The organism is Bacillus sp. FSL K6-1106 (assembly GCF_038005245.1).
Classification (GTDB): Bacteria; Bacillota; Bacilli; order Bacillales; family Bacillaceae; genus Bacillus; species Bacillus altitudinis.
The window spans coordinates 1,382,228-2,304,973 of the sequence record NZ_JBBOSV010000001.1 but is presented as its reverse complement, the minus strand read 5'-3'; the positions used below and the strand labels follow the sequence as shown (position 1 = coordinate 2,304,973).

Annotated in this window: 948 protein-coding genes, 23 tRNA genes, 3 rRNA genes, 1 other RNA gene, 9 pseudogenes, 5 riboswitches and 3 other annotated features (1 of these 992 running past the window's edge); of the genes and pseudogenes, 723 read left to right on the top strand and 261 right to left on the bottom strand. The window is 41.4% G+C overall.

Annotated features, from left to right (window positions below):
• The first annotated feature begins 287 nt into the window (after positions 1–287).
• The 3 genes from MHI20_RS12095 to MHI20_RS12085 all read left to right on the top strand — a co-directional run bounded on the left by MHI20_RS12095 (position 288) and on the right by MHI20_RS12085 (position 1,727).
• On the top strand, positions 288–713 hold the full coding sequence (locus MHI20_RS12095; RefSeq protein ID WP_340938646.1) for a YwqH-like family protein: 426 nt from the start codon (positions 288–290) through the stop codon (positions 711–713).
• Between the two features lie 37 nt (positions 714–750).
• Positions 751–1,017, top strand: a complete 267-nt coding sequence (locus MHI20_RS12090) for a YwqI/YxiC family protein (protein WP_039165060.1) — start codon at positions 751–753, stop codon at positions 1,015–1,017.
• Positions 1,018–1,301: 284 nt separating this feature from the next.
• Positions 1,302–1,727: a YwqH-like family protein gene (locus MHI20_RS12085; protein WP_168948362.1), complete on the top strand. Its 426-nt coding sequence runs from the start codon at positions 1,302–1,304 to the stop codon at positions 1,725–1,727.
• Between the two features lie 46 nt (positions 1,728–1,773).
• Here the strand turns inward: MHI20_RS12085 and MHI20_RS12080 are convergent, their stop codons facing one another.
• Positions 1,774–1,971, bottom strand: coding sequence for a hypothetical protein (locus tag MHI20_RS12080; RefSeq protein WP_017358669.1), 198 nt, complete (start codon positions 1,969–1,971; stop codon positions 1,774–1,776).
• 137 nt (positions 1,972–2,108) lie between these two features.
• Between MHI20_RS12080 and MHI20_RS12075 the strand changes: the two genes are divergently transcribed.
• The 8 genes from MHI20_RS12075 (at position 2,109) to MHI20_RS12040 (ending at position 10,118) form a co-directional block, all read left to right on the top strand.
• A complete protein-coding gene (locus tag MHI20_RS12075; RefSeq protein ID WP_340938639.1) occupies positions 2,109–4,067 on the top strand; it encodes a BglG family transcription antiterminator in 1,959 nt (652 codons plus the stop codon).
• An 89-nt stretch (positions 4,068–4,156) separates the two neighbouring features.
• Entirely contained in the window at positions 4,157–5,467 is a 1,311-nt protein-coding gene (locus MHI20_RS12070) for a PTS sugar transporter subunit IIC (protein ID WP_024719533.1), read from the top strand.
• Between the two features lie 15 nt (positions 5,468–5,482).
• Positions 5,483–6,547, top strand: coding sequence for a mannonate dehydratase (gene uxuA, locus MHI20_RS12065; protein WP_079919719.1), 1,065 nt, complete (start codon positions 5,483–5,485; stop codon positions 6,545–6,547).
• The gene (locus MHI20_RS12060) at positions 6,544–7,977 is read left to right on the top strand and encodes a glycoside hydrolase family 1 protein (RefSeq protein WP_340938636.1); all 1,434 of its coding nucleotides are present in this window, start codon (positions 6,544–6,546) and stop codon (positions 7,975–7,977) included. Before uxuA ends, MHI20_RS12060 begins: the two co-directional genes overlap by 4 nt.
• 12 nt (positions 7,978–7,989) lie before the next feature.
• A complete protein-coding gene (locus MHI20_RS12055; protein ID WP_008345616.1) occupies positions 7,990–8,313 on the top strand; it encodes a PTS sugar transporter subunit IIB in 324 nt (107 codons plus the stop codon).
• A 19-nt stretch (positions 8,314–8,332) separates the two neighbouring features.
• The gene (locus MHI20_RS12050) at positions 8,333–8,662 is read left to right on the top strand and encodes a PTS lactose/cellobiose transporter subunit IIA (RefSeq protein WP_008345614.1); all 330 of its coding nucleotides are present in this window, start codon (positions 8,333–8,335) and stop codon (positions 8,660–8,662) included.
• Positions 8,663–8,727: 65 nt separating this feature from the next.
• Positions 8,728–9,582 carry a polysaccharide deacetylase family protein gene (locus MHI20_RS12045; protein WP_340938632.1) on the top strand — a complete coding sequence of 285 codons (855 nt, stop codon included), beginning with the start codon at positions 8,728–8,730 and terminating at the stop codon, positions 9,580–9,582.
• 170 nt (positions 9,583–9,752) lie between these two features.
• The gene (locus MHI20_RS12040; RefSeq protein WP_024719529.1) at positions 9,753–10,118 is read left to right on the top strand and encodes a VOC family protein; all 366 of its coding nucleotides are present in this window, start codon (positions 9,753–9,755) and stop codon (positions 10,116–10,118) included.
• Positions 10,119–10,187: 69 nt separating this feature from the next.
• On the opposite strand, the gene ribD is transcribed toward MHI20_RS12040, so the two are convergent.
• From ribD to MHI20_RS12025, 3 genes are read right to left on the bottom strand one after another with little or no spacing between them, the layout of a single operon-like run.
• Positions 10,188–11,279: a bifunctional diaminohydroxyphosphoribosylaminopyrimidine deaminase/5-amino-6-(5-phosphoribosylamino)uracil reductase RibD gene (ribD, locus tag MHI20_RS12035; protein WP_098680780.1), complete on the bottom strand. Its 1,092-nt coding sequence runs from the start codon at positions 11,277–11,279 to the stop codon at positions 10,188–10,190.
• Positions 11,266–12,027, bottom strand: a complete 762-nt coding sequence (locus MHI20_RS12030) for a GTP cyclohydrolase II (RefSeq protein WP_008345606.1) — start codon at positions 12,025–12,027, stop codon at positions 11,266–11,268. The genes ribD and MHI20_RS12030 overlap by 14 nt, the downstream gene beginning before the upstream one ends.
• Entirely contained in the window at positions 12,005–12,898 is an 894-nt protein-coding gene (locus MHI20_RS12025) for a VOC family protein (protein ID WP_340938626.1), read from the bottom strand. Before MHI20_RS12025 ends, MHI20_RS12030 begins: the two co-directional genes overlap by 23 nt.
• A 179-nt stretch (positions 12,899–13,077) precedes the next feature.
• Here MHI20_RS12025 and MHI20_RS12020 point away from each other — a divergent pair, with 179 nt between their 5' ends.
• From MHI20_RS12020 to cydC, 15 genes are all read left to right on the top strand, one after another.
• Positions 13,078–13,410 carry a winged helix-turn-helix transcriptional regulator gene (locus MHI20_RS12020; RefSeq protein WP_007497926.1) on the top strand — a complete coding sequence of 111 codons (333 nt, stop codon included), beginning with the start codon at positions 13,078–13,080 and terminating at the stop codon, positions 13,408–13,410.
• Between the two features lie 370 nt (positions 13,411–13,780).
• A complete protein-coding gene (locus tag MHI20_RS12015) occupies positions 13,781–14,239 on the top strand; it encodes an NEAT domain-containing protein (RefSeq protein WP_340938623.1) in 459 nt (152 codons plus the stop codon).
• 20 nt (positions 14,240–14,259) lie between these two features.
• Positions 14,260–14,916 (top strand): heme uptake protein IsdC, encoded by a 657-nt coding sequence (gene isdC / locus MHI20_RS12010; RefSeq protein WP_110487238.1) that lies wholly within the window; start codon positions 14,260–14,262, stop codon positions 14,914–14,916.
• Positions 14,917–14,935: 19 nt separating this feature from the next.
• Positions 14,936–16,744 carry an NEAT domain-containing protein gene (locus MHI20_RS12005; protein WP_340938620.1) on the top strand — a complete coding sequence of 603 codons (1,809 nt, stop codon included), beginning with the start codon at positions 14,936–14,938 and terminating at the stop codon, positions 16,742–16,744.
• A 77-nt stretch (positions 16,745–16,821) separates the two neighbouring features.
• Positions 16,822–17,709 carry a heme ABC transporter substrate-binding protein IsdE gene (gene isdE / locus MHI20_RS12000; protein WP_256688828.1) on the top strand — a complete coding sequence of 296 codons (888 nt, stop codon included), beginning with the start codon at positions 16,822–16,824 and terminating at the stop codon, positions 17,707–17,709.
• A gap of 33 nt (positions 17,710–17,742) precedes the next feature.
• Complete coding sequence (locus MHI20_RS11995) at positions 17,743–18,729, top strand: FecCD family ABC transporter permease (RefSeq protein WP_007497915.1); 987 nt, start codon at positions 17,743–17,745, stop codon at positions 18,727–18,729.
• The gene (locus tag MHI20_RS11990; RefSeq protein WP_340938617.1) at positions 18,716–19,486 is read left to right on the top strand and encodes an ABC transporter ATP-binding protein; all 771 of its coding nucleotides are present in this window, start codon (positions 18,716–18,718) and stop codon (positions 19,484–19,486) included. The genes MHI20_RS11995 and MHI20_RS11990 overlap by 14 nt, the downstream gene beginning before the upstream one ends.
• Before the next feature lie 26 nt (positions 19,487–19,512).
• On the top strand, positions 19,513–20,262 hold the full coding sequence (srtB, locus tag MHI20_RS11985) for a class B sortase (protein ID WP_135009534.1): 750 nt from the start codon (positions 19,513–19,515) through the stop codon (positions 20,260–20,262).
• Between the two features lie 18 nt (positions 20,263–20,280).
• Positions 20,281–21,219 (top strand): ABC transporter substrate-binding protein, encoded by a 939-nt coding sequence (locus tag MHI20_RS11980; RefSeq protein WP_340938615.1) that lies wholly within the window; start codon positions 20,281–20,283, stop codon positions 21,217–21,219.
• Positions 21,216–22,229: a FecCD family ABC transporter permease gene (locus MHI20_RS11975; protein WP_340938612.1), complete on the top strand. Its 1,014-nt coding sequence runs from the start codon at positions 21,216–21,218 to the stop codon at positions 22,227–22,229. Before MHI20_RS11980 ends, MHI20_RS11975 begins: the two co-directional genes overlap by 4 nt.
• A 1-nt stretch (position 22,230) precedes the next feature.
• Positions 22,231–23,352: a heme oxygenase gene (isdG, locus tag MHI20_RS11970; RefSeq protein ID WP_116306471.1), complete on the top strand. Its 1,122-nt coding sequence runs from the start codon at positions 22,231–22,233 to the stop codon at positions 23,350–23,352.
• A gap of 329 nt (positions 23,353–23,681) precedes the next feature.
• Positions 23,682–25,097, top strand: coding sequence for a cytochrome ubiquinol oxidase subunit I (locus tag MHI20_RS11965; RefSeq protein WP_058213460.1), 1,416 nt, complete (start codon positions 23,682–23,684; stop codon positions 25,095–25,097).
• Positions 25,084–26,100 (top strand): cytochrome d ubiquinol oxidase subunit II, encoded by a 1,017-nt coding sequence (cydB, locus tag MHI20_RS11960; protein WP_024719518.1) that lies wholly within the window; start codon positions 25,084–25,086, stop codon positions 26,098–26,100. Before MHI20_RS11965 ends, cydB begins: the two co-directional genes overlap by 14 nt.
• Positions 26,100–27,836 (top strand): thiol reductant ABC exporter subunit CydD, encoded by a 1,737-nt coding sequence (gene cydD / locus MHI20_RS11955; protein WP_282917105.1) that lies wholly within the window; start codon positions 26,100–26,102, stop codon positions 27,834–27,836. Before cydB ends, cydD begins: the two co-directional genes overlap by 1 nt.
• Positions 27,826–29,562 carry a thiol reductant ABC exporter subunit CydC gene (cydC, locus tag MHI20_RS11950; RefSeq protein ID WP_282917104.1) on the top strand — a complete coding sequence of 579 codons (1,737 nt, stop codon included), beginning with the start codon at positions 27,826–27,828 and terminating at the stop codon, positions 29,560–29,562. Before cydD ends, cydC begins: the two co-directional genes overlap by 11 nt.
• Positions 29,563–29,619: 57 nt before the next feature.
• On the opposite strand, the gene MHI20_RS11945 is transcribed toward cydC, so the two are convergent.
• The gene (locus MHI20_RS11945; RefSeq protein ID WP_008345573.1) at positions 29,620–30,651 is read right to left on the bottom strand and encodes a pectate lyase family protein; all 1,032 of its coding nucleotides are present in this window, start codon (positions 30,649–30,651) and stop codon (positions 29,620–29,622) included.
• 488 nt (positions 30,652–31,139) lie between these two features.
• Here MHI20_RS11945 and sigY point away from each other — a divergent pair, with 488 nt between their 5' ends.
• The 13 genes from sigY (at position 31,140) to MHI20_RS11880 (ending at position 42,415) form a co-directional block, all read left to right on the top strand.
• On the top strand, positions 31,140–31,670 hold the full coding sequence (gene sigY / locus MHI20_RS11940) for an RNA polymerase sigma factor SigY (protein ID WP_340938603.1): 531 nt from the start codon (positions 31,140–31,142) through the stop codon (positions 31,668–31,670).
• Positions 31,670–31,981: a YxlC family protein gene (locus MHI20_RS11935; protein WP_045033786.1), complete on the top strand. Its 312-nt coding sequence runs from the start codon at positions 31,670–31,672 to the stop codon at positions 31,979–31,981. The genes sigY and MHI20_RS11935 overlap by 1 nt, the downstream gene beginning before the upstream one ends.
• Positions 31,978–32,190 carry a hypothetical protein gene (locus MHI20_RS11930; protein ID WP_008345569.1) on the top strand — a complete coding sequence of 71 codons (213 nt, stop codon included), beginning with the start codon at positions 31,978–31,980 and terminating at the stop codon, positions 32,188–32,190. Before MHI20_RS11935 ends, MHI20_RS11930 begins: the two co-directional genes overlap by 4 nt.
• A gap of 308 nt (positions 32,191–32,498) precedes the next feature.
• Positions 32,499–33,869 carry an NADP-specific glutamate dehydrogenase gene (gene gdhA, locus MHI20_RS11925; RefSeq protein WP_008345568.1) on the top strand — a complete coding sequence of 457 codons (1,371 nt, stop codon included), beginning with the start codon at positions 32,499–32,501 and terminating at the stop codon, positions 33,867–33,869.
• A gap of 83 nt (positions 33,870–33,952) precedes the next feature.
• Positions 33,953–34,066, top strand: coding sequence for a hypothetical protein (locus tag MHI20_RS11920; protein ID WP_008345567.1), 114 nt, complete (start codon positions 33,953–33,955; stop codon positions 34,064–34,066).
• 111 nt (positions 34,067–34,177) lie between these two features.
• Positions 34,178–35,560, top strand: coding sequence for a hypothetical protein (locus MHI20_RS11915; protein WP_019743488.1), 1,383 nt, complete (start codon positions 34,178–34,180; stop codon positions 35,558–35,560).
• Between the two features lie 69 nt (positions 35,561–35,629).
• The gene (locus tag MHI20_RS11910; protein ID WP_340938597.1) at positions 35,630–36,244 is read left to right on the top strand and encodes a class F sortase; all 615 of its coding nucleotides are present in this window, start codon (positions 35,630–35,632) and stop codon (positions 36,242–36,244) included.
• A gap of 242 nt (positions 36,245–36,486) precedes the next feature.
• Positions 36,487–38,430 (top strand): BglG family transcription antiterminator, encoded by a 1,944-nt coding sequence (locus MHI20_RS11905; RefSeq protein ID WP_100324629.1) that lies wholly within the window; start codon positions 36,487–36,489, stop codon positions 38,428–38,430.
• A gap of 121 nt (positions 38,431–38,551) precedes the next feature.
• Complete coding sequence (locus tag MHI20_RS11900) at positions 38,552–38,857, top strand: PTS sugar transporter subunit IIB (protein ID WP_007497889.1); 306 nt, start codon at positions 38,552–38,554, stop codon at positions 38,855–38,857.
• A 14-nt stretch (positions 38,858–38,871) separates the two neighbouring features.
• A complete protein-coding gene (gene celB / locus MHI20_RS11895; RefSeq protein WP_007497888.1) occupies positions 38,872–40,221 on the top strand; it encodes a PTS cellobiose transporter subunit IIC in 1,350 nt (449 codons plus the stop codon).
• A 26-nt stretch (positions 40,222–40,247) separates the two neighbouring features.
• Positions 40,248–40,574, top strand: coding sequence for a PTS lactose/cellobiose transporter subunit IIA (locus tag MHI20_RS11890; RefSeq protein WP_008345561.1), 327 nt, complete (start codon positions 40,248–40,250; stop codon positions 40,572–40,574).
• The gene (locus MHI20_RS11885; RefSeq protein ID WP_007497885.1) at positions 40,571–41,899 is read left to right on the top strand and encodes a 6-phospho-beta-glucosidase; all 1,329 of its coding nucleotides are present in this window, start codon (positions 40,571–40,573) and stop codon (positions 41,897–41,899) included. The genes MHI20_RS11890 and MHI20_RS11885 overlap by 4 nt, the downstream gene beginning before the upstream one ends.
• 117 nt (positions 41,900–42,016) lie before the next feature.
• The gene (locus tag MHI20_RS11880) at positions 42,017–42,415 is read left to right on the top strand and encodes a hypothetical protein (RefSeq protein ID WP_100324630.1); all 399 of its coding nucleotides are present in this window, start codon (positions 42,017–42,019) and stop codon (positions 42,413–42,415) included.
• 324 nt (positions 42,416–42,739) lie between these two features.
• Here MHI20_RS11880 and MHI20_RS11875 read toward each other — a convergent pair whose 3' ends face one another.
• Entirely contained in the window at positions 42,740–43,831 is a 1,092-nt protein-coding gene (locus MHI20_RS11875) for a branched-chain amino acid aminotransferase (RefSeq protein WP_008345553.1), read from the bottom strand.
• Positions 43,832–44,190: 359 nt separating this feature from the next.
• Here MHI20_RS11875 and MHI20_RS11870 point away from each other — a divergent pair, with 359 nt between their 5' ends.
• The 5 genes from MHI20_RS11870 to MHI20_RS11850 all read left to right on the top strand — a co-directional run bounded on the left by MHI20_RS11870 (position 44,191) and on the right by MHI20_RS11850 (position 50,442).
• Positions 44,191–45,618, top strand: coding sequence for a DUF1565 domain-containing protein (locus MHI20_RS11870; RefSeq protein ID WP_212359567.1), 1,428 nt, complete (start codon positions 44,191–44,193; stop codon positions 45,616–45,618).
• 117 nt (positions 45,619–45,735) lie between these two features.
• Positions 45,736–45,845: riboswitch (SAM riboswitch) on the top strand.
• Positions 45,846–46,018: 173 nt separating this feature from the next.
• On the top strand, positions 46,019–47,137 hold the full coding sequence (locus MHI20_RS11865; RefSeq protein WP_007497873.1) for a sugar ABC transporter substrate-binding protein: 1,119 nt from the start codon (positions 46,019–46,021) through the stop codon (positions 47,135–47,137).
• Between the two features lie 72 nt (positions 47,138–47,209).
• Complete coding sequence (locus tag MHI20_RS11860) at positions 47,210–48,706, top strand: sugar ABC transporter ATP-binding protein (protein WP_268430380.1); 1,497 nt, start codon at positions 47,210–47,212, stop codon at positions 48,704–48,706.
• Positions 48,703–49,716 (top strand): ABC transporter permease, encoded by a 1,014-nt coding sequence (locus MHI20_RS11855; RefSeq protein ID WP_017368303.1) that lies wholly within the window; start codon positions 48,703–48,705, stop codon positions 49,714–49,716. The genes MHI20_RS11860 and MHI20_RS11855 overlap by 4 nt, the downstream gene beginning before the upstream one ends.
• A gap of 93 nt (positions 49,717–49,809) precedes the next feature.
• The gene (locus MHI20_RS11850; protein WP_178897442.1) at positions 49,810–50,442 is read left to right on the top strand and encodes a GTP pyrophosphokinase; all 633 of its coding nucleotides are present in this window, start codon (positions 49,810–49,812) and stop codon (positions 50,440–50,442) included.
• 50 nt (positions 50,443–50,492) lie between these two features.
• On the opposite strand, the gene MHI20_RS11845 is transcribed toward MHI20_RS11850, so the two are convergent.
• Both MHI20_RS11845 and MHI20_RS11840 read right to left on the bottom strand, forming a co-directional pair.
• A complete protein-coding gene (locus tag MHI20_RS11845) occupies positions 50,493–50,642 on the bottom strand; it encodes a hypothetical protein (RefSeq protein ID WP_178897441.1) in 150 nt (49 codons plus the stop codon).
• A 19-nt stretch (positions 50,643–50,661) separates the two neighbouring features.
• Positions 50,662–51,747, bottom strand: coding sequence for a response regulator aspartate phosphatase (locus tag MHI20_RS11840; RefSeq protein WP_058337081.1), 1,086 nt, complete (start codon positions 51,745–51,747; stop codon positions 50,662–50,664).
• Between the two features lie 529 nt (positions 51,748–52,276).
• Here MHI20_RS11840 and MHI20_RS11835 point away from each other — a divergent pair.
• The 3 genes from MHI20_RS11835 (at position 52,277) to MHI20_RS11825 (ending at position 54,481) form a co-directional block, all read left to right on the top strand.
• The gene (locus MHI20_RS11835; protein WP_268372607.1) at positions 52,277–53,041 is read left to right on the top strand and encodes a transporter substrate-binding domain-containing protein; all 765 of its coding nucleotides are present in this window, start codon (positions 52,277–52,279) and stop codon (positions 53,039–53,041) included.
• Between the two features lie 70 nt (positions 53,042–53,111).
• Complete coding sequence (locus tag MHI20_RS11830) at positions 53,112–53,756, top strand: amino acid ABC transporter permease (protein WP_039165129.1); 645 nt, start codon at positions 53,112–53,114, stop codon at positions 53,754–53,756.
• On the top strand, positions 53,753–54,481 hold the full coding sequence (locus MHI20_RS11825; RefSeq protein WP_007497858.1) for an amino acid ABC transporter ATP-binding protein: 729 nt from the start codon (positions 53,753–53,755) through the stop codon (positions 54,479–54,481). The genes MHI20_RS11830 and MHI20_RS11825 overlap by 4 nt, the downstream gene beginning before the upstream one ends.
• A gap of 86 nt (positions 54,482–54,567) precedes the next feature.
• Here the strand turns inward: MHI20_RS11825 and MHI20_RS11820 are convergent, their stop codons facing one another.
• Entirely contained in the window at positions 54,568–54,951 is a 384-nt protein-coding gene (locus MHI20_RS11820) for a VOC family protein (protein ID WP_008345541.1), read from the bottom strand.
• 117 nt (positions 54,952–55,068) lie between these two features.
• Between MHI20_RS11820 and MHI20_RS11815 the strand changes: the two genes are divergently transcribed.
• A complete protein-coding gene (locus tag MHI20_RS11815) occupies positions 55,069–56,250 on the top strand; it encodes a class I SAM-dependent rRNA methyltransferase (protein ID WP_289346000.1) in 1,182 nt (393 codons plus the stop codon).
• A gap of 37 nt (positions 56,251–56,287) precedes the next feature.
• Here the strand turns inward: MHI20_RS11815 and MHI20_RS11810 are convergent, their stop codons facing one another.
• Together MHI20_RS11810 and MHI20_RS11805 are read right to left on the bottom strand one after the other, a co-directional pair.
• On the bottom strand, positions 56,288–56,968 hold the full coding sequence (locus MHI20_RS11810; RefSeq protein ID WP_007497850.1) for a CidB/LrgB family autolysis modulator: 681 nt from the start codon (positions 56,966–56,968) through the stop codon (positions 56,288–56,290).
• The gene (locus MHI20_RS11805) at positions 56,962–57,345 is read right to left on the bottom strand and encodes a CidA/LrgA family holin-like protein (protein WP_008345527.1); all 384 of its coding nucleotides are present in this window, start codon (positions 57,343–57,345) and stop codon (positions 56,962–56,964) included. Before MHI20_RS11805 ends, MHI20_RS11810 begins: the two co-directional genes overlap by 7 nt.
• Positions 57,346–57,510: 165 nt before the next feature.
• Between MHI20_RS11805 and cidR the strand changes: the two genes are divergently transcribed.
• From cidR to MHI20_RS11785, 4 genes are all read left to right on the top strand, one after another.
• Positions 57,511–58,398: a cidABC operon transcriptional activator CidR gene (gene cidR / locus MHI20_RS11800; protein ID WP_008345526.1), complete on the top strand. Its 888-nt coding sequence runs from the start codon at positions 57,511–57,513 to the stop codon at positions 58,396–58,398.
• Positions 58,399–58,415: 17 nt separating this feature from the next.
• Positions 58,416–59,240, top strand: coding sequence for a hydroxyethylthiazole kinase (thiM, locus tag MHI20_RS11795; protein WP_281215470.1), 825 nt, complete (start codon positions 58,416–58,418; stop codon positions 59,238–59,240).
• Complete coding sequence (gene thiE / locus MHI20_RS11790; protein WP_340938551.1) at positions 59,227–59,916, top strand: thiamine phosphate synthase; 690 nt, start codon at positions 59,227–59,229, stop codon at positions 59,914–59,916. Before thiM ends, thiE begins: the two co-directional genes overlap by 14 nt.
• A gap of 113 nt (positions 59,917–60,029) precedes the next feature.
• Positions 60,030–60,404: a nuclear transport factor 2 family protein gene (locus tag MHI20_RS11785; RefSeq protein ID WP_008345523.1), complete on the top strand. Its 375-nt coding sequence runs from the start codon at positions 60,030–60,032 to the stop codon at positions 60,402–60,404.
• A gap of 30 nt (positions 60,405–60,434) precedes the next feature.
• On the opposite strand, the gene MHI20_RS11780 is transcribed toward MHI20_RS11785, so the two are convergent.
• The 4 genes from MHI20_RS11780 to MHI20_RS11765 form a co-directional block, all read right to left on the bottom strand.
• Positions 60,435–61,973, bottom strand: a complete 1,539-nt coding sequence (locus MHI20_RS11780) for a solute symporter family protein (RefSeq protein ID WP_007497838.1) — start codon at positions 61,971–61,973, stop codon at positions 60,435–60,437.
• A complete protein-coding gene (locus MHI20_RS11775) occupies positions 61,970–62,284 on the bottom strand; it encodes a DUF485 domain-containing protein (protein WP_017360149.1) in 315 nt (104 codons plus the stop codon). The genes MHI20_RS11780 and MHI20_RS11775 overlap by 4 nt, the downstream gene beginning before the upstream one ends.
• A gap of 335 nt (positions 62,285–62,619) precedes the next feature.
• Positions 62,620–62,877, bottom strand: a complete 258-nt coding sequence (locus tag MHI20_RS11770; protein ID WP_340938542.1) for a hypothetical protein — start codon at positions 62,875–62,877, stop codon at positions 62,620–62,622.
• A 52-nt stretch (positions 62,878–62,929) separates the two neighbouring features.
• Positions 62,930–63,292, bottom strand: coding sequence for a hypothetical protein (locus MHI20_RS11765; protein WP_326112174.1), 363 nt, complete (start codon positions 63,290–63,292; stop codon positions 62,930–62,932).
• A 412-nt stretch (positions 63,293–63,704) separates the two neighbouring features.
• Between MHI20_RS11765 and MHI20_RS11760 the strand changes: the two genes are divergently transcribed.
• The 3 genes from MHI20_RS11760 (at position 63,705) to MHI20_RS11750 (ending at position 65,501) form a co-directional block, all read left to right on the top strand.
• Positions 63,705–63,872, top strand: coding sequence for a hypothetical protein (locus MHI20_RS11760; RefSeq protein ID WP_155403686.1), 168 nt, complete (start codon positions 63,705–63,707; stop codon positions 63,870–63,872).
• Between the two features lie 227 nt (positions 63,873–64,099).
• Positions 64,100–65,227 carry a RapH N-terminal domain-containing protein gene (locus MHI20_RS11755; RefSeq protein ID WP_178929752.1) on the top strand — a complete coding sequence of 376 codons (1,128 nt, stop codon included), beginning with the start codon at positions 64,100–64,102 and terminating at the stop codon, positions 65,225–65,227.
• On the top strand, positions 65,217–65,501 hold the full coding sequence (locus MHI20_RS11750; RefSeq protein ID WP_041091528.1) for a hypothetical protein: 285 nt from the start codon (positions 65,217–65,219) through the stop codon (positions 65,499–65,501). Before MHI20_RS11755 ends, MHI20_RS11750 begins: the two co-directional genes overlap by 11 nt.
• Positions 65,502–65,842: 341 nt before the next feature.
• Here MHI20_RS11750 and MHI20_RS11745 read toward each other — a convergent pair whose 3' ends face one another.
• The 3 genes from MHI20_RS11745 to MHI20_RS11735 all read right to left on the bottom strand — a co-directional run bounded on the left by MHI20_RS11745 (position 65,843) and on the right by MHI20_RS11735 (position 67,632).
• Positions 65,843–66,511, bottom strand: coding sequence for a glycosyltransferase family protein (locus MHI20_RS11745; protein ID WP_243172954.1), 669 nt, complete (start codon positions 66,509–66,511; stop codon positions 65,843–65,845).
• Positions 66,504–67,193 carry a class I SAM-dependent methyltransferase gene (locus tag MHI20_RS11740; RefSeq protein WP_024719497.1) on the bottom strand — a complete coding sequence of 230 codons (690 nt, stop codon included), beginning with the start codon at positions 67,191–67,193 and terminating at the stop codon, positions 66,504–66,506. Before MHI20_RS11740 ends, MHI20_RS11745 begins: the two co-directional genes overlap by 8 nt.
• A gap of 298 nt (positions 67,194–67,491) precedes the next feature.
• Entirely contained in the window at positions 67,492–67,632 is a 141-nt protein-coding gene (locus MHI20_RS11735; RefSeq protein WP_008345506.1) for an anti-repressor SinI family protein, read from the bottom strand.
• Positions 67,633–68,090: 458 nt separating this feature from the next.
• On the opposite strand from MHI20_RS11735, the gene MHI20_RS11730 reads away from it, so the two are divergent.
• Both MHI20_RS11730 and MHI20_RS11725 read left to right on the top strand, forming a co-directional pair.
• Positions 68,091–68,474 carry a GtrA family protein gene (locus tag MHI20_RS11730; protein WP_024719496.1) on the top strand — a complete coding sequence of 128 codons (384 nt, stop codon included), beginning with the start codon at positions 68,091–68,093 and terminating at the stop codon, positions 68,472–68,474.
• Between the two features lie 26 nt (positions 68,475–68,500).
• Positions 68,501–68,758 (top strand): hypothetical protein, encoded by a 258-nt coding sequence (locus tag MHI20_RS11725; protein WP_008345502.1) that lies wholly within the window; start codon positions 68,501–68,503, stop codon positions 68,756–68,758.
• Between the two features lie 34 nt (positions 68,759–68,792).
• Here the strand turns inward: MHI20_RS11725 and MHI20_RS11720 are convergent, their stop codons facing one another.
• Complete coding sequence (locus tag MHI20_RS11720) at positions 68,793–69,638, bottom strand: AraC family transcriptional regulator (RefSeq protein WP_008345501.1); 846 nt, start codon at positions 69,636–69,638, stop codon at positions 68,793–68,795.
• Positions 69,639–69,819: 181 nt separating this feature from the next.
• Here MHI20_RS11720 and MHI20_RS11715 point away from each other — a divergent pair, with 181 nt between their 5' ends.
• The 8 genes from MHI20_RS11715 (at position 69,820) to qoxD (ending at position 79,087) form a co-directional block, all read left to right on the top strand.
• A complete protein-coding gene (locus MHI20_RS11715; protein ID WP_061420949.1) occupies positions 69,820–70,998 on the top strand; it encodes a galactokinase in 1,179 nt (392 codons plus the stop codon).
• Positions 70,998–71,990 (top strand): UDP-glucose 4-epimerase GalE, encoded by a 993-nt coding sequence (galE, locus tag MHI20_RS11710; protein WP_017368288.1) that lies wholly within the window; start codon positions 70,998–71,000, stop codon positions 71,988–71,990. Before MHI20_RS11715 ends, galE begins: the two co-directional genes overlap by 1 nt.
• A 31-nt stretch (positions 71,991–72,021) precedes the next feature.
• Positions 72,022–73,542 carry a UDP-glucose--hexose-1-phosphate uridylyltransferase gene (gene galT, locus MHI20_RS11705; RefSeq protein WP_340938519.1) on the top strand — a complete coding sequence of 507 codons (1,521 nt, stop codon included), beginning with the start codon at positions 72,022–72,024 and terminating at the stop codon, positions 73,540–73,542.
• Positions 73,543–73,549: 7 nt separating this feature from the next.
• On the top strand, positions 73,550–74,632 hold the full coding sequence (locus tag MHI20_RS11700) for a M24 family metallopeptidase (protein WP_024719492.1): 1,083 nt from the start codon (positions 73,550–73,552) through the stop codon (positions 74,630–74,632).
• A 513-nt stretch (positions 74,633–75,145) separates the two neighbouring features.
• Positions 75,146–76,102: a cytochrome aa3 quinol oxidase subunit II gene (gene qoxA, locus MHI20_RS11695; protein WP_089374137.1), complete on the top strand. Its 957-nt coding sequence runs from the start codon at positions 75,146–75,148 to the stop codon at positions 76,100–76,102.
• Positions 76,103–76,129: 27 nt separating this feature from the next.
• The gene (gene qoxB / locus MHI20_RS11690; RefSeq protein ID WP_024423835.1) at positions 76,130–78,088 is read left to right on the top strand and encodes a cytochrome aa3 quinol oxidase subunit I; all 1,959 of its coding nucleotides are present in this window, start codon (positions 76,130–76,132) and stop codon (positions 78,086–78,088) included.
• On the top strand, positions 78,088–78,705 hold the full coding sequence (qoxC, locus tag MHI20_RS11685) for a cytochrome aa3 quinol oxidase subunit III (protein WP_007497820.1): 618 nt from the start codon (positions 78,088–78,090) through the stop codon (positions 78,703–78,705). Before qoxB ends, qoxC begins: the two co-directional genes overlap by 1 nt.
• 1 nt (position 78,706) lies before the next feature.
• Entirely contained in the window at positions 78,707–79,087 is a 381-nt protein-coding gene (gene qoxD, locus MHI20_RS11680; RefSeq protein WP_007497818.1) for a cytochrome aa3 quinol oxidase subunit IV, read from the top strand.
• A 77-nt stretch (positions 79,088–79,164) separates the two neighbouring features.
• On the opposite strand, the gene MHI20_RS11675 is transcribed toward qoxD, so the two are convergent.
• Positions 79,165–79,428 carry a spore morphogenesis/germination protein YwcE gene (locus tag MHI20_RS11675; protein ID WP_008345491.1) on the bottom strand — a complete coding sequence of 88 codons (264 nt, stop codon included), beginning with the start codon at positions 79,426–79,428 and terminating at the stop codon, positions 79,165–79,167.
• A 475-nt stretch (positions 79,429–79,903) separates the two neighbouring features.
• Here MHI20_RS11675 and MHI20_RS11670 point away from each other — a divergent pair, with 475 nt between their 5' ends.
• From MHI20_RS11670 to MHI20_RS11660, 3 genes are all read left to right on the top strand, one after another.
• A complete protein-coding gene (locus MHI20_RS11670) occupies positions 79,904–81,115 on the top strand; it encodes an FtsW/RodA/SpoVE family cell cycle protein (protein ID WP_008345489.1) in 1,212 nt (403 codons plus the stop codon).
• Positions 81,116–81,225: 110 nt separating this feature from the next.
• Positions 81,226–81,975 (top strand): oxygen-insensitive NADPH nitroreductase, encoded by a 750-nt coding sequence (nfsA, locus tag MHI20_RS11665; protein ID WP_100324641.1) that lies wholly within the window; start codon positions 81,226–81,228, stop codon positions 81,973–81,975.
• Positions 81,976–82,029: 54 nt separating this feature from the next.
• Entirely contained in the window at positions 82,030–83,034 is a 1,005-nt protein-coding gene (locus MHI20_RS11660; protein ID WP_045034055.1) for an LLM class flavin-dependent oxidoreductase, read from the top strand.
• Positions 83,035–83,045: 11 nt separating this feature from the next.
• Here MHI20_RS11660 and MHI20_RS11655 read toward each other — a convergent pair whose 3' ends face one another.
• Together MHI20_RS11655 and MHI20_RS11650 are read right to left on the bottom strand one after the other, a co-directional pair.
• Positions 83,046–83,273: a hypothetical protein gene (locus MHI20_RS11655; protein ID WP_159145219.1), complete on the bottom strand. Its 228-nt coding sequence runs from the start codon at positions 83,271–83,273 to the stop codon at positions 83,046–83,048.
• Between the two features lie 81 nt (positions 83,274–83,354).
• Entirely contained in the window at positions 83,355–85,778 is a 2,424-nt protein-coding gene (locus MHI20_RS11650; protein WP_268432332.1) for a S8 family peptidase, read from the bottom strand.
• 501 nt (positions 85,779–86,279) lie between these two features.
• Between MHI20_RS11650 and MHI20_RS11645 the strand changes: the two genes are divergently transcribed.
• The 6 genes from MHI20_RS11645 (at position 86,280) to MHI20_RS11620 (ending at position 92,239) form a co-directional block, all read left to right on the top strand.
• Positions 86,280–86,558, top strand: a complete 279-nt coding sequence (locus MHI20_RS11645) for a hypothetical protein (RefSeq protein WP_041091342.1) — start codon at positions 86,280–86,282, stop codon at positions 86,556–86,558.
• A 51-nt stretch (positions 86,559–86,609) separates the two neighbouring features.
• On the top strand, positions 86,610–87,443 hold the full coding sequence (locus tag MHI20_RS11640) for a PRD domain-containing protein (protein ID WP_024719487.1): 834 nt from the start codon (positions 86,610–86,612) through the stop codon (positions 87,441–87,443).
• Positions 87,444–87,698: 255 nt separating this feature from the next.
• Positions 87,699–89,087, top strand: a complete 1,389-nt coding sequence (locus tag MHI20_RS11635; protein ID WP_035702471.1) for a sucrose-specific PTS transporter subunit IIBC — start codon at positions 87,699–87,701, stop codon at positions 89,085–89,087.
• Positions 89,088–89,106: 19 nt separating this feature from the next.
• Positions 89,107–90,564, top strand: a complete 1,458-nt coding sequence (locus tag MHI20_RS11630; RefSeq protein ID WP_217967968.1) for a sucrose-6-phosphate hydrolase — start codon at positions 89,107–89,109, stop codon at positions 90,562–90,564.
• 187 nt (positions 90,565–90,751) lie between these two features.
• Positions 90,752–91,006, top strand: a complete 255-nt coding sequence (locus MHI20_RS11625) for a hypothetical protein (protein ID WP_008359596.1) — start codon at positions 90,752–90,754, stop codon at positions 91,004–91,006.
• Between the two features lie 156 nt (positions 91,007–91,162).
• Positions 91,163–92,239: a chitobiase/beta-hexosaminidase C-terminal domain-containing protein gene (locus tag MHI20_RS11620; protein ID WP_340938502.1), complete on the top strand. Its 1,077-nt coding sequence runs from the start codon at positions 91,163–91,165 to the stop codon at positions 92,237–92,239.
• A 51-nt stretch (positions 92,240–92,290) separates the two neighbouring features.
• Here the strand turns inward: MHI20_RS11620 and MHI20_RS11615 are convergent, their stop codons facing one another.
• Positions 92,291–93,100, bottom strand: a complete 810-nt coding sequence (locus MHI20_RS11615) for a bifunctional hydroxymethylpyrimidine kinase/phosphomethylpyrimidine kinase (RefSeq protein WP_335358163.1) — start codon at positions 93,098–93,100, stop codon at positions 92,291–92,293.
• 126 nt (positions 93,101–93,226) lie between these two features.
• On the bottom strand, positions 93,227–93,532 hold the full coding sequence (locus tag MHI20_RS11610; RefSeq protein WP_008343646.1) for a general stress protein: 306 nt from the start codon (positions 93,530–93,532) through the stop codon (positions 93,227–93,229).
• A 127-nt stretch (positions 93,533–93,659) separates the two neighbouring features.
• Here MHI20_RS11610 and MHI20_RS11605 point away from each other — a divergent pair, with 127 nt between their 5' ends.
• Both MHI20_RS11605 and MHI20_RS11600 read left to right on the top strand, forming a co-directional pair.
• Entirely contained in the window at positions 93,660–94,487 is an 828-nt protein-coding gene (locus MHI20_RS11605; RefSeq protein WP_024719483.1) for a glycosyltransferase family 2 protein, read from the top strand.
• Positions 94,484–95,170 (top strand): uracil-DNA glycosylase, encoded by a 687-nt coding sequence (locus tag MHI20_RS11600; RefSeq protein ID WP_017360124.1) that lies wholly within the window; start codon positions 94,484–94,486, stop codon positions 95,168–95,170. The genes MHI20_RS11605 and MHI20_RS11600 overlap by 4 nt, the downstream gene beginning before the upstream one ends.
• Positions 95,171–95,196: 26 nt before the next feature.
• Here MHI20_RS11600 and MHI20_RS11595 read toward each other — a convergent pair whose 3' ends face one another.
• The gene (locus MHI20_RS11595) at positions 95,197–96,555 is read right to left on the bottom strand and encodes an aldehyde dehydrogenase (RefSeq protein ID WP_144667599.1); all 1,359 of its coding nucleotides are present in this window, start codon (positions 96,553–96,555) and stop codon (positions 95,197–95,199) included.
• Positions 96,556–96,727: 172 nt separating this feature from the next.
• On the opposite strand from MHI20_RS11595, the gene MHI20_RS11590 reads away from it, so the two are divergent.
• The 3 genes from MHI20_RS11590 (at position 96,728) to MHI20_RS11580 (ending at position 98,843) form a co-directional block, all read left to right on the top strand.
• Complete coding sequence (locus tag MHI20_RS11590; protein ID WP_008343634.1) at positions 96,728–97,060, top strand: YwdI family protein; 333 nt, start codon at positions 96,728–96,730, stop codon at positions 97,058–97,060.
• A gap of 33 nt (positions 97,061–97,093) precedes the next feature.
• Positions 97,094–98,404, top strand: coding sequence for a purine/pyrimidine permease (locus MHI20_RS11585; protein WP_041507947.1), 1,311 nt, complete (start codon positions 97,094–97,096; stop codon positions 98,402–98,404).
• A 67-nt stretch (positions 98,405–98,471) separates the two neighbouring features.
• Entirely contained in the window at positions 98,472–98,843 is a 372-nt protein-coding gene (locus tag MHI20_RS11580) for a DUF423 domain-containing protein (protein WP_003215282.1), read from the top strand.
• A gap of 40 nt (positions 98,844–98,883) precedes the next feature.
• Here MHI20_RS11580 and MHI20_RS11575 read toward each other — a convergent pair whose 3' ends face one another.
• The 3 genes from MHI20_RS11575 to MHI20_RS11565 form a co-directional block, all read right to left on the bottom strand.
• A complete protein-coding gene (locus tag MHI20_RS11575) occupies positions 98,884–99,501 on the bottom strand; it encodes a cupin domain-containing protein (protein WP_019743221.1) in 618 nt (205 codons plus the stop codon).
• A 131-nt stretch (positions 99,502–99,632) separates the two neighbouring features.
• Positions 99,633–100,175 carry a spore coat protein GerQ gene (gene gerQ / locus MHI20_RS11570; RefSeq protein ID WP_007497781.1) on the bottom strand — a complete coding sequence of 181 codons (543 nt, stop codon included), beginning with the start codon at positions 100,173–100,175 and terminating at the stop codon, positions 99,633–99,635.
• 421 nt (positions 100,176–100,596) lie between these two features.
• The gene (locus MHI20_RS11565; RefSeq protein WP_340938476.1) at positions 100,597–101,271 is read right to left on the bottom strand and encodes a YIP1 family protein; all 675 of its coding nucleotides are present in this window, start codon (positions 101,269–101,271) and stop codon (positions 100,597–100,599) included.
• A 175-nt stretch (positions 101,272–101,446) separates the two neighbouring features.
• On the opposite strand from MHI20_RS11565, the gene MHI20_RS11560 reads away from it, so the two are divergent.
• The 12 genes from MHI20_RS11560 to MHI20_RS11505 all read left to right on the top strand — a co-directional run bounded on the left by MHI20_RS11560 (position 101,447) and on the right by MHI20_RS11505 (position 112,484).
• Positions 101,447–102,217, top strand: coding sequence for a glycosyltransferase family 2 protein (locus MHI20_RS11560; protein ID WP_039165390.1), 771 nt, complete (start codon positions 101,447–101,449; stop codon positions 102,215–102,217).
• A 6-nt stretch (positions 102,218–102,223) separates the two neighbouring features.
• Positions 102,224–103,636, top strand: a complete 1,413-nt coding sequence (locus MHI20_RS11555; RefSeq protein ID WP_340938473.1) for a capsular polysaccharide export protein, LipB/KpsS family — start codon at positions 102,224–102,226, stop codon at positions 103,634–103,636.
• 21 nt (positions 103,637–103,657) lie between these two features.
• On the top strand, positions 103,658–104,836 hold the full coding sequence (locus MHI20_RS11550) for a DegT/DnrJ/EryC1/StrS family aminotransferase (protein WP_045033856.1): 1,179 nt from the start codon (positions 103,658–103,660) through the stop codon (positions 104,834–104,836).
• The gene (locus MHI20_RS11545) at positions 104,833–105,708 is read left to right on the top strand and encodes a GNAT family N-acetyltransferase (protein ID WP_056408421.1); all 876 of its coding nucleotides are present in this window, start codon (positions 104,833–104,835) and stop codon (positions 105,706–105,708) included. The genes MHI20_RS11550 and MHI20_RS11545 overlap by 4 nt, the downstream gene beginning before the upstream one ends.
• A gap of 1 nt (position 105,709) precedes the next feature.
• Positions 105,710–106,834, top strand: coding sequence for an N-acetylneuraminate synthase family protein (locus MHI20_RS11540; RefSeq protein WP_110487181.1), 1,125 nt, complete (start codon positions 105,710–105,712; stop codon positions 106,832–106,834).
• On the top strand, positions 106,824–107,564 hold the full coding sequence (locus tag MHI20_RS11535) for a cytidylyltransferase domain-containing protein (RefSeq protein WP_061420581.1): 741 nt from the start codon (positions 106,824–106,826) through the stop codon (positions 107,562–107,564). The genes MHI20_RS11540 and MHI20_RS11535 overlap by 11 nt, the downstream gene beginning before the upstream one ends.
• A complete protein-coding gene (locus MHI20_RS11530; protein ID WP_193803914.1) occupies positions 107,561–108,589 on the top strand; it encodes a glycosyltransferase in 1,029 nt (342 codons plus the stop codon). The genes MHI20_RS11535 and MHI20_RS11530 overlap by 4 nt, the downstream gene beginning before the upstream one ends.
• Positions 108,590–108,591: 2 nt before the next feature.
• Positions 108,592–109,332: a sugar phosphate nucleotidyltransferase gene (locus MHI20_RS11525; protein WP_110487179.1), complete on the top strand. Its 741-nt coding sequence runs from the start codon at positions 108,592–108,594 to the stop codon at positions 109,330–109,332.
• The gene (gene rfbB / locus MHI20_RS11520) at positions 109,329–110,294 is read left to right on the top strand and encodes a dTDP-glucose 4,6-dehydratase (RefSeq protein WP_144667614.1); all 966 of its coding nucleotides are present in this window, start codon (positions 109,329–109,331) and stop codon (positions 110,292–110,294) included. The genes MHI20_RS11525 and rfbB overlap by 4 nt, the downstream gene beginning before the upstream one ends.
• Before the next feature lie 3 nt (positions 110,295–110,297).
• Complete coding sequence (gene rfbD / locus MHI20_RS11515; RefSeq protein WP_340938448.1) at positions 110,298–111,152, top strand: dTDP-4-dehydrorhamnose reductase; 855 nt, start codon at positions 110,298–110,300, stop codon at positions 111,150–111,152.
• Positions 111,145–111,600, top strand: a complete 456-nt coding sequence (locus MHI20_RS11510) for a dTDP-4-dehydrorhamnose 3,5-epimerase family protein (RefSeq protein WP_024719468.1) — start codon at positions 111,145–111,147, stop codon at positions 111,598–111,600. Before rfbD ends, MHI20_RS11510 begins: the two co-directional genes overlap by 8 nt.
• 92 nt (positions 111,601–111,692) lie before the next feature.
• Positions 111,693–112,484: an SDR family oxidoreductase gene (locus tag MHI20_RS11505; protein ID WP_340938443.1), complete on the top strand. Its 792-nt coding sequence runs from the start codon at positions 111,693–111,695 to the stop codon at positions 112,482–112,484.
• Between the two features lie 15 nt (positions 112,485–112,499).
• On the opposite strand, the gene MHI20_RS11500 is transcribed toward MHI20_RS11505, so the two are convergent.
• From MHI20_RS11500 to MHI20_RS11475, 6 genes are all read right to left on the bottom strand, one after another.
• A complete protein-coding gene (locus tag MHI20_RS11500) occupies positions 112,500–113,693 on the bottom strand; it encodes an aminotransferase class I/II-fold pyridoxal phosphate-dependent enzyme (RefSeq protein ID WP_414642640.1) in 1,194 nt (397 codons plus the stop codon).
• Between the two features lie 17 nt (positions 113,694–113,710).
• Positions 113,711–115,132: an ATP-grasp domain-containing protein gene (locus MHI20_RS11495; protein ID WP_284725827.1), complete on the bottom strand. Its 1,422-nt coding sequence runs from the start codon at positions 115,130–115,132 to the stop codon at positions 113,711–113,713.
• Between the two features lie 15 nt (positions 115,133–115,147).
• Positions 115,148–115,909: an SDR family NAD(P)-dependent oxidoreductase gene (locus MHI20_RS11490; protein ID WP_008343608.1), complete on the bottom strand. Its 762-nt coding sequence runs from the start codon at positions 115,907–115,909 to the stop codon at positions 115,148–115,150.
• Positions 115,906–116,613: a cupin domain-containing protein gene (locus MHI20_RS11485; RefSeq protein ID WP_340938429.1), complete on the bottom strand. Its 708-nt coding sequence runs from the start codon at positions 116,611–116,613 to the stop codon at positions 115,906–115,908. Before MHI20_RS11485 ends, MHI20_RS11490 begins: the two co-directional genes overlap by 4 nt.
• A 1-nt stretch (position 116,614) precedes the next feature.
• Positions 116,615–117,220, bottom strand: coding sequence for a bacilysin biosynthesis protein BacA (locus MHI20_RS11480; RefSeq protein WP_017368256.1), 606 nt, complete (start codon positions 117,218–117,220; stop codon positions 116,615–116,617).
• A 149-nt stretch (positions 117,221–117,369) separates the two neighbouring features.
• Positions 117,370–118,602 (bottom strand): MFS transporter, encoded by a 1,233-nt coding sequence (locus tag MHI20_RS11475; protein WP_340938424.1) that lies wholly within the window; start codon positions 118,600–118,602, stop codon positions 117,370–117,372.
• A 145-nt stretch (positions 118,603–118,747) separates the two neighbouring features.
• On the opposite strand from MHI20_RS11475, the gene MHI20_RS11470 reads away from it, so the two are divergent.
• Positions 118,748–119,227: an Lrp/AsnC family transcriptional regulator gene (locus MHI20_RS11470; protein WP_099727986.1), complete on the top strand. Its 480-nt coding sequence runs from the start codon at positions 118,748–118,750 to the stop codon at positions 119,225–119,227.
• An 84-nt stretch (positions 119,228–119,311) separates the two neighbouring features.
• Complete coding sequence (locus MHI20_RS11465) at positions 119,312–120,280, top strand: alpha/beta hydrolase family protein (RefSeq protein WP_340938412.1); 969 nt, start codon at positions 119,312–119,314, stop codon at positions 120,278–120,280.
• A 416-nt stretch (positions 120,281–120,696) separates the two neighbouring features.
• On the opposite strand, the gene hemQ is transcribed toward MHI20_RS11465, so the two are convergent.
• On the bottom strand, positions 120,697–121,467 hold the full coding sequence (hemQ, locus tag MHI20_RS11460; protein WP_024719459.1) for a hydrogen peroxide-dependent heme synthase: 771 nt from the start codon (positions 121,465–121,467) through the stop codon (positions 120,697–120,699).
• A 239-nt stretch (positions 121,468–121,706) separates the two neighbouring features.
• Here hemQ and pta point away from each other — a divergent pair, with 239 nt between their 5' ends.
• The 12 genes from pta (at position 121,707) to MHI20_RS11400 (ending at position 130,878) form a co-directional block, all read left to right on the top strand.
• A complete protein-coding gene (pta, locus tag MHI20_RS11455; protein ID WP_008343597.1) occupies positions 121,707–122,678 on the top strand; it encodes a phosphate acetyltransferase in 972 nt (323 codons plus the stop codon).
• A 181-nt stretch (positions 122,679–122,859) separates the two neighbouring features.
• Entirely contained in the window at positions 122,860–123,258 is a 399-nt protein-coding gene (locus MHI20_RS11450; protein WP_045033888.1) for a YwqH-like family protein, read from the top strand.
• A gap of 4 nt (positions 123,259–123,262) precedes the next feature.
• Positions 123,263–123,541, top strand: coding sequence for a YwqI/YxiC family protein (locus MHI20_RS11445; protein ID WP_008343583.1), 279 nt, complete (start codon positions 123,263–123,265; stop codon positions 123,539–123,541).
• An 11-nt stretch (positions 123,542–123,552) separates the two neighbouring features.
• Complete coding sequence (locus MHI20_RS11440; protein WP_159145207.1) at positions 123,553–125,223, top strand: T7SS effector LXG polymorphic toxin; 1,671 nt, start codon at positions 123,553–123,555, stop codon at positions 125,221–125,223.
• Between the two features lie 16 nt (positions 125,224–125,239).
• Complete coding sequence (locus tag MHI20_RS11435; protein WP_159145206.1) at positions 125,240–125,602, top strand: hypothetical protein; 363 nt, start codon at positions 125,240–125,242, stop codon at positions 125,600–125,602.
• 51 nt (positions 125,603–125,653) lie between these two features.
• Entirely contained in the window at positions 125,654–125,896 is a 243-nt protein-coding gene (locus MHI20_RS11430; RefSeq protein ID WP_340939333.1) for a hypothetical protein, read from the top strand.
• A 65-nt stretch (positions 125,897–125,961) separates the two neighbouring features.
• Entirely contained in the window at positions 125,962–126,237 is a 276-nt protein-coding gene (locus tag MHI20_RS11425) for a hypothetical protein (protein ID WP_159145205.1), read from the top strand.
• A gap of 32 nt (positions 126,238–126,269) precedes the next feature.
• On the top strand, positions 126,270–126,665 hold the full coding sequence (locus tag MHI20_RS11420) for an SMI1/KNR4 family protein (RefSeq protein WP_159145204.1): 396 nt from the start codon (positions 126,270–126,272) through the stop codon (positions 126,663–126,665).
• A 236-nt stretch (positions 126,666–126,901) separates the two neighbouring features.
• The gene (locus MHI20_RS11415) at positions 126,902–127,747 is read left to right on the top strand and encodes a lipoate--protein ligase family protein (RefSeq protein ID WP_159145203.1); all 846 of its coding nucleotides are present in this window, start codon (positions 126,902–126,904) and stop codon (positions 127,745–127,747) included.
• A 35-nt stretch (positions 127,748–127,782) separates the two neighbouring features.
• Positions 127,783–128,268, top strand: coding sequence for a tetratricopeptide repeat protein (locus MHI20_RS11410; RefSeq protein WP_047945776.1), 486 nt, complete (start codon positions 127,783–127,785; stop codon positions 128,266–128,268).
• Positions 128,269–128,371: 103 nt separating this feature from the next.
• Entirely contained in the window at positions 128,372–130,648 is a 2,277-nt protein-coding gene (locus MHI20_RS11405; RefSeq protein WP_340938396.1) for a glycosyltransferase, read from the top strand.
• The gene (locus tag MHI20_RS11400) at positions 130,645–130,878 is read left to right on the top strand and encodes a DUF5970 family protein (protein WP_035702387.1); all 234 of its coding nucleotides are present in this window, start codon (positions 130,645–130,647) and stop codon (positions 130,876–130,878) included. Before MHI20_RS11405 ends, MHI20_RS11400 begins: the two co-directional genes overlap by 4 nt.
• Before the next feature lie 34 nt (positions 130,879–130,912).
• Here the strand turns inward: MHI20_RS11400 and MHI20_RS11395 are convergent, their stop codons facing one another.
• Positions 130,913–131,713, bottom strand: a complete 801-nt coding sequence (locus tag MHI20_RS11395; RefSeq protein WP_100324662.1) for an RsfA family transcriptional regulator — start codon at positions 131,711–131,713, stop codon at positions 130,913–130,915.
• A 242-nt stretch (positions 131,714–131,955) separates the two neighbouring features.
• Here MHI20_RS11395 and MHI20_RS11390 point away from each other — a divergent pair, with 242 nt between their 5' ends.
• From MHI20_RS11390 to MHI20_RS11375, 4 genes are all read left to right on the top strand, one after another.
• Complete coding sequence (locus MHI20_RS11390) at positions 131,956–132,177, top strand: DUF1450 domain-containing protein (RefSeq protein ID WP_003215259.1); 222 nt, start codon at positions 131,956–131,958, stop codon at positions 132,175–132,177.
• A gap of 170 nt (positions 132,178–132,347) precedes the next feature.
• Positions 132,348–133,649: an HD domain-containing protein gene (locus MHI20_RS11385; RefSeq protein ID WP_007497716.1), complete on the top strand. Its 1,302-nt coding sequence runs from the start codon at positions 132,348–132,350 to the stop codon at positions 133,647–133,649.
• Positions 133,650–133,679: 30 nt separating this feature from the next.
• Complete coding sequence (locus MHI20_RS11380; RefSeq protein ID WP_039165227.1) at positions 133,680–134,180, top strand: YwgA family protein; 501 nt, start codon at positions 133,680–133,682, stop codon at positions 134,178–134,180.
• Positions 134,181–134,403: 223 nt separating this feature from the next.
• Complete coding sequence (locus MHI20_RS11375) at positions 134,404–135,216, top strand: zinc-dependent metalloprotease (protein ID WP_340938382.1); 813 nt, start codon at positions 134,404–134,406, stop codon at positions 135,214–135,216.
• 52 nt (positions 135,217–135,268) lie between these two features.
• Here the strand turns inward: MHI20_RS11375 and MHI20_RS11370 are convergent, their stop codons facing one another.
• A complete protein-coding gene (locus MHI20_RS11370; RefSeq protein WP_008343530.1) occupies positions 135,269–135,454 on the bottom strand; it encodes a 2-hydroxymuconate tautomerase in 186 nt (61 codons plus the stop codon).
• A 107-nt stretch (positions 135,455–135,561) separates the two neighbouring features.
• Between MHI20_RS11370 and MHI20_RS11365 the strand changes: the two genes are divergently transcribed.
• Positions 135,562–136,224, top strand: a complete 663-nt coding sequence (locus MHI20_RS11365; RefSeq protein WP_047945771.1) for a site-2 protease family protein — start codon at positions 135,562–135,564, stop codon at positions 136,222–136,224.
• A 12-nt stretch (positions 136,225–136,236) separates the two neighbouring features.
• Positions 136,237–136,755: a YwhD family protein gene (locus tag MHI20_RS11360; RefSeq protein ID WP_007497712.1), complete on the top strand. Its 519-nt coding sequence runs from the start codon at positions 136,237–136,239 to the stop codon at positions 136,753–136,755.
• 125 nt (positions 136,756–136,880) lie between these two features.
• On the opposite strand, the gene MHI20_RS11355 is transcribed toward MHI20_RS11360, so the two are convergent.
• On the bottom strand, positions 136,881–138,950 hold the full coding sequence (locus MHI20_RS11355) for a transglycosylase domain-containing protein (protein ID WP_340938373.1): 2,070 nt from the start codon (positions 138,948–138,950) through the stop codon (positions 136,881–136,883).
• A gap of 225 nt (positions 138,951–139,175) precedes the next feature.
• Here MHI20_RS11355 and speE point away from each other — a divergent pair, with 225 nt between their 5' ends.
• The 5 genes from speE to argS all read left to right on the top strand — a co-directional run bounded on the left by speE (position 139,176) and on the right by argS (position 143,589).
• The gene (gene speE, locus MHI20_RS11350) at positions 139,176–140,006 is read left to right on the top strand and encodes a spermidine synthase (protein WP_017360074.1); all 831 of its coding nucleotides are present in this window, start codon (positions 139,176–139,178) and stop codon (positions 140,004–140,006) included.
• Between the two features lie 69 nt (positions 140,007–140,075).
• Entirely contained in the window at positions 140,076–140,948 is an 873-nt protein-coding gene (gene speB, locus MHI20_RS11345) for an agmatinase (RefSeq protein WP_017360073.1), read from the top strand.
• Positions 140,949–141,024: 76 nt separating this feature from the next.
• Positions 141,025–141,372 (top strand): hypothetical protein, encoded by a 348-nt coding sequence (locus MHI20_RS11340; RefSeq protein ID WP_039165250.1) that lies wholly within the window; start codon positions 141,025–141,027, stop codon positions 141,370–141,372.
• 124 nt (positions 141,373–141,496) lie between these two features.
• Positions 141,497–141,919, top strand: coding sequence for a DUF1934 domain-containing protein (locus MHI20_RS11335; protein ID WP_008343509.1), 423 nt, complete (start codon positions 141,497–141,499; stop codon positions 141,917–141,919).
• Positions 141,916–143,589 (top strand): arginine--tRNA ligase, encoded by a 1,674-nt coding sequence (argS, locus tag MHI20_RS11330; RefSeq protein ID WP_008343507.1) that lies wholly within the window; start codon positions 141,916–141,918, stop codon positions 143,587–143,589. The genes MHI20_RS11335 and argS overlap by 4 nt, the downstream gene beginning before the upstream one ends.
• 526 nt (positions 143,590–144,115) lie before the next feature.
• Here the strand turns inward: argS and MHI20_RS11325 are convergent.
• A complete protein-coding gene (locus MHI20_RS11325; RefSeq protein WP_173408367.1) occupies positions 144,116–145,084 on the bottom strand; it encodes a S66 family peptidase in 969 nt (322 codons plus the stop codon).
• A 151-nt stretch (positions 145,085–145,235) separates the two neighbouring features.
• On the opposite strand from MHI20_RS11325, the gene cls (MHI20_RS11320) reads away from it, so the two are divergent.
• The 3 genes from cls (MHI20_RS11320) (at position 145,236) to MHI20_RS11310 (ending at position 149,767) form a co-directional block, all read left to right on the top strand.
• Positions 145,236–146,738 carry a cardiolipin synthase gene (gene cls, locus MHI20_RS11320; protein WP_226650560.1) on the top strand — a complete coding sequence of 501 codons (1,503 nt, stop codon included), beginning with the start codon at positions 145,236–145,238 and terminating at the stop codon, positions 146,736–146,738.
• 105 nt (positions 146,739–146,843) lie between these two features.
• Positions 146,844–148,559: an ABC transporter ATP-binding protein gene (locus MHI20_RS11315; RefSeq protein WP_340938358.1), complete on the top strand. Its 1,716-nt coding sequence runs from the start codon at positions 146,844–146,846 to the stop codon at positions 148,557–148,559.
• A 209-nt stretch (positions 148,560–148,768) separates the two neighbouring features.
• Entirely contained in the window at positions 148,769–149,767 is a 999-nt protein-coding gene (locus MHI20_RS11310; protein WP_340938355.1) for a S66 family peptidase, read from the top strand.
• A 211-nt stretch (positions 149,768–149,978) separates the two neighbouring features.
• Here the strand turns inward: MHI20_RS11310 and MHI20_RS11305 are convergent, their stop codons facing one another.
• From MHI20_RS11305 to cls (MHI20_RS11295), 3 genes are all read right to left on the bottom strand, one after another.
• The gene (locus MHI20_RS11305) at positions 149,979–150,233 is read right to left on the bottom strand and encodes a general stress protein (RefSeq protein ID WP_159145195.1); all 255 of its coding nucleotides are present in this window, start codon (positions 150,231–150,233) and stop codon (positions 149,979–149,981) included.
• A gap of 73 nt (positions 150,234–150,306) precedes the next feature.
• Positions 150,307–151,269: a UV DNA damage repair endonuclease UvsE gene (gene uvsE, locus MHI20_RS11300; protein WP_340938352.1), complete on the bottom strand. Its 963-nt coding sequence runs from the start codon at positions 151,267–151,269 to the stop codon at positions 150,307–150,309.
• Between the two features lie 12 nt (positions 151,270–151,281).
• The gene (cls, locus tag MHI20_RS11295) at positions 151,282–152,478 is read right to left on the bottom strand and encodes a cardiolipin synthase (RefSeq protein WP_019743242.1); all 1,197 of its coding nucleotides are present in this window, start codon (positions 152,476–152,478) and stop codon (positions 151,282–151,284) included.
• A gap of 143 nt (positions 152,479–152,621) precedes the next feature.
• On the opposite strand from cls (MHI20_RS11295), the pseudogene MHI20_RS11290 reads away from it, so the two are divergent.
• The 6 genes and pseudogenes from MHI20_RS11290 (at position 152,622) to MHI20_RS11265 (ending at position 159,504) form a co-directional block, all read left to right on the top strand.
• Positions 152,622–154,732, top strand: a pseudogene (locus MHI20_RS11290) ((Fe-S)-binding protein).
• A gap of 102 nt (positions 154,733–154,834) precedes the next feature.
• On the top strand, positions 154,835–156,010 hold the full coding sequence (locus MHI20_RS11285; protein WP_340938349.1) for an acetyl-CoA C-acetyltransferase: 1,176 nt from the start codon (positions 154,835–154,837) through the stop codon (positions 156,008–156,010).
• A gap of 19 nt (positions 156,011–156,029) precedes the next feature.
• The gene (locus MHI20_RS11280; RefSeq protein WP_203143783.1) at positions 156,030–156,893 is read left to right on the top strand and encodes a 3-hydroxybutyryl-CoA dehydrogenase; all 864 of its coding nucleotides are present in this window, start codon (positions 156,030–156,032) and stop codon (positions 156,891–156,893) included.
• An 11-nt stretch (positions 156,894–156,904) separates the two neighbouring features.
• Positions 156,905–158,017, top strand: a complete 1,113-nt coding sequence (locus MHI20_RS11275) for an acyl-CoA dehydrogenase family protein (RefSeq protein WP_340938345.1) — start codon at positions 156,905–156,907, stop codon at positions 158,015–158,017.
• A 16-nt stretch (positions 158,018–158,033) separates the two neighbouring features.
• A complete protein-coding gene (locus tag MHI20_RS11270) occupies positions 158,034–159,176 on the top strand; it encodes an acyl-CoA dehydrogenase (RefSeq protein ID WP_340938341.1) in 1,143 nt (380 codons plus the stop codon).
• A gap of 130 nt (positions 159,177–159,306) precedes the next feature.
• On the top strand, positions 159,307–159,504 hold the full coding sequence (locus MHI20_RS11265; protein WP_034647437.1) for a hypothetical protein: 198 nt from the start codon (positions 159,307–159,309) through the stop codon (positions 159,502–159,504).
• Positions 159,505–159,517: 13 nt separating this feature from the next.
• Here MHI20_RS11265 and MHI20_RS11260 read toward each other — a convergent pair whose 3' ends face one another.
• A complete protein-coding gene (locus tag MHI20_RS11260; protein ID WP_370539276.1) occupies positions 159,518–159,991 on the bottom strand; it encodes a DUF2798 domain-containing protein in 474 nt (157 codons plus the stop codon).
• A 378-nt stretch (positions 159,992–160,369) separates the two neighbouring features.
• Between MHI20_RS11260 and rpoE the strand changes: the two genes are divergently transcribed.
• Positions 160,370–160,906 carry a DNA-directed RNA polymerase subunit delta gene (gene rpoE / locus MHI20_RS11255; protein WP_017360054.1) on the top strand — a complete coding sequence of 179 codons (537 nt, stop codon included), beginning with the start codon at positions 160,370–160,372 and terminating at the stop codon, positions 160,904–160,906.
• A 238-nt stretch (positions 160,907–161,144) separates the two neighbouring features.
• Positions 161,145–162,752, top strand: a complete 1,608-nt coding sequence (gene pyrG, locus MHI20_RS11250; protein WP_017360053.1) for a glutamine hydrolyzing CTP synthase — start codon at positions 161,145–161,147, stop codon at positions 162,750–162,752.
• Between the two features lie 41 nt (positions 162,753–162,793).
• Here pyrG and MHI20_RS11245 read toward each other — a convergent pair whose 3' ends face one another.
• A complete protein-coding gene (locus tag MHI20_RS11245) occupies positions 162,794–163,324 on the bottom strand; it encodes a DUF2529 domain-containing protein (RefSeq protein WP_008343445.1) in 531 nt (176 codons plus the stop codon).
• A gap of 180 nt (positions 163,325–163,504) precedes the next feature.
• Between MHI20_RS11245 and MHI20_RS11240 the strand changes: the two genes are divergently transcribed.
• From MHI20_RS11240 to MHI20_RS11195, 10 genes are all read left to right on the top strand, one after another.
• The gene (locus tag MHI20_RS11240; RefSeq protein ID WP_003214681.1) at positions 163,505–163,879 is read left to right on the top strand and encodes a response regulator; all 375 of its coding nucleotides are present in this window, start codon (positions 163,505–163,507) and stop codon (positions 163,877–163,879) included.
• 178 nt (positions 163,880–164,057) lie between these two features.
• Positions 164,058–164,915 carry a class II fructose-bisphosphate aldolase gene (locus MHI20_RS11235; RefSeq protein WP_007497678.1) on the top strand — a complete coding sequence of 286 codons (858 nt, stop codon included), beginning with the start codon at positions 164,058–164,060 and terminating at the stop codon, positions 164,913–164,915.
• Between the two features lie 111 nt (positions 164,916–165,026).
• Positions 165,027–165,665, top strand: a complete 639-nt coding sequence (gene fsa, locus MHI20_RS11230) for a fructose-6-phosphate aldolase (protein ID WP_003215343.1) — start codon at positions 165,027–165,029, stop codon at positions 165,663–165,665.
• A 246-nt stretch (positions 165,666–165,911) separates the two neighbouring features.
• Entirely contained in the window at positions 165,912–167,201 is a 1,290-nt protein-coding gene (locus MHI20_RS11225) for a UDP-N-acetylglucosamine 1-carboxyvinyltransferase (protein WP_007497673.1), read from the top strand.
• A gap of 32 nt (positions 167,202–167,233) precedes the next feature.
• On the top strand, positions 167,234–168,199 hold the full coding sequence (gene glpX, locus MHI20_RS11220) for a class II fructose-bisphosphatase (protein WP_007497670.1): 966 nt from the start codon (positions 167,234–167,236) through the stop codon (positions 168,197–168,199).
• A 364-nt stretch (positions 168,200–168,563) separates the two neighbouring features.
• Entirely contained in the window at positions 168,564–169,847 is a 1,284-nt protein-coding gene (rho, locus tag MHI20_RS11215) for a transcription termination factor Rho (RefSeq protein WP_007497667.1), read from the top strand.
• A 130-nt stretch (positions 169,848–169,977) separates the two neighbouring features.
• Positions 169,978–170,178, top strand: a complete 201-nt coding sequence (gene rpmE / locus MHI20_RS11210; protein WP_003215407.1) for a 50S ribosomal protein L31 — start codon at positions 169,978–169,980, stop codon at positions 170,176–170,178.
• A gap of 87 nt (positions 170,179–170,265) precedes the next feature.
• Positions 170,266–170,868, top strand: a complete 603-nt coding sequence (locus MHI20_RS11205) for a thymidine kinase (protein ID WP_007497666.1) — start codon at positions 170,266–170,268, stop codon at positions 170,866–170,868.
• Between the two features lie 279 nt (positions 170,869–171,147).
• Complete coding sequence (gene malS, locus MHI20_RS11200; RefSeq protein WP_008343425.1) at positions 171,148–172,848, top strand: oxaloacetate-decarboxylating malate dehydrogenase; 1,701 nt, start codon at positions 171,148–171,150, stop codon at positions 172,846–172,848.
• Positions 172,849–172,939: 91 nt separating this feature from the next.
• A complete protein-coding gene (locus MHI20_RS11195; protein WP_007497662.1) occupies positions 172,940–173,896 on the top strand; it encodes an AEC family transporter in 957 nt (318 codons plus the stop codon).
• Between the two features lie 34 nt (positions 173,897–173,930).
• Here the strand turns inward: MHI20_RS11195 and racA are convergent, their stop codons facing one another.
• On the bottom strand, positions 173,931–174,482 hold the full coding sequence (racA, locus tag MHI20_RS11190; RefSeq protein ID WP_096881967.1) for a chromosome-anchoring protein RacA: 552 nt from the start codon (positions 174,480–174,482) through the stop codon (positions 173,931–173,933).
• Positions 174,483–174,692: 210 nt separating this feature from the next.
• On the opposite strand from racA, the gene prfA reads away from it, so the two are divergent.
• The 21 genes from prfA to MHI20_RS11085 all read left to right on the top strand — a co-directional run bounded on the left by prfA (position 174,693) and on the right by MHI20_RS11085 (position 191,677).
• Positions 174,693–175,760, top strand: a complete 1,068-nt coding sequence (prfA, locus tag MHI20_RS11185; RefSeq protein WP_008343422.1) for a peptide chain release factor 1 — start codon at positions 174,693–174,695, stop codon at positions 175,758–175,760.
• Positions 175,750–176,637 (top strand): peptide chain release factor N(5)-glutamine methyltransferase, encoded by an 888-nt coding sequence (prmC, locus tag MHI20_RS11180; protein ID WP_045033923.1) that lies wholly within the window; start codon positions 175,750–175,752, stop codon positions 176,635–176,637. The genes prfA and prmC overlap by 11 nt, the downstream gene beginning before the upstream one ends.
• Before the next feature lie 137 nt (positions 176,638–176,774).
• On the top strand, positions 176,775–177,254 hold the full coding sequence (locus MHI20_RS11175) for a hypothetical protein (protein ID WP_019743247.1): 480 nt from the start codon (positions 176,775–176,777) through the stop codon (positions 177,252–177,254).
• A 163-nt stretch (positions 177,255–177,417) separates the two neighbouring features.
• Positions 177,418–178,068, top strand: coding sequence for a stage II sporulation protein R (spoIIR, locus tag MHI20_RS11170; protein WP_007497652.1), 651 nt, complete (start codon positions 177,418–177,420; stop codon positions 178,066–178,068).
• A 63-nt stretch (positions 178,069–178,131) separates the two neighbouring features.
• Positions 178,132–178,575: a GNAT family N-acetyltransferase gene (locus MHI20_RS11165; RefSeq protein WP_007497650.1), complete on the top strand. Its 444-nt coding sequence runs from the start codon at positions 178,132–178,134 to the stop codon at positions 178,573–178,575.
• 161 nt (positions 178,576–178,736) lie between these two features.
• Entirely contained in the window at positions 178,737–179,789 is a 1,053-nt protein-coding gene (locus MHI20_RS11160) for an L-threonylcarbamoyladenylate synthase (protein ID WP_255817069.1), read from the top strand.
• A 60-nt stretch (positions 179,790–179,849) separates the two neighbouring features.
• On the top strand, positions 179,850–180,404 hold the full coding sequence (locus MHI20_RS11155; protein WP_025208133.1) for a manganese efflux pump MntP: 555 nt from the start codon (positions 179,850–179,852) through the stop codon (positions 180,402–180,404).
• Positions 180,405–180,467: 63 nt separating this feature from the next.
• Positions 180,468–180,926, top strand: coding sequence for a low molecular weight protein arginine phosphatase (locus MHI20_RS11150; RefSeq protein ID WP_165379183.1), 459 nt, complete (start codon positions 180,468–180,470; stop codon positions 180,924–180,926).
• Between the two features lie 141 nt (positions 180,927–181,067).
• On the top strand, positions 181,068–181,517 hold the full coding sequence (rpiB, locus tag MHI20_RS11145; protein WP_003214714.1) for a ribose 5-phosphate isomerase B: 450 nt from the start codon (positions 181,068–181,070) through the stop codon (positions 181,515–181,517).
• A 12-nt stretch (positions 181,518–181,529) separates the two neighbouring features.
• On the top strand, positions 181,530–182,069 hold the full coding sequence (locus MHI20_RS11140) for a TIGR01440 family protein (RefSeq protein ID WP_100324687.1): 540 nt from the start codon (positions 181,530–181,532) through the stop codon (positions 182,067–182,069).
• A 177-nt stretch (positions 182,070–182,246) separates the two neighbouring features.
• Positions 182,247–183,494, top strand: a complete 1,248-nt coding sequence (glyA, locus tag MHI20_RS11135; protein ID WP_024718755.1) for a serine hydroxymethyltransferase — start codon at positions 182,247–182,249, stop codon at positions 183,492–183,494.
• 147 nt (positions 183,495–183,641) lie between these two features.
• On the top strand, positions 183,642–184,271 hold the full coding sequence (gene upp, locus MHI20_RS11130; RefSeq protein WP_003214553.1) for a uracil phosphoribosyltransferase: 630 nt from the start codon (positions 183,642–183,644) through the stop codon (positions 184,269–184,271).
• Between the two features lie 498 nt (positions 184,272–184,769).
• Positions 184,770–185,153 (top strand): ATP synthase subunit I, encoded by a 384-nt coding sequence (locus MHI20_RS11125; protein ID WP_007497639.1) that lies wholly within the window; start codon positions 184,770–184,772, stop codon positions 185,151–185,153.
• 7 nt (positions 185,154–185,160) lie between these two features.
• Positions 185,161–185,895: a F0F1 ATP synthase subunit A gene (gene atpB / locus MHI20_RS11120; RefSeq protein WP_007497637.1), complete on the top strand. Its 735-nt coding sequence runs from the start codon at positions 185,161–185,163 to the stop codon at positions 185,893–185,895.
• 48 nt (positions 185,896–185,943) lie between these two features.
• Complete coding sequence (gene atpE, locus MHI20_RS11115) at positions 185,944–186,156, top strand: F0F1 ATP synthase subunit C (protein ID WP_003214968.1); 213 nt, start codon at positions 185,944–185,946, stop codon at positions 186,154–186,156.
• A gap of 120 nt (positions 186,157–186,276) precedes the next feature.
• A complete protein-coding gene (atpF, locus tag MHI20_RS11110; RefSeq protein WP_007497634.1) occupies positions 186,277–186,789 on the top strand; it encodes a F0F1 ATP synthase subunit B in 513 nt (170 codons plus the stop codon).
• Positions 186,786–187,331 carry a F0F1 ATP synthase subunit delta gene (locus MHI20_RS11105; RefSeq protein WP_007497632.1) on the top strand — a complete coding sequence of 182 codons (546 nt, stop codon included), beginning with the start codon at positions 186,786–186,788 and terminating at the stop codon, positions 187,329–187,331. The genes atpF and MHI20_RS11105 overlap by 4 nt, the downstream gene beginning before the upstream one ends.
• A gap of 16 nt (positions 187,332–187,347) precedes the next feature.
• On the top strand, positions 187,348–188,856 hold the full coding sequence (atpA, locus tag MHI20_RS11100) for a F0F1 ATP synthase subunit alpha (protein ID WP_008343398.1): 1,509 nt from the start codon (positions 187,348–187,350) through the stop codon (positions 188,854–188,856).
• A gap of 88 nt (positions 188,857–188,944) precedes the next feature.
• Complete coding sequence (locus MHI20_RS11095; RefSeq protein ID WP_007497628.1) at positions 188,945–189,811, top strand: F0F1 ATP synthase subunit gamma; 867 nt, start codon at positions 188,945–188,947, stop codon at positions 189,809–189,811.
• A gap of 24 nt (positions 189,812–189,835) precedes the next feature.
• Complete coding sequence (atpD, locus tag MHI20_RS11090; RefSeq protein WP_008343395.1) at positions 189,836–191,257, top strand: F0F1 ATP synthase subunit beta; 1,422 nt, start codon at positions 189,836–189,838, stop codon at positions 191,255–191,257.
• Between the two features lie 24 nt (positions 191,258–191,281).
• Positions 191,282–191,677: a F0F1 ATP synthase subunit epsilon gene (locus MHI20_RS11085; RefSeq protein ID WP_008343393.1), complete on the top strand. Its 396-nt coding sequence runs from the start codon at positions 191,282–191,284 to the stop codon at positions 191,675–191,677.
• Positions 191,678–191,719: 42 nt separating this feature from the next.
• Here the strand turns inward: MHI20_RS11085 and MHI20_RS11080 are convergent, their stop codons facing one another.
• Entirely contained in the window at positions 191,720–192,196 is a 477-nt protein-coding gene (locus MHI20_RS11080; RefSeq protein WP_268381907.1) for a hypothetical protein, read from the bottom strand.
• A 170-nt stretch (positions 192,197–192,366) separates the two neighbouring features.
• Between MHI20_RS11080 and MHI20_RS11075 the strand changes: the two genes are divergently transcribed.
• The 6 genes from MHI20_RS11075 (at position 192,367) to MHI20_RS11050 (ending at position 197,859) form a co-directional block, all read left to right on the top strand.
• Positions 192,367–192,597, top strand: a complete 231-nt coding sequence (locus tag MHI20_RS11075) for a DUF1146 family protein (protein ID WP_025208130.1) — start codon at positions 192,367–192,369, stop codon at positions 192,595–192,597.
• A gap of 128 nt (positions 192,598–192,725) precedes the next feature.
• Positions 192,726–193,460 carry a YwmB family TATA-box binding protein gene (locus MHI20_RS11070; RefSeq protein ID WP_008343385.1) on the top strand — a complete coding sequence of 245 codons (735 nt, stop codon included), beginning with the start codon at positions 192,726–192,728 and terminating at the stop codon, positions 193,458–193,460.
• 32 nt (positions 193,461–193,492) lie between these two features.
• Positions 193,493–194,800, top strand: a complete 1,308-nt coding sequence (murA, locus tag MHI20_RS11065; RefSeq protein ID WP_007497616.1) for a UDP-N-acetylglucosamine 1-carboxyvinyltransferase — start codon at positions 193,493–193,495, stop codon at positions 194,798–194,800.
• A gap of 256 nt (positions 194,801–195,056) precedes the next feature.
• Positions 195,057–196,079 (top strand): stage II sporulation protein D, encoded by a 1,023-nt coding sequence (gene spoIID, locus MHI20_RS11060; protein ID WP_008343381.1) that lies wholly within the window; start codon positions 195,057–195,059, stop codon positions 196,077–196,079.
• 325 nt (positions 196,080–196,404) lie between these two features.
• Positions 196,405–197,103 carry a VWA domain-containing protein gene (locus MHI20_RS11055; protein WP_008343379.1) on the top strand — a complete coding sequence of 233 codons (699 nt, stop codon included), beginning with the start codon at positions 196,405–196,407 and terminating at the stop codon, positions 197,101–197,103.
• Positions 197,104–197,184: 81 nt separating this feature from the next.
• Positions 197,185–197,859 carry a VWA domain-containing protein gene (locus MHI20_RS11050; protein WP_045034059.1) on the top strand — a complete coding sequence of 225 codons (675 nt, stop codon included), beginning with the start codon at positions 197,185–197,187 and terminating at the stop codon, positions 197,857–197,859.
• A 51-nt stretch (positions 197,860–197,910) separates the two neighbouring features.
• On the opposite strand, the gene MHI20_RS11045 is transcribed toward MHI20_RS11050, so the two are convergent.
• Positions 197,911–200,259 carry an FdhF/YdeP family oxidoreductase gene (locus MHI20_RS11045; RefSeq protein ID WP_135009595.1) on the bottom strand — a complete coding sequence of 783 codons (2,349 nt, stop codon included), beginning with the start codon at positions 200,257–200,259 and terminating at the stop codon, positions 197,911–197,913.
• A gap of 82 nt (positions 200,260–200,341) precedes the next feature.
• Positions 200,342–201,607, bottom strand: a complete 1,266-nt coding sequence (locus tag MHI20_RS11040) for an L-lactate MFS transporter (RefSeq protein WP_025208127.1) — start codon at positions 201,605–201,607, stop codon at positions 200,342–200,344.
• 134 nt (positions 201,608–201,741) lie between these two features.
• Here MHI20_RS11040 and fdhD point away from each other — a divergent pair, with 134 nt between their 5' ends.
• Together fdhD and moaA are read left to right on the top strand one after the other, a co-directional pair.
• The gene (fdhD, locus tag MHI20_RS11035) at positions 201,742–202,530 is read left to right on the top strand and encodes a formate dehydrogenase accessory sulfurtransferase FdhD (protein ID WP_268381905.1); all 789 of its coding nucleotides are present in this window, start codon (positions 201,742–201,744) and stop codon (positions 202,528–202,530) included.
• 10 nt (positions 202,531–202,540) lie between these two features.
• Complete coding sequence (gene moaA / locus MHI20_RS11030) at positions 202,541–203,548, top strand: GTP 3',8-cyclase MoaA (protein ID WP_268381904.1); 1,008 nt, start codon at positions 202,541–202,543, stop codon at positions 203,546–203,548.
• A 254-nt stretch (positions 203,549–203,802) separates the two neighbouring features.
• Here moaA and rpsN read toward each other — a convergent pair whose 3' ends face one another.
• The 4 genes from rpsN to MHI20_RS11010 form a co-directional block, all read right to left on the bottom strand.
• Complete coding sequence (gene rpsN / locus MHI20_RS11025; protein WP_268361061.1) at positions 203,803–204,072, bottom strand: 30S ribosomal protein S14; 270 nt, start codon at positions 204,070–204,072, stop codon at positions 203,803–203,805.
• Between the two features lie 16 nt (positions 204,073–204,088).
• On the bottom strand, positions 204,089–205,285 hold the full coding sequence (locus MHI20_RS11020) for a GTP-binding protein (RefSeq protein ID WP_041091417.1): 1,197 nt from the start codon (positions 205,283–205,285) through the stop codon (positions 204,089–204,091).
• 80 nt (positions 205,286–205,365) lie between these two features.
• On the bottom strand, positions 205,366–205,515 hold the full coding sequence (gene rpmG, locus MHI20_RS11015) for a 50S ribosomal protein L33 (protein WP_003214771.1): 150 nt from the start codon (positions 205,513–205,515) through the stop codon (positions 205,366–205,368).
• Between the two features lie 140 nt (positions 205,516–205,655).
• Positions 205,656–206,078 carry a DUF5362 family protein gene (locus MHI20_RS11010; RefSeq protein WP_007497598.1) on the bottom strand — a complete coding sequence of 141 codons (423 nt, stop codon included), beginning with the start codon at positions 206,076–206,078 and terminating at the stop codon, positions 205,656–205,658.
• A 288-nt stretch (positions 206,079–206,366) separates the two neighbouring features.
• Here MHI20_RS11010 and MHI20_RS11005 point away from each other — a divergent pair, with 288 nt between their 5' ends.
• Together MHI20_RS11005 and MHI20_RS11000 are read left to right on the top strand one after the other, a co-directional pair.
• The gene (locus tag MHI20_RS11005; RefSeq protein WP_072367358.1) at positions 206,367–206,561 is read left to right on the top strand and encodes a hypothetical protein; all 195 of its coding nucleotides are present in this window, start codon (positions 206,367–206,369) and stop codon (positions 206,559–206,561) included.
• A 33-nt stretch (positions 206,562–206,594) separates the two neighbouring features.
• Positions 206,595–206,993, top strand: a complete 399-nt coding sequence (locus MHI20_RS11000) for a hypothetical protein (RefSeq protein ID WP_039165303.1) — start codon at positions 206,595–206,597, stop codon at positions 206,991–206,993.
• A 48-nt stretch (positions 206,994–207,041) separates the two neighbouring features.
• Here MHI20_RS11000 and MHI20_RS10995 read toward each other — a convergent pair whose 3' ends face one another.
• On the bottom strand, positions 207,042–207,551 hold the full coding sequence (locus tag MHI20_RS10995; protein ID WP_056704223.1) for a hypothetical protein: 510 nt from the start codon (positions 207,549–207,551) through the stop codon (positions 207,042–207,044).
• A 98-nt stretch (positions 207,552–207,649) separates the two neighbouring features.
• Here MHI20_RS10995 and MHI20_RS10990 point away from each other — a divergent pair, with 98 nt between their 5' ends.
• The 3 genes from MHI20_RS10990 to MHI20_RS10980 are packed head-to-tail and all read left to right on the top strand — an operon-like array spanning position 207,650 to position 210,547.
• Positions 207,650–209,449: an ABC transporter ATP-binding protein gene (locus MHI20_RS10990; protein WP_217816078.1), complete on the top strand. Its 1,800-nt coding sequence runs from the start codon at positions 207,650–207,652 to the stop codon at positions 209,447–209,449.
• 1 nt (position 209,450) lies between these two features.
• Complete coding sequence (locus MHI20_RS10985; protein ID WP_282917083.1) at positions 209,451–210,020, top strand: MauE/DoxX family redox-associated membrane protein; 570 nt, start codon at positions 209,451–209,453, stop codon at positions 210,018–210,020.
• A complete protein-coding gene (locus tag MHI20_RS10980; protein WP_282917084.1) occupies positions 210,017–210,547 on the top strand; it encodes a TlpA family protein disulfide reductase in 531 nt (176 codons plus the stop codon). Before MHI20_RS10985 ends, MHI20_RS10980 begins: the two co-directional genes overlap by 4 nt.
• A 32-nt stretch (positions 210,548–210,579) precedes the next feature.
• Here the strand turns inward: MHI20_RS10980 and MHI20_RS10975 are convergent, their stop codons facing one another.
• The gene (locus MHI20_RS10975; protein ID WP_061420456.1) at positions 210,580–211,077 is read right to left on the bottom strand and encodes a GNAT family N-acetyltransferase; all 498 of its coding nucleotides are present in this window, start codon (positions 211,075–211,077) and stop codon (positions 210,580–210,582) included.
• A 127-nt stretch (positions 211,078–211,204) separates the two neighbouring features.
• On the opposite strand from MHI20_RS10975, the gene MHI20_RS10970 reads away from it, so the two are divergent.
• Positions 211,205–212,101: a peptidoglycan DD-metalloendopeptidase family protein gene (locus MHI20_RS10970; protein ID WP_039165313.1), complete on the top strand. Its 897-nt coding sequence runs from the start codon at positions 211,205–211,207 to the stop codon at positions 212,099–212,101.
• An 85-nt stretch (positions 212,102–212,186) separates the two neighbouring features.
• Here MHI20_RS10970 and MHI20_RS10965 read toward each other — a convergent pair whose 3' ends face one another.
• The 5 genes from MHI20_RS10965 to MHI20_RS10945 form a co-directional block, all read right to left on the bottom strand.
• Positions 212,187–212,534 carry a P-II family nitrogen regulator gene (locus tag MHI20_RS10965; RefSeq protein ID WP_007497589.1) on the bottom strand — a complete coding sequence of 116 codons (348 nt, stop codon included), beginning with the start codon at positions 212,532–212,534 and terminating at the stop codon, positions 212,187–212,189.
• Between the two features lie 18 nt (positions 212,535–212,552).
• A complete protein-coding gene (locus MHI20_RS10960; RefSeq protein WP_041091425.1) occupies positions 212,553–213,761 on the bottom strand; it encodes an ammonium transporter in 1,209 nt (402 codons plus the stop codon).
• Between the two features lie 193 nt (positions 213,762–213,954).
• Complete coding sequence (locus MHI20_RS10955; RefSeq protein WP_061420454.1) at positions 213,955–214,695, bottom strand: amino acid ABC transporter ATP-binding protein; 741 nt, start codon at positions 214,693–214,695, stop codon at positions 213,955–213,957.
• A gap of 10 nt (positions 214,696–214,705) precedes the next feature.
• A complete protein-coding gene (locus tag MHI20_RS10950; RefSeq protein ID WP_007497584.1) occupies positions 214,706–215,383 on the bottom strand; it encodes an amino acid ABC transporter permease in 678 nt (225 codons plus the stop codon).
• A gap of 41 nt (positions 215,384–215,424) precedes the next feature.
• The gene (locus MHI20_RS10945; RefSeq protein WP_226650609.1) at positions 215,425–216,270 is read right to left on the bottom strand and encodes a transporter substrate-binding domain-containing protein; all 846 of its coding nucleotides are present in this window, start codon (positions 216,268–216,270) and stop codon (positions 215,425–215,427) included.
• Positions 216,271–216,488: 218 nt separating this feature from the next.
• Between MHI20_RS10945 and MHI20_RS10940 the strand changes: the two genes are divergently transcribed.
• A complete protein-coding gene (locus MHI20_RS10940) occupies positions 216,489–217,880 on the top strand; it encodes an MFS transporter (RefSeq protein ID WP_061420448.1) in 1,392 nt (463 codons plus the stop codon).
• Positions 217,881–217,913: 33 nt separating this feature from the next.
• Here MHI20_RS10940 and MHI20_RS10935 read toward each other — a convergent pair whose 3' ends face one another.
• The 3 genes from MHI20_RS10935 to MHI20_RS10925 all read right to left on the bottom strand — a co-directional run bounded on the left by MHI20_RS10935 (position 217,914) and on the right by MHI20_RS10925 (position 220,239).
• On the bottom strand, positions 217,914–218,513 hold the full coding sequence (locus MHI20_RS10935; RefSeq protein ID WP_061420445.1) for an undecaprenyl-diphosphatase: 600 nt from the start codon (positions 218,511–218,513) through the stop codon (positions 217,914–217,916).
• 109 nt (positions 218,514–218,622) lie between these two features.
• The gene (locus MHI20_RS10930) at positions 218,623–219,810 is read right to left on the bottom strand and encodes an MFS transporter (RefSeq protein ID WP_024718734.1); all 1,188 of its coding nucleotides are present in this window, start codon (positions 219,808–219,810) and stop codon (positions 218,623–218,625) included.
• A gap of 15 nt (positions 219,811–219,825) precedes the next feature.
• Positions 219,826–220,239 carry a MarR family winged helix-turn-helix transcriptional regulator gene (locus tag MHI20_RS10925; protein WP_008343328.1) on the bottom strand — a complete coding sequence of 138 codons (414 nt, stop codon included), beginning with the start codon at positions 220,237–220,239 and terminating at the stop codon, positions 219,826–219,828.
• Positions 220,240–220,586: 347 nt separating this feature from the next.
• On the opposite strand from MHI20_RS10925, the gene spoIIID reads away from it, so the two are divergent.
• The 4 genes from spoIIID (at position 220,587) to MHI20_RS10905 (ending at position 223,874) form a co-directional block, all read left to right on the top strand.
• Complete coding sequence (gene spoIIID / locus MHI20_RS10920) at positions 220,587–220,865, top strand: sporulation transcriptional regulator SpoIIID (RefSeq protein ID WP_008343327.1); 279 nt, start codon at positions 220,587–220,589, stop codon at positions 220,863–220,865.
• A 185-nt stretch (positions 220,866–221,050) separates the two neighbouring features.
• On the top strand, positions 221,051–222,052 hold the full coding sequence (gene mbl, locus MHI20_RS10915; protein ID WP_012011515.1) for a cell shape-determining protein Mbl: 1,002 nt from the start codon (positions 221,051–221,053) through the stop codon (positions 222,050–222,052).
• Between the two features lie 134 nt (positions 222,053–222,186).
• A complete protein-coding gene (locus MHI20_RS10910) occupies positions 222,187–223,026 on the top strand; it encodes a flagellar hook-basal body protein (RefSeq protein WP_017360018.1) in 840 nt (279 codons plus the stop codon).
• Positions 223,027–223,055: 29 nt separating this feature from the next.
• Positions 223,056–223,874: a flagellar hook-basal body protein gene (locus tag MHI20_RS10905; protein WP_340938212.1), complete on the top strand. Its 819-nt coding sequence runs from the start codon at positions 223,056–223,058 to the stop codon at positions 223,872–223,874.
• A 14-nt stretch (positions 223,875–223,888) separates the two neighbouring features.
• Here MHI20_RS10905 and MHI20_RS10900 read toward each other — a convergent pair whose 3' ends face one another.
• Complete coding sequence (locus tag MHI20_RS10900) at positions 223,889–224,944, bottom strand: tetratricopeptide repeat protein (RefSeq protein ID WP_340938210.1); 1,056 nt, start codon at positions 224,942–224,944, stop codon at positions 223,889–223,891.
• Between the two features lie 219 nt (positions 224,945–225,163).
• Between MHI20_RS10900 and fabZ the strand changes: the two genes are divergently transcribed.
• Positions 225,164–225,598 (top strand): 3-hydroxyacyl-ACP dehydratase FabZ, encoded by a 435-nt coding sequence (gene fabZ / locus MHI20_RS10895; RefSeq protein ID WP_007497564.1) that lies wholly within the window; start codon positions 225,164–225,166, stop codon positions 225,596–225,598.
• A 125-nt stretch (positions 225,599–225,723) separates the two neighbouring features.
• Positions 225,724–226,119 (top strand): large conductance mechanosensitive channel protein MscL, encoded by a 396-nt coding sequence (gene mscL, locus MHI20_RS10890; protein WP_008343317.1) that lies wholly within the window; start codon positions 225,724–225,726, stop codon positions 226,117–226,119.
• 27 nt (positions 226,120–226,146) lie between these two features.
• Here the strand turns inward: mscL and MHI20_RS10885 are convergent, their stop codons facing one another.
• On the bottom strand, positions 226,147–226,557 hold the full coding sequence (locus MHI20_RS10885; protein WP_003215215.1) for a YwpF-like family protein: 411 nt from the start codon (positions 226,555–226,557) through the stop codon (positions 226,147–226,149).
• 117 nt (positions 226,558–226,674) lie between these two features.
• On the opposite strand from MHI20_RS10885, the gene MHI20_RS10880 reads away from it, so the two are divergent.
• From MHI20_RS10880 to MHI20_RS10870, 3 genes are all read left to right on the top strand, one after another.
• On the top strand, positions 226,675–227,031 hold the full coding sequence (locus tag MHI20_RS10880) for a hypothetical protein (RefSeq protein ID WP_008343305.1): 357 nt from the start codon (positions 226,675–226,677) through the stop codon (positions 227,029–227,031).
• Between the two features lie 391 nt (positions 227,032–227,422).
• Positions 227,423–228,283 carry a Cof-type HAD-IIB family hydrolase gene (locus tag MHI20_RS10875; protein WP_340939330.1) on the top strand — a complete coding sequence of 287 codons (861 nt, stop codon included), beginning with the start codon at positions 227,423–227,425 and terminating at the stop codon, positions 228,281–228,283.
• A 153-nt stretch (positions 228,284–228,436) separates the two neighbouring features.
• Entirely contained in the window at positions 228,437–229,225 is a 789-nt protein-coding gene (locus tag MHI20_RS10870) for an STAS domain-containing protein (RefSeq protein WP_251210523.1), read from the top strand.
• A gap of 72 nt (positions 229,226–229,297) precedes the next feature.
• Here MHI20_RS10870 and MHI20_RS10865 read toward each other — a convergent pair whose 3' ends face one another.
• Together MHI20_RS10865 and MHI20_RS10860 are read right to left on the bottom strand one after the other, a co-directional pair.
• The gene (locus MHI20_RS10865) at positions 229,298–232,075 is read right to left on the bottom strand and encodes a DEAD/DEAH box helicase (RefSeq protein ID WP_340938199.1); all 2,778 of its coding nucleotides are present in this window, start codon (positions 232,073–232,075) and stop codon (positions 229,298–229,300) included.
• Positions 232,062–233,669: an SWIM zinc finger family protein gene (locus MHI20_RS10860; protein WP_340938197.1), complete on the bottom strand. Its 1,608-nt coding sequence runs from the start codon at positions 233,667–233,669 to the stop codon at positions 232,062–232,064. The genes MHI20_RS10865 and MHI20_RS10860 overlap by 14 nt, the downstream gene beginning before the upstream one ends.
• 186 nt (positions 233,670–233,855) lie before the next feature.
• Here MHI20_RS10860 and MHI20_RS10855 point away from each other — a divergent pair, with 186 nt between their 5' ends.
• Positions 233,856–233,999 carry a hypothetical protein gene (locus MHI20_RS10855; RefSeq protein WP_003214884.1) on the top strand — a complete coding sequence of 48 codons (144 nt, stop codon included), beginning with the start codon at positions 233,856–233,858 and terminating at the stop codon, positions 233,997–233,999.
• Positions 234,000–234,113: 114 nt separating this feature from the next.
• A complete protein-coding gene (locus tag MHI20_RS10850; RefSeq protein ID WP_340938195.1) occupies positions 234,114–235,433 on the top strand; it encodes a UDP-glucose dehydrogenase family protein in 1,320 nt (439 codons plus the stop codon).
• Positions 235,434–235,473: 40 nt separating this feature from the next.
• Here the strand turns inward: MHI20_RS10850 and MHI20_RS10845 are convergent, their stop codons facing one another.
• The 5 genes from MHI20_RS10845 to alsS all read right to left on the bottom strand — a co-directional run bounded on the left by MHI20_RS10845 (position 235,474) and on the right by alsS (position 239,741).
• Positions 235,474–236,007 (bottom strand): chromate transporter, encoded by a 534-nt coding sequence (locus tag MHI20_RS10845; RefSeq protein WP_007497548.1) that lies wholly within the window; start codon positions 236,005–236,007, stop codon positions 235,474–235,476.
• Positions 236,007–236,567, bottom strand: coding sequence for a chromate transporter (locus MHI20_RS10840; protein ID WP_034647433.1), 561 nt, complete (start codon positions 236,565–236,567; stop codon positions 236,007–236,009). Before MHI20_RS10840 ends, MHI20_RS10845 begins: the two co-directional genes overlap by 1 nt.
• Before the next feature lie 37 nt (positions 236,568–236,604).
• Positions 236,605–237,081 (bottom strand): Lrp/AsnC family transcriptional regulator, encoded by a 477-nt coding sequence (locus MHI20_RS10835; RefSeq protein WP_277687527.1) that lies wholly within the window; start codon positions 237,079–237,081, stop codon positions 236,605–236,607.
• Positions 237,082–237,234: 153 nt separating this feature from the next.
• Complete coding sequence (gene budA, locus MHI20_RS10830; protein WP_414642645.1) at positions 237,235–237,996, bottom strand: acetolactate decarboxylase; 762 nt, start codon at positions 237,994–237,996, stop codon at positions 237,235–237,237.
• A 44-nt stretch (positions 237,997–238,040) separates the two neighbouring features.
• Positions 238,041–239,741, bottom strand: a complete 1,701-nt coding sequence (alsS, locus tag MHI20_RS10825; protein ID WP_256688767.1) for an acetolactate synthase AlsS — start codon at positions 239,739–239,741, stop codon at positions 238,041–238,043.
• A gap of 150 nt (positions 239,742–239,891) precedes the next feature.
• Here alsS and alsR point away from each other — a divergent pair, with 150 nt between their 5' ends.
• Positions 239,892–240,779: an acetoin biosynthesis transcriptional regulator AlsR gene (gene alsR, locus MHI20_RS10820; protein WP_144666312.1), complete on the top strand. Its 888-nt coding sequence runs from the start codon at positions 239,892–239,894 to the stop codon at positions 240,777–240,779.
• 59 nt (positions 240,780–240,838) lie between these two features.
• Positions 240,839–241,456: a flavin reductase family protein gene (locus MHI20_RS10815; protein ID WP_178897391.1), complete on the top strand. Its 618-nt coding sequence runs from the start codon at positions 240,839–240,841 to the stop codon at positions 241,454–241,456.
• Positions 241,457–241,689: 233 nt separating this feature from the next.
• Here the strand turns inward: MHI20_RS10815 and rbsB are convergent, their stop codons facing one another.
• The 9 genes from rbsB to MHI20_RS10770 form a co-directional block, all read right to left on the bottom strand.
• Positions 241,690–242,607 (bottom strand): ribose ABC transporter substrate-binding protein RbsB, encoded by a 918-nt coding sequence (gene rbsB, locus MHI20_RS10810; protein WP_024718716.1) that lies wholly within the window; start codon positions 242,605–242,607, stop codon positions 241,690–241,692.
• A 13-nt stretch (positions 242,608–242,620) separates the two neighbouring features.
• Positions 242,621–243,574 carry a ribose ABC transporter permease RbsC gene (gene rbsC, locus MHI20_RS10805; protein WP_007497532.1) on the bottom strand — a complete coding sequence of 318 codons (954 nt, stop codon included), beginning with the start codon at positions 243,572–243,574 and terminating at the stop codon, positions 242,621–242,623.
• A gap of 1 nt (position 243,575) precedes the next feature.
• A complete protein-coding gene (locus MHI20_RS10800) occupies positions 243,576–245,057 on the bottom strand; it encodes a sugar ABC transporter ATP-binding protein (RefSeq protein ID WP_277687530.1) in 1,482 nt (493 codons plus the stop codon).
• Between the two features lie 15 nt (positions 245,058–245,072).
• Positions 245,073–245,465: a D-ribose pyranase gene (gene rbsD, locus MHI20_RS10795; protein WP_017360008.1), complete on the bottom strand. Its 393-nt coding sequence runs from the start codon at positions 245,463–245,465 to the stop codon at positions 245,073–245,075.
• Entirely contained in the window at positions 245,462–246,340 is an 879-nt protein-coding gene (gene rbsK, locus MHI20_RS10790) for a ribokinase (RefSeq protein WP_277687531.1), read from the bottom strand. The genes rbsD and rbsK overlap by 4 nt, the downstream gene beginning before the upstream one ends.
• On the bottom strand, positions 246,337–247,323 hold the full coding sequence (locus MHI20_RS10785) for a LacI family DNA-binding transcriptional regulator (RefSeq protein WP_008343265.1): 987 nt from the start codon (positions 247,321–247,323) through the stop codon (positions 246,337–246,339). The genes rbsK and MHI20_RS10785 overlap by 4 nt, the downstream gene beginning before the upstream one ends.
• 117 nt (positions 247,324–247,440) lie before the next feature.
• Positions 247,441–248,583: a Ger(x)C family spore germination protein gene (locus MHI20_RS10780; RefSeq protein WP_203143776.1), complete on the bottom strand. Its 1,143-nt coding sequence runs from the start codon at positions 248,581–248,583 to the stop codon at positions 247,441–247,443.
• Complete coding sequence (locus MHI20_RS10775; protein WP_041091439.1) at positions 248,573–249,670, bottom strand: GerAB/ArcD/ProY family transporter; 1,098 nt, start codon at positions 249,668–249,670, stop codon at positions 248,573–248,575. Before MHI20_RS10775 ends, MHI20_RS10780 begins: the two co-directional genes overlap by 11 nt.
• Positions 249,660–251,141, bottom strand: coding sequence for a spore germination protein (locus tag MHI20_RS10770; RefSeq protein ID WP_045033954.1), 1,482 nt, complete (start codon positions 251,139–251,141; stop codon positions 249,660–249,662). Before MHI20_RS10770 ends, MHI20_RS10775 begins: the two co-directional genes overlap by 11 nt.
• Before the next feature lie 747 nt (positions 251,142–251,888).
• Between MHI20_RS10770 and pgsB the strand changes: the two genes are divergently transcribed.
• The 5 genes from pgsB (at position 251,889) to MHI20_RS10745 (ending at position 256,217) form a co-directional block, all read left to right on the top strand.
• Complete coding sequence (pgsB, locus tag MHI20_RS10765) at positions 251,889–253,070, top strand: poly-gamma-glutamate synthase PgsB (RefSeq protein ID WP_007497522.1); 1,182 nt, start codon at positions 251,889–251,891, stop codon at positions 253,068–253,070.
• Between the two features lie 15 nt (positions 253,071–253,085).
• On the top strand, positions 253,086–253,535 hold the full coding sequence (gene pgsC / locus MHI20_RS10760; RefSeq protein ID WP_007497520.1) for a poly-gamma-glutamate biosynthesis protein PgsC: 450 nt from the start codon (positions 253,086–253,088) through the stop codon (positions 253,533–253,535).
• Positions 253,536–253,553: 18 nt separating this feature from the next.
• Positions 253,554–254,720 (top strand): CapA family protein, encoded by a 1,167-nt coding sequence (locus MHI20_RS10755; RefSeq protein WP_017360004.1) that lies wholly within the window; start codon positions 253,554–253,556, stop codon positions 254,718–254,720.
• Positions 254,717–254,887 carry a hypothetical protein gene (locus MHI20_RS10750; protein ID WP_008343253.1) on the top strand — a complete coding sequence of 57 codons (171 nt, stop codon included), beginning with the start codon at positions 254,717–254,719 and terminating at the stop codon, positions 254,885–254,887. The genes MHI20_RS10755 and MHI20_RS10750 overlap by 4 nt, the downstream gene beginning before the upstream one ends.
• A gap of 106 nt (positions 254,888–254,993) precedes the next feature.
• Positions 254,994–256,217, top strand: coding sequence for a C40 family peptidase (locus tag MHI20_RS10745; RefSeq protein WP_041507879.1), 1,224 nt, complete (start codon positions 254,994–254,996; stop codon positions 256,215–256,217).
• A gap of 56 nt (positions 256,218–256,273) precedes the next feature.
• On the opposite strand, the gene MHI20_RS10740 is transcribed toward MHI20_RS10745, so the two are convergent.
• Together MHI20_RS10740 and MHI20_RS10735 are read right to left on the bottom strand one after the other, a co-directional pair.
• Positions 256,274–257,155: a Cof-type HAD-IIB family hydrolase gene (locus tag MHI20_RS10740; protein ID WP_173408353.1), complete on the bottom strand. Its 882-nt coding sequence runs from the start codon at positions 257,153–257,155 to the stop codon at positions 256,274–256,276.
• 348 nt (positions 257,156–257,503) lie between these two features.
• Positions 257,504–258,469, bottom strand: coding sequence for an LCP family protein (locus MHI20_RS10735; protein WP_035389731.1), 966 nt, complete (start codon positions 258,467–258,469; stop codon positions 257,504–257,506).
• Positions 258,470–258,740: 271 nt separating this feature from the next.
• Here MHI20_RS10735 and MHI20_RS10730 point away from each other — a divergent pair, with 271 nt between their 5' ends.
• Together MHI20_RS10730 and MHI20_RS10725 are read left to right on the top strand one after the other, a co-directional pair.
• A complete protein-coding gene (locus MHI20_RS10730) occupies positions 258,741–260,105 on the top strand; it encodes a sugar porter family MFS transporter (RefSeq protein WP_110487237.1) in 1,365 nt (454 codons plus the stop codon).
• Between the two features lie 290 nt (positions 260,106–260,395).
• On the top strand, positions 260,396–261,793 hold the full coding sequence (locus MHI20_RS10725; RefSeq protein ID WP_110487151.1) for a bifunctional glycosyltransferase family 2 protein/class I SAM-dependent methyltransferase: 1,398 nt from the start codon (positions 260,396–260,398) through the stop codon (positions 261,791–261,793).
• A gap of 201 nt (positions 261,794–261,994) precedes the next feature.
• On the opposite strand, the gene MHI20_RS10720 is transcribed toward MHI20_RS10725, so the two are convergent.
• The 5 genes from MHI20_RS10720 to kduI form a co-directional block, all read right to left on the bottom strand.
• Positions 261,995–263,140: a Ger(x)C family spore germination protein gene (locus MHI20_RS10720; protein WP_041507875.1), complete on the bottom strand. Its 1,146-nt coding sequence runs from the start codon at positions 263,138–263,140 to the stop codon at positions 261,995–261,997.
• Positions 263,137–264,237: a GerAB/ArcD/ProY family transporter gene (locus tag MHI20_RS10715; protein ID WP_073412913.1), complete on the bottom strand. Its 1,101-nt coding sequence runs from the start codon at positions 264,235–264,237 to the stop codon at positions 263,137–263,139. The genes MHI20_RS10720 and MHI20_RS10715 overlap by 4 nt, the downstream gene beginning before the upstream one ends.
• A 3-nt stretch (positions 264,238–264,240) precedes the next feature.
• Positions 264,241–265,707, bottom strand: coding sequence for a spore germination protein (locus MHI20_RS10710; protein ID WP_073412912.1), 1,467 nt, complete (start codon positions 265,705–265,707; stop codon positions 264,241–264,243).
• 104 nt (positions 265,708–265,811) lie between these two features.
• Positions 265,812–266,585, bottom strand: a complete 774-nt coding sequence (gene kduD / locus MHI20_RS10705) for a 2-dehydro-3-deoxy-D-gluconate 5-dehydrogenase KduD (protein WP_007499885.1) — start codon at positions 266,583–266,585, stop codon at positions 265,812–265,814.
• A 4-nt stretch (positions 266,586–266,589) separates the two neighbouring features.
• Positions 266,590–267,417 carry a 5-dehydro-4-deoxy-D-glucuronate isomerase gene (gene kduI / locus MHI20_RS10700; protein ID WP_017368169.1) on the bottom strand — a complete coding sequence of 276 codons (828 nt, stop codon included), beginning with the start codon at positions 267,415–267,417 and terminating at the stop codon, positions 266,590–266,592.
• A 258-nt stretch (positions 267,418–267,675) separates the two neighbouring features.
• Between kduI and MHI20_RS10695 the strand changes: the two genes are divergently transcribed.
• The 12 genes from MHI20_RS10695 (at position 267,676) to MHI20_RS10640 (ending at position 281,926) form a co-directional block, all read left to right on the top strand.
• The gene (locus MHI20_RS10695) at positions 267,676–268,686 is read left to right on the top strand and encodes a LacI family DNA-binding transcriptional regulator (protein WP_340938140.1); all 1,011 of its coding nucleotides are present in this window, start codon (positions 267,676–267,678) and stop codon (positions 268,684–268,686) included.
• Positions 268,687–268,772: 86 nt separating this feature from the next.
• Positions 268,773–269,789, top strand: a complete 1,017-nt coding sequence (locus MHI20_RS10690; protein WP_259253562.1) for a sugar kinase — start codon at positions 268,773–268,775, stop codon at positions 269,787–269,789.
• On the top strand, positions 269,761–270,369 hold the full coding sequence (locus tag MHI20_RS10685; RefSeq protein WP_096881944.1) for a bifunctional 4-hydroxy-2-oxoglutarate aldolase/2-dehydro-3-deoxy-phosphogluconate aldolase: 609 nt from the start codon (positions 269,761–269,763) through the stop codon (positions 270,367–270,369). Before MHI20_RS10690 ends, MHI20_RS10685 begins: the two co-directional genes overlap by 29 nt.
• 107 nt (positions 270,370–270,476) lie before the next feature.
• On the top strand, positions 270,477–270,932 hold the full coding sequence (locus MHI20_RS10680) for a GNAT family N-acetyltransferase (protein ID WP_259253560.1): 456 nt from the start codon (positions 270,477–270,479) through the stop codon (positions 270,930–270,932).
• 70 nt (positions 270,933–271,002) lie between these two features.
• On the top strand, positions 271,003–272,004 hold the full coding sequence (locus MHI20_RS10675; protein ID WP_072367381.1) for a sugar-binding protein: 1,002 nt from the start codon (positions 271,003–271,005) through the stop codon (positions 272,002–272,004).
• Positions 272,001–273,443, top strand: a complete 1,443-nt coding sequence (locus MHI20_RS10670; protein ID WP_007499898.1) for a sensor histidine kinase — start codon at positions 272,001–272,003, stop codon at positions 273,441–273,443. Before MHI20_RS10675 ends, MHI20_RS10670 begins: the two co-directional genes overlap by 4 nt.
• Positions 273,437–274,858 carry a response regulator transcription factor gene (locus MHI20_RS10665; RefSeq protein ID WP_282900721.1) on the top strand — a complete coding sequence of 474 codons (1,422 nt, stop codon included), beginning with the start codon at positions 273,437–273,439 and terminating at the stop codon, positions 274,856–274,858. Before MHI20_RS10670 ends, MHI20_RS10665 begins: the two co-directional genes overlap by 7 nt.
• Positions 274,859–274,957: 99 nt before the next feature.
• A complete protein-coding gene (locus MHI20_RS10660; protein WP_035389707.1) occupies positions 274,958–276,226 on the top strand; it encodes an ABC transporter substrate-binding protein in 1,269 nt (422 codons plus the stop codon).
• Between the two features lie 57 nt (positions 276,227–276,283).
• Positions 276,284–277,255: a carbohydrate ABC transporter permease gene (locus tag MHI20_RS10655; protein WP_251210510.1), complete on the top strand. Its 972-nt coding sequence runs from the start codon at positions 276,284–276,286 to the stop codon at positions 277,253–277,255.
• Positions 277,252–278,073, top strand: coding sequence for a carbohydrate ABC transporter permease (locus MHI20_RS10650; protein WP_039165373.1), 822 nt, complete (start codon positions 277,252–277,254; stop codon positions 278,071–278,073). Before MHI20_RS10655 ends, MHI20_RS10650 begins: the two co-directional genes overlap by 4 nt.
• Before the next feature lie 147 nt (positions 278,074–278,220).
• Positions 278,221–279,171 carry a mannose-6-phosphate isomerase, class I gene (gene manA, locus MHI20_RS10645; RefSeq protein ID WP_060781489.1) on the top strand — a complete coding sequence of 317 codons (951 nt, stop codon included), beginning with the start codon at positions 278,221–278,223 and terminating at the stop codon, positions 279,169–279,171.
• A 124-nt stretch (positions 279,172–279,295) separates the two neighbouring features.
• Positions 279,296–281,926, top strand: coding sequence for an N-acetylglucosaminidase (locus MHI20_RS10640; RefSeq protein WP_340938116.1), 2,631 nt, complete (start codon positions 279,296–279,298; stop codon positions 281,924–281,926).
• Between the two features lie 17 nt (positions 281,927–281,943).
• Here the strand turns inward: MHI20_RS10640 and MHI20_RS10635 are convergent, their stop codons facing one another.
• On the bottom strand, positions 281,944–283,131 hold the full coding sequence (locus MHI20_RS10635; protein ID WP_249855547.1) for a CDP-glycerol glycerophosphotransferase family protein: 1,188 nt from the start codon (positions 283,129–283,131) through the stop codon (positions 281,944–281,946).
• 11 nt (positions 283,132–283,142) lie between these two features.
• A complete protein-coding gene (locus MHI20_RS10630; RefSeq protein WP_024719265.1) occupies positions 283,143–283,913 on the bottom strand; it encodes a WecB/TagA/CpsF family glycosyltransferase in 771 nt (256 codons plus the stop codon).
• A gap of 370 nt (positions 283,914–284,283) precedes the next feature.
• Here MHI20_RS10630 and tagD point away from each other — a divergent pair, with 370 nt between their 5' ends.
• The 3 genes from tagD to MHI20_RS10615 all read left to right on the top strand — a co-directional run bounded on the left by tagD (position 284,284) and on the right by MHI20_RS10615 (position 288,558).
• Positions 284,284–284,673: a glycerol-3-phosphate cytidylyltransferase gene (gene tagD / locus MHI20_RS10625; protein WP_008343212.1), complete on the top strand. Its 390-nt coding sequence runs from the start codon at positions 284,284–284,286 to the stop codon at positions 284,671–284,673.
• A gap of 97 nt (positions 284,674–284,770) precedes the next feature.
• Positions 284,771–286,234 carry an alpha-glucosyltransferase N-terminal domain-containing protein gene (locus MHI20_RS10620; RefSeq protein WP_340938109.1) on the top strand — a complete coding sequence of 488 codons (1,464 nt, stop codon included), beginning with the start codon at positions 284,771–284,773 and terminating at the stop codon, positions 286,232–286,234.
• A 47-nt stretch (positions 286,235–286,281) separates the two neighbouring features.
• The gene (locus tag MHI20_RS10615; protein ID WP_340938107.1) at positions 286,282–288,558 is read left to right on the top strand and encodes a CDP-glycerol glycerophosphotransferase family protein; all 2,277 of its coding nucleotides are present in this window, start codon (positions 286,282–286,284) and stop codon (positions 288,556–288,558) included.
• Between the two features lie 109 nt (positions 288,559–288,667).
• On the opposite strand, the gene MHI20_RS10610 is transcribed toward MHI20_RS10615, so the two are convergent.
• Entirely contained in the window at positions 288,668–291,208 is a 2,541-nt protein-coding gene (locus MHI20_RS10610) for a glycosyltransferase (RefSeq protein ID WP_034647589.1), read from the bottom strand.
• A gap of 291 nt (positions 291,209–291,499) precedes the next feature.
• On the opposite strand from MHI20_RS10610, the gene MHI20_RS10605 reads away from it, so the two are divergent.
• Both MHI20_RS10605 and tagH read left to right on the top strand, forming a co-directional pair.
• On the top strand, positions 291,500–292,327 hold the full coding sequence (locus MHI20_RS10605; RefSeq protein ID WP_024719261.1) for an ABC transporter permease: 828 nt from the start codon (positions 291,500–291,502) through the stop codon (positions 292,325–292,327).
• 19 nt (positions 292,328–292,346) lie between these two features.
• A complete protein-coding gene (gene tagH, locus MHI20_RS10600) occupies positions 292,347–293,951 on the top strand; it encodes a teichoic acids export ABC transporter ATP-binding subunit TagH (RefSeq protein ID WP_251210506.1) in 1,605 nt (534 codons plus the stop codon).
• 26 nt (positions 293,952–293,977) lie between these two features.
• Here tagH and galU read toward each other — a convergent pair whose 3' ends face one another.
• Positions 293,978–294,859: a UTP--glucose-1-phosphate uridylyltransferase GalU gene (gene galU / locus MHI20_RS10595; RefSeq protein WP_008343198.1), complete on the bottom strand. Its 882-nt coding sequence runs from the start codon at positions 294,857–294,859 to the stop codon at positions 293,978–293,980.
• Between the two features lie 269 nt (positions 294,860–295,128).
• On the opposite strand from galU, the gene wecB reads away from it, so the two are divergent.
• Positions 295,129–296,268 (top strand): non-hydrolyzing UDP-N-acetylglucosamine 2-epimerase, encoded by a 1,140-nt coding sequence (wecB, locus tag MHI20_RS10590; RefSeq protein WP_024719259.1) that lies wholly within the window; start codon positions 295,129–295,131, stop codon positions 296,266–296,268.
• A gap of 33 nt (positions 296,269–296,301) precedes the next feature.
• Here wecB and tagU read toward each other — a convergent pair whose 3' ends face one another.
• Positions 296,302–297,222 (bottom strand): polyisoprenyl-teichoic acid--peptidoglycan teichoic acid transferase TagU, encoded by a 921-nt coding sequence (gene tagU, locus MHI20_RS10585; protein ID WP_008348305.1) that lies wholly within the window; start codon positions 297,220–297,222, stop codon positions 296,302–296,304.
• A gap of 182 nt (positions 297,223–297,404) precedes the next feature.
• Here tagU and MHI20_RS10580 point away from each other — a divergent pair, with 182 nt between their 5' ends.
• The 15 genes from MHI20_RS10580 to MHI20_RS10510 all read left to right on the top strand — a co-directional run bounded on the left by MHI20_RS10580 (position 297,405) and on the right by MHI20_RS10510 (position 315,030).
• On the top strand, positions 297,405–297,728 hold the full coding sequence (locus MHI20_RS10580) for a hypothetical protein (RefSeq protein WP_024719258.1): 324 nt from the start codon (positions 297,405–297,407) through the stop codon (positions 297,726–297,728).
• Positions 297,729–297,753: 25 nt separating this feature from the next.
• Complete coding sequence (locus tag MHI20_RS10575; RefSeq protein WP_340938098.1) at positions 297,754–299,862, top strand: SpoIID/LytB domain-containing protein; 2,109 nt, start codon at positions 297,754–297,756, stop codon at positions 299,860–299,862.
• Positions 299,863–299,884: 22 nt separating this feature from the next.
• Positions 299,885–301,375, top strand: coding sequence for an N-acetylmuramoyl-L-alanine amidase (locus tag MHI20_RS10570; protein WP_039169820.1), 1,491 nt, complete (start codon positions 299,885–299,887; stop codon positions 301,373–301,375).
• Positions 301,376–301,515: 140 nt separating this feature from the next.
• On the top strand, positions 301,516–303,006 hold the full coding sequence (locus tag MHI20_RS10565) for an N-acetylmuramoyl-L-alanine amidase (RefSeq protein WP_100324718.1): 1,491 nt from the start codon (positions 301,516–301,518) through the stop codon (positions 303,004–303,006).
• 144 nt (positions 303,007–303,150) lie between these two features.
• Entirely contained in the window at positions 303,151–303,720 is a 570-nt protein-coding gene (locus MHI20_RS10560; RefSeq protein WP_019743577.1) for a hypothetical protein, read from the top strand.
• A 199-nt stretch (positions 303,721–303,919) separates the two neighbouring features.
• Positions 303,920–304,579 carry a sugar transferase gene (locus MHI20_RS10555; protein ID WP_008348294.1) on the top strand — a complete coding sequence of 220 codons (660 nt, stop codon included), beginning with the start codon at positions 303,920–303,922 and terminating at the stop codon, positions 304,577–304,579.
• 18 nt (positions 304,580–304,597) lie between these two features.
• Entirely contained in the window at positions 304,598–306,049 is a 1,452-nt protein-coding gene (gene tuaB, locus MHI20_RS10550; protein ID WP_340938092.1) for a teichuronic acid biosynthesis protein TuaB, read from the top strand.
• Positions 306,046–307,230, top strand: coding sequence for a teichuronic acid biosynthesis protein TuaC (gene tuaC, locus MHI20_RS10545; RefSeq protein WP_340938090.1), 1,185 nt, complete (start codon positions 306,046–306,048; stop codon positions 307,228–307,230). Before tuaB ends, tuaC begins: the two co-directional genes overlap by 4 nt.
• 75 nt (positions 307,231–307,305) lie before the next feature.
• A complete protein-coding gene (gene tuaD, locus MHI20_RS10540; RefSeq protein ID WP_017368147.1) occupies positions 307,306–308,643 on the top strand; it encodes a UDP-glucose 6-dehydrogenase TuaD in 1,338 nt (445 codons plus the stop codon).
• Between the two features lie 14 nt (positions 308,644–308,657).
• Positions 308,658–309,587 carry an NAD-dependent epimerase/dehydratase family protein gene (locus MHI20_RS10535; protein ID WP_340938087.1) on the top strand — a complete coding sequence of 310 codons (930 nt, stop codon included), beginning with the start codon at positions 308,658–308,660 and terminating at the stop codon, positions 309,585–309,587.
• Between the two features lie 39 nt (positions 309,588–309,626).
• On the top strand, positions 309,627–311,093 hold the full coding sequence (tuaE, locus tag MHI20_RS10530) for a teichuronic acid biosynthesis protein TuaE (RefSeq protein WP_072367396.1): 1,467 nt from the start codon (positions 309,627–309,629) through the stop codon (positions 311,091–311,093).
• Between the two features lie 61 nt (positions 311,094–311,154).
• On the top strand, positions 311,155–311,832 hold the full coding sequence (gene tuaF, locus MHI20_RS10525; RefSeq protein WP_024719248.1) for a teichuronic acid biosynthesis protein TuaF: 678 nt from the start codon (positions 311,155–311,157) through the stop codon (positions 311,830–311,832).
• Between the two features lie 24 nt (positions 311,833–311,856).
• Complete coding sequence (tuaG, locus tag MHI20_RS10520) at positions 311,857–312,612, top strand: teichuronic acid biosynthesis protein TuaG (RefSeq protein WP_008348281.1); 756 nt, start codon at positions 311,857–311,859, stop codon at positions 312,610–312,612.
• Complete coding sequence (gene tuaH / locus MHI20_RS10515; protein ID WP_256688752.1) at positions 312,581–313,828, top strand: teichuronic acid biosynthesis protein TuaH; 1,248 nt, start codon at positions 312,581–312,583, stop codon at positions 313,826–313,828. Before tuaG ends, tuaH begins: the two co-directional genes overlap by 32 nt.
• A 134-nt stretch (positions 313,829–313,962) precedes the next feature.
• Entirely contained in the window at positions 313,963–315,030 is a 1,068-nt protein-coding gene (locus MHI20_RS10510) for a glycosyltransferase family 4 protein (protein ID WP_024719245.1), read from the top strand.
• Between the two features lie 34 nt (positions 315,031–315,064).
• Here MHI20_RS10510 and MHI20_RS10505 read toward each other — a convergent pair whose 3' ends face one another.
• Complete coding sequence (locus tag MHI20_RS10505; protein WP_135226381.1) at positions 315,065–316,156, bottom strand: LCP family protein; 1,092 nt, start codon at positions 316,154–316,156, stop codon at positions 315,065–315,067.
• Positions 316,141–316,809 carry a YigZ family protein gene (locus MHI20_RS10500; RefSeq protein ID WP_017357860.1) on the bottom strand — a complete coding sequence of 223 codons (669 nt, stop codon included), beginning with the start codon at positions 316,807–316,809 and terminating at the stop codon, positions 316,141–316,143. The genes MHI20_RS10505 and MHI20_RS10500 overlap by 16 nt, the downstream gene beginning before the upstream one ends.
• 221 nt (positions 316,810–317,030) lie before the next feature.
• Between MHI20_RS10500 and MHI20_RS10495 the strand changes: the two genes are divergently transcribed.
• The 24 genes from MHI20_RS10495 to MHI20_RS10380 all read left to right on the top strand — a co-directional run bounded on the left by MHI20_RS10495 (position 317,031) and on the right by MHI20_RS10380 (position 339,109).
• Positions 317,031–318,206, top strand: a complete 1,176-nt coding sequence (locus MHI20_RS10495) for a sensor histidine kinase (protein WP_024719243.1) — start codon at positions 317,031–317,033, stop codon at positions 318,204–318,206.
• A 64-nt stretch (positions 318,207–318,270) separates the two neighbouring features.
• Entirely contained in the window at positions 318,271–318,960 is a 690-nt protein-coding gene (gene degU, locus MHI20_RS10490; RefSeq protein ID WP_008348273.1) for a two-component system response regulator DegU, read from the top strand.
• A 210-nt stretch (positions 318,961–319,170) separates the two neighbouring features.
• A complete protein-coding gene (locus MHI20_RS10485; protein WP_024719242.1) occupies positions 319,171–320,013 on the top strand; it encodes a DegV family protein in 843 nt (280 codons plus the stop codon).
• A 119-nt stretch (positions 320,014–320,132) separates the two neighbouring features.
• Complete coding sequence (locus MHI20_RS10480; protein WP_414642623.1) at positions 320,133–321,512, top strand: DEAD/DEAH box helicase; 1,380 nt, start codon at positions 320,133–320,135, stop codon at positions 321,510–321,512.
• Positions 321,513–321,576: 64 nt separating this feature from the next.
• Complete coding sequence (locus MHI20_RS10475) at positions 321,577–321,870, top strand: late competence development ComFB family protein (protein ID WP_008348267.1); 294 nt, start codon at positions 321,577–321,579, stop codon at positions 321,868–321,870.
• Positions 321,831–322,553, top strand: coding sequence for a ComF family protein (locus tag MHI20_RS10470; protein ID WP_285891443.1), 723 nt, complete (start codon positions 321,831–321,833; stop codon positions 322,551–322,553). The genes MHI20_RS10475 and MHI20_RS10470 overlap by 40 nt, the downstream gene beginning before the upstream one ends.
• A 56-nt stretch (positions 322,554–322,609) precedes the next feature.
• Positions 322,610–323,029, top strand: a complete 420-nt coding sequence (locus MHI20_RS10465; RefSeq protein ID WP_017357864.1) for a TIGR03826 family flagellar region protein — start codon at positions 322,610–322,612, stop codon at positions 323,027–323,029.
• A gap of 79 nt (positions 323,030–323,108) precedes the next feature.
• On the top strand, positions 323,109–323,372 hold the full coding sequence (gene flgM, locus MHI20_RS10460) for a flagellar biosynthesis anti-sigma factor FlgM (RefSeq protein ID WP_003213252.1): 264 nt from the start codon (positions 323,109–323,111) through the stop codon (positions 323,370–323,372).
• Between the two features lie 18 nt (positions 323,373–323,390).
• Positions 323,391–323,873: a flagellar protein FlgN gene (locus MHI20_RS10455; RefSeq protein ID WP_007499977.1), complete on the top strand. Its 483-nt coding sequence runs from the start codon at positions 323,391–323,393 to the stop codon at positions 323,871–323,873.
• A gap of 15 nt (positions 323,874–323,888) precedes the next feature.
• Positions 323,889–325,409 (top strand): flagellar hook-associated protein FlgK, encoded by a 1,521-nt coding sequence (gene flgK / locus MHI20_RS10450; RefSeq protein ID WP_340938064.1) that lies wholly within the window; start codon positions 323,889–323,891, stop codon positions 325,407–325,409.
• Between the two features lie 8 nt (positions 325,410–325,417).
• Positions 325,418–326,329 carry a flagellar hook-associated protein FlgL gene (gene flgL, locus MHI20_RS10445; RefSeq protein WP_171465820.1) on the top strand — a complete coding sequence of 304 codons (912 nt, stop codon included), beginning with the start codon at positions 325,418–325,420 and terminating at the stop codon, positions 326,327–326,329.
• Between the two features lie 46 nt (positions 326,330–326,375).
• The gene (locus tag MHI20_RS10440) at positions 326,376–326,954 is read left to right on the top strand and encodes a DUF6470 family protein (RefSeq protein ID WP_041091473.1); all 579 of its coding nucleotides are present in this window, start codon (positions 326,376–326,378) and stop codon (positions 326,952–326,954) included.
• A gap of 28 nt (positions 326,955–326,982) precedes the next feature.
• A complete protein-coding gene (gene fliW, locus MHI20_RS10435) occupies positions 326,983–327,417 on the top strand; it encodes a flagellar assembly protein FliW (protein ID WP_025208061.1) in 435 nt (144 codons plus the stop codon).
• Positions 327,411–327,635, top strand: a complete 225-nt coding sequence (gene csrA / locus MHI20_RS10430; RefSeq protein ID WP_008348252.1) for a carbon storage regulator CsrA — start codon at positions 327,411–327,413, stop codon at positions 327,633–327,635. The genes fliW and csrA overlap by 7 nt, the downstream gene beginning before the upstream one ends.
• Positions 327,636–327,799: 164 nt before the next feature.
• The gene (gene flaG / locus MHI20_RS10425) at positions 327,800–328,141 is read left to right on the top strand and encodes a flagellar protein FlaG (RefSeq protein ID WP_007499987.1); all 342 of its coding nucleotides are present in this window, start codon (positions 327,800–327,802) and stop codon (positions 328,139–328,141) included.
• 17 nt (positions 328,142–328,158) lie between these two features.
• Entirely contained in the window at positions 328,159–329,673 is a 1,515-nt protein-coding gene (locus MHI20_RS10420) for a flagellar hook-associated protein 2 (RefSeq protein WP_024719236.1), read from the top strand.
• A 17-nt stretch (positions 329,674–329,690) separates the two neighbouring features.
• Positions 329,691–330,095 (top strand): flagellar export chaperone FliS, encoded by a 405-nt coding sequence (fliS, locus tag MHI20_RS10415; protein ID WP_008348247.1) that lies wholly within the window; start codon positions 329,691–329,693, stop codon positions 330,093–330,095.
• Positions 330,092–330,433: a flagellar protein FliT gene (locus MHI20_RS10410; RefSeq protein WP_008348246.1), complete on the top strand. Its 342-nt coding sequence runs from the start codon at positions 330,092–330,094 to the stop codon at positions 330,431–330,433. Before fliS ends, MHI20_RS10410 begins: the two co-directional genes overlap by 4 nt.
• Before the next feature lie 13 nt (positions 330,434–330,446).
• Positions 330,447–330,827, top strand: a complete 381-nt coding sequence (locus MHI20_RS10405; RefSeq protein ID WP_008348244.1) for a hypothetical protein — start codon at positions 330,447–330,449, stop codon at positions 330,825–330,827.
• Between the two features lie 33 nt (positions 330,828–330,860).
• Entirely contained in the window at positions 330,861–332,546 is a 1,686-nt protein-coding gene (locus MHI20_RS10400) for a methyl-accepting chemotaxis protein (RefSeq protein ID WP_268417755.1), read from the top strand.
• A gap of 189 nt (positions 332,547–332,735) precedes the next feature.
• Positions 332,736–333,299: a ribosome hibernation-promoting factor, HPF/YfiA family gene (gene hpf, locus MHI20_RS10395; RefSeq protein WP_007499992.1), complete on the top strand. Its 564-nt coding sequence runs from the start codon at positions 332,736–332,738 to the stop codon at positions 333,297–333,299.
• 197 nt (positions 333,300–333,496) lie between these two features.
• On the top strand, positions 333,497–336,022 hold the full coding sequence (gene secA, locus MHI20_RS10390) for a preprotein translocase subunit SecA (protein WP_035701569.1): 2,526 nt from the start codon (positions 333,497–333,499) through the stop codon (positions 336,020–336,022).
• A 67-nt stretch (positions 336,023–336,089) separates the two neighbouring features.
• A protein-coding gene (gene prfB / locus MHI20_RS10385) for a peptide chain release factor 2 (RefSeq protein ID WP_096881918.1) occupies positions 336,090–337,191 on the top strand; the annotation gives its coding sequence in 2 pieces (ribosomal slippage) (positions 336,090–336,161 and positions 336,163–337,191; 1,101 coding nt in all).
• Positions 337,192–337,315: 124 nt separating this feature from the next.
• Positions 337,316–339,109 carry a M3 family oligoendopeptidase gene (locus MHI20_RS10380; protein WP_336750194.1) on the top strand — a complete coding sequence of 598 codons (1,794 nt, stop codon included), beginning with the start codon at positions 337,316–337,318 and terminating at the stop codon, positions 339,107–339,109.
• A gap of 214 nt (positions 339,110–339,323) precedes the next feature.
• On the opposite strand, the gene MHI20_RS10375 is transcribed toward MHI20_RS10380, so the two are convergent.
• Complete coding sequence (locus tag MHI20_RS10375; RefSeq protein WP_326112376.1) at positions 339,324–340,058, bottom strand: alpha/beta family hydrolase; 735 nt, start codon at positions 340,056–340,058, stop codon at positions 339,324–339,326.
• 189 nt (positions 340,059–340,247) lie between these two features.
• Between MHI20_RS10375 and MHI20_RS10370 the strand changes: the two genes are divergently transcribed.
• From MHI20_RS10370 to MHI20_RS10350, 5 genes are all read left to right on the top strand, one after another.
• Complete coding sequence (locus tag MHI20_RS10370) at positions 340,248–341,096, top strand: YitT family protein (RefSeq protein ID WP_041091479.1); 849 nt, start codon at positions 340,248–340,250, stop codon at positions 341,094–341,096.
• A gap of 48 nt (positions 341,097–341,144) precedes the next feature.
• A complete protein-coding gene (gene cccB, locus MHI20_RS10365; protein WP_007500002.1) occupies positions 341,145–341,474 on the top strand; it encodes a cytochrome c551 in 330 nt (109 codons plus the stop codon).
• A 382-nt stretch (positions 341,475–341,856) separates the two neighbouring features.
• Positions 341,857–342,543 carry a cell division ATP-binding protein FtsE gene (ftsE, locus tag MHI20_RS10360; RefSeq protein WP_008348229.1) on the top strand — a complete coding sequence of 229 codons (687 nt, stop codon included), beginning with the start codon at positions 341,857–341,859 and terminating at the stop codon, positions 342,541–342,543.
• Positions 342,536–343,426 (top strand): permease-like cell division protein FtsX, encoded by an 891-nt coding sequence (gene ftsX / locus MHI20_RS10355; RefSeq protein WP_025208057.1) that lies wholly within the window; start codon positions 342,536–342,538, stop codon positions 343,424–343,426. Before ftsE ends, ftsX begins: the two co-directional genes overlap by 8 nt.
• 114 nt (positions 343,427–343,540) lie before the next feature.
• The gene (locus MHI20_RS10350) at positions 343,541–344,803 is read left to right on the top strand and encodes a murein hydrolase activator EnvC family protein (protein ID WP_024719914.1); all 1,263 of its coding nucleotides are present in this window, start codon (positions 343,541–343,543) and stop codon (positions 344,801–344,803) included.
• Positions 344,804–344,851: 48 nt separating this feature from the next.
• On the opposite strand, the gene MHI20_RS10345 is transcribed toward MHI20_RS10350, so the two are convergent.
• Positions 344,852–345,592 carry a sulfite exporter TauE/SafE family protein gene (locus tag MHI20_RS10345; protein ID WP_017368130.1) on the bottom strand — a complete coding sequence of 247 codons (741 nt, stop codon included), beginning with the start codon at positions 345,590–345,592 and terminating at the stop codon, positions 344,852–344,854.
• A gap of 153 nt (positions 345,593–345,745) precedes the next feature.
• Between MHI20_RS10345 and ctpB the strand changes: the two genes are divergently transcribed.
• The 3 genes from ctpB (at position 345,746) to MHI20_RS10330 (ending at position 349,145) form a co-directional block, all read left to right on the top strand.
• Positions 345,746–347,191, top strand: coding sequence for a carboxy-terminal processing protease CtpB (gene ctpB / locus MHI20_RS10340; protein ID WP_041091482.1), 1,446 nt, complete (start codon positions 345,746–345,748; stop codon positions 347,189–347,191).
• 344 nt (positions 347,192–347,535) lie between these two features.
• Entirely contained in the window at positions 347,536–347,889 is a 354-nt protein-coding gene (locus MHI20_RS10335) for a swarming motility protein SwrAA (RefSeq protein WP_007500014.1), read from the top strand.
• A gap of 68 nt (positions 347,890–347,957) precedes the next feature.
• Complete coding sequence (locus MHI20_RS10330; RefSeq protein WP_024719912.1) at positions 347,958–349,145, top strand: PDZ domain-containing protein; 1,188 nt, start codon at positions 347,958–347,960, stop codon at positions 349,143–349,145.
• Positions 349,146–349,153: 8 nt separating this feature from the next.
• Here MHI20_RS10330 and MHI20_RS10325 read toward each other — a convergent pair whose 3' ends face one another.
• Positions 349,154–349,519, bottom strand: a complete 366-nt coding sequence (locus MHI20_RS10325; protein WP_045033986.1) for a winged helix-turn-helix transcriptional regulator — start codon at positions 349,517–349,519, stop codon at positions 349,154–349,156.
• Positions 349,520–349,739: 220 nt separating this feature from the next.
• Between MHI20_RS10325 and MHI20_RS10320 the strand changes: the two genes are divergently transcribed.
• Positions 349,740–350,414, top strand: a complete 675-nt coding sequence (locus tag MHI20_RS10320) for an NAD(P)H-dependent oxidoreductase (RefSeq protein ID WP_035701558.1) — start codon at positions 349,740–349,742, stop codon at positions 350,412–350,414.
• Between the two features lie 91 nt (positions 350,415–350,505).
• Positions 350,506–350,730, top strand: a binding site (T-box leader).
• 75 nt (positions 350,731–350,805) lie between these two features.
• On the top strand, positions 350,806–352,155 hold the full coding sequence (locus MHI20_RS10315; protein ID WP_008348215.1) for an amino acid permease: 1,350 nt from the start codon (positions 350,806–350,808) through the stop codon (positions 352,153–352,155).
• A 48-nt stretch (positions 352,156–352,203) separates the two neighbouring features.
• Here the strand turns inward: MHI20_RS10315 and MHI20_RS10310 are convergent, their stop codons facing one another.
• The 8 genes from MHI20_RS10310 to MHI20_RS10275 all read right to left on the bottom strand — a co-directional run bounded on the left by MHI20_RS10310 (position 352,204) and on the right by MHI20_RS10275 (position 363,401).
• The gene (locus MHI20_RS10310; protein WP_144679141.1) at positions 352,204–353,196 is read right to left on the bottom strand and encodes a glycosyltransferase family 2 protein; all 993 of its coding nucleotides are present in this window, start codon (positions 353,194–353,196) and stop codon (positions 352,204–352,206) included.
• A gap of 31 nt (positions 353,197–353,227) precedes the next feature.
• The gene (locus tag MHI20_RS10305; RefSeq protein WP_144679142.1) at positions 353,228–355,339 is read right to left on the bottom strand and encodes an ArnT family glycosyltransferase; all 2,112 of its coding nucleotides are present in this window, start codon (positions 355,337–355,339) and stop codon (positions 353,228–353,230) included.
• 148 nt (positions 355,340–355,487) lie between these two features.
• Positions 355,488–356,906 (bottom strand): HAMP domain-containing sensor histidine kinase, encoded by a 1,419-nt coding sequence (locus MHI20_RS10300; RefSeq protein ID WP_047945637.1) that lies wholly within the window; start codon positions 356,904–356,906, stop codon positions 355,488–355,490.
• Positions 356,903–357,589: a response regulator transcription factor gene (locus tag MHI20_RS10295; protein ID WP_340938022.1), complete on the bottom strand. Its 687-nt coding sequence runs from the start codon at positions 357,587–357,589 to the stop codon at positions 356,903–356,905. Before MHI20_RS10295 ends, MHI20_RS10300 begins: the two co-directional genes overlap by 4 nt.
• Positions 357,586–358,569, bottom strand: coding sequence for a YncE family protein (locus tag MHI20_RS10290; protein WP_144679143.1), 984 nt, complete (start codon positions 358,567–358,569; stop codon positions 357,586–357,588). Before MHI20_RS10290 ends, MHI20_RS10295 begins: the two co-directional genes overlap by 4 nt.
• Before the next feature lie 268 nt (positions 358,570–358,837).
• On the bottom strand, positions 358,838–360,172 hold the full coding sequence (locus MHI20_RS10285; protein WP_017357883.1) for an MFS transporter: 1,335 nt from the start codon (positions 360,170–360,172) through the stop codon (positions 358,838–358,840).
• Positions 360,173–360,212: 40 nt separating this feature from the next.
• Entirely contained in the window at positions 360,213–360,785 is a 573-nt protein-coding gene (locus MHI20_RS10280) for a TetR/AcrR family transcriptional regulator (RefSeq protein ID WP_008348201.1), read from the bottom strand.
• 90 nt (positions 360,786–360,875) lie between these two features.
• Positions 360,876–363,401 (bottom strand): PEP/pyruvate-binding domain-containing protein, encoded by a 2,526-nt coding sequence (locus MHI20_RS10275; RefSeq protein ID WP_340938017.1) that lies wholly within the window; start codon positions 363,399–363,401, stop codon positions 360,876–360,878.
• A 284-nt stretch (positions 363,402–363,685) separates the two neighbouring features.
• Here MHI20_RS10275 and MHI20_RS10270 point away from each other — a divergent pair, with 284 nt between their 5' ends.
• The 3 genes from MHI20_RS10270 (at position 363,686) to uvrA (ending at position 369,091) form a co-directional block, all read left to right on the top strand.
• A complete protein-coding gene (locus tag MHI20_RS10270) occupies positions 363,686–363,931 on the top strand; it encodes a CsbA family protein (protein ID WP_008348197.1) in 246 nt (81 codons plus the stop codon).
• 290 nt (positions 363,932–364,221) lie between these two features.
• Positions 364,222–366,207, top strand: coding sequence for an excinuclease ABC subunit UvrB (uvrB, locus tag MHI20_RS10265; protein ID WP_025208044.1), 1,986 nt, complete (start codon positions 364,222–364,224; stop codon positions 366,205–366,207).
• A gap of 7 nt (positions 366,208–366,214) precedes the next feature.
• Positions 366,215–369,091 (top strand): excinuclease ABC subunit UvrA, encoded by a 2,877-nt coding sequence (gene uvrA, locus MHI20_RS10260; RefSeq protein ID WP_340938013.1) that lies wholly within the window; start codon positions 366,215–366,217, stop codon positions 369,089–369,091.
• 229 nt (positions 369,092–369,320) lie between these two features.
• Here the strand turns inward: uvrA and MHI20_RS10255 are convergent, their stop codons facing one another.
• A complete protein-coding gene (locus tag MHI20_RS10255; RefSeq protein WP_008348188.1) occupies positions 369,321–369,551 on the bottom strand; it encodes a hypothetical protein in 231 nt (76 codons plus the stop codon).
• A gap of 197 nt (positions 369,552–369,748) precedes the next feature.
• Between MHI20_RS10255 and MHI20_RS10250 the strand changes: the two genes are divergently transcribed.
• The 5 genes from MHI20_RS10250 to MHI20_RS10230 all read left to right on the top strand — a co-directional run bounded on the left by MHI20_RS10250 (position 369,749) and on the right by MHI20_RS10230 (position 375,724).
• Positions 369,749–370,084: a hypothetical protein gene (locus MHI20_RS10250; protein WP_268373201.1), complete on the top strand. Its 336-nt coding sequence runs from the start codon at positions 369,749–369,751 to the stop codon at positions 370,082–370,084.
• An 11-nt stretch (positions 370,085–370,095) separates the two neighbouring features.
• A complete protein-coding gene (locus tag MHI20_RS10245) occupies positions 370,096–371,187 on the top strand; it encodes a DUF4097 family beta strand repeat-containing protein (RefSeq protein ID WP_340938003.1) in 1,092 nt (363 codons plus the stop codon).
• Positions 371,188–371,193: 6 nt separating this feature from the next.
• Positions 371,194–371,388, top strand: a complete 195-nt coding sequence (locus MHI20_RS10240; protein WP_008348183.1) for a PspC domain-containing protein — start codon at positions 371,194–371,196, stop codon at positions 371,386–371,388.
• On the top strand, positions 371,389–371,775 hold the full coding sequence (locus MHI20_RS10235; RefSeq protein WP_007500042.1) for a phage holin family protein: 387 nt from the start codon (positions 371,389–371,391) through the stop codon (positions 371,773–371,775).
• Between the two features lie 94 nt (positions 371,776–371,869).
• Positions 371,870–375,724 carry a metallophosphoesterase gene (locus tag MHI20_RS10230; RefSeq protein WP_340937998.1) on the top strand — a complete coding sequence of 1,285 codons (3,855 nt, stop codon included), beginning with the start codon at positions 371,870–371,872 and terminating at the stop codon, positions 375,722–375,724.
• Between the two features lie 26 nt (positions 375,725–375,750).
• Here MHI20_RS10230 and MHI20_RS10225 read toward each other — a convergent pair whose 3' ends face one another.
• The 3 genes from MHI20_RS10225 to nagA are packed head-to-tail and all read right to left on the bottom strand — an operon-like array spanning position 375,751 to position 378,410.
• A complete protein-coding gene (locus MHI20_RS10225) occupies positions 375,751–376,476 on the bottom strand; it encodes a GntR family transcriptional regulator (RefSeq protein ID WP_041507821.1) in 726 nt (241 codons plus the stop codon).
• An 18-nt stretch (positions 376,477–376,494) separates the two neighbouring features.
• Entirely contained in the window at positions 376,495–377,220 is a 726-nt protein-coding gene (gene nagB / locus MHI20_RS10220) for a glucosamine-6-phosphate deaminase (RefSeq protein ID WP_340937996.1), read from the bottom strand.
• A complete protein-coding gene (gene nagA, locus MHI20_RS10215; protein ID WP_340937994.1) occupies positions 377,220–378,410 on the bottom strand; it encodes an N-acetylglucosamine-6-phosphate deacetylase in 1,191 nt (396 codons plus the stop codon). Before nagA ends, nagB begins: the two co-directional genes overlap by 1 nt.
• A 176-nt stretch (positions 378,411–378,586) precedes the next feature.
• Between nagA and hprK the strand changes: the two genes are divergently transcribed.
• From hprK to MHI20_RS10175, 8 genes are all read left to right on the top strand, one after another.
• Positions 378,587–379,519 (top strand): HPr(Ser) kinase/phosphatase, encoded by a 933-nt coding sequence (gene hprK, locus MHI20_RS10210; RefSeq protein WP_003212943.1) that lies wholly within the window; start codon positions 378,587–378,589, stop codon positions 379,517–379,519.
• Between the two features lie 11 nt (positions 379,520–379,530).
• A complete protein-coding gene (gene lgt / locus MHI20_RS10205; RefSeq protein WP_035701537.1) occupies positions 379,531–380,355 on the top strand; it encodes a prolipoprotein diacylglyceryl transferase in 825 nt (274 codons plus the stop codon).
• An 18-nt stretch (positions 380,356–380,373) separates the two neighbouring features.
• Positions 380,374–381,318, top strand: coding sequence for a nucleoside recognition domain-containing protein (locus MHI20_RS10200; RefSeq protein ID WP_113746945.1), 945 nt, complete (start codon positions 380,374–380,376; stop codon positions 381,316–381,318).
• Positions 381,315–381,965 carry a pyrophosphatase PpaX gene (gene ppaX, locus MHI20_RS10195; protein WP_017357895.1) on the top strand — a complete coding sequence of 217 codons (651 nt, stop codon included), beginning with the start codon at positions 381,315–381,317 and terminating at the stop codon, positions 381,963–381,965. The genes MHI20_RS10200 and ppaX overlap by 4 nt, the downstream gene beginning before the upstream one ends.
• Before the next feature lies 1 nt (position 381,966).
• Positions 381,967–382,485, top strand: coding sequence for an acyltransferase (locus tag MHI20_RS10190; protein WP_024719892.1), 519 nt, complete (start codon positions 381,967–381,969; stop codon positions 382,483–382,485).
• Positions 382,486–382,554: 69 nt separating this feature from the next.
• Entirely contained in the window at positions 382,555–382,983 is a 429-nt protein-coding gene (locus tag MHI20_RS10185; RefSeq protein WP_024719891.1) for an Rrf2 family transcriptional regulator, read from the top strand.
• Between the two features lie 87 nt (positions 382,984–383,070).
• Entirely contained in the window at positions 383,071–383,712 is a 642-nt protein-coding gene (locus tag MHI20_RS10180; protein ID WP_035389623.1) for an NAD(P)-dependent oxidoreductase, read from the top strand.
• 56 nt (positions 383,713–383,768) lie between these two features.
• Positions 383,769–384,401, top strand: coding sequence for a DsbA family protein (locus tag MHI20_RS10175; RefSeq protein ID WP_058336960.1), 633 nt, complete (start codon positions 383,769–383,771; stop codon positions 384,399–384,401).
• 77 nt (positions 384,402–384,478) lie between these two features.
• Here the strand turns inward: MHI20_RS10175 and MHI20_RS10170 are convergent, their stop codons facing one another.
• A complete protein-coding gene (locus MHI20_RS10170; RefSeq protein ID WP_338705812.1) occupies positions 384,479–385,270 on the bottom strand; it encodes a C39 family peptidase in 792 nt (263 codons plus the stop codon).
• Between the two features lie 230 nt (positions 385,271–385,500).
• Between MHI20_RS10170 and MHI20_RS10165 the strand changes: the two genes are divergently transcribed.
• The 17 genes from MHI20_RS10165 to MHI20_RS10085 all read left to right on the top strand — a co-directional run bounded on the left by MHI20_RS10165 (position 385,501) and on the right by MHI20_RS10085 (position 401,195).
• Positions 385,501–386,676 carry an ATP phosphoribosyltransferase regulatory subunit gene (locus tag MHI20_RS10165; protein ID WP_327878483.1) on the top strand — a complete coding sequence of 392 codons (1,176 nt, stop codon included), beginning with the start codon at positions 385,501–385,503 and terminating at the stop codon, positions 386,674–386,676.
• On the top strand, positions 386,669–387,316 hold the full coding sequence (hisG, locus tag MHI20_RS10160; protein ID WP_007500071.1) for an ATP phosphoribosyltransferase: 648 nt from the start codon (positions 386,669–386,671) through the stop codon (positions 387,314–387,316). Before MHI20_RS10165 ends, hisG begins: the two co-directional genes overlap by 8 nt.
• On the top strand, positions 387,313–388,602 hold the full coding sequence (hisD, locus tag MHI20_RS10155; RefSeq protein WP_340937971.1) for a histidinol dehydrogenase: 1,290 nt from the start codon (positions 387,313–387,315) through the stop codon (positions 388,600–388,602). The genes hisG and hisD overlap by 4 nt, the downstream gene beginning before the upstream one ends.
• Entirely contained in the window at positions 388,599–389,183 is a 585-nt protein-coding gene (gene hisB, locus MHI20_RS10150) for an imidazoleglycerol-phosphate dehydratase HisB (RefSeq protein WP_045033998.1), read from the top strand. The genes hisD and hisB overlap by 4 nt, the downstream gene beginning before the upstream one ends.
• Positions 389,183–389,821 carry an imidazole glycerol phosphate synthase subunit HisH gene (hisH, locus tag MHI20_RS10145; protein ID WP_256688735.1) on the top strand — a complete coding sequence of 213 codons (639 nt, stop codon included), beginning with the start codon at positions 389,183–389,185 and terminating at the stop codon, positions 389,819–389,821. Before hisB ends, hisH begins: the two co-directional genes overlap by 1 nt.
• Positions 389,818–390,555: a 1-(5-phosphoribosyl)-5-[(5-phosphoribosylamino)methylideneamino]imidazole-4-carboxamide isomerase gene (hisA, locus tag MHI20_RS10140; RefSeq protein WP_041091644.1), complete on the top strand. Its 738-nt coding sequence runs from the start codon at positions 389,818–389,820 to the stop codon at positions 390,553–390,555. The genes hisH and hisA overlap by 4 nt, the downstream gene beginning before the upstream one ends.
• Complete coding sequence (gene hisF, locus MHI20_RS10135) at positions 390,552–391,310, top strand: imidazole glycerol phosphate synthase subunit HisF (protein WP_024719884.1); 759 nt, start codon at positions 390,552–390,554, stop codon at positions 391,308–391,310. Before hisA ends, hisF begins: the two co-directional genes overlap by 4 nt.
• On the top strand, positions 391,307–391,936 hold the full coding sequence (hisIE, locus tag MHI20_RS10130; RefSeq protein ID WP_138279041.1) for a bifunctional phosphoribosyl-AMP cyclohydrolase/phosphoribosyl-ATP diphosphatase HisIE: 630 nt from the start codon (positions 391,307–391,309) through the stop codon (positions 391,934–391,936). The genes hisF and hisIE overlap by 4 nt, the downstream gene beginning before the upstream one ends.
• Positions 391,937–392,066: 130 nt before the next feature.
• On the top strand, positions 392,067–393,527 hold the full coding sequence (locus MHI20_RS10125) for a tetratricopeptide repeat protein (RefSeq protein WP_041507811.1): 1,461 nt from the start codon (positions 392,067–392,069) through the stop codon (positions 393,525–393,527).
• A 364-nt stretch (positions 393,528–393,891) separates the two neighbouring features.
• The gene (locus MHI20_RS10120) at positions 393,892–395,265 is read left to right on the top strand and encodes a C40 family peptidase (protein ID WP_024719881.1); all 1,374 of its coding nucleotides are present in this window, start codon (positions 393,892–393,894) and stop codon (positions 395,263–395,265) included.
• A gap of 234 nt (positions 395,266–395,499) precedes the next feature.
• On the top strand, positions 395,500–396,450 hold the full coding sequence (trxB, locus tag MHI20_RS10115; protein ID WP_024719880.1) for a thioredoxin-disulfide reductase: 951 nt from the start codon (positions 395,500–395,502) through the stop codon (positions 396,448–396,450).
• A 358-nt stretch (positions 396,451–396,808) separates the two neighbouring features.
• Positions 396,809–397,273: an 8-oxo-dGTP diphosphatase gene (locus MHI20_RS10110; RefSeq protein WP_058336954.1), complete on the top strand. Its 465-nt coding sequence runs from the start codon at positions 396,809–396,811 to the stop codon at positions 397,271–397,273.
• A 39-nt stretch (positions 397,274–397,312) separates the two neighbouring features.
• Positions 397,313–398,200: an RNase adapter RapZ gene (gene rapZ / locus MHI20_RS10105; RefSeq protein WP_024719879.1), complete on the top strand. Its 888-nt coding sequence runs from the start codon at positions 397,313–397,315 to the stop codon at positions 398,198–398,200.
• Positions 398,201–399,160 (top strand): gluconeogenesis factor YvcK family protein, encoded by a 960-nt coding sequence (locus tag MHI20_RS10100; protein WP_008348128.1) that lies wholly within the window; start codon positions 398,201–398,203, stop codon positions 399,158–399,160.
• A gap of 17 nt (positions 399,161–399,177) precedes the next feature.
• Complete coding sequence (whiA, locus tag MHI20_RS10095; protein ID WP_008348125.1) at positions 399,178–400,128, top strand: DNA-binding protein WhiA; 951 nt, start codon at positions 399,178–399,180, stop codon at positions 400,126–400,128.
• Positions 400,129–400,154: 26 nt separating this feature from the next.
• Positions 400,155–400,412 (top strand): HPr family phosphocarrier protein, encoded by a 258-nt coding sequence (locus MHI20_RS10090; RefSeq protein WP_008348124.1) that lies wholly within the window; start codon positions 400,155–400,157, stop codon positions 400,410–400,412.
• A 39-nt stretch (positions 400,413–400,451) separates the two neighbouring features.
• A complete protein-coding gene (locus MHI20_RS10085; protein WP_340937950.1) occupies positions 400,452–401,195 on the top strand; it encodes an arylamine N-acetyltransferase family protein in 744 nt (247 codons plus the stop codon).
• A 51-nt stretch (positions 401,196–401,246) separates the two neighbouring features.
• On the opposite strand, the pseudogene MHI20_RS10080 reads toward MHI20_RS10085, so the two are convergent.
• Both MHI20_RS10080 and MHI20_RS10075 read right to left on the bottom strand, forming a co-directional pair.
• Positions 401,247–401,573, bottom strand: a pseudogene (locus tag MHI20_RS10080) (ribonuclease); the annotation flags it as partial.
• Positions 401,574–401,915: 342 nt separating this feature from the next.
• A complete protein-coding gene (locus tag MHI20_RS10075; RefSeq protein WP_039169103.1) occupies positions 401,916–402,893 on the bottom strand; it encodes a 2-hydroxyacid dehydrogenase in 978 nt (325 codons plus the stop codon).
• A 555-nt stretch (positions 402,894–403,448) separates the two neighbouring features.
• Between MHI20_RS10075 and MHI20_RS10070 the strand changes: the two genes are divergently transcribed.
• Together MHI20_RS10070 and MHI20_RS10065 are read left to right on the top strand one after the other, a co-directional pair.
• On the top strand, positions 403,449–404,030 hold the full coding sequence (locus tag MHI20_RS10070) for a beta-class carbonic anhydrase (protein WP_039169096.1): 582 nt from the start codon (positions 403,449–403,451) through the stop codon (positions 404,028–404,030).
• 37 nt (positions 404,031–404,067) lie between these two features.
• Positions 404,068–405,690 (top strand): SulP family inorganic anion transporter, encoded by a 1,623-nt coding sequence (locus MHI20_RS10065; RefSeq protein WP_041507806.1) that lies wholly within the window; start codon positions 404,068–404,070, stop codon positions 405,688–405,690.
• A gap of 29 nt (positions 405,691–405,719) precedes the next feature.
• On the opposite strand, the gene MHI20_RS10060 is transcribed toward MHI20_RS10065, so the two are convergent.
• A complete protein-coding gene (locus MHI20_RS10060; RefSeq protein ID WP_039169100.1) occupies positions 405,720–406,061 on the bottom strand; it encodes a MazG nucleotide pyrophosphohydrolase domain-containing protein in 342 nt (113 codons plus the stop codon).
• 136 nt (positions 406,062–406,197) lie between these two features.
• Here MHI20_RS10060 and MHI20_RS10055 point away from each other — a divergent pair, with 136 nt between their 5' ends.
• Positions 406,198–406,776, top strand: a complete 579-nt coding sequence (locus tag MHI20_RS10055) for an LOG family protein (RefSeq protein ID WP_340937943.1) — start codon at positions 406,198–406,200, stop codon at positions 406,774–406,776.
• 55 nt (positions 406,777–406,831) lie between these two features.
• On the opposite strand, the gene clpP is transcribed toward MHI20_RS10055, so the two are convergent.
• Positions 406,832–407,428, bottom strand: coding sequence for an ATP-dependent Clp endopeptidase proteolytic subunit ClpP (gene clpP / locus MHI20_RS10050; protein ID WP_024719872.1), 597 nt, complete (start codon positions 407,426–407,428; stop codon positions 406,832–406,834).
• A gap of 252 nt (positions 407,429–407,680) precedes the next feature.
• On the opposite strand from clpP, the gene MHI20_RS10045 reads away from it, so the two are divergent.
• The 4 genes from MHI20_RS10045 to abc-f all read left to right on the top strand — a co-directional run bounded on the left by MHI20_RS10045 (position 407,681) and on the right by abc-f (position 412,357).
• Positions 407,681–407,756 (top strand) — tRNA-Arg (locus MHI20_RS10045).
• 499 nt (positions 407,757–408,255) lie between these two features.
• A complete protein-coding gene (locus tag MHI20_RS10040; RefSeq protein ID WP_340937941.1) occupies positions 408,256–408,807 on the top strand; it encodes a hypothetical protein in 552 nt (183 codons plus the stop codon).
• Positions 408,808–409,234: 427 nt separating this feature from the next.
• Entirely contained in the window at positions 409,235–410,401 is a 1,167-nt protein-coding gene (locus MHI20_RS10035; protein WP_340937939.1) for a macrolide family glycosyltransferase, read from the top strand.
• Between the two features lie 396 nt (positions 410,402–410,797).
• The gene (gene abc-f / locus MHI20_RS10030) at positions 410,798–412,357 is read left to right on the top strand and encodes a ribosomal protection-like ABC-F family protein (protein ID WP_256688731.1); all 1,560 of its coding nucleotides are present in this window, start codon (positions 410,798–410,800) and stop codon (positions 412,355–412,357) included.
• Positions 412,358–412,373: 16 nt separating this feature from the next.
• Here the strand turns inward: abc-f and MHI20_RS10025 are convergent, their stop codons facing one another.
• Positions 412,374–413,783 carry a polysaccharide deacetylase family protein gene (locus MHI20_RS10025; protein ID WP_340937934.1) on the bottom strand — a complete coding sequence of 470 codons (1,410 nt, stop codon included), beginning with the start codon at positions 413,781–413,783 and terminating at the stop codon, positions 412,374–412,376.
• A gap of 310 nt (positions 413,784–414,093) precedes the next feature.
• Between MHI20_RS10025 and MHI20_RS10020 the strand changes: the two genes are divergently transcribed.
• The 4 genes from MHI20_RS10020 to MHI20_RS10005 all read left to right on the top strand — a co-directional run bounded on the left by MHI20_RS10020 (position 414,094) and on the right by MHI20_RS10005 (position 417,427).
• Entirely contained in the window at positions 414,094–415,146 is a 1,053-nt protein-coding gene (locus tag MHI20_RS10020) for a FecCD family ABC transporter permease (RefSeq protein ID WP_414642627.1), read from the top strand.
• Positions 415,143–416,144, top strand: coding sequence for a FecCD family ABC transporter permease (locus tag MHI20_RS10015; RefSeq protein WP_025208010.1), 1,002 nt, complete (start codon positions 415,143–415,145; stop codon positions 416,142–416,144). The genes MHI20_RS10020 and MHI20_RS10015 overlap by 4 nt, the downstream gene beginning before the upstream one ends.
• Before the next feature lie 16 nt (positions 416,145–416,160).
• Positions 416,161–417,057, top strand: a complete 897-nt coding sequence (locus MHI20_RS10010) for an iron-hydroxamate ABC transporter substrate-binding protein (protein ID WP_007500130.1) — start codon at positions 416,161–416,163, stop codon at positions 417,055–417,057.
• A 145-nt stretch (positions 417,058–417,202) separates the two neighbouring features.
• The gene (locus tag MHI20_RS10005) at positions 417,203–417,427 is read left to right on the top strand and encodes a phage holin (protein ID WP_008347764.1); all 225 of its coding nucleotides are present in this window, start codon (positions 417,203–417,205) and stop codon (positions 417,425–417,427) included.
• A 259-nt stretch (positions 417,428–417,686) separates the two neighbouring features.
• Here the strand turns inward: MHI20_RS10005 and slrR are convergent, their stop codons facing one another.
• On the bottom strand, positions 417,687–418,157 hold the full coding sequence (slrR, locus tag MHI20_RS10000) for an HTH-type transcriptional regulator SlrR (protein ID WP_007500131.1): 471 nt from the start codon (positions 418,155–418,157) through the stop codon (positions 417,687–417,689).
• Positions 418,158–418,414: 257 nt separating this feature from the next.
• Between slrR and MHI20_RS09995 the strand changes: the two genes are divergently transcribed.
• The 19 genes from MHI20_RS09995 (at position 418,415) to MHI20_RS09905 (ending at position 438,730) form a co-directional block, all read left to right on the top strand.
• Entirely contained in the window at positions 418,415–419,146 is a 732-nt protein-coding gene (locus MHI20_RS09995) for a YveK family protein (RefSeq protein WP_024719858.1), read from the top strand.
• On the top strand, positions 419,136–419,819 hold the full coding sequence (locus tag MHI20_RS09990; RefSeq protein ID WP_163116040.1) for a CpsD/CapB family tyrosine-protein kinase: 684 nt from the start codon (positions 419,136–419,138) through the stop codon (positions 419,817–419,819). Before MHI20_RS09995 ends, MHI20_RS09990 begins: the two co-directional genes overlap by 11 nt.
• Positions 419,820–419,984: 165 nt before the next feature.
• Positions 419,985–421,859: a polysaccharide biosynthesis protein gene (locus tag MHI20_RS09985; RefSeq protein ID WP_113766928.1), complete on the top strand. Its 1,875-nt coding sequence runs from the start codon at positions 419,985–419,987 to the stop codon at positions 421,857–421,859.
• Positions 421,825–422,964, top strand: a complete 1,140-nt coding sequence (locus MHI20_RS09980; protein WP_076821140.1) for a glycosyltransferase family 4 protein — start codon at positions 421,825–421,827, stop codon at positions 422,962–422,964. Before MHI20_RS09985 ends, MHI20_RS09980 begins: the two co-directional genes overlap by 35 nt.
• Positions 422,965–422,966: 2 nt before the next feature.
• Positions 422,967–423,806, top strand: coding sequence for a glycosyltransferase family 2 protein (locus tag MHI20_RS09975; RefSeq protein WP_041091300.1), 840 nt, complete (start codon positions 422,967–422,969; stop codon positions 423,804–423,806).
• A complete protein-coding gene (locus MHI20_RS09970; protein ID WP_216895203.1) occupies positions 423,799–424,929 on the top strand; it encodes a glycosyltransferase family 1 protein in 1,131 nt (376 codons plus the stop codon). Before MHI20_RS09975 ends, MHI20_RS09970 begins: the two co-directional genes overlap by 8 nt.
• A gap of 14 nt (positions 424,930–424,943) precedes the next feature.
• Complete coding sequence (locus MHI20_RS09965) at positions 424,944–426,047, top strand: EpsG family protein (protein ID WP_100324763.1); 1,104 nt, start codon at positions 424,944–424,946, stop codon at positions 426,045–426,047.
• A 27-nt stretch (positions 426,048–426,074) separates the two neighbouring features.
• Positions 426,075–427,103 carry a glycosyltransferase family 2 protein gene (locus MHI20_RS09960; RefSeq protein ID WP_025208004.1) on the top strand — a complete coding sequence of 343 codons (1,029 nt, stop codon included), beginning with the start codon at positions 426,075–426,077 and terminating at the stop codon, positions 427,101–427,103.
• Positions 427,103–428,131: a polysaccharide pyruvyl transferase family protein gene (locus MHI20_RS09955; protein ID WP_163116036.1), complete on the top strand. Its 1,029-nt coding sequence runs from the start codon at positions 427,103–427,105 to the stop codon at positions 428,129–428,131. The genes MHI20_RS09960 and MHI20_RS09955 overlap by 1 nt, the downstream gene beginning before the upstream one ends.
• 28 nt (positions 428,132–428,159) lie before the next feature.
• Positions 428,160–429,689 (top strand): MATE family efflux transporter, encoded by a 1,530-nt coding sequence (locus tag MHI20_RS09950; RefSeq protein ID WP_340937908.1) that lies wholly within the window; start codon positions 428,160–428,162, stop codon positions 429,687–429,689.
• A 20-nt stretch (positions 429,690–429,709) separates the two neighbouring features.
• A complete protein-coding gene (locus MHI20_RS09945; RefSeq protein ID WP_061420206.1) occupies positions 429,710–430,303 on the top strand; it encodes a sugar transferase in 594 nt (197 codons plus the stop codon).
• Positions 430,266–430,955 carry an acetyltransferase gene (locus tag MHI20_RS09940; RefSeq protein WP_061420203.1) on the top strand — a complete coding sequence of 230 codons (690 nt, stop codon included), beginning with the start codon at positions 430,266–430,268 and terminating at the stop codon, positions 430,953–430,955. The genes MHI20_RS09945 and MHI20_RS09940 overlap by 38 nt, the downstream gene beginning before the upstream one ends.
• Positions 430,952–432,115: a DegT/DnrJ/EryC1/StrS family aminotransferase gene (locus MHI20_RS09935; protein ID WP_061420200.1), complete on the top strand. Its 1,164-nt coding sequence runs from the start codon at positions 430,952–430,954 to the stop codon at positions 432,113–432,115. Before MHI20_RS09940 ends, MHI20_RS09935 begins: the two co-directional genes overlap by 4 nt.
• A 164-nt stretch (positions 432,116–432,279) precedes the next feature.
• Positions 432,280–433,899: a nickel ABC transporter substrate-binding protein gene (gene nikA, locus MHI20_RS09930; RefSeq protein WP_268382109.1), complete on the top strand. Its 1,620-nt coding sequence runs from the start codon at positions 432,280–432,282 to the stop codon at positions 433,897–433,899.
• Between the two features lie 18 nt (positions 433,900–433,917).
• Positions 433,918–434,862 carry a nickel ABC transporter permease subunit NikB gene (gene nikB / locus MHI20_RS09925; RefSeq protein ID WP_041507793.1) on the top strand — a complete coding sequence of 315 codons (945 nt, stop codon included), beginning with the start codon at positions 433,918–433,920 and terminating at the stop codon, positions 434,860–434,862.
• On the top strand, positions 434,859–435,692 hold the full coding sequence (gene nikC, locus MHI20_RS09920; RefSeq protein WP_340937894.1) for a nickel ABC transporter permease subunit NikC: 834 nt from the start codon (positions 434,859–434,861) through the stop codon (positions 435,690–435,692). The genes nikB and nikC overlap by 4 nt, the downstream gene beginning before the upstream one ends.
• Before the next feature lie 4 nt (positions 435,693–435,696).
• Positions 435,697–436,512, top strand: coding sequence for a nickel import ATP-binding protein NikD (nikD, locus tag MHI20_RS09915; RefSeq protein ID WP_192876892.1), 816 nt, complete (start codon positions 435,697–435,699; stop codon positions 436,510–436,512).
• 13 nt (positions 436,513–436,525) lie between these two features.
• Positions 436,526–437,341, top strand: coding sequence for an ABC transporter ATP-binding protein (locus MHI20_RS09910; protein WP_340937884.1), 816 nt, complete (start codon positions 436,526–436,528; stop codon positions 437,339–437,341).
• A 63-nt stretch (positions 437,342–437,404) separates the two neighbouring features.
• Positions 437,405–438,730 carry an MATE family efflux transporter gene (locus tag MHI20_RS09905; RefSeq protein ID WP_039169192.1) on the top strand — a complete coding sequence of 442 codons (1,326 nt, stop codon included), beginning with the start codon at positions 437,405–437,407 and terminating at the stop codon, positions 438,728–438,730.
• A 24-nt stretch (positions 438,731–438,754) separates the two neighbouring features.
• Here MHI20_RS09905 and yvfG read toward each other — a convergent pair whose 3' ends face one another.
• Positions 438,755–438,970 (bottom strand): protein YvfG, encoded by a 216-nt coding sequence (gene yvfG / locus MHI20_RS09900; protein ID WP_017359206.1) that lies wholly within the window; start codon positions 438,968–438,970, stop codon positions 438,755–438,757.
• Between the two features lie 70 nt (positions 438,971–439,040).
• Here yvfG and rpoN point away from each other — a divergent pair, with 70 nt between their 5' ends.
• A complete protein-coding gene (gene rpoN, locus MHI20_RS09895; RefSeq protein ID WP_058336938.1) occupies positions 439,041–440,339 on the top strand; it encodes an RNA polymerase factor sigma-54 in 1,299 nt (432 codons plus the stop codon).
• Positions 440,340–440,512: 173 nt separating this feature from the next.
• A complete protein-coding gene (locus MHI20_RS09890) occupies positions 440,513–441,250 on the top strand; it encodes a FadR/GntR family transcriptional regulator (protein ID WP_047945671.1) in 738 nt (245 codons plus the stop codon).
• Positions 441,251–441,277: 27 nt separating this feature from the next.
• Here the strand turns inward: MHI20_RS09890 and MHI20_RS09885 are convergent, their stop codons facing one another.
• Positions 441,278–442,720 carry a sigma-54 interaction domain-containing protein gene (locus MHI20_RS09885; RefSeq protein WP_159159992.1) on the bottom strand — a complete coding sequence of 481 codons (1,443 nt, stop codon included), beginning with the start codon at positions 442,718–442,720 and terminating at the stop codon, positions 441,278–441,280.
• Between the two features lie 209 nt (positions 442,721–442,929).
• Here MHI20_RS09885 and MHI20_RS09880 point away from each other — a divergent pair, with 209 nt between their 5' ends.
• The 13 genes from MHI20_RS09880 to MHI20_RS09820 all read left to right on the top strand — a co-directional run bounded on the left by MHI20_RS09880 (position 442,930) and on the right by MHI20_RS09820 (position 456,440).
• Entirely contained in the window at positions 442,930–444,123 is a 1,194-nt protein-coding gene (locus MHI20_RS09880; protein ID WP_024719842.1) for an ornithine--oxo-acid transaminase, read from the top strand.
• Positions 444,124–444,260: 137 nt separating this feature from the next.
• Positions 444,261–445,646 (top strand): amino acid permease, encoded by a 1,386-nt coding sequence (locus tag MHI20_RS09875; protein ID WP_047945706.1) that lies wholly within the window; start codon positions 444,261–444,263, stop codon positions 445,644–445,646.
• Between the two features lie 288 nt (positions 445,647–445,934).
• Positions 445,935–446,972 (top strand): sugar-binding transcriptional regulator, encoded by a 1,038-nt coding sequence (locus tag MHI20_RS09870; protein ID WP_008347711.1) that lies wholly within the window; start codon positions 445,935–445,937, stop codon positions 446,970–446,972.
• Between the two features lie 31 nt (positions 446,973–447,003).
• Entirely contained in the window at positions 447,004–448,011 is a 1,008-nt protein-coding gene (gene gap, locus MHI20_RS09865) for a type I glyceraldehyde-3-phosphate dehydrogenase (RefSeq protein ID WP_007500174.1), read from the top strand.
• Between the two features lie 213 nt (positions 448,012–448,224).
• Positions 448,225–449,409: a phosphoglycerate kinase gene (locus MHI20_RS09860; RefSeq protein ID WP_024719840.1), complete on the top strand. Its 1,185-nt coding sequence runs from the start codon at positions 448,225–448,227 to the stop codon at positions 449,407–449,409.
• Between the two features lie 30 nt (positions 449,410–449,439).
• Positions 449,440–450,201, top strand: a complete 762-nt coding sequence (gene tpiA / locus MHI20_RS09855) for a triose-phosphate isomerase (protein ID WP_017359213.1) — start codon at positions 449,440–449,442, stop codon at positions 450,199–450,201.
• A complete protein-coding gene (gene gpmI, locus MHI20_RS09850; RefSeq protein ID WP_159159990.1) occupies positions 450,194–451,729 on the top strand; it encodes a 2,3-bisphosphoglycerate-independent phosphoglycerate mutase in 1,536 nt (511 codons plus the stop codon). The genes tpiA and gpmI overlap by 8 nt, the downstream gene beginning before the upstream one ends.
• A gap of 29 nt (positions 451,730–451,758) precedes the next feature.
• Positions 451,759–453,051: a phosphopyruvate hydratase gene (gene eno, locus MHI20_RS09845; RefSeq protein ID WP_264008194.1), complete on the top strand. Its 1,293-nt coding sequence runs from the start codon at positions 451,759–451,761 to the stop codon at positions 453,049–453,051.
• Positions 453,052–453,330: 279 nt separating this feature from the next.
• A complete protein-coding gene (locus tag MHI20_RS09840; protein ID WP_017368073.1) occupies positions 453,331–453,600 on the top strand; it encodes a hypothetical protein in 270 nt (89 codons plus the stop codon).
• 59 nt (positions 453,601–453,659) lie between these two features.
• On the top strand, positions 453,660–454,427 hold the full coding sequence (locus MHI20_RS09835; protein ID WP_340937859.1) for an ABC transporter ATP-binding protein: 768 nt from the start codon (positions 453,660–453,662) through the stop codon (positions 454,425–454,427).
• On the top strand, positions 454,399–455,796 hold the full coding sequence (locus MHI20_RS09830) for a hypothetical protein (protein ID WP_159145121.1): 1,398 nt from the start codon (positions 454,399–454,401) through the stop codon (positions 455,794–455,796). Before MHI20_RS09835 ends, MHI20_RS09830 begins: the two co-directional genes overlap by 29 nt.
• Complete coding sequence (locus MHI20_RS09825; RefSeq protein ID WP_159145120.1) at positions 455,793–456,158, top strand: hypothetical protein; 366 nt, start codon at positions 455,793–455,795, stop codon at positions 456,156–456,158. Before MHI20_RS09830 ends, MHI20_RS09825 begins: the two co-directional genes overlap by 4 nt.
• Complete coding sequence (locus tag MHI20_RS09820) at positions 456,159–456,440, top strand: hypothetical protein (RefSeq protein WP_008347692.1); 282 nt, start codon at positions 456,159–456,161, stop codon at positions 456,438–456,440.
• 20 nt (positions 456,441–456,460) lie between these two features.
• Here MHI20_RS09820 and MHI20_RS09815 read toward each other — a convergent pair whose 3' ends face one another.
• Both MHI20_RS09815 and MHI20_RS09810 read right to left on the bottom strand, forming a co-directional pair.
• Positions 456,461–456,925, bottom strand: coding sequence for a GNAT family N-acetyltransferase (locus MHI20_RS09815; RefSeq protein WP_017359218.1), 465 nt, complete (start codon positions 456,923–456,925; stop codon positions 456,461–456,463).
• Positions 456,926–456,940: 15 nt separating this feature from the next.
• Positions 456,941–457,405, bottom strand: coding sequence for a hypothetical protein (locus tag MHI20_RS09810; RefSeq protein ID WP_159145119.1), 465 nt, complete (start codon positions 457,403–457,405; stop codon positions 456,941–456,943).
• Positions 457,406–457,523: 118 nt separating this feature from the next.
• Between MHI20_RS09810 and MHI20_RS09805 the strand changes: the two genes are divergently transcribed.
• Entirely contained in the window at positions 457,524–458,159 is a 636-nt protein-coding gene (locus tag MHI20_RS09805) for a MarC family protein (RefSeq protein ID WP_045034071.1), read from the top strand.
• Between the two features lie 54 nt (positions 458,160–458,213).
• Here MHI20_RS09805 and MHI20_RS09800 read toward each other — a convergent pair whose 3' ends face one another.
• Positions 458,214–458,750, bottom strand: coding sequence for a GbsR/MarR family transcriptional regulator (locus MHI20_RS09800; protein ID WP_017359221.1), 537 nt, complete (start codon positions 458,748–458,750; stop codon positions 458,214–458,216).
• 269 nt (positions 458,751–459,019) lie between these two features.
• On the opposite strand from MHI20_RS09800, the gene MHI20_RS09795 reads away from it, so the two are divergent.
• Genes MHI20_RS09795 through MHI20_RS09780 form a run of 4 tightly spaced genes read left to right on the top strand, consistent with a single transcriptional unit; the run spans position 459,020 to position 462,477 of the window.
• Positions 459,020–460,168 carry a betaine/proline/choline family ABC transporter ATP-binding protein gene (locus tag MHI20_RS09795; RefSeq protein ID WP_135009680.1) on the top strand — a complete coding sequence of 383 codons (1,149 nt, stop codon included), beginning with the start codon at positions 459,020–459,022 and terminating at the stop codon, positions 460,166–460,168.
• Positions 460,169–460,181: 13 nt separating this feature from the next.
• Entirely contained in the window at positions 460,182–460,835 is a 654-nt protein-coding gene (locus MHI20_RS09790; protein WP_008347681.1) for an ABC transporter permease, read from the top strand.
• 13 nt (positions 460,836–460,848) lie between these two features.
• Complete coding sequence (locus MHI20_RS09785; protein ID WP_340937841.1) at positions 460,849–461,766, top strand: osmoprotectant ABC transporter substrate-binding protein; 918 nt, start codon at positions 460,849–460,851, stop codon at positions 461,764–461,766.
• 21 nt (positions 461,767–461,787) lie between these two features.
• Positions 461,788–462,477 carry an ABC transporter permease gene (locus MHI20_RS09780; RefSeq protein WP_008347676.1) on the top strand — a complete coding sequence of 230 codons (690 nt, stop codon included), beginning with the start codon at positions 461,788–461,790 and terminating at the stop codon, positions 462,475–462,477.
• 81 nt (positions 462,478–462,558) lie between these two features.
• Here MHI20_RS09780 and MHI20_RS09775 read toward each other — a convergent pair whose 3' ends face one another.
• The 3 genes from MHI20_RS09775 to MHI20_RS09765 form a co-directional block, all read right to left on the bottom strand.
• On the bottom strand, positions 462,559–462,879 hold the full coding sequence (locus MHI20_RS09775; protein ID WP_007500199.1) for a winged helix-turn-helix transcriptional regulator: 321 nt from the start codon (positions 462,877–462,879) through the stop codon (positions 462,559–462,561).
• An 82-nt stretch (positions 462,880–462,961) separates the two neighbouring features.
• A complete protein-coding gene (locus MHI20_RS09770) occupies positions 462,962–463,363 on the bottom strand; it encodes a helix-turn-helix domain-containing protein (RefSeq protein WP_285850869.1) in 402 nt (133 codons plus the stop codon).
• A 130-nt stretch (positions 463,364–463,493) separates the two neighbouring features.
• A complete protein-coding gene (locus MHI20_RS09765; RefSeq protein WP_007500204.1) occupies positions 463,494–463,898 on the bottom strand; it encodes a helix-turn-helix domain-containing protein in 405 nt (134 codons plus the stop codon).
• 154 nt (positions 463,899–464,052) lie between these two features.
• On the opposite strand from MHI20_RS09765, the gene MHI20_RS09760 reads away from it, so the two are divergent.
• From MHI20_RS09760 to MHI20_RS09670, 19 genes are all read left to right on the top strand, one after another.
• The gene (locus tag MHI20_RS09760; RefSeq protein WP_008347669.1) at positions 464,053–464,286 is read left to right on the top strand and encodes a helix-turn-helix domain-containing protein; all 234 of its coding nucleotides are present in this window, start codon (positions 464,053–464,055) and stop codon (positions 464,284–464,286) included.
• A gap of 37 nt (positions 464,287–464,323) precedes the next feature.
• On the top strand, positions 464,324–464,614 hold the full coding sequence (locus MHI20_RS09755; RefSeq protein WP_008347666.1) for an AbrB/MazE/SpoVT family DNA-binding domain-containing protein: 291 nt from the start codon (positions 464,324–464,326) through the stop codon (positions 464,612–464,614).
• A gap of 186 nt (positions 464,615–464,800) precedes the next feature.
• Positions 464,801–465,034, top strand: coding sequence for a preprotein translocase subunit SecG (gene secG, locus MHI20_RS09750; protein WP_003212746.1), 234 nt, complete (start codon positions 464,801–464,803; stop codon positions 465,032–465,034).
• Positions 465,035–465,157: 123 nt separating this feature from the next.
• The gene (locus tag MHI20_RS09745) at positions 465,158–465,904 is read left to right on the top strand and encodes an alpha/beta hydrolase (protein WP_138826438.1); all 747 of its coding nucleotides are present in this window, start codon (positions 465,158–465,160) and stop codon (positions 465,902–465,904) included.
• Between the two features lie 19 nt (positions 465,905–465,923).
• Entirely contained in the window at positions 465,924–468,263 is a 2,340-nt protein-coding gene (rnr, locus tag MHI20_RS09740; RefSeq protein WP_024719828.1) for a ribonuclease R, read from the top strand.
• 139 nt (positions 468,264–468,402) lie between these two features.
• Complete coding sequence (gene smpB, locus MHI20_RS09735) at positions 468,403–468,873, top strand: SsrA-binding protein SmpB (protein WP_008347658.1); 471 nt, start codon at positions 468,403–468,405, stop codon at positions 468,871–468,873.
• Positions 468,874–469,054: 181 nt separating this feature from the next.
• Positions 469,055–469,418: a transfer-messenger RNA gene (ssrA, locus tag MHI20_RS09730) on the top strand.
• Between the two features lie 400 nt (positions 469,419–469,818).
• On the top strand, positions 469,819–470,316 hold the full coding sequence (locus MHI20_RS09725) for a hypothetical protein (protein ID WP_256688717.1): 498 nt from the start codon (positions 469,819–469,821) through the stop codon (positions 470,314–470,316).
• Positions 470,317–470,327: 11 nt separating this feature from the next.
• Positions 470,328–470,873, top strand: coding sequence for a hypothetical protein (locus MHI20_RS09720; RefSeq protein ID WP_024719826.1), 546 nt, complete (start codon positions 470,328–470,330; stop codon positions 470,871–470,873).
• A gap of 377 nt (positions 470,874–471,250) precedes the next feature.
• The gene (locus MHI20_RS09715; RefSeq protein ID WP_058336929.1) at positions 471,251–472,849 is read left to right on the top strand and encodes a histidine kinase N-terminal 7TM domain-containing diguanylate cyclase; all 1,599 of its coding nucleotides are present in this window, start codon (positions 471,251–471,253) and stop codon (positions 472,847–472,849) included.
• A gap of 255 nt (positions 472,850–473,104) precedes the next feature.
• Positions 473,105–473,560: a DUF6376 family protein gene (locus MHI20_RS09710; RefSeq protein WP_041507774.1), complete on the top strand. Its 456-nt coding sequence runs from the start codon at positions 473,105–473,107 to the stop codon at positions 473,558–473,560.
• Positions 473,561–473,657: 97 nt separating this feature from the next.
• Positions 473,658–473,963 (top strand): metal-sensing transcriptional repressor, encoded by a 306-nt coding sequence (locus MHI20_RS09705; RefSeq protein WP_008347647.1) that lies wholly within the window; start codon positions 473,658–473,660, stop codon positions 473,961–473,963.
• A gap of 83 nt (positions 473,964–474,046) precedes the next feature.
• Positions 474,047–474,253, top strand: a complete 207-nt coding sequence (gene copZ, locus MHI20_RS09700) for a copper chaperone CopZ (protein WP_017368060.1) — start codon at positions 474,047–474,049, stop codon at positions 474,251–474,253.
• Between the two features lie 84 nt (positions 474,254–474,337).
• Positions 474,338–476,773 (top strand): heavy metal translocating P-type ATPase, encoded by a 2,436-nt coding sequence (locus MHI20_RS09695; protein WP_340937810.1) that lies wholly within the window; start codon positions 474,338–474,340, stop codon positions 476,771–476,773.
• Positions 476,770–476,916, top strand: coding sequence for a hypothetical protein (locus tag MHI20_RS09690; RefSeq protein WP_251185065.1), 147 nt, complete (start codon positions 476,770–476,772; stop codon positions 476,914–476,916). The genes MHI20_RS09695 and MHI20_RS09690 overlap by 4 nt, the downstream gene beginning before the upstream one ends.
• A gap of 271 nt (positions 476,917–477,187) precedes the next feature.
• The gene (locus MHI20_RS09685) at positions 477,188–478,465 is read left to right on the top strand and encodes a cation:dicarboxylate symporter family transporter (protein ID WP_007500222.1); all 1,278 of its coding nucleotides are present in this window, start codon (positions 477,188–477,190) and stop codon (positions 478,463–478,465) included.
• A 16-nt stretch (positions 478,466–478,481) separates the two neighbouring features.
• Positions 478,482–479,927 (top strand): aspartate ammonia-lyase, encoded by a 1,446-nt coding sequence (aspA, locus tag MHI20_RS09680; RefSeq protein ID WP_035701391.1) that lies wholly within the window; start codon positions 478,482–478,484, stop codon positions 479,925–479,927.
• Between the two features lie 117 nt (positions 479,928–480,044).
• Complete coding sequence (locus MHI20_RS09675; RefSeq protein WP_041507771.1) at positions 480,045–481,361, top strand: ATP-binding protein; 1,317 nt, start codon at positions 480,045–480,047, stop codon at positions 481,359–481,361.
• Entirely contained in the window at positions 481,358–482,290 is a 933-nt protein-coding gene (locus MHI20_RS09670; RefSeq protein WP_039168273.1) for a response regulator, read from the top strand. Before MHI20_RS09675 ends, MHI20_RS09670 begins: the two co-directional genes overlap by 4 nt.
• 13 nt (positions 482,291–482,303) lie before the next feature.
• Here MHI20_RS09670 and MHI20_RS09665 read toward each other — a convergent pair whose 3' ends face one another.
• Entirely contained in the window at positions 482,304–482,912 is a 609-nt protein-coding gene (locus MHI20_RS09665) for a TetR/AcrR family transcriptional regulator (RefSeq protein ID WP_340937796.1), read from the bottom strand.
• 89 nt (positions 482,913–483,001) lie between these two features.
• On the opposite strand from MHI20_RS09665, the gene MHI20_RS09660 reads away from it, so the two are divergent.
• Positions 483,002–483,550, top strand: a complete 549-nt coding sequence (locus MHI20_RS09660; protein WP_041508109.1) for a hypothetical protein — start codon at positions 483,002–483,004, stop codon at positions 483,548–483,550.
• A gap of 37 nt (positions 483,551–483,587) precedes the next feature.
• On the opposite strand, the gene MHI20_RS09655 is transcribed toward MHI20_RS09660, so the two are convergent.
• From MHI20_RS09655 to MHI20_RS09645, 3 genes are read right to left on the bottom strand one after another with little or no spacing between them, the layout of a single operon-like run.
• Positions 483,588–484,526: a metal ABC transporter substrate-binding protein gene (locus tag MHI20_RS09655; RefSeq protein WP_024719816.1), complete on the bottom strand. Its 939-nt coding sequence runs from the start codon at positions 484,524–484,526 to the stop codon at positions 483,588–483,590.
• A gap of 13 nt (positions 484,527–484,539) precedes the next feature.
• Entirely contained in the window at positions 484,540–485,412 is an 873-nt protein-coding gene (locus MHI20_RS09650; protein ID WP_007500236.1) for a metal ABC transporter permease, read from the bottom strand.
• Entirely contained in the window at positions 485,412–486,155 is a 744-nt protein-coding gene (locus tag MHI20_RS09645; RefSeq protein ID WP_035701622.1) for a metal ABC transporter ATP-binding protein, read from the bottom strand. The genes MHI20_RS09650 and MHI20_RS09645 overlap by 1 nt, the downstream gene beginning before the upstream one ends.
• Positions 486,156–486,577: 422 nt before the next feature.
• On the opposite strand from MHI20_RS09645, the gene MHI20_RS09640 reads away from it, so the two are divergent.
• The 7 genes from MHI20_RS09640 to MHI20_RS09610 all read left to right on the top strand — a co-directional run bounded on the left by MHI20_RS09640 (position 486,578) and on the right by MHI20_RS09610 (position 495,064).
• The gene (locus MHI20_RS09640) at positions 486,578–488,677 is read left to right on the top strand and encodes a heavy metal translocating P-type ATPase (protein ID WP_340937786.1); all 2,100 of its coding nucleotides are present in this window, start codon (positions 486,578–486,580) and stop codon (positions 488,675–488,677) included.
• A 146-nt stretch (positions 488,678–488,823) separates the two neighbouring features.
• The gene (locus MHI20_RS09635) at positions 488,824–489,510 is read left to right on the top strand and encodes a DsbA family protein (protein ID WP_017359241.1); all 687 of its coding nucleotides are present in this window, start codon (positions 488,824–488,826) and stop codon (positions 489,508–489,510) included.
• On the top strand, positions 489,507–489,920 hold the full coding sequence (locus tag MHI20_RS09630) for a disulfide oxidoreductase (protein WP_007500241.1): 414 nt from the start codon (positions 489,507–489,509) through the stop codon (positions 489,918–489,920). The genes MHI20_RS09635 and MHI20_RS09630 overlap by 4 nt, the downstream gene beginning before the upstream one ends.
• Positions 489,921–490,264: 344 nt before the next feature.
• A complete protein-coding gene (locus MHI20_RS09625) occupies positions 490,265–490,876 on the top strand; it encodes a trimeric intracellular cation channel family protein (RefSeq protein WP_007500242.1) in 612 nt (203 codons plus the stop codon).
• 325 nt (positions 490,877–491,201) lie between these two features.
• The gene (locus MHI20_RS09620) at positions 491,202–493,217 is read left to right on the top strand and encodes a Na+/H+ antiporter (RefSeq protein WP_061420159.1); all 2,016 of its coding nucleotides are present in this window, start codon (positions 491,202–491,204) and stop codon (positions 493,215–493,217) included.
• Between the two features lie 63 nt (positions 493,218–493,280).
• The gene (locus MHI20_RS09615) at positions 493,281–494,150 is read left to right on the top strand and encodes an ROK family protein (protein WP_340937776.1); all 870 of its coding nucleotides are present in this window, start codon (positions 493,281–493,283) and stop codon (positions 494,148–494,150) included.
• A gap of 68 nt (positions 494,151–494,218) precedes the next feature.
• Positions 494,219–495,064: an aldo/keto reductase gene (locus tag MHI20_RS09610; RefSeq protein ID WP_041507765.1), complete on the top strand. Its 846-nt coding sequence runs from the start codon at positions 494,219–494,221 to the stop codon at positions 495,062–495,064.
• A 219-nt stretch (positions 495,065–495,283) separates the two neighbouring features.
• Here MHI20_RS09610 and modB read toward each other — a convergent pair whose 3' ends face one another.
• The 4 genes from modB to MHI20_RS09590 all read right to left on the bottom strand — a co-directional run bounded on the left by modB (position 495,284) and on the right by MHI20_RS09590 (position 499,306).
• Positions 495,284–495,949 (bottom strand): molybdate ABC transporter permease subunit, encoded by a 666-nt coding sequence (modB, locus tag MHI20_RS09605; protein WP_024719810.1) that lies wholly within the window; start codon positions 495,947–495,949, stop codon positions 495,284–495,286.
• Entirely contained in the window at positions 495,949–496,725 is a 777-nt protein-coding gene (gene modA / locus MHI20_RS09600; protein ID WP_024719809.1) for a molybdate ABC transporter substrate-binding protein, read from the bottom strand. Before modA ends, modB begins: the two co-directional genes overlap by 1 nt.
• Before the next feature lie 115 nt (positions 496,726–496,840).
• Positions 496,841–498,691: an LTA synthase family protein gene (locus tag MHI20_RS09595; protein ID WP_024719808.1), complete on the bottom strand. Its 1,851-nt coding sequence runs from the start codon at positions 498,689–498,691 to the stop codon at positions 496,841–496,843.
• Positions 498,692–498,814: 123 nt separating this feature from the next.
• Positions 498,815–499,306, bottom strand: coding sequence for a metal-dependent hydrolase (locus MHI20_RS09590; protein ID WP_008347118.1), 492 nt, complete (start codon positions 499,304–499,306; stop codon positions 498,815–498,817).
• A 170-nt stretch (positions 499,307–499,476) separates the two neighbouring features.
• Between MHI20_RS09590 and MHI20_RS09585 the strand changes: the two genes are divergently transcribed.
• From MHI20_RS09585 to MHI20_RS09575, 3 genes are all read left to right on the top strand, one after another.
• Complete coding sequence (locus MHI20_RS09585) at positions 499,477–499,905, top strand: MarR family winged helix-turn-helix transcriptional regulator (RefSeq protein WP_007500254.1); 429 nt, start codon at positions 499,477–499,479, stop codon at positions 499,903–499,905.
• Between the two features lie 82 nt (positions 499,906–499,987).
• Positions 499,988–500,131, top strand: coding sequence for a small acid-soluble spore protein SspJ (sspJ, locus tag MHI20_RS09580; RefSeq protein WP_008347117.1), 144 nt, complete (start codon positions 499,988–499,990; stop codon positions 500,129–500,131).
• A gap of 122 nt (positions 500,132–500,253) precedes the next feature.
• Positions 500,254–500,432, top strand: a riboswitch (Lysine riboswitch).
• Positions 500,433–500,624: 192 nt separating this feature from the next.
• Positions 500,625–502,034 (top strand): amino acid permease, encoded by a 1,410-nt coding sequence (locus tag MHI20_RS09575; RefSeq protein ID WP_035701368.1) that lies wholly within the window; start codon positions 500,625–500,627, stop codon positions 502,032–502,034.
• 37 nt (positions 502,035–502,071) lie between these two features.
• Here MHI20_RS09575 and MHI20_RS09570 read toward each other — a convergent pair whose 3' ends face one another.
• On the bottom strand, positions 502,072–503,010 hold the full coding sequence (locus MHI20_RS09570; RefSeq protein WP_025207967.1) for an ABC transporter substrate-binding protein: 939 nt from the start codon (positions 503,008–503,010) through the stop codon (positions 502,072–502,074).
• Between the two features lie 259 nt (positions 503,011–503,269).
• On the opposite strand from MHI20_RS09570, the gene MHI20_RS09565 reads away from it, so the two are divergent.
• The 20 genes from MHI20_RS09565 to MHI20_RS09470 all read left to right on the top strand — a co-directional run bounded on the left by MHI20_RS09565 (position 503,270) and on the right by MHI20_RS09470 (position 524,838).
• Entirely contained in the window at positions 503,270–504,322 is a 1,053-nt protein-coding gene (locus MHI20_RS09565) for a FecCD family ABC transporter permease (RefSeq protein WP_008347113.1), read from the top strand.
• Positions 504,323–505,345: a FecCD family ABC transporter permease gene (locus MHI20_RS09560; protein WP_048003212.1), complete on the top strand. Its 1,023-nt coding sequence runs from the start codon at positions 504,323–504,325 to the stop codon at positions 505,343–505,345. It abuts the gene before it with no gap.
• 21 nt (positions 505,346–505,366) lie between these two features.
• Positions 505,367–506,182 carry an ABC transporter ATP-binding protein gene (locus MHI20_RS09555; RefSeq protein WP_017368048.1) on the top strand — a complete coding sequence of 272 codons (816 nt, stop codon included), beginning with the start codon at positions 505,367–505,369 and terminating at the stop codon, positions 506,180–506,182.
• A gap of 178 nt (positions 506,183–506,360) precedes the next feature.
• Positions 506,361–507,083: a response regulator transcription factor gene (locus MHI20_RS09550; RefSeq protein WP_017359250.1), complete on the top strand. Its 723-nt coding sequence runs from the start codon at positions 506,361–506,363 to the stop codon at positions 507,081–507,083.
• A gap of 3 nt (positions 507,084–507,086) precedes the next feature.
• On the top strand, positions 507,087–508,841 hold the full coding sequence (locus tag MHI20_RS09545) for a HAMP domain-containing sensor histidine kinase (protein WP_340937751.1): 1,755 nt from the start codon (positions 507,087–507,089) through the stop codon (positions 508,839–508,841).
• 136 nt (positions 508,842–508,977) lie between these two features.
• Positions 508,978–510,414: a glucuronate isomerase gene (uxaC, locus tag MHI20_RS09540; RefSeq protein WP_326377640.1), complete on the top strand. Its 1,437-nt coding sequence runs from the start codon at positions 508,978–508,980 to the stop codon at positions 510,412–510,414.
• Positions 510,415–510,481: 67 nt separating this feature from the next.
• Positions 510,482–511,492 carry a LacI family DNA-binding transcriptional regulator gene (locus MHI20_RS09535; protein WP_017359253.1) on the top strand — a complete coding sequence of 337 codons (1,011 nt, stop codon included), beginning with the start codon at positions 510,482–510,484 and terminating at the stop codon, positions 511,490–511,492.
• 58 nt (positions 511,493–511,550) lie between these two features.
• Complete coding sequence (locus tag MHI20_RS09530; protein WP_340937747.1) at positions 511,551–513,002, top strand: tagaturonate reductase; 1,452 nt, start codon at positions 511,551–511,553, stop codon at positions 513,000–513,002.
• Positions 512,999–514,492, top strand: a complete 1,494-nt coding sequence (locus MHI20_RS09525; protein WP_008347107.1) for a UxaA family hydrolase — start codon at positions 512,999–513,001, stop codon at positions 514,490–514,492. The genes MHI20_RS09530 and MHI20_RS09525 overlap by 4 nt, the downstream gene beginning before the upstream one ends.
• Positions 514,493–514,512: 20 nt before the next feature.
• Positions 514,513–515,904, top strand: coding sequence for a glycoside hydrolase family 28 protein (locus MHI20_RS09520; protein WP_096881846.1), 1,392 nt, complete (start codon positions 514,513–514,515; stop codon positions 515,902–515,904).
• Between the two features lie 171 nt (positions 515,905–516,075).
• Positions 516,076–517,026 (top strand): ABC transporter substrate-binding protein, encoded by a 951-nt coding sequence (locus tag MHI20_RS09515; protein WP_039963790.1) that lies wholly within the window; start codon positions 516,076–516,078, stop codon positions 517,024–517,026.
• Entirely contained in the window at positions 516,992–518,050 is a 1,059-nt protein-coding gene (locus MHI20_RS09510; RefSeq protein WP_045034578.1) for a FecCD family ABC transporter permease, read from the top strand. Before MHI20_RS09515 ends, MHI20_RS09510 begins: the two co-directional genes overlap by 35 nt.
• On the top strand, positions 518,047–519,333 hold the full coding sequence (locus MHI20_RS09505; protein ID WP_340937740.1) for a heme ABC transporter ATP-binding protein: 1,287 nt from the start codon (positions 518,047–518,049) through the stop codon (positions 519,331–519,333). The genes MHI20_RS09510 and MHI20_RS09505 overlap by 4 nt, the downstream gene beginning before the upstream one ends.
• Positions 519,334–519,465: 132 nt before the next feature.
• Entirely contained in the window at positions 519,466–520,035 is a 570-nt protein-coding gene (locus MHI20_RS09500) for a cob(I)yrinic acid a,c-diamide adenosyltransferase (RefSeq protein ID WP_178897307.1), read from the top strand.
• A 257-nt stretch (positions 520,036–520,292) separates the two neighbouring features.
• Positions 520,293–520,688 (top strand): hypothetical protein, encoded by a 396-nt coding sequence (locus tag MHI20_RS09495; RefSeq protein ID WP_041091879.1) that lies wholly within the window; start codon positions 520,293–520,295, stop codon positions 520,686–520,688.
• Between the two features lie 15 nt (positions 520,689–520,703).
• On the top strand, positions 520,704–521,369 hold the full coding sequence (gene liaH, locus MHI20_RS09490; protein ID WP_039168185.1) for a stress responsive protein LiaH: 666 nt from the start codon (positions 520,704–520,706) through the stop codon (positions 521,367–521,369).
• 111 nt (positions 521,370–521,480) lie between these two features.
• Positions 521,481–522,350, top strand: a complete 870-nt coding sequence (liaG, locus tag MHI20_RS09485) for a LiaG family protein (RefSeq protein WP_017359270.1) — start codon at positions 521,481–521,483, stop codon at positions 522,348–522,350.
• A 30-nt stretch (positions 522,351–522,380) separates the two neighbouring features.
• Complete coding sequence (gene liaF, locus MHI20_RS09480) at positions 522,381–523,145, top strand: cell wall-active antibiotics response protein LiaF (RefSeq protein WP_034647740.1); 765 nt, start codon at positions 522,381–522,383, stop codon at positions 523,143–523,145.
• The gene (gene liaS, locus MHI20_RS09475; RefSeq protein ID WP_007500303.1) at positions 523,142–524,206 is read left to right on the top strand and encodes a two-component system sensor histidine kinase LiaS; all 1,065 of its coding nucleotides are present in this window, start codon (positions 523,142–523,144) and stop codon (positions 524,204–524,206) included. The genes liaF and liaS overlap by 4 nt, the downstream gene beginning before the upstream one ends.
• Positions 524,203–524,838 (top strand): response regulator, encoded by a 636-nt coding sequence (locus MHI20_RS09470; protein WP_007500305.1) that lies wholly within the window; start codon positions 524,203–524,205, stop codon positions 524,836–524,838. The genes liaS and MHI20_RS09470 overlap by 4 nt, the downstream gene beginning before the upstream one ends.
• Before the next feature lie 42 nt (positions 524,839–524,880).
• Here MHI20_RS09470 and MHI20_RS09465 read toward each other — a convergent pair whose 3' ends face one another.
• From MHI20_RS09465 to MHI20_RS09450, 4 genes are read right to left on the bottom strand one after another with little or no spacing between them, the layout of a single operon-like run.
• Complete coding sequence (locus tag MHI20_RS09465) at positions 524,881–525,249, bottom strand: hypothetical protein (protein ID WP_007500307.1); 369 nt, start codon at positions 525,247–525,249, stop codon at positions 524,881–524,883.
• 37 nt (positions 525,250–525,286) lie between these two features.
• The gene (locus tag MHI20_RS09460) at positions 525,287–526,408 is read right to left on the bottom strand and encodes a Ger(x)C family spore germination protein (protein WP_072367962.1); all 1,122 of its coding nucleotides are present in this window, start codon (positions 526,406–526,408) and stop codon (positions 525,287–525,289) included.
• Positions 526,405–527,499 carry a GerAB/ArcD/ProY family transporter gene (locus tag MHI20_RS09455; RefSeq protein WP_096881832.1) on the bottom strand — a complete coding sequence of 365 codons (1,095 nt, stop codon included), beginning with the start codon at positions 527,497–527,499 and terminating at the stop codon, positions 526,405–526,407. The genes MHI20_RS09460 and MHI20_RS09455 overlap by 4 nt, the downstream gene beginning before the upstream one ends.
• Positions 527,486–528,910, bottom strand: coding sequence for a spore germination protein (locus tag MHI20_RS09450; RefSeq protein ID WP_144665991.1), 1,425 nt, complete (start codon positions 528,908–528,910; stop codon positions 527,486–527,488). Before MHI20_RS09450 ends, MHI20_RS09455 begins: the two co-directional genes overlap by 14 nt.
• A 113-nt stretch (positions 528,911–529,023) precedes the next feature.
• On the opposite strand from MHI20_RS09450, the gene MHI20_RS09445 reads away from it, so the two are divergent.
• Together MHI20_RS09445 and fumC are read left to right on the top strand one after the other, a co-directional pair.
• On the top strand, positions 529,024–529,191 hold the full coding sequence (locus tag MHI20_RS09445) for a YvzF family protein (protein WP_017359274.1): 168 nt from the start codon (positions 529,024–529,026) through the stop codon (positions 529,189–529,191).
• Positions 529,192–529,278: 87 nt separating this feature from the next.
• Complete coding sequence (gene fumC / locus MHI20_RS09440; protein ID WP_017359275.1) at positions 529,279–530,673, top strand: class II fumarate hydratase; 1,395 nt, start codon at positions 529,279–529,281, stop codon at positions 530,671–530,673.
• Between the two features lie 113 nt (positions 530,674–530,786).
• Here the strand turns inward: fumC and MHI20_RS09435 are convergent, their stop codons facing one another.
• The gene (locus MHI20_RS09435; protein WP_282900776.1) at positions 530,787–531,665 is read right to left on the bottom strand and encodes a TetR/AcrR family transcriptional regulator; all 879 of its coding nucleotides are present in this window, start codon (positions 531,663–531,665) and stop codon (positions 530,787–530,789) included.
• Between the two features lie 192 nt (positions 531,666–531,857).
• Here MHI20_RS09435 and spxO point away from each other — a divergent pair, with 192 nt between their 5' ends.
• The gene (gene spxO / locus MHI20_RS09430) at positions 531,858–532,022 is read left to right on the top strand and encodes an anti-adapter protein SpxO (RefSeq protein ID WP_096881830.1); all 165 of its coding nucleotides are present in this window, start codon (positions 531,858–531,860) and stop codon (positions 532,020–532,022) included.
• 20 nt (positions 532,023–532,042) lie between these two features.
• Here the strand turns inward: spxO and MHI20_RS09425 are convergent, their stop codons facing one another.
• Both MHI20_RS09425 and MHI20_RS09420 read right to left on the bottom strand, forming a co-directional pair.
• On the bottom strand, positions 532,043–533,374 hold the full coding sequence (locus MHI20_RS09425; protein ID WP_017359277.1) for a HAMP domain-containing sensor histidine kinase: 1,332 nt from the start codon (positions 533,372–533,374) through the stop codon (positions 532,043–532,045).
• Entirely contained in the window at positions 533,371–534,045 is a 675-nt protein-coding gene (locus MHI20_RS09420; protein ID WP_017359278.1) for a response regulator transcription factor, read from the bottom strand. Before MHI20_RS09420 ends, MHI20_RS09425 begins: the two co-directional genes overlap by 4 nt.
• Before the next feature lie 337 nt (positions 534,046–534,382).
• Here MHI20_RS09420 and MHI20_RS09415 point away from each other — a divergent pair, with 337 nt between their 5' ends.
• The gene (locus MHI20_RS09415; RefSeq protein ID WP_282900775.1) at positions 534,383–535,753 is read left to right on the top strand and encodes a S1C family serine protease; all 1,371 of its coding nucleotides are present in this window, start codon (positions 534,383–534,385) and stop codon (positions 535,751–535,753) included.
• Positions 535,754–535,997: 244 nt separating this feature from the next.
• On the opposite strand, the gene MHI20_RS09410 is transcribed toward MHI20_RS09415, so the two are convergent.
• Positions 535,998–536,840, bottom strand: coding sequence for an oxidoreductase (locus tag MHI20_RS09410; protein WP_340937728.1), 843 nt, complete (start codon positions 536,838–536,840; stop codon positions 535,998–536,000).
• Positions 536,841–536,953: 113 nt separating this feature from the next.
• Here MHI20_RS09410 and MHI20_RS09405 point away from each other — a divergent pair, with 113 nt between their 5' ends.
• The 3 genes from MHI20_RS09405 to MHI20_RS09395 all read left to right on the top strand — a co-directional run bounded on the left by MHI20_RS09405 (position 536,954) and on the right by MHI20_RS09395 (position 538,701).
• Positions 536,954–537,400 (top strand): YusW family protein, encoded by a 447-nt coding sequence (locus tag MHI20_RS09405; RefSeq protein WP_171465740.1) that lies wholly within the window; start codon positions 536,954–536,956, stop codon positions 537,398–537,400.
• A 145-nt stretch (positions 537,401–537,545) separates the two neighbouring features.
• Complete coding sequence (locus tag MHI20_RS09400; RefSeq protein WP_008347057.1) at positions 537,546–538,376, top strand: ABC transporter ATP-binding protein; 831 nt, start codon at positions 537,546–537,548, stop codon at positions 538,374–538,376.
• Positions 538,377–538,449: 73 nt separating this feature from the next.
• Positions 538,450–538,701: a YusU family protein gene (locus MHI20_RS09395; protein WP_017359282.1), complete on the top strand. Its 252-nt coding sequence runs from the start codon at positions 538,450–538,452 to the stop codon at positions 538,699–538,701.
• A gap of 31 nt (positions 538,702–538,732) precedes the next feature.
• Here the strand turns inward: MHI20_RS09395 and MHI20_RS09390 are convergent, their stop codons facing one another.
• Genes MHI20_RS09390 through MHI20_RS09380 form a run of 3 tightly spaced genes read right to left on the bottom strand, consistent with a single transcriptional unit; the run spans position 538,733 to position 539,492 of the window.
• Positions 538,733–539,080, bottom strand: a complete 348-nt coding sequence (locus MHI20_RS09390; protein WP_007500333.1) for a spore coat protein — start codon at positions 539,078–539,080, stop codon at positions 538,733–538,735.
• Between the two features lie 12 nt (positions 539,081–539,092).
• Positions 539,093–539,344: a hypothetical protein gene (locus MHI20_RS09385; RefSeq protein ID WP_060698253.1), complete on the bottom strand. Its 252-nt coding sequence runs from the start codon at positions 539,342–539,344 to the stop codon at positions 539,093–539,095.
• 10 nt (positions 539,345–539,354) lie between these two features.
• The gene (locus tag MHI20_RS09380; protein ID WP_008347049.1) at positions 539,355–539,492 is read right to left on the bottom strand and encodes a YuzL family protein; all 138 of its coding nucleotides are present in this window, start codon (positions 539,490–539,492) and stop codon (positions 539,355–539,357) included.
• Between the two features lie 199 nt (positions 539,493–539,691).
• On the opposite strand from MHI20_RS09380, the gene MHI20_RS09375 reads away from it, so the two are divergent.
• From MHI20_RS09375 to sufB, 19 genes are all read left to right on the top strand, one after another.
• Positions 539,692–542,079, top strand: a complete 2,388-nt coding sequence (locus tag MHI20_RS09375; protein ID WP_178929905.1) for a 3-hydroxyacyl-CoA dehydrogenase/enoyl-CoA hydratase family protein — start codon at positions 539,692–539,694, stop codon at positions 542,077–542,079.
• Between the two features lie 12 nt (positions 542,080–542,091).
• Positions 542,092–543,267: an acetyl-CoA C-acetyltransferase gene (locus MHI20_RS09370; protein ID WP_058336902.1), complete on the top strand. Its 1,176-nt coding sequence runs from the start codon at positions 542,092–542,094 to the stop codon at positions 543,265–543,267.
• Positions 543,268–543,281: 14 nt separating this feature from the next.
• Positions 543,282–545,063, top strand: coding sequence for an acyl-CoA dehydrogenase family protein (locus MHI20_RS09365; RefSeq protein WP_144665976.1), 1,782 nt, complete (start codon positions 543,282–543,284; stop codon positions 545,061–545,063).
• Between the two features lie 110 nt (positions 545,064–545,173).
• Entirely contained in the window at positions 545,174–545,530 is a 357-nt protein-coding gene (locus MHI20_RS09360) for an arsenate reductase family protein (protein ID WP_008356673.1), read from the top strand.
• 66 nt (positions 545,531–545,596) lie between these two features.
• Entirely contained in the window at positions 545,597–545,980 is a 384-nt protein-coding gene (gene gcvH, locus MHI20_RS09355; protein ID WP_008347039.1) for a glycine cleavage system protein GcvH, read from the top strand.
• 44 nt (positions 545,981–546,024) lie between these two features.
• Positions 546,025–546,261 carry a YusG family protein gene (locus MHI20_RS09350; protein ID WP_008347037.1) on the top strand — a complete coding sequence of 79 codons (237 nt, stop codon included), beginning with the start codon at positions 546,025–546,027 and terminating at the stop codon, positions 546,259–546,261.
• Between the two features lie 127 nt (positions 546,262–546,388).
• Complete coding sequence (locus MHI20_RS09345) at positions 546,389–546,733, top strand: toprim domain-containing protein (RefSeq protein ID WP_008347035.1); 345 nt, start codon at positions 546,389–546,391, stop codon at positions 546,731–546,733.
• Between the two features lie 11 nt (positions 546,734–546,744).
• Positions 546,745–547,047: a thioredoxin family protein gene (locus MHI20_RS09340; RefSeq protein WP_007500346.1), complete on the top strand. Its 303-nt coding sequence runs from the start codon at positions 546,745–546,747 to the stop codon at positions 547,045–547,047.
• Between the two features lie 120 nt (positions 547,048–547,167).
• A complete protein-coding gene (locus tag MHI20_RS09335; protein WP_008347033.1) occupies positions 547,168–547,509 on the top strand; it encodes an SCP2 sterol-binding domain-containing protein in 342 nt (113 codons plus the stop codon).
• 102 nt (positions 547,510–547,611) lie between these two features.
• Positions 547,612–547,720, top strand: a riboswitch (SAM riboswitch).
• Positions 547,721–547,875: 155 nt separating this feature from the next.
• Positions 547,876–548,901, top strand: coding sequence for a methionine ABC transporter ATP-binding protein (locus MHI20_RS09330; RefSeq protein WP_024719778.1), 1,026 nt, complete (start codon positions 547,876–547,878; stop codon positions 548,899–548,901).
• Positions 548,894–549,562: a methionine ABC transporter permease gene (locus MHI20_RS09325; RefSeq protein WP_008347031.1), complete on the top strand. Its 669-nt coding sequence runs from the start codon at positions 548,894–548,896 to the stop codon at positions 549,560–549,562. The genes MHI20_RS09330 and MHI20_RS09325 overlap by 8 nt, the downstream gene beginning before the upstream one ends.
• A 14-nt stretch (positions 549,563–549,576) precedes the next feature.
• A complete protein-coding gene (metQ, locus tag MHI20_RS09320; RefSeq protein ID WP_007500351.1) occupies positions 549,577–550,398 on the top strand; it encodes a methionine ABC transporter substrate-binding lipoprotein MetQ in 822 nt (273 codons plus the stop codon).
• 309 nt (positions 550,399–550,707) lie between these two features.
• Positions 550,708–551,076 carry a carboxymuconolactone decarboxylase family protein gene (locus MHI20_RS09315; RefSeq protein ID WP_003212803.1) on the top strand — a complete coding sequence of 123 codons (369 nt, stop codon included), beginning with the start codon at positions 550,708–550,710 and terminating at the stop codon, positions 551,074–551,076.
• A 215-nt stretch (positions 551,077–551,291) separates the two neighbouring features.
• Entirely contained in the window at positions 551,292–551,429 is a 138-nt protein-coding gene (locus MHI20_RS09310; protein ID WP_162835676.1) for a hypothetical protein, read from the top strand.
• 211 nt (positions 551,430–551,640) lie between these two features.
• Positions 551,641–552,426 (top strand): Fe-S cluster assembly ATPase SufC, encoded by a 786-nt coding sequence (gene sufC, locus MHI20_RS09305; RefSeq protein WP_007500355.1) that lies wholly within the window; start codon positions 551,641–551,643, stop codon positions 552,424–552,426.
• 18 nt (positions 552,427–552,444) lie between these two features.
• Positions 552,445–553,758, top strand: a complete 1,314-nt coding sequence (gene sufD, locus MHI20_RS09300; RefSeq protein WP_340937721.1) for a Fe-S cluster assembly protein SufD — start codon at positions 552,445–552,447, stop codon at positions 553,756–553,758.
• Positions 553,758–554,978 carry a cysteine desulfurase gene (locus MHI20_RS09295; protein WP_144665964.1) on the top strand — a complete coding sequence of 407 codons (1,221 nt, stop codon included), beginning with the start codon at positions 553,758–553,760 and terminating at the stop codon, positions 554,976–554,978. The genes sufD and MHI20_RS09295 overlap by 1 nt, the downstream gene beginning before the upstream one ends.
• The gene (sufU, locus tag MHI20_RS09290; RefSeq protein ID WP_008347017.1) at positions 554,968–555,414 is read left to right on the top strand and encodes a Fe-S cluster assembly sulfur transfer protein SufU; all 447 of its coding nucleotides are present in this window, start codon (positions 554,968–554,970) and stop codon (positions 555,412–555,414) included. The genes MHI20_RS09295 and sufU overlap by 11 nt, the downstream gene beginning before the upstream one ends.
• 17 nt (positions 555,415–555,431) lie before the next feature.
• Positions 555,432–556,829: a Fe-S cluster assembly protein SufB gene (sufB, locus tag MHI20_RS09285; protein WP_007500362.1), complete on the top strand. Its 1,398-nt coding sequence runs from the start codon at positions 555,432–555,434 to the stop codon at positions 556,827–556,829.
• A gap of 78 nt (positions 556,830–556,907) precedes the next feature.
• Here sufB and MHI20_RS09280 read toward each other — a convergent pair whose 3' ends face one another.
• The 3 genes from MHI20_RS09280 to MHI20_RS09270 are packed head-to-tail and all read right to left on the bottom strand — an operon-like array spanning position 556,908 to position 558,975.
• A complete protein-coding gene (locus MHI20_RS09280) occupies positions 556,908–558,059 on the bottom strand; it encodes a site-specific integrase (RefSeq protein WP_144739521.1) in 1,152 nt (383 codons plus the stop codon).
• Between the two features lie 34 nt (positions 558,060–558,093).
• Entirely contained in the window at positions 558,094–558,537 is a 444-nt protein-coding gene (locus MHI20_RS09275; protein ID WP_144739519.1) for an ImmA/IrrE family metallo-endopeptidase, read from the bottom strand.
• 18 nt (positions 558,538–558,555) lie between these two features.
• Positions 558,556–558,975 carry a helix-turn-helix domain-containing protein gene (locus MHI20_RS09270; RefSeq protein WP_144739517.1) on the bottom strand — a complete coding sequence of 140 codons (420 nt, stop codon included), beginning with the start codon at positions 558,973–558,975 and terminating at the stop codon, positions 558,556–558,558.
• Positions 558,976–559,277: 302 nt separating this feature from the next.
• On the opposite strand from MHI20_RS09270, the gene MHI20_RS09265 reads away from it, so the two are divergent.
• From MHI20_RS09265 to MHI20_RS09040, 46 genes are all read left to right on the top strand, one after another.
• A complete protein-coding gene (locus tag MHI20_RS09265; protein ID WP_144739515.1) occupies positions 559,278–559,481 on the top strand; it encodes a helix-turn-helix domain-containing protein in 204 nt (67 codons plus the stop codon).
• On the top strand, positions 559,481–559,750 hold the full coding sequence (locus MHI20_RS09260; RefSeq protein WP_144739513.1) for a group-specific protein: 270 nt from the start codon (positions 559,481–559,483) through the stop codon (positions 559,748–559,750). The genes MHI20_RS09265 and MHI20_RS09260 overlap by 1 nt, the downstream gene beginning before the upstream one ends.
• A gap of 76 nt (positions 559,751–559,826) precedes the next feature.
• Positions 559,827–559,994, top strand: coding sequence for a hypothetical protein (locus MHI20_RS09255; RefSeq protein ID WP_186365176.1), 168 nt, complete (start codon positions 559,827–559,829; stop codon positions 559,992–559,994).
• Positions 559,991–560,242, top strand: coding sequence for a hypothetical protein (locus MHI20_RS09250; RefSeq protein ID WP_144739511.1), 252 nt, complete (start codon positions 559,991–559,993; stop codon positions 560,240–560,242). The genes MHI20_RS09255 and MHI20_RS09250 overlap by 4 nt, the downstream gene beginning before the upstream one ends.
• Before the next feature lie 57 nt (positions 560,243–560,299).
• Positions 560,300–560,536 carry a hypothetical protein gene (locus tag MHI20_RS09245; protein ID WP_144739509.1) on the top strand — a complete coding sequence of 79 codons (237 nt, stop codon included), beginning with the start codon at positions 560,300–560,302 and terminating at the stop codon, positions 560,534–560,536.
• A 167-nt stretch (positions 560,537–560,703) separates the two neighbouring features.
• Entirely contained in the window at positions 560,704–561,105 is a 402-nt protein-coding gene (locus tag MHI20_RS09240; protein WP_340937713.1) for a hypothetical protein, read from the top strand.
• Positions 561,106–561,116: 11 nt separating this feature from the next.
• Complete coding sequence (locus MHI20_RS09235; protein WP_144739505.1) at positions 561,117–561,905, top strand: Replication protein O; 789 nt, start codon at positions 561,117–561,119, stop codon at positions 561,903–561,905.
• Positions 561,898–562,257, top strand: coding sequence for a replicative helicase loader/inhibitor (locus tag MHI20_RS09230; protein WP_144739503.1), 360 nt, complete (start codon positions 561,898–561,900; stop codon positions 562,255–562,257). Before MHI20_RS09235 ends, MHI20_RS09230 begins: the two co-directional genes overlap by 8 nt.
• Complete coding sequence (gene dnaB, locus MHI20_RS09225) at positions 562,254–563,582, top strand: replicative DNA helicase (RefSeq protein WP_335350916.1); 1,329 nt, start codon at positions 562,254–562,256, stop codon at positions 563,580–563,582. The genes MHI20_RS09230 and dnaB overlap by 4 nt, the downstream gene beginning before the upstream one ends.
• The gene (locus tag MHI20_RS09220) at positions 563,579–563,794 is read left to right on the top strand and encodes a hypothetical protein (RefSeq protein WP_144531709.1); all 216 of its coding nucleotides are present in this window, start codon (positions 563,579–563,581) and stop codon (positions 563,792–563,794) included. The genes dnaB and MHI20_RS09220 overlap by 4 nt, the downstream gene beginning before the upstream one ends.
• Entirely contained in the window at positions 563,791–563,949 is a 159-nt protein-coding gene (locus MHI20_RS09215) for a BH0509 family protein (RefSeq protein WP_144739499.1), read from the top strand. The genes MHI20_RS09220 and MHI20_RS09215 overlap by 4 nt, the downstream gene beginning before the upstream one ends.
• 549 nt (positions 563,950–564,498) lie before the next feature.
• Positions 564,499–565,164 (top strand): dUTP diphosphatase, encoded by a 666-nt coding sequence (locus tag MHI20_RS09210; RefSeq protein ID WP_340937705.1) that lies wholly within the window; start codon positions 564,499–564,501, stop codon positions 565,162–565,164.
• 93 nt (positions 565,165–565,257) lie between these two features.
• Positions 565,258–565,458, top strand: a complete 201-nt coding sequence (locus tag MHI20_RS09205) for an XtrA/YqaO family protein (protein ID WP_340937704.1) — start codon at positions 565,258–565,260, stop codon at positions 565,456–565,458.
• A gap of 100 nt (positions 565,459–565,558) precedes the next feature.
• Complete coding sequence (locus MHI20_RS09200; RefSeq protein ID WP_286067363.1) at positions 565,559–565,750, top strand: hypothetical protein; 192 nt, start codon at positions 565,559–565,561, stop codon at positions 565,748–565,750.
• A 14-nt stretch (positions 565,751–565,764) separates the two neighbouring features.
• Positions 565,765–566,268: a sigma factor-like helix-turn-helix DNA-binding protein gene (locus tag MHI20_RS09195; RefSeq protein WP_340937701.1), complete on the top strand. Its 504-nt coding sequence runs from the start codon at positions 565,765–565,767 to the stop codon at positions 566,266–566,268.
• On the top strand, positions 566,258–566,692 hold the full coding sequence (locus MHI20_RS09190) for an ArpU family phage packaging/lysis transcriptional regulator (RefSeq protein WP_340937700.1): 435 nt from the start codon (positions 566,258–566,260) through the stop codon (positions 566,690–566,692). The genes MHI20_RS09195 and MHI20_RS09190 overlap by 11 nt, the downstream gene beginning before the upstream one ends.
• A gap of 155 nt (positions 566,693–566,847) precedes the next feature.
• Positions 566,848–567,147 (top strand): hypothetical protein, encoded by a 300-nt coding sequence (locus tag MHI20_RS09185; RefSeq protein WP_340937699.1) that lies wholly within the window; start codon positions 566,848–566,850, stop codon positions 567,145–567,147.
• A 57-nt stretch (positions 567,148–567,204) separates the two neighbouring features.
• Positions 567,205–567,426, top strand: a complete 222-nt coding sequence (locus tag MHI20_RS09180) for a hypothetical protein (RefSeq protein ID WP_340937697.1) — start codon at positions 567,205–567,207, stop codon at positions 567,424–567,426.
• A gap of 115 nt (positions 567,427–567,541) precedes the next feature.
• Positions 567,542–567,886: a hypothetical protein gene (locus MHI20_RS09175; RefSeq protein WP_061418874.1), complete on the top strand. Its 345-nt coding sequence runs from the start codon at positions 567,542–567,544 to the stop codon at positions 567,884–567,886.
• Positions 567,887–568,010: 124 nt separating this feature from the next.
• A complete protein-coding gene (locus MHI20_RS09170; RefSeq protein ID WP_185106914.1) occupies positions 568,011–568,172 on the top strand; it encodes a hypothetical protein in 162 nt (53 codons plus the stop codon).
• A 3-nt stretch (positions 568,173–568,175) separates the two neighbouring features.
• A complete protein-coding gene (locus tag MHI20_RS09165; RefSeq protein WP_144739485.1) occupies positions 568,176–568,553 on the top strand; it encodes an HNH endonuclease in 378 nt (125 codons plus the stop codon).
• Positions 568,554–568,815: 262 nt separating this feature from the next.
• Entirely contained in the window at positions 568,816–569,304 is a 489-nt protein-coding gene (locus MHI20_RS09160) for a phage terminase small subunit P27 family (protein ID WP_172881277.1), read from the top strand.
• On the top strand, positions 569,291–571,018 hold the full coding sequence (locus MHI20_RS09155; RefSeq protein WP_340937693.1) for a terminase large subunit: 1,728 nt from the start codon (positions 569,291–569,293) through the stop codon (positions 571,016–571,018). Before MHI20_RS09160 ends, MHI20_RS09155 begins: the two co-directional genes overlap by 14 nt.
• 14 nt (positions 571,019–571,032) lie before the next feature.
• Positions 571,033–571,233 carry a hypothetical protein gene (locus MHI20_RS09150; RefSeq protein WP_216942384.1) on the top strand — a complete coding sequence of 67 codons (201 nt, stop codon included), beginning with the start codon at positions 571,033–571,035 and terminating at the stop codon, positions 571,231–571,233.
• 6 nt (positions 571,234–571,239) lie between these two features.
• Entirely contained in the window at positions 571,240–572,475 is a 1,236-nt protein-coding gene (locus MHI20_RS09145; protein WP_144739477.1) for a phage portal protein, read from the top strand.
• Complete coding sequence (locus tag MHI20_RS09140; protein ID WP_340937689.1) at positions 572,453–573,043, top strand: HK97 family phage prohead protease; 591 nt, start codon at positions 572,453–572,455, stop codon at positions 573,041–573,043. Before MHI20_RS09145 ends, MHI20_RS09140 begins: the two co-directional genes overlap by 23 nt.
• A 54-nt stretch (positions 573,044–573,097) precedes the next feature.
• Positions 573,098–574,279: a phage major capsid protein gene (locus MHI20_RS09135; protein ID WP_340937688.1), complete on the top strand. Its 1,182-nt coding sequence runs from the start codon at positions 573,098–573,100 to the stop codon at positions 574,277–574,279.
• Between the two features lie 12 nt (positions 574,280–574,291).
• Entirely contained in the window at positions 574,292–574,594 is a 303-nt protein-coding gene (locus tag MHI20_RS09130) for a head-tail connector protein (RefSeq protein ID WP_340937686.1), read from the top strand.
• Positions 574,576–574,908 (top strand): phage head closure protein, encoded by a 333-nt coding sequence (locus MHI20_RS09125; protein WP_061418903.1) that lies wholly within the window; start codon positions 574,576–574,578, stop codon positions 574,906–574,908. Before MHI20_RS09130 ends, MHI20_RS09125 begins: the two co-directional genes overlap by 19 nt.
• The gene (locus MHI20_RS09120; RefSeq protein ID WP_340937684.1) at positions 574,908–575,291 is read left to right on the top strand and encodes an HK97-gp10 family putative phage morphogenesis protein; all 384 of its coding nucleotides are present in this window, start codon (positions 574,908–574,910) and stop codon (positions 575,289–575,291) included. Before MHI20_RS09125 ends, MHI20_RS09120 begins: the two co-directional genes overlap by 1 nt.
• Positions 575,288–575,683 (top strand): hypothetical protein, encoded by a 396-nt coding sequence (locus MHI20_RS09115; RefSeq protein WP_340937683.1) that lies wholly within the window; start codon positions 575,288–575,290, stop codon positions 575,681–575,683. The genes MHI20_RS09120 and MHI20_RS09115 overlap by 4 nt, the downstream gene beginning before the upstream one ends.
• A 5-nt stretch (positions 575,684–575,688) precedes the next feature.
• The gene (locus tag MHI20_RS09110; RefSeq protein WP_340937682.1) at positions 575,689–576,297 is read left to right on the top strand and encodes a major tail protein; all 609 of its coding nucleotides are present in this window, start codon (positions 575,689–575,691) and stop codon (positions 576,295–576,297) included.
• A 77-nt stretch (positions 576,298–576,374) separates the two neighbouring features.
• Positions 576,375–576,695 (top strand): phage tail assembly chaperone G, encoded by a 321-nt coding sequence (gpG, locus tag MHI20_RS09105; RefSeq protein ID WP_133254352.1) that lies wholly within the window; start codon positions 576,375–576,377, stop codon positions 576,693–576,695.
• 235 nt (positions 576,696–576,930) lie between these two features.
• Complete coding sequence (locus MHI20_RS09100) at positions 576,931–580,593, top strand: phage tail tape measure protein (RefSeq protein ID WP_340937678.1); 3,663 nt, start codon at positions 576,931–576,933, stop codon at positions 580,591–580,593.
• Positions 580,590–581,417, top strand: coding sequence for a phage tail domain-containing protein (locus MHI20_RS09095; protein WP_340937675.1), 828 nt, complete (start codon positions 580,590–580,592; stop codon positions 581,415–581,417). The genes MHI20_RS09100 and MHI20_RS09095 overlap by 4 nt, the downstream gene beginning before the upstream one ends.
• 8 nt (positions 581,418–581,425) lie before the next feature.
• A complete protein-coding gene (locus MHI20_RS09090; RefSeq protein ID WP_340937673.1) occupies positions 581,426–583,327 on the top strand; it encodes a phage tail protein in 1,902 nt (633 codons plus the stop codon).
• A gap of 41 nt (positions 583,328–583,368) precedes the next feature.
• Positions 583,369–585,273 carry a right-handed parallel beta-helix repeat-containing protein gene (locus tag MHI20_RS09085; protein WP_340937672.1) on the top strand — a complete coding sequence of 635 codons (1,905 nt, stop codon included), beginning with the start codon at positions 583,369–583,371 and terminating at the stop codon, positions 585,271–585,273.
• Positions 585,273–585,569, top strand: a complete 297-nt coding sequence (locus tag MHI20_RS09080) for a hypothetical protein (protein WP_144739458.1) — start codon at positions 585,273–585,275, stop codon at positions 585,567–585,569. Before MHI20_RS09085 ends, MHI20_RS09080 begins: the two co-directional genes overlap by 1 nt.
• The gene (locus tag MHI20_RS09075) at positions 585,550–587,049 is read left to right on the top strand and encodes a BppU family phage baseplate upper protein (RefSeq protein ID WP_340937668.1); all 1,500 of its coding nucleotides are present in this window, start codon (positions 585,550–585,552) and stop codon (positions 587,047–587,049) included. Before MHI20_RS09080 ends, MHI20_RS09075 begins: the two co-directional genes overlap by 20 nt.
• Before the next feature lie 10 nt (positions 587,050–587,059).
• A complete protein-coding gene (locus MHI20_RS09070; RefSeq protein WP_165378956.1) occupies positions 587,060–587,407 on the top strand; it encodes an XkdW family protein in 348 nt (115 codons plus the stop codon).
• Positions 587,397–587,573, top strand: coding sequence for an XkdX family protein (locus tag MHI20_RS09065; protein WP_340937665.1), 177 nt, complete (start codon positions 587,397–587,399; stop codon positions 587,571–587,573). Before MHI20_RS09070 ends, MHI20_RS09065 begins: the two co-directional genes overlap by 11 nt.
• A 33-nt stretch (positions 587,574–587,606) precedes the next feature.
• Complete coding sequence (locus MHI20_RS09060) at positions 587,607–587,819, top strand: BhlA/UviB family holin-like peptide (RefSeq protein WP_034324986.1); 213 nt, start codon at positions 587,607–587,609, stop codon at positions 587,817–587,819.
• Between the two features lie 20 nt (positions 587,820–587,839).
• The gene (locus MHI20_RS09055; RefSeq protein WP_340937663.1) at positions 587,840–588,103 is read left to right on the top strand and encodes a phage holin; all 264 of its coding nucleotides are present in this window, start codon (positions 587,840–587,842) and stop codon (positions 588,101–588,103) included.
• Positions 588,104–588,162: 59 nt separating this feature from the next.
• The gene (locus MHI20_RS09050; RefSeq protein ID WP_061418942.1) at positions 588,163–588,963 is read left to right on the top strand and encodes a peptidoglycan recognition protein family protein; all 801 of its coding nucleotides are present in this window, start codon (positions 588,163–588,165) and stop codon (positions 588,961–588,963) included.
• Positions 588,964–589,270: 307 nt separating this feature from the next.
• Positions 589,271–589,993, top strand: coding sequence for a hypothetical protein (locus MHI20_RS09045; protein ID WP_061418945.1), 723 nt, complete (start codon positions 589,271–589,273; stop codon positions 589,991–589,993).
• A gap of 324 nt (positions 589,994–590,317) precedes the next feature.
• On the top strand, positions 590,318–591,451 hold the full coding sequence (locus MHI20_RS09040; RefSeq protein WP_061418948.1) for a response regulator aspartate phosphatase: 1,134 nt from the start codon (positions 590,318–590,320) through the stop codon (positions 591,449–591,451).
• A gap of 154 nt (positions 591,452–591,605) precedes the next feature.
• On the opposite strand, the gene MHI20_RS09035 is transcribed toward MHI20_RS09040, so the two are convergent.
• Positions 591,606–591,797 carry a hypothetical protein gene (locus tag MHI20_RS09035; RefSeq protein WP_144739449.1) on the bottom strand — a complete coding sequence of 64 codons (192 nt, stop codon included), beginning with the start codon at positions 591,795–591,797 and terminating at the stop codon, positions 591,606–591,608.
• Positions 591,798–592,385: 588 nt separating this feature from the next.
• Entirely contained in the window at positions 592,386–592,571 is a 186-nt protein-coding gene (locus tag MHI20_RS19235; RefSeq protein WP_186316909.1) for a hypothetical protein, read from the bottom strand.
• Between the two features lie 508 nt (positions 592,572–593,079).
• On the opposite strand from MHI20_RS19235, the gene MHI20_RS09030 reads away from it, so the two are divergent.
• Both MHI20_RS09030 and MHI20_RS09025 read left to right on the top strand, forming a co-directional pair.
• Positions 593,080–594,273: a DNA cytosine methyltransferase gene (locus tag MHI20_RS09030; protein ID WP_144665961.1), complete on the top strand. Its 1,194-nt coding sequence runs from the start codon at positions 593,080–593,082 to the stop codon at positions 594,271–594,273.
• Positions 594,274–594,299: 26 nt separating this feature from the next.
• Positions 594,300–595,169 carry a Bpu10I family restriction endonuclease gene (locus MHI20_RS09025; RefSeq protein ID WP_144665958.1) on the top strand — a complete coding sequence of 290 codons (870 nt, stop codon included), beginning with the start codon at positions 594,300–594,302 and terminating at the stop codon, positions 595,167–595,169.
• 142 nt (positions 595,170–595,311) lie between these two features.
• On the opposite strand, the gene MHI20_RS09020 is transcribed toward MHI20_RS09025, so the two are convergent.
• Positions 595,312–595,695, bottom strand: a complete 384-nt coding sequence (locus tag MHI20_RS09020; protein WP_144665955.1) for a hypothetical protein — start codon at positions 595,693–595,695, stop codon at positions 595,312–595,314.
• Positions 595,696–596,401: 706 nt separating this feature from the next.
• Between MHI20_RS09020 and MHI20_RS09015 the strand changes: the two genes are divergently transcribed.
• Both MHI20_RS09015 and MHI20_RS09010 read left to right on the top strand, forming a co-directional pair.
• Positions 596,402–596,968 carry a TetR/AcrR family transcriptional regulator gene (locus MHI20_RS09015; RefSeq protein WP_340937654.1) on the top strand — a complete coding sequence of 189 codons (567 nt, stop codon included), beginning with the start codon at positions 596,402–596,404 and terminating at the stop codon, positions 596,966–596,968.
• A gap of 57 nt (positions 596,969–597,025) precedes the next feature.
• The gene (locus MHI20_RS09010; RefSeq protein WP_340937652.1) at positions 597,026–598,882 is read left to right on the top strand and encodes an alpha/beta fold hydrolase; all 1,857 of its coding nucleotides are present in this window, start codon (positions 597,026–597,028) and stop codon (positions 598,880–598,882) included.
• A gap of 78 nt (positions 598,883–598,960) precedes the next feature.
• Here MHI20_RS09010 and MHI20_RS09005 read toward each other — a convergent pair whose 3' ends face one another.
• Positions 598,961–599,605 carry an FMN-dependent NADH-azoreductase gene (locus MHI20_RS09005; protein WP_283933212.1) on the bottom strand — a complete coding sequence of 215 codons (645 nt, stop codon included), beginning with the start codon at positions 599,603–599,605 and terminating at the stop codon, positions 598,961–598,963.
• Positions 599,606–599,688: 83 nt separating this feature from the next.
• Between MHI20_RS09005 and MHI20_RS09000 the strand changes: the two genes are divergently transcribed.
• Complete coding sequence (locus tag MHI20_RS09000) at positions 599,689–600,627, top strand: helix-turn-helix transcriptional regulator (RefSeq protein WP_045034593.1); 939 nt, start codon at positions 599,689–599,691, stop codon at positions 600,625–600,627.
• Positions 600,628–600,705: 78 nt separating this feature from the next.
• Here the strand turns inward: MHI20_RS09000 and MHI20_RS08995 are convergent, their stop codons facing one another.
• A complete protein-coding gene (locus MHI20_RS08995; RefSeq protein WP_268357044.1) occupies positions 600,706–601,911 on the bottom strand; it encodes a DUF418 domain-containing protein in 1,206 nt (401 codons plus the stop codon).
• 237 nt (positions 601,912–602,148) lie between these two features.
• Between MHI20_RS08995 and MHI20_RS08990 the strand changes: the two genes are divergently transcribed.
• The 4 genes from MHI20_RS08990 to MHI20_RS08975 all read left to right on the top strand — a co-directional run bounded on the left by MHI20_RS08990 (position 602,149) and on the right by MHI20_RS08975 (position 605,811).
• Complete coding sequence (locus MHI20_RS08990; RefSeq protein WP_041507734.1) at positions 602,149–602,844, top strand: response regulator transcription factor; 696 nt, start codon at positions 602,149–602,151, stop codon at positions 602,842–602,844.
• Positions 602,831–604,138: a HAMP domain-containing sensor histidine kinase gene (locus tag MHI20_RS08985; protein ID WP_041507733.1), complete on the top strand. Its 1,308-nt coding sequence runs from the start codon at positions 602,831–602,833 to the stop codon at positions 604,136–604,138. The genes MHI20_RS08990 and MHI20_RS08985 overlap by 14 nt, the downstream gene beginning before the upstream one ends.
• Before the next feature lie 38 nt (positions 604,139–604,176).
• Positions 604,177–604,605, top strand: coding sequence for a phosphate-starvation-inducible protein PsiE (gene psiE, locus MHI20_RS08980; protein ID WP_024719769.1), 429 nt, complete (start codon positions 604,177–604,179; stop codon positions 604,603–604,605).
• Between the two features lie 291 nt (positions 604,606–604,896).
• Positions 604,897–605,811, top strand: coding sequence for an alpha/beta hydrolase (locus MHI20_RS08975; protein ID WP_041507732.1), 915 nt, complete (start codon positions 604,897–604,899; stop codon positions 605,809–605,811).
• Positions 605,812–605,893: 82 nt separating this feature from the next.
• Here the strand turns inward: MHI20_RS08975 and MHI20_RS08970 are convergent, their stop codons facing one another.
• On the bottom strand, positions 605,894–606,196 hold the full coding sequence (locus MHI20_RS08970) for an LCI fold-containing protein (protein ID WP_041507731.1): 303 nt from the start codon (positions 606,194–606,196) through the stop codon (positions 605,894–605,896).
• Positions 606,197–606,440: 244 nt separating this feature from the next.
• On the opposite strand from MHI20_RS08970, the gene MHI20_RS08965 reads away from it, so the two are divergent.
• From MHI20_RS08965 to MHI20_RS08950, 4 genes are all read left to right on the top strand, one after another.
• Positions 606,441–607,394 (top strand): ABC transporter substrate-binding protein, encoded by a 954-nt coding sequence (locus MHI20_RS08965; protein WP_007500381.1) that lies wholly within the window; start codon positions 606,441–606,443, stop codon positions 607,392–607,394.
• Between the two features lie 70 nt (positions 607,395–607,464).
• Positions 607,465–608,481 (top strand): FecCD family ABC transporter permease, encoded by a 1,017-nt coding sequence (locus tag MHI20_RS08960; protein ID WP_008346988.1) that lies wholly within the window; start codon positions 607,465–607,467, stop codon positions 608,479–608,481.
• A complete protein-coding gene (locus MHI20_RS08955) occupies positions 608,474–609,511 on the top strand; it encodes a FecCD family ABC transporter permease (RefSeq protein WP_041091855.1) in 1,038 nt (345 codons plus the stop codon). Before MHI20_RS08960 ends, MHI20_RS08955 begins: the two co-directional genes overlap by 8 nt.
• 21 nt (positions 609,512–609,532) lie before the next feature.
• A complete protein-coding gene (locus tag MHI20_RS08950; RefSeq protein WP_096881817.1) occupies positions 609,533–610,276 on the top strand; it encodes an IucA/IucC family C-terminal-domain containing protein in 744 nt (247 codons plus the stop codon).
• A gap of 15 nt (positions 610,277–610,291) precedes the next feature.
• Here the strand turns inward: MHI20_RS08950 and MHI20_RS08945 are convergent, their stop codons facing one another.
• Positions 610,292–611,170, bottom strand: coding sequence for an endonuclease I family protein (locus tag MHI20_RS08945; RefSeq protein ID WP_045034557.1), 879 nt, complete (start codon positions 611,168–611,170; stop codon positions 610,292–610,294).
• A 173-nt stretch (positions 611,171–611,343) separates the two neighbouring features.
• Here MHI20_RS08945 and MHI20_RS08940 point away from each other — a divergent pair, with 173 nt between their 5' ends.
• Together MHI20_RS08940 and MHI20_RS08935 are read left to right on the top strand one after the other, a co-directional pair.
• Positions 611,344–612,579, top strand: a complete 1,236-nt coding sequence (locus MHI20_RS08940) for a pyridoxal-phosphate-dependent aminotransferase family protein (RefSeq protein ID WP_100324856.1) — start codon at positions 611,344–611,346, stop codon at positions 612,577–612,579.
• A gap of 163 nt (positions 612,580–612,742) precedes the next feature.
• Positions 612,743–613,936, top strand: a complete 1,194-nt coding sequence (locus MHI20_RS08935; protein WP_008346860.1) for an MFS transporter — start codon at positions 612,743–612,745, stop codon at positions 613,934–613,936.
• A 48-nt stretch (positions 613,937–613,984) separates the two neighbouring features.
• On the opposite strand, the gene MHI20_RS08930 is transcribed toward MHI20_RS08935, so the two are convergent.
• Positions 613,985–615,142 (bottom strand): oxalate decarboxylase family bicupin, encoded by a 1,158-nt coding sequence (locus tag MHI20_RS08930; RefSeq protein ID WP_007500396.1) that lies wholly within the window; start codon positions 615,140–615,142, stop codon positions 613,985–613,987.
• A 64-nt stretch (positions 615,143–615,206) separates the two neighbouring features.
• On the bottom strand, positions 615,207–616,379 hold the full coding sequence (locus MHI20_RS08925; protein WP_045034555.1) for a PucR family transcriptional regulator: 1,173 nt from the start codon (positions 616,377–616,379) through the stop codon (positions 615,207–615,209).
• 317 nt (positions 616,380–616,696) lie between these two features.
• Here MHI20_RS08925 and MHI20_RS08920 point away from each other — a divergent pair, with 317 nt between their 5' ends.
• The 4 genes from MHI20_RS08920 (at position 616,697) to yunB (ending at position 620,198) form a co-directional block, all read left to right on the top strand.
• Positions 616,697–617,548 (top strand): DUF72 domain-containing protein, encoded by an 852-nt coding sequence (locus tag MHI20_RS08920; protein ID WP_045034554.1) that lies wholly within the window; start codon positions 616,697–616,699, stop codon positions 617,546–617,548.
• A 63-nt stretch (positions 617,549–617,611) separates the two neighbouring features.
• Positions 617,612–618,985 carry a bifunctional metallophosphatase/5'-nucleotidase gene (locus MHI20_RS08915; RefSeq protein ID WP_340937635.1) on the top strand — a complete coding sequence of 458 codons (1,374 nt, stop codon included), beginning with the start codon at positions 617,612–617,614 and terminating at the stop codon, positions 618,983–618,985.
• Between the two features lie 67 nt (positions 618,986–619,052).
• Complete coding sequence (locus MHI20_RS08910) at positions 619,053–619,358, top strand: YunC family protein (protein ID WP_007500404.1); 306 nt, start codon at positions 619,053–619,055, stop codon at positions 619,356–619,358.
• A 69-nt stretch (positions 619,359–619,427) separates the two neighbouring features.
• Positions 619,428–620,198, top strand: coding sequence for a sporulation protein YunB (gene yunB / locus MHI20_RS08905; RefSeq protein ID WP_007500406.1), 771 nt, complete (start codon positions 619,428–619,430; stop codon positions 620,196–620,198).
• A 78-nt stretch (positions 620,199–620,276) separates the two neighbouring features.
• On the opposite strand, the pseudogene MHI20_RS08900 reads toward yunB, so the two are convergent.
• A pseudogene (locus MHI20_RS08900) lies at positions 620,277–620,740 on the bottom strand (DUF2691 family protein).
• A 225-nt stretch (positions 620,741–620,965) separates the two neighbouring features.
• Between MHI20_RS08900 and MHI20_RS08895 the strand changes: the two are divergent.
• Complete coding sequence (locus tag MHI20_RS08895; RefSeq protein ID WP_259253413.1) at positions 620,966–621,196, top strand: hypothetical protein; 231 nt, start codon at positions 620,966–620,968, stop codon at positions 621,194–621,196.
• Positions 621,197–621,277: 81 nt separating this feature from the next.
• Here MHI20_RS08895 and MHI20_RS08890 read toward each other — a convergent pair whose 3' ends face one another.
• Positions 621,278–622,222: a M23 family metallopeptidase gene (locus MHI20_RS08890; RefSeq protein ID WP_226650614.1), complete on the bottom strand. Its 945-nt coding sequence runs from the start codon at positions 622,220–622,222 to the stop codon at positions 621,278–621,280.
• 323 nt (positions 622,223–622,545) lie between these two features.
• Here MHI20_RS08890 and lipA point away from each other — a divergent pair, with 323 nt between their 5' ends.
• Positions 622,546–623,442 carry a lipoyl synthase gene (lipA, locus tag MHI20_RS08885; RefSeq protein WP_008360456.1) on the top strand — a complete coding sequence of 299 codons (897 nt, stop codon included), beginning with the start codon at positions 622,546–622,548 and terminating at the stop codon, positions 623,440–623,442.
• A 39-nt stretch (positions 623,443–623,481) separates the two neighbouring features.
• Here lipA and MHI20_RS08880 read toward each other — a convergent pair whose 3' ends face one another.
• Positions 623,482–624,117: a YhcN/YlaJ family sporulation lipoprotein gene (locus MHI20_RS08880; protein ID WP_259253412.1), complete on the bottom strand. Its 636-nt coding sequence runs from the start codon at positions 624,115–624,117 to the stop codon at positions 623,482–623,484.
• Between the two features lie 120 nt (positions 624,118–624,237).
• Here MHI20_RS08880 and MHI20_RS08875 point away from each other — a divergent pair, with 120 nt between their 5' ends.
• The 3 genes from MHI20_RS08875 to MHI20_RS08865 are packed head-to-tail and all read left to right on the top strand — an operon-like array spanning position 624,238 to position 625,759.
• Complete coding sequence (locus MHI20_RS08875) at positions 624,238–624,513, top strand: YutD family protein (RefSeq protein ID WP_008346837.1); 276 nt, start codon at positions 624,238–624,240, stop codon at positions 624,511–624,513.
• Between the two features lie 19 nt (positions 624,514–624,532).
• A complete protein-coding gene (locus MHI20_RS08870; protein WP_017367989.1) occupies positions 624,533–624,967 on the top strand; it encodes a DUF86 domain-containing protein in 435 nt (144 codons plus the stop codon).
• A gap of 21 nt (positions 624,968–624,988) precedes the next feature.
• Entirely contained in the window at positions 624,989–625,759 is a 771-nt protein-coding gene (locus MHI20_RS08865; RefSeq protein ID WP_056702655.1) for a TIGR01457 family HAD-type hydrolase, read from the top strand.
• Between the two features lie 42 nt (positions 625,760–625,801).
• On the opposite strand, the gene MHI20_RS08860 is transcribed toward MHI20_RS08865, so the two are convergent.
• Positions 625,802–626,302 (bottom strand): phosphatidylglycerophosphatase A family protein, encoded by a 501-nt coding sequence (locus MHI20_RS08860; RefSeq protein ID WP_024719755.1) that lies wholly within the window; start codon positions 626,300–626,302, stop codon positions 625,802–625,804.
• A gap of 113 nt (positions 626,303–626,415) precedes the next feature.
• On the opposite strand from MHI20_RS08860, the gene yutH reads away from it, so the two are divergent.
• The 6 genes from yutH (at position 626,416) to MHI20_RS08830 (ending at position 634,082) form a co-directional block, all read left to right on the top strand.
• The gene (gene yutH / locus MHI20_RS08855) at positions 626,416–627,456 is read left to right on the top strand and encodes a spore coat putative kinase YutH (protein ID WP_041507724.1); all 1,041 of its coding nucleotides are present in this window, start codon (positions 626,416–626,418) and stop codon (positions 627,454–627,456) included.
• 74 nt (positions 627,457–627,530) lie between these two features.
• On the top strand, positions 627,531–628,499 hold the full coding sequence (locus tag MHI20_RS08850) for a 2-hydroxyacid dehydrogenase (RefSeq protein WP_324657554.1): 969 nt from the start codon (positions 627,531–627,533) through the stop codon (positions 628,497–628,499).
• 222 nt (positions 628,500–628,721) lie between these two features.
• Positions 628,722–630,023, top strand: a complete 1,302-nt coding sequence (locus tag MHI20_RS08845; RefSeq protein ID WP_024719752.1) for a homoserine dehydrogenase — start codon at positions 628,722–628,724, stop codon at positions 630,021–630,023.
• Positions 630,023–631,084 carry a threonine synthase gene (gene thrC / locus MHI20_RS08840; protein WP_048002236.1) on the top strand — a complete coding sequence of 354 codons (1,062 nt, stop codon included), beginning with the start codon at positions 630,023–630,025 and terminating at the stop codon, positions 631,082–631,084. The genes MHI20_RS08845 and thrC overlap by 1 nt, the downstream gene beginning before the upstream one ends.
• The gene (thrB, locus tag MHI20_RS08835) at positions 631,081–632,013 is read left to right on the top strand and encodes a homoserine kinase (RefSeq protein ID WP_007500423.1); all 933 of its coding nucleotides are present in this window, start codon (positions 631,081–631,083) and stop codon (positions 632,011–632,013) included. The genes thrC and thrB overlap by 4 nt, the downstream gene beginning before the upstream one ends.
• Positions 632,014–632,111: 98 nt before the next feature.
• Positions 632,112–634,082 (top strand): S9 family peptidase, encoded by a 1,971-nt coding sequence (locus MHI20_RS08830; RefSeq protein WP_259253409.1) that lies wholly within the window; start codon positions 632,112–632,114, stop codon positions 634,080–634,082.
• Between the two features lie 232 nt (positions 634,083–634,314).
• Here MHI20_RS08830 and MHI20_RS08825 read toward each other — a convergent pair.
• Positions 634,315–634,614 (bottom strand): annotated as a pseudogene (locus tag MHI20_RS08825) (NifU family protein).
• A 121-nt stretch (positions 634,615–634,735) separates the two neighbouring features.
• On the opposite strand from MHI20_RS08825, the gene MHI20_RS08820 reads away from it, so the two are divergent.
• Both MHI20_RS08820 and MHI20_RS08815 read left to right on the top strand, forming a co-directional pair.
• Positions 634,736–635,065: a YuzD family protein gene (locus tag MHI20_RS08820; protein WP_268372778.1), complete on the top strand. Its 330-nt coding sequence runs from the start codon at positions 634,736–634,738 to the stop codon at positions 635,063–635,065.
• 101 nt (positions 635,066–635,166) lie between these two features.
• On the top strand, positions 635,167–635,397 hold the full coding sequence (locus MHI20_RS08815) for a WYL domain-containing protein (RefSeq protein ID WP_340937619.1): 231 nt from the start codon (positions 635,167–635,169) through the stop codon (positions 635,395–635,397).
• Positions 635,398–635,445: 48 nt separating this feature from the next.
• Here the strand turns inward: MHI20_RS08815 and MHI20_RS08810 are convergent, their stop codons facing one another.
• A complete protein-coding gene (locus MHI20_RS08810; RefSeq protein ID WP_039168948.1) occupies positions 635,446–636,513 on the bottom strand; it encodes an NAD(P)/FAD-dependent oxidoreductase in 1,068 nt (355 codons plus the stop codon).
• 255 nt (positions 636,514–636,768) lie between these two features.
• Here MHI20_RS08810 and MHI20_RS08805 point away from each other — a divergent pair, with 255 nt between their 5' ends.
• The 3 genes from MHI20_RS08805 to erpA all read left to right on the top strand — a co-directional run bounded on the left by MHI20_RS08805 (position 636,769) and on the right by erpA (position 638,565).
• Positions 636,769–637,005, top strand: coding sequence for a YuzB family protein (locus tag MHI20_RS08805; protein WP_008346813.1), 237 nt, complete (start codon positions 636,769–636,771; stop codon positions 637,003–637,005).
• A gap of 269 nt (positions 637,006–637,274) precedes the next feature.
• Complete coding sequence (gene dapF / locus MHI20_RS08800) at positions 637,275–638,129, top strand: diaminopimelate epimerase (RefSeq protein WP_340937616.1); 855 nt, start codon at positions 637,275–637,277, stop codon at positions 638,127–638,129.
• A 73-nt stretch (positions 638,130–638,202) separates the two neighbouring features.
• The gene (gene erpA, locus MHI20_RS08795) at positions 638,203–638,565 is read left to right on the top strand and encodes an iron-sulfur cluster insertion protein ErpA (RefSeq protein WP_017358921.1); all 363 of its coding nucleotides are present in this window, start codon (positions 638,203–638,205) and stop codon (positions 638,563–638,565) included.
• A 231-nt stretch (positions 638,566–638,796) separates the two neighbouring features.
• Here the strand turns inward: erpA and MHI20_RS08790 are convergent, their stop codons facing one another.
• From MHI20_RS08790 to MHI20_RS08780, 3 genes are all read right to left on the bottom strand, one after another.
• The gene (locus tag MHI20_RS08790) at positions 638,797–639,693 is read right to left on the bottom strand and encodes a DUF2268 domain-containing protein (RefSeq protein ID WP_340937613.1); all 897 of its coding nucleotides are present in this window, start codon (positions 639,691–639,693) and stop codon (positions 638,797–638,799) included.
• Positions 639,693–640,445 (bottom strand): MerR family transcriptional regulator, encoded by a 753-nt coding sequence (locus MHI20_RS08785; RefSeq protein ID WP_205474858.1) that lies wholly within the window; start codon positions 640,443–640,445, stop codon positions 639,693–639,695. Before MHI20_RS08785 ends, MHI20_RS08790 begins: the two co-directional genes overlap by 1 nt.
• A gap of 118 nt (positions 640,446–640,563) precedes the next feature.
• Positions 640,564–640,980, bottom strand: a complete 417-nt coding sequence (locus MHI20_RS08780; protein ID WP_340937611.1) for a hypothetical protein — start codon at positions 640,978–640,980, stop codon at positions 640,564–640,566.
• Between the two features lie 202 nt (positions 640,981–641,182).
• On the opposite strand from MHI20_RS08780, the gene MHI20_RS08775 reads away from it, so the two are divergent.
• Positions 641,183–641,389, top strand: coding sequence for a hypothetical protein (locus MHI20_RS08775; protein ID WP_008346803.1), 207 nt, complete (start codon positions 641,183–641,185; stop codon positions 641,387–641,389).
• Between the two features lie 46 nt (positions 641,390–641,435).
• On the opposite strand, the gene yumC is transcribed toward MHI20_RS08775, so the two are convergent.
• Positions 641,436–642,434, bottom strand: a complete 999-nt coding sequence (gene yumC, locus MHI20_RS08770) for a ferredoxin--NADP reductase 2 (RefSeq protein ID WP_241511434.1) — start codon at positions 642,432–642,434, stop codon at positions 641,436–641,438.
• A gap of 390 nt (positions 642,435–642,824) precedes the next feature.
• On the opposite strand from yumC, the gene MHI20_RS08765 reads away from it, so the two are divergent.
• From MHI20_RS08765 to MHI20_RS08750, 4 genes are all read left to right on the top strand, one after another.
• On the top strand, positions 642,825–644,042 hold the full coding sequence (locus tag MHI20_RS08765; RefSeq protein WP_160758061.1) for an NAD(P)/FAD-dependent oxidoreductase: 1,218 nt from the start codon (positions 642,825–642,827) through the stop codon (positions 644,040–644,042).
• Between the two features lie 135 nt (positions 644,043–644,177).
• Complete coding sequence (locus MHI20_RS08760; RefSeq protein WP_008346797.1) at positions 644,178–644,303, top strand: YuiA family protein; 126 nt, start codon at positions 644,178–644,180, stop codon at positions 644,301–644,303.
• An 81-nt stretch (positions 644,304–644,384) separates the two neighbouring features.
• On the top strand, positions 644,385–644,705 hold the full coding sequence (locus MHI20_RS08755; RefSeq protein ID WP_003212933.1) for a YuiB family protein: 321 nt from the start codon (positions 644,385–644,387) through the stop codon (positions 644,703–644,705).
• Positions 644,706–644,804: 99 nt separating this feature from the next.
• Entirely contained in the window at positions 644,805–645,449 is a 645-nt protein-coding gene (locus MHI20_RS08750; protein ID WP_024719745.1) for a 3D domain-containing protein, read from the top strand.
• Between the two features lie 40 nt (positions 645,450–645,489).
• Here MHI20_RS08750 and MHI20_RS08745 read toward each other — a convergent pair whose 3' ends face one another.
• Complete coding sequence (locus MHI20_RS08745) at positions 645,490–645,966, bottom strand: divergent PAP2 family protein (RefSeq protein ID WP_024719744.1); 477 nt, start codon at positions 645,964–645,966, stop codon at positions 645,490–645,492.
• A gap of 326 nt (positions 645,967–646,292) precedes the next feature.
• Here MHI20_RS08745 and MHI20_RS08740 point away from each other — a divergent pair, with 326 nt between their 5' ends.
• On the top strand, positions 646,293–647,783 hold the full coding sequence (locus tag MHI20_RS08740) for a leucyl aminopeptidase (protein ID WP_008346787.1): 1,491 nt from the start codon (positions 646,293–646,295) through the stop codon (positions 647,781–647,783).
• 139 nt (positions 647,784–647,922) lie between these two features.
• Complete coding sequence (locus MHI20_RS08735; RefSeq protein WP_024719743.1) at positions 647,923–649,251, top strand: Na+/H+ antiporter family protein; 1,329 nt, start codon at positions 647,923–647,925, stop codon at positions 649,249–649,251.
• A 47-nt stretch (positions 649,252–649,298) separates the two neighbouring features.
• On the opposite strand, the gene MHI20_RS08730 is transcribed toward MHI20_RS08735, so the two are convergent.
• The 3 genes from MHI20_RS08730 to MHI20_RS08720 form a co-directional block, all read right to left on the bottom strand.
• Entirely contained in the window at positions 649,299–649,895 is a 597-nt protein-coding gene (locus tag MHI20_RS08730) for a biotin transporter BioY (RefSeq protein ID WP_041091835.1), read from the bottom strand.
• 116 nt (positions 649,896–650,011) lie between these two features.
• The gene (gene ald / locus MHI20_RS08725; protein ID WP_017358929.1) at positions 650,012–651,148 is read right to left on the bottom strand and encodes an alanine dehydrogenase; all 1,137 of its coding nucleotides are present in this window, start codon (positions 651,146–651,148) and stop codon (positions 650,012–650,014) included.
• Between the two features lie 110 nt (positions 651,149–651,258).
• Positions 651,259–652,488 carry a PucR family transcriptional regulator gene (locus MHI20_RS08720; RefSeq protein WP_008345900.1) on the bottom strand — a complete coding sequence of 410 codons (1,230 nt, stop codon included), beginning with the start codon at positions 652,486–652,488 and terminating at the stop codon, positions 651,259–651,261.
• Positions 652,489–652,895: 407 nt separating this feature from the next.
• Here MHI20_RS08720 and MHI20_RS08715 point away from each other — a divergent pair, with 407 nt between their 5' ends.
• The 8 genes from MHI20_RS08715 (at position 652,896) to MHI20_RS08680 (ending at position 664,270) form a co-directional block, all read left to right on the top strand.
• A complete protein-coding gene (locus MHI20_RS08715; RefSeq protein ID WP_003213769.1) occupies positions 652,896–653,189 on the top strand; it encodes a WXG100 family type VII secretion target in 294 nt (97 codons plus the stop codon).
• A 95-nt stretch (positions 653,190–653,284) separates the two neighbouring features.
• A complete protein-coding gene (locus MHI20_RS08710; protein ID WP_008345897.1) occupies positions 653,285–653,524 on the top strand; it encodes an EsaB/YukD family protein in 240 nt (79 codons plus the stop codon).
• Positions 653,525–653,538: 14 nt separating this feature from the next.
• On the top strand, positions 653,539–654,852 hold the full coding sequence (essB, locus tag MHI20_RS08705; RefSeq protein WP_045034547.1) for a type VII secretion protein EssB: 1,314 nt from the start codon (positions 653,539–653,541) through the stop codon (positions 654,850–654,852).
• A gap of 51 nt (positions 654,853–654,903) precedes the next feature.
• Positions 654,904–659,379 (top strand): type VII secretion protein EssC, encoded by a 4,476-nt coding sequence (gene essC / locus MHI20_RS08700; protein WP_340937598.1) that lies wholly within the window; start codon positions 654,904–654,906, stop codon positions 659,377–659,379.
• Positions 659,376–662,273, top strand: a complete 2,898-nt coding sequence (gene esaA, locus MHI20_RS08695) for a type VII secretion protein EsaA (protein WP_110487407.1) — start codon at positions 659,376–659,378, stop codon at positions 662,271–662,273. The genes essC and esaA overlap by 4 nt, the downstream gene beginning before the upstream one ends.
• Positions 662,254–662,751 carry a type VII secretion protein EssA gene (gene essA, locus MHI20_RS08690; protein ID WP_041507707.1) on the top strand — a complete coding sequence of 166 codons (498 nt, stop codon included), beginning with the start codon at positions 662,254–662,256 and terminating at the stop codon, positions 662,749–662,751. Before esaA ends, essA begins: the two co-directional genes overlap by 20 nt.
• Before the next feature lie 97 nt (positions 662,752–662,848).
• Positions 662,849–663,592: a (S)-benzoin forming benzil reductase gene (locus MHI20_RS08685; protein WP_228003947.1), complete on the top strand. Its 744-nt coding sequence runs from the start codon at positions 662,849–662,851 to the stop codon at positions 663,590–663,592.
• 144 nt (positions 663,593–663,736) lie between these two features.
• Positions 663,737–664,270: an HD domain-containing protein gene (locus MHI20_RS08680; protein ID WP_007500462.1), complete on the top strand. Its 534-nt coding sequence runs from the start codon at positions 663,737–663,739 to the stop codon at positions 664,268–664,270.
• Here MHI20_RS08680 and MHI20_RS08675 read toward each other — a convergent pair.
• Entirely contained in the window at positions 664,267–665,751 is a 1,485-nt protein-coding gene (locus MHI20_RS08675) for an esterase/lipase family protein (protein WP_045034544.1), read from the bottom strand. The two genes, MHI20_RS08680 and MHI20_RS08675, sit on opposite strands and share 4 nt — an antisense overlap.
• 180 nt (positions 665,752–665,931) lie before the next feature.
• Here MHI20_RS08675 and MHI20_RS08670 point away from each other — a divergent pair, with 180 nt between their 5' ends.
• The 9 genes from MHI20_RS08670 to MHI20_RS08630 all read left to right on the top strand — a co-directional run bounded on the left by MHI20_RS08670 (position 665,932) and on the right by MHI20_RS08630 (position 672,313).
• Positions 665,932–666,168: a YuzF family protein gene (locus MHI20_RS08670; protein WP_003213721.1), complete on the top strand. Its 237-nt coding sequence runs from the start codon at positions 665,932–665,934 to the stop codon at positions 666,166–666,168.
• 184 nt (positions 666,169–666,352) lie between these two features.
• On the top strand, positions 666,353–667,456 hold the full coding sequence (locus MHI20_RS08665) for an AI-2E family transporter (RefSeq protein WP_008345881.1): 1,104 nt from the start codon (positions 666,353–666,355) through the stop codon (positions 667,454–667,456).
• Positions 667,457–667,524: 68 nt separating this feature from the next.
• The gene (locus MHI20_RS08660; protein WP_008345880.1) at positions 667,525–667,746 is read left to right on the top strand and encodes a spore germination protein; all 222 of its coding nucleotides are present in this window, start codon (positions 667,525–667,527) and stop codon (positions 667,744–667,746) included.
• A gap of 101 nt (positions 667,747–667,847) precedes the next feature.
• Positions 667,848–668,069: a spore germination protein gene (locus tag MHI20_RS08655; RefSeq protein WP_008345878.1), complete on the top strand. Its 222-nt coding sequence runs from the start codon at positions 667,848–667,850 to the stop codon at positions 668,067–668,069.
• A 94-nt stretch (positions 668,070–668,163) separates the two neighbouring features.
• Positions 668,164–668,412 carry a YueH family protein gene (locus MHI20_RS08650; RefSeq protein WP_024719734.1) on the top strand — a complete coding sequence of 83 codons (249 nt, stop codon included), beginning with the start codon at positions 668,164–668,166 and terminating at the stop codon, positions 668,410–668,412.
• A 27-nt stretch (positions 668,413–668,439) separates the two neighbouring features.
• A complete protein-coding gene (locus tag MHI20_RS08645) occupies positions 668,440–668,847 on the top strand; it encodes a YueI family protein (protein ID WP_007500468.1) in 408 nt (135 codons plus the stop codon).
• Between the two features lie 60 nt (positions 668,848–668,907).
• On the top strand, positions 668,908–669,459 hold the full coding sequence (locus MHI20_RS08640; RefSeq protein ID WP_008345872.1) for a cysteine hydrolase family protein: 552 nt from the start codon (positions 668,908–668,910) through the stop codon (positions 669,457–669,459).
• A gap of 17 nt (positions 669,460–669,476) precedes the next feature.
• A complete protein-coding gene (locus tag MHI20_RS08635; RefSeq protein WP_007500472.1) occupies positions 669,477–670,946 on the top strand; it encodes a nicotinate phosphoribosyltransferase in 1,470 nt (489 codons plus the stop codon).
• Between the two features lie 140 nt (positions 670,947–671,086).
• A complete protein-coding gene (locus tag MHI20_RS08630; RefSeq protein WP_330546894.1) occupies positions 671,087–672,313 on the top strand; it encodes an EAL and HDOD domain-containing protein in 1,227 nt (408 codons plus the stop codon).
• A 36-nt stretch (positions 672,314–672,349) separates the two neighbouring features.
• On the opposite strand, the gene MHI20_RS08625 is transcribed toward MHI20_RS08630, so the two are convergent.
• Entirely contained in the window at positions 672,350–672,703 is a 354-nt protein-coding gene (locus MHI20_RS08625; RefSeq protein WP_017367963.1) for a hypothetical protein, read from the bottom strand.
• 505 nt (positions 672,704–673,208) lie between these two features.
• Here MHI20_RS08625 and degQ point away from each other — a divergent pair.
• The 6 genes from degQ to MHI20_RS08595 all read left to right on the top strand — a co-directional run bounded on the left by degQ (position 673,209) and on the right by MHI20_RS08595 (position 678,083).
• Positions 673,209–673,349 carry a degradation enzyme regulation protein DegQ gene (gene degQ / locus MHI20_RS08620; protein ID WP_003213123.1) on the top strand — a complete coding sequence of 47 codons (141 nt, stop codon included), beginning with the start codon at positions 673,209–673,211 and terminating at the stop codon, positions 673,347–673,349.
• 151 nt (positions 673,350–673,500) lie between these two features.
• Entirely contained in the window at positions 673,501–674,415 is a 915-nt protein-coding gene (locus MHI20_RS08615) for a polyprenyl synthetase family protein (RefSeq protein ID WP_041507705.1), read from the top strand.
• On the top strand, positions 674,412–674,582 hold the full coding sequence (comX, locus tag MHI20_RS08610) for a competence pheromone ComX (protein ID WP_074041927.1): 171 nt from the start codon (positions 674,412–674,414) through the stop codon (positions 674,580–674,582). Before MHI20_RS08615 ends, comX begins: the two co-directional genes overlap by 4 nt.
• A gap of 53 nt (positions 674,583–674,635) precedes the next feature.
• Positions 674,636–676,948, top strand: a complete 2,313-nt coding sequence (locus MHI20_RS08605) for an ATP-binding protein (protein WP_041507704.1) — start codon at positions 674,636–674,638, stop codon at positions 676,946–676,948.
• Between the two features lie 80 nt (positions 676,949–677,028).
• Complete coding sequence (locus MHI20_RS08600) at positions 677,029–677,670, top strand: response regulator transcription factor (RefSeq protein ID WP_007500477.1); 642 nt, start codon at positions 677,029–677,031, stop codon at positions 677,668–677,670.
• Positions 677,671–677,693: 23 nt separating this feature from the next.
• Positions 677,694–678,083 (top strand): hotdog fold thioesterase, encoded by a 390-nt coding sequence (locus tag MHI20_RS08595; protein WP_340937586.1) that lies wholly within the window; start codon positions 677,694–677,696, stop codon positions 678,081–678,083.
• 90 nt (positions 678,084–678,173) lie between these two features.
• Here MHI20_RS08595 and mnhG read toward each other — a convergent pair whose 3' ends face one another.
• The 7 genes from mnhG to MHI20_RS08560 are packed head-to-tail and all read right to left on the bottom strand — an operon-like array spanning position 678,174 to position 683,950.
• On the bottom strand, positions 678,174–678,548 hold the full coding sequence (gene mnhG, locus MHI20_RS08590) for a monovalent cation/H(+) antiporter subunit G (protein WP_003213369.1): 375 nt from the start codon (positions 678,546–678,548) through the stop codon (positions 678,174–678,176).
• Complete coding sequence (locus MHI20_RS08585) at positions 678,532–678,813, bottom strand: Na(+)/H(+) antiporter subunit F1 (protein WP_008345849.1); 282 nt, start codon at positions 678,811–678,813, stop codon at positions 678,532–678,534. Before MHI20_RS08585 ends, mnhG begins: the two co-directional genes overlap by 17 nt.
• Positions 678,813–679,292, bottom strand: coding sequence for a Na+/H+ antiporter subunit E (locus tag MHI20_RS08580; RefSeq protein ID WP_008345848.1), 480 nt, complete (start codon positions 679,290–679,292; stop codon positions 678,813–678,815). Before MHI20_RS08580 ends, MHI20_RS08585 begins: the two co-directional genes overlap by 1 nt.
• A 6-nt stretch (positions 679,293–679,298) precedes the next feature.
• Positions 679,299–680,777, bottom strand: coding sequence for a Na+/H+ antiporter subunit D (locus tag MHI20_RS08575; protein WP_045034541.1), 1,479 nt, complete (start codon positions 680,775–680,777; stop codon positions 679,299–679,301).
• Positions 680,770–681,111, bottom strand: a complete 342-nt coding sequence (locus MHI20_RS08570) for a Na(+)/H(+) antiporter subunit C (protein ID WP_340937584.1) — start codon at positions 681,109–681,111, stop codon at positions 680,770–680,772. Before MHI20_RS08570 ends, MHI20_RS08575 begins: the two co-directional genes overlap by 8 nt.
• Entirely contained in the window at positions 681,111–681,542 is a 432-nt protein-coding gene (locus tag MHI20_RS08565; protein ID WP_008345843.1) for a Na(+)/H(+) antiporter subunit B, read from the bottom strand. Before MHI20_RS08565 ends, MHI20_RS08570 begins: the two co-directional genes overlap by 1 nt.
• Positions 681,539–683,950, bottom strand: coding sequence for a Na+/H+ antiporter subunit A (locus MHI20_RS08560; RefSeq protein ID WP_045034539.1), 2,412 nt, complete (start codon positions 683,948–683,950; stop codon positions 681,539–681,541). The genes MHI20_RS08565 and MHI20_RS08560 overlap by 4 nt, the downstream gene beginning before the upstream one ends.
• A gap of 219 nt (positions 683,951–684,169) precedes the next feature.
• Here MHI20_RS08560 and MHI20_RS08555 point away from each other — a divergent pair, with 219 nt between their 5' ends.
• Positions 684,170–684,379, top strand: a complete 210-nt coding sequence (locus MHI20_RS08555) for a hypothetical protein (RefSeq protein ID WP_045034538.1) — start codon at positions 684,170–684,172, stop codon at positions 684,377–684,379.
• Positions 684,380–684,622: 243 nt separating this feature from the next.
• Here MHI20_RS08555 and MHI20_RS08550 read toward each other — a convergent pair whose 3' ends face one another.
• The 7 genes from MHI20_RS08550 to malK all read right to left on the bottom strand — a co-directional run bounded on the left by MHI20_RS08550 (position 684,623) and on the right by malK (position 693,613).
• The gene (locus MHI20_RS08550) at positions 684,623–685,960 is read right to left on the bottom strand and encodes a 2-hydroxycarboxylate transporter family protein (RefSeq protein ID WP_168948552.1); all 1,338 of its coding nucleotides are present in this window, start codon (positions 685,958–685,960) and stop codon (positions 684,623–684,625) included.
• 179 nt (positions 685,961–686,139) lie between these two features.
• Positions 686,140–687,099: an ABC transporter permease gene (locus MHI20_RS08545; RefSeq protein WP_008345835.1), complete on the bottom strand. Its 960-nt coding sequence runs from the start codon at positions 687,097–687,099 to the stop codon at positions 686,140–686,142.
• Positions 687,100–688,146 (bottom strand): ABC transporter permease, encoded by a 1,047-nt coding sequence (locus MHI20_RS08540; RefSeq protein ID WP_025207902.1) that lies wholly within the window; start codon positions 688,144–688,146, stop codon positions 687,100–687,102.
• Complete coding sequence (locus MHI20_RS08535) at positions 688,139–689,674, bottom strand: ABC transporter ATP-binding protein (protein ID WP_017358950.1); 1,536 nt, start codon at positions 689,672–689,674, stop codon at positions 688,139–688,141. The genes MHI20_RS08540 and MHI20_RS08535 overlap by 8 nt, the downstream gene beginning before the upstream one ends.
• Before the next feature lie 159 nt (positions 689,675–689,833).
• Positions 689,834–690,916, bottom strand: a complete 1,083-nt coding sequence (locus tag MHI20_RS08530) for a BMP family lipoprotein (protein WP_017358951.1) — start codon at positions 690,914–690,916, stop codon at positions 689,834–689,836.
• 395 nt (positions 690,917–691,311) lie between these two features.
• Positions 691,312–692,019, bottom strand: coding sequence for a response regulator (locus tag MHI20_RS08525; RefSeq protein ID WP_050826562.1), 708 nt, complete (start codon positions 692,017–692,019; stop codon positions 691,312–691,314).
• Positions 692,012–693,613 carry a malate sensor histidine kinase MalK gene (gene malK / locus MHI20_RS08520; RefSeq protein WP_058336863.1) on the bottom strand — a complete coding sequence of 534 codons (1,602 nt, stop codon included), beginning with the start codon at positions 693,611–693,613 and terminating at the stop codon, positions 692,012–692,014. Before malK ends, MHI20_RS08525 begins: the two co-directional genes overlap by 8 nt.
• 185 nt (positions 693,614–693,798) lie before the next feature.
• On the opposite strand from malK, the gene MHI20_RS08515 reads away from it, so the two are divergent.
• Positions 693,799–694,356 (top strand): YufK family protein, encoded by a 558-nt coding sequence (locus tag MHI20_RS08515; RefSeq protein WP_017367952.1) that lies wholly within the window; start codon positions 693,799–693,801, stop codon positions 694,354–694,356.
• Between the two features lie 42 nt (positions 694,357–694,398).
• On the opposite strand, the gene MHI20_RS08510 is transcribed toward MHI20_RS08515, so the two are convergent.
• The 3 genes from MHI20_RS08510 to MHI20_RS08500 all read right to left on the bottom strand — a co-directional run bounded on the left by MHI20_RS08510 (position 694,399) and on the right by MHI20_RS08500 (position 698,016).
• A complete protein-coding gene (locus tag MHI20_RS08510) occupies positions 694,399–694,809 on the bottom strand; it encodes a thiol-disulfide oxidoreductase DCC family protein (RefSeq protein ID WP_017358953.1) in 411 nt (136 codons plus the stop codon).
• A gap of 18 nt (positions 694,810–694,827) precedes the next feature.
• Positions 694,828–696,729: a transglycosylase domain-containing protein gene (locus tag MHI20_RS08505; protein ID WP_024719722.1), complete on the bottom strand. Its 1,902-nt coding sequence runs from the start codon at positions 696,727–696,729 to the stop codon at positions 694,828–694,830.
• 108 nt (positions 696,730–696,837) lie between these two features.
• Positions 696,838–698,016 carry an MFS transporter gene (locus MHI20_RS08500; RefSeq protein ID WP_220482436.1) on the bottom strand — a complete coding sequence of 393 codons (1,179 nt, stop codon included), beginning with the start codon at positions 698,014–698,016 and terminating at the stop codon, positions 696,838–696,840.
• A gap of 218 nt (positions 698,017–698,234) precedes the next feature.
• Between MHI20_RS08500 and kapD the strand changes: the two genes are divergently transcribed.
• Complete coding sequence (kapD, locus tag MHI20_RS08495; RefSeq protein WP_008345814.1) at positions 698,235–698,852, top strand: 3'-5' exonuclease KapD; 618 nt, start codon at positions 698,235–698,237, stop codon at positions 698,850–698,852.
• On the opposite strand, the gene MHI20_RS08490 is transcribed toward kapD, so the two are convergent.
• A complete protein-coding gene (locus tag MHI20_RS08490; RefSeq protein ID WP_039169739.1) occupies positions 698,849–699,241 on the bottom strand; it encodes a kinase-associated lipoprotein B in 393 nt (130 codons plus the stop codon). The genes kapD and MHI20_RS08490 overlap by 4 nt on opposite strands.
• Before the next feature lie 93 nt (positions 699,242–699,334).
• Between MHI20_RS08490 and MHI20_RS08485 the strand changes: the two genes are divergently transcribed.
• Entirely contained in the window at positions 699,335–699,511 is a 177-nt protein-coding gene (locus tag MHI20_RS08485; protein WP_008345810.1) for a hypothetical protein, read from the top strand.
• Here the strand turns inward: MHI20_RS08485 and MHI20_RS08480 are convergent, their stop codons facing one another.
• Entirely contained in the window at positions 699,512–700,804 is a 1,293-nt protein-coding gene (locus tag MHI20_RS08480; RefSeq protein ID WP_008345807.1) for a sensor histidine kinase, read from the bottom strand.
• Positions 700,805–700,937: 133 nt separating this feature from the next.
• Positions 700,938–702,113, bottom strand: a complete 1,176-nt coding sequence (locus MHI20_RS08475) for a MalY/PatB family protein (RefSeq protein WP_340937574.1) — start codon at positions 702,111–702,113, stop codon at positions 700,938–700,940.
• Between the two features lie 83 nt (positions 702,114–702,196).
• On the opposite strand from MHI20_RS08475, the gene MHI20_RS08470 reads away from it, so the two are divergent.
• Positions 702,197–702,457: a YugE family protein gene (locus tag MHI20_RS08470; RefSeq protein WP_304716928.1), complete on the top strand. Its 261-nt coding sequence runs from the start codon at positions 702,197–702,199 to the stop codon at positions 702,455–702,457.
• Here MHI20_RS08470 and MHI20_RS08465 read toward each other — a convergent pair.
• Positions 702,454–703,278 carry an alpha/beta fold hydrolase gene (locus tag MHI20_RS08465; protein ID WP_340937571.1) on the bottom strand — a complete coding sequence of 275 codons (825 nt, stop codon included), beginning with the start codon at positions 703,276–703,278 and terminating at the stop codon, positions 702,454–702,456. The genes MHI20_RS08470 and MHI20_RS08465 overlap by 4 nt on opposite strands.
• A gap of 178 nt (positions 703,279–703,456) precedes the next feature.
• On the opposite strand from MHI20_RS08465, the gene MHI20_RS08460 reads away from it, so the two are divergent.
• The 3 genes from MHI20_RS08460 (at position 703,457) to yugI (ending at position 705,742) form a co-directional block, all read left to right on the top strand.
• A complete protein-coding gene (locus MHI20_RS08460) occupies positions 703,457–703,957 on the top strand; it encodes an Lrp/AsnC family transcriptional regulator (RefSeq protein WP_007500517.1) in 501 nt (166 codons plus the stop codon).
• On the top strand, positions 703,958–705,151 hold the full coding sequence (locus MHI20_RS08455; protein WP_039169726.1) for an aminotransferase: 1,194 nt from the start codon (positions 703,958–703,960) through the stop codon (positions 705,149–705,151). It abuts the gene before it with no gap.
• 198 nt (positions 705,152–705,349) lie between these two features.
• A complete protein-coding gene (gene yugI / locus MHI20_RS08450) occupies positions 705,350–705,742 on the top strand; it encodes a S1 domain-containing post-transcriptional regulator GSP13 (RefSeq protein ID WP_340937567.1) in 393 nt (130 codons plus the stop codon).
• A gap of 66 nt (positions 705,743–705,808) precedes the next feature.
• Here yugI and MHI20_RS08445 read toward each other — a convergent pair whose 3' ends face one another.
• On the bottom strand, positions 705,809–706,045 hold the full coding sequence (locus tag MHI20_RS08445) for a DUF378 domain-containing protein (protein ID WP_008345792.1): 237 nt from the start codon (positions 706,043–706,045) through the stop codon (positions 705,809–705,811).
• Positions 706,046–706,189: 144 nt separating this feature from the next.
• Between MHI20_RS08445 and MHI20_RS08440 the strand changes: the two genes are divergently transcribed.
• From MHI20_RS08440 to MHI20_RS08420, 5 genes are all read left to right on the top strand, one after another.
• Positions 706,190–707,353, top strand: coding sequence for an iron-containing alcohol dehydrogenase (locus MHI20_RS08440; RefSeq protein ID WP_017358962.1), 1,164 nt, complete (start codon positions 706,190–706,192; stop codon positions 707,351–707,353).
• Positions 707,354–707,472: 119 nt separating this feature from the next.
• Positions 707,473–708,645 carry an iron-containing alcohol dehydrogenase gene (locus MHI20_RS08435; RefSeq protein ID WP_008345787.1) on the top strand — a complete coding sequence of 391 codons (1,173 nt, stop codon included), beginning with the start codon at positions 707,473–707,475 and terminating at the stop codon, positions 708,643–708,645.
• 125 nt (positions 708,646–708,770) lie between these two features.
• Entirely contained in the window at positions 708,771–710,126 is a 1,356-nt protein-coding gene (locus MHI20_RS08430) for a glucose-6-phosphate isomerase (RefSeq protein WP_024719715.1), read from the top strand.
• Positions 710,127–710,443: 317 nt separating this feature from the next.
• A complete protein-coding gene (locus MHI20_RS08425) occupies positions 710,444–710,662 on the top strand; it encodes a spore germination protein (protein ID WP_168948560.1) in 219 nt (72 codons plus the stop codon).
• Positions 710,663–710,691: 29 nt separating this feature from the next.
• Positions 710,692–711,093 (top strand): YugN-like family protein, encoded by a 402-nt coding sequence (locus MHI20_RS08420; RefSeq protein ID WP_008345780.1) that lies wholly within the window; start codon positions 710,692–710,694, stop codon positions 711,091–711,093.
• Here the strand turns inward: MHI20_RS08420 and MHI20_RS08415 are convergent.
• Positions 711,090–712,076 carry a potassium channel family protein gene (locus tag MHI20_RS08415; protein WP_340937563.1) on the bottom strand — a complete coding sequence of 329 codons (987 nt, stop codon included), beginning with the start codon at positions 712,074–712,076 and terminating at the stop codon, positions 711,090–711,092. The genes MHI20_RS08420 and MHI20_RS08415 overlap by 4 nt on opposite strands.
• Before the next feature lie 126 nt (positions 712,077–712,202).
• Here MHI20_RS08415 and MHI20_RS08410 point away from each other — a divergent pair, with 126 nt between their 5' ends.
• The 6 genes from MHI20_RS08410 (at position 712,203) to MHI20_RS08385 (ending at position 716,381) form a co-directional block, all read left to right on the top strand.
• Positions 712,203–712,427, top strand: a complete 225-nt coding sequence (locus MHI20_RS08410; protein ID WP_056408275.1) for a hypothetical protein — start codon at positions 712,203–712,205, stop codon at positions 712,425–712,427.
• A gap of 81 nt (positions 712,428–712,508) precedes the next feature.
• Positions 712,509–713,183, top strand: coding sequence for a zinc metallopeptidase (locus MHI20_RS08405; protein ID WP_024719711.1), 675 nt, complete (start codon positions 712,509–712,511; stop codon positions 713,181–713,183).
• Positions 713,184–713,231: 48 nt separating this feature from the next.
• A complete protein-coding gene (locus MHI20_RS08400; protein WP_024719710.1) occupies positions 713,232–714,524 on the top strand; it encodes a hemolysin family protein in 1,293 nt (430 codons plus the stop codon).
• Between the two features lie 136 nt (positions 714,525–714,660).
• On the top strand, positions 714,661–715,062 hold the full coding sequence (locus MHI20_RS08395; RefSeq protein ID WP_025207889.1) for a secondary thiamine-phosphate synthase enzyme YjbQ: 402 nt from the start codon (positions 714,661–714,663) through the stop codon (positions 715,060–715,062).
• Between the two features lie 14 nt (positions 715,063–715,076).
• Positions 715,077–716,108: an NAD(P)H-dependent flavin oxidoreductase gene (locus tag MHI20_RS08390; RefSeq protein ID WP_110487402.1), complete on the top strand. Its 1,032-nt coding sequence runs from the start codon at positions 715,077–715,079 to the stop codon at positions 716,106–716,108.
• A 24-nt stretch (positions 716,109–716,132) separates the two neighbouring features.
• Positions 716,133–716,381, top strand: coding sequence for a hypothetical protein (locus tag MHI20_RS08385; protein ID WP_073415485.1), 249 nt, complete (start codon positions 716,133–716,135; stop codon positions 716,379–716,381).
• A gap of 21 nt (positions 716,382–716,402) precedes the next feature.
• Here the strand turns inward: MHI20_RS08385 and MHI20_RS08380 are convergent, their stop codons facing one another.
• The gene (locus tag MHI20_RS08380; RefSeq protein WP_008345763.1) at positions 716,403–717,143 is read right to left on the bottom strand and encodes a protein-glutamine gamma-glutamyltransferase; all 741 of its coding nucleotides are present in this window, start codon (positions 717,141–717,143) and stop codon (positions 716,403–716,405) included.
• A 156-nt stretch (positions 717,144–717,299) separates the two neighbouring features.
• Between MHI20_RS08380 and MHI20_RS19230 the strand changes: the two are divergent.
• The 8 genes and pseudogenes from MHI20_RS19230 to MHI20_RS08355 all read left to right on the top strand — a co-directional run.
• Positions 717,300–718,349: pseudogene (locus tag MHI20_RS19230) on the top strand (cache domain-containing protein); the annotation flags it as partial.
• Positions 718,341–719,291, top strand: a complete 951-nt coding sequence (locus MHI20_RS19225) for a methyl-accepting chemotaxis protein (protein ID WP_370529240.1) — start codon at positions 718,341–718,343, stop codon at positions 719,289–719,291. The pseudogene MHI20_RS19230 and the gene MHI20_RS19225, both read left to right, overlap by 9 nt.
• A gap of 126 nt (positions 719,292–719,417) precedes the next feature.
• Positions 719,418–720,461, top strand: a pseudogene (locus MHI20_RS19220) (HAMP domain-containing protein); the annotation flags it as partial.
• A complete protein-coding gene (locus MHI20_RS19215) occupies positions 720,456–721,406 on the top strand; it encodes a methyl-accepting chemotaxis protein (RefSeq protein ID WP_370529239.1) in 951 nt (316 codons plus the stop codon). The pseudogene MHI20_RS19220 and the gene MHI20_RS19215, both read left to right, overlap by 6 nt.
• A 177-nt stretch (positions 721,407–721,583) precedes the next feature.
• A pseudogene (locus MHI20_RS19210) lies at positions 721,584–722,621 on the top strand (HAMP domain-containing protein); the annotation flags it as partial.
• Entirely contained in the window at positions 722,613–723,560 is a 948-nt protein-coding gene (locus MHI20_RS19205; protein ID WP_370539194.1) for a methyl-accepting chemotaxis protein, read from the top strand. The pseudogene MHI20_RS19210 and the gene MHI20_RS19205, both read left to right, overlap by 9 nt.
• 370 nt (positions 723,561–723,930) lie before the next feature.
• Positions 723,931–725,919, top strand: coding sequence for a methyl-accepting chemotaxis protein TlpB (gene tlpB / locus MHI20_RS08360; RefSeq protein WP_340937550.1), 1,989 nt, complete (start codon positions 723,931–723,933; stop codon positions 725,917–725,919).
• Between the two features lie 90 nt (positions 725,920–726,009).
• Positions 726,010–726,534 (top strand): type 1 glutamine amidotransferase domain-containing protein, encoded by a 525-nt coding sequence (locus tag MHI20_RS08355; RefSeq protein WP_008344162.1) that lies wholly within the window; start codon positions 726,010–726,012, stop codon positions 726,532–726,534.
• 55 nt (positions 726,535–726,589) lie between these two features.
• On the opposite strand, the gene MHI20_RS08350 is transcribed toward MHI20_RS08355, so the two are convergent.
• Positions 726,590–727,579 carry a Gfo/Idh/MocA family protein gene (locus MHI20_RS08350; RefSeq protein WP_340937548.1) on the bottom strand — a complete coding sequence of 330 codons (990 nt, stop codon included), beginning with the start codon at positions 727,577–727,579 and terminating at the stop codon, positions 726,590–726,592.
• 200 nt (positions 727,580–727,779) lie between these two features.
• Between MHI20_RS08350 and MHI20_RS08345 the strand changes: the two genes are divergently transcribed.
• The 4 genes from MHI20_RS08345 to MHI20_RS08330 all read left to right on the top strand — a co-directional run bounded on the left by MHI20_RS08345 (position 727,780) and on the right by MHI20_RS08330 (position 730,983).
• Complete coding sequence (locus MHI20_RS08345; protein ID WP_217967882.1) at positions 727,780–728,172, top strand: DoxX family protein; 393 nt, start codon at positions 727,780–727,782, stop codon at positions 728,170–728,172.
• Between the two features lie 65 nt (positions 728,173–728,237).
• Positions 728,238–729,380 carry an AI-2E family transporter gene (locus MHI20_RS08340; protein ID WP_024719700.1) on the top strand — a complete coding sequence of 381 codons (1,143 nt, stop codon included), beginning with the start codon at positions 728,238–728,240 and terminating at the stop codon, positions 729,378–729,380.
• 124 nt (positions 729,381–729,504) lie between these two features.
• The gene (locus tag MHI20_RS08335; protein WP_024719699.1) at positions 729,505–730,338 is read left to right on the top strand and encodes an undecaprenyl-diphosphate phosphatase; all 834 of its coding nucleotides are present in this window, start codon (positions 729,505–729,507) and stop codon (positions 730,336–730,338) included.
• 171 nt (positions 730,339–730,509) lie between these two features.
• Positions 730,510–730,983 (top strand): hypothetical protein, encoded by a 474-nt coding sequence (locus MHI20_RS08330; protein ID WP_007500557.1) that lies wholly within the window; start codon positions 730,510–730,512, stop codon positions 730,981–730,983.
• 40 nt (positions 730,984–731,023) lie between these two features.
• On the opposite strand, the gene bioB is transcribed toward MHI20_RS08330, so the two are convergent.
• The 3 genes from bioB to MHI20_RS08315 form a co-directional block, all read right to left on the bottom strand.
• Positions 731,024–732,019 carry a biotin synthase BioB gene (gene bioB, locus MHI20_RS08325; RefSeq protein WP_256689363.1) on the bottom strand — a complete coding sequence of 332 codons (996 nt, stop codon included), beginning with the start codon at positions 732,017–732,019 and terminating at the stop codon, positions 731,024–731,026.
• 146 nt (positions 732,020–732,165) lie between these two features.
• The gene (locus tag MHI20_RS08320) at positions 732,166–732,516 is read right to left on the bottom strand and encodes a hypothetical protein (RefSeq protein ID WP_003213146.1); all 351 of its coding nucleotides are present in this window, start codon (positions 732,514–732,516) and stop codon (positions 732,166–732,168) included.
• A 243-nt stretch (positions 732,517–732,759) separates the two neighbouring features.
• On the bottom strand, positions 732,760–733,137 hold the full coding sequence (locus tag MHI20_RS08315) for a helix-turn-helix domain-containing protein (RefSeq protein WP_256688675.1): 378 nt from the start codon (positions 733,135–733,137) through the stop codon (positions 732,760–732,762).
• 159 nt (positions 733,138–733,296) lie between these two features.
• On the opposite strand from MHI20_RS08315, the gene MHI20_RS08310 reads away from it, so the two are divergent.
• The 18 genes from MHI20_RS08310 (at position 733,297) to MHI20_RS08225 (ending at position 744,564) form a co-directional block, all read left to right on the top strand.
• The gene (locus tag MHI20_RS08310; RefSeq protein ID WP_017358976.1) at positions 733,297–733,536 is read left to right on the top strand and encodes a helix-turn-helix transcriptional regulator; all 240 of its coding nucleotides are present in this window, start codon (positions 733,297–733,299) and stop codon (positions 733,534–733,536) included.
• Positions 733,537–733,554: 18 nt separating this feature from the next.
• Entirely contained in the window at positions 733,555–733,707 is a 153-nt protein-coding gene (locus tag MHI20_RS08305; RefSeq protein WP_162835675.1) for a hypothetical protein, read from the top strand.
• Positions 733,685–733,879, top strand: coding sequence for a hypothetical protein (locus tag MHI20_RS08300; protein ID WP_226650593.1), 195 nt, complete (start codon positions 733,685–733,687; stop codon positions 733,877–733,879). Before MHI20_RS08305 ends, MHI20_RS08300 begins: the two co-directional genes overlap by 23 nt.
• A gap of 102 nt (positions 733,880–733,981) precedes the next feature.
• Positions 733,982–734,386 (top strand): Holliday junction DNA helicase, encoded by a 405-nt coding sequence (locus MHI20_RS08295; protein WP_041507685.1) that lies wholly within the window; start codon positions 733,982–733,984, stop codon positions 734,384–734,386.
• 17 nt (positions 734,387–734,403) lie between these two features.
• On the top strand, positions 734,404–734,589 hold the full coding sequence (locus MHI20_RS08290) for an XtrA/YqaO family protein (protein WP_370648332.1): 186 nt from the start codon (positions 734,404–734,406) through the stop codon (positions 734,587–734,589).
• Between the two features lie 124 nt (positions 734,590–734,713).
• On the top strand, positions 734,714–735,232 hold the full coding sequence (locus MHI20_RS08285; protein ID WP_096881788.1) for a sigma-70 family RNA polymerase sigma factor: 519 nt from the start codon (positions 734,714–734,716) through the stop codon (positions 735,230–735,232).
• Positions 735,233–735,384: 152 nt separating this feature from the next.
• On the top strand, positions 735,385–736,032 hold the full coding sequence (gene terS / locus MHI20_RS08280) for a phage terminase small subunit (protein WP_008344125.1): 648 nt from the start codon (positions 735,385–735,387) through the stop codon (positions 736,030–736,032).
• Between the two features lie 8 nt (positions 736,033–736,040).
• On the top strand, positions 736,041–737,342 hold the full coding sequence (locus MHI20_RS08275) for a PBSX family phage terminase large subunit (RefSeq protein WP_256689362.1): 1,302 nt from the start codon (positions 736,041–736,043) through the stop codon (positions 737,340–737,342).
• Positions 737,339–738,796 carry a phage portal protein gene (locus MHI20_RS08270; protein WP_340937531.1) on the top strand — a complete coding sequence of 486 codons (1,458 nt, stop codon included), beginning with the start codon at positions 737,339–737,341 and terminating at the stop codon, positions 738,794–738,796. Before MHI20_RS08275 ends, MHI20_RS08270 begins: the two co-directional genes overlap by 4 nt.
• A 35-nt stretch (positions 738,797–738,831) precedes the next feature.
• Positions 738,832–739,920 (top strand): XkdF-like putative serine protease domain-containing protein, encoded by a 1,089-nt coding sequence (locus MHI20_RS08265; RefSeq protein ID WP_340937529.1) that lies wholly within the window; start codon positions 738,832–738,834, stop codon positions 739,918–739,920.
• Positions 739,921–739,942: 22 nt separating this feature from the next.
• Entirely contained in the window at positions 739,943–740,866 is a 924-nt protein-coding gene (locus MHI20_RS08260) for a phage major capsid protein (protein ID WP_008344119.1), read from the top strand.
• A gap of 13 nt (positions 740,867–740,879) precedes the next feature.
• The gene (yqbG, locus tag MHI20_RS08255; RefSeq protein WP_024719690.1) at positions 740,880–741,263 is read left to right on the top strand and encodes a protein YqbG; all 384 of its coding nucleotides are present in this window, start codon (positions 740,880–740,882) and stop codon (positions 741,261–741,263) included.
• The gene (locus MHI20_RS08250; protein ID WP_203143600.1) at positions 741,260–741,616 is read left to right on the top strand and encodes a YqbH/XkdH family protein; all 357 of its coding nucleotides are present in this window, start codon (positions 741,260–741,262) and stop codon (positions 741,614–741,616) included. The genes yqbG and MHI20_RS08250 overlap by 4 nt, the downstream gene beginning before the upstream one ends.
• Complete coding sequence (locus tag MHI20_RS08245; protein ID WP_025207873.1) at positions 741,613–742,110, top strand: HK97 gp10 family phage protein; 498 nt, start codon at positions 741,613–741,615, stop codon at positions 742,108–742,110. Before MHI20_RS08250 ends, MHI20_RS08245 begins: the two co-directional genes overlap by 4 nt.
• A 4-nt stretch (positions 742,111–742,114) precedes the next feature.
• Complete coding sequence (locus MHI20_RS08240; protein ID WP_203143598.1) at positions 742,115–742,570, top strand: phage tail terminator family protein; 456 nt, start codon at positions 742,115–742,117, stop codon at positions 742,568–742,570.
• Entirely contained in the window at positions 742,557–742,769 is a 213-nt protein-coding gene (locus MHI20_RS08235; RefSeq protein ID WP_008344108.1) for a hypothetical protein, read from the top strand. Before MHI20_RS08240 ends, MHI20_RS08235 begins: the two co-directional genes overlap by 14 nt.
• 3 nt (positions 742,770–742,772) lie before the next feature.
• The gene (locus tag MHI20_RS08230) at positions 742,773–744,119 is read left to right on the top strand and encodes a phage tail sheath family protein (protein ID WP_024719687.1); all 1,347 of its coding nucleotides are present in this window, start codon (positions 742,773–742,775) and stop codon (positions 744,117–744,119) included.
• 1 nt (position 744,120) lies between these two features.
• Positions 744,121–744,564 carry a phage tail tube protein gene (locus MHI20_RS08225; protein WP_003213309.1) on the top strand — a complete coding sequence of 148 codons (444 nt, stop codon included), beginning with the start codon at positions 744,121–744,123 and terminating at the stop codon, positions 744,562–744,564.
• A 276-nt stretch (positions 744,565–744,840) separates the two neighbouring features.
• On the opposite strand, the gene MHI20_RS08220 is transcribed toward MHI20_RS08225, so the two are convergent.
• Complete coding sequence (locus MHI20_RS08220) at positions 744,841–744,897, bottom strand: putative holin-like toxin (protein WP_229200408.1); 57 nt, start codon at positions 744,895–744,897, stop codon at positions 744,841–744,843.
• A 184-nt stretch (positions 744,898–745,081) separates the two neighbouring features.
• Between MHI20_RS08220 and MHI20_RS08215 the strand changes: the two genes are divergently transcribed.
• The 20 genes from MHI20_RS08215 to MHI20_RS08120 all read left to right on the top strand — a co-directional run bounded on the left by MHI20_RS08215 (position 745,082) and on the right by MHI20_RS08120 (position 760,912).
• The gene (locus tag MHI20_RS08215; protein ID WP_012011040.1) at positions 745,082–745,522 is read left to right on the top strand and encodes a phage tail assembly chaperone; all 441 of its coding nucleotides are present in this window, start codon (positions 745,082–745,084) and stop codon (positions 745,520–745,522) included.
• A 41-nt stretch (positions 745,523–745,563) separates the two neighbouring features.
• Entirely contained in the window at positions 745,564–745,701 is a 138-nt protein-coding gene (locus MHI20_RS08210; RefSeq protein WP_008344097.1) for a hypothetical protein, read from the top strand.
• Between the two features lies 1 nt (position 745,702).
• Positions 745,703–749,695, top strand: coding sequence for a transglycosylase SLT domain-containing protein (locus MHI20_RS08205; protein ID WP_414642633.1), 3,993 nt, complete (start codon positions 745,703–745,705; stop codon positions 749,693–749,695).
• A complete protein-coding gene (locus MHI20_RS08200) occupies positions 749,688–750,356 on the top strand; it encodes a LysM peptidoglycan-binding domain-containing protein (protein ID WP_007500584.1) in 669 nt (222 codons plus the stop codon). The genes MHI20_RS08205 and MHI20_RS08200 overlap by 8 nt, the downstream gene beginning before the upstream one ends.
• A gap of 11 nt (positions 750,357–750,367) precedes the next feature.
• Positions 750,368–751,378: an XkdQ/YqbQ family protein gene (locus MHI20_RS08195; protein WP_017367933.1), complete on the top strand. Its 1,011-nt coding sequence runs from the start codon at positions 750,368–750,370 to the stop codon at positions 751,376–751,378.
• Positions 751,375–751,641, top strand: coding sequence for a DUF2577 family protein (locus MHI20_RS08190; protein ID WP_039169977.1), 267 nt, complete (start codon positions 751,375–751,377; stop codon positions 751,639–751,641). The genes MHI20_RS08195 and MHI20_RS08190 overlap by 4 nt, the downstream gene beginning before the upstream one ends.
• Positions 751,642–751,655: 14 nt before the next feature.
• The gene (locus MHI20_RS08185) at positions 751,656–752,078 is read left to right on the top strand and encodes a DUF2634 domain-containing protein (protein ID WP_277518958.1); all 423 of its coding nucleotides are present in this window, start codon (positions 751,656–751,658) and stop codon (positions 752,076–752,078) included.
• The gene (locus MHI20_RS08180; RefSeq protein ID WP_039169972.1) at positions 752,071–753,117 is read left to right on the top strand and encodes a baseplate J/gp47 family protein; all 1,047 of its coding nucleotides are present in this window, start codon (positions 752,071–752,073) and stop codon (positions 753,115–753,117) included. Before MHI20_RS08185 ends, MHI20_RS08180 begins: the two co-directional genes overlap by 8 nt.
• Complete coding sequence (locus tag MHI20_RS08175) at positions 753,104–754,027, top strand: YmfQ family protein (protein WP_256688670.1); 924 nt, start codon at positions 753,104–753,106, stop codon at positions 754,025–754,027. The genes MHI20_RS08180 and MHI20_RS08175 overlap by 14 nt, the downstream gene beginning before the upstream one ends.
• 11 nt (positions 754,028–754,038) lie before the next feature.
• Positions 754,039–754,422: a phage tail-collar fiber domain-containing protein gene (locus tag MHI20_RS08170; protein ID WP_017359000.1), complete on the top strand. Its 384-nt coding sequence runs from the start codon at positions 754,039–754,041 to the stop codon at positions 754,420–754,422.
• A gap of 15 nt (positions 754,423–754,437) precedes the next feature.
• Positions 754,438–755,310, top strand: coding sequence for a hypothetical protein (locus MHI20_RS08165; RefSeq protein WP_159145062.1), 873 nt, complete (start codon positions 754,438–754,440; stop codon positions 755,308–755,310).
• 10 nt (positions 755,311–755,320) lie between these two features.
• On the top strand, positions 755,321–755,650 hold the full coding sequence (locus tag MHI20_RS08160) for an XkdW family protein (protein WP_047946741.1): 330 nt from the start codon (positions 755,321–755,323) through the stop codon (positions 755,648–755,650).
• The gene (locus MHI20_RS08155) at positions 755,647–755,823 is read left to right on the top strand and encodes a phage portal protein (protein WP_017367927.1); all 177 of its coding nucleotides are present in this window, start codon (positions 755,647–755,649) and stop codon (positions 755,821–755,823) included. Before MHI20_RS08160 ends, MHI20_RS08155 begins: the two co-directional genes overlap by 4 nt.
• 209 nt (positions 755,824–756,032) lie before the next feature.
• Positions 756,033–757,238 carry a hypothetical protein gene (locus MHI20_RS08150; protein ID WP_039169964.1) on the top strand — a complete coding sequence of 402 codons (1,206 nt, stop codon included), beginning with the start codon at positions 756,033–756,035 and terminating at the stop codon, positions 757,236–757,238.
• A 440-nt stretch (positions 757,239–757,678) separates the two neighbouring features.
• Complete coding sequence (locus MHI20_RS08145; protein WP_234925066.1) at positions 757,679–759,076, top strand: hypothetical protein; 1,398 nt, start codon at positions 757,679–757,681, stop codon at positions 759,074–759,076.
• Between the two features lie 12 nt (positions 759,077–759,088).
• Positions 759,089–759,409 carry a hypothetical protein gene (locus MHI20_RS08140; protein ID WP_039169961.1) on the top strand — a complete coding sequence of 107 codons (321 nt, stop codon included), beginning with the start codon at positions 759,089–759,091 and terminating at the stop codon, positions 759,407–759,409.
• Entirely contained in the window at positions 759,406–759,549 is a 144-nt protein-coding gene (locus MHI20_RS08135; protein WP_178897252.1) for an XkdX family protein, read from the top strand. Before MHI20_RS08140 ends, MHI20_RS08135 begins: the two co-directional genes overlap by 4 nt.
• 36 nt (positions 759,550–759,585) lie before the next feature.
• Positions 759,586–759,798, top strand: coding sequence for a BhlA/UviB family holin-like peptide (locus MHI20_RS08130; protein ID WP_017367922.1), 213 nt, complete (start codon positions 759,586–759,588; stop codon positions 759,796–759,798).
• 12 nt (positions 759,799–759,810) lie between these two features.
• A complete protein-coding gene (locus MHI20_RS08125; protein WP_019743388.1) occupies positions 759,811–760,074 on the top strand; it encodes a phage holin in 264 nt (87 codons plus the stop codon).
• Positions 760,075–760,093: 19 nt separating this feature from the next.
• Positions 760,094–760,912 (top strand): peptidoglycan recognition protein family protein, encoded by an 819-nt coding sequence (locus tag MHI20_RS08120; RefSeq protein WP_326378526.1) that lies wholly within the window; start codon positions 760,094–760,096, stop codon positions 760,910–760,912.
• 46 nt (positions 760,913–760,958) lie between these two features.
• Here MHI20_RS08120 and MHI20_RS08115 read toward each other — a convergent pair whose 3' ends face one another.
• Positions 760,959–761,108 (bottom strand): hypothetical protein, encoded by a 150-nt coding sequence (locus MHI20_RS08115; RefSeq protein WP_161796760.1) that lies wholly within the window; start codon positions 761,106–761,108, stop codon positions 760,959–760,961.
• A gap of 116 nt (positions 761,109–761,224) precedes the next feature.
• Between MHI20_RS08115 and MHI20_RS08110 the strand changes: the two genes are divergently transcribed.
• Positions 761,225–761,809, top strand: a complete 585-nt coding sequence (locus MHI20_RS08110; protein WP_047946744.1) for a hypothetical protein — start codon at positions 761,225–761,227, stop codon at positions 761,807–761,809.
• A gap of 110 nt (positions 761,810–761,919) precedes the next feature.
• Here the strand turns inward: MHI20_RS08110 and MHI20_RS08105 are convergent, their stop codons facing one another.
• A complete protein-coding gene (locus MHI20_RS08105; RefSeq protein WP_340937504.1) occupies positions 761,920–763,068 on the bottom strand; it encodes an iron-containing alcohol dehydrogenase in 1,149 nt (382 codons plus the stop codon).
• A gap of 265 nt (positions 763,069–763,333) precedes the next feature.
• Here MHI20_RS08105 and MHI20_RS08100 point away from each other — a divergent pair, with 265 nt between their 5' ends.
• The 4 genes and pseudogenes from MHI20_RS08100 to MHI20_RS08085 form a co-directional block, all read left to right on the top strand.
• A complete protein-coding gene (locus MHI20_RS08100) occupies positions 763,334–764,239 on the top strand; it encodes an AraC family transcriptional regulator (RefSeq protein WP_340937502.1) in 906 nt (301 codons plus the stop codon).
• A gap of 137 nt (positions 764,240–764,376) precedes the next feature.
• Entirely contained in the window at positions 764,377–765,495 is a 1,119-nt protein-coding gene (locus MHI20_RS08095; protein WP_047946747.1) for a Rap family tetratricopeptide repeat protein, read from the top strand.
• The gene (locus MHI20_RS08090; protein ID WP_047946748.1) at positions 765,485–765,685 is read left to right on the top strand and encodes a hypothetical protein; all 201 of its coding nucleotides are present in this window, start codon (positions 765,485–765,487) and stop codon (positions 765,683–765,685) included. The genes MHI20_RS08095 and MHI20_RS08090 overlap by 11 nt, the downstream gene beginning before the upstream one ends.
• Positions 765,686–765,995: 310 nt before the next feature.
• Positions 765,996–766,274, top strand: a pseudogene (locus MHI20_RS08085) (tyrosine-type recombinase/integrase); the annotation flags it as partial.
• Positions 766,275–766,389: 115 nt separating this feature from the next.
• Here the strand turns inward: MHI20_RS08085 and MHI20_RS08080 are convergent.
• From MHI20_RS08080 to MHI20_RS08070, 3 genes are all read right to left on the bottom strand, one after another.
• Positions 766,390–767,286, bottom strand: coding sequence for an HNH endonuclease signature motif containing protein (locus MHI20_RS08080; protein ID WP_326377941.1), 897 nt, complete (start codon positions 767,284–767,286; stop codon positions 766,390–766,392).
• A complete protein-coding gene (locus tag MHI20_RS08075) occupies positions 767,283–768,692 on the bottom strand; it encodes an ATP-dependent nuclease (RefSeq protein WP_340939292.1) in 1,410 nt (469 codons plus the stop codon). The genes MHI20_RS08080 and MHI20_RS08075 overlap by 4 nt, the downstream gene beginning before the upstream one ends.
• 261 nt (positions 768,693–768,953) lie before the next feature.
• Positions 768,954–769,112, bottom strand: a complete 159-nt coding sequence (locus tag MHI20_RS08070; RefSeq protein WP_234712536.1) for a TOPRIM nucleotidyl transferase/hydrolase domain-containing protein — start codon at positions 769,110–769,112, stop codon at positions 768,954–768,956.
• 645 nt (positions 769,113–769,757) lie between these two features.
• Between MHI20_RS08070 and MHI20_RS08065 the strand changes: the two genes are divergently transcribed.
• Positions 769,758–771,662: a hypothetical protein gene (locus tag MHI20_RS08065; RefSeq protein ID WP_340937497.1), complete on the top strand. Its 1,905-nt coding sequence runs from the start codon at positions 769,758–769,760 to the stop codon at positions 771,660–771,662.
• 578 nt (positions 771,663–772,240) lie between these two features.
• Here MHI20_RS08065 and MHI20_RS08060 read toward each other — a convergent pair.
• From MHI20_RS08060 to cudC, 4 genes are all read right to left on the bottom strand, one after another.
• Positions 772,241–772,729 (bottom strand): tyrosine-type recombinase/integrase, encoded by a 489-nt coding sequence (locus MHI20_RS08060; protein ID WP_152668744.1) that lies wholly within the window; start codon positions 772,727–772,729, stop codon positions 772,241–772,243.
• Positions 772,681–772,965, bottom strand: a complete 285-nt coding sequence (locus MHI20_RS08055; RefSeq protein WP_047946752.1) for a phage integrase SAM-like domain-containing protein — start codon at positions 772,963–772,965, stop codon at positions 772,681–772,683. Before MHI20_RS08055 ends, MHI20_RS08060 begins: the two co-directional genes overlap by 49 nt.
• Before the next feature lie 124 nt (positions 772,966–773,089).
• A tRNA-Ala gene (locus MHI20_RS08050) sits at positions 773,090–773,162 on the bottom strand.
• A gap of 72 nt (positions 773,163–773,234) precedes the next feature.
• A complete protein-coding gene (cudC, locus tag MHI20_RS08045; RefSeq protein WP_024719673.1) occupies positions 773,235–773,792 on the bottom strand; it encodes a choline uptake/conversion transcriptional regulator CudC in 558 nt (185 codons plus the stop codon).
• Positions 773,793–773,998: 206 nt separating this feature from the next.
• On the opposite strand from cudC, the gene betB reads away from it, so the two are divergent.
• Both betB and MHI20_RS08035 read left to right on the top strand, forming a co-directional pair.
• Positions 773,999–775,468 carry a betaine-aldehyde dehydrogenase gene (gene betB, locus MHI20_RS08040; RefSeq protein WP_340937490.1) on the top strand — a complete coding sequence of 490 codons (1,470 nt, stop codon included), beginning with the start codon at positions 773,999–774,001 and terminating at the stop codon, positions 775,466–775,468.
• Between the two features lie 27 nt (positions 775,469–775,495).
• Complete coding sequence (locus MHI20_RS08035; protein ID WP_061420009.1) at positions 775,496–776,704, top strand: iron-containing alcohol dehydrogenase; 1,209 nt, start codon at positions 775,496–775,498, stop codon at positions 776,702–776,704.
• 40 nt (positions 776,705–776,744) lie between these two features.
• Here the strand turns inward: MHI20_RS08035 and MHI20_RS08030 are convergent, their stop codons facing one another.
• Complete coding sequence (locus MHI20_RS08030; protein WP_041091922.1) at positions 776,745–777,224, bottom strand: DinB family protein; 480 nt, start codon at positions 777,222–777,224, stop codon at positions 776,745–776,747.
• 205 nt (positions 777,225–777,429) lie between these two features.
• Here MHI20_RS08030 and MHI20_RS08025 point away from each other — a divergent pair, with 205 nt between their 5' ends.
• Together MHI20_RS08025 and MHI20_RS08020 are read left to right on the top strand one after the other, a co-directional pair.
• Entirely contained in the window at positions 777,430–777,960 is a 531-nt protein-coding gene (locus MHI20_RS08025) for a hypothetical protein (protein ID WP_017367919.1), read from the top strand.
• Between the two features lie 11 nt (positions 777,961–777,971).
• Positions 777,972–779,519 (top strand): flotillin family protein, encoded by a 1,548-nt coding sequence (locus MHI20_RS08020; protein ID WP_008344044.1) that lies wholly within the window; start codon positions 777,972–777,974, stop codon positions 779,517–779,519.
• Positions 779,520–779,550: 31 nt separating this feature from the next.
• Here the strand turns inward: MHI20_RS08020 and ftsW are convergent, their stop codons facing one another.
• The 3 genes from ftsW to MHI20_RS08005 are packed head-to-tail and all read right to left on the bottom strand — an operon-like array spanning position 779,551 to position 782,518.
• A complete protein-coding gene (gene ftsW, locus MHI20_RS08015) occupies positions 779,551–780,684 on the bottom strand; it encodes a putative lipid II flippase FtsW (protein ID WP_414642632.1) in 1,134 nt (377 codons plus the stop codon).
• A 5-nt stretch (positions 780,685–780,689) separates the two neighbouring features.
• Positions 780,690–781,844 carry a rod shape-determining protein RodA gene (gene rodA / locus MHI20_RS08010; protein ID WP_340937487.1) on the bottom strand — a complete coding sequence of 385 codons (1,155 nt, stop codon included), beginning with the start codon at positions 781,842–781,844 and terminating at the stop codon, positions 780,690–780,692.
• A 14-nt stretch (positions 781,845–781,858) separates the two neighbouring features.
• Entirely contained in the window at positions 781,859–782,518 is a 660-nt protein-coding gene (locus MHI20_RS08005; protein WP_056702377.1) for a DUF1232 domain-containing protein, read from the bottom strand.
• A 149-nt stretch (positions 782,519–782,667) separates the two neighbouring features.
• Between MHI20_RS08005 and MHI20_RS08000 the strand changes: the two genes are divergently transcribed.
• A complete protein-coding gene (locus MHI20_RS08000) occupies positions 782,668–783,222 on the top strand; it encodes a GNAT family N-acetyltransferase (protein WP_024719667.1) in 555 nt (184 codons plus the stop codon).
• 241 nt (positions 783,223–783,463) lie between these two features.
• Here MHI20_RS08000 and thiT read toward each other — a convergent pair whose 3' ends face one another.
• Complete coding sequence (thiT, locus tag MHI20_RS07995) at positions 783,464–784,039, bottom strand: energy-coupled thiamine transporter ThiT (RefSeq protein WP_007500615.1); 576 nt, start codon at positions 784,037–784,039, stop codon at positions 783,464–783,466.
• Between the two features lie 97 nt (positions 784,040–784,136).
• Positions 784,137–784,239: riboswitch (TPP riboswitch) on the bottom strand.
• A gap of 438 nt (positions 784,240–784,677) precedes the next feature.
• On the opposite strand from thiT, the gene MHI20_RS07990 reads away from it, so the two are divergent.
• From MHI20_RS07990 to MHI20_RS07875, 24 genes are all read left to right on the top strand, one after another.
• A 16S ribosomal RNA gene (locus MHI20_RS07990) occupies positions 784,678–786,226 on the top strand.
• Between the two features lie 182 nt (positions 786,227–786,408).
• Positions 786,409–789,339: ribosomal RNA gene (locus MHI20_RS07985) — 23S ribosomal RNA — on the top strand.
• Between the two features lie 61 nt (positions 789,340–789,400).
• Positions 789,401–789,516: ribosomal RNA gene (gene rrf / locus MHI20_RS07980) — 5S ribosomal RNA — on the top strand.
• The 16S, 23S and 5S rRNA genes sit together here, the layout of an rRNA operon.
• A gap of 558 nt (positions 789,517–790,074) precedes the next feature.
• Positions 790,075–790,150 (top strand) — tRNA-Val (locus MHI20_RS07975).
• A gap of 33 nt (positions 790,151–790,183) precedes the next feature.
• Positions 790,184–790,259, top strand: a tRNA-Thr gene (locus tag MHI20_RS07970).
• Between the two features lie 37 nt (positions 790,260–790,296).
• Positions 790,297–790,372: transfer RNA gene (locus MHI20_RS07965), tRNA-Lys, on the top strand.
• Positions 790,373–790,379: 7 nt separating this feature from the next.
• Positions 790,380–790,462 (top strand) — tRNA-Leu (locus MHI20_RS07960).
• Between the two features lie 30 nt (positions 790,463–790,492).
• Positions 790,493–790,564 (top strand) — tRNA-Gly (locus MHI20_RS07955).
• A gap of 12 nt (positions 790,565–790,576) precedes the next feature.
• Positions 790,577–790,662: transfer RNA gene (locus MHI20_RS07950), tRNA-Leu, on the top strand.
• Between the two features lie 11 nt (positions 790,663–790,673).
• Positions 790,674–790,750, top strand: a tRNA-Arg gene (locus MHI20_RS07945).
• A gap of 7 nt (positions 790,751–790,757) precedes the next feature.
• Positions 790,758–790,834, top strand: a tRNA-Pro gene (locus MHI20_RS07940).
• An 8-nt stretch (positions 790,835–790,842) separates the two neighbouring features.
• Positions 790,843–790,915: transfer RNA gene (locus MHI20_RS07935), tRNA-Ala, on the top strand.
• A 26-nt stretch (positions 790,916–790,941) separates the two neighbouring features.
• A tRNA-Met gene (locus MHI20_RS07930) sits at positions 790,942–791,015 on the top strand.
• Between the two features lie 4 nt (positions 791,016–791,019).
• Positions 791,020–791,096, top strand: a tRNA-Ile gene (locus MHI20_RS07925).
• A 7-nt stretch (positions 791,097–791,103) separates the two neighbouring features.
• Positions 791,104–791,196, top strand: a tRNA-Ser gene (locus MHI20_RS07920).
• A 22-nt stretch (positions 791,197–791,218) separates the two neighbouring features.
• Positions 791,219–791,295: transfer RNA gene (locus MHI20_RS07915), tRNA-Met, on the top strand.
• A 15-nt stretch (positions 791,296–791,310) separates the two neighbouring features.
• Positions 791,311–791,387, top strand: a tRNA-Asp gene (locus MHI20_RS07910).
• A gap of 17 nt (positions 791,388–791,404) precedes the next feature.
• Positions 791,405–791,477 (top strand) — tRNA-Phe (locus MHI20_RS07905).
• Between the two features lie 24 nt (positions 791,478–791,501).
• Positions 791,502–791,577 (top strand) — tRNA-His (locus MHI20_RS07900).
• 11 nt (positions 791,578–791,588) lie between these two features.
• Positions 791,589–791,662 (top strand) — tRNA-Gly (locus MHI20_RS07895).
• Between the two features lie 16 nt (positions 791,663–791,678).
• Positions 791,679–791,755: transfer RNA gene (locus MHI20_RS07890), tRNA-Ile, on the top strand.
• Between the two features lie 6 nt (positions 791,756–791,761).
• Positions 791,762–791,836, top strand: a tRNA-Asn gene (locus tag MHI20_RS07885).
• 3 nt (positions 791,837–791,839) lie between these two features.
• Positions 791,840–791,930: transfer RNA gene (locus tag MHI20_RS07880), tRNA-Ser, on the top strand.
• Between the two features lie 7 nt (positions 791,931–791,937).
• Positions 791,938–792,009: transfer RNA gene (locus tag MHI20_RS07875), tRNA-Glu, on the top strand.
• Between the two features lie 76 nt (positions 792,010–792,085).
• Here MHI20_RS07875 and MHI20_RS07870 read toward each other — a convergent pair.
• The 3 genes from MHI20_RS07870 to MHI20_RS07860 all read right to left on the bottom strand — a co-directional run bounded on the left by MHI20_RS07870 (position 792,086) and on the right by MHI20_RS07860 (position 794,440).
• Positions 792,086–792,562, bottom strand: coding sequence for a TspO/MBR family protein (locus MHI20_RS07870; protein ID WP_008342900.1), 477 nt, complete (start codon positions 792,560–792,562; stop codon positions 792,086–792,088).
• Between the two features lie 87 nt (positions 792,563–792,649).
• Positions 792,650–793,384 carry a TraR/DksA C4-type zinc finger protein gene (locus tag MHI20_RS07865; protein ID WP_340937482.1) on the bottom strand — a complete coding sequence of 245 codons (735 nt, stop codon included), beginning with the start codon at positions 793,382–793,384 and terminating at the stop codon, positions 792,650–792,652.
• Between the two features lie 117 nt (positions 793,385–793,501).
• Positions 793,502–794,440 (bottom strand): 1,4-dihydroxy-2-naphthoate polyprenyltransferase, encoded by a 939-nt coding sequence (locus tag MHI20_RS07860; RefSeq protein WP_017358382.1) that lies wholly within the window; start codon positions 794,438–794,440, stop codon positions 793,502–793,504.
• Positions 794,441–794,823: 383 nt separating this feature from the next.
• On the opposite strand from MHI20_RS07860, the gene MHI20_RS07855 reads away from it, so the two are divergent.
• The 6 genes from MHI20_RS07855 (at position 794,824) to menC (ending at position 802,267) form a co-directional block, all read left to right on the top strand.
• Positions 794,824–796,242 carry an isochorismate synthase gene (locus MHI20_RS07855; protein ID WP_017358381.1) on the top strand — a complete coding sequence of 473 codons (1,419 nt, stop codon included), beginning with the start codon at positions 794,824–794,826 and terminating at the stop codon, positions 796,240–796,242.
• Entirely contained in the window at positions 796,235–797,977 is a 1,743-nt protein-coding gene (gene menD / locus MHI20_RS07850) for a 2-succinyl-5-enolpyruvyl-6-hydroxy-3-cyclohexene-1-carboxylic-acid synthase (RefSeq protein WP_340937479.1), read from the top strand. The genes MHI20_RS07855 and menD overlap by 8 nt, the downstream gene beginning before the upstream one ends.
• Positions 797,962–798,792, top strand: coding sequence for a 2-succinyl-6-hydroxy-2,4-cyclohexadiene-1-carboxylate synthase (menH, locus tag MHI20_RS07845; RefSeq protein ID WP_138278923.1), 831 nt, complete (start codon positions 797,962–797,964; stop codon positions 798,790–798,792). Before menD ends, menH begins: the two co-directional genes overlap by 16 nt.
• Positions 798,793–798,806: 14 nt before the next feature.
• Positions 798,807–799,625 carry a 1,4-dihydroxy-2-naphthoyl-CoA synthase gene (gene menB / locus MHI20_RS07840; RefSeq protein WP_286069122.1) on the top strand — a complete coding sequence of 273 codons (819 nt, stop codon included), beginning with the start codon at positions 798,807–798,809 and terminating at the stop codon, positions 799,623–799,625.
• Between the two features lie 70 nt (positions 799,626–799,695).
• Positions 799,696–801,156: an o-succinylbenzoate--CoA ligase gene (locus MHI20_RS07835; RefSeq protein ID WP_286069124.1), complete on the top strand. Its 1,461-nt coding sequence runs from the start codon at positions 799,696–799,698 to the stop codon at positions 801,154–801,156.
• On the top strand, positions 801,143–802,267 hold the full coding sequence (gene menC, locus MHI20_RS07830; protein WP_008342917.1) for an o-succinylbenzoate synthase: 1,125 nt from the start codon (positions 801,143–801,145) through the stop codon (positions 802,265–802,267). The genes MHI20_RS07835 and menC overlap by 14 nt, the downstream gene beginning before the upstream one ends.
• 105 nt (positions 802,268–802,372) lie before the next feature.
• On the opposite strand, the gene MHI20_RS07825 is transcribed toward menC, so the two are convergent.
• The 4 genes from MHI20_RS07825 to MHI20_RS07810 form a co-directional block, all read right to left on the bottom strand.
• Positions 802,373–802,564, bottom strand: coding sequence for a hypothetical protein (locus MHI20_RS07825; protein ID WP_024720421.1), 192 nt, complete (start codon positions 802,562–802,564; stop codon positions 802,373–802,375).
• Positions 802,565–802,589: 25 nt separating this feature from the next.
• Positions 802,590–802,748 (bottom strand): DUF1540 domain-containing protein, encoded by a 159-nt coding sequence (locus MHI20_RS07820; RefSeq protein ID WP_008342921.1) that lies wholly within the window; start codon positions 802,746–802,748, stop codon positions 802,590–802,592.
• A 68-nt stretch (positions 802,749–802,816) separates the two neighbouring features.
• The gene (locus tag MHI20_RS07815) at positions 802,817–803,863 is read right to left on the bottom strand and encodes a cytochrome d ubiquinol oxidase subunit II (RefSeq protein ID WP_169476099.1); all 1,047 of its coding nucleotides are present in this window, start codon (positions 803,861–803,863) and stop codon (positions 802,817–802,819) included.
• Positions 803,864–803,885: 22 nt separating this feature from the next.
• Positions 803,886–805,217 (bottom strand): cytochrome ubiquinol oxidase subunit I, encoded by a 1,332-nt coding sequence (locus tag MHI20_RS07810; protein WP_017358375.1) that lies wholly within the window; start codon positions 805,215–805,217, stop codon positions 803,886–803,888.
• A 175-nt stretch (positions 805,218–805,392) separates the two neighbouring features.
• On the opposite strand from MHI20_RS07810, the gene MHI20_RS07805 reads away from it, so the two are divergent.
• The gene (locus tag MHI20_RS07805; protein WP_017358374.1) at positions 805,393–805,635 is read left to right on the top strand and encodes a type B 50S ribosomal protein L31; all 243 of its coding nucleotides are present in this window, start codon (positions 805,393–805,395) and stop codon (positions 805,633–805,635) included.
• Between the two features lie 77 nt (positions 805,636–805,712).
• Here MHI20_RS07805 and MHI20_RS07800 read toward each other — a convergent pair whose 3' ends face one another.
• The gene (locus MHI20_RS07800; RefSeq protein WP_340937470.1) at positions 805,713–806,699 is read right to left on the bottom strand and encodes a metal ABC transporter substrate-binding protein; all 987 of its coding nucleotides are present in this window, start codon (positions 806,697–806,699) and stop codon (positions 805,713–805,715) included.
• A 213-nt stretch (positions 806,700–806,912) separates the two neighbouring features.
• On the opposite strand from MHI20_RS07800, the gene MHI20_RS07795 reads away from it, so the two are divergent.
• Positions 806,913–807,479 carry a beta-class carbonic anhydrase gene (locus tag MHI20_RS07795; RefSeq protein ID WP_017367908.1) on the top strand — a complete coding sequence of 189 codons (567 nt, stop codon included), beginning with the start codon at positions 806,913–806,915 and terminating at the stop codon, positions 807,477–807,479.
• Position 807,480: 1 nt separating this feature from the next.
• Here MHI20_RS07795 and yidD read toward each other — a convergent pair whose 3' ends face one another.
• Positions 807,481–807,705 carry a membrane protein insertion efficiency factor YidD gene (gene yidD / locus MHI20_RS07790; RefSeq protein WP_008342933.1) on the bottom strand — a complete coding sequence of 75 codons (225 nt, stop codon included), beginning with the start codon at positions 807,703–807,705 and terminating at the stop codon, positions 807,481–807,483.
• A gap of 128 nt (positions 807,706–807,833) precedes the next feature.
• Between yidD and MHI20_RS07785 the strand changes: the two genes are divergently transcribed.
• Positions 807,834–808,307 (top strand): S-ribosylhomocysteine lyase, encoded by a 474-nt coding sequence (locus MHI20_RS07785; RefSeq protein WP_008342935.1) that lies wholly within the window; start codon positions 807,834–807,836, stop codon positions 808,305–808,307.
• A 122-nt stretch (positions 808,308–808,429) separates the two neighbouring features.
• On the top strand, positions 808,430–808,867 hold the full coding sequence (locus MHI20_RS07780) for a FixH family protein (RefSeq protein ID WP_017358371.1): 438 nt from the start codon (positions 808,430–808,432) through the stop codon (positions 808,865–808,867).
• A gap of 8 nt (positions 808,868–808,875) precedes the next feature.
• Here the strand turns inward: MHI20_RS07780 and ytzI are convergent, their stop codons facing one another.
• Entirely contained in the window at positions 808,876–809,022 is a 147-nt protein-coding gene (gene ytzI, locus MHI20_RS07775) for a YtzI protein (protein WP_017358370.1), read from the bottom strand.
• A 131-nt stretch (positions 809,023–809,153) separates the two neighbouring features.
• On the opposite strand from ytzI, the gene MHI20_RS07770 reads away from it, so the two are divergent.
• From MHI20_RS07770 to MHI20_RS07755, 4 genes are all read left to right on the top strand, one after another.
• A complete protein-coding gene (locus tag MHI20_RS07770) occupies positions 809,154–809,591 on the top strand; it encodes a Dps family protein (RefSeq protein WP_007501934.1) in 438 nt (145 codons plus the stop codon).
• A gap of 124 nt (positions 809,592–809,715) precedes the next feature.
• Entirely contained in the window at positions 809,716–809,907 is a 192-nt protein-coding gene (locus tag MHI20_RS07765) for a hypothetical protein (protein ID WP_008342942.1), read from the top strand.
• A 157-nt stretch (positions 809,908–810,064) separates the two neighbouring features.
• Positions 810,065–810,469 (top strand): phage holin family protein, encoded by a 405-nt coding sequence (locus MHI20_RS07760; RefSeq protein WP_340937462.1) that lies wholly within the window; start codon positions 810,065–810,067, stop codon positions 810,467–810,469.
• A 43-nt stretch (positions 810,470–810,512) separates the two neighbouring features.
• Positions 810,513–810,821, top strand: coding sequence for a hydrolase (locus MHI20_RS07755; protein ID WP_203143573.1), 309 nt, complete (start codon positions 810,513–810,515; stop codon positions 810,819–810,821).
• A 193-nt stretch (positions 810,822–811,014) separates the two neighbouring features.
• Here the strand turns inward: MHI20_RS07755 and MHI20_RS07750 are convergent, their stop codons facing one another.
• Together MHI20_RS07750 and MHI20_RS07745 are read right to left on the bottom strand one after the other, a co-directional pair.
• Positions 811,015–811,797, bottom strand: a complete 783-nt coding sequence (locus MHI20_RS07750) for an AIM24 family protein (protein ID WP_340937459.1) — start codon at positions 811,795–811,797, stop codon at positions 811,015–811,017.
• Between the two features lie 22 nt (positions 811,798–811,819).
• A complete protein-coding gene (locus tag MHI20_RS07745; RefSeq protein WP_041506525.1) occupies positions 811,820–812,473 on the bottom strand; it encodes a TerD family protein in 654 nt (217 codons plus the stop codon).
• Between the two features lie 246 nt (positions 812,474–812,719).
• Here MHI20_RS07745 and ytkD point away from each other — a divergent pair, with 246 nt between their 5' ends.
• The gene (gene ytkD, locus MHI20_RS07740; RefSeq protein ID WP_041093357.1) at positions 812,720–813,196 is read left to right on the top strand and encodes an RNA deprotection pyrophosphohydrolase; all 477 of its coding nucleotides are present in this window, start codon (positions 812,720–812,722) and stop codon (positions 813,194–813,196) included.
• Positions 813,197–813,226: 30 nt separating this feature from the next.
• Here ytkD and MHI20_RS07735 read toward each other — a convergent pair whose 3' ends face one another.
• Genes MHI20_RS07735 through MHI20_RS07725 form a run of 3 tightly spaced genes read right to left on the bottom strand, consistent with a single transcriptional unit; the run spans position 813,227 to position 815,795 of the window.
• Positions 813,227–813,973 (bottom strand): ABC transporter permease, encoded by a 747-nt coding sequence (locus MHI20_RS07735; RefSeq protein WP_411339652.1) that lies wholly within the window; start codon positions 813,971–813,973, stop codon positions 813,227–813,229.
• A gap of 34 nt (positions 813,974–814,007) precedes the next feature.
• A complete protein-coding gene (locus MHI20_RS07730) occupies positions 814,008–814,778 on the bottom strand; it encodes an ABC transporter ATP-binding protein (RefSeq protein WP_008342956.1) in 771 nt (256 codons plus the stop codon).
• A gap of 15 nt (positions 814,779–814,793) precedes the next feature.
• Positions 814,794–815,795 (bottom strand): ABC transporter substrate-binding protein, encoded by a 1,002-nt coding sequence (locus MHI20_RS07725; protein ID WP_041093363.1) that lies wholly within the window; start codon positions 815,793–815,795, stop codon positions 814,794–814,796.
• A gap of 173 nt (positions 815,796–815,968) precedes the next feature.
• Between MHI20_RS07725 and MHI20_RS07720 the strand changes: the two genes are divergently transcribed.
• The 6 genes from MHI20_RS07720 to MHI20_RS07695 are packed head-to-tail and all read left to right on the top strand — an operon-like array spanning position 815,969 to position 821,105.
• On the top strand, positions 815,969–816,697 hold the full coding sequence (locus MHI20_RS07720) for a carotenoid biosynthesis protein (RefSeq protein WP_340937453.1): 729 nt from the start codon (positions 815,969–815,971) through the stop codon (positions 816,695–816,697).
• Entirely contained in the window at positions 816,666–817,412 is a 747-nt protein-coding gene (locus MHI20_RS07715) for a lysophospholipid acyltransferase family protein (protein WP_249855636.1), read from the top strand. Before MHI20_RS07720 ends, MHI20_RS07715 begins: the two co-directional genes overlap by 32 nt.
• Positions 817,397–818,524: a glycosyltransferase gene (locus tag MHI20_RS07710; RefSeq protein WP_047945238.1), complete on the top strand. Its 1,128-nt coding sequence runs from the start codon at positions 817,397–817,399 to the stop codon at positions 818,522–818,524. Before MHI20_RS07715 ends, MHI20_RS07710 begins: the two co-directional genes overlap by 16 nt.
• Positions 818,521–820,002: a phytoene desaturase family protein gene (locus MHI20_RS07705; protein ID WP_182489240.1), complete on the top strand. Its 1,482-nt coding sequence runs from the start codon at positions 818,521–818,523 to the stop codon at positions 820,000–820,002. The genes MHI20_RS07710 and MHI20_RS07705 overlap by 4 nt, the downstream gene beginning before the upstream one ends.
• 26 nt (positions 820,003–820,028) lie before the next feature.
• The gene (locus MHI20_RS07700; protein WP_340937445.1) at positions 820,029–820,823 is read left to right on the top strand and encodes an alpha/beta hydrolase family protein; all 795 of its coding nucleotides are present in this window, start codon (positions 820,029–820,031) and stop codon (positions 820,821–820,823) included.
• 39 nt (positions 820,824–820,862) lie between these two features.
• Complete coding sequence (locus MHI20_RS07695) at positions 820,863–821,105, top strand: DUF2584 domain-containing protein (RefSeq protein WP_017358362.1); 243 nt, start codon at positions 820,863–820,865, stop codon at positions 821,103–821,105.
• 59 nt (positions 821,106–821,164) lie between these two features.
• Here the strand turns inward: MHI20_RS07695 and MHI20_RS07690 are convergent.
• Positions 821,165–822,315, bottom strand: a protein-coding gene (locus MHI20_RS07690) for an IS3 family transposase (protein WP_340937443.1) whose coding sequence is annotated in 2 segments (ribosomal slippage) — positions 821,165–822,042 and positions 822,042–822,315 — 1,152 coding nt in all. Because the reading frame shifts where the segments join, the coding sequence is not laid out codon by codon here.
• A 119-nt stretch (positions 822,316–822,434) separates the two neighbouring features.
• Positions 822,435–824,021, bottom strand: a complete 1,587-nt coding sequence (pckA, locus tag MHI20_RS07685; RefSeq protein WP_007501908.1) for a phosphoenolpyruvate carboxykinase (ATP) — start codon at positions 824,019–824,021, stop codon at positions 822,435–822,437.
• Positions 824,022–824,247: 226 nt separating this feature from the next.
• Positions 824,248–824,381, top strand: a riboswitch (SAM riboswitch).
• A gap of 195 nt (positions 824,382–824,576) precedes the next feature.
• Here pckA and metK point away from each other — a divergent pair.
• Together metK and asnB are read left to right on the top strand one after the other, a co-directional pair.
• A complete protein-coding gene (metK, locus tag MHI20_RS07680; protein ID WP_008342973.1) occupies positions 824,577–825,779 on the top strand; it encodes a methionine adenosyltransferase in 1,203 nt (400 codons plus the stop codon).
• Positions 825,780–825,927: 148 nt separating this feature from the next.
• Positions 825,928–827,826: an asparagine synthase (glutamine-hydrolyzing) gene (gene asnB / locus MHI20_RS07675; RefSeq protein ID WP_008342976.1), complete on the top strand. Its 1,899-nt coding sequence runs from the start codon at positions 825,928–825,930 to the stop codon at positions 827,824–827,826.
• 141 nt (positions 827,827–827,967) lie between these two features.
• Here asnB and MHI20_RS07670 read toward each other — a convergent pair whose 3' ends face one another.
• A complete protein-coding gene (locus tag MHI20_RS07670) occupies positions 827,968–828,483 on the bottom strand; it encodes a gamma carbonic anhydrase (RefSeq protein WP_008342977.1) in 516 nt (171 codons plus the stop codon).
• A gap of 45 nt (positions 828,484–828,528) precedes the next feature.
• Here MHI20_RS07670 and MHI20_RS07665 point away from each other — a divergent pair, with 45 nt between their 5' ends.
• The 3 genes from MHI20_RS07665 (at position 828,529) to MHI20_RS07655 (ending at position 831,425) form a co-directional block, all read left to right on the top strand.
• Positions 828,529–829,308, top strand: a complete 780-nt coding sequence (locus MHI20_RS07665) for an alpha/beta hydrolase (protein ID WP_007501904.1) — start codon at positions 828,529–828,531, stop codon at positions 829,306–829,308.
• Between the two features lie 29 nt (positions 829,309–829,337).
• The gene (locus MHI20_RS07660; protein WP_017358359.1) at positions 829,338–830,417 is read left to right on the top strand and encodes a tetraprenyl-beta-curcumene synthase family protein; all 1,080 of its coding nucleotides are present in this window, start codon (positions 829,338–829,340) and stop codon (positions 830,415–830,417) included.
• 231 nt (positions 830,418–830,648) lie between these two features.
• Positions 830,649–831,425 carry a sporulation protein gene (locus MHI20_RS07655; protein WP_340937436.1) on the top strand — a complete coding sequence of 259 codons (777 nt, stop codon included), beginning with the start codon at positions 830,649–830,651 and terminating at the stop codon, positions 831,423–831,425.
• A gap of 19 nt (positions 831,426–831,444) precedes the next feature.
• Here the strand turns inward: MHI20_RS07655 and MHI20_RS07650 are convergent, their stop codons facing one another.
• Positions 831,445–832,023: a tRNA (mnm(5)s(2)U34)-methyltransferase gene (locus MHI20_RS07650; protein ID WP_146270772.1), complete on the bottom strand. Its 579-nt coding sequence runs from the start codon at positions 832,021–832,023 to the stop codon at positions 831,445–831,447.
• On the bottom strand, positions 832,020–832,985 hold the full coding sequence (locus MHI20_RS07645; RefSeq protein ID WP_340937432.1) for a TIGR01212 family radical SAM protein: 966 nt from the start codon (positions 832,983–832,985) through the stop codon (positions 832,020–832,022). Before MHI20_RS07645 ends, MHI20_RS07650 begins: the two co-directional genes overlap by 4 nt.
• A gap of 152 nt (positions 832,986–833,137) precedes the next feature.
• Here MHI20_RS07645 and MHI20_RS07640 point away from each other — a divergent pair, with 152 nt between their 5' ends.
• From MHI20_RS07640 to MHI20_RS07605, 8 genes and pseudogenes are all read left to right on the top strand, one after another.
• Positions 833,138–833,413, top strand: a complete 276-nt coding sequence (locus tag MHI20_RS07640) for a YtzC family protein (protein ID WP_017367895.1) — start codon at positions 833,138–833,140, stop codon at positions 833,411–833,413.
• 150 nt (positions 833,414–833,563) lie between these two features.
• Positions 833,564–833,897, top strand: a pseudogene (locus tag MHI20_RS07635) (hypothetical protein).
• Between the two features lie 265 nt (positions 833,898–834,162).
• Positions 834,163–834,342, top strand: a complete 180-nt coding sequence (locus tag MHI20_RS07630) for a hypothetical protein (RefSeq protein ID WP_008342991.1) — start codon at positions 834,163–834,165, stop codon at positions 834,340–834,342.
• 17 nt (positions 834,343–834,359) lie between these two features.
• Entirely contained in the window at positions 834,360–834,752 is a 393-nt protein-coding gene (locus MHI20_RS07625; protein ID WP_024719312.1) for a GntR family transcriptional regulator, read from the top strand.
• Positions 834,745–835,623 (top strand): ATP-binding cassette domain-containing protein, encoded by an 879-nt coding sequence (locus tag MHI20_RS07620; protein WP_007501894.1) that lies wholly within the window; start codon positions 834,745–834,747, stop codon positions 835,621–835,623. Before MHI20_RS07625 ends, MHI20_RS07620 begins: the two co-directional genes overlap by 8 nt.
• The gene (locus MHI20_RS07615; RefSeq protein ID WP_096881762.1) at positions 835,617–836,600 is read left to right on the top strand and encodes an ABC transporter ATP-binding protein; all 984 of its coding nucleotides are present in this window, start codon (positions 835,617–835,619) and stop codon (positions 836,598–836,600) included. Before MHI20_RS07620 ends, MHI20_RS07615 begins: the two co-directional genes overlap by 7 nt.
• 21 nt (positions 836,601–836,621) lie before the next feature.
• Complete coding sequence (locus MHI20_RS07610; protein WP_007501890.1) at positions 836,622–837,320, top strand: ABC transporter ATP-binding protein; 699 nt, start codon at positions 836,622–836,624, stop codon at positions 837,318–837,320.
• Positions 837,310–838,620, top strand: a complete 1,311-nt coding sequence (locus MHI20_RS07605; RefSeq protein ID WP_113747076.1) for an ABC transporter permease — start codon at positions 837,310–837,312, stop codon at positions 838,618–838,620. The genes MHI20_RS07610 and MHI20_RS07605 overlap by 11 nt, the downstream gene beginning before the upstream one ends.
• Before the next feature lie 60 nt (positions 838,621–838,680).
• On the opposite strand, the gene MHI20_RS07600 is transcribed toward MHI20_RS07605, so the two are convergent.
• Both MHI20_RS07600 and MHI20_RS07595 read right to left on the bottom strand, forming a co-directional pair.
• Positions 838,681–839,379: a sunset domain-containing protein gene (locus MHI20_RS07600; RefSeq protein ID WP_096881761.1), complete on the bottom strand. Its 699-nt coding sequence runs from the start codon at positions 839,377–839,379 to the stop codon at positions 838,681–838,683.
• Positions 839,380–839,463: 84 nt separating this feature from the next.
• A complete protein-coding gene (locus tag MHI20_RS07595; protein WP_007501884.1) occupies positions 839,464–840,267 on the bottom strand; it encodes a PAS domain-containing protein in 804 nt (267 codons plus the stop codon).
• 425 nt (positions 840,268–840,692) lie between these two features.
• Between MHI20_RS07595 and MHI20_RS07590 the strand changes: the two genes are divergently transcribed.
• The 6 genes from MHI20_RS07590 (at position 840,693) to MHI20_RS07565 (ending at position 848,301) form a co-directional block, all read left to right on the top strand.
• Positions 840,693–841,022, top strand: a complete 330-nt coding sequence (locus MHI20_RS07590; RefSeq protein ID WP_008343006.1) for a DUF4257 domain-containing protein — start codon at positions 840,693–840,695, stop codon at positions 841,020–841,022.
• Positions 841,023–841,124: 102 nt separating this feature from the next.
• Positions 841,125–841,346, top strand: a binding site (T-box leader).
• 97 nt (positions 841,347–841,443) lie between these two features.
• A complete protein-coding gene (gene leuS / locus MHI20_RS07585) occupies positions 841,444–843,858 on the top strand; it encodes a leucine--tRNA ligase (RefSeq protein WP_017367888.1) in 2,415 nt (804 codons plus the stop codon).
• A 131-nt stretch (positions 843,859–843,989) separates the two neighbouring features.
• Positions 843,990–844,892: a dienelactone hydrolase family protein gene (locus MHI20_RS07580; RefSeq protein WP_058337256.1), complete on the top strand. Its 903-nt coding sequence runs from the start codon at positions 843,990–843,992 to the stop codon at positions 844,890–844,892.
• A gap of 52 nt (positions 844,893–844,944) precedes the next feature.
• The gene (locus MHI20_RS07575; protein WP_340937417.1) at positions 844,945–845,697 is read left to right on the top strand and encodes an NAD-dependent epimerase/dehydratase family protein; all 753 of its coding nucleotides are present in this window, start codon (positions 844,945–844,947) and stop codon (positions 845,695–845,697) included.
• Between the two features lie 218 nt (positions 845,698–845,915).
• Positions 845,916–846,776: a carbohydrate ABC transporter permease gene (locus tag MHI20_RS07570; protein WP_098680761.1), complete on the top strand. Its 861-nt coding sequence runs from the start codon at positions 845,916–845,918 to the stop codon at positions 846,774–846,776.
• Positions 846,777–846,801: 25 nt separating this feature from the next.
• Complete coding sequence (locus MHI20_RS07565; protein WP_008343015.1) at positions 846,802–848,301, top strand: extracellular solute-binding protein; 1,500 nt, start codon at positions 846,802–846,804, stop codon at positions 848,299–848,301.
• Between the two features lie 44 nt (positions 848,302–848,345).
• Here the strand turns inward: MHI20_RS07565 and MHI20_RS07560 are convergent, their stop codons facing one another.
• Both MHI20_RS07560 and MHI20_RS07555 read right to left on the bottom strand, forming a co-directional pair.
• Entirely contained in the window at positions 848,346–849,185 is an 840-nt protein-coding gene (locus tag MHI20_RS07560; protein ID WP_285526371.1) for an aldo/keto reductase, read from the bottom strand.
• Positions 849,186–849,198: 13 nt separating this feature from the next.
• Positions 849,199–850,386 carry an MFS transporter gene (locus tag MHI20_RS07555; RefSeq protein WP_268360662.1) on the bottom strand — a complete coding sequence of 396 codons (1,188 nt, stop codon included), beginning with the start codon at positions 850,384–850,386 and terminating at the stop codon, positions 849,199–849,201.
• A gap of 154 nt (positions 850,387–850,540) precedes the next feature.
• Here MHI20_RS07555 and MHI20_RS07550 point away from each other — a divergent pair, with 154 nt between their 5' ends.
• The gene (locus MHI20_RS07550) at positions 850,541–850,912 is read left to right on the top strand and encodes a winged helix-turn-helix transcriptional regulator (protein ID WP_008343017.1); all 372 of its coding nucleotides are present in this window, start codon (positions 850,541–850,543) and stop codon (positions 850,910–850,912) included.
• A gap of 35 nt (positions 850,913–850,947) precedes the next feature.
• Here MHI20_RS07550 and MHI20_RS07545 read toward each other — a convergent pair whose 3' ends face one another.
• Positions 850,948–853,248 carry a helix-turn-helix domain-containing protein gene (locus MHI20_RS07545; RefSeq protein WP_019743703.1) on the bottom strand — a complete coding sequence of 767 codons (2,301 nt, stop codon included), beginning with the start codon at positions 853,246–853,248 and terminating at the stop codon, positions 850,948–850,950.
• Positions 853,249–853,479: 231 nt separating this feature from the next.
• On the opposite strand from MHI20_RS07545, the gene MHI20_RS07540 reads away from it, so the two are divergent.
• From MHI20_RS07540 to MHI20_RS07510, 7 genes are all read left to right on the top strand, one after another.
• On the top strand, positions 853,480–854,445 hold the full coding sequence (locus tag MHI20_RS07540; protein WP_008343019.1) for an ABC transporter permease: 966 nt from the start codon (positions 853,480–853,482) through the stop codon (positions 854,443–854,445).
• 18 nt (positions 854,446–854,463) lie between these two features.
• Positions 854,464–855,576 (top strand): glycoside hydrolase family 88/105 protein, encoded by a 1,113-nt coding sequence (locus MHI20_RS07535; protein WP_340937411.1) that lies wholly within the window; start codon positions 854,464–854,466, stop codon positions 855,574–855,576.
• Entirely contained in the window at positions 855,573–856,097 is a 525-nt protein-coding gene (locus MHI20_RS07530; RefSeq protein ID WP_045034176.1) for a hypothetical protein, read from the top strand. The genes MHI20_RS07535 and MHI20_RS07530 overlap by 4 nt, the downstream gene beginning before the upstream one ends.
• A gap of 18 nt (positions 856,098–856,115) precedes the next feature.
• Entirely contained in the window at positions 856,116–857,405 is a 1,290-nt protein-coding gene (locus MHI20_RS07525) for a Gfo/Idh/MocA family protein (RefSeq protein WP_327855113.1), read from the top strand.
• A gap of 24 nt (positions 857,406–857,429) precedes the next feature.
• Positions 857,430–858,113: a YesL family protein gene (locus tag MHI20_RS07520; RefSeq protein ID WP_035702083.1), complete on the top strand. Its 684-nt coding sequence runs from the start codon at positions 857,430–857,432 to the stop codon at positions 858,111–858,113.
• A 54-nt stretch (positions 858,114–858,167) separates the two neighbouring features.
• The gene (locus MHI20_RS07515) at positions 858,168–858,479 is read left to right on the top strand and encodes a rhodanese-like domain-containing protein (RefSeq protein ID WP_017358336.1); all 312 of its coding nucleotides are present in this window, start codon (positions 858,168–858,170) and stop codon (positions 858,477–858,479) included.
• 101 nt (positions 858,480–858,580) lie between these two features.
• Entirely contained in the window at positions 858,581–858,763 is a 183-nt protein-coding gene (locus MHI20_RS07510) for a sporulation protein Cse60 (RefSeq protein WP_003217582.1), read from the top strand.
• A gap of 185 nt (positions 858,764–858,948) precedes the next feature.
• On the opposite strand, the gene MHI20_RS07505 is transcribed toward MHI20_RS07510, so the two are convergent.
• The 4 genes from MHI20_RS07505 to MHI20_RS07490 all read right to left on the bottom strand — a co-directional run bounded on the left by MHI20_RS07505 (position 858,949) and on the right by MHI20_RS07490 (position 862,745).
• Entirely contained in the window at positions 858,949–859,473 is a 525-nt protein-coding gene (locus MHI20_RS07505; protein ID WP_017358334.1) for a CbrC family protein, read from the bottom strand.
• Between the two features lie 133 nt (positions 859,474–859,606).
• The gene (opuD, locus tag MHI20_RS07500; RefSeq protein ID WP_041093413.1) at positions 859,607–861,139 is read right to left on the bottom strand and encodes a glycine betaine transporter OpuD; all 1,533 of its coding nucleotides are present in this window, start codon (positions 861,137–861,139) and stop codon (positions 859,607–859,609) included.
• Positions 861,140–861,279: 140 nt separating this feature from the next.
• Complete coding sequence (locus tag MHI20_RS07495) at positions 861,280–861,477, bottom strand: hypothetical protein (protein WP_019743705.1); 198 nt, start codon at positions 861,475–861,477, stop codon at positions 861,280–861,282.
• Positions 861,474–862,745, bottom strand: a complete 1,272-nt coding sequence (locus MHI20_RS07490) for a BaiN/RdsA family NAD(P)/FAD-dependent oxidoreductase (RefSeq protein ID WP_050827578.1) — start codon at positions 862,743–862,745, stop codon at positions 861,474–861,476. The genes MHI20_RS07495 and MHI20_RS07490 overlap by 4 nt, the downstream gene beginning before the upstream one ends.
• A 175-nt stretch (positions 862,746–862,920) precedes the next feature.
• Between MHI20_RS07490 and MHI20_RS07485 the strand changes: the two genes are divergently transcribed.
• Together MHI20_RS07485 and MHI20_RS07480 are read left to right on the top strand one after the other, a co-directional pair.
• Positions 862,921–864,543, top strand: a complete 1,623-nt coding sequence (locus tag MHI20_RS07485; protein ID WP_017358331.1) for a putative polysaccharide biosynthesis protein — start codon at positions 862,921–862,923, stop codon at positions 864,541–864,543.
• 16 nt (positions 864,544–864,559) lie between these two features.
• Positions 864,560–865,276, top strand: coding sequence for a pseudouridine synthase (locus tag MHI20_RS07480; protein ID WP_340937400.1), 717 nt, complete (start codon positions 864,560–864,562; stop codon positions 865,274–865,276).
• Positions 865,277–865,398: 122 nt separating this feature from the next.
• On the opposite strand, the gene MHI20_RS07475 is transcribed toward MHI20_RS07480, so the two are convergent.
• Both MHI20_RS07475 and MHI20_RS07470 read right to left on the bottom strand, forming a co-directional pair.
• The gene (locus tag MHI20_RS07475) at positions 865,399–865,620 is read right to left on the bottom strand and encodes a DeoR family transcriptional regulator (protein ID WP_008356419.1); all 222 of its coding nucleotides are present in this window, start codon (positions 865,618–865,620) and stop codon (positions 865,399–865,401) included.
• A 369-nt stretch (positions 865,621–865,989) separates the two neighbouring features.
• The gene (locus MHI20_RS07470) at positions 865,990–867,288 is read right to left on the bottom strand and encodes an NCS2 family permease (RefSeq protein ID WP_017358329.1); all 1,299 of its coding nucleotides are present in this window, start codon (positions 867,286–867,288) and stop codon (positions 865,990–865,992) included.
• A 94-nt stretch (positions 867,289–867,382) separates the two neighbouring features.
• Here MHI20_RS07470 and pepV point away from each other — a divergent pair, with 94 nt between their 5' ends.
• Entirely contained in the window at positions 867,383–868,783 is a 1,401-nt protein-coding gene (pepV, locus tag MHI20_RS07465; RefSeq protein ID WP_217967901.1) for a dipeptidase PepV, read from the top strand.
• A gap of 27 nt (positions 868,784–868,810) precedes the next feature.
• Positions 868,811–869,428: a Type 1 glutamine amidotransferase-like domain-containing protein gene (locus MHI20_RS07460; RefSeq protein ID WP_340937396.1), complete on the top strand. Its 618-nt coding sequence runs from the start codon at positions 868,811–868,813 to the stop codon at positions 869,426–869,428.
• 219 nt (positions 869,429–869,647) lie between these two features.
• Here MHI20_RS07460 and cysK read toward each other — a convergent pair whose 3' ends face one another.
• Positions 869,648–870,577 carry a cysteine synthase A gene (gene cysK, locus MHI20_RS07455; RefSeq protein WP_039964135.1) on the bottom strand — a complete coding sequence of 310 codons (930 nt, stop codon included), beginning with the start codon at positions 870,575–870,577 and terminating at the stop codon, positions 869,648–869,650.
• A 93-nt stretch (positions 870,578–870,670) separates the two neighbouring features.
• Here cysK and thpR point away from each other — a divergent pair, with 93 nt between their 5' ends.
• The 4 genes from thpR (at position 870,671) to MHI20_RS07435 (ending at position 874,245) form a co-directional block, all read left to right on the top strand.
• Complete coding sequence (gene thpR / locus MHI20_RS07450; protein WP_081114430.1) at positions 870,671–871,222, top strand: RNA 2',3'-cyclic phosphodiesterase; 552 nt, start codon at positions 870,671–870,673, stop codon at positions 871,220–871,222.
• A 25-nt stretch (positions 871,223–871,247) separates the two neighbouring features.
• Positions 871,248–872,183, top strand: coding sequence for a hypothetical protein (locus tag MHI20_RS07445; RefSeq protein ID WP_039168403.1), 936 nt, complete (start codon positions 871,248–871,250; stop codon positions 872,181–872,183).
• Between the two features lie 47 nt (positions 872,184–872,230).
• A complete protein-coding gene (locus tag MHI20_RS07440; protein ID WP_163116531.1) occupies positions 872,231–873,160 on the top strand; it encodes a YegS/Rv2252/BmrU family lipid kinase in 930 nt (309 codons plus the stop codon).
• Positions 873,161–873,444: 284 nt separating this feature from the next.
• Positions 873,445–874,245 carry a phosphotransferase family protein gene (locus tag MHI20_RS07435; protein WP_026050132.1) on the top strand — a complete coding sequence of 267 codons (801 nt, stop codon included), beginning with the start codon at positions 873,445–873,447 and terminating at the stop codon, positions 874,243–874,245.
• Here MHI20_RS07435 and MHI20_RS07430 read toward each other — a convergent pair.
• Positions 874,242–874,517, bottom strand: coding sequence for a YtzH-like family protein (locus MHI20_RS07430; protein ID WP_024719286.1), 276 nt, complete (start codon positions 874,515–874,517; stop codon positions 874,242–874,244). The genes MHI20_RS07435 and MHI20_RS07430 overlap by 4 nt on opposite strands.
• Before the next feature lie 188 nt (positions 874,518–874,705).
• Here MHI20_RS07430 and trmB point away from each other — a divergent pair, with 188 nt between their 5' ends.
• From trmB to MHI20_RS07415, 3 genes are all read left to right on the top strand, one after another.
• Positions 874,706–875,347: a tRNA (guanosine(46)-N7)-methyltransferase TrmB gene (gene trmB / locus MHI20_RS07425; protein WP_025207815.1), complete on the top strand. Its 642-nt coding sequence runs from the start codon at positions 874,706–874,708 to the stop codon at positions 875,345–875,347.
• Positions 875,348–875,464: 117 nt separating this feature from the next.
• Complete coding sequence (locus tag MHI20_RS07420) at positions 875,465–876,313, top strand: YtnP family quorum-quenching lactonase (protein ID WP_251185171.1); 849 nt, start codon at positions 875,465–875,467, stop codon at positions 876,311–876,313.
• A 73-nt stretch (positions 876,314–876,386) separates the two neighbouring features.
• On the top strand, positions 876,387–878,084 hold the full coding sequence (locus MHI20_RS07415) for an NAD-dependent malic enzyme (RefSeq protein WP_008343042.1): 1,698 nt from the start codon (positions 876,387–876,389) through the stop codon (positions 878,082–878,084).
• Between the two features lie 40 nt (positions 878,085–878,124).
• Here MHI20_RS07415 and MHI20_RS07410 read toward each other — a convergent pair whose 3' ends face one another.
• Positions 878,125–878,439 (bottom strand): PepSY domain-containing protein, encoded by a 315-nt coding sequence (locus MHI20_RS07410; protein ID WP_003217759.1) that lies wholly within the window; start codon positions 878,437–878,439, stop codon positions 878,125–878,127.
• 199 nt (positions 878,440–878,638) lie between these two features.
• Between MHI20_RS07410 and MHI20_RS07405 the strand changes: the two genes are divergently transcribed.
• The gene (locus MHI20_RS07405) at positions 878,639–879,712 is read left to right on the top strand and encodes a M42 family metallopeptidase (protein ID WP_017358321.1); all 1,074 of its coding nucleotides are present in this window, start codon (positions 878,639–878,641) and stop codon (positions 879,710–879,712) included.
• A gap of 207 nt (positions 879,713–879,919) precedes the next feature.
• Here the strand turns inward: MHI20_RS07405 and MHI20_RS07400 are convergent, their stop codons facing one another.
• The gene (locus tag MHI20_RS07400; protein WP_007501817.1) at positions 879,920–880,366 is read right to left on the bottom strand and encodes a YtoQ family protein; all 447 of its coding nucleotides are present in this window, start codon (positions 880,364–880,366) and stop codon (positions 879,920–879,922) included.
• 200 nt (positions 880,367–880,566) lie between these two features.
• On the opposite strand from MHI20_RS07400, the gene MHI20_RS07395 reads away from it, so the two are divergent.
• The 11 genes from MHI20_RS07395 (at position 880,567) to ccpA (ending at position 892,142) form a co-directional block, all read left to right on the top strand.
• Entirely contained in the window at positions 880,567–881,595 is a 1,029-nt protein-coding gene (locus MHI20_RS07395) for a PTS transporter subunit IIC (RefSeq protein WP_173408206.1), read from the top strand.
• Complete coding sequence (locus MHI20_RS07390) at positions 881,582–881,902, top strand: thioredoxin family protein (protein ID WP_003217665.1); 321 nt, start codon at positions 881,582–881,584, stop codon at positions 881,900–881,902. The genes MHI20_RS07395 and MHI20_RS07390 overlap by 14 nt, the downstream gene beginning before the upstream one ends.
• A gap of 18 nt (positions 881,903–881,920) precedes the next feature.
• On the top strand, positions 881,921–882,733 hold the full coding sequence (locus MHI20_RS07385) for a DUF1444 domain-containing protein (protein ID WP_268360681.1): 813 nt from the start codon (positions 881,921–881,923) through the stop codon (positions 882,731–882,733).
• A gap of 16 nt (positions 882,734–882,749) precedes the next feature.
• Positions 882,750–883,355 (top strand): YtpR family tRNA-binding protein, encoded by a 606-nt coding sequence (gene ytpR / locus MHI20_RS07380; RefSeq protein ID WP_007501813.1) that lies wholly within the window; start codon positions 882,750–882,752, stop codon positions 883,353–883,355.
• Positions 883,356–883,551: 196 nt separating this feature from the next.
• Complete coding sequence (locus MHI20_RS07375; protein ID WP_340937389.1) at positions 883,552–886,305, top strand: DNA translocase FtsK; 2,754 nt, start codon at positions 883,552–883,554, stop codon at positions 886,303–886,305.
• A gap of 302 nt (positions 886,306–886,607) precedes the next feature.
• Entirely contained in the window at positions 886,608–887,906 is a 1,299-nt protein-coding gene (gene murC, locus MHI20_RS07370; protein WP_008343047.1) for a UDP-N-acetylmuramate--L-alanine ligase, read from the top strand.
• A 223-nt stretch (positions 887,907–888,129) separates the two neighbouring features.
• A complete protein-coding gene (locus tag MHI20_RS07365) occupies positions 888,130–888,546 on the top strand; it encodes a DUF948 domain-containing protein (protein WP_017367864.1) in 417 nt (138 codons plus the stop codon).
• A gap of 29 nt (positions 888,547–888,575) precedes the next feature.
• Positions 888,576–889,046, top strand: coding sequence for a YtxH domain-containing protein (locus MHI20_RS07360; protein ID WP_007501807.1), 471 nt, complete (start codon positions 888,576–888,578; stop codon positions 889,044–889,046).
• A gap of 30 nt (positions 889,047–889,076) precedes the next feature.
• The gene (ytxJ, locus tag MHI20_RS07355) at positions 889,077–889,400 is read left to right on the top strand and encodes a bacillithiol system redox-active protein YtxJ (RefSeq protein ID WP_007501805.1); all 324 of its coding nucleotides are present in this window, start codon (positions 889,077–889,079) and stop codon (positions 889,398–889,400) included.
• A 213-nt stretch (positions 889,401–889,613) separates the two neighbouring features.
• Positions 889,614–890,690: a bifunctional 3-deoxy-7-phosphoheptulonate synthase/chorismate mutase gene (locus MHI20_RS07350; RefSeq protein WP_017358315.1), complete on the top strand. Its 1,077-nt coding sequence runs from the start codon at positions 889,614–889,616 to the stop codon at positions 890,688–890,690.
• A gap of 450 nt (positions 890,691–891,140) precedes the next feature.
• A complete protein-coding gene (ccpA, locus tag MHI20_RS07345) occupies positions 891,141–892,142 on the top strand; it encodes a catabolite control protein A (protein WP_008343056.1) in 1,002 nt (333 codons plus the stop codon).
• 42 nt (positions 892,143–892,184) lie between these two features.
• On the opposite strand, the gene MHI20_RS07340 is transcribed toward ccpA, so the two are convergent.
• Genes MHI20_RS07340 through MHI20_RS07330 form a run of 3 tightly spaced genes read right to left on the bottom strand, consistent with a single transcriptional unit; the run spans position 892,185 to position 894,654 of the window.
• A complete protein-coding gene (locus tag MHI20_RS07340; RefSeq protein WP_045034170.1) occupies positions 892,185–893,345 on the bottom strand; it encodes an acetoin utilization protein AcuC in 1,161 nt (386 codons plus the stop codon).
• Positions 893,342–893,983 carry a CBS and ACT domain-containing protein gene (locus MHI20_RS07335; protein WP_017358312.1) on the bottom strand — a complete coding sequence of 214 codons (642 nt, stop codon included), beginning with the start codon at positions 893,981–893,983 and terminating at the stop codon, positions 893,342–893,344. Before MHI20_RS07335 ends, MHI20_RS07340 begins: the two co-directional genes overlap by 4 nt.
• Before the next feature lie 38 nt (positions 893,984–894,021).
• Complete coding sequence (locus MHI20_RS07330; RefSeq protein ID WP_144667128.1) at positions 894,022–894,654, bottom strand: GNAT family N-acetyltransferase; 633 nt, start codon at positions 894,652–894,654, stop codon at positions 894,022–894,024.
• Positions 894,655–894,809: 155 nt separating this feature from the next.
• Here MHI20_RS07330 and acsA point away from each other — a divergent pair, with 155 nt between their 5' ends.
• Together acsA and tyrS are read left to right on the top strand one after the other, a co-directional pair.
• Complete coding sequence (gene acsA, locus MHI20_RS07325) at positions 894,810–896,534, top strand: acetate--CoA ligase (RefSeq protein ID WP_144667131.1); 1,725 nt, start codon at positions 894,810–894,812, stop codon at positions 896,532–896,534.
• Between the two features lie 59 nt (positions 896,535–896,593).
• Positions 896,594–896,831: a binding site (T-box leader), on the top strand.
• A gap of 53 nt (positions 896,832–896,884) precedes the next feature.
• Complete coding sequence (gene tyrS, locus MHI20_RS07320) at positions 896,885–898,153, top strand: tyrosine--tRNA ligase (RefSeq protein WP_008343066.1); 1,269 nt, start codon at positions 896,885–896,887, stop codon at positions 898,151–898,153.
• A 128-nt stretch (positions 898,154–898,281) separates the two neighbouring features.
• Here the strand turns inward: tyrS and MHI20_RS07315 are convergent, their stop codons facing one another.
• On the bottom strand, positions 898,282–898,623 hold the full coding sequence (locus MHI20_RS07315) for an antibiotic biosynthesis monooxygenase family protein (RefSeq protein ID WP_135009407.1): 342 nt from the start codon (positions 898,621–898,623) through the stop codon (positions 898,282–898,284).
• Positions 898,624–898,855: 232 nt separating this feature from the next.
• On the opposite strand from MHI20_RS07315, the gene MHI20_RS07310 reads away from it, so the two are divergent.
• From MHI20_RS07310 to MHI20_RS07280, 7 genes are all read left to right on the top strand, one after another.
• Positions 898,856–899,473, top strand: coding sequence for an esterase/lipase family protein (locus MHI20_RS07310; protein WP_412836555.1), 618 nt, complete (start codon positions 898,856–898,858; stop codon positions 899,471–899,473).
• A gap of 214 nt (positions 899,474–899,687) precedes the next feature.
• Entirely contained in the window at positions 899,688–900,254 is a 567-nt protein-coding gene (locus tag MHI20_RS07305) for a restriction endonuclease subunit S (protein WP_340937378.1), read from the top strand.
• Between the two features lie 20 nt (positions 900,255–900,274).
• Positions 900,275–901,867, top strand: a complete 1,593-nt coding sequence (locus tag MHI20_RS07300) for a type I restriction-modification system subunit M (RefSeq protein ID WP_340937377.1) — start codon at positions 900,275–900,277, stop codon at positions 901,865–901,867.
• Complete coding sequence (locus MHI20_RS07295) at positions 901,857–903,092, top strand: restriction endonuclease subunit S (protein WP_340937375.1); 1,236 nt, start codon at positions 901,857–901,859, stop codon at positions 903,090–903,092. Before MHI20_RS07300 ends, MHI20_RS07295 begins: the two co-directional genes overlap by 11 nt.
• An 18-nt stretch (positions 903,093–903,110) precedes the next feature.
• Positions 903,111–906,275 carry a type I restriction endonuclease subunit R gene (locus tag MHI20_RS07290; protein WP_340937374.1) on the top strand — a complete coding sequence of 1,055 codons (3,165 nt, stop codon included), beginning with the start codon at positions 903,111–903,113 and terminating at the stop codon, positions 906,273–906,275.
• Positions 906,276–906,294: 19 nt separating this feature from the next.
• Positions 906,295–906,507 carry a hypothetical protein gene (locus tag MHI20_RS07285; RefSeq protein ID WP_035702043.1) on the top strand — a complete coding sequence of 71 codons (213 nt, stop codon included), beginning with the start codon at positions 906,295–906,297 and terminating at the stop codon, positions 906,505–906,507.
• Positions 906,508–906,556: 49 nt separating this feature from the next.
• Complete coding sequence (locus MHI20_RS07280; RefSeq protein ID WP_100325111.1) at positions 906,557–907,156, top strand: cysteine hydrolase family protein; 600 nt, start codon at positions 906,557–906,559, stop codon at positions 907,154–907,156.
• Positions 907,157–907,164: 8 nt separating this feature from the next.
• Here the strand turns inward: MHI20_RS07280 and MHI20_RS07275 are convergent, their stop codons facing one another.
• The 3 genes from MHI20_RS07275 to MHI20_RS07265 form a co-directional block, all read right to left on the bottom strand.
• Positions 907,165–907,725 carry a hypothetical protein gene (locus tag MHI20_RS07275; RefSeq protein WP_100325112.1) on the bottom strand — a complete coding sequence of 187 codons (561 nt, stop codon included), beginning with the start codon at positions 907,723–907,725 and terminating at the stop codon, positions 907,165–907,167.
• 243 nt (positions 907,726–907,968) lie between these two features.
• On the bottom strand, positions 907,969–908,571 hold the full coding sequence (gene rpsD, locus MHI20_RS07270; RefSeq protein WP_007501777.1) for a 30S ribosomal protein S4: 603 nt from the start codon (positions 908,569–908,571) through the stop codon (positions 907,969–907,971).
• A gap of 299 nt (positions 908,572–908,870) precedes the next feature.
• On the bottom strand, positions 908,871–909,371 hold the full coding sequence (locus tag MHI20_RS07265) for a GAF domain-containing protein (protein ID WP_340937368.1): 501 nt from the start codon (positions 909,369–909,371) through the stop codon (positions 908,871–908,873).
• 126 nt (positions 909,372–909,497) lie between these two features.
• On the opposite strand from MHI20_RS07265, the gene refZ reads away from it, so the two are divergent.
• The gene (gene refZ, locus MHI20_RS07260; protein ID WP_008343081.1) at positions 909,498–910,163 is read left to right on the top strand and encodes a forespore capture DNA-binding protein RefZ; all 666 of its coding nucleotides are present in this window, start codon (positions 909,498–909,500) and stop codon (positions 910,161–910,163) included.
• Here the strand turns inward: refZ and hisJ are convergent.
• Complete coding sequence (hisJ, locus tag MHI20_RS07255; RefSeq protein ID WP_047945281.1) at positions 910,133–910,948, bottom strand: histidinol-phosphatase HisJ; 816 nt, start codon at positions 910,946–910,948, stop codon at positions 910,133–910,135. The genes refZ and hisJ overlap by 31 nt on opposite strands.
• Before the next feature lie 336 nt (positions 910,949–911,284).
• Here hisJ and ezrA point away from each other — a divergent pair, with 336 nt between their 5' ends.
• Complete coding sequence (ezrA, locus tag MHI20_RS07250; RefSeq protein WP_338705693.1) at positions 911,285–912,988, top strand: septation ring formation regulator EzrA; 1,704 nt, start codon at positions 911,285–911,287, stop codon at positions 912,986–912,988.
• A 40-nt stretch (positions 912,989–913,028) separates the two neighbouring features.
• On the opposite strand, the gene brnQ (MHI20_RS07245) is transcribed toward ezrA, so the two are convergent.
• Positions 913,029–914,372 carry a branched-chain amino acid transport system II carrier protein gene (gene brnQ, locus MHI20_RS07245; protein ID WP_024718689.1) on the bottom strand — a complete coding sequence of 448 codons (1,344 nt, stop codon included), beginning with the start codon at positions 914,370–914,372 and terminating at the stop codon, positions 913,029–913,031.
• A 213-nt stretch (positions 914,373–914,585) separates the two neighbouring features.
• Positions 914,586–915,929 (bottom strand): branched-chain amino acid transport system II carrier protein, encoded by a 1,344-nt coding sequence (gene brnQ, locus MHI20_RS07240; RefSeq protein ID WP_340937365.1) that lies wholly within the window; start codon positions 915,927–915,929, stop codon positions 914,586–914,588.
• 202 nt (positions 915,930–916,131) lie between these two features.
• On the opposite strand from brnQ (MHI20_RS07240), the gene MHI20_RS07235 reads away from it, so the two are divergent.
• The 6 genes from MHI20_RS07235 to MHI20_RS07210 all read left to right on the top strand — a co-directional run bounded on the left by MHI20_RS07235 (position 916,132) and on the right by MHI20_RS07210 (position 921,754).
• Positions 916,132–917,274 carry a cysteine desulfurase family protein gene (locus MHI20_RS07235; protein WP_340937363.1) on the top strand — a complete coding sequence of 381 codons (1,143 nt, stop codon included), beginning with the start codon at positions 916,132–916,134 and terminating at the stop codon, positions 917,272–917,274.
• A 4-nt stretch (positions 917,275–917,278) separates the two neighbouring features.
• Positions 917,279–918,484: a tRNA uracil 4-sulfurtransferase ThiI gene (gene thiI, locus MHI20_RS07230; RefSeq protein WP_024718686.1), complete on the top strand. Its 1,206-nt coding sequence runs from the start codon at positions 917,279–917,281 to the stop codon at positions 918,482–918,484.
• Positions 918,485–918,573: 89 nt separating this feature from the next.
• On the top strand, positions 918,574–918,786 hold the full coding sequence (locus MHI20_RS07225) for an alpha/beta-type small acid-soluble spore protein (protein WP_003216385.1): 213 nt from the start codon (positions 918,574–918,576) through the stop codon (positions 918,784–918,786).
• A 216-nt stretch (positions 918,787–919,002) separates the two neighbouring features.
• Complete coding sequence (gene mbcS / locus MHI20_RS07220) at positions 919,003–920,583, top strand: acyl-CoA synthetase MbcS (RefSeq protein ID WP_047945286.1); 1,581 nt, start codon at positions 919,003–919,005, stop codon at positions 920,581–920,583.
• A gap of 137 nt (positions 920,584–920,720) precedes the next feature.
• Entirely contained in the window at positions 920,721–921,335 is a 615-nt protein-coding gene (locus tag MHI20_RS07215; protein WP_041506718.1) for a LysE/ArgO family amino acid transporter, read from the top strand.
• A 242-nt stretch (positions 921,336–921,577) separates the two neighbouring features.
• Positions 921,578–921,754, top strand: coding sequence for a hypothetical protein (locus tag MHI20_RS07210; RefSeq protein WP_008356320.1), 177 nt, complete (start codon positions 921,578–921,580; stop codon positions 921,752–921,754).
• Between the two features lie 51 nt (positions 921,755–921,805).
• Here the strand turns inward: MHI20_RS07210 and MHI20_RS07205 are convergent, their stop codons facing one another.
• Complete coding sequence (locus MHI20_RS07205) at positions 921,806–922,240, bottom strand: MarR family winged helix-turn-helix transcriptional regulator (protein ID WP_340937360.1); 435 nt, start codon at positions 922,238–922,240, stop codon at positions 921,806–921,808.
• A 116-nt stretch (positions 922,241–922,356) separates the two neighbouring features.
• Between MHI20_RS07205 and MHI20_RS07200 the strand changes: the two genes are divergently transcribed.
• On the top strand, positions 922,357–922,746 hold the 5' portion of the coding sequence (locus MHI20_RS07200; protein WP_017358293.1) for an NAD(P)H-dependent oxidoreductase. It continues 198 nt past the right edge of the window; 390 of the gene's 588 nt are visible here — the first part of the coding sequence; it begins with the start codon at positions 922,357–922,359; its stop codon lies beyond the right edge, outside the window.

Below are 922,746 nucleotides of genomic sequence, written 5' to 3'. Positions count from 1 at the left end.
CAAAAGCCGCCCCTCCCCGGGCGGCTTTTGTTTGTCCTAGGACCGTAAGACTATGTGTGTTTCCAGAAGGGTGGTTGTGTATTTTGACCCCCTATAAAAGAGGGCTTAAGGTGTGGTATGAAGCAGATTGAAAGCATATTTATACCATAAAAAGGGCACAAATCCCTATTCAAACATGAGTCTTTGAACCTTATAATAACAATATTGGAAAAAGTGCGATTCACCATTACGCTCGTTTAGAGGGACTCTAAGCAGCGTTTTTATTTTTGACAGGAGGAGGAACCCCTATGAGCTTATCGGATATGCTGACTGCCCTTAACGGTGGTATTTCAAATAAAAAGGCAGAGATCGAAGAGAAAATTGCTCGACTCAAAAAGGCGAAAAGTAAAGTTGAACGTGAACAAGATGCGGCGGAAACAGATCTAAAACAAATCAAGCAGCCAAAGCTTGGGACCTCTTGGAAAGGTGAGCGGAGCCAAGATTTCAAATCAGAGCGAAATGAAGCGCATGATGCGCTGCAAACGATCGTAAGCGATAAATACCCACGCTACGTGAGCCGAATCGAATTCAAAATCAGTACATTAGAAGCCGAGCAGTCTGCCTTATCCTTTGCCAGCTCTTTAGCTGGAGATGCCGCACGTTTGGCTGAAAAAGGAGAAGACGCAGTAGAAGACGCAAAACGCTTGATCTCAAAAGCATGGAGCAGCTTGTAAGCGAGCTTCATGCTGAACAAATCTGGAGGATATCATAATGGGACAAATTAAGTTAAACTACCAAACAGTGATGGATAAACTAGATGAAGTCTCCCAAGCAGTTGAAGCTTTAACAATGAAAAAAGCAGCAGATAAAGCTGGTGAAAACAGCCTTGAATTTGTAACCAAATGGACGTCACGTGAAGCAGAGGTGGGCGAAATGGTCTCAAGCTTTAAAGAAGCCTTGATCAAAAACGTTCAGGATACACGCTCAAATGTGAAGACACTAAAAGAACAGGATGAAGCGATTGCGGCAAAATCATAAGCCCCAATCGTTTTATTGATAGCGTAGCTGAGTACGATGTAAAATATAGTCGTAAAGACTCATATATAATTCGGGATTTATGACCTTAGATTATTCCGTTTTTCTTCCAAACACCATGTTAAAAGGACACCTTTTCCCTATTTAAGCCTAAGGCTTTTCGCCTTATACTATACTTAATGAAAGCGAACGATAGAAATGTCAGGACTGGAAAAAGCAGATGATCTGCTTGGTTTCAAAAATGCTGACGCCGTGCTTTCTTATGAGGTCTAATAGAGGTGGATGACATGAGTTTATCCGAGATGCTGCACCATCTGCATATGGGGATTGAAAACAAACGTGCAGAATTTGACGAAATGATCTCTCGGTTAAAGACAGCCAAAAGTAATATTCGAACAGAACAAGATCTTGCGCAGTCTGACATAAAGGAAATCAAGAAGCCTGCTCTAGATTCGTCATGGAAAGGTGAGAGAGGAACGGACTTTCACCGTCATCGGAAAGAAGCCTTTCACGTGCTGCACGACATTGTGAACAATGAGTATGAAACCTATATTACGGAGATAGACCAAAAAATTATGCACTTTGAGTTAAAAAAAATGGAACTCGCTGTCGCCAGTAATTTTGCAGGAAGAGCCCAAGATGTGATGGAAAAAGGCGAGGATTTTGCAAAGGATGTCAAACATTTAATTGAACGGGGCTGGAAAGCTCTTTAATAAAATAAACGAAACAGCCGGCTGAACAAGCGGCTGTTTTTTTGGTTTAGTCACATCCGCCGCTACCACCTGAATCACCACCGCAGGAGGCATCAGAAGCGTGATGTGTATACGAATCAGTATAGTTACTGGTTGTTGAACTGTGATGTGCAGAATGCTTAGAAGATGAACGCTTATCTTTTGGTGTAAACATGTGGGCGGTAATGGCGCCTAAAGAAGCTAGTATGATGATGATAACAAACATGATGTATCCCTCCTCTTGTTTCATATTCATACGTTTGAGCCATAACAAAGTTCCCGGTCGGAAAGAAAAACTGGGCAAAGAGTTCTATTTTCGTTTATGATGATAGGCAAAAGTAATTGACCAAGGGAGGGGAGTCTATGTTATCTCTACGTCAGGAGGAGCTGTTGAGGCGGTTAATGCAGGCAGAGCAGGAGCTGACAGGTGAAGAAATTGCACGCCTGATAGGCGTCACATCACGAACAGTTCGAACAGATATGAAAGCGCTTAAATCGATATTAGAAGCACATGGGGCAACGCTTCATATGAAACGTGGAGCAGGGTATACATTGACTGTCGAAGATTATGGAGCATTTCGTACTTTTTTGAAAAACTCAATGAGAGAAAGAAATGAAAAAAAGAATCAAGTCATTCCAGATCAGCCGGAGGATCGTATCTCTTATTTATTGAGAAGGCTTTTATTGTCCGAAGACTATATGAAATTAGATGAATTGGCCGAGGAATTATTTGTGAGTGAATCTACTGTGAAAAATGACCTGAAAGCAGTCAAGCATATTTTCTCTTTACATGGCCTCTCTGTTGCACACCGTCCTAAATATGGACTGAGGCTGACTGGAGATGAAATGAAATTAAGGTATTGTCTAGCTGAGCATGTGTTTCAGCAGGAGCATCCGAACCCTGCCCTTTTACCTGAAGAAACATATCAATTGATTCAAGATATGGTGCGTTCACGTACAAAGGCAAGCGGCCTTCATGTGTCAGAGATCGGTTTAAGCAACTTAGTGACACATATCGCCATTGCGTGCAAACGAATTGAAGAGAAAAAATTGGTCATGATGCCGGAAGGAGAACTCAAAGATATTCAAACACAGCCCGCTTTTCAAGTGGCGAGGCAAATGGCAGAAGATATGCGTCACGTACTCGGTATAGATTTTCCATTATCTGAAATGGCCTATATTGCGATTCATTTAATGGGGGCAAAAATGATGGCGTATGGAGAAACGGGCCACACGCTATTTCACATGCTTGATGAAGAGCATTTCCGTTTAACTCACCAATTACTTGGTTATGTCGAAGAGCACATGTCACTTGATATTCAGACAGACAAGGAATTGATTGTGGGACTAAGTCTTCACCTGAGATCAGCGATTCATCGGTTCCGATATGATATGAACATCCGTAACCCCTATTTATCAGACATAAAAAGGCATTATCCGATTGCTTTTGAAGCAGGTGTCTATATGGGAAGATGGCTGAAGGAAAAAGAGAATGTAGAGATTCATGAAGATGAAATCGGATATTTGGCGCTGCATATTGGTGCTGCCATAGAGCGGACAAAAACTCAGACTGTGAGAAAAAAATGCTTGATTGTGTGTGCAACGGGTGTCGCAAGCAGTCAGCTTCTTCTCCATAAGCTGAAGGCCGCCTTTAGCGAAAGGCTAGAGATTGCTGGAACTGCAAGTGTCAGTGACCTTTTGTCGTATGACTTGAGAAGTATCGATTTGATCATTAGTACCATCCCGCTTCAGAACACACTACCTGTGCCAGTGATTGATGTACATACGATCCTCAGTGAAGACGATATGTCGAGGCTGAAGCGATTTGTACAGGGGTCACAAGAAATGGGGGTCTTGCGATATATCAGTCCGAAGATGACTTTTTTTCAGCAAGATCTACAAACAAGGGAAGAGGTTCTTCAATTTTTCGTGAATGTATTGCAGGAACAAAAACGAATCCCCAATGATTTTGAACAGCTATTGTTGGAAAGAGAGGAAGTGTCACCTACGTCGTTCGGTCATTTGGTCGCAATTCCTCACCCAATCAAACCGGCAACAGATGATACGTTTTGTGCGATCTGTACGTTGAGAAAACCAGTGCTGTGGGGCGAAGAGCGGGTACAGGTCGTCTGTTTGTTAAGTATACAGAAGACGTATCAGAAAGAATTGCAGTCACTTTATCAATTTCTTGTGCGTTTGACAGAGCAGAAGGAAGTGGTGGAGCAAATCATCAAAGCTGCTTCATTTGAAGAACTGACGGCGGCGCTGCACGTGTTGGAACAGCCAGATGAAAAAAAAGGACACCCATTTCCGCATCTGTGAGGAAAAAGATTAGATGTTAATGAAAGCGCTTTTAAAATAACATCAAAAAGGAGGATGATCACGAGTTTTTGTAAAGGGGGAGACGGATCATGAGCTTTAAAGAGAGAGCGGCCGACGTCATGGGACATGTCGCTTATCGTATTACAAATCAGAAGTATATTATGGCGATTAAGCAAGCATTTGTCACATTAATGCCAATCATCATTACGGGGGCATTTGCTGTACTGGTCGCAAATATGATCATGAGCCCGGAAACGGGGCTTGCCCATTTTGAGATATTCAGGTTTTTAGCAGAGCTTCAGCCAATTATGAAGGCAATCAATTATGCCACGCTGAACTTTTTAACGATCGGGGCTGTGTTCCTCATCGGGATTGAGCTTGGGAAAATCAATGGACATAAATCATTATTCCCAGGATTAATGGCATTGATTTCATTTATATCCGTTATTCCGACGACACTTCTTCTTGAAGTCGATGGATCGATGCGTGAGGTTGTCGATGTGCTGGCGAGGCAATTCTCCGATCCAAAAAGCTTATTTTTGGGTATGATCATTGCCATCGTCTCTGTAGAGATCTTTTGTAAGCTTACCGAGGTGAAGTGGCTGCAAATTAAAATGCCAGATTCTGTTCCATCAAATGTGGCGACGTCTTTTTCTTCACTTTTCCCATCAATTATTACGATTACAATCATTAGTTCATTCGGGTTTGCGTTTCACCGTGTGACAGGCATTTATTTGCATGAAGCGGTGTATAACGTCGTGCAGCGTCCGCTTGAAAGTGTTGTGCAGGGACTGCCTGGTATTTTAACGTTAATGTTTGTGGCTCAATTTTTCTGGGTGATCGGTATACATGGCAACCAAATGATTAAACCGATTCGCGAGCCGCTGTTATTAGGATCAATTGCAGTGAACATGACAGCATTTCAAGAGGGCAAAGAGATTCCAAATATTATCACGATGCCATTTTGGGATGTGTATATGAGCATTGGTGGTTCGGGTGTGACGATTGGTCTGTTGATCGCCATTTTTATAGCGGGTAGAAGGGAAGAGATGCGTAGCATTGCCAAGCTTTCATCAGGACCTGGACTGTTTAACATCAATGAACCAGTTATTTTCGGATTACCTGTCATGCTGAACCCTGTGATGGCGATTCCGTTTATCGTTACACCACTCGTGACAGGTACGATTGGTTATATCGCAACCGCTACAGGTTTTGCCGGGAAAGCGGTGGTGATGGTGCCGTGGACGACACCTCCGATTGTGAATGCTTGGCTGTCTACCGCTGGCAGTATGGGGGCTGTCATCACACAGCTCATCTGTATTGTTGTCGCTGTTTTCATCTATTTACCTTTTGTCCTCTTATCCAACCGGAAGCCAGAAGCAGCACCTGATTCAGAATAGAAGGAGGGCTCATGAATGAACATGCAATTTAGATGGTATGGCAAAGAAGATCCTGTCTCCCTTTCATATATTCGGCAAATTCCCGGCATGAAAGGGATTGTCAGTGCAGTCTATGATGTGCCGGCTGGTGATTTGTGGCCGGAGGAAAGTATTGCTCATTTAAAAGCGGAAATCGAACGTCACGATCTTGCTTTTGAAGTCGTAGAAAGTCTCCCGGTCCATGAAGATATTAAGCTGGGAAAGCCTAGCCGGGATGTTTATATCGAGCATTATCAAGAAAATATCCGGAGATTAGCAAGGCATGGTGTGAAGGTCATTTGTTATAACTTCATGCCAGTCCTTGATTGGACACGAACACAGCTCGATTTCCCACTAGCTGATCAATCGACGACCCTTGTTTATTTTCAGCATCAGCTTGAACAGATGGATATAGAAAAAGATCGACTTTCCTTACCAGGATGGGATACGTCTTATACGCAGGAAGAAATGAGAAAGTTGATGGCTGCATACAGGGCATTGGGTGCGGAAGGGTTGTTTGAGAACCTAGACTATTTCTTGGGAAATATCCTTCCAGTTGCAGCGGAAGAGAACATGAACATGGCACTGCATCCAGATGACCCTCCTTGGAACATATTTGGTCTGCCCCGCATTGTCAGTTGTGAAGAACAAATAGATCGTATCCTTCAGCTCGATGAACGCTCACAGCATGGACTGACCTTTTGTTCCGGTTCCCTAGGCTGTAATGCGAAAAATGATGTTCCTTCACTTGCGAGAAAGTATGCCAAAAAAGGGCGTATACACTTTGCTCATTTACGCAATGTCAATTTGTATGAAAACGGTGATTTTGAAGAGTCGGCACACCTGTCGTCAGCAGGTAGCCTCGATATGGGAGCGATTGTGAACGCATTGTTTAAGGAAGGATTTGCTGGCTATGTCCGGCCAGATCATGGACGAATGATCTTTGGTGAGACGGGCAGACCTGGCTATGGATTATACGACCGAGCACTTGGAGCTATGTATTTACAAGGGATGTGGGAAGGACTTCAAATTCACACGAAGAAAGGTCAGGTGGCAACATGAACAAAATCGACATACCCAATGACTTTATTCTAGGTGCTGCGGCTTCTGCTTGGCAGACGGAGGGTTGGAAAGGGAAGAAACCGCATCAGGATTCGTATATAGACCTTTGGTATAAGGAGGGGTATCACGTATGGCACGAAGGATACGGACCAGCAGGAGCAACGAATTTTTACGAGCGCTATCCTGAAGATGTAGCCCTTATGAAGGAAATTGGGTTATCTCATTACCGGACATCGATCAATTGGTCGAGGTTTCTCATAGATTACGAGAATGGAATTGTAGATGAGACCTATGCTCGTTATATTGATGATTTCATCAATGAATTACTTGAAGCAGGTGTAGAGCCGATGTTTTGCTTAGAGCATTATGAGCTTCCGGCCGTTTTGCTTGAAAAGTACGGCGGCTGGTCATCTAAACATGTTGTCGAGCTGTTTGTTCTGTATGCAGAAAAGGTGTTTGAACGCTATGGAGACCGGGTCAAACATTGGTTTACCTTTAATGAACCAATTGTTGTTCAGACTCGTGTGTATCTAGATGCTATTCGTTATCCTTTCGAGCAAAATACGAAGAAATGGATGCAGTGGAACTATCATAAAGCCTTGGCGACAGCAAAAGTGGTGAAGCTTTTTCAGGAAATGGGCTTGAAGGAATCAGCCGGTGCAAAAATTGGGGTCATTCTCAATCCAGAAGTGACGTATGCGAGATCTACTGCTCCGCATGATCAAGAAGCGGCCCGCATGTATGATTTGTTTTTTAATCGCGTGTTCTTAGATCCCTCCATTAAAGGCGAGTATCCAGAAGAACTGCTTGATGTATTGAAAAAGCATGACATTTTTTTCGATGCAACGGAAGAAGAGCTTCAGATCATTAAAGATCATACAGTCGATGTGGTCGGTCTTAATTTATACTATCCGCATCGCGTTAAGGCACCTAGCAAGGCTTGGAACGAAAACACACCGTTTCATCCATCTTATTATTACGATCTATTTGAGCTCCCAGGGAGAAAAATGAATCCATTCAGAGGCTGGGAAATCTATCCGAATATCGTCTATGATATGGGCATGAGAATAAAAGAAGAATACGGCAATATCGAGTGGTTTGTGGCTGAAAACGGTATGGGGGTCGAGCAGGAAGAGCGGTTTAAAAACGAAGACGGCATCATTGATGATCAGTACCGAATTTCATTTATCAGCCAGCATTTGAAAAAAGCCCTTCAAGCGAAAAAAGAAGGTTCAAACTGCAAGGGATATATGCTCTGGGCTTTTACGGATAATGTCTCGCCGATGAATGCATTCAAGAATCGCTACGGATTAGTAGAGATCCAACTGGAGAATGAAAGGAATCGTCAGATGAAAGCGTCAGGATACTGGTTCAAAACATTAATCCAAACGAGGAAATTAAGGGATGAACCAGATGTCATTTATCAATAGGAGTGATGGGATATGAAGCGAATCATTCTCGCTTGTGCAGCAGGAATGTCGACGTCGATTGTGGTATCTAAAATGAAGGCAGCCGCAGAAGGAAAAGGGCTGGATTATGAAATTTATGCGATACCTGAAGGGGCCATTGCGGACGAATTAGAAGAGCATGGGGACGATGTAAAGGTCATTTTGCTAGGACCGCAAGTTAGCTTTATGAGAAAGGCAGCAGAAAAAACAGCGGCACCTTATCATATACCTGTCGATGTGGTAAATGTAAGATTATATGGAACAGCGAATGGAGAAAAAATTCTAGAACATGCACTGAAACTAGCAAATGAATCTTGAGCAATCGGAGGAGAAGCAGATGACGGTATTAGAGGAAATGCAGGGAGCAGCCTTTCAAATAATTGCCCATGCAGGTGAGGCACGAAGCCATTATGTAGAAGCCATTCGTCTAGCAAGAGCGGATGACTTTGAAGCAGCACAGCAGTTGATTGAAAAAGGGGAGGAAGCGTTTCGAAGCATCCATGACCTGCACTTGTCGCTGATACAAAAAGAGGCGGCAGGGGAACAGCTTCCCTTTTCTTTACTGCTCATACATGCAGAAGACCAAATGCTCACAACAGAGACCATCCATCTGCTTGCCATTGAAATGATCGAAATGTGTAAAAAAATGAATACCCTGTCAAAATAGATATCAGTTATTAACCAATTTCTGTTATAATCATTCGGTAGATAAAGAGAAAGCAGGATTGGTGAATGAAAAAAACATGTATGTGGCTTGCAGTTGGTTTAGTCATGCTGCTCATTTCGGGCTGTATGGGTAAGAAACAGCAAACAGAAGGAAACCAGCAAGCCATCAAAGAGGTAAAGGGTCAAGTACAAACGAAAGAAACAACAGACACGCAGCAAATTGAAGCGGCAGAGATAGACAAACAAAACTGGATTCAGCAAAAGGAACCCGTTGCGCTTCCAATCTTGATGTATCACAGTATTTCCAGCGGTAATTCGTTACGTGTGCCAAAAAGCGAATTTGCGGCTCATATGAAATGGCTGAAAGACAACGGCTATGTCACGCTGTCGCCGAAAGAGGCATATCAAGTTCTCGCGACCAATTCGACACCAAGTGAAAAGTATGTTCTTATCACATTTGACGATGGATATACGGATAACTACACAAAGGCATTTCCGATTTTAAAGGAATATGGAATGAAAGCCACGATTTTTATGATCGAGCAGTCCATTGGCCGTCCGCATCATTTAACCGATGCTCAAATGGATGATATGGTGGCGCATGGTATTTCAATAGAGAGTCACACCATTCATCATTTAGAACTCAATCGTTTAACACAGAAGCAGCAGGAAGAAGAATTAAAAGGATCGAAGGTATTCTTTGACCAGCGGTTTTCTCAACAAACGATCATGGTCAGCTATCCGGTCGGTCGCTATAACGAAGACACGCTGAAGCTGGCGAAGGAAGCAGGATATGAAATGGCTGTGACCACTGAACCAGGACATGCGAAAAAGGAACAAGGCATGATGTCCTTACACCGCCTGCGCATTTCACCGGGACTTTCACCCGAAAGCTTTGGCAGGCTGATAGAGGGAAATTGATCAATATTAGATCACAGATGTTTCACATGAAACATTTTACGACACGTTTCGTGGAGATGATTTGTGGATCGACAACATCATAGGGCTTGAGTACACATCTAGATATATTCTTCAGACGTGATCGTCACACATAATGTTTTTTAAATGATGTGAAAAGGGAGAGAGCAAAGATGTCAAATTTTCTTGGAATTGATCATGTCCAGTTAGCTGCCCCAAAGGGGAGTGAAGAGAAGGCACGTTTGTTTTTTGGGGAGATTCTAGGAATGAAGGAAATACCTAAGCCTGTTCACCTAGCAAAACGTGGTGGTGTTTGGTTTCAGTGCGGCAATCAACAGCTTCACATTGGCATTGAAGATCAGTTTCAAGCAGCGAAAAAAGCTCATCCAGCTTTTCAAGTAAAAAAATTATCAAATTTAAAAGAGACATTAATGAAACATCATATTCTTATAAAGGAAGATCAGCCGTTAGATGGAGCCATCAGGTTTTATGTAGATGATCCATTTGGAAATCGAATTGAATTTTTAGAGAGACTGTAGAAAATAAATCTTGTGAGAAACAATAAGGATGTCGAGAAAATCTCGACATCCTTATTTTATGAAAGTATGTTATTGATAAACAGGATAACCCGTTATCTTTATATCTTTTCCGAGTGGTTCAAGAGAGAGTTGATCCAGTTCAATTGCATCACTCATGAGGCGTATGCCTTCGCCTCCGAAAAAAGAAGGAGAGAGTCGACCGCCAATGAGCTTGGGCGCCATGTAGATGACGAGTTTATCGACAAGCTGCTGTTCTAAAAATGAGGCATTGATTTGTCCGCCGCCTTCAATCATCAGGGAGGAGATATTTCTTTCTCCAAGCACTTGAAGTACTTCTTGTAAAGGCACACGGATATCGCTATCCGTCATGATGACACTGACGCCAGCTGCTTCTAAAGCGGCTCGTTTTTCTTCATCGGCTTGTTTTGTTGTAAAGATCCATGTTGGCGCCATTTGATCTGTGACCACCTTTGCTGTCAGCGGGATAGACAGCTTAGAGTCTAAGACAATTCGAATTGGATGATGACCGTTTGGAATCCGTGCTGTTAATGAAGGATCGTCGTGAATGACGGTTTGCGCACCGACCAAGATGGCATCGTTGATACTGCGAATGTGATGTGCATCATAACGGGACGTCTCTGATGTAATCCACTTGCTGTCAGACGTAGCAGATGCAATTTTTCCGTCTAACGTAATGCCTGCTTTGAGTGTCACGAAAGGTGTTTTTTTCGTAATAAAGTGATTAAATACTTCATTCATCAGAATGGATTCCTGTTCAAGTACGCCCGTGATAACTTGTATGCCAGCGTCTTGTAAAATGGCAATCCCGCGGCCAGCGACCAGCGGATTCGGATCAAGTGCCGCCACGACAACAGTTTCGACGCCAGCTTTCACAAGTGCTTCAGCGCATGGACCTGTGCGGCCATGGTGGGAACAAGGCTCTAGTGTCACATAGATCGTGGCACCTTTTGCCTTATCTCCAGCCATTTTGAGCGCATGGATTTCTGCATGTGGTTCGCCGGCCTTCATATGCGCCCCGACCCCAACAATTTCATTTTCTCGCACAATCACAGCCCCGACGAGCGGATTGGGAGATGTCTGACCTTTCATTGCTTCGGCATTTTCAAGGGCTAGTTTCATATATCGCTCATGATGTGGCAATCGTACGCACCTCTTGATCCGCCTTCATATGACCTGAGCGGTTAATTTTTGTCTGCAAGTATTTTTCATTGAACTCAGAGACATCACCCCAAAGTGGAATCCGTCCAGAAAGAGAAAGGCCTGCATGACTGATAGCATCGGTCTTTTTCGGATTATTGGTAATAAGTCTGACTGGCTTTGTACGCAATGTTTGAAGAACAGCAATCGCTTCTTCATATTGACGTGTATCATCTTCAAAGCCTAGTGCTTCGTTTGCTTCTACTGTATCGTAGCCGTTTTCTTGCAAGATGTAGGCCATGGCTTTACTGAAAAGACCGATCCCGCGTCCTTCATGGTTGGCTAAATAAAACAGTGCGCCTGCTCCATTGTCCTCAATCATCCGCATAGACTGTTTCAATTGGAATCCGCAATCGCAGCGTTTGCTTCCGAAAATATCGCCGGTGTGGCAGATGGAATGCATGCGGATCAGCGCTTCATCAGCATGTTCGAAATCTCCGTAAACAAGGACACTTGATTGCTGGTGATCTGCAAGCTCACGGGAGGAAAGGCTTTCGATTAAAGCTTCATCTGATAATGGTTCTTTCCCGTCATCTTTTAACCATGAATACCAGTTAAACATGACCGTTCTACCGTCTAAATTCACTGGCAGTTTAATAGGTCCAGTGATATATATAAATCCGTCTTCTTGCTGTACTCGTTTGATTTTATCTTTTAAAATGGCTGTTTTAACCTCTGTGTGTTTGTCCATATTCTGCACCTTCTTTTTTGTCTGTTTCTTCAATCTGTAAACGAACGAGAACGCCAAATGGATCAATAAATTCGTTACTTTTTCCTGTCGTGTTCATGTGAACGCCTGCTTTTGTCAGACGTTCGACGACGGATGTTCTATCGCCTTCTTTTGGGAAAACCAGTGTATAGCTTCTAATTCCTGAAAAACGTGGATCAATGGCTCCTTTTCTCCCGCGTCCCCATGCATTAAAGGCAAGGTGGTGATGATAGACGCCACCAGCAACGAATAAGCTGGCTGGGGGAGCCATTCGGATATGAAAACCGAGCGTGTTCACATAAAAGGAATCGGCTTCTTCTGGGTTGAGATGGAAATGCAAGTGTCCCATGACTGTACCAGCCGGGAGTCCTTCCCAGGTGGAATCAGCGGCTTCTTGCAGGAGACCATCTCCATCAAGCGGAGCATTTCCGCCACCTTTCAGCTCTCCATGCTCACCTACCCATATGTCCTGAGGACGATCAGCATAAATCTCAACGCCGATGCCATCTGGATCACTTAAATAAATGGCTTCACTGAAAAAGTGATCGCTTGCTCCAATTAAAGGATAGCCTTTTTTGATCACATGCGCCAGCCATGTGCCCAGGTTTTTTCTGGTAGGTAATAAAACCGCAAAATGATAAAGTCCTGGCTCATGATCCGGCTTCTCTTTCAGCTGCACATCTTCTTTCAGCACAAGGATTGGTTCCTTTGCGTTGCTGCCAAGCGTGACAGTAGAATCCGTCTGTTCTAATAAAGTAAAACCTAAAATGTCTGTATAAAAAGGCAAAGAACGCTCAAAGCTGGACACATGTAATTCTGTTACACCTAATCTTACCTGCTCTATTGTATTCAAAGCTCGGTCATCTCCTTCATGTTATATGCATCTGCATGTTCAATGGTTTATTGAAAATTGATAAAAATGATTACCTTGTTACTTTTAGTAACTAAACTATATAATAGTTAGTGACTTATTTCAAGTAATTAATTATGTTATAATGAAAAAAAGTAGAGAAAAGCAGGAGGGAGTAAAGTATGGCTCAAGTAGATGGCTGCCCAATTACAGATGCCATGGAGATTTTAGGGAAGAAGTGGGTGATTCTGATCATCAATCAGCTTTTGACAGGGCCAAAACGTTTTTGTCAGCTAGAAAATGAAATGAACATCAGCGGACGGTTATTATCAGAAAGGCTGAAAGATTTAGAAGCTGAAGGCCTTGTTGAGAAAAAAGTTTATCCCGACATTCCCGTGCGGATTGAATATGAACTAACAGAACAAGGAAAGAAAATTGAACCAGTCATACGGGAAATGTATGCTTGGTCTTTAGAGCGAAAAAATAGTGAAAAGGGTGAACATGTCCCTTCTTAATCGATTTCGATCAGTGTCCCTGATCGATTTTTTTTGTGATTTTCCAGAAATCTAAGTCAATAGTATGAAAAATGATGTTGACAATAATTTCATTCATCATATAATATCAAGGAGAAGAGGGTTCTTTTCCCTGTAATGGAATGGGGAGGTTATGCCATGGTATCATGAATGGGACAGATTACCTAAACCGTGTATCACTACATCATGTAGCAACAGACATCTTTGACTTGTCGAAAGCAAAGATTTATTTTTTAAACTCAATTGATAATGATTATCATAATCATTTATGAGTGTGATTCATACGCTGATAAAGGTTATTTTTTTTATTGTCTATTGAGAATAATTATCAATATCATTTAGGAGGATATATATGAAATCACTTCGTTCAGCATCACACGTCTTATTATTCTTTAGCTTTGTTCTATTGTTTGCTCTAGCCCCGGTTAGCTCTGCCTCAGCAGCAGGCTTAGCAGATGGTCAATATTCAGCACAATATGTGGTATGGAAAGCAGACAGTGATTCAACGTCAACAGCAAATACGTATTTTGAAAAACCAGCTAAGCTTGTTGTGAAGGACGGAAAAATCAAAGCGCAAGTCACTTTAACGAACAGCTCTTGGATTACAAGCTTTAAAACATTGGATCAAGGTGTCTACAAAGATGCGAAGATGATCAGTACAAACACAGCTGCTAATAAGAGAACGGTAGAGTTCAATGTCAACAGCCTGACAGATGTTGTACCAGCTAAAGTGAGTGTGACTGTACCGGTCATTGGATATACAGGCAATTACGATATTCGCGTCAAGTTTGATGCAGCAACTGTTCAATAAAAAGGGAGGAAATTCGTTTGATGAAAAAATGGATCAGGATGCCAGCCTTCATGGCTGCATTGCTTCTGGCACTTATACTGCCTTTTTCAAATGCACAGGCTGCTTCATTAAATGATGGTACATACTCCGTCAATTACACTGTGATGAAGGCCGAAGGAACTGCCGTTTCGATGGCAAATGATTACTGGCTGAAGCCGGCAAAAGTGATCGTGAAAAATGGCAAGCTGACTGTGCAAATGACCATTAAAAACAGCAGCTGGGTAACGGAATTTAAAGTGCCGGGAAATGGCGGCTATGTCGATACGACGGTTCTATCAACGAATAAGAAAGCCAATACAAGGCTTGTCCAATTCCAAGCACAGAGTTTGTCTAAACCAATCAAGTCAAAAATCCATGTCACAGTCAAATCGGCTGATTATGATCATGACTATACCATCCAACTGAAATTCGATGAAAGCAGCATCAAGTCACTTTCTTCTGACAGTTCAAAAGAAACAGCAGGTGCAGCAAAACATCAAGAATCATCAAAAGAAACAACCAAAACAACTGATTCATCCACCAAAACAAAACAAGAAGAAAATCCTCAAACTGGTGATACAAGCCAGATGGGATGGCTCCTTGTGCTTGTCTTATGTTCAGGCGGGTTTTTAGCGAGAAAGTGGATCATCAAGCATTAACGGAAGGAAGTGTCATCTTTTGAAACGTCTTTTTCATCTACAGACAGCTATTCTGCTCGTTTTATTCAGTTTGTTGACTGCGTTTCAGCTGCCTCAAGGAACGGCTCAGGCGGCATCATTGGTTGATGGTGAATATACGGCCGGATTCACCATTTTAAAAAATGGCAGCACTGAAGCATCCATGATGGATACGTATACAGAAAAGCCAGCTAAGCTCATCATCGAAAATGGCAAGACGACTGCCTATTTGACGCTGAAGCAAAGCAAAGAAATCACAGATTTCAAGGTCGAACAAAATGGCTCTCTCGTCACCACTGAAACGGTCAGTGAAGATGAGACAGCAAATACACGTGTGATCAAATTTGATGTAGCCGATGTATCAGCTAAATTAAATGGCTGGGTCAAAATTTACTGGGACTTAGGCGGCTTTATTTATGATGAGGCGTATGACGTACAGATCGCTTTCGACGAGAGCAGTCTCACACTTGTCACGCCTGCGAAGCCAGACGATAGTGAAACAACACCAGATGATCAAAACGGTACGACGCCAGGCGACAGTGAAACAACACCAGATGATCAAAGTGGTACGACACCAGGTGACAGCGAAACAAAGCCGGATGATCAAAGCGGCACAACACCAGACGATCAGCCGGAAACGCCTGACAATAATAACGGCACAACACCAGTTGATTCACCGCAGAACCAATTAAAAGATGGTGTGTATCGTATCAACTACAGTGTGCTGAAGGGCGATGAGGATGAGGCATCTCGGATGAGCCAATACTTCTCACATCCAGCATCATTAACCGTTAAAAATGGAACGCAAACCGTTTCCTTTACGGTGAAGGATCATACGTCAGTTGATTCTTTGAAAATAGAGAAAAACGGTTCTTATCAAGAAGTGAGAAACGTGAGCACAGATCAAGCAAAGAACACAAGAGTGGTTTCATTTGAAGTGTATGATCTGAAAAAAGCAGTTAACGGAAAAGTACACATTGTGGTAGCAGCCGCTCACTATGATCAAACGTACGATATTCGTTTTCAATTTGATTCAAAAAGTATCGTTCCACTGAAGGACGGTCAAATAGAGGAAGAAACACCGGCTACACCAGAAACACCAAAACCAAATAAACCAGCACCAGACACAACGAACGGCGGAACGAATCAAGAGACAGTTCAGCTAAAAGACGGGGTGTACAAGCTTCCTTTCTCAATGAAGAAAGCGGACAAGGATGAGCTTTCTCGCATGAACGATTACGTCGTGAGCCCTGCGACATTGGTGGTGAAAAATGGCCGCCATTTCGTTTCATACACTGTGAAGAACAGCTCAGCCATCACGTCGTTCCAAGTAGGAACCGGTGGTAAATTTGAAGAGACGCTAGTTGCAAAGACTGATCAAAAAGCAGATACACGAGTGATTCAATATGAAGCAAAAAGTGTAAGCAGTGATCAGGCAGCACGCGTGAAAATTGACATTCCAGCTGCCAATTATCATGAGCAGTACGATGTCAAACTTGTCTATGATACGAAAGGCATTTCACTTGGTGAGGGAAGCGGAATTGCGACGGTGATCGGAGACGATGAGAGCATCGGCTTTGTGAAAAATCCAAATGATCACGATTCTCAACCAAGCCAGCTTGCGAATCTCGCCCCTGAGGAAACGGGTGCAGAACAGATGACCTTTACGCCATCAGATGACCAAACCAAGTCTGAGACAAGTCAGCTGAACCCGAAAACAGGAGATACTTCACTTCTCTGGGTGTACATTCTTTTATTCGGCGGATCACTATTCGTGCTCGTCAGAAAGTATCAAACTCGTACAAGATAAAGAATCTATTTTAAGTGAGGTGCGCCATTCATCTCGGCGCATCCACTTCCTTTTTTTCGAAAGGAGGCTTCTGTTTTTTGAAGCATCGAATGTTATGTACCCTGATCACGGCTCTATGTGTGTGCGTCTTCTTAGCAGGCTGCTCACAATCAGCTGAAAGCTCAGCGAAAGGCAAAAAAAGCGCAGCATCAAGTGCCCGCATTGTGGCAACGACTGTAGCTGCTGCTGAGATCATGGATGCGCTAGAGGTGGATCTTGTCGGGGTGCCAACAAGTCAAAAATCCTTGCCGGCTCGATACAAAGGACTCCCAGCGGTCGGTAACCCAATGAGCCCGGACATGGAAATCATCCAATCACTTCAACCGACAGATGTCCTGTCTGTCACGACCCTTCAATATGATTTAGAAACGCCTTTTCAACAAGCTTCTGTCCCTGCGACATACCTCAATCTTGAGAGCCTGGACAAGATGGAGAACGCCATCACAAAGCTTGGAGAAAAATATGATAGAAAGACACAAGCGAAACGCATTGTGGATGATTTTGAACAAAAAAAGAAAGACATACAAGAGAGAACGAAGGGAAAGACGAAGCCATCCGTTCTCATTTTGCTTGGTGTACCAGGCAGTTATTTAGTGGCAACAGAGAATTCGTATATCGGTGATCTTGTGCGTATTGCAGGAGGAAAGAACATCGTAAAAGGTGAGAAAATGGAGTATTTGGCATCCAATACGGAGTATTTACAAAAAGCCAATCCAGATATCATTCTCCGTGCCGCACATGGGATGCCGGATGAAGTCGTCAAAATGTTTGATCAAGAATTTAAAACAAATGACATCTGGAAACATTTCCATGCGGTCAAACAAGACCGGGTGTACGACCTCGAAGAAAGCTTATTCGGGACAACAGGCAACTTAAAGGCAAGAGAGGCATTAGATGAATTGACTCGTATGTTGTATCCGTCATAAGCGGCGAATCTTAATGATAAAAGGACGTTCAAGATGAAAAAAACAGGGATTTTATTTCTGATAGTCAGTCTCTTACTAGCCGGCGTATTTATTTATTCCGCCATTACGGGGAGCATTCATGTTACACCGATTGAATTATTGGAAGGGCTTATGACCGGTCAACATGCACAGGTAGAAATCATTAAAGATTTAAGAATCCCCCGCATGCTCATTGCGATGTTTACAGGGGCGGCTTTATCTGTCTCCGGTGTCCTCTTGCAGTCTGTGATGAGGAATCCATTAGCAGATGCTGGTGTTATTGGTATTTCATCAGGAGCTAGCTTCTTTTCTTTAATGGCGATTACAGCGCTTCCTCAATTTTATTTCTACTCTCCTTTATTTTCAGTTTTAGGCGGGGCAATTGCCTGCTTCCTCGTATACGTGTTGTCTTGGAAAGGCGGCTTAAGCCCGATTCGAATGATTCTGGTGGGGATCGCCATCAATGCCATGTTTACAGGGATGGCAGAAGCGTTTGTGACCATTTGCAGCTATTTCAATATCACCATTAATCAGTCTGGGCAGTCGAATCTGACGATGAAAACGTGGGGAGATGTCCGTTTAATCGGTGTCTATGGCGTCATTGGGCTTGTGGTTGCGCTTTTCTTTAGCAGATGGTGTAACTTGCTTGCCCTTCAAGATAAGACGGCGAAAAACTTAGGATTGCGTGTGACCAGAATGCGCCTTTTGATTTCAATCACGGCGGTGTTATTAGCAGCGGTGACTGCTGCGGTAGCGGGCGTGATTGCCTTTGTCGGCTTGCTCATTCCCCATATCTCTAGAAGGCTCGTCGGCTCGGACCATCGGGTACTGATTCCATTTTCTGCGTTAAGCGGGGCCTTGCTCATTTTGACGGCTGATACGCTCGGCAGAACGCTTGTGGCACCAAATGAAATCCCTGCTTCTACAATCATGGCTGTTATTGGCGGGCCGTTTCTGATCTTTTTATTAAGAAGGGGTGATCGTCTTCATGGACATTCGTGAGGTGTCGTTTTCCTATGATCGGCAGAGGGATATTGTTCAATCGGTCACCACGCACATCGAAAAAGGGAAAATTACGACCATTATCGGTCCAAATGGCTCGGGCAAATCCACACTGCTTTCCTTGATGGCACATAACCATTGTCCACATAAAGGACAGATTCATTTAGATGGACAAGAACTGAATGCGTTCAAGCCAAGGGAACTCGCGAGAAAGCTGGCAGTCGTACATCAGCAAAATGAAGCGCCGCTCGATTTAACGATCGAACGAGTCGTGGCATTTGGGAGAACGCCGTACCAAACGATGCGCGGCAGTGATAAGGAAGAAGATGAGAAAGCAATCGAGTGGGCGCTGTCCTGTACAAAGCTGACGGATAAGCGAAAGGTGCCACTCGCCTCATTGTCAGGCGGAGAACGGCAGCGTGTATGGATTGCGATGGCTTTAGCGCAAAAAACACCGATCCTTTTCTTAGATGAACCGACGACTTATTTGGATATGTATTATCAATTTGACATTCTGGAGCTCATTCGAGAGCTCAATGTCGAGCATGGATTAACCATCGTGATGGTCCTGCACGATATGAATCAGGCGATTCGCTATAGTGATGTCATCATCGCCATGAAAGATGGACAAATTATCCGCGAAGGACGGCCAAATGATGTGTTAACAGAAGAGTTGGTGCGGCACATTTATCATGTGTCCGTCACAATTAAGCAGGATGCAGAAACAGGGATGTATATCGTGCCTGTAGGCATATAAGTTGTGCAAAAAGCAGGTGAGACAGTGTGAAACGAGGGAAAAGAATCGGGCAGCGAATGCTGACGATCGTCTGTTTAGGTGTTTTTCTATATAGCGGTACTGCCATTGGCTTGGAGCTCTTTGGCAATTATCAAAATCGTCAGGTGCTTGCAAAGGCTCAGACACTTTACACACACGAGGATGGAATGAAACAGCGAAAACCTGGAGAAATCCGTCAGTCATTTGATGATTTGCGAAAGGTGAATGAAGACATTGTCGGTTGGATTGATATGAAGGACACGATGATTCAGTATCCAATTGTTCAGTCAAACGATAATGCATTCTATTTAACTCGTAATTATGTAAAGGATGACACACGGGCAGGCAGTATCTTTATGGATTATCGTAATGACGTCTTGCATGAAAGTCCCAATACAGTGTTATACGGTCATCGGATGAGGGATGGGTCTATGTTTGCTGGTCTCACAAACTATTTGAAAAAAGATTTCTTCCAAGATCATCGCACATTTCAGTACGATACGCTGTACCAAAGCTATGAAGCAGAGATTTTTGCTGTGTATGAGACGACAGTCGATTTCGATTATATTCAGACTGATTTTCAGGATCTTGGTGAATATGCGCACTACTTGCAAGCTGTGCGTAAGAAGTCCATCTATCAAACGAAAACAGACGTATCCACAGATGACTTGATTCTCACATTATCGACCTGTGATCATGTGCTGGCACCTAAAAACAAGCGCCTCGTGGTACAGGCGAAGCTAAAGAAAGTTTACTAGAAAAGGAGAGACAGACGGTTGAAATGTTTACATGTGATTTGGGCAGGACTCGTCGTCGTGCTTCTCCTCGGCGGATGCAGCCAGGCGGCGCCTGTCGAGAATGGGAGCAAGCAAGGTGCGCTCAACATTCAGGATTTTGCCGGCAGAACATTATCGTTTCATGAATCACCTGAACGGATCGTCTCGTTGTCAACTGGCGACATGAGCATCATTTATGCCTTAGGTGGCCAGGTGGTCGGCCGGCCAACTGCCGAATTGCCAGACAATCTACAAAAGGCAAAGTCCGTACAATCAATTGGCACAACCCATCAATTTGATGTCGAGCTGATCACGAGTTTAAAGCCCGATGTGGTGCTTGGGAATGAATCATTAAACAGCAAGGATATCTCTACTATAGAAGGAATTGGTTCACAGCTTCTTTTGACAAGTGCCAACTCAGTGAAGGAAATCCAGCGTCAAGTTACTTTATTTGGTGATTTACTTGGAAAGCAGCAAAAGGCCAAAGCACTCAATGCTCAAATCGATCAGCGGATCAAGCAAGTGAAGCAGCCTGAGAAAAAAGTAAAGACACTCGTTGTATATGGTGCGCCCGGCACATATATGGCGGCACTTCCACAATCTTTAAGCGGTGATCTGCTGCGGATCGCTGGTGGGGCGAATATTGCTGAAAATGAACCAGCACTCGAGAAGTTTCCGCAATATGCACAAATCAATGCAGAAAAGGTAATCGAGGCCGATCCAGATCTCATTTTGCTGATGACACACAGCAATCCTGAAGATGTCAAAGCAGGCTTTATGAGTGAAATGAAGCAAAATGCGGCGTGGCACGATGTATCAGCTGTCAAAAATGGAGACGTTGAGATTCTGCCAAGTGACCTATTTGGGACAAATCCAGGCGCAGAAGTCATTAGAGCGATCGATGAATTAGAGAAGAAATTGAAGCGATTGTCATCATGAAGATGAATGCAGAACTAGATTTTCAAAAAAGGCAGTCAAGACGAAAATGGCTGTTACCAGGATTGTTTCTCTCTTTATGTGTGGGCGTCTGTCTAGGACTTGCGGTAGGTTCTGTCCAATTATCGCTGCCGGATTTAATGGCTGTCTTCACGGGATCAGGTCTGCCTGTTCATGAAAAAATTGTCATGGATTTACGGCTGCCGCGTGTGCTCATTGGTTTTCTCGTTGGGGCCTGTCTCGCAGCATCAGGGGCGATTTTACAAGGAGTTGTCCGAAATCCACTTGCTGACCCTGGGATCATTGGTGTGACTGCGGGCGGCGGGTTAGCTGCTGTACTCAGCATGATTGTTCTCCCGCAGTTCACGTATTTGCTTCCGGCAGCTGCTTTTCTGGGCGCCTTATTAGCAGCTCTTGTCGTGTATATGCTGTCATTTGATCAAGGGGTTTCCCCGCTTAAATTGATCTTGGCAGGTGTTGCCGTCAATGCCCTGCTTGGTGCGGTGATGAATGGGTTTATGGTGCTTTACAGTGAGCGTGTGCAGGCTGTTTTGCCTTTTCTATCAGGGGGATTAAACGGGCGGAGCTGGCATCATCTTAGCTTTGTGTCGCCATATGCGCTGGCTGGATTATGTCTTTGTCTTTTCGCCATTAAACCGTCCAATCTCCTTTTGCTTGGCGATGAATCGGCTCAGCTATTGGGCCTTCGAGTAGAAAGGACCCGATTTTTCCTTATTGTGCTGGCGGCTCTTTTAGCTGGAGCGGCTGTGAGTGTCGGCGGTTTAATTGGATTTGTCGGACTTGTGGTGCCTCATTTTATCCGTCTTTTAATCGGAGATGATTACCGGTATATGCTGCCGATTTCAATGCTTGGAGGGGGCGTGCTTGTGGTCTTTGCCGATACAGCAGCACGGGTCTGGTTTACACCGGTTGAATTGCCCGTAGGGATTTTGCTTGCCTGCATCGGTGCACCTTTCTTCCTCTATTTATTAAAAAAGAAAGGGAGGGGTTAAGATGGATGTCATTGCAATGGATGACGTGAGTCTCAGTCAAGGCGGCTTTCGGCTGTCTTCCATTTCAGCAGCTGTTCCTAAAGGCAGTGTAACCGGAATCATTGGCCCGAATGGGTCAGGTAAGTCGACTTTTATCAAAGCGGCCGCACGACTGACCTCAATCGAAAGCGGCATGATTTACATTCACGACATCCCGCAAAAAGAGATGACGGCACAGGAGATCGCCAAGGAGGTGGCGGTTCTCATGCAAACAAGAACCGCCATTCCATCGATGACAGTACGTGAGCTGGTTGCACTTGGACGCAGTCCGCACCGTTCCATCTGGAAAAAAAGCAGTACGTCAGATCATGAAGCGATTGAGTGGGCGCTTGATGTGACGAATAGCCGCACCAATGAAAACAGAATGCTTCATACATTGTCAGGTGGAGAAAGACAAAAGGCATATATTGCAATGGCACTGGCTCAGAAGACAGAAACCATCATTCTGGATGAGCCAACCACTTATTTAGACATTGCGCATCAGCTTGAATTACTGGAGCTGCTCAAACAGCTGAATCAAACACATGGCATCACCATTTTAATGGTTCTCCATGACTTGCAGCAGGCCGCAAAATATTGTGACCGCCTCATTGCTATGAAGCGAGGTCAGGTGCATCAAATTGGCTCACCAAAAGAAGTGTTAACAGAAGACTTTTTCAAGGAGGTCTTTGGGATTCAGGCAGAGGTTCACTTAGACGGTGAGCATCCACTCATTATCCCAATCGCCTCCATTCAACAACAAAAGGGAGATGAACCAAACATGATTATTGTAAACAACCAAGTAAGAGTAGAAAAAGGCAGTGCCGACCACCTTGTTAAACGGTTTAACAAGCAGGGACAAGTAGAATTTATGGAAGGCTTTTTAGGAATGGAAGTATGGGTCACTCAGCAGACAACTGATTACGATGAAGTGACCATTCACACCCGCTGGAATCGAAAAGAAGACTTTGTGAATTGGACAAAATCTCAGGCATTTGGTGATGCGCACGCTCATGGAAAGGCGAAACCTGAAGGCCTGTTAAAAAACAAAATTACGTACTATGAAGTGCAAGTCACAAGACCCGCTTTACAGAAAAAAGCCTAAATATTCAAAAGCGCTGCAGCGAAGAAGCAGCGCTATTTTTTTTGTGATGGTCTCTTTCCGTCACATATTTTTGACAAAGTATTCAAACAACTGACACAATCCTATCCAAATTTTAGGTAAAATTTACTTTATTTTTGAAGCACATGGGTGTAAAGTACAGGTATAAATAACTAACCGAATGAAAATCAAGAGTAAAATTTCACCGAGTGAACTATATCAAATGGACTTTCACTTGTGAATCATTGAACAAATAGTGAACTTTTTGTGAAGTAGTGAGCATAATTATCTCGAATCATTCGGCATGCGAAAGTAAGGGAGGATGTAAGGCTGTGAGTGAGCTGTTTTTAGCAAGATTTCAATTTGCCTCAACGACATTATTTCATTTTATTTTTGTTCCTATGTCTATAGGTTTGGTATTTATCGTTGCATTGATGCAAACCCTTTATGTGGTGAAGAAAAAAGACATCTATAAAAAGATGGCAAAATTTTGGGGTCACCTTTTCTTAATTAACTTTGCAGTAGGTGTGGTGACAGGGATTCTGCAAGAATTCCAGTTTGGGATGAACTGGTCAGATTATTCAAGGTTTGTCGGTGATGTCTTTGGTGCACCGCTTGCCATTGAAGCGCTATTGGCCTTTTTCCTTGAATCGACCTTTATTGGTCTTTGGATATTCGGCTGGGACCGTCTACCGAAAAAAATTCATTTGTTATGTATTTGGCTCGTTTCTCTTGGTACGATCTTTTCGGCGTTTTGGATTTTACTCGCCAACTCATTTATGCAGGAGCCAGTTGGATTTGTGATTAAAAATGGCCGTGCAGAAATGAATGACTTTGGGGCGCTCGTGACAAATCCGCAACTTTGGGTAGAGTTCCCGCACGTTCTGTTTGGTGCATTGGCAACCGGTGCTTTCTTTATCGCGGGTGTTAGTGCCTATAAAATGATCAAAAAACAAGAAGTGACCTTTTTCAAAAAATCTTTCCAGATTGCCATGGTGCTTGCTTTCATTTCTGGCTTAGGTGTGGCGTTCTCTGGACATGATCAAGCGAAGCACTTAATGGAATCACAGCCGATGAAGATGGCAGCAAGTGAAGCCCTTTGGAAGGATAGTGGAGATCCAGCGGCTTGGACACTATTTGCCAACATTGACACAGATAAAAAAGAAAACTCTGCGGAGATCAATATTCCGTTTGCTTTAAGTTACTTGGCTTACTCGAAGTTTAGTGGAGATGTGCCAGGCATGCTGACCCTTCAAAAAGAATATGAAGCAAAGTTTGGTCCTGGAGATTACATTCCTCCAGTCAAAACAACCTTCTGGAGCTTTAGAATCATGGTGGGTGCCGGCATGTTGATGATTTTTGCTAGTATGATTGGTTTGTATTTGAGCTTTAGAAAAAAACTAGAATCAAACAAATGGTATTTACGCTTCATGGTATGGATGATTGCGTTCCCGTTTATTGCAAACTCAGCGGGCTGGATCATGACGGAAATTGGGCGTCAGCCGTGGACAGTCTTTGGTATGATGACAACCGCACAATCCATTTCACCAAACGTATCGTACGGCATGTTGCTATTCTCAGTCATTAGCTTTACGACCATTTATCTGATTCTTGCCATCGTGCTCGCCTACTTATTCATTCGAGAAATTAAAAAAGGTGCACATTCTGAAGAGAATACAGATCAAAAGGATGAAACGGACCTGTCTACAGATCCATTTGATGGAGGCGCATATCATGGCATATCTTAACGAGATTTGGTTTATTCTTGTCGCAGTATTGTTTGTTGGATTTTTCTTCTTAGAAGGATTTGATTTTGGTGTCGGGATGTCCATGCAACTGCTTGGAAAAGATGCACATGAGCGCCGCATTTTAATCAATACGATTGGCCCTTTCTGGGATGCGAATGAGGTCTGGCTGATTACAGCTGGCGGGGCTATTTTCGCCGCTTTTCCTCACTGGTACGCTACGATGTTCAGCGGATACTATATTCCATTTACGATTCTCCTATTAGCGCTCATTGGGCGGGGGGTCGCCTTTGAATTTAGAGGGAAGGTCGAGAAGGCTTCATGGATCAAAACGTGGGACTGGATCATCTTTTTTGGCAGTCTGCTTCCGCCATTTTTACTCGGAGTGCTATTCACAAGTATGTTACGAGGAATGCCAATTGATCAAGATATGAATATGTACGCTGGATTTACAGACTTCGTCAATCTTTATTCAGTGATCGGCGGGGTAGCTGTGACGGTGCTTTGCCTCCTGCATGGATTGATTTTCGTCACACTCCGCACTGAGGGTGATTTAAGAAATCGTGCAAGAAAGCTCGGTCAGCGTGTTTTATTGATTGCACTACCAGTTCTTGTTCTATTTGTTGGTGTGTCTATTCTTGAAACGGACATTTATACCGTGCGTCCGATCATCACAATCCCTTTAACTGTACTCATTGTGGTTTGTTATGTAGCGGCTCTATTCTTTATGAGAAAAGAGCGTGATGGATGGACATTTTTATTCACAGGTGCAGGTATTATGGTGACGGTGACCATGCTTTTCACAGCATTATTCCCGCGTGTCATGATTAGTTCGATCAACCATGCATTCGACCTCACCATTCAAAACGCTGCATCAGGATCTTATTCACTGACGGTCATGACGATTGTTGCCATTTCTTTGCTACCTTTTGTGCTTGGGTATCAAATCTGGAGCTACTATGTCTTCCGTAAACGTGTAAGCGGTAAGGAGCCAATGACCTACTAATGGATAAACGTTTGCTTCAACTAAAAGGAATGAGGGGGCTTCTTGCCCTCTTAGGTATTGTGTCAATCATCCAAGGAGCAAGTATTATTTTTCAAGCACAGTGGCTGGCACATGCCATAACAACGCTGTTTGACGGGAAGAGCCTCATGCAGGCAACACCTTATGTCTTGCTGTTTCTTGCTGCCTTTCTGGTGCGGCACGGCCTCACCTTGATGCGGGAGAAGGTCATGTTCACCTATTCTTCCCGAATTGGAGCAGACGTGAGAAAGCAGCTGTTGGACCAGCTGTTCCGTTTAGGGCCAGCTTTCACGAAGAAAAAAGGAACAGGAAAGCTTGTGACATTGGCGATGGAGGGCATTGCCCAATATCGTCAGTATTTACAGCTGTTTTTGCCGAAAATGGTGAACATGGCAGTTATTCCGGTGATGGTGCTTGTCTATGTTTGGACATTAGATGAAACATCTGCTGTCATTCTCATTGTCACGCTGCCGATTTTAATTGTTTTTATGATTTTGCTAGGACTTGTCGCTCAGCGTAAAGCGGCCAAACAATGGAGATCGTATGAGAAATTATCCAATCATTTTACTGATTCTCTCCGTGGCCTTGAAACGCTTCGCTACTTAGGGATTAGCAAAAAGCATTCTCGCAATATTGGAGAGGTCTCAAAGCGTTATCGAAAGGCGACGATGAGCACACTGAAAGTCGCCTTTCTTTCATCTTTTGCTCTCGATTTCTTTTCTATGCTGTCTATTGCGACTGTCGCTGTATTTCTCGGCTTGCGCTTAATTGAAGGAGATCTTTTGTTATTGCCCGCTTTGACCGCACTGATGCTTGCGCCAGAATATTTCTTGCCAGTCCGTGAAGTGGGAAATGATTATCATGCGACGTTAAACGGTAAAGAAGCGAATGAGGCGATTCAAGTGATTTTAGAGGAAAAGGGCTTCCGAGAGCAGGAGACACAATCCGTGCAGCTGAACGAGTGGAATGAGCAATCTGAGCTCACACTGCAAGATGTCAGTGTGTTGCATGATGAACATGCTCCTTATTCGATTCAGGATGTGGACCTCACTGTGAAAGGAAAGAAAAAGATTGGGATCATCGGTGCCAGTGGTTCGGGGAAATCGACGTTAACGGATGTTCTCGGCGGTTTTGTTGAACCGTCTGCAGGTGAAATGATCCTAAACGGAAAGCCGCTTGCTCATTTACAGCTGGCGGCATGGCAAAAAGAAGTTGTTTATATGCCGCAGCATCCTTATTTATTTCACATGACACTGAGAGAAAACATTCGTTTTTATGAACCAAATGCAACAGATGAAGACGTCGAAAGAGCGGTGCAAGAGGCAGGTTTGTCTCAGCTCGTAGCTGATCTCCCCAATGGACTGGATGAGGTCATTGGCGAACAGGGCAGAGGACTGAGCGGTGGACAAGCGCAGCGGATTGCCCTCGCTCGTACAGTGCTCGGCCAGCGATCCATTATGCTGTTAGATGAACCAACGGCTCATCTGGATATTGAGACAGAGTATGAATTGAAGAAAACAATGCTTCCATTGTTTGAAAATAAACTTGTGTTTTTAGCCACACACAGACTTCATTGGATGACAGATATGGATGAAATCATTGTGATGGATCATGGGACAATTGCAGAGATGGGGACTCATGAATCATTAATGGAAAGAAAAGGTGTGTACTATCAATTGGTACAGGAACAAATGGGGGCGGTCACACATGGTCAGTAAAGGCTGGTTTATACCTTATATCAAGGAGAATCAAAAGCTGTTTGCCTTGGTGCTTTTTTTAGGGGCGATTGCGGTGTTTTCTGCTTCTATGCTCATGTATACGTCAGGGTTCCTCATTTCAAAAGCTGCCACAAGACCTGAGAATATCTTGATGGTCTATGTCCCAATCGTGGCAGTACGTACCTTTGGTATTTCACGCTCAGCGGCTCGTTATGCAGAGAGACTGGCGAGTCATCAGCTCATTTTGACGATGATTGAAAAAATGCGGGTACGTCTTTATGATATGGCTGAACGAAGTGCCAAACTGACTAAGCTTGGAACAGGTGAAATGCTTGGGCTGTTATCAGAAGATGTGGAGAGATTACAGGATGCGTATTTAAAAACAATCTTTCCATCCATCGGTGCGCTGCTTTTATATGCCGCTTCGATTGGAGCACTTGGGCTTTTCTCATGGCCTTTTGCCGGGTTGATGCTGCTTTATATGGCGCTGCTCGTATTTGTATTCCCATACATCACAGTACTAGTGAACCGGGCGCGACAAATTCAAATGAAGAAAGGCAGAAACGAACTGTACAGCCATTTAACAGATGCTGTCATGGGCGTGAGTGACTGGTTGTTTAGCGGCAGACAGAACGATTTTGTTGAGGGCTATGAACGAAAAGAAGCAAAGCTATTAGCACTCGAAGCGGCAAAGCACCGGTTTATCCGTCTGCGCCAATTTTTAGCACAGCTAGTCATTGGAGGAGCAGTCGTCCTTGTCGTGTATTGGAGCGGCTCAGTCGTTCAGGCTGGTTCTATGCCACACACGCTCATCGCAGCCTTTGTGCTTGTGCTGTTTCCATTAACAGAAGCCTTTCTTCCGCTGTCAGATGCAGCAGGCGATATTCCTGTTTATCAGCATGCCGTCAGCAGATTAAATCATTATGAAAAGCAGTCGTACGAAGGATTAGTGGAGAGGAAGGCAGCAGACGAGACACCCGTCTCTGATGGCGTTGAAGCGGTCTGTTTTGATCAAGTCACCTTCGGATATGAAGTAGATCAACATGTACTAAAGCATTTTTCGTTTTCCATGAAGCAAGGTGAATCGCTCGCTCTTTTAGGAAAAAGCGGTGCAGGCAAATCGACCATTTTAAAATTGTTAGAAGGGGCAGTCGTGCCAAATCAAGGGGTTGTCAGCATTCAGGGGAAACCGGTACAAAGCATTCAAGAGGAGATATCCTCTTATGTGTCTGTGCTCAATCAACAGCCCTATTTATTCGATACGTCTGTTTTAAACAACATTCGCTTAGGTTCTCCAGAAGCGACAGAAGAGCAAGTAAAAGAAGCCGCGCGGCAAGTGCAGCTGCACGATTACATTGAGTCTTTGCCAGAAGGTTATCACACAGGTGTACAAGAGACAGGGGTTCGTTTCTCTGGTGGAGAAAGACAGCGTATGGCTCTAGCACGGATTTTGCTGCAAAACACACCGATTGTTGTATTAGATGAGCCAACCGTCGGGCTTGATCCACGCACAGAGCGTGAATTGCTTGAAACAATCTTCCGTGTGTTAAAAGGAAAAACAGTCATTTGGATCACCCATCATCTCACTGGCTGTGAGGCATGTGACCGTATGATGTTTATTGAAGGTGGACGTATTGAGATGGAAGGGCACCATCATGATTTGCTGAAAGAAAATGTGCGTTATCAAAAGCTGTATGAAATGGATCGTCCATTTTCGAACGTGTAAAAAATGTATGACAAGAACGTTCGGACAGAAGATTTCTGCCCGAACGTTTTTTTGAGTTTAAGGATTTACTTTTCCTACACCCGCATTTGATACAACTTCTGATTTCACATTGTTCACGTTAAGCAAAGAGTAGTTATAAGGAGGGTTGTACGTACCTGTTGAAGACGTTGGCAGGCTACCTGTGCTGTTAATATATGAGTTGTTGATGACATGCCATGTACCGACTTGACGGCTGTCCCAGCTGCCAATGGCATTGTTTGTATTCTCAAATACGTTGTGCTCAATTCTCATTTTTGCGCCCATACGAGAGTTAATCGCAGTTGTATGGATGCCTTTGTAGTAGTTGTTATACACATGACCTTCTCCGTAACGCATAGACGGTACACGAGAATTCAAGTTTTCAAAGCGGTTGTTGTGGAATGTGATTTTTCTGTTGTAGTTATCGTTATCGGAGCTGCCCATCAGCATTGTTTTCCAGCTGTCATGGACATAGTTCCATGAGAACGTAATGTAATCGGAGTCATTTTTCACATCGAATAACCCATCATAGTCATCTTTCCCAGAGTTCAAAGTGTTGTAGAGTTCATTATGGTCGACCCATACGTTTTTAGAGCCACCTTCGATTCCGATGGCATCTTTATCACCGATTTTGCTGTGATGGATTTTGAGGTTGCGGATGATGACGTTATTGGCACGCCATACTTTAATACCAATCCCATTAAATTCGCCGTTTGTCCCTTTACCGACGATGGAGACATTGTTTGTATCTTTCACATCAATTTTATTGGCTGATGTATTAGAAGGAGTAATCGTTCCGTCTACCACGATTTTCAATTTTTCATTTGTTCCTTTGCTTTTGAGGGCAGCTAATAGTTCATTTCCCGTTTTCACCGTCACCGTTTTACCGCCTTCACCGCCTGTTGTACCGCCATTTAATGTGGAGAATCCTTGCTGATTAAAATTGGCCATAATCGAAGGGCTTTCTGGATATTTCGTTGCTGCTTTTGCCTCCCCATTTGGCGCAAATAATGAAGTCACGAGACCAACCGCTAACACACCAGCTAACATTGGAACTTTTTTCTTCAACATGAACATCTCCATTCTCTATTTTGTTTTAATGTAAACGTTTCCAAAATAAGCTGCGATTCAACCGCTCCTCCTTCCTTCGCCAGCATCGCCTCTTTCGGAATGTAGGAAGAGCATAGCACGCAAAAAGGTATCATCGGCTAAGAATTGGAACGAAGTATTCCACGATTTTCAAGGAAACTAAGGCAATGATTATTTCAATTTATCTACATGAGACAAGGATCATTGACGATAGGTATTGGGGTAACCTAGTGATTATGAAAAGGACGTTCTTCTTTTCAAGGAAAATCAAGATGATTACGAAAGCGTCATTTTGTTAGAGACAAAGACATGTCATAATCATTACATAAGAAAAAATTGGATATCAAATAGATCCATGCGCTAAACAGCAGGTAGAAAAGGCCCCAATTAAAAAAAGAAGGTCTATTTTAAACGATGCGATCACCGGTGTCGTCTAATCAATAAGAGATAGAAAGGAAGGAGGGACGTGTTTGGAGCAGACCGAGGAGACTTTATGGATCAAGCGGGCAAAACAGGGGGATGATACCGCATTTACCGCCCTTTATCGGCATCATTATTCGTTTCTTTACCGTTATTTGATGAAATTAACCCTTCAACAAGAGCTGACAGAGGAGATCATGCAAGAAACGATGCTCAAAGCGTACATGAAACTTTCTTCTTTTAGAGGAGATTCATTATTTTCAACATGGCTCATGTCCATTGCATCTAGACAATTTTTAGATCATCAAAAGAAAAGAAAACGTGAACAAACGAGAGAAGGAAAGGCGAATCAAGAAGCCATCCGCCGGTTCAAATGGGATGTTCAGCAAAAAGGCCATACTTGGCATGACATGTGGGATGCTCTAAATGAGTTAAAGGCTCAGGAGAGAGCACCGATCCTTCTCCATTACTATTATGGCTTTACTTACCCTGAAATCGCTTCGATGCTCGGAGTGAGAGAAGGTACGGTGAAATCGAGGGTTCATCATGGGATCAAGAAAATTCGAAAGGAGTGGGACTGATGAAAGAAGATCGTTTCGCCGATCGTTTAAAAGAGGGGCTGCAGGAGCTCGATGAACAAATCGAAGTAGAAAAGCCGAGTGAACAAGCTTTGATGTTGATGCTAAAGCAGGCAAAGGAAAAAGAGAAAAAACGTTTTAAACAAGAAGTGCTGGCGTACATCATCGTCAGTCTGACCATCATGACACTTTTTGCAGCTGCCATTACTCATTTGCCCATCATCTTCATTCTTCTCCAAGTGGTGAGCGTGCCACTCTGTGTGGTTGTCGGCATCAAGGAATACCAACATATTAAAGGAGGGTCCTCCTTATGAGTCAGACGGAAATGATCATCTTATTGTGCGCATTACCGTTACTGTTTGCACAGGGATTTCTCTTATTTATGGATGCCAAGAAAAGAGGGCGTTATAAATGGTTCTGGGGCATCATTGGATTAATCAACTTTCCATCTTCTTCTATTTTATATTGGCTGTGTGTTGTCTTACCTGATCGTAAAAGAGGAGAAAAGCTCAGGAAAGATTGAAAGACGTTGTAAAACTTTTGACCTTTTTTTTGAATGATCATCATCTAGAAAAAATGAAAGTTTCATGAATGTGTCAAAGAAAGCGGGATGTTGAACGTCCAGTTCGTCATTTCTAGCACGATAGTCATTCTTTAAGCGGGTCATTTTCATGACGGAAGGTGATTCTGCTTGATCTATCTCATTTCGGCATCGTTTTCATCTGTTATCAATATTGATCAGTTTTTACAAATGGTGTTAAATTAATCTCAATATGCGTTAGAAAATCTAACAACCAAAGAGTGAGATATTGACAAGGAGGCAGATGAGACATGTTGACCTTAGATCGAGCAGCACAAACAGCACAAAGCTACATCCACCGTGTGCTAGAGGATGTAGAAAAACGGAATCCAGGTGAGGCGGAATTCCAACAAGCCGTGAAAGAAATTCTGGAATCCCTCGTCCCGGTTTTTGCAAAACACCCAGAGTATGAAAAACAGGGGATCTTAGAACGCTTAATTGAGCCTGAGCGGCTTGTGATGTTTCGTGTACCGTGGGTAGACGATGAAGGCAAAGTACAGGTGAACAGAGGATTCAGGGTTCAATTTAATAGTGCCATCGGTCCTTATAAGGGGGGCATTCGTTTCCACCCATCGGTCAATGCCAGCATCATCAAGTTTTTAGGATTTGAACAAATCTTTAAAAACGCACTGACAGGTTTGCCGATCGGCGGAGGAAAAGGTGGATCAGATTTTGACCCTAAAGGGAAATCTGATGGAGAAATCATGCGTTTTGTTCAAAGCTTTATGAGTGAACTCAGTCGTTATATTGGACCTGATCAAGATGTACCGGCAGGAGATATTGGGGTAGGCGCACGCGAAATCGGCTATATGTTCGGCCAGTACAAAAAAATGCGTGGTGCGTATGAAGCAGGTGTCCTGACAGGAAAGAGCCCTGGCTTCGGAGGCAGTTTAGCAAGAAAAGAAGCGACCGGCTATGGACTGGTGTACTTTATGGAAGAAATGTTAAAAGCCCACGGAATGCAATTTGAAGGACGATCTGTTGTTGTGTCTGGGTCAGGAAATGTATCGATTTATGCGATGGAAAAAGTATTGGAATTAGGCGGAAAGGTTGTGGCTTGTAGTGATTCAAGCGGAGCCATTTACGACCCTCAAGGCATTTCACTTGAGACAGTGAAGCAGCTGAAGGAAGTCGATAACCAGCGAATTAGTGCCTACATAGACATTCACCCGCATGCTGAATTGATTGAAGATTGCGAACAAATTTGGTCTCTCCCTTGTGACATTGCGCTGCCATGTGCGACACAAAATGAAATTTCAGAGTCGCAAGCACAGCAGCTAGTGGCAAACGGTGTCATCGCTGTAGGAGAAGGGGCCAATATGCCGTCCACACTTGAGGCCGTCAAAGTATTTGAACAACATGATATTTTGTTTGCACCAGCAAAAGCAGCAAATGCTGGGGGAGTGGGTGTTTCGGCGTTAGAAATGGCGCAAAACAGTGCGAGAATGTCTTGGACTTTTGAAGAAGTAGATGGTCAGTTGAAACAAATGATGCAGTCGATTTATCGTCAGTGTACTGAGACAGCTGAAGAATACGGATACGCTGGAAACTTAATGGTAGGCGCAAATATTGCAGGATTTCGCAAAGTGGCAGATGCCATGATCGCACAAGGCGTCATTTAACTCCTGCTCTCCCGCACCTGTTTATTTCATGACAAGATCGGGAATCGTCTTGTAAGAATGACAATAAGGAGGCGCGGGAGAAAATGAAAAAGTGGCTGAAACAAATTGTCAAATGGGCACCAGTGATTTATCCAGTGGTGAGGAAAATATATAAAGAACGAAAAGCATCCAAAAGTCGTAACGTATCAGCCGGGTAATCCGGCTTTTTTTTATGAAATGCATGAAACAAAAAAATATGCTGTGTGAATGATCCATATCAATTCTCTCTCCGTTAAGTACATAACAAACGGAAAGAGGAGGCAAAACAGATGAAAATGAAAAAAGCATTTTTAACGATCCCGCTTAGTGCAGCATTATTATTACCAACTGCTCAAATGGCAAGTGCACACGAAGGACATATGCATGGGGATGCAAAAAAGTCGTCATCATCACAAGAGGTGTCAAATAAAGCAACGGATCTTCGCGCAGCGCTTGATCAGCTCTTCTCAGAGCATGCTTATTTAGCAGTGATCACGATGCAAAAGGGAATTGACGGCAGTAAAGATTTTGATCAAGCAGCCGCAGCGTTAAATGAAAACACGAATGATCTATCAGATGCGATCGCCTCTGTGTATGGAAAAAAAGCAGGGAAACAATTCAAAGAGATTTGGTCAAGCCATATCGGCTACTTCGTTGATTATGTACAAGCGACAGCGAAAAAAGATGAAGCAGGTAAAAAGAAAGCGGTCAAAGAGCTTGATCAATACCGCATGAAACAAGCTGATATGCTTGATAAAGCAACAGGTGGAAGATTGAAAGCAAGTGAACTTGAAGAAGGGTTAAAGATGCACGTCAATGAACTGCTAAAAGCTTTTGACAGTTACACAGAAAAGGATTTTGATACAACCTATGAAACGGTCAGAAAATCCATTCATCATATGTTTGAAGTAGGTAAAGGTGTATCATGGGCGATTACAGATCAATTTCCTGGGAAATTTGATCAAAAATCAGTCGATACTCCAGCGGCAGATCTTCGTGAGGATTTAAACTACTTGTTCTCAGAGCATTTGGCACTCGCGGTAGTGGCAATGCAAAAAGGGAATGATGGCAGCAAGGACTTTGACCAAGCGGCAGCAGCCTTAAATGAAAATACAAATGATTTATCAGATGCGATCGCTTCTGTTTATGGAAAAGATGCAGGAAAACAATTTAAAACGATCTGGTCCAGTCATATCGGATATTTAGTTGATTATGTTAAAGCGGATGCATCAGGAGACGAGCAGGCAAAAGAAAAGGCTGTCAAAGATTTAGATGCTTACCGTATGAAACAAGCAAAATTTTTAGATCAAGCGACAGATGGACGATTGAAGGCGGCTGACTTAGAAGCTGGGTTGAAAACCCATATTGATGAGCTCATCAAAACGTACACGTCTTATCATCATGGTGAATATGATCAGCTGTACCCGACTGTCAGAGAAGCATACGGCCATATGTTCATGGTTGGTCAAGATGTCGCATCAGCTATTGTCGATCAGCATCCTGACATGTTCAAATCCAACATGCCAAATGAGATGCCGAAAACAGGTATGGGAGGCACAGCTGGTCCATTAGGTATGTCATATGAAGCATTTGCTGGGATGATGGCAAGTCTCATCTTAGCCGGAGGTGCAGTGGGGGCGTTCTTTCTCATTCGCCGTAAACCATCAAATTAAGCAGGCATCAAGACAAGAGGGAACGTGCACAATCGTGCCGTTCCTTTCTTCAAAAGGAGGTCGACTTGCGTGAAAAGATGGCTGTTTGGTATTCTGACGCTTTTCATCATCACGGGCTGCGCATCCCAATCAATAGATGAAAAGTCATCCTCTGAAACTGCATCATCTTCTGAGCCAATGACAGCAAAACAAGCCAAGAATCCATCTCATTCACACGACACGTTAAAAGATGAGCCATCGGGTATTGTGCCAGCTGACATCTCCATTCCAGCGATTGATGTCCAAGCAAAAGTGGAGAAAACGACTTTATCAAAGGATGGCAGTATGGGTGTTCCGCAAAATTCAGATCACACAGCTTGGTTTGAAGATGGTCCGAAGCCTGGTGATAAAGGGAATGCTGTCATAAATGGTCATGTTGATAATAAATGGGGTCCAGCTGTTTTTTATCGACTAAAGGAGCTAAAAAAGGGAGACAAAGTCATTGTGACATCCTCGTCAGGGGAAAAGCGAACCTTTGAGGTTCTCAAGGTGAAAAGCTATCCGCGCGAAGAGAAACCAAATGCTTTTTTCGGGTACGCCTTTACACGGAATCTCAATTTCATCACATGTACGGGAACTTTTGATCATGCAGCCGGTACACATGAAAAAAGATTGGTTGTCTTTACACAACTGATTTCCTCATAAGAAAAAGGCGGATACACGGAGGTGTAACGCCTTTTTTTCATGATTTCCACAACAGCATCTTAGAAGAAGATTCATAGGTCATTAGATATGGTTGGTTGTATAAATAGGGGCGTTTGTCATATAAATGAGTTGGCAATTTTTATTTCTTTTCAGTAGAATATGAGTAATGAAGAGAACTATAAGCGTATACAACCTGTCCAAACAAGGCAGATTCTCCACCCTAAATGAAGGAGGTCGACCTAATGCTGAGTAAAAGACTGGCGCACATTTTAAGTCAGCTGATGGCAGCTGAGACTCCTCTCACGAGCGCTGCGCTTTCTGTCAGTTTACAAGTGACGAGCCGCACCATCCGAACAGACATCAAGGAACTGAATGAGCGTCTAGCCCCTTATCAAGCAGCTGTATCAGCTGTTAGAGGCGCTGGCTATGAGCTGTTGATCAACGATGAGAATGCCTTTCGCCGTTTTATGAAGGAAGAAGTCGAACAGGAAGAACCGCTTGCTATTCTTCCAGAAGAACGAGTTCGATTTATTTTGAAAAAGCTGCTTCTAGCGGAATCATATGTGAAGCTGGAAGACTTACAGGAGCAGCTGTTTATTAGTAAATCGACGATGAGTAATGACATGAAATGGGTCAAACGTAAGCTCGAACCCTTTGATCTGAAGCTGGAAGCAAAGCCGAATAAAGGCTGCCGGATCAAAGGATCTGAGATGAAAATCCGTTATTGCATGTCAGAATATTTATTCAATGAACGGCGTTCCTATCAAACCATGCTGAACACGGCGGTTACGATTTTGCCAAAACATGAGCTGGAATTGATTCAGAGAACCATGATTGATTATATCAACGAGGAAAAAATGAATCTATCAGACATTTGCATGAATAATCTAATTGTTCATATTGCTATTGCCTGTAAACGGATTAGACACGGAAACTATGTATCTGTGCTGCCTGAAGAAATCAACGAAATCCCAAGGGCAAAAGAATACAAGGTAGCCCAAAAAATGGTTGAGCGTCTTGAAGGGCTGCTAGATGTCTCATTTCCACAAGAGGAAATCGTTTATATCGCCATTCATTTGCTAGGAACAGCCAAAATGGTACAGTCTTTTTCAACGGGCGGTCAAAAACAAATTGTGGATGATGACACGAGTCGTCTTGTTCAGCTGATGCTGAAAGCCATTGATCAAAAATTGCAGCTGGATTTAGCGGGAGATGCGGAATTGCTGATTGGCCTCAGTTTGCACTTAAAGCCAGCGATCAATCGGTGTAAGTATGGAATGAATTTAAGAAATCCAATGCTTGATGAGATCAAAGCGGGCTATCCAATTGCCTTTGAAGCAGGGATTGTGGCGAGCAGGGTCATTGAAGAAGAGACAGGTTTGTCCATTCATGAAAATGAGATCGGCTATATGGCACTTCATTTTGGTGCGGCCTTAGAGCGCAGGAAAATGGAGATACCACCGAAGCGATGCCTGATTGTCTGTGCGTCTGGTGCTGGGAGTGCAAGGCTACTTCAAGATCGTTTGCGGTCACAATTTGGGTCGAAGCTGACCATTTTAGGAACAGCAGAGCTTTATTCCCTTCCGCATGTCTCTTTACATGCATTGGATTTAATTATTTCGACCATTCCCATTCATATGGATTTACCGATTCCGGTCATTCAAGTGAACACGATTTTAGGAGGCAGTGATTTTTTAAAAATAGAAGATGCTTTGACAAGTGAAACAAGAGTGACATTAGCTACGCAATATATGAAAAAGGAATTGGTCTTTACAAAACGTGGCTTTCAAACAAAGGAAGAGGTCATACACTTTCTCACGCAAAAGGTCATTGACATGGGCTTAGCGCCAGCAGAACTTACACAATCTGTGATGGAAAGAGAAGAGTCTGCACCGACTTCATTTGGGCATTATACAGCGATTCCGCATCCGATGACCCCGTTGACAGAAGAGACGTTTTGGGCGATCTGTACATTAGAAAAACCGATTATTTGGGGAGAGAAAAAAGTTCAATTTGTGTGCTTGCTTTGTGTCGAAAAAGAGAATGCCAAAGACTTAAAAGGCATGTACCGTCTGCTTGGAGAGCTTGTCCATCATGTGAAATTTATTCAGCACCTCATCACCTGTGACACCTTTGAAGACATGCTGGATGTCATGGATAAAAAAGCGCCTTCGTACAAGAACTAATGGTGTGATATTAACTTTTTCCGCTTCCTAAAGGAAAAAGTATGGGTGTTTATGAAAGCGGTTTCATAATATGATGAATGTGTAAAGAAAAGCTTCATACTTCAAAAAGGGGGCGTTTACAATGAACATTTTATTAGTTTGTGCAGCAGGTATGTCAACAAGCTTACTTGTCACAAAAATGGAGAAAAGTGCACAAGAACAAGGAAAAGACTATCGTATTTGGGCAGTATCTGGAGATGCTGCAAAAAATCATATTGATCAAGCCGATGTGCTTTTATTAGGACCTCAAGTTCGTTATTTATTACCGCAAATGAAAAAACTCGGAGAAGACAAAGGAATTCCAGTAGACGTGATTAATACCGTGCATTATGGCGTATGTAATGGTGCTGAGGTTTTAAAATCTGCTGAACAGTTAGTGAACGGATAAAGGGGGCGGAAGGGATGAATGGATTCAACCGATTTCTAGAAGAGAAGGTTATGCCGTTTGCAGGAAAGATTGCCGCTCAAAGACATTTACAAGCATTGCGTGACGGAATCGTTTTAACCATGCCTCTCATTATCGTCGGTTCACTGTTTCTTATTTTAGCCAACCTTCCGATTCCAGGATACAGCGATTTTATGGCAAGTGTCTTCGGAGCCGAATGGGCCACGAAACTATCCTATCCTGTGAATGCCACCTTTGACATTATGGCACTTGTTGCGACCTTTGGGATCGCGTACAGGTTAGCTGAAAAGTATGCAGTCGATGCACTGTCATCTGGTGCAATTGCTGTCGCAGCTTTCCTCCTAGCCACACCTTATCAAGTACCGTTCACACCTGAAGGATCAACAGAAGCTATCCTAGTGAATGGCGGTATTCCCGTCACACTGATGGGCAGTAAGGGGCTATTCGTTGCCATGATTATTGCCATGCTTTCCACCGAAATTTACCGCTTTATTGTACAGCGGAATATCGTCATCAAAATGCCTGATGGTGTACCGCCAGCAGTTAGTAAATCGTTTATCGCACTTATTCCAGGTTTTGTGGTCATCACGCTGATCTGGGTCGCTAGGCTTCTGATTGAGATGACACCTTTTGAGAGTATTCATAATATCATCACGGTCTTAATCGGCACACCACTATCCATTCTTGGTGGAAGCTTAGGCGGAAGTATCGTTGCCATTGGTGTGCAAATGCTCCTCTGGGCATGTGGTATTCACGGAGCCACCATTGTCGGTGGAGTCATGGGTCCGATTTGGCTCGGTGCGATGGATGAAAACCGTCTTGCCTTCCAAGCAGGAGAAGTGCTGCCGAATATTTTCACAGCGCAGTTCTTTGAAATCTTTATCAATGTCGGCGGAAGCGGCGCGACGCTTGCTTTGGTACTGACCATGATCTTGCGTGCGAGAAGTAAACAAATGAAACAGCTTGGCCGTCTTGCGATTGGGCCAGCCATCTTTAACATCAACGAACCGATCATTTTTGGAATGCCGATTGTGATGAACCCAATGCTTCTCATTCCGTTTATCCTTACCCCAATTATGATGATCATCACCACATATATCGGAATGAGCACAGGACTTGTAGCAAAACCGGCAGGGATCGCTGTCCCGTGGACAATGCCGCCAATCATTTCAGGCTATCTCGCAACAGGCGGGAAAATCTCTGGTGCGGTCATGCAGCTGATTAACCTTGCCTTGTCATTTGCGCTATACTATCCATTCTTTAGAATGTGGGATAAGCAGAAATTGAAAGAAGAAAATGAGCTTGAAGCAAAAGCATCAACAGATGAAAATGTCGTCAGCATGTAATAGAGGGAACAAGGGGGATGCGGCCGATGGAAATGGAACAAATTGTGTTTCAACTCATCTTGCACGGTGGTAATGGCAGAAGCTCGGCCATGGAGGCCATTACATGTGCAAAGCAAGGCAATTTTGATGAGGCGAAGCAAAAATTGCAGGAAGCACAAGACGCGTTAAATGAGGCGCATCACGCACAGACAGAGCTGATCCAAGGAGAAATCAGAGGAGAGAAAACCGACGTCAGTCTCTTGATGATTCATGCACAGGATCATCTGATGAACGCAATGACCGTCAAGGAGCTTGCAGCTGAAATCATTGAGCTTCATGAAAAAATGAAGCAATTCGGAGGTGTCAATTCATGAAAGACGGAATCAAAATTGTCACAATAGGCGGTGGATCAAGCTATACGCCTGAGCTCGTCGAAGGGTTTATTAAACGATATCAAGAATTGCCTGTAAAGGAATTATGGCTTGTGGATATTGAAGCGGGTCAGGAAAAGTTGAACATCGTAGGTGCCCTTGCAAAACGTATGGTCGAAAAAGCAGGTTTGCCGATTGAAGTGCACCTCACTCTTGACCGCCGGGCAGCTCTGAAAGATGCGGACTTTGTCACGACACAATTTCGTGTAGGACTGCTCGAAGCCAGAGCCAAGGATGAAAGAATCCCGCTTAAATATGGCGTCATTGGACAGGAAACGAATGGTCCAGGCGGGTTATTTAAAGGTCTACGCACCATTCCAGTCATTCTAGACATCGTGAAGGATATGGAAGAGCTTTGCCCAGATGCCTGGCTGGTGAACTTTACAAATCCAGCTGGCATGGTCACAGAGGCGGTGTTACGCTACACGAATCTGAAAAAAGTGGTCGGTCTATGCAATGTGCCGATTGGAATCAAAATGGGCATTGCAAAAGCGCTGGATGTCGATGTCGAACGCATTGAAGTACAATTTGCAGGCCTCAATCACATGGTCTATGGCTTAGATGTGTATTTAGACGGGGTCAGCATTATGGATCAAGTGCTCGATGAGTTAGGAAATCCAAATAGCCAGTGGTCCATGAGGAATATTGAAGCGAAAAACTGGGAGCCTTCTTTCGTCAAAGGCTTAGGGGTCATTCCATGTCCGTATCATCGTTATTACTATAAAACGAAAGATATGCTGGAGGAAGAACAAAAAGCGGCTCAAGAAAAAGGAACAAGAGCAGAGGTTGTGCAGCAAGTCGAGCATGAACTATTTGAGTTATATAAAGACCCAGATTTATCGATTAAACCGCCGCAGCTCGAAAAAAGAGGCGGGGCTTATTACAGCGATGCAGCATGTAATTTGATCAGCTCCATCTATAATGATAAACATGACATTCAACCGGTAAATACAGTGAACAGAGGAGCAATTGCCAGCATTCCGGCCGAATCAGCGGTTGAAGTGAACTGTATTATTACAAAGGACGGACCGAAACCAATCGCGACAGGTGATCTGCCTGTGGCTGTGAGAGGACTCGTTCAACAAATCAAGTCCTTCGAGCGTGTGGCAGCTGAAGCAGCTGTGACAGGAGATTACGAGACGGCTCTTGTCGCCATGACCATCAATCCACTCGTTCCATCTGACGAAATTGCAAAGCAAATCTTAGATGAAATGCTTGAAGCGCACCGTGAATATTTACCGCAGTTCTTCAAATCAGTAAATGCGTAAAATAAAATGGCCCCTTTATGGGGTCGTTTTTTATGATTTTTTCATATGGAAACCGGAGAAAGCAGTGTATGATAGAAAAAACAACATGTACTGCTTCAAAGAAAGGACGGTTAGAATATGGTGGCAATTGGTTTAATGCTTTACGGCTTTATCGTTCAACCTCTACTTAGTTACGGCACAGTGGTTTTGTTTTTGTATGGAATCATCGCTTCATTTATTGGCCTGATTCGGCATAGACAGGATGTGTGGATGTATGTTCTCCGCCTGCTCGTTTGTTTTACTATTCCAGTAACCAATCTGTTAATGTATTTCGCAACCATCGGTGGAGATGAAAGAGACTTTGATTTCCAGCCGATGCCGCCAGTTTATCATCTTGTTTTTATCCTAGAAATCATCATCGTCTTTTTACCAGAGATCTTTTTACTGATCGAGAGAAAGCGGAGTATCAAAGGGAAACAGTGGATATATGCAGGGGTCATTGTGGGGATATCGGTCTTGTTTTGGTGCACGATTTGATGAGAGGCTGACTGACATCTAAGTCTTTTTCGCCTTTTTATTGCGTAACCTCTTTCGCCTCACTTTTACAAAAGTAATGGAAAGAACAAGGATAGAAATTCCGAGAAACTTAAATAGAAAACGGGTGAAGAACGGTGAATCATCGAAACCTGTAGCGATGATGATCGATCCGATGCAAATCCCAAAGAACGCTAGTAAATAAGTAAAAAACATATCATCACTCCTTAAGCGTGGAATAGATCCATATTTTCCATTATGAGGTAGCGAAGGAGATAAAGAAACAAAAAAAGAACCCTTCATCAAATGAAAGGTTCTTTCGCTTGCTTATGCCTGCTTGACGACCGAATCGACTTCTACTGTCCAGCCGAAGATATCTGGCTGAGTTCCTTTTTGGATTCCAGTAATCGCTTCGTACAATTTCTTCGATACTTCGCCTGTTTGACCATTTTGAATGACGTATGGCTGATCGTGATAAATTAATTCACCGACAGGAGAAATGACGGCTGCCGTTCCTGTCCCGAAGATTTCTTCAAGTTCACCTGACTGATGTGCTTCGATTAACTCATCAATTGAAATTTTACGTTCTGTCACAGGGATTTCCCAATGCTTTAACAGCTCAAGCACAGAATTCCGTGTGATCCCTTCTAAAATGCTGCCGTTCAGTTCAGGCGTCACGATTTCTCCGTTGATTTTAAAGAAGATATTCATACTACCGACTTCTTCAATATACTTTTTCTCGATGCCATCAAGCCACAGGACTTGTGAAAATCCTTTCGTTTCAGCAACTTGCTGTGCTTTCAGGCTTGATGCATAGTTTCCAGCTGTTTTGGCATTTCCTGTTCCGCCTTTAACAGCGCGGACAAATTCGTTTTCCACCGCAATTTTGACCGGATGAATGCCTTCTTTATAATAAGAACCTACTGGAGATAAAATGATGATCAGCTTATAGGTGCTTGACGGTGCAACACCTAAATAGGGCTCAGTAGAAATAATGAATGGACGAATATACAAAGAAGTGCCCTCTGCATCAGGTACCCAATCCTTATCAATGCGAATGAGTTCATTTAAGCCTTCTAAAACCGTTTCTGTATCAATTTGCGGGATACATAGGCGGTCATTTGATCTGTTTAAGCGTTCCATATTTTTTTCGGGACGGAATAAGAGAATCTTTTGATCCTCAGACACATACGCCTTCAAGCCTTCAAAAACAGATTGGCCATAATGATAAACCATAGAAGCTGGATCCATTGGAATCGCCTGATAAGGGATAATTCTCGGATCATACCAGCCTTTATCAATTGAATAATCCATCACAAACATGTGGTCTGTGAAGATTTTTCCGAATTCAAGTTGATCAGATTGAGGTTTTGGTTTTTTTGTTGAACTAAGTTCAACGCGGATGGGTTGTTTTGGCATCGTAAATCTCCTTGCTGTTTGATTATTTGAAAATTCTAATAATATGAAATAATTATGATTCTATTCTATACCTTCACAAAATATTAGCAATAGGTTTTCTGGAATTCAGACAAGAAAAATCTGTTAAAGCGCTTTCCTCCTCTCTGTCGTGGTTTTACTGAAGTTTCCCCTTAGAAATAAAATCCAATTTCATTATTAACTGATTAATCTGACAATTTAAAAGCGATTTGTTTTCCTGTAAGATATTCTTTCAACCATACACCTTTTGACTAGTACATTGCAAGGGGCATTGCCATATTTTAATCCTCTTTTTTTTAACCGATAAAGGTAGAAGAGAGTGGAAGGGAGCAAACAACGAGATGAAACGAATGATATCAGGCGCCTTATTGATTTTATTGATGACCGTCATTAGTTTTGGCTGTCAAGCGATGACGGAGGAGGCTGGTGCGAAGCAAGGTACTGCCTATTACGTCGCAGCAAATGGGAACGACAAACATCCAGGGACAAAGCAAAAGCCTTTCCGTACGCTGAAAAAAGCGGCAAGTATCGCGAAAGCTGGGACAACAGTTTATATGAGAGGCGGTACATACAAAGAGAGATTGATTGTCCGCCATTCTGGAACAAAGAAAGCACCAGTTGTTTTTCAAGCGTATGGAAAAGAGAAGCCTGTCATTAGCGGAGCATCTCTTAAAGGAAATCAAGCAGACGGAGGTCTCGTGAAGATTGATCAAAAAAGCTATATCACCCTGAAAGGTTTGACAGTCGGTCATATTAAAACGAATCAAGAAGATGTGACACCCATCGGTATATTCATCACAGGCAGCGGCAAAGGCGTCAAACTGCTTAACAACCGTGTGTACGACATTCAGACGACACATCAAAATGGGAATGCTCATGGCATTGCGGTCTATGGAACGAAAGCACCTGCAGCCATTGAAGACATCGAAATCAAAGGAAACACTGTGGAAAAGTTAAAGCTAGGTTTTAGTGAAGCCCTTGTGCTAAACGGAAACGTGAAAAAATTCCGCGTGACACATAATACAGTCCGGCATACGGACAATATCGGGATTGATTTAATTGGTTTTGAGAATGTCGCACCTTCTAAAAAGTATGATCAAGTGCGAAATGGTGTCGTATCTAGAAACAAAGTTTATGAGATTACGAGTGTTGGGAATCCAGCGTACGGCAAGGACATCTCCGCAGGAGGAATCTATGTGGATGGCGGGAAAGACATCGTGATTGATCATAACATCAGCCATCATAATGACCTTGGGATTGAGGTCACAAGTGAACATAAAGGGAAGATGGCCGAACGCATTCGCATTGAGCACAATCAAGTATATTTAAATCGTTATACAGGCATCTCCATTGGCGGCTATGACAAGAAGCGGGGCGGAACCACAAACACGACCATCTCCCATAACATTTTGTACAAAAATGACACAGCCGGCTTAGAAGGCGGTCAATTGCTCATGCAATATCAATCGGTGAACAATCGAATCACGAATAATATCATGACAGCCAGTGCTTCGCATTACTTAGTCGTGAATCTCTACGAAGTGAACAAGAAGAATACATTCCAAAAGAATGTCTACGATGACCGCAAAGGTGCAAAAGCCTCACAATGGGTATGGCGCGGGAAATGGCTGGAAGGCTACAAAACGTATCGCTCGAAAAGCGGTCAAGATAAAGGATCAGCACACCTTAATCCCCAATTTGTGAATGAGAAAAAATATGATTTCCGTCTTAAGGCATCATCACCTGCTAAGAAAATCATCGGCAGTTAAACAAGGTATTCGGTGCAAATGATCATTTTAGAAATTTTCAAAAAAGTCATTGACATTGATGAGACATCACATTAAAGTAAAGAAGACATTTCAACTAAAACAAATTTCATAACGGATCTCTTATCAAGAGAGGCAGAGGGACTGGCCCTATGACGCCCAGCAACCGTTTCTATTTAAGAAATTGGTGCTAATTCCTGCAAAGCTGTTACAGCTTTGACAGATAAGAGAGGAAGACTTCCCGATACATGTTTCATGCAACGGTGATCAAGCCTCTCTTTATCAAGAGAGGCTTTTTTTGATCTCTTTTTTTAGAATCAAAAGACTGGGTTCACAGGCATATTTCCACTTCTTTACCTAGTTTTCCGATGTGAAAAATAAAACAACTTGAGGAGGAACAGCAATGAAACGTAAATATTGGACATCATCTCTTGTATTATTGACGGTCCTGACCGTGCTATTATCTGGTTGCGGTACGGGATCAAGCGCAGGCTCAAAGGCTAATGCAAACGAAAAGGTCTCCTTTGACAATGTCCCGAAGCGATTTGCAAAAGGACAGGGAGCAAAAATTAAAGTCATCCGTAAAATTGGCGGGGACGATCATACTGCTCAGTTTTTAGCAGGAACGAAGGCAGAAGGTGAAGCGCTAGGCTTTACAGTAGATGTCTACACGGCAAATGGTGATACGGCGAAGTTTCATGATGCTATTTCTCAAGCACTAGAAGAAAACTATGATGGCTTTATCATCTCTCATGGGGATGATGAGGCGACAGTCGCTGATGTGAAGAAGATCACAGCGAAAGGCATTCCAGTTGTGGCGTTTGATTCAAATCCGAAGCTGAAGGACATCAAAGGGGTCACAGTGACGTCTCAAGATGACGAGCAATTAGCGAAAAAATCATTAGATGCACTCGTGGCTGATTTTAAAGGGAAAGCAAATATTGCGTATCTTTGGGTAGACGGATTCCCTCCAATGGTGAGACGAAACAAGGTGTACCAAGAAACGCTCAAACAGCATACAGGAATCAAGGAACTTGACCGATTTGGCGTTGCGGCCTCTGATACATCAGTTCAAACACAAAATGCGGTTGCGGCTATGCTAAATAAATATCCAAAGGGTAAACTGGATGCGATTTTTGCCACGTGGGATGCATTTGCGATTGGTGCCGCAAGAGCTTTAAAAGAAGCAGGGAGAACCGAAGTGAAGATTTACGGTATTGATGTGTCTAATGCCGATCTGCAAGAAATGACTGCGAAAGACAGTCCTTGGAAGTACACTGCCGCTGTCGATCCGAAGCTCATTGGCGCAATCGACGTAAGGATTCTTGCGAAGAAACTAGCTGGCGAGAAAACGCCATCTTCCTATGACCTTGAGGCCTCTCTCATTTCACAAAAGCAGCTTCAGGATGCAGGAAAGGCCATCAATATGGTCAATCTTGCAGATGAAGTAAAAGGATTCGGATCATCGACTGCTTTTGAAGAAGACTGGATGAAGACCTTGAAGAAGCATTATGCAAAATAAACAACGTGCACTCTCTTTTCATAGAGGGTGTTTCGTTTTTCAATTGACGATCAGGAGAGAAGGAGGACACCTATGACAACGCCGCTTGTTCATATGAAAAACATTTCGATTGAATTCCCAGGAGTCAAAGCGTTAGATCAAGCAAATTTCACATTAAGAAAAGGCACAGTCCATGCCCTGATTGGGGCGAACGGCGCTGGGAAGTCAACGTTAATGAAAGTTCTCTCTGGTGCTCATTCACATTTTGAAGGAACCATCCACATCAATGGCGAGGCTGCGACCATTCATACACCGAAGGATGCGGCCTCATACGGTGTGCAGACCGTCCATCAAGAAGTGGATACAGCTCTCGTGCCATATTTAAGTGTTGGCGAAAATATGATGATTCATGAAATGGAGAAAAAACCATTCGTCCGTTGGAAAGAGATTCACCGCAAGGCAGCACAGCTGTTAAAAGAGATGGACATTGACATCTCAACGAAGCGTCTTGTGAGTGATTTGACACTGGCAGAAAAACAAATGGTGCTCATTGCCAAGGCTGTGTCGATCAAATGCAGCATTTTAATTTTAGATGAACCAACCGCTCCACTTAGTCATGCAGAAACAAGCAAGCTATTCTCAATGATTCATCAATTGAAAAAGAACGGCACAGGCATCATTTTTATCTCGCATCGCATGCCAGAAATTTTCAACATCTGTGATGAACTGACTGTGATGAAGAATGGAACTGATGTGGCGGCGCACCTCATTAAAGAAACCGATCCAAAGCAGGTCATTGAAGAAATGCTTGGCGCGCCATTAGAGGATCAATTCCCATCTCGTACAACGCTTGAGGATGCACCGATTGTGCTTGACGTGAAAGAGTTGCATGACCAGCATAAATTAAACAACATTCATCTTCATGTGAAAAAAGGAGAAATTCTCGGGATTGCAGGACTAGTCGGTGCTGGTAAAACAGAATTGTGCAAAGCCCTATTCGGCGCCTCAGAAAAAAAGTCAGGCACTGTGCAGCTGCATGGTCAAACCATTCATATCAAGTCGCCTCATCACGCTGTGAGAGCGGGTATTGCCCTTGTGCCTGAGGAACGGAGAAAAGAAGGGATTCTAACAGAAGAAACTGTTGGATGGAACGTAACAGCTGCAAGTCTACGTTCGTTTACACGGCCGTTCAGCTTTTTACATCGTTCTAAGGAACGGAAGGCAGCAGATGGAATCGTCAAGCGGCTTGGCGTCAAGACACCTTCTCTTGAAGCGAAGGTGAAGCATCTCTCTGGTGGAAATCAGCAAAAGATTGCGATTGGAAAATGGCTGTTGGCTGAGGCGGATGTCTATCTCTTTGATGAACCAACCAAAGGTGTAGACGTTGGAGCAAAAAAGGACATTTTCTCCCTTATTGCAGAACTAGCTGCAAGAGGAAAAGCGGTTATTTATGCTTCAAGTGAGCTTTCAGAAATTGCAGGAATTGCCGACCGAGTATACGTCTTATATGATGGCAGCATTGCCCGGGAAATGACGGCACCAATGACTGAAGAAGAGCTTTTATATCATTCAACAGGAGGACAATCATGAGTGAACGACAAGTTTCAGCCCCAGTTCAACAAATCAAGAAACAGCGGCCATCCTTTCATCTGTTTGATTTCTTTTATCAATATGGCACCATCTTAACGATTGTCGTATTGATTGTTGTCTTTGCGGCAGCCAATCCGGCATTTTTACAGTCAGGAAATATCATCAATATTTTACGATCGATCTCGATTGTAACCATCATTGCGGTAGGGCTGACGATCTCCCTAGCAGTGAATGGCTTTGATTTATCTGTAGGCTCAGTTGCTACGTTATCAAATGCAATTGTGATCTCCATGTTTGTATGGTTCTCGCAAAACCCACTCATTGCGATCCTTTCTGCGCTGGCGGCTTCTCTTATTGTCGGTTTGCTGAATGCTTGGATGATTGTCAAAATGAAGATCCCAGATATGCTCATGACACTAGCCATGATGTTTATCATTCAAGGGCTGGCACAAACCTATACGAAAGGTGCGACCATTTCTGAAAATATGGTGCTGCCTGATGGCACTTTTTCAACTGGCACCATCCCTGCCTTTTTCAGCAAGATTGGGCAGGTCCCCTATATCATTTTGATTATGGCGGCAATTGTGCTTTTTGCACATGTTTTTATGACTTACACAAAGCATGGGCGGTTGATGTATATCATTGGTGGAAATAAAGAAGCCGCTCGATTATCTGGTATTCATGTGAACAAATACAAAATCGCAGCATATCTGTTGTCTGCTTTATTTGCGGCGATCGGTGGTATCGTGCTGGCATCAAGGGTGATGACAGCAGAAATTAACGCAGGAACGCCATATTTAATGGATGGGGTAGCTGCTGCTTTTATTGGGTTTTCAGTCATGGGAGCAGGTAAACCAAACGCATTCGGTACATTTATTGGTGCGGTGCTCATCGGTATTTTGCAAAATGGACTTGTGATGATGTCTGTCCCGTATTATGCAATGGATATCGTGAAAGGATCTGTGCTTGCACTGGCACTCGCGCTGACTTATTACAAACAGCGTGGCTAAGATGTATTTTTTTAAAACCATTTACGTCCTCTCTCCGTCTAGTAAACGGAAAGCAGTGTAACAGCTGTTTGCCAAAAGGAGATGACAAAAAGAATGAATATGTCAGCAACTCATGTAGAAGATTTGAAAAGTGTCATGGAAGACTGGAAAAATGAATTATTAGTATATAAATTTGCATTAGATGAAATGGATACAAAGTTTTCGATTATTAGTCAGGAATATAATTTAATCCATGGACACAACCCAATAGAGCATACAAAATCACGGATCAAATCCTTTGAAAGCATCGTGAATAAACTAGCGAGAAAAGGATGTGACATCACCACACAATGTGCTAAGGAGTACATACATGATATCGCTGGTGTCCGTATCATCTGTTCGTTTATTCAAGATATCTATAACATTATTGATGTTTTGAGGCAAAGAGAGGATTTAAAGATCCTTGAAGTGAAGGATTACATTCAGCATCCGAAACCAAATGGCTATCGAAGTCTTCATTTAATTGTTGAGATTCCTGTTTACTTAACGAATCGTGTGGAGTATGTGAAGGTTGAAATTCAGGTGCGGACCATTGCGATGGATTTCTGGGCGAGTCTCGAACATAAAATCTATTATAAACTGCAAAACGATGTTCCTCATCAGCTCACCGATGAACTAAAGGAAGCGGCAGATATCGCTCACTACTTAGATGAAAAAATGCAAAATATCAAACGAGAAATTGATTAACCAATAAAAAGAGTAGCTGTTTTGAATGACAGCTACTCTTTTCAGTCTTATTAAGGGTTGGTGCCTCGATCTCTCTTTTGAATGATCGTACCGTCATCTTGCGATTGTGCAGACGGGCTGCCTTTTTGTGTAGAAGTGCCAATCCAAACACCTGTGAACAAGAGCACAAAAATCGCACTTGAGATCAGCCATTTTTTCATCATACATCACTCCATCTTCTTAACAAGTTTTGAATGACAATGCCTTGTTCTGAAAATACATCGCTTCTTTCGGAAGACCATTTTCAGTTAAGTAGGCGGCTACATCCTGACAGATAGCCTCAAGATCAACAAGGAAATTCATAGATTCTAATTGATCACAATAAGAAATGATCTGCTCAATCATGTTGTCTGGCTGGAGCATCAATGTTTCTAAAATGGATAATTTAAGTGAAATGTTCCGTTGTTTTAAATTTTCTGCTTTTTGAAGTGAAAGCTGTACATAATAGTGGAACAAACCAGGCTTTTTCAGCTTAAACAGCGCTTTCGTGTAGGCATACAAGGCCAGTAAATAGCCGCCTGGAGAAGAAGTTTCGAATGCCTCAATCAATAAAGCCTTTTCTAGGAGCGGTACAGCTTCACTGTATTCATTTCTTAGACTTTTAATAAAGGCTGCATTGCAATACGCGTGACCAAGTAAATCTGGGTCCTCCATCTGTTCTAGTGAGTGAATCACCTGTCCAAACAAAGCTTCTGCCTCTTCATATTTCGATTGATCCGCATAATTCAGAGCAAGCATCATTTGACAGCTGATTGATTTTTTCACATAACATGGATCTGCGTCGTAAATAGACGAAGCCTTTTTTAAGTGGTGGATGGAGAGAAGTGTGGATCTTATATTATAGTATAGACATCCTGTTTTATAATGGAATTCTGCCTTTTCAATGTCATCATGTACGAGATCTAATTTATCCTCGGCCAATTTCAAATGGTGAAATGCTGTATCTTGATTCCCTCTGCGCATTTCATACATGCCTTTAAAGAAATAGAAATAGTAGCTGAGCATATCATCTGTACGAATCGCATTTTCATCCACAAAAAGACTGTGATCTAACGAAGCTGTATCTTCGACTAAATCTTTGAAACGGTATTCTAAAAGTTGATAGTAGAGTAAGACGTCTTGATTCTCTTCCATTCGATCAAATGCTTGAAGAATCTCTTCTTTTAGCTGTATTGCTTCTTGTATGTCTCTTTTTTTCATCAAGACATACCAGTCATTTAGCATATTAGCTACATCAACGGATGACAAAACACCTGTTTCTGCCAATTGGTATCCTCCTTTCTTCACCTATTCATTTCTGCTGATTCTTATTTGTCTGAATCATCTTTCCATATTAAGTATCTTCTTATATTTTAAGCGGTCTATCTCAATTTGTAAAACATGTTTTTTGATGTAAATTCAACCAGTAGTGAAAAAATTAGGGAGTAACGATTGAATTGTATACGCTTACATTTTTTTAGGTAAAAAGAGGATATTGAAAAAAATATATCAGGATATCAATAAAGGAAGAGAGACAGTGAAAGAGGGTTTTTTCATAGGTGAGAAAGAAGTGGTATTTATAAAGGAGTGTTCGCGGTTTTTTGTGAGATTATATCACATGAATATTGTGAAACATGCTTCTTTCAGAATAAAATGAGTTATTCGCAAAAAAGTAAAATTTAAAGAGACTATCGATCTAGAATTGTATGGATCTTTGGTATTGATAAAAAATATCACACAGTATAGCTTTAGCGTGGTATAGTAAGATTGTTGTTGCGAATATTTAGACAAAACTGACAATTGGGGGTCGTGTTTTATGAAGAAATCGATGTTACTGATCATGGGACTAATTGTTGTGCTCGTCATGGCAGCCTGTGGTTCAAAATCAGACAGCGGTTCGGGAGAAGGCAAAGGCACATATAAAATCGGGATAGATGTAACATATCCGCCATTTGAATTTGAAAAGGGCGGTAAAACTGTGGGAATAGACGTTGATTTAATTAACGCCATTGCGAAAGACCAAGACTTCAAAGTGAAGCTTGAAGCAATGGATTTCTCAGGGATTATTCCAGCGATGCAAGCAGGTCAGCTTGATGTTGGAATGGGTGGTATGAGTATTACAGATGAGCGTAAAAAGAAAGTGGATTTCTCAGATCCATACTTCGACGCTGGTCTGACAGTTGTTGTGAAAAAGGACAGCAGCATCAAATCAATTGATGATTTAAAGGGGAAAAAGCTAGCTGTTAAAAATGGGACAACAGGTGCAAAATTTGCAACAGATAACGCAGACAAATATGGGTATGAAGTAGTTCAATTCAATGACAGTCCATCTATGTTCCAAGAAGTATCTAATGGAAATGCAGATGCTTTAATTGAGGATTATCCTGTCATTACGTATGCGATCGCACAGCAAGACTTGAAATTGAAAACAGTTGGAGATCGCTTGAATGGAGACCAATACGGGATCTCAGTGATGAAGGGGAAAAACCAGGACTTATTGAAGAAAATCAATAAAGGGCTGAAAAACCTAAAGAAAAACGGTGAATATGACAAAATTATTGAGAAATATTTGAAGTCATAACACAAGCGAGGCGCGCTCAGAGCGCGCTTTCTTTATGTGTCAACCGTATGTGAATTAGGGAGGGAAAAACATGGATACGATTGTTAATGCATTTCCGTATTTAATGGAGGGTTTGCAAACCACTTTATATATCTTTGTTGTTGCTATCATTTTAGGTTTTATCATCGGGTTGATTGTGGCGCTATTCCGCCTGTCACCATTTAAAATCTTGAACTTTATTTCACTCATTTTTGTCAATGCCATTCGAGGTACGCCATTTATCGTACAGCTATTCTTCATTTATTTTGGGCTAAATACACTTGAATTCATTTCACTTGACCGAGTGCCGGCAGGGATTATTACAGTAGCGATTAACGCAGGAGCTTATTTCTCAGAAATTATTCGTGCAGGGATTCAGTCCATCGATAAAGGACAAACTGAAGCCGCACGCTCTTTAGGATTCACAGGTGGACAAAACATGCGCTTTATCGTCCTTCCACAGGCATTTCGCCGTATGCTTCCAGCCATTACTAACCAAGCCATCATCAGTTTGAAGGACACCTCTCTTTTATCGATTATCGGTATTGCTGATATCATGCAGCGGGGACAAGTTCAAGCATCGGCTACCTTTGATCCTTTGAATGTCTGGCTCATTGTCGGTGTCATTTATTTCGTGATCATTTATTTACTTTCTCTACTGGCTAGCTACGCAGAAAGGAGATTTGATGTGAAATGAGTATGATTACGGTGAAAAACTTAAAGAAATCCTTTGGTGACAACGAAGTTTTAAAGGACATTAATGCAGTCATCGAGGAAAAAGAGGTTGTATGTGTCATTGGTCCTTCAGGATCAGGGAAAAGCACATTTCTAAGATGTCTCAATAAATTAGAGGATATTACGGCTGGGGAAGTTGTTGTCCACGGACATACGATTACAGACCCAAAAGTGAATATCAATAAAGTGCGACAAGAAGTTGGTATGGTGTTTCAGCACTTTAATTTATTTCCTCATAAAACCGTGTTAGAAAATATCACGATCGCACCGGTGAAAGTAAAAGGGATGGAGAAGAAAGCGGCAGTCGATAAAGCATTAGACTTGCTTGAAAAGGTCGGCTTGAAAGACAAGGCCAAAAGTTACCCTAACCAATTATCTGGTGGACAAAAACAGCGTGTTGCCATTGCAAGAGCTTTGGCGATGGACCCGAAAGTGCTCTTATTCGATGAGCCGACATCTGCTCTTGACCCTGAGGTCGTTGGGGATGTTTTAGCTGTTATGAAACAATTAGCAGTCGAAGGAATGACAATGATTGTCGTCACACATGAAATGGGCTTTGCAAGAGAAGTGGGAGATCGCGTGATCTTTATGGATGGCGGATATATCGTCGAAGAAGACAAACCAGAAGCACTCTTTGGAAACCCACAGCACGAGCGTACCAAATTGTTTCTTAGTAAGGTGCTATAAAAAAAGAGTAAGAGCAGGTATGCTCTTACTCTTTTTCTTTGTGACGAGAATGAATATACCGATTCGCATGCATTTCCTAGGAAATATTATCGTTGGAAGAACTCAATCCACTCTTGGTCTGGCCCTCGGAAAAAGAAGTAGCAATAGCCATTGGGCAATGTTGTGATTTCTTCATCTATTAGCTCAATTTGCAGCTTTTGAATACGGTTGAATTCCGCGTGGATATTATCTGTTGTGAAGGCGAGATGGTGGACCTTTCCTTCAGATGGAAGGTCACTGCTATACCCTTGAATGAGTTCAATTTCCGTTTCCGCTTCGTCTTTAAAGCCAAGAAAGGCAAGTTCAATGACTCCGTTTGTATGAGTGATGCGATCCTTTAATTTCATGCCCACCACTTTTTCATAAAAATCAATGGACTGATCAATATTTGTCACCATAATCCCTGTATGATCTAAGCGTAATGTTGTCAAAAAAGAGCCTCCTCTATGTCGAGTTGATATTTTTCTCCTCATCTTATCATAATAGAAGTAACGTATACATTCATATGGTAGGATAGAGAGAGTCAATTTAGGATAAGGATGACACAAATGAAAAAAATCTCATTAAAACAAACATTTGCAGAACAAGTGAAAAAGGGATATCCGCTTATTTCAAAAGATGCTGTGTCGCGTGTGAACGGTGTACAGGAAGGCGAGCTCATTGAATGGGTAGATGAAAGAGGCTCTTTTTTAGGGAAAGGATATTATGGTGTGCAAAATAAAGGCATCGGTTGGGTGCTTTCCTTTGACGCTAACGAAAAAATAGATCAGGCCTTTTTTGTTTCTAAACTTGAACAGGCATCCAAAAGCAGAACGCATCTATTTCGTGATGCACAAACGACGGCTTTCCGTGTGTTCAATGGAGAAGGGGATGGAATTGGTGGAATCACGATTGATTATTATGATGGATTCTATCTCATCCAATGGTATAGCGAAGGTGTTTATACATTAAAAGAAGATGTATTGGCTGCGATTGAGCAGGTGTACCCTGACTATAAAGGCATTTATGAAAAGAAGCGATTTGATACGTCTGGACAATATATCGAAGATGACGATTTTGTAAAAGGGAAGAAAGGTGAATTTCCCCTTATCGTCAAAGAAAATGGGATGAACGTGGCGGTTTATCTAAATGATGGTGCGATGACAGGTATTTTCCTTGATCAGCGTCATGTGCGAAAAGCAATTCGAGATCGCTATGCAAAAGGAAAGACCGTCCTTAATACGTTCTCTTATACCGGCGCTTTCTCTGTAGCAGCAGCGCTTGGCGGGGCAAGCCGTACGACAAGTGTAGATGTTGCAAACCGCAGTTTGAAAAAAACATCTGAGCAGTTTGAAGTGAATGGCATTGATGTAGACGGGCAGGATATCAAAGTCATGGATGTCTTTAAATATTTCCCGTTTGCGGCGAAAAAAGGCTGGAGCTATGATGTCGTGATCTTGGACCCACCTTCTTTTGCACGAACGAAGAAACACACATTCAGTGCAGCGAAGGATTATAAGAAACTATTAAAAGAAGCCATCCAGATCACAGCTGAGAACGGCGTCATTGTGGCGTCAACCAATAGCAGTGCATTTGGGATGAAAAAGTTTAAAGGATTTATTGCGCAGGCCTTTAAAGAATCTGGGAAAACGTATCGTATTCTTGAGGAATATACACTTCCTGAGGACTTCCGTACAACGAAAAATTATCCTGAGGGGAACTATTTAAAGGTTGTCTTCATCCAAGCATAAGAAAAAGCCATTTTCCGATAAGGGGAAATGGCTTTTTCTATAAGGCAAACGACATCAGGATAGGCGCTGCACATAATGTAATAATGGCCGAAATGATCATGGACACACTTGAGATCGTGCCTGAGACCGAGCTCAGTTCAAAGGCCTTCGATGTGCCTGCACCATGTGCTCCTGTACCAAGCAGAACGCCCATTGCAATGTCATTATCAATACGGAAATAACGGATAACCAATGGCCCAATGATTGAGCCAAATAATGCTGTTAAAATGACGAAGACAGCCGTAACGGACGGCATCCCGCCAATCATTTCAGACACACTCATCGCAACGGGTGTTGTGACGGATCTTGGGACGAGGCTCTCGATCAGACTCGTGTCCAAATGAAACAATTTGGCGATAAACGCTGTTGATAAAATTGCAACGATAGAACCGCAAGCCACATTCAAAATAATTTCTACTGCATGCTTCTTCAGAATGTGAAAATACTTATATAAAGGAATGGCAAATGCCACAGTCGCAGGTTGAAGCATATTTGTCAGCCATTTTCCGCCTTGATTGTAAGCATCGTAAGGAATGTTCACGATTAACAGCAAGACCACAAGAACAACCGGTGTCACAAGTAAAGGGGAGACATAGACTTTCGGGTGACGTTTATAAACCGCTTTTGATCCGAGATAGATCAGAATGGTTAGGATCAAGAATAGTCCGCCAACTAACATAGCTTTTTTCGCTCCTTTCTTTTCGCAATCATCTGCGTCATCATGCCAGTCGAGAGCATGACCACAAAGGTACTAAGTAAAACCACAAGGACAATACTTGTGCCAGATTGAGAAAGTAATGTTCCGTAATCAATCACACCTACTGCTGAAGGGATAAAGAAGAGCAGCAGTTCTCCGAGCAGCCATACGGCGCCAAGTTCAATCCATTTTAATTTAATGATGTTAAAATGAAGTAATAAGAAAATGACAAGAATGCCTAAGATCGTGCCCGGAATTCTTAAATGCAAAAAGGCCGCCAGCACATTCATCAATTTCGCAAAAGCAAATAAAGCCATAATCTGAAGGGTAGCAATCAGCGACGTTTTGAGCAATTGCACTTTCTGTTCACTCCTTTTTCTATATAAATTGTTCACTGTTTCACAAAAACAACACAACGTTCTAATCGGTGAGCTTACTTTAAAGTGTACAGCACGTTCTATTATAGGTAAAATACATATATCGAATAGTTAGTATTCCTTTTGTCTATAGAAAGGGTGAACCATGTGGACATCAGACATTTAACATATTTCTTAGAAGTGGCACGGTTAAAGAGTTTTACGAAAGCATCGCAATCGCTCTATGTGTCGCAGCCGACCATTTCCAAGATGGTCAAAAACCTAGAGGATGAGCTAGGTGTGCAGTTGTTTTACCGTAATGGCAGACAGGTTGAAATGACAGATGCTGGACAAACCATGTATACACAGGCGAGTGAAATCACACAATCCTTTCAGAATTTAACGAGTGAATTAAATGATTTAATGAATGTGAAAAAAGGACATATCCGAATAGGACTGCCTCCCATGATTGGATCAAGCTTTTTCCCAAATGTGATGGGGGAATTCCGCCAGCAGTATCCAGATGTCACCTTTCAATTGGTGGAGCACGGCTCCATTAAAGTAGAGGAAGGGGTAGAGGATGGATCATTAGATATTGGTGTCATTGTTCTGCCTGCAAATGATAAAATTTTTCATACATACACCATCATTAAAGAGAATATGAAGCTTGTCACCCATCCATCACATCCGATGGCAGGACGTGATGAGGTTCATTTGGCTGATTTAAAGGAAGAGTCTTTTATTTTCTTTCGAGAAGATTTCGTTCTGCACAGCCGAATCTTAAATGAATGTATGAATGCGGGATTCAGGCCGAACGTTATTTATGAAACGTCACAATGGGATTTCATCAGTGAAATGGTTGCTGAGAACCTTGGAATCGGGCTTCTGCCTGAACGGATTTGCCGTGATCTAGATCCTGATAAAGTGAGGATCATTTCCTTAAATCCGTCTATTCCGTGGCATTTGGGTGTCATTTGGCGAAAGGACCGCTACTTGTCCTTTGCTGCAAGAGAATGGTTAAAGCATACAAAATCCTATGTGTGGGATGCAGAGTAAAAGGGAGGACGATACAGATGAAATTAAGCTGCGTGTCTCATCTTTTGGAAAAGGTTCGAGCGGAAAATCCGCTTGTCCATAATATCACCAACCAAGTTGTGACGAACTTTACAGCGAATGGACTGCTTGCTTTAGGTGCTTCTCCAGTCATGGCAAACGCCAAAGAAGAAGTGGCAGAAATGGCGCAATTAGCGGATGCACTTGTGCTGAATATCGGCACACTAACAAAGGATACAGTGGAGGCAATGGTCATTGCTGGACAAGCGGCCAATGAAAAAGGTGTGCCGGTTCTATTAGATCCTGTTGGTGTTGGTGCGACAACGTTTCGGACGAGTGCGGCGAAACAGCTGTTACAGCAAGTGGACATCACTGTTGTCAGAGGGAATGCTGCTGAAATAGCTCATTTAATTGGAGTGAATGGCTGGCAGTCAAAAGGGGTTGATGCAAAAGGGGCAAATGGAGATGTATCGTCTTTAGCAAAGCAGGCGGCAAAAGCCCTTCAAACCGTTGTGGCGATTACGGGAAAAGTGGATGTCGTGTCAGATGGAGAAGAGGTTCTATCTATTCATAATGGACACGAATGGTTAACCAAGGTGACAGGGACTGGCTGTTTACTCACCTCTGTCATAGGGGCATTTTGTGCAACAGGGGAACGGCCAATTCATGCGTCGGCATCAGCTCTGCTGTTTTATGGTGTCGCTGCAGAAAAGGCAGCTCAGCAGACAGAAGAGAAAGGGCCAGGCACCTTTCAAATCGAATTGTTAAACACGCTATCTAATACAAATGGTCAAGATGTGATCACGTTAGGGAAAATAGGGGGAGTTTTGCATGACGAAGGTTGATCAGCAGCTAATCAAACAGCAATTATCGGTTTATTTTATTATGGGAACAGCGAATACAAGCCGGCATCCGCTTGATGTGGTGAAAGAGGCCATTCAAGGCGGGATCACGATGTTTCAGTTTCGTGAAAAGGGTAAAGGTGCTCTGCAAGGTGAAGAAAAGAAAAAAATCGCTGAGCAGATTCAAGCACTTTGCCAAGAAGCGAATATCCCCTTTATCGTAAATGATGATGTACAGCTTGCAATAGATCTTGATGCAGATGGTGTCCATGTTGGGCAGGAAGATACACTTGCACAAGATGTACGGCAAAGAATCGGGAATAAAATATTAGGCGTGTCCACGCACAATCTAGATGAAGTGAGGCAAGCGATGAAGGACGGGGCAGACTACGTTGGGATGGGTCCAGTCTATCCTACAGAAACAAAAAAGGATACACGCAGTGTCCAAGGTGTTTCTTTAATCAACGAAGTACGTCAACACGGTCTTCACATTCCTATTGTGGGCATCGGCGGGATCACGTATGAAAATGCGGCACCAGTCATCCAAGCGGGAGCCGATGGCATTAGCATCATCAGCGCCATTTGCCAAAGCGCTGATCCGAAAAAAGCTGCGGAAGAACTAACATCTCTTGTCGAGTCAGAGAAAGCAGCTCTTTCATCTGTAAAAGACATGGATTGACTCATCCATGTCTTTTCTTATCTGCGTGAAAAATAGACAGTAGAGATACAATTGTGTACAATCTAATTGTTCGATTATTTTCGAAATGACAGGTAAATAAAGGAGAATGAATGATGGAAGTGCTCGATACGTATTTTCGCCGATATGATGAAGCGGGAAAAGGGCAAGAGCAAATGAACGAATTGCTGGCATTGTTTTCAGATGATGTCATGATTGTCTTAAATGGTGCTGAAAAGCCTGGCATCCAAGCGTTCACACAGTTTTTGAACACATTTTTCCACGTACATGAAGACATTAAGCATATGTGGGATGGCTGGGTGAAACGTGAAGATGGGAAGTATGAAACAAACTGGGCTGTTTGCGGAAAGTTAACAGACGGTCGTGTATATACAGCAGAAGGCATTGATATTGCGGAGCTGGATGATCAAGGAAAGATCGTTTATTTAGAAAACGTCCCGAAAAACCCAGAGTTATTCCAGCGATATTAAGAAGCCGGCAGAGCAGCCGGCTTTTTCTCATCAATCTGTATCCATATGCATACCTGTGTGTGCTTTTACTTGAATTTCTGTAAAGGTGTCTTCATCTGCTTTTTCAGAGGAGAAAATGGTGCCTAAGTAAGCCGCAAGGAATCCAAGCGGGATCGAGATAATCCCAGGGTTCGATAGTGGGATCAGCGGCTCTCCTGTGAAAATGGCTGCCCCTGATGGGTCCCAGACGCTTGGGCTGAGTGAAACGATCAGGAGTGCGCTCAGAAGACCTGTTAAGCTTCCTGCGATAGCACCTGTTGAGTTAAATCGTTTCCAAAAGACAGTGAAGATAATCAACGGTAAATTCGCACTTGCTGCCACTGCGAAGGCAAGTGACACAAGAAAAGCGACGTTTAAAGATTGCGCAAATAATGCAAGAATGATGGAAAGGATAGCCACGCCGATAGAAGCAAAGCGTGCCGCCTTCACCTGTTCCCGTTCACTCGCTTTCCCTTTGCGGATAATCTGGCTATAAAAGTCATGAGCAAAGGCAGACGCGGCGGATAAAACGAGACCGGTGACCACTGCCAGTATAGTCGCAAAGGCAATAGCGGAAACAAAGGCAAATAATAAATCTCCCCCTAGGGCCTGTGCAAGCAGTGGTGCTGCCATGTTTCCTGCTGCATCGGCTGCCGTAATTGCATCTGTTCCGACAAAAGCAGCGGCACCGAAGCCGAGGAAAACCGTCATTAAATAAAAAATCCCGATGATCCACGTAGCGGATAGAACAGATTTACGCGCAGAAATGGCATCCTTTACCGTATAAAAGCGGATCAAAATATGCGGCAAACCTGCTGTTCCAAGCACAAGTGCAAGGTTCAGAGACAGGGTCTCTAAAGGCACATCATATTTATTTCCCGGGTGAAGAAAAGCTTCACCAAGCGGGGTCGCTGTTTTCATCTGTTCAAACATCTTCAGCAGACTAAAATCAAACTTGGCAAACACAAGCAGCGAAATAATCAGCGTGCCCAGCATGAGAAGCACAGCTTTCGTGATCTGTACCCAGCTTGTTGCAATCATGCCGCCAAACACGACATAAATAGTCATCAAGACACCTACGATCAGCACCGCAATCCAGTAATCTATGCCAAGAAGCAGCTTGATTAATGCACCTGCCCCAACAAGCTGCGCAATCATATAAAAAGTGGAAACCGTGATGGTGTTAAAAGCAGCCACGCCTCGAATAGCAGGTCGTTTGAATCGTGCAGCAATCATATCAGCCATCGTATATTTTCCTAGATTTCGAAGCGGTTCAGCCACGACATAAAGGACGACAAGATACGCTACAAGAAAACCAATACTATAGAAAAAGCCGTCAAATCCATTTAAGGCGATCATGCCGGCGATCCCTAAAAATGAAGCAGCAGACATATAGTCCCCGGCAATGGCAAGGCCGTTCTGAAACCCAGTCAGACCGCCGCCTGCTGTGTAAAAATCACTCGCATTGCTTGTTTTTTTCGCAGCAAAATACGTGATGACCAATGTGAGCCCTACGATCGCTATGAATAAAATAAAAGCGGTCATACTCATTCGTCATCACCTCTTGATTCAATTTTTAAAGCGCTTACATATTTGTCGAACTGAGCTGCTTTTTTTGCATAAAGTCCACATAAAACCCATGTCATCACAAATTGCGTGAGGGCAAATAACCAAGCCCACGTGATCGCTCCAATTGCTGGCGTGTTCAAAAAGGTGAAGTAGGATGTAGCAACCGGAAGTGAAAAGTAAAAGAGAAAAAAGAAAATCGTCATCGGTACGATAAATCTGCGTTTTTCCTCAAGAAGTTTTCGAAAATCCTTTGAAGCGGCAACCTTCTTATAATGAACGTTTTTGTCTGCCATTGTTTCCTCCTTTGTACGAATTAGGGACAAGGTACTCCAATGCATATGAGCCGATCTGGTTGTTTATGACAGTATATCATAAAAAAGGCACCCGAAAAGGGTGATTAGCCTGATCAATTGTGGATATAAATATTGGGAAAATGAAAATAAACACAAGAAGCTGGAAATCAAATATAAGACCAAAGAAAAAAACTCTGTGATATCCATTGTCACATAGTCTGTAGATTCGATTTAGCAAATGAAACATTTGAGGTCATGATACGTTGGCATATTAACATCAAGAATTACATTACATAAACATGTAGAGAAGCAGGCTGATGGAGCCTGCTTCTCTTTTAATATTTTTTCCCAAGACGTGTCGTATGTGAAACTGTTTTAACATGCTTTTTACGCTTTGAATCTTTGTAGACAGATAGGACAAATTTGTTGTTCCAGTAACCATTTTTCGGGCTGTAGTATGTTTTGAATGTGTAATGAAAGACTTTTTGACCTGTTGATCCTGAAGCTGTAGTTACTGTTGTACCGAGTATGGCTATTGCTTTTAGTGTCAAGACTGCGCCAGCAACAGCATCGGTCCCTGTCGGTAATGCCAAAATTGTTGTTGTCACAAGAACGACAATAGCAAGAGTAACGTTGAATTTGTTTTTATAGGTTTTTTACAAGTCTCCACTGATAATCTTTGTTTGATTTTGTGTTAAATTCGCCGTCTTCACTTAATAATTCTGATCCAGCTTCTTTAAATTCTTTAATGTCTACTAGTTCATTGTTAATACGGAGTTCTTCTTTTGCCCGGTCATAAGAGACGCTATCTATTTGTTCACCATTATCAATCGTTATTGTTTGAGTGCTGCCTTTCACTACAGAATTGAAAGTATGTAGTTTGCCTTCAATTTCAGTTTGATAAGATTCTTTAATTTCTTGAGGTTCTAGGGTTACTGCGGCTACGGTTTGTAATGGAACTGTTAAAAATAGCGTCAGGCCTAAAAGTCCGATTATGAACTTTTTCATTTTGGATATTTCCCCCTTGTTTTTTGTGCAATAATAAACATATGGATAAAAAATGCTTTTCTTTTAAAAAAAGTTAATTGAGGAGTGATTGATGTGTTTTGGAATTGGGTAGTAGGCATGATTGGGATAATCATAGGGGCTTGTATCTTTGCAACGGAGTTCGAAGATGCTACTTTCTTCACTCGCTTTATTTTCAAGCTTATTGCGATTTTACTTCTTGTGTTTTCAGTGGCTTTTATTAAGTGGCGGCGTAAAAAAATACAACAGCATAATAATTCATAGTGCTCCCTCCTTTTTTGACATGTTTTCATCCTATCATTGATTGATTCACATTTGGGAATTCGTTGGAAAATTTCTTTTTGGGTTGCGGTGACCGCAATTTAGGTTCTTTTATTTGGGAGGCGAATTTATGATGACGGTAATATCAGTATTGATGATGTTAAATGGTGCTTGTTATTTTGCTGTTTATATGAAAAAACGTAAGAATAATAAAGAAAAAGAGATGGGGTATAAAGTTATTTTTGCTGTTGTTTTCTTTTTACTAAGTGTCCCATTCATCAATATGGTCATCACTGGATAATAAAGAACAGGCTGAAGAGCCTGTTTTTTTGTTATTTAAAATACATGGCGCCTATTTCAAAAACACCACTGCGATTGCGTATAAAAACCGATATGTCTTGTGCCCTACTTGCTTAAAAAGTGCTTGCGCTATGCCGAAAATTTTACATATAAATGGTTAAATAGGGTTTTATTAGGAGTTGTTGTGCTAACATTTATTAAAAATTGGTTTTCTAGGGGGGATTGTAGATGGCGTCTATACCGTCTCCAGTTGTAGCGATCAAGATAAATGAATGGTATAAGCAAATAAAAAGATTCAATGTTAAAGAGGCTCAGAAGCTAAGAGAAGAGGTTAGAAAAAAAATCGATGTCATGGAAGAAGATGAACAGGCGGTTCTTTATTTTCAGTTGATGGAGTTCCGTCATCAATTGATGACAGACTATGTGCAGCCTTCTAAAGAACCACTTGAAAAATCGGATTACTTGAAAGCTGTAGAAGGACAAGGCAAGAAGATGTCAGCCATTCTTGAATACTATTTTAATTTTTTTCAAGGAATGTACGAATTTAAAAAAGGTGAGTTTATTAGAGCTATTGTGTTTTATAAGCGCGCGGAAAAGCGCCTGGAGCAAGTAGGGGATGAGTTAGAAAGAGCTGAATTTTATTACAAATTATCAGAAGTGTTTTATCACATGAAACAGACACACGTATCTATGTATTACGTTGGTCTTTCTTATGATACTTATAAGGCACATAAGAGCAATTCCCTTTATATGATTCGAGAAATTAATTGTCTAACTGTTATGGCAGGTAATTTCATTGATTTTGAATGCAGAGAAAAGGCGCTTCCTCATTTATTGTCAGCTTTAGAAAAATCTAAGGCAATGTCTAATAAGCCAATGATTGTGAAGTCATTATTTAATATTGGGTGTTGTTTTAAAGGATTAGGTGATTTTAATAGGGCACTAGCTTATTTTAATCAGGTTATTCTAGAAGGAGAGCCTATTAATGCTACAGAGTTGCTTTTGGTTTATTATGAATTATCGTTATTTCATTTGAGTCAAAAGGAATTTATTAAGGGTGAAAGATTTTTCAAAAGAGGCTGGGAAGAAGCGAAGAATAGAAAAAATGATCTATTTTTATCGTTACTGATGGTATTGGAAAATTTATTTTTAAAAACAGCAAATTTAAGTGAAGTCATGAGCTCATTGGAAAAATTAGAGAATGAGAGGGGTTATCCATACATGGAAGACCTAGCGCTCGAAGCGGCTCGGTACTATAATGAGAATGGGCGTATGGATGAATCTGTAAAAATGTATGAAAAAGTGATGTACGCCCGAAAACAAATCCAAAGGGGCGACTGTTCATATGAATTTTAAAACGGTTCTTACTGGTTTTTTGAGTGCTTCAACATTGCTAGGTGTGATCTCATTATCATCTGTCGATTTTGATGTGAATTCAAGAAATGCTACTTCTCCAGAATCCACTGATCTGACTGTAAGAAATGCTACAGGCAGTAGCGTTACTACTGAGGATTTTCCTCTTATAACTTTATCTCAACAAGATAACGATTTTACTGTGAGGAATGGAACCCGTTCTAGTGAAAATCCTGATGTTCGTTTTGGAACCCGTGATTCTAGATTATCTACTTAATGAATCAAACAGACCTTTAGGGTTTGTCAGGCTGTCGAGAAAATCTCGACAGCTTTATTGTCCCCATTAAAACTTACATCTCCCCATTTTATAATAGAGAAAAGCATATACAATAACGGATCGGAAAGGTTATTGGTTCTACAAATCAGATCCGAAAGCATGAGCTCCGTGTCCTTTTCTTGAAAGCTGCACAAGATCTCAAAAGCACCAAAAGGCCATTTCAAGACATGTGTGAGAGGCATTTTCATTCATGCTCACCTAACATCATGACGTGGAAAATAAAAAAGAATGTAGAAAAACATGAGTTTCTCTACATTCTGGGCACCCGAAAAGGGTGCTTTCTACCGATAATGCGCAAGAAATGTTTGTCTTGCTTTTTCATATGCTTCTGCATCAAAATGATCTCCGCATTTGTGAATACACCAGGGCTCCACTTGCCTTGCAATCCCAACCTCATATCCCTGCTGTGCAAACTCAAAAGATTGTGACACATCATAAAAATGAAACCCGTCTAAGAGGTCCTCACGCCACTTGATATCATATTGTGTTGCCATAAAAAGACCGTCAATAGCAGAAGCTTTGATATAGCCTTGGGTTTCTGTCTGTGGATGACCAGATTCAAACGTCAGTAGCTGATAGGTGTCGTGCCGATATTCAATGACTTTCCCTCTGCAATCATGGCTCTCCCACCAGATTCCATTGTCTGGCACACTTTCTGCACCTATTACCCCAAGCATGCCAAGTGACGGATTCTGCAAGAAAAGTGGAATCAGCTCGAGAAGCATATGCTGTTTGACGATGAGTGTATCTTGATGAAGATAAATTTTAAACTGTGCAGGATGAGTGAGAGCTTCATTGTATGCAGAGGCCATACTTGATGCATGTCTAATGGGCAAAACCTCTACATGATACCCGTGCGGAGCAGGAAGTGAAGCGAGCTGCCGGAAGCAAGCTTGAAACATCGACTCATCATTTACACATAAAACAAATAAGATGGTGGGGCTACTCATTGAGTTGAACCGCCTCAACCACGTATTGATAGGCTGTCGCTGCCTCGTTAAAATCAAAACGAATGCCATGTTTTACGAGTAATTCATGTAGATCATTCATGACGCCCGTATAGGAAGGGTGTTGTACACGAATGGTTTCAAGCTCACGAACATGAAACCCGGCTGACTGGAAGAGGGCATGAATTTCGTGAAGGGTAAAGAAGCGTAAATGTGTTTGATCCATTAACCCTGCATCTGTATAAGTAAATCTCCCGGCTAGTAATTCTAAAACCGTTGAAATATGACCAATATTCGGAATGGAAGACAAGATGGCCCCTTCCCTTTTCAGAAAAGGTTTAACCTTTTTTAAAACGGCCCAAGGGTCCAATAAATGTTCAAGGACGTCTCCGAAAATGATGCAGTCAAATTGTTCATGCTGATAAGGCAGCGCCATCTGTTCAATATTGCCGCATAAAACATGATCCAGCGCTTTCTCAGCCTGCTTTGCCGCATCTTCAAAAGATTCAATTCCATATATGGTACGGTCTTGCTGTTTTAGGACTTTGCCAAGCTGGCCTGTGCCGCATCCGATATCCAAGATAGACGTCCATTCCTTGCGAATACGATGGACAATCACAGGGTTCACACCGTGATAATATTGATCCTTCTTTTGATGATAATAAGATAGAGAATCTGAACTCACGCGCCACCCACCTTTCTTCTTTCTTGTGTCTTATGCTTAATATATGGGTGGGGAGCTTGGTTTTATAACGAAAATGGGCAATTTTCATGAATGACAGCTAAAAAGGGGTCATATAAAGAACAGGGAACGGACTGTCCTCCTAAAAATAGAAAGACAGAACCCCATTGAGTGGAAGGGATTGGTATGATGAGGTGTTCAATTATTGTAGCGTATCGTCATGAAAGGATGTTTAAAAGGTCAATTGACAGGTTAGAACTTTAGCCAAAGCAATCTGAAAGACAAAGGATAACGGCGTTGATTACGGTTTGTTTATCATCTTCTGATCACCGTTGGATGTTAAAAAAGCTTGTATTTCCTCGATGCCTAGTCCAATTTTTTTCGCTTCTTGAATCAAATAAACCCACTCTTCGTCAACTCTTCTTTTCACTTGCGTATCCATAATATCCTCCAGTTCAATAAGACATATTCATCTGCAACCAATGACTTGAACAAACCGTCTAGTAACTGTACGTGTATGTGAATGGAGTACAAAAATAGATTTTTGTCGAAAAATGATGACATTTAACCTATTTTGTAAAATCTATCACCTACCACGTCCCTAAAAAAATGACTAAAAAACCCATAAATATTGAATTCTTACTTCTCATAATAAACAATTGTAAAGTCAGTTAAAAGATTATAAATTAAAATAATGATAAAGACCTAAATCATTTGACTCATATAAACCGATAAGGTTGACATATGCCATCAGCGTGAACAAATTTCATCTTTACAGGACGCACATATTGTTCGTTTGGGAAGTTCTTCTTAAGATGGTATTCTAAAAGAAACAGAATTCACCAAGAAGGAATGAAGAAAGACATGTATAGCCTTTTTCAAAAGTATCAAGAAGTTGTCATGTATCTGATCATGGGTGTGTGTACAACCATTGTCAACATAGTCAGCTTCTATTTATTCGTTGAGATGTTTTCTATGGATTACAAAACAGCAACGGTTGTTTCATGGGTATTTGCTGTGCTCTTTGCTTATATCACCAATAAGAAGTATGTCTTCAAGCAAAAGGCTCGTGACACAAAAAGCCTGATGCGTGAGCTTTCTTCATTTTTTAGTGTCCGTCTCATGTCTCTAGGTGTAGATCTGGGGCTGATGATTTTATTTGTGAGCCAAATGGCGCTCAACGAAACCGTCGCAAAAATTCTTGTTAACTTTGTGATTGTCGTGGTCAATTATGTCGCCAGTAAATGGTTCGTCTTCAAGAAAACAAAAGAAGATGCGATTTAACACATGAAAAAGATAGGTGATGTGAAATGAGCAGCAGGCCAGACGAATTATATGATGCCATATATCAACAAACAGAAAAGCAGCATGAACAAGTGTTGAGGCTAGTCAAAGAAATGACCGCACATCCAGAAGCATTTTCTGAACAAGAAAAGGAAAAGATCAACCGGATGGACATTGCGCTTCAAACAGCAACGGACATTTTAGAAAATTTAATGACCCCTGATACGCAAATGACCATTGTTTTAAGACAAGGGAGAATTCGTGTTGACCTAACGAAAGCGTAAAAGAAGCAGCCAATTGAAAAGCGGCTGCTTTTTATTATGCATCGCTTGTTTCCCGGAGTTGCTTTGGAGACATGCCGATTTTCTTTCGAAAGACTTTATTCAAGTAATTCGCATTTCGGTAGCCGCACTGTGTGGCGATTTCTTCAATCGAGTATTTCGTTGTTTTCAGTAACGTTTCCGCCTTTTCTAAACGAATATTGGTTAAATAATGAATCGGTGTGAAGCCAGTTGCCTTTTTGAATTCCCTCGTAAAATGACTTTTGGATAAACGTGCCGCAGCTGCCATATCGTCAGGCCCAATCTCCTCGTGAAAATGGTGGCTTGCAAATAAGGCCGCTTGGACGATGGGCTCAGGCCATTTCTCCATTTGTCCCTCAAGCTTTGGCAAATATGAATACAGTTCCATGACAAATTGATAAGCAAGGCTAGACCCCTCAAATGGATTGGTAATCCGTCTTTCACTGGCTTCATCATAAATCTTCTTTAGCAGGCGGATCGGTTTGGAATTCGGATGAAAACGCATGACCTGCTTTCCTTGATCGATAAATTGATCAAAGCAAAGGTCACAGGCTTCCCCATAAAGTGTTAAATAGAGAAATTCCCAATGTTCACTGTCTTCTGGAAAATAGTATTGATAAGCACTGGGGCTTTTCACCAGAAAGGCCTGTCCAGGCAATACTTTAAATCGTTTCTGTCCGATTTCAATCATGCCGTGTCCAGACAGTGTGAGCTGAAAGATGCACTTGCCCTGATCCTTCCGCTCTACGCCATTCCAGCTGTATAACGAAGATGATTGAACTTCCCAGCCAACAGACCAGATTTGGGCCGGCAATGTCACATCAGAATGGTGAAAACGAAATGCAAATGCTTCTTTCTTCAAATTGGAAACCCTCCTTCACAGCAAAAAACAACCTTTTTCTATTTTGAATCATGGTACACCTCATATCACATCGTACCATTCACAGCAAAAAAAGGGTATTTTTTAACGATTTTTTTACCATTGAACTTCAGCTGACGGGGCAACTAAAATAAGATTATCAGAAGAGAAAAGGGGAATGGATATGATCGACACATTACGAGCAGCATTTCACCAACAATTTGGAGATCAGGAAGAACTCCGCTATTTTTTCGCCCCAGGCAGAGTCAATCTGATTGGTGAACACACAGATTATAATGGGGGCCATGTCTTTCCATGTGCACTTACCCTTGGTACATATGCTGCGGCAGCAAGACGATCAGATGGACGCGTCAGAATGTATTCCTTGAATTTTGAAGAAGAAGGAGTGAAAGAGTTCGACCTTTTTGAAATCGCTTTCTCAGAATCGGACGGCTGGGCGAACTATCCGAAGGGAGTATTCCAACAGTTTATCGAAGCAGGCATGGATGTGAAAGATGGCTTTGATATTGTGTATGCCGGCAATATCCCAAATGGCGCAGGCCTGTCATCCTCTGCCTCTATTGAGCTCGTCACGGCTGTCTTGATCAATGAATGGTCGTCATTCGGTGTAACGCAAATCGACCTAGCCCTTCTTGCGCAGCGTGCTGAAAATGAGTTTATTGGCGTGAACTGCGGCATTATGGATCAATTTTCAATTAGTCTTGGAAAAGAAGGTCACGCTATTTTGCTCAATTGTGACACGCTTTCCTTTGAATACAGCCCATTTCGGCAAGAGGGTCTGGCACTTGTCATTGCCAATACAAATAAAAAACGAACACTTGCAGATTCCAAATACAATGAACGCCGTTCAGAATGTCAATCTGCTTTAAACGATCTTAGAAAAGAACGAGATATTGCGCATTTATGTGAGCTCACGGTCGATGAATTCGCTAAGCATGAACATTTGATACAAGATGAAACGTGTAGAAGACGTGCAAGACATGCCATTACGGAAAACGAGAGGACCATGAAAGCAGTAAATTTTCTGAAAGATGATAAAATGGAAGAACTAGGTGCACTCATGAAGGCATCTCACCTTTCTTTAAAGAATGATTATGAAGTCACTGGGCTTGAGCTAGATGCACTGGCCGAAGCCGCATGGCAACATCCAGGGGCGATTGGTTCTCGTATGACAGGTGCTGGCTTTGGGGGCTGTACCGTCAGCATTGTGAAAGAAGAGCTGCTGGACTCATTTATAGAAGAAACAGGTGCGATTTATCAAGAAAAAACAGGCATTCAAGCCTCTTTTTACACAGCTGGAATTGGAGGCGGCGCTAGAGAATTAACGAAGGAGGACATTTGATGGCAATTTTAGTATGTGGAGGAGCAGGTTTTATTGGCAGTCATGCGGTAGCGGCTCTTTTGGCTAAAGGAGAACAAGTGGTGATTGTGGATAATTTGCAGACAGGTCATAAAGAGGCAGTCGTAAAGGGTGCCGTATTAGAAGAGGGAGATTTAAGGGATCACGCTTTTTTAAGACGTGTTTTTCAAACACATGACATTGAAGCGGTCATGCACTTTGCGGCAGATTCACTTGTTGGAGAAAGTGTAACAGACCCGCTGAAGTACTATGACAACAACGTCGGAGGGGCAACGGCTTTACTTCAGGTGATGAATGAATTTGATGTGAAACGCATTGTATTCTCTTCAACTGCTGCGACATATGGTGAACCAAAGCGTGTACCGATCGTTGAAACGGATGAGACGAACCCAACAAATCCTTATGGGGAAACAAAGCTCGCGATTGAGAAAATGTTGAAGTGGTCTGAGCAGGCATATGGTATCGAATACGTTGTGCTTCGCTATTTTAATGTAGCCGGTGCTCATACAGAAGGGATTGTCGGTGAAGATCATCAGCCAGAAACGCATTTAATCCCAATTATTCTGCAAGTGGCATTAGGAAAACGTGATCAAATCATGATTTACGGTGAGGATTATGAAACAGAGGATGGCACATGCATTAGAGACTACATTCATGTCATGGATTTAGTAGAGGCGCACATTCTAGCGGTTGAGCGTCTGCGTGAAGGAAAAGGAAGCGCGACGTACAACTTAGGGAACGGCACAGGCTTCTCTGTGAAGCAGGTCGTAGAAGCCGCAAGAGAAGTGACAGGTCATGCCATTCCAGCACAGGTGGCAGAAAGACGTGCGGGTGATCCAGCTAAGCTGATTGCTTCATCAGAAAAAGCGCTGAAAGAACTAGGATGGAAGCCGCAATATGCAGATCTCCACACCATCATTCAAAGTGCATGGGATTGGTTTCAGAAACATCCAGATGGCTATCAAAGTGAATAACGTGTAGCAGGCAGGGGAGGAGACAAAGGGAATGGCGATTGATATTTTTGAAAAGCTAGAACAGCTGATTCAATATGGGGTTAATAAAGAGCTGATCTCACCACTAGATATGGATTATACAAGGAACCGGCTGCTAGAGGTGCTTGGTCTCGATGATGCTGAGGCAAGAACAGTCTCAGGAGACAGCGACCTTGAAGACATCTTAATGCCAATGCTCGATTGGGCAGTTGAAACAGGTCTTATTCCTGACGGGACAGATACGTATCGTGATTTATTAGATGCCAAAATCATGGGCTGCTTGGTGGCGCCTCCGAGTGTCATCTATGCAAAGTTTGAAGAGAAACGCAAGCATTGCGGACCAAAGGCAGCGACAAGCTGGTTTTATGAAATGCAGCAGCATGCCCACTATATTCATACCGGCAGAATCGCCAAAAATGTGCAGTGGTTTACACCAACAGAAGATGGTGAGCTTGAGATCACGATTAATCTATCGAAACCGGAAAAGGACCCAAAAGCGATCGCTGAAGCCAAAAAGCTTAGTCAAAAGCAATATCCTCTTTGTCTCCTTTGTAAAGAAAACGTTGGGTTTGGGGGACGCATCAATCACCCAGCAAGACAGAATCACCGGATTATTCCGGTGACACTTACAAATGAGTCGTGGTTTATGCAATTCTCGCCGTATGTGTATTACAACGAACATTGTATTGTGTTCAAGGGCGAGCATGAACCAATGCAGATATCTAAAAAGACCTTCGAGCGTCTGCTTTCCTTCATATCTATATATCCGCACTATTTCATAGGATCAAATGCTGATCTTCCCATTGTTGGAGGCAGCATATTAAGTCATGACCACTTTCAAGGTGGTGCTCATGAATTTCCGATGGCGAAAGCAAAGATGGAAGAAGTGTTTTCTCTCGATAAGTTTCCGAGGGTGAAGGCGGGTATTGTGAAATGGCCGATGTCAGTGATCAGGCTTCAAAGTAGCGACCAGCAGACGCTTGCGGAGGCAGCGGATTTTATATTACATGAGTGGAAAATGTATTCAGATCCAGAAGCGGGGCTGTTCTCTCATACAGGAGAGACCCCGCACAATACCATTACACCAATTGCACGTCGTCATGGGGATGAGTACGAATTAGATCTCGTGCTACGAAATAACCGTACAGACAAGCAGCACCCCGACGGAATCTTTCACCCGCACAAAGAAGTTCATCATATTAAAAAAGAGAATATCGGATTAATTGAAGTCATGGGTCTCGCCGTCCTTCCTGGAAGATTAGCAGAGGAATTAAGCCAGCTAAAAGCGGCGCTGCTATCCAAAAAACCTCTTGAAGAAATCAAAGCCTGCCCGTCTATCATGAAGCACGAGTCATGGGCAGAGCGTCTGATCGAAAAGAATACCTTTACGAAGGACAACGTAGAAGCCATTTTACAAAAAGAAATCGGCCTCATTTTTTCTCGTATACTCGCGCAGGCGGGTGTGTTTAAAAGAACAGAGCAAGGGAAAACAGCATTTAAACGTTTCATTCAAACACTCCATACAGGCAGGTGATGAGTTGATGATTGAACAGGTAAGAACTTTAATGGAAGAAAAACAACTCGACGGTGTTCTGATTCAAAAGCGTAATAACTTTTCTTGGCTTACAGGAGGAAGAAGAAACCACATTGTGTTAAACACGCCAGAGGGCGTTTGTCAGCTACTTGTGTTGAAAGACGATATTGTCCTAGTTGTGAATCAAATGGAAGAAAAACGAATCATTGAAGAAGAAATGGCGTATTTTGACCATCCCTTTCAAGTCGTCACAATGGATTGGTTTGAGGATGAGACTCCTTACATTCAAACACTCATAAAAGACAAACGAATCGGTGCGGACATTCAAATGGAAGGAGTGGAATGGATCGAACCCGATTTGTCTCGTGTTCGATCGATCCTTTCAGCGCCACAGCTCAGCCAATATGAAACCCTTTGTCATGAAACAGCGGTTATTGTAGAAAGTGTCTGCCAAGAAATCGTTCCAGGACAGACGGAGCATGAAATTGCTTCGCTTGTTGCTCAAAGAGCGATCGGGCAGGGGATGACGATAGAAGTGCTGCTTGTGGCAACAGATGACCGGATTCATCAATATCGCCATCCGATCCCAACAGAAAAAGCACTTCAAAAGCATGCACTGGTTGTCCTTTGTGCTGAACGGCATGGACTCGTGGCAAATGTCACAAGATCCGTTTACTTTGGACAGCTACCAAAGGAGCTTGAAGAAAACAAGGAAAGGCTTGCGCGAATTGACACGGTCATGAATGCGGCTACTCGTCCAGGGAACACCATTGGAGATGTATTGAAGGCCGGCATTGCTCAATATGAAAAAGAAGGATTTCCTGATAGCTGGAAAAAGCTTCACCAAGGTGGCAAGACTGGATTTGTGTCTAGAGAGATCATTGCAGTTCCTACATCGGTGGAAGAGATCCAGCTTCATCAAGTATTCACTTGGAATCCTTCCTTACCAGGATTGAAATCAGAAGATACGATGGTCGTCGAGAAAGAGGGGAATCGCTTTTTAACCTATACAGGCAAGTGGACGTATATAGACATAGAACATGAAGGAAGCATCTATAGACGACCAGACATTTTGGTGAGAGACGAATAATGAGAAGCCGGCGATGAGCCGGTTTTTTGCTGGAAGTCTTTAGTGAGTTTCCACTCATTTATCACCATTACCAATCATTACAGCGCATAGGCGGAGGATCGATACTTTCTTTTCTTGTCGACTTGCGTTAAAATGAGTAAGGTTTTTGTTAAATATGGGGATACCTATTTCAGAATTGTTTACCTAGATAAAATTTCATAAAGTTAAATTGAAATTTGACCAAACTTTTTTATTGTGGTAAACCTAAATTTGACAAAGTTCTTGATTGTTTGTCCTTTGCCTTCAACTCTCAACTTTTCAAATTCCTAGAAATTTATTGTGTGTGCAATAATATAAATTTATGGCGAATTTATGACATTTCAATAGAAATCTGTTGAAAAATAAATGAACTTTTGAAAAAAGGGGAGCTAACTCCAACAGATTTTGATAGCATTACAAAGGGAAGAAAAGTTTTCGAAGGCAGATGGCTTTTCACAATTATTCAGCAATTTATACATTATTTAAGGAAGGATGGTGATCTTCTTGTTCAGAGCCATTAAACCTATGCTTTTATTAGCGATGCTCGTGAGTGTTTTTGTATTAGGAGGTTGCAGCAATATCGCTGTTTTAGATCCTAAAGGACCAGTCGCAGCACAACAAAAAGACTTAATCCTATTATCTATTGGATTCATGCTCTTTATCGTTGGTGCGGTATTTGTACTGTTTACCATCATTTTGGTTAAATACCGTGAGCGTAAGGACGTTGGAAACGCCTCTTATAACCCAGAACTACACGGGAATACGCTTCTAGAAGTTGTCTGGACAGTGATCCCAATATTAATCGTTGCTGCCCTTTCAGTTCCAACTGTAAAAACCATTTACTCTTTGGAAGAGGCGCCTCAAGCAACAAGTCATAAAGATCCACTTGTCGTTTATGCTACAGCAGTTGATTGGAAATGGATCTTCAGCTATCCAGAGGAAAATATTGAAACAGTGAACTACTTAAACATTCCAAAAGATCAGCCGGTTTTATTCAAAATCACTTCCGCTGATACAATGGCATCACTATGGATTCCTCAGCTAGGCGGGGAGAAGTATGCGATGGCTGGAATGGAAATGGAACAATATCTTCAAGCTGATGAAGTAGGCACATATGAAGGAAGAAACGCCAACTTCACAGGCGAAGGCTTTGCTCAGCAAAAATTCAAAGTCAATGCGATGACGCAGTCTGACTATGATAAATGGGTAAATAAAACGAAAAAAGAAGCACCAAAGTTAACGAAGAAAACGTATGACTACTTGATGCTTCCTGATGCTGCAGATGTGCAGACATTCTCATCAACACATTTATCTTTTGCGAAGCACGGAGAGGATTCTGAATATGCACTCCAAGCACGCAAACGTTTAGGTTACCAATCAGTTTCTCCGCATTCCAAGACAGATCCTTTCGAGAATGTGAAGAACTATAAAAGAAAACTAGAAAACGAATAAACTGACTAAGGAAAGGAGGAGGCCGTTATGCATTTAAAATGGGATGAGTTTTTTGTAACTGGAGACCCATTAATTCTTGGTGCGCAAATTTCTATCGCTCTTACTTCCATTGCTATTGTGTTTGTTTTAACCTACTTCAAAAAGTGGAAATGGCTCTGGAAAGAATGGCTGACATCAGTTGATCATAAAAAGCTTGGAATCATGTATATCCTTGCTGCTGTGATTATGTTCTTCCGCGGTGGGGTAGACGGACTGATGATGCGCGCGCAGCTGGCGCTTCCTAATAATACGTTTTTAGATTCAAACCACTATAATGAAATTTTCACAACGCATGGTACGATCATGATTTTATTCATGGCGATGCCATTCTTAATTGGTTTAATCAACGTCGTGGTTCCTCTTCAAATTGGTGCACGTGACGTTGCATTCCCGTATTTGAACAACCTGAGCTTCTGGACATTTATGGTCGGAGCAATGCTGTTCAACATTTCCTTCGTTATTGGAGGATCACCAAGTGCAGGCTGGACGAGTTACATGCCGCTCGCCGGAAATGATTTCTCACCAGGACCTGGACAGAACTACTACTTGCTCGGGCTCCAAATTGCAGGTATTGGTACACTAATGACAGGTATTAACTTCATGGTGACCATCTTAAAAATGCGTACAAAAGGTATGACGCTTATGCGTATGCCGATGTTTACATGGACAACATTGATCACGTCTGTCATTATCGTTTTCGCATTCCCTGTTTTAACAGTTGCTTTAGCACTTATGACATTCGATCGTTTATTCGGTTCAGCATTCTTTACACTCGAAGCGGGCGGTATGCCAATGCTTTGGGCGAACCTTTTCTGGATTTGGGGACATCCTGAGGTATATATCGTTATCCTGCCAGCTTTCGGTATTTTCTCAGAAATCTTTGCGACGTTCTCAAGAAAGCAGTTGTTTGGTTACAAAGCGATGGTTGTATCGATTGTGGCAATCTCTGTTCTTAGTTTCCTTGTGTGGGTTCACCACTTCTTTACAATGGGGAACAGTGCAGCGGTTAACTCATTCTTCTCGATCACAACAATGGCGATTTCTGTACCAACAGGTGTGAAAATCTTTAACTGGCTCTTTACAATGTATCGAGGCCGTATCAGTTTTACATCCCCAATGCTTTGGGCACTTGGTTTCATCCCGAACTTCGTAATCGGTGGTGTGACTGGGGTTATGCTTGCGATGGCAGCTGCGGATTACCAGTACCATAATACGTACTTCCTTGTATCCCACTTCCACTATGTATTAATCGCAGGTACTGTCTTTGCATGTTTTGCTGGTCTTGTTTTCTGGTATCCAAAAATGTTTGGTTACAAGTTAAACGAGCGAATCGGCAAATGGTTCTTCTGGGTATTCATGATCGGATTTAACATCTGTTTCTTCCCGCAGTACTTCTTAGGACTGCAAGGAATGCCAAGACGTATTTATACGTATGGACCAGAAGATGGCTGGACTGCACTAAACTTTATTTCAACAATTGGTGCATTCATGATGGGTATCGGATTCATCATCCTTTGCTATAACATTTACTACAGCTGGAGACACTCAAAACGTGAAGTGTCTGGAGACAGCTGGGGAGAAGGACGTACACTTGACTGGGCGACATCTTCTGCAATTCCGCCGCATTATAACTTTGCAGCACTTCCAGAAGTGACGACACCAGATGCATTCCATCATTGGAAGCAAAACAATGTAGACGTTCATCCTGAAAAAGAATTCAAGAAAATTCACATGCCGCACAATTCAGGCAGACCGCTGATCATGTCTGCATTCTTCGGACTTGGTGCATTCGGTCTTGTATTTGAATGGTACTGGATTGGCGTTATCGGCTTAATCGGAGTATTCGCAACAATGATTTTACGTTCATTTGAATATGACGATGGCTACTATATTCCTGTTGAAGAAGTGATTGAAACAGAGAAAAAGAATAAGGAGGCGCAGAAGTAATGGGACATAATGATAGCAGCTATGCAAATGCACCGCTTGAATATCAGTCTGAAACAGGACGTTTAAACATCCTTGGTTTCTGGATATTCCTTGGCGCGGAAATCGTGTTATTCTCAACACTTTTTGCGACCTACTTTGTTCTTCATGGCAGAACAGCTGGCGGCGTTTTGCCAGCTGAGCTATTTGATATGAAGCTTGTATTGATCATGACATTCCTGCTATTGGTGAGTTCATTTACATGCGGGATTGCCGTTCATGAAATGCGCCGTGGAAGTACAAAAGGGGTTGTCATTTGGACGATTCTGACACTGCTTCTAGGTGCAGGTTTCGTTGGTTTTGAGATTTTCGAATTCTTCCATTATGTACATGAGGGTGCGAGCATCCATACAAGTGCATACTGGTCTGCATTCTTTGTTCTTTTAGGAACTCACGGATTACACGTATCCATCGGTATCTTCTGGATTACGGGCGTCTTGTTCCAAATTAAAAAACGTGGATTAACACCACAAACAGCAGCGAAGATCTTTATCTCAAGTCTATACTGGCATTTCCTTGATGTTGTATGGATTTTCATCTTCACAGCTGTGTACTTGATCGGATTAGGGGGGCTTTTGTGATATGGCTGGAAAAACACATTCCTCAGCAGAGCACGAACACTTCCCTTGGAAACACGTAGTCGGCTTCATTCTCTCCATTGTGCTAACCATCTTAGCATTCTGGATTGCTATCGGAGCTGAAATTGGCAGTTCCGCAAAACTATGGATTATCTTTGGTTTTGCCTTCATTCAAGCATTCTTGCAGCTGTTCATGTTCATGCATATGACAGAGAGTGAGAACGGGACTGTTCAAGTCGGAAATACTTTGTTTGGTCTGTTCTGTGCGATCATTTTCGTCATCGGGTCTGTTTGGATCTTCGCGGCTCACTACAGCCACGGAGAGAACAGCAAAGACGGTTATTCACCATCTGCGCCAAAGCAGTCTGAGCATTCAGAGAAATAATAAAAAACCACTCATCTATGAAAGATGAGTGGTTTTTATGCTGATTGTGATAACGCTTCCAATTGATGATGCGATATCTATCTGCTGCTGAATCTTTTGCGAATGAATGGAAGTCCATAGATGAGGAAAGCTGCAATGTGAGCCAGAATCACGTTAATGGCAAAGAATGCGATCATGAAGGTATGTCCTGCTGGAGATAAACTGCTTGTCATGTAAAGACCGAAGAAAATCCACATAATCATGATGGGTGGAATAGATGCTAATGCAATCTTTCTGTTTTCCAACCATAAAAACAGGGGTGTAGCTGTTGCAATACATAGGTACGCAAAGAACATATCCATCGTATCCAACTCCTTTGTAAGTTGATGTTCAATTCAAATGAGAGGTCAGGATGCAATTGTGTCTGTTTTTAGGAGATATTGTGAACATTTTGTTACAAATATTATACCACAATTGACTTTGAAGTAAACTCAATAATTGGAAAATGGGCCTTATTCCGCAGAAATTGTTTTTTTCTTATACCTCAGTTAAGCTTATGCTGGCATGATGTTAACCTTTCATATCGCCACATAAGTCATTGAATTTTCCCCTTAAAATCTGTAAAATAATCTTTTTAAAGGACTTATGATCGGTTGTCATGATAGAGTAGAAAGGGATTTTTTCCTATTATTAGGATGAAAAGTATTTCATTTTTTGAAATTAGAATGGAACCTTTCAGGTGTCACTTCCGTCATATTTAAGGTGAGTTGCTTTTGTGAAAATTTCAATCTAATATAAATAAGGGCTTTTATGTTTTGTAATAAGGGTGGTTAGTTCATGAACAAGCAGAATACATCTCCTTACTATCAAGGAGATTTGATTTTTATATTTTTAGCCTTCTTTGCCATCAGTGTCATCGCTATTTATGCTGCGGGACAGTTTGGGCAATATGGATCTAATGCATGGACCAGACAGATCATTTACTACATGGTCGGGGTCATCTGTATTGTGGCTATTAATTACTTCGATCTGGAACAATTAGAAAAGTTAAGCTTATATATTTTTATAGGCGGCATTATGCTCTTAATTCTTTTGAAAATTGCTCCTGCACAAATTGCAGGTCATGATTTTGCTCCAATTAAAAATGGTGCAAAAAGTTGGTTCGTGTTACCGGGAATTGGAACATTTCAGCCTTCAGAGTTCATGAAAATTGGTTTGATTATGATGCTCGCCTCTGTCATTGGGAAGGCAACCCCAAGAGGAAAACGAACATTAGAAGATGATATTTTCCTACTATTAAAAATTGCCGGCGTGGCTGCTGTACCAGTCGGACTCATCTTTTTGCAAGATGCAGGTACGGCTGCGGTATGTATGTTTATTGTCGTTGTCATGGTCTTTTTATCAGGGGTCAACTGGAAATTGATCTCTCTCATCGGTTCAGTGGTTGTGCTTTTAGTTGCCGCTGTGTTAGCCGTGATTATTCTATTCCCTGATTTCGCACAAAAGATCGGGATTCAGCAGTATCAGATCAACCGGATTACCGCTTGGCTGCCTGATAGTTCTTCGACAGCCAACCAAGCCCAGACACAGGATGCATCTGGATCGGATAAATATCAAGTCGAGCAAGCCATTATGGCAATTGGGGCAGGACAAATTTTCGGGAACGGTGTTAAGAACTTAAAAGTGTATGTTCCAGAAGCTCAGACAGATATGATTTTCTCTATCATAGGGGAAGCTTTTGGTTTTGTCGGCTGCGCATTTGTGGTCATCATGTTCTTCTTCCTGATTTATCGGCTTGTTGTGCTGATTGACCGTATCCACCCTTATAGCCGGTTTGCGTCATTTTTCTGTGTAGGATATACAGCATTGATTGTTATCCATACATTCCAGAACATTGGTATGAACATAGGCGTCATGCCTGTAACGGGGATACCGCTCTTATTCATCAGCTTCGGGGGAAGTTCTGTTTTATCTGTTCTTATTGGATTTGGTATCGCCTATAATGCAAGTGTTCAATTAACGAAATATCAAAGTTATTTATTTAAATAAAACGGGTAAAGGGCAGTCTAAGCGTAGGCTGCCTTTTTGGCGTGAGTTCTAACTTTTGAAAAGTAATATTCATTTGACTTATGATAGTAGGAGTGAAGGAGGTCTTCGAATTGAATAAAACGATAGAAACCATCTTAAATCATCGGTCCATCCGTTCGTTTACAGATGAGCGTCTGACAGACGAAGAAGTGCTGACACTTATCAAAAGTGCACAGGCTGCTTCGACATCAAGCTATGTACAGGCGTATAGTATCATTGGTGTAACAGATCAGGAGAAGAAGGCGAAGCTTGCTGAACTGGCTGGAAATCAGCCATACGTTGAGAAGAATGGTCATTTTTTTGTTTTCTGTGCAGACTTGAAACGCCACGACTATATCGCAAAAAAAGCAGGAAAGAACCATCAAGAAGCGCTTGAGAATACTGAAGCCTTTCTTATCAGTGTGATTGATGCGGCGCTCGCTGCGCAAAATGTCAGTGTCGCCGCAGAATCTATGGGACTTGGCATCTGCTATATCGGCGGACTGCGTAATCAGCTGAAGGAAGTATCCGAGTTACTTGAAACGCCTTCCTATGTGCTGCCGCTATTCGGATTGGCTGTAGGACATCCTGCCAATCCATCATCTCAAAAGGAACGGCTGCCCGTTGAGCTGATCTACCATGAAAACACATATCAGCAAGACGAAGCTCATGTGGATCGTTATTTAAAAGAATACGATGATCGTATTTCATCATATTATGAAGAACGAACAAACGGTGAGAGAAAAGATACATGGTCTGAGCAAATGCTTCGAGGCTTTAGCCAGCCAAAACGTGCTTTCCTCGGAGATTTTGTGAAAGAGAAGGGCTTTAATCGAAAATAAATCAGGAAATCCCCCTTTCGAGTGAGAGAGGGGGATTTGTGTAAGAGGTGCGACATCATGAAATTAAGTATACTGGATCAATCTCCTTTGATTGGAGATGCGACGCCTGCTGAGGCACTGAAGCAAACAGTCGAGCTGGCGAAGCAGGCAGAGAAATGGGGCTATCATCGTTTTTGGGTATCAGAGCATCACTTTTCAAACCGGCTCGCAGGATCGAGTCCAGAGGTGCTTCTCGGTCATTTATCAGCTGTGACGTCACATATCCGTATTGGTTCAGGCGGCGTCATGCTGCCCCACTACAGTGCCTATAAAGTAGCAGAGAACTTCAGAGTGCTCGAAGCCTTGGCTCCGGGCAGAATTGATCTTGGCATTGGACGTGCTCCTGGAGGTATGCCGATCTCCTCCATTGCCCTTCATCATGGAGAACGGAAGCGACTTGGTGATCAATACCCTGAGCAGGTAGAAGAATTAAGGGTGTATTTACATGATTTAGCCGATGAATTTTATCCGCTGCCTCACCTGACCGCTTCTCCGAAAGTAGATACTGCCCCAGAGGTATGGATGTTAGGTTCTTCTGGAGGAAGTGCACGGCTTGCCGCAAAAGTAGGTGCAGGCTATACGTTTGCTCTTTTCATTAATGGAGAAGGCGGAGAAGACTCTGTGTCGCAGTATATCAGCCGATTTGAACCTTCGGAATTTGGTGATGAGCCGCGTGTCAGTCTTGCGGTCTTCGTTTTATGTGCAGAAACAGAGGAACAGGCAGAAAAATTGGCTGTCAGCTTAGATTTATCATTATTAGCTAACGAACAAGGACAGAACCTTGGCGGCTTTCCTTCATTTGAACAGGCAAAGGCCTATTCCTACAGTCCATATGAACAAAAACGAGTAGCAGCCAATCGGCAGAGGATGGTTGTTGGCACGCCGTCCTCTGTGAAGCAACAGCTGACAGCACTCGCAAAGGCGTATCGTACAGATGAAGTGATCGCTGTGACCATCACACATCACATACAAGACCGTCTCACATCGTATCGTTTATTAAAAGAAGCTTTTGATGCATAACGTATGTCATTTTACCATTTGCGCAGCCAATAAAAGGGATAGAGGAGCATCATGGTGAGAATAAAGGCAGCTGTCACCGCCAAGCTAAGAGGATAAATGCAGGTGGTATAGACAGTCAGTTCACATGCTTGATGAAAAGGACGAGGCTGTTTTGCATGTAAAAAGGTAAAAAAATAAACCAAGGTGATCGTGAGAAAAAAAGCCGTCATAAAAGAAACGATCCATAGCAATATCAACATGAATTTCTCTTTCCTCCATACATGATAGAAAAGCCTTGTTGAGCTGATGGGCTCATACAAGGCTTTTTATGTGATTCTTATTTATTCAGGGTAAATATCGAATGGTTCTTTCGTTTGAACCGTATCTGATTTGCCTTTCAGGCTTGCATACGCAAGCATTGTATACTCACCTGCTTCTAACTTCTGTCCTTTATTGATCGTGCCATTCCATTTCACACGATGCTCTCCTTTATCAACATGTTGATAAACTCCTGCTTCACCTAAATACTCTCCATCTGTCGAGTAGACGAGGAATGCAAGATTTTCAGCACCGCCTGGGAGATAGCTGCTAATGACATAGCTTCCAGCACGGTTATCCGGCTCTACGGAAACCGAAGTGACGCGCGGGTAATCAGGCTCTTTTACAATCAATAAAGTAGGGATTTCAGTGACCTTTCTGCCATTTTCGCGAATGGTGATACTGCCTTGGTACGTTCCTTTTTTCGTTTTTCCATAATTCACTTGTACTGCGGAAGTAAAGGACCCTGTGGAATTCCCTTTCACTGTGATTTTTTTCGTGCCGTTTGTGCTAATGCCGTTGCCATCGAACTTATAATCAATGGTATAGGTTTTCGGTGCTTTTGACAGGTTTTCTACTTTGAACTTCTTCGTTTTGATTTGAACGCCCTTTTCTTTTAAGAAAGTGCCGTACGAATAGCTTGCATCAGACACAATAGAAGACGCTTGAAGTGATTCGATGATTCGAACGCTGCCTGTGCCCTGCGTATTGTGAGGGAACGGGTTACCATTTGGGTCATACAATGTTTCTGCTGTATTCATCATTAACGCTTTAATTTGTTCTGTAGAATAGGATGGTTTTGCTTGTTTAATAATCGCTGCTACTCCGGCTACATGAGGAGATGCCATGCTTGTTCCTTGCTTCGATCCATAGCCGTATGGCTGAGAAGGATCGTGTGTCGGAATGGTGCTGACAATACTCACGCCAGGTGCTGAAAGATCTGGTTTGATCATCCACGTATCGACAACAGGTCCGCGAGATGAGAAGTCAGCGACTTGTTCACTTAACTCTTTCACAAATTGAATCGAGAAAGTCGTTGTATTGTTACCAGCCTCAATGGCTTTAACAAGTGCTGTTCCTTCCGCTTTTGACAGCTTAATCGTCGGAAGGGCTAGACCTGGTACATCCACAGGGATTTCTCCATCGGTATTGTTGTACATGACAACGCCGATCGCACCAGCAGCTTTCGCATTGTCCACTTTATCAACAAAGGCAATGGCTCCACGTTCAATCACTGCCACCTTTCCTTTGACATCGATGTTTTCAAAAGCTTTTTCGTCACCGATGCCTGCTTGGACGAGTGTGACTTGTTTTTGGTCAAGTGCTTTTAAATCATTTTCTTGATAGTAGCCCATCACTTTTGCTGTTGAATAGTTCGGGAATTTCACGTTGTATAAACTGTACGGAAGCTGAGTGGCTCCGACAGAAATAGCATCTCTTGATGTCCCAGGAGATCCAACGGTCCAGCTGTTCGGCCCGCTGTTTCCATTTGATGTCACAGCGACAACCCCTTCAGACATGGCCCAATCCAGTGCGATGCTTGTTGCATAATCAGGGTTATTCACACTGTTTCCAAGAGAAAGGTTCATGACATCGGCTCCGTCAGTGACAGCCCGATCGATGCCTGCAAGGACATTTTCAGTTGTTCCTGATCCGCCTGGTCCAAGGACACGATAGGCGAGAAGGGTAGCATCTTTTGCGACACCTTTAATTTGTCCATTTGCCGCAATTGTTCCTGCGACATGTGTACCATGATCTGTCGATTCGCCTCTAGGATCTCCTTTTGGTGTTTCTTGTGGAGAATAGTCATTATCAACAAAGTCATAGCCTTTGTATAATCCGAAGTTTCCTTTTAAATCAGGGTGGGTATAATCTACTCCAGTATCAATGACAGCGACTTTTACTCCTTTTCCAGAGTAGCCGGCATCCCAAGCTTTTGGGGCACCGATAAATGGAGCACTTTTATCCATGAGTGGAGAGACATCCTCATGAGGAAGCTGGACGCTTTTCTTTTTCACTTCATCTGTTTGATATGTAACATCCGGATAAACGGCTTTTACTCCGTCAACTGCGAGCAGTTTCGGGATTTCGTTTGCAGGAAGTTTCATAGAGAAACCAGAGAAGACTTTTTCATATTCTTGACGAACACTCGCTTTATCTAACTTTTTGAGTGCTGCATTCTTTACTTTCGTTCGAGATTTTTTGAGGGAGGCTTTTGTTTGTGCTTCGCCTTCTTGCTTGGCTTCAACTAAGGATTTTTCCTTTAATTCAACAATGACAGTGGTGTGTTTTCTAGACTTAACATTGATTTCGCCGAAGATTTCTGCTTTTTCCAGTTCCATCTGTTTGTTCGATGGAGCGGCAGCAGCCTGACCTGAAAAGAATGTGGATAAGGTAAAAATAGTGGAGAACAATAGAACAGAAGAACGAGAGATTACTTTTTTCAATTAATTTTCCCCTTTCTAGCTGTGTATTTAGGGAGATAGCCTTTCTTTTTGTGGATAAATAGGAAAGATTCACTGCCCGTTATTAAGTATTCCATACGATGAAACCAATTCCTTTACTGAAATGGTCTTATTTTACATAGTCATAAAGAACTATTTTGTTTATAAAGTCACACTTATGCACAATAATCTGTTGATAACTCAATTTTTCAGATATATATATGGAAAATAAAAAAATCTCATACACAAAATCTAGTAAGAGGGTGTTGATATGTGGATAAACCCTGTTGATAAGATGTGCTTATCTTTGGGATAGTGTGTGTATAAAATTTTCATAGAAACATTGTGGAACATGCTCATCTTCTGCACTTTTCAACAAAACTTCTGAAAACTAGTTCGTTTTTTCACCCAGATTGTGACAAACCTCTCTTTTTTCTCGGGATATGATAGGAACAGTTAATTTGCTAGAACTGCTAGATTCTAAGGAAATCGGAGGGATGTTCAGTGAAGAAATGGAAGAACTGGTTGAGTGTATGGTTTGGTTTTGTGATGAATGTGCTTGTGAATCCTGGTGAGCTGCTGAAGAAGCAAGGGGTGAAAGTGGCAGCAGTGGATGGAGGATTCTTTCTTGCGGTGAATGAGAGAAAGCTAGAGAAACTGGCAGATGAAAAGAAGAAGAAGCGCAGGACAGAAAAGCCGTTTCAAGAAAGTCTGATGATGCTTTATGAAAAGACAACGAGAGAGGCGCGTGCCGGTCCGCTCTTATCTTTACAGAAAAGTTGAAACAGGGTAAAATCCCACATAAGACACGTTATCTGTGGGAGAGGATGCCCCTTGAAGATATATAAAATATTGAATAACAATGCAGTGGTTGTAAAGGAGGGTGATCAGGAGAAAATTGTGATGGGGCCCGGAATTGCTTTTCAGAAGGGGAAAAATGACGTCGTTCCCGTTCAAAAAATAGAGAAGATTTTTGTTGTGCGTGAAGAAAATGAGAAGTTTAAACAAATTCTTGCGACATTGCCAGAAGCGCATATTGAGGTGGCAGAGCATATTATTAGTTATGCAGAGGGTGAACTCATGATGCCGCTCAGTGATCATATCCACATTTCACTGACAGATCATTTATCCTTTGCCATTGAACGCGTTCAAAAAGGCATTGTGCTATATAATAAATTGCTTGGTGAGATCAAAGTCTTATATAAGCAGGAATATGATATTGGAAAGTATGCCATTCGTTATGTAAAGGAGCGGCTTGGGGTTGACCTGCCGGACGATGAGGCAGGGTATGTGGCACTTCATATTCATACGGCCAAAATGAATACGGAGTCCATGAAGAAGACGGTCAAATACACAACGATGATCAAAGAAATGATCGAGCATATCGAAAGCGTTTTTGAGCGCTCGATTGATGAGGATAGTATTTCATATCAGCGGCTTGTGACACATTTGAGGTATGCATTAGGCAGGTTGGAATCGAATGAAGCATTTCAAATCATGGACGATGACATGCTGACTTTTATCCAAACAAAGTATGATTCGGCTTACCGGTGTGCACTTGGACTGGCTGATTTGCTGAAAAAAGAATATGAACTTCATCTCCCTGAATCGGAGATCGGCTACATCACGCTGCATGTCCAGCGTCTGCAGGATGCCGAATTGGTGTAAAGGTTGTGCCTGTCCGCAGGCTTTTTTTTATGCACACTACTCTAATTAGTGTATATGGGTCATTTGATTCGAAAAAATAGGTTGACGCAGGTCACGCTCTTATACTATGATGAAAGCGTAATCAAAAACCAATATCGTGGGATTGTGACTGTCAGGCAGGCAAGACCTAAAATTTGCGTAACGAGGGGACGTGTATGTCCTTTAATCGTTAGTGAATTTTAGGTCTTTTTTGTTTTAAAAAAAGGGGGAGACAACATGGATTATCAAAAAACAGCCAAAGAATTAACAACATTATTAGGCGGCAAAGAAAATGTCATTAGCGCAACACATTGTGCCACACGACTCCGATTGGTGATGAAAGATGAGGCGTTGATTGACAAAGATGCCATTGAAGAACTTGAGGGTGTGAAGGGTGCCTTCTCAAGCTCGGGTCAATTCCAGATCATATTTGGAACAGGTTCTGTCAACAAAGTATATGAGCCTTTTGCTCGTGAGGCGGGTCTTGAGGCAGACGACGAGAATCAAAAACCTGCCAGCCATGATGAAGCCGTGAAGCAAAAAATGAATCCACTTGCACGTTTTGCTAAGACGCTATCGAATATTTTTGTACCAATCATTCCAGCGATTGTAGCAAGCGGTTTATTAATGGGCCTATTAGGTATGATGAAAGCCTTCAAATGGGCTGATCCAAGCTCTGCCATCTTCCAAATGCTAGATATGTTCTCAAGTGCTGCCTTTATCATTTTACCGATTTTAATTGGGGTTAGTGCAGCCAAAGAGTTTGGTGGAAATCCATATTTAGGAGCTGTCATTGGGGGCATTATGATTCACCCGAGCTTGCTGAATCCATGGGGACTGACAGACGCAAAACCAGAATATATGCATCTATTCAACTTTGATATTGCGCTTCTTGGTTACCAAGGAACGGTCATTCCCGTGTTATTAACTGTGTATATCATGTGCGTGATTGAAAAGAATTTAAGAAAAGTTGTGCCGAACAGTATTGATTTACTTGTGACGCCGTTTGTGACGGTGATTGTGACTGGATTTGTGACGTTTATTGCTGTAGGACCGCTAGGGAGAATGCTCGGTACAGGAATCTCAAATGCACTCACTTATGTTTATGACCATGCAGGATTCTTAGCTGGACTTATTTTTGGAGGCGCTTATTCTTTAATTGTACTGACAGGTGTTCATCACAGCTTCCATGCGATTGAGGCAGGACTTCTAAATGATATTGGACGGAATTATTTGCTGCCGATCTGGGCCATGTCTAACGTCGCTCAAGGCGGAGCAGGGCTAGCGGTCTTTTTCTTAGCAAAGCGTGCAAAAACGAAAGAAATTGCTTTACCAGCAGCATTTTCTGCTTTCTTAGGTATTACTGAGCCGGTCATATTCGGTGTGAATCTTCGTTATCGTAAGCCATTTATTGCTGCAATGATCGGAGGTGCATTAGGCGGGGCGTTTGTCGTCTTCACAAAGGTAGCCGCCAACGCTTATGGTTTAACAGGGATTCCGATGATTGCAATTGCAGCCCCATTTGGTTTACAAAATGTGGTAAATTATGTTATTGGTATGTTAATAGCTGTTGCTGTTTCATTTATTCTTACCATCATCTTTAAAATCAAAGAAGTCGAAAAATAATCAAGGAGTGGTCACAGTGATGACAACAACGGACGCAGCACTTCGTCAAAAGGTAACAGATCGTATTCGAAACTATGAGCATTTGGTGAAAAAAGATGTGTACCGTCAGAACTTCCATTTAATGCCGCCAGTCGGTCTTTTAAATGACCCGAATGGATTGATTCAGTGGAAGGGAGTCTACCATGTGTTTTATCAGTGGCAGCCATTTAAAACAGGTCATGGGGCAAAATTCTGGGGTCACTACACATCAACCGATCTAGTGAATTGGCAGCATGAAGAGGCTGCCCTCACGCCAAGTGATTGGTTTGATCAAAATGGCTGTTATTCTGGCAGTGCAGTCATTGACGATGGTCGTATGTACGTGATGTATACCGGAAATGTCCGTGACGAGCAAGGGAACCGTGAGACATATCAATGTTTAGCTGTGTCAGAGGATGGGGTTCATTTTGAGAAAAAAGGTGTCGTGGCGACTTTGCCAGCGGGATTCACTGCACATTTTCGTGACCCGAAGGTGTGGAAGCGGAATGGAAAGTGGTACATGGTCCTTGGAGCACAAAGTGAAGATCTCAAAGGACATCTTGTTTTATTTACATCTGATACATTAGACAATTGGACGTTTCAAGGCATTATTGCAGGCAGTGGAAAGAATGGATTAGATCATTTCGGATACATGTGGGAATGTCCAGATCTGTTTGAATTAGACGGTCAGGATGTATTGATCGTGTCACCACAGGGGCTGAAGCCTGATGGATTCAAATACAACAATACACATCAATCTGGTTATTTTGTTGGTACATTGGATGATCGTACCTACCAATATACGCATGGAGCGTTTGAGGAGCTCGATCGTGGCTTTGACTTTTATGCACAGCAGACTTTCCAAGATGAATCGGGCAGACGTATTTTAATGGGATGGATGGGTGTACCAGATCAAGGGGAAGAGCATCATCCAACCATCTCTTATCAATGGATCCATTGTTTGACGATTCCGAGAGAGCTTCGTTTAGATGATGAAGGACGTCTTATTCAACAGCCGGTAAGTGAACTTCGATCTATGCGGACAAATGAGCAGGAGCATGTTTTTCACGTTAAACGATCTGTTCATTCGATTCCTGTTGAAGATTTGACGAGCGCAGAGGTATTCATTGATCAAATTGAAACACAAAAAGGATTTGAATGCTGTATACGTGCTGCTGCTCGTATCATTTATGATAAAGATGAAGGCAAACTAACGTTAGAGCGAGATCGATTTGAAGATCGAACAAAGGAAGTTCGTGAAGTAGAAATTGATGAATTACAGGATTTGCATATCTTTATTGATGCATCATCGATTGAGATTTTTGTCAACGGAGGCCGGGAAGTATTTACTGCACGTTACTTTCCTTCCCCGGGAAATAAATCAATCTCCATCAGTGGTAGAAATGAAACGAAGCTTAAATTGAAGACGTGGCATTTGCAAAAAGAAGCAGATCATTGATCTGCTTTTTCTAGTGAGATCAGCCTGTATCTTAAAGCCTATATCATGTATATACAAGGTTGGCCTAAAGCGGTTTGATGACGTTTTACATATATGATAACAGGTTCGATTATGGTATCATTTTAAAATATATACAGCTGAGGCTGACGTTTATCCAAATGCGGTAGGACAAAAAGGGGTTGTTTACTTGAATTCAAAACAGCAGCCGACGACTAGAAAACGCTTGGAGACAATGGCAGATCATGTTGAAGATAAACGTGAAGAATATAAAGAATTGCTGATTCAAGTCCAATCTATTCTCGGTGAACCTTCTCTAGAGCAGGAAGAATTAAAAGAGAAGCTGTCAGATACGTATAAACAAATGAAAGAATATGCCTTATTTGTTGAATCCATTGAAGCCTTTATTCGAAAAATGGCGAAAGAATCTGATCAGCAAAAGTAGGTAAAAAAAGTATGGTGAAAGAGTGTACCTGGGAGCGGGTATGCTTTTTTTATTTTAGTCAGATCATTCAGAAAAATTAAATGAAAGCGTTGACATTTCTTTTGTCATGATACAAAATAAATAAAAATTCATCTGAGCATATACAGGAGGAACGATATGAACCATGCAACCAAGAAATGTCTGATCACCTTTATCATTGTGCTATTTTCTATGAGTTTTCTTCATCCTTCCGTTTCATCTGCCCGAACGCAACACACATCATTTTTTACACCTACTGCCTCCGTACCATCTGGTCAATATTATCGCTCGCAAGAGGTGGCACTCCATTCTCAGGTGCCAAAAGCTTCTCTTTATTACACAACAGATGGCAGCCAGCCGACAACTCAAAGTCAGCGATATAAAAAGCCTATTCAAATTGATACCGATACGACTTTAAAAGTAAGCGTCTACAAAAATAGACATCGCCTTGCTACGTCTAAGTACAATTATCGTTTTGTCACACGAGAGGACATTGCCTCATCTTTTTTATCTTTTGAATATCAAGGAATGCCTTATCGGTTATACATTCCGAAAAATCATAAGAGGGGTAAAGCTTATCCTCTCGTCCTGTTCTTACATGGAGGAGGGGAGCGGGGGACTGATAATCAAAAGCAGTTACTTGCAAATGATGGTGCAGTTTTATGGGCTTCTCCTGAAGTTCAAAAGAAACATCCTGCATACGTACTAGCACCTCAGGCTCGAAATGCTGTGGATGGGGGTTTTGCTTTAACAAGAAACGCACAAAATGAAATCGACCTGACAAATGTGTTTCAATTTTCACCAGATTTACACAAAGCGTATGAAGTGCTTCAGCATGTGTTAACTTCTTATAAGATTGATCAGAAAAGGATTTATGCGACTGGTTTATCTCAAGGCGGATTTGGCTCGTATCAGTTGAACATCACATATCCTCGTTTGTTTGCAGCGATGATTCCTATTGCGGGGGGTGCAGATCCAAGTAAGGCAGGAATTTTAGCGAACAAGCCAATATGGGCATTTCATGCAGAGGATGATTCCATTATTCCTATCAGTTATGCGAGAAATACAATTCAAGCTATTCAAAAAGCTGGTGGAAGACCGATTTATACCGAGTATGCAAGCAAGTATGGGTATGATCATGCATCATGGACGCCTGCTTATGAGACGCCAGGCTTAACAGATTGGTTATTCGCACAGAGACTCAGCTTACGATAAACAAAAACAAAAAAACCGATTCAACCAAGCGGCGGATCGGTTTTTATTGTTTTATTTGTCCAAACGATGTGCGGAATGTTTCGTTGGTCCGATGTATTCGTTTAGTTGGAAAGAGTCTTTAATGGCAGCTGTGATGAATTCTTTTGCTGCATAAATGGCTTCTTTCACGTCTGAGCCGTTGGCTAGTTCAGCTGTGACTGCGGCTGAGAATGTGCAGCCTGCGCCGTGTGTGTATTCTGTGTCGATCTTATCTGTTTCAAGGCGTTCGAAGGTTTGTCCATCATAAAGCAAGTCAATCGCTTTATCTGGGCTTAGCTTACCGCCGCCAGTGATGACCACATACTTTGCACCAAGTTCATGGATGCGTTTTGCAGCTTCTTCCATTTGTTCCATCGTTTTGATCTCGCCAATGCCGCTTAATTGACCTGCTTCGAAAAGGTTAGGTGTGATCACTGTTGCCAGTGGTGTGAGCTTTTCCCGCAATGCTTCAGCGTGCTCTGGGTAAAGGACTTCGTTCGCACCTTTACATACCATAACAGGATCAATGACGACATTTTTCAGCTCATATGTTTTGATCGTTTCAGCTGCGAGTTCAATGACGTCAACTGTTGGCAGCATACCTGTTTTTAACGCATCTACACCGATGCCTTCCACGATCGTCGAGAGCTGCGCGCGGATTGTTGATGTATCGATTGGAAACACTTGATGATCCCAGTTGTTATGAGGATCCATAGCAACGACAACGGTTAAAGCTGTCATCCCGTAGACGTTTTTTTCTTGAAACGTTTTTAAATCTGCTTGGATACCTGCACCGCCGCTTGAATCCGAACCTGCGATGGTGAGTGCTTTATTCATAGACATAGTTGCTGAACCTCCAATGTGATGTGTAACAGTTACTGTTCTATCCCTTATTATAATCAGCTTTTCCATTTATCACAATGAAACGGCATAAAAAAGCGTTCCACTCTTCATGGAACGCCTCATTCTTTATCTTTTACAAATCACCAATTTTCCTTTTTTCAGCTCCTCTAAAAGCGTTAAGGCTAATTCTTGATCGGCGCCGGTCGACATCATTTTGGCCATCAGTTCATCATCCCTGGTGCGAATGACATTGGCGATCTGATCTAAAATCCCTTGATCGACAGCTGTCATGCTCTTTGCTTCCGTATACTCAGTAACGGTATCAGAGCGTTCGGGGTCATACGCAAAAACAAACACATCGTCCTTTGCTGACTGTATCTGTTCGATCGTCTGTTTGGCTTCTTTACTATTCTCAACTGTGAAAAATTCCATTATCATCACTCCTTTTCATCAAAAATTCCCATTTTCTCGATCAATCAAACCGTCTTTTATATCATGAGAAGAAAGCCGATTTATGTTTTAATGAAAAAGACGAATCTATTAAAGGAGTTAGGCCGATATGAAGATTTCTTTATTAATTGTGACACATAACCGGCTGAGCGCATTGTGTGAACTGCTTGAATCCATCTCGAGACAAAGCGTACAGCCTTTTGAAATTGTGGTCGTAAATGATGCAGGAGAGCGAGTGGACGTGATTCAGGAACTCTATCCAGAGCTGCCAATCCGCTTGATTCATTTAGATGAGAATGTCCAGCATGTGAACGCAAGAAATGTTGGGGTGCGGGAGCTGACAGGTGACGTCATTATGCTGAGTGATGACGATGATTATTTTACACCTTGTCATATTGAACGTATGAGCAAGGCGCTAGAAGACGCTGATTTTGTCTTTTCGGATGCGGAAATTGTTTCGTTTGAAGAACGAGGTGCGACTCGTTTTCCAGTATCAAGACGTTTGTTTGCTTATACAGCGGACATTGAGGACATGCGTGTTTTTTCTACATATGTTCCTTCTGGTAGTATGTACAAACGCCGCATACACGATGAGATCGGCTATTTTGATCCAGCGATGCATCACTACTGGGACTGGGACTTTTTCCTGCGTGTTACGCAGCATGCACGAGCCAAACGAGTGCCGACTGCCAGTGTGATCTATGCGTTCTTTGATGGTGGGGGCAATCAGTCGAGTGATCTTGGTGAAACAAGGAAGAACTACTTAGATGACCTGAGTGAAAAGCATGGGCTGGGTGATTTGCCGACAGCAAACTTTGCTGTCCTATTAGAAGAACCAGCGATGAAAAAACGAGAATCAGAGAGTGAGATTGTATGGGATGGAAAACCGATGATCTCAAGATTGGCACAGCAGACAGAAGGAGGACAACCGCAATGAAGCCATTTTTAAATGATAGCTGGTGGGCTGTGATGAAAAGTGAATTTGAACAGCCATATTATCAGGAATTACGTGAGTGGGTAAAGGAAGAATATCGTACGCAGATCGTGTTTCCAAAGCCAGATGACATTTATCGTGCCCTCCATTTGACGTCGTATGAAGATGTGAAAGTCGTGATTTTGGGACAAGACCCTTATCATGGTCCAGGACAGGCACACGGATTAAGCTTTTCTGTTCAGCCTGGTGTCAAACATCCGCCATCTTTGAGAAATATTTTTCAGGAGCTAAAGGATGACCTGGGCTGTCCGGTCCCTAACCATGGCTCGCTTGTCAGCTGGGCAGAGCAGGGTGTCTTGCTGTTAAACACCGTGCTCACTGTAAGAAAAGGAGAAGCGAACTCGCATAAAGGCAAAGGCTGGGAACGTGTGACAGACCGCGTCATCGACGTCCTGAATGACCGAGATCAGCCAGTCGTTTTTGTGCTTTGGGGCAGACATGCGCAAAATAAAAAAGAACGAATTGATCAAAGCAAGCATTACATCATTGAGTCACCTCATCCAAGTCCTTTTTCTGCAAGAAACGGCTTTTTTGGCAGCCGTCCGTTCTCAAAAGTAAACGCCTATTTAAAGCAAATGGGGATCGATGAAATCAACTGGTGTATCAAGGACATCGAATCAAAATAGGACGAGGGAAAATCCCTTCGTCCTGTTTATTTTAAAAATTTGCGGACAATGTCGAGTCCGTTTTTCGCATTTGGATATCGGAAAGAAAAATCAAAGCGATTGGTCTGGCGCAGGACACTTTTTTCATGCGTAAAGGTGAAAAAGCTTTCTTTTCCATGATATCGTCCGATACCACTTTCACCAACGCCTCCAAATGGTAAATATGGAGTGGCGACATGCATCAGCGTATCGTTGATGCAGCCTCCGCCAAATGAGAGGTTGTCTAGAATATAGTCTTCTGTTTCTTTATTGGTTGTAAATAAGTAAAGAGCGAGCGGCTTCGGTCTTGCCTTAATCATGTCAGCTGCCTCTTGAAGAGAGTCAAATGTGATGACAGGCAAAATAGGTCCGAAAATTTCCTCCTGCATCACAGGATCTTCCCATGTAATGTGATCTAGAATGGTCGGTGCGATTTTGAGCTCTTGTTCATTACGCTGTCCACCTGTCACAATCGTGCCATTTGAGAGAAATTGTGAAAGTCGATCAAAATGACGCTGGCTGACATTTTTTCCGAAATGCGGATTTGTTTCAGGCTGGTCCCCGTAAAAGTCACGGATACAGGTCGTCATTTCACGCAATAGGTCCTCTTTGATCGATTCATGAACAAGTAAATAGTCTGGTGCAATGCATGTTTGACCAGCATTCGTGAATTTACCAAAGGTGATTCGCTTCGCAGCGAGCTTGATGTCTGCATCAGGCATGACAATGCATGGACTTTTTCCGCCGAGCTCAAGTGTGACAGGTGTGAGATGCTTTGCGGCCGCTTCCATGACGACTTTGCCGACGGCTACACTTCCAGTAAAGAAAATATAATCAAAAGGCAGTTTCAGAAGCTCTGTGCTGACATCCACACCGCCTTCAACGACCGCTGCAAGATCTTCTTGAAACACGCTTTCCACAATCGTGCCAATCACGTTTGAGACGTGCGGCGTTAATTCTGACGGTTTTAAAGTAACGGCATTTCCGGCAGAAATGGCTCCAACTAATGGCGAAAGGGCCAATTGGAAAGGATAGTTCCAAGGGGCAATAATCAGAACACTTCCGTACGGTTCCTTAATGATCATACTTTTCGATCCGATATGGGTCAGAGGTGTTTTCGCGCGAGATGGTTTGGCCCATTTGTGAAGATGTTTGACGGTATGATTGATCTCTTCATATACCATGCCAATTTCTGTTGTATAGGCTTCCTGTTCGGATTTATGTAAATCATGGGCTAAGGCTTGTAATATGTCCTTTTCATGATGTTTAATGGCTTTTTTCAAATCGTTAAGAAGGCGGATTCTATCTTGAACCGCTGGTGTTTGCACGTTTTTTTGTTTGTGAATGAGTTCAGTGAGTTTGCTCATCTTTCAGTCCTTTCAAAGACGATATTGTTTCTTTTTTATTATGTGTGAATCTTGAGTAAGGGTCAAATAAGAGGAACAGAAGCACACAGCTTTGAAAAAAGGAACCCATTCAGTTTGTTCATTTGGTAAAATAATGTTGGAAAACGAATTTTTTAGATTGGAGGGTCTACCCTTGAATATTCATATATCAAGTCTGCTTCAAAAAATGGAGGAAGCCATTCAAAAAGCAAAACAAAGTGGAAATGATGAAGAGGTGAAACGTCAAGCGGCGGTCATCTCTTCACTATGTGATGTCATTCTCGACACATCATCACAGGTGCAAATGCCGCAGTCTTCGGTCATTTCACCACCTCCATCTATACAGACACCATCTGCACCGGCTGTGTCTACGGATCAAGCCATGCTAGAGAAATTGATGGGCACTAGCGGTGCAAAGAAATTTCAGCATAAAGAAGAGGGTCAACAAGAGAAAGATGGCAACGGTGACTCTATTTTTGATTTTTAATGGTCTTGTCACGACAAAGGGAAGGTGATCGGGTTGAAACTATTTTTGGGCGCCATTCAGTGGATGGCATTTTTTATCGCAGCTTCTATTGCTGTGCCGATTGCGATTGCACAAGCATTTGAATTAAATCAAGTGCAGTCGGCGGAACTGATTCAGAGTACATTCTTTTCACTTGGACTTGTGGCGATGGTGCAGTGTTTATGCGGTCATATGTTGCCGATCAATGAAAGTCCAGCAGGGCTGTGGTGGGGGGTATATACCCTATATGCAGGCATGACAGGGACGATTTTTGCCACATATCCTGAAACCTTGCAAGCATTACAAGGGGCTTTAATTTTTAGTGCTGCGTTCTTTTTTATTTTTAGTCTTTTTAAAATCATTAATTGGCTTGCGTCTTTATTTACGCCCGTTGTCACAGGTATTTATTTGCTGCTACTTGTTGTGCAGTTAAGTCAGCCAATCATGAAAGGGCTGATGGGGATCGGCTATCGGGGAAATCAGGTAGATGGGCTTGTCTTTTGTCTATCGATCTTGATTATTGTCATCACCTTCATGATCAGCCGCTCAAAATGGCATTATTTAAGACAGTTTTCTGTGTTATTCGCACTTGCAGGCGGCTGGCTGTTATTTGCTTTACTCGGACTAGCGAAGCCAGTTCGCATTCCTGAGCAGATCATTGAGTTTCCAAAGCTATTTCCATTTGGCATGCCGGTCTTTGACAGCGGACTGCTTGTCACGTCCTTTTTTATTACGATCTTACTCATTGTGAATATGCTGGCAAGTATTCGAATTGTGGAAAGTTCCGTGAAGGCATTTGGTGAACTGCGTGAGCGGAAACGAGCCAGACCGGCTGGTTTTGTCGCCGCATTTGGTCATTTGCTAAGCGGACTGATTGGTGCGATTGCGCCTGTCCCTATTTCGGGGGCAGCGGGCTTTATACAAACAACCAAAATTCCATCGAGAAAGCCATTTTTTATTGGCAGTCTGCTCATTGTCCTCATTAGTTTATTTCCATTATTGATGAGCTTTTTCTCTGCATTGCCTTCTCCTGTGGGGCTGGCTGTGAACTTTGTGGTGTTCTCTTCTATGATTGGGATTGCTATGTCTGAATTCGATCAGTATGAAAAAGAAGACATCCCGCGCATTCGATTTGTGCTTGGCATCGCTGTTTTAGCAGGCGTGGGCGCAATGTTTGTGCCGCAGGGGGCATTGAAAGGCATGCATCCTGTGCTGATTTCTTTATTGAGCAATGGTCTTGTGCTTGGCACACTGATTGCGATTGTGGTCGATCAAGTGCTACTGCGAAAGAAGAAGAAATCCGACAATCTCGTGTCAGCATCATAGGAAAGTTGAATGTTGGATAAGACCCGCGCTATGATAAACATAATTGATGAGATAAGGAGAATGACTAATGAAACTATTTTTCATATTAGGTGCCATTAACGCCATGCTTGCGGTTGGTCTTGGAGCCTTCGGTGCACATGGACTGGAAGGGAAAATTCCTGAAAAGTATATTGAGATATGGAATAAAGGGGTTCAATATCAGATGTTCCATGCAATTGGCCTATTTATTGTCGCCTTTCTGGCAGATAAGCTGTCAGGTGTTTCTCTAGTGCCGACCGCTGGCTGGGTGATGCTGGCAGGCATTCTTTTCTTCTCAGGAAGCCTTTATGTGCTTGCCTTGACTCAGGTGAAGATTCTAGGTGCCATTACACCAATTGGCGGAGTGGCATTTATCGCTTCTTGGATCATGCTAGTGATTGCAGCAGCAAAAAATTTATAAGATAAAAAACCGATGCTCTCATAGGGGCATCGGTTTTTTCTTAACTCCAATAAGGAGAATAGTTCGGAGGTGCTTGATAATAAGGTACATAGTGAGAAGGGGGGACAGGGTGCGTTTGTGTCTCTTCCTCCCGGTGGCAGAAAGGTCCGATAAACACACCAGGTTTCACAGGCTGCGTCGCCTGCTTCCACTGCGTTTCGTTCATGCAATAAGTATGTGCCATGATGTGTGAAGGCGTGAGGGTTAGAAGGTCTGAACCTAAGATGACTTCTGGCGTCGATGCGTTAAAAATGGCTAACAAATGGGTTTTGTCCTGTAAGGCGACTTCATAATGCCACCAGCCTTGTGGCACATTGGCTACCTGCCCAGGGGTAATGGTGTAGGTGGACAGTTTTTTTGTAAAAGGGTTCAACATGGATACAGCAGCAGAGCCGGCGATACAATAAACAAGCTCGGCAGCATTTTGATGATAATGAGGCTCTACTACTTTGCTTTTACTCAAATATATATCCAGCAGAGATACTTGATCGAGCGAATTTAATTGTTTTTTTCCTAAAACATTAATCAGGTTGTGTTGGTCATATTTCACAAGGGGGCTTTGGTTCAGATCAAATGAATATTTGACATTCGGCGATGTATAATCCAGCTCAACAGTCATTGATGTCACCTCTAGGCGTTTAATAAAAACTACTAGGCATCTTATGAGCCTTCCCCCGAAGGTGTGTCAAAAACCTAGACAAAAGAAAAAAGCAAGGGCGTCTGCACCTTGCTGCTGATAGGACCTTGAGGTTATCTCGGAGAATACGTAGACATCGAGTATGGATAGTCATATTGAATTTCCCCATCAAACGTAATGTAATCAAGGTAGATTGTTAATAATAAGTATCGTGTCCCAGTTTTGTTATCACTAATGATAATGTGATCACGTCCTGCGGCCTCAATGACCCCTCTAAAAATCTTAGAGTTCCATTCTTTACTTGCCTCAAACGTCATATAGATCGTGGCTACTTTGCCGCGGTTTAATCGTAAAATATTTTCAATATAGGACTGCTCAAGCGGCAGCTGACCGGTGACGTTCTGCTGATAAATCGGTCCAGAAGGAATTTGATAGGGCTGCCCGCCACTTTGCCCACCTTGGCCTCCTTGTGAAGTACCAGTAGACGGCATTGGCGAATACCCCTGCTGCATTTGACCTTGCATTTGACCCTGCGTTTGGGGAGGGACTGAATAACCCATCTGCTGCGCAGGATACGGATTTGCTCCATATTGTTGCTGGCGAAAATCTTGACCTTCGAAACCCGAACCTTGCCCAAATTGATTTTTCAATTTCATAACGTTCCTCCTCTTTCCTCATGGTGTTCTAAACAGAAGGCAGAAAAGCGCCTGTTGTTTCCATAGCATTCTTTTTCTCTTTCACACTATGAGACAGGAAGAGAGAATATGTATATTGAACGAAAAAAAGGAACTGCTTTGTGCAGTTCCTCAGCGTGTAGACAAACCCTCGCATTCGGTGTCAGTCCTGCGCTTCGGTGCTCACGAATGTCAAATTCGCTCCGCGCCGATGCTCGTCCTTCCTAGACTGCAAAGGTTTTCTATCACGCTAAAAAGAAGACAAAGGGCTAAAATAAAGTTCATTTTAGCCCTTTGTCAACAATCTGAGGAACTGCTTTGTGCAGTTCCTCAGTATTCAGACAAACCCCATATTCGTACTGCCTAGACTGCAAAGGTTTCCAACAATCTAAGGAATGCCTGTTTACATCAACCAATTCATAGCCCGCTGGACGTCATAGAGAAGGGTCATGATGAGAAAAAATAAGGCAATCGGTGTGATGGCAATGATAAAGGCCTGCCATATTCTCAGCTTCATCACAGCGACAAGGCCTAAAACAGCCATCCCAAATATCCATGTCTTGGTATACGCATCAACCAGTGGTAAAACACTGAGATAATACCATACTTCATAGTGCTGGTCTAAATAGGGTGAGATTTTCACAAATGTATACGGACCAAGCAACCCCACAGTAAAAATCCAAGTAAGAGCAAATAAGGTGGAAGGAAAAATGACCGTCAGTGTGCAAGCTTTGAGCACATCTCGATACGGCGCTTTACTGCCAAAAAACAGTCGCCCTAACCACTGTAAAATGAATGAACCGAAAAATAGAAGAAAATTGCCTACTAAAATACCAAAACCTGCTCCGTGTAACAGAATAAAAGGATATGGAATATGATTGCCCATATACTCACTAAAATACCCTTCGTACATCCAGCTAGTACCAGCGATACTTGCAAGGAGTATCATCAGCCACATGGGAATAGAGGTATGTTCATATGAGCGAATAATCGTTTTTGTCGCGACAAAAATTTTAAAGAATCGAAAAAAACCTTTTACTTCCTCTTCTTGGGAGAGATCACTCTTCATATACTCCAATGTTCTTTACTCCTTTAATACACATAAATGATTACTTATATTACCAAAATTTTTACGTTTTTCAAAGATAGATCATGAAAAAAATCCAATTTTATAAAAAATAGGTCACTCTACAGTCTCTTTAAGAGGAGACACATATGATAACCATAGTTTAAAAGAGACCGAGGTGAAAACATTGACGAAAGTAACGGTCATTATGACGAGCTACAACAAAGCGGCCTACGTTGGCAGATCAATTGAAGCGGTGCTGCAGCAGACCTTGTCAGACTTTGAACTTTTTATCATGGATGATGGATCAAACGAACAAACCCTTGCTGCTATTGAGCCTTTCCGTAAAGATCCACGCATCCATTTTATCCAAAGCGGGGTGAAAACGCTGGAGGAAAGAACGGCGAAAACACGCTATGCCGTCCTCATTAATCAAGCATTAGAACAGGCAAAGGGCGAGTATATTTCCTATGCCACAGATGACAATGTCTATGCACCAGACCGTTTAGAGAAGCTCACGAATTATTTAGATGCTCGTCCAAATGAACATATTGTCTATTCTAGTTCAAAAGTTATCTATTTAAATAGCGAAAAAGAGCCAGTAAAGGAAACGATTCGACCTGCGCAAACGGTGCAGTGGAATGCACCTTGTGCTATTGATCACTGTTCAGTTGTACATCGTGCATCCATTTTAACAAAGATTCAAGCTGAGTTTGGATCCTACTGGGACGAGAGTCCGCATTTTTATCGAATAGGGGATGCGCGGTTCTTTTTTAGATTAAATCACTTTTATCCGTTCTACCCTTTTGATGAGGTATTGGATACAAACTACATCACAGAACAGTCTATTCATTATCAGTTGGCAGAAGATGAGAAAAGCGATTTTATTCAAGCACTTCCTCCGCAGTCTACCTGCAGGGAGCTCCGTCATATATTAAAGCAAAGACATGGGAGGTGACCTTAAGTGTCGCATTATATTCATCATTATTGGCAGGTGTACTTTGAGTATGTGAATCTGATGAAAGACTTAACCTATCGCCACATCCCCCTTGGATTAATCAGTAATTTTTATCAATACATCAGCCTTGAAGTGAGGGAACGTATGGATGATGAGGCGTTTGGTGAAGAGCTGACAACGACTTGTCCAAAGCCACAAGACATTCAGCCCTTTTTTGATCAGCATAAACAGCAGATCAAGCGTACCCCTTATCGTCCGAGTCATGGAAAGGTGCTGCTTCACTTTGAACACCTGCGTTTTACTGAACAAAATTACATGCGGTTCCATCCGAACCAAACAGTGGTGCTCGCACGCTGGAAGAAGGCTGATTATTTCGGATTACCAGTGATCAGCAAGCCGGAATTAGCCGGAGAGGTTAATAAAGAAGCCCATGTTGAATATATTGAAAAAGCAAATGCTCTATTGAAACCTTACGCCCAGCATCCTGTTTTTGGCAATGTCTTTTTTAGAGAAAAGCTTCGGAAGGACCTTGTGCAATTTATTGATGTGATTGACCAAATAGAAACGCTATTTGAGATGCAGCCGATCACAGCTGTCGTAGTTGGTACGACGGAGGATGCATATAGCCGTGTGCTCGCCTTGCAAACCGTGAAGCGCCATCTCACAAGTATTTGTCTTCAGCACGGTGCGCTCATGGGAGATGAAGCCTTTTTGCCGATTTTCACCACCTGCCACGGAGTGTTTGGAAAATATGAAAAGGACTGGTATGTAGACAAAGGCTGTCAGCCTGAGCAGGTGGAGATCACAGGTCACCCGAGATTTGATTTGGTGCAGGAGCGAACACCGCTTCAACAGGAAATGGTCTTTCGTAAATTGAACTTCAATCCTGCCAAAAAGACTGTGCTCGTGGCGACACAGCCGTTTTCAGAAGCCTTTTACGGTGATGTTCTTAAAACGATTGCAAAACGGAAAGATATTCAGCTGATTATGAAGCCGCATCCGTGGGAAATCGCTCGAAATCGATTAAATGACTACACTGCGATTGAACGTGCGGGGAACCATGTGAGATTAATTAAAAAAGAGATCGACTTGTATGACCTCCTGCCGTATATGGATATGGTCATTACGCTCACATCAACAGTTGGTCTGGAAGCAATGCTCTTTAAAAAGAGTGTACTGATTGGAAAAATGACAGAAGGCAGAAGATACCCTTATTACGAGTCGCTTGGCAGCTGCCACATGGAAAACCCTATTGAGTTGGCCGAGAAAGCGATCCGTATTTTATCGGATGAACAAGAAATGAAGCTGGCGAAACAGCAAGGAGCTCGTTTCATTCAAGAGCATTATCCGCATGCACAATCGACCGATGTTCTGCTTTCTCTGCTCAAAACAAAAACAGGCGTGGATTTTCAGAGATGAAGATAGGGGTGTGCAAGCGATATGGGACAAAAGAGAGCACAATTTCTTCCTTATGCACTGCCTTTTATTGAACAGGAAGAAATTGATGAAGTCATTGGAACATTAAAGTCCGGCTGGTTGTCCACCGGACCAAAAGTTAGACAGTTTGAAGAAGAGTTTAGGCAGCTGACTGGAGCGAAGCACGCAATAGCAGTCAATTCATGTACAGCTGCTCTATTTTTAGCGTTAAAGGCGAGAGGCATTGGAGCTGGTGATGAGGTCATCACAACGCCTCTGACGTTCTGCGCAACAGCCAATACGATCATCCATACGGGGGCAGCCCCTATTTTCGTGGATATTGATCCGGCGACACTCAATCTAGATGCGAAAAAATTAGAAGCGGCCATTACACCACATACGAAAGCGGTTGTCCCTGTACATTTTGCTGGTCAATCGTGTGATATGGACCAAATTTTAGCGATTGCCAGAAAATATGATTTGTTCGTGCTGGAGGATGCCGCTCATGCCCTCTATACGACCTATCATGATCAACCGATTGGATCAATTGGTGATGCGACCGCTTTTAGCTTCTATGCAACGAAAAACATAGCGACTGGTGAAGGCGGCATGCTGACGACAAATGATGATGCACTTGCGGCTAGAATCAGAAGGCTGGCGCTTCACGGGATGAGTAAGGGAGCGTGGAATCGTTATGGAGAAAAGGGAACATGGTATTACGAGGTCGAGGAACCGGGCTATAAAATGAACATGTTTGACGTGCAAGCATCGTTAGGGCTCGTTCAGCTAAGCCGGTTGAAGGAGATGCAGACACGTAGAGAACAGATTGCGAAGACATACAATCAGGCATTTCAACATGAAGCTGGTCTCATCTTGCCGCCTGTACATGATGAGGGAAGACATGCGTGGCATTTATATGTGCTGCAAGTTGATCCAAAAGAAGCACTGATCACACGCGATGACATGATTGATCAGCTGCAAAAGGAATATAAAATCGGCACGAGTGTTCATTTTATTCCCGTTCACTTGCATCCATATTATCAAGAGACCTACAACCATTCACCAGAGGATTTCCCTGAGGCACTCACTTATTACAAACGAACGCTTTCGCTCCCGCTCTATCCAAGTATGACAGATGAAGATGTGCAGGATGTCATCACCGCAGTTGTGTCAATTTTAAAAGACAAGAAGGCCTCTTCATGAAAGTCGTTCATGCAATAGATGATCAGGTGCTGGCAGCTTGGCTGAAAACATATGGTCATGAAGCAGGACGCATGACAGGATTCAAGCAGTTTGCTCTTGTCAGCGGCGCTAAGCTCAAAGCAGTGCTGTTATACGAATGGTCCAAATGGGAGAGCGGCATTTTTGACAAGCATATTTTTCATGTGAAGTTTGTGGAAGCTGAATCAGCGCTGCTCTTTAAAGAATTGATGGAGAGATTCATCAATTGGATGAGAACAGAAAAATGTGATTTTTTCTTTTTACGTCTTGAGGCGGCTGATCTTGAAAAAAACCGCATTGTTCAAAAACTATCCCATGTGTATTATGTCGGTGGTCTCACTAGGCTTGAGGCACCACCTGCCCTCATGGAGATGCCATCATCAGATCAAGATGTGGTGATGGGTGTGCCAGATGAAAAGGATTACGATGAGGCGGTCTTACTAGGTGATCAGGCTTTTGTGAAAAGCCGTTATGCCCTTGATCCATATTTAGACCAGCGTGTTGTTCAGCATTTTTATCAGGAGTGGATGAGAAACAACTTACTCGGACGCGCAGATATCAACCTCGTTGCCAAGGTGAATGATGAAGTGGTTGGCTTGATTCAAGGTATGACAAAGGGGCATGAGATGGGGCTTGAGCTTTTTGCGATTAGACCGGATGTTCAAGGAAAAGGGATCGGAAAAAAGCTGTTTATTGAGATGATGAAAGTGTCTCATCACAGAGGGCATCACTTCATTTCTGCGGGGACACAGCTTCATAATACGACAGCCATTCAGCTGTACGAAAAGATGGGGTTTAGGACAATGAATACTTTTCTGTATTACCATGTGTGGCCGAAAAAAGGAGAGAGGTAAGATGGCGCATTTCTATATCGGAGATCGCAAAGTGGGAGATGGTTCGCCTGTCTTTATCATTGCAGAGGCAGGCATTAACCATGATGGAAAGCTGGATCAGGCACTTGCTTTAATTGATGTGGCAAAAGAAGCAGGGGCTGATGCGGTGAAGTTTCAAATGTTTCAAGCGGATCGGATGTATCAAAAGGAACCGGGGTTATACGAAACGGCCAAAGGAGAAGAAGTGTCTATTTTTTCTTTAGTGGAACAAATGGAGCTGCCGCCGGAATGGCTACCTGTCTTATTGAGACGTTGTAAGGAAAAAGGACTGATGTTTTTAAGCACCGTGTGTGATGAAGAATCGGCAGATTTATTGAATCAAACGAATCCACCTGCTTTTAAACTGGCATCCTATGAAATCAACCATTTGCCTCTTTTGCGTCATACGGCTTCTTTTCAAAAGCCGATCATTTTTTCAACAGCTGGAGCCACCATTGCTGATGTTCATGAAGCATACGAAACGATTACGAGCCAGCAAAATAAGCAAGTCGCCATCATGCATTGTGTGGCAAAGTATCCAGCACCTAGAGCATATACGAACCTGCGGGTAATTCAAACCTTAAGGTCCGCTTTCCCTGAAGCAGTCATTGGCTTTTCAGATCATAGTGAACACCCGACGGAAGCGCCAGTAGCCGCTGTGAAGCTCGGGGCAGCAATGATTGAAAAACATTTTACAATAGATAAAACATTACCCGGAGCGGATCATTCATTTGCTCTTAATCCTGAAGAATTAAAGGAAATGGTTCAGTACATTCGAGCAGCAGAAAAGCAGCGGAATCAAGCGGAAATAGACGTTCATTCATTACCAGAGGAGCTTCTTGGCAGTTCTTATAAAACGACAACAGCCATTGAAGGGCAGATTCGAGAATTTGCGTATCGAGGAATTTTTACGACAAAAGGCATTGCAAAGGGAGAGACCCTCACGTCAGAAAATGTAGCTGTGCTGCGCCCTGGACAAAAAAATCAGGGGTTGCATCCGCGGTATATGCCGATTTTACTTGGCACAAAGGCTGTGAGAGACATCCCAGCCCATACAGGCGTTTCGTGGAAAGACGTACTCACGCAGGAGTCTCATGATGATGCATGATGTGCTTTTTGTCATTCAGGCTAGGATGGGGTCAACAAGACTGCCCAAAAAAGTGATGAAACCGATCGGCGGCATGGCGCTGATTGATTTGATTGTGGAGCGGGTGAAGCAATCAGATGATTACCATCACAAAATGCAAAACCTTATGATTGCCACAACGGTCGAGCCAGAGGATGACTATTTGGCTCAATACTGTATGTCAAAGGGTTATAAGGTGTTTCGAGGCAGTGAGGCAGATGTGCTTGAGCGGTTTGCGCAGATTGTCCGCCAATTTGAACCTAAAACGGTTGTACGTTTAACGGGGGACAATCCATTTATAGATCCTTCGCTTTTGTCGAAAATGCTTGAAAAACATAGACAGGAAAAGGTTGATTACACATATACGAACGGAACACCACTCGGTATTTCCGGGGAAATGATTGAGGCATCTATTTTATGTGAAATCGACAAATTTCCCCTCACTTATTCAGAACGTGAGCATGTCACGCTGTATATCAGAAAGCATCCCGAGCAATTTCACCTTCAATTATTCACACCGCCCAAAGAACTTGCATATCCTGCTTATCGATTCACGATTGATACAGAAGAAGATTATGTGTTTGCTACCTGTTTATTAGAGAAAGCTGGTGGTTCTATTGCTGTGCCGACAGCTGAGCTCATTTCTATCTGTGAACAACATCCAGACATTGTTCGTTTGAATCAATCTGTGAGACAGAAGGATGCTGAATGAACAAAAAAATCATGATTGTTGTTTATGGGGGTTTTTTAAGAGGAATGGGTCATGTCGTCAGAATGAAACGTTTGGCAAAAGAACTGCTTCAAGAAGGGAACGATTTATATTTCTATACAAATGATCAAATTTGTGTAGAAATGCTTTCGCACCCAGAGTGGCACGTTCAGATGGTGCATGAGCCGAATGCGCTTCTCCAAATCCAACAAGATATCAAAAAGCTGATGCCTGACCTTTTAGTCATAGATGTCCTTGATTGTGATCTTCAGTTTCTTCAAATGATCAAAGACTCCTGTGGTAGTGCGAGGCTGGTCTTATTTGAGGAAAAAAGAGAGGAAGCCTGTCAGCTTGCAGACACGGTCATAAATGGCATTTATGGCGGTCTGGACGGGAAGCACGAGCAGGTTAATGGCACGGTTTATTATCATGGAACGCCCTATTTATTGTTAGATCACGAGTTTAAACGATTCAAAGACACATATGAGGTTCGGAAAGAATGTAAAAAGGTGGTCATCAGCCTTGGCGGCAGTGATCCGTGCGGCCTGTTATCAAAGGCTGTATCGGCGCTTCTTCAAACAAATCACCTAGACATTTTAGCGGTCGCAGGAAAAGCCTCTCACATCAAAGAGCAAGTAGAGGCGGAACATATCCAATTCATTCAACATACAGATCAACTACCGGTTCTTTTATCAGAAGCTGATGTGGCTATCGTAGCAGGCGGTATGACGTTATATGAGGTAATTTGTATCGGGGTGCCCAGCATTGTCCTATCGCAAGTAGACCACCAAGCAGTGACAGCGAGCATGTTTGCGCAAAAGGGCGCTTGTTTTCACCTTGGATTAGGAGACCTTGTGGAAGAAAAAGACCTGTTGCAAGCTGTTCAAAAACTGTCTGGCAGCTATTTTCTCCGCAGAAGCATTCATCTTAATGGACGTTCACTCATTGATGGAAAAGGAATCGAACGAGTGAAAAACATTCTTATACACCTCATGAATTCACACCAAAAAGAACATAAGGATGTGTAGATGTGAAGGGAGTTATTTTAGCAGGAGGAAAAGGATCACGGCTGGCACCATTAACGAAGATTTTCAACAAACACTTGCTGCCGGTTGGTCCATACCCGATGATTTATTGGTCATTATTCAAACTGAAAGAAGCAGGAATTGTAGATGTGATGCTGATTTCACAGGAAGAACAAATTCCGTTGTTTCAAAAGTTACTGGAAGATGATCGTGAACTTGGGATGAACATTGTGTATCAAGTACAGCCAGAAGCGTCTGGTATTTCCGATGGTTTATCCTATGCAAAGCCCTTTGCTCAAGGGGAAAAATTTGTGCTGATGCTTGGTGATAATGTATTTGAAGATTCATTACGCCCTTTTGTCGACGCCTTTAGGCAACAAGAAAGCGGAGCCAAGGTTTTATTGAAAGAGGTGACAGATCCAAAACGGTTTGGCATTGCAGAAATTGATCCTGCTCATCACCGAATTTTATCAATAGAAGAAAAGCCAAAGCATCCGAGGTCATCTTACTGCGTCACGGGCATCTATTTTTATGATCAAGATGTCTTTCAATATATAGAGGAAATCTCGCCGTCAGATCGAGGTGAACTAGAGATTACTGATGTGAATAATCTTTACATCTCAAATAGCCAGCTGACCTATGATATGTTAAAAGGGTGGTGGATTGATGCAGGAACACATGAATCTCTCCACGAAGCATCTACAAAAATGTTTGAAACGATGAAGGAAAAAGAGGGATACGAATGACGAAGTCTTATTTAATTACAGGTGGAGCAGGGTTTATTGGACTGAATTTTGTGAAGCTGCTGCTTCAAGAGTCCGATGTCCGGCTTACCGTATTTGATAAATTAACATATGCCAGTCATCCAAAGGAAATGGAATATTTATCAAAGCTGCCTCATTTCCGTTTTGTCCAAGGAGATATCACGCTGCAAGACGAACTGGATCAAGTATTTGATGAAGCCTATGATGCCATCATTCATTTCGCAGCAGAATCACATGTCGATCGCAGTATTCAGTCAGCAGAACCCTTTATCCAAACAAATGTCCTTGGTACCTATCGTATGCTTGAAGCTGTTTTAAAGGGAAAGGCGAAAAAACTTATTCATATTTCGACAGATGAAGTATATGGAGATTTGGAGCCGGATGATCCTGCTTTCACAGAACAAACACCACTTTCACCGAATAATCCTTATTCAGCAAGCAAGGCAAGTTCAGACTTGCTTGTGAAATCTTATATCCACACCCACCAATTACCCGCAATGATCACAAGATGCAGCAACAACTACGGACCTTATCAGCATGAAGAAAAATTAATCCCAACCATTATTAGAAAAGCGGTCAATGGTGAAAAGATTCCGATATACGGAGACGGCCAGCAGATCCGCGATTGGCTGTATGTAGAGGATCATGCGAGAGCCGTAAAACAAGTAGTAGAAAACGGAACAGCCGGTCAGGTGTACAATATTGGCGGTGGCAACGAGAAAACAAATCTTGATTTAACCAAAACCATTCTCACACATCTAGGCATCTCTCATGACCAAATCGCGTTTATTCAAGACCGGAAAGGGCATGACAGGCGGTATGCCATTGATGCCAGTAAGCTAAAAGAAGAGCTTGGCTGGGTGCAGGCAACTTCATTCGAAAAAGGTATCGAAAAAACGATCGATTGGTATCGTGCCAAATATGATCAAAGTGAAGAAGGGTGACCGATGAAAGTTTTAATCACCGGTGCAGGCGGCCAATTTGGGAAAGAATTGACGAAACAGCTGAAAGAAAAAGACATCACAGTCATTGCTTTAACAAGGAGTATGCTGAATATCACAGATCAACAGGCAGTCAGACATGCAATGAGACATTTCTGTCCGGATATTGTTGTCAGTGCGGCTGCTTATACGTCTGTGGATCAATGCGAAACAGAAACGGAAAAAGCCTATCTTGTGAATGGGATTGGCGCCTACTATACAGCGCTTGAGGCTAAGAACGTAGGGGCTGATGTATTACATGTCAGCACAGATTATGTGTTTGATGGGCAAGCGGATACCCCTTACCAAGTTGATGCACAAGCAGATCCGCAAACCATTTATGGAAAGAGTAAAAAACTTGGAGAAGAATTGATTCATCTTGTGTCAGATGAAGTGAAGATCATTCGGACATCGTGGCTTTATGGACATGAGGGACATAACTTTGTGAATACCATTCTTCGGCTGGCTGAAACGAAGGATCATTTGCGCATCGTCAATGATCAGTTAGGGTCTCCTACTTATACAAAGGATGCCGCAGCAGCTTTGATTCACTTGTTTGACCAGAAAGCAGGTATTTATCATGTCAGTAACCGAGCAAGCTGTTCATGGTTTGACTTTGCGGCAGAAATTGTGGCAGCAAGCGGTCTGTCTACGACAATTGAGCCCATTTCCACTGAAGAGTACGGTTTCCAAACACCTCGGCCCGCCTACTCTGTTTTAGACCTGCAAGCGATTGAAGCGACAGGCTGGAAGCCAAGACATTGGAAGGATGCACTTCACGAATACTTGCAGAAAGAAGGGAGATTCGAGCAGCATGATTGATGGTGTTCAAACGAAAAAACTCATGAAACATTGTGATGATCGCGGCTTTTTCGCAGAGCTTATTCGAGATGACGAACCGATGCTGAAGCGATTTGGTCAGGCATCATGGTCGAAAAGCTTTCCGGGCGTGATCAAAGCCTTTCATTATCATGAAAAACAAGACGATGTTTGGTTTTTCCCAGCAGGTCATGCACAGGTCGTTTTATACGATTTGAGAGAAGATTCCCCGACAAAGGGTCAAACCGATGTGTATTATATGGGAGAAGATAATCCGATGCTGCTCCTCATCCCAAAGGGAGTTGCCCATGGCTACCGCGTATTAGGGGAGACGCCGCTGCAGATTGTGTATTTTACAACAGAATCGTACGACCCAAAAAATCCAGATGAGAAGAGAATTGCGTGGAATGATGAGGGAATCGGATTTAATTGGGAAACGACATTTAAATAGAGAAGAGAGGCCTTTCGCAGGAGAAAGGTCTTTTTTTGTTGAAATACATTCTGTATGTGTCATTTTATGTATATTGATGAAAAGGGATGTGGATGAGTTTGTCTAAAAGAATTGCATTTGTAACAGGGGCAAGTACAGGCATTGGAAAGGCAATCGCAATAAAACTTGCCGCCCAGAGCGATATGAAGGTGATCATCAACTCTAGAAATATGGCCTCACTTGAACAGACGAAACAGCACATTCAAGATATGATAGAAACAAAGGAACCGCTGTCTCTATTCTGTGGAGATATGTCGGTTGAAGCGGTGAGGTCGGAAACCTTTGAAGAAATAGAAAAGGAGTTTGGCAGACTCGATGTGCTGATCAATAACATTCCAGGAGGAAAACCAGATACATTTGATTCATGTGAACCTGACCAGATGCTGGCTGCTTTCTCCCAAAAAGCCATCGCCTACGTAGATACAATGAAGCGTGCAGTAGCATTGATGAAAAGACATGAATATGGACGGATCATTCAAATTGTCGGGAACCTGTGGAAGGAACCTGGTGAACAAATGTTTACGAATAGTATGATGAATGCAGCGATTATTAATGCCAGTAAAAATGCAGCCACACAGCTTGCGTCGTCTAGTATTACGGTAAATTGTTTAAATCCAGGTTTTATTGCAACCGATCGGTATGAACAATTTATCGGCAATATGATGACGAAGCAGGGAGTGTCACGAGAGCAGGCTGTACAAGCTGTCGCATCAGGTATCCCAATGCAAAGAGTAGGCTCAGCGAGTGAGATGGCGTCATTGGCAGCTTTTATGGCATCAGAGGAAGCTTCTTATATCACAGGCCAACAAATCTCCGTAGACGGTGGAACGATGAAAAGTATATAAACTGAAAAAAACCCGCTATAGGCGGGTTTTTTGATGAAATCGAATGGGGAGGATGGACAGACGGTCGATAAAGAGAGCAAGCTCTTCAATCGGAGCAACCATGGAAATGCGTACATGACGGCTTCCATTGGCTCCAAATACTCCTCCAGGCGTGACGACAACATCGGCATGTTCGAGTAAATAGTCAGCAAAGGCATGAGAATGTTCAAAGTCATCAGGAATCGGAGCCCATAAATAAAAGGCGCCGGGTGGACGTTTGATTGTCCAGCCAAGCTTTCTCGCCGCTTGCCGGATGAAGAAATTGATTCGTTCAAGGTATATCGCTCTTAATGATTGAATATGACAGTCATCACTTTGCAAGGCAGCAGTCGCTGCATGTTGAAATCCGCCATACATACTGACAAACACGTGGTCTTGGAAGGTATTGATGGCATGAATGATCTCCTCATTTCCAACAGCAAAAGCGACTCTCCATCCTGCCATATTAAAAGTCTTTGATAGAGAATATAATTCGACTCCTACACTTTTCCCGAGAGGAGTATTCATGAAGCTCACGGGTGTTTGTTCATAATGAAATGACCCATAGGCGAAATCATGAATAACATACAGCTCGTGAGCGGCGGCAAAGGTAGCAGCCTCTTCAAAAAATGCCTCATTTGCGACAGCACCCGTGGGGTTATTCGGATAATTCAAGAACAGTACTTTTGCTTTTTTGACTACATCACGATCAATTGAGGAGAGATCTGGTAAATAGCCATTTTTCTCTTCAAGTTTGATACTGTATGGCTGGGCGTCCGCCATCAAAATGCCTGAATGATATTCAGGGTATCCTGGATCGGGAACGAGTGCGATATCTCCTGGATCAAGCAGACACTGACTCATGACATACAGTCCCGTTTTTCCGCCAGTGAAAAGAGCAATTTCCTTCTGCGGATCAATCTCAGCACCGAATTCCAATCTGTAAAAATCTGCAATGGCTTGTTTGAAAAAGTCAAAGCCTCTAAAAGGGGCATATTGTTGAAATGGCAAAACACCCGCTGACTCCTTTAGGGCACTCACGATATGGGGAGGAGTTGGTAGATCAGGGTTTCCCTGACCTAGATTCATGATGTTTGCTCCGTTTTTTGTCTTTTGAGCAATTTTTTCAAAGACGGTGCCGAATTTTTGTTCAGGCAGCCGTTCAATCATTTTAGATGCTAACATTTTCACCACAGCAGCCTCTCTTTCTATCCCTTCACTAATTCATCCATTAACTGAATCGTTGCCTGTTTCTGAATGTTGCGGATGGACGCGGCAACGTCTTGTGAGGATGATCCTTTTAATTCAAGAGATACGATTCCATTAAAAGCTTCAAATAAGGCAAGATCCACCATAGTCCCTTTGGTAGGGAATGATTGATTGACAATTGCAGTATCTCCAACGAATGCCTCCTCTGGAATAGACACATGATCAATGGTGATATGTGTGGCTTCAGGTGGGATAAGCCCACTCTCTTTAAAATGCTGGGGGTACAGGTGGCAGTCCGCTACATAAAATGTATGTCCAGAAAGCAGCTGTTTTGGCAGTACAGCCTTTTTACCATCAACTAATACATCAATCAATAGCTTGGCCATATCGACGCCAAAGACCTTTTTAATATTCGGGATCATATTCCAGCCAGCGAATCGAGCCGCTGATTCGATCAATCCAGTTTCTCGATTTTTCATGAGTTTGATTTCTGTATGGGTTGCACAATGTTCAAGACCTAGTCCTTCATTTGCCTTTCTTGCTGCTTCAATGATGATTTGCTTTGCTTCATTGTCTAAGATCGTCGGAGTGATATGAGCCGTTTCTGTAAAACCGATTTGAGGGGTTTTATCATGTATGACAAAAGGGAGATATTCGCCCTCTACGACCAGCCCTTCTACACTGACATAATCAGCATATCCTTCATCTTCATACCAATCTTCGTAAGCACCCTCTAAATACGTTTCAGCGACAAACGGTGCTTCATACGTGACAGCGTCTGGGACTGGTATGGTTTCCAAATACGATTGTACTTGTAAAAACAGATCATCACTTCCAGCCTTATCATGAAACAAGGTGACGCCAATAGAACTGGCTAAATATGTAGGCTTTAAAATGAGCGGTGTTCCGATAGACTCAATGGCTTTTTGGAAATCAGATAAAGTCGTGACAGGCTGAGTTTTCACCGCTTTGACGCCAGAGGCGTTGAATGCAGCCCTCATTTGGCTTTTATCACGCGCCATTTCGGCTGCCTTGACACCGGCACCTCGCAGCCCAAGACGTTCAGCGGCCTTTGCCATCGGTGCAATGAATAATTCATTATTGGTGGTGATTGCATCTGCTTTGAAAAAGGAAGCCACTCGAATGAAGTCTTCCACAACTTCTTCTTCTGATTTTGGATAATCATCATGTGCCCAGTAAATAGAATCAGGGTGTTCAAAAGAAGGGTGTGTATCAAAATAATCACGGTCTTTGATGACCGCAATGGAGTATTTTTCGATTAGCTCGGCATGTCCCTTTGTAATCGCAAAGGGTCTCGGGATATAAGAAACGATATGATACGATGCCGCCACGCTTTCATAAAACATATGGGGCGGGCACCCACCTAGATCAGCAATGACAAGTACAGTTTTTTTACTCAATGAAAGCACTCCTTTTTATCTAGCGGTGTAACCTCCGTCTGCTGTGACGACACTTCCAGTCATATAGCTGGATAGATCAGAGGCGAGAAAGAGCATCACGCCAGCAATTTCTTCAGGTTTTCCAAGCCGCAGCATAGGGTTCACCTTTGCCTTTTCCTTTTTGACGATCTCGAGACTTTCTGTGTGGTTGTCTAAAAAGGACTTCTCGTTTAATGGTGTATCAATGATGCCAGGGGCAATACAATTCACCCTGATTTGATGAGCGGCATAGTCAATGGCCATTGATTTGGTGAGCTGAATGACACCGCCTTTTGTTGCATTGTATGCCGGAATGTCAGGCCAGCCCACAAGACCTCCGACAGATCCGGTATTGATAATACTTCCACTCTTCTTTTCAAGCATATGCGGCAAAGTATGCTTACTCATGAGAAAGACGCCGGTCAGGTTGACCTGAAGAATACGATGCCAATCCTCCAGTGCCATCTCATGAATAGGTGAGACAATTTCGATGCCTGCATTGTTAATGAGGACATCAATGGCACCGAATCGGCTCAGCACGCTCTGAACGGTTTGGTGACAGTCAGACTCCTTCGTAATATCTGTTTTAAAAAATGCAAGGTGCTCATGCGGCAATGATTCAATTAGTTGGTTGCCGCTGCTTTCATTGATGTCAGCGACAGCTACTTTTGCTCCATGCTCGAGGAAGAGCTTGACAGCAGCAAGCCCAATCCCCGACGCACCCCCTGTAATGAGGACAACTTTTCCATCCAGCTTCATTTCTTCACCTTAGATGCCTTTGGTTTTAAGCGATTATAGCGAGGAGGGAAGAAGAGATTAATAGACTTTGATGCTTCTGGCTTTGGGTTGATGGCCCCATGATCTTCCCGTTGATCACAGAAATAGGTGGTGCCAAATTCCATCCTTTCTGTAAAGCCTTCGATTGTCATATCATACCCTCCACTGATGCAAATGCCGATTTGTTCATTTCTATGTTTATGAAAAGGCATTTCTCCGCCGTTTCCAGGGATATTGGCAATCATCAGCTCCATCCAATCCTCCACAAAAAAAGTCACTTCCATGCCAGGGAGTAAATCCCGTGTTTTGAAAATGTCTAAGAAATAAGTGGGGGGAGCTGTATATTCTTCATTATCCTTTAATCTCTTAATATCAATGGCGATCACTTCTTCATCTGTCAGATTTGAAGCGCCGTGAGGGACAAACGGTGGTGCGATATAGGCTGATTCTAATGGGGTGAGCAGTTGAGTCGATTGGCCGACAGTCATTTGAAGCTCGCCCTTTAACACAATACCGATTTGTGCTTCGGGATGTTCGTGAGGTTCAATAATCGTGCGGGGAGGGACGTATGAAATTAACACTTCCGTACCGCCTCTTACAGTGGAATATTGGATAACGCCATTATCCCATTCTAATTTTTTCGCTTGAGGAAAATACCGTTCTTGCGTCTTTTGTTCAGTTTGCATCTTATATCTCTCCTTTTCCGAATATGGACCAGCTCATGGGTATACTTTTAAACGTTCGAATGAAGATGAGACCATATGTGGCTCTTGCCACCTCATTCGTTAAAGCAAAATCAAATTCGCCGTCTCTTACTTTCTGCGCGGCAGTACTTGTAGAATTAACAAGTTCAAATTCAGCATTTTGGTGAATGAAATATTGAATTAAATTGACAGGTGCAGGATGTGAGACAATTTTTAATTGGTGGAGCATTTGTTCATTGAATGGGAAATCAGGTCTGACAGCCAAACCATACATGGGCGTGTCACATCTGAAAATTTGTAAAAGCTGTAGATCTGGTCTCATGTAGAAGTGTTTGATGCCTTCATATGCGTGTGGAACGAGAGTAAATTGAAGTGGTTGAGAGAGAGTATGTTCAATGCAAGTTTCGAATGTGTCATAAAGGGATAGTTTCGTATGAGTGCCGAGTGTAGTGGTGGATTGAGAGATGAAATGTTTTGCTGCGTATTCACTGCTTGTCCCCTTAGGGCCTAGAGTATTGACTGTAAACATCTTAGGTGAAGGGCTTGGCTCTTCTTTGAAATGAAACACATCATCATTCTTTAGGATCATGTTTACCATCCAATCTTTTTCAAATTTTTACTAGATTATAAAATTTAAAATTGGTAATTGTCAACAAATTTTATAAAAAATGTAATATATGATGATATTAAAAATTGATCTAAAAAACTGCACATATCGAGATGTGCAGTGAAATGTGCTTACGTTTCAAGAGTAGTTGGCTGTTTTTTCTGTAAGGCGCGTTCTCGTTTATAGCTGACGAAGCTGATGATAAAACCAACAAGTGTGATCAATGCACAGACAAGACCTACCGTATGATATCCGAAATGGACATAAACGGGTCCCATCAGTGCGGAACCGAGCATAACAGCAAGGTTGGAGGCCAGGCTGTAAAAAGCCATCACTTTCCCGCGATGGGTTTGAGAGCAGTCGCTTAGAACGGTGCTTAGAAGCGTGACAGATAAGCTTTGCATAGCACCCCAAATAAATAGGGCGAAAATCAGCAACATCCACGAGAATGGCGCATAAGGAAGCAAGGCTAGAACAAGCGCAATTCCACCCAGCACAAAGACAAGGGAACGGGTTTTACCGAACCAGTCTGCTAATTTTCCAGTAAACATACTCATAGAAAAGCCGACGCCATAAGCCATAATAAGAAGTCCAGCTGTTGATTGTCCGCCATCAAACAGACTTTGCAAATAAGCACCTAAAAACGAGTACATGCCGTAAAATCCAAGCATATTGCAAAACGTCACAGTCAAATAGGCAGGCACACGATTGATTTTCAAAGCTCCCCATAAAGCGCCTGTTTTCTCTCTAGCATGAGGTGCCTTCGGATCAGCTGCTCTGACTTGTTTTCTTGATTCAAGGATGACAAGCAGCAGGACAATGAGACTCATCATAGCGAAGATCCAAAACGTCCAGCGCCAGTTTAAACTCTGGCCGATAAAGGCGCCAATGGGCACACCAAGGACAAGAGAAAGAGACCAGCTCGATACAATGAGTCCCATCACTTTGCCGCGATATTCGTATGGAACCCGGTCGCCCACAAGAGCATAGGCTGTTGGCACAAATACACCAGTTGCCAGCCCTGAAATAGCACGGCCTGCAAAAAACACGGCCAAATTTGGAGCAGCAGCACACATCACTGTTCCAATCAAAAAGAAAGACAGCCCAATCATCAAACACAGCTCTCTTGAATATCGATCCCCTAAAGGAACGAGCAGCGGAGCTCCAACCAGCACAGCTAACCCATAAATGCTGATGGAAAGAGCGAGAACATCAAGAGAGTGCTGAAAGGAGTTTGATAAATCAGGCAGCAGTGGTGAAATCACCAGTTCCTCCGATCCCGCCGCAAAAACGCCAAGTGTGAGTGCAATGGCAAGTGTGATGGGAAATGTTTTAGAAGCCTGGCTGTCTAAAGATTCTTTCATCAAGTGATCCCTCCATACTTGCTTTTTCATTCAATTCCGTTAAAATAAATTCTACCATTATTTAGTTTTATTTTACATTTCGTATCATAAGTATCGTCATAAAATACTTTTCAAATGGAACGATTTTGGGATAGGAGCGTAACGAATGAAAATCACCGATGTGGATGTGCATATTTTAAACGAATTGAGAGAAGATGCCCGCTTATCAATGAGAGAATTGTCCAAACGAGTGAATTTATCAGCACCTGCGGTAGCAGAAAGAGTGCGAAAACTAGAGGATGCAGGGATTATCGAAGGGTATTCTGTTCAAGTCAATTATAAAAAGCTGGGTCTGATGATAGACTGTTTACTGGAAGTCACCGTATTAAATGGGGAGTATCAGCGTTTTGTGACATTTATGAACCAGCATCCACGTGCGTTCTTTGCTTATCGAGTGGCAGGACAGTCCTGTTTTTTCATTAAGCTGTCTGTTTCTTCTCTTGAAGAAATTGAAGCGTTTATTCAAGATGTGTCTGGCTTTACAAAAACGGTCTCTCATATTGTTTTATCAGAGCATTCCTTTACCCATCCGGTACAGGAACGTGTGAAACAAATAGAAGAGCCAGAAATGACCGTGGTGAAATAGAAAAAGGACCTGCCCTCAGGTCCTTTTTCCTCTATACTAAAATATTCGTATAGTAATCATTTGTGATTAAAGGAGTTAATTCTTTTGAAGCTTTTAAAAGTAATAGATTACGCAGCAATAATGGATATGCACAGAACAAGAAGCAAAGAAAGTCACTATAATCATTTGCCTATAGACGTAGGTAACAGGGATCGTTTTTTTAGTGCTCAGCCTATTGATTTACAATTTCACATCAACAACCATACAGCAAACTTAGAAAGTGGAATATTTTCCTTTCATTCAAGCATCAAATCTGGTGAAGATAAGAATGACAAGGTTTCTGGGGAAGTGTTTTTACGAAAAGAGTCAAAGCACAAACCCAATGTAATCTTTGTACATGGATGGAGAATGGATTCATACGACAGAATCAAGAAGATTTTTCACGATAAAATTGTTAAAAATTATGATTGGAATATGTATTACTACACGCTGCCTTATCATTTCAATAGGGAACCACAAAATTCAACATATTCTGGTGAACACATGATTAGCGCCAATATAAGTCGAACAGTGCAATCCTCCCAGCAAGCTATTGTTGAACTTAGAGGGCTGATTAAATGGATCAAGGAAAATGAAGGTGGAGAAATAATTTTAGTTGGTATTAGTTTAGGAGGGTGGCTAACAAACTTATTAGCAACAGTCGAGAAAGATGTGAATATTGTTGTATCAGCTTTTTATGCGAATAATATTGCGCATTCCATCTGGAACACTCTTCCTGGGAAGTATATACGAAGAGATCTGGAGGAACATGGAACAACGTATGAAGAACTCGACAAAGCTTGGGATATTATGAATCCTAGTAAAGCAAAACTTCTCGTAGACAAAGAAAATGTACTCTTAATATCAGGAAAATATGACATGTATATCGACATAAACGATGCTGATACTCTGTGGAATAGCTGGAATCAACCTCAAAGGCACATATACAGTTGTGGGCATGCGGGAATTGTACTATCTAGAAATAGAATAGCAGCCGACACACTTCAATTTATTGAAAGTAGGCTAAAGAAATAAAATGATGTTCATCCTAACAGCATTGTTGTGGGCCATGAGTTTAGTTTTGTTTCTTACTTATCCTGAAAATGAAAAACAAGATGGGACAGTTTTATTGGTTTTTTGGGGGGATTTGTTGGTTTAAGTGTAATTTTATCTTATTACTTGGAGGGTTCATATAGCCAGCTACAACTGATCCACTACAAGACATCATCGATTGGATATTATGGAACAGCTTATGCAATCATGATTATGGTACATGAAGATCATCTGCGACATTTGGTAAAAGCCCCATGATCACAAATTCAGTCATGCCAATCGAAAACGCACCGAGCGTTAACGCAAAAATAGCGATGGGGAAGTTTTTCATGATGAGATCACCTTTCTAAACAAATACATAAAAAGGCTTCGGAGAGATCCGAAGCCTTAAGAGTTTATCATACATGGAAATAAGACGCTAGTTGCTCGTTTGCTAATCGGTTTCCAACAAAGAAGGAACCAAATTCGCCGTAACGTGCACTTACTTCATCAAATCGCATTTCGTAAACCAATTTTTTAAATTGAAGCACATCATCAGAGAAAAGAGTGACGCCCCACTCATAATCATCAAAGCCAACAGAACCTGTAATGATCTGTTTTACTTTCCCAGCATAGCTTCTGCCAATTAAGCCATGGCTTCTCATAAGGGATTTGCGCTCATCCATTGAAAGCATGTACCAGTTGTCATTACCAGAACGTCTTTTATCCATTGGATAGAAACAGACATATTGAGAAGAAGGAAGCTCAGGATAGAGGCGCGCACGTACATGCGGGTTCTCGTAAGGGTCTCCGCCATCTCCGCCTCCTGCCAAGTAGTTGCTGAGTTCAACAACTGACACGTAAGAATAAGCTGGAATCGTAAACTCTGCTAGTCGTGTCTTATTGAATTCAAGTTCAATTTCACCTAGTTCTTCCATGGTCGGACGTAAAATCATGAGCATAATATCTGCTTTTTGGCCGACAATACTATAGATTGTTTGGCTTCCAGCCTGATTGTGCTCGGCTGTTTTCCATTTTTCTAATAGACCTGTGAACTCATGAATGATGGCTTGACGCTCATCGCTTGTCAGCAACTTCCAAGCTGTCCAGTCGATCGTTCTAAAATCATGCAGTGCATACCAGCCATCTAGTGTTTGAGCTGCTTCATTTGTTGTATGTTGTTCGCTCATTTCTTTCACTCCTATTTACAGTTTTCCATCTGTTCCAACTATAACATAGTTTGTCCAAATGAAGATGTGATCAAAACTTGAACGACGAAAACGCTTTTCTAGAAATTGATTTAATTAGTTTGAAAAATAAGAATTTAAATTGTAAGCGCTATAATGTAAGTTGGTAGTTTGAATTTATGTAGAAGAAGAGTATGCTTAAAAGAGAACGCTTTTTTTGTAAAATCAAGGAGGGTATTGAAGTGGCAGATATTTTTTCAACAGTTCAGGAAAAGGTTGCAGGTAAAGGAGTTAAGATCGTTTTTCCTGAGGGAATGGACGAACGCATTCTAACAGCCGTTCAAAAACTAGCAGATGGCAAAGTATTGCAGCCAATTGTTGTAGGTAAGAAAGAAGAAGTAGAAGCAAAAGCAAAAGAATTAGGTCTTACACTTGATGGTGTTGACGTGTATGATCCTCATACATATGAAGGTTTTGAAGATCTTGTACAAGCTTTCGTCGAAAGACGTAAAGGCAAAGCGACAGAAGAGCAAGCGAGAAAAGCATTACTGGATGAAAACTACTTTGGTACAATGCTTGTGTATAAAGGTCTTGCAGACGGCCTTGTAAGCGGAGCAGCACACTCAACTGCTGATACAGTGCGCCCAGCACTTCAAATCATTAAAACAAAAGAAGGCGTAAAGAAAACTTCTGGCGTCTTCATTATGGCTCGCGGCGAAGAGCAATATGTGTTTGCTGATTGTGCGATCAACATTGCACCAGACAGCCAAGATCTTGCTGAAATTGCGATCGAAAGTGCAAACACAGCAAAAATGTTTGACATCGAACCACGTGTAGCAATGCTTAGCTTCTCTACAAAAGGTTCAGCAAAATCAGACGAAACAGACAAAGTATCTGAAGCGGTTCGCATTGCAAAAGAAAAAGCACCTGAGCTTGTTCTTGATGGAGAGTTCCAATTCGATGCAGCTTTCGTTCCTTCAGTGGCAGCGAAAAAAGCACCAGATTCCGTCATCAAAGGCGATGCTAGCGTATTTGTTTTCCCTAGCCTTGAAGCTGGAAACATTGGCTACAAAATTGCCCAGCGCTTAGGTAACTTTGAAGCTGTAGGTCCAATCCTACAAGGTCTAAATCAGCCAGTAAACGATCTTTCAAGAGGCTGTAATGCCGAAGACGTTTACAATCTTGCGCTTATCACAGCAGCTCAAGCACTATAATATAATCATCCAAGAAGCTAGCTTCGTGTCAAAACGAAGCTAGCTTTTTTTATGTGAATTAGGTATAAAAACCCAATACATACGATTCATTTTTTATTGAATTCGTTTTCAATCATATGCCTCTTGTGCTAGTAAATGGTAACATAACGGAGGACTATTTGAGGAATAGAGGTGTTTGACGATGTCTGGAGCTATCATCGGTTATACAACAGCCTTGTATTCGTTAAAGGCAGACATATCCATAAAAAAAGAACAAATCATAGAACTGAACATGTGTCGAAAAGAAATCAAAGAAGCAAAGTCTGCTCTGGCAGATGCTAACAAGAAAATGACTCATCCAGATCTGACATCACATACATGGTTTGGCCATCTCGCAGATACGTTTGATGACATTCGAGACGAGATGGCATCCGCCAGTGAAGACATAAAAAGTGTACAGCTGACCAATCTATTGAATCGAATTGATGAGAAAATCAGCGACTTAAAATCAGAGATCCATTCATTAGAACATGAAATTCATTCGGTTGAAAGAAAAATAGAGAAAGAAAAGCAGAAACAATTGGAAGAAAAAAGAGGGTAGTCACATGAGCAGAGAAATTAAAATAGATGCCAGTCAGGTCAAACGAGTATTACAGCATGCAAAACAATCAGGCGCTCAAATGAATGCAACACTGCCAACAACCATCAAAGGAAGAAATCAGCTCCTGACGGCAGACACATTAGAAAAAATCAATCAGCAGCTGAACGAATTAAGTACATCCTATATAGACATTCTTCAGAAACAACTTGTACAAACAGAACAAGCGGTGAACACCATGATCGAAACGGACAAGGCGCTTGCTTCCAGCAGTAAAAGAAAATAAAGGAGAACGCAATGAAAACCCTTGATGCTTTTGCGCTAATAAACGGAATTGACCAAACGCTGAATACATTAAAGCAGCAATCACAACAGATTAGCTCCATAGAAAAACAAATCCAACAGATCATCTCACTTGATGGCGCACTAAAGGGAGAGGCGGGACAAGCCATCCGCTCCTTTTATACAGAATGCCATATTCCCTTCCTGCAATTTTTTCAGGTTGTCATTGAGGAATACAGCTCTGCGCTCAAACAAACAAAGCAGGCGCTTCATACACTTGAATCAAATCAGCACGGCTTTATATCACAAGCATTTATTGAACACGAACTTGATCAAGGCTTAAAAAAAGCGGAGCGAGCGATTTCTGACATTGTTTCAAATGTGAGCCAGGCGATCGGCAGGGTCAGTCATATCGTTCACTTACCTCATGTAGACGAGTCTGCTTTTCAACAGAGCTATCAAAAAGCGTGGCTTGAGACATCCAGAACCATTGGACTGCTCCATGCCTTTGACAGAGAACAAACAAGTGCTATGAATGAAACAACAAGTGCATTGCAAACAATGAAGCAATACATCAACACGTTAAGCACCATGTTCACTGGTCCAAAAATCGACATCACGAGCTATCAAAAAGGGTCTATTTTCAAAAATGGAAAAGAAGAAAAAATAAGCAGCACGATCAGCGGATTGAATGACAAAATAGACAACCCGAAAGACAATCCGATGATGATCATGCTGAAGAAATTGAATGAGAAAGAACAGGCGAATGTGGATACGGTGGTTCATAGGGGCACCCTCCGAAACGTCAACAAGCAAGTCAAAGCAAACGATCCATTGCTTACGACATTACAAAAAGAAGCTGTGAGCGGGAAAAGTAAGATTCATAGAGACATCAGGGTCGTAAATGGTAAACTATATAACGTAAAAGGCATCAAAAAGCTAAAAGAATTCGACATCGCCGATGAAGTCGTCACAGATCCGTCGGACATTGATTTTATAGGCGGGAGATACACTGTTTACGCCAATAAACAAATCATTCGAACGTATATCGCAAACGGCGAAGTAAGAATAGAAGAAGTCGACAACATCCCAGAAAGCCGCAGCCGCGGAAATGCCAAACGCATACTAGACGGTGAGGTCGTCTCAACCGCCGAAAACATCATTTTAGAATACAGCGGCATCTACGACGGCTACCGAGCCGTTACTGGTAAAGACCCAGAAACCAGCAAAAATATTAGCAGCACCGACCAAGCCCTATCCGCAGCCTCTATTATCCCATTTATGAAAATCATTAAAGGCGGGAAATATGTTTTTAAGATTGATCAAGGGAAGAATGTGGTGAAGAGGGTTGAGAAGACAAGAAAGGGTACGGGTGAACTGATTAAATTCAAAGGTGATGAAGCTATTATTCATTTTGAAAAGCATAGTAAAGAGATAATGGGTGCAATGGGCAAAAACAAATACAATATCAAAAATTATCTTGAAGATGCAAATCACCTTATTCAAAAGGGACAATATGTACCAGAACTGAATGGATATGTAAGAATTGTTGGTGGAAAGGGAAGTGCAAAATACGGATTTGTTGGGCTCGATAGAAAAACAGGAAATATCACCACATTTCATATAAAATCGGTTAAAGAACTTTCTAAAAAAGCACCAAGTTTAGGGATAAAAACAAAGAAGTAAAAAAAGGGTGATCGTATTGAAAATAAAAAAAATAAACTGGATTTCACAAGAAGCCTCAGAAGCTGAAGTGATTGTAACAGATGGCGAACTGGAAATAATGTGTTTTGCTCAACCATTAAATCACCTTGAAGAAAATGAACTATTAGAACCTATTTATTGTTTAGATGTGTCAGACTTAGTGAAAGCTGAATTGTCAGAGTATAGAATTGAAAAATTAGATGATAATTTCAGTTATAGTTTTTTAGGACAATTAATTGATAAGCGTGATGAAAAAGTGAAGGTAGGCGGACTTTTATTAGAATTGGATTACAATATACCGGGAGATATAAATGAAGGCGATTTTATAAGTTTTAATTGTCAACGGTTAGATATTTATTAGTATGAGCCGAAGTCTTAAGGAGCATTAAATGAACAAGAACTAACGAAACAAATCCAAACGGTCATCAACATCCTAGAAAAAGAATATTCGCAAGAGATCCATCAAGGTGTACTTGAATTAATATATAGAAGATACAAGAATGCCCAAAGAATCATGCAAGCCAATGATGATCTCCAAAAAGTCTTTATCATTGGCGGAGTTAGGGCTTACTTGGATAGTCATAATGATTATCTAAATCCATTTTTAGATGAATTACATAAAGCGGAAAGTCTACTAAAAGAATTGTTGTATTGATTATATAGTGATATGTAGAAGTCTTTGTATTAGAAAGCGATACAAAAACACAGAAAGGAATTCGTATGAATCAGAAAAAACACATCAACAAAAAAACAGTCAATTGGCTATTAAGCATCAGTGTTCTTCTCGTCATTGGGACAGCTTTTATGAGAGGGGTTTATGTCCCACATGCCGGTTCGGTTTATCGGGGTTTTCCCATTGATTGGCTAGTCCTGCATTCAAATTATGGTGTTGAATTTCTATTTTTTGGTTTTATACTCGATGTCATCATTTTCTATTTTCTATTAAAAGTGCTCCTGCGGGTGTATAAAAGAATTATGCCAAAATCAGCTGAATAAACGCTTGTACATCCTTTTAGGAGGCTTTCAAAATGATTCATTTTTCTCAGATTCCCAACCTGGTCATAAACAAACCAGCAAGTGATATACATATCAAAGAGGCAGAATCCCAGCTAAACATAGTGCTGCCCCATGCTTATAAGACCTTGCTGAAACAGACAAATGGATGTTCCGTCGAAGGCGATGTTCTTCTATACGGAACTGAGGACATAGTGGAACGCAATAAAACATGGGAAGTCCATCATTATGCCAGCGGCTATGTAGCCATTGGTGACGATGGCGGTGGGCGAGTACTTCTCATGCGGCAGGCAGAAAAGGAGAAAAAAGTGTGGATTGTCGATGCTGGTGTGATGGACCCTCAGCATGCGGAATTGGTGGCTGAAGACTTGTTAAGCTGGGTAAGTCACGGCTGTTTCATAGAAGTTTAGTCTATTAAGGAGATGATCGATTTGCCGTGGAACACATTGATCGCTGCGGGCCTCGTGGTTGGGGTTCCTGTCGTTTTGATTGCAACTGTTTATTTCATCTCGAAAAGGAAGAACAAGAAAACCAAAGCATCCAGTTGAAAAGCTCTGTGACGTTCCTTGTCATAGAGCTTTTTTCTCGCTCATTCTCCCTCCATGTTATAATAAACACAGTTTATGAACGAGAGGATATGCAGGACATGAAAAATGAACCTATTGAGTTATTGACGCAGCCGACATGGCGAATCATAGATCAATCGATCCTTGGTCTTTATGTGGACCCGAAGCAATCTTTTGCGATGGATGATACGCTTTGTGCGTCGGTCGGGAAAGGACTCTCACCAGCGACAGCGCGTTCTTGGGTGCACCACAATACGATCGTTCTTGGGATTCAGGATACAAGACTTCCATTTCTCCAAGAGGGTGTAAAGCTTCTTGAGGAAGAGGGATATCGCGTCATTGTGCGCAATTCAGGTGGTCTTGCTGTTGTGCTGGATGAAGGCGTACTAAATGTGTCTTTAATCTTTGCGGAACAAAAGAAGGGCATTGATATTGACCGTGGATATGATGCGATGGTGGAATTGATCCGCCGGATGCTGTCGATGTATGAGGTGGACATTGAAGCCTATGAAATTGTCGGCTCTTACTGTCCAGGTAGCTACGATTTGAGCATCAATGGAAAGAAATTTGCCGGCATTTCTCAGCGTAGATTACGCGGAGGGGTCGCTGTGCAAATCTATTTGTGTGCAGATGGAAGCGGGCGGGAACGTGCTGATTTGATTCGCCGTTTTTATGAGGCGGCCTTAAAGGATAGAAGGCATGAGGTGAAAGCGGTATTCCCTGATATACAGCCTGATACGATGGCATCTCTATCAGAATTAACTGGAGAATCCATTGATTGTGCGCTTCTCATGCGTCTTTTACTAGAAGAACTTCAAAAACTGAGCGAGCAACTGACTGCTTCAGGGTTGACCACCGAGGAACAACTGGAGTTTGAGAAGAACATGACACGGATGATTGAGCGGAATGAGAAAGTGTTCTCGTAAACATATCGTCCCATCTTAAAAATAGGGGTGATGTAATGGAAACGAAACTTCTGAAAGCTATTGAACTTCGAGAAAGTGGACATCTTCAAGAATCCAATGACATGCTCATCCGTCTTGTAGAAGAGTATCCAGATCATGCCTCCATTCACTATCAATGTGCTTGGAGTTATGATGTGTTAGGGAAGGAAAAACAAGCTGTCTTTTTTTATGAGAGGGCCATTGAACTAGGTTTGTCTTCAGAAGAAAGAGAAGATGCTTTCTTAGGATTAGGAAGTACATACAGAACCTTAGGGGAATATGAAAAGTCAAAACAAATATTCCTCCATGCGATGGAAGCTTATCCGCATAATAAAGCCATTCAAACGTTTTATGCCATGACTTTGTATAATTTAAATGAACATAGCAAAGCAATGGAAATATTACTGAACTGTTTAACTGAGACGACAAATGATCCTGCTATTTTGAGTTATCGAAGGGCCATTGATTTTTATTCAAATCAGTTAGATCGATTGTGGAAATGATTTATATAGAAATGGAGGGGCAATCTAATGGAAGAATCCCCTCCTTTGTTATGACATTTTATATGTGATAGTCCTTTATGACATAAGAAAGAAGGAAAATGTATTGTCATTCATCACCACGTATTACCCGCTGTTTATGCTTTGTATGTTGTCTCTGTTGTATATGATATATCGTATCCAGCCAATGGCCTCTACTGTGAAAAAAATCATCATTGTGCTTTGTGTGTTAACAAATGCTGCCTATATTTGCTGGCGTCTCTTCTTTACATTGCCGCATGAAGGTACTTTTAATGTTGTCATGGGTATTTTGCTTGTTGTCTGTGAATGCATTGGGTTTATCCAGTTGCTTGTGTTTTATACACTGGTTTGGAAGCCTTCAAACCGGAAACAAGTCATGATCAGTGATCTTGAAAGGCTGCCAACAGTTGATATTTTCATAGCTACATATAATGAACCAATTGAGGTGCTGAAACGCACTGTTGCAGGTTGTTTGAATCTCTCTTATCCGAAGGAAAGCGTTCAAATTTATTTATGTGATGATGGCAATAGGGAAGCTGTAGCGCAGCTTGCTTCTGCGTTTGGTGTTCATTATCTGACAAGAACAGATAACAGATTTGCTAAGGCAGGTAATTTAAATCATGCGATGTCTCAAACGGATGGAGAGCTGATTCTGACACTTGATGCAGATATGGTCCCTCTTCCTTCCTTTTTAGAAAAAACAGTGCCCTATTTTCATGATGGAGCAACTGCGTTTGTTCAAGTTCCACAGGCGTTTTATAACGAAGATCCTTTCCAATATAATATGTTCTCGAAAGATCGAATTCCAAATGAGCAGGACTTTTTCATGCAAACTCTCCAAGCTGGTAAGGATCGGTTTAATGCCGTCATGTATGTTGGGAGTAATACGGTATTTAGAAGAACGGCATTAGATGAAATTGGCGGATTTGCTACTGGAGTGATTACAGAAGACATGGCAACAGGAATGCTTCTCCAAGGGAAATTCAAATCTGTGTCTGTCGGAGAAGTATTAGCCGTCGGTCTGGCACCTGAAAGCTGGCTTGATCTGTTAAAGCAAAGAGATCGCTGGTCGAGAGGGAACATTCAGTGTGCCCGTAAGTTTAATCCTTTGAAGGTGCGCGGCTTAACGCTTATGCAGCGTGTTCTTTATTTAGATGGCATTGTGTATTGGTTTAACGGTTTGTTTAAAATGATTTATATTCTCACACCGATTTTGTTTTTATTGTTTGGTATTCAAAGTTTCTGGGCAGATTTCCAGTCCGTTTTCATGTTTTGGCTGCCGGCGTTCTTTAGCTCGTATTTAGCTTTTAAACTTGTGTCGAATCAAAAAAGAAGTATGTTTTGGAGTCATATTTATGAAAGTTCAATGGCATTCCACTTAGCTGGTGTTGCTTTAAGTGAGCTGTTTTTCAAAAAGAGAGTTGAATTTCTTGTCACACCGAACGGAATTCAAACGGACAAAAGACATTTTCATTTGAAAACGATGATTCCCCATCTGATCTTCTTGCTGCTCTCATTGCTTGCCCTTGTGAAAATAGGTTACGATGTGAAGGTAAATGGGACGATGAACGCTGATCTCATGTTGATTAATATTTTTTGGGTGCTTTATAACGGTGCAGGCCTATTCATGGCACTGCTTGTGGCGTTTGACCGTCCGCGTTATCGGAAATCAGAGCGATTTATCATTGAAAAAGAGGGGCATCTTCGTTCTGATCATCAAGATCAGTCGATTGCTTGTTTTCTACTAGATATGAGTGATTCAGGTGCACGTCTATCCATTCCATTGGACCAAGCGTCTTCTCTTTATCAAGGACAAACGCAATTGTTTTTTTCAGAGAATGAAAGCGTGTCGTGTGACGTGGTTTGGAGCTATCCAGAGGGAGACCAGCTGATGGTTGGTGTTGCTTTTACTGACACACAAAAATCAGAGTATTTATCACTGATCCGTTTCTTATTCACACGAGAGCATGTAGCAATGACGGATCGTGAGAAAAAATCGTATGCCGTTCGGACGTTTCTCCGCTTTTTAAGAGAAACGGAGAAGGTACCAAAGGCTCTACGGCGCAAATGGATGAGAAGGCCATTGCAAGGTGTGACAGGCACGATCGCCTATGAGGACCGACTAGAAGAGAAGGTGCCGGTGATCATACATGATATCAGTTTATCTGGGTGCAAAATTGAGTTTGAAGATTCAATTGAATTAAATGGGAAAGTGCTGATCACCATTGACACAGAGTCTCTAACGGATCAGCCGGCGATTGCGGTTTGGACATCACAAAAACGCAGACGTACAATGGCTGGACTCAAGTTTGTTCAGCCTGAAATCAAGCAGATAGAAGAAAGAGAGGGAGTGGTTTCTTGAAATCTAAAAATGGCGGTTACCTCTATTTACTATGGCTTCCTGTCATCATAGGAGCCGGCTACGGCATTTCGCTTTTCGTGCCGTTTCTTCAGCCTGTACTGACGCTTGGTATCGCAGGGCTTTATATTTTTATGTTTGGTGATTTTCAGGTGAGGCAAGTCAGGTACATTTTTATGTTCGTCTTCTTGATCAATGTCCTTTTTAGTGTGATGCTATTTTTGGATATTTAAAAAAGTGCTTCCCACAGGTGGGGAGCACTTTTGGTTATTCAGCCATTTTTTCAAGGTTGCCGTTACGATCCATTTTAAAGGTTGGTGCGGCACTGTCGTCCTCTTCAAACAAAACTAGTTTTCTTGCACGGTTCATGATTTTGACGAGTGTTTCATAATCTTCTTGAATCGTGAGCTGATCCTTTTCAAGCTTTTTCACTTCAGCTTCTAGCTGCGACACTTTATGTGAAAGTTCATTGTTTTCTTGTTTTAACCGGCTGTTTTCCATCCGTAAGGCAGATGATTGCTGTCCATCGCCTTCATAGCGGCGTAAGAAATCAATGATATCTTCAATGGTTAGCTCTTGGCGCTGCCCAAATGGATTGGCTTCTGGCTTTTTCTCTGTCACTTGAGAAGCCTGTGACAATAAATGTGATAAACTAGCTAACTCTTCATTGTAGCTTTGATCCACAAATTGAAGCTGTTCGGCTGTTTCGGCTGCAGGTGCAAACGTTTCTTCTTGCGCAGGTTCCAGTTCTTGAGAGAACTCTTCCTGTGTGATCGTTTCTTCAACTTGCGGCTGATAGAGCAAACGTTTTTTCGCAGGCTGCCCATTGCCGAGTGCACGCATGCGTTGTTTACGCTGTTTTTTGGCAAGTGCCAATGCTTTTTCATATTGATGCCTCACGACAGCATTCCATCTAAATCCGCATGCCGCTGAGGTACGGTTTAGCTTGTCTCCCACTTCTTCAAATGCGTTCAGCTGTGTACTGCCTTCTCTGACGTGACGTAAGACGGTTTCTGCCAGAAGGAGATCATTTTCCTCTGACCAAGCATCTTGTCTTTGTTTTGACATGTGTTTAAACCCCCATAAGATTTGATGGTATTAGATTAGCCAAGTTGAAGAAGGTTTATACAAGTTTGCTAAAAGGATAGTGGAAAATACTAGCTTTTATGAGAATACGTCTCTGTGCTGACAAAGCTTCTTGCAACTCCAGTCGCTTCGATGTACAATGTTGGGTGGTATATTATTCACTCTTAGTTGTCCAACTGTTTCATATAGAATGAAGTTTCATCATTGAAAGGAAGCGTAAGAACATGGCTAATGAGTTTCGCGTATGTGACGATTGTGATGCGACGAACCTAAAAACGTTATTGCCTCGACTTAAATCGGTTGACCCTGATGCAAAAATTGAGATTGGCTGTCAATCGTATTGCGGTCCAGGACGAAAAAAGGCTTTTGCGTTTGTGAACAATCGCCCATTATCCGCACCAACAGAAGATGAGTTACTCGAAAAGGTTCAAAAAAAAGTCAAATAAATGTCACTGAATGTGTTCAGTCGACCTAAAAAGAGGTCCGTCCCTGTCAGGTCGGGCTTTTTACGTCCGTTCAATCTATGAGAACACATTCGCCAGCAAATTCAAGGATGTTTTCGGGAAAAGTTACCCGATATAATAGAAACACGTCTTAAAAAAAGAGGGACGAAACGATGGCGTATCCAAAAGGGAAATTATCCGAAGAAAAGGTATTTAAAGATCCTGTGCACCGCTATGTTCACGTACGGGATGCATTGATATGGGATTTAATCGGAACGAGAGAGTTCCAGCGCCTTAGACGAATTAAACAGCTAGGAACCACTTATTTAACGTTTCATGGGGCAGAACACAGCCGATTTAATCATTCACTCGGTGTATACGAGATTGTCAGACGAATTGTGGATGATGTGTTTAAAGGAAGACCCGAATGGGATGAAGGGGAGCGTGAGCTTGTACTGAGTGCCGCCCTGCTTCATGACCTTGGACATGGTCCGTTTTCTCATTCCTTTGAAAAGGTCTTTCATTTAGATCATGAATCGTTTACAAGAGATATCATTTTAGGGCAGACGGAAGTAAATGAAGTGCTGCGCCGGGTCAGTGACGATTTTCCAAAGCATGTAGCAGAAGTCATTGCCAAAACGTATCAAAACAAACAGGTGGTCAGTTTGATTTCAAGTCAAATTGATGCCGACCGAATGGATTACTTGCAGCGTGATGCTTACTATACAGGCGTCAGCTATGGTCACTTTGATATGGAACGTATTTTACGCGTAATGCGTCCAAGAGAAGATCAGATTGTGATGAAACAGAGCGGGATGCATGCCGTAGAGGATTATATTATGAGCCGCTATCAAATGTACTGGCAAGTCTATTTCCACCCAGTGACACGCAGTGCGGAAGTCATTTTAACGAAAATTCTCCATCGTGCAAAAGAGCTACATGAAACTGGCTACATTTTTACACATGCCCCGGTTCATTTTTATTCAATTTTTGAAGGGAATGTCACCACAGAGGACTATATTAAGCTGGATGAATCCATTGTTTTATTTTATTTTCAGGCGTGGGAAGATGAAGAAGATCACGTGCTGGCTGATTTGTGCCGCCGTTTTATGAACCGCCGTTTATTCCAATATACAGAGTTTAATCCAAACGAAGAAATGACGAAATATTTCAAGCTGACGGCTTTGTTCAAAGAAGCAGGAATTGATCCTGACTATTATTTAGTGGTCGACTCTTCCTCTGATTTGCCTTATGACTTCTATAGACCGGGTGAAGAAGAAGAGCGGCTGCCGATCCATCTCTTGACGCAAAGTGGTCATATTAAAGAACTGTCGAGACAGTCAGATATTGTTGACGCCATTTCCGGTAAACGAAGAACCGATCATAAACTTTATTTCCCGATGGACTTAATTGTAGATATGTCGGAAAAAGCTGAAGAAAAGAAGGCGATCATGAAGCTGCTTGGATTGGGATAAGGAAGTACTGAAAAAGGAGATGTCGGGAATTTGTTGAAAGAGCATGCAAAGTTGATGAAGGTGTTCTCTGAATCTGGGGAAATCGTTGGACGGAAGAAGTTGCAAAAAATGATTTACATAGCAAAAAAGCTAGATTTGCCTTTTTACGAGAAATACGATTTTCATTTTTATGGCCCTTATTCAGAGGAGTTGACGCTCAGAATTGAAGAGCTGTGCAACCTTGGATTCTTGGACGAAATGAAGGAAAAAAAGGGCGGATACTTTCAATATCGCTATTCGCTGACGGACAATGGGAAAGAGTTTCTCGATCAGTGTGAAGTGGACATGCCTGACCTCAAAGTGCTGACGCAGCAGATGAATGAGCAATCGTCTCGTTTTCTAGAGCTTGTCTCAACGATTTTATACTTTGATGATCTGCCAAAAGATGAGGTAAAGGAAAAGGTCTTCACCATTAAAAGCAAGCAGCGCTATACGGACGAAGAATTTGAGGCAGCCCTTGCGTATATTGATCAGTTGAAGGAAATGAACTAACTTTGCAAAAGCCCAATTTTTGGGCTTTTTTTGTTTTGTAAGACCCGGATCGAAAGCGCTATTTTTGAATAAAATGTTTGTCAAAATATCCGAAAAATTAGTGAAAATGACATGTTTCGACTTTCCTCCTGTATATCCAATTCCCTGTTTTTGACTGAATAGAAGGAAAATGGTGAATTTTCAGTGAATATATAACCTTGTGAAAAACAAAGGAGGGATAGGAATGAAAAAGCGTTCAGTCTTTTTGTCATTTTTATTGGTAGGTAGTTTGTTACCGGGGGTAAGTTCAGCTTCAGCACCAGTTGCAAGTGCAGGTCATGGGCATGATCATGGTCATGCGCCGTTTGAAACACATATTAGTGAAGGGTTGCCAAAGGCAAACGATTTTAAAGATTTGACGAAGGCACCTTCTATTGAAAGAGATGTGACAACAAAGATTTTAGATGAGTCTGGTAAACAGGTAGGGTCTAGAACCTTTAAAGCAAATACAGGAGATTCGATTTCAACAAAAGCTAGTACAGGCAGTCAGAAAGTGACCGTCTATGCAGTAGCTGATGCGCAGTATCGTGCGAAATATAGTGATTGGCAGACACGCATTGTCAGCATCATTGAGCAAGCGGATGTAACATTTAACCGTGATCATGATGTGGACTTTGTCGTACAAGCCGTAGGGTCTTGGACGTCTTCAGGATCAAATGCATCACAAATTTTGTCTAACCTTCAGCGCAGCTTTGATGGCAGAGGATACGATTTTGTCACAGGATTTACAGCAAATCCAAACTTTGATGCTGGCGGAATCGCTTATGTCTACAATAGTGCACCAAGCGGAAGTGCATTCGCCGTTAACCTTGACCAAGGAACAGCGAATACAGCAAAAGCGGCTACGCATGAATACGGCCATAACTTTGGCTTACCGCACGACCCTCAAGGAAGCGGCATTGTCTGCTTAATGAATTATGATTATTCTTACACTGTCGATTTCTTCGATGCGGCTCATAAAAATCAAGTGAACCGTAATAAAGCTTGGTACAGATAAGGTAAGAGAAAAAAGGACAAACACCGAAAAAGTGTTTGTCCTTTTTATATGCTTACAGGTCGCTCATTCGCTTTCCTGCTACAGCATAATGTTCTTTTTTCATCTCTTCAATAATGACAGAGACTTTCTCTGCACCTGCGCCTGTTGTTTCAACAACGGCATCTGTGACTTTCTCCACAAGAGCTCTTTTCTGCTCATCTGTTCTTCCTTCAAGCATTTGAACGGTGATAATCGGCATGATGGCAACCTCCTTTTTCCTGTAGTGCTACGCTTCCCTTTAGTTTAAGGGACTTCTTATAGTATACTGAATGAAGTAAATCATTGTATAGAAAGAAAGAGGGATTCATGCCTTTGGACCAATTTCTTGTTTATCCATTAGAACTGATTCCATATGTCGCCATTACGCTTGTTGTGGCTTTTACGATGCACGAGCTGGCGCATGCATATGTTGCGTATCGTTTTGGAGATCCGACAGCTAAAAATCAAGGCAGACTGACGCTCAATCCATTGAAGCACCTTGATATTTTCGGGACGATCTTGATCTTTGTGGCTGGGTTTGGCTGGGCGAGGCCTGTACCTGTGAATCGGTACCATTTCAAAAACCCACGTCTCGCAGGGATATGTGTGTCGATCGCAGGACCTTTAAGCAATTTGGTTTTGGCATTTTTGGGCTTTTGTGTGTATGCGCTTCTTCAGAAATTTGGCGGGGAGTCGCTCATGCGCTTTGAGCCGGGGATCGATTATTTCTTCCAAATCTTTATTAACTTGAACGTGATTTTGTTCCTATTTAACTTGTTACCGATCCCGCCGCTGGATGGATATCGTATTATTGAGGATGTTGTCAGTCCCGGCATCCGTGCGAAGATGACGCAGTTCGAACAGTATGGAATCATCATTTTCCTCATCTTCGTCATCACACCGCTAGGCCAGTTTGTTTTTGTTCCATTGATCGGAATGCGGGATCAAATCATATACTGGTTTAATCTTATTTTGAAGCCGCTGCTTTAGGAGGTTTAATGAATGGAAGGTAAAAAGAAGAAACCAATTGGTTTTAATATCATTAAAAAAACAGATGCAACTGATGGACATGGAGGCTTTGGTGCAGGTGCTCTCAGCCTTGATAATATCTCGCCGGTGATCATTGATGTGGAGGAAAAGGAAGCCGTCATTGATATTGGTGCGATGCATGCAAGAAGTGCCGTCGAAAAAGGAATTAAATTTTTAAAAACCAAAGAAGAGGTACCTAACGGAAAACCGTATTGGCTCGTATGGGTGACGATTGACCGCAGAGAAGAGGGGCCATATTATGCAGGAGTCACAGCTTGTGAAATGACAGTTGACCGCTCGATCCGCAGAGGATATAAGTCACTTCCTGAGCATGTAAATTTAATGGATAAATCCATGAAGCGTAAAATCGTTGTCAGTCATATGGATGATGGTTCGAAAAAGGTGCTCGCTGATTTCTTGAAGAGTCACAATGAAGCGTTATGGGAAGCATCCACAGATGAATTAAAAGAAGGATTGGCTGTTCCTGAGTAATTGTGAAATTTTTGTGAAGAATGATGAATGGATACCAATTCCAAGCGTTTTTTCAGTAAACTGGTGTTAAAGCTAGGACATGGAGAATCCCGAGATGCAGATCTCGGGGTTTTTCATGTCCATTTTTAACGTTTCAGCCACTTTTTCCACCATTTCTTAGGCTGTTGATCTTGAGCTTTGTCTTGCTCAGAAGCTTTCTTCTCGGCACCATAGCAGACACCGGTCGGCTCCGTTCCTTCTATAAAATAGGTAAATACCTTTGATTCGCATCCTGGGCCTGCGAGATCACCGGTTTTTGGATTGATATATACGCCTTTTACACCGTCTGGCGGCATGAAGGAGGAGGCTGGCTGATTCGAGAGGGCTGATTCCATAAAGGAAGCCCATATCTTTTTCGCATAAGCGGTTTCTTTGACCGAGTCAATGGTGCGTCCTTTATCATAGCCAGTCCACACACCTGTGACGAGCTGGGGAGAGAAGCCGATCATCCAGCTGTCAGCGCCTGTCGTCCCCGATTTCCCTCCATACGTTCTGGTAAGATCTTTTGAAATGGTACGACCTGTGACACTTGTATAGCCATTTAATTGATGATTGAACATCCCTGACATCATGTCAGTGGTGACAAATGCTGCTTTTTCATCTAGTACTTGCTCTCGTTTTTGTTTCTCCTCAAAGAGTACGTTGCCCTTTGCGTCCGTTACTTTCGTAATAAAGGTTGGCTTGACACGTTTTCCTCCATTGACCAGCATCGCGTAAGCATTGGTCATTTCGATTGGTTTGACAGGTGAAGTACCTAGCGCAAGTGAAGGCACTTGATCTAGTTTTTCGTGAATCCCGAACGTCTTACCTGCACGTACAAGCTGTTCCATTCCTAAAAATAGATGGGTTTTGACCGCATAAATGTTATCAGATAGAGCCAAAGCCTGAAGCATCGTAATACCGTCATTGGCGTAATAGCCGTGATAGTTGCTTGGTGAATAAGCGGCGCCGCTTCCTTGATCATCCAGTTCAAAAACAGTTTCTTCACTGCGCATCACGGTTGCTGGTGAAAACCCATTTTGTAAGGCCATGTAATAGAGAAGCGGTTTCATTGTTGAACCGGGCTGTCTTTTCGCTTGTGTGACACGATTGAATGGGCTTTTCTCGTAATCTCTTCCCCCGATGAGGGCAAGCACATGACCTGTCTGGGGATGAATGGCGGTAAAGCCAATTTGGATACCTGATTCAGAATCCATCGTGTTTTTTAACGTCTTTTCTGCGATTTTCTGTAATTCTGGATTTAGGGTCGTTTGGATATGAAGCCCATAGGTTTCAATCTGTTCCTCTGTTAACCCCAAGCTTTGTTTCAGTTCGCGAATCACATCATCATAAAAATACGGGGCCTGCTTTGCTTGCAGCTGCTTTTGTTTGAGCGGGCGATAGGACAGCTTTTCCTTGCTGGCATCAGCAGCTGCTTTTTTCGTGATCATGCCATCCTCTTGCATTTGCCTCAGAATCATATTCTTTCTTGCGCTGGCTTTCTCCTCATTCACATAAGGGGAGTAGAGAGAAGGCCCCTTTGGAATACCGGCAAGCAAGGCAGACTCAGCTAAAGTTAAATTCTTCGCTTTTTTTCCAAAGTAAAGGCGGGATGCCGCTTCCACACCGTATGCGCCGTGGCCATAATAAATGGTGTTCAAGTATCCTTCCAATATCTCATCTTTTGTATAGTTTTGTTCTAAGCGGATGGTGTAAAAGGCTTCATTCCACTTCCGCTTCCATGTTTTATCATGATCTAAATATAAATTTCGTGCGTATTGCTGGGTGATCGTGCTGGCGCCTTGTACTTTTGCCATTGCACGAATATCTGCCACCGCAGCACCTGCCATTCGTTTCACATCAAAGCCGTGATGCTGATAAAAGGTTTTATCCTCAATCGCGACCACTGCCTGCTGTATATGAGGGGACATGTCCTTTAACGGAACCCAGTATCTCTTTTCTCCAAAGCTCGATTCGCCAAGTTTAGACCCATCGGCTGCATAAATGGTCGTGGATTGGGGAACTTGAACAGAGGGAGCGCCTTGCCACTTAGCTAGTAAAAGAATCGTCAAAAAGACTGTGCCAGCAAATAGAAAAGCGAGCAAGCCGATAAAAAAACAGGCCCGAATCGTTTTCACGGTCATGCGGATTTTTTTATTACTCATGATTGTGTCCATGCAAAGCCCCCATTTTGACGGTTTTTTATCAGTATGGGACAAAGAAAACCGTTTTAAACAGGCGACTGCAAGGGTGTGCTTTAAAAATGAAGTTATCTCATGCGGTTCTTTACAATTTGATATGAATCCACTATACTTTTTTCTTGGACAATCGATATAGTCATAGCCGATAAAAGGCGCTAACAATAGATGTTTGTTTATTATTGGATGAGAGGAAGATGAACGATGAGCGAACTTTGGTATACAGAGAAGCAAACGAAGAATTTTGGCATTACATTGAAGGTGAACAAAACCCTTCACACAGAACAAACAGATTTTCAGCATTTAGAAATGGTGGAAACAGAAGAGTTTGGCAATATGCTGTTTTTAGACGGTATGGTGATGACATCAGAGAAAGATGAGTTTGTATACCACGAAATGGTGGCACATGTTCCTCTTTTCACTCATCCAAACCCGGAAAATGTTCTTGTCGTAGGCGGAGGAGACGGTGGTGTCATTCGTGAAATCCTGAAGCATCCAAGTGTGAAAAAAGCGACACTTGTTGATATTGATGGCAAGGTCATTGAATACTCGAAGAAGTTCCTTCCTTCAATTGCTGGGAAACTAGACGATCCTCGTGTAGAGGTGAAAGTCGGAGACGGCTTTATGCACATTGCGGAAGCCGACAACGAATATGACGTGATCATGGTTGACTCAACTGAGCCAGTTGGACCAGCTGTGAACCTGTTCTCTAAAGGTTTCTATGCAGGAATCTCAAAAGCACTCAAAGAAGACGGTATTTTCGTTGCACAGACGGACAACCCTTGGTTCACACCTGAGTTAATTACAAATGTACAGCGTGATGTAAAAGAAATTTTCCCGATTACCAAGTTATATACAGCGAATATCCCAACATATCCAAGCGGTCTTTGGACATTTACTATCGGTTCTAAGAAGTATGATCCACTTGCTGTAGAAGACAGCCGCTTCTTTGATATCGATACGAAATATTACACAAAAGAATTGCACAAAGCGGCATTCGTTCTGCCGAAATTTGTGAGCGACTTAATCAAATAAATCAAGCGAAGTGGAAATGCGCAAATGACCGTTTGCGCATTTTTTGAAGCGTAAAAGGAGGAATCTTGTATGAGATTCGACGAGGCTTACTCAGGAAAAGTGTTTATTGGAAGTCATCCGACATGGGAAGATGCAAAAGTCATTTTATACGGGATGCCGATGGATTGGACCGTCAGTTACCGTCCGGGTTCTCGTTTTGGCCCGAACCGTATTCGTGAAGTATCCATTGGATTAGAGGAATACAGTCCTTATTTAGATCGTGAACTGCACGAGGTGCCATTCTTTGATGCTGGCGACATCCCGCTTCCATTTGGCAATGCACAGAAAAGCTTAGATTTAATTGAAGAGTATGTCGACAGCATTTTAGAAAAAGGGAAGTTTCCATTAGGAATGGGCGGCGAGCATCTTGTGTCTTGGCCGGTTTTCCGTGCGATGTATAAGAAATACCCTGATTTGGCAATCATCCATATGGACGCACATACAGATCTTCGTGAGGAATATGAGGGTGAGCCGCTTTCACATTCGACACCGATTCGTAAAGTTGCAGGACTTATTGGACCTGAAAATGTATACTCTTTCGGCATCCGTTCTGGGATGAAAGAAGAATTTGAATGGGCAAAAGAAGCAGGCATGCACATTTCTAAATTTGAAGTACTCGAGCCATTGAAACAAGTATTGCCAAAGCTAAAAGGGCGTCCAGTGTATGTGACGATTGACATTGATGTACTTGACCCAGCTCATGCACCTGGTACAGGAACGGTAGATGCTGGCGGTATTACGTCAAAAGAACTGCTGGCATCTATTCATGCCATTGCTGGTTCTGATGTGCATGTCGTCGGTGCAGACCTTGTAGAGGTAGCGCCTGTATATGATCATTCCGATCAAACGGCGAATACAGCAAGCAAACTTTTACGTGAAATGCTGCTTGGATTTGTGAAATAACATTGATAGAGGAGCTTGTCATCTCATATGGACAAGCTCTTTTTTTACATTGGTGACATGATAAAGGAGGCAGGTCGTGTTTTCTTCTGTATTGATGGTATTACTCGCTTTATGTGTGTTAGCGGCAGGCTTTCTTACGCTGAAAAGAGAGCTTGCAGCGAGTACGCCCACGTTCACCTCGAAAAAAGAGACAAAGGATGAGATGGTTCATCTGTTTCAGGATCGAGGCTTTTTCTATCTCACTGGCATAGCGCTGTTGATGCAGTTTGTTTATAAGCAAGGGCATCTTCTCCCATTTGATTTCTTTCAGGCATTTTTGGCAAGTTCAGGCATCCAAGCACTGTTTTATCTCATCAATCGAAAAAGCGCAGGGCTCAAGACTGGACTCGTGATAGGGGTGAGCTTCATTTTTCTTTTATTCTAAAGAGACATGTGAAGATCAAAAAGGGGGTTTCATCCACACGAAGATGAGAAATGATGGGATGATAGGCAATCGGGATTATGGTATACTATTTTAGTTAAACGGGTCTTAGCAAAGGAAGTGCAAAATGACACAAAACCAAATTTCAATTCATGTAAAGTCAGTGATGAAACCAGAGACGGAACCGGCTGAAACGATCGAATTCCGAACAACTGGAACGTATCAAGAGAAGAATGACAAAACGTATCTCACTTACCATGAAGAACATGAAATGGGTCAAGTAAAAACTGTTGTCAAAATAAGTGAAAAAGAAATTTTTGTCATGAGATCAGGTGCGATTCAAATGAAGCAGCGCTTTCTCACTGGAGAAACGACCGTGACACATTACACGATGCCATTTGGCACACTTCAACTCGATGTGCACACACATGGTATTGATCTTGATGTAGACAATGGGCTTCTACACATTACGTACGATATGCTGACAGGTGAAGATCAAAAGCATTTACATACATTATCGATTTCATATAAGGAGGATTTACGTTCATGAATATCGCAGAACAGGTCAAAGATGCGTTAAAAGAAGAAATCATTGCGGCAGTCGTCAAAGCAGGACTTGCTGATGAAAGCCAGGTGCCGGATGTTCTTTTGGAAGTGCCAAAAGACAAAACTCACGGTGATTATTCCACCAATATGGCGATGCAGCTTGCACGCATTGCGAAAAAAGCACCTCGTCAAATCGCCGAGGACATTGTGAATGCTTTTGACAAAGGCAAAGCGTCAATTGAAAAACTGGATATCGCAGGTCCAGGATTCATCAACTTTTATATGAACAATCAATACTTAACAAAGCTTATTCCAGCTGTTCTTGAAGCAAAAGAGGCTTATGGCGAAACGAATACAGGCGGCGGTCAAAAAGTACAAGTCGAATTCGTCTCAGCCAACCCAACAGGTGACCTTCACCTTGGACATGCCCGCGGCGCAGCTGTAGGAGATTCTCTTTGCAACATCCTTGATAAAGCAGGCTTCGACGTGAGCCGTGAATACTATATCAACGATGCAGGCAATCAGATCAATAATCTTGCTCTATCTGTAGAAGTACGCTACTTTGAGGCGCTCGGTCTTGAAAAAGAAATGCCAGAGGACGGGTACAGAGGAGAAGACATCAAAGGCATCGGGCAGAAACTTGCTGATGAATTTGGTGACCGTTTCGTGCATGAATCAGAAGAAGAGCGTATGAAATTTTTCCGTGAGTACGGTTTAAAATATGAACTAGAAAAACTACGTGTCGACCTAGAGAATTTCCGTGTCCCATTTGATGTGTGGTATTCTGAAACGTCTTTATATGAAAACGGAAAAATCGAACCAGCGCTAGAAACACTTCGCGCTAAAGGCTATGTCTTTGAAGAAGACGGCGCAACATGGTTACGTTCAACTGATTTTGGTGATGACAAGGACCGTGTCCTGATTAAAAAAGATGGCAGCTTTACGTACTTGCTTCCAGATATCGCATATCATAAAGACAAATTAGACAGAGGTTTTGACCAGCTCATCAACATTTGGGGGGCCGACCATCACGGCTACATTCCTCGAATGAAAGCGGCGATCCAAGCACTCGGATATCCAGCGGACAAACTGGAGGTCGAAATCATTCAACTCGTTCACCTTTACAAAAACGGTGAAAAGATGAAGATGAGTAAACGTACAGGTAAAGCCGTCACAATGCGTGACTTGATTGAAGAAGTAGGCTTAGACGCCACTCGTTATTTCTTTGCAATGAGAAGTGCGGCGACACATATGGACTTTGACCTAGACTTAGCGATTTCTACGTCTAACGAAAACCCTGTGTACTATGCACAATATGCACATGCGAGAATTTGCAGCATGCTTCGTCAAGGGGAAGAAAAAGGCTACGAGCCAAACCTTGAAAAAGCAGATTTCTCTCACATTCAGTCGGATAAAGAATACGATCTTCTGAAAATCATCGGCAGCTTCCCAGAAGTTGTAGCAGAAGCAGCAGAAAAACGTATTCCGCACCGCGTTACAAACTATATCTATGATCTAGCATCAGCCCTTCACAGCTTCTACAATGCCGAAAAGGTCATTGATGTTGAAAATGAAACAAAAACAACAGCACGTCTATCGCTCATGAAAGCAACACAAATCACGCTTGCGAATGCATTAAAACTTATCGGCGTATCTGCGCCAGAGAAGATGTAGTGGAATGAAGGAAAGCCCCGCTCTATTTTATGAGCGGGGCTTCTTTATATAAAAAACCCGCTATTCTCGAGAGATAGCGGGTTTTGAACATTAACCAAGCGTATTAATAATGTTAGAAATAGAATCGAATAATTGACTAAGTACATCAGAGAACATGAGCGTATCCTCCCTTCAGAAAGCATGTAGTATGTGCGTGTCATAGGAATTACCCAAGTGTGTTAATGATGTTAGAAATAGAATCGAATAATTGGCTAAGTACATCAGAGAACATAGTTTGTATCCTCCCTTCGGCAAGCATGTAGTATGTGTGCGTTAATGGGATTATCCAAGTGTATTGATAATGTTAGAGATAGAATCAAATAATTGGCTAAGTACATCAGAGAACATGTTTTTGCCTCCTCTCTTTTCTTTTTACATCTACTTAACGAAGGGGATGAAAGGTTGGATCACTTTTTCTAAAAAAATTTTTAAAAAAATAATGGCATAGAAAAAGCACCCTCATATGTGGGTGCTTTTTAGGTTTTATTTATGCATGAACACGCCATTGTATTTGTCCGCCGTCGCAGGATAGCTCGGCACTCCCGCCAATCGGCAAGGTGAAGACCGGCTGTGTATGTCCGATATCGACATCGTAAATCACTGGAATGTGTTGAAGCATTGGGTGCTTATCTAGGATGAACCTCAAATGTTCCTCTGTCATCTTGGATTTCTTTTGAAAACGTCCGATGATTAACCCTTTAATGGATTCGGCATGCTGCAAAAGCGAGGCAAGGTCTCTGGCGAATGTTTCAGGAAAGACCAAGTCATCATCTTCTACAAATAAGATGGCATCCTTGATGCGAGGCATAAAGGGTGTCCCTTGCAGTAAGTTCAGTGTACAAAGATTTCCGCCATACAAGGTGCCTTCAGCTGTTCCTTCCTGATAAATCCCCCATGTTGTCGGATGAAACTGCCTATTTGCTTGATCAAGATACCACGCATCATCACTCCACTTTGTAGAAGGGGTGACATCAGATGGCTCGCTGCTCATCACGCACGCTTGAAACATGGCTGTCTGTTCCTCTTGTCCTTGTTCCATTTGGAAACTGGAGAAATGAGGACCTGAGTACGTCACCATGTCACATTTGGCGGTAATGGCGTTTGCAAGTGCGGTAATATCACTGTAGCCGCAAAGAACTTTTGGGTGCTGACGAATCAAATCATAATCTATATAAGGCAAAAGCTCATTGCAGTTAAAGCCGCCGATTGCTGTCAAAATGCCGTCGACTTCATCATTTGAGAATGCCTCATGTAGATCAGATAAACGGTGTTCAATAGAAGAAGAGGAATGCAGATCACATTCAAACACGTGTTGTCCAAAAGAAACAGTGAACCCTAATGCCTCTAAACGTTTTTTCGCCTGAGCCATTCCTTCTTTTGATAAAATGCTGGCACTTCGACTTGGAGCAATTACCCGAATGTGGCTTCCCTTTTTTAAAGCAGATGGTGTACGCATAAGTCATTCATCCTTTCCTTCACATATTTTCCATTATATCGGATCAAAACGCTCCAGTCTGTAAAAGCTAAAAGAAAGCAGCAGACCGTGCGTTTCAGACGAGCTGTGCAAAGGGTATGGAAAAGAAAAAGACAGAATGAGGGCGGAGAATGTGAAAAAGAGGAGACTGGAATTTCTATTTTTATATTTCATGATATTCGGGGCATATGTGGTGTTTTGGTGGCCGGTTCCAGCGTGGGGTTTTCAGCTTTACGCAGCTAGTTATATCGCCATCATTTTATTTAGTATTATTTCGCTTATGCTAGAGAACCGGACATCACAGCACACGCTGTTATGGATGTATGTACTGATCTTTTTCCCGATCATCGGCTATATGTTTTATTTGTTCTCGGGGCAGCTTTATGTCAAAGGACATTTGTTTAAATCAAAGAGAATGTATAACCGAGAAAAATTACGCAGAATATCAGAGCTTGAGAGTAAGCCGGATGAGACGCGTTTAACCGAAAATCAGCGTGCTTTTTTTCATTACACAGAAAAAGCAACGGGTATGCATGTAAATACAAATAGTGATATGGAGATTTTAAAGAATGGAGAGGAAACCTTTCCTCGTATTTTTGAAGAATTAAAAAAGGCAAAAACGTTCATCCATATAGAATATTACATGTTCAAATCTGATTTCCTCGGTCACCGGATGATGGAAATCCTGATTGAAAAAGTGAAAGAAGGAGTAGAGGTTCGCTTCATCTATGATGCGGCTGGCAGCATTCGCTTCTCACGAAAAGATATTAAACGATTGAAGCAGGCGGGGATAAAGGTCGCTCCTTTTCTGCCATTAAAATACGGATTCTTTAATCAAAAATTCAATTTCCGAAATCACCGAAAAATCGTGATTATTGATGGAGAAACAGGATTTGTTGGCGGGCTCAATGTCGGGAAGGAATATGTAGGACGCGATGAAAACATCGGCTTTTGGCGTGACACGCATACGATGTTAAAGGGTGAAGCCGTTCAGACACTTCACTCCATATTTATGCTGGACTGGGAGTATGTATCAGATGAAGTGTTAATTGATGATCCGAAGTATCACACCCCGCATCCTGTGACAGGAGAAGATGTCATTCAGGTCGTGCCGACTGGACCTGATATGAAGGAAAGTATGAGTGATTTATACGATGCGCTCATTTCGAATGCACAGCAATTTGTTTGGATTGCGACGCCTTATTTTGTCCCAAATGAATCCATTCGCACAGCGTTAAAAATTGCGGCGACAAGAGGGGTGGATGTGCGTGTGATGGTGCCTGAGATTAATGATGGATTTCTCACGCAATACGCCACACGATCTTATTTTTCTGAGCTTTTGAAAGAGGGCATCAAGGTGTATCACTATCAAAAAGGGTTCATGCATCAAAAGGTCATGATTGCAGATGGAGAGCTTGCCTCTGTCGGAACGGCCAATGTTGATATGAGAAGCTTCCAACTCAATTTTGAGGTCAATGTCTTTACAGCGGCAAAGAAACCGATCGAGCAATTGATGGCTCATTATGAGGAAGATATGAAAGAATGTGAGCAAATGGGGCCGGTTCATTTTTATAAAAGGGGCTTAAAGGAACGTTTAAAGGAATCGTTTGCGCGATTGTTTTCAGGTGTATTGTGAGGGTTTCCAGGGAAAGAAATCATTTCCTGATCTAGTATTTCGATAATGATTCCTCTATAATTGAAAATGATTATCAATTATAGAGGAAGTGAGGTTCTTTTACATATGCTAAAACGCTTTTTTGCCTATTACAGGCCCTATCGTGGTCTGTTCTTTTTAGATTTCTTTTGTGCTGTGGCCGTCGGACTCATGGAACTAGGTTTCCCGCTGATCGTGAACTACTTCATTGATACATTATTACCAACAGGGAACTGGACGGTCATTGCCTGGACCGCACTTGCGCTGTTTGTCATTTACGCACTCAGCTCAGTGATGCAATTTATCGTGTCGTATTGGGGACACATGCTTGGCATTAACATTGAGACCGATATGAGAAAAAAGCTATTTGATCATTTTCAGCGTCTCTCATTTAAGTTCTTTGATAACAACAAAACGGGTAAGCTTATGTCTCGAATGACCAATGACCTCATGTACATTGGTGAGGTGGCTCATCACGGACCTGAGGATTTGTTTATTGCGATTATGACCATTCTTGGCGCCTTTGCCGTCATGCTCATGGTTAACTGGCAGCTTGCCATTTTAACCTTCTTGATTATGCCAGTCATCATCTGGTTAGCCCTTCATTTTAATAAAAAAATGACACAGGCGATTACACAACTCAACAATGACATTGGAGATTTTCATGCAAGGGTTGAAAATAATATTGGTGGTATTCGTCTTGTTCAAGCCTTTGCAAATGAACATTTTGAGAAAAAGCGTTTTGCTGAAAATAACAACCGCTTTCGAAAAGCGAAACTTCTTTCCTATAAAATTATGTCAGTTAACGGATCAATCAGCTATATTCTCACAAGACTTGTGACGCTGTTTGTCCTTCTGGCAGGTACATGGTTTGTCCTTCAAGGTCAATTAACGGCAGGCGGATTTATCGCCTTTGTTTTGATCACAAATGTGTTATTCAGACCAATTGATAAGATCAACACGGTGATTGAAATGTATCCAAAAGGCATTGCCGGTTTTAAAAGCTATGTCGATTTGCTTGAAACAGAGCCAGATGTGAAGGATACAGAAGGAGCACGTGATATTTATGGCTTGAAAGGTGAAATTGAGTATCGAGACGTGACATTTGGCTACGATGAGCACAGTCATGTATTGAAGGATATCAACTTAAAGATCAAACAAGGGGAAACTGTTGCGTTTGTCGGGCCATCAGGAGCGGGGAAATCGACCATTTGCAGTCTGCTGCCTCGTTTTTATGATGTGGACGAAGGAGACATCACCATTGATGGTGTGAGCACGAAATCGATGACCTTGTCCTCTTTAAGACAGCAGATTGGCATTGTGCAGCAGGATGTCTTTTTATTCTCAGGTACCATTCGTGAGAATATTGCGTACGGCAACCTAGAAGCGAATGATGCAGACATTTGGGAGGCGGTGCGACGTGCCCATTTAGAGGAGCTCGTTCAGCGGTTCCCAGAAGGGTTGAATACGGTCATTGGTGAACGCGGCGTTAAGCTATCCGGCGGTCAAAAACAACGCCTGTCAATTGCACGGATGTTTTTGAAAAACCCGTCTATTCTTATTTTGGATGAAGCGACGTCAGCGCTTGATACAGAAACAGAAAAAGCGATCCAAGACGCACTAAGCGAACTGGCAGTCGGTCGGACGACACTCGTCATTGCTCACCGCCTTGCGACAATTAAACATGCAGACCGAATCATCGTCGTGACAGAGGAAGGCATTGAAGAACAAGGCCGTCACCAAGATTTAATTCAAATGGGCGGTGTATACAGCAGACTGCATGAAGCGCAGTTTGGTCATTGAAGAGAAGTGATTGAATGAGTCCAGTTATTAAGCTGGGCTCTTTTTCGTATTGAGATATTTGCGACGCTGGTCATCAGTTTTACTGTCATCATATTTGGCCTGTTTAAGCTGTTAAATTGAAGTGTACTTTATTTTTAAATCGAGGCCCTTTTGAAAAAGGGCTTTTTTTGCTAGGATAGTAAAAACTCGTGTAGGAAGGATCTGATGGAATGAAGGGGATTCGGCAGTTACAGAAGGGCGATAAAATAGGTATTTATTCTCCCTCAAGTCCAGCATCTGCCACCTCGCCTCTTAGGTATGAGCGGGCGAAGGAATGGCTTGAACAAAAAGGATTCATTGTGGTACCAGGATCATTAACAGGGAAAGAGGATCACTATCGTTCGGGAACGATTCAAGAACGAGCAGCTGAGCTGAATGAGCTGATGGCGAGAGAAGATTTGTCCTGTATCATGTCGATGATTGGGGGGACGAACTCGAATAGTTTGCTGCCTTATCTCGATTTTGAGCTGCTGAAGAAGCATCCGAAAATCATGATTGGTTATTCAGATGCGACGGCGATTCTTTTAGCGGCTTATGAAAAAACGGGTCTGCCTGTTTTTTACGGGCCTGCACTTGTGCCGTCTTTTGGAGAGTTTGAACCATTTGTCAATCATACATATCAATCTTTCGAGGACATTCTCATTCATCCGCAGCCCATCCCATATCAGGTGAAAAAACCACCCTTTTGGACGGACGAACGGATCAATTGGGAACAGAAAATACGAGAAAAAGAAAAACGTCCAAACGATTGGATGTGCGTCATTGAAGGGCAGGCAGAAGGCAGACTGATCGGCGGGAACCTAAATGCCATGTATGGCATATGGGGAAGTGAATTCATGCCTCAAATCCAAAAGGGCGATATCCTTCTCATTGAAGATTGTATGAAAACCGCCTCCATCGTCGAAAAGAACTTCTCTCTGTTAAAGATAAATGGTGTGTTTGAACGGGTATCTGGTATCCTCTTAGGGAAACATGAGCTGTTTGATGATGAAGGAACGGGCAAAAGGCCGCACGATCTTTTACTTGAAGTACTGGGAGATACAAAAAGGCCGCTCATTGCGGAATTTGACAGTGCCCATACGCATCCGATGCTCACGATGCCAATCGGTACACAAGTAAAAATGAATGCAACGTCACGCGAGGTTTGGCTGACAGAAGCATGGATATAAGAAAAAGAGCAGCCCTAAGGCGGCCTCAGCGTGTAGACAAACCCTCGCATTCGGTGTCAGTCCTGCGTGCCGGTGCTCACGAATGTGACATTCGCTCCGCGCCGGTACTCGTCCTTCCTAGACTGCAAAGGTTTTCAACTACGCTGAAAAGAAGACAAAGGGATAAAATAAGGTTCATTTTATCCCTTTGTTAGCCTAAGGCTGCCTTTCTTTACGAAGCATTCTCTTTTTCAAACGGCTGAAGAAGGTCATGTGCCTCTTTTCCTTCTACCACGATTAAATAGTCTGATTCTAAATGAGTAAGCCTAAAGGTTTCTAGCTCTACGATGTTCTTAATGTTGCACATTGTTTTTTTAGAATATACATATAAACGATGTTGAGCGTGCTGGCACTTTTCGTATAGAGAAATAAGCTTATGTAAATTCAATGCTTTCGCAGCAATTCGGATTGAATAGATTTGTGACATCTTCATATCCTCCTGTTAAATACTTTCTCACAATAGCTTTGTTACCCCCGTTGTGATAGAGGTAAACCTTTCTCTACGATTTCCACTCAATGGTGCCTCCGCCCGTCCGCCGATTGCCTCTGATCGCTGACAGTTCTTCAACAAGACGGAGCAAAGCCTGATCCTTTTTCTTTGCCTCAATCATAAAATCCACATCACGACCATACGACTTTAAAGCTTGAAAAAGTGGCAATACAAAGGACATCTCCACTCCATCCGCATGGCTTCGTATCGTCTTTTCTGATTTTGGTGAGGATAAGTGGATTTTAGGCGGTATGCCAGTGTTTGCCCACGTGTCAAACACTCTTGGCAAAATGTCATCAAGTGCCGCATCATCATCTTTGTTTGCAATGTGATGGTGGTAATCAAATACACACGGGATGCCATGCTTTTCACAAACATCAAGCGTTTCTAATGACGTATAGGTTTTGTCATCATTTTCAAGCGTCATTCTCGCCTTGATATGTGCAGGAAGCTGCTTTATATTTTCATCAAAACGCTGTAAAGCAGATGCCTTGTCGCCATATGCACCTCCGACATGAATGTTCATATAGCCTTCCTTTTCAAGCTCCATGGCCTCAAGCATTTCATAATGATAGGTCATATCAATGACGGCGTTTTCTGTAATGGAAGGTTTTGGACTTGTGAACAAAGTAAATTGATTGGGGTGAAAGCTCACTCGTAATCCGTGCCGCTTTACGAGTTGACCAATCTCTAGAAATTCTTTGCGAAAGGGTGTCACAAAGTCCCACCGCACCTCAGGATGGGTGGCGAGCGGGACAATCGAGCTTGAAAAACGGTAAAGCTGAATATCATGGGCAATCGCAAAATAAAGCGTTCTTAATGTATTGACGAGGTTGGCTTTCGTCGTTCGCAATAGAGCCTCTGTCCTCTCTTCCTTTGAGAGCTTACTGTATCTTGCAAAGGTCAGCGACTTGGCAGGTGAAGCTTCCCATAAAGTGACGGCGTTGGATACATAACCAAATCGATAACGCATAGGTCAACTCCTTTATAAAAAATACGAGAACAGGGCGCCTATCCACTCAATTGGACGCGTGAGAAGTGGGCGTTGTTTGTATTTTTCTTCAGTCATCAGTTCTGACACTTCCATGTGTTCACGAATCTTTTCCTCTACATGTGCGGTGAAGGCGGGATCATCAATGGCCACATCCACTTCTTCGTTGAAAAACAAACTTCGTTTATCAAAGTTCGCTGTACTGATCATACAGCGGCTATGATCGATGAGAATGGCTTTCGCATGATAAAACCCTTTATAAAAACGATACACAAGACATCCAGCAGCAATCAGATCTTTCAAATAATGAAATCCAGCTTCTTTCACAAGCGGGTGATCTGCCTTCATTGGGATGATGATGTCGACAGTCACGCCTCGCTTCCGTGCGTCAAGAAGGGCGCTTAGAAGAGGAGCGGATGGAATAAAATAGGGCGTGCAGATGGTGATTTGCTTTTTCGCCTGTTGAATATCGTGAAGAAATAAGGCTTCTAAAGAAAAACCTGCCGTCGCACGTGTAGTGCACTGTAATGTTCCCGGTTCCAGTGTAGGGAAAACCTCGTATTGCAGCTGGTGAATACCAGATGACCGGTACAAATCATTCAGAAACACATGCTGGAGGTCTGCGACAACCTGTCCTGTCATGCGCAGATGATAGTCTTTCCAAATGCCAAACCTGCCGTTTTTCCCTACATATTCATCGCCGATATTAAACCCGCCAATGTAGCCGATCTTCCCATCGATCACCGTGATCTTCCGGTGATTTCTCATGTTCAAGCGATAAATGAAAAAAGGAAAACGTGGTTTGTTTAAAAAGTAAAATTGAATGCCGCTTTTTTCGAGCATCTGAATGGATGTTTGATCAAATGGATAGGAGCCTAACCGATCAGTGAGCAAAAAAACCGAAACACCTTGCTCTGCTTTCGCTTTAAGTGCTTGCAGAATCCTTTGCCCAATCTTGTCGTTCTTTACAATAAAGAACATCATATGAATAGAAGAAGAGGCTTGCTGTATATCCGTAAGCAGCTGATCAAACAGTGGTTCGCCATCATGATAAAAAACTGCATCGCCGCTTGTTTGGTCAAAAGACCGTTCAAAAGCATGGGTAGAAAAATATTTTCTCCCTATATAAAGATCTAGCCTGACGAGTAGAACAATGACGAAGACGACGAGTAGAATGATCCATGCGATCATGAAGGTTCCTCCTTTTTTACATATGACGATAGTGTACCCAAATGGGCAAAAAATATTGACTGAATACTCATTCATTATTTATGATAGAGGTACAACATGGAAACGGAACAAAGTGGGTCTTGGGGAATGAAAGGGGGAGCAAGATGAATAGCCTTTTAATTGTTAACTTGATTGCATTTGCGGCAGTGACCGCTTACGCTGTGTATTTGTTTATTTATCTCATTCGAACACGAGCCGCGTATATTCGTCTTGGCAAAAAAGAAGAATTTCAGAAAGACATGAAAAAACGCTTAGAACGTGTTTGGGTGAATGTGTTTGGTCAAAAGAAACTGCTGAAGGACAAGAAGAGCGGCATCATTCATGTGCTGTTTTTCTATGGATTTATTTTAGTGCAGTTCGGAGCCCTTGATTTTATTATGAAGGGACTTGTTCCAGACAGCGGGCTACCATTAGGTCCGCTTTACGGTGTCTTTACGTTCTTCCAAGAGGTAGTCACACTTCTCATTTTAGTAGCGGTGGTTTGGGCGTTCCATAGAAGATATGTCGAGAAGTTAGTCCGTTTAAAAAGGGGCTTTAAGTCAGGGCTTGTCCTTTTGTTTATTGGCGGATTGATGCTGACCGTATACTAGGAAACGGAATGAACATCATTTGGCATGGGCACTCACTATCAGCAACTGAGCCAATTGCTTCCGGCATTGCTTTCTTGCTGGGCTGGCTGTCACCACTTGCGGCAACAATTGTGTTCTATGTCGCATGGTGGGTGCATCTTCTTATTTTACTGACGTTCTTAGTGTACGTCCCGCAGTCTAAGCATGCCCATCTCATCGCTGGCCCGGTCAACGTATTTGTCAGTAGGTTGGACCCGCCAGGCAAACTGCAAAAAATTGATTTTGAAGATGAGACACAAGAAACGTTCGGCGTTGGGAAAATTGAAGACTTCCGTCAATCTCAGCTGATTGATCTTTACGCTTGTGTGGAATGTGGGCGCTGTACGAATATGTGTCCGGCGACAGGGACGGGGAAAATGCTGTCTCCAATGGATTTGATTTTACGATTAAGAGATCATTTAACAAATAAAGGGGCTGCCATTACTTCAAAGACACCGTGGGTTCCGCAGCTTGCTTTCAAACAGACGACAGGAAATCAGCTGGCATTACAGGCAAGGGGAGCTGGAGCGGAAGAATCTGCGGCGAGCGCAATGTATCATCCTTCTCTCATTGGTGAGGTCATTACAGAAGAAGAAATCTGGGCATGCACGACATGCCGAAACTGTGAAGATCAGTGTCCTGTCATGAACGAACACGTCGACAAAATCATTGATATGCGCAGATACTTAGTGCTGACAGAAGGAAAAATGGATGCAGATGCACAGCGTGCGATGACAAGCATCGAGCGCCAAGGGAACCCATGGGGATTGAATCGAAAAGAAAGAGAAAACTGGCGTGATCTAAGAGAAGATGTGCACGTACCGACAGTGAAAGAACTGAAAAAAGCAGATCAGACCTTCGACTATTTATTCTGGGTTGGATCGATGGGTGCATATGACAATAGGAGCCAAAAGATTGCTCTTGCCTTTGCAAAACTGCTCAATGAAGCAGGGGTTTCTTTTGCCATCCTAGGCAATAAAGAGAAAAACTCAGGTGATACACCGAGAAGACTTGGGAATGAATTTTTGTTCCAAGAGCTTGCTGCAAAAAACATCGAAGAATTTCAAAAAAATGACGTAACCAAAATCGTCACGATCGATCCGCATGCTTACAATTTATTTAAAAACGAATACCCAGACTTTGGACTTGAGGCAGAGGTGTATCATCATACAGAATTACTGGCAGAGCTAGTAAAAGAGGGGAAATTAACGCCTATTCATGAAGTGAACGAAGTCATTACTTTCCACGATTCTTGCTACCTAGGCAGATATAACGAGGTCTATGATCCGCCAAGAGATATTTTAAAAGCCATTCCTGGTGTGACACTGAAAGAAATGGAACGGAATCGTGAATCGGGGATGTGCTGTGGTGCCGGCGGTGGCTTAATGTGGATGGAAGAAGAGACAGGTACTCGAATTAACACAGCGAGGACGGAGCAGGCCTTACAGGTACAGCCGTCCATCATCAGCTCAGGGTGCCCATATTGTTTAACCATGCTTGGGGATGGGACGAAAGCGAAGGAAGTAGAAGAGCAGGTCGGCACATTTGATGTCGCAGAACTTCTTGAAAAGTCAGTGTTTGGCGAAACGAGAACGCAGGCTTCATAAAGGTGTCAGGCCGATGGATCTACTGTCCATCGGCCGATAAATGCCGAATTTTTAAGAGCTGTCTAGCATTTATGTAAGCGGTAACAAATAGGAGGGGAAGAAATGAGCACGACGGTCATTGTATCTGGAGCGAGAACACCATTTGGAAAACTAGGTGGAACTTTCAGTCGTTTGACTGCTGCAGAATTAGGCGGGATGACGATAAAAGCTGCGCTGGAAAGAGCCTCAAATGTTCATGAAGTGGATGAAGTCATCATGGGCAGTGTCCTTCAAGGAGGACAAGGTCAAATTCCTTCAAGACAGGCAGCTAGACATGCAGATCTCCCTTGGTCGGTTCCGACGCAAACCATCAACAAAGTCTGTGCTTCAGGAATGCGCAGTGTCACGACAGCCGATCAAATCATTCGAGCGGGAGATGCCAAGGTGATCGTGGCAGGCGGCATGGAATCCATGTCTCATGCTCCTTATCTTCTGAAAAAAGCACGATGGGGTTACAAAATGGGAGATGGTGCTGTACAAGATGCCATGATTTTAGATGGATTAACCTGTTCGTTTACAGGTGTTCATATGGGTGAGTATGGAAGCATGGCGGCGAAAGAGCTTGGCATTACACGAGAAGAACAAGACCTTTGGGCGTTAAGAAGTCATGAACGAGCCATTGAGGCGCAAAAAAGCGGCTTTTTTAAAAATGAGATCATCCCCGTTACCGTCAAGAATAAAAAAGGAGATCAGCTGATTTCAGAAGATGAAGCCCCGCGGCGTGATACGTCATATGAACGTTTGTCAAAACTGATGCCCGTTTTCGATCAGGCAGGTACGATCACCGCTGGTAATGCACCTGGTGTCAATGATGGTGCAAGTGCGCTTCTATTAATGAAAGACACATACGCCATGCAGCAAGGTGAAAAACCTCTGGCAGTTGTGCTTGGGCATGCGCAAGTAGCAGTAGAGGCAAAGGATTTTCCGAAAACACCAGCCTATGCCATCGAAAAAGTGTTAAAGAAAACAGGGAAGCGAGTAGAGGATATCGATTTGTTTGAAATCAATGAGGCTTTTTCAGCGGTTGCATTGGCATGCGAAAAAATTCTTGGACTGGATCGGCGGAAAATGAATATGAACGGAGGGGCAGTCGCGATTGGTCATCCGATTGGAGCAAGCGGAACACGTATTATACTGACCTTGATCCATGCACTCAGACAAAGAGGCGGCGGGATCGGCATTGCGGCGATTTGCAGCGGCGGGGGTCAAGGTGATGCGATCATGATCAAGGTGGATTAAAAGGGAGGCGTTCATTGTCATGAGTATAGAAGAAACCGTGATGGTCGTTGGGGCTGGGCAAATGGGCTCGGGTATTGCCCAAGTATTTGCACAGTCAGGTTATACCGTCCTGCTCCATGATACGGAAGAGGAGCAGATTCATCGAGCCATTTCCTCTATGACCAAACAACTGACGAAACGAGCAGAAAAAGGAAAGCTGGCACATCAGGCAGTCCGTGATATTACACAGCGACTGGCTGTTTCAACAGATTTAAAGGATGTACAGCAGACGCATTTAGTGATTGAAGCCGCATCTGAACAAATGAAGATCAAAAAACAAATCTTTGGAACCCTTGATCAATTTGCACCTGATGACACGATATTTGCGACAAATACGTCTTCCTTGTCGATCACAGAATTAGCAGCCGTGACGAAACGGCCTGAGAAAGTGATTGGCATGCATTTTATGAATCCAGTTCCCGTGATGAAACTTGTGGAAGTAATCCGTGCGCTACAAACGGATGATGCCACGTACCAATTTGTTTTTGACACCGCAAAGACATTAGACAAAACGCCAATTGAAGTGGAAGACTTCCCTGGGTTTGTGTCAAATCGCATTTTAATGCCAATGATCAATGAAGCCATTTATACCCTTTATGAAGGCGTGGCAGATGTAGAAAGTATTGACGGCATCATGACGCTTGGAATGAACCATCCAATGGGCCCGCTTCGTCTCGCCGACCTCATCGGGCTCGATACTTGTTTATTTATTATGAATACCCTTCACGAGGGTCTTGGAGATAGCAAATATCGACCTTGTCCTCTTTTGAAAAAATACGTGAACGCAGGCTGGCTGGGCAAAAAGACAAAGAGAGGTTTTTACACTTACCACGACCACTCATAGGGGGAGTCAAGATGGATGTGTTGCTGACAGAAAAACAACGTCTTTGGAGAAAACGAGTAGCAGAATTTGCACGCCAGCATGTATTCCCTGAAATAGAAGCGATGGAACAGGGCGTGTTCCCGAAAACGCTTTTAGCTGAAATGGGTCGGCAAGGCTTTTTAGGCATTCCGATCCCAGATAAGTATCACGGATTAGGGGCAGATTTCACAACCTATATCATGGCGATTCATGAATTTTCCAAAGTAAGTGCAACCATCGGTGTCATTGTATCCGTTCATACATCCGTTGTGACGATGCCGATTTTGGCGTTTGGAACGACTGAACAAAAAGAATCCTACGTTCCCAAGCTTGCGTCCGGGCAGAAGCTGGGCGCCTTTTGTCTAACTGAACCGAAGGCAGGATCAGATGCCTCTAGTATTCAGTTGAAAGCAGAGCAGGTAGACGATCACTATGTGTTAAATGGAACGAAAATTTTTATCACAAGCGGCGGTGAAGCGGAAGTCTATCTTGTATTTGCCGTGACAGACCCGGCTTCTGCTAAGAAAAATATATCAGCGTTCATTGTGGAGAAGGGGACACCAGGATTTACGATCGGAAAAGATGAGAAGAAGATGGGCCTGCATGGATCAAAAACAGTCACACTTCATTTTGACGGTGTTCGAATTCCAAAAAAACAGCTGCTCGGCGCAGAAGGAGAAGGCTTTCGGATTGCCATGTCTAGCTTAAATGCGGGGAGAATTGGCATTGCGGCTCAAAGCCTTGGTATTGCAGAAGCCGCATTAGCTGAGGCGGTCACGTATTTAAAGCAGCATCCAGCTGGCCTTGAAACGACCATTCGGTTGGGCGATCTGGGCACCAAGCTGGAAGCGGCAAAACTTCTTGTCTATCAAGCGGCTTCTTATAAAGAGGCCAATCGCCCTGTCACGAAGGAAGCGTCGATGGCGAAGTTATTTGCATCTAAAACAGCGGTTGATATTAGTACTGAAGTCATCCATTTGCTTGGTCTAGCCGGTTACACGAAGCAATACCGAGCAGAGCAGTACTTTCGTGATGCGAAAATTTGTGAGATTTATGAAGGAACAAGTGAAATACAAAGGCTGGTTATTTGTAAACAGCTAATATGAAGTGAGGTGGCTCATGATGCAGTTCCAATTAAGTGACGAACACGAAATGATACAAAAAATGGTGAGAGACTTTGCGAAAAATGAAGTGGAGCCAACAGCAGCAGAGCGAGATGAAACAGAATCGTATGATCCCGCTATTTTTCGTCAAATGGCGGAGCTTGGTTTAACGGGAATCCCTTGGCCAGAAGAAAATGGGGGGATTGGTAGTGATTATTTGGCCTATGTCATAGCGGTTGAAGAGCTCTCACGAGTGTGCGCCTCAACAGGCGTCACCCTATCTGCTCACACATCACTCGCCTCATGGCCAATCTATACATTCGGAACAGATGAGCAAAAGGAGATGTATTTAAAGCCGCTTGCAGAAGGACAGAAGATCGGCGCATACGCACTGACCGAGAGCGGCTCGGGTTCAGATGCCGGCGGAATGAAAACAACAGCAGTAAAAGCAGGGAATGAATACGTCTTGAACGGGGCGAAGATTTTTATTACCAATGGAGGCATTGCGGATTATTATATTGTGTTTGCTGTTACTGACCAGGATGCTTCATCGCGCAATACAACCGCTTTTATTGTAGAAAAAGAGACGCAAGGCTTCTCAATCGGCAAAAAAGAAAGCAAACTGGGCATCCGCTCATCGCCAACGACAGAAATCATCTTTGAAGACTGTCGTATACCCGAAAGGAACCGGCTTGGTCAAGAAGGCGAAGGTTTTAAGATAGCGATGATGACACTTGACGGCGGCAGAAACGGTATTGCCGCACAAGCTGTTGGTATTGCTCAAGGTGCTCTGGATGCAGCAGTCAATTATGCAAAGGAGCGCAAACAATTCGGCAAACCAATCATTCAGCAGCAAGGCATTGCTTTTAAGTTAGCGGATATGGCAACGGCAATTGAGGCCTCAAGACTGCTCACCTATCAGGCAGCATGGCTTGAAACGAAAGGGCTTCCGTATGGGAAAGAATCAGCTATGTCCAAGCTCTTTGCCGGTGATACAGCCATGAAGGTGACGACAGAAGCCGTACAAATCTTCGGCGGATACGGCTATACAAAGGATTACCCAGTCGAACGATACATGCGTGATGCGAAAATCACTCAAATCTATGAAGGTACACAAGAAATCCAGCGGCTGGTCATCTCACGGAAACTGCTAGATATGTAGAAACCAAGAAAGACCACCTGATATGAGGTGGTCTGTTTTTGTGTGAAATGTGAAATCTCTCCAATATGATCTCATATCACCTGATCACTATGGTAAAATTGGGAAAAGAACCAAAATGGAGGTTATCATGATGAACACAACATTTATTGGCATTTTAGGAATCGTCACGATGATCATATGGATTATGGTCTCCACAGAGCTTTCAAAGTCTCCAAAAAGGAAGGAAGAAAAAGAAAACAGCCGCAGAAAACTCATTGTACTCGTGTCTGCGGGCACTTTATTCACCGTACCTTTGGTTTTTTCACTCATTCAGAATATCCAGCTGTAACATATCCATTCGACTAAACCGCTGCTGTCTGTTTTAATTTCACCCATTTGAAAAAAACAAAACGGACAAGCGGTCCCATAATCAACATTTGCAAAGGGAACGCCAACATGACATTATGACCGAAAATCGTTAAGTAATCAGATAGAATCGATTGTGTTTGAAATCCTGTGCTGATGCTTTGAACGACATATCCGCATAAAGACATGAGACACACCATCCCAAACACGATAAAGATAGAAAGAGTGAGAATAAAATAGATTTTCTTGCCTTTTGGGGCAAAACGGTTGGCTGCTTTTTTTGCTGAAGGCCCAACAATACACATCTCAATCAACAACGTGATGGCAAAACCGATCACATAGGTGAGTACACCTTCTAACCATGTCATATGTCCAAGCCGTCCATTTAGAAATAGATTATAAAAGAACATCACTGAAAACATACAAAAACACATCAAGACACCAAATTGTATATCTTCTTTTTTTGTCATTGGCAATTCGATCAACCTCTCAAAAATTAGTCTATTTATTATAGATTTCTGTTTCAATTCGTCGTAAGTGAACATTTTGTGAAGGAATAAATCCCCTTTTTTAAGAAGAGTAAATGGCTTTGTATTTATCAAAAGAGAAGACAAAAAAGCATGCAAAACGTGTGCTTCACACATGAATTATGCCAATTCGGCGCAAATGATTGACCGCTAGAGGCTCCTCTTGTGAAAAAATCAAAAATTAACATCAATAAAGGTGGCATAAACTCCCCTAATTTGTTTATAATGAGAGGTATGGTTTGTCGTAAGAATAAGGTATAAATACTTATTATTTCACTGATAAATGGATACATACATGTAATAGAAAGGGAGTGTCTGACCTTGAGTTTGAAAGAATACTCACAGGAACAGCTCAAACAAATGTCTTTAGTTGAACTTGCTTATGAAATTTTCAGAGACAGCAAAACGCCGATTACGTTTTCCGAGTTAATAGATGAAATGGTCCGTTTGCAAGGGATACAAAAATCTGATCTTGATGATCGACTTGCTCAATTTTATACAGACTTAAATATAGATGGCCGCTTTATTTCGTTAGGTGATCAGAGATGGGGACTTCGCAGCTGGTATCCAGTTGATCAAATCGAAGAAGAAGTTCAGCCAGCTGTGAAAACAAAAGCGAAAAAGAAAAAAACAAAAGCTGCTGTCGTTGAAGAAGACTTCGATGATATTGAAGAGGAAGAAGAAATCGACGAGCTTGAAGAAGATCTTGATCTTGTTGAAGACGACGAGGACCTTGACCTAGACGATGAAGAAATCGATGAAGAGATAGAAGAGTTCGACGAAGATGATGATGAAGATGATGACGGCTTAACGGAAATTGATGAAGACGATTTAGACGATGATGAGGAAGACAAATAACCCTCACAAACCGGTCCTGAAAACAGGACAAAACCGTCTTGACTTTCCAGAGCGAACTATGTAGTATGTATTTTGGGCTCTCTAAAAAAGAGTACGTAAAGATACGTTCATTTACGCTCCCTTTCATTTATTTGAAAGGGAGCTTTCTTATTTTTCAAGAGATTTAGGGATACACTCTAAAAGGATGAAGCTGTGCATGTCTAGTCATGCAAGGGTAAAAAAGAGAGGAGCATACGAAATGACAAAGTATATTTTTGTAACAGGAGGAGTTGTTTCCTCACTTGGAAAAGGGATCACGGCTGCATCGTTAGGCCGCCTTCTGAAAAATAGAGGGATGGATGTCACCATTCAAAAATTTGATCCATATATCAACGTAGACCCAGGGACAATGAGTCCATATCAGCACGGTGAGGTATTTGTCACAGACGACGGTGCTGAAACAGATCTTGACTTAGGTCACTACGAGCGCTTCATTGATATTAACTTGAATAAATACAGCAACGTCACAACTGGTAAAATCTATTCTACAGTCCTGAAAAAAGAGCGCCGCGGCGACTATTTAGGTGGAACCGTACAGGTCATTCCCCATATTACAAATGAAATCAAAGACCGTGTGTACCGTGCAGGGAAAGAAACGGGTGCAGATGTGGTCATTACAGAAATCGGTGGAACAGTTGGAGATATCGAATCCCTTCCATTCCTAGAAGCGATTCGTCAAATGAAGAGTGACATCGGCCGTGAAAACGTGATGTACATTCATTGTACCCTTGTTCCTTACATCCGTGCTGCAGGCGAACTGAAAACAAAACCAACACAGCATAGTGTAAAAGAACTTCGTAGTCTAGGTATTCAGCCAAACGTCATTGTGGTCAGAACTGAAATGCCATTGGCACAAGACATGAAGGACAAAATTGCGCTATTCTGTGATATTGATACGAAAGCAGTCATCGAATGTCAGGATGCAGATACCCTTTATTCGATTCCGCTTGATTTACAAAAACAAGGATTAGACAAGCTTGTATGTGAGCACATGAAGCTTGACTGTCAAGATGCGGACATGACGGAGTGGACGGCGCTTGTTGATAAAGTGCAAAACCTTTCAAAACAAGTCACGATTGGTCTTGTAGGGAAATATGTTGAGCTGCAAGATGCATACATTTCTGTCGTTGAATCACTTCGTCATGCGGGCTATGCATTTGATGCGGATGTTCAAATCAAATGGATCAACGCAGAAGAAGTCACAGCAGAAAATATGGCTGATTTCGCTCAAGATGTAGACGGCATTATTGTTCCTGGAGGCTTCGGAGACCGAGGAGTAGAAGGGAAAATCATTGCAACACAATATGCGCGCGAAAACAAAGTGCCATTCTTCGGAATTTGCTTAGGTATGCAAGTCGCATCTATCGAATATGCGAGAAACGTACTAGGTTTAGAGGGAGCACATTCCGCTGAAATTGATCCAGAAACAGCATTCCCAATCATCGACCTTCTTCCAGAACAGAAGGATGTTGATGACTTAGGTGGAACACTTCGCCTCGGCCTATACCCTTGTAAATTAAACGAAGACTCAAAAGCATTTGCTGCATACAATGACGAAGTCGTGTACGAACGCCACCGTCATCGCTATGAGTTTAATAACGAATTCAGACAGCAAATGGAAGCAGCAGGTTTTGTCTTCTCTGGTACAAGCCCAGACGGACGCCTTGTTGAAATCATTGAACTGAAGGATCACCCATGGTTCCTTGCTTCTCAGTTCCATCCAGAATTCATTTCAAGACCGACAAGACCACAGCCGTTATTTAGAGATTTCGTTGGTGCTTCACTACAGGCATCTGAATCAAAATAAAACAAAAAACTGCCGAGAATATCATCTTCTCGGCAGTTTTTTTATTCATATTCCTCAACGATTTCTTTCACAGTAAACGATAGAGCATGGTAGACATATAAGCAGGTCATCAGTGCAGGATAGCCGAACCTTGTTCCATCTTCAGCAGGCACAAGTGGTTTTTTGAGCTGAAAATCAATGTGGACATCACAATGCTCTTCAATAAATGACGTCTCCTTTTGTGCAGGACCGACCCCGACAATAGGTGTACCTTGTTCGTGCAGCTCTTTGACAAGGGATTGAATCTCTTGATCTTCTGGATCTGAATAAAATAAAAGCACCCTGTCACTTGGATGAAGTAAGCTGCGCTCCTTTTGATCCAGCGGCAGAACCTTCGCACCCGGAAACGGCTCCTTGCTCTCAGATGCCTCTAAGGCTACAGCCGCCAGTTCATTCTTGCCATGAAAATACACGGCATGTCCACTGACAACGGCCTGAGCAAGAAGGCGTGCACCGTCTTCGATCGCTTCGGCCTGCTTATCTCCAATACGTGAAAAAATACCTGATAATTGGGTAGTGAAAATTTTTAACAAGACTCATTTCCTCCTTCTGTCAGATCATTTTATAATAGAATATAAAGAGAATATTAGGAAAAATGCTCAGAAAATGTCGTAAAGTAAACTATTATAATTAAAGGAAATGTGAAAATCAAACAGAATTATTTAACAACAGCTCTTTTTATGGCGAAAAATGAAAGCAATGGGGTGTAACAGATGAATGAGAAAATTTTAATTGTCGATGATCAGTACGGTATTAGAATATTGCTGAATGAAGTGTTTCATAAAGAAGGCTATCAAACCTTTCAAGCCGCTAACGGACTACAGGCATTAGATATTGTGAAAAACCATAGACCAAACCTCGTCCTGCTTGATATGAAGATTCCCGGAATGGATGGCATTGAGATTTTAAAACGCATGAAATTAATTGATGAAGACATCCGCGTGATCATTATGACAGCTTATGGCGAACTAGATATGATTCAAGAGTCTAAAGAGCTCGGTGCATTAACGCATTTTGCTAAACCATTTGATATTGATGAAATCCGTGATGCAGTCAAAGAATACTTGCCGCTCGAAACAAATGGCTAGATGGAAATGATTGAATCAAGTCATTCTGTTGCCGATTTGTCGAATAATTGGTATTCTAGATAAGAAGAAGAAAGCGATCTGACTTTGAAAGTTTACATATGGCGAGAAATTCTGGTCATGCTAGGGTGGAGAGCTTTTTTTAGTAAGCAAATTAGCTACATAGGGAGGATTTTTCATCATGCCTTTAGTTTCAATGACAGAAATGTTGAAAGACGCAAAGGAAAAAGGTTACGCTGTTGGACAGTTTAACTTAAATAACTTAGAATTCACGCAAGCGATTTTACAAGCTGCTGAAGAAGAGAAATCTCCAGTTATCTTAGGAGTATCTGAAGGAGCAGGACGTTACATGGGCGGCTTTAAAACAGTTGTCGCAATGGTAAAAGCGTTAATCGAAGAATATAATGTAACAGTTCCTGTTGCGATTCATTTAGATCACGGTTCAAGCTTTGAATCTTGTGCAAAAGCCATTCATGCAGGATTTACTTCTGTGATGATTGATGCTTCTCACCATCCATTTGATGAGAACGTAGCGACAACTGCAAAAGTAGTTGAGCTTGCACATTTCCACGGTGTATCTGTAGAAGCTGAGCTTGGAACTGTTGGTGGACAAGAAGACGACGTCATCGCTGAGGGCGTTATTTATGCTGATCCAAAAGAGTGCCAAGAGCTTGTAGAACGTACTGGTATTGACTGCCTTGCGCCTGCACTAGGTTCAGTTCATGGTCCATACAAAGGTGAACCAAACCTTGGTTTCGCTGAAATGGAAGAAATCGGTAAAACAACTGGACTTCCACTTGTTCTTCACGGCGGAACAGGTATCCCGACTGCTGACATCAAGCGTGCGATTTCACTTGGTACAGCAAAAATCAATGTAAACACTGAAAACCAAATTGCTTCTGCGAAAGCAGTTCGCGAAACACTTGCTGCAAAAACAGAAGAGTATGATCCACGTAAATATCTTGGACCAGCTCGTGACGCAATTAAAGCGACTGTTATCGGCAAAATGCGTGAATTTGGTTCTTCTAACCAAGCATAATTTGATGAGAACCGAAAGCCGCCTGAGTCACAGGCGGTTTTCTCCATATCTTGAGAAAGCGCAATCAAATTTACATTTCAGACAATTTATTGATAGGAGAGTGGCACAGTTATGTTATTTTTCGTAGACACAGCGAATATCGCAGACATCAAAGAGGCACACGAGCTTGGCATTTTAGCAGGCGTGACAACAAACCCTAGTTTAGTAGCGAAAGAAAAGGACGTATCGTTCCACGACCGCCTTCGTGAAATCACTGACGTGGTATCAGGTTCAGTTAGTGCGGAAGTCATTTCCCTCAAAGCAGAAGAAATGATCGAAGAAGGAAAAGAGCTTGCTGCTATTGCACCAAATATCACAGTGAAAATCCCGATGACAACAGACGGTCTTAAAGCAGTCAAAGCGTTAACAGACCTTGGGATTAAAACAAACGTCACGTTGATTTTTAGTGCAAACCAGGCACTTCTTGCAGCTAGAGCTGGTGCGACGTATGTCTCTCCATTCCTCGGCCGCTTAGATGACATTGGCCAGAATGGTCTTGATCTCATTAGTGAAGTGAAAACCATTTTTGATGTTCATGGATTAGATACACAAATCATTGCTGCATCCATTCGTCACCCGCAGCATGTGACAGAAGCTGCGCTTAGAGGTGCTCATATCGGCACAATGCCGCTGAAAGTCATCAAGCAGCTGACAAAACACCCATTAACGGATGCAGGCATTGAGCAATTTTTAGCAGACTGGAATAAATAAGTGATTGTGGCAGACGGATACGCATCCGTTTGCCGCAGTTTTCCTTAAATACGCTAAGAAATGTTTTGTGCAAAGAAGAGAACATCACAGCCTCGCAAAGCTTCGATTATTTTTCTTCCGACAAATTTCGTTTAACCTGTATTCTTTCTCTTGATATTGGCTAAATTTTGGACAAGACCTTTTAAAGCGCGACATCCACAAACAGTATAACTCCAACAGTGATCTTCTTTAAGAAGGGAGACAAATATGGAAAAGTTAAACATTGCCGGCGGTGACCCCTTGCGCGGGACCGTACATATTAGTGGTGCGAAAAATAGTGCTGTGGCACTGATTCCTGCCACGATTCTCGCTGATTCTCCAGTAACCATTGAAGGCCTTCCGCATATTTCAGATATTGACACATTACGAGATCTGTTAGAAGAGATTGGCGGAAAGGTCACGTTTGAAAAAGGTGAGATGGTTGTCAATCCTGCCTCCATGATCAGTATGCCGCTTCCTAATGGGAAAGTGAAGAAACTACGAGCATCCTATTATTTAATGGGCGCTATGCTCGGTAGATTCAAGCAGGCTGTCATTGGATTGCCAGGGGGATGTCACTTAGGACCTAGACCGATCGATCAGCATATCAAAGGCTTTGAAGCACTTGGAGCCGAGGTGACAAACGAACAGGGTGCGATTTATTTGCGCGCTGAAAAATTAGTCGGAGCCCGTATTTATCTTGATGTTGTCAGTGTAGGTGCGACCATCAACATCATGCTGGCAGCCGTGCTGGCTGAAGGGAAAACAGTGATTGAAAATGCCGCAAAAGAACCCGAAATTATTGATGTAGCAACACTGCTTGCAAGCATGGGAGCTAAAATCAAAGGTGCGGGGACGGATGTGATTCGGATCGAAGGTGTGGAATCTCTTCATGGCTGCAGGCATTCCATCATCCCTGACCGCATAGAAGCAGGTACATTTTTAATTGCAGGTGCAGCGATGGGGGATGAAGTTGTGCTTGATAATGTGATCCCAACTCATTTAGAATCAATTACGGCGAAACTTAGAGAGATGGGATTCACAATTGAAACAAGCAACGATCAAATGCTGATCGTTGGCAGAAATGAAGGACTCAAGCCTGTCGATATCAAAACCCTTGTGTATCCGGGCTTTCCGACCGATCTTCAACAGCCGATGACGGCTTTGTTAACAAAAGCGAAAGGCACGAGTGTCGTGACAGATACCATTTACTCTGCCCGTTTTAAACACATTGACGAATTGCGTCGAATGGGTGCTAATATGAAGGTGGAAGGAAGATCTGCCATTATTACAGGTCAAACGCAGCTTCAAGGTGCAAAGGTCAAAGCAAGTGATCTGCGAGCAGGTGCTTGTCTCGTTGTTGCAGGGTTAATGGCAGACGGTGTGACCGAAATCACAGGGCTTGAACATATAGACAGAGGATATAGTATGCTTGAGGAGAAGCTTGAAGGCTTGGGTGCAACCATCTGGCGTGAAAAGCTGAATGACCAAGAAATAGAAGAACTTCAAAATTCATAAGGCTTTGACTGTGAGAGGAGATTTGGACAAAAATGGAAAGAAGTTTATCGATGGAACTAGTACGGGTGACAGAAGCAGCTGCATTAAAATCTGCTCGTTGGATGGGTAGAGGTTTAAAAGACGAAGCGGATGATGCTGCAACAAGTGCCATGCGTGATGTATTTGATACGATTCCGATGAAGGGAACTGTGGTCATCGGCGAGGGAGAAATGGACGAAGCGCCAATGCTTTATATTGGGGAAAAGCTTGGAAACGGATATGGACCTCGCGTGGATGTCGCTGTTGATCCATTGGAAGGAACAAATATTGTGGCAAGCGGCGGCTGGAATGCTTTAGCTGTTATTGCTGTTGCAGATCATGGCAACTTGCTGAATGCACCTGATATGTACATGGATAAGATCGCAGTAGGTCCAGAAGCGGTAGGCTGCATCGACATTGAAGCGCCTGTCATTGACAATCTTCGTGCTGTTGCAAAAGCAAAAAACAAAGATATTGAAGATGTTGTTGCGACAATTTTAAACAGAGAGCGACATGAAAAGATCATTGCTGAGCTGAGAGAAGCTGGAGCAAGAATCAAGCTGATCGATGATGGTGACGTTGCAGGAGCCATTAATACAGCATTTGATCACACAGGTGTTGATATTCTATTTGGTTCAGGTGGAGCGCCTGAAGGTGTCCTTTCTGCTGTTGCGTTAAAAGCACTTGGTGGAGAAATCCACGGTAAGCTTCTTCCACAAAGTGAAGAAGAGCTGAGACGCTGTGAGAAAATGGGACTGGATGTTGGAAAAGTCCTCAGAATGGAAGACCTCGTGAAAGGCGATGACGCCATTTTTGCAGCGACAGGTGTAACAGATGGCGAGTTATTAAAAGGTGTTCAATTTAAAGGCTCTGTTGGAACAACACATAGTGTTGTCATGCGTGCGAAATCAGGTACTGTTCGATTCGTCGATGGCAGACACAGTTTAAAGAAAAAACCGAATCTTGTCATTCGTCCGTAATCTGAAAGCGGGTATTCTTTACCCGCTTTTCATATAGGTGTCAAATATATATCATTTTCTTTTTAAAGTTGAATATTCCCTGCAAATGAGGTAAAACTAAAGAGTGCTGCGAAATTTTCTGCGAATTTACTTCTTTTAAGCTTCAACAAGTTTAAATACTGCCGCATCATGACGATATACTCATTATCCTTCTCTATGTTGACAAAGCTCAATTTCACATTGTTCCTATCTTTACGATAAAACGAGTGGGAGCGTTACCATGAGAGCGAGGTCATTCCAACAAAAACGGAATTAAAAGCTAATCAAATACAATGGTCATGCATTTGTAATGAAATACATTGACTAGAAAAGTGTGGTGTCCATATTGAAAGATGTTTCGATTTCATCTTTGGAAAATATGAAATTAAAAGAGCTGTATGAGTTAGCAAAAAAGTACAAAATCTCTTATTACAGCAAACTAACAAAAAAAGAATTAATTTTTGCCATCTTAAAGGCGAATGCTGAGCAAGAGGATCTCTTATTTATGGAAGGGGTTCTAGAAATTATTCAGTCAGAGGGATTTGGTTTCTTAAGACCAATTAACTACTCCCCAAGTTCTGAAGACATTTATATTTCAGCTTCACAAATCAGACGCTTTGATTTAAGAAATGGTGATAAGGTGTCTGGAAAGGTACGACCTCCAAAAGAGAATGAACGCTACTATGGCCTCCTTCATGTCGAAGCGGTAAATGGGGACGACCCAGAATCAGCTAAGGAACGTGTTCACTTTCCTGCACTCACGCCGCTATTCCCTGATCGTCAAATGATTCTTGAAACACAGCCTAATCACCTGTCTACTAGAATTATGGATATGATGGCGCCAGTTGGGTTTGGGCAACGTGGTTTAATTGTTGCACCGCCTAAGGCTGGGAAAACCATTTTGCTCAAAGAAATTGCCAACAGCATCTCTGAAAATCATCCAGAGGCAGAACTGATTGTTCTTCTTATTGACGAACGTCCAGAGGAAGTAACAGATATCGAACGTTCTGTTGCAGGGGATGTCGTTAGCTCAACCTTTGACGAAGTACCGGAAAACCACATTAAAGTAGCAGAGCTTGTATTAGAGCGTGCGATGCGTCTAGTTGAACATAAAAAAGATGTCATCATCTTAATGGACAGCATCACAAGGCTTGCTCGGGCATACAACCTTGTCATCCCGCCAAGCGGCCGAACGCTTTCCGGCGGTATTGATCCAGCGGCTTTCCACCGTCCAAAACGCTTCTTTGGTGCTGCGCGTAACATCGAAGAAGGTGGGAGCTTGACCATTTTAGCTACTGCACTTGTTGATACGGGATCACGTATGGATGATGTGATTTATGAAGAGTTTAAAGGAACAGGAAACATGGAGCTCCATTTAGATCGTTCTCTTGCAGAAAGAAGAATTTTCCCAGCCATCGACATTCGTCGTTCCGGTACAAGAAAAGAAGAGCTGCTTGTGCCTAAAGAACATCTTGATCGTCTATGGGCGATGAGAAAATCAATGTCAGATACACCTGATTTCGCTGAGAAATTCATGCGCAAAATGAGAAAAACAAAGACAAACCAAGAATTTTTCGATATTTTAACGCAAGAGTGGAAACAAGCAAATATGTCTGCATCAAGAAGATAGCTTCTTGAAAAAATACATTTGCAATCATAGACTCACACTGTTATAATTTTATCATGTGCGTTTCAGAATTTATTCTGAGATATTAACTCTGTTTCCGAATTGGATTCAGGGCGGAAGGAGATGACAGTAGATGAAAACAGGAATTCATCCTAACTACAAAAAAGCTACAGTCAAATGCGCTTGTGGAAATGAGTTTGAAACTGGATCAGTAAAAGAAGAGGTACGCATCGAGATTTGCTCTGAGTGCCATCCTTTCTATACAGGCCGTCAAAAATTCGCTTCTGCTGATGGACGTGTTGACCGCTTTAACAAAAAATACGGTCTTAAGTAATAATAGATACAATAAACAGGCAGGAATCCGTTCTTGCCTGTTTTTTTACGTGGATTGATGGAACTTTAAAACGGGGGAGAAGACCTTATGTATGTGATGAAACAAAGCGGTTGGCTTGAAGTCATCTGCGGAAGTATGTTTTCTGGAAAGTCGGAAGAATTGATTCGGAGAGCCAAAAGAGCCACCTTTGCCAAACAAGAAGTAAAAATATTCAAACCAGCGATTGACAACCGGTATAGCACAAGCTCAGTTGTGTCACATAACGGTTCATCCGTCGATGGGATTGCAGTAACCTCACCAAAAGACATAATAACGCACATATCAGAACGAACCGATGTCATTGGCATTGATGAGGTGCAATTTTTTGATGAGACAATCATTGATATTGTCACTCAGTTGGCTGATAAAGGCTACCGAGTCATTGTTGCAGGCCTTGATCAAGACTTCAGAGGAGAGCCATTTGGTGTTGTTCCGCATTTAATGGCATGTGCAGAGCTTGTAACAAAACTTCAAGCAGTTTGTTCGGTATGCGGCTCCCCAGCGAGTAGAACACAACGCTTGATCGACGGTAAACCCGCATCCTATGATGATCCCATTATTTTAGTAGGTGCGCAGGAATCATACGAAGCACGATGCAGACATCACCATGAAGTACCAAAACTAGATGTTGGTACAACACTTGACAATTAAAAAAATAGCAAATGCCGCTGTGTTTCGTTTTTCGAGTTTTTGGCTGAACACCCATCATTTGTACTTAAATAAATTAAATAACGCTACGAAAAAATTATCTAATTTTCAACGCTTGCGTTTTGGTATAAGCAGGCATAAAATGACTAACTGTAGTGTAAAGCATTTAAACGAAAAGTTCGATTTCTTGTCATAATTTTTTTGATTAAGGATTTTTCTCCTTGATCGTTCTTTGTATTAATAGTTCACTTTATTTATATTTTAGAAAGAGGGTAGTTTTTGATGAACAACGTGAAGAAAACAAAAGAAGGGTACCTCGAAACCACTTTGACAGGTAAAGATGTATTATCGATTCCAACGTTGAACAAAGGCGTTGCTTTCTCTGAAGAAGAAAGACAAGAGCTTGGACTAGAAGGATTACTTCCTCCAACTGTTCTGACTTTAGAACAGCAAGCAGAGAGAGCATACAAGCAATTTCTAGCTCAGCCAGATCGTCTTCGTCAAAACGTATACTTAAGTGATTTGCAAAACCGTAACGAAGTATTATTCTATAAGCTTCTAACGGACAAGCTTCGTGAAATGCTTCCTGTTGTTTACACACCAACTGTTGGTGAAGCGATTCAAGAATACAGCCATGAATACAGAAGACCTCATGGTGTCTACCTTTCAATCGACAACATTGACGGTATTGAGAAAGCATTTGAAAACTTACATGCAACAGCAGGCGACATCGACCTCATCGTAGCAACTGACTCTGAGAGTATTCTTGGAATTGGTGACTGGGGTGTTGGTGGTATCAACATCGCAATTGGTAAATTAGCTGTTTACACGGCTGCAGCAGGGATTGATCCAAGCCGCGTGATTCCAGTTGTATTAGATGTTGGAACTAACAATGAAAAATTATTAAATGATCCATTGTACATCGGGAACCACCACAAACGTGTACAAGGTGAAAAATACGAAGAGTTCATTGATGCGTATGTCAAAGCAGCACTTAAATTCTTCCCGAAAGCATTGCTTCACTGGGAAGACCTTGGAAACAAAAATGCGCGTAACATCATGAAAAAATACAACGACAACATCTTAACATTTAATGATGATATCCAAGGTACTGGTGCCATTACTTTAGCGGGTGTTCTTGCAGCTGTCAAGAAAACTGGTACTCAATTGAAAGATCACCGTGTGATGATTTTCGGAGCTGGATCAGCTGGAATCGGAATCGCCGATCAAATGCGTGACACAATGGTTCTTGAAGGTCTAAGTGAAGAAGAAGCAAACAATGCATTCTGGACGTTAGACTACAGAGGATTGCTAACAGATCAGTTTGAAGATGAAGTGCTTGATTTCCAAAAACCATACCTTCGTTCTTCTGATGAAGTAGAAGGCTGGGCTCGTGATGAAAAAGGACAAATCTCATTTGCTGAAGCTGTTCGCAAGGTGAAGCCAACCATTCTTATTGGTACATCAGGTCAAGGCGGCGCATTCACTGAAGAAATTATTAAAGAAATCGCAGCTCATACAGAGCGTCCAGTGATCATGCCGATGTCTAACCCAACTCCACTTGCTGAAGCAGTACCGGAAGATCTATTCAAATGGACAGACGGTCGTGCGCTTGTTGCAACTGGAAGCCCATTCGAAAATGTCGAGTATAACGGAATTGAACATGAAATCGGACAATCAAACAATGCGTTCGTTTTCCCTGGACTTGGTCTTGGTTCAATCGTAACGGAATCAAAAATTATCACAAAAGGCATGTTCGTTGCTTCTGCAAATGCGATCGCTGAAATGGTTGATCATGATAAACCAGGCGCTGGACTGCTTCCAAGCATTGATAAATTGCAAGAAGTATCAATCAAGGTAGCTGTTGAAGTAGCAAAAGCAGCAATTAAAGATGGTGTCGCAAGAAGAACACCTGACAACATCGAACAAGCTGTGAAAGATGCTATGTGGATTCCTGAATATAAAAAAATTGTAAGAGCATAATAAAATGTGTAACGCGGCATTGTTTCGGGTAATGTAAGCAATGCCGCTATAAAATAAGAAACATGTAAAGGATTCAAGGAGGAATAGTAAGATGGACTTTTTAAATATTTTGATCCTCCTAGCACCGATTTTTTTCGTTATCGCGCTGGGTTGGTTCGCAGGGAACTTCGGCAGCTATGACGCTAAATCTGCAAAAGGTGTAAGTACACTTGTTACAAAGTATGCTTTGCCAGCGCACTTTATCGCCAGCATTCTGTCAACACCAAAAGATAAATTCTATAGTCAAATTCCATTTTTCGTTGCATTGATTCTCGGAATCGTAGGCTTTTATATCATTATCCTTTTAGTTACGAAATTTGCTTTTAAATATGATTTAACAGATTCATCTGTTTTCTCATTAAACTCAGCACAACCGACCTTTGCATTTATGGGGATTCCGGTCTTGGGCAGTTTATTTGGGGCTCAAGAAGTTGCAATTCCGATTGCTATTACCGGAATAGTTGTAAATGCATTGCTTGATCCAATTGCTATTATTGTGTCAACTGTCGGTGAAAAAACAAAAGGAAAAGCCAAAGACGGCGAAAGTTTCCTAAAAATGACGACGAAAGCGATTTTGCACGGTTTATCTGAGCCGCTTGCGCTTGCACCGTTAGCAAGTATCATTCTTGTTCTTTTAGGATTTAAACTTCCTGAAATCGGACATGAAATGCTAGAGGAAATTGGAAGTGTGACATCAGGGGTTGCGCTCTTTGCAGTCGGTGTCACAGTCGGTATCCGCAAAATTAAACTGAGCTTACCAGCTTTCAGTATCGCATTGCTCAAAGTAGCTGTACAACCGTTACTTATGTATTTTATCGCCATTCTTATGGGTCTTTCGGCGGATGAAATTACAAAAGCTGTATTGCTTGTTGCCTTCCCAGGTTCAGCTGTTGCGGCCATGATCGCCACTCGATTTGAGAAACAGGAAGCAGAAACAGCATCGGCATTTGTGATCAGTGCGATCATGTCACTCATTACATTACCGATCATTATTGCACTTACCGTATAATATAGTAGAAAGGCTGCCTTATAGGCAGCCTTTCTTAGCGAAATGAATGAAACAGAGGGAAGAGCACACGCTTTTTTTTCATGTCGGGGTGTGCCTTTTCCTTTTCTTCTTCTTTTAATGGTTTTGGTTTTGTCAATGTGGCTGTGAGGCGTTCTAATTTTGCAGTTAATTCTTCAATTTCTCTTCTGTGCTGGAGGAGCTGGTAGGAAACGCCTTCATCTGCTTTCTTAGCGAGTTTCCGTTCTATTTCTTGGAAACGGGCTTCAATATGACTGACATGTGATTGCTCTTGAAGGAGCTGTTTCACTTGTTCTTCTAAGGCTTCTATCCGTTTTGATGAGTCAGAAGTTTCTACAGCAGGTGATAATTGCTGGGCGGTTTCTTCATGGATCGGCAGTCTAATGTCATGGAGAATCACACCTTCGTTCATTTGGTGTTGGACCTCTTTGAGCAGCTGGACAATGTCATCATGAAATTCGTAATGTCCAAGTTCATTCCGGGCGACAGGGATGTTGAGCTGTTTGACCCAGCGCTGAATGGTTTTTGAAGATACACCAATTTCCTTTGCAACCTCATTTGTATTCAAACCAAATGCCCTCCCTTTTTTCAATTACAAGTACCATTCTCTTTCGTGAGCATCCGTTCCTTCACGTTAGACAAAACAAGTAACCAATCGCCAAAGATCGTGTTTTCTAGTGAAAAATTGCAGAAAATCAATTGTTTTGGAAATTTTTTTGACTGTCATACCCCGCTATACTATAATTAGACTGTTACGCACAAAACAGAGGTGAAGACCATGTTAGACCGTTTAAAATCAATTGAAGAACGCTATGAAAAGCTAAATGAATATTTAAGTGACCCTGAAGTGGTGAACGACCCTAAGAAGCTTCGTGAATATTCGAAGGAACAATCTGATATTCAAGAAACTGTTGAGGTATATAGACAATATCGTGCGGCATATGATCAGCTAAGTGATGCGAAAGCCATGCTGGAAGATAAGCTCGATGCCGATATGCGCGACATGGTCAAAGAAGAAATTTCAGAGCTCACAGAGGAAACAGAACGTTTAGAAGACGAGCTGAAAATCTTGCTCATCCCGAAAGATCCGAATGACGATAAGAACGTTATTGTGGAGGTTCGTGGTGCAGCGGGCGGAGAAGAGGCTGCGCTGTTTGCAGGAAACTTGTACCGTATGTACAGCCGTTATGCTGAAATGCAAGGCTGGAAAACGGAAGTCATGGAAGCGAGTGTCACTGGAACTGGCGGTTATAAGGAGATCATCTTTATGATTAGCGGTAAAGGTGCATATTCTAAACTAAAGTTTGAAAACGGTGCACACCGCGTGCAGCGTGTTCCTGAAACTGAGTCAGGCGGCCGTATTCATACATCAACAGCGACAGTTGCTGTATTACCAGAGGCTGAGGAAGTTGAAATTGATATCCACGAAAAAGATATTCGTGTGGATACATTTGCATCAAGCGGACCAGGGGGACAAAGTGTTAACACCACAATGTCTGCTGTTCGTTTGACTCACCTTCCAACAGGTGTAGTGGTTTCCTGTCAGGATGAGAAATCACAAATCAAAAACAAAGAAAAAGCGATGAAAGTTTTGCGTGCGAGAATTTATGATAAATTCCAGCGTGAAGCACAAGCTGAATATGATCAAACCCGTAAATCTGCTGTTGGAACAGGGGATCGTTCAGAGCGTATCCGTACGTACAATTTCCCGCAAAACCGCGTGACGGACCACCGTATCGGATTGACGATTCAAAAGCTTGATCAAATTTTAGAAGGAAAACTTGACGAGGTCATTGATGCATTAATTATGGAAGACCAAGCAAGAAAACTTCAAAATGCAAAATAAAGAGCGAACGATCTTTGAAGCCCTTAAATGGGCTTCTTCTTTGTTAACGGAAGCAGGCAGAGACCAAAACGCAGCAGAGTTAATGTTGATGCATGTGCTTGGATGGAGCAGAAGTGAACTTCTTGCCCGTTTTCATGATCCACTGCCAGAGGAGCAAGATTCACAATTCAGCAAGTTCGTCGCACAGCACAAGCGTGGAGTGCCTGTGCAGCATTTAACGGGTGTTGAATTTTTTTATGGGCGTCCTTTTGAGGTAAACAAACACGTTCTGATTCCTCGTCCTGAAACGGAGGAAGTGGTGCTGGCGGCATTGAATATGATGAATCGCGTTTTTCCTAATGATCAGCCGCTCAAAGCTGTTGATGTAGGAACAGGTAGCGGTGCAATTGCGATTACGTTAGCTCTTGAAAAAGAATCTCTCACTGTGACAGCGACGGATATTTCACATGAAGCACTTGAAGTAGCAAAGCGAAATCAAGAAGCGCTTGGTGCAGACGTTCATTTTGTCCAAGGGGATTTACTTGAACCGATTATGGCTCAAGGCATCAAAGTCGATGTGTTTATTTCCAATCCGCCTTATATTGCGGCAGAAGAAATGGATGGTTTATCAGAGGTTGTCACAAAGCATGAACCTGTCAATGCGCTGACAGATGGGCGTGATGGCCTGTGGTTTTATGAGCGTATCGCCTGTGATCTCCACAAAGTACTTCATCAGCAAGCGGTGGTTGTCTTAGAAATAGGACATACACAAGCACAAGATGTAAAAGCGCTTCTTTTGCAGGCGTTCCCTTCAGCTGATGTTCATATCATCAAGGATATCAACGGAAAGGATCGAGCGGTTTGCGCACACATTCAAAACGGAAGTCCGGCTGAATAAAGTCGGACTATTTTATTATGTAAAGATGAAACTTATGGTAAAAGGGAAACGTATATATAGAAGAATGAACATTCTGATCATGATTTTTTACATAAATTTGTTTTGAAGGAGCGAATGGTGTGAACAGAAGGTATGCGATGGTGTTGGTCATCGTCAGTGTACTATTGATTGTGAGTGCTTGCGGTAAACCGAGCTTTAAAAAAGAAGCAGCAGCATTTGGGGAAAACTATAAAAAAGCACAATACACAGTGAATCGGACGGATGACCTATCTGACATGAAGGAGAAGTTGAAGGATTATTTAACAGAGCATGAATATCAAGAATATACAGAAGACAGCATGTTTCCAAGTGTATTAGAAGCAGCAAAAGATCAAGATTGTCAAATTAAACTGAAAAAAATTACGTTTACACCTTCAGATGAAAGCGATGACAGGATTGAATTTGACTATGAAATGATCATTCAATTTATTGACCATAAAGGAAAGGTCAAAAAGGAAATTGAGAAAAAAGGTGCAATGACAGTTATCAAAACAGATTCGGGATTAAAAATCAGCCGAGATTGGGATGGAAGACTGTACCCGTCCGATTACCAATCCTCACTAAAAAGCCGTTCATAAGTTGTTGAATGGCTTTTTTGCATGCAGAAAAAACATTGATTCGCTCACCTCATGTAGTTGTTTTTTACTCATAATCTATTAAAAAAATCATTTTTGCTGTTTACGAGATGCGTTTCCTGGACACAATGTTTGTAGCGAAGAGAAAAAGTGGGGGGAACACATCATGTTCAAAAGTAAAATGATGATTTGTCTTTATATGTTTCTATTATTATGTGGTGCTTTTGCAAACCTTGGAAAAGAGGAGACGGCGGCTGCTTCTGCCAATCAGCCTGTTGTGATTCCAGATGAAGCCATTCGTTTACGCATTTTAGCCAACAGTGACCGGTCGGCAGATCAAGATGTGAAACGAAGTATTCGAGATGAGGTCAATGCCAATATAACGGAGTGGGTGAAAGACCTCACATCCATTGAAGAAGCCAGACGTGTGATTCGTTCAAAGCTTCCAGACATCAATCGTATTGCCAAAGCAAAATTAAAGGAACAACACATTGATCAATCCGTATCGGTCAGCTTTCAAAAAGCCTCATTTCCAACAAAGCTATATGGTAACTTTGTTTATCCTGCTGGGAAATATGAAGCCATTTTGATTACGTTAGGGGAAGGAGACGGAGCCAATTGGTGGTGTGTGTTATTCCCACCGCTCTGCTTTATCGATTTTTCAAACGGAGAAGCGATCGCCTCACCAGAAGGAGATGATAAAGAGCAGGTAGCTGCAGAGCCATCAAATGAATCTGTCAATGAAGTGGTAAAAGAAGAAGAGACGGGTGAAGTGAAATTCTTTCTGTTCGAATGGGTCTCTAGTCTTTTCTCTTAAAAAAGGTCTAAATCTGTTTTTGCCTCATAGAGTTGAAGTAAGAGAACAAAAAGAGGTGAAAGCATGTATTATCAATTAAGAATAGCGACAGAAGAAGATGCCCCGGCCATTAATGCTTTTCTTGAAAAAGGCCAAGCAAAAGGCGGGGTGACGATTGCAGAGCGTACGTCATTTGTGGTCATGGAAGATGCAGACGGTGAGCTTGCAGGCTGTTTAGGCCTTGAACGACTAAATGAACAAGAAGGATTGCTAAGATCACTTGTGATATCAGATAAACTTGGTCAGGGGCATATCGTTTCTCTGTTCCAAAGTGTTCAAACGCTAGGGGAAAAACAAGGTGTGGACACCTTTTATGTTGTAGCCAATCACTCCTCTTCGCATGATTTTTTAGCGCTGATGGGCTTTACGCCTATAGAGGAAATCCCAGAAAGTGTGTGGGTATCTGCGCATGCAAAAGAGTCGTTGGGAAAAGAGCAGGCGGTTGTGCTGCAAAAAACAGCGAGTTAATCACAAAACACCGGACTTATTCACATACTTATCCACTGTAAAACAAGCGTTATCCACAAATTGTGGACAACGCTTGTTTTATTTAGCATCATCTTTTATACTTTCAAAAGGATAATTGAGATATATCAACAGTTTTATCTTTTTTAAAAGGAGTTTGTATGATGTTAAATACAAAAAGGTGGTCTGTGGATTTAAAAAAGGATTTATCCACATACTATCCACAAATTGAACAAGCAGCTCTGTTGTTGCGGCAGAATGAAGTGGTCGCTTTTCCGACAGAAACGGTATATGGACTAGGGGCAAATGCAAAAGAGACAGAGGCTGTGAAGAAAATTTATGAAGCGAAAGGACGCCCAAGTGATAATCCGTTGATTGTTCACATTGCGGATGTTCAACAGCTTCATGAATTTGCGCAAATAGAAAATGAAAAAGTAACAGCGCTGATGGATGCCTTTTGGCCAGGCGCTCTCACCATTGTTCTACCTTGTAAGCCGGGCACATTATCAAAGCAGGTGACGGCAGGTTTAACGACAGTAGGCGTAAGAATGCCTGATCATCCTGTTGCGCTTGAACTCATCCGAGCAGCTGGTCTGCCAATTGCCGCGCCAAGTGCCAACCGTTCGGGAAAACCGTCGCCGACACTTGCGGATCATGTCGCGAGTGATCTTGATGGGAAAATTGCTGGCATTGTCGATGGTGGTTCAACAGGTATTGGCGTGGAGTCAACGGTTGTATCCTGTGTAGACGAGATTCCAGTGATCTTAAGGCCGGGCGGTATTACAAAAGAAGCGTTAGAAGAGGTCGTAGGAACAGTCAACACGGATCCAGGGTTGACGAAAAAGGACGAGGCGCCTGTATCGCCGGGAATGAAATACACACATTATGCACCTGAAGCACAAATGTATATATTTCATGGAAGTGATGAAGACATGCAGCTGCACATTCAGAAGCACCGAGCTGAAGGACTAAAAGTAGGTGTGCTGACGACAGAAGAAAAGAAGGAATGGTTTGCGGCAGATGTTATCTTTAGCTGTGGATGGAGAGAAAAGCCTGAAACGGTTGCGGCAAACTTATATCGTGTGCTGAGACAATTTGATGAAACGGATGTAGACTTGATCATTTCAGAAGCCTTCTCAGAGCAGGGAGTTGGTTCTGCGATCATGAACCGTCTGCAAAAAGCGGCAGGAGGGCGCACTCTCTCTTCATTCAAATAGTTCTAACCTCTCTTGGACAAACATAGGTTAAAGGAGAATGCGTGTCCAAGGGGGATTTACATGAATGAACTAGCTGGCGAATTGCTCACACTCAGTATCATGGCTTTTGCACTTGGAATGGATGCCTTTTCGGTTGGACTCGGCATGGGGATGATTCAGTTGAGATTCCGCCAGATCCTTTATATTGGACTTGTCATTGGGATATTTCATATGTTTATGCCTCTTTTTGGCATGCTAACAGGTCAGCTTTTATCTGGCTGGCTTGGGCTCCTAGCAACCTATATTGGCGGGGCGCTGCTTTTGGTGCTGGGTCTGCAAATGATCATCGCTTCTATCCGAAAAGAAGATAAGCCATTTATCGCACCTGTTGGGGCCGGTCTCGTTCTTTTTGCAACAAGTGTGAGTTTAGATAGTTTTTCCGTTGGCTTAAGCCTAGGGATTTACGGTTCTCGGGTGTTGATGACCATTTTATTGTTTGGCTTTTTTAGTATGATGCTCACATGGCTTGGATTATTACTCGGTAAACAGGTTCGGTCATGGGTAGGTTCATACAGCGGTGCGCTTGGCGGATTGATTTTACTAGCCTTTGGAATCAAATTATTATTTCCGCTCTAGCCAGTCTCCTTACATAACATGTAGAATGAAATGCTATATAATAGAAGAAAAGGAGGTCGAAAGATGAATATCTTATTTGTTTGTACGGGAAATACTTGCAGAAGTCCGATGGCTCAAGCCCTTTTTTCCTCCATTGCAGATGAAAAAGGCTTACAGGTCACTGTAAAATCAGCGGGCATCTTCGCCTCTGATGCAGGGAAGGCTTCTCCTCAAGCAGTCGAAGCATTATTTGAGAAAAGCATTCCACTGAATCACTCATCGTCTAAACTAACAGAAGAACTTCTTCGTGAAGCAGATTATGTCTTCACCATGACGATTCAGCATAAACAGTTGATTGTGGAGCAATATGCTCATGTGAAAGACAAGGTCTTCACTCTAAAAGAATTTGCGACAGGATCAGAAGGTGACGTGTCGGATCCATTTGGAGGGAGTCTCTCCATTTATCAGGAGACACGAGATGAACTAGAAACGCTATTGTATCAACTTGCTAAAAAGCTTAAACAGGATCACAAATCCTCATAAATGGACAACCTGTAAAACCGTTGCGCAAACGGTTTTTCTGCTTTTGTTTGCAAATGACTAGGCAGAGGTTAAAATATAACTGTAAATAAAGAATGAATGTAAGACATGACAGATTAACTCACCCTTAGGAGGAATTGCCCGATGAAAGTAGCCATTGCATCCGATCACGGCGGAACGAATATTCGTGAAGAAATCAAACAACTAATGGATGAATTAAAGATTGAATACATTGATATGGGTTGTGAATGTGGATCAGGTTCTGTAGACTACCCTGACTATGCTTTTCCTGTAGCCAATATGGTGGCAAACGGGGAAGTCGATCGAGGCATTTTAATTTGCGGGACAGGTATCGGTATGAGCATTTCAGCAAACAAAGTGAAAGGCATCCGCTGTGCATTGGCGCATGATACATTCAGTGCAAAGGCGACGAGAGAACATAACGATACAAATGTTCTTGCGATGGGAGAACGAGTCATTGGACCAGGATTGGCAAGAGAGATTGCTCACATTTGGCTGACAACAGAATTTACTGCAGGACGTCATGCTGTGCGGATTGGTAAAATCGCTGATTACGAAGAAAAGCACCTGTAAGGAGCGTTTAACATGAACATTGGTCAAGATTGGCTTGAGATGTTAAAAGAGTTTCATCAAACAGTTGAACTGCGAGCCGGCCACATTTTAGTGATTGGCTGCAGTACGTCAGAAGTGGCTGGCGAGCACATTGGGACAGCGGGAAGTGAGCAAATTGCTGAAGCTATTTATCAAGAGCTCGATCAACTGAGACGCGAGACAGGAATTGAATTGGCCTTCCAATGCTGCGAGCATTTGAATCGTGCCCTCGTTGTGGAAGAGGAGGTGGCGTACCGGCTTAACTTAGAAATTGTAGCGGCAGTACCTGTCCGTAAGGCGGGTGGTTCTATGGCGGCGCATGCGTATCAGCAAATGGAACACCCTGTGCTGGTTGAATCCATTTCAGCGCATGCAGGGATTGATATCGGTGATACATTCATCGGCATGCACTTAAAGCGGGTAGCCGTACCGGTCCGTCTCAGCCGTCATCAATTAGGACAAGCACATGTGACGTTTGCAAAAACTCGTCCAAAGCTGATTGGCGGAGAACGAGCCGTTTATACAAGTTCATAGTTCGGATATATTTCTAATATAATGTTGAATGATGAAGACGCTTCACCCTTTGAATATTCGGGTTTTCATAAAAAAGAAGTCGATTTTCCAAAAAAAACTTTTACATTTTACTCAAAAACCGTGTACAATGAGATGGTGAAAACATCGAATGGAAATAGATTGGAGAGGATTTCGCTGATGAAACATTTACCTGAGCAAGACGCACAAGTATTCAAAGCAATTCAACTAGAGCGGAAACGCCAGCAGGACAAAATCGAATTAATTGCATCAGAAAACTTCGTAAGCGAAGCAGTCATGGAAGCGCAGGGTTCTGTCTTAACAAACAAATATGCAGAAGGTTACCCTGGTAAACGCTACTATGGCGGCTGTGAACATGTAGACGTTGTAGAAGATATCGCACGTGACCGCGCAAAAGAAATTTTTGGCGCTGAGTATGTGAACGTACAGCCTCACTCAGGAGCTCAAGCGAATATGGCCGTATACTTTACAATCCTTGAGCATGGCGATACAGTGCTAGGCATGAACTTATCACATGGTGGGCATTTAACACATGGAAGCCCTGTAAACTTTAGCGGCGTACAGTACAACTTTGTAGAATACGGTGTAGATAAAGAAACACAACATATCGACTACCAAGATGTACTTGAAAAAGCACGTGAACATAAGCCGAAACTAATCGTAGCGGGGGCAAGTGCTTACCCACGTCAAATTGATTTCAAAAAGTTCCGTGAAATTGCCGATGAAGTCGGTGCTTACTTTATGGTGGACATGGCTCACATCGCGGGTCTTGTTGCAGCAGGTCTTCATCCAAATCCAGTTCCTTACGCTGATTTTGTGACAACGACAACTCACAAAACATTGCGCGGACCTCGCGGCGGAATGATTCTATGCCGTGAAGAGTTTGGTAAAAAGATCGACAAATCGATCTTCCCTGGTATTCAAGGTGGACCACTCATGCATGTGATCTCTGCAAAAGCTGTTTCTTTCGGTGAAGTATTGAACGGAGATTTCAAAACATATGCACAAAACGTGATTGATAACGCAAAACAACTAGCTGAAACACTTTTATCTGAGGATATTCAGCTTGTATCTGGTGGAACAGATAACCATCTTGTTCTCATCGACTTGCGCTCTCTTGGCATTACAGGAAAAATTGCAGAAAACGTTCTTGATGAAATTGGTATCACGGTGAACAAAAATGCAATTCCATATGATCCAGAGAAACCATTTGTTACAAGTGGTGTACGTGTAGGTACAGCAGCAGTGACAAGCCGTGGCTTCGATCAAGAAGCGATGAAAGAAGTCGGTTCCATTATTGCGCTGGCTCTGAAACATCATGAAGATGAAGCGAAATTAGAAGAGGCGAAAAAGCGTGTATCTGATCTGACAGCTCGTTTCCCTCTATATCAAGAATTAGATTATTAAGATGCAGACCCATTTGCCTATTTTTGGCATGTGGGTTTTTTTTGTAGGATTTGCGAATCATATTGAAAGATGATGTCTTTTTATGTAGAATTGTAGGAAGTGTGCAAAGTTCACCGGAAGATGACAGAAAAGGAGTTGTAGCAAGCAATGGCAAAGGTTTATGTATTTGATCACCCGCTTATTCAGCACAAACTTACATATATTCGTGACGTTCATACAGGAACAAAAGAATTTAGAGAGCTAGTGGATGAAGTCGCAACATTAATGGCATTTGAAATTACAAGAGACTTACCGCTTGAAGAGGTAGATGTAGAAACACCTGTACAAGTCGCTAAATCAAACGTGATCTCAGGTAAAAAACTCGGAGTTGTGCCGATTTTAAGAGCAGGTCTTGGAATGGTAGACGGGATTTTGAAGCTCATTCCAGCTGCCAAAGTGGGACATGTCGGTTTATACCGTGATCCGAAGACATTAAAGCCTGTTGAATATTATGTGAAGCTTCCATCTGATGTGGAAGAGCGTGAATTTATCGTAGTAGACCCAATGCTTGCAACGGGCGGATCAGCTGTAGAAGCATTAAACAGCTTGAAAAAACGCGGTGCGAAAAACATCCGCTTCATGTGTCTGATTGCTGCGCCAGAAGGTGTAGAAGAAATGCAAAAACATCATCCAGATGTTGATATCTACATTGCGGCATTAGATGAGAAGTTAAACGAAAAAGGTTACATCATCCCAGGTCTTGGTGATGCTGGTGACCGTATGTATGGAACAAAATAAGAATGATTCATGAAAAGCCCACATGCAAACGTGCATGTGGGCTTTTTTGAAAAATATGACAAACGGTTGATATCGTTCTTAGAAAAATCAATGTATACTGAACATTAGCAGTTTTTTTGCATGAATGTCACAACTCTCCTAAAGTTTGATGAAATTGTGAACATTTTGTGTGCTCTCTCATTATAGAAAAGTTTTTTAACTTTCAACGGATTGACACATCATAGACGCTATTGTATGCTAAACGAGGGTATTATGGTAAGGTTTTCATAGCCTATAGCACTCTACTAATCCTCATTGTGAACCCTTTAATAATCAGGGTTTGTATCAGCGAATGAAGCAGAATCCCATAGATCTAAAGATTTCAAGTCTGATTGCACAATTAGACCGATGGGTGATTGATTTTTTTCAAATAGGACGGCTTATCATAAGCGTCTTCTACGCAGTTTTCATCACCATTTATCACCTTTTTTACAATATTTTTCATCGGGAGTCAGATGAATGAACGATCCAAACGTCATTTTCCGCAGACAGAGTAAATATATGTTCTATTTATTGGCAATTTTTGTGTTTGGCTATGCCATGCCTGGTTTTAAACCACTGTTTCTTGGTTTCATTATCGGCACAATTTTTGCTTTCTTTAATTTATTCCTGCTTATTCGGAGAATGCATGCTTTTGATCGAGCAGTTAAAAAAGGAAAATCTATTCGTTCAATGGGAAGTACAGCCAGGTGGGCCAACGCAATTCTCGCAGTAGCGATTGCTTGGCGTTACCCTAACGAAGTTCATCTGGCAGGTGTTGTTATAGGATTAATGACAATATATCCTGTCATTATGATAGATTCCTTCATTCAACTTAAACGTTCTACTATGGAAGAGAGGTGAATACTCTTTGGGTCACAGTTCAAAAACTACAGAATTTTTAGGGTTAACGTTCAACTTATCCAATGTTCTCATGATTACGATTGCTAGTATCATCGTTCTTCTCATAGCGGTGCTGACTACTCGTGTTCTGGCTATTCGTCCGACAAAGGCGCAGAACTTCATGGAATGGATTGTTGATTTTGTTCGAAATATCATAGGTAGTTCGATGGACATGAAAACAGGAGCCCCATTTCTAGCGCTTGGCGTTACATTACTCATGTACATATTTGTTTCAAACATGCTTGGACTGCCATTCTCGATTACGGTCGATCACAACTTATGGTGGAAATCACCAACTGCTGATCCTGCAATCACAATGACACTAGCGGTTATGGTCATGGGATTGACACACTACTATGGTGTTAAAGCAAAAGGAGTCAAGGAATATACAAAAGACTACTTTAGACCAATCCCACTTTTAGTACCGCTGAAAATTATTGAAGAATTTGCAAACACATTAACACTTGGTTTGCGTCTTTATGGAAATATTTTCGCTGGAGAGATTCTTCTTGGTTTACTTGCAGGACTTGCGACTAATTTCTATTCGCAAAACCTTGCACTAGGTATCATTGGTACATTAGGTGCCATCGTGCCGATGATTGTATGGCAGGCATTCAGTTTGTTTGTCGGAACCATCCAGGCATTTATCTTCACCATGCTGACAATGGTGTATATCTCCCATAAAGTCAGCGACGAACACTAAAAAATTGAGAGTCCAAAAAGGACGTTATTTTAAAGGAGGAGCTTTTTAATGAATTTAATAGCAGCAGCAATTGCAATCGGTTTAGGAGCACTAGGAGCAGGTATTGGTAACGGTCTAATCGTATCTAAAACAGTTGAAGGAATCGCTCGTCAGCCAGAAGCTGGTAGAGAACTAAGAACTCTTATGTTCATCGGGGTAGCTTTAGTTGAGGCACTTCCAATTATCGCTGTCGTTATCGCATTCTTGGCATTCTTTGGTTAATATGTGAGAAGCGTTCTAATATGAATTTTAATGGCGAAGATCAGATTAGTTCGAAACTTCGCCATTCCTTTATGTTTTGTTTCTTAACATATTATTTAAAGAAGGGAGTTGCCGTACTAAATGTCTCAGTTACCAGTAGTTTTAGGAGCAGGTCTAAACACCGGAGATATCATATTCCAGCTGATCGCTATGCTCATCCTGCTTGCACTTTTAAAGAAATTTGCGCTTAAGCCTTTATTAGGGATTATGAAACAGCGTGAAGATTATATAGGAAATGAAATTTCAAGTGCTGAAGAAAAGCACGTTCAAGCTGAAAAGCTTCTTGAAGAACAACGTGTCTTATTGAAAGAAGCACGCGAAGAATCACATACACTCATCGAAAATGCGAAAAAGATTGGTGAGAAACAAAAAGAAGACATCATTCAAGCAGCGCGTCAAGAATCAGAGCGCTTGAAAGAGTCTGCTAGAACTGAAATCGTGAAAGAAAAAGAACAAGCTGTGGCTGCACTGCGCGAGCAAGTTGCATCACTTTCTGTATTAATTGCTTCTAAAGTGATTGAAAAAGAACTTGATGAGCAAGCACAAGAGAAATTGATCCAAGAGTATCTTAAAGAGGCAGGCGAAAGCCGATGAGCGTGACTATTGTCTCTAAGCGTTACGCTTCTGCTCTTTTTGACATCGTTCTTGCTTCTTCGGCAGTAGACGAAACTGAAAAAGAGCTGAATGAGATCAAAAAAGTTCTCAAGGCTGACCAAGAATTAAATGACTTTCTTGTTCATCCGAAGATTACGGCAGACAAAAAGAAACATCTGATTGCAGAAGCTTTCAAAGGTGTTTCGACATATGTTTTGCACACAATGTATTTACTGATTGACCGTGGACGCACGAATATTTTTCCTGAAATGGCGTCTGAGTTTGTGAAACTTGCAAACCGTACGAAACAAATAGACGATGCGATCGTGTATTCAGTGAAACCGCTCAGCGGAGCTGAAATTCAATCTTTATCTGAAGTATTTGCCAAAAAAGCCGGAGTCACATCACTGCGTGTAGAAAACGTGATTGACAAGGATCTAATAGGCGGAGTGAAAATCCGTATCGGAAACCGCATTTATGACGGCAGTGTCAGCGGAAAGCTTTCCCGCATTGAACGTCAGCTTGCAGGCGAAAATCGTTAGAAGGGGTGAAACCTTAGTGAGTATCAAAGCTGAAGAGATTAGCGCGCTGATAAAGCAGCAAATCCAAAACTATCAATCTGAAATTGAAGTAAAAGATGTCGGTACAGTCATTCAAGTAGGGGACGGTATCGCGCGTGTACATGGCCTTGACAACATTATGGCAGGAGAGCTTGTTGAGTTCTCTAACGGTGTAATGGGTATGGCTCAAAACCTTGAGGAGTCTAACGTAGGTATCGTAATCTTAGGACCTTACAAAGATATCCGTGAAGGTGACGACGTAAAACGTACAGGTCGTATCATGGAGGTTCCAGTAGGAGAAGAGTTAATCGGACGTATTGTGAACCCACTTGGTCAGCCTGTTGATGGACTAGGTCCAATTTTAACAAGCAAAACACGTCCAATTGAAAGTGAAGCACCAGGCGTTATGGATCGTAAATCGGTACATGAGCCGCTTCAAACGGGAATTAAAGCAATTGATGCCTTGATTCCAATCGGACGCGGACAGCGTGAATTGATTATTGGGGACCGTCAAACAGGTAAAACATCTGTTGCAATTGATACGATCCTGAACCAAAAAGATCAAGACATGATCTGTATCTATGTAGCGATCGGACAAAAAGAATCAACTGTTCGTGGTGTTGTTGAAACACTTCGTAAGCATGGTGCGCTTGACTACACAATCGTTGTCACAGCTTCTGCATCACAGCCAGCTCCACTTCTTTACCTTGCTCCTTATGCAGGTGTAACGATGGGTGAGGAATTCATGTATAACGGCAAGCATGTGCTTGTTGTGTATGATGACCTTTCTAAACAAGCGGCAGCTTACCGTGAGCTTTCATTATTGCTTCGTCGTCCTCCAGGTCGTGAAGCATTCCCTGGTGATGTTTTCTATCTTCACTCTCGTTTATTAGAGCGTGCAGCGAAGCTTAGTGATGAAAAGGGTGGCGGTTCTATCACAGCATTGCCTTTCGTAGAAACGCAAGCTGGTGATATCTCTGCATATATCCCAACAAACGTTATCTCAATCACAGATGGACAGATCTTCTTACAATCTGACCTCTTCTTCTCAGGCGTACGTCCAGCGGTAAACGCAGGATTGTCTGTATCTCGTGTAGGTGGTTCTGCACAAATCAAAGCGATGAAAAAGGTAGCAGGTACACTTCGTCTGGATCTTGCTTCTTATCGTGAGCTTGAAGCATTCGCTCAGTTTGGATCTGATCTAGACCAAGCGACTCAAGCCAAATTAAACCGTGGTGCTAGAACAGTTGAAGTCTTAAAACAAGACTTGAACAAGCCGCTGAAAGTTGAAAAACAAGTAGCGATTCTTTATGCACTGACAAGAGGATACTTAGATGATGTAGCGATTGCTGATGTCAAACGCTTTGAAGCTGAGTTATTCATGTACATTGAAGAAAACCATAAAGACTTGTTTGACACAATCTCTCAAACAGGAAACATGCCTGCTGATGAAGAGTGGAAAGCAGCGATCGAAGGCTTTAAACGTACGTTTGCACCAAGCAACTAATTAGTAATCTTTCCGAGAGAAAAAGATTCTCTTTTTCTCTCTTTTCACGTAAATGAACACGGATTCCTGAAAAAAGGTGGTGAAATCTTTGGCCTCATTACGCGATATTAAGTCAAGGATCACGTCAACAAAAAAATCGAGTCAGATCACAAAAGCGATGCAAATGGTATCAGCTGCGAAACTGAATCGTGCTGAAAATAATGCGAAGTCCTTTGTTCCTTACATGGAGAAAATCCAAGAAGTCGTTGCGGCAATCGCAACTGGAACAAGTGCTAAGCACCCAATGCTTCTTTCAAGACCTGTTAAGAAAACAGGGTATCTCGTCATTACATCTGATCGAGGACTTGCAGGACCTTTTAACAGCTCGATTTTACGTGCCGCTTACCAAGCCATTCAATCTCGTCATCAATCTGCTGATGAATATGCGGTGATTGTGATTGGTAAAATCGGACGCGACTTCTTCAAAAAGCGTGGTATTCCAGTTATTTCTGAAGTCACAGGGCTTGGAGACGAAGTAGCGTTTGCTGATATTAAAGAATTAGCAAGCAGTACAGTACAAATGTTCTCTGATGAAGCGTTTGATGAGCTTTACATGTTCTATAACCATTTCGTCAGTGCCATTTCACAAGAAGTAACAGAGAAAAAATTATTGCCGCTAACGGACCTTTCGGCCGCAGCGACACCAAATAAACGTTCCGCATCTTATGAGTTTGAGCCTTCTGAAGAAGAAATTCTTGAAGTTCTCCTTCCTCAATATGCAGAGAGTTTGATTTTCGGTGCGCTTCTTGACAGCAAAGCAAGTGAACATGCTGCAAGGATGACAGCAATGAAGAGTGCAACAGACAACGCAAAAGAATTGATCGACAGCCTGACACTCTCTTACAACCGTGCTCGTCAAGCAGCGATTACACAAGAGATTACAGAAATTGTCGGCGGAGCAGCTGCCTTAGAATAGAAATAATTGTCAGGAGGGAATGCAATGAAAACAGGACGCATCAGTCAGATCATGGGACCAGTCGTAGACGTTCGTTTTGAAGACGGTCACTTGCCTGAGATTTATAATGCGATCAAAGTTTCGCATAAAGCGGAAAGCGAAAGTGAAGTTGATATCGACTTAACTTTAGAAGTAGCACTACATTTAGGTGATGATACAGTGAGAACCATCGCAATGGCATCAACAGACGGTGTGAAGCGCGGTATGGAAGCTGTAGACCTTGGAAAACCAATTTCAGTACCAGTTGGTAACGTAACACTTGGACGTGTATTCAACGTACTGGGAGATAACATTGACTTAGATGAGCCACTTGGTGTGGAAGCGCAAAGAGACCCAATCCACAGACAAGCGCCTTCTTTCGATCAACTTTCTACAGAAGTTGAAATTCTTGAAACAGGTATCAAAGTTGTTGACCTTCTTGCTCCTTACATCAAAGGTGGAAAGATCGGTCTATTCGGTGGAGCCGGTGTTGGTAAAACCGTTCTGATTCAAGAATTGATCAACAACATCGCACAAGAACACGGCGGTATTTCTGTATTCGCTGGTGTTGGAGAGCGTACACGTGAAGGAAATGACCTTTACTACGAAATGAAAGATTCTGGCGTTATCGAAAAAACAGCGATGGTCTTCGGCCAAATGAACGAGCCACCAGGTGCACGTATGCGTGTAGCTCTAACTGGTTTGACAATGGCAGAGCATTTCCGTGATGAACAAGGTCAAGACGTATTGTTCTTCATCGATAACATCTATCGTTTTACACAAGCAGGTTCTGAAGTATCAGCCCTTCTTGGACGTATGCCTTCAGCGGTAGGTTATCAGCCAACTCTTGCAACAGAAATGGGTCAGCTTCAAGAGCGTATCACGTCTACAAACGTAGGATCGGTTACATCGATTCAAGCGATCTATGTACCTGCGGATGACTATACAGATCCAGCTCCAGCTACAACGTTCGCTCACCTTGATGCAACGACAAACCTTGAGCGTAAGTTGACAGAGATGGGGATTTACCCAGCGGTAGATCCACTTGCTTCAACATCTCGTGCCCTTGCACCTGAGATTGTTGGCGAAGAGCATTATGCGATCGCGCGTGAAGTTCAGCAAACATTGCAACGTTATAAAGAATTGCAAGATATCATTGCCATTTTAGGTATGGATGAATTATCTGAGGACGATAAGCTTGTGGTACACAGAGCTCGTCGTGTTCAATTCTTCCTATCTCAAAACTTCCACGTAGCAGAACAGTTCACTGGCCAAAAAGGTTCTTATGTGCCATTACAAGAAACTGTTAAAGGCTTCAAGGAAATCTTATCTGGTAAATACGATCACCTTCCAGAAGATGCATTCCGCTTAGTCGGCCGCATTGAAGAAGTGGTTGAAAAAGCCAAAGAGATGGGTGTAGAGGCCTAATCTGGTCCTTAGGAGGGTAAAAGCATGAAGACCGTTCAAGTCAATATCGTTACTCCCGACGGCCCAGTGTATGAAGCGGATGTGGAAATGGTCAGTGTAAGAGCAGAAAGCGGTGAGCTTGGGATTTTAGCTGGCCACGTTCCAATGGTTGCTCCGCTAAAAATCGGTGCAGTTCGCTTAAAACATAGTGGATCAACTGAATTGGTTGCAGTAAGCGGTGGATTTGTTGAAGTTCGCCCCGAAAAAGTAACCATTCTTGCTCAGGCTGCTGAAACATCAGACAAAGTTGATGTAGATCGTGCAAAATCAGCGAAACAGCGTGCTGAAGAGCATTTGAACCACCCGAATGAAAGTGATGTACGCAGGGCGGAACTCGCATTAAAACGGGCATTAAACCGTTTAAATGTAGCAGGGAAATAAAACAGAAAATCCTTCTTATCATTGCGATAAGAAGGATTTTTTTTAGGATGACATGAGAGATTGATACATCGACACATAAGGATGAGATGCTTGCTTTTCTAGATATAACTGCTCGCAAAATTGCGTACTGCAATGCCATGTTTTATTATTTCTGCGTAAGCCAAGGGTATATTGGTGCGGAGAGTCCATATAAGGCCGCACGACCCAATCAGCATCTGAATGATGCTTGATGACAACCTCTCCCATGTACACACTCAACATCGCTTCCAATGCATCAATAGGCATTTTCCACTCAGCAAAAAGCTGCTGACGGAAGGCATCGAAGTATAATGACTCTAACTGATAAAGGCTTTCCTCTGAGTAATCCAAAGAAATGTTATGAAAATGACACAATTGTGCTAATTCTTCTAGCTGTGTCTGTCTATAATCAAAGTAGAAAGCAATGGCTTCCCATTCATGTTCAAATGAGGGAACCAGTTCTCCGTACAAATCAACAAAGTCAGGAAAAGAATCTTTCAAATATGATCAGCTCCTTCCACCGCAGTATATCATCTCCTTCGCATCAGAATAAGAGGGGATTCACTCTAAATGTAGCTCTTTTTTCCAAATGATTCATCTTTCCGATTTTGGAGGATATAATGAAAGGGAGTTTTCCTTTACAGAAATCAATAAAAGGAGGATTCAAGTGTATGGAAGACGTAGGACAACAAGCAATTGTCAGTATTGTGATCCACCTATTTTTTATTGCCATTACGTGGTGGGCATTGCTTGCGGTGAATATCGATCCACTGATTAAAAAAGGAAAAATTATTCAAGCTAGATTGCTCATGATGCTGATCACGATTGCTATTGCATCGGCAGTCAGCAATTTCTTCCTTGATTATTTAAATTTCTCCAGACAAATCCCTTATATGTTTTAACATAAAAGGTTTGGTCACTGCCTTCTGCGGGAACGTAAAAAGAAGTGTCAAAAATATGGCCTTTGATGACTTTTCCACGTATGCATTGATCTCCTTGCGGCAACACTTGTAGCAAGGGGGAATGACAAGTGAGAAAGTATTTAAAAGGTTGGCCATTATTTGCATTTATTCTTTTTTTTGTTCTGATGATTCAAGGTGTTCGGGCGGAAGAAACATCCACGCTCGCTCAAATAGCAGAAGGTATGAAAAACCAGCAAATCGAAGTAAGTGGATGGACGCTTCATGCCAAAACAAATATAGACATTTCATCCGAACAATTTTCAAAAAAAGTGAAACGTTTGAAAGACGAACTACGACAGTATGAGTGGACCGAAAAAAAAGAGAAACATGTCACCAAAGTCACAGGAATTTACAAAGATGAAAAAAATGATACATTATCGAAAATTTTACTCGTGAAGACCGACACAAAATCAAACCAAAAGTCGTATTTATTATATGAGCAAAAAGGTGCTCGCCCACTGAATACCTGGGAGCATACATATGATCAGTTCGTACGTCATGCAAAAAGCATATTACAAGAAAAATTTGTGATTTTTACTTGTCTCGATGGTCATGTAAATGGTATGATGGATGTTGTTTTGCAAAAAAAAGCTGAAATGATAGCAAATGAATTTCAAGCAAAACCTGTTGAGTATCTCGTTGAGTCTAATTTTGTGTCGCTTTCCGCTTACACAGAGAAGTGGGAACAGTTCATTATGACTTCAAATGATAAAATGAATGTTCAAATTGCCATCAGAAGTTCGGAAATGAACGAAAATCATACGATTACGGTTGGCACACCAATCGTAACGACTGAATATTAATATAGAGAATTTGGGACGCGGAGGGGAAGACCTTGGAAAAAATCATCGTCCGCGGCGGTCAAAAGTTAAACGGCACAGTTAAAGTAGAAGGCGCAAAAAATGCCGTTTTACCAGTTATCGCTGCATCTTTGTTAGCAAGTACAGAAAAAAGCGTAATTTGTGATGTACCTACGCTCTCCGATGTATATACAATCAATGAAGTGTTACGTCATTTAGGAGCAGAAGTACATTTTGAAAATAACGAAGTATCAGTAGATGCATCTCATGCACTAGAAACTGAGGCTCCGTTTGAGTACGTCCGTAAAATGAGAGCATCTGTGCTCGTCATGGGACCACTTTTAGCTAGAACAGGTCATGCAAGAGTTGCATTACCTGGTGGTTGTGCGATTGGTTCAAGACCAATTGATCAGCATTTAAAAGGCTTTGAAGCAATGGGAGCTAAAATTCAAGTAGGTAATGGTTTCATCGAGGCTGAAGTAAATGGCCGTTTAAAAGGTGCAAAAATCTATTTGGATTTCCCAAGTGTAGGGGCAACTGAAAACATCATCATGGCAGCAGCATTGGCTGAAGGAACGACGATTTTAGAAAACGTAGCAAAAGAACCTGAAATTGTTGATTTGGCAAACTACATCAATGCCATGGGCGGTAAGGTTCGCGGTGCTGGAACTGGTACAATTAAAATCGAAGGTGTAGAAACACTTCACGGTGCAAAACACAACATCATCCCTGACCGAATTGAAGCTGGTACGTTTATGGTGGCAGCAGCCATTACTGAAGGAAATGTTCTTGTAAAAGGCGCTGTGCCTGAGCACATGACTTCACTTGTGGCGAAAATGGAAGAAATGGGTATTCAGATCATTGAAGAAGAAGAAGGTTTAAGAGTCATTGGACCATCTGAGCTCAAGCCAATCGATCTAAAAACAATGCCGCATCCTGGTTTCCCAACGGATATGCAATCTCAGATGATGGCGCTATTGCTTCGTGCGAACGGAACAAGCATGATCACAGAAACTGTGTTTGAAAATCGTTTTATGCATGCTGAAGAATTCCGCCGCATGAATGGCGATATTAAAATTGAGGGTCGCTCTGTGATAATCAATGGACCTGTTCAACTTCAAGGTGCTGAAGTGGCAGCGACTGATTTAAGAGCAGGAGCAGCACTTGTACTTGCTGGATTAGTGGCAGAAGGTCATACACGTGTCACTGAATTGAAGCATATTGACCGTGGATATGTGAACTTCCACCAAAAACTAGCAGCAATCGGTGCAGACATTGAAAGAGTAAATGATGAATCAGCAGATGTGACACAAGAACAAGTTGTATCAGATCTAAACGCATAATCATAAAAGAAATCAGTGTGTCCATTTGGGCATGCTGATTTCTTTTAGAATCATAGACTGGTTGCATTTTCAAAAGCTTATCATTAGTGTATCCAATCATTTTAAATTTTATTCATAAAGACGAACAGTAAATCAAACGATGAAGAGCACAAACATATCAGCAAAAGACTTGTCCAATGAATGAAAGAAGCTGTCATATTAGCTTGTCCTTGCCCATAGGATAAAAGAGATTCAATGACAAATGGGGGCAGCCAATATGAAACCAATGATATGGACAATCGCAGGAATTTGCATCATCATTTTAATGATTCCAACCTTACTCGTGTTGCCGACGTTCCAAGGAAAACCAGCAGCCAGCCAACACGTAGCAGCAGAACCATCGGTTAAAAAAGAAGTGAAAGGTTCAGTCAAATTAAAACAATCACCCGTCTCCATTCCCGTCTACCGTTCAGCACATCAGCAGGTAGAAAACATCCCCTTAGAAGAGTATGTGATCGGTGTCGTCGCTTCTGAAATGCCAGCCGATTTTGAAATAGAGGCGCTCAAGGCACAGGCACTCGCCGCTAGAACGTATATCGTCAGACAAATGATCATTGATAAAACCGTCAAATCTCCACAGGGTTCTCTTGTAGATGACACCCAAATGTTCCAAGTGTACAAAAATAAACAGGAACTGAAGAAAATTTGGGGAAAAGCGTACAATTGGAAATTAAAAAAGGTCACAGAAGCGGTCGCCAGTACACAAGGGAAAGTACTGACGTATGACGAAAAACCAATTGATGCTTCCTTCTTTTCAACAAGTAATGGGAAAACCGAAAATGCAGAAGCTTATTGGAAAAATGAAATCCCTTATTTGAAAAGCGTCTCAAGCAAATGGGACGAAAAATCACCCAAATTCCAAAACAAGAAAACCATCACAGTGAGCGAATTTCAGCAAAAACTTGGTGTGACCCTTGGCCAGCAGCAGGTGGGAGAAATTGTAGAACGAACACCAGGCAATCAAGTAGCCAAAGCCGTCATTAACGGAAAAACATTGTCGGGCAGAGACATTCGCGAATCACTAGGATTGCACTCTGCAGACTTTACATGGGAACGAAAGGGTCAGCAAATCGTGATTACGACAAAAGGGTATGGCCATGGTGTGGGCATGAGTCAGTATGGTGCACATTATATGGCACAGTCAGGCAAAAAAGTAGAGGCGATCGTGAAACATTATTATCAAGGGATAAAAATTGAATCAGCTGATCGCTTTCTGAACACATATATGGCTAAGAAATAAAAGCAAAGGTGCCTCAAAATGGGGGCATCTTTTTTTTATGTGTGAAGAGGTTTGAACAGAATGTGACAAATTGCGACTTAAGGCGCACCTCAGGAAATCTTAAACATTTACATCCCGACAAGAACCGATGGCCGATACAAAGCCCCTCGAAAGAATGAGAAAACGAGGGTGACAAAAGAGTCGTTAGGTGAATATATCTAGACATCTGACAGAATTTTAGTGATTTTGATGAAAGAGAAAAAGGGATCGAGTCCTATACCATTCCAAGACAGAATATTTTACGATTAAGATGTTTCAATCAAATACATAAGGAGGAAGGAAAAGCATGTTGAAAAAAGTATTTACACTCGTAACCTTAGCTGTATTGACATTATCAATGTCAATCTCTTCACCAGTATTTGCAGAAGCAGCATCAGCCAAAAAACATAAGAAAGATGTAAGAGTGACGATCTTACTTGATGCAAGTGGAAGTATGGCAAGAAAAGTGGATGGAGAGCGCAAATTCGATTTAGCAAAACAAGAGGTATTTAAATTTGCTCAGTCTCTTCCGAAAGATGCTAAAATCCGTATGAGTTTGTTTGGGTCTGAAGGAAACAACAAAAACTCAGGTAAAGCCCAATCATGTGAAGTCATTAGAGGCGTTTATGGCGTTCAGCCTTATGAAAAGGATAGTTTCGAAAACTCTCTAAACGGTCTTGGACCAAATGGCTGGACACCGATTGCACGTGCTCTTGAAAGTGCAAAGCAAGCGGATAAGCAGCTTCATAAGGGAACAAAACACATTGTGTACTTAATTACTGATGGTGAAGAAACTTGTGGTGGAGATCCAGTAAAAGTAGCGAAAGAGCTTCATAACTCAAAAGGATCTACTGTAGTCAATGTGATTGGATTAGACTTTAACGATGGCTATGAAGGTCAATTGAAGCAAGTAGCTAAAGCTGGTAAAGGTCATTACTACCAAGCAAGCACAGGGAAAGAAATGGGTTCTATCCTTACAGCAGAATCATTAAAACTACACGAATAACTTGCTGAAGAAAAGGGAAACGATTGATTGATGCTTTCGTTTCTCTTTTTCTGTACAAATGAAAAAAAGGGAGATTTTTTAATGAAAAGAAATATTATATTAACCATTTTAGCGAGTCTTGTTCTGCTTCTTTCTTCACCAGCTCATGCTGTAACGAAAAAGGAGCCTGCTCATGTGGTGATTTTACTTGATTTAAGCGGAAGCATGGCACAATCGGTTGAAGGCGAAAAGAAAATCGATATCGCAAAACGCTCGATCCAAAGTTTCGCAAGTATTTTATCAGAAGATACACAAGTCTTGCTTCGTGTTTTTGGTCATGAAGGAACGAATAAAAATGCAGGAAAAGCCGTTTCTTGTGCAAGTTCCGAAGCAGTTTATGGATTTGGAACATATGAGCAAGCAACCTTTCAACAAGCGCTAAATGTGTATGGTCCAACAGGATGGACACCACTTGCCAAAGCATTAACTGATACGAAACAAGATTTTGAAGATCACCAAGCTAAAGGAAAAAATATTGTATATGTTGTCAGCGATGGTGAGGAAACATGTGGCGGAAGCCCATCACAAGCAGCAAAGCAATTACATGAAGAAGGTATTGACACAATCGTCAATATCATTGGCTTCGATGTAAATGAAAAAGAAGCAAAAAGTCTAAAATCTGTTGCCCAAGCTGGTGGTGGACAATATCAACCAGCAGCAAATGCAGAAGAATTGAATCATATTCTTCAAAAAGAAGCGAACTCTTTTGGTCAATAGGATGTGAATAGACAGCTGGGGAGAAACCCCCAGCTGTTTTTTCATAAAGGATCAATTTAAAGTCGTTTCCAATTCATCAATCCGTTTCTCCACGTAGTGCTGATCTTTTCTTGCATGAAAGGTTTCGGCTTTTTCTAATATTGCGGTGGTATTGTATTCTGGAATCTGGGAATAGCTTTCGTAAACTCCTTTTGGTATTAACACGTTTCCTTCAGGCCAATAAACTGCGATATTTCCACGTTTCAGCTCTCCGAATTGAGCAACTCCTTGGTAGGATCCATATTGATTAAAAAGGACAACGGGATCGCCTTCTTGGACGTAAAGCTCTTTCGCATCTTCTTCATTCATCAAGATAGAATGCCGCTTTCCACCATTAAAGGCATCCTTTTCACTGTAAATCATAGAGTTGAATTGCTTGCCTCGTCTTGTCGTGATATTGAAATGCCCTTCAGTTTTTCGGTATTGAGGCAGCTGTGCTGGGAGCAGGTGTCCTTTTCCATCCGGTGTTGGACACACCCCATCTTCGCAAAGCCATGCGCCACCCCATTGAAAGACATCCCCTTTATGACGCAAATGCTGGATCCCATCATAGTTCCGATTTGCGATGGCAATCTCACGGCGAATGTCTTCAGCATGGTCAAAATGAATCAGCTTCGCGTCTTCTGGGCGAACTCTTTTTGCTAGGTCAATATAAATGTCCCATTCAGCTCTAGCTTCTTCAATGCGAGGTCCTTCAATTTCCGGACTGAAATACACCATGCGTTCCGTACTGGTTGATGTACCGCCGCCTGGCTGTTCATATCTTGTCATTGCAGGCAGAACAATCACAGTCTCTTCTGCTTCTACCAGTGTAGAGGTGTTCAAAATAATATCTTGATGGACACGGAGTTCAAGCTCGGATAGTGCTTTTTCAATCGCTTCAGGATTTGGCATCGTTTCTAAAAAGTTTCCACCGCTAGTAAACAGCATCTTCAGCTTTTGCGGGTGTTCTTTTGGAAGAGCCATTTTTTCAAATGATTGCCCAATCGTGTCGCCATGCCATTTTGGAATATCAAATCCCCATATCTTCTCGATTCTTTTAATATTCTCTGCATCAAAATCACTGCCGGGCAATACGAATGGATCGGCACCCATTTCGCCTGAGCCTTGGACACCGCTATGGCCACGAATAGGCATAACGCCACAATGTTTTCTGCCAATAAATCCGCGTAACATGGCAAGGTTTGCGACTTGAGATATATTATCAGTTGCAAAGCGATGCTGAGTGAGACCCATACTCCAAATAAACACCCCTGAATTGGCATTGGCAAGCAGTACAGCGAATTCCTTCATTCTTTCTTTAGATAAGCCTGACGATGCTTCGAGATCTGACCATTTTAACTGAGTGACATGCTGCTTTACATCTTTTATGCCGGTTGTATGTGCTTGGATAAATTCATGGTCAAGAGCGGAATGGGGCGCTTGCTCCTCCATATCAAACCAATGTTTGATGACACCATTCATAAACGCAATATCGCCGCCTATATTGACTTGATAAAAATCATCCGCTATTTTTGTGCCGAATAAAGCACTTTCTGGGATAGAAGGGACCCAATATTTTTCCATTGCAGGCTCTTTATATGGATTGATGACAATGATCTTGGTTCCTTTCTTTTTAGCGGCGTACATATATTTAGTAGAAACCGGCTGGTTGTTTGCTGCAACAGAGCCCCAAAATATCAATACATCTGTTCCAATCCAATCACTGTAATTACAGCTGGATGCACCTATACCAAGGGAGCGTTTTAGAGCGGTTTTGCTTGGTGAATGGCAAATACGAGAAGCATTATCGATATGATTTGTTCCAATAAATCGCGCAGCTTTCGCCGCAGTATAGTACACTTCATTTGTAATCCCTCTAGCCGTTAAATAGAAAGCAAGCTGACGTTTATCAATGGATTTGATTTTAGCGGCGATTTGATCTAATGCACTATCCCAAGAAATGCGTGTAAAGGCATTCTCACCTTTTTTTCGAATCAGGGGATAAGGAATACGCCCAAGTTTTCGAAGAGACGTGCTATCCATTTGTTTGAGCCGCTCAATATCTTCGAACCATTTTGGATCAATAGCTGGCATTGTGTTAAGCCGTAACACATTCAGTCTTGTAGTGCATATATGGGGTCCTGCTAGTGTTTGATCGTATAAACCTGATACACCAAGAGCACAGCCGTCACAAACGCCCTGAGTCAATATACGGTACGCATAAGGGAGATTATCTTTGTTCTCCCATGCCACTTTCATCGTGTCTCGAATGTGTTTCGGTTTTACTTTTCCGAGCCCCATAGGAGCAAAAGAGGCCCATAGCTTTGGTGAGGGTTTTTTGTTGAGTTTAATAGGCCCCTTGTGTTTTGTTTTTCCCATGATATCGTCACCCTCCTATCATTTTGTAAAGCGTTTTCATATCTAAAAATTACCTGTAGATTGTCATTCTGTCAAATTCATCTTAAGAGCGGACCGTGACAGAAGAAGGAGCAGTAAGATTTGATTCACGAAGTTGTTTAATATCCTTCCGAATGAGAAGAGATATGATAAACGCAATGAAAAATAGGCCAGAGAAGACCATGAGACTTTGTGTGTAATTGCCTGTAATGTCACGAATAAAGGAGGAAAATAAAGGTCCTGCTAAACCAGCAGCGGCCCAAGCGGTGAGAATATAACCGTGTATGGCACCTAGCTGCTTGGTACCAAATAAATCTCCGATATAGGCTGGAATTGAAGCAAACCCTCCTCCGTAGCACGTATAAATGATCGCCATCACGATTGAAAAGATGAGCGGTTCTTTTAAGTAGGGAAGTAAGGGAAAAGCAATGAGCTGTATAGTAAAGAAAATCGTATACGTATTTGGCCTTCCGATATAATCAGAGAAGGATGCCCATCCGATCCGTCCTAGCCCATTAAAAGCACCTAAAATTCCAACAAGAGTAGCTGCTGCACCCGCCGTGAAACCAACACTTTCTTGAGCAAGCGGTGATGCTACAGAAATAATAGCAATTCCGCATGTGATATTAATAAAGAGCATGACCCACAAATAATAAAAACGCCGTGTTTTAATGGCTTCATTTGCGGTGAGCTGTGATAAATCTTGAGGAATTTTTCTTTGGCTTGTTTTTAGCACGTTAAATTGTTTGACATCATCAGGTGTTGGTGGTGATAAATAAAGAGATGAAACGACCATGATGATAAAATAAGAGATTCCGAGAATATAGAAGGTATTTGCAATATCAACTTTTTCAATGAGAAATTGAATAATGGGACTGCAAATCAGAGAAGCAAATCCAAAACCCATAATGGCTAAACCCGTTGCGAGTCCTCTTCGATCTGGAAACCATTTGACTAATGTTGATACTGGAGCAATATAGCCTACACCTAATCCGATTCCAGCGAGTACACCATAAAATAAATAGAGGAGAGGTAATGAAGACATGTGGACAGCAAACCCTGATCCAGTCATCCCAATGCCGAAGAAAATAGCTGAGAAGAGCCCTGATGCCCTCGGCCCATACTTTTCAACGAAATGCCCCATGAAGGCAGCTGATAAACCTAAAAATAAAATAGCGATGCTAAATGTCAGGCTTATTTCTGTTAATGACCATTGAAAGGTTTGATGTAAAGGATTCGTAAAAACACTCCATGCATAAACAGATCCGATAGATAAATGAATCCCCACAGCACTTGTAGCGATCAGCCAACGATTTTTTGTTTTATTCATTGTGTTCCCTCCATATAAAGCAAACAAAAAGTTTGATAAGATAGAAATATGTTACATTTTTATGACTTTTTAAAATAATATCACAATTCGTCTGGTTCATATAACTAAATTTGTGTTGAAAGGAAGATCAGATCATGAATCCTTCTGTTAAAACGAAACGACGCATACACCAATATCGCAAAGGTCAAATGACATGTAAAATAGATGAAGTTGTAGAAGAATTCCCTTTAACCGTGCTGGTGAATGGTGAAGAGTTTGTCACACTCGTTTGTTCACCGGATCATTTGAAAGAATTGGTGATCGGTTTTTTAGCTTCAGAAGGAGTCATTCGATTTGAAAAAGAGATTAAAAGGTTTACAATAGATGAAAGTATGGGTTTTGCATATGTTGACTTACATCACACAACTCAGTTCCAATCCTCAGATTTTACAAAACGAGTGATCGGATCTTGCTGTGGGAAAGGAAGGCATTTTTATTTTCTCCAAGATGTAAAGACGGCAAAAACAGCCATTGACCGAATCAGTATTTCTGCTGAAACTTGTATTCATTTAATGAAATGTTTACAGGAGGAAAGTCAGTTATTTCAACATACTGGTGGTGTCCATAATGCTGGACTGTGTGATACAGAAAAGCTATTCATCACTAGGACGGATATAGGACGGCATAATGCGTTGGATAAAATCTATGGATATTGTTTACTTCATAAAATCCCACTGAGAGATAAAATCCTTGTATTTAGCGGCCGGATATCATCTGAAGTTCTGTTGAAGGCAGCAAAATTAGGAGTATCAATCGTCATATCAAAATCAGCTCCTACTGAGTTAGCACTTAAAATGGCAGAAGAATTAAATATTACAACAGTTGGATTCGTAAGAGGAGAATCTTTTAATATCTATACTCATCATCAGCGTATTACAGAATAGGAGGCTAAGTATGGTCAGTATTTTGGATAAAAGACATCGACCATTGCGCGATTTAAGAATATCCGTAACAGATCGCTGTAATTTTAGATGTACGTACTGTATGCCTGCTGAAATCTTTGGACCAGATTATCCTTTTTTAGATAAAGAAGAGCTGCTTAGCTTCGAGGAAATTGAACGACTTGCTGCGCTTTTTGCAAAGGAATTAGGTGTGGTGAAATTACGTATTACAGGCGGTGAACCTTTAATGCGTAAAGATTTGCCCGTTTTGATAGAAAAACTCGCAAAAATTCCAGGTATTGAAGACATCGCGATGACAACCAATGGAACGCTGTTACCTTTGTACGCAGATAAGCTAAAGAAAGCAGGTCTGAATAGAGTCACCATTAGTTTAGATTCTTTAAATCCAGATCGTTTTAAGCAGATGAATGGAAGACACATTTCCATCCAAAAAGTATTTGATGGGATAGAGGCTGCAAAAAAAGCTGGACTTGCTATTAAGATCAATATGGTTGTCCAAAAAGGTGTGAATGATCAAGATATCTTACCAATGGCAGCCTATTTTAAAAAAGAAGGACACATTCTACGATTTATTGAATTCATGGATGTTGGCAATACGAACAAATGGAATCTCAAACATGTATTGACGAAAAAAGAGATTATGGAGCTAATTCATTCAAAATACCCTATCAAACCAGAACCCCCTCGATATCAAGGGGAAGTAGCCAATCGTTATTTTTATGAGGATGGGTCAGGAGAGATTGGCATTATTTCTTCCGTTTCAGATGCTTTTTGTGGATCGTGTAATAGAGCTAGACTATCTGCACGTGGCGAATTATTCACCTGTCTTTTTGCATCATCGGGCTTTGATCTGAGACAATTCATCCGTAATTCAGAAAATGATGAATATCTAGTGAACATATTGAAGGAACTTTGGTCAAACAGACAGGATCAATATTCAGCTGAGAGAGAGCAAAAGAAAGATCAGAAAAAAGTTGAGATGTCCTACATCGGCGGGTAATGACAACAAAGTATCATGATCATCGATTTTTGAAAAGAAGAGAAAATGCTATAATCACTGTTGAAAATCTTCTTTTAACATCAGGATAATATTTCCTATAAGGCTCGGCCCCATAAAAAAACAGCAGAGATTCTGCTGTTTTTTAAAATGTTATTTTGTACCTCAAAATTGACAGAGTAAGGATGAAAAAGAGATTTTTATTCATTTTGTCCTGCTTTACATTGACAGGAACTATGCTAAGATCAAATCAATCTTTACCAACTCGATTTTTTTACTCCTGGAATCTGTCCTTTATAGGCAAGCTCACGAAAAGCAATTCGAGACATTTTAAATTTTCTCAAGTAACCTCTAGGACGGCCAGTTAATTCACAGCGGTTTTTTAAGCGAGTGGGTGAAAAGTCTCTAGGTAGTTTCTGCAAAGCTTCATAGTCACCTTTTTCTTTTAGCTCTTTCCTTAATTGTGCATATTTCAAAACGAGCTGCTGCCGCTTTTTTTCTTTTGCTATTTTTGATTTCTTTGCCATTTAAAACCCTCCTGGTTTAAGTGTGTATGTTCCATTGAAAGGGGTCTTCAAACGTTGTCCAATCTTGATCAAATTCTTCAGGTGTAAGTAAGCATTGATCTAGTGTACGAATAATATCTGCTTTAGGTAAATCTACACCGATAAAGACAAGTTTTGTATGTCGATCACCAAACTCTGCATCCCACTCATCTAGAATGTCTGGTTCCTGATTTAAGATCCGTGATCGTTCTTGCTCAGGCAAGGCAGCAATCCAGTATGCGATTGGTTCAATTGCCACAGATTTTCCAGCTTGTGAAATTAAAATGGTTAAATCATGATGTGTCGCTAGCCATGTAAATCCTTTCGCTCGAACGATTTGCTCTGGCATTTGATCTAACCATGCATTCAGTCTGCCAGTATGAAAAGGGAGCCTTCTTTCATAAACAAAAGATGATATTTGGTATTCTTCTGTTTCAGGCGTATGCTGAGAGTGTCCAGCATTAATTTCTTTGATCCAGCCCGCAGAAGCACTAGATTTTTCAAAATCGAATAAACCAGTATTCAAAATATCACTAGGTTGTACGTTACCTTTAGAGGTTCTAATAATGGCTGCTTCTGGTTGAAGTTTGGTTAACACGTGCTCAAGCCGATCTAGTTCTGATGCTGATACAAGATCACATTTGTTGATAATGAGCACATCACAAAATTCAATTTGATCAATAAGTAAATCGGAAATCTCTCGTTCATCATCATCTGAAACTGCTTCTTTACGATCCAATAAACTTTCTCCTGACTGGAAATCTGTCCAGAAACGGTTTGCATCTACCACCGTTACCATCGTGTCTAATCTGCAAAAACGTGTCAAGTCTATGCCCATTTCTTCATCAATGTAAGAGAAAGTTTGAGCGACAGGAATTGGTTCACTAATACCTGTAGATTCAATGACAATATAATCGATATTCCCAGCCTTACAAAGGCGTTCTACTTCAATTAATAAATCTTCTCTCAATGTGCAACAAATACAACCATTAGATAGTTCAACCAGTTTCTCATCTGATCGAGAGAGTTCGCCGCCTTGCTTAACTAATTCCGCATCAATGTTTATTTCACTCATGTCATTGACAATAACAGCTACTTTTAGCCCTTTACGATTCTGAAGAACATGATTTAATATCGTGGTTTTTCCAGCTCCTAAAAAGCCGCTTAGAACTGTGACAGGTATTCTTTTATCCATTTGTTTTAGTCCTTTTGAACATGCTCATTTTGTATGCCGCCTCACTTATATAGTAATGATTACGATTTAAATCTTAAAAATTATTTTGTTTCCCGATGAAGGGTGTATTTCTTTAATCGTGGAGAATATTTTTTTAACTCCAATCGGTCTGGGTTCGTTCGTTTATTTTTTGTAGTGATATAGTTTCTGTCACCTGTTTCAGTACAGGCTAAGGTGATTTTCACGCGCATAATTGCTATAATCCTCCTTTATTTCGTAATGATTACGATTTGTATTTTAAAATGATAAAGGCTGATTGTCAAGTTTAGTATCAAGTCTATGCCAACTCAAATAAAAAAGGGGTATCGTATTTCATTGATACCCCTTTCTATTAATAAAAGTCACCAAGTTCTTCTTCGTAATAATCTTCGTACTGTTGGACATCAGTAGGAAGCTCTTGGAGAAAGGCTAGCCCGCCTAGTATAAACATCAAAACGATCGCGATGAATGAGAGAATAACGGCGGCAATACTTGAAATCGCAAACAGTGTTTGCATTTTCATCATCTTAGCATATTGTTCCAATAATTCTTCGTAAGAAGTATCAGGCGCTTGAATCAATTGTTCAGCTGCTTTCACGGATTTTTGGACATGTATTCCCATCATGATGAGAAAAACGCCAATGGCAGCAGGAAGAACAAGCCAAAACCCACTGAGGATGGATAGACCACCTGAAATATAGAGAAAGATGCTCCCAACCTTTCCCCACTTTGTTATTGAATGAAGAGATTGAATGATTTTCTCAGTTTGTTGCAATTGTGTTCACTCCTTTATGTATTCACTCTATATCATACTTGAGCAAGTAGTACTTTAGGAAGAGTGAATTGACCATTTTTCTATCTTTTATTTACTTTTTATGGATAAATAAATTATTTTTCAATAAGAAAAAAGTAACAATTGCTATAATTATAACCGACAAATTTTGTAATAAATAAGAAAAATAGTTTAAAATAATTAGAAAAATTATCAAAATATGTTGTTAGTTGTCTATCAATTGGTTATTATTGTATTGTATTACCATAAAAATTGGAAGGTGGAATTCATATGTTAGATCGAATTTTAAACAAAATGACCAATGTTCAACCTGCAGCTGCTAGATGTATTTTGCAAAGATTGGTCACTTCTTGCCAATCAGCACCAACTTGTTTCCTTCAAGGCGTTGGAACTTTCCGTTACTATGTGGATCGTGACACAGGTGAGATTTGTACTAGCCAAGAACGCGTTAAATGTGGCTGCTAAATCTAAGTATCTTATTTATTAGGGTGTGAACGCATGAGCATAACTCCAATTTCATTAGTAACAAATGCTATGCAGACGTCAAATAAGCGTCAAGCAGGCCATACATCAAATTCTTTTTTGACCCAAGCAGCGCAAATTGTTCAAGGCGACCATTCTCCAGAAGAGAGAAAGGCGTTATTTCAACAACTGACTTTAGTTCAGCAAGGAAAAGATTTAGAGCTTCATGTTTCTAAATTAAAGGAACTAGAGAAAGAGGTTCAAAAAGAGGGATCTTCTTCTGTTACTGTGAATCAGCACGGTGATCAAGTTGACATTTCAAATGAAGCTCGCAGTGAGTTTGAACAAGCTGAGGAACAAACATCCGCTTCAAGCGAAGCTAATGATATCGCTGCAGAGGAAAAAGGGAAGGATGTTCAGCCAAATTCACAATAATAAAAAATGAGGCATGTGTTTGATGCTCTTCACATGCCTCATTTATCTTTAGTTTGCAGCTAGTCTTGAATAAAGACCGTCTGGAAAAGGTGCTGCATATGAGATGGTATCATTCTCTTCTACCATGATGTAGAACGGAAACTCCTGAATTTGGAATGCGTTTATCAATTGTTCGTCTACCGGAATAATTCGCAAGTTTGTTTCGTGATCACGATATAATTCTTGGTCCTTTTTTTGCCCGTTTTTCAACAAAATACTCAATGAAACGTTTAGTTTACGCTGCTTTTTTGTTTCTAGGAATTGTTCGAGTGATGGAATGCAGTGCGGACATGCTGTGTCAGTGAAGATCAGTAATTGTTGTGTACGATTTGTTTGCAGCAGATCATTCATGTGAATGGGTGATGGCTGTTCGAGAAGTGGATGCGCAAGTTTCTGCCCCACGTGTTCTATAGGTAAGATGATAAGCTGCATCTGTTGTTTTAAATAGATGATAATTCCAGCCGTTAATAGAAGACTGCAAATCATAAGAGCGAGCTGTAAAAGAAAAATTGAATTCATCGTATATCGTCCTCTCAAAATGAAGTTACGCAAAGCTATCATATTACAAATATCAAAAATATGTCAATTATACTAAATGGTGTAAGGTGGAGCATCTCATGAGTACAGTGAACCATTGTTTATATGCAATCTCCTATACTTGGAAAAAAAGTCGTTCTTATCTTCTTTTAACTTTGTTCATTCAAGTGATCGTTGGTTTTATGCCTTTGGCTAGTGTCTGGATTATTCAAACTTTGATTAATGAAATTATTTTATTTATGACGTCTTCTGGTGACATCCAAAAGGTTTTGTGGTTATTTGGACTGCAAATGGTCATTGTGATTTTAGGATATGGGCTTCAATTCATTCTTCAGCTTAGTCAACAGAAAGCAACAAATCTGATTGGTCTGCATTTGAAAGGTGAATTGCTTCAAAAAGCGATAAGACTGCCGTTTATTACGTTTGAGCACCCGTCCTTTTACAATGAAAGTCAACGTGTGATGAACAGTCATCAGCATGTTCTCAGTATGGTGAGAAGTATTTTTACAATGATGAGCGCGTTGATTACTGTTGTATCACTTCTTATCTATATGATCGGTATTCATTGGGGCTTAGCGGTCATATTGTTCTTGTTTACCTTGCCTGTATTATGGATTGAACTTTTCTTTGGAGGCGCACGTTATCGATTAAATCGTTTGTTAACGGCTAATGATCGAAGAGAAATGTATGTATCTGATCTCGTCGCGCAGCGAGATTCTTTAAAGGAAGTTCGTTTATATGGAATAGGGAATTATCTTCTTCAAAAGTGGAGAGGTCACTACGTTAAAAGTGCAGATGAAAAATATAATTTGCTGAAACGCCAAGTGCGCTGGGAGATGGCAGGCGGGTTGCTCATGACATTGGCCTATGTGTGCTGTGGTTTATTGATTGTCTTTCTTATTTTTCAAAAAAAATTAGCAGCGGGTACGTTTGTTGCAGTGCTACAAGCTGTACAAAACATTCAAAGTGGGTTTCAAGATTTAACGAGGGAATGTTCTAGTTTATATGAAACGAGCCTATATGTTGATGAAATGAGAGCTTTTCAAAAGAGAGAAGAGGAAATGCATGAACAGACGGAAGAGGCAGCGTCGCTTCAGGGAATTGAGCATATCCAGTCCATTACATTAGACAATCTCTCTTTTACTTATCCGAATATGAAAAAACCAGCGATTGAGCATATTCATTTTCATATGAATAAAGGTGAACGAATTGCATTAGTAGGAGATAATGGGTCCGGTAAAACCACTTTAATCAAATGTTTAACCGGCTTATATGATCCAGATCAACAGAATATGCACAAAGTCAATGGAGAGGATATTTCCACCATCCATAAAAAGACCTATCATGCGAGAATGGCTGTGCTTTTTCAAGATTTTATGAAGTACGAATTCACTGTGAGAGAAAACATAGGATTTGGCCGTATTGATGATATAGAAGAGGAAGAGCGGTTGATTTCAGCCGCCCGTCAAGCAGGTATAGAGAAAAGAATTAATGAAATGGAAGACACATATGATGCGCAGCTAGGTCGCTTTTTTGAAGAGGGACATGAATTGTCTGGCGGACAATGGCAAAAGCTTGCGATGGCGAGAACCTTCTTTAGAGAAAGTGATTTTATTATTTTAGATGAACCGACCTCTGCTCTCGATCCATTGTCGGAGATCTCACTCATTCGAAAGTTGTTCGATCATACGCAGGATCAAGGTGTTTTGTTTATTACACATCGTATGGGAGCGGCCCGCTTAGCAGACCGTATCATCGTCATGAAAGATGGTGCTTTTATTGAAGAGGGTAACCATGATGAACTGATGGCATTACACGGAGAGTACAGAAGGCTATACGAGGCACAATCTCAACTATTTCAACAAAAGGAGATGGTGTAAGGTGAGTGTCTTTTATTTCATAGGCGTCTATTTACTAGGAATCATTTTTGCAGGTGCATGGCTGGATAAAGCAAGGAAACAGAAGGCACATGTTCAGCAGATCAATGCTTATCGGCTGCTGCCGCCTTCTTTCGCTGCACCCATGTTTTATGTGTTTTTGTCGATTGAGTTGGTTTGTACGGTTCATTTGTTTATATGGAACATGTCTGTCCTGCCTGCAATTGGCCTTACAGCCCTGTTATGTATTTATACTGGAGCGGTTACGTTCAATTTAATTAGGGGGCATCGTGATATTTCGTGCGGTTGTGGAGGATTACTGGAAAACGATCGCCTGCATTGGGGGATTGTGATTCGTAATCTGCTGATGCTTACTCTTGTGGCTGGGTTATTTTATGTACATCCTGGTGTTGAAATGATTTCATTGCGGTTGAAAATGATTTGTTTTCTCATTGCAGCGGCTGTCTGTTTGATCATAGCGGTCAGCCAAGAAATTGTGCTATTGAAGCGAAAGTGGATCGACTCATTCCAGATTGCAGATGAATCAATTATAGAAGGAGATAAAATGAAATGACAGATATTTTATTAATCATTGTGTTATTAATTGTCATTGCCCAGCTGGCTGTCGTTTTTTTGCTTGCCCGTTTTATCGGGAGATTTATGAATAAAATAAAGTCCCTTGATGGAATTGAATTGAAGGAAGCGGATATTGGTGACCCGGCTCCGTTATTTCGCAGTTATTCGCATGTAGGTGAAAAGGTGATCTTGAAGGAGTATTTGCAAAAAGGGCGAGCTGTGATGCTGTTATTTGTGAATTCTACTTGTATGACTTGTAAAAGTATTTTGTCTGATGTGCAGCCTCAAACTTCACATGATGATGCTCATGTGATTGTTATAAATGGAGATGAACAAGCCGATGATGCCTCGCTTCTTCAATTGCTGCCGGAGCAAGCTGTTTATATGCGCTCATCACAAATTATGGAGTTGTATGGAGTAACAGTTGTTCCGCAAGCGCTTCTGATTGATGAACATGGTATCATTCTGAAAAGAAAATCACTTCAAAATGCGAAGCAATTTGAGCAGTTGGTGCATGCTTCATAAAAAAGCGTCTCTTTCTTCAAGAGACGCTCAGTTTATAATTCTTTTCCTAAAATATCTAAGTCGTACCGATTGCCGTCCATTTCTGCGATGCGTGGCAAATGTCCCCAAGTCTCAAATCCGTGCTTCTTAAATAATTTGATGCTGGCTTCGTTGTGGCCGAAAATAAAGGCAAGTAACGTTCGGATGCCTAATGAGGGTGCCAATTCGAGCGCCTCTTGTAAGAACAGTGACCCTAAACCTCTTCCTCGATAGTCTTGGTTCAAATAAATACTCATTTCAACAGTACCGTTGTATGCAGGTCTGCCGTAAAACGTTTCAAAACTGAGCCAGCCGTAGATATTTCCTTCCTCATCTGTTTTCACATAGAGAGGACGTTTCTCTGAATGATTCAAAAACCACTGACGGCGGTCTTCTACTGTAACAGGTTCTGTATCGGCCGTTACTTCTCTTGAAGCAATCGTTGAATTGTAGATATCGACGATCTCTTTGAGGTCATCTTCTGTTGCCATGCGGTTGAAAGTTTTCACCATATGTACCCCCATCTTTTTTCATTCATCATACATATTATTGATGCGATTGCGCAAAATAAAAAGAAAAATGATTTCGTGTGTATATATTTTTTGAAAAGTGTTCAGAATGTTGCTGAGGTGATGAAAAATGAGAGAGGAAGAAAAGAAACGTACTTCCAAAATCACAAAAGTTCAGCAATTTTTCCGTAAGCGCTGGGTATTCCCTGCTATTTACTTGGTCAGCGCAGCGGTCGTGTTAACAGCCGTTCTTTGGTATCAAGCTGTATCGAAAGATGTGAAAGACCAACTATCTGATGGAAATCAAACAGGACAAGAACAGCGTGATGATGCCGTTGAAGTTGGAAAGCCAATTGAAAATGTCGCTATGCCGGTCCAGAATTCTGAGAATGTTTCTGTCGTGAAAAAGTTCTATGAAGCAGATGCTGATCAAAAAGAAAAAGAAGCAGCACTTGTAAACTATAATAACACCTATACCTTAAGCAAAGGTATTGATCTTGCAGATAAAGATGGCAAAGTGTTTGATGTCACAGCTGCTCTTAGTGGAACAGTCGTTCAGGCGAAAAAAGATCCAGTTCTCGGTCACGTTGTTGAAATTGAACATGAAGATGGATTGTCTACTGTGTATCAATCGTTGTCTCAAGTGAGTGTAAAAGAAGGCGATGAAGTAAAGCAGAATGATGTCATCGGTGCTTCTGGTAAGAATCTATATGGTGCTGAAAGCGGCAACCATGTTCACTTTGAAATTCGTATGGAAGGTTTAGCGCTTAATCCACTTAGCTTCATTGATAAGCCTGTTTCTTCCATTGAAAAAGCAGCGCAAGAAGTGACAGAAGAAGCAAAAGAACCTGCTCAGCCAAAAGTTGATGAAAAAACGAAGGAACCTGCTGCTGACGATAAGGCAAAAGAGCCGGCTGAAGAAAAATCTGAAGATAAGTCTGATGAGAAGGGGAAATCCTCTGATCAAGAAAAGTCTTCTGATTCCTCTAAAGACCGCAGTCAGTCAGAAGAAACAAAACAATCTTAATGTCATGTCAGATCCTCTGTGTAGATAAATGCACAGAGGTTTTTTTCTGTCTTTAAAAAAACCTCCGCCATATGGCGGAGGGATGCTATAAGGCGGCAGGTCCTTCTTCACCTGTCCGAATGTTGATTGTATTTTCTATCTCATATATAAAAATCTTCCCATCCCCTGGTTCGCCTGTACGCAGTACTTTCTGTGCTGTTTCCACGACCTGTTCAACAGGTACTTTGCTTAAGACGATTTCAATCTTTAAACGTTCGTACACATTGCTTTCCTTTTTGACGCCACGGTATAGTTCCGTATGTCCCTTTTGTAATCCGCAGCCGTGCACATTGGAAAAGGTAATCGAGGTGACACCAATCTTTCCAAGCTCCACCTTTAATGTTTCAAAATTAGCTGGACGTGTGACAATCTCCACTTTATACATTTTGCTCATAGAGACACCCCTTTTTCTTTAATCTTGATATGCTTTTTCGCCGTGCATCGTTAAATCAAGACCGACTGATTCTTCTTCTTCAGTTGCGCGAATCTTGAAGAAGATGTTGACGACTTTGATGATCACGTATGTGACAACTGCAACAAAGACGTATGTGGCCACGATGGCGACAACTTGTTTCCAAAGTAAGCTTGGATCGCCGTAAAATAAGCCGTTGGCTCCGCCATCATTGACAGATGTAGTGGCGAAAAGGCCTGTAGCAATGCCTCCCCACGTACCGCCGATTCCGTGCAGACCGAATGCATCCAGTGCATCATCATAGCCGAACTTGGCTTTAAGTGAATAGACGCCCCAGAAACAAACGATTCCGCCGATAATTCCGATGATAATCGAAGCAAATGGTGTGACAAAACCTGCGGCAGGTGTAATCGCTACTAGGCCTGCAATGGCTCCAGAGATTGCACCTAGCATCGTTGGTTTTTTGTTGATCATCCATTCGACTAACAGCCAGCCGATGATTCCTGCAGCAGCTGCTGTATTGGTGTTAATAAAGGCATACATGGCGACACTGTCTAATGTGAGGGCACTTCCTACGTTAAACCCAAACCAGCCAAACCAAATCACAGCTCCGCCTAGAAGTGTGTAGATCAAGTTATGCGGAGAAGAACTTGCCGCTTCTTTTCGCTTCCCGAGAACAATGGCTACGACTAGACCAGCCACACCGGATGATATGTGGACGACGTTTCCACCGGCGAAGTCAAGTGCTCCCATTTCGCCAATCCAGCCGCCACCCCATACCCAGTGTGCGACTGGAGCGTATACAAATGTGACCCAAAGGAGTGTAAACACGACCACCGCTGAGTAACGAATACGTTCAGCGAAGGCACCAGAGATAATGGCTGTTGTGAGGACGGCAAAGGTCATTTGGAACATCATGAACAATGAATGTGGAATCGTGTCACTATATGAACCAGGTTCAAAGCCAACGCCTTTTAGTCCAACCCAGTCAAAGCCTCCGATCCATGCATTGCCTGGCGCAAAGGCCAGTGAATAGCCAAACACGATCCAGACGATAGAGACAATGGCTAGTGAGGTTAAGCTGTGCATTGTCGTACTTAACACGTTTTTACTTCTCACAAGTCCTCCGTAGAATAAGGCTAAACCCGGTGTCATTAACCACACGAGTAGTGTGCAGAAGAACATAAATACTGTATCACCCATTTGCATGCTGCATTCCCCCGAATCATTCAGAATTAATAGATTTCTTAATTCTTCATTATAGAGAGAAAAGTCATATATAACATATTCATGTAAGTTTATCTAACATGGTTTTTTGGTCATTATCAATATAAATGGATGAAAAGTTCGTAAAAAATGAGAATAATCGTGCATGAACGACGAAAAATAAAGGGCGTTTGACCTATAAAATCGAACTGAGAAACAATTTGGTTCGCTCCTCTTGAGGAGAATCAAATAATTCTAATGGGGTACCTTGTTCGACAATTCGTCCTTCATGCATATAAACAACTCGGTCAGCTACTTCTTTTGCGAAGCCCATTTCATGAGTGACGATGACCATTGTCATGCCTTCTTTGGCAAGACTTTTCATGGTTTGCAGCACTTCGCCTACAAGCTCTGGGTCCAGCGCAGAAGTGGGCTCGTCAAATAACATGACATCGGGCTTCATGGCGAGAGCTCGTGCGATGGCAACGCGCTGTTTTTGACCGCCTGATAGCTTTGAAGGGTACACTTTTGCTTTATCCGCTAGTCCGACTTTTTCTAATAAGACATTGGCTTCAGTTATCGCTTGTGCTTTCTTTGTTTTTTTCACCATAACCGGTGCTTCGATGATGTTTTCAAGCACGGTTTTGTGCGGGAAGAGATTAAAATGCTGAAACACCATGCCTATTTTCTGCCTCATTTCGTTTAATTGATCTCGTTTTGGATGAACGGGACTGCCATCAATGATGATCTGACCGTCATTTTTTATTTCTAAAAAATTCATACAACGGAGCAAGGTGCTTTTCCCAGAGCCGCTTGCACCAATTAAGACGACGACATCATTTTCATATACAGTGAGGTCGATATCTTTTAAGACATGCAGCTCTCCAAAGTATTTATTCAGTTTTTCAACACGAATGATCTCTTTTGATTCTGTCATGCTTCTCCTCCTAATGATCACTGACTGATAGTTTCTTCTCAACGGTTTGCACAGCGAATGTTAACAGCAGGACAAGAACTAAGTAATAGACAGCCACGACAAGTAAGTACGTCATGTTGTCAAAACTGTTGGAGCCTTGAGTGGTGGCTATGTTAAAGAGTTCATTGACGCTGATGAAGGCAGCAAGTGATGAATCTTTTAAGCCGATGATAAACTGATTGCCGAGAGGGGGAAGGGCGCGCCGCATCGCTTGCGGGAGAATGATACGTCTCATGGTTAGAAATCGCCCCATGCCAAGAGAACGTCCTGCTTCTTTTTGACCTTGATCGATTGATTGAATCGCCCCTCTGAATATTTCTGCTATATAGGCACCGTTATGGAAGGCAAGCGCAATAGAGGCTGCCCAAAAGTCGGGTATATTTAATTCTGTCAGCCCAAAATACAGGATGAAAATCTGCACAATGAGTGGTGTCCCGCGTACAAGGAAGATATAGGCATTTGCGATATAACCGAAAACGGCCACGCGGGATATTTTTAGTAAGGCAAAGAAAAGCCCGATGAACATGCCGATGAAAATACTGATGACAGTGAGTTGTAAGGTGAGCAGCATTCCTTCTAAGAAAACGCCTCTAGAATCAATCAGCGTTTGAAAAAAATGTGATAAGGTAGGCAAAACAATCATCTCCATTTGAAGAAAGTGCGCCTAGAGAAAGGCGCACAATCGTGGTTTTAATCCTGTTTGACGGTAATATCTTCGTCAAAATACTTTTCGCTAATTTGTCTTAATGTTCCGTCTTTTTTGAGTGCATCAATCGCATCGTTGATTTCTTTTATGAGCTCTTTATTGTCTTTAGAGACAGCAATTGCTTGCTCACTTTGCCCGAGTCTTTCTTGTGCTTCAATTTTTAGTTTTTTCTTCATGGCTTCTGCCCCTGTGGCAAAATCAGTGACGACTGCATCGTGTTTGCCATTGGCTAGTGCTTCTAAAGCGACAACATCACTGTCGTAATATTTCGGTTCTTGACCGCTATGTTCTTTGGCAATATCCGCATAAGACGAACCTTTAGAGACAGCGATTTCTTTGTTTTTTAAGTCATCTGCACTGTGAATGTCTGCGCCGGGTCTTGTGAAGATTTGCGGACCTGAGTAGTAATACGGTTGAGAAAAAAGGACGTGTTTTTTTCGTTCCTCGTTGATGGTATGACTTGCAATGGCGGCATCAAATTTACCTGCTTTGACGCCTTCGACGATGCCTGCGAATTTATATTTTTTCTGTACAGGCTCTAGACCCATCTTGTCGCTAATCGCATTGCCGACATCAATATCAAAGCCGGACATCTGGTTTCCATCCATGTAACTGAATGGGTGGAATTCACCTGATGCTGCAAAAATAAATTTCCCATCCTCCAAAATCGGCGACCCTTTCGCTGTAGAATTACGTTTATCTCCGTTCCCATTTGTTTCATTTGAACCGCACGAAGACAGAAGTAATACTGCAACCGAGAAAAGGGCTGGGACCCAAAACCGTCTTTTTTTAATAATAAGCTTCTCCTCCTTTTCAGCCGTTCTCCGTATAAGGAGAAAGTAGGCTTTTCAATATGTGTAGCATCTTACCATTTGTTCCTCATATTCTCAATTTTATATGCGCTTTTCCAACACTTGCCCTTTTTAAAATGTATGTCTTGCTTTTCGGAGAGAGAACTTGAATTGATCAGGGTAAAAAAGGGAAATGAATCTCATAATAACGAGGAGATAGACAAAGAACGTGTATGTCAAAAGAAGGGGGCGGGTGTATGATCAAATGGAAAGACAACAGAAAAGTCTTTTTAACGGCGATTGCTTTTGGAACGATGTTAAATCCATTGAATTCCTCAATGATTTCTTTAGCCTTGCATCAAATTCAGCATGAGTTCGGTTTGTCGTTTACGACGGTATCTTGGCTCATTTCAACCTTTTATTTGGCCAGTGCGGTCACGCAGCCGGTGAGTGGACGAATTGGAGATCATGTGATGAGCCGGAGAACCTTATTTTTATTTGGACTAGTTCTAGTGGCAGTCTCAGCCATTTGTGCGCCGTTTGCCCCGACTTTTGCGGTGCTGATTGTGATCCGGCTTCTACAGGCGATTGGAAGCAGTGCGATCTATCCTTCAGGTGTTGGACTGATTCGGGATCATGTGAAGGAACGACAAGCTTCTGCTTTAGCGGTATTGTCCATCTTTGCTTCAGCGATGACAGCACTCGGGCCGACACTTGGCGGGTTTTTGATGACGATCGGCAGCTGGCCGGCGATCTTTTTAGTGAATCTGCCATTCATATTGATCAGTTTTTTTCTAGGCCTTTCCTTGTTTCCTAAGGAGAAGAAGAAAAAATTGCGTATCGGAGACACTGTCCGAAAGCTTGATTTGCCAGGGATGTTGCTATTTACAGTTTGTATTGTCCTTTTGCTTTCTTTTTTATTATCACTATCTGATGGTATTCAGTATGTACAGGGCATTCTCTGTCTTGTGAGTGCGGGTGCTTTTATATGGTGGGAATATCAGGTGGATGAGCCATTTATCCAAATTCGGATGTTCAGGCAGGAGAAACGGCTTTCGCTTGTGTATGTGCAATTTATCATTTTGAATATTTTCTTCTATTGTCTCTTTTTTGGCTTGCCAAGTTATTTTCAGGATGAATTGGGCTGGCGTGTGGAGATGACAGGTCTCTTTATGCTTTGCATGTCTGGCGTGAGCATAATGGTATCGCCGCTGACTGGCAAGTGGGTAGATCGCGGCGATGAACGGCATCCTGTTTTGGCAAGTGCTGTGCTGATGCTGGCCGGTGCTTCCGCAATGACTTTCTTTTTTATACCTGCGCCATTCTGGGGGAAAGGACTGGTTCTTGCTTTGCTTGGACTCAGTTACGGGATTGGAAATGTTGCGCTTCAAGCTGCGATGTTAAAAGCGAGCCCTCAACAAATGATTGGCACGACCTCTGGGCTTTTTCAAACATGCAGGTACCTTGGTTCCATTCTGTCATCTGCCGTGCTTGGCATGCTGTTTGGTGAGGAAATTGCGGGTTCTCATTTTGAACAATTAGGCTGGACATTGATCATGATTTCCCTTGTCGGCATTAGCGTCAGCCTATATTTTTCGAGTATGGTCAGAGGAAACCAAACAATAAAAAAAGCGGCTGGGATAAAGTAGAAGAGAGGTCTTCTATACTTTATCGCAAGCCGCTTAAGAGTTGGACAGGTCTGATCCTTGGTCCTTTTGCTTCCTTCTGAAAATTTTGCCCACAATGTTCTCGTAAAATGTCACGATACGGTCAATTGGAGAGTCAAAGAACTTCCATAATTTATTCATGATAAAGACAACCAAAATCGATACGATCAAGCTGCCTAATACATCAAATGGATAATGATGACCGACCCAGATGCGGGAGAACCCTGTCAGTAATCCAAAAACAAGCAAAATATTGCCGAGTTTTTTATTACGGGATCGAATGGCTAGTGAAAGAGCCAGTGCACCTGTTGTGTGGTCACTTGGGAAGGAAGCGTCTGCTGAGTGCGGGATGAGTGTGTCGACTTTGTGCGCCACAAACGGCCGCTCTTCATAATAAAACAGCGTAATGGCAAAATTGACGATGAGTGCCACGATGCCTGTTACACCAGAAAAGAAGACATGCTTCTTAAATTTGTGATTACCTAAAAACCAGCAAATCAATAAGACGAGGGCATATACGAGAATGGCCTTTTTCGTAATGAAAATCATGGCCTGATCTAAAAACTCAGAATGATGAGCCATCCCGTGTATGACTTTAAACAATTCGTAATTCAAAACATCACCTATACTTTCGCTTAACGCCAACTATTTTTCAAAAGACCTATCTGTTCATTTGAAATATCCTATATTTTAGCATGTTTTCAGTGAAGTTTAAAACAGTATCCTATTCTGATAGGGAAACCTTTTGTGCTTTTGCTTCTTGCGGTTTTCGTTCGCTCCAATAAAAAACGCCCATGCTGAGTAACACGACAACGCCAGCAATGAGATATACATTTGAAAAATCTGTGAAGCTGACAAGCAGTCCGAAGACAAATGATCCAGCGGCAATCCCCGTATCATATAGGGTAAAGAAAGTTGCTGTGGCGTAGCCTGTACGGTGTGCTGGTGAGTGCTGTATCGCAAGTGTTTGTAGACATGGCACCAAAGAGCCGTAGCCAAGACCGATGACAGCGCCGGATAAAAGAAGCATGGTGGCTGTTTGGGTAGCGGTCAGCATCCATAAACCAATCGCAAAGAGAGCAATCGATGGATAGATCACAATATGAGGCCCGACTCGGTCAAACAGTCTGCCTGTAAATGGACGTGATCCAAGCATCGCAGCTGCAAATACAATGAAGAAATAACTGCTTGCACCCATCAGGTGAAGTGAATTGGCATAGACTGAAATAAATGAAATGATTGGCGAGTAACAGAAGGAGATAATGATTCCAACTGCTGCCGTTTTTAAAGCACCTTTTTCAAACAGGTGAGAAAAAGTGAATCGAAAGATGACACTTCCGCCGTTTTCAGGCTCTGGCTGTCTAATCAGCATCGTGAAAGCTGCACCGATAGAGACGATGATCGAAAAGAGAAGAAATAAAGAATGGAATCCTACTTTTCCGACTTGATTCAGTGCGATAAACGGACCGATAACCACAGCGAGGTTCATTGACATCACAAAGTATCCAAGACCCTCTCCTCGTTTATGTTTCGGAATCATATCAGCTGCAATGGCACTTGCTACGGTTGTCAAAATGCTGAAGAAGATTCCTTGCACGAAACGCAGCATGAGAAGTGTTTGGAATTGATCAATTGGAATGTATAAATAAGTGAGCAGGGCAAAAGCCGTTGAAGAAAAAATCGCCATGCGTTTCTTGCCGAATTTCTCAATAATGGCCCCTGAAAATGGTCTTGTCACAATTGCTGATAATAAGAAGACCGTCACAAGGAGGCCGCCCTGTGATTCTGTTCCATTTAATTCATCCATTGTATAAATGGGGAGTAGTGTCAAAAGGGCATAAAAAGAGGTGAATGTAAATAAATTCACCAGGACAATCATGATAAAGTCTTTTGTCCAAATGCGTTCGTTCATGGTGTATGTCACTTCCTATTCAGTTGATAATTTGTGTAAAAGTGTATGGAGGAGTTGTTTTTCTTCGTAGGTAAAATCTGAAAGACATTCTTCTTCAAATTGTTCCATCGTCTGTTTGATTTTTTGAAACTTTGCTTTTGCATCGTCTGTCATGACGATGAGATTCTCACGTTTGTCTTTTCCTTGGACTCGTTTCACCCAACCGTTTGCTTCTAGACGCGTCACGGTTCTGGTAATCGTCGGTGCTTCGACGTTCAAATAGGTCCAAATGTCTTTTTGCGTTTTAGGACCGAATGTATCCAAACAAAAAAGTACAGTCCACTGGGACATGTACAAGTCATAAGCAGCAAGCGCTTCGTTCGCTTTTTTAGACAGCAGCCGCGCGCTTTGATGTATTTGATGTAAACACTCTCTGTTTAACGTATCCATAGGCTCACCTTTATTCATTATTTATCTAGGTAAATAAAATCACCTTTCCTATTTTACGTGTTACACCGATGCTTGTAAAGTGAAAATTTTCGCCACTCGAAATGATTTTTTGTTTTGTCTTTTCTGATAAATCCCTTGTCCCATCTTCATTTTTAGCATATTCCCTATGCAATGCTAATACACTGTTACAAACCTGACAAAGAGAGTGTTTGAGGTGAGGGATCGTGTTTGGCATTTACTACCTAATGGATGAGAAATTAAGACGAACAAGCGCCGCTGAAAATGGATAATATTGATACGGATCTCATTTCACACTTCTCACATCCATTTTAGGGAGGTCGAGTGGTGTGCACGATTACATCAAAGAGCGAACAATCAAGATAGGAAAGTATATCGTGGAGACAAAGAAAACCGTTCGTGTAATTGCGAAAGAATTTGGAGTCTCTAAAAGTACTGTACACAAGGATCTAACAGAAAGACTGCCAGAAATTAATCCAGATCTGGCTAACGAAGTGAAGGAGATACTGGATTATCATAAATCAATCCGCCACCTGCGAGGGGGAGAAGCCACAAAGTTAAAGTATAAAAAAGAAGAAATTTTAGAAGGTGAGCCTGTAAAACAGTAAGCTTTAGTTCTTTGTTCATAAACATGATATATATATCTTCCTCTTATCGGTAGTTTCTAACCACAAATTTTGTAAAGACTTTTGTAAAGAAATATCTTTTTTTCTGCAAATTATGATAGAATATATAATTAGGGCAGAATGTGGTATTTGCTATGGAAACAGATTTTCAAGGAGGATATATATAGATGTTTGCTAGGGATATTGGAATTGATCTTGGTACTGCAAATGTACTGATTCATGTCAAAGGAAAAGGAATTGTGTTAAATGAACCATCTGTTGTCGCTCTTGATAAAAACAGCGGGAAAGTATTAGCTGTTGGAGAAGAAGCGAGACGTATGGTTGGACGTACGCCTGGGAATATTGTTGCGATTCGTCCATTAAAAGATGGCGTAATTGCTGATTTTGAAGTAACTGAAGCGATGCTCAAGCATTTTATTAACTCATTAAATGTGAAAGGGCTATTCTCTAAGCCGCGTATGCTCATCTGCTGCCCAACAAACATTACATCTGTTGAGCAGAAGGCGATCAAAGAAGCTGCTGAAAAAAGCGGCGGGAAGCATGTATTTCTTGAAGAAGAGCCAAAAGTAGCAGCTATTGGTGCTGGTATGGATATTTTTCAGCCAAGTGGAAACATGGTCGTAGATATTGGAGGCGGAACGACAGATATCGCTGTCATCTCAATGGGTGACATTGTAACCGCCTCTTCTATTAAAATGGCTGGAGACAAATTTGACTTGGAAATTCTAAACTACATTAAAAAAGAGTACAAGCTGTTGATCGGTGAGCGAACTGCAGAGGACATTAAGATCCAAGTTGCAACGGTATTCCCAGACGCACGTCACGAAGAGATCTCGATTCGTGGACGAGACATGGTGACAGGATTACCAAGAACGATTACCGTCACAAGCAAAGAAGTAGAAGAAGCATTACGTGAATCTGTATCTGCCATTGTTCAGGCTGCGAAACAAGTTCTCGAAAGAACACCACCTGAATTATCAGCTGATATCATTGACCGCGGCGTCATCATTACTGGTGGCGGAGCGCTTCTAAACGGGCTTGATCAATTGCTTGCAGAAGAGCTGAAAGTACCAGTTTTCGTTGCAGAAAATCCAATGGATTGTGTAGCAGTTGGTACTGGCGTGATGCTTGATAATATGGACAAGCTGCCAAAGCGTAAACTCAGCTAATGATTTCCCTCATTCTTTTTAGAAAGAATGGGGGATTTTTATTAAAGAAGCCTGCCAATATGCCGATATATTTCATAGAAGATTGTGTACTGATGATTTTAGGTCATGTGAAAGAATTTGAATGAGGTGAGCACGTGTTAAAAGGACTATACACCGCAACATCTGCCATGATCGCTCAAGAGCGGCGGACAGAAATGCTTTCAAATAATATCGCAAATGCGAATACTCCAGGCTATAAAGCAGATGAAGGGGCCATGCGCGCATTTCCAGAAATGCTGCTAAGCCGAATGGAATCAGGACGTTTCCAAACATCTTCAGGCAAAGGCTTTAGTATCCCACAGCAAACGGCGATTGGCGGAATTAATACGGGAACATACATGCAGGAATTGATTCCTCAATTTACACAAGGAACATTAAAAACAACGGATCAAACAACGGATATCGCATTAGTAGAAAATAATGTACCCATCAACCCGGAGACAAATCAAAAGTCAGCGCTTTTTTATGCTGTGAATACACCAGAAGGCGTTCGTTATACGAAAAGCAGTTCCATTACATTGAATGATCAAAATCAGTTGACGATTAATGGACGTGCCCTTCTTTCTGTGACGGGTCAGCCGATTACCGTTCAAAGTGAGAATTTCAAAGTGAACGCAGATGGAACCGTGAGTGAAAACGGACAAAACCTTGGACAAATTGATGTACGTGTTGCAATGGATACAAGAAACCTTGCGCGTGAAGGAAATGATTTATACCGTACAGCTGATAACCAGCCTCTTCCAAGTGCGGTCAATAACGGTCAAATGTCCTATACATTAAGCCAAGGTGTATCAGAGCTCTCGAACGTTGATGTGACGAAATCATATACAGAAATGACAACAGCCTACCGCGCATTTGAAACAAACCAAAAAGTGGTTCAGGCATATGATAAAAGTTTAGAAAAAGCAGTGAACGAAATCGGAAGAGTGTATTAATGAAAAAATGAAGAGAGAGGAGGATTCTCATGCTTAGAACGATGATCAATGCAGCTGTGTCAATGAACGAGGTGCAAAAGCAGCTTGATATCATTAGTAATAACATCGCAAACAGTGAAACAACAGGGTATCGCGCAAAAAACACCCGTTTTTCAGAGCTGATCAGACAACAGTTTAATCAAGTAGATGAAAAAAATGAGCAGGTGGCAAACAGTCGTCTGACACCTGCTGGTTTAAGGCTTGGAACTGGAACGATGGTCAATGCATCCATTAACTCATTGCAAGGGTCTATTAAAGAAACAGGCCGTGACCTTGATGTTGCATTTGGTGCGCCATCTCAGTATTTGCAGGTCAATGCTGGCGGTAACATCCGGTATACAAGAGATGGCTCTCTTTATTTACAGCCAGGAAATAATCCGAATCAAGTCCAGCTGGTGACAAGCGAAGGCCATCCGATTCTTGACGAAAACGGGAATGAGATTGTCTTAAATGCGAATTTCCGTGATATTTCTATCGATAAAAACGGCCGGCTTACAGCTATTTCTCGAGGCAATCAACCGAATCAGCAGGTGAATCTTGGGGTTGTTCAAGTGAATAATTCTTCAGCACTCATCTCTGAAGGAGAAAATTTGTTCTCAGTCGACGGCAACTATCAAGGCGCTTTAACGGCACTGAATGGGGTAAACCGTCAGGCCATTCAACTTCAGCAAGGTGCACTTGAAACGTCGAATGTGGACATGTCTAAAGAATTAACAGACCTCATGACAACACAGCGTTCGTATCAGATGAACTCAAGAACCATTACGATGGGCGATCAAATGCTAGGACTCATTAATACCATTCGATAATGAGCAGGCGGATGTCAGCCTCTCATGATAAAAAAGGCGGCTCGCTCAAAGTCGCCCTTTTTTTTATAAAAATCTGAGACATCTGCAAGCAGATCTTCAAGATCAATCCAGGCTTCTTTTCGTTCAAGACATGTGACGAGTGTAGCAATCTGTTCATCTGCCTTGGGCGCTTGGCTGTAGAGAAGGAATAAAATTTGGAACTTGATTCTTAATAGATCAAATTGGGCATCAACGGCTTCTTTTAGCCCTTTTTGAATATACTTCATTCCTTCATCAGTTAAATTCTCTTTAAAGCAGGAACGCACAGTTTCATAGAGACACGATACATAGGAGTGGGCAGATTTCCGGTATGCTGGGAGCCGAAGCGCTTTTTTAAAGTATTCTAGTGCTTCCTTATGACGATTCTGTCTCGACTTGATAAAACCAGCGTCATAATACACGATACCAAGCAGTTCTTGGTCATCAATCATTTTCACGTATTCGATAATTTCAATCAAAATAGCTTCTGCTTCTTCATATTTTTTTTGATCACTAAAGTTAAGTGCGAGCACAATTTTGCACCGATAAATGCTGTGGATATCCCCGTGCTTTGCAAAGATATCCATGGCTTTTTCAACATGTCGAATGGATAACAGTGAATAGCGGTTGTTATAATAAACACCACTTGTACGGAAATGAAACTCCGCTTCCTCTAGCTCATCGTCTAGCAGGGGCAGTTTTTCTTCTGCTTTTTCAAGATAATGAATGGCATCATTTTGATCGCTCTTTAAAGATTCGTATAAACCGAGAAAAAAGTAAAAATAATATTGCAGTTGATCATTCATTTGATCTTTGTGGAGCGTGAGTTCATGCTTCAGTTTTTCTAAGTCTTCTGTTTGGTTCATCCAGAGCTGGTGCCGAAAAAGCATAAGCTGATAATGTAAATGAAGCTCCTGTTTCTTTGACAATCTACGTTTATATTTGGTTAAGGACGTTTTGATCTCTTCAGCCTTCGAAAAATGTCGATGTTTTAGCATTGTATACCACGAATGGAGAAGTTTTTTAATGGATTTATCGCTTATAAAATTCATTTTTACCCTCTTATTCAATCAATGATGTAATATATATTACCATATTTGTGAAAAAACGATGAGTGTAGAGTGGATTATATTTCATGACAATAGGTAACGATAGATGTTATTTTTTACCATAAATGTGGACTGGACGTTGAAAAATGACTGCATTCATAATATACTTCAATAGGAATCAAATGAAGATTAGCGATATAGAAAAGAAGGAGAGATCAAGACATGCTTGATGCTCAGCAAATTCAAGACATTATTCCACACCGTTATCCATTTTTATTGGTTGACCGTATTTTAGAAGTTGATGGTGAGAAAAGAGCGGTTGGAATCAAAAATGTCACAGTAAATGAAGAATTTTTTAATGGCCATTTCCCAGGATACCCCGTCATGCCGGGTGTGCTTATTGTAGAAGCGCTTGCTCAAGTTTTTGGGGTCATCATGTTAGGTAAAGAAGAGAACAAAGGGAAAATTGGTTTGTTTGCAGGGATTGACAGCTGCCGATTCAAAAGACAGGTCAAGCCAGGCGATCAGCTACGTTTAGAGGTTGAAGTCACACGTCTTCGCGGTCCAGTTGCCAAAGGAAAAGCAGTTGCAACAGTAGATGGCGAAGTGGCATGTGAAGCAGAACTGACATTTTCTATCGGTCCGAAAGTATCGTAATGTGTCTGACGGTTCATCTTGATGAACCGTTTTTTATATGGAAACATTCATCCAGAGCGGATGAGGACTTGCTTTTTTGACAAAAAAACGTCATATTAGACAAAAAAAGATGAAGGTGATAAAGAATGCTGAAAGAATTTAGAGAGTTTGCCGTCAAGGGGAATGTGATTGACCTTGCTGTCGGTGTCATCATCGGGGGAGCATTTGGCAAAATTGTCACTTCTCTTGTGAATGATTTAATTATGCCGCTTGTTGGTATTATTGTTGGGGGGCATGATTTTAGTGGATTGTCTATTAAAATCGGTTCTGCTCAAATTTTGTATGGAAGTTTCATTCAAACAGTGGTCGACTTCTTGATTATCTCCTTTTCCATTTTTATCTTTATTCGTTATTTAAATAAATTAAAACGGAAAAAGGTAGAGGAAGAAGAAGTGGTTGAAACGCCAGATCAAACGGAAGTGTTGTTAACCGAGATTAGAGATTTATTGAAAAAACAAAGCCAATCGAAAGATGTGCAATAGAAAAAGAGCGGCTCATCCCGCTCTTTTTTATGTGTTCTGTTTAAAAGCATCCAGCAGTTTTTCTCCTGATAGCCCCTCTTTGACGAGGTCTTTTAATACTTCTTCGGTTTCTGTTCTGTAACGATTTGTGATCATTTTACCGTCGAGTAATACAGATATGTTTTCTTCTAAGGCAACGATGTTTTTGACTTGGACCGATAGATGAACAGGGCGGTTGTTTTCTTTTGTAATCGTCACGAGAATCTTTACTTCTGTATGCTGCTGGAAGAGCACCTCAAACACTTGTCTATGCTTCTTTGGGATCAGTGCCTCGATCATCCAGTGATTTTCGCCATCTTCTTTATTAATGATTAAGCCGTCACGAAGGGGAATGCTGGACATTTTATCTTGCTTTGGATCAAGTTCGATTTTTAAATCAATCAGCCTAAAGGTTTTCATATTTATCACCTCACAAGCGTTCATTATTCGTAAGTATCATTATAGCATACAACATCTGTATAAATGAAACCGCTGCCTACTCAGAACTAGCTGCATATAAGTGAAAGGAGATGTTTTATGGAGTCCTATCAACTTCGAAACATACATATTGGTGAGGAAAAGGAAAGCAATGTGAGGGTCTATACATGGGGAGACATTCTCTCATTTTGTGACGTGTATATGGAAGAAGGGGAGTCCCTCACTTTTCAATATGTGACAGACGATCAAATGGACTGTTTTGAATTTCAATTGTCAATTCATGATGGAAGGCTTTGTTTTTATTGGTTTGCGTGGGACGGGTCTGACTATATTCACATGCCTTCTAGTAATTGGATTCATTCAGATGTTTTTTATCAATTTATGAAAAATAAGTATTTCGTCAAACAAAATAAGATGATGTTTTATACGCAAGCGGTAAAAAGTAAAAATGATTGAGGAAATTAAGAATTTGAAGAACGATTTTGTCATTTTCGTTTTTTGTCTCTTGTGCTATTTCTCAGTAGACTAGGGTTAGCTGAAAGGAAAGGAGGCAAAAGGCAAAGGTCTAGCATCTCGCAGCCCCCCTCTAGCTATAGCTGATAGACTTTGCCTTGTACACATATTCACTGCGTAATAGTAGAACCAAGGTTTCTTTGTATCAGTCATGTGTCCCCTGTGAATCCCCTTATGCGTATCCGGTCATGTAGCGTGACCGGGTACTCTTATATTCATTGATAAGCCGATCATCCCTTGCAAATAGTGGATACTCATTTCATAATGATGATGGATTTGATAAACGGAAGGTCAACTGAAAATGCAGGCAAAAAAGGAGAGACCGATGACAAACATTCAATTAATCGCAACGGATTTAGACGGAACTTTATTGAACAGTGAGCACAAAGTGAGTCAGGAAAACGAGCAGGCGTTAAAGGAAGCAGCGGCGAGTGGGATTGAGGTTGTCGTTTCAACAGGAAGAGCGTATTTTGATGTGAAATCTATTTTTGATCAGCTTGGGATGAATACGTGGGTCATCAGTGCAAATGGAGCTGTGATTCATGATCCAGAAGGTCAGGTATATCATTCGGCTGTTCTAGAAGAAGAAAAAGCAAAACACATCTTATCATGGCTTGAGGAGCGTGATTATTACTATGAAGTGTTTACGAATGAAGCCATTTACACACCAAACCGCGGCAGGGAGCTTCTGGCGATAGAAATGGACCGCTTAAAGAGTGCAAATCCAGAAACGGATCAGCGTGTTCTTGAGCAAGCGGCTGAAGTTCAATACAGCCAGTCTGGTTTTGCTTATATTGATACATATCAAGAATTGTTTCGTGAGGATCAGAAGCTTTCATTTTATAACATCTTAGGTTTCTCATTTTTTCAAGGCAGATTGAAAGCCGGATGGGATGCGTTTGGACATGATTCTGAATTAACATTGGTTAGTTCGGCTGATCATAACTTTGAAATTGGAGCAAAGGAGGCGTCGAAAGGGCAGGCGTTAACCAGGCTGGCAGAAAAGCTCGGTATTCCATTAAGCCGAACAGCGGCTGTAGGAGACAGTTTAAATGATGAATCGATGATTCGGGCAGCTGGGGTTGGAATTGCAATGGGGAATGCGAGAAAGGATATAAAAGAATTAGCTGATCACGTCACGTTAACAAATGATGAACATGGTGTGGCACATATGATTCAACATCTTTTGAAATAATTGAATCGTATGTATTTGTATAAATGACATAGGATGAAGCGCATTCTACAAAAGAGGAATTCAGAACTACTTCTATTTACACCCGCTATGGAACATCATATAATTTAATTATGAATATAACCCGCTTGTAAGGAAGTTAAGGAGAGTAAACGAATGGCGCTGGAATCTTATAAGTCCGACAATCTGCATTTAATCAAGGAAGCCTTAGACTATACTCAGGTTGGCCTGACGGTGACGGACCCGTCTTTACCTGATAATCCTTTAATATATGTGAACAAGGGCTTTTTAGATATGACAGGCTATCAAGAAACCGAAGTATTAGGAAAGAACTGTCGTTTCCTTCAAGGAGATGAAACTGAACAGATTGCTCTCAAACAAATTAGGGCAGCCATTGAAAACAAAGAGGCTGTCACTGTACAGTTGAAAAACTATAAAAAATCTGGTCAAATGTTTTGGAACGAGTTAAGTGTGGCGCCTCTATGGATTGATGAAAATGAAGGGAAACGCCTTTATTTCGTTGGTCTGCAAAAGGATGTTACGAAAGAGATGGAACAGCAAGAGCTTCTTGAGCAATCCATTGATGAAGTATTGAATATTTCTGTCCCGATTGTTCCGGTGAAGGATGGTATTTCTGTCCTGCCGATCATTGGTACGTTAACAGCGCCAAGGTTTGATAAAATCATCTCAACAGTCTCCACTTATATCTCTCAATCCAAAGACGATTACTTTATTGTGGATCTGTCTGGTCTATTAGAAGTGGATTCATTTGTGGCGGATGCGATCTTTAAGCTGAACGATTTGATTTTAATGACTGGCACAGAACTGATCGTGACAGGTATTAAACCAAATCTTGCGATGAAAATGGGAGAAATGAGAGAGGACTTCCGTGAGTTGAACACGTATATGAATGTGAAATCTGCATTGAAAAAGCTGCAAATTTAAGCATTCCTTTAGATGAGATTAAAAAAAGAGGACTTTTCATCAAGTTTGAGAAAAGTCCTCTTTTTGCTGTCATTACGATGATTGAGCGGCTGCACTTAACGTGAATAAATCTTCTAGTTCGTTCGTTGACAGCTCTGTAATCCAGCTTTCACTTTGGATAATTTGATCATTTAACGTTTGTTTTGTTTCGAGCATTTGATCAATTTTTTCCTCTATCGTGCCGGTTGTGATCATCTTATGGACGTGAACAAACCGCTTTTGCCCGATGCGGTAAGCACGGTCTGTTGCTTGGTTTTCTACAGCAGGATTCCACCATCTATCGTAGTGAATGACATGATTGGCGGCGGTTAAGTTTAGTCCGGTTCCTCCTGCTTTTAAAGAAAGAATTAAGATGTTGAACTCTTTTTTCTGGAAACGTTCCACCATTTTGTCCCGATCATGTTTTGATAAGCTCCCATTTAAAAATTGAACTGGTTCTCCAAACATCTTTTCGGCGAGCTGTTTGATCATGTTGCCCATTTCAATATACTGCGTAAAAATGAGACAGCTTTCTCCTTGTTCGTGTATGGCTTTTAACAGCTCTGCTAATTTATCCATTTTTAATGAACGCTTCAACAATTTCACATCTGCTCCGCTCTCTTTTAAATAAAGAGCAGGGTGATCGCAAATTTGTTTGAGTCTGCCAAGCATACTTAAAATGATGGCTTTCCGCTGCATCCCTGTTAATGAGGCCATATGTTCGAATGTATCTTTGACCAGCTGTTCATATAAAGATGCCTGCTCTGCAGATAACGGGATGAATTCTTTTTCTTCTAGTTTCTCTGGCAGATTGAGTGCGACTTCTTCATCTTGTTTTGTTCGTCTTAATAAGAATGGCTTGATCAGCTGCTGCAGCTGTTGGATTCTTTTTTCTTCACGGTCTTTTTCAATCGGAAGGACGAACTTTTTATGAAAACTGGTCAGGCTGCCGAGATATCCTTTGTTCACGAAGTCGAAAATAGACCAAAGCTCTGTCAAGCGGTTCTCCATCGGTGTCCCGCTGAGGGCAATGTGGTGCTGTCCTTTTAATTGCCTAATGGCTCTCGATTGTTTCGTGTGGGCATTTTTAATGTTCTGGGCTTCGTCTAAGCAAATGGTATTCCATTTGGCTGCTGTTAATTCATCACGGTCAGAATGTGAGAGACCATACGAAGTGAGGACGATATCTGTTGATTCGTACGCTTTTGTAAAGTTCTCACCTTGTGGACGTGATGGTCCATAATGCAGAGCGACATTCAAATGTGGTGCGAATGTTTCAAGCTCTCTTTGCCAGTTCCCTAATACGGAAGTCGGTGCAATGATGAGAGATGGAGCGGCGTCTTGTTGATGCTCCTTCAAATAGGTGAAATAAGCGATCATTTGAATCGTTTTTCCAAGTCCCATATCATCTGCTAAACAAGCCCCGAATCCATGAGACCTTAAGAACAGAAGCCAGTTGACACCGTGCTGCTGATACGGGCGCAGTGTGCCCTTAAAGGACTCACTCATCTCATAGGATGGCAGCTCTTGTGTATCATTTAACTGATGAACAAGCCCTCGTAATTGAGACGAAAGTTCAAATTGAATATGGGCAAAGGCCGAACTGTCTAGCAGCTCAGGAATCGACTCAGAGGAGGCCTCTTGGTCTGCGAGTTCACGTGATAAAATATCCGACATATGAAGTCCTTCGTTCTCAGCGCGCTCCATCCATTTCTTCATTTGCTGGATAAAGGTCGGATCGATTTTAATCCATTGTCCACGAATGTTGACAAGACGACGTTTACTTTGAACAAGCTCGTTGAACTCATCTTCTGTCAGCTCAATACCGTTTGTGGCAAAGCGCCAATTAAAGTCCATAAGGGCATCCATTCCAACGTGCGATTCGCCTCGTGGTGTGGAGGAAATCCGTGCTTTTAGCATCATGGTGCTTTCTTTGACGATCTGCCACCATGATGGGAGCAGGATCTCAATCCCCATGTTCACAAGTGTTTCACTCGCTTCAGATAGGAAGAGCCACGCTTCTTCTTCTGACATGAGGGTGGTACCAGATGTAAATGAGAGCCAAGGGACAATCTGACCGAACCGCTCCAACTCTCTGGTGATCTTTTCTTGAAACGGACGCCATGATTTTTTTAAAGAACGGATGCCTTCAAAGAAATGCAGATCACTGTTTTTCTTATCACGCAAAAACAATTCAATTTTCCAATCATCCCCGTCGAAATCAGGCTCATTTAAACGCAAGCCGACAGTGAAAGGCGTCTCATCATCGATCCAGCCGATCGTTTCCAAGAAATCCTGTTCATCTAAAAAATGTCCCTGGAAGGAGGAAAGAGCAGGCGATTGAGCAGTCATTCGGTTCCATTTGTGCTGCAAGGCATCATCATATTGAATGTAATCCTGTACGGCAAAGGAGAACCAATCAGCTGTGTAACCATCTAACAGGCCTTCTTTGTCTTTAAAGCGAAGCATGCCTTTTGTCCATGCCTCGAAATCTGGTACAAAATCTTCATCCTCGATGAATTCGTAAATGGTTGAGGCTGTTTTCATAAGCGGCTCTGTTTCATCCGTTAACGTCACATGGCTGAAAGTATTGAATGAATTTTTCCCTAGCAATTCAACGGTCATCCAAGGACTTAACAGGAAGGCAGGTGTGCCAATAAAGCTCACATCTTCTAAGAATGTTCCGTAAAAAGATGATTCGTGCCATTGGAAAAGCTGCCTCTTCATTTCATTTAGCGGTACAGGCTGTCCGTCCTCTGCTTGCGCTGAAATGGTGAAAGAGAAATCTTCGGTTTGTTCTGCATGAATGACAATTTGTTTATGGCGTGTCATCAAATAATTTTCCTTTCTTCATTTCCTCTTGGAACGCACGCAGCCGTTTTGTTGAATCTTGCAGCTGCTGTACATATCTTTCCCACACCGCGGTTTTTTTCGTTTTATGATAAAGCGTACGCAGTTTTTTGAGCATTTTCACAGATTCCCGGTAAGCACTTCGATTCTTTTGATCGAGAAGCAGTGAGATTTCCCGGTGGTACGAAGGAATGAGTGCTTCAGGCTCTTCCTTTGCAATCTGTTTGATCAGTTCTTTCTCCAATTCACTGATGGAGAAACCAACGAGGCTGTGTATTTCAATCCATTCTGCATAGCGTTCTTGTGCATATAAGAGCTGACTATATTCAGTAAATGCATAAGGCATACAGATTTGGAGATAGCGTTCATACAAGAAATGATCTTTCGTCTGTTTAAAGTACGCGTCTAAATAAAAGAAGAAATCGCTGACGGCTCCACGCAGTTCTCTATAAGATAGGTCAAGCTGACAATATTCTTCTAATACATATGTGATCTCTTGATACCAAAGTTTGAGACGCTTCCAGTCCTTGCGATTTGTGAGATCCTTTAGCCAATTGAGCACATTCGGCAGCATATCTGCATTGAGCAATTTTAATTGCTGGAAGAGTCTTTCGTCTTCTTTTAGCAAATAATCCATATGCATGAGCCCAATGGTTCGCTCAACCGTTTGTTCCTGCTGTTGGGCGCTCTTGAGTAATTCTGTTTCTTTTTTGACCCATTTCCCTCTATTTAATATAGTTCCCCAAATCTCCATAAAGACCGCAACTCGTTCATGCTGGAAAGGTCCGCTGATTTGAAGAAGTGTCCGAACGGCAGTTGGTGTGTTTTCAAGAAACGGATCGAGGGAAAAGGAAAGGGCGTATGTCCTCAAATGATCCACTGAATCAAAAATGGTGTTCATGAGCTGTTCTACATATGGATTCATCGAATAAAAGTCTTTTTCGGCATCAAGACGGCCGAGATCGATGAGCTCATGGAGCCTTAACCACACATCGATGGACGTATGAATCGCATACAAACTCTTGAATTCAGGTGAAGTGGGTGCGTGTTTTTTTAGGATCGATAAATAGCCGTAATACAAATGCTGTGGCGTTTGCTGGTGCTTCGGTGTCCGTTTCAGCCAGAGGTGAAATTCCTCCTGGAAAAAATTCAGCCAGCTCTGAAGTGATTGTTCATCTGGGCGCTTCACTTGGAAGTGCTGGCGAATGAGTTCTTTGCTGCGCTGTAATTCATCCTTCTCTGACCAATTTTCTGTAAAGCCGGTCACACTCTCTACTTGAGCGTATAGCGAAAAGAAGACAGCGAGGATGTGTTTACATAGTCCATCAGCTGGACATGAGCAGCTGCTTCTCACTGGAAACAGCACATGAAGGTGGACTCTTGCTGCCACGACATCATGTACATAAGCTGACCATTCGGTATCAGACTCTTGCTTGAGCCGATATACGCTGTCCTGTCTATAAGTAATCAATGCTTTTTTGATGAGTTGCTTGTTTTCATCTGTTGCAGGAAGAAGTTCTTTGATCTGTTCGGCTGTTTGTTTGATTTCTTCTTCGTTGATGTTGTGCTGAAGCATTTGACCCGCTCCTAACCAAGTAAAAGATTCCAATTCTTTTATTATAGCTCAATGGTGATTTATAAAAAAGTTTTTCATGAAAATGGTCATAAATTTCAAAAGCTGTCGAATGATGTATTAGAGTATTGCATAAACCAACCATACAGCATATAATAATGAAATTAGTGGAATCGAAAGGATACAGACATGGATAATAAGGGTTTAAATCAAGAAGAGTTTTTAAAGATTTTGATGTACGCTCATGATATTGGTGAAAATTCCAATGATGTCACAACAAAAGAAATGCTTGAAAATCTGATTGCTCATATTCGAAATGGCCTGGTTTCATAAAAGTAGCCCCCTGCTCTCTCAGCAGGGGGTTTTTGTATGCTTTTATGAATGGAACGAAAATCCCCGGCATACGATGACATTACAAGCATAAGGAGTATGAGGAGCTGATGTGTCATGAAGGTTGCGATTGCAGGCTGTGGGTATGTAGGGCTTGTCACAGGGGTGTGTTTAGCAGAGGCGGGACATGATGTGACATGTATGGATATTGACCGGCGGAAGGTCATGCAGCTGAAGCAAGGGAATCCTCCGATGTACGAGCCGGGATTAAAAGAACTGCTCAAACGGAATATGGAGCAAGGACGCATTCGTTTTCACATTAATGGAGCGTCAGCCTATTCGCAGGCTGACGTGTTAATGATTGCTGTCGGTACTCCGCAGCAGGCAGACGGTCAAGCTGATTTGCAGTATGTCTTTCAAGCGGCAAAGGAGATGGGTTTACAAGCAAAGCCAGGCGCAGTGCTTGTCGTGAAAAGTACAGTGCCTGTCGGAACGGGCGATCAAATTGATCATTTGATTCATCACGTGTTAGGTCGTAAGGAGCCATTATTTATTGCATCGAACCCAGAATTTTTACGAGAAGGGTCTGCCATCTCAGATACGCTGCGGGCGGATCGGCTGGTGATTGGAGCCGAAACAAAGAACGGATTAGATCAGCTAGAGTCTATGTATGCGGATTTCCACATTCCATTCGTGAGAACAGATCGGAAAAGCGCAGAGATGATCAAATACGCATCAAATGCATTTCTTGCCACAAAAATCAGCTTCATGAATGAAATTGCTTCGATTTGTGGAAAAACGGGAGCTGATGTTGAGAGAGTTGCAGAGGGGATGGGACTCGATCAGCGGATTGGTGCTTCGTTTCTTAGGGCAGGCATTGGTTACGGAGGTTCCTGTTTTCCGAAGGATACTAATGCCCTTGTCCAAATTGCAGGGCATGTGTCCCATGATTTTGAGCTATTGAAGGCTGTCATCAAAGTCAACAATGAGCAGCGAGCAAGTTTTATTCGAAGTGTGAAGGAGCGGATGGGAGAAAACTTGGAAGGGAAGAGAATGGCTCTTCTTGGCCTTTCCTTTAAGCCGAATACAGATGATATGAGAGAGGCGCCGTCAATCCCGATCGCTCATCAGCTCCATCAATTAGGAGCGGAGATCGTAGCCTATGATCCTGCTGCCGCTCGCAATGCAGCTCAAGAACTGCCTGATCAAGTCCTTTTTGCTCAAACGATTGAAGAGGCGATCAAGGATGCTGATGCTGTCTGTATATTAACTGAGTGGGCGGATATTCAGTCATTTCCACTTTCAGCTTATAAAGATTTCATGAGGCAGCCGATCATTTTTGATGGCCGGAATTGTCATACGCTTGAAGCGGCAGAAGTAGCTGGTGTCGAGTATCATTCTATTGGACGCAGGTCTGTCTCTCCTATTTATATGTAATGAGAAAAACCGATAACTTCATGTGTTATCGGTTTTTGCGTTAATGCGGAAGAATGAATCCGCCATATAAAAATGCAGCCACAATCAGAAAGGCAGGGTGCAATTTGAATTTGGTCATAAAGAAAAATGAAATGGCGGCAATGGCAAGTGATTGTGTCCAGCCAATGGCTTTCACGGCATCTCCGCCAATTTCCCATGTTAATAAAAGCATCATCATCGCAATGACAGGCTGCACAGATAAAGTCATGCCTTTGACGACAGAAGATTGGCGAAAACGGTCAATGAGTTTTAGCAGTAAGATCAATCCGATAGCAGACGGCAGGACCGTGGCAAGCAGTGCAACGATAAAGCCTGGCCATCCCATGACATCATAGCCTACATAAGCCGCAATTTTCGTAGCGATTGGACCTGGAAGTGCGTTGGCTAATGCGAGCATATTGGAGAACCCTTCGTTCGTCATCCAATGAAAATGATTGACGATTTCTTCATAATTGAGCGGAATGGAGGCAGGTCCTCCGCCATACCCTAACAGATTGGATAAGAAGAATGCCCAGAATAAAAAGAGAATCAGCATCACGAAGACACTCCTTTCTCTTTATTTGTTCGAGTCCAGCGATCTTTCAGTTTGAAATGAAAGGCACCATAACATAAAAAGATGATGACAATGATTCCTGGATGAATCGAGAGTACTTGAAGACCGACAAATGCCAAAAGGAATAGGACGATTCCGAAGATCATGCCGAAGCCCTTCAACGCTTTTTGTCCAAATTCATATGCCATCATTCCTAACAGAACGGCAATTACTGGTGTCACAGCACCGATCATATTTTGAATGATGACTGAAGAGCTTAAGACGCTGACAAGTGTAACAAGTGCCACCATAGCGAGACATGTCGGTAAAATATGTGCAGCTGTTGCAACAATGGCGCCAGATACACCTTTTAATCGATAGCCGAGGTATGCCGACATTTTCGTAGCAATCGGTCCGGGTAATGCGTTGGCGATGGCGAGTGTTTCTCCAAATTCGTCATCATTGATCCATTTGTATTTGACGACCGCTTCATGGCGAATGAGCGGGATGACAGAAGGTCCTCCGCCAAATCCCAGAATACCGGTTCGTACCATGGCGATCATGAGTTCAAGATATGATTGCAAGTGGTTCAACTCCTATCTACAATTTCATGCCCATTCGGCTTTTATATCGTTTAATGAGCATTTGACAGTCAACACTGACGACGCCTTCAAGCGGGTACAGCTTCTTTGTCAGGAACGCCTCCATTTCCTGTTCATTTTGAAAAATGCCATGCATATGCAGCTTGCTTGGTCCTGTCATATGATAAAGGCTTGTGACGGCTGTTTCCTGCTCAAGCTGAAGGGCGACTGTTTCTAAACATTTCGGCTCAACCTCTACGTTAAAAAAGACAGAGACATGAATGCCGATCTTTGCTGGATTAATGACAGCGGTGAATCGTTCAATGACACCTGCTTCAATGAGTTGCTGAATACGGGCTTGTACAGCAACACGGGAAAGGCCGACTTGTTTCCCTAGATCCGTGTAGGACATACGCCCGTCCTCGTGTAATAAGGAAAGAATTTGTTTATCCCTTTCATCTAATGTTAAGTTTGGAATGCGATATTCATGTGCCACCGTATAACCACCTTTCTTCTGTTGATATTCTATCATATTTTATTACGAATAGAATGTTTGATTTTTAATTGAGTAACGAAATGAAATAATAAAAGAAAATAACATATCTTTTTGCATAAAAAAACACCCCGACATCACCGGGGTGTTTTCATTTTATTTTTCTGGGCTGCTTTCCGCACTAGCAATTTGCTGTGCAAGGTCAGCACGATCAATGTCTGCTTGGAAGAACTCCTGCGTATTTGGAAGGTGTAAATTCATGTGACGTTTTTGGGAAATTCGGATGGTCACTTGATCCACAGTGTAATCAAATACATGCCCGCCTACGCTTCGATCATCATCAATAAAGTGGAGATGATATCCGCTTACCGCAATGCCATGTGCGTACTGTGGTATACGGAAGCCTGCGATCGTCCCGCGAATATTTTCAAAATCGAAAATAGGCTGTGACTTGACTGCCTCTACCATCGGAACGTAAGGTTTTTCCTGTTTTTCAACCGTACGGGTTTGAACCTTTTTGAATGACCCATCGATGCGGATCGCATAAAAGACATTCTTGCTCGGTAAGATTCGGTCGATTTCTTCCTCTAGCTCTTTGGACGTCATCGGTGCATCAATTCGATGAACGATGTCCGTTTCAAAAAATGCTAGAGAGCAGAATGGTGAATAATCTTGATCGGTTACTGGTGTGGCTGTTCCATCAGAGCGCAGTCGATAAAAAGCGCCGTCAAAGCCGATTAGTTCCCCATCTAATTGATTGAATGTGCCAATGCCAAAATCACCGTGCTCGGGAATATGTGATAGGGAGAAATCTCCATCGTATACGGCTTCCAGCAAGGAGGTCATGGTTGATACTTGATAGACCTCTTGCTTTTTGTCCTGCGGTATTGTGTTATTTTGTTGATTCATTGGGTGCATCATACCCATGTCCGCTCACTCCTTTAACGTAATGTATCGAAGTCTTATCTGACGTTCGTTGTGTGTTTTTCACGAAAGACTTCTGGCCATTTTTGACTGGCGAGGTCTGGGTTGTCTTGATAGTCTATCGGAATATCAATAATAACGGGTCCTTTTATGTTTATACCCTTTTGAAGGACAGTTGAAAGCTCTTCAGGTGAGTTGACACGTAATCCAGTTGCTCCAAAGCTTTCTGCATATTTCACTAAGTCGATCTGACCGAACTCAACACAAGACGTACGGTCATACTTCATTTCCTGCTGGAATGCCACCATATCGTATGTGCTGTCGTTCCAAACGAGATGAACGAGATTTGTTTTCATGCGCACGGCTGTTTCTAATTCCATGGCGGAGAAGAGAAAACCGCCATCACCTGAGACTGAAATGATCTTTTCATCTGGATTCAATATGGAGGCTGCAATCGCCCATGGTAATGCCACGCCAAGTGTTTGCATTCCATTACTCACTAGGAACGTGTTCGGTTCATAAACACGGAAGTGGCGAGACATCCAAATAGCGTGCGATCCGATATCACATGTCACTTTCGTGTCATCTGGGATGATACGTCTCAACGTATGAATGACATCCAGCGGGTGTGATAAATGACTTTCTCTTTCTGGTGCTTTTTCGATATCACTTAACAGCTCTTGTAATTCTGTAACGAGATCTACGTTCTTTTTGCATAATGAAAGTGGAACGCTGTCGTGGGCTAGATGTTGCACCGTTTCAGATATATTGCCCACAAGCTCAAGCGTCGGTTCATAGAAATGGTCAATATCTGCCTGCATGTCATCCACATGGATGATTTGACGCTGCTGCGGTTTCAAATTCCAATGCTTCGGATCGTATTCGATTGGATCAAAGCCAATAGTTAAAATCACATCCGCTTTCTCAATGAGAAGGTCGCCTGGCTGATTACGGAATAAGCCGATTCTGCCCACATATTGAGCCTCAAGCTCTCTTGAGAGAACACCGGCTCCTTGGTACGTTTCGACAAATGGGATACCAAGTGTTTTTAATAATGTTCTTGTCGCATTTGCCGCAGCTGGACGGCTAGCTTTCATTCCCACAATTGCAACAGGTAAGTGCGCATTTTGAATTTTGGCGATGGCCGAACTGATGAGAGCATCTGGTGCAGGACCTAGTTCTGGAGAAGGGTGAGCAGACACTGGTGTTTGTGTGGTGTGTTCGGTCACGACATCTTGTGGAAAGCTGATAAATGCTGCCCCAGCTTGACCTCTTTGTGCCGCGCGAAAAGCATTTGTTAAGGCTTCTGGTATATTGTTTACGTCTTGTACTTCAACGCTATATTTTGTCACTGGTTTGAATAATGCCGCATTGTCGAGTGATTGATGTGTTCGTTTGAGCCGATCCGCACGGATGACGTTTCCAGCGATTGCAACAACAGGGTCACCTTCTGTATTGGCTGTTAATAGACCTGTCGCTAAATTGGATGCGCCAGGACCTGATGTGACGAGACAAACGCCTGGTTTGCCAGTTAAACGACCGACAGCTGCTGCCATGAATGCCGCATTTTGTTCGTGTCTGCATAGCACAAGCTCTGGACCTCTGTCTTTTAATACATCAAATACTGCATCAATTTTTGCACCTGGAATCGCAAAAACATGGGTCACACCTTGGGCAATGAGCGTATCGACAATCAACTCTGCTCCTCGTTTTGTTAGGGGTTGTGTTTGAGAATTCATTTACCCCGCACTCCTTTCGGCAAGTAAAATTTTTTATGAAAATATATTTTCATGATATGATTTACTATACATTTCACAAAATAAATTTTCCAATATATGTTTAACGTAGTTTTAATATGTTTCACGAATAAGTGTTTGAGGAGTGAAAGGATGGAACTGAGACATTTGCAGTATTTTGTCACAGTCGCGGAGGAGCTGCATTTCGGCAGAGCGGCCGCACGATTGAACATGACACAGCCTCCACTTAGTCAGCAAATTAAGCAGTTTGAGGAAGAATTGGGATTTCCTTTGTTTCACCGGTCTAAAAGGGTGGTGGAGTTAACAGCTGCTGGAAAGGTTTTTTTACATGAGGTCCGGGGGGTGCTGCATCAGCTTGATAAAGCCGTTGATCATGCCCGGCATACGGCAAGAGGGGAGCTTGGGAAGATTATCATCGGTTTCGTTGGTACAGCGACATATGATATTCTGCCGCCAGTTGTCCGTGAATTCAGAGAGCGGTACCCTTCTGTCAGTATTGAGCTGCAACAGCTCTCTGTCCCGCAGCAGCTTGAGGCGCTTTTGAATGGTGAGATTGATATTGGTTTTTTGCATCCTACATCACCGCAAGAAGAATTGGTCAGTCGTTTAATGAAGCAAAGTGAATGTATTTTTGCGATTCCGAAAAACCATCCGCTGGCGGAAAAAGAAGCAGTCACGATTGAAGATATTCGTGATGAGCCGATTATTTCTTTATCAAAGGAATCATGGCCGTCCCTTTATCAGCATTTTGTCCTACTTTGTGAAAAGTACGGATTTTCACCCAATATCGTGCAGGAAGCAGCAGAATATCAAATGGTCATTGGGCTTGTCACAGCGGGAATCGGAATTGCTGTCATTCCAACATCGGCCCGGCGTTTATTTAATTTAGATGTGGTGTATCGGTCAATTGAAGGTGAGCAGCTACTCGCGGAATGGACCATTTCTTATAAACGAGAAAATCATAATCCGGCATTGTTTCATCTTGTCCATCATATTCTCCATCGCGGTGAGCCGGAATAAGGGAAGAGAGAACGGGGTATGGTATGATGTCGTTACATACAAGAGGAGGCATGTCTGAAGTGATTACATTACAAATGGATCAGTTGTCACGAAAAGAAGCATATAAAGTATTATCTGGTTCCGTCGTTCCAAGACCCATTGCATTTATTACAAGCCTTTCTAAAGAAGAAGTCGTCAATGCTGCACCATTTAGTTTCTTTAATGTCATCAGCGGTCATCCTCCGCTGATCGCTGTTTCTATTGGACGTCGTCAAGGAGAGATGAAAGATACAGCAAAACATATCATCGACAGGGAAGAATTTGTTGTCCATGTGAGTGATGAAGCGATGATTGAAGATATTAATGAAACAGCTGCTACTTTGCCAGAGGAAGAGAGTGAGCTGACTCGTACCGGTCTTCATCAAGTGAAGAGCAGCGTGGTGTCAGTACCAGGAATCAAGGAAGCACGCATTCGCTTTGAATGTCAGCTGGAAAAACATCTGACCTTTCAAAATGATGAAGAGGAGATCACAGTCGATCATATCATTGGCCGGGTGGTGTGTGCGCATTTAGATGAATCCGTCTATGATGCGGAAAAAGGATATATTTTTACGAATGAATTAAAGCCAGTCGCGCGCCTAGCAGGTAATGATTATGCCCATTTAGGCACGCCATTTGTACTGAAGAGACCGGAATAACATCTAAAACCCCCGAGGCTATCGGTGGTCCAGCGTGTAGACAAACCCTCGCATTCTTTGTCAGTCCTGCGCTTCGGTACTCACGAATGTCAATTCGCTCTGCTCCGGTGCTCGTCCTTCCTAGACTGCAAAGGTTTTCTATCACGCTGAAAAGAAGACAAAGGGCTAAAATCAAGTTCATTTCAGCCTTTGTCTATAATCTAAAACCCCCGAGGCTATCGGGGGTTTAGTGTTTATTTCTTTTGTTCTAGTTTCAATGGAGCGGCGATATTTTTTTCTACCTTTTTTCCTTTTAATACATCGTCAGCAGCGCCGACTGCCAGTTGACCGATCAGCTCTGGCTGCTGCGCGACTGTTGCAGATAGTTTTCCTGCTTTGATCGAGTTGAGTGCATCTTCATTACCGTCGAAACCGACGACAAGAATGTCTTTTCCAGAGCTTTGGATGGCCTCTAGTGCGCCAAGTGCCATTTCATCATTGTGGGCAAAAACGGCTTTGATGTCAGGGTTTCCTTGAAGAAGGTTTTCCATCACGTTGAGCCCTTTTGTCCGGTCAAAGTCAGCGGCTTGTTTTGCTGTGACATCTAACTTTTTGTCTGCAATTTGATGAAAACCTTTTCCTCGTTCGCGTGTCGCAGAAGCACCTGGTACACCTTCTAGTTCAGCCACTTTTGCTCCTTTACCGACTTTGTCGATAATAAAGTTAGCTGCCATTTCGCCGCCTTTGATGTTATCAGAAGCAACAAGCGCTTCAACCTTTCCGCTTTCTGCCGAGCGGTCTAATGTGATGACCGGTATGTCTGAAGCATTCGCAGATTCGACAGCCGTTGATATGGCAGAGGAATCGGCTGGGTTAATGAGTAATGCATCGACCCCTTGTTGAATTAAATCTTCTACATCACTTGTTTGTTTGGCTGAATCATTTTGTGCATCGGCAATGACAACTTCGATGCCAAGCTTTTTCGCTTCTTTTGTCACGCCGTTTTTAAGAGAAACGAAGAATGGGTTATTTAAAGTCGAGATCGACAGTCCGATTTTCATGTCTTTTTTCTTGCCATCCTTTGTTGATTTGGCCCACTCTGGCGGTTCAAGCGAGCAGGCAGAAAGCATGAATAATGAGAGAGTCACGATCAAGATTACATATTTTTTCATAGCAGCTGCCTCCTTAAGCAGATTTCTTTCTGTCGAGTAGGACTGCAATCAAGATGACAATCCCTTTCACAACAGACTGATAGAATGATGAAACACCAAGTAAGTTCATACCATTGTTCAAGACCCCGATAATGAGTACCCCGATGAGTGTGCCGACAATTCGCCCTCTTCCGCCGGACAGGCTTGTCCCGCCAAGTACAACGGCAGCAATTGCATCAAGTTCATACGACGTACCAGCTGTTGGTTGGGCTGAGTTGAGACGAGATGTTAAGATCGCACCTGCTAAAGCAGACATAAAGCCGGCTAATGAGTAAATCATAATTTTGACGCGTGGTACTTTAATACCTGAGATGAGGGCTGCTTTTTCATTTCCGCCAATGGCATACGTTCTTCTGCCAAAAGGTGTTTTATGAAGCAAGACCCACAGAACGATAAAGGTGAGAAGCATGGTGATCGCCGGAACAGGAATGCCTAAGAAATATCCACGGCCAAATAGCTGAAATGCATAGTTAGAGCCGAGCCCAGTAATTGGGTTTCCGTCTGTATAAACAAGCGTCAATCCTCTGAAAATCGTCATCGTCGCAAGTGTTGCGATAAAAGGAGCCATTTTTCCTTTTGTGATTAAAAGACCGTTGATCATTCCAAGGATGGCACCGATGATACATCCAACGATGATGGCAAGAATCGGATCCAAACCAGATACAATAAAGCCGGCAGTCAGAGCACTAGACAGCGCTAGAATGGCACCGACAGACAAATCAATTCCTCCGGTTAAAATAACAAACGTCATGCCAAAGGCAATGAGGGCGTTAATGGAGATCTGTCTGAGTAAGTTTAAAATGTTTAATGGTTCTAAAAAGGCCGGATTTAAAATAGAAACAATGGCAACAAGGATGATGAGTCCTAAGAATGGCCCAAGCTTTTGCATGATGTTGTCAAATCGTCCATTTGAAGTAAGTGGTTTCATGTTACTTCCCTCCTGTAGCTAGTGTCATAATTCGTTCTTGTGTAGCTTCTGTTTTACTTAATTCGCCGCTGATGGTTCCTTCATGAATGACAAGCACTCGATCGCTCATCCCAAGAACTTCTGGGAGCTCAGAGGAGACCATCAAAATCGCAACGCCTCGATCCGTCAGCTCGTTCATGAGCTGATAAATTTCTCGTTTCGCCCCGACGTCGACGCCTCTTGTCGGTTCATCTAAAATCAGCACCTTCGGCTGAATGCCGATCCATTTGGCGATGACGACCTTTTGCTGATTTCCACCGGACAGGCTGCGTGCAGAAATTTCAGATGAAGCGGTTTTGATCGTGAGTCGTTTGATGAGCAGATCAACAAAGTCCTGCTCGTTTTTCTTATCGATCAGCCCCTTTGGAGAGAAGCTGTCTAAGTTAGGCAAGCCGATGTTTTCCCGAATGGATGCATCCAGCATCAGTCCTTCATCTTTACGATCCTCCGTGATAAAACCGATGCCAAGTTTAACTGCATCACTTGGTTTTTTAATGACAGCCTTTTTCCCATGAACCCAAATTTCTCCTTGATCCAGGGGATCGAGTCCAAAGAGCGACCGCATCATTTCCGTCCGGCCAGCGCCCATTAAGCCTGCAACACCGACAATTTCTCCAGCTTTGACGGAAAAACTGACATCTTGAAAGCGGCCTTTCCTCGTTGCTTGCTTCACTTCTAGGACGGTATCACCAGTAGAAGGTGTGCGTTTAGGGTAACGATCGGTTAATTCGCGGCCGACCATTTTTTTGACGACTTCATGGAAATTCGTGTCCGGTATCGCTTTCGTATCGACCGTTTTCCCGTCACGCATGATGGTTATTCGGTCACAGATGGCGAAGATTTCTTCCATCCGGTGAGAAATGTAGACGATGGAAACGCCTTCTTTTTTGAGTGATTCAATAACCTGAAATAGCTTTTCAATCTCACGGTCTGTGAGAGCAGCTGTTGGTTCATCCATAATAATGACCTTTGCATCGGTCATTAACGCTTTCGCAATCTCAATCATCTGCTTTTGGCCGACAGAACAGCTTCCTGCCTCTTGATCGAGAGATAGGTTGACAGATAATCGGTCGAGCTGCGCTTGGGCGAGGGCTTTCATTTTCTTGGTGTCTAGGAGACCAAGTTTTGTATAGATTTCTTTCCCGATAAATAAATTCTCGAGTACCGTCATATCAGGCCATATATTCAGCTCCTGATGAATGAAGGCAATCCCGTTCTGCTCGGCTTCTTTCGGATTCTTGAAAGCGGTTTCTTTTCCGTCGATTTGAATCGTTCCTTGATCCAGGGAATAGAGTCCTGTCAGCAGATTCATTAACGTTGATTTTCCTGCCCCGTTTTCACCCATAAGTGCATGGACTTCACCTGTGACGAGGTCAAAGGAGACCCCGGCGAGAACGGTGTTTTTTCCAAAGGCCTTATGGATGTTATGCATTTCAATGTTCATAAGTGGCTCCTCCTTTTAAAAGATGACACCGGCATGAAGAATGCAGTTTGCGTATGGGGTGGCTTCACCCGTTCGAATCACTGCTTTTGCCTGTTTGGTCATGTCTTTAAATGTCTCGTGATCGACTTCATCTAACGGATGTGAGAACGCTTTCTTTAGAAATAAATGATCTCTCTCATTGGCTTCTTTGATTTCACTGGCGATCGTGATGTGTTCAACGGCCATTTCCTCAAGAAGAAGGGAAGTAACCTCCTGAAAGGATGGTGTGCCGATGGATAATGCAAGGTCGATTTTGACCGGGCCTTCTGGAATGGGCAGGCCGCAGTCTGCAATGACAATTGTATCTGTATGACCGAGGTCAGCAAGCACCTTGGCGATATGACTATTTAAAATACCATTTTTCTTCATTTCTTATTCTCCAATTCTTCTCTTGCTGGCATGCCGCCTTGGGCACCAAATTTTGTGACTGAGATAGATGCGGCTAAGTTGGCAAAGGCAAGTGCGTCGTATAGGGACTTTCCTTCTGTTAGTGCTACAGCCAGAGCGCCGTTAAAGGTATCGCCAGCCCCTGTAGTGTCGACAGCTTTCACAGGATAGCCCGGTACCAACACTTCTTTTGATCCATCAAAGTAACGAACCCCATTTTTTCCTTCTGTAATGAGTAATTTGTTTGGATATTGGCGCAAAGCTTCTGCTATGGTGAGTCCATCAAACATAAGAGCTGCTTCGTGTTCGTTTGGCGTGATATAGGCAGCTTGATCTAATATTTGCTGAGAGACTTTGCGAGCTGGTGCGGGATTTAAGATGACTGGAATCCCTTTTTCGCTGCAAATGGCGCAGACGGCTTCGACTGTTTCTTCAGGAATTTCCTGCTGAATGAGGACGATTCCGATATTTTCAATAGAAGAAAGAGCACCTTTTACATAATGAGGTGTTACCTCATTGTTTGCTCCTTTGACGACAACAATGCTGTTATCCCCTTCAGCTAAAATGATATGAGCTGTTCCGCTTTCCATTTCGGTAACCGGTTTCATATAGGTGGTGCGAACACCTTGTGCTTGCAAATTGCTCATAATCTCCTGACCATACGCGTCATCACCAACTCGGCCGATCATATATACATCTGCACCGAGCCTTGCGCTTGCTACTGCTTGATTGGCTCCTTTTCCCCCAGGAACCGTTTTAAATGATTCGCCTAGGACGGTTTCTCCTGCATTGGGACGCTTATTCGATGTGACAACTAGATCCATGGAACAACTTCCTACGACAACTATTTGACTCATTGTGAATCCACCTTTCTTGTGGTCTCTCGTTCAATAAAAGAGACGGGCATTTGAATAACTGCTTGATCTATTGGCTGTTTTTGAATGGCTTTAATGATCAGCTTTGCGGCTTCTTTCCCCATATCATAGGCAGGCTGCCGGATCGTTGATAAAGAAGGGAAGAGCAGTTCGCTTTGCGGAATATCATCAAATCCAATGATTTGGACGTCTTCTGGAATGGCTTTTCCAATACGAAGCGCTTCGTGTACGACGGCTGCTGCGACGATGTCATTGCTGGCAATGATGCCATCTGTTTCAGGGTACAGCTTGAAAAGAGCCTTGGCGCTTTTTCGGGCTTCCTGAAAAGAAAAAGAAGCGTTAGACATCACATGAAAGTTAGCACCTTCTTCAGTCAGAACATCAAGTGCGCCTTTGAATCTTTGCCGCGCCGTTTGAAGATGAGCGGGCCCTTTTAGCAATGTGATTTGCTGACTGCCGCGTTTGATTAATTCCATTGCAGCCATTTTCCCACCTGCCGTAGCATCTGCAAACACAGAAGGTGCATTTGGAACGGTACGATCTAAGAAGACAACAGGCAGTTCATCATCATTGTACAAATCCGATTCAGGTTCGTTTGTGACAGCGATGACACCGACCACCTGGTTTTGCTTAAAGGTTTGTAAATAGGCCATTTCCTTCTCCCGATCTTCATCACTGTTTCCGAATAATAAGCGAAAACCGTTTGCATGAATCTCATCCTCAACGCCTCTAGCCAGCTGAGGGAAGAAGGGGTTTGTGATATCAGGTAAGATGAGACCAACTAATCTTGATTCTCTTTTAAAAAGGGATCGTGCCACTTCATTGGGGAAGTAGTTTAGCTCCTGCATCGCTTGTGTCACACGGGTTTTCGTATCAATATGGACGTATCCAGTATCATTGAGCACGCGTGAAACAGTTGCAACAGACACTTGAGCAGCTTTTGCAACATCTTTAATTGTAGCCAATGGAGTGCCTCCCTTCTTTGGTGTGTAACCGTTTACACAGATAGATTATCACGAAAGCATTGAAAAAACAATCTTAAAAAAATAAAAAAAGAAAAGAAAGAGGACGTCTTCCTTTTCTTAACTAATAATGCCTGTTTGTGTAATGTTCACTTTGATTTTTGGAATGATTTTCACTTTTGGATAATCGGTGACCCAATTCATTTTCATATACTCATCATAATGTCTGACTCTATATTTTCTGCCGAGGCTTAAGACGTCAGAATTTGCTTCTTGTAATGTAGCAACAATTTTTTCTGCTTCTTTTGTCAAGATGGTTGAAAGTTTTTTGTTAAGCATTTCAATTTTTTTGTCTGTATCTAGATTATCTTTTGGGTACTCAAGGACAGAAGTTGCGAATTCAAATTTGAGTGAGTATGTTAAGTTTCGATGATCAGGATTTAGAATCTCGATGTCTCTCTTTACATCAGTGACTTGAATCGTAATGTAATTGTTTTCTTTTGACTTCATGTCGCTTCTCACTTTTTTTGTGAAGTTGGCATACTTGCCCATTTTTCCGTCCATGACGGTGAGCAAGATCGCATCTTGACCGTACAACTCGCCTTTCTTCTTCTCATTATCAAATAGGGCAACACCTTTTACACTGATTAATTTCTTCGATTGATCAAAATAGATTAAAGGCAGTGTGAAGTCCTCTCCAGTTTGAAGCATTTTAGATCGAATACTTTGAATGTTTTTAGGTGCTACTTGGGAGGAGCGTGATGCGGTTGTGATCAAGTTATTTAAATAGTCACTCACGATGAGTTTTTCCTTCAGCAGCGAGTTAATCACTTCTTCACAGGTCCCCCCTTGAACAACGGCAAGATTTGCGAGGAGGGGGCTTTTCGGATCACGATAAAACATATCTAAGTAGGGCAGAAGACGATTTTGGGCAAATTCATCACCGATCAGCATCACGCGCATTTTCGACATGTCTATTTTTTGATCCACTATCCGGCTGAAGTTGGTTCTTGCTTTTCTTAAAGTAGGTGCTTCCGTTGTGAGAAGAGTGGTTAAAAAGCTGCCAGTATTTCCTTGCTCCATACTTTGAGACTGCTGCACTTTTCGATAAGTGATTGAGTATTTCGCATTGTCATCCTCTCCTTGATCAACAGCGGAGGTTAACACAAGAGAGATGTTCTTTAATAAATTTTGATCCCAGCAGCCAGGCATGAATATGAGAGAAACACACATGAGCAACGTCAGTATGTACTTATGACGCATGTGATTTCACCTTCCCTTTGCGATGTTTGATAAAGATGATAATGGCCATAAAGATAGGGAGTGTGTAAATAAATGAATATTGAGCGATGGTGGTAAAATCATTAAAACGCTGAATTCTAAAATTATCGGTTGCAAGGTAACAGCTAGCCGCATAAATCAAAATGGCAAAATAAAAGACGTATTTTTTGTGGTCTTTTTTCTTGAGAATACTTGCTACGCCATTTGCACAGAAGTAGAGATAGTTACTGAGTGTGGCTAAAATGACAAATACCCAGAAACTAAGAAAAATTAAATCTGTCCGTTCAATCACACCGAACGAAATGGTTTTTAACAGATAAAGAACAGGATTTGGAATGATATTGAGCTCAATCGGGCTGAAGAACATAAAACAAATCACTGTGATAAATAGGTAGTAAAGTGTCGTGCATATATTGGCAATGGTCATGACCTTGTATCGCGCTTTAATGGTGCCTTTCATCAGTGGAGAGATGATCAGAATCATCTCAAATCCATTCATAGATAGTACAACATCCTTCAATCCGAGTGAAACTTGAGAAATGTCCACTTGAAAAAAAGGCATGAGATAGTCGATATTGGTTCCTTTTAATGAATAGAGCATTAAGAGAGACAGCATAAGCAAAAAGGGCGTTAGAATGAAGTTAAACCTGACGATGGCTGTAATCTGCTCCTTTGCAATGTAAATGATGGAGATCATCAGTAATAGATTTATGACCCAATTTGGTGTGAGTGGGAGCACCCAAATGCCAAGAATTCTCGTGAAAATAGATAGAACGACAATACAGACTGAGGCGAAATAAACTGTATAAAGAGCTACTAAGATTCGCCCAAACCATTTTCCAAAAACCTGAATTAATGCTTCGAAAAATGATGTCTCAGGATATTTGTGAATGATATATATAAAAATGGTATTGATGATTTGGATAAAAAAACAGGCCAAAATGATAGCCATCCATCCATCATGCCCCATATCTTTCATAAGCAAATGAGGCAGAGCTAAAATACCGACACCAATTTGAGATTGAATGATAAAAAAGACAGCTTGAGATGGAGATATTTTATTTTTCATCTTGATTTTTCCATCCTCTCAAATTTTCAATTTGCTCTTTCTTTTTTGGATTTAAGTAAACAGGGCGCTTTTTATACATCCACATCGGTAACCGAATCACAGTGTCTTTTAAGTCCTGCCAGTTAAATGGAGCTACTGGAGATAAATACGGGACACCTAGTGATTCAAGGCGGCATAAATTCATCAGGACGATCGACAGGCCGAATGAAATGCCAATAAACCCAAACATCGATGCCATGAACATGAGGGGAAAACGCAGCATCCTGATGGTAGACGTCATTTCAAACGAAGGAAGAACAAAGGAAGCAACAGCGGTCACGGCGACCACAACGATAAGAACATTCGAAATGAGCCCAGCTTTTACTACCGCATCTCCAATGACCAAACCGCCTACAATCCCAATGGTCTGTCCAATTGGCTTTGGCAGACGCACCCCAGCTTCGCGTATGAGCTCAATCGTAATCTCCATCAGCATAGCTTCTATTAAAGGCGGAAAAGGAATGCCGATAATGGAATTTTTCATCGTAATCGCTAATTCATCCGGGACTACCTCATAATGAAAGCCGATGACTGCTATATAAAAAGAAGGCAAAATCACAGCGATGATACAGGCAATATAACGAAGAATACGAATAAACGTAGCTGGAATCCAGCGACTATTGTAGTCATCTGGTGATTGAAAGAAGCTAAAGAACGTAATAGGCAGAATGATAGCCATTGGGCTGCCGTCCATTAAGACGACAATTCTTCCTTCAAGAATGGCGGATCTCACTTTGTCAGGTCGTTCTGTGTCAATAAGCTGCGGGAAGATGGAATACGAATCATCCTCAATCGCCTCTACAATAGAACCGGGGCTAAGCAGCGTGTCTACTTTAATAGAAGAAATTCGTTTGTTAACCTCATCTATCTTTTCTTGATTGGCAATATCAGAAATATAAACCGTCGCAACCTTTGTTTCAGATTTTGTACCGACCTTATGATACTGGATTGCAAGTTTTCGATCATTTAAGTGTGAACGCAGCAAATATAAATTGGTATCTAAACTCTCAACAAACCCATCATGTGCGCCTGCAATAATACTTTCAGAAGAAGGTTCAGAAATGGAACGCAGTGGCGGCTGCCCGACAGCAAATATTTTAATCTGTGCGGATTTTTCATCAAGGAAGGCAATACTTCCGGCAATAATGCTGTCGACAATCAGCGTCAAGTCACCTGTTTCGAGTGAACTAAGAGATTTTGCATAGTCCTGTTTTCCAGGAGGGCCAAGCAAGTTGCCAATAATGAAGTTGTTTAATTTACTTTCATCCACTCTTGTTTTAATAAAAAACAGCACTGATTTCGTTTCATTCACCATCAATTCCCGGTATTCAAAATCAGCGCTTTGCTGAAATGCTTTTTTCAGAATCCGAATCTTTTCCTCAAAACCACCTGATAAAAAGTGTAAGCGTGTTTGTTCATTCGTATTTGGCATCTTTAGCCTCCTCTCACAGATTTTTTAACCATAGTGTAAGCCGAGAAGATGATTTTATGCGTCATCTTTAGGGAAAGCATGACACGCACCGACAACTTTCAACTAAAATCACATTAAAAATGTTAAGAAATGATGAATCTTGATAAAAAGAAATGAATAATGTTTCATTGTTTAGGTCATAAGGAGTGAATATCGTAAAAAGAGTCTATAACAAAATGATTAATCTTTGACATCTTATCCCAATTTTTTGTGACCTGAAAATAAGCAGATGACTTGATTTTTTGAGAGGTGACCTTTGTCATAGGTCAACACATAGCGTTCTGACCAATGAGGATGACTTTCTAACCTGTTCATTTAAAAATATAAAATATTCTAAAACACGCACTATTCATTTAAAGCGCTGATATGACTGATTTCATAGAGATGAGAGGGCTTTAAAACATTGATTCAAAATACATCTTAATAATTGTCGAAAAATTTAGGGAGAAAAGGACAAAAGATTTTCCACTGTATGATGGTAACGCTTTCTCTTGTTTGAAGCAGAAATTCAGTCGTCATTTTGTCCGTCTTTTGGCCTTTTCATTTGAGCGTGAGATAGGCAAATACGCCTTCTGATTAGAGGAATTTGGCATACGAGGAAGTGAAAGATTATGTTACATAATACCGATTGTGATTTTATGCTGAACCTATATACTGTTGATTGAATTTACATATCACACTCATAAAAAAAGGAGATGTAGATAAGCGATGTGGTTAATCGTTATAGCCTGTGTCATCATGTTAGGGATTGGCTTTATTGAAAAGAAGCGTCATCAGAAAAATATCGATGCCCTGCCGGTACGCGTCAATATTAATGGTATACGCGGAAAGTCTACCGTTACAAGATTGACAACCGGTATCTTAATGGAGGCAGGTTATAAAACTGTCGGCAAAACAACAGGAACGGATGCAAGAATGATTTATTGGGATACGCCAGAAGAGAAACCGATTAAAAGGAAACCGCAAGGACCAAATATCGGAGAGCAGAAAGAAGTTATGAGAGAAACCGTTGAAAGAGGAGCAAATGCCATCGTCAGTGAATGTATGGCGGTGAATCCAGATTACCAAATTATCTTTCAGGAAGAGCTGCTTCAAGCGAATATTGGCGTGATCGTAAACGTTCTTGAAGATCATATGGATGTGATGGGACCAACTCTTGATGAAATAGCTGAAGCCTTTACAGCGACAATTCCTTACAATGGGCACTTGGTTATTACGGATAGTGAATATACAGATTTCTTTAAAGAGATTGCGAAAAAGCGCAATACTGAAGTGATTGTTGCAGATAATTCCAAGATTACCGATGAGTATTTACGGAAATTTGAGTACATGGTGTTCCCGGATAATGCTTCACTTGCACTTGGTGTCGCACAAGCATTGGGAATTGATGAAGATACGGCATTTAGAGGCATGTTAAATGCGCCGCCTGATCCAGGAGCGATGAGAATTCTTCCATTAATGGACGCAAAAACACCTGGACATTTTGTAAATGGATTTGCGGCTAATGACGCAGCATCTACATTGAACATTTGGAAGCGTGTGAAGGAAATTGGGTATCCAACAGATGAACCGATTATTATCATGAACTGTCGTGCGGATCGCGTAGATAGAACGATCCAGTTTGCGGAGGATGTACTTCCTTATATTGAAGCAAGTGATCTTGTCTTAATTGGTGAAACGACAGATCCAATTGTGAAGGCATTTGAGGATGGAAAAATTCCGGCTGACCACTTACACAACCTTGAATATCAATCTACAGAACAAATTATGAACATGCTTGAGAAAAAGCTTCATAATCGAGTGGTTTATGGAGTCGGCAATATTCACGGCGCCGCTGAACCTTTAATCGAAAAAATTCAAGAATACAAAATTAAGCAGCTTGTCAGCTAGGAGGAAATATAGAAAATGTTCGGATCAGATCTTTATATCTCGTTAATTTTAGGTGTTCTACTCAGTTTAATCTTTGCAGAAAAAACAGGAATCGTACCAGCTGGGTTGGTTGTTCCAGGTTATCTGGCACTCGTCTTTAACCAGCCAGTCTTCATTTTAGTTGTTTTATCTGTCAGCTTGCTGACATATGTGATCGTTCGTTTTGGTCTATCGAAATTTATGATTTTGTACGGACGCAGAAAGTTTGCGGCGATGCTGATTACAGGAATTGCCTTAAAGCTCATATTTGATTTCTTCTATCCAGTGGTTCCGTTTGAAATAGCAGAATTCCGCGGAATCGGAATCATCGTGCCTGGATTGATTGCGAATACGATTCAAAAGCAAGGTCTTACGATTACCCTTGGAAGCACATTACTTCTAAGTGGTGCAACATTTGCCATCATGTATGTTTACTATCTATTTTAAGATAAGGTGTGTCCAATGATGAATAAAAAATTGAGCTTTCAGGAAAAGCTGCTGAAAATCACAAAGAACCAAAAGAAAAAGACGAATAAACACGTACTGATTGCTTTACCGATTGTCATTGCTTGTACATTTCTATTTACATTTATCGGAAAAGCACAAGTACCAACTGTAGAAAAGAATCCAGAAAACATCCTGACCGCTTCGTTTGTCGGAGATATTATGTTTGGAAGAAATGTAGAGAAAGTAACAGACCGCTATGGAAAGCAGCACCTGTTCCGCTATGCGAAGCCGTATTTTGATGTATCAGATTATGTAACTGGGAATTTTGAGCATCCAGTGGCTTCAGATAAGGAACAGGCAGCACAAAAGAACATTCATTTGAAAACAGATGAAGATTCTGTACAAGCGTTAAAGGATTTGAATTTCTCTGTACTAAACTTTGCGAATAACCATGCAGCAGACTACGGTGAAAAAGGCTTAAATAACACGATTGATGCCTTTGAAAAAGCTGACATGGATTATACAGGGGCAGGGCGCAACGTCAATGATGCGAAGCAGAACATTTCATACAAAGAAGTGAATGGCGTTAAAATCGCTACCCTTGGTTTTACAGATGTATATGGAAAAGATTTTAAAGCAACAAATCGCAAGGCAGGTATTCTACCAGCTGATCCATCTATCTTTATTCCGATGATTTCACAAGCTGCTGAAAAGGCAGATATCGTTGTTGTTCATGCGCACTGGGGACAGGAATATAACAATGAAGTAAACGACAGACAAAGAGAGCTGGCAAGAGCGATGTCAAAGGCAGGTGCTGATATCATTATCGGTGCACACCCGCACGTTCTTGAGCCGATGGAAGTCTATAACGGAACAGCGATTTTCTATAGCTTGGGGAACTTTATTTTTGACCAAGGCTGGTCAAGAACACGTGATTCTGCCATTGTTCAGTATCATCTGAATGAAGATGGAAAAGCGACATTTGAAGTGGTTCCAATGTACATCAAAGAAGCGACACCTGCTCCAGTCAAAGCAGGATCTCTTGAATCAAAATCGATTATCCGTATGCTGACAAATGGCACGAATGCGGATTGGAAAGAAAAAGACGGACATATTTTCTTTGAAGTCGATCACTCTGATAAAGTTCAAACATTAAAAGAAAACGAGGGGAAGGATAAAAAATGAAATTCCTTAAAGCAAGCTGGCCGTTTGTTGCGTTAATTTTAGTCTTTGTCTTTATGTCTGCTTTTAAATTTAGTGACAGCCTTACAGATCATGAGAAACAAAAGATCTCGGTTGAAATGCAGAAAATTGAACAGCAAAAGCAGTCAAAAGCGGAAGCGAGTAAATAAAGAAATGATGATGAAAAGAGCACGCGAGGCGTGCTCTTTTTTGACGGAAAAAGGTGTAAAATGAAAGGGGTCATGTCGAAACTATAAAAGAAAGGAGGAAGAGAGGATGAAATGGAAAGGAATACTGCTTGGAGGATGTGCCATTGTAGGACTCATGTTTATGTCTCAAACAGAGGTGTCTGCTCAAACAACATCTCCTTTAAAACAAGCGGAAACGCTGATAGGTACGCCTTATCATAAAGGAGGAATCGATCCGAAAACGGGCTTTGATGCTTCTGGCTTTATACAATATGTATACAAAACAACAGGTGCATTTGATTTGCCGCGAAAGGTGATTGATCAATACCAAATCGGTGAAAACGTATCATGGGAAAAAGCGAAGCCCGGAGACCTTGTCTATTTTCGCAGTCTTGAAGAAACAAAAGACATCCCGACACATGTTGCTTTGTACGCTGGAAATGATCAAGTGATCCACATCACACTCAGTCAAGGGGTGGTGAAAACAGATGTCAGCAAAAGTAAATATTGGACCGATCGGTTCTATGCGGTCAAACGGCTGCCTGTCTCCCAAGAGATGTCGGATGATCAACTGGTGAAAGATGCGATGAAATATTTAGGAATCCCTTATGTATTCGGGGCATCAGATCCAAAAGTAGGATTCGATTGTTCAGGTTTTTTACAATATTTGTTTGAAAAATCACTTGGGATTTATTTGCCAAGAAGTGCTGAGCAGCAATGGATGGTTGGAGAGAAAGTAGCACGAGACGATATTCGACCTGGAGACTTTGTTTTTTTTAGCAACACGTATAAAAAAGGAATTTCACATGTAGGAATGTACATCGGAGGAGACCGCTTTATTCATGCGAGCCGTTCGGAAAGTGTGACGATTTCTTATTTGTCTGAATCGTATTGGCGTGAGAAATGGACAGGTGCGAAACGATTAACTGAGCTGAAACTAGCGAAAGAAGACCCAGTCGTATCAAAAGCCGCTACGTATATTGGAGAAGTACCTTATGTAAAAGGTGGTGCGAGCCCAAGGCAAGGCTTTGATACAGCAGGATTCACGCAGTATATCTATCAAGAAGTGCTTGGAATTGATATGCCTCGCTATGCGCCGGGACAAGTTAAAGCAGGTACACCTGTGAAACGATCGGAACTAAAGCCAGGAGATCTTGTCTTTTTTAAAGGGACTTCGTTGATGCCAGCCATTTATGCTGGTTCAAATCAAGTCATTCATGTGACGGTTTCAAATGGCGTTGTCATTACCAATATGAAAACAAGTACGTATTGGAAGGATAAATATGAGACGGCTGTTAGAATCAAAAAATAAAGAAAAAGCCCGATCAATGCTCGGATCGGACTTCTCGACTTCTCACTAGGCGCTGATCAGACAAGCGTCTTTTTTTCTTGAAATTGATTCTGCAAAAGCAGATCAATAAAATAGGCGACGCCATCTTCATGATTGCCTTTTGTGATATAGGTGCTTTTTTCTTTAATGACATCCACCGCATTCCCCATCGCTATCCTGTGTCCTGCTTCATCGAACATGGATAGATCATTGGGGCTGTCACCGATCGCATAAATATCGGATCGGTCTACGCCATAATGGGCTGCAAGTTTTTTGAGGGCATGTCCTTTACCTGACTCTTTTGGCAGTACCTCAATGATATGTTCTCCAGATGAGGTCAAGGAGAGCTCAGGCATCTTAGAAAGAAGATCTCGTGCTTCTTGCAGCTTATTCATATCAAAGGAGAAGCATAGTAATTTATAAGTTGGTTCATTCGACTCGAAAATTTGACGGATGTCATCGACAGGTTTGATGCCAAACTGTTTAAATTGAGTCATCGCCCCTTCCCATAAATCAGCTACATCCTCATGAGGATTGGCACTTTTGATCATATCAAATTCAGCTTTAAGCTTTTCTTTTCCATCAAATGGGGAAAGGAGGGCATCGTCTGTATAGACCTCGAAATAAATGTTCCGTTCCACTAATTCCTTTGCAGCACGTCTTCCAGCTTCTTGATCAAGGGTGATTCTGCTGAAGAGCTTGTACCCTTCTGTATGGACAGTTCCTCCGTTTGCCGCAATAATGGGAATGTCCAAATCCCCAAGAAGCTCTTTTACATCAAAAGTCGCGCGCCCTGTACAAATGGTCACAATATATCCAGCTTCCTTCGCACGAATCAATGCTTGCCGGTTTTGAGCGGATATTTCACTTTTCGTATTTAAGAGTGTACCGTCTAAATCAATCGCAATCATTTTTTTCATTGCTGTTATATCCTCCTTCATTCATGCAATAGCCTCTTCAAAGTATGTACGATTTCCTTCATTCTCATGAAAGAGTCGGATTGTGGATTCCTCTCTTTAAGGCTAAACAAAAATGGTCAATTGATCAAGGATATAAGAAAAAGCGCCCAAAAGGACGCTTTTAGCGTGTAGACAAACCCTCGCATTCTTTGTCAGTCCTGCGTGCTGGTTCTCACGAATGTCAAATTCGCTCTGCTCCGGTGCTCGTCCTTCCTAGACTGCAAAGGTTTTCTATCACGCTGAAAAGAAGAAAAAGCGCAAACACCTTTTTCAACACATAAAAAGCGCCCAAAAGGACGCTTTCAGTTTTTATGATAATTCAAGCTGTTTCTTTAATTCCGTTTTGACTTCGTTCAGTTGGTTTTGATCCAATTGGTAATAATAAACGCCATTTGGCTGGTAATCAGATCCTTTTAGTTGAATCGTATCAACAGATTTCAATGAAGTGAGTAGTGGGAAAAGACCGACTAGTTCTTTCATTGACAGGTTAGTTGAGACGTTATCGCCTAGAGTATCTATGATATTGTCATAAGACGGAATAGACGTTACTGATTTTGATTTATCGAAAATGGCTTTTAATACTTCCATTTGACGCTGTCCGCGCATGAGATCACTGTCTGCTTTTCTTGTTCTCACATAAGCGAGAGCTTGATTACCATCTAGTGTGTGAGTACCCGTTTGCAGCTGAACTTTGCCCTTTGTATCTTTAAGAATCTGTTTCACAACATATTCATCTTTAATGTTAACGGAAACACCGTTTAATTCGTTCACAATTTCCTTAAACGCTTTGAAATTACTTTCAATCACAAAGTCGACAGGGATATCTAGTAAATTCTCAACTGTACTCACCGTGAGGTCTGCATCACCAAATGCGTGTGCATGTGTAATTTTGTCATAACCATGACCTGGAATATTAACATATGAGTCCCTTGGAATACTTAATAATTTCACGGTTTTATTCGTACGATTTACTGTCGCTAATACCATTGCATCGCTTCGTGCTTGTTTGACGGTTTCGCCTGGTCTGCTGTCAATGCCAAGTAGCAAGACAGAAAAGCTGTCTTTCCCAGGATCAAATGCTTCAATCCGTTTGACAGATTGTGCACCGCGGTCTAGAGAGACTTGTGCTTTTTTCGCAGCTGTTGTCACTTTATAGTAGGCATAGCCGGTAACAGAAGCGGTTGTCAGTAAAAGAATACCAAAAATAAAAAGAGTGACTTTCACCCATGGTTTTAAACGCTTTTTGCCTTTGCGTTTACTTCTTGTTTGATCCATATATTTAAACCCTCGCTATGATTTTATAGTAAAGATGTCCTTCTTTTATGCTTACAAACTAAAACAAATATACCTTAAAACGGGATATAGTGCGACATTTTTTTCACTAACGCTTAATTGACGTTTCCTTATCTAAAAAAGTTTCAATGATACGCAAATGAAATATATTTGTCATAAAACATCGAAATGTTTGAAATGACAGGAAGTGAGGAAAATGATTTTTCATAGAGAAACATCCAGTCATTACATAGATAAAAGAGGGGTTATGATCATGAAAAATCGGAATGGGTGGCTTTATTTCTTCGGCGCACTTGGCGGCGCCTTATATGGTTACGATACAGGTGTCATTTCTGGCGCTATCTTATTTATGAAAGAGGATTTAGGTTTAAATGCATTTACAGAGGGACTTGTAGTCAGCTCGATTTTAATCGGGGCGATGCTCGGGTCTTCTCTTTCTGGAAAACTGACAGATCAATTCGGACGGAAAAAAGCGATTATCGCCGCAGCCATTTTATTTATTATCGGCGGATTTGGAACAGCCCTTGCACCGAATACGGAGGTCATGGTCTTATTCCGAATCGTGCTAGGACTTGCTGTCGGATGCTCGACGACGATAGTTCCATTGTATTTATCTGAACTTGCGCCAAAGGAATCAAGAGGGGCACTTTCCTCATTAAACCAACTCATGATCACATTTGGTATTCTTCTTGCCTATATTGTGAACTACGTTTTAGCGGATGCAGAGGCATGGCGTCTGATGCTTGGAATTGCCGTTGTTCCTTCTGTTCTTTTGTTATGTGGTATTTTGTTTATGCCAGAAAGTCCTCGCTGGCTGTTTGTCCAAGGACAGGCGGACCGGGCGAAAGAAATATTGTCAAAACTTAGACAAAGTAAGCAAGAAGTTGAAGACGAGATTGCGGATATTCAAAAAGCAGAAAGTGAAGAAAAGGGCGGTCTTAAGGAATTACTCGAACCATGGGTGCGCCCCGCTTTAATTGCTGGTGTCGGTTTAGCCTTTTTACAGCAGTTTATTGGGACAAATACGATCATTTATTATGCACCAAAAACATTCACAAGTGTCGGCTTTGGCGATTCAGCAGCCATTTTAGGAACTGTAGGAATTGGTGCAGTCAATGTTGTCATGACGTTTGTTGCGATTAAAATCATTGATCGTGTCGGGCGGAAAGCGTTACTCCTATTTGGAAATGTAGGGATGGTTCTTAGTTTGATTGTTCTAGCAGTGGTCAATCGTTTTTTCGAGGGATCAACAGCTGCAGGGTGGACGACGATTATATGTTTAGGACTTTTCATCGTCATTTTTGCTGTCAGCTGGGGTCCGGTCGTATGGGTGATGCTACCGGAGCTGTTCCCAGTACATGTCCGGGGAATCGGTACGGGGGTATCGACCTTCCTACTGCATACAGGGAATTTGATCATCTCGCTCACATTCCCAACCTTATTAAGTGCAATCGGCATCAGTAACCTTTTCCTTATTTATGCAACCATCGGCATAGGTGCCTTCTTATTTGTGAAATATTTAGTCACAGAAACGAAAGGAAAAAGTCTTGAAGAGATTGAAGAAGATTTAAAAAAGAGAAACCGTGCCGTCGTCAATGATGAAGGGGAAACGGTATGAAAAAAGACCAGCTGCATGAGGCAGCTGGTCTCAGCGTGTAGACAAACCCTCGCATTCGGTGTCAGTCCTGTGTGTCGGTGCTCACGAATCTCTCATTCGCTCCGCTCCGATACTCGTCCTTCCTAGACTGCAAAGGTTTTCTATCACGCTGAAAAGAAGACAAAGGGCTAAAAAATTCATTTTAGCCCTTTGTTAAACAAACGTTTAATCAAGAAAGGACAATCACTCATCTTCTGAACGTGCTGCCTATGACATACATATGGAACAGGCGGGCGAAAGGTGGAAATGAGATGAAAGGAAAAACGAGCATTGTGATGCTGACGTACAATGAACTGCACCTAACGAAAAAATGTATCGACAGTATCAAGAAGCATACTCGGCCTGATGAATATGAACTCATTATCGTGGATAATGCTTCATCAGACGGAACAAAGGAATATGTGAGACAACTGGAAGATGTCGTGTTGATTGACAACGAGAAGAATCAAGGTTTTGCCAAGGGCTGTAACCAAGGGGCGAAAAAGGCAACAGGAGATAGTCTTCTTTTTTTAAATAACGACACGATTGTGACCGAAAACTGGCTTTTGCCTTTAAGAGAAGCCCTTTTTGCATCAGATCGTATTGGCATGGTAGGCCCTGTCTCCAATTATGTGAGTGGTCCTCAGCTCGTTCAGCCATCTTACACAGATGTGAAGGAGCTTCCTGCCTTTGCGAAGGCATATACGGCTTCGAGAAAAGGTCAAAGAACATATGTGCACAGACTTGTTGGTTTTTGTTTGCTGGTCAAAAGAGAGCTGATCGAGGATGTAGGGTTATTTGATGAGCGGTTTGTATATGGATCATTTGAGGATGATGACCTTTGTCTGCGCTCATTGCTGAAGGGGTACCAGCTGCAAATCGTCCATGATTCTTTTGTGCATCATCACGGTCATGCTACCTTCAATGCCAATGAAGAAACGAACATCTCTACATTGTTTGCGGAGAACAGGCTTCGTTTTTTAGATAAATGGGGCATTAATTTAAATCTGATAACGCCCCATCCATATTTTGCAGCACTGCTCCCTGAGGATGCCGGATGTGTGCTGGATGTTGGCTGCGGTGCTGGGGCGACAGGACTTGAACTGATCAACCGGCAGTCTGTTGACATGTACGGAGTAGAGGCGGATGCATTAAAAGCAGAGATAGCAAAGGCGTATTACAAAGAAGTGATTGAGACAAAAGCGGAGGCGTATCCTTGGTCAGAGAAAGAAGCTTTTTTTGATGCTGTGATCTTTTCTGATGTGTTAGAGCATGTGTCAGACCCATGGCAGATGATTGCTCAAGCGCATGCGTCTTTAAAACCAGGAGGCGTGATCATTTGCTGCTTACCTAATATGATGCATGCGGAAGTACTGCTGCCTTTATTGGCAGGTGATTTTACGTATCAAGATGTGGGGATTTTAGATCGAACACATATGAGATTTTTCACACCAAACACAATGCGGGCGCTCTTTCCAGACCATTTGTTTCATCGCGTGATTGAACAGCCGATCAATGTGCCAATTGATCAAAACGTTCAATTGTTTTTTGACGAAGTGGCGAGAGTAGGAGAGTCACTTGGCTTTCAAACAAAAGCATTATCTGATCAAGTGACGCTCTATCAGCTTTTGATCGTTGCACGTAAAAAAGGCGGTTCCCCCTCCGGGTAATCCGCCTCAGCGTGTAGGCAAACCCCATTCTTTGTCAGTCCTGCGCACCGGTGCTCGCGAATCCCTCATTCGCTCTGCTCCGGTCCTCGTCCTTCCTAGACTGCAAAGGTTTTCTATCATGCTGAAAAGAAGACAAAGGGCTAAAGCAAAGTTCATTTTAGCCCTTTGTCAGCCATCTAAGGCGGATGACCGCCTTTTGTGCTACCATTTAAAGCTTTTCGTTGCGCCTTCTGCACCAAAGTTCAAGATGTTGACTTTCACATCGTAATGAATTTCAGCTTCTTGAAATAGGGTGTCCCATTCGTCACGATGCTTCTCCCAAAAGTCAGGATATTTGATGCGCACCTGATGATTTAAAAAGATCGGATCAACCCCAACTTCTTTTTGCATGTGGCGGACAGCTTTGTGAATCTGCTCAATGATTTTTTTTGAAAAGATGCGCTCATAACGCTTGATGTACTGTTCATCGAATGAGTTCTCAGAAGGATATTGATCTTCAGATAGTTTACCATTTGTTTTTATACTGACTTTAAAGGAAATCTTTCCATCTTTTAGATAAGGTTCGACCTTGGAAGCGGCTTTCTTGATTTCATACGTAATAGGAAAGCCTTTGTACGTTGCAGGAACTACTCCGCCTGAGATACGATTCATCATCCAATTTAAAGCTTGAACGTCATTTGCTGAAATAAACCCTATGAGTTTTCGTGTTTTTCCATGAATGATACCTGCTCCATCATAGACGAGCCCGTCATTAATGGCATCCACACTTTGGACAAGAAAGCTTACGCCCATCTGAAAGTAATCGGACGCTCTCCCAATACGTACCGGCAGTAAAATTTTTCCGTTATAGTCCCGGTTTTTTGATGTTTCAAAGATATGCTCAACTGGAACCTTTTGCTGCGAATTTAATTTTTGATTGAGCACTTTTGATGCATTATCACGAGTCACTAGTAGATAGCTACTTCTTCGAACCTCATCATCTCGTATAAAGTGATTGAGTGTTCCTTGAATATCGTGTTGCTCTGCCTGACTTTTGCCGAACAAAAAGATTTTAAGATGATCACTGTAGATCGGCTGATCCTTTAAGGCGACATGACTGACAGCCTCTAGCACATTTTTCCCCTTCGATACAACATTGACATAGCCTGTTGAAGCAGCTTCTTTTGTTCCACCCATATTTGGTATAAGGTTTTGGTAAGTGAGCTTTACGCCTTGATCATCTGTTTCATCGATGCCAACGCCACGCACAAACGTTAATGTCTCAATGTCTTTTATGTCCCAGCACCCTGCAGTTAGAAGAAAAAGAAGACTGGACAAGCAGAATAAAAGTAAACGCCTTCGTCTCATGCAGAACCACCTCCCCATTTTTTACGTATCGTGAGCAGCAAAAATGTGATGAAGGGAATGGCTAAAATAATGAACAGAGCGTAGCCGAGTAAAGTGGAAAAATAAAAGACTTCATTAATATTTTTTGGAAAAAGAGATAGGGCAGAGGTTAAGAAAAACAACAGCCATAGCAACCTTGTTACATTGGTCGTTTTAAAGACTGTGTGACACCCTTTAATGGCAAATTGGAAAAAGCCAAGCATACAAATAAACTGCTGGCATGTCCAAATCGTCAGTAAGAAAATATCAAAGCGTTCAATGAACACCCCTTCAAGTTCTAGCGCTTGAATGAGTGAGACGGTGGGCCATGTAAGTGACATCGTTTCTCCAACCGTCATGGAGCCAATCACAATAAAAAGCGTGAGAGAATACACAAGTGATGTAATTATGACCCCGATGGATGCGGCCCATTTGGCTTTCGGCCATTTGTCTTTATAAATGAGCGGTACGACAAACAAAATGACTTCAAAGCCTGTAAATTGAATGAAGGTTTGAGAGAATAGCTTACCAAAATCTTTAAAACCATGCGCCATCACAGGGCGCAAATAATCAAAATCAAATATTTTCAGGCTAAACAGCATTAGCCCAATATAAATAACCATCGTAATTGGGTAAATATACGTCACCATTTTCACCACTGGAAAGATACCGCTTTTTAAATGATAGATCGCTACAAGTATAAAAATCATCACAATCAGGGTCATAGGGGTCGATTGAAGAAGGAAAAACTGAACCACCTCGCCGAGTACACGCGCCTCAAAACCAACAATGGCTAGTAAATAAGCAATCATGATTAAATTAAAGATCGTGCCCAAGAAGGCACCAGCGCCTTTTTTATTTGACTCAAAAATAGTATCAGGTGCATTCTTCTCAGCAATCCAACCTAGCAAAAAAGCAACGAAAGCAAAGATGACTCCCTGTATCAATACAATGATCCAGCCATCAGGGAATCCTGAATTGGCAGAACTGCGTGGAATGGTTAAAATTCCAGCGCCTATCATTGTAGAACTGCACAGAATGGTGACTTGTAACAATGATAGCTTCTCAGCTCTGTACATCGTTTAATCTCCTTGTCTTTTGAGATTTTTTGTCTTGGCTGTTTTCGGTCTCGATTTAAATAGCCCTATCGGTAAACGAACGTACGTATCTTTTAAATCTGAAAACGGCGAAGACAAAACAGGTGTAAAATAGTCAAAACCAAAGGTTTTTAGCTGCATCAAGTGACAAAGCACAAATAAATAACACATAATTAAGCCGTATAATCCAAACATGGCTGAACTGAAGATGGCCATAAACCGCAGGATGCGTAAGGGAAAGCTGAAATCATATGATGGAGCAGTGAAATCGGCTAGTGCCGTCAGAGACACAATAATGACCATTAAGGCACTGACAATATTCGCTTGGACAGCCGCCTGCCCAATAATGACGCCGCCGATCAGTCCAATCGTCTGCCCAATCGCCCTAGGAAGACGAAGCCCAGCTTCCCGCAGCAGTTCAATCGTAAAAGACATGAGAATGGCTTCAACTACAGGAGGAAACGGAACATTCTGCCTACTGCCTGCGATTGTGAGTGCCATCTGAGTCGGTAATAAACCTGGGTGATAGGAGACAAGGGCGATGTAGAGACCAGGTAAAAAAATAGTCAAAAGCACAGCGATATAACGAAGCAGACGTAAAAGGGTCGCGCTTGTCCACCTTTGATAATAATCCTCAGGTGATTGCATCAAGGCAGTGAGAGTCATCGGCATGATGAGGGCAAAAGGTGTGCCGTCTAGCAAAATGGAGACTTTGCCTTCAAGCACAGCAGCGATGACCCGGTCAGGTCGTTCTGTATTTTGTATCTGTGGAAAAATAGTGAGGTGGCTGTCCTCGATTAGCTGTTCAATATAGCCGGTTTCAGGAATATCATCCATCTTGATCTCTTTCATTCGTGAAACAACATCTTCCACAAGTGCTGGATCTGCTATATCTCGAACGTACACGAGAGCGGCAGACTTTTTATTCCGAGTACCCACATTGACTTTTTGTATCACTAGATTCGGATCGTTTGCCCGTTCACGAAGCAATGCCGTGTTTTTTTCAAGATTTTCAATAAATCCAATCCGGGGTCCTCTTACAAGGACTTCTGATTGCGGCTCCTCTACTTCTCTAAATTGAAAAAGATTCGTATGGAGCGCAAGCGCTTGTGTAGCTCTATCCACAAATAAAATAGCCCTGCCGCTGTATAACTGCTCGATGGCAAGGTTCATATCTTCCAGCACATCATTTTGAATGCCAAAGAACGTTTTAGAAAGGGAAGAAAGTGTGGTGTGGTCGACCTCGGTAATGGTCAGTTCCTTTTGCATAGGTGAAATGATTTGTTTGGAAAGCATCTCAAATTCTGTGAGTCCTTCAACGTACACGAGACATGCAGAGACAGCGGAAGGACCAAATGAAAAAGAGTGGAACACGATATCATCACTTTTGCCGGCAAAGCTTTTGACACGCTGAATGACGGACTCTATATCTTGTTCAATACGACTTTTCATAATACCTCACCCTCATGTCTTTTTTTATAGAGTGACTCGAAAGGAGAAGAATTATGCAAATAGAAAAAAGAGAATCCCCTAAAATAGGAATTCTCTTCACATGTTTATCTCGCCAGCCAGCCGCCATCTACGGCTAAAATATGACCGTTCATATAATCAGAGGCAGGGGAGCTGAGAAAGACGGCGGCACCTGCTAGATCTTCAGGCCGTCCCCAGCGTCCAGCGGGGATTCGTTTCAGAATCTCTTCATTCCGGTTCGCATCGTCACGAATGGCTTGCGTGTTATTGGTTGCAATATAACCAGGCGCGATCGCATTGACCTGAATATGCTGACTTGCCCATTCATTTGCAAAAGCTTTCGTCAAACCTGCGACAGCATGCTTACTTGCTGTATAAGCGGGAACAAAGACACCACCTTGAAATGATAGAAGGGAAGCGATATTGACAATTTTCCCTTGCCCTTTTTTCAGCATCTGCTGTCCGACCTTTTGCGTGAGGAAAAAGAGACTGTTGATATTCACATCCATCACAGTATGCCAGTTTTCCTCTGAATATTGAGCGGCCTCTTCTCTTTTAATGGTCCCAGCATTATTGATTAAAATATCAATTGAATGCTGCTTTAAAAGGGCATCAACATCCCGCTTTGCGGACTTAGGATCTGAAAAGTCTACTTGAATCGCATGAAATGATCTGCCGGTCTGTTCGACAAGTTCTTTTGTTTCATCAAGCGGCGTATGGTGGTAGGTGCCGATGATATCTGCACCTGAACGGGCAAGCGCTACGGCAATACCTTGCCCAATACCAGTTCCAGGACCTGTGACAAGAGCTGTTTTGCCTTCGAGGGAAAAGAGGGACGCTACATATGATGTCGTCGTCATCTCATTACCTCAGCTGGTCCATCGGGACAAAGTCCATATCTTTAAACGTATAGTTTTCTCCCGCCATTGCCCAAATAAATGAATAATTTGCGGTACCTGAGCCTGAATGAATGGACCAGGCAGGTGAGATGACGGCTTCTTCATTTGCCACAACGAGATGTCTCGTTTCAGATGGCTCCCCCATAAAATGAAAGACACGTGCGTCTTCCTCTATATCAAGATATAAGTACACTTCCATCCGCCGGTCATGTATATGAGCAGGCATCGTGTTCCATGTGTTATTGGTTTCAAGCTGAGTGATGCCCATCATAAGCTGGCAGCTTTGGATGCCGTCTGCATGAATGACCTGATACAGATTCCGTACGTTTGAGGCGGATGCTTCCCCTAAATGATTCGGTGTTAATTCAGCAATCGCAGCCTTTTGTGTCGGATACGCTCTATGAGCTGTGGCTGACACAAGATAAAATTTGGCCTGCTCACCTGATGAACTAGCAAACTGTACATGTTCGTGTCCAAGTCCAATATATAAGAAATCTTTATGCTCCAGCACAAATGACTCACCATCGACTGTGACCGTACCTTGGCCGCCGACATTCACAATGCCAATTTCCCGTCTTTCAAGGAAATATTCTGTACGTAAAAAGTCGCCGGCATCTAGCTTGATCGGTTCTGATGTCGGCATAACGCCGCCAATCACCACGCGGTCCTCATGCGAATAATACAGTTTCAATTCACCACTGACAAAGAGTGTCGGAATATGAAAATGACGACGAAGTTCCTCTGTTGTAAAACGCTTGACCTGCTCAGGATGTACAGCATAACGATTTTCCATTTGAGATAAGCCTCCCTTTCCATCTGAAACATATGATTGTTTTATTTGGTATCGGTTTCAAGGAAAATTCTAGAGGAAAAAGAGAGCGGCGTCAACCGTTAATTTGAAATCGCTTTCTTTAATTGTATAAAAGCTTTTTTTTCTTCATGTTCATGAAAAAAATCTTCTGATACAGTTCAACTTGTGGTATGCTTTTTTTAAGTTTATTTGAAATCGGTTTCGAAACAAATGAGAAGATCGATCTTGGGAGTTTTTTGTATGAAAGAGAAAAAGCAAACGAAAGTCACCATTAACGAAGTTGCAGCATATGCAGGTGTCTCAAAATCAACGGTATCCAGATACATCAATGGCAGAACAAATGAAATTTCTCCTGAAAAGGTAAAAAAGATTAAAAAAGCCATTGAGGAGCTCCATTATCGTCCGAGTCAGCTTGCCCAAGGATTGAAAGTAAGAAAGAGCAAGGTCATTGGTTTTATTGTGGCTGATATTACGAATCCATTCTCTGTTGCGACACTTCGTGGTGTGGAAGAGATTTGTGATGAATATGGATACAGCATCATGGTGTGCAACACAGATAATCGTCCAGAAAAAGAACGAGAAATGCTTCTGAAGCTGAATGCGCATTATATTGAAGGACTGATCATTAATACGACCGGTCAAAACAATGACATTTTGCAAGACTTTAAGCAAAACGGTGTACCGATTGTTCTTGTTGACCGTAAGTTACCTGAACTCAAGGTCGATACCGTCACAACGAATAACCGTGACATCACGGCTCGTCTACTTCATCAAATGTATGAAAAAGGCTACGAACACATCGCTTTCTTTACTGAGCCGGTCGATGGGATTAGTCCTCGTAAAGAACGAAAAGAAGCCTATGAACAGACGGCGATGAGTCAACATAAGACACCTATGATTGCAGAAATCAATTTGAAGCAAAAGGAACAAATGCGAGATGAGATTTGTCGTTTTTTACAATCAAACCATCAGAAAAAAGCGATTTTAGCAGGCAATGGATTACTCATGCTGAAGCTCATCAGTGAACTCGTCGATCTTGGGGTGAAGATTCCTGAGGAGATAGGCATTGCCGGATTTGATGATACAGAATGGTATAAGCTGATCGGGCCAGGCATCACTACGGTGGCGCAGCCATCTCATGAGATGGGGAAAGCGGCGATGCAAAAAATCAAGACGCGTCTTGAAGGGGATAAGAGTGCACCCCAGACCATTCAACTTGATGGAGAAATCATTGTGAGAAAATCTTTATAAACGTTAGGCAGAGAAGAGTATACATACGTGCATGCTCTCTCTTTTTCAACTGTTTTGAAACCGGTACCAAGAAAGGGGAGAAATGAGTGAAAGCATTGGATGTGATCACATTTGGGGAATCAATGGCGATGTTTTATGCAAAAGAAATTGGCGAGCTTCACCAAGTGAATACGTTTCAAAAAGCACTTGCTGGTGCAGAGAGTAATGTTGCGGTCGGCTTGGCAAGATTAGGCTTTAGCGTAGGCTGGATGAGCAAGGTCGGGGCGGACTCACTTGGTACATTTATTTTAGAAGAGCTTCAAAAAGAAGGGGTCGATACGAAGGCAGTACTCCGTTCAAATGATGGAGCCAAAACAGGAATATTGCTTAAATCAAAAGTCATCGATGGAGACCCTGATGTGACGTACTACCGAAAAGGCTCTGCTGCGAGCACATTGAACCCAAGCGATTTCCCGTCCACTTATTTTCATCAGGCAGGACATCTTCATATGACCGGAATCCCGCCTGCTGTGTCTAGTGAAATGAGAGCGTTTTCTTTTCATGCCCTTAAAGAAATGAAAGAAGCAGGAAAAACCATTTCCTTTGACCCGAACCTTAGACTTCAACTATGGGAAGAGGAAGAAGACATGATTCATACGGTGAACCAGATGGCTGCTCAAGTAGATTGGTTTTTCCCAGGGCTTGCAGAAGGTCAAAGACTCACAGGATGTCATGAGCCGGAAGCGATTGCGGATGTTTATTTACAAAAAGGTGTCAAGCTTGTGGTCATTAAACTGGGAGCGGAAGGAGCCTATTTCAAAAGTGCATCCGGCCAAGGTGTAGTGGATGGTTTCCATGTGTCTCATGTCGTGGATACAGTCGGAGCTGGTGATGGATTTGCAGTGGGAGTGATGAGCGGTCTGCTGGACGGATTATCATATGAAAAATCGGTTGCAAGAGGCAATGCCATTGGAGCACTTGCAGTCATGTCCCCAGGAGATCACGAGGGACTGCCGACTCGTGAGGAGCTTCAGGCATTTATAAAAGAAGCCAAACGATATCAAAGGCGACACGATATGAAGGGAGATGAGAGGTATGGGAAAGTCAGCAAGTATGAGCGTTAAAGAGAAGCTCGCAGCTTGTAAACTCATTGCGGTGGTCAGAGCAGGTAGTGAAGCAGACGGGATAGAGATGATTGGTCGTTTAAAGAAAAAAGGGGTGCGGGCCATCGAAGTGACATATACCACGCCCAATGCAGAGCGAATCATTGCATCTTACCAGCATGACCACGACTTGATTGTCGGAGCCGGAACGATTACAACGCTTGAGCAGGCACAATCAGCCATTGAAGCCGGCTCTCAATTCATCGTTAGCCCTGGATATCTTCCTACTATCGGAGAGCACCTATCTTTTCACGATACACTCTACGTTCCAGGTGTTTTGACCCCGAGTGAAATTATGCAGGCAAAAGCAAATGGATACAGCGTGTTAAAGCTTTTTCCGAGCGGCTCCTTCGGTTTGTCCTATATGAAAAATTTGCAAGGTCCGTTTCCAGAGATTGAGTTCATCCCAACAGGAGGCATTCATCCAGTCGATGTGCCAAAGTGGCTTGAAGCAGGAGCCGTGGCAGTAGGTGTCGGCAGCCAGCTTGAAAGCAGTACAGCAGAAGAATTACAGGCTGTTCTTTCTTCCACCATCATGTAGTTCACATAAACAACCGGCTGATGACTGCCGGTTGTTTGTTCGTTTATCTGACATAAAAGATGGGAAGGCGCTTCTTTTCACGTAAAATGAGCATAAAGGAGGTCGATATGTACATTCAACAAGATGAACTAAAAGATGGTCAAATTGAACAATTGATTAAAGCTCATTTAGAAGAGATGAAAAAACATTCACCGCCAGAAAGCATTCATGCCCTTCCGTTAGACGATCTGAAAAAACATGATGTCACAGTGTGGAGTGCAAGGGATGGAGAGGTGCTTCTTGGCTGCGGAGCCATCAAGGAGCTATCAAGTGAACATGGTGAACTCAAATCGATGAGGACGGCAGCAGCCCATATGCAAAAAGGCGTGGCGAAGCATCTGTTGACCCACCTTCTCCAAGAGGCGAAGCGGCGGGGGTATAAAAGAGTGAGCCTTGAAACAGGTGCGATTGCTTTCTTTGAACCGGCAAGAAAATTATATGAAAGTTTTGGATTTCAATATTGTCCGCCTTTTGGTTCATACCAAGAAGATCCGAACAGTTTATTTATGACAAAGGAATTATAGAGGTCGAGAGAGTATGCTTTTATAAGCAGCTCTTTTTTTATGCGGCAACAATGGAAGGAGGAGAATGTGAATGAAATGGTCGAAGTTGTTCGGAATGGGCGCATTTCTCACATTTTGTGTCGTATCTGTTCTTTTTTTATCTGTATTAGGTCAAGATTTAGTTAAAATTGAAAGCGCTTCCGATGAGACGGTATCAACTTATCAATATCACTTTGTTCTTGTACCAGAGGAACTTGATAATGAATATTGGCAATTGGTGCAAAAGGGAGCTGCTGATGCGGCGGAAGTTCATCGGGTGTATCTTGAATACCTAGGTCCAAAGCAGGCTGATTTGGATGATCACCTGAAAACCATTGATATGGCGATTGCTGGTCATGTGGATGGCATTATGACGCAAGGGCTTGATGCAAAGAGATACAAACCGCTCTTTCAAAAAGCAAGAGAGAAAGGTATAGATGTTGTCACAGTCGATACCGATGCAGAGGGGAGCAAGCGTCAAGTGTATGTTGGAACAGATAACTATTATTCTGGCTTTATCGCCGGACAGGCACTCATCGCCGATACAAAAGGCGAACAGTATGTGGGCATTGTGACGGGACGGCTTGATGCGATTCACCAGAAGCTTCGCGTGAAGGGGTTTCGAGATGCCGTTTCTGGTGAAAAACGCATTCATATTGCTGGAATAGAAGAGTCGGCGATTACGAAATCAGGTGCTTCCGGTGCTGCGTATAAATTGTTAAATGATCATACGCAGCTCACCGCATTTTATGGAACAAGCGCATTAGACGGTGTCGGCATTATTCAAGCAACAGAGCAATATCATTCGTCTAAAGATGTTTATGTGCTCGCATTTGATACTCTGCCTGATACGATTCAAGCGCTGGATGATGGGAAAATTGATGCAGTGGTTGTACAGCACCCTTATGAAATGGGCTATCAAGCGGTTGAATCTCTTGTTCGTTTGCAGCAAGGGGATAAACAAGAACCGCTGCAGTACACAGGGACGAGTGTGATTCGGCGAGGAGACCTGCCCCTTCATCAAACAGAAAGACCACAGGGGGTTCAGCCATGAGAAAAATACGAAGTAAATTATTATTGGCATTTTTAATTCTCGTGCTCCTTGGTAATGTGGCCGCTTTTTTTGTGTATTGGAGCAGTTCAAAAATCACATCAGAATATAGCAAAAGCTTTCGTTCCTTTCTCCTGCTGAATGATATTTCGACAGAGGCAAAAACGATGTATGAAAAGGTCAACGCCTTTGCCATCGAAAAGGATCAGGCGTTTGCCAAGGGGTATGCTGAATCAAAACAGAAAATGACATCATATGACCAAGCATTGCTCAAAGATGCAGGGCTTCATGCCGCCATCCCCTCCATTGAAAAATATCAATATATGATGCGGACGCTCATAAACGAAAGTGATGCCACAATGAATCATGTCAAAGAAGGGAAAATCAAAGAATATGCTGCAAGTGTGAAAGAAGTAAGAACCGTGTCCTCTTATATACAAGAGCAGACAATGACTCTTTTGGATGATGAATTATCTGAGTATCAAGTACTCTACCAATCCCTTCAAAAAAGACATCAAACGTATGCGCTTTTTACTCTATGTCTGTTTACATTATCGATAGGCATCGCTTTATGGATGGCCTATATCATTGCGGGCGGAATTTCAAGACCGATCGTTCATCTGTCTCGAAGTGCCAAAGAAGTATCAGAAGGAAATTTTGATGGTCCGAATTTGCATGTGTCATCTAAGGACGAAATCTCTGTGTTAAATCATGCCTTTGAGCGAATGCGGCGAGAGATGAAGGTCATGATTGAAGAGATGAAACAAAAGGCCGCTTTAGATCAGAAAATTAAAGACATGAAGCTGAAAACACTGCAAAATCAAATGAATCCACATTTTTTATTTAATACATTAAACATCGTTTCACGTATGGCGTACTTAGAATCAGCTGATGCGACATCGAGATTGATACAATCCGTTTCTACGCTGATGCGGTATTCGCTATCTCCTCTCAGCGCATCTGTTACGTTAGAACAAGAAGTGAAAGTGGTAAAAGAATATTTTCATATACAAGAAACAAGATTTTCCGATCGTATTACATGCAAAACGACCATAGATGAGTCGTGTCTATCTGTTCACATTCCGAGCCTTACATTGCAGCCGCTTGTCGAAAATGCCTTTATTCATGGGGTAGAACCAAAAGAGGAGGGGGGGCTTGTAGAGCTCTCTATTGATCGAGATGATGGCTTTGTCATGATTCGGATTCGGGATAATGGACTTGGCATCAGTGATCAAGAGAAAAAGAGATTGCTATCGCAAGAGGAAGAAGATCATCCAGACACACGTAGTAAAGGTCACTCGACAGGAATTGGTCTTCGAAATGTGATGTCGAGGCTGCGTTTGTTTTACGGAGTGCAGGATGCCCTTCAAATTGATTCAAAGCCAAACGAAGGGACCACCATTCAATTGACAATACCAATCAAGGAGGAACGAGCATGCTGAACGTGCTGATTGTGGATGATGAAAAAATTGAACGAATGGCGATGCGTAAGTTCATGACCGAATGGCTGCCAGACTGTCATATTGCAGGGGAAGCTGCGAATGGAAAAAAGGCGGTGGAATTGGCGCGGTCTAAGCCAATGGACCTTGTGCTCATGGATATTCAGATGCCAGGCATGGATGGACTCACAGCGATCAAACAGATCAAGGCAAGCTGTCCTCATACTAAATTTATTATGCTGACAGCCTACGATACGTTTGATTATGCCAAGCAAGCCATGCAGGAAGGGGTCAAACAATACCTTGTCAAACCAGCTGATAAAGACGAAACCATTACAGCGATTCGTTCTGTTGCGGCAGAAATTCAGCAGGAGGTCTCCCTGCGGCAGGCGGAGAAAGTCAATCAGCAGTCAAAATGGCTGGAAGCTCATGTGTTGAACGGTCAATCTTATTCCTCCACAGCGTTTGAGCGGCTGTTTCAGGATTTTCAAGCAGGTCTAGTGATCGCTGTTCAGCGGACAGGCGGGGATCAACTCATGAATCAATTGCAGGAGTCTGCTCTTTTTCAAGCAGTGCCTATCAAAGTGAGCGGTGAGCTGTTTACATGCTTGATTTACAGCCGTCAATCACCTGGTCATCTAAAGGCGAATGTACTGCAAGCCATTCGCGCTGCCATGACAAGCGAGCAGCATTCCCCTGTCATTGTTGGCATGGGTCATCCTGTCTCAAATCCACTTCAACTTCAGAAAAGTGCGGCAGAAGCGAAGCTTTCCTATTATCAGCGAAAAAAAGATGACGGTGCGGTTCGTTATGGCTTTTACTATACAGATAGACAATCTTACGTATTGATCAACTTGCCTGAGCTTGCCGATGACATGATGCTGGCACTAGAAGAAGGGAGAAGAGATGATGCTCTTGCTTACTATGATGCCTTCCAATTAGAAGGGGCAACCATTTCTCATGTGAAAGAGCTGCTCATTTTACTCAAATCACGACTTCGTGCAGATGTGCCGATTCTAGCTATCACCACAGAAACAGAATGCCGCCAATGCTGTGAACATTTATTTGATCTGTATGAAGCAAGAACCCAGACGGTGAATGATATAGAACGGGCGAAACGATACATTCAAACACATTTTTGCGAACATATCACGCTGGAGCAAACGGCCGCCTATGTTGATTTAAGCCCGACGTATTTCACCAAACGCTTTAAGGATGAGACAGGTCTGACGTTTAAAGAATATGTGACGACCTGTAGGATGGATAAAATGAAGAAGCTACTGAAAGAGAGTTCGCTTAGTTTAAAAGAAATCACCTATCAAGCAGGATATACTGATCCGAATTACGTCAGTCGTGTGTTTAAAAAAATGGTTGGCTGTTCACCAAAGGAATATCGAAAGCAGGTCGTAAAAAAATGAAGAATTTCATAAAAAAGTGAAGAAGTTTGCCTGAAAAAAGGCAAGGATCTGCCAGTATACTTATTTTGATAACGCTTACAAAATAGGGATGGGGGATCCATGATGAAGTTTAAATTAGGCTTTACTTTATTGGCACTCTGTATGCTGGTCGTCTCTGCTTGCAGTTCATCGACGAACTCAGATGCAAAAAAAGAGGGCGGAGCGGAGAAACTAGAAATTTTCTCTTGGTGGACTGGTGCAGGTGAGGAAGACGGACTGAAGGCACTCATTCAATTGTTTGAAGAGAAAAATAAAGACATTCCAATTGAAAATGCAGCTGTCGCTGGTGGCGCTGGTACGAATGCAAAGGCTGTTCTAACAAGCCGGATGCAAGGAGATGATCCGCCAGCTACTTTCCAAGTACACGGGGGAGCAGAGCTGAATGAGAGCTGGGTAGCCGCAGGTAAAATGGAGCCGCTGGATGACCTTTATGAGAAAGAAGGCTGGAAGGATAAATTTCCAGAATCACTGATTGACCTTGTGAGCAAAGACGGGAAAATCTATTCCGTTCCAGTGAATATTCACAGAGGCAATGTGCTTTGGTATAACAAAAAAGTATTTGAAGATCAGGGCTTAGAGCCGCCAACGACGTTTGATGAATTTTTCAAAACAGCCGATGCCTTAAAGAAAAAAGGGATTACACCACTTGCGCTTGGGGATAAAGAACCTTGGGCAGCGACTCATTTGTTTGAGAGCGTTCTTCTAGGTGTACTAGGTGCAGATGACTATCAAAAACTTTGGGCGGGCGATTTAAAAATGGATGACGCAAAAGTGAAGGAAGCGGCAGACATCTTTGGACGTATGCTCGAATACGTCAACGACGATCATAGCTCGCGTAACTGGCAGGATGCCTCACAGCTCGTGGCAAAAGGGGAAGCTGCAATGAATGTCATGGGCGATTGGGCAAAAGGATATTTTGTAAATGATCTAGATTTGAAGGTGAATAAAGACTTTGGATACGTGGCTACTCCTGGTACGGAGGGCAGCTTTATGGTCATCACGGATACATTCGGACTGCCGAAGGGTGTCAAACAGCCAGAAAACGTGAAAAAATTCTTATCTGTCTTAGGATCTGTGGAAGGACAGGATGCGTTTAATCCGTTGAAAGGGTCAATACCGGCACGTGTGGATGCAGACGTATCAAAATATGATGAATACGGAAAATCGGCCATGAAGGCGTTTAAAGAGTCAAAGCTGGCACCGTCTCTTGCGCATGGCTCAGCTGCTGAAGAAGGTTTTGTCACGAAGGCGAACCAAGCCGTCAATATTTTCGTGACACAAAAAGACAGCAGCCAGTTCGTTTCTTCTTTAAAAGATTCAATGAAATAAAGATGAAAGAGGCGGCCGTTAGGCACCGCCTCTTTTTTAAAAAAGGAGTGTAGCTTCATGCGCATGGACACATCGCCGATCACAAAAACACCAGCAGCAAAAGTGAAACGTGTTCGGAAAAAATGGAATGGAGACCAGCTGCTTGCCCTGCTATTTTTAACACCGTCAGCTGTTTTATTATTCATTTTTGTTTACGGCTTTATTGGCTGGACAGGATATGTTTCATTATCGAACTGGACCTCGCTTGTTCCTGATTTTTCTTTCGCAGGTATGAAAAATTATGTCATGCTGTTTCAAGATTTTCGCTTTCAGTCAGATCTTCGAAACACGGTCTTTTTTACATTATTCTTTATTGGAGCAGTCATTGCTTCTGGGCTTGTACTGGCCATTTTACTAGACCAGAAGATCAAGGGGGAATCACTTTTTCGGAATCTCTTTTTCTTTCCGATGGCCCTTTCCTTTGTTGTCACAGGTGTTGTGTGGCAATGGATCCTAAATCCATCTACTGGGGTGAATCTGTTTTTAAAAACACTCGGCATCCAGCCCAAGTGGTACACGGATACGAACATTTTAGCTGGATTTGTCTGGGGAAAAATTGAGTTTGGTGTACCGGCAGCAATGATTGCAGTTGTCATTGCTGCTGTGTGGCAGATGACAGGGTTCTCACTTGCGATGTATTTGGCTGGTCTTAGAGGCATTCCAGAGGAAGTGAGAGAGGCTGCTAGAATGGATGGCGCAACCGAGTGGCAAATCTACTGGAAAATCATTTTCCCGCTGTTAAAACCAATCACAGCGAGCGTCGTCATTATCATGGCACATATTTCTTTAAAGATCTTCGATTTGATTTACTCAATGACAGGACCAGGTGCAAACTTTGTCACCGATGTGCCAGGTGTTTATATGTTTGAAATGACCTTTAGAGGAAACCATTATGCAGGTGGTGCCGCCATTGCGATCGTCATGCTGATTTCTGTTGCGGTCTTTATCGTGCCGTATCTCCTGTCTAGCCGGAAGGGGGCTTCATCATGACCGCAAGAGGATTTGTCCGCCCAGTTCTTTATGCTTTATTAATACTGTGCAGTTTGTTTTTTCTCATGCCTGTTTATGTCATGATCGTCACAAGCTTAAAGCCATTAGGTGAAGTTACCCTTGAGCGAATGTGGTCGCTTCCATCTACACTTGATTTCTCAAGCTACAAAATCGCTTTTGAAAAGTTATCACCCAATTTAATGAATTCTCTTTATCTAGTCATTCCTGCTACCTTATTGTCAGCTGTATTAGGTGCGATGAATGGCTATGTGCTGTCTAAATGGCGCTTTAAAGGATCAGAAGTGGTGTTTACCTTCATGTTGTTCGGTATGTTTATTCCATACCAAAGTATCCTCATTCCACTTATTCAATTTTTACGTGAAATCGGCTTGTATAACTCCATTCCGGGACTTGTGCTTGTCCATGTCGTATATGGCCTGCCAATCACAACACTCATGTTTCGCAATTTTTATGTGAGCATTCCTGATGAAATGATTGAATCAGCGAAGATGGATGGGGCCGGATTTATCGGGATCTTCAGACATATGATTCTGCCGCTTTCCATCACAGGGTTTGTCGTGGTTGCCATTTGGCAGTTCACAAATGTGTGGAATGAGTTTCTATTTGCGGTTACTATGACCACGGCAGAGAATCAGCCGGTCATGGTTGCGTTGCAAAATTTATCAGGCAGTCAAATTGTGCAATGGAATGTTCAAATGGCAGGTGCCATCTTGGCTGCGCTGCCGACACTTTTGGTCTATATTCTACTCGGAAAATACTTTGTGAAAGGGCTTCTTGCAGGCTCTGTCAAAGGGTAAATTGATTTTCTTGTTATCGTTTTCATTCGGTGTACTGAAAGGATTGACTTCTCTTTAGATAGCGTCATAATAAAAGTTGAGACTTGCTAGTTTTCATCATGCTAGGCAAGGATTATCAAAGGGTAGCAAAGGGAGGAGTCATCCTGAATGAAGCAGTCACCAATTTTTTTACTGCCTGAATTGAAGGAGAGAATATGGGGAGGTACAGCCTTAAGGGATCAATTTGGCTATGATATTCCTTCTGATCAAACGGGAGAATGCTGGGCAATTTCTGCTCATCCAAACGGACCAAGTGTCGTGCAAGACGGTCCATATAAAGGGAAAACGCTGATCGAACTATGGAACAATCACAGAGAATTGTTTGGGGGAATAGAAGGCGATCGCTTCCCGCTCTTAACCAAAATTTTAGATGCAAACCAAGACTTATCCGTTCAAGTTCATCCAGATGATGATTATGCGGAAAGACATGAAAATGGTGAGCTTGGGAAAACAGAGTGCTGGTATATCATTGACTGCAAAGAAGGCGCAGAAATGATCTATGGTCATAATGCACGGACGAGAACTGAGCTTGTGACCATGATGAACAGCGGAGATTGGGAAGGCCTTTTGCGGCGAGTGAAAATTAAGCCGGGCGATTTTTATTATGTGCCAAGCGGTACCATTCATGCGCTTTGTGAAGGCACACTGGTTCTCGAAACGCAGCAAAGTTCAGATACGACCTATCGGGTGTATGATTATGAACGAAAAGACCAAAATGGCCATGAACGTGAACTTCACTTCACGCAGGCCATTGATGTCACAACGGTTCCTCATGTAGACGGTTATGCAGATGAATCAGTAGAAACTCGTCCAGGGATGACCATTAGAACATTTGTAGAAGCAGAATATTTCTCTGTGTATAAATGGGAAATTGATCAAAAAGTAGAGCTATCGCAAGATTATCCGTTTTTGCTGTGCAGCGTTATTAATGGGGAAGGGTCCTTAGAGCATAATGGACATACATATCCGCTGCCAAAAGGAGCCCATTTTATCCTGCCGGCTGAAACAGGGAACTTCACCATTGAAGGATCTTGTGAACTGATTGTGTCACATATTTAAAGGTAAAGAGGACTTCGAGGGAGTCCTCTATTTTTCTATTGCATAAAAGACTTGAAAGAGACTTGTTTTTGTCGATAAAGAGATTAGTAGACTAATATGCAAAGTTAAGAGAGGGACAGGGAACGTGAAAAAAACCATCAAGATTATGTTACTCGCAGCTGCCTTTGGTATGACATTACACACGGGCAAAGAAGTGCAAGCAGCCTCCTATGTCGATCAATCCATTTATACGATTAGCACCTCAAAAGTATTTACAACAGAAGCAGAAGTCAAAAAAGCGGTTGACACGTTGAAAAAGGACAAAAAGTGGACAGCCACTTATCAAACCTCAGGAAATACATCGACTTATCAACTAACTGCCTCAGGATATGACTCACAAGCAGCAGCGAGTGCAAGTGCCGCTGCATTAAAAAAAGAGTTAGGCATGAGCGGTACGGTGTCTCCAGTAGGTGACCGCCTTCCTTTACAGAAAATCGTATCTGATCCAATCAACGATGAAAGTCAGGCGAAAAAACTGACGCTCGAGCTGACGAAAACATCAGGACTCAATAGCACGTATGAAGCTATCAATCAAAGCAGACCATCATATCAGGTCATATCAGGTGCCATTGATTCTGAAACGAAAGTCAAAAATATTCAAACCGAACTACAAAAACAGGCCGGAGTCACTAGTACATATCAAACCGAAAACAAAGCTGGCACCGTGTATCAGCTGATCTCAGGCAATATTGTCGGACAGAGTAAGGCAAATACCATCCTGCAAGGTTTTCAAAAGGAATCTGGTTTAAAAGCAGTACTCCAAACGGTAGCAGCAGGCAAACCGTATTACATCGTCACATCTGCTGCACAAACGAATCAGTCTAAAGCGCAAACCCTTCTGACCCAGCTGCAAAAAGAAGCGAAAATCAGCGGAAAGATTCAGAAGGCTGGAGCTGTTAAAAATGTATATAGCATGGAATCAGGCTATTTCAAAGACAGTAAGCAAGCAGCCTCAGCGGCGGCTCAGATCAAAAAACAAGCTGGTGCGTCAGGTACTGTGCAGCGAGTAGGGAAAACGAAAAATTATATCGTAAAGCTCAATCAATTAAATGACACAACTTACGCAAAAACAGTTGCTTTTTTCAAGAAAAAGAAATGGCGCTATACGTCTAAAAAGATCTCCTCTACACAGCCATATCAAGTAGTGACTGGGAATCTTTTGGGCGATGATCAAGCAAAAAAAGCAACGGCATTTTTCCAAAAGAAAAAAGTATCCGCCACAACGAAAAAAACAGGCAAAGCGTCTGACAGCACGTATCGACTTGTTGTGAATCAAGCAACAGATCAAACAAAAGTAAATAAAGGTGCTGCATACTTAAAAGCACAAAAGGTGACAAGCAACATCACAACAGGCAAGGGACAAGCCGTCAGTAAAGCATACAGCCTAATGACAGCTCCTGTATATGATCAAAGCAAAGTGAAGCAGGCACAAGAGATCATGAAAAAAAATGGAGTTGCCAGCAGTACAAAAACATTAACAGAAGCTGTTAAGCAATACCGTATTACGACAGAGGCAACTGTGAATCAGACAAAGCTGAATCAAGCCTTAAGTTATTTAACCAAACAAAAAATGAAAGCAGCCGCTCAAAAAACGGGAGCAACTGATTATGGTCAATATCAGATCAAAACAGGGGTCATTTCGACTGCTGCCTTAAGAGACCAAGGCATGACATTCTTCAAAAAACGAAATGAACCAGCTGCTTATACAACAACGACAAAACCGACATATAAAATCAACATCACACAGCAGTTTACAGGGTTACCAAATGCGAATGCGGCCATTGCTTTTGTGAAAAGCCAATACGGCTGGACAGCCACTGCGACCAAAATCAAAAATGGTCCAATGGTGATGCAGACGAATTATAACCTCACAGTCAATGAGATGGTAAACAAACAAATGAAGGTGTCGCCGCAGACAGATGGTGCAGCCTACGTCTATGCGACATATGTAGACCCAGTGACGTCCACAGTGAAAACAGACGGGCTAAATGTACGTTCTACACCTGATTCAAGTTCGGCTAGCAACATCGTCGCACAGCTGAACAAAGGGACAAAAGTGAAGCAGCTTGGAAAAGAAGGCAACTGGATCAAGATCAGCCTCGGCTGGAGAAATGCGAGTTCAGCAGAAGTATTAAAATATGTAGATCCAGCGAATATCGCGGAGGGCACTCAATCTTATTTTCAATTTCTCAAACTCTCTGAAGCTGCAAATCTCAATCCAACTGAAGTGAATACGAAGATTTTAGCAGGGAAAGGGATTCTTGCCGGAAAAGGACAAGCCTTTATCACAGCAGCAAAAACGTATCATATTAACGAAATCTATCTGATTTCACATGCATTGCTTGAAACAGGCAACGGCAGTTCCATTTTAGCGAACGGTACGAAGTTTAATGATAGAATCGTGTACAACATGTATGGCATTGGTGCATATGACAGTAACCCGAATTACCTCGGTGCAAAGTATGCGTATGAACAGCAATGGTTCACACCAGAGGCAGCCATTATTGGCGGGGCAAAATTCATTGGCAACAGCTACATCAATAATGCCACGTACAAACAAGATACCATTTACAAAATGCGCTGGTCTGCGACAGCCACTCACCAATATGCAACAGATATTGGCTGGGCTTCTAAACAGGTCACTCGTATGTATAGTTTGTATAACTTACTTGATAACTATACGCTGTATTATGATATCCCCGTGTATAACAAATAAAAAAACGTCCGTGCTTCTTAATGAGAAGCCGGACGTTTTTTGTGTAGGAGCTGATGTTCAATAAAGGAAAGAAGCTGCTGACTTGATTTCCCTTTTGAATATTGGTTCCATTCCTCAGCAAAGGTTTTCAATAAGTCTTGATTGGCTGATTCGTTTAGCTGCTTAAGCTCCGTTAAGAGCATATCTTGAGTGACGCAAGCCTTTCCTGGAATGATGTCTTCATAACGTTCGACTAAGCCGCGTTTTGTGCGATAAGTCTCTAGATCGTAAGTGAAGAACAAAACAGGCTTTTGGAGCAGCGCATATTCAAACACAATGGACGAATAATCTGTAATCAGGACATCGCATACAGAGAGTAATGGATAGAGCGGCTGATCGGACACATCAAAGATCCACTCACCATCTGTTTCTGCTTTGGCTAAATGTTTCACCGCAGGATGAAGTTTGACGAGCAGAATATAGTCGCCATTCAGCTCACTCTGCAATTGTACTTTAGAAAAAGGTAAGACAAGACCGTCCATTGCAAAGTCCCGGTAGGTCGGCGCATACAGCAGCACTTTTTTGCCTTTTGGAAAAATATCCGTCTGAAAGGAAATAGGGCGCTCATCATAGTACGCATCTGTGAAGGGTACACCTGTTGGCAAAAAACGATCGTCGTTGACGCCAAATGAAGTTTTGAAAATCTCGCGCATGTGATCTGAGCCAGTAACGATATAATCGAAAGACGCATAGACCCGCTTGAAACGCTGCAGATCACGAGAACTACGGTGATGGTTTGAAGCATCTTCAAGACCGAACTTTTTCAAAGCACCATTGGCGTGCCACACTTGAATACAAGTAGTAGAAGGTCTATTTCTTAGCACACTTGTCATCAGAAAATAATTATCTGTGACGACGACTTTGCTTTTTAGCATCGTATAGATACATTGAATGAGATGGATGGGATTTTTTTCATGAAAATAGCGAAATGACACATGAGGCACGTCCTTTTCTATCACGGAAGCATGCTTCGTATAGAGGACAGTGAGCTTCATTGTCATATTCGCCTGTTTTTGATAAGTATCAATGAGAGCAGCTGCATTCTCTTGGAATGAAACAAGCAGCGTCACCTGATTGTCACGAGGTTTCACGCCGCTCATGAGCCATCCAGCAAAAGAAACAAAAGCTGCATAGCATGAGATGATCATTGAGCGTATATTCATCATGTATCAGTCTCTCACAGCTGCTTCGTCTGATCTTTTACTTGCTCAGGATAGTAGCGCTTTTTCCCTTTGTTTTCTTTTAATACGGCAAAAGCGTACTTTGGGATATTCAGCATTCGTTTCCATCTCCACGGATTGACAATGAGTCTGTACAGCCATTCCGTATTTGTTTTAATCATCCAGCGTGGTGCACGCTTCACCGTTCCGCTAAATACATCAAAGCTTCCGCCTAAACCGATGCAAACAGCTTGCGGGAACAAATGACGGTATTCATAAATAAAGTTCTCTTGGTTTGGATAACCTAAAGCAACAAACACCATATCTGCTTTTGAACGAGCAATTTGTTTTGCCACAAACCGTTTATCCGCTTGATAACCATCACAGCTGCCTGCAATCACCACATTCGGATATTCCGTATCAATTCGCTGTTTGACAGCCTCAAGCACTTCTTTTTTCGCACCATATAAAAAGATACTTTTAGATTGCTTGTTTGCGAGATCAAGCATAGACATGAACACATCAAAACCTGCAATTCTTGATTTCAATGGACTTTGCGTCATGCGTGACATCAACACAACGCCTACACCATCCGGCAGTACATAATCCGCGGAAGAAACCACTTGATGATAGGCATCATCCTTCATGACAGCATAGCCGATCTCTGGGTTCACTGTCGCAATCATGGCGCCTCTTCTTTGGGAAATATGATGCTGGTTGATATAGCTAATAAATTCATCTAAGTCACCATTTACATAAGAAAGGTTAGAGACCACTTCTGTTTGCATTGTTCAGACCTCCTTTTTCATTTTGTTATCTATGAAACGTTCATTGTAAATTCATTCTTCGCCTACTCATCATTTTATCACAGTTGCTCCATGAAATATTAACAATAACTTTACAATCCTTTAAATTTCGTGACATTTAAATAAACAACTAGTCTCTAAAAAGGTTGAAATACTGTATTGACGCAGTTTCACTATTTCATCCATTAAATTGGAAATAGTTTGTCTTTACATTTTCTTAACGTTTTTTAGGCATTGTGATATAATGAGGTTCCGAAGAGCGAAAAAACATGACCGATGAGAATAGGATTACGGATAAACATTACTGCTTGAAGCAGTCGAATAAGGATGAAGAAAGGAGTTTATGTTTGCAATGAAGAAAGTTATTACTTACGGTACATTTGATTTATTACACTGGGGGCATATCAAGCTGCTAGAGCGTGCAAAACAGCTTGGAGATTACTTAGTAGTGGCCATCTCTACAGATGAGTTTAATTTACAAAAATCAAAAAAGGCTTATCATAGCTACGAGCATCGCAAGCTGATTTTAGAAACCATTCGTTATGTAGATGAAGTCATTCCAGAGAACAGCTGGGATCAAAAAGTCCGCGATGTACAAGAGCATGACATTGATGTCTTTGTCATGGGAGATGACTGGGAAGGTAAATTCGATTTCTTGAAAGAGCATTGCGAAGTCGTTTACTTGAAGAGAACAGAAGGTATCTCGACAACTCAAATTAAGGAAGAAATTGCGGGACTTTAATAGATCGAAAAAAAGTACTTCTTATCTTTTGGTGAGAAGTGCTTTTTCATGTAAAATACAATGGGCAAGTTATCATGATTTTTAAGGAGAGCTTCCTTTGTTTCAAAATTGGATGAAGAAAAAAGTTGAAGATACATTGGATCAACCTGAACAAAATGAAACGATGACTTTAGTTGAAATTCCTGACATGGACTACTACTTTATTGTAGGTGACGTACCAAATGAGGAAGACGGCTTAACGAAGTCTTTAAAAGCAAGAATAGAGCCATTGGCTGAGAAACATAAACGTACTACGATGTTAACTTTGAATTTCGATGTAAATGTGAAGGAACGTATTCGCCGCTTGGAGGAGACCTTTCATCCTCAAATTGATATTCTGAATGTATTTGAACATTACATTATGCCAGAGAGCGGAAGTAAAAGGTATTATTCGGAGTTTATTGCGGGTGAAGTACCTCAATCAATCAATGAAGCAGTTATCCCCGCAGATACATCGACCATTCAGGTGACGAGATATGAACTGCCTTCTTCCCCAATCTGTATGATTGATCAATATAATGAAGAGCAGCAATTAGTGAAGAGAGAAGAATACAATTGGCAGGGAGCTTTACGCAGAGTTCAAAGCTTTGTTCCTCATACAGGTGCTCTCTATTTAGAAGAATTGATCAAGGACGATGGCAGCATTTTTATGGAGATCATCTATGCTGGTGATGCAAAAAAGAATCCAGTCCGTCACATTAATTGGTATAAAAAAACAGGAATTCAAACATTCACAAAGAAGACGGATATAAAACAACAATGGCTATCCAGCATTCAATTACAAAATGACCGGTTGAAACTGATGATCACAGAGGACCGGGACCAGGACCGCCACTTGTTTAAAATAGATCAACCGGAATCAACTTATTATGCTGCCTTTGTGCATGAAGCCCATTATGAGGAAAATCCGCACCATATCTATTCTCAATATGGAGAATTATTTAAACAAATAAGAAAACAGCAAGTGGATGCCGTCTTCTTTGGCGATACTAAGCATAAAGAAGATGTTGAGAAGGTTTTAGGAGAACAAACTTATTTCTACCATGTGCCTTCTGAAATGTCAGCTTGGAAAACAGTACTTCATCAGATGCTGGAAAACCGTATACGTAAAGATAAGCTGAGAAAGATCGTGGATCGCACGAAATGGGTGCTGCATGGTCTTAGCTCTGAACACCATGTTCTTCATCTTCAGCTTAAGATGACAGACGAAATGAGCCAAGCGGATCATGTGGAAATTGATTTTGCAGGATATGATCGAGTGAATGGAGCTGAAATCATTTCTCAAACAATTGATGAGAATGATCAAGTCAGTTTCCCAATTGGTCATTTTCAAACAAAGAAAAACATCGAAACCAACCAAACAAAATTTGTGGATTTTTACATCCGCTTTAAAACAGAAGAACTTCAAGAAGTTTTGCAACGTCTAGAAGTAGAGGGAGAGCTCCTTACCAATAAACCATCTTCAATTGATGGTTGGTCGTATCAAACGAAACAGGGGAACTATTCTTGGAAAGTAAAATAATGATACAAATAACGGTAAGATTTTTGAACAGAGGAGATTAACGATTAATGATTGAAGAGGGAATCCATAAGAAGAGTGTCGTTGAAGGTTTAAAAAATCATCATGAAAAATTGGAAATGCTCGTTCGCATTTACGATGACATGCCATTAGCAGATAGAGAGTTTTATCTGTTTATGAGGGAAAGGGTCTCAAAACAAGAACTATTCCTCCCGCTTGTTCATCAAGAAGAGAATCTATTCAAATTGGTACTGAGTGAAGCATCGCTTCCGCTTGCGTTAGAGCAAGGCCAGACATACAACTTATATGTCACGGACTATGTGAGCGCAAACAAAGAAGAGGACGAAGACGAGCTTGAAGACTCAGCTTATGATTCTGATTCGGAAGAAGAGGATGAAGACGCAAAAGAAGCGGATACCAGCGCAACTTCCGAAATAGAAGAAAAAACACCATATTATAAACGTCGTTTGAAAATGGAAATTGAAACGCCAGAGCTGACATTTTTAGAAAATAAAGAAGCGCTGTTGTATGTTATTCCATATCGTACAGACAAAGGCAATGCTTCATTGAAAATCAAACGGGAGCTCAAAGTTGTGAAATTCCATCACATCGAGCTCAACAAAGAATGCACGCTATCCTTATCTGGGTATGCAGGCGTTCTAAGTGCAGAGCATCCTTATCAGATCAAAGAAGTAAAGCTTCTATTGAAGAAAAATGGTGAGGAACCAGTTGAGCATCGTTTTCCTGTCAAGATGACACATAAAAAAGATGAAGTCATTCAATATCGTGACGACCATAAAACACCACAACTGTATCAATTTTCAGCAGAAGTTCCTTTAGAGGAGTTAACTTATTCCTTAAACAAACGGTTTGTCTATCGCTTCTATTTTGAGTTTATTTGCGATGTTAACGGAGTGGAAGAAACGTTAACAACAACTTCTTTAGTGCTTGGAGATCGTTCAAACAAACTCAAGGGACTTGTTCAAATTCATAAAAGAAACGATGTACCGATTCGATATGAAGTGTACAGAAAGAAAAAAAGACAAACTTTAGGCATCCGAATTAATGATTACACCATGAAGACACGTGCTAAGTACTACGTAAAAAGCAAGTGGAAGAAATTCAAGAAGCAAGTGGGTAAGATTAAAAAAGTTCGCAATCGCCTTGTGACAAGTACTTTCCAAACGACCTTTACACTGGCGAGTAAACTGTCCGCCAAAAAGAAAACCGTTATTTTTGAGAGCTTTAATGGGAAACAATTCAGCTGTAACCCGCGTGCTATTTATGAATATATGAAAGAAAATCACCCTGAATATAAACTGATCTGGAGTGTTAAAAAAGGTCATGAAGCACCATTTAAAGAAAAGGGCATCTACTATATCAATCGTCTGTCATTGAAATGGATTTTTGCAATGGCAAGAGCCGAGTATTGGGTCGTAAACAGCCGTTTGCCACTATGGATTCCAAAGCCAGAACACACCACATACTTGCAAACGTGGCACGGTACGCCATTAAAACGACTGGCAATGGACATGGACGAAGTGCATATGCCTGGAACAAACACGAAGAAGTACAAAAGGAATTTCACGAAAGAAGCATCGAATTGGGATTATCTGATTTCTCCTAATGCATACTCGACCGAAATCTTTACCCGTGCGTTCCAATTCCAAAAGACCATGATTGAGTCAGGATATCCGAGAAATGATTTCCTTCACAATCAAAACAATGAAGAAACAATGAGAGCGCTCAAACAAAAAATGAACCTGCCGCTTGATAAAAAATTGATTTTATATGCACCGACATGGAGAGACGATCAATTTTATAAAAAAGGGCAGTACAAATTTGATTTAGACCTTGATCTGCATGAGCTACGAGCATCAATCGGAGAAGAATATATCATCATCCTTCGTATGCACTATTTAGTAGCGGAAAACTTTGATCTCGGACCATATGAAGGCTTTGCCTATGACTTGTCTCATTACGAAGATATTCGAGACCTTTATATGATTTCAGATCTACTCATTACAGATTACTCTTCCGTGTTCTTTGATTATGCAAATCTCAAACGTCCGATGCTGTTCTATGTACCAGACATCGAAACATATCGTGACAAACTGAGAGGCTTCTATTTTGACTTTGAACAAGAAGCACCAGGGCCACTTGTAAAAGAAACATCACGCGTGATTGAATGGGTAAGAGAAACAGAACAGCCGACCTTTACACTACCAGAATCATTTGCACCGTTTTATGAAAAATTCTGTTACTTAGAGAGCGGGGAGTCATCGAAGCGGGTGGTTGAAGTAGTTTTTAATTCGCAACGCTTTTAATTGTTTTCTTATAGATGGAAAAACACCTTTGGAAGGTATCAAGTTCAATACTTGACCATTATCCAAAGGTGTTTTTAAATACATATAATTTTATTCTGTATATAAGTGGTTAATTAGTAGTTTTTGTACAGACATTTTTGTAGAAGAGGTCTAGCGCCTCGCTATTATACTTTTCATAATCAAAGGATTTTTGTTCCATACTATTCTGGATAAAATCAGACATACCATTAAATAGAGCAGTTTCATTATTATCAACTAATAATCCGTATCCACCCTCTAAGACGGAATGTACTCCAGTTACATCGGTAGCTATAATTGGTTTTTTTAGAATCATTGCTTCCATGAGAACCAAGCCTTGCCCTTCATAATCTGAAGATAAGACAAAACAATCACATTCATCTAGTAAAGAAAATGGATTTTCGAGTTGTCCAACAAAAAACACGCAATGTTCTAGATGTAATTTTTTTGTGTGATCCTTTAACTCTCTTTTTAAAGGCCCTTCACCTACAATATACAATACAGCTTTTGGATATTGTTTGTGTAATTGTGAAAATGCAGATATTAATTTCTTTTGTCCTTTTTCAGGGGATAATCTTCCAATAGTTATAAAGTTGATATAATCCTTATTAGGAAGTGGTATCCCAGATAAATTAAGAGCGATGGATTCGTTTTTATCATTTTGATGAGTAATTAAATATCTCTCATTATTAAATTCTATAATCTCTTTATTTTCTTTCATTTGAAGTACTTTGTTAGGCGAGATTACATTATTAACAAAAACCATTTTCTCTAAAGCATTAGGAACAAAAGGGCTTAAATTCAAGTGATTTTCTATGTTAGTCGATTCGGCAACTGAAACAATTCTATCGAAGAACTTGTACAGTGAGAAAATTACTTTTAGGTTACCACGATGTTTATATTTGTGGTTCACTTTCTTGTTATACTCTTTCATCATGTCAGCATGCAGGAAAATACTTTTGACTTTAAAATCTCCGAATGCGAAAAGGAGAGTCCAAAATTTGTTATATCCTCCAAAATCTATTCCTACATCAAACTTCGTATTACCAATAATTCTCTTTAATTCTCTTTTATATGAGTTTACTGGAGTGTATTTTAACATTTTGTTATTGTATATGCCACGGCGGAAAATGAGATTCTGTTTATATGTTTCTACTAATGTTCTATTAACAAAACCTGGTCTATAAATAATATGAACATTAGGATGAAGCTTTTGTATGTTCATCCATTTATCCTTATGATAATTTGAGTTATCAATGACGACAACTTCATATTTGTTGTAATCAATCTGATCAAATAAATTAGTCGCTGAAACGGTTATACCATTATTGTAGAAACCCCCACAATAAAAAAGTAATTTTTGTTTATTGCTTTCAACCTTGATTAATTCATCTTGATTTTTCCCTTTAAATATTATGTCAATGAGTCGATCAGTAGCATTTCCGTCATCATAAGAGCAGTATTCATCTAAAAACTCTTTGTATTGACTTTCAAACTGTTTATTGAAGTTATTTAAACTGTTTAGTTGGCCTAAGCTGTCAATTAAATCAACTATACTTTCACAGATAGGTCCTGGAAGTTTTGTTATATCTAAATAAAAACCTCTCTCTGCTTCATATTCACTTAAGTCAGGCATATAGAAAAAGACAGGTCTTTTTAAAGGTAGGAAATCGAAAAAGATACTTGAATAATCTGTAATCAAAATGTCTATAGCTGATAAAAGTTCATTTGTATCAATCCAGTTTGGAACACAAAGATGTTCAAGACCACTCTGTTTAAAAAATTTATAAGAAAAGTAATGAGATTTTAAAAGTACTAAGTAATTATCACCAAGTGCCTGCTGAATTTTCACAACTTCACTATGCAATGTATAGCAAGTATCCTCTTCGGCACCTATTGTTCCTCTCCATGTTGGAGCATAAAGTACAATTTTTTTATTAAAAGGTAGGTCTAATCTTTCTTTCACACTTTCACTGCTAGTGTTTAATGTTAAATCTACTCTAGGATAACCGATATTTGCAATTTTCCCGGCAAATATCCCAAAAACATCATTTGATTTTAGCAACTTTTCATACGTAAAAGTATTCGGGCTAATAAGGTAATCACAATGAAGCAAATTTCTTTGGATATTTTTATGACCAGACATTGATCTTTTATTAATATCCTTCCCTAAAGTTTTTAAAGGAGTTCCATGCCAAGTATTGATATAAACTTGCTCTTCTCTTTTAATAAAATAAAAAGGAAATGACGTATCATTAACTAAATATTTAGAAGTTGCTAAATATTTTAGATATTCGTCACTATCAACTTTAACAAAGGAAATATTAGAAGTTTTCTGCTTTAATTCTGTAATCATTGGATCATTAAAATCATTAATGACCCAAACGTGATGTAAATCTTTAAAAGTACTATCTTTCATCAATCCTAGAAAAATTGCATAACAATTTCCAGAAATACTTTTTCCATGATAAGCTTCATATAGAATGTAATTACTTCTAACCGGATTTTTCTCTAAATAGGAGGTATATTTACTTCTAATTCGAAGTCGTGAATCTCTGGAAAATTCAATTAGTGGATTTAAAATAAATTTAATCTTTCTTGTAACAATTTTTTTGAATTGCTTGATTCTCATTAATGTTAAGCCCCTTCATGTAATATATATAATAGGAAAATGATATTTATTTTGGAAATGCAATTATCCTGATAATTATATTCTAATGGCAATTATAAAGCAATGATATAATAAGGTAATTAGTAACCTAGAATAGCTGAATATACCAGCGTTTGTTTTGATCGAATTTCCCTACTAGTTAATATACTCATTCGATTTGAAAAGTGAAATATTTCTCAACATCTGTTACAATTATGAGCGGTGATTTTTTTAAAGAGGCAATCCCAAAACTAATATCTAAGGAAGATTAGAATGAACGCATTGTTTACAATATTAAGAGAGCAAATCAGCTCACTTCCGCTGATTATACGACTTGCTGTTTATGAAACAAAATCAAAATATCAGATGAATTATTTAGGTGTTTTGTGGCAGTTTTTAAATCCATTAATGCAGATGCTAGCTTATTGGTTTGTTTTTGGTATGGGTATTCGCGGAGGACAGCCAATTGCCATTGGAGACATGGAGGTTCCATTTATCATCTGGATGCTTGCCGGTTTAATCCCTTGGTTCTTCATTAGTCCAACCATTCTTGATGGATCAAACAGTGTGTTTAAACGCATTAATATGGTATCGAAGATGAATTTTCCGATTAGTGCGCTACCGTCTGTGGTCATTATGTCCAACTTATTCAGCTATTTTGTCATGATGGGTGTCTATCTCATTGTGCTTATTTCTTATGGCATATATCCTGACGCGCATTGGCTACAATATATTTACTACCTTACATGTATGATCGCATTTATGTTTTCGTTTAGTTTGTTTAACTCAACAATTAGTGTACTCGTAAGAGACTATCAATTTCTTTTACAATCAGTGACACGTTTACTTTTCTTTTTGTTACCAATTTTTTGGAATATCTCAGAGAAGCTCACTGGAGACAAAGCATGGATAGGAGATATTTTAAGACTGAATCCTCTTTTCTACATTATTGATGGTTTCAGAAATAGTTTGTTAAAGGGAGAATGGTTCTTCCATGATGTCAAATATACACTTTATTTCTGGCTGATTACGCTGCTTCTTTTAACAGTCGGTTCATTGCTGCATATGAAATTTAGGGATAAATTTGTCGATTTTCTTTAAAAAGTAAGGAGATTATACGATGAAACTAAAGGTTTCGTTTCGAAACGTATCCAAGCAATACGTATTATATAAAAAGCAGTCTGACAAGATCAAAGGGCTGTTTTTTCCTAATAAAAATGAAAAAGGTTTCTTTGCCGTTCGTGATGTGTCGTTTGATGTCTATGAAGGAGAGACGATTGGTTTTGTAGGGATCAACGGTTCTGGGAAATCCACGATGTCGAACCTTCTAGCGAAAATCATTCCACCGACAAGCGGTGAGATTGATATGGACGGCCAGCCATCGTTAATTGCCATTGCGGCAGGGCTGAACAATCAGTTAAGTGGTAAAGACAACATTCGTTTAAAATGCTTAATGATGGGTCTGACAAATAAGGAAATTGACGATCTTTATGAAAAAATCGTAGAGTTTGCGGATATTGGAGACTTTATAGATCAGCCTGTAAAGAGCTATTCAAGCGGAATGAAATCCCGTCTTGGTTTTGCTATTTCAGCACATATAGATCCAGATATCCTTATTATTGATGAGGCATTGTCTGTAGGAGACCAAACCTTCTATCAAAAATGTGTGGATCGCATCACCGAATTCAAAGAACAAGGAAAGACGATCTTTTTTGTCAGTCACTCCATTAGTCAAATCCAAAAAATCTGTGATCGGGTGGCTTGGATGCATTATGGTGAACTTCGTATGTTTGATGATACGAAAAAGGTTGTGAAAGAGTATAAGGAGTTTGTTGATTGGTTTAACAAGCTTTCCAAGAAAGAGAAACAAAAATATCAATCAGAACAGAAGGAAGGTCGAAAAGGCCTACAAACGACAGAGAAGGTCACGAGGTATAATGACACTGGAAAACGACGTTCCTTTTTCGGACCGGCGTTTCAAGTCACCATAATAGCTGTTTTAACCATCTTACTTGCCCTTTCTATGTTTTCGGATCGTCCGCTGCGTACACTGGCAACATTTGGTGCAATTTCTTCAGGTAAAACAGAGGCGCCCCAGTCAACGAACCATGAGACGAAAGGTGCCCCTAATGATATGAAAAAGATTGATCAACAGGCCATAGTTAAGGCAGATCCAATGACGGTTTATACAGACAGGGCCATGAAAAAAAAGGCAGACGTCACATTATCGTTTGGACAAGAAGTAAAGGCTGTGGCTAAAAATAAACAAGTCGTTCAAATCAAAACTGCATCAGAGACGTATTATGTGAAGCCTGATGCGCTACAAAACGCAGATGAATTAAAGCCGTTATCCATCGGACCAGCACAGTTCAATTCCTACGTATCACCCGCATCTGCGGGTTCGTATGAGTACTTACTTTCTTTCCTTGGAAAAGAGGAGTCTGTGCTGAAGCAAAGAATGCAAACACTTAGCTCGGTCAAAAGTGAGCAAGGCGATACCATTGAGCGCCTGACCACTGAGAAAACCGATTATGTGATTCAAAATGGTCTGGCGAATACGATGGTGTTCCGCGAGATCATGCCTATCTCTCCTTCAACACTTGGACTGACAGAACAGAATGTCTGGTTGAATGAGAAAAAAACGAAGTTCGCAGTAAAGGGCGAAAATAACCTGTTTGTCATTGATAATGAACAGCATACGCTGACTGTTTCAGCGAGCAAATAAAAAGCTGCCGATGCCGGCAGCTTTTTTTAATTCACTTCTTCTTTTTCAAGAAGTTGTTTCATAAATGGTATGAGTTTTTTCTTTAGCTCTTCATCTTGAAGGGCAAACTCTAGCGTCGTTTCAATGAAACCTTGCTTCTCTCCGACATCATATCGTTTTCCTTCAAAATCATAGGCAAATACACGCTGGATGTCATTGAGCTTTTGGATGGCATCTGTCAGCTGAATTTCTCCGCCTGCACCAATTTCTTGTTGATCAAGGTACATAAAGATCTCTGGCGTGAAAATGTAGCGCCCTAAAATGGCTAAATTGGATGGTGCGGTTCCTTGCGGTGGCTTTTCAACAAAGTTTTTCACTTGGTAGCGGCGGCCTTCTTGGGTAAGAGGATCAATGATCCCGTAGCGATGCGTATCGCTGTCTGCTACTTGTTGAACGCCGATCACTGATGATAAGGTTTTTTCATATTCATCCATCAGCTGGCGAAGTCCAGGTGTTTCGGCTTGGACAATATCATCACCTAATAAAACAGCAAAGGGTTCATCACCGATAAAGTTGCGTGCGCACCAAACGGCATGTCCGAGTCCTTTAGGTTCCTTTTGGCGGATGTAATGAATATCAGCAATATTAGAGGATTTTCTCACTTTTTCTAAAAGTTCACTTTTTCCTTTTTCTTCAAGATTGCGCTCCAGCTCTGGCGCAAAATCAAAATGATCCTCAATGGCTCTTTTCCCTTTTCCAGTGACAATAATAATGTCTTCAATTCCTGACTCAACAGCTTCTTCAATAATATATTGAATGGTTGGTTTATCAACGATTGGCAGCATTTCTTTAGGCATAGCCTTTGTGGCAGGGAGGAAACGTGTCCCGAGACCTGCAGCTGGTATAATGGCTTTACGTACTTTTTTCAATGAACTTTGCACCTTCCTTACATATAGAAAAAAATGATGTGACATGACCTTCATTTTTCATCTTTCATAAAGTGTAACTTACAAATGATAGAAATGACAAATGATTTACGAGAAAGATTTAAAACCAATTGTAAAGAACTTGTGTAAATATTCATGTTGAAAAGAGTAAAGGTGATGTAAAGATTAAGAATAGAATGATTAGGATTCGTTCTTATTCTTTTGTATAATGAACAACATACAATAATTGAGAAGAAAAGAGGCATCGACTATTGAGAACATTACATGTAATGACTGTATTCGGGACGAGGCCTGAAGCGATTAAAATGGCACCTCTTGTCCTTGAGCTAAAAAAACATCCACAAATTAAATCTTCAGTTACTGTGACGGCTCAACATCGACAAATGCTTGATCAAGTGCTGAAAGCTTTTGATATTAAGCCCGATCACGATTTGAATATTATGAAAGAACGCCAGACATTATCTGAAATCACATCGAATGCACTGTTGAAATTAGATCAATTATTCCAAGAAGAAAAACCTGATATTGTACTTGTTCATGGGGACACAACGACAACCTTTGCAGGAAGTTTGGCTGCGTTTTATCACCAAATTTCAGTAGGTCATGTTGAAGCGGGGTTAAGAACACATAATAAATACTCACCGTTTCCAGAAGAATTGAACCGTCAAATGACAGGAAATATAGCCGATATTCATTTTGCGCCGACACATGAGGCAAAGCAGAATCTTTTAGTTGAAAATAAAAAAGAAGAGACCATCTTTGTAACAGGAAATACAGCAATTGATGCATTGCAAACAACGGTTACAGAGCAGTATCAACACCCTATTTTAGAGAAAATAGGCACAGATAAAATGATCTTATTAACGGCTCATCGCAGAGAAAATCTTGGTCAGCCGATGAAGAACATGTTTAGAGCGATTCGCCGTGTTGTCGAAGAATTTGAAGATGTTCAAGTCGTATACCCTGTCCATTTAAATCCTGCTGTTCGTGATGCGGCTCAGACAGAATTCAGTGATCTTGATCGTGTGCACTTAATTGAGCCGCTTGAAGTAGTTGATTTCCATAACTTCGCTGCTGCGTCGCACTTTATTTTAACGGATTCAGGCGGTGTGCAAGAGGAAGCTCCTTCTTTAGGAAAGCCAGTATTAGTGCTTCGTGATACAACAGAACGTCCTGAAGGCGTGAAAGCTGGTACGCTTAAGCTTGCAGGAACGGATGAGGAAACCATTTATCAGATGGCAAAAGAGCTGTTAGAAGACCAGCAAGAGTACGATAACATGTCGAAGGCTTCTAACCCTTATGGTGATGGACAAGCGTCGAAACGAATTGTCCAAGAACTCCTTCATCGTTTTGGTTTAAGTGATGAAAAACCAGCCCCATTTCAATCATAAAAAAAGAAGACTACATTCCTGTAGTCTTCTTTTTTACTGCTCCAAACTATCCTTCAATTCCTTCTTCACTTTCGCTAAACTGCTGTCATCAAGCTGATAGTAATAAATATTATTGATTCGTGCGCCTGTACCTTTCAGCTCGTGCTGTTTCACATTTTGTCTTGCATCACGATAATCATTCATCATCGTCCACATGTCGTCAAAGGACATATTTGTTTTCATGTTATTTTCAACGACCTTAAACATATCACCGAATTTCGTAATAGAGGAAATGTTAGCCCCTTTTGCAATGATGCCTTCAATGACTTGTCGCTGTCTTTGCTGACGACCAAAGTCACCTTTAGGATCTTGCTTTCTCATTCTTGTATAGGCAAGGGCTTGATCACCGTTCAGGTTAATCTCTCCTGTACCAAATGAATGGCCATCATAGCTGAAAGCAAACGTGCTGTTCACCGTAATCCCGCCAAGTGTATCGACAATGTCTTTAAAACTTTCCATATTTACTTTTACAAAGTAATCCACAGGTACATCAAGCAGTTCCTCTACTGTATCTGCCGCCATTTGTGTACCGCCGAAAGCGTAGGAGTGGTTGATTTTATCCATTGTGCCTTTTCCGACAATTTTTGTATACGTATCACGGGGGATACTCACCATCTCAGTTGTTTTCGTTTTCGGATTCACAGTCATGTATATTAATGTATCTGCACGGCCTCGGTCATTCTTTCTTTCATCGACACCCATGACTAAAATGGAGATCGGGTCTTTTTTACTTAAATCGACATCTTTGTCACGCTTATCTGACTTCTTTAAGTTCTCCTGAATGCCTGCGACAGTTGATGCGGCTGTATTCCAAAGATGATACGCGTATCCGCCAGTGGCTAATACGAATAAGCCAATAATCGATAAAACAATCCAAAGAACCTTCTTTTTCTTTCTTTTTCTCTCAGCTCTCATAATGTCCCTCACCTTTTCTATCATTCTTCCATGATTATAGGTTTACGAATCTTGATAAACAAGTTATTTTTTTACTCTGAACCTAGATATAGACGTTGTAACAAAAAAAAGGTTTCAAAAAACCTTAAATTTACCTTAAAATATTAAGTTATAAGACGATACAAAGACATGAGGTGAAAAAAATGAAGAAAATCGTCGTTTTACCGTTCTTAATACTACTACTAGGTATCGTGCTCACAGCATGTGGAACGGCTGAGCAATCCTCAGGAGAAAACAAGACAAGCAGTTCAACTCCTCAGGTGCTGGAAGAAAAAGCTGAATTTATTGGAATGGCTGATGCACATACAGTCGAAGTAAAAAAAGTGAATACGACCTTAAGCTATGAATTTACGGATAATTTTAAAGATGTATTAAATGAATTTAAACCAGGTGACAAAGTAGAAATCTCTTACTTTATCAATGACAATGGTCAAAAAGAAATTCAGAAGATTGAAAAACAGAAGTAAAAAAAGATGGGCGGGATGAACAAAATTGAAGAAAACAGGCATTACACTTATCGTTCTCATGACAATGACACTACTAATTGCACCTTTTCAGTCTGCCATGGCCAGCTCGACAATTTCAGTGAAATTGTCTAATTATATCGGAAACAAAACAAGCATGGATATTTCAACAACTGGGGAATACAAGCTGTCAGGATCCAATGTTGCTGTGACGAAAAGATATGACGGCAAAAATCGTTACGAAGTAGCCAATAGTATCGCTTCTGCAGGCTGGAAAAATCCTTCAACTGTTGTGATTGTGAGCCGAGATGCATTTGATCATGCCATTTCTGTATCGCCGTTAGCATACAAATTAGGCGCGCCAATTTTGTACACGAACATTGAAAAGCTAACGAAGACAACCGAAAATCAGTTAAAAAAAATGAATCCTGATAACATCTTAATTGTCGGGAATACGAAAAGTATTTCAACAGCTGCTGAGAAATCAATCAAAAAGTATGGAAAAGTGAGACGCATTAGTGGGAAAGACAAATTTGAAATTTCCCAAAAAATCGCCAAAGAGATGGGTAACTATAAGCAAGCAATCGTTGTCGGCGGGAACTCATTCATGAATGGGATTGCAATTGCATCCTATGCATCGAGAAAAGGATACCCAATCCTATTAACAAAAAAAGATTCCATTCCGTCTTATAAAATGCCAAGTAAAGTCATTATCATCGGCAGTACAAAAAGTACGGGACAAAAAGTAGAAAATCAAATCAAGAAAACCTCACAGGTGACACGAATCAGCGGTGCCAATCGCTACGAATTATCTGTGAATATCATTAAAAAATTAAACATTAATGCAGATAAAGTGTACTTGGCAAAAGCCTCTAGCTATATTTATGCAATGCCTTTGTCGCAATTGGCTGCAAAATCTAACAGTACCGTTGTGTATGTGAAGCCGGATTCTGTCACAGCGTCATTAAAAGCATTGCTGAAAGAAAAAGGTACATATGCTTACCATCTTGCTGGTAGCACAAGTGCGATTACAGATAGCTTAAAAAATTCTTTAGCCAAACAAGTCTATCTGAAAAAAAATCAAAACTACCAATTGAATATTTCTAACGGAAAAATTTCATTAAAAGGCATTAAGACGTATAACACATTAAGAGTTGTTCCTGAGAAATATTCAACTAAAAATGTCCTTCAAATCGCAGGGAAGCCTTACTTAGGGAACATCAACTTTGCTATTGAATCAGGATATATCAGGCCGACTAATGAAAATATTCCATTTGAAGACTATCTAAAAGGTGTTGTGCCAAACGAAATGCCTGCAAGCTGGCATGTTGAGGCATTAAAAGCACAAGCAGTTGCCGCTAGAACGTATTCAGTGAAAAGTATTGGAAAAGTCGTACCTGATACAACAGCCTTCCAAGTATATGGAGGATATAACTGGTACACAAATTCAACAACAGCTGTTGATGCCACAAAAGGCAAGGTTCTAAAATACAACAATCAACTTATTTCAGCCACCTATTATTCTAGTAATGGTGGATACACTGAGGCGAGTGAAGAAGTATGGGGAAATGCACTGCCATACTTAGTCGCCAAGCAGGACACAAAAGATCCTGTCAATGCGTGGACACTGAAGTTGTCTAAAAAGCAATTAGGCACTACGTTGACTGCAAGTACAGCAGCTTCTGAGTGGTCTAAGGCAAAAGAAGCCAATGCTGCCGACCTTGCTGGTCTAAAATCATGGCTGTTGAAAAATAAAGAAACAGCTGCATCTGACATGAGAATTGCATCTATTTCAAGCCTGACATTCTCAGGAAAAACAAAAGGTCAGCGTGCGAAGACCGTTTCAATCAAGCTGAATTACCATCTGAAAAACAAAACAGGTACGTATACAGTGAACAAAAGTACAACGGCAAGTATGAAAATGACAGAGTTTAGAACAGTCATGGGCGCAACAAAGGTGAAAAGTACGTTTGCGTCAGTAAAGAATAATACAAATGATTTCACGATTTCAGGAAAAGGTTATGGTCACGGTATTGGGATGAGTCAATACGGCGCCAAAGCTAGAGCTGAATCTGGAAACTCGTATTCTTCTATACTTTCGTTCTACTATCCAGGTACAAAACTAACAAATTATTAAGAATAAAAGGAGGACTTAGAAGATGCGCTCAATGATCAAAACAGCCATCCTCACCCTCATCGCCATTTTCGTTATTGTTCCAACAGCTTCAGCAGATAACTCGGTCTCCCGAATTGATGGTGGGAGCCGGTATGCTGTAGCAGCAAACGTAGCGAAAAAAGGATGGGGAACAGCAAGTACAGTTGTTTTAGTGGGGAAAACTGCATATGCAGATGCAACAGCAGGAATTCCGCTGGCACATCAAAAAAATGGACCAGTTCTTTACACAAATAGTACAAGCCTTTCTGGAGATACAAAAAAAGCCTTAACGGCTTTAAAAACGAAGACAGTTATTGTTTTAGGCAGCACATCAAGTGTGTCAAACAACGTGGTCAATCAAGTAAAGAAAATGGGCATCTCTACACAACGTATTTCAGGAAAAAACCGATATGAGCTATCGGCAAATATCGCGAAAAAAATGAAAACGCCAGCTGGCGTCGTTGTGGTTGAAGGGTCATTCTATGCACATGGAATTGCCATTGCACCTGTAGCGGCACAAAAAGGGTTCCCAATTCTATATACAGATAAAAAGGGCCTTCGTTCTGAAATCGCTTCTGTTGCAAAAGCAAGCAATGTGAAACAAACCATTGTCGTAGGCGGAGAGAATTACGTCACAAAAGCAGCTTATAATCAATTAAAATCTCCAACGCGAATCAAAGGCTCTACTCGTTATGACGTGGCTGCGAATATTGTGAAAAAATACAATATGAGCACAAATAATACCTATGTAGGAAGAGGGTTTGGCTATGCCACTTCATCTTCTGCGGCAGGAATTGCAGCAAAGCAAAACAAAGCATTGCTCCTAACGAATGAAAAGACGCTGCCAAAGGTAACAAGAGCGACGATTAGCAGCAAAAAAATCACCAAATTTACCGTCGTTGGTAGTACAAATACAGTGACACCAACTGTTGTGAATCAATTGAAAAACCCTGTCGTTGGCAAAAAAGTATTCATTGACCCAGGTCATGGCGCTCATGATTCAGGAGCGGTAGGCTACGGATTATATGAGAAGAACTTAAACTTAGATGTAGCCAAACGTCTAAATACAAAGTTAAACAACGCAGGTGCACTTGTGACGATGTCAAGAACATCAGACACATTCGACAGTCTTCAAACACGGGTGAGCAAAGGTGCGTCAGCAAATGCAGATATCTTCATCAGCGTCCATGCGAACTCAAATGATAATAGCAGTGCAAATGGAACTGAAACATATTATGACAAAACATATGCGGCAACAAACAGCTTGAAGCTTGCGCAAAATATTCAGCCTAAAATGGTCAGTGCATTAGGCACAAGAGACCGTGGCGTGAAGACAGCCGCCTTCTACGTCATTAAATATTCTAAGATGCCAAGTGTTCTCTTAGAAACTGGTTTTGTTTCCAGTCCAGTTGATTCAAATATTTTGAAATCCGCTACTTATAAAGATCGATTGGCGTCAGGTATTTCAAGCGGTGTTTCAGGCTATTTTAGATAAGAAAACATACAAATGAGGGGTGCCGAAGATACACCTCTTAGGCTGCTCGAGAAACGACTCTCGGCAGCCTTTTTTCAAAAGGACATGAAGTGTTTCCTGGGTTCCATGATGAAGGGTTCAAAACCAAGGAGGTTGACTTCATGCGTTCTTATATCAAATGTTTTGTTTTGATTGTGGTTTCCATATGTTTATATGCACCATCAGCATTTGCGCAGCACAATGTATCGAAGATTGAGGGAAGTAATCGATATGAGGTGGCAGTTAACGCTGCAAAACGAGGCTGGTCGACAGCACCTACAGTTGTTTTAGTAGGCGGTGAAGCTTATGCTGATGCGCTAAGTGCTGTGCCGTATGCCTTTCAGCAAGGAGCCCCAGTGCTGTTAACGAATACTAGCAGTCTTTCAGGTGCAACTAGGTCAGGTCTTCAGCAGTTGAAAACGAAGCGTGTTATCATTCTTGGCGGAACCGCAAGCATTTCTCAAAAAGTCGTAGCGCAGCTAAAAGCAATGAATCTATCCGTATCGCGAATACAAGGAAAGAATCGATATGAATTGGCGGCAAACGTTGCTAAGCAAATGAAGAGTGTTGATACAGCTGTGATTGTGAATGGTTCTGCTTATGCAGATGCTGTGGCGATTGCTCCATATGCTGCAAAACAGGGCTTTCCTATTTTATTAACCGATGCAAAAGGGCTGCGGCAGGAAACAGCCAATCTATTAAAAAGCAAAGCGGTGAAACGGACGATTGTGATTGGCGGGGCAACAAGTGTCAATCAAGCAGCCTATCAAAAGCTGCCATCACCCGTGAGAATCAGCGGAGCCAATCGGTATGAAGTGGCAGCCCGAATTGCGAAAACATACCCGATGAAGACAACCCAAACGTATATGAGTAACGGCTATGCATATGCCGATGCGGCAGCTGCGGCAAGTACGGCAGCCAAGCAAGGGCAAACCCTTCTTCTTACAGACGCTCAATCAGTGCCAGATGCGATTCGTCGTGTCATTGGGTCTAAAAAGATTTCAACATTTACAGTGTTGGGCGGAACATCAACCATACGAACCAGTGTGATCACACAGCTGAAAAATCATGTGTTAGGTGAAACCATCTTTATTGATCCAGGTCATGGTGCACAGGATGTTGGAGCGGTAGGAAATGGGCTGTTTGAAAAAAATGTTAATCTGGATGTCGCGTTAAAACTGCAAGCAAGGCTCAAACAAGCGGGTGCGCTGACGGTCATGTCTAGAACATCTGATACATTTGATTCCTTGCAAACACGTGTAAGCAAAGGATCACAGGCTGGTGCGGATGTGTTCATCAGCATCCATGCCAATGCAAATGATAATAGCGGTGCAAATGGAACAGAAACGTATTATGATGCGACGTATGCTTCGGCCAATAGTTTAAAGCTGGCACAAAAGGTACAGCCCCAGATGGTGAAAGCCCTTGGCACAAGAGATCGCGGTGTGAAGGCAGCAGGATTCTACGTGATCAAGTATTCAAAAATGCCCAGCATCTTGCTTGAAACAGGGTTCGTAACCAGTCCGATTGATGCCAGTATATTAAAATCATCGACTGCCAAGGAGCGGCTGGCTTCAGGAATCGCAGCAGGTGTATCTCAATATTTTGAATAAAATAGATCGAATGAACGATATGTCAAGTTAAAAATACATTTCATTTCAGGTTATTTTTGTTATAATCGAAACATAGAGGGTGGGTTTTTCACGTATTTGCCTTCCAATGACAGCAAATCGACAAATCATGAAGAGGTGACGATCTTGAAAAAATTAATCACAATGCCGTTTTTAGTCTTACTTCTAGGTGTAATGCTCACAGCATGCGGCACATCAAATCAGTCAAACGATAACAATACGGATAACAGCAAAAAAGAAACAACTGAAGCAGCAGATCAAAAGAAAGAAAATGCAACAGATGAAAAGACGGAAGACAAGTCCGCAAGTGAAAAAGCAGATGATGAAAGCAAAGAAACAGCTGCTCAAACAGAAGACCAAGCAGGTCAATCTGATGAAGATGCAAAAGAAAGCTCTAGTAAGGAAATCACAAAAGAAGAAACGACAAACGATCAGTCAAAAGCTGAATCTAAAACAAAAAAAGAATCTACAACGAAGAAAAATGAAGTCACCAAAGAAGGCACATATGTCGGTTTGGCTGATGGACATACAATTGCTGTCAACATTGATGGAAAAGAAGTAGCCATTCAATTCGGAAATACATTTTCTAAACAAGTGAACAGCCTAAAAGAAGAATCAAAAGTGAAAGTAACTTATACAAAAGATGCAAATGGAACGCTTAGACTGAAGACGATCGAATCCGTAAAGGCAAAATAAAAAAAAGACACGTAGACCCGCAGAAATGCGGGTCTTTTTTACGTTTAAAAGGGCATAACTTGATATAAGGGCACATTCTTAACACACTTTTACAAGACTTAACAGCCCATTTACATTTGCTTAATGTTGCTCTGCTAAACTGACTTTCATAGAACATCTCTTTACACAACAACTACTTTGAATGGTGAGGTGCAGGTCAGTGAGCGCAGAGAAAGCGATGAACCTTTACAGAGAATATGAAGTGAGACGAAACCACTCTTTTGCTTTAACAGAACATATGGTTCGATATTTATTTGCAAAACGTTTCATAGATGTCGTGTTCTCGTTCATCGGATTGATGTTGAGTACGCCAATCATTTTACTGTTTGCCCTTTTAATTAAGCTAGAAACACCAGGGCCAGCCTTTTATATGCAGGAAAGGGTCGGAAAAGACGGTGTCTACTTTAAATTATGGAAGCTCAGATCGATGAGAACCAACGCAGAAAGCGGAGGAGCGAAATGGGCGCAAAAAAATGACCCTCGTATCACCAAAGTGGGGGCATTCATCAGAAAAACAAGAATTGATGAACTGCCGCAATTTATCAACGTGTTAAAAGGAGAAATGAGTATTGTAGGTCCACGTCCTGAAAGACCAATGTTTACTGCCGAATTTAATCGGACGATTCCAGGCTTTACAAAAAGACTGACAGTGAAGCCGGGGCTGACTGGTCTTGCTCAAGTAAATGGGGGATATGAAATGAGTCCAAGTGAAAAATTATCACACGACTTACAGTATATTCAAAACTTGACATTTTCTCTCGACACGAAGATTATGGTAAAAACGTTAAAAGTCATCGTGACTGGTGACGGAGCCAGATAAGTAAAGTAGGGAAGAGAAATGGCAAGTATGAAAAATCGCCTGCTGGGCGGAGCAAAATGGACAAGCTTGTCCGCATTGATCATTACCATCATCCAAATTGCACAGTTCGCCTTTTTAGGAAATGTAATGTCACTGAAAGAATTTGGACTCGTTGGCATGATCACAACGGTCACAATATTTACACAGATTTTACTTGATCTAGGCATCGGTGCTGCGATCATTCAAAAGGAACAAACGACGGAACGTCAATTATCTACATTATATTGGATCAACTTGCTGACGGGAATTCTCTTGTTTTGTGTATTGATCCTCGCAAGTCCCTTGATTGCTACCTTTTATGCCAGACCTGAGCTGGAAGGCTTGCTCAAGTTATTATCAATCATGTTTCTCATTGCACCAATTGGTCAGCAATACCAATACATGATGCAGAAAGATTTAGCCTTTAAAACCTTAAGTACGATTGAGACGATAGCGACGATCATTTCGCTGATTGTTCTACTTATCCTAGCCTTTTTTATCAATCCAATTGTGGCCTATGTGATCTCTCAAGTGCTGCTTCAATCAGGAAAAGGTCTCATGTATGCAGCGGCTTATTGGAAGAAGTGGCGCCCAGCATCCGTTTTCGCATTAGGGGAAGTGAAAGAGTTTTTCTCCTTCGGGGCTTTCCAGCTTGCGTCAAGACTCGTCAATCGGGCAGGCTCAAACATCGACATGATTTTAATAGGACGGTTTCTTGGAGCAGAAGCTTTAGGGATTTACAGCCTGGCTTATCAAATCGTCACAATTCCGGTGCTGAAAATTAACCCGATTGTGACGAGAGTGGCTTTCCCAGTTTTCGCAAAAAGTCAGCGTGATCACTCTAGGCTGCGTGAGGGCTTCCTCAGCATGACGAATATGCTTGCACTCATTAGTTTTCCACTACTCATTGGTCTTGCTGCCGTATCAGATAGCTTTATAGAAGTGGTGTTTGGAGAGAAATGGCTAGTGGCGGTCCCGGTTTTGAATATTTTGTGCATTGTCGGTCTACTCCGTGTGCTGATGAATCCAAATGGTTCCATCCTTCTTGCAAAAGGGAGAGCTGACTTAGCATTTTATTGGGATACAGGCATGCTCATCGTATATGGATGCGCCTTATATGCAGGAGTCCATACTGGCAGTCTATTGACTGTAGCTTGGGTCTACTCAGGGGTCAGCCTGCTGAACTTCATTGTCGGCAGGTGGCTGATGGCTTATGTCATTCAGCTAGATATGAAGGTGTATGTAAAATCACTCGTAAAGCCTGCTGTCATGACGCTGTTAATGGCCGCCTGCGCAGTGACTGTTCATCAAGGGATGAAGCTGACATCAGCGGATATACTGCTTCAATTACTACTGACGATTGGTTTAAGTGCGGCTTTATATAGCTTGCTGCTTGTCAAAATGTATCCGCAGATGGCAGGGAAATTATGGAGAAGAGGTCGTTCGTCATGAAGGTGCTATGGCTGACAAGTGTATATCCTAGTGAAAAACATCCAAGTGAAGGCGTCTTCCATGAAACGCAAGTGCAGGAGCTGGTCAAACAGGGCGTAGAAGTGAGCGTGATTTGTCCTACTCCTGTCAATCCGCCCATCTTACGGATGCTTAAAGCTTCCTATCGTCAGAGAAAAGATCTTCCCCAGCAGGAAGTGAGGTGCGGCGTGCCGGTTTACAGACCGCCCTATACAGCGCTGCCTGGACAGCTAAAATGGGCTCAGCCGAGTAAACGAATCGCAGCTTCTGTCCTGCGCACAATGGAGCGTTATGAACTGTCACCGGATTTCATCCATGCGCACTTTGCCATGCCGTCTGGCGGCGCAGCAGCTGTGATCAAAAAGGAAGCAAACATCCCTTATCTTCTGACCTTACACGGCAGTGATGTGAACGTCTATCCAACCTATAGTCAAGGGGCGCTTGCAGCCTTTAAAGCAGCAGTAAAACAGGCGTCTGCTGTTCTCACAGTGAGTGAAGAGCTGGCAAAGAAAACACATGACATGACAGAGGTGGATGCACAATGCCTCCCGCTTGGAATTCCGCTCAAGTCATTTTCTAGAACACTGGGGGATCAAACAGCCATCAGAAAGCAGATTGGTTTACCGCTTCACGACAAGCTCGTCGTTTATGTCGGCCGTTTAGTCAAAGAGAAAGGTTTGCTTGAATTAGCGGAAGCTGTCAGCGGGATGGAGGGTGTAAAAGTCGTCTTTGTCGGAAAAGGCCCCCTCGCAAAGGAGCTGACCGAACGGGCGGGAGAATCCATTATACTCCCTGGGCAGATGCCGAATGAACAAGTCAAACATTATTTAATGGCAGCTGACCTGTTTGCCCTTCCATCCTACAGTGAAGGAATGCCGACTGTCGTCCTTGAGGCGCTCGCTTTAAAACTGCCTGTCATCGCAACACGGGTTGGTGGTCTGCCATCACTATTTTCTACCTATCAACATCTGCTCATTGAACCGCGTTCAACGAGTCAGCTAAAAGAAGCGATTCACGCTTATCTTTATGAAAATAGATGGAACGAGCAAGTGAAGACCGATCTTCACCACATCGTCCATACAGATTATTCATCATCACATAATGCTACGCTCCTGATTCAGCAATATGAAAAGGTGCTGAATCAATCAACATCCACCGTTTAAACAGGATGAAATGTGCAAAGACTGATAGATAAACAGTTTGGAACGACCAATATGCTTTTACTGAGAGGATGAAACATGTTGAAGAAAATTGCTGTGATTGGAACAGGATATGTCGGGTTAGTATCGGGTACTTGTTTTGCTGATATCGGAAATCGCGTCATTTGTTGTGACATCGACGAATCAAAAATCAACAGCTTAAAAAGCGGTCTCGTTCCAATTTATGAACCGGGCTTAAAGGAATTGATTGAGAAGAATACAGAAGAGGGAAGATTGTGTTTTACAACCAATATTCCCGCTGCAATTCGAGAATCAGAGATTATTTATATTGCGGTAGGAACACCAATGACACCTCAGGGGGAAGCGGATTTAACATTCGTGAAAGCTGTGGCTCAAACGGTTGGGGAACACCTGAATGGCTACAAAATCATCGTGAATAAGAGCACAGTGCCGGTTGGAACAGGACGTCTTGTTCAAGCCATTGTTCAAAAGGCTTCACGCAGTAAATATCCATTTGACGTCGTCTCCAATCCAGAGTTTCTGCGGGAAGGTTCAGCTATTCAAGATACGATGAATATGGAGAGAGCGGTCATTGGCTCTACAAGCGCACATGCATCCACGATCATTAAAAAATTGCATGATCCGTTTCAAACAGAAGTAGTTGAGACCAATCTAGAAAGTGCAGAAATGATTAAGTATGCGGCAAATGCCATGCTCGCCACAAAAATCTCATTCATCAATGACATTGCGAACATTTGCGAGAGAGTTGGTGCTGATGTGGAAAAAGTCAGCGAAGGCGTTGGGTTAGACAGCCGGATCGGGCATAAATTTTTAAAAGCAGGCATTGGATTTGGCGGTTCCTGTTTCCCAAAAGATACGATGGCTCTTCTCAAAATTGCCGAGACAGCTGGCTACCGGTTCAAGCTGATCGAATCTGTCATTGAAACAAACAACCACCAAAGAGCCCATCTTGTCAGCAAACTGATGAGTGTGTTCGGTGATATTAAAGGAAAAACGATTTCCGTTTTAGGGCTCGCATTTAAACCAAATACAAACGATATGCGTTCAGCGCCAGCACTAGATATTATCCCAATGCTGAGAGAGCTCGGAGCTTTTGTCAAAGCCTATGATCCAATTGCTTATGTAGAAGCAGAAAGAGAGCTTGGCCCGCAGGCGGTCTTCAGCAATGATCTCTATGAAACAGTGAAAGATACAGATGCTTGTCTCATCTTAACGGAATGGGATGACGTACAGAAGATGGATAAGGATCAGATCAAGCAGCTGCTTCGTTCTCCCATTTTAATTGATGGAAGGAATTTGTTTGATCCAGCAGAAATGAAAGAGAGAGGATTTATTTACCAGTCCATCGGCCGCCCAGGCGTATGGGAAACAGAATTGGTATCGAAGGCACAATAATAGGGGGAACTTGGATGAAGAAAGTATTGGTAACTGGGGGAAGTGGATTTATAGGATCTCATACGGTAGAGGCTTTATTAGAGAAAGGTTATGAGCCCATCGTTCTTGATAACTTTTCAACTGGATCGAAGGAAAATATCGCTCATCTTTCTGTACAATGCATTGAAGCAGATGTCACAAAATCAGAAACGGTCGATTTGATCAAACACATTGCACCAGATTATATCATTCATCTTGCAGCGCAAGTGAGTGTAGCCGTTTCGGTTCAACATTTCGTCTACGACGAAGAGGTCAATATTAAAGGTTCGTTGCATGTGATCAAAGCAGCGGCTGAAGCCGGGGTGGAGAAAGTGGTGTTTGCCTCATCGGCAGCAGTCTATGGAGACCCAGTCTATCTGCCGGTCGACACAGCTCATCCACTGCAGCCTGGTTCACCTTATGGCTTGTCGAAACTGACAGTTGAACGATACTTACAGATGGCAAAATCACTCTATGATGTGGACTATTGTATTATGCGGTACAGCAATGTATATGGTCCGCGCCAAGACGCACTTGGTGAAGGCGGTGTTGTCTCAATTTTTTCTGACAAGTTTGCAAAGCATGAGGCACCTTTCATCTTTGGAAACGGGGAACAAACAAGAGATTTCATCTATGTAGGCGATCTAGCCGCAGCGAATGTTGCAGCTTTAACAGCTCAATCAAACGTTTGTTTAAATATCTCAAGTGGTTATTCCATCACGGTGAATGAGCTGTTTCAAACGATGAAGCGAGTCACGAGATCAGATCTTGAACCGATTTATAAGCCTCAGCGTGCAGGAGATATTGTGCATAGTACATTGGAAAATGAGGAAACGAAACAAGTCTTAGCATGGGAGCCTGTTGTGACTTTACAAGAAGGTTTGGCTCGTACCATTTCCTACTATGAACAGGAAGTAAAGGCTTAATCCCTCAAATCGGATGGGTTGCTTAGGAGGAACAAGGGTATGAGTGTGAAACAAACAGCATGGCAAATCATAATCGGATGTATTTTATTAGCAGCAGGTATTTGGCTTGTACAAATGGCATCTACACAGCCTATCGGGTTAAAGAAGATGGTGGTCATTCCGGTTTTGATTGTGGTGCTCATAGCGGCTGCTATATGTATGAAGCTCTATATGAATGGTGAGCACATATTCATGTCAGCCATTTACCTTTTGATTGCATTAACATTTCTCAATAACGCTTTTTTCTCTATCAGTGCCGGATTCTTTAGTCTCTTTCTCTACCGCATCATGCTCTTGGCTGTCTTTGCTTTATTCATATGGCGGATGAGGGACAAAGGAACGTACATATCCCAGTGGCAGCAAATTCGCGTTAAAGGCATTCTTGGTTTTTTCGCTGCATGGTTTCTTTACGGACTCATCTCACTGCTTTGGGCTCATTCGGTCACAGACGGCCTGAAATATATGTCTCTTCTTGCGATGGGAATGGGTTTTGTCTTTCTTGTGGTCATGTACATTCAGCGAATGGATCAGATCGTGACTTTTTATAGTATTTGGCTAATCATGACCGTATTTGTGATGGGAATCGGGTTCTATAATCACTTGACCTTGAACCATTTACCGAATACCTCATTGTATCTTGGACCAGCATACAAACAGCACTATCCTACAGCTGTCTTCTTTAACCAAAATGATTTTGCGACTTTTTTATCTATTAGCTTTTTCTTATATGTGGCGTGCATGCGCCAAATGAAAAATGGTTATATCAAAGCGTTCGGATTACTAGGAGCCATCTTAGCGCTGTATCTCATTTTGTTAACAGAATCGCGCGCCAGCTTGCTTGGCATATTAGCTGGAGCGGCAATCTATGTATGGCTGTTGATGCCTCGCTTTTTAAAAAAGTGGTCCATCATGGCAGCAGGCGGGCTTGTTATCATCTGTATCGCCATTTTTTCAGCCAAAATCTATTCTGTCTTTTATGACTTGTTTCTCGCTTCTCAGGTCGCTCATTCTTTTAGCGAACCACTTCCGTCCAACATTGCCCGGGCGAATTTAATCAAAAACGCTTGGTATTTCTTTACGAATTCATACGGTTTCGGAGTCGGAGCGGGCAATGTGTCTTATTACTTAGCTCACTTTTCTATCTTTGATACAGATCAGGTCGTGGAAGTCCACAATTGGCTGCTAGAGGTGATGACGAATTTTGGGTTTGCCGTCATGCTAGGTTATATCTCAGTGTATGCCTATCTCATGTTCTCACTGTACAAACAATACCAATTGGCTGACACGAGATCAGCCAAGATGATCATTGAAGGTCTATTTGCTGCCATGCTGAGCTTTCTCGTCTCAAGTATCAGTCCGAGTTCGGTCTCGAATTTATATTTCCACTGGGTGTTTCTAGGTCTAGTGATCGCAGCGGTCAATATCATGAAAAATAAACAGCGCTTCAAGCCGTGGGCAAACGTGTGATGCTGAGTTTGTATGGCTACACTAGTGAAAAAGCAAATACGTCAATGTTGGGAGAATGAGCATGTCTGGTTTTATGTTAAGAATAGGGAAGCGAATGAAAAAATATATCGTATGGCTTGTGCTGCTGCCCGTTGTATTGGCTGCTTTTGGTTTCTTTTTTGCCAAGGGGACAGTAGAACAGTCTAGTTACACAGCTGCTGTGACCTTGACGCTTGGGAAATATGACGACGGTGTGTATAACAATATGGAAGAAGTGACATCTCTATTAAAAAGTGACGCATTTCTGAATCAAGCACTCCGTGATGTAAAGGAAGAAGAAAGGCAAGATGTGAAAAATCGTTTGATTCTCACGAACCAGTCCGATACACAATTGCAGTTGTCGTTTACAGATGCTGATCAAGCTCGAGCTTTGGCAGTAGTGAAACAAGTGTCAGATACATTTTTAAAGCAGGACAAAGCCTTATTTACGAAAAGACAGCAAGTCATTGAAAGGAGACTATCCGCTCTTGAAGATGAATCTGTCAGCAATGACTCCAAGGTCGATAAAGAACGATTTTTATATGAATTGGAATCGACAAAGCTCGGGATGAAGCAGGCAAAGATTGTCGATCCTGCCCAAGTGCTTGATGAAGCAGGCAAAGGCATGTCAGCGAAAAAACGAGCACTGCTTGGACTTGTCATTGGCCTTAGCATCTCGCTTATGTTTGTGGTGTTACCTGAAGTGTTCAAAGAATCTTAATGATGAACTGGAGATGAGTCTTAGGTGAACAATCAACCGTTAGTATCAATTATTACACCGGCGTATAATGCGGAACGTTATTTAACGGATACAGTTCATTCCGTCCTTGCCCAAACCTATTCCAACTGGGAGCTGATAATTGCAGATGATTGCTCAACAGATGGCACAAGGAAGTTGTTAGGGGAATTAAGTCAGACGGACGACAGAATCAACGTCATTTATTTAGAGGAAAACGGGGGAGCCGCTATTGCTAGAAACACCGCCATCAAACAGGCGAAAGGCCGCTTTATCGCTTTTTTAGATAGCGATGATATGTGGAAACAGACAAAGCTCGAAAAGCAGGTCAAGTTTATGTTAGAAAATGATCATGCCTTTACTTTCACGGCATATGACATCATTTCAGAAAATGGAGAGCCATTACAAAAAACCGTCACAGCTCCGGCTCAGTTGAACTACAATGAAGCTTTAAAAAATACGATTATCGGCTGTTTGACGGTGATGCTCGATCTTCAACAAGTAGGACACGTGGAAATGCCAAACATTCGAACAAGGCAGGACTTAGCCACATGGCTCTCTATTTTAAAAAAAGGATTTACTGCCTATGGAATGAGTGAGCCGCTCAGTGAATATCGCATCGTGGGAAACTCGATTTCTAGTAACAAGTGGAAAGCAGCGAAAAAAACATGGTTTGTCTATAGAGAAATTGAGCAGCTTCATTTTGTGAAAGCATCTTGGTGTTTTATGCACTATGCCACAAATGCTGTCAAAAAGCGCTTATAAACAGAAGGGAAAAAAGGTGATAAAGGTGAAAGCAGAGTCGATCATACATGTGATTGTCGCAACGGGAGAATGGGGACACGATGGCCTAAGGTACAGACGGCATCGACTGGCGGAATTTCTTGCATCTGATCCAGAAACGAAAGAGGTCATCTGGGTATGCCCATCTGCCAATCGTCATTCAGCTCCCTTTCAGCCTATAACGGATCGAATGAAGCAAATGACCATTCCTGATGTGCTCAAGAGCAAGTTTTTTCGCTTTGGCCGTTATCAAGATATGTTTTATTTTCATAAATTATCTCCTCTTCTTGAGCATTTGCGTCAAGAAGAAAAGCAGGGCATAGCCGTCTGTTTATGGTATACGTTTCCGGGATTTCCGCTCTTATCTTCTTTATTTGAATGGAAACATATTGTGTATGATTGCAGTGACCTGTGGGGAGAGCCCATCAGCGGAAAAAACAACATTCTCTCTTATATGAGACAGCGAGTCATTGTAAAAGCTGAAAACCGCATTATTAAATATGCACACAGCATTACATGCTCTTCACAATACTTACATGATCAAATCAAAAAAAGGCTCATGGGTGAACCGAAAGATGTCTTTACAGTGGAAAATGGTGTCGAGTATGATGTGTTTGCAAAAAGCAACCTTCCTAGCAGGGAAGACGTGCTAGAGGGAAGAGAGGGAACGGTTCTTGGCTTTATAGGTGGGATCAAGCCGAAGCTCGATTTTGACATGATCGCTCAAGCTGCTCGCATGCAGCCAGATTGGACATTTTTATTTGTCGGTCCGGATGGAACGAATGGAGATCCATCTTTTCAGCATGCACTCAAACTGCCCAATGTCCTATGGACAGGAGCAGTCGCACCAGAAGAAGTGCCTGCTTATATGAAATTAATTGATGTAGGGATGATGCCATACAAACAGTCTCCTTACAATCAAGCGGTTTTTCCGCTCAAGCTGTATGAATTTTTAGCTGCCGGAATCCCTGTTGTTGGTTTAAATCTTCCATCAACGGAAAGGCTAAAAGAGAATGATGTGTATGAATATGTAGAGGGCGAAGATCCAGCTCTCTTCGTAGAAGCCTGCCAGAAAGTGATCAGTAAAAAAGATGACATGACATGCAGACATCTAAGACAAAGCCGGGCAAAGAAAAAAGATTGGCACGCACTGTTCACAAACATGGTGGAATTAACGAATATTAAAGAAAACGCATAATTCATTCAGGATTGTGCGTTTTTATTTGTTTCTTCTTCTTAGGGGGAGCTTGTGATCATCCTATATTCAATTGTATAATGGAAAGAGCGGCCAATATACAAAATACAGATTTCAATTTAGAAGGAGACTGACCTATGGATTACGAACGCGCCTTATTAGCGTTTTTTGTCTCTCTGGCTACAGTTTTAATTGTGACACCAATCGTCAAAAAGTTTGCAATTAAGATTGGTGCAGTGGACCAGCCGAATAAACGAAAAGTTCATGATAGAGTAATGCCTCGAATGGGCGGTTTGGCGATTTTTATTGGGGTAGCGGCTGGAGCACTAGCAGGCGGGCTGTTTCTACATAATAAAATTACAGCTATATCAGTTGGCGCTGTACTCATCGTCATTTTAGGTATATTTGATGATAAATATAATTTAAGTGCAAAATTTAAATTTCTTGTGCAAGTTCTCGTTGCTTGCTTAATCGTGAGCACGGGCTTAAAAATGGACTTTTTCTCTGTTCCTTTCTTAACAGATCGACTGGAGTTAGGATGGATGGCATATCCCCTGACTGTACTATGGATTGTTGGGATTACAAATGCGATCAATTTAATTGACGGATTAGATGGACTGGCTGCCGGAATTTCGGTTATCGGTTTAACCACGATTGCCGTCATGGCATTTTCTGCGGACAAGATCCTGATTCTTTCGTTATCTCTTGTCGTCATTGGCAGTACCATCGGTTTTCTTTTTTATAACTTCCATCCAGCAAAAATATTTATGGGTGATACAGGTTCGTTATTTTTAGGCTATATGATCTCGGTCCTGTCACTTTTAGGATTGTACAAAAGTGTTACTTTGTTTAGTGTTGTTGTCCCTGTAATTATTTTAGGTGTGCCTATTTTTGATACGACCTTTGCGATCATAAGACGAATATTGAATAAACAGCCTATCTCATCACCTGACAAATCACACATCCATCATCGACTGATGGCCTTTGGCTTATCACATCGAATGGCAGTGATTGTGATTTACATGATTGGCTTAGTCTTCAGCTTAAGCGCGATTTTGCTGACAAGTGCCACCATTTGGCTGTCATTGATCATCATCTTTTTACTGGTCATGTTTATGCAAGTTATCGCTGAAGTCACTGGTTTGGTGAACGAAGAGTTTAAACCATTTACGAAATTCTACAAAAGAATGGTCAAAAGACAATAAAAAACAGCCCGTTCCTTGGAAGCGGGCTGTTTTTTTATTGTCCTGTTGTATTGCTCGAAGGAGTCGTTGTATCAGTTGTTCCTGTTTCACCAGAGTCTGGATTGGTTTGTGAATCTGTTTCAGACGATGACTCAGCAGGAAGCTTTAAATGTGTCCTTAACTCATTTTGCACCTCAGCCAAGTTGGTTTGATCTGGCTCAAAGAAGTATGTTCGATTTGGTCCTAAATAAAGGTCTGATCCTTTAATAGATAGTGTTTCAGTATCGTCTCCTTTAAAGCCACTGTAAATTTGCTGTAGAGCAAGTCCTTCTGTGATGCGGAAGTTGGTTGTTATATGATCACTTACTTCTTTTGCGATATTATCCACGTTTGCAATGTTATGAGGTTTCGCCATTTGATCAATCATGGCACGTAAGATTTGTTTCTGACGATCATTACGCCCGAAATCACCACGTGGATCTTGTTTTCTCATTCGCGCATAAGCAAGTGCCTCTTCACCGTTTAAATGCATATTTCCTTTTTTAAAGTAAATCTTTTTCGATTTTTTGACGTCACTTTTTTCATTGAAGTCAAATGGAACGTCAATATCGATTCCCCCAACTTCATCAATGACATCCTTAAAACCGTCAAAGTCTACTGTTGCATATTTGTCAATTGGGATATGCAAGAATTGTTCGACAGTTTCAATCGTTTCGTCTTTACCGCCTTTAGCAAATGCCGCATTGATCTTTACTTTATTTCCCGTTGTGTCACTAGCAAGCTGTACTCGTGTGTCACGGGGGATACTGACCATTTTCATCGTTTTATCCTGAGGATTAATCGTTGCGACGATGAGTGAATCTGAACGGCCGTGATCACCATTTGTGGCGTAATCCTCTATACCAACAAATAGGACAGAGAAAGGTTTTTTCTTTATATCAATGACAGCATCACGGAGTTTCGATTTCTCCCCACGCTCTAATTCATCATAAGTTTTGTCAGCAGCCTGGAGTGTATTCACAATCTTATAAACTGCAAATCCGCCCATGCAGATGAAGAGAAGCAAAAATAAGACCAGAATCCGTTTGAAAATCTTTTTCTTCTTACTCTTTTTCTTTCGTACACGCACTTTTACTCGTTGTGCCATTCATCTGTCTCCTTTATCGGACCAACGTCCTTTTCTAAATAAATCAATTCGCCTTCTTTAGTAACACTCTTTCCATTAGTTAACTCAGTCATCCATTCAATGAACTGCTCTGTTTGTGTTTCTTCTACATACGTTTCAAAAATCACATCTTCTGCATAATGGATGTCTTTTAGCTGAAAAGATGAGGCTCTAAGCTCATTCTCTACCTTTCCAAGCCATGTATAATCTATTGTTGTGTGCATCGTACGCATTAAACAGCGTTCTACCATACCAACATGATTAATAGCTTCAGACACAGATTTTCCGTACGCACGAATTAATCCACCGGCACCTAGCTTAATACCGCCGAAATAACGAGTGACGACAACAACTGTATCTTTCAGCTTGCGTTTTTTTAGCACTTCAAGCATAGGCACCCCTGCCGTACCGCTTGGTTCACCATCATCATTTGCTTTTTGAATCAGATCATGTTCACCGATCAAATAGGCGGAACAATTATGAGTGGCGTTCCAATGTTGTTTTTTTATGGATTGTATAAAGGCTTGTGCTTCTTCTTCTGAGACAGCACGTTGTATATGACAAATAAAACGTGATTTTTCAATGACGATCTCATGCTCGCCACGGCTTTTTACTGTGAGATAGCGGTTCAGCAAAAGACATACCCTCCTGACAAGCAAATTGTAAGGCTAGAGAAAATTTGCATTGGTTTTAGAATTTTACAGCGTATTTTGTTATGATGATAGGAGCGGAAAAAGGGTCGTCATAAAAATTTCATGATTTATACGCATTCTTTCATTATAATTCGACATAAAATGCAGATCAATGATATTTATAATAAAAAAAGATGACATCACTGTTACGGGAGGGAAAAGCCATGACAACACCTAAAATGGATCCGAAGTTATTGGATTCAATCATCATGAAAATGCTAAGTACAGTTGATGGCAGTAAGGACGAAGTATTTAGAATCGGCGAACAGTCCCGTCAACAATATGAAAGCCTAGTAGAAGAGCTCAAGCAAATTAAACAGCAAGTCAACGAAGTAATTGATTTTGGGGATAAACTAGAAGTACATACGAGACATGCTAGAAATCGATTATCTGAGGTCAGCAGAAACTTCAACAAATTCAGCGAAGAAGAAATACGAGAAGCCTATGAAAAAGCACATAACCTGCAAGTAGAATTGACCATGATCCAGCAGCGCGAAAAACAGCTGAGGGAAAGAAGAGATGATCTCGAAAGACGATTGTTAAGCTTACAAGATGTCATTGAACGTTCAGAAACGCTTGTGAGCCAGATCACGGTCGTTCTCAACTACTTGAACCAAGATTTACGTCAGGTCGGTGTTTTACTTGAAGATGCTCAGGCAAAACAAGATTTTGGACTAAGAATTATTGAAGCCCAGGAAGAAGAGCGCAAAAGGGTATCACGAGAAATCCATGATGGACCTGCTCAGATGCTGGCAAACGTGATGATGCGTTCAGAACTAATTGAACGAATTTTTAGAGACCGTGGAACAGAAGAAGGCTTTAAAGAAATTAGAAGTCTAAGACAGAATGTGCGAAATGCACTGTACGAAGTGAGAAGAATCATTTATGATTTAAGACCGATGGCTTTAGATGATTTGGGTCTCATTCCGACACTGCGAAAATACTTAAACACAATTGAAGAATATGATGGAAAAACCAAAATTACGTTCCAATGCCTAGGGGATACAGAAAATGAAAGAATTGCTTCTCAGTTCGAAGTGGCACTGTTTAGACTAGCCCAAGAAGCTGTCACAAATTCATTGAAGCATTCCGAAGCTGAAGAAATCTCTGTAAAAGTAGAAGTGACAAAAGACTTTGTCACGTTAATTATCAAAGACGATGGAAAAGGCTTTGATATGAAAGATGTGAAAACAAATAAAAACAAATCCTTCGGTTTACTTGGCATGAAAGAGCGCGTAGACTTACTAGAAGGTAAAATGACCATAGACTCAAAAATAGGTCTAGGGACATTTATCATGATTAGAGTACCGTTAACATTACAAAATAAAATTGTAAAATAGAGACAAAAGACATATTGACCATAAAGTTCAGGTGTAGAACAATAAACATGGGGAGGCGTAGCTTGTGACTAAAGTAAATATTGTAATTATCGATGACCACCAATTATTCCGTGAAGGTGTCAAACGGATTTTAGATTTTGAACCTACTTTTGAAGTAGTTGCAGAAGGAGACGACGGTGACGAAGCTGCACGTATCGTAGAACACTATCATCCGGATGTTGTCATTATGGACATTAATATGCCGAATGTAAATGGTGTGGAGGCTACAAAACAGCTAGTAGAGCTTTATCCCGAATCAAAAGTCATTATCCTATCTATTCATGACGATGAAAACTATGTGACACATGCATTAAAAACAGGAGCAAGAGGCTACTTGTTAAAAGAAATGGATGCAGATACCCTCATTGAAGCAGTAAAAGTAGTAGCTGACGGAGGCTCTTATTTACATCCGAAAGTCACTCATAACTTAGTAAATGAATTCCGACGCTTAGCAACAAGCGGCGTTTCAGCACATCCACAGCACGAGGTATATCCTGAAATTCGCAGACCACTTCATATCTTAACAAGACGTGAATGTGAAGTTCTTCAAATGTTAGCTGACGGAAAGAGCAACAGAGGTATTGGTGAGTCGCTCTTTATTAGTGAGAAAACAGTCAAAAACCACGTGAGTAACATCTTGCAAAAAATGAATGTAAACGACCGTACTCAAGCTGTTGTTGTAGCAATTAAAAACGGCTGGGTAGAAATGAGATAATGTCCGGACAAGTACTCCTTTTCCGCCTGTTTTTAATTCTCTCACATTCAAGTTAGAGAACAATGATAGGCAGGTAAGGAGTCTTTTTCGGATATAGCGGGCTTGCCTATTGATTAGGCAAGCTTTTTTGATTAGTATTATAAATCTAGTGAAAAACAATGATCATTCTTTTTTTAAAAGCAACTTAACGGATAAGGAAGGTATTTAAGAATGAAAATAGCCGTTGTAACAGACAGTACTGCTTATATACCACAAGAACTACGTGATAAACATCATATTCATATGATCCCTCTGAATGTCATCTTTGGTACTGAATCATACCGTGAAGAAGTAGAAATGGATTGGAAGACATATTATGAAGAAGTCAAGAAACATAAAGATCTTCCAACAACCTCTCAGCCTGCTTTCGGTGAGCTTATAGAATTATATGAAAAACTTAGTGAAACATATGATGCTGTGATTAGTATACATCTGTCAAGCGGAATTAGTGGAACATACAATAGTGCGGCCTCAGCGAATGAACTAGTTGACGGAATCGACATTTATCCGTTTGATACAGAGACTAGCTGTATGGCGCAAGGTTTTTATGTGTTAGAAGCGGCTGAAAAAATCCAAGGTGGTGCTTCTCCAGAAGAAGTGATTTCCCATCTCAATTATCTAAAAGAAAATCAAAGAGCTTATTTTATGGTAGACGATTTAACTCATTTACAACGTGGCGGCAGATTAAATGGTGCTCAGGCTTTTATTGGAAGCCTCTTAAAGGTAAAGCCTATCTTGCATTTTGACAACAAGCTAATTGTCCCTTTTGAGAAGATTCGTACACGCAAAAAAGCCATTTCACGTATTTTTGAATTATTTGATGAAGATGCATCACGTGGTGTTCCAATGAGAGCAACTCTGATACATGGTAATAGAGAAGAAGAAGCAGATGAATTAATTGCGCACTTATTAGAAAAGTATCCTCATGTTGAATTTTATAAAAGCTACTTTGGTGCCGTGATTGGCACTCATCTAGGCGAAGGCTCTTTAGCACTTGGCTGGATCATCAGGTAGATATCAAAATCCCCTTTTCTCATGGAAAAGGGGATTTGTTTTTCTATTTTTACAATTAGACGAAAGGCCTTCTCTTTGTACATAATGGGTCAACATGAATTGAAAGGTAGTGCGTGAAATTGAATCTGGAAAAAGCAATGGAACTCAGTCACAAGCTACAATCAAGGCACCTTCTTCCTATTGAATGTCAATGTACACAGTCCGAATTGGAGTGGCTGGAGAATCAAGGATTCATCCATAGAACACCTGCTTTCGATAGGGTGGCGAGTGGTTTGATCTGCTGCCGGTGCGGTGTATCAAACAAGCGCTACTTTGCCCTCTCTCCGTGTGAAACATGTAAAAAAGACTGTGTATACTGTAGATCCTGCATCATGCTGGGAAAAGTAAGCGAATGTGGCTTTCTCTACGAATGGACGGGACCACAAAAGAAAGAAACAAGACGAGTTGAATTAACATGGCAGGGAGAGCTTTCTAAAGGGCAAAAGAGAGCGTCCGATAGGCTAGTAGAAGCAATCCAAAACAAATTTGATCTGCTCTTTTGGGCTGTTTGTGGTGCGGGGAAAACGGAGGTGCTTTTTCATGGTATAAAATATGCGCTAAATAACGGAATGAGTGTTTGTATTGCGACGCCTAGAACCGATGTTGTACTTGAGCTCGAACCTCGAATGAGAAAGGCATTTCAAGGACTGAATATAGCTGCACTTTATGGCGGGAGTTCTCAAAGGTTTCAAATGGCACCGCTTATGATCGCTACAACCCATCAGCTAATGAGATATAAAAACGCCTTTGATGTCCTCATTGTAGACGAAGTCGATGCTTTTCCTTATTCAATGGATGAACGGCTTCAGTTTGCTGTTTTAAAATCAATGAAAAAAACAGGAGTTAGAATTTACTTAAGTGCCACACCATCTAAAAAAATGCAAAAGGATGTTGCTCATAGACAATTAGAAGCGATCAAAATTCCTCTGCGCTTCCACCAAAAACCGTTGCCTGTCCCAACATTTCAATGGGTTGGAGATTGGAAAAAGAAATTAAAAAGAAATCGGCTTCCAGCATCTACAATGAACTGGCTGCATGAACATATCACAAAGAAAAAAAGAGTGTTACTCTTTGTTCCTTCTATTTCTACTATGAAGAAGGTAACTCATATTCTTCAAGGTCAAGATGTAAATGTACAGGGTGTTTCTGCGGATGATCAAGAAAGGAAGCAAAAAGTCCAGCATTTCAGAGATCATAGATACGATGTATTGGTTACAACAACTATTCTAGAAAGAGGCGTTACCATTCAAGATGTTCAGGTGGGCGTATTAGGTGCGGAATCTCCTATTTTTTCAGAAAGTGCACTTGTCCAAATTTCTGGTAGAGCAGGGAGACATCCAGATTTTTTTAACGGAGACGTATACTTTTTTCATTTTGGTTTAACGAGAAGTATGAAACAAGCAAAGAAACATATCGTAAAAATGAATAATACAGCTGAAAAAGAGTTTTCTGAAAAATAGTGTGGGTTCAACTAAATCATGGTACATTATATTCACAAAACACAAATGGCAGGAGAGACAAAATATGCTACTCAACGCAAAAGAAATACTACTTAAAGAAATTCTCTATCAATATCTCAACCAATTAAACATGATTTGTCATTGTGAAAAATGTATAGAAGATGTATTAGCCATTTCTCTAAATCAAGTGAAACCGCAATATATAACAGATATCGATAAAATATCCTACAGTAAATCCGAGATGGTGGATAAACAGAAAAATACGGCGATGCTCGTCATTCTGACAGAAGCTGCTTCAACGGTCACTACATATCCAAGGTGCGAAAATCATTTGCCGTTGAACAAAGAAAAGCGTTGATTTGTCCAATTTGTGAGAGCCATTTTGTGGCTGCTTTTACATGGAAATCATTCCTACTATTAAATGAAGATCGTTTATGTGTAGCATGTAAGAACCACCTGATGAAGATTCAAGGTCCTACTTGTCCCAAATGCGGAAGAGCGCAATCAAATGATCAATTGTGTCAGGATTGTTCAAGGTGGGATAAACGACGGGATTTTGCTGAGATTCTTGTAATGAATCGGTCTGTTTATGCTTACAACGACTTTATGAAAGATATTCTAGCTCGATTTAAATTTCGAGGTGATACGGCTTTAGCTGATCTATTTAAAAAAGATGTACAGTCAGCGTTTAAACGTTCTTTTTCAATCAAAGAACCGGTGCTTGTCCCAATTCCTTTGAGTAAAGAGAGATTAAAGGAAAGAGGATTCAATCAGTCAATGATGCTTGCTTCCATGATTGGCGGACCTATATTGGAACCACTTATAAAAGTACATCAAAGTAAGCAGTCTAAGAAAAGAAAAAATGAACGTTTACATCAACAGAATTTGTTCCAATTAAGGCAGTCAAACCCGATCGTTCTAAAGGATGTCATATTAATCGATGATATTTATACAACTGGGGCGACAGTCTATCATGCAGCAAAAATTTTAAAAGACGCAGGCGCCAAAAGTGTTTCCTCTTTTACGTTGATTCGTAGTTAAAAATCATGACAATCAACCGATATTAAGAAAAGAATATAACGTAAGGGGTTTTGGTTATGAATCAATTGGCAAACTGTCCACAATGTAATCAGTTATTTTTAAAAACCACCATCCAAACGGTTTGTAACAAATGCTTTGAAGAAGAAGAACGTTCTTTTGATATCGTTTATAAATTCTTGCGTAAGCAAAGTAATAGACAATCAACCATTGCTGAAATAGTAGACGCAACAGAAGTTGATGAAGAATTAATCCTGAAATTTATCCGTTTGAAAAGACTTCAAATTAGTCAATTCCCGAATATCAATTATCCTTGTGAAAGATGCGGCCAACCGATCAGAAAAAACAAGCTGTGTAGCCATTGTGAAAAGGATATAAAGACGCAAATCAGCCAAATGGACCAAGAAGAAGAGCGTAAAAGGGAGATTGAATCTAGGAAAAAAGACACCTATTATGCCATTAATCCTAAAAACGACTGATTCCCTAAACTAAGTTGCAGTTTGGTCGATAAAATGGATAGAATCAAGACAGACTGTAACGGAAAGCGAGAGGAATCCCGTGAAAATTAATCGATATGGAACACAACCAGTAAATCCTTACAAGAAAACATATGAGAAACAAACGTTGCAATCGAATCAAGCAAAATCAACTGACAAAGTCGAAATTTCTAAAAAGGCAATCGAAATGCAAAAGGTGCCGAATATCATGAAAGAACGTCAAGATAAAATAGACCAAATTAAAAAAAGCATTGAAGCCGGAACATATCAAGTAGATACAAAAGGCATTGCAGATAAAATGTTGAATTTTTATAAACAACAATAACAAAAGGGAGTAGCGTGAATGTCAGTAAAAATAATGATTGAAGAACTGCACCGTCTCTACGGATTACATGAACAGCTTCTAAAGCTGTCTAAGAATAAAACAGAAATGCTGAAAAATAATGAGATCGATGCTCTTTCAGAGGTTCTGAACCTTGAGCAAAAATATATTCAGGCCATTTCACAATTAGAAGAAAAGCGGATTGAAGCAGCAGTTCAATTTTTACAAAGTGATCAATCGCCGACAATCACCGCATGCATCGAAAAAGCTACAGGAACGGATCAAGAAGAGCTTATTTCGTTATATGAGAAGCTGAATGACATCATGGTGGAACTGAAAGATGTAAACGAACTGAACAAACAGCTTATTCAGCAGTCACTTCAATTTATTTCACTGACATTCGATCTTGTGAATCCTAACAAAGAAAATATGAATTACGGACAAAATGGTCTTGAGAGTTCAAAGCCTAAACAGCATAGGGCTTTGTTTGATTCAAAGGCGTAAAAAAGGAGGATATCTATGGGTTCTACATTCATGGGACTAGAAACGGCAAAAAGAGGAATCACAGCCCAGCGTGCAGGGCTTTATGTCACATCAAACAACGTATCCAATGCAAATACTGATGGCTACTCAAGACAGAGAGTTACCTTTAAAGCAGAGAATCCTTACCCAGTGATTTCTGTTTATGATGGCAAGACATACGGCCAAATGGGGACAGGTGTCCAAGTTGGAACTGTTGAAAGAATTCGAGACAGCTTTTTAGATCTTCAGTATAGAGATCATAACAATAACTTGTCTTATTATGCGACGAAGTCTGATGCTCTTTCACAAATGGAAGGAGTGATGAATGATTTGACAGATGAAGGCTTGAATAGAGCCTTTGATAATCTCTGGAAATCATTACAAGTCTTATCGGAATCGAAAAATGCTGATACTGCTTCAGCTCGTACAGTTGTTAAGACAAGTGCTCAAGCTTTAGTAGATCAATTCCGTCTGCTAAATTCTTCTTTAACAACGATACAAAAGAATTTAAAAACTGAACTCGATTCAACGGCAAAAAATGTGAACACCCTATTAACTCAAATTGATGAAGTGAATAAACAGATTGCAACAGTTGAGCCAAATGGTTATCTTCCCAATGATCTTTATGATACGCGAGACGCTCTTATAGATCAGCTTTCCTCACTTGTTGATATTAAAGTGAGCTACAACCCTTCTGGAGGAAATGCTCTGGAAATTGCTGAAGGAACCGTTAACATCGATATTATCGGTGCTAATGGACAATCTGCTGGAACAATTTTAAATGGCATTACCAATGAAAAATCTGAATTGCAACTTTCCTATGATAATACGACAGGACTTGTTAACTCACTCCAATTTGGAACGACAACCATCGCAGCTGATCAATTACAAGTGAATGGTAAAGTAAAAGCACTTGTTGAGGCATATGGCTACATGTCTAATGGAGCTGAAAAAGGCATGTACCCGGATATGCTTGCTGAGCTGGATGAAGTAGCAAAAGTATTTATGGATGCTTTTAACGATGTCCATAAGCAAGGGTACACGTTAAATGGCACAAGTGGACAAGACTTTTTCGATATTGAGAATAACAATGATTTGAATAAAGGCTTGGCAGCCCGTATCAAAGTGAGTGACGTGATTTTAGCATCGACAGATAACATTGCTGCATCTCTTAATCAAACGCAAGGTGATGGTTCGAATGCTACGAAATTAGCTAATATTCAAAACTTAAAGCTACCAATCGGCGGAAATACCACAACAATTCAGGATTACTATCAGAATGTCATTGCCGAAATGGGGATACAAGCTAAAAAGAACATGACCCTTGAAAGCAGTTCAGCAGCTCTTGTGAATTCAGCCAATGAACGCAGGATGTCAACTAGTGCTGTATCTATTGATGAAGAAATGACGAACATGATCCAATTCCAGCATGCGTATAATGCAGCTGCAAGAATTATGACGTTGCAAGACGAAGTATTAGATAAAATAATAAACGGCATGGGAGTCGTAGGAAGGTAGGGTAACTGATGCGAGTCACGCAAAGTATGATTTCTCAAAATTCACTTCGAAATATTAGTAAAAGTTATGAAAAACTCTCTAAAATTAATGAGCAGGCACAGTCTGGAAAACGTTTCACAAAAACGTCTGATGATCCTGTGGCAGCAGTGAAAAGTCTTCAGTATAGTACAGCCATGTTTCGAAATGAGCAATACCAAACTAATTTAAATGAGGCACGAAACTGGATTGATACATCTGAAACAAGTGTTACTGAAATAATTGATATCATGTCAAATATACGATATAAAGTACTCGATGCGGCCAATGGAACAAAACAGCCAGAAGATTTAGCTGCTATCGGAGTGGAAATTGGTCAGATGAAGAATCAAATCATTGATGCAATGAACACGCAGATGTTAGGTAAGTTTGTTTTTAATGGGACGAATACAAATGTTAAACCAGTTGTAGAGAATGCAGATGGTACGTTTACATTTAACTTTGAAAACTATACAGATGCAAACGTGGTTCAGTCGAACATTTCTGATGGAATCACATTAAATGTGAATTCAAATCCTCTTTCAGCTTTTGGTGGGCAATCTGCCAGTGGTCAAAATGTCATTGAAATGCTGACTGATTTAGAAAACTCATTAAAAAATGGAACGTTTACAAATTCAGATGATGCATTAGGAAATATCGATCAGTTTAAAGAAGTGATGAGTGCTGAGCGTTCAGATCTTGGGGCTAGATCCAATCGTATCGACTTAGTCGGGAGCCGTTTGACTTCGCAATTTGAAGTGCTGAAAAAGGCTAAATCAGATGCCGAAGATGTAGAAAGTGAAAAAGCCATTCTTGATCTTCTTCAACAAGAGACTGTGAATAGAGCTGCTTTAGCGACGACAGCTAAAGTGATTCAGCCATCCCTTGTCGATTTCTTAAGATAAGAAAAAGCATCCGTTGGGTGCTTTTTTGCATCATGGAGGTGAACCTATGCAAATCCCTAGATTGTTAATGGAGCAAACTTATGCAAAGCTGCAAATGTCGACAACCCCTTCCAAGCAAGAAGTAGAGCAGCCAAGAGCGGATCTTGACATTCAGCAGCCAAGAGCTGTCATGAATATCACAAGGACACCGTCGAAATTAACCATAGATCAAACCGAGGCATTTGCCGATATGGATATTAAGTCGATTTTTAGACGTTCAGAGGAATGGGCGGCTGAGGGGAAACGTGCGATTGGAGAAGGAATGGGGCGTAGAGCGGAAGAAGGAAGTGAACTCATCAAGATCGAGAATGGTGGGAATGCGATTGCTGAGTTTGCGAAAATCAACGGCAGTCCTCCAGCAAAACAATTCAACATCGGTGTGATTCCTTCATTTTTTAGTGTGAAAATTCACTATCAGCCATCTGAACTTAAAATTGATGTGGAGCCGCAAAAAGCTATTATAGAGGCAACACCTCATAAACCAATTGTTAACTACCAGCCAGGTAAAGTTCATATTGATATGTTACAATACCCAGAATTAAAAATAGAAGTTGACGAAACAGGTCAAAATGGTGATAAGGTATAGTTAAGAAAAATGGAAAAGGTCGTGAATTATGATCATTCAAACAAAATACCATGGCGAAGTGACGATTAAAGAGGAGCAAATCATTCACTTCTCTAATGGGATACCAGGATTTCTGGATCAAAAACAATTTGTCATTTTACCTTTATCAGAAGAATCCCCATTTTTAGTTCTTCAATCTTTGAAAAATGCAGAACTAGGCTTTATTGTCAGCAGCCCATTTTTGTTCTTCAATCAATATGAATTTGACTTAGAGGAATCGGTTGTAGACATTCTTGGGGTGGAAGATGCCAATGATGTGGAAGTCATGGTTATTTTAACAATGGGATCTTCTATTGAAAAAACGACAGCCAATTTAAGAGCGCCTATTATTGTAAATCGGAAAAACATGAAAGCCAAGCAGGTCATTTTGCATGATTCAGCCTATCATACAAAACATTTGCTAGAGGTGGCTTCCTCATGTTAGTTCTATCTCGTAAATTAAATCAATCGATTCAAATAGGCGACGATATTGAAGTTAAAATTATTGCGATTGAAGGCGATCAAGTAAAAGTCGGAATTGAGGCTCCTAAGCATATTGATATTCACAGGAAGGAAGTATACCTGTCTATTCAAGAAGAAAACAGCCGTGCTGCTAGCTTGTCCTTTGATCTACTTTCTCAATTATCCTCACAAAAAAAGTGAGGGTTTTTTTATACAATTCGTCTTTAAACCTCCGTGTAAAATCATTTCTATGTAGGGGTATGACACCATCTATATGAAACTTTAACAAATCGGTCCATCTATATTTAATTTAAAAATTCAAAGCCGATATAAAAGATAGATTAAAGCACAGGAGCTGAATAACTATGTCTGTTGGTAAGTTGACTTCGCTAGAGCCACTGATTGATGCATTTCAAACCCGTGTTACGAATCATCAAAATGACAATGCAAACACTGATTTACAAGCAAATGGTAAAGTCGTTTCAAAAGAAGAAATTGAGAAAACGCTTCAAGGAGCAAATAAGCTGATTGAACCTACTCAATTTCATCTTCAATTTGAATTACATGAAAAACTCAATGAATATTATGTCAAAGTCGTAGATAACCAAACCGAAGAAGTCATTAGAGAGATTCCTTCCAAAGAATGGCTTGATTTCTATGCGGCAATGACAGAGATTGTCGGTTTATTTGTCGATAAAAGAATGTAATTGAAGGGAGAAAAACAATGGTTAATCGAATTACTGGATTTTCAAATGTATTTGATATTGATGAAATCGTCTCAAAGCTAATGAAAACTGAGCAAGCACCACTTGATAAAATGACACGCCAGAAACAAACACTTGAATGGCAAAGAGACAGCTACCGCGAGGTCAATTCAAAGGTTAAAGAATTAGATGATCTCATTGCCAAACTAAATTTAACATATCCGAGTACTTATGGCGCAAAAAAGGTCACAAGCTCCAATGAATCTGCTGTCACAGCAACTGGATCAACAAATGCTACCTCTGGCTCGATTAATGTGACCCAACTAGCGACAGCTTCCGTATTCAAATCTTCTGGCACATCTGGATTTACTGCTGCAAACGGTACGTTCACATTTGAGGTGACGACACCAGATTCTACGACACCCAAAACAGTGACCATTAATACGACTGATAAAGATACCCTTGATACAATCGTGTCAAAATTGAACAACGCTCAACTAGGTGTCACGGCTTATAAAGGTCAAATCTTTGATGGGACCAACTACGTGGATACAATCGCTCTGACTTCCCGTACGACTGGAGAAGGTGTCAGTATTAAGGCAGCGGATGGTAATTCTGCTTCATTTTTAACGCAATTAGGATTCCAAGTGGATGGAGATAATAAATTAGTTGCGACTACTCAAGGGCAGAAAGCGCAATATGAAATTAATGGTCTCAAAATGGAAAATAATAATAATACTTTCACGCAGGCCGGTATCACATATGAGCTGAAAGGAACAACAGATAAGCCTGTCAGTTTGAACGTTTCAACAGATGTCGATGCCATCTTTGATAAAATCAAACAATTTGTTGATAAATACAATGAACTTGTTGAAGAGATCAATGGTAAAGTCAATGAAAAAAGAAATAGAGACTACTATCCATTAACAGCTGAAGAGAAAAAAGCCATGTCTGACAAAGAAGTCGAGCTATGGGAAACGACTGCGAAGTCAGGCTTGCTGAGAAGTGATTCAATTTTACGATCTGGTGCGTCTAAATTAAGAAGTGATTTTTATGTTGATATTACGACAAGTGATGGGAATAAAATTCACATGACACAAATCGGAATTGCCACTTCAGATAAATATAAAGATGGCGGAAAGCTTGTCATTGATGAACCGAAACTAAGAAAAGCCATTCAAGAAGACCCACAGAAGATTAGTCAAATATTTATGTCAGGTTCGCTAAATGTAGATTCAAAAGATAAAGATAAAGCGCAGCAGCAATATAAAGAACAAGGAATCATTCATCGTATCAAAAATTCCTTATCAGCCTTCTCAAAGAGCATTCAGACAAAGGCTGGTAGCACAACGATGGCATCAAAGGAATACGGACTTGGTAAGGACCTTGATTCTTTGACTCAACGAATGAGCACATTCCAAGATCGTTTAAAAATGGTGGAAGCTCGTTACTACAAAAAGTTTAACGCCATGGATAGTGCGATTCAAAAGCTAAACAACCAATCTGGCTATCTTTCTCAACTGCTTGGACAATAATTGGAGGTTTATAACATATGGCAATTCAGAACCCTTATGCCGCCTATCAGAAAAATTCTATTGAGACCGCAACACCGGCCGAGTTAACGCTTATGCTTTATGAAGGATGCTTAAAGTTTATTAGACTAGCAAAGCATGGCATTCAAAAAGAAGATGCTGAAATGAGAAACTTGAACCTGAAAAAGGCTCAAAACATCATCCAAGAATTAAATGTCACCTTAAATCGTACGTATGATGTATCAAAGAGCATGGCAAGTATGTATGACTACATCTATCGTAGACTGATTGAAGCCAATCTGCAAAATGACGAAGAGATCCTGAATGAAGTAGAGCAATATGTGACTGATTTCCGAGATGCTTGGAAGGAAGTCATTCAAACCGATCGAAAAGGGCGTCATCACTCTATTGGAGGATCTCTATGAGTATTGTGGACCAACTGCACGACCAAACGTTAAAAATGGCAGCGGAAATAGAGGCCAACCCGCAAAGTGAGACACTCGTTGAAGACTTTGATGCTTTTTTAGTTGAGAGAGACGAACTAATGAGAGACATTCAACATGAGCTTTCCGTTCAAGAAAAAGAGAAAATCAAAGAAATCATTCAAACAGATCAACTGATGGCCAAGCAATTAACAGAGATTCAAAATGGGATCAAGGCAGATATTCAAGCCATTCAACGTAAGAAAACAAAACAGCTGAATTATCAAAATCCGTATCAGCCCATGACAAGTGACGGCGTATACTACGATAAACGGAAATAAATAGGTGAGACCTGTGGCGTATCGTTCAGATGACTATATTTTATTAACCACATATTATGACCTTCTATATACGATAGAAGAGAGTCTAAAATATTTAGATGAAATTGAGAAGGATTTCGCTAAAACAGAAGGGGATCGGATCTTTAATGATCTGATCCATGCCTTCTTTCATTTAGAGACAACACATCCGCTTCTGCTTTCGATTATTGAAAATGAGCACTTTGCCAAGACGATTCGATCGTTTGACCAAATTTTTTTAAGTTTCGATATACTAGCTTTCTATACATTCCCTTCAAATCACTTCCAGTCATTCCTTACATCATATTTTATACCTGAATATAGAAAGTGGATGGATGAAATACATGCCTGTATGAGGCCGTATGTCATTCATTAATTTTTGTTCAATTCAGACCATTCGGAGGAATTTATGAGACTAAAAAATCAATTTTTATTTGGGCTTATTGTCATATGTGTATTGTTTGTCAGTATTTTAGGATTTTCTAGCTTTATCTATTACAAAACAGATCAATCGTATAAAGCACTCCTCACCAAAGAAGTAAAGCTGTACCAGACCTCACTGGAATTAGAGGCACTGCTACAAAAGCAGGAAGCACAAATTAAAACGTATGTGGTTGTTCAAGATGCTGAGAATTTACAGAAGATTGAGCAAACATATGAAGAAATCAATAAGAAAACAGCTGAAGCATCAAAACTGAGCACCGTTAAACAAGCAAAAAATCTGTTAGATCAAATTTCCGAAAAAAATTATCTTTACTACACCTCAACAAATCGATTATTTAATTCATTGAATATGCAAAATCAAAAAGAATTCAACACCCGCCTCAGTCAAGAATTACAACCTATCGAACAAGAAATACATACCTTTACAAAAGAATTTGCCCAAACACAATTGAAACAGCGGGATCAAAAAATCAGTCAGCTCAATGAAGAAAGTAACCAATTATTGCTGACGCTTATTCTCGTTAGCGCAGCGATTATAGTCGGCTTTTTAGTCATTGGCACAAGGTTTGTTCATCGTATGACAAAACCGATTGTCTCTGTCACACATGCAGCAAGAAGAATGGCAGATGGTGACCTCACACTTGAAGAAATTGAAGTAACCTCTAAAAATGAAATTGGCCAGCTCGGTACGGCTTTTAACCAAATGACAGCTCATTTGCGTCAGCTCATCTTACAGGTGCAAAACGGGTCAAGGCAATTAGCTGATTCTGCTGCTCAATTTGAAGAAACCATCAGTCAAACCATTTCGGCTAGTGAACAGACGTCTAGCTCGATTGAACAGGTCAGTGAAGCTTCACGTGAACAATCGGATGCAGTAGGAAAAGTAGCTTCGGCGATTCAAGAAGTCTCGACTGGTATGCATAATGCGGCTGAACATACGTCTGATGTTTCGGGTCACTCAATTTCAGTGACTGAAAAGGCTGAAGAGGGCGCATCCCTCATTCAACAATTTGTGAAACAAATGAGTTCTATTAAGGAATCTGTGAATGAACATCATTCTACAATGGCCAATGTACAAGTACAGTTTACCGGCATTCAAGACCTGCTGGGGAATATTCATGCCATTGCAGATCAGACAAATTTACTTGCTTTAAACGCAGCCATTGAAGCAGCAAGGGCTGGGGAACATGGACGAGGTTTTGCGGTTGTTGCAGATGAAGTCAGAAAGCTGGCGGAAGAATCAAGTCAGCTGACTGATCAAATTAGTCAGCTACTCGCCAACGTGAACAAAGATACTGAAAGATCTTCTCAATCTATGACGAAAGTGGAACGAGATGTAGCAGAAGGTGTGAAAGTATCGCAATTGTCTGAACAGAGCTTTCAAGAAATTCTGGAATCCATCCGTGATATCTCGATGAAAGCAGAGGAGCTTTCTGCCACGACAGAGCAAATCTCAGCTAGTACAGAAGAAATTTCTCAAACAGTTGGTGTGATAGAAGAAGGAGCCAAGCGAAATTCTGAGGAAACAGAGTACATGTCGGCGGCTGTTGAAGAATCACTAGCGGCGAATGAGGAAATGAAAGCAGCTGCGGAAGATTTAAAATCTTTGTCTCAATCACTGAAAACATCTATTTCATCTTTCAAGATTTAACAGTGCGATGGTCTTTTTCAAGAATCAATCGAATATATATTCATCACCTATCAAGTAAAAGCTGAAGCACCACAGGATTCGACAAATTTCAATAAAAATTCACATTTTTTTTACGTTTGAGCAGGAGAAAAGGAGGGAAAAGTAGAAATAAGTTTACATATCCTTAATTTTAAAGGAGGCGTTCTTTACATGAATTACAATGTCCGAGGAGAAAACATCGAAGTAACACCTGCACTAAGAGATCATGTCGAGAAAAAAATTGGAAAGCTGGAGCGTTATTTTGAGTCAGATGTTGATGCTTCAGTCAACGTGAACTTGAAATTTTACAACGATCAAGAATCTAAAGTTGAGGTTACCATTCCAATGACTGATCTAGCACTTCGAGCAGAGGTGCATAATGAGGATATGTACAATGCAGTAGACCTAGCAACCAGTAAATTAGAACGTCAAATTAGAAAACATAAAACGAAAGTGAACCGTAAATTCCGTGAGCAAGGTGCGAAAAAGCATTTATTTGCTGGAGGAAACGGTGCGTCCGAAGTAGCAGTTCAAGATGACGAAGAGATTGATGAAACAGAAATCGTCAGACAAAAACGCTTCAATTTAAAACCAATGGATAGCGAAGAGGCCATTCTCCAAATGAACATGTTAGGTCACAGTTTCTTTGTCTTCACAAATGCTGAGACAAATTTGACCAATGTGGTATACCGCCGAAATGACGGTAAATATGGACTCATTGAGCCGAACGCTTAATCATTCGTTCCTTTTGATCCGAAAATGACCTAAAAAAGTAAACCCGCTCCCTTCATTAGGGGCGGGTTTTTTGTGCTAAATCATTGCAAATTCTTTGGAAATCAAGGAAGGTATGGTATGATAAATGCAGGTAAATATGGACCTGTCAAACTTTTGGACATGCCGAAAAATTGCATGAAATAGAGGAGCGTTATTATATGCTTGGAATCTTAAACAAAGTGTTTGATCCTACGAAACGTACGATCAGCCGATATGAAAAAAAGGCAAATGAAATCGAAGCTCTCGCTCAAGATTTTGAGAAATTATCTGACGAGGCTTTACGAAATAAAACGATCGAATTTAAAGAAAAACTTGAAAAAGGACAATCTGTAGACGACCTTTTGGTTGAAGCATTTGCAACGGTTCGTGAGGCTTCCCGCCGCGTGACAGGAATGTTCCCATTTAAGGTGCAGCTCATGGGGGGGATTGCCCTACATGAAGGGAATATCTCTGAGATGAAAACAGGTGAAGGTAAAACGTTGACTTCAACAATGCCTGTTTATTTGAATGCTCTTTCTGGAAAAGGCGTCCACATTGTGACAGTCAACGAATATTTGGCAAGTCGTGATGCAGAGGAAATGGGCAAGATTTTTGAATTTCTTGGCTTAACGGTTGGCTTAAACTTAAACAGCTTAGACAAAGATGAAAAAAGAGAAGCGTACGCTGCTGATATCACGTATTCAACAAACAATGAGCTTGGCTTTGATTATTTACGTGATAACATGGTGCTGTACAAAGAGCAAATGGTTCAAAGACCACTTCATTATGCCGTCATTGATGAAGTTGACTCCATCTTAATTGATGAAGCGAGAACACCTCTTATTATTTCTGGACAAGCTGCAAAATCGACGAAACTTTACGTACAAGCAAATGCCTTTGTTCGTACGTTAAAAATAGAAGACGATTTCACTTATGATATTAAAACAAAAAGTGTACAGCTGACTGAAAGCGGAATGACGAAGGCGGAAAAAGCATTTGGCATCGAGAACTTGTTTGATGTCAAACATGTTGCTCTTAACCACCATATCGCGCAGGCTCTTAAGGCGCATGTTGCGATGCAAAAAGACGTTGATTATGTTGTGGAAGATGGTCAAGTCGTCATCGTTGACTCCTTCACAGGACGTTTAATGAAAGGACGTCGCTATAGTGAAGGTCTGCATCAAGCCATTGAAGCAAAAGAAGGTCTTGAAGTGCAGAATGAAAGCATGACACTTGCAACCATTACGTTCCAGAACTACTTCCGTATGTATGAAAAGCTATCTGGTATGACAGGTACAGCGAAAACGGAAGAAGAGGAATTCCGTAACATTTACAATATGCAGGTTGTCACAATCCCAACCAATAAACCGGTTGTGCGTGATGACAGACCTGATTTAATTTACCGTACAATGGATGGCAAATTTAAAGCAGTAGCTGAAGACGTCGCACAGCGTTATATGACAGGACAGCCGGTTCTTGTCGGAACTGTTGCGGTTGAGACATCTGAATTGATTTCAAAACTGCTTAAAAATAAAGGCATCCCTCATCAAGTGTTAAACGCGAAAAACCATGAGCGTGAAGCACAAATTATTGAGGAAGCTGGACAAAAAGGTGCCGTCACAATTGCGACAAACATGGCGGGACGTGGAACAGACATCAAGCTTGGCGAAGGTGTGAAAGAACTAGGCGGTCTTGCTGTTATTGGGACAGAGCGTCATGAATCACGCCGTATTGATAATCAGCTCCGTGGTCGTTCTGGTCGTCAAGGAGACCCAGGGATTACTCAATTCTATCTCTCAATGGAAGATGAATTGATGCGCCGATTTGGTGCAGAGCGGACAATGGCGATGCTTGATCGCTTCGGCATGGATGACTCTACTCCAATTCAAAGTAAAATGGTCTCAAAAGCTGTTGAATCTTCTCAAAAACGTGTTGAGGGGAATAACTTTGATTCCCGTAAGCAGCTTCTGCAATATGATGATGTTCTTCGTCAACAGCGTGAAGTCATTTACAAACAGCGTTTTGAAGTCATCGATTCTGATAACTTGAAATCGATTGTGATCAATATGATTCAATCGTCTATTGAGCGGGCTGTTGGATCTTACACGCCGAAAGAAGAACTTCCAGAAGAATGGAAACTAGATGGTCTTGTTGAATTAATCAACACGAACTATTTAGATGAAGGTGCCATTTCGGTCAAAGATATCTTCGGTAAAGAAGCAGATGAGATCACCGAATTCATCATGGAGCGGATTAAAGAGAAATACGATGCAAAAGAAGAGACATTTGGCGATGAACAAATGCGTGAATTTGAAAAAGTCATCGTTCTTCGTGCAGTAGATTCGAAGTGGATGGATCATATCGATGCAATGGATCAGCTGCGTCAAGGAATCCATTTACGTGCATATGCACAAACCAATCCACTTCGTGAGTATCAAATGGAAGGATTTGCGATGTTTGAGCATATGGTCGCTTCAATTGAAGATGACGTCGCTAAATATGTGCTAAAATCAGAAATCCAAAACAACCTAGAACGTGAAGAAGTCGTTCAAGGACAAACAACTGCTCATCAGCCTCAAGAAGGCGATGAGGAGAAAACAGTGAAGAAAAAGCCGGTGCGTAAAGTGGTGGATATCGGAAGAAACTCGCCATGTCACTGCGGAAGCGGCAAGAAATATAAAAATTGTCATGGGAAGACAGAATAAGTAATGGAAAGAGGTGAAAACCTCTTTCTATTCATGTCAGCCCCCATACATCTATGAGGTGAAGGATATGGAATTAGTAGAAATTAGACAAGAGCTTGAAAATATGGCTAGCAGGCTAGCTGATTTTAGGGGGTCTCTTTGACCTAGAAACAAAAGAAGTCAAAATCGCAGAGCTTGAAGCGACGATGTCAGAGGCTGATTTTTGGAACGATCAGCAAAAGGCTCAAGGGGTAATCAATGAAGCCAATGCACTAAAGGATTCTGTGAACTCCTATCATGAACTCAGTGAATCGCATGAAGAACTACAAATGACACATGACTTATTAAAGGAAGATTATGACGAGGAGCTTCATGCAGAGCTTGAAAAAGAGCTGAAGAACTTAACGAAGCAGTTTAATGAATTTGAGCTACAGCTTCTTTTAAGCGAACCTTATGATAAAAACAATGCCATTCTTGAGCTTCACCCAGGTGCAGGTGGTACTGAATCACAGGACTGGGGTTCTATGCTACTCAGAATGTACACTCGCTGGGCAGAGCGCAGAGGCTTTAAGGTCGAAACACTTGATTACCTTCCTGGTGATGAAGCGGGAATTAAGTCTGTGACATTACTGATTAAAGGACATAACGCTTACGGTTACTTAAAAGCAGAAAAAGGTGTTCATCGTTTAGTCCGTATTTCTCCATTTGATTCATCTGGCCGTAGACACACCTCTTTCGTTTCCTGTGATGTCATGCCAGAATTTAATGAAGAAATTGATATCGATATTCGTACAGAGGATATTAAGGTGGATACGTATCGTGCAAGTGGTGCAGGGGGTCAGCACGTCAATACGACGGACTCTGCGGTTCGTATCACACACATCCCAACAAATGTCGTCGTGACGTGCCAAACGGAAAGATCCCAAATCAAAAACAGAGAACGTGCAATGAAAATGCTGAAATCTAAGCTTTATCAAAAACGGATCGAAGAACAGCAGGCGGAATTGGATGAAATCAGAGGAGAACAGAAAGAAATTGGCTGGGGAAGCCAAATTCGCTCGTATGTTTTCCACCCATATTCTCTTGTGAAAGACCATCGTACCAACACGGAGATGGGAAATGTTCAAGCGGTGATGGATGGAGATTTAGATTCCTTTATCGATGCGTATTTACGTTCAAAATTATCATAAAAACTCGGCTTCTTGCCGGGTTTTTTTAATTGTGAGAAAATATAATGAATATAAAGGAATACATATGCCATACTGACTCTATATCCTTTGTATGATGAAATTAGCAATTAAAGGGGGAAATAATTTGGGATTAAAACCATTACAAGAGACGTGGGATTTAGATGCCTTTTTTAAAGGAGGCAGTTCTTCATCAGAATTTATCACATACTTACAGCACATACAGCAGCTATTAGATGAGTTACGACAAAAGGTAGATGCCTTTTCAAAAGAAGATACACAAATTGAAAAAAAGTTAACAGCTGTCCTTGAAACGTATGAAATCACATATAAAAAACTAGCGCAAGCAGGTTCATTTGTATCCTGTCTACAATCTCAAAATACAAAGGATATGAAGGCGGGCAGCCTCCGAGGGTCTATTGCCAAGCTGGAAGCTGAATTAGGAACCATTCTAGCAGGGTTTGATCAATCACTTGCTGAGATTCCTACTAGCCAGTGGGAAGAATTAATGGATTCAGCCGCTTTTTCAGATGTTCGTTACATATTAAATGAACGAAGAGAACATGTGAAAGATCAGCTGCCTGTTGAACAGGAAACACTCATTCAAAAACTAGCAGTAGATGGGTATCATGCGTGGGATGAACTTTATTCTAGCTTGGTGAACAAAATTACCATTCCATTTGAGCAAAATGGTGAAACACAAATGATCTCTGTAGGCCAAGCAGAAAATGCGATGGATGATTCAGATCGTGAAGTAAGAAAAGCCGTGTATCATAATTTAGAACATGCATGGACACAGGATGAACATTTGTTTGCAAGCACACTCAATCATCTCGCTGGTTTTCGTCTACAAGTATATGAAGCAAGAGGATGGGATCATATATTAAAAGAGCCCCTTGATATTTGCCGGATGAAACAAGAGACGCTCGATACAATGTGGTCTGTCATTGATGAACATAAACAGCCATTCATTGATTATTTACAACGTAAAGCTGACATGCTTGGGGTTGATAAACTAAGCTGGTTTGATGTGGGAGCGCCTATTGGAATTGAGACAAAAACCTATTCTTATCAAGACGCAGCCGCTTTTATTATCAAGCATTTCGCAGGGTTTGGAAAAGAGCTTGCTGCTTTTACTGAAAAAGCTTTTAATGAACGCTGGGTAGAAGCTGAGAATCGCCCAAACAAACGAGTGGGCGGTTTCTGTACGAATTTCCCTGATAGCGGGGAATCACGTATTTTTATGACCTTCTCAGGGACTCCATCCAATGTAGCGACACTAGCACATGAGCTTGGTCATTCGTTCCATCAGGAAGTCATGCAGGATGTTCGGATGTTGAATCGTAAATATGCGATGAATGTAGCTGAAACTGCGTCGACATTCGCAGAAATGATTGTGGCAGATGCTTCATTAAAAGAGGCGGCCAATGAAGAAGAGCGTCTCAGTTTGTTAGAGGATAAGCTGCAGCGCAGTGTGGCATTCTTTATGAATATTCAATCACGCTTCTTATTTGAACAACGCTTTTATGAAGAGCGCAAACAAGGAGAAGTGCCAGCTGACCGCTTGAATGAGTTGATGGTAGAAGCGCAGAAGGAAGCCTTTGGCGACTCTTTAGATGAATACCATCCGCATTTCTGGGCGTCTAAACTGCATTTCCATATTACAGGTGTCCCGTTTTATAACTTCCCTTACACCTTCGGGTACATGTTCTCGCTAGGTATTTACGCGAAAGCATTGCAGGCTGGGGCATCATTTGAAGAGAAATATATTGCGCTATTAAAAGATACAGCGTCAATGACTGTAGAAGATTTGGCATATAAGCACCTAGGTGTCGACCTGACTCAAAAAGCGTTTTGGGAAGAGGCCATTTCACTGGCTGTGGCAGATGCTGAAGAGTTTTTAGAAGCGACGAAGGCATAAAAAATGAAAAGCTCCCATTACGGGAGCTTCAGCGTGTAGACAAACCCTCGCATTCGTTGTCAGTCCTGCGCTTCGGTGCTCACGAATGTCAAATTCGCTCCGCGCCGATGCTCGTCCTTCCTAGACTGCAAAGGTTTTCTATCACGCTGAAAAGAAGACAAAGGGCTAAAATCAAGTTCATTTTAGCCCTTTGTCAACAATCTGGCAGCTCCCATTACGGGAGCTTTTTTGCTGGTTTTAACCATTCCAGCATCGTCTGAACGATGTCTTTTTGTTGCGTGAGGACTGGAATGTCTGCAGGCTGATCCCCTTTTTGTTTGCCATACATGCCAAATTGAGCATGATTACCGCCTTTTATCTCATGGTACACCGTTTGAGAAGGTAGCTGCTTTTTCGATTTTTTGATTTTTTCTTGTGTCGCCAGCCCATCTTTTTCGCCTGAAATAGATAATACTTGCAAGGAAGCCTGTTTCAAATCATCTGATGCAGGATAGGAGGCAAGGAAAAAGAGGCCGTCCAGCTTGCTTTGATTTTTCTCTGCATACATAGCGGCAGCTGTCCCGCCTAGCGAATGTCCGCCAATGTACCAATGCTTGATGACTGGATGACTTTTGAGGATATCCTCTGCCTTCTTCGTATTAAAAATCGCGAAGGAAAATGGCATGTCTGGGATAAAGACCGAATAGCCTTTCTTCATCAGCGCATTCCCTAGATAGGCATACGCAAGAGGTTCAACTTTTGCCCCAGGATAGAGAATGATGCCAGTATCGCTTTTTGATGCTTCAAATGAATATACCCCATTTTTATGATCGACCTGCTCAATCTTCATCTGCTTTTTTAACGCTTCCGATGGTCCATATGTAAAGCGGCTCCATGTATAGAAAGCACCAAAAGCTAAGATGATGAGTGCAAGTAATGTAATACCGGTGATCTTCAGTATTTTCTTCATCGTATGTCCCTTCTTTCTCATGTACATATTAAATATACCATCATTTACTCTTCTGCCAAACGGCAAGTACGCTGATCCGGCTGTGTGATAAAGTATTAATCCATTAGCACTGCATTTGGCTGTTATTTACAATCTGAATGAGAGGGCTTAAAATAGGTGTGCATTCAGAAGTAACGGAGGAAGAAAGACATGAAGCAGGAACATTCTCAACTTTGGATTGAAGTGAAAAATTATGTACTCATTTTAATAGGATCAGCCATCGTGGCGGTTGGCTTTAATACGTTATTATTACCAAATCAGATTGCTGCTGGCGGTGTGAGCGGAATCAGTACCATTATGCAGTCATTCGGTTTTGAAGCTGCATATGTACAATGGGGTCTCAATATTCCGCTCTTTATCGCAGGCTTTTATTTATTAGGTGGAACATTTGGGGTAAAAACGCTCGTTGGTTCTGTCTTTTTACCTTTAATGGTGTTCTTAACAAGACACATTGCTCCTGTCACCCATGAAGCACTGCTCGCCGCAATATTTGGCGGTGTAGTGATTGGGATCGGAATTGGGCTCGTTTTCCTCGGCAATGGTTCAACGGGAGGAACGGCACTTGCGGCCAAAATCATCAATAAATATACAGGGCTGACGTTAGGTACTTGTTTAGCGATGATGGACGGTTTGATTGTTTTGGCGGCCATGACTGTTTTTGGGATTGAAGAAGGACTGTACGCTGTGATCGGAGTGTTCATTTCTAGTAAGACGATTGATGTGGTTCAGGCTGGCTTTAGTCACTCGAAGATGGCCATGATTATTACGGACCATGAGGATGAGGTCAGACAGGCGGTGTTTGATCAAATTGATCGTGGTGTAACGAAGATTTCAGCAGTAGGTGGGTACACCGACCATGACCGGCCTATTTTAATGTGTGTGGTAGGGCAGTCACAATTCACAAAGTTGAAACAAGTGGTAAAAGCGATCGATGCATCAGCGTTTGTCATCGTCATGGATGCAAAAGAGGTGCTTGGTGAGGGTTTTAAAAGGGCGTAAACAAGGATATAATAACGTTGACCAAATGATTGTAAGGGAGGGAAATACATGAAAAAGAGCGGATTAACGCTTCTTTTTGTCGCTATGCTTTTTGTACTTGCGGCCTGTGGAGGAAATTCAAGCAGCAGTGACAAAGAAGGCAGTAAAAGTGCTTCAAATGTGAGCAGTGGTGAAGAGATTTATCAGCAAAACTGTATTGGCTGTCATGGAAAAGACTTATCTGGCGGAGGCGGCCCAAGCCTGAAAGAAGTCGGGAAGAAATATAATGAAAGCCAAATTGCAGATATTGCCCAGAACGGTAAAGGATCTATGCCAAGCGGAATGGTAGATGAAAAACAAGCAAAAGAAGTCGCCAAATGGCTTGCAGAGAAAAAATAAAACCTTTGTCTAATCGACAAGGTTTTTTTATTTTCTATTTGTAGAAAAAGACTTTTGGATAGTATGAAAACGTATTATATTAAATTTTATTTAAAAAATAAGGGTAAAAAGACACGTTTTTCGGTTTTGATTGCTCTATTTACCTTTTATTTATAAGTTTTGAAATATAAATGTAATACCATTGCGTCGATTCATGACGTATAATTGGAGTTGTTGAAATTTAGACGAGTCAATTTTTTCATCTTTTTGGATGAAAAGGACATAAATTGCTTGTGCGTATCGAAGGGTATGTGCGTGACCATACATAACGTTTTTTGACGAGAAGTGTCAGAACATCATGATGAGCTGTTTGACAGCGAATAAGAAAAGATTAGGTGATTACATGATTGAAATGAAGGAAGTCTATAAGATCTATCCTAATGGTGTAAAGGCGATCAATGGAATCAATGTCTCTATCCATCCAGGAGAGTTTGTGTATGTTGTTGGTCCCAGTGGCGCTGGTAAATCCACGTTCATTAAAATGATGTATCGTGAAGAGAAGCCAACAAAAGGGAAAATCTTAATTAATAACAAAGATTTAGGCTCGATGAAGGAAAAAGAAATTCCTTATGTGAGAAGAGAAATTGGCGTAGTATTCCAAGATTTCAAACTGCTTCCAAGTCTTACGGTCTTTGAGAACGTGGCATTTGCTCTTGAAGTCATTGGTGAACAGCCAAGTATTATTAAGAAAAAAGTGCTTGAAGTACTTGATTTGGTGCAATTAAAGCACAAAGCTCGTCAATTTCCAGATCAGCTTTCCGGCGGTGAACAGCAGCGTGTATCGATCGCTCGTTCGATCGTCAATCATCCTGAGGTTGTCATTGCAGACGAACCGACAGGAAACCTTGATCCAGATACTTCATGGGAAATCATGAAGACACTTGAAGAGATTAATAACCGCGGAACAACAGTCGTCATGGCGACACACAACAAAGAGATTGTAAACAGCATGAAGAAACGCGTCATCGCAATCGAAGATGGAATGATTGTGCGTGACGAAGCAAGAGGGGAGTACGGAATTTATGATTAAAACTCTCTCGCGGCATTTACGTGAGAGCTTCCGTTCACTTGGAAGAAACACGTGGATGACATTTGCATCAATTAGTGCGGTCACTGTCACATTGATTTTAGTTGGGGTTTTTCTTGTCATTATGCTCAACTTGAATAACATGGCATCGAACGCTGAGAAAGAAGTAGAAGTAAAAGTTCTCATCGATTTAACCGCGAATCAAAAGCAGCAGGATGAATTAAAAGCAGAAATTGAGAAGATTCCTGAAATCAGTGATGTGAAATACTCATCCAAGGATGATGAACTAAAAGCACTGATTAAAAGCTTTGGTGAAAATGGACAATCTATGGGACTGGTTGATCAAGAAAATCCATTAAATGATGCGTTTATTGTGAAAACAACAGATCCTCACGATACACCAAAAGTAGCGAAGAAATTAGAAAACCTAAAAGGGACGTATAAAGTCACTTATGGAAAAGAAGAGGTCAGCCGACTCTTTAATGTTGTCGGAGTGGCGCGTAATGTCGGCATCGCACTTATTATTGGGCTTTTATTTACAGCGATGTTCTTGATTTCCAATACGATCAAAATTACGATTTTTGCTAGACGTAAAGAAATTGAGATTATGAAACTAGTAGGTGCAACGAACTGGTTTATCCGCTGGCCGTTCTTCATCGAAGGATTACTACTTGGTGTATTTGGCTCGATTATACCAATCGCTGTATTGCTTGGCACATATCATTATGCTGTCGGCTGGGTGGCGCCAAGGGTACAAGGTTCATTTATTTCAATGCTTCCATACAATCCGTTTGTCTATCAAGTATCACTGATCCTTCTATTGATCGGTGCCATTATCGGTGTGTGGGGAAGTTTAACGTCCATCCGTAAATTCTTGAAAGTATAAATCTATTTATATTGATGGCAGCACTCGAAGATTCTATAGAAGATGTGACCGGCTGATCCAATTCATCCGGTCGACTCTTCATGCAGGCAGTTGTCATGGGAGGGGAATATCGTTTTGAAAAGAAAGCTGATAATGGCTGGAATGGCAGCGTTTATTGGAACAACGTGGCTATACATTCCAGGGAACGAAAATCGTGCATTCGCATACGAAGACCTAGATCAAAAACGTCAACAAATTGAAGAGAAAACATCGAAGACTGAATCAACCTTGAAGAAAAAGAAATCAGAACTGGCAAAGCTTGAAAAGAAAGAATCAAAGCTAAAGCAAGAAATTGAAAAAATTGACCAAAAAGTAAGTGCCGCAACTGAAAAAGTTGCTGAAAAAGAAAAAGAGGTCAAACAGACGAAACAAGAGATCAAAAAACTAAAAAAAGAGATTGAAGTCATCAACGAGCGAATTGAAAAGAGGAAAGCGATTTTCAAAGATCGAATTCGTTCTATGCAAAAAAGTGGCGGTACAATCAACTATTTAGATGTGCTGCTAGGTGCTCGTAGCTTTAGTGATTTTGTCAGTCGTGTGGGAGCTGTTACAACCATCGTTGAAGCAGATAAAGACATGATTACAGAACACGAAAATGATTTGGAGCTAGTAGAGCAAAAAGAAGCAGAGCTAAATAAACAGCTAAGTGGACTTGAAACATCTTTGAAAGAGCTTGAAACGTTGAAAAAGGACCTATCTAAACAGCAAAAAGAAAAAGGAAAAGTCCTTGGTCATGTAACGAAAGAAAAAGAACATGCACATGATGAACTAGGAAAGCTTGAAAATGAACAAGAAATTTTAGCGAATCAAAAAGCGGCGGTAAAGTCTGAAGAAGCACGCCGTCAAAAAGAAGAAGCGAAGAAAGCAGAACAAGCAGCTGCTGAAAAAAGTGCACCTGCACCAAGTGGAGGATCTGATCAAGTGTCAGATACACCAGCAAGTAGCTCAGGTTTCATTAAACCAGCTGCAGGCCGTTTCTCATCAGGCTTTGGCGGACGTTCTGGCGGACAGCACTACGGATTAGATATCGCTGCAAAGGGCACTGTATCTGTCGTTGCAGCCGCATCTGGAACAGTCACGAACTCAAGCTACTCGTCGAGTTATGGCAACGTGGTGTTCATTACACATAACATCAATGGCCAAACGTATCAAACGGTATACGCTCATCTTTCAACAAGAAGTGTGTCAACAGGTCAAAGAGTCGAGCAAGGTCAATTCCTTGGATATATGGGCAACACAGGTCAGTCTTATGGCCAGCATCTTCATTTTGAAATTCATAAAGGATTATGGAATGGCGCGAAATCAAATGCAGTCAATCCAGCGCAATATATCCGCTAATAAAAAGCCGATAACAGCATGTTATCGGCTTTTTTCATGTAGATGAAGTTAAAATAACAGCAGTAATCCGGCAATAATAGGTGTTAAAAGCACAGCGGATTTTAAGAGAGGTTTCGGCGCAAGGCGTGTAAATTTTGCCCCAATAAAAGCTCCTAATACGGTACCGATTAAGATCTGAACGAGCAGGATAAAGTCAACATAGCCTTCTGAAATATAACCAATTCCACCGCCAATAGAGATTGGAATAATCACTAGCATCGTTGTGCCAACAGCTTGTCTAATAGACAGCTTCAGCAAAATCAAAAGCCCCACTTGAATAAATGGTGCTGATCCGATACCGAACATCCCTGAAAGCATCCCTGATACAAGGCCTAATATAATGCCCCTGATCAGCAATTGGCGTGAAGAAAGCGGCTGCTGCTCAGCATCTTCTTTTAGGACAAACAATTTGATCATCATAAAAACAGCAGATAAAAAGAGCATACCAGCTGTTAAATAGTGCAGGCTATCCTCTGGAATAAAAGGAGCCACTTTTGCTCCGGCAAATGAAGCAATACAAGCTAGTGCACCGACAATCAAACCTGATTTGAGCTGGATATTTCCTTCCCGGTAGTGGCTGTATGCACCAGATAAAGTCGTAAATGCCATAGCAGCTAAAGATGTCCCAAGTGCAGTATGGATTGGTACATCAAAGATTAACGTCAGCAATGCGATGACAAAACCAGCCCCGCCAGCTCCTACAAACCCTAGTAAAATTCCTAATAAAAGCATCGTCAATATAATATACATAGCGAAGACTCCTTCTCGATCGTAACAAAATAAAAATTACACCTATTGAAATGATTAGTCAAGCCTCCTTAGGAGAATGTCTTTACATGAAATCCCTTCTTCTGGCATATAATAACTCAGGTCATCAGGAAGAGTTGAAGAAGGAGGCCAAATATGAAAAAACAAATCGCATCCATCATGGCAAGTGTCATTCTCATCATCAGTGCAGGGGTTATGACGCATAAAGAGGCGACTCAAGCGGAGTCACCGAAAGCGGCTGCAGTGGCTGGACAAGCTCAATCAAGTGATCGAGCGAAGGAAAACGGAATGGAGAAAATTGAGAAAGCCTATGACCTCATTTCGAATGAATATGTAGAGGAAGTGGATCGTCAAAAGCTGCTTGAAGGTGCCATACAAGGAATGCTTTCAACCTTAAATGATCCGTATTCAGTATACATGGACAAGCAAACCGCAAAGCAATTTTCGGATTCACTTGATTCCTCATTTGAAGGAATTGGGGCAGAAGTTGGAATGGATGAAGGAAAGATTATCATTGTCTCTGCCTTTAAAAAATCCCCTGCGGCAAAGGCGGGTCTGAAACCGAAAGATGAAATCATCAGCATTGACGGTGAGTCGATGAAAGAAAAAAGCCTAAACGATGCTGTACTGAAAATAAGAGGAAAAAAAGGAACGTCTGTCGCCTTGAAAATCAGACGAAATGGAATTGAAAAAGAGCTAACATTCCATATCAAACGAGAAGAAATCCCGCTTGAAACCGTAACGGCTTCAATGAAAGAGGTCAATGGTCATAAAACAGGCTATATTGCGATCTCTAGCTTCTCTGAAGATACGGCGAAGGATTTCACGGCAAGCTTGAATAAGCTCGAGAAAAAGGGCATGGAGGGCCTTGTGCTGGACGTTAGAGGAAATCCTGGCGGCTATCTACAAAGTGTGGAAGACATTTTGAAACATTTTATCACAAAGGATCAGCCATATATTCAAATTGCAGAACGGAATGGCGATCGAAAACGATATTTTTCAAAACGAAAAGAACAAAAACCATACCCGGTCAATGTCTTAATTGATAAAGGAAGTGCATCCGCTTCTGAAATTCTGGCTGGTGCCATGAAAGAAGCAGGGAAGTATGAAGTGGTAGGTGACGTTTCCTTTGGTAAAGGGACTGTGCAGCAGGCGGTACCAATGGGAGATGGGAGTAACATTAAATTAACGCTGTATAAGTGGCTGACACCGAAAGGGAATTGGATTCACAAAAAAGGCGTTGTGCCGACGATTGCGATTCATCAACCAGATTACTTCACCGTCGGCCCGCTCCAGCTGAAAGAACCGCTTCAGCTTGATATGAACAATGAAGAAGTCAGACAAGCACAGACATTGTTAAAAGGGTTATCATTTGACCCAGGCAGAGTAGATGGATATTTTGACGAAGAAACGAAAAAGGCTGTACTCGCATTTCAAAGCACATACAATCTCGAAAAATCAGGTGTGATTGATTTAAAGACAGCGAAAATGATGAACAAGATGGTAGATGAAGTGAAATCTTATGAAAAGAATGATCTTCAGCTACAAACTGCACTAAAAGCACTATATCTCAAAAAATAAAGAGGCGAATAAATGCCTCTTTTTTTTGGTTCATAAGTGTTACGAACATGTAATAATTTATTCTTAAAAATATATTATATCGAGAAATATATTCATTTATTTTACAAAAAACATAACATTCCTTCGAATTTACCCGATAACATATTTATATAAGAGACTTTCTGTTGATTTAAACATGTCATGAAAATGAAACTTTTGAAAGTTGTATGTTACATAAATAATTCTTACAATAAAAAGTAGCACTCATTTTAAATATTTTATTTTTTGCGGATATTCAGCTTAAGCATTGAGCTGTACCGAGGTTTGCGCTTTTCTTAAAAGAACTAGTAAATGGGGGTACACAATTGAAAAGGGCAAGTATTGTGAGAGAGAAAAAATATTACGAGTTGGTAGAGGAGCTTAAGAGTCGTACGAAAGATGTGACGTTTTCGGCTACAAAGGCATTAAGTCTACTCATGCTGTTAAGCAGGTACTTGGTCAATTACACAACGGTAGAATCAGTCGACGAGATCGATGAAGACTGTGCTGAGATATACTTCAATTATTTAATGGATAATCATAAGAGACTTGGTATAAACTTAACCGACATCAAGAGGTCCATGCAGCTTCTCGGCGGCATATTAGACGTAGATGTAAATCACTATTTAAAAGATTTTTCACTGTCGAATGTCACACTTTGGATGAATCAGGAGAAATAAACCTGATGTCAAGCATCGATTTATTTGATAGAATAAGAGAAAATGCTTGACTTGGGCGGTGAACGATAATGAGCTCGGAGTGGATGGGAGCCGGATTAAAAGCGGTCGGTCTGTTTTTAATCCATCCTCTTTTTTATTTTATGATATTAATCAGCCTATTATATGGCTACATCCGCGTAAAGCGGGAGAGAAAAGCGTTTCAAACAAGAATAGAAGATGTTTACGATGAACTGAAATTTACATATTCAAAGGGATGGGTTCCAGGAATTTGTCTATCGATCATATCTGTAGGCTTAGGGATTTCCCTTCCGCCTGGATTCATCGTGCTGATTGCAGCGATGACCATCGTTTTCTCTTTATTCTTTAAGGCGAGTGCGCTTTCGTCTGCATACACACTCGGTTTCAGTTTTATTGCGGCATTTGGACTGATGTCTGTTCAAGTGAGCCATTCTTGGCTGCCGCAGCTTTCAATGATGAATGCATCAGCCGTTGTGATCCTGTTAGGGCTACTGTTAATGACCGAAGGCATCTTAGCCTATCGAACGGCGCATTTACGTACATCGCCTGCAATGGTGATGAGTGCGAGAGGACTTTTGATCGGCCAGCAGCGAGCAAACCGTCTGTGGCTTCTACCACTTGTTTTGCTGATGCCGGCAGGTGAATGGACTTCTTCTCTGCCATGGTGGCCTGTGCTTCAAGTGCACGATCAAAGCTTTTCATTTATTGTGATCCCGTACATCATCGGCTTTGGCCAGCGTATTCAAGGATCGCTGCCAATTGTGAGTATTCAAATTACGTCACGCCGAATAATGATGCTCGGTCTAGTTGTTGCTGTAGTAGGTGCGGCAAGTATTTGGTTTGAGCCGATTGCGTGGGGAGCTGTTGTTCTAGCGATTGCAGGAAGAGCCTTTTTATCATGGAAGCAGAGGGCGAATGACAACGCTGCACCATTCTTTTTCTCTAAGCGGAATCAAGGGCTTATGGTGCTTGGTATCATTCCGAATACCCCTGCGGCTGATTTAAAGCTTGAGATCGGAGAAATTATTACAAAGGTCAATGGAATCGAGATCAAAACCGTTTCAGAATTTTATGAAGCACTACAAACCAATCGTGCTCTGACAAAGCTTGAGATCATTGGTCTCAATGGTCAGACAAGGTTTGAGAAACGCGCCTCTTACGAAGGGGAGCATCACCAGCTTGGTATCTTGTTTGTGAAGGACGATCCTCAGCAAGAGCCAACGGCGATTTCATCTTAAAAAAGCTGCTAGAGATGGCAGCTTTTTTCTTTTGGGCGCGTTTCTTTCCCATAGGATTCGCCCCATTCACGCATGGCAAAGATAATGGGCTTTAACGTATTTCCAAGAGAAGTCAGTGAATACTCGACACGAGGAGGAACTTCCTCATAGACTTCACGGTGAACAATCCCGTCTTGTTCAAGTTCTCGTAATTGCAACGTCAGGACACGCTGCGAAATTCTTGGCAGAAGCCGGCGTATTTCGTTGTAACGCTTTGGACCGCAAGTCAAATGATAAAGGATGACGCCTTTCCATTTCCCTCCGATGACATTTGTAGTGATAGACACGGGACAGCCATGATTCACAATACTGACTGGATTGGATGGTGCACTCATCTCAACATTCCTTTCTTAAACGAAAATGGTCATAAACGAACATGTTTGTGCCTAACGAACAAAAATGTGCGTACTTGAATCAATGGAAGCTTTTCTTTTACCATAGAGATAGACATCACACATTCGGGTTGTTTGTTTTCCTATCATAACAATTTCTATTAGGGAATGGAAAGAAATTGGATTGTGGGAACACACCTGTTCATTAGAAAGGATGAATAATATGCGAGACAAAGAGCTATTAAAAAAAGAAATCATTGAGGCGTATGAATTCCGTCATGCGACAAAAGAGTTTGACCCAGCGAAAAAGATTCCAGAGGATGATTTTGCATTTATTTTAGAAACAGGAAGACTTTCTCCAAGCTCTGTAGGGTTTGAGCCTTGGAAGTTCCTCGTTATTCAAAATGAAGCATTTAGAGAAAAATTAAAAGAGTATACATGGGGGGCGCAAAAGCAGCTTCCAACTGCCAGCCATTTTGTGATCATCTTGGCAAGAACAGATGCCCGCTATGATTCAGCATATGCAGAATACATCAACAAGCAAATCAAAGGAATGACAGACGAAACGTTTGAAATGGTCAAGGGGCGCTACAGAGAATTCCAAGAGAACGATCTTCATCTACTAGAAAATGACCGTACATTATTTGATTGGGCTTCAAAACAAACGTATATTGCCTTAGGTAACATGATGACAGCTGCGGCACAGATCGGCATTGATTCATGCCCAGTTGAAGGATTTAGCTACGATCACATCCATCGTATCTTAGAAGAAGAAGGGTTACTGGAGGATGGTCAATACGACATCTCTGTCATGGCAGCCTTTGGTTATCGTGTCACTGAGCCAAAACGCGGCAAAACACGTCGCCCGATGGATGAAGTAGCTGTTTGGATTCGTTAATAGCTGTTTGTCTGAAAAAGGCTGTTGACAATTGCGTGGTTAGTCAGTATATTTAAAAAATAAAATCTTTGACGAATATACAAATTTGACTATAAACGCTTTGACTTGAGAATAGTAAATGAACATCCGTTTTTTAAGAGAGCTGCGGGTCGGTGCAACGCAGTAAAACGAATCATTGAACTCGCTCAAAGAGCGGTAAGACTGAATGAATAGTAAGTCTTTACGTGTGACCTCCGTTATCGGGTTTTAAGTTGGATTCAGCCATGGCTGAATCAATAAGAGTGGTAACGCGGTTGTAAGGTCAGTCGTCTCTTCTAGGAGATGGCTGGCCTTTTTATATGCTTTTATCTCATATTTGTCTGAAGATTCAAATTTAAAGGAGCTATAGAAAATGGAAAAGGAACATGTGCAGTTAAAACGAACAATGACATCAAGGCATATTATGATGCTTGCGCTTGGCGGTGCCATCGGTGCTGGTCTGTTTAAAGGAAGCAGTTCTGCCATTGATATTGCGGGTCCTGCTGTCATTTTGGCATACATGATTGGTGGTCTTATTTTATTATTTATTATGCAAGGACTTGCCGAAATGACCGTTGCACGACCTGGAGCAAGAACATTCCGTGACTTGATTGAACCTGTGTTAGGAAAGTATCCGGCCTATTTCTTAGACTGGATCTATTGGAAGATGTGGGTGCTGAATATTGCAGCAGAAGCGATTGTGTCGGCCATCTTTATTCAGTACTGGTTCCCACAAGTGCCAATCTGGATGCTTGTGTTAATCATTTCACTTGTAGTCACAATCATTAATGTTTGCTCAGTCAAAATGTTTGCTGAGACAGAGTATTGGTTGGCTTCTATTAAAATTGCTGTCATCATCTTATTTATTATCATTGGATTTACCATGCTATTTGTCTCATTCGGACAGCATGCAGCACCTGGATTGTCTAACTTAACGGATCACGGTGGATTTTTCCCAAATGGTACTGGCGGATTAATTGCAGCAATGCTGGTTGTCGTGTATTCATATGGTGGGACGGAGATGATTGGGGTCACTTTAGCAGAAACAAAAAACCCTGAAAAAGTCATCCCAAAGGCCATTCAAAGTACGTTTGTACGCATCATCGGTTTTTATGTACTGCCGTTCTTTATCATTGTCAGCTTAATCCCTTGGAATCAAGTCAACAATGAGCAAGTAAGTCCATTTGTGACAGTGTTTGCAACAATCGGAGTACCGTATGCTAGTGACATCATGAATGGTATTATCTTACTAGCGATTTTGTCTTCTATGAACTCTGGCTTGTATGCTTCATCACGGGTGCTTTATACACAGGCAATGGATGGCCGTGTATGGAAAGGATTCTCCAAGCTGTCAAAACAGCAGGTGCCTGTTCGAGCCATCCTTGTATGTACATCTACCTTGTATGCAGCTGTATTGATTTCTCTTTTTGTAGGAAGTCAAACGTTTAATTACTTAATGGGCTCTTTAAGTTACACAGTTCTATTCATCTGGTTTATCATTGCCGTCGGTCATTTGAAATCTCGAAGCGTCGCACAGCCAGGCGGATATCGCGTGAAGCTGTATCCTTTCACAACGTGGTTTTCCGTTATTGCGATCATGGCCATTTTTGTCGGCGTTGTATTCAATACACCAATTGTTCAAACGCTGGTCACCATGGGCATTTATTTAATCATTACACTTTCTTTCTTTATTAACAGAAAACGGTTTGAAACAGCCGTCTAATTTATTAAAAAGCGTGCAGGACCTTCTGAAGGGTCTCGCACGCTTTTTTTAATGCTGTTTATATTGCTTGAAGTGGACAGGGGATTGAACGGGATGGGGCTTTGCCTGAAGGCCATAGCTCTCCCTGACGATATAAAGCGGCCGGTCCTTGGCTTCATCGTAGATTCGGCCGATATACTCCCCAATCATGCCTAACATAAAGAGGATGATCCCGCTAAAGAATAGCTGAATGACAATTAATGAACTCCAGCCGGTGATGGTGCTGTTTGTAAAAAGCTTTAAATATAAAACTAGAAACATCGAAATGAAGCCAATAACTGAAAGGGCAATACCTGCTACGCTGGCTAGCTTTAAAGGTTTGTAAGAAAAAGATGTGATCCCATCCATCGAGAGCTTGAGCATCTTTTTGAGAGGGTACTTTGTTTCTCCTGCCAACCGCTCATCCCGAACATATTCTACCGCAATCTGTTTGAAGCCAACCCAGCTCACTAATCCGCGGACAAATGGGTTTTTCTCGCGTATTTTTTTCATTTCATGACACACTTTACGATCCATCAATCTAAAGTCACCGGTGTCAATAGGAATATCTACTTCGGTGATTTGACGTAGCACTCGGTAGAAAAGGGAAGCCGTGTACTTTTTGAAAGCTGTTTCGCCTTTTCGTTGCGTGCGGACCGCGTATACGACCTCATAGCCTTCCTTCCATTTTTCAATCATGTCTAAAATCAATTCAGGTGGATCTTGTAAATCCGCATCAATCACTACGACAGCTTCTCCCTTTGCATAATCCATTCCCGCTGTAATGGCAATTTGATGCCCAAAGTTACGAGAAAAATCAATAAGTCTCACATGCGGATCGGTCTGGCAGTACCCTTTAATCAGTTCAGCTGTTCGATCCATACTGCCGTCATTGACGAAGAGAAGCTCATATGCTTCTCCCGTCGAATCCATGACGGTCTTGAGGCGCTGATACGATTCATGGATCACAAGTTCTTCATTATACACTGGGACTACAACAGAGTATTGTATGTTCTTTTCCATCAGTCATCGTTCCTCCCTTTTAATAGATGAATTAATCAACGGATAGTTCATAAAGAGTACCGCTCTCCATTCCGCCCATTCGTCCATTTGACTGATCATTTTGTTTTGATTGTTGGCTGTCTGTTTGCTGATTCGTTTTGGATGTAGAGCTGTTCTGCCATTTAGAAGCAGATACTTCTTTTCCATTTTTTTGAATCCAAGTGAGAATGTCAGAGCTGCCGCCTCTCATACCAGAAAGATAGAAGTATTTGATTTTGCCGTCTTTAACGAGCTGTTTGAATTCATTAAGCGTGAGAATGTTATCAGATCCACTAAATCCACCTAATGCCATAACAGCTTTTCCTGTTTTAATAATGTAAGGCGAAGCAGTGGTTGCATCTGTTGTCCCGAATAGGAATTCTTCTCCCGTATTGTTTTTCTCCAGATAGCTGATCAGCTTTTCATTGACTTGTGAACTCATGCTGCCACTTGAAGTTGCAAGCTGAGGACCAGCCTCTGGCAGCATACTGTTTCCTCCGTAAAGAAGAGGTGTGCTTGCCCAGTATAGGGGTGCGATCAGCATCCCAAGGATGGCAATGAGAGACATGAATTGTTTTAGTTTTTCTTTCCCTTTTATCAAAAGTAGAGAAAGGATCGTTCCAATACCAATGATACCGACTGCAATGCTTAATCCAAGACCGATTGTGCTTGTAAATGTGGATAGGATAAAGATTTCAAATGCGGTTGTGACGAATATCGCAATTGGCAGTAGCCATTTTTTAAAGCCAGTTCCCGTTTGAAACAATTGAGTCATAGACACCCATCCGGCTCCTGCTAATACAGCAATTGGCGGTGCCAGCATGATTAAATAATAGTGATGGAAAAATCCTGCTACACTGAAAAATGCAGCAACAGGTATAAGCCAAGCTAACCAAAATAGTGTTTCTTTTTGTTTTGTATTGAGACGTCTTCTTTCAAAGGCTGTCGAGAAGAAGAGACCAATCGCACCAAAGAGCGCAAATGGAAGCAGCCAGCTGATTTGATCGGACAGTTCAGATTGGAACAGACGTAATGGCCCTTTTGTTCCTGTTCCAAACATGCCAGAACCACTTCCCATTTTTCCGCCCCCACCATTTGGCGGTCCATCACCATTACCGCCTGAAGGCATATCAGGTGGTGTTGTGCCGTTTGCACTGCTTGGTGGTCCTTGCATGGAAGGCTGTTCCTGACTGGATGGTTGGTTTGAACTGTCTGAGTTGTTTTGAGTTCCATTTGATGGCGGCTGAGGCATGGTGGAATTATTGTCATTTTGCTGATCACCTTGCTGTGAAGGTGGCTGTCCCTCACCCTGATTTGTGCCGCCTCCTCCGCCAGACTGTTGACCAGTCAACCGCTGCAGACCATTGTAACCAAAGGCTAATTCTAGTGCTGAGTTCGATTGACTTGATCCCATATAAGGACGATTGTCTTTGGAAGTGAGATCAACCGCTATAGACCATGAAGCAGATACACCTAAAAGAACAATCATTGAAATCATCAGCGATAACAACTTTTTCTTCCATGTCGTTCGATAGGCAATGATGTAAAACAGGACGAGAGCCGGTACAATCATATACGCTTGTAGCATTTTTGTATTAAAACCGACACCGATCATTGCAAAAGAAGCAATCGCCCAAAGCACTTTCTGCTGTTTTACAGCCTTGAACATCATGGCTGTTGCGAGTAAAAGAATAAAGACGAGTAAGCTGTCAATGTTATTTGTACGAGATACAGCAACTGCGATTGGTGTACACGCCATAATAAGCGCTGACAGTCTTGCAGCAGCCTGGCCAAATGTAGGTTTGACTAGGCGGTAGATTAAATAAACAGATCCAATGCCAGCTAAAGCTTGGGGTAAGATCACACTCCAACCATGCAGGCCAAAAATTTTGGCACTGATCGTTTGCAGCCAGAAGGCGAGCGGTGGTTTATCAACCGTGACATAACCTGAGGGATCGAACGAAGCAAAGAAGAAATTATGCCAGCTTTGCATCATACTTGTGACCGCCGCTGTATAATAAGCGTTCACCGTATCGTCGTTCCAAATGTTATAAATGTTTAAAATGGCAGATAAAATCAATATGAAAAATAAATAAAGATCAAATTTCTGAAAGCGTCTAATCAAAAGCTTGTCACTCCTTTTTCTTAACTTGAAAAAAGTGTAACAAGCAAATATGAATAAATTGTTAATAAAAAAAGGCCAATTCTTTATTTTTCTGTTGAATAAAAACAGCTCTAGAAAAGAGCTGTTTTGTTTAAGATGTCATCTTATTTTATGAGGAGACAGGCGGAGTTTCAGTGGTCTCTGCACTTGGTAATTGTATAATAGCGGTCGTACCTAGGCCTTGTTCAGATTGAAGAACGAACGTGCCACGATGTTTTTTTATAATTTGATAAACAATGGCTAGTCCAAGACCAGAGCCGCCATCTTTTCTTGTGCGGGCTTTATTCACTCGATAAAAACGCTCAGAAACATGAGGGAGATCTCCTTTTGGAATTCCGCTGCCTTCATCTGTAATTCTCAATTCAGCAGTTTGTTGGTGAACGAATAATTCAATCGAAATCGATTTTCCTGAAGGCGTGTAATGGATGGCATTGTCCAATAAATTACGAACGACTTGCTCAAGTCGATCGCTATCACCATAAATAATACAATCCTCTTCGAGTTCGCGGTTGAACGAGATTCTCTTTTGACTAGCAATGAATGTCATTTGATCAAGAACATCATGAATAAGCTGCGCAAAGACGATCGGCTCCATCGTTAGTGGGTAAGATTCCCCCTCTAACTGTGCGAGATCAAGAAGGTCATGTACGAGCCGGCTTAATCGTGTGGATTCGTCTTGAATAATCTGCATGCCTTTCTTTTGATCAATAATGCCTTCTTCAATTCCTTCAGCATAGCCTTTCATATAACTTAAAGGCGTTCTCAGTTCGTGGGAGACATTGGCAAGGAACTCTCTGCGATGCTGTTCAACTTTTTCTAAGGTAGAGGACAGTTTATTAAAGGAACGGCTCAGCTGATTTAACTCATCCCCTTTTTTGGTCACAGCCATGCGTTTTGAAAAATCACCAGATTCCATTTCCATTGCAATTTCTTTCATTTGATTGATCGTCCTTACGACTTTATTAGAACTTTTATATCCAATAAAGAAAATCAAAAGCAGGATAATTAAAATAGAGATGCCAAGTGTTAATCGAATTTGAACAAACGGTTCATACACATCAGATAAAGGCATAGAGAGGAAAATGGTTCCTGATAAATCATTTTTGTTTGAGAACACAGGGATGGCAATTCCGAGAATATCTTGATGAAACTGGGGGTGTTCTCTAATTAACACAACTGTTTTCCCCTGAAGAAGCTTTTGGCGTTCTTTAAACGTAATGAGGTTATCGTTTGTATTCGTATCGAAAGGAATACCGCTTGAAAGCTCCATAGGATCATCAGTAAAAATAACACTTGCCTGACTTGAGTCATTTGCCCACTTCATTCTGTCAGTAAAATATGTGTCTTTCCCGTGTTTGTGATAGATTTCTGCCAGCTTCTTTCCTTGTAAACTTAAAGAGTCAATCTGTTTATCTATATATAAGTGCTGGTATAAGTAATAAGTCAGGGCAAGAGCTGAGGCAGCAACGATGCCTATAACGGAAAGGATTAAGAAAAGCACTTTCCTTTTAATAGATAATGGCTTCATTTGTCCTCCTCAAACTTATAGCCGACACCCCAAACGGTCTTAATATACCGTTCCGCTTCCTTTAATTTCAGTCTTAGTGTTTTAATATGTGTATCGACTGTTCTTAAAGAGCCACTAGGTGAGTGTGATTCCCACAATTTTTGATAGAGCTGTTCACGGGAAAAGACTTGGCCTTGATTGAGCAGAAGAAACATAAGTAAATCAAATTCTCTTCTTGTTAAATTGATGGGCTCTTGCTTGAGATAGACTTGTCTGCCATCTTGATCGATCTCCAAGTCACCAATCATGATTCGACTGCGCTTTAAAGAAAGACCTCTAATTCGTCTTAATGTCGTTTCAATTCTAGCTGCAAGCTCACGTAGACTAAAAGGCTTCATGATGTAGTCGTCTGCTCCAATTTCCAGCCCCTTAATGCGATCCTCTTCATAACTTCTAGCTGTTAAAAATAAAATGGGGATTTGAGAGGTTTGCCTAATGCGCTGGCAGACTTCGAATCCATCCATATCTGGCATCATAATATCCAATACAACAAGGTCAATGGCCTCTTTTTCAAGCTGATGTAAGGCGCCCGTGCCATTATTTGCAGTTATCACGTGAAAGCCTTGTCTCTGCAAAAAGGATCCGATTAACTCAAGTATATCTAATTCATCATCTACTATTAAAATATTCATCTGTTCTTTCATTTCTTTTCCTCCAACATGATAGCATAAGGTCCTGCTGGGATGTTCAGTCGGTTCTTCAACATAAATGTATGTTTGTCGATGACGGATACTGAATTGTCATCTAAGTTACTGACATATATAGATGAGGAATCAGCAGTGATATAATTCGGATTTTGACCGGTCTCAACAGAGGAAAGCAGTTTGTTTTTCTCGGTATTTACTTTATATAGTGTATGGTCTCCATGACATAATACATATAAAGTAGAAGAGTTTTTTTCTGAAAAAAATGCGACTGGCATAACACCTAGTTTGATTTCTCGCTGTTTTTTACCTGTTTTAGGGTCGTAAGCAAAAATGCTCTTATTTAATGTGCCCGGTTTACCGTGTCCTCCAACCCAAATGGAATGCCCATCAAAATGAATGCCAGATGGCCGTTCTAGGACGGAAATCGTTCGTATCTTTTTTTTCTTTTCAATATCAATGACTGAAACAGAATGACTTTTTGCATTTAAAACAAACAACGTTCCAGAAGAAGACAACGCCATAGAAGAGGGTAATGTCCCGGTCTTCACAGTTGCTTTAATTTTCTTGTGCACTGTATCGATAAAATAAACGACATTTTTCTCTGAATCGGTCACAAGTAAAGTGTTGGTATCCGCATCATACGCAAGTGAAGTCAGACCTTTATTCACATTCATATAGTCCGCTGCTGTTCCTTTTTTTAAATTGATTTCTATAAGAGATTGTCCTTCCTTACTTGATGCAATGATCACGTCTTTGTTGATGTGAACAAGATCAGTGAGAGGATGTTTTAAATCAACGGAAGAGACAATTTTATTTTTTTGTAAATCAACGATTGAAAAGGAGGCTTTTTTTAGTTGAGAAATGACAGCAATTGATTGAGAGCTGCCAGGGGGCGTAAATTGCTGGTCTTTTCCGCAGCCTGCTAGGAAAAATAGTAGAGCTGGCAAGCATATTAAAAAATATTTCACTCGTTTCATCCTTCTGCTCCTTTGGTGCTCTATTTTCAAAAAGCATAACACAAAAATTGTGAAAAAAAATCGAAGTTATGAATGCTGGAAGATATGAAAAGAAGTTTTTAGGTGGGGAAGTAGAGGTAAATGAAAGCTGAAATTTCTTTTTCGTCTATTTATATGACATTTTTTCATGAGTAAAAGATCATTTTCACAGTTTGATCATTGTATCCATAATCGGTTACAGTAACACATAATCATAGCTCCCCCGCCCTAAATAGAGCGAAGGGAGTCATTAAGCAGAGTGTTCAGATGAATGAGAAGTGGGTTTCGTTTTTAGACGATGAGAGAGGAGGAAACCAAGAATACCTGCGCCCATTAATATGATAAATAAAGATTGAAAACCACTTAATATACCAATTAAAGTAGATGAAATGATACTTCCGAAATATCTAAAGGTAGAAAAAATCCCAGATGCAGAGCCGGATAAACTCTGATCAACAGATGTTAAAGAAGCCATCTGCATGCTAGTCATGCCAATACCTGATGAGATCCCCCCAGCGACTAATGTGATGATAAGGAGTGGTAAATTTGGGTAGCTGCTTAGTGTGATCAGCATAACACCTGATAAAGTAAGACAGAGAAATGAAAATCGAATCATTTTTTTGGCACCTTTTATTGGATGGAGCTTTGCCCCGAGTAATCCACTAATAGACATACAGAGTGAAAAGATCGAAAGGAAAATCCCGCTTTGTGTATGAGAAAGCGCGAGTTTTTGCTCCATAAACAGCGGCATAATGAGAAGAATCGCGTACATCACAAAATTACTAAGCATGATAGAAAGGTTAGCGTTCGTAAAGGTACTGTTTTTAAATAATGTCAAATCAATGATGGGATTTGTAACTTTCCGTACGTGTTTGAAAAATAAAGGAATGGAAATGACCGCTAGAACGCCATAGATCATGTATTCGTTTAATAATTGGCTTTTAGTAAACAAAATGAGTGTGGCGATCCCGATTGTTAAGTATAACGAACCGATGATATCTACATTGGCTTGTAAACGCGTATGTTTCATCTTCGGAATCATAAAAACGCCTGTCACAAGTGTGAGAATCAAAAATGGTATATTCACTAGGAAAATGGAATGCCAGTCAAAGCTCTGAATGAGAATAGAGCCGATAAAAGGTCCAAGTGCGGCACCAATTCCCGCTCCAAAACCGAAAAAACCCATAGTTTTAGAAAGCTTTTCATGTGATACTGTTGCTCGAATTAAAGCAATGCTGTTCGGTGTTAATATAGCTCCGCCTGCCGCTTGAATTGATCGGAAGCTAATAAGAAAAGCAAGATTAGGTGCGAAAGCACATCCAATGGAGCCAATCAAAAAGAGTATCACACCGGCTAAATACATGCTGCGGTGGCCGTATATATCTCCCAGCTTACCCGCAATAGGTTGAGTGACTGCCATGACAATTAGATAAATCGTGACCACCCAAGTAATGTTTGATATGGATTGATCGTAATAAGTTGATATGGATGATAGAGCGACTGCGATCATGGTTGAATTGACTGGAACTAAAATAGCTCCAAGCAGCAAAGAATAAATGATCAAGTTCTCTTTTTTAAGATTCAATGTGTTTACCACCTTTGTAAAAAAGAAGAATTTCACCCAATTAAGTAGGGGAAATTCCTCTCATGAAAATGTGTGTGCATGTCTCAATAAAGTCTTCTTTTTGTGTTAAAACAAGCTGAATGTCTTGCTCTAGCTGTTGAATGAAAAAGCCAAAATACGTGCTAATAAATATATCTGCATAGATGTCTTCTTTTCCTTCTAATACACGATGCTGAGCACTCATTTTTTTGAAATAATGAATCAGCATATCTCTCAATTCTTGAGGATAAATTTTTTCATGGTCTGTTAAATCTTTAAACATAGCGGGTTCTCTCATGCTGATATAGATAAATTCTTTTTTTGAAGTCAAATCTTCAAGGAAATAGCTACCGAGAAATTTTAAATCGGTGTATAAATCGTCTTTAAATTCAGCTTCAAGGGTTTTGGTCGGTGTTGATTTCATTTTCATAATGGCAGCAATCACGCCGCGTTTGTTTTTAAAGTTACGAAAAATTGTCGCTTCACTTACATTCGCTTTTGTCGCAATTTCTTTTGTCGTTGTTTTTTGATAGCCCTTTTCAGACAATAATTCCATTGTTGCGCGAATGATCCGCTGATTTGTTGATTTTAACAAGCATACTCACCTCAGGTTATGAATGTGTTTGCAACAAAGTAAGTATACCGATAAAATCTGTGACCGCCAATATGATCCAAACAGTGACGACTATGCCCGTGAATGCTGATTTAATAACTGGATACGCCCATTGGCTCCATCTACTGTCACGAGGTCACCAGATTTTAGTTTTTCAGTTGCGATCCGTGTACCTAAGACAGCAGGTATCATATATTCTCTAGCGATAATAGCGGAATGGGACAAAATGCCGCCAGAATCGGTGATGACTGCTTTTGCGTCTCTAAATAAGCTCGTCCATAAAGGTGTCGTTGTTTTACAAACTAAAATGTCATCTTTTTCAAATTGTGAAAATTCATCAGCAGATGTAATGACTCTGACTCTTCCGGAAGTAATGCCGCTAGATGCACCAATTCCATAGATTGCATCGTCTGTGTTGTTTTCATTTTCCCTTAGCGAACCGAGCATTCTTTCTACTTGCTGCAATTCAGCTTCAGAAGGCGTTCCTGTATAAGCTGGTGGTTGGATGGATTCATTTTCCTTCATTTCAATTTTTCTTTGCTGAATGATCGAATCGTATGTGGTCGAAGTTGTGAGCGCATTGAGTACTTCATCATCGTAAAGATACCAAAGGTCTTCTTGATGAGGGATCGCTCCTTTTTGAACAAGAAGTTCACCAATTTTTAAGAGATAGAGTCTCGCTTTTGCATCTAACATGGCATCAATGTAAAAGTGATGATCATCTCGAATATTGGCTGCATGGAGTGCAAAATGATAAAGTTCCTCAAATTTTGTTTTAAACGCTTCATCTGTCACTTGACTGATAAACTCTTCATACGTTTCTTGCCTTTTGATCACGGCTTGTGCAAATTCTTCATCAAAATCAGATTGATACCGAATGTTGTTTCTAATGATGTCCAAGACAAATTCAGGATTTTCCACCCATGTTTCCTCTGTAAAATCATGGCTTTTAACAGACCGCCAACCATAGACTTGGAGAAAAGCTTCTACGTCGGAAATGAAGATTTTTCCTTTATCTGTGTGATTGAGGGCAAATAATAGTTCAGCATTCGTTGAATGATGTTTAAATGCCTGAAGAAGCTCGGAATCTTGAAGAACGTCTTTTGCCAAGTGAGATAGCTTTTGATCTGTTTCAAGAGACTTGTTCATCACACCTATCATCATTTCATGCAGCAGGACGACTTGTGTTTGATCGCCAGTATATGAGACAAGCATGTCTTCAATGATCGCTGATAGAATGACTTGAGGTATGACAATGTCAAAATGGTCGTCATACGCTCTTAGATAAATCTCTTTTAATTCTTGAAAACCAATAATGGCTTCATCAATTGTTAGCGGTTGAGTGATTTGCCGATCAAGTTTTTCGTATAATGGGAACAAGTTTTGTTTTAAAATGCGATACATTCTTTCGCTTAAACGAGGAAACAGTTCGAATAGGCTCTCGTCAAAAACTGGTTCCTCTGACGCTTCTGGCATAGACGGTGAAGAATACAAATGGCCTCTATAAAGCTTGATATCTTTAATATTAAGGTCTGGTACTTGATACTTCTCTCCGTTTTTCTTCATCCCGTTTTTTAAAGCAGGTATGATCAAACTTGAAAAAAGAGGACTTGTTGGTCCAGGCATATGATCGTCCATTGAGATCCAGAAGTCTTGCAGCTCTTCAGGTTTCATTTGAAAGGCTGCACCTGAGGAGCCATTTGCTGTATTGGAAAAAGAAGCAGTAATCGGTCTTGCTTGAAGTAAATAAAAAGTACCATCTGACATGCCGAATTCGATATCTACTCCATGTCCATAAAGTTCTTCTACTTGTTTTGTCATTTTCGTGATTTGGATCAATTGATCATCTCGAAGACAAAATTGGCCAGCCATCTCCTCACCTACGGGTTGTTCAACGACGCCCTCTTGACAGGGGACAATTTGCACTTCTTTTGTTCCTAGTGTTTTTTCAATAGAGTACGTTTCTTTGTTTACAATAAATGTATCTGGTGTCACAAGGCCGGAGACGATGGCTTCTCCTAGTCCATAGCTTGCAGTCATCATGACTTCGTTTGTTTTTCCTGATACAGGATTCTCACTAAAGATGACACCAGAGATGTCAGAATGGATCAATCCTTGTACAACAACAGCCATGAGCGGCATCTCTTCCTCGTTCTCAATCATTTCTTCCTTATATTCTGTGACTCTTGCTGCGAAGTAAGACGACCAACATTCTTTGACGGCTTGCAAGAATTCTTCATTTGTTTTGATATTTAAATAGGTCTCGTATTGACCTGCAAAGGAGGCGCCTTCGAGATCTTCCGCAACAGAAGAGGATCGAACTGCAACGGATGGATATGTTTTCAACAATGATTGAAAGGATGAAAGTAATTCTGTCTCCATTTGTGAAGGAAACGAAGCTTCTGTGATTTTTCGGGCAAGATTTTGATCAGTTGGATGGAAATTGTGATATGAAAGAAAGCTTGCAAAGCTGTTCGTTTTAATAATAAATCCATCTGGAACTGGCAGTCCGTGATTGTTTAATTTAATTAAATTCACGCCTTTTGCCCCTGCGAGTGATGCGGATTCTTCAGCCGCATGAAATAATACTGAATACATGGGAATGCCCCCTTATCCAAATAGCCAATGGTTTCATTTGTCTCTTTTTGTTTTTTAAAATGATAGTGCGCACTATCATTTTCATCATAGAATTTATTGGATGTAACTGTCAAAGACGTAAAGACCTATCTTTAGAAAGGGGACGTTTTCACTAATTTTCCTCCTCAGCTATATCAAAAGTCTTCTACCGAGAAGAAAAAAGCGGAAATTGAAAACTGTGAATTGTTCATTATGCCAATCTTTACTATAATCAAGGGAGTAGACCATGTAGAGGGAGGGTTTTTGTGATTACAAAAGCCATATTTGCACTTGTTTTTCCTTTCTTGCTCGTTATTTTATTTTCAAAGGTTACTTATAATCATTACGTTGGCATTGCATTAACAGCAGCGCTTTTATTTGCTTCGTATATGAAAGGCTATACAGAAACCTACTTTATCGTAGGATTAGATATTATTTCTTTAGTGGCCGGGGCATTGTTTATGGCCAAGAAAGAAGTCGAAAAAAGAGAGAAGGCTGAAAAACATCATTGATGTGATCCCTCTTAATGAAAAGAAAATGTTTTTGATTGCAGGAGCTGTGCTTACGATTCTAGTGAGTGCAGCTTTCTTTTTGGTGGTTTTTCTGCTGATCGAATATCTCGCTCCAAAATGTTCCATACTGAAAGGAAGGTTTATTTAGAGGGTTATGAGCCACGGCAGAGAGGGTATGGTTGTATTGGAAATAAAAATCAAGTCAGACACGAACTTTAGTTCGTATTTTTGTGTTCTTTTATGATAATATATTCATTAGATAGATTTCGTAACGAAACGGAGGCTTTGATGTGAGTGACCGCTTTGAATTAGTTTCTAACTATCAGCCCCAAGGAGATCAGCCAAAAGCCATTGAAAAGCTTGTGGAGGGCATCCATCAGGGGAAACAGCATCAAACGCTGTTAGGTGCTACAGGTACGGGAAAGACCTTTACTGTATCCAACCTGATCAAAGAAGTGAACAAACCAACACTTGTCATTGCGCATAACAAGACACTTGCCGGACAATTATACAGCGAGTTTAAGGAATTCTTTCCGAATAATGCTGTTGAATATTTTGTGAGTTATTATGATTATTACCAGCCTGAGGCGTACGTGCCTCAAACTGATACATTTATTGAAAAGGATGCCAGCATTAATGATGAGATCGATAAGCTAAGGCACTCCGCCACATCCTCATTATTTGAGCGAAGAGATGTCATCATCATTGCCAGTGTGTCCTGTATTTATGGCTTAGGTTCTCCTGAAGAATACAGAGAGCTTGTGCTGTCTTTACGAACTGAAATGGAAATTGAACGCAATCAACTGCTGCGTAAGCTTGTGGATATTCAGTATTCTCGTAATGATATAGATTTTCAGCGCGGAACCTTCAGAGTTCGAGGAGACGTCGTTGAAATTTTTCCTGCTTCACGAGATGAGCATTGTATCAGAGTGGAGTTTTTCGGTGATGAAATTGAACGTATTCGTGAAGTAGATGCTCTCACTGGAGAAATTCTCGGTGATCGTGACCACGTTGCTATTTTCCCAGCATCTCACTTCGTCACAAGAGAAGAAAAGATGGAAAAAGCGATTATTAATATTGAAAAAGAGCTTGAGGAACAGTTGGAAAAGCTTCGTGAAAACGGAAAACTGCTTGAAGCACAGCGTCTTGAGCAGCGGACAAGGTATGACCTTGAGATGATGAGAGAGATGGGCTTTTGTTCAGGGATTGAGAACTACTCAAGACATCTCACCTTACGTCCGCCTGGTTCAACACCTTACACATTGCTTGATTATTTTCCGGATGATTTTATGATTGTTGTCGATGAGTCACACGTGACCATCCCGCAAATTCGCGCCATGTACAATGGGGACCAGGCAAGAAAACAAGTGCTTGTTGATCACGGATTCCGTCTGCCGTCAGCACTTGATAATAGACCACTCACATTTGATGAGTTTGAAAAGCACATTAACCATATTGTGCATGTATCCGCAACACCTGGCCCATACGAGCTTGAGAAAACGCCAGAGGTTGTGGAACAAATTATTCGTCCAACTGGTTTGCTTGATCCAATCATTGAAGTCCGTCCAATTGAAGGACAAATCGATGACTTAATTGGGGAAATTCATGCAAGGGTTGAGAAAAATGAGCGTGTGCTTGTGACGACTTTAACGAAGAAAATGTCTGAGGATCTGACAGATTATCTGAAAGAAATCGGAATCAAGGTCAATTATCTGCACTCAGAAATTAAGACACTAGAGCGGATTGAGATTATTCGTGATTTACGTCTCGGAAAATATGATGTGCTTGTTGGGATCAACCTTCTTCGAGAAGGTTTGGATATTCCAGAGGTGTCGCTCGTGGCGATTTTAGATGCGGATAAAGAAGGCTTTTTACGTTCAGAAAGATCCCTCATCCAGACGATTGGCCGTGCTGCAAGAAATGCAGAAGGCCGGGTTATTATGTATGCAGACAATATGACGAAATCAATGGACATTGCCATACAAGAAACAAAGCGGAGACGTGAGCAGCAAGAAGCGTATAATGAGAAATTTGGTATTACTCCGCAAACGATCCATAAGAAGATTCGAGATGTGATCAAGGCAACAAAAGTACATGAGGATTCGGAAGAATACGAAACAAAAGCAGCACCAAAGTTGTCAAAAATGAGCAAAAAAGAACGAGAAAAAGTGATCGAAAACATCGAGATGGAAATGAAAGATGCAGCAAAAGCGCTTGATTTTGAAAAAGCAGCAGAATTAAGAGATCTATTGCTAGAGCTAAAAGCGGAAGGATGAATGCCAGATGGCTATGGAACGAATAGAGGTGAAAGGGGCAAGAGCCCACAACCTTAAAAATATTGATGTTAATATCCCGCGCGATCAGCTAGTGGTCATTACAGGTTTATCTGGTTCGGGAAAATCGTCGCTTGCCTTCGATACCATTTATGCAGAAGGTCAGCGCAGGTATGTTGAATCACTGTCAGCCTATGCACGTCAATTTCTCGGTCAAATGGACAAACCAGATGTAGATGCGATTGAAGGGCTTTCTCCAGCGATTAGTATTGACCAGAAAACGACAAGCAGGAACCCTCGATCAACCGTTGGGACTGTTACAGAAATTTATGATTACTTGCGTCTATTATATGCTCGAGTCGGAAAACCGATTTGTCCTATTCATGGGATCGAAATTACATCACAGACGATTGAGCAAATGACAGACCGTATTTTAGAGTATCCAGAACGAACGAAACTACAAGTGCTTGCGCCGATCGTATCTGGACGTAAGGGAACACACGTGAAAGTACTTGATCAAATTCGGAAGCAGGGTTACGTTCGAGTCAGAGTTGATGGCGAGATGGAGGACCTGTCAGAAGAGATCGAGCTTGAAAAGAATAAAAAGCATTCCATTGAAGTGGTGATTGATCGAATTGTCGTGAAAGAAGGCGTGGCTGCACGGTTGTCTGATTCTCTTGAAACGGCACTCCGACTTGGTGAAGGTCGTGTGATGATTGATGTGATTGGACAAGAGGAGCTGTTATTTAGTGAGCATCATGCTTGTCCGCACTGCGGATTCTCTATTGGGGAACTTGAGCCAAGAATGTTCTCGTTTAATAGCCCTTTCGGTGCCTGTCCAAGCTGTGATGGGCTTGGTTCTAAACTAGAAGTAGATCCAGAGCTTGTGATTCCGAATAAGGATTTGACTTTACGTCAGCATGCCATTGCCCCATGGGAGCCTCAAAGCTCACAATATTACCCGCAGCTTCTTGAGGCGGTATGTACACACTATGGAATTGACATGGATATTCCAGTAAAAGATATTCCGGCGCATTTATTTGATAAAATTTTATATGGCAGCGGCTCTGAGCTGATTTATTTTAAATATGAAAATGATTTTGGCCAGGTCCGTGAAAATGAAATCGAGTTTGAAGGTGTGCTTCGTAACATTGAACGGCGCTACAAGGAAACGAGCTCCGATTATATTCGGGAGCAGATGGAAAAATATATGGCCAATCAGCCATGTCCGACCTGTAAAGGATATCGCCTGAAAAAAGAAACACTTGCGGTTCTCATCAATGGCAAACATATCGGAGAAATGACCGATTTGTCTGTATCTGATGCCCTTGATTTCTATGAGAAAATTGAGTTGTCTGAGAAAGATTTGCAGATTGCCCAGCTCATTTTACGTGAAATCAAAGAGCGCTTATCCTTCTTAAATAATGTCGGATTAGATTATCTGACATTAAGCCGGTCTGCTGGCACATTATCAGGCGGGGAGGCGCAGCGGATTCGTTTGGCGACACAAATTGGATCAAGACTGACAGGCGTTCTTTATATTTTAGATGAACCATCGATTGGTCTGCATCAACGGGATAATGACCGATTGATTGGAACATTGAAAAACATGCGCGATATCGGAAACACACTGATTGTCGTAGAACATGATGAAGATACGATGCTTGCCGCTGATTATCTCATTGATATTGGACCAGGTGCAGGGGTTCATGGAGGAGAAGTGATTTCAGCTGGAACGCCACAAGAAGTCATGAAAGACCCAAAATCGTTGACTGGACAATATTTATCTGGTGAGAAATTCATCCCGCTTCCGATTGAGAGACGAAAGCCTGACGGCCGATTCATTGAAATTAAAGGGGCAAAAGAAAACAACCTTAAAAACGTGAATGCGAAGTTTCCTTTAGGTGTCTTTACCGCTGTGACGGGTGTGTCAGGATCAGGGAAAAGTACACTTGTGAATGAAATTTTATTGAAATCCCTTGCCCAAAAACTGCACAGAGCAAAAGCGAAGCCAGGACAGCACAAAGAAATCAAAGGAATGGATCACTTAGACAAAGTCATTGATATTGATCAATCTCCAATTGGCCGTACACCAAGATCCAATCCTGCTACGTATACAGGTGTATTTGATGACGTGCGGGATGTCTTTGCGCAAACCAATGAAGCGAAGGTACGAGGCTATAAAAAAGGGCGATTCAGCTTTAACGTGAAAGGTGGACGCTGCGAAGCGTGTCGTGGAGATGGCATTATTAAAATTGAAATGCACTTTTTACCTGATGTATATGTGCCTTGTGAAGTGTGTCACGGGAAACGTTATAACCGCGAGACGTTAGAGGTCACGTATAAAGGGAAAAATATTTCCGATGTGCTTGAAATGACGGTAGAGGACGCACTTCAATTTTTCGAGAATATCCCGAAAATTAAGCGGAAGCTGCAAACGATCTTTGATGTTGGATTAGGATACATTACACTTGGGCAGCCTGCCACGACATTGTCTGGTGGAGAGGCGCAGCGTGTGAAATTGGCATCTGAGCTTCACCGCCGTTCAAACGGAAGATCCTTGTATATTTTAGACGAACCGACAACCGGTCTTCATGTGGATGATATTGCTAGGTTGTTAAAAGTGCTCCAGCGCTTGGTCGAAAACGGGGATACGGTATTGGTCATTGAGCACAACCTTGATATTATTAAGGCAGCCGATTACCTTGTTGATCTAGGACCAGAAGGCGGTGCTGGTGGAGGAACGATTATTGCCTCAGGAACACCTGAACAAATTGCTAAAGAAGAAGCTTCTTACACCGGTCGATACTTAAAACCGATTTTAGAGCGTGATCGTGAGCGAATGAAACAGTTAGTCAAAGAAACAGAAAGTGTGACATCCTCATAAAGAAAAACCCCTCCGAAAGAGGGGTTTCAGCGTGTAGACAAACCCTCGCATTCTTTGTCAGTCCTGCGTGCCGGTGCTCACGAATGTCAAATTCGCTCCGCGCCAGTACTCGTCCTTCCTAGACTGCAAAGGTTTTCTATCACGCTGAAAAGAAGACAAAGGGCTAAAATCAAGTTCATTTTAGCCCTTTGTCAACAATCTGAACCCCTCCGAAAGAGGGGTTTTCCTTTTATTGCACATCTTCCTTTGGCATTAAGTTACTGAGGTGCGTTAAATCCTTTAAAATATGAGTGCTGCTACTATCGAGCAGTACTTTTAAATAACGGATATCACCATACTTCGGATGAGACGGATGAATGGCCTCTAGCTCCTTGATCATATCGCTGTTCATGCTTTTCTGTTTCTGTATAAGGTCTAAAAGCGTTTGTGCCGTGTGGTTAGCATTATGATGATCTGTCAAAATAATTACCCCCTATAATGATAATCACCATCTTTTCAACATATTTTAAAGGGTAATCCATGAAGAATCTACACTTAGGTGCAAAAAGAAATAATTTGTGTCTAAGGTCATATGTAAATCGAATGAGTTTGAAACTTTTTATACGCCATAAACGTATGAGTTAGAAAGGAATTTTCATCATGAAGGAGCGAATATATATGAACAGAGATCAGTCGATCATTGCATCTATTTGTTATTTTAGTGTATTTTTCATGCCGTTTATTGTACCGATCGTGGCATATTTTGTAGTGGATCAAAAGGAAACGAAACGGCATTCGCAGCGTGCATTGTGGTCACATGTTTTGCCAGTCGCAGCTTGTGTGCTGCTGGTTTTTGGATCTATCCCCTTTTTATTGACGACACAGGCAAGCGACTCACTCGTTCCAGTGTTCACTGTACTTATCTTGTCCTTTTTAGTCGCCATTGGCTTTTTGATCTCTGTCATTTGGAATATCATTCAAGGTATTAAAGTGCTTCAATCCATCAAATCGTAGGAGGGCTTTTTATGAATGAAAAAGAACGCATTTTAAAATTAGTAGAAGACGGGACATTATCTGCAAAAGAAGCGATTACGCTGCTTGAAAAAATAGAAGAAAATCAGTCCATTTCACTAGAAAAATCAACGGCTGATCATACCTTTCATGAAGAAAAAGCTGGCACAGAGAATAAAGGAACTGGTACTGAAAACCTCGGTGCAAAGCTGTTTGGATGGTTAGATTCGGCGGTGAAAAAGGTCAAAGATGTAGATCTTGATTTGAACTTTGGACAGTCCGTCGACGTTGAACACATTTTTCAATTCAAAGACGCGGCACTGTCTCATTTAGATATTCAATTGGCAAACGGTAGTCTCAATTTGATGCCTTGGGATGATGGGGATGTTCGGGCAGAGTGTCATGCGAAAATTTACCGTGCAGAGGATGGAGAGCAGGCAAGACAGCAATTTCTTCAACATCTGGATTGCGGGCTTGAAGGGGACAAATTTTTTATCCGAACTGAAAAGAAGACCATGAAGGTCAATGTCACCCTGTATGTACCACGTATCCAATACGATAAAATCAAAGTCAAACTGTTTAATGGACCGATTCGCGGGGAAAAGCTAAAGACAAAAGAACTGGCTGCAAAAACAACAAATGGCGTCGTCTCTTTTGCCTCTTTACAAGCAGAAAAAGTCGGAATTGAAACAGCAAATGGACAAATCAAACTGGCTGATCACGAGTGTGGTATGATTGAAGTAGAAACCATTAATGGGCTCATTGACCTGCGCGGGAAAAGTGAATCAATTGATGCACAGAGCTTCAATGGGAACATTGCTGTTCAGCTGTCAGATGAGAAATGCCGTTCGATCTATGCAAAAACGACAACAGGCAGTGTGGACGTTCAGATTCCGCGTGCTTGTGCAGTGACTGCGGAGCTGAAAAGCAATCTCGGATCGATCTCTCATGAGCTGCTTGATGCAAATATGATTAAAGAGAAAAATGAAACGTTGCAAAAAGAGAAAATGATCAAAGCTAATCAACAGGCGGAGCACAATATATCCATTTTTGCAGAAACAAAAACTGGCTCAATCCAAGTAAAGCACCAATCAGACAAGGAGTGATTCTACATGAAGAAGCTTTATCGTTCAGCGACAGATAAAAAAATAGCGGGTGTTGTCGGTGGACTTGCTGAATACTTAAGTGTCGATGCATCCCTGCTTCGTATTTTAACGGTGATCATCGGATTTATGACAGCATTTATGCCGATCTTCTTGATCTACTTCATCTGGTATTTTGTTGTTCCGGAAGAAGGCACTAACTAAATGCTTAGATGGATCGTTAGTATTTTCGTCAATGCATTACTTTTAATCGTCATTGCTGGATATTTTGATTCAGGCATTCTGCCAGGCCTTGGTAGTGTGTATATTGAAGGCTTTGGCGCAGCGATTGTAGCAAGTATTATTTTGTCCTTGCTCAATATTTTAGTGAAGCCGTTTTTGATCATTTTAACGCTGCCAGTGACAGTACTTTCACTAGGATTGTTCCTCTTTGTCATTAATGCCATCACACTGATGATGACCTCAAGCTTTATGGGAGATAGTTTTAACATTGATGGGTTTGGAACGGCCATTTGGATGGCTGTCATTTTATCCATTTTCCATCTGCTCATACAGAAAGGAATCGTGGAACCGTTAGCGAAAAAAAGCTAACGGTTTTTTTGTGTGAATTTATATCGTTTCCCCGTTCCATCTGTCATAAAAACCGTCTTCAGGAGACACAATATCCGAAGGGAGGCGGTGCACGATGGTGAATGTGAGCAGACAAATCATTCTTTTCCTTTTTTTGAGCATTCTTTTTTGTTTCAGTCAGCCTGCTTCAGCAGGATCTTTGACACAAACACAAGTGAACATACGAAATAAGCCCTTTTCACCTTTTATCTTTGATCAATTTCAAGTAGATGTCCGTCCGGTTCAAGGAAAAAAACGTGATCTTCAATTTAGGGCATCTATTAGTCAGTCAGAGCAAATTTTGTCTGCAAACTTGTACTATAAACAGAGTGATGAGCTAGGATATCGATTGATCCCAATGGAACGATTGCCGGGGATGAAACCAGAATTCACAGCGAAAATCCCGACAGATCAATTGTGGAATCCAACAGTTCATTACTATACAGAATTCCTGACGCAGAAGTCTGTCATCAAAACAACCGAACAAGCAGTTCACTTAAACGGATTTGAAGAGGATCTCTCACAAATTCCTGAGCTATTGATGACAGAAATCGTCGTGAATTCAAAAAACCGCAAAGGCAAGGATGCTTTTGAATTCATCGAGGTGTATAACACAACTCATGCACCCATTTCACTTCGACATTACCAGCTTCGCTATCGCAATCCATCACAAGGCGTGGAGATGGATGATATATATTCATTTCACACAAGTACTATCACCATTTCTCCTGGAAAGCCGTACGTATTTTGGCTTAGAAAAAAAGGGCAGGAGCATTTAACGGTAGCGGACTTTAATGCGATGTACAAAAGCCATTTAAAAGAGGGCGAGCAACTATCGGTCATTGAGAGTAAAGGATTGTCCAATTCTAAATCCCGCCTTGTTTCTATCACAACAAATATAGGAGAAGAGGTATCGTCGGCATCCTATCGTTTAAAGCCTTCATTGTTTAGCGAGCACAGATCGTTACTGTTCAAGTATCCAATGGATGGTACGACACAAATGAAGCTGATCTCGAAAGTGGAGGAAGAGCCAACACCCGGAAAAGTGTTAAAAGCACAAATTCCAACTGAAAAAAAAGAAATATCACAAGATGTTCATAAACCTGTGATCGAAGATATGACAGACAATCAACCGATAAAACCAACTGAAGGCATTGAAATGAGAGCAGATGTGCAGGATGATCAGTCCGTCAAAACGGTCAAATTGCGATATCGAACCAATCGTCATGAAGATTTTAAAGAGGTGCTGCTTCAAAAGGATCATAATGATCGGCTGTTTCACTATATTATTTATTCACCTGAGCTCATCGGTAAAGATCGATTGGAATATCAGATTGAAGCGTCTGACGGCGAAAATCAAGCAATGACAATGAAAAAAACAATTGATGTGGAACAAGTAAGCAAAGCTCACGGCCTTCGATTGAATGTAGAAGAAGGAGATACGGTTTCTGGCGTATTTCACTTAAAAGCAACAGCAGATCAGAAAAAAAGCATAAAATTAATGATAGATGGAAAACCGATTCGACAAGTATTCCCTGCACTTGAAGCAGATCCATATCTTGCATTTGATGTCAAAGGGACAAATTTATATTTTAAGAATGGTGTGTCTATAGGTAAGCACTTACTTTCCATTTTTGATGATTCGACAAAAGTGTATCGCACCTATACGATACCAATACCAGAAAAACACTTAGAAAAGGCAGGTCCACAAACGATATCATTTCATGCTGGGACGAAGTCATCGCCGTTTGACCGATTTCCTGGAGAAAATCACGATGATTTTGAATTGAAAAATGTCCAGATGATTTTATCGAATGGAACTCAAATTCTGCCTCTAAATGCGAGCCAGCATGAGGAATGGAAAATGGGCGACGGTGGCAGCGCTAAGAAGGTAAGAGCATTTCAGTTTCAAATCCCGAAGCAGGCATATGCTTCAAGCTATATTCAGTGGGATACAAGAAGGCTGAAAGAAGGAGTACATGTTGTTCAGGCTAAAACCGCAGACGAATCTCAATCTGTACGTGTGAAAGTCGATAACACGGGTCCGAAAATCAAGAGTAATATACAGGCAAATGACCAATATAAAGGCGTCTTTACGTTAAAGGCAAAGGTGACGGATCGTTGGAGTGACATAGCGGAGATGAAGGCGTTTTTAGATGGAAAACCGATCTCTTTGCCTTATCAAACGTCCTCTAGCGAATTAGAACCTGGAGAACACACATTGAAGATAAAAGCAAAAGATGCCGCTGGAAACAAATCAACTTTGAAAAAGGTTTTTAAGACGGTACATGAACACCCTGAAACGCCAGAGAGAGTGTCAGATAGGACAAAAAAGGAATCATCTAAGCAAACAGTGCTAACCAATGATCCTACTAATGATCAGTTAGATTACTCCTTTTACCGTGCCTATCAATATACATCGCTGCATCCGTCCATGAAGATTTTCAAATATGCAGCGGAAACAGAGCCGCCAAAACATTTAAATGAAACAGGGGAAATGATTTTTTCTAATCGAGAAAGAAATCGCATTGCATTTGCTGATGGTAAATCAGTGGAAACGAAAGATCTACAGCATTTTCCTTATCATCGCTTTCAAATCAAGGTTCATCACGATGTACGTGAAAAGGATGTTGTCGAGGCTGTATGGAAAGGAAGCTCATTATCAGGGAGAAAGGTAACGATGTACGCTTGGAATCATCAGCAAGAAAAGTGGGATAAAATCACTCATCACTTTGCCAAGGATGAAAAGGAATTTTACCTAAAAGGGCTGCTGTCAGTCAGACAGTATATGAAAAATCAAACGTTTGATTTGCTTGTACAAGATGAGATCAGTCAGACGTTAAAGCCTTATAAGATGGTGTGGATGTCTGATACTCAATATTATGCCAGAAGTTATCCTCATATCTTCAAAAAAATGGTCGAGTGGATCAGAGATCAAAGGGACCCATTAAATATTCAATATGTGTTCCATACAGGTGATATTGTGGATGATTCAAAGGATAAGCAATGGAATCGTGCCGATACATTTATGCGTGTGTTAGATCAGCATCAGATTCCTTACGGTGTATTAGCTGGTAATCATGATGTCAGACACAAAGACGGCCATTATAGGGAATATGGGAGATACTTTGGAGCGAAACGCTTTGAAGACAAGCCATATTACGGTGAATCCTATCAAAACAATCGAGGTCATTATGATCTTATCTCTGCTGGTGGCAATGATTATATGATGGTGTATATGGGCTGGGGGATCAAGCAAAATGAGATTGACTGGTTAAATCGAGTCATTTCTGAACATCCAGATCGCATTGTCATTTTAAATTTCCATGAGTATTTGTTAGTGAGCGGCAATCGAAGCCCAATTGGAGATTTGATCTTCCATCAAGTGGTAAAGCGTCACCCGAATATTGTCGCAGTATTTAGTGGCCACTACCACGGAGCCAGTCGAAAAGTAGATGAGATTGACGATGATCATGATGGAAAAGTGGACAGAAAAGTATATCAAATCCTTGCAGATTACCAGTCAGGTCCTGAAGGCGGTCAAGGTTTTATGCGGCTGATCACTGCGGATCAAGAAAAAAATAAGCTTCATTTCACCACATACTCACCCTACTTGAATCAAGAACATTTTTATGATCCAAAAACGTATGGAGATCAAGATGAATTTTCAATTGATGTCGATTTAACACCAAAAATGAAATCCGTTAAAACCAATTATTTTGAATTGAATGTCTACACAAACGTTCTTCTTGGAGAAGTCAAAGGTGTGAAAAGTGGTAAAAAAGCAACCTTTGAATGGAAAGGGTTAAAGCCAAATCAAGAATATTATTGGTACACTGTCGCAAAAGACCGTTTCGAAGGGAAAGCGATCTCGCCTATATGGAAAATTAATACAAAAAATGATGATCAATCAACATTTCTTAGGAAATAAAAAACTGTGCTTTCAGGAGCACAGTTTTATCTTTCCATTGTGTGAGTGAGCTTGTATCGATCCCCTCTATAAACGGACATGACATACTCGAATGGAAGGTCATTTTGAAAATAAGTTGTTCTTGCAATGGAGAGAACAGGGTCCCCTAATGAAATAGACAGCACGTTAGCTTCTTCCTTTGAAGCAACATTGGCTTCAAGCTCCTGCTTGGCATGGGCAATGGTTAGACCTGTGTTCGCTTCTATATATTCATATAAAGATCCAGTTAAATGGTCCTTTGTGAGCTCGCCAGCAAATTTTTCAGGAATATAACTCGTTTCAATAGCCATTGGTTCATCGTTTGCAAGGCGGATTCGTTTTAATTCATAGACATCTTCACTGTTCGACAGCTGTAATGATTGCAGCAAGTGCTCTGGGCATGCGACTTTTTTGAAATCAATCAACTGACTTGAAGCTTTGAGCCCACGTTGACGCATATCTTCTGTAAAGCTTGTTAAGCCTTGAAGCGGTTGTTCAAACTTCTTTCGGCTAACAAATGTTCCTTTTCCTTTTTGCCGGTATAAATATCCTTCGTTCACAAGGTTCGATAAGGCTTGTCTGACAGTCATTCGGCTAATACCAAAGCGTTCGGCATATTCTCTTTCAGAAGGAATGAGTGTATCAGGTGCTAACGTTCCATCCTCAATCTGCTTTTTCAAGTTCTCCATAATCTGATGGTACATGGGGATAGGTGACTGCTTATCAATAAACATGTGAAAATCCTCTCGTGTTTAGCGTAGTGAACCAGCTTCTCGATCAATAAAAATCGTCACATCTTCATGAAGTTTCAGAGCAGATGCAGGGAAGTCTGGGTGAATCTCTGTTCGTTCTAAATATTGTATCACGTCCGCTTTTGATTTTCCTGATGCGAGAAGGAGAATTTTTTTACTTGAAAGAATGCTTGCAATTCCCATTGTAATGGCATGTGTAGGTACCTGATCTATAGAAGAAAAGTACCTTGCATTGGCTTGGCGAGTGTGTTCATCTAATTGGACGACATGCGTCTTTGAGTCAAAGGGAGTACCAGGTTCATTAAACCCGATATGTCCATTTTGTCCGATGCCAAGTAGCTGAAGATCAATGCCCCCTAAATCTTCAATGAGCTGATCATACCTTAAGCACTCTTCTTCCAAGTGAGAAGCAGCACCATTGGGGAGGAAATATTGATCTGATGGGAGATCGATATGGTCGAATAAATGACGCTTCATGTAAGTCATATAACTATTTTCATGATTTGGATCAATTCCCACGTACTCATCCAGATTCACTGTTCTTGCTTGTTTGAAAGACAATTGTTCTGTTTGATGCAACTGAATTAACTCTTTATAAGTGTCAATTGGTGTACCGCCAGTTGCCAGACCGAGAACCGCATCTGTTTTTGATTCAATGGTACGTGCAATGAAAGCAGCTGCTGCTTTTCCTAATTGATCTTTATCTGCAAATTCGATGATGTTCATCAGTGTGTGGCCTCCTTTTTTTCATAAACGATTTGTCCATGGCAGATCGTCATCATGAGTTCGCCAGATTCATCCCAAATGACCAAATCTGCCAGTTTTCCAACTTCGATCGAACCGAGCTGATGATCGATCCCGAGCTGAGTGGCTGCATTTGTTGAGGTCATTTGAGCAATTTCTGTCCATTCACATTGTGTGATCTGTCTCATACGTTTGACCCCATCTTTCATTTGTAAAATCGATCCTGCAAGTGTTCCATCTGCCAGCAATGCTTTTTCACCGCTGACTGTCACAGTCTGTCCGCCAAATTCGTAGGTTCCCTCTCCAAGTCCTTTTGCACGCATTGAGTCTGTAATCATGATCAAACGTTCACTTCCCTTTGCCAAATACGCAAGCTTTACGGAAAGAGGATGTGAATGAATGCCATCTGTAATCAGCTCAGTCAAAAGCTTTTCGTTTGTAAGCGCAGCCCCTGCAACATTTGGCTCACGATGCTGAAATGAACTCATCGCATTATAAAGATGCGTGACATGACGCGCGCCGTGCTTTGCTGCTAGTTCAATCATGTCATGAGGAGCATTTGTATGTCCAATAGAAGGAATGATATTTTTTTCTTTTAGCAGGGAAAGAAATGCAAAATCAGTATCTTCCTCAGGTGCAAAAGTGACAATTCGAATCAGCTGATCTGATGCACTCAGCCATTTCTCAAAAAGAGGAAGGTTAGCCTGTGTAATCCATTGAGCAGGCTGCGCTCCAGCTTTATCTTTAGAAATAAAAGGACCTTCTAGATGAATGCCTAAACATTGTGCCTGACTTCCAGCCTGCTTTTTATTATAGGGTCTCCACTGTGCGACATTTTTAAGTGCTTGCTCAATCTCTTGATGATTTTGTGTAATGGTTGTTGCTAAAAAGCTTGTCGTTCCTTCTGCGGGTAAGTGATCAGCAAGTGTATTCATGGCTTCTGGTGTCGCATCCATCATATCTGCACCATATCCCCCATGGATGTGAATATCAATCATTCCGGGGAGTAAATAAAAGTTTTCCCGGGAAATATATACTTTTTCATAATTTCCTGTCGGCGGTGATGTTGAAATATAGTCGATCTTGCCATCGCGTAAACCGACAAAACCGTTTTCAATGATTTCTGTCTTTGTCACAATATGAATATTGGAGAGCAATAAAGAACTGCTCATGATTGTGCCCCCTTATTCTCGTCATTAGATTCAGTTTACCTTTTTTAAGTATAGTTGTCTATACCAGTAAATGTGATGAAACAGGATCAGGATAAAATACTATTTTGGGTTCATCATTGAAAGTGATAAAATAGAGCTGTATTTCTGAAACGCCTGCGATAAAAGGAGGAAGAAGCGTGCCGAAAGTTCGTACGAAGGACATAATGGAACAATTTCATCTTGAACTGGTAAGTGGGGAAGAAGGGATTAATCGTCCCATTACAATCAGTGATCTTTCCAGACCAGGTATTGAAATGGCTGGATATTTTACATATTACCCAAAAGAAAGAGTTCAACTTTTAGGGAAGACAGAGCTTTCTTTTTTTGAACAGCTCCCAGAACGCGAACGAAAGCAGAGAATGATGTCTCTTTGTACAGATATTACCCCTGCCATCATTTTGTCACGAGATCGTGAAGTACCAAAGGAATTGATCGAAGCATCAAACGAAAATGGAGTGCCGGTTTTACGCTCAAGCTTAAAAACGACAAGACTTTCGAGTCGATTAACGAACTTCTTAGAAAGCAAGCTTGCACCAACGACTGCGATTCATGGCGTACTCGTAGATGTATATGGTGTAGGTGTGCTGTTAATTGGAAAAAGTGGCGTAGGTAAAAGTGAAACGGCTTTAGAATTAGTGAAGAGAGGACACAGGCTGGTTGCAGACGATTGCGTGGAAATTAGGCAAGAGGATCAGGATACGTTAGTTGGAAGCGCACCAGAGCTGATTGAGCACCTTCTAGAAATCCGTGGATTAGGCATTATTAATGTGATGACCTTATTTGGAGCGGGCGCTGTCAGAAGCTATAAGAGAATTACGATTGTTATGAACCTTGAGCTTTGGGAACAAGGCAAACAGTATGACCGTTTAGGACTTGAAGAAGAAAAAATGCGGATCATCGATACAGATGTACCAAAGCTGACCATCCCTGTACGTCCGGGACGAAATTTAGCGGTCATCATCGAGGTAGCTGCAATGAACTTCAGATTGAAACGAATGGGACATAATGCAGCGGAACAATTTACAAGTAAACTTGCCGATGTCATTGAAGACAATGGCCAGGATGAATAGGAGCTGTCTATATGAATGAAGCAATTCAACCAATTGATCCGATTGCTTTTCAGCTCGGACCTATTTCGGTTCATTGGTATGGTGTGATTATTGGGGTCGGAGCCCTGCTTGGACTCTGGCTCGCATTAAGGGAGTGTGAAAAAAGAGGCATCAATAAAGATATGTTTATTGATCTCATCTTATTTGCCATTCCTATCGCCATTATTTGTGCACGAATTTATTATGTATCCTTTGAATGGGATTATTATCAGCAGCACCCAAATGAAATCATCAAGATTTGGAATGGCGGAATTGCCATACATGGCGGACTGATAGGAGCGGTGCTGACAGCGATTGTCTTTACTAAAGTGAGGAAGGTGTCCTTTTGGAAAATCGCCGATGTCGCAGCGCCTAGTATTTTACTAGGGCAAGCCATCGGGCGCTGGGGGAACTTTATTAATCAGGAAGCGCATGGTGAGGCTGTTTCAAGAGCCTTTTTAGAAAATTTGCACCTGCCTGAGTTTATTATTAATCAGATGTACATTGACGGGACCTACTATCACCCTACGTTCTTATATGAATCATTATGGAATATCGCAGGCGTTTTGATATTAATCTTATTACGTAGAACATCATTGCGTCGAGGCGAAATGTTCTTGTCTTATTTAATCTGGTATTCAATCGGTCGTTTCTTCATTGAAGGAATGAGAACAGACAGCTTAATGCTGACTGAGCACCTTCGAATTGCACAGATGATTTCAATTGCCATATTTGCAGTGGCTGTTTTGCTGATTGTGTTTAGAAGAATCAAGGGATATGCATCTATACCGTATAAAGAGAACAACTCATCAAATTAAGAGCAAGGGGGATAAGAGATGGGGGAGACATGGAAAAACGGCTTGAAAGCAGGGTTATCGACAACTTGGACACTTGGAAAAGTCATTTTTCCGGTTACCATTCTCGTTAGTATCTTGCAGCATACACCTGTGATGGATTGGATTATACAATTCATCCGTCCATTTATGGGCCTGTTTGGTCTTTCAGGGGAAGCGGCTATTCCGCTTGTTTTAGGAAATATGCTGAACTTGTATGCGGGTATTGCAGCCATCTTGACATTAGAGCTGCCTGTGAAGGAAGTGTTCATTTTAGCGGTCATGCTCTCTTTTTGTCACAACTTGATCATCGAATCAACAGTGGCGGCGAAGGTTGGGCTGCGGGTGTCTGTCATTTTGCTGGTGAGAATCAGTCTTGCCGTCGTGTCAGCAATTGTCATTCACCTCGTTTGGCAGGGAGGCGAGGAACCGGCGCAATATGGTTTGCTGACAGCTGCTCAGTCGGCTGATGTGCCTTCTAGCTGGTTTATGATCGTACTTCTTGCTTTACAGAAAGCTGTTCTTGGTGTGCTGCAGCTGGCTTGTATTGTCATTCCTCTCATGATCATCATTCAATTCATGAGAGACTTAGGGTGGCTCCATACGCTGTCTAAATGGCTGTCTCCTTTTACGAGAATGCTTGGAATGAAAGAAAATACGTCTATGACGATGGTGGCTGGTTTGACCATTGGTCTTGCCTACGGGGCAGGCGTCATGATGAAAGCAGTGGAAGAGGACGGTGTCAGCAAAAAGGATTTAACGCTTGCTTTCATTTTCCTTGTGGCGTGTCATGCGGTGGTCGAAGATACACTCATTTTCATTCCTTTAGGTATTCCAGTCTGGCCGCTTCTTCTTATTCGACTTATTTCTGCTATTTTATTGACAGCTGCCATCAGCTATATTTGGCGGAGGCGGGAACATGCAGCTGTTAGAAAGGAAGCTATATGAACCAATCAACTATTAACACAGTGCTATTTGATTTAGATGGCACATTAATTAATACAAATGAATTAATTATTGCTTCATTTCAGCATACGCTTGATCATTATTACCCTGGTCAATACAGCCGTGAGGATATCCTTCATTTCATTGGTCCATCATTATTTGATACATTCTCTGCAATGGATCCGAATCTGACAGATGACATGATTCAGATGTATCGAACGTTTAATCATGAACAGCATGACCTGCTTGTGACGGAGTACGAGACGGTGTTAGACACGTTGAAAATCCTCCAAGATCGAGGGTTTAAGCTTGGTATTGTGACAACAAAAATCCGTGATACGGTCTTAATGGGATTAAAGCTGACTGGATTGGAGCCATTTTTTGAGGTCATTGTCACACTTGATGATGTACAAAATGAAAAGCCGCATCCAGAACCAGTCCAGCTGGCATTATCCAAGCTCGGCAGTGATCCGCATGAGGCGATCATGGTTGGCGATAACTATCACGACATTTTATCTGGTCAAGCGGCAGGGACGAAAACAGCAGGTGTTGCTTGGTCTATTAAGGGAGAAGAAGCCCTGTTAAAGCATCGCCCAGATTATATGCTGCAGAAAATGAGTGATCTCTTGGCGATTGTTGGAGCTGATTAAGTTGAGAAAAACAGATCGTTATCCTGTCAAAGGGGTCAATTCGCTTAGACAAGTCTATCGAACGGTCCCCTTTCTCAAGGTTGTGAAAAACTTTATCTTTATTCAAATGGCAAGGTATACGCCTTTTATGGGAATGAAAAATTGGATTTATCGCACCTTCCTTCGAATGAAAGTCGGGGAGGATACGGCGTTTGCTTTAATGGTGATGGTCGATCTCATGTTTCCTGAGAAAATCACTGTCGGTCGAAATAGTGTGATTGGCTATAACACGACCATTTTGTCCCATGAGTATTTGATTAAAGAGTATAGGCTTGGGGAAGTCTATATTGGTGATGAAGTGTTAATCGGAGCAAATTCAACGATTCTACCTGGAGTGACAATTGGTGATGGTGCGATTGTATCGGCGGGAACTCTTGTGAACAAAGATGTTCCGGCAGGCTCCTTTGTTGGAGGAAATCCAATGCGGATGATTTATACGAAAGAGGAAATGGAAGCACGTCAATCTTCGTCTGCTGAGTAGCTCGGCAGACTTTTTTGTTGACATTCTAACTTGGTGTAACTATAATGATTACAACAGAGGTGAGAAAACATGAAAATCAGCAGCAGATTTACTGTCGCTGTCCATATTCTGGCCTTGCTATCACTTGAAAAAGGTTCTTTACAGACATCGGAGGATATCGCAGGAAGTGTCAATACAAATCCAGTGGTGATTCGCCGTATCATGAGTAAGCTCAAAAAAGCAGGCCTAATCTCAACGAGTCTTGGCAAAGGCGGTTCTCAATTGAATCGCAGTGAAGATGACATGACACTGCTCGATGTGTATAAAGCGGTTGAAGTTGTGGATGAGGGAGAGTTGTTTCAAATTCATGAAAGCCCAAACCCTGACTGTCCGATCGGTGCAAATATTCAAGCTGTACTAGAATTAATTTTGTGCCGTGCTCAAAGTGCGATGGAGCAAGTGCTTGCTGAGATCAAATTAAGTGAACTAACGCAGGTTTTAATCAAAAAAATTGGATGATCTATTCAATTTTTTTTACCTCTGTTGTAACTATAGTGGTTACATCTTAAGTGATCAAAATAACAATATATTGTAGGAGGAATTTACATGAACATTGGAATCATTGGCGCAACAGGTAAAGCAGGACAACACATTTTAAAAGAAGCTCAATCGAGAGGGCACGAAGTAACGGCAATCGTTCGAGATGCACAAAAAGTGACCAATTCATCAGCAGCTGTTTTAGAAAAGGATGTTTTTCACTTAGAGGCAGGAGACGTCAAAGGTTTTGATGTGATCGTAAACGCATTTGGTGCACCAGCAGGACAAGAGCACCTTCATGTAGAAGCAGGGAAAAAACTCATTCATCTCTTGAAAGAGACACCAGAAACGCGTTTAATCGTTGTGGGAGGTGCTGGAAGTTTATTTGTAGATGAGGCCAAAACAACTAGACTGATGGACACACCGGAGTTTCCAAAGGAATACTTTGCTACTGCTTCACACCAAGGAGAAAACTTAAAAGATCTTCAAAAGACCGAAGGATTAAAATGGACATTTTTAAGTCCAGCAGCCTTCTTTAATCCAGCAGGCAAACGGACAGGTGCTTATGTGAAAGGCAAAGACCATCTTATCGTCAATTCAAAGGGTGACAGCTATGTGAGTTATGCTGACTACGCCGTTGCACTTGTCGATGAGATAGAACAAGCTGCTCATGTTGGAGAACGATTTACTGTGGTTTCTGAAGCAGAATAAGTAGAATAACATGCGTTTCATTGTCGCTAAAAAACGATGAGTGAGGAGTCTGTCTTATGAATGATCAAGAAAAATCTTTCATCTATGTATGGGATGCGTATTGTGGCTGGTGTTATGGATTTTCCAACAGCATCCGTGCTTTACACGAAAATCACCCTGAGATACCACTGACACTTGTATCGGGCGGTTTATTTGTAGGAGAGCGTCGTCTACCGATAAAGAATTATCCACACATTTCAGAAGCAAATGAGCGTATCAGTCAGCTGACAGGTGTCGAATTTGGAGACCGTTACGAAGAGTTGCTAGAAAACGGAACATTCATTTTAGACTCTGAGGCTGCTGCAATTGGATTTTCTGCATTAAGATCCATCGCACCAGAGCGTGCATTGTATTTGGCTTCATCTATGCAAAAGGCCTTTTATCAAGACGGAAAAAGCCTAAGTGATGAAGAAACTTATAGAGATATCGCTATGAAACACCAACTTGACCCTGATGTATTAGTTGAACGAATGAAGGAGACAGAAACGATCAATGATGCGTATGCCGATTTTGCAAAGGTTCAGCAATTGAACGTGAATGGCTATCCTACACTTTTACTAAAAAAAGGGGATGAATACATCAGCCTTGGTGGGGGTGCGATGACGGCTGAAAAGCTTGAAGACCGTCTGAAGGAAATACTAACAAAATAAATCATTCAAAAACATCCTCCATTCGTATGGAGGATGTTTTTGATGCATGTGTAAATTCTCTCAATGGGAGAAGTGGTTTATGCTTTAATGATAATCGCCTGGCTGCCCATCTGTTTCCAAGAATCCTCAAACTGTTCACGATCGACTTTTTGATTCTTCTCTCCGTATGGGTTATTTAAGTAGACATGATCTTTGTCATAGCCTGTGATGACCACGCTGTGCATATTAAAGCTGATATCTATTTTCCCATTTGGTGTATTCCATGTTTCAATGTTATCTGTTTTGGCGAAGGTCGAAGTGGTAATGACCCAGACAGGATAACCTTTTTCAAGTGATTGATAGATGGCCTTTTTGACTGGCTTGCCGGTTAAGTCAACGGCTTGATTACCTACATATTTTTTCGCAAGCTGATAAATGGGTTCGTGGTACACACCAAGACCTGGTCCATTCTCCATATCGCCTACAAACCCGTCATGAGGGTCTCCTTTTAAGCCATTCTCATAATTGAGCGGGACACGCTTAATCTCGTTTGCCAATGCGTTTTTCGTTATATGCTCATAGCCGCTGTAATGAAGAAGCATGGCTAAGCTCGTGACTTCGCATCCGTTATAAAGCTTTGGTGCATCCATTTGATTAAAGAGGATGACGTCCATGGCTTTTTTATTTCCTTTTAAACTAGAGTGTGTCGTTTCTGTTTTTTTCGTAGTACGTGTTTCTTCTGCGGCTAGTGCGGTATCATTTTCTTTTTCTTTGGCTTCTTGCGGTGACGTTGTTTTCTTGACTTGGTCGAATTGTGAAACGTAAATAAAGCCGAAATAAACAAGACAAGCGCACAACAAAGTTAAGATTAATGTCTGGATGAATTTCACTGTAATCTCCTGTGTTATTCAATATTTTTAAGTATTATAGCATGTTCCTAAAGCAAAGAGATCAAAAAGGATTAGGTGTCATTTTAATGTAATATATGAACAAATGATTAAGGAAAAAAAGGGGAAAATAAAAATGATTGATTTAATTACTTTATTTTGTTAGCATATTATCATATTAGCGAACTAAAGGATTCGGAATTTTTTGTTTTAATGTGTTGGAGGTGCGGAACATGTTCATGTTTGAAAAACCATATGGTATGCGAGATTCATTACCAGGATTGTATGAGACGAAGAAAAGAGTTAGGCATTCTTTAACAGAGGTCATCAATGGTTGGGGTTATCGTTTAATGGAAACGCCAACGCTTGAATTTTACGATACAGTCGGTGTTCAATCGGCGATTACAGATACGCAGCTGTTTAAGCTTCTTGATCAAAATGGTCAAACCCTTGTGCTTAGACCTGATATGACGGGACCAATTGCGAGAGTGGCGGCTTCAAAGCTTCACGAACAGGCGTATCCGCTTCGAGTCGGTTATGCAGCCAACGTGTTTCGGGCACAGGAAAGAGAAGGGGGAAGACCTTCTGAATTTGAGCAGGTCGGTATTGAGTTGATCGGTGATGGTTCGATTAGTGCAGATGCTGAAGTCATAGCGCTTGTCGTGTTTGCATTAAAAAATGCTGGACTTCAATCCTTCAAAATTGCGATCGGGCATGTGGCTTTGGCTGAGACCTTGTTTTTAGATGTACTAGGGAATACAGAGCGGGCGAACGTATTGCGCCGATTTTTATATGAAAAGAATTATGTGGGATACAGGCAGCATGTCAAACAATTGCCGCTCTCATCCATCGATAAAACAAGGCTACTCCAGCTTTTAGAGCTGCGCGGCGGTCAAGAAGTGACCCAGCAGGCTGAAGAAATTGTGGTGTCACAAGAGGGCAAAGAAGTACTTGCGGAGTTAAAGGCGCTGTGGGAGACACTTGAAGATTACGGCTGTACAGAATATATCCGTTTGGATTTAAGCATGGTTAGTCATATGAGCTACTATACGGGGATTTTGTTTGAAGTATTTGCAGATCACGTTGGGTCTGTGATCGGAAGTGGAGGAAGGTATGATCAATTGCTTGCTCACTTTGATGCACCCGCACCCGCTACAGGCTTCGGACTTCGATTAGACCGTCTTCTTGAGGCACTCGACGCAAAAGAAATAAATGAGCCCCAAGAGGCTGTGATTTTTAGTAAAGAACAGCGGCTTGAAGCATTTGATTTTGCAGAAAAAGAGCGGACAAAGGGCAAAAGGATTGTTCTCCAAGACTTAGCGGGTATTGAAAATATTGATGCCATGACCAAGGCATTTGAGCAAGTGACTTATTTTATCGGCGCTAGAAAGGAAGAGCAAAATGGGTAAAGTGTTGACAATGGCAATGCCAAAGGGGCGGATATTTGAAGAAGCAGCAGGGCTATTAAGACAGGCTGGATATCAGCTGCCGGAGGAATTCGAAGATTCAAGAAAATTAATCATTGATGTACCGGAAGAAAATCTTCGCTTTATTTTAGCGAAGCCAATGGATGTGACGACATATGTAGAGCACGGTGTAGCAGATGTGGGCATTGCAGGGAAAGACGTCATGCTTGAAGAAGCACGGGATGTGTACGAAGTGCTCGATTTAAACATTAGCAAATGTCATTTAGCTGTAGCGGGCTTGCCGGGAGCCAGCTGGGGCGGTGTCGCGCCGCGTGTGGCTACAAAGTACCCAAATGTCGCTTCTTCTTATTTTAGAGAACAAGGTGAGCAGGTGGAGATCATTAAGCTAAATGGTTCCATTGAATTAGCACCGCTCATCGGACTTGCCGATCGAATTGTTGACATTGTCTCCACCGGTCAAACACTTAAGGAAAATGGGCTTGTCGAAACGGAACATATTTGTGACATTACGTCACGTTTTATTGTCAATCCTGTGAGCTATCGAATGAAGGATGCGGTAATCGATGAAATGGCGCAGCGTCTGGCAAGAATCATCGAAGGAGAAGGGGAGGAAACATCATGAACATCACCTACATACAAGAAGGTGAGACAGACACTCTCTCACTCAAGCGTTCTCTAGATACAGGAACGGAAGAGCAGCGATTGGCTGTTCAGCGAATAATCGAAGAAGTGAGAAAAAATGGTGACGAAGCGGTACGGTCTTTCACGAAGCAATTTGACGGTGTCTCTATTGAACAGCCACTTGTGACGGAGGATGAAAAGACAAAAGCCTACGAACGTTTGGACCCGGAGATGATCCAAATCATCCAAAAAGCGATCCGAAATATTCGAACATACCACGAGCGTCAGCTGACCTCCTCTTGGTTTTATCACCAAAAGGACGGCTCAATGCTAGGTCAGACAGTAACACCGCTCGATGCGGTCGGTGTATATGTCCCAGGCGGAACGGCCGCCTATCCATCATCTGTTTTAATGAATGTGATCCCGGCACTTGTTGCCGGCGTTGAGCGAATTGTCCTTGTGACACCGCCAGGAAAAGACGGTCGTCTGTCTGACGCTGTACTAGTAGCAGCGAATGAGCTGGGCATTTCAGAAATGTACAAAATGGGTGGTGCTCAGGCGATAGCCGCTCTTGCATATGGAACGGACAGTATCCAGCCTGTTGATAAAATCACCGGTCCAGGAAACATTTATGTAGCACTTGCCAAACGGGAAGTATTTGGTCAAGTAGACATTGATATGATTGCGGGCCCAAGTGAAATTGCTGTTTTAGCAGATGAAACGGCAACCGCACATGAGGTGGCAGCTGATTTGCTTTCACAGGCAGAGCATGATGCATTGGCATCTAGTATTTTGGTGACACCATCTAAAGGATTGGCTGAAGCAGTGCAAGCAGAGGTGCAAGCGCAGCTGGACACTTTGCCAAGGAAATCAATCGCAGCACAATCTATTCAAGACTATGGCCATATTTACGTGACAGAATCCTTGGATCGTGCAGTTGATATCGTGAACCAGTTAGCCCCAGAGCATTTAGAAGTGCTGACGGCGTATCCAGAATCACTACTTGGTCAAATCAAGCATGCTGGAGCGATTTTCTTAGGGCGTTACAGCCCAGAGCCGGTAGGGGATTACTTCGCAGGACCGAACCATGTGCTGCCAACAAACGGGACAGCAAGATTCTCCAGTCCGCTTGGCGTCACGGATTTCCAAAAGAAAACGAGCATCATTTCATATAGCAAAGAAGCTTTTGAAACACATAGCGAAAGCATTGCGGCTTTTGCAAGATTAGAAGGGCTTGAAGCACATGCAAGATCGATTGAAGCGAGAAAGCGGGAGGAATCAGAATGAGACAGGCGGAAACAGCGAGACAGACAAATGAAACGAACATTTCGTTAGCGCTAGAGATTGATGGTGAAGGAAAAGCAGATATTCAAACAGATGTCCCTTTTATGACGCATATGCTCGACTTATTCACAAAGCATGGGCACTTTAACTTATCTGTAAATGCAAAAGGAGACACAGATGTCGATGATCACCACACAACAGAAGATATTGGCATCGTGCTTGGACAGATGTTTAAAGAAGCGCTCGGGGATAAAAAAGGAATTAAGCGCTACGGCTCTAGTTTTGTTCCAATGGATGAAACACTTGCCCAAGTCGTCGTTGATTTAAGCAATCGTCCTCATTTGGAAATGAGAGCTGATTTCCCGAGTCAGAAGGTCGGCACCTTTGATACGGAGCTGGTTCATGAGTTTCTTTGGAAATTTGCCCTTGAAGCACGAATCAATCTTCATGTGATCGTTCACTATGGAACCAATACCCACCATATGATTGAAGCCATTTTTAAAGCGATGGCACGCGCCTTAGATGAAGCAACAACCATTGATCCGCGTGTGAAAGGGATTCCGTCGACAAAGGGGATGCTCTAATGATTGGCGTCATTGACTATGGAATGGGGAATTTGTTTAGCGTATCAAAAGCACTGGAACGAGCAGGGGCTTCTTATATCGTGTCTTCTGAAGTAGAGGAGCTGAAAAAGGCAGATGCGTATATTTTGCCAGGCGTCGGTTCGTTTCGTGATGCGATGCAGCTGTTAAGAGAGACAGGACTTGAGGCGTTTATCCACCAAGTCGTGCAGGAAGGAAAGCTGTTATTTGGCATTTGCCTTGGCATGCAGTTGTTGTTTGAAGAAAGTGAAGAAGCAGGTAAAACAAAAGGGTTAGGCCTTTTAAAAGGGCGTGTCGTTCTTTTGAAGGATCGTGATTCGGATGGACAAAGGCTGAAGGTGCCTCATATGGGCTGGAATGAGCTCACATTTCATCAGCCGTCACCATTATTTGACGGTGTGCCGGAAGGATTTGTATACTTTGTTCACTCTTATTATGTGAGCGGCATGAATCCAGAAGATCTATTGGCAAGTGCGCCCTATGGCGTTCAAGTACCTGCCATTGTTGGAAAGGGGAATGTGTTTGGAACGCAGTTTCACCCTGAAAAAAGCAGTACAACAGGAATGGCACTGCTGAAACAGTTTATTCAATTAGCAAACGAACAGAGGGTGAGCAAATGAGTGATTTTACATTATATCCAGCAATTGATATGAGAAATGGCAAATGTGTACGACTTGTGCAAGGAGACTATGACCAAGAAACCATTTATGGAGATTCACCGTTAGACATGGCGAGACGGTTTGCAAATGAAGGAGCGAAATGGATACATCTTGTTGATTTAGATGGCGCAAAAGCAGGGAAACGCGTGAATCACGAGCATGTGCTGGCGATTGCTTCCTCATTAGATGTGAATGTCCAAATTGGCGGCGGCATTCGTACAGAAGAAGATGTTGCATTTTATTTAAACAATGGCGTATCGAGAGTCATTCTTGGCAGTTCAGCGGTGTCAAACCCGGTTTTTGTGAAAAAAATGCTGGCGCAATATGGAGAGAAAATTGCCATTGGCATTGATGCACGAAACGGTTTTGTATCGACTGAAGGCTGGCTTGAAACGTCGGAAGTGAAGGCGGAGGAACTCGGTAAGGAACTGGCAAAGGAAGGCGCAGAGGTCTTCATTTTCACGGATATTCAAATGGATGGCATGCTGTCTGGTCCAAATGTGGAAAGTACGGTTCGATTAGCAGAAGCAACTGGCAAACAAGTCATTGCCTCAGGTGGTGTCAGTGCAGTAGGTGATCTGCAAAAGCTGTCAGCACAAAAGCAGACAGGTGTGTCTGGTGCAATCATTGGCAAGGCGCTGTACACAAAGCAATTTACTTTAGCAGAAGCGTTTGAAGGGCTTGACAGCATATGATGACAAAACGAATCATTCCATGTCTTGATGTAAAGGAAGGGCGTGTGGTCAAAGGGATCCAATTTCTAGGGTTGAAGGATGCTGGTGATCCGGTCGAATTAGCGCAGATCTATGACGAGGAAGGTGCGGATGAACTCGTCTTTCTTGATATATCTGCCTCTCATGAAGGCCGAAAAACAATGGTGGATGTGGTCAAACAAGTGGCATCCACTCTCGCTATCCCGTTCACGGTGGGCGGCGGGATTAACCATCTTGATGATATGAAGCGTATATTAAGAGCGGGGGCAGACAAGGTGTCTGTGAACACAGCGGCTGTTTTAAGACCGGAGCTAATAACAGAAGGAGCCGACTTTTTTGGTTCACAGTGTATAGTTGTTGCGATTGACGCGAAATACGATGAAGAGAAACAAGCATACATGGTCTATACGCACGGAGGACGCCGTCAAACGGATTTAGAAGTGAGTGACTGGGCGAAAGAAGCCGTGCGAAGAGGAGCAGGCGAGATCTTGCTGACTAGCATGGATGCCGATGGTGAGAAAACGGGCTTTGAGCATCGTTTGACGAGGCTTGTATCAGAAGCAGTCACAGTGCCAGTTATTGCTTCAGGAGGTGCTGGCAATGCGCAGCATATGCTGGAGGCTTTTACAAAAGGTGAAGCTGATGCCGCACTCGCAGCCTCTATTTTCCATTATAAAGAAACCTCCATTCAAGAAGTGAAGACATATTTGAAAGAACACGGGGTGAAGGTAAGATGAAACAGGCAAACGAATTAATCTTTAATGATGCAGGTCTCATTCCTGCCATTGTACAGGATGCTCAAAGCAAGGAAGTTCTTACTTTGGCGTATATGAATCAAGAATCCTATGAAAAAACATTAGAGACAGGGGAAACATGGTTTTTTAGCAGATCGAGAAATGAGCTTTGGCACAAAGGAGCTACATCTGGACACACCCAGCGTGTTACATCTATTCGCTATGACTGTGATCAAGATGCCCTGCTTGTTCTAGTGACACCAAGCGGCCCAGCCTGCCATACAGGCAGCTATAGCTGTTTTTCAGAAGATGGCGTGAAACAGCCAAGGGGAGAACAAGACCGCTTTGCCATTTTAAATGAACTGGAACAGGTCATTGCGAAACGGCAGATGGAAATGCCAGAAGGAGCTTATACGACCTATCTTTTTGAAAAAGGAGTCGACAAAATCCTGAAAAAGGTAGGGGAAGAAGCTTCTGAAGTGATCATTGCGGCGAAGAACCGTGATCAAGAAGAATTGAAATGGGAAACAGCAGATCTCCTGTATCACCTTCTTGTGTTATTACGTGAACAGCAGCTGCCTCTCGATGATGTATTAAAGGTATTGAAAAAGCGCCATCAAGGGGAATGAAAAGCTGGGGGTACCCCCGGCTTTTTGCTTTTAAATGAAAAACAAATCCTTCCTTTCCTTTTGTTCTATGTGACGACTCATGAAGTATGTTATACTACACACGGTACACTGTTCGAAATGGAGGGTATCGGTGAGTAAATACACTTCTCAAAATAATCACACACAAGTCGTCCAGCTATTCCAAGATGGGCATTACTTTTTTCATAAAGGTCTAAAAGCATATAGAGAAAGAAATCTGTCTAGGGCAAGTAAGCTGATACAGCGGGCCATCGTTCTTGAGCCTGAAAATGTAGAAATGCTGTCGCAGCTTGCCATTATTTATACTGAAATGGGTCATTACCAACAATCAAATGAACTGCTTGATTTTATCCTTGAACACTTGGATGAGAATATGTCAGAGTGTCACTACTTTAAAGCCAATAATTATGCGAATCTCGGTTTGTTTCAAGAGGCATATAGATGCGCCACTGCTTATGCTGCGCTGGAAGAAGACGGGGAATTTGCAGATGAAAATGACGATCTCCTCGATCTGCTTGATATGAGTGACGATGTTGATGAAGATTTTCCTTATGATCAGGATGATCTGATTGTAAAGCAGGATCAAGCCAACCATTTGCTAGAAAGCGGCAGGCTGGATGAAGCAATCGAGATGCTGGAACAGATGATTGTTGAGTATCCAGAGTTTTGGTCAGCGTATAATAATCTCGCTTTGGCCTATTTTTATTCTGGCCAAATCGATCAGGCAAAAGAAATGTTGAACCGGGTCCTTCATGAAAATCCCGGTAATCTGCATGCCCTTTGTAATCAGCTTGTTTTCTATCATTATGAAAAAGAAGAAGAAAAGGTCAATCTGTTAGCGAAGCAATTAACGCACGTGTATCCAATATTAAGTGAACAGCGTTATAAGCTTGGCGCAACATTTGCCCTTGTTGGAGAATTTGAATGGGCATTTAAATGGCTTTATTCTTTGTATAAAACAGGTTTCCAAGGTGATAGTACGTTTTTATACTGGCTGGCAAGTGCAGCCTATTATACGGGCCACAAAACGCTGGCGCAAACCGTCTGGGATAAGATGGTGGAAGAAGATATTGATGCAGATGAAATCAAGCCGTGGCAAGATAAACCAGAGGAGTCTGAGCCAATGGTTTCAATTGAGGAACGACTCACTGCCTACTATGTCAGCAAACAAAAAGGTGAACGTGACGTCTTGCAATCTGTTCTTGATTCCCGCGCTGCGAAAACGGCCTTTGAACAGCAGTTTATTGAGTTACTTTTATATGAAGATCAAATGGAAGAACGATCGTTTTCAGAAGATGCGGTCTTCGCAAAACAGGCGGCATCTGCTTTGGAAGAAGCGGTGCAGCCTGATAGCCACATGCCATATTTTTGGTTATTCCATATTATTCAGCAAGCACGCGCTTCAGGCGTAGAGAAGAAAAATGCCATTGCATGGGCAGCAGCTTCTTATTATCTATGGATGAATGAACAAGAAGAATCAGCTGTCAGCAAAAAAGAGATCGCAGCTTCTTTTCAGATCAGCGTTCAAACGCTGTCAAAATATGAGAATATTATTTGTGCGTTCATGGTTTGAATAGGTAAATAGATTCAGATAACAGCAGCATGGCCGAAAAGGTCATGCTTTTTTCTTGGATAAAAAGGTGGGATTTGCTAGGATTTGGCGAAGTATGACAATCTCGACATCTATTTGAAACATAAATGTAATAAAAATATTAGCTCATTTTGTCGATGTGTCATGTATAATGAAACTCGTGGATTAAAACAAAGACATATATTTAAATATTTTACTATACATAATGCAACACCTAGTGATAGAAACAATCTGGTCAACATCTGACTGAATCATCAGGAAGAAAGACACAGGAAGCACAGATTGGTCGCAGAGAATTTGCTGCTTTCTCATGTCGCTTGGGAAATTGTCAAAGGAGGAACTATACGTGAAAAAGTTTATTACTTTCGGTTTAGCTTCGGTGATTGGAGCGAGCGGTTTATTTATTCCATTTACTCATGAAGCAAATGCACAGAACTTTGAACAAAAGAAACAAGAACTAGACAGCAAGCAGTCAGAGGTAAACAAGAATCTTCAAAAGAAAAAAGAAGAGCTTTCAAAGCTTGAGGCAAAACAAGAGGCACTTGCGCTAAAGCTAAAAGAAATTGACGAAAAAGCTTTAAAAACAAGTGATCAAATCGAAGAAAAACAAAAAGAAAACGAAAAAACAAAAAAAGAAATCAAAGCACTGAAAAAAGAAATTGCTGATACAGAAAAACGTATCGAAGAAAGAAACGAATTCTTGAAAAAGCGTGTACGTGCGCTTCAAGAAAGCGGTGGTTCTACGAAATACATAGATGTATTACTAGGAGCAAAAAGCTTTAGCGATTTCATCAGCCGTGCAGGTGCTGTATCTACATTAATCAACGCAGACAGCGAAATCATTAAAGAACAAGAAAGAGACAAAGCAGAATTACAAAAGTCTGAAAACGAATTAAATACAAAGCTTGAAGATGTTCAAAAGACGCTTGCAAAGCTTGAAACACTTCAAACAGACTTAAATAAACAGCTTGATGAGAAAGACAAGCTATTCAAGCAAGTGAAAAAGCAAAAAGGAAGTGCTTCTTCTCAAATCAGCGAGTTAAACACTGAGGCAAACAGCATTGCATCTGAAAAAGACGCAACAATCGCTGCTCAAAAACAAGCTGAAAAAGAAGCAAGAGAAGCTGCTCAAAAAGCAAAAGAAGAAAAAGCACAAAGACAACAGCAGCGTCAAGCTAGTGTTCAAGCAGAAGACAACAGCTCTAATAACGACAGCGGTTCTTCTTCAAATAACAGTGGATCTTCAAATAACAATAGCAGCAGTTCACCAAGCAAAAAGCCATCTTCTGGCGGTGGATCACCTGTCAGCAATAACGTAGGCGGAATCGAAGGTGCGATCAGCACAGGTTCTACCATTGTAGGACAATCTCCATATAAATGGGGCGGCGGCAGATCACAAGCCGATATTGACGCACGTCGTTTTGACTGTTCTTCATTCGTTCGCTGGGCATTTGCATCAGCAGGCATCAACCTTGGACCAGTTGGCGGTACAACAACAGATACGCTTGTAGGTAAAGGAAGAGCTGTAAGTGCATCTGACATGAAACGCGGAGACCTTGTGTTCTTTGATACGTATAAAGTAAATGGACACGTTGGTATTTACTTAGGAAACGGTACATTCTTGAACGATAATAGCTCTCGCGGTGTTTCAGTTGACTCTATGAGCAACGTTTACTGGAAAAAAGCATTCAATGGCGTTGTAAGAAGAGTCGTTGAATAAATCATTACTTACTATATAACCGTAAACAGGCTTCCTTAAACAGCAGTTTAAGGAAGCTTTTTCTTTTTTTGAAGATATGAGCAAATGATTCGCTTATTACCCGCAGATTTAATAGGATATGGGTAAGGAATAAAAGCTAAGAGTGGAAATGATGCTCTCTGTCATGAATGGAAGCATCACCCAAGGGCATTCTAATAAGAAATGCTAGCAGCAATTGAAGAGGGAGTGACAGTTGTGTCAGAAGAAAAAATCTACGATACGATCATCATTGGAGCGGGTCCTGCCGGAATGACAGCCGCTGTTTATACATCACGGGGAAATCTTTCAACACTGATGATTGAAAGAGGAATTCCAGGCGGCCAAATGGCGAATACGGAAGATGTCGAGAACTATCCGGGCTTTGAAAGCATCTTAGGGCCGGAACTTTCAAATAAAATGTTTGAGCATGCAAAGAAATTCGGTGCCGAGTATGCGTATGGCGATATTAAAGAAATTGTAGATGGTGAAGAGTACAAAATCGTCAAAGCTGGTTCCAAAGAATACAAAGGACGCTCTGTCATTATTGCGGCAGGTGCTGAATACAAAAAAATCGGTGCACCAGGCGAAAAAGAACTTGGCGGCCGCGGCGTATCATACTGCGCGGTATGTGATGGAGCCTTCTTTAAAAACAAAGAGCTTGTCGTGATTGGCGGAGGAGACTCAGCAGTAGAAGAGGGTGTTTACCTCACTCGCTTTGCATCTAAAGTCACTATTGTCCATAGACGCGACAAACTTCGTGCCCAAAGCATCTTACAAGCACGTGCATTTGATAATGAAAAAATCGACTTTATGTGGAACAAAACCGTTAAAGAAATCAATGAAGAAAACGGGAAAGTCGGCAGTGTGACATTAATTGATACCGTGACAGGTGAGGAAGAAGACTTCAAAACAGATGGCGTCTTTATCTACATCGGTATGCTGCCGCTGTCTAAACCATTTGAAAATCTAGGGATTACAAATGCAGAGGGCTACATTGAGACGAACGAAAGAATGGAAACAAAAGTTGAAGGAATCTTCGCAGCTGGAGACATTCGTGAGAAAACACTTCGTCAAATCGTCACAGCAACAGGTGATGGAAGTATTGCAGCACAGAGTGCACAGCATTATGTAGAAGAGCTTGCTGAAAAGCTAAAAGCAATGAAATAAACAGCTGTCGTAAATCCTTAATATTGCGTCACGGGCTTTTAACTGGAATGTAACACGGGTGAAACAATTATCCGTTATGATGAAACTAGTAATTGACCCCCTTTTATAAGGAATACATGTTTGGCACGGATGTGAATCCGTGTCCTTTTTTTTTGCTTAAAATCAGAAATTCACGAGATGTTCACAAATGACGCATGGAGAACCGTTAGATGTTGTAAAATAAAGAATAGAGAAAGTGCCCGTCACCATATTCATACGAAAACCTGTCTGTTTTCAGTGAAGAACGGGCATGTTCATTGTGGGAGCCATGATGAACCTGTATAATAAGAAAAAGACATAAAAGAGTAGGTGACAGCTGATGCAACGAGTAACCAATTGTGTGCTGCATCACGATGATCAAGTTCTCTTGCTGCAAAAGCCAAGACGAGGCTGGTGGGTAGCACCTGGCGGCAAAATGGAGAGCGGAGAATCGGTCAAGGATTCAGTCGTTCGAGAATTTAGAGAAGAAACAGGCATTTATATTTTAAATCCGCAGCTAAAAGGCGTGTTTACCTTTATCATAAAAGAAGGCGATCAAATCGTTCAAGAGTGGATGATGTTCACCTTTATGGCAGATTCCTTTACAGGAAAAAACGTATCAGAGTCGGAAGAAGGCATTTTAAAATGGCATGATGTAAAAGATGTGCCTAGCTTGCCGATGGCTCCAGGAGATTCCCATATTCTTGACTTCATGTTGAAAGGGAAAGGACTTCTCCACGGCACTTTTACGTATACACCAGATTTTGAGCTGATTGCTTATCGATTAGATCCTCAAGGAGACTAATAAATGAACCGTTTTCATAAAGAAGGAGAGGGAGCAGGCATGAATACGCACAAACAAGATGATATTCAGCTTGTGATTATTACAGGAATGTCAGGTGCGGGGAAAACCGTTGCCATCCAAAGCTTTGAAGACTTAGGTTACTTTTGTGTGGATAACTTACCGCCATCACTTTTACCGAAGTTTCTAGAGCTCATGAAGGAATCCAATTCAAAGATGAGCAAGGTGGCCCTTGTGATGGATTTGCGCGGACGCGAATTCTTTGATAGCTTAATTGCTGCCTTAGATGAGATGAGTGATATCGGCTGGATCACACCAAGGATTCTATTTTTAGATGCAAACGATAAGGTGCTTGTCTCAAGATATAAAGAAACGAGACGTTCTCATCCCCTTGCGACTACAGGTTTGCCGCTCGAAGGAATTGAGATGGAACGCGATCTGTTAGAAGAGTTAAAAGGCCGGGCTCAAATGATTTTTGATACATCGGATTTAAAACCCAAACAGCTTCGAGAAAAAATTGTTGCACACTTTGCCACGAGCCAAGGGCAGGTGTTTACAGTGAATGTGATGTCCTTCGGTTTTAAATACGGTCTGCCGATTGATGCTGATCTTGTATTTGATGTGAGATTTCTGCCGAATCCTTACTATATTGAGAGCATGCGTCCACAGACTGGAAACGATGAAGAAGTACGCTCCTATGTCATGAAGTGGAGTGAAACGCAAAAGTTCACAGAGAAATTAATCGACCTTCTCAGCTTTATGCTACCGTCCTATAAACGAGAAGGAAAAAGCCAACTTGTTATTGCCATTGGCTGTACAGGCGGACAGCATCGATCAGTGACGCTAGCGAACTACTTATCGGAGTATTTTAAAAATGACTACTATACACATGTCACTCACCGGGACATTGAAAAGAGAAGCAGAAAATAGATGACGACACTTCCAAAGGTGGTCATTCTTGGCGGAGGCACTGGCTTATCTGTTTTACTTAGAGGATTAAAGACAAAGCCAGTGGACATTACCGCCATTGTGACGGTAGCTGATGATGGAGGCAGCTCAGGCAGACTGCGACATGATTTGAATATTCCGCCTCCAGGCGATATTCGAAATGTACTTGCGGCACTCTCTGATGTCGAACCGCTTGTAGAAGATTTATTTCAGCACCGTTTTAATAAAGGGAATGACTTAACAGGCCACTCTCTCGGCAATCTCATTCTTGCGGCTATGACGAATATAACCGGTGATTTTTTTCATGCCGTCACAGAAATGAGCAAGGTCTTAAATGTGAGAGGAAAAGTATTGCCAGCAGCGAATTCAAGTGTTGTTCTTCATGCGGAATTAGAAAACGGGCAAGTGGTAACGGGAGAATCAAAAATCCCAACCTATGGTGAGCGAATTAAACGAGTGTTCCTCACACCCGATACGATTGAGCCGCTCCCAGAATCGATTCAAGTCATTCGTGAAGCCGACTTGATCGTCCTTGGACCTGGCAGCTTGTATACCAGTATTTTGCCCAATCTGCTTGTACCGCATATTGGCGAAGAAGTGATTCGTTCTAAGGCGAAAAAAGTGTATATTTGCAATGTCATGACACAGCCGGGGGAAACGCTTTCCTACAGTGCAGCTGATCATGTGCAGGCACTAAACGATCATATGGACCGACCATTTATCGATACGATATTTGTGAACAATAAAGAAATTCCAGAAGAAATCAAAGCAAAATATGCAGAAGAACAGGCGCAGCCTGTACAATTCGACACAGATGTACTCAAAGCCATGGGACTAGAAGTCATCCCTGGGGAAATCATTACATATGACCAGCATGTGATTCGTCATGATACGTTGAAAGTAGCTGCGCTGCTTGTCGATTTGCTGCATCAGAAAAAATAGGAATGGGGGTGGCAAGGATGTCATTTGCATCCGAAACAAAAAAAGAGCTGACTAATCTGGAAGTGAAGGACTGCTGCACAAAAGCAGAGCTTTCTGCCCTCATCCGTATGAACGGTTCATTATCTTTTTCTAATCGAAAATTGATTTTAGATATACAGACAGAGAACGCAGCCATTGCAAGACGTATTTATACCCTTTTGAAAAAGAAATACGATGTGACTGTCGAGCTGCTCGTTCGTAAAAAAATGAGATTAAAAAAGAATAATGTGTATATTGTCAGACTGGTAGAACGAGCGAAAACCATTTTAGAGGACCTAAAGATATTAGGTGAACAATTTGTATTTGAACGCAACATTTCAGAAGAACTTGTGAAGAAAAGATGCTGCAAGCGTTCCTATATGAGAGGTGCTTTTTTAGCAGGAGGTTCTGTGAATAATCCAGAAACCTCTTCGTATCACCTTGAGATTTTTTCACTATACAAAGAACATAATGATGCCCTTTGTGAGCTCATGAATCAATTCCATCTTAACAGTAAAACACTTGAACGCAAAAAAGGCTTTATCACATACATGAAGGAAGCGGAGAAAATTACGGAATTCTTAAGTGTTGTGGGTGCTCATAACTCATTGCTTCGTTTTGAAGACGTGCGCATCGTCCGAGATATGAGGAATTCTGTGAACCGGCTCGTCAATTGTGAAACAGCAAACTTGAATAAAACGATCGGTGCCTCACTGCGCCAGGTTGAAAATATTCAATTCATTGACGAAAAGATTGGACTAGACGCCCTGCCAGATAAGCTGCGTGAAATTGCGCAACTGCGTATTGACTACCAAGAAGTCACACTAAAGGAACTTGGCGAAATGGTGGAAAGCGGCAAGATCAGCAAATCAGGCATTAATCACCGTTTAAGAAAGCTAGATCAAATTGCAGAACAATTAAGAAACGGACAAGCTGTTACACTCAAATAGGGAAATAAAAAAGGGAGGCAGATCATATGGTGGAAAAAACGGTCACAATTCAGCTGAAAACGGGTTTGCAGGCACGTCCGGCTGCTTTGTTCGTTCAAGAAGCCAATCGTTTTGGTGCTGATATTTTTCTAGAGAAAGATGGGAAAAAGGTCAATGCGAAGAGTATTATGGGACTGATGAGTCTTGCGATTAGCTCTGGGGTCACCGTCAAACTAATAGCTGATGGAGCAGATGAACAAGAAGCCATCGATGCGTTAACGGATTTTATCAATCAAGAAAACTGAGTCTCTTTCAAGGGCTCAGTTTTTTTAGGAGGGAAAGCTGTGATTCAATCAGCCTTTTTACAGAAAATTGGATATGAAGCCGCGTCCATTACGTTTGATCAATTGCCAGATTTACTAAGGAAGATGGCTTATACCTTTCCTTTTGAAAATAGATCTGTGGTGGGTAAACACGCCTATGCTTTGGATCAAGAAGGTTTGAAGCATCATCTTCTGGAAGGCAGCAGAGGTGGGCTTTGCTATGACCTCAATCCGCTCTTATATTATGTCTTAAAAGAGGCAGGTCTCGCTGTACAGCTCGTTCAAGGGACCGTATATAACAAAGAAGCAGAGAAGTGGGCACTGGATGGGACGCATGTAGCCATCGTCTTTCAACATCACCATGAGCGCTACCTCATTGATGCAGGATTTGGTGTGAATTTACCCCTTCAGCCCGTCCCTTTTACAGGTGAATGGGTGGAAGCACCGTCCCTTCGTTTTCGCGTGAACGCAGAGGAAACAGAAAAAGGAACCCATCTACTCCAATTGGATAGGGGAGCAGGTGCTGAAACAGGTTATGCTTTCACATTAAAAGAAGTCGGTGAAGATACACTTGTGCAATTGCGGCATGAGATTTATGAAAATGAAGCCTCTCCTTTTAACAAAAGGCTGCTTGCATCCAAACTGACACCAACAGGTCGTGTGATCGTGACAGAGGATCATGTCACGATACATGAACAGGAAGAAGTATCGAAGAAACCACTCTCACAACCGTTTGAGGAGTACGTACAAAAACTGCTTCCGTAAACAATATGAAAAAAGACAGCCCTTTTGACTTAGGGCTGTCTTTTTCATTGATTAACGAATCCTCGTAAATGTCGCATAGTGATCGGTTGTTTTATAAATGAGCCAGTCACTTGAGTATACTAGGCGGTCAGCATTACGGAAACCGGAGACGTAGTTGATGTCGGCTTCACGCCATGTACGGCCACTAGCGGATGGAAGGCGTCCCTCCCGATTAGAGAATACGTCTCCACCGATGCTTTTGCCCGGCGCGACTTCAGCTAAATTTCCTTTTGATGCCACCCATCCGAGGGCGCTCGCTTGTGATTTGGTGATGTAATTATCAGGTAGTCGTTTATAGCGGATTAAGTAATCTGCTACACCATCAAAGGTATTAATGACGGCAAGGGTACGAAGGTCTGGTGCAAGCTGTACGGAAGCAGTCTCATTTGTGGCTGTGGGTGTAAGTGGTGTTTCTGCATGGACTTGCTGCGGGATAAATCCAGAAAACAGAATGGCAGCAATCAGAGCGAACAGAGTAAAAATCGAACTTATTTTTTTCATCTTGATCCTCCTCAAAAGGAAATAGGATGCCGTCCTCTTGATGCTTGTCTACCTCATATTATAGCACCGGCATATGAAGAGAATGTAAAGAATCAGGAGATTGGAAAAAATGAGGATTTTTGACCTACTGTCTCTAGATGACGTAAACAAAAAGACGCAGTTCCCTGCGCCTTTTTTCAATTAAGATGAGGCAAGCTCCTTCACAATATCAACAGGGGCTTTGCCGTCAATTCCATGAAGCACATTATGAATGGCTCGTTTCAGCATAAGATCTCTTGTCGTTTCAGTAGCGGAACCGATATGCGGGGCAAGGGTGACATTGTCCATCTCTTTGAAAGGATGATCTTCCTGAAGCGGTTCTTGCTCATACACATCCAGACCAGCTCCTTTAATCCACCCTTCCTGCAGTGCTTGAATGAGGCTTTTCTCATCGACGGTTTTTCCGCGGGAGATGTTCACGAATAAAGCTGTCGGCTTCATTAATTTCAATTCCCGCTCTCCTATCATATGGTACGTCTCATCCGTCAGTGGTGTGATTAACACAATGATATCAGCTTGCTTCAGCAAGTCATCCAGTGCACAATATACAGCGCCATATGCCGATTCGGCTTTCTCGTTCCGGCTCCGGTTGTGATAGAGGACGTTCATATCAAAACCATGAGCGGCTCGTTTGGCTACTTGCTCACCGATTCGTCCCATCCCAATGATCCCAAGCGTTTGATGATGGACATCAATGCCGAATATATCTTCCTCTTGAACAAATTTTGTCCATTTTCCCTTACGGATAAAACGATCAAGCTCGGCAATTCTCCTCGCAGAAGAGAGAATGAGAGAAAAGGCAAGATCAGCAACGGTATGATCGAGTGTATAAGGCGTGTGCGTACCAATCACGCCTCTTTGTCTCATGGCTTCTAGATCAAAATTGTCATAACCGACTGAATTATTGCTCACCACCTTGAGTTGGGGTGCGTGATCTAATAAATCTTGATCAATTTTCGTACCAGATGTTAAAAGGCCATCAGCCTTCTGCAGCTTCTCAAATAACAGATCTCTTGGGATCGGATCCTTTGACTGCCATACCTCGTATGTACAATGTGCCTTTAGCATGTCTTCAAAAGAGGCAGGTAAGGGTTTGGCGACAAAAATATGTGGTTTCATCATCACAACTCGCTCCTTTCACATGGTCATCTTTCTCTTTTTATTATAAAGCAACTATTTTGGCAGTACACGTTTGAATATGAGCTGCTCAATATTTAATATACTGAAATAACTGAAAAGGAGAGATTTTTATAGTGAAAGAGTAAATGCTGATGTCTTTTTATGATGTAGAAAAACGAGGGATTAGTAGATGAGTCATAGAAAAATGTTAGATGTTTCGAGAGATAATCTGACAAACTGGAAAATAGATCGAGACTTTTTGATAGAAAATTTATTATATTTGCAGTGTATTAAACGGGATGGTCATTTTCTACTAAACCATTTCATCGTCTTTTGTTGAAATGAAAGCCATTGTTTGAAAGCAAAAGCCGCCTCTCCCCTGTGCTGAAGCGGAACAAAGAGCAAAATAGAGAAAATGCTTACATATTCTCTCATCGTTTTCTCATTTTTTTCTTTTTTTTCTATCATTTTTCTTCTCTATGCTTGAGAACACACAAGGGAAAAGGAGGCCAGGTAAGGCGTTACAATCACTTAAAAAAGATAGGAGATGACAGGATGGGATCAACATTAGAACAGATTCTTCAGCACAATGAAGACTTTGTGAAAGAGAGACAGTATGAGCCTTTCAAGGCGGGAAAATTTCCTGAGAAGAAATTGGTTATATTAACTTGTATGGACACACGCCTGTTGGAATTATTACCCCAATCCATGGGGCTTCGTAACGGTGATGCGAAGATCATTAAAAATGCAGGAGCCATCGTCACACATCCATTTGGCAGTGTCATGCGGAGTATTTTACTAGCCATTTATGAGCTGAAAGCAGAGGAAGTATGCATTGTCGGACATCATGAATGCGGAATGGCAGGCCTTGCGGCAGACCCTTTACTTGAAAAGGCAAAAGCACGGGGAATTGAGGAAAAGTGTTTGAGCATTGTGAAAAGCGCAGGTGTCGATTTAAAGGGCTGGCTGACAGGCTTTGATTCAGTGGAAGAGAGCGTATCTCAAAGTGTGAAATTAGTCAAAGAGCACCCGCTCATGCCAAGTGATGTAGCTGTTCATGGACTAGTGATTCATCCGGCAACAGGAAAGCTGGATGTCGTTATAAAAGATAAACAGATCGACCCGCAATATACCTAAATCATCTACACATACTTGAAGGAGGCCAACACATACCATGCGTTTTTATGGAAGATTTGAAGGTTATGATTCATCAAAGTTTAGACGCGATTTAATCGCTGGGCTTGTCGTGGGCGTTGTGGCAATTCCTTTAGGCATGGCTTTTGCCATTGCATCTGGTGTCGGACCAGAATATGGATTATACACAGTCATCGTTGCCGGCATTTTGATTTCATTGTTTGGTGGTTCAAAGTATCAGATCGGCGGACCGACCGGGGCATTTGTTCCAATTTTATTCGGGATCGTCAGCCAGTACGGTATCGAAAACTTACTCATTGCTGGTTTTATGGCAGGCTGTATGCTTGTCTTATTCGGAATATTCAAACTAGGAAAGCTCATGAAATTTATTCCTCGTCCGGTTATCATCGGCTTTACTGCTGGCATTGCTGTCATTATTTTTTCAGGACAGATTGCCAACTTCCTCGGATTAAAGGGTGTTGAAAAGCATGAAAGCTTTTTCCTCAATATGAGAGAGATCGTGGTCCATCTCGGTACCGCAAACAGTCTCGCCATTCTCACAGCGATTGTTGGGCTCATCGTGATTTTGGCGGCACAAAAATATATTCCCAAAATACCTGGTGCTCTATTAGGTCTACTCGTTTCAACATTTATAGCTGTTCTCTTTTTTCAAGGACAAGTTGAAACCATCGGCTCTGCATATGGCGAAATCCCTCGTCAGCTGCCAACTTTCGCTTTCCCTGAATTAACGATTGAAAAAATAATTTATTTGCTACCGCCGGCTATTGTCATTGCGCTTTTGGGCGGCGTGGAGTCCATCTTGTCCGCGATGGTAGCTGATAATATGAAAGGTTCTAAACATGACAGCAATAAAGAACTCGTCGGGCAAGGAATTGCCAATATGGCGGCACCGCTTTTCGGAGGGATTCCAGCGACTGGAGCGATTGCTCGTACGGCAACAAACATTAAAAATGGCGGAGCAAGCCCCATTTCAGGAGTTGTGCATGGTGTCGTCGTCTTGCTCATCTTAATGTTATTTGCACCATATGCATCGATGATTCCGCTTGCTGCCATGGCACCGATTTTGATGTTTGTGGCGTGGAATATGAGTGAGAAAAAAGAGTTTATCAATATTGTCAAAGTCAAAAATGCGGATTCCCTTGTGCTCGTCGTGACCTTCCTGCTGACGGTCATCGGTGATTTGATTATTGGCGTGACTGCAGGTCTCATTTTAGCGTTTATCGCCTTTATCAAAAAAATGAGCCAGACAACGAATATCCACACAAATGTCGCTGTTCCTCAAATCGAAACGGCGGCTGCCTTAGAAAGGGAGACCGATCAGAAAGGGATTAGTATGTATTCGATTGAAGGGCCACTCTTTTTCGGTACAACCGATTCATTGGAAAATTCGATTTTGGATCATGTTCAGACAAAGCCGAAAACACTCATTTTGCTTATGAACAAAGTGAATTATATGGACACCTCAGCAGAAGCGGTTCTGATGAACATTTCCAATCGATTAAAGCATCACAATGGAAAATTGATGATTGTAGGGCTTCAATCACAGCCAAAAGAGCTTTTGCATCGTACCGGTCTTTTCCATCACATTGGAAAGCAGCATTTCTTTGAACGAACGGATGATATTTCACCACAGCAGCTATAAAAGGCTAAAAAAAGCACGTGACATGTCGGTCACGTGCTTTTTACCTGCTCTTTTTCACTAGAAAACCGTTGTGTAAGTTTCTGTTGATGGGAAGAGAAGACCTCTTCTACTGTTACATCATAGAGATCAGCTAGAACTAGTAGATTTCCTAAGACATCCCCCATTTCTTCAATAAGGTCCTTTCTTAACGCGGCGACCTCCTGTGTTTTCTCATCAGGTCGATCGCGTCCAATTTCGACCGCCCTGACTGCACGAGCGAGTTCTCCTGTTTCTTCCATCAGGAAACCTAACCTGATAAACGGCCCGTATTCTGTCCAATTTCTCATTTTGTAGAAATCTTTGATCCATTTTTCCATTTCAGTTGTTTGCATTCTCTTTATACAGCTCCTTATATGGTGTTCACCTTCTGATTTTACACTATATATAGATGGAGCGGCTGTTTCTTTACAATGAATTATAGTAGAATGAGTGGGTGAAGAAATCATAGAGAGAGATGGAGCTGTTTTGATGAAAACGATTTGTGTGTTTGCTGGTTCGAATCCAGGTGTGAATGACATCTACAAACAAAAAGCTGTCGAGCTAGGGGCTTATATGGCAGAGCAAGGAATCCGTCTTGTATACGGTGGCTCACGAATTGGCTTAATGGGCGCTATAGCGGATGAGGTATTAAAAAACGGCGGGCAAGTGATCGGAGTCATGCCAAAAGGGCTTTTTAGAGGGGAGGTTGTGCATCAAGAGCTTACTGAACTCATTGAAGTCAAAGGAATGCATGAACGAAAAGCGAAAATGAGCGAGCTGGCCGATGGGTTTATTGCCATGCCAGGTGGTTTTGGTACATTTGAAGAATTATTTGAGGTGCTTTGCTGGGCGCGAATTGGTATCCATCAAAAGCCAATCGGATTGTATCAAGTGAATCAGTACTTCAAACCGCTCCTCGACATGGTGACGTTTAGTGTACAGGAAGGTTTTTCGAATGAATCACACCTTCAATTGCTGCATGCCTCTGGAGAACCGGAAGAATTGATTTCACAGATGGCTTCTTATCAAACACCGTCTCTTCAGCAGAAATGGACGGAGCTATCTTAAAACAGATGCACAACAAAAAACCGTCTGTTCAAAGAGCAGACGGTTTGTTTTGTGATTATTTTTGTTCTTCTGAATTACGGGTCAAGACTTTGTCAATGAGTCCGTATTGAAGTGCTTCTTCCGCTGTTTTGAAGTTGTCACGATCTGTATCGCGCTCAATGACTTCAATTGGCTGACCAGTACGTTCAGCAAGTACTTGGTTCAGTTTATCGCGTAAAGAAAGGATTCGTTTTGCCGCAATTTCAATTTCTGTTGCTTGACCTTGCGCACCACCTAGTGGTTGGTGAATCATCACTTCACTATTTGGAAGGGCATAACGCTTACCTTTTTCACCAGCAGCAAGTAGGAACGCACCCATAGATGCAGCCATACCAATACAAATAGTTGATACCTTTGGTTTAATAAATTGCATCGTATCGTAAATGGCCATACCAGCTGTGATCGAACCGCCAGGGCTGTTAATGTAGATAGAAATATCTTTTTCTGGATCTTCGGCTTCTAAGAAGAGAAGCTGTGATACGATGGAGTTGGCAACATTGTCATCGATCGCAGAACCAAGCATGATAATACGGTCTTTTAAAAGACGAGAATAAATGTCGTAAGCTCTTTCCCCACGATTTGTTTGCTCAATGACTGTAGGTATTAAATTCATAATGTTCCTCCTTCACCTTTTAGGTAAGTATGTAATTCAATGATACATTTTTGGTCAATAAAGGTCAAACAAAACGCTGACCTAAAATCAAATACCCTATCCATTTTCCCCAAAACTCTTCCACTTCAAACCATCATATGAGTATATGTATGGGAATGAAGAAAATGCATCGACAGGGATAGCGATTAATCATTGCTTTCTTGCAGCATTTCCCTTATAATTTGATATGCTGACGTTCAAAAAACATATCGTGCGCTCGTAGCTCAGTTGGATAGAGCGGTGGTTTCCGGTACCACGTCTGCCGGGGGTTCGAATCCCTCCGAGCGCGTACTTGACCTTGCTTACGATGATAAAGGTCTTTCATGAATCCCTCTTCATATGAAGAGGGGTTTTTTATGTTTAATCGAATTGATCGTTTTCTTCTAATAAAGTTAGGATAAGCAAGTGATAAAATGGTTTGGCTGCAAGCCAGCAACATCTATCCGAGTATAATAAAATCAACCCCACTCTTAACATAAGAATGGGGTTGATTGCTATAAAGGGGTTACCTGCCTTTTTGGCCTTTCCTGTAAATAGCCGCAGGTATAATTGTAAGAAGAACAATGATAAATCCAATCACAGATACAGTATTTTTTATTGTGTTGTCATTCACAGTGAAGTTTGTGAATATCATTGCCGCCAGACAAAGAATGATGATTAAATAACTGTATTTCTCCAAGACTTTCACAAAATATCCCTCCAATATGAATCTATAAAATTGAAACAATTATTATAATATGATATTTTTACCTCGTATTCAAAAAATAAACAAGGAAGGGGTATATTGGATGGAAACTATTTTTCATAAGAAGAGTGTAATATGCTTCATAACAGCTCTTTTCATGCTATTGTCAACGATTTTTACTGCGAATGCAACAGCAATTAGTCCTAAATCAGAAGTGGATGAAGAGTATCAAGAGTTGCTAGAGGTTTTATTGGCGATTGAAGCTTTACCTGACAGCGTTATAGCCAAAGGGGATGAAGCCGTATTTAAATGGTTGGAAGAGAACTCTAATATCCCTCTTCAACGACAAGGTGAGGTTGTTACTATGGGTGTAGTTGGTTGTATTTCCGCGGTTGGAACTGCCATTATAACCAATGTTATACCAATAGCAAAAATTGCAAAAGTCAAGTCCGCAATAAAAGCTGCAGGAGGTGCTACAAAATTTGTTAAAACATTAATTCCAGCGTATAAGGCCGCCAGACAGGCGGGAAAAAGTAAGGGGAATGCTGTAAAAGCAGCTGTAAATAAAGCAGCGAAAAATGCTAGTCCTGAAGCAAAAAGAGCGCTGCTTGAATTTTTCAATATAGGAAATGTATATTCAGCATGCTTTGAATAAATATCGAAACACAGTTACAAAGGAATAATTAAAATAACAGTGTGAAATACCGCTATATATTGGGAATAAAGCTAAAGCAAGTGCACTAATACTTACTTGTACCAACAAAGGATGGAAGAGAGCCAAAACTTGATATTACGAACAGCAGTGTATGGAATAAAAATCAAGCGGTGAAGCAAGGACATGTCATGTACTGCTCAATCAAGGAATTTATCTATGCAGATCTGGTCTCTGTCTAAAAACAGTCTGCTCAAACCAAAATGTGAAAAAGACAAAGTGCTTGTTAGGAGGCTTTGTCTTTTTTTCTGCTATCCTCTTAAAATACTAGCCATAAGACTCATTTCTGCCCTTTTCAGGCGTATTTGTTGAGCCTGATCACTGTATAAGATTAACATGGAAGAGAATTGACAATAAGGAGGGGATTCTTGTGGCGAAGGTTTTAATGATTACGTTCCCAGCTGAAGGACATGTGAATCCAATGTTAGGGATGATAAGAGCATTTGTTGATCGAGGTGATGAAGTGCATGTGGTCACAACTGAACATTATCAAAAACGGATCAAACGCTTAGGCGCTCACATACATATACATCCAGATTATATTCGGACATTAAGTGTGGAGGAAGACGATTTGGAGTCCATGCAGCCATTTTTTCATGCCATGCTACAAACGTCATTAGACATTTTAGAAGTGGTGGAAACTCTTTCTCAACAGCATTCATTTGATTTGGTCTATTTTGATATGTTTGGAGCAGGTGAGCTTGTGCGGGATTACTTACAGATTCCAGGCATCGGTTCGAATCCTTCTTTTGTGCTGCAGGAGGCGCATTTTGATACACCGCTATACAGAAAAGATGAGAAGGCGGCTCATTTGTTAGAAGAAATACATGAACGTTTTGGCGTTCAGCCAAAGCATTTGATGCAATTCATGAAAAACCGCGGCGAACTGAATATGGTGTATACAAGTGAATATTTTCAGCCGTCTGTTGATGCATTGGATGATTCGTTTGTTTTCATTGGACCGAGTTTTCTAAAACGTGCTGACCAGCACGATTTCCCATTAGAAGCGCTTGAGCGGGAGAAGGTTGTCTTTATTTCAATGGGAACGGTTCTTGGAGATACTGAAGCATTCTTTAATATGTGTATTGATGCCTTTGCCGACTTTGATGGAAAAGTGATTCTCGCAACTGGTGAAAAAATCGACATGTCTCTCCTAAAAGAAGCGCCATCTCATTTTTTCATCGAGCCTTATGTGCCGCAGCTTGAAGTCCTTGAACTGACAGATGTGTTTGTGACCCACGGCGGGATGAACAGTGTCAATGAAGGTATTCATTATCATGTTCCAATGGTTGTCATCCCGGTTGACAAAGATCAGCCGATGGTGGCAAAAAGACTGACGGATCTCTCTGCTGCTCGTGCACTCGATAAAGACGAGCTGACAGCAAGGCAGTTGAGAGATACTGTAGAGAGTGTACTCGGAAGTGACACATACCGTGCTGGGATTGAAAAGATTGAAGAAAGTTTCCAAACAGCAGGTGGAACAGAAAAAGCATTACGTGTCATTGATCAGTTTATGCAAGCGAAACAGATGCAATAGGTAAGGTGTTTACCCAAGTTGGCCAGTCTGTCTTAATAGGAAACCCACTTGACAAAAAATAACCAATCTTTTATCGTATACGTAACAAACGACGGAAGGGTGACCCAATGCAATGAAGTACTAATCCTATGACCTGTAAGCAAAATGAAAGAACGAAGGCAGTGAGCAAACGATATGTGTTGCTATGTTTGCTGCGTTTTCATTTTTTAGCTTCGGAATAGGATGGTACAGCTTGGGAATCAAAGATTGAAGTGATGGATACGGGGGATATGTGTGCTCATTTGTTGAACCGCATGTCATTCTGTATCGATACGCTTATTTTTGTACACCATTTTGCCTCCTATTCTGAGAATGGGAGGCTTTTTCATGTCTCCTGATACGAAAGGAGAGGGTTGGATGTTACTGAGAGCCCACCAATTAAAAGTATTTCGAAAGGATCGTTTGTTATTTGATATAGAGGAGCTCGCCATTCATCAAGGGGACCGAATCGGCCTTGTAGGGACAAATGGCAGTGGGAAAACGACATTGCTCCATGTACTAGCGGGTAGGGAAAAACCAGACAGCGGCACATTTGCACACACTACAACTTGTACGCTGCTTCCTCAACTAAAGACAGGAGATGGCAGACAAAGTGGCGGAGAGATGACACAAGCTTATATTGAAAGAGCTTTAAGCCGGCCTTCTGCCCTTTTATTAGCCGATGAACCCACGACTCATTTAGATACGGAGCATATTGAGTGGCTAGAAGAAAAGCTTCGTCATCATCAAGGTGCTCTGATTGTCGTCTCGCATGACCGTGCTTTTTTAGATGCGTTATGTACAGACATTTGGGAATTGGAAGATGGGAAGCTCAAACTATACAAAGGCAACTACAGCGATTTTGCCCGGCAAAAAGAACTCGAACATCGCCAGCACGTGGAGGCGTACGAGGTGTATACCCAAAAGAAAAAACAGTTAGAACATGCACTGCAAAAGAAAATGAAAAAAGCCGACAAAGCGACAAAGCCATCTCCAAAGCTGAAATCCTCGGGGCCTAAAATTGCAAAGCCTTATTATGCAAACAAGCAAAAAAAGCTTCAAAAAACAGCCAAATCTATTGAAACAAGAATGGAGAAATTAGAAAAGGTGGAGAAGGTAAAGGAAGTCCAGCCTCTTCAAATGACGCAGCACACCATGAAGGAAGTGGCAAGCCGCTCCATTTTTCGTGTCGAACATGTAGATGGCATGGCAGGAGATAAAGTCCTTTGGAAAAAGGCGAATGTTGAAGTGAGAGGCGGAGACAAAGTCGCGATCATTGGGAAGAATGGGAGCGGTAAAACGACATTTCTCCGAATGCTTGTAAACGGACATCCCGGGATTTTTCGTTCAGAAGCCGTGAAGATTGGCTATTTCAGCCAAGATCTTTCAGGACTGAATCTAGATGAATCGATCTTACAAAATGCACTGGAACAGGCGATTCAAGATGAGACGATCGTTCGCACCGTTTTAGCGAGACTTGGGTTTCGGGGAGACGATGTGTATAAGCTGACGAACGTATTAAGCGGCGGGGAACGAGTGAAGACGATGCTTGCAAAGTTGCTCGTCAGTGATGCCAATGTTCTGATGCTTGATGAACCGACGAACTTTTTAGACCTTGCGGCAGTAGAAGCGCTTGAAGGACTTTTAAAAGATTACCCGGGCACAGTTGTGTTTGTCTCCCACGACAGGAGGCTCATTGAGCAGGTGGCTACTCGTATTCTTCATGTGCATGAGGGTACCATTGAACGCTTTGATGGCACCTATGAAGAATATAAACAAAAGGAAGAAAAGCCAACTGCTACAAAGAAAGAAGAAGAGCTCTTGCTGATTGATATGCAGCTGTCTGAAGTGCTCAGTCGTTTAAGCATCGAGCCTTCTCGTGAGCTTGAAGAGACGTTTCAAGCATTGTTAAAAAGAAAGAAGTTGTTAGAGTCATAAAAAAAAGCCCCTGTGTTTACTGCACAGGGGTCTGTTCGTTTCGTTCTTTTTTCAATTGTTCAAGTTCGCTGACTGTGACAAGCTGGTAGCCTTGTTTGGTGAGTTCATGTATGATCTTCACTGCTGCTCGAGCAGAGCTGTCATAAATATCGTGCATGAGTACGGTTTTGCCATCTGCTGCATGTGAGAGAACATGGCTTGTGATCTGCTGGCTGTTGCGAATTTTCCAGTCTTCAGGATCGACATCCCACAATGAAACGTTCATGTCCACCGCTTGATTGATGTCGGGATTTGTTCCTCCATATGGCGGTCTAAAGTGCGTAGGAGTATAACCGCTGGCCTTTTCAATCAGCTTCTGCGTGTCTTTTACTTGTTTGACCGCTTCTTTTAGAGGGAGTCTCGTTAATAAAGGATGGTTATATGAATGGTTTCCGATCTCATTTCCGCCCTTTAAAATGTCGGCAAGCATTCCAGGATAATACTGAACCCTGCTTCCTAATACGAAAAAGGTGGCGTGTCCTTTATTTTCTTTCAGCGCTGCTAAAATGGTTGACGTTGTGGCTGGGTTTGGACCATCATCAAATGTGAGTGCGATGGCTTTTTTATTCGGATCAAGCTTTGGCTTTTGCGGCAGCTTGACGGCTTTTCTTTTTGGATTCGGTTCTTTGATTTCATTCTGATTTTTGGTCTTATTCATATATTCCGGCTTCAAGATATCTTTTAGCAACGTCTTTTTGATCGCCAGCGTTTGTGGACCTAAGTCCTTTGCGGCTACTTGAGAAGCTGGGAAATAGAACTCTATATATTTCTCTTTTAAGGCGAATTGACTGAAGTTTTGACCAGTAGGGGCTGTTCCTTTTTGAAGGAGTGATAGATCCTTAGATAAGGTTTTATCTTTTTTAAGCTCCGTGTATGTAATATAGGATAATTTTTTCAAATAGTCCTTTTTTGGTTGAAATAAATCTTTTGTGTCAAGAAAGTCTTTTTTCTGAAAATCGAAATTGATTGTGACGTGATGAGTGGTCCCATTTTGCTGACCTGTATACGTGTAGGTCGTAAAATAAATGGCCGCAGATTGTTTTGCATAGTGCACCATGTCATAGTCAATATTCAGTTCAAACCGTTTGTTTTCATCAATGTCCTTTGCTTCACTAAATGTCTTTTTGAAATGCCCTAATGCTGAATTCGCATAGCTTTGAATCTTGTCATCTAGCTTTTTTTGATGAAAAAGTGGATAGTTCACCGCATATCTCATAAACTTCCCGTCATTTACAAGAGTGACAATTTCAACATTTTTATAATTCGTATCCTGCTTCACATTTTTCTTCTCTGTACCGCTTGCTTGCTGATTTTGAAAGAATGCAACTGCTCCAATGACGATGGCAAGCGCAAATAGGATGATACTCCATTTTCCCTTTACTGACACAACTTTCAATTCTCCTCTCATGACGGGTCATTCTTTATTTCTTTGACATCTGTTTGTAATATTTTTATAACAATTGACTTACTTTTGTAATTTTAGGGGATTTTCATGCGGAATGTCAACTATTTTCCTATTAAAATACTGTAAAAATTGATAGGTCTTTCAGAACGAGAAAAAGCAGAAGGAAAGAATTCTCTTATTTGCCGTCTACCAATACCTTCAATAATTAAAAAAATGAGCCGTACATTGATTTTTCAGAGGCTGACGGCTATAATTTTGATGATTATGATTCTCATTTTCAAACTGACTTTTAATGAAGAAAAGGATGACACCGATTTTGCCGGATAAGCGAACATCTCAACAAAAACGATCATCACCTATTTTGTTCTTTTTATTGTTTTTTCTCGCTGTCATTGGTTTATTGGCGGCTATGTTTTTGGCTGTTTCCTATGGTGCAAAGTCATTGTCTTTGCAAACGGTCTGGACAGCTGTGTTTGACTATCAGTCTCATGTGACAGAGCAGCAGATCATTCATGAATTAAGGCTTCCTCGTGTGCTAGGAGCGGCGCTTGTTGGAGCGGCGTTTGCTGTGGCAGGTGCGCTCATGCAAGGCATTACAAGAAATCCGCTGGCAGATTCGGGGATATTAGGCATTAACGGCGGTGCGATGTTTGTAGTCGCTCTCTGTTTTGCTTTTTTTCCAGGAATGCCTTATTCGGCATTGATGTTATTTTCTTTTTTTGGTGCCGTTCTCAGTACACTGCTGATCTTTGCCATTGGGGCGGCTGGCGGCGTGCTGACTCCACTTCGGCTCACTGTAGCTGGAGCTGTTGTTGCCGCATTGCTGCATGCGCTAAGCTCGGGTATCGCCATTTACTTTGATCTCAGTCAGGATCTGGCTTTTTGGTATGCAGGGGGTGTGGCAGGTGTCAAATGGCCGCAGCTGATGATCCTTGCTCCAGTCATTCTCATTGTCATCGTTTGGGCGATGTTATTAGGACGATCCCTCTCGTTATTATCACTTGGTGAAGATGTAGCTGCGAATTTAGGGGTGAAAACCCGGCAAGTGCGAATACTAGGTATGGCAGCTGCGGTTCTGCTGGCAGGCGTTTCTGTATCGGCGGTTGGGTCTATTGGGTTTGTCGGGCTTGTCATTCCGCATATTGCACGAAAGCTGGTTGGGGTCAATTATCGTTTCGTCATTCCGATGTCAGCGATTTTAGGCGCAATGCTTCTCGTCTTCGCTGATCTTGCCAGCCGGACAGTAAATCCGCCAAGAGAGCTTGCCATTGGCGTCATGGTGGCACTTGTTGGTGTTCCTTTCTTCTTATATATTGCCAGAAAAGAAGGGAGGAACCTGTCATGAAAGAGAAACGGCGTGCTCTTGTCGTGACAGCCGTTTTGCTTTGTCTGAGTGCGGCTGTCGTGCTGTATAGTTTAAATACCGGCACGCTGAAACTCAGTCCTCTCGTTGTCGTCAAAACGTTATTTGGCTTTGGAGATTTCCAAAGTGAGACGGTGCTGTTTGATTATCGTCTGCCTCGAATCGTCGTGACGATACTAGCTGGAATAGGTCTAGGCATCGCAGGTGGTATTTTGCAGAGTTTATCCCGCAATCCACTGGCCGACCCTGGGATTATTGGTCTGAATGCAGGAGCCGCATTCGGCTTAATCATCTTTGTGACGTATTTTCACGTACTAGAAGGAAATCCATCTTTACTCATTCCGCTCTTTACGTTTGGTGGAGGTCTGCTTGCGGCGGCAGTCATCGTTCTTCTTGCGTACGACAGGCATGAAGGGCTTGTGCCTATCCGGCTGATCCTTGTTGGAATTGCCGTAGCTGCGGGGTTTAGTGCATTGACTTTATATTTGTCATTGAAACTGGATGAAGATACATACACCTTCGCTTCAAGGTGGCTTGTGGGAAATGTATGGGGAAGAGACTGGATTCATGTACTTGCGCTCCTGCCTTGGATTGTTTGTCTGGTCCCGCTAACGCTCATGCAGTCCAGCACACTCAATGCGTTAACATTAGGTGATGCCGTCGCCTCAAGTGTCGGAGTACGTGTAGAGCGCAAACGACTTTTTCTTCTCACCTTAGCTGTTGGTCTAGCGAGTGCAAGTGTATCGATGACAGGCGGAATTGGTTTTATTGGCCTTGTTGCACCTCATTTGGCGAGGCGTCTTGTCGGCTCACTGCACCAATATTTTTTACCAGTGAGCGCCTTGCTTGGATTGTTGATTTTGGTCAGTGCTGATACACTCGGACGTTCCATATTTGCCCCAAATGCCATCCCTGCAGGTGTGGTTGTGGCTTTTATCGGAGCACCTTATTTTCTCTATTTACTAACAAAAACAAAATAAGAAAGAGGAACTCATCATGAAAAAAGTACTTGTGTTTGGTTTAACGCTCTGTTTCTTGATTCTGGCCGCTTGTGGTCAACAGGAAACAAAGAAGACAACAAATCAAGATGAAAACGGAACACCTAAGATTGCGTCCTTGTCGATTCATTTAACAAATGACTTATTAGCACTCGGGATAAAACCTGCTGGCTCTGTTGTAGGGGGAGACTTAAAAGATTTCCTTCCACATGCGAAAAAGCAGCTTAGCCAAACGAAAAAGCTGGGCATCGCAGCAGATCCTGATATGGAGTCATTGCTTGCTTTAAAACCAGATGTCATTTACGTCGATGAAGAACTGGCTGGACAAGACTTATCAAAATACAAGAAAATCGCCAAAACCGAAGTGTTTAATTTAAATGATGGCACATGGCGTGATCATTTGAAAAAAATCGGCAAGCTCGTCAATAAAGAAAAAGAAGCCGATCAATATATTAAGGACTACAATCAAGAAGCAAAAGAAGTCAAATCACTCATCCAGAAAAAGATTGGAAATGGAAAAGTGATGGCGATTCGTGTAACAGCAAAAGAGCTTCGAGTATTTAGTATGAAACGTCCGATGGGGCCAATTTTATACGATGATTTAGGACTGACACCTGTAGATGGTGTGAAAAAACTGGACAGCAAACGTCCATTTGAAGTCATTTCTCAAGAAGTGCTTCCTGACTTTGATGCAGATGCTATTTTTGTCGTCGTGAACCGTGATGATAAGGCGCAACAGGCATTCAAACAGTTAGAGCAGACGCCGATTTGGAAAGGCCTAAAAGCCGTGAAGAAAAACCAAGTGTATCCGATTGCCGATCAGCCATGGTTAGATTATTCAGCTCTAGGCAACAAAATGGCAATGGATGAAGCAAAAAAGATGTTCTCTAAATAAACAGCACATAAATCAAGGCATCATTCCGCATCTAGGAATGATGTCTCTTTTTTTGATTCGTTCTTCTATTCATTCGCTTTTTGCATACATATGAGAGGGAACGAGCAGTATCGCCCGTATGAAAGGATAAGGGGAGGGGTTACAGTTGAAGGTTCAAAAAATTAGTGCAGGCACTATTGCGAGGCTTGTGCTGCTTTTATTGGCACTTGTGAACAGCGCTCTCACTGCTGCAGGAAAAAGCCCAATTCCAATTGATGAAGAAGGTGTGCAGCAATTCATTACGTTAGCCTTTCTTGGCATCACATCACTATGGGCCTATTGGAAGAACAATGATATTACGAAAAAAGCACGAACCAAAAAAGAAGAATAACAGAAAACAGAGCCTTTTCATGCAAAAAGGCTCTCAGCATGTAGACAAACCCTCGCATTCGGTGTCAGTCCTGCGCTCGGGTGCTCGTCCTTACTAGACTGCAAAGGTTTTCTATCACGCTGAAAAGAAGACAAAGGGCTAAAATAAGTTCATTTTAGCCCTTTGTCCATAAACTGAAAAGAGCCTTTTCATATAAAAAGGCTCTATTTCATCGAAGCGACAAGCGCCTCTCCCCGCAAATTGGTTTGATCTCAGTGGCTTACGCCCGGTGTTCTCCCATATTGGTAAGAAACGCTTTCACTTCCTCGATGGTTAAGCCAATGGCCTTTGCTTCACTCATGAGACGCTTCCATTCTGACATATTTGAGTCGGTCAGCTTTCTATGATGGACATGTAACGTCTTTCCTTCCTGCTCCTTTCTGTAGGTTTGGAGCAGCTGATACAGTTCTTCTTTAGGCATGCCGGATTGGACGGCATGAACGATATGATCCCGCCACTCCTGTTCACCGCCCTCAGCGTAATGAAACATCATCGTTTCTGCATCAAACAGCTCTTGTAAATCAATGTCTAGTGATGAGGATACCTTTTTTAAAAACTGGACAGATGGATTACGATGGACACCACGCTCAATTTTACTCAAATACGATTTAGAGACATGGGCATCTTCAGCCAGCTGCTGGATTGAGTATCCTTTCCTCTTTCGGTAAATGCGTATCACCTTTCCTATCATTCGATATATGATCTCCCTTCTCCCCGGCGAATCGTTCTGCGACCTTTTCGTTCATTATAAGAAATAAATTGTTCTTTATAAAATTCAAAAACGTAAGAAACAGGAAGTAAACAAAAGAAAACGAACGATTTCGTTCTTTAAAAAGAACTATAAGACCTATTATGACATTTTTCTTTGCGGGTATTATCTTTTATAATCCAATCATTAACAAAAAGAAACCATATATAACCTTTTTATGATGAAATCGGGAGGTATCTATGAATGAGAATATAGGTTTTAAGCAGCTGTTTTCTGTCATAAAAGAGAAAATGGCCCTTCTGATCCTGATTGTCCTGATCGTAACGGGCATTTCAGCCTACTATCAGTTCTATGTCTCGACTCCTGTATATCAGGCAACCACTCAAATTCTTGTTCATAAACGAAGCAGTGATGCACAAGCGAATTTAAACGATATTCAGATGAACCTTCAATATACACGTACCTTTCAAGTCCTATTAAAAAGTCCAATCGTTATTGAAAAAGTAAAAGAAACACTCAATCTTACAGAATCGGCGGAAGGATTAAAACACAAAATTGCCACAAGTACAGAAAATGAGTCAGAGGTCATAAATATTTCTGTACAAGATGAGGACCGCGCGAAGGCAGTAGCCATTGCGAATACAGCCACAGAGGTGCTGCAAGAAGAAATCAAAAAAACCATGAATATGGATCGCATTAATGTTTTGTCTGAAGCCAAGCTGTCCAACACGATACTGATGAACTCACGTAAATTCGTTCACATCGTTCTGGCACTAGGCGCCTCTGTATTAGGGGGAATGACACTCATTTTCTTAATGAATTTACTCGATGATACGGTGAAACGAACACATCAAATAAGAGAAGAGATCGGATTGCCGTCGCTCGGCAGTGTCTATCAGATGCAGGCAGACAGGAGGGCAAAAAAAGACAAGCAGTCCGTCATAACGGGAGGACAGAACATTGATTTTTAAGAGGAAAAAACGAGAAAAAAGAGATTTATCCTGTATTTCTGTATTAAATCCTCACTCTGTCATTGCGGAACAATTCCGAACGATCCGAACGAACATCGAATTCACGTCGATTCAAACGAGGCTGAAGTCGATATTGGTCACATCCTCCTTGCCGAAGGAAGGAAAATCATTTACGGCTGCAAACTTGGCAGCTGTTTTTGCACAGCAGAAAAAACGGGTCTTGCTCATGGATGCTGATTTACGTAAACCTGCCATTCATGAATATTTTGATCTAAGCCCCCGCACCGGATTGACCAATGTGCTATTAAATAATTGCAGTTTGGAAGAAGCCATTTTGCCTACACCGATTGAGCATTTAGAGCTGCTTCCGAGTGGGACCATTCCGCCAAATCCCGCTGAGCTGCTTTCCTCCTCTGTGATGAAGCAGCTATTTTACGAGATTGAGCAGCAGTATGACATGGTGATTGTTGATTCCACACCGCTTCTGCCTGTAGCCGATGCCAAAATATTAGCGAACCGGACGGATGGAAGCATTCTTGTGGTTTTAAGCGGTAAAACGAAGATTGCCGCTGTGAAGAAATCAAAAGAAGTATTAGAGGGTACGACAGGGAAACTGCTTGGGGCAATGCTAAATGGCAAGAAAGTGAAAAAGGGAAGGCACTATATGTATTAAAGAGATTGATAGGTGATGTCTCCTAATCTTTAACAACGGAGGCACTCGACCCTGCTGTGGGCATGACATATGCCTTAGATGCTCGTCATCGGTAGTGGGATGTGAGGACGGGTTTGATGCCCATTTTACGTAAGAATAGTGATGTTTTAAAAAGGGGGAGGAGCGTTGACTTACGCCCAAAGATTATCAATCATCGTGGCACTAGATTCATATCTCATCTTAGTTGCCGTCTTTTTTGGCTTTCAATTTGTCCAAGAGGCGGCGTTAACCGTATATACATTTGAAATGCTCGTCATTTCTTCGCTCAGTCTGCTTATCGGGCACCATTTGTTTTCGTATGTTTTTCACGTGTACAAGCAAGTATGGGCCTATACAGGGGTTAGAGAGCTATTTTCTTTAATGAAGACCTTTGCGTGTTCGTTTTTATTTTCCATGACGATGCTGTACATTTTTGTGCAGACATGGCCATTTCGCTTTTTATTTATTGTCTGGCTTTTCCATGTGTTATTCATCGGTGCATCACGTATGGCATCCAGGCTGTTTCATGATGGTGCCAAGCGGTTTCAAGTTGAAAAGGAGCGGGCACTAATCATTGGCGCTGGATCAGCCGGGACCATTATCGTTCGTCAGCTTCAGCAGTCGAGTGATGTACATATTGAGCCGGTCGCTTTCATTGATGATGACAAAACAAAGCATAAGCTTGAAATTATGGGGCTGCCTGTTCTTGGGGGAAAAGAACATATTCAAACGGCTGTTGCGATGATGGATATTCAAAAAATCATTATCGCCATTCCATCCAAAAGCAGTCACACATTAAAAGGACTATATAAGGAATGTGTAGCGACTGGAATCAAAACACAGATTATGCCGGAAATGGAACAGATTTTAAAAGGAACCCACGCGCTGAATCAATTGCGGGATGTACAGCCAGAGGATTTGCTTGGAAGAGAGCCGATTCAATTAGATACAAGCCGTCTATCCGTTCACCTAAAAGGAAAAATGATTATGGTGACAGGAGCTGGCGGGTCTATCGGGTCAGAAATCTGTCGTCAAATTTGTGTATTTTCCCCTCGGGCGATTGTGCTTGTGGGACATGGAGAATTTAGCATTCATTCTATTTTACTAGAGCTGAAAGAATTGTATGGAGACAGCATTAGCCTATATCCACAAATTGCGGATATTCAAGATAAACAAAAAATGAGTGAAATCGTTGGTCATTTTCAGCCGGATATGATTTATCATGCCGCCGCACATAAACATGTCCCGCTCATGGAAATCAGCCCGAAAGAAGCGGTGAAAAACAATATCATTGGGACAAAAAATGTGGCAGAAGCTGCACATGAGCACGGAGTTGAAACATTTGTCCTCATCTCATCTGACAAAGCGGTCAACCCTGCCAATGTGATGGGAGCGACAAAGCGGTTTGCTGAAATGGTGATTATGCAAATGGGGGCAAGCAGTGAAACGAAATTTGTCGCCGTCCGGTTTGGGAATGTACTCGGAAGCAGGGGGAGCGTCATTCCGATCTTTAAAAAACAAATTGAAAAAGGCGGGCCAGTGACTGTCACGCACCCAGCCATGACAAGATATTTTATGACGATACCAGAAGCATCAAGGCTTGTTATTCAAGCTGGTGCACTAGCAGAAGGAAGGCAGATTTTTGTTTTAGACATGGGGGAGCCAGTCAAAATTGTCGACCTCGCAGAAAACCTCATTCACCTCTCAGGCTACACCACAGACCAGATTCCAATCACATTTACGGGGATTCGTCCCGGAGAGAAAATGTACGAGGAGTTGCTCAACCAGCATGAAAAAGCACAGGAGCAAATTTTCCCGAAAATCCATATCGGGCATGCCTTGGATGGTGATCCGTATGTGCTGAACCGCTTTATTCACGAATTTAATATGATGAGTGACGATCAATTAAGACAGGCCTTGTTTGCCGCCATTGAGTCGCATGATGTATTGCCTGAACCGATGCAACGAGAGGAGGAGCCACTTGCTAATGAAGAAAAAAGTCTTGTTTTGCGCAACGGTTGATTATCATTTTAAGGCGTTCCATCTCCCGTATTTCAGATGGTTTCAGGAACAAGGATGGGAAGTGCATACAGCGGCAAATGGCCAGCTGGAGCTACCGTATGTGGATCAAGCGCATTCCATTCCGATTCAGCGTTCCCCTTTTCATTTGCACAACCGGCTTGCTTATGTGGAGCTGAAAAAGCTGTTAGAAAAAGAGCATTATCAGTTCATCCATTGTCACACACCGATGGGGAGTGTCATTGGCAGGCTAGCGGCGAAAACAACACGCAAAAAAGGGACGAAAGTTCTTTACACAGCGCATGGGTTTCACTTTTGGAAGGGGGCACCGCTTCAAAATTGGCTGCTTTATTATCCAGTTGAGAGATGGCTCGTTCAATATACGGATGCACTCATCACCATTAATGGAGAAGACTATGAAAGAGCCGATCGTCTGTCAAAAGAGAAGGCGGCTGTACATTATGTTCCCGGTATGGGTGTCGATATGAAGCGATTTGCACCAGTTGATGACAAAGAAAAAGACCGCCTTCGTAAAGCATATGGTTTTACCACGCAAGATTTTATCGTGCTGTGTGCTGGTGAATTAAATGACAATAAAAATCAAGGAATGCTCATCAAAGCTTGCGCGCAGGTGTATCGGAATATACCACATGTGAAAATTGTATTTGCTGGAGAAGGGACAAGTCGGTCGTCCTATGAAAAGCTGGTCTGTCAGCTGAATCTTGAGGAACATGTACAGTTTGCGGGATTTTGCAAACACATCGAAGATTGGATGCATCTGAGCGATGTCTGTGTATCAACCAGCTTGAGAGAAGGACTTGGGATGAATCTTCTTGAAGCAATGTCTGCTGAAAAGCCGGTGATTGCAACAGAAAATAGAGGGCATTGTGAGCTCGTCAAACATGGAGTGAACGGCTTTTTAGTCAAACCGCATGATGTGAATGGTTTAGCCGTTTATTTACAACAGCTCTACCATAAAAAGGACCAGCTTCACCTAATGGGGAAAGCGGGACGTTCTATGGCTCACGCATTTGCACAGGAGCAGACGGTAAGTGCAATGGAGGAAATTTACACAACGTATATGGACCAAAAAGAGAAGGTGATGTGAGCATGCGTCAGCCGAAAGTATCGATTATCATGGGTGTTTACAATTGCCAAGAGACAGTAGAAGAAAGCATTGAATCGATTCTCCGTCAAACCTATGAAAACTGGGAGCTCATCATATGTGATGATGCATCAACAGATGGCACCTATGAAAAAGTGCTGCACTATACCATGCGTGATCCCGATAGAATTCGCCTCATTCAAAACGAACACAATCAAAGACTTGCCGCCAGTTTAAATCGTTGTCTCACTGAAGCGAATGGAGAACTGATTGCAAGACAGGATGGCGACGATATATCAGTGTCTACACGATTAGAAAAACAGGTTCATTTCCTTGAAGCACATCCAGAATATGATGTGGTTGGTACGGCGATGACGGTGTTTGATGAGTCAGGGGCGAAGGGCGTTCGAGCCCTTGTCTCAGAGCCTGATCGAAGGGTGCTAGCAAGAGGAACGCCTTTTTGTCATGGGACGATTATGATGAGAGCGTCTGCCTACAAGGCTTTAAATGGCTATCGTTCTGTAAAAACAACTAGACGGATGGAAGATATCGATCTTTGGATTCGTTTTTTTGCTGCGGGGAGAAAAGGCTTTAATCTGCAAGAGCCCTTATACCTTGTAAGGGAGGATGAAGCGGCCTTTCAGCGCCGGAAATTCCGATATTCAATGGACAATGCCTGGCTTGTGTTACAAGCATGCAAGCAATTAAAATTGTCGCCGTTTGATTATCTCTTTGCGCTTAAGCCGGTCATCCGTGCCTGTATGTCACCAAAGATCATGAGGTTTTATCATCAGCGGAAACTTGGAGGATCTATGGTGAAAAGGAGGACGATTCGGGATGAGTGAGCCAAAGCGTGTACTTCATGTTGTGGGCGGAATGAACAGAGGCGGAGCAGAAACGATGATCATGAATATCTATCGTGCAATCGACCGGAATGTTCTTCAATTTGATTTCATTACCCACCGGGAGGATGTCTGTGATTACGATGAGGAAATTCGTCAGCTTGGCGGGCGGATTTTTTATGTCCCAAGTATTGGAGCGTCCTCTCCATGGACGTTTGTCAAAACGTTGACGAAGACGATCAAGCAAACGGGACCTTATCAGGCGGTGCATGCACATACAGATTTTCAAACGGGCTTTTCTGCCCTTGCTGCGAAACTGGCAGGTGTGAAGATACGCATTTGCCATTCACATAATACGGCTTGGAAACAGTCTCCTAGCCGGGTTGATCATTTGTTGCTCAAAGGATTCCGTCAATTGATCTTTGCCTTTTCTACGCAGCTCGTTGCATGCGGTGAAGATGCCGGTGTCTTTTTATTTGGACAAAAAAGAATGCACGATGGACGAGTGAACATTTTACCAAATGGGATTGATTTGGACCTTTTTTTTCAGTTGGAGCCAGAAGCGAAGATGAAGATGAAAAAAGACCTCCATCTTCACGAGAGAAAACTGATCATTGGACATATTGGCCGATTTCATGAGCAGAAAAACCATGTTTTTTTCATCGAATTAGCGCAGACACTGAAAAAACAAGGGGTCTCCTTTCAGCTAGTTCTCATCGGAGATGGGCCGCTCCGGCCAGTGGTTGAATCGTATGCAGTGAAAGCAGGATTAATGGAAGACATTGTGTTTACGGGCGTTGTCTCAGAGGTTCCGCAGTATATGAAAGCATTTGATGTGTTTGTGATGCCGTCTTTGTTTGAAGGTCTTCCTCTCGTATTAGTGGAAGCGCAGGCATCTGGACTCCCATGTGTGATTTCAGATCATATCACAAAGGAAGTCGATTTAGGTTGTGGGCTTGTGAAACGGAAATCCTTGCAAGATTCAGCACATGAGTGGATGAAAGCCATACTAGAAGCCTACCATGCAGACCCTCCTCTTCAGGAGACGATTATTTCTCAGCTTGGCCTTAGAGGATTTGATGTGAAACAGAACATCACCCGTGTGATGAATGTGTATGGATTGTAAGGAAGGATTGGCAGATGGCGGTTTATTTGGTGAACATGATCATGGTCTATTTATGGTCGAGCTTTGCTGCATTTTATGGCAGACCTGATGATACCATACAAAGCGGCTGGCGGCCGAACAAGCTTCTGGTGTTTTTTCCATTTTTATTTCTTTGTATTGTGGCGGGCATACGCTACAAAGTAGGAACTGATTTTGTAACCTATGGACAAATGTATGAGTTCTCCGTCAACTATGACAAGCCTTGGCATATTTTCGGATTCGGTGTAGACAAGGCCGCCACTGATCCGGGCTTTACATTGATCTTATGGATGCTCAATCAACTGTCACATGAGCCGCAAATCATGTATATCACAGTTGGGATCATCACCTATTTTTTTATTATCAAAACACTTGTGCGATATGGACGGCCATTTGAGCTTAGTATGCTGCTATTTCTCGGCACATTTCATTATTACGCTTCGTTTAATGGCATGCGGCAGTATATGGTGGCAGCGATTCTTTTTTATGCCATCCAGTTTGTCATCAAAGGTCAGTGGAAATGGTATTTTCCGCTCGTGCTTGTATGCGCGCTATTTCATTCCTCGGCACTCATTATGATTCCAGTCTATTTCATCGTCAGAACAAAGGCATGGTCTTGGATGATGCTTGTGTTATGCATGATTTTTCTAGGTTTAACCGCTCTGTATGACCGCTTTGTCTCCGTGTTTGTGGTGATGCTGCAAGGGAGTTCTTATGGTCATTACGAGGAGTGGCTGACAACGAATACGAATGGAATGAATGTGACGAAAATTGGTGTCTTGATTTTACCGTTATTGCTTGCGTTCTTTTGTCGAAAACGACTTCGTGAGCTGACGCCAGAGAGTGATTATATTGTGAATTTTTGCTTGCTTGGATTTTTGTTTGGCATCCTTGCAACGAAGGATGTCATTTATGCAAGATTTCATATTTACTTTGGTCTGTATCAGCTCATTTTACTACCTTATTTCACACGGATTTTTGACCAGCGAACCAATTTCTTTATGTATATCGGAATTGCGGTTTGCTATATTTTGTACAGCATCATGCTGATGCCGTTTGATTCTTCTGTTTTACCGTACCGAACGATTTTTACAAAGTAGATTTGAAGAAAGGTGGGGCTTGCTGTCATGCCAGCTATCAGTCTATTGGTCGCAGTCTATAACACTAGTCAATATGTGGAGCAGTGTCTTCAATCGATTGCAGACCAAAGCTTTTCAGATATAGAGGTCATCCTCATTAACGATGGATCTACCGATCACAGTGGAGACATCCTTGAAGCGTTTGCTGCGCGTGATGAGCGATTTCGGGTGATTCACCAAACCAATCAAGGGCTGGGAGCGGTGAGGAACAGGGGCATAGAAGAAGCAACAGGAACGTATCTTGCCTTTGTTGATTCAGACGATGTTCTCGCTCCTCAATACTGTGAGGCTTTATATCAAGAAGCCGAAAACACCGGTGCCGATCTTGTTGTCAGTGAATATTGGATTCAGTTTGAACAGTCAAAACGGATCATACCGACGACGCTGTTAGCGCAGCAGGAAGCCGATAAGACAAGTTTAATAGAATCGTTATTACATGGTGAGATCACAGGATTCTCATGGAATAAGCTGTATCGGCGGGCGTTTATCGAAAAGCATCATATCCGTTTTCCGTTGAGAGGTGAGCTTGAGAATATTGAAGATCAATATGTCACGCTGCGCTGTTTTTCTTTATCACGTGTCATTGCCTTTGTTCATGAGCCACTTTATTATTACCGGGTTCATTTGTCATCCATTGTCCAGCGATATCAAAAGCAGTATTTTCAGCATGGACTGGCGTTTTATGACGCGCAGCGTTTGTTTTTAAAAGAGCATGATGAGCTGACACCATATGAGAAGGCTTTTTATTTTTTTATCGTGAATCATACGCTGCATTGTATGCTCAATGAATGGAAGAGCCAAAATTCCCTTTCCTTTCAAAAAAAGCTTGGTCATATGCGTGAAATGGTGACACATGAAGCTTTTCAGAAGGCTGTGAAACAAGTGGAACCATCGAAGCTGACTGTGCGAAAGCGAATGATCTTATTCCTTGCTAGGATGCAGTGGGTGTATCCGCTCTCTGCCGCAGCTTCAAGCTATCAAAAATGGATTGAATATCAAACGAGAAAATCGGGGTGATGAGTGTGACATTGCAGCAATTAAAAGCACATGCCGCAGAGTGGCTGCTCTTAAAGGTCAAGTATCCACTTCAATATAGGTTGAGCCGCCAAAGACTGCCAGAGCTGCGTCATCAGAAGAAAATCATTCTCACGCTGCTGCCGGCACATGACAACTTAGGTGATCACGCGATTGCCTATGCCAGCTGCTGTTTTCTACAAAAGCACTTTCCAGACTATCAAATCATAGAAGTAGACATGCAGGAGATGTATCGTCTAGCACGTCCGCTGAAGCACGCACGGCACCCAGAGGACATTGTCTGTATTATCGGCGGGGGCAACATGGGCGATTTATATCGATATGAAGAATGGACAAGACAATTTATCATGAACGCCTTTAAGTCTTATCCCGTCATTCAGCTGCCCGCTACTGCTCATTTTACAGAAACAAAGAGAGGGAAAAGAGAAGAACGCCGCGCTATTCAAGCATATCAGCAACACCCGAGGCTTCTCTTGATGGCAAGAGATCAAACCACCTATCAATGGATGAAGAAGCATTTTCCTAATAAAGAGGTGTGGAAACAGCCTGATATGGTCCTGACATTAGACGAAACATCAAAGAGTCAAACCCGTAAAGGTGTGCTACTTTGTCTGCGTGAGGATAAGGAGGCGTATCTCACGAAAGAGAAACGAGAACAACTGCAGGAGCATATCAAAGAAACGTATGATCAAGTTGGTTTTATCACAACGACCATTGGTAAGCGAGTGAATCGAACGACTCGTTTAGAGGAATTATCCACGCTATGGACGCAGTTGAGACAGGCACAAGTTGTCGTGACAGATCGACTGCATGGCATGATCTTTTGTGCGATCACACATACACCGTGTGTTGTCATCAGGTCGTTTGATCATAAAGTCATGGAAGGATATGAATGGGTAGCGCACTTGCCGTTTATGACCCTTTTGAAGGAACCAACGGAGGAAGCGGTGAAAAAGGCCATTCATCAGCATATGAAAACAAGCAGACAAAAGGGAGAGGAAGTTGGATGAAGGCCCTTAAACACTGCGTGAAATCACCATGAACCGTGCGTTTCTTTACAATGTCAGTGCAAATGTGATGACGTTTTTCTTGATGATGCTGATGTCTGTTTGTTTAACGCCTTACATTGTTCATACACTTGGAGTGGAAGCGTTTGGTCTGATTCATCTGACGCAAAATATGATCAACTATTTATCGGTCATTACGGCTTCATTAAGTGCTGTGGTGGTGCGTTTTTTTTCTGTTGCGGCTCATAAAGGAGAGATGGAACAAGCGCAGCGCTATCTCGCTTCCTATTTTGTCAGTTCTCTTCTTTTATCCATCTGTCTTTTTTTACTTTGTCTATTCATGTCTCAGCAGCTGGTTGACTGGCTTCATGTGCCTGCTCATCTTGCAAAAGATACACAGATCGCCTTTGTGTTAGGGGGTCTTTTATTTATGCTCAATTTCGTCATGTCTGGTATTGGGGCGGCACCGTTTTATGCGAACAAATTATATGTATCGAGTGTTGGACAGGCCATTCAGATGTTTGGCAGGGCGCTTGTGATTGTACTGTTATTTACTGTGACGACACCAGCCATCTGGCATATTCCGCTTGCAGCCGTTATGGGGAGTTTCGCCGCTTTGGGAATGGGTCTCTATTATTTTAAGAAACTCATTCCTTGGTTTTCGTTTAAGTGGCGGTACGTTTCTTTATCTTCAAGTCTCACGCTGGTTCGATCAGGGGTGTGGCATTCATTTGAGCAAATGGGCATTTTGTTGTTTTTACAAATCGATTTATTGATGACCAACTTACTGATTGGGGCAGAAGCGACTGGACAGTATGCCGCCATTTTACAATTCCCATTATTATTGCGCACCCTTGCAGGGACACTTGCGGTTGTGTTTGCGCCAACGATCACAAAATTATATTCAAATCAAGACGAGCAGGGGCTCATTCAATACGCCGCCAATGCCATGAAATGGAGTGGTTTATTTGTGGCATTCCCCGCGGCTCTGTTAGGAGGTCTTGCCGGTCCGCTCATGCTGTTATGGCTTGGACCAGCCTTTGAGGAACTGAAATGGCTGCTGATGATTCATGCGGCTTATTTGTGTTTCACGTTGATGTTTTTACCGCTGACCTATGTACCGACTGCCTTTAACCGATTTAAAGTGCCGGCGGTTGTGACACTCATATTAGGCGGTTCCAATGTCCTGTTCGCCTATGGACTGACTCACCTACTTCAGTTTGGGTTATATGGCATTGCCTCAGCAGGGGCCGTTGTTTTATTGATGAAAAATATCGTCTTTCTCCCATTGTATACAGCCAAGATCACGAAACAGAAAAGTACCATCTTTTACAAACATACAGTCGTTCCGCTGTTTGGGGCTCTGTTCATATGGGGGATCTGTGCCGGCATTCAGGCTGTGTATGATGTGACGAGATGGTGGGAGCTATTTTGTATTGGCGGAATATGTTTCGTTCTCTACTTAGGCTATTTGTATCAATTTGCAGGAACAAAACAAGAGCGGATACAGCTCATGCGTAAGGTGAAACAAGCTGCTATTGAACGAGCTGTCTCCCGCTAGTGTGGAAAGGAGAAGCAATGATGAAAAGAATAATAGATGTGGTCGTGGCACTGACATTGCTCATCGCAGGGAGTCCTCTTTTCCTTCTCATCTATGGACTCATTCGGTGGAAAATCGGAGCGCCTGTGGTGTTTCGACAAGAGCGGCCTGGTCTGTACGGACAGCCGTTTATGCTTTATAAATTTCGGACGATGACCGAGGAATGCGATGAACATGGCGTACTGCTTCCAGACCATCTTCGATTAACAAAAACCGGCGCCTTTATTCGCAAGCTCAGTCTTGATGAATTGCCGCAGCTTGTCAATGTACTCAAAGGGGAAATCAGTCTCGTTGGACCAAGACCGCTTTTAATGGAGTATTTACAAATGTACACAGAGGAGCAAGCGAAGCGTCATCTTGTGAAGCCTGGTATCACTGGATGGGCCCAGGTGAATGGGAGGAATACTCTCTCTTGGGAGGAGAAATTCACCTATGACCTCTGGTATGTAGAGCACCAATCGTTTTGGCTCGATATGAAAATCTTATGGATGACCTTGCTGAAAGTCATCAAAACAGAAGGGGTGCAGCAGCCAAATCATGCAACAGCTGAAAAATTCAAAGGAACCGATACGTAAAGAGCAGCCCATTGGCTTAATAGGGGCTGGCGGACACAGCAAGGTCATTCAGGAGTTGATTTTTTTGCATCCTGATTACTCATTGTGCGCTGTATTAGACGATCGATTTGAGGAGGCTGACCCTCAAAACGGCACTTTGTATGGTCCGATTTCTATGAGTCAAAAGGTAAGAGATGAAATACCTGATATGCAATGGCTGATTGCCATTGGGCAAAACGAAATCAGACAGAGGATCAAAGAACGTCTCGCATTTGAAGAGAGGGCATTTGCCACACTGATTCATCCAGAGGCAGTTGTGAGCTCGTCAACGAAGGTTGGCCGAGGAACGGTTGTGATGGCAAGGGCTGTTGTGCAAGCAGATGCAGTAATTGGTGAGCATGCCATTATCAACACCGGTTCTATCGTGGAGCATGACTGCTTTCTCGAATCTTTTACGCACCTTTCTCCGGGAGCTGTGCTCACCGGCTGTGTCTCTGTGCGAGAGGGTGCTCATATTGGAGCTGGGGCTGCTGTCATACCTGGCAGAACCATTGGAAGCTGGGCAGTGATCGGCGCAGGAGCGGCAGTGACCCGAGATATACATGATCAGAAAGTCGCCGTAGGCGTTCCTGCAATTGAGATCAAAGATCGAAGAGAAGGTGGGAAATCATGAGAGACAGGAAACGAATCTACTTATCTCCTCCTCATATGAGTGGAAAAGAACAGAAGAAAATAGAGGAGGCATTTAAGAGCAACTGGATTGCACCATTAGGACCGCTTGTAAATGAATTTGAGCAAGTGGTCGCGGATTATGCAGGGGTGAAGAGTGGAGCGGCATTATCTTCAGGGACAGCAGCCATTCACCTTGCCTTAAAACTCATTGGCGTTCAAAAGGGAGATATGGTCTTTTGTTCCACTCTCACATTTGTTGCCAGTGCAAATCCTATTTTATATGAACAAGCGACGCCTGTTTTTATTGATTCAGAAAAAGAGACATGGAATATGTGTCCGCTGGCGTTAGAGAAAGCCTTCGCTGAAACAAAACGACTTGGGAAAAGACCCCGTGCGGTTATTGTCGTTCATTTATACGGACAAAGTGCGAAAATGGATGAAATCATAGCGGTGTGTGAGGCATATGATGTGCCAATCATTGAAGATGCGGCTGAATCGTTAGGCAGTATATATAAAGGAAGAAAAAGCGGTTCAATGGGCAGGTTCGGTGTTTACTCTTTTAACGGAAATAAAATCATTACAACATCAGGAGGCGGAATGCTTGTCAGTGATGATGAAGCAGCCATCGACCGAAGCCGATTTCTCGCGTCACAGGCAAGAGAACATGCCCTACACTATGAACATCAAGAGGAGGGATATAACTATCGGATGAGCAACCTGCTCGCAGGTGTAGGAATTGCACAAATGGAAGTGTTAGAGGAGCGTGTTCAGCAAAAACGCCGCATTTTCGAGCGTTATCAAGATGCTTTAGCCGATATTGAAGGCCTTCAATTTATGCCAGAATATCAAGAAACCACATCAAACCGCTGGCTGACCACATTCACCATTGATCATCATGTACAGATGTCTCCAGTAGAGATGATAGATGCTTTAGAACAAAAGCAGATCGAAGCAAGACGTGTATGGAAGCCACTGCATCAGCAGCCGCTCTTTCATGGTTGTCCTTTTTATACAACAGCCGATGAAGTCCCTGCATCTGAGTTGTTATTTGAGACAGGTCTTTGCCTGCCATCTGGTACAAGTATGACAGACGCGGAACAGGAGCTTGTCATTGATACACTGTACAACGTCTTGCAAAAGAAAGCATTACCCTCCTCATAGGCTGCTCGTTCATCGGCAGCCTGCCTCTCTTTTTAACAAATCCCTTAATTTGTGGAATAATAAGGAATATATATTGTCATTTCGTTTCAAATATGATATTGACAACAGGGTACTTCCTCCTTAAAATGAAAATGATTATCAGCATCAATTAGGAGGAGCAACTTATGTCTATTTGGAGAAATTTTCCGAAAATTAAAATAAATACAATATTACCTATCCTACTGATCTTCTTACTAGTAGGCTGTTCTCAAGCAAATAATGGAGCAGGTGGAGACAAGGATCATCCCGATATGATCACTATGGCATGGCCAAGAGATATTGGCGAAATGAATCCACACATATACAATCCATCACAATTGTTTGCCCAATCCATGATTTACGAACCATTGGTGAGCTATCAAAAAAATGGAAAGCTTAAACCTGAATTGGCAAAATCATGGGATGTTTCAAAGGATGGTAAGGTGTATACGTTCCATCTTAGAGACAATGTCACGTTCTCAGATGGATCTAAATTTAATGCGAATATTGTGAAAAAGAATTTTGATGCGATTTTAAAAAACAAAGAAGTACATAGCTGGTTAGGTGTCATAAAGAAAATCAAAAAGACAGAAGCAGTGGACAAGCAAACGTTTAAACTCACATTAACTGAGCCTTATTATCCAACTGTTCAAGAGTTAGCTGTTGTGCGCCCCGTTCGTTTCCTAGGCGAAGCAGGTTTTCCAAAAAACGGAGATACATCAAAAGGAATCGAAAAACCAGTGGGGACAGGTCCTTGGGTATTAAAGACGTACAAAAAAGATGATTACGCGATCTTTGAACGAAATGACCACTACTGGGGAGAGAAACCAAAGGTCAAAGAAATCAAAGTGAAGGTCATTCCAGATGCCGAAACAAGAGTGATGGCATTTGAAAAAGGCGATGTAGATTTACTTTATGGAGAAGGAACGATTAGCCTCGATGCTTTTAAACAATTAGAGGCGAGCGGCAAGTATGAAACAAAGATGTCAGAGCCTGTAGCCACAAGACAGCTTGTCATGAACACAAAAATCGATCAGCTGTCAGATGAGAAAGTGCGTCACGCTCTTCAGTATGCGATCAATAAAACATCATTGGTGGAAGGTGTGACCTCTGGTTTAGAGGATGTAGCAGATCACATCTTGCCGACCAACATGCCATATACGTCAGGCATCCGGGTGAAATCTTTCCAATATGATGTGGACAAAGCGAAGGCTTTACTGGATGAAGCAGGCTGGACGCTTCCGAAAGGAAAAACCATACGCGAAAAAGACGGAAAAACGCTTGAGTTTAGTATGATGTATGACTCAGCAGAATCGATTCAAAAAACAATGGCTGAAACACTGCAGGCAGAATGGGCAGCCATTGGGGTCGGCGTCAAACTTGAAGGTGTCGAGCTGGCGACGCAGGTTCAGCGGTTTAAAGCGAACAAGTTTGATATGAACTTCTTTAGCAATTATGGAGCGCCGTATGATCCGCATACATTTATGAACGTTGTCTCATCAGATGGTTTTGGATTCAAAGAGGCGATCTCAGCGTATCCGAATAAAGATAAGCTGATCAAAGAAATGACGGAGATTCCATCAACAACTAATGAAAACAAACGTAAAGCACTTTATTCGTCCGTCTTATCATCCTTGCAAGATCAAGGGGCGATTGTGCCAATTTCTTATTTTAAAAAGACAGCTGTTTATCAAAAAGATGTGAAGGACTTTGATTTCCCTGCGAATCGAGATGAACATCCTTTCACAGGCATCAAGCTGAAGTAACAGAAGGAAGGTAAGCAAATGAGCCGCTATATCATCAAACGAATGTTATCCATCATTCCTGTATTTCTACTAGCCACACTGTTCACAACTGGCATGATTCATCTGTCACCAGTTGATCCAGCGGAGGCATATTTAGCAGCGGCTCATATTCAGCCTACTGATGAGGTATTAGCCCAAAAACGAAGTGAATTTGGTTTAGATGAACCTTTTTACATGCAGTACCTTCATACGATTGAAAAAGTCGTCCGTCTTGATTTTGGGCGGTCGTATATGACCAATCAGCCTGTGCTTGATGAGGTGATCTATCGAATACCTGCGACGATTCAATTGGCGTTCACTAGTCTGCTGATCGCAATTTGTGTCAGTATTCCACTAGGCTTTTTCAGCGGGTTGAGAAAAAACGGCGTTGTAGATCATGTGAGCCGGATGATTTCTTTCCTAGGAGCATCTATCCCGACCTTTGTTTTGGGATATTTGCTCATCTTCTTTTTTTCAGTGAAACTCGATCTTTTACCTGTTGAAGGTGTTGGTACATGGGAACATCTTGTACTGCCATCCATTACACTGGCTGTGCCATTAATTGCGATGTATACGAGATTATTGCGAGCGAGTGTGAGTGAGACGCTTCACGAGCCTTTTGTTCAATATGCGAGAATGAGAGGGCTAAAGGAACAATCGATTATGTTCAAACATGTCTTCAGAATGGCGATATCACCGATGCTGACAGGACTTGGCGTGAATCTTGGCAAGCTGCTCACAGGGACTATTATTGTAGAGGCTGTTTTTTCATGGCCTGGATTTGGACGATTTTTTATAGAAGCGATCTTTAACCGGGATCTGCCGGTCATTCAATTTTATGTGTTGATGGCGGCGTGTATCTTTATCTTAAGTAGCTTGATGGTTGATCTCCTTCAGCTGCTCATTGACCCCCGTATTTCTAGAAAGGAAGGCCGCCAGCCATGATGACAAAAGTAAAACACCTCTTCTATCATCAAAAGATGATCTCGATCTGTGTGGTGCTGCTCGGTCTCCTGCTCATTGTGACGGTATGTGCACCATGGATCGCTCCGCATGACCCGGCGGCTGTTAATCTTGCAATGAAGCTAAAGGGTTCTTCATGGGAGTATCCTCTAGGCACCGACCAATTGGGAAGGTGCAATTTATCTCGTATTCTATATGGTGCTCGTATTTCACTAGGCTGTGCGTTGTTAATCTTTGTTTCCTCTCTATCTATCGGTTTAATCGTAGGGCTGATATCTGGATATAAAGGCGGCTGGATCGATCACGTCTTGATGAGATTGTGCGACGGGGTCATGGCATTTCCGAATTTGGTACTGATCCTCGGATTAGTCGGTATTTTTGGACCGGGGCTTTCTCAAGTGGTGCTGGCTTTGATGCTTGTGCACTGGGTGTATTACGCTCGCGTCTTTCGAGGGATGGTGCTTAGTTTAAAGGAACAAAACTTTATTGCAGCTGCGAAGATTAGCGGTACTTCCCATTGGAATATCATGAGAAAGCATATGATTCCGAATGTACTGCCGCCACTCGCAGTTGTGGGCACACTTGAAATGGGCTGGGCGATTATGGACATTTCCGCCATGTCTTTTCTAGGCTTAGGGGTTCAGCCGCCTACGCCTGAATGGGGAGCGATGATCCATGAAGGAAAATCTTATATTCAAACAAATCCTCAGCTGATGCTTTATCCGGGCCTTGTGATTATGGCTGTGGTCATTCTATTCAACTTACTGGGAGAAGCCCTTTCAGAGAAATATGGCATCAAACGTCGTGTGTAAAGGAATGAGTCAGTTGGAAGAGTCTATTTTAAACATAGAGAACCTGCATGTGCATACGAAAACGCCGCAAGGAACCATTTCTCTCGTTCAGGAAGTAGCATTTGAGGTAAAGCGCGGTCAAATTGTTGGATTAATTGGTGAGAGTGGATGCGGAAAAACGGTGACAAGTATGTCGATCTTAAACATGCTTGATCGAAAAACAACGGAAGTGACAGGCAGTATCACTCTACAAGGTCGAGAATTGATTGGTTTGAGTGAACAGCATATGCGGTCTATTCGTGGCAAAGATCTCTCATATATCATGCAAAATCCAATGAATAGCTTTACGCCTGTATGGACGATTGGACATCAATTGATTGAAACAATCCGCCGGCATACAGCTGTCAGTAAAAGGCAGGCACGGGTCCAGGCAATTAAAGCCTTAGAGAAAATGAACCTGCTGCATCCAGATCAATTACTGAGTAAATACCCTTTTGAATTAAGCGGGGGGATGCTCCAGCGTGTCATGATTGCTATGGCTGCCTGTATGCATCCACCTCTGATCATCGCAGATGAACCGACAACCGCATTAGATGTACACAATCAGAAGCTGGTGCTTGAGCACTTGAATCAAATTCGTCATGAATACGGAACGGCGATTTTGCTCATTACCCACGATCTTAGTGTGATTGCGGAAATGGCAGACGAGGTCGTGGTGATGAAACGAGGAAAAATCGTTGAAAAGGCTGAAGTTCTTGAGCTTTTTGAACACCCGAAGCATGATTATACAAAGAAACTTTTAGCAGCTCGTCCATCCATTCCAGCTGTTTGCACGATTTGAGGTGAGAAGACCGTTGCATTTAATAGAAGTGAAAGCAGTTAGTCATTCATATGGCAACCGATCGTTTCTGATGAGGACAAAAGGGAGAGCCCCTGTCCTGAAAAACGTTCATTTGACCATTGAAGAAGGCACTTGTCTAGGGTTATTAGGTCAAAGTGGTGCAGGGAAAAGTACACTCGGCCGCATCATCCTTGGACTAGAGCAGCCGAGGGACGGACAAGTTCTGTTTGAAGGTCAGGATATCATTCGTGCAGATCAGCGGACACATCAGCATTTCCGCCGACATGTACAAGCGGTATTTCAAGATTCATATTCAGCGGTGAATCCAAGGTGGACAGTGGAACAAATTCTATCTGAGCCGCTTGAAAACTATGAACCAATGACCCGTAAAAAACGTCAGCATATACTGATTCACTGGTTAGAAAGAGTAGGGCTCAGTGAGCAGGATTTGTCCAAGTACCCATACCAATTTAGCGGTGGTCAGCTACAGCGGATCAACATCGCCAGAGCACTGGTGCTTCAGCCAAAGCTCATTGTGCTGGATGAATCAGTCAGTAGCTTAGATATGGTTACCCAGGCAGTCATTTTAGATTTGTTAGTCGAATTAAAGAAAGAGCTGAAGCTTGCATACTTATTTATCACACATGATTTGACAGCGGCCTATCATTTAAGTGATCAATTAGCGATTCTTGATCAGGGTGAACTTGTGGCTCAGTTTCAATCGAAGGATGATTTCTTTCTATCAGAGCACGAAGCTGTGCTGAAAATGAAGGAGGCAACGCTCGCCAGCCACCCTTTGTCTCGAACGATTGGCAGGCCGGTTCGTTAACTTTTTCATTCCCTCAATGCCTCTTTTAAGAGAGGCTATTTTTCATGAAAGGCAGGTGGCATCGTGAACCATCGAGCATATTTAGCTTTGGCGATCCCTTTAACCATTTCAACGATGACCACGCCATTACTTGGAGCTGTCGATACAGCAGTTGTTGGTCAGCTTGCCAACCCCGCTTATATAGGGGGCGTCGCAGTCGGCAGTCTCATTTTTAGTACATTGTACTGGCTGTTTGGCTTTTTACGGGTAAGTACATCTGCTTTTGCCGCCCAAGCAAACGGAGCGCAGAACGAGGAGCAGGGTGTTCTTGCTTTTCTAAGGCCTTTTTTGCTAGCTACTATCGTCGGGCTTTGTTTTATTGCTCTTCAATGGCCCATTATTCAATCCGCATTATGGATCATCTCTCCTGCTGCTGATGTGCGCGAATATGCAGCGGACTATTTTCATATTCGGATCTGGGGAGCGCCATTTACCTTGATGAATTACGTCATACTCGGCTGGCTGATGGGGATGGCAAAAATGAAAGAAGCCCTTTCTTTACAAATTTTGATCAATGTCATGAATATGATCTTGGCATTGATCTTAGTTCATGCGTTTTCTTTTGCCGTCAAAGGTGTGGCAGCGGCGACTTTGATCTCTGAACTCACTGCTTTTGTGTTAGGGGCCTGGATCATCTTGAAGCATACGTCAAACGGTTTTCGGATGCCGTCTATCCAGCAGGTGATGGACACACGTGCAGTAAAGAAAATGTTTCATGTGAATAAAGACTTATTTATCCGAACGATCTGTCTGCTTGTTGTGATCAACATGTTTACAGCAAAGGGAGCTTCTTTCGGAACAGAGCAATTGGCGGCGAATGCCATTTTATTTCAAATTCACTACATCATGGCCTATTTGTTCGATGGATTTGCCAATGCGTCCAGCATCCTTGTCGGTAGATCAGTAGGTGCGAACGACCGAGCGCTTTATGATAAAACATTAACCCTTTCGAGACAATGGGCAGTTGTGATGGCATGTGTCATTGCGGCAGGTTACTTTTTCTTTAAAGTACCGATTTTGAGCCTGTTTACAAATTTGCCTCAGCTTCTTGATGTGACACTGCAATATGCCGATTGGCTCGTTCTTTATCCGTTTGCTGCTTGCTTTGGCTTGGTGATTTACGGTGTATTCACAGGTGCGACAGAAATTGCTCCTGTTAGGAATTCAATGCTGTTTGCGATGATTTTGTTTGTGGCTGTTCAGGCGGCAGTCATTCCGATATGGCACAATCACGGACTATGGTTTGCCTTTATCATTTATACTGTAGGGCGGTCCGGCTTTTTGATGATGTACAAATCGAAGCTGGATCAAAAGCTTTTCCTGCATGAAAAACACCCTTTGCAATCATGAGAAAGGGTGTTGTTTTTCGTCCATTTATTCGCTTTCTTTTTTCACCTTTTGGTACGCTTCATCGAGATGCTGAATTCGCTTCAAGACAACAGCATTTTTCGTCAATTGGTCCTGCACAAGTGTAGAAACCACCGACCGATAATAAGCGTTCATGGCATGAATCTTGTCTTCATGTTGATTCATGGCAATGTGCTGTTTTAAGTTATCAATAAAGTATGGAACGGAAAAAAGTTCAGACATGGAAATCACTCCTATTTCGTATATACGGTCCGTCAATCTTCATGTAAAATGATGAGAGGGAGGGGAGACAATGAGCCTTAAACTGCAACAAGAACTAGTATTAAAGCAGGTACTCACGCAAGAACTCAGGCAGGCGATTACGCTGCTGCAATTGAATTGTGCAGAGCTGGGTGAGTATCTTGATCAGTTAGCGCTTGAGAACCCTCTGATTGAGCGGAAAGACACGGACAGCTATCAACCAGTTTATCATAAAAGAACGCAAGATCGAATGACAGAGCCGTATCGTACGCATCAAAAAGAAAGCCTGCAAATGTATTTAAAAAGACAGGCCATTGATTTGAATTTAAGTGAAAAGAATCAAAGGATTTTTCAATTCATGATTGAGTCCATTGATTCCAATGGCTATTTAAATGAACCGGTTGACCAAATGGCCGCTGTGTTACAGGCTTCGGCAGAAGAAGTAGAGGCCGTTCTTCATCAGCTTCAATCATTAGAGCCTGCCGGTATTGGCGCTAGATCATTGCAAGAATGCATCCTGCTCCAGCTTAGACGAAAAAAGGATCGCTGGTATGAAGCAGAGCTGATCATCGAAGGGCATTTCTTTCTTTTCGCAAGGAAGGCTTGGAAGGAAATCGCAGCTAAAACAGGTATGCCGTTGAAAACCCTGCAAGCCATACAAGATGAGGTGTCGCTTCTCGAACCAAGACCAGGCCTTCATTTCTCTTATGAAGACCAGGATGTGTATATAGAACCAGATGTGTTGATTACAGCTGCGGGAGGTCACATCACATTCGAGCTGAACCAGCGTGCTTTTCCGGACATTGAAATGAATGAAGGGTATTTCGCCATGATTCAAGATCAAAAGCGGCATGAAGCATATGCATATTTAAAGGAAAAGCATCAGCAGTACAATTGGCTTGTTCAAGCGCTGAAGCAGAGAAAACAAACGATGACAAATGTCGTTCGTGAGATTATCTTACAACAGACTGATTTTTTCCTGACAGGGAAGCATAAAATGAAACCGCTTACGATGAAGCGGATTGCAGATATATTACAAGTGCATGAGTCGACAGTGAGTCGAACAGTCAAAGGGAAAATGGTGCAGACTCCTTATGGGTTAATGGAAATGAAACAGTTTTTCCAAGCGAAACTAGAAGGGCATTCGCTTGAAGAAGCATCCAGCTACACAGTGAAGACCCACATTGCAGAGCTGATTCAATCAGAAAATAAGAAAAAACCGTATTCGGATCAGCAAATCATGACGCAGCTTCAGCAAACCTTTGGTATCCGCGTCTCTCGCAGAACCATTGCCAAATATCGTGAACAAATGAACCTTCCGTCTTCCACGCTGCGGAAGCGATATGATTAAAAAGAAGCACATGCCAGAAACAATGGCACGTGCTTCTTTTTTGATGAGTGGAAGAGTGATAGAAGATTTCTTGAGAATTGAAAAAAGGGAAGACGTGTGATCTGAATTTTGGGGTAAAGTATAAGATAGGGCATGAGCCGATAGGGTAGACAACAGTGATGAGGTGAGACCAATTGAAATATAAACAAATCAAAACGAAAAAAATATATGAAGAAATTGCGGACGCATTAGTCGAATCCATTCGAACGGGGGAGCTTCTTCCGGGCGAAAAATTAGACTCGGTTCAAGCACTTTCTGAAAACTTTCAAGTCAGCCGTTCCGCTGTGAGAGAGGCGCTGTCCGCTTTGAAAGCGATCGGATTAATAGAGATGAAGCAAGGAGAAGGCACATATGTGAAGCAGTTCGATCCTGAGCAGCTCACATTTTGTTTATCTCCTGCTTTTTTGATGAAGCAGCAGGATATCGTGCAGCTTCTTGAAGTGAGATCAATCATTGAATCAGGTGCTGTCAAAAAGGCAGCATTGCTGCGGACAGACGAGGACCTCCATCGACTGCATGAGGCACTTGAACAAATGAAGCGTGCAGAAGCGCATAAAGAAATTGGTGAAGAGGCAGACCTTACATTTCATCTTGCCATCGCTAAAGCCTCAAAGAATCATTTACTGGCGGCGTTAATGAATCAGGTCTCATCCTTATTAATTGAAACGATGCGGGAAACGAGAAAAATCGTGTTATTTTCAAGAAAAGCGTCCATACGTCAGCTTTACAAAGACCATGAACGTATTTATCAAGCTGTCATGGACAAGCAGCCAGAAGAAGCGGAGAGGGCGATGCTTACACATTTGGAAAAAGTAGAACAACTTCTTGGTGATGTGCTGCAAGAACAGGAAGGAAAGCCAGATATTCAATAAGCTGTGCCGAAAAACGGCACAGCTCTATTATTGAAGAGAAATATGCAATTTTTTCATTCGATATTGCAGACTTTGCCTGCTCATGCCCAATATCTTTGCAGTCTGTGAAATATTGTCGTCCATTTTATTTAAGTAATGGACGATGTATTGTTTTTCAAATCGTTCCATTTGGGTTTGGAAATCAGTTGTATGATCTGAGCTCGTGTAGACAAACGTATCAGTTGCAGCTGCTCGATTAAGCGGACTCATCTGCATGTGTTCACTAGGACGTCCTTCTCCTTGCTTGAAACGGAAATGGTAAGGAAGGTGATGCATGCTTAAGTATGTTTCGTCCATCATCATATTCATCCCAGCTTCAATCACATGCTCCAGTTCTCTTACATTGCCCGGCCAATGATACGTTTGGAACAGGGCAAGTACCTCTTCATCAGCCGCCTTCACATTCATTTGAAACAGTTCATTATATTTTTGAATAAAATGCATGACAAATGTGGGGATGTCTTCTTTTCGCTCAGAGAGTGGCGGGATAAACAAGGTGACAATGCCAAGCCGGTAAAATAAATCCTTTCGCATTCGTCCACCTGCGATCGCATCCACAGGGTCCTCATTCATATTAGCAATCACTCTCACATCAATGGCGATTTCCTTTGTACTGCCTAACCTTCTCACACGTTTCTCTTGCAAGACGCGCAATAGTTTTGCTTGAAGAGCTGGGTGTAATGAGTTGATCTCATCTAAAAGCAGTGTACCTCCTTGTGCTTGTTCGAATAGACCGGGCTGATCTGTTGCCCCTGTAAAAGCCCCTTTTTGTGTTCCAAAAAGCAGACTTTCAATGAGGTTATCAGGCAGTGCTGCGCAATTCTGCGTAATAAATGGTCCAGATGAACGGCTGCTGCCATTATGAATGCTTTGTGCAAATAGCTCTTTCCCCGTCCCTGTCTCACCAACAATCAGCACATAAGAAGAGGTACGTGTGGCTCGTTTCGCATGTTCAATTACTTCTAAAAAGGCAGGACTCTCCCCAATGATTGAATCAAATGTAAAGCGTGTGTTTCCTTTTTTCTTCATATTGTGATGAATGAGCCGTTCCAGTTTCGTGACATCATTCGAAATTTCAACCGCTCCTTGAATCAAACCGTCTCGAACGAGCGGGTATGTATGGTTAATCGTTGTGATTTCTTTTCCATTGTAGTTGTGATACGTCTGCTTTGCATGAACCGTCTGTTTCCCGGTTCGCAGCGCTTGGACAAGTGTACTGTGCATCTCATCCTGAAACACAAAGAGGTCTAAGACATTTTTATAAAGGACATCAGAACGTTTTAAAGATTCGATCTCCATCATTTTTTTGTTATAAACAATGGTATTACCATTTTCATCAATGGCGTGAACCCCAACATCAATTAAATCGAGCATTTGTTTATATAGATCAATCTCATTTTCAAGCTTTGCGGTATGCTGATCTTTTTTCACTTGCGCCACCTCCAGACATTACCTCTATTTTACATGAAAAATTTTGCGGTTTCCTCTAAAAAAATTTGCATATGCAAAATTATTTTGCGTTAAAGATGAGAACAATCCTAGGCACAGAGCGATCACTAAGTTGGCATGATCCTTGCATAACATAAGAGTGAAGATGAACCCAATCAAAAGAGGCAAGCTTATAGAAGGAGGAATACACGATGACACAGACAAAAGCATTGATTCATCAAACAGAACAATACGGTGCGGCGAACTATCATCCGTTGCCAATTGTGATTTCAGAGGCTGAGGGAGTGTGGGTGACTGATCCTGAGGGCAACCGCTACATGGATATGCTCAGTGCATATTCTGCAGTGAACCAAGGACATCGCCATCCCCGCATTATTGAAGCGCTTAAAACACAAGCTGACCGCGTGACACTTACATCAAGGGCCTTCCATAATGATCAGCTTGGCCCATGGTATGAGAAGATTTGCAAATTAACGAATAAAGAGATGGCATTGCCGATGAATACGGGTGCTGAGGCTGTGGAAACGGCTGTAAAGGCAGCGAGACGATGGGGCTATGATGTCAAGGGGATCGAAGAGAATCGCGCAGAAATCATTGCATGTACCGGGAATTTTCATGGTCGTACAATGACGGCTGTGTCACTGTCTTCGGAAGCAGAATATCAAAGAGGTTTCGGTCCGATGCTTCCAGGCATAAAGCTCATCCCTTATGGAGATATTGAGGCGTTACGCGAAGCGATCACTCCGCAAACAGCGGCTTTTCTCTTTGAACCGATTCAAGGAGAAGCGGGCATTGTCATGCCGCCTGAGGGCTTTATAAAAGAGGCAAAAGCGATCTGTGAGAAGGAACATGTGTTATTGATCGCAGATGAAATTCAAGTGGGATTAGCGCGGACCGGCAAGATGTTTGCATGCGACTGGGAAGACATTGAGCCGGATATGCTGATTCTTGGTAAAGCACTTGGCGGTGGGGTATTCCCGATCTCATGTGTTGTCGCAAACCGTGATATTTTAGGTGTATTTAATCCAGGGTCTCACGGGTCTACCTTCGGCGGGAATCCTCTTGCGTGCGCAGTATCACTTGCTGCACTAGATGTTTTAATCGACGAGAAGCTTGCCGAGCGCTCACTGGAGCTTGGGCAATATTTCAAAGACAAACTATCACGCATTCAAAGTCCTGTGATTAAGGAAGTACGCGGGCGTGGACTATTTATTGGGATGGAACTGACTGAGGCAGCTAGACCTTATTGTGAGAAGCTCAAGCAAGCAGGGCTGTTATGCAAAGAAACCCATGAGACAGTGATTCGATTTGCACCGCCGCTTACCATTTCAAAAGAAGACTTGGATTGGGCAATTGCTCATATCCAAGCGTTATTTCAAGCATAAATGATCAAGGGAGAAGCCTTCAAATTCTCCCTTTCTCTTTCAATGAACGGCGAATTTTGTCAAAGGTTGATGAATAGAAGAGTGAAAGTGGGGAAGCGGATTTGAAGCCAGAACAGCATAATGAACTAGAGCGTTCCATGAAAAGCAGACATCTTTTTATGATTGCCTTAGGCGGGGTTATCGGAACAGGCCTTTTCCTTGGGTCAGGACTCATTATTCATCAAGCAGGCCCAGGGGGAGCCATTCTTTCGTTTATCATTGGCGGGTTGCTCATGTATTTGGTGATGCTCTGTCTTGGTGAATTAGCAGTGGCGATGCCGACAGCTGGTTCCTTTCAGGAGTATGCAACCAAATATATAGGTCCGTCCACAGGCTTTATGATCGGCTGGCTTTATTGGTTTAGCTGGGCATGTACAATTGGACTGGAGTTTACGTCAGCAGGCATTTTGCTCCAAAGGTGGTTTCCTGATATCCCAGTTTGGCTTTGGTGTCTTGCCTTTAGCGTCATCTTATTTGCCATCAATGCCATCTCAGCTCGCAGCTTTGCTGAAACCGAGTTTTGGTTTTCAGCCATCAAGGTTGCTGCGATCTTATTGTTTATTATCATTGGAATTGGCGCAATTTTCGGAATGATTCATTTGAAAGGTGGGGAACCTGCCCCCCTATTTCGCCATTTGACGGATCATGGCGGACTTTTTCCTAATGGTGTTTTTGCGATTTTATTAACCATGGTCACAGTCAATTTCTCCTTTCAAGGAACAGAGCTTGTAGGGATTGCAGCAGGGGAGAGTGAAAATCCAGAAAAAACACTCCCACGCTCTATTCGGAATATTATTTGGCGGACGATGGTCTTTTTTGTTTTATCGATTGCGGTTCTTGCAGCGCTTCTGCCATGGCAGACCGCCGGCGCAGTGGATAGTCCGTTTGTTGTGGTGTTGGACAAGGTCGGCATACCATACGCTGCAGATATCATGAATTTTATCATCATCACAGCGGTCTTATCTGTAGCAAACTCTGGACTATATGCATCATCACGTATGCTTTGGGCGCTTTCAAAAGACGGGAAAGGACCTGTTTTCACGAAAAAATTATCCAAACGTAAAATCCCGATCAATGCCTTATTGGTGACAATGGGTGTATCCGCTCTATCACTGCTCACGAGTGTTGTAGCACCAAAAACGGTATATGTCTGGCTCATATCCATTTCGGGTATGGTGCTTGTCGTGGTTTGGATGTCTATTTGTTTATCCCAATACTTCTTTAGGAGACAATTCATTAAAGAGGGCGGAGATGTAAAGGATCTTGTCTTCCGAACGCCTTTTTATCCATTCGTGCCATTAGCAGGCTTTATCGCATTTGGCATTGTTCTTATCAGTTTATTCTTTATTGAGGATCAGCGGATTGGTCTTTATTGCGGAGTTCCATTTATGGCCGCCTGCTACATCATTTACTACCTCAAGATTAAACCGAAGGAAGATGCGAAACGGTTTAATGAAGAGAAAGAAACGATACCGAAAACTTAAGCAGGCGGCTTTTGACCGCCTGCACCTTTTCAAAGACAAATGCATTCAATATAGAAGAAAATAAATAGTTTGAAAAAAATAAAATAGCGGAAAGCTAGATGACAAGCAGGTTATCGGTCAAAATGTGTCTATTTTTTGTCTAAATGTGTTTGTAAGAGTTGAAAATGCAAGATTATCCTGTTAAAATAATTAAAGAAAGCAGGGATTGATTTTTTTTGGCTGTGGCGGGACGTTTTTTGTCACAGTGGGACGTTTTTAGTCCAACGTGAAAAGAAAGGGTCGTTAGCCATGAATCGTTTATTGGAAGCTCAAAAAAAATTATTACCAGATCTTCTCACAGTTATGCAAAAGCGCTACGACATTTTGCAGTACATCAGATTAGCTGAACCAATTGGTCGCAGAAGTCTTGCGACAAGTCTTGGTCTCAGTGAACGTATCTTAAGAGCTGAAGTTCAGTTCTTAAAGGAACAAAATCTGCTGGATGTTAAAACGAGCGGTATGATGCTGACGACTGAAGGTCATGCTTTGCTTGAAATGCTTGAAGGAATGATGAAGGACGTTTTAGGTTTAACCTTTTTGGAAAATACATTAAAGAGGAAATTAGGCCTGGAAGAAGTCATCATTGTTTCTGGTGACAGCGATGAATCCCCGTGGGTGAAGCAAGAAATGGGAAGAGCTGCTGTCCAATGTATGAAAAAAAGGTTTACTGGAAATAATATCGTCGCCGTCACTGGCGGAACGACGATGGAAGCTGTTGCCGAAATGATGACCCCTGATGCCAAAAATCGCGACATGATGTTTGTCCCTGCGAGAGGCGGTCTTGGGGAGAATGTAAAAAATCAGGCAAACACCATTTGTGCCCACATGGCTGAAAAAGCTTCCGGTACTTACAAACTGCTGTTTGTTCCAGGACAGCTGTCAGAAGGTGCTTACTCTTCCATTATTGAAGAGCCGTCCGTCAAAGAAGTGCTTCAAACAATTAAATCATCCACGATGCTTATTCATGGAATCGGTGAAGCAAAAACAATGGCGATGAGACGAAACACACCTGCTGAAGATTTAAAAAAGATTGATGAGCATGACGCAGTGACAGAGGCTTTTGGCTATTACTTTAATCGTGATGGCGAGGTCGTCCACAAAGTGCACTCCGTCGGCATGCAGCTAGATGATTTAGAAAGCATTCCACACATCATTGCTGTTGCAGGTGGATCATCAAAGGCTGGGGCCATTGAAGCTTATTTCAAAAAACCCCGCCGAACGGTTCTCGTCACAGACGAAGGAGCCGCAAAAGAGTTATTAAGGGAGTCAATAGATCCCTCAATATAAAACATTGTGACCTATAAAAGGAGGAAACATCATGGCAGTAAAAGTCGGTATTAACGGATTTGGACGTATTGGACGTAACGTATTTCGTGCAGCATTAAACAATCCTGAAGTTGAGGTAGTAGCGGTTAACGATCTAACAGACGCTAACATGCTTGCACACCTTTTACAATATGACTCTGTTCACGGAAAACTAGATGCAGAGGTTTCTGTAGACGGTACGAACTTAGTAGTGAACGGTAAAACAATCGAAGTATCAGCTGAGCGTGACCCTGCGAAATTAAGCTGGGGTAAACAAGGCGTAGAAATCGTTGTTGAATCTACTGGATTCTTCACAAAACGTGCAGACGCTGCTAAACACTTAGAAGCTGGCGCTAAAAAAGTCATCATCTCTGCTCCTGCTAACGAAGAAGATATCACAATCGTTATGGGTGTAAACGAAGACAAATACGATGCAGCTAGCCACGATGTCATCTCTAATGCATCTTGTACAACAAACTGCTTAGCTCCATTTGCAAAAGTACTTAACGATAAATTTGGTATCAAACGCGGTATGATGACAACTGTTCACTCATACACAAATGACCAACAAATTCTTGATCTTCCGCACAAAGACTACCGTCGTGCTCGTGCAGCTGCGGAAAACATCATCCCAACTTCTACAGGTGCTGCGAAAGCTGTTTCACTTGTATTGCCTGAACTTAAAGGTAAATTAAACGGTGGCGCTATGCGTGTTCCAACACCTAACGTTTCTTTAGTTGATCTTGTTGCTGAATTAAATCAAGATGTGACAGCTGAAGACGTAAATGCAGCACTTAAAGAAGCGGCTGAAGGAGAACTTAAAGGAATCCTTGGCTACAGCGAAGAGCCATTAGTATCTGGTGACTACAATGGTAATGCAAACTCTTCAACAATCGATGCTCTTTCTACAATGGTAATGGAAGGCAGCATGGTGAAAGTCATTTCTTGGTACGATAACGAGAGTGGATATTCTCACCGCGTTGTTGACCTTGCAGCTTACATTGCAAAACAAGGTCTTTAATTTCTCACACTGAAGGAACTCACTTGGTTCTTTCCTAGAGACACGATATAATGAAGACGGACAAGGGAAGGGGAAGCATCCCTTTCCCTTTTTCTCTGTATTTATCCGTTCTGCACGATTTCTCGTTTTGATGAGGGCAAAATGGGAAAAGGATAAAGAGAGACTTGTCCAATGCGTAAGGAAACCAGAATAAAGGAGGATCTCCTGACGAGCATGAATAAGAAATCAGTAAAAGACATTGACGTAAAAGGTAAAGTTGTGTTCTGCCGCGTAGATTTTAACGTTCCAATGAAGGACGGAAAAGTGACGGATGATACTCGTATTCGCGCAGCATTACCAACGATTGAGTATTTAACAGGACAAGGCGCAAAGGTACTACTAGCTAGTCATTTGGGTCGTCCTAAAGGTCAAGTTACTGAAGAACTGCGTCTGACACCTGTAGCAAAACGTCTGCAAGAGCTTCTTGGACAAGAAGTGAAAAAAGCAGATGAAGCTTACGGCGACAACGTGAAAAAGCAAATCTCTGACTTAAAAGAAGGAGATGTGCTAGTGCTTGAAAACGTTCGTTTCTATCCTGGTGAAGAAAAGAACGATCCTGAATTATCAAAAGCGTTTGCTGATTTAGCCGATGTGTATGTCAATGATGCGTTCGGTGCTGCACACCGTGCACATGCATCCACAGCTGGTATTGCAGCGTATCTTCCGGCTGTTTCAGGCTTCCTCATGCAAAAAGAGCTTGAGGTTCTAGGAAAAGCCATTTCAAACCCTGATCGCCCATTTACAGCGATTATCGGTGGCGCAAAAGTAAAGGATAAAATCGGTGTGATTGAAAGTCTTCTTGATAAAGTGGACAACCTGATCATCGGCGGCGGACTTGCTTATACATTTGTCAAAGCACTTGGCCACGAAGTAGGGAAATCTCTATTAGAAGAAGACAAAGTAGATTTAGCGAAATCCTTTATGGACCGTGCAAAAGAAAAAGGCGTGAACTTCCTGATTCCAACAGATGTTCTGGTAGCCGACGACTTTTCAAATGATGCGAATACAAGCATTGTGCCAATCTCTGAAATTCCAAGTGATCTAGAAGCACTTGATATTGGAATAGAGACAAGAGAGAAGTATGCTGATGTCATTAAAAACAGCAAACTTGTTGTCTGGAACGGACCAATGGGTGTATTTGAAATCGATGCATTCGCTAAAGGAACAAAAGCAATCGCAGAAGCACTGGCAGAAGCAAAAGATACATATTCTGTCATTGGCGGTGGAGATTCAGCAGCAGCTGTTGAGAAATTTGGTCTTGCCGATCAGATGAGCCATATTTCTACAGGCGGCGGCGCTTCACTTGAATTTATGGAAGGCAAAGAACTTCCAGGTGTGACTGCATTAAACGATAAATAAGACCAAAACTGCTATAAGGAAGTGTCAATCATGAGAAAACCAATTATAGCTGGGAACTGGAAGATGAACAAAACACTTGGTGAAGCTGTAAGCTTCGTTGAAGAAGTCAAGTCATCTATTCCATCTCCTGACAAAGTGGAATCTATTGTCTGTGCACCAGCCCTTTTCCTTGAAAAGCTGAACAGCCTTTCTAACGGAACAGACCTTAAAATTGGTGCGCAAAACATGCACTTTGAAGAAAACGGTGCATTCACTGGTGAAATCAGCCCTGCTGCGCTTAAAGATCTTGGCATCGGCTACTCAGTGATCGGTCATTCAGAGCGCCGCGAATTCTTCGCTGAAACAGATGAAACAGTGAACAAAAAAGCACATGCTGCATTCAAGCATGGCATCGTTCCAATCATCTGTGTAGGTGAAACGCTTGAAGAGCGTGAAGCAGGCAAAACAAACGAACTTGTCGCTGATCAAGTGAAAAAAGCACTAGCTGGTTTAACGAAGCAGCAAGTCGCTGAATCTGTGATTGCCTATGAGCCAATCTGGGCGATCGGTACAGGTAAATCTTCTACAGCAAAAGATGCAAACGATGTTTGTGCGCACATTCGCCAAACGGTTGCAAGCGAATTTGGTCAAGAAGCGGCAGACAGCCTTCGCATTCAATATGGCGGAAGCGTGAAACCTGCGAATATTAAAGAATATATGGCAGAATCCGATATTGACGGTGCTTTGGTAGGCGGCGCAAGCTTAGAACCTCAGTCTTTCGTTCAATTATTGGAGGAAGGTCAATATGAGTAAGAAACCAGCTGCATTAATCATCTTAGATGGATTCGGTTTAAGAGGCGAAACAGTCGGTAACGCTGTTGCCCAAGCAAAGAAACCGAACTTCGACCGCTACTGGAACGAATTCCCGCATCAAACCTTAACGGCTTCAGGTGAGGCAGTGGGTCTCCCAGAAGGTCAAATGGGGAACTCTGAAGTTGGGCATTTGAACATCGGTGCAGGACGCATCGTGTACCAAAGCTTAACAAGAGTGAATGTGGCCATTCGTGATGGGGAATTTGAGAAAAACGAAACGTTCCTAGATGCAATGACTTATGCAAAAGAAAATGACAAGGCCCTTCATCTATTCGGTCTCTTGTCAGACGGCGGTGTGCATAGCCACATCCAGCATCTTTTTGCCTTGCTGAAACTAGCGAAAAAAGAAGGCTTAACAAAAGTATACATTCACGGCTTCTTAGACGGACGTGATGTTGGTCAGAAGACAGCGAAAGTGTACTTAAAACAGCTTGAAGTACAAATCAAAGAAATCGGTGTCGGAGAAGTCGCAACACTTTCTGGACGCTATTACTCAATGGACCGTGACAAACGCTGGGATCGTGTGGAGAAAGCATATCGCGCGATGGCGTATGGTGAAGGCCCAAGTTATCAAAACATCTATGATGTCGTTGATGACTCCTATGAAAATGGAATCTACGATGAGTTCGTTATTCCATCTGTCATTACGAGAGAAAATGGTGAGCCGGTAGCAAAAGTAAATGACGGCGACTCTGTGATTTTCTATAACTTCCGTCCAGACCGTGCGATTCAAATTTCAAACACATTCACAAATGAAGATTTCCGCTCGTTTGACCGCGGAGAAGCACATCCGAAGGATTTACACTTCGTCTGCTTCACACACTTCAGTGAAACGGTAGATGGCTATGTGGCTTTCAAACCAGTGAATTTGGATAACACAGTAGGAGAAGTACTTTCTCAAAATGGATTGAAGCAGCTGCGGATTGCTGAAACAGAGAAATATCCTCACGTGACGTTCTTTATGAGCGGTGGGCGTGAAGAAGAATTTCCTGGAGAAGACCGCATCTTAATCAATTCACCAGATGTCGCAACCTATGACCTCAAGCCAGAAATGAGCGCTTATGAGGTAAAGGATGCACTTGTTGCAGACATTAATGCGGACAAGCATGATGCGATCATTCTGAACTTTGCTAACCCAGATATGGTGGGGCATTCAGGTATGCTTGAGCCAACAATCAAAGCCATTGAAGCAGTAGATGAGTGCTTAGGAGCTGTAGTCGACGCAATCCTAGCAAAAGGCGGACATGCTATCATCACGGCAGACCACGGTAACGCAGACGTGCTCATTACCGAAGAAGGAAAGCCGCATACTGCACATACGACAAACCCTGTTCCAGTCATCGTAACGAAAAAAGGGGCAACGCTTAGAGAAGGCGGCATTTTAGCCGATCTATCTCCAACGCTTTTAGACTTACTTGGTCTTGAAAAACCAAAAGAGATGACAGGAACATCATTGATTCAAAAATAACAAATTGATTCAAAAGGAGAGAAATAACGATGCCATACATTGTTGACGTATATGCACGCGAAGTATTAGACTCTCGCGGTAACCCAACAGTTGAAGTAGAAGTTTACACAGAATCTGGCGGCTTTGGCCGTGCACTAGTACCAAGTGGTGCGTCTACTGGTGAATATGAAGCAGTAGAACTACGTGACGGAGACAAAGACCGTTACCTTGGAAAAGGTGTTCTGACAGCTGTAAACAACGTAAATGAAATCATTGCACCAGAGCTTTTAGGCTTTGATGTCACTGAACAAGTAGCGATTGACAAAATGTTAATCGAGCTTGACGGAACTGAAAACAAAGGGAAATTAGGCGCAAACGCAATCCTTGGCGTATCTATCGCTGTAGCACGTGCGGCTGCTGATTTCTTACAAATTCCACTTTACCAATACCTTGGTGGATTCAACTCCAAAACGCTTCCAGTACCGATGATGAACATCGTCAACGGCGGAGAGCATGCGGATAACAACGTAGACATTCAAGAATTCATGATTATGCCTGTAGGTGCACCGAACTTCCGTGAAGCACTTCGCATGGGCGCACAAATCTTCCATAGCCTGAAATCTGTATTAAGTGCAAAAGGCTTAAACACAGCTGTAGGTGACGAAGGTGGATTTGCTCCAAACCTTGGATCTAACGAAGAAGCACTTCAAACAATCGTAGAAGCGATTGAAAAAGCTGGTTTCAAACCAGGTGACGAAGTCAAACTTGCGATGGATGCTGCATCTTCTGAGTTCTATAACAAAGAAGACGGTAAATATCATTTATCAGGCGAAGGTGTTGTGAAAACATCTGCTGAAATGGTTGACTGGTATGAAGATATGGTATCGAAATACCCAATCATCTCGATCGAAGACGGCCTTGATGAAAACGACTGGGAAGGTCACAAACTATTAACTGAGCGTCTTGGCAGCAAGGTTCAGCTAGTAGGAGACGACTTGTTCGTAACAAATACGAAGAAGCTTTCTGAAGGAATCAAAAACGGCGTTGGTAACTCAATCCTCATCAAAGTAAACCAAATCGGTACATTAACTGAAACATTTGATGCAATCGAAATGGCGAAACGTGCAGGCTATACAGCTGTTATCTCTCACCGTTCTGGTGAAACAGAAGACAGCACAATTGCAGACATCGCTGTTGCAACAAACGCTGGACAAATCAAAACAGGTGCTCCGTCTCGTACGGACCGTGTGGCGAAATACAACCAATTACTTCGCATCGAAGATCAATTGGCTGAAACAGCTCAATACCACGGCATTGCTACATTCTACAACTTGAATAAGTAATGTAAAGCAACGCGCTGCGTGCGCTCTTTTGAAAAGAGCGTATCGCAGCGCTTTTTTATGTTGAAATAAAGATGCAAAGCTGGCTCAAGCGAATTAGCTCTGCTTCCTTTGTCATATCCTATTTTTGTAAAAAATCATCCTTCAGTCAGAGGCGAAACGATGAGCTTGACGATTTATAAGCAATAAATCATGAAAACTCTACTAAAAATATGATCTGAATTGAACTTATGCTATTTGCATGGGGGTGGTATCATTTTACATATATTAGGGGGTGATGAGATGCTGAATCCTTTTAGCCTTCGTTTTCCAGTAGGCGTGTACATGTATGTCCTTCACCTACTGGCGGCATATGATGAAAGGAAGCAACGAATTCTAACTTCTAAGAACGTACAGAAAAATGCATTTTGGATTTATGTCCTTGCCGCTATTTTAGGCATTGTGACAGTTGCCGCTTTGATTTGGGCATGCAAAACATTTGGAAAAGGCTCGAAATTTTTAGGAGAGTTCAAATTTTTAGGCATGTACATTAAAATCAAATGCGGCTTTTAACAGATGGTGAGAACAGATGCGGGGTCATCTGTTCTATCTGAAATAAATGGAGGGACATGATGCTGACATTACACTTAACAGAAAAAACGTATAGCCGCACCTTTTCTCTCCGCGATATTCAGTTAAATGTGGAGAAAGGACGTATGCTTCTGCTTTTGGGGCATAATGGTGCGGGAAAAACCACGATGATTCAGTCTATGTTTGGCCTGACACCATTTACGGGTTTTGTCTCTTTGCATGGTAAACAGCTGAATTTTCAATCCTCAGCACATATCTCCTTTTTGAAAGAACATGTTTCCTATATTCCTGATGATCATGCTTTGTTTGATTATTTAACGCCGAGAGAATATTTCCATTTACTCCAGCTTCCAGACAAACGAAATGGACCTCGAGAAGAGGCCTTCGTCGATCTTTTTGAGCTGAAACCTTATATGGATCAGCCAATTGCCCAGTTGTCTCATGGCAATCAAAAGAAAACACAAATCATTTCACAGCTCCTCAGGCCTTGTGATTATTATGTATTCGACGAGCCTACAAATGGACTTGATCCAGATATGATGATCATCTTAAAAAAGGTGCTCATGAAGCTGAGAGATCAAGGTGCAGGCATTCTCATTTCTACCCATCATTTGGGCTTTGGTGAGACATTGTATGATCACCTCATGATCTTAAGAAACGGTGATATCAAGCTGGATATGTCACGTCAAGAAACAAACAAAACATTCCCTCATCAAGCACTTGAGGATATTTATAAAGAAGTGAATCAAGATTACTATATGCATGTGGAGAGGTTGCTCAATGACTTGGACACGACACGTTCTTCATAAAATAGAATGGGGCATGCTCACAACGAAAATCAAGCAGATCGGCAAAAAATATCCTTTACAGCTTCTTTCAGTAGCCGTTTTTTTCTTGTTGATTTACTCCATATACGTTGTCATGAGCCTGCGTTTTTTTATGCAAGTAGGGGAGAGCGAACCAGTTGCTTTATACCTTCAATTTGTAAAAATGACCCTGCTACTTTTGGGAGCAGGTATTGTCTTTTCCCGTCATAAAATGAAGCGTCAAGAGTATCAGTTCTTCTTTTTGAATAGTGCGATGCAAAGTGTCTCATTTGTCCTTTGTGTGTATTTCTTTCCGGTGCTGTTTTGTTTCATCATGCTTGGTCTGCTTTTTTTACCCATCCTATTAGGGCTGATCATTAGCGGCGTTACACTATCTTTGTATTGGATCATTGTGGTAGGGATCACTTGCTGTGGATTGGCGCTCTGTACGCTTGCTTCTTGGATGCTGATACGCATTGGTGTGAGCCATTTTATATCAAAAACAAAAGAGCATTTACTGCTACAAACGCTCGGATTTGTGACGCTTGGTGCTTTCGTGTTTCTCCTTTTTCAAAAAGCGGTTGAGATGATTCACGTATGGCCGTCTATCTATCTTGTATTTCTGATGATCTTTCTATGTGCAGGGTGGTTTTGGCTGAAGGGCTTGGCGGCTTGTTATGTCAATCGGATGTTTTTGCAGCTAAAGGTAGAGGTGAAGTCGTTTTCTTACCAAAAAATCAGATCGGATTCTTCATTTTTCACACATCTGCGGCAGGAGCTTGTTTATTTTAGCCGATCAGCTGTGTTTAAAGAACAAGGTATTTTGTTCCTGTTTCTTGTCTGTTTCACGATAGGTCTCCCATTGATCTTTACTCCGGCAGAGACTGGCTGGCTGTATGCTTTTATTGTGCAGTTTGCCTTAAAGGAGATCCTTATTATGCTTCCTCTGATGATTGGCAGGGAATATCATCTCCATCAGCGAGCCATTTTTATGTTAAATACATCAAAGGGTGCCTATTTATTATCAAGAATTTTATTTTATTACACAATGAATATATTGATTTATTTTGTCTATATCGGGCTTGCTTATTTCATGATAGGGGTCGAAAGTGAAGGGCACGGTTTGGCGAGTTTGTCCATTTTATTGATCACTGTCATGGCGGCATGTGTCGGGTTTGTCGTGAAGATTAGTGAATTTAATAAACTGTTTGTGATCGTGATGATGATTGCTGTGTTCAGTATGTTGGATATGCTTTTAGTCCAGTGGCTTTCAGCAAATATCCAGCTGCTCTCAACTGCCTATATGGCTTGTTCAGCCGCATTCTTCATCTTCATATATGCTGCCATGCTAAAGAGGCCGATTGTGCGATGATGACGCTTTTATTTTGCTTAATAGCAGTTGTGCTCATTCATGAACTCGGTCATATCCTGATGGTGATGGTGTGCAACAAAATCGAAAAAAAACCCATCTTTGATTATGTGGTGATGATCGATTGGAAGCACGTGTCGATTGTCCATGAGAAATTTTCACGGCCGGGTTTTAATGTGATGGTGGCACTTGCTGGTCCTGTGTTTCCAGTGATCTGCTCGGGTGTGCTTTTCTTCATGTGGGGGCATCCATTGACGCATCCATTGCTGCTTTTTTCTTTATTAAATACAGTGATGCTGCATCCAGCTTGCCCAGACGGGAAAAATGTCATCGCCAGTTTAAAAGAGATGAAAGGAGAGAACTAAATGGTTAAAGTATTTCATTCGTTTTCTAGCGGCTTAACGCTTGCGATGCTTTATGTGTTTGCTGTGTTTATGACGCCAGTATTTTTAATGCTGCTAGAGGTTCATCATGTTGAATCAAGTCCAACTTTATTTGGTATGCCATTTTATATCATGAAAATTGAACAGTATCAATTCAGCTCAGAGGCAACGCTCTTTGGGTGCGTGGTCTGTTTTTTAGCGGGTGCCGCTCTCTACTTCTTGATTCAATATGTGATTCATGCAGTGAAAAAGAGCAGAACATAAAAAAAGCAGGCTGAATGAAGTCAGTCTGCTTGAAGAACGAGTGACAACCGCACCATATCCATACACTGAATACCGTTCTCATAAATCGGTTCATCATAGTGCTTCAGAAAGAAATCGTGATCGATAGACGCCATACGAAAACCGCATTTTTGATAAAGGGCGAGCTGCTGAATACTAGAGTTGCCTGTGCCAATTTCAATTGTATGAAAGCCAGCTGCCTTGGCTTCTGAAATAGCATGGCGGATCAGCTGCTTCCCAATTCCTCTACCTTGCCATGACTCCTTCACGGCGACATTCATGATTTCCACTGTCTGCTGAGACAGAGGCGTCAGAACATACACACCAATCATGTCCTGTTTATGAAAAGCCACATAACAAGAACCAGATTGTACATAGGCAAGGACTTTTTCAGTTGAAGGGTCAGCTAATAGTAAAAGGTCCATAGGAACAGATTGATCATGAGACAATGGCCGAATCTGTATCAAATCATTTCATCCTCTCTATTCTTTGATATACCCTTGTTTAACACCCCAATCATATTGATCCTGCACCCATTGAGAAGGAGGATGATGGGTGACATTTGGGTCCTTTTTGACAGTTGCTTTCCTAGTCGTTTGTGCTGCCTGCTTATTCGCTTGAGCCGTTGCTTTCGCTGATGCCAGTTCTTTTTGAAGCTGGTCTATTTTCAATTCAAGTGCTTTACGCTGTTTGATTTCTTTTTGATGCGCCTTCTTTTCTTTCTTCAGCTTGTTTGTGACGGTGGACAATTCCTTTTTTTGACCATCTATTTCATCTTTCATATCCGTTCCTTCTGACTTTAATTGTGTCAACTGCTCATCATTCTTTCGTATTTCTTGTTGGTGTTTATTCTCTGATGCGGTGAGCGACTGCTGCTGCCACACAATCCAGCCAGTTGCACCTAGGATGATCACAGACAAGACAATGATCGTGATGTTTTTTTTCATGTTCTATTCCCCTTTCGTTAAACCTCTATTATCATCGGTTAAAACAAACCAGGTTTTAACAGAACAAGGGAATATTCGCATCAGATTAGCAGACACTATGAAAAAAGGAGGGTGTCTGTTGATTTCCTTTATGATTCATGTCATTGTGTCACTATTTGCTGTCTCAAACCCCATTGGAAACGTGCCTCTTTTCATCACTTTAACAGAAGGCTACTCAGAAAAAGAACGATCCCAGACGGCCAAAAAAGCGATTGTTGTGTCTTTTATAATTTTGATTGCCTTTCTTTTGGCAGGCAGGCTCATTTTCAAATTGTTTGGCATTGATATCCATGCACTCCGTATCGCCGGAGGTATTTTTATTTTTGGTATCGCTTACAATTTGCTAAATGCAAAAGAATCACATGTTCAAAACCCTCATTCGGATGAAAAGGCAGAGAGCAAAGAGAAGGCTGATGTTTCGGTGACCCCACTCGCCATTCCGATCATTGCCGGACCTGGTACAATTGCGACCGTCATGAGCTTAACCCCAGGAAGCCACCAAGTAACGCTTCATCTGCTTGCGATTCTTATTGGCATTGTGGTCGTACTTGCCATGACCTATTATGCATTTCATTATTCGAGTTTCATTATGCGAAAAATGGGGAAAACAGAGATGAATGTCGTGACACGATTAATGGGATTGATTCTAGCTGTTGTGGCAGTTGAGATGATTGGCGCAGGGATCAAAGGGATGTTCCCAATGCTGATGTCATAAGTGTATATAAAAAAGCTGTTTTTTTCTACAAAATTGTAAAATAAAACAGCTTTTTTAAGGTTTTGGCACATGTTGAAATACTTCTTCACTTTCAAAGAACTCAATTAAACGGCTAATCCAGTCATAATAATCGAGACTTTCCTTGATTTCTGAAAGAAGAAGATTGATTTTATCTACTGTTTCTTCTGGCAGGTCATCTTGTTCAAGCAGCTCCAGCAATTCCTTGCATGTCTTCTTATGTGCCTTGCGATTTTTGCTGACAACACGTGACCAATTGGCTGCAAACAGTGAAATAAAGGTTTGATATTGATCTTGCTCAACGTCATATAAATCTTTGCGTATTCCTTTTTCATAAACCTTTTCAGCAATATTCAAATCAAGCATTTCTCGAACGACTTGACTCATTCTTGTTTTGCTCATGCCGGTCGCCTCTGAGAGCTCACCGAGCGTCATTGGTTTACGGTTCATATGAATGATACCAAGCACTCTACCCACTGTGGCAGAAAGACCAAAGGCATTCATGTTCTCGGCAGCTTTTTCAATATAATGATCCTGTGCTTTTTGAATGGCGCCTAACGCTTGCTTGTCCATTCCCCGCTTCATCCCTTCACGACTGACAATTTGTAACACAATATATCATATACCTGTTTGTTGATGAAAACAATAAATATTGAGTATTTGCTCGTAAGTTGGAGGAAAAAGGAGGGATCGCTACATATCAGGCCGTTAACTGAAAATTTTAAATAAATCTTATGCAATACAAACACATTGTAAACTTTTTATTTTATAAAGTTTGCACTATAATAAATAAGGTGTAAATTTTCTGAAAATATATATCCGACTAATTGGAGGTGTCTCATTTGCTGAAACTAGAGAATGTATCTAAGACGTATAAAGGCGGAAAAAAAGCTGTCAAAAATATTGATTTAGAAATAGCAAAAGGAGAATTTATTTGTTTTATTGGACCGAGTGGCTGTGGTAAAACGACAACCATGAAGATGATTAACCGACTGATTGAACCTTCCTCAGGAAACATATTCATCGAGGGAGAAAACATTATGAAAAAAGATCCAGTCCAATTAAGAAGAGAAATTGGTTATGTGATTCAGCAAATTGGACTTTTCCCTCATATGACCATCGCACAAAACATTTCCCTTGTGCCGAAGCTGCTGAAGTGGCCAGAAGAAAAACGAAAAGAACGAGCGCGTGAATTGCTCAAACTCGTCGACATGGGGCCGGAATACTTAGAGCGTTACCCTCATGAACTCAGTGGAGGACAGCAGCAGCGTATCGGCGTTCTTCGCGCACTCGCAGCAGAACCCCCTTTAATCCTGATGGATGAACCATTTGGAGCACTTGACCCAATTACAAGAGATTCATTGCAGGAAGAATTTAAGAAACTGCAAAAAACGTTAAATAAAACAATCGTTTTCGTCACACATGACATGGATGAAGCGATTAAACTTGCAGACCGCATTGTCATTTTAAAAGATGGAGAGATTGTCCAAGTGGGCACGCCTGATGATATTTTACGTAATCCTGCGAACGAATTCGTAGAAGAATTCATCGGGAAAGAACGTCTACTTCAGTCAAACCCGAATATGGAACGTGTGGAACAAATGATGAACACGTCCCCAGTCACAATTACCGTCGAAAAAACATTGACAGATGCCATCTTTATTATGAGAGAAAAGCGGGTTGATTCCCTGCTTGTCGTTGATGAAAATCATGTGCTGAAAGGCTATATCGACATTGAAACCATCGATGCAAACCGCAGAAAAGCAGCCTTCGTTGGCGATATTTTAAATACAGAATTTTATACAGTACAAGAAGGTGCACTTCTTAGAGATACTGTCCGAAAGATCTTAATACGCGGCATTAAATATGTACCGGTTGTCGATGCAAAAGGGCACTTAAAAGGCATCGTCACACGTGCAAGTCTTGTAGATGTCGTATATGACTCTATTTGGGGAGAAGATACCCCGGAGGCTGTCACTGAAATGAACTAAGGGAGGTGTACACATGGATCAAATCATCGATTTTCTTGAGAAAAATGGTGGGGAACTCCTCACAAAAATGTGGGAGCATTTATACATTTCTTTAATTGCCGTTGTGTTAGGCATTATCGTGGCCGTTCCTTTAGGCGTCATTCTTACACGAATGAAAAGAGGCGCCGGTTTTGTCATCGGCGTCGTGAATATCTTTCAAACACTCCCTAGTTTAGCGATTCTTGCATTTTTTATTCCTATTTTGGGAGTTGGAAAAATACCTGCGATCGTTGCGCTATTTTTCTATTCCGTTTTGCCTATTTTAAGAAATACGTATGCCGGTGTTCAAGGTGTGAACAAAAACTTGCTTGAATCTGGAAAAGGAATTGGCATGACGACATGGGAACAAATTCGTCTTGTGGAACTGCCGCTTGCTGTTCCGGTCATTATGGCAGGTGTCAGAACCTCAACGATTTATTTAATTGGGTGGACAACACTTGCTGCTTTTATCGGTGGAGGCGGTCTTGGTGACTACATTTTAATTGGGCTTCAGCTTTACCAGCCGGAATACATTATTGCGGGTGCAATCCCTGTCACTATTTTAGCGGTCATCATTGACCTTACATTGATGAAGCTTGAGAAAAAAGTAACACCAGAAGGCTTAAAAGGATTGAAGGAAGTTTCATAAGGAGTTGGCTCATGTGAAGAATCGAAAAACAAAATGGATCAGTGCACTGCTTGCCGGATGCTTGCTATTCATAAGTGGCTGTTCACTTCCTGGACTAGCCGGCTCTTCAGGGAGCACGCTGCGAATCGGTGCGCAAAACTTTACAGAATCAGAAATTATGGCCTATATGGTGGGAGACATCATTGAGCATTACACAGATAAAAAGACAACCATTGTGAAGAATTTAGGCTCAAATACGGTCCAGCAAAAAGCAATGGAAAACGGGGATGTCGACATTTCAGCAACACGATATACAGGCACGGATTTAACAAGTACGCTAGGAATGGATGCAGAAAAAGATCCAAAGCGTGCAATGGAAATCGTCCAGAAAGAATTCAAAAAACGCTATGATTACAAATGGTTTGATTCCTATGGGTTTGATAATACGTATGCCTTTGCTGTGACGCAGAAGATGGCGAAGGAAAACAACCTAGAAACAGTCTCTGATTTAAAAAAGAATGCCAAAAATTATCGCTTCGGTGTGGATAATATTTGGCTGAAAAAGAAAGGTGACGGTTACGAAGGATTTGTGAAAACATACGGAATTGAATTTGGAAGCACTTTTCCGATGCAGATCGGTCTAGTCTATGACGCATTGAAAAATGAAAAAATGGATATTGTGCTTGCCTATTCAACAGATGGCCGGATCAAAGCGTATAATCTCAAAATCTTAAAAGATGATAAACGATTCTTCCCACCATACGATGCATCACCAGTTGTCCCTGAGAAATTATTAAAAGAAAATCCAGGACTGGACAAGGTGATCAACAGGTTGATTGGAAAAATCGATACCGAACAAATGCAAGAGCTCAATTATCAAGTCGATGGAGAACTAAAAGAACCAGCGACTGTTGCGAGAGATTTTCTAAAGAAACACAATTACTTTGAGTAAGATTGGGAGGTGTCAGAGCTGATGGACACACTACAGCAATTATGGGCGTATTATCAACAGAACGGTTCATATGTGTTAGAAGAATTTTACCGGCATTTCCTCATGTCAGCGTATGGGGTATTGTTTGCGGCAATTGTCGGAATACCAGTCGGCATCTTTGTGGCGCATTACCGCAAACTGAGCAATTGGGTGTTCGCGATAACCAATGTCATTCAAACCATTCCAGCGTTAGCGATGCTTTCTGTGTTGATGCTTGTATTAGGACTTGGTGCAAATACAGTCATCTTATCACTCTTTTTATATTCGCTTCTGCCGATTATCCGTAACACGTACACAGGTATTGTCAGCATTGAGCATGCCTATTTAGAATCGGGGAAAGCGATGGGCATGACGAAATGGCAAGTGCTGAGAATGGTTGAATTACCGCTTGCTTTATCTGTCATTATGGCTGGTTTAAGAACCGCACTTGTGATCGCAATCGGTATTACAGCGATTGGGACATTTGTTGGTGCTGGAGGACTTGGTGATATTATCATCAGAGGATCAAACGCGACAAACGGAACAGCCATTATTTTAGCAGGTGCTATTCCAACTGCGCTCATGGCCATTATTGCCGACCTTGTCATGGGCTGGCTTGAACGCTATTTAAGCCCAACCAACAAGAAAAAAGAAAGCAAGGCGTTAGCTGAAAAAAACATGACGTCCGCATAAATGCTTGAAAAGACAAAACCTCCTCTACATCTGTAGGGGAGGTTTTTTTATCATGATTAGGCGGCTCACATCAGGAGACATTTATGATTCAAGTGTGATCCATTCAGAGGACCACTTCGCAATTTCCTCAAAAACGGGTGCAAGTGAGCGCCCCATATCAGTTAATGAATACTCAATACGCACGGGTGTTTCAGCAAAAACCTCCCGTTTTACAATGCCTGCTGCTTCCAGCTCTTTTAATCTCTCAGATAAAACCCTTCCGCTTAAATTGGTCAGAGCTGCTTCGATTTCACTAAAGCGCTGCGAACCTGAGAGAAGCTGAAAAACAATCAGTGCTACCCAGCGTTTACTTAATAACTCAACTGCTTTTTCAAACCGTGGGCACATATCAGATTGATTCATCTTTCTTCACTCCAATCTGAACCCATTATACCGTAATTCTGTCAAAAATCGGCGCAAAAAGCTTGTCAATGATCAAAACATTTTACGATGACGAACGGCTGTTTAGTAGAAATAACAAATAGCGGTTTAAATCCTCTATTTCATGTTTAGAAAGGGTGGACCATATGTCCCCATTAAATATTTCAAGATCATCAAGTTCATATTGCTCTGCTGCTTCTTTTATTTGGGTAAAAGCCGTTTCTTCTTCCTTTATGACATAGGCAGAAGATGCTTCTTCAATATACCCTGCAGCCTGCATCATGTCCTCATAAGGTATTTTTAATGCACTTGCTAGTTTTTTAATTGTAGGAGGTTTCGGAATGCCGCGTTTCCCGTTTTCAATCCGAGAAATACCAGCAGCGCTGACCTCTGAATACATCGCTAATTGGTTCACCGATAGTTTCCTTTTCTCACGTAATGCTCTTAAATATGCACCGAAGTTCATCAACTCAAAACCTCACATGGTTAAAGATTATTTATCTCTAGTGTACTCGATTTGTTGACTATTGGCAATAAGTGTACCATGAAAATATTGACATTAGTTAATGGTGGATGTATCTTATGTTTATGCCCCGCTATTTGTTCGCCTTTTTTTGGTTAATGAGCGTGAGAAAGTATTGATTCAGCTGGCTGATGTCTTGTGCGGTGAGTGTTTCCCATTGGTCTCCATCGAAAATAGGGAGATGTTCTACATCCTTTTGAAGCGCCGTTTGATAGATTTTTAATATGGATTCATATTTCGGTTTCATTTCATGCACTTTTTCCTGTTCAATATAACCGGCAAGCAGCATTAAATCCTCATAAGGCACCTTCAAAGCGCGTGCTAATTTTTTTATGGTTAAAGGCTTTGGCACACCACGCTTTCCATTCTCAATCCGAGAAATACCGGCAGCGCTTACGCCTGAATACATGGCGAGTTGATTGACAGACATCTTTCTATTCTCTCTTAAAATGCGTAATTGTTCACCAAAGTGATTCATGTCATCGAACCTCACATTTCAGTATATGACTTATTTTAGTATGATCATTGACCAAAGGAAATAGAAAGGGCGTAAAAGTGTTGACATAAGTTAATGAATCCGAGAGATGTGAGAATCCTACATGTTGTACATATTGATCCTATAGGAGGTTGTAATGATGGTCGAAAAGATTCAGATCAGGCGGGCTTTTGTGATGCAGTATATGATCGAAAACGATATGTCTTTAAATCAGCTCGCAGATGAAATTGGCATCTCTCCTGCCACACTCAGCAGGGTATTGAATGGTCACCGTAAGCCAGGACAGCTTGTCATTGGTAAAATGATTCATTACTTTGATAAAAAATTTGAAGATTTATTTTACTATGAAGATGTTGACAAAAGTCAATGAATAAAATCATTGTATGATCATTAAGGAGGCGGCTTCATTGAAAAGAACTGGAATGGTAAGACACATCGATTCGCTTGGCAGAATTGTTCTGCCTTCAGAAATGCGAAAGGTACTCAATATAAAAGAAGAGCAGCTGTTAGAAATTTTCATCGAAGATCAAACCATTATGCTGAAAAAATATGATGCAGATAAGAGCTGTTTATTAACTGGCCAAATAACGAAATACAACAAAAGCTATGGAAATGGTAACGTCGTGCTGAGTCCTGAAGGAGCTGAACGGTTGTTAGTAGAATTAAAACAGCTCTTAAAAGAAGAAGCAACTCGCTAAAAACGCTTTTTAACCTCAAAAATTGCATATAAAAATGCTGCATACAATCCATTGGAGCGAAATTGAATCAAAATGACATATAAAGTCGACAATATATAGGAAATCTTTATTTTGATGTTTCGTGACATGCACCTTGTTTTCATGTAAAATAAAGTTATGTGTACCAGTTTGTCTGGAGGTGTTTTCATGCACGCATTTGTTATCACATTACTCGTAATTGTCAGTATCGCACTTATCATCGTTGTATTATTACAATCAAGTAAAAGTGCAGGACTGTCAGGCGCTATTTCAGGTGGAGCCGAGCAGCTTTTCGGTAAGCAAAAAGCGAGAGGTCTTGACTTGATTCTTCACCGATTAACTGTCATTTTGTCAGTGCTTTTCTTCATCTTAACACTTGCATTGGCATATTTAGGCGTGTAGGCGCGAGTAACAGAAGGTCTGATCTTTTTTCAGACCTTTTTTTATTATCAGCACTCTTTTGTGTTTGTTTCATACATACAAGTGGAAAATATAAACCATATCAGAAGGAAAGGAAGTCACATCATGAAAGTTGTTACACCAAAACCATTTACGTTTAAAGGTGGAGAAAAGGCGGTGCTTCTTCTTCACGGTTTTACTGGGAATACAGCCGATGTTCGTATGCTTGGGCGTTATTTGAATGAAAGAGGCTATACATGCCATGCACCTCAATACAAAGGACACGGTGTACCGCCAGAGGAGCTTGTTCATACAGGTCCTACAGATTGGTGGAAAGATGTAGAAGAAGGCTATCAATTTTTAAAAGACGAAGGTTATGAGGAAATTGCGGTCTGCGGACTATCCCTCGGAGGAGTTTTTTCATTGAAATTAGGTTACACTGTACCTGTAAAGGGAATTGTACCTATGTGTGCACCTATGTACATAAAAAGTGAAGAAGTCATGTACCAGGGTGTACTAGATTATGCCCGTAACTATAAAAAATTCGAGGGTAAGTCAGAGGGTCAAATTGAGCAAGAGATGGAAGAGTTCAAGAAAACACCAATGGGTACACTCAAGGCTCTTCAAGAACTCATTGCAGATGTCAGAAACAATGTTGACATGATTTATTCACCTACTTTTGTTGTTCAGGCACGTCATGATCATATGATTAATACAGACAGTGCCAACATTATTTATAACGAAGTAGAGACAGATGAAAAACATTTAAAGTGGTATGAAGAATCGGGCCATGTTATCACGCTTGATAAAGAGCGGGAGAAGGTTCATCAGGATGTATATGCATTCTTAGAATCACTCGATTGGTCAATTTAAATATATAGGGGGTTAGAGTGTGCAAAAAGAAGAATTTATGGATGAATTACTTGCGTTTATGCAAGAAGAGGCGTACAAACCATTAACGGTACAGGAATTAGAAGTCATGATGGAAATTACCAATCCAGATGATTATAAAGAGCTCGTCAAAGCACTTGTGATATTAGAGGATCAGGGACTGATCGTCCGTACCCGCAGCGACCGCTATGGTGTACCGGAAAAAATGAACTTGGTAAAAGGGAAGCTGTCTGCGCATGCAAAAGGATTTGCATTTGTGACACCAGAAGAGTTTGGACAGGATGATATTTTCATTCCGCCAAATGAGCTAGGCACAGCAATGAATGGCGACACCGTCATGGTTCGTGTCAGCCACAAATCAAATGGCACCAAAAAAGAAGGAACGGTCATCCGTATTCTGGAGCGTAATACTCAGACGGTTGTCGGTACCTATACAGAAACGAAAAGCTTTGGTTTTGTCATTCCTGATGATAAAAAAATCACAAACGATATCTTCATTCCGAAATCCGCTAAAAACGGAGCGGTTGAAGGTCATAAAGTCGTTGTCACGCTGACAAGCTATCCAGAAGGTAGAATGAGCGCAGAAGGTGAAGTGACTGAAATCCTTGGTCACAAAAATGACCCTGGCATCGATATTTTGTCGATTATTCATAAACACGGGCTGCCAGGTGAGTTTCCGGAAGAAGCGCTCCAGCAGGCAGTAGACACACCTGAAACGATTGATGAAAAGGACCTTGAAGGTAGACGTGATCTGCGCAATGAAACGATTGTGACGATTGACGGTGCAGATGCAAAAGACTTAGATGATGCCGTAACCGTGCAAAAGCTCGATGATGGCAAATATAAGCTCGGCGTGCACATTGCAGACGTTTCTCATTATGTTACAGAGAATTCGCCGATTGATCAGGAAGCCTATGAGCGCGGAACGAGTGTGTATCTTGTCGACCGCGTTATTCCAATGATTCCTCATCGCCTGTCAAATGGCATTTGCTCATTGAATCCGAAGGTTGATCGTCTCACACTCTCTTGTGAAATGATCATTGATCGAAGTGGGAAAGTCGTCAAACACGAAATTTTCCAAAGTGTGATCAAAACGACGGAAAGAATGACCTATTCCGATGTGAATAAGATTTTAGTTGACCAAGATGAAGAGCTTTTAGACAAATACGAGCCGTTAGTACCAATGTTCCAAGAGATGGAGAAGCTTGCAGAAATTCTGCGTGACAAGCGAATGGAGCGCGGAGCAGTCGACTTTGACTTCAAGGAAGCAAAAGTGCTTGTAGATGATGAAGGCGCAGCGAAAGACGTAGTCATTCGTGAGCGTTCAGTTGCCGAAAAATTAATTGAAGAATTCATGTTGGTGGCAAACGAAACAGTTGCCGAGCATTTCCACTGGATGAATGTTCCGTTCATTTACCGAATTCACGAAGAACCAAATCCTGAGAAGCTTCAGCGCTTTTTAGAGTTCGTGACGACGTTTGGTTACATTGTGAAAGGAACGTCAACGAACATTCACCCGCGCGCACTTCAAAGTGTCCTCGATGCTGTCAGAGATCAACCAGAAGAAGTCGTCATTCAAACTGTGATGCTTCGCTCTATGAAACAGGCGAAGTATGATCCAGAAAGCATTGGCCATTTTGGATTATCTACCGAATTCTATACACACTTCACGTCGCCGATCCGCCGTTACCCGGATTTAATCGTGCATAGGCTGATCAGAACCTATTTAATAGAGAAAAAGACAGACGAAGCGACCCTTGAAAAATGGGGTCAATTGTTGCCAGAAATCGCAGATCATGCATCTACAATGGAGCGCCGCTCTGTTGATGCTGAGCGCGAAACAGATGACCTGAAAAAGGCAGAGTATATGCTTGATAAAATCGGTGAAGAGTTTGATGGTATGATTAGTTCCGTCACGAATTTCGGACTATTCGTTGAACTGCCGAATACGATAGAAGGCCTTGTTCATGTGAGCTACATGACAGACGATTACTATCGTTTTGATGAACAGCACTTTGCCATGATCGGTGAGCGGACAGGGAATGTATATCGCATCGGTGACGAAATTACTGTCAAAGTGGTGAGTGTGAATAAAGATGAGCATTCCATTGATTTTGAAATCGTCGGGATGAAAGGCACTCGCCGTAAATCACCAAAAGACTTCAAGTTCAAAAAACGGACAGATCCACCAGCCAAAAAAGGACGCGGAGGTCAAAAGGCCTCTGGGGAAAAAGGCAAAGAGGATAAAGGCGGCGACTGGTTCACAGGTCGTAAAAAGAAGAAAAAGAAAAAACGCGTTTTTGATAACGCACCGAAACAAAAGCGCAAAAAGAAAAAGTAACGTGACAAAAAGCAAATAGGGCACCATGCTCTATTTGCTTTTTGACCACGTGGCATCAGCATTGTCGAAAGCTGGATTGTTTGATAAAATAATCCGTACGATTTGGACCGTGTCTGTGTCAAAAGGAGGGTGTACGCCAATGCCAAAGGGAGAGGGAAAGGTTGTTTCCCAAAACAAAAAAGCCAATCATGATTATTTTATAGAAGAAACATACGAAGCCGGCCTTGTATTACAAGGAACTGAAATCAAATCCATTCGAGCAGGAAAAGTGAATTTAAAAGATTCCTTTGCCAAAATCGAACGGGGAGAAGTGTTTCTTCACAATATGCACGTAAGCCCATACGAGCAGGGGAACCGTTATAACCATGATCCGCTCAGAACGAGAAAGCTGCTACTTCACCGCAAACAAATCAGTAAATTGATTGGTGCGACAAAGGAAGAGGGCTACTCACTTGTTCCCATTAAACTCTATTTGAAAAATGGCTTTGCCAAAGTGCTAATTGGAGTCGGTAAAGGGAAGAAAAAATATGATAAACGTGAAGATCTGAAGAAAAAAGATGCGAAACGTGAAATCGAGCGTGCTTTCCGTGACCGGCAAAAGCAATTCTAGACGCATGCAGATGGCTTGCTGAGAGCGGAAGCATTATGCTACAATATGTTATGCAGTAAACAATCATCGTCGTCTTTTTACAGAAACCACCAGTTGTTTCGAGCGATGAGATTGTTATAATAGTCATATACGGAAGCAGTTAAGCGAAAGAACGTTTCCATCCCGTATATCCCTTTTACAAGGGGACGTTACGGATTCGACAGGGATGGTTCGAGCTTAGGCTGCGAGCCGAGAGGCGATCTCGTTAACACGCACCTAAATGTAACTGGCAAAACTAAAAGTTTTAACCAAAACTTAGCACTAGCTGCCTAATAAGCGCAGCGAGCTCTTCCTGACATCGCCTATGTGTCTGTGAGGAGCCCAATAAAGTAGGCTACGCTTACGTTTTCGTCTGAGGACGTAAGAAGAGATCCATCAGACTAGCTCTCCAAGCGCCCGTCAGCAGGCATGAGGATGAGTGAACACGTAAATATGTTGACTACGCTCGTAGACGCTTAAGTAATCGATGTCTCTGGACGTGGGTTCGACTCCCACCGTCTCCATCAAAACTTTTAGAATGCAGTCGTATCAAGGGTTTTAAAAGCTCTTGGTGCGGGTCTGGTATCATGAAAATCTAATTACTCAAAAAAAAAAGACGCTATGAATAGCGTCTTTTTTTATGTTTTTATTTAATAATAGTTGTTTGTTTAAAAAACATAGGATATCTTCCAATATAGTATTTTTATGTTATAAAAATTGAATTAATTTCTAAACAAACATCTTCATTTAGCCGATGATGAAATGTAGGGATATTTAACCATTACTATATTCTTACGAAAATTTATTTAATTAAATGAAGAAGATAGAACAAATTGTTCAATGTAAAAGCAGAAAATTGCGAACAAACTCGGTATTTGGAAAAATCTCAACAAAAATGTTGAAAGTAAACTAGGAGGATAAGTACTTATGAAATCAGGAAATAAAAAATCGATATTGGCAGTAATTATGATGTCAGTCATGCTTTTAGCATTTGGTGCAGCATGCGGTGACACAAAAGCCTCAGAAAAAGAATACGCTGATTGGTACGAATCAAATCGAAGCGATCTTGAAGATGCTATGCTTACATACGCAAAGCGTATGATGGAGGCTGACCCTACCGACGACCAATGGGCTAAAAACGTTAAAAAATCACTAGATGTTCTGCAAAAAGTTGTCGATGACGTAAAAGCGAAAAAGAACGCACCTGCTGCTTACAAAAAAGCACATGAGCATTTGGTCAAAGCAAGCGAAGGGTATCAATACTTAATTGATGAAACACCTAAAACGATTAAGACAATCGATGAAAATACGGTAGATGGACTCAATGTGATTGAGCACAGACTTGATAAAGCCCTTGAAGAAACGAAGAAAGCAGACGACGAAGTTGAAAAAGTAGCAAGCGATTCAAAAAACGATAAGAAATGAGGAAACAGACCTTGAAAACAAACAAAAAGTCGATCATTGCAACAATCCTTTTAGTATTCGTATTAGCGCTAACAGCAGCGTGTGGTAAAACAGAAACAACATCAGAATTAAGTCGTAAAGAAGCGAATGCTGCGTCAAAACCAAAAGAAACAAAAGCCGAGCAAGAAGCCTATGTTGATTGGTATGACGCACATATGGATGCCCTTGAAGATGAAATCATCGTTTATGAAGACCTTTTAAGAAATTCCGTGGCGGGGGATAAAGTATGGATGTCAAAAGTTGATAAATCTATTGCAAGAGCGCAAAAAATAATCAATAAAGCACAGAAAAAAGAAGCCGTTCCAGCAACATTTAAGACGGCTCATAAGCACACACTCCGTGCCGGAAAGGAATATCAATTCATTGTTGATAATACAGATGAAATGCTGTCTGAATATGATCCCGAACTCAAACTCATGCAAGAGGTAGTGAACACGATTGATGAAGTACATGCTGAAATTGAAAATGCAGACAACGAAGTCGATCGTCTTGTAGATGAAAAACAACTAAAACAATAAAAATGAGTTACTAGCATGAATGCAATCAACCCAATAGCTATTGATGCAGAACACAGCGGTTATGCTGCTGTGTTTTTTTATAGTTTTTTAGTGAAGATACCTTTAATCTAGAATCTATTGAGAAAGCGCTATAAATCGATTTGTCCTAATAGATGAAACTTATGAAAACGATTAGACATTGATATTTCTCCTATCACAATATGCTTCTCCAAGTGAAGCATAAAAAATAGTGAAAAGGATAAGGCCTCGTAAACAGAAAACATTCGAAACTTTCCAAAAAACCGCCAACCAAATCAAAATCACATCTTCCCATTTGAGACGTCCTCATATATAGTAAGATTAGACTAGTTCTTAATAACTGAAATTGGGGCGTTTACATGGATTCGATTGTTTTACATTTTATTGTGATCATGAGTGTTTCTGGCATTCTGTCCGTAATATTATCAATCATTGCTCATGCAAATCGCCATCGGTATATTGGCTGTCAATTGTTTATGTATATGTCTGGAGCAACTGCGATTTATATTTTTGGACATACATTTGAATTATTGGCGCGCACCCCTCAAGAAATTACATTTTGGGTTAGTTTTCAATACATAGGTCTTCCGTTTATTGCACCGTTCAGCCTGATGATTGTGCTGCAGTTTACTGGTTTCCATCAATATGTAACAAAGCGCCGCGTGCTTCTCTTCTTGTTGATTCCAATTTTAACCACCATTCTGGTGTTCACCAACTCTTTTCATTCACTCTTTTACCGAAGCATCACGATGAATACAGTAGACGGGTTTTTATTAGCTGATTTTACCATTGGTTATTGGTATATCATTCATGGGGTCTATACATTTGGCTGTTCTATGCTCGCTATTTTTATGCTGCTTTGGTTTTTACGTGTGAAGAAAGAATACTTGAAACAGGTGCTGATCTTGCTCGTTGGAATATTATTGCCGATCACGACCTCTTTTATCTATTTATTAGGTGTCACGCCTTTTCACATTGACCCAGTACCAGTGGTGATGTTTTTAACCAACGCACTCTACTTATGGGCGATTATGTCTTTTCATCTCTTTAAGCTCTCTCCCATTGCGATGGAGCGTGTGTTTGAACATATGTCAGAAGGTGTTCTTCTATTGGATCGATACCGAACACTGATTGATTATAACCCTGCGGCTGCATTGATCATTCCTGTGCTCGCTAAAAAGGGAATCGGCTATAAAATCGATGATATATTCTCAGGGATCATCAAAGAGCCAGCGTTTATACAGTGGCTACGTTCTCCGCAGGATCATTCACAGTATGATTTAATGTGGGAAAAAGAGCAGCCCTTCTATTATCATCTCACTGCTTCTTCTCTTTTTAATAGAAGAGGCGAAGTCGAGGGCAGGCAAATTGTGATCAGCGATGTTACGGAGCAGCGACTATTGCAGGAAGAGCTGGAGCGCCGAGCATATATTGATGGTTTGACGAATATCTTCAATCGGTCTTCCTTTATTGAACGAACGCAGATGTTATTGGAAGAGGATGCGCAGGATACTGCGATATTGCTATTTGATATTGATTTCTTTAAACAAATCAATGATACGCATGGACATCATATTGGAGACGAGGCGTTGCGTCATGTTGTTTCCATTTGTCAGCAGCATTTGAAGATGGATGATTTATTTGGCCGATATGGTGGAGAAGAGTTCGCCATTTGTCTGCCGCATCATTCATTTGAAGAGGCATGTCATATTGCGGAACAGATGAGACATTCATTTGAAGTGAGTTTCTTTCAGACAGATGAGAAAAAAGTAAGAGTGACAGCAAGCTTTGGCGTCGCCCATACAGCGAATGATCCCTCTATATTAGAAACGCTTCTATTTGAGGCAGATCAAGCCTTGTATATGTCAAAACGCCAAGGACGTAATCGGATTTATGCATCAACTGGTTCGGACTATATGCTATACCAAAAGCAGGATCTTCCGCCTGCTTCTCATTGACTGTTGTCCTTCATTTAGATATGATAAACATAACATTTGAACGGTTTCCTAAAGGGGAGTAGCTTTTACGGTTTGGTCGTCATTACAGAAACATCCGTTGTTTCTCGGCCATTCCGGCATGAACATGTTAGCCAGACCTTTGCCTATCACACATGAGGCAAAGGTCTGGCTTTTTTTAAGGTCTTTTTGCATCTGTGTGGTTGGAAGCTGGACAAATGAGGGGTTTCAACATAGCAGATGAAAGGATGATGGATCTTGAAACAATATGTGATGGCGTTTCTATTTACCGGTACGTTTTTGTTAAGTGGATGTTCAGGACTGTTAGACCAAGTGAACGATACAACGACATATGTCACAGAGGCAAATGAGTATGTGACAGATATTCAGCAATTCACAGAGGATTTTCCACAGCTTGCGGAAGAAGCTGTACAAGATGCTGCCAAAAGAGCAGATTTGACGCAGCAACTTGAATCATTGAAAGCAGACATTCAAGAATTTAATGACCTCACAGCCCCATCAATAGCAGAAGACCTGCATGCACAAATCATAGAGAAAAATAAAGTGCTGTCAGAGGAGATTCAAACCTATTTACAGCAATTGAAAATGGACAACTTCAATGCTGCAGCTATTTTAGAGGATCAACAAGGGCTCATGAAGCAGCTTCAGCAATCGGTCAGCCTTTTGCAAGATATTGAACAACTAACAAACTAGGATAAGCAAACGGTGATCACAGCATATCTTTGCCTTTTCAGGTGAAGATATGCTTTAATTGAATGTAACACAAGTATGATAGAAAAAAGGTGATCAGATGACAGAACAAGAAGAAAGACATATCGCTTCGCCTAGAGCTGAGAAGGAAAAAGAGCAATTAATCAATCGCTTAAAACGAGTGGAAGGTCAAGTGCGAGGGATTCAGCAAATGATTGAAAACGATCGTTACTGCATAGATGTCGTGAATCAAATTTCTGCTGTCAATGCAGCATTAAAAAAAGTGAGTCTTCAATTAATGGAAAAGCATACACATCACTGCGTAGCGGATGCCATTAAGAGCGGTAATGGGGATGAAGCCATTGAGGAGTTAATGAATGTCTTCACGAAGCTGACAAAATCGTAGCAAAAAGCGGATCATTTATGTTTACAATGATACCCTACTAGGGTATAGTAAAAATAGAAAATGATTGATGGAGGCGATGAGAAGTGGAACAAGCAACACTACAAGTGCAAGGCATGTCTTGCGGACATTGTGTGAAAGCAGTCGAAGGAAATGTAGGAGAATTAGCAGGTGTTGAATCTGTGAAAGTCCATTTAGATAAGGGTCAGGTGGAGGTTTCCTTTCACCCAGATCAAATCACGTTACACCAGATCTCTGATGTCATTGAAGAACAGGGATATGATGTCGTATAAAATGAGCATACGTGCTGCATAAGACAGCACGTATTTTTTTAAAAATAACAATACCCCCATGGAGTATGTGGAGAGGTGAGATAAATGAAAAAAGAAATTGATTTTCAAATTACGGGAATGACTTGCGCCGCCTGTGCAGGCCGCATTGAAAAGGGCTTGAACAGGTTGGAAGGTGTGGACGACGCCAGTGTGAACTTTGCGCTTGAAACATCCCACATTGTGTATGAAACAGAACAACTCACAACAGAGGATCTAAAACAAAAAATTCAATCTCTTGGCTATGATGTGGTGATGGAGCAAGCCGAATTTGATATAGAGGGAATGACATGTGCGGCTTGTGCAAACCGAATTGAGAAAAAAGTCAACCGGATGGATGGTATTGATCAAGGATCAGTGAACTTTGCGCTTGAGTCACTTCAGGTGACATATCATCCAGGGAAAGTATCTCCAAGTGACATAAAAGAGGCTGTGAAATCCATTGGGTATTCATTAATTGAACCAGCCGAAGAGCATGCAGAGGAAGGGAAAAAAGACCATCGCCAAGTAGCGATTGAGAAACAAACGGCACGCTTTTTGTTCTCGATGATTTTGTCAATGCCTCTTCTTTGGGCAATGGTCAGTCATTTTTCTTTCACATCGTTTATTTGGCTGCCAGAAGCGTTTATGAATCCATGGGTTCAGCTCGCATTAGCAGCGCCCGTCCAGTTCATTGTCGGCTGGCCTTTTTATGTAGGTGCTTATAAAGCGTTGAAAAATAAAAGTGCCAATATGGATGTCCTTGTGGCACTAGGGACATCGGCTGCTTTTTTCTATAGTTTATATGAAAGTATTCAGTCAGCGGTTCAAGGCACACATGAAGCGGCCCTCTATTATGAAACGAGCGCTGTGCTGATTACGTTGATTGTGCTCGGAAAGTTAATGGAAGCAAGAGCGAAAGGGAGATCATCAGAAGCGATTCAAAAACTGATGGGCTTACAAGCGAAAGAAGCTGTGATAGAGCGAGATGGGAAAGAAATGACCGTTCCTATTTCTGAAGTGAAAGCGAATGATCTTGTGTTCGTCAAGCCGGGTGAAAAAGTCCCGGTAGACGGAGAAATCATCGAAGGAACAACAGCGATCGACGAATCGATGATTACAGGAGAAAGTCTGCCAGTTGATAAAGCCATAGGAGATACAGTCATCGGGGCAACCATCAATAAAAATGGATTTGTGAAAGTGAAAGCAACAAAAGTAGGAAAAGAAACGGCTCTTTCACAAATCATTCGAGTTGTCGAACAAGCGCAAGGCTCAAAAGCACCAATTCAAAGAATGGCAGATCAAATTTCAGGGATATTTGTCCCCATTGTTGTAGGATTGGCTGTGCTCACTTTTCTGATTTGGTATATCTTTGTTGATCCAGGAAATGTGACAGCAGCCCTTGAAACCTTTATAGCAGTCATCGTCATCGCATGTCCTTGTGCGCTTGGCCTTGCTACACCGACCTCTATTATGGCAGGCAGCGGCCGGGCAGCTGAATCAGGTATTCTGTTTAAAGGCGGAGAACACTTAGAGGTAACCCAATCACTAGATACAGTAGTGCTAGATAAAACAGGGACTGTGACAAAAGGGGAGCCGAGTCTTACAGATGTGATCGCGTCTGCCAATTGGACAGAAGATACGCTGCTTCAGTTAGCAGGATCGGCAGAACAGCAGTCAGAGCATCCACTTGCCAGAGCAATCACAGAAGGCATGAAGAATCGGGGTCTCCAAGCGGTCGAGGTAGAAGCTTTTCAAGCAGATCCTGGTCATGGAATTGAAGCAAGAGCTGCAGGACATGAGCTTTTGATTGGCACACGGAAGCTCCTAAAGAAACATCATATCAGCTGCGAAGCACTAGAAGCAGTTGTGACTGAGCTTGAAGAACAAGGAAAAACGGCGATGCTCATTGCCATTGACGGCGAGCCAGCAGGTATTGTCGCCGTTGCTGATACAATCAAATCGTCTTCTTCTCAAGCGGTCGCTCGTCTCAAAGAGCAAGGGATTCACGTCGTGATGATGACAGGAGATAACAAACGCACAGCAGAAGCGATTGCGAGTGAGGCAGGCATAGATCATGTCATTGCTGAAGTTCTTCCAGAGGAAAAAGCGGCTCATATTGCAGCGCTTCAGAAACAAGGAAAAAAAGTGGCGATGGTTGGAGACGGCATCAATGATGCCCCTGCCCTTGCAACAGCAAATATCGGGATGGCTGTCGGAACAGGTACAGATGTTGCCATGGAAGCGGCAGATATTACGCTCATGACTGGAGATCTCCATGCCATTGCAGATGCACTTGAATTTAGCAGAAAAACGATGAGAAACATTAAACAGAATCTATTTTGGGCACTTGCTTACAATTGTATTGGCATACCAGTCGCCGCATTTGGGTTCCTGGCACCATGGCTTGCAGGAGCGGCAATGGCCTTTAGTTCTGTATCGGTTGTGCTGAACGCACTAAGATTACAGCGATTGAAACCTGTCAGAGAGGGTGTGGCAAAATGAAGCTGAATGTCAAATGGGTGTGGACGTTGAGTGCTGTGATTTATGTAGCCTTTGTACTGATAGGCTATGCGATTTATGTCGAACTTTCTCCTCTTCATGAGCCGCCAGCTGATCATATGCAACATGAGACTTCATCGGTGTAAGTCCTGCGCTTCGGTGCTCGCCCTTTCTAGACTTCAATGGATTTCTTTCACAAAGAGCTAACATAAAGTTCATTTTAGCTCTTCTCAACAACCTGAGACTTCGCCAAAAGCGAAGTCTTTTTTTAACAATTTTGTGGAAAAACCCACCTTTTAAAAGATTTTTCATAAAAAATTCACTTCTTTTTGTTCCTTTTTGTCGTTTTTTGTAGGTTCATCGTTAAGATGCGATTAGGCAACAAAGAAAGCGTTATCAAAAAAAGGGGGTCCACGTATGAAAAAGTTAGGGTTAGCTTCTCAAATACTCATCGCACTTGTTTTGGGTGTTGTCGTAGGAGCACTATTTTATCAAAATGAAACCGTTATTAATGTGTTAACGCCGATTGGCGATATATTCATCCACTTAATTAAAATGATCGTTCTTCCAATTGTTATTGCTGCATTGATTGTAGCCGTTGCAGGTGTAGGCGATATGAAAACCATCGGAAGACTCGGTGGGAAAACGATTCTTTACTTCGAAATTGTGACAACGATTGCATTAGCAGTTGGACTGCTTGCAGCAAACGTTTTCCATCCTGGTACAGGAATTGACATGAGTAACATGGAGAAAGGCGATATCTCTAAATATGAAGAGACATCTAAGTCTTCTGCCGAAAAAGCTAGTTTCTCTGAAACGATTGTGCATCTTGTGCCAACAAACGTGTTCCAATCCATTGCAGAAGGTGATCTATTACCAACAATCTTCTTTACAGTGTTATTCGGATTAGGAATTGCAGCAGTTGGAGACAAAGGAAAACCAGTGTTAGGATTTTTTGAGGGCATCCTCGAAGCGATGTTCTGGGTGACCAATAAAGTGATGAAGTTTGCACCATTTGGTGTATTCGCGCTCATCAGTGTGACGGTGATCAAATTCGGGGTCGGAGCGCTTCTCCCGCTAGGTAAACTGGTACTTGTCGTTTACGGCACAATGGCATTCTTCGTTATTGTCGTACTTGGCATTATCGCAAAATTAGCTGGAACAAGCGTCTTTACACTATTTAGAGTGTTAAAAGAAGAAATCATTCTTGCATTCTCAACAGCAAGTTCAGAAGCTGTATTGCCTAGATTAATGGACAAAATGGAGAAGTTCGGCTGCCCGAAAGCGATCACGTCGTTCGTTATCCCAACAGGCTATACCTTTAACTTAGATGGAAGTGCCATCTATCAATCCATTGCCGCCATATTTGTTGCACAAATGTACGGCATGCCTCTTTCCATCTATGAGCAAATTACGTTACTATTAATCTTAATGCTCACATCAAAAGGAATGGCTGGTGTACCAGGTGCATCGATCGTTGTTGTGATCACAACACTTGGAGCAATGGGACTTCCACTTGAAGGACTTGCCTTCATCGTTGGGATCGACCGTATCCTTGACATGGTTCGTACAACTGTTAACGTATTTGGTAACTCACTTGCAGCCATTGTCATGTCTAAGTGGGAAAAAGTGTTTGATCAAGAGAAATCGAAGAAGTATATTGAGGAATTAAAACAACAAACAAAAGCAGCGTAAAAGGAGATCTTTTCAAATGACGAAGCTACAGGACAAGCAAGTTCGTATCGAACGAGACTTTCTAGGTGAAAAGGAAGTAGACACTCAAGCGTATTATGGAATTCAAACATTACGTGCAGTAGAGAACTTTCCAATTACTGGCTACCATGTTCATGAGGAACTCATCAAAGCATTAGGGATTGTCAAAAAGGCAGCCGCACTTGCAAATATGGATACAAAGCGACTATATGCTGGTCTTGGAGAAAAAATTGTTCAAGCCGCAGATGAGGTTATTGAAGGAAAATGGAATAATCAATTTATTGTCGATCCAATTCAAGGCGGGGCTGGCACTTCAATGAATATGAATGCCAATGAAGTCATTGCAAACAGAGCGCTTGAACTACTAGGAAAGGAAAAAGGCGCTTATACTGAGCTAAGTCCAAACACGCATGTGAACATGTCGCAGTCAACAAACGACGTTTTCCCAACAGCGATTCATATTTCAACATTGAATATGATTGAAAAACTACTTTATACGATGGAAAACATGCATCAAGTCATGACAGAAAAAGCGCAAGAATTCGATCATGTCATCAAAATGGGACGTACGCATCTTCAGGACGCTGTTCCAATCAGACTTGGTCAAGAGTTTAGTGCATATGCAAAGGTTCTTGCTCGTGATATTAAACGAATCAAGCAGTCTAGACAGCATTTATATGAAGTCAATATGGGCGCAACAGCAGTTGGAACAGGACTGAATGCTGATCCTAAATATATTCGCCAAGTAGTTGGTTATCTAGCTGACATTAGCGGATTGCCGTTAGTTGGAGCAGAAGATTTGGTCGATGCTACGCAAAATACAGATGCTTATACAGAAGTATCTGCTGCACTGAAAGTATGTATGATGAATATGTCCAAAATGGCAAACGATATTCGTTTGATGGCTTCAGGTCCTAGAGCAGGCTTTGGTGAGCTGCACTTGCCGCCGAGACAGCCAGGTTCATCTATCATGCCAGGGAAAGTCAACCCAGTGATGCCTGAGGTCATGAACCAAGTGGCATTCCAAGTCATTGGAAATGACCACACGATCTGCCTTGCATCAGAGGCTGGTCAGCTTGAACTGAACGTCATGGAGCCAGTTTTAATATTCAACTTACTACAGTCTCTCAGCATGATGAAAAATGTATTTGAATCCTTTGTCGATAACTGCTTGCGTGACCTAAAAGCAGATGAATCTAGATTAAAAGAATATGTAGAAAAGAGTGCTGGTGTCATGACGGCGGTCAATCCGCATATTGGTTATGAAGCTGCTGCACGAATTGCGAGAGAAGCGATTCTTACAGGCGTATCTGTACGTGAGCTTTGTCTGCAAAATGATGTGTTATCAGAGGAAGAGCTTGATGTCATCTTAAATCCTTTTGAAATGACGAAACCAGGTATTGCTGGTGCATCACTTTTAGAAAAGGATCGTTTAGAAGATTAAGCGGCATCATGAGAAGCGCACACCGACAAATGTCCGGTGTGCGTTTTTTCATGGACTGTTTGTTTTTCTGAAGCTCACATAGTATACTATCGTCAATTATTAGGGATGTGACTGCGTTTGAATCTACTGAAAAAATGGTTGAATACAGAGCCTTATTTAATTATCATGCTCATTGTTCTGACTCCGATTGGGGGAGAGCTGAAATTTTATCCATTTGAGGATAGCTTTCGGGTCAGCTTTGGAACCGTTGTCTTTTTCTTTATCCTGCTTCAAATGAAAAAATTCCCGGCATGGGCAAGCGGCATCATTGCGGGGGGATCAGTGTTTGCATTCCGGGTGCTTCTTGATACCGCTGTGTCAGGCCACTTAGCGCTGGAAGAGGCCGTTTCTTTAAGATTTCCTTCCCTGCTGTATTACGTCGTCTATGGTACGCTTTTTTATGTATTACAGGTCAGACGTTTCCGTGATAAGCCTTGGCTCATTGGGGCGACAGGGATCATCATGGAACTATGTGCAAGTGTAGTCGAAATGATTGCACTCAGGGGAGCCATTGATGAAATTTTAACAGTGAGAACGCTGTTTCAACTATTTGTATTGGCGATTTTCAGAAGCTTTTTCGTATTGGCTTGTTATACGATGATTCGATTATACGAAGAACAGGCGAGAGAGCGCCAAATGAAGAAGGAAAAGGAACATCTGTTGATGCTGCTGTCGAATCTTTATACGGAATCTACATATTTTTATAAAACCCTTGCACATGCTGAGCACATTACAGCTACTTCATATCAATTGTATCAATCTCTGCATCATGCAAAGGATACGGAATCAATAGATTTGAAAAAACTCGGAAAAACAGCCCTGCAAATTGCAGGTGAGGTACACGAAATCAAAAAGGATAATCAGCGGATTTTTTCTGCCTTATCAAAACTGATTCATGAGGAAAACTTTCAGGAGTATGCAAGTCCTGCTCATATCGCTGGACTTGTGATTCGTATCCATGAAAATTACGCGGAATCTCTTAAAAAACACATCGTTTTTCATTATGATGAAGAAGGACAGCACCCTGCTTATCATGTGTATACCATTCTATCTTTATTAAATAACATTGTATCCAATGCCGTTGAAGCCATTCCGGTGAATGGAGAGGTATCACTATCCATTTTGCGGAAAGAAAATGATGTGATTTTTCAAATCAGTGACAACGGGCCAGGCATTAAAGAGCGTAACCATCATGTGATCTTTAAACCGGGCTTCACTTTAAAATACGACCAAGCCGGGAACCCATCAAGCGGCATCGGTCTTTCCTATGTAAAAGATACAGCCGAGAAGCTTGGCGGAAGTGTTGAAATGAAGAGTATCCCAAATCAACAAACGATGTTCACTTTAACGATACCAATTGATCAAGTCAGCAGAAAAGAGGGGAATGGGAGATGAGATTTTTTATTGTTGATGATGATGAAGCTGTTCGTTCTTCACTGGCACAGCTCATTGAAGATGAAGAGCTTGGCATTGTGGCAGGGGAAGCAGAGGATGGTGCTGAAGTAACAGCGAGCTACTTAAATGATTTGCATATTGATATCTTGTGTATTGATCTTCTGATGCCGGAAAGGGACGGTCTTGAGACGATTCGAGCGATCAAGGATGAATTTCATGGGAAATATTTAATGCTGTCACAGGTAGAAACAAAGGAACTCATCGGCCAGGCATATACGCTCGGTGTCGAGTATTATGTGACAAAGCCGATCAATCGAGTAGAGGTCTTAAGTGTGCTCCATCTCATGATTGAGCGGCTGCATTTAGAGCACTCGATTGAAAATATTCAGCATTCGCTCAAATCGGTCATGCAGTTCCAGCAGCGCGGACAGACAAAAACGAAGCAGCGCGGGAAAAGTCTTGCAGAGGCAGGTCAGTTTTTGCTCGCGGAGCTTGGGATTGTCGGTGAAAAGGGGTCTAAGGATTTACTAGATATGATTCTTTTCACAGATCAGTATTTAGCGTTACATGCCGATCAGCACGACTCTTTTCCTTCATTAAAAGTAATTTTCACTGGCATCACAGAGGATAAATTAAACGAACCTTTTACATCAGCAGACATCGCAAGAGAAGCAAAAGCAGCGGAACAGCGGGTAAGACGTGCGATCAACCAATCATTGAAACACATCGCCTCGCTCGGGTTAACCGATTTTTCTCACCCAACCTTTGAAAACTATGCATCAAAATTTTTCGATTTTACCATTGTGCGTAAGAAAATGAGTGAACTCACAAAAGAGACAAGTGGAAGAGAAGAGCACACACGTATCAATGTGAAGAAATTTGTACAGGTGCTCTATTACGAGGCGAAACGAATTTTTATGGAAGATTAAAAAGACATGCTCTCTATAAGGAGGGCATGTCTTTTTTTGTGATGGATTGAAGATGCATCTGCAGCACGGAGCGCATAAGCTGAGGCGGTAAACGATGGGGCTGTACGATTCCATTCAATGCAAGCCCATTGATGACCGCATAAAGCCGCTCAGTTTCTAATAAAAGATCGATATGATCTAGCAGTAGCTCATTCTCTTTCAATTTCATTAAGCAAAATTGAACGGTTTGAAAAAGCTCGTCATACATCTTTGCATTGAGCGGCTGTAAATCTGGTTCAGTCAGTGCCTTGACTGTAAAAGCCTGCCACACCTCCATTTCAAATATTCGTTCTTCGTCTAGTGGAAGAACCTGCTCCAATAAAGTGAATACATTTTCCTCTGTTGAACCGTTTAATGGAAGCTTAGCAATTCGCTCCTTCACTCTTTCCTGAATTAAATTCATGGAGAATAGAAATAATTCTTGCTGTGTGGAAAAATAATGACGCATAGAGCCGGCTGAAATGCCAGCTTCTACGGCTATTTTTCGTACAGAAGCGCTTTCCAATCCCTCTTGTTTAATCACTCTCATAGCAGCTTGAGCGACCTTTTGTTTTTGTTTATGGTGATCGACGATTTTTGGCATACCTTGATTTTAGCACAGCTATTGTTTTTTTAACACAGTTGTGTTATTTTTTATTTAATACAATTGTGTTAAAAAGGATGTGGGGGAAATTGGTCGGTTTATTGATTGTGGCATGTGAAATTGGTTTTTGGCTGTTTATTCTTATGGGCTTAACACTGCGTTATGTGTTTAAACAGAAAAAATGGGGTGCTTTCTTTCTTGTCTGTACGCCGATTTTAGATCTCATCCTTCTTGCGGCTACTTATATAGATTTAAAGCAAGGGGCTGTGGCGAGCGTCATTCACGGGCTTGCGGCTGTCTATATTGGTGTGAGCCTTGCCTTTGGACATCAAATGGTGAAATGGGCGGATGCCCGGTTTGCTTATCGTTTTGCAGGAGGCCCTAAGCCGAAGGGAAAACCAAAGTACGGGAAGGAGCGGTCTTTGTATGAAATGGTGGGCTGGACGCGTCATTTCATCTCTTATGTCATCGGAGCGGGGCTATTATATGGATTGACCTATCTCATCCAAGCACCAGAACGAACGGAATCTCTGATGCAGCTTGTCAGTGTGTGGGGGATGGTCTTAACCATTGATTTCATCATTAGCATCAGCTACGTCATTTGGCCGAAAAAACACCCGGAGAATATAGCAGGTTGACAAAAAAGACAGGCGGATTTACTCCACCTGTCTTTTCTTATGATGACAGTCCTTTATAAATGGTGTCAATATTCCATTTCATCATCTTATAGTAGCTGTCCCCATCTTCACCTTCTTTGCCAATAGAATCCGTAAATACTTTCCCCTTAATCGGAACTCCGGTTTCCTCAGATAGGCTTTCAAGGCTGCGCTTATCTACACTTGTTTCAAGAAAAAGGGCAGGAACTTGATGATCTTTGACAAAATGAATGATGCGCTTCATTTGTCCAGGTGTTCCTTCACTTTCTGTGTTGATCTCCCAAATGTAGCCGGCTTTCAGTCCATACGCGTCCGCAAAATATTTGAATGCCCCTTCGCTTGTGACAAGGAGTTTTTTGTCTTTTGGGAGTTGATCAAACTTGTCTTTTGCTTCATCGTGAAGCGTTTGAAGCTTTTTGATATAGGTTTCAGCATTTTTCTCGTAATCCTCTTTATGCTCAGGATCTGCTTGAATGAGCGCATCTCTGGCATTTTGCGCATAAAGAATCCCATTCTCGACATTCAGCCATGCGTGTGGGTCCTGCTGGCTTTCAAGCCCTTTTGAAGACAAATGCTTCACTTTGACGCCTTTACTCAGCTCGGCTACAGGTGCATCATCCCCGTCCTTGCCGCTCGATTCAAGCAGTTTTTGAAACCAGCCATTCCCTGTTTCAAGGTTCAAGCCATTAGATAGAACAAGGTCTGCATCCGTCGTATACTGAACATCCTTTGGCAGTGGGTCAAATTCATGTGGGTCTGTACCAATGGGAACAATGCTGTGAATAGAGACATGCTGTCCTCCTACTTCCTTCACAATGTCATAAAGAATGGAGTAGGTCGTGACAACTTTTAATTTACCGTCATCTTTTCCGGAACTTTTTTGCTGAGTAGAACAGCCTGCGATGACCAAAAGGGCAATACATACTGCGGTCAAACGGATTGCTAATACCTTCTTCATATATGTCCTCCTTTTACATTGACGCTTCCTTTTTTAACTGTGTTCGTTTTCGCTTCGATTTTAAGGATCTCCACAATATCCCTTGTTTCGGTGAAAAGATAAAGGCACTGCCGAATAATATGGTCGCGACCAGTACAATGGAAGCACCAGACGACAAGTTATACGTAAAGCTGAGCCCAAGTCCTACGACGGCTGAAACTGCTCCAAAAAAAGCAGATAAATAAATCATGATCCATAGCCGGTCTGTCAGTAAATAAGCGGTGGCAGCTGGTGTAATAAGCATTGCAACAACAAGAATAATACCTACAGTTTGCAGGGATGCCACGGTCACTAAGGTCAATAAGGTCATGAGGAAATAATGGATCATGCGATTCGGTAAACCGTAAACGGAAGAAATCACTGGATCAAATGAACTAATGAGCAGTTCTTTGTAGAAAACAATGACAGCCAGCAAAATGAAAATGCCGATGCCAAGCGTGATCCACATATCAGATGAACGAACGGCTAGTACGTTTCCAAACAAGATATGATATAAATCGCTGGAACTTTTTAAAAATGTAATCAAAATGATCCCAATGGAAAAAAAAGCAGTGAATACGATCCCGATGGCCGAATCATTTTTAATACGGCTGTTTTGACTGACATATCCGATGCCGATGGCTGTCAGTACACCAGTTAGAACCGCACCAAAGAAAAAGTTAATGCCGAGCATATAAGAGATGGCGACACCTGGAAGTACAGCGTGTGAAATCGCATCTCCCATCAAAGCCATTCCCCGTAAAATGATAAAGCAGCCAATGACGCCGCAGATGATCCCTACCATAACGGATGTAAATAACGCTTTTTGTAAAAACGCATATTCAAAAAGTCCGGTTAAGAATTCCATTACGCGTCTCCTCCTGCTGATTTTAAAAATGGCAGCTGTGTTTCATATGCTTGGAGCATGACCTCAGGACGAAGAATATCATGGACAGGCCCTGCTTTGACCAGCTTTTTATTTAGAAGAACGAGATGGCTGAAGTAATCATCGGCTTTACTTAAGTCATGGTGGACGACCAGAATGGTTTTTCCTTCATCTCGTAATTCCTTCAAAATGCGGATCATCGTTTCTTCACTTGCCATATCAATTCCGACAAATGGTTCATCTAAACAAAAGAGCTGTGCGTTTTGAGCGAGTGCTCGTGCAAGGAAGACACGCTGCTGCTGACCGCCAGATAATTCCCCAATCTGTCTTTTGGCAAAGTCCTGCATCCCAACCTTTTCTAAGCAATGGTACGCATAGGCACGGTCTTCTTTTTTCGGTCGTTTGATCAATCCGAGCTTTGGGTATGTGCCAAGCAGTACGGTATCCAGCACATGGATAGGAAACGTCCAGTCTAGATCATTTCTTTGCGGTACATAGGCGATCTGTTTTCTCACTTGTTTAAAGGGTTGTTCAAAAAAACGAATGTCCCCTTGATCCTTTTCAATTAAATCCAAACATGCTTTCAATAAAGTCGATTTACCAGCACCATTTGGACCAATGATTCCAGTCATCGTTCCTTCCTGTATGGAAAGAGAGACGTTTTCTAGTGCATCCTGTCCATGGTATGAGACATACAGGCGGTCGATTGTTAAAGCATTTGACATCTCTTGCGTCCCCTTTCGATCATCAATTGCGTTTCTTAAAAATATATGCATACATTTAATAATTTTGACTAAAGGATGAAATGATTCTCTAACGCTAATTTGTTTCCTTAAGGAAACTTTTATCTTATTCTAACCGTATGTCCTTCTTTTGTAAAGAGAAATGCTGAATATTCCCATCAAGCGATCGTTTTTATGTTATGCAAAGAAGAGGGGACACGAGCATGGATTATTGAAAGTTCACATGACATCCTTGAATACGAAAAATCTCAAACATTTGCTTATAAATGATTGACAGTTTGTAAGAACTCCTCATATAATAAGGGTAATTCAATATATGAATATGTGCTCATATATAATATCTACAGCAGCTGATAGGTTTGATTGAATCAGGGAAGGCTACTTATATAGAAAAAGGTGAGAACATGAAAAAGATGAAGGATGAATACGTATTAAGCGGTCTCGATTGTGGAAACTGTGCACGTAAAATTGAAACAGGTGTCAGCAAACTCGAAGGGGTTGAAGCCTGCTCAATTAATTTTGCGACGGGTACATTAACTGTGACACATGCTGATGCACAAGAAACGATGTCAAAGCGTATTGAAAAAACCGTTCAGTCCATTGAACCTCATGTGAGTGTATCACCAAAAGAAGAAGGACATCACCACGATCACGATCATGGAACAAAGAATTTAAAAACGATTGTACTGAAATTAATTGGTGGTGCAGTCATTGGAACAGCGGCTTATTTTATACCTGACAATGGCTTACTGAAGTTCATCATGTTTTTCGCCGCGTATTTACTAGTTGGCGGAGATGTTGTCTTGAAAGCACTGAAAAATATTGTGCGTGGTCAAGTATTTGATGAGAACTTCTTAATGACCATAGCCACAGTAGGTGCTTTTGTGATTCAGCAGTATCCTGAGGCACTGGCAGTCATGCTGTTTTACCAAATTGGAGAACTGTTCCAAGGGGCAGCTGTGAACCGCTCTAGAAAATCAATTAGCGAATTAATGAATATCCGTCCAGAATACGCAAACCTCAAAGTGGGGCAAGAAACAAAAAAGGTAAAGCCTGAAGAAGTTAAAGCTGGTGACCGTATTATCGTCAAACCAGGTGAAAAAATTCCTTTGGATGGACGTGTGATAGACGGTTATTCTCTTGTGGATACCTCTGCACTAACTGGGGAGTCTGTTCCAAGAGATGTGGAAGCAGGCAAAGAAGTGCTTGCTGGATTTGTGAACCAAAACGGCATTCTTGAAATTGAAGTGCAAAAAGAGCTCAGTGAGTCAGCGGTTACGAAGATTTTGGATTTAGTCGAAAATGCAAGCAGCCGTAAAGCGCAGACAGAAAACTTTATCACAAAGTTCGCTAAATATTATACACCTGCTGTGGTCGTGCTAGCTTTATTGCTTGCCTTTGTACCACCGCTTCTCATCCCATCAGCTCAATTGTCTGATTGGGTGTACCGGGCACTTGTCTTTCTTGTCATTTCGTGTCCATGTGCTCTCGTTGTATCCATTCCATTAGGTTTCTTTGGCGGAATTGGTGCCGCATCAAAACGAGGCATTTTAGTGAAAGGCAGTAACTACTTAGAAGCCTTGAACTCTGTCCGCTATGCGGTGTTTGATAAAACAGGTACTTTGACAAAAGGGAACTTTACAGTCACTCATATCGAAGCAGCGAATGAGAAATGGTCAGAAGAGGAATTGCTTTCTTTTGCAGCGCTGGCAGAAGCGCATTCTTCGCATCCGATTGCAGAATCGATTAAGGCGTCTTACGGAGCGTCTCTTGATGAGAGCCAGATCGAATCTTACGAGGAAATTGCGGGTCATGGGATCAAAGCGACAATTCGCGGAGCCCATGTATTGGCAGGTAACCATCGTCTTATGGAACGAGAGGGCATTGCTTTTGAAAAAGAAAAACGAAGCGGAACGGTTGTGTATTTAGCAATAGACGGTGAGTTTGCGGGATCTATCTTGATTGCAGATGAAGTAAAAGACGATGCAGTTGAAGCGATATCTTCTCTAAAAGCTGCGGGTATTCAAACTGTGATGCTTACAGGGGATGCTGCGCAAGTAGGAAATGCAGTTGCACAGCAGATCGGCATTGACGAGGTTCACACTGAATTATTGCCACAGGATAAAGTCGCCAAAATCGAAGACATGTATGAGAAAAAAGCATCTCAAGAAAAGTTATTGTTTGTTGGGGACGGCATAAACGATACACCGGTTTTGGCAAGAGCGGATATAGGTATTGCCATGGGTGGACTTGGTTCAGATGCAGCAGTTGAAGCGGCTGATATTGTGATTATGACAGATCAGCCATCGAAGGTAGCGGAAGCTATTGCTGTCGCTAAAAGAACGAGAGCCATCGTATGGCAGAATATTGCGTTTGCTCTTGGGGTGAAAGCCGTCTTTCTCATACTTGGTGCATTCGGTATTGCAACGATGTGGGAAGCCGTCTTCTCGGATGTTGGTGTCACTGTACTGGCTGTTTTAAATGCGATGAGGGTCATGAAATAAAATTGTAAGGAAAAATTCATGAATAGCGTCTTTCATAATAGACCCCCTCTTGTTAAAATAGAAGAAGTTGGATAATGGCATTTTCCTGAGCTGTTATCCTTTTTCTTTGTGAAGGAATGAATGAAAAAGATAAGGTAGGTGCTTTTGTGAGTAAAAAAAATAATCAATCTTCATCCATCAAGTTTGCAGTTATATTAACCATCATTGCAGCTCTTCTCATCGGTATTTTCGTTGTGATCGGTAACAACAACAGCCAAGAAGCACAAACAGTCGACAGTAAGCCGTCTATTAAAGGACAGCCTGTCATGGGAGATCAAAAGGCAAAAGTGCAAGTTGTCGAGTTTGGGGATTACAAATGTCCATCATGTAAATCATTTGAGACTGACATTTTCCCAAAATTGAAAGCAGACTACATAGATAATGGCGATGTATCCTTCTCATTTATTAACTTACCACTGCCTGTTCATGGGGACGGTGCGGTATTAGCAGCACTGGCTTCTGAAGAAGTGTGGAAAGAAGATCCGAAAAACTTCTGGGCATTTCATGAAGCGGTCTACAACGCACAACCAGATAGTGAAGCAGAATGGGTAACGCCAGCAAAGCTCACCGAATTGGCGAAGAAGACAACGAAAATTGATACGGACAAGCTGAAAGATAACCTATCAAAGAAAACATATCAGCCACAGCTAAACACAGATGATCAGTTGGTGAATCAATACAAAGTAAATGCAACACCAACTATTTTCATTAACAATAAACAAGTCCAAAACTTTTATGACTATGATGAAATCAAAGAATTAATTGATCAAGAGCTGAAAGGGAAAAAATCATGAAAAATAAACTGATTTACTTATACAGCGCTTGGATCGTCTCAATTGTGGCGACGATGAGCAGCCTGTATTTAAGCGAAGTAAAGAAGTTTATTCCATGTGATATGTGCTGGTTTCAGCGCATTTTCATGTATCCGCTTGTGCTTTTACTTGGAATTGCTACATTCCGTGGCGATGTCAAAGTGAAGTACTACGTTCTCCCTTTGGCCGGAATTGGTGCTTGCTTTTCCATCTATCATTATATGGAACAAAAGATTCCAGGCTTTGCATCGATTCGTCCTTGTCTAAGCGGTATTCCTTGTTCCGTTGATTATCTGAACTGGTTTGGTTTTATCACCATTCCACTCTTAGCTCTCATTGCATTTATTCTGATCATCATTAGTATGCTGCTTTTAAATGCAAAAGAAGATTGAGGAGATAGCCTGCTTAAAAGCAGGCTATCAGCGTGTAGACAAACCCTCGCATTCGGTGTCATTCCTGTGCGCTGGTGCTCACGAATGTCAAATTCGCTCCACGAAAGTAGCTGTTCTTCCTAGACTGCAAAGGTTTTCTATCACGCTGAAAGTAGACAAAGGGCTAAAATCAAGATCATTTTATCCCTTCGTCAACAATCTGAGCCTGCTTAAAAGCAGGCTATTTTTTATTTTTGCAAAAAGATAAAATTTAAAGAAAATTTGTATTGCTTTTCATTTGTGTCAGATATACATTAAGGGGAGAGTGTTAGATGATCAGACAATGGTAAGGAGATAAGCGGAAAATGGCATGGGAAGTGTTAAGTATTATTGGCATTGTGGCATTCGCCATTAGTGGTGCGATTGTCGCAATGGAAGAAGAGTACGATATTCTTGGTGTGTACATTTTAGGGATTGTCACAGCATTTGGCGGGGGAGCGATTCGGAATCTATTAATTGGTCTTCCGGTGTCTGCTTTATGGTCACAGGGCAAAATGTTTACCATTGCCCTTGTATCCATTACGATCGTGTTCCTATTTCCAAAGCTTTTGCTCAAACACTGGAGCACGTGGGGGAATTTCTCGGATGCGATCGGTTTAGCAGCCTTTGCGATTCAAGGTGCATTATTTGCTGTACAAAGAGAGCTCCCGCTCAGTGCGGTCATTGTGGCAGCCATTTTGACTGGAAGCGGCGGCGGCATTGTGCGTGATTTATTAGCAGGACGAAAACCACTTGTGCTAAAAGCAGAGATTTACGCAGTATGGGCAGCCCTTGGCGGCTTACTCGTGGGACTCGGCTTAGCGCAAGGAGAGCTTGCTTTATATCTGCTGTTTGTCATCCTCGTCATATGCAGGGTTTGTTCCTACTTATTCAAATGGCGGCTTCCCGCTAGGTCTTATTTTTTAAATAAAGGGTAAAGAAAAGGGCGATGTCGCTCTTTTTTTTATGTGTTATTCGAGCTTGATGTCAGCAGGTCAAGCTGTTTTCGTGTAAAATAAAAGTAGGTTCTTTATTCATCATTGGAACAATACACGAGATGAAAATGTTGTCATTTGACTGAATATGTAGATTCAGTCTTTTTTTGCCTAGATGGATTGTTATGTGTTGGTTTCGCTTTTTGCGGGATACTAAAAAAACGCTCATGACCGAACGGATGGATCAGAAAGAAATGAACACATCTTTGCATGTAAGCAAAACATGACGGAAAAAATCGAAAAAATGAAATGGGAGGGACATGTACTAGTGGAGATTTTTTTGGCAGTGCTCGTACTACTAGCACTCATTGCATCATCTAATATTATCAATCGTTTTCTGCCCTTTATTCCAGTTCCATTAATCCAAGTGGGTTTAGGGATATTGGTCGCAGCTTTTCCTTCAGGTTTACATATTTCTTTAAATCCTGAGCTATTCTTCGTTTTATTCATTGCACCGCTGTTATTTAATGATGGGAAGCGTACCCCAAGGGACGAGCTGTGGAAATTAAGAGCGCCCATTCTTCTATTAGCTTTAGGGCTCGTATTTGCGACAGTCATTGTCGCAGGATATACCATCCATTGGATGATTCCAAGCATACCACTTCCAGCTGCATTTGCGCTTGCAGCGATTTTATCACCGACAGATGTAGTTGCTGTAAGTGCCCTTTCCAGCCGTGTGAATATGCCGAAGGGGATCATGAGACTGCTGGAAGGCGAAGGGCTGATGAACGATGCGTCAGGACTTGTTGCTTTTAAATTTGCTATTGCAGCAACGGTTACAGGGGCATTTTCCATTGCAGAGGCATCCTTTAGCTTTGTTCTGATTGCTGCTGGCGGATTATTGACCGGATTTATTCTGTCGTTTTTTATCATTCGTTTCCGCTATTTTCTCCGCCGTTTAGGCATGGACGATGTCACAATGCACATCATCCTGCAAATCCTCACGCCGTTTGTGATTTATTTAGCAGCTGAAGAAATTGGCGTATCCGGCATTTTAGCCGTTGTTGCCGGTGGTGTGACACATGCCATCGAGCAAGACCGAATGGAAGCGAATTTAGCAAAACTGCAAATTGCTTCTTCAAACACGTGGAATATTATTTTATTTATTTTAAATGGCCTTGTTTTCGTTTTACTTGGATTACAAATTCCTGATGTATCAACCGTCATTTTCCAAGATGAAGCCTTTAATAATATGCAAGTCATCAGTTACATTTTAATCATTACATTCTGTCTGATGATTCTCAGATTCCTATGGGTATGGCTGTTCTGGGCAGGGAACTGGAGTGTATCGAAAAAGAAGAACACGAAAAAACCGAAACTGCGTGCTTCCATGCTGATGACATTCTCTGGTGTTCGTGGTGCTGTTACATTAGCGGGTGCTTTCTCCATCCCGTTTACGCTTGCAGACGGATCACCATTTCCTGAGCGTCATTTAATTATTTTCCTCGCAGCAGGCGTCATTTTATGTACACTCATTTTAGCGAGTGTGCTACTGCCTATTTTATCGGAGAAAAAAGATAAGCAAGTGGATGTGGACTTAGATACAAAGATTCAGCACGCAAAACGGAAGCTACTGAGAAGTGCCATTAAAACGTTAAAAGAAGGAATGAATGAGGACAATCGAGAAGTCTCCCTTGCACTCATCAATGATTTCCGAATGAAGCTACGAAATATTCAGCGGGAACCGTACCAGTTTGGTATGAGAAAACAAGAGAGAAAAATCAGACTGCATGGTATTAAAGCAGAACAGATGAAACTTCAGCAGTTGATTGAGGAAGAGAAAATCGACAAAGAAGAAGCATATGAGCTGCAGGAAAGATTTCATGAGCTGGAAATGCTCTATTCCAACTCCTTTAAAATTCGTTTCTCAAAAGTGAAGTTTCTGCGCTTACTACAATGGCTTCAATTGTGGCGTCCGCATCAGCGTATTTCGAGCGGCATATTAGAAAACGAGGAATCGTATAAACAAATCCGCAAGAAAACGGCTGAAGCTGCGGTGGATTCTATTAAGCACCATATGACCGAAGACAATCAACATACGTGTCATCAAGTCATTGGGTTTTACAATCAAGTGATTTTCCGCTGTGAACATGGTCCTTCTTTCTTCCAGCAAAAGGATCGTACGTTTGACCGGAAGAAGAAAGAGCTTAACTTCCAAGCCGTACAGACGATTCGTAATGAAATCCAAACCTTATATGAAAATGGCGAAATCAATCGTGATATTGCCCATCATTTAAGGGAGTATATCAATGACATGGAAGCAGTCTTACTGACCAATACATGATGTTGTCATCTTCTCCCCTATGTTTTATGATGAAAAAAAGAGACGAGCAGGGGGAGATGCAGGATGACATATTACGGAGCGATTGAAGCTGGGGGGACAAAGTTCTGCTGTGCCATTGGCAATGAGCATGGGGATATCATCGAGGAATTAACCATTCCAACAGAGCACCCGGAAAAAACCATCCAATCACTTATTCCATTTTTTCAGCAACATGAAATTGCAGCATTAGGGGTCGGTTCCTTTGGACCGATTTGTGTCCAGAAAAACGATCCTTCTTACGGTTACATCATGAATACGCCGAAAGTGGAATGGAAGCATTACCCGTTGATACCTGAGCTGGAGAAACAATTAGGTGTACCGGTGTCCTTTACGACAGATGTCAATGCCGCAGCATTAGGTGAACTGACAAAAGGGGCCGCCAAAGGGCTAAGCAGCTGTCTGTATATCACGGTCGGTACGGGGATTGGTGCCGGGGCTGTTGTGAAAAATGAGCTTCTCCACGGTCACTCACATCCAGAAATGGGACACATCCTGGTCAGGCAGCATGAATCAGATCAGTTTGCAGGTGTCTGCCCGGCGCATGGTACTTGCTTAGAAGGACTGGCGGCAGGACCAGCTATTGAGGCAAGGTGGGGAAAGCCGGCTAAAGAGCTTACCGAAGAAGATGAAGTTTGGTCTCTTGAAGCAGATTATTTAGCACAGGCATTAATGCAATACACGCTGATATTAAGCCCAGAACGCATCATCATGGGTGGAGGCGTCATGAAGCAAAAACAGCTATTTCCGCTCATTCGAGAGAAGCTGGCTGCGTATGTCAATGATTATGTCGACATGCCGCCGCTTGATACATACATTGTCTCTCCTGGACTTGAGGACAAGGCAGGTATGACAGGTGCTTTGCTACTAGCGATTGAAGCGAAGAGAAACGCCTGATAATAGAGTTTTCAAACGCAACATGAGATAATGAAAAAGATGGAATCTATGAAAAGGTGGTTGTTAACATGGTCAAAAGCTTGAATGATACCGTAACACTAAATAACGGAGTAGAAATGCCATGGTTTGGTTTAGGTGTATTCAAAGTGGAGGACGGCAACCAAGTGGTTGATGCCGTCAAAGCAGCCATACGAAACGGTTATCGCAGCATTGATACGGCTGCCGTTTATAAAAACGAGACAGGCGTAGGGAAAGCCATTAAAGAATCTGGCGTGAAAAGAGAAGAATTGTTCATTACATCAAAAGTATGGAACACAGATCAAGGATATGACAAAGCACTCGCTGCATGCGACGCAAGCTTAAACCGGCTCGGTCTTGATTACTTAGACCTCTATTTGATTCATTGGCCTGGACCAAATGCAGATACATTTAAAGAGACATGGCGTGCGCTTGAGAAGCTTTATAAAGATGGAAAAGTAAGAGCGATTGGTGTCAGCAACTTCTACGTGCAGCATTTAGAAGAGCTGTTAAAAGATGCGGAGGTTGTTCCAGCGGTGAACCAAGTGGAGTTTCATCCAAAACTGACACTTGTAGAATTACGACAATATGCGAAAGAAAAAGGCATTCAAATTGAAGCATGGTCTCCGCTGATGCAAGGAAAGCTTTTGGATCATGACGTATTAAAGGAAATTGCAGCACAATACAACAAATCTGTGGCTCAAGTGATCTTGCGTTGGGATCTGCAAAGCGGCGTTGTCACCATTCCAAAATCAATCAATGAAGATCGCATTAAACAAAATGCCGACATTTTTGACTTCGAGCTTTCACAAGAAGACATGGAAAAAATCAATGCACTTAATAATAACGAACGTGTCGGGTCTAATCCAGAAACGATGACGGTTGGGTTTGAATAAATAAAATTATCCCCTCAGCGTGTAGACAAACCCTCGCATATTTTGTCAGGGCGTGCTGGTGCTCACGAATGTCAAATTCGCTCTGCGCCAGTACTCGTCCTTCCTAGACTAGCAAAGGTTTTCTATCACGCTGAAAAGAAGACAAAGGGCTCAAATTAAGTTCATTTGAGCCCTTTGTCAACAATCTGAATCCCTTTCTCTTTTTGAGAAGGGGATTTTTTAATTCCTGCTTCGGCGCACAGCCAACAGCATGAGGAAAGACAGGATCACAATACAAATCGTCCAAGCCCACGCAAGTTCCATTCGTCCAGAATCAATCGCCACATAGATGGCTGTTGGGAGGGTTTGCGTTTTCCCAGGAATGTTGCCAGCGAACATTAAAGTCGCTCCAAATTCCCCTAACGCCCTTGCGAAACTTAAAACTGCACCAGAGAGAAGAGATGGCAGTGCGAGTGGGACGGTAATATAGGCAAAGACCTGGAAAGAACGCGCACCATCAACTTTTGCAGCACCTTCAATGTCTGACTCAATCGTAGAAAATCCAGCTTTCGCTGATTGATACATGAGCGGGAATGCGACAACTGTCGATGCAATGACCGCTGCCCAATAAGTGAAGATGACAGGCTGATGGAAGATCCATTCAATCGCTTGTCCAATCACGCTGTTCTTCCCGAACGCAACGAGCAGCAGAAATCCTACGACCGTTGGCGGAAGGACAAGCGGCATCATGAGGAGCGTTTCCACGATCATTTTTCCTTTGAAAGATGTACGCGCCATCCAAAAACCAATGGACGTTCCTAAAACGACAGCCAATAACCCGCTGAAAGCAGCCACTTGTACGGACAGCCAGATAGGTGAAAGAAAATCTTCGGTCAGCATCGGCATTATTTCACTTGAAAGCCGTACTTTTTAAAAATCGCTGCGGCTGGATCTGATTGGATATATTGAAAAAATGCTTTCGCCTCTTTCATGTGATCGGTCTGTTTAACAATGCCAACAGGATAAATGATGGGGGAATGCATGTCTTGATTTGCCTCATCTACTATCTTTACTTTGCGAGAAACGAGCGCGTCCGTCTTATACACGACACCAGCTTCCACATTTCCTGTTTCGACATAGTTTAATACTTGACGAACATCCTTGCCATAGACAGCGTTCTGTTTCACTTGATCCCATATATTCAGTTTTGTGAAAATCTCTTTTGCATATGTACCAGCAGGAACAGATTCAGGTGTGCCAAGCGCTATCTTTCCTTTTGTGTGATCAACATCGCGAAAGGTTTTGATAGAAGAGGAACCTTCTTTTGGCACGATGAGGACAAGCTCATTTTGTATGACATCCTTTGTATGATCCTGATCAATGTCGCCAGATTGAACAAGGTCATCAAAAGGCTCTTCAGCTGCTGAGAAGAAGAGATCCGCTTTTGCTCCTTGAGCGATTTGCTGTTTCAATGCGCCGGATGACCCGAAATTATTCGTGAGTGTCACGTTTGGATGATCATCTTCATAGGCAGATTCAATCTCTTTCAAAGCATCCTGCAGGCTTGCCGCCGCTGAAATCACAAGTTCTGTTTTTTTGCTTTGATCTGATGACGTCGACTCCGTTTGACACCCAGTCAGGAGCAAACAGATGGTGACGTAGGTTAAGAATAAATATTTCATGATCACACCTCTTTATCATTCAACATCATGTGTATCCTTTATTATAATCAAACTTATTTGACCATTCATAGGCTTTCAGGAAAAGAGAAAAGAAAAAGCCGCCAGAGGGCAGCTTTTAATGCTGATAAAAACGTAGTAAGTTCCCGTTGATCACTTTATCTGATAGAGACAGCTCTTTATTGGCTTTTTCTATATAAGGCTGGCATACTTCATCTTCTTCAACAGGTTGTTTTGTTTTTTGATCATAGCACGTGTTCTTTGTATAAAGATAATCATCCGTAATAAAGTTTCCATTTCTCAGCACAGCGAACGGTGTCCGTTCATTTGAGAAAAGATCATTCCCAAATTGAATAGAATCTTTTGATTCAATGCCGAGTAAATGAAGAAGTGTCGGTTTGACATCCATTTGACCGGCTGTTTCAGAAATGGTTTGAGGGGCCTCGTCTGTCACCCCAGGAATGTAAATCAAAAAAGGGACCCGCTGCAGTTTAACCGCATCAAACGGTGTGATTTCATCCTGCTTCAGCAGCTCTGCCATTGCCTCATGATGTGCTTCTGAAATGCCATAGTGGTCTCCCATCAGGACAAACATTGTATTTTCATATAGTCCTTCTTCTTTCATTCGTTCAAAGAACCTTTTGATGGCTTCATCTTGATAGCGGACGGTGGTCACATAGCGGTTTAAAATGGTGCTAGTCGAATCGTATTCATCAATGAACTGATCCTTTGGATCAATTTCAAATGGGAAGTGATTGGTTAAGGTAATAAACGTGCTGTAATAAGGCGTCTTCAGCTTTTTTAAATAATCGATGGATTGGTCAAAAAAGTCGATATCCTTTAAGCCCCAGCCAGTCGAATTCTGTTCATTGACATCAAATGAATCGACATCATAAAAGCGGTCAATCCCAAGAGATTCATACATCACATCACGATTCCAGAACGTTTTATTATTCGCATGAAATTGGACGGATTGATAATTCTCTTTTTTCAATTGCTTGTACAGTGTGTCATATTCGTTGTCACTCGCTGTGAAAAAGACAGCGCCACTGCTAGATGGATAGAGGGAGTTTGCGACGATAAACTCTGAGTCCGACGTTTTGCCTTGCTCTGTCTGCTGATAAAATTCATCAAAATTGAAGCTTTTTTTGGCAAGTTCATTTAAAAATGGTGTGATGTATTGTCCATTCACCTTTTGATTCATGACAAATTGCTGCGTTGATTCAAGTGAAATGAACACGACATTTTTGCCTTTAGCAAGTCCAAAGTAGTCTTCATTCGGTGCACTGTAATCAGCTTTTGTGTAGTTTGCCACTGTTGAAAGTGTATCTTCGTCAGCAAAGGCTTTTTGTCCAATTCGTGCTGTTTGAGCGGCACCGTCATACAAATGGAATTGAAACAGCCCAAGGTTTCGTACAATGACTTCTCGATCATATGAGCTTGTCAAAAATCGAGGGTGGTCCATCAAAGCTGAGCTGACATGGAACAATAGCAAGCTGCAGCAAACCACATAGTATGTTTTGATTGTCTTAAAAGACGCTTTTGGTGATAACGGTTTCCGTTTTAAGAGCCATGCCAGCACCACAAAATCAATCAGCATGAGTATAAATAGCGGATGAAACAATTCAGTCATACTGCTGCCCATATCTCCCATGTTCTTTGCTTGAAATAAGACAGGAATGGTAATGAAATCAATATAAAAACCGTAAAAGATCGTATTCGATATCAAAATGGCTGTCAAAATAAAATTTGTGGTCAATAAAAAGACCTTTTGTTTCGTTTCATTTAAGAAAAGAGCAATCCCAAACAAAGGGAGCAAAAAGCTAAGTGGATTGATCAAAAGCAGCCATTCGTGAAACAGATTGGCCGTTCGTATATGAAATCCGAATTGATAAATGATGTATGTTTTCATCCACATAAAGAGGATGGAGTACACTAAAAACCAGTGATTTTTGAAAAACGCTTTCATTTATGTAACTCCTCACCATTCTGTATTCAGCTGCAAGGCAAAAACACTTATCTTAAAACTACTAAAAAAATGAGGAATGATCAATTCATATCCTGCTTTTTTGCAAAACTCTTTTTTCTTTTTCTAAAACGGCAATGGGATGGATATTCCGCAAATGACAGCCATGTAATAGCAGGTGACAATGGTCAGAGCAGCTAGTACGACTTGTTCTCCTGTGCTGCCTGTTTTGACATAAAAGGGGAGACGTACTTTCATGGTTGCAGGGAACAAAAATTTAATACCGTTCACTGTGCCTGCATCAAGGATGAGGTGGCTTGCCATCCCAACTAGTAACCCGGTACTGAGGCTGTCATTTGGAATGTATGTTGTCGCAATAAAATAAATGATCAGCAGAAATAATAAACTATGTGTAAAGGTGCGGTGACCGAACACACTACTGATCAGTGTGGAAAGGAGCGGGAATTTCCTGCCGATTTTGCTTTTCGTATGACATAGATCTGGGATGAGGGCACCTACTGATCCAGCAGCAGCCATCGTCACTGGTTCGAATCCGTAATAATAGGCGACGGCTGTGGAGGCGGCAATTCCGCCCATAATATGTGTTTTTCCTGTCATGATGCGTACTCCTGTTCTGTTTTTTGTTCAAGTACTCACTATATCAAGGGTGAATCCATTCAGCAAGGCTTATTTCTAAAGAAAATGGGATAAAATAGTTGGCTGTTTGGAAAAACATTCTATAATAAGAAGGAAGTCATGTTGACACTAACGATAAGGATGCGATTCGGATGAGTAATGCAGACATTTTAAAAGAAATTGTTCTTGTACATTATGAAGTCAGCCGTAAATTAAACCGCAAGTTACTTGAGTTAGAAAAAGACATCACGCCTCCACAGATATATGCTCTTTCTATATTGATACAAGGAAAAGTATCACATGCTGAAGAGCTCAAACAAAGACTCTCTCTCAACCCAGGTGCCGCTTCCATAGCCCTCAATAAATTATGTGAGCAAGGCTACATTCAGAGAGAACGGGACAAGGACGATCATTCCCTTGTCCGGCTAGAAGCCACGGAAAAAGGGCTGGCTATTTACGAAAAGCATACACGTCTTTTTGGAAAGGTGATTCAGCATATGATGTCAGACTTCACAGAGGAAGACTTAAAGACCTTTCTAACGTATTTGCAAAAAATGAGACAGACCTTTCACGATGAATGAACTGCTCCTCTTTGTATAATGCTGAGCGCTGTAGCACAAATTAAACAGGCAAAGGCATTTTATGAAAAGGGGGGAAATAGCGATGTCATTTTTCCAAAAGGATAAAAAGGCGAAAAGCGAGAAAGACCATCAGCAGGTTGATCAGCTGTTAGAAGAAGCAAGTAAAGAACTAGCAGGCGATCCGCTTCAGGAAGCTGTCCAAAAGAAGAAAAACAACCATCAATAAGCTGACAAAAAGGCGGAGAATCATTTCTCTGCCTTTTTTCTATGTTTTTCCCTTTGACAGATATGAGAATGTTTGATAACCTTCGTGTAGTAAAAATGAATAGAAATCCTCACGCTATGTCTCAGTGAGGTAGAGGTTGCGCGGATGATGAGTCACTCATGGGAGAGATGGAATCGTTGATCATGAGAAAAAAGGCATCAGCGCCGAAGTGTAGAGAGAGCTCCAACTTTCTTTATGCTGGGTCTGCATTGAACAAATGCAGGACTGCCACGTCTTTGAAGCGTGGAGGGCTATCCGGAGATCAAGGTGTATGTTTTGAAAAGCATGGACTTTTGTTCAGGCTTTTTTTTATGTTCTGATTGCCTAAGAAAAGGGTATGCTGGTAAGAAAGTGACCCAACATGAACATAAAGAATGCAAGTCATTGCTTCACAAATATATCAATGAAGATACTGCCGGGTCTGGTCCAAAGTGAATATAACGGAGGTACGAAAATGGAACAGACAAAAAAATGGGGTTTTTGGTTATTGACGGCTTTTGTCGTCGGAAATATGGTAGGTTCAGGCATCTTTATGCTGCCTAGTACACTTGCCCAGCATGCAAGTCCTTTAGGTGTGACGATGGCATGGCTTGTCACAGGTGGCGGCGTACTGATGATTGCCTTTGTGTTTGGACATTTGTCCATTCATAAACCGCAGCTGACAGCTGGACCACAAAGCTATGCAAGAGCGCTTTTTAAAGATCCGAAAAAAGGAAAAGCAGCCGGTTTTACAATGGTTTGGGGATATTGGGTGGCAAGCTGGATTAGTAATGTCGCCATTATTACAAGCCTAGCTGGTTATTTAACAACCTTTTTCCCAATTTTAACCGTGAAAACGGAGATCTTTACTTTTGGAAAAGAAGCGATCACACTTGGTCAGCTCACAACGTTTATCGTATGTACAATCCTTCTATGGGGGACTCATACGATTTTAATTACAAGCTTAAGCGCAGCAAGTAAGCTGAACTTTATTACGACCTTTTCAAAGGTGCTTGGATTCGTCCTTTTTATTGTCGCAGGCTTATTTGCATTCCAAACCGCATTATTTGAACATTATTACTTCCCTGTTGAAGCAGCAAGTGGTGAAGGAGTGCTCGGACTTGGAGGCCAAATTCATCATGCGGCCATTTCCACACTATGGGCATTTATCGGCATCGAATCTGCTGTCATTTTATCAGGAAGAGCTTCCTCGCAGCGTGATGTCAAACGTGCGACGATTACAGGACTTTTAATTGCACTGTCTATTTATATGATTATTACCTTGATTACAATGGGCGTTCTGCCGCATGATCAATTGCAAGGTTCTGATAAACCATTCGTAGACGTGCTTCAGCTCATTATCGGACCGGCTGGCGGCATTGTCATGGCACTTCTTGCGATCATTTGTTTATTTGGTTCGATGCTTGGCTGGATTTTGCTTGGTTCTGAAGTCCCTTATCAAGCAGCAAAAGCTGGCGATTTCCCAGCAGTGTTTGCAAAAACAAACAAAAAAGGTAGTCCTGTTTTTGCTTTGACTGTCACAAATATCATGTCACAGCTGTTTATTTTCTCAGTCATGTCACGTACGATTAATGAAGCCTTTACTTTCTTAACAACATCAGCGACACTTGCGTATCTCATTCCGTATATCGTGTCGTCGATCTACAGCTTTAAGGTCATCATGCAAGGTGACACATATGAACTCCAAAAAGGAAACCGGACAAGAGACGGGATCATTGCGCTTGTGGCCATGGGGTATTCCGCTTGGGTCATTATTTCAGGCACAGCTGATTTAAAAACATTTGGTCTTGGTATTGGATTGTTCTTAGTTGGCATTTTACTCTACCCATTCATGTCCAAAAAATTTGCCAAAGGTACAGTTTAAAAAATACGTTTCTCCAGCATTGGAGAAACGTATTTTTTTATGAGGCAGATGTTAATCGATCCACAATAAATTCGAGCTGACCTTCTAGTGACACAGGGTCATTAAAGAAGTAACCGACTGTATCTGTTTCAAATACGCGTTTGTTTTGGACAGCAGGAAGTGATGCCCAGATGCTGCTTTTATATACTTGATCGCCATTACTTTTTGAACCGCTCCATGGGCTTGTGAAAATATAATCACCTGCAAATTCTGGAAGCTTTTCAAGAGAAATGTTTGCATAACCGACACCACTGTCGATGGCTTCTTTTTGGACAGCCTTCGGAGCTTTTAATTTCAGCTCGTCATAAATGATTTCACCACCGCGTGCAAAAGTGTTACCGAAAATGTAAATGCCCTTATCGAATGGTGATACGATCGAAACGGTTTTGTTTCCTACAGCTTTTGTTACTTTTGGTTTCACTTCAGCAATTTTCGCATCCCATTTTGTGATCCAATCCGTTGCTTTTTTTGATGTACCTGTCATTTTACCGAATTCTTTTAGCTGGTCTTTAAACGAATATTGATTGTATTGAATGGCAACTGTAGGTGCAATTTTTTTGTATTGATCAAATTTCTCATCTTCTCCCCAAGCAATGATCATATCCGGCTTCAAAGAGGCTACTTTCTCAACAGAGGGAGATTTTCCAATATTTTTCACTCCATCTGTTTTTCCTTTATAGAAAGGGTTTTTAAAGATGGGCGCAGTGGCAGCAATTGGGGTTTTGCCGAGTGTGACGAGATCCCCGTAATAGCTTTCCGCCAGAAGCACAATACGTTGTGGGTTTTGAGGCAGTTTCACTTCACCCTTTACATCTTGATAGGTGATCGTGTCATTTTTTTTGGCTCCCGATTCTTTATTGGAAGTGCTGCCGCAAGCAGCAGTAAAAATCATAAGGGTCATGAAGGAAATCAAAAGAAGTCCAGTTCGTTTTTTCACTAAAGTTCGCTCCTATTCAATTGCTTATGATAATGATTCTCATTCGCGATTATATCTTAACATGATAGAAGAAAAAATGCATCGGCTATTTTATGACCAAAATGAAAATGGTGAAATTCTCCCGGTTTTTTGATGAAAATAAAGAAATTTATCAGAACAAGGATTTCAAAACGTGAAGAAAGTGATATACTAGACTCCGAGATTGATAATCATTATCATTAATAACGAATAGATATGAACGGAAAGGAAGAGACTGGTTTTGGGCTCACAATCGAATAAACAGCTGTCAGCTAAAGATGATGCGATAGATATTGTGACAAAGCCTTTTGGTACAGCAGCTGTTGTCATCATAGGAATCATTGCTTTAGCATTTGGTCTTTTTTTATCAGTATCGCTAGGAGCGGCAAACATTCATTTACACACGGTATGGGAAGCCGTCTTTCATTTTGACTCACAACAAACCTCACATCAAATCATTAGGGAACTAAGGCTGCCGCGTACAGTTGGTGCCGCACTTGTCGGTGCCTTTTTAGCAGTATCGGGTGCCATCATGCAAGGCATGACAAGAAATGCGCTTGCGTCTCCTGAAATCATGGGTGTGACAAATGGCTCTGCATTTGCGATTGCCATTGCGTTTGCTTTTTTCCCAGGCCAATCTTCTTTTACATTAATTCTTTGGTCATTTTTGGGGGCAGCACTTGGCGCCTCTATTGTATTTGGGGTTGGAACCCTTTCAAAAGGGGGACTTACTCCTGTGAAGCTCGCATTAGCCGGTACGGCTGTTGGCGCACTTTTAAGCTCAATTTCCTCAGCGATTGCCATTCGATTTGACGTCGCGCAAGATATGAGTTTTTGGTACGCAGGCGGTGTGGCTGGTGTGAATTGGAGCAATATTAAGATCATCATTCCAGTTGCGGCTGTAGGACTGATCATCGCAATGATTCTTGCCCGCTCCATCACGGTTTTAAGCTTAGGTGATGAATTAGCAAAAGGGCTTGGACAATATACACGAACAGTCAAGGTACTTGGCATATTGGTCGTGATCCTTTTAACAGGTGCAGCCGTGTCAGTTGCAGGTTCTATTGGCTTTATCGGGCTTGTGATTCCTCATGTTACGCGTTTCTTGGTCGGCGTTGACTATCGCTGGATTATCCCTTGCTCAGCTATTTTAGGGGCTATTTTGCTCATTTATGCAGACATTGCGGCAAGGCTTGTCAATGCGCCTTTTGAAACGCCAGTGGGTGCCATTACAGCCATTATAGGCGTTCCTTTCTTCTTATATTTAGCGAGACGTGAAAGGAGCGGAATTTAAATGGAAATGGTGCAGCAGGCAAAGAAAAAGAAATACAAACGAACGATGGTCATGATCTTTTTAGCGATCGTGGCTGTGTTCCTAATAAGTTTAAATACCGGAGAGATAAGGATTTCTCCGATGGATACATTCAAAACATTTTTTGGACTCGGAAGTGAAATGGATGAGCTTGTATTATTCGAGTTCAGACTTCCGAGGATGGTCATCGCTTTACTTGTTGGCGCTTCTATCGCTGTATCAGGAGCCATTTGGCAAGGTGTTTCTCAAAATGGTTTAGCTGATCCCGGCATTCTAGGTGTAAATGCGGGTGCAGGTTTTGCGGTGGTTTTGTTTATCTTTGCCTTTCAGGGTTCGATGTCGAACTTAGGTGATTTTTCAATATTTGTACTGCCGCTTTTCGCTTTCGTAGGTGCCGCCTTTGCTGCATTCCTCATTTATGTGCTAGCGTGGAAAAAGGGCATTACGCCTGTTCGATTGATTTTAACTGGTATTGGGATCAATGCTGCATTTTCGGCAGCGATTGTGGTTATTCAATTAAAGATGAGCCCAAATGATTTTAACCAAGCCATTGTGTGGCTGTCAGGAAGTATTTGGGGCTCAAGTTGGACATATGTCTTATCAGTCGTGCCGTGGATGCTGATTTTTCTTGTATTAGCGATGGTGAGGGCACGCTACTTAAATATCATGAATTTGGGTGATCAGATATCTTATGGCTTAGGGATTTCAGTTCATAAAGAAAGAAGTTTTCTCATGCTGATTGCAGTTGCATTAGCCGGTGCGAGTGTCGCTGTTGCAGGGAGTATATCGTTCCTAGGGTTAGCGGCACCACACCTCGCAAGAAAGCTAGTTGGACCGAAACATCAAGGAATGATACCGGCGTCCGCTATGATTGGTGCACTGCTGTTATTACTTGCAGATACACTTGGGCGTGTCATACTTGCTCCATCAGAGGTGCCCGTTGGACTTGTCGTTTCTGCCTTAGGCGCACCTTACTTCATTTACTTATTGATGAAAACGAACTAATGAGGAAGGAGAGTACAACAGATGAAATCACTTGAAACAGAAAAGCTTTGTATTGGCTATCATGACCGTTTGATTGTAGACGATTTAAATATCAGCATCCCAAAAGGCAAGGTGACGACATTAATTGGGCCGAATGGGTGCGGGAAGTCAACGATTTTAAAAACAATGTCTCGTATTATGAAATCCCATCAAGGTGCTGTTTATTTAAATGGCCAGGCTATCCATCAAACACCAACAAAAGAAATTTCAAAACAAATGGCCATCTTACCGCAGACGCCTGAAGCACCAAGTGGTCTGACCGTTTATGAGCTTGTGTCATACGGACGTTTCCCACATCAAAATGGATTTGGCCGTTTATCAAATGAGGACAAACGAATCATCAGATGGGCACTTGAGGAGACGGGAATGATTGCATTTCATGACCGGCCAATTGAAGCACTCTCCGGTGGACAGCGTCAGCGGGTATGGATTGCGATGGCACTCGCTCAGGAAACAGAGCTGCTTTTATTAGACGAACCAACGACGTATTTAGATCTTGCTCATCAGCTGGAGATCCTTCAGCTATTAGAACGCTTAAACAGAGAGCAGGGCAGAACGGTGCTGATGGTGATTCATGACCTGAATCATGCTGCACGCTTTTCACATTACATGATTGCCCTCAATCAAGGGAAAGTCATTAAAGATGGTACGCCTCATGAGGTCATGACAAAAGAGGTGCTCAGTCAGGTGTTCCACATCGATGCAGAAATTGTTCTTGATCCGAGAACGAATAAGCCGATCTGTTTAACATATGACTTAATGAATCATGAAAGAAAGCTTGAAGCTGTGAACGGATAATAGATGGACAAAAAACTCGGTATGTATGACCGGGTTTTTTTGCATTTTTTGATATTACCTTGTTATGCCATTTTCTCCAGTTGATCTTTTTTCGCTTTTATGCAGAAAAGAGGTACTTTTTTACTTTGGACAATGGTAATATACGGTTAGAGATCATAGCTAGAAAGGAAAGAGATGCGTGGAAACAGCAAAAATATTGATTGCAGATGACGAAGAAGCAATTGTAAAAATGGTTGAACGCGTATTAAAAAAAGAAGGGTTTCAACATATTTATAAAGCCTATCATGCAGATGAAGCATTAGATATTGTCAAAAACGAGGACATCCACCTCTTACTTCTAGATGTGATGATGCCCGGTAAGTCAGGCTTTGATGTTCTGCCTGACATCAGGAAAATGACGAAGGCACCGATTTTCTATTTAACAGCAAGAACGTCTGATGTAGACAAATTGACTGGATTTGCACAAGGTGCAGACGATTACATCACAAAGCCATTTAATCCGTTAGAGCTAGTAGCTAGAATTAAGGCGCACTTAAACCGAACTTATATCTCCTTACAGGAGGAGCAGGAAGAAGCGCACAGTCAATATGAATATGCTCATTTCTCGTACCATCCTCATGCAGCCGAGTTAAAAGTAAGGGGAAAGGTGACGGCTTGCTCAGCTCAGCTTTTGTCCTTGCTGAAGTATTTTTGTGACCATCCGAATGTGGTACTTTCAAAAGATCAAATCTATGAGAAAGTATGGGGTGTTCCGTCATATGGTGACAACAACACCGTCATGGTTCATATCCGAAAGCTGAGAGAAAAAATAGAGTTAGATCCAAGCCAGCCTGAATATATTGTGACGATCCGTGGTATGGGCTATAAGTTCATTCCCCAACCTGTGAAGGTTCTTCAATAGTTTATGAATTTACGAACAAAACTTTTCTTTCACTTTGTCGGACAAATGTTTATTGTCATCGTCATTCTGACGATCGGGCAAACATTCTCTGAAAATCTTTATTTTCAAAAGCGCTATGAGAATATGACTGAAACTGGTTTAACGAAGGCAGATGGAGATACACTCATGAGCTGGCTTTATTTTAACGAGGATGGAAAAATGGAAGCCGATGATCAGCTCAAACAAGCAGTGGAAAAACGTGATGGCTGGCTGCAAGTGATTGATTCCAAAAAACGCAATGTCTATAGCTATCAACTCCCTAAAAATATTCCAACATCCTATCAAAAGGATGAAATGATCAAGATCTTTGAAAAAAGACAATTTAAAGATTACAAGATGTACTTCTGGCCAATTGAGATTGATCAAGAAAGCTTTATCGTCTTATATGGATTTAAAACGAACAGCACAAAGGTAGCCAATTATCTCAAGCAGCATGAAAAAAACCTGGCTGCATTGTCTCAATATTCAGTTGAAACAAAAGAATTTTTGAAAAGAATGAATGGATCGGTGCATCTGTTTAATGAAGAAGGAAAATACTTAAAAGGTATCCGAGCCAAAAATAATTTGAAAAATAACGTAACGGATGTTGAACTGCTCAAGTATCAATCAAAGCCTTGGGAGTTTAGAAGTGACCTGTCTTATATCAGAGTGAATAAAGATCTGTATATGATTGTTTCGGTGCCAAACAAAGTATACAGCCCAGACGAGCTTTATGATAAAGAGACAGAGGCTTTAAACCAATATACAACGCTTTTGATTGCAGGTCTTGCGCTTACGATTATTATCGTTATGACATTATGGTACTCGTATCGCTATGGGCTACCGATCTATCACATTATCCGCTGGCTGATTTTCTTATCAAGAAATAAATTGCAGGAGCCAACAAATAGAAAAGGTATTCCAGTAAGTAAAAATAAAAAGGGTCGTATTAAGCGGGAGTACCGGCTGTTTGAGGATATCCTCAAAACAATGGATCAGCTCACCAATACGTTAAAAGAGAATGAAGCAAACCGAAGAAAAATTCAAACCACAAGGGAAGAATGGATCGCAGGGCTGTCTCATGATCTAAAAACGCCTCTTAGCACGATTTACGGCTATGGATTAATGCTAGAATCAGATCAATACCAATGGTCCAAGGAAGAAGTTATGGAAATGGGACAAGTCATTCGTGAGAAATCAGAATACATGTCGACCTTGATTGAGGATTTAAACCTCACGTATCGATTGAAAAATGGTGCATTGCCTATTAATCGAAAACCTGTTGAGCTTGGTGAATTTTTAGCCTCCATTATGGACGAGTTTTCAAGAAGCACGCTTTCTGAAGATTATATGTCATCCTTTGAAGATCAAACAGAGGGTGTCATGTTTGAGATCGATAAAGCCTGGTTTAGACGAGTCATTGAGAACCTGCTGGCGAACGCAGTGAAGCATAACCAGAAAGGTACTATTATTCAAGCTATTCTATCTGAAACAAATGATGAAGTTCGGATCGAAATGAAAGATAACGGACGCGGAATGGCGCAAGAAACGGTGGATCATTTATTTAATCGTTACTATAGAGGGACAAATACGAATGATCCAACAAATGGAACAGGATTAGGATTGGCGATTGCAAAAGAGCTTGTCTTGCTACACGATGGCGATATTCAAGTAGAAAGTGAATTAGGTCAAGGAACAACTATTGCGATTATCCTAAAGAAAACACCATCTGTAAAATAGCCAAAAAACGATTTTCTTTTCTAAAGGAGATCGTTTTTTCTTGTTTTAGGATTGAAATCGATTTTGTAAACGATTACAATAAAATTGTTAACGTGAACAAAATCATTTTTATCATTATAAGAGATGGGGGAGTTTGATGAAAGCCTTTTTAGATGAGCAGTTTTTATTAAACAGTCAAACGGCGGAAAAGCTATACCATGAGTTTGCAAAGAACCTTCCGATTATTGATTACCATTGTCATTTAAGTCCAAAAGAAATCTATGAAAATAAAACGTTCCAAAATATAACCGAAGCATGGCTTTACGGAGATCATTACAAATGGCGCGCCATGAGAGCAAATGGGATACCTGAAACACATATCACAGGAGATGCCTCAGATTATGAGAAATTTTTAGCATGGGCGAAAACCGTTCCGATGACGATTGGAAATCCTCTCTATCACTGGACCCATCTAGAGCTAAGACGATATTTTGATGTTGAAGAACTTTTGAATGAAGAAAGTGCAGACATCATCTGGAAAAAAGTAAATGAAAAGTTGCAAGGAGACGGATTTGGTGCGAGAGATTTCATTGTGAAATCAAATGTTGAAACGGTTGTGACGACAGACGATCCGGTTGATTCGTTGATTTATCACCAACAACTGCGGGAAGAAGGCTTTTCTGTGCAAGTGCTGCCAGGGTTTCGGCCAGATAAGGCATTAGATATCACAAATGACTTGTTTATCGAGTATGTTCATCAGCTGGCGGAGGTTTCATCTATCCAGATCGAATCCTATCAAGACTTCATAAAAGCACTTCATATGCGAATCGATTTCTTTCATGAACAGGGCTGTTTGATTTCAGATCATGCCATCAATGAAATGACGTACGAAGACACGACGGAAGAAGAAGCTACGATCATTTTTCATAAAAGAATGTCTGGACATCCATTGACGGAAAAGGAGAAGATTCAATTTAAAACGCACACATTCATTGAACTCGGTCAGGCATATGCTCAGCGGGGATGGGCGATGCAACTTCATATCAATGCGCTCAGAAACAACAATTCAAAAATGTTTAAGCGGCTTGGACCAGATACCGGATATGATGCAATGAATGATGAAGACATTGCAAAACCCCTTTGCCGCGTATTAGATCGGTTAGAACAAGCACATGCATTGCCAAAAACCATCCTCTATTCCTTGAATCCAAGGGACAATGTGGTGATTTCAACGATAGCTGGAAGTTTTCAAGATGGAAAGACCCCTGGGAAAATGCAGCATGGAACAGCCTGGTGGTTTAATGATACAAAGCAGGGAATGACAGAGCAGATGATGGCACTCTCCAGTATCGGACTGATCAGCCGATTTATTGGGATGCTGACAGATTCACGAAGCTTCCTGTCGTACACAAGACATGAATATTTCCGTAGACTGTTATGTGACATCATTGGAGATTGGGTGGAAAAAGGTGAAGCGCCTAATGATCTCAATTTGCTAGGGGGAATGGTAAAAGGAATCAGCTATGAAAATGCAAAGCAGTATTTTCAATTTGAACGGGCAAATGAGCTTCCGCATAAAAGCAAGATGATATGAACAAAAAGCAAGAATATGAAAGCGTTTTTATGATAAGATGATAAAAAATCATAAAAGGCGGAATAGCATGACAGTCACAATCAAAGATATAGCAAAATTGGCAAACGTTTCTCATACCACAGTATCAAGGGCTTTGAATAACAGTCCTTTTATTAAAGAGAAAACAAAACAAAACATCTTGTCGATTGCAAAACAGCTGAATTACTCACCGAATGTCCATGCCAGAGGCCTTGTCTCGCAAAAATCATTTACAATTGGTCTGTTTTTTACGAGTTTAACAGAAGGCACATCCTCAAGTTTCTTTGTTGATGCATTAAAAGGCGTCAACAGTGTGATAACAGAAAACTATCATTTGGTTGTAAGAGGAATTGACGATTTTCACGATTACACAACCATTCATAAACAGCGGTATGATGGTATTTTGCTCATGAGCCAAAGCGAGCATGATGAAGCGTTTATCCATCATGTGAAAAAGCAGGGCATTCCCATTATTGTACTGAATCGCCGTGTAGAAAGTAATCAAGTGATGAATATATTAGCAGATGATGGTGAAGGGGCATACCAAGCTGCACACTATTTCATTCAGCAGGGGCATAAACAAATTGCCATTATTGAAGGGAAAGAAGGGTTTAAATCCACACAGGAAAGAAAAGCTGGTTTTTTGCAAGCACTCATTGACCATCATGTACCCATGAAGAAGGAATACATGATCACAGGCGACTATCATATGAAGAGCGGCTATGAATCAATGGAAGCCTTACTCACTCTTGATGATCCGCCAACTGCCCTTTTTTGCTCAAACGATGACATGGCGATTGGTGCGATGAATGCATTGTTTGCAAAAGGTAAAAGGTGTCCTGATGATCTCTCTATTATCGGTTTTGATGATATTTCATTTTCATCTTATACAACGCCTGCCCTCACAACAGTCAAAAAGCCAATTGAAAAAATGTGTGCGCTTGGAGCAGAAGCCATCCTTTCAGTCATCAACGGTGAAAAACAAGAAGACGATCATCTGGAAAAAGTGTATGTCCACACAGAGCTGATGATTAGAGATTCAGTAAAAAAGGTGCAGTAATCAGCATCTTTTAAATAAAAATGTTCACGTGTGCAAAAAATGCGGGGAGGAAAAGCGTTTGAGACGATTATCCAAAGATGTGTACCCAGTGGCTGAATATCCTGAAACCATTCTACAAATTGGCGAAGGGAACTTTATGCGGGGATTTATGAATTGGCAGATCCAGAAGCTAAACGACTGTACAGATTTTAAAGGAAGAGCAGTGGTTGTTCCTCCTCGAAAAGGATCAGTGACCGCTCTAAATGAACAAGATGGTTTGTACACTTTATGTATTCAAGGATTTCATGACCAAAAAGAAATGAACGAACGGATCGTCATTCAATCCATCAGCAGGGGAATCAGCACATATACAGATTATGAAGCCTTTTTACATGTAGCGGAAAGTCCTGATGTGCGCTTTGTCTTTTCTAATACAACAGAGGCAGGACTTGTGTTAAGAAAAGAGGACCGATTAGAAGATCGGCCGCAAGTAAGTTTTCCAGGAAAGCTGACAGCCTTCTTGTATCACCGCTTCAAAGCTTTTTCTGGGGATGAGAAAAAGGGCTTGATCATTTTACCTTGTGAATTGATTGAACAAAACGGTGATCGATTAAGAGAATATGTGATCACAATGGCAGCTGAGTGGAATCTTCCGCCTGATTTTGTGGCTTGGGTCAAGGAAGCCAACACGTTCTGTAATACGTTAGTTGATCGGATTGTCCCAGGATTTTCTCAGAAAGCAGCGGAGACTGTTCAAAAAGAAGAGGGGTATATCGATGAATTGCTTGTCACGGCAGAATATTATCACTTGTTTGTCATTGAAGCACCTGCGTTTGTTCAAAAAGAGCTTCCTTTTCAAGAAGCAGGGTTAAACGTACTTTTTGTGGAAGATATCGCTCCCTATCGTATGAGCAAGGTTCGCATTTTAAACGGTGCACATACAGCGATGGTGCCGATTGCATATTCGTGTGGCTTGGACACTGTCAAAAAAGCGGTGGATGATGAGCATGTTGGTGTGTTCATTCGCCGCATGCTTGAGGAGGAAGTGTTGCCAAGTTTGCCACTTCCTGAAGAAGAGCTGCTTCTTTATACACAATCCGTTTGGGATCGATTCTGCAACCCTTTTGTCAAACATCAATTACTCGATATTGCCTTAAATGGTGTATCTAAATTTCGGGCACGTATTCTCCCGTCTCTTCTAGATTATATAGAGCTAAAAAAACAGTTGCCTACGAAGCTTATGTTCTCACTGAGCAGTTTGATTTATTTTTATCAAGTCCATGCAGATCAAATAAAGGATGATGAGTCTGTGATGGCATTCATGAAGGAAGCATGGGAGGAAGTGGACCATTCCTATGAATTAATGGTCGATCGACTTCTTTCAAACGAAGTTTTATGGGGGATGGATTTGACAAGGATCGCAGGGCTGAAGGATGCAGTAGCCGAGCAGCTCACCTGCATACATGAAAATGGCATGAGAGCTGCTGTTCACCAAATACTTCAATATGAAAGTCAGGGGGAGAAGGCATGAGGGACTTTGTTGTGATTCATCCTTCAGATAATGTTGGTATCGCTTTAAAAGTGCTTGAGCAAGGCGAAGAGCTTCAGCACCAAGGTCATACAATCATTTTAAAAGAAACCGTTGCTAAAGGTCATAAATTTGCATTGGCTGAGATCAAAGAAAAAGAGAATATCATCAAATATGGCTATCCCATTGGTCATGCATCCACTGCGATTTCGACTGGAGAATGGGTGCATACGCACAATATCAAAACGAATCTATCAGGTAAGCTCGATTACGAATACCGCCCTTCTTTAACAGAAAACCCCTATGAAAAAACGAATCTGACATTCAAAGGGTATAAACGAAAAAATGGCGCAAGTGGTATACGAAATGAGCTTTGGATTGTCCCAACAGTTGGGTGTGTCAATGGCATTGCCGATCAAATCATTCAAATATTTACCGCTGAAATGGGGGGAAGCATCCATCCTTTTGAAACGGCGTTAGTATTAAAACACAATTATGGATGCTCACAACTTGGGGATGATCATGAAAACACAAAAACAATACTTCAAAATGCCGTAAAACACCCAAATGCTGGAGGGGTTCTCGTTCTAGGGCTTGGCTGTGAAAACAATGATATTGAGGATTTTAAAGCTACATTAGGGGAGTATGACCAGACGAGGGTGAAATTTTTAAGAAGCCAAGAAGTAGGGGATGAGATTGAGACGGGTGTCGCTTTGCTCAAGGAAATTTATGACGCAGCGAAAGAAGATCAGCGTGAAGACATTCCGTTATCTGAGCTGAAAATTGGCTTGAAATGCGGAGGATCAGATGGGTTTTCAGGCATTACCGCAAATCCACTTTTAGGCAGACTGTCCGATTTTATTGTGGCTCAAGGCGGAACCACCGTCTTAACAGAAGTACCGGAAATGTTCGGGGCTGAAACGATCTTAATGGAGAGAGCGGAATCAAAAGCGACATTCGACAATATTGTGCAGATGATCAATGATTTTAAACAATACTTTATGGATCATCGACAGCCAGTATATGAAAATCCTTCCCCGGGAAATAAAGCAGGAGGAATTTCGACATTAGAAGATAAATCTCTCGGCTGCACACAAAAAGCGGGTACTTCCGTTATAAAGGATGTTTTAACATACGGGGAGCTGCTAAAACGAAAAGGATTGAATTTATTAAGTGCGCCCGGGAATGATTTGGTTGCTTCATCTGCTCTCGCAGCGTCTGGCTGTCAGCTCGTCCTCTTTACAACAGGCAGAGGCACACCGTTTGGCACATTTGTTCCAACGATGAAGGTATCGACCAATACCGCTTTATATGAAACAAAAAAACATTGGATCGACTTTAATGCGGGGGAATTGCTTGAAGATGTACCAGAAGATGTGGTGCTAGAGAAATTCATTGCCACGGTGATTGATGTGGCGAGTGGAAAGCTGTTAAATCATGAAAAAAACAATTTTAGAGAGCTGGCCATTTTTAAAACAGGTGTGACACTTTAAGACGTCTGGGGGATGAGGAAATGTCTAAAAAACGGAATTTGATGTATGTGACAGCAGGAACAGTACTAACAGGAATTGGACTCGCACGTTTAGCAAAGCAAGGGAAAAAAGACAAGGAAACAAATGGCATAGATCATGTGTTAAAGCAGATAAAAGCGCCAAAGTTCCCAGATCGTGAATTCAATGTCATTCATTATGGTGCAGATAACAAAGGGATAGAGCTTTCGACAAATGCTATTCAGTCTGCCATCGATGATGCACATCGTTTGAAAGGAGGGCGTGTGCTGATTCCTGAAGGGACATTTTTGACAGGCGCTCTAGAATTGAAAAGCAATGTAGAGCTTCATCTTCATGAAAACGCCTATGTGACCTTCAGCCAAGATACACGTGATTATCTCCCGCTTGTTCTAACAAGATATGAAGGAATTGAGCTTTATAATTATTCACCACTTATTTATGCCCATCATGCAGAAAACATCGCGATTACAGGAGCAGGCACGCTGGACGGGAGGGGGGATGAACACCACTGGTGGCCTTGGAAGTATGGAACAAATGGTCAACCCTCTCAAGATCGGGATCGTCAGCTTCTTTTTGAAATGGCTGAAAAAAGAATACCAGTGGAAGAAAGAGTGTTTGGCGAAGGCCATTATTTAAGATCAAGCTTTATCCAGCCATACAATTGCCAAAACATTCTCATTGAAGGAGTAACAGTAAAGGATTCACCGATGTGGCAAGTCCATCCGGTGTTAAGTGAAAACGTCATCGTCCGTGGGGTGAATATCATCGGTCATGGCCCAAATACAGATGGTGTGAATCCAGAGTCGTGCCGACATGTGCTCATTGAAGATTGTTATTTTGATAATGGCGATGATTGTATTGCCATTAAATCGGGCAGAAATGAGGACGGCCGGAGAATCGGTGTTCCATCTGAAAACATCGTCATTCGTAGAAATACGATGCGTGATGGTCATGGCGGAGTAACGATCGGGAGTGAAATCTCTGGAGGCGTCAAGTATGTATATGCAGAGGATAATGTCATGGACAGTCCGAACCTAGACAGGGCATTGCGCATTAAGACCAACTCTGTCAGGGGCGGTACCATTGAACACATCTATTTTAAAAACAATCTAGTGAAAAGCTTAAAGCATGAGGTGGTCTGTATCGACATGATGTATGAGGAAGGGGATGCCGGTCCGCATAGGCCTGTAGTCCGTCATATTGAAGTAGAAGGGTTAAAAAGCAGCGGAGGACGATATGGCGTGAAGATCGCCGCATACTCACATTCCCCGGTCACACACTTTAAAATGAAAGACTGTGTCATTGACGATGTCACGTACCCTCTTTCATTGGAACATGCAGTATCTCCTTCATTTCAGAAAGTTGTCATTAATGGTGAACATATCAACCAATAGCGGAAGTGAAAACAGCCACGTCAAAGGCTGTTTTTCTTTTATAAGGACAGACAAGACGTATTCGGAATCACATATACAACCTATCTGCACTGTAGTATAATATTCCCGAAATTAGAAAAGAATTGACGAAAGAGATGACGTCAAGCAGTACATAAAGCAGGGGGTTTATTGATGAAGAAGTTAACTGGTATTTGGCTATCATTGTTACTTGTGATCGGTGTTTTAGCAGGGTGTGCAGGTGCGGAAACGGACCAAAAAACAAACAGTTCAAAGCCTAAAGAGACAGCGGCTGCGGCATTTCCTGTATCCATCAAAGATGCAGCTGGTAAAACCGTTGAAATCAAAGAACAGCCTAAACGAATTGTTTCGTTAATTCCAAGTAATACAGAGGTTGCCTATGCCCTTGGCCTTGGAGATAAAATCGTTGGTAGATCAGACTTTGACAACTATCCAAAGGAAGTAGAAAAGGTGGAGAAGATTGGCGGTCTTGATTTCAATGTAGAGAAGGTTATTTCCTTAAAACCTGATCTTGTCTTAGCACATGCATCACAAATGAGTTCAAAAGACGGATTTAAACAGCTTGAAGATGCAGGTATTCAAGTGCTGACTGTTAATGATGCAGCCTCTTTCAAAGATGTGTATAAGTCTATCCATATGATTGGTGAAGCAGCTGGCGTAAAAGAGGCATCAACGAAGCTTGTAGATGAGATGAAATCAAAACTGAATGACATCAAAAAACAAGCAGAATCCATCTCCAAAGACAAACAAAAAACAGTTTTTGTCGAAGTATCAGGTGCGCCTGAAATTTATACAACAGGTAAACAAACGTTTATGGACGAAATGTTGTCTGTCATTCATGCAAAAAATGCTGCTGGCGACCAAACAGGCTGGGTGCAAATGACGGAAGAATCAATTATTAAACGAAATCCTGATGCCATAGTTACGATTGATGGCGCAAGTTTAGCTGATCTGAAAAAAAGAGACGGCTGGAAGGCGATCAAAGCAGTCAAAGAAAAACAAGTCTTTCAATTGAATACGGATCTGGCATCAAGACCGGGACCGCGATTGGTTGAAGGAGTGGAGGCTCTTGCGAAAAGCATCTATCCTGACACGTTCAAATAAAATCATCATCGCATACACAGCAAGTGTTTTACTTCTTGTGGTGAGCATTGGAATGGGAATCTCATTTGGCAGTTTAGGGATTCCCATTCCTTCTATACTTCGGATCTTTGTTCATGAAGTATTTGGAATTCAGGCCGGAACTATTGATGCAATTGACCGCAATATTATGATGAATATCCGGCTGCCGAGAGTGATATTAGCGGCGTTAGTCGGAGCAGCTCTGGCGTTATCTGGTGCAGCCTTTCAAGGTTTATTAAAAAATCCTCTCGCTGACCCTTATACACTTGGGGTATCTCAAGGGGCATCTGTGGGAGCTGTAGCCACATTGTTTTTCAGTTTGCAGTTTCCTTTGCTTGGCAGTTTTACACTGCCTTTTTTGAGTATGACAACAGCGCTTGTCACACTATGTCTCGTCCTCTTTTTTGCCCGTATGGTTCACCGAGGAATGAGCATTTCTTCTTTAATTTTGACGGGGGTCATCTTTAGCTCTTTTTTAGGAGCCCTCATTTCATTAATGATTGCGTTAACAGGTGATGATTTAAAAGAGATTATTCATTGGCTTCTAGGCAGTGTGTCTATGAGAGGCTGGCGATACATTGCTCTTTTCCTTCCTTTTTTCCTCATTGGTACATTTGCACTGATCTTGATGGGAAGAGATTTGAATGTGATGACATATGGCGAAGAAAAGGCAAAACTGTTAGGGGTGCATGTGAAACGGAGCAAATATGTGGTGTTGCTTGCTGGTTCCATTCTGACTGGAAGTGCGGTGGCTGTGTCAGGAACGATCGGATTTGTAGGACTGGTGATTCCGCATTTTATCCGTCTTTTATCCATTACGGATCATCGTCATTTGCTGCCTTTGTCGATGCTGAATGGTGCTTCCTTTCTCGTTTTAGCAGATGTGCTCTCCCGTACGATCATTGAACCGACTGAATTGCCTATTGGCATCATTACGGCGTTAATTGGTGCTCCTGTCTTTGGCATCATCCTCATCCGCAGATATAGAGGAGGGACGCATCTATGATTCAAGTGAAGGAAGTTAGAGGAGGATATGGTGAAAAAGAGGTCATTCACGGCGTTAGTTTTGAAGTGGAGCGAGGGGAATTCCTCGGCATCCTTGGTCCGAATGGGAGCGGTAAGACGACGCTACTTAAAATGATCGCAGGTATTTTAGCACCTGAGAGCGGCCAAGTAACACTAGATGGCCATCCAGTTCAATCCTACCGGCCCAAGGCACTTGCGCAAAAATTGGCGGTTCTCCCCCAGAAGACCGATCAAGCCTTTTCATTTACAGTGGAAGAAACGGTCCAGTTTGGGCGTTATCCTTATCAGAAAGGATGGCTACAATCTGTTACAAAAGAAGATATCGAGATTGTCAGCAAGGTGATGGACCAAACAGATATTGCTCAATTTAAGGATCAATCCATCCACGAGTTAAGCGGTGGAGAACAGCAGCGGGTTTACTTAGCCCAAGCGCTGGCTCAGTGCCCTGACTATTTATTGCTGGATGAACCAACCAGTTTTCTTGATTTAGCCTATCAAAAAGAGTTACTCGATTTGATTAAACAAGAGACCACTTCCTCTAACTTAACGGTGATCGGTGTGTTTCATGATGTGAACATTGCCAGTTTGTATTGTGACCGTCTGCTTTTGCTGAATGAAGGAAAGACGGACATGCTGGGAGAACCGCATCATGTGTTGACCACCGAACGGGTGAACCGGGTGTATGAAACAGATGTAACACCTCTCCAACATCCACTGCGGGCAAACCCTCAGCTAGTGATTGAACCTGCGTCCATCTCTCAACATTCAAGGCTGAACTTAGCGGATGGGTGGAAAACATATGGCGCAAACGGAATGACATTTTCTACTCATCAGCCATTGCGCATCCTTTCATCACATGAGAAAAGCGGGGGTTTCTTTTGGACACGGTCCCTTGGCACGGGAACTGAAGCACTCCATGACATGCTGGATGCTGAGGAAGGGTACTTATTTCTTGGTCAATCTGATGGGCCAAAGCAATACGCCGCTGAAGATGATGATGAAGATGTCCTTCTTTATGGGATGCATCAAGAAGGAGAGCTGTCCGTTTGGCTTGTGCTGAAAGGAACGATATCAGATGGTGCGTCTGTCCAGCTAATGGGCGAGCTGATGCACTTCATTAAACAAGAGACAAGTATCCAGGTACATCATCTTTGTATCGCTGCTGCCAATGCAGAAGAAAAGGAGCATACTGCTCATTTACATGAAAGAGTCAGACTGAAAGTGAAGCATCTTCTTCATACATTGAATGCCATGAAAAAGTGAACCGGTTGGTTCGCTTTTTTTTAGGGATTCATGATTTTATATTTAAATCACAGTGACTTTAGTAAAACAAATACATCTTTTCCACTTCAGGGTATACTAAAAGGAACAAGCAATGGATAAGGGGGAACCTCAATGAAACTTTATACAAAAACCGGAGATCAAGGTCAAACAGGCTTGATTGGCGGGCGGGCTGATAAAGATGACGCAAGGGTAGAAGCGTACGGTACATTAGATGAGGCGAATAGTTTGATTGGACTAGCCCATGCAAACTTAAGGCAGCATGGCGAATTGTTTCAAGATATTCTATCTGAGCTGATGGTCATTCAGCATGAACTGTTTGACTGCGGCGGTGATTTGGCAGCGGTGAAACCACCGAAAGAAGGCAAGTTAAAAGAAGAATCTGTCACAGTCCTTGAAAAGCGAATGGACGTGTATGTAGAAGAAGCCGCACCGCTGACTAAATTTATTTTACCTGGCGGCCAGGAAGGTGCTGCCCTCTTACATGTAGCGCGAACAATCGTCAGGAGAGCCGAGCGGCATATTGTGACACTCGCAAAGCAGGAGGAAATTCCAGCAGTTACGCTCACATATGTAAACCGTCTATCCGACTATTTATTTGCTGCCGCCCGTATTGTGAATCATCGGCTTGGTGAAGCGGATGTAGAATATGAACGAAGTGCAGATGTGTTTCGTTCTAAATGAGGAAAAGCACTCTTCTAGTCGAAGAGGGTTTACCTACACGCTGAAAAGAAGACGAAGGCTAAAATCAAGTTCATTTTAGCCCTTTGTCAATAATCTGAGCACTCTTCTAGTCGAAGAGTGCTTTTTCTATGGATTCAACCGTTCAGTCTGAGCCATGTTACGACTCTGGTCGCAATCAAAGATCAATCTACGACACGTTTTGCCGGCTTCCTTTTTTGACTATAGTTAAAGCAAGGAGCAAGAAAGGAGGCATGAAGATGAAAATCACAAGTAAAACCATCATCGGTTCAATCCTGATGTTTATCGGTTTATCCATCTTCTTTGGTGGTTCATTGGGCGGGCTGATCCCGACTTTGATTGGGGCGTGGCTCATTTATGTAGGTGTCAAAAAATATGATAAGGGCAGTAAAACAACAGGGGTCATACTCTCTATTATCGGTGTATTGCTTGTCGCACAGTCGCTGCCATTTTTACTCGGAATCGCATTTGCTGGAGTACTTCTCTACTTTGGCTGGAAGATGATCAATGGTGAATCTGCAAAGGAATCATCCGGCAGAACAACATATATGGAGCCAAACACGGCACCGAACATGAAAGAATCTATGCACACGTCATTTGATCAAGAATGGGAAGACTTTTTAAAGAAAAAATAAAGGGAGGAATATGAAATGGTATTAAGAAGAGTACGTGATATGTTTGTTGCAACAGTCAATGAAGGCTTAGATAAATTGGAGAATCCGCGTGTCATGCTGAATCAATATGTTCGTGATATGGAGGACGATATTGCCAAAGCGAAACATGCGATTATCAAACAGCAAACCATTCAGCAAGGTTTCTTGAGAAAAGCAGAAGAAACAGAAGAATTTGCTGATAAGCGAAAGAAACAGGCGGAGCTGGCGTTTCATGCAGGAGAAGAAGAACTTGCACGGAAAGCACTGACTGAAATGAAGTATTTTGAAGAAAAGCACAACGAATATCAAGAAGCCTATCAGCAATCTGTTAAACAGCTGAAAGAGCTGAAAGAACAGTTGCAGCATCTAGAAACAAAGCTGCGTGATGTTAAAGACAAGAAGCAAGCGCTGATTGCAAGAGCCAATGCCGCACAGGCAAAGCAGCATATGAATGAATCTATGAATAAGGTTGATAGTGAAAGTGCTTATAAAGAATTTCTACGCATGGAGAACCGTATAGAGGAAATGGAGACAAAAGCGGGTAGCTATGCACAATTTGCCGATCAGGGTGCTTATGCTCATCTTGATTACGCTGATGAGGTTGAAAAGGAATGGCAAAAGCTTAAGCGATCAAAGCAGCTTGAGAAACAGCCGGCAAACTAATGGAAATGTGTCAAAACGGAAGAAAAACAGGATTTTTCTTCCGTTATTTGATTTCTTTCTGTTTCGCTTTTCCTTATAATAAAAAGGTCAAAGGATAAAGGGATGATATAAATGAAACGGTTCATTGGTCTAATTTGTATACTTGTTGGTGTTTTTTTGATGATTGGGATGCTTTTCAAAAATGGAGATCTCTTTCATTTGAGCTTTTCTCGTGATAAAGCGGTCACAACAGCTTCAGCGAAAAAGGATGAGGTTGAACAATTAGATATCTCTCTTTCTGGATTTCGCATCAAGGTGGAGCCGGAAGATCGTTCGGATATTTCTGTGATGGTTGTGAATGGAAAAGGGAAAATGTATGCGGAACAAACAGGTGGAACATTCAAAGTCCGTGCTGAAAATAAAGGATTTTTGTTTTTCTCTGCATTTGAAAAAGGAGAACTCTTAGTCAAAATTCCAACAGATTATCATAAAGATGTGAAAATAACAGGTGGAATCGGCGTGAGCGAAGTAAATGGCGAAGGGAAGCTGTCTCTTCAAGATGTGACGCTCAAATCAACGAGCGGAAACCTCACAGCTGAGAACTTCTCAGCAAATCGTGTGGAAATCAAAGCGACTTCTGGCAGACTTTCAGTGTCTCATATTGATGCGAAGGAAAGTGATATTGGTGCCACTTCTGGTCGTGCTGATATTCAAGATGTAAAAGGAAAGCTGCAATTAGGCATGACAAGCGGCAGGCTAACAGCAAGCTTTGATACAATTGATTCACCAGTCGACTTTCACATGACATCAGGCAGTGCGAAATTTAACTTGCCAGATGAGGGAGATTTCAAAGTCCAAGTGAAAAAAACGAGTGGACGTATTGATCATTCGTATGATTTTGACCAAGCGGATAGTGAAGGCCGAGGTTTTACAGGCACGCATGGGAAAGGGACACACTTAGTCGATATTGAGATGACAAGCGGAAACTTAAAATTGCGGTAAACAAACGTAAAAAGGAAGGAGGCGAGTCAACTGCGTTTTTCTAGAAATCAAATTTTAGGCATCATTGTGGTGATTTTCGGTATTAATCTTTTTCTCAAAATTATTGGGATTGGGGCAGACCTATTTTGGCCAGTGTTTTTTGCTCTAGCTGGTTATTGGCTGCACTCTCGATCTAAACGTTGGCTCGGTTCGGTTTCCTATATTTTTGCAGGCTTTCTCTTCTTGAAGTTTCTACTAAATATCACGTTTAGTTTGACTGGGTATTTATTTGCTGCCTTTTTGATCTATGCGGGCTATCGTTTATTGAAAAACAAACCTGTTTTTGATGTCGATAAAAAGGAATCATCAGACGATGGGAAGCCTTCACTGAAAGTAAATCTTGAAAAAGAGGGCGATCAGAAGAAAACAAAAAGCCAGGCAAAGCCGCGCAAAGAACATGATTTCTTTATCGGTGAAGTCAGGCTGATGAAAAAACCATTTCAATTAAGTGATTTGACCATTTCAGGTTTTATTGGCGATGTCAAAATCGACTTATCAAAGGCCATCATTGCAGAGGAAGAAAGCACCATCGTCATTAGTGGGCTCATCGGAGATGTCGATATTTATGTACCTCAGGATATTGAAGTGTGTGTGAGTGCTTCGGCTGCGATTGGTGATATGAAAATCATTGATGAAAAAAGAAGCGGGTTCGGCAGTAAAGTGTATGTCATGACAAATGATTATGATGAGAGCAAGCGAAAAGTGAAAATCTCCATTTCTCTCCTGATTGGGGATGTGGATGTGAGGTACTTATGAGGAAACTGCATTTAGGCATCCAGTGGCAATCTGTTCGTCTTGCAGTCGGTATCTCGCTTGGTGTTGTCATCATGACGACACTCCCAATGTTTTTTTATTACCAGCTTGATCCTATGATTTTGCTGTCTACGCGGTGGTTCGGCATCCCGTTTTTTTGTATTTTACTCATTATTAGTCTCGCCATTGGTGTATCAGCGGGGCATGTGTTTGGCTATCAGCATAAGAAGCGGCTGGATCAGCTTGTAGAGTCGATTTTGAAGTTTGAAAATGGGAATTTTGCCTATAGACTGCCTTCTCTAGGTGATGATGAAATTGGTTTGGCGGCAGATCAATTAAATGAAATGGCGAAACGAGTGGAAGGGCAAGTAGCCTCCTTACAAAAGCTTTCAAATGAGCGAGCTGAATGGCAGGTTCAAATGAAAAAATCGGTTGTCTCAGAAGAGCGTCAGCGTCTAGCGCGTGAGCTGCATGATGCAGTCAGCCAGCAGCTATTCGCCATTTCGATGATGACGTCTGCGATTCTTGAGGGGATGAAGGAAAAGGATGAAAAGATTTTAAAGCAAATGCGTCTTGTGGAACGAATGGCTGGCGATGCACAAAATGAGATGCGTGCACTCCTCCTGCATTTAAGACCGATCACCCTTGAAGGAAAAGACTTGAAAAAAGGCTTGATTGAGCTACTCAATGAATTTCAGGCAAAGCAGCCAATTGATATTGATTGGGAAATAGAAGATGATGCTCCGCTGTCTAAAGGGGTGGAGGACCATCTGTTCCGAATTGTGCAAGAAGCCCTTTCTAATGTGTTTAGGCATGCAAAGGCGACAAAGGTGACAGTACGTCTGCTTATTCGGAACCGTCAAGTTCAGTTGAAAATTATCGACAACGGGATTGGTTTTCAAACAGATCATGTGAAGACTGCTTCCTACGGACTTGAATCGATACGAGAAAGAACAAGTGAAGTAGGCGGTGTCGCAGAGATTATGTCATTTGAGGGAAAAGGCACACAAATTGATGTGAAGGTTCCCATTTTTGATGAAGGAAAAGGAGAGAACGTTCGATGATTCGAGTGCTTTTAATTGACGATCACGAAATGGTGAGAATGGGTCTTGCTGCTTTTTTAGAGGCACAGGCGGATATTGAAGTCATCGGTGAAGCGTCAGATGGACAAAAAGGTGTAGAACTAGCGGTTGAATTAAAGCCAGACGTGATTTTAATGGACCTTGTCATGGAAGGCATGGATGGCATCGAAGCAACGAAAAGAATTTGTCAGGAAATAGAGGATGCTCGGATTATTGTACTGACGAGCTTTATTGATGATGATAAAGTGTATCCAGTTATTGAGGCTGGTGCATTAAGCTATCTTTTAAAAACATCGAAAGCAGGAGAAATTGCTGATGCCATCAGGTCTGCGAGTATCGGCGAACCAAGACTTGAATCAAAAGTAGCTGGAAAGGTCATGAACAAACTCCGCCATTCATCAAATGGGTCCATTTTGCACGATTCGTTAACCGCAAGAGAAATGGAAATATTAAAGCTGATTGCCGATGGGAAATCGAATAAGGTCATTGCTGAGGAATTGTTTATTACCATCAAAACAGTCAAGACGCATATTACCAACATTCTTTCCAAGCTTGATGTAGAAGACCGCACACAAGCAGCCGTGTATGCACATCGCCATAAGCTGATTCAATAAAAAAACAGCTTTCAAATGAAAGCTGCTGGAACATGCGCAAAATTAGTCCTTCTGTCCTGTGATTGGACGTTCGGATAGTTGATGGAGCTCAGGAACTGGAAAAGCCTCCTGCTCCTCGGCCGATTTGTCTTCCAGGGTTTTCTTCATCTCGGAAAGCAGTTTGACGCTTTCCTTTGCCACTGCCGCTTTTTTCTCTTGCAAATCAATGATCTGTGAAAGTCCAACAAATAAACCGCCTCCAATCAGAAGGAGCGCAGGGGTTTGTCCATAATAAATCACGATCAAAAATGTGCTTGAAAAGCTGTCGGCTTCAATGAAGAAATCTTCTTTTGATTGCATGAATACCACGACTAACAGGAGTATTCCTAGAATCAAAAATAGAATGCCGGCCGAAAGTAAAGCTCGTTTCATGATTGACACCCTTTTTTTCTTACCATTTTAACATACTCTATAAGGATTGTGTTGCGCCCTTAGTCCCGAAGTCACGGATTTTCACATTTACCTTGTAACGAATATCCGATTCACTGAAAATGTCATCCCAATGTTTTGCTTCTTTTCGGAATTCCTTCGGATAGGCAATACTCGCTTTTTGATAAAATCCACAAATATCTGCTTTGATCTCATGCTGTAATTCCCCGATAAAATCTTTCACATTTTCCTCCAGTCGATGTGCCACGACTTTCTCAATTTCTTGGAGGTATTTTTCATTAAATGCGTTTTCTCGTTCATTCCAATCCTCAGACAATCTTCCATCGAGTTCAACTGACACATCAAATTCATATTTGCCACTGGCTGCTTTATGGGTGTCGATGTTGTGTTTGATTTTAAAGATCTCAAAAGAATAAATGCTATGTTCATATTGGAATTCAATCACTCCGCCTTTAGCGTCTCCAGTCAACAGGTTGTAAGACTGCACTGCTAAAGGAGAAATGTTGGTGAGAAATCGTTTGTTCTGAATAATCGAGGCACCATCCAGCATTAATTTGCCCTGACTGACACTGACTTTCGGAATGGCAAAGGATACGTTGTTTTGCATAGCAGAAGAAATATCTCCTAAGGAAACGGGCTTGAACATACGAATGGTCGTTTTTGTATTCGAAGAAATATCGTATAAGGTGGAAGCGGCAGGCTGGCCGTCGTCATTGATTTTCAACATATCTCCAGGCTTCTCAGAAGCCATAAAGACAAGGCTTCCTCTTCGTGTTTCATTGTCCCGAATGAATTGATTGATGACCAAATCGAAATTATTTTCATTGATAAGGTCTTGAGAAAACAAATAAACCCTCAGCTGCTGAGCAAAAATGCGGTGTGTTTTTAGGGCCGTCGTACGAAAAATTTGGTGTATGGAATCACCGCTTGTTTCAATAATCTTCGTCGGATCTTTCACGCTTGATTCTTGCTCAATTTTTTGCGGAACGAGCACCTGCATAGACAGCTTCAATTTATGTCCGTCATCTCCTTTATCTACAGCAAATCCAATTGCCATGTTGAGCTCCTCGATATTTGTACTATCCCAGCACCCGCATAATAGAATCAGTGAGAAGAGCGCAAGAACCGCTTTCTTTTTCATGCTGTTTTCCGCCTCCTTTTGAAAAATACGATGATAAATAAAAGAAACGGGAGTATACCAAATAGAAGAAAGAACAAGTTGTTTACGTAGGTTAAATAGTCTCGGACCGTATCAACATCTTTTGGGAAAAGAGCGGCAAAGAAGATCACAATGCCCATCAAGGCGAGCGCGATTTTTTTAGGGAATTTAGTCAATTTGATGACTCCTATCGTAGCAAAAAACGTATATCCTACAAAGCTCGTATAAAGCTGGACAAGCCAAACAATCAGCAAAAAGGATTCAATCCGTTCAATAAAAATCCCCTGAATATCAAATGATTGAAATAAGGCAATGGTCGGCCACGTCAGAGTCGCCGTTTCTTTCACCGTGAGCGCACCAACTACAAGAATATAGGTGAAAATATAGATGATCGCAGGAATCAAAAAGCCGATGGTTCCGTATGCAAAGGTGTGTTTTTGCGTCTTCATATAGGCAGGCATAAAGAGCATCATTTCAATACCGACAAACGAAATGGCCGAAGCATTAAAGGAATTGAAGACAGGGGAGAAGCCCTCTCCTAAAACTGGTCGGAGGTTATCCAGCTCAAACTCTTGTACACTAAGTCCGAAGGCCACAAATAAGATGATGAGTGTGACAATCAGAAAAAAAGGACATAGCCGGGCAAAATCACCAATCCCCCCAATCACAAGATAAAAACCAACCAAAATAAAGCTGATCATCGTCACGGCTACAGGTGTGTTTTGAAGTAGAAAGAATTTCACCATCTCAGACATGGCTCGTACTTCATAGCTGGCAACGCCGAGAAAGTAAATAATAATCAACAGGTTGGCAAGTGAGCCAATCCATTTCCCAAGTCCTTCTTTTGTATAGTCATAGTAGGAAGAAAAGGAGACCTTTTTCATCATGAGCACATTGACAAAAATGAACACAATGTATATCACACTCATGAGTAAGAGTGCAATCCAGCCGTCAGGTGTAGGCGCAGCTTGAGCCATTGATCTTGGCAGAATCATCATACTTGCGCCTAGCGTGGTATTGGCGATAATGGCACTTGCCTGATAGCTTGTGATCGACTCTTTATGATTGACCATGTCGTTCCCCTTTCTTTTGATTTTTCAAAGGCAATCTGATGATGGAATTGTCCTCATTTTTATAACTGAACACAAAATCTGGTGAAAAATATGGGGTGCCAAAGCTTTTTTGTCTTGTCAAATGAGTGAGTAAGACGAGCATAAACAGGACAAGTCCATATAAACCGAATGTAGCTGCAGTAAACATGGACACAAAGCGAAGGACACGAAATGACATCCCCATCCCATATTGAGGAAAGGTAAAGGATGCAAGTGCAATGACGCTGACAATAATGACCATAATGGAGCTGACAATATGGGCTTGTACGGCTGCCTGTCCAATGACAACTCCGCCCACAAGTCCGATTGTTTGTCCAAGTGGATTAGGAAGCCTTAACCCAGCCTCTCGCAGCAGCTCAATGGTCATTTCCATGATGAGTGCTTCCACAATAGGAGGAAATGGGACATTCTCTCGTGTGCTTGAGATGGAAATAGCTAAAGTTGTGGGCAAAAGACCTTGATGGAAGGACACAAGGGCAATATAAATGGCTGATAAAAACAATGTGAGAAAGATGGACGTAAAACGTAGCAAACGAATAAGAGAAGCGGCGATCCATCTTTCATAATAATCATCAGGTGACTGCATAATCGTCGCGAGGGAAGCAGGCACAATTAAGATAAAAGGCGAATGATCGACAAAGATGGCGACGCGCCCATTGTTTAAAGCAGATGCGACTTTATCAGGCCGTTCTGTGTTTTGAATTTGCGGAAAAGGAGAATACACATTGTCTTCAATGAGCTCCTCAAGAACGCCTGAGTCTTGAATATCATCAATGGTGACTTGTTTGAGACGCTTTTTTACCTCTTTTAAAACAGAGGGCTCAACGATACCGTCAATGTACATGATCGATACTTGGGTGTATTTCTTTTCGCCGATCTTCATGTCAACTGTTTTGAGATCAGGGTTTTTCAAACGTTGTCTGACGAGAGCTAAGTTCGTGTTTAAATCTTCAATGAAGCCAATTTTTGGCCCCCTTGCGACGGTTTCAGACGTAGCATCTCCTAAACTGCGTTTCTTCGTTCCGTGCGTTTCTAAAATATAAGCGTGCTGAAATCCATTAATCAGTACGACACAATGTCCTTGAAAAATAGCATCTACTAGTTCTTCAGAGGTTTCCACCGTACGAGTTGTCATCATTGATAAATTGGATTCTAGCTTCTCTTTTGTTAGAGTTGCATGATCTTGCAATAGCAGTTTTAAGAAGGTTTGAATCTGCATCGCTTCGTTCATTTCTTTAATGTATAAATAGTAGACAACCTGTCCATGAGGCAATGTTTTTTTCTCATGGATCAAATCATCCATGTCCTTTAACTGAGGGAGAATGACAGAGAGATTATCGTATAAGTGCTCTTTCAATGGAGTTTGATTCAAATGGATCACCCACCTCAATTTCTTTTTCTTAGCATTACCTGCTTGAAAAAACAATATTCTGTGTTACATTATTTTGTGGTATATGAAAGAATCACGGTGTTGGAGGAAAGAAGATGGCGCAAATTCGTTTAGCAGGAACAAAAGAGGAGATCGACCTTATTCTACAGTCGTTTGACAAGCATTATGAGGTGACTTATACGTCAAAAGATTACGGAAAAACAAATCCAAAATACAAATATTCCAAAGATGTTCGTGTTTATATTGAACTAAAATTAAAATAAAGATAAAATTTTAATTGAAAACGCTTAAAGGATTTTCGTTTTTTGTATAGAATAGAGTTGAGTGATGAAGCTATGGAGGGATACATAATGACAGAATTTAGAATCGAAAAAGATACAATGGGCGAAATCAAGGTGCCACAGGACAAGTTCTGGGGTGCACAAACACAACGAAGCAAAGAAAATTTCAAAATCGGTTCTGAGAAAATGCCAAAGGAAGTTGTGAATGCGTTTGCAATTTTGAAACGTAGCACAGCGATTGCGAACGAACGTCTAGGCAACTTAGAAAGTGAAAAAGCAGAAGCGATTGCTGCTGTATGTGATGACATTATCAGTGGAAAATATGACGAGCATTTCCCGCTTGTTGTATGGCAAACAGGAAGTGGAACACAAAGTAACATGAACATGAACGAAGTCGTTGCAAATAGAGCAACTGCTTACTTGAAAGATAAAAATAGTGAATTCAGCATTCACCCGAATGACGATGTCAACCGCAGCCAAAGCTCAAATGATACATTCCCAACGGCTATGCACGTGGCAGCTGTTTTAGCTGTGTACAAAAAGCTATTGCCTGCGATTGACCAGTTAAGAGCGACGCTTGATGAGAAAGCAAAAGCATACCAAGAGATCGTGAAAATTGGCCGTACGCATTTGCAAGATGCAACACCTCTTACAGTGGGCCAAGAGATTAGCGGCTGGGTGTACATGCTTGATCGTTCAAAAGAAATGATTTTAGAATCTACTGAAAAAATGAGAGAACTTGCCATTGGCGGAACAGCTGTTGGTACGGGAATTAACGCACATCCTGAGTTTGGTAAATACGTGGCAGAAGAAATCAGCCAGTTAACAGGTCAAACGTTCAATTCTTCACCAAACAAATTCCATGCGTTGACAAGCCATGATGAAATCACATATGCACACGGTGCGCTTAAAGCACTTGCAGCTGACTTAATGAAAATTGCCAATGATGTGAGATGGCTTGCAAGTGGTCCTCGCTGCGGAATTGGTGAATTGATCATTCCTGAAAATGAGCCAGGCAGCTCCATTATGCCAGGAAAAGTCAACCCAACTCAAAGTGAAGCTTTAACAATGATTGCCGCACAAATCATGGGGAATGATGCAACGATCGGTTTTGCCGCAAGCCAAGGAAACTTCGAGCTGAACGTATTTAAGCCGGTCATCATCTATAACTTCCTGCAGTCAGTTGAATTGCTTGCTGACGGTATGAACTCATTCCATGACAAGTGTGCCGTTGGAATTGAACCAAACCTAGAAACGATCGAGAAAAACCTAAACAATTCATTGATGCTTGTGACGGCACTCAACCCGCACATTGGATATGAAAATGCAGCGAAAATTGCGAAGCTTGCGCACAAAGAAGGATTAACACTAAAAGAAGCTGCCCTTCAATTAGAACTATTAACAGAAGAGCAGTTTGAAGAGTTTGTGAAACCAGAAGAAATGGTGACACCGAAAGCAAAATAAGACACCAGAGGCCTCTGTGCCTCTGGTTTTTTTATGGAAACTCCCTGAAATCACAGAAAAGAAGTTTGATTGTTTGTCACAATCATAAACCCAGGGCAACCAAGCCCTGGGTTTTATAAATGATCTTCTTTTAGAATGCGTAATAAGGAGCCTGAGACCGGCTGAAGCGGTGTGTATAATTTCAATTGGTAAAGCATGCCTTTGACGATGACTTGTCTTGGTTTTTGTTTGTTTAACTCATTTTCTAAAATGCCAAGCGCTTCAAATAAATCTGGCTCGTCTTTCACTTCATAATGTGCTTCAGCCAGCTCTCTTAATTCTTTTAATAGAGATTCTGTGAGCGGGTCAAATGATCGTTCATAAATCGGGCCGAACCAGTCGCTTGCTTGGTCCACAGAAATGAGTGGATGGTCATTTCGCTTCATCATACCGCCTATTAGATCATCGATACGGTGAATCATTGTTGCGGCAAGCTCCTCTGCTTCGAGCTGAAAATCATATAAAATGGCAAGCTCAAAGTAAACGTGACTCATGCCCTCAATCGTTAAACATAGATCAGCCATATAAGGAATGGCTGCATCTCCATACACTTGCTTAATGTTATCAATGTGCAACTGAATCGTCGCAAGTCGAATTTGCTTTGCGAGCTGCTGCGTTTCTTCGTTCAATGGGAGCGCCCTGTCGCTTAGCTGCATTTTAATAAAATCTTTTTGCTGCAAAATATTATCGTAATAGACAGTGAGCTGTTTCCGGTAGGCCTCTTTTGGTGTGCCGCCCTCTGTTTGAACCTCGTGAATCCGGGTAAATACCTTATCGTAATAGTAATGCAAGATCGAAATAAGCAGTGCTTCTTTCGATTTGAAATAAAGGTAAAACGCACCCTTTGACATGTGGCATTCATCTGCAATTTCCTGAACAGACGTTGTATTATAGCCTTTGCTGGCAAATAACTTCATACCAGCCTCAATAATCATTTTTTCTTTCTTTTTCAATATGAATGTCATCCTTTCTTACCGAGAGACAAATGTCTTAGGAAACGTGCGCAAAGAGATGTGACTTATCGGTCATAAACGACAAAACTTTTCAAAAATTAATCAGATTGTAACTTGTTTTTTACAGTGTAATTCTTTATATTATAAAGTAAGGTGACCAACCGGTCAAAAAATGTGAAAGGATGATGTTCCATGAGAGAAATTGATGATATGATTAGACGCTTGAAAACAAAAGGAATTCAAGTAGAAAAAGTCAAAATGCCGAAAGAGACAACCATTGAAAAGAAATGGATGTATCAAGCTGGCAAGAAAATCAAAGCCACATACCGTGATTTCAATGGGTATTCATTCATCTAAAAAAGACTGCGGTGTAAAACCTACAGCCTCTTCTTTGGAACAGTGATCGTATAGCGTACACCTAGTTCATCATTTTCAATTGATATGGACGCTTGATGCATTGAAAGAATTCGTTTGACAATGCTTAATCCAATGCCGAATTCGCCCTTTTTTCCCTTACTAAAAGGTTCGTATAGGCTGGATAGCATGTGTTCTTCAATTGGAGGGCCATCATTACGAATGACGATGCGAATTTGATCCTCTTCCTGCTTCATATGAATATCAATTTTACTTTTTGCGTAGCGAAGTTGATTTTCTAATACATTTTCAAATAATTTGCTCCATTGTTCTGGATCGCCTTCAAGTGCAGCCTCATCATCTAAGTCCACGTTCCACTGCAATTCATTTTTCGACCAGCGTAAACGGTCAACCACTTCCAGCATTGTATTACTCACAAGGAAGGGAGAATGCGCCGGATGTTGTTTTGATAAATAATCAAGCTTTGTTAAATACAGCAAATCTTTGATTTTCTTCTCAAGCTTTTCCGCTTCGCCTTCAATCACTTCCACCGTTTGTTCAAGATCTCCTTTAGGGAAAATTCCATCTTTAATAGACTGCGTATAACCGCGGATGACCATCACAGGTGTTTTTAAGTCGTGTGATATATTTTGCAAAAGCGTTCGTTCTGTTTCATCCTTTTGAATGAGCTTTTGTCTCATTTCTTCAATCGTATGCCCCAGTTTGCCAATTTCATCTTGCCGGTCAACAATCACAGGATCGTCCCAGTCTTCTTGTGCAATGCGCTTGACGTGCTTTTCAAACGCGACAATTGGACGTGATAAGTAGCGGGCGAGCCAAATCGATGGAATCCAGCTTAGTAAAATAACCGTTCCTAAGATGAAAATCAGCTGTTTAAACAGTGTAAAGGACAAGTCATCTCGATAAGAATCGGGTGCATATGACAAGAGAATATATTGTGTATTGCCTGTTGAGACTTTTTTGATCACAAAAAAGATATGCTGACCATTCACTTCTTCAGAATAGCGTTTTGTTGCGCTTTTTTGTTTTTTAACAAAGGACTGCACTTTTTCAATAAAGGCATGCGGGAAAAACTGAGCCATTTGATTTAATTCATCTGACGGAATCAGAATGTGCTGAACCGAGCGGTTTTCTGGTGTCGACTTTGGTGAGCCGTCTCGATTCAGAGGGTATTCTGTTAACACTTGCTGCTCGTTTTCGATGTTTTTATAAATTTCATTCGTAAAGAAGCTGCGTAATGTATTTGAAAATAAAATGATCAGGACAATCGAGATGGTGAGTAAAATGCCAGAGATGACAACCCAAATTTGAAAAGCGAGTGGTTTGTTCTTCATCCTTTTAGCATCCTATAGCCAAATCCATAAATGGTCTCGACTTTTAAGTCAGGCATTTTTTTGCGCAGCCGTCTGACAAGATCATCGACCACACGATCTGTCCCGAAGTAATCGTGCCCCCAGATCTTGACGAGGATATCTTCCCGGGAAAAGGCATGTCCTTGATGATGGGTAAATAAGAGCAGCAAATCAAATTCCTTAGACGTTAAGTTAATCAGCTGATCTCCTTCATACACCTCTCTTACGTCCTCATGAATGATATAGGAAGAAACGGGTGTGACGCTTTGCTGCGGTGTGTCACTGTTTTTATATACAAGCTCCAGCAGCTTTTGCACACGGATGATCAGCTCGCGCGGAAGAAAGGGTTTCGCAATATAATCACTGCTCCCGAGTTCTAAGCCAAGCACACGATCAATATCTGCATCACGTGCCGAAATAAAAATGACCGGTACGTCAGGCGAGGCTGCTTTGATTTCTTTAATGAGTGTGTAGCCGTCTGTATCAGGCAGCATAATATCTAAAATCCATAGATGCGGGGGCTTGTTCATTGCTTCGCGTGCCGCTTCTCCGGTTAAAAAAGAGGAAACATTCCAATTTTCACTCTCTAAATATTTGGTTAACAGTTCATTTAAATTCTGCTCATCTTCAACTAAATAAATGGTGTACGACAAAGTCTTCCACATCCTCTCAACGTCATTATAACGGGATACAAAGGCGGCATGTCAACAATAACACGCTTTTTTCACAATTTCACATATTCTTCTCATCATTATCCCATAATGTTTGTTTATGATAAGCTCAAGGGAAAAAAGGGCATAGACAAAAGGCTAATGAATAGGTGCTTTTCACCAATGTGCACACCTTGCTTTTTTTCTATGAATAAGTATTATATAATTTGACATATTGTCATAAAGAATTTTTCAATGATATTGCCATTAAGAGGACATGAGTCCTGTCTAGACATATGAATGAAGCATTTCATGAAAATGATGCAAAGGAGTGCAAGCGATGGATTTCCGAAGAGAAGATGAAGAGAAAAAGATGAATGATCAAGAACACACACATCAAGAGAATGAGAAACAAATAGAAGAACCAGAAAAAGAGAAAGAACTCGTTTTTCACCATCATGAAAACGAAGCATCTGCCTCTCAGGAGAGGGTGTCAAACGAATCTCCTCAAGTGATTGATGACCGTTCGTCTAAAAAGGAGAAAAAACGGAAGGCTGCATGGTTGAGTCCGATTCTTGGAGGGATTATTGGTGGCGGTCTTGTGCTTGGCATTACACCGCTTTTACCGCAGTCACAAGATACAGCGGCAAACACTCAAACCCAAACAGCATCAAGCGAACCGGCTTCATCTGAAAATTTCTCAACAAAACAAATCACCAATGCGACGAATGTTGCTGATATGGTAGAAGATTTAGAGCCGACGATTGTAGGGGTCTCAAACTATCAATCTACACAAAACTCGTTCGGTCTTAGCGGTGATTCAACTGAAGCAGAAGCTGGAACGGGTTCTGGTGTCATCTTCAAAAAAGATGGCAAAAAAGCATACATTATCACAAATAACCATGTAGTCGAGGGTGCCAATAAATTAAAGGTCACACTATACGATGGAAAAACAAAAGATGCGAAGCTTGTCGGCAGTGACGTAATGACAGATTTAGCTGTCGTGGAAATAAATGCTGACGGCATTGATAAAGTTGCAAGTTTTGGAGATTCTTCTAAGCTTCGTGCTGGAGACAAAGTCATCGCAATCGGGAACCCGCTTGGTGCGCAGTTCTCTGGTACAGTAACAGAAGGGATTATTAGTGGTCTCGATCGTACCGTTGAAGCCAATACATCATCTGGAACTGTTGAGATGAATGTGCTTCAAACAGATGCAGCCATTAACCCTGGAAACAGTGGCGGTCCGCTGATCAATACAGACGGTCAAGTCATCGGCATCAACAGCTTGAAAATTAGCGAAAGCGGAGTAGAATCACTCGGATTTGCGATCCCAAGTAACGATGTAAAACCGATCGTAGATCAGCTGTTGAAAAATGGAAAAGTCGAACGTCCTTACCTTGGCGTACAAATGATTGACCTTGAGCAAGTGCCTGAAACGTATCAGGAAAATACACTTGGCCTATTTGATAAACAAATCGGTAAAGGCATTTATGTAAAAGATGTTTCAAAAGGATCTCCTGCACAAAAAGCAGGCTTGAAGTCTGGAGATGTCATCATCAAGTTCAAAGGAAAAGATGTAGCGAACAGCTCACAGCTGAAAGAAATCCTTTATAAAGAAACAAAAATTGGCGATAAAACGACAATGACTGTCATCCGTGATGGAAAGAATAAAAATCTTGATATTACCCTTGGGCAGTCTGATAACGAATAAAAGAAAACAGGTGGATAATCGATCCACCTGTTAGATTGTTGACAAAGGGCTAAAATGAACTTTATTTTAGCCCTTTGTCTTCTTTTTTTCAGCGTGATAGAAAGCCTTTGCAGTCTAGGAAGGACGAGTACTGGCGCGGAGCGAATTTGACATTCGTGAGCACCAGCACGCAGGACTGACAAAGAATGCGAGGGTTTGTCTACACGCTGACAGGTGGATAATCGATCCACCTGTTTTTTTGTGCCTATTTTTTTGAAGATAGTGTCCGTAAAATAATGTTTTCCCATACATTCCAAGGCAGGAGCTGCTTTGCTATGAATGAAAGCCGAACACCTTTCCCCACAAGATACCTTAGCTTCTTTAGCCGCTTCTTCTCTGCAAGCGAAACCACAAGCTCTGCAACTTCACCGGGATCACCATAGTTGTTTTTTTGCGCCTCTATATAGGACATCATGTTTTGATAAATAGTTGTGTATTTAGAACCTTCTGCGGGTGGTGTCATTTGCTCATTCATGGAGGTGTTCCAAATGTTCGTTTGGAAAGAACCCGGCTCAATCAAAGCGGCCTGAATGCCAAACGCAGCCAACTCAATTCGCAAACTCTCTGTATAGCCCTCTAGCGCAAACTTTGACGATACATATGGAGAGAGTGCGGGCATTCCCATGAGTCCGCTGATACTGCTCATATTCAATATTTTTGCACCGCTCGTCATCAACGGAAGGACTGCTTGTGTCATTTCCATCACACCAAAGACATTCACTTCAAATTGCTCACGGTACTGATCAACAGGCACCTCTTCAGCAAAACCAGCATAGGCCGTTCCCGCATTGTTCACAAGCAGGTGAATGGGAGCATAGGCATTAAGCCTTTTTTGAAATGCTTGAATGGACTGTGTATCTGTTACATCTAATGCTTCAATATGTATCGATTCGGATAAAGCGGCGTTCTTTACTTCTTCGGCAAGCTTTTTCGCATTGGTTTCCTGTCTTACGCCAGCAATCACAGTGTACCCTTGCTGAGCAAGACGCAATGTGATGAGCTTTCCGAAACCGCTGTTGGCACCAGTCACAATGGCTGTTTTATTCATCATCCGGTTCTCCTTTTTGTTTTAATCTACCATAGTCTGCTGTTTTATTGAATAACGAAAAGGGGCTTGGAGAAGAATAAAAAACGATGCTATGAAATAGGAGGAAACACATGATGTGCTGGAAGAAGGCGGGACTGCTAGGAGTGCTGTTCTTTATGCTGTCTGGCTGTCGTTCAATCGAACCAATACAACATCCACATGAAGCAGAAGCTGAAAGTCTGTCAGCTGTTCAAATGAAGGAACTGCCATTTCAGCATTTGCAATTGCACGTACAATATGGACAAAAAAGCGAATTATATGAAGCTACCTATCGTCAAGCTGGTGGAAGAGAAGAAGCACTAATTCGAGATCATATGAATGGTGTCCGCTATGAAGGGGAAGAAGCTTTACGTGAAATGAAGATGAAGCTCAATGATATGTCGATTCCTAGTGCAAAGCTGAATGAAACATATGTCAATGAATTATTATCTGCTTTTAATTTAGATGATGATTATCAGCGGATACGAGTCGATATCAAGCTCGAAGATGGGACAAAACGTGCATTCGAAAAGAAAAAGTAAACGAGACTTTCTCATTTTTTAATTGAAAATGATTTTCAAGATCACTTAAATCTGATACACTAAATTGAGATAAGTGATCTTTGACGTCTACATAGACGATATTCAATATAAAAAATTTGGATGAGAAAAGGAGCGTTTGAGCGGAATGAGTGCCATTTCTACTGAAGGTTTAAGCTTAGGTTACGGAGAAACAATGATCATAGACGAACTAAATGTGTCAATCCCTAAGGGTGAAATCACAGTATTTATTGGCAGCAATGGATGCGGTAAATCCACGCTACTTCGCTCTTTGGCCCGTCTCATGAAGCCAATGGGTGGTTCTGTCCTGCTTGAAGGTCATTCCATTGCCAAATTACCAACAAAGGAAGTGGCGAAACAGCTCGCCATTCTTCCGCAAGGACCGGAAGCGCCAGAAGGGTTAACGGTACATCAACTCGTCAAGCAAGGGCGATATCCTTATCAAAATTGGCTGAAGCAATGGTCAAAGCAAGATGAAGAAGCGGTAAATCGTGCACTGAAGTCAACGAAGATGGAAGACCTTGCTGATCGAACGGTTGATTCATTATCAGGTGGACAAAGGCAGCGTGCATGGATTGCGATGACATTGGCACAGGAGACGGATATTATTCTATTAGATGAGCCAACAACGTATTTAGACATGACGCACCAAATTGAAATCCTGGATCTTCTTTTTGATTTAAATGAAAAAGAGCAGCGCACGATTGTCATGGTTCTGCATGACCTCAATCTCGCTTGCAGATATGCACATCACCTTGTGGCCATTAAAGACAAGTCAATTTATGCAGAAGGAAGACCGGAAACTGTCATTAACTGTGATCTTGTGAAAAATGTCTTTGATATGAACTGCCAAGTAACAACAGATCCTTTATTCGGAACACCGTTATGTATTCCGCACGGCAGAGGACGCTGTATTGTCCAACAGGCACAAGCTGAGACATTTCTTGCTGCAAGATAATCGTATGTGAAAAGCCTGACATCTGTTACACGCAGAGTCAGGCTTTTTTCTGAAAAAAAGGAGCGGAATACAAATGGGAAATGAATTAGATGAAAAGCTCGAAGGCCTGCTTGATAAATATACAGAGCTGCTGCTTGGTGAAACGAATGAGGAACTGAAAAGAGATGTCTCGCAGTGGATCATCTATTCTCATATTGCCAAAAGCATGCCGCCTTTAGCCAAGCATTTTAATGACACGTATCCAGAGGCAAAAGAAGACATCAAAGAAACGATTCAGCGGATCAAGCAATTAAATGAAGCTCATCGTGCCAATAAAGACCGTTAAAAAACTGCCAGTACGAGCTGGCAGTTTTTCTTTATGACATGGGTGATGATCCGTACGGTGATTGATCTGTCAGTGTTTGCTGGAACTTCTGATGTGCCTGCTGGAGCTTCTGCTGGTCAGCGGCTTCGACAGAGTACCAGCCATATTTGAACATGACATCATATAAATGTCTTTGCGTTTTTTGTGTTTCTAGCGCAATTCGCTGAATATCTTGGTAAAGAGATTCATGGCTGAATTCATTGAGCGCTGTGTTATATCCGCTTGTCATATATTTTTCAGTCGACAAAAGGTCTGTGACAAAGTCGCGATCGTTCATGTTTGTCGTTGTTGGAACCGGCGTTTGTGGATTCCCGATTTTTTGTTGGTTTTGCTGTTCCATGTCTGTTACCTCCTATTGCATAAAGCCAGAAGACTGGCCTTGCCCTGAGCTGCCTAAATGTTGAAGTATTTGTGTGTAATGCTGATGGTGCATTTGACCAACTTGATTGAGTTCTTGTTTCAATGTTTGATCCTGACAATGCTCGGCCATAAAGTGGGCCTTTTTCATCGCGATCAAATTCCAGTTCAGCATATCCTCTAGGTACAAGGAATCCTTTACTGAAATTACCTGTGGGGGCATATTCATTTGCTGGTTGTTCAAGATGTGTTCCTCCTTACGATTTCTTTTTATATTGCTGATTTTGACTGGTCTTTTTACCGCCTAGGTCTGCTTCTTGTGATGGACCTGCGTTTCCTTTCACACTTGCAGCACTTACGCCTGCTTTTGATGGGTTCTTTTGCAAACGAGACATGTGGACATCACCTCCATTCTTACAATTCCCCCTCGTCTTTAATTCATACGCTGTAAAGAAAGACGCATGAGAATGTGTAAATTTTTGAAATCTGCTATTGAACTGTTTCGGAAAATCTTTTAAGATAAAGAAAGAGGCATTGCTTTTTTTTGGACAAAAAATGAATGACTGTTCATTCAAAATGTTTAGGGGGATATTTATGGGCAAACATATTCGCAAGGCGGCTGTCATTGGTTCAGGTGTCATGGGCTCAGGCATTGCTGCACATCTAGCCAATATCGGGATACCAGTAACATTGCTAGATATTGTGCCACATGAACTGACAAAGGAAGAAACGGCAAAAAAGCTAACGCTTGATCACCCTAGTGTTCGGAATAGATTAAGCCAAGACGCAATGAAAAAATTGTTAAAGCAAAAGCCAGCACCTCTTACTTCAGCCAAAAACCTATCATACATCACACCCGGAAATCTCACAGATCACCTTTCCTTATTACACGATGCTGACTGGATCATTGAAGTCGTCACTGAAAAGCTCAGCATTAAACAACACGTATTCTCTCTCATCGACGAACACCGCAAAGAAGGCAGCATCGTATCCAGCAATACATCCGGTATTTCTGTTGAAAAAATGGCAGAAGGCCGATCAGCTGATTTTAAACGCCACTTTTTAGGCACTCACTTTTTTAACCCAGCTCGTTATTTAAAGCTGTTAGAAGTAATTCCTATTCAAGAAACAGATCCAGAAGTACTCTCATATATGAAAACATTTGGTGAAGATGTACTTGGCAAGGGTGTGGTCGAAGCAAAAGATACACCGAACTTTATTGCCAACCGAATTGGCACTTATGGGCTTCTTGTCACAGTGCGTGAAATGCTTGAGAACAAATACACGATCGGAGAGGTCGATTCTGTCACAGGTCCTCTTATTGGCAGACCGAAAAGTGCGACCTTCCGCACACTTGATGTGGTGGGGCTCGACACATTTTCTCATGTAGCCCGCAATGTGTATGAACAGGTAGAAGGAAAGGAAAAAGATATTTTTCAGCTGCCTGAGTTTATGGAAAGAATGCTCGAAAAAGGGTGGATCGGCAGCAAAGCAGGGCAAGGATTTTATCAAAAAAACGGAAAGACCATTTTAGAGCTTGATCCTGTCACACTCACATACGGAGAACGGACAAAGCTAAAGGATCCGGGCATTGACATTGCCAAGCAGCAAAAGGGGACAAAAGCGAAATTGAAAGCGCTTATTTATCAAGATGGCCGTGCTGGGCAATTGCTTTGGAATATGACCGCACCTGTTCTTCTTTATTCAGCTCATCTAAAAGGCGACATTGCGGATGATATTCAGTCCATCGATAACGCCATGAAATGGGGATTTGGCTGGCAGCATGGCCCGTTCGAGCTGTGGGATGCGATTGGCGTGAAAAAAGCCGTCAGTCGAATGGAAGCGGAAGGGCACAGCATCCCGTCGTGGGTGCAAGATATGCTTTCAGAAGGACATGACACATTCTATCAAGAAAATGCCGAAGGAGACCGTGCATTTTATCAGAATGGTGCTTATGAACAGGAAAAGGGAAACGACAAGAATATTTCGTTAGCTAGATTGAAAAAGAAACACGATGTCATTTTTAAAAATACGGGTGCAAGCTTGATCGATATCGGGGATGATGTTGCCTTGCTTGAATTTCATTCGAAAAGTAATGCCATTGGGCTTGATGTCATTGATATGATCAATCGTGCTGTAGATGAAACGGAAAAGAATTATAAAGGGCTGGTCATCGGTAACCAAGGAAAGAACTTCTGTGTTGGTGCGAATCTCGCCTTAATTTTAATGGAAGCACAGGACGACAACTTCTTTGAAATTGATTTTGTCATTCGCAGGTTCCAGCAGGCGATGATGAAGGTGAAGTATAGTGACCGTCCAGTTGTGGCTGCACCATTTGGTATGACACTTGGCGGAGGGACGGAGCTTTGTCTACCAGCAGCCGCTATCCAAGCGTCCAGTGAAACGTATATGGGGCTTGTCGAAGCGGGGGTCGGGCTCATACCGGGCGGAGGCGGAAACAAAGAACTCTATATTCGCCATCTGCAAGGAGCGGAAAAGCCATCAGCAACTGCAATCCAAGATGCTACGCTACAAACCTTTGAAGCCATTGCGATGGCAAAGGTATCTACATCAGCAGAGGAAGCGCGTGATATGAAGATGCTCCGAGTGAATGACCGGATCAGCATGAATGGTGATCATTTAATCCATGATGCGAAACAACTCGTTCTTTCTCTTGATGAAGCGGGTTATCGTGCACCTCTGAAGCGAAAGGTGCCCGTGATGGGGGAAACAGGCTACGCAGCAATGGTGCTGGCTGCTGAAAACATGAGATTGTCTGGATACATTTCAGACCATGACATGACCATTGCGAAAAAACTAGCGCATGTCATTTCTGGCGGCAAATTGCCATTTGGTACAGAGGTGGATGAACAATACTTATTAGAGCTTGAAAGAGAAGCCTTTTTAAGTCTTGTAGGGGAAGTCAAATCTCAGGCACGCATGCAGCACATGCTCGTTAAAGGAAAACCTTTACGTAACTAGGGGGGAGTCAAAATGAGAGAAGCAGTGATTGTAGCTGGCGCAAGAACACCAGTAGGGAAAGCCAAAAAGGGATCATTAAAATATGTCAGACCTGATGATATGGGCGCATTGTGTGTAAAAGAAACGCTAAAGCGTGCCGGTGATTATGATGGAACAATCGATGATTTAATCATCGGATGTGCGACACCAGAAGCAGAGCAAGGGCTGAATGTGGCCCGGAATATTGGGGCGTTAGCAGGTTTGCCATATACAGTACCTGCTATCACCATTAACCGCTATTGCTCTTCTGGTCTGCAGTCAATTGCTTATGCAGGTGAACGAATTATGCTTGGGCAGGCAGAAACCATTTTGGCCGGAGGCGTCGAATCGATGTCGCAAGTCCCAATGATGGGTCACTCCATTCGTCCAAACGCTCTTTTGGCAGAGCAAGCGCCTGAATACTATATGAGCATGGGCCACACAGCGGAGCAAGTGGCGCAAAAGTATCAGGTCACAAGGCAAGATCAAGATGCTTTTGCGGTGAGGAGCCATCAAAAGGCAGCAAAGGCACTTCAAGAAGGGAAATTTTCAGATGAAATTGTTCCCGTTGATGTGACAGAAAGACGGGTAGGAGAGCAGAATCAACTAGAAGAACGCCAATTTACGTTCTCACAAGATGAAGGTGTCAGAGCGGGCACAACAGAGGAGGTTCTCTCAACGTTACGACCTGCCTTCTCAACAAAAGGCACAGTGACTGCAGGAAACTCTTCGCAGACGAGTGATGGAGCGGCATGTGTCATGATGATGGATCGCGAAAAAGCATCTTCTCTTTCTCTTCAGCCACTCGCCAAGTTCAGAGCGTTTGCTGTTGGTGGTGTACCACCTGAAGTCATGGGAATTGGGCCGGTTGAAGCCATTCCGCGTGCGCTGAAAATCGCTGGTCTAGAGCTGAAGGACATCGGGCTGTTTGAATTAAATGAAGCATTTGCTTCTCAGGCGATTCAAGTCATTCGTCATTTAGGGATCGATGAAGAGAAGGTAAATGTCAACGGCGGCGCCATTGCATTAGGACATCCGCTAGGCTGTACAGGAACGAAACTCACGCTGTCCCTCATTCATGAAATGAAACGGCGAAATGAACAATTTGGTATTGTGACGATGTGTATCGGCGGGGGCATGGGAGCAGCAGGCATTTTTGAATTGATCTAAAGGGGGAAAACAGGATGAAAGCAATGGAAGATGTAAAAAAGGGTGGCAGTTTCTTAATAGATGAGACGAATTATGAGCATATCTTTACACCAGAGGATTTCTCTGATGAACATCAAATGATCGGGAAAACAACAGAAGATTACATTTTACAAGATGTCGTTCCGCACATCGATCAAATTGAAAATCATGAATTCGAGCATTCTGTTCGTCTCTTGAAAAAGGCTGGAGAGCTTGGCCTGCTTGGTGCGGATGTTCCTGAGGAATTTGGCGGGCTTGGGTTAGATAAAATCAGCTCAGCCATCATTACTGAAAAATTTGCAAGAGCAGGCAGCTTCTCTCTTTCTTACGGCGCCCATGTCGGGATCGGTTCTTTGCCGATCGTGCTGTTTGGCAATCAAGCGCAAAAGGAAAAGTACCTGCCAGGACTCGCCTCTGGAGAAACAATTGCGGCCTATGCCCTAACAGAGCCAGGGTCAGGTTCTGATGCGCTAGGTGCGAAAACAACGGCAGTCCTGAATGAAGCTGGAACACATTATGTCCTCAATGGGGAAAAACAATGGATTACAAACTCCGCATTTGCCGATGTGTTTGTCGTGTATGCGAAGATTGATGGTGAACACTTCTCTGCTTTCATCGTAGAAAAGGATTTTCCTGGAGTCAAAACAGGACCTGAAGAGAAAAAGATGGGCATTAAAGGGTCCTCGACGAGAACGTTAATCCTTGAAGATGCCGAAGTGCCAAAGGAGAATTTGCTTGGTGAAGCAGGCAGAGGTCATGTCATTGCCTTTAACATTTTGAACATTGGACGCTATAAACTGGCTGTAGGGACAATCGGTGCATCAAAACGAGTCATTCAATTATCGGCAGAGTATGCTAATCAGCGCAAGCAGTTTAAAACACCAATTTCTCAATTTAGCTTAATTGGCGAAAAAGCAGCCAACATGTCGGCAAAGCTTTATGCCATGGAAAGTGCTGTATACCGCACAGTCGGGTTATTTGAACAAAGAATGGGTCTGTTAAGTGACGAGGAGCAAAAGGATGGGAAACAAATTGCGCAATCCATTGCAGAATATGCGATTGAATGCTCTCTTTGTAAAGTGCTTGGCTCTGAAACGCTCGATTATATTGTGGATGAAGGTGTGCAGATTCACGGCGGATATGGTTTCATGCAAGAATACGAAGTCGAAAGAGCCTATCGCGACTCACGAATTAACCGTATTTTTGAAGGAACGAATGAAATTAACCGATTGCTTGTGCCAGGCACCTTCTTGAAGAAAGCGATGAAAGGAGAGCTTCCGCTTCTTCAAAAAGCGCAAACCCTACAGGAAGAGCTAATGATGATGATGCCGGAAGAGCCGGGTGATCAGCCGCTTGATCAAGAGAAATACTTACTTGCCCATGCGAAAAAGATCGCCTTGATGGTATCTGGAATGGCGGCGATGAAATATGGGAAAGCATTAGACAAAGAGCAAGAAATCCTTGTGAATATAGCAGATATCGTCAATGAACTCTTTGCTGCTGAGTCGGCGGTCTTGCGTACGGAAAAAGCAATCGCAGCATCAGGCACAGAAAAAAATGCACAAAAGCTTGCGTATACACAAATTTTCACGCAGGAAGCCTTTTTAAAAATTGAAGCTCATGCGAAAGAATCATTGATTGCCATGGAAGAAGGAGATTCACTCCGTATGAGTCTGTCAGCCCTTCGCAAGCTGACAAGATTCACGCCAATGAATGTCATTGCGAAAAAGCGTGAGGTGGCGAAACGAATCTTTGAAGCAGAGAAATATATCGTATAAGACGGCTGAAAAGGTGCGGATATCATGCCGCACCTTTTTGTAAGCATACATTTAGGTTTTTCATATGTTTTGTGATAAAATGTTGTCACTATTTGCAGGAGGTGAAAATGGTGGCTTTAGATTTTTACGAATACCCATCTTGCGGTACATGCCGAAAAGCAAAGAAATGGCTGGAAGAACACAATAAAGACATCAACAGCATACATATCGTCGAAGAGACGCCTGATAAAGAAACATTAAAAGCCCTTTACGAAAAAAGCGGTTTAGAGCTGAAGAAATTTTTTAATACGAGCGGTCAGAAATACAGAGAGCTGCAGCTGAAAGATAAACTTCCTGCAATGTCAGAGGACGAGCAGCTTGAATTACTTGCGTCTAACGGAATGCTGATCAAGCGTCCAATTACAACAGACGGCAAACGAGTGACAGTTGGATTTAATGAAGATACATTTAAAAGCGTCTGGAAATGATGTAACTTTCATTCAGATTGTGGTATCTTCAATATAGATTGTAAGAAAAGACTGGAGGGGTATGAAATGAGCACACCAAAAGATTTACGTTATTCAGAAGAACACGAATGGGTCAAAGTAGAAGGAGATAAGGTGCGTATCGGTATTACGCATTTTGCTCAATCTGAGCTAGGCGATATCGTGTTCGTTGAGCTTCCTGAAGTAGGAGACAAAATTACAGCGGACGAGCCTTTCGGAAGTGTAGAATCAGTCAAAACAGTTTCTGAACTATACGCACCGATTAACGGCACAATCGTTGAAGTAAACGATGAACTTGATGACAGCCCAGAGTTCGTCAACGACTCTCCATACGAAAAAGCTTGGATGATCGTAGTAGAGCCAGCGGATGCATCTGAAATCGAGAACCTAATGACAGCTGAGCAATATGAAGAAATGACAAAAGAAGACTAATTCATGTGAAATTGGACACTCTACCTATATAGGGGGTGTCCAATTTGTCTTTTCAAAAAGAACAGGTGGATATAACAGAGCATGTCACTGGACGATTCAAAGAGAGTGGCATGGTGCTTTACCATCAAAACGAAGAGATTGGTACGATGATTAGTGAAAATCAATATGAATTAAAATCAGGTTATTCCTATGATCAAAACCGTTTTTATCGTCTGTCAGATACATTGACCCATGGGACTGAAAAATATGTAGACTGTGACGATGAAAATGGCTGGTGCTGATCACAGATAAGGCTGCAGTGAGTGCTGCAGTCTTTTTGTTGATCAATTGCCCAATCTTTACAACCTGAATGAAAGATTGTAATCTAAGGAAGAAGTGAATCAACGTCAAAAGGGCCGGGTGATCGTGATGAATGTCGAGATAGAAAAGGTCATCATTGTAGAAGGTAAATCAGATAAACAGAAGCTAAAAGAAGTCATAAGTGAACCTGTTACCATCATTTGCACCAATGGCACGATCAGTACATCGAAGCTGGATCAGCTTGTGGACGATTTATTCGGGAAAGACGTTTACATATTAGCAGACAGTGACGATGCTGGCGACAAACTGCGGAAGCAATTTCGAAAAGAATTCCCTGAAGCACTGCATCTTTTTGTCGACAGAACGTACCGCGAAGTGGCCGCTTCACCGTCAGCCCATATTGCATCTATTCTATTAGCTGCAAACATTGATGTTCATTCGAAATATTTATAAGGGTGACGTATATGAAAGAGATTGAAGAGCATGAATTCAAGGAGATAGAGGACGATTTATTTCTTTTGTACTTATATACACCATTTTGCGGAACATGCCAGCTGGCAAAGAAGATGCTGGCAGTGGTTGATGCCATGCAGCCGGAAGTTCCTTTTTATGAGAATAACTTAAATTACTCGCCAAGTTTTGCGAAAGCATTTGAGATCGAAAGTGTCCCTTGCTTTCTCCTGTTTAAAAAGGGTGAAATCGTGCAAAAAGGCTATGCCTTTCACTCCGTTCCATATCTTCATGAAATGATTGAAACCGCTAAATAAAGCGGTTTTTTGTCATATTTCAAGCAATTCATTTGAAAATTTGTCGAGCTATTTATAAAGGACAAGCCGATGTTTGTAGAGAAATGTTATGTATAACCAAATGACAGGGAGGTTATACATGTGGAAAATGTGAAAGCCCATGGAAGTGCAGGGCAGCGATTATTGTTAAAGCCGTTGCTCTCATCATCATCCTTGAAGATTACATTTGAGGCGGAAACGGACTCTTGTACATTGATTGTGGATGAACGTGGTGAAGTGAAGAAACTACCTGCAATTGAGTTATCGGATCTCATCTTTTATGGTGAGCGAAAAGAGATTTTGCAATTATTAGATGGAGACATGTCCTTACAGCAGCTGATCAGCAGAGGACAAGTGAAAGTGAAAGGCTCATTTCGAGCACTTCTTCGACTAGAAGCAGTACTTTGGCTGACGAACGGTTTTTTTCGAAAAATGATAACGTAGTCGTTTACTTGGAAATTAGCGATTTACAGCGTTGACATATCTCAGATAGCATGATATTCTACGTTAGTAAAAACATGAACATCACATAAAACAACATATTTTCTCTTATTAAGAGAGGTGGAGGGACGTGCCCTATGAAACCCGGCAACCGTCAGCATAGCTGAAATTGGTGCCAATTCACTCAAAGCCGCAACGCTTTGAAAGATGAGAGAAAGGCGTATTTGATATAAAAGGCCTTTCTGCTTGCGTTGCAGTTAGGTCTTTTTTACTGACCTGGCGTCAGGCTAGCGTCATAACAGTCGGAAGAATAATTGAACTTATGTGATGGCAACCTATAGATTCAGCAAGAAAGCAGGTGAACAGACTGTGATCCATTTACAGAATGTATCAAAAACGTATCATTCAAAAAGCGGAAATGTTGATGCCGTGAAAGACGTCAACTTGGATATCGATAAAGGTGAAATATTCGGAATTATCGGGTATAGCGGCGCAGGGAAAAGCTCCCTGATTCGCCTATTAAACGGTCTGGAGCTGCCAACAGAAGGAATCGTTGAAGTGGCAGGCAACCGAATCAATGAAGTATCGAATGCGAAACTTCGGAAAGCAAGACAAGAAATCAGCATGATTTTCCAGCACTTTAACTTGCTCTGGTCAAGAACAGTGAGACAAAATATTATGTTCCCGCTCGAGATCGCAGGTGTACCAACGTCAAAACGGAGAGCTCGTGCAAACGAACTGATTAAATTGGTCGGTTTAGAAGGAAAAGAAAATGCCTATCCTTCTCAGCTCAGCGGCGGACAAAAGCAGCGTGTAGGGATTGCGAGAGCATTAGCGAATGATCCAAAAGTTCTGCTATGTGATGAAGCCACATCTGCGCTTGATCCACAAACAACAGATTCCATCCTTGAGCTTTTAGCCGATATTAATAAACGACTAGGGCTCACCATTGTATTGATCACACATGAAATGCACGTCATTCGCAAAATTTGTCATCGTGTGGCGGTGATGGAAAATGGCCGTATTGTCGAAGAAGGCGAAGTATTACGTGTCTTCAGACAGCCGAAAGAAGAAATGACGAAACGATTCGTGAAACAGCTTGCTGAACCAGAAGAAGCAAAAGAAACGATCGAGCACGTCCTAGAGAGAGTAAAAGAAGGTCAGGTCGTCCGGTTGTCCTTTATCGGAGATTCTGCCGAGCAGCCGTTGATCACGGAAATCATTCGATCCTTCAAGGTCGATGTGAACATCCTGCAAGGAAAGATTTCTCAAACGCAGGAAGGCGCGTTTGGAACACTCTTTATCCATATTAATGGAGACGAGAACGAAGTTGAAAAAGCCATCGCCTATATCCAAAGCAAACAGGTTGAAATCGAGGTGATGACACATGTTTGAGAAATGGTTTCCGAACGTTGATCTAGAGGTTATTTGGAACGCGACGGGTGAAACGGTCTATATGACACTCATTTCATTGGCATTTGCCTTTGTGATCGGTATTATTCTTGGCCTACTGCTCTTCCTTACAGGAAAAGGCGGTCTTTGGGAAAATAAACCGATCAATGCTGTCATCGGCGCAGTCGTCAACATTTTCAGATCGATTCCTTTTATCATTTTAATTATTCTTTTACTAGGGTTTACGAAATTTTTAATGCATACAATTTTAGGCCCAAATGCAGCATTACCAGCCCTTGTCATTGGCTCAGCTCCTTTCTACGCACGTCTTGTTGAAATTGCACTGCGTGAAGTAGACAAAGGAGTCATTGAAGCAGCACGATCTATGGGAGCGAAAACGTCAACAATCATTTTCAAAGTATTGCTGCCAGAATCATTGCCAGCCCTTATTTCAGGTATTACCGTAACAGCGATTGCTCTGATTGGCTCTACTGCGATTGCAGGAGCAATTGGGGCAGGCGGACTGGGTGACCTTGCTTATGTGGAAGGATACCAATCTGGTAATACAGATGTCACACTTGTAGCCACTGTGTTTATTCTGATCATCGTCTTTATCATTCAAATAATCGGTGATTTGATTACAAATAAAATTGATAAACGTTAAGGGAGGAATTATTCATGAAGAAATTGATTTTAAGTGCACTATTTCTAGCATTTGCAGGCATTTTAGCTGCGTGCGGTTCATCAAATAACGCAAGCGATAACAAAACCATCACGGTTGCCGCTTCAAAAACACCACATGCCGAGATTCTTGAAGAAGCAAAACCACTTCTAAAAGAAAAAGGCTACGATCTAAAAGTGAAAGTACTGAGCGATTATAAAATGTACAACAAAGCATTAGCTGAAAAAGAAGTGGATGCAAACTTTTTCCAACACATCCCTTACTTAAACGAAGAAAATAAATCAAACAAAGATTACAACCTAGTAAGTGCTGGTGCCGTTCACCTTGAGCCTTTCGGTATCTACTCTAAGAAATACAAATCAGTAAAAGATATTCCAAACGGCGGCACGATCATCATGACAAACAACGTAGCTGAGCAAGGACGTATGCTTGCCCTATTACAAAATGCTGGTGTGATCAAGCTTGATCCAAAAGTAGATACAATCAACGCAACAGTCAAAAACATCAAAGAAAACCCGAAGAACCTAAAATTCAAAAAAATCGCTCCTGAACTAACAGCAAAAGCTTATGAAAACAGTGAAGGCGATGCAGTATTTATTAACGTTAACTATGCGATCCAAAATAAATTGAATCCGAAAAAAGATTCAATTGAACTTGAGCAAACGAAAAACAACCCGTATGCAAACATCGTCGCTGTTCGCAAAGGTGACGAAAAATCAGAGAAGATCAAGGTATTAATGGAAGTTCTTCACTCTGATAAAATCAAAGAATTCATCGACAAAAAGTATGATGGTGCAGTATTGCCTGTATCTGAATAACAACTTGTAAACCTCGCTTTCATCAAAGCGAGGTTTCAACGTGTAGACAAACCCTCGCATTCGTTGTCAGGTCTGCGCTCCGGTGCTCACGAATGTCAAATTCGCTCTGCTCCGGTACTCGCCCTTCCTAGACTGCAAAGGTTTTCTATCACGCTGAAAAAAGAAGACAAAGGGCTAAAATAAAGATCATTTTAGCCCTTTGTCAATCATCTGCAACCTCGCTTTCATGAAAGCGAGGTTTTTTTGTGTATTTTTTCAAATCTCGCTCATAATAAAAACGAACAAATGACCTGAAGGGATGGAATGAAGATGAATGAACAACATATGAGCGGATCGATGCAGCAATCACTGACGGATTATAAAACGGCAATGGGTGAATTTCAGAAGAAAATGCCGGTGTTTGGCAAGAAATTCAATGAATTTACGGAGCAGTGCTTCCAGAGCGATTCCTTAACACAAAAAGAAAAACAAATGATTGCCCTCGGCATCAGCATTCATGCACAGGATGAATATTGCATGATCTATCATACAAAGGGAGCGCTCGATCAAGGCGCAACAGAAGAGAATTTGCTGGAGGTCGTCAGTGTGGCGGCAGCGTTTGGCGGGGGTGCTGCGCTAAGTCAAGGCATAACAGTTGTTCAGCAATGTATCGATGAATTTGGAGGACAGACGCATTAAGGGAAGGATAAGATGGTATTTATCCATCTCAGGGAGTTGAGTCGTTCTCAGCCGGTTGTGTGAGAAAATATGCCAGCATAGCGTGTTATATCCCTTTTGAGTGAAGCAGCGTGCCTTTGATACAATGAAGCTACACTCAAAGAAGGGAATGGTTTATTATTTGTTCGGACCATAGTACACTGGGATTGGATTATACCGCCGAGATGGAAAAGGCCATGCATAAAGCTCATGGCATGAGCTATGCAGAGTACGAAAGAGACCATGACTTAAGGATGAAAGTGGAATATAAACGAGAGCAGTCCTATCGAGATGAGAAAAGGCAGCTCGCAAAAATGAATATACAAGGCTATTAAATAGCTAAGGGACGGGGAGAATAGTTTCCCGTCCTTTCTTTATGAAAACTGTCTTTTCGACATAAATCCTTTTATCTACCTGTATTTTTTGTTAGAATTTTGAGAGCATCCTCTCACGCTTGTCGTGAATGTGTTGTATTCACTTTTAATTTGTTATAAAATTAGAATGAGAATAAATTGAGAATAATGATTATTTTGGAGGTATCGATATATGACTGCTTCGACATTAACAATTAAGGACTTGCACGTTGAGATTGAAGGGAAAGAAATCTTAAAAGGTGTAAACCTAGAAATAAAAGGTGGAGAATTCCACGCAGTAATGGGACCAAACGGAACAGGTAAATCTACTTTATCTGCTGCTATCATGGGCCACCCTAAGTATGAAGTGACAAAAGGCAGCATCTTGCTTGATGGCGAAGATGTTCTTGAAATGGAAGTAGATGAGCGCGCTCAAGCGGGTCTTTTCCTTGCAATGCAATATCCATCTGAAATTAGTGGTGTGACAAATGCAGACTTCCTTCGTTCGGCTATTAACGCACGCAGAGAAGAAGGCGATGAAATCTCTCTCATGAAATTCATCCGCAAAATGGACGAAAACATGGAATTCCTTGAAATGGACCCAGATATGGCACAGCGCTACCTAAACGAAGGTTTCTCAGGCGGGGAGAAAAAACGCAACGAAATTCTTCAATTAATGATGATTGAACCAAAAATCGCCATTCTTGACGAAATCGATTCTGGTCTTGATATCGATGCGCTGAAAGTTGTTTCTAAAGGAATTAATAAAATGCGCGGCGAAAGCTTCGGCTGCTTAATGATCACTCACTATCAGCGTTTATTGAACTACATCACACCAGATCACGTTCATGTCATGATGCAAGGACGTATTGTGAAATCTGGCGGACCAGAACTCGCGCAGCGTCTAGAAGCAGAAGGTTATGACTGGATTAAAAAAGAGTTAGGAATTGAAGACGAAACTGTTGGTCAAGAAGCGTAAGCGTTAGGAGGATTATTGATGACATTAGAAACGAAATTATCAGTAGATCAAGATTATGTCAAAAGCTTCTCCGAGAAGCATCAGGAACCGGCATGGATGAGTTCCCTTCGCTTACAGGCTCTTGAAAAAGCAGAAGACCTTCCAATGCCAAAGCCTGACAAAACGAATATTTCTAAATGGAATTTAACCAATTTCAAACAGCATACAGTCGAAAGTGCGCCATTTGGATCTTTAGAAGAGCTTCCTGAAGAAGTGAAGTCTCTTATTGATTTAGAGGACACAGATAAGACAGTCTACATTCAGCGTGATCAAACGCCAGCATACTTGTCTCTTTCTACGGAAGCAAAAGACAAAGGCGTGATCTTCACTGATATCCATTCAGCGATTCGCGAACATGGAGACCTAGTGAAGAAATATTTCATGACAGATGCAGTGAAAGTGGATGAGCACAAACTAACAGCTCTACATGCTGCTTTAGTGAATGGCGGAGCTTTCCTCTATGTACCGAAAAACGTAGAGCTTGACGCACCAATTCAAGCCGTTTATCTTCATGAAAATGACGAAACAACGTTGTTCAACCATGTCATCGTTGTAGCAGACGATCATAGTGCTGTGACATATGTCGAAAACTACATCAGTACGGCAACACCAGAAGAAGCGATCTTCAATATCGTGTCTGAAGTCTTCACAGGTGCAAATGCCCGCGTCACTTACGGTGCAGTGGATAACCTTGCAGAAGGTGTGACAGTCTATGTGAATAGACGTGGTATGGCAAATGGCCGTGACAGTAAAATCGAATGGGCGCTTGGTCTGATGAATGATGGAGATGTCGTGTCTGAAAACATCACGAAGCTTATGGGCGACGGTACATTCGGTGATACAAAATCAGTTGTTGTTGGCCGCGGGAATCAAACGGAAAACTTCACAACAAGCATCATCCACTTCGGTAAAAACTCTGAAGGGTATATCTTGAAGCATGGTGTCATGAAGGATCAAGCATCTTCTATCTTTAACGGAATTGGTAAAATCGAGCATGGCGCAACGAAGTCAAATGCAGAGCAAGAATCTCGTGTTCTCATGCTGAGTGAGAAAGCACGCGGTGACGCTAACCCAATTCTTTTAATCGATGAAGATGATGTAACAGCAGGGCACGCTGCTTCTGTTGGGCGTGTTGATCCAATTCAACTCTATTACCTCATGAGCCGTGGGATTTCCAAAGAAGATGCAGAAAGACTTGTCATTTATGGCTTCTTAAATCCAGTCGTCAAAGAACTGCCGATTGAAGGAGTTAAAAAGCAGCTCGTTTCTGTGATTGAAAGGAAAGTAAAATAATGAATATCAAAGACGTTCGTGAGCAGTTTCCAATCCTTCATCAGCAAGTGAACGGACATGATTTGGTGTATTTGGACAGTGCAGCGACATCTCAAAAACCACGAGTTGTCATTGATGCAATGAATGAGTATTACCGGTCTTACAACTCGAACGTCCACCGAGGTGTTCATACCCTTGGCACAAGAGCAACGGACGCATACGAGGGTGCAAGAGAGAAAGTTCGAGCATTCATTGGCGCTTCTTCTGTCCAGGAGATTATTTTTACTAGAGGTACAACAACCGCACTAAACACAGTGGCAATCAGCTATGCAAGAGCAAACCTTAAAGAAGGCGATGAGATCGTCATTACGCATATGGAACATCATGCGAATATCATCCCTTGGCAGCAGACAGCAAAAGCAACTGGCGCCACATTGAAATATATTCCGTTACAGGAAGACGGCACGCTGTCGCTTGAAGATGTGAAGCAAACCATCACACATCAAACGAAAATCGTTGCTGTCACACATGTTTCAAACGTATTAGGAACCATCAACCCAATTAAAGACATCGCAAAGATTGCTCACGATCACGGTGCAATTATCGTCGTCGATGGTGCCCAGAGCACCCCTCACATGCAAATTGATGTTCAGGACTTGGATTGCGACTTTTTCGCCTTCTCTGGGCATAAAATGTGTGGACCGACTGGCATTGGTGTTCTTTACGGGAAGAAGGACCTTTTGAATAATATGGAGCCTGCTGAGTTTGGCGGTGAAATGATCGACTTTGTGGATCTATATGATTCTACATGGAAAGAGCTGCCGTGGAAATTTGAAGCGGGAACACCGATTATTGCAGGAGCAATTGGGCTCGGAAAAGCGATTGATTTCTTAAATGACATCGGAATGGAGGAAGTCAGCCGTTACGAGCATCAGCTTGCGACTTATGCACTTGAGCGCTTTAAGGAGCTTGAAGGTGCCACGGTTTACGGACCGCAGCACCGAGCTGGACTTGTGACGTTTAACTTAGACGACGTCCATCCTCATGATGCCTCAACTGTTCTAGATACGGAAGGTGTCGCCATTCGTGCTGGACATCACTGTGCACAGCCGCTCATGAAATGGCTTGGTGTATCAGCGACTGCAAGAGCAAGCTTCTATCTGTACAATACAGAAGAGGAGATTGACGAGCTCATGGCAGCGCTCCGTAAGACAAAGGAGTATTTTACGAATGTCTTTTAATGTAAACTTAGACACACTGTACAGACAAGTGATTATGGATCATTATAAAAATCCGAGAAACAAAGGTGTGTTAAACGACAGCATTGTCGTCGATATGAACAACCCTACGTGTGGTGACCGCATTCGTCTCACGATGAAAATCGAAGACGAAAAAGTCATCGATGCGAAATTTGAAGGAGAAGGATGCTCGATTTCGATGGCATCTGCCTCTATGATGACGCAGGCGATTAAAGGGAAAGATATTGAAACAGCTTTGAAAATGTCTCAGATTTTCTCCGATATGATGCTAGGAAAAGAATACGACGATTCCATTGATCTTGGTGACATTGAGGCGCTGCAGGGAGTGGCAAAATTCCCAGCGCGCATCAAATGTGCAACATTATCCTGGAAGGCGCTTGAAAAAGGCGCATCTGCCGAAGATAACGGCAAATCATAAGATTGGAGTGAAAATGGATGGCTAAAAAAATGCCAGATGTTGGTGAATATAAATACGGCTTTTCTGATAAAGACGTTTCCATTTTCCGTTCAGAGCGCGGACTGACAAAAGAGATCGTTGAAGAAATTTCTCGTATGAAAGAAGAGCCTCAGTGGATGCTCGACTTCCGTTTGAAATCTCTTGAGCACTTTTACAACATGCCGATGCCACAATGGGGCGGAGATTTAAATGCATTAAACTTTGATGAAATTACGTACTACGTAAAACCATCAGAACGCTCTGAGCGTTCTTGGGATGAAGTACCAGAAGAAATCAAACAAACCTTTGATAAGCTTGGTATCCCTGAAGCAGAGCAAAAGTACTTAGCAGGTGTATCTGCTCAGTATGAATCTGAAGTTGTGTATCACAACATGAAGCAAGATCTTGAAGATCTAGGCATTGTGTTTAAAGATACAGACAGTGCATTAAAAGAGAACGAAGACATCTTCCGTGAGCACTGGGCAAAAGTCATTCCTCCGACTGACAACAAATTTGCTGCGCTTAACTCGGCTGTATGGTCTGGTGGTTCATTCATCTACGTACCAAAAGGCGTAAAAGTAGATACACCACTTCAAGCATACTTCCGAATCAACTCTGAGAACATGGGTCAGTTCGAACGTACACTGATCATCGTTGATGAAGGCGCACATGTGCATTACGTAGAAGGTTGTACAGCTCCAGTTTACACAACAAACTCACTTCATAGTGCGGTTGTTGAAATCATCGTGAAAAAAGGCGGCTACTGCCGTTATACGACGATTCAAAACTGGGCAAACAACGTCTTCAACCTTGTGACAAAACGTACAGTATGTGAAGAGAATGCAACAATGGAATGGATTGATGGAAACATCGGTTCTAAGCTGACAATGAAATACCCAGCGGTTATCCTAAAAGGTGAAGGCGCTCGTGGTATGACATTAAGTATTGCCCTAGCAGGTAAAGGTCAGCACCAAGATGCAGGTGCGAAAATGATTCACCTTGCACCAAACACATCTTCAACGATCGTATCGAAATCGATTTCCAAACAAGGCGGTAAAGTCACATACCGCGGAATCGTTCACTTCGGACGCAAAGCAGAGGGTGCACGCTCAAACATCGAGTGTGACACACTCATCATGGATAACAAATCAACATCTGATACGATTCCTTATAATGAAATCTTAAACGACAACATTTCATTAGAGCACGAAGCGAAGGTATCAAAAGTATCAGAGGAGCAGCTATTCTACTTGATGAGCCGCGGAATTTCTGAAGAAGAAGCAACAGAAATGATCGTCATGGGCTTCATCGAGCCATTCACAAAAGAACTACCAATGGAATACGCCGTTGAAATGAACCGTTTGATTAAGTTTGAGATGGAAGGTAGTATAGGTTAACCGTTGATATACCGGGGATTAAAGGTGTTTAGGCATTACATTTTTATCAAGCACCCACAAAACACCCACAAAATTTAATTATTGAACATACCGCAGATACATTTCCATTGCTTGGTCCTCAATTTTTTTGGTGACATGGAGATACTTATCTGCGGTTGTTTTTATACTAGAATGCCCTAACCGTTCTGATACATATTTAATATTCACGCCAGCTTCTAAAAGGTGTACAGCATGGCTGTGTCTTAAAGCATGTGGAGACAGAACGGGAAGATTCGCCCTTTTACAGACTTCTTTAAAATACTCTCTCACAACATTTGTTTTTAACCATTTGCCCTCATGTTGAAAGAACACAATGTTATTTTCCGGCTGAACATAATTGGTGTACATCAAAACGACTTCGTGTCTGTTAACTCGGTGTTTTTTCAATAACGATACTGTGTGATCATCAAGTTTTATTGTTCTGTAACTAGATTGTGTTTTAGGTGTTGAAATGTAAGGTTGAGTATTCAAGGGATATATAAGAGTTTTATCAACTGTTAACTCTCCATCTTTTAAATTTATATCATCCCATGTTAATGCAAGAGCCTCTCCAATCCGTAAACCTGTTCTTGCAATTAAAGTGAAAAGGACGTAATACTGAATTGATTGTGAATATTTTGCATTCTTAACAGGTGTTTTTACTTGATTTAAAAATCTTTCAGTTTGTGAAAGAGAAAAGAATTTTAATGCTTTTTTCTCCTCCTTCTTTTTAGGTATTTTTATATTGATTAACGGGTTTTCTCGAAGGATTCTAAAATCATGTACAGCTTCATTTAAAGCTGAGTTCATTATACTGTGAATTCTTCTTATAGTTCCTTCGCTATACTTTTCAATCAATTCATTTAACCATTTTTGATATTCATTCCGTTCAATATCTCTTAAACGATAATGTTCCCATCTAGGTAGAATATTGATTCTGATAGTTCTTTCTTGTAAAGAGTAGGTAGTTTTTTTTACGGATGGTTTTTTATATACTTCTAACCAAACGGGAAAGTACCCCCCGACTGTTTCGTTTGTTGAATCAAAACCAACATATGCAAGATCGTTTGCCGTTTTTTCCGCAGCAATCCTAGCTTCTTTTTTTGTTTTAAATCCCCTTTTTGATTTCTCTTTATACTTTTCCGTTCTTTTATCTTTATATCTAATTCTATATTCCCACGTACCGTTTTCGTGTTGTCTGAAACTAGCCAAGATAGTTCACTCCTTGCTTTTATTTTCAGATTTTTTAAGAACGTTTGTTCGGTTTTTTGCTTAAAAAAATACTACGGTAATTTTGTACAAGTTCTTTCGGAATGCCATATTCTTTGAATTCACAATAAGTAATACCCCTTTGAACGGAAGAAAACAGTAAATGCATGGCGAAAAAGTTTGCTTCCAGTTCAATTTTTTCAGTTGAAAAGAAAGTGTTTCTTTTTAAAAAAGGAGTATTAGATTCACTATGAAGTAAAGCATGCCCTAGTTCGTGGGCGCAAACAAAGTAACCACATTTTTCACTTGCTTTTTCATTGATATGAATAAATTTTGTGCGAAAATGTTTGCTGTAATATCCCAGGGTATTCCCTAAATCTTCATGAATTGTAATGATGTTAAGTTTGTTTGCAATGAAAAAAGGATCAGATGACTTAAATTTACTTTGTAATTTTGAAACAATTTCAGTAATATCGCCCATGATTTAAAATATCATCCCTTATCTATATTTTTTAGGAGTGTATTTTTGTTTTGCTATTTTCTTTGCTATTCTCAAAGTGTTCTCAAGACTAGCGATTAAAAGTTCCTTATCTTCTTCTTCCATATCATCAAGAATTTGACCATCAAACGCTGCATAACTATTTCCTTCAAGTCCGTTTATAATGTTTTGCAATTCCTTTTGTATGTCTTTCTCATCCTTTTCCGTTAATTCAATACTTCTTTTAACTTCTGTGCGCCCTAAAAGATAATCTGTTGACACGTCAAAATAGTCTGCAATTTTTTGGAGTTTATCAGCCCCAGGAATTTGAGTTTTTAATCTGTATAGTGTGTTCTTTGAATATCCTAAAGAATTTTCTAACTCATTGATTGAAATTTTCCTTTCGTTACATAACTCTTTCACTTTGTCAAAAACCGTCATATCAACCATCCTTATGAGCTAGTCAAACAAAATTAAATTTTAAGCATAAAAAACACTTGATTAAATTATGCTTATAGTTTAATATTGGTGACATAAGCTAATTAGTTAGCTAAAAGACAATAAAAAATACGACCTACGAATAATACATTTTAGACGCTGGGGAGCAATGAAATGTACAATTATAGGCTTTTTAAAGTCTTATTTAGCTATGGGTATATATTAAACTATACGCATAAAAAGGTCAATGGAATTTAGCTAATTAATTAGCTTTTTATATTTTTTGGAAGGAGGCAAGACTTTAAATGCAATTTCTCACAGCCGCTAGAGTTAAGTCGGAAATGTATGTGCAAGGTGTGACGCAAAAGCAGTTAGCAAAAATGTTGGGTGTGTCTGCCCCTTATATCAGCGACATCATCAACGGTAAAAAAACGGGAAGAAAAGCACAAGAACACGCTAAACACATTTGCAAAATATTAGGAATATCCGAGAGGGGTGGATGGGATTAATGATCACTTTTGAAATTGATCAAAACCTCTTAGAAGAACAGGTGTCAAAAGAGCTTTCAAAAAGACTCGAAGCGATTGAACACAGGGTTACATTTTGGGACACAAAAGAACTGTGTAAGCAAACAAACATGAGTCTCAACTTCATAAAAGAAACATTTTTTTATGACCCGAGGTTTCCAAAATATCGAGTCGGCACAAAATGGCTTTTTCCCGCAAAAGAATGCGAACAGTTTTTAATAAATTGGTTGAAAGAACAATCTAGGGGATAAAGTTTCGATTGTTCCCCTCAAGTGGGGAATGACGCAAATTATATTTATAAATCCGAATTGATAGGAGGAAATAAAAATGAACATCAATACAAAAAATCCTTATGCACCTGGTCCGGTGAAAGTATGGAAAATGACGAAAGAAGAACTCGAAGCGTATATAGAAAAGCACCCTATTATCTATCGGGAGGAATTAAAACCGTCACCAACCTTTCGTACGGGTAATTGGGGGGCTGAAAAACTATGAGTCTACCAAAACATATCGAGTTATTGCATACCGTCAAAGCCTGCAAAAACCAAACCATGCAAATTGAGGATGCAGCGACTCATCTAAAAGTACCCGATTTTGTCATTCCTATATTAGTCAAAAAAAATGATGACTTGAGCATTCAAGGGAATCTGATTCTAGCAAAAAAAGAGTCAACGGGACAAGCTGTTTTCATGATTTTAACATTCATTAGCATCATCATTATTGCCGGTTTTTTCGGGGAATAAGGAGTCATGCCGCTCATGATTTTCATCACATTAAATAGATTTATAGGAGGTACAAGCATGACTAATAAAATCGTTTGTCCAAGCTGCAAGAGTGAAACGGGCTTTTTTACTAAAGAAAGGGTCACGGGTTCAGCTACCGTCTATTACAATTCCAATGGAGATTTGGAAGAAGATCAGCACGCAATGTATGATTCGTTATTACATTATGGAGGTTCAAAAGCGTATTGCAGAGCTTGCGAACATTTCATAGGGCGTACTGATGCATTGTGGAGCGGCGATAGCGTGGGAAAATAAAAAACTGATCCGCTCGGGATCAGTCAATCTTCTTACTTGTACATTATAGGGTCATGCAAGTAAGGAAGGTACGGGAAGTTTAGGAGCTTCCCCATATTGATTCGACTTTAACATGATTAACAAAAAAATACAATAATCAAATTTGAGATAAAAAGGGGATTTTTCAAATGAAATTAATGGGTACACCTGCAACCGTTTCTAAAGTTAGAGCGAAGTTACAGCATATCGGACGTCAAGAAGATAAAGAGGCTCAATTCTATGATGCGGGCATGGTTTCCGTCTTAAAATTTGTTGCTGCCAAAACAATTCATGAAACGGAAGGAACAGAGATCGAATGGTCTGATGCTACTTTACACACGCAAGAGAAAGTAGATGATTTGTACGAGAAATTAGAAGGATGGTTATCTCATGCAAACGATCTTGTAAAGCTATTGAATGACCTTGATGACGCTCACGCAGCAAAAGCAAGTCTTGAAATTGAAGATGCTTTTGTAACTGGATTCGTGGAAGGTTTCCGCTATTTGATGGGTGAGGCAGCATACAGACAAAATGTAAATTTTCTAAAGTAAGGTGATTTCAAATGGTCGGTTGGATCAAGTTGCATAGGAAGATTAGAAGTAACCCAATTTTCAATGATCCGCAGTTATTAAGGTTATGGCTAATATGTCTAACAGAGGCTTCACATACGGAACATGATCAGATAGTGGGTAGACAAAAAGTGAAGCTAAAGCCAGGTGATTTTGTGACAGGTCGTTTTGCTTTGATGGACATGTACAATACCGGTCTTAAATCTAAGGACAGGGTAAAGGGAGAAAAGACAATTTTTCGTTGGTTGGAACAGCTTCAAGAAATGGGATATTTGACAATAAAAAAGACCAACAAATTCAGCATTGTAAGCATTGATAATTGGGCTATTTATCAAGATGGGGCTTCCGAAAACGACAACAGTCTGACCATCAAAAGACCATCAAATGACCATCAAATGACCACAAACAAGAATGTAAAGAATGATAAGAATGAAAAGAAGATAAATAATTCTCGTCACAAGTACGAACCTTGTGACATGGAGAATGCCAATTTGCTTTATCAAAGAATCCTCGAAAATAATTCGCAAGCTAAAAAACCGAACCTGGAAAAATGGGCGAGTGATTTTAGGTTAATTAGGCAGATCGACAAGCGGACAGATGCACAGGTGAAATATTTGATTAACTGGACGCAAAAAGATAGTTTTTGGAAATCAAATATATTGAGTCCTGCAAGCCTTAGAAAGCAATTCGATAAATTGACCGTAAGAATTAAAAGCGAAAGAGAAGCAGCAAAGAGAAAAGCGGCTGTGAATGAAAAGGAGTTTGATTTGACAGATGACTAAAGCAGAAACATTAGAGTTACTTAAACTAATCAAGACATATTATGAGCATTTTGAGTTTGATCAAACAAAGCTAGACGCATGGGCTAGAATCTTAAAGCCCGAGAATTACGAGCGGATCGAGGCGAATTTGATCGTTTATGTGAAATACAATCAGTTTCCGCCAAAAGTTGCTGATCTAATCAAAGCGAAAGAAACAAGAACAGATCGGTCCGCAGCCATACCGAACGTTGAGGAAACTCAAAGCTATCTTTCTGAACTGGACAAGGCTGAACCAACCCAAGAAGAACTAGAACAGATCGAGCAGCATAAAGCAAAGATACGAAAATTGCTTGGAATAGGTGAACCGTCATGACAGGAAACATATTTTATTTCAACGACGAAGCGGAACAACAATATCTAGGCGCAATCTTACAAGAGCCGGATTTGATCAAATATTCACAGCTCAAGCCAATTCATTTCTATCGACAGCAAAACCAATCCATTTACAAAGCCTTTCAAGAGCTTGATAAAAAAGGTGATCCTATTGACATAGTGTCAGTTATTGAGCATGTGGGACGAGAAAATCTAAAAGGGATTGGTGGAAGAAAATACTTAACTGAATTGTTGAACGCCTCAATCACTACAGCAAAACAAGCATTCTATGAAAATCTAATTATTGATTATTGGAAAAAACGAGAGATTGCGAAAGTTGGTGTCAAACTTAAAGAATCTTCCAACAGCGACGATACGAGCCAAACCATACAAGAGGGTATAAGCTCTCTCATGAGTTTAGAGGATGCGACAGGCACGGACGACGACGGGTCTATCAATAATGACCTAGTTGAAATCTATCAAGAGTTAGAAACGCCTAAAGGTGATGTAACTGGTATGCCTAGCGGTTTTACTGAATTGGACCGAATGACGTCAGGTTTTCAGCGGCAAGAATTTATAATCGTCGCCGCTCGTCCATCCGTAGGAAAAACCGCCTTTTGTTTGAATGTAGCAAGCAATTTCATGGAAAACCCGCTTAATTTAGGTAAAGGCGGAGCGGTTGGCATCTTTTCGCTTGAAATGTCACGTAAGCAATTAATAAAACGGATGCAATCAAGCATCGGTAACATTAACGCTCAATCCATCCGCACGAGTAATTTAAACGCTGATGAGTGGGGCAGATTAAGCAAAGTGAACGGGGTTTTAGATTGTGCCGCTCTTAGAATATTTGATCAACCAGGCATGACGATAAATGACATTTGGGCAAAGGCTCGCAAGATGAAACGGGAATTTGAAGGCAAGGACATGATGATCATTATTGACTATCTGCAATTGATCGTCGGCAATCCAGTCCATAGAGGAAACAGACAAGCAGAAATCGGAGAAATAAGCCGTATGCTCAAGCAAATGGCAAGGGAATTAGACATTGCTGTCATTGCATTGAGTCAGCTTTCACGTGGAGTTGAACAACGCCAGGAGAAGCGCCCTATGATGTCAGACATTAGAGAATCGGGGCAGATCGAGCAAGACGCTGATGTTATCGCATTTCTCTATCGTGATGACTATTACGACAAAGAAACAGAGAATAAGAACATTATTGAAATCATTATTGCTAAACAGCGTAACGGTCCAGTCGGTACGGTTTCACTAGCGTTCGTTAAAGAATATAACAAATTCGTTAACCTGGAATATAGGGAATCGGCATGACGGTCAAAGATTGGTATAAAGAGGCGATAAAGCTCAATCAGTACGCCTTGATATTGCTGATCGAATTTCTTGTTTACGAAAAGGCAGTGATAAAAATGACGGATCAAGAAGAAAAACTTTTCTTTTACTTACAACCGAAATTTCATTCGAGAATGAATGATCATTTGAAGCACTATCATACAAAAATTCAATTGGAGGAATCGGGCATATGAGCAACGGAAAAGAGCGGTTAACAGAAGATCAAAGACAATTTTTAATTGAATGGTTAACAGTTATCGGGCGAGGGTATTCACGGGAGTTTTACGAGAAAATGAATGACCAGGAATTAGAAAAGCAATATTTACTTAACGTTCCCCATGAAGTATGAACGAGCCAACGATCTTTAGTAACCCTTGTGCCTTTTGTAAAACAAGAGAGGCGAAGCGGCTGTGTGACTATATAGTCGAATATCATAGGACAGCGATCTTTTTTAGGGACTATAAGCTATTTAAAGAAAGCATAGAAAACGGTAATGACATGAGCTGTGATTTACCTTTGTGCGAAGAATGCAGCAAAACAATAAACGGCGCTGATATTTGCCCTTTTCATTATGGTCTATATCTTGAAGCATCAAATTATCCTAATGAGCTTAAAAAGTATAGGGCTATGTCAAAAAGAAAGATGATTAAAAGTAATTCAGAGAAAGAAGGAGCGGAATGAACACCAAAAAAATAACTATTCCCGATCGTGATTCAAATGGTTACTTGATCGGATTTAGAGGATTGAATGTACTTTGGGAATGCCCTTCATGCAGATGCGAAATGGGCGAGACACAACTCACGCAACATGCCGAAGATGGCTTTTATGGAAGTGTTCACACTTGGGAAAATAAATGTGGTCATATAGCAAAATACGCAGACCTAAAGGAGATAGCAGAATGCACCCTTTAAGAATGTTAAAAATGTTTGAAATGCAAGCAGAGTTAGATAGGAAAATCATTGAAGAAAAAGGGCTAGAAGGTCAAGACCTTCTGCCCGGACTTATCTTGGCGTTACAAGTGGAGCTAGGGGAGTGTGCTAACGAGTGGCGAGGCTTTAAATTTTGGAGCAAAGACCTGCAACCATGCACCGAAAAGTTGATAGAGTGTTCTCTTTGCATGGGAACTGGCGATATAAATTACGAAAGGGTCGCAGAGGAAGCAGAAGGCAGCGGAGGACACGAATATATCAAATGTGAAGAATGCAACGGAGAAGGAACGACAGGTACAAACAACCCACTCTTAGAAGAATACGTGGACTGTCTGCATTTCATCTTGAGCATTGGAAATAGTATTGGTTATTCATCACGTATTTGTAATGTGAACTTATTGAGTAGAATCATCAAAGAAGTGAGCGTAGAAAAAGCGTTTCTAGGTGTCTTCAAAAGCGTTGCATTCCTATTTACGGAAATTGATGATTTTGTTATGGCTTATCACCACTATAGAAAAATTTTTAATGAATTTAACGAGCTAGGAAAAGCACTTGGTTTTACCCCTAAAGAAATAGAAGATGCGTACATGAAAAAGAACGCCGTCAATCATTTGCGGCAGCAGGAGGGGTATTGATGGATTTTGCTATCGTTAAACGACTACTAATCTTTTATATTGTGTTCGGATCGCTGTCCGCTTTAGCGATCATGCATATAAATTAAGGAGGCAATGAAAGACTTGAGATTACAAGACATTCCAAGTAAAATTATAGATATTGAGACTTTTGACACAGGAAAAGAGCCTGTTGTACTTGTTTTATCAGATGGTAAAGCGAGATTTGCACCGCTGCCGTCTCACGGGGAAATAAAAATCGTTACACATGACAACAAGGTAACTCGTGTTAACTTCAACGAAGGCGAACTATTTTAATAAAACCGTTCTACCGGAAAGCCGGGGGACACTGATCATGACAGCAAAGCGCTGTGTGATTGGTGTCCCTTTTTTTATTTTCAGAAAAGGAGCAACCAAAATGAAAACGTTGAGAGCTGCTTTTATAAAAGCGGGTTATAAATCTATGCCAACAAAAAGAACTGACGTTCCTAGGAACAAATGTGCTCAAAATCGCACGCAGGAGCTTTCAGAAAAAGAAATAAGAGAGCTTATGGGTGTTTACCGCCCAACATATAAAAGAGGGCGTGGCGGGGCATTTAAAAGCAAATAAAAGGGGGTGGTATTTTGAAAGATTTAATCAAGGAATATAAAGCAGCGTTAAAAGAAACTAAAAAGAGTTTAACAGCATCTACAGACGAAGGAGAAAAGAAAACATACCGCTCAATGATCTATGACTTAGAGTATGCGGTCGAGTGGATGGAAACAGGAAGAGAACCAGGGGCAAGGCGTGACGTGGATCGCCGTTCCTATTATCAACGTACAATTCTTGCTGAAAACGGGTTGCTTGACGCCTTATCTTCAAAATATCATGTTCCTCAACCCGCTCCATTCGCAGTAAATGAAGATGAAAAGGAATTACTCGATTATGTCTTGTCTACGCTGACGGATAAGGAGAAAGAGATTTTTATAACCGTTGTTGGTCACAATGTATCTTTCAGCAAATGCGCCGCACTTCATGGTATAGCGAAAGGCTCGGTTCAAAAGTATATAGAGAGAGCAAGGAAAAAGATCGCTCAAAAGGTAGAGGAATTGAGAGCGGGAGAAAGGGGATTTGCTGATGTTGGGTGAACCGCCTGCAATTGATAAAAAGGAAACGAGAAAAAGAATTGAAAGGATTCTCGACAACTACCGCTTATATCTTCTTCAAGTCCCGGACGATATGCTGCCGAAGATAACAGGAGGATTCAGCATAGTGCCTCCCGCCACAACCAACGCTTTCCGCTCATCTACTGAAAGCACAGCAATTAAACGGATTGAATGGGAACAGAAACGAAATGTCTTTCTTGAGAAGGTACAAAGAGCGGTCAATCGTCTTCCTTATAACGAGAGACAGATCATTATAAAACGTTACATGCAGCAAGAACCTGTTTTCGATTACCAGGTATATAACGAAATTGGCATGAGTGAAAGATCATATACAAGGTTAAAAGCAAAGACTTTCCTAGACTTGGCTTATGCTCTCAATGAAGTTGTATTTAAAGCACCCGTTTAGAGGTGTTTTTATTTTTGGCTTATTATTGGCGTAAAACTGGCTTATTATTGGCGTGATGTTGGCGCAGCATGACAGAAAAAAGGTTGTAATATTGTATTATGCGATAGATTAATAAAACGGCTTCCATTTTGGAGGTCGCTTTTTTATATGGAGGGATGGCATTGGAACTCTTAAAAGAATGTGCAAAACCACGTACAAGAGCTTTTGTTGTAGGCATAAACACAAGGCATGCAAGAGCACTATGGCAAGATTTGAAGAAAAGATTCCCACAATATAAATATCCGCAATTTGTTTCAATGAATCCGGCAAAGATAGACGGGGTAAATCCTAGCGAAACAATTTTAATTTTACTGCCGGGCTATTATCGAAATCCAATAATCAACTGCTATGAATTTCAATGGTTAAAGAAAAATGCTATTGAAGTAATTCATATCAATGAGTCAGAAATTTTTTAAACGGCTTGTCAACTATAGTATGCGATAGTTTGATAAAGAGAAAGCGAGGTAATTGATTTGAAGATTATCGTTCATAGAATGGAGCGGCATGCAACAAAACTATACGAACAAGGCACTTTCGTTTATGAACAAAATGTAACTATTACCGTTCAAGCTGAAGTCGTGCTTGAGAATCAAGTTTCTTTTTTAGCCGAGTTTACCTTTCCTGGTGTTAAAGATATTTCCTTTTCTAAAGCTGCTGAACTTGTACAAGAGCATTTAAAGCATGGCATTGCATAATTGCAGTGCTTTTTTTATTTGTTGGGAACGGCTGCCTTTTGGGATTTTGGTTGTGTAGTCGCAAGCGTCTTGAGGAATGGGATAGAGGCGCAAATAATAAAAGGAGTTGAATTACATGGCATCATTAAAAGGAGTGTCGGCTAATCCGACAAAAGCCAATCATATTCTAGGAGAGGACAAGGTCGTGCGTGTAGCTGTCAAGAATGACAATGACTATATCGCAGGTCCGAATCTTATTCCGCAGCGCAAGGTTAACGGTAAATGGGAAACGATTAAAACCAATTCCCCGAATCCACTTAACCCAGGCGAAAAGTTGTTTGATGAATTCAGTATCAAGGAATCATTTGGGAACAAAAAAGGGACATACCGATTTAAGGTGGACGCTGAACGATATGACAAGCAAGGCAACCACGTTGAAACGATTGGTACGTTCTACACTAGCGAATTTTATATTAAATAATTGAAGCACCGTCTTTCATGGCGGTGTTTTTCTATTTGCTGTAAAGCGTCCCTGTCTGTTTACAAAATCAATGGCGGCTAACAAACAGGGGCGGCTTAGAACAAATAAAAAGGAGAGTGTAACCATGCGTATATTAATTATCAAAAGCCGCTCCGCTTTAAGTGATAAGGCGAAGACAGCTTTGAAAGCAGAAGTAGAAGAAGCTAAACAAACGGGTCTTCTAGTCCTGGATCAAAACTATACATTCGATCTTATAAAGATTGATGACATTGACACAGAGGGATAACAAATGCCGTTAAAACGTTGTAACGCACCGTCATGCCGTGAATATATAGACTGGACCGAACGCTATTGTACAAAGCACCAGGGCTATGCTGATAAGCAATACAACAAAGATGTGAGGTACAACAGGGAGAACGAAGCGCATTACAAATACTATCAAAGCAGAGAATGGAAATCACTTCGAGAAGCAAAGTTACGTGAGAGTCATTACAGATGTGCTGTGTGTGCCGCAGAAGGACGTGTAAACATGTCCAATAGGTTAGTGGTCCATCATAAGTATAAAGAGCTTAGAGAGGTATTTCATGATGATATAGAGCGCAATGATTTAAACAATCTTGAAGTGCTTTGCCAGTTTCATCATAACCAAGTGACATTTAAGAAGTGATGACATTTTCATTTAATTTATTTTGATTTAAGTCCCCCCGACGTTGAACGGGGTGGGCTTTTTTGATTCCTGGAAATCGGCGTCCCCTCAACTTTAAAAAAAGTGTTGAAATGGAATTTTGATTTTTCCCGTTTTTTGCGGTTTTTCACTCATTCATAAAATGGCTTGGTCCTTTACAGGCGTTGAGATAGAGCGGTATTTCTCATTTGTTTATTTGCCTAAAATTAATAGGTTGGATTTTGCTGAAAGGTGGTGGTTTTTATTGGCGAGACGAAAACAAATGACGGACACATTAAAAGGGCAAATATCAAACGAAGAACGAGAGCAGCGGCAGCAGCATGAAGAAAAATTGAAAGGCATTTCGCCATTGAAAGAGAACCCGCCTTATTGGCTGTCAACAATGGCAAAAAACGAATGGATCAGAATTTACCCGCATATTATCGAGCTGCCTATTTCAGAACTGGATCGCACTTTGTTGGCTATGTACTGTAATAGTTACGCACAGTATCGACAGGCACTAGATGATGTGGCAGCAGAGGGACAAGTCGTTTTTGAAGTGAATAGTAAGGGGTTTGAAGTGAAAAAGAAAAACCCGTCTATTGAAATCATGATGCAAATGTCGAAAGAAATTCGAGCCATTGCAGGACAACTTGGTCTTGCACTTGATGCCCGATTACGTCTAGTCGGTTTAGGTGATGACAGCGAAGAAGACGATATATTCGAGGCAATGAGGCAGGATGACGACGATTAAAAATGACCCCGGTACTCTTTACGCTGAAAAAGTAGTAAACGGGGAAATTGTAGCAAGTAAAAAAGTCATCCAGGCTTGTAAAAGACATTTGCGGGATCTTGAAAAATCAAAAGACCCTAACTATCCATACGAGTACAAGCCAAAAAAAGGGGCGAAGGTTGTAAAGTTTCTTGAAATGCTGCCGGATATTTCAACGGGAAAACCTACGTCATTAGCACTCTTTCAAAAATTCATTGTCTATATGATATTTGCTTGGCGAGTCAAAGAAACAGGATATAGACGATTTACAAAAGCATATATCAGCATGGCACGTAAAGGCGGTAAATCCGTTCTTGTTGCCGGGATCGCTTTATATGAATTGCTTTTCGGTGATGCGCCTAGATATGATAGACAGATTTACACGACGGCAAACTCTCGTAAACAAGCAAAAGCGGTTTTTAACATGATTGTCATGCAACTTAAAAAGTTGCGGAATAAATCAAAACAAATTAAGAAAATGACCAAGATCATTCAAAATGAAATCCGTTTCTTGTTAGAGGATAGCATCATCATGCCGTTATCTCGTGATACAGATAACCTTGACGGCTTAAACGTATTACTTGGCATTCTTGACGAATTTCACACGGCTACAAATACTAAAATGTTAGAAGTTTTAGAGTCCTCACAAATGCAACAAGATCAAAGCCTCATTTTGATCATTAGTACAGCCGGTTTCAAATTGAATGGTCCTATGTATGCTCAAGAATATCCGTATGTGACGGATATATTGAGCGGAAAGAAAGAGAACGAAAGTTATTTTGCCGTTGTCTATGAACAAGATGACGAAAAAGAGATAAGCGACGAAAGCACTTGGATAAAAAGTAACCCGTTGCTTGAAGTTGAAAGCATGAAAAAGAAATTGCTCAAGAACTTACGCAAAAAATTGAAAGAAGCCCAGGAAAAAGACGATCTGAACGGAACGCTTGTTAAGAACTTCAATTTGTGGCGTTCTGCTTCTTCGGATAGTTTGCTTAATGGCGACGATTGGAAAGATTGTGCCATTGAGGAAAAGCCGGATATTTACGGGAAGCCTGTTTATATCGGTGTGGATTTGTCCAGGTCGGAAGATTTATCTTCACTCGGTTTTATTTATCCTTTAGAGGACGCCGAGGAAAACTTTTATGTTGATAGTCATTCGTTTGTCGGGCGTAAAGGCGGTTTAGAAAACAAGATACAGCGTGACAAAATTGACTACAAGCGGCTTGAGCAAGAAGGGTATTGCACAATAACAGACAAAGAGTCCGGCATCATTAATTTACAACAAGTGATTGATTACATGGTCGATCACATAACGAAAAATGATTTGCAAGTAAAGGGCATCTTTTATGATCCATATAACATTTCGTTATTCCTCAATGAAATTGAAAAATATGGCTACCCTGCTTTTGAAGTAAGGCAAGGGGTAAGAACGTTATCAGAGCCAACGAAAAACTTTAGACTCAACGTCATGGATCAGCGTCTCCTGCATACAAACAACCCATTACTCAACTTGGCAATAAACAACGCCATTTTGAAAAAGGTCAATGATACGGTGCAGATCGACAAGGATTTGAACCGGGAAAAAATTGACCCAATCGCTGCCGTTATGAATGCATATACAGAAGCAATGTACCATTACGAGCAAAACGAAACGGATTGGGACGCCTACTATCAAAGTGAAGATTTTGGAATATAGAAGGAGGGGAAAGAGTGCCGAAACAATTCAATAATCTAATTTTAGGAGTATGGCGGTTCTTCATATCGAACCTTCATACTCTTTTGTTTTTGTTAGGGCTAATCCTCATCAATACCGCCGTTTATATGGTCGGGATGATTTTGGGGATTGCGGCTAGTGGTATTTTGCTAGTCTTTGTCGCCATTCTTCTCAACCATGAAACAGAAAGGGGGTAGAGGAAATTGGCGTTCTTTAGATCAATCAATCAACAAAGCGCAGGACAAAGGGAATTTAATGAAATTTTGGTGGGCTTAGATGGTTTAAGTTATGTTCCGGCAACAGCTATTAAAAATAGTGATGTGTTCACAGCGGTTCACGTCTTAGCGTCAGACATAGCAGCAAGCCCCATCATGATAAGAAACAACGGAATAGAAGAAAAGGATAGTGACCTGTTTCAGCTTATCAACGAGCGCCCAAACGAATATTACTCGGGGTACTCATTTAAATATATTCTTGTCGCTAATGCGCTTTTAAACGGTCAATCGTTTGCTTATATCAAACGGGATAAAGACGGCACGCCCTGGGAGCTTATTCACATGTTAAATAGTGAAGTCTCGGTTGATCAAATAAAGGGACGAAACGATATTGTTTATCGTTATTATCCTTCTGACGGAAAAGAAACTACTTTGAAACCGTCTGACGTGCTGCATATCAAATTTTCCTCACTGGATGGGGTAAACGGAAAGAGCCTCTTATCATGTCTCAAGCATGAACTTGAAAGCCAGGAAGCGGGCAAAAGGCTTGTCACGGACTTTTTCAGACGTGGTACAAATTTGAGCGGCATTGTAACGCTTAAAAAAGGCGTACCGTCGCCCGAAGCAAGGGAAAACTTGCGTAATGAATTTGAGAAAGTTAATTCAGGTGTGAGAAATCAACAAAGAATAGCGGTTTTGAGCGAAAACGAAGAATTTAAGCAGCTAGAAATCAGTACAAAGGTTCTTGAGATCGTCAACAACTACACGCATTCAACCAAACAAATTGCGAAAGTGTTCGGGCTGCCGCCTCATAAGTTGGGAATTGAGCAAGTGAACACTTCACTAGAACAAGCGAACCTGGATTATTTGACAAACACCCTTTCAAATTACTTTGCTGCCATTACAGCGGAGTTAAATTTCAAAATGCTTTTTTACCCGGAAAGCAGGACCAAACGTTTTCAGTTTGATGCAAGACGTTTTAAGGAAACAGACGCTAAAACAAAGCGAGAAAACGTCATTGCATTACTTCAAAACGGCATTTATTCGCAAAACGACGCATTAGCAGAATATGGGATTGCGCCTATTGAAAATGGGGATAGGCGCTTTATGAGTTTGAACTATGTGGATGTTGACATTATGGACGAAATCCAAAAAGCAAAGGCGAAGGGGCTTCCTATTCCTTCACTTGATAAAGGGGGTGATGATATTGGAAAAGGAGATTAGAGCCATTCAAGAGGGTTCACTAAAGGCTACAGAAGAAACCGATAAAGGCAGGATGATCACAGGTTATGCATTGAAATTTGGTACACGCAGCCGAAACCTGGGCGGCTTCATTGAAACCATTGAAAAACGAGCGCTGCAAAATGCTGATATGTCAGATGTAAGGGCGCTTATTGATCATGATCCGTCAAAGATTCTAGGAAGAACCAAAGCCGGAACACTGAAACTATCTGTGGATGATATTGGCTTGCGTTTTGAATTGTCTCTACCTAACACGCAATATGCAAACGATCTATACGAAAACTTGAGACTTGGCAACATTTCAAATTGTTCATTCGGTTTTCATCTTGCGAAAAACGGCGACAGCTTTAAACGTGATGAAAAATCGGGGCTGCCGTTGCGGAGTTTAACAAATATTTCACGGATTACTGATGTTTCTATCGTCACTTATCCAGCTTATGAAGATACGGACGTATCAATTGCACAACGGCATTTAAAGCAGCATCAAAGCAGCCATTTAGAAAAAGAAAAAATCAAGTTAGAGCTTGATCTAATTGAATTAAGTCTTTAGAAAGCACTCGTACATTGCGGGTGCTTATTTTATTTGGAAAAGGAGCATGTACACATGTTAAAAGAGAAAATCCAGGAATTACGTTCAGAGATCACAAAGAGACAAACGGCTATTAATACAAAAATCAAAGAAGCTCATCAAAGAGCGGAAGAAGACAAGCTAGAAGAAGCAAAAACGATTAAAGATGAAATCACTTCTTTAAAAGCAGAGATTGAGACAATGACAGAAAAGCTAAAAGAATTAGAAGAATTGGCAGGAATGGAAGCGGAGGAAATCACAGAGGGAGCACGTGAAGGAAAAACAGGCGAAGAAAGATCATTTCCATTAGGTACGCCTCAAGTGCGCCTGGATAAAGGAATCGAAGAACAACGCCGCAGCTTTGAAACGTTCTTGCGTACTAGAGGTGAAGTCCGGGACGGTTTGACAACAGAAGGAGCGGCGGCAATTATCCCGATTGAGGTTATTACGACACCGCAGAAAACGCCGGAAGATATTGTTGACTTAGTTGAATTTGTGAATAAAGTCAACGTGACAGCACCATCCGGCTCATATCCAGTTTTAGAAAACACAGAAACCGAACTTGTGTCGGTTGCGGAACTTGAGAAAAATCCAGAGTTAGCAAACCCAAAATTCAATAAAATTGATTGGAAAGTTGAAACGTATCGTGGTCAATTGGCTATCTCTCAAGAATCAATTGATGATTCCGGCGTTGATTTAACGGCACTTGTAGCGGATCATTTGCAACAGGTCAAACGAAACACAAGAAATACAAAAATTGCGGGTGTCTTAAAAACGTTTACAGCTAAAACAGTTACAGGAACGGACGACATTAAAAAGATTTTAAATGTTGATTTAAAGCAAGCCTATGCCCGTAATGTTCTTTCGACGTCATCCGCATTTCAATTCCTAGACACGCTAAAAGACAAAAACGGTCAATACATCTTGCAAAGTAACATTTCTTCACCATCCGGCAAAACGCTTTTCGGAAGCCCGATCAAAGTTGTTGATGATACATTACTCGGCAAGAAAGCCGGTGATATGAACATGTTTATCGGTGACTTAAAACGAGCTGCCTTCTTTGCCAATCGTGTAGACGTTGTTGCGAAGTGGGTTGAAAATGCGGTGTATGGTCAAGTCCTTTCCCTTGCTATTCGTTTCGACGTAAAGCAAGCAGACAAAAACGCAGGCTTTTATGTAACAATCAAGCCGCCAGTTGAAACAGGCGCTACAGAATAGGAGTGAAGAAATATGACCCTTGAAGAACTAAAACACGCTTTAAGGATCACTCATGACCTGGATGACAAAATGCTAGAAACCATAAAAGCGGCTTCTGAAAAGTTTATTAAAGATAGCGTCACCTTATCGAAAGAGAGGGACGCTTTTTTTAATGACAACCCTTGTTTTGATGATGCGGTCATGATGCTTTGTGGACATAGGTACGAAAACCGATCAGCGGTATCAAACAAGAATTTGCAAGAAGTGCCATTCGGCGTTATGTCTTACATCCAACAATTCAAAGGAGAATACCCCTCATGGACTACGGACGATTAAATACGCCGATCTCTTTTGTGAAAAAGGAAAATACAAAAGACCCTATATCCAGGGAGAACACGACCACACTAGAAAGACTTTTCACCACCTGGGCGGAACGGCGAGATCAAAAATTAAGAGAAAAGTTATCAACGGCCGGCACGGTTCTAGAGGATAGTTTGACGTTTGTTATTCGCTATCAACAAGTATCAACCATTTCCAACGCTATGCACGTACAGGACCACTTGACCAACGAGCTTTATCAAGTCATTGATATTCTGCCGAACGAGCAGGACAAAGACTTGATCAATGTCTTTGTAAAGAAGGTGAGTTGATGGCGCTTGAAGCTACTGGTTTAGAAGAAACATATAAAGCCATTGAAAAGATGGCTCGTCAAAATGTAAAAGCGGAAAAGGCTGCCGTAATTGCAGGAGCAAAGATGATGGCGGATGGCTTGGAAAAGAACACGCCATTTGATAGCAATAGCGGCAATAAGAAGCATTTAAAATCAGATGTTTTCTATTCCAAACCAAGAGAGGACGGGGAAATATATTCAACCGTTGGCTATGGTAAGGAAACGGCTTATAGGCTGCATTTTACAAACTTCGGAACGATTAAGCAGCGCCCGCAAAGTTTTATCGAGCGCACGATCAACGAATATGAACAACTCGTTTTATCAAAAATGCAAAGTGTTTATAGGGGGTTGCTCGGGCTATGATGCTGCCAATTCAAGAAGTAGAAATGATTTTGACAGAATCAACCGATCTGACAAGCTACGTGCCGGATGAAAAAGTCTTTCTTGTGGACGTCCCGGAAACAGATCAAAAAGTAAATCAAGCCCCTATGATTCGTATTAATGAGCTTGAAAGCTATCGTAATGCGTATGAGGATGATCAAGCGACAGGCATAAGCGTTGATATACAAATAGATTTATGGACCGGGACAATTAAGGAAGCACAAGAAATACAACCGATTATTGATCGTTTGATGGCTTCGGCTGATTATCAGCAATACGCTTCCGCATTTGATAAAGACCCGGATATAAATTTGTATCGCTATGCCAGGCGGTACAGAGCAAACAAAGAAATAGAAATCACTTTGAGAGGATGAAATAAATGGCTACAACAGGATTGAGAGATATTAGGGTCGGCGTTTTTGAGGATGACGCCGCCAAAGAAGCAACCGAAGTAATAAATGTACCTGGGGCAATTGAATCAAAATTAGAACCAAGCTCGGAAATTGCCGTTCTTTACGGGGATGATGGGGTATTTGATCAAGAAGGCTCGGGAGTTGGCGAAGCAAAGCTAGAAATAAACGTGGCTGATCTTACAACAGAAATGAAAAATAAATTGCTAGGCGCTGAATTAATTGGCGGCTGGCTTGAGGCATACGGAAAAGATACTGACCCGCCTTTCGTTGCTATCACGTTCCGGCAGAAAACAAAGGGTGGTTTTTGGTATGTTGGGCTTTTGCGAGGTAAATTTGGAATTCCGTCTAATGAAGGTAAAACAAAAGAGGATAAAGTCGAATTTATTACGCCAACTATTGAAGGACAATTCATGCCCCGGAAATTTGATGGTTGGACGTATATCATGGCGCACAGCGCAAGCCCTGGATTCACTGAAAAGGGATTTTATGATTTTGTCTTTAAAGGGATCGCCCCTAGCACTGATGGTGACAATGGAACAGCGGAAGCGCCATCAAGCACCACAACAAAAAAATAGTGTTTTCTGATAGCCAGGTAATTTATTTTACCTGGTTAAACTGGATTCATTAAAAAATATACGAGGTGTTTAATATGTTGAAATTAACAATGATTGATGCACAAACAAAAGAAGAAAAAACGTACACAAAGGATATGCCGTCAGCTCGTCAATTAAGACGTGCGCTTGAATTGCAAGCTCAAGGTGAACAAGAAAATTTAGACGCAACAACAATGCTAGATGAAATGATTGCCTATGTTGTGGACGTATTCGGGCAACAGTTTTCATATGATGATTTTTTAGACAACATCCCGTCTGACGAAACATTTCAAACCATTGCTGATGTCATCCTGCAAGTGACAGGACAGAAAAAGGGAAACGACGGCTTGAAAAAGAAAGCGGTGAAAGCACAGAAATAGAGTATTTAGAAACGTGGCAAGATTACCTAGATTCATTAGATGATATTTACGAAGATTTGATGAAAGAAGGGTACAAATATCATGAGATAGACAACATGGACTTGAACGGATTTTTACGTCTTGCGAATCGAAAAGGACAAAGCACGGGCAGCGTTCCAATAGATCAGATTTTAAAACCAGGAGGCTTTTGAGCCTTCTTTTATTTTTGAATTTTTAAGGAAAGGAGGTAAACCATATGGCTACGGAAGGGCGTCCGATAGGTTCATTAGTCGTTAATACGACGTTAGATAGTACAGGGTTTGACAAAGGCGTCACAGCCTTGAGGCAGCAGCTTAAAACGGCACAGTCCGCAACCAAAGCAACCGCAGCCGAATTTAAAGCATTAGATGACAAGCTCGGCGAAAGTAAAAGTAAGGTGTCGGGTTTGTCGGATCAATTGAAGATTCAAGAAAGAATTGTAGATTCCTATAGACAAGCATATGAAAAGCAAGTGGAGCAATACGGCGAGGGATCAACCCAAGCGCAGAAATACGCACAACGCTTAAACTCTCAAATAACAAGTTACCGCAATATGCAAAACGCTTTAAGACTTGCACAAAGTCAAGTGGAGCGGCTTGAGCGTGCCGAATCAGAAGCAGCAAACAGCGCCGACGATTTAGCAACAAGTCATCAAAATGTATCTAATGATGTAACGGCAGCGGGTAAAGAGGTTTCCAAACTCTCAAGCATTTTAAAGGGCGGCTTTGCTACGGCAGCGGTGGCGGGTACGGCAGCCATTGGAGCATTAACGGCAGCCGTTGGCACGCTTGGTGCAAAAATGACGGCTGATATACAAGCGTCACAAGGGCGTTTAAGAGCGCAGCTAGGTTTGACGGGTGATGAAGCCAAAAAGCTCACAGGAATAGCAAAAGACGTGTGGTCACAAGGCTTCGGAGAGAATTTGGATGATGCCAGGAATGGTCTGTTTCAAATTAAACAAAATATCCGAAGTATTGCAGACAAGGACCTTACTGACGTAACCAAAAAAGCCCTGGTTCTTGCTGATGCTTTTGATTCCGAGGTAAACGAAGTTGCGAGAGCAGGAAACAACATTATGAAAGGTTTTGGCGTGTCTGTGAGTGATGCGTTCGATCTCATGACATATGGAGCGCAAAACGGATTGAATTTTTCAAACGAAATGTTCGATAACCTGTCCGAGTATTCAACGTTATTCGGGAAAATGGGTTATTCAGCACAAGAATATTTTCAATTACTCGTCAATGGAACAAAAGCGGGCGTATATAACCTGGATTACGTCAACGACGTTATGAAAGAGTTTCAAATTCGAGTCAAAGACGGTTCAAAATCTACCAATGCCGCCATGATGGATTTGTCCAAACCAACTCAAAAGATATGGGAAAATTTCTTGAAAGGTAAAGGAACTGTTAAAGATGTTTCAAATGCCGTTTTAAAAGAGTTGAAAGGCATGAAAGACCAGGTGGACGCTAACAATATCGGCGTGGCTCTTTTCGGGACAAAATGGGAGGACTTAGAGGCTGACGCCATGTATGCCCTGGGCGGCATTGATGGGAAAATCGGTGACGTAAAGGGCAAAGCTGACGAAGCAGGGGCGGCGTTGCAAGACAATCTAGGCACACGCTTTAAAAAGATCGGGCGTCAAGCACTGTCAGCATTAGAGCCAATAGGAGGCGCAGCGGCTACATTTCTTGAGAAGGCATTTAATATTGCTGATCCGATCATGAAACAAATGTCCAGCGCTGGCAATACAGTAAAACAGGCAATGGCGGGTATTTGGGGCATATTGCAAGGTGAGGGAAGCGCTGAACGCTTAGAAGGGTACGGCATATTATCGCAGCTTTTCCCGCCTGGCGTGGTTGATATGATTGTCAGCACCACTGATACAGTGAAAGGCGTAATAGATACTGTTAAAAATTCATTTAAGAGTATGCAGCCGACTTTCCAGGCAATAGGCGGCATTTTGATGAATGTATTTGTTACAATGGCGCCGATTGTAAAACAAGCCCTGGGCGGCATTCTGTCATTTATCGGACAGCTTGCCGCAGTGTGGGGAACATTTTGGAAAGAAAACGGCGGTGTCATTACACAAGCCTTACAAAATATATGGTCCGTTGTTCAATTTGTTATGCCCGCAATTATTGCCATTATCAAAAGCGTTTGGGGCAACATTAAAGGGGTTGTCATGGGCGCAATGCAAGTGATTCAAGGTGTCATAAAATTCTTCTCGGGTTTGCTAACGGGAGACTTCGGTAAGATGTGGGAAGGCATTAAAGATGTGTTTTTCGGCTCGATTACTTCGATATGGAATTTTGTTCAACTTTCCTTTTTCGGAAAGATTCTCGGGATTGCGAAATCGCTAGGAAAAGGGCTTTTAGGCATCTTCCCGAAAATGTGGTCTAGCATTGTCGGTTTCTTTAAAAATGGAGCTGCAAACACCGGGAAAATGGTCACTTGGCTTAAAGACAAAGCCGTTTCAATTGCAACAAGCATGAAAGATGGCATGATCAAACGTTTTTGGGACATTGTAGACGCAGCCAAAAAATTGCCGGGTAAAATCGGTAATGGAATTAAAAACATGGCATGGGAGGCGCTAAAAGGCGTCAAGGCATTAGCAAATAAAATGAATGACAAACTTTCCTTTGTTGTGAATGGCGTAATAGGTGGCGTTAACTGGGTTCTTGGTAAAGTTGGCGTTCCAAAAGAAAATCAAATACCGGAATGGACACCGCCAAAATACGCAAAAGGGACAGGCGGACACCCAGGGGGACCCGCCATTCTAGGCGACGGAGGGATGCAAGAACTGTTTATCACGCCTGGCGGTCAAATGGGGCTGTCTCCTTCAACTGACACAATGATGAACCTGCCTAAAGGCACGGAAGTATTGTCAGGACCTAAAACGAAAGCGTTGTTTGATGGCGTGCCATTTTATAAAGATGGTACAGGCAAGGGCGGCAATTTCATTTCTAGTCTTTTCGGTAAAGTGAAAGACCTGGTACTTGATGTGTCTGACTTCATTACAAAGCCTAGCAAGCTACTGAATACATTACTTCAAAAAATGGGGATCACGACCCCGAGCATGGCAGGGGGCTTTGGTCAGATCGTTAAAGGCAGCTTTTCTTTTATCAAGGACAAAGCGGTTTCCTTTATTAAAAACAAGATCAAAGACTTTGGTTTTGTTCCTGGTGAGGGAGGCAGCGCAGCCGTCAAAAAGTGGGTTGCTCAAGCTATTGCAATTAAAGGTATTTCCCCTTCTTTTTCAAAGGCGCTTGAAACGATCGCCATGAAAGAATCGGGCGGAAATCCTACAGTTGTAAACAATTGGGACAGCAACGCAAAAGCGGGGCATCCGTCCCAGGGACTTATGCAATTTATACCAAGCACATTTGCAGCAAACAAAGAGCCGGGTTACGGAAATATCAAAAATCCTGTACACCAGGTTCTTGCGGCTATCAACTATTTGAATAGTCGGTATGGCGGAATTAACAAGCATCCTGGTTTAGTCAACATGAGAAAAGGCGGCAAGTACATTGGCTATGATAAAGGCGGTATCATTACCCGAAATCATACGGCAGAGGTCCACAAAGGGGAAATGATTTTACCTTTAAGGCAATTCAGAAGAAACAGAGCTATGCAGGTGCTTGCTCAAGCTAATCGAATGGTTGGCTATCAGCCCGAGCAGCCAGGGCAAGGATCAACAAATGTGATTGTTCAAAATGATAGTGCCGAGGCTATTAAGCAGCTAGAAAACAAGTTTGATCAAATGATCGGCTTGTTGACACAAATCGCCATGAAAGACACCACGATTAATGTTGAGGGACTAAACAAGTACAATATGGATTTACTCAAAAATAGGCAGCGTAGGGGAGGGTTTGCGACTTGAGCTATGAATTTTATACGGATTACGGGGAAGGGCTTCAATTGATCAGCAAGCGCCTTCCCTTTTTACGTTGCGTAAAATTTACGCCTGTGTCGGCTTCTATCGAACGTCAAACGGCAGTAGTGGCAAATAGACCAGGATTAAAACAAACGTCGAAAAAAGTCCGTTTTAAAGAAAGAAAGATCAAAGCACGATTTTATATTAAAGCAAAAAGCACGGATCAATTTAATAGATACAGGGCAGCGCTCACCAGGGAGCTAGTAAGAGAAGAACCCTATTACATTAGTTGTTCTTTTTCACCTGGTATACGTTACCTGGTGACGTGTGATGATGAAATAGAAATCGAAAAAGATGACGGGAAAAATTATAAAGAAGTTGATGTGGAATTCACCGCAGGGCTTGGGCTTGGCGAAACCGTCTTTAATACTGAAAAGCTTTTGAATTTGAGCGGTGAAAATTTTCATATCGGCATGAATTTGCCGAGTCAAGACAATCTCAAATATAGCTTTACGTCCAAGACGTTTAAAGTCTATAACGCTTCTGATGTGACAATTGATCCGATTGACTTTGATTATAGCGTCACCCTGTATTTAACAGGTAAGGACGTGAAGATACGCAATGATGCTACGAAAGAGGCGTTAACGATAAAGGGATCAGTTTCAAAAAAGCAAAAAATTATTGTCACAAGACAATATGTCATGATTGATGGGAAAATGGCGGATACGTCCGGTCGCTTTCCGAGTTTGCGCCCTGGCTTTAATCCATTTGAGATCGAAGGCGCATCCAGTATTGATATGCGGTTTGTCTTGCGCTTTTACTATAAGTAGGTGACATGATGAATCAATTATTTGTACAGTCAAAGCACGATCCAACAAATAAAATACCTTTGGAACATGTAGAACCCGAAGTCTCGGATAAATTAGACGGCACAAAGCAATTGTCATTTCAATGTTTGCAAATACCCGAGACTGAACTGGCTTTCGATATGCTTGTAAATGACAACATTTTGCTTATAGATGAGATCGAGCATAAAGCGCAGCGATACATTATTGTCGAGGATGAAAAGCGCACAGAAAACGGCGTGTCATTCCGAAATGTGGTGGCTGATCATATGTATATTGTTCGTCTGACATATAACCAGGTGGATGAAGAAATTAACGGAGAAATAGATATAGACACAGCACTTAAACACGCTTTAAAAGGAAGCGGTCTTTCCTTTACCATCATGCCGGATGCTAAAGGATTGAAAGCCAAACTAGAAGGATTCGGCAAGAAAAAGTCGTTAGAGCTGATGAACGATCTTATATCGGCTTTTGTTGTTGAACTTGATGTAAACAACGATCATATTTACGTGTATAAAGAAATCAAAAAGCGGATCAATTATAAATTAGATACCAGGGCGAATATGAATACGATCAGTGTCAAAAGCAGCCTGTCCGAGTCTTACACAAGAATAAAAGGTTATGGCAAGGTAAAAGAAGAAAAGGACACAGCAAGCGAGGAAACTAAAGGCTATGATAGTAAATCGGGGAAATGGAAAACAAACAGTGATTTAAACGCCATGTATGCGGAGGATGTTGGACAAACGTTCTCTTTTAAATTCAAAGGAACAGGCTTCAGCGTGAAACTGATCAAAGAGAAATTAGGCGGGAAAATCACGTTCAACATTGATAAAAAGACAAACAAAACATTCAGCACGTACAAAGACACGGGCAAAGAAAGTCATGTGGTTGAAACGGTTGACGTGATCCGAGGTCTTGAGGATAAAGAGCATACGGTCGTTGCAACGTTTAAGGGAAAGGACAGCAAAAACCCGAACACGAAAAAAATGAAAACGGGTTTCCGGGTGAGCGTGCCTAACGGGAATTTTATTGGACTTTATCGGACCTTTAAAAATGATGAAAAGTATATGTTCCCACCTGTGACATACATTCACCCCGACGAAAAACTTTTTCTTGTAGATGGTCGCCCTAGAGTAGCAGAAACAATTTACGAGGATTCCATTTCAAAAAGAGAAGACATGGAAAAATTTCTGAAAGGGAAAATTGATCCTTATCCAAAATTAACAATAGAATTGGATTTTGAAAAAGTGTATGATCCGAAGCTCGAAGCGATTGAGGACAATATTTCCAAAGGAGCTATTATTCCAGTCATTGCCGATACAGCTTACGGCATCCTGTTTGAAGGAGAGGTAAGGGTACAGGAGATCAAATACAACCCTCTTAATTTGGACTTAAAGCCGTCTGTCACGCTGACAAACTATCGTAAAGACATTATTGACTATCAACTAGAGCAGACCGTCGCAATGAAAAAGCAGCGGAATTTAATCAAAAAAGAAATAGCAGAAATGCTTGAGGCACAAAAGAGCATAGCAAGCAGCACGCAAAGCCAATTGAATAATATCAATATGAAGGTTTCCCAGGATTTGAGTTTGTCATATTCAAGTATTACGAAAACCTGGTCAATTGATGATAGCAGCGTTGACGGTGCGGAAATTGACGAGATAGGGAATACCATTGATATTGATATAGGAATTGACATAAAACCGAAAAGTCCCAGGGCGGGAGTTGATTTTGATTTAAGTCTAAAGGGGATTACGGCAGGCGCAACCGTTGATACTACCAACCCAAGCGGCATGAATATTATGCTTGCTAAAGGTGGTCAAAGGATCAGCCCAACGGCTGCCGATTTACCAAACGGCGCACAAATTAATATTTCATTTTACTTAGATAGCTGACGGGAAACCGTTGGCTATTTTTTATGGAAGGAGCTGATAGAATGGGAAGGTTTAATTTATTGAAAGTCTTTAAAATTGGCAAGAATGCAGAGTTTGAAGATAACCTATCGCAAAACGCAAGGTCCACGGAAAACGCTTTGAATCAACTGGACATAGAAATCAAAGAACATAAAGCAAGCGATAAAGCCCACGAAGCGTCAAGCATCATCCACAGAGGGAAAAGCGTCGCACATTGGCTCAATAGTTATTGGTCACGACTTGTTAATCTAATCGTCAATCATGACGGCAACGATATAAAAGAGGTTGTGGACGGAAGGGTTTCACTTGATGCGACCATTCACCCGACTTTGAATGATCGGCTTGAATATGACTTTGATCAAGTGTATAAACGCTTTGATTTTTTGCCGGATATAAATGTTATTTTACTTGGAGCTGATCCGACAGGGAAAAAGGATTCTGCCCCAAGTATACAAGCTGCACTTGATCGTGCGAAAGGCGGTAAAAGCGTAAGGGTATATATTCCCCCAGGCACTTATAAATTAGGTGCGCCATTGATCAATTGGGGAAATACGTTAGTAAGTGCAAGAGGTGCGACCCTTTTAAATTATTATGGTAGATATATGATGACAAATGGTGATGGATCGACTGAATACTATGCTTACAACGGAAACGGAAATATTGTAATTGAAGGCGGCTTATGGGATTGCCGAGGAACAAAAATTTCAATGCGAAGTAACTGTTTTTCATTCGGACACGCCAGTAATATTTTGATTAAAGAAGCGACGTTTAAAGACGTGCAAAGTTACCACGCTGTGGAATTTAACGCATGTCGTCATTTCAAAATTGTTGATTCAAAATTTATCGGGTTTGTTGATCCTGATGGAACAAGGTACTTCTCCGAAGCGGTTCAAATAGACCTAGCGCAGCGCAAGGAAGTTTTCGGAGCGTTTGGAGCTTATGATTTTACTGTCTGTAAAGATGGTTTAATTGATAATTGTTATTTTGGGGCATCCGGCACAGCGGGTACGCAAGCATGGACAAGAGGCGTCGGTTCTCATTCGTCCACAATTAATTATTGGCACGAAAATATTACGGTTCGCAATTGTACGTTTGATGATATTGATGGATGGGCAGTGCGTGGATATAACTGGCTGAATACAACTATTACCGAAAATACGCTTCGTAATTGTCGTTTTGGCATTACTGTAAGTGCAATTGATCCAACCAATCCCGCACATACAAAGAACGATAAATTTGAACAGCTTTCAAAATCACAGAAGTTTTATCATGTGGTTATTTCCAATAACACCATTTTGAAAACACGTGCCAATGAAGGGATTTATGTACGTGGGATCGGTGAAGATGGTTTTGTAAGAAACGTGAATATTGTTGGAAATATTATCGACGGAGTAGATGGACCGAATCAAGCGGCAATTAGATTAGATTCTGTTAGAAATGGCGTTGTTGTTGCCAATCAATTATCTAATACTTCCGGTGACGGGGTGAGAATGAATGATTGTGTAGGTGTCAACGTAGGAGATAATCAGATCAGCTTTATCGGTCGGGACGGAATTGCAGCGTTTGGAGAGTCTACCCTTCTAGTGATTAACGGAAATAATATCCGACGTCCTGGACGCTATGGTATTGAACAGTCGGGCGTTTTAATTGCATCCATAACAGGCAATTTAGTCACTGGTGCAGGCTACAACAAGCATGGTGAATACGAAGCGATACGGATCGCAAATGGCGCACGTGACATTTTACTTGCAGGAAACACATGTAGGTCGTTATCTTCCCTTAGTAACCTAGCAAGGGCGGGTATTTATATTACTGATTCAGCGAAAAGAGTTGTTAGATACGGAAATGTTTGCCGGGGAGATTGGACCATAGGCGGCATTGTTGATAATGCGCCGGACACAATCACAGACGCAAAGGATGTGGCATGATGTTTTTAGTTATGGGAAATGAAAAAATAGAGGTTGATTCTGTCATTCTATCAAGAAATGAGTCAATCACGGGTTACAGCAGCGAAGGGGAAAAAATTATTCGGCTCGAGGGCGTAAACTTCCAAAATGTTTATTTGGAAGATGCAGACGGTCAAAAGGTTGATTTTCCTGTAGAACAAACAACAAACCCTAGCGAGATTGAAGAAATGAGAAAGACCATCAAGGAACTTAATGAAAAAGTGCAGCAGCTAGAGGAAAAAGAAAAGGTGGTAGAACATGACCAATCAGTTATTTAAAAATGGTGTGCTGCCTTTCGTGGTTGACGCCTATGATCAAAGCGTGTACGATTCAAAAATTGTTTTTTCGACCCAGGACATAGGCACAGCAAAGTTAGTCTTTCAAATGCGTAAAGATGGTGTGCCACTTCCGTTGTCAGCGGTTGACGGAAAACTCGTACTAAAATTTGCAAATGGATCGAAAAACATTCGGAATATCACTCTTATAGACAAGGTTGAGGGAATAGCTGAATACGTCTTAGATAATGACGAAATCAAGCTATACGGCAAGGTCCAAGCGTCATTAAACTTGTATTATCGGAACGGGCAAGCCTTGTCCATTCACGAATTTACTTTCGATATACAACGAAATTTAATTGACCAGGACATTGCCCCGGCAGCGGAGTTTTATATTGATGATTTTCAATCGTTGAAAAAACAAATTGAACGTATGGCAGCGGAGCTTGAAGCAGATATAAAAAAGCGCACTGACGATATGCAAGGGAAGATTGATACAACCACTCAAGAGCTTCAAGAGCAGCTAGACAGGATGAAAGAGAAACTTGACGATCTCGAAGCGCTTGAAACCAAACAAGGCGCACAAGATAAAGTAGACAAAGCGCTTGCAGCAGCTAAAAAATATACGGACGATCATGCAACAGATCAAAAAATACATGTGACCGAAGATAAACAAAAAGCGTGGGACGCAAAAGAAACAACTTCCGGCGCTCAAACTAAGGCTAATAAGGCTTTGAGTGACGCAAAATCATACACAGACGAGTTATCCCAAAAAGCACAGATGTATAAATTGACGACAGATTCAGGATTTAGACAAGCAGTGCCAACCACAATCGGAGGAACTAATTTGTTTGATTTACCGCCTGGCTTCTATTATGGCGCAGGTCAATATTTTACGAATCTGCCGACCACAAATGATACATCTTGGTTTAACGTTGATGTATTTACAACAGGTATTAGAAAGAACTTCCATGTCATCCGCAGCGCAGATAATACACATTGGGTTGGAACAATTCATACAGACGGGACATTTCGGGGATGGAAAAGAATACTAACAGTAGAAGATGTGGCGAACAGCACTTATGTTGATACCTATGATCAAGATAATTCATCGGTTTCCGCTGCTGAAAATGTAGCGACCAAGCTTGTTTTTGGGGCGACACGAGCGGACGATTTATCAGAGTATAACCGTTCTCGTGCTGAAATCACACTGAAAAATAGTGGTCTATATTTGATCAGGCTTTATATAACTAGCACAAATATTACAGTTGGATCGGATAATATTTTATCGTGCTATGTGAATGGAACAGAATTTCAACGTTTTGGAAACTGGAATCCAGCAACATCATCAAGTACGTGCGTGCTTTATTTATTACAAAAATTTAAAGCCGGGGATAAGGTAACTTTCTATATAACACCACGAGGGACCAACAAAACAGTATCAATAAACACAGCTTACGTTACCATGTCTCAATTGAGATAGGAGGGAAAAGATGAATAAAGCGCTAGCGATTAAACATTTATACCCGAATGCAGAACTAGGTAAGGATTATTCGGTTCGGGATGATGGAGAGGGACAATTCATAGACAAGTGGTCATTAGATGATCCTATCCCGTCAGATGAAACGTTAGAAGTCGCATGGAATGAATACCTAGCCAAGAAAGATGAAAAGCCCTTATCTAGCGTTGAAAGGCAACTCCTACTTCTAGGGGAACAACTTGCCCTAGAAAAAATAGGGCGTCAACAGTCGGATAGAATGAATGCAACGCTAGGGCAGCAGCTTGCAGAAATGCGAATAGAAATCCTTAAATTAAAGGGAGGGTTTACAGATGAATCTTAATTTTTGGGTGTTAGCTCTTTTTTATAAATGGGCTACAATTGCAATGGTCAAACAAGCTATGTCTTTTGATGACTGTAGTATTGAAGATTTAGAAGAAGGTATTCAAAAAGGGTATTTAACGATTGAACAATATGAGCAGATCACAGGTGAGCCGTACGAGGTATAGGCTTATTTTTTATGGCGGGAGTAGGTGAGTATGGTGGAAATGGATTTGGCGCAGTATTTGATGACACAAGGACCGTTTGCGGTTCTTTTTTGTTGGGTGTTGTTTTATGTCCTCAATACAACTAAAGAGCGTGAGAACAAGCTAAACGAACAAATTGACGCACAAAATGACGTACTAGCAAAATTCAGTGAGAAATATGACGTGGTAATCGAGAAATTGGATCGTATCGAAAGAAACCAAAAATAAAACGAAAAGAGGAAATTAATATGAAAAACTTTGACAAAGGCACGGTCGTTCGCACGGTGCTTCTTTTTATTGCACTAATCAACCAGGCGTTAATTATGTTTGGAAAACCTGTTTTGCCGATCAGTGAGGACCAGGTAAACACATTAACAGAAACGTTATACCTTGCCTTCTCAATGATCTTTACTTTAGTGACAACCCTTGTCGCATGGTTCAAAAACAACTATGTGACAAGTCGAGGGAAAGCCCAAAAAGAAGCGCTGCAACAAAAAGGATTAACAAAATAAAGGGCTGCCCAGGCAGTTCTTTTTTAATACCAAAAACAATTTTAAGGAGACGATGAACAATGGTGAAAATCATTCAAGACTTCATTTCAAAAGGGAATAAAAATCGACCAGGCAACTATATGAAGCCTTTATATATTACAGTTCATAACACAGCCAATACGTCAAAGGGCGCAGACGCAGCAAGTCACGCTAATTTTGTGAAACGCTCATCCACGGCGGTGAGCTGGCACTACACTGTAGACGAAAATGTGATCTATCAGCATTTACCGTTAAACGAAAATGGTTGGCACGCAGGAGACGGCAGAGGAACGGGCAATATGAAGTCAATTGGAATTGAGATTTGCGAAAATGCAGACGGCAATTTTGAGAAGGCGGTCGAAAATGCTCAATGGTTAATTCGCCAGTTAATGCAGGATCAAGGGATTCCATTAGCAAACGTTGTGCCGCATAAGCATTGGAGCGGGAAAGAATGTCCCCGCAAGCTGCTTAATCGTTGGGACAGCTTCAAAGCCGGGATCGCCGTTGCTCACACAAATAAAAAGCCGACTGTTAAACCAACAACAGCAGCACCATCCAAAACAGCAGCTTCCAAGCCTGCTAAAAAGTCATACAACCTGCCTACTGGCATTTTAAAAGTTACAAACCCTCTTACAAAGGGATCAGCAGTAAAAGCCGTACAAGAAGCCCTAGCGGCGGTTTACTACTACCCGGATAAAAAGGCAAAAAACAACGGGATTGACGGATATTATGGACCGAAAACAGCGGATGCGGTCAAGCGATTCCAATTGATGCACGGTCTTGCCGCCGACGGCATCTATGGTCCGAAGACTAAAGCAAAGCTCGAAAAAGCATTGAAATGAGTAAAACCCCTGTCCTTTTTAGGATGGGGGATTTTTTTGTATGTTGATTAGTAACATCGAATAAGTAAACTTTCTGAAGTATAGTTAAATATCTAAAGCATTTGCACCTATAAAAAAACATACATATTCCCATATATATTTTATGTATTTGTTTAAATCCCTTTTGATTAATTCGATCTAAGTAATATATTGTATTCAATACCATAATATTCTATAATTAACACTTGGAAGATCGTTAAAGTGTTGATTATCAAATTACGAGTCTAGGTCGTAATTTTTTAATAATACAATTCAAAGGGGAAACAAAATGAAGAGATTTATAACAAGTTTGAAAATCTTTGTTGCTGTCCTATTATTGTTTGCGATCACACCCATTGTAGCAACCGCAGAAGAAACTAACGATCAGTATTTAACGTTTGAAAAAGCAACGGATATTGTAACAAATGAAGACATAGAAAACTACAAGGCTCTAAGTGAAGAAGATATTATTGATCAAAAGACAGCAATTAGTGAGGGTTATGATGAAGGTGATGTTTTATCAAAAGAAGATACCTTATTTTTATTAACTCAAGCAGTTGTTGAACGTCAGGAACAAAACGAGGAAATTTCCACTAAAGGGATTAAATCATCAAAAAGTTTCACTGTTTCTAAAAAGAAATATGGAACAAAAGTGACTGTAAAAGGTACAATGTATCAAAATATTGCATTCCTTGCAGGTACATCATCGTATCGTGGGAATATAATAGCGACTCGAAACAGTGGAAAACTAAAACAAGTCTCCCTTAAAACGTATCATGATTCATTCGGTATTATAGGGTGGGGTGGAGGCTTTCCATCTATCGGTAAAGTATATGGTGGAAAAGTGAGTCATAAAAAGGTTGCTAATGCCAAAAGATATGCAATGGATAAAACACACCGTTACAATTCTATTATTCCAGCATATACAACTATGTGGACAAAAGCATCTGTGGTGACGAAGTCAAACAATGCGTATGATGTAGCTTCTAAAACATGGTCTAAATGGCATTAAATCTTTATGAAAGGAGATAGTAAATATGCCTTGGAATACGATTATTGGGGTTAGTCTATTTGTGGTTATACCTGTAGTCATAATCGCAGCAGTAATTTATTTTATTAAAAGAAAGAACACGAAAACATCTAATAGCTGATGACTTAAAAAAGAGCCGTTTATTTTAATTAGGCTCTTTTTTTATATTAGTTAATCAAAATTGCTCCGAATAAGGCTATACCATATCAAACACCCTAACTTTTGCGGTTTCTTTTCGGTGTGGAATTATTCAGAAAATGATAATATATGTCATTATAGGGAATAGCAAGGAAGGGGTAGGGTCTTATGGAGAAAGTTCTTTCTTCTCATGTCGGTATGAAAATCAATGAATGGTATTACCATATTCAAAGATTTAACGTACCGGACGCCGAAGCATATAAAGAAGAAATAAAATCTTTGCTCGATGATATGGAAGAAAACCAGGATTTATTATTATATTTCTCACTCATGGAGTTCCGACATAAATTAATGTTGGATTATTTGAATCCATTGGAAAATGGGAAAGAGCGTGCCAACTTTAGAGAACTAGCAATGAAAATAAAAAAGGATCAAGAGAAATTAACAGGCTTGCTAGATTATTATTTTAACTTTTTCTACGGCATGTACGAATTTGAAAACTATGAATACCTCAACGCAATTACCTTCTACAAACGAGCAGAAAAAAAGCTATCTCTTGTAAGTGATGATATTGAACGTGCCGAGTTCAATTACAAGATGGCTGAAATCTATTACCACATGAAACAAAACCACATGTCTATGCACCATATAGCCCAAGCAATAGAATGCTATCGAGAAAAAGAAACTTATACCGTTAGACAGATACAATGTTCCTTTGTCATTGGATTAAATTATATTGATATGGGTTGCCCCGAAAAAGCAAAGCCTCATTTTGAACACGCACTAGAAAAAGCAACGGAAAGCGACACTAAAAGATTAGTAGGATCAGCGCTTTATAATTTGGCGTTAAGTTATTTCCACAATGATGAAATTGTTGCTTCAATAAAATACTTAAATGATTCAATCAATGCTTTTAAAGAGCGAGGATATGAGCATTTTAACAGAATACTTGATCCATTAAGCGTGCTTGTAAGGTCGTATTTTCATGAGAAGGAAAACGATTTAGGGTTATATGCCCTTAACCAGGGAATAGAACTGGCTGAAAAATTAAATGATGACGTGATGCTTAAAGTGTTCACTTTTTATAAGGCGCTTTATGTCAAAGATGATTATGATAAAGTGTTGAGTGATACCGAATATTTAACCGATCGGGGAATGTATGCAATTCTTGAAGAATTATCGAAAGATGCAGCAAGGAAATATAAATCAGTAGGAGATAAAGACAAGGCGTCGAACTTCTATGAGAAGGTTCTTTACTTCCAACAATTAATTAAAAGGAGCGATTGCCTTTATGAAATTTAAGTCAGTAGTAGCAACCCTCATCATTATTGGCACTTTGAGCACGCTTGGTTATTTCGCCTTTTCACAAAACCATGAAGAAGCTATCAGAGGACACACATCAAGTATCGGTTATGATAAATTCCATTAAAAAAAGCCCTTTTTAGGGGCTTCTTTTTTATTTGAACCGCCATTCCTTCTTTTCCTTATCCCATGTCAATTCATTTCTTGAAATAAGATTTTTAACGGCTTTTCGTATAGATTGTTCGTCTTTACCTGTTTTTATTTTTAAGTCCTCAATTGTGGGGTTTTTGCGAAACCTGCTCATATTATAGATGATCCTGTATAGCTTCCTCTCAAGATCATTCATGAAATCACCACCCTGGACTATCTTATTTGAATATCTTTTTCATTAGCTTGCCGGATGCTTTACCCGCAGCACGTCGCATGATACGTTTTCCGATAGTACCCTTTTGAACGGCGTTGACGTCACCCAGGTATTTTGATGTTTTATAAAGGAATGATCTTAATTTATTTATGTTCATGTATTTCACTTCCTTCATTAGTATATTTATGTGGGTACACCCACAAAACACCCACAAACATATGACGGCTTATTATTTTATATGACGTAAAACAAATATAAACCGCAGGAATCACGCCAACAAGAGAACGTATGTTTTCATGTGATTCCCAAAAATAATTAAGTTTGAGATGGAAGGTTCGATTGGTTAATATCCGGAAAACCCATATATAATGCGGATTTGAGAGGATTTTTTATTGTGTCAACTTGGTGACGTGTTCGTGCCAAGTTGACCTTGTTTTTTAGTATAGGAGGCGAACTTTTGAAGTTCGTCTTCTTCTATTTTTTCGGTAATATCAAGATAAGTGTCCGCTGTTGTTTTCATTATTTTACCAAATTTTGCAAACCATCTTTTTATTTCAGGTCTATGAATAGTCATTGTTTTTTATGCCCAAAAGTGGGCAAAACGTGATTTCTTATAATTACTTCAATTTGTGTATATGTAGATTCCTTTACATTAGTTAATTGAGTAATCACTTCATTGTTACTCAACTTATCAATATTATTTAATTCAATTTCTTTTCTTAACACTTTTTGAGATAAATCTTTTATATATTTCATTTTTTGATATGATATTCTGATTTCTCTAAGTGCCTCATCAGAGAGCGAAATTACTTTTTCTGGTGTGATTGTCTCTTATGTTAAATTAATTAAATGTTCAAATATAGTTTCAGCTGCTCTAATTGAGAGAGTTGTTGACCAATGATAGACTTAATAAGATAAATATTTATTTCCTCGATTTTTTATTTCTAATTGCCCCATGAAATTAATTAATTTTCCGAGTAATGGATCATTATGACTTAAAATTTTTAACTTCTCATTCATTGGTTTATCACCAATATAAAATAATTTTAATAATGTAAAAATTAGGTGCCAAAATTCAATTATAATTAATATAAACATTAATTTCTAATTTCAAACTGATGAATTATAATTAAAGAAATAATTTTCATTCAGTAGAGTAAATAATACTGGGGTAAATGAAACAATTAAAAAATCTCTGTTTAAATGCTATAATATTAATTAAAAGAAATCATGTGTTCTGTTTTTACGGAGGAGATTAATATATATGAAAGTTTTAGATTTATTTGCTGGAGCTGGTGGGTTCAGTTTAGGATTTGAGCTTGCAGGTTGTGAAATAATAGGTGGCATTGAAGTGGATGCATGGGCAGGAGAAACATTTATGACTAATCATCGTGATGCAATTCTATTAAATGGTGATATCCAAACATACTCAAATGAATTCCTCTTGAAAACATTTGAAAATAATGAACCAGATATAATTATTGGTGGTCCACCTTGTCAGGGCTTCTCAATAAGTAATAGAAAGGCAGGAGACCCAAAAGACCCAAGAAATTCACTTTTCACAGAATTTATTAGAGTAGCCTCATTATTTAAACCAAAGTACTTAGTAATGGAAAATGTCCCTAATTTACTCAAGGCTAAGACAGAAAGTAAAGAGAAAGTTATTGATATTATTATAAGGGAAATGGAAAGTCTAGGATACCACGTTTATGTCAATGTTCTAAATGCAACTGATTATGGCGTGCCACAAATAAGAAAAAGAATGTTTGTAATTGGTTCCTTATCCAAGCTAGAAAATCCATTTCCGCTGCAAACTCATATTTTACCTAATGAAATTGATTTATTAAATTCAAACTTGCAGATTACTCCTACACTTTGGGATGCTATTTCAGACCTTCCAGAAATTGATGCTCGTCAGGGAAGTGAAGAAATGGAGTACGACAAAGAACCGATGAATGATTATCAGAGTTTTTTAAGAGGAGATTGTAATAGAGTATATAATCATAAGGCAATGAACCATTCAAAGAGAATGGTTGAGAGGTTCGAGTCAATGACTTTTGGTAATTCCATTGCTGACGTACCAGAGCATTTACGACCTTATAAAAGAAACGAGATCGGGACTATATCTGATAAACTCTACGACCAAAATAATAGAAGAATGCATCCTGATAAGCCATGTCATACAATTGCTGCTTCCTTTTATGCAAACTTTGTTCATCCATATAAGCATAGAAATTTCACGGCTCGTGAAGGTGCAAGAATACAAACATTCCCTGATTGGTACGTGTTTAAAGGTAAACCAACAGTTGTCAGTAAAAAGTTACTACAACGAGAGGGCAGATTTGATGAATCTTATCTTTGTCAATATAACCAAATAGGTAATGCAGTTCCACCATTATTAGCTAAAGCAGTTGCAAATAACTTACTTGTTACAAGTAGTGAATTATCTCATGTTTGAAAGTCAAGTTCGGGGGGATAAAAAAAGTGTACGTACATGGGACTAATTTATCGCAAAAAGAAATTCATCCAAGTAAATATAGAGATCAAGATTCAAGAAAGTATTTGGTTGAAATCCGTGAAAAATACAACGAGTGGAGAGAGAATAATGAGAAATTGTTAGGACCTTACTCAGAAAGAAAAGAGGAGGATGCTAACATTGTTAAAGAAAGAGTTAGGTTATTTCATGAATATAAGGAGTTCTTAGACCAACAACATTATGCAGAAAAGTTTGATTCAAGGTCAAACTTACATTCATCAGTTTTAGAAGAGTTTATCTACTACCTTTTCAAGGATTTAGCAAAAGAATTTAATAACCAAGCTCTTGTTGGAAAATCTCACTCTTTTAAGGATATGTTTATAAATCCTTCTAGCTACAGAGATATGGTAACCCAACCTAATATTAAAATTGAAAAGAAAGATCATGATTTTGTTATTGGAGTTAGTATACAAGCTAATATGTCTGTTGAAGGGTCAGAAGTAGTTGAAACTCACGTACTTGAGGTGCCCGCAATTGCAATCGAGTGTAAAACCTATTTGGACAAGACTATGTTAGAGGGTTCTTCTACAGCTGCTGAACAACTTAAAACCCGAAACCCAAATGCAAAATATATTGTTGTTGCAGAATGGCTTAAACTTACTGAACACGTTAACTTACAGAAATTTAAGGTTGACCAGATATATGTACTTAGAAAACAGAAAAATACCGATAGAGAATACAGATATCTTCCTACTTATGTAAAGAATCCGATTTACGAAGATGTAGTAATGCATTTATTTGAGATGGTTAGAGATCATCTTGTTAATGATTGGGAAGGTGGAATTCAACATGGATTACAAAGGGGTTTTTTACTGTAATCAGTTCATCAGTTCCGTTAATCTTTTATTTCCAAGAGTAGCTAAAAAAGAGAGAATGGGATATCCCATTCTCTCTTTTTTACGTTTTAGGTAATGATAATGCTTTAATTCTACATACTACAAATTCTTTATCTCCATACCATTACTTTCTATTAAGACTAATATCTTTATTTTTTCTGTTTTTAACTTCATCCATTTTCGAGTAAAAGCTTTCTTCTAAATCGATTTCAAAGTAATTAGCAATTTTAAAAATATAGGCAAAGCAATCGGCAAACTCTCTGCCTGGATTTTCTTTAATTTCTTCTTTTGCTAGATCGAATGCCCCTGTTTCGTTAATCCCTTGCATAATATTTTTGTTGACAATATTAAATGCTTTTCTAAGCTCTTCTGCAACTTCAGCGAGTTCTGTCGTTAAAAACATGTAATTATTTAAAAGTGATGCACGTGTCATTTCATAATTATCATTATTGATTTCCCATTTCATTTCTTGATGATATTTTCTTAAGAATTCTTGTACTTCCTTCACTGTCACACCTCTTTAAAAGTTATTATGTTTAATCCCAAATAAGCTTATCAAATTTTTCGGGTATTTTATATGAAGTAAAATTGGTCCAAAAAGCAATAAGGATACTTATTAATAGTCTGATTCGAATGGTATGATTCAAATTACAAATGGATATAAGGTTTGGGATTTGGCACGGGATAAAGTTTTATTAGAAAATGAACAAACTCACAAGTTTGCAGCTTGTGGGTTTGTTCATTTGTAAATACATGTAAAAATCTAATTTTATACGGCTTCTGTCCATGCCAACACCGTGCTAAGGTTTGAGCCAAGTTGAAATAATAATCCATTTTAAAACATTTGAAGAAATGCCCTTATATCAAGGGTTGAGCGGTATATTAATAAATCATTTCGTGCCAATCGGTTAATAAAGTCATTGAAACACGACGTTTTTTGAAGGCATTTAATCTCGAGTGATATCGTTATGATACCATTTGTTTAATTAAAGACCTTCATGGCGTTGTTTTTTTATGTAAATGTGGAGAAGTATACAATGTTCATCCTGGAATGACAGATTATTAGTTCGTGAAGTCAGACCCAACTCTCCAATCACATCATCATTAAAGCCATTATATTTTTTGTAGAATCAACCTTTTTTCTAAATGATCATAAATACTTGCCACATTCAAATTAGTACTGTATAGTTCTAATCATGACAAAGATAAAATTAATGAATCAAAAACGTGTACTTGAAGTAGCTGCAACTTTATTTTTAGAAAAAGGGTTTGCTTATACAAGTATGGATGAATTAGTTCGTGTAAGCAAAGTGTCAAAGTCTAATGTGTATTATCACTTTTCTAATAAGGAGGAATTATTAGAAGGGGTTGTTGATTATTGGATTGATATGTATCAAGCTGCAATAGACAACGTAATTTCTCAGACCCAATTTTCAGTTGAAGATCGTATTCAACTGTTTTTAAAGCAATTATCACAAGGAGTTCAGTCGAGAGAGTATAAGGGCGGATGTCCATTTATTACTCTTTATATTCAAAGTCCTGCAAAGGCCACACAAATAAAAGAAAAAATAGGTCTTTTTTTTACAGGATTACAAAAGAAAGTTTCTCTATTACTGAAACAAGGTGTAGAGAACGGGGAATTCAGAGATTCGATTCAGATTGATGAGGTGGCATCACTTTTTATGACAAATCTTGAAGGAGCGTTATTTATTTCAGAAACATTGAAAGATGCCACTGTCATCACAAAAACAGCAGATCATTTATTTAACTTGCTTCGATAAAGAAGCATTTTTTTTACATCAAATTAGTACTGATTAGTACTAAAAAGGAGACCTCATATGAAAACAGTACTTTTAATTGGTGGAACGGGCTTTATTGGGAAGCAATTAGTCGAGGAATTAGCGAAAGAGGATGTGAACATTCTTCTTTTAGTAAGATCGAAAAGTAAAGCAACACGCACTTTTCAAGAAAGAGGTATTTTAAAAGAGGCAGTGATGCACTTTGTTGAAGGTGATTTGACAAAAGTCGATTTGGGTCTAAGTCCTGAAGATCAGGAGAGGGTATTGAAAACGGATGTGATCATTCACGCAGGAGGCCCTATGGATATTCAAGCGACAAGTAAAGAGGCAGCTTCCGTCTTTTTAAATGGCGCCAAATATATTGGTGAATTAGCTAAAAGTATTCATCAATTGAAAGGCTTGCAGCAATTTATCCATGTTGTCGGTTATATGAGTCCCTTTGATGATCAAAATAGCAAGATTGCCATCGACGTGTTTGAAGAAGGAAACGATTACTTGAAAATAAAAAATCCTTATGAGAGAACAAAGTTTTTAGCAGATCTTTTTATTCGTCAACAGGCATCAGCAGTAGGTTATCCGCTTTCTGTCATTAATCCGCCAACTGTCGTTGGTAGTAGTCAAACAGGGAGTACAGAGCAAATTGCAGGATTAGGTTTGCTTGTAAAGAGTATGCGAAGAGGGCTTATGCCGGTGATTCCTGGAGGTAAGGACTATCGGTTACCACTTATTTCAAACGATGAGTTTGCGAAGTTTATTGTACAGGTTTTCAAGTTGGAGCAGCCGGCTATTCAAACATATACACTTGTTGAAGACAAAGAGCACGATCAGAACGTTGCTGGACTATTAAGTATGATGTCAGAAAGTATGAATATGAAGGCACCTAGCATCTCTGTCCCAATGCCACTGATGAAAGCTATCATGAATAGTGGTGTAAGTAAACTCACAAACATTCCTTCTGACGGATTGAATTTTATGACAAAACGAACGTTCTTAAATGTTTCAGTGAAAAAAATAATGGGAGAAGATTGGTTTAAGAAGACGAGTGTCATGACATTTTTCCCTGCTGTAGTAGCTGATCTAGATTATCGAATGATGGCTCAAAATGGTGAGCACCAACATTTATTTAAACGAACATTATGCGATAATAACACCCTTTACCAATTACAAGGAGAAGGGAAGCCGTTTATTTTATTACATGGTTTATTGAGTGATGGAGAAGATTTATTTCCTTTAGCACAGGAGCTTCATGAGAAAACAGGTCAACCTGTATGGATCTTGGACCTTCCTGGTTTGGGGCGTTCTCCATTTAAACGAGAGAAACATCTTCTAGATATCTATTTAAATGTAGTGAAAAAAGTAATAGAAAAAGCGACGAATGGTGCACATCTAATCGGCCATTCATTCGGTGCGTATATTCTTCTAGAAGCTTTGACACAAAAGTACATAGATAAGAAGTATTCCATCACTTTACTTCAGCCGCCTGTTGCTAAACAAAAGGCAAAATCACTTCATGTTCCTCAATTTCTGAACAAATGGACATTAAGATTGGCAACGACTCATTTGATAGAGCGTTATGTGTTAAGAAATGGTTTGTTTGAAAGCACGGAGAGCATCCCTGAACATTATATTGAAAAAATCAGAAAGAGCTTTACTTCTCCTAGAATTTTAAATACGACGGTTCAGCTTAACCATTTATTACTGAAAACCGATCAAGGTGACTTTAAAGAAGTCACAAAGGATCATTTTCACATGATTTGGGGGGAGTATGACAGAGGCTATTCTGCGCCATCACATCTTGGGAAGGTTGATTTTGTTCCGTATGGCCACCATTTCCCTCTTAGCCATCCGAGTGAAACGGCAGCATTAGTCATCAATAATATTTGTACTAGCAGATAGGAGTCACCCCAAAACGAAAAAGTAAGATTGATGACAAGTGAGCAAAATTTTTCGTTCTGGGTCTTGAAAAAATAGAAGTTAACGAGGTGCATAAAACGCATCTAAGGTTTTCGTCATATCATCAGATGCAGATTGTAAGATAGTCCTTTGATCTAAAACGGCTGTTCCTTGTGCCCGGACAATATGAAATTGATGAAACCCCATCAAGTTTTGAAATATTTCTTTTAGGTAATGATGTGAAAATTCCAGTGGTGTGTACCGATCGTTATTTGTGAAAATTGAGCCGCTTGCTTGAAGCAAAAGTACACGATAATCATCAGTCATCAGACCAACTGAACCCTCTTCTGTATACTTAAACGTTTCTCTAGCAATCAAAATATTATCTATATAATCTTTCATACGTGACGTCACATTGAAATTATGAACAGGTGATACAATCACGATTCGATGATGTGCTTTGAATTGAGCCAATAAAGCAGCAGAAGAAGCGGCGATTTTTTCCTCCGCAGCTGTTAATGATTGTTCAGATGCTTGCTTATCCCAAATACCTAGTAGCTGTTCTTTTTCGATACGAGGAATTTCAGTTCCATATAAATGTAAAATTGTTGGCTCCTCATGAGGGAATCTTTCTTTAAACTGCTTTAAAAATAGTGTTTGCAGTTTGTTTGAATAATTTTCTTGATGAGTGAAATCAGGGTGTGCGTTAATAATGAATGTTTTCATATGCATGCTCCTTTTCTTTTGATAAACTGAGTATAAAATATAAAGGTGACAAAACATGTCACCTTTTTCAGAAGGAAAATCAAATGAAAAAATCAGAACGCTTAAACCAAGAGCTTATTTTTTTAAGTGATAAATATTCATTTCAATTAAAAGATTTAGAAACTGAATTTGGCATTTCTAAACGTACGGCTTTAAGAGATATGGAAGAGCTAGAGTCCATGGGCTTAGCTTTTTATGTTGAAAATGGCAGACATGGAGGATATCGGCTCGTGAATCAATCTCCATTGGTTCCGATCTATTTTCAAATAGATGAAGTTCAAGCCATTTTTTTCGCTCTTAAAGCCTTAGATCTGTTGTCAGCAACACCGTTTAAAAAGTCATACTCACAGATTCGCCAAAAACTGTTTGCTACAATGTCTGATGAGAGAAAACAAAGGATCACGGAGACGTTGGATGTCATTCATTACTATCATGTTGCGCCAGTAAGTGAACAAAATCATTTGGATTTGATATTGCAGGCAATGATGGAAGATCAAATCGTGAAGATGACATACACTCAATATGAACATAAAAGGATCAGGCTACAATTTCTTGAGTTGTTTTATCGAAATGGGATTTGGTTTACCGAAGCATATGATGTTCAGAATAAAAAGTGGGGCATCTACAGATGTGATTGTATGATGGACATGATGATCGAAGAAGAAACGAAAGACACTTTTACGAAGGAAGAATTAAAAGCACTGCAGCTCGAGTACGAAAAAACTTATCATGATATCTCTTTTAAATGTCGATTAACGGAACAAGGGAAAGAGAAGTTTTTGAAGAATCATTATCCGAATATGAGATTGGAGACCATTGATGATACGCCTTATATAGTGGGTGGGTACAACCAAGAAGAATTATCGTATATGACTCACTATTTGATCTCATTTGGGAAACATGTGAAAATTGAATACCCCGATGAATTAAAAGAAAGTTATCTGACTCAATTGCAAGAAATGATGGATCAATATATAAAATGAACGGATTGTATCTGAATCACAAAAACTCAACACATGAAAAAAGGCGAACTGTCGTAATTCGCCCTTTTTCTATTACTTCTACTTCGCTGCCTGAAATGTATTTGTTTTCGATTGGTCATTGACCTTCCCATACGTCAGCTGACGCCAGATAAATTCCATCGGTCCAGACTTAAATCGCTTTAACCATAACGTACTGAAAAGGACAAGGAAGGTATACACGCCAATTGCCATGAAGAACGTGCCAGCCGGTGAAAGATGATCGGCAAGTCCAGCTCCGTACTTGAGAAATAGCATTGTTCCAATAATGGAGTGAAGCAAATAACAGGTCAGGGACATTCGTCCGACTTTGGTGAACACCATTAAAGCACCTCGCAGCTGAGGAATGTGCAGAAACAGCATCGCAAGTGAACTCATATAAAACATACTGCCAGTCAATCCCCCATTTTGCTCAAGTGCAGAGACAATGTTCATCCATGGCGTATTTCCAAAAGAGTTGACCGCCGTCATAATCGTACTGGCTAGTGTGATAAGAAAAGCAATTGTACAAATCATCCAGATCCGATTCCAAATCGCTTTTTTCGTCTCCATGTTTTTGAAAAACGACATTTTCACAAAATACACACCAAGTAAAAACATGAAGAACATGGAATAGACGGTGGAAAATGAGCTCGAAGCCATCGTGAACATATCCGTCCACCGGTCACCTATCGATGCTAAATAAGTCAGACTGTTGTGACTGTTCAATTCAAAATCGGCAAAATCCGGCTTGCCTGATGATCCTGTACTGATGGTATTGAGCAGCATGGTGAAAAGAGGCGTGAGCAATTGAATCACAAAGAGTGTGATGAGCCAGTACTGGATGGTTTTGGCTGTGCGTTTGTAAAAGAAAAGCAGTAAAAAGCCCGCGACAGCATAATAGGTTAAAATATCTCCAATCCATACAAACGTGACATGCAGAAGACCGATCCCTAAGAGAATGGTTAATCTGCGAGCAAACAACTTGTTCGGGCTGTCCACCTTTTGAGCGGCTCGATCCATAAATATCATAAAACCAACCCCGAATAGAAAAGAAAATAACGTAATGAATTTCCCCGAGGCAAACCAATTCACAATGTGGTGAAAACCATCATTAGACTCCATCTCAAATCCCTTGACCGAATCCACAATCAAAAAATAGTTGACCAAAATAATCCCCATTAAGGCGAATCCTCGTACGATGTCCAAGAAATGCACCCGTTCTTTGAGACTCATTGGTTGTCCGTGTTCTACCTTGTTTACATTCATATCTATGCTCCTTTTCGTGTATTGGATCTAAAGATAAATCCTTCAATGAATCAATATACAGGTCAATTCTTAATCATTTATGAAGATCCAATTTTTTGAAAATAAATGTGACAACTTGATGGCAATTGATCATATTCATAAACACTTAAGATTTATGGTGTATCTTTTCACATAGCTAGATGATATATAGTAATAACATATAAGAATGAACATCATGAAGGATGAGGTGATTGAGACATGACCCATCGAATATTAGTTGTAGAGGATGATCAGGATATCGGTGATCTTTTGCAGGAATCTCTGACACGTGCAGGGTATGAGGTGCTGAGAGCCATGAATGGCAAGCAGGCATTGTATGTTGTAGATGATTCGCTTGATTTGGTGATTTTGGATGTTATGATGCCAGGTATCTCTGGGATCGAAACGTGCCAGCAAATAAGAGCCACCTCAAATGTGCCAATTTTATTTTTGACCGCCAGATCTAGTACATGGGATAAAACCGAAGGACTACTCGCTGGCGGAGATGATTATATGACAAAACCTTTTTCAGAAGAGGAGCTTCACGCTAGGGTCATGGCGCAATTGCGCAGATATACCATCTATCAGGAAAAAAAGGAACAGGAAGAAACCTATTTAGTTGGCGGTAGCCTGAAGGTGAGTGAAGAATTTAATGAAGTGTGGAAAAATGGGCAGCAAATCAAGTTATCTGATTTAGAATATCGGATATTAAAACTGCTCATGAACAAACGAAACAAAATATTCTCTGCTCAAAATATTTATGAAAGCGTGTGGGGCCAGCCTTATTTTTATTGTTCAAACAATACGGTCATGGTGCATATCCGAAAGCTGCGTGCCAAAATTGAAGATGACCCGGCTCGTCCCGTGTATATCAAAACAGAATGGGGGAGAGGATACCGGTTTGGCACATCGTAAATATACGCTGACCAAAAAGCTGTCACTGCTCATTTTGGTCGCTGCTATCGTAAGTGGTGTTGTCTTTTTGACACTGCAAAAGATCACTGATCACCTGATTGAAGGATATTTAAGTTCGGATGAGTACTATAAGGAAGAATCTGCTAGATACATTCAAACATTCAGCCGCTACGTTTCAGAACATGAGCTGACTTCAACGGATCGAAAAGCATTCGGTGAGTGGGTGAAAAAAGAAGATTATATTAATCTCACTGTTTACAAGGATGAAGTGCTTCAATATGACTCGATTTACTCTGCCGCTGACGAATCGGCCTATGGGAAAGAAAAGGTGACCGACTACGCAAAGCGTCATTCTTACCCGGTTCAATTTAGCGACGGAGAAGGTAGGGTTATGGTAGACGGATTTTACTCTTCTCGATATCACGATCTCGCCTTTACACTAGAACTGCTTGGTGCAACACTCATTTTTCTCCTGATTGTGCTTGTTGGCATTCGCCGAAGTCTGCGTTACTTGCAAACGATCCGTGAAGAGATTCATATTCTTGAAGGCGGTGAGCTCGATTATGAGATGACAGTGAAGGGGCATGATGAATTGGCCATGATTGCAAAGAGCATTGAGGATTTAAGAACAGCCTTTTTGGACAAGCTTCACGCCATTGATGATCTGCAGGAAGAGAGCCGCAGTTTAGTGACCGAAATGTCGCATGATATGAGGACCCCGCTGACATCACTCATCATGAATCTGGAATTTGCGAAAAAAGAGGAGGCTCTAGCGGATACCCGCAAGGAGCAATATATAGCGAGTGCGTATGGAAAAGCCCTGCAATTAAAGAATCTGTCTGACAATCTATTTGCCTATTTCCTGCTAGATAAAGAGCACGAGTCAGAGCTTGAAACCGTTGCAGTGAAAGAAGTGATTTATGATCTTCTATCAGATCAGGTCGCCCTGCTGCATCAGGAGAATTTCACGGTCCATATTGTAGGCGAAATGCCGGATAGCTATATGAACGTAAACGTCGAGGAACTTGGCAGAGTGTTTGATAATGTGATGTCAAATTTACGTAAATACGCAGATCCTGAAAAGGACATTCAGATTACTTTTTTATCCGACCAAGATGTCTTTGAAATCCATGTGAGCAATGCGATAAAAAAGACAGACAACATCCCGGAAAGCAATGGACTCGGGGAACGAAGCATCAAGCGGATGATGTCCCGAATGCATGGACAGTTTGAAAGTGTAGAAAAACGCGATACCTACTACATCGTGCTGCGATTTTGGAATACCAAAATGTAGAGAGCAAAAACAACATCATGGAATGGGGAAACAATCTGATGAAACGATTCAACAATTTCCAAAAGGTACCTGATCTTCTGCAAGCCCTTCTGAATATCTGCCTGTTCTTTCTAGCGATTGCGCTAAGCGTACTCTTAATTAGTGAAACATGGTACATCGTACAATTCGTCTATAAAACAGTGTTTAACAAAGGAGAAAGCTATTATGGAATGCTTGGCGAGCTGCTGATCTTCTTTATGTATTTTGAGTTTATCGCCTTAATTATTAAATACTTTAAATCCAACTTTCATTTTCCGCTGCGTTATTTTATTTATATTGGCATCACAGCTGTCATCCGTTTGATTATCATTGATCATGAACAGGCCGTATCGACATTCTGGTGGGCACTGGCCATTCTTGCGATGACCTGTGCACTCTTTATCGCGAGCAAAAGAGATACTGCTCATGAGCATGAGGAAGTGAAGTGAGGAAGAAGAAGGACGAGTGGTCAACACTCGTCTTTTTTGTGTTTAAATGAACAGTTTTTGAATATGTGTTGATTAATGAACAATGATTGAAAGATTGACAATTGATGATGATGTATCTAGAAAATATAATATAAATAGACAGGTGTTCATAAATGAATAGATGTATAGAAAAAGTATTCTGTCCAAAGCAGTTAACGGATTCACAAGTTCTTATGTTATGCTTTAGAAAAAGAGAAACCATTCTTTTCCTAGACATTGATTGTCATCATTCTATCTATAGGGGTCGATCGTATGCGAAGTATTCAAAGTTTGTTTGTTGAATGGTTACTTGTACTTACAAAGAAGAAACTGAATGTTGAGGGGTATTTAGAAGAACGAAGAATGGCGAATCAATTACCTTATGTGCTGCCTGAGAAGTTGAAAAAGAAATATCACATCACCAAAAGCAGCACGTTTTCAGTCGATACGTACATGTTGAAATCAGATGTGCAGCCAGATGATCATCAGGTGCTATTTTTACATGGAGGAGGCTATATTGAGCAGCCGCTCGTATGGCATTGGCGTTTCTTGGATCGATTGACGAAGCAATTAAATGGTACGGTGTATGTGCCAGTTTATCCAAAAGCACCGAATCATCAATATATGGATGCAATCGAGAGTGTTCTCCCAGTTTACCAAGCTCTTTTAGAAAAAGGAACACCAGAAAAAATCGTCATCATGGGTGATTCTGCTGGCGGCGGTTTATCGCTCGCCTTTGCTCAATACTTAGCAAAAAAAGGTCTTCCGCAGCCTGGAAACTTGATTCTATTATCACCATGGCTTGATGTGACATTAAGTAATCCTGATATCGCTAAAATGGTTCCAAAAGAGCCAATGCTCAACCTAGATTTACTGATCGAATCGGGCAAAGCCTATGCAGGTGATACAGATGAAACACATCATTTGATCAGCCCGATCTATGGAGAAATCAAATCGTTAGGACGAATTTCTGTTTTTATTGGCACTCATGAATTCTTTCTCCCAGATGCCCGGAAATTCAAAGAGATGGCAGACAAGCAGGGTGTTCCCATCAACTATATCGAATACCCAAAAATGAATCACGTCTTTCCTGTCTTTCCTATTCCCGAAGCGAACCAAGCGTTAAAACAAATTGTCGCTATTATTGAGAGTAAGACGTTCCCTTTACGTGATATCGATTCATTGTAAATGTAAAAAAACACCGATAAAAGAAACGTTGCTGAAGATCACAACATCTCCTTATCGGTGTTTACGCTTTTTAGATTATATTTTAGCCCTCGTAATAAGCATAGAGTCCAGAGCTTCCTTTAAAGTACCATTTCACGCCACTTGCATCTGTGAAAGAGTTGGCAAAAATAGCTGTGTCAGAGTACATACATAAGTAAGGTTTGTTTGAATTACGGAATTTCCTTAAGATATCACTAGGGCAGGTTGTGACAGTTGCACTTGTACGAGCAACGAGATCTGTACTGTCTGCTTGTGTAGATGAAGTAGCACTAGCTGCTGGAACATACGAAGAAAGAAGTAACCCAAAAGAAAGAGCGACACCAGTCATAGTTTTTTTCCATTTCATTAAGATCATTTCCTTTCCAAAATCTGTATTTACTTACAACCTCATTATAGGAAAATAGATGTCATCAAAAAAGAGACGAAAGAATTATATTTTCCTTAATACTCCATTTTATGATTGGGAGATTATTATCTGTTATTTTTATATTTTACATTGACACCATCTTTTTCTATGATAAAATCAAATTGTGATAATGAGAATCGTTATCAAACGATATGACTACATATAGAATGGATAGGTGAGGTACATGTTCAAAAAATCTTTTTGGTCGCTATTAGTTGTGCTCTCCATCGTATTACTTGCGGCTTGTGGCAGTAATAGCAGCGAAGGCAAGTCAGATAGTAATGAGAAAACAAGAACCGTTGAAAGCGCTATCGGTTCAACTGAAATTAAAGGATCGCCTAAACGTGTGGTGACGTTGTATCAAGGAGCAACAGATGCAGCCGTCGCTATGGGTATTAAACCAGTGGGTGTTGTAGAATCTTGGCTTGAAGCACCTACGTATAAATATTTAAGAGATGATTTAAAGGGTGTCAAAATTGTTGGGCAGGAAACACAACCAAACTTAGAAGAAATTGAAAAGCTGAAGCCAGATTTGATCATTGCATCAAAAATCCGTCACGAGCAAATTTTTGATCAGCTGAAAGAAATCGCTCCAACTGTTGCAACAGAAACAGTGTTCACTTTTAAAGACACAGTGAATTTAATGGGTGAAGCGTTAAACAAGCAAGACAAATCAAAAGAATTGCTGACGAAGTGGGATGACCGCGTCGCTGACTTCAAAGAAAAAGCAAAGAAAGACATTAAAAACTGGCCAATGAGTGTGTCTGTGGTGAACTTCCGTGCAGATCATGCAAGAATCTATCAAACTGGGTTTGCAGGTTCAATTTTAACAGAGCTAGGCTTTGAAGGTCCTAAAAATGTCAAAGATAAAAAGCAAGATATCATTACACTTACAGACAAAGAGAGCATTCCACAAATGGATGCAGATGTGATCTATTACTTCATGGATGATCAGGATAAAGCAGTTGAAAAAGCATATAAAGAGTGGACAAGTCATCCTTTATGGAAGCAGCTTGATGCAGTGAAAGCGAAGCAAGTGCATAAAGTTGATGAAATCACTTGGAACATGGCTGGCGGTATCACCGCTGCAAACATGATGCTTGATGATATTTATGATCGTCTAGGGCTTGATAAATAAGTGTAGCAGAGGAGAAAATGTGAAAAACCATTTTCTCCTTTTTCCATAACAGATTGAAAGCGGGAATCAGATGAGAAGTTTATTAAAAAAGGATTCGAGCAAGGCACTGCTATTTGCTGGATTCATCGTGTTGATGTTGGTCTTTTTTATGCTCAGTATTTCTCTTGGGCAAACCTCAATTTCCCTCAAAGCCACCATCCATGCGTTTCTTCAGTTTGATGAGTCAGATCCAAACAGTGTGATTGTCATGACATCCAGATTATCAAGAGCTTTAATTGCGACGGTTGTTGGATCAAGTCTAGCGATTTCAGGTGCACTCATGCAGGCATTGACGAGAAATCCGCTGGCTGCACCAGATCTTTTAGGTATTAATGCAGGTGGACTCTTTTTTATTGTGATTTCGATTGTTTTCTTTTCTACCGAGTCGTTAACAGGTTATATGTGGACGGCCTTTTTAGGCGCTGCCATTGCAGGTATGCTCGTCTTTCTTCTAGGCTCCATTGGAAGAGACGGACTGACACCGGTCAAAATTGTACTCGCAGGTGCTGCGATATCTGCTCTGTTTGCGTCCTTTACTCAAGGACTTTTAATCGTGAATGAACAGTCCATTCAAAGCATCCTGTTCTGGATGGCTGGTTCAGTGTCAGGAAGAAGTATAGATATGCTGCTGCCTGTGCTGCCTTATATTCTTGGGGCGACTGTGGTGGCGCTGCTTCTTGGCCGCTCGATCAATGTCCTTTTATCGGGTGATGATATTGCGAAAGGGCTTGGCCAGCGTACGTTGCTTTTGAAGATGACGATGGGGGTACTTGTCGTCTTTTTAGCAGGAGGTTCCGTCGCTGTCGCAGGATCCATTGGATTTGTTGGTTTTCTTGTGCCGCATATTGTGAAAAAGCTTGTTGGACCTGACCACCGCTGGGTACTGCCGTATTGTGCCGTTGTAGGGGCGTCGCTTTTACTTGTCGCAGATCTTGCCGCTCGTTTTCTGATCATGCCGCAGGAAGTACCGATTGGTGTCATGACGGCAATTGCAGGAGCGCCTCTATTTGTTTATCTCGTGCGCAAGGGGTTGAAGACAGGTGGCTAAAACATATACAGTGCGTTCAAAGGGCGGGCGCATTTCATTTCAATTTTCAAAGCGGACGTTTTTGATTTTACTATTATTGACAGGCGTTGCCTTTGGTTTATTTATTCTGAGCCTTTGTATGGGCAGCCGCTTTATTCCGCCTACTGATGTGCTGCTGCATATCTTCGGACAAGGTGAGGGAAATACGTTTGTATTAAATACGTTGAGGATTCCAAGGACCCTGCTTGCGATTTTAGTGGGAGCGGCACTTGCGGTATCGGGGCTTATTTTACAAGGTCTCATTCGAAATCCGCTTGCATCGCCTGACATCATAGGAATTACGAGCGGTGCGTCGTTTGGCGCCATTATGTTCATCGTCTTTTGGATGGGTACTGTGCCTATTGCTTATCAGTCGTTGTGGGCCATTGCAGGCGCTTTTGCGGTATCATGCCTGATTTATTTGCTTTCATGGAAAAAAGGCGTCAAGCCAATCACGCTCGTCTTGATGGGGATTGGGATTTCCGCCATTATGAAGGCGTGTGTGACGTTTACTCTTGTGCTCAGCGATACGATGACCACGACCAAGTCATACATCTGGCTGACGGGCAGTTTATATGGTTCTACAATGAAGGACGTCATCGCAATGCTTCCTTGGGTATTGATTATTTTACCGATTGTCATGGTGCTGGCAAGAACGATGAATGTGAAGGAGCTTGGAGATGATCTTGCAACAGGTCTCGGTGTCAAGGTTCAGGCGAAGCGGTTATTCTTTCTACTGATGAGTGTGACATTAGCCGGTATTGCCGTTGCATTCGCAGGTGGTATTGAATTTGTTGGACTGATGGCGCCGCATGTTGCACGGATGATCATCGGTCGTTCCTTTATTGCGCTTGTTCCAGCATCTGCGCTTGTTGGAAGTATTCTCGTCATGCTGGCAGACTTAGTTGCGAGAACGGCTTTTCTCCCGTTAGATGTCCCGGCAGGTGTGTTTACGGCGGCAATTGGTGCACCGTTCTTTATTTATTTGTTATATCAACAGCGAAATCGTTAAACGAAAGATGGGGGTTTTGATATGAAGCCAGAGTGGGTTGAGAGAGAATTACTTGATTTCGGGGTACACATCACAAATGGACCAATGACATCTGATCGCACACTTGCTGCGCTTTTTTCAGAAGCATCTATCAGACGTTTATTAGAAGCTGAAAAGGAAGCGATGCATGCACCGAATATAGCAGTGGCGGCGTCCATGTTTTCAAAACGCTATGCCTATTTAGCTGTTAGTTCTACTTTGTACTTGATGACGATGTATGATGCTGTCTACCGGTTTTCACCAGAGGCGTGTGTCTTTAGAGAAGATCGTAAAATTGAGCTAGATGAAACGCTCTGTTCATTTGTTCAGTTAGAAGGAGATCGTCATGAGTGGAGAGAGCAGGTCGTCCGCATGCTATTTACTCAGTGTGTCACACCTCTTTTAGATGTATTGAAACGTACTTCAAGACTTCCGTATTCGATTTTATGGGAAAATGTAGCGGTACGTATCAATTCTCTTTACCGTAGCATGATGCGAGAAACGGAAGAGCCTAAAATGAAAGAGCGCGTACGGGAGGATTATTTGTTTCTGAAGAAGGCATCGGGTGATCTTTTCGGAGCGAAGCAAAATCCGTTCCAGCACAGCTTAAATTTAGATGAAAGTTTGCTAGACACATCAAATCGAAAGACTTGCTGTATGTATTATAAGCTTGAGAAAAAATCGGAAAGTCTTGATTATTGTCTCGTCTGTCCGCTTGAAAAAAAGAAAGGCACTGCTTGTTCATAGCAGTGCCTCTCTTTTTTATTCCCAAATATCGCTTACCCATTCAGGGTGATCAATAAAAGGATTGCGATTGTGCTGGTACGTTTGATAGATGATTTCGTTACGATTCCGTTCGATTTGATCGACTGGATCTTGCTTGTGCCATTTCAATAGGACAGACATTTTGCCGTGAAGAGGGGCGCTTCCATTATTCACTTTGTTGTTCAATTCTAAATCTAGGAAACGGTCATCGCCTTCATATCGGACGGCCATATAAAAGAGCATTCTTGCTACATCTCCTTTCACCCGGCTATGAGGTTCAAATGAGTCGCTGTCGTAGAAGTTGCCCGGCGCTCCCTTGTATTCATTTCCGCCTATATCAAAATCTAAATTTCCTCGTGTGCTATTCGTTTGTACGTCTGTTGCCCGAAGGTGATGGAGATCTGTACCAGGTCCCTGGCTCGTCCCAAAATTGCCGTGAGATTTAGCCCACACATGCTCCCGGTTCCACTGTCCCACGTTTCCTCCATTTGCTTGCTTTGACCTGGAGATACCGCTATAGAGCAAAAGCACATTGCTTGGATTTTTTGGATCTTCATCCGTTTTCTTTAATGCATCCCAAACCTGGCTGTAGGATAGCTGCGTATGATCATCAATAATATCGTGTAATGCTTTCTTAAGAGCAGGTCCAGATTTGCCAGCAGCAGATTGGTAATAGGAATCAATTTGACTTGAAGCGGTTGTTTTCGCATGTTGAGCAGATGTTTCGGTTTGTAGCTGTAACGGGGAAAAGGTGATGGTTTGACTCGGTTCATTCAGAGTAAAGCCTTGAGCATTTGCAGCGGGAGGCAGCGGAGCGGCAAATGTACCGAAAATCATGATTCCGGCGGCCACAGTTCCAAATAAAGATCTTTTCATTCTATTTCCTCCTTCATAGGGAATGTATACTCTTTAGTTCTATCATATTGCCATAAAGAAATAAATGGATTTATCGTAAATTTTATGTAACCAATTCGTAAGAAAAGAGATTGCTATTTTATCAGCATTGCTGTATAAGTGGGCATATAAGGATGGACACAGCAAGGGAGAGGATGGATAACGTGAAAGAACTGCATACACCTTCTAGAACCATTATGACACCAGGACCTGTCGAAGTAGATCCGAGAGTCCTTCGGGTGATGAGTACACCAATTCTTGGTCAATTTGACCCTGCATTTACAGAGATCATGAATGAAACGATGACCTTATTACGATCACTTTTTCAAACAGAAAATGAATGGGCTTATCCAATTGATGGGACGTCGCGCTCAGGACTTGAAGCTGTGCTTGCCAGTGTGATCGAGCCCGGAGATGTCATGCTCGTTCCGGTCTTTGGACGCTTCGGTCATTTGCTGATTGAAATTGGACAGCGCTATGGTGCTGAGGTACATACAATGGAATGTGAATGGGGAACGGTTTTTAAGCAAGACGACATCATCGCAGAGATGCATCAAGTCAAGCCGAAAATTGTTGCGATGGTTCATGGTGAAACATCTACCGGAAGAATACAGCCGCTTGAGAAAATTGGTGAAGCATGCCGAGCGCTTGATGCGCTTTTTATTGTAGACGCTGTGGCGACAATTGGTGGTGTCGAGGTCAAGGTAGACGAATGGAAAATCGATGCGGCAATTGGGGGCTCGCAGAAATGCTTGTCTGTTCCATCAGGGATGTCACCGATCACATATAATGAACGAGTGGCAGACGTCGTACAATCGAGAAAGAAAGTAGAAAAAGGGATTGCAACACAGGACGAACTGCAAAAACAGGTAGACATTTCTCCAATCAAAAGCAATTACTTTGATCTAAGCCAGCTGCAAGATTATTGGAGCCCGAGGCGGTTAAATCATCATACAGAAGCGACAACGATGCTTTATGCACTGAGAGAAGGGGTTCGACTTGTGCTAGAAGAAGGTCTGGAGGAACGTTTTCAACGCCACTTGTTTCATGAAAAGGCTTTAATGGCAGGACTTGAAGCGATGGGGCTTGAATTATTTGGTGATCCAGACTGCAAAATGCCGGTCGTGACGTGTATCGTCATTCCAAGTGATATCGACGGAGAAGCGGTCCGGGCTGATCTTCTTCATCATTTTGGAATTGAAATTGCGAGTTCATTTGGGCCTCTTGCAGGACAGATATGGAGAATTGGCTCAATGGGCTATAGCTGCCGAAAGGAAAATATTCTATTTGTTTTAGCAGGCCTTGAAGCCATCTTGATGAAATACGGCGCAGCCATCAATTGTGGCGCTGGGTTACAGGCGGCTCTTTCCATCTATGAACAAGCTGAATAAAAAAGGGATTCTCAAAATACTCGCCACCAGCGGGTATTTTTTATTTGGGAAAAAACGCTGTTTTTTGAAAAACTAGACTTATAGAGAGCGATATCGCTATACTGAAGAAGTTCTTATCATTTTTGTCATCATTTTCATTTATTTTGAAGAAAGAGGTTTTAATATGAAAAAAATGGGCAGATTGTACATTTTGATGCTCAATATTTTTATTGCCATGCTTGGATTTGGTCTGATCGTTCCTGTCATGCCAAGTTATATTGAAGCCTTTGGCGCAACTGGGAAAACACTTGGTTTCCTCGTTGCTGCAACTGGCCTCACACAATTTGCTTTATCACCCGTCGCTGGAGCGCTGACTGATCGATTTGGACGCAGAAAATTGATTATTGCCGGGATTGCTGGCTTTACGATTGCCCAGTTTATTTTTGCATTTGCTGATCAGCTTTGGATGCTGTTTGTGTCTCGGTTCTTTGGTGGTGCTGCCGGAGCTTTACTCATGCCCGCCATGTTTGCATACATCGCTGATATCACAAGTGAGAAGGATCGAGGGAAAGGAATGGGGCTATTTAGTGCAGCAATGACGTTAGGCTTTGTCATTGGACCAGGCGTAGGCGGCTATTTGGTTGAGTTTGGGATTGCTTTTCCTTTCCTCATCGCTGGTTCCTTTGCAGCCCTGTCGACGCTGTTGTCTTTCTTGTTCTTACCTGAAACTTTAACAAAGGAAAAGCAGGAAGAAGCACGATTGAATAAAGAGCTTCATTTCAATCCTTTTACGCAGATGATTCAGGCTTTAAAAACACCATACGGTTTTTTGTTTATCTTGGCCTTTGTTTTGAATTTCGGAATCATTCATTTTGAATCGATCTTTGGCTTATATGTGGACCAAAAACATGGCTTTACACCGAAGGATATTGCATTTGTCATTACGGTAGCTGGACTTGCGGGTGTCATCGTTCAAGGTGCTTTAGTGAATACCTTTGTGAAACGATTTGGCGAAATGCGTGTCGTCCGTTATGCCCTTTTAGCTGCGGCGTTTATGCTGATCGCCTGCCGCTTTGCCCCTTCCTTTTGGCTGATTTTTACGGGCTCCATTTTGTTTTTATCGGCCACCTCGTTTGTTCGTCCAGCTCTCAATACATTACTTTCTAAAATGGCAGGGAATCAGCAGGGGGTAGCAGGCGGCCTCAATACATCCTTTATGAGCCTTGCGAATATCGTCGGGCCAAGTCTTGCGGGTATTTTATTTGATGTGAATATTGAGCTGCCATTTATGTTTGGAACGCTGGTGCTTTGTATGAGTTTCATTGCTTCTATTTTATGGGCGAAAAAAGCGCAGCAACATTCCCATGCCGTATCGTAAAGACAGCATAGAAAAAACCGATCAGCACAAATGGATCGGTTTTTTTCGTCATCGCTCATACTTCACGACTGGTGATTTTTCTTTATGCAGCGCATGAATCAATGCATCGTCTACATGCAAATGCTCCTTCACTAATTGAGGAGGGGTTAAGGCCATCCATTGGTTCAATGAAATATCAGCAAATCGATCGCTTTTAAACATTTCTAGAAACCAAAGGCTCGTTTGCCCAATATTTTGTATGTAATGCCCCATCCCGAAAGGAACATAACCAACATCACCTGCTCTGTAATTAAAGGTGCGAGCTGTCCCGCCTGCTCCAAAAACCGTCATTTTGGCTGTACCGGTTAAATAGTATTGCCACTCATCATTATTCGGGTGCCAGTGCATTTCTCTCATCCCGCCAGGTTTTACCTCCACAAGTGCAGCAGCAATGGTTTTAGATACTGGAAAATTGCGTGAGTCGACGATTCGCACTGTTCCCCCAGAGGTCACGATTGGTTTTTGACGAAGGAGTTGATGGGTAAATGGCGGTTTGATGCCGCCGTATGGATCAGAGACTGTTTGGCTTTCAATGGATGCCGGTGAAGAGCCTTGAAACATATAGCGCTGTTTATGTGGAATGCGGTCAAACAGCTTGATTGGCACGCCGAAATTAGCAGAAAGAATGTCTTTTGGTGTATGAGCAAACCAGTCTGTGATGGTGAACGTATCAAATTCAGAAAAAGCACCATCATCAAACACAAGGAGAAACTCACAGCCATCCTCAAGACCTTGAATGGAGTGCGGAATACCGGGCGGGAAATACCACAAGTCTCCTTCTTCTACATCAGCGATCATATTCCGTCCTTCTGCATCTACAGATGTGATCCGGGCTTTGCCTAAAATCATATATGCCCATTCCGCCTGCTTATGCCAATGAAGCTCACGAACACCTCCGCGCGTAAGCCGCATGTTCACACCAGCAATCGTTGTTGAAACAGGCAGCTCTCGCTCGGTAATTTCCCTCGACCAGCCGCCATGATTCAAGTGCATATGTGTATCAGAATATGAAAATTTTAAATTAGGAATCGTCCCCGCATCCGTTTTAGGGGGAACGAACATATCTGGGTTCTCCATATCGCGCAGAACGTCTCGCGGGCCTAAATCGGTTGCGCCGGCCCCATCGTCTCGAATCGGTTGCGGGATGTGACGAATCTCCTCATCCATTTGACACCACTCCTTGTCATTCACATTTCTCCTCCAAAATATATGAGGCGTAAGAAAAAAAGATTCAATTGGAATCGGATGAAAGGTGCTTTTGAATCCGCAAAGCTAATCGCAAGCGCAATGTTGCATCAGGATCTTTTAGGCTGATCTGGAGCAGTTCTTCACATTTCTCCAGTCGATATATCACGGTGTTGCGATGAACAGATAAACGTTTGGCTGTTTCTGAAATATGGCAATGTGTTTCGACATAAACAGATAAGGTGTGGAGAAGGTTTGGATCGACTTGTGATTGTTCATATAATGGGTGGAGGTACCGCTCATAGAATGTTGTTAAATCTTTTGGTGGGATGAGCTTCAGTAAATCTGACACATCTTTTGCTTGATAGAACTGAATATATTCAGCTCGTAATGAGAGCTGGCCTGATTGCAGAGCATGGGCAGCTTCACTGAATCCTTTTGGCAGATCGGTGATAAGATAACCGCTTAAGCTTACACCAAAGGAAATGGTGGTATTCACATGCTGTTTAATAAGGATCTGCATTTGTTTTAAAAAAGAGCAGATCGATTTGTTCATTGCCTGCCGCCCGCCAGTCTCTTCTATAAGGAAGATGCCGATATCTCCTTTGACAAAAAGAAAGGCGGGAAATGGACAGTGCGAAAGGGTGCTTTCAAGTAAAGCAAACACATCATCTACAAGGGTTTGCTGCTTAAGGAAACAACTGAAATGACTGTTCTGATCAAGTTGAGAGACGATACATAAATAGGGAATCGTTGTGTTTAATCCAAACATGCGTGCCAGGCGGGTGACATCTTGCTCTGAGGAAATCGTCCCCTCCATCCATTTGCGAAACCATTCATTTTTGGCTCGCTCTGTCGATTGCTTGATGGCATGTTGTTTGATGCGTGAAATGGACATGGCATTTACAGCTTGTTCAATTATCAAATGTAGCTCCATGTCGTCTTGAGGATGAATGAAGGCGGGAACGACTAAATAATCATAAGCTTGTTCGTTTATATAGATAGGAAAAACAGAAACGCTTTCTTTTGAATGAACCATAGAAAAATAATGTTGCTGCGTACTGTGAAACAAGCGGAGCATTTGTATCCAATCTGGATTTGTCATACCTTGGGGTGAGGTGAAAAGAATACGTCCATACTGATTGATCAAATAGACAGGCTGATGAATTCTTTGGGCCACTTTTTGCAATGCTTCAACATGATGATCGACAATGTTCATATCCACTCATTCTCCTTTTTTTAGAGCTGAAGCCTTTGGTGAAGATGAATAAAAAAATGGACAATCGCTGTCAAAGTCTCTGATATCAATTTTATGTTATCAGCTCCATTCAATTTAGATAGAAAGTTGTGATGTAATATCACAAAAAAGATGGCAGGGCAAAATCACGTCACATCAGTCATCTTCATTCAGAAAAATGGGTAAATATGATATGTTGTAGACAGAAGAATTTCTTTCAGAAAGATGGGTATCCCAAGAAACAAAGACTTTCAATGGGAAAATCCGTTTAGACAAGCAAGTGGCAAGAGGTGAGATAGATGATATATATCGGATTAACTGGCTGGGGCGATCATGACAGTCTGTACCCGCCGAGAATCGGCAGCTCTCAAAAGCTGTTTCACTACGCATCAACGTTTCCCATTGTGGAACTGGATGCAAGCTTTTATGCTGTTCAGCCTGAGCGGAACCATGAAAAATGGATAAAAGATACGCCAGACGCCTTTCAATTTGTTGTGAAAGCATATCAAGGAATGACCGGGCATCAAAGAGGCGAGATCCCGTTTGCTTCAAAGGAAGAAATGTTTGACGCCTTTATTCTTTCACTGACTCCTCTCATTCGAGCAGGGAAACTGGCGATGGTTCTGTTTCAATTTCCACCATGGTTTGATTGCAAAAAGGAGCACGTCCACTATTTAAGATGGTGTAAGGAGAAGATGGGGGACATTCCTTGTGCACTCGAATTCCGAAACCGAACTTGGTTTTCAGACGAGTTTTATGAACAAACCTTATCTTTTATGGAGAAAGAAGGGTGGATTCATTCCGTCTGTGATGAACCGCAAGTCGGAGAAGGGTCTATACCGCCAGTCATAAAAGCCACACACCGTGACAAAACATTGGTCCGTTTCCACGGAAGAAATAAACAAGGCTGGCTTCACCCGGCAGATCATGAGAACTGGCGTGAAGTTCGTTACTTATATTTATATAATGAAGCTGAACTAAAGGAATGGAAAAAGAACATCGACATCTTACATCAACAATCGAAAGATGTATATGTCGTATTTAATAATAACTCAGGCGGAGATGCGGCAGTGAATGGCCAGCAAATGATTGATTTGCTGGATTTGACGTATTCAAGCTTATCGCCGAAGCAGTTAGATTTATTTAGTTAAAAGAGAGCTGGGGCTTTCAATTTGAACGAGACGGTTCAGTGACAACTTGAGGGAGAGATCAACATGCTGCAGAAGCTATGGTTATATCATACAAACGACTTGCACAGCCACTTTGAAAACTGGCCAAAAATCGCAGCTTATATTGAAGAAAAGCGTCAAGTTCACGATCAGATGCTCTTATTTGATATTGGCGATCATATGGATCGAGTAAACCTTGTATCAGAAGCGGATTATGGAAAAGTGAATGTCAAACTCCTCAATCAGCTTGGCTATGATGGAGTCACAATTGGTAATAATGAAGGCATTACGTTGCCTCATGAGCAGCTCGACCAATTGTACAAAGACGCGCAATTACCGGTGATTTTATCTAATTTATTTGAAAAAGGCAAAAGACCATCGTGGGCAAAGCCTTATGAAGTGATCACGTTGAACAATGGACTGAAGATCGCCGTCTTAGGGGTGACCATTGCGTATACACCTGTCTATGAAAAGCTGGACTGGGACATTACAGACCCATTTGAGAGCATACGGGAGATGCTACAAGAAGTGAAAGGACAAGCCGATGTCATTGTTCTTCTTTCCCATCTAGGCATCATCCATGATCGAGAGGTAGCCCATGACTTCCCGGAAATCGACATCATCTTAGGCTCACATACGCATCATCTTTTAGAACAGGGCGAGATGGATAATGGCGTTCTTCTTGCATGTGCTGAAAAGTATGGGCATTATATTGGCTGTGTCGAGCTGACCATTGACACAGCGAGTAGCGAGCTCATCGAGAAAAAAGCGACGGTGCAATCAGTGGACCAGCTGATCAGTGAATCCGATGAAGCGATCACGACTTTACAGAAAGCAGAAAGACGAGCGAAGTCACTCATGCAGGAAAAAGTGACATCCATTAAATCAAAGCTCGAAACAAAGTGGTTTGATGACTCCCAGCTTCCGCAACTTTTAACAGATGCCATTAAAGAATGGTGCGTGGCAGATATCGGCATGATGAATGCTGGGATGGTGCTTGATTCATTAGAGGCTGGCATCGTCACAAGAGAAGACATTCACCGGATATGCCCGCATCCCATTAATCCAATTCGGGTGACACTTACTGGGAAGCAATTGATCGAAACAGTGTCTCGTGGCTGTGAAGAAAAAATGGAACAACTACGCATCAAAGGCTTTGGATTTAGAGGCGAACTGATGGGGAAAATGCTATACAGCGGTTTGACTTATTCATTAGAAGAGGGCGAAGCCAAACGAGTAAAAGAGGTCTATGTAAACGATCAACTCGTCAAAGAAGATGATTCCTATACAGTTGGCACAGTGGATATGTATACACTTGGCTCTCTTTTTCCCCATATACGTGACCATGAACACATTGAATATTTCATGCCGGAATTTTTACGTGATGTCCTGAGCTGGCGATTGAAGGACGCAAAGTGAAATCCGCTCCAGCCTAACAACACTTGCCCTCCCTTCACATAGATTGTGTTGAAGGGAGTGAAGGGATATGGTGAATTTAACACCTATTACAATTGATGGCCATTCCTTTACAGCCGTCACCGTCAAACTGCCAAAGACCAATTTCATGGCAGTGACAAATGAGCATGGTTATATTATGTGCGGTGCACTTGATGTCGGGCTCCTAAATGAAAAGCTTGCAGATAGAGGAATCATCGCAGGAAGAGCAGTCGGTGTAAGAACCATCGAGCAATTGCTGGATGCACCTTTAGAATCTGTGACATATGCCGCTGAGTCGCTCGGCATTCATGCTGGCACAATTGGAAGAGATGCATTATTAAAAATGGTGAAATAAAATGAACAGATGATTCCTATCCCCCCGCCTGTCTGCATACACTTGTAATGGAGAAGGGGGGATTTTTTATTGAGATTGAACCGCCGTTATCGCCCCTATAAAAAGGGCCCTCTGCCATTTCGTTATGTTATGCTGCTTGCCATATTATTTTTTGTGCTCTCAACTGTCATTAGCCTATTCTTCATCAATCGTTCCATTAAACCGACTTTGATTCACATTGCTGAACTAGAAACAGAACGAATCGCCAATCATCTCATCCAATATTCTGTTCAGGATTTTGCAGATGATCAGGAGAATATGAAAGATATGGTTGTGATGAATACAAGTGAGAACGGAAAAGTGACAACTATCGACTTCAATGCGCAAGCAACATCGAAAGCAATGGCTGACCTGTCACGTCACCTTCAAAAAAATCTAGAGGACATTGAAAAGGGGAATTTTCAAAAAGAGGCAAAAGAAGCATTAAAGGATCAAACAGATGGACATGACGGCATTATATATAACATTCCGCTTGGGCAAGCGTCCGGAAATGCACTTATCGCCAACCTAGGACCAAAAGTACCTGTACGCTTCAGTGTCATTGGTGACCCGCATACGGACGTTGAAAAAAACATTAAGCCTTATGGCATCAACAATGCCTTGATTGATATTAGTGTGCTCATTGAGGTGAAGGTGAGAGTCATCATCCCATTCGCCTCAGAAACCATCGTCGTCAAAAACTCCGTGCCTGTCTCCATTCAAGCCGTTCAAGGAGATGTCCCAGATTATTATAATGGCAGCGGAACAAATTCAGGCGCTCCATCGATTGTTCTGCCAGAAAAAAAGGAGAAGAAAGAATAACAGCCCAATGGACGGATTGGGCTGTTTTTTTCATACACTGTGATTGCATATAGTGTTTTTGTGATGAACGTTTTGTTGTTACGAAACAGACAGTCTTGTCCTTGCATCATTTTCATCGGTGATATAGGTCACGTCTTCAAATCCACATTCAACTGCATTCTTGTATAGCCATTCGAGTGTTCCCTTATTTTTGCAATAGATCGTGACATAGGAGCAATCGGCCACTAAAAGAACAAGCTCGCATTGGCTTTCAATAAATTCTTCATAGGTCTTAATATGAGTCAATGTCCCTTTTGGATATGCTTGTAAATCGGCGAAAATCATATAATACGTCTTGTTTTCAATGAGGTGTTTGAGTTCTATACCGTCCATTTCTGTTTTACCTTCAGGAAAAAGTTCTTCATCTTTTTGGCCATCAACAGTATATTCGAGTCTTCGGTATCGATTCGCCAGCTGAATTTGGTGATGTCGATCGGTTTTAGCACTTCTCCAAGGAAGACTCCGTATTCATTTGGAATGGTAAAAGTCATTCCTCTTTTCAAAAAACAACCCCCTAACTCTTTGTGAAGTAATCTTTCATTGGCTGCCATGCTTAGACTTTTTTTCATGTGATCTGTTCATCTTATCCTAATTAACCACTTGATTCCATACGGATCACGTGCCATGATAAATGTTCATTGTTTTCCTTTTCTGAATAGTGGAAGCTATCCTGAAGACTGATTTTTCACGATCGTCTGTTATGAAAGTGAGAAGAGGATTTGATTGATATGAAGAAAATTCATGTAAGCGGGTTTTGTTTTTTAGTATTTGCCATTGTATTTAGTGCTAAGTATATGTCAGCATCGATATTATTAGCTGGGAGTGACAGTTTGAGTGTCGACTTATTTAGAGGGATGTTTGACATGATTCCACTTGAAGTAACAGTTGTGTATCTCCTTTTTTTCCTCATGGGTATTCTTTTTTTAGTTTTAGGATTGAAAGAGAAGCATAAGCAGTAACAGTAGACAAGTGATGACCGGGGAAATGTTGATACATATCAAAAGGAGAAGCAAGCGGTATCGCTAAACTTCTCCTTTTATTTATCGACGTTTCCGCTCGGCTCTTTCCCATGCCCTTAAATGAGGATAAGGATCAAACGACCATTCAGTTCGTCCATTGTCTTTATACATGCCGTAATGAAGGTGCGGCGGGAATTTTCCTGCTGTGCCAGGTGGACCGTAACCGGAGCTTCCGACTGATCCGATGACTTGACCAGGTTCTACAATCTGCCCAGCTTTGAGTCCTTTTGCAAAGCCATTTAAGTGGGCAAAATAATGATAATGATTGTGAATATCTCGAATGCCGATCCGCCAGCCGCCAAAGCGATTCCAGCCTTTCATTTCAATCACGCCGTACGATGTCGCACGAACAGGAAGACCGTAATGAGCAAAAAGATCAGTGCCCTCATGAATTCTTCTGCCTCCAAAGCCTCTCGCATCACCCCATGTACTCCTGTAGCTGTAGTCAGCGCCAACCGGAAGAGGAAATGCATGCTTTCCAAGGTCAAGATGGCCGTAATGCTTATAGAGCTTCATAAAAGATGAAATGATTCCAACGGTTTGATCGCGTCCGTAATAATCCCACAGCGCAATTTTTAATTGATCGATGCTGCTGCCGTAATGGAGCAAGTATTGAGCAAACGTGAACAGGACATCTTCATCGTTATCGATTTCCGCTTTTCCATCCCCATTACCATCAAGCCCAATACCGTCGAACACTTTAATGCTTAATGGAGAGGTATCCTGCTTATTGGGATTTTCTGGTCCCATCCACATTTCCCGGGGAATGTAGATGCCAATCACACCTGTTTGTTTTGGTAAATCTCTTCTGCTTTTGCGTATATTGTGTTCATACTGATCAACCGCAGCAAGTACATACCACGGGACCTGTGTGGTGATGGCGATCTTTTCATACAGTGCCATTCGCTGTTTTAATTCATCGGGCTGCTTGTTTGCCCCTTGTGCATGGACTGATGCGGGAATCATTGAAAGAGCGATGATGATCGCTAAAACCACCTTCACAAACGTCCATCTCCTTTCTTCGAACATACCTTCTACCGTTTAGTGTGGTTTGATCACGTTATTTCATAAGAAGAAAATGTTAGTAATTTTCTTCTGTTATTTTAGGAGGCTTTTGGGTATTTTTGCAGCTCATTCCCTTGTTGTTCAATCTGTACTATGTTAAAGTGTCTAAAGAAAAGGCCTTAGGCCGAAGATTCATTTTTTTGCGGCAACAGCTGCATCCATCGTATATAGCAGGAAGATGATTGTATATGCACCTTTAACGAATTCATATGGAGATGATGGAATTGGCAAAGAAGGAAGAGCACGTAAGAAAACCGGACTGGCTTAAAATTAAGCTGAATACGAATGAAAACTATACCGGTTTGAAAAAAATGATGCGGGAAAACAACCTGCATACCGTTTGTGAGGAAGCGAAATGTCCGAATATTCACGAATGCTGGGCAGTGAGAAGAACTGCTACATTTATGATCCTCGGATCTGTTTGTACGCGCGCATGCCGTTTCTGTGCGGTGAAAACCGGACTTCCTACTGAGTTAGACTTGCAAGAGCCAGAACGCGTGGCAGATTCAGTGGCTTTGATGAATTTAAAGCACGCTGTGATAACAGCGGTTGCAAGGGATGATCAAAAAGATGGCGGAGCAGGCGTATTTGCTGAAACTGTTCGTGCCATTAGAAGAAAAAGTCCATTCACAACAATTGAAGTTCTCCCTTCAGACATGGGTGGCAATTATGATAATTTGAAAACGTTAATGGATACACGCCCTGATATTTTAAATCACAATATTGAAACAGTTCGCAGGTTAACACCAAGAGTTCGTGCACGGGCTACATACGATCGTTCATTGGAATTCTTGCGTCGTGCAAAAGAAATGCAGCCTGACATTCCAACGAAATCAAGCATTATGATTGGACTTGGTGAAACGAAGGAAGAAATCATTGAAGTCATGGATGATCTTCTTGCCAATAACGTCGACATCATGGCAATTGGTCAGTATTTACAGCCTTCGAAAAAGCATTTGAAAGTGCAAAAATACTACCATCCAGATGAGTTTGCAGAGCTGAAGGAAATTGCCATGTCAAAAGGCTTTAGCCACTGTGAAGCTGGACCGCTTGTCCGTTCTTCTTATCATGCAGACGAACAAGTAAACGAAGCGTCTAAGAAGCGTCAGGCGCAAGCATAACAAAGAAAACGCCAGAGCTCTCTGGCGTTTTTTCTCGTATTAATTTTGGCCGTAAGGTGCGTTTCGTCTCATGGTCCGATCGGAATTCGTCATGCCATTGGCATCTTCTTTCGTTGAAATATCTCCGCCTTGAGGAGAGTATTTCATTTGTTGAATCGTTTTCGTTAAAATTTGATCAAAATCACGTGAGTTGGTTTGAAGACGTGAAAAATTGGCAATGGATTGAAAGTGCTCTGGGTTATCAGAGACGTACACATGATAATAACGAGGGAGAACAGAAACCGCTGTTTTTTTCACTTGATCGGCTGATTCATCTCGTTTTTTGTTGCCTGTTCGATACACAATGAGGGCATCCTCGTCTGTGACAAGTGTTGCTGCATCCTTTATATTTGGCAGCTGAATGGCTAAACTTGTAATCACGTGGGCAAGATGCTCACGATTTAAAGCAGGGGTTCTTTCCTTCTGATCGGTTACTTGCTGGCGCTGATAACGAACATAGCCTGCTCGATTCGTATCTGCTTCTGGCATGTTGGAATTATTTCCTTCATGACGATCAGACAGGCGAATTGTCTTACTGGAAGAATCTTCATCCACTTGCCGGTTCATGCCGGATTGAAAGCCGCACCCGCCTAAAAGCATGCATAGGAGAATAGTGGCTGTCAGTTGTTTCATCATAAATGTGACCTCCTTTTTTCTTTAGCTTCGGCTAAATCGGAAAAAACATGCTTTAGCAATTGATGGAGTTGTTCCAATGAATTATCATTAAAGGTGGATCGTTTAAAAAGAGGTGAGAAGATGATCGTCATTCAGAATGCTACCTTTGATCTTGTCAGAGAAATCAAAGACGGCTTTGATGAGGAAGCGTTTAAAGCAAGGTACTCAGATATTTTAAATAAGTATGATTATATTGTGGGGGATTGGGGCTATAACCAGCTTAGGCTGAAGGGGTTCTTTGATGACCAAAACCAAAAGGCCACATTCGATACAAAAATCAGTACACTCGATGAATACATTTATGAATACTGTAATTTTGGCTGTGCCTATTTTGTCTTAAAGCGGATTAGAAAATAACGCAAAGGGGAGCGTCATGATGTATTTCGTAGACAGAAAGAAGATTGAAGAGACATTACGTTTTTTTGAGGAGCAATATAATTTGATGCGCAGTCATCAAACATGGTCAAGCCCTTTAGAAAAAAAAGCGCTGGAACGAATTGTTCATTTGCTCGTCGAATGTATTCTTGATACAGGAAATGATATGATTGACGGCTTTATCATGCGGGACCCAGGAAGCTATGACGACATCATGGATATTCTTGTGGACGAAAAAGTTGTACCAACAGAAGAAGGCACTCACCTGAAAAAACTGGTCTCGTGCCGTAAAACACTTGTTCAGCAATACCAAGAAGTGGTTCATCACGATTTGTTGCAGGTCATCAGTGAGGTAGAACAGGCGCTGCAAGTCTTCCCGAATCGAATTCGCACTTACTTGGAGCAGGAGCTTGGACCAGTATCAGCGTTTAAATAAACCAGTGGAGTTGTAAGCAGCATGAAATACAAAGGCTATTTAATTGATTTAGACGGGACGATGTATAAAGGAACAGAAAAGATCGAAGAGGCGGGGCAATTTGTTCACAAGTTAAATGAGTTGAACATCCCTTATTTGTTTGTCACGAATAACTCTTCACGCACGCCGAAGCAAGTAGCAGAAAAACTGGTTTCATTCGATATTCCAGCAACGGAAGACCAAGTCTTTACAACCAGTATGGCGACGGCAAACTATATCGCAGAACAAAAGAAAGATGCCTCGGTGTATGTGATCGGAGAAGAAGGCATTCAGCAGGCCATCGAAGAAAAAGGACTGTCGTTTGGTCAAGAAGACGCTGATTTCGTTGTCGTTGGAATAGACCGCAGTATTACATATGAAAAACTAGCGGTAGGAGCCATTGCGATCCGTCAAGGTGCACAATTTGTTTCAACAAATGGAGATATTGCCATTCCGACAGAAAGAGGGCTGTTACCTGGAAATGGATCGTTAACATCTGTGCTGACGGTTACGACAACAGTGCAGCCAACATTTATCGGGAAGCCAGAGTCTATCATTATGGAACAGGCCATGCGGGTGCTCGGGACAGATGTGTCAGAGACGCTCATGGTGGGCGATAACTATGATACCGATATTATGGCAGGGATGAATGCAGGGATGGATACACTGCTTGTCCATACAGGCGTCACGACAAAAGAGCTGCTTCAGAAATATGACAAACAGCCAACCTATGTCATTGATTCATTATCTGAGTGGATTGAACGATTATCTTAATGAAAAGAGGACAAGCGTCAGACGCACGTCCTCTTTTGTGTTTTATTCTGCATTTCTCGCACTATGTGCCAGTCTGCTTGATGCTGCCGCAGCAATAGCACCGACAATGTCATCTAAAAAGGTGTGGCATTCGCCTGAGGATTTATCGTTGAGTTTCCCAAGAATCCCTGGTTTTTCTTTATCGATATATCCGTAATTCGTAAAGCCGATGGAGCCATAAATATTAACGATGGCAAAGGATAAAATTTCATCCACACCATATAGACTTTCATCTGTTTCAAGAATGGATTGCAGCGGTTCTGTCAGCTTTTTTTGCTCAGCGAGAACATCTAGTTCAACGCCTGTTAAGATGGCATTTTGGACTTCACGTTTTGCGATGACACGTTCCACATTGTGGATGCACTCTGTCATGTCTAAGCCAGGATGATATTTTTCCTGTAAAAAGAAGACAAGGTCTGCTATATCTTGAATGGTTACGCCTCGTTCTTGTAAACGGCGTCTTGCTGTTTTTTCTACTTCGTTCATCTCATGATGATGCGGCATGTTCCTCACCCAATCCTCGTAATTTGTCCACAACGTGTGAAATAGCTTCGGATAGTAAATAGTATTCATAAATCCCTCAACCTGCGACTACGATATGATAAGAGACTGATTTTATGAACGCAGGTGAAATCATGAAAGAAACCATTTATCACACATTTGGTATTGATGTGCGTCAATTTATGCCATATGGCAGTTATCAGAGCTTTCAAACGGCGAAAGCTCTCTTCATCATTGTTCCCGTGTCTCATTTGCGAGAAGAAGAACTCACAGAGCTTTATCATATCAGTCAGTATTTACTGAATGACGGTGACCCATACGTTGCCGTGTTTGAATTAACAAACGAAGAGAAACCGACTTTTACCCATGGAAAAGAACTGTACGCTCTATTAAAGGCAGCACCGCGGGTCACAAGCCGCTCATTTCAGCACGCATCAGAGCTGGCGGCCTTTCATGTCAGGGGGAGAGGGTTTCCTTATGAGGTGTCTGAAACAAAACGTGTCGGAGCTTGGAAGGAATTATGGGCAAAACGGTTAGACCAGCTGGAAGGCTTTTGGATGCAGCAAATGCATCAAAAACCACTTGAACGATTTGAAAAGAAATTTATTGAATCCTTTCCGTATTATCTCGGATTAACGGAAAATGCCATTCAATATTTAGTGGATACAGAGCTTGATGATGAACCAAAAGAATGTGATTCAGGAACTGTTTGTCATCAACGCTTTTCACGTATGACCTGGCCACATGAGCAGCCGCTTCGTTTACCTGTTGACTGGGTATTTGACCATCCAACAAGAGATATTGCGGAATATTTAAGAGAAACCTTTGTCAAGCATAAGGAGGATTTAATTGAAGAGGGATTTTCCTTTTTGCAGCAATATGAGCAGGTTACGCCTCTTTCATCATTTTCAAAGCGTCTGCTGTACAGCCGTCTTCTGTTTCCGCTTCATTATTTTGAAATTGTCGAAGGTTATTATATGTCAGGAGAAAATGAAAAATCTTATTATGAAGAACGATTAGATTACGTTTTAAATGATGCGAACCGCTACGAATATTTTCTCAAGGTGTTTCAAGAATTGAGTGCCATGCGCAGCGGTGGGCATCTCATTCCTCCTGTTGGATGGATTCATCAATCCGCTGATTTGAAGTTTCAGTGAACAGACGAAACGTCTCTTTTCTCTTGAGGCGTTTTTCGTTATGCTTAAAGAAATCAACCAAAGGAGTGTTCTTCTTGACGAAACCTTATGTTTATATCACAAGAAAGCTTGATGAAACAACACTTACACCATTAAAAGAAGTCGCTCATATTGACATGTGGACGAGCGAGGATGAGCCGTGTCCAAGAGAAGAGTTAGAAAAACAAGCGGCTCAAGCAGATGGGCTGCTCACGATGCTGTCAGATCAAGTAGATGAGGCACTTTTATCAAATGCTCCAAATCTAAAAGTGGTCGCGAATCTCGCGGTCGGCTATGACAATATTGATCTAAAGGCAGCTAAAAAGCACGGGATCACGGTATGTCATACACCGGACGTTTTAACAGAATCGACGGCTGATTTAGCTTTTGCGCTTTTGATGGCGTCAGCAAGACGAATTGTCGAAGCGAGTGATTGGATTAAGGATGGGAACTGGACAGGCTGGGGGCCGCTTCTTCTAGCCGGTGCTGATGTGCATCATAAAACGTTAGGGATTGTCGGAATGGGCAGTATTGGAACCGCACTTGCCAAACGGGCAAAAGGTTTTGATATGCATGTTCTTTATCATAATCGTTCAAGAAAGCCAGAAGCAGAAGCGCAGCTAGGTGTGGCCTATGTCGCATTTGATGAGCTGCTTACGCAGTCTGATTTCATCGTTTGTTTGACGCCTTTAACGCCTGAAACGAAAGAAATGTTTAATAAGAAAGCATTTGAGCAGATGAAGAACACGGCTTACTTCATCAACGTTTCCAGAGGGCAGACGGTAGACGAAGATGCTTTATATGATGCTGTCACGACAGGAAAAATTGCAGGAGCAGGTCTGGATGTATTTAGCAAAGAACCAGTCAGCCCAGATCACCCGTTAACGACATTACCAAATGTGACAGTGCTTCCTCATATCGGAAGTGCAAGTGTTGAAACGAGAAAAAACATGATGCAATTATGTGCTGAAAATATTGCGCTTGTCCTGCAAGATCAGCAAGCCAAAACGCCAGTTCAGGCGTAATCTCAAGCTTCCCGGCTTCGGGAGCTTTTCTCACAAAAATATTTTGAAAATATAGAATCTTGATATAAATAGCTGTTAAGCGGTTTCATTCTCATATTCTCTTATTTTATTACCTTGTCAAAATGAGGATACCCCTTTATAATGTGTGTACATTGAATGTCTGTGTTAGGTTAACAAATGTCTTTTTAGAGAGGACATTTACGGAGAAAGGTGGAATTTCAGGTGAAGGCAATTCGAGTTGGACTACTAGGATTAGGAACAGTGGGGAGCGGTGTCGTTAAGATTATTCAAGATCATCAGGATAAATTAATGCACCAGATCGGCTGTCCGGTATTAATACAAAAAGTGCTTGTGAGCAATCCCGATAAAAAAAGAGATGTGGATGTGGCAAGAGAGGTCTTCACAACTGAAGTATACGATGTGATTCGAGATCCAGAGATCGACGTCATTATTGAAGTGATGGGCGGCATTGAAGAGACAAAACAATATTTAATAGATGCACTAAATGAGAAGAAGCATGTGATTACAGCCAATAAGGATTTAATGGCGCTATATGGCACAGAGCTTTTACATGTAGCAAAAGAAAACGGCTGTGACCTTTACTATGAAGCGAGTGTCGCAGGTGGGATTCCGATTTTGCGTACACTAGAGGAAGGTTTAGCCTCTGACCGCATCACAAAAATGATGGGAATCGTGAACGGGACAACGAACTTTATTTTAACAAAAATGAATGTCGATAAAAGTGCGTATGAAGATGTATTAAAAGAAGCGCAGGATCTTGGCTTTGCAGAAGCAGATCCGACGGCGGATGTAGAAGGACTGGATGCGGCAAGAAAGATGGCCATTCTGGCAAGACTCGGCTTTTCCATGAATGTAGACTTAGAGGATGTGAAAGTGAAAGGCATCTCGGACATCTCGGACGAGGACATTAATTTCAGTAAACGTTTTGGCTATACAATGAAGTTGATTGGAATTGCCCAAAGGGACGGAGAGAAAGTGGAGGTCAGCGTACAGCCAACTTTACTTCCTGATCATCACCCGTTATCTTCCGTCAACAATGAATTTAATGCTGTCTATGTTTACGGAAGTGCTGTCGGAGAAACGATGTTTTACGGGCCTGGAGCAGGCAGCCTGCCAACGGCAACAGCTGTTGTCTCAGATTTAGTCGCTGTTATGAAAAACATGCGTCTTGGTGTGAATGGCAGTGGATTTATTGCACCGCAATTTGAGAAGAAAATCAAATCATCATCCGAAGTATTTGCTCAGCAATTTTTAAGAATACATGTGAGAGATCAAGTCGGAGCTTTCTCCCGCATTACATCGATTTTTTCTGAAAGAGGCATCAGCTTTGAAAAGATCCTTCAGCTTCCTGTCAAAGGGCATGATGAGCTGGCTGAAATTGTGATTATTACACATCAGACATCAGAAGAAGATTTCTCAAATATCCTGCAAACATTAAACGATCTCGACGTGGTGGTTCAAGTGAAGAGCACGTACCGAGTAGAAGGGAACGGTTTAAGCTGATGAAGTGGAATGGACTCATTGAAGAATTTCAAGAATTTTTACCAGTAAACGAACACACACCTAAACTAACATTAAATGAAGGAAACACACCGCTGATTCATCTCGCAAAGCTATCTGAAAAGCTTGGTATTGAACTTCATGTGAAAACAGAAGGCGTCAACCCTACAGGTTCTTTTAAGGATCGCGGGATGGTCATGGCCGTCGCAAAGGCAAAAGAAGAAGGCAATGATACGATCATGTGTGCATCGACAGGGAATACGTCTGCAGCAGCAGCAGCTTATGCGGCGCGCGCTGATATGAAATGTATTGTCATCATTCCAGATGGAAAAATTGCTTTCGGTAAGCTGGCGCAGGCTGTCATGTACGGAGCAGAGATCATTGCCATTGACGGCAACTTTGATGATGCGCTGAAAATTGTCCGCAGCATCTGTGAAAAAGCACCGATTGCACTTGTTAACTCCGTCAATCCATACCGAATTGAAGGACAAAAAACAGCGGCATTTGAAATCTGTGAGCAGCTAGGCTCCGCACCGGACGTACTGGCGATTCCTGTTGGAAATGCGGGGAATATTACAGCGTACTGGAAAGGTTTCAAAGAATATCATGAGAAAAAAGGCACGGGACTGCCAGTCATGCGTGGTTTTGAAGCAGAAGGAGCTGCAGCCATCGTTAGAAATGAAGTCATTGAGCAGCCAGAAACAGTCGCAACAGCCATTCGCATCGGAAACCCTGCAAGCTGGAAGCAAGCTGTAGCAGCGGCAGATGAATCAAACGGGAAAATTGATGAAGTGACAGATGAAGAAATTCTTCATGCCTATCAATTGATCGCACGTGAAGAAGGTGTGTTTGCAGAGCCAGGCTCTTGTGCATCAATTGCAGGTGTACTCAAACAAGTGAAATCTGGAGAAATTAAGCCAGGCAGTAAAGTCGTCGCTGTACTGACAGGAAACGGATTAAAAGATCCGAATACGGCGATTGATATTTCACACATCAAACCGGTCACGCTGGATGCAGATGAAGATCAAATTCTGGAACATTTAGAAAAGGCCGCACGCGTATGAGTAACGCCTCCATGCTTTTTTCAATCACAGTACCGGGAAGCACTGCCAACTTAGGACCAGGCTTTGACTCAGTCGGAATGGCGCTCAGCCGCTATTTAAAGCTATCGGTCTATGACCATGATAGCTGGCTGTTTGAAGCAGAAACAGATGTCGTGTCTGGTATTCCATCAGGCACCGATAACCTGATCTACCAAACAGCTAAAAAGGTCGCAGATGACTTTGGAAAAACACTCCCGCCTGTTCATGTCAAAGTGTGGAGTGATATTCCATTAGCAAGGGGGCTGGGTAGCAGCGCTGCTGCCATTGTCGCCGCTATTGAGCTCGCCAATCAGTTGCTTGAATTAAAGATGACCGATGATCAGAAGCTCTTTTTTGCAAGTGAGGTAGAAGGTCATCCAGATAATGCGGGTGCCTCTTTATTCGGTGGTTTACTCATCGGTCTTCATGAAGAAGACAAGACACATGCCGTTAAAGTGCAGCATGTGGATGTAGATGTCGTCGTCGTGATTCCTTTTTATGAAGTGCTCACAAAGGATGCCCGTGATGTCCTGCCAGAGGATTTTTCCTATAAACAGGCCGTAAGTGCGAGTGCAGTGAGTAACGTCCTTGTCGCCGCCTTAATGACGCAGAACTGGCCGCTTGTAGGGGAAATGATGAATAAAGATTTATTTCATCAGCCATACCGCACGATGCTTGTCCCAGAGTTGTCCAAGGTGGAGCACGTTGCTTCATTAAAAGGCGCGTATGGAACGGCATTAAGTGGTGCTGGGCCGACTATTTTGACCTTAGTGGAAAAAGGGAAGGGAGAAGCGCTGAAAAAGCAGCTTGCTCAAAATTTCCCGCATTGTGAAGTGGATGTGCTGACGGTGCCGGTAGAAGGTGTCGTCGTCGAGCATCATTCTGTGAATCAAATGAAGAACGTGCTGTGAAGACGCACGTTCTTTTTCTTGTTTTTCATAACAAAAGCAGGGATTATTATTTAGAGAAGCGAACTATTTTTTGATACATAAAAGGGGGCGATCAATTGATGAAGAAATTGATAACAGCAGAGGATTTAACACAAATCGTGTCTGTTTCTCATCCAGTTTATTCACCAGATGGAAAAAAGGCTGTTTTTACAAAAGTAACGGTGAATGAAAAAAAGGATGATTACAATATTCATTTATGGGTTCGAGATGAAGAGACAGGGGAGCTGTCTCAATGGACATTTGATGATGGGAAGCATCATCAGCCAACATGGTCAAAAGACGGAAAGCAGCTTGCGTTTATTTTGCAGAAGCCAAAGGAAGTCCCTCAGCTCGCACTTATTCAGAGCGATGGCGGCGGAATTCGTACCTTAACGAATATTCCTTACGGCGTCTCTCAACCTGTATTTTCACCGGATGGAGCTTTTATTTATGCAGCGGTCTCATTAAAACAAGAAGAATCTGTTCATGATGAAAAAAAGGAAGAGTGCGATGACTTTGCTCCGGCCGTATATGATGATTTGACTTATAAAGCAGATGGCAGAGGCTTTTTAGACGGGCGTCTGACGCAAATTGTAAAAATCGATGTCCGTTCCGGCGAGGTAGAGGTGGTTACGAGTGAGCCCCATCATCATGTGAATCATGTCATCTCTCCTTGCGGGAAGTGGCTTGCGTATATTCAATCAAATCCTCAGACGTTTTACATAAGTGATATCTGTCTCCTTTCCTTAGAGGACGGTACATCCAAGAAAATCACCCAATCAACAGGCGCTTACACGACTGTATCATTTTCTCCAAATGGAGAAAGCCTTTTGTACATTGGACACGAACGTGAATTTGAAAATGCGACCATCCTGTCATTGTGGCTGCATGACCTGAAGGAGAAAAAGACCGTTCAATTGTCAGAAATGCTCGATATGTATGTAGGAAACTGTATGGCAGGGGATAGTGTTATGGGTGAGGCCAATCAGCTTCCACAATGGACAAAGGATAGTCAGGGGTTTTATGCGCTTGTTTCTGATCAAGGGAGTACCGGAATTTATTATTTCTCTATTGAAGGCTTAGCCTATCCCGTTCGTTTAGAGGCAGAACATGTGACGAATTTCAGTCTTCATCCAGACGAATCAAAAATGCTGATCAGCCGTCTTTCATCTGTCTCGCCTAGTGAACTGTATGAGCTGACTTTAGGGGAATCCTCACTCAAGCAAATCACGTTTGAGCATGATGACTTTCTAAAGGAACATGTCATATCCGAACCTGAACCAATTTCTTTCCAGTCAAAAGAAGGAGACGTTGTACATGGCTGGTTGATGAAGCCTGCTCAGATGGAAGAGGGGAAGACATATCCATTAATCTTAGAAATTCATGGCGGGCCGCATGCGATGTACGGTCATACGTATTTTCATGAATTTCAAATGCTCGCCGCTGAAGGGTATGCGATTGTGTACATCAATCCTCATGGCAGTCATGGATACGGACAGATGTTTACAGACCGAGTAAGAGACAGCTATGGTGATGTTGATTATGAGGATGTCATGCTGGCTGTTGATCATGTGCTCGAAGCCTATGACTTTCTTGATGAAACAAGGCTTGGCGTAACAGGCGGCAGCTATGGCGGTTTTATGACCAACTGGATTGTCGGACAGACAGACCGTTTCCGTGCAGCTGTTACACAGCGTTCCATCTCAAATTGGATTAGCTTTTATGGCATCAGTGATATCGGTTATTTCTTTACAAAATGGCAGATTGATGGGGATATTTATGACTCTGTTGATAAGCTATGGGATCGTTCGCCGCTAAAGTATGTAAAACAGGTGAATACACCGCTTCTGATCCTGCACAGTGATGAAGACTACCGCTGCCCAGTCGATCAAGGAGAACAGCTTTTTGTGGCATTAAAGGAGCTTGGAAAAGACACGAGATTAGTCAAATTCCCGAAGGCCTCTCATGATTTATCGAGAAGCGGCCACCCTGGGCAGCGTATTCAAAGACTGACCTTTATTCAAGAATGGTTTAGAGAGAAGTTATCCTAATTAAAAAACGGCCCTGATTGGGTCGTTTCAGCGTGTAGACAAACCCTCGCATTCGGTGTCAGTCCTGCGTTCCGGTGCTCACGAATGTCAAATTCGCTCCGCGCCAGTACTCGTCCTTCCTAGACTGCAAAGGTTTTCTATCACACTGAAAACAAGACAAAGGGCTAAAATTAGCCCTTTGTCAACAATTAAAAAACGGCCCAGTAAGGGCCGTTTTCATGTCATATATGAATTAGAAAACCTGTTCAACTTCTACGACGCCAGGTACTTCTTCTAATAATGCGCGCTCAATACCGGCTTTCAATGTAATGGTTGAACTTGGGCAGCTGCCGCATGCACCAAGAAGGCGTAATTTCACAATGCCATCTTCAATGTCTACAAGCTCACAGTCTCCACCATCACGTAATAGAAATGGACGAAGTTTGTCCAGTACTTCCTGTACTTGGTCTTTCATTTCGACTTCAGTCATTAGATATAATCGCTCCTTTCACAACATATCACCATTATATTCATCTGGACGATAAAAATCTATTGATTGGTTTCAAAGTTTCCTTCTCATTATAGCACAATCTCATCTTGAAACAAAAAGTGATTTTGACTTTTTTCATACAGAAAATTCAGCTAAAATAAAGAAAGAATGGGGGGCTTGTCAAATGAACAAAACCGTTGACCTTTATGTATATGGAAGAGATGTCCTGTGCGCTAGCTGCGTGAATCTGCCTTCTTCAAAAGATACATTTGAGTGGCTAGATGTAGCATTAAAACGAAAATATCCAAATCAGCCGTTTCGCATCACATATATCGATATTGAGCACCCGCCTGAAAACGAACGCCAAAAAGAATTATCTGAACGAATTCTTGATGATGAATTCTTTTATCCGCTTGTCCTTGTTGAGGATCAAATTGTAGGAGAGGGCAATCCGAAATTAAAAGATATTTATCAAGAAATGGAGAAATACGGGTATGAAGAGAGCAGTGAATGAGCTGTTCTTTTTTTAGAAAAAATAATCGAACAAATGTTCCTTTTTTAGGTTGATTTAGAACGTTTGTTCGTATATAATGAGAAGAAAGGAGCGTGAGCATCATGAATTATTTACTAAAACAATCTCTTCATCAACAAATACCGATTGATATGATTTATATGAAGAAAAATGGAGAGTGCTCGAAACGAAAAATCATTGTACATCGTCAAACTGAACAGTTCATACAAGCGTATTGTTTATCGAAGAAGACGATCAGAACGTTTCGTAAAGACTGCATCCTTGCGCTTGCTCCTATCCAAGTGAACCATCCATCGGCACATGCCGTTTCATAATAAAAGCTCCTTCATTAGAAGGAGCTTTGAGAAAAAATTCACATCATTTTATCCATTGTGGTGCTTGTACATCCAAAGAAGTCCAGATTTTAAGAGTCTTGGAACACGACCAACAAGCGGGCGATCCGCTACTAAGCCAAAGCCGGCTTTTTTCCCTAAAGAGCCGAGTACGCCTTTTAACTTAAACTGCGGGTAAGCCTCAGGAAGCGGCTCGTTCTTCCAGCGTTTCTGTAGAGATTGCACAATTTGCTCTGCCTGTGCCTCGGCAAGCTGTGCACTTGGTGCGTGCGGCAAGCTTGCGCAGTCACCTACGACATAGACATGTTCATCTCCAGGGAGATTGTGATGAGGAGTTAAGACGACACGGCCTTGGGCGTCTTTTTCAACATCCATATCTCGCACGACTTTACTTGGCTGAATTCCTGCTGTCCACACGATGACATCTGCTTCAATGGCATCGTCATGGTTGTACACAACTCCTTCTTCAACCTTCGTAATATTGGCGCAATTAATGATCTTTACATCATTTTCTTCAAACCATTTTTGTACATATAAACTTAATCTTTTTGGGAAACTGGAAAGAATCAGTTCTCCGCGGTCAAAAAGAATGATGTTTAAATCAGAACGGCTTTCACGCAGTTCACTGGCCAGCTCTACCCCGCTAAGTCCAGCACCGACGATACCAACCGTTGCACCTGCACTCAAATTGTTTAATTTGTTATACGTATGTCTTGACTGATCAATGGTTTGAATGCTGTATGTATGTTCTTTCGCACCAGGGACATTGTGATACTTGTCCTCACAGCCGAGTCCGATTACCGTATCATCATATGGAATCGGTTCACGGTCGCTAAATAAGATCTGTTTGTTTTCAATATCAATTTTTTCTACTTCCCCGTATTGAATATCCAGCTTCGGATGCTCTGGAAAAGATACTCGAATGTGATGATCAGAGATCGTTCCAGCAGCAAGTGCATAATATTCTGTTTTTAAACAGTGGTAAGGATTTCGATCAATTAATGTGATAGTAACATCATCAGGTAATTGATTTGGCAATAAGCGGTGGAGAACCCGCATATTCCCGTAACCTCCGCCGATCAAGACTAAATTTTTCATGACGATTCTCCTTTTCCCCCTAGACATTGAAAAACACTTATACTAAAAAACTTTAAGTTAAAATACCAAATAAAATTATATCGAATTTACTGTGAAACCACAATAATTGTTTCAAAATAACCTACATATTCATTACTTAGTCCTAAATAGTAAAACATTTTACGGGGAATAGGCGTAACGATTTATTGAAGCTCATGTTTTGACTAATAGAAGGAATTTCGGTAGGATAGTAAGGCAAATGTGAGGTGAAGCACAGTGTTTCCACTGATCGAATTTTGTGTAAGTAATCTTGCACAAGGGTCTCAAGAAGCAAAAGAGAAACTTGAAAAAGACCCAAACTTAGATGTAATGGAATACGGTTGTTTAAGCTACTGCGGCAAATGTATGGACTCCCCATTTGCCCTTGTGAATGGAGAATTTGTTTCTGGAGAAAATGCAGAGCAGCTAGTTGAGCGTATTTATGCTTTTATAGAGGAAAACGACATGTTTTAAATGCACCACATAGGTCATGAGGTGCATTTTTTTCATATATTCAGTTTCCATTTTTCAGGAGAAAATGTAGAAAGCGCATCCAATATGTTATGCTAATAAAATATCATCAAAATGAAGCATCACACGAGAGAAAAGAGACATATGCATAATAAAAGCCCTTTGCCATGGCAGCAAAGAGCTTCTATGTATGAAAAACGGGGGATGATAAGATTGTCTCCTGAATCGACTCCTTTTATACTATAAAGAAACAACATTTTTGGAGGACGCTCATGACATCATTTCAATTCACGAAAATGCACGGACTAGGAAACAATTATATATACGTCAATCAGATGAAGGAACAGCTTCCAGAAGAGCAGCTGTCAGAGATAGCAATTCAGGTTTCTTCTGTTTATACAGGTATCGGTTCAGACGGAATGATCCTCATTTGCCCATCAGATGTTGCGCCTGTGAAGATGCGCATTTTCAACAATGATGGATCAGAGGGCAAAAACTGCGGTAACGGTCTGCGTTGCGTGGCTAAATATGTATATGAGCATCAAATCGTAACAGACACAACGTTTAAGATTGAGACATTGTCAGGACTCGTTGAGGCGACCGTTCATGTGCAGGATGGTCAAGTTCAGTTAGTGACAGTAGATATGGGTAAACCTCGTTTTGAAAAAGAAGCGATGCCAATGCTTGGTGAACCGGCCAGTACAACGATCAATGAACCGCTTGATTTTGGCACGACGACCTTAAATGGAACAGCTGTTTCAATGGGGAATCCCCATATCGTATTCTATTTAGAAGACATTGAACAGGCGCCGCTTGATTCACTTGGGCCAATTATTGAAAAGCATGACATGTTTCCAGAAGGCGTCAATGTAGAATTTGTGGAACGTGTCAGTGAAACGGAACTGCATTTTCGCGTGTGGGAAAGAGGATCAGGGATTACGCAAGCGTGCGGAACAGGAGCATGTGCTGCGGCTGTATCAACGATTGTGAATGGACATGCGAAAAAAGAAACGGATATGACCGTTCATCTAGCTGGCGGAGACCTCATCATTCGCTGGAAAGACAATGACCATGTGCTGATGACAGGACCTGCTGAAACAATTTGTGACGGCACATTCTATTTCTAAACCATTTATTTGAGAAAAGGCAACATCACGTTTATAATTGAAAAGAAACATCCAGTCAAAAGGAGGGATGATCGTGAGTACACCAGTAACGATTACAGAAGCTGCTGCATTGCAGATTAAAGATATGATGAAAGAACATGAAGAAGAAAATGCGTTCCTACGAGTGGGCGTAAAAGGCGGCGGCTGCAGCGGTCTTTCATACGGAATGGGCTTTGACCATGAAGTTTCTGAGAAAGACACGCAGTTCGAACAGCAGGGCATCAAGGTCCTTGTCGACTCCGAAAGCCTTGACATCATGAACGGAACCATCATTGATTTCAAACAATCACTAATGGGCGGCGGTTTCACGATTGACAATCCGAACGCGATTGCTTCATGCGGATGCGGTTCTTCGTTCAGAACAGCTACCAATACCGGTACGCCGGAAGAGTGTTAGAATTTCAGTATCAATGAATTCTGTAAATCCATTTTGAATAAAAACCTCCTCAATTAGATTATAAATTTGAGGAGGTTTTTTTATGTTCTTTTTTAAAGGTGCTTAAAATTCTAACAAGGTTTTCAACAAGTCTATTTGAAATGATTAGATATAGCATGAGCATACAGTATGTTTCGTACGATAATTAGAATTCATTATTACACCGATTTGCTTTGAAATTCATTAAAATGTTTAGGTGAAAAATAATCCGCAATTTTTTAAAATTTCATTTGTATCAAGTACGGTTGCTTCTTCAATTCCTACATTATTCATTTTCATAAAAGATTGTACAGCTTGATAACCTACTGCATAGCCTGCAAAGGGTGATAATCCGACAGGTTGATATCCTTGTTCTTTTGCAATGTTATCACCAAACATATAACTACTGACCTCAGCAAACCCTTTCGTATATAAAGCGTCTTTAATCACTTCTTTTGAATATTCTAAGTCCTGTTGATCAAAAGAAGTGACCCAAGGTCCTAGCATCTTTTCACCATAAAGTTCTTTTGCAAATGATTCAGCTAAACCTTCTATAATTAAGTAATCTCCAACCGTTACATTTCCGTAATCCCATTCAAAATAGGAAAAACGAATATTATGATGGAATTCATGCGCAATTAGAGCGGGGATCCGTGGGATGTTATAAGAGTTCGGATATATTGAGCATTGGATAAATCCCGGAATTCCTCCAAAGCCACAATACCCTTTTTGTTGTTCTAGCTTTTTCGGATCAGCTATATATAGACCAAATCTCAATTCATCAGAATTTATATGAAGGCTGTGTTTTTTGATAAAATTCATACAATAGTTCAAGGTGGTATTTGCCATTTGAAGAGCTTGAATTTCTTGTAGTTTTTTTAACACTTGTTTACCAGTTTGTGTTTGTGATACATCAAGATAGCCAAGCATATTGGTTGCCATGATGACATCATAGCCATTTTTTTGTGTAGCTTTTAACGGAACGTTTATCATATTCCACATCTTTTCAAAAGGCCTCATCATGTTGTATCGAAAAAAGTGTTCTTTATTTTCTTTTAGCGAAAACAATTTTTCGTATTGAGCGATTGTATCTTCAATGATGATGTTCATCAGCTGGGACCTCTTTTCTGTTGATCAGCAAATACTTTCATGGCTTCACTCATGAATGAAGCCAAGCCCTCACCATATTGATCTATATTTTTTGTAAATCGTTCATCTTGAATATAAAGTTGACCTAATCCATAAAATGCCTCGAGGGAGTATTGAGTAAAGTGATTATTTAAAAATTCATACCATTCTTTGATGGCGGCTTGTACCTCTTTGGATTGAGGAGTGAGGTTGCGGAGGGATGCTAAGTTATGAAAAACTCTATCCCATCTCAAAGATAAATCATGTTGTTCATCTTTCGACAATCGACTTAATTTGAAGTTCACGTTATCAATGGACTGATTCCCCCAGCGACAGCGAGCTTCTTCTTCATATTGGTTGAATTTCATGTTCATTCCCTTGAACCTCTCTTTATTTGTTAGGTGAATTTCTCCCGTTATATGTTTTAGCGTCTTATCAATATTTTCAATCATTCTATCGAGTGTATTTCGTTTTTCCATCAACATTTTTCGTTGTAATATAAATGCTTCATGTTTATCAAATGACGGATTGTTTATGATTTCTTTTATTTCCTTTAAGTTAAATCCCAGTTCTCTGAAAAATAATATTTGCTGTAGTGTTTCAAGGTTTTCTTCTGAATAAAGCCGGTAACCAGCATCCGTGACTTCTTTTGGGGCCAACAAACCAATTTGATCATAATGATGAAGTGTACGAATACTAATATCAAACAATTCAGCGACTTCTTTTACTTTCATATTCAACACATCTCCTTATGATATTCACTATAAAGTATGACGTTACGTGAGGGTCAATAGAAAGGGATCAATGAAGGTGTAAAAAATGAAAAAAAGACACTCATTCAGCGTCTCTTCCTCATATAGCTTCTTCTATTTTCAATGGTTCTTTATCCAAGACATCCACCAACTCTTCAGTGCTAAACAAATAAATCACCACTTCTTTATTGCCATCTTCCACATGGACTTCAACCTCAATTTTTATCTTGGCTCGTTCTCCAAGATACACCACTTCAAAGATGCCCATTCTTTTTGTTTCATTGTTTTTATTCATTTTTTGAACGTTGGTGAGTATCTGTTTGATTTCTTGATCACTCAAACCAGCATCTAAAATCGAAGTAGACACATGTGTTAAAAAAGGTTCTAGCTGATCAACATCCATATTCAATCCTGCAGCGAATTGAGCATAATGTTTGTTATAGTCTTTTGCGAACACTTCTACTGAGCCGCCAATTATCAGTAACAAGCTTAAACTAATCATGAAACGCTTTATCATCTTTCCACCTATCCTTCATGACGATCTTCTCCTTCTTATATCGGTTGAACAGATCAAATCTTCATTGATTCGATTTCTTCTCAAACAATTTGTAAATCGCTCAATTTTGTTACAGCTTGTCCTCACAACTGGCTATTTCTACTCGAAAAGAGTATCATGAGAACCAAACATAAACTGTCATCAGAAAAGAGGTTGCTGAGGTTTGAGTGAACAAATCAATTGCAGGAACTGTCATGAACTGATTCCGTATCGTTCAAAAACATGTCCATCTTGCGGGATAGACAAGCCGCTTCCGAAAAAGGAACGTGTGAAGGATCGGGTGATTTTGGTTGTGGCAGGAATTGTTGTGGTGTTACTCGCTGCAATGGTACTTGGAATGGCGAATGCCTATATTGGGATTTTTAAATAAACAAAAAAGGAGTTCCGCAGATGGAACTCCTTTTTTTGATCCGTTCTTATTTATTTTCAAATAAGCTTGTGGAATGAAGCGGCTGTACACGAGCTTTCGGGTCCATGTAAGCTTTGGCGTTGTTCACAGCAGTTGGCGCTTCACCAAATCCGCTTGCGATTAATTTGACTTTTCCTTCATACGTACAGATGTCTCCTGCCGCATAGAAGCCTTCGATGTTTGTTTCCATCGTGGATTTGACCACGATAGAGTTCTTTTCGATTTCAAGGCCCCATTGTTTGATTGGTCCAAGGGAGGAAACAAAACCGAAGTTGACGATCACGTCGTCCACATCTAGTACTTGCTTTTTATCGCCTTTCACTTCTTCAAGCACAATTTGTTCAATGCGTTCTTCTCCAATGAGCTCAGTTGGAACAAATGGTGTCAGCACATTGACTTTCGAGTTGTGCAAGTTTTCTACACTGTGCTCATGTGCACGGAATTTATCACGACGGTGAATAATCGACACTTCTTTTGCGATTGGCTCAAGCATCAGTGCCCAGTCGACCGCAGAGTCTCCGCCGCCAAGAACAGCAACACGTCTGCCAGCGAATTGGTTCAAGTCATTGATGAAGTAATGCAGGTTGCTTCCTTCAAATGATTCTGCTGTATCTAGCTCAAGCTTTCTCGGTTGGAATGCACCGTTACCAGCTGTAATGATGATCGTTTTTGAATAATGAACCTCTTGATTCGTAACGAGTTTGAAGATACCGTCTGCTTGTTTTTCAACCGTTTCCACAGCTTGCTCTAAGCAAATGGTTTGATCAAATTTATCCATTTGTTCCTTTAAATTATCAATTAATTCTTGTGCGCGGATTTTTGGGAAACCAGCCACATCATAAATGTATTTTTCAGGGTAAAGAGCGGATAGTTGACCGCCGAGCTGAGGAAGGCTTTCAATGATTTTCACACTTGCCTGTCTCATGCCCCCGTAAAACGCAGTAAACAATCCGACTGGGCCGCCCCCGATAACGGTAATGTCATATACCTTAGAATCTTCTTGCATTCCTTAATCCTCCCAAATGAAAATTGTTATCACTATATCATATCATACCACATATCGTCGTTTGACTTGTTTTGAAAAACTTGTCGTTTTTTGATGCCGATGCTGTGAAAAGGGGAAAAAAGAGAGAAAGACCGTTTATCCTAAGGATTTTCAGTTTAAAGCCTTGAAAAAAGGAGCAGAACTCGCTATTATTGTTAAGGGAACTAAATATTAATTTTTTATGAATTTTTGTCGGATACGGTCAAATGCTTTCGTTTTTTGTAGGTGAAAGTTCAGATTTTCACATACTTATTTTTTTGTTTAAATTTCATAAAATGCCGCAAAGCGGTTGAGAATAACGATATGTAATTCTTTATCCGTTTTACAGCAAATTTAAAAAAGGTGGATGTGATTCCAGTGAATAAACCGAAAATCGTTGTATTAGGTGCAGGTTATGGCGGATTAATGACTGTAACAAGATTAACAAAACAGCTTGGCACAAATGATGCGGACATTACTCTTGTGAACAAGCATAATTATCATTACGAAACAACATGGTTACATGAAGCAAGTGCAGGTACTCTTCATCATGACCGTTGTCGTTATCAAATCAAAGATGTGATTAACAGTTCCCGTGTCAACTTTGTACAAGCAACAGTTGAAAGCATTAATAAGGAAGAGAAGAAAGTTGTGACATCAGATGGCGAACTTTCTTATGACTACCTTGTTGTTGCGCTGGGTGCTGTTCCTGAAACATTTGGTATTGCAGGACTGAAAGAATATGCATTCTCAATCTCTAACATCAACTCTGCTCGTCAGCTTCGTGAGCACATTGAACTTCAATTTGCGACATATAATACGGAAGCTGAAAAGCGTCCAGAGCGTCTGACAATCGTTGTCGGCGGTGCAGGCTTCACAGGTATTGAGTTCCTTGGTGAGCTTGGAAACCGTGTACCTGAGCTTTGCAAAGAGTATGATATTGATCAAAAAGACGTGCGTATTATCTGTGTAGAAGCTGCACCAACAGCTCTTCCAGGATTTGATCCTGAATTGATCGACTATGCGATGAACTACCTTCAAGGTAAAGGTGTTGAGTTCAAAATCGGTACAGCGATCAAAGAATGTACGCCTGAAGGCATCATTGTTGGAAAAGACGATGATACAGAAGAAATCAAAGCAGAAACAGTTGTTTGGGCTGCTGGTGTACGTGGTAACCCAATCGTTGAAGAAGCTGGATTTGAAAACATGCGCGGCCGCGTAAAAGTGTCTCCAGATCTTCGAGTACCAGAAAATGAAGATGTATTCATCATCGGTGACTGCTCATTAATCATCAATGAAGAAATTAATCGTCCATACCCACCTACTGCACAAATTGCGATGCAGCAAGGTGAAACAGTAGCGAAAAACCTTGCAGCACTAGTAAAAGGTGGCACGCTTGAAAGCTTTAAGCCAGACATCAAAGGAACAGTTGCTTCTCTTGGTGAACACGACGCTGTAGGTGTTGCGTTTGGTAAAAAACTTCAAGGAACAAAAGCTTCTGCAATGAAAAAAATCATCGACAACCGTTCATTATTCATGGTTGGCGGACCAGGACTTGTTCTGAAAAAAGGAAAATTCAAGTTCTTCTAAATCGATATAGACAAAAACGTGTATCCTTGTGGTACACGTTTTTTAATGTTTGACGGAATATTTTCTCACTTGGTACTGGACAGAAAAATATGTTATGATGAATTATCAGAAAATTTAGATTAAGGAGTGAGCAATATGAATGCACAAACGAAAGAAAAAAAGTCAACTTGTCAGTATTGTTCAGGAAAAGGGTATTTTCAGTTATTGCTCGGCGGATCAGAAACATGTGAGGAATGTAAAGGGACAGGAAAGAAGCATTAATCTTACGGCTTTTTCCATTGATTGACTTCATCTCTATTTCCAAGTTAAACTAATGATGGGATATTTGGGGGTGGAGATGAAGTGATCAGTTTACCAGTCGTTATCATTTCAGTTATTTTATTTTTCGTGTTATTCTTCGGCATTGGCTTTTTGCTGAATATGCTGCTGAGAATGTCATGGATTATGGCAATTTTATATCCAATTGTATGCCTTTTCATTATCAATAATCAAAAGATGATTGCTTATGTAAGAGAACCAGGCATTGCTTTTTCCGGGATAGGAGACCGCATCGTTTCTCTTGCTGCGGCAGATATCATTATTTTATTAAGTGGTCTGATTGGTGCCATTGCCTCAGGTTTTGTCATCAATGCCCTTCGTAAAAGAGGCTATCAAATGTTTTAACTCACTTGTCCATACGCAAGTGGGTTTTTTTGTTTCTCCTTTGCATAGTTTCCATTTTGTTTGGAAACAAATAGATGGGTAGAGGAGTGACAAATAGAAATGAAAACATGGATGAAACGATTGTTCATGACAGTTCTGTTTATGCTTGCCTTGATGACAAGCTTTACGGGCATATCTGGCGTAGAACCAAGTGATTTAGCTGCATGGGTGAAAGAGACCGATGCCGGTAAGCACGTATCTTCTTTTTTAAAGCATCCAAAAAGGCAGACGATGGCGGTGAAAAGTGACGATTTGCGTGCTGTTTCTCTCGAAGAAGCATTTAATTGGAACGATTATCCGAAGCAAAAAGTTGTCGCCACAGGTTATACAGCAGGTGTAGAATCAACAGGTAAGACGAAAGAACATCATGCATATGGCATTACATATTCAGGCGTCAAAGTAAAACGTGATTTATATTCAACCGTGGCAGCGGACCCATCTGTCTTTCCGATAGGAACTGTCCTGTTTATCCCCAATTATGGCTATGGTGTAGTCGCAGATACTGGGAAAGCGATTAAAGGTCATAAGCTTGATTTATATTATGAAACGGTTGATGATGTGTATAGAGAATGGGGTAAAAAAGTGCTGGACGTTTATGTGATTAAAAAGGGTGAAGGGACGCTGACAGAAAAAGACTTAAATCAGTTGAATGAAGCGGAATCGATGCAAGTGTTCCGGCAGCAGTTTCAAGCCAATAAAGAATAAAAAAGCTTTGGATCTCAAAAGGTCCAAAGCTTTTTCGTTTCTACATGAAGTAATAATCTAAGATGAGTGTGAGCAAGATTCCTGTTAAGCCGCCGAAGAAAACTTCAATCGGCTTATGCCCAAGAAGCTCTTTCAATTTCTTTTGCTTCTCTTTTTCTTCCGCACTTGGGAAGTTCTTTGCCTCGGCAACAAACCGGTTAAAATCTGTGACCAGTTTGTTTAGGACAGTTGCCTGTTCTCCTGCCTGTCTGCGAACACCTGTCGCATCAAACATCGTAATAATGGCAAAGATGGCGGAAATGGCAAAAATAGATGTTCCTAGCCCGTGCTCTAAAGCAACTGCTGTTGAGAGTGCTGTTACTGCTGCGGAGTGTGAACTTGGCATTCCGCCTGTGCTTGTAATGAGCGACCAATCTAGTCGTCTAGAAATGATAAATTGAATCGGTACTTTTACAAATTGTGCAAAAAAGATGGCTGCAAGGCTGGCAAGCAGCGGAAAATTCGTCAGTACGCTCATGAACAAGAAACATCCTCTCTTTAAGAAAAAATAACGTGCGAAATGATAAAGTATTTACCCTAGTAAGATAAAAAAATGATGGCAGTAAGAACTGTTGCCAAGTCCATGTTCATTATAACATTAAAGAAAGTAGATGTGGAACGAGGAGACCATGGACAGGTTGCTATTGATCGCTGCCGCTTTTTCATGATGCCCTTCCGCGTGCCAAAATATAAATGTTCTTCAAGGGAAGACAGGCTGGCAATGATCGTATCAGCACATAAATTTTGATATAATAGAAGTTCCAATGTGAAATATGGAGTTCATTGAAGGAGCGTGTGATAAATATGTTTTTCTCGACAAATGAGTTGCAACATAAAGATACACTGGCCATCGGACTTTTTCAAAAGAGCCAATTATCAGGAAAAGCAAAAGAAATGGATGAGTTACATGGAGGAAGAATCACTGAATTATTAAAAGAAGGTGATATTTCGTCTAAGCGAAATCAGCTTTCGAAATTTTTCCCATCCCCTGAAACCGGCATTAAACGCATTTATTTTGTCGGGCTTGGGAAGGAGTCAGATTACACGTTTGAAGAGGCAAAGGAAGTGTTTGCGCATTTATTTAAAAAGCTTCATCAAGATAAAAAGCAAGCAGTTTCGGTTTTGCTTGATACATTCACAGGAAAGGATCTGCCTGTTCAAGATGCAGCCCATGCCCTTTCTGAAAGCTGCCTTTTAGCTACATATGAATTACAAGATTTTAAACATAAAACGAATGAACCGGATCGCTTTATCGAATTTGTTTATGCAACAACGGATCATGATGCTGCCGAAATTCAGGCAAGTTTGAAAGTGGGCGAAGTCTACGGACAATCGGTCAATTCGGCTCGTACACTTGTGAACATGCCGCCGAACATGCTTACGTCCTCTGATCTTGCATCCTATGCGGCAGAGCTTGCTTATAAATATGAATTCGAGATTGAAATTTTAGATAAAGAACAAATGGAAGAGCTCGGAATGGGCGGTATTCTAGCCGTTAATAGAGGCTCAACAGAACCACCGAAGCTGATTGTATTGAAATATCAAGGCAAGGAAGAATGGACAGACGTCATTGGCCTTGTCGGTAAAGGCATTACGTATGATACAGGTGGGTATTCCTTAAAGCCAAGAGCAAGTATGGTAGGGATGAAAACAGATATGGGCGGCTCAGCCTCTGTTTTAGGCGCAATGGAAATCATCGGTGAACTTCGTCCAGAGCAAAATGTCATTGCGGTCATCGCCTCAACAGATAATATGGTCTCAGCAGATGCGATGAAGCCAGATGACGTCATTGTCTCACTAAGCGGCAAAACAATCGAAGTGCTTAACACGGATGCAGAAGGTCGGCTTGTTTTAGCAGATGGTGTGACCTATGCGAAGCAGCATGGAGCCTCTGTGCTTGTGGATGTTGCGACATTAACAGGCGGTGTCATTGTGGCACTTGGGAATGAAACAACAGGCGTGATGACCAATAACGATGAACTGTATGCCCAGTTTAAAGAGGCATCAGAAGAATGTGGGGAAATGATTTGGCAGCTGCCAATCACCGAAAAAGATAAAAAACGAGTAAGAAACAGCAAAATGGCTGATCTGAATAACTCACCAGGCCGTGATGGCCATGCGATCATGGCAGGTGCATTTATCGGAGAATTCGCTGAAGACACCCCTTGGGTACACTTAGATATTGCAGGAACTGCCACGACAGAAAAGCCTTCATGCTTTGGACCAACAGGAGCAACAGGTGTGATGGTCAGATCATTAGCAACATTTGTGGAACGATTTGAACCGAAGAAATAAAGACAGAAGCTCTGCCAGTTGGCAGAGCTTTTTATGTAGGACATACGCCATTTGACGAAGTAAATTTTCTATGGTAACATACGTTGGTACTTTAATTATCTACTACATTAGTAAACTAAAGGATTTCGGAGGTTTCACCATGAATGCAGTTGTTTTAGCGGTTGTTTTAATGTTGATATTAAGCTTGCTGCGGGTCAATGTCGTGATTGCGTTGGCACTTGGCGCTTTAGCGGGCGGACTTGCAGGTGGATTAGGTCTAGGGGGAACAGTTCAAGCGTTCACTGACGGTCTTGGCGGAAATGCGACAGTGGCGATTAGTTACGCACTATTAGGTGCATTCGCAGCCGCACTGACGAAAACGGGTCTTCCTGATGCCATGGTCGAAGGAGCTGTGAAGCTTCTTGGAAAAGAAGGCGATTCAAGAAGAAAAACATTATCAAAAGTGCTCATTATTCTGGTCATTTTGATTGTATCTTGTTTTTCTCAAAACGTTGTTCCTGTTCATATTGCCTTTATTCCGGTCTTAATCCCGCCATTATTAAAGGTGTTTAACGAGCTTCAAATTGACCGCAGACTGCTAGCATGTGTGATGACTTTCGGACTTACTGCACCATATATTTTACTTCCGGTCGGTTTTGGACAGATTTTTCACGGAATGCTTCGTGACAACATGAAAGATGCAGGTTTAACAGTGAATTTAGCAGACATTCCGTATGCGATGCTGATTCCTGTAGGCGGCATGGTTGTTGGCTTGATCGTTTCACTCTTTGTCTATCGTAAGCCAAAAACATATGAGAATCGTGACATTACGGATGTAGAAAAATCAGCATATACAAAAAAGAGCTTATTCTTTGCTGGACTTGCGATCCTTGTATCACTTATTGTTCAGTTATATCTCTCTCAAAGCCTTGGAGTCGAAGGGATGATCTTCGGTGCGCTTGCAGGCTTGCTTGTCTTGTTTGTAACGGGAATGATGAAACGTGATGAAGCAGATGCGCTGATTACATCTGGCATGAACATGATGGCATTTATCGGATTTGTCATGCTTGTTGCAGCTGGATTTGCCAATGTTTTAACGAAAACAGGAGATATTGAATCTCTCGTCAAGGCGTCTTCTCAATTTATCGGAAACAGCCAAAGCTTAGCGGCTATTTTAATGCTACTGGTGGGTCTGCTAGTGACAATGGGCATTGGCTCATCATTTGCAACGATTCCGATTATTACGACGATCTTTGTCCCGCTTTGTTTACACTTAGGATTCAGCCCGATGGCGACTATTGCGATTATTGGTTCAGCTGCGGCGGTAGGAGATGCAGGTTCACCTGCAAGCGACAGTACACTCGGACCAACATCTGGACTGAATATGGATGGACAGCATCACCACATTTGGGGTACATGTGTCCCAACATTCGCCTTTTATAATATCCCGCTCGTCTTGTTCGGCTGGCTTGCGGCAATTATGCTATAAATGAAAAAAGGTTCCTTACTCATAGAGTAGAGGAGCCTTTTCTGATATTAGGAAGCTGTTTGTTCTTTTCGAAAGGATGTGGCTTTTGAAACTGATCGATAAATTTTAGGTGCCAGCATCGCAAGGAGAATGGTCAGCGCGTAGTCTTTTACCATAAACCACATCATGAAGAACCATGTGGTTTGATAAGAGATTGGTGCGTTCAGCCATACATTTAATGCGATGTACGTATAAGTTGTCCCGATCACATACATCACGGTCGTTCCTGCAATGGCTGCAAATAAAAAGCGGCCAAAACCAGGGTTTTGTCTTTTTTCAAGAATGAATCCGGCAAGCCATGCAGCAGGAATGTATGATAACACAAAGCCACCGCTTTTTCCTAAAATAACGCCGAGACCCGCCGAGAACTGTGCGAATACAGGTGCACCAGCGATCCCAACAAGAGCATAGACAATCATGGCCAATGCGCCAAGTCGTCTGCCTAGCAAAAGACCAGCAAGCACACAAAAAAACGGCTGCATCGTAAGTGGGATTCCGCCGACCTGTAAAAATGGCACAATGGATGTGATATTGGCTCCGATAGCCATGAGTGCAGCAAACATCCCGACGAGCACAAAGTCAGCTGTTCTTGTCTTCTTTTGCATGATATTTCCCCCTGTCTTATCTGTACAAATAGATTAAGGGGAAGAGGTTCTTTTGTCAACTTATTTTTATTTTAGGTTAACAATAAAACCCGCCCCTGAAAAGGGCGGGCTAGATATTAAGCTTCGGTCATGGAAGAGGTTTCAAGGGCTTTACTAACAGGCACATAATCATAGCCGAGATCACGAGCGACAGCTTCATAGGTGATATGTCCATTCATCACATTGACGCCTTCAGCAATCGCCTTGTTTTCTTTGATCGCTTTTGCAGCACCTTTATTTGCAATCTGCAGTGCGTATGGGACCGTGACATTTGTTAAAGCAACTGTCGATGTTCTCGGAACCGCTCCTGGCATATTGGCAACAGCATAATGTAAAATGCCGTGCTTTTCATAAGTAGGCTGATCATGTGTTGTGATATGATCGATTGTTTCCACAATCCCGCCTTGGTCAATGGCTACATCGACAATGACAGAACCAGGCTTCATTTGTTTCACCATTTCTTCTGTGACAAGGGTTGGAGCTTTAGCACCTGGGATGAGAACCGCACAAATGAGCAGGTCTGCCTCGCTCACTGAATCTGCAATGTTAACAGGATTAGACATTAACGTTTTCATTTGATGACCAAACTGATCGTCCAGCTGACGTAATCGTTCCGCATTTACATCAATAAGGGTGACATCTGCGCCAAGTCCGATCGCCATTTTCGCTGCATTTGTTCCAACGACACCGCCGCCAATAATGGTGACTTTCCCTCTCGATACTCCTGGCACGCCGGCGAGCAAAATGCCTTTTCCGCCTTTTGGCTTTTCTAAAAATTGAGCACCAATTTGAGCAGCCATTCTACCTGCTACTTCAGACATTGGCGTTAATAGAGGGAGTGATTTTCCGTCCGTTACCGTTTCATAAGCAATGGCTGTTACACCTTTTTGTTTTAATGCTTCAGCCAAGGAGGGCTCTGCTGCAAGGTGCAAGTACGTAAATAAGATCAGACCTTCTCTGAAATAAGCATATTCTTCAGGTAATGGTTCTTTTACCTTCATAATCATATCAGAAGATGCCCACACATCTTTCGCTTGATCAAGAATCTCTGCACCAACAGATACATAATCGTCATCAGTGAAACCGCTTCCAAAACCAGCGTTCGTTTCAATTAAAATCTGGTGTCCAGCTGAAAGCAATTGAGATGCTGCTCCTGGTGTTAATGCGACCCGGTTTTCATTGTTCTTAATCTCTTTCGGAATGCCGATGATCATATCAATTCCTCCTATGCTTATCTATTGATATTGTATGTCTAGTGTATCCTGAAAGTTTAGAAAATTCTTCGGTTGAATGAAAAAATTAAAAAACGCCTCTTTGTGAAATTTCACAAAGGGACGTTTTTTAGCTTCATATCAAGATAAATAGTCATTTTCTCATTCATGTTTTTTAAATCAATTTCTGCAATGTCCGTAATCCGCTTCAGTCTGTAATTCAGTGTGTTGATATGAATATTTAACTGCTTTGCGGCGATATTGGCGTTGCTGTCACAATCAATAAATCGTTCAAGGGTCTCGACGAGGTTGGAATGATGCCTGAGATCGTAATCCTCAAGTTTTGATAAAGAGTAACTGGAATAAGACGATCCCTTTCGTTTTTCAGCAAGCACATCTAAGTATTGATAAATACCCAGTTCAGAAAAGCTGTTTAATTGTTCTGTTTCCACAGGAAAGCGTTCTTTTGTTTTTAAGACGGCCAGTGCTTCTTTATAGGATGGCTGAATATGAGTAATGTGATCGTAAATTCCACCAATGGCCGCTTGAACGTCATGGAGCTGATACCGATCAGACAACTGCTTTAGCATGCCGCTTGTGAATTGTTTAATATCTTGAAGCGGATGTTCTGTTTTTGGCGAGACAAGAATAATGAATTCGTTAAAATCAACAGTCGTTAAAAGCACCTGCACTTGCTGCGTTGTTTCAAGCAGATAGGAGAGCTTCTTTTCCGTATCTTCTGTGAGTTCATCACGAAGGCGAAAAATAATAATCGCATACGTGTCTGGACACCTCATCCCAAGTCTCAAGAAGAGATCAAGCATCTCATCCTTTTCATGAATATGTCCTGTGAGCATCTTCCAAAATAGCTCCTGATTGCGTTCTTCTGTTTTCGTTTTTCGAATTTGTAAATTGAGTAATTTGTTTTTCACGGCATGTGCTGCCATCTTGAGAAGGTCCATTTCTTCATCTGAAAAAGGCTGCGTGGATTCAATTGCCCAGATAAAGCCGAGCACCTCTTTGTCTTTCCATATGGAAATGGCAACCCTGCTGGATAGACCGACTTCTGCAATTTGAGGTACGCGAAGCGGTTCATCTGTTTTAAGGAGTGTAGGAATGATACCGTCTTTCCAAAGCCGATTAATGACTTTTTCCGGTACACGGCGGGAGATAATGGTTGAAGTTCTGGCGGGATCAGTGAAATCATTATGTGTGCTATAGGCTAATAATCGATGATGAGTATCTTCTATAGTAATAGGGCAATTGAGCACATCACTAATTTGGTCTGCCACATCCTCTAAACGATCAAGGCTATACTTAAATGGATCTGTCTTTTTTGTCATAAAAAACCCCTGCTTTTTCGAATATTTCACGTACTTACATTATGAAGAGAATCAGGTACGTAAATCAACAAAAAAATGCCATAATCATTAAAAAAACAAAAAGCTTGAGAAATGAGCACATTGGTCATGCGTTGATCACAAAAAGAAATAGTACAATAATAATGTAGTAAAAAATCAATAGGCGGAAAGATTCATGGAAGTGCACGCCCTTTTATTAAGAATATATGACCAAAAAACTGTTAAATACTAGATAAAGAGCGAAAAAACAGTAATTCCATAGACTCATTTTGTAAAATAAAAACAGATTTGTTTGACTGTGTATCATTTCTGTTTTTATAATAATAACGTCAAAAAATAAGTGGATTAGCCCATTATATGGCGGCTATGCACGGGAGGTAATGAGGAATATGTCAGGAATTATTCGCGTAACCCCAGAAGAACTAAGAGCGACCGCTAAGCAATATGGTGTTGAAAGTCAAGAAGTGTTAAACCAAGTTGATCGTCTAAATAGAATGATCTCTGACCTAAAAGGAATGTGGGAAGGTGCTTCTAGTGAAGCATTCGCTGATCAATACGAACAGCTAAAACCTTCATTCATCAAAATGTCTGATCTATTAACAGATGTCAGCAATCAGCTTGATCAAACTGCAAATACACTTGAAAGCACTGACCAAGACATCGCTAGCCAAATCCGCGGCTAATCAAAGGGATTTCCTTTCTAAGTGTGAAAAGCAGAAAAAGCGCCGAGTCTGTCAGTTGATGCCGGCGCTCTTTCTATTTTGTGAGGTGGAAATTTGTGTATATCGATATTACCATCGACTTAAAAAACTATGATGGCAGTGTGTTTGATTTGAGACTATCAAATTATTTACATATTAAACAAGTCATCCATATCGCCTGGCAGGCAAAACAAATCTCACTACCTAAACGAGATGGCGGATGGGTGCGTGTAGTCAATAAGAAAGCTGTGTTTTCAGGCGAATATAAGCTGTCAGACTGTGGAATCACCACAGGAGACAGGCTGGAAATACTATGAAAGGACTTTTGTAAATGGCAGATAAAAAGAGTTCCTATTTAGAAGAACAATTAGAAGCAGTCATGAAAAAAGAGGAAGGCACTTACACCTTCATTTTTCAAAGAGAGACAATTAAACTCTTAGACGGTTTAGAAGCGGCACCGATTAAAGACATCAATCCTTCATTTAAAAAAGAGATCCAATTAACCGAAGGTGAGGTCATCATTTCCATTCAACCGCCTCCTGCCTATCAGGAATTTCGTTTCATCCATGCAAAGGATGAAAAAAGCAAATGGATTTTTTCATACCAGCTTGTCGATGCAGTGTGCAAACACGACGTGAAGCGGCTGCATCCTATTGTTTCTCCTGAAAACATTGTTTTTCATCAAGGCTTAGCGCCTGCATTTTTGCATTACGGGGTCAAAGAAAGCATCCCGCCATATGAAACCGACCAACATCGTCTGTTAAAAGAGGTCAAAGCCGTCATTCTTCGAGTGGTGGACCATGAATATCAGTTTCAAGAATATTTGGCTTATCATGATACGTTGAAATTATCTGAGCAGGCAAAGGAAATAAGTGATACACAGTCACTGGAAGAATTGTCTGCTTTGATTCAACAAAAAATAGAAGCCATCGAAGCAAAAGAAAAGACGCTCTTAACCATTCCAAAAAAGAAATGGAAGATCGAACGATACATTGGACTTGGTCTCCTTGTTCTTTTGATTCCTGCATTGGTGTATACCATTTACACGTTCTTTTTCGCCATGCCGAAACAAGAAGCGTATGTGGAAGCGAACAAGTATTATCTCAACAAACAGTACAGCCAAGTGGTGGATACGCTCGAAAAATACAAAGCCGATCAAATGCCAGTCTCTCTTCAATATGAACTGGCCATTTCGTATGTGCAAACGAATCAAGGGAATCTATTGCTTGACCAGCACAAAAAAGAAATCACGGATACGTACACATTGCAGACAGACCCGCAATACTTCCTGTTCTGGATTCATATTGGACAAGGCAATAGCAAGGAAGCTCTGGATATTGCAAGGGTGCTCGGGGACGACCGATACATATTCACAGCACTCGTCGCCTACCGCAATGAAATTCAAAATGACGACAGCCTATCTGCTGAAGAAAAACAAAAACAGCTAGATCCAATCATTAAGGAAATGGCGAAGTATGAAGAAAAAGAAACAACGGAGACGAGCACCAATGACTCCTCAGATGCAAGCCAAACAGATGAAACAGCTGAACAAAAAGAGCAGTCAAAAGCCGATCAGGAGAAAAAAGAGAAAGAATCTGATGCAAAAAAGAAAACCTCTCAGACGAAAAAAGATGAGAAAAAATAATTCTTTCGATACAACTGACAGTTGGTGCTGTCCGATGAGGAGGTGGAGCGTTTGAGTCTTCTATGGGTTTTTTATGAGGAAGATTATCAAACTGTCCGTTTAGATGAGCAGTTCAACCGGGAAGCTGTGATTGGACCTGAAATAGAGCATACAGTAACGATTCCTTCCCTTTCGTTTGATGAAGGATTGATTCGTTTATCTCCAGATGAAACGAATGACGGCTTTTCTCTTTATCAGGGCGAAAAAAAGAAAGGTCACTTACTTCCACATGAACCATATCAGGTTGGTTCACTCACACTCATGTTGATGGATTCACATCATGATCAAACCATTTATTACCTAGGAAATAGAGTCGAAGTGACTATTTCAAGTGAAGAAATAGATGAAGCGGATGTGTGGAAAGAAGAAGCCCATTCAATGTTTCAAGATGCCAAATCCTTCACGTTGGAAAAAATAGAAGGCACTTGGTATGTGATTCCCCAAGATGAAACGATCTATGTGAACGGGAAACAGCTGCACGGTCCACAGCAGCTTCTTGCTGGGGATGAGCTGTTTTGGAACTTTTTGACGCTGTCATTGAAAGATGATGATTTATTGCAAGTAACAGCATTTGAACCATTTCAAACACGTTTAGAAAAAACAAGGCCGCCGAGTACCGAAACGAAACAAAAATATCCTTTATATAGACGAACACCACGTTTGATTTACGATCTGCCAGATGACCGGGTGTCTTTCAGCTTTCCTTCACAGGAGAGTGAAAATAATGGCAGAGGACTTTGGCTCGTAGTTCTTCCGCCGCTTGTCATGCTGATTGTCATGGGGATCGTGGCCCTTGTACAGCCGCGAGGCATCTTTATTGTCGTGTCGATGGCGATGTTTATTATGACGTTAATTACTTCGTCCGTTCAATATTTTAAAGAGAAATCACAGCGCAAAAGACGAGAAGAGAAGCGGCAACGCGTTTACTCGCTTTACTTAGAAAATAAGCGGAAAGAGCTGCAAGAGCTGTATGACCGTCAACAATTTATTTTAACGTATCATTACCCGTCTTTTGAACAAATGAAATATTTGACGTCAGAAATCAGCGGGCGTATTTGGGAAAAGACGCTTGTCAGTGATGATTTTTTACAGCTGCGTCTAGGGACAGGTGCAGTTCCTTCAAGTTATGAATTATCGACGAGCGGCGGCGATATGGCCAATCGTGACATCGATGACTTAATGGAACAAACCCAGCATATGCAAAACGTCTATCGCGAGGTAAAAGATGTACCGATTACGTTCGGTCTTGCGGACGGTCCAACCGGATTAATAGGAAAACCGGCAATTGTCAAAAATGAGCTTCACCAGCTTGTCGGCCAGCTTGCTTTCTCGCACAGCTATCATGATTTGAGATTTGTTTTTATCTTTAATGAACAGGAGTATGAGAACTGGGAATGGATGAAATGGCTGCCGCACTTCCAACTTCCTCATACATACGGGAAAGGGTTTATATATAACGAACAAACACGTGATCAGCTCTTGTCTTCTATTTATGAAATTTTACGAGAGCGTGATCTGGAAGAGGAAAAAGAGAAAAAAATCTTTACGCCTCACTTTGTGTTTATCGTGACAAACCATGAACTCATTGCGGAACATGTGATTTTAGAATACCTAGAAGGCAGCCGGACGGATTTAGGCATCTCAATTATCTTTGCGGCAGAAACAAAGGAAAGCTTGGCTGAAAATATTTCAACGCTTGTTCGTTACATTAACGAAGAAGAAGGAGATATTCTCATTCAGCATAAGAAGGCCGTACGAATTCCATTTCAGCTGGATGCACATGAGCGAGCGGACAATGAGTTGTTTGCCAGAACCTTAAGAACATTAGATCATCAAGTCGGGATGACCAACTCGATTCCAGAAACGGTTTCCTTCCTTGATCTGTTTCATGCCAAACAGGTAGATGACATTGGCATTCGTGAAAAATGGCTGACATCTGAAACAGCAAAGTCATTATCTGTGCCTATCGGTTATAAAGGAAAAAACGATATTGTCGATCTGAATCTGCATGAAAAAGCACATGGCCCACATGGTCTGTTAGCGGGAACAACGGGATCAGGAAAAAGTGAGTTTTTACAGACGTATATTTTATCCTTGGCTGTACACTTTCACCCGCATGAAGTGGCCTTCCTGCTCATTGATTACAAAGGAGGCGGAATGGCGCAGCCGTTCCGAAATATTCCGCACTTACTTGGTACGATCACAAACATTGAAGGCAGCAAAAACTTTAGTGAAAGAGCGCTTGCCTCTATTAAAAGTGAACTGAAGAAAAGACAGCGCTTGTTTGATCAGTATCATGTGAATCATATCAATGACTATACGAAACTCTATAAAGAGAAAAAGGCGGAACAGGCGATGCCTCATTTGTTCTTAATCTCTGATGAGTTTGCTGAATTAAAAAGTGAAGAGCCAGATTTTATTAGAGAGCTTGTCAGTGCCGCGCGGATTGGACGAAGTCTCGGTGTCCATCTCATTTTAGCGACACAAAAGCCTGGCGGGGTCATTGATGATCAAATTTGGAGTAACTCCCGCTTTAAAGTCGCATTAAAGGTACAAGATGCATCAGACAGTAAGGAAATTTTGAAAAATAGTGATGCAGCGTCGATTACCGTGACAGGTCGTGGATATTTACAAGTGGGGAACAATGAAATCTATGAATTATTCCAATCAGCGTGGAGCGGTGCACCGTATATGGAAGATGGCTACGGATCAGAAGATGACATCGCCATTGTAACGGACACTGGACTGATCCCATTATCAGGGGTAAGTACAGAGCCGGCTGTGAAAAAAGAGACAGTGACGGAAATTTCCGCTGTTGTGGATGAAATTGAACGTATGCAGCAGGAGCTTGGAATTGAAAAGCTTCCGAGTCCATGGCTTCCACCGCTTGAAGAACGGATTCCAAAAACACGTTATGCATCAAGTGAAGAGCACGTCTTCCATTTCGCTCTTGTCGATGAGCCAGATCAGCAAAGCCAGCATCCACTTTCTTATCAAATGATGGAGGATGGAAATATTGGCATCTTCGGTTCATCCGGCTACGGCAAATCACTTGCTGCAACCACACTGCTTATGAGCTTCGCAGAAAGATATTCACCTGAAGAATGGCATGCATATATTTATGACTTCGGTAACGGCACCTTGCTACCGCTTGCCAAACTTCCGCATACGGCTGATTATTTCTTAATGGATCAAATGAGAAAGATTCAAAAGTCGATGAAGCGTCTTCGTGAAGAGGTTGAATATCGCAAGCGTTTATTTAGACAGCAGGAAATGAGTCATATCAAAATGTACAATGCGCTGAATGAGAAAAAGCTTCCATTCATATTTATCGTGATTGACAACTTTGACATTGTGAAAGACGAAATGCATGAACTCGAATCTGAATTTATTCAGTTAAGCCGTGATGGACAATCGTTAGGCATTTATTTCTTAATCACAGCGACTCGTGTCAACGCAGTCCGTCAATCGCTTATGAACAACTTGAAAACAAAGATTGTCCATTACTTAATGGATCAAGGAGAGGCATACTCCATTATTGGCAGACCGAAATTCAGCTTAGAGCCGATTCCAGGACGAGTCATTATCAACAAAGAAGAGCTTTACTTTGCCCAAATGTTCCTGCCAGTTGAAGGAGAGAACGATCTCGAATTGTTTGAGCATTTAAAACAAGAGATCCAGCTTCTTCATGATCGCTTTGCATCAGCTGAAAAACCAAAACCTGTACCAATGCTTCCTGATAAACTAACCATTTGGGAGCTAGAGAGTCGCTTAGAAGAACAAAAACAGCCGTATGACATTCCAGTCGGACTAGATGAGGAATCTGTTGCACCTGTTTACTTTGACTTGAAGAAGAATAAACACTGCCTCATCATCGGTCAAACGCAGCGAGGAAAGACAAATGTGACAAAACTGATGCTTGATCAGCTATTAGCAGCAAAACCTGAGAAGCTAGCCGTCTTTGATTCGATAGATCGGGGTCTCTCTCATTACGCAAAAGAAGAGAACATTGATTACCTTGAAACAAAGGATGATATCACCGAATGGGCAGAGGAAATAGACCGCTTATTCAAGGGACGTGAAGAGGTGTACGTCGAAGCTGTGCGCCGTGGAGAGACTGATCAGTTGTCGTTTTCTCAAATTGTGCTTGTGATTGATGGCATTACACGTTTTCAGCAGACGATCGATCCGCGTCTTCAAGACCAATTGGCTGATTTCATGAAGTCATATGCACATCTAGGCTTTAGCCTGATCGCATCAGGGAATCATACCGAATTTAGCAAAGGCTATGATGCACTCACAAACGAAATCAAACAAGTTCGTCATGCCATGTTACTCATGAAAAAATCAGAACAAAACATCATACCGCTTCCGTATGCAAGACAAGAACCAGAGATTCAGCCAGGATTCGGATATTTGGTTGAAAACGGGAAAGAGAAGAAAATCCAGGTTCCTTTATGTGCGGTAGAAAGGAAGAGTGTTCAATGACAGAGCAGCAAAAAAGCTCCATCAAAATCGTGTCGACCATGATACTGATTCTCGTCTTGCCGGTTCTATTTTTCCATCTCATTGGGGATGATCCGGCAAAACAGAAAAAGAATGCCACACGTAACATTGCAGTGGTCAATGAGGATATGGGGGCGAGCGAAAGTGAAAATACCGCTCGTTTCGGACAGGATGTGGTGGCGGCATTATCAGAGCGTCCAGATTACACATGGACAGTCGTCAATCGAAGTGCGGCAGAAAATGGCCTGAAAAATAGAAAGTACGATGCAGTTCTCTATATTCCATCTGACTTCTCTAAAAATGTGCTGAGCTATGATAAGGATCATCCTGAGAAGGCATCTATCCAATTCTCAATCCAAGATCAGCTCAATGCAGTGAATAAAGAAAAAGTACAAAGAGAGCTAGAAAATGCTCAAAAGAAAATGAATGAACAAATGTCGACTTTATATTGGAGTTTTGTATCACAGGAAATCGGCAATGTCAGAGAAGAGTTTGAGCATATTGTTGGCAAAGAGGTCGAATTCCAAAACACGATGTACAACTTCTATAAGCCAAATTCAAACAAACTATCTGATGCCGTCCAGCAGCAGAAGAAACAAATAGAAGAACTAAAAAATGCGATGGCCGATTCACAAAAACAGTATAAAGACGGTTTAAGTACAACAGAAGAAGCGAAAAGCCAGCTGAAGGATTTCGTAAAAGTAGTCGATCAATATCAGCAGTATCAAGACAAACAAAAGGATCTCTTGATCAAAGCGCAATCGACAAGCAAAAAACAAATCCAGCAAGGACTCAAACAGCTTGCGGAGATTCAAAACCAAAATGCCCGCAGCTTTAGCGATCAAATGGGAGGACTCAAAACCGATATCAATGGGGTCCAAAGTCAGCTTAAAACAACGGACAGCGCAATTCAATCTGTTCAAAAGGCAAGAGAAGACGCAATCCCTAAGCAATCGTCGGGTTTAACGGACCTTGTGAAGGCGTCTCAAGAAGAACTGTTGAAGAATTATGAAGGTCAATACTTAGAGGCCTATAAAAGTAAGATCATCGCCTTGCAGAATAAGCTAGAAGCAAAAAGGCAAGAGCTAATCAACGCACCCGAGCAGCCAGCTGATCCTGATGATGACGGGCAATCAGATCAAGATAACGAGAACCCAGAAGAGATTGGCATTAACTTAGATGATGAAACAAATGAACTCTCGCAAATTTCATCGGAAATGAACGATCTAGCTGATCAATTAGAAGATCAGACTGCACCTCCTACTAATGAAGATGATAAAGAGGGTGAAAACGGTCAGGATGCTGTTCAGCCAGATAACAGCGGCACGAATCAATCAAAAGATGACCTAAAAGCACTGTCTAATCGTTTAGAAGAAGTGAAAAAGAAGATTCAAGAAAAAGCGGCCGCTCATAACGACCAATTGAAAGACAAAGTAAGTCAAATGAGTAAGGAGCTTGAAAGCCTCACGAAAAAAGTAGAGAAGCTTGAAAAGATGATTCTGAGGTTACAAGATCGATATAACGTCATTCCGAATGAAATCAAAAATCAGGAATCCTCTATTTTAAACAAAGTGCAAGAGCTGAAACGAGTAAACTCGCCGATTGGCAACACTTTGAATACGAAAATATTTGATCAAGAGTTTAAAACAAATTCAACAAGCACCAAAAAGTTAATGGAATACTCCAATCAACTGTCTCAGCTAGAGATGATGCTTGGGAATCTATATCAACCAACAAACAACTCATCTCTACTAGACACAAAAGGAGATGAAATCCAGTCCATCCTTTCCATCAAAAAAGAAGAAACGGAAAACTGGGATACACTCAAAAATCAAATGCTGACGTCAAATGATGATGTGTCTACCTTTATTGATGAGATGCAAAAATTCTCAGATGGCTACGCAGAATACATTTCGACTCAGCAGGCAAGCATGGAACAGGAGTTAAATGCCATTTCTGAAAGTGCGGACACAGTAGCTGAACAAATGGCTGATCAAGGAGATGCGGTGTATACGGCGGACCTTGCGGGCAGTTCGATTGTTGTGAGTGCACAGGATTCAATTGGTCAGGAAGTGCTTCGTCTTTCTGAAAATATGAGTTCGTTAACCGACCGCCAAAAAGGGGTGGCAGATTATACGAATAATATCGAAGAAAGTGTCACAACCGTTCAAGAAAAAGCGGATACGCTGAACGAAAACTGGAGTAAGAATGTCAATTCTACGAAGCTTGTTCAACAAGATTTGAAGGGTATTTTAGGCAACACTTTAGACGATCAAGGCAACAGCAACTATGTGTATAACCATTTAGCTAATCCGCTGAAAATTAGCGGCGATGTGCCAGAAGAAAAAACGCAGACTGTACCCCCAGTAGTCATTTTGGTTATTGTCATGATCAGCAGTTTGTTGATTGGCTTTTTTAGCTCGTACTATGCGTCAGCGCCAATGCTGGTCAAAGGTGCACTCTTTGGTATTTTAAATCTGCTAGTCGGGCTCATGATCAGCCTGTTTGGACTCAACATTTACAAACTAGCTGATGACCAAGCCATTCAATGGTCGATCTTTACGATTTTGCTGCTAGTGGCATGCTCTGCCTTTATTCGCACAGCTTTCCTTTTCGGTTCAATTGCCGGATGGATGGCAGCAACAGCGCTTATTTTCTTCTTTGTTGCACCGTTAATTGATTTGGTCATGCCAAACTTCCATTTTACAAATCCAGTGACAGACGTGTATCTGTCCATCCAATATGGAAATGGAGACAACTTCGGTATGGGCATCACAGGGCTACTGATTTTAACGATATTGTTCATGGTCATTCCACTAGTGAAGACGCTATGGAAAGACAAAACAGAGGAACGTGATGTCACTCATGAGGCTTAATCTATTCGTCAAAGGGATGGCACTTGGTGTCATATCCCTTTTTCTCCTCAGTCCTGCTGCTTTTGCTGCTACAGGTGAAGATACGGATACGAATGTCAAGCCGAATGAATATCAAGAAAAGAACCTCAATATTAATTCGAGTATATTGAGGGATCAAACGAAATACGAACAAAGCAAAACAACATCTAAAGTCAAAACGGACATTCACTTTGCTGACCCGCCTAAGACCTCTGGTGGTCAACTTGCGCCGCAGCTTTTTAGTGATCTGAAAGAAAATCCGCCTAAAACGCCAGCTCGTATGATGAAAGAGATGAATATCTCTTTCAGCGATTCGGCTGTATCAACGCCTTCTGGCGATGATCATGAAAAGCAGAGATCGGCGCTTCTGCCAATCATTTTTGGCATCTTGATCGCCTTTGGCATCATTGTCATGATCATTCTGATTCCAAAGGTGAATGTGAAGACGGAAAAGAAATAGCCTGCCTTATGAAAAGGGCAGGCTTTTCTTTATGCAGATTGCTTGATGTGATACCGATTCACTATTTAAAATAGTGTTATCAAGGGAGGAGATTGTCATTCGAATTTCAATCGTCACAGGCGGATCAAAAGGATTTGGTTTAGCACTTGTCAAACAGCTACTTTCACGCGGGGATAACGTGTACACCGCTGCAAGAAGTGAGTCGCCAATATCCCATCCACACCTCACGCATTCACAGGTCGATCTCACAGAGGAGGAATCGGCTGCAAAATGGCTTCAGAGCATCTTGTCCTCGCAAACTCTCGCAGACGCTGATGACGTCTTGCTTGTCAATAATGCAGGAATGGTGACTCCTATCAAGCGTGCAGGGCAAGGCGGAGAGGATACGCTTCATCAGCATTATATGCTGAACCTTGTCGTCCCTGTTTTGCTCAGTCATGTGTTTGTGAGGGAGACACAATCCTTTGAGGGGAAGAAAACCATCGTGCATCTTTCTTCTGGAGCAGCTAAAAATCCGTACAAAGGATGGAGTGCCTATTGCAGCTCAAAAGCAGGGCTTGATATGTTTATGAGGACTTTACATGAGGAACAACAGGACGAAGCATATCCTGTCACCACGTTTTCCTTTTCACCCGGTACGATTGATACGGATATGCAGGGAGAGATTCGGAAATCCTCCAAACAGGACTTTGAACAAATTGAGCGGTTTCAGCAATTACATGAAACAGGTACGCTAAAGAGCCCAGATGAAGTGGCCGGTATTTTACTCGACCTTCTAGGAGATGACCCAGCTGGCGGTTGTGTATACGATGCCCGTGAGTATGAAAAAAAGCAGTCATAACGGCTGCTTTTTTCGTATTGTACAAGCAAAGACAGCTTATCGAGCATAAGCTAATTTTGAGACTCATCGGAAATATGACAGAACATTTGAGTTTCTTTTCAGAATATGTTAGGATGCTAAAAATATAGATAAGGAGGGGTTTCCATGAGAAAGGTTACATTAATGGATGTTTACACCCATCCAGTCGCTCAAAAATATTTAAATCGTTCAGGAAAAGCCCACGCCATTGCTTGTGCTTATCACGCATTCAAACTGGCGATGCAGGCGGGGATTAACCCGGATCTTGCTGTGAAAGCAGCACTCTTGCATGACATCGGCCACTATGAATGGTATACAGCAGGCGGAGAATGGGATTACGAGACATATAGACGAAATGATATTCATGCCATTAAAGGGGCAGAGCGGGCACATAAACTGCTCATACGGCTCGGCGAGGAACCAAAAGCAGCCAAAGAGATTGCCCTTGCGATTTTGCTTCACACAGATTCATATTTGCCAGAGGGCGACCTGCATAAGGACACACTCCAGCAAATTGTGAAGAAAGCAGATGAAATGGACGAAGAGCCTGGTGGACACCATCATTACAGACAAATAGATGAATCACTTGCGCTCAAAAAAATTGCTGATTTGGATGAGAAGGTGCAGCAGGCGCTTCAGCCCATGAAACGCTCTGTTTAATATGGAATATCTCCATGAATCGTTCCGTGCTGATCCACATACAATGTGCGAATCACAGTACGGTTAAATGCCGATGTCCCTGACGCAGTGAGACCTGTGTAATGAACCGTGACGGAATAAGCACCTTCTTTTTTCAATTGAACGGCTGATGAAGAGCTCGTTTTCAGTGGATGATCCTTCTCGGCATCTTTAAAATAAATGGTCTCTACAGTTTTGCTTAATCGTTTAATCAGCTTGCTCGAATGTGTCGATGCATCTCCTGATTTCGCTGCAGCGATTTTGATTTCTTCATTTAATGGTGAATCAAAGGATACAAGTAGCAAATAAGGATCCTTTTTTCCTGAATTTGATCGAATCGTCCATTTTCCTGGAACGGGTTTATTGATTTGCACATGGTGTGAATAGGCGCCTTCATATGGGAATGATGCTTCGGATGTCGTCAAATTGGTTAAGACATCTCCATTTGGTGCAACGATTTCCGGATTGGCTTCCTGTCTTTCATTTAACCACTGAATCGATAGGCCATTCGTTCCTTCCTCTACATAGAACGCTTCTGTTTTATCCTTTTCACTTTCTCCACCTTTCACATAAACGTTTGTATTTAGCTCCGAAGAGACTGGTTCTTGCTCTTGTTCGTCTTCGCTTTCAGCGCTTGCGGTACTTGCACGCAGCTGTGCCTGAAATACGGGGAACATGCTTGTGCCGTTTTTGATCGAAAAGTGGTCCCACTTTCCTGTTAAAATATTGTTTGCATATGCTAGCTTTGTGCTGCTGACTGTCACAGCGCCATCGTTTGCACCAAAGCTTTTTAAATACATGCCGCCTAAATAAAGCACTCCGCCAAAAGTTCCCCATTCTGAACCAGAATAGGTCACATATTTATGAGGAAACGTCTCCAACCGGTCGGTTTCACTTCGAAAAGCTGCCATCATCCCGGTTTGCAGAGAATAGAGCGCGTCGCTCTTTTGTCCAAGGATTTGCGCAAGCCAGCTTCCGCCTTTGCTATAGGCTAAATCCGCAAGCGGCGTCCCATAATGTGGAGAGCCAAGTGTGATGACTTTCTCTACATATGGATGAGCGTTGTAATACACGAGTGCAGCCTGCGTATCCACTCCGCCTTTACTATGACCGATTATGATCAGTTTTCTGCCGAAAAATTCATAGATTTCTTTTAACTTTTCTGCTAATAGTTTCCCATTCTTTTTCATGTCCTGATCTGGATATAAATCTATGAACGCGCTTTCGTATCCGTTCAGAACAGCTTGTTTTGCCATATCGTTTCGATCAGACCATGTGGAGGAAGAACTGTTTATGCCATGAACAAAAACAAGTGGGGGTTTTGACAGGTCTTTTTGTACCGGTTCTTCTCCTTTAAACCACTTCCCTGGTGTACCAGGTGCATCTCCAATTGTGCCTGCGTGCGCATAACTTGCAGAGGATAGTAAGAGCATGACAGCAACGATACAGATTAATTTTTTCAAGATCATTCACCTCTTCAAATAATTTAAGATGTTGGCAGCACCAATCTATTATACTTCTAAAAATTGTAAAAAAATACGGAATGTAAAAATACGGTAATAATGTTGTAGGTTTGCTGAGTGACACTCACATGGGTCATTGCATACGCTGTGGGTAAATACACAAGTAAAGGGGCAGGTAGCATGGCACAACAAGGAAGTCCACAGCTTGTTTCATTAGTTGATCCATATGTTTATCAAACATTGCAGAAAGTAGTCGGTATGAGATTGATTGTTCAAACAGTGAAAGATACAGTACGTGGAAAGTTGAAGGAAGTGATGCCGGATCATATTGTGATTGAGGCGGGGGCAAAATCAGTGTTTTATGTGCGGATCCAGCAAATCGTGTCGGTGATGCCTGATCACAGTGAAAGAGTGTAAAAAGCAGACGCACAGGTGTCTGCTTTTTTCAATGCTTACAGAATGTATATCTGGAAAAAGTGCATGATATACCAATTGTTCTTTTTTTTTCAAAAAATATGGTTCTAAAACAAGAAGCAGTTGACAGAAGGTGGGTTGAATAGTAGTTTTTTAATAAGGTCAATACGTAACAGGAGGAGCATCTTTGTTAAAATCTAAAGTTCATTTTTGGACATTCCAAATATTACTGGTTTTACTAATTGTGTACGTATCAACAAAAGTTTCGTTTTTATTTCAGCCGATCATTTTATTTGCTTCAACGTTGTTTGTTCCTATTTTACTGGCAGGTATTCTCTTTTTCATCTTTAATCCGATTGTGCGATTTTTGTCGAAGAAGATACCTAGGACGCTCGCCATTCTGATTATTTATCTTCTATTCATCGGGCTTATCACGTTTGTTGTCAATGCTGCTGGACCTGTCATTGTCACGCAGGTGGGTGGACTTGTCAAAAGCTTCCCAGGGTATGTCACGGACATGCAGAAATTTATCAACGATTTCTCGCATTCTAAAACATTTACGTGGATGATGAACCAAGATTATGTGTCTGTTTCGAAGTTTGAACAGTCGATCGTTTCGACATTAAAAGATTTACCGGAAAATATTGCTTCCAGTATGTCGGCGGTGTTTGGCGTGATTGCGAATATTGCCCTCGCTGTCATTACCGTTCCATTCATTTTATTTTACATGCTAAAAGACGGACATAAGTTTCCGGACAAGCTCGTTCAATTTTTGCCAATGCCTTACCGTAAGGAAGGATTGAAGATTTTTAAAGAATTAAACGATACGCTTGCTGCTTACATACAAGGGCAAATCGTTGTTTGTTTATTTGTCGGAGTTGCTTGTTTTATCGGATACTTATTAATTGGTGTGAAATATGCGCTCATTCTCGGCATCATTATTGCGGTGACAAACGTCATTCCATATCTTGGGCCATATCTTGGTGCTGCACCAGCTGTGCTCATTGCTTTTCTTGATTCGCCTGGAAAAGCGGTTGTGACTGTTATTGTCATTCTTGTTGTTCAGCAGATCGATGGAAACGTCATTTCTCCATTGATCATTGGAAAACGTCTCAACACACATCCGTTAACAATTATCTTGCTATTAATTGGGGCAGGAAGTTTTGGCGGAATCCTTGGTATGATTTTTGCCGTCCCTGTCTATGCGCTGCTGAAAGCCATCACACTCAATATTGTCAGATTGGTTCAGCTGCGTCAGCGCTCTCGAAAAGAACAGCATTTAAACGTTTAGGGCAGATGCACCACTTTTCCCTTTTTGCATAACATAACTCACATAAGCGAATAGGGAGGAGAAGGAAGATGCCTGCGATTGTTGGACCCATTCATATTGAGTCTTTAGGCGGAAACGGCTCGGCTACTTTTGGTGACGTTCTCGCCATTGCCCCTTTGGCTGTAGATCACTCGACCGGTGGAGCGGGAGCTTTTAATTCAGGTGATTATATGTCCCTGACAAGCGATCCGAATGCCACCATGCTTTGGGACTTTACACTGTTTGGCCAGCCTCAATCATTTAATGCATAAAAGACAGCTGATCATATGACATATCAGCTGTCTTTTTTATGTTGGATAGACACGTATTGTTCCGCTAGGCATATGATGAGGGTAGTAAAGGTGGTGGAAAGATGCCAGCAATTGTTGGACCCATTCATATTGACCGTGTCATAGGAAACGGTTCTGCACATTTCGGCGATGTGTTTGCCATTTCGCCAAAAAGTGTGGATCATTCCGCTGGTGGTTCAGGCACCTATAATGCAGGAGACTTTGTTCAATTTTTCAACAATCCGAACGTCACATTTGTTTGGGATTCAAACCTGATCAGCCAGCAAAAGAGCTTTAACGCATAGCCAGCTTTGAAAGGGTCTCCTTTTCAGAAGCTGTCTTTTTTTATGGTACAATGGATAGAAGAAGGAAAAAGAAAAAGGGGGGAAAACACCTCAAATGAAAATAAGAAAAGCGCATCTGACAAGCGGGCAACCAACAACCTACAATGTATATTTACATGAAAATAAAAAAGAATATAAAACGCTTGTCGCTGTACCTGACATAGAATGGAGTATTTCTATTGCGTATGAAGACGAAAAAACGCAGCTTGAGCAAGCACTAGAACAATCTTTAAACAAAAGAGTAGAAATAGACGAAGCCCGTGAACTTGCACAAAAAATTGTGCACTGGGTCACAGAAATGTAAATTCAGAAACCAGGAGTGAACACAGCAATGAAAGAAGAATCCGTAGACTTTTATTTGCAGCAAGGGATATTTGGACATGCTGAAACAAAACCCGATGAACGAAGAATGTTTCTCGGCTCATTAAGAGAACGTGCTCTTCTTGCTCTGACAAAAGGGCAAGTATCGAGACATAAATCGTATCAAGAGGTAGAGCAAGTATTGAAGGCAAACCGAGAGGCCACTGTTCTTTTAAATGGTGAATTGTCATATGCTTCTTATTCTCCATATGTCAAAATGGCAAATGCCGCTGGTTGTTCTTTTAAAGTGGTCAACCATCACGAGTCACATTCACCTTTTGGGCTTGTGATAGAGGTGCCGCATGCGATCAATCAAGAGCATATCTATATAGAAGATGAGCTTTTTCAAAAAGCTTTTTCTCGTGAATCTGTTGAATAGGTTTCCCTAGTGAAATGAATAAGCTATAATGATTCAAAAGAGCATATGGGAGAGATGCGGATGGGCAAAGCATTGATTTGTATTGATTATACAGTTGATTTTGTTGCAGACGATGGAAAACTGACGTGCGGAAAGCCTGGACAGGCGATTGAGTCGAAGATCACAGAGATCACTTCTTCATTTATTGATGAAGGACACTTTGTTGTTTTTGCCGTCGATCATCATGAAGAGCAAGATCCATATCATCCAGAGACAAAGTTATTTCCGCCCCATAATATTCGCGGGACAGAAGGAATTGAACTTTACGGAAAACTAAGTTCACTATTTCACACGTCAACACATTTAAATCATGTCTATTATATGGAAAAAACAAGATACTCTGCTTTTGCAGGCACTCAATTAGAAATGAAACTGCGCGAGCGTGGCATCACTGAACTTCACCTAGCCGGCGTGTGTACCGATATTTGTGTACTTCATACAGCTGTTGATGCGTACAATAAAGGCTTTGAACTTGTGATTCATGAGAATGCCGTAGCGAGTTTTAATGAAGCGGGGCACGAGTGGGCACTTTCTCACTTTGAGCATACGCTTGGTGCGAAAGTGGTTAAGTAAGGGAAGGAGAATGGAAGTTGGAGCATCGGTTTATTGACGACAGTTTATCACTACATACAGATCTTTATCAAATTAACATGGCAGAAACGTATTGGAGAGACGGCATTCATGAGAAGAAGGCAGTCTTCGAACTCTTCTTTAGAAAGCTTCCATTTGACAACGGCTTCGCTGTATTTGCTGGTTTAGAGAAAGCGATTGAATATTTATCGGACTTCTCCTTCACCGAGAGCGACCTTGCATATTTAAAAGATGAACTCGGTTATAAAAGCGATTTCATTGAATACTTAAGCGGATTGTCTTTTACAGGGACACTTCATTCAATGCGAGAAGGAGAAATTGTCTTTGCGAATGAACCTATTATGCGCATCGAGGCAACACTTGTTGAAGCGCAGCTAATTGAAACGGCACTGCTCAACATCGTGAACTTCCAGACGCTAATTGCAACAAAGGCGGCTCGTATTAAAGGAATCATTGAAGATGAGACAGCATTAGAATTCGGAACAAGACGTGCGCATGAAATGGATGCAGCCATGTGGGGAGCAAGAGCAGCACTGATCGGCGGATTTCAGGCAACAAGTAATGTCCGTGCAGGGAAACGCTTCAATATTCCCGTATCAGGCACACATGCCCATGCCCTTGTACAAGCATATCGCGACGAATATACTGCATTTAGAAAATATGCCGAAACACATACAGACTGTGTCTTTTTAGTGGATACATATGATACGGTCAGATCAGGCATTCCAAATGCGATTAAGGTAGCGAAAGAATTCGGTGATAAAATCAACTTTATTGGGGTCAGACTTGATAGCGGAGACCTTGCCTACTTGTCTAAAAAGGCGAGAACGATGCTGGATGAAGCTGGATTCCATGACGCCAAAGTCATTGCATCAAGCGATCTTGATGAACACACCATTATGAACTTAAAAGCACAAGGTGCAAAAATTGATGTATGGGGTGTTGGAACGAAACTGATTACCGCATTCGATCAGCCAGCTCTTGGTGCTGTATATAAGCTTGTATCGATTGAAGAAAACGGTCAGATGAATGACACGATCAAAATTTCTTCTAACCCAGAGAAAGTGACAACACCAGGCCGTAAACGAGTGTATCGCATTATCAATCAATTGAATCATCACTCTGAGGGAGACTACATTGCCCTTGAAGAAGAAGATGTTCAAAGTGAAGATAAGCTGAAAATGTTCCATCCAGTTCATACATTTATCAGCAAATTTGTGACAAATTTTGTGGCGAAGGACCTCCATGTCCCAATTTTTGAACAAGGGAAGCTGGTGTATGATAATCCAGATATCCAAACGATTCAAGCATATGTGCAGGACAGTCTCGGACTCTTCTGGGAAGAATACAAACGAATCAGCAAACCAGAAGAATACCCAGTCGATTTGAGTCAAAAATGCTGGGATAATAAGATGCAGTTTATCCATGATGTGAAAAATAAAATCAAAAAAGAGCTTTATGAAAGCTGATTACCCCGGGAAAGGAGATCATCAAGCCAGATGGTCTCTTTTTTTTCATGTTGGACGATTCAAAATGAACCTTATGGGCAATCATTTGGTATACTGAAAGCACATCTTGTTTGTCATTGCATAAAGGAGGAATGGAGCAGTTGAGGGTGTTTGTTGCAAGGCAGCCTATTTTTAACAGAAAAGAACAAGTCGTATCATACGAGCTGCTTTATAGAGATAGTGAAACCAATACATATAGCGCTGAAGATGGTGATCAAGCGACAACGGACCTCATTATCAATAGTTTTTTAAACATTGGCATCGAAACACTGACAGAAGGAAAACGATGCTACATCAATTTCACCGAAAGCTTGCTTTCGTCTGATCTGCTCACTTATTTTGATCCACATCAGCTTGTGATCGAAATATTAGAAAATGTACCGATTACCCCGGCACTTATTATGAGATGTAAGCAATTAAAAAAGTGGGGATACACGATTGCGCTCGATGATTTCTTTCTGAGCGGAACACATTTTCATGACAAGTTACTCGATGAACTCCTCTATTGCATTGATATTTTAAAAATTGATTTTCTGAAAACAACATGTGAAGAACGAAGAGACATTTTACATACATATAAAAAGTATCGACTTCGATTCCTTGCTGAAAAGGTAGAAACGCGAAAAGAATATGAAGAAGCGTTAGAAGCTGGCTTCCATTTGTTTCAAGGATATTTCTTTAGTGAGCCGCACGTCATTTCGGGACGAGCCTTATCGACTAGCTTCCACGCATACCATCAGCTATTGAATGAGCTGAGCAAGGAGCAGCCGAATATTCAGACCGTGACGCACTTTATAGAAAGTGATCTTTCCCTTTCATATCAATTATTAAAAATGCTGAATTCTGGCGGCATGAGACGTCTTTATCAAATCAAGAGCATTCGTCAGGCGATTATTCTGCTTGGGTTTAATGAAATACGGCGATGGATCTTTATCCTTTCATTTAAAGAACTGAATGTCCAAGCCAACTCAAGCCAAAAGGAAATCATCAAAATGTCGTTCATTCGTGCCAAAACGTGTGAACTCATTGCTAGTCGGACTGAACGAGAGCATCCCGCTTCTTATATGCTAACAGGTATGTTTTCACTCATTGATACGCTTGTCAGGGCGGACATTACTGAACTTGTGAAAGAACTGCCTCTTTCGGATGAAGTAGGTGAGGCACTGCTTGGCTATGAAAATGACTATTTCCTTGTGTTAGACATTGCCAAACGGATTGAACGAAATGAATGGGATGATGAGATGTTAGGTGGAAGTCTCCCTAAGCAGGAAGCCTACGGCTGTTATATAGTTGCCATTGAATGGTGTCATAAAATGTTTGAATCTTAAGAAAAGCCGCTCCCACTAGAGCGGCTTCTTTCTTTGTTATCCCCACTGTAAAAGTAGAAAAAGCCTGCTGGAAGAGAGGGATAAGTAGATACGGATGCCTTCTGGACTAAAGCGGATATCGATATTGCTTTTCACCCCAATCTGCTTCAGCATTCGAATCACACTTGCGGTGTCAGCACGTTCAGCAGCTTCCATGATTCGCTGTCCAAACGAAAGCGAACCGGAAATCTGCTGTGTAATGAGGGATGCATCAGCCACGAGACGGGTTGATTCCTTTGCAGCCTTTTGAAACGCATGAGCATCTACTGGAGGAAAAGTCATGGGTGTTCGCGGGTATGCGTTCCCTATTGCGGGAACCTGCAAAGGCGGATAAGGAACATAGTAAAACACATGGTCACCTCTTCTCTCATTGAAGTGAATTTGGACGGATATCTGTTCTAAATGTATGAAGAAAATCCGAATAAAGAATCAAAATGATCTTTCTACCTTTGCATATTCATCATAAAAATAGGTACTTTTGCGGTCAATTTCGGTGAATGTCGCCAAAAAATTGCGGTGTCTACAGTAGAGCCTGTCGTCTGACCTATAACATGAAAAACCGAGGAAATAGAGGGGATCGTATGTTCTTCATCGTGAGAATTGTGACGAATGATGCCTGTTCATGTCGCAAAAATGACGTATTTCCTTTGAAATTGAGATAAAAGTATCATTTGAAAAGTCTGAAAATGATGAAAAAAGACCTATTGAATTTTGCGGTATCACGCACACATTTTGTGCATACTTTTCGGTGAAAAAATACTCAATAGCATTTACACTGTTAGTAACAGATCAAATACTTATGACCCAATCAACATACACAAATACATTGATCTTCCAAAAAAGGAGAGTGGAATCGATGGAAAAGTATGAAATCGAAGAACTTAAACAACTATTATGGAAACTTGAAAACGAAATTAGAGAAACAACGGCTTCTCTTCATAACATTAACAAAAGCATTGATCAATACGACAAATATGAATATGTGAAAATTTCTTAAAGACTTGATAACCATCAAGTCTTTTTTTTATCCAAATACATACAAAAAAAGGATATATTATTATATAATTGTTAAATAGTGATGTCAGTGGACATTTGCTTATTTCTTTTTAGTAAAATAAGAGGCGAGAGGGTGAGGATCAAGATCGAGTATGCTAAACTATCTAGAGAATACAAAAATCAAGCAGAAAATGTCTGATTTTATTCAACATGCAGTCAGGCAAAATGATTTACAAAAGCTGCTTCTCGAATTTACAGATATAAAGAATGAATTTCCTTTTGGGCAATTGGCTTACCAACATTATGAGGCATTTGGCGGACAAGACAAGCAAGCGATTACAAAACTGGCAGCAGGGATTGAACTTCTCATCTTATCTGCCGATATATTAGATGATATTGAAGATCAGGATAATGATTCGTATCCTTGGATGAACGTCAACCAAGGAGTGGCCATCAATGCTTCTACATATTTGTATACGGTGAGTATCCAATTCATCACATCAATTTGTGAAAATAATTCTCAACTAATAGAGAAACTGTTCCACTTCATCAAAATGTCTATGGAAGGGCAGCATGAGGATTTGAGTCATTTGTATGGAACAGAAGAAGAGTGTGTAGAGGTTTTAAGGAAAAAATCTGGATCTTTAACAGCTCTTTCTAGCGTACTGGGTGTTTATTTAGCGACAAGAAAAATGAATGCCACTGTAGAATCTTATTCGATATATTATGGTGTTGCTGAACAAATCAGTAACGATTTTTTTGCGTTATTTTCAAAAGCAAACGGAGATTTTCAAAAAAAACAAACGCTGGCATTTAGTTATTTACAAAGACATTTTAACGATGTCAGTCTAGAGCTTCTTTCCTTCTTTTCTAACCGGCTGGATGAGTCAGAGCAAAAGCCGTTTCAACTGAAGCAAAAGTTACTTGAAGCTGGTTTGACTCAGTACATGGTATCGATGAGAGAGATTATGCTGTTAAAAATGAAGCAAGGAATTGCACAACTTGATTTGCCTAAAACGAAAAAGGAACAATTATATGCATATATGACAAAGGAGGGCAATGATTGAACATTCAAAATGTTATTGCATATTTAGTGAAAAATCCTAGTGTTGTGAATGAATTGGACTTAGGGAATGCAAGTTTAATTCACACAGATGAGGAAACGATGAAAGCAATCATTCAAGGCATAAAAAAAGGGCAAATGTCTGCAGATTATATATGGTACTATAAATGATACTATTCATTTAAAAATGATTTAAAAGTTCTCCAGTTAAGGATGTTTTATACATGAAGATAACTTATACGAAACTATCTGCTTTTTTGGTTTTTCTGTCTTTTTTATTTGTGATCTATGTTTCATATATTTATGTATTTGATATTTTTAATGGAGCACGTGTTGCGGAGAACAAGAATGGTCAAGCAGAAGTTGTCAAAGTCGAATATCTTTCTTTAGCCTACACATCAGGATTAGAAGAAGGAGATATTATACTTAAAATCAATGGAGAATCTGCTAACAATAAAGATCATTTGATCAATGGTGAGCTTAGGAATGTGCAAAGAATTGATATTCAAAGAGGCAACCAAATGATCACCCTAAAAAATAAGACATTGATTGGTCAAGAAAGTTTATTTGTCTATATAATTCCTCTCATCCTGTATTCAATATGTTTATTTTGTATCTTCTTTATCATTCGTATTAACAAAGAGGTCCAACGAAAATCAGCATTTCTTTTAGTTTTATTTTTATTAACGATTTGTATCGGATATCTTAGTGCAGGTACTTCGGGTATTGGTGATAGATTTAGCCATTATGTCATCACATTTTGTTTATCAAGTGTATTTATCTTTTATATTCATTTCATTTATCAATATTTCAAAGAGTTTGACCTGCATATAACGACTCGAAAAACAATTTATATTTTATATAGTCTTCCTATAACTAATCTAGTAATAGAGCTGTTTGTTCCAATTGATTCGGCGATAGCCAGATACATGCCGAGTTTAAATCTTTTATTCTTTTTTGCTTCTATTATCATGTCATTCAAAGTCATTATTAATGGAATGCAGAAATATAAAGAGACAGAGCAGGGGTCTGTTTTAAAGTTTTTTGTCATGATTAATATCATAGCATTTTGTCCGTTTATATTTTTATTTGCAATTCCATATGTTTTGTTTCGTATTTATGTTGTAGATCCCTTTTTCTTAACTTCTTTTGTATTGCTCATTCCTTTTTCACTCGTGTATCAATTCATGACGAACAAACTTTACAATATGGATTTCTTGATTAGTAGACTTAAATACTATGGATTTATTGCCATTACACCGACCATTTTAGTTGTTGTCACGTTTTATATTCTGCAAAAACCAGAAGATTTAAAGTACACACTGAAGCTCGCATTCATCACATATACACTCATGTTGGCTGTTTTCTATTTTAAAGAAATTTTAGATTTCCGTTTTCGTTTGAAACGTTTTTCAGAGAAGTATAATTACCAAGACAGCGTGTTTAAATTTACGCAGCTTATTCGTGAGGCGTCATCACTTCATCAAGTACTGTATCATTTGAAATACACCATTTTAGAAGTGCTCGTTGTGAATAAAGCCTTTGTGCTAGAGGTGAAGGCTAATGGAGAAATGATTGAAATTGATGAATCAACAAATGATAGTAAATTATGGAAAGAATACGTGGATCAATTTCAAGATATTTTAGGTGAAGTTGGGAAAATCATCGAGCTTGATAAAGGGTTTATGATGAAAATTGGAGAGCGGGGCGGTCACTCGTTTATGATTTGCTGCTTATCCAATATACAGACGCCGAAATTGACCCGCGATGAAATCTCATGGCTGAAAACATTGGCATTTTACACAAGTGTCAGTTTAGAAAATGTCGTCAAGATCGAAGAACTGATGGAGCATCTTGAGGATTTGAAACAGCGGGAAGCCAATCCCGCCTGGCTGAAGAAAGTCATGTTCGCCATGGAAGAGAAGCAGCGCTCAGATTTAGCGAGGGATCTTCATGATTCTGTGCTGCAGGATTTGATTTCACTGAAGAGACAGTCCGAGATGTTCTTAACCAATTTCCAAAACAACCAATGCCCAACATCTATTGAAAATTCATTGATCTCATGGAATGAACAAATGTCTAAGGTGATTCAAACCACTAGAGAAACATGTCATGAACTTCGACCGCAGCTCCTCTATGATTTGGGGTTAGTGAAGGCAATTTCGAAGCTGACTTCGCAAATTCAAGAGGAAGCGCCATTTCATATTAGACTGAATACAACCCGCTTTGATAAAGAACTGGACATTGATATTGACTCACAGCTGAATATTTACCGGATTGTGCAGGAGCTGTTATCCAATGCGTTGAAGCATTCTAAGGCCAGCCAAGTCTTAGTGATGCTCATTTGTATTAAAGATCAAGTTGTTCTCCATTATGAGGACGATGGAGTCGGATTTGATGCAAGCCAGCTTGATCAGCACACGATGAGCATGGGTCTTTCTGGCATAAGGGAACGAGTCAAAGCTCTAAATGGAAAGCTTCAAATTCACACAGCACCTGAAAAAGGGCTCAAGGTGAAAATTGAAATGGAATTGTAACGATTTCTTAAGGAATAAGACTTGGCATCTGCCAAGTCTTTTATATAAAATGGAAGTGAGTGATTTAAAGGGAGGAAGACATGAAGAAGATATTGGTCATTGATGATCATCCGGCTGTCATGGAAGGGACAAAAAGCATATTAGAATCAGATCAGCAGCTATCAGTCGATTGTTTAAGTCCTGATGCAGAAGGCGCCTTTTTAAAGACGCATGACTTTTCCATCTATGATGTGATCTTGATGGATTTAAATCTCGGGGATATCAATGGAATGGACATTGCCAAACAAATTCTAGAAACGAATCAACAAGTGAAAATTATCATTTATACAGGATATGAAGTAGATGATTATTTCGAAGAGGCCATTCGAGCTGGATTGCATGGTGCAATAAGTAAAACAGAGACAAAAGACAAAATCATTGAATACATACACCGCACATTGCAAGGAGAAGTTGTCATTCAGCTATCCTATTTAAAGAAATTAATTTCACAGCAGCAAGAGAAGCCAGAACAGGCGCAGCAGACGGATCATGAGCTGTTAACAGAGCGTGAATGTTTAATCTTAAGAGAAGTGGAAAAAGGGTACACAAACCAAGAGATCGCCGATGTGCTTCATTTGAGCAAACGCTCGATTGAATACAGTTTGACCTCCATCTTTAATAAGCTGAATGTTGGATCTCGAACGGAAGCGGTGTTAATTGCAAAATCGGAAAGTGTTCTGTAAACGTGTGAAGGGAGAGGGCCTTGATGGATGTGAGTGGTTCAAATACACTGCTTGAGGCACTGGGGATTGAGATTGTGGAATGCAATACGTCACGATGCGTGGCGACAATGCCAGTCGATCACCGAACAAAACAGCCATTTGGATTACTGCACGGAGGAGCATCAGCTGCTCTAGCAGAAACAGTGGCAAGCATGGGTGCTGCTGCTCATTTGGATTTAACGAAGCAGGTTTGTTCAGGTATTGAAATCAATGCCAATCATTTAAAATCTGTACGTGATGGAGTGGTGACAGCTAGAGCTGTTCCTGTACATGTTGGACGGCGTACAATGGTATTCCAAATCGATATAAAAGATGATCGAGACCGTCATATCTGTACGTCAAGATGTACACTCGCTGTCATTGATCGCATATAAAAAAGCTCCCGGTGCAGCGGAAGCTTTTTTTAATACCCTTTTATGAACATGCAGGTAAAGTGAACAAGACCTGAATGTCATATTCTTCATTTATAAATAAGAGTCTTCTTTTCGTTTAATGACAAAGTTACGGAAACCGCCATAATCATCTTGGACACTTCGTTTGTCCATTTTCACACCAGTGTTGTAAGCGGCTCTTCCGATCAAATGAGCGCCGACTGGTGCGGTCAGAAAGATAAAGACAATCCCAAGCAGGATTTTCGCAGAGATGATCCCTGCAAGAAACCATTCATGAAAGAACACACCAACTAAAATGAGAACAACACCAAGTGTCGATGCTTTTGATGCAGCATGCATACGTGTGTAAACATCCGGCAGGCGAAGGACACCAATGGCTGAAATCAAGCAGAGGATGGCGCCAAGCAGAATAAAGAAAATCACGATCGCTTTAGCGATGACGATCATTTTCAATCACTTCCCCTTTCTCAAGGAATTTGGAAAAAGCGACAGTGCCGATAAAGGCAAGAATACCGAGCAGTAAAATAATTTCAAAGAACGTAGTGGTTTTCAGTAAGATAGACACGATGGCTGTCATCCCAATTAAATTGATTCCTATCGCATCAAGCGCACTAACGCGATCTGGGATAGAAGGTCCTTTGATGACCCGTATCACAAAAAGCAAAGTAGACAGCGCAAGAATTCCAAGTGACATTTGCAAGATCAGTTCCATTACTTACCGCTCACCTCCTGAATCGCTTTTTCAAATGATACCCGAATATCGTGGATGGCTTTTTCAGCATCTTCAATATCCATCGCATGAATGTATAAAATCGAACGATCATCGGAAATATCGATGACCAGTGTACCAGGTGTTAATGTAATCATATTGGCCAGTATGGTGATTTCCCAATCTGTTTTTAAATCTGTACGAAAGGCGAAAATACCAGGCTTGATCTTAAGCTTTGGAGATAACACCGTCTTGAGTACACTCAAATTGGCAAGAAGCAGCTCTCTGATAAAAATGATGACGAGCTTGAAAATCGCATAAAGGGCATAGCCGTAAAAACGTTGCGGGAAGAATCGCCGTAGCATAAAAATGGCGATCATCCCTAGTGCAAAGCCTGATACAAAGTCTGCAGCTCTGTATGTATCATTCATAAACATCCATGTAAAGGCGAGGAGAGCGTTTAATAATATTTGAAAGGCCATGTTCATCTACTCCTTCAGCACAGCTTGAATATATTTTTCTGGTGTTGAAAGCATTTCCGCAGCTTGATTGATATAAGGTGCAATGAATTCTGTGCCTAATCCAATCGCAAGCGATAAGATAACAAGCAGTACCCCAGGATACACCATTCCTCTAATGGATGGCTTTCTTCTTCGCATATCCTGATCCTCTCCCCAAAACGCGAGCATGAAAATCCTCATAACAGAATAAAGGACAAGAAGACTGGACAGTAAAACAAGGATAGAGAACGTCATGTACCCAGCAGAAAAACCACCTTCAACAATTTTCAGCTTGCCAACAAATCCACTTAGCGGAGGAATACCCGCAAGTGATAAAGCCGATATGAAGAACATCCAGCCGAGTAGAGGCTGGGATTGAATCAGCCCACCCATTTTTTTCAGATGATTGGTTCCAGCATACACAAACAGTGCCCCTGCGAGCATAAATAGAGCTCCTTTGATCACCATATCGTGAATGAAGTAATAAATGGCGCCTTGAAGTGATGCCGGTGTATTGGCCGCAATTCCAAACAAAATGACACCAACAGCTGTGACAATGTTATAAATCACAATTTTTTGCACATCAGAATAGGCGATAGAGCCAATGACACCGAATATAACCGTTAGAGCGGCTAGCCAAGCCATAAGTGTATGTGTAAAACCTGTATCATGTATAAAGATGAGCGTAAAGACCCTGGCAATCGCATATAGCCCGACCTTTGTCAGCAGTGCGCCAAACAAAGCTGAAATCGCTGCTGGCGGTGCATGATAAGACCCTGGCAACCAGAAATAAAGCGGGAAGACCCCAGCTTTTAAGCCAAATACAATCAGGAACAGAATGGCAATCACGGTGATTAACCCTGTTTGCCCAGATTCAGCTATTTTCACACTTAAATCAGCCATGTTCAGTGTGCCTGTGACTGCATATAAACACGCTACGCCAACAATAAATAATGCCGATGAGATAATATTAAACACAATGTATTTCAGTGATTCACGAAGCTGAGGCTTTGAACCACCCAGAACAATGAGCATATAAGATGCCATCAGCAACAATTCAAAGAAGACAAACAGGTTGAAAATATCTCCCGTTAAAAAGGCACCACTCACGCCAGCTAACAAGAATTGGACACCAGAATAATAGAACAGCCGCTCTCTTTCTTTCCCAATCGTTTGAAAGGAAAAAAGAACTGTGACAAGTCCAACAATGGAAGCGGTCAAAACAAGAAGTGCAGCAAACTGATCGGCCACAAGAGCAATGCCAAACGGTGCTTTCCAGCCACCCAAATAAAGGGTTTGTATGCCGTTTGTGAAAATCGTTTGGACCAAATAGACATTACAGATAATGGCTAAAAGAGATGCAAATACACTAAAGCCTCTCGACAGCATGGTGTTTTTATTCATAAAAATCAATAATGTAGCAGCTAGTAATGGTATTAATATAGGCAGGATCACGAGATTATTCATGCTGATCATTTCCTCTCATTTGATCCATGTCATCTGTTCTCAGCTCTTGGAAGGCACGGAAGGCCATCACGAGCAAAAAGGATGTTACACCAAAAGCAATGACAATGGCTGTTAAAATTAATGCTTGTGGCAATGGATCTACATAGGATGAAAGCCCCTCTTTCAAAATAGGAGGTGCTCCCTTTTTTAAGCCGCCCATTGTTAATAGAAGCAAATGGACGCCGTGACTTAAAACGGCAGTACCGACGATGACCCGCAGAAGGCTTTTTGAAAGCATTAAATAGGTCGCTGCCATAAAAATGATTCCGACGATAATAGACATTAGAAATTCCATTATTCCTTCTCTCCAATCGTTTGAATAATGGTCATGGTGACACCAACAACAACTAAATACACACCGATATCAAACAGGACTGCTGTCGCCAGTTCTGTTTTCCCTAGAAACGGCAGTTGGAAATAATCAAATGCATGGGATAGGAAAGGTGCTCCGAACAGAAAAGATCCCATACCTGTTAGGATGGCAACGAGCAAACCGACACCAGCCACATAAATAAAGTCAAATGGTAAAATGCGTCTGACTGTTTTAAGGTCATAGGCTAAAAGCAGAAGGACAACAGCACCAGCACTCATCAAACCGCCAATGAATCCTCCGCCAGGATTGTTATGTCCTGCAAGAAATAGGTGAAGTGAGAAAAGCAAGATGATGAATGCTGTAATTTTAGTAGTGACTTGTAAGAGCATATCATTCGTATCAATCTTTCTCATCGCCGTACGCCTCTCTTCCGTTTTCCTTGTGCTTTTACCTTCAATAATCCATAAATACCGAGTGCCGCAATGGCCAGCACTGTAATCTCAAAGAGTGTATCAAAGCCCCTGAAATCGACAAGAATGACATTGACAATATTGTCTCCGCCAGCCAGTTTGTAGCTGTTTTCAATGAAGTACGTTGAAATCGTGTCAAGAGACTGCTGGCTTGTTGAAGCGAAAGCAAGACAGGTGACAACGACTCCAACACCTAATGAGATGACCAAATTTGTTAATTTAAATCTTCGTGTTTTTTGCTTCAGACTCAGCTTTGGCAAATGATAGAAGCAAAGTAAAAACAGCGCGACAGAAATGGTTTCAATAATGAGTTGTGTCAGCGCAAGGTCAGGTGCTCTGAAAATCACGAAGAATAGTGACAGCGTGTAGCCCATAACACCTAGCGCAATAATAGCTGTTAAGCGTGAACGAGCAAATACAGTCGTGACTGTCGCTGCGACCATCACAAGTGAAAGGATGGCTTCGTACGTGCCGATTGATGCAGCGTGCTCAGTTTGAAATGAGAAGGCTTGCTTGTAGAACATCACGCTGCCCAGCACGATAATCATAAAACCAAATACATAGACAAGATAGTCACGAAGGAATCCTGTCATATAGCTGTTTGTTAGGCGGTATGACCCTTTTTCTACACCTATAAGTGAACGATCATACAAAGCGTTAAATGACCATTTTTCCTTAAATATGTTGTACATTGGGCGCCATTTTGACAGCGTTAAATAGCCAATGGTACCGAGCGCAACTACACCAATTGTCATGTAAAGCTCTGGCTGGAATCCATGCCACGCTTCAATTTTTACGGCAAAGCGGCTTCCTGTTTGAATGGCTTCTGGAATGATCGCTTGAATGGCAGGTTCAATGACAGAATAGGCAAGAATATTAGGGAAAAAGAAAAACGTGACCACAAGTGCAGCTAAAATAATTGGCGGGATCAGCATACCAATCGGTGCTTCATGCGGTTTTTTCTCCAATTGATCGACATTCAGACGGCCTCTAAATGTTTTGAAGACGATCATCATACTGTAGATGAACGTAAACACACTAGCGAGCCATGCGATAGCAGGGAAGACAGCCCCCCATGTTGAAACATCCGTAAAGCTGATGTCAGAAATCCGAATCATACTTGTGAAAAATAGCTCTTTACTTAAAAATCCATTAAAAGGCGGGAGTCCAGCCATCGAGAATGTACCAATTAACGTAATTGTAAAGGTAATTGGCATGATGGTCATTAATCCACCTAATTTGCGAATATCACGTGTACCTGTTTCGTGATCGATAATCCCTGCTGCCATAAAGAGACTTCCTTTAAAAGTCGCGTGGTTAATGAGATGAAAAATAGCAGCAAGAACGGCTGCGCCAAAAAAGGCAGGGTTGTTTTCATGAATGGCAGCTGCGCCTACTCCTAGCATGAGCATAATCATACCGAGTTGACTCACTGTCGAGAAGGCCAGAATGGCTTTCAAATCATTTTGCCGAACGGCGTGGAAAGATCCCCAGAATAGTGTGATAAGTCCGACAATCGAAATGGTCCAAAACCACACCTCTGATATAGCAAAAATCGGACTAAAGCGGGCAACCAGATAAATACCGGCTTTGACCATAGTAGCAGAATGCAGATAACTGCTTACAGGGGTTGGTGCTTCCATAGCATCAGGCAGCCAAATATAAAATGGGAACTGCGCTGATTTCGTGAAGGCCCCTAGTAAAATGAGAACCATCGCAGGGATGAAATAAGGTGATGCCATAATGAGCTGAAGCTGATTGACTGCTTCGCGAATACTGAATGAATCAGTGATCAGGTAAATGAGGATGAAGCCGCCAAGCATAGCTAATCCGCCAAACACAGTAATAAGCAGTGATTTGGTTGCTCCGTAACGAGAACGCTCACGCTTATACCAATACCCAATTAAGAGGAAGGAAGAGATACTTGTTAGCTCCCAGAACAAATAAAGTACGACCATGTTGTCAGAGAGAACAACACCAAGCATAGCGGTCATAAACATTAATAAATACGTATAGAAAGAGCCAAGCTGTTCTTTTTCCTTTGATAAGTAGAAAATACTGTACAGTACCACAAGTGCACCAATACCTGTGATGAGTAAAGCAAATAACAGGCTGAGACCATCTACATACACAGTGAAATTCATCCCTAGAGAGGGAATCCATTCAGCTTGTGAGAACAACGTTCGTCCATTCGAGGTGATCTGGAGCATTTGGATGAAATAGGTAAATAAAAGAATAGGCAAGATGAGAACAAACCATCCTGTATGTATACGCCTTACGTATTTAAAGAGAAAAGGGACGACAAAGGCAAGTAAAAAAGGTGATAGGATGGCGAAGTGAATAAGCTGCAAGAAAATGAACCTCCTTTGATCAATATAAATTCACGTTCTAAAGAACTGGTAATTAAAATTATAGCGTAAATACAGACATAGTGCATTGGTTTGAACTGATTTACGACAAATTGAATTTGTTTTGAGTTCTTTTGACCACAAAAAATATTTTATCAAAAATGAAACTCGTTGTATATTGTTTTGTATTTCGTACATGCTTTTCTTAAAGGAGCTGATCAAATGAAACGAAAGATCGCCATCAGCTTAAGCATATTCTGCACGATTTTAGGAGGAGCATTCTTGATTGAACGAAATGATCAAAAAAGGTGGCAGGCCGGGAGTGAATGGCCGCTATTTTCTGAGCAACTCCTCCATATGACCTATCCTCAGGCGAAAAAGTATCCTTTTCAGCCTCGGGAGTATATACGAATTGTATTAGCTGATGAATGAGGATGTATGGGAGAAAAGAAATATAAAAAAAGCATGCCCCTTACGAAAAGGACATGCTCAGCGTGTAGACAAACCCTCGCATTCTTTGTCAGTCCTGCGCTCCGGTGCTCACGAATGTCAAATTCGCTCTGCTCCGGTGCTCGTCCTTCCTAGACTGCAAAGGTTTTCTATCACGCTGAAAAGAAGACAAAGGGCTAAAATAAAGTACATTTTAGCCCTTTGTCAATTATCTGTGTTTCTTTTTTAAGTAAACATTCTGAGTAAGATTGTTGCGCAAATAACGGTTGCTGCTCCGCCAAGACGTGTAGAGACTTGAGCGAAAGGCATAAGGCCCATTCTTCCAGAAGCTGAAAGAATCGCAACATCACCAGTACCGCCTAATCCACTGTGACAGCCAGTCACAATGGCAGATTCAACTGGATACATGTTCATGAATTTACCAACAAAGTAACCAGAACCAACCATGCCTAGAACAACAGCAATACATACACATACAAAAGGAATCGAAATAACAGTGGCTACATCATCAAGTGGAATGTATAGAATTCCTAAACCAACCATTAGAGGCCATGTAAAGCTTTTCGATACAAACTTGTAGAACTGCTGTGAGCCGTTTTGCAAATGCTGAGGCATCACGTTTAAGTATTTGATTAATGCAGCAAGAACAATCATTAAGATTGGACCTGGAATATGAACAAAACTTTCTAATAAGCCGCCAAAGATAAAGGTTGTACAAGCAACAAGTACACCTGCACCCATTAAGCTGAAGTCAACTTTAGTATCCATGTCAGGCTGTTCAAAGATTTCATTTGCTTCTTTTGATTTAACAAGTCGTCCATTCCCGTTTAGTTCAGGACGTTTTTCACCAAGCTTTTTCATTGCGCCAGCACAAATGATGGCAATGACGTTCCCAATGACAGCAGCCGGAATTAATTGAGAAATTAATGACTCTGCTGATACACCAAGAATTTGTGAATAAGCAATTGATAATGGCAATATTCCTTCACCGACACCACCGGCAATAATCGGTACAATGATAAAGAAGAACGAATGATGCGGTGTGTAACCAACTAGAAGACCCACTAGAATTCCAGCAGCTACAGCTGTAATTGTACCTGCAACAAGAGGAACAAACATACGAATAAGGCCTTGTACTAAAACAGTTCGTTGCATCCCAAGAATACTACCTACTACAAGAGCAGATATATAAAAGTATAGGAAGTTCGACGTTTTCATCAGAGACGTAACCGCTTCCAACGAGTTTGGATTCAGAACATGAAAAAAGACCAGGAACGATGGTACGAATAAAGAAAGAATCGCCGGTCCACCAATATCTTTTAAGATTGGAATACGTTGTCCTACATCTCCTAGGAAAATCCCCAAAATCATAATAACAGCGAAACCACCAAGCATATTTGCTGGAATTTTATTAAAATAAGCGGCAGTTAAAATAATCGCTGCAAGTACTATATACACAGGTAGATCAATAACACCAATTTTCCAAGAAAAAATTTTTCGGAAAACGCTTTTATTATTGTCAGAATCGTTTGTAATCGATTTCAATTGTTGTGTATTAGCCACATAAACACCCCCAAATGCTATTTGTCTCAATTGTAGAAGATTCTGTGACACTCATCTATTTATTAAACTAAATTAAGTGTAATAAAAGTAAAATAAACGGGGGTTTTGTCGTTTTTATCATACAAAAATCCCCTGAAGATAGTTTGTCCTTCAGGGGATTGATCATACATGGTATTTATTTATCGTTTTCCTTTTAAATAAGGGGTACCAAGTGCTTTTGGTGCGTCTGCTCGTCCAATGAAGCCAGTAAGAGCTAGGATCGTCAGCACATATGGTGCAATGAGCATGTACACGTTCGGGATATCTTGAAACAGCGGAAGCAGAGAGCCAATGATGCTTAAGCTTTGTGCAAATCCAAAGAATAAAGCAGCGCCCATAGCGCCAAATGGGTGCCATTTCCCGAAAACAAGGGCGGCTAACGCAATGAAGCCTTGTCCTGTAATGGTGGCGTGTGAGAAGTCAAGAGCGATGGTCGATGCATACACAGCTCCGCCAAGACCGCCAAATAGACCACTAATGAAGACGCCGATATAGCGCATCCGGTATACCTTGATTCCCATTGTATCAGCTGCCATTGGGTGCTCGCCGACTGCACGAAGTCGCAAGCCAAACGGCATTTTAAATAAAACAAACCAAGCGACAACCGCAAGAACTAATGCGAGAATGGACGTATAATACACATCTTTAAAGAAAATATCACCAATGATCGGAATGTCACTTAAAAGGGGAATATCTCCTTTATAGAAAGGTTCTGTAATTTTATCCGTTTGTGCTTTTCCATAAATCAGTTTGACAACAAACAGCGTAGCACCAAGGGCAAGCATGTTAATCGCAACACCACTGACCGTTTGATCTGCTCTGAACGTAATAGTGGCAACAGCGTGAATGAGTGAGAACACGCCGCCAATGGCCATACCAACAAGAAGACCGAGCCACGGGGTCAAGGCACCAAACGTATCAGCAAACATTAAGTTAAAGATAATACTAGAAAATGCTCCGACGACCATCAAACCTTCAAGACCGATATTGACGACACCTGATCTTTCTGAAAAGACGCCTCCAAGAGCGGTTAAAATAAGTGGTGCAGCATATACAAGTGTAGCCGGGACGATGATTTCAAGAATTTGCAGAAATCCCACTTATTTTCCCCCCTTTTTCTTCAATTGTTGAATGACAAGACGGATGATATAGCTTGAGGCAACGAAAAGAATAATGATCGCAATCACAATATCAACGACCTCAGTCGGTACGCCAGATTCAAGCGGCATGTTTAAAGCACCGACTTTCAATCCACCAAGCAATAATGCCGCTAAGACGACACCAATAGCTGTATTTCCGCCTAATAAGGCAACAGCGATTCCATCAAAACCAACGCCAGTGAAGGCATCTTTTATTGATGCATATTCAAAGGTTCCGAGCCCTTCCATCGCACCTGCAAGACCTGCAAAGGCACCAGAAATGAGCATGGAATATATAATGTTTTTTCTCACATTCATTCCAGCATATTGGGATGCGTGTTGATTCATACCAACAGCACGCAATTCAAACCCTTTAGAGGTTTTTTGGATAATAATCCACATAATAACGGCAGATAGGACAGCTACAATGATTCCGTTATGCATGCTTGAAAAATCAGTGATTTTTTCAAAAAAATCAGAGTGTAATGAGGCAGTCGAATTAATATTATCTGTTTTATCTTTATGATCTGTAAGAACATTTGTAATAATAAAATTAGTCACATGAAGTGCAATGTAGTTCATCATAATAGTGACAATCACTTCATGAACATAAAAACGTGCTTTTAAAAACCCAGGAATAAAGCCCCATAATGCACCAGCAGCTGCTGCAGTGATCAGTGCAAGAGGCAGGTGGATATACGCAGGTGCATGGACGGTTGTTCCTATCCATACAGATGCAATCCAGCCAATGAGAAGTTGACCTTCTACCCCGATATTAAAGAGGCCTGTCCGAAAGGCAAAGGCAACAGCAAGTCCTGATAAAATATAAGGCGTGACTTGTCGGATGGTTTCTCCCATATAATACGTTTCACCGAATACGCCATTCCAAAGGGCGCTATAACCTTCGATGACACTATAACCGCTTGCCAGCATAATGATGGCCCCAACGAAAAGACCAAGTACAATGGCTATAAGCGGAATCAGCAGATTTGTTAAGCGATTAGACATTTGCTTCTTTCCCCACTTCCTGTTGCGTACTTCCAGCCATTAACAGACCAAGTTCTTGCTCTGTTGTTTCTTTTGGATCAACAATGGCAATAATGCTGCCTTCGAAAATAACGGCAATCTTATCACTGACATTGATAATTTCATCAAGCTCAAAGGAGATGAGCAGAACGGCTTTGCCTGCATCCCTTTGTTCAATCAGACGCTTATGAACAAACTCAATGGCTCCGACGTCAAGTCCGCGTGTCGGCTGTGCGGCAATTAATAAATCAGGATTTCGGTCCACTTCACGGCCAATAATGGCTTTTTGCTGGTTACCCCCTGATAGCGCACGTGCTTCTGTATATTCACTAGGTGTCCGTACGTCGTATTCAGCAATGATTTGTTTTGCTTTTTGATAAATATTTTTCATATTCATCAAGCCAAACTTCGAATATGGACGCTGATAATACGTTTGTAAGGAAATATTTTCTCCAATTGAAAAATCAAGGACAAGTCCGTGCTTATGACGGTCTTGAGGAATGTGTCCGATACCAGATTCTGTGACCTTACGAGGCGGGAGATTTTGAATGGCTTTCCCGTTTAGCATGATCGTACCAGATTCGGATTTTTTCAGACCTGTAATGGCTTCAATTAATTCAGATTGACCATTTCCGTCTACACCCGCAATTCCGACAATCTCACCGGCTTTCACTGATAAATTGAGTTGTTTCACGGCTTCAATTCCTCGCGTATCTTTGACAGTGAGATCTTGAATTTGCAAGACTTCTTCAGCAGGGGAGGCTGCTTTTTTGTCTGTTTTAAATGAGACTTCGCGGCCGACCATTAAGCTGGCAAGCTCGTCTTTGTTTGTGTGTTCCACATCAAGTGTACGAATACCTTGCCCTTTTCGGATAATGGTCACGCGATGACAGGCATCCATAATTTCTTTTAGTTTGTGGGTAATTAAAATAATGGATTTGCCTTCATTGATTAAGTTTTTCATAATTTGTATGAGTTCTTTTATTTCTTGAGGTGTTAAGACGGCTGTTGGTTCGTCGAAGATCAAGATGTCAGCGCCGCGGTATAGTGTTTTTAAGATTTCTGCTCGCTGCTGCATACCGACTGAGATGTCAGATACTTTAGCGGCAGGGTCTATTTTCAGTCCATAACGGTCAGAAAGTTCCTGCACTTGCTGAATGGCTTGTTCTTTGTCAATCTTTCCAAATTTCTTTGGCTCTTTTCCTAAAATGATGTTTTCAGCCACAGTAAATGTATCAACTAGCATAAAATGCTGATGGACCATTCCAATGCCTAAATCACTTGCATCATTTGGACTTGAGATTGTAACCGGTTTTCCGTGTACCTTGATTTCACCTTTTTCAGGCTGATACAGTCCGAAAAGCACGTTCATGAGCGTTGATTTTCCAGCGCCGTTTTCACCAAGCAGCGCATGAATTTCGCCCTTTTTTAGCTGCAGCGTAATGTTATCATTTGCTACAATGCCAGGGAATTCTTTGCGTATATTCAACATTTCAATGACATAATCCACAGGTTTAACCGCTCCTTTTTTAGGGTGCTGATGAAGATAAAAACTAGCAAAAGAAAAGCTGCAAAACAAGGCTGCAGCTTTTCTTTTACCACCTTTTACGAATCAAGAGGAGGTAAAGGAGAGGCAAGGGGATAAGACGCGCTTATCCCGATGCACAAATTAAGCTTTAAAATCTTTTAGTTCATCACGTGTTGCAGGGATTTTCACTTCACCCTTGATGATTTTTTGTTTCCATTCTTCGATTTTCTTCAATACATCTTTATCAAGATTCTCTTGAGATGGAGAGATGTCAACGCCGCCTTCTTTCAGACCGTACGTGATGACTTCGCCACCAGGGAATTTACCTTCTTTTGCTTTTGTTGTTAAGTCTTGTACCGCTGTGTCTACTTTCTTAATCATAGAAGTAAGAGTGACACTTTGTTTTGTTCCAGGTACTTTACCTTCGTCATACTGGTCTTTATCAACACCAATGACCCAAACATTTCGATTTGGATCTGCCTTTTTTAAATTGGTTGCTTCTGTAAAGACACCCGTTCCAGTACCTCCAGCTGCATGATAAATAATGTCAACGCCAGATTTGTACATACTTTCAGCTGTTGCTTTACCGATGTCTGCTTTATCAAATGCACCAGCATATTTCACTTCAACTTTTGCTTTTGGATTAGCTGCTTCAACGCCTGCACGAAAACCAACTTCGAATTTTCTGATTAATTCAGAATCAACGCCGCCAACAAAACCAATTTTGTTTGATTTTGTAGAAAGAGCCGCTGCAACACCTACAAGGAATGACCCTTCGTTTTCGTTAAATGTAATACTAGCTACGTTCTTCTTATCAACAACTGCATCCACAATTGCAAATTTGGAATCTTTTCGCTGATCAGCTATTTTAGAAATGGCACTCTCCATTTTATAGCCGATACCATAAATTAGGTTAAATTTTTGTCTAACAAGTGTATTTAAATTTGTTGGATAATCTGCATCCGTTTTTGATTGTAAGTAATCAAAGCCGTTTTTACCTTTTGTTAAATTGTTGTCTTTCCCAAATGCTTGTAAACCTTCCCAAGCAGATTGGTTAAACGATTTGTCATCGACACCACCGACATCAGTTACCATTGCAACAGTGAATTGATCTTTATCTTTTTTGTTTTCACCGCTGTTTGAGCCAGAGTTGCCGCATGCTCCAAGGATGGTTCCTGCTGCTACGACTAAGGACAATGCAAGTCCAATTTTGCGCTTCTTCAAAACATAACCCCCTATAAAATTTAAAAGTTTCAGAAAAGTCTCGCGAAAAAAGACCGACTCTTGCCTTCTCCTATCCTTGTGAAAAGGGTATTTTATCCTGCATTCTTTTAAAATCGATGGAAACAGGAGAGAAGATGTAAGACATCAGACTTATATCTCGTTGAACTAATCAATCATAATTTATCATTTCCCATCGAATAAATAAATAGAAATTTGTTTTATTTTTAAAAAAATGTTAAAAGGCTAAATTCGATGTCTTTTTATGTGCTGAAATATGATATAATGCCGCTTTTATGATGTGCTCTACTACAGTGGAACCACTGATATCAAGGGGTTTGTGACATCGTATGCCATAAAAAAACATCTGGCCTTTGTGAAAGGTCAGATGTGTCCAATTAAAGATATTGCTGAATCAAATTCATGTTGCTTGTATTCAGTTTATATTGGAAAACAGGGCGGCCAATTGTCCCGTATGCCATCTCCACATCAACCACTTCGATATCCTCAAGAAATTTCAAGTATTTTCTAATTGAAACTTGGGAGATTTCAGTATGATTGGCTAGGTCTTCGGTCGTGAAAGCCTGCTGACCGAATGATTGAATGCTTGTCCAGATGAGTTTGAGTGTGCTCTTCGTCAGGCCTTTTGGCAGCAGGACTTTTTCCGCCTCTGCTTTTTTATGAAAAAGCTTCGCGTCTAAATCATTTTGAGAGATGCTATTCATCGTTTGGTATAGGGCATGTTTTCTTTTATATTCTGCCAGTGCTGATTGGAAGCGTTCAAACTCAAAAGGTTTGATTAAATAGTCGACAGCTCCGTTTCGCATCGTTTGCTGTACGACATCCACTTCATTTGCAGCTGAAATGACGATGACGTCAACGGAATGATTTTGCTGACGAATTTCTGATAATAGGGCGAGCCCATTTTGTCCAGGCATATAAATATCAAGCAATACAAGGTGAATGATTTCTGATTTTAAGATGTCTAGTGCCTTTTGAAATGAGGTGGCAATCCCTTTTAATTCAAATCCTTCTATTTGGGTCAAGTAGCGTTTATTCAGCTCTCCGACCATTGGGTCATCTTCTACGATCAACACATTAATCATGTGAATCCTCCTTTTGTTTATATGGAATACGGAGACTAAAGGTCGTTCCTTCTCCTTTTTCGCTTGTGACGATCATATGTCCGTTCAGTTTTTTGATGCTTTGGTCAACAAAATAAAGGCCAAATCCTCTGTCTTCTCCTTTTGTTGAAAAGCCTTGATCAAACATAATGTCCTGTTCTTCTTTTGTCAGACCGACCCCTGTGTCTGTAATTTCAATATGAAGCTGCTCTTGGACATATCTGAATGAGATGGAGATATTTTTGTTCTCTGTATGGGAAACGGCATCGAGTGCGTTATTTAACAGATTACCGATGACCGTAATAAGGTCATGTGTGACTGCCGGGTCCTCCGAGTTTGGTACCTGTGTACTGCAATTGACTTCTAAAGATGCGCCTTGTTCTCTGATGTAGCTTTGTTTTCCTAGTAAAAACCCGGCTAAGACTGAGTTTTTCACATGGTTGATGATTTCATTTGTTTCTGTCTGCTGATAAATTGCAATATCTTTAATATAGGTGCCAAGGTCATCATAGTTCTTTAGCTGGACCAATCCTAAAATGACATGAAGCTTGTTCATAAATTCGTGTGACTGGGCACGAAGTGCATTGGCATACATCTTCACCCCGCTCAGCTGCTCAGCCAGGTGTTTGACTTCTGTTTTGTCACGGAAGGTTGCGATTGCTCCGACAATTTCTCCTTTTACCGTAATCGGCACCTCATTAAAGACCAGCTCCAGTCCGTTCATTCTGACATCGCGATCAAGCAGCGGTTTCCGTGTTTCGATTACTTGCTTTAAGCCGCTTGAAGGAAGAAGGGCCTGTACATCTTGTTCTCTAGGGTCAACCATAATGCCCATATTATGAAAAAGACGTTTAGCTTCTGCATTTGCCAGCTTGATTTTACCGTGCTGATCGACGGCAAGAATGCCTTCTTTTGTTGATTCTAGCATAGCGCTTCGTTCTTTTAATAATGTGGCAATTTCATCTGGCTCTAGTCCAAACATAATCTTCTTTACTTTACGTGCCACAATGAGTGCGCCGATAATGCCAGATAAAAGGCTAAGTGATGTGACAAAGTAGAGCGGGAGCAGGCTTTGATGAATAATTAAATCAATTTCCTTTAATGTAATCCCAACTGCCACAGCCCCGAGCTGCTTGCCATCTTGGTTATAAACAGGAACAAAGGCACGCATGGACTTGCCAAGTGTTCCAGATGCGGTACTAATATGTTCTTTACCCTGTAATGCCGGTTTTTCATCACCGCCAGCAAACCGCTTCCCAATCTTTTGCGGATTCGGATGTGTTTTGCGGATACCGTTCATATCCATGACGACAACGAATTCGGTTTTGGTAATACGCTGAACACTTGTTGTATATTTTCGCAGTGCTGTATATGATTGATCTTTTTCCAATGATTTTGCTGTGATCGGAGCCTCTGCGACCATTTTGGCAGTGGAGAGGGCGATATCACGTTCCTGCTGATGAATATTTTTGGCTGTTTCTGACCAGATCGTAAAGAATGTGATACAGAGGGAGATCAGGACAACAATACAGACAAAGATCGTCAGCCGTGTTTGCAGTCTTAAAGTTTTTTTCACGAGTATACCCCTAACGCGCAATTTTTTCGTAATAGTAATACTTTAACGGGAAAATGTAAGTTTGTGAAGGAATGTACGTGCAAAATCACAAATTTGATTTAGATTCCAGTTTACTTGGAAAGCATCTTGTCAATCCGTTTTAAGTGAGCCATAATAAAAATGAGCTTATGAGAAAGGATCTATTTATGAAAAATACATATTTGACTGGATATTTTCCGCTGATTTCGATTTTGCTATTCAGCTCTGCCTTTTCTATTTTTACAGTAGGTATCACGACTGACTTCTTGACCCAAGCAGGAATTTTAAAAGGAATGCTGGAATTTTTCTCTGAACAGGGCATTCGTCTTGCTTTATTTGCCGCATTTGCACTTGTTTATTTTATGATTTTATCTGCTTTAAAGCTCATTGCAGATACGGTGTTAGAGTTGGCACTGCTCTTTTTTGCAAAGGACCCTGAAGGGGAGAACTTAAAGAAAATTCGGATTGCATCGGTTGTCTATTTGTTTGCCAGCTTACTTGCATTTCTATTGACGCAGCAGCTCATTTTGCTTGTTGGACTTTTTGTTTTAGCAAGTCTCGTCTATTTTATCTGGGTTGTGGTACGCATTTATCAATCACTTTCCATGCTGAATTTAATTGGGTTTATGATGTTTAATCTGCTGTTTTGGGCCACGTTTTTGATCGGCATTTTGTACTTATTTATTAAGCTTTATAACAGTGTGATGGCGAGTCTGCCAGCTTAATCAGACGAAAGAAAGCATCCTCCGATGATGGAGGATGCTTTTTTATGGAAGAAACCGCTTCTGAATATCAGGTGTAGGCATCATACAGGATGTTTTTTGACCAAACCATTTGTAGCGATTCTTTGCAATGAGTTGATAAAACCAGTCACGGATTGGTCGAGGGATCGCGAGGAGTAAATAGCTCCATCTGTATATCCCTTTTAAATGCCGCGCCGCTTTTAAGATGCCTGTTGACTTCATATAAAGGGTCCCATTTTCAATATAAATGAATGAATTGAACTCATCTAAAGGCAAGCCGTTTTCTTTTAAAATACGCTGCCCTGTATCTGATTGTAAAGAAGCAAACATCATCCGCTCATTCGGGTCGCGCTTGATGATAAACTGAACAGCACCACTGCACACGTTGCAGACACCGTCAAATAAAATGAAGTGAGAGGGTTGTGTTGAATGCATCGCAATCAAACCTCCTGTTTATCTAGCGTATTGCATAGTTTGTTTCCAAATACGTAAGTGCGGACTTGAACTATAAATAGATTCAACGGTTCCTCTATCTCTTCCTACCCATACACCCATTGTGTATTGATCTGTCAGGCCAACAAACCAAATGTCTTTGTAGTCATTGGATGTGCCTGTTTTTCCCCCAATGTAAGGAGAATTGAAATTCGCCTTTTTCCCTGTTCCACTTTTCACAACAGAGGCAAGCAGCTTGCGCATTGTTTCATTTGTACGCTGAGAATAGATTTGCTTCGGCGACTCTTTCCACTTGTAAAGGGTTTTGCCGTTTAAGTCTGTGACCTTTGTAATGGAGTGATTTCGCGTATAGGCACCTTGATTGCCAAACACGGTATATGCATCGGTTATTTCTAGCGGCGAGAAGCCTTTTGTAAATCCTCCAAGTGCAGAAGGGAGGCGGTAATCATCTGCGACAATATGTTCGAATGAAAACTTTTCTAAATAGCTGAAGCCTTTTTTGACACCGACTGTATCAAGCATACGAATCGCTGGTGTATTGTAAGAGTTCTTAAAGGCTGTTTCAAGTGTTACAGTTCCATACGTTTTATGATTATAGTTTTGCGGGCAATATCCGCTACTGCAAAACTTGCCGGCACTGATTTTGCTTGATGCCGTGGCACCGGTTTGATCAATATAAGGGCCATAATCTAACAGCGGCTTAATGGCGGAACCTGGTTGTCTTTGCGCTTGATAGGCGTAGTTGAAATCAAACTTTTTATAATTCTTCCCGCCAGCAAGTGCGACAATTTGATGGGTTTGGTGGTTAATGACTGCTGAACCGCCTTCCACACCTTGATAAGGCAATTGTGCATTGAGCTGATAAACCGCTCTTTGTTGTAAGGAAGGGTCTAGTGCTGTATAAATCTTCACACCATCTTGAAGCAATGCACTGACCTTTTCTGATAATTCTTTTTGAATTGCCTTTTTTGCGCCAGCTGTTTTGGCTTTTTTCAATCGTTTTGTAAAGCCTTCCTGATCAGACACCAGATCGGTAAATTCTTCATTGGCGTATGTTACATAGTCAGGGTAAAGATTTTTCTTTTCACTTAAGGACAAGCTGATTTTTTCTTTCACTGCTTTTTTGTATTGCTTCTTAGTAATGACACCATCTTTTTCTAAAATACCAAGCAGTCGTTCCTGGCGTTTCTTTGTATGTTTGAATTGTTTCAATGGGTCATACAGCGTAGGGTTGTTAGGAATCGCAGAAATAAATGCCATCTGTGCAAGCGTCAAAGAACTAAGCGGCTTATCAAAATAGTAATTAGCCGCAGAACCGACACCGTAAACCCCGTTACTGAAATAAATCGTATTTAAATAGCTTTCGAGAATTTCCTCTTTTGTAAATTTTCGCTCGAGCTCATAGGAATAGAGCAGTTCTGTAAACTTTCGGCTGAATGAACGTTCATGACTTAAATATAAATTACGGGATAACTGTTGTGTGATGGTGCTAGCGCCTTGGCTAATGCCATGGTTTTTCACATTTGCGGCAAGGGCACGAATCACGCCCATAAAGTCAATGCCTTTATGGTCATAAAAGTTGCGGTCCTCTGATCGGAGGAACAGCTCCTTGACGGAATCAGGAATTTTATCGTACTTCACGAAAACACGGTTCTCATCGTTTGATACGATCTCAGAGATAAGAGAACCATCTCGATCATACATATAACTGTTTTGGGAAAAGTCTACCTTTTCCAGCTTGATTTTTTGATCAAGCACTTCGTTAACAGGTTTTACACTTGCGGCTTCTTCCTTTGATAGATAAAAAGTCAGAACAAATAATGGAATGAGGGCAACAAGTAATAACCATCCAATGATTGCACGAAACATGAGGTCACTCACTTTCTTCGGATTTCTAGCCATATCGTACCATTCTTTTGCGATTACGAGAAGGTTATTTTTAGAAAAGAATAGACGTGAAGTCTAGTAAACAAGGCATTTAGACAGAAGAAAAGAGTATCTGATGATGGATCAGACACTCCTCTCTTTTGTCTTTGATTGTGAGCGGACCGCCCATAAAAATAATGCCCCGAAAAGGAAAATGCCGGCGGTAACATAAAAGACAGCTGGAATTCCGTAATGACTCGCCACAATACCGCCTATGACGGGTCCGACGACATTTCCAAGAAAGCGGAAGCTGACATTGTAACCAAGCACTTCCCCTTGCATAGAGGCAGGCGCTTTGATGCGAATATAGGCCGTCGTACAAGGAATGATGCCGCCTAGTGCCATCCCGTATAAGAAACGGAAGATCACTAACATCCCGTAGGAATCTGCCATCGCTTGCGGGATAAATAAAATGGAGGAGAGGATGAGAAGGGCAAGCAGCACCTTATCGTGACCAATACGATCTCCAAGGTCTCCCCATTTCCGTGTAAATAGCAAATTGCCAAGCCCGGTTGCAGAAAACGCCAGTCCTGCATAAAAGGCAAGGTTGACTGGGCCGTGTAAATCATGAATGTACAAGGCTAAAAGCGGCTGAATACTAAAGTTCCCGACTTGCGTAATAAATGTGAGCAGCATGGTGACGACAAGTAAAGGCTGTTTGAAAATATGGACAAGGACATCCTTCCGTGAGTAAGAAACCCGTTTTGCTTCTTTTGAACGGATCGGCTGTTCTTTCACACCGAAGATAATGACAATCGCTGATACATATATGACAGCAGCTGTTAAGAAAAATGTATAAATGAATCCGACACTGTCTGCCATAAATCCGCCCATTAATGGACCGAATAACCCTCCGGCGACATTACTCATCTGCATTGTACCAAGGGTCTTACCGGCTGTTGCCTTTTCGGTCTGTGCAGAAATCAGTGCCATCGAAGTCGAAATAAAGCCTGTCACAAGCCCCATGAAAAGCCTTAACGCAAATAGTTGATAAACGGTTTGAACAAGCCCCATTAATAAAATGCTTGTTGCAATCCCAATGCCGTTAATGAGCAAAATCTTTTTATAGCCATGCCGGTCACCAATCCGTCCCCAAATTGGAGAAATGAGAAAGGCTGTTAAAAACGTAACCCCAAAGACATAGCCGCTCCATCTTTGAACAAATTCATTCGAATAACTGCTATCAAGAGACTCTATGTAAAGTGATAAAAAAGGGACGATCATTGTAATGCTGGCAGATACAAAAAAGTTCACAAACCACATGATGTACAAGTTTTTCTTCCTGTTTGTGATAAAGACCACCTTCTTTATTTATTTCGTGTTCCTTAATAATTATAAAGGAAAATAAACGATCTTTCATCTGATGAATAGGTTGGGCATAGTGAATCTGCATTATTTTCACGAAAATGAAGTGATTTCAAAGTCCGTCTTAATATAATAGTAGCAGGATGGAAAACAGACGAGAAAGTGGGGTGAGACTGATGGAACAGAAGACGCTGCTTGTGGTCGATTTTGAATTTACGATGCCTGATGGGAAATATCATCCGCAAAATTTTTTCCCGGAAATCATTGAAGCCGGTGTCGTCAAAGCATCAAATGAAACGATCATAGACACATTCTCAAGCTATGTCAAACCGAAAAAGTTCCCGAAGCTGACAAAGCGCTGTAAATCGTTCCTTGGCATTACGCAGCAGGATGTAGAAAGCGGGATTTCTTTTGAGGCGTTTATCGAGAAGCTCGTGTCACTCGATGGGGGAGAAGACTGTGAGATTATCACATGGGGAAATATGGACATGAAGGTACTGAAGCAAAACTGTATGCTCAATCATATTGGTTTTCCTTTTAAGGGGAATCAAAGGGATCTGGCTTTTGAATATAAAACCTTTTTTGGGGATAGAACACTCACAGGACTTCGGAAAGCAGCTAAGGAGTACGGCAGTGAAGGAGCTGGTAAGCATCATAAAGCACTCGATGATGCCATGACCACTTATCAGCTGTTCACCCTTTTTGAAAAAGATCGATCCTATGTGGAAAATCCGCAAACAACCAAAATTGGTGAACTCATTGACTTCTCTCACTTTTTTGATTCGGCAGATTAGCGGGCGTCTTCTGGAAAATAATCTTTTTCAAGAGAAGAGAGGCACGCTCTTGATTTTTCAGCCCACTTGGAATCATCCGCACTGAGCCCTTTTTTCAATTTGTCTACGGCGTCTTTCAGCGATACTTGATAATCAGGGATGTCGCCATCATAAGGCTTGACCATATGATGAGGGATGTTCATCTGTTCCCTAAAGGCCAAAGCCCGTCTTTCCTGAAAAAAAGGTACGTCCGCTTCTTTTGGATGATGCAGGTCACCTTGAGTGGGGTGTGTTAAAACCGCTTTTACTTGAACGAGATAAGTAGATGGTTTAACGGCTGTCACTTCCCCAATGTAAACACCTGTTTTGTAAAAACCTTTCACGATTTGTCCAATCTGAATGTCTGTCATATGAAATTCCTCCATTTCCTTCGCATAAGAAGGTATTTCCTTTCTTTTAGCCAATATAGTGAAGTAAACGAGCAAAAGGGGGAAGAGCGGAACATGTCGTTCATCATATTCTTTCTACTGTATTTTCCTGAAGATAAAAGGGAGTATATCCCTGCGGCAATCACGACGGTGCTTTTCTTTGCTGCTGCATTTATTTGCTTTCGTCTGATCGTTCGTGCTTCTAAGAAGCAGGAGCAGATCGATGAAAAAAGGACAAAAAAAATGGATTGATCATTTTCTTCTTGTATCTTCAGGAAACTTCACGGTGACTGTTGTACCAGACTGCAATGAGCTTTTGAAACGAATCGTTCCATGATGATTTTCAATGATGGAAAATGTCACTGTCAACCCAAGCCCTGTTCCTTTATTTTTCAATGTGTAATAGGGTTCACCAAGCTTTTTCATTTGACTTTCTGACATGCCTACACCGTTATCAACGAAATAAAGGCAGATTCGATGATTTTCTTTTGAAGCAAACAGTTCGATTTTACCTTCGTGTTCGGGCGCTGCTTCGATTGCATTTTTGATTAAATTAATCATGACTTGTTTGATTTTCGTTTCATCACCTTGGATGTATAAGTCTGGTTCAATCGATTGATGAATCGTGACCGACTTAAAATTCGCATAGGATGTCATCAGCGATGCACACTCTTCAAGTAATTTAGATAAATTGAGAGACTCAATTTGATAATAATTTTGTTTCGCAATATCAAGATAGCTCGTAATAATATCCTGCGCACGGTCAAGTTCAGATAAAACGAGATTTTTATAATCTTTATTGGTTGACGGCTCTTTCGTATTGTCACTTGAAAAGAGCAGTTGGATAAATCCTCTCACCACCGTCAGTGGATTGCGGACTTCATGGGCGACACTTGCTGCAAGTTCACTCACAATCGTCAGTTTCTCTGATTGGACAAGCTGTGTTCTCATTTGCGCATTCTCTTTCACAAACTCAATGGAATAAATACTCAGCACAAGAAAGAATATGTAGTAAAGAGTTGAGAAAAATAATTCGAGCAGCTTTTGTTGCATAATGAATGCAGGGCTGTACTCAATTAAGCTGACCACAAGCAGTCCAATGTAAATAAACATCCCTTTTGATAACGCAATTAGGACTCCGTATAACAGTTTTCTCTGCTTAGAATATTGGCGCCATTTCCGGTAAAGCAGGAAAGGAATGAAAAAGTAAATCGGTACAACAATCAATCCAACCCATAAAAAAGAGCCATACATCACGAACTTTACGGTTGAACTTACTAAGATAGCGACGATTCCGGCGGTATATCCCCCGTATAAAATAGCCAGTACAAGGGGAATCGATTGAAGCCCAGTCTGCAAATCTAAAATCGAACCAACTGGATACATAATACATAGTGCTGATGAAATGGATGCAAATATGGTGATGAGCAGTTTATTCGTTTTAGGGAAATGAGCAGGGGTCCGGCTTAGCCATAGTGCATGATATAAAAAGATTGGAAATAGAATAAAAGATACATGGAGCAGAAAATCCTTGAACATTTCCATTTAAATGCTCTCCTCGTAAATAATTGTAATTCCTCTCATTATACCATTTCATGTACAAAGTAGATATGATAATAGGAGGGTTTTTTTCTTTAAAAAGAACACCCGTTAGGATGTTCTTTTGATAGAAATGGTTTTATTCGGAAGATAGAGTGAACGCTTGATGAAGGCGCTTCAGACCTTCTTTCACTGTTCCGGCAGGACAGCCTAGATTCATTCGAATAAAGCCGTCTCCTTCGTGCCCATATACGTTTCCGAGCTCTAGTATGACCTTGCCCTTTTTCAGCAGATTACGTTTCAATTCTGCTTGAGTGAGCTCATAATCACGAATATCCAGCCATAATAGATAAGAAGCATCTGGTTTCATATAACGCATGCTCGGCAGATATTCATCAATATAATCCATTGCGATCTTCATATTATTTTCGAGGTAAAGAACAAGTGAATCAAGCCACTCATCTCCGTGGCGATAGGCCGCCTCCATGGCAGGAATCGCAAAGGCATTCAGTTTGGACAATCCATTTCTTTGCAATTCATTGGTGAAAAGGGTTCTTTTTTCTTCATCAGAAATGATAATGGCAGATGCCTGAAGACCAGCTAAATTAAATGTTTTACTCGGTGCAATACACGTTACCGTGATGTTAGCTATCTCATCAGAAAGGCTGGCAAAAGGCACATGCGACTGTCCGTAAAGCATCAGATCCGAATGAATTTCATCTGACACGACGGTGACACCGTACTGTACACATAGGTCTCCTACACGCTTTAATTCCTCTTTTGACCAAGCTCTCCCTGAAGGGTTATGCGGATGACAAAGAAACATCAGCTTTGCTTCTGGTCTGCTTAATTTTTTCTCTAAATCATCAAAATCCATCATGTAACGGTTGTTTTCTATTTTTAAAGGATTGGTTGAGACGATACGTCCGTTTCTTTCAATCATTTGATAGAAGGGCGTATACACCGGTGACTGAATGACCACTTCATCATTCGGAGCTGTAAAGGCTTGTACGGCAAAACTAAGTGCTGTCACGATACCTGGTGTGAAGGTGACGGCATCTGTTTGTATCGTCCAACCGTGTCTTCTTTTGAGCCAGTCAGCTACTGCTTGCTGCGTTTCCTGATCCTGAAATGCATAGCCGAATACACCGTGATCTAATCGTTCTTTTAAAGCATCAAGCACGACTTGGGGCGCTTTAAAATCCATATCTGCTACCCACATTGGCAGCGCATCTGTTGTCAGGAACAAAGACTCTGCTTGATCCCATTTGACTGATTTTGAACCTTTACGTATGATCTGTTCGTCGAAATTCATGAAACCCACCTCTAGCCGTTTTTCAACCACTCTTGGTTGTGCTAAAATAAACATCACAAAATTTATTATAAGCGGTGATCCCCATGAAAGATAGTCAAGCTGTAGAAGAGATGATTCAAATCATTAAGCAATGGGACCCTTTTCAGTATGGAGAGGACTTTTACGAAACGGAGCCTGCTGACGTCATCAGTGCCTTATACGACGCAGAAGACCCGTTATCTTTCGCGAAAGACATTCAAGCCATTTACCATCACTCATTTGATCAGCTTCTTCCGATGGAAAGCTGTCAGCATATCGCAAATCAGCTTTTTATCATAAGAGAAGGTAGCTCCTGCTCGTTTTAAGACAGGCTGAAATGACCAATTTGATCAGACACAAAGACCGGATTTTCCTCAGGGATGAGGTGCCCGGTTTTTTTTAATGCGTGAAAGGTTGAATGCGGCAGATCCTTGTGCAGTCTTTCGCCAATTTGAATAGGAACGATCCGGTCTTCCTCCCCCCAAATCAGCAGGACAGGTGTCTCCATTTTCTTTAAGACATCCGACGCTAAATCGCCTTCCCTGTGCCGAATTAAACGAAAAATACCTCTGAAAATTTGGTCATCTGAAAAAGGCTTTAAATATCCGTCCACCATCTCTTGATCAATAATCGAATGATCATGCACAACAGCGGTTAAATTTTTCATAATACCTTGCTTGAACAACTTTCTTTTTAAATAGAGATAAAAATAAGGAATATAAGTGCTGTAAACAAGCGACTTTTTGGACTTATTCATATACCCTGAACTGCATAAAAGAACGGCTTTTTCAAATAGGTCGGGACGCTCAGAGGCAGCATATAAAGCAATTTGTCCCCCCATGGAATGCCCCACGAGGATCGCATGCTGAATCTGTAAATAACCAGCTAGTTCAATGATGATTTTTGCCATGTTGCGATAGCTGTAAATGAACGTATTTGATTTTTCGGACTGCCCGAATGGAGGCAGATCAATCGCAATTAAATTGAAGTCTTGTTTCAGAAGCGGGATGAGCTTTCGATAGCTGAAGGTAGATGAGAAAAGGCCGTGAATCAAAATCAATGTCTTCTTACCTTCATTTGGATAGTGTTCGTAATAGATATCTAAACCGAATTTACTTTTCATATAGGATGGCTGTACAATGTTCACACTCATCAACTCCGATATTTGATACTCACTCTCTGTTAGGTGACTGTATTGTACCCTAAAAAGTGGATTTTAAGCTACGATTAGAATCTTTTCCCTGCTTAGCATAATGGGAAAAACGTGCTATAATGTTCAGAAGATTTTTTAAAACTAGCTTTTTACAATCAGAGGTGTGAAATCAATGAAACTAACCGAAAAAGAAACTGAAATATTAGAGATTTTAGATGAAAACAGCCGCGCCGATTTAAATACAATTGCAAAAATGGCAGGTGTGACATCAGAAGAAGCAGAAGCCATTATTCAAAAGCTCGAAGATCAAAAAGTCATTATTGATTATTCGACCATGATTGACTGGCGAAAAGTAGACGGACACGAAGGCGTTACAGCGATGATTGATGTGAAAGTGACCCCAAAAAGAGGCGTCGGTTTTGATGAAATTGCTGAACGCATTTACAGGTTCCAAGAAGTGGAGTCCGTGTATTTAATGTCAGGCGTGTATGATTTATCTGTTGTGATCAGAGGAAGATCCATGTCTGATATCGCCCGCTTCGTATCTGAAAAATTATCGACACTTGATTCTGTTGTTTCAACCACTACCCACTTTATTTTGAAAAGATATAAGCATGATGGGAAAGTCTTTGAAACAGGGGACGATGACAAAAGAATCGTGGTGTCTCCTTAAATGAAAAAATCTTATTTATCTGAAACGGTACAAAGCATTCAGCCGTCAGGTATTCGGAAATTCTTTGATTTGGCAGCCACAATGGAAGGGGTTATCTCACTCGGGGTCGGCGAACCGGATTTCGTGACAGCTTGGAATGTGAGAGAAGCCAGTATTATGTCTTTAGAGCAAGGACTGACCTCTTATACAGCAAATGCTGGGCTGCTCTCTTTGCGAAAAGAATTGAGTCATTATTTATATAAGCGGTTTCACATTGAGTACAGTCCTGAAGAAGAACTCATTATTACCGTTGGCGGTAGCCAGGCGCTTGATTTGGCCTTTCGCGCCATTTTAAACAACGGGGACGAAGTAATCATCCCAGAGCCTTGTTTCGTCGCATATGGGGCTCTGACGACACTTGCGGGCGGTGTACCGGTTTATTTAAGTACATCGGCTGAAAAAGATTTTAAAGCCGATTCTGCTGATCTTCGTACGAAGCTGACGCCGAAAACAAAAGCCATCTTGCTATGCTCTCCATCAAACCCAACAGGGTCTGTTTACTCGAAAGAAGAGCTTGAAGATATTGCTCAGTTTGCAAAGGAGCATGATCTTTTAATCATCACAGATGAGATTTATGCAGAGCTGACGTACGATGAAGCTTTTACGAGTGTGGCGGCGATTCAAGATATGAAGGAAAGAACGATTTTGATTTCAGGCTTTTCAAAAGGATTCGCTATGACGGGCTGGCGCTTAGGCTATGTGGCAGCACCGCCAGTCCTCCGTGATGCCATGCTGAAAATACATCAATATTCTATGATGTGTGCACCAGCTATGGCACAATATGCCGCAGAAGAAGCATTAAAAAATGGACTTGAAGATGTGGAGAAAATGAAGAAAAGCTACAGAAGGCGCCGTAATTTGTTTGTCGGCTCTCTCAATGAACTTGGACTCACTTGCCACCAGCCAAACGGAGCGTTTTACGCTTTCCCGTCCATTAAAAGCACAGGCATGACTTCAGAACAATTTGCTGAGGAGCTGCTGCTTAGCGAGAAAGTAGCGGTTGTCCCTGGAAATGTATTCGGTCCAAGTGGTGAAGGACATATTCGTTGTTCATATGCGTCATCACTCGATCACTTGCAGGAATCACTTTCAAGAATCCAGCGTTTTTTACAGAATAGACAAGTGAAAGAAGAAGCACCTGCTATCTTAAAATAAAAAAAGGCATCAATCCATCTGGACTCATGCCTCTCAAATTAGGGGGGAATACTAGAAAGCATTCTTGTTTTCAGGTATTCCCCCTTTTAAACTGATCTAAACCCAATTAAAAAATATTTTGCGTAAAAGACCGTTCTGTGATATAGTTTTTAATTGCGTATAAACGAATATTAAAACATTTATTTAGGAGTTGTTATCATGGCGACAAAGTTTGAAGTAGGCAGTGTTTACACTGGTAAAGTAACAGGATTACAAGCGTATGGTGCGTTTGTTGCATTAGATGAAGAAACTCAAGGACTTGTGCATATTTCTGAAGTAACACATGGCTTTGTAAAAGACATCAACGAGCACCTTTCAATTGGTGACGAAGTACAAGTAAAAGTTCTTTCTGTTGATGAAAATGCTGGTAAAATCAGCCTTTCTATCCGTGCGACACAAGATGCACCAGAAAGAAAAGAAAGCAAATCAAAGAAACAAAGACCACAGCAAGCGAAAGAAGAAGCTGCTGCACCACAAGGTTTCAATACACTTAAAGATAAACTTGAAGAGTGGATTGAGCAATCTAACCGTAAAGACCTTATCAAGAAATAAAAAAAGCACCGCTTCAAACGGTGCCTTAGGCTGCCTCATAGGCAGTCTTTTTTTATGTCTTTTTCATTAGCGGACCTCTGGATTTGGCTCGTCACGGCGGACAGCTTCTTCACTAGGTTTGAACAACAGACCAAGATTGACAAGACCTGCAATTCCAACAAGACCATAAATAATACGTGATAATGCAGCACCTTGACCGCCAAAGATCGCTGCTACTAAGTCAAATTGAAAAAAGCCGATTAGTCCCCAGTTAATAGCACCGATAATCGTGAGCACGAGGGCAATACGCTGAATAGCACTCATCGTGATTCCTCCTTTCGCTACAGTATCAATACATTTATATTTTGCAGATTTTTAGCCAAACTATGCGTAAGAAAATGGATGAAAGCAAATTACTTTACTTTTGGAATGAAAGAAGCGCATAATGTAGCGCGAGGAGGAGATCACATGGATCGATTTACTTATTGGAACCCAACGAAATTAATTTTTGGAAAGGGAGAAGTATCAGCCCTTTCAGATGAACTAAAACACTACGGAAAAAACGTATTGCTTGTATATGGTGGAGGCAGCATTAAACGAAATGGCCTTTATGACCAAGTTGTCAGCATCTTAAAAGAATCAGGAGCTGCAATCACTGAGCTTGCTGGGGTTGAGCCAAACCCGCGCTTAACAACGGTCAGAAAAGGGGTCGAGCTTTGCAAAGAGAACCAAATTGATTTTATATTGGCAGTCGGCGGCGGTAGTGTCATTGACGCAACAAAAGCGATCGCAGCTGGTGCGAAATACGATGGAGATGCTTGGGATATCGTCACTCGTAAGCATGTCCCAATGGAAGCCATCCCATTTGGTACAGTATTAACACTTGCCGCGACAGGTTCTGAAATGAACTCTGGCTCCGTCATCACAAACTGGGAAACAAATGAGAAATACGGATGGGGCAGTCCAGCTGTCTTCCCTAAATTCTCTATTCTTGACCCAGTCAATACATTTACTGTGCCAAAAAACCATACGATTTATGGCATGGTCGACATGATGTCTCACGTATTTGAACAATATTTCCATCACACGGAGAATACACCTTACCAAGATCGTATGTGTGAAGGACTTCTTCGTACGGTCATTGAGACAGCACCGAAGCTGATCAATGATTTGGAAAACTATGAGCTTCGTGAAACGATTTTATTCACAGGCACCATTGCACTGAATGGAATGCTTTCAATGGGCGCACGCGGAGACTGGGCATCTCACAATATTGAGCATGCGGTATCCGCGGTGTATGACATCCCTCATGCAGGCGGACTTGCGATCTTGTTCCCGAACTGGATGAAGCATGTCATTCAAGAAAACCCAGGTCGCTTCAAGCAATTAGCAGTGCGTGTATTCGATGTAGATCCTGCGGGCAAAACAGACGAAGAAGTTGGCTTAGAAGGAATCGAAAAACTTTCTGCTTTCTGGACAAGTCTAGGCGCACCAAATCGTTTAGCTGACTATGACATCAACGATGAGAAAATTGATCTGATTGCAGACCGTGCAATGGCACGTGGTGAATTTGGCCAATTTAAAAAGCTGAACAAAGAAGATGTTCTAGCTATTTTAAACGCTTCTTTATAATCGAACATGGAAAAGATAGCTGCTTTTAAGCAGTTATCTTTTTTGAGTTCTGCATGTACATATGTTACAGTAGTCTTTCATGTTTTTGGATATAAATGTTTTAAGGAGATGTAGAACAGATGGAAAACTTTATTTACTATAATCCAACGAAATTGATGTTTGGAAAAGGACAACTAGACGGACTAAAAAGCGAACTCGCTCGTTATGGAAAGCGAGTGCTTCTTGTATATGGTGGAGGCAGTATTAAGAAAAATGGTCTTTATGATAAGGTCATCAGCGCTTTAAATGAAGCAGAGGCTGACGTATTTGAACTGTCAGGAGTTGAACCGAACCCTCGTCTCACTACAGTGCAAAAAGGGATCGACATTTGCCAAAATGAGAACATTGATTTCTTATTAGCAGTTGGTGGGGGAAGTGTCATCGACTGTACAAAAGCCATTGCAGCTGGAGCTGAATATGACGGGAATGTTTGGGATATTATTTCAAAGAAAACGACCGCTCAAAAAGCACTGCCATTTGGCACAGTATTGACACTTGCAGCGACAGGCTCAGAAATGAACCCGGATTCTGTGATCACGAACTGGGAAACAAATGAAAAGTACGTGTGGGGCAGTTCAGTCACGCACCCTGCTTTTTCAATTTTAGATCCTGAGCACACATATTCTGTGCCAGAGAATCAAACGGTGTATGGCATGGTTGATATGATGAGCCATGTATTTGAACAATACTTCCATAATGTCAAAAACACGCCTCTACAAGATCGGATGTGTTTTGCTGTTCTTCAAACAGTCATTGAGACAGCACCAAAGCTACTTGAAGACTTACAAAACTATGAGCACCGTGAAACCATCCTTTATGCAGGAACAATTGCTTTAAATGGCACGCTGCAAATGGGCTATTTTGGCGACTGGGCATCACATACGATTGAGCATGCTGTATCAGCAGTCTATGACATTCCGCATGCAGGTGGACTTGCGATCCTCTTCCCAAACTGGATGCGTCATACACTTGATCACAATGTCGAACGTTTTAAAAACCTCATGTTGAACATGTTTGACATTGAGACAGAAGGAAAATCGGATCGTGACATCGCATTAGAAGGAATCGACAAGCTGTCAGCCTTCTGGACAAGCCTCGGTGCACCGAGCCGTTTAGCGGATTATGATATTGGTGAAGATCAACTGGACAAAATTGCTGACATCGCAGCAAAAGAAATGGAATATGGTGGTTTTGGTAACTTTATGAAACTTGGCCGTGATGACATTTTAGCGATTTTGAAAGCTTCTCTATAATTTGGATGGCCGCTTCTCTTCATGAGGAGCGGCTTTTTGCTGTCCAATGACGATCACTTGATTTCAATAGCTAGTTCCGCTAAAGTGAAAGGGACAGAACTAACGTAATGGAGGGCTTACAAGCGATGACACATATTCAATTTGACTACTCGAAAGCGTTACCTTTCTTTCAAGAACATGAGCTTACATATTTAAAAGATTTTGTGAAGGTGGCCCATCATAATATTCATGAACAAACGGGTACTGGCAGTGATTATTTAGGCTGGGTTGACTTACCGAAGCAATATGATCGCGAAGAATTTGCCCGCATTAAAAAAAGTGCAGAAAAGATTAAATCTGATTCTGATGTATTACTCGTTGTTGGAATTGGTGGTTCTTATCTTGGCGCACGTGCGGCCATTGAGTTTTTAAACCATTCTTTCTATAATAGTTTGCCAAAAGGCAAACGCAAAACACCGCAAATCATCTTTATTGGAAACAACATCAGTTCTTCTTATTTAACAGATGTAATGGATCTGCTAGAAGATGCCGATTTCTCCATTAACGTGATTTCAAAATCTGGTACAACTACAGAGCCAGCCATTGCGTTCCGTATCTTTAAAAAGCTCCTTATCGAAAAATATGGTGCTGAAGAAGCGAAAAAACGCATCTATGCGACAACTGACAAGGCACGCGGCGCACTCAAAACATTAGCAACTGAAGAAGGCTATGAATCATTTATCATCCCTGATGACGTCGGTGGACGCTATTCCGTCTTAACAGCAGTTGGTCTATTGCCAATCGCTGTAAGCGGTGCAGACATTGATCAAATGATGGAAGGTGCTGCGAAAGCAAGTGAAGACTTCGCTTCATCTGAGCTCTCAGAAAATGCGGCTTACCAATATGCGGTTGTCCGTAATGTTCTTTACAATAAAGGACGGACAATTGAAATGCTGATTAACTATGAGCCAGGCTTACAGTACTTTGCGGAGTGGTGGAAGCAGTTATTCGGCGAAAGTGAAGGGAAAGATGAAAAAGGAATCTATCCTTCATCTGCGAACTTCTCAACGGATCTTCATTCACTTGGTCAATATGTACAAGAAGGAAGAAGAGACTTGTTTGAAACCATCGTGAATGTAGACAAGCCACGACATGAACTTGTCATCGAAGCAGAAGAACAAGACCTTGATGGGTTAAACTATCTTGCAGGAAAAACGGTTGATTTCGTCAATAAAAAAGCATTTGAAGGCACAATGCTTGCTCATACGGATGGAAAAGTACCGAACCTGATTGTGACAATTCCTGAAATGGATGCTTATACATTCGGATATCTCGTGTACTTCTTTGAAAAAGCATGTGCGATGTCTGGGTATTTACTAGGCGTCAATCCATTCGACCAGCCTGGAGTAGAAGCGTATAAAGTGAACATGTTTGCTTTATTAGGAAAACCGGGCTTCGAAGAGAAAAAGGCAGAACTTGAGAGCCGTCTCAAACAATCATAAGAATAAAAGGCACATCTTTTCATAAGGTGTGCCCCAGATTGTTGACAAAGGGCTAAAATGAACTGTATTTTAGCCCTTTGTCTTCTTTTTAGCGTGATAGAAAACCTTTGAAGTCTAGGAAGGACGAGCACTGGAGCGGAGCGAATTTGACATTCGTGAGCACCAGTGCGCAGGACTGACAACGAATGCGAGGGTTTGTCTACACGCTAAGGCACATCTTTTCATAAGGTGTGCCTTTTTTTATGTTCTCATGGTGTCAGTGCAAGCCTCCCTAAGCTCTGTACATAGAATAATCAATGGAGGAGGTTGATGAAGCGATGAGAACAAATCATATTTATATCCATGACATTTCCGGGCAGGCCATCGTTAACTTTGGGAATGTTGGACGGATTTGTCCAATGAGTACTACGAAAGAAACATCAGGAGCGGGCAGTGCGAACGAGACAAATGCATCATCCAGCCAGACCTTATTTGATGCTGCTTTTACAAACAATGTGCAAATCACGAAAGGCAAATGTATGAATTCCTCTCTTTAACGAACCCTATACAAAAAGGAGGGTTCTGTATGATTCATGTACCATCTAGGCTGACTGGTGAAAGCTTTTCACTGTACCATTTAGAAGAAAACATGAAGCCGCTCGGATATGTCATTAATGGGAATTGGGATTATGATCATGGATATTTTGATTATAAAATTGACAACCGTGACGGCTATACCTTTCTCAGAGTTCCGTTTACAGCCGAGAAAGGACAGCTGGATCAGCCAGGCGTTGTGGTGAAAATGGGACATCCATTTCTCTTAAAGCATGTCTATCAAGATAAATTAGATGACCATGCGATGGTTGGAAATGTAGGGGCATCTTTTAACCAATTCCAAGAACCGAAAGAGAAAGACGGGGATGTGTCAAAGGCTTACGCTGAAATTGGCTTTTCACTCGTCAAAGAATTAGAAGATGCACTGCTTTAAAAGCTGATCAGCTCATCATCTGGATGAAGCTCATATCCAAAAGGAGGATTCATCATGGGTCCTTCTTTTTTTTGTACGCCTACAATGATCACATGATGCTCTAAAAAGTGATGAAGTGCCGTTAAGAATGTCTCTCCAGCTAATGAAGCCGGTACTGGAATGATGGTGATCTGTTTATGGAGGGTCATGTTTCTTTTGATTTTTAACGCCATGAGCTGTTCTTTTAAAAGAAAATGCTCCACCATTAAATGATTCACGGCATCAGAAGTATGGATGACTTGATTGGCGCCAGCCCGCTCAGCATTTTTCACATAGCGATCGGTTAAAATTTCAATTAAACAATATAACGAAGGATTTAATCCTTTTGCCGCAAGCAAGGTTAAGACACTCTGCATATCAGCCGTCACTTCATTTTCATGCTGGTCGGCGGTAATCATCAATGTATCAGCACTCATAATACTTGCTCTGCGAAGTGTGGCATCCTCTGTACCATGGCCTTTAATAAAATGGACATTCTCTAAAAGAGGTCCTTCCTTTAAGGAATCATCAATGAGTACAATCGGCATGGCGGGATCAATGGTTTGAAACGATTGAAGCAGTTTGTTCGTTTTCTCATTCCAACCAACGATAATGACATGTCCTTTCCCCTTAAAAGCAACCTTTCCTTCTACATAATGGTGCTGCTTACTGAACACAGCGGCAGCGAGTGTGGCAAAATAAGCCGTGACAAAGCTTGCCCCGATCAGAATAAGCGCCATACCTGCGATTTGTCCGGGCATGGTTTGCGGCACAAAATCACCATAGCCGACCGTCGCGACTGTAATGAGAGCCCACCAGATCCCATCAAAGATCGTATGATACTGCTTTGGTTCAAGTATGACGATTAATTGTCCAAAAAAGAGAAGCAAGAAACAGATGATGATCGCAATGCGAACATAAAGAGGCCATCTTAGCCAGGCAATGAAGATACGGTTTGATTTCATCGAACTCGTCCTTTCAGGGAGACTGCTAATATCAGTATGCCCGATTAGGAAACAATTTTTCATCATCGTCATGTATTGAAACAGAACCCATATCTTAAAATAAGAGAGAAGAAGGAGGGAATGCGAATGTCGTTTGTTCAAAAGACCGTACTTCTTTTTATCGGCGCACACTTTTTATCATCTGCGGTGATTTTACTCGTGTTTGATTTAAATGCGGTGAACCATTTTATGAATGATTTCTCGTGGCTTCGTTTTTTTCAAGACCTATATGGAACGATGACATTTTATACAGCATGCATCGGAATGTTCTTCTTTTTCATTGGTGTAGTGATTCCCCTTAAAAAGACCTAGTGCTTTTTGCTGTACACGTTACATAAAAGTCATTAAAATTGTAAATAAATATATAAAATAAAAAGGAAGCTGATGAGCATGCTGTTTTTTTATTTTTTAACATTTGCCGCATTGGGATTGTCTTTTTGGGCACAATTTAAAGTAAAGAATAATTTTGAAAAGTATTCAAAGGTTGAAGCTGCCAGTATGAAAACAGGTGCTGAAACCGCTCGATATATTTTAGATCGCAACGGGTTATACGATGTACCCGTTGAACCGGTAAGAGGAACTTTGACTGATCATTACGACCCGACGCAGCGTGTGGTTCGTTTATCTGAACCAGTGTATTATGGCCATTCCATTTCGGCCATTTCAGTCGCATCACACGAGGTTGGACATGCCTTGCAGCATCAGGAATCCTATGGTGCGCTTGTCTTGAGACATAAGATCTTCCCTGTCGTGAACTTTGCATCTGGTGTTGCCCCGCTTCTTTTCCTAGGTGGATTATTGCTCGGCAGCCTTAACTTAATCGGGCTTGGGATCGTTCTGTTCTCAGCTGCTGTGTTCTTTCAGCTAGTGACATTGCCTGTTGAGTTTAACGCAAGTTCTCGTGCAAAGAATATCATTGTTTCAGAAGGAATCATTAGAAGCAGTGAAGAAAGAGGCGTGAACAAGGTGTTAAATGCCGCAGCTCTTACGTACGTAGCAGCGGCCCTTGTCTCCCTGTTTGAATTGCTCCGTTTTGTAATGATCTTCCTAAATGGCCGTAATGATTAATTGACGCCAGAGGAGGTGAGCCCTTACCCGTGTTAGGTAAGGGTTTTTTTGTATATTTTAAACGTATTTTTAGTCCTATTACTCATTGCTGCGACAGCATTTTTTGTTGTCACTGAATTTGCGATTGTGAAAATTAGAGGCTCAAAAATCAATCAGCTGATTGAAAGCGGTGATAAGAGAGCCATTCATGTTCAGAAACTGACAACCAACCTTGATGAATATTTATCTGCCTGTCAGCTTGGTATTACCATCACGGCATTAGGCTTAGGGTGGTTAGGGGAGCCGACAGTGGAACATTTCCTGCATCCGCTTTTTGAAAAGGCAGGGCTTCATTCCGCTTTGACAGACATCATATCGTTTATCATTGCCTTTGTGATCATTACGTTTTTGCATGTTGTCGTTGGGGAGCTTGCTCCCAAAACGATTGCCATTCAAAAGGCAGAAGCCGTCAGTCTCGTGACGGCAAAACCTCTTATTTTTTTCTATAAAGTCATGTACCCGTTTATTAAAGCATTAAATGGGGCTGCACGAGGCATTGTGAAATTATTTGGTTTTCATTCTGTCAAAGAACATGAAGTGGCGATCAGTGAGGAAGAATTGCGTCTCATCCTGTCTGAAAGCTACGAAAAGGGAGAGATCAACCAATCTGAATACAAATATGTCAATAAAATATTTGAATTTGATAACCGAGTGGCGAGAGAGATCATGATCCCGCGCACCGAAATCTCTGCCATTGAAATTGAACAGAGCCTGGAAGACGTGACGCATTATATGCTGAACGAAAGGTATACACGTTATCCTGTCATTAAAGAAGACAAAGATCATGTCATTGGTGTGATCAATAGCAAAGACGTATTTAAAGCAAGTTTTCTCAATCAAGAGGTGTCCATTGAAGACTTAATGCGCCCTGTCATTCGTGTCATTGAAAGTACACCGATTCAAGAACTGCTGATTTTGATGCAAAAGGAACGGATTCATATGTCGGTGCTTGTAGATGAATACGGCGGAACAGCAGGTCTCGTCACAGTTGAAGACATATTAGAAGAAATTGTGGGTGAGATTCGAGATGAATATGATCAAGATGAAACCCCGCATATTGTGAAAAAAGGTGACTTCCACTATGTCATGGATGGAAAAGCCTTGATCGATGAAGTAAATGATTTATTGGATTTAGCGATTGAAAATGATGATGTTGATACAATTGCCGGCTGGATGATGACGCATAAAATTGATTTTGACATTGGAGATATCATTGAAGCAGAAGGCTGTGAATTTAAAATTGTCGATGCAGAAGATCATCATATTCGAACCATAGAAGTAAAAAAGGTTCACTTTTCCTAAAAACCTCGGAGCTATTGACGAGGTTTTTTTGCTTGGTAAACTTTAGGTAAGAAGATTTGTTTCTGCCAACCGGCAGTGATTGGTTTCACATAAAAAGGGTATGGTTTTATAGACATGATCAAAAGGAGCCAGTGAAATGAAAAAAATCAACGTACAAACAGACAAACACGATGACATGATAGACATTACCCATGAAGTTCAGCAATATGTCCGGGAAACTGGGATTCAAAACGGAACGGTTATGGTCTATTGTCCACATACGACAGCTGGAATCACCATTAATGAAAATGCCGACCCAGACGTCAAACGAGATATGTTGCGCCGGCTTGACGAAGTCTTTCCGTGGGAACATTCAAAAGATCGTCATATGGAAGGCAATACAGCAGCGCATATGAAAGCTAGTTATATGGGAGCATCTCAGCACGTTCTTGTCCATCATGGTGATCTTGTGCTTGGAACGTGGCAGGGAATCTATTTTTGTGAGTTTGATGGACCGAGACATCGTCACTTTTATGTACAGGTGTCATCTAACGAGTAAGGGCGGGGGAGAAGATGGGAGAATTCACAGCGTTACTTCAAATTAAACATGGCATCATTCAAGCACCAATGGCAGGAGGAGCGGTGACGCCGCAGCTTGTCGCCGCTGTTTCACAATATGGCGGTCTCGGCAGCTTAGCAAGTGGTTATGTACAGCCTGAAAAGATGAGGCAGCAAATCAGACAGGTCAAACAGCTGACATCTCGTCCATTTCAAGTGAATGTGTTTGTCCCTGAACCCATTTCAGAAACGAAAACAGAAGATGTATCATTTTGGACAGATCGGCTGCCTGTCATACCAGAAGCACAGATAATCCCTAGCGAAGAAGAATTATGGAAGGACTATGAACAAAAAATCAACATTCTTCAAGAAGAAGAAGTCCCAGCTGTGTCGTTTACATTTGCCTGTCCAAACGAACAAACAATTCATCACCTGAAACAAAAGGGGATCTTTCTCATCGGAACAGCTACAACAAAAAAAGAAGCACTGCTTTTAGAAGAAAAAGGAATGGATGCCATTGTTCTGCAAGGAAGCGAAGCAGGAGGGCATCGAGGCACCTTTTTACCTTCAAAGGGAGATGCTCTGCAGGGACTTTTCTGCCTGATCAGTGATGTCAGGTCTGTCTGTCATATCCCATTGATTGCCGCTGGAGGTATCACAGACAGGACCACTATGAAAGCAGCACTAGCTCTTGGAGCAGATGCGGTTCAAATAGGGACACGATTTTTAGCGAGTCAAGAAAGTGCTGCGGCAGATGTGTACAAAAAGGCGCTGTTACAGGCAGAAGGCAGTGAAACAGCGATGACACGGCTTTTCTCTGGAAAAAAAGCCAGAGGTATTGTCAATCAGTGGATGGAGGAAGAAAGACGAAATGAAGACCGGGTTCTTCCCTATCCTATACAGCATGTATGGACAACACCGATGCGAAAAGCGGCAGCTGCTGCAGGAAACCCAGAACAAATGGCTCTTTGGGCAGGTCAGGGGGTTGGCCGTATTCATTCCATTTTAACCGTTGAAGAGATCATGCATGAACTCACGCAGATATAATTTGATGATGGGTGGTGTGACAGGATGGAAATCTTAAAACATTCATATCGGAAAAAAGGACAAATTGAATTTCTATTTGATGATTTTCCGCACTCCCCTGCCGTTCTTACCCCCATTTGTCATTACTATTTCGTTCGTTATGTGAAATGGAATCAGCACGACCCTCCAGTCACAAGAAACGATCTAGAAGAAATGGAAATCCTAGCAAACACAATGCTTGGCACGCTTCATGATTACCGCAAACGCAAGGCATACAAAGGCCCCTTGTCATAACCTATAGACAAGAGGCCCTTTTTAGCTACCAAACATTTGCCTGAGATAAATAACATCCATCCTAGTAGTCTGCGGCAGTAAATAAGCGGACTGAACAGCCCCAGGTCGTCTTCTGGCATTTAATTTATCGATAATCTCTGCAGCTGTTAAGATCCCAAGCCCATGCCCATAATATTGATCTTCCCCTAAGTAAATCACATTTTCTCCGCGCCATTGAGACTGTTGATAGCTAAACTCTGGATTCTCGAAATATAGGCAATCCCCATAAATAAAATCATTTCCGCGCTCTGTATAAATGGATAATGTATCATAGTGCCAGTCATACAGCGTTAAACTTCTAAGTCTTCGATTGAACTTCTCGTCTCCTACCGTTTGCAAGACTCCCATATAAAACACAATGACAATCGCTGTGGCACATTCAAAGGCATATTTTGAGCCATTTTCAAAGATGTCTTTAATCCCCGTAGATGGCTCGACTTGATAGCGCAGTTCTAACGCTCCGGCCTCTGATACACGCCAATAGGCGTCATTCGCACGGGACCTTTGAAAGATAGCAAATGAGGCACCGCTCTTATTCAAATCTCTTGCCGCATTCATGATATTCGATCTTAAAGTCACCTCAAATAACAAATCAGATGCCTGCCTATAACGGAACGTATCATTTGAGGCTTGTAACTGCATCAAAATGATCCGCTTTTGTCCTTCTAGCTGAAACGATGCCAGCTGCTCATTTGTCACTGGCTGTCCTGAAAGGATAATCATATGAAAAGCGCCCCCTTTTGTATTAGCGTATGCGGGATGCTTGGGCAAGGAATCAATTTGTGGAAATAAACAAAAAGACATCCTTTTTATTTGAAAAACATGAAAATAATATGAAGCTGTCCGATATAAAACATAACGTTTAAAAGGAGGAAAAACATGAAAAGTATCATAAAATGGTTGAAAAAACCATCGATTTCTAAAAGGCTGATTATTTCATTCACACTTGTTCTCGTCTTGCCTATCATTACACTCAGTACGATTTCATATCAGATTGCCAAAGAAGAATTAGATCATGAAATCATGTACGGAGCCAACGCAAGAGTCAATGAGCTGAATGACATGATCGAGCAAAAGCTTTTGAATAAGGAGAACGCAGTCAAACTGTTTACCGAAACATCCAGTGCTGCAGACTTTAAAAAGAAAAACCAGGACGAACTGTATGAGCATTTTGAGATATACAGTAAAATCAATGAAGATGATGTAGTTGGATTTTATGCAGCAAGTAAAAATCGTGATTTTATTCAGTTCCCTAAAGTGGACATGCCAAAAGGCTATGATCCAACAACTCGTGATTGGTATAAAGCGGCGATGCAGGACGAAAAAGGCGAACCTGTGGTCACCAATCCATACATCTCTGCCACAACAAACGGCATGGTTGTCACAATCGCTCAGCGTCTGAAGGACGGGTCGGGAGCCATTGGGATTGATATTGATGTTCAAGATATCGTCGATAAAATCAAAGATATTAAAATTGGACGAGAAGGATATCCAATTATTGCAAATAAAAACAAACAGATTGTAGCTCACCCAGAAGAAAAATCAGGCTCTGCAGTGACAGAAAATATTTCATCAATCCTTTACAGCGGCAAAGAAGGAACATCAACTTATGAGAATAAAGGAGAGCAAAAACGCCTCGTTTTTGTGACAAATGATTTAACAGGTTGGAAAATTGCTGGAACGATGTTTGTATCAGAAACAGAAGAAGCAGCACAGCCAGTTTGGAATTCTGCCATTATTCTTTTAATTTCTTCTTTTATCCTTGGCGGCATCGCGATCTTCTTTATCGTTCGTTCCATCACAATTGGACTTAGAAGGCTTGTTGATTTCTCAGAAAAGGTGAGTGAAGGGGATCTAACGGAAACCCTCGAAACCAAATCGAAGGATGAAATAGGAGACCTCACAAGAAGCTTTAGTAAGATGAGTGAATCTTTGCGTGAAGTTATCCGAGCGGTCCAGCAATCTGTCGACAATGTGGCTTCAGCGTCAGAAGAGCTAACTGCTAGTGCCAGCCAAACAAGTCAGGCGACAGAGCATATCACCATGTCGATTGAACAATTCTCAAATGGGAATGAAGCACAAAATGAGAAAGTAGAATCTAGCACGAATCAGCTTGTCGCAATGAATGAAGGATTACAAGGTATGTCACAAACTTCATCAGAAGTGACTGCTGTCTCCATTCAATCGACAGAAGCGGCTGGACAAGGCGGACGTATCGTTGAAAGCACAGCGAATCAAATGAAACATATCGACACATCTGTACAAGAAGCCGAACAAGTCATGAAAGAATTAGAATACAAGTCTAAAGATATTACGAGCATTTTAAATGTCATTAATGGTATCGCAGATCAAACGAATTTACTTGCACTCAATGCAGCCATTGAAGCAGCAAGAGCAGGTGAATCAGGGCGCGGCTTCTCTGTCGTAGCAGAGGAAGTCAGAAAACTAGCAGTCCAATCCGCAGATTCAGCGAAAGAAATTGAAAAGCTGATCCAAGAAATTGTGTTGGAAATTTCCAAATCTCAAGAGATGTTCAAAGCTGTCAACCGAGAAGTAAATGCAGGACTTGGGATGACAGAAGAAGCAAAAGAAAGCTTCCAAAACATCTATGAGGCGGCAGAAGGTATGTCGAAAAAGCTCACTCAATTAAATGATACAGCGGTTGATCTATCAAGCGGATCGAAACTTGTGTCACAAGCCATGCAAGAGATGCGTCAAGTTTCAAGAGAAAGTGCGGCGAACATTCAAGATATTGCGGCATCTGCTGAAGAACAATTGGCATCTATGGAAGAAATTTCTTCCTCTTCGGTCACACTTGCCAATATGGCTGAGGAACTAAAAGAGCTGACAAGTCAATTTAAAATTGATTAAAAAACGATGAAAAAATATCCAGAATTGTCTGGGTATTTTTTTTATTTTTAAACGTCATTTCCAGCCCTCTAAAAATAAACCTTTCATCCGATAATAACTTTAGAGAAGTAAAGGGGGAAAGAGAAAATGGGAAAAATGATCCAATGGTTCAAAAAACCATCCATTTCTAAAAAATTAGTTATTGCCTTTTTGGTAGTCCTCATACTGCCAACCGTCGCACTCACAATCAGTGCATTTTTTACATCAAAAACAGAGTTAGACAAACAGATTATGGGCAGTGCGATGAGTCAGGTCAATGCATTTGATACCTTAATCGATGAGAATATTGGGAACAAGGCAGAGGCTGTGACTCTGTTTACAGATGATCTCAAAGCGGTTAATCTTCAAGAAAAAAATAGAAAAGCTACCATTAAAGAATTGAAGCAATACGGAAAAATTAATGAAAAAGATGTCTCAGCCATTTATGCAGGTTCAGAAAAGGGCTTGTTCATGCAATACCCAGTTCAAAAAATGCCTGAAGGCTATGATCCGAGAGAGCGTCCGTGGTATCAAGAGGCCATGAGTGCTGATGGTAAACAAGTCATCACGAAGCCATACGTCGCAGCATCTACAGGTAAAATGGTCATCACCATTGCCCAAAAAATGAAAGATGGCTCAGGGGTGATTGGTCTCGATATGGAAATTGACAGCCTCATTCAAAAGCTAAAAGAAATCAAAATAGGTCAAAAAGGATATGCTTTCATCATGGAGAAGGATAAAACCGTGTTAGCAGATCCAACCCAAAAGCCAGGAAGCAAAGTCAATGAGAATTTGGCGAACATTATTTTTAAAAACAAACAAGGAAACGGCAGCTATACACTCAATGGAACAGATAAAAAGGTAGCTTATGTCACCAATGAACTAACCGGCTGGAAAATCGGCGGCACGATGCTCGTATCAGAAGTAGAGGATGCAGCTAAACCCGTTTTCAATACAGCCATTATTGTGTTCAGTGTGACACTGATCGTAGCAGGAACCCTCATCTTCTTTATTGTCCGCTCTATTTCAAGTAGATTATCCAATCTGGCCCGTTTCTCGAAAAAGGTCAGCGATGGTGATTTACGTGATAAACTTCAGATTCAATCAGATGATGAAATAGGACAAGTTGGTAAAGGCTTTAATACGATGATTGACTCATTAAGATCCCTCATTGGTGCCGTCCAAACCTCCGTTGAAAATGTCGCTTCTTCATCAGAAGAACTGACCGCAAGCGCAGGACAAACAAGTAAAGCAACAGAGCATATTACATTAGCCATTGAACAATTCTCTACTGGTAACGAAAGCCAGAATGATAAAGTGGAATCAAGCTCAGAAGAGTTAGAAGAAATGAACAGAGGCCTTCAGCACATGAATGAGTCGGCTGAATCAATTACCGCTTCATCCATCAAATCAACAGAGATTGCAGGAGAAGGCGGACAGCTAGTAGAAAAAACAGCCTCTCAAATGAACGTGATTGATCAATCAGTGAAAAAAGCAGAGAATGTCATCAGTGCGCTGGAAAGCAAATCAAAAGATATTACCCAGATTCTTGGTGTCATTAATGGCATCGCAGATCAAACGAATTTACTTGCGCTGAATGCAGCAATTGAGGCAGCAAGAGCTGGCGAATCTGGTCGAGGTTTCTCCGTTGTAGCAGAAGAAGTAAGAAAACTTGCTGTTCAATCTGCCAACTCAGCGAAAGAAATTGAAAACTTAATCAAAGAAATCGTTCAAGATATTGATGTATCACAAGAAGTATTCACAGCAGTAAATCAAGAAGTTCAATCAGGCTTAAGCTTTACTGAACAAACGAAAGTCAGCTTCCACAATATTTTCGACATGACCAAAGAAATCTCAGATCAGCTCCAAACAATGAATCGAACAGTTGTCCAGTTGTCAAAAGGATCTGCACATGTTTCTGAGGCTGTCCGTGAGATTGCAGACGTATCACGTGAAAGCTCCGCCAATATTCAAGACATTGCCGCTTCAGCTGAAGAACAGCTGGCATCAATGGAAGAGATCAGCTCATCCTCTGCCACCCTTTCTTCAATGGCAGAAGAATTACGTGATTTGATTAGCAAATTTAAAGTCGAATAAACCAAATGAAAAGAACCTCCAGCTAGGGGGTTCTTTTTTTGAAGTGAATAAATCGAAAGAAATAGGTAAATATGCTTATTTTGGTGGTTTTTTGAACATTACACCTTGAAAAATAATCCGTATTACCTAAGAATAGAGGGGGGTGATCCCAAATCATAAACCAAAAGGAGTAGAGTCATGAAAAAAATCAACTTTTTTAAGCACTTTACGATGTCAAAGAAATTAATTACTGCATTCTTAGCGATTCTCCTAGTGCCCATTCTTGTGTTGGCCGCATTTTCCTATGAAGTGGCGTCTAAGTCTCTCAATGATGAGATTATGTCTAGCGCTGCAAATGGTGTGAATCAATTAAATGAACTGATCAATAAAGATGTACAGCCTAAAATTGATATTGTTTCTTATTTATCTAAATCGGTGAAAAAAAAGGAACTGGCCTCTAAAAATAAGGATTTACTTAAGGTGAAATTAGAGCAACTATCGGAAACAGACGACGATGTCGTAGAAGTATTTGTTGCAGATCAGAATGGTAAACTAACTGAATATTCCGAGATTCATAAAGGCAGTGCCAAAAGCGCAAAAAATGAACCATGGTTTCAACAATCAATGGGAGATGACAAACTCATCATTTCAGATCCTTTTACAGACAAGTCATCAGATGACCTGCTCATCACAATATCAGAACAGTTAGCAGATGGTTCTGGTGTTATCGGCATAAATGTACGATTGAACACAATTGTGAAAGATACAAACAGCATCAAAATTGGTCAAGAAGGTTATGCGTTTGTCGCTACCTCAGACCAACGTTACATTGCTCATAAAACGGAAAAGGCCGGGACGAAACTGACAGGCGATTTCATCGAAAAAATGTATAACAATAAAAAAGGCAGTTTCGAATATGAATTCAACGGACAGCCGAAGCAAATGTTTTATGACACAAATGAAGCGACAGGCTGGAAGCTTGCGGGAACAATGTATGTCAACGAAGTGAAAGAAGCCGCGCAGCCAGTGCTTGACTTAACCATGATCATCCTAGCTGCTGCGATTGTCATCGGTGGAATCGCGATTTATTTTATTATTAAATCAATCCGAAAACCACTCATAGAGCTCTCTGAATCGGCTGAGAAAATCAGTCAGGGGGATCTTACCCAGCATATTGAGGTGCGCACACATGATGAAATCGGCAAACTTGCACAGAGCTTTAACGATATGTCGGCAAAGCTGAAACAAGTCATTCAAGCCGTCCAGAATTCAATTGAAAATGTTGCTGCCTCATCTGAAGAATTAACGGCTAGCGCAGGACAGACAGCCCAAGCAACTGAGCATATTACCTCATCTATTGAACAGTTCTCAAACAGCAATGAACATCAAAATGAGATGATTGAAAAAAGCTCTGTCCAGCTAAACGACATGGATCGCAGTTTATCACATATGGTCAACACGACTTCTCACATGATGGAATCATCTATCGAGTCTAGCAAAACCGCTCAGGCTGGTGGAGAGCTCGTTCAAAAAACAGCAGGTCAAATGCAAACGATTGAACAAGCAGTGAAAGAAGCAGAGCTTGTGATTGCAGGGCTAGAACAGAAATCTAAGGACATTACAAGCATTCTTGGAGTCATCAACGGCATTGCAGATCAGACGAACCTCCTCGCTTTAAATGCAGCGATAGAAGCCGCACGTGCAGGTGAGGCAGGAAGAGGCTTCTCTGTGGTCGCAGAAGAAGTCCGCAAGCTGGCAGAGCAATCAGGCAGCTCTTCAAAAGAAATTGAAAGCCTAACGAACGAAATTGTAGATGAAATTGAAAAGTCGCAGAAGATGTTTAGACAAGTAGCAGGTGAAGTGCAATCTGGATTAAACATTACAGATGAAACGAAAGTGAGTTTTGAGAAAATCACCCATAAGACATCAGAAATGACAGAACAAATGAAACAAATGAACGGATCAGCCCAAGAACTTTCTCATGGCTCAAACGATATTTCACAAGCAGTCAATCAAATCAAAGAGCTTTCACGTGAAAGTTCCGCAGGTTTCCAAGATATTGCGGCTTCAGCAGAAGAACAGCTGGCATCAATGGAAGAGATCAGCTCATCTTCCGCCACTTTATCTCAAATGGCAGAAGAACTGAGAGAGCTCATCAAACAATTTAAAATATAAGAGTCATAGTAGAACCCCTGACGTTTTGACGTTAGGGGTTTCAGCGTGTAGACAAACCCTCGCATTCGGTGTCAGTCCTGCGTGCTGGTGCTCACGAATTCAAATTCGCTCCGCGCCAGTACTCGTCCTTCCTAGGGCTGCAAAGGTTTTCTATCACGCTGAAAAGAAGACAAAGGGCTAAAATAAAGTTCATTTTAGCCCTTTGTCAATAATCTGGAACACCTGACGTTTTGACGTCAGGTGTTTTTCCGTTGTTTGCACATAATTTGGGTATTTTGGACTTATCTAGACTTTAATAAGTTAAAAAAGTAAAGAACCTAGTAGTACTTCCGATATATATACTATCTTACTAAAAGGAGTTTTCTTTTTTATGAATTTCATACAGTATTTCAAAAAACCATCGATATCAAAAAAGCTCGTTTTCTCTTTCTTATTTATTCTTTTATGCCCAATTATCGTATTGGCATTCTCTTCATATCATACGGCGAGCACCTCTTTAAATGATCAAATCATGCAAAGTGCAAAGGAAAATGTAGAACAGCTGGACAAAAACATTACGAAGGTTGTAAAAGTAAAAACAGACGCAGCCGATTTCTTTAGCAAATGGATTACGAAGAAAAAGCTGGGGCAAAAAGGAACGACTGATATTCAAGGACGCTTTGAGCAGTTCATGAGCATGAATGATGACACAGAAGGCATCTTTGTTGCTTCAAGTGATGGAAAAGTGTTTTCAAGATATCCAAATCAAAAAATGCCTGCTGATTATGTCGCAACTGAGCGGGATTGGTACAAAGATGGCTGGGCGAAAAACGGTGAGCTGTCTGTTTCCGCTCCATATCCAACCGCATCAACTGGTACGCTTGTTGTGACGATTTCTAAAAAACTAGAGGATGGTTCTGGTGTTATTGCCATGAACCTGGACATTGCAAATCTAGTAAAAGAGTCTAATAGTATCAATATTGGTAAAGAGGGTCATGCTTTTATCGGCAGCCCAGATCGAACATACGTGGCACATCCAACAAAAAAAGCAGGAACAAAATTAACAGGTGATTGGGTAGACAAGCTTTATACACAAGACAAAGGTTCAATGAGTTATATGTTTGAAGGAAAAGAAAAGCAAATGGAGTTCACAACAAACAAAGCGACTGGTTGGAAAATTGCCGGTACAATGTTTGTCAATGAAGTAGAAGAAGCGGCGCAGCCAGTCTTCAACATGGCGGCTATTATATTAGCTGGTGCGCTCATCATTGGCGGGATTCTCATCTTCTTTATCATCCGTTCTATTACAAAACCACTTTCCATGCTTGTCTCCTCTTCTAAGAAGATTAGCGAAGGAGATTTAACAGAAAAAATTGATGTTAAATCAAATGATGAAATTGGTCAGCTCGGTACAAGTTTTAATGAAATGAGTGAGTCACTCAGAGACGTCATCCAAGCTGTACAGACATCTGTTGAGAACGTGGCGTCATCGTCTGAAGAACTGACGGCAAGTGCAGGTCAAACGACAAAAGCAACCGAACATATTACATCATCCATTGAAACATTCTCGAATGGAAACGAAAATCAAAGTGAAATGGTGGAACAAAGTGCAGCCCACTTGAAACAAATGAACGAAGGGCTAAATGAAGTTGCTCAAACATCTGATGTCATTACAGAATCATCGGTTCAATCAAAAACAGTCGCAGAAACAGGCGGACAGCTTGTTGAACAGACAGTTGGCCAAATGAAAACGATTGATCATTCAGTGAAAGAAGCTGAAAGTGTGATCAACGGATTAGAGCATAAATCAAAAGATATCACCAACATTTTAGGTGTCATTAACGGTATAGCAGATCAAACGAATTTACTGGCACTGAATGCAGCCATTGAAGCAGCACGTGCGGGTGAGTCAGGCAGAGGCTTCTCGGTTGTAGCAGAAGAAGTCCGTAAACTGGCAGTTCAATCATCAGATTCTGCAAAAGAGATTGAAAAACTCGTCAAAGAAATTGTCTCTGAAATAGAAACGTCTCAAAATATGTTCAAATCTGTGAATGAAGAAGTGAAAAATGGCCTATCAATTACAGACCAAACAAAAGAAAGCTTCTCACAAATCAATCAGCAAACAGCGGAAATTGCGACAAGAATCAATGAAATGAATACGACAGTTCGTGAGCTTTCAAAAGGATCTGAGCAAATTTCTAAAGCAGTGAATGAAATTGCAGATGTATCGAGAGAGAGTTCAGCAAGTATTCAAGATATTGCGGCATCAGCAGAAGAACAGCTGGCATCAATGGAAGAGATTAGTTCTTCTTCGACGACGCTTTCCCAAATGGCGGAAGAATTGCGTGACTTAATTAAAAAATTCAAGATCAGTGAATAATGGAAAGTGGTTCTCCTCAAGGGGAACCGCTTTTCTTTTTAAGAGATGATCTCGTACAATAGAGGAAATCCGAAGAAAAGGAGAGATGTTATGCGTTTATCAAATAAGAAGGTCATTGCGTTAGTCAGTGATGATTTTGAAGATTTAGAGCTATGGTATCCCGTTTTGCGATTAAGAGAAGAGGGGGCAACTGTCCATCTCGTAGGCGAAAAAGCAGATCATGAATATATCGGGAAGTACGGAGTGCCAGCTGTATCAGATGCAGACTTCTATTCCATTCAAGCAGATGATTATGATGCGGTTCTCGTTCCTGGGGGATGGGCACCGGATAAACTGCGCCGATATCCAGAAGTATTAGACATCGTTCGTACGTTTGATGCAAAGGGCAAACCGATCGGACAAATCTGTCATGCCGGATGGGTGCTCATTTCAGCTGGTATCCTGAAAGGTAAAAAAGTGACGAGTACACCTGGTATTAAAGATGATATGACGAATGCTGGAGCGGAATGGTTTGATGAAGCCGTTGTGACAGATGGTCATATTGTATCTAGCAGACGCCCGCCGGACCTTCCGCCATATGTGAAAGCATTTGCCGATGTATTAGCGGCAAACTAGATTCACACGAACAAACAAAGGGCTGTAAAACGCCCTTTGTTCATTCAATGCCTCATTACATTTGTCTGTCGGCTGGATAGATAATGCCCATTTGTCTTCTCGCCTCGTCCATGACGGACATGGTTTGAACGGATAAGGCAAATGTATTGACTGGCGACTGTCCCTTTTTTTGCTTGATGCATTGAATGAAGTGATCGATTTCATAATACATAGCCGGTTGATCATCTTTGAGAGAAATATCGGTTTGCTGTCCATTTCGATCATGGATGATGATACGAGAAGGGCGATGGAATTGATCAATCACCATCGTGGCATCCTCCCCTTGAATTTCAGCAGATACATGAGATGTTGAGATTTTTGAATGGAAAAGAAGTGCTTGATGTCCTTCATATTGTAAAAGTAATGAACCGCTCCCATCTACTCCAGAAGAAAGTGTATAGCCTCTCGCGGTGATTTGATGTGGCAGCCCGAATAAATAAATGATGGGAAAGACAAGATACACGCCGATGTCCATTAAGGAGCCATTGGATAATTCCGGCTTAAAAGCATTTGGAATCTCACCGTTTCGGTAGGCATCGTATCTTGAGGAATATTTACAGTAATGAGCGATCACTTGCCGAATGGGGCCTAGTTGATCAAGATGCTGTTTGATTTGAAGAAAATTCGGCAGAAATGTTGTCTTCATCGCTTCCATTAAGCACACCTGATATTTTTTCGCAGCAGCAATCATTTCTTCAACCTCTTTCCGGTGAGAGGCCAATGGTTTTTCACATAATACATGTTTTTGATGCGCCATCATCAGCATCGCTTGCTCTTTGTGAAGGGCGTTTGGACTTGCGATATACACAGCATCAAACGCATCACTTGCCGCCATTTGCTGTAAATTAGTAAAGACGGTATCAATGCCATACTTGTCTGCAAATGCCTGTCCTTTTTCAGCAGACCGAGAATAGACGGCCGTACATGTAAAATCCGCCACTCCTTCACCAGCCTGTAAGAATCGATCTGTAATCCAATTCGTTCCGATGACAGCAAATCGAATCATGACATTCCCTCCTTCTGCTTTTCTCTGATTATACATGCTTTGAAAGCGTTTGTATGAAAGAATCTTCTTTTTTATTGAAAAGCGAATGAAACCTTTACCTTAGCTGATGCGTCTTACATAAAGAATATAAATGTACGAAAAGTGGATAGTTTCCTCCTTCATTCGGGTAATACTTGAGAAGGAGGGAGGAGGAAACGAACATGAAGCGCACCCTACATATAGGAAGTACATACGCATTCGCGCTTATATTTATAGCAGCCGGTGTTTTTCATGTGATAGAGCCAAGCGGCTTTGCCCGCATGATGTCTGGATGGCCATTTCCCTATGGCATCATTTATGCCACCGCATGCTTGGAATGGCTGCTGGCCGTATTACTGCTTCTTCCAAACGTAAGGATTGTGGCAGCAAAAATGATCGCTGTCTATCTGGTGCTCATTTTCCCTGCGAACCTATTTGCTGCGAGAGAAGGGATTCCATTTCCAGGGCAAGAGAGCACAGAACAAGCCTTGTTATGGATGAGATTAATCGGACAACCGATTTTGATTGGATGGGCCATGTCCATTGCGAAACTGGAAGAAAAGCTGAAACAATGATCACAAAATGATGATCAAGTAGTGTACAATTTACTAATAAAATAGCCCGTGTTTGGAGGAAAGATATGAATTCTATGCAAATGTGGAGCAGTCGATTTAGAAAATTTTTTCTTGATAACAAGTTTGTTCTCTTTTTACTCATCCTGCTATTAATAGGGTTGAATATCCTTGTTTTCATGAAGGCATCTTTTATTTTTACACCGCTCATTGTACTCATCAAAACCATTGCCTTACCGATTATTTTAACGGGGGTTGTGTATTATTTATTAAATCCAATTGTGAATTTATTAGAGAGATTTAAGGTCAAACGGATCTTTTCGATTTTGCTTTTATATATTGTCATTATTGGGATTATTACAGTGACCATTGTATCTATTATTCCTTTTTTACAAGCACAAACGATGAGTCTGTTTCATAATCTGCCGAAATACGTTGATACAGTAGAAGAACAGATTCGACAACTAACAGGAAGCAACTTCATTAATCAGGCGCAGAAAACGATGAATTTTAACGTCTCTGAATTGGTGAGTAAAGCGTCAAGTCAAGCGACGAAGATTTTGGAAAGTACTTTTACCGGAGTCGGCACTTTCTTAGGGGCGCTTACTGAAATTATCATCTCGATCGTGACGGTTCCGTTCATTCTGTTTTATCTATTAAAAGACGGCAAAAAACTGCCTGACTATTTCTTGAAATTTATTCCGAATAAGTTTAGAGAGCATACACATATCGTGCTTCACGAAATGAACCATCGCTTAAGCTCTTATATTCTTGGACAGATCATTGTCAGCTTCTGTATCGGTGTTCTTCTTTTAATCGGTTATCTGATTATTGGACTTGACTATGCGCTGCTTCTGGCGATTATTGCGGCATGTACAAGTGTAGTGCCTTACCTTGGGCCAACAATTGCCATTACACCAGCGATTGTGATTGCACTTGTCACATCACCTATTATGCTACTGAAACTGATCATTGTCTGGACAGTGGTTCAACTTATTGAAGGGAAATTCATTTCTCCTCAGGTCATGGGGAAAAACCTTCATATCCATCCGATTACGATTATTTTTGTTCTATTAACAGCAGGTAAATTGTTCAGCGTAGTCGGCATCATTGTCGCGATTCCGACGTATGCCGTTCTGAAAGTGATCACGACCCACCTGTTTGATTGGTTCAAAATGCGATCCAATTTGTATAAAGAAGAAAAGGTTTGATGTCATAATCTTTTTTAGAAAAAAATATAGTATCATAAAGACGAGCTTTCGAAAAAGAAAGCTTGTCTTTATGTGGACATAGATGTTTGCCTTCAAAAGATCAGAATTGAAAGGAAAGAAAATCATGAATCTATGGGATTTATTCGTGGCACTGGTTTTAGGAATTGTCGAAGGATTAACAGAGTATGCACCTGTCTCGTCTACAGGGCATATGATCATTGTTGATGATCTTTGGCTAAAATCAAAAGACATCATTACGCCAGAGGCTGCAAACACATTTAAAGTCGTGATTCAGTTAGGTTCTATTTTAGCTGTCATGATCGTGTTTAAAGATCGTATTTTGAACTTGTTAGGCTTAAAGAAAAATATCACAGAAGAACAAAAACGCAGCGGACATAAGCTGACCATTGCTCAAATTGCTGTTGGACTCGTCCCAGCCGTCATTTTAGGATTCTTATTTGAAGATTATATTGATAAATATTTGTTTGATGTGAGAACGGTCGCTGTCGGTTTGATTTTAGGGGCTGTGCTGATGCTTGTCGCTGATTGGATCAATAAACGTAAAACAGAAACAAGCTCTGTGGATAATATGACGTACAGACAAGCGCTGTATATCGGGTTATTTCAATGTTTAGCACTATGGCCAGGCTTCTCGCGTTCGGGTTCTACAATAGCAGGTGGTGTTATTCTTGGTCTGAATCACCGCGCGGCGGCTGACTTTACGTTTATTATGGCCATGCCGATTATGGCGGGAGCAAGCCTCTTAACACTTGTTAAAAATGCCGAATATTTAACAACAGACATGCTTCCATTCTTTATTGTGGGCTTTGTGAGTGCGTTTATTGTGGCTCTCTTTGTTGTTCGATTCTTCCTAAAACTGATTAATAAAATCAAACTTGTGCCTTTTGCGATCTACCGAATCATCCTAGGTCTGATTTTATTTATCCTGTTTATGTAATGATGGAAAACTACTCTTTTAAAAGAGTAGTTTTTTTGTTGTTTTGCCCTTTTAAACAGTAAAAATGGCCTCTTAATTGGTAGAAAAAGAAGTTTTTTCTTAAATTAGTGTTTAATTGACAAATAAAAGGGTAGTACATAAACATACCAATTAAAGGAGGAGTTAGAAATAATGAGGAAAACAAGTAAATTTTTTGTTAGCTCTATGATTGCTACGTCAATGGTTGCTGTCCCTTTATCTCTTACGACTTTTGGTCAAAAGGCTGAAGCTGCTACGACAACAGGTGTCGATGGAAGTGTCTCGATAGATCCAGTAGCCATTGCCGATAAAATTGAACAAGCAGTAAAATCATCTCAAAATCGTGATGGATTTGTAAAAAATGCGGCATACAGTGCATTCTATGAAGCAGGTCAAAATTACAACGTAGTTGTTCAAAACTTAAGCCAAGATCATGACTTTAGCGGACTGAACAATGTTGTCTATTATGATAGTGTTGAATATGACGGCATTACGTTTGGTATTTGGGTATTTGAAGATGGTACGTTTGTCAACAATGGTGACGGCGGCTATATTAACTGGACTTTTGTTGGCAGCTTTGACCGCGAAGAAGGAAGCGGTACTGTCGATTTCCATAAAAGATTCTAATCTCAACGTCAAAAGTCTGCCGATCCATCGGCAGACTTTTTTAAAGCGCACATTCTTCTATTTCAAAACCTAAATCTTCAATGATGTGATGATCGGTTTGAACTTGCTGTCCTTTTGTCGTTAAATAATCGCCTACGAAAATAGAGTTTGCTGCATATAATGCGAGAGGCTGAAGCGTTCGCAAATTAAACTCTCTTCCGCCAGATACTCGAATTTCCTTAGCCGGGTTGATAAATCGCATCAGTGCCAAAACCTTCAACGCTTTAATCGGATGTGTGCGTTCTTGATGTTCAAGAGGCGTTCCTTCAATTGCATGGAGAAAGTTGACGGGAATCGAATCCGCATCAAGGGCTCTCAGCGCAAAAGCCATTTCGACAATTTGTTGATTGGTTTCGCCCATTCCAATAATAACCCCTGAACATGGTGACATCCCTGACTGTTTGACCTTATCAATGGTCGATACGCGGTCATCATACGTATGGGTCGTTGTAATTTGAGCATGATGATCTTGATGTGTATTGAGATTATGATTATACCGATGAACACCCGCTTCCTTCAGCCGCTTCGCTTTTTCTTCATTTAATAACCCAAGGCATGCACACACCTTCAAAGGCATCGTCTCAGTAATTTCCTTTACTGCTGCGGTGACTTCATCTAATTCACGGTGCGAAGGTGCTCTCCCGCTTGCTACAATACAATAAGTCCCTGCTTTTCTTTTTAACGCCTCACGCGCACCGGCCACAATGTTTTTTTGGTCAAGCATTGTATACCTCTCAACAGGAGCTGTTGAAATCACCGATTGTGAACAATACCCGCAGTTTTCAGGACAATATCCGCTTTTGGCGTTAAAGATCATATTTAACTTCACCTTTTTTTGAAAAAAATGAAATCTCACCTGATAAGCTGCATGCATAATAGGCAGCAACTCTGCGTCGTCTGCTCCAAGAATTTTTAGACCTTCTTCCATAGTAATCGGTTCATGATTGATGGCTTTCTTCACGAGCGTTTCCCAAGACAAAGACGTTATTTTTCCCATCATAAGCCCCTCTCAATATGTAAACTTATTTTTATTAAAAGTTAACATAATAGATAGAGATTGGCAAGCACTGGTAAGCATCCTAAGTAAAAACACAGAAAGGCGATGAACATATAGTCATCGCCTTTTCATATGAAAAAAATCGCTTAACGAACAGTAATATAGTTAATAACAAGCTCACCTAGTGAATTATAGTAAGACACTGTAACAGAACCGCGTTGTACAGCACGGATCCAAGTGAAGTTTGGAGCAGTTTGGTCTAATTGAATGGCATACGTTGCGCCTGAGACAGAAATTTGACTTGCTGGAAGTGAAACAGCGATTGAAGAACCTACAGTAAGTGTGCGGTTCACCGTAATCACTTTATTCATAATAGGAGCTTTTGCTATAACTGGTTCTTTAGGCTGTGCAGCTGCATGAGCACCTTCTGTTTGGAAGAACGTAAGAGCACCTAAAGCAGCTAAAGACAATGTACAAGCTTTCATTAATTTTTTCATCGGTAACACTCCTTTTTTTGGTATATACATATATTAATAATAATAGAATTATATGTCAATCAAAATAAGTGGAAAAATGAGTATTTTTGGTGAAAATTGTCACATATTATGTAGGGGAAGACGATTTTGCCCAAAAAACACATGATTTTTTATTCATATGTCATTCTTTTTTAGGGGGAAAAAGAGACATAAAAAAAGCTGGGTATCTACCCAGCTATGTGATGCTTTATGAAAAGAGATCTTTTATTTGTCGTCTGTCTGTTTTGGCTGACGGCCTTTTTGTTTCTCTTTCTCTCTAATGTAGTTAATAAAGTCGATGGTTTGTCTTCGTGCTTCTTCAGAAAAATCGGAGGCAGCTTTAAACGCAATTTGCAAATCAGGATCATCTGTAAGATCGTCATCAGAGGCGTTTTTGTCTTTACCTGTGAGAAGATAATCTGTTGAGACCCCGTATAACTCGGCGATTTTCACAATCATTTCACCATCTGGCTTTCTCAATCCATACTCCCAGTTAGCATAGGTCGACATCGCCTTTAACCCGAGTTTTTTGGCAACGGTAGACTTACTCCATCCATGTTTCTCTCTTAATTCAGTTAGAATCTTTCCAGTCAAATTATCCATCGGAAACACCTTTTTTCATATTATGTGTAAATTTTATCATGAATTACACGGAAAAGATAAATAAATACACAAAAAGAATAAAAATATGATTGACTTACCCGTTTTGTGTATATTATCATAATGAATATAACTTACACATAATGAGTAAGAGGTGGAAACATGAAACTTGAAAATTTACGAGAAGAACGAATATTACAAGGAAAAACACAAACGTATATGGCGAAAAAACTTGGATATAAGTACACGAGTGGCTATGCAAATATAGAAATGGGCCGAACAAAGCCCAGCTTAGAAATAGCCAAGCATATTGCAGATTTGCTAAATATCGGTGTTCAAGAGCTTTTTTTTGGTCAAAAGTTACACAAAAAGAGTAATAGTCTTGAGGAAGACCGTTCTTAAAAAGGGGAGACAAACAGAATGAATATCGAACATCCGATGGTGACACAAATGAATGATTTCGGCTATCCAAAACGTTACTGGCCATATGAAATGTCCCGAAATGGTTATCGATTAGAGGACGAGGACCGTGAGAAAGGATTTGATGATGATGAGACATCAGATGACATTTGATGCCCGAAAAGAAGCACAGCATTGCCTAGTACAAGCTGGCGGCTGGATCACTTTTCATCAAAAAGAGCCTATTTTTGCTTTCCCCACGGCAGAAGAAAAACGCACATACATGACCCTCATGGCAGAAAAAGCCGTTGATGACAAGAAGAAGGAAAGGATGAATGCGACATGAATCGATTGAAGCAAATCATGACATTCCTGAAATGTTTGCTCAATGCGGGTCAAAACGAACAAGACATTCGGCAGTGGGCGAAGGATGACGGGAGATCGTAGCATGGTCCTTCATTTTATCATTGAAAAAGAACATTTATGCACAAAAGAGACATTGATAAACAGAATTCAAACAGCCGCTAAAGCGCAATGCACAAGCAAAATAAAAGGCGCATTATCACTCGACATTCGCTCATTTTACAATATGCCCATTGATCTAGCGAACAGCCAAGACACGCGTACATCTGCTGAAAAAGGCTTGATACGCCCGGTACACATCAGCATTCTTCAACCAAATTTGCAGTATATACAAGAAGCACTTCATGCCGTTACCGATGACGCCTCTTTACAGATTGTAGAATTAAGAGTTTCACAGTTTTATAGCATGCGTCCTCGAATGGAAATCATTTTAAATACGATGGGTGATGATATGAGATCCTCACCACCAAATAAGGAGACAAGCATATGAACGAGCCAAAACAACTCATGATTCAAGAAAACCAGACATTTGTCGGTGAAATGGAAAAAGGAAAGATTCAAGTCATTGTGTTAGATGGAAACGTAGGAACGGCTTATATGATGGATGTACCTGAGCATGGAAAAACGATTATTCAAACAGCAAAAGGGCATTTTGCAAGAGTCGATCATGAGATTGGTTTTAAAATCAGCTAGTCTGATGAACAAGAACAACTGAATAAGTCCAAGACGGAAAGCCTGCGGACACCGATCAAGACCCTATAGAAAGGGGCTGATTGGTGTCCGTTTTTTATTTTCTTAAAAAAGGGAGAGAGCATAGATGCAAGATTTACTGATTGAATATAAAAGAAGTTTAAAAGATGCCAGAAAACGATATGAACAATTGAAAGACAAAGAAGAGAAACAGATGTCAGATCAGGACAAACATGATCAAAAAATGATCGCCAGTATGGTCAGTGATTTAGAATACGTGGTGGAATGGCTTCAAATCGGGAGAGAGCCAGGCGCACGCAGAGGATTAGATAGACGGTCTGTGTATCAGCGCACCATTCTTGCTAATCAAGAGGTATTAGAGGCTTTATCACATGAATACACCCTCATTCAAGAGAAAGAAAGAGAGGTAAGTGAGCGGGATAAAAAGCGAATCGATGAAGCTTTGTCTGTTTTAACAGATCGAGAGAAAGACGTGTTTTTTATGCACACAACGCAGGGTCTGTCATTTAGCGAGATTGCGATCATGCTAGATGTAAAAAAAGGAACAGTCCAAAAACATATGGAAAGAGCTCGGACCAAAATGTCCAAAAAAGTACAAGAACGCCTATTCAGAGCTGCTGAATAGGCGTTTTTTCTTTCATCACATCAATCTTCAAAAGCTTGTCTTACAGTTGCCACCTATAGTTAGAAAGACCAAACGAATGTTTGCTAGCCCGGCACAAATGATTTCTCTTCAGGGAATCATTCGAACTAAAAGGAGGCGGCAGGTGAATGTAAATGAAAGATAAACGGATAGAGGCTAAGCAGGATTATATGAAAGGGATGACGTACCAGCAACTAGCCGATCATTACAACGTCTCCATCCATACCGTTAAATCATGGAAAAGACGATACGGCTGGCAAAGACAAAAAACACCGTCAAAGCAGGCGCACTCGATCTTTCATCAATTTCTTTCAGATGAAACGATTGAAATCATGGAAAAAATGGATGGGCGCACATCTCTTGATATCATCTGGGATCAAATTCAAATTCAATACGCAGCCATTATTCGAGCGCAGCGCATCATGCATGTAGCAGATCAAGATGACATGATCAAAGAACTGAAAAAGGCGACGTACTTGCCTTCTTCATTAGAGGAAGAAACAGGCGAAGGCATTCATCCAGAGCCAGAGATCACGGCAGAGGAATTTTCGTTTCAATTTTCATGGGATCGGCATGCTACTTTTTTAAATGCCCAATCTCGTGCAATGGGAGAACTAAGACGGCTGATTAAACAGTTTGAAGAGCTCGCTCACGCAAAAGATGAACGAAGATTAAGGCTGAAGCAAATTGAGCTGACAATCGAAAAAACAAAAAAAGCAGTTCGTGAGGAAAAAGAAGAAGATCTTCATATCATGATCAAAAGAAAAGAGGACGATTCATGACGCCGTTGATTGAAAAAGAAGTCAATCCTCACTTTGAACACTTTTTGTTCGATTGGAATCAAAAGTTTCAGTTTTTAGTAGGCGGTTATGGCTCCTCCAAAAGCTATCACATTGCTTTAAAGCTGATTTTAAAACTGCTTGAGGAAAAACGAACAGCACTTGTCATTCGAGAAGTGTATGATACGCACCGGGAGTCGACCTACTCTCTTTTACAAGAAATCGTCAGCGATCTTGGCATCGATCATCTAGTAAAGTGCCGCAGTTCACCGCTTGCTCTCACTTTTCGCAATGGGAGCAGCATTTTATTTAAAGGACTGGACAAGCCTGAGAAATTGAAGTCGATCAACAACATCTCAATTATTTGGATTGAGGAGTGTTCCGAGGTTTCTTATGAAGGATTTAAAGAACTGCTTGGAAGGCTGAGACATCCGGTTTTACCTCTTTATATGATGTTATCGACGAATCCCGTTGGTCAGGATAATTGGACGTACAGACATTTCTTTCGAGATGAACAGCTGAAACGATTTGTCCTTGATGACGAAACCTTATACAAACAGCGAACCATCGTGATAAAAGATACGTACTATCACCACTCAACAGCAGAAGACAATCTATTTCTTCCTAGAAGCTATGTCAAGCAGCTGGATGAGCTGAAAGAATACGATCCAGACCTTTATCGAATTGCAAGGAAAGGATACTTCGGTATCAATGGCACAAAAGTGTTTCCGCAATTTGAGGTCAGACAGCATGCTGACGTATTAGATGCGATCGGGCAGATTGAAAGACCGCTGAAACGAGCGGGAATGGATTTTGGATTTGTCGAATCCTACAATGCGCTCATTCGGTTAGCTGTCGATCATGAAAAAAAGTACTTATATATTTATTGGGAATATTACGACCGCGGGAAAACAGATGATGAAACAGCTGTTGATTTGAAAGAATTTGTTGAATCAAAGGAACTCATTAAGGCAGACGCAGCAGAGCCTAAAACGATTCACTATTTTCGGCAGCGCGGATTTCAAATGGTCGCTGCGCATAAGTTCCAAGGGTCACGTTTGCAATATACAAAGAAAATTAAACGATTTAAGAAAATCATTTGTTCTGATGCTTGCCCTTATACCATCTATGAACTTCAATCACTAACCTATAAGGCAGATAAGAACGGCCGCTTAGAGGAAGATGAATTTCAAATCGACCCACACACATTATCCGCCATTTGGTATGCGCTAGATGATTATGAGGTGACCGATTTGAAACAGACTGCTTCAGAGCGTGTCCGTCCAAACCGGGAGAGGAGGTCCATACAATGAAACAATTAAAAGCAACGATTATGAAGGCCAACATGTCTGATCATACAAAACAAATGTATGAGGATGAATTTTCATACGAAAAAGATGACATTGTCCCGCCGCCCTACCATATCAATGAATTAAAAAGCATGGCAGAATACTCAACGATTCTTCAGCAATGTATAGATGCGTATCGAACAAACATTTTAGGCTTTGGCTTTGGGGTGGAATACGCCTTTGATTTTAATGCGGAAGATGTGAAACCGGTCAAAAAGAAGACAGCCGAGAAGGAATGGACAAGACTCGAAGAGTTTACGAAATACATGAACTATGATGAGTCTGCTGACGTGATTCTTGGTTATGTCCTAGAAGACCGGGAGAAAACAGGAAATGGCTTTTTAGAGGTGCTGCGGGATGGACAAGGAAAGCCGGCAGGAATCGAGTATTTGGATGCACTCCATATTCGCATTTGCAAGTTGAGTGAGCCAGTCGACGTCGAATTCCGCTACACAGAAAACGGCGAATTAAAGACGATGAATCGCAAGAAACGATTCCGAAAATATGTGCAGGTCATCAATGAGAAGAAAGTCTTTTTCAAGGAGTATGGTGATCCGCGCATATTAAATTATGAAACAGGCAAGTACGATGATGCTACACCAGAACCACTTCAAGCAACAGAAGTCATTCATTTTAAAATTGGCAGTGGGACGTATGGGATTCCCCGCTGGATTGGCAACATCGTCAATATGTATGGCGCACGAAAAGCAGAAGAGCTGAATTATCTTTATTTTAAGCAAGGAAGGCATGTACCTGGTGCCATCATTGTTGAAAACGGCATGCTGTCAGAGACTTCTTATCAGCAGCTACAAGATTATATGGATGATATTGAAGGGTCTGATCATGCGCATAAGTTTTTATTGCTCGAAGTAGAAGGGCTTCCGACAGAAAAAGGATTAACAGGTGAAGAAGATGTATCAAATGTCAAAGTGAATTTTAAATCCTTGGCGGAAATCCTGCAAGAGGATGCGCTCTTTTTAGAATACGATGAAAAGACGAGAAACAAAATCCGCTCCGCTTTTCGTCTGCCGCCTATTTACACAGGAGAGTCACAAGATTATAACAAGGCTACAGCAGATACCGCGCGAAAAACAACGGAGGAGCAAGTGTTTCAGCCAGAGCGGCATCTTATTGCAGGGAAACTCAATACTCTTTTTCTCCCGGATTTAGATATATGGCATGTCCGCTTTCTATTAAATGGTCCTGACTTTAGAGATCCATTAGAGATAGCGAAGGTTCTAACACCATTTATTCAGGCTGGGGCAGTATCGCCAAATGATTTACGAGATCTTGCGGGGCGTATTCTTGGTAAGACGTTAGAGGAATGGCCGGAAGAATTCTACCACCGACCTTTAGAAAGCCGCATAAAAACAGCTGATGGGCTGTCTCCATCCGAGTCAAACCAGCTGGAGAAATAGAAGGACGTGAGCTTTTTTTGAAAGGGGGTGAACATATGCCAAGGGAATTAAAAAACGCAAAAATTACACATGTTTCCTATGTGGACAAGGCCGCCAACCACAAGAAATTTTTCTTGATGAAAGCAAAGAAAAAGCAGCCTGACTTTCAAAAAGAAGTCAGTGTCCTGACGAAGGCAGATGATGCGCATCGCCTCGTATATGGCGTCGTGTATGAACCGAATACACCTGATGCACATCAAGACTTTATGTCGGCCAAAGAAATTGAAAGAGCAGCACACGGTTTTATGAAAGATGCCCGTCACATTGATAAACAGCATGATTTTCAAGACGGTGTTGGCGAAGTCGTCGAATCATACATTGCCCCAGCGGATTTTGAAGTAGGCGGGGAGCTGATTCAAAAAGGATCTTGGGTACTTGTGACAAAGGCATCACAAGATATTTGGGACCAAATTCAGCAAGGCCATATTACAGGCTACTCAATGGCTGGAACAGCAGACATCATCGCAATAGAGGAACACGATCAGCTCCTATCTCAAGAAACGAACGAGAGAGGGCTTTTTTCTTTGCTGAAAAATTTCTTTTTGAAAGAGGAAGGTGCAAATATGCCACAACAATTTTGGAGCGTTTTAGATCATCTGCTGGAAACGTTGCAGTCAAGTGATGGTGATGAGTCTAGCGTAAGAGCGGCACTTGAACAATTGATTCCAATTGTGCAGGATGTGTTGAAAACAAATGATGTCCTCCAAACGATTGGCGAAAGACCAGCATCCGTTCAAAAGCAAGATGCCGGATTAACGACTGATCAAGTACGCGAACTAGAAAAAGCAAAAATGGCCATCGACAACGTTTTACAAGCGGATAAACAAGGGACAGATCAAACAGGTGAAGAAGAACCTGTGCAAAAAGTGCTGGAGCAAGTGGTTGCGCCAATTCGTCATCAGCTCTCTTCCTTAGAGAAATCAGCAGGCAGAGAAAAAGCAGCGATTCAGGAAGTGCTTCAGCAACAGCTACTGCCTATTTCAGAGCGGATACACATGCTTGAAAAAGCGCGGGGCATTTCTAAACAAACAAATCACGATACACAAAATGATATGACAAAGCCCATATGGGATGGCTTACTATAAGCCTAAATAAGGAGGAAAAAGTGTGAGAAATCAAGAGTTGATTCGCAAGGCTGAAATGACACTTGCCAGCTTAAAAACAGGCGGTCTCATGAACGCAGCCCAATCCAACACATTCATTAGAATGATGCAAAATACACCAACCGTTTTAAATGATGCACGTATCATTCCAATGGAAAGTGATTCACAAAAAATCGAAAAAATCGGCTTCGGTCAGCGCATTTTACGCCCAGCAGAAGAAGGCAAAGCGCTTGATGCAAAAGACCGTGTTGTCCCAGCGACAAGCACTGTCCAGCTCAATGCAAAAGAAGTCATTGCTGAGATCCATATGACGTACGACAGCATTGAAAACAACATTGAAAAAGACGGGATTCAGCAGACCATTATGCAAATGCTGGCGGAACGAGCGGCAGTCGATATTGAAGAACTGATCGTCAACGGTGATACAACATCACAAGATCCATTTTTAGCTCAAATGGATGGCGTACGAAAACAGGCAGTTTCTCATATTGTCGATGCGAATGGAGCGGAAATTAGCCGTCAAATGTTCAAACAAGCCTATAAAGCGATGCCGTCAAAATATTTACGTGTACCTCAGGATTTCCGTTTTTATACATCCCCAAGTTTAGAGGTCGAGTGGAAAGACCAAGTAGCAAACCGTCAGACAGGTCTCGGAGACGCGGCGATTCAAGGCGGACTTTCTTCTGCATTCGGTGTTCCGGTCAAAGGTCTTGCCAATATGCAGCCATATGATGAAGAAGGAACAGACGTATCAGATATTTTACTGACACACCCGAAAAACATTATCGTAGGGTTTTCTCGCAATATTCGTATTGAAGTAGAAAAAGATATTCGTAGCCGTAAGTTTATCATTGTTCTGACAGCGAAGCTCGACAGCAAATTTGAGGAAGAGGATGCTGTAGCCAAAGTAATGAAAGTGAAAGAGTAGGTGACAGCAGGCTATGATCATTTCTGCTGAGGAACTACAAGCCTATTCTGTATTTGATCGCGTGAAAAATCGTTCTGTAGAGAGACTAGCGGCAGATATTATTGAAGCAGAAGCAGCGGTATTTCAAATTGTCGGGCACGATTTTACACATGAAAAATATCAGCCCATTCCTGAAAAAGCAAGGATCGCCTTATTAAAAATGGCCCAGTATTTTGCCATGCTGAATGATGATGAATCCATGATGAAAGGCTTGACTTCAGAAAAAATGGGTGATTATTCATATGCAAAGGCAGCGGACAAAGTAAAAGGCAGACCTTATGTGTATGCTCTTCTTGTTGATTATATTGAACCTTCACTAACTGGCGGCAGCGCCAATTTAAAGGTGAGATCATTATGAGTTATGATTCTCTATTAACGGATCGCTGTGATCTTTTTCACTTAGAGAATGAGGAGGCGGTCCGCGGCAAATTTGGTATACCAGCAGGGGATCTGCAAACGGACATCTCTTATCCTGATACACCAAGTATGAGAGATGTGTCTTGCTATGTTGTAGAAAAAATCCAGTCACTCGTGCAAGAAGAACCGAATACAGTCATCTATCAGTCCTATCTCGTCCATTTCCCTTTAGCAAGCGACATTCGCTTGCATGACAAAATGGTGTGGAACGGCATCTCACTCAAATTGCAGCAGCCAAAAAGAGTGAAAAATCATCACATGGAAGTGATGGCCGTCAGAAAGGAAAACCTATGAAAATTGATGGACTTGACCGGCTGCTATCCCAGCTCCAACAGGCAAATAGTGGCGGCTTAACGGCGCAATATCAAGAGTGGTTACAGGAAATGGGCTTACAGTTTTTAGACATCATTCAAGATGAAATCATCAAAGAAAAGGCTGTTGATACAGGCCGTCTCCTCAATTCCTTTCAAAAAGGTGACAAGGAGAATCACTTTCTCACTTCCCGAGGCGGGCTCACGCTAGAAGTAGGGACACAGCTCGATTATGCCTCTTACGTGAATGATGGACATGCCATTTCTTCAAATGGAGAACGAAGATGGGTGCCTGGCAGATGGAACGGCAGCCGCTTTGAATATGATCCGAATGCCAGTACTGGCATGATGCTTTCATCTCAATGGATTGAAGGAAATGGGTACTGGGATCATGCCGTCATGCTCTATGAACAAATGTTTGAACACTCGCTGGATCGAAAGCTTCAAAGCTGGATCGATCGACATTTTGGGAGGTGATGGAATGAATCAAGAAGTCGGGGCAATCATGCATTATATATACACACGCTATCCAGTGAAAATGTATGATCGTCTTCTGCCAGAGCGTTTTCAAGTGCCATCTGTTTATGTGCCGCCAGTGACTGTCATTAGTGGTCCAGATACAGTGTCTACTTTTATGAAATCTTATTCGCTGCAAGTGAAAGTGTTTCATATGAATACAGAAAAAGCGCATGATGCGGCGGAAACAGTCGTCGATGCATTGCTTGCTGATCGTCAAATCATTCAGATGATCAATGAAGATGGAGAGGTGCTTGATGATTATGTCCGCATAAAAAGAGTGGAAACTAGAATCATAGATCAAGGTGTAGCAGCGATTGTCCTGACGTGGGATAGCAGCTATTGGTACAACCGAGATAAACAGCCAAGCCTAGAAGATATCAATTTTTCAGATGGGGTGATCAAACGTGAGCAAGACTAAAAAAACACAGCTCGATCAAACAGCGGGCGAAGAAAAAGAATTTGGCTTTTCATTTGAAGCCTTAAAAGAGCACAGTAAGGATCTTTTTGGGGTAAAACCAGAAATCCTTGAAGGTGCTCTTTTTTATATCAAACATCAACCAATTACAAAAACAGAAGCAAAGAAGCATATCGATGCTTTTTTGTCCAAGGAGGTTTAAAGGATGAACGGAGGCACTTTTACACCAGGTACAGAGAAAAAGCGTCCTGGCATTTACTTTAATTTTAAAACAACAGCAGAGCAGCGAATTACTTTAGGCGAGCGAGGAACAGTTGCACTTCCTCTTGTCATGAGCTGGGGAGAACCAAAAACCTTTATTTCCGTTTCCGATATGGAAGACTTAAATAAAAAGGTCGGGCTTAACATTGATGATAAGTCACTTCTTCTTTTCCGTGAAGCGAAGAAAAAAGCGCAAACGGTCTTGCTTTACCGCCTAAACGAAGGAGAGCCAGCCAAAGCGGAAATCGCAGAAAACTTTGTGGTCACAGCCAATTATGGTGGTCAAAAAGGAAATGAGATTACCATTCAAGTGGCAGAAAATGTACTCGACAGCACAAAACGTGACGTTATCACCTATCTTGGAACAGATATTGTCGATAAACAGGTGGTCACAGATGTCAAAGATCTTGTGAAAAACAAATACGTTCAATTTTCTGGTGAAGGCGAAGCGGTCATTACTGCTGGAGCGGCTTTAAGCGGCGGGAAAAACGGTGTGGCAAGTGTCGCAGATTATACAGCTTTCCTAGAAGCAGCTGAAACGGAATACTTTGATGTTATTGCACTCCCAGTCGATAATAGTGAGCAATTAAAAGCAACATTCGCGTCATTTATTGAGCGTTTACGTAATAAGCAAGGACGTAAGGTGCAAGGCGTTGTGGCTAACTATGCAGCTGATCAAGAAGGTATCATCAATGTCACAAGCGGTGTTGTTTTAGAAGACGGAACAGAACTCGCGCCTGCTCAAACAACAGCTTGGGTCGCAGGAGCAAGTGCAGGAGCGACTTTTAATCAGTCACTGACCTTTGTTGAATACGAAGGCGCAGTCGATACATTAGAGCGTCTTGATAATGATCAAGTAGAATACCGTTTATCACAAGGAGAGTTTCTTTTCACTTTCGATGCAAGAGACCGCACGGTGAGCGTTGAAAAAGATATTAACTCTTTGACAAGCTTCACGGTTGAAAAGAACCAGCAAATGGCGAAAAACAAAATCATCCGTGTGCTAGATGCAATCAACAATGATTTAACATTTGAACTGAAAAATTTGATTAAATTACGCAAAGCCAATGGCAATGACATTCCAGCATCTGATGATGGAGTGCAGCTTGTGAAAACACTGATTACACAGTATCTCACACAACTTCAAGATGGCAGCGGTATTACAGGCTTTAACTCAGAAACAGACATCGTCATTGGCCTCAATGAAGATCGTGATGGATTTATCATCGATTTAGCAGTACAGCCAGTAGACGCAGCAGAAAAATTCTATTTCAATGTGGAGGTGAAGTAAGATGGCTTTTAAAGCGCAAAATACAATCTCAGGTAAAGAAGGTCGTCTTTTCTTAGAAGGTGAGGAGCTTGCCTTTATCAAAACGTTTGAAGCAAACGTGGAGAAAAATAAATCAGAAGTGAACGTAATGGGCCGCCGAATGACTGGCCATAAAACAACTGGGGCAAACGGAACAGGAACAGCAACATTCTATAAAGTTACGTCACGTTTCGTTCAACTCATGCTCAACTATGTGAAAAAAGGGGAAGATCCTTATTTCACTCTTCAAGCGGTAATTGATGATAAATCATCAGGCCGAGGCACAGAGCGTGTGACATTATTCGATGTCAACTTTGATTCAGCTAAAATTGCTGGACTAGATGTCGATTCAGAGGCACTTGAAGAAGAAGTTCCATTTACATTTGAAGACTTTGATCTGCCTGAAAAGCTGAAGAATTCTTTCTAAGAAATGCGGAGGAAATTAGCTAATTAATTAGCTAAATAAAAACCAAATATGCTATAATGCAAATGTAATGAAAAATGAATGCATTTGTAATGCACATTGCAATAAATGATACACAAAATTATGTTTACATGCAAAGCGATTTGCATACAATAAAAAGAAGCCAGGATGCGCTAACATCCCGGCAATGTACAATGAGGCCCTTCAAGGGGCTGGCTTATCAATTAGATAGTTTTAAGGATAGACTTTCCCTTTCACCTACCAAAGCTCAAGGGGAGTCTATTTTTTGTTTATATACGTCAACAAAGCAAGGATAAACATCCCGAATAAAAGCATTAGGGAAATCGCTTGGAACGTTGACATGAGCATCACCCCCTTCCTATCGGGGATGAGCCAGACACCCTTGAGCAAGCCGTTCAATTGTACGAGTTATATTATACATGAAAAGATTGGAAAGCACATTCAAAAAATGGATGTGCTTTTTTGTATTCAAAAAACAAACAAAAGGGAGTTTTTAAACATGAGCGAAAAACAAACATTTGATCTTTCATTTTTTATGCCAGGACAAACAGTAGAAGCGGAAGAGGTCAAAGTGCCAATTTCTAAGCGTTTTGTTGATAAAAAAGGGAATGTCATTCCTTTTGTCTTCAAAGCGATTACTACGGAACGTATTGATGAACTGGAAAAAGAAAACACCACGTTCAAAAATGTCAAAGGCAGAGGTCGTGTGAAAGACTTAGACAGCCAGCGCTTCTACGCACGAATTGCCATTGAATCGACGATTTATCCAGATTTCCGCTCAAAGGAATTAAGAGAAGCCTACAGCACACAAGATCCAGTTGAAGTTGCAAAACGTGTTTTATCTGTCGGCGGTGAATATGCAAACTGGTTAAACAAAGCGATTGAAATCAATGGATTTGAAGACGAAATTGAAGATTTAGAAGAAGCAGCAAAAAACTAATAAAAGATGGGGATAAGGAAGCGGTGTTTTTATATTACGCCATGCACGAGCTTCACTATTCCCCATCAGAACTCCTCGATTTATACGAAGCACCAAGACAATTTAAGGCATTCTTATTCGGACTCATTAGCTACAAACTCGACATGCTAGAAAAAGAAGCAAAGAAAGGAGGGAAATAAACTGGCGAAGCTCACTGCACGATTTGAATTAGAAGACAAAGTATCAAAGAAGCTGTTGCGCATTCAAAAACGATTTCAAACGTTTGAGAAGCAGCTCAAACCATTTAGAAAACCGGTGAAAATAAGCCTGGAAATGGATGAAAAGAAGCTAAGGAACCTCAATTTATCGATTAGAAGGTTTTCTGTATTATCCATGAAGCTAGATCAAGGAATCTATCGTGATCTCAAATCATTAACAAACCAGCTGAACATGATACCGAAACAAATGGTCATATCCATTCAAGCAAAAGGACTAGATGTCATTAAATCCAGTATAGATCGCTTAAAACAATCACAAGCAAGTCCAATCCTGCTGACGTTCAAACTGAATGATCAGTTGTCAGGAAAAATGTCATCAATCAAAAAATCAATCCTTCAGCTCATGAACAGAACGTACTATATGAGATTAAACATGGTTGACCAAGCCACCGCTGCCATTCAACGAATCAAAAAGACACTCAAAAGCTTGACAATGGCTAAACACGAAATCAGAGTATCTGTTCAAGACAATGCAAAGAGTAAGTTGAAAAAACGAGATCAGGCAGAGTCAGTTGTGAAAGAACAAAACATAAAAAAAGAACCTGAGGCTGTTAGTCCGTCGGTTAAAACGGATGAACCTAAACAGGGTTGGCTCCAGAGCCTTGCTAATAAAGGATTAAGTGAAATTGAAAAATATGCAGGTGATGTTGCAGACAAGGTGAAAGAAAAATTAAGTCCTAGAAAGTTTTGGGACGAAAAGGCACTTCCTTGGGTTGAAAATAAAATGGAAGAGTACAAGCAAGATGTAATCGGAAGAATAAAAGAGAAGATTAAGTTTAATCCTGAAAAAAAACTAGATGAATTGGTGAAAACTGGATTAGATAGACTCTTAGGTGCAAGTGATCAATCAAGTGAAAATAACAGTACCACTCCGGCGCCAACAACAGCGCCAACAACGGCGCCAACAACAGCACCAACAAATGCAGCTCCCAACAATAAACCTCAGCCGCGAGGTGGTAAAGGTTTGTTTCGCAATAGTTGTTGTCCCTGTTGTGCAAGAGGTTTAAGCAGGGGAGGATCTACTAAAACCAAAAATAGAAATGGTCAATCACCAAGACAACCTAGAAATCCAAATGCCACAACAAGAACCGAAATGAATAGAAGACCTCCAAGTAAATTAGGGGATGCGTTGAAAAATATCGGTAAAGGGAGCGGCAAATTATTAAAGAAAGTACCTATTCTAGGCAGTGTACTTAGTGCAACAAATCTAATCGGTATGAAAAAAGAGAATGCTGGTGAAAAGATCGGTGCGACTGGAGGCGGCATCGCCGGAGGGATGGCAGGTGCAGCAGCAGGTGCAGCTATTGGAAGTGTAGTACCAGGAGTAGGCACAGCCATCGGCGGCCTAGTAGGCGGCATCGCTGGCAGTATGGGCGGAGAATCTATCGGTGAAACAATTGGAAAATGGTTTGATGGCGGCGGATTTGAGAAGATTGGCCAAAAAGCCATTGAAATCAAAGATCAAATTGTTGAAGTGTGGTCTACAGTCGCAGACTGGTTTATCCAAAATGTGTGGACGCCATTAAGCAGCACGGTTGGCACGGTAGCAACCACGATCTGGACAAGTCTAGTCAATGCCTGGACATGGATACAAGAAACATTCAGTGCAGTTGCAGGCTGGTTTATCGAAAACGTCTGGACACCACTAAGTGGTACAGTCGTTACAGTAGCAACCACGATTTGGACAAGTCTAGTCAATGCCTGGACATGGATACAAGAAACATTCAGTGCAGTTGCGGGCTGGTTTATCGAAAACGTCTGGACACCGCTAAGCGACACAGTCGTTACAGTAGCAACCACGATCTGGTCAAGTCTAGTCAATGCCTGGACGTGGATACAAGAAACATTCAGTGCAGTAGCAGGCTGGTTTATTGAGAATGTGTGGACACCGCTAAGCAGCACAGTTGTTACAGTCGCTACTGGGATTTGGACAGCATTATCAAATGCGTGGAAAACCATTCAATCAATTTTTGGAGCAGTATCCTCTTGGTTTATGAACAATGTATGGAATCCGCTTGTAGAAACGGTTGGAACCATCAAAGATAGCATTGGTAAGAAGTTTGAAGAAGCGTATAAAGTGGTGACAGATATATGGAATGGATTATCCAAATGGTTTAAAGATAATATTCAGACACCGATCGTAAAAGTGGCTGGTGCCATAAGTGATGGTTTTTCTAAAGCATTTAACTGGGTTAAAAAGATTTTTGACAAAGCGGGCGATGGCATTAATTTTGTAGTAAAACATTTATTTGGAGATCCTGATAAAAAAGCCACAGGCGGCTATATCACCCAACCTACCTTATCATGGATTGGTGAAGCAGGTAACGAATTTGTCATTCCAACTCAAAATAACCGGGGACGCGGGAAGATGCTGCTTGCACAGGCTGCTTCTCATCTTGGAATGTCTGTTGTGCCAAGCAGCAGCGGAGCAGCAAGTCCAGTTTCTAGCTCTTCAGCTCCAATAACGCCTAATGCTCCAGCAGCTCCAAATACTTCTGCCGGTTCGATTGGTGGAACGGTTTCAATGAATGGAAACATCCAATCTGCCAGCATAGGCGAGCAATTTAATCATGATTTTGAACAAGGGCTGAATCAAAAGGTGGTTTCACTTGATCAATGGAAGCAAAAAAACATTCAGCAGCCATTTAATCAAATGACATCAGATTCAGGAAAGTACGGACAACAAACGGTATCGGCATTTGCTACTGGCCAGCAAATGACACCAACAGGAACTGACAGCTTTTTGCAAAGTCGTGTAAAAGCACCATACCAACAAGTGATGACAGCATCACCAACTTGGGGTTCTGGAACTGTTAGTGGCTTTGCAACAGGTCAAAATGCCACATCAATTGGCACAAGCCAATACGTAGACCAACACGTCAAACAACCATTCCTGCAAGCCAAACAAGAATCACCAGGATGGGGTTCAGGAATGATCGACGCCTTCAATAGCGGCATGCGTTCAAAAGCAAGTGAAGTCACACAAGCTGCCAAAGAAATGGCGAAGAAAGTGGAACAGGCGTTTAGAGAAGAACTAGACATTCATTCTCCTTCACGTGTCATGATGAATTTAGGGAAATTCGCATCGATTGGTGTCGTCAAAGGGCTCGATTCAGTTGATGTGAAAAAGTTTGCTGAAAATCAAGCGGGTTCATTAATCGGAGCGTTCAGCGGTATGGGTGCTTCAGGTCTTAGTGTTCAGCAATGGCTCATGGCAGCTCTGATGGCGACTGGCACATCGATGAGTTGGCTTCCAGGTCTTATGACAATCGCTCAGCACGAATCAAATGGTAACCCGAAAGCCATCAACTTGTGGGATTCCAACGCCAAGAAGGGAACGCCTTCTAAAGGGTTAATGCAAACCATTGGAACGACCTTCCATTCCAATAAAGGCAAGGGCATGAATGATATTTGGAACCCAATTCATAATGCCGTAGCAGCCATTAACTACATTAAGGGCAGATATGGAACAGTCTTCAATACACCGGGATTACGGAGTATGAGAAGAGGCGGTCCTTATAAAGGCTACGCCAATGGCGGTCTGATTACTCAGGAGCAGGTAGCTAGAGTCGGTGAAGGAAACAAACGCGAATGGATTATTCCAGAAGAAAGAGGCATTCGCGGGAGATATTTATTGACGCAGGCAGCAAAGGCACTTGGGATGCAAGTCTATGATCCATCAAATGCATCTGCTCCTTTACCAGAATCACAGATGCAGCAAGTCACCTCAGCACAGTCAGCTGGGACTGCAACAACGTCAGGAAATAAACAAATCACCATCCAGTTCAATGGTGATCAGCATTTCCATAATGGACAGGATCAGCAATCGCTTGTCGAAAAAATTAGACAAATGCTTGTAGACGAACTGGAAGTAGAGCTTCAGACAGGAACGAAAGGGGTCGTGATCGATGGGTAAATCAGTGTATCAATTGTGGATTTCCCAAGGCAAGGAGAAGTTGCGATTCCCTGTGCTTCCATCCGAACTTGAGATCACAAATAATGTACAAAATGAAACAGTGAAGGTCTCCTCCTTTGGAGAACTGACTTTTATTGATGTACCATCGGCTAAACAAGTATCATTCACCTCATTATTTCCTAAGAAATATTCGCCAATTGCTGAATATAAAAGCATTCCATCACCAGAGAATGCAATAGCGAAAATTGAACGAATGATGCGTTCAAAGAAGTCTGTGCGACTAATTGTGACAGGGACTAAAATCAATATGACGTGCAGCATTGAGAGCTTCACACACAAGGAAGGGTCTTATGACATAGGGGATCGTGAATTTACGATCGAGTTAAAGGAATATAAAACCGCATCGCCTAGGAAAATCAAACGAAAGAAAAAAGCGAAACAAACCAAAAAGAAAAGACCCTCAAAAACACCACCAAAATTGTACACTGTCAAAAAAGGAGATACTCTTTGGGCCATTTCAGGCCGTTTTTATGGCGATAGTACAAAATGGCGGCGTATTTGGAATGCCAATAAAGCAGCGATGATCAAACGAAGTAAACGCAATATTAAACAGCCGGGACATTGGATTTTTCCAGGGCAAAAATTGAAAATACCACAATAGGGGGGCTGACATTGATTGAGCTTTTTGCCATCAGAAGCGGCACGATGTATGAGCTTGTCACAGAGAGTGTGACACTTCAGGGGCAAAGGTATCAGGCCCCTCGCTCTATTCAGGCGAATATTATCACAAAGCAAGGCAGTCAAACATATTACCGTGTCTCAGAAGGAGACACGGTTCTTTTTAAATGGAAAGGAAAAGAGCTGTTCAGAGGCATCGTGTTTTCTAGGACGCCTGTTGAAGGAAAGCTGACCTTTACCGCATACGATATGCTCCAATATTTAGTGAAAAACCAAGATGTATATGTTTTTTCAAATCAACGGGCAGATCAAATTTTGAGGCGGATCGGGGCAGACTTTCAAATTCCTATGACATCCATCGCAAATACAGGACATGTCATGAAGTCTCTCGTTTTTAAAAATGACACGAGTTTATATGACATCATTTTAAAAGCATTGAAAGAAACGAAGCGGCAAACCGGTAGAAATTATCAAATTTATTCTGCTAAAGGCAAGATGGGGCTGAGAGCTTGGCCCGATCCAGAGGACGTGTGGGTCATTGAATCAGGCGTCAACCTCATCGGTTATCAGTACAGCACCTCCATTGAAGAGACAGCAACACGTGTGAAGATGCGCACGTCTGTAGACGAACAGGGGAAGAATAAGAAAAAAGGTAGCAAATCAGATATTGTGGTGATCGAACAGGATAAAGCGGGTCAGAGTCAGTACGGCATTTTACAGCATGTGGAGACGGTCACAGGTCAAATCAACCAGCCGCAGCTTCAAAAAAGAGCGAAAGTACGCCTAGCTGAAAAAAAAGGCGTCAAACAAGAAGTGAAAAGCATACAAGCACTCGGAATCCCTGAACTGCAAAGCGGTCTGCCAATCTATTTGAAAATCCCTGAAATCAACATCAAAAAAACCTACTGGATCGATCAAGACAAACATGAATTCAATGGAGTGAAGCACACCATGACAATTGACGTCGTTGAGAAAAATTCCATGCCAAAGGGTGATCAAGCATGAGATTAAGTGAAGCAATTAAACGACTCGCTGTCAATGCAGTAGATGCAGCTTCTCCAATTGATCTGGTGATTGGAGAGGTCACAATGGCTTCGCCTCTTCACATCCGATTAAATGAGAACAGTAAGCTGATCATTCCAGAAGAACTGCTCATTTGGCCTAAACGCTTAAATAAGGGTGAGGATGATGAGTTGAAAAAGGGAGACAGCATTATGGTACTTGCAATGGCAGGAGGGCAGTCCTTTTACATCATCGACAAATTGTAAGGGAGGTGATGAATGTGGCACTTTCACCAGAGGAAGAAATCGAGGAAACAGAAGAAGACGAAGAGGTAGAAACCTCGACGACGTATCGCATAGATTTTGAAAATGGTAGGCTGACAAATGAAGCCATTACAGGCATTGAAGCGATCCGACAATTTATTTATATGACATTGCGAACAGAGCGCTATGCACATCCCATTTACAGTCACGACATTGGCGCTGAAATTCAGGAGCTATTGACCGATACAGAAGCAACAGATGAATACAAAGAAATGGAGATTCCAAGATTGCTAGAAGAAGCATTGGTCGTTGATGAGCGGATTGATCATATTGAAGAGATAGAAGTCACGAAGCAAAATGATGCTTTTCAAGTCAAACTAGCCATTGTCACAGATGAAGGCACATTAGAAATAGAGGAGGTGATGGAGGGAGATGTTTGAGGAGCAAACGTATGAGGCGTTGATGGAAAGAATGCTGGACAGGCTGCCAGATGACATAGATAAAAGAGAAAACAGCGTCATTTGGAATGCCTTGGCACCTGCTGCTGCTGAACTGGCTCAGTCGTATATTTGGCTTGATCAAGTATTTGAGCTTGTCTTTGCTGATACAGCACAGGGGGAATTTTTAGATCGACGAGCAGCAGAAGTGGGGATTGAACGAAAGCCAGCCACCAAAGCGGTCTGGTCCGTAACCATTCAACCAGAGAACGTAAACATTCCAGCAGGATCAAGATTCTTTATTGAAGATGTTTATTTTCAATTTTCAAAGGACGGTACACTAGAATGCGAGACAACAGGTACAGTCGGCAATGGGCAATTAACAGGTCAGCCGCTGCTATCGCTTGATACCATTCCGGGTCTAGAGTCGATGATCATGAAGGAATTGGTGATACCAGGGCAAGAGGAAGAAGATGATGCGTCATTATACGATCGGTATTTAATACGCGCAAGGCGAGAGGCTGTCAGTGCCAACAGAGCACATTACAAAAAGTGGGCCGAGGAAGTGGTTGGTGTCGGCAGAGCGAAAGTTTTCCCGCTATGGAATGGAGAGGGAACGGTCAAAATTGTCATCACAGATGGCAATCTAGATGTAGCATCTGAGCTTCTTGTCAAAAGGGTCCAGGAGTATATCGATCCTGTACCGGGAGAAGGAGAAGGGCAAGCTCCTATTGGCTCAAAAGCAACTGTGGAAAGCGCCAAGTGGCTGGATATTGACGTAGAAGTGTCCGTCGAACTTCAGATGGACTGGACACTTGAGGGTGCGCAAAAAGAAATAGAAGAAAAGGTCAAAGCGCTGTTAAAATCAATCGCATTTGAAAAAAGTACGATTCGAATGTCCGCCTTAAATGATATTTTGTACCATTCAGAGAGTGTGTCCGATTATGCAAACGTCTTATTGAATGGGGAGTCAAAAAACTTAGTATTACAGGACATTGAGATACCACGTCTGAGGCAGGTGAAGGTTATTGAGCAAACTTGATGAAATGAAAAACTACTTGCCGCCTTATTTCACAGAGATTTATGATGTGGATCATTTACTAAAAACGGAGGCGCCAGAGTTTGAACAATTGGATGAATCCATTTTTGATGTAACGGATCAATTTTTCCCTTTAACAGCGACGTGGGGATTGAATCGGTGGGAAAGAATGCTCAAGGTGCAGCGAGAGTCAGATGATTCGATTGAGCTGCGCAGAGCGCGATTACTTAATATGATGTCGAACATTCCACCAATTACGTATCTTTCATTAGAGAAATCTGTGAATCGATTTCTTAAAAATCCGAGTGCGATCATCCGACTTACAACCAATCGTTATCATTTTGCATTGCGTGTCAACCTGGATGACCTGCAAAACACAAGATATATCGTCGAAATACTCGAAACGTTAAAGCCAGCACATTTGGCGTATACGTTCACCGCCATTCATCATACCGATGTTCATGAAACAAATGATCATCACCAGCGGCTCACACTGCGAAGCAGAGTGGGCTTTTTCGATCATATTCCAATTTTACTCAATGGTGAATTCGTATTAAATGGAACGTTCTATCTCAGTGGGATACGAGGTACTACGGAGGTCCCTGCTCGCTTTAGGCATTCATTAAAGATGAGAATGCCGCTTCAACAAGAGAAAGAAACAGCATATCGTCTGAATTATGTCATGACTGGAGCATCGCATGAAACGAAGCAAGCAGCTACGCTGACTTTGCGCGCAAAGAACCAGCTTTCACATCAAACGAAAAAGAGGATGACGTTCCGCTTACCGGTACATGTTCAAAATGAACAAGGCGGCAGTTTACTGATCAAGGAGCATTATTGGATTCTCGATGGATCCATTCCGCTTGATGGATCAAAAATGCTAGCAGCAACTTCTAAAAAAATAGACCTATAAGGAGGATCACAATGGCTGATCAATTAACCGTAACCACACTATATGCACGTCAACAAATGGCAAAGGCACGAGCAGAAGGAACAAAACTCACAAAAGTCGTCAAAATGGCATTCGGAAATGGAGGAACAAAGGATGGAAAACCGATCTCTCTTGACGGAACCGAACAAGCACTCAAAAAAGAACTGATTCAAAAAAATATTGACTCGTTTACCTTCATGGAACCGGCAAAAATCCGCTACACCTGCACCATTGCTGAAGGAGAACTAGCAGGCGAAGTCATCAATGAACTAGCCCTTGTCGACGAGGCCGGCAAATTCACCGCCATCCGCACCATGACAGACAAACAAAAAGACGGCGACATCGAATTTGTTTTTGAGATTGATGATATTTATTAATGGAGGGGAAAAGAAGTGGACATAAAATCACCTTTACCGTTTGAAACCTCTGACAAAGCCCATGCCAACTTATTTAACCGGATGGTCAACACACTTGTGGAGAATGACAATGCGCTCAGTCAACAAATAGCAGGGATCACGAATGAAAGCTTGTTTATTTTAACAGGCGACCAAGCCATTCAAGATGCATCAGTCAGCGGTGAGCAATATCCAAATGGGATTACGTTGATGGCTATAGCGAATGATACCGGATATCCTACAAAATTAGGTTTTGTGAAGAACGAAAAAATGAATGAGTATCGTTTTATACAATATTATTATGGCAACGGTAATGAAACAACTAGTTATTTTACTAGTACTGGTATTTGGTTTAGACAATGGTATATAGCCTCAGGGTGGACAGAGTGGCACAAAATCTCTGGTTTTCTTCATACGAACATTGGTACAACTGGTAAGCAGTTGCTTAATAATGCTGAACGACAAAAAATCCTTTTTAATCGAAAAATCAAAGATAGTCACAATCATTTTGATATAAAAAATAGTCGTTTTATTTGTCCGGAAAACGGAATGTATCTAGTAAACGCTGGAGTCTATATTGAGACGGTTCAAATGTATGCAAATTTTGAGCTGTCTATTTTTTTAAATGGTAAAAATTATAAAAATATATCTCATTATAGACATCTCCCTGCCACACCCTCTGAAACGGCAAAACTTGATATAGGTTTATATGGGGCTGCGAATGTTCCAGCTAATAAAGGAGATTACGTTGAAATTTACATGTATATAGGCTATGCGGGAAATTCTGATCGTTATATATCTGATAATTCAGGTTGGTACAACTATTTCGATATTACGGAATTAGGCGGCCGCAATTTCCCGAGAGTGTAGGAGGATTCAGATGATTTTATATGAAGCCATTAAGTATAAATACCCCGATGCGGACCCGCAAAAAGATTTTGAACTAAGAAATGATGGCGATGGTTCGTATTTAAACGAGTGGCATCTAGATGTGCCAAAGCCAACGGTAGAAGAGTTGAAAAAATGGTGGGAGGAATCCCAAGCCAACCCGAGGTATGAACCACCTCTTCCACTAGATTATCTAGCACAAGAAGTAGCCAAAGAAAAGCTAGTGAGAAAACAGCTTGAACACCAATGTGATCTTCTAACAAATGAACTAAAGGTGCTAAAAAATGAGATCCTTTTCATTAAAGGAGAGAGTGAAACATGAATTATTGGGTTATGGCATTATATTTCCAATGGGTGACACCTGAATTAGTTAAAGAAGCAGTTGAATTAGGTGATTGTTCGATGGAAGATCTAAATGCAGGATACGAGCAAAGGATGCTCACTTTAGAGCAGTTGCAAGAAATAAAACAAGCATCAAGAGTGAAAACTGAATAGAAATAAATTGACCATACCTGATTTTTCAATGACATGTTCAAAGCACTACTTGAGAACGATATTAGAGCAGTTCTTAAAACATACAAATGATGCGAGAATACAGCAGCTAATACAAAAAAGCAGAAATGTGATGATTCACAGAGGGATTAGATAACATTATATAGTGGAAGGAAGCGTATAGTGATAATAGATTTGAAAGGAGAATGATCATGGAGATTAAGACACCACGCACTTTTAAAACAACTGATAAAGCCCATGCTGATCTATTTAATGACATGGTTGAGGCTTTTCTTGACAATGATGTGGGTCTATTAGAGTCAATCAATCAACATATGATAGATATAAATCCACATGCATCTGAAGCAGAAAAGAAAAAATGGAACGATTCTCAGGGCTATAAAATTACAGCGGATAATGGAAGTCATTTAATTAATGTGCGAGCTGATGCTAGGATTTTTGATATGATAAAAGGAAAAGGAACGTGTACTTTTTATGCAGCTTCTGGAGTCGAAGATTCCCCATCAAATCTTTCATTGAGAGGATTACAGACAGTAGGCCAAGATAACATTGGTACTGGCTTTGCTGTAGATATTGCTGGTAATGCTTATAGTTTTTACTATAATGCTGCAGATACTACTATTAACTGGACAAAGCTCCCGTCAAATGCTGAAAGAAATAAATGGAATGATGGGCAATTGTCTAAGATTACTTCAGATAATGGAGGGGTGATTCTATCTGTTTCAGATGGTGAAGATTTACTTGAAAAGGTTGTTTCTTTAGGCCCGAAGCATGGTACATTTTATGCCACAGGTAAAGCATTAAACAGCCCAACTACAAGATCATGTCGTGGTATGTATCATTTTACTTCTCAAGATAGTAATGGAAAAGGTACATTTGGATGGGTCATAGCAATAGATTATAACAATTACATGTATACAAATTATCTTGATTTAAATTTGGGGTGGCAAGGCTGGAAACGTGTTTTAACAAAGGAGGATATGGATGATACTTCTTTTGTTGATACGTATGATCTCGATAATTCTTCTGTATCAGCCGTTGAAAATGTTCCAACAAAACTGAATTTTGGTGATACAAGATCAGACGATTTAGGAGAGTATAATCGTTCGCGAGCTGAAATTACACTGAAAAATAATGGTCTGTATTTAATTAGGCTTTATCTTAATAGCAATAACATTCCTGTTGGATCAGATAGCATTTTGTCATGTTATGTGAATGGTACAGAATTTCAACGATTAGGTAATTGGAATCCTGTTATCTCATCAAGTATATGTGTATTGTACCTTCAACAAAAGTTTAAAGCGGGGGATAAGTTAACATTTTATATTACACCCAAAAACACTGGAAGAACTATTACAGTAAATAGGGCTTATGTTACTTTGTCACAGCTAAGGTAGGATTATTTGAAAAATAAAGTGTGTGTGCAAATCGGTGGAAGCTGTCATTCAAAACTTAATGACGTTCACTTTTACTAGATTCTATTTTATGTGTTCAATACAACAAAGGAACGAGAACAGAAACTCAATGCACAATACATGTTGTTAAAATTATTGGGTCAAATTGCAGGAAGAAAGAATGAGTTTGACTCTGTTGTTTTTACAATAAAGGAAGGGAATAGACCCATGCAATCGATCCACTTTATTGGAGTGGCGTCAATCATAGGTAAGGGCAGACGTGACAAATTAATATTATAAAAATCAGGATATTTGAAAAAATATGTACTCAATATTGTTCTAATGACTTGAATCCTAATGAATTCATCACGTTTGGTTCCAAATCTAAGAACGAAGTGAAATAACTGATTTTTATCATAACATCACCTAATTCGTAATGTTTTTTGGAAGGAGAAACAATCATAAAAACACCTCAACCTTTTAAGACGAGTGATAAAGCTCATGCAGATCTCTTTAACGATTTAGTGAAAATTTTGATTGAAAATGATCAGGAACTACTAGAACAATTCAACCTTCATAAGGGAGATCCAATTCCTCACGTATCTGGTTCAGAAAAGAAAAAATGGAATGAATCACAGCTATATAAACTGACAAATGATAATGGGTCCCAATTGATTAATATCCCTGCTGGTGGCAGTATCTATGAGGGAATTAAAGCGCTAGGGGCTTGCTCATTTTATGCGCCAGGTGGTTCTGGAGTAGTCGATTCTCCAGCTATAGGAAATGCTGCATTAAGAGGCTTTCAGCTAGTAGGTCAAAATAATATCGGTGTAGGAATCGCAATCGACACTTCAGGTAATGCATTTTGTTTTTACTATCATGTGAATGACATTGCGATCAATTGGCTGCAAATGCCTACTCAAAACGAAAAAAATAAATGGGATGCAGGACAATTATCTAAAATTACTGCTGACGATGGAAAAGCTTTTGAAAGAATTAATGCGGAGGATCCTAGTATTTTAGATAAGCTGATAAAATTGCCGGGAGTTCATTCATGGTACATTCATGAATCACATCCAGATCTTCCGACAAGAAGTTCCATGAGGGCTTTGTCTGTTTTTAGTGAGAATACCTATGGATGGGTCATCGGTGCAAACAATACAGGAGATGTCTATATTAACCGTTCAACAACTGATGTAACGGGTACACAACAAGAGTGGAGCGGTTGGAAACGTCTCAATGACCATAACCTATTAAATTCAAAGGGATTAAGACTTTCAATGTCAATAGGAACTGATATTTTAACGCTGCCATCCGGCTTTTACTTTGCTGTAGGATCTAATATTGTAAATATGCCTGTCGATAATGATTCTTCTTGGTTTAATATCGATATCTTAGAAACTGTAAATGGTAGAAAGACCATTCATGTCTGCAGAAGTTACGACAACACTCATTGGTTCGGAACAGTCCATACTGATGGTGTTTTTAAAGGATGGAAAAAACTAGTGACTGATGCTGATTTTGAAAATGTTAAGTGGCTAAATGTAACCTTAGGTAATGGTTCTTCTATTGGAGAAAGACCAGTTGAATATACTAGATGGGGAAATTTATTATTGTTGAGAGGTCACCTAAAAGCAAATAGAGAAGTTATCTGTGGAAGTATTCCAATTACAGGCTTACCAGATAAAGGACTAGTAGTATCAGTTCCCGTATCAGGTACAACGGGTCATAGTAAATTACTTATATACAAAACAGGAGAGCTAAAGCTAACTGGTTTATTATCAGCAAATGATAGTGCGGTAACTGGCTACTATTTAGACACGGTCATCCCATTAAATTAAGGAAGTGATAGTATGATACAAGTCTATGAATACAATCATCGATACGAATTGGTCAGACCTATAGAAGTGTCTCAGGTGGATGACGAAGGAAATTATGTAGTGCCAGATCAATGTACAACAATTGCTCCACCTAATAATCCATCCTTCTATAAAGCAGCATTTGATGTGAAAAAACAACAATGGTATGAATCAGCGACCCAAGAGTATATAGACAGCTTAAAATCGGCCCCTCTCCCGCCAAGTGATATCGAACTTTTAAAGAAACAAAATGCTTTGTTATCAAAACAATTAACGCAGCTATTAGCTATGCAAAAAGTAGGTGCTTCAGAATGATGTTTCCAACTGTAGCGGATATCAAACAATTCTGGGACTGGCAGTGTTACGGCCCAGAGGACATTGCATTTTATGTAAGCATTGGCTGGATCTCGGCAGAAGACTATCAAAATATAACTGGAGAAATATACAAAGCCTAATGGCTTTATTTTTTTGCCGGAAAGAAGGTGATTCAAATGGAAGTAGATGTCGTTCAAAACTTAATGACACAAGGCCCATTCGCCGTTCTTTTTTGCTGGATTCTGTTTTATGTTCTCAACACTACAAAAGAACGAGAAAACAAACTCAATGAGCAAATCGAGGCGCAAAATGATGTGTTAGCAAAGTTTAGTGAGAAGTATGACGTCGTGATCGACAAGCTCGATAAAATTGAACGGAATTTAAAATAGGAGGAAAACATCATGAAAACATTCGACAAAGGCACTGTGATTCGCACAGTGCTTCTTTTTATTGCGCTTATCAACCAAACGCTTGTCATGTTTGGACAAACAGTGCTGCCGATTAGCGAGGAGCAAGTGCAAACCGCAGGAGAGGCACTATATGTGGCAGGTTCCACAATTTTCACAATGGTCACTGCCGTGATCGCTTGGTTTAAAAATAATTATGTGACCTATAAAGGTCAATTGCAAAAAGATGCCCTGAAACAAAGAGGGTTAACAAAATAATTTTTGAAGGAGAAACAATATGGTGAAGATCATTCAAGCACTCATCCCAAAACAAAATCGCAACAGACCAGGAAACAGGATGAAGCCGCTCTATATTACGGTGCATAATACATCGAACACTGGACGGGGGGCTGATGCGGCAAATCATGCAGCATTTGTTGCTCGGGCAAGTACCGGGGTTAGCTGGCACTACACGGTCGATGATCAGGTCATTTATCAGCATTTACCTTTAAACGAAAATGGCTGGCACGCAGGAGATGGCAGGGGAACCGGCAATATGAAATCAATTGGAATTGAAATTTGTGAAAATGCAGGCGGTAACTTTGAACAAGCCGTTGAAAACGCCCAATGGCTCATTCGAAAACTGATGGGGGATTTAGGAATTCCTTTATCAAACGTGGTGCCGCATAAGCATTGGAGCGGGAAAGAGTGTCCGCGTAAGCTGTTAAATCGGTGGGATGGCTTCAAAGCTGGTATTGCATCAGCATCAAGTCAAATGACAACAGCTAAACCTGTGAAAGAAACATCTATCAAAACCATATCAACGAGATCAACATCTAAAACCAACAAGGTCAAAAAAACATACAGTTTGCCTGCAGGTATTTTAAAAGTGACGAAGCCTCTTACAAAAGGGTCAGCTGTAAAAGCTGTACAACAAGCCTTAGCATCGATTTATTTTTATCCTGATAAGGGAGCGATCAATAATGGAATCGATGGGTACTACGGACCCAAGACTGCGAATGCAGTGTCTCGATTTCAAATGATGCATGGGTTAACCCCAGATGGCATATATGGTCCAAAAACTAAAGCAGCTCTTCAAAAAGCATTGAAAAAATGAACAAAGTAAAGCCCCTGGCCATAAAGGTCAGAGGCTTTTTTGATGTTTATTTTTCAGGAGATGTTTTTCTGAAAACCTTCTTCACTATGTTTGATCCCAAAAAAACAAAGGCTCCAAAAGTAAGAAGTGTGACTCCAAGAGATACCAAACCGATAAGTGGTGCAATAGTCCGCATTAAATCTGCCTCGACATTCATTACTAAAACCACCTTTCTTAATTCTTCCTTAAAACTCATTGTACACATTTACATATCTATTTATGTATGATTATACTTGCTATGTATTTAAATGTAAAACGGAAAGGAGAAACAAAATGAAAGCCAAAATCTTTATGTTATTGTCTGCCGTTGTTTTGATTTTAGGTTTAGCCACTCCATCGTCTAGTTTTGCAGCTCAGAAAGAAACACAAAAAGAAAAAGTACCATTTTTAAATAGTCTGATTACTGAAGAGGTAATGACTACTGATATTCCATCAACTGATTTTGAAGGTAAAACCGAAAAGACATACAGTAACGGTGTAAAAGTCGTTACAACTGTGGAAGACACCAGTCCTATTAGCACAAAAGCAGATAGTTTCTGTGGTACAAGTGGGAAAGCTGTTAGAGCTACTTTTTACTATGGTGGAACAACTGTTTTGACATTAAAAACAAATATTATTTACGAAAAATGCAGAGACAATAAAGTGAAATACAAATCAACTGATTATTTCACTGCGGCTGTTACAGATGGAAGCAGTGATTACGGTTCAAAAACTTACAAAGCACAAAAAGGTTCAAGAAATGTTTTCACTTGGACTGGAGAAGTTAACAAGGTGTCAAGTAAGGTTTATAAAGGTGACGTCATTTGGCGTATACAAATTGATGGCTATGGTGTACAAGATAGCACTGTAATCGGCTGATTAAAAGCCCTTCCGTTTGGAGGGGCTTTTTAATTTGACTTTAAATTTAGTAAATCTGCAAACTGTATAAAGATTGTGTCGCATCTATCCTTACTAATTCTAAGATTAGTTTATTTCATATGATTCAGCAGAGCTACAATAGTTTCCTTTGGATAAAGGGATTGCATCTGAGCCATTTCAATGGTTCGATAAATATGAGAGGCAATCTCTTCGATCTTATCCTTTGTGATATGAACTTGCTCAAGTTTGACAGGAGCACCAATGCTGACAAACCAGTTTGTTAACGCCTCGATGCCTTCTTCTGCTGTTTGCAGGCCAAAGACATGGCGTGCGAATCGTTCATATCTTGTTGGGTTCATTGGATGGTGCCATTCCATCCATGCGGGATAAACAACTGCAAGGCCAGCGCCATGAGGCACATCGTACAATGCAGATAAGGAATGCTCGATCAAATGGGAATCATAGCGATTTCCTTCTACCCCAGTGAAGGTTGTTCTGTTTAGAGCTTGAGCAGCTGCCCAGGCAAATTCGCCTCTTGCTTCATAGTCTCTTGGATTCTTCAGCAAGGTTTCTGTGGTTCGAATGACTGTTCTGATAATGTTTTCGATATGAATTGCTGTCATTTCAGGAATGTAGGAGGCAGTAAAATATAAATCCATACAGTGGGACAAAATATCAACGCCAGAGTAAGCCAGGTATTCGTTAGTAACCGTTTCCTGAAGTTCTGGGTTAATGACCGACACTGTAGGGAAAGCAACCGGACTAGAGAAACCAAATTTTTCAGTCGTTTCTTCATTGGTAATAACCGCCGAAGCATTCATCTCACTGCCAGTAGCCGACAAGGTCAGAATATCGAATATTTTCAGTGCAGCATCGGGATATTTCTTATAGCTGCACAAGTCCCATACGTCACCATCATATACAGCTCCAGCGGCAATCACCTTTGCAGTATCCAGCACCGAGCCCCCACCTACTGCCAGTACGGCATCTACACCATTCTCTTTGGCAATACCTACGCCTTCCCTGGCTTTACTAATGACGGGATTACTTTTGACTCCGCCTAGAGTGACATAACCAATCCCGTTTTCGCTAAGCGATTTCACAACTCTATCGAACAAGCCTGATGCTTTAATTCGCTCTGATCCGTAAACTAAAAGCGCTTTTTTTACGCCATAAGGTGCCATGTAACCGCCAATCAAATTTTCTTTATCTTTACCAAATTCTACTCTAGTCGGATTGTAGAATGTAAAATCTTTCATAATGCATCATTCTCCTTTTTGGACCACGTGGCGGTCTTTTTTGATGTTTCTATTCTGTACTATAAATGAAAAAAAGTTGTGATTACATATCCAGATTACTGAGGATTTTGTCTTAATCACAGATCAAAATCAAATCCGTAATTGGAACAAGTTCTTCGTTGATTTGACTATGTATAGGGCGTGAATTCAGGTGTATAATGAAATTTAATTTTGAATTTAATTAACAAAGCTCGCTTTGAGTTTTGTTTGAAGGGAATTGTGGCTCATGATAAATATCGATTCAATCTCTGTATTGCACGACATTCTAGGCTGTGCGACACCCAAGCATCCATTAATTACACTGATTGATTACAATACGATCAATTCTCGTGAATCTGAATACAATATCTCATACAAGCTTAACCTCTATATGATTTCCTTGAAAAATAATGCTGAGTGTGAGCTAATTTATGGACGAAAGTATTATGATTTTGATGGGGGCAGCCTGATGTTTGCAGCGCCAGGACAAATTCTCGCTAAGGGGGACCGAAACAGTAACGAGAAATCAGAAGGCTGGATGCTATGCTTCCACCCAGATTTGATCAGAGGCAATGCACTGTGGCACAAAATGCAGGAATACAGCTTTTTTGAATACGAGGCGAATGAAGCTTTGCACCTATCAGATCAGGAAAATGAAATTGTGGACCGTATTGTTAGCCATATTGAAGTTGAATATAGTGGAAACCTGGATATCTACAGTAACGATCTTCTTATATCATATCTGGAAGTGTTGCTGAACTATGCCAAACGCTTTTACGGGAGACAATTTATAACAAGAACCGCCATCGTCAAAGACTCCGTTGCTAAATTTGAACAGTTGCTGCAGGAACAATGTACAACGGAATCGATTGAAAAAATAGGCATGCCCAGCGTAAAAGGACTTGCACGAGCGATGGGATATTCCCCGAATTATCTTTCGGATATGCTGAAAAAGGAAACAGGAAAGACGGCACAGGAATTTATTAAATTGCAAATGCTGGAGATCGCCAAGCGATTACTGGAGACGACTGAAGACCCCATTTATCTAATTGCAGAAAAGATCGGATTTGAACAACCGTCAAGCTTTACCAAGTTTATCAAAATGCAATTAGGAGTAAGTCCTGCTGATTATAGAAGGATGAAAGTCGAATGATTCATGTATTACTCACACGGCTCCTTTGCAGGAGCTCTTTTTTTGTTCTATTTGCGGTTTCTTTTCGGTGCTTTGTAAATTCCTGTATGTAATAATATATGTAATATAAGGGAATTTTGTGGAAGGGGAGTAAGGGGATGGAGAAGGTTCTTTCTTCACATGTTGGTGTGAAAATAAATGAATGGTATAAAATGATTCGTCAATTTAGTGTACCGGATGCAGAGATTTTGAAAGCTGAGGTAGAACAAGAAATTGAACGAATGGAAGAAGACCAGGATTTACTGATTTACTATCAATTGATGTGCTTTCGCCACCAGCTTATGCTTGATTATATTAAACCTTCAGAGCAACGGTCTTTATCGATTGCAGACCTAGTGGATAAAATCGAGAATTCAAATCATAAATTATCCGGCATGCTGCAGTATTACAACGCATTTTTTCGCGGAATGTATGAGTTCAGTATAAAAGAATATGTACAGGCCATCCAATATTACAAGATCGCTGAGCGGCAGCTCGCACTGGTTGTAGATGATATTGAGCAAGCGGAGTTTCACTTCAAGGTGGCTGAAGCCTATTATATTATGAAACAAACCCATGTTTCTATGCATCACATCATAAAGGCGCTTGAAATATACGATCAGTATGAGTTATACAAGATTAGAAAAGTTCAATGCTTATTTGTAATCGCAGGAAATTATGATGATTTTAAGCAGTATGAAAAATCATTAATACATCTGAATAAAGCCTATTCCATCGCCGAAGAAATAGCGGATAAAAGGTTGATTGCCAAGGCACTTTTAAATATAGGAAACAATTATGAAAAAAAACAAGATTATGCAAAGGCTATCCAATATTATCAAGAGTCCCTTGAAATATCAGAAGATGATGTGGACGATGTAAAATCGGTCATATATGTTAACCTTTGTTGGGCGCTATATAAGACAGGAGAAAATGATGAAGCATCCAAATTAGTGGATAAAGCTTTGGAACTTGTCTCTCATAAAGAGAACCAGCACGAAATTTTATTAATACGTTCTATAAGAACAACATATGAAAGTAATGATGAGGAAGAGATTCAAGCTATGCTACAGACATTTGAAGAAAAGCAGCTGTTTGTTTTCGTAGAAGAATTCACTAAAAACCTTGCAGTTATTCATGAAAAAAGAGGAAAGTTTGAGAAAGCAACAGAATATTACAGGAAGGCATTTCAAGCCCAACATAATATTCAAAAAGGAGAGTGTCTTTATGAGTGTTAAAAAAATGATTGTTATAAGCTCTATTATCCTTCTAGGTGCAGGTGTACATGAAGCATCTAGCTTGATTAAACCAGCATCAAATCGGAATACAACAATGGAGGAGTCGAATAGAAATACAACTTTCATTCCACAAAAAATCGATCGAAACACGACTATGATCGATCGAAACACAACTTCTCAAAACGTATAGGCAAAATTAAAACAGACCCTGCATGGTCTGTTTTTTTATGGGGACGGATTGGGGACCAACCCTTTCAGTTTTGTTCAGAAATGAAAATATTTATTCAGAAAGGCTCATCATAGAACCTTATTAAATCAGTCTTTTTCAGAGAACGTCTGTTTGCTTCGGGTGATGTCGTTCACCCTGCCAGCGTAGCGCTCTCCCAGCTGAGCTAATGCCCCATGAAAAATCAACATTTTATTCCTACTGACCACAACTCTAATTGAATTGTAATTTAATAAGGGATAATGGTCAATAAAAAATGTTGTAGTGGTCATGTAACGGCTTGGTATTCATTACAAAATACGGTGATGCTATAGCAACCTCACCAACACATAATAACATCCAGAAGCGGCTGCATAAGTATTCTAGGATGTATGGTTTGAAGAATATCAATCCTCATGCCTTAAGTAGAGGTTTTGCAAAGTCATTGCTTGATAAAGGGACAAATGTTGCGGTGATATCTAAAGCGTTGGGTCATAGTGATTTATCAGTAACAACTAAATATTTGCATTTAGATGTCGATGAAGTAGCAAATAACTTACGTTCCTATTTGTAAGTGAGTTCCTTACCTATATAATAAGGTCTAAATGTGGAAGAACCGCTTTGTTACTTAAATGCGGTTCTTTTCACTACCTTGTTAATTTTAAACTTATCTATGTTATACAGTATGCTTATTTAGAAGTTGGGATTTGTAAATCTTGCTCGCTTGCTAATGTCTCATCTCTTGCCTGTGAGATGTAGTTAAACTGATGGATGCCTTCATTGCAGAACCAAGTATTTCCCTTTACCCCCTCATACAAAGCGGTTTTCCAAGAATTAACTCCTATATTTAAGTTGGTCACATATAGATCATTCAGGCTTTGTGCTACAGCTTCATCTCCACCAATTCTGTATAGTTCCTTTAATTGGTATATCTGTGAGTGAATTTCTCCACTAGCCAGTACACTGTAGAAATTGTCTAATTCTAATAAGTTAAATAGATTTTCCATCTTAATAAATTCATCATCACTAAATGTATCTGGCTTACTTACGTAATATTTAAAAGCTAGATTGTCATCCTTATTTGCCAGCTCTGCAAATAAAAACTTTTCATGACCTAGAGTGTCGAAATATGGATGAAATGTTTCCTGGCCTTCGAGTTGTTTGTGCTCTAACTTCTTGGAATTACAATCAGAACAACACGGTAACAAGTTTACTGGGTCGACAGAGTACATCGGATAATGCTTTTTGGGCAAATAGTGGTCTAAGGTGTTGCTTGATTGCACCCCACAGTATGGGCAAAGAAGTGACGTCCCGAGTATATAATCGTAGTATGGTCTAGAGTGTTGTGAGTCCCTAAGTTTACTATATAAAAAAGTCATATTTGGGTAGGTGAAACTATCATTTTCTGCCCCATCAATCTGAAAGAGCTTTTTCCCATTAGCTAGCTCTACATAGGTTTCAGACCTACTTTTAAAATTATCTATGTTATCGTAGACTCTCTTTTGTAGCGCTTTGTCATGGATTCCTTGCACACACTTTATGAGAACATTTCTATAGTTTAATGATGGACTTTCTAATTTTATCACTGATGTTCACTCTTCTCTTTTGCTATAAGTAGGCTTCTAATTACAGTTCTAGCCTCTGCTCCTAACTGATTATTAAAGTACTCTAAAATATCATTAAAGTCATCAAACTCTTCCACAGCCTCTTTTAATCGTAAATGGAAACCAGAATCATTAACTTCCAAGCCAAATATTTCACGAGTCAGTGTTCCTACGTTTTCTCCAAATGTTTCAAGTCTAGGTCTCGTAAGGCTTATGAACTTATTGGTTCTATTCATTATAGTTACACATCTGGCAGGTACTTCTTGAACTATGACAGGTGAGTGGGTTGCTATTAGACCAACTGCATTTCTGTAAATAAGTAGCTCTGTAACAGAACGCATTAGAGCTGCAATTAATGGTGGATGGAGATGAGTTTCAGGTTCATCCATTATTAAGATACTACGTTCTTCCAAGACTTCTACCATTTTTGTTATGGTTAATAGAACATTCATATGACCAGAACTTAATTTTTCGAATATAGGCTCAATTTTTCCGTAGTATTCTGGACTTATCAGGTACTCTATCCCAAGTCCCGAAAAGATTGAATCACTATTCAGTACACGTATTGCTTTTTTCCATCTTGTTGTCTTTGCATTCTTAGATATAATTTTTAAAGATGTCTTGAACTCCTCACACATATCCTTTACTGTTTTTGGTACTCTAATATCTCCACTGTTTTTCATCAACCCTATTTCAAAGTAGGGAATACCCTTTGTGTCAGTATCCTTTATAAAATTAAATTCACTATTATCAAAGCTGCTGAAACTTAAAGTAATGATGTTTGCAAATAACCTCTCGTCTTGAGTATCAACATCATACTTTATTTCCCCATAATCAGTATTTAATAAGCAAGTTACGAGGCTCTTCATTAGGTTTGTTTTACCAACGCCATTTCTTCCTATGATTACATGTAAATTTGTAGGAGGAGAACTCTTAGGTTTAACATCTACTGCTAAATAGGCATCTTTGTAAAAGTCCTCTTCTGTTTCAGATAAGTTTGGTCTAGGTAATTTATAAGTAAAATTGTACCTTGTAAGTTTAGAGTTTCCTTGAGCTAAACGATGGTATTGTCCCCTTACTGACGTACTTGAAACACTACGTAGAATTGATTTTGTAACGATATGGAAGAAACGTACTTCATTAAAAAGTTCTTGATTAAATGCTAAGTCGTTCAAACTATCCAAAATCTTTTCCCTAACATCTGCACCCAATTCATTTAGCTTCCTATAGAATTCTGCATCTTGCCCTAACGAGAAGTAATTTTCTCCTATGTCCTCAAACTCCTCTGGTATATCAACGCTTATTATTTTATCTACGTACTTCAGTTCCTTATTTCCAATTTTAGTAGAGCCAATCCATTCCAATTTTCCATTATGTGAAATGTACATAGAATACAACGTTTTATATTCCCACCAATCGTTCCAAGAATCGGGTATTAAAAATACCTACGTTTCATCTGTTGGTCTAACTGATACTAAACTGTCCACTTTAAAAAACTTCACTATCTTCACCCTTAGTTTATAGTTGGACATCTGTATTAGTTGTCCTTAAACTACTTAACAAAATAAAGAAAATTGCTTCAGATATATAATTCTTAGTTCCTTTACATAACAAATTCTACTTGCTCTACCTTAAGAACTGCTCCAGTTTCAGACCTTGCCTCTTGCTCTAATGACATGGATATTCAAATCACGCTCTTTAATAAAGTGCTTAAATACAACATATTCAGTATTTCTTTCTACAACAATTATCTCATCAGCAAAGAAGAATTCGTTGACATATGAATCCGCATAATTTAAGAGCTTCATGTTCTTTATATCATCTTCATCAAACTGGGAACTGGAAGATTGATATAGTTCGATAGCTTCGGTTTTTCCAATTCTAAATACCTGAATAGTAGTATGGTTCTCAGAAAGGTCAATCAGCAATGGAGAGTGGGTAGAAATATTTTTAGTCGCAAAAAAACACTACCTAACATGTAAATTTATCTAAAACAATCGTGCTAATTATAACAAAAAAATTACACAAAATCCAAAAATATTCTATAATTTTCTATATACCCATAAACTAACCTGGAGGATGCTGGTTCGGAGAGGCTTCAGTTGTATGGCTACTATTCTTGTTTAAGGTAGGGAGAGGATATATTTTCCGCATTTTACAGTTATTCCGTTAGGGGAAGAGAGGATAGTACCTCAACTCAAACGATACGGTGTACAGAAAATCTTCGAGACGAGAAGGATAATTGATGCTTTTCGACAAATAAATAAAAACACCTAAACAATAAGTATTTCTAAAGTAAACCTCGAAACGTGTATACATTATTCCTTCTCCACGTCCATGGAACAATGTATATAATAGAAACAAGTAAGAAGGGGATTAATGTAAAAGAGGTAGAATGAACTTTAGTTAAATAATCTAAAAGGAAATGATAGAGACGTCAGAAAGGAGAACATATGTCAGGGATTAAATTCTATTCTGAGTATGATATGGCTTGTGGTAGGGAACTAGAAAAAATAGTAGAAAAAGTTAATAATGAGGCTATTGATTCTGAATGGAGTATTGCTGATTTATTAGACTTTCATAATGTTTTAAAATACATAAACATTGAAAGGTTTAGTGACCATATCGTTCAAGAGACAAGTATTGATATAAAAACTTATGAGAAGAAAATAAGACAAAAAATCGGTATCTTCGTAGGCTGTCATAAGGATGTTTTCATCAACCTATATGATGAAATTGACTTTGATATCACAGATGATTTCTTTGAAGTTCTTGATGGTTACAAGTTATATCAAAGAATTGAAATTAATAATTTTAGACGATTTCTTGAAAAGGAAAATGTATATATTTATACAGTACTCAAGTTTAAGAGATTGACTGAGTATTTTAATGAAGCAGTTAAAGATGTGCTAATATCTGACTCTAGGAATGCAGAGACAATTCTGTCAAAGTATCTAAAAGAAAATGATTTATATTTGCCACCATCTTTGAATGAAACAGATATATTAAGTTTGATTGATGAATATATTGATTCACCACTAGTTAATATAAATGTATTGAGAACAATCATTAATTTCCCAACAAATAAGGGGTTAAGTATACCTGATAAAATCAAATTGCATGCCAAGAGAAATGCTGAAAAAGAGGAAGAAAAAATCTTTAATAACGGAACAGGTATTGAATCGGGAGTAATGATTTCTTATCCGAAGGACCAAGATGAAGCTATATTAATTAATATGAATGATAGAACAGTAGACATCAAGGTAAGTAGAAAGTGGATTGAAGAAAATACTGATTATCCTACGCTTTGGAATAATTTTATTTATCTATTTGGATTTGTTGATGGAAATATGAAATTAGAATTTGATTCAAAAAAAAGTGAAAGCGGTATTCTAGAGTCAGTAATTAGACCACAAGCAGAACACTTGTATTACCAATCATACTCTTTTAGCTTCAAAGAAATGTTGTCTAATGCTGAGATATATAGCTATGTTAATGTATTAAATGTTCTTGGTATAAGATTGGAAGAAATGATTGAATGGTTTTTTGATGTTTACTTAAACGAAGAATTTCAAATTAATGATTTTATAGTTAAAATGCCGTCGAGCGGAGCATCCCATTTCGAAAAGTGTAGAACTATTCTCCCTGAGATAGATAGAATTTTTAAACAGTATAATGCTTTGATTGAAGATGGGATAATAGACCAGGAATTAATTCAAATGTCATCTTCAAGTTTTAAAATTAAAGATATTAAGTCGTTTAATAAAAAGAAGTATGTTTATTCTTCCAGTTACTGGTATAAAACAGCTTCATTCTTATTGTTTTCTGACCAGAGTAGCATATTCTATTTACCAAAAAGAGAAGAGGAATATAAGAATTTTTTCAACTTGATAATTTCTGAAAAGTTAACTAGAAATGATTTTCAAGAGTATCAATTGAAAACAATGCAATGGTTATTTGAAAATAACTTAATCTGTGAGAGTAACATGGGACACATTGAGTTTGTTGACCAGAAAGTCATATATGTTCTTAAGGAACTGTATTATAAAGAAGTAATGAGTTATTGGCATTACCCTAAGGATATAAAAATATTGATAGAAGAGTTAAGTAGTCGCAATCTTGTTGATTTTGAAACCAGCCTGTTTTCAAGAAATGAACAAGATTATCTAGATTATTATCTCAATAAATCAAAATTTACCAATGGTCATGATATCCGAAATAAGTATTTACATGGAACAAATACTAATGATGAGAAACAATACGAGATAGATTACTACTTGATTCTTAAACTGTTTGTCATAATAGTCATTAAAATAAATGATGACTTATGTATAAAAGAGAATGATGCCAATAATTGAAATGGCAAAGACCTAACTCATGACGAGATAGGTCTTGTTTTATTATTAGAACATGCTTCGGTATCATTGTTTTGAGGTGTAACACGCAATGATAAATACTCAAACATGGCATAATCATTAATATAATAACACCTAATGACTTTATGAGCCGAATGTGGTGCAATGGATAGCACGTGATTTTCATTTCTTTCGTTGAATTGTGCTGAGTGCATGACTATAATCCTTATGTCTCTTGAATCTTCAATAGGCATGAGGATTTTTTATTAAAAAAGTTTGATGAATATTAACCAAATTTCTGGATTCTATCACTACTTTATAATTATAAATGTAGCTATATCGTGAGAAGTGGTTAATGGCTAATTGAATATAAGTAATACATGATTATACAAAGGTTTTCAGCTTCTGTAGCAGCTATGTTCATAACAACTGAAGCTGTTATGACCTGTAACGATTCACATAAACTGCATTAAAAAAAATCCTATTTCCTTATTGGGAGGTAGGATTTTTGGTTATTAAAATGTGATAGACGTAGTGTTACAAATGCTCTTCATGCCATAAGAAAGGTCACAAGTATACTCTTAAAATAACTTGTTTAAAGGATTAAACTTTTCGTTATTCTCTTTCAATTCATTAGAAAACATATGCAGATAACGCTCAGTTGTTTTTATACTGGTATGTCGTAAAATCCTTGCTAAGGACACGATGTCACCGCCAGATTGAATATAGGTCTTGGCAGAGTAATGTCGACAAGAGTGTGCAGAACAACGTGTTTCAGGGAATTCCATAGCCTGAGCAAGACGTTTAAAAAAGCACTTGATAGCATTTTCTGTTAAAGGTTGATTAGTCTGGCTAACGAAGACACTAGAAGAAAGTTTGCTAAATTTTTCTTCGCAATATACTCTCCATAGGGACAGTTCTCGAAGTAGGGGACTTGCGAGAGGTACATTGGCTTCTTTCCTAGCTTTCCTAAAAATTTTCATTTGTCCTGTTTCAAAGTTTATGCTTTCCCGCACTTTTTTTACCTCTGTAAAAGGATTCTCTTCAATAACTTCTCCTTCACTGCCCAATTAAACAACGCTTTAATTCTCTTCAGACGTGAATTTAAGGTGGATGGCTTATCGCCACTATCTTTGCAAAAAATCATATAACGTTTGGCAACACGAGGAGAAATGTCTTTGACTTGCTCAATAAGGAAACCCTCCAAATGTTTGTAATTGTACTCGGAAGTCTTAATACTTTGCTCTGTTACGTTTTCATAGCGTTTCTCAGCGATAAACTCATCAATCAAAAATCTAATTAACATAAAAAACCACTCCTCACAAAATAGTAGAGAAGTGGTCAGTCCGTCACGTTTTAGATAATGTCTAAGACTACTACACAAAATTGTCTTAGAAAAAACCGAAAACCATTGATAATATTAATGATAATGGAGCATAGCGGGATCGAACCGCTGACCTCTACGCTGCCAGCGTAGCGCTCTCCCAGCTGAGCTAATGCCCCGAAGTATTACGACATAACTTATTATAATCAATCCTCCTGTAAAATTCAAGCTGTAAAACACAAACACCCCGGCTATTTTTCTTTCTGATCAATCGGAATATAGTCAAAGATTTCTCCCGAATGAACCGAGTGGGCTAATCGTCTAAGCCAATCATAATAGGCTTTTGAGCTTTCAAGCTGTTCAATGAGCTGTTTCGCTTCCTCTCTTTCATGTTCCGCCGCCTGCTCATCACGAGCTACATCTTGAAGGCGTTCTTGCGCTTCTTCAATCGCTGCTAGATTGACCTCAACCTCTCGTTCCCATTTTTGCGGGAAGAAGTTCATGAAAAACTTAAAAAAGTCTTTCTCAGCAACAAAGCTGTGTTTTCTTCGGCCACGGTGAAAGGTCTTTTTGACAATATTCATGTCTTGCAGTTTTTTCACACCCGTACTCATACTAGGCTTACTCATTTGCAGCTCTTCACGCATTTCATCCAGCGTCATTTCCTCATTTAAATACATCGTCCCATATAGAATACCCGCACTTCTAGTAATGCCATAGAGATCCATTGTTTCAGCGATGGAATCAATGACGAGATCTTTAGCAGCTAAAATGCGTTCTTCTGCTTGTGGCTGTTCCTGCTTTTTCATCTTGTCCCTGCTTTCTATTAAGTGAATTCAATACGTTCAAAAAAATCTTTATGGACTATATGTTAACGAAAGAATGCAAAATGTCAAAATAAATGAAACATATCTCCCTTTGACAGAAAAATTTGAACATGTTAAGTTAATTATGTTCAAAACGTTAAATTTTTATTTAACAAACTTACCAAAGAGAATCAGAGGAGGTTCCTTCTATGAGTCAAACACTATTTATCGATGGACAATGGGTTGGCGCTAAGAGTGGCGACACAAGAGATATCATCAATCCATTTAATCAAGAAGTGATCGCGACAGTCAGTGAAGGATCAAGAAATGACGCGCAGTTAGCCATTAAGGCAGCAAGAAAAACCTTCGATCAAGGTGATTGGGCAAACATGCCTGGACTTGAAAGAGGAAATATTGTGTTCAAAATTGCTGAATTGATTAGGCGAGACCTAGATGAATTAGCCAAATTAGAATCACTTGATACGGGTAAAACATTAGAGGAAAGCAAAGCAGATATGGACGATATTGCGAACGTGTTCCAATATTATGCGGGGCTTGCTGATAAGGATGGCGGGGAAATCATTGCATCGCCTATTCCAAACTCAAAAAGCGAATTAGTCAGAGAACCTGTCGGTGTATGCGGTCAAATCACTCCTTGGAACTATCCATTGCTTCAAGCGAGCTGGAAAATCGCTCCTGCCCTTGCAGCTGGAAATACCATCGTACTAAAACCAAGTGAAATTACACCATTAACCACGATCAAAGTTTTCAAACTTATGGAAGAAGCGGGTGTTCCAGCAGGCGTTGCCAACTTAGTGCTTGGACCTGGAGCAACTGTTGGAGATGAGCTGGCTGTCAATGACCAAGTCGATTTAATTTCATTCACAGGCGGTATTGAAACAGGTAAGAAAATCATGCAGGGAGCCAGCGGGAATGTGAAGAAAATCGCCCTAGAGCTCGGCGGGAAAAACCCGAATATCGTCTTTCAAGATGCTGATTTAGACGTAGCGGTTGACCAGGCAATGAATGCTGTGTTTTTCCATGCAGGGCAAGTGTGTTCAGCAGGTTCACGCTTGTTAGTGGAAGAATCCATTCACGATGAATTTTTAGAAGAACTGGTGAAGCGTACGAAAAAAATCAAACTAGGCAACGGCTTTGATGAAGGAACCCAGAGCGGACCGCTCATCTCAGCTGAGCATCGAGAAAAAGTAGAAAAATACGTCAGCATCGCTTTAGACGAAGGCGCAACATTAGAAACAGGTGGGAAACGACCTGATGCAGAGGAGCTTCAAAAAGGATTCTTCTACTTGCCGACGATTTTCTCAGGCTGTACATCAGAGATGCGAATTGTACAGGAAGAAGTGTTTGGACCAGTCCTCACTGTCGAATCCTTCCGATCAGAGGAAGAAGTCATCGAGCTGGCAAATGACACGATTTATGGTTTAGCAGGAGCGGTGTGGTCTTCTGATATTGGCAAAGCCGAACGAGTGGCTCGTCAATTAAGATTAGGCACGGTATGGATCAACGACTTCCACCCTTATTTTGCCCAAGCACCGTGGGGTGGGTATAAACAATCAGGTCTTGGGCGTGAATTAGGACGTACGGGCCTTGAAGAATATACGGAACTAAAACATTTATATCGAAATACAAAACCAGAAGCGGTTCATTGGTTTAAATAAATATCACTTATCTGGAGGAGATACTATATGACTTTAAATATGAAAATTGAAAGCATGCAAAAATTCCATACGTTTGAAATTCCGACTGTCATCAAGCATGGCATTGGGGCAGTGAAACATGTTGGGGAAGAAGTGAAAACATACGGCGTTTCAAAGGTATTGCTTGTGACAGATCCTGGTATTTATCAAGCAGGTGTTGTAGATCCAGTGATTGCTTCATTAAAAGAAGCGCAAGTTGATGTGGTTCTATTTAATAAAGTAGAACCAAACCCGCCAGTCCGTTTAGTGAATGAAGGATCTGCGTTATATGAAAAAGAAGGTTGTAATGGTTTAGTCGCAGTAGGCGGCGGAAGCTCAATGGATACAGCGAAGGCTATCGGTGTGGAAGCGACTCATGAAGGATCAGTTCTTGATTACGAAGCGGCTGAGGGGAAAAAACCGCTTGAAAATAGAATCCCTCCGTTAACCACAATTCCGACAACGGCTGGTACAGGTTCAGAGGTCACGCAGTGGGCAGTGATCACTGACGAAGAAAGGGAATTCAAATTCAACACAGGTGGACCGCTCATTGCAGCTCACCTAACAGTGATTGATCCTGAGCTTCATGTATCTATGCCGCCGCATGTGACGGCAATGACGGGTATCGATGCGCTTGCTCACGCGATCGAATGCTATACGATGAAGTTTGCTCAGCCAATTACAGATGCGGTAGCGCTCATGGCCATTGAATATGCTGCTCATTATATTCGCCGTGCCTTTGCCGATGGAGAGGATTTGGAAGCAAGATATGGTATGGCACAAGCTGCGATGCTTGCCGGACTTTCCTATGGCAGTGAATCAGCTGGCGCAGCCCATGCGATGAGCCAAACGCTTGGAGGGATTATTCCAGTCGCACATGGCCAATGTGTAGCGGCAATGATGGGACCTGTCATGGAATATAACTGGAAAGGGTACCCAGAGAAATTCGCTCGAATTGCGCAAGCATTCGGTATTGATACAAGCAGAATGACAACAGAGGAAGCTGCAAAAGCAGCAGTGAATTGGATGTATGATTTAGTGGAAGACCTAGAAGTTCCTTCATTAGAAGAACAAGGTGTACCAAAAGATATGATCGACCGTTTATCTAAAGAAGCAATGAAAGATCCGCAAACAGTTGGAAACCCAAGAGACCTGAACGAAAAAGCATACAACTGGATTTACGCTCGCTGCTTTGATTTAACACCTAAAACAGTGTAACAATGAAAAAAGGCTCCCAAAAGGGAGTCTTTTTTACATCTTATAGCTGTTCTTTAATTTCTTTAATTTGATGAATATGGCGCTTTTCATGTGCGCCGATAAAATCAAGGTATTGCTTTAATGAAAGTTCTTCAAATACAGGATGTGCAATCACGCGTTTGAAATCTTCCTCTGTAAACGTTGATAAAATTTGATTTAATTTTTCACGAGCTGTATCAAGTTCATCTTTTAAATGTGTAGGTGTCACATGCTTGCGCTCTGGCTCAACAATACTAGGCGCGATGGCTTTTTTTGAACGATCCTCTGCCATTTCCACCGGCTTTGGCTCATATTCTTTAATCGGTGCTTTTTTCCCCTCGGCAGCTAGATGTTTTGCTGCAACTAGGTCCATCTTCTTTAAATGATCTGCAACTTCTTGAATACTCCAAGTATCATCAGATAATTTTTGATTTAATTGTTCTTCGCTCAATCCTTGCAGCTCTTGCCACAATTCTTGTCTTGCTTCATGTAATAAACTCATTTCTCTCACCTCAAGATCAAATTTTATCATACTGGTACAAGACAATCATTCTTTAGCTATCCGAGAAATCCTTTAATGAATTGTGATGAAAAATGAAACCTTTACAAAAGTGGTTCGTATTACCTGTTAGAAGGAATACACTTGGATGTGAGCATAGTCTAAATGAATGAAAGGCTGCTCATTTCATAAAGAAAGGGTGAGGAAGATGGATGTGTTTGGGCTGCCTCTTCAGACGCTGTACTTATACATATTGATGGTATCAGGAATCCTGACGCTTGTTTTCGTCTTTTTTGGCGATGTATTTGATGGATTGTTTGAAGCGATTCCTGTCCCGTTCCTTCAACCAACATTGATCCTCGCATTTCTTACCTTTTTCTCGGCTGGAGGATTTATCTCTGAAAAAACAGCAATTGTAGGAAGTGGACTTGGCGCCGTATTATCTGCCATCCTCGCAGTGGTTCTCGTTACTTGTTTACATGTATTTGTCTTAGTCCCGCTTTCCTCTGCTGAAGAATCTCTTTCATATACGGAGGCCGACCTAAAAGGAAGAACTGGGGAGATCATTGTATCTGTACCAAAAGATGGGTTTGGAGAAGTGCTGTTAATTAGTAACAGCGGAAAAATCTCAAAGCCTGCCGTCAGTTTCGACGAAGAGGAGATTCCATATGGAACCCGGGTGCTGGTCGTCGAAGTGAACAAAGGCGTGTTATCTGTTATACCAAATGAAGAAATCTAGGAGGGAATGCTATGCCAGGAACAACCATATTAATTATTATTGGAATTGTGCTTGTGATTCTCATTGCACTTATTGGTGTATTTGTTTCGAAATACCGGACAGCTGGTCCAGATGAAGCATTAATCGTCACAGGAAGTTACCTCGGAAGTAAAAATGTCCACGTGGATGAAGGTGGAAACAAGATTAAGATTGTAAGAGGTGGAGGTACCTTTGTACTCCCTGTTTTTCAACAAGCAGAGCCGCTCAGCTTACTATCTAGCAAGCTAGATGTTTCAACGCCTGAAGTCTATACTGAACAGGGTGTACCGGTCATGGCGGATGGAACGGCCATCATTAAAATTGGCGGATCAATTGAAGAAATCGCCACTGCGGCAGAGCAGTTTTTAGGGAAAACAAAAGAAGATCGTGAAAATGAAGCAAGAGAAGTACTAGAAGGACACCTTCGCTCCATTTTAGGGTCAATGACAGTTGAAGAGATTTATAAAAACAGAGAGAAATTTTCTCAAGAAGTACAGCGTGTCGCTTCTCAAGATCTAGCGAAAATGGGTCTTGTCATTGTATCGTTTACAATCAAAGATGTCCGTGATAAAAATGGCTATTTAGAATCACTAGGTAAACCTAGAATTGCTCAAGTGAAACGCGATGCAGATATTGCGACAGCAGAAGCAGATAAAGAGACACGTATCAAACGTGCAGAAGCAGATAAAGATGCGAAGAAATCTGAGCTTGAGCGTGCCACTGAAATCGCTGAAGCAGAAAAAATCAATGAGCTGAAAAGAGCAGAATTCAGACGTGAACAAGATACAGCAAAAGCAAGCGCTGACCAAGCGTACGATCTTGAAACAGCTCGTAATCGTCAGCACGTAACTGAACAAGAAATGCAAGTCAAAATCATTGAACGTCAGAAGCAAATTGAATTAGAAGAAAAAGAGATCCAGCGTCGTGAGCGTCAATACGATTCTGAAGTGAAAAAGAAAGCAGATGCGGACCGTTATGCTGTTGAGCAGTCGGCTGCGGCGGAAAAAGCGAAGCGTCTTGCAGAAGCAGATGCGAAGAAATACAGCATTGAAGCAATGGCAAAAGCAGAAGCAGAGAAAGTTCGGATTGACGGGCTTGCCAAAGCGGAAGCCGATCGTGCAAAAGGGGAAACAGAAGCAGAAGTCATTAGGTTGAAAGGACTTGCGGAAGCAGAAGCGAAAGAGAAAATTGCAGAAGCATTCGAACAGTATGGCCAAGCGGCGATTCTTGATATGATTGTGAAAATGCTACCTGAATATGCGAAACAAGTATCTGCTCCACTTTCTAACATTGATAAAATTACAGTTGTTGATACAGGTGGTAACGGGGAAGGCAGCGGCGCCAACAAAGTGACCGGCTATGCGACAAACCTTATGTCCAGTCTTCAAGAAAGTCTGAAAGCTTCCTCTGGAATTGATGTTAAAGAAATTATTGAGAATTTCTCTGGCAAAGGCAATGTGAAACAAAGCATCCAAGAACTGACGAATGAAATCAAACAGCCAAGAAAAAAAGAAATTGCTGATCGTCAAATAGAAGAATAAAAATCAAAAGACACCTTCTGATAGAGGGTGTCTATTTTACTTGGGGCACATGCCGGTGTCTTTTGATAGATGAAGAGAGATTCACAAGAATGCCTGCAGATATCATCATGAACACCAATGAAGATCCGCCGTAGCTAATAAAGGGAAGAGGAATGCCTGTAATGGGGAGAAGCCCAAAGACAGCTCCTAGATTAAAGGCTGCTTGAATCATAATTTGAAAAGTAAGCCCGATCGTTAATAGCTTTCCAAATGGATCTTGTAAACCTTGAACGATTCGAACGGCGCGATACATGATGAGTAGGTAGGCACCCATCACAAACAACAGCCCCATGATTCCCAGCTCTTCACTGATGATGGCCATAATAAAATCTGTATGGGCTTCAGGAAGAAATCCTAGTTTTTGAATACTTCCGCCTAAACCATTCCCGGTCAGTCCCCCTGAATCCATGGCGAGATAAGAATGGATCAGCTGATAACCATCTCCATCTTCATACATGAAAGGATCACGAAAAGAAGTGATCCGTTTCAAACGATAAGGAGCGGTCACAGCAAAAAAAGTGATCCCTGCCGCAGCCGTCGAACCTAGTAGAATGAGGTGGCGTGTTTTAAGTCCAGCACATAATAAGACGATACCGCAGCTCAATAAAATAGAAACTGCTGTACCTAAATCTGGCTGTTTTAAAATCAATAAAAAAGCTAGACTTAAAAGAAGAAGTGGAGGTAGTACTCCTTTTTTAAAGGATGTAATGTACGCTTGTTTCCTTGCATATACATAGGCAAAATAGATGATCATCACTAATTTCACAGCCTCAGACGGCTGGATGATCAGAGAGCCTAATTGAATCCATCGTTGTGAATTGTTTTTGACAACGCCGATTCCTGGAAGCAGGACAAGGATAAGACATAACAGTGACAGCATCACAAACCACCGAATCCATTTACGGTAAACTTGATATGGAACCAGGGCCGCAGCGATGAAAAAGAAGAATCCAATCAAAAGCCATTGCCACTGTTTCATGAAGAAGTAGCTACCCTGTCCATATTTTATTTCGCCTAAAGGATAACTCGCACTGTACACCATTAGTAATCCAAAGAAACAAAGACAAACAATCGTCCCAGCAAGAATGTGGTCGATTTTTTTTAGGTGAGAAAGAATCAATGACATCACCTTCAATCCCAGTTACGTCCAAACATGTAGGATGAGGACCTCAAATTGACACTAAACACAAGGCCAATGGCAATCATATTGGTTAAAAGCGCACTGCCTCCATAGCTGATAAAAGGAAGGGCAAGACCAGTCACAGGCATTAGCCCTACTGTCATCCCAACGTTTTGGAAGACTTGAAAAACGATCAGCCCAACCACTCCAGCACATATATAAAGCCCATAAAGGGTATTCGCATGCATTGCCACATGAATCATTCGATAGACCATCATAAGATATAAACAGATCAATAGGGAGGCGCCGATAAAACCAAACTCCTCGCCAATGACTGCAAATATAAAATCTGTATGGGCTTCAGGGATATTTCCCCCTTGTACTTGATTTCCTTTTGTATACCCGCTTCCTGATAATTGCCCTGACCCAATGCCAAGCATTGCTTGTTTCAGTTGATACCCATATGTCGAATCAAATTCATCTGGGGAGAGCCACCCATAAATGCGATCAAGCTGATGAGGTTTAATCACTTTTGTAAAGTGCTCAAAATGTTCATTGTGCAAGTAGGTCAAAAATGCAAGAAGCGCGAGAAAAGAAGCGATTAATGCAGCGATCATCTTACTTGAAATGCCTGACACAAGTATCAGTGTAAAAGCAATAGACAAGATCACAAGTGCCGTCCCCAAATCTGGCTGAATTAAAATCAGGAAAAAAGGAACAGCGGTCCAGCATATGATGTTCATTGTAGGAATCATGCTTTCTTTAAACGAAAAGCGCTGATGTTTGTATCGATTTAAAATAGCCGCTAACAGAAGAATGACAAAAATTTTCATAAATTCTGATGGTTGCACTTTCATGGGCCCCAAGCTGATCCATCTTTGGGAGCCATTTTGATTCGTGCCAAAAAAATGAACGAGAATGATGAGGAAGAGACCACCTGCAAATAATCGAAAAGATAACCGCTCAAGCAGTTCATAATCAAAGTAAGCAACTGCCGCCATAAGGCCAAAGCCGACGATATACCAGAAAACTTGTCTTTTGACGAAATAAAACATATCTTGCGTTTCATACTGTCCCGATCCGCTATACACAGCCAGTAGGCTGATCACAAAGAAGCAAATGACAGTGAATAATAATGCGAAGTCAATGCTGTTCTGTTTTTTCATGTCTCTGTCACCTGCTATGACCTATTTGTCAGCTGGTTTAATACGACCTGCACCGCTGCAGCGTCATCAATATAGCCGATCGGAAAAATATAATCTGGTATTAAATCAACGGGCATAATGAAGTAAAGTAATGCGCCTCCCATCAACATCAATTCTCGAGAAGTCCCCCGTCCGCTCATGAACGAGCAGTACATGCTTTTCAATTGATCAAGAAATGGCCCAACACCACTTATCGTATCTATCTTTTTTTCAAACTTTGCTGAGATCGTTTCTTTTCCCTCTTCTGATTGACTATAGGTCTCATATTCATTTAACTTCTGTTTCAATTCATTCTCGCTGAACGTCCCGTCATAGACATCATGATCTTTCAGCGTTCGCTCAATCTCTTCTACGGCTTGAATGAACGTATTACCGTGAACTCTTTCGTTTTTAATTGAAAATCCAGCCGTGGCCAATAGATGATCTAAAGAAATGTGTAGAGCATCTGAAAGCCGCTGTAAATGGTTCAAAGTCGGTGTTCTTTTTCCGTTCATGATTCTAGACAGTGTGGCTTTATCAATTTCTGTTTGTGTACTGAGTTCTCTTAATGAAAGAGAACGTATTTGCAGTTGTTCTTTTAAAAACTGCCGAAGCTCAGTTGTTTTAAATTCCATCTCTTTCTTCACCCTTTTCATAAAGTTCAACTCTTCAATAGAAGAAGTCGTACCCAATATATAGGGGTGTTGACAAAATGTCAACGAATATCCATTAAGGATTGAATTTTATAAAATAGCAACTTATCATATGAAACATAGAGTAAGAAATGGCTAAAAGGGGTGTGCAGATGAAGGTTAGACATGCAGTACATAATGATATTCCTAAAATTGCCGAAATTCATGTGAAGAGCTGGCAAACGACTTATCACGGCATTATTTCACAAGAGTATTTAGATGCTTTAAATGTAGAGGAGCGGGAAGAGAGCTGGAGAAGCAGGTCGCTTGAAGGCACGTTTGTCGCAGAGGATGCTGACGGAGTATTTGGTTTTGCTTCCTTCGGAAAACAGCGTGATGAGAGATATTCAATATATGATGGTGAGCTTTATGCCATCTATTTGTTGCAGAGAAAACAGAAATCAGGAGCGGGTATGGCTTTGATTGCAAAAGGTGTGGATTATTTAATAGAGAAAGGCTATCAGAATATGCTGCTCTGGGTATTTGAGCAAAATTCAGCGAAGCAATTTTATCAAAAACTTCAACCTAGTTTTGCCGTCACCAGCCAGTTCGAGCTGGCTGGTGAGAACCATGAAGAAATAGGGTATGGATGGGAACTGTCTGTCCTAAGCGATCATGTTCAACAAATTATATCGTCAGCTTCCAGTAATAATGAGAGAAAAAAGTAAAAAGGGTGGCGAGTAAAATATAAGATATAAAAGGAGAAGCCTCTACTTTACCTTTCATACCTGCTATTTTTAATGCCTCATAGAAACTGGCCAAAAAGTAGGCGAGACTGAGGATGTAACAGCACAGCATAATGGAGTAAGGATTCATTGTCGTACCTCCAGCATGAAATCTTCTACTATTAATAGATTCAATAGAGCAGCAAATTATGCATAAAAAAAATAACCCGCTGAAACAGCTGGGTTATTTTTGTCGAGGAAAAACCAAACGAGACGCACTAGGGATGAGTAAACAAAGAACAATACTACAAATGATAAATGAAGGAATCATATATGTGCTGTTATAAACTAGAGAATACACCCAGCCTGGCGTTCCCTTTGGTGCATAATGAGAAAAGAAAACAACACCTGAAATAAAGAACGTCAGCAGTCTGAAGAAACTGGCGACAAATACAGCTAGGATAATATAGAAGAATTGTTTCTTTCGCTTTTTATCCTGAATGGCTTTTTTAATTGATCCTGAGAATAGCCCGCTTAAACAAATCACAACAGATGCGACAAAGTAATCGAGAAATCCTTGTACAGGTGTAGCAATAATAGGATTGTTCATCAGCTGAAGTCCTGCGATTAACACACCGATGATAAATCCAGCAGATACGCCCCATCTAATGGACATGAGAATGACAGGAATCATGATCAGTGCAATTGACCCGCCGTTTGGCATTCTTAAAAAGAGACCTGATAAATAATCTAAAACAAGTGCAAGAGAAGTCATGATGGCGATCTCCATCAGTCGTACTAATTGATTTGATTGCTGCATAAAAAAATCCCCTTTTCACGAATTGTGCAAGGAGAGACCATGTCAGGATGAGTGTGTGATTCATAGAAAAACATATCGGCTTGAATACAATGCATGTATGCAAGTGATTCCACATTCCTACTTCAGTATTAACTGACAGGTTCAAAGGGTCAGAACAACGAATTGTTCACTCTCAGCACGAAGCTCCCCCTGCGGTTATTAAATTTCAATCTATTATAAATATACTAAAGACCTACAGGATCAACAATAGTGAATTATGGAGTTAAGTCCTTTTTGTACGAATATATAGGAAGAGATCAGGAAAAATAAATTATTTAGAAAAAATACTTGTTTCTTCTTTTAAAAGGTGTTATATTTGTATTCGCCGCTGAAACAGCGCGGTTGAGAAATAACATTCAAGAAAAAAGTTGTTGACTTCATCTTGATAGAATGTTATATTAATAAAGTCGCCTCTGAGCGATAACGAAGATGATCTTTGAAAACTAAACAAGACAAAACGTACCTGTTAATTCGAGTTTTTATAAAAAAATCCTATGATACATCATAGGTAGTCAGTCAAACGCTGACGAGGCAGGAAATGATCACATGCTAAGTTCGCTACATCGTGTAGCAACGCATGTGTGATATGCATCCTGCATACCTCGGAGAGTTTGATCCTGGCTCAGGACGAACGCTGGCGGCGTGCCTAATACATGCAAGTCGAGCGGACAGAAGGGAGCTTGCTCCCGGATGTTAGCGGCGGACGGGTGAGTAACACGTGGGTAACCTGCCTGTAAGACTGGGATAACTCCGGGAAACCGGAGCTAATACCGGATAGTTCCTTGAACCGCATGGTTCAAGGATGAAAGACGGTTTCGGCTGTCACTTACAGATGGACCCGCGGCGCATTAGCTAGTTGGTGAGGTAACGGCTCACCAAGGCGACGATGCGTAGCCGACCTGAGAGGGTGATCGGCCACACTGGGACTGAGACACGGCCCAGACTCCTACGGGAGGCAGCAGTAGGGAATCTTCCGCAATGGACGAAAGTCTGACGGAGCAACGCCGCGTGAGTGATGAAGGTTTTCGGATCGTAAAGCTCTGTTGTTAGGGAAGAACAAGTGCAAGAGTAACTGCTTGCACCTTGACGGTACCTAACCAGAAAGCCACGGCTAACTACGTGCCAGCAGCCGCGGTAATACGTAGGTGGCAAGCGTTGTCCGGAATTATTGGGCGTAAAGGGCTCGCAGGCGGTTTCTTAAGTCTGATGTGAAAGCCCCCGGCTCAACCGGGGAGGGTCATTGGAAACTGGGAAACTTGAGTGCAGAAGAGGAGAGTGGAATTCCACGTGTAGCGGTGAAATGCGTAGAGATGTGGAGGAACACCAGTGGCGAAGGCGACTCTCTGGTCTGTAACTGACGCTGAGGAGCGAAAGCGTGGGGAGCGAACAGGATTAGATACCCTGGTAGTCCACGCCGTAAACGATGAGTGCTAAGTGTTAGGGGGTTTCCGCCCCTTAGTGCTGCAGCTAACGCATTAAGCACTCCGCCTGGGGAGTACGGTCGCAAGACTGAAACTCAAAGGAATTGACGGGGGCCCGCACAAGCGGTGGAGCATGTGGTTTAATTCGAAGCAACGCGAAGAACCTTACCAGGTCTTGACATCCTCTGACAACCCTAGAGATAGGGCTTTCCCTTCGGGGACAGAGTGACAGGTGGTGCATGGTTGTCGTCAGCTCGTGTCGTGAGATGTTGGGTTAAGTCCCGCAACGAGCGCAACCCTTGATCTTAGTTGCCAGCATTCAGTTGGGCACTCTAAGGTGACTGCCGGTGACAAACCGGAGGAAGGTGGGGATGACGTCAAATCATCATGCCCCTTATGACCTGGGCTACACACGTGCTACAATGGACAGAACAAAGGGCTGCGAGACCGCAAGGTTTAGCCAATCCCACAAATCTGTTCTCAGTTCGGATCGCAGTCTGCAACTCGACTGCGTGAAGCTGGAATCGCTAGTAATCGCGGATCAGCATGCCGCGGTGAATACGTTCCCGGGCCTTGTACACACCGCCCGTCACACCACGAGAGTTTGCAACACCCGAAGTCGGTGAGGTAACCTTTATGGAGCCAGCCGCCGAAGGTGGGGCAGATGATTGGGGTGAAGTCGTAACAAGGTAGCCGTATCGGAAGGTGCGGCTGGATCACCTCCTTTCTAAGGATATATGGAGCAGCGTACGTTTTTCGTCTTGTTTAGTTTTGAAGGATCATTCCTTCAAACATGTCTCTAGCGAGACAGGATTGTTCTTTGAAAACTAGATAACAATAAGTAATACATTCACATTGAATGCAATGCAAAGTTCATCACACATAGTGATTCTTTCTAAAGTAAGAAATGGTTAAGTTAGAAAGGGCGCACGGTGGATGCCTTGGCACTAGGAGCCGATGAAGGACGGGACGAACACCGATATGCTTCGGGGAGCTGTAAGCAAGCTTTGATCCGGAGATTTCCGAATGGGGAAACCCACTGCTCGTAATGGAGTAGTATCCATACTTGAATACATAGAGTATGAGAAGGCATACCCGGGGAACTGAAACATCTAAGTACCCGGAGGAAGAGAAAGCAAATGCGATTCCCTGAGTAGCGGCGAGCGAAACGGGAACAGCCCAAACCAAGAGGCTTGCCTCTTGGGGTTGTAGGACACTCTATACGGAGTTACAAAGGAACGATATAAGCGAAGAGGTCTGGAAAGGCCCGCCAAAGAAGGTAACAGCCCTGTAACTGAAATGTTGTTCTCTCCAGAGTGGATCCTGAGTACGGCGGAACACGTGAAATTCCGTCGGAATCCGGGAGGACCATCTCCCAAGGCTAAATACTCCCTAGTGACCGATAGTGAACCAGTACCGTGAGGGAAAGGTGAAAAGCACCCCGGAAGGGGAGTGAAATAGATCCTGAAACCGTGTGCCTACAAGTAGTCAGAGCCCGTTAACGGGTGATGGCGTGCCTTTTGTAGAATGAACCGGCGAGTTACGATCCCGTGCAAGGTTAAGCAGAAGATGCGGAGCCGCAGCGAAAGCGAGTCTGAATAGGGCGCATGAGTACGTGGTCGTAGACCCGAAACCAGGTGATCTACCCATGTCCAGGGTGAAGTTCAGGTAACACTGAATGGAGGCCCGAACCCACGCACGTTGAAAAGTGCGGGGATGAGGTGTGGGTAGGGGTGAAATGCCAATCGAACCTGGAGATAGCTGGTTCTCTCCGAAATAGCTTTAGGGCTAGCCTCAAGGTAAGAGTCTCGGAGGTAGAGCACTGATTGGACTAGGGGCCCCTACCGGGTTACCGAATTCAGTCAAACTCCGAATGCCGATGACTTATCCTTGGGAGTCAGACTGCGAGTGATAAGATCCGTAGTCGAAAGGGAAACAGCCCAGACCGCCAGCTAAGGTCCCAAAGTATACGTTAAGTGGAAAAGGATGTGGAGTTGCTTAGACAACCAGGATGTTGGCTTAGAAGCAGCCACCATTTAAAGAGTGCGTAATAGCTCACTGGTCGAGTGACTCTGCGCCGAAAATGTACCGGGGCTAAACGTATCACCGAAGCTGCGGACTGTTCTTACGAACAGTGGTAGGAGAGCGTTCTAAGTGCAGTGAAGTCAGACCGGAAGGACTGGTGGAGCGCTTAGAAGTGAGAATGCCGGTATGAGTAGCGAAAGACGGGTGAGAATCCCGTCCACCGAATGCCTAAGGTTTCCTGAGGAAGGCTCGTCCGCTCAGGGTTAGTCGGGACCTAAGCCGAGGCCGAAAGGCGTAGGCGATGGACAACAGGTTGATATTCCTGTACCACCTCCTCACCATTTGAGCAATGGGGGGACGCAGGAGGATAGGGTAAGCGCGGTATTGGATATCCGCGTCCAAGCAGTTAGGCTGGGAAATAGGCAAATCCGTTTCCCGTGAAGGCTGAGCTGTGATGGCGAGCGAAATTTAGTAGCGAAGTTCCTGATTCCACACTGCCAAGAAAAGCCTCTAGCGAGGTGAGAGGTGCCCGTACCGCAAACCGACACAGGTAGGCGAGGAGAGAATCCTAAGGTGATCGAGAGAACTCTCGTTAAGGAACTCGGCAAAATGACCCCGTAACTTCGGGAGAAGGGGTGCTTCTTAGGGTGTTAAAGCCCCGAGAAGCCGCAGTGAATAGGCCCAGGCGACTGTTTAGCAAAAACACAGGTCTCTGCGAAGCCGTAAGGCGAAGTATAGGGGCTGACGCCTGCCCGGTGCTGGAAGGTTAAGAGGAGCGCTTAGCGTAAGCGAAGGTGCGAATTGAAGCCCCAGTAAACGGCGGCCGTAACTATAACGGTCCTAAGGTAGCGAAATTCCTTGTCGGGTAAGTTCCGACCCGCACGAAAGGCGCAACGATCTGGGCACTGTCTCAACGAGAGACTCGGTGAAATTATAGTACCTGTGAAGATGCAGGTTACCCGCGACAGGACGGAAAGACCCCGTGGAGCTTTACTGCAGCCTGATATTGAATGTTGGTACAGCTTGTACAGGATAGGTAGGAGCCTTGGAAACCGGAGCGCTAGCTTCGGTGGAGGCATCGGTGGGATACTACCCTGGCTGTATTGACCTTCTAACCCGCTGCCCTTATCGGGCAGGGAGACAGTGTCAGGTGGGCAGTTTGACTGGGGCGGTCGCCTCCTAAAATGTAACGGAGGCGCCCAAAGGTTCCCTCAGAATGGTTGGAAATCATTCGCAGAGTGTAAAGGCACAAGGGAGCTTGACTGCGAGACCTACAAGTCGAGCAGGGACGAAAGTCGGGCTTAGTGATCCGGTGGTTCCGCATGGAAGGGCCATCGCTCAACGGATAAAAGCTACCCCGGGGATAACAGGCTTATCTCCCCCAAGAGTCCACATCGACGGGGAGGTTTGGCACCTCGATGTCGGCTCATCGCATCCTGGGGCTGTAGTCGGTCCCAAGGGTTGGGCTGTTCGCCCATTAAAGCGGTACGCGAGCTGGGTTCAGAACGTCGTGAGACAGTTCGGTCCCTATCCGTCGCGGGCGCAGGAAATTTGAGAGGAGCTGTCCTTAGTACGAGAGGACCGGGATGGACGCACCGCTGGTGTACCAGTTGTTCTGCCAAGGGCATCGCTGGGTAGCTATGTGCGGACGGGATAAGTGCTGAAAGCATCTAAGCATGAAGCCCCCCTCAAGATGAGATTTCCCATTCCGCAAGGAAGTAAGATCCCTGAAAGATGATCAGGTTGATAGGTCTGAGGTGGAAGCGTGGTGACACGTGGAGCTGACAGATACTAATAGATCGAGGACTTAACCTATATTCTAATGTGAAAAATGAACATTGTTATCTAGTTTTGAGAGAACATTCTCTCCATCAGGTTTGGTGGCGATAGCGAAGAGGTCACACCCGTTCCCATACCGAACACGGAAGTTAAGCTCTTCAGCGCCGATGGTAGTTGGGGGTTTCCCCCTGTGAGAGTAGGACGCCGCCAAGCTTTTCAAAGGATCAGTTCCAGTCGGAACTGGTCTTTTTTGTGCTGTTTGAAAGAAGATCACCTTGATTCATATGTTGTATAAATCAGGTTGTTTTAATTCACTATAAGTGTGGAGATGCTCTAAATCAACGTGAAAGTCTGTGAAGCATGTTCACTTTTAAGTATGGAGAAAAGTAATAGAGAGAAAGAATAGCAGGTGTATAGATGCCTGATACAAATTCATTCATTTAAATGGAGTTGTATAAGTCTATTTTATTGAAATCAAAACATTCATTGCGTTTACCAGTTGAAATAAAGAAATATCTATATCATTAAAGTATAAAAATTGAAAGGCTACTGATATTTTTAAAGGATTTACTCGTTTTTAAAGAGAATATAGAGAAGAGAAATACAGCTGTTAATCGCTGAATTGAAGCTATTTTGACTGGTAACATCAACATCATCTGTTAAAAGAAATACGTCATGAAAAATGAAATAAAATTTTTTTAATATAGCCTTTACAAATGAGTAAAACCTGTATATAATAATCTTTGTCGGATCGAGAGATTCCTACATAGTGGAGGATTAGCTCAGCTGGGAGAGCATCTGCCTTACAAGCAGAGGGTCGGCGGTTCGAGCCCGTCATCCTCCACCATATTTATTCTTACATAATGTTAGGATAGATAAAGCCGGTGTAGCTCAACTGGTAGAGCAACTGACTTGTAATCAGTAGGTTGGGGGTTCAAGTCCTCTTGCCGGCACCACTTTCATATGGTAAGATAGACAAGTCGCTTTAAAAGCGAGCCATTAGCTCAGTTGGTAGAGCATCTGACTTTTAATCAGAGGGTCGAAGGTTCGAGTCCTTCATGGCTCACCATTTTCATGCGGGTGTGGCGGAATTGGCAGACGCGCTAGACTTAGGATCTAGTGTCTTTATGACGTGGGGGTTCAAGTCCCTTCACCCGCATTGCCAAACAACATAAAGAAATCCTGTAATGCGGAAGTAGTTCAGTGGTAGAACACCACCTTGCCAAGGTGGGGGTCGCGGGTTCGAATCCCGTCTTCCGCTTATACCATCCACGCCGGGGTGGTGGAATTGGCAGACACACAGGACTTAAAATCCTGCGGTAGGTGACTACCGTGCCGGTTCAAGTCCGGCCCTCGGCATTATAAAATAAGCGCCCGTAGCTCAATTGGATAGAGCGTTTGACTACGGATCAAAAGGTTAGGGGTTCGACTCCTCTCGGGCGCGCCATTAAGATCGGGAAGTAGCTCAGCTTGGTAGAGCACTTGGTTTGGGACCAAGGGGTCGCAGGTTCGAATCCTGTCTTCCCGACCATCTTTTATGGGGCCTTAGCTCAGCTGGGAGAGCGCCTGCCTTGCACGCAGGAGGTCAGCGGTTCGATCCCGCTAGGCTCCACTTTTTAAAAGATTATTTTATATCATGGCGGTGTAGCTCAGCTGGCTAGAGCGTACGGTTCATACCCGTGAGGTCGGGGGTTCGATCCCCTCCGCCGCTATAAAGGACCTTTAGCTCAGTTGGTTAGAGCAGACGGCTCATAACCGTCCGGTCGTAGGTTCGAGTCCTACAAGGTCCACCATCTATACGGAGGAATACCCAAGTCCGGCTGAAGGGATCGGTCTTGAAAACCGACAGGGGTGTCAAAGCCCGCGGGGGTTCGAATCCCTCTTCCTCCGCCATATTTTTAAAAAATGATATCATCGCGGGGTGGAGCAGTTCGGTAGCTCGTCGGGCTCATAACCCGAAGGTCGCAGGTTCAAATCCTGCCCCCGCAACCAAATTTTTTCTCTAATGGTCCGGTAGTTCAGTTGGTTAGAATGCCTGCCTGTCACGCAGGAGGTCGCGGGTTCGAGTCCCGTCCGGACCGCCATTTTCAAATGAATACATGGCTCGGTAGCTCAGTTGGTAGAGCAACGGACTGAAAATCCGTGTGTCGGCGGTTCGATTCCGTCCCGAGCCACTTTTACAAATAAATATCAGTATGGCGGTTGTGGCGAAGTGGTTAACGCACCAGATTGTGGCTCTGGCACTCGTGGGTTCGATTCCCATCAATCGCCCCATACATATTTTTGCGGGTGTAGTTTAGTGGTAAAACCTCAGCCTTCCAAGCTGATGTCGTGGGTTCGATTCCCATCACCCGCTCCATTTGCATATCGTTCATGGGCCTGTAGCTCAGCTGGTTAGAGCGCACGCCTGATAAGCGTGAGGTCGGTGGTTCGAGTCCACTCAGGCCCACCATGACTTTCCGCAGTAGCTCAGTGGTAGAGCTATCGGCTGTTAACCGATCGGTCGTAGGTTCGAATCCTACCTGCGGAGCCAAATGGAGAAGTACTCAAGTGGCTGAAGAGGCGCCCCTGCTAAGGGTGTAGGTCGCGCAAGCGGCGCGAGGGTTCAAATCCCTCCTTCTCCGCCATTTTTCTGGCCCGTTGGTCAAGCGGTTAAGACACCGCCCTTTCACGGCGGTAACACGGGTTCGAATCCCGTACGGGTCATTTTTTAAAGAGGTCTAATAAAGACCTCTTTTTTATTTTCCACAAAACGAAAGACCGCCATCATAGCGGTCTTTTCTTACATATTCATGGAATAGATCGTATAAGACAAGTATGTCGCAAAGAATCCCCATAAAACATAAGGAATCAATAAAATTGGGACAACATTGCTTAGTTTACGTGAGACGATGACAAGTGCGAGTGCTGTCAGTGCTACAAGCAGGCAGTCGATCGTAGCTGCAAATAAATCTTTTTGTGTAAATTGAAAAAAGCTAAAGGCTTGATTGAATACATAATTTAAAAGAAACAGAATCCAAAATGGTAATGTGATTTTTTGAAAACCATACTTTGCATAAATGATGGCGGCAGATAACGAAATGAGGGCGAATAAGACAGCCCAGACCGCACCGATGACACCACCACTAGGTGTCCATTCAGGTTTATTTAGTGCGTCATACCATTCTCTGTCGATAGGGAACAGGAACCCTGCAATAGAAAATAATGCGTATGTAATAAAGAAGACGATAACCGCCCAAATGATACTTTTTTTAGCCATCCAGAAATCTCCTCCCAATCAATTCACTCTTCAACTTATTTCCCAATTATTACATGATATAAACATCAAGCCCCCAATATGTGGGGACTAATCATTTTTTTTAGTATAAGGTTCTTCTTCATACGGCTTCAAGTCACCAAACACTGTCATGACGCCTTCTTCATCTAATGCTTCTTCATAAGCTTCGTGTGCTTTATTTGGATAGACCTTCCTTGCTTTACCTTCAATATCAGCAGCTGCGAACCCTTCGTAGTCTTCCACATCATCTTCATCTTCTGATTGTGTATACACATCATCGTATGTCAATGGAGGAAATTCCATATCGGATGGGGTATCAGAGTTCCCATAGCGTTCTACGTCTTGGTAGGCATCTTCACCATCATATGCAGCACTTTCTTCATTTTCAAATTGCCCTGAGGGCGGACTTAATAAGTCCTCTTCAATGGGACGGTTTTGTGAAACGGTCTGTTCTTTTGAATGCTCTGTGCATGTGACGGCGGTGGGAAGGGCTTCTAAGCGTTCTTTAGGAATAGGGGCTTTACACACTTTACACAAACCATAAGAGCCGTTTGCCATTGCTTGGAGTGCTTCATTGATATCGGAAAGATGCTCATGTTCCAAACTGTTTAAGGCAATGTCTTTTCCGCGTTCGAATAGTTCTGTCCCTTGGTCGCCAGGGTGGTTATCATAGGCTGACAGTTCGCCCACTGAATCATAAGGAAATGATACTTTCTGTTCATCGTCATGGCTTTTGGCTTCAATTTCTTGTTTTTCATCGAGAAGTCGCTGCTTCAACTGATGTAATTCGTTTTTAGACAACAAAGCGATCACCCTTTCATATCAAACATATTGTTAGTATGAGCAAATTTTTATGTAAGACTTGTGCCAATTTGAAGCAATTCTTCAATAAAAAACGCCTGCGGCTGCAGGCGTTTCGTGTTATGCGAGATAATATTGTAAGATCAATGCGATCGTTAACAGGAAACCAAAAAACGTATTGGTTTGTGCTGTCGACTTCATGGCATTCATTAATTCAATTGGTTTTTCTTTTTGCTTAAATTCTTTAATGGCTGTATAAGCTTTTGGCACACTGAGTAAGACAAGAAGACTCCAAAGACCCACGATATCCATAAAGATATAAACAAAAATGAGTACATATGAGATCACAAACATGGAAAGTAGGATGTTGACTGCCGCTTTACGTCCAGCTAGGATAGCAAGTGTCTTTCGTCCATTCTCTTTATCACCGTCTAAATCACGGATATTGTTCGACAGTAAGATGGCACCAACTAAAATAGAGATGGGTAATGAAATGAGCACAGCTTTTGATGTCAATGTTCCTGTTTGGATATAGAAACTAATTAAAATGATGCCTAGTCCCATAAAAGCACCTGATACAAGTTCTCCAAATGGTGTATAAGCAATTGGTACAGGGCCACCGGTATAAAAATAGCCTGCTGCCATACAAATTAGTCCTATGAGTGCAATCCACCAGCTAGACATCATGCAAATATAGATCCCAAGTAATAAAGAAAGCGCGAATAAGGCATAAGCGAGGCCTAAAACTGTTTTTGGTTTTACACCGTTTCTCACGATCGCTCCGCCGATACCGACAGATTTCTCATTGTCCAATCCGCGAACATAATCAAAGTACTCATTAAACATGTTCGTTGCAATTTGGATAAACATCGATGCAAATAGCATAGCTAAAAATAGCCCAACATGTATTTGACCACTCGGAAGTGCTAGGACAGTTCCTAAAGTAACGGGAATAAATGCCGCTGTTAATGTATGCGGTCGTAGTAAATTCCACCAAATCCGCCAGTTTTTATCAGGCTTAATTGGTGAAAGCTGATCTGATATCGATTGATGCTGCATAAAATATACTCCTTTAAATAAAAAAATACGTACACGTCCAAATTCCAGTTTAGCAAAGTTCAAAAAGGTGTCAATATATTGATGCGATGAAACAAGAAAAAGATGTTTGCTAATCGTTCCCATCTAGAGAGAAAGCTTGATCTTCGAACAGGTCTTACCATTTTTTAAGGGATGTTCTCATTTCAATATGCGGGAGCGAAAAAATCTTGAAAGCGTGATATAATAAGGATTCGAGGTTTTAAAAGCTGTTTTCTTTACTAAGTTCATCTGTTAAGGTTTATAATAGAAAAGCAGGTCATTCGACATACTCGAATGTTCATGTATTTTTTTACATGATGGTTTTATTTTTATATGTTATTTCATGGATTTTGGAGGAATGTATCATGGTGACAACAGTGCAAAGTACTTTCCGGCAGGAAGCGCTTGCGACATTAGAAGAAGCGAATAACGTCAACCATGCTGTTTTGATAAGCTACTCCAGAAGAGTTGACGATCTGGATCCTCTTGCCTTTTTCCAAAGCGGCGAAGCGGATTTTTTAGGCGAGCGGTTTTTTTGGTCTGATCCAGAAAGCCAAATGATATTTTCTGGACTTGGCAGAGCGGCCGTGATTAAATCATCAGAGCAAGGCAAAGAACGATTCAATATCGTCCATCAAGAATGGGAGCAGCTGAAACAGCATATGTTCCATTTTCATGATGAGAAGGAGTTAAAGCAAGCGGCAGTTGGTCCGCTTTTATTTGGAGGATTTTCATTTGATCCATACGAAGAGAAGGCGCGTCACTGGGAAGCATTTGGCGAGGCTCATTTTTTTGTGCCATCGATGATGCTGACTGTTTCAAAAGAAGGCACGTTTCTAACGATCAATGAATGGAACGAGGTGGACGGGAATGTTCATCAGCTCATTCAAGAGTTAGAACAGAAAGCTTCTAATTTTGATGCATTGCCTGTCAGAAATCATGGACAAGCTGAGCTTGTTCATATGGAAGAGTTAGATGTCCAGGAATGGATGAAAGCAATCCATGAAGCGACAGAACACATTCGTGTGAACGAATATGAAAAGGTTGTTTTAGCAAGAGAAGTCTTGCTTCACTATAAAAATCAAATAGAACTCGCTCCACTATTAGCAGAATTACTAAAACATCAAACAACGAGTTATGTATTTGCTATAGAGCAGGGAAGACAAGCATTTGTCGGGGCGACGCCTGAACGTTTAGTGAAAAAAAGCGGTGGTGAAGTCTTTTCATCGTGTTTGGCAGGTTCCATTGTACGTGGTCAAGATGAAGTAGAAGATCAGGCACTAGGTGAGGAACTGCTTCATGATGAGAAAAATTTGATTGAACATCAAATTGTCGTGAATATGATTGAGCAGGCATTTGAAGCAAACTGCCATCATGTGCATAAGCCAAATCAACCAAGTCTTTATAAAACGAAAAACATTCAGCATTTATTTACACCCATTGTGGGAGAAATTAAAAGCAGCTGTTCACTCTTTTCATTAATTGAACAGCTTCATCCAACACCAGCGCTTGGAGGATATCCTAAGGAAAAAGCGGTAGAGGTGATTCGTGAAATCGAACCGTTGAAACGCGGTTGGTATGCGGCGCCAGTGGGATGGATTGATTCTAAGGACAATGGAGAATTTGCTGTCGCCATTCGATCAGGTCTTATTGAGGAAGACCAAGTTCGTTTGTTTGCTGGATGTGGAATTGTAGAGGATTCCCTTGCAAAACAAGAGTATGAAGAAACGCAAGTGAAATTAAGACCAATGCTGTCTGCTCTTGGAGGTCGTCCTATTGAATAATCAAATCATGACAAGATATATTGGCAGATTAATGGATGAATTTGTGCAAAGTGGTGTGAATGAGGCAGTTGTTTGTCCTGGCTCCCGTTCAACACCGCTTGCGATGCTCGCTCTTGCTCATCAAGAAATCAATGTCCATGTGTTAGTGGATGAACGGTCTGCTGCTTTTTATGCACTGGGTCTTGCGAAAGCGAGTCAAACCCCAGTGCTGCTCATTTGTACATCAGGTACGGCAGCAGCTAACTTTTACCCAGCTGTTGTCGAGGCGCATTATTCCCGAGTACCATTGATTGTTTTAACTGCTGATCGGCCGCACGAATTGAGGGAGGTTGGGGCACCTCAAGCGATTGATCAGCAATTCTTATTCGGTAAGTTTGTTAAATGGTTCACAGACTTAGCTTTGCCAGAAGAAGGTCAAACAATGCTGCGTTATGTTCAGACTGCTGCTGCTAGGGCAAGTCATGTGTCAACGCAGGAGCCAAAGGGACCAGTTCAGGTGAATGTGCCGCTGAGAGAACCATTGCTACCTGACTTGTCTATTGATCCTTTTGATAGAGAAGAAGGAGCTGCGAATAAAGTTTTAGCAGCAGGTCAAGCTCGTCCGGATGATCGGGTTATGTCAGAATTAGTGTCTATCATGAACAAAGCGGCAAAAGGAATCATTGTTGCTGGTGAACTTCACTCGCCGGAAGAGCAGGCGTCAGTGTTACGTCTTGCAAAAGCTTTGCATCTGCCAATTTTAGCTGACCCGCTTTCTCTTTTGCGAAATGGACATGAAAGTGAAGAATACATCATAGATGCATACGATTCTTTGTTAAAAGATGAGGCATTGCAGCAGCATCTCTTGCCTGAAATGGTCATTCGTTTTGGACCGATGCCTGTGTCTAAGCCATTATTTAAGTGGCTAGAAAAGCATGCGGAAGTGAAGCAGATTGTCGTCGATGCTGCGGGTGGTTATCGAGATCCTGGTTTAAGCGCATCATACATGATTGAAAGTCATGCAGCCTCTTTTGTAGAAGAAGTCTTGATGAGAGCGGAAAAGCGTCAGGATACATCTTATTTACGACGCTGGCAGAGTGTCAATTCTTCTTTTAGAATGCATGTAAATCAATACAATGATGAGGACCTGACATTTGAGGGAAATGTGTATCGTCAGCTGCAGCACCTTTTGCCAAAAGAGAGTGTGCTCTTTATCGGAAATAGTATGCCTATTCGAGATGTCGATACCTTTTTTGAAACGCAGTCAAAACCGTTTCGGATGATGGCGAATCGCGGAACAAATGGTATTGATGGTGTTGTGTCCACAGCTCTTGGAACATATGCAGCCTTGAAACAACCCATCACTTTAGTCATCGGCGATTTATCTTTTTACCATGATATGAACGGTCTTCTTGCAGCTAAGCTAATGGACATTCCGCTCACGGTTGTATTGTTAAACAATGATGGTGGAGGAATCTTTTCTTTCCTTCCGCAGGCATCCGATGAACCGTATTATGAAAAGCTCTTTGGTACGCCGACTGGGTTGAATTTTGAGTATGCATCAAAGCTATATGGGGGAACCTATTCGAAGCCAACAACGAAAGAAGAGTTAAAAGATGTGTACTTGGCGCATATCCAAGAACCAGGGCTTCATTTAATTGAGATTGAAACTGACCGGCATTCTCGCGTGGGCAAACATCGCCAAATGATGGACGAGATATTGAGGGAAGTGAAAAAAGAATGCCTTCACTCATAATACGAATGCACGATGGAGTGGCGTATGAGGTGATAGACCATAATCCATCTGCTGAAAATGCCACGTTATGTTTACATGGCTTTACAGGGAGTGCAGCTTCTTGGGCTTTTTTGAATACTTATACAGAAAAACATACGAGATTGATTCAGGTCAGCTTGCTTGGACATGGTCGCACAGACTCACCAAAGAGTATAAGAAGATATGGAATGTCCCAACAGCTGGCAGATCTTGCTGAGATTTTAGATCAATTAAAGCTTCACAAAGTGAACATTCTCGGATATTCTATGGGAGGGCGTATTGCTTTATCATTTGCCTCCCGTTATCCAGAACGTGTAAACAAACTGATTCTTGAGAGTACATCTCCAGGGCTGAACTCTTTTAAAGAGCGGATGGAGAGGCTGAATCATGATCATCAGCTAGCTCAAAAGATCAGACATGAAGGATTAGCGCAGTTTGTGGATTTTTGGGAGAACATTCCGCTGTTTGCTTCGCAGAAATCCTTGCCAGCGGACAGGCTAACGCAACTGAGAGAGGGAAGGCTAAAAGCCGATCCTAACGGGCTGGCTCGCAGCTTAGAAGGTATAGGAACCGGTTCGCAGCCGTCTATGTGGCAAGCATTAAAGCAGATAAAACAGCCTGTTTTACTCATTTGCGGAACACTTGATAAAAAGTTTTGTCACATCGCCAAACGTATGCAGCAGGCGCTTGAATACAGTCAATTCACAGTAGCAGAGCATGCCGGGCATACAGTTCATGTGGAACAACCACATTTTTTTGGTAAAATAGTAAGTGAGTTTATTTTATCGCAAGATTAGAGGAGGAAATATTGATGGCTATTGAATGGCAAACTGAGCGTCAGTATGACGAAATTTTATATGAAACATATAATGGGATTGCAAAAATCACCATTAACCGTCCGCACGTACATAATGCCTTTACACCAAAGACCGTAAGTGAATTAATTGATGCATTCTCACGTGCTCGTGACAATTCAGAAGTTGGTGTCATTGTCCTTGCAGGTGCTGGAGGTAAAGCATTCTGTTCTGGTGGAGACCAAAAAGTACGCGGGCATGGCGGCTATGTAGGAGACGATCAAATTCCACGTCTAAACGTCCTAGACTTACAGCGTTTAATTCGTGTCATTCCAAAACCAGTTATTGCGATGGTTGCGGGCTATGCGATTGGCGGCGGACATGTGCTTCATGTCGTGTGTGACCTCACGATTGCAGCAGACAATGCGATTTTTGGACAAACAGGACCAAAAGTGGGCAGCTTTGATGCTGGTTATGGATCTGGCTATCTTGCACGTATTGTGGGTCATAAGAAGGCAAGAGAAATCTGGTACTTATGCCGTCAATACAATGCACAAGAAGCGCTTGATATGGGACTTGTCAACACAGTTGTACCATTAGAGCAGCTGGAAGAAGAAACAGTGAAGTGGTGTCAGGACATGCTAGAAAAGAGCCCGACCGCTTTACGATTCTTGAAAGCTGCATTTAATGCGGACACAGATGGATTAGCTGGTATTCAGCAATTTGCAGGAGATGCAACCCTTCTTTATTACACAACAGATGAAGCAAAAGAAGGACGCGATTCCTTTAAGGAAAAACGGAAGCCAGACTTCGGTCAGTTCCCTCGTTTCCCTTGATTCAATGATATGGATGAAAACAGCTTAGTGCATCAGACTGAGCTGTTTTCTTTTATGAAAAGGAGGTGTCATGATGAAGCAACCCAATTGGCTGCTGCACCGTGCGTATTTAACGCCAGACCGGGTCGCACTCATTTATCAAGACAAAGAGTGGACATTTCGTGATTTAGCGAATGATGTAGGCCAACTTGCGAATCGACTGACACGTGTATCTTTTAAAAAAGGGGATACGGTTGCGATTTTAATGAACAACCATCCTCACATGGTCATGCTTGTTCACGCTTGTTTTTTATTAGGCTTCAAGATTGTGTTATTGAACAATAAGTTAACAAAAGCAGAGAGACGTTTTCAGTTGGAAGATGCGAAAGTCATGGCTTTATTAACAGAGCCTGCATATGCAAATGAGCATCATGGTGATTTACCTGTTTATACAATAGAGACTTTACCTGATGCAGATCATGATATGGAAAAGAAGGTCGTACATGATATTGATTTAAATGAGACGGCGACGATTATGTATACATCTGGAACGACAGGACGCCCTAAAGGGGTGGAGCAAACGTTTGGCAATCATTTTCATAGTGCTGTTTCCTCGGCATTGAATTTAGGGATCAGGGAGGACGACCGCTGGCTCATTGCCTTGCCTCTTTTTCATATAAGCGGTTTATCCGCTATATTTAAATCTGTCATATACGGTATGACTGTCGTGCTTCATCAAAAGTTTGATGTCGATGAAGTCAAGAATGCTATTGAACAGCATCGAGTGACGATGTTGTCAGTTGTTCAAACCATGCTGTCCCGTTTATTAAGTGGACTTGAAGAATGTCCGTCTTCTTTGCGCTGCCTGCTGTTAGGCGGAGGCCCTGCGCCTTATGCGATGCTTCAAGAGAGTAAGGAGAAAGGATTTCCTGTGTTTCAATCGTACGGTATGACGGAGACCTGCTCGCAAATTGTGACACTTGCGCCAGAATTTAGTGTGGAAAAGCTTGGATCAGCGGGAAAGCCCCTTTTTGGGTGTGAATTAAAGATTCAAGATGAGGACCGTCCGTGTCGTCCTTTTGAGCATGGTGAAATCATGGTAAAAGGTGCAAATGTCATGAAAGGCTACCTTCATCGTCAAGAGGCAACAGCTGCTGCATTTGAGCAGGGCTGGCTGAAAACGGGTGATATTGGCTATGTAGATGAGGACGGATTCTTATTTGTGCTTGATCGGCGGTCAGACTTAATTATTTCTGGCGGAGAAAATATTTATCCAGCAGAAATTGAAGCAGTTCTTTTAACACATCCAAATGTAAAGGAAGCCGGAGTGACGGGTATATATGATAAAAAATGGGGAGAGGTACCTGCTGCCTTCCTTGTGACAGATGAGCAGATTCCGGAGAATGAGCTCTATGCTTTGTGTCAGTCGCAATTAGCCAAGTATAAATGGCCCGCCGCTTTTCACTTTGTGGATGAGCTGCCAAGGAATGCGTCGAATAAATTGCAGAGGCACAGACTCAAATCAAAGGGGTTTTTAGATGATTCAAATTGAACGTGTGATCTTATATCATGTCACGATGAAACTCAAACAGCCATTTACAACGAGCCTTGGGACCATTTCAGAGCGTGAATTTATTATTGTCGAGGTCAAAGATCAAACAGGATTAACTGGATGGGGAGAGGTATCTGCCTTCTCTTCTCCGTGGTATACAGAAGAAACCATCGAGACCTGCTATCACATGCTGAGGGCTTTCTTTATCCCGAACGTGCTCACCCGATCTTTTACACATCCTTCGGACATACCAGACAGCTTGTACCATTTTAAAGGCAATAGAATGGCCAAAGCGGGAATTGAGGCAGCTGTGTGGGATATTTATGCGAAGCGAGAAAATAAGTCCTTGCGTGACGTCTTAGGCGGTACTAGAGATAGAATTCCATCTGGTGTCGTTGCGGGGTTAGGACCAATAGATGATATGATTCAGCAAATCGAGCAATTTGTTGATCAAGGCTATCAGCGTGTGAAAGTGAAGATTAAGCCGGGACAAGATATTGGACTTCTACAAAAGATAAGAGAGTCTTTCCCTCACCTTCCGTTAATGGCGGATGCAAACTCTGCTTATGAATTAAAAGATATTAGCAAACTGAAGCAGCTCGACGATATTCGTTTATTAATGATTGAACAGCCTTTAGCCGCAGATGACATTGTCGATCATCGGCATTTGCAAAAGCATTTAAAAACACCAATCTGTTTGGATGAAAGTATTTGTTCTTTAGATGATGCGAGAAAAGCTGTAGAACTTGGAAGCTGTCAGATTATTAATGTGAAGCCTTCACGAGTTGGAGGGCTGACTGAAGCACTTAAAATTCATGCGTTCTGCAAGGAGCAGCAGATTCCGTTATGGTGCGGTGGAATGATTGAAACAGGCATTTCTCGCGCGCAAAACGTGGCACTTGCATCACTTCCGCAATTTACGATTCCTGGGGATATTTCAGCATCGTCGAAATATTGGGAGCAGGATATCATTTTTCCTGAAATTAAAGTTGAAAATGGGTTTATTGAAGTACCGCGTTCTCCAGGTATGGGTGTAGAAGTTGATTATCAAGCGCTTCGTTCTTTCTCAGATAAAATTGATGTGTTTACAAAACATGATTTTGTGAAATGAAAACGAATGAATCGCCATTTGCACCATCAATAGAACCACTGTATAGTTGAGGAAAGTTTTTCCTTCCTGTCTGAACAAAAAGAAAGAGCGGTCATCCGCTCTTTCTTACTCTTCTACAAGCCCGCTGTCGTAAGCAAGCTGTCCAATATACTGATGCATGTCATTGGGCATGTCGGAAACATGTCCGTATTCATAATCCCAAAGATTTAAAAAGGAGTGAGCTGCTTGATAAAATGCAGCCTCGTCCGCGTCCTGAATTTCTTCAAGAAACGTTTGAGTAAGCCGATCGTTTTTCAAAGCGAAGACCCTCCTTTAATGAGACTTAAAGGTCTTGAGGTTTAAACGTTTTACAGTCAGTTTCTTCACTTTTCTCAGCCGTATTTCCTGTATGGCTGACGACATAAATTGCATCTGCACCACAACGATTTCCAGTATTCCAGTAGGAACAGTTGTTTACTTCACAAAGGATTTTTTGACTCATACAGATGACCTCCTTTTGAGTATGTCTTTCATCTATAATGTAACCGAAGTAAGGGGCGTTCATTCATGTTAATCTTCCTGACGAATATAACGCTTATCTTTCATAAACAATTTCCAGAAGAAGTAGAACCCAGGGAATAGGATGATAAACCCTACAATATACGTAATAAATAATGCCCTAAATGTGACGGGATCTGTAAACCCAGACATGATGGTAATATCAGGATAGGCCATATAGGGCAAATGCGCATGTCCATACACATAGCTTGCTAAGAAATATTGAATTGTAATGGCGATAACCGCTAAACGTGGTCTCCCTTTCCGATGTTTAAAGCGGCTGTTTGGTAAAAATAGAGCCAAACCTGCAAGCAAAAACATGAGTAGAGAAACAAGCAGGATCGGGATGTTCTGCATCATTTTTGTGAACAGCCAATTGGCCTCACTTCTCAGTGTGAGCATGATAAAGAAAGCCATCATGAGAGAAAGTGGACCTGTAATCAGTGCTCCTCTTCTATAAATGTTATAAGCCTCATCTTCGTTTGCAACATTAGAAAAATCAGCTAAAAGCAAAGATGAGAGGAAAAGGGTACTGAAAATCGCAAAACCTACGAAAGAATAGACATTTGCGCTTGTAAAGACCAATCCTAAATCTAATGAGTAGACATTATTCTCCTGAAAGATGAATCCACCATGTGTAATGGGGAGAACCATGATGAGGATGGACGGAATAATAAAGCCGCTAATTCCTGAAATATATGTCACGGCTTTTCTATATTTTTTAGGCAGTGAATGAGAGAAGACGAGAAATCCGCTTCGCAGTGCAAGAAGCAACAAAATAATGCTGCCGGGTATTAATAGAACAGTGCCTAGCACAAATGTTGCACCTGGAAACAGGCTAAACAAGGCAACGACGATGGCCACAATGAAGACGTTTGTTACTTCCCAAGTTGGAGAAAGATACTTATTTGCGATATTTGCGGCCTTTGTCTGCTCTTTGTTCATGTAAATCATTGACCAAAATCCTGCACCGAAATCCATTGATGCCATCACTGCATAGATAAACACGAATCCCCATAAGATGGTGATTGCAATGAGTGCATCAGTTGTTACATCCATTTGCATCAAGATCGCTCCCTTTTTAAGATTCTGTTAACCGTAAGTCTTCTTCAATTGAATGTTTTCTAAAGTAGTACGTCAGTACAATCACAGTTGCGATGCCTAAAATGAGATAGACAATGGCAAAAAGGATGAAAAGTGTACCGATAGATCCTGATGATGTGACGACTTCAGAGGTTTTGAGCATTCGATAAATCACCCATGGCTGACGGCCTGTACAGGCAAAGATCCAGCCAAATTCAATCGCCAAAAGACTAAGAGGCCCGCCAAATAAATAAAGGACAAGCAGCCATTTTGGATAATGATCGCGTTTTAAAATTTTGCGGTAAAACAGTGCTAACACAGCAAAGAAAATGAGCAATGAGCCGATAATGACCATTCCGTTAAATAATGTGTGAATAAATAAAGGCGGCCACTCGTCCCTAGGAAAATCATTTAACCCTTTAACCACAGTATCAAAGCTATTTCCTGCAAGAAAACTAAGTGCCCAAGGGATTTCGATAGCTCCTTTGATTTCTTGCGTATTGGCATCAGTAAAACCGCCAATGGCCAGAGGCGCATGTGATTGCGTTTCAAATAAACCTTCAGCACCCGCTAATTTTTCAGGCTGATATTCATACAGAAGCTGAGCTGATTCGTGACCGTTTAAGGCTGTGAGAAAAGAGAAAAGTCCACCAACAATCAGTCCAAGAAAAAGGGCTTTTCGATGAAAGGTATAGAGCTTTTCGTTTTTTCTTGTTTTCAACATTTTAAATGCAGCGACAGAAGCAATGACAAAAGCGCCTGTTGTAAAAGCAGACAGTACGACGTGAGTAGCAGTTACAACAAAACTAGGATTGAAAAATGCCTTCCAAGGTTCGATATTCGTTATTTCTCCATTGACCATTTGAAAGCCAGCGGGTGTTCCTTCAAAAGCATGTACGTTTGTAATGAGAATCGCTGAAGCTGCTGCACCAATGACAACGAAAATAACGGTAATGATGCGCATGGCTGGTGATAAACGATCTGCTGCGTACACATAAATAGACATAAATAATGCTTCAATAAAGAAAGCATAAATTTCTATTTGAAATGGCAGTGACATGACTTTTCCGATGACCTCCATAAAACCAGGCCATAGAAGGGCAAGCTGCGTACCAGCAATGGTACCGGTTGGAATGGCAACCCCTAACAGAACAGCCTGCGCTTTTGTCCATCGTTTGGCCATGATGGCATAATGCGGGTCCTTCGTTTTTTGAAAGATGAGTTCAGCTAACAAAATCATTAGCGGGATGCCTACGCCAAGCGAGGCATAAATAATATGGAAGCCCATTGTTGTGCCGAACAGACTTCTAGCTAAAACGAGATCAGTCAATTTTTTCTCCGCCTTTCTTATCGCATCTCTTTTGATGGTGTTTATTATTCTCCACCATTTTTAGATTATTCTTCCTGACTAAGAAAGCTTGTTTTTTGACAAGTTGTAAAAGGGGGAGTAGAATATAACTATAAAACGTAACCATTACGTTTTAATGATGAAGGGAGTTTTGACATTGAAAAGAGATATTCATCCAACCTCACATGAAGTTGTATTTATGGACGTAAACAGCGGTTACCGCTTCTTAAGTAGATCAACAAAGACATCACATGAGACCGTAGAGTGGGAAGATGGGAAGACTTATCCTGTCATTAAAGTAGAGACAAGCTCTGATACGCATCCATTTTATACAGGACGCCAGAAATTCGGAGAAAAAGGCGGCAGAGCGGAGCAGTTTAAGAAAAAATATCAAATGTAAACAAAGAAACACACCTGATCATGGTGTGTTTTTTTGTGCAGTAAAAAACCCCGGCTGATCGCACGGGGTTCATGAATTCATTCAACATTTAAAGCTGTTTTTAATGTGTTTAAATTTTGTTTCATTAAGCTGACATAGCTTTCGCCATTTTTAGCATCATCTTCTGTAATGGATTCTAGATTTTTCAGTGTAAGGCTTTTTGCCCCAATTTCACTGCGAATCGTATCTGATACTTTACTGCTGACGTTATTTTCAAAAATGACATACTTGATGTGATGCTTTTCTGCCTGTTGTACGATATTTTCAAGCTGTTTTTGGGAAGGCTCTTCAGAAGCAGAGAGTCCTAGTACACTGATTTGCTCAATGCCATAGCGTTTTTCCCAGTAGCCGTATGCAGCGTGAGAAACAAGAATTTCTTTATGTTCTGCTTTAGATAACGTTGTTTTGAATTCCTGATCTAACGATTGTAATTCTTTTTTTAGTGATTCATAGTTTTTTGTGTATTCGTCTTTATGATCTGGATCTAGTGAAACGAGTGTGTCTTTAATGTTTTTTGCCATTTGCTGTGCATAAACAGGGTCTAGCCATGCATGGGGATCTTTATCTCCGTGGTCGTGTCCATCATGATCTTCACCTTCATGATCGTGATCATGGTCCTCCCCTTCTTCATGAGCATGTTCTTCTTGTGTTGATAATAGCTTGATGCCTTCGGCTGCTTTCACTGTTTTCACGCCTTGGTCTTTTAACGTAGAAGCCGTTTTATCAGCAAATGCTTCAGCACCTGTTCCGCTGTAAATAAAGGCATCTCCTTCAGCCATTTCAACCATCGTTTTTGAACTTGGTTCAAAGCTGTGTGCATCTGCATTGGCAGGGTACACACTTTGAGCGTTCACGTGAGAGCCGCCAATTTTTTCAGTGAAATCTTGAATAGGGAAGATCGTCGTGTAAATGATTAATTTCCCGTCTGCTTTTCCTTTTGAAGCATTTGTCCCCGCACTGCTTGAGCAAGCGGCAAGACCGACCGCTAATAAAGCAGCTGTTAAAATAAAAAAGATTTTTTTCATCTAAGAATGTCTCCTCTCAACCTATTAGATAGAAATGATTACGATTTAATGTCCTGAGTTATTGTATCGTAATAATTACGATTTGAAAAGAGGAAAATAAAAAATTTTCATCAGAAGATGTTTCCTCTAAAAAAATAGACGTCAAAACGTGACGAAATTTAAAACATTGTGCTATATTTATTTTTAAAAAAAGAAAAAGGAATGGACAAACTTATGAAACTTTTAGACGAAATCATCGAATATAACCAACAATTTATTGAAGAGAAGCGATATGAAGAGTTTACAACAACGAAGTTTCCACAGAAAAAAGCTGTCATTCTATCATGTATGGATACAAGACTTGTTGAACTGCTTCCACGCGCCATGAACATGAAAAATGGCGATATTAAAATTGTCAAAAGTGCTGGCGCTCTTGTTTCTCACCCATTTGGAAGTATTATGCGAAGCATTTTAGTGGCTGTTTATGAATTGAATGCTGACGAGGTGTACGTCATTGGGCATCACGATTGTGGGATGAGTAAAATAGACAGCGAAACACTCTTAAATAAAGCCATTGAGCGTGGTATTCCAGAAAAACGAATTGAAGTACTGGAATACTCAGGAATCGATTTTAAACAGTGGCTCAAAAGCTTTAGCTCAGTTGAAGAAAGTGTGAAAGACAGTGTATCTGTCGTTAAAAATCATCCGCTTCTTCCATCTAATGTGCCTGTACATGGTCTTGTCATTGATCCTGGGACAGGTAAGCTTGACTTAGTTGTCAACGGTTATGAAGAAAAGTAAGTTATTTTTCCTTTTTAGGCGGGACCGGATCCATGCCTCCAGGATGCAGCGGGTGACATTTTAAAATTCGCTTAATCGTGAGCCAGCCGCCTTTTAAAGCACCATGCGTTTTGATCGCCTCTAGCCCGTAGTTTGAGCAAGTGGGGTAAAACCTGCAGCTCGGCGGTGTCAGAGGGGAAATGCATTTTTGATAAAAGCGAATGATGCCGATAAAAATTTGTTTCATAAAGGTTCCTCCTTGTCTGTCTTTTCACAGTATAAGAAAAAAGAACAAGGAAGGGAAGTTTTATAAACTAAACTGGTCGGAACAATATGTTATAATATAGGAAATTGCAATTATAGGAGTGGTGATTAATGCCTTCAGTTGAAAGCTTTGAACTTGACCATAATGCTGTAAAAGCACCTTACGTTCGTCATTGCGGCGTTCATAAAGTGGGATCAGATGGGGAAGTGAACAAATTTGATATCCGTTTTTGTCAGCCAAACAAGCAGGCAATGAAACCTGATACGATTCATACATTAGAGCATTTACTTGCGTTTAATATTAGAACACACTCAGAGAAATACGATCATTTTGATATCATCGATATTTCTCCAATGGGCTGCCAGACTGGCTACTATTTAGTTGTCAGCGGTGCACCGACACCAAGAGAGATCGTTGAACTGCTTGATGCAACATTCAAAGATGCAGTGGAAGTAACAGAAATTCCTGCTGCAAATGAAGAGCAGTGCGGTCAAGCGAAGCTTCATGATCTTGAAGGAGCAAAACGTTTAATGCGTTTCTGGCTGTCTCAGGATCAAGAAGAGCTATTAAAAGTATTTGGATAATCAGTAAGATGATGAACCGGACATATTGAATGTCCGGTTTTTTATATGAAATGAAACGAGAGCTGTTAAAATAGGGGATATTTGTTAAAATGGACATGTCAGTAAAAAAGGGGGATACACGAATGCGGAAAATGGTAGGAATCATTTTGATGCTCGCATTACTTAGTGCATGTGGAAACTCGGCAGCGAGCAATGACAAGGGAGAAGTGCCTGAGCTATTAGAAGTCAAACTAACAGGACCGGAGCAAGTGGAGAAAAATGAAAACGTTATCGTAAAAGCAGCTGTCACATATGGTGATACGCCTGTTGATGATGCAGATGATGTTCAATTTGAAGTGTGGAAAGATGGCGACAAGGATAACAGCAAGATGATTCAGCCAAAGAAAAAGGAGAAAGGTGTATATGAATTGCATACAGCTTTCAAACAAGATGGCCTTTATATCATACAAGTCCATGTGACAGCTAAACAGCAGCATAATATGCCGAAGACAAACATCCATGTAGGTGATGTGAAAAAAGAGAGTTCATCTACTGAAGAAGAAGATACCTCACATCATTGAAAGCGGTTTTATTTTGGGTTAGGACGTTGGTTTGGTTCAGCATCCTGTGGTGAATCGACTTTATGCTTGTAATCATAAGCCTTTGATGTCGTCCACAGTGATAAAAAGACAACGATTGAGATAATGATAAAGCTGATAATCCCAAGTAACAGCATCTAACTCCCTCCTTATTTCCATATTAACATATATTTCATGCGGTCAAAATAGAAGAAAATGATGGCAGGTTTCAGTATAATAAAAAAAGGGTAATCCCATACTAAACGCAACTACATAAGGAGGAATCAACATGTCTGAAAAATTATTAAACGTCGTCAATAAACAAGTAGCAGATTGGACTGTGCTTTACGTAAAATTACATAACTATCACTGGTATGTAAAGGGAAAAGATTTCTTTACACTCCATGAAAAATTCGAAGAATTATATACAGAAACAGCCACTTATATCGATGATTTGGCTGAGCGTATGCTCGCATTAAATGGACAACCTGTTGCGACAATGAAAGAGTGCTTGGAAATTTCTAGCATTCAAGAAGCGGAAGGCAATGAATCAGCCGAGCAAATGGTGAAAAATCTGTATGATGATTTCTCTAATATTGCAGAAGAACTTAAGCGAGGCATGGAGCTGGCTGCAGAAGTTGGCGATGAAACAACAGGTGATATGCTGCTTGCAATTCATCAATCCATTGAAAAACACAACTGGATGCTAAAAGCATACTTAGGATAAGCGAATGTGAAAGGAATGTCGATCATCAAACAGATCGGCATTCTTTTTTTGTGGATTTGTGACAGACAGCCCATTGAATTGATGGGGCTTTCAGCCGAAGAGAAAAGGGAAGGGAGGGGAGAAGATGTCCTCAATTGCAGGAATGATGAGCCAGCAAGTGGCGAGTATTCAAAAAACACTTAATATCAGTTTATTGAATTCACAGCTTGCCACGAACACAGCCCAAGCCATGGTGATGCTCGATCAAGTGCAGCAGCAGCCTCAAGCTGTTCAGCCCAAAGATTCAGACGCTACGTTTATTGATGTCAGAGTTTAACCAAGAAAGCCGCCGTCACAGGCGGCTCTTTTTATGCGCTTCACGAATTTTTTGAACAGCTAACCATGCCTTTATTTTTTGTCGTCCAAGCTATTCATCAAATGCGGCATATACTATTGAGGTAAGAAGTTCCACTATGAAAGGATGTTGATGCCAAGTGAGCAAGGATTTAGGCATCTTTTCGTTGTTTACAGTCAGTTTGTCGGCAATGGGCTTTCTGTTTGGTGGAGCAGGATATTTACTCATGATATTAGTGACACTCATGGCTATAGAATTAATTTGTTCAAGCCTAAGAGAATCTGTGATTGGACAACTTACGATGAAGCGTTTTTTGACCAGGCTTGTTCGAAAGGTTGTGACGATCTCTTTAATATCCATGGCACATTTCTTTGATGTCATGCTGAAGACTGGGGGGACAATTAAGGATTTAGCGCTCATCTTTTATATTATTTATGAATCGTACCAGATTGTCTCAACAGCCAGAGCTCTCGGAATTCCCATTCCACAGTTGTTTATTGATGTGTTAGACATGATTAAAAATAAATTGCGCAAAAAGCCGTAATTTCTTCATATCTGGTCATACTAAAGGAAAAAGGATGAATCAGATGGCGAGACACACATACTATGTATCCGTTCAAGACGGATCAATCTCACAGCACAGAGACGCGGCTGCTTGGCAATTTCAGATAGAAGCAGATGATGACCAAATCTTGCAGTTAAGAGAGTATTTTGATGAACAATATATGACAGATTGGAAAGGTTTCTTTCGGGCGCATGTTCCATTTCTTGAATATCATTATGATAGTCCAAACGACGAAATGGACAGGAAAAGAAAAGAAATTTACTCCATGATTCATGATCTCGGTAACGAAGAGACAAAGAACTTTATTGAGACCAATGGACTGATGAAGTGAAAAAGCATGTAGACAAACCCTCGCATTCTTTGTCAGGTGCTCATGAATGTGAAATTCGCTCCGCGTCAGTACTCGTTTTTCCTAGACTGCAAAGGTTTTCTATCACGCTGAAAAGAAGACAAAAGGCTAAAAGAAAGTTCATTTTAGCCTTTTGTCAACGATCTGAAAGTATGTAGAGACATTCTACATGCTTTTATTTTCGAGGCTGTAAGATACCGCCGATTAGATCACTGATTCCGCCTCTATTTTCCTGCTGTGAGTTGGTGATTTCGTGTGAGGTACTCTGACTCTGGGGTTTGTACCGGTTATCATCTATCCCGATCCGCATTCCAGATGTTCGTTCAGATGGCTGGATAATCACAATTTGGTCCTGTTCATGAAATTCAAACAAGTAGGATTCGCCTGATGTTTGTCCAATGAACGTTTTCCAGTTCACATCTAATTTGACTTTCGGTGCTTTGCCCGTCCAAGCGACAATGGCGTCAGGATCTACACGGCAAGGTGCTTTCAAAATCAGCGGGTTTCCATTTGTTTTGATGGCAACCTGCGCCCCGTGACCTTGATACGAGAGCTTTGAAGTAAATAGCCCTTTCTGTGATAAAATCCCAACGCCTACTGGTGTCACGCCATAGTGACATTCTTCAGTAAAGGCAAGTAAATCTTCACTTTCCACGCTAACATGTTGCCAAGGACCGTTCGGCTCAAGATTGATGACGGTCACATGCTCGCTAGAATCAGCCAAGTAGCAAGTGCCTTGTCCACTCACTTCCATCATCTCAAGGTTTTCACCTGTTAATTTTCTGCTAATATGATTAAATACTTGGCTGACAACATTTCCTTTATTCGTCCCAAGTAATCGTTTACGGTATTGAAATGTACCTTGATCGGCAATCATCGCGCCTTTTTTGGCAAAAAAGATCCCGTTGCCTTCTGCTTGTAAGGTCAGTTCTTCGATCGTGTTGAAATGAAATCCCATTTGTGCCAGCTCCTTTCCTTTGTCAAGATGTGAATCCGTAGATGCGGCATAGGTCGTTTAAATCAAGGGTCGTACCTTGTCCGGTTGCGGTGATTTTCCATTCGTTCTCAACTCTCGTTAGTTCAGCACAAATGATGGATGTACAAAATGAATAATCCTCTGTTAACTGAAAGGTACAAATCTCCTGTTGTGTGATTTGATCTGAAAGGCGCAAGTAGGCATTGGTCACCTGTCCAAAATGGTGTGCCCGCTCGTGTGCATCATGTATCGTGGCTGTTACGACGATTTTCTGAATATCGGGTGAGACTCTGCTCAGCTGCATAATAATGATCTCATTGTCCCGATGGCCTCCGCCGACCTGATGATCACCTAGATGGCGAACAGCTCCATCTAAGCTTTGCTGCTGATGATAATAGATCAGGTGTTTTGGAGACAGAAGCTTGTCCTCTTCATTTAAGAGAAACACTTGCGTATCTAAATCAATTGGCTGACCAGATAAGTCCCAGCCAAGTCCGATATGAATTTGATCTACATTTGGATTGTCTTTTGTTAAATCTAACTTTTGTCCTTTCATGAGGTGTTTCTTCACTGCCTCAAGAGAAGCGTCTTCTTTCTCATGTGGCCTCATTGGCCATGCTTTGTTATTTTCTTGTTTTGATCCATTTGTGATGCTCATGGTGGTTTCCTCCTCGTCTGTGTAGGACAAACACTTATTGATTTACGTCATCATGGGCAAAAGGTTTCATGATTAAAATGGGATGAGGATGGAGATGATAAAAAGGTTTTAGCAAGAATACTTATTTTACATACAGACGAGATAGAAGCACTCGTTTGTTTCACTTTTCATAAAAATTCTTCAGAGAAATGTGATCTGTGGTATGATGTTTTACAAGAAGCAAGGACAGGATATGAGGGATTTCAGATGCATGTATTTAAAGATTATTATCATAATACGGTCAAGCTCTCTTTTGAAGAGCAGCCTTTTTCAAGTCATCCTAAGCATGTTTGGGCTATTTGCCGCTATCAAGGAAAATGGCTACTTACTGAACATGAGGATCGAGGCTACGAGTTTCCAGGAGGGAAAGTAGAGCCAAATGAAGAAGCAGATCAAGCCGCTATACGAGAGATTCACGAAGAGACGGGTGCTGTTGTTCGTGAATTAACGTATATTGGTCAATATCAGGTGCTTGGCAGAGAGAAAGTCATTGTCAAAAATATTTATTTCGCCGATATTGAAAGGCTCGTCAAGCAGGACACGTATTTTGAAACGAAAGGACCCGTTCTTTTCGCAGACTTACCAAGATCCATCGCAAAAAATAAAAATTTCAGTTTTATTATGAAAGATGATGTCTTAAGGAAAAGTATGGCTTATTTAGAAAAGAACGGTTTGATTCGTTAAAAAAAGCGTAGGGAAATGACCCTGCGCTTTTTATTTTTGCAGAAAACGGCGTTCCAGCCATTCAACAAGCTGATACATGATGGTGGCGAAGACGGCGATAATGAAAAGACTTAAGAACACGAGTGTAAAGTTGAAGACTTGAAAGCCATAGATGATCATATAGCCGAGTCCTTTTGAGGAAACAAGGAATTCTCCCACAATGACCCCAACCCAAGAAAGACCAACATTGACCTTAATGGCAGAGATCATCGTTGGAATACTTGCTGGTAAAATGACCTCACGGAAGACCGTTCTTTTTTTCGCGCCAAAGGTTTTCATGACTTTTAAATAATTCTCATCGACTTCTTGAAAGGCTGTATAAATGACGATGGTGGTAATGATCACACTGATAATGGCACCCATCGCGACAATGCTGATCATGCCTGGTCCAAGGGCAACAATTAAAATGGGGGCGAGAGCGACTTTCGGCATCGCATTTAAAATAACCAAATAAGGATCAAGTACATTTGCAAGACGGGTGGACCACCATAAGGCGGCGGCTAATACAATGCCGCAAAAAGTACCAAGTAGAAAGCCGAGCACTGTTTCAAATAGCGTAATGCTCATATGATTAATTAATGAACCATCTGATAATTTTTGTACAAACAATTGGCAGACGGCAGATGGTGAACTGAAAATGAGCGGGTCAATCAGTCTGAAATGGCTCGCAAGCTCCCAAAGTGAAAAGAAACTGGCGAAAATGATCAACTGGTAGACTCGCGTCATGCGTTTTTCCATTCGAACTTTTTTTCGATAGGCTTCATGTAAAAGATCACTGTGTTTCAACTGTCTTCAGCTCCTTCCAAATCGTTTGAAAGAGCTCTTGGAAACTTGCTGTCTGTCTCGCTTCAAAAGGAGAGAGCGTCCTCAGATCATCGGGAACGGTAAACATTCGCTGGATAGAGCCGGGATGCTTTGAGAATAAGAAAATACGATCACTCATCGCAATGGCTTCGCCGATGTCATGCGTGACAAGAACAGCCGTTTTTTGGTAGTTTTTTAATGTGTGAAAGACGAGATCTTCTAATGTCAGTTTCGTCTGGTAATCTAGTGCTGAAAATGGCTCATCTAGCAGAAGCAGACCGGGATCAACTGCAAGCGTTCGGGCGAGAGCCGCACGCTGCCTCATCCCGCCTGACAGCTCCTTCGGGTATTTTTCTTCGACATCATTGAGTCCAAGCTTTGGCAGTAAGCTAAGGGCAGCTGAGGTGGCTTCATGTGAATCTTGTTTTGCAATTTTTAACCCGAGAATGACATTTTCCTTGATCGTTTTCCATGGGAACAAATAATCTTGCTGGAGCATATAACCGATTTGATGCTCCTGTTGATTCGGTTCTTTTCCTTCGATTAAAATTCGACCTTCAGAGGGTGGCGTAATGCCTGCGATGATGGAAAGCAAGGTTGTTTTCCCGCAGCCGCTAGGACCAATAAATGAGATGAATTCACCTTGAGTGATCTCCATATTGATGTGCTGTATGGCCGTTGTTTTTTCTTTTAAAGAGAAGTATGTGTGGGTCACATGGTCAATTTGAAGGAAAGACATGTGCTACCTCCTGTTCTATTTGTGATCTGTGACCTTCTTGGCAATGGATGAATCGACAAGTTGTTTGTACGGGATAAATTCCGGCAGTTCACCACTTGCCTTCATGATTTCCTGTAATTTGTTCCATTCCTCTTCATTTAGAAGGGGATCTGTTGCATAGGAGTTCTGCTGTTTGTAACGTTTGATAGCTGTTGATAAGACATCAAGGTCTGTATCAGGAAATTGAGATTGGATTGTCTTGGCAATCTCCTCTGGGCTCTTTGTTTTGACCCATTTTTGCGCTTTGTAAATGGCACGGGTAAAGGCTTCAGCTGTCTCTTTGTTTTCTTCTAAGTAACTCTTCTTTGCCATAAAGGTGGTATAAGGCACCTTGCCGGAAGCCTCACCAAAGGAGGCGGTAATGTACCCTTTGCCTTCTTTTTCAATTAAGGAAGCTGTCGGTTCGAATAACTGTACAAAATCGCCAGTTCCAGAGGAAAAAGCACCTGAAATGTTGGCAAAATCAATATTTTGAATCATGCGAAGATCTTGTTTCAAATCAATGCCTTCTTTTTTCAGGACATATTCACCGACCATTTGCGGCATGCCGCCTTTCCGTTGTCCGAGAAAGTCTTTTCCTTTCAATTGATCCCAAGAAAATTGATTGATTTTTTCCCTTGAAACAAGAAATGTACCGTCTGTTTGTGTCAGCTGTGCAAAGTTCATGACAGAGTCTTTCGTGTCTTGTGCTTCCACATAAATAGAAGATTCAGATCCGGTCAGAGCGATATCAGCGCCGCCGGATAAGAGAGCTGTCATTGTTTTATCGCCGCCCCAAGTGGTTTTTAATTCAACCTCTAAGCCTTCATCTTTGAAAAATCCTTCGGATAGGGCGACATAAAGCGGTGCATAAAAGACCGAATGGGTCACCTCGGCTACTTGTACGGTCTGCTCTTGGTCTTTTTTACAGGCGACAAATGGAATAAAGAGCAGGACAACGAATATGAATGCCAGTCTGACTTTAATGGAACGATTCAAGAGTAATTCGCCTCCTTTGTTCTAGATCACTAATTAAAGTATGTCAAAAGGGATTTTTGGTGAGTGCCTAGATGAAATAAGAAGCGCATTGTTTATTTATAGAACGTGTCTTTTTTTCTATACTAGAAGCATGAATGCTTTCTTGAATTTGGCAGAAATAAAGGAGCGGTTTCGTGTATAGATTGAGTTGGGTATTTGTTGGTTGGTATGTAGTAGGTCTTATTTTAATGGTCTTTTTTGAAGTGCCGGCATGGCTTCAGTTTGCGAATGGTGTCTTTCTTGTGCTTTACGCCTGCTGCGTCATTGAGATTGGCCGAAATATTTACGGGGCATGGAGCTTTGTAATCGTAAGAGCAGCCATTGTGGGTGTGTTGACGTTTACAGTTGAATGGGTGGGGATCACAACTAATTTTCCATTTGGGGCCTATGATTATTATCCGACGCTTGGATTTCTTGTGGCGGGAGTGCCTTTGACGATCGCTTTTGCATGGGTTGGGGTGTTTTTAAATAGTCTTTTTTTATCAAGACAACAATCGAAGTGGAAACGAGCCGTCGAAACGGGTATATGGATTGTACTGCTTGATCTCATATTAGATCCAGTAGCGGCTGAACGAAAGTTTTGGGTGTGGTATGACGGCGGAGGTTTCTTTGGTATCCCTTTTGAGAATTTTGTCAGCTGGGGTATCATTGGAGCAGGACTTTCATTTCTGTTCCCGCTCGTATCAATTGATCAGCAGGCATTGCGCTGGAATGGGCGTATTTATCAGGCCATGGTGTTCTTCTTTGGTCTTTTAGCATTAAAGGGCGGGCTGGATGTCATTTTTTATTTAGCACTGATCATTGTCATCTTGTGTGAAGGAAGGGTTCGATTTGAAAGAAAGCGACAAAAACCGATCGTTTAGACGACTCTTTTATTTTTATCTTGAACGATATTTACTGAACAAACATTTTCGCTGTGTCATGATGAAAGGTACGGTTGACCCAAAGGAGAAGCATCCTGTTCTTTATCTTGCTAATCACAGTTCATGGTGGGATGGACTGATCATTTTTCTTTTAATAGAACAAATGTCTGAGCTGGATCATGCCATGATGATGGAAGAGAAGCAGTTGAAGCAATATGCTTTTTTTCAAAAACTTGGTGCATTTCCAGTTCATAAAGAGAAGCTGAAAAGTGTCAAGCAGGCATTAATGACCGCAAAGGAGAAGATGGAGGCTGGCGGGGCTGTGTGGCTCTTCCCGCAGGGGAAAATTATGCACCAAGACATAAGGCCGCTTGAACTGGAAGGCGGAGCTTCTTTTTTAGTCAGGCAATTTGAGCAGGTCGTCATCAAACCTGTGACGCTGCATTATACATTTAATCAATTTCAAAAACCGACGGTATCGGTTGAATTTGGAGAAGATGTCCTAGTAGCTGGCGGATCACTTCGGAGTAAGGAAGTAACAAGTTTACTCGGAGACCTGCTTGAAACACAGTTAAACGCACATCAAGCACAGGTTATTACTGATCCAGATTTTTCAACAAACGAACAATTTAGGCAGGTGACAAGGACAAGCCGGTCAACTAGTGATGCGTTTGATTCCTTTAAAAAGTGGGTGAAAACATGGCGGTCTTCTTAATTGTCATCAGTGTTTTGCTGCTCTGCCAATTGATGTTTACGATTTGGAATATGAAGCAATTTCCTGTACTCAAGCCGGCATCTCTTTCACCTGATGAACCCATTTCATTATCGATCCTCATTCCAGCGAGAAATGAAGAAAAACGGCTGGAAGCCTGCCTTCAGTCGATTGTTGATCAGCGTCTCCATCCGAAAGAGTTGATCGTGCTGGATGATCACTCGACAGATCAGACGAGAATGATTGCAGAGGGCTTCGCAGAGACATATCCATGGATTCGCGTGCAGTCAGGTCAAGTATTGAAGCGCGGCTGGCTTGGAAAATCATATGCTTGTTCCCAGCTTGCTGAGGCAGCATCTTCTGATTGGCTGTTATTTTTAGATGCAGATGTCCGCTTAAAACAAGGAGCTATTGAAGCGGTGTACAAGCAGTTATGCATACAAAAAACGGGCATGCTTTCAGGTTTCCCAGAGCAAAAAACGGGAACGCCTTTTGAGCATCTTGTCGTTCCTATGATGATGTTTACGATTGGCTGTCATCTGCCAGTGAAGTGGGTCAGAACATCTCAACATCCCGCTTTTGCTGCAGCACATGGCGGCTTTATTGCCATTGAAAAGAACTGTTATCACGAAATAGGTGGTCATGAAGCGATCAAGGATTCTCTTGTGGATGATATGGCTTTGGCTAAACGAGTGAAAGCGAAGGGCTTTCCGTTCACACTGGCAAGTATTCATTCTTTTGTCTACATGAGAATGTATGAGAGTGGACAGGAAGTATGGGAAGGATATCGGAAAAATTTGTTCCCGGGAGTGAATCGAAACATTGCTTTGTTAAGCAGTGTCTTTTGTTTATACTCCGTCCTTTATGTAGTTCCTGTTATTTGCTTTATGATCGCACTGATTCATTTTGATGTGGTCAATCTCTGTTTAGCCCTTCTTTGCTACGGGCTGGGTGTATCCATTAAAGCGGTCATTGATATCGAAAATGGAAGAACGTCTACGATGGCCTTTTTATTGCCTGTCAGTATCATGAGCCTGATTGCCATTGGTTTTGCTTCTATGAAAATTGGGCTGAAAAAAGAAGGCTATGAATGGAAAGGAAGAAGGTACGAATGAAAAAAGTGATCATTATTGGCGGCGGACTTGGCGGGTTATCGGCTGCGATTCGCTTACAGTCACGCGGTTTCCAGGTCACCATTTTAGAAAAAGAAGCTTCTTTAGGCGGGAAATTACAACGCCATCAAGCGTCTGGCTACTCTTTTGATTTAGGACCGAGTACCATTACAATGAAGGCGTATTTTGAGGAAGTATTTACCTCCTGTCATAGACGAATGGAGGATTATGTGACGTTTTATCCGATTTTCCCCCTTACTAAAAATGTTTTTTCAGATGGACATACGGTCGAGTTTACGCCAGATATTGAGCAAATGGAATCACAAATTGCAGTTTTTAGTCCAGAGGATGCACAGCAATACCGGGCATTTTTACAGGAATCGAAGAAGCTTTTTCAAATGGCAGAGGATCAGTTTTTAAATCGTTTATTATTGACCTGGAAGGATAAAGCGGATGTCAAGCTAATGAAAGCCCTTCTTGCTGTCAAACCTTTTACATCTGTTCAGCGCTTGCTGCGTCAATATTTTCGTCATCCTCATACATTGGCGATGTTTGGCCGGTATGCGACTTACATTGGCTCTTCTCCATACGAGGCACCTGCTATTTTTAATATGATGGCTTATTTAGAAGGAGAAAAAGGCATTTATGGTATTAAGGGCGGTACGTATCGTTTAGTTGAGGCATTTGAGACACTGGCAAAGGAATTGGGTGTCCAAATTCATCTCAATGAACCAGTCAAAAAGATTCATGTAAAGAATAAGCGAATCCAAGGAGTTGAAACAGATCAGCAGTTATATGAGGCAGATCAAGTCATTGCGGGGGCAGATGCACTGACTGTTTATCGTCAATTAATTGATGAAGAAGACCGCCCGAGCTTTGGAAATCAAAAACTGGCAAACATTGAGCCATCGTTATCAGGTTTTGTTCTTTTGTTGGGCGTCCCTAAAGTCTATGAACAACTGTCTCATCACAACGTGTTTTTTCCAGAGAATTATGAACAAGAATTCAAGGATATTTTTCAGAAAAAACAGCTTCCTCATGATCCGACGCTTTACATCTGTTATTCAGGTCATTCAGAGCCAGCTTTAAGCGGAGGGCCAGGAAGAAGTAACTTGTTTGTATTAGCCAATGCGCCATATGTGACAAAAGAACAAAATTGGGACATGCTAAAGGAGACATATGGCCAGCATATGAAAACAAAACTAAAGGAAAAGGGTCTCTTTGATCTTGACCAGCTTGTAGAATTTGAAGCGGTACAAACCCCGCTTGATTTGCAGCAAAAAACGGGAGCGTATCATGGGGCCATTTATGGCATGTCGTCAAACTCGTTCAAGCAGGCATTTTTTCGCATCAATAATCAATCAAAGGATATTGAAGGACTTTGGTTTGTTGGCGGCACAAGTCATCCAGGCGGCGGCACTCCGATGGTGACAAAATCAGGACAGCTCGTCGCAGAGGCCATTATCAAGCATTTGACGTAACACTGAATGAAAAGGAGAGAATTCAAGTGATTGTGGAAAAGAGAAGGTTCCCGTCGCCACATCCGCATATTCACTTATATACAGTGACATATGAGGCCGATGGACTTCGGATGAAGGGGCTGCTCGCTGAACCGGCCGGAGAAGGTCTCTATGACGGTTTTTTATATTTACGGGGAGGCATTAAAAATGTGGGAATGGTTAGACCTGGCCGAATTGTGCAATTTGCTGCGCAAGGGTTTGTCGTCTTTGCGCCCTTCTACCGAGGGAATCAAGGAGGCGAAGGGAACGAGGATTTTGCCGGAGAAGATCGGAAAGATGCATTTGCTGCATTTCAGCTGTTGAAACATCATCAAAAGGTGAAGCAGGAGCGCATTCATATCTTTGGTTTTTCCCGCGGCGGAATTATGGGCATATGGACCGCTGTTGAAATGAAGCATGAGGCCGCTTCCTTTGTGACATGGGGAGGCGTAAGTGATATGAAGCTCACCTATGAAGAACGTGTGGATATGAGAAGAATGATGAAGCGTGTGATAGGAGGTCCTCCGCATAAGGTACCAGAAGCATATGAGGCTAGAACGCCTTTGAATCATGTGTACCAAATTGAAGCACCTGTCCTAATCATTCATGGGGAGCTGGATGAGAATGTATCCATTGAGCATGCGTATTTATTAGAAGATGCCCTGCGTCAGCATGGCAAGTCTGTGGAAACATGGTATTTTCACGGATATCATCATTATTTCCCGCCACAGCATAACCGGGAGATTGTCAGACGGTTGACGACATGGATGCACAGCCGAAAAGGCGGAAATGTGGTAAAATAAACGGTAGAAAGAAATATAGAAAGTAGGGGGATTTTCATTATGGGAATGCCTGTTGAATTTAATACAATGATTGTCACAAAAGGAAAAGAGACAAGAATTGAAGAAAATGTGTTTGAGCTCATGAAGGAAGGGTACCGCATTTATCCATTAAATATTCCGCTTGAGGTGCGTAAAACGAAAGACGGAGAAAAAACGGGAACAGCACATGTTGAAAAGCTGGAGCTCACAGACAATATCACGAAGGTGACGTACCGTCTTGTGTCATTGCATTCAACGAACTAAAAAAGCTGAGGGAATGAATGGGACTGACCCCCGTTTTTGAGACAGGAATCAAAACACCTTTATACAGCCAATTGCCGATAGTTTATCGGTGATTGGTTGTTTAGTTTCGTTTGAATACGAATGTTGTTATAATAATAAATGTATTCTTTGACAGTGCGTTCTACGATGGTGGTCGTAGTGCGATCAATCCTGTTAAGATAGAACGTTTCGGACTTTAGTGAGGAATGAAACGATTCGATGGAGGCATTATCAGCGGGCGTCCCTTTGCGGGACATGCTCATGGTAATGCCTTTTATATGAACAGCTTTCTGATACTCGTAAGATGTATACACAGAACCTTGATCGCTATGTAACACGCAATTCTCAGGCAGTGCTGGGAGCTGATTAAGTGTGTTTAAGATAAAGTCTGTGTCCTGCTTATCACCAATCGTAAAAGCAATCACTTCTCCATTATATAAATCCAATATACTGGAAAGGTACAATTGTTTCTGTCCATAAGGCAAATACGTGATGTCCGTGACTAGTTTTTCAAGAGGGCGATCAGACTGAAAATTCCGATCCAGTATATTACCGGCTACGGCATAAGGCTGCCCACTCTTCTTACGCTTTTTCATTTTAACCCGGCATTGCCACTGGTTTTTCTGCATGATACGTTGAACAGTTTTATGGTTAATACGCATTCTCATTTTTAGTATGGCTGTGATTTTCCGATAACCATATCGATATTTGTGCTTTCGGCACAACGTGCCGATCTGTTTCTCTAGTTGTCTTTTAGAATGAGTCTGAGTCAAATTCTTTTTCCATCTATAATACGAAGTACGTAAGATGCCTAAATGGACACAGATGTCCTGTACCGTCATCGTTTTGCACAATTCTTCTACCAGTTTGATTGACGTTTCCTTATCAACTTCCTTTCCAATTCGTTGTACTTTTTTAAAACTTCATTCTGTTGACTCAAATAGCGATTTTCTGCCCGCAGTCTCTCTAATTCAGAAGAGTACTCTGGACCCTTTCCATAGGTATATTGTTTTCCAACAGGTTGTTCGAACCTGTGTGTATCCCCAGTTTTATGCCATCTCACCCATGTCTGAACCTGCGTCTTATTCTTGATATTCAATTCCTGCATGATCTCTTTCATAGGTACGCCTGCCAATCTCATTTCCACAGCCTTCTGTTTAACTTCAACCGGATAACTCACTCTTGTCCCCATAGAAAAAACACCTCCATGTTTTATTTCGGATCACAACGATCCGTTTTCAAACTTGAAGGTGTTTTTTATTTGTCTCATCTTAGGGGGTCAGTCCCAATCCCTCAGCTTTTTCCTTTTGATTAGACGAGTGGTCCGCCTTTTGCTTCAATATCACTTGCTGCATGGCTGAATTTTTTGAAGTTCTTTTTAAATTCATTTGCAAGGAAGTTTGCTTTTTCTTTGTAAGCCTCTTGATCGTCCCATGTTTTAGCAGGCTGAAGCACTTCATCTGGCACTCCTGGAATATGAAGCGGGATGTGTAACCCGAAGATGTCGTCAGTGATCATTTCAGCGTTGTCAAGATCGCCTTCGATCGCTGCCTGCACCATTGCTCTTGTATGAGCAAGATTCATTCGTTTGCCCGTACCGTAGCCGCCGCCAGTCCAGCCTGTATTCACAAGGAATACTTTTGCGCCGTGCTCATCGATTTTTTTACCAAGCATTTCAGCATAGACATGAGCAGGAAGTGGCAAGAATGGTGAACCGAAGCAAGTAGAGAACGTTGTTTCTGGTGACGTCACACCACGCTCAGTTCCCGCTAATTTACTTGTGTAACCGCTCAAGAAGTGGTACATCGCCTGTTCTTTCGTTAAACGGCTGATTGGAGGTAAAACGCCGAATGCATCAGCTGTTAAAAAGACGATGGCAGATGGGTGACCTGCAATACTTGGTTTCACGATGTTATCAATCATTTCGATTGGGTAAGCCGCACGTGTATTTTCAGTAAAGAATGTGTCATCATAATCTGCTTCACGTGTTTCTTCATCAAGTACTACATTTTCAAGCACTGATCCGAAGCTGATGGCTTTGTAAATTTGTGGTTCTTTTTCTTCACTTAAGTTCACGCATTTTGCATAGCATCCGCCTTCAATATTGAAGACACCTGTGTTAGACCAACCGTGCTCATCGTCTCCAATCAGCTTGCGGCTTGCACTTGCAGAAAGCGTCGTTTTTCCAGTACCTGAAAGGCCGAAAAATAAAGCAACATCGCCTTCTTGACCGACGTTAGCAGAGCAGTGCATTGATAAAATATCTTGTTCAGGAAGCAGGTAGTTCATAACAGAGAAAATGGATTTTTTCATCTCTCCTGCATATTCTGTTCCACCGATCAGAATCGTCCGTTTTTCAAAAGAAACGATAATAAACGTTTCAGAGTTTGTGCCATCTGTTTCAGGATCTGCTTTAAAGTGAGGTGCAGATAAGATGGTGAAAGGTTTTTCGTTTGATGATGGTGTTGATCCATCAGGTCTGATGAATAGCTGCTTTGCAAAGAGATTGTGCCAAGCGAATTCATTTACAACTGTAATTGGCATACGGTATTTTTCGTCAGCACCGGCAAAACCATCAAAGACAAATAGTTCATCACGTTCTTTTAAGTATGACACAACCTTTGTATATAAACGATCAAATGCCTCTTTCGAGATCGGCTGATTCACTTGACCCCAATCAATTTTATGTTCAGAGTTTTCTTCTTTTACGATGAATTTATCTTTAGGCGAACGTCCAGTGTAGGCACCCGTTGTGGCGCGGACAGCACCAGTTGAAGTTAAAACGCCTTCATTACGTGCCAAAATCTTTTCAACAAGTTTCGGAACAGATAAATTTTGGTGCGTATTTTCTAATGAGAGCAATGACTGCAAATCTTCTTTTAAATCCACTGAGTTCATAAAAAAACCCTTCCTTTACCGTTGAATTTGTTTGTTTTGATTAGTATAACACATTGATAATAATAGTCTATACTATTTAAACATTTTTGTGTGTGTTTTTTCATTTCTGCTATGAAAATATGCTTTTTGGTGATGCTAATGATGAGGTGAAAAAAAGGGGAGATAATTCCTATGAACCATTGACATGACGCAAGGGTTTAAGATAAGATATCTTATTGAACGGATACTCTTATCCCGAGTTGGTGGAGGGACAGGCCCGATGAAGCCCAGCAACCGGTTTCTTATTAAAAGGCATGAACATGCTGAGAAACCAAGGTGCTAACCTGATGCAAGGTACAAGAACACCTTGAGCGATAAGAGTGAAAGGCATGCGATCTCAGACCCTTTCCTCGCAATGAAGGAAATGGTTTTTTTATTTTTGGGATATCATATGAACAAATTGCCAATAACATCTCTAATATAAACATGTTGAAATATAAGAGGGAACGAGTTCCGTATCATATTGGAGGCCTCATCTTGGGATGATGTGGTCTTGTACAGGAGGAAATAGCCATTATGAGTCAAAATCGTCGTTTATTTACTTCAGAATCAGTGACCGAAGGACATCCAGATAAAATCTGTGATCAAATTTCAGACAGCATTTTGGATGAAATTTTAAAGAAAGATCCAAATGCACGTGTTGCCTGTGAAACTTCTGTAACAACCGGTCTCGTATTAGTAAGCGGTGAGATTACAACGTCTACTTATGTCGACATTCCAAAGACGGTGCGTGACACGATTAAGGAAATTGGCTACACACGTGCGAAATATGGTTTTGATGCGGAAACATGTGCGGTTCTTACATCAATTGATGAACAGTCTGCTGATATTGCGCAAGGTGTAGACAAAGCGCTTGAAGCACGTGAAGGAACAATGACTGAAGAAGAAATTGATGCGATCGGTGCAGGTGACCAAGGTTTGATGTTTGGTTTTGCAAACAACGAAACTGAAGAGCTTATGCCACTGCCGATTTCTCTTGCACATAAATTATCTCGCCGTTTAACAGAAGTACGCAAGAATGAAACACTTGCATACCTTCGTCCAGACGGAAAAACTCAAGTAACAGTTGAATATGATGAACAAAACAAACCAGTTCGTATTGATACGGTGGTTATTTCTACACAGCATGCACCAGAAGTGACGCTTGAACAAATTCAAAGCGACTTAAAAGAGCATGTCATCCGCCCTGTCGTTCCAAGTGAACTGATCGATGAAGAAACAAAATACTTCATCAACCCAACAGGCCGCTTTGTTATCGGTGGACCTCAAGGGGATGCTGGTTTAACTGGACGTAAAATCATCGTTGATACTTATGGCGGGTATGCTCGTCACGGTGGCGGTGCTTTCTCTGGTAAGGATGCAACGAAGGTTGACCGTTCGGCAGCATATGCGGCTCGCTATGTAGCGAAAAACATCGTAGCAGCTGGTCTTGCAGATTCATGTGAAGTGCAGCTTGCTTATGCAATTGGTGTTGCACAGCCTGTCTCCATTTCAATTGATACATTTGGAACAGGAAAAGCCTCTGAAGAGAAATTAATTGAAGTGGTACGTGCAAACTTTGATCTTCGTCCAGCTGGCATTATTAAAATGCTTGACTTACGTCGTCCGATCTATAAACAAACCGCTGCATACGGACACTTTGGCCGTCATGACTTGGATCTTCCATGGGAAAAAACGGATAAAGCCGACACGCTTCGCAAGGAAGCATTAGGAGAATAACAACATACAAAACCGCTTATTTTAAGCGGTTTTCCTTTTGATTAAAAAAAATTCTACAAAAAGCGTAAAAATGTGAAACAAAATTGGACAAAATACTGTCTAATTATAGGTCTACTTTTAAGAAATAACATAACGTGGAGGCAATAATATGTGTGGGTTTGTTGGTGTATTTAATCACCGTCCATTGTCCGAAACTACTGAGCAGGAAGAGTTAATTAAGCAAATGAATCGTCTCATCGTTCATCGAGGTCCGGATGATGAGGGGTACTTTCATGATGAGCATGTAGGATTTGGATTTAGACGTTTAAGTATTATAGATGTTGAACACGGAAAGCAGCCGCTTTCTTATGAAGATGAAAAATATTGGATTATTTTCAACGGAGAAATTTATAACTATGTGGAGCTGAAAGAAGAGCTTGTGAAAAAAGGCTATACGTTCAGCACAGATTCTGATACGGAAGTCCTTCTTGCCACATATCGCCACTATAAAGAAGAAGCGGCATCGAAGCTTCGCGGGATGTTTGCATTTTTAATTTGGGATAAAGAAGCGCAGTTATTATATGGCGCAAGAGATCCTTTCGGCATTAAACCGCTTTATTTTACACAAATGGATGACCAAGTGTACTTTGCTTCTGAACGCAAAAGCTTAATGGCTGTGAATGAGAACATTTTATTTGATGAGACTGCTTTGCAGCAGTACATGTCTTTTCAGTTCGTTCCTGAGCCAAATACACTTGATCAAAAAGTGCACAAAGTTGAGCCAGGTCATCAGTTTACACTGCGTCCAGGCCAAGACATTGCATTTAAGACTTACTGGAAAGTTCAATTCAAACCTGAACAAACACAAGAGCAGAAATTAGTAGAAGAAGTACGTGATGCTATCTATGATTCTGTAAAAGTCCACATGAGAAGTGATGTGCCTGTTGGTTCATTCCTATCAGGTGGGATCGATTCTTCTTTCATCGTGTCGGTCGCAAAAGAATTTCACCCTGAACTGAAGACATTCTCTGTTGGTTTCCAGCAGGATGGATTCAGTGAGGTAGATGTAGCAAAAGAAACAGCTGATAAGCTGGGATTGCAAAACTTTAGTGCTGTGATTTCTCCTGAGGAATATATGAATGAGCTTCCAAAGATCGTCTGGCATTTAGATGATCCTTTGGCTGATCCAGCGGCGATTCCATTGTATTTCGTGGCAAAAGAAGCGAAAAAACAAGTCACAGTTGTTCTTTCAGGTGAGGGAGCAGACGAGCTGTTCGGTGGATATAATATTTACCGTGAGCCGCTATCTCTAAAGCCTTTTGAATCTGTACCATCCATGCTGAAAAAGCTTCTTCTTCGTCTGGCTCGTTTAATGCCAGAAGGAATGAAAGGGAAAAGCTTTATCGTTCGCGGCTGTACGCCATTAGAGGAACGTTATATCGGCAATGCGAAAATCTTTGAAGAGCCAGTGAAGAAAAACCTCTTAAAGCAGTATGATCCGAACATCACGTATCGTGACGTGACGAAAACATACTTCGAGGAAAGTGCAGGCTACAGCGATATTAACAAAATGCAATATGTTGATATCCATACGTGGATGCGCGGGGATATCCTGCTGAAAGCAGATAAGATGACAATGGCGAATTCTCTTGAGCTTCGTGTTCCATTCCTTGATAAGGTCGTATTTGAAGCAGCTTCTAAAATTCCAGAAGAGTTGAAAACGAAAGACGGTACAACGAAATATTTATTGCGTAAAGCAGCAGAAGGCATTGTACCGGACCATGTGTTAAACCGTAAAAAACTAGGTTTCCCTGTGCCAATTCGTCATTGGCTGAAAAATGAGATGAACGCTTGGGCGAAAGATATCATTAAAAACAGTCAGACAGATGAATACATTAACAAGGCATATGTTCTTGATTTATTAAATGATCATTGTGCTGGAAAAGCAGATCATAGCCGTAAGATTTGGACTGTCCTGATCTTTATGATCTGGCATAGCATCTATGTAGAGCGCAGCATTGATCCAGAGCAGTTGAATCACCAGCCGAAAGAAGTTATTTTTAGCTAATGAAAAAGGTTTTCAGCTTTGTGCTGAAAACCTTTTTTGTCATGATAGAAAGTAGTGGAAAAGGGTAAAATAACAAGCGGTACACAGTTATTGCTTAATATCCTGAAAAAAACATGATAAAGTGAAGATACATGTATGATGTTAACGCGATAAAAGGGAACGATAGTATTGTCCTTTTTCTACATATTCTCTGCGGATACGATCCATGTCTTGGATATCTTCATCTGTTAACTGGCGAACGACTTTGGCTGGACGGCCAAAAGCGAGTGAACCTTTTGGGATGACTTTTCCTTGCGGGACAAGGCTACCTGCACCAATAAAGGCTCCTTCGCCAATTTCCGCACCATCGAGAATGATGGATCCCATGCCAATGAGGGCATTTTTTCGAATGATAGAGCTATGTAATGTGACTTGGTGTCCAATGGTAGCACCATCTTCAATAAGAAGTGTTTTTCCAGGACTTTGATGCAGACAGGATAAGTCTTGAATGTTGACGTTTTTTCCAATTCTGACAGGAGCTACATCGCCTCTAATGACCGTTTGGAACCAAACGCTTGAATATTCTCCAATTGTGACATCACCTGTAATGGTGGCGTTTTCTGCAACAAAGACCGATTCATGAATCTCAGGTGTAAACTGATGATATGGATAAATCACTTTTTCGACTTCCTTTCTTAATACAACATTTGTGAGGTGTTTACTTTGTGGACTTGGCATGCTGAAAGACCGGTTGGTACAATTGTCATTGTACATGGTGCTAGTGAATATCATGGCCGATATAAATGGCTGATCGAAATGTGGCGAAATGCAGGCTATCACGTCGTCATGGGTGACCTGCCTGGGCAAGGGACATCGACACGTGCGAGAGGCCACATTCGTTCTTTTCAAGAATACATTGATACAGTGGATGAATGGATTGAACATGCGAAGTCGTTCAGACTTCCGACATTTTTACTTGGACATAGTATGGGGGGACTGATTTCGATTGAATGGTTCAAGCAGTATACCCATACGAAGATTGATGGCCTTATTTTATCATCACCTTGTTTAGGTCTGCAATTTAAACCGAAGAAGCTGATGGATTTTGCGTCAAAAGGGCTAAATGTGCTGGCGCCGTCTTTTAAAGTCGAATCTGGGCTGTCGATCGAACTTGCCACACGGAATCAAGATGTGATAGAGGCAGATTCGAATGATTCGCTTTATGTGACGAAGGTGTCGGTTCGCTGGTATCGAGAACTGGTGAAAAATATCGATGCGGCGATGCAGCCTACGAATGTTTTTCGGTCGATTCCACTCCTGCTCATGCAGGCAGGCGATGACAAGATTGTAGATAAAACAAGAGTGATGAAATGGTTCAATGGCATTGAATCAACCAATAAATCATACCGTGAATGGGAAGGGCTTTATCATGAAATTTTTAATGAGCCCGAGCGAGAAGAAGTGTTTAAGGCGGCAAGAGCCTTTACTGATCAATATATTTGATTGTGAGCTTAAGTTGGGGGTGGATTGATTTGTCAGTACCAGAACGTCCTTTTGCACTGATGACGAAGGTGTATAAAGATATTTTTCCGCTAGTTCATCAGGAGCTAAAAAAGTGGCGGGCTCATGCAGAAATGATTGAAAATGAAGAACTGAGAACGCAGGCACTAGCGAGCATATCCAGTAAAACCTTCCACTGTGAAGGCGGGGGAATTTTATCTCTTCTTGCAGGTGAAGCGAAGGAAACGTGTATTGAATTCATTGTGGCGTACCAAACGATTAGCGATTATTTAGATAACTTATGTGACCGCAGTACATCACTTGATCCAAAGGATTTTCATATGCTGCATCAAGCGATGAGAGATGCACTCGATATTCATGCGGAGCTTAAGCCGTATTATCAATTCCGTGATGATCAAGAGGATCATGGGTACTTGCATGCGCTAGTCAGGACGTGCCAAGATGTGCTGTCACGTCTAGCGCATTATCCGATCATTCAGCCCTATTTACATACGCTGTGTGATTATTATAGTGATTTACAAGTACATAAGCATGTGGTTCCTCATGAGCGTGAACCTCGATTAGAGTCATGGTTCCGCCAGTATGAAAAGGATTTACCGAAGATGGAGTGGTATGAGTTTTCCGCATGTGCAGGATCAACGCTGGGTATTTTCTGTCTTGTGGCTTATGCACTGCAGCCTGATTTTACAGAGAAGCAGGCGAAGCAAATTTACGAAAGCTATTTCCCTTATATTCAAGGTCTGCACATCTTACTGGACTATTTAATCGACCAAGAAGAGGACAGGCTGGAAGGCGATTTAAATTTTTGCTCGTACTACAACTCTCATCATGAGATGATGGATAGACTACAGCATTTTATTGAAAAAGCGGATGAACAGCTGAAAGGCATTCCACACGAGAATTTTCACAAACTAATCAATAGAGGGTTACTTGCGGTCTATTTGTCTGATGAAAAAGTGACAGCTCAAAAAGAGATGAACAAGCTGGCAAAGCGGTTGATCAAATCAAGCGGGAAAACATCGTTCTTTTTCTATATCAATGGCAGAGCCTATCGAACCTATCAGAAAATGCCTTGGATGAAATCTTCTTAACGTATAAAATAAGCTCATCAGCTTGTAGAAAATGTTTTTCTACAAGCTTTTTTGTTTTGAACTGTTTCGCTTTGGACCATGTACAGTTCTTTTATGATTACAATCCTCTTATTTGCTGCCGATATTATTCTTAGTGTACGAAAAGTAGGAGAAAAGTATGAATCAAGCGAATCGTATCTCCTTCTTATGGCGTATATTTGTTGGAAATTTTAAAAAAGGGGAAGGTCGAATATGTCGTTTTTTAAAAAGTTTGCAGCAAGTGTAGGAATCGGTGCAGCAAAAGTGGATACAATTTTGGAGAAAGATGCGTATGAACCGGGAGAAGAAGTAAAGGGAACAGTCCATGTGAAGGGCGGAAAAGTGCCTCAAGATATTCGCTATATTGATTTAAAGTTGAATACATGGTACACCATCGTAAAAGATGATGAAGAGCAGCGAAAATACACAACGATCCATTCTGTCCGAGTGACTGAATCATTCACGATTCAGCCAGGGGAAGCTCATCAGTTTACTTTCTCTTTTTACCTTCCTCTTGATACACCAATGACTGTAGGTAAAGTAGAGGTGGCTGTTGTGACAGACCTTGATATTCAAGGTGGTATTGATAAATCTGATCATGACCGCATTTTTGTAAGCGCGCACCCGTGGGTGAATCGTGTGCTTGAAGCTGTTGGAAACTTAGGCTTTCACCTTCATGAAGCAGACTGCGAAGAAGCAACTTATTTCAGGCGCCGCCTTCCCTTTGTTCAAGAGTTTGAGTTCATACCGACTTCCGATTATTATCGTCAAATGCTTGATGAGTTAGAGGTGATTTTCTTCATTGATGAAGAGGGGCTAGATCTCATTTTTGAAGTTGACCGCAGAGCAAGAGGGCTGCGTGGCTGGCTGGAAGAAATGTATAATGACGGAGAACAGCTTGTACGTGTCCGCTTTACTCGATCAGAGCTTGCAGATGCAGAAGAGCTAGAAGTAGTGCTTGAAGAAATCATTGACCAATACGCTTATTAAATAATAAAACTCAAATCCATTAAGAGGATTTGAGTTTTTTTTCGATGGCTACCACAAAGGGCGGGTCGTTTTGAATATTCATGTATTGATAAGATATCACCTGTACTTCTTCGTGATGGAGTGTTTTGCAATAATCAAGGAGGATGTCCTTCTCTTTTTTTCCTTCAGGGTGCCCGTGGTAAATCACAAGAACGATCAGACCTCCAGGCTTTAACCAATCAATGAGCTGTTTGATCGCTTCAATGGTCGTATGGGCCTGAGTCGTGACGGTTTTATCGCCTCCTGGTAAGTACCCAAGATTGAACACTGCACCAGATATGTGACCATAAGCATCCGCTGGCAGATGCTCAGCAAGTTGTTCATGTCCGTCATGGATCAGGTGAACGTTTGGATAGTGCTCACCAAGTCTTTTGCTTGTTTGCTCAATGGCTTCCTTCTGTACATCGAATGCGAAAACTTGTCCATCTCTCCCGACAAGGTCAGCTAAATAGCGTGTATCATGGCCATTTCCCATCGTTGCATCAATGACAATATCGCCTTTTTGACAAGCACGTTCTAACAGCTCTTTACTAAAAGGGAGCATCCGTTTTAAAATCATTTTGCCGCTTCTTCCAATCTGACGAAGCGTTTACCTTGGTAGCTGTTACGTCTTTCAAGCTCAGCATTAATGGCATTGAGCACTTCCCATTTATTCACACTCCACATTGGACCTACCATTAATTCAATGGGACCATCGCCTGTAATACGATGAATAATCATTTCTGGGGGCAGGATCTCCAGCTGATCACAGACAAGCTGGACATATTCCTCTTGGCTGAGAAACTCTAGTTTGCCTTTCTCATATTGCTTTACCATCGGTGTTCCTTTTAACAGGTGAAGTAGATGAATTTTAATTCCTTGCACATCTAAATCAGCGACAGCTTTTGCTGTTTCCATCATCATATCTGGGTTTTCAAGAGGAAGACCGTTGATGATATGTGAACAGACTCGAATGCCATGTTTTCGCAGTTTTTCTACACCTTCTACGTAGCATTCATAATCATGGGCACGGTTGATGAGCATCGCTGTCCGCTCATGTACAGTTTGTAGACCAAGTTCAACCCATAAATACGTCCGTTCGTTTAACTCAGCTAAATATTCCACGACGTCATCTGGCAGACAATCAGGTCTTGTGGCAATCGATAAACCAACCACTCCATCCAGATTCATGACGGTTTCGTATTTTTCTTTTAAAACAGGAAGCGGCGCATGTGTGTTTGTGTAAGCTTGGAAATACGCCATGTATTTTCCATCTTTCCATTTTGTATGCATCCGGTCCTTGATTTCATTAAATTGAGTGATGAGATCATCCGCCCGGTTCCCTGCAAAATCACCAGATCCTGCTGCGCTGCAAAATGTGCAGCCTCCATGTGCGACAGTACCATCACGGTTTGGACAATCAAAGCCGCCGTCTAATGCGACTTTAAATACTTTATGACCAAAGTGCTCACGCAAATGATAATTCCATGTGTGATAACGTTTTTCGCTGTTTGAATATAAAAAAGGGTTATGCTGATCCAAGTCAGTAACCTCCTTGCATAATAATAGGCATCCTTAAAGTTTAACAAAAATCACGAAAGAGGACAATTGAATCTGTCCAACATTTTCTTTAGTGAAAAAGCTTTACGTGGGCAAAATAGGCGAGAGCAATGATGAAATGGAGGGATGGCTAGATGGCAACTAGAAAATCAATCGATGAATTTGTCCAAAAAAGCACTGAGACTCTTGAGTTTGCAAGCGAACAGTTTGATTTGAGCTCTCGCCAAGAACATTATAACGTAGAAGAATTTTCAAAAGCGCAGCTCATGCTTGAGGATGCGGTGAATGAATTAGAAAAGTTAAAAGATGTCGCCAATGATCAGCAAAGAGAACGTTTAGACAGAACGCGTGTACAAATTCAAAGTCTGCAAAACCAAATGATTTTAGGTATTTCATACGAGAACGAATGATGAACAGATCCTTCTTTTAAGGGTCTGTTTTTATTTTTTGGCTGTTTTCGCAAAGATTGTTGTTTTTGGATATATATTTGTAATAGGTTTTTGTTCTGTTAAAGTATGTTATATATAGAAATTGCAAATATCTTCAAGGGGGTAGAAGAAATGTTGGAGACTCTTCCTGATTGGTTTTGGGCATTATATTACTTGTTTTTCTTAGCAACATTAGGAACCGCAATATTCAGTGTTGTGAAAAATAAACATAGGGGATTGTCCATTCTAACCATTGTATTTACTGTTACAATTCCGATTATTAGCCTGATAAATAGCATTGGTAGAGTAGAAGGAATGAATGAATTTGAACACTTATTTAGTCAATTGCGACAGGGTGCAGTTTGGTCTATCTTTACAGTTATAGGCTATATATTTTTATTAGTATGGTGGGTGCTAATCCTGTTTAAAAAGCAAGTCCAAAAACAAAGTAATAGTATCTAATTAAAACATTGTAGAGACCTCAATATTCGGGGTCTTTTATTATGCACTTTTTCAGGCGATTATGAAAGTTATGAACGTGTTGAACACCCTAAACCAGAAGCAAACCTGGCTTCCGAAAGCTTTTAAGTAGCTTCGTCATTTTATCTGGTTCGTCTGCCTATTTTTTTCTAGAGTCTCTTGACTTTTCAATTAAGTGTCTATATTGTATTAAGTGTACTACATCAACTAATACACTACAGACACTTAAACGTGAAGAAAGGTGTTTAACCATGAAAAAAGAAAAAAAACCAATCAATTTAAAGTGGATGGTGCTGGCTGTTGCGTTAGCATGTACATTTTTTTTCGTTCTCGTTTTCATTGGTTTTGAAGTTCAAAAAGATTTTATTCCAAATTCGGTCCCTTTAATGCAAGGACATGATCAAGCGATAGGACTGCAAAAGCATGAATGAGAAAAGAGGGAGCCATCATGATTCAAATAGATCCAAGAAGCGCTGCACCAATATATGAACAAATCATTGAGCAGTTAAAAATTTTGTGCTTAAAAGGCGTGATGAAACCAGGTGACAAACTGCCCTCTGTGAGAGAGCTTGCCACCATTATTATTGCGAATCCAAACACCGTCAGCAAAGCGTATAAAGAGCTTGAACGGGAAGGAATTATTGAAACATTAAGAGGCCGTGGAACGTATGTGACAGAAGGTGCACAGTTAAAGCTGAATGAAGGGAAGGTGTTAGAGATGAAGGAGCAATTAAGGCAACTCATTATTGAAGCTCATTATGCCGGTATTGATATTCATCAACTCAAAGAGTGGCTGGAGGAGATCAGCTCAAGTCTAAAAGGAGGAAAACAAGTTGATTGAGGTCAGAAATGTATCAAAGAAATTAAATGGACGCGAAGTACTCAGCAACGTTTCCTTCAAGATAGGCGAAGGAGAGATCTTTGGTCTGCTTGGCCGGAATGGCTCTGGTAAAACAACACTTCTTCGCTTGATTCAGCAAATCCTTCTTCCAGATGAAGGAGAGATTTATTTTAAAGATGTACTCGTAAAAGACCACCCGTTAGTGAAGCAAAATATTGTGTATATGCCAGTCGTAAATCCCTACTTTGACCGGTACAATTATGGACAGCTTGTGAAGCTGTTAAAACAACTGTATCCAAAGTTTGACGTGACATATGCCAATGAGCTGGTGAACCGGTATGAGATTCCGGAAAAAGTGAAATACCGTGAATTGTCGACAGGTTTAAAGAAGCAGCTGTCCCTCATTTTAAGTTTTGCCATCAAACCAGCAGTCATTTTGTTAGATGAGCCGACAGACGGGATTGATGCAGTCACAAGAAATGACGTTCTTCAGCTGATGATTGACGAGGTGGCAGAACGACAAACAACGATTTTAATTACATCTCACCGTTTAGAGGATATTGAGCGTATGTGTAACCGAATCGGGTTTTTGGAAGGAAATCAGCTCACAAGTGTTATGGATTTAGACGAATTAAAGAATGACTACGTTAAAATCCAGATGGCATTTGAAGAGGATATGAACTTAAGTATTAGAAAAAAAGGCGTTGCCATCTTAGATCAAGCGGGTGTGTTCTATACAGCACTTGTACTCAAAACAGATGAAGAAGCAAAAGAGTATTTGAAATCGCTTGAACCAAAAGTCTGGCATGAACTGCCTGTAAATTTAGAAGAAGTATTCATTGCGAAGTTTGGAGGGAAACGCAGATGGTAAAGCGGCAATTGTTATATAAGGAATGGAAGCAGTCTGAGCTGACATTCATTTTAGTGATGCTTGTTGCGGTATTTGCGACGCCATTATCCTTTTTAATGGAATACTCATCCTTTCAAGATTGTTTAGAAAACCGAGAATGTCTAATGGATACAACAACATTCACTTATATTTTTAAGACGGACGCATTTCTCTCACTTTCATGGGTCATGGGAATATTTTTTGCTGTGATTCAGCTAGGATTTGAAAGAAATAAAGGGCAGATGGACTTTACCGTATCCTTGCCGTTTAGTAGAAGTTCCATCTTTCACACAAAGTTTTTCTTAGGTGCTGGAATTATTGCAAGTGTTCATGCTGTTTCATACCTTCTCATTTATTTATTAAAATTAGGTCTTGGGCCAATAGAGACACCTGGATTCAACAGTCATTATTTCTCTGCGTTGTTGTCAGCCTTGATGATCTATAGTTTGTTTTTTGCAGCAGGTGCTTTAACAGGGAGTGCTATTTCTCAAGCAATCGTTGGATTCAGTACAGCTATTTTACCTTACTTAGTGATTGGTTTACCAATCCTTCATTTAGATTTTATCTTTAAAACAAGCGGGATGTGGCTGGATAAAATCTTTAATTTTTTGATCACGCCCATTTCCCCCATTACTTATATTACAGCTAACAGTTTTTATCAGGAATATCCGCTTTGGTTCAATGGTGAAGAATACATCATTCCAATTGTCATGATGTTGCTATTTTACCTTATTGGCTTGTTTAGCTTTATTAAACATCCAATTGAACGAAATGGCCGATTCTTCCTTTATTCAATAATGGATCGCCCAATTCAAATTATGGTGATCGTGTTTGGCGTCTTAGGGTTTGGCTGGGTTGGTTTCTCTTCAGATTCATTAATTGGATATTTTGTTGGCATGTGCATCGGTGGAGCTGTAGGCGCACTGACGAGTTATTTCTTAATCTATCGAAAAAGATAAACAGAGAGCAGGGGAGTAGAGATGATTCAAATTCAATCGTTAGATCATGTGTTTAAAATTGGGAAAAAGGGCAGGGAGAACGAGATTCCTGTGCTCAAAGACATTGACTTGTCTATTAAAAGAGGCGAAATTGCATGTATCGTCGGACGAAGCGGTTCGGGGAAATCAACTTTACTGAATTTAATATCGGGATATATTACGCCAACAAGCGGACAAATTATGGTTGATGGCACCAATGTGACCGGCTTTAATGAGAAAGAATGGGCAGACTTTCGGTTAGATCATTTTGGCTTTATCTTTCAAAGCTTTCAATTGATCGGGAGTTTAACAACATATGAGAACGTTGAACTTCCGCTCACTTTAAAAGGTGTGAAGCCGTCTGAGCGAAAAGTGAAAGTAAAGGAAATGCTGAAACGAGTTGGTCTTGAACATCACGCAGGGCATTATCCTAATGAACTGTCAGGTGGACAGCAGCAGCGTGTGAGTATTGCAAGAGCCTTGATCCTTAATCCGTCTATTATTTTAGCGGATGAACCAACAGGCAGTCTGGATTCAGAAACTGAAGGAGAAATTCTAGCCTTTATCCAGCAGCTCAATCGTGAAAAAGGAATTACATTTGTCATCATTACACATGACGATGAAGTCGCTTCAATCGCAGACACAACGTTCCAGCTTCATGATGGTGTGTTAAAGAAAGGGGATCAGTCCATTGAAATTTAGAGATCAGGTCAAATTCATCAGAAGAAATATGAAGAAAAATAGATTGCGTGTGTTTATGACCATACTTGCAACGACAATGGCATGCTCTTTCTTAATCGTTCTAGCGTCAGTTGGTTTTGGTCTGCAAAAATCGGCTCAAGATGAAATCATGAAACAACAAATTATCACAGAAATTAAAGTGTTAGGCAAAGAAAAAGGTGACGTCAAGGTTGACGATTTAAAGAAATATGATCATGCGAAATCTGTCGTTGCAAGAACGTCAATCATTCCATCGGTTCACGTCGAGCTCGATAATCGCTCAAGTGATACGCAGGCTGTACTGACAGATATGAAAGAAGAAAAAGAGGCAGGCCTTGAACTAGACCGTGGAAAAGTCCCAACATCGGCGAATGAAATTGTAGTTGGGTATCAAATGGCAGAACAACTTTGGACGGAAAAAGAACGAAAAGACTATGAAAAAGAAATGAATCAGACATCAAATGGTGAAGATACACCGGAAGAGCCAAAAGGCTATACGAAGGAAATTTTAAACAAAGTCATTCAAATCAAGGTACCAAAACTGAATGAAGAAAATGAAGTGGTGAAAGAAAAGACGTTCGATTTCCGTGTCGTCGGTGTATTGAAGAAACCGAATTTGGAGTGGCAGCAGGATCATAAAATTCTTATTCCGAATGCTTATGAAAAAGAATTTAGTCAAGTGCTCGATCTGTCTCCTGATGCAGGAAATGTCGAAAAAATGACGTCTGTCTATGCTGATAAGTTCGACAATGTCGGTGCGCTCACAGATAAGCTGACAGATGACGGCTATCAAGTCATCTCTGTGACGAATCAGCTTGAAGGAATGGATATGTTCTTTACAGTCTTTAAAATTGGACTCATCTTTGTTGGATGTATTGCGGTCATTATTTCGGCGATCGGCATTTTCAATACGATGACAATGGCCGTAACAGAGCGGACACAAGAGATTGGGATCATGAAAGCCATCGGTGCGAATCCTTCCATTATTAAGCGAATGTTCCTCATGGAAAGTGCTTATATTGGGGTGATTGGATCGATCATCGGGATCATCATCTCGTACATCGTTAGTTTTGCAGTGAATTTAATCATTCCAGCAATTTTGTCTTCCATGTCTGAAGGGGGATCCAGTGATCAATTCTCGATCACCTTCTCCTATATTCCGCTAAGCCTTGTGGTCACAGCAACAGTGATTAGTGCAGGAGTCGCCATTATTTCTGGACTCAATCCAGCACGTAAGGCGACAAAAACGAATGTATTAACAGCATTAAGAAGAGAAATTTAAAGAAGAACCTCCTGTACCTATATTGGGCTGACAGGAGGTTTTTTTATCGTCAAAAGATGTTTATTGCTTTGGTGCCCGGTAACCTGCACGCTCAGCTTCTTCTACGGAGCAGAACATTTTGGTCACGTTTTTTGTCCGTGAGTAGTATCTGCTGCTCGGTGTGTGATATATGCCGTTGACACTTCCTTTAATATTACAGGCGGCAGATTCTTTTTTTGTTTCTTTTTGTGACTCATGACCGCCAGTATTCGACCCATCATCTTTAGGAGCAGATCGCTGGGCCGATGACGTGGTGTCTTTGTTTACTTTCTGGTGTTCTTTTTTGAGTGTTTCGTTTGTAGAGGTTAGCTTGTCTATTTTCTCTTCAAGCTCATGGATGGTTTTTTCTTGCTGTTTGACTGTCTTCTTTTCGGAGGTGATGGTTTCTAATTTCTTGGATAGCTTTTCTTTTTCTTTGGTCACGTCTTCTAAAGAGGCCGTCAGCGTTTCTTTGTCTTCCTTTAGACGAGAAATGTCAGATGCTAATTGTTTTTGCTCTTTCAGCAGCTGTTCAGAAGATGGATCTGCTTGTGCTTTCGGAACACCTGTGCCGGCAAACGGTAATGACATAATAGAAAAAACAAGACCAATGGTCAAAAAAGGATAGAAGAGTTTTTTTGAAAAGATTTGTTGATTTTGGTGTTTAAGTAATAAATAATTGACGGCATATCCTATGGCGAAACAAATACATAAAAGACCTATGATGAGTAACATCATCATCTGGCAGCCCCCCTATATCGCTATTTATACCTATCATACCTCATTTTTCCATTTTGGGGAGCGGTTCAATTAAAAAAACCCTGTTTATACAGGGTTTTCAGCTAATGGCAATCCTTTGATTGCTTCTTTTACCGTTAAATAAGTGATCGTATTCTGGAAGTCTGTATCTAAGTCTTTCATTTTCATCGCAAGCTGTGGTTTGATCCCAGTGATGATGAGTTCAGTTCCAGTTAAGTTCAGCAGGTGATGCAGTTTGAAAATTCGCGCTGCAACGGAATCATCGACATCAATTAAACCAGAAAGATCGACAATTAAATAATCATCCTTTGAATCTTCTAATATACAAGTTAACTTCGCAACGATGGCATCAAAGCGTTCTTCTGATAATTTTCCGATGAGTGGAAGAGCGGAAACACCATTTTTGATTGGGACAATTGGCGTCGACAGAGAGGTGACTTCCTGTAAGGAATCTTCTAGGAGTTGTTCATATTCTTTCTGCTTTGTAATGTCCTTTTGAAAGCCAATAAAAAATGTTTTGTCATCTTGTTCAATGTATAGAGGGTCTATATTGAGTTCATTCCAAAAAAAAGTACCGTCTTTTTTATAATTTTTGAGCTGTGTGGTAATAGGTGTTTTGTTTTGAATTCCGTGACGTATTAAGGCAAGTTGCTCTTGATTTGTGTCTTTTCCTTGGAGGAATCGACAATTACGTCCAAGAATCTCATCTGGTTTATATCCAGTCATTTGTGTAAAGCCATGATTCACATAAACGATAGGGTTATCCTCTAAAGAAGGGTCTGTAATGACAACACCAATCCGCGCATGATCCAGCGCTTTTTTTATGAGTTCAAGCTGTTTTTGCAAGCCGAAGATGTTCGAGCTGACCATATTACCCTCCTTTGTTGCTGCTATCAGACATTTAAGATGGTTTTTTTAAAACCAAATGAATTCTTTTTAAACGTAACATAACATATGTTCTGTTTCAATGATTGCAATCGCTTTGTTAAATTTGTCATCATAGTTTGTCCTCCATTAGAATAGAGTAAGTAAGGAGACTTTTCATTAGAAAAAGAAGGAATCATTTGAGGATAATTCATAAAATGACAAAAATAGTTAATATGGATTAGGTGAAAATGATTCCAATGCATCAAGATTGTTTTTGGGTCATTCACATATAATGGAAGAAACAAGCTTTTTTTCTTCGTTAGAGAGAATAGACCTTTTACATGGATTATGACGGAACAGCAGAATGGCATTACAGGGGGCTGGACAGCCTGAAGTCGCTTTACTATTCTAAGGGCTTTAGGAAGGTGATGAAAATGCTGCAACAAGTCATTATTGCTTGCGCCATTGGAGGGGTCATGGGCATTCTCGGTCACGTAAAGAAAAAAGGCAGGCTAGAGAAGCCCAGAATGACAAAGAAGTTTATTTATCTAGGGTTTATTGAAGATTGGCTCGTTGGGATGATTGCTGCTACACTGCTTGTCTTATCCTCAAATCCCGAATCTAGTCTGCACTTGATCATCTTATCCATTATTTCAGGTTACGGAGGAGAAGCAGTTCTGCGAAGCTTCGATTTTGTGAGAGAAGAACGTTCACAGGATGCAGGCTCCAACCGTCATAACCGATCTCCACACGAATAATATCCTCACTTTACCCTAGTCTAGGGTACATTCCCATTGTATACAAACCTGCTTGCACTTATGATCATAATTCTATAAAATACTACTTAGATGACGGTTACGATAAGAACAGTGAAGAGGAGTAGTAGGAAAGCAGTATTTGTCTTTAGAGAATTGACGGCTGGTGAAAGTCAATCAAATCTGCTTCTGAACTCGCCTCAGAGTTGCAGTTGCGTTAAAGCTTCTGTCGCATGTCTGCGTTAAAGATATTAAGTGAGCGTATGAACAGTTCATGACGCTAACAAGGGTGGTACCGCGGGAACCAAAAAATCTCTCGTCCCTTTCCAGGGATGAGGGTTTTTTGGTGATTTTAGAAAAATCTGAATTCTTGCAGTGGTCATCTGAGCAGATAAAGCCGTACATATTAAAGGAGGTTTTCACATTGAGTTTTCAGCATCGGGAAATTGAAAAAAAGTGGCAGGATTATTGGCTGACACATAAAACATTCGCCACATCTGACTCGGAAGATAAACCAAAGTTTTATGCGCTAGATATGTTTCCTTATCCATCAGGAGCAGGGCTTCATGTAGGGCATCCTGAAGGATACACAGCAACGGATATTTTATCACGTATGAAACGTATGCAGGGCTACGATGTTCTTCATCCAATGGGATGGGACGCATTTGGTCTTCCAGCGGAACAATATGCGCTGGATACAGGAAATGATCCAGCTGCATTTACAGAAGAGAACATTAATAATTTCCGCCGTCAAATTCAATCATTGGGCTTCTCGTATGATTGGGATCGAGAAATTAACACGACAGATCCGAATTATTATAAATGGACCCAGTGGATTTTCTTGAAATTGTACGAAAAAGGATTGGCGTATATTGATGAAGTACCTGTAAACTGGTGCCCAGCACTCGGTACAGTCCTTGCAAATGAAGAAGTCATTGATGGGAAAAGTGAGCGCGGAGGGCATCCTGTTGAAAGACGTCCAATGAAGCAATGGATGCTAAAAATTACAGCATATGCGGACAGGCTGTTAGAAGATTTAGAAGACATTGATTGGCCTGAAAGCATCAAAGACATGCAGCGCAACTGGATTGGACGTTCTGAAGGTGCACATGTTCACTTCGAAGTAGAAGGACATGACGAACAGTTTACTGTGTTTACAACACGTCCTGATACACTATTTGGTGCAACATATGCCGTTCTTGCACCAGAGCATGCGCTAGTTGAAAAAATTACAACAGCTGCTCAAAAAGAAGCAGTTGAAGCATATATCAAAGAAATTCAGTCTAAGAGTGATTTAGAGCGAACAGATCTTGCTAAAACGAAAACGGGCATTTTCACAGGTGCTTATGCCATCAATCCATTGAATGGGGAAAAGATGCCGATCTGGATTGCAGATTATGTGTTAGCCACATATGGCACTGGAGCGATCATGGCAGTTCCTGCTCATGATGAGCGTGATTATGAATTCGCCAAAACATTCGATCTTCCAATCAAAGAGGTTGTCGAAGGTGGAGACATTGACAAAGAAGCCTACACAGGTGATGGAAAGCACATCAACTCTGATTTCTTAAACGGCTTAGGGAAAGAAGAAGCAATTGAAAAAGCGATTGCATGGCTGGAAGAACATCAAAAAGGTGAAAAGAAAGTCACTTATCGTTTAAGAGACTGGCTGTTCAGCCGTCAGCGTTACTGGGGAGAGCCAATTCCAATTATTCATTGGGAGGACGGAACATCTTCAGCTGTTTCAGAAGAAGAGCTTCCACTGATTTTGCCTAAGACGACTGAGATTAAGCCAAGCGGAACAGGTGAATCACCTTTAGCGAATATTAAAGATTGGGTAGAGGTCGTCGATCCAGTGACAGGTAAAAAAGGACGCCGTGAAACCAATACGATGCCACAATGGGCAGGTAGCTGCTGGTACTTCTTACGTTACATTGATCCACATAACACAGAAGAACTTGCATCTCCTGAAAAGCTGAAGAAATGGCTTCCGGTTGATGTGTATATTGGTGGAGCAGAACATGCTGTGCTTCATCTGCTATATGCACGATTCTGGCATAAATTCTTGTATGATATTGGTGTTGTTCCAACAAAAGAACCGTTCATGAAATTGTTCAACCAAGGAATGATTCTTGGTGAAAATAATGAAAAAATGAGTAAATCAAAAGGGAATGTTGTCAACCCAGATGATATCGTAGAATCTCATGGTGCAGATACATTAAGACTGTATGAAATGTTCATGGGACCTTTAGATGCATCGATTGCTTGGTCTGAAACAGGTCTTGATGGTGCTCGTCGTTTCCTAGATCGTGTATGGCGTCTGTTTACAAATGAAGATGGCTCCATCAGTGATAAAGTGACAGAGCAATCTGGCGGCGCATTAGAGCGCAGCTACCATGAAACCGTCATGAAGGTAACGGATCATTATGAAGGCTTACGTTTCAATACTGGGATTTCACAATTAATGGTGTTCATCAACGATGCATACAAGGCTGACACACTGCCGAAAGAATATGCAGAAGGATTTGTGAAACTTCTTTCTCCGATTGCACCGCATGTAGCGGAAGAGCTTTGGAATAAACTTGGTCATGAAGGGTCTATTTCTTATGAAGCATGGCCGCAATATGATGAGTCAAAACTTGTCGATGATGAAGTGGAAATTGTCGTACAGCTAAATGGAAAAGTGAAAGCAAAATTAACGGTTCCTGCTGATGCAACAAAAGAGCAGCTAGAAGAGCTTGCGAAAAATGATGCACGGATAAAAGAACAGCTTGAAGGGAAAACAATCCGTAAAGTGATTGCGGTTCCTGGAAAACTTGTCAATATTGTCGCGAACTAATGAACGCACCCATCGGTATCCAGCCGATGGGTGTTGTTTATTTCCCGGGACATAATTTTGTCGAAAACAAGGTAATTCCTCCATCAATCTCGTATTTAACAAGTTGATCAAGAAAATGAGGAGTGACGTCAATGGAAAAGGAAAGCAAACGTGAACAACTGCTCAGTTTATTAGGGGAAATGCCGGAGCGCCATCGTGTGGAGGCGTATACGTTAAAGATTGAGGAACGTGAATCGTACTTAGTAGAAACACTCATTCTCTCTATTCATGGGGTGGAGGAAGTTCCGGCTTATTTTGTGAAGCCGAAAGATACAGTGAAAAAAAGGCCAGTTGTCTTGTTTCAGCATTCTCATGGTGGGAATTATGTGGATGGGAAAGAAGAGTTATTGAAGGGGGCTCATTATTTGCAAGCGCCTTCATACGCAAAAGAATTCACTTCAAAAGGCTATAGTGTGTTGGCGATTGATCACGCGGGATTTGGTGAAAGAAGGGGAAGAACAGAAAGTGAAATTTTCAAAGAAATGCTGTTAACAGGAAAAGTGATGTGGGGCATGATGCTGTATGAGAGCATGTGTGCAATTGATTATTTGCTGTCCCGCTCTGATGTGCTTCCAGAGCGTTTAGCTGTTTTTGGGATGTCAATGGGCGGCCTTCTTTCATGGTGGACGGCAGCACTTGATGAGAGGGTCAGTGTGTGTGTGGATCTTTGCGCACAGGTTGATCATCACACATTGATTGAAACGAATCATTTAGATAGACACGGTTTTTACTATTATGTACCGAGCTTAGCTAAGCACTTTACAGCAGCTGACATCCAAGAAATGATTTTCCCAAGACCGCATTTAAGCTTAGTTGGAAAGCATGATCAGCTTACACCTGCTGAAGGTGTTCGACGAATTCAACAGACATTAAGTCAAGCCTATCAAGCTGCTTCCTTAAAGGAACGTTATCAGCTTGTAGGTTTACATGCAGGTCATTTTGAAACGGCTGCTATGCGCCACGAGGCTACACGTTTTTTGAAAAAGTGGCTGTAATCAATAGATGGCATGGACATACTACTCCGATAGAAGATGAAGGAGGAAACAGATGAAAAAAATCACCATGATTGGCGGATGTGGTGTCATCGGACGTTTATTAACTAAAGAGCTCTCTTCGGAGTATGACCTGACCATCATTGATCAAACAAGATGTGTAGAAGAAGTCATTTTTGCAAATGCGGCAATTGAAGAGGAGTTGTTTCAAGCCATTCCAAGAGATACAGATGTGATCATTCATCTTTTAAACATAGACATGACGCATGATGTGATGAATGAAAAGGAGTTTGCAAAAATGAATGATGTGTTTTGGATAAGCACGTATAATATGTTTCGTTCAGCGGCAAGGTTAAGCATTCCAAAAGTCATTTTTGCAAGCAGTAATCATGTGACAGATCGCTATGAAAAAGATGGGCACTCCTTACTAGGGCGAGAAATTACGACTGATGATGTACCAGCAACGAAAAATGTGTATGGCATTTTAAAATTTGCTTCCGAACAGCTAGGGCGTTTGTTTCACGATCAAACAGGTATGTCTGTCATCAATTTGAGAATTGGAACCGTCGTGACAGATGAGGTGGAAGGATTGCACACTAAAAAAAGAACGAAACGAACGCTTCTTTCACATGAAGACCTTTTCGGCATGATCAAGGCCGCCATCGAAACGGAAGTTCCATTCGGGACTTATTATGCTGTATCAGAAAACGAAGGAAAACCTTGGTCTACTCAGTCAACGAAGCAGGAGTTAGGCTACAGGCCAGATGTCAATACGGCAGAAATTCTGAAAGAAAACGATCAGGCATAGGGCATAATCATGACATTAGCTCATGATCTTTTTCTTTTCATTGATGAGGCTAAAAGCACGAATGGCATGATCATCTCTGTGGTCTGTCATGATGATTATAGACGCTTTCTTCCCCCGTTTGTTACATTTTAATCACGATATCGTCAAAGGCTGCAGCTTATGTTCAGACGAAATGATAACGCTTACAAAGAAAGGGCGTGATGAACATAGATCGTTCTATTAAAGGCCGATTGTTCAATGTATTTAATTACTCTTTTCTACTCATGTTCGCATTAATATGTGTGCTCCCGTTCATCCATGTCATTGCCGCCTCTTTTGCGACAGTAGAAGAGGTCATCTCAAAGAAGTTTATTTTGTTTCCAACGACGTTTTCTCTAGAGGCCTATCGCTATATCTTTTCTACAGATATTGTGTATCGCAGCCTGATTGTATCCATTCTTGTGACACTCGTTGGAACAGCGGTCAGCATGTTTTTATCCTCACTCATGGCGTATGGGCTGTCTCGTCAGGAGCTAAAGGGCCGAAGAACCCTCATGTTTCTCGTTGTCTTCACGATGCTGTTTAGCGGAGGGATGATTCCAACGTTTATCGTCGTGAAAACACTTGGGCTGCTTGATACTTACTGGTCACTCATTCTGCCAGTGGCCATCAATGCATTCAATTTGATCATTTTGAAAAACTTCTTTCAAAACATACCAGCAAGCCTTGAAGAATCAGCGAAGATGGACGGCTGTAACGATTTAGGGATCTTCTTTAAAATCGTGCTGCCACTTTCTTTGCCAGCTATTGCGACGATTTCACTTTTTTATGCCGTGACGTATTGGAATACGTACATGACAGCCATTTTATATTTAAACGATTCGGTGAAATGGCCAATTCAGGTCCTGTTAAGACAAATCGTCATTGTATCAAGCGGTATGCAGGGAGATATGTCAGATATGGGCTCATCAACACCGCCGCCAGACCAAACCATTAAAATGGCGGTCATCGTCGTGGCGACCATTCCCGTTCTGCTTGTCTATCCATTTATTCAAAAGCATTTCAACAAAGGGGCATTACTAGGTTCTGTAAAGGGTTAAAAAGATGGAATAACGGAGGGATCTTATGGGGAGAAAGAAATTATGGCTGATTGCCTTTGTTTTGTTATTTGCCGCAAGTGGTATTCTGTCAGCTTGTTCAAGTAAAGGGGCAAGTTCATCAGATGAAAAGGTTGATTTAGACAAAAAGGTGAAGCTGACATGGATGGCGATTTTATATCATCAGCAGCCGCCGAAAGATTCAGTGTTAGAAGAGATTGAGAAGCTCACAAATACAGAGCTTGATATTACGTGGGTGCCTGATGCGGTGAAAGAAGACCGTTTAAATTCAGCACTTGCCGCAGGGAACCTCCCGCAAATTGTGACGATTCAAGACATTAAGAATTCATCTGCTATCAATGCGTTCAGATCAGGCATGTTCTGGGAAATCGGTCCATACTTAAAGGATTATCCAAATTTAAGTAAGATGAACGAACTGATTAATAAAAATGCCTCTATCGATGGGAAGCTTTATGGCATTTATAGAGAGAGACCACTTTCAAGACAAGGGATTGTCATTCGAAAGGATTGGCTTGAAAATTTAAATTTGGATACACCAAAAACGCTGGATGACCTTTATGAAGTAGCCAAGGCATTTACTGAAAAAGATCCGAACAAAAATGGTAAGGACGATACAATTGGTTTTACAGACCGTAATGATTTGATTTACGGTGCATTTAAAACGCTCGGTTCTTATGAAGGAATGCCAACAGATTGGAAAGAAGAAAACGGCAAGTTTACGCCAGACTTTATGACAGATGAATATATGAATACAATGAAATATATGAAAAAGCTGCGTGACAATGGCTATATAAACAAAGACTTCCCAGTCACAAGCAAAACGCAGCAGCAAGAATTGTTCTCACAAGGAAAAGCGGGTATCTATGTTGGAAATATGGTAGATGCAGTGAACTTAAGAGATGATGCAACAGATAAGAACATGGAAGTGGATATTATCAACCGAATCAAAGGCCCAGATGGCAAAGAACGTGTATGGGCATCAGGCGGCCATAATGGCATCTTCGCCTTCCCTAAAACAAGCGTCAAATCTGAAGCAGAGTTAAAGAGAATTTTGGCTTTCTTTGACCGCATTGCAGAAGAAGACGTATATGGTCTCATGACGTATGGGATTGATGGAAAGCATTATAACAAACAAGATGGAAATACATTTGTGAGGGAAGAAAGCCAAGTGAAAAGCTGGCAGACAGATGTACAGCCGCTTGTCAGCCTCGTAGGGATTGATAAACGTTACTTGAAAAATAAAGGCGATGCAGTTCGTACAAAATATGAAGAGCTAGAAGAAGACAATAAAAACATCATTGTCGCTAACCCTGCTGAAAGCCTGTATTCAGAAACGGCATCAGAGCGAGGAAATGAATTGAAGAAAATCATCGATGATGCAACCTATAAGTTCATTCTTGGTGATATCAACGAAGAACAATTTAAGAAAGATGTAGAGAAGTGGAAATCAAATGGTGGAAATAAAATCATAGAAGAATATGAAGCTTCCTTTAAAAAATCAAAATGATGAACATGAAGACCCCCGCTTAGTAAAAAGCGGGGGTGTTTTCATTAAAAGTCGAAGTTGTCTGGATCAGGACCAATTCGTTTATTTTCATTTAAGGCAGACAGGCGCTTCATATCCTCATCAGATAGGACAAAATCGAAAATATCGGCATTTTCTTTTAAACGATGGGCTTTCGTTGATTTAGGAATCGTAATGACGCCTTTTTGCACATCCCAGCGCAAAATAATTTGAGCAGGTGTTTTGCTGTATGTGCCCGCAAGCTCCGTGATCAGCGGGTGGTGCAGCAGCTCTCCCTGCATAAGTGGTGACCAGGCTTCCATTTGGATGCCATGTGTTTTCAAATACGTAAACAGCGTTTCCTGCGTGAGTTTTGGATGAAACTCGACTTGATTAATCGCTGGAATGATGTCCGCATCTTTCAATAATTCATCTAGATGATGCGGCTGGAAGTTACTCACACCGATGGCTCTGACTTTTCCTTCACGGTACAGCGTTTCAAGCGCGCGCCATGCTTCCTTGTATTTTCCTTCAACTGGCCAGTGAATTAAATACAGATCAAGGTAATCAAGCTGAAGTTTTTTCAGGCTGTCTTCGTATGCTTTTAGTGTCGCTTCATATCCTAAATCGGCATTCCACACTTTGGATGTCACAAAGATGTCTTCGCGGCGAAGGCCTGTTTCTACTAGACCAAGTTGTATGCCTCGTCCAACACCTTCTTCATTGCCGTAAATAGAAGCTGTATCAATACTGCGATATCCTAATTGAATGGCTGTTTTAACAGCTTCAATTAATTCCGTGCCCTCTTCAACCTGAAAGACCCCAAGACCAAATCCTGGCATGCGGACGCCGTTGTTTAATGTTTTTGTACTTTGTAAATCGTTCATTTGAAAGACTCCTTTAAATGGTTTGTTTGTATTCTTTTTGTTCGATTTGATGACTCACCATCGTGAGTATGGCCGCTATGAGCACCATGATGCCGCCAACCCAGCCGGTATGCACAAGCCCAAGGGTATCTGTCACGATACCGCCTAAAAATGAACCAATGGCGATACCTGCATTAAAGGCAGCGATATTCAGAGCGGAAGCAACATCGACAGCTCCAGGTGTATACCTTTCTGCAAAATCAACGACGGCAACTTGAAGGCCGGGTACATTCATGAAAGCAAACAGTCCCATCAGCATCACAGTTCCAATCCCGAGTGTCATAAATCCAGCAGTAAAGCTAAGGATAAACAAGATGAGACTTTGAATGATAAACATATAAATCAGTGCCTTCATTGGCTGTTTATTCGCTACTTTTCCGCCAATGACATTCCCAGCGGCGATGGTCATCCCGTATAACAGCAGGATCAAGGCAACTGTTCCAGGCGCAAGACCTGTCACATGCTGCAAGAGAGGGGATAAATAGGTGAAGACGACAAAAGTTCCTCCATACCCTGTAGCAGTAATGACAAATAAAAGCAAAATTCTTTTCGTCTTTAATAAGGCTGCTTGATCCTTAAACGTTGTTTTCACGCCCTGTTTCAATTGAGACGGAACAAGGAAATAGTTAGAAATCAGTGCGATTAGGCCAATCATGACAATCACACCAAATGACGTCCGCCAGCCGAGCTCATGACCAAGAAACGTACCGAATGGCACACCGGTCACAGTAGCGACTGTTAAACCAGTGAACATAAAGGCAATGGCGCTTGCCCGCTTTTCTTTCACCACAAGGCTTGCGGCAATGGTCGAGCCAATCGACATAAATACGCCATGTGATAGGGCTGAAATCACTCGTCCGATTAAGAGTACAGAAAAGGTCGGGGCAATCGTGGCGAGTGTATTTCCGATCAAAAAGACGAGCATAATGAGCAAAAGCAATGTCTTTTTGTTCATAGCGGAAGTCAGGGAGGTTAGAATTGGTGCGCCAAAGGTAACACCGAGCGCATATAAAGAAACGGTCCAGCCGGCCTGACTGACACTCACGCCAAAGTCCTCTGAGATCATCGGCAGAAGACCTACAGAGATAAATTCAGTTGTACCTATAGCAAATGCACTAATCGCTAGTGCGAGAAGGGCAAAGTGATTTTGTTTGTTTTGCATAGTGATTCACATCCTTCTTTCATGACATTTTAATAGACGAAGCCGATCGGCAAGAGTTATTATCTAACATAGATGACAGAAAAAAAAGTACGTACTTTTTTGTAATATAGGTACTAAAAAGTGCCTGTACAGCATCAAAAGGAGTGAAGAGACGTTGGAAAAGAAGAAATATAATATCTCTGTGGAGGCAACGCTTGAAGTGATCGGCGGGAAATGGAAGTGTGTGATTTTATGTCATTTAACACATGGGAAAAAGCGGACGAGTGAACTGAAGCGCCTCATGCCAAACATCACACAAAAAATGCTCACACAGCAGCTGAGAGAGCTTGAAAATGACGGTGTGATTAACCGCATTGTATATGAACAAGTGCCGCCTAAAGTGGAGTATGAATTAAGTGAATACGGACAGTCACTTGAGCGAATTTTGAATGCGTTATGTGATTGGGGGGCAGCCCATATTGAACGAGTGTATGGCGAGCCGCTTTCAGTGCTGGAAGACAGCATTCTAAATGAACAGTTTAAATAAAAAAGTCCCGCTTCTTGTGAGAGCGGGACTTTGCTTTATGTGCCTTTTTTCTGATCACGGTATTTCCCAGGTGTCGTGCCTTCCAGCTTTTTAAAGGAGCGGATGAAATTTTGCGGATTTTTGTATTTTAGCTTTTCCGAAATTTCTTTCACCGACATATCCGTCTCCACCAACCAGTTTTTGGCGACATGATGTCTGTAAGACGAGAGATATTCACTAAAGGAGATATCCATTTCCTTTCTAAAAATACTGCTTAAATAATTTGGATTGTAGTGCAGGCGTGTAGCGATTTCATCCAATGTCAGATCTGAGTCAAATTCTTGATGAATGATATGAATGATTTTCTCTGAGATATTTTTATATTGAGAGTCTTCACGCGCGCCGAGCTGATCAATGATGGGTCGAATGATCTCATGTTTCAGCCACGCTTCTGTATCTTCAAACGTTTTAAACTCAAAGATCGTATCATAGAGCATTTTATTATCTTCGACTTCAAACAATTCAATGCCTAGCAAATGCATCAGCTCGATGAGATTGTTTAAAAAACGAGCGAGAGCAATCTGGTACTCATGTGGTCCAGCATTTTTAGAAAAAATGGATTGCAGAAGCACATGTAAATAGTGATCTGCCTTGCCTTGATCGCCTGCTTTAATGGCATCAAATAAATCATGCTGCAACTGTTTTGGAAAATGAGTCTTAAACGTCTTTCCTTGCTGAATGTGCTCGTATAAAAGAATGGATTTTTTCTCTGCCTTGAGCCTATATTTTAAGGCTTCTTTTCCCTCAATATAAGCATGTTTGGCCATAGAGAGCTCTTTAAATGAGCGACTGATCCCAATGCTGATCGACAAGCCCAGCTCTTCCTCAATCCGCTGCTGAATTGTTTCGGCTAATTGATTTAAATATTCAGTAAATTCCTCTTCTGACTTCGATTGATTGAGAACAATCGTCGTTTGATGCTGATTGACAACGGTTGGCTGAAGGTGCTCCTCTAGCGGAATAATCTGCTCAATCAGTCCATTTATCGCAAATAAAAGCAAGTCTGCATCCTTTTTTTCATACGGCGTTCCTTTTAGTGTATCGATTTGGGTCACAAGCATGGACAAATGGGACCAGTCACGAGGAAAGCCTAGACTTTGAAATCGGTTGTGAATCTCTTCTTCCGTCAGTTTGCCAAGCAGCAGCCGTACCATAAAGTATTGCTGTAAGTGGGTCACTTGCTGCTCAATCCGTTCCTCTAGATCATTGTTTTGATCTTTCATTTGTTTAATGCTCGATTCGATGAGCTCAAATTCATTTTGGAAAGGCTGTTTATGCAAAAACGACTCATTACGTGCAAAGGATTCGTATAATAAGCGAATCGGTTTATAAAAGTGTCTAGAGCCAAACCATGAAAATAATAATGAAAGCGCTAACAAAATAAAGCAAATAATAAAGGTGATCCACCCGATTGATTTTGTTTGCTGCTTTAGTTCTGGAATGGAGACAAAGGATAAGTATGTCCATTCGTTATAATCTGATTTTTGAAACGTAATTTGATAGTTTAGTTCATCGATTTTCATATCAAATTGTCCGGATCGTTCTTCAAGTGACAGGACATGTTTGACGAAATCTTGATTTTTTAACGAGTCACCAATTTGTTCTTTTCGATTATGTAGCAGCACTTTTCCGTTTGTATCAATGACAAACATACTATCAGATTGAGAGAAGTCAGGCATGTTGTCAGCAATCACGCAGCTTGGAATGCTGGCGACGGCGATCCCCTTCTTTTGGACACTGTTCATCGGAAGCTGCTTGATTAAATTCACATTGTATTTGCAAAAGGATGTCTTTCCTTCTTTTGTTGAGACAAGTGGATTATTTTCTTCAAGTGCCCAGCTGGAATGACTCGGAATATTGAGGTAAGAGGTTAACGCTTTCTCTTGATCTCCGTTTGAGACATGATAAAGACCAGAATTGTTCATATACCAATCTTCCATTTTACTAACAAGTGTAATATTGGAGAGATCGGTGTCGAAGGTTTGCAGGTAATTCAGTTCTTGCTGGACTTGATTATAAAGTTGGAATTGGTCTGGATTTAAAGGTTCTGCCAGTGTTTGAAGGAGAGGCGGCGAACTGACATAGTGAGTGAGAGAATGATCTACTGTCTTTAGAATATGCTCAATATTGGATTGCGTTTGTTTGACGCTGTCCAGCTTTTCATTTGAAATATTTTCGAGTGCAGTTTTTTGCGAATGCTGATAAGAAAAAATACCGACAATAATAACAGGAATTGTACTAAGCACGAAAAAAAACGTCACCAGCTTGTAATAAAATTTATACTGCTTTCTTTTCATAAAACCCCCCATTTCAAACGAAACAATCTTTTCCCCTTAGTTTATTAATCCAAAAATCTGGTAGGTTTGTCAATAATCATTTTCTGAGATTAGGATCATTTTCTTATGTTTTATGTAACGTTTTGAGTAGCTTCCCCTGAGTAAATATGATCTGATGATATGATTGTAGACGGATTTTTCATCCTTAAGATACAGTTAACACATGCATCAGCATGAGGGGAGGCTTTATCTGTGAAAACACAGGATGTCACTGCCAAGGGTGTGCCTGCGGCAGCTTTGAAAAAAGAAAAGAGAAAGCGCTTACTTAATCAATTACTTAGTCAAAAATTTCTGTATTTAATGATTTTGCCAGGGCTCCTTTATTTTCTTGTCTTTAAATATGTCCCTATGTGGGGGCTGATCATTGCCTTTCAAGATTACCAGCCGTTTCTCGGAATTCTTGGCAGTGAGTGGGTTGGCTTCAAACACTTTATTCGCTTATTTACAGAACCAACATTTTTCATCTTATTAAAAAATACGCTCATTTTATTTGCCATGAATGTCGTGATTTTCTTTCCGATTCCAATCTTATTAGCCCTTCTTTTAAACGAGGTCAGGTTGGCACTGTTTAAGAAATTTGTTCAGACAATGATTTATATTCCTCACTTCATGTCATGGGTGATTGTCGTGTCCTTATCTTTTGTTTTGTTAACGGTAGATGGCGGGTTAATCAATGAATTGATTGCTTTCTTCGGAGGAGAAAAGATTAACTTCCTTCTTAGTCAAGAATGGTTTAGACCCATGTACATTTTGCAGGTAATCTGGAGAGAAGCGGGTTGGTCAACCATTATTTATCTTGCAGCGATTACAGCAGTAGATCCGCAGCTATATGAAGCAGCAAAAATGGATGGAGCCGGCAGACTCAGACAAATGTGGCACATCACCCTTCCTGCGATTAAAAGTGTCATTGTTGTACTGCTCATTTTAAAAATCGGTGATACATTAGAGCTTGGATTTGAGCATGTCTATTTATTACTCAATGCGACCAACAGGGAAGTTGCAGAGATTTTTGATACCTATGTATATACAGCTGGTCTGAAGCAAGGACAATTCAGCTATAGTACCGCTGTTGGTTTATTTAAAGCAGCCGTTGGACTTATTTTGGTCATGATGGCGAACCGTTTAGCGAAGAAGTTTGGAGAAGAAGGGATTTATTAAAAGGGGAGATGAAGACCAATGACATTATCGATTGAAAAGGGATCACCGCTTGAGCATGCAGAGAAATTAGCACAAACAATAATGAAAGCGTATACACCGATTGAACTTCCGCCAGCTGGAAGGTGGCACTATCATCAAGGGGTTTTCCTTTGCGGAGTGATGAAACTTTACGAAGCAACAGAAAACGAGGCGTACTTTGATTATGTGAAAAATTATGCTGACTCACTCATTGATGACCATGGGAATCTGTTATTCCGCAGAGACGAGCTTGATGCCATTCAAGCAGGGCTCATTTTATTCCCGCTGATTGAAAGAACGGGAGAGAAGCGGTATGTGAAGGCAGCAGAAAAGCTTCGGGGGCTTTACCGGACGCTGAATCGCACGTCTGAGGGCGGTTTCTGGCATAAAGACAATTATGCCTATCAAATGTGGCTAGATGGTCTTTATATGGGTGGGCCTTTTGCTTTAAAGTATGCCCAGTTGACAGGAGAATCGGAGCTGGTGGACATGGTCATCCATCAAGAGCATCTCATGAGAAAGCATACCAAAGATGAAAAAACGGGCCTTTACTATCACGCATGGGATGAACGGAAAGTGATGCCATGGGCTGATCAACAGACGGGCTGTTCCCCAGAATTTTGGGCAAGATCCTTTGGCTGGTATGTCCTTGCGTTAGCCGATATGATCGAAGATTTACCAGAAGGACATGAAGGACGAAAAGTGTGGAAGGACACACTGACAGATATGCTGGAAAGTGTGGCAAAATATCAGGACGACGAGACGGGTTTATGGCATCAAATCATTGATAAAGGAAGTCATAGCGACAATTGGCTTGAAAGCTCAGGGTCATGTCTATTCATATATGCGATGGCAAAAGCCATGAATGAAGGATATGTCAGTCTTCGATATGTTGATCATGTGGTCCAAGCGTATCAAGGATTGATTCAATATAAAACGAAGGAAAAAGACAACGGCGATTTTACGGTGAACGATATTTGTATTGGAACATCTGCGGGATTTTATGACTATTACGTTGGCAGAGAGCGGAGCACGAATGATTTGCATGGAGCAGGCGCTTTTATTATGGCGTTAACTGAACTAGAAAAGCTGTCTGTGTTTCAAAAGGTATGAGGCGGTATCAAAGGGCTGCGGCATGGCTCCTCAGCTTCATCGCTGCCTTTTATTTGTCCGCCTGTCAGGGGAAAACAGAGGGGATTGATGTCCTTATTTTTTCTGACATGTCAAAAGCAATGAAAGACCAATTAGTGGAGAAAGCTTTTCAACCAAATCAGGAGACATACGACGTTCACATCTTCCCTGCAATTCCTGAAAAACTTCTTGTTGAAATAACTGCAAAAGAGGGGGACGTGATGTTTGTCCCGGAAGAAATGTTTAGAACATATGATGATCCTGAAAGCTTTCAGCTGCTTGAAGAGATGCGGGTAGATGGCGAAGGGGCAGGACCATATACGGTGGAAGATGCAAAGACGGGAAATACAGTCGATTATGCGGTCCAAATCAAGAAAGGAACGAAGCAGCTAAATGGCTATACCTTTCGATTACACCGAGATATGGTCGCCTTCATACCTGTGTATGCGGAGAAATCTAAAGAGGCACTGTCTCTCATGAAGCAGCTTCGTGAAAACCAATAAAAAAAGGGGTGGGGGAATGTGAAAAGGGTCGCCGTTTGCGGGCTCAGTCACCGTGCTTTCAATATGTTTATCAAACCGCTCACCGAGGATTTCAACGAGCATTACAGGATTACAGGGCTCTTAGATGTAGATGAGCAGCGGTATACACTTTGTCAGGAACGTTTTCCATCACTAAGGGGCGTCTCATTTTTTCATGAGGATGCATTTGGTCAGATGGTGAAGGAAGCAAGACCAGATATCGTCATTGTGGCGGGGCGAGATGATACACATGTCACATATATCCTGCAGGCACTGGATCATGATCTGGATGTCATAACGGAAAAGCCGATGGTCACAACAGCAAAAGACGCTAAACAGGTGATGGAAAAAGAGTCAGAAAGCAAAGGTAAGGTCACCGTCACCTTTAATTATCGCTACAATCCATTCCATCGAAAGATAAAAGAGCTCATTTTAGATGGAAAGATTGGAAGGGTCACGTCTGTTGAGTTAAGCTGGCTCATTGATACGTATCACGGAGCCAGTTATTTTAAAAGGTGGAACCGCTCGCGTCAATATTCAGGCGGTCTGTCTATTCATAAATCGACCCATCACTTTGACTTGGTCAACTGGTGGATTGATCAAAAGCCGAAGCAAGTATTTGCCTATGGCGCACTGAATTATTATGGGGATGAAAGTCCTTGGAATCCTTTGCAGGGTGAAGAGAATCGATATTGTGGAACCTGTCATGTAAGAGATACCTGTCATTATGAAGCAAGGTGGAATCCGCGGGTAGAGCGCACAAAGGTGGAGGATGACCATATTGAATCGGGTGAGCAGCAGTCAAAGCAATACTCAAATTATCGCCCGGATGCCTGTATTTTTGACCAAGAAATTGATATTGAGGATACGTATGTGGCGTCAGTGGCTTATGATCAGGGGGCTTTGTTAAGTTACTCGATTCAATTTTCAGCGCCATATGAAGGATACCGGCTTGCGATTAACGGGACGAAGGGACGGATTGAAACAAATGAGTTTCATGTGCCATCGAGAATCCCTTTTCAATTCCCTGAACAGACAATTGCATACTACCCGATGTTTGGTGGAAAAGAAACGATTGAAGTTGTGAAGCAATCAGGTGGTCATGGGGGCGGAGATCCGCTATTATTAGCAGATTTATTTTTAGGAAAAGATCCGCTCATTTCTTATGACATTTCGGCAGGAGCAGAGGCGGGAGCTTATTCCATTGCACTTGGCGAAGGCATGTGGCGCTCAGTTGCAGAAAAACGTCCGATTGAAATAGAAGAATTGTTTCAAAAAGAGACGGTGTAACGAGAAAGAGAGGAGGGAAGAGAGATGGATCATGATGGATCAATGAGCAGAATGTTGCGCATGTGTGAGTGGGTGATGAGACTTGCCTATACGAATTTGTTATGGCTTTTGTTCACTTTACTTGGGCTTGGAATCTTTGGCTTCATGCCTGCAACAACAGCGTTATTTTCTGTGATGAGAAAGTGGATACAAGGGCATGAGCAAGTCAGCGTCTTTCAAACCTTTTGGAAAGTATACCGCGAAGAATTTGTACGCTCTAATGTCATTGGAGTGGTGCTAGTCATCATCGGGACAATTATTTATGTAGACCTTGCTTATATTTATCCAACGAGTTGGTTTTTACACGTGCTTCGCTTTGCGATCTATATCTTTGGTTTTCTGTTTATTGTCAGCTTGTTTTATATCTTTCCGCTGCTGGCTCATTATGATTGGAAAAAGCGTCTTTATTTGAAATTTTCCCTTCTGCTTGGCATCTCGTATTTGCAATATACGCTCTCTATGCTCGTTTTCTCGGCTATTCTCTTTATCCTATTTGCTTATTTGCCAGGGATCGTACCGTTTTTTAGCATCAGCATTCTCGCATATGGCCACATGTGGCTAGCCTATCAAGTGTTTAAAAAGATAGAGTTTGAAAGCGAGCAGCCGGCAGTTGATGTGAAGAAACGATTCCCGTCTTTCCTTCAATCCAAGCGGGTGAATACGCAGTGATGTGTATGATTTGCTATAATGGTGTCACCGTGAATAAAAGGAGAGATGAGACTCGTGTCAGTAAAAGAAATTTCAATAGAAGAATTAAAGCAAAAGCTAGAGCAAGAAGAAGCCATTCAACTCGTCGATGTGCGTGAGGATGAAGAGGTAGCAGAAGGCATGATTCCAGAGGCAGTCCATATTCGAATGGGCGATATTCCTGAGAAGCTAGATGCGTTTGATAAGACGCAAGAGTATTATATTATTTGCCGTTCTGGTAAACGCAGTGAGAATGTCTGCTATTTCTTAGAAGACCAAGGCTATCAAGCAACCAATGTCGTTGGCGGCATGCTTGCATGGACAGGAGAAACAAAACCGAAGCTGTAAAAAGAAGTCCTTTCATCGACAAGATGGAAGGCTTTTTTTGTTCATATGTCCGTCTCTATTTGCATAAAAATAGAGTAGCAAGAGAAGGGAGAGTGGCATATGTGCTGAAGGTAGCTGTATTTGATGAAGAACACGAGAAAGATTTGCAAAGCGAAATCAATCTTTTTTTAAAAGGAATGGACGACGACCAAATTATTGACATCAAATACAATGTGGCGGTGATCTGTGAGCAAGGAGGAGAGCAGCTCTACTGTTTTTCAGCGCTCATTTTATATAAAAAATAAAAGGACCTGCTGAAAGGTCCTTTCAGCGTGTAGACAAACCCTCGCATTCGTTGTCAGTCCTGCGTGCTGGTGCTCACGAATGTGAAATTCGCTCCGCGCCAGTACTCGTCCTTCCTAGTCTGCAAAGGTTTTCTATCACGCTGAAAAGAAGAAAAAGGGCTAAAATAAAGGTCCTTTTGACATGATCAACTAGCGTCAATATGTAAACGATGCTTTTTGCAGTGAACGCATTGAAAGAGGTAGCCTTGCAAGTCTCCTCCGTTCACGAGCCATTGTTTCAGGTTCTCTTTTGTGAAATGTCCACCACTGCAAATCTCTTCAATATCCTCTGAGAGTTCTTCCTCTAAATGCTCAATCTCTTTCCATCCAACATACTGCACAATCGCGCAAAAATCCCCGCAATGGCTTAACCAATATTCCTGCTGCCATCCGCGGTAACCCGGCGTTCTGTAGATCAGTTCATCTATATATTCTTCATGATCGACGTCATCACAACTCACATCGTCTTGAAACATTCCATTATATGTTTGAGCAGCTGATCCATCTTTAATGCACCAAGGACAAATGCCAGAAACGTCTTCAACAGAATAAAAAGGACCATGATATACATAATCTCGTTCTTTCTCACAAACGGGGCATATCGTCTGCTCTTTTTTAATCACATGTAATGAAACTGGGTCTGGGTTGTACTTGAACGTAGGTAACGTCATATAAACCTCCATTATGTAGAAAAGTGATGATTCAACACTATTTTATCGGAATACACAATGTCATGACAATCTTCAATTATTTCAACGAGAAAAAAAGCCGTTCGGATGAGGAACGACTTTTCTCTTGTGATGATTATGCTTTTTTTACTCTTGGACTTCTTGGTTTATTGTACTTATTTGCTTGTTTAATCGCTCTTCGTTCTTCATTTAATGATTTGTACAGAGATACAATCATTAAAATGATGACAACAGAGAACGGTAAAGCAGCAAGTTTGGCTGTGTTTTGCAAGGCTTCAAGACCGCCTGAAAATAAGAGCACTGCCGCAACTGCTGACTGGATAATACCCCAGCTGATCTTTACACTATTGGATGGATTTAATGATCCATAGGTTGTCTGCATGCCAAGCACAAAAGTGGCTGAGTCTGCTGATGTGATAAAGAATACCGCAATTAAAATAAGAGCTAGAATCGATGTGATCATTGCCAGCGGATATTCATTTAGTACACCAAAAAGCATGGTTTCCGTAGAAAGGCCTGCAACATCGACAATATTCTTTTGCTGTAAGTCCATCGCAGAAACACCGAAAATAGAGAACCAAAGAAATACAAGGATAGATGGAGCAACTAACACACCAACTAAAAACTCTCGAATGGTTCGTCCACGTGATACACGTGCAATAAAGATCCCGACAAATGGTGCCCAAGAGATCCACCATGCCCAATAAAAGATCGTCCATCCGTTAATCCATTCTCTCTTTTCAGGGTCATTTGGAGATAAGCGAAAGCTCATTTGAACGATGTTGGATAAGTATTGTCCAATAGAGTCAGTAAATGAATTTAAAATATAAACTGTTGGACCTACCAAAAGTAAGAAAAACATCAGAACAGCTGCTAATACCATGTTGATATTACTTAAATATTTAATCCCTTTACCAATACCGCTAAGAGCAGATGCAAGGAAGAGCACCGTCACAATGATGATAATAATCAATTGTGTGCTAAAGGCATTTGGAATGTTAAATAGATAATCCAATCCACCATTGATTTGTGCTGCGCCTAATCCTAAGCTCGTTGCAACACCAACAACTGTCGCAAACACAGCAATACAATCGATGGTTTTTCCGATCCATCCGTGCGTTTTATCTCCTAAAACTGGCTGCAGTGTTGCACTGATTAAGCCAGGCGCATCTTTTCTAAATTTAAAGTATGCAATGCAAAGCGCAACAATGGCATAGATCGCCCATGCATGAAGTCCCCAGTGGAAAAAAGTATAACGAAGGGAATCACGGAAGGCTTGTGCAGTTTCAGTGTCACCCGTTGGTGATTGAATCGCATAATGACTGATCGGTTCAGCTGCTCCGTAAAAAACAAGCCCAATGCCCATTCCAGCACTAAATAGCATCGCAAACCAAGAAAAAAGACCAAATTCAGGCTCTTCACCTGGCTTACCTAATGTAATTTTTCCGATAGGGCTAAAGATAAAGAATAGACAAAAGCCGACAAGCAGTGATACGACTAATAAATAATACCAGCCAAAGTCATTTGTAATGTATGTTTGAATTTGATCTGTCACATTTTGCAGTGATTCTGGAGAAAAGGCTCCCCATAGAACAGCAATAAATGTGATAGCAATCACAATCCAAAATACACTTGATACGTTTTTCACACCATCTCACTCTCCTGTTGTTCTACACGTTTAAGCAGAGGATTTTGTTTAATATCCCCTGTCTCAACTATTTTCAAACAAAAAGAGGCGAGTTTCTCACTCGACCTCTATTTTACCGTAACATGTTTTGCTTCCATTTATCAACCATCGATATGTGAAGATGACTTTTCTTCAATTCGTTTGCGCAGACGGTAGACATATTCTTTTAAACAAACAGCGAAAATCGTAAACGCTAAAACAATGGCGACTTTTAACGGGGTAATGGACAGCTTCATAAAGAAAGCGGCTGTCAAACTAATGACAACTGCAAGGACAATTGGAAGTGCGCGTCTAATCATTGAAATCTCTCCTTTACTTCTAGTGCGGCATTCATGCCAGCTAACCTGCCTGTCACAAGTGCTGACGTAATATTGTAACCGCCTGTGTAACCGTGAATATCTAAAATTTCTCCGCAGAAATAAAGACCGGCCATTTTTTTGGATGCCATTTTCTTCGGTTCAATTTCTTTGACAGAAACGCCGCCACCTGTAACAAAGGCTTTATCTAAAGAAAGCGTCCCATTAGCATGGACGATGAAATGTTTACAATCATGAGCAAAAGCGCGCAGTTTATCTTTAGCCAGACCAGAAAATGTCTCCTGCGGATCAATGCCATTTCGTTCTAAAAGGAACAATAAATAGCGCTCTTGCATCCAAGATTTCAGGACATTTTTAATGGCTTTTTTTGGTTCATCTTTTAAATCACGATGAAGCTTTTGGAATAGCTCCTCGTCATTGAGCTTTGGGTATAAGTCAATTTGAAGACGGACGGCCGGCTGCTTTTTCAGTTCCTTCACAACAAATCCGCTGCATCTCAGAACGGCAGGACCTGATAAGCCAAAGTGTGTAAAGATCATATCCATGACATGAGTGACGACGGGTTTTCCTTTTTTATTTAAAACACTCACGGCCACACTTCTTAATGAAAGACCTTGAAGCACTTTGTCCTTAATAAAACGCTCGTCTGACGTGACGGGTACTTCTGTTGGGAAGAGCTCTGTAATGGTATGACCAGCGGCTTCTGCCCATGCATAGCCATCGCCAGTAGAGCCTGTATGTGGCACACTTTTCCCGCCAACAGCAATGACAACGGCATGACTTGAAATTTTTTCATCATTATTTGTAACAATTCCAGCTGCTTGTCCGTCTTGATACAGAACGGTTTTAATCTTTTCATTCGTTCGAATGGTCACATTGAGCACGCGGAGCCTATCTAATAGGGCATCCACAACAGATTGTGCTTTGTTTGAGACAGGGAACATACGTCCATGGTCTTCTTCTTTTAGTTCAATACCTAGATTTTCAAAGAACGAAATAATATCCTCGTTATTGAACTCAGAAAATGCACTATATAGAAAACGGCCGTTTCCGGGAATATGCTTGATGATTTCTTCTACTGGAAGGCGATTGGTCACATTGCAGCGTCCACCGCCAGAAATGGCGAGTTTTCTGCCAAGTTTGTTTCCTTTGTCAATTAACAGAACCGATGCACCGTGTTCTGCCGATGCAATCGCGGCCATCAGTCCAGAAGGTCCACCGCCAATGACAATGACATCATAATGTTTCATGTTACATTCCTCTTTCTACTTTCAGTCATTTCTCTATTATAACGAAGATTGGGGAAGGCTGAAATATGAATTGATTGGTTTTGTGACTTCTGTATTGGATTTGTTACCTGTGCGATGAAATGATGTGTTAAAATAGTTAAGTTGAATATTCATTAGAAAAATGGTGGTTAAGCGCATGTCTAATAAACTGCTTCGTGGTACGTTGGTTTTAACGATAGGGACTTATCTCTCTCGTATTCTTGGTATGATTTACTTAATTCCATTTAGCGCAATGGTCGGCGCGACTGGTGGTGCGCTATTCCAATATGGATACAATCAGTATACGATCTTTTTAAGTATTGCTACGCTCGGTTTTCCAACAGCGGTATCGAAATTCGTCTCTAAATATAATGCAATCGGCGATTATGAGACAACAAGAAAAATGTTCAGGGCGGGTATGTCGGTCATGCTTGTCACCGGTATTATCGCCTTTTCTATTTTATATTTGACCGCACCGATCTTTGCCAAGATTCAGCTTGGAGGATCGAATGAAACGGGCGGTTTGACGGTCGATCAAGTGGTTTATGTGATTCGGATGGTCAGTTTGGGTCTATTGGTTGTACCCATTATGAGTCTTGTGCGAGGGTTTTTCCAAGGGCACTCGATGATGGGCCCGACAGCTGTTTCCCAAGTCATCGAACAACTTGTCAGAATCATCTTCCTATTAACAGCGACGTTTATCATTTTAAAAGTGCTTGACGGCGGTCTTGTTATTGCGGTTGGTTATGCCACATTTGCCGCACTCATTGGTGCGTTTGGCGGTCTATTTACGCTTTATTTATATTGGCTGAAGCGGAAAGATCGGCTTTTGGCAATGCAGCCGAATACAGGGGACTATTCTGGATTATCTTATAAGCAAATGTTTACAGAGCTGTTCAGTTATGCAGCACCCTATGTGTTTGTTGGGCTTGCCATTCCGATTTATTCTTATATTGATACAAATACAATTAACAGAGCGATGATTGCATCAGGACATCAGGATATTAGTACAGCGGTTCTGTCTATTGTGACGTTATATTTACCGAAGCTTGTCATGATTCCTGTGTCACTTGCAACTGCATTTGGTTTAACATTGATTCCTACCATAACGGAATCCTTTACAGCGCGAAATTACAAGCTGCTGAATCGACAAATTGATCAAACGATGCAGGTCATTTTATTCTTCGTTCTGCCTGCTTCATTTGGTATTTCGGCATTGGCTGGACCAGTTTATTGGTTTTTCTATCCGTCTGTGCATCCTGAGATTGGGACTTCTATTTTGTTTTGGTATGCACCTGTTGCGTTACTGTTTTCTTTATTCACCATTAACGCAGCGATTTTACAAGGGATTAACAAACAAAAATTTGCGATCGTCAGTCTTTTGTTAGGGATTATCATTAAAACGGTTCTCAATATCCCGCTGATTAGCTGGCTGCAAGGAAACGGTTCTGTGCTTGCAACGGCATTAGGCTACAGTGCCTCGATCTTGTATATGTTCATCATGATCAAGCGCCATGCAGGCTATTCGTTCCGCAGGATTTTTAAACGGTTTATTTTGATTGGTATTTTAACGGCAATCATGGCTGTAGTGGCTTATGTGACATGTCAGCTTGTAAGTCAAGTCATTTCATATGAAGGTGGAATCATACAAGCTGGTATTGTTATTTTGATTTCAATGATCACTGGCGGCGGTGTGTATATGTTCTTATCTTATAAAGTTGGATTGTTAGAGCGTGTACTTGGCAGCCGGATGCCATCATTTTTAAGAAAAAAGAGTTAAGAAGAGGTGGAGAAGCATGAGGCTTGATAAATTGCTGGCCAATACCGGCTTTGGTTCAAGGAAAGATGTAAAGAAGCTGGTCAAGGCCCGAGCTGTCACAGTGAATGGAGAAGTGGCGAAGCAGGTGAAAGATCATGTCGATCCAACAAATGATGAAGTGCTCGTGCATGGAGAGCGTGTAGAGTATAAAGAATTCATTTATCTCATGATGAACAAGCCAGACGGTGTCATTTCAGCAACGGAGGATCTGCGAGATGAGACGGTTGTTGATTTACTAGAGCCAGAGGATATTGCAAGGGAGCCATTCCCTGTGGGGAGACTGGATAAGGATACAGTCGGTCTCCTCCTCCTTACAAATGACGGCCAGCTTGCTCATCAATTGTTATCTCCGAAAAAGCATGTCCCGAAAACGTATGAAGTTCATCTAAAATACCCGCTTGGAGATCAAGACATCACTCGTCTTGAAGAGGGAGTTGTGATTTTAGACGACTACCGAACGAAGCCAGCGAAGGTTGAAGTAGATGCCAACCAAGAGGCAGATACACGAATCCGTTTAACGATTACTGAAGGGAAGTACCATCAAGTGAAGCTGATGGCACAAGCAGTGGGCAATGAAGTGATCTTTTTAAAACGGCTCTCGATGGGAGCTGTTTCATTAGACGAAGATTTGGCGTCAGGAGAATACCGTGAATTGACGGAAGAAGAGTTAGACAGCTTAATCAATCGTGATTAATATAGAGCAAATGAAAAGAAGACAAAGGGCTAAAATCAAGTTCATTTTAGCCCTTTGTCAACAAAATGAAAAGAACCGGCATATCGCCGGTTCTTTTTGTTATATGGAAGTTCATTATTCGCTTATGATGATATTTTTACTTTTTTTCTCGTTGTTTCCCATTTGCCTCTGCTTGGACTATGAACAAGATCGTTATAGGCAAGCACGTTTAAGTCTCTTTGGATGGTTCTAGGTGTGATCCCGAATTCATCAACCAGCTCTTGTGTCGTCACAAGACCTTTCTCTTGAATGAACATATAAACTGATTTTATTCGAGTCATCATACGGTTTGTTGAAGGTTTCAAAAAACCACTCCCTATCAATAAGATCGGATGGACTTGACTAACCACAACTTACTACACTAAAACTGCGACATAAGGACATGCAACAATGGTAAATGTTCGTGTTTCTTAATGTTTTATTCTATTATACACGTTATTATGCATCTAGTTCCACCAAAAAGTCAACTTTACGTGTTTTTAAACTTGTCTTCATGAATGAAATTATGGTATATATCATGATTTGAATCCGGTTACAACCCAATAAACACAAGGTGTATAAAGAAAATTGCCACTTAAGAAAGAGCAAAAAATAAACACAGAAAATTTACAAAATAAAAAATCATTCATACAAAAAAGACACATTCAAATGAGAAATGTGTCTTTTTATTTTGGTTATCCTTCTAAGAAAAAGAGCTGCACGAAAAATAAGACGGCAAAAATGAGCACAAGAATATGCACTTCTTTCCATTTTCCTTTTGCCAGCTTCACAAGTGGATATGAAATAAATCCTAGTGAAATTCCTGTAGAGATGCTAGATGTCAGCGGCATGGAAAGAATCACAAGAAAAGCAGGAAATGCTTCGTCAAGCTCATTCCAGCGAATACGTGACACTGAATTCATCATCAAACAGCCGACAATGATTAAGACAGGTGAAGTGATGGACGGCAAAGACGAAATGGCTTGAACGAGCGGACCAAAAAACAAAGCCACAATAAACAATGCAGCAACGGTTAAAGAGGTCAGTCCAGTTCTTCCGCCAGCAGCCACTCCTGATGAAGATTCAATGTAAGCTGTGGTTGGGCTTGTTCCAAACATTGAGCCAATTGTCGTTGCAGCAGAGTCAGCAAGTAAGGCTCTGCGTACTTTTGGGAGCTGACCATTTTTCATTAAACCTGCTTGTTCCGCAACCCCGATCATTGTTCCAGTTGTATCAAAAATCGTCACAAGTAAAAAGGAGAAGACAACAGCATACAAGTGATGGGAAAATACATCGCCAAACGCAGCGAATGGATTTGTAATCAGCATTCCTTCAGGCAGTGCTGGGGTATCCACTAGCACTTTAGGAAAATGAAGCTGACCTGTTGCAAGTGCAATTAACGTGGTTGCTAACATGCCGATAAACAGCGCTCCATTCACTTGAAGAACCATTAATATGACAGAAATCATTAAACCAACGAGTGTCAAAATGACAACAGGTGAGCTTAAATTGCCAAGCTTCACAAGATTTTGTGGATCAGCAGTGATGATTCCAGACTGTCTTAGCCCAATGAATGCAATAAATAGTCCGATACCTGCTGTAATCCCGTACTTTAAATTATCTGGAATCGCCTCAATGAGTTGTTTTCTAAGGGATGTTAACGATAAAATGATAAAGAGTATTCCAGCAACAAATACCGCACTAAATGCTGTTTGATAGCTGAGACCCCCACCACCGACAACAGTGACGGTGAAATAGACATTCAGCCCCATACCTGGTGCAATGGCAATCGGATAGTTTGCAAAGAGTGCCATCCAGAGTGTACCGACAACAGCAGCGATAATGGTTGCAGTAAAGACTTGGTCAAAAGGAATGCCTGCATCTGAAAGGATTCCTGGATTGACGGCTACAATATATACCATCGTAAAGAATGTCGTCATACCAGCGAGTAATTCTTTCTTTATATTGGTTTGGTTCTCTTTTAACTGAAACATAAAATCCTCCATTTACGAACATTATTACAAAACACTTAATATAATATTCGTTTTAAGGGTGGATTGCAACCTTTTTTCAAGGAGGAATGGAAAAATGAATTGGGAAGCAGAAGTCATACGAAAAAAAGACAATTTGATTCAGGATACACAATCTTTTTTACAAATTGAAAGTGTCTTGGATGAAGAAGGCGGCATAGCAGGAAAACCGTTCGGTGAAAAAGTGGATGAGGCTCTTCAGTATATGCTCAAAAAAGGGCAGGACGAGGGCTTCAAAGTGAAAAATGTTGATGGTTATGCTGGTCATATTGAATATGGAGAAGGCGAAGATATCGTCGGTGTGCTATGCCATGTGGATGTCGTGCCTGCGGGAGACGACTGGACAACCCCGCCATTTTCAGCGGACATAAGAGAAAATAAAATCTTTGCAAGAGGAGCCATTGATGATAAAGGGCCGACCATGGCGGCGTTTTACGCATTGAAAATGTTAAAAGATGCCGGTCTACCGCTGTCGAAAAAGATTCGAATCATCATTGGCACAGATGAAGAAAGCGATTGGAGATGCGTCGATCACTATTTCAAGCATGAGGCGATGCCGCAAATTGGGTTTGCGCCAGATGCTGATTTTCCAATTATTCATGCTGAAAAAGGGATCATAGATGCCATCGTATCCTTTACATACGAACAATCAGAAGAAAACAAGCGTTACATCCTCAAGCAATTCACATCAGGCATGCGTCTTAATATGGTCCCAGATGAGGCTCGCGCGATTGTGGCAGCAGCAAATGATCATGATGCTGAAGCCTTAAAAACGGCTTTTGCAGCCTATCTTGCAGAAAATCAGCTAACCGGTGAGACAAACCATACAGCAGATGGACTGACATTCACATTAAAAGGTGTATCAGTTCATGCAATGGAGCCGGCGAATGGCACAAATGCGGGCATTCATATGGCGAATTTCTTATGTGCGCATGAATTAGATGAAAGAGGGCTCGCTTTTACATCACAAATAAATGCTTTATTTGATCAAGACACAAGAGGACAAAAACTCGGCATCGCTTGTAAAGATGATATTAGTGGTGACTTGACCTTGAATGTTGGCACAATCCGCTATTCGCAAAACGAAGAAGCGAAGCTTGGGCTGAATGTCCGCTATCCTGTAACAGCGGACGGTGAGGAAGTCAAAAAAGGGATTGAACGAATAAAAGGGGCAGCGATTGAGAAATTTGATGACAGTCCTCCTCATCACGTCTCAAAAGACCATCCACTTGTGAAAACATTACAGCGTGTCTACGAAGAACAAACAGGAGATCCTGCCCATCTTATTGCGATTGGGGGAGGAACGTATGCAAGGTCATTAGAAGCAGGCGTTGCCTTTGGCCCTCTATTCCCAGGAAGACCTGATTGTGCACATCAAAAGGATGAATATATCGAAATCGATGATTTACTACGAGCAACTGCGCTATATGCACAAGCCATGTATGAATTGGCGAAATAAAAAAGGAAAGAGAAGAGGGGTTTCACCGTGAAAAAAATGTTCTTATGCTCTTCATTCAAAGACAGCTATTCTCTCTTGTCTGACTTTGCAGGCGACACCTTAAAAGGAAAAAGTGTGACATTCATTCCGGCAGCCAGTGAAGTGGAAGAAGTCACGCACTATGTCGATGCAGCAAAAGAAGCCTTTCATCAATTAGAAATGCGTGTAGAGACTGTTCAGCTGCCCGAGCAAACGGTTCAGGAGATCACACAGATCATTGGAAAGAATGATGTCATGTATGTATCTGGCGGCAATACCTTTTATTTGCTGCAAGAATTAAGAAAGCACGGGCTCGATCGTGTATTGAAAGAAGAGATCGGTAAAGGCAAGCTGTATATCGGAGAATCCGCGGGGAGTATTATCATGGCGCCAAGCATTGAATACATCTCACTGATGGATGATCAGGAGAAAGCGCTAGAATTATCTTCCTTTGAAGGATTCTATGAGATCAACAGCTATCCGGTACCGCATATAAACAATCCTTATTTAGGTGAAGCCGCGCAGCATATCATAGAGAAAGATCAAAATACGCTCTCTTTATGCCCGCTCACTGATGAACAAGTTTTACTTGTGACAGGCGAACAGACTGAGGTCAAGACGGTCTGAGTTGTTCCTTTCAGCGTGTAGACAAACCCTCGCATTCTTTGTCAGTCCTGCGCTCTGGTGCTCACGAATGTCAAATTCGCTCCGCGCTAGTACTCGTCCTTCCTAGGGCTGCAAAGGTTTTCTATCACGCTGAAAAGAAGACAAAGGGCTAAAATCAAGTTCATTTTAGCCCTTTGTCAACAATCTAAAAGGAACAGGAGCATACGCCCTGTTCCTTTTTTAATCTTGAAACACATCACTTGATAAATAACGTTCACCCGTGTCTGCTGTCATACAAATGACAATGTGATCCTTTGGCATTTGCTTGGCTGCTTCAATGGCTGCATAGCATGCCGCGCCAGATGATGGACCGACTAAAATACCTTCAAGACGGGCGAGCTTTCGTGTGATGTCGTAAGCATCTTCATCACTCACTTGCACAATCTCATCATACACCTGTTCGTTTAAAATTTGTGGGATAAATCCTGGACTTGTGCCAACAAGCTTATGTTTGCCAGGTTTCCCGCCTGATAAAACAGGAGACCCCTTTGGCTCTGCCACATGTATCGTCAATTCCGGGAATGCTTTTTTGAGTTCCTCTCCAGTGCCTGTAATGGTTCCGCCCGTTCCAGCAGTTGCGACAAAAGCGGCAAGCGGCTGTCCAATCTGTTGCACTGCATCAATAATTTCTACAGCCGTTGTCCCTCTATGAGCATCGGGGTTCGCACCATTGTCAAATTGCATGGGAATAAAGCTGTTAGGAATTTGAGCAGCTAATTCTTCTGCCTTGCGAATACAGCCTGGCATTTTTTCCTCCCCCGGGGTTAAGACGACCTGTGCGCCGTATGCCTTTAAAATATTGATTCTTTCTTGGGTCATCGTATCAGGCATGATCAGAATGGCTTTGTAGCCTCTTGCAGCAGCGTTCATCGCTAAGCCAATTCCTGTATTTCCGCTTGTTGGTTCAATAATCGTTGCCCCTTTTGTGAGCTTTCCTTGTTTTTCTGCCTCAAGGATCATATTGTAAGCAGCCCGATCTTTTACACTTCCGCTAGGATTAAATGATTCTAGTTTTAAATAAATAGCAGCGCCATGTTCTGGCTGAAGGCGCTGTAATTTTACAAGTGGTGTATGACCTATTAATTCAGCTATATTTTGTGCAACCTTCATCATGTGACACCCTTTCTTCTCATTCCGCATTACTTTAGTTATACTATCATCAATGGGGATTCGTAAAGTTTGTTAAAAAGGACAGGTGAAAATATGGCCGAAAGCCGTCATTATTTTATCGGGATTCCAATCCCTGAACAACTCGCGTATCAAATGAAAGCGGATATAGACAAGAGGAGCGGACTTTCCTTTCAAAAATGGACAGCACCCATTGATTATCATGTCACCCTTGTGTTTTTAGGTGCGATTCCAGAGGACCGTTTAAATAAGATTTCTGAGCTACTTGCACAGCTGTCTCCTGAGGTGTCTGCTTTCCCGCTCAAGCTGAATGAAGTAGGAATATTTGGCCAAAAGGAACGGCCGAGAGTCTTTTTTGCAAAGCCTAGTGAAAGTAAGCCTTTGATGGATCTAAGAGAAAAGGTGAAAGCAGCCGTTTTGGCAGCAGGTCATCCTGTCGAAAAGAGACCCTTTCATCCACATATGACGATTGCGCGCAAATGGAATAGGGAACAGTCCTATATAGAACAAGCACCCTTACGGAAAGAACCATATTCGATGGAGGTTTCTAGTATCGCTTTATTTGAAATCCGTCTAAAAGAAACCCCGCGTTATCACGCGATCAAACAATTTACACTACATAAATGATTCTAGAGGTTGGAGTGAGCAGCAGATGGCGCAAATTATTAAAATCCAAGATTATATATCACGATATGAACAAGACCCGCATCATTACATCAATCAGTTTATTCGATTGAAAAAACAAAGATGGGACGAGTTAAAAAAGGCTTCCAAAGAGCAGGTGCAAAAGCAGGCTGACCAAGCCATCGAGCAAGCACCTGAACAAGAGGAAGAAAAGAGAAAGAAATTCTCCTTAAAAAGAAAGCAAAAAGAAGCCGATATGAAAAAGGAACGGGACCTGAGTCTTTTTAACGAGCCAACAGATATAGAACAAGGTGTCTTTACAAACGTTCCTACCGATGAAACGAAGCTGATTCACTTTTTTAAAGATCATCTTTACGATGTTCAGTTAAAATGGGCCAGCTCGACGATCTCTCATATTTCAACTGTCTCCCATCACATTCGCTATGATGAAAAGCTGCGGATGCTTGCAAGGCAGCTGCCAGATTCTTATTTTGTGATGTACAAGCCGGTGCTGCTCATTCAAAAAGCTGAGATGGAATTGTGTCCAGTGCTCATTACACCGCTTGAAGTCATCTGCTTATCATTCTTAGAGGCAGAGCCAGACAGTGTATATATTGGATCGAAGGAACGTTTTTGGGAAAAGCGGGCGACGGGAAAGGCTGTTCAATCCGTTTTAAACCCTTGTGCAAGCCTTCTTCGCTCTGGAACTGTTGTGTCAAAAATTTTACAGCAAAGTGGTGTAGAGCTTCCTGTGAAAAAAATCCTCATCAGCCGCACCTCGTATATTGATTTGCCCGAAGTTCCATTCGGGATGGAGGTTGTCGATAAGAAGAAAGCGGAGGATTGGTTTGACAAGCAGCGGAAAAACACGGCGCCGACAAAGCACCAGCAATTCAAAGCGACAAAGGCATTGCTCGCTTATGGTGAATCAGACAGCAAAAGAAGGCAGGAATGGCTCGATTAAAGGCATATCAAGGTCACCAAAAAATGAGACCTGAGTGGAGCTAATATATGAATGAATGGTACTTTATCGTCAATCCAGTAGCAGGACAAGGAAAAGGACTCCGCACTTGGAGAAGCATAGAGAAAGAATTACAAAAGGTAGAGATCTCATACAGATCGTTTCTTACCCAGCATGAAGGACATGCCGAAGTTTTGGCGAGACAAATTAGCGCTATGCAAGACGACAGATTGAAACGGCTGATCGTCATTGGCGGTGACGGCACATTTCATGAAGTACTGAATGGTTTGAAAGAAATTGATCATGTGCAGCTAAGCTTTGTCCCAGCAGGTCATTGGAATGATGCTGCGAAGGGGCTGGGCATCCAGCGTCACGATGTGATCAAAGAAGTGAGAAAACAAAAAAGGATGCTGACGAAAACATTTTCTCTCGGCTCCTTTCAAGATCATGCAGAAAGTCCGCAATCTGTTCTTTTTCTCAATCATATTGGTGTTGGTTTTGATGCGCATGTCTTGAAGAGAACGGTCCATTTTAGAGGGAAAAAGTGGCTCAACCGACTCAAACTCGGGTTTATCATCTACCCGCTGTCCTTTCTACATTCGTTATGGTCTTTCAAACCGTTTGACCTTGCTCTTTTTATTGAAAATGAGAGAAAAGTTTTTCGCCAAGTGTGGTTTGTGATCGTATGTAATCACCCATATTATGGAGGCGGGCTGGAAGCAGCGCCGGAAGCAAGTGCGAGGCAATCAGGATTTCAAACAATCGTTGTCACGGATTTGAATCCATTGAAAGTCCTCTTATTTTTAAGTGCAATGGTTTTTAAAAAGCACCTTGTAATGGAGGGAGTCACCCTTTTTCAGCATGAAGAAGCCTACTTGGAGGCAGATGAAAAAATCCTATTTCACGCTGATGGAGAAGTGATTGGCGCCACTCCAGTGTTTGTTAAGGCTAGTGAGCGATCGTTAAAATTACGTGGCTAAGAAGCAGCCAGTGTGCGCACGAGCAAAAGAAACATGAAAAAAGACTTCCCTTTTCATAAGGTTCTTGTCCTGTTTTTCTAGTTTTGCTTGACGAGTATAAGAAGGTAGCGATAAAATCTATAGGACGGCTATTGTTTAGCATCTCATTCTCAATAGCTGTCCTTTTTGTTTTTATGATCATATAAATAAAAAATAAACAGCCAATTGATCTCAATCGGCTGAATTTTGTCGACTAAAAAAGCATGATTTAAAATATTTTAAGAAATGATGGGTTGAAAATTGATATGAACTGGTTGGGACAAATATTAGGTAGCGAATGGCACATCTCTCCTGCTGGAGGCGCTACGGGAGATGCGTACTTCGCAACACACAATGACCAAAAGCTATTTTTAAAACGCAATACGTCACCGTTTCTTGCGGTTTTGTCAGCTGAAGGCATTGTGCCGAAGCTTGTCTGGACAAAACGGATGGAAAATGGGGATGTCATTACTGCGCAGCACTGGCTGAGCGGCAGAGAGCTGAAGCCAAAGGACATGAATGACCGTCCTGTAGCGGAGCAGCTAAGAAAAATTCATACATCAAAAGAGCTGCTCGATATGCTGAAACGATTAGAAAAGCACTCGCTTGACCCGGCATCGATCTTGATGCATCTCAAGGCATCGATCTTAAAAGAGCAGATTGACTCACATGATATCACGCGCGCCATCCAGTATTTAGAGAAACATGTGGATGCAGTTCATTTCGAGGATAAGGTCGTATGTCATTGTGACCTCAACCATAATAATTGGCTGCTGACAGATGAAAACCAGCTCTATTTAATTGATTGGGACGGAGCAATGATTGCGGATCCAGCGATTGATCTTGGACCGCTCTTATACCATTATGTTGAAGAAGAGAACTGGGAAAGCTGGCTCTCTATGTATGGTGCTCCGCTGACCGACAACTTGCGAAAACGCATGGCATGGTATGTGCTGGCTGAAACCGTATCGTTTGTCGTTTGGCATAAAAGAAAAGGAAATGAAAAGGCGCAAAAAGAAGTGCAAGCCGAGCTACATGCACTCTTAAAACGGTTAAACATCCATTAAGACAGTGGAATGTTCTCGACCCAGTCAGATAGATGCGATTGATGCGCTTCGATATGTGCATCAATTGAACTGACAGAGGTACCTTTTTGGCTGTAATCATAAATATCTGTTAGCAGCTGACGAACGTCAGCATCCAAATCTTCTTTTGCCAGCATTAATTGAATCACGCGTCCCACCTGTTCATATTCTGCAACAGTTCCGCAGCAATCCAGCTGGTGATCAGTTAAAATATCTTTGATTAATTGAAGCTGATGTTGGCGGTTTAATCCCATACGTATGCTCCTTTCAAGCGTGTCATTTATGTGGTTAAACTGTGCATTCAGCTTTGATTTTATACATGAAGCAGACCAGCCCAATTAGCAGCTGGTCTTTTTCATATGTGCGGATAAGATGCTGTCTTGCGGCACTTTATGTTTCATGGTATCTTGATAAAATGTAAAGAAAATAGAGGTGTATCAAATTGAGAATGCGACATAAACCATGGGCGGATGATTACTTAGCTGAAAATGCTCATATTGCTTTAGCCAACCCTGAACAATACAAAGGGAAATGGCATGAGCTGTTTGGAAATGATCATCCAATCCATATCGAAGTCGGTACAGGAAAAGGGAGTTTTATTGCCGGAATGGGCAAGCTTCATCCTGAGATAAACTATATCGGCATTGAATTATTTAAAAGTGTCATTGTGACGGCAGTCGATAAAATCAAAGAAACAGATGTAGAAAACGTAAAGCTTCTAAACATCAACGCAGAGACACTGACAGATGTCTTTGCGGAAAATGAGATTGATCGGGTGTATTTGAACTTCTCTGATCCGTGGCCAAAATCAAGGCATGAAAAACGTAGGTTGACGTTTAAAGCCTTTTTAAAGCGATATGAACAGATCCTCCGTCCAGGCGGTGAATTACATTTCAAAACCGATAACCGCGGACTATTTGAATATTCCTTGAAAAGCTTTTCGTCTTACGGACTCCTTTTAACATATGTGAGCCTTGATTTACATGAGGATGGTCTCGAAGGAAATGTCATGACAGAATATGAAGAGAAATTCTCTTCCATGGGACAACCGATCTATCGATCAGAAGTAAAATTCCCTGAATAACAAGCGAACAAAGCTGGCTGCAACGAACGATTGCGGTCAGCTTTTTTTTGATAAAAAGATTAGCACATGCGATTTTCCTTTGTATTTGCTACGATAGAAAAAGGAGGGATGACAGCAATGGAGACAATGAAAATAGGTGAAATGGAACTGTTCTGGTTAAATGGGGGAGATACACACATGGATGGCGGTGCCATGTTTGGCGTGGTGCCAAAGCCATTATGGTCAAAAAAATACCCTGTGAATGATCGAAATCAAATTGAATTACGGTGTGATCCAATGCTCATACGGTGGAACGGTCTTCATCTGTTAGTAGATTCCGGCATCGGGTCAGGGAAGCTGACAGAGAAACAAAAACGCAATTATGGTGTCACAGAGGAAACGAAAATAGAAGAATCACTTGCGACTCTCGGTTTGCGCCCATCTGATATAGATTACGTCTTAATGACTCATTTGCATTTTGATCATGCAAGCGGGCTGACAAAACGTGAAGGCGATGAGCTCGTGTCTGTTTTTCAGCAGGCCAAAATCATCACGTCCAAAATTGAATGGGACGAAATGAGAGCGCCGAACATCCGCTCAAGAAATACATATTGGAAAGAAAACTGGGAGCCGGTTGCCGATCAAGTCATGACATTTGAAGATAGCATCGAAGTAACAGAAGGCATTCGCCTGCATCATACAGGTGGACATAGCAATGGGCATAGCATCTTAACGCTCACAAGTCAGGGAGAAACAGCTATTCATTTAGCGGATATCATGCCGACACACGCTCATAAAAACCCGCTTTGGGTCTTGGCATACGATGATTATCCAATGACCTCGATCCCGGCGAAGCAAAAATGGCAGGCATTTGCCGAAGAAAACAATGCATGGTACTTGTTTTATCATGATGCCATCTACCGTGCTGTAAAGTGGAATGAAGACGGGGCAATGACCCATGAGGTCAAAAGAGAAACCGGAAGATAAAAGATCATCTGTATGTTTTTTCGCCTTTCACACAAAATAACGACAAAATGAACTTGTGAAAGGAAGAGTGCAGGTGAATCAATTTTATCGTGTACATGGTGATGTCATCGAGACACCGTTAAGAGGGATGGAAGTCATGTCTGTCCCTTATTTAAACAAAGGGGTCGCATTTACAAAGGAAGAGCGGGAAGAGCTTGGGTTAAAGGGATTTCTGCCGCCGAAGGTGTTAACACTAGAAGATCAAGCAAAGCGTGCATATGAACAGTTCAAAGCACAGCCAGACGCACTTGGGAAAAATGTCTATTTAACTGCGCTTCATGACAGAAATGAAGTGCTCTTTTATAAATTATTAAATGAGCATTTGGCAGAAATGCTGCCGATTGTTTACACACCGACCGTAGGAACAGCGATTCAGCGTTACAGCCACGAGTATAGAAAGCCAAGAGGAATTTATTTATCCATTGATGACCTAGAAGGAATGGAAGAAATTTTTGCATCTTACGGAGTGGATGAATCAATTGATCTCATTGTCGCAACAGATGCAGAAGGAATTTTAGGCATCGGTGACTGGGGTGTTGGTGGAATCGCGATTTCAGTCGGAAAACTGGCTGTTTATACAGCCGCAGCAGGTATTGATCCTAGCCGTGTACTGGCAGTGGTGCTTGATGCTGGAACCAACCAAGAAAGCCTTTTAAATGATCCGCTTTATGTGGGAAATCAGCACTCCCGCGTTCGAGGAGAGCGCTATGATCAGTTTATTGATCAATATGTTGAGCTTGCCCGTGCGACTTTTCCAAATGCACTTCTTCACTGGGAAGACTTCGGTACAAAAAATGCGCGCGCCATTTTGGAAAAATATAAGGACCGTATTTGTACATTTAATGATGATATTCAAGGAACTGGAGCCGTTTCACTTGCTGCCGTTCTGGCTTGTGCAAAAGCATCGAAGGTTCCGCTGAAAGATCACCGAATCGTGATCTTTGGAGCAGGTACAGCAGGGATTGGTATAGCCGAGCAAATTCGTGATGCCATCGTGCGAGATGGTGTCAAAGAAGAGGAATCATATGATCATTTCTGGTGTATTGATAAAACGGGATTGCTCACAGATGATTCACCCGACATTCAGCCATTCCAAAAGCCGTATGCAAGACGTTCTGATGAAGTGAAGGATTATGCACGTAATGGTCCAAAGCATTCAATTGATTTGTTAGAGGTCGTGAAGCAGGCGAAACCTACGATCTTAATTGGTACCTCAACTGTAGGTGGGGCATTTACAGAGGAAATAGTGAAAGAAATGGCGTCACATGTAGAGCGGCCAGCGATTTTACCGATGTCTAACCCGACACCCCTTTCAGAGGCAAAGCCGGAAGATCTCATTGAATGGACAGAAGGACGTGCGCTTGTCACAACGGGAAGCCCGTTTGATCCCGTTGAATATGGCGGTGTGACATATGAAATTGGGCAGGCAAATAATGCCCTTGTGTTTCCAGGGCTTGGTCTTGGAACGATTGTGTGTAAAGCTCGCCTCATGACAGACAGCATGTTTGTTGCGAGTGCTGAAGCGATTGCGAGCATGGTCAATGTCGGAAAACCGGGTGCTGCGATGCTTCCAAGTGTTGATCAGCTCAGAACGGTTTCAGCGACAGTGGCTGTCCGTGTGGCACAAGCAGCGATTGACGAAGGAATTGCGGAAGAAACCCCTGATGACCTCATTCAGGCTGTGCAAGACGCCATGTGGCACCCTGTATACAAAAAAATCAAAGCCATCTAAAAAAAGCTTCGCAAGGACTTGTCTTTGCGAAGCTTTCTTATTAAGCAACAGAATCAATGACATCAACGATCATGCCTGTTTTTGCATCAATCATGACTTCATACTGTTCCAGCTCGCCAAAGGCAGAGCGTGTAATGCCAGATTTGTACACATCAATCGTTTCACCATTTACGGTATACGGTTCTGGTACAGTATAAATCCAAGAGCCATCAATCGGACCGCGCTGTTTAAAAGCGGATTTCACAATTTTTAACGCTTTTTCAGACGAGATATACGTCGGGAAAAAGACTTTCTTTGCAACAATTGCAGCGGCTACGCCAATACTCGCACCAATCAGAACATGTTTTAACTTCAACGTGCTGCACCTCCGTATTGCTGTTTTTTCCATTATACAAAACTTGTCCAGCGATGTTAAGAAATCCGAATACTTGAAAGCATATTCAAAATTTCTGGAGAGATACTTGGAAAACCGAAAGAATTCTTATAGTATAAAGTGAGTGTTATTTTTATAGGAATTTATATGGTCATTACATAGAAATGAGGGTAACTGTCAAATGAACGAAGAAACAATGTCGCTTTTCCGAAATTTAACAGAACTACAAGGAACTCCAGGTAATGAGCACCATGTGCGTGCTTTTATGAAAAAGGAACTTGAGAAATATTCCGATGAACTCATACAGGATCGTCTTGGCGGAGTGTTTGGTGTCCGCAAAGGCCCAGAGAACGCGCCGAAGATTATGGTGGCTGGTCATATGGATGAAGTCGGCTTTATGGTGTCATCCATTACGAAAAACGGAATGATTCGTTTTCAAACACTTGGCGGCTGGTGGAGTCAAGTGATGCTTGCGCAGCGTGTGGATGTTCATACGGATCACGGGCCAATTCCGGGCGTTGTATCGAGCACACCTCCTCACCTTCTGACACCAGAACAAAAAAGCAAACCAGTAAAACCGTCAGATATGCTGATTGATATTGGTGCAGACAGTGAAGAAGAAGCGAAAGAGCTTGGCGTTCGCCCAGGGCAGCAAATCGTTCCTGCAACGGTCTTTACCCCAATGGCCAATCCAAAAAAGATTTTAGCCAAAGCTTGGGATAACCGCTATGGGTGCGGACTTGCCATTGAATTATTGAAAGAATTAAAAGACGAAGCTCTTTCATGTCAGCTATATTCAGGCGCAACCGTCCAAGAGGAAGTAGGGCTCAGAGGGGCTGAGGTAGCTGCGAATATGATTCAGCCTGATCTGTTCTTTGCTCTAGATGCGAGTCCCGCAAATGATGTGACGGGAGACAAATCACAATTTGGCCAGCTTGGAAAAGGTGCACTTCTTCGTATTTATGATCGCACGATGATTACGCACCGAGGCATGAGAGAATTTGTCCTCGATACAGCCGAAACAAACAATATTCCATATCAATATTTCGTATCGCCAGGCGGTACGGATGCTGGACGTGTCCATATCTCAAATCAAGGTGTACCGTCTGCTGTTATTGGTGTATGTGCGCGTTACATTCATACAAGTCACTCTGTCTTGCATGTGGATGATTATGCAGCGGCAAAAGAATTAATTGTTCGTCTTGTGAAAAATTGTGATCAAAGCACGGTGGATTCGATTTATCAACAAGTGTAAACGATAAGAAAAAGGCTGCCTCTTTTAAGAGCACAGCCTTCAGCGTGTAGACAAATCCTCGCATTCTTTGTCAGTCCTGCGTGCCGGTGCTCACGAATGTCAAATTCGCTCCGCGCCGGTACTCGACCTTCCTAGGGCTGCAAAGATTTTCTATCACGCTGAAAAGAAGAAAAAGGGCTAAAATCAAGTTCATTTTAGCCCTTTTTCTTATTCTTGTTCAAACACGTATGACAACGCCTTAATTGCTTGATTCACTGTTTCGACAGTGATATTTGCTTTGTTTGATAGTTCCTTTAGTGGATGATGTAATTCTTTAGGACGAATCAAAATAAGGGGTTTTCCTTTGGCGATGGCAGAAGAAGCATCCATTGCCGTGTTCCACTGTTTATATTTCTCACCAAAGCGGGCGATGACAACGTCTGCCTTATTTAATAATAGTTCGGTGCGGAAATTGTTCAAATCAGAAGCCGCATCGTCTTTCAAGATGGCATTTGGCTGCCCGCCTAAAATATCTTCTCCGATGTTATCTGATCGGTCATGATTCTCCATTGGACCAACAAACGTCACTGGTAGTTTCAAAGACTGGCTTTTTTCCTTAATTTCATCGCGCCACTGGCTATGAATTTCTCCAGCTAAATAAACCGTTAATTGCATAACAATCTCCTCCTTGTGCACAAACTTAGTAAAGGTTTGCCCTGTTTCTTTTCATGTTACACAAGAAGTGCTTGATAAAGCAAAAAAAATATGATTATGATATTCATGGTAGAGACTATTTTTCATCGTAAGAAGACTACATATAATGGGAAGGACAGGCCTCTTCGTCTTTCCTATGAGAAAGCAGGAAGACGACGTTGATGACTTATTTAAAAAGAAAGGGTATTTCCCTTTCGCCAAAGGTCTATTTTATTGATGCACTCTCTTATATGGCTTTAGGTCTATTTGCTACATTAGTGGTAGGGCTGATTTTAAAAACAGCAGGCGGCATGTTATCATTTCCTCTCATCGTGGAAATGGGAACGCTCGCAATGGGGCTGATGGGACCAGCAATTGGCGTAGCGGTTGCTTATCGCTTAAACGCTTCTCCTTTAATTATTTTCGCAAGTGTTGTTTCAGGTGCCGCCGGAGCAGAGCTTGGGGGACCTGCTGGAAGCTTCGTGGCTGCTCTTATTGGTGTGGAATTAGGCAAACTCATCAGTGGTGAGACAAGAATTGATATTATTTTAACGCCGCTTGTGACCATTATCACAGGTTTTCTCACCGCTGCTTTCATCGGCCCTGGGATTCAGGCGGTGATGACAGGGCTCGGCAGGCTGATCGTATGGGGGACTGACCAAAGTCCACTCATCATGGGCATGCTGGTTGCAACCATTGTTGGACTTGCTCTTAGCTCACCGATTTCAAGTGCTGCGCTTGCGCTGATGCTTGATTTAAGCGGTCTTGCTGCTGGTGCGGCGACGATTGGCTGCTGCGCGCAGATGGTCGGCTTTGCTGCTGCAGGATTTAGGGAAAATCGTTTTGGCGGTCTTGCTGCGGTAGGCATTGGAACATCAAAACTACAGCTGCCGAACATTGTGAAAAATCCGCTCATTCTCATTCCGCCGACGATTGCAGGACTGATTCTTGCGCCAATTGGTATCATTGGCTTTGGGATGGTCAATAATGCGGCAGGAGCGGGTATGGGAACGAGCGGACTTGTCGGCCAGCTCATGACACTCACAGTCATGGGATTTCATCCTTCCGTTTTCCTTGCAATTGCTCTCTTGCATATCGTTGGCCCGGCAGTGATTAGTTTGGTAGTATCAGAATGGATGAGAAAGAAAGGCTATATACAATTCGGAGATTTAAGTATACAAACTGGAGGAATCAAACATGAAAAAAATTGAATCAAACGAAGAATTACAAAAAGTGATTCAAGAAGACTTAACCGTATTACTATTTTCAGCTGACTGGTGCCCGGACTGCACATTTATTGAGCCGTTTTTGCCAGAGCTTGAAGCAAACTATCCAGAATTTGAATACTTCTATGTGGATAGAGATCAGTTCATCGACACTTGTGCAGAGTGGGAAATTTACGGAATTCCAAGCTTTTTAGTCTTTAAAAACGGACAAGAGATCAACCGTTTTGTCAGCAAAGATCGTAAGACAAAGGAAGAGATTGAAGCATTTTTAACAGATTCTCTTTCTAAATAACGAAAGGAGAGTCTTATCATGGCGAAAATGACATCAAGACAGCTTGCCAATCAATTGAAAAGCCGTCTGACGAGCGACAGCTGGACCCACCAGTTTGACAGGGAAAAAGATACGCTTCGTGTGGAAGATAAACATACAGGAAAGGGCATCACGCTTGAGCTCCCGCCGATTATTGCAAAGTGGGAAGTAAAGCCTGATGAAACACTGGATGAGATCGTTTATTATGTGAAAGAGGCGCTCAGCGCAATGAAAGGTGAAGCGCAGCACATCTCAGGCAAAGAAAAGCACATTTATCCGGTCATTCGTTCAACGTCCTTTCCAGAAACATCAAGTGATGAGATTCCGCTCGTTTTTGATGAGCATACAGCAGAGACAAGAATCTACTATGCACTTGACCTTGGAAGCACCTACAGATTAATTGACGAGAAGATGCTGCAAAAGGAAAACTGGACAAAAGAACGAATCAGAGAAACCGCAAGTTTTAACGTCCGTTCACTAAAGACTGTGGTGAAAATGGATGAAGTGGCGGGCAACCGTTTTTATTTCTTCCGTGCAAACGACGGGTACGATGCAAGCAGAATTTTAAATGAATCGATTTTACAAGAATATGCGCAAAAAGTAGAGGGGCAAATGGCCATTTCCGTTCCCCATCAAGATGTGTTCATCATTGCAGATGTACGCAATGAATCAGGCTATGATATTTTAGGGCAAATGTCGATGAGCTTCTTCGCCAGCGGCACGGTTCCGATTACGGCCTTGTCATTTTTATATGACGAAGGCAAGCTTGAACCGATCTTTATTCTTGCAAAAAGCAGACCAAAACAGCAGTAGAAGGGAATTTTGAAGAATGAACGTTTTTTATAATGCAGAAGGTGTCGGCGACACACTCCTTATTTCATTGAAAGATGTAACAAGAGAAGAAGTAGGTCATGAAACGTTTGGAGATGTCGTAAGAATCTTCAATCAAGACACAAAAGAAACAACAGGTTTTAATATTTTCAATGCATCTACTTACATGAAAATTGAAGAAAATGGATCTGTACCGCTTTCTGAAACGCTTGTTCAAGATATCAATGAAATTTTAAACCGCAACGGTGTCAGTGAAACATTAACAGTGGATCTATCACCTAAGTTTGTGGTCGGTTATGTGAAGGAAAAAGAAAAACATCCGAATGCAGATAAACTGAACATTTGCCAAGTAGATGTTGGCGATGAAACCTTACAAATCGTGTGCGGTGCACCAAACGTTGATCAAGGTCAATATGTTGTGGTTGCAAAGGTCGGTGCTGTGATGCCGAGCGGTTTGGTGATCAAAGATGCTGAACTAAGAGGTGTTCCTTCAAGCGGAATGATTTGTTCTGCAAAAGAATTAGATCTTCCGAATGCGCCTGCTGAAAAAGGAATCCTTGTTCTAGAAGGAAGCCGCCAAGCTGGCGAACCATTTGAAGCGTAACCTCCCATAAACGGGTACAAATGAGCGAAGAATGTGTTATACCAAAAGTCACTAAGTACGTACTTAGTGACTTTTTTTCATCTACAGACAGCATGAACAGCAAAGCGTAGCACTTTTCTCGCTTTTCTGCATGAAAAAGCAATGGTATACTAAAAATCGCCCAAGAAAACGTAAGGGGAGTTAAAGTGAGTGATAAATGATGAGTTGGTTAGATAAATTTTTTAGTGTATTTTTAGGAGAAGAAAAAAAAGAAGAAAAAGCTGAGAGGCCTGAAACAGGTCCGATTGCACCAAAGCAGCCAGCTGTTGAACAGCATAAAGAATATAAAAAAGTTGAAGATACGAAAGTGTATTATGAATATCCAAAAGGCAATTTCCGCTTTCCTCTCGTTCCAGATGAACCTGCACGTGAGGCAGCAAAGCAGCAAGAAAGAAGGCGCACGCGGCCAAGTCAGCCAAAGGCAAAGCAGACGACCTATCAGCCAAAACAAACAGTGCAGCCTGATCTCAATAAAAAGCCTTTTAAACCAGAGCAAATCCCTTCACCTATCTATGGCTACCACCAGGATATGCGTCCAAAACATGCAGCAGCCAAAGAAGACACATCTTCTGTCAAAATGAAATCGGCAGAAGAAACGTCACAGCGTGTCACACTGTTATCAGAAGAAGCAGAGCGTGAACGGAATGTAAGACAGCAAATGAACATCCCGTCTATACGAAAAGAACAACGTATGGAAGACATGATGTCAGCCCAAAGAGCAGAACAAGTAGAGAAGCAACCTGTCACGACGCCGCTTACTTTGCAAGAGGAACTCGCTTATCAAGATCACGTTCAATCAACGATGGAACGTTTATATGACGAGCCTTTCAGTGAGACAGAGGATCAAGATCAAGCTTTGTCACAGACCAAAGACGACCGGGAAGCATCCTTACATATGGAGCAAGCTCAAGCATCTAACGAGCCTCTAGAGATGGAGCAAGAACAGGCAGTCACCGTTGAACAAGAAGAGCCGATGATTCCGCTTGAAGATGATACTGAGAAAAAAGAGAGCTTTACATTTGAAACAGCTTTAAGCGCATCACCAGCACTCGACATGGAGATAGAAAGCCCGGTAGAAGAAACTGCGGTGCTGGAAGAGAATGAAGTAGAGGCTATGGGGGAAACAACAGAGGCTGCATGGATAGAAGAAAGTCAAACAGACGTGTCAGCGGCAGCATTTGAACAAGAAGAACCGGTGATCATACAGGATTCGCAAGATGATGATTCTCTGCCGGAAGAAAAATTAACAGATGATGAAGTCATGCCAGTTGAACAAGCATCAGATGAATTTGCTGACTCTGGACAAGCAGAGATCGCCGGGGATATGGCAGAAGAACTTGAGGAAACACCTAAAGAAACGCCTGAAATAAAACGTGAAGAACCAAAACCGTCTTCTCCACAGCCAAAGCGCTCAAGCGGTCAAACCTCCACCGTTCCTTTTAACGTCATGATGTTAAAAAGTGATCAGCGCGTGCAAGGACAGAAGAAAACGGCAGATGCACAAGGATATGTATTTCCGAGTTTAGCCCTTCTAGACGTTCCGCCAGCACAAAAAGAAGAGGACGGAACATGGGTGAAAGAACGGGCAGAACTGCTCAATGCCACACTGAAAAATTTCAATGTCAGAGCAAGTGTTGTTCATGTGACGCAAGGTCCTTCTGTTACAAGATTTGAAGTGCATCCTGAACCAGGCGTGAAAGTGAACAAAATTACAAACCTGTCAGATGATATCAAACTCAGTTTGTCTGCAAAAGATATTCGAATCGAAGCGCCGATTCCTGGGAAGAACACGATTGGAATCGAAGTGCCGAACCTTCACAGTAAAATGGTTTTCTTGAGAGAAATGATCAGAAGCAGTGCCTTTAGAGACAACCCATCTCCATTAACGGCAGCGCTCGGATTGGATATTTCCGGTCAGCCCGTTGTGGTTGATTTGCAAAAAATGCCGCACGGCTTAATTGCCGGAGCAACAGGTTCAGGGAAAAGTGTCTGTATTAATACCATTCTCGTGAGCCTAATGTTTAAAGCCTCACCTGATGAAGTGAAAATGCTGTTAATCGACCCTAAAATGGTCGAACTGGCGCCGTATAATCACATTCCGCATCTTGTGAGCCCAGTTATTACTGATGCCAAGACAGCAACAGCTGCCCTGAAATGGGTAGTAGATGAAATGGAAAGACGCTATGAACTGTTTGCACACTCTGGTGTGAGAGAAATCAAACGATTTAACGAACTGGTGAAAGAAAAACAAATGGGTGAAAAACTGCCATATCTCGTCGTTGTCATTGATGAGTTGGCTGATTTAATGATGGTCGCACCAAATGAAGTCGAAGAAAGCATTTGCCGAATTGCCCAAAAAGCAAGAGCATGCGGGATTCACTTACTCATTGCGACGCAAAGACCTTCTGTTGATGTCATTACAGGCCTCATTAAAGCAAACATCCCAACAAGAATTGCTTTCTCTGTTTCAAGCCAAGTGGATTCAAGAACCATTATTGATATGGCAGGTGCTGAAAAACTTCTCGGAAAAGGAGACATGCTGTTCTTAGAAAATGGCTCTGGCAAACCGACAAGGCTGCAAGGGAACTTTGTATCAGATCGAGAGATTGATGAAGTGGTAGCGCATGTGAGAAAACAGCGCAAACCTGTGTTCCTTTTTGAACAGGAAGAATTGATGCTCCAAGGCTCTGCCATTACAGACGAAGATGAATTGTTTATGGACGCATGCAGATTCGCCATCGAGCAAAATAGTGCAAGTACATCCAGTTTGCAAAGAAGATTTAGAATTGGCTACAATCGAGCAGCGAGATTGATTGATATGATGGAACGTGAAGGAATGATCTCTGGAGCAAAAGGCAGTAAGCCAAGAGAGGTCCTCATGACACTGAGTGATTTAGAACAATTGATCTAAACAAACCACTTCATTTTTTTGATAAACATGGTATGATAGCACATAGGTGCAATTTTTGAATTGGACGCTTTTCGCATGCCTGTCTGAACGCTTTTTAACGAAAATGAGCGAAAGCAGGTGTTAGAAATGGGAAAGTTGTCGGATACTAATCATAGTTAATATTGATTAGAATAGGAAGATCGGAAAAAAATCTTTATTTGGAGCTGCGATTTGTGATCAGCTAGAGACAAAAATCACAAGTTGCAAATTGAAATGAGCGTCATATACTGTAAGTCAGATAGACGTTTGTTGGAGGTACAATTATGACTGTTTATCATTTTGTTGGAATAAAAGGGACAGGTATGAGTCCACTGGCCCAAATTCTTCATGATACTGGGTATACTGTCCAAGGATCGGATATCGAAAAACATATCTTTACACAAAAAGCATTAGAAGAACGAAATATTAAAATTCTTCCATTTGACCCAGATAATATTCAGCCAGGGATGACGGTGATTGCAGGAAATGCATTCCCAGATACACATCCTGAGATTGAGCGTGCTCTTTCTGAAGGGATTCCTGTCATTCGTTATCATAAATTTCTTGGAGAATACATGGATTCATTCACAAACGTTGCAATTACTGGTGCTCATGGTAAAACATCGACAACAGGTCTGCTTGCACATGTGATGCAAGCGGCAAAACCAACTTCCTACTTAATCGGTGATGGATCTGGAATGGGAAAAGAAAACAGCGAGTATTTTGTATTTGAAGCGTGCGAATACCGCAGACATTTCCTCAGCTACCATCCAGACTATGCGATCATGACCAATATTGATTTTGATCACCCTGATTATTTCACGGATATTGATGACGTGTTTGATGCGTTTCAAAACATGGCACTTCAAGTGAAAAAAGCCATCATCGCTTGCGGTGATGATGAGCATCTGCTCAAGATCCAAGCAAAAGTACCTGTTGTGTACTACGGATTCAATGAAGAAAATGATTTCCAAGCACGAAATGTTGTGAAAAACACAGAAGGCACGACATTTGATGTATTTGTACGTAATACGTTTTATGATACCTTCTACATCCCTGCTTACGGAAACCACAATGTCCTTAACTCATTAGCGGTCATTGCATTATGCCACTATGAGGCCATTGATGTAGAGCTCATCAAAGGTGCTTTAACGACATTTGGCGGTGTGAAACGACGCTTTAATGAAAAAGTAGTCGGTGAACAAGTCTTAATTGATGATTATGCGCACCATCCGACTGAAATTGAAGTCACGATCGAAGCAGCTCGCCAAAAGTATCCAGACCGTGATATTGTAGCAGTCTTCCAGCCGCACACTTTCACTCGTACACAGCAATTTTTAAGTGAATTTGCGGACAGTCTGAAAAAAGCAGACTATGTATACCTCTGTGATATTTTCGGCTCAGCTCGTGAAAACATTGGGAAACTAAGCATTGAAGATTTGCGGGAAAAAATTCCGCAAGCCCAATTGATTGAAGAAGAAGAGACATCTGTGCTGAAAGCACATGAAAATGCGATCTTGGTCTTTATGGGAGCAGGAGATATTCAAAAGTATCTTCGTGCTTATGAGAAAGTCGCAGTATAATTGCCTGTCAAAAAGTGCCGATTCAATCGGCGCTTTTTTATTTTGAATAAAATGTGACAAAGGGGCTAAATGTGACAAGATGTGCCGCTTTTTTTCGTTCGCTGTGGACAGGAATTGGCGAATAAGTGTAGAATTATTATTCAATCGGTCATTCTAGGCGATGTTTGAATGATACAACGAGAGGGTATTGAATTGAATATGCCCGCAGCAAAGGAGGTATCAGATGATTATTATTCTCTATTTAAGCGTTGCACTCATCGCAATCGCTTTCCTCATTCTTGTCATCTACTTGTCCAAAACATTGAAATCCTTACAGCTGACATTAAAGAATGTCGCATCAACTTTAGAAGGTCTTGAAGGACAGATGCAAGGCATCACCACAGAGACAGCACAGTTGCTACATAAGACCAATCAGCTTGCTGAAGATATTCAAGACAAATCGGCAAAACTTAACACAGTTGTGGATGCGGTGCAGGGAATTGGTGGCTCGATCAACCAATTTAATACAAGCATAAAGCAGGCAGCTGGTGCGGTTTCTTCATCCGTTGAACGAAATCAAGAGAAAGTCACGGATGTGGTAAGCTGGAGTAACGCAGCACTTGAAATCTATAAAAAATGGAAACAGCGTAAACAACAATAAACAACCATTTTCGCATAGGAGGAATAATCATGAGCAAAGACGGAATCAATAGCAAAGACTTTTTGATCGGAACACTTATCGGTGGCATTATCGGTGCAACAACGGCATTATTTTTAGCACCAAAGTCAGGGAAAGAGCTTCGCGATGATTTGAACACCCAAGCGAATGCCCTAAAAGAAAAAACAGATCGTCTTACAACAGATGCAAAGGAAAAAGGCACTGAATATGTGACGATTGCGAAAGACAAAACATCTGAATTGTCTCAGCTCGTAGCAGAGCAGTCAAACCAGATTTTAGACAAAGTAAAAGACATAAAAGATCGTACAGCTGGAAAAGCTAAACAAGTAAAAAGCGAAGCAGAAGATGCTGCAGCAAATATTGCAAATGAAGCTTCAGATGTAGCAGATGAAGCAAAAGTAAGAGCACAAGAAGCAAAAGCAGACATTGAAGACGGCATCAAAGATGTCAAAGAAAAAGTAGAACAATCTACGAAAGGCTAACTCGCTGCTTAAGTTAGGAAGGAGCACATCATGTCTAAACAACTCATAGAAACAGAAGAACAGTTTGATCAACTAACGAATCAAGACGGAACCTTTGTCTTTTTTAAGCACAGTTTGACATGTCCAATCAGCCAAGCTGCTTTTCAAGAGTTTGAAGCGTTTGCGTCAGAACATGAGGATGTTCCTGCTTATTTCTTGCAAATTCAAAACACAAGAGAGCTTTCATCCTATGTGACTGAAAAGTCAGGGATCAAGCACGAAAGCCCACAGGCACTCATCTTTAGCGGTGGCAAAGTAAAGTGGCATGCTTCTCACTCAAGCATTACAAAAGAAGCGCTTGAACATAACATGTAGAAAAACGTCAGCGATTGCTGACGTTTTTTTATAAAAAAGGTTTACTTGCATCAAAAGTATGCTATAATCTTACACATAATACTTTATCGCTTAAAAGCGTTTGGGTAATAAAGAATTTTTTCGTGACAATTCCGAAATCTTTGTTTATAATAAACCCTATTATAAGAGATTAAAAATAAAAAGCGAGAGCGGGCAGAGGAAAGGATGACAAAAATGAGCAACAATGAATTGGAACAATTGAGACAGCAAGCAGATGAACTAAATCTTCAAATCTTAAAACTGATCAATGAAAGAGGAAACATTGTAAAAGAAATTGGAAAGGCAAAAGAAGCGCAAGGTGTCAACCGTTATGACCCTGTCAGAGAGCGCACAATGCTTAATCAAATTCTTGAAGAAAATGATGGCCCATTTGAAAATTCAACGATTCAACATATTTTCAAAGAAATTTTCAAAGCAGGTTTAGAGCTACAAGAAGATGACCACAGCAAAGCACTTCTTGTTTCTCGTAAGAAAAAACCTGAAAATACAATCGTCAATATCAATGGAGAAGCGATCGGTGACGGAAAACAACGTTTCATCGTTGGACCATGTGCCGTTGAAAGCTACGAGCAAGTTGCAGAAGTAGCGGCAGCAGCGAAACAGCAGGGACTAAAACTTCTTCGTGGTGGCGCATTTAAGCCTCGCACAAGTCCATACGACTTCCAAGGACTTGGCGTAGACGGTCTAAAAATTCTAAAACGTGTAGCAGATGAATACGGTCTTGCAGTTATTAGTGAAATCGTGAATCCTGCTCATATTGAAGAAGCGATTGAGCATATCGATGTCATCCAAATTGGAGCACGTAACATGCAGAACTTCGAGCTTTTAAAAGAAGCTGGATCAGTGAACAAACCAGTTCTTTTAAAACGCGGTTTAGCAGCAACAATTTCAGAATTCATCAATGCAGCTGAATACATCATCGCACAAGGAAATGACCAAATCATCCTTTGCGAGCGAGGCATCCGCACATACGAAACAGCCACAAGAAATACACTAGATATCTCGGCTGTGCCAATCTTGAAACAAGAGACACATTTACCAGTCTTTGTTGACGTGACACACTCAACAGGACGCAGAGATCTACTTCTTCCAACAGCTAAAGCAGCTCTTGCGATTGGAGCAGACGGTGTGATGGCAGAAGTGCATCCAGATCCATCTGTTGCCCTATCTGATTCAGCGCAGCAAATGGACATTCCACAATTCGAAAAATGGTTAGATGCGTTAAGACCACTTGTCAACATTCACGCGTAACCATAAATAGAAAAGCCGCCGGATGACAGCCCGGCGGTTTTTTCATGAAAAAATACGATCAAAATTGGCAATGAAAGGAAAAGAGCACATTGCAAGCTAAAAATACGCTTGTTCACAATGTTTTCATTTTTAAAATTCGATAGAATCTGCTAAGATCATTGTCATAGCTGACGTTCGCAACGATTTTTGGTGAAATATGATTCAATTTACAGGTAACAAGCTCATTAAAGTTTGTTTAATTTAGTTATAAAAAGAAAGGGAACGTTTTCATATGAAGAAAAAACGTGTATAATTTCATAAAAGAATGTCATTTTGATGTAGATTGAAAAATTATGTGTCTCTTTTCATCGTTTTAATGACAAATAGGATATTATTTTCCTCGTATCTGACATGTCTCTATCCAATTGGTGAATGCTATAGATATGAAGTGTATTTGAAGGAGTGATTTATGTGAATAATGTTACAATATATGATGTAGCAAGAGAAGCAAACGTAAGTATGGCAACGGTATCACGCGTTGTTAATGGTAATCCAAACGTAAAACCAACAACAAGAAAAAAGGTGCTTGAAGCAATTGATCGTCTCGGCTACCGTCCGAACGCAGTCGCACGAGGCCTTGCAAGTAAAAAGACCACAACAGTTGGGGTCATCATCCCTGATATTTCAAGTATCTTCTATTCAGAGCTTGCACGAGGAATTGAAGATATTGCGACGATGTACAAGTACAACATTATTTTGAGCAACTCAGACCAAAATACTGATAAAGAACTTCATTTGTTAAACACAATGCTTGGCAAACAAGTAGATGGAATCGTTTTTATGGGCGGAAACATTACAGATGTGCATGTGGAAGAATTTAAGCGCTCTCCTGTACCCATTGTACTTGCAGCATCTGTTGAAGAGCAGGCACAAACACCATCAGTCAACATTAACTATGAACAAGCCATTTATGATTCAGTTCAGCTATTGGTTGAAAAAGGACATAAACGAATTGCGTTTGTATCTGGACCAATGTCAGAACCAATTAATTCTATGAGAAAGCTTGCTGGTTATAAGCGTGCGCTTGAAGAAGCTGGTATCGCATTTGACGAAGCGCTTGTTGCTGAAGGAGACTACTCATATGACTCTGGTATTGAAGCACTCGCTAATCTGCTTGAGCAATCTGACAAGCCGACGGCTGTGATTGCAGCTACTGACGAAATGGCGCTAGGTGTCATTCATGGAGCGCAGGACAGAGGCGTATCCATTCCTGAAGATTTAGAAGTGATTGGCTTTGATAACACAAGACTATCCCTCATGGTTCGCCCTCAATTGACAACAGTTGTTCAGCCGACTTACGATATTGGCGCTGTTGCGATGAGACTTTTGACAAAGCTCATGAACAAAGAACAAGTAGAAGATCAAATTGTTGAATTGCCACATAGAATCGAAGAAAGACAATCGACGAAATAAAAAAGAAAGCAGGCTCACTTGATCAGTGGACGCCTGCTTTTTTTATGCCTTTTTCTTTTCTCGTCGAACAGGCATGAGTGCTTTTTCTACCGTTTGTGCATTTTTTTCTGTAATTTCTGCTCTTCTTGGAATCGGTGGATATAAATCGTCAGGATCTAGCCATGTGGATGGAAGCGGAACAGGCGATTGTTTTTCCCATGCCCGAATCCATTCCTGAGGAAGTGCATCTGGTGGTGTAATGCCTTTCATCTCAAGCCAAATGCGGCTCCATGCTCTTGGGACGACACGCCAAATATCATAGCCGCCTCCGCCCACAGCGATCCATTTTCCATCACAATATTGATGCGCCAGCTCATGGGCAATTCTAGGAATTTCCTCATATATTTTCATGGTAGCAGATAAATGCGTCAAAGGGTCATAATAGTGGGCATCTGCTCCATTTTGCGTCAAAATGACATCTGGTTTAAAAAAAGCAGCAATCTCTGTCACTGCTGTTCGATAGGCTTCTAAAAATGATTCGTCTTCTGTAAATGCGTCAAGCGGGATATTATATGCATAGCCATAGCCTTTATCATGACCCCTTTCCTGTACTTGTCCAGTTCCAGGGAACAAATAGCGCCCTGTTTCATGAATGGAAACAGTACATACCTCTGGATCATCATAGAAGCTAAACTGTACACCATCGCCATGATGAGCATCTGTATCAATATATAAAATTCTAGCGCCATATGTCTTTTGAATATACTGAATGGCCACAGAGCTGTCATTATAAATACAAAAGCCAGAAGCACGCCCTTTAAATCCATGGTGAAGCCCGCCGCCAAGATTGAGCGCATGCTGCGAATGTCCAAGCATCACTTGATCAACCGCTGTTAATGTCCCGCCAACTAGGAGAGAAGCTGCCTCATGCATCCCTGCAAACATCGGGGTATCCTCAGTGCCAAGACCATAACGTTCCCCCTCTGCGGTGGACAGTTTTCCTTCACTTGCCCGCTGAACTGCTTGAATGTAGTCTGTTGTATGGACGAGCTTTAATTCCTCCAGCGTCGCCATACGAGGTGCGACAATCTCATCATCCGTTAATGCCTTCATTTTTTGAAGAAGATCATAAGTTAAGTAGACGCGAAGCTGATTGAAGGGATGATCTTGGTGAAACTGGTACGTTTGAAAAGATGGTGAAAAAACAAAGGTCGCTTCCTTCATTTGATCGTCTGCTCCATAGGCCAGAGCACTTTATAGCCTTTTGCACGAATCAGCTTCATCACATGATCTGCATGCATCGTTTGAAGGCGGAAGACGAGCACTTTAGAGGCTTCATTGGCATGTGGGTACACGAGTACACTCAGCATTTGAATATGCTGCTCTTTTAAAATGGACGTAATGTCTGCAAGACCCTCTGTCACTTGCGCTACTTCAACCTCTAAATGTGATCCAGGCTGATCTGCACCTGTTAGTCTTACAAACGTACGAAGTAAATCTGTTTTTGTGATGATCCCTACAAGCTTGCCACGTCTCACAACGGGAAGACAGCCAATTCCGTGTTCAAAAAAGACACTTGAAATCTCCTCAACGAAATCAAGCGGATGAGCGGTAATCGTCTCTAGCACCATGATGTCTTCAACCGGTCGCTGAATAAAAAGCTGCCTTTTCTCTGTTTCAAAAATACTTGGACTGGCATTTTTAATATCCCGATCTGTCACCATCCCAATGACAGATCCCTGCTCAGATACGATAGGAATATGCCGAATGTGATGTGCACTCATTTTTTGAATGGCTTCTTCAATCGTATCGGTTTTGCGCAGCGTGATCACATCACGCTCCATAATTTGTTCAATCATCATGTTTACCAATCCCCTTTGCCAAAAAAACGAATTGAACGTTAATACATAAAGCGCTGATGGAAGCGAAGACGATCGAAACGCTCGATCGAATCAGGACTCACATTTTTTCCGATCCGTGCCATTAAACAATTGGCTGGATGTGAGCTAATCTCTGGCTCGTCTGTTGCAAACCAGACAAGACCGCCTGCGTTCATCATTTTCTCCATCATTTTGCGGTACTCCCACACGTTTTTCTTTGTCCCCTTTAAATCCCAATGCCAGTAATATTCAGTTGTAATGATAATGTAATTCTCCATTTGCTCATCCATCATGCTCACATCCAGTAAATGCTTGCCAAGTGAGCAGCCTCTGAATGGGGGAGCGACTTCAATGGCACCGAGCTCAATTAAATTGTCCATGTTGCCTTCTGACCAGCGTTCAAGCGGATCAGGGTACAAATACGTGACATAGCCTACGACAAGCTCATCCACCCTAGCAATGATAATACGTCCTTCAGGAAGATCTGCTATTTCAACAAGTGCTTGTTTCTGTTCCTCAGGCGTGCGAAATGCCGTTAGTCCTTCATGAAACATATAGTTCGCAAGCTCTGATGCAGGTACCGGTCCTTCAATCAGGATGGAACCTGTTTCTCGCTCAATGGTTTTTGAATAATAAGTTTTAGGATGCTCCACGTATCCACCGCCTCAAATTCTAGTGAGTCGTCTCTATTCTATCTTAAATCTTGCAATAATTAAAACGGTTTCATCAGAAGTTTTTTAAAAATTGAGAAAAAAAGTCATCTATACTATAATGGTCATTGTAAACGTATGCAAAGGGGGACTGTTTGATGAAAGTGGAAACGCTACCATCAGTAAAAGGGGACTATCATTTAAATGATTATGAGCAAGCATACAAAGAATTTTCATGGGAGGAAGCGAGAAAAAATTTCTCTTGGTATGAAACAGGAAAAGTAAATGCAGCTTATGAAGCGATTGACAGACATGCGGACTCGTTTCGTAAAAACAAGGTGGCGCTTCACTACAAAGATTCACAGCGGGATGAAAAGTATACGTTCAGGGATATGAAAATCAAGACAAACAAAGCAGGAAATCTATTAAGAGAACAGGCACATGTGCAAAAAGGGGATCGCGTGTTTATCTTTATGCCAAGATCACCTGAGCTCTATTTTCTACTGCTGGGTGCTGTCAAAATTGGTGCGATCGTCGGTCCGTTATTTGAGGCATTTATGGAAGGTGCCGTCAAAGATCGTTTAGAAAATAGTGAGGCAAAAGTGATTGTGACAACGCCTGATCTGCTTGAGCGGATTCCGTTTGCAGAACTTCCAAAGCTTGAATCCGTCATCATTGTCGGCGGTGAAAAAGAGGATGCAGGTGATGTGCGGACGATTCACTTTGAAGAAGCATTTGAACAGGCAGCGAAGGAACTTGAAATCGAGTGGATGGATGAAAAAGATGGATACCTGCTTCATTACACGTCAGGGTCCACTGGTACGCCAAAAGGTGTGCTCCATGTTCATGGCGCAATGGTGCAGCAAGGCCAGACGGGTAAATGGGTACTTGATTTGAAAGAAGAAGATGTCTACTGGTGTACAGCTGATCCAGGCTGGGTAACAGGGACGGTGTACGGTATTTTTTCTCCGTGGCTGAATGGAGCGACGAATGTCATTTTAGGCGGCAGGTTCAATCCTGATACGTGGTACGAAACCATTGAATCGCTTGGTGTGACCGTTTGGTACAGTGCGCCGACAGCCTTCAGAATGCTGATGGGAGCAGGAGACGATCTCATTCAAAAATATGATCTGAGCTCACTCCGTCATGTGTTAAGTGTAGGAGAGCCACTTAATCCAGAAGTGATCCGCTGGGGAGACGCTGTATTCGGTAAACGAATTCATGACACTTGGTGGATGACAGAAACAGGTGCACAGCTGATTTGTAACTATCCATGCATGGATATCAAACCAGGGTCAATGGGGAAACCAATTCCAGGCGTTGAAGCTGCGATTGTAGATAATGCCGGAAATGAACTTCCGCCATACCGGATGGGGAACCTTGCCATCAAAAAAGGTTGGCCGTCTATGATGCATACGATCTGGAACAATCCTGAAAAATATGAATCTTACTTTATGCCGGGAGATTGGTATGTTTCAGGAGATTCAGCTTATATGGATGAAGATGGATACTTCTGGTTCCAGGGACGTGTCGACGATGTCATTATGACGTCAGGAGAGCGGGTCGGTCCATTTGAGGTAGAAAGTAAACTGGTGGAACATCCGGCCATTGCAGAGGCTGGTGTTATCGGAAAACCAGATCCTGTGCGCGGTGAAATTATTAAAGCATTTATAGCGCTTAGAAGCGGATACGAACCGACAGATGAGCTGAAAGAAGAGATTCGTACGTTTGTGAAAAAAGGACTCGCTGCACATGCAGCACCGAGAGAAATTGAGTTTAAAGACAAACTGCCAAAAACACGCAGCGGTAAAATTATGAGACGTGTGCTAAAAGCGTGGGAACTGAATTTACCTGCTGGTGATCTCTCGACAATGGAAGATTAATCGCTTCCGTCAGTTGACTTGATATCAAAAGTATGTTAAAAATGACTTTAGTTGAATATGAAAAGGTTTTGACTGAGATTCAGTAGAATCATCTTTCCCTGTCCAAGAGAGCTGACGGCTGGTGCGAGTCAGTACAAAGAGATATTCGAATTACCCTCACGAACCGCTTTTACGAAAAGGAGCATGCATGTTGCCTGATTAGTGAAAGAACGGATCTGTCCGTTATCAGTGTAAGTGAAAAGACGTGTTGTTTTGTCTTTTAAGCAGGGTGGTACCGCGATATATATCGTCCCTTCGTTCATTCGAAGGGGCGTTTTTTATGTTGAATTGTAAAAAAAGGAGATTTGGATATGAGTCAATTGATGGAAGAATTATCGTTCAGAGGATTAATTCAGCAACAAACAGATGAAGAAGGTTTAACAAAATTATTAGCAGAAGAAAAAATCAAGCTATACTCCGGCTTTGATCCAACAGCTGACAGCTTGCACATTGGTCACTTACTGCCAATTTTAACATTGCGCAGATTCCAAGAAGCAGGTCATCATCCGATTGCACTTGTTGGCGGCGCAACTGGACTGATTGGTGACCCAAGTTTCAAAAAAGCAGAACGTTCACTAAACCCAGCAGAAATCGTCGAACAGTGGTCAGAGAAAATCAAAGGCCAGCTCTCTCAATTCCTTGATTTTGAAGCAGGTGACAACCCAGCTGTCATCGTCAATAACTATGACTGGATCAGTCAAATGAATGTCATCACGTTCCTTCGTGATATTGGGAAGAACTTCGGTGTCAACTTCATGCTCGCAAAAGATATCGTCAGCTCCCGTATTGAAACAGGGATTTCGTACACAGAATTCAGCTACGTGATTCTGCAATCGTTAGACTTCTTGAACCTTTACAGAAATGAAAACTGTAAGCTGCAAATCGGCGGAAGTGACCAGTGGGGAAATATCACATCTGGACTTGAGTTGATCCGTAAGTCTGAAGCAGAAGGCGCAAAAGCATTTGGTCTCACAATGCCGCTTGTGACAAAAGCAGACGGCACGAAATTTGGGAAAACGGAAGGCGGCGCCATCTGGTTAGATAAAGAAAAAACATCACCATATGAATTCTACCAATTCTGGATTAACACAGATGACCGTGATGTCGTGAAATACTTAAAATACTTTACGTTCCTATCAAAAGAAGAGATCGCATCGTACGAAGAAAAAGTGCAAACAGCCCCTGAAAAGCGTGAAGCACAGCGCCGTTTGGCAGAAGAAGTCACAACACTTGTGCATGGCCGTGAATCACTAGAACAGGCTGTCAACATCTCAAATGCGCTATTTAAAGGCGAGATCAAATCTCTTACAGCAGAAGAAGTGAAAGTAGGCTTTAAAGATGTGCCATCAATGGAGAAAGACAGTGCAGAAGAATTAACACTTGTTGATGTTCTTGTCGAATCAAAACTGTCTCCATCAAAACGTCAAGCACGTGAAGATATCACAAACGGTGCCGTCTACATCAACGGAGAGAGGCAAACCGACAAAGACTATGTCCTTTCAGCAGATGACCGAATTGAAAACCAATTTACGGTCTTAAGAAGAGGGAAAAAGAAATATTTCCTTGTGACGTATAAATAAATCCTTATGAAACAGTAAGTATCATGAAAAGCACCTCAAATGTTCATATACATTGAGGTGCTTTTCTTTTTTATTCAGAAGTAGGAATTAAGCTTTTACAGAGCGGTTTTCTCTCATTTGTCTGTTTCTTATTCAAGGAGTGAATTTTCGTTTGTATAAGCATGTTCTACCTTACAAATTCGGGTTGTATAGGATTCATACCAATCTTTTTTTCCTTTTTTTTGAACACGCTGATGTGCTGTATGTGCTTTCCATTCTTTGATGGCTGCTAATGAATCCCAGTAAGAGACAGTGATTCCAACACCATGTTCATCTCGTACACTTTCTATTCCAAGAAACCCGTCTAGTTCTTTCGCTAATTCTTCCATTTTTTGAGCAGCCACGGCGTATTCTTTCTGCTCGACATTTGTTCGTTTTGATGTGAAAATCACCGCATAATAGGGTAGTGCAGGTGTTTGAGTAAACAGCATCTAGCAGAACCTCCTTTTGTCTATTCACATTATATATGAAAGATAGAGGGGCTCGTAGTCTTTTTGTTTTAATTTAAAAAAGTCCAAGGTGCTTTATGATTATTTATATTTCTGTAAAATCATCTCATAAACATTACCTTGTTCACTTTTCTGACATATTTTTCTTGTATAAAATAGAGTCGAATAAGATGAATAAGGGGGAATGAAAGTGATTCGATTTAAGAAAAAGAGTTTGCAAATTCTTGTTGCCTTTGCCTTAGTGCTAGGTTCAATAGCCTTCATCCAGCCGAAAGAGGCCAAAGCGGCTGAGCATAATCCGGTTGTAATGGTACACGGCATGGGTGGTGCGTCTTATAACTTTGCTTCGATCAAACGATACTTGGTATCACAGGGATGGGATCAAAACCAACTTTTTGCAATCGATTTCATAGACAAAACAGGTAATAACCTGAACAATGGCCCGAGGCTCTCTAGATTCGTCAAAGATGTACTAGCCAAAACGGGCGCCAAAAAAGTAGATATTGTGGCTCATAGTATGGGCGGTGCGAACACGTTATACTATATTAAGAACCTAGACGGGGGAGATAAAATTGAAAACGTCGTCACACTTGGTGGAGCAAACGGACTCGTTTCACTCAGAGCATTACCAGGCACCGATCCAAATCAAAAAATTCTTTACACTTCTGTCTATAGCTCAGCCGATCTCATCGTCGTCAACAGCCTCTCTCGCTTAATTGGCGCAAGAAACGTCCTCATCCACGGCGTTGGACATATCGGTCTATTAACCTCAAGCCAAGTCAAAGGCTATGTGAAAGAAGGATTGAATGGCGGAGGACAGAATACGAATTAATATAAACATGGCCAGCTTCCAATAATGGAAGTTGGTTTTCTTTATTTTCACCAGTAATTATTATTAATGAAGAAACTGGAGTCACTATTGATTAGTCGATAAATTAAAAGTAATCTGTGTGAATACTCGAAATGATTGTCGATGAAATGAGACTATGGTACGATGAATATATATTAAAAAGTAATTCGTACGAATTACTAAATGAGGGCGGGATATGAAGCTTGAACAAATCATAACGATCAAAATGGGGAAAAATCAATCAAGAAAAAACGAGCATGATCATGCTGACTTATCTACATATTCTTATGAAGATTTAATGAAAGATTTAGATGGTGCTTATTTAAACTCCATTGTAAATGAAAAAGAAAGCACATTATTAACGGTTGATCCGTACTTAACAAATGTTTGTGATGTTGTCTTCAGCTTCGTTAGTTCGATTGCAGGAATTGTCAGTATCGAGACTCAAGGTAAAGTCATGAACCAAAACTTTGCCAAGCTGATCATAGAAACTGAAGAACTAGATAAGCAGTATTTATGTTATGTTTTAAATGAATCTCAATTTATGAAAAAACAAATGGCAGTTTCTATGCAAGGAAGTACGGTTCCAAAATTAACACCTGGCATTTTTCGTGGGTTAGAAGTGTATCTTCCTTCTATTGAAAAGCAACAAGTGATAGGAAAAGCCTATTTTCATTTTAGAAAGCGTCAAGCGCTTATGAAGAAACAAGCAAAATTAGAAGAACAACTATTTTTAGAAGTATTAAAACAACATGATCAATAAAGAAAAGTGAGGAAATGACGATGGCTGACTTACATACAACATTATTTAGTGCCGCAGATGACCTTAGAAGCAAAATGGATGCTTCAGAGTATAAAAACTATTTATTAGGATTGATCTTCTATAAATATTTATCTGATCGATTATTAGAAAAAGTGGTCGAAGTTGCAGATGAATCACTGGAAGAGTATGACACGCAGGATAAACAAGCGCAATTATACAAAGAGTTGTTATCAGATGAGGATATTCAAAAAGACTTAATTGAAACATTAGTCGATACGATAGGGTATGATATCGAACCAACGTATTTATTTAGTGAGTTAGCGAGTCAGGCAAAACAGAATATATTTCAGTTGAATGATTTGAATAAAGCATTCATTGATTTATCGACGAAATATCTTCAATTTAGTGGCTTGTTTGATGATGTGGATTTGAAATCGAAAAAACTAGGGTCAGATGATCAACAGAGAAATATCACCATTACAGAGGTACTGAAAAAATTAAATGATGTCGATGTTATTGGTCATAATGGAGATGTCATTGGGGATGCTTACGAATATTTAATCAGTCAATTTGCCTCTGAAGCAGGGAAAAAAGCAGGCGAATTCTATACACCACATGAAGTGTCTATCATGATGGCGCGTATTGTGGCAATGGGACAAGAGAAAAAAAAATTATTCAGTGTGTACGATCCTACTATGGGATCTGGTTCTTTAATGTTAAATGTTCGTAATTACATTAATTATCCAGAAAGTGTAAAATATCATGGGCAAGAACTGAATACGACAACTTATAATTTAGCAAAAATGAACTTAATTTTGCACGGTGTCGATTACGAGGACATGCGCTTGCGTAACGGGGATACACTAAATAAAGACTGGCCAACCGATGAGCCATATACATTTGATTCAGTTCTAATGAATCCGCCATATTCAGCTAAATGGTCAGCAGACGATACATTTTTAGATGATTCACGTTTTAATCGCTATGGAAAGTTGGCACCGAAATCAAAAGCGGACTTTGCTTTTCTTTTGCATGGCTTATATCATTTAAAAGATTCTGGAACTATGGCGATTGTCCTGCCACATGGTGTTCTTTTTAGAGGCGCAGCAGAAGGCGTCATTCGTAAAAAATTACTAGAAGATGGACATATTGATACGGTGATCGGTTTACCGGCAAACTTATTCTTTGGTACTAGTATTCCAACCACTGTCATCATTTTAAAGAAGAACCGTACAACGCGCGATGTACTATTTATTGATGCGAGTAAAGAATTTACCAAAGGAAAAAATCAAAACAAATTATCAACTGGCCACATTGATAAAGTAGTAGAGACATATCAAAAACGAGAAGATGTAGAAAAGTATGCACATGTCGCAAGCTTTGAAGAGATTAAAGAGAATGATTTCAACTTAAATATTCCAAGATATGTCGATACATTTGAAGAAGAAGAGCCTGTCGATATGACCGCCATTGGAACAAAAATCCAAGAGATTCGAAAAGAAAAAGAAGAACTAGAGTCTAACTTATATGAAATGATTTCTTCTATGCAGTTTGATGAGGAAAATGCAAAATGGATGAAAGGTGCGTTAGAGGTGTTCAAACGTGGGGAGTAAGAAAATACCAGAAGTGAGATTTAAGGAGTTTAGTGGGGAATGGGAAGAGTGGAAGTTAGGAGAAGTTGCAGATGTGTATGATGGTACACATCAAACCCCAAAATATACAAAAGAAGGCATTATGTTTTTAAGTGTTGAAAATATAAAAAGCCTTAAATCTTCAAAGTATATAAGTGAAGAAGCGTTTAATAAAGAGTTTAGAATAAGGCCTGAAAAAAATGATTTGTTAATGACTAGAATAGGTGATATAGGAACCGCGAATGTCGTAGATGAGGATGTTCCTATCGCTTATTATGTTAGTCTTGCATTAATTAAAACCCAAGTATTAAATCCATATTTTTTACAAGCCAATATTCATGCTCCAACAACGCAAAAAGAGCTGTGGAGAAAAACATTGCATATCGCTTTCCCTAAAAAAATTAATAAAAATGAAATCTCCAAAATTACAATCTTATGTACATCCTTTGAAGAACAGATGAAAATTGGATGCTTTTTCAAGAAGTTAAACGAAATAATCGCTCTAAAAGAACGAGAACTAGACACTTTAAAACAAACGAAACAAGGATTCTTACAAAAAATGTTTCCGAAAGAAGGAGAATTGGTACCGGAAATTCGTTTTACTGGATTTAGTGGGGAGTGGAGAGAGAGTAGATTAATTTCTCTTGTGGATAGAGTAAAATCATACTCACTTTCTCGTGACGTGGAGACGCTTAATGATACCGGATTTCGATACATCCATTATGGTGATATTCATAAAAAAATTGCGAATATTGTGGGGAGGAAAAATGAACTACCTAATATTCTAGCAGGTGACTATGAGCTGTTGAAAAAGGGTGATTTAGTACTAGCAGATGCATCTGAGGATTATCAAGGAATAGCAACTCCTGCACTAGTTTATGAGGATATTCCTTATAAATTAGTGGCTGGATTACACACTATAGCTTTACGACCTAAGCAAAAACAAGTTAACTCTTTGTTTTTATATTATTTAATAAACTCTCACCCCTTTAGAAAACATGGTTATAGAGTAGGTACAGGTATGAAAGTGTTTGGAATTAGCCTCACAAATGTACTGAAGTTTGAATATGTGTACCCATCTATAGATGAACAAACTAAAATTGGAGAGTTTTTCATGAAAATAGACGAAACAATCACTTTAAAAGAAAAAGAACTAGATATTCTAAAGCAAACCAAAAAAGCCTTTTTACAAAAGATGTTTGTCTAAGCAAAAGGGGGAAATAAAATGGGGAAGAATGAACATAGAGATGAAACAGAAATAGAACGTCAGTTAATTGAGGTAATGGGCGAAGGACATAATCAATGGAACTATCGTCCGGATTTAAAATCAGAATCCGACTTATGGCAGAACTTACGAAAGATCATCACACAAAACAACTTATCAGAAATTGGGGAACATCCGATTTCTGATAAGGAATTTGATAAAATTAAAACGGAAATTTTAAATAAAACGCAAACACCTTTTGATGCAGCAAGGTGGCTAAAAGGTGAAAATGGGATTGCTCGCATTACGATTGAACGAGATGATGTGTCCCTAGGTTCGATGTCACTCGTTCTTTATTCAAATCATGATATCGGTGGGGGCATTTCTACATATGAAGTTGTTCATCAAATTGCGAAAAAAAGAGAGAGCATTGACGAACGCGACCGTCGTTTTGATGTGACGTTATTAATCAATGGGTTACCCATTGTGCAAATTGAATTAAAAAAGGTTACGGCAAAAGACGGTGTGTTTCAAGCATACAATCAAGTGAAGAAGTATGCAGAGGAAGGGCTATTTCGTAATAATATTTTTTCCACTCTTCAGTTATTTGTCATTTCAAATGAACAAACGACTCGTTATTTTGCCAATGCTCTGCCAAAAGATATGCATAAGAAGTTTGTTTTTAGTTGGCGGACAAAAAATAACAGTAAAGTTAACAATCTCTATGAATTTGTGAAACAAGTATTGAACATTCCAGATGCCCATCGATTGATCGCTCAATATACCGTTGTGAGCGAAGAAAATGATCAAAAAGCGTTAATGGTTTTACATCCATATCAAATACACGCAATTGAAGCATTGTTTACGGCGGCGATGAAGCATGAATCTGGATATGTATGGCATGCCACAGGGTCAGGAAAGACATTAACGAGTTTCGTTGCAACCAAATTATTAGCAAGGAAACCTGGCGTTGACCGGACGATTATGCTCATTGATCGAAAAGATTTAGACAATCAAACAACGACAGAATTCACAAGGTTTGCGTCTGAATTTAATACAGGTATCTCTTCAGGTAAGGCAAAGTCTAATAGTTTAATTGTTGGAACTGGCAGTGCAAAAGAACTGAGTGAGACATTATTAGCGGATGCCAATTCAAATACCATTATTATTACGACTCGTCAGAAACTAGATAATGCTATCAATTATGCAAAAAAACAAGAAGAGCAAGATGGAAAGAACCGATTTCAAAAACTGATCGGACAACATATTGTCTTTGTTGTTGATGAATGCCATCGAGCATTAAGTGCGGAGGGCATGGAGTCTGTGAAGAAAACGTTCCCTAATTCTACTTGGTTTGGTTTTACTGGAACACCTATTTTCGATGTTAATAAAAAACAACCAAAAGGGCAGTTAGCTCGTACGACTCGTGATCAATACGGTGAAGAGCTTCATACATATACGATTAAAAACGCCTTAGATGATGGTGCAGTTCTAGGATTCCAAGTAGAACATGAAGATACGATTGAACCAAACTCTCTTAGCAATCATATTTTTTCTCGGCTTCGTCAAAATGACAAATACGCTCATCTTAGTGATGATGAATTAAATACGTATATTGATCAAATGGATGGGATGGAGAAGGAATCCCATTTGCCATCCACTATCTATGAAAGTGATGAGCATATTCAAAAGGTCATCCATAAGATATTTCGACCGGATAATGCTTATACAAAGTTTGATTTCAAAAACGGACGACCGCAAAAGTCCGCTATTTTGACAACAAACTCTATTGCGATGGCCAAACGATATTATGATGCGATAAAAAGGATGACGAAAGATCCTGATTGGATGGCAAAAGAGTTTGAAGGTCATCCGATTCGTAAAGGGCGAACGATAGAGGATAAGGATTTTCCTAGAATCGCGATCACCTACTCATTAAATGATAATGAAGAAACTTCAAAACTAGATCAAGAAGATATGATAAACATCATCAAAGACTATAATCAATCTTATGATACCGCTTGGTCGATTCAAGATATTGAGCGGTATAATGGGGACATTAACAACAGATTAGCCCGAAAAAAAGCGGAGTTTAAACAATTTGGTAAGCATATAGATTTAGTGATTGTGGTTGATCGCCTTTTAACTGGCTTTGATGCGCCGACCATACAAACTCTTTTTGTGGATCGACTACTAGAGTATGCGGGTTTAATTCAAGCTTTCTCGCGAACAAATCGTACATATCCTGGTAAAACAAAAGGGCTCATCATGACGTTTAGAAAGCCGTGGACGATGGAGTGGAATGTAGAGGAAGCGACCAAGACATACTCTAACGAACAGGAAGAAACGAATCTTGTGTACCCAACTTATGAAGAATCATTGAAACGATTTAAAAAGGCACATAAAACCTTAAAGTCACTTGATATCAATCTTTCTGAATTGGACGAGCATTCGCCAGTAGAGGAACGTGTTGAATTTGTTAAAGCATTCCAAGAGCTGAGTAATGCTTATGAAGCTCTCGTGACGTATGACAATTACAACGATGATATGGAAGCATCAAAAGCCTTGCGAGAACAAGTGATGGTGATCGAAGAAAATATCGGTATATACAATACAATCAAAGGCTCACTAGTAGAAGAAGGGACGAAAGAGAAAGAAGAGAAAACACCCAACTTCTCGGATATTGAATTTTATGGTGAGAATTCTGTTAAGCTATACGACATTGACTCTGCCTTTATTGATCAACTGTTAGGAAATTACTCTGCCAATAATCATGATATCCGTCAAGAAATCGAAAAGGCACTTCAAAAATTGAAAAAAGCTGAAGTTGTAAAAGAGGTGTATCGAGCGATCCTCAATGAAATGGACAATAAACAGGTGAATCCAGATGAAGATATATTAGTGGTCAAACGAACATTCTTTACAAAAAAGAAAAATTCCCATATTAAAGAATTTGCTGAAACGTGGTTCGTGGATGAGAACGAACTCCATTTATCATCTATTCAATATATGATAGGAACTGATCCTATTCCGAATATAGGGAACATCATTGATAGTAAACAGTTTGATCAATACAAAGCAATTCATCCGGATGCGAAACCATTAAAATACGGGCCTGAAATGAAACGTGCGTGGAGAAGATTGTTAGATGAAGTGATTGTTCCTCTGGATGATGAATTAAGATAATCTTGATAAGGAGTTTCAAATGACGCAAAAACTCAAACAATATTTCTTAGGCTACTTTCTCTATTTCCCATGTTCATTTCTGATCATCTATATGATCTGGATGGCAATCGTCAAATCAGTGCAATGGGCAGAAGTCATATCTAATTGTACATCCATCATTGGTATCTATTACTTAATAGCCAGTGTGTGGTTTGTCTTTTTACTGCAAAAACAGACAAAACATCGTACATAGCCAAATAAAAACATGTACAAATCAACCGCCATTCCTTACACTACATATAATGAACGAGAATCTTCGGAGGTGGGTATTTGTGCAACATCATCAAAAGGCTTTGATTATGGTCGATGTACAGAAAGCATTCGAGCACGAAAAATGGGGAGAACGGAATAACCTAGATGCAGAGAAGAACATCAGTCGTCTATTGACGTTTTGGAGAGAAAAAGGATGGACAGTCATTCATATTCAGCATACATCGGATCAGCCGCACTCCTTATTTCATCCAGCAAATGAAGGGCACTCCTTCAAAGAGATCGCTAAACCGCTAGATGAAGAAACGGTCATACAAAAGAAAGTCAACAGCAGCTTTATAGGCACAAACTTAGAGGAACAACTAAGATCAAACGAGATCGACACTGTTGTGATTGCTGGACTCACAACACCGCACTGCGTATCTACCACAACAAGAATGAGTGGAAACCTAGGCTTTGATACATACCTCATGTCAGATGCAACAGCCGCCTTTGGTTTAACAGATCAAACCGGTACATACTATGATCCAGAAACGATCCATCGCCTTTCACTTGCAACACTGCATGACGAATTTGCGACTGTCCTGACAACTGAGCAGCTGATCACAAATTGGGCAAGCAAAAGCTCCTAGAATCGTCTCTAGGAGCTTTTTGCTTGTTCATCCAGCGGCTGTTTTCGTTGTTCAATACTTGAGTAGATGAGATCAATACCAATAAATAAGAAGCTGACAAAGAAAGATAAAATGAGTGTGCCGTGCTCCCAAATGGAGACATTGACTATGTTCATATTAAGTACAAACTTAATTGAGAAATGCACAACGATCCATGAGAGTAAAAATTCAAAGATAAACGTGAACCATTGAGGAAATCTTAGCAAAGAGGAAATTCCTTTACCAATGAATACTAAAAAGATCGACCAAAAAAGAACAATCCCACTGACGAATAGACAGAAGGTCAATAATGAAAGAAAGGATGCATAGGTAATATATTCTCCAAAAAGAAAATTCACTCCTAATGAAACAACATAAAGTACAGAACTTGGAATGATGATGACAAAACTAATCGAAAAAAAGATGAGTAAAATGAGGAGAATTTCAGCGATAGTTCCAGGCGCTTCATCGACAACTTTTGTCTTTCTCAAAACCGCATAGATAACAATTGAAATGAGCATAAGTGCTAACATAAATGAAATGATCGACAAATTGTTTTCCTCCTTAACGTTCCTTATATTATTGTTTTAAGTTGGGAGTTATCCAGTAAATGTAATTGTAAGAGGAAAACGAAAAAGAGTAAAGAGTAATCGGTGTTCTAATTTTCTTGTGTGCAAATAAGTTATTTGTAGCTAGAGAGTATCATACAAAAGACCGAACAAAAAACCCTAGAAATCCTTGAACAATCAAGGTCTCTAGGGTTTGTTTGATCACTCTCTGAGAGAGTCATGAAATTAACGAGAGTAGAACTCAACGATTAGTTGTTCGCTGATTTCAGGCGCTAATTCAGAACGCTCTGGAAGACGAGTGAAAGTTCCTTCAAGCTTTTCAGCATCGAAAGTAAGGTATTCAGGTACGAAGTTGTTCACTTCAACTGATTCTTTCACAACTGCAAGGTTTTGAGATTTCTCACGAAGAGCAATCGTTTGACCTGGTTTCACAGAGAAAGATGGGATGTCTACACGGCTTCCATCAACAAGGATGTGACCATGGTTTACTAGCTGACGAGCTTGGCGGCGCGTACGAGCAAGGCCAAGACGGTATACTAGGTTGTCAAGGCGAGTTTCAAGAAGGATCATGAAGTTTTCACCTTGTTTACCAGGAAGTTTAGCAGCTCTGTCAAATAGTGTACGGAATTGACGTTCGTTGACACCGTACATGTGACGAAGCTTTTGCTTCTCTTGTAATTGTAAACCGTATTCAGATAGTTTTTTGCGTTGTCCTGGACCATGTGGGCCTGGAGCGTAAGGGCGTTTTTCAAGTTCCTTACCTGTTCCGCTTAATGAAATGCCTAAACGGCGGGAAATCTTCCAACTTGGACCTGTATAGCGAGCCATAATGTGACTCCTCCTTATTGTTTTTATTTGTGAAAAATAAAAACCGTCTGTTCTTTGTCTTTTCCGTCATTATGTTTTCATGCATCCTCGCTCCAGCAGCAGGGAGTTACAAGATGCACCTCCATATAGAAGGAACAAAATGATACAAAAAAGCCGAACAAAAAGGCTGCCATATTTCACACAAACTCTATTATATGACGCCAGATAGGAGAAGTCAACCTATTTAAAGAGGAGAATGTCAAACACGGCCGGCTTTACCGATAAAGAAAAAAGCAGACACATTGTCTGCTTTTCACGCATCATGACGCATCAGTAGATGCTGATAACGCATTTTGGAGAACCTCTGTAAATTGAACTAAGTACGTTTCATCCACTTCTTTGAAACGATCTTTCACTGGACTGTCAATATCGAGTACCCCAATGATTTGTCCATTTACTTTAAGCGGGATCACAATTTCAGATTGCGATGCGGCATCACATGCAATATGACCAGGGAATGCATGCACATCAGCGATACGCTGTACATCACCTGTCGCAAATGCTGTACCGCAAACCCCTTTTCCAGAAGGAATGCGTACACATGCAGGCAGTCCGTTGAATGGACCAAGCACAAGCTCTCCGCCTTTTGCTAAATAAAATCCTGCCCAATTGACCTCAGGAAGCGAGTGATAAAGCAGCGCCGCAGCATTGGCTAGGTTGGCAATGAGATCAGGTTCACCATCCGTAATCGCTTCTACTTGCTTGATGAGTAATTGATAGTCTTTCGATGGATCGCCAGACTGTTTTTCGACATGAAACATGAAAATCTCCTACTTTCTATCTCAAAAATACATAACTTGCGCTTCGCATGTGGGATTTGTCGAGCAATGATTAAAGGAACTTCCGCCTTCACCTTGAAGTATGTACACATGAAGAGGGGTGAGCGGATGAAAACATCAACAACCGTGCAAACAAAAGACCGTATTATTGAAGCTGCCATCAGACTTTTTAACCAAAAAGGATTTTCTGGAACCTCTGTCCGTGAGATTGCGAAGGAAGCAAACGTCAACGTTGCCCATATATCTTATTACTTTCAAGGAAAAGGAGGGCTGCTCGAGCAGCTCGTATCCGATTTTTATGAAGGCTATATTCAGATGATTGAATCGCACATCCAGCACATGGAAACCCGTCATGCAAAAGAATGTTTACTTCATGTGGTTTTTGATATTTTATCTTATCAGCATGAAAATCGTCAATTAACCCGTTTCGTTTATCGAGAAGTGACCATTGATTCAACGTTGATCAGGGAAATCATGTCCACCTATTTAACAAAGGAAAAATACTTGTTTCAGCTCATCATTGAAAAAGGAAAAAGCACCCATGTGATTTGTAAGCAGCTGTCACTCTCATCATTTATGATCCAGCTAAAATCACTTCTGATGATGCCATATCTGCAGCCGCAATATTTAACAGAGGTGCTTTATATCAACCCAAACGAGCCTTACTTTTATCAAACGTACTATAAGGAACTGAGCCGGTCGCTTCATCATCTGTTAGAACCAAATGAACCCGCACTTGATCCTCACCTGAAACTCATGATGTCTTCAAATTGATCATACGCATACCCGAGATCTTCCGCTTGATGGGCATCAGACCCGAATATGAGCGGAATTTTTTTCTGTTTTGCAAGATCGATCATCCATTGATCTAAATAGATACTTCTGGCATATGTTTTACGAAGACCTGATGTATTAAAATCTAAGGACATGCCTTTTTTTGCCGTTTCTTCAAGACAAAGGGTGACCCTTTGACATAGTTCTGGCGACATTTCGTATGGGAAAAGTTGTTTGAATTTCTGGACAAGGGTGATATGACCGATTCTCTTTGGCTTATATGGACCTAAAGATGATAGAATAGAAGAATGAATTTGGTCATAGTAGCTTTGATAGACGTGTTCGGTGCTGCCATAGATACTGATCAGCTGCTTGAAGGCGTGCTCATCAAAATCAAGACAAATATAATCATTGCCAGCAGGAAGAAAGTGAACAGATAAAATGCTATCGTCTAGTTCAGGGCCGTAGCAGTCTAAAAAGGCACTTGTTTCCTCTTCATACTCTTTGATATAGTCGACCTCAAGCCCAGTTTTTACTATTAACTGTCCTTTATATTCCTGTTTCAGCTGATCCAGCTTCGTCAAATAGGCTTCAAGGTCTCGAAGCTTCATGGCGCTATCCTGCTCAGGCGTTGGATCTCGAAACGAAGGAGGCAGCGGGGCATGCTCGGTAAAGGTGATGGAATCAAATCCCTTTTTCATAGCTTTTTCAATATAAGAATGAAAAGGATCAAGCGTACCGTGCGGGCAAAATGGCGTATGTAAATGTGCATCTTGTTTCAACATGTCGTCACCTCTTGTCGATATTTTGAAAAACGTCATGTTTATCAGCGAAAATAATGAAAAATCATGACCAAAAATGCTGGTTACATGGTATCATAATAACAATGAAAACGACAGCTTCCGCATACATAAAAACAGGTCACATCAATACATGTGATCAAATGATAGAAAGCCTGAATGACTTTCTTGAAAAAACATACATAAAACCGTGAATGGATCGTATTGGCAAAAATACAATCCTGCTTATAAAAAACAAATGCAAAGCGGACACGAAAGGGTTCTCAGGTCTACTCGGGACACTACCCTGACATCACTTAGATCACAACAAGGGGGCTCATTATGGAGTTTATCATCGGTTTAATTGTCATTTTGCTTGCTTTGTTTTCAGTCGGTTATTTCCTCAGAAAAAATATATATAAAGAGATTGACCGATTGGAAGCATGGAAAATTGAAATTTTAAACAGATCAATTGTAGAAGAAATTTCAAAAATCAAACATTTAAAAATGACCGGAGAAACAGAGCAGTTTTTTGAAAGATGGCGTGCAGAGTGGGACGATATCGTCACAGCCCATCTTCCAAAGGTAGAGGAGCTATTATACGATGCAGAGGAGTATTCTGATAAATATCGATTCTCCAAAGCGAAGCAAGTTCTTGCACATATAGGAGATCTGCTCACGGCTGCTGATTCAAACATCGAAGACATTTTAAAAGAGATTGCAGACCTTGTCACAAGTGAAGAGCAAAACCGAAAAGACATCGAGAAGGTCAAAGAGCAATATCAAACGGTACGAAAAAATCTACTTGCTTACAGCCATTTATACGGCACCCTTTATGACAAAATGGAGCAGGACTTAGATGAGGCCTGGGAAGGGATCAAGCAGTACGAGGAAGAAACAGAAAACGGAAACTACATGACAGCAAGGAAAATTTTGCTTGAGCAAGACCGCAGACTCGATCAGCTGCAATTATATATCAATGATGTACCGAAGCTCATCGCAGACTGCAAACAAACGGTGCCAGGTCAGCTAACGAAGCTGAAAGACGGTTATAAAGAAATGACAGACAAAGGCTACAAGCTAGAGCACATCCAGATCACAAAAGAGCTGGAGAACTTGAATAAACAGCTGACCCGGGCGGAGAAACTGCTGATTGATGAACTCAATTTAGATGAAGCATCAAGCATTCTGCAAATGATTGATGATGCGATTCAGACGCTGTATGATCAGCTAGAAGCAGAAGTAGAAGCAGGTCAGGAAATCAAGAGCAAAATGCCTGAGCTGACCGAAGCATTTGAAAAACTTGAACAAGACCACACGCAGACTAAGGCAGAAACGGCTCTTGTGAAAGAAAGCTACAAGCTGACAGCGGGAGAGCTGGATCAGCAGAAAGCCTTCGAAAAACGATTAGAAGAAATTGAAAAGCTCATGAAGCAAATACGAGAGAAGCTTGATCGTGACCATGTCGCATACACATTATTAATGGATGAAATCAATCAGCTTGAGGCCTTTATTGAGGAAGCCAAAACGCTTCATGAAGCGTTTAAAGATCACCTTCAATCGTTACGAAAAGAAGAATTACAGGCAAGAGAAACATTGGCTGAACTTAAAACAATGCTGACAGATACAGTGCGCCAGCTGCACAAAAGCAACATTCCAGGTGTACCTGCTGACATCAAAGACCGTGCTGAAAAAGCGCAGGAGATGATTCAGCAAGTGCAGGAGCAGTTAGAGAATTTGCCGCTGAATATGCTAGCAGTGAACCAGCAATTAAAAGAAGCCTCTGAAACAGTCAGACAAGTGGTTGATGAAACACATGACATGCTTCGTAAAGTGGATCAAATTGAACGGATTATACAATACGGCAACCGGTTTAGAAGTCAAAACCACATTCTTTCAGAGCAATTAAAAGAGGCAGAACGAAGATTTTATGCCTATGATTATAACGATTCATTTGATGTGGCAGCAGCAGCTGTCGAAAAAGCATCACCTGGAGCCGTTCAGAAGCTTTTAACTCAGCAAGAAAAAGAATATCAGCATCAATAAAAAAGCTGAAGTCCATTTTGGGACTTCAGCTTTTTCCATGTTATGAAGCTTGCTTTTGGCGTTCTTCTGAAGCAGAAGAAGTGAATAGAGAGATAACAAATCCAATTACGATTCCGAGTATGGCAGGTACAATCCAGCCAATGCCAAGGTCATATAGCGGCAAGATCGTTTGAAAGAGATCTTTCACAGGACCAATCGGCAGTTTCGCCGCTGCTAAGCCGTCAAACAGACTGACGCAGCCAGTTAAAATCAAAGTAAGGACATACACAGGTCTTCTATGACCAAGCCATTTGTCAGCAAGTGATAAGACGATAATCACAATCGCTAACGGGTAAATCGCAGTTAACACAGGTACTGAAAAAGCGATAATATGAGCAAGTCCAAAATTTGAAATGATAAAACTGAATAATGTGACGAGTGTAACGACCATTTTATAAGAAAGTTTAGGTAATAAATTTGAGAAATACTCTCCGCACGATGTCACGAGACCGATACTTGTGGTTAAACAGGCAACCGTAATCGCCGCACCTAACACAATATTACCTAAACTGCCAAAAAGAAATTGAGAAGACTGAGCCAAGATTTTACTACCATCTCCAACAAAACCAATCGCGTGTGTACTTGAAGCACCTAAATAAGCAAGTGATAGATAAACAAATGTTAATCCGCAAGCTGCAATTAGGCCAGCTTTGATACAAGCAGATGTGAGTGCTTTTTTACTTGTTACACCACGTCCTTTAATGGCGTTGATGACAACAACCCCAAACACAATAGATGCAAGAGCGTCCATGGTTTTATAGCCTTCTAAAAACCCTTTGAAAAATGATCCATTGCTATAGGACACATCAGGTGTGCCAATGACGCCCATTGGTGTCAAAATGGCTTTGACGATAATAATCAAAATGATCGTAAATTTAATCGGTGTTAACACTTTCCCTACACGATCCACAATTTTCGTTGGATTTAGTGCAAGATAATACGTAATACCAAAAAAGGCCAGTGTAAATAAAAGAAGTGAGAGCCAAGCTGGTACACCAGCTAAAAAGGGTAGTGCACCAATTTCATATGAAACCGTTCCTGTACGAGGAATAGCGAAAAGTGGCCCGATAGATAAATATAAAATGACGGTAAACGCTGTTCCAAAAGCTGGGTGAGCTTTATCAGCTAATCCTTTCGCATCTCGACCTGTCAAAGCGATTGCAATAATCCCTAGAAGAGGTAAACCGACACCTGTTAATAAAAATCCGCCCATTGCTTTCCACACATTTTGCCCAGCATATTGCCCAAGCTCTGGTGGATAAATCATATTACCGGCGCCGAAGAATAGAGCAAACAGCATAAAACCTATGATAACCGTATCTTTCGTCGACAAAGTTGCCTTCATTGCATTTAAAGCCTCCATTATTATGTTGAAATATTCTGTTAATTAGTTGCTAGGTAACCGTTCATCATTAACAATCACTAATTATAAAGGATGTACGCCTGATGTCAACATGTGTTTTCGTACAAAAGTCATGAATTTTTCTATTTTAGTATATGAAGAACAATAAAAAAACATCCCCTTCTTCTTTGGAAGGGGATGTTTTGGCTTGTGATGTTATGAGGCAAGTTGCTTTGGTGGGCTGGTAAACATGGAAATAAGTACACCAATCAAAGCACCGATAATAGCGGGTATGATCCAGCCAATGCCTAAATCGTAAAACGGAACAATTGATTTCAAGATGCCAGGCAATCCGCCTAGATTCACTTCGGCAGCTAATAATCCATCAATGATGGCAAAGAAACCAGTAAAGATGAGAGAAGTGATATAAATGATTCTTCTGCCGTTAATCCAGCGGTCAAGGAACGATAATAAAATAATGACAATGGCCAGTGGATAGATGGTCACAAGAACTGGAACAGATAGTGAGATGATCTGTGCGAGTCCAAGGTTTGCAACCAGTGTACTAAATAAAGAGACGATCAGAACGACTGTGCGATAAGACAGGCTAGGGAAGAGCTTTGAAAAGTATTCTCCACAAGATGAAATAAGTCCAACACTAGTCGTTAAACAAGCGAATAAAATGGCTGCGCCAAGAACAATGTTACCAGCAGAACCGAATAAAAAGTTGGCAGAAAGTGAAAGCAGTTTGCCGCCATCATTTGCTCCAACCATTCCCGTGGCATCGGGGCTTGAAGCACCCACATAAGCAAGTGAAATGTACACGAGTGCCAGTCCAACAGCTGCTACGAGTCCTGCCTTAATACAAGCTGCTGCAAGAGATTTTCGCTCTGTGATGCCTCTGTCCTTAACAGCTGTCACCACGACGATTCCAAATACGATAGAAGCAAGTGCATCCATTGTTTTATAGCCTTCTAAAAATCCAGTGAAAAGCGGATTTGCCTCATATGTTTTATCTGGAGCACCGATCATTCCCATTGGCGTAGCAATGGCTTTAATGACAATAATAGCAATAACAGTTAATAAGATCGGTGTCAAAATTTTACCAATACGATCAACCAGCTTTGAAGGATTTAACGCAAGCAAGTATGAAATAGTGAAAAACACTACGGTAAAGATGAATAGTGGTACCCATGAAGTGGCTTGGGCACCTGAGAGAAATGGAGCTAATCCTATCTCATACGAAACCGTACCAGTTCGCGGAATGGCGAAAAATGGTCCAATGGATAAATACAGAATAACGGTAAAGATAGTCCCGAATTTAGGGTGTGCTTTATCGGCAAGACCTTTGGCTCCGGTACCTGTAAGGGCGACAGCAATAACCCCTAATAGTGGAAGACCTACGCCTGTAAGTAGGAATCCCCCGATGGCAAGCCATACGTTTTCACCAGCATATTGTCCAAGAACAGGCGGGAAAATCATATTTCCTGCACCAAAGAATAATGCAAAAAGCATTAGTCCAATAGCAAATGTTTCTTTTATACTTAAACTATTATTCAAAATAGTCCCTCCTCAATCAGTGTATTGTGTCAAATTTAAATATTCTGACAATTTAGGTGTTTATATGACAATTGCACTATGGATGATATAGTGAAAATAAAAAGTTGTCAACTGCCATTTTCAGAAAATTCTCTGTCTGACTTCATTATGGTAACATATAAATGCATTTATTTTTTAAGTTTTTTTGTAAGGAGTTTAAGATATGATTTATCTTGATAATAGTGCTACAACAAAGCCTTATCCAGAGGTTTTACAAGTACATCAGCAAGTGAGTGAGCGTTTTTTTGGGAATCCGTCTTCGCTGCATCAACTTGGAGTTGATGCGAGCCGTCTATTAAGTGAAACGCGAAAACAAATCCTTCACTATACAGGTTTTACACAATATGAGATTATTTTTACTTCAGGTGCAACAGAAGCAAATAACATTGCCATCAAAGGGGCTGCTCTTGCCAAGATGAACCGAGGCAGACATATTGTCACAACAGCGATTGAGCATCCATCTGTCATTGAATCGTTTGAACAGCTGAAAACATTATTTGGCTTTGATATTTCCTATATTCAAGTAAATGAGCATGGCCGTGCAGATATGACGCATTTAAAAGAAGTGCTTCGCCCTGATACAGTGCTTGTCAGTCTCATGCATGTAAACAATGAAACAGGCGCGATTCAGCCGATAGAGGAAGCGGCCAGCATCATTCGGAAGTATGCCAAAGAGGCGATTTTTCATGTCGACGGCGTACAAGGAATTGGCAAGGTTCCGCTGCCTAAAGAGATGGATATTGATCTTTTAACGATGTCTGGTCACAAAATTCATGGCTTAAAAGGCACAGGAGCGCTCTTTTTAAAGAAAGGTGTAGTGCTTGCCCCTTTTATCACAGGAGGAGAGCAGGAACTAGGCCTTCGCTCAGGGACTGAGAACCCTGCTGGAGCTGTCAGTTTAGCAAAAGCCATAAAGCAATCATTTGAATATTTAAACAAGCATCATGATGAGATGATCGCCTTAAAAACGGAGCTAGAGCAGCAGCTTGGAAAGATAGAAGGCGTCGTCATAAACACACCGCTGACGCATAGCGCACCGCACATTGTGAATTTTTCAGTGCCAGGTATTCAGATCGAAGTCCTTCTGCATATGCTCGAAAAAGAAGGCATTTACGTTTCGACAACGTCTGCTTGTTCTGCTAAGAAAAAGGAACCAAGCCGTGTCCTGCTGGCGATGGGAAAATCAGAAGAAGCAGCCAAAAGCAGCATGAGAATCAGTTTGACATATGGACAAGGACCAGAGCTAGCGCCGCAAATCATCACATCGATCGCACAAAGTGTGAAAAAATTAAAAGGAATGAGATAACAACATGAAGTATGACCATATTTTAGTCCGTTTTGGTGAGATTTCAACAAAAGGGAAAAATAGAAAGAAATTTATCGAAAAACTAAGACAGCATATCCGGTTTGTATTAAAAGACTTTGAAGCATTAAAGTATGCATCTGACAGAGACCGCATTACGATCATGCTAAACGGAGAAGATCCTGAACCGATTTCAGAACAGCTTAAAGGTGTATTTGGCATTCAAAGCTTTAGCCTGGCTGTGAAATGTGAGACAAATCTTGATGCCATCAAAGAAGCGGCACTCTCAGCGGTTCAGGAAGTGTATAAACAAGGAAATACATTTAAGGTCTCAACGAAACGCTCTTATAAACAATTTGAGCTTGATTCAAATGAAATGAACCGAGAAATTGGTGGACATGTTTTAAGGAATACAGACAACTTAACCGTTAATGTGAAACAGCCAGATGTTCACTTGCGAATTGAGATAAGAGAACATGCGACGTACATTACATTTAAAGATGTAAAAGGTGCAGGCGGACTGCCAGTTGGTTCAAGCGGAAGAGCGATGTTGATGCTCTCTGGCGGCTTTGACAGCCCAGTGGCCGGCTATCAGGCAATGAAACGAGGCATTCAAATTGAAGCTGTTCATTTCTTTAGCCCACCTTATACAAGTGAACGTGCCAAGCAAAAGGTCATTGATCTAGCGGAATGCTTAGCTGCCTATGGAGGCGAAGTCAAGCTTCACATCGTTCCTTTTACGAAAATCCAAGAGCTCATTCACAAACAAGTACCAGAAAACTATACGATGACTTCAACGAGAAGAATGATGCTCAAAATTGCAGATAAAATAAGAGCCAAGCGTGATGCGCTTGCCATTATTACAGGGGAAAGCCTTGGTCAAGTGGCAAGTCAGACACTTGAAAGCATGTATGCCATTAATCATGTCACAAACACACCGATCATTCGCCCGCTAATTGCCGTGGATAAGAATGACATTATCGAAGAAGCGAGACGAATTGGCACATATGAGACAAGCATTCAGCCATTTGAGGATTGTTGCACGATCTTTACGCCGCCATCTCCAAAAACAAAACCAAAGCTTGAAAAAGTAGAACGCTACGAAAGCTTTGCTGAATTCGAGCCAATGCTTGATGAGGCAGTGGAGCAGATCGAAACAATCGTTGTCACAAATGAAAAGAAAGCAGCTGACAAATTCGCTGATTTATTCTAAATAAAAAATTTCATAATAATTACCATAAAATCAATCGCATGAAGTCATGTGTTTCTACACATTCTATATTCACAAGGAGGTGAGAACACATGGCTCAACAAAACAGACAAAGCAGTTCTAATCAATTAGTCGTTCCAGGCGCTGCACAAGCGATCGACCAAATGAAGTACGAAATCGCTTCAGAATTTGGCGTAAACCTTGGACCAGAAACAACAGCTCGCGCTAACGGATCAGTTGGTGGAGAAATCACTAAGCGTCTTGTATCTTACGCTCAACAACATATGGGTGGCGGATCTTTCTAAGACACACAATTAAAAAGCTATGGCTTATGAGCGGGTTCATTCCCGCTCTTTTTTTGTACATAAATTGTTAGAATATTTTTAAAAAAGAAGACGAAATGAAAAAATTATGGCATAATACTAGGAGTAGGTCCTAATTCAAGCATTTTTCAGTTATGAGTGTTAGAATAGGTAAATTGAAACATGATTCAATAGAAAGAGGCTAAAAGGAGCTGTACCATGAAAAGAGAAGACTTAATTGCACCAGAACAATATAACTTAGTCAGTGAGATTGAAGCGTTCAGTCATGACCAGGAGAAAATCGCCCTGCACTGGCAGGACGGAAATGGCCATGAAGCACATGTGACATATGCAGCATTAGTGGAAGAGGCGAATAAAATTGGTCATGTTCTATTAAATGCAGGCTTTAAAAAAGGCGATAAAATCATTGTGATGGTGCCTCGTATGCTAGAGGCATACAGCATTTATTTAGCCATTTTAAAAACAGGAATGGTTGTAATTCCTTGTTCAGAAATGCTTCGCGCTAAAGATATAGATTACCGAATTGAACATGCAGAAGCAAAAGGAGCGATTGTTTACGCATCATTCATTCAATCGTTTGAAGGAACCAACCAGCCAAAAGATTTCAAAACATTCTCGATTGGTGAGAATGATCATGGCTGGACAAACATTGTTGCGCAAAAGGAAGAGCAGTCAAGCGAGTTGAAATTGGCAGACACAACACGTACAGACATGGCGTTTCTCTCTTATACATCAGGCACAACAGGTAACCCAAAAGGGGTTGTTCATACACACGGCTGGGCGTATGCACATTTACGTACTGCGGCCAAAGCATGGCTCTCCATTAATGAAGGGGATAAAGTATGGGCAACAGCAGGACCAGGCTGGCAAAAATGGGTGTGGAGTCCTCTCTTATCTGTTTTAGGAAGTGGAGCAGAAGGTTTTGTTTATGGAGGGAAATTTAATCCGAATACGTACTTAGAGCTGCTTCAAAAAAATGAAATCAATGTTCTATGCTGTACACCAACAGAATATCGATTTATGGCAAAAGTGGATGACCTCAGTCAGTACGAGCTACCAACATTGCATAGTGCTGTTTCTGCGGGAGAGCCGCTCAATCGTGAAGTCATCGATACGTTCAAAAAACATTTCGATATCGAAGTGCGAGATGGTTACGGGCAAACAGAAAGCACGCTGCTAGTCGGGGTGCTGAAAGGAATGGACATCAAGCCAGGCAGCATGGGCAAACCAACACCAGGCAATGAAGTAGAGATCATTGATGAGAATGGCCAGATCTGTGCTCCAGGAGAAATAGGTGACATTGCCGTTCATCTTGAAACGCCGGCTTTATTCAAGGAATACTACAAAGATGCAGAGCGTACAAAGGCGCAGCGCCGCGGGGATTACTTTATTACCGGTGACCGTGCGAAAAAAGATGAAGACGGGTATTTTTGGTTTGAAAGCCGCAGGGATGACATCATTGTCAGCTCAGGTTATACAATTGGTCCATTTGAAGTCGAAGATGCACTGATTAAACACCCAGCAGTGAAAGAATGTGCGGTTGTGGCAAGTCCAGATGAAATCAGAGGATCAATCGTGAAAGCATACGTCGTCCTGCGTGATGCATCTGCACAAAGCGATGAGCTGATTAAAGAACTGCAAACACACGTGAAAAATACAACAGCACCGTACAAATATCCAAGAGAAATCGAATTCATTGACGAGCTACCAAAAACTCCGTCAGCGAAAATTCGACGTGTTGAGCTGAGAGAAAGAGAGCTTGCACGAAAATCATCATAACAGTAGAAACAATAAGCGTCTGGATGGAAAATCATCCAGCGCTTTTTTTATTGGACAAATCAAATATGTAAAATTGGTTCATGATGTTTTATGTTAAAATGTGTAAGGATGACTTAAAAAAGGAGAATGTTCTGAAAATGTCGATTGCGATAATTCATGGGATTGTGCTTGCCTTTGGCCTTATTTTACCTTTGGGCGCACAAAATGTATTTGTATTTCAGCAAGGAGCCCTTCAGCCTCGATTATATCGCGTACTGCCTGTGGTCATTACAGCTGCTCTCTGCGACACACTTTTAATTACTTTAGCTGTCATTGGGGTTTCGGTTGTTGTACTCACCATTCCTATCTTGCAAATGGGTCTTTTTATCATTGGATTTTTCTTTTTACTTTATATGGGGTGGTCAGTTTGGAACACGAGCTCCGCAACAGGTAATCAAGAAAAGATGGACCTGATGCCTATGAGAAAACAAATCATATTTGCTTGTTCCGTCTCACTTTTAAATCCTCACGCGATTCTCGATACAATAGGAGTGATAGGAACGAACTCTCTTCAATATCATGGGGCGGAGAAGGTGGCATTTACCGCAGCCTGTATCATCGTCTCGTGGTTATGGTTTATGGGTCTTGCCCTTCTCGGAAAAATGTTAGGAAAGCTAGATACAAACGGCAAGTGGATGAACCGGATCAATAAAGCCTCTGCGGTCATGATCTGGCTGGTTGCATTATATATCGCCTATCAGCTTATTGGATAAAGGATACATAGAGCAAAAGAGACGTGATGCATGAAAATGAGTGCTGAACATGTCATGGGAAAAAGCGTTGGATGGAAAACATCTGGCGCTTTTTTGTTGACTACTATCTCGGGAGAAGCTTCAGTTACATCCTGTTCATTTTTATCAGACATGCTGACGATTCAATTACCTGGAGGAAATGATCAAAATAGAATGTATGCTACACTAAAAAAATGTATTTTATTGGATGTGGAGGTTTTCAAATGGCTCATAAAGAACAGCGTAAAGGGGCAGTGCTTGCTGTCTTTGATACATTGACGTTTGGTGTACCAGTCTTGTTGTGGAATTTATATAAGAATACGAATAAAACATTGAAGCTGATGATCCCGATTATTCCAATAGTAGGTTTCATCACGTATCTTTTAGCATCTCTTTACTAAGTGTTCAAAAATCATTTGCATGAGCGATACGCTCATGCTTTTTTCATTCGATCATTTTTTGAAGATGGTTTGATTTAATAGACGAAGAGCTTGTACGATATCATCCATTTGATTTTGGTCAGAGGAAGAAAGGCTGTCCATGAGCATGGATTCAATTTGTTGAAATGCTTTGTCCATACACGCACGACCTTTTTTAGACAGCATAATGACATGTTTTCGCTTGTCATCTTTATCTGCTTGTCTATCAATGAATTGTTTTTCGTGAAGCTTTTTCAATTCTCTGCTGACATTCGGAAGAGACATGTGCTGACAATCGGCGATTTCACTAGGTGTTAGCGGCTCACTGACGGCTAACTGCTCCAGAATCAAATATTGTAGAGTGGTTAGATCAGATGGTTTGACCTTGCTCATCATAGCATGTTTCAGCTCAGAAAAAGTAGAAGCAAATGTGACAAACTCTTTGAAAAAATGTGGGTTTTTCATCATTTTTCACCTCTTACATACCATATCAAATTTGTTATCAAAAAACAATTATCATTTGACAACTAAATGAGAGGGATGTATGCTTTTTGTTATCAAATGATAACTAAAGGAGATAAGCCATGAATGTACTCATTATTTATACTCACCCCCATCACAATAGTTTAAATGGTGCTTTTTTTAAAGAAATCCTAAAGGGCAGTGAAGAAAATCCAAACGTTCAAGAAGTGAGAATCATAGATTTATACCAAGACAAATTTGATCCTGTACTTATTTTTAATGAAGAGAAAAAAAGACGTGATATGCATAAGGACCCTGAGATTCAAGAATATCAAGAGAAAATCAAATGGGCAGACAACATCGTGTTTGTTTATCCGATTTGGTGGGGGCGGCCGCCAGCCATGCTGCTTGGTTTTATTGATCGCATGTTTGCAGCGAATTTTGCTTACCGTCAAACAGGCGGGCTGCTTCCAGAAGGCTTGTTAAAAGGAAAGAGGGCTGTATGTGTATCG

Coding starts and splice junctions, on each gene's coding strand:
- MHI20_RS12095 (WP_340938646.1), top strand. CDS start 288: ATGAGCTTATCGGATATGCTGACTGCCCTTAACGGTGGTATTTCAAAT.
- MHI20_RS12090 (WP_039165060.1), top strand. CDS start 751: ATGGGACAAATTAAGTTAAACTACCAAACAGTGATGGATAAACTAGAT.
- MHI20_RS12085 (WP_168948362.1), top strand. CDS start 1,302: ATGAGTTTATCCGAGATGCTGCACCATCTGCATATGGGGATTGAAAAC.
- MHI20_RS12080 (WP_017358669.1), bottom strand. CDS start 1,971: ATGTTTGTTATCATCATCATACTAGCTTCTTTAGGCGCCATTACCGCC.
- MHI20_RS12075 (WP_340938639.1), top strand. CDS start 2,109: ATGTTATCTCTACGTCAGGAGGAGCTGTTGAGGCGGTTAATGCAGGCA.
- MHI20_RS12070 (WP_024719533.1), top strand. CDS start 4,157: ATGAGCTTTAAAGAGAGAGCGGCCGACGTCATGGGACATGTCGCTTAT.
- uxuA (WP_079919719.1), top strand. CDS start 5,483: ATGAACATGCAATTTAGATGGTATGGCAAAGAAGATCCTGTCTCCCTT.
- MHI20_RS12060 (WP_340938636.1), top strand. CDS start 6,544: ATGAACAAAATCGACATACCCAATGACTTTATTCTAGGTGCTGCGGCT.
- MHI20_RS12055 (WP_008345616.1), top strand. CDS start 7,990: ATGAAGCGAATCATTCTCGCTTGTGCAGCAGGAATGTCGACGTCGATT.
- MHI20_RS12050 (WP_008345614.1), top strand. CDS start 8,333: ATGACGGTATTAGAGGAAATGCAGGGAGCAGCCTTTCAAATAATTGCC.
- MHI20_RS12045 (WP_340938632.1), top strand. CDS start 8,728: ATGAAAAAAACATGTATGTGGCTTGCAGTTGGTTTAGTCATGCTGCTC.
- MHI20_RS12040 (WP_024719529.1), top strand. CDS start 9,753: ATGTCAAATTTTCTTGGAATTGATCATGTCCAGTTAGCTGCCCCAAAG.
- MHI20_RS12030 (WP_008345606.1), bottom strand. CDS start 12,027: ATGGACAAACACACAGAGGTTAAAACAGCCATTTTAAAAGATAAAATC.
- MHI20_RS12020 (WP_007497926.1), top strand. CDS start 13,078: ATGGCTCAAGTAGATGGCTGCCCAATTACAGATGCCATGGAGATTTTA.
- MHI20_RS12015 (WP_340938623.1), top strand. CDS start 13,781: ATGAAATCACTTCGTTCAGCATCACACGTCTTATTATTCTTTAGCTTT.
- isdC (WP_110487238.1), top strand. CDS start 14,260: ATGAAAAAATGGATCAGGATGCCAGCCTTCATGGCTGCATTGCTTCTG.
- MHI20_RS11995 (WP_007497915.1), top strand. CDS start 17,743: ATGAAAAAAACAGGGATTTTATTTCTGATAGTCAGTCTCTTACTAGCC.
- MHI20_RS11990 (WP_340938617.1), top strand. CDS start 18,716: ATGGACATTCGTGAGGTGTCGTTTTCCTATGATCGGCAGAGGGATATT.
- MHI20_RS11975 (WP_340938612.1), top strand. CDS start 21,216: ATGAAGATGAATGCAGAACTAGATTTTCAAAAAAGGCAGTCAAGACGA.
- isdG (WP_116306471.1), top strand. CDS start 22,231: ATGGATGTCATTGCAATGGATGACGTGAGTCTCAGTCAAGGCGGCTTT.
- cydB (WP_024719518.1), top strand. CDS start 25,084: ATGGCATATCTTAACGAGATTTGGTTTATTCTTGTCGCAGTATTGTTT.
- cydD (WP_282917105.1), top strand. CDS start 26,100: ATGGATAAACGTTTGCTTCAACTAAAAGGAATGAGGGGGCTTCTTGCC.
- cydC (WP_282917104.1), top strand. CDS start 27,826: ATGGTCAGTAAAGGCTGGTTTATACCTTATATCAAGGAGAATCAAAAG.
- MHI20_RS11945 (WP_008345573.1), bottom strand. CDS start 30,651: ATGTTGAAGAAAAAAGTTCCAATGTTAGCTGGTGTGTTAGCGGTTGGT.
- MHI20_RS11935 (WP_045033786.1), top strand. CDS start 31,670: ATGAAAGAAGATCGTTTCGCCGATCGTTTAAAAGAGGGGCTGCAGGAG.
- MHI20_RS11930 (WP_008345569.1), top strand. CDS start 31,978: ATGAGTCAGACGGAAATGATCATCTTATTGTGCGCATTACCGTTACTG.
- gdhA (WP_008345568.1), top strand. CDS start 32,499: ATGTTGACCTTAGATCGAGCAGCACAAACAGCACAAAGCTACATCCAC.
- MHI20_RS11920 (WP_008345567.1), top strand. CDS start 33,953: ATGAAAAAGTGGCTGAAACAAATTGTCAAATGGGCACCAGTGATTTAT.
- MHI20_RS11915 (WP_019743488.1), top strand. CDS start 34,178: ATGAAAATGAAAAAAGCATTTTTAACGATCCCGCTTAGTGCAGCATTA.
- MHI20_RS11905 (WP_100324629.1), top strand. CDS start 36,487: ATGCTGAGTAAAAGACTGGCGCACATTTTAAGTCAGCTGATGGCAGCT.
- MHI20_RS11900 (WP_007497889.1), top strand. CDS start 38,552: ATGAACATTTTATTAGTTTGTGCAGCAGGTATGTCAACAAGCTTACTT.
- celB (WP_007497888.1), top strand. CDS start 38,872: ATGAATGGATTCAACCGATTTCTAGAAGAGAAGGTTATGCCGTTTGCA.
- MHI20_RS11890 (WP_008345561.1), top strand. CDS start 40,248: ATGGAAATGGAACAAATTGTGTTTCAACTCATCTTGCACGGTGGTAAT.
- MHI20_RS11885 (WP_007497885.1), top strand. CDS start 40,571: ATGAAAGACGGAATCAAAATTGTCACAATAGGCGGTGGATCAAGCTAT.
- MHI20_RS11880 (WP_100324630.1), top strand. CDS start 42,017: ATGGTGGCAATTGGTTTAATGCTTTACGGCTTTATCGTTCAACCTCTA.
- MHI20_RS11875 (WP_008345553.1), bottom strand. CDS start 43,831: ATGCCAAAACAACCCATCCGCGTTGAACTTAGTTCAACAAAAAAACCA.
- MHI20_RS11870 (WP_212359567.1), top strand. CDS start 44,191: ATGAAACGAATGATATCAGGCGCCTTATTGATTTTATTGATGACCGTC.
- MHI20_RS11865 (WP_007497873.1), top strand. CDS start 46,019: ATGAAACGTAAATATTGGACATCATCTCTTGTATTATTGACGGTCCTG.
- MHI20_RS11860 (WP_268430380.1), top strand. CDS start 47,210: ATGACAACGCCGCTTGTTCATATGAAAAACATTTCGATTGAATTCCCA.
- MHI20_RS11855 (WP_017368303.1), top strand. CDS start 48,703: ATGAGTGAACGACAAGTTTCAGCCCCAGTTCAACAAATCAAGAAACAG.
- MHI20_RS11850 (WP_178897442.1), top strand. CDS start 49,810: ATGAATATGTCAGCAACTCATGTAGAAGATTTGAAAAGTGTCATGGAA.
- MHI20_RS11845 (WP_178897441.1), bottom strand. CDS start 50,642: ATGAAAAAATGGCTGATCTCAAGTGCGATTTTTGTGCTCTTGTTCACA.
- MHI20_RS11835 (WP_268372607.1), top strand. CDS start 52,277: ATGAAGAAATCGATGTTACTGATCATGGGACTAATTGTTGTGCTCGTC.
- MHI20_RS11830 (WP_039165129.1), top strand. CDS start 53,112: ATGGATACGATTGTTAATGCATTTCCGTATTTAATGGAGGGTTTGCAA.
- MHI20_RS11825 (WP_007497858.1), top strand. CDS start 53,753: ATGAGTATGATTACGGTGAAAAACTTAAAGAAATCCTTTGGTGACAAC.
- MHI20_RS11815 (WP_289346000.1), top strand. CDS start 55,069: ATGAAAAAAATCTCATTAAAACAAACATTTGCAGAACAAGTGAAAAAG.
- MHI20_RS11810 (WP_007497850.1), bottom strand. CDS start 56,968: ATGTTAGTTGGCGGACTATTCTTGATCCTAACCATTCTGATCTATCTC.
- thiM (WP_281215470.1), top strand. CDS start 58,416: ATGAAATTAAGCTGCGTGTCTCATCTTTTGGAAAAGGTTCGAGCGGAA.
- thiE (WP_340938551.1), top strand. CDS start 59,227: ATGACGAAGGTTGATCAGCAGCTAATCAAACAGCAATTATCGGTTTAT.
- MHI20_RS11785 (WP_008345523.1), top strand. CDS start 60,030: ATGGAAGTGCTCGATACGTATTTTCGCCGATATGATGAAGCGGGAAAA.
- MHI20_RS11780 (WP_007497838.1), bottom strand. CDS start 61,973: ATGAGTATGACCGCTTTTATTTTATTCATAGCGATCGTAGGGCTCACA.
- MHI20_RS11775 (WP_017360149.1), bottom strand. CDS start 62,284: ATGGCAGACAAAAACGTTCATTATAAGAAGGTTGCCGCTTCAAAGGAT.
- MHI20_RS11765 (WP_326112174.1), bottom strand. CDS start 63,292: ATGAAAAAGTTCATAATCGGACTTTTAGGCCTGACGCTATTTTTAACA.
- MHI20_RS11760 (WP_155403686.1), top strand. CDS start 63,705: ATGACGGTAATATCAGTATTGATGATGTTAAATGGTGCTTGTTATTTT.
- MHI20_RS11755 (WP_178929752.1), top strand. CDS start 64,100: ATGGCGTCTATACCGTCTCCAGTTGTAGCGATCAAGATAAATGAATGG.
- MHI20_RS11750 (WP_041091528.1), top strand. CDS start 65,217: ATGAATTTTAAAACGGTTCTTACTGGTTTTTTGAGTGCTTCAACATTG.
- MHI20_RS11745 (WP_243172954.1), bottom strand. CDS start 66,511: ATGAGTAGCCCCACCATCTTATTTGTTTTATGTGTAAATGATGAGTCG.
- MHI20_RS11735 (WP_008345506.1), bottom strand. CDS start 67,632: ATGGATACGCAAGTGAAAAGAAGAGTTGACGAAGAGTGGGTTTATTTG.
- MHI20_RS11730 (WP_024719496.1), top strand. CDS start 68,091: ATGTATCTGATCATGGGTGTGTGTACAACCATTGTCAACATAGTCAGC.
- MHI20_RS11725 (WP_008345502.1), top strand. CDS start 68,501: ATGAGCAGCAGGCCAGACGAATTATATGATGCCATATATCAACAAACA.
- MHI20_RS11715 (WP_061420949.1), top strand. CDS start 69,820: ATGATCGACACATTACGAGCAGCATTTCACCAACAATTTGGAGATCAG.
- galE (WP_017368288.1), top strand. CDS start 70,998: ATGGCAATTTTAGTATGTGGAGGAGCAGGTTTTATTGGCAGTCATGCG.
- galT (WP_340938519.1), top strand. CDS start 72,022: ATGGCGATTGATATTTTTGAAAAGCTAGAACAGCTGATTCAATATGGG.
- MHI20_RS11700 (WP_024719492.1), top strand. CDS start 73,550: ATGATTGAACAGGTAAGAACTTTAATGGAAGAAAAACAACTCGACGGT.
- qoxB (WP_024423835.1), top strand. CDS start 76,130: ATGCATTTAAAATGGGATGAGTTTTTTGTAACTGGAGACCCATTAATT.
- qoxC (WP_007497820.1), top strand. CDS start 78,088: ATGGGACATAATGATAGCAGCTATGCAAATGCACCGCTTGAATATCAG.
- qoxD (WP_007497818.1), top strand. CDS start 78,707: ATGGCTGGAAAAACACATTCCTCAGCAGAGCACGAACACTTCCCTTGG.
- MHI20_RS11675 (WP_008345491.1), bottom strand. CDS start 79,428: ATGGATATGTTCTTTGCGTACCTATGTATTGCAACAGCTACACCCCTG.
- MHI20_RS11670 (WP_008345489.1), top strand. CDS start 79,904: ATGAACAAGCAGAATACATCTCCTTACTATCAAGGAGATTTGATTTTT.
- MHI20_RS11655 (WP_159145219.1), bottom strand. CDS start 83,273: ATGTTGATATTGCTATGGATCGTTTCTTTTATGACGGCTTTTTTTCTC.
- MHI20_RS11635 (WP_035702471.1), top strand. CDS start 87,699: ATGGATTATCAAAAAACAGCCAAAGAATTAACAACATTATTAGGCGGC.
- MHI20_RS11630 (WP_217967968.1), top strand. CDS start 89,107: ATGACAACAACGGACGCAGCACTTCGTCAAAAGGTAACAGATCGTATT.
- MHI20_RS11620 (WP_340938502.1), top strand. CDS start 91,163: ATGAACCATGCAACCAAGAAATGTCTGATCACCTTTATCATTGTGCTA.
- MHI20_RS11615 (WP_335358163.1), bottom strand. CDS start 93,100: ATGTCTATGAATAAAGCACTCACCATCGCAGGTTCGGATTCAAGCGGC.
- MHI20_RS11610 (WP_008343646.1), bottom strand. CDS start 93,532: ATGGAATTTTTCACAGTTGAGAATAGTAAAGAAGCCAAACAGACGATC.
- MHI20_RS11605 (WP_024719483.1), top strand. CDS start 93,660: ATGAAGATTTCTTTATTAATTGTGACACATAACCGGCTGAGCGCATTG.
- MHI20_RS11600 (WP_017360124.1), top strand. CDS start 94,484: ATGAAGCCATTTTTAAATGATAGCTGGTGGGCTGTGATGAAAAGTGAA.
- MHI20_RS11595 (WP_144667599.1), bottom strand. CDS start 96,555: ATGAGCAAACTCACTGAACTCATTCACAAACAAAAAAACGTGCAAACA.
- MHI20_RS11580 (WP_003215282.1), top strand. CDS start 98,472: ATGAAACTATTTTTCATATTAGGTGCCATTAACGCCATGCTTGCGGTT.
- MHI20_RS11575 (WP_019743221.1), bottom strand. CDS start 99,501: ATGACTGTTGAGCTGGATTATACATCGCCGAATGTCAAATATTCATTT.
- gerQ (WP_007497781.1), bottom strand. CDS start 100,175: ATGAAATTGAAAAATCAATTTGGGCAAGGTTCGGGTTTCGAAGGTCAA.
- MHI20_RS11550 (WP_045033856.1), top strand. CDS start 103,658: ATGGGACAAAAGAGAGCACAATTTCTTCCTTATGCACTGCCTTTTATT.
- MHI20_RS11545 (WP_056408421.1), top strand. CDS start 104,833: ATGAAAGTCGTTCATGCAATAGATGATCAGGTGCTGGCAGCTTGGCTG.
- MHI20_RS11540 (WP_110487181.1), top strand. CDS start 105,710: ATGGCGCATTTCTATATCGGAGATCGCAAAGTGGGAGATGGTTCGCCT.
- MHI20_RS11535 (WP_061420581.1), top strand. CDS start 106,824: ATGATGCATGATGTGCTTTTTGTCATTCAGGCTAGGATGGGGTCAACA.
- MHI20_RS11530 (WP_193803914.1), top strand. CDS start 107,561: ATGAACAAAAAAATCATGATTGTTGTTTATGGGGGTTTTTTAAGAGGA.
- rfbB (WP_144667614.1), top strand. CDS start 109,329: ATGACGAAGTCTTATTTAATTACAGGTGGAGCAGGGTTTATTGGACTG.
- rfbD (WP_340938448.1), top strand. CDS start 110,298: ATGAAAGTTTTAATCACCGGTGCAGGCGGCCAATTTGGGAAAGAATTG.
- MHI20_RS11510 (WP_024719468.1), top strand. CDS start 111,145: ATGATTGATGGTGTTCAAACGAAAAAACTCATGAAACATTGTGATGAT.
- MHI20_RS11505 (WP_340938443.1), top strand. CDS start 111,693: ATGAGTTTGTCTAAAAGAATTGCATTTGTAACAGGGGCAAGTACAGGC.
- MHI20_RS11490 (WP_008343608.1), bottom strand. CDS start 115,909: ATGAAGCTGGATGGAAAAGTTGTCCTCATTACAGGGGGTGCGTCGGGG.
- MHI20_RS11485 (WP_340938429.1), bottom strand. CDS start 116,613: ATGCAAACTGAACAAAAGACGCAAGAACGGTATTTTCCTCAAGCGAAA.
- MHI20_RS11480 (WP_017368256.1), bottom strand. CDS start 117,220: ATGATCCTAAAGAATGATGATGTGTTTCATTTCAAAGAAGAGCCAAGC.
- MHI20_RS11475 (WP_340938424.1), bottom strand. CDS start 118,602: ATGAAAGAATCTTTAGACAGCCAGGCTTCTAAAACATTTCCCATCACA.
- MHI20_RS11470 (WP_099727986.1), top strand. CDS start 118,748: ATGAAAATCACCGATGTGGATGTGCATATTTTAAACGAATTGAGAGAA.
- hemQ (WP_024719459.1), bottom strand. CDS start 121,467: ATGAGCGAACAACATACAACAAATGAAGCAGCTCAAACACTAGATGGC.
- MHI20_RS11450 (WP_045033888.1), top strand. CDS start 122,860: ATGTCTGGAGCTATCATCGGTTATACAACAGCCTTGTATTCGTTAAAG.
- MHI20_RS11445 (WP_008343583.1), top strand. CDS start 123,263: ATGAGCAGAGAAATTAAAATAGATGCCAGTCAGGTCAAACGAGTATTA.
- MHI20_RS11440 (WP_159145207.1), top strand. CDS start 123,553: ATGAAAACCCTTGATGCTTTTGCGCTAATAAACGGAATTGACCAAACG.
- MHI20_RS11425 (WP_159145205.1), top strand. CDS start 125,962: ATGAATCAGAAAAAACACATCAACAAAAAAACAGTCAATTGGCTATTA.
- MHI20_RS11420 (WP_159145204.1), top strand. CDS start 126,270: ATGATTCATTTTTCTCAGATTCCCAACCTGGTCATAAACAAACCAGCA.
- MHI20_RS11415 (WP_159145203.1), top strand. CDS start 126,902: ATGAAAAATGAACCTATTGAGTTATTGACGCAGCCGACATGGCGAATC.
- MHI20_RS11410 (WP_047945776.1), top strand. CDS start 127,783: ATGGAAACGAAACTTCTGAAAGCTATTGAACTTCGAGAAAGTGGACAT.
- MHI20_RS11395 (WP_100324662.1), bottom strand. CDS start 131,713: ATGTCAAAACAAAGACAAGATGCTTGGTCAGAGGAAAATGATCTCCTT.
- MHI20_RS11390 (WP_003215259.1), top strand. CDS start 131,956: ATGGCTAATGAGTTTCGCGTATGTGACGATTGTGATGCGACGAACCTA.
- MHI20_RS11385 (WP_007497716.1), top strand. CDS start 132,348: ATGGCGTATCCAAAAGGGAAATTATCCGAAGAAAAGGTATTTAAAGAT.
- MHI20_RS11375 (WP_340938382.1), top strand. CDS start 134,404: ATGAAAAAGCGTTCAGTCTTTTTGTCATTTTTATTGGTAGGTAGTTTG.
- MHI20_RS11370 (WP_008343530.1), bottom strand. CDS start 135,454: ATGCCGATTATCACCGTTCAAATGCTTGAAGGAAGAACAGATGAGCAG.
- MHI20_RS11365 (WP_047945771.1), top strand. CDS start 135,562: ATGCCTTTGGACCAATTTCTTGTTTATCCATTAGAACTGATTCCATAT.
- MHI20_RS11360 (WP_007497712.1), top strand. CDS start 136,237: ATGGAAGGTAAAAAGAAGAAACCAATTGGTTTTAATATCATTAAAAAA.
- MHI20_RS11355 (WP_340938373.1), bottom strand. CDS start 138,950: ATGGACACAATCATGAGTAATAAAAAAATCCGCATGACCGTGAAAACG.
- speE (WP_017360074.1), top strand. CDS start 139,176: ATGAGCGAACTTTGGTATACAGAGAAGCAAACGAAGAATTTTGGCATT.
- speB (WP_017360073.1), top strand. CDS start 140,076: ATGAGATTCGACGAGGCTTACTCAGGAAAAGTGTTTATTGGAAGTCAT.
- MHI20_RS11335 (WP_008343509.1), top strand. CDS start 141,497: ATGACACAAAACCAAATTTCAATTCATGTAAAGTCAGTGATGAAACCA.
- argS (WP_008343507.1), top strand. CDS start 141,916: ATGAATATCGCAGAACAGGTCAAAGATGCGTTAAAAGAAGAAATCATT.
- MHI20_RS11325 (WP_173408367.1), bottom strand. CDS start 145,084: ATGCGTACACCATCTGCTTTAAAAAAGGGAAGCCACATTCGGGTAATT.
- MHI20_RS11315 (WP_340938358.1), top strand. CDS start 146,844: ATGCTAAAACGCTTTTTTGCCTATTACAGGCCCTATCGTGGTCTGTTC.
- MHI20_RS11310 (WP_340938355.1), top strand. CDS start 148,769: ATGAAGGGGATTCGGCAGTTACAGAAGGGCGATAAAATAGGTATTTAT.
- MHI20_RS11305 (WP_159145195.1), bottom strand. CDS start 150,233: ATGTCACAAATCTATTCAATCCGAATTGCTGCGAAAGCATTGAATTTA.
- uvsE (WP_340938352.1), bottom strand. CDS start 151,269: ATGCGTTATCGATTTGGTTATGTATCCAACGCCGTCACTTTATGGGAA.
- cls (WP_019743242.1), bottom strand. CDS start 152,478: ATGATCGCATGGATCATTCTACTCGTCGTCTTCGTCATTGTTCTACTC.
- MHI20_RS11285 (WP_340938349.1), top strand. CDS start 154,835: ATGAGCACGACGGTCATTGTATCTGGAGCGAGAACACCATTTGGAAAA.
- MHI20_RS11280 (WP_203143783.1), top strand. CDS start 156,030: ATGAGTATAGAAGAAACCGTGATGGTCGTTGGGGCTGGGCAAATGGGC.
- MHI20_RS11275 (WP_340938345.1), top strand. CDS start 156,905: ATGGATGTGTTGCTGACAGAAAAACAACGTCTTTGGAGAAAACGAGTA.
- MHI20_RS11270 (WP_340938341.1), top strand. CDS start 158,034: ATGCAGTTCCAATTAAGTGACGAACACGAAATGATACAAAAAATGGTG.
- MHI20_RS11265 (WP_034647437.1), top strand. CDS start 159,307: ATGAACACAACATTTATTGGCATTTTAGGAATCGTCACGATGATCATA.
- MHI20_RS11260 (WP_370539276.1), bottom strand. CDS start 159,991: ATGACAAAAAAAGAAGATATACAATTTGGTGTCTTGATGTGTTTTTGT.
- pyrG (WP_017360053.1), top strand. CDS start 161,145: ATGACAAAGTATATTTTTGTAACAGGAGGAGTTGTTTCCTCACTTGGA.
- MHI20_RS11240 (WP_003214681.1), top strand. CDS start 163,505: ATGAATGAGAAAATTTTAATTGTCGATGATCAGTACGGTATTAGAATA.
- MHI20_RS11235 (WP_007497678.1), top strand. CDS start 164,058: ATGCCTTTAGTTTCAATGACAGAAATGTTGAAAGACGCAAAGGAAAAA.
- fsa (WP_003215343.1), top strand. CDS start 165,027: ATGTTATTTTTCGTAGACACAGCGAATATCGCAGACATCAAAGAGGCA.
- MHI20_RS11225 (WP_007497673.1), top strand. CDS start 165,912: ATGGAAAAGTTAAACATTGCCGGCGGTGACCCCTTGCGCGGGACCGTA.
- glpX (WP_007497670.1), top strand. CDS start 167,234: ATGGAAAGAAGTTTATCGATGGAACTAGTACGGGTGACAGAAGCAGCT.
- rpmE (WP_003215407.1), top strand. CDS start 169,978: ATGAAAACAGGAATTCATCCTAACTACAAAAAAGCTACAGTCAAATGC.
- MHI20_RS11205 (WP_007497666.1), top strand. CDS start 170,266: ATGTATGTGATGAAACAAAGCGGTTGGCTTGAAGTCATCTGCGGAAGT.
- malS (WP_008343425.1), top strand. CDS start 171,148: ATGAACAACGTGAAGAAAACAAAAGAAGGGTACCTCGAAACCACTTTG.
- MHI20_RS11195 (WP_007497662.1), top strand. CDS start 172,940: ATGGACTTTTTAAATATTTTGATCCTCCTAGCACCGATTTTTTTCGTT.
- prfA (WP_008343422.1), top strand. CDS start 174,693: ATGTTAGACCGTTTAAAATCAATTGAAGAACGCTATGAAAAGCTAAAT.
- prmC (WP_045033923.1), top strand. CDS start 175,750: ATGCAAAATAAAGAGCGAACGATCTTTGAAGCCCTTAAATGGGCTTCT.
- MHI20_RS11175 (WP_019743247.1), top strand. CDS start 176,775: ATGGTGTTGGTCATCGTCAGTGTACTATTGATTGTGAGTGCTTGCGGT.
- spoIIR (WP_007497652.1), top strand. CDS start 177,418: ATGTTCAAAAGTAAAATGATGATTTGTCTTTATATGTTTCTATTATTA.
- MHI20_RS11165 (WP_007497650.1), top strand. CDS start 178,132: ATGTATTATCAATTAAGAATAGCGACAGAAGAAGATGCCCCGGCCATT.
- MHI20_RS11160 (WP_255817069.1), top strand. CDS start 178,737: ATGTTAAATACAAAAAGGTGGTCTGTGGATTTAAAAAAGGATTTATCC.
- MHI20_RS11155 (WP_025208133.1), top strand. CDS start 179,850: ATGAATGAACTAGCTGGCGAATTGCTCACACTCAGTATCATGGCTTTT.
- MHI20_RS11150 (WP_165379183.1), top strand. CDS start 180,468: ATGAATATCTTATTTGTTTGTACGGGAAATACTTGCAGAAGTCCGATG.
- rpiB (WP_003214714.1), top strand. CDS start 181,068: ATGAAAGTAGCCATTGCATCCGATCACGGCGGAACGAATATTCGTGAA.
- MHI20_RS11140 (WP_100324687.1), top strand. CDS start 181,530: ATGAACATTGGTCAAGATTGGCTTGAGATGTTAAAAGAGTTTCATCAA.
- glyA (WP_024718755.1), top strand. CDS start 182,247: ATGAAACATTTACCTGAGCAAGACGCACAAGTATTCAAAGCAATTCAA.
- upp (WP_003214553.1), top strand. CDS start 183,642: ATGGCAAAGGTTTATGTATTTGATCACCCGCTTATTCAGCACAAACTT.
- MHI20_RS11125 (WP_007497639.1), top strand. CDS start 184,770: ATGAACGATCCAAACGTCATTTTCCGCAGACAGAGTAAATATATGTTC.
- atpE (WP_003214968.1), top strand. CDS start 185,944: ATGAATTTAATAGCAGCAGCAATTGCAATCGGTTTAGGAGCACTAGGA.
- atpF (WP_007497634.1), top strand. CDS start 186,277: ATGTCTCAGTTACCAGTAGTTTTAGGAGCAGGTCTAAACACCGGAGAT.
- MHI20_RS11105 (WP_007497632.1), top strand. CDS start 186,786: ATGAGCGTGACTATTGTCTCTAAGCGTTACGCTTCTGCTCTTTTTGAC.
- atpD (WP_008343395.1), top strand. CDS start 189,836: ATGAAAACAGGACGCATCAGTCAGATCATGGGACCAGTCGTAGACGTT.
- MHI20_RS11085 (WP_008343393.1), top strand. CDS start 191,282: ATGAAGACCGTTCAAGTCAATATCGTTACTCCCGACGGCCCAGTGTAT.
- MHI20_RS11075 (WP_025208130.1), top strand. CDS start 192,367: ATGGAAGACGTAGGACAACAAGCAATTGTCAGTATTGTGATCCACCTA.
- spoIID (WP_008343381.1), top strand. CDS start 195,057: ATGAAACCAATGATATGGACAATCGCAGGAATTTGCATCATCATTTTA.
- MHI20_RS11055 (WP_008343379.1), top strand. CDS start 196,405: ATGTTGAAAAAAGTATTTACACTCGTAACCTTAGCTGTATTGACATTA.
- MHI20_RS11050 (WP_045034059.1), top strand. CDS start 197,185: ATGAAAAGAAATATTATATTAACCATTTTAGCGAGTCTTGTTCTGCTT.
- MHI20_RS11045 (WP_135009595.1), bottom strand. CDS start 200,259: ATGGGAAAAACAAAACACAAGGGGCCTATTAAACTCAACAAAAAACCC.
- MHI20_RS11040 (WP_025208127.1), bottom strand. CDS start 201,607: ATGAATAAAACAAAAAATCGTTGGCTGATCGCTACAAGTGCTGTGGGG.
- fdhD (WP_268381905.1), top strand. CDS start 201,742: ATGAATCCTTCTGTTAAAACGAAACGACGCATACACCAATATCGCAAA.
- moaA (WP_268381904.1), top strand. CDS start 202,541: ATGGTCAGTATTTTGGATAAAAGACATCGACCATTGCGCGATTTAAGA.
- rpsN (WP_268361061.1), bottom strand. CDS start 204,072: ATGGCAAAGAAATCAAAAATAGCAAAAGAAAAAAAGCGGCAGCAGCTC.
- MHI20_RS11020 (WP_041091417.1), bottom strand. CDS start 205,285: ATGGATAAAAGAATACCTGTCACAGTTCTAAGCGGCTTTTTAGGAGCT.
- rpmG (WP_003214771.1), bottom strand. CDS start 205,515: ATGCGCGTGAAAATCACCTTAGCCTGTACTGAAACAGGTGACAGAAAC.
- MHI20_RS11005 (WP_072367358.1), top strand. CDS start 206,367: ATGTTAGATCGAATTTTAAACAAAATGACCAATGTTCAACCTGCAGCT.
- MHI20_RS11000 (WP_039165303.1), top strand. CDS start 206,595: ATGAGCATAACTCCAATTTCATTAGTAACAAATGCTATGCAGACGTCA.
- MHI20_RS10995 (WP_056704223.1), bottom strand. CDS start 207,551: ATGAATTCAATTTTTCTTTTACAGCTCGCTCTTATGATTTGCAGTCTT.
- MHI20_RS10990 (WP_217816078.1), top strand. CDS start 207,650: ATGAGTACAGTGAACCATTGTTTATATGCAATCTCCTATACTTGGAAA.
- MHI20_RS10980 (WP_282917084.1), top strand. CDS start 210,017: ATGACAGATATTTTATTAATCATTGTGTTATTAATTGTCATTGCCCAG.
- MHI20_RS10975 (WP_061420456.1), bottom strand. CDS start 211,077: ATGGTGAAAACTTTCAACCGCATGGCAACAGAAGATGACCTCAAAGAG.
- MHI20_RS10970 (WP_039165313.1), top strand. CDS start 211,205: ATGAGAGAGGAAGAAAAGAAACGTACTTCCAAAATCACAAAAGTTCAG.
- MHI20_RS10965 (WP_007497589.1), bottom strand. CDS start 212,534: ATGAGCAAAATGTATAAAGTGGAGATTGTCACACGTCCAGCTAATTTT.
- MHI20_RS10960 (WP_041091425.1), bottom strand. CDS start 213,761: ATGCAAATGGGTGATACAGTATTTATGTTCTTCTGCACACTACTCGTG.
- MHI20_RS10955 (WP_061420454.1), bottom strand. CDS start 214,695: ATGACAGAATCAAAAGAGATCATTCGTGTTGAAAAACTGAATAAATAC.
- MHI20_RS10950 (WP_007497584.1), bottom strand. CDS start 215,383: ATGGAGATGATTGTTTTGCCTACCTTATCACATTTTTTTCAAACGCTG.
- MHI20_RS10940 (WP_061420448.1), top strand. CDS start 216,489: ATGATCAAATGGAAAGACAACAGAAAAGTCTTTTTAACGGCGATTGCT.
- MHI20_RS10930 (WP_024718734.1), bottom strand. CDS start 219,810: ATGAACGAACGCATTTGGACAAAAGACTTTATCATGATTGTCCTGGTG.
- MHI20_RS10925 (WP_008343328.1), bottom strand. CDS start 220,239: ATGGATACGTTAAACAGAGAGTGTTTACATCAAATACATCAAAGCGCG.
- mbl (WP_012011515.1), top strand. CDS start 221,051: ATGTTTGCTAGGGATATTGGAATTGATCTTGGTACTGCAAATGTACTG.
- MHI20_RS10905 (WP_340938212.1), top strand. CDS start 223,056: ATGCTTAGAACGATGATCAATGCAGCTGTGTCAATGAACGAGGTGCAA.
- MHI20_RS10900 (WP_340938210.1), bottom strand. CDS start 224,944: ATGAATTTTATAAGCGATAAATCCATTAAAAAACTTCTCCATTCGTGG.
- fabZ (WP_007497564.1), top strand. CDS start 225,164: ATGCTTGATGCTCAGCAAATTCAAGACATTATTCCACACCGTTATCCA.
- mscL (WP_008343317.1), top strand. CDS start 225,724: ATGCTGAAAGAATTTAGAGAGTTTGCCGTCAAGGGGAATGTGATTGAC.
- MHI20_RS10885 (WP_003215215.1), bottom strand. CDS start 226,557: ATGAAAACCTTTAGGCTGATTGATTTAAAAATCGAACTTGATCCAAAG.
- MHI20_RS10880 (WP_008343305.1), top strand. CDS start 226,675: ATGGAGTCCTATCAACTTCGAAACATACATATTGGTGAGGAAAAGGAA.
- MHI20_RS10870 (WP_251210523.1), top strand. CDS start 228,437: ATGGCGCTGGAATCTTATAAGTCCGACAATCTGCATTTAATCAAGGAA.
- MHI20_RS10865 (WP_340938199.1), bottom strand. CDS start 232,075: ATGACACGCCATAAACAAATTGTCATTCATGCAGAACAAACCGAAGAT.
- MHI20_RS10860 (WP_340938197.1), bottom strand. CDS start 233,669: ATGCTTCAGCACAACATCAACGAAGAAGAAATCAAACAAACAGCCGAA.
- MHI20_RS10855 (WP_003214884.1), top strand. CDS start 233,856: ATGGATAATAAGGGTTTAAATCAAGAAGAGTTTTTAAAGATTTTGATG.
- MHI20_RS10850 (WP_340938195.1), top strand. CDS start 234,114: ATGAAGGTTGCGATTGCAGGCTGTGGGTATGTAGGGCTTGTCACAGGG.
- MHI20_RS10845 (WP_007497548.1), bottom strand. CDS start 236,007: ATGCTGATTCTCTTTTTATTCTGGGCATTCTTCTTATCCAATCTGTTA.
- MHI20_RS10840 (WP_034647433.1), bottom strand. CDS start 236,567: ATGATCGCCATGGTACGAACCGGTATTCTGGGATTTGGCGGAGGACCT.
- budA (WP_414642645.1), bottom strand. CDS start 237,996: ATGCACCCAATGAATCAACAAAATAACACAATACCGCAGGACAAAAAG.
- alsS (WP_256688767.1), bottom strand. CDS start 239,741: ATGAATTCTCAAACACAACCCCTAACAAAACGAGGAGCAGAGTTGATT.
- alsR (WP_144666312.1), top strand. CDS start 239,892: ATGGAACTGAGACATTTGCAGTATTTTGTCACAGTCGCGGAGGAGCTG.
- rbsB (WP_024718716.1), bottom strand. CDS start 242,607: ATGAAAAAATATGTAATCTTGATCGTGACTCTCTCATTATTCATGCTT.
- rbsC (WP_007497532.1), bottom strand. CDS start 243,574: ATGAAACCACTTACTTCAAATGGACGATTTGACAACATCATGCAAAAG.
- MHI20_RS10800 (WP_277687530.1), bottom strand. CDS start 245,057: ATGAACATTGAAATGCATAACATCCATAAGGCCTTTGGAAAAAACACC.
- rbsD (WP_017360008.1), bottom strand. CDS start 245,465: ATGAAGAAAAATGGTATTTTAAATAGTCATATCGCCAAGGTGCTTGCT.
- rbsK (WP_277687531.1), bottom strand. CDS start 246,340: ATGAGTCAAATAGTTGTCGTAGGAAGTTGTTCCATGGATCTAGTTGTC.
- MHI20_RS10780 (WP_203143776.1), bottom strand. CDS start 248,583: ATGCGTCATAAGTACATACTGACGTTGCTCATGTGTGTTTCTCTCATA.
- MHI20_RS10775 (WP_041091439.1), bottom strand. CDS start 249,670: ATGAAAAATAAAATATCTCCATCTCAAGCTGTCTTTTTTATCATTCAA.
- MHI20_RS10770 (WP_045033954.1), bottom strand. CDS start 251,141: ATGCCAAATACGAATGAACAAACACGCTTACACTTTTTATCAGGTGGT.
- pgsB (WP_007497522.1), top strand. CDS start 251,889: ATGTGGTTAATCGTTATAGCCTGTGTCATCATGTTAGGGATTGGCTTT.
- pgsC (WP_007497520.1), top strand. CDS start 253,086: ATGTTCGGATCAGATCTTTATATCTCGTTAATTTTAGGTGTTCTACTC.
- MHI20_RS10755 (WP_017360004.1), top strand. CDS start 253,554: ATGAATAAAAAATTGAGCTTTCAGGAAAAGCTGCTGAAAATCACAAAG.
- MHI20_RS10750 (WP_008343253.1), top strand. CDS start 254,717: ATGAAATTCCTTAAAGCAAGCTGGCCGTTTGTTGCGTTAATTTTAGTC.
- MHI20_RS10745 (WP_041507879.1), top strand. CDS start 254,994: ATGAAATGGAAAGGAATACTGCTTGGAGGATGTGCCATTGTAGGACTC.
- MHI20_RS10740 (WP_173408353.1), bottom strand. CDS start 257,155: ATGAAAAAAATGATTGCGATTGATTTAGACGGTACACTCTTAAATACG.
- MHI20_RS10735 (WP_035389731.1), bottom strand. CDS start 258,469: ATGGATCAAACAAGAAGTAAACGCAAAGGCAAAAAGCGTTTAAAACCA.
- MHI20_RS10730 (WP_110487237.1), top strand. CDS start 258,741: ATGAAAAATCGGAATGGGTGGCTTTATTTCTTCGGCGCACTTGGCGGC.
- MHI20_RS10725 (WP_110487151.1), top strand. CDS start 260,396: ATGAAAGGAAAAACGAGCATTGTGATGCTGACGTACAATGAACTGCAC.
- MHI20_RS10720 (WP_041507875.1), bottom strand. CDS start 263,140: ATGAGACGAAGGCGTTTACTTTTATTCTGCTTGTCCAGTCTTCTTTTT.
- MHI20_RS10715 (WP_073412913.1), bottom strand. CDS start 264,237: ATGTACAGAGCTGAGAAGCTATCATTGTTACAAGTCACCATTCTGTGC.
- MHI20_RS10710 (WP_073412912.1), bottom strand. CDS start 265,707: ATGAAAAGTCGTATTGAACAAGATATAGAGTCCGTCATTCAGCGTGTC.
- kduD (WP_007499885.1), bottom strand. CDS start 266,585: ATGACGACGACATCATATGTAGCGTCCCTCTTTTCCCTCGAAGGCAAA.
- kduI (WP_017368169.1), bottom strand. CDS start 267,417: ATGGAAAATCGTTATGCTGTACATCCTGAGCAGGTCAAGCGTTTTACA.
- MHI20_RS10695 (WP_340938140.1), top strand. CDS start 267,676: ATGAAAGAGAAAAAGCAAACGAAAGTCACCATTAACGAAGTTGCAGCA.
- MHI20_RS10685 (WP_096881944.1), top strand. CDS start 269,761: ATGGGAAAGTCAGCAAGTATGAGCGTTAAAGAGAAGCTCGCAGCTTGT.
- MHI20_RS10680 (WP_259253560.1), top strand. CDS start 270,477: ATGTACATTCAACAAGATGAACTAAAAGATGGTCAAATTGAACAATTG.
- MHI20_RS10675 (WP_072367381.1), top strand. CDS start 271,003: ATGAAATGGTCGAAGTTGTTCGGAATGGGCGCATTTCTCACATTTTGT.
- MHI20_RS10670 (WP_007499898.1), top strand. CDS start 272,001: ATGAGAAAAATACGAAGTAAATTATTATTGGCATTTTTAATTCTCGTG.
- MHI20_RS10665 (WP_282900721.1), top strand. CDS start 273,437: ATGCTGAACGTGCTGATTGTGGATGATGAAAAAATTGAACGAATGGCG.
- MHI20_RS10660 (WP_035389707.1), top strand. CDS start 274,958: ATGATGAAGTTTAAATTAGGCTTTACTTTATTGGCACTCTGTATGCTG.
- MHI20_RS10655 (WP_251210510.1), top strand. CDS start 276,284: ATGCGCATGGACACATCGCCGATCACAAAAACACCAGCAGCAAAAGTG.
- MHI20_RS10650 (WP_039165373.1), top strand. CDS start 277,252: ATGACCGCAAGAGGATTTGTCCGCCCAGTTCTTTATGCTTTATTAATA.
- manA (WP_060781489.1), top strand. CDS start 278,221: ATGAAGCAGTCACCAATTTTTTTACTGCCTGAATTGAAGGAGAGAATA.
- MHI20_RS10635 (WP_249855547.1), bottom strand. CDS start 283,131: ATGATGAATATACGCTCAATGATCATCTCATGCTATGCAGCTTTTGTT.
- MHI20_RS10630 (WP_024719265.1), bottom strand. CDS start 283,913: ATGCAAACAGAAGTGGTCTCTAACCTTTCTTATGTAAATGGTGACTTA.
- tagD (WP_008343212.1), top strand. CDS start 284,284: ATGAAGAAAGTTATTACTTACGGTACATTTGATTTATTACACTGGGGG.
- MHI20_RS10615 (WP_340938107.1), top strand. CDS start 286,282: ATGATTGAAGAGGGAATCCATAAGAAGAGTGTCGTTGAAGGTTTAAAA.
- MHI20_RS10610 (WP_034647589.1), bottom strand. CDS start 291,208: ATGAGAATCAAGCAATTCAAAAAAATTGTTACAAGAAAGATTAAATTT.
- MHI20_RS10605 (WP_024719261.1), top strand. CDS start 291,500: ATGAACGCATTGTTTACAATATTAAGAGAGCAAATCAGCTCACTTCCG.
- tagH (WP_251210506.1), top strand. CDS start 292,347: ATGAAACTAAAGGTTTCGTTTCGAAACGTATCCAAGCAATACGTATTA.
- tagU (WP_008348305.1), bottom strand. CDS start 297,222: ATGAGAGCTGAGAGAAAAAGAAAGAAAAAGAAGGTTCTTTGGATTGTT.
- MHI20_RS10580 (WP_024719258.1), top strand. CDS start 297,405: ATGAAGAAAATCGTCGTTTTACCGTTCTTAATACTACTACTAGGTATC.
- MHI20_RS10570 (WP_039169820.1), top strand. CDS start 299,885: ATGCGCTCAATGATCAAAACAGCCATCCTCACCCTCATCGCCATTTTC.
- MHI20_RS10565 (WP_100324718.1), top strand. CDS start 301,516: ATGCGTTCTTATATCAAATGTTTTGTTTTGATTGTGGTTTCCATATGT.
- tuaB (WP_340938092.1), top strand. CDS start 304,598: ATGGCAAGTATGAAAAATCGCCTGCTGGGCGGAGCAAAATGGACAAGC.
- tuaC (WP_340938090.1), top strand. CDS start 306,046: ATGAAGGTGCTATGGCTGACAAGTGTATATCCTAGTGAAAAACATCCA.
- tuaD (WP_017368147.1), top strand. CDS start 307,306: ATGTTGAAGAAAATTGCTGTGATTGGAACAGGATATGTCGGGTTAGTA.
- MHI20_RS10535 (WP_340938087.1), top strand. CDS start 308,658: ATGAAGAAAGTATTGGTAACTGGGGGAAGTGGATTTATAGGATCTCAT.
- tuaE (WP_072367396.1), top strand. CDS start 309,627: ATGAGTGTGAAACAAACAGCATGGCAAATCATAATCGGATGTATTTTA.
- tuaF (WP_024719248.1), top strand. CDS start 311,155: ATGTCTGGTTTTATGTTAAGAATAGGGAAGCGAATGAAAAAATATATC.
- tuaH (WP_256688752.1), top strand. CDS start 312,581: ATGCCACAAATGCTGTCAAAAAGCGCTTATAAACAGAAGGGAAAAAAG.
- MHI20_RS10510 (WP_024719245.1), top strand. CDS start 313,963: ATGGATTACGAACGCGCCTTATTAGCGTTTTTTGTCTCTCTGGCTACA.
- MHI20_RS10505 (WP_135226381.1), bottom strand. CDS start 316,156: ATGGCACAACGAGTAAAAGTGCGTGTACGAAAGAAAAAGAGTAAGAAG.
- MHI20_RS10495 (WP_024719243.1), top strand. CDS start 317,031: ATGACAACACCTAAAATGGATCCGAAGTTATTGGATTCAATCATCATG.
- MHI20_RS10485 (WP_024719242.1), top strand. CDS start 319,171: ATGAAAATAGCCGTTGTAACAGACAGTACTGCTTATATACCACAAGAA.
- MHI20_RS10475 (WP_008348267.1), top strand. CDS start 321,577: ATGCTACTCAACGCAAAAGAAATACTACTTAAAGAAATTCTCTATCAA.
- MHI20_RS10465 (WP_017357864.1), top strand. CDS start 322,610: ATGAATCAATTGGCAAACTGTCCACAATGTAATCAGTTATTTTTAAAA.
- MHI20_RS10455 (WP_007499977.1), top strand. CDS start 323,391: ATGTCAGTAAAAATAATGATTGAAGAACTGCACCGTCTCTACGGATTA.
- flgK (WP_340938064.1), top strand. CDS start 323,889: ATGGGTTCTACATTCATGGGACTAGAAACGGCAAAAAGAGGAATCACA.
- flgL (WP_171465820.1), top strand. CDS start 325,418: ATGCGAGTCACGCAAAGTATGATTTCTCAAAATTCACTTCGAAATATT.
- MHI20_RS10440 (WP_041091473.1), top strand. CDS start 326,376: ATGCAAATCCCTAGATTGTTAATGGAGCAAACTTATGCAAAGCTGCAA.
- fliW (WP_025208061.1), top strand. CDS start 326,983: ATGATCATTCAAACAAAATACCATGGCGAAGTGACGATTAAAGAGGAG.
- csrA (WP_008348252.1), top strand. CDS start 327,411: ATGTTAGTTCTATCTCGTAAATTAAATCAATCGATTCAAATAGGCGAC.
- flaG (WP_007499987.1), top strand. CDS start 327,800: ATGTCTGTTGGTAAGTTGACTTCGCTAGAGCCACTGATTGATGCATTT.
- MHI20_RS10420 (WP_024719236.1), top strand. CDS start 328,159: ATGGTTAATCGAATTACTGGATTTTCAAATGTATTTGATATTGATGAA.
- fliS (WP_008348247.1), top strand. CDS start 329,691: ATGGCAATTCAGAACCCTTATGCCGCCTATCAGAAAAATTCTATTGAG.
- MHI20_RS10410 (WP_008348246.1), top strand. CDS start 330,092: ATGAGTATTGTGGACCAACTGCACGACCAAACGTTAAAAATGGCAGCG.
- MHI20_RS10400 (WP_268417755.1), top strand. CDS start 330,861: ATGAGACTAAAAAATCAATTTTTATTTGGGCTTATTGTCATATGTGTA.
- hpf (WP_007499992.1), top strand. CDS start 332,736: ATGAATTACAATGTCCGAGGAGAAAACATCGAAGTAACACCTGCACTA.
- secA (WP_035701569.1), top strand. CDS start 333,497: ATGCTTGGAATCTTAAACAAAGTGTTTGATCCTACGAAACGTACGATC.
- MHI20_RS10375 (WP_326112376.1), bottom strand. CDS start 340,058: ATGAAGAAAATACTGAAGATCACCGGTATTACATTACTTGCACTCATC.
- MHI20_RS10370 (WP_041091479.1), top strand. CDS start 340,248: ATGAAGCAGGAACATTCTCAACTTTGGATTGAAGTGAAAAATTATGTA.
- cccB (WP_007500002.1), top strand. CDS start 341,145: ATGAAAAAGAGCGGATTAACGCTTCTTTTTGTCGCTATGCTTTTTGTA.
- ftsE (WP_008348229.1), top strand. CDS start 341,857: ATGATTGAAATGAAGGAAGTCTATAAGATCTATCCTAATGGTGTAAAG.
- ftsX (WP_025208057.1), top strand. CDS start 342,536: ATGATTAAAACTCTCTCGCGGCATTTACGTGAGAGCTTCCGTTCACTT.
- MHI20_RS10345 (WP_017368130.1), bottom strand. CDS start 345,592: ATGTATATTATATTGACGATGCTTTTATTAGGAATTTTACTAGGGTTT.
- ctpB (WP_041091482.1), top strand. CDS start 345,746: ATGAAAAAACAAATCGCATCCATCATGGCAAGTGTCATTCTCATCATC.
- MHI20_RS10330 (WP_024719912.1), top strand. CDS start 347,958: ATGAGCTCGGAGTGGATGGGAGCCGGATTAAAAGCGGTCGGTCTGTTT.
- MHI20_RS10325 (WP_045033986.1), bottom strand. CDS start 349,519: ATGAGTGCACCATCCAATCCAGTCAGTATTGTGAATCATGGCTGTCCC.
- MHI20_RS10320 (WP_035701558.1), top strand. CDS start 349,740: ATGCGAGACAAAGAGCTATTAAAAAAAGAAATCATTGAGGCGTATGAA.
- MHI20_RS10315 (WP_008348215.1), top strand. CDS start 350,806: ATGGAAAAGGAACATGTGCAGTTAAAACGAACAATGACATCAAGGCAT.
- MHI20_RS10310 (WP_144679141.1), bottom strand. CDS start 353,196: ATGGAAAAGAACATACAATACTCTGTTGTAGTCCCAGTGTATAATGAA.
- MHI20_RS10300 (WP_047945637.1), bottom strand. CDS start 356,906: ATGAAGCCATTATCTATTAAAAGGAAAGTGCTTTTCTTAATCCTTTCC.
- MHI20_RS10295 (WP_340938022.1), bottom strand. CDS start 357,589: ATGAAAGAACAGATGAATATTTTAATAGTAGATGATGAATTAGATATA.
- MHI20_RS10290 (WP_144679143.1), bottom strand. CDS start 358,569: ATGAAACGAGTGAAATATTTTTTAATATGCTTGCCAGCTCTACTATTT.
- MHI20_RS10275 (WP_340938017.1), bottom strand. CDS start 363,401: ATGTATTCAGTATTATTTCATGCGGCTGAAGAATCCGCATCACTCGCA.
- uvrA (WP_340938013.1), top strand. CDS start 366,215: ATGGCTATGGAACGAATAGAGGTGAAAGGGGCAAGAGCCCACAACCTT.
- MHI20_RS10250 (WP_268373201.1), top strand. CDS start 369,749: ATGAACAGAGATCAGTCGATCATTGCATCTATTTGTTATTTTAGTGTA.
- MHI20_RS10245 (WP_340938003.1), top strand. CDS start 370,096: ATGAATGAAAAAGAACGCATTTTAAAATTAGTAGAAGACGGGACATTA.
- MHI20_RS10240 (WP_008348183.1), top strand. CDS start 371,194: ATGAAGAAGCTTTATCGTTCAGCGACAGATAAAAAAATAGCGGGTGTT.
- MHI20_RS10235 (WP_007500042.1), top strand. CDS start 371,389: ATGCTTAGATGGATCGTTAGTATTTTCGTCAATGCATTACTTTTAATC.
- MHI20_RS10230 (WP_340937998.1), top strand. CDS start 371,870: ATGGTGAATGTGAGCAGACAAATCATTCTTTTCCTTTTTTTGAGCATT.
- MHI20_RS10225 (WP_041507821.1), bottom strand. CDS start 376,476: ATGTTTATTGATAAGCAGTCACCTATCCCCATGTACCATCAGATTATG.
- nagB (WP_340937996.1), bottom strand. CDS start 377,220: ATGAACATCATCGAATTTGCAGATAAAGATCAATTAGGAAAAGCAGCA.
- nagA (WP_340937994.1), bottom strand. CDS start 378,410: ATGAGCAGTTCTTTATTGCTCTCCAATATTCATATTGTGACAAAGACA.
- lgt (WP_035701537.1), top strand. CDS start 379,531: ATGAATGAAGCAATTCAACCAATTGATCCGATTGCTTTTCAGCTCGGA.
- MHI20_RS10200 (WP_113746945.1), top strand. CDS start 380,374: ATGGGGGAGACATGGAAAAACGGCTTGAAAGCAGGGTTATCGACAACT.
- ppaX (WP_017357895.1), top strand. CDS start 381,315: ATGAACCAATCAACTATTAACACAGTGCTATTTGATTTAGATGGCACA.
- MHI20_RS10185 (WP_024719891.1), top strand. CDS start 382,555: ATGAAAATCAGCAGCAGATTTACTGTCGCTGTCCATATTCTGGCCTTG.
- MHI20_RS10180 (WP_035389623.1), top strand. CDS start 383,071: ATGAACATTGGAATCATTGGCGCAACAGGTAAAGCAGGACAACACATT.
- MHI20_RS10175 (WP_058336960.1), top strand. CDS start 383,769: ATGAATGATCAAGAAAAATCTTTCATCTATGTATGGGATGCGTATTGT.
- MHI20_RS10165 (WP_327878483.1), top strand. CDS start 385,501: ATGTTCATGTTTGAAAAACCATATGGTATGCGAGATTCATTACCAGGA.
- hisG (WP_007500071.1), top strand. CDS start 386,669: ATGGGTAAAGTGTTGACAATGGCAATGCCAAAGGGGCGGATATTTGAA.
- hisD (WP_340937971.1), top strand. CDS start 387,313: ATGAACATCACCTACATACAAGAAGGTGAGACAGACACTCTCTCACTC.
- hisB (WP_045033998.1), top strand. CDS start 388,599: ATGAGACAGGCGGAAACAGCGAGACAGACAAATGAAACGAACATTTCG.
- hisH (WP_256688735.1), top strand. CDS start 389,183: ATGATTGGCGTCATTGACTATGGAATGGGGAATTTGTTTAGCGTATCA.
- hisA (WP_041091644.1), top strand. CDS start 389,818: ATGAGTGATTTTACATTATATCCAGCAATTGATATGAGAAATGGCAAA.
- hisF (WP_024719884.1), top strand. CDS start 390,552: ATGATGACAAAACGAATCATTCCATGTCTTGATGTAAAGGAAGGGCGT.
- hisIE (WP_138279041.1), top strand. CDS start 391,307: ATGAAACAGGCAAACGAATTAATCTTTAATGATGCAGGTCTCATTCCT.
- MHI20_RS10110 (WP_058336954.1), top strand. CDS start 396,809: ATGCAACGAGTAACCAATTGTGTGCTGCATCACGATGATCAAGTTCTC.
- rapZ (WP_024719879.1), top strand. CDS start 397,313: ATGAATACGCACAAACAAGATGATATTCAGCTTGTGATTATTACAGGA.
- MHI20_RS10100 (WP_008348128.1), top strand. CDS start 398,201: ATGACGACACTTCCAAAGGTGGTCATTCTTGGCGGAGGCACTGGCTTA.
- whiA (WP_008348125.1), top strand. CDS start 399,178: ATGTCATTTGCATCCGAAACAAAAAAAGAGCTGACTAATCTGGAAGTG.
- MHI20_RS10090 (WP_008348124.1), top strand. CDS start 400,155: ATGGTGGAAAAAACGGTCACAATTCAGCTGAAAACGGGTTTGCAGGCA.
- MHI20_RS10075 (WP_039169103.1), bottom strand. CDS start 402,893: ATGAAACCACATATTTTTGTCGCCAAACCCTTACCTGCCTCTTTTGAA.
- MHI20_RS10070 (WP_039169096.1), top strand. CDS start 403,449: ATGGGATCAACATTAGAACAGATTCTTCAGCACAATGAAGACTTTGTG.
- MHI20_RS10065 (WP_041507806.1), top strand. CDS start 404,068: ATGCGTTTTTATGGAAGATTTGAAGGTTATGATTCATCAAAGTTTAGA.
- MHI20_RS10060 (WP_039169100.1), bottom strand. CDS start 406,061: ATGCAAACAACTGAAATGGAAAAATGGATCAAAGATTTCTACAAAATG.
- MHI20_RS10055 (WP_340937943.1), top strand. CDS start 406,198: ATGAAAACGATTTGTGTGTTTGCTGGTTCGAATCCAGGTGTGAATGAC.
- clpP (WP_024719872.1), bottom strand. CDS start 407,428: ATGAATTTAATACCTACAGTCATTGAGCAAACAAATCGTGGGGAAAGA.
- MHI20_RS10040 (WP_340937941.1), top strand. CDS start 408,256: ATGGAAACTATTTTTCATAAGAAGAGTGTAATATGCTTCATAACAGCT.
- abc-f (WP_256688731.1), top strand. CDS start 410,798: ATGTTACTGAGAGCCCACCAATTAAAAGTATTTCGAAAGGATCGTTTG.
- MHI20_RS10020 (WP_414642627.1), top strand. CDS start 414,094: ATGAAGAAAAGGATGACACCGATTTTGCCGGATAAGCGAACATCTCAA.
- MHI20_RS10015 (WP_025208010.1), top strand. CDS start 415,143: ATGAAAGAGAAACGGCGTGCTCTTGTCGTGACAGCCGTTTTGCTTTGT.
- MHI20_RS10010 (WP_007500130.1), top strand. CDS start 416,161: ATGAAAAAAGTACTTGTGTTTGGTTTAACGCTCTGTTTCTTGATTCTG.
- slrR (WP_007500131.1), bottom strand. CDS start 418,157: ATGATAGGAAAGGTGATACGCATTTACCGAAAGAGGAAAGGATACTCA.
- MHI20_RS09995 (WP_024719858.1), top strand. CDS start 418,415: ATGAATGAGAATATAGGTTTTAAGCAGCTGTTTTCTGTCATAAAAGAG.
- MHI20_RS09980 (WP_076821140.1), top strand. CDS start 421,825: ATGAAGAAAAAAGTCTTGTTTTGCGCAACGGTTGATTATCATTTTAAG.
- MHI20_RS09975 (WP_041091300.1), top strand. CDS start 422,967: ATGCGTCAGCCGAAAGTATCGATTATCATGGGTGTTTACAATTGCCAA.
- MHI20_RS09970 (WP_216895203.1), top strand. CDS start 423,799: ATGAGTGAGCCAAAGCGTGTACTTCATGTTGTGGGCGGAATGAACAGA.
- MHI20_RS09965 (WP_100324763.1), top strand. CDS start 424,944: ATGGCGGTTTATTTGGTGAACATGATCATGGTCTATTTATGGTCGAGC.
- MHI20_RS09960 (WP_025208004.1), top strand. CDS start 426,075: ATGCCAGCTATCAGTCTATTGGTCGCAGTCTATAACACTAGTCAATAT.
- MHI20_RS09955 (WP_163116036.1), top strand. CDS start 427,103: ATGAGTGTGACATTGCAGCAATTAAAAGCACATGCCGCAGAGTGGCTG.
- MHI20_RS09950 (WP_340937908.1), top strand. CDS start 428,160: ATGAACCGTGCGTTTCTTTACAATGTCAGTGCAAATGTGATGACGTTT.
- MHI20_RS09945 (WP_061420206.1), top strand. CDS start 429,710: ATGAAAAGAATAATAGATGTGGTCGTGGCACTGACATTGCTCATCGCA.
- MHI20_RS09940 (WP_061420203.1), top strand. CDS start 430,266: ATGCAACAGCTGAAAAATTCAAAGGAACCGATACGTAAAGAGCAGCCC.
- MHI20_RS09935 (WP_061420200.1), top strand. CDS start 430,952: ATGAGAGACAGGAAACGAATCTACTTATCTCCTCCTCATATGAGTGGA.
- nikA (WP_268382109.1), top strand. CDS start 432,280: ATGTCTATTTGGAGAAATTTTCCGAAAATTAAAATAAATACAATATTA.
- nikB (WP_041507793.1), top strand. CDS start 433,918: ATGAGCCGCTATATCATCAAACGAATGTTATCCATCATTCCTGTATTT.
- nikC (WP_340937894.1), top strand. CDS start 434,859: ATGATGACAAAAGTAAAACACCTCTTCTATCATCAAAAGATGATCTCG.
- nikD (WP_192876892.1), top strand. CDS start 435,697: ATGAGTCAGTTGGAAGAGTCTATTTTAAACATAGAGAACCTGCATGTG.
- yvfG (WP_017359206.1), bottom strand. CDS start 438,970: ATGTCTGAACTTTTTTCCGTTCCATACTTTATTGATAACTTAAAACAG.
- rpoN (WP_058336938.1), top strand. CDS start 439,041: ATGAGCCTTAAACTGCAACAAGAACTAGTATTAAAGCAGGTACTCACG.
- MHI20_RS09880 (WP_024719842.1), top strand. CDS start 442,930: ATGACACAGACAAAAGCATTGATTCATCAAACAGAACAATACGGTGCG.
- MHI20_RS09875 (WP_047945706.1), top strand. CDS start 444,261: ATGAAAAGCAGACATCTTTTTATGATTGCCTTAGGCGGGGTTATCGGA.
- MHI20_RS09870 (WP_008347711.1), top strand. CDS start 445,935: ATGAATCGTTTATTGGAAGCTCAAAAAAAATTATTACCAGATCTTCTC.
- gap (WP_007500174.1), top strand. CDS start 447,004: ATGGCAGTAAAAGTCGGTATTAACGGATTTGGACGTATTGGACGTAAC.
- MHI20_RS09860 (WP_024719840.1), top strand. CDS start 448,225: ATGAATAAGAAATCAGTAAAAGACATTGACGTAAAAGGTAAAGTTGTG.
- tpiA (WP_017359213.1), top strand. CDS start 449,440: ATGAGAAAACCAATTATAGCTGGGAACTGGAAGATGAACAAAACACTT.
- gpmI (WP_159159990.1), top strand. CDS start 450,194: ATGAGTAAGAAACCAGCTGCATTAATCATCTTAGATGGATTCGGTTTA.
- eno (WP_264008194.1), top strand. CDS start 451,759: ATGCCATACATTGTTGACGTATATGCACGCGAAGTATTAGACTCTCGC.
- MHI20_RS09840 (WP_017368073.1), top strand. CDS start 453,331: ATGCTGAATCCTTTTAGCCTTCGTTTTCCAGTAGGCGTGTACATGTAT.
- MHI20_RS09835 (WP_340937859.1), top strand. CDS start 453,660: ATGCTGACATTACACTTAACAGAAAAAACGTATAGCCGCACCTTTTCT.
- MHI20_RS09830 (WP_159145121.1), top strand. CDS start 454,399: ATGACTTGGACACGACACGTTCTTCATAAAATAGAATGGGGCATGCTC.
- MHI20_RS09825 (WP_159145120.1), top strand. CDS start 455,793: ATGATGACGCTTTTATTTTGCTTAATAGCAGTTGTGCTCATTCATGAA.
- MHI20_RS09820 (WP_008347692.1), top strand. CDS start 456,159: ATGGTTAAAGTATTTCATTCGTTTTCTAGCGGCTTAACGCTTGCGATG.
- MHI20_RS09810 (WP_159145119.1), bottom strand. CDS start 457,405: ATGAAAAAAAACATCACGATCATTGTCTTGTCTGTGATCATCCTAGGT.
- MHI20_RS09800 (WP_017359221.1), bottom strand. CDS start 458,750: ATGGACAAGCAAGCGTTAGGCGCCATTCAAAAAGCACAGGATCATTAT.
- MHI20_RS09790 (WP_008347681.1), top strand. CDS start 460,182: ATGGATCAAATCATCGATTTTCTTGAGAAAAATGGTGGGGAACTCCTC.
- MHI20_RS09780 (WP_008347676.1), top strand. CDS start 461,788: ATGGACACACTACAGCAATTATGGGCGTATTATCAACAGAACGGTTCA.
- MHI20_RS09775 (WP_007500199.1), bottom strand. CDS start 462,879: ATGAATCAATCTGATATGTGCCCACGGTTTGAAAAAGCAGTTGAGTTA.
- MHI20_RS09770 (WP_285850869.1), bottom strand. CDS start 463,363: ATGAACTTCGGTGCATATTTAAGAGCATTACGTGAGAAAAGGAAACTA.
- MHI20_RS09765 (WP_007500204.1), bottom strand. CDS start 463,898: ATGAATCACTTTGGTGAACAATTACGCATTTTAAGAGAGAATAGAAAG.
- MHI20_RS09760 (WP_008347669.1), top strand. CDS start 464,053: ATGATGGTCGAAAAGATTCAGATCAGGCGGGCTTTTGTGATGCAGTAT.
- secG (WP_003212746.1), top strand. CDS start 464,801: ATGCACGCATTTGTTATCACATTACTCGTAATTGTCAGTATCGCACTT.
- MHI20_RS09745 (WP_138826438.1), top strand. CDS start 465,158: ATGAAAGTTGTTACACCAAAACCATTTACGTTTAAAGGTGGAGAAAAG.
- smpB (WP_008347658.1), top strand. CDS start 468,403: ATGCCAAAGGGAGAGGGAAAGGTTGTTTCCCAAAACAAAAAAGCCAAT.
- MHI20_RS09725 (WP_256688717.1), top strand. CDS start 469,819: ATGAAATCAGGAAATAAAAAATCGATATTGGCAGTAATTATGATGTCA.
- MHI20_RS09715 (WP_058336929.1), top strand. CDS start 471,251: ATGGATTCGATTGTTTTACATTTTATTGTGATCATGAGTGTTTCTGGC.
- MHI20_RS09705 (WP_008347647.1), top strand. CDS start 473,658: ATGACAGAACAAGAAGAAAGACATATCGCTTCGCCTAGAGCTGAGAAG.
- MHI20_RS09695 (WP_340937810.1), top strand. CDS start 474,338: ATGAAAAAAGAAATTGATTTTCAAATTACGGGAATGACTTGCGCCGCC.
- MHI20_RS09690 (WP_251185065.1), top strand. CDS start 476,770: ATGAAGCTGAATGTCAAATGGGTGTGGACGTTGAGTGCTGTGATTTAT.
- MHI20_RS09685 (WP_007500222.1), top strand. CDS start 477,188: ATGAAAAAGTTAGGGTTAGCTTCTCAAATACTCATCGCACTTGTTTTG.
- aspA (WP_035701391.1), top strand. CDS start 478,482: ATGACGAAGCTACAGGACAAGCAAGTTCGTATCGAACGAGACTTTCTA.
- MHI20_RS09670 (WP_039168273.1), top strand. CDS start 481,358: ATGAGATTTTTTATTGTTGATGATGATGAAGCTGTTCGTTCTTCACTG.
- MHI20_RS09665 (WP_340937796.1), bottom strand. CDS start 482,912: ATGCCAAAAATCGTCGATCACCATAAACAAAAACAAAAGGTCGCTCAA.
- MHI20_RS09655 (WP_024719816.1), bottom strand. CDS start 484,526: ATGAAGAAGGTATTAGCAATCCGTTTGACCGCAGTATGTATTGCCCTT.
- MHI20_RS09650 (WP_007500236.1), bottom strand. CDS start 485,412: ATGGAATTCTTAACCGGACTTTTTGAATATGCGTTTTTACAAAAAGCG.
- MHI20_RS09645 (WP_035701622.1), bottom strand. CDS start 486,155: ATGTCAAATGCTTTAACAATCGACCGCCTGTATGTCTCATACCATGGA.
- MHI20_RS09640 (WP_340937786.1), top strand. CDS start 486,578: ATGAAAAAGATGAAGGATGAATACGTATTAAGCGGTCTCGATTGTGGA.
- MHI20_RS09630 (WP_007500241.1), top strand. CDS start 489,507: ATGAAAAATAAACTGATTTACTTATACAGCGCTTGGATCGTCTCAATT.
- MHI20_RS09625 (WP_007500242.1), top strand. CDS start 490,265: ATGGCATGGGAAGTGTTAAGTATTATTGGCATTGTGGCATTCGCCATT.
- MHI20_RS09615 (WP_340937776.1), top strand. CDS start 493,281: ATGACATATTACGGAGCGATTGAAGCTGGGGGGACAAAGTTCTGCTGT.
- MHI20_RS09610 (WP_041507765.1), top strand. CDS start 494,219: ATGGTCAAAAGCTTGAATGATACCGTAACACTAAATAACGGAGTAGAA.
- modB (WP_024719810.1), bottom strand. CDS start 495,949: ATGCCGATGCTGACCGAAGATTTTCTTTCACCTATCTGGCTGTCCGTA.
- modA (WP_024719809.1), bottom strand. CDS start 496,725: ATGAAATATTTATTCTTAACCTACGTCACCATCTGTTTGCTCCTGACT.
- MHI20_RS09595 (WP_024719808.1), bottom strand. CDS start 498,691: ATGAAAGCGTTTTTCAAAAATCACTGGTTTTTAGTGTACTCCATCCTC.
- MHI20_RS09590 (WP_008347118.1), bottom strand. CDS start 499,306: ATGACAGGAAAAACACATATTATGGGCGGAATTGCCGCCTCCACAGCC.
- MHI20_RS09585 (WP_007500254.1), top strand. CDS start 499,477: ATGAGTAATGCAGACATTTTAAAAGAAATTGTTCTTGTACATTATGAA.
- sspJ (WP_008347117.1), top strand. CDS start 499,988: ATGTCATTTTTCCAAAAGGATAAAAAGGCGAAAAGCGAGAAAGACCAT.
- MHI20_RS09575 (WP_035701368.1), top strand. CDS start 500,625: ATGGAACAGACAAAAAAATGGGGTTTTTGGTTATTGACGGCTTTTGTC.
- MHI20_RS09560 (WP_048003212.1), top strand. CDS start 504,323: ATGGAAATGGTGCAGCAGGCAAAGAAAAAGAAATACAAACGAACGATG.
- MHI20_RS09555 (WP_017368048.1), top strand. CDS start 505,367: ATGAAATCACTTGAAACAGAAAAGCTTTGTATTGGCTATCATGACCGT.
- MHI20_RS09545 (WP_340937751.1), top strand. CDS start 507,087: ATGAATTTACGAACAAAACTTTTCTTTCACTTTGTCGGACAAATGTTT.
- uxaC (WP_326377640.1), top strand. CDS start 508,978: ATGAAAGCCTTTTTAGATGAGCAGTTTTTATTAAACAGTCAAACGGCG.
- MHI20_RS09535 (WP_017359253.1), top strand. CDS start 510,482: ATGACAGTCACAATCAAAGATATAGCAAAATTGGCAAACGTTTCTCAT.
- MHI20_RS09525 (WP_008347107.1), top strand. CDS start 512,999: ATGAGGGACTTTGTTGTGATTCATCCTTCAGATAATGTTGGTATCGCT.
- MHI20_RS09520 (WP_096881846.1), top strand. CDS start 514,513: ATGTCTAAAAAACGGAATTTGATGTATGTGACAGCAGGAACAGTACTA.
- MHI20_RS09515 (WP_039963790.1), top strand. CDS start 516,076: ATGAAGAAGTTAACTGGTATTTGGCTATCATTGTTACTTGTGATCGGT.
- MHI20_RS09505 (WP_340937740.1), top strand. CDS start 518,047: ATGATTCAAGTGAAGGAAGTTAGAGGAGGATATGGTGAAAAAGAGGTC.
- MHI20_RS09500 (WP_178897307.1), top strand. CDS start 519,466: ATGAAACTTTATACAAAAACCGGAGATCAAGGTCAAACAGGCTTGATT.
- MHI20_RS09495 (WP_041091879.1), top strand. CDS start 520,293: ATGAAAATCACAAGTAAAACCATCATCGGTTCAATCCTGATGTTTATC.
- liaH (WP_039168185.1), top strand. CDS start 520,704: ATGGTATTAAGAAGAGTACGTGATATGTTTGTTGCAACAGTCAATGAA.
- liaG (WP_017359270.1), top strand. CDS start 521,481: ATGAAACGGTTCATTGGTCTAATTTGTATACTTGTTGGTGTTTTTTTG.
- liaS (WP_007500303.1), top strand. CDS start 523,142: ATGAGGAAACTGCATTTAGGCATCCAGTGGCAATCTGTTCGTCTTGCA.
- MHI20_RS09470 (WP_007500305.1), top strand. CDS start 524,203: ATGATTCGAGTGCTTTTAATTGACGATCACGAAATGGTGAGAATGGGT.
- MHI20_RS09465 (WP_007500307.1), bottom strand. CDS start 525,249: ATGAAACGAGCTTTACTTTCGGCCGGCATTCTATTTTTGATTCTAGGA.
- MHI20_RS09460 (WP_072367962.1), bottom strand. CDS start 526,408: ATGAAAAAGAAAGCGGTTCTTGCGCTCTTCTCACTGATTCTATTATGC.
- MHI20_RS09455 (WP_096881832.1), bottom strand. CDS start 527,499: ATGGTCAATCATAAAGAGTCGATCACAAGCTATCAGGCAAGTGCCATT.
- MHI20_RS09445 (WP_017359274.1), top strand. CDS start 529,024: ATGGCGCAAATTCGTTTAGCAGGAACAAAAGAGGAGATCGACCTTATT.
- fumC (WP_017359275.1), top strand. CDS start 529,279: ATGACAGAATTTAGAATCGAAAAAGATACAATGGGCGAAATCAAGGTG.
- spxO (WP_096881830.1), top strand. CDS start 531,858: ATGAGAGAAATTGATGATATGATTAGACGCTTGAAAACAAAAGGAATT.
- MHI20_RS09425 (WP_017359277.1), bottom strand. CDS start 533,374: ATGAAGAACAAACCACTCGCTTTTCAAATTTGGGTTGTCATCTCTGGC.
- MHI20_RS09415 (WP_282900775.1), top strand. CDS start 534,383: ATGGATTTCCGAAGAGAAGATGAAGAGAAAAAGATGAATGATCAAGAA.
- MHI20_RS09410 (WP_340937728.1), bottom strand. CDS start 536,840: ATGAATAAAACAGCCATTGTGACTGGTGCCAACAGCGGTTTCGGAAAG.
- MHI20_RS09405 (WP_171465740.1), top strand. CDS start 536,954: ATGTGCTGGAAGAAGGCGGGACTGCTAGGAGTGCTGTTCTTTATGCTG.
- MHI20_RS09400 (WP_008347057.1), top strand. CDS start 537,546: ATGAGTGCCATTTCTACTGAAGGTTTAAGCTTAGGTTACGGAGAAACA.
- MHI20_RS09395 (WP_017359282.1), top strand. CDS start 538,450: ATGGGAAATGAATTAGATGAAAAGCTCGAAGGCCTGCTTGATAAATAT.
- MHI20_RS09390 (WP_007500333.1), bottom strand. CDS start 539,080: ATGGAACAGCAAAACCAACAAAAAATCGGGAATCCACAAACGCCGGTT.
- MHI20_RS09380 (WP_008347049.1), bottom strand. CDS start 539,492: ATGTCTCGTTTGCAAAAGAACCCATCAAAAGCAGGCGTAAGTGCTGCA.
- MHI20_RS09375 (WP_178929905.1), top strand. CDS start 539,692: ATGGGCAAACATATTCGCAAGGCGGCTGTCATTGGTTCAGGTGTCATG.
- MHI20_RS09370 (WP_058336902.1), top strand. CDS start 542,092: ATGAGAGAAGCAGTGATTGTAGCTGGCGCAAGAACACCAGTAGGGAAA.
- MHI20_RS09365 (WP_144665976.1), top strand. CDS start 543,282: ATGAAAGCAATGGAAGATGTAAAAAAGGGTGGCAGTTTCTTAATAGAT.
- gcvH (WP_008347039.1), top strand. CDS start 545,597: ATGAGCACACCAAAAGATTTACGTTATTCAGAAGAACACGAATGGGTC.
- MHI20_RS09345 (WP_008347035.1), top strand. CDS start 546,389: ATGAATGTCGAGATAGAAAAGGTCATCATTGTAGAAGGTAAATCAGAT.
- MHI20_RS09340 (WP_007500346.1), top strand. CDS start 546,745: ATGAAAGAGATTGAAGAGCATGAATTCAAGGAGATAGAGGACGATTTA.
- MHI20_RS09325 (WP_008347031.1), top strand. CDS start 548,894: ATGTTTGAGAAATGGTTTCCGAACGTTGATCTAGAGGTTATTTGGAAC.
- metQ (WP_007500351.1), top strand. CDS start 549,577: ATGAAGAAATTGATTTTAAGTGCACTATTTCTAGCATTTGCAGGCATT.
- MHI20_RS09315 (WP_003212803.1), top strand. CDS start 550,708: ATGAATGAACAACATATGAGCGGATCGATGCAGCAATCACTGACGGAT.
- MHI20_RS09310 (WP_162835676.1), top strand. CDS start 551,292: ATGCATAAAGCTCATGGCATGAGCTATGCAGAGTACGAAAGAGACCAT.
- sufC (WP_007500355.1), top strand. CDS start 551,641: ATGACTGCTTCGACATTAACAATTAAGGACTTGCACGTTGAGATTGAA.
- sufD (WP_340937721.1), top strand. CDS start 552,445: ATGACATTAGAAACGAAATTATCAGTAGATCAAGATTATGTCAAAAGC.
- MHI20_RS09295 (WP_144665964.1), top strand. CDS start 553,758: ATGAATATCAAAGACGTTCGTGAGCAGTTTCCAATCCTTCATCAGCAA.
- sufU (WP_008347017.1), top strand. CDS start 554,968: ATGTCTTTTAATGTAAACTTAGACACACTGTACAGACAAGTGATTATG.
- sufB (WP_007500362.1), top strand. CDS start 555,432: ATGGCTAAAAAAATGCCAGATGTTGGTGAATATAAATACGGCTTTTCT.
- MHI20_RS09275 (WP_144739519.1), bottom strand. CDS start 558,537: ATGGGCGATATTACTGAAATTGTTTCAAAATTACAAAGTAAATTTAAG.
- MHI20_RS09270 (WP_144739517.1), bottom strand. CDS start 558,975: ATGACGGTTTTTGACAAAGTGAAAGAGTTATGTAACGAAAGGAAAATT.
- MHI20_RS09265 (WP_144739515.1), top strand. CDS start 559,278: ATGCAATTTCTCACAGCCGCTAGAGTTAAGTCGGAAATGTATGTGCAA.
- MHI20_RS09260 (WP_144739513.1), top strand. CDS start 559,481: ATGATCACTTTTGAAATTGATCAAAACCTCTTAGAAGAACAGGTGTCA.
- MHI20_RS09255 (WP_186365176.1), top strand. CDS start 559,827: ATGAACATCAATACAAAAAATCCTTATGCACCTGGTCCGGTGAAAGTA.
- MHI20_RS09250 (WP_144739511.1), top strand. CDS start 559,991: ATGAGTCTACCAAAACATATCGAGTTATTGCATACCGTCAAAGCCTGC.
- MHI20_RS09245 (WP_144739509.1), top strand. CDS start 560,300: ATGACTAATAAAATCGTTTGTCCAAGCTGCAAGAGTGAAACGGGCTTT.
- MHI20_RS09240 (WP_340937713.1), top strand. CDS start 560,704: ATGAAATTAATGGGTACACCTGCAACCGTTTCTAAAGTTAGAGCGAAG.
- MHI20_RS09235 (WP_144739505.1), top strand. CDS start 561,117: ATGGTCGGTTGGATCAAGTTGCATAGGAAGATTAGAAGTAACCCAATT.
- MHI20_RS09230 (WP_144739503.1), top strand. CDS start 561,898: ATGACTAAAGCAGAAACATTAGAGTTACTTAAACTAATCAAGACATAT.
- dnaB (WP_335350916.1), top strand. CDS start 562,254: ATGACAGGAAACATATTTTATTTCAACGACGAAGCGGAACAACAATAT.
- MHI20_RS09220 (WP_144531709.1), top strand. CDS start 563,579: ATGACGGTCAAAGATTGGTATAAAGAGGCGATAAAGCTCAATCAGTAC.
- MHI20_RS09215 (WP_144739499.1), top strand. CDS start 563,791: ATGAGCAACGGAAAAGAGCGGTTAACAGAAGATCAAAGACAATTTTTA.
- MHI20_RS09210 (WP_340937705.1), top strand. CDS start 564,499: ATGCACCCTTTAAGAATGTTAAAAATGTTTGAAATGCAAGCAGAGTTA.
- MHI20_RS09205 (WP_340937704.1), top strand. CDS start 565,258: ATGAAAGACTTGAGATTACAAGACATTCCAAGTAAAATTATAGATATT.
- MHI20_RS09200 (WP_286067363.1), top strand. CDS start 565,559: ATGAAAACGTTGAGAGCTGCTTTTATAAAAGCGGGTTATAAATCTATG.
- MHI20_RS09190 (WP_340937700.1), top strand. CDS start 566,258: ATGTTGGGTGAACCGCCTGCAATTGATAAAAAGGAAACGAGAAAAAGA.
- MHI20_RS09185 (WP_340937699.1), top strand. CDS start 566,848: ATGGCATTGGAACTCTTAAAAGAATGTGCAAAACCACGTACAAGAGCT.
- MHI20_RS09175 (WP_061418874.1), top strand. CDS start 567,542: ATGGCATCATTAAAAGGAGTGTCGGCTAATCCGACAAAAGCCAATCAT.
- MHI20_RS09170 (WP_185106914.1), top strand. CDS start 568,011: ATGCGTATATTAATTATCAAAAGCCGCTCCGCTTTAAGTGATAAGGCG.
- MHI20_RS09165 (WP_144739485.1), top strand. CDS start 568,176: ATGCCGTTAAAACGTTGTAACGCACCGTCATGCCGTGAATATATAGAC.
- MHI20_RS09155 (WP_340937693.1), top strand. CDS start 569,291: ATGACGACGATTAAAAATGACCCCGGTACTCTTTACGCTGAAAAAGTA.
- MHI20_RS09140 (WP_340937689.1), top strand. CDS start 572,453: ATGATATTGGAAAAGGAGATTAGAGCCATTCAAGAGGGTTCACTAAAG.
- MHI20_RS09135 (WP_340937688.1), top strand. CDS start 573,098: ATGTTAAAAGAGAAAATCCAGGAATTACGTTCAGAGATCACAAAGAGA.
- MHI20_RS09130 (WP_340937686.1), top strand. CDS start 574,292: ATGACCCTTGAAGAACTAAAACACGCTTTAAGGATCACTCATGACCTG.
- MHI20_RS09125 (WP_061418903.1), top strand. CDS start 574,576: ATGGACTACGGACGATTAAATACGCCGATCTCTTTTGTGAAAAAGGAA.
- MHI20_RS09120 (WP_340937684.1), top strand. CDS start 574,908: ATGGCGCTTGAAGCTACTGGTTTAGAAGAAACATATAAAGCCATTGAA.
- MHI20_RS09115 (WP_340937683.1), top strand. CDS start 575,288: ATGATGCTGCCAATTCAAGAAGTAGAAATGATTTTGACAGAATCAACC.
- MHI20_RS09110 (WP_340937682.1), top strand. CDS start 575,689: ATGGCTACAACAGGATTGAGAGATATTAGGGTCGGCGTTTTTGAGGAT.
- MHI20_RS09100 (WP_340937678.1), top strand. CDS start 576,931: ATGGCTACGGAAGGGCGTCCGATAGGTTCATTAGTCGTTAATACGACG.
- MHI20_RS09090 (WP_340937673.1), top strand. CDS start 581,426: ATGAATCAATTATTTGTACAGTCAAAGCACGATCCAACAAATAAAATA.
- MHI20_RS09085 (WP_340937672.1), top strand. CDS start 583,369: ATGGGAAGGTTTAATTTATTGAAAGTCTTTAAAATTGGCAAGAATGCA.
- MHI20_RS09080 (WP_144739458.1), top strand. CDS start 585,273: ATGTTTTTAGTTATGGGAAATGAAAAAATAGAGGTTGATTCTGTCATT.
- MHI20_RS09075 (WP_340937668.1), top strand. CDS start 585,550: ATGACCAATCAGTTATTTAAAAATGGTGTGCTGCCTTTCGTGGTTGAC.
- MHI20_RS09070 (WP_165378956.1), top strand. CDS start 587,060: ATGAATAAAGCGCTAGCGATTAAACATTTATACCCGAATGCAGAACTA.
- MHI20_RS09065 (WP_340937665.1), top strand. CDS start 587,397: ATGAATCTTAATTTTTGGGTGTTAGCTCTTTTTTATAAATGGGCTACA.
- MHI20_RS09055 (WP_340937663.1), top strand. CDS start 587,840: ATGAAAAACTTTGACAAAGGCACGGTCGTTCGCACGGTGCTTCTTTTT.
- MHI20_RS09050 (WP_061418942.1), top strand. CDS start 588,163: ATGGTGAAAATCATTCAAGACTTCATTTCAAAAGGGAATAAAAATCGA.
- MHI20_RS09045 (WP_061418945.1), top strand. CDS start 589,271: ATGAAGAGATTTATAACAAGTTTGAAAATCTTTGTTGCTGTCCTATTA.
- MHI20_RS09040 (WP_061418948.1), top strand. CDS start 590,318: ATGGAGAAAGTTCTTTCTTCTCATGTCGGTATGAAAATCAATGAATGG.
- MHI20_RS09035 (WP_144739449.1), bottom strand. CDS start 591,797: ATGAATGATCTTGAGAGGAAGCTATACAGGATCATCTATAATATGAGC.
- MHI20_RS19235 (WP_186316909.1), bottom strand. CDS start 592,571: ATGAAATATATAAAAGATTTATCTCAAAAAGTGTTAAGAAAAGAAATT.
- MHI20_RS09030 (WP_144665961.1), top strand. CDS start 593,080: ATGAAAGTTTTAGATTTATTTGCTGGAGCTGGTGGGTTCAGTTTAGGA.
- MHI20_RS09015 (WP_340937654.1), top strand. CDS start 596,402: ATGAATCAAAAACGTGTACTTGAAGTAGCTGCAACTTTATTTTTAGAA.
- MHI20_RS09010 (WP_340937652.1), top strand. CDS start 597,026: ATGAAAACAGTACTTTTAATTGGTGGAACGGGCTTTATTGGGAAGCAA.
- MHI20_RS09005 (WP_283933212.1), bottom strand. CDS start 599,605: ATGAAAACATTCATTATTAACGCACACCCTGATTTCACTCATCAAGAA.
- MHI20_RS09000 (WP_045034593.1), top strand. CDS start 599,689: ATGAAAAAATCAGAACGCTTAAACCAAGAGCTTATTTTTTTAAGTGAT.
- MHI20_RS08995 (WP_268357044.1), bottom strand. CDS start 601,911: ATGAATGTAAACAAGGTAGAACACGGACAACCAATGAGTCTCAAAGAA.
- MHI20_RS08990 (WP_041507734.1), top strand. CDS start 602,149: ATGACCCATCGAATATTAGTTGTAGAGGATGATCAGGATATCGGTGAT.
- psiE (WP_024719769.1), top strand. CDS start 604,177: ATGAAACGATTCAACAATTTCCAAAAGGTACCTGATCTTCTGCAAGCC.
- MHI20_RS08975 (WP_041507732.1), top strand. CDS start 604,897: ATGCGAAGTATTCAAAGTTTGTTTGTTGAATGGTTACTTGTACTTACA.
- MHI20_RS08970 (WP_041507731.1), bottom strand. CDS start 606,196: ATGAAATGGAAAAAAACTATGACTGGTGTCGCTCTTTCTTTTGGGTTA.
- MHI20_RS08965 (WP_007500381.1), top strand. CDS start 606,441: ATGTTCAAAAAATCTTTTTGGTCGCTATTAGTTGTGCTCTCCATCGTA.
- MHI20_RS08960 (WP_008346988.1), top strand. CDS start 607,465: ATGAGAAGTTTATTAAAAAAGGATTCGAGCAAGGCACTGCTATTTGCT.
- MHI20_RS08950 (WP_096881817.1), top strand. CDS start 609,533: ATGAAGCCAGAGTGGGTTGAGAGAGAATTACTTGATTTCGGGGTACAC.
- MHI20_RS08945 (WP_045034557.1), bottom strand. CDS start 611,170: ATGAAAAGATCTTTATTTGGAACTGTGGCCGCCGGAATCATGATTTTC.
- MHI20_RS08940 (WP_100324856.1), top strand. CDS start 611,344: ATGGATAACGTGAAAGAACTGCATACACCTTCTAGAACCATTATGACA.
- MHI20_RS08935 (WP_008346860.1), top strand. CDS start 612,743: ATGAAAAAAATGGGCAGATTGTACATTTTGATGCTCAATATTTTTATT.
- MHI20_RS08930 (WP_007500396.1), bottom strand. CDS start 615,142: ATGGATGAGGAGATTCGTCACATCCCGCAACCGATTCGAGACGATGGG.
- MHI20_RS08925 (WP_045034555.1), bottom strand. CDS start 616,379: ATGAACATTGTCGATCATCATGTTGAAGCATTGCAAAAAGTGGCCCAA.
- MHI20_RS08920 (WP_045034554.1), top strand. CDS start 616,697: ATGATATATATCGGATTAACTGGCTGGGGCGATCATGACAGTCTGTAC.
- MHI20_RS08915 (WP_340937635.1), top strand. CDS start 617,612: ATGCTGCAGAAGCTATGGTTATATCATACAAACGACTTGCACAGCCAC.
- MHI20_RS08910 (WP_007500404.1), top strand. CDS start 619,053: ATGGTGAATTTAACACCTATTACAATTGATGGCCATTCCTTTACAGCC.
- MHI20_RS08895 (WP_259253413.1), top strand. CDS start 620,966: ATGAAGAAAATTCATGTAAGCGGGTTTTGTTTTTTAGTATTTGCCATT.
- MHI20_RS08890 (WP_226650614.1), bottom strand. CDS start 622,222: ATGATTCCCGCATCAGTCCATGCACAAGGGGCAAACAAGCAGCCCGAT.
- MHI20_RS08880 (WP_259253412.1), bottom strand. CDS start 624,117: ATGATGAAACAACTGACAGCCACTATTCTCCTATGCATGCTTTTAGGC.
- MHI20_RS08875 (WP_008346837.1), top strand. CDS start 624,238: ATGATCGTCATTCAGAATGCTACCTTTGATCTTGTCAGAGAAATCAAA.
- MHI20_RS08870 (WP_017367989.1), top strand. CDS start 624,533: ATGTATTTCGTAGACAGAAAGAAGATTGAAGAGACATTACGTTTTTTT.
- MHI20_RS08865 (WP_056702655.1), top strand. CDS start 624,989: ATGAAATACAAAGGCTATTTAATTGATTTAGACGGGACGATGTATAAA.
- MHI20_RS08860 (WP_024719755.1), bottom strand. CDS start 626,302: ATGCCGCATCATCATGAGATGAACGAAGTAGAAAAAACAGCAAGACGC.
- yutH (WP_041507724.1), top strand. CDS start 626,416: ATGAACGCAGGTGAAATCATGAAAGAAACCATTTATCACACATTTGGT.
- thrC (WP_048002236.1), top strand. CDS start 630,023: ATGAAGTGGAATGGACTCATTGAAGAATTTCAAGAATTTTTACCAGTA.
- thrB (WP_007500423.1), top strand. CDS start 631,081: ATGAGTAACGCCTCCATGCTTTTTTCAATCACAGTACCGGGAAGCACT.
- MHI20_RS08830 (WP_259253409.1), top strand. CDS start 632,112: ATGAAGAAATTGATAACAGCAGAGGATTTAACACAAATCGTGTCTGTT.
- MHI20_RS08820 (WP_268372778.1), top strand. CDS start 634,736: ATGAACAAAACCGTTGACCTTTATGTATATGGAAGAGATGTCCTGTGC.
- MHI20_RS08815 (WP_340937619.1), top strand. CDS start 635,167: ATGAATTATTTACTAAAACAATCTCTTCATCAACAAATACCGATTGAT.
- MHI20_RS08810 (WP_039168948.1), bottom strand. CDS start 636,513: ATGAAAAATTTAGTCTTGATCGGCGGAGGTTACGGGAATATGCGGGTT.
- dapF (WP_340937616.1), top strand. CDS start 637,275: ATGACATCATTTCAATTCACGAAAATGCACGGACTAGGAAACAATTAT.
- MHI20_RS08790 (WP_340937613.1), bottom strand. CDS start 639,693: ATGAACATCATCATTGAAGATACAATCGCTCAATACGAAAAATTGTTT.
- MHI20_RS08785 (WP_205474858.1), bottom strand. CDS start 640,445: ATGAAAGTAAAAGAAGTCGCTGAATTGTTTGATATTAGTATTCGTACA.
- MHI20_RS08780 (WP_340937611.1), bottom strand. CDS start 640,980: ATGATAAAGCGTTTCATGATTAGTTTAAGCTTGTTACTGATAATTGGC.
- yumC (WP_241511434.1), bottom strand. CDS start 642,434: ATGCAAGAAGATTCTAAGGTATATGACATTACCGTTATCGGGGGCGGC.
- MHI20_RS08760 (WP_008346797.1), top strand. CDS start 644,178: ATGAATGCACAAACGAAAGAAAAAAAGTCAACTTGTCAGTATTGTTCA.
- MHI20_RS08750 (WP_024719745.1), top strand. CDS start 644,805: ATGAAAACATGGATGAAACGATTGTTCATGACAGTTCTGTTTATGCTT.
- MHI20_RS08745 (WP_024719744.1), bottom strand. CDS start 645,966: ATGAGCGTACTGACGAATTTTCCGCTGCTTGCCAGCCTTGCAGCCATC.
- MHI20_RS08740 (WP_008346787.1), top strand. CDS start 646,293: ATGTTTTTCTCGACAAATGAGTTGCAACATAAAGATACACTGGCCATC.
- MHI20_RS08735 (WP_024719743.1), top strand. CDS start 647,923: ATGAATGCAGTTGTTTTAGCGGTTGTTTTAATGTTGATATTAAGCTTG.
- MHI20_RS08730 (WP_041091835.1), bottom strand. CDS start 649,895: ATGCAAAAGAAGACAAGAACAGCTGACTTTGTGCTCGTCGGGATGTTT.
- ald (WP_017358929.1), bottom strand. CDS start 651,148: ATGATCATCGGCATTCCGAAAGAGATTAAGAACAATGAAAACCGGGTC.
- MHI20_RS08720 (WP_008345900.1), bottom strand. CDS start 652,488: ATGACAAAAAAGACAGATCCATTTAAGTATAGCCTTGATCGTTTAGAG.
- MHI20_RS08715 (WP_003213769.1), top strand. CDS start 652,896: ATGTCAGGAATTATTCGCGTAACCCCAGAAGAACTAAGAGCGACCGCT.
- essB (WP_045034547.1), top strand. CDS start 653,539: ATGGCAGATAAAAAGAGTTCCTATTTAGAAGAACAATTAGAAGCAGTC.
- esaA (WP_110487407.1), top strand. CDS start 659,376: ATGACAGAGCAGCAAAAAAGCTCCATCAAAATCGTGTCGACCATGATA.
- essA (WP_041507707.1), top strand. CDS start 662,254: ATGTCACTCATGAGGCTTAATCTATTCGTCAAAGGGATGGCACTTGGT.
- MHI20_RS08680 (WP_007500462.1), top strand. CDS start 663,737: ATGAGAAAGGTTACATTAATGGATGTTTACACCCATCCAGTCGCTCAA.
- MHI20_RS08670 (WP_003213721.1), top strand. CDS start 665,932: ATGGCACAACAAGGAAGTCCACAGCTTGTTTCATTAGTTGATCCATAT.
- MHI20_RS08660 (WP_008345880.1), top strand. CDS start 667,525: ATGCCTGCGATTGTTGGACCCATTCATATTGAGTCTTTAGGCGGAAAC.
- MHI20_RS08655 (WP_008345878.1), top strand. CDS start 667,848: ATGCCAGCAATTGTTGGACCCATTCATATTGACCGTGTCATAGGAAAC.
- MHI20_RS08650 (WP_024719734.1), top strand. CDS start 668,164: ATGAAAATAAGAAAAGCGCATCTGACAAGCGGGCAACCAACAACCTAC.
- MHI20_RS08645 (WP_007500468.1), top strand. CDS start 668,440: ATGAAAGAAGAATCCGTAGACTTTTATTTGCAGCAAGGGATATTTGGA.
- MHI20_RS08640 (WP_008345872.1), top strand. CDS start 668,908: ATGGGCAAAGCATTGATTTGTATTGATTATACAGTTGATTTTGTTGCA.
- degQ (WP_003213123.1), top strand. CDS start 673,209: ATGGAAAAGTATGAAATCGAAGAACTTAAACAACTATTATGGAAACTT.
- MHI20_RS08615 (WP_041507705.1), top strand. CDS start 673,501: ATGCTAAACTATCTAGAGAATACAAAAATCAAGCAGAAAATGTCTGAT.
- MHI20_RS08605 (WP_041507704.1), top strand. CDS start 674,636: ATGAAGATAACTTATACGAAACTATCTGCTTTTTTGGTTTTTCTGTCT.
- MHI20_RS08600 (WP_007500477.1), top strand. CDS start 677,029: ATGAAGAAGATATTGGTCATTGATGATCATCCGGCTGTCATGGAAGGG.
- MHI20_RS08595 (WP_340937586.1), top strand. CDS start 677,694: ATGGATGTGAGTGGTTCAAATACACTGCTTGAGGCACTGGGGATTGAG.
- mnhG (WP_003213369.1), bottom strand. CDS start 678,548: ATGATCGTCATCGCTAAAGCGATCGTGATTTTCTTTATTCTGCTTGGC.
- MHI20_RS08585 (WP_008345849.1), bottom strand. CDS start 678,813: ATGGAACTGATCTTGCAAATGTCACTTGGAATTCTTGCGCTGTCTACT.
- MHI20_RS08580 (WP_008345848.1), bottom strand. CDS start 679,292: ATGGCCTTTCAAATATTATTAAACGCTCTCCTCGCCTTTACATGGATG.
- MHI20_RS08575 (WP_045034541.1), bottom strand. CDS start 680,777: ATGAATAATCTCGTGATCCTGCCTATATTAATACCATTACTAGCTGCT.
- MHI20_RS08570 (WP_340937584.1), bottom strand. CDS start 681,111: ATGGAATTTCTAATGTCTATTATCGTCGGAATCATTTTTATGGCAGCG.
- MHI20_RS08565 (WP_008345843.1), bottom strand. CDS start 681,542: ATGAGAAAGATTGATACGAATGATATGCTCTTACAAGTCACTACTAAA.
- MHI20_RS08555 (WP_045034538.1), top strand. CDS start 684,170: ATGAAACGAAAGATCGCCATCAGCTTAAGCATATTCTGCACGATTTTA.
- MHI20_RS08540 (WP_025207902.1), bottom strand. CDS start 688,146: ATGTCTAATCGCTTAACAAATCTGCTGATTCCGCTTATAGCCATTGTA.
- MHI20_RS08525 (WP_050826562.1), bottom strand. CDS start 692,019: ATGATTAATGTGTTGATCGTAGAAGATGACCCAATGGTCGGAGAGCTG.
- MHI20_RS08515 (WP_017367952.1), top strand. CDS start 693,799: ATGAAAAATACATATTTGACTGGATATTTTCCGCTGATTTCGATTTTG.
- MHI20_RS08510 (WP_017358953.1), bottom strand. CDS start 694,809: ATGCATTCAACACAACCCTCTCACTTCATTTTATTTGACGGTGTCTGC.
- MHI20_RS08505 (WP_024719722.1), bottom strand. CDS start 696,729: ATGGCTAGAAATCCGAAGAAAGTGAGTGACCTCATGTTTCGTGCAATC.
- MHI20_RS08500 (WP_220482436.1), bottom strand. CDS start 698,016: ATGTGGTTTGTGAACTTTTTTGTATCTGCCAGCATTACAATGATCGTC.
- kapD (WP_008345814.1), top strand. CDS start 698,235: ATGGAACAGAAGACGCTGCTTGTGGTCGATTTTGAATTTACGATGCCT.
- MHI20_RS08490 (WP_039169739.1), bottom strand. CDS start 699,241: ATGACAGACATTCAGATTGGACAAATCGTGAAAGGTTTTTACAAAACA.
- MHI20_RS08485 (WP_008345810.1), top strand. CDS start 699,335: ATGTCGTTCATCATATTCTTTCTACTGTATTTTCCTGAAGATAAAAGG.
- MHI20_RS08480 (WP_008345807.1), bottom strand. CDS start 700,804: ATGGAAATGTTCAAGGATTTTCTGCTCCATGTATCTTTTATTCTATTT.
- MHI20_RS08475 (WP_340937574.1), bottom strand. CDS start 702,113: ATGAATTTCGACGAACAGATCATACGTAAAGGTTCAAAATCAGTCAAA.
- MHI20_RS08470 (WP_304716928.1), top strand. CDS start 702,197: ATGAAAGATAGTCAAGCTGTAGAAGAGATGATTCAAATCATTAAGCAA.
- MHI20_RS08460 (WP_007500517.1), top strand. CDS start 703,457: ATGAAACTAACCGAAAAAGAAACTGAAATATTAGAGATTTTAGATGAA.
- MHI20_RS08455 (WP_039169726.1), top strand. CDS start 703,958: ATGAAAAAATCTTATTTATCTGAAACGGTACAAAGCATTCAGCCGTCA.
- yugI (WP_340937567.1), top strand. CDS start 705,350: ATGGCGACAAAGTTTGAAGTAGGCAGTGTTTACACTGGTAAAGTAACA.
- MHI20_RS08445 (WP_008345792.1), bottom strand. CDS start 706,045: ATGAGTGCTATTCAGCGTATTGCCCTCGTGCTCACGATTATCGGTGCT.
- MHI20_RS08440 (WP_017358962.1), top strand. CDS start 706,190: ATGGATCGATTTACTTATTGGAACCCAACGAAATTAATTTTTGGAAAG.
- MHI20_RS08435 (WP_008345787.1), top strand. CDS start 707,473: ATGGAAAACTTTATTTACTATAATCCAACGAAATTGATGTTTGGAAAA.
- MHI20_RS08430 (WP_024719715.1), top strand. CDS start 708,771: ATGACACATATTCAATTTGACTACTCGAAAGCGTTACCTTTCTTTCAA.
- MHI20_RS08425 (WP_168948560.1), top strand. CDS start 710,444: ATGAGAACAAATCATATTTATATCCATGACATTTCCGGGCAGGCCATC.
- MHI20_RS08420 (WP_008345780.1), top strand. CDS start 710,692: ATGATTCATGTACCATCTAGGCTGACTGGTGAAAGCTTTTCACTGTAC.
- MHI20_RS08415 (WP_340937563.1), bottom strand. CDS start 712,076: ATGAAATCAAACCGTATCTTCATTGCCTGGCTAAGATGGCCTCTTTAT.
- MHI20_RS08410 (WP_056408275.1), top strand. CDS start 712,203: ATGTCGTTTGTTCAAAAGACCGTACTTCTTTTTATCGGCGCACACTTT.
- MHI20_RS08395 (WP_025207889.1), top strand. CDS start 714,661: ATGAAAAAAATCAACGTACAAACAGACAAACACGATGACATGATAGAC.
- MHI20_RS08390 (WP_110487402.1), top strand. CDS start 715,077: ATGGGAGAATTCACAGCGTTACTTCAAATTAAACATGGCATCATTCAA.
- MHI20_RS08385 (WP_073415485.1), top strand. CDS start 716,133: ATGGAAATCTTAAAACATTCATATCGGAAAAAAGGACAAATTGAATTT.
- MHI20_RS08380 (WP_008345763.1), bottom strand. CDS start 717,143: ATGATTATCCTTTCAGGACAGCCAGTGACAAATGAGCAGCTGGCATCG.
- MHI20_RS19225 (WP_370529240.1), top strand. CDS start 718,341: ATGAGTGAATCTTTGCGTGAAGTTATCCGAGCGGTCCAGCAATCTGTC.
- MHI20_RS19215 (WP_370529239.1), top strand. CDS start 720,456: ATGATTGACTCATTAAGATCCCTCATTGGTGCCGTCCAAACCTCCGTT.
- MHI20_RS19205 (WP_370539194.1), top strand. CDS start 722,613: ATGTCGGCAAAGCTGAAACAAGTCATTCAAGCCGTCCAGAATTCAATT.
- tlpB (WP_340937550.1), top strand. CDS start 723,931: ATGAATTTCATACAGTATTTCAAAAAACCATCGATATCAAAAAAGCTC.
- MHI20_RS08355 (WP_008344162.1), top strand. CDS start 726,010: ATGCGTTTATCAAATAAGAAGGTCATTGCGTTAGTCAGTGATGATTTT.
- MHI20_RS08350 (WP_340937548.1), bottom strand. CDS start 727,579: ATGATTCGATTTGCTGTCATCGGAACGAATTGGATTACAGATCGATTC.
- MHI20_RS08345 (WP_217967882.1), top strand. CDS start 727,780: ATGAAGCGCACCCTACATATAGGAAGTACATACGCATTCGCGCTTATA.
- MHI20_RS08340 (WP_024719700.1), top strand. CDS start 728,238: ATGAATTCTATGCAAATGTGGAGCAGTCGATTTAGAAAATTTTTTCTT.
- MHI20_RS08335 (WP_024719699.1), top strand. CDS start 729,505: ATGAATCTATGGGATTTATTCGTGGCACTGGTTTTAGGAATTGTCGAA.
- MHI20_RS08330 (WP_007500557.1), top strand. CDS start 730,510: ATGAGGAAAACAAGTAAATTTTTTGTTAGCTCTATGATTGCTACGTCA.
- bioB (WP_256689363.1), bottom strand. CDS start 732,019: ATGGGAAAAATAACGTCTTTGTCTTGGGAAACGCTCGTGAAGAAAGCC.
- MHI20_RS08320 (WP_003213146.1), bottom strand. CDS start 732,516: ATGAAAAAATTAATGAAAGCTTGTACATTGTCTTTAGCTGCTTTAGGT.
- MHI20_RS08315 (WP_256688675.1), bottom strand. CDS start 733,137: ATGGATAATTTGACTGGAAAGATTCTAACTGAATTAAGAGAGAAACAT.
- MHI20_RS08310 (WP_017358976.1), top strand. CDS start 733,297: ATGAAACTTGAAAATTTACGAGAAGAACGAATATTACAAGGAAAAACA.
- MHI20_RS08305 (WP_162835675.1), top strand. CDS start 733,555: ATGAATATCGAACATCCGATGGTGACACAAATGAATGATTTCGGCTAT.
- MHI20_RS08300 (WP_226650593.1), top strand. CDS start 733,685: ATGAGACATCAGATGACATTTGATGCCCGAAAAGAAGCACAGCATTGC.
- MHI20_RS08295 (WP_041507685.1), top strand. CDS start 733,982: ATGGTCCTTCATTTTATCATTGAAAAAGAACATTTATGCACAAAAGAG.
- MHI20_RS08290 (WP_370648332.1), top strand. CDS start 734,404: ATGATTCAAGAAAACCAGACATTTGTCGGTGAAATGGAAAAAGGAAAG.
- MHI20_RS08285 (WP_096881788.1), top strand. CDS start 734,714: ATGCAAGATTTACTGATTGAATATAAAAGAAGTTTAAAAGATGCCAGA.
- terS (WP_008344125.1), top strand. CDS start 735,385: ATGAAAGATAAACGGATAGAGGCTAAGCAGGATTATATGAAAGGGATG.
- MHI20_RS08270 (WP_340937531.1), top strand. CDS start 737,339: ATGAAACAATTAAAAGCAACGATTATGAAGGCCAACATGTCTGATCAT.
- MHI20_RS08265 (WP_340937529.1), top strand. CDS start 738,832: ATGCCAAGGGAATTAAAAAACGCAAAAATTACACATGTTTCCTATGTG.
- yqbG (WP_024719690.1), top strand. CDS start 740,880: ATGATCATTTCTGCTGAGGAACTACAAGCCTATTCTGTATTTGATCGC.
- MHI20_RS08250 (WP_203143600.1), top strand. CDS start 741,260: ATGAGTTATGATTCTCTATTAACGGATCGCTGTGATCTTTTTCACTTA.
- MHI20_RS08245 (WP_025207873.1), top strand. CDS start 741,613: ATGAAAATTGATGGACTTGACCGGCTGCTATCCCAGCTCCAACAGGCA.
- MHI20_RS08240 (WP_203143598.1), top strand. CDS start 742,115: ATGAATCAAGAAGTCGGGGCAATCATGCATTATATATACACACGCTAT.
- MHI20_RS08230 (WP_024719687.1), top strand. CDS start 742,773: ATGAACGGAGGCACTTTTACACCAGGTACAGAGAAAAAGCGTCCTGGC.
- MHI20_RS08225 (WP_003213309.1), top strand. CDS start 744,121: ATGGCTTTTAAAGCGCAAAATACAATCTCAGGTAAAGAAGGTCGTCTT.
- MHI20_RS08215 (WP_012011040.1), top strand. CDS start 745,082: ATGAGCGAAAAACAAACATTTGATCTTTCATTTTTTATGCCAGGACAA.
- MHI20_RS08210 (WP_008344097.1), top strand. CDS start 745,564: ATGCACGAGCTTCACTATTCCCCATCAGAACTCCTCGATTTATACGAA.
- MHI20_RS08200 (WP_007500584.1), top strand. CDS start 749,688: ATGGGTAAATCAGTGTATCAATTGTGGATTTCCCAAGGCAAGGAGAAG.
- MHI20_RS08190 (WP_039169977.1), top strand. CDS start 751,375: ATGAGATTAAGTGAAGCAATTAAACGACTCGCTGTCAATGCAGTAGAT.
- MHI20_RS08180 (WP_039169972.1), top strand. CDS start 752,071: ATGTTTGAGGAGCAAACGTATGAGGCGTTGATGGAAAGAATGCTGGAC.
- MHI20_RS08170 (WP_017359000.1), top strand. CDS start 754,039: ATGGCTGATCAATTAACCGTAACCACACTATATGCACGTCAACAAATG.
- MHI20_RS08160 (WP_047946741.1), top strand. CDS start 755,321: ATGATTTTATATGAAGCCATTAAGTATAAATACCCCGATGCGGACCCG.
- MHI20_RS08155 (WP_017367927.1), top strand. CDS start 755,647: ATGAATTATTGGGTTATGGCATTATATTTCCAATGGGTGACACCTGAA.
- MHI20_RS08150 (WP_039169964.1), top strand. CDS start 756,033: ATGGAGATTAAGACACCACGCACTTTTAAAACAACTGATAAAGCCCAT.
- MHI20_RS08140 (WP_039169961.1), top strand. CDS start 759,089: ATGATACAAGTCTATGAATACAATCATCGATACGAATTGGTCAGACCT.
- MHI20_RS08135 (WP_178897252.1), top strand. CDS start 759,406: ATGATGTTTCCAACTGTAGCGGATATCAAACAATTCTGGGACTGGCAG.
- MHI20_RS08130 (WP_017367922.1), top strand. CDS start 759,586: ATGGAAGTAGATGTCGTTCAAAACTTAATGACACAAGGCCCATTCGCC.
- MHI20_RS08125 (WP_019743388.1), top strand. CDS start 759,811: ATGAAAACATTCGACAAAGGCACTGTGATTCGCACAGTGCTTCTTTTT.
- MHI20_RS08120 (WP_326378526.1), top strand. CDS start 760,094: ATGGTGAAGATCATTCAAGCACTCATCCCAAAACAAAATCGCAACAGA.
- MHI20_RS08115 (WP_161796760.1), bottom strand. CDS start 761,108: ATGAATGTCGAGGCAGATTTAATGCGGACTATTGCACCACTTATCGGT.
- MHI20_RS08110 (WP_047946744.1), top strand. CDS start 761,225: ATGAAAGCCAAAATCTTTATGTTATTGTCTGCCGTTGTTTTGATTTTA.
- MHI20_RS08105 (WP_340937504.1), bottom strand. CDS start 763,068: ATGAAAGATTTTACATTCTACAATCCGACTAGAGTAGAATTTGGTAAA.
- MHI20_RS08100 (WP_340937502.1), top strand. CDS start 763,334: ATGATAAATATCGATTCAATCTCTGTATTGCACGACATTCTAGGCTGT.
- MHI20_RS08095 (WP_047946747.1), top strand. CDS start 764,377: ATGGAGAAGGTTCTTTCTTCACATGTTGGTGTGAAAATAAATGAATGG.
- MHI20_RS08090 (WP_047946748.1), top strand. CDS start 765,485: ATGAGTGTTAAAAAAATGATTGTTATAAGCTCTATTATCCTTCTAGGT.
- MHI20_RS08075 (WP_340939292.1), bottom strand. CDS start 768,692: ATGTACATTTCACATAATGGAAAATTGGAATGGATTGGCTCTACTAAA.
- MHI20_RS08070 (WP_234712536.1), bottom strand. CDS start 769,112: ATGAAGCTCTTAAATTATGCGGATTCATATGTCAACGAATTCTTCTTT.
- MHI20_RS08065 (WP_340937497.1), top strand. CDS start 769,758: ATGTCAGGGATTAAATTCTATTCTGAGTATGATATGGCTTGTGGTAGG.
- MHI20_RS08055 (WP_047946752.1), bottom strand. CDS start 772,965: ATGTTAATTAGATTTTTGATTGATGAGTTTATCGCTGAGAAACGCTAT.
- cudC (WP_024719673.1), bottom strand. CDS start 773,792: ATGAAAAAGCAGGAACAGCCACAAGCAGAAGAACGCATTTTAGCTGCT.
- betB (WP_340937490.1), top strand. CDS start 773,999: ATGAGTCAAACACTATTTATCGATGGACAATGGGTTGGCGCTAAGAGT.
- MHI20_RS08035 (WP_061420009.1), top strand. CDS start 775,496: ATGACTTTAAATATGAAAATTGAAAGCATGCAAAAATTCCATACGTTT.
- MHI20_RS08030 (WP_041091922.1), bottom strand. CDS start 777,224: ATGAGTTTATTACATGAAGCAAGACAAGAATTGTGGCAAGAGCTGCAA.
- MHI20_RS08025 (WP_017367919.1), top strand. CDS start 777,430: ATGGATGTGTTTGGGCTGCCTCTTCAGACGCTGTACTTATACATATTG.
- MHI20_RS08020 (WP_008344044.1), top strand. CDS start 777,972: ATGCCAGGAACAACCATATTAATTATTATTGGAATTGTGCTTGTGATT.
- ftsW (WP_414642632.1), bottom strand. CDS start 780,684: ATGTCATTGATTCTTTCTCACCTAAAAAAAATCGACCACATTCTTGCT.
- rodA (WP_340937487.1), bottom strand. CDS start 781,844: ATGAAAAAACAGAACAGCATTGACTTCGCATTATTATTCACTGTCATT.
- MHI20_RS08005 (WP_056702377.1), bottom strand. CDS start 782,518: ATGAAAAGGGTGAAGAAAGAGATGGAATTTAAAACAACTGAGCTTCGG.
- MHI20_RS08000 (WP_024719667.1), top strand. CDS start 782,668: ATGAAGGTTAGACATGCAGTACATAATGATATTCCTAAAATTGCCGAA.
- thiT (WP_007500615.1), bottom strand. CDS start 784,039: ATGCAGCAATCAAATCAATTAGTACGACTGATGGAGATCGCCATCATG.
- MHI20_RS07870 (WP_008342900.1), bottom strand. CDS start 792,562: ATGGCTAAAAAAAGTATCATTTGGGCGGTTATCGTCTTCTTTATTACA.
- MHI20_RS07860 (WP_017358382.1), bottom strand. CDS start 794,440: ATGCAGCATCAATCGATATCAGATCAGCTTTCACCAATTAAGCCTGAT.
- MHI20_RS07855 (WP_017358381.1), top strand. CDS start 794,824: ATGGTGACAACAGTGCAAAGTACTTTCCGGCAGGAAGCGCTTGCGACA.
- menH (WP_138278923.1), top strand. CDS start 797,962: ATGCCTTCACTCATAATACGAATGCACGATGGAGTGGCGTATGAGGTG.
- menB (WP_286069122.1), top strand. CDS start 798,807: ATGGCTATTGAATGGCAAACTGAGCGTCAGTATGACGAAATTTTATAT.
- MHI20_RS07835 (WP_286069124.1), top strand. CDS start 799,696: ATGATGAAGCAACCCAATTGGCTGCTGCACCGTGCGTATTTAACGCCA.
- menC (WP_008342917.1), top strand. CDS start 801,143: ATGATTCAAATTGAACGTGTGATCTTATATCATGTCACGATGAAACTC.
- MHI20_RS07820 (WP_008342921.1), bottom strand. CDS start 802,748: ATGAGTCAAAAAATCCTTTGTGAAGTAAACAACTGTTCCTACTGGAAT.
- MHI20_RS07815 (WP_169476099.1), bottom strand. CDS start 803,863: ATGGATGTAACAACTGATGCACTCATTGCAATCACCATCTTATGGGGA.
- MHI20_RS07800 (WP_340937470.1), bottom strand. CDS start 806,699: ATGAAAAAAATCTTTTTTATTTTAACAGCTGCTTTATTAGCGGTCGGT.
- MHI20_RS07795 (WP_017367908.1), top strand. CDS start 806,913: ATGAAACTTTTAGACGAAATCATCGAATATAACCAACAATTTATTGAA.
- yidD (WP_008342933.1), bottom strand. CDS start 807,705: ATGAAACAAATTTTTATCGGCATCATTCGCTTTTATCAAAAATGCATT.
- MHI20_RS07785 (WP_008342935.1), top strand. CDS start 807,834: ATGCCTTCAGTTGAAAGCTTTGAACTTGACCATAATGCTGTAAAAGCA.
- MHI20_RS07780 (WP_017358371.1), top strand. CDS start 808,430: ATGCGGAAAATGGTAGGAATCATTTTGATGCTCGCATTACTTAGTGCA.
- ytzI (WP_017358370.1), bottom strand. CDS start 809,022: ATGCTGTTACTTGGGATTATCAGCTTTATCATTATCTCAATCGTTGTC.
- MHI20_RS07770 (WP_007501934.1), top strand. CDS start 809,154: ATGTCTGAAAAATTATTAAACGTCGTCAATAAACAAGTAGCAGATTGG.
- MHI20_RS07765 (WP_008342942.1), top strand. CDS start 809,716: ATGTCCTCAATTGCAGGAATGATGAGCCAGCAAGTGGCGAGTATTCAA.
- MHI20_RS07755 (WP_203143573.1), top strand. CDS start 810,513: ATGGCGAGACACACATACTATGTATCCGTTCAAGACGGATCAATCTCA.
- MHI20_RS07750 (WP_340937459.1), bottom strand. CDS start 811,797: ATGGGATTTCATTTCAACACGATCGAAGAACTGACCTTACAAGCAGAA.
- MHI20_RS07745 (WP_041506525.1), bottom strand. CDS start 812,473: ATGAGCATCACAAATGGATCAAAACAAGAAAATAACAAAGCATGGCCA.
- ytkD (WP_041093357.1), top strand. CDS start 812,720: ATGCATGTATTTAAAGATTATTATCATAATACGGTCAAGCTCTCTTTT.
- MHI20_RS07735 (WP_411339652.1), bottom strand. CDS start 813,973: ATGGAAAAACGCATGACGCGAGTCTACCAGTTGATCATTTTCGCCAGT.
- MHI20_RS07730 (WP_008342956.1), bottom strand. CDS start 814,778: ATGTCTTTCCTTCAAATTGACCATGTGACCCACACATACTTCTCTTTA.
- MHI20_RS07710 (WP_047945238.1), top strand. CDS start 817,397: ATGGCGGTCTTCTTAATTGTCATCAGTGTTTTGCTGCTCTGCCAATTG.
- MHI20_RS07705 (WP_182489240.1), top strand. CDS start 818,521: ATGAAAAAAGTGATCATTATTGGCGGCGGACTTGGCGGGTTATCGGCT.
- MHI20_RS07695 (WP_017358362.1), top strand. CDS start 820,863: ATGGGAATGCCTGTTGAATTTAATACAATGATTGTCACAAAAGGAAAA.
- pckA (WP_007501908.1), bottom strand. CDS start 824,021: ATGAACTCAGTGGATTTAAAAGAAGATTTGCAGTCATTGCTCTCATTA.
- metK (WP_008342973.1), top strand. CDS start 824,577: ATGAGTCAAAATCGTCGTTTATTTACTTCAGAATCAGTGACCGAAGGA.
- asnB (WP_008342976.1), top strand. CDS start 825,928: ATGTGTGGGTTTGTTGGTGTATTTAATCACCGTCCATTGTCCGAAACT.
- MHI20_RS07655 (WP_340937436.1), top strand. CDS start 830,649: ATGTCGTTTTTTAAAAAGTTTGCAGCAAGTGTAGGAATCGGTGCAGCA.
- MHI20_RS07650 (WP_146270772.1), bottom strand. CDS start 832,023: ATGATTTTAAAACGGATGCTCCCTTTTAGTAAAGAGCTGTTAGAACGT.
- MHI20_RS07640 (WP_017367895.1), top strand. CDS start 833,138: ATGGCAACTAGAAAATCAATCGATGAATTTGTCCAAAAAAGCACTGAG.
- MHI20_RS07630 (WP_008342991.1), top strand. CDS start 834,163: ATGAAAAAAGAAAAAAAACCAATCAATTTAAAGTGGATGGTGCTGGCT.
- MHI20_RS07625 (WP_024719312.1), top strand. CDS start 834,360: ATGATTCAAATAGATCCAAGAAGCGCTGCACCAATATATGAACAAATC.
- MHI20_RS07615 (WP_096881762.1), top strand. CDS start 835,617: ATGGTAAAGCGGCAATTGTTATATAAGGAATGGAAGCAGTCTGAGCTG.
- MHI20_RS07610 (WP_007501890.1), top strand. CDS start 836,622: ATGATTCAAATTCAATCGTTAGATCATGTGTTTAAAATTGGGAAAAAG.
- MHI20_RS07600 (WP_096881761.1), bottom strand. CDS start 839,379: ATGATGATGTTACTCATCATAGGTCTTTTATGTATTTGTTTCGCCATA.
- MHI20_RS07595 (WP_007501884.1), bottom strand. CDS start 840,267: ATGGTCAGCTCGAACATCTTCGGCTTGCAAAAACAGCTTGAACTCATA.
- MHI20_RS07590 (WP_008343006.1), top strand. CDS start 840,693: ATGAAAATGCTGCAACAAGTCATTATTGCTTGCGCCATTGGAGGGGTC.
- MHI20_RS07580 (WP_058337256.1), top strand. CDS start 843,990: ATGGAAAAGGAAAGCAAACGTGAACAACTGCTCAGTTTATTAGGGGAA.
- MHI20_RS07575 (WP_340937417.1), top strand. CDS start 844,945: ATGAAAAAAATCACCATGATTGGCGGATGTGGTGTCATCGGACGTTTA.
- MHI20_RS07565 (WP_008343015.1), top strand. CDS start 846,802: ATGGGGAGAAAGAAATTATGGCTGATTGCCTTTGTTTTGTTATTTGCC.
- MHI20_RS07560 (WP_285526371.1), bottom strand. CDS start 849,185: ATGAACGATTTACAAAGTACAAAAACATTAAACAACGGCGTCCGCATG.
- MHI20_RS07555 (WP_268360662.1), bottom strand. CDS start 850,386: ATGCAAAACAAACAAAATCACTTTGCCCTTCTCGCACTAGCGATTAGT.
- MHI20_RS07545 (WP_019743703.1), bottom strand. CDS start 853,248: ATGAAAAGAAAGCAGTATAAATTTTATTACAAGCTGGTGACGTTTTTT.
- MHI20_RS07535 (WP_340937411.1), top strand. CDS start 854,464: ATGACATTATCGATTGAAAAGGGATCACCGCTTGAGCATGCAGAGAAA.
- MHI20_RS07530 (WP_045034176.1), top strand. CDS start 855,573: ATGAGGCGGTATCAAAGGGCTGCGGCATGGCTCCTCAGCTTCATCGCT.
- MHI20_RS07520 (WP_035702083.1), top strand. CDS start 857,430: ATGGATCATGATGGATCAATGAGCAGAATGTTGCGCATGTGTGAGTGG.
- MHI20_RS07505 (WP_017358334.1), bottom strand. CDS start 859,473: ATGACGTTACCTACGTTCAAGTACAACCCAGACCCAGTTTCATTACAT.
- MHI20_RS07495 (WP_019743705.1), bottom strand. CDS start 861,477: ATGATTAGACGCGCACTTCCAATTGTCCTTGCAGTTGTCATTAGTTTG.
- MHI20_RS07490 (WP_050827578.1), bottom strand. CDS start 862,745: ATGAAACATTATGATGTCATTGTCATTGGCGGTGGACCTTCTGGACTG.
- MHI20_RS07485 (WP_017358331.1), top strand. CDS start 862,921: ATGTCTAATAAACTGCTTCGTGGTACGTTGGTTTTAACGATAGGGACT.
- MHI20_RS07480 (WP_340937400.1), top strand. CDS start 864,560: ATGAGGCTTGATAAATTGCTGGCCAATACCGGCTTTGGTTCAAGGAAA.
- MHI20_RS07470 (WP_017358329.1), bottom strand. CDS start 867,288: ATGTTTCAGTTAAAAGAGAACCAAACCAATATAAAGAAAGAATTACTC.
- pepV (WP_217967901.1), top strand. CDS start 867,383: ATGAATTGGGAAGCAGAAGTCATACGAAAAAAAGACAATTTGATTCAG.
- cysK (WP_039964135.1), bottom strand. CDS start 870,577: ATGAAGGTTGCACAAAATATAGCTGAATTAATAGGTCATACACCACTT.
- thpR (WP_081114430.1), top strand. CDS start 870,671: ATGGCCGAAAGCCGTCATTATTTTATCGGGATTCCAATCCCTGAACAA.
- MHI20_RS07445 (WP_039168403.1), top strand. CDS start 871,248: ATGGCGCAAATTATTAAAATCCAAGATTATATATCACGATATGAACAA.
- MHI20_RS07440 (WP_163116531.1), top strand. CDS start 872,231: ATGAATGAATGGTACTTTATCGTCAATCCAGTAGCAGGACAAGGAAAA.
- MHI20_RS07435 (WP_026050132.1), top strand. CDS start 873,445: ATGAACTGGTTGGGACAAATATTAGGTAGCGAATGGCACATCTCTCCT.
- MHI20_RS07430 (WP_024719286.1), bottom strand. CDS start 874,517: ATGGGATTAAACCGCCAACATCAGCTTCAATTAATCAAAGATATTTTA.
- MHI20_RS07420 (WP_251185171.1), top strand. CDS start 875,465: ATGGAGACAATGAAAATAGGTGAAATGGAACTGTTCTGGTTAAATGGG.
- MHI20_RS07405 (WP_017358321.1), top strand. CDS start 878,639: ATGAACGAAGAAACAATGTCGCTTTTCCGAAATTTAACAGAACTACAA.
- MHI20_RS07400 (WP_007501817.1), bottom strand. CDS start 880,366: ATGCAATTAACGGTTTATTTAGCTGGAGAAATTCATAGCCAGTGGCGC.
- MHI20_RS07395 (WP_173408206.1), top strand. CDS start 880,567: ATGACTTATTTAAAAAGAAAGGGTATTTCCCTTTCGCCAAAGGTCTAT.
- MHI20_RS07390 (WP_003217665.1), top strand. CDS start 881,582: ATGAAAAAAATTGAATCAAACGAAGAATTACAAAAAGTGATTCAAGAA.
- MHI20_RS07385 (WP_268360681.1), top strand. CDS start 881,921: ATGGCGAAAATGACATCAAGACAGCTTGCCAATCAATTGAAAAGCCGT.
- ytpR (WP_007501813.1), top strand. CDS start 882,750: ATGAACGTTTTTTATAATGCAGAAGGTGTCGGCGACACACTCCTTATT.
- MHI20_RS07375 (WP_340937389.1), top strand. CDS start 883,552: ATGATGAGTTGGTTAGATAAATTTTTTAGTGTATTTTTAGGAGAAGAA.
- murC (WP_008343047.1), top strand. CDS start 886,608: ATGACTGTTTATCATTTTGTTGGAATAAAAGGGACAGGTATGAGTCCA.
- MHI20_RS07365 (WP_017367864.1), top strand. CDS start 888,130: ATGATTATTATTCTCTATTTAAGCGTTGCACTCATCGCAATCGCTTTC.
- MHI20_RS07360 (WP_007501807.1), top strand. CDS start 888,576: ATGAGCAAAGACGGAATCAATAGCAAAGACTTTTTGATCGGAACACTT.
- ytxJ (WP_007501805.1), top strand. CDS start 889,077: ATGTCTAAACAACTCATAGAAACAGAAGAACAGTTTGATCAACTAACG.
- MHI20_RS07350 (WP_017358315.1), top strand. CDS start 889,614: ATGAGCAACAATGAATTGGAACAATTGAGACAGCAAGCAGATGAACTA.
- MHI20_RS07340 (WP_045034170.1), bottom strand. CDS start 893,345: ATGAAGGAAGCGACCTTTGTTTTTTCACCATCTTTTCAAACGTACCAG.
- MHI20_RS07335 (WP_017358312.1), bottom strand. CDS start 893,983: ATGATGATTGAACAAATTATGGAGCGTGATGTGATCACGCTGCGCAAA.
- acsA (WP_144667131.1), top strand. CDS start 894,810: ATGAAAGTGGAAACGCTACCATCAGTAAAAGGGGACTATCATTTAAAT.
- tyrS (WP_008343066.1), top strand. CDS start 896,885: ATGAGTCAATTGATGGAAGAATTATCGTTCAGAGGATTAATTCAGCAA.
- MHI20_RS07315 (WP_135009407.1), bottom strand. CDS start 898,623: ATGCTGTTTACTCAAACACCTGCACTACCCTATTATGCGGTGATTTTC.
- MHI20_RS07305 (WP_340937378.1), top strand. CDS start 899,688: ATGAAGCTTGAACAAATCATAACGATCAAAATGGGGAAAAATCAATCA.
- MHI20_RS07300 (WP_340937377.1), top strand. CDS start 900,275: ATGGCTGACTTACATACAACATTATTTAGTGCCGCAGATGACCTTAGA.
- MHI20_RS07290 (WP_340937374.1), top strand. CDS start 903,111: ATGGGGAAGAATGAACATAGAGATGAAACAGAAATAGAACGTCAGTTA.
- MHI20_RS07285 (WP_035702043.1), top strand. CDS start 906,295: ATGACGCAAAAACTCAAACAATATTTCTTAGGCTACTTTCTCTATTTC.
- MHI20_RS07280 (WP_100325111.1), top strand. CDS start 906,557: ATGAACGAGAATCTTCGGAGGTGGGTATTTGTGCAACATCATCAAAAG.
- rpsD (WP_007501777.1), bottom strand. CDS start 908,571: ATGGCTCGCTATACAGGTCCAAGTTGGAAGATTTCCCGCCGTTTAGGC.
- MHI20_RS07265 (WP_340937368.1), bottom strand. CDS start 909,371: ATGTTTCATGTCGAAAAACAGTCTGGCGATCCATCGAAAGACTATCAA.
- refZ (WP_008343081.1), top strand. CDS start 909,498: ATGAAAACATCAACAACCGTGCAAACAAAAGACCGTATTATTGAAGCT.
- hisJ (WP_047945281.1), bottom strand. CDS start 910,948: ATGTTGAAACAAGATGCACATTTACATACGCCATTTTGCCCGCACGGT.
- ezrA (WP_338705693.1), top strand. CDS start 911,285: ATGGAGTTTATCATCGGTTTAATTGTCATTTTGCTTGCTTTGTTTTCA.
- brnQ (WP_024718689.1), bottom strand. CDS start 914,372: ATGAAGGCAACTTTGTCGACGAAAGATACGGTTATCATAGGTTTTATG.
- MHI20_RS07235 (WP_340937363.1), top strand. CDS start 916,132: ATGATTTATCTTGATAATAGTGCTACAACAAAGCCTTATCCAGAGGTT.
- thiI (WP_024718686.1), top strand. CDS start 917,279: ATGAAGTATGACCATATTTTAGTCCGTTTTGGTGAGATTTCAACAAAA.
- MHI20_RS07225 (WP_003216385.1), top strand. CDS start 918,574: ATGGCTCAACAAAACAGACAAAGCAGTTCTAATCAATTAGTCGTTCCA.
- mbcS (WP_047945286.1), top strand. CDS start 919,003: ATGAAAAGAGAAGACTTAATTGCACCAGAACAATATAACTTAGTCAGT.
- MHI20_RS07215 (WP_041506718.1), top strand. CDS start 920,721: ATGTCGATTGCGATAATTCATGGGATTGTGCTTGCCTTTGGCCTTATT.
- MHI20_RS07210 (WP_008356320.1), top strand. CDS start 921,578: ATGGCTCATAAAGAACAGCGTAAAGGGGCAGTGCTTGCTGTCTTTGAT.
- MHI20_RS07205 (WP_340937360.1), bottom strand. CDS start 922,240: ATGATGAAAAACCCACATTTTTTCAAAGAGTTTGTCACATTTGCTTCT.